769 protein-coding genes, 6 tRNA genes, 3 rRNA genes, 24 pseudogenes and 3 riboswitches (2 of these 805 only partly in view) are annotated in these 922,746 nt (G+C 71.1%); of the genes and pseudogenes, 314 read left to right on the top strand and 488 right to left on the bottom strand.

Going from position 1 to position 922,746, the window contains the following annotated elements; genetic code table 11:
• A protein-coding gene (locus GQF42_RS33440; protein WP_158926185.1) for a catalase crosses the window boundary here: on the top strand, positions 1-540 show its 3' end. It extends 924 nt beyond the left edge of the window; only the last 540 of its 1,464 coding nucleotides appear in the window; the start codon falls outside the window, past its left edge; its stop codon occupies positions 538-540.
• Positions 541-1,008: 468 nt separating this feature from the next.
• The gene (locus GQF42_RS33435) at positions 1,009-1,242 is read left to right on the top strand and encodes a hypothetical protein (RefSeq protein WP_158926183.1); all 234 of its coding nucleotides are present in this window, start codon (positions 1,009-1,011) and stop codon (positions 1,240-1,242) included.
• 250 nt (positions 1,243-1,492) lie between these two features.
• On the opposite strand, the gene gcl is transcribed toward GQF42_RS33435, so the two are convergent.
• Complete coding sequence (gene gcl, locus GQF42_RS33430) at positions 1,493-3,280, bottom strand: glyoxylate carboligase (protein WP_158926181.1); 1,788 nt, start codon at positions 3,278-3,280, stop codon at positions 1,493-1,495.
• A 949-nt stretch (positions 3,281-4,229) separates the two neighbouring features.
• Between gcl and GQF42_RS33425 the strand changes: the two are divergent.
• Positions 4,230-4,652, top strand: a pseudogene (locus tag GQF42_RS33425) (hypothetical protein); the annotation flags it as partial.
• A 38-nt stretch (positions 4,653-4,690) separates the two neighbouring features.
• On the opposite strand, the gene hpnH reads toward GQF42_RS33425, so the two are convergent.
• From hpnH to GQF42_RS33410, 3 genes are all read right to left on the bottom strand, one after another.
• On the bottom strand, positions 4,691-5,695 hold the full coding sequence (gene hpnH / locus GQF42_RS33420) for an adenosyl-hopene transferase HpnH (RefSeq protein WP_158926179.1): 1,005 nt from the start codon (positions 5,693-5,695) through the stop codon (positions 4,691-4,693).
• 139 nt (positions 5,696-5,834) lie between these two features.
• Positions 5,835-7,445: an AMP-binding protein gene (locus GQF42_RS33415; protein ID WP_158926177.1), complete on the bottom strand. Its 1,611-nt coding sequence runs from the start codon at positions 7,443-7,445 to the stop codon at positions 5,835-5,837.
• Entirely contained in the window at positions 7,442-9,112 is a 1,671-nt protein-coding gene (locus GQF42_RS33410; RefSeq protein ID WP_158926175.1) for an AMP-binding protein, read from the bottom strand. The genes GQF42_RS33415 and GQF42_RS33410 overlap by 4 nt, the downstream gene beginning before the upstream one ends.
• A gap of 116 nt (positions 9,113-9,228) precedes the next feature.
• Between GQF42_RS33410 and GQF42_RS33405 the strand changes: the two genes are divergently transcribed.
• The 3 genes from GQF42_RS33405 (at position 9,229) to GQF42_RS33395 (ending at position 14,083) form a co-directional block, all read left to right on the top strand.
• On the top strand, positions 9,229-10,062 hold the full coding sequence (locus GQF42_RS33405) for a helix-turn-helix transcriptional regulator (RefSeq protein ID WP_158926173.1): 834 nt from the start codon (positions 9,229-9,231) through the stop codon (positions 10,060-10,062).
• A 168-nt stretch (positions 10,063-10,230) separates the two neighbouring features.
• Positions 10,231-13,086 carry an ATP-binding protein gene (locus tag GQF42_RS33400; RefSeq protein WP_158926171.1) on the top strand — a complete coding sequence of 952 codons (2,856 nt, stop codon included), beginning with the start codon at positions 10,231-10,233 and terminating at the stop codon, positions 13,084-13,086.
• Between the two features lie 205 nt (positions 13,087-13,291).
• On the top strand, positions 13,292-14,083 hold the full coding sequence (locus GQF42_RS33395) for a S1 family peptidase (protein WP_158926169.1): 792 nt from the start codon (positions 13,292-13,294) through the stop codon (positions 14,081-14,083).
• Positions 14,084-14,231: 148 nt separating this feature from the next.
• On the opposite strand, the gene GQF42_RS33390 is transcribed toward GQF42_RS33395, so the two are convergent.
• The 6 genes from GQF42_RS33390 to GQF42_RS33360 form a co-directional block, all read right to left on the bottom strand.
• Positions 14,232-15,545: an extracellular solute-binding protein gene (locus GQF42_RS33390; protein ID WP_158926167.1), complete on the bottom strand. Its 1,314-nt coding sequence runs from the start codon at positions 15,543-15,545 to the stop codon at positions 14,232-14,234.
• On the bottom strand, positions 15,542-16,714 hold the full coding sequence (locus GQF42_RS33385) for a hypothetical protein (protein WP_233273533.1): 1,173 nt from the start codon (positions 16,712-16,714) through the stop codon (positions 15,542-15,544). The genes GQF42_RS33390 and GQF42_RS33385 overlap by 4 nt, the downstream gene beginning before the upstream one ends.
• On the bottom strand, positions 16,711-18,300 hold the full coding sequence (locus GQF42_RS33380; protein WP_158926165.1) for a VWA domain-containing protein: 1,590 nt from the start codon (positions 18,298-18,300) through the stop codon (positions 16,711-16,713). Before GQF42_RS33380 ends, GQF42_RS33385 begins: the two co-directional genes overlap by 4 nt.
• Before the next feature lie 145 nt (positions 18,301-18,445).
• A complete protein-coding gene (locus GQF42_RS33370) occupies positions 18,446-20,923 on the bottom strand; it encodes a serine/threonine-protein kinase (RefSeq protein WP_233273532.1) in 2,478 nt (825 codons plus the stop codon).
• Complete coding sequence (locus GQF42_RS33365) at positions 20,920-23,010, bottom strand: trypsin-like peptidase domain-containing protein (RefSeq protein WP_233273531.1); 2,091 nt, start codon at positions 23,008-23,010, stop codon at positions 20,920-20,922. Before GQF42_RS33365 ends, GQF42_RS33370 begins: the two co-directional genes overlap by 4 nt.
• A gap of 161 nt (positions 23,011-23,171) precedes the next feature.
• Positions 23,172-23,816, bottom strand: a complete 645-nt coding sequence (locus tag GQF42_RS33360) for a phosphoribosyltransferase (protein ID WP_158926163.1) — start codon at positions 23,814-23,816, stop codon at positions 23,172-23,174.
• Between the two features lie 182 nt (positions 23,817-23,998).
• Here GQF42_RS33360 and GQF42_RS33355 point away from each other — a divergent pair, with 182 nt between their 5' ends.
• Positions 23,999-24,766, top strand: a complete 768-nt coding sequence (locus GQF42_RS33355) for a polysaccharide deacetylase family protein (RefSeq protein WP_233273815.1) — start codon at positions 23,999-24,001, stop codon at positions 24,764-24,766.
• Positions 24,767-24,843: 77 nt separating this feature from the next.
• A complete protein-coding gene (locus tag GQF42_RS33350; protein ID WP_158926158.1) occupies positions 24,844-25,284 on the top strand; it encodes an SRPBCC family protein in 441 nt (146 codons plus the stop codon).
• 110 nt (positions 25,285-25,394) lie between these two features.
• On the opposite strand, the gene GQF42_RS33345 is transcribed toward GQF42_RS33350, so the two are convergent.
• The 6 genes from GQF42_RS33345 to GQF42_RS33320 all read right to left on the bottom strand — a co-directional run bounded on the left by GQF42_RS33345 (position 25,395) and on the right by GQF42_RS33320 (position 32,844).
• Complete coding sequence (locus GQF42_RS33345; RefSeq protein ID WP_158926156.1) at positions 25,395-26,039, bottom strand: LysE family translocator; 645 nt, start codon at positions 26,037-26,039, stop codon at positions 25,395-25,397.
• An 80-nt stretch (positions 26,040-26,119) separates the two neighbouring features.
• Positions 26,120-27,271 (bottom strand): XdhC family protein, encoded by a 1,152-nt coding sequence (locus GQF42_RS33340; RefSeq protein WP_158926154.1) that lies wholly within the window; start codon positions 27,269-27,271, stop codon positions 26,120-26,122.
• A 42-nt stretch (positions 27,272-27,313) separates the two neighbouring features.
• A complete protein-coding gene (locus GQF42_RS33335) occupies positions 27,314-28,771 on the bottom strand; it encodes an NCS2 family permease (RefSeq protein ID WP_158926152.1) in 1,458 nt (485 codons plus the stop codon).
• Between the two features lie 212 nt (positions 28,772-28,983).
• Entirely contained in the window at positions 28,984-31,368 is a 2,385-nt protein-coding gene (locus tag GQF42_RS33330; protein ID WP_158926150.1) for a xanthine dehydrogenase family protein molybdopterin-binding subunit, read from the bottom strand.
• 1 nt (position 31,369) lies between these two features.
• The gene (locus GQF42_RS33325) at positions 31,370-31,951 is read right to left on the bottom strand and encodes a (2Fe-2S)-binding protein (protein WP_158926148.1); all 582 of its coding nucleotides are present in this window, start codon (positions 31,949-31,951) and stop codon (positions 31,370-31,372) included.
• Positions 31,951-32,844 (bottom strand): FAD binding domain-containing protein, encoded by an 894-nt coding sequence (locus GQF42_RS33320; RefSeq protein ID WP_158926146.1) that lies wholly within the window; start codon positions 32,842-32,844, stop codon positions 31,951-31,953. Before GQF42_RS33320 ends, GQF42_RS33325 begins: the two co-directional genes overlap by 1 nt.
• A gap of 343 nt (positions 32,845-33,187) precedes the next feature.
• On the opposite strand from GQF42_RS33320, the gene GQF42_RS33310 reads away from it, so the two are divergent.
• The 3 genes from GQF42_RS33310 (at position 33,188) to GQF42_RS33300 (ending at position 36,367) form a co-directional block, all read left to right on the top strand.
• Entirely contained in the window at positions 33,188-34,861 is a 1,674-nt protein-coding gene (locus GQF42_RS33310) for a PucR family transcriptional regulator (protein ID WP_158926142.1), read from the top strand.
• 165 nt (positions 34,862-35,026) lie between these two features.
• A complete protein-coding gene (locus tag GQF42_RS33305) occupies positions 35,027-35,794 on the top strand; it encodes a hypothetical protein (RefSeq protein ID WP_199273123.1) in 768 nt (255 codons plus the stop codon).
• A 78-nt stretch (positions 35,795-35,872) separates the two neighbouring features.
• Positions 35,873-36,367, top strand: coding sequence for a DUF2231 domain-containing protein (locus GQF42_RS33300; protein ID WP_158930860.1), 495 nt, complete (start codon positions 35,873-35,875; stop codon positions 36,365-36,367).
• Between the two features lie 446 nt (positions 36,368-36,813).
• Here GQF42_RS33300 and GQF42_RS33295 read toward each other — a convergent pair whose 3' ends face one another.
• Positions 36,814-37,626, bottom strand: coding sequence for a GntR family transcriptional regulator (locus tag GQF42_RS33295; protein WP_158926138.1), 813 nt, complete (start codon positions 37,624-37,626; stop codon positions 36,814-36,816).
• A gap of 493 nt (positions 37,627-38,119) precedes the next feature.
• On the opposite strand from GQF42_RS33295, the gene GQF42_RS33290 reads away from it, so the two are divergent.
• Positions 38,120-39,169: a DUF2637 domain-containing protein gene (locus GQF42_RS33290; protein ID WP_158926135.1), complete on the top strand. Its 1,050-nt coding sequence runs from the start codon at positions 38,120-38,122 to the stop codon at positions 39,167-39,169.
• 118 nt (positions 39,170-39,287) lie between these two features.
• Here the strand turns inward: GQF42_RS33290 and GQF42_RS33285 are convergent, their stop codons facing one another.
• The 3 genes from GQF42_RS33285 to GQF42_RS33275 form a co-directional block, all read right to left on the bottom strand.
• The gene (locus GQF42_RS33285; RefSeq protein ID WP_158926132.1) at positions 39,288-39,731 is read right to left on the bottom strand and encodes an ATP-binding protein; all 444 of its coding nucleotides are present in this window, start codon (positions 39,729-39,731) and stop codon (positions 39,288-39,290) included.
• A 333-nt stretch (positions 39,732-40,064) separates the two neighbouring features.
• Positions 40,065-41,807 carry a pyruvate dehydrogenase gene (locus tag GQF42_RS33280; RefSeq protein ID WP_158926129.1) on the bottom strand — a complete coding sequence of 581 codons (1,743 nt, stop codon included), beginning with the start codon at positions 41,805-41,807 and terminating at the stop codon, positions 40,065-40,067.
• Positions 41,808-41,882: 75 nt separating this feature from the next.
• Positions 41,883-43,355, bottom strand: coding sequence for a protein phosphatase 2C domain-containing protein (locus tag GQF42_RS33275; protein ID WP_158926127.1), 1,473 nt, complete (start codon positions 43,353-43,355; stop codon positions 41,883-41,885).
• Between the two features lie 498 nt (positions 43,356-43,853).
• Here GQF42_RS33275 and GQF42_RS33270 point away from each other — a divergent pair, with 498 nt between their 5' ends.
• Together GQF42_RS33270 and GQF42_RS33265 are read left to right on the top strand one after the other, a co-directional pair.
• Positions 43,854-44,834 carry a helix-turn-helix transcriptional regulator gene (locus tag GQF42_RS33270; RefSeq protein ID WP_158926125.1) on the top strand — a complete coding sequence of 327 codons (981 nt, stop codon included), beginning with the start codon at positions 43,854-43,856 and terminating at the stop codon, positions 44,832-44,834.
• A gap of 99 nt (positions 44,835-44,933) precedes the next feature.
• Complete coding sequence (locus GQF42_RS33265) at positions 44,934-45,416, top strand: DUF456 domain-containing protein (protein ID WP_158926122.1); 483 nt, start codon at positions 44,934-44,936, stop codon at positions 45,414-45,416.
• A gap of 24 nt (positions 45,417-45,440) precedes the next feature.
• On the opposite strand, the gene GQF42_RS33260 is transcribed toward GQF42_RS33265, so the two are convergent.
• The 4 genes from GQF42_RS33260 to rsgA form a co-directional block, all read right to left on the bottom strand.
• The gene (locus GQF42_RS33260; protein WP_158926119.1) at positions 45,441-46,631 is read right to left on the bottom strand and encodes an SGNH/GDSL hydrolase family protein; all 1,191 of its coding nucleotides are present in this window, start codon (positions 46,629-46,631) and stop codon (positions 45,441-45,443) included.
• A 190-nt stretch (positions 46,632-46,821) separates the two neighbouring features.
• Positions 46,822-47,340, bottom strand: a complete 519-nt coding sequence (locus tag GQF42_RS33255) for a methylated-DNA--[protein]-cysteine S-methyltransferase (RefSeq protein ID WP_158926117.1) — start codon at positions 47,338-47,340, stop codon at positions 46,822-46,824.
• Positions 47,337-48,737: a DNA-3-methyladenine glycosylase 2 family protein gene (locus GQF42_RS33250; protein WP_199273122.1), complete on the bottom strand. Its 1,401-nt coding sequence runs from the start codon at positions 48,735-48,737 to the stop codon at positions 47,337-47,339. Before GQF42_RS33250 ends, GQF42_RS33255 begins: the two co-directional genes overlap by 4 nt.
• A gap of 163 nt (positions 48,738-48,900) precedes the next feature.
• On the bottom strand, positions 48,901-50,016 hold the full coding sequence (gene rsgA / locus GQF42_RS33245; RefSeq protein ID WP_199272885.1) for a ribosome small subunit-dependent GTPase A: 1,116 nt from the start codon (positions 50,014-50,016) through the stop codon (positions 48,901-48,903).
• A 496-nt stretch (positions 50,017-50,512) separates the two neighbouring features.
• Here rsgA and GQF42_RS33240 point away from each other — a divergent pair, with 496 nt between their 5' ends.
• Positions 50,513-52,651 (top strand): SpoIIE family protein phosphatase, encoded by a 2,139-nt coding sequence (locus GQF42_RS33240; protein ID WP_233273530.1) that lies wholly within the window; start codon positions 50,513-50,515, stop codon positions 52,649-52,651.
• 111 nt (positions 52,652-52,762) lie between these two features.
• Here the strand turns inward: GQF42_RS33240 and GQF42_RS33235 are convergent, their stop codons facing one another.
• Positions 52,763-52,939 (bottom strand): hypothetical protein, encoded by a 177-nt coding sequence (locus tag GQF42_RS33235; protein ID WP_158926110.1) that lies wholly within the window; start codon positions 52,937-52,939, stop codon positions 52,763-52,765.
• On the bottom strand, positions 52,936-53,292 hold the full coding sequence (locus GQF42_RS33230; RefSeq protein WP_158926108.1) for an SWIM zinc finger family protein: 357 nt from the start codon (positions 53,290-53,292) through the stop codon (positions 52,936-52,938). Before GQF42_RS33230 ends, GQF42_RS33235 begins: the two co-directional genes overlap by 4 nt.
• A 644-nt stretch (positions 53,293-53,936) precedes the next feature.
• Here GQF42_RS33230 and GQF42_RS33225 point away from each other — a divergent pair.
• The 7 genes from GQF42_RS33225 (at position 53,937) to GQF42_RS33195 (ending at position 64,062) form a co-directional block, all read left to right on the top strand.
• Complete coding sequence (locus tag GQF42_RS33225; RefSeq protein ID WP_233273529.1) at positions 53,937-54,248, top strand: trypco2 family protein; 312 nt, start codon at positions 53,937-53,939, stop codon at positions 54,246-54,248.
• 4 nt (positions 54,249-54,252) lie between these two features.
• Positions 54,253-57,174, top strand: coding sequence for an NACHT domain-containing protein (locus GQF42_RS33220; RefSeq protein ID WP_158926105.1), 2,922 nt, complete (start codon positions 54,253-54,255; stop codon positions 57,172-57,174).
• A gap of 382 nt (positions 57,175-57,556) precedes the next feature.
• Entirely contained in the window at positions 57,557-59,221 is a 1,665-nt protein-coding gene (locus tag GQF42_RS33215; RefSeq protein ID WP_158926103.1) for an alkaline phosphatase family protein, read from the top strand.
• 515 nt (positions 59,222-59,736) lie between these two features.
• On the top strand, positions 59,737-60,336 hold the full coding sequence (locus GQF42_RS33210) for an ImmA/IrrE family metallo-endopeptidase (protein ID WP_158926101.1): 600 nt from the start codon (positions 59,737-59,739) through the stop codon (positions 60,334-60,336).
• The gene (locus tag GQF42_RS33205) at positions 60,329-61,681 is read left to right on the top strand and encodes a DUF6545 domain-containing protein (protein ID WP_158926099.1); all 1,353 of its coding nucleotides are present in this window, start codon (positions 60,329-60,331) and stop codon (positions 61,679-61,681) included. Before GQF42_RS33210 ends, GQF42_RS33205 begins: the two co-directional genes overlap by 8 nt.
• A gap of 114 nt (positions 61,682-61,795) precedes the next feature.
• Positions 61,796-63,073 carry an FAD-dependent monooxygenase family protein gene (locus GQF42_RS33200; RefSeq protein WP_233273528.1) on the top strand — a complete coding sequence of 426 codons (1,278 nt, stop codon included), beginning with the start codon at positions 61,796-61,798 and terminating at the stop codon, positions 63,071-63,073.
• 41 nt (positions 63,074-63,114) lie between these two features.
• Entirely contained in the window at positions 63,115-64,062 is a 948-nt protein-coding gene (locus GQF42_RS33195; protein ID WP_158926094.1) for a squalene/phytoene synthase family protein, read from the top strand.
• A gap of 63 nt (positions 64,063-64,125) precedes the next feature.
• Here GQF42_RS33195 and GQF42_RS33190 read toward each other — a convergent pair whose 3' ends face one another.
• The gene (locus tag GQF42_RS33190) at positions 64,126-64,845 is read right to left on the bottom strand and encodes a helix-turn-helix domain-containing protein (RefSeq protein WP_158926092.1); all 720 of its coding nucleotides are present in this window, start codon (positions 64,843-64,845) and stop codon (positions 64,126-64,128) included.
• A 991-nt stretch (positions 64,846-65,836) separates the two neighbouring features.
• Here GQF42_RS33190 and GQF42_RS33185 point away from each other — a divergent pair.
• Together GQF42_RS33185 and GQF42_RS33180 are read left to right on the top strand one after the other, a co-directional pair.
• A complete protein-coding gene (locus GQF42_RS33185) occupies positions 65,837-66,040 on the top strand; it encodes a cold-shock protein (RefSeq protein WP_055710303.1) in 204 nt (67 codons plus the stop codon).
• Between the two features lie 87 nt (positions 66,041-66,127).
• Positions 66,128-67,858, top strand: a complete 1,731-nt coding sequence (locus GQF42_RS33180; RefSeq protein ID WP_158926089.1) for a DEAD/DEAH box helicase — start codon at positions 66,128-66,130, stop codon at positions 67,856-67,858.
• 41 nt (positions 67,859-67,899) lie between these two features.
• Here the strand turns inward: GQF42_RS33180 and GQF42_RS33175 are convergent, their stop codons facing one another.
• The 3 genes from GQF42_RS33175 to GQF42_RS33165 all read right to left on the bottom strand — a co-directional run bounded on the left by GQF42_RS33175 (position 67,900) and on the right by GQF42_RS33165 (position 71,756).
• The gene (locus tag GQF42_RS33175) at positions 67,900-69,417 is read right to left on the bottom strand and encodes a cellulose-binding domain-containing protein (RefSeq protein WP_158926087.1); all 1,518 of its coding nucleotides are present in this window, start codon (positions 69,415-69,417) and stop codon (positions 67,900-67,902) included.
• Between the two features lie 262 nt (positions 69,418-69,679).
• Positions 69,680-71,023, bottom strand: coding sequence for a radical SAM protein (locus GQF42_RS33170; RefSeq protein WP_158926085.1), 1,344 nt, complete (start codon positions 71,021-71,023; stop codon positions 69,680-69,682).
• Between the two features lie 58 nt (positions 71,024-71,081).
• Positions 71,082-71,756 carry a pyridoxamine 5'-phosphate oxidase family protein gene (locus tag GQF42_RS33165; protein ID WP_158926083.1) on the bottom strand — a complete coding sequence of 225 codons (675 nt, stop codon included), beginning with the start codon at positions 71,754-71,756 and terminating at the stop codon, positions 71,082-71,084.
• A gap of 160 nt (positions 71,757-71,916) precedes the next feature.
• Here GQF42_RS33165 and GQF42_RS33160 point away from each other — a divergent pair, with 160 nt between their 5' ends.
• The 6 genes from GQF42_RS33160 to GQF42_RS33135 all read left to right on the top strand — a co-directional run bounded on the left by GQF42_RS33160 (position 71,917) and on the right by GQF42_RS33135 (position 80,736).
• Positions 71,917-73,179 carry an FAD-binding protein gene (locus GQF42_RS33160; RefSeq protein ID WP_158926081.1) on the top strand — a complete coding sequence of 421 codons (1,263 nt, stop codon included), beginning with the start codon at positions 71,917-71,919 and terminating at the stop codon, positions 73,177-73,179.
• 122 nt (positions 73,180-73,301) lie between these two features.
• Entirely contained in the window at positions 73,302-74,552 is a 1,251-nt protein-coding gene (locus GQF42_RS33155; RefSeq protein ID WP_158926079.1) for an ROK family transcriptional regulator, read from the top strand.
• Positions 74,553-74,563: 11 nt separating this feature from the next.
• Entirely contained in the window at positions 74,564-76,447 is a 1,884-nt protein-coding gene (locus GQF42_RS33150) for a glycoside hydrolase (RefSeq protein ID WP_158926077.1), read from the top strand.
• A gap of 18 nt (positions 76,448-76,465) precedes the next feature.
• On the top strand, positions 76,466-79,342 hold the full coding sequence (locus GQF42_RS33145; protein ID WP_158926075.1) for a glycoside hydrolase family 2 TIM barrel-domain containing protein: 2,877 nt from the start codon (positions 76,466-76,468) through the stop codon (positions 79,340-79,342).
• Between the two features lie 100 nt (positions 79,343-79,442).
• Entirely contained in the window at positions 79,443-80,027 is a 585-nt protein-coding gene (locus tag GQF42_RS33140) for a TetR/AcrR family transcriptional regulator (protein ID WP_158926072.1), read from the top strand.
• On the top strand, positions 80,020-80,736 hold the full coding sequence (locus GQF42_RS33135) for an alpha/beta fold hydrolase (RefSeq protein WP_158926070.1): 717 nt from the start codon (positions 80,020-80,022) through the stop codon (positions 80,734-80,736). The genes GQF42_RS33140 and GQF42_RS33135 overlap by 8 nt, the downstream gene beginning before the upstream one ends.
• Here GQF42_RS33135 and GQF42_RS33130 read toward each other — a convergent pair.
• Positions 80,670-81,476 carry an isocitrate lyase/PEP mutase family protein gene (locus GQF42_RS33130; protein ID WP_158926068.1) on the bottom strand — a complete coding sequence of 269 codons (807 nt, stop codon included), beginning with the start codon at positions 81,474-81,476 and terminating at the stop codon, positions 80,670-80,672. The two genes, GQF42_RS33135 and GQF42_RS33130, sit on opposite strands and share 67 nt — an antisense overlap.
• Before the next feature lie 140 nt (positions 81,477-81,616).
• Positions 81,617-83,353, bottom strand: coding sequence for a DUF2264 domain-containing protein (locus GQF42_RS33125; protein WP_158926065.1), 1,737 nt, complete (start codon positions 83,351-83,353; stop codon positions 81,617-81,619).
• Between the two features lie 370 nt (positions 83,354-83,723).
• Here GQF42_RS33125 and mmuM point away from each other — a divergent pair, with 370 nt between their 5' ends.
• Positions 83,724-84,653 carry a homocysteine S-methyltransferase gene (gene mmuM, locus GQF42_RS33120; protein WP_158926063.1) on the top strand — a complete coding sequence of 310 codons (930 nt, stop codon included), beginning with the start codon at positions 83,724-83,726 and terminating at the stop codon, positions 84,651-84,653.
• A 30-nt stretch (positions 84,654-84,683) separates the two neighbouring features.
• On the opposite strand, the gene GQF42_RS33115 is transcribed toward mmuM, so the two are convergent.
• Complete coding sequence (locus tag GQF42_RS33115; RefSeq protein WP_158926060.1) at positions 84,684-86,264, bottom strand: carboxylesterase/lipase family protein; 1,581 nt, start codon at positions 86,262-86,264, stop codon at positions 84,684-84,686.
• 252 nt (positions 86,265-86,516) lie between these two features.
• Here GQF42_RS33115 and GQF42_RS33110 point away from each other — a divergent pair, with 252 nt between their 5' ends.
• Together GQF42_RS33110 and GQF42_RS33105 are read left to right on the top strand one after the other, a co-directional pair.
• Positions 86,517-87,533 (top strand): hydroxyacid dehydrogenase, encoded by a 1,017-nt coding sequence (locus GQF42_RS33110; RefSeq protein WP_199272884.1) that lies wholly within the window; start codon positions 86,517-86,519, stop codon positions 87,531-87,533.
• A gap of 392 nt (positions 87,534-87,925) precedes the next feature.
• Positions 87,926-88,129, top strand: a complete 204-nt coding sequence (locus tag GQF42_RS33105; protein ID WP_158926058.1) for a hypothetical protein — start codon at positions 87,926-87,928, stop codon at positions 88,127-88,129.
• Positions 88,130-88,221: 92 nt separating this feature from the next.
• On the opposite strand, the gene GQF42_RS33100 is transcribed toward GQF42_RS33105, so the two are convergent.
• Positions 88,222-88,530: a hypothetical protein gene (locus GQF42_RS33100; protein WP_233273527.1), complete on the bottom strand. Its 309-nt coding sequence runs from the start codon at positions 88,528-88,530 to the stop codon at positions 88,222-88,224.
• Positions 88,527-89,390 carry an isocitrate lyase/PEP mutase family protein gene (locus tag GQF42_RS33095; protein WP_158926055.1) on the bottom strand — a complete coding sequence of 288 codons (864 nt, stop codon included), beginning with the start codon at positions 89,388-89,390 and terminating at the stop codon, positions 88,527-88,529. Before GQF42_RS33095 ends, GQF42_RS33100 begins: the two co-directional genes overlap by 4 nt.
• Before the next feature lie 225 nt (positions 89,391-89,615).
• On the opposite strand from GQF42_RS33095, the gene GQF42_RS33090 reads away from it, so the two are divergent.
• Together GQF42_RS33090 and GQF42_RS33085 are read left to right on the top strand one after the other, a co-directional pair.
• Positions 89,616-90,248 carry a VOC family protein gene (locus GQF42_RS33090; protein WP_158926053.1) on the top strand — a complete coding sequence of 211 codons (633 nt, stop codon included), beginning with the start codon at positions 89,616-89,618 and terminating at the stop codon, positions 90,246-90,248.
• Between the two features lie 92 nt (positions 90,249-90,340).
• Positions 90,341-90,742, top strand: coding sequence for a VOC family protein (locus GQF42_RS33085; RefSeq protein ID WP_158926051.1), 402 nt, complete (start codon positions 90,341-90,343; stop codon positions 90,740-90,742).
• Here GQF42_RS33085 and GQF42_RS33080 read toward each other — a convergent pair.
• A complete protein-coding gene (locus GQF42_RS33080) occupies positions 90,725-91,411 on the bottom strand; it encodes a helix-turn-helix transcriptional regulator (protein WP_158926049.1) in 687 nt (228 codons plus the stop codon). The two genes, GQF42_RS33085 and GQF42_RS33080, sit on opposite strands and share 18 nt — an antisense overlap.
• A gap of 191 nt (positions 91,412-91,602) precedes the next feature.
• Positions 91,603-92,781 carry a YihY/virulence factor BrkB family protein gene (locus tag GQF42_RS33075; RefSeq protein WP_158926046.1) on the bottom strand — a complete coding sequence of 393 codons (1,179 nt, stop codon included), beginning with the start codon at positions 92,779-92,781 and terminating at the stop codon, positions 91,603-91,605.
• Between the two features lie 131 nt (positions 92,782-92,912).
• Between GQF42_RS33075 and GQF42_RS33070 the strand changes: the two genes are divergently transcribed.
• The 15 genes from GQF42_RS33070 to GQF42_RS33000 all read left to right on the top strand — a co-directional run bounded on the left by GQF42_RS33070 (position 92,913) and on the right by GQF42_RS33000 (position 107,898).
• Positions 92,913-94,550 (top strand): acyl-CoA dehydrogenase family protein, encoded by a 1,638-nt coding sequence (locus GQF42_RS33070; RefSeq protein ID WP_158926044.1) that lies wholly within the window; start codon positions 92,913-92,915, stop codon positions 94,548-94,550.
• A gap of 303 nt (positions 94,551-94,853) precedes the next feature.
• Positions 94,854-96,140, top strand: coding sequence for a GAF domain-containing protein (locus GQF42_RS33065; protein WP_199272883.1), 1,287 nt, complete (start codon positions 94,854-94,856; stop codon positions 96,138-96,140).
• A 177-nt stretch (positions 96,141-96,317) separates the two neighbouring features.
• Positions 96,318-97,652, top strand: coding sequence for a hypothetical protein (locus GQF42_RS33060; RefSeq protein WP_158926041.1), 1,335 nt, complete (start codon positions 96,318-96,320; stop codon positions 97,650-97,652).
• Positions 97,653-97,725: 73 nt separating this feature from the next.
• A complete protein-coding gene (locus tag GQF42_RS33055; RefSeq protein ID WP_158926039.1) occupies positions 97,726-98,298 on the top strand; it encodes a GNAT family N-acetyltransferase in 573 nt (190 codons plus the stop codon).
• 138 nt (positions 98,299-98,436) lie between these two features.
• Entirely contained in the window at positions 98,437-98,520 is an 84-nt protein-coding gene (locus tag GQF42_RS47350; RefSeq protein WP_309486338.1) for a putative leader peptide, read from the top strand.
• Positions 98,521-98,645: 125 nt separating this feature from the next.
• Positions 98,646-100,343, top strand: coding sequence for a nitrite/sulfite reductase (locus tag GQF42_RS33050; RefSeq protein WP_158926037.1), 1,698 nt, complete (start codon positions 98,646-98,648; stop codon positions 100,341-100,343).
• Positions 100,340-100,522: a hypothetical protein gene (locus tag GQF42_RS33045; protein ID WP_158926035.1), complete on the top strand. Its 183-nt coding sequence runs from the start codon at positions 100,340-100,342 to the stop codon at positions 100,520-100,522. The genes GQF42_RS33050 and GQF42_RS33045 overlap by 4 nt, the downstream gene beginning before the upstream one ends.
• Positions 100,519-101,238 (top strand): phosphoadenylyl-sulfate reductase, encoded by a 720-nt coding sequence (locus GQF42_RS33040; RefSeq protein WP_158926033.1) that lies wholly within the window; start codon positions 100,519-100,521, stop codon positions 101,236-101,238. Before GQF42_RS33045 ends, GQF42_RS33040 begins: the two co-directional genes overlap by 4 nt.
• Positions 101,239-101,324: 86 nt before the next feature.
• Positions 101,325-101,861 (top strand): adenylyl-sulfate kinase, encoded by a 537-nt coding sequence (gene cysC / locus GQF42_RS33035; RefSeq protein WP_233273526.1) that lies wholly within the window; start codon positions 101,325-101,327, stop codon positions 101,859-101,861.
• Positions 101,858-102,802, top strand: a complete 945-nt coding sequence (gene cysD, locus GQF42_RS33030; RefSeq protein WP_158926029.1) for a sulfate adenylyltransferase subunit CysD — start codon at positions 101,858-101,860, stop codon at positions 102,800-102,802. Before cysC ends, cysD begins: the two co-directional genes overlap by 4 nt.
• A 2-nt stretch (positions 102,803-102,804) precedes the next feature.
• Positions 102,805-104,139 carry a sulfate adenylyltransferase subunit 1 gene (locus GQF42_RS33025; protein ID WP_158926027.1) on the top strand — a complete coding sequence of 445 codons (1,335 nt, stop codon included), beginning with the start codon at positions 102,805-102,807 and terminating at the stop codon, positions 104,137-104,139.
• A 223-nt stretch (positions 104,140-104,362) separates the two neighbouring features.
• The gene (locus GQF42_RS33015) at positions 104,363-105,472 is read left to right on the top strand and encodes an aliphatic sulfonate ABC transporter substrate-binding protein (protein ID WP_158926024.1); all 1,110 of its coding nucleotides are present in this window, start codon (positions 104,363-104,365) and stop codon (positions 105,470-105,472) included.
• A 36-nt stretch (positions 105,473-105,508) separates the two neighbouring features.
• Positions 105,509-106,288 (top strand): ABC transporter ATP-binding protein, encoded by a 780-nt coding sequence (locus GQF42_RS33010; protein ID WP_158926023.1) that lies wholly within the window; start codon positions 105,509-105,511, stop codon positions 106,286-106,288.
• Positions 106,275-107,159, top strand: coding sequence for an ABC transporter permease (locus GQF42_RS33005; protein ID WP_158926022.1), 885 nt, complete (start codon positions 106,275-106,277; stop codon positions 107,157-107,159). Before GQF42_RS33010 ends, GQF42_RS33005 begins: the two co-directional genes overlap by 14 nt.
• A gap of 1 nt (position 107,160) precedes the next feature.
• On the top strand, positions 107,161-107,898 hold the full coding sequence (locus GQF42_RS33000) for a sirohydrochlorin chelatase (protein ID WP_158926021.1): 738 nt from the start codon (positions 107,161-107,163) through the stop codon (positions 107,896-107,898).
• Positions 107,899-107,953: 55 nt separating this feature from the next.
• On the opposite strand, the gene GQF42_RS32995 is transcribed toward GQF42_RS33000, so the two are convergent.
• The 3 genes from GQF42_RS32995 to GQF42_RS32985 form a co-directional block, all read right to left on the bottom strand.
• Entirely contained in the window at positions 107,954-108,250 is a 297-nt protein-coding gene (locus GQF42_RS32995; RefSeq protein WP_158926019.1) for a hypothetical protein, read from the bottom strand.
• A 640-nt stretch (positions 108,251-108,890) separates the two neighbouring features.
• Entirely contained in the window at positions 108,891-109,916 is a 1,026-nt protein-coding gene (locus GQF42_RS32990) for a ketopantoate reductase family protein (RefSeq protein WP_158926017.1), read from the bottom strand.
• 33 nt (positions 109,917-109,949) lie between these two features.
• On the bottom strand, positions 109,950-110,498 hold the full coding sequence (locus tag GQF42_RS32985; protein WP_158926015.1) for a DUF1697 domain-containing protein: 549 nt from the start codon (positions 110,496-110,498) through the stop codon (positions 109,950-109,952).
• 412 nt (positions 110,499-110,910) lie between these two features.
• Here GQF42_RS32985 and GQF42_RS32980 point away from each other — a divergent pair, with 412 nt between their 5' ends.
• Complete coding sequence (locus GQF42_RS32980) at positions 110,911-113,163, top strand: MMPL family transporter (RefSeq protein ID WP_158926013.1); 2,253 nt, start codon at positions 110,911-110,913, stop codon at positions 113,161-113,163.
• Between the two features lie 63 nt (positions 113,164-113,226).
• Here GQF42_RS32980 and mgt read toward each other — a convergent pair.
• Positions 113,227-114,511, bottom strand: a pseudogene (gene mgt / locus GQF42_RS32975) (macrolide-inactivating glycosyltransferase).
• 47 nt (positions 114,512-114,558) lie between these two features.
• Positions 114,559-115,015: pseudogene (locus GQF42_RS32970) on the bottom strand (carbohydrate ABC transporter permease); the annotation flags it as partial.
• A 141-nt stretch (positions 115,016-115,156) separates the two neighbouring features.
• Between GQF42_RS32970 and GQF42_RS32965 the strand changes: the two are divergent.
• Positions 115,157-116,020 carry a phosphotransferase enzyme family protein gene (locus tag GQF42_RS32965; RefSeq protein ID WP_158926009.1) on the top strand — a complete coding sequence of 288 codons (864 nt, stop codon included), beginning with the start codon at positions 115,157-115,159 and terminating at the stop codon, positions 116,018-116,020.
• Positions 116,021-116,048: 28 nt separating this feature from the next.
• Here GQF42_RS32965 and GQF42_RS32960 read toward each other — a convergent pair whose 3' ends face one another.
• Both GQF42_RS32960 and GQF42_RS32955 read right to left on the bottom strand, forming a co-directional pair.
• The gene (locus tag GQF42_RS32960) at positions 116,049-116,774 is read right to left on the bottom strand and encodes a 3'-5' exonuclease (protein WP_158926007.1); all 726 of its coding nucleotides are present in this window, start codon (positions 116,772-116,774) and stop codon (positions 116,049-116,051) included.
• Positions 116,775-116,876: 102 nt separating this feature from the next.
• Positions 116,877-118,115: an SAV2148 family HEPN domain-containing protein gene (locus GQF42_RS32955; protein WP_158926005.1), complete on the bottom strand. Its 1,239-nt coding sequence runs from the start codon at positions 118,113-118,115 to the stop codon at positions 116,877-116,879.
• Between the two features lie 375 nt (positions 118,116-118,490).
• On the opposite strand from GQF42_RS32955, the gene glgX (GQF42_RS32950) reads away from it, so the two are divergent.
• Complete coding sequence (gene glgX / locus GQF42_RS32950; protein WP_158926003.1) at positions 118,491-120,611, top strand: glycogen debranching protein GlgX; 2,121 nt, start codon at positions 118,491-118,493, stop codon at positions 120,609-120,611.
• A gap of 11 nt (positions 120,612-120,622) precedes the next feature.
• Here glgX (GQF42_RS32950) and GQF42_RS32945 read toward each other — a convergent pair whose 3' ends face one another.
• A complete protein-coding gene (locus tag GQF42_RS32945; protein ID WP_158926001.1) occupies positions 120,623-121,924 on the bottom strand; it encodes an MFS transporter in 1,302 nt (433 codons plus the stop codon).
• 81 nt (positions 121,925-122,005) lie between these two features.
• Here GQF42_RS32945 and treY point away from each other — a divergent pair, with 81 nt between their 5' ends.
• Complete coding sequence (gene treY, locus GQF42_RS32940; protein WP_199272882.1) at positions 122,006-124,354, top strand: malto-oligosyltrehalose synthase; 2,349 nt, start codon at positions 122,006-122,008, stop codon at positions 124,352-124,354.
• A 16-nt stretch (positions 124,355-124,370) separates the two neighbouring features.
• Here treY and GQF42_RS32935 read toward each other — a convergent pair.
• Positions 124,371-125,084, bottom strand: a pseudogene (locus tag GQF42_RS32935) (LysR family transcriptional regulator substrate-binding protein); the annotation flags it as partial.
• On the opposite strand from GQF42_RS32935, the pseudogene GQF42_RS32930 reads away from it, so the two are divergent.
• Together GQF42_RS32930 and GQF42_RS32925 are read left to right on the top strand one after the other, a co-directional pair.
• A pseudogene (locus tag GQF42_RS32930) lies at positions 125,076-125,621 on the top strand (dihydrolipoyl dehydrogenase); the annotation flags it as partial. The pseudogenes GQF42_RS32935 and GQF42_RS32930 sit on opposite strands and share 9 nt — an antisense overlap.
• A 137-nt stretch (positions 125,622-125,758) precedes the next feature.
• Entirely contained in the window at positions 125,759-127,009 is a 1,251-nt protein-coding gene (locus GQF42_RS32925; RefSeq protein WP_158925997.1) for a M14 family zinc carboxypeptidase, read from the top strand.
• 79 nt (positions 127,010-127,088) lie between these two features.
• Here GQF42_RS32925 and GQF42_RS32920 read toward each other — a convergent pair whose 3' ends face one another.
• Positions 127,089-127,502: an SSI family serine proteinase inhibitor gene (locus GQF42_RS32920; protein WP_158925995.1), complete on the bottom strand. Its 414-nt coding sequence runs from the start codon at positions 127,500-127,502 to the stop codon at positions 127,089-127,091.
• Between the two features lie 132 nt (positions 127,503-127,634).
• Positions 127,635-128,186 (bottom strand): DUF1707 and FHA domain-containing protein, encoded by a 552-nt coding sequence (locus GQF42_RS32915; protein WP_158925993.1) that lies wholly within the window; start codon positions 128,184-128,186, stop codon positions 127,635-127,637.
• A 181-nt stretch (positions 128,187-128,367) separates the two neighbouring features.
• Between GQF42_RS32915 and treZ the strand changes: the two genes are divergently transcribed.
• Entirely contained in the window at positions 128,368-130,113 is a 1,746-nt protein-coding gene (gene treZ / locus GQF42_RS32910; RefSeq protein ID WP_158925991.1) for a malto-oligosyltrehalose trehalohydrolase, read from the top strand.
• A gap of 246 nt (positions 130,114-130,359) precedes the next feature.
• Here treZ and GQF42_RS32905 read toward each other — a convergent pair whose 3' ends face one another.
• The 3 genes from GQF42_RS32905 to GQF42_RS32895 all read right to left on the bottom strand — a co-directional run bounded on the left by GQF42_RS32905 (position 130,360) and on the right by GQF42_RS32895 (position 133,306).
• Positions 130,360-131,307, bottom strand: a complete 948-nt coding sequence (locus tag GQF42_RS32905; protein WP_158925989.1) for an aminoglycoside phosphotransferase family protein — start codon at positions 131,305-131,307, stop codon at positions 130,360-130,362.
• A gap of 54 nt (positions 131,308-131,361) precedes the next feature.
• Positions 131,362-132,489, bottom strand: a complete 1,128-nt coding sequence (locus tag GQF42_RS32900) for an aminopeptidase P family protein (protein ID WP_158925987.1) — start codon at positions 132,487-132,489, stop codon at positions 131,362-131,364.
• Between the two features lie 241 nt (positions 132,490-132,730).
• Positions 132,731-133,306 carry a PDZ domain-containing protein gene (locus tag GQF42_RS32895; RefSeq protein ID WP_158925985.1) on the bottom strand — a complete coding sequence of 192 codons (576 nt, stop codon included), beginning with the start codon at positions 133,304-133,306 and terminating at the stop codon, positions 132,731-132,733.
• Positions 133,307-133,535: 229 nt separating this feature from the next.
• Between GQF42_RS32895 and GQF42_RS32890 the strand changes: the two are divergent.
• Positions 133,536-133,961, top strand: a pseudogene (locus GQF42_RS32890) (hypothetical protein); the annotation flags it as partial.
• A gap of 41 nt (positions 133,962-134,002) precedes the next feature.
• On the opposite strand, the gene phsA reads toward GQF42_RS32890, so the two are convergent.
• Together phsA and cyc2 are read right to left on the bottom strand one after the other, a co-directional pair.
• Positions 134,003-135,877 (bottom strand): O-aminophenol oxidase PhsA, encoded by a 1,875-nt coding sequence (gene phsA, locus GQF42_RS32885; protein WP_158930849.1) that lies wholly within the window; start codon positions 135,875-135,877, stop codon positions 134,003-134,005.
• A gap of 167 nt (positions 135,878-136,044) precedes the next feature.
• Positions 136,045-138,228 carry a germacradienol/geosmin synthase Cyc2 gene (gene cyc2 / locus GQF42_RS32880; RefSeq protein WP_158925983.1) on the bottom strand — a complete coding sequence of 728 codons (2,184 nt, stop codon included), beginning with the start codon at positions 138,226-138,228 and terminating at the stop codon, positions 136,045-136,047.
• Between the two features lie 455 nt (positions 138,229-138,683).
• On the opposite strand from cyc2, the gene GQF42_RS32875 reads away from it, so the two are divergent.
• A complete protein-coding gene (locus tag GQF42_RS32875) occupies positions 138,684-139,484 on the top strand; it encodes an alpha/beta fold hydrolase (RefSeq protein WP_158925981.1) in 801 nt (266 codons plus the stop codon).
• Entirely contained in the window at positions 139,481-140,743 is a 1,263-nt protein-coding gene (locus GQF42_RS32870) for a cytochrome P450 (RefSeq protein WP_158925979.1), read from the top strand. Before GQF42_RS32875 ends, GQF42_RS32870 begins: the two co-directional genes overlap by 4 nt.
• Here GQF42_RS32870 and GQF42_RS32865 read toward each other — a convergent pair.
• Both GQF42_RS32865 and GQF42_RS32860 read right to left on the bottom strand, forming a co-directional pair.
• Positions 140,720-141,913: a damage-control phosphatase ARMT1 family protein gene (locus GQF42_RS32865; protein ID WP_158925977.1), complete on the bottom strand. Its 1,194-nt coding sequence runs from the start codon at positions 141,911-141,913 to the stop codon at positions 140,720-140,722. The two genes, GQF42_RS32870 and GQF42_RS32865, sit on opposite strands and share 24 nt — an antisense overlap.
• Before the next feature lie 22 nt (positions 141,914-141,935).
• Positions 141,936-142,583: a ScbR family autoregulator-binding transcription factor gene (locus tag GQF42_RS32860; RefSeq protein WP_158925975.1), complete on the bottom strand. Its 648-nt coding sequence runs from the start codon at positions 142,581-142,583 to the stop codon at positions 141,936-141,938.
• A 599-nt stretch (positions 142,584-143,182) separates the two neighbouring features.
• Here GQF42_RS32860 and GQF42_RS32855 point away from each other — a divergent pair.
• A complete protein-coding gene (locus tag GQF42_RS32855) occupies positions 143,183-144,385 on the top strand; it encodes an IS110 family RNA-guided transposase (protein WP_158918162.1) in 1,203 nt (400 codons plus the stop codon).
• Positions 144,386-144,683: 298 nt separating this feature from the next.
• A complete protein-coding gene (locus GQF42_RS32850; RefSeq protein WP_158918164.1) occupies positions 144,684-145,763 on the top strand; it encodes an IS110 family RNA-guided transposase in 1,080 nt (359 codons plus the stop codon).
• A gap of 315 nt (positions 145,764-146,078) precedes the next feature.
• On the opposite strand, the gene GQF42_RS32845 is transcribed toward GQF42_RS32850, so the two are convergent.
• Positions 146,079-146,735, bottom strand: a complete 657-nt coding sequence (locus GQF42_RS32845; protein WP_158925973.1) for a Tat pathway signal sequence domain protein — start codon at positions 146,733-146,735, stop codon at positions 146,079-146,081.
• A gap of 680 nt (positions 146,736-147,415) precedes the next feature.
• On the opposite strand from GQF42_RS32845, the gene GQF42_RS32840 reads away from it, so the two are divergent.
• Both GQF42_RS32840 and GQF42_RS32835 read left to right on the top strand, forming a co-directional pair.
• Positions 147,416-148,117, top strand: coding sequence for a DUF6230 family protein (locus tag GQF42_RS32840; RefSeq protein ID WP_158930847.1), 702 nt, complete (start codon positions 147,416-147,418; stop codon positions 148,115-148,117).
• Positions 148,111-148,575 (top strand): DUF6114 domain-containing protein, encoded by a 465-nt coding sequence (locus GQF42_RS32835; RefSeq protein WP_158925971.1) that lies wholly within the window; start codon positions 148,111-148,113, stop codon positions 148,573-148,575. The genes GQF42_RS32840 and GQF42_RS32835 overlap by 7 nt, the downstream gene beginning before the upstream one ends.
• 110 nt (positions 148,576-148,685) lie before the next feature.
• On the opposite strand, the gene GQF42_RS32830 is transcribed toward GQF42_RS32835, so the two are convergent.
• The gene (locus GQF42_RS32830; RefSeq protein WP_158925969.1) at positions 148,686-149,048 is read right to left on the bottom strand and encodes an ArsR/SmtB family transcription factor; all 363 of its coding nucleotides are present in this window, start codon (positions 149,046-149,048) and stop codon (positions 148,686-148,688) included.
• A gap of 168 nt (positions 149,049-149,216) precedes the next feature.
• On the opposite strand from GQF42_RS32830, the gene GQF42_RS32825 reads away from it, so the two are divergent.
• Entirely contained in the window at positions 149,217-149,672 is a 456-nt protein-coding gene (locus GQF42_RS32825) for a tellurite resistance TerB family protein (RefSeq protein WP_158925967.1), read from the top strand.
• A gap of 224 nt (positions 149,673-149,896) precedes the next feature.
• Here the strand turns inward: GQF42_RS32825 and GQF42_RS32820 are convergent, their stop codons facing one another.
• From GQF42_RS32820 to GQF42_RS32790, 7 genes are all read right to left on the bottom strand, one after another.
• Positions 149,897-150,856, bottom strand: a complete 960-nt coding sequence (locus GQF42_RS32820) for an ABC transporter substrate-binding protein (protein WP_158925965.1) — start codon at positions 150,854-150,856, stop codon at positions 149,897-149,899.
• Positions 150,857-150,963: 107 nt separating this feature from the next.
• Entirely contained in the window at positions 150,964-151,632 is a 669-nt protein-coding gene (locus tag GQF42_RS32815) for an ABC transporter permease (protein WP_158925963.1), read from the bottom strand.
• Positions 151,629-152,282 carry an ABC transporter permease gene (locus tag GQF42_RS32810; protein WP_158925961.1) on the bottom strand — a complete coding sequence of 218 codons (654 nt, stop codon included), beginning with the start codon at positions 152,280-152,282 and terminating at the stop codon, positions 151,629-151,631. The genes GQF42_RS32815 and GQF42_RS32810 overlap by 4 nt, the downstream gene beginning before the upstream one ends.
• The gene (locus tag GQF42_RS32805; RefSeq protein WP_199272881.1) at positions 152,279-153,409 is read right to left on the bottom strand and encodes an ABC transporter ATP-binding protein; all 1,131 of its coding nucleotides are present in this window, start codon (positions 153,407-153,409) and stop codon (positions 152,279-152,281) included. Before GQF42_RS32805 ends, GQF42_RS32810 begins: the two co-directional genes overlap by 4 nt.
• Positions 153,410-153,492: 83 nt before the next feature.
• Entirely contained in the window at positions 153,493-154,251 is a 759-nt protein-coding gene (locus GQF42_RS32800; protein WP_158925959.1) for an FAD:protein FMN transferase, read from the bottom strand.
• 1 nt (position 154,252) lies between these two features.
• Positions 154,253-154,681, bottom strand: a complete 429-nt coding sequence (locus GQF42_RS32795; protein WP_158925957.1) for an FMN-binding protein — start codon at positions 154,679-154,681, stop codon at positions 154,253-154,255.
• A gap of 16 nt (positions 154,682-154,697) precedes the next feature.
• Positions 154,698-156,035, bottom strand: a complete 1,338-nt coding sequence (locus tag GQF42_RS32790; protein ID WP_158925956.1) for a ferredoxin reductase family protein — start codon at positions 156,033-156,035, stop codon at positions 154,698-154,700.
• Positions 156,036-156,209: 174 nt separating this feature from the next.
• Here GQF42_RS32790 and GQF42_RS32785 point away from each other — a divergent pair.
• Positions 156,210-156,877: pseudogene (locus GQF42_RS32785) on the top strand (response regulator transcription factor).
• Positions 156,874-158,243, top strand: a pseudogene (locus tag GQF42_RS32780) (sensor histidine kinase). The pseudogenes GQF42_RS32785 and GQF42_RS32780 overlap by 4 nt, the downstream one beginning before the upstream one ends.
• 72 nt (positions 158,244-158,315) lie before the next feature.
• Here GQF42_RS32780 and GQF42_RS32775 read toward each other — a convergent pair.
• The 6 genes from GQF42_RS32775 to GQF42_RS32750 all read right to left on the bottom strand — a co-directional run bounded on the left by GQF42_RS32775 (position 158,316) and on the right by GQF42_RS32750 (position 164,489).
• A complete protein-coding gene (locus tag GQF42_RS32775; RefSeq protein WP_233273525.1) occupies positions 158,316-159,644 on the bottom strand; it encodes a PP2C family protein-serine/threonine phosphatase in 1,329 nt (442 codons plus the stop codon).
• 99 nt (positions 159,645-159,743) lie between these two features.
• Entirely contained in the window at positions 159,744-160,913 is a 1,170-nt protein-coding gene (locus GQF42_RS32770) for a hypothetical protein (RefSeq protein WP_158925954.1), read from the bottom strand.
• 184 nt (positions 160,914-161,097) lie between these two features.
• Positions 161,098-161,505 (bottom strand): peptide-methionine (R)-S-oxide reductase MsrB, encoded by a 408-nt coding sequence (msrB, locus tag GQF42_RS32765; RefSeq protein WP_158925952.1) that lies wholly within the window; start codon positions 161,503-161,505, stop codon positions 161,098-161,100.
• 14 nt (positions 161,506-161,519) lie between these two features.
• On the bottom strand, positions 161,520-162,911 hold the full coding sequence (gene murC, locus GQF42_RS32760; protein ID WP_158925950.1) for a UDP-N-acetylmuramate--L-alanine ligase: 1,392 nt from the start codon (positions 162,909-162,911) through the stop codon (positions 161,520-161,522).
• 129 nt (positions 162,912-163,040) lie between these two features.
• Positions 163,041-163,514 carry an indole-3-glycerol phosphate synthase gene (locus GQF42_RS32755; RefSeq protein ID WP_199272880.1) on the bottom strand — a complete coding sequence of 158 codons (474 nt, stop codon included), beginning with the start codon at positions 163,512-163,514 and terminating at the stop codon, positions 163,041-163,043.
• 129 nt (positions 163,515-163,643) lie between these two features.
• Positions 163,644-164,489: a pyrimidine reductase family protein gene (locus GQF42_RS32750; RefSeq protein ID WP_158925946.1), complete on the bottom strand. Its 846-nt coding sequence runs from the start codon at positions 164,487-164,489 to the stop codon at positions 163,644-163,646.
• Positions 164,490-164,526: 37 nt separating this feature from the next.
• Here GQF42_RS32750 and zapE point away from each other — a divergent pair, with 37 nt between their 5' ends.
• The 7 genes from zapE to GQF42_RS32715 all read left to right on the top strand — a co-directional run bounded on the left by zapE (position 164,527) and on the right by GQF42_RS32715 (position 170,788).
• Positions 164,527-165,630, top strand: a complete 1,104-nt coding sequence (zapE, locus tag GQF42_RS32745; protein ID WP_158925944.1) for a cell division protein ZapE — start codon at positions 164,527-164,529, stop codon at positions 165,628-165,630.
• Between the two features lie 166 nt (positions 165,631-165,796).
• A complete protein-coding gene (locus GQF42_RS32740) occupies positions 165,797-166,135 on the top strand; it encodes a hypothetical protein (RefSeq protein ID WP_158925942.1) in 339 nt (112 codons plus the stop codon).
• A 114-nt stretch (positions 166,136-166,249) separates the two neighbouring features.
• Entirely contained in the window at positions 166,250-166,828 is a 579-nt protein-coding gene (locus tag GQF42_RS32735) for a carbonic anhydrase (protein WP_158925940.1), read from the top strand.
• Positions 166,829-166,836: 8 nt separating this feature from the next.
• On the top strand, positions 166,837-168,321 hold the full coding sequence (locus tag GQF42_RS32730; protein WP_158925938.1) for a SulP family inorganic anion transporter: 1,485 nt from the start codon (positions 166,837-166,839) through the stop codon (positions 168,319-168,321).
• Between the two features lie 184 nt (positions 168,322-168,505).
• Entirely contained in the window at positions 168,506-169,309 is an 804-nt protein-coding gene (locus tag GQF42_RS32725) for a slipin family protein (RefSeq protein ID WP_158925936.1), read from the top strand.
• 10 nt (positions 169,310-169,319) lie between these two features.
• Complete coding sequence (locus GQF42_RS32720) at positions 169,320-169,871, top strand: YbhB/YbcL family Raf kinase inhibitor-like protein (protein ID WP_158925934.1); 552 nt, start codon at positions 169,320-169,322, stop codon at positions 169,869-169,871.
• A gap of 71 nt (positions 169,872-169,942) precedes the next feature.
• Positions 169,943-170,788, top strand: a complete 846-nt coding sequence (locus tag GQF42_RS32715) for a polysaccharide deacetylase family protein (protein ID WP_158925932.1) — start codon at positions 169,943-169,945, stop codon at positions 170,786-170,788.
• Between the two features lie 13 nt (positions 170,789-170,801).
• On the opposite strand, the gene GQF42_RS32710 is transcribed toward GQF42_RS32715, so the two are convergent.
• Together GQF42_RS32710 and GQF42_RS32705 are read right to left on the bottom strand one after the other, a co-directional pair.
• Positions 170,802-171,473, bottom strand: a complete 672-nt coding sequence (locus GQF42_RS32710) for an ABC transporter (RefSeq protein ID WP_158925930.1) — start codon at positions 171,471-171,473, stop codon at positions 170,802-170,804.
• Entirely contained in the window at positions 171,470-172,354 is an 885-nt protein-coding gene (locus GQF42_RS32705; protein ID WP_158925928.1) for an ABC transporter ATP-binding protein, read from the bottom strand. Before GQF42_RS32705 ends, GQF42_RS32710 begins: the two co-directional genes overlap by 4 nt.
• Before the next feature lie 108 nt (positions 172,355-172,462).
• On the opposite strand from GQF42_RS32705, the gene GQF42_RS32700 reads away from it, so the two are divergent.
• Entirely contained in the window at positions 172,463-173,158 is a 696-nt protein-coding gene (locus tag GQF42_RS32700; protein ID WP_158930839.1) for an aminoacyl-tRNA hydrolase, read from the top strand.
• Positions 173,159-173,880: 722 nt separating this feature from the next.
• On the opposite strand, the gene GQF42_RS32695 is transcribed toward GQF42_RS32700, so the two are convergent.
• Entirely contained in the window at positions 173,881-175,086 is a 1,206-nt protein-coding gene (locus tag GQF42_RS32695; RefSeq protein WP_158925926.1) for an extracellular catalytic domain type 2 short-chain-length polyhydroxyalkanoate depolymerase, read from the bottom strand.
• Positions 175,087-175,272: 186 nt separating this feature from the next.
• Between GQF42_RS32695 and GQF42_RS32690 the strand changes: the two genes are divergently transcribed.
• From GQF42_RS32690 to GQF42_RS32665, 8 genes and pseudogenes are all read left to right on the top strand, one after another.
• Positions 175,273-175,920: a TetR/AcrR family transcriptional regulator gene (locus tag GQF42_RS32690; protein ID WP_199272879.1), complete on the top strand. Its 648-nt coding sequence runs from the start codon at positions 175,273-175,275 to the stop codon at positions 175,918-175,920.
• A gap of 43 nt (positions 175,921-175,963) precedes the next feature.
• Positions 175,964-176,080 (top strand): annotated as a pseudogene (locus GQF42_RS47345) (hypothetical protein); the annotation flags it as partial.
• A gap of 89 nt (positions 176,081-176,169) precedes the next feature.
• Positions 176,170-176,553 (top strand): annotated as a pseudogene (locus GQF42_RS47340) (carboxylesterase family protein); the annotation flags it as partial.
• Between the two features lie 34 nt (positions 176,554-176,587).
• Positions 176,588-177,052 carry a carboxylesterase family protein gene (locus GQF42_RS47335; protein WP_325100367.1) on the top strand — a complete coding sequence of 155 codons (465 nt, stop codon included), beginning with the start codon at positions 176,588-176,590 and terminating at the stop codon, positions 177,050-177,052.
• A gap of 272 nt (positions 177,053-177,324) precedes the next feature.
• Complete coding sequence (locus tag GQF42_RS32680) at positions 177,325-178,647, top strand: DUF692 domain-containing protein (protein ID WP_158925924.1); 1,323 nt, start codon at positions 177,325-177,327, stop codon at positions 178,645-178,647.
• A gap of 369 nt (positions 178,648-179,016) precedes the next feature.
• Entirely contained in the window at positions 179,017-179,781 is a 765-nt protein-coding gene (locus GQF42_RS32675; RefSeq protein ID WP_158925922.1) for a DUF4142 domain-containing protein, read from the top strand.
• Positions 179,782-179,895: 114 nt separating this feature from the next.
• Positions 179,896-180,684 (top strand): TIGR04222 domain-containing membrane protein, encoded by a 789-nt coding sequence (locus GQF42_RS32670; protein ID WP_158925920.1) that lies wholly within the window; start codon positions 179,896-179,898, stop codon positions 180,682-180,684.
• Between the two features lie 149 nt (positions 180,685-180,833).
• Complete coding sequence (locus tag GQF42_RS32665; RefSeq protein WP_158925918.1) at positions 180,834-182,492, top strand: alpha/beta hydrolase; 1,659 nt, start codon at positions 180,834-180,836, stop codon at positions 182,490-182,492.
• Positions 182,493-182,584: 92 nt separating this feature from the next.
• Here the strand turns inward: GQF42_RS32665 and hemQ are convergent, their stop codons facing one another.
• Positions 182,585-183,316 (bottom strand): hydrogen peroxide-dependent heme synthase, encoded by a 732-nt coding sequence (gene hemQ / locus GQF42_RS32660; RefSeq protein WP_158925916.1) that lies wholly within the window; start codon positions 183,314-183,316, stop codon positions 182,585-182,587.
• A 4-nt stretch (positions 183,317-183,320) separates the two neighbouring features.
• Positions 183,321-184,775, bottom strand: a complete 1,455-nt coding sequence (hemG, locus tag GQF42_RS32655) for a protoporphyrinogen oxidase (protein ID WP_158925913.1) — start codon at positions 184,773-184,775, stop codon at positions 183,321-183,323.
• Positions 184,776-184,932: 157 nt separating this feature from the next.
• Between hemG and GQF42_RS32650 the strand changes: the two genes are divergently transcribed.
• Together GQF42_RS32650 and GQF42_RS32645 are read left to right on the top strand one after the other, a co-directional pair.
• Positions 184,933-185,898: a DUF4349 domain-containing protein gene (locus GQF42_RS32650; protein ID WP_158925911.1), complete on the top strand. Its 966-nt coding sequence runs from the start codon at positions 184,933-184,935 to the stop codon at positions 185,896-185,898.
• 27 nt (positions 185,899-185,925) lie between these two features.
• The gene (locus tag GQF42_RS32645) at positions 185,926-187,320 is read left to right on the top strand and encodes an FAD-dependent oxidoreductase (protein ID WP_158925909.1); all 1,395 of its coding nucleotides are present in this window, start codon (positions 185,926-185,928) and stop codon (positions 187,318-187,320) included.
• Here GQF42_RS32645 and GQF42_RS32640 read toward each other — a convergent pair.
• Positions 187,317-187,625, bottom strand: a complete 309-nt coding sequence (locus tag GQF42_RS32640; RefSeq protein WP_158925907.1) for a hypothetical protein — start codon at positions 187,623-187,625, stop codon at positions 187,317-187,319. The genes GQF42_RS32645 and GQF42_RS32640 overlap by 4 nt on opposite strands.
• A gap of 91 nt (positions 187,626-187,716) precedes the next feature.
• Here GQF42_RS32640 and GQF42_RS32635 point away from each other — a divergent pair, with 91 nt between their 5' ends.
• The gene (locus GQF42_RS32635) at positions 187,717-188,541 is read left to right on the top strand and encodes a rhomboid family intramembrane serine protease (RefSeq protein WP_158925905.1); all 825 of its coding nucleotides are present in this window, start codon (positions 187,717-187,719) and stop codon (positions 188,539-188,541) included.
• A 1-nt stretch (position 188,542) separates the two neighbouring features.
• Here GQF42_RS32635 and hemE read toward each other — a convergent pair whose 3' ends face one another.
• Entirely contained in the window at positions 188,543-189,583 is a 1,041-nt protein-coding gene (hemE, locus tag GQF42_RS32630) for a uroporphyrinogen decarboxylase (RefSeq protein WP_375997856.1), read from the bottom strand.
• 131 nt (positions 189,584-189,714) lie between these two features.
• Between hemE and GQF42_RS32625 the strand changes: the two genes are divergently transcribed.
• The 5 genes from GQF42_RS32625 to GQF42_RS32605 all read left to right on the top strand — a co-directional run bounded on the left by GQF42_RS32625 (position 189,715) and on the right by GQF42_RS32605 (position 196,373).
• Positions 189,715-190,392: a DUF3000 domain-containing protein gene (locus GQF42_RS32625; RefSeq protein WP_158925901.1), complete on the top strand. Its 678-nt coding sequence runs from the start codon at positions 189,715-189,717 to the stop codon at positions 190,390-190,392.
• Positions 190,393-190,674: 282 nt separating this feature from the next.
• Positions 190,675-191,331, top strand: a complete 657-nt coding sequence (locus GQF42_RS32620; protein WP_158925899.1) for a response regulator transcription factor — start codon at positions 190,675-190,677, stop codon at positions 191,329-191,331.
• 134 nt (positions 191,332-191,465) lie between these two features.
• Positions 191,466-192,749, top strand: a complete 1,284-nt coding sequence (locus tag GQF42_RS32615) for an HRDC domain-containing protein (protein ID WP_158925897.1) — start codon at positions 191,466-191,468, stop codon at positions 192,747-192,749.
• Between the two features lie 280 nt (positions 192,750-193,029).
• Positions 193,030-194,247 (top strand): thiolase family protein, encoded by a 1,218-nt coding sequence (locus GQF42_RS32610; protein WP_158925895.1) that lies wholly within the window; start codon positions 193,030-193,032, stop codon positions 194,245-194,247.
• A complete protein-coding gene (locus GQF42_RS32605; protein WP_158925893.1) occupies positions 194,244-196,373 on the top strand; it encodes a 3-hydroxyacyl-CoA dehydrogenase NAD-binding domain-containing protein in 2,130 nt (709 codons plus the stop codon). Before GQF42_RS32610 ends, GQF42_RS32605 begins: the two co-directional genes overlap by 4 nt.
• Before the next feature lie 60 nt (positions 196,374-196,433).
• On the opposite strand, the gene GQF42_RS32600 is transcribed toward GQF42_RS32605, so the two are convergent.
• The 7 genes from GQF42_RS32600 to GQF42_RS32570 form a co-directional block, all read right to left on the bottom strand.
• Positions 196,434-196,826, bottom strand: a complete 393-nt coding sequence (locus GQF42_RS32600; protein ID WP_158930835.1) for a hypothetical protein — start codon at positions 196,824-196,826, stop codon at positions 196,434-196,436.
• Between the two features lie 10 nt (positions 196,827-196,836).
• Entirely contained in the window at positions 196,837-197,853 is a 1,017-nt protein-coding gene (locus GQF42_RS32595; RefSeq protein WP_158925891.1) for a hypothetical protein, read from the bottom strand.
• Between the two features lie 46 nt (positions 197,854-197,899).
• Positions 197,900-198,952 (bottom strand): NlpC/P60 family protein, encoded by a 1,053-nt coding sequence (locus GQF42_RS32590; protein ID WP_158925888.1) that lies wholly within the window; start codon positions 198,950-198,952, stop codon positions 197,900-197,902.
• 37 nt (positions 198,953-198,989) lie between these two features.
• Positions 198,990-199,472 carry a poly-gamma-glutamate biosynthesis protein PgsC/CapC gene (locus tag GQF42_RS32585; RefSeq protein WP_158925886.1) on the bottom strand — a complete coding sequence of 161 codons (483 nt, stop codon included), beginning with the start codon at positions 199,470-199,472 and terminating at the stop codon, positions 198,990-198,992.
• Complete coding sequence (gene pgsB, locus GQF42_RS32580; RefSeq protein WP_158925884.1) at positions 199,469-200,998, bottom strand: poly-gamma-glutamate synthase PgsB; 1,530 nt, start codon at positions 200,996-200,998, stop codon at positions 199,469-199,471. The genes GQF42_RS32585 and pgsB overlap by 4 nt, the downstream gene beginning before the upstream one ends.
• A 6-nt stretch (positions 200,999-201,004) precedes the next feature.
• Positions 201,005-203,284 carry a HAMP domain-containing protein gene (locus GQF42_RS32575; RefSeq protein WP_158925882.1) on the bottom strand — a complete coding sequence of 760 codons (2,280 nt, stop codon included), beginning with the start codon at positions 203,282-203,284 and terminating at the stop codon, positions 201,005-201,007.
• Between the two features lie 237 nt (positions 203,285-203,521).
• Positions 203,522-204,742, bottom strand: a complete 1,221-nt coding sequence (locus GQF42_RS32570) for a CapA family protein (protein WP_233273524.1) — start codon at positions 204,740-204,742, stop codon at positions 203,522-203,524.
• 20 nt (positions 204,743-204,762) lie between these two features.
• Between GQF42_RS32570 and GQF42_RS32565 the strand changes: the two genes are divergently transcribed.
• Both GQF42_RS32565 and GQF42_RS32560 read left to right on the top strand, forming a co-directional pair.
• Positions 204,763-205,737, top strand: a complete 975-nt coding sequence (locus GQF42_RS32565) for a hypothetical protein (protein WP_158925880.1) — start codon at positions 204,763-204,765, stop codon at positions 205,735-205,737.
• A gap of 13 nt (positions 205,738-205,750) precedes the next feature.
• Positions 205,751-206,164 (top strand): PIN domain-containing protein, encoded by a 414-nt coding sequence (locus tag GQF42_RS32560; RefSeq protein ID WP_158925878.1) that lies wholly within the window; start codon positions 205,751-205,753, stop codon positions 206,162-206,164.
• 309 nt (positions 206,165-206,473) lie between these two features.
• On the opposite strand, the gene GQF42_RS32555 is transcribed toward GQF42_RS32560, so the two are convergent.
• From GQF42_RS32555 to ngcE, 9 genes are all read right to left on the bottom strand, one after another.
• A complete protein-coding gene (locus GQF42_RS32555; protein ID WP_158925875.1) occupies positions 206,474-207,997 on the bottom strand; it encodes an amino acid permease in 1,524 nt (507 codons plus the stop codon).
• A gap of 162 nt (positions 207,998-208,159) precedes the next feature.
• Complete coding sequence (gene dxs, locus GQF42_RS32550; protein ID WP_158925873.1) at positions 208,160-210,088, bottom strand: 1-deoxy-D-xylulose-5-phosphate synthase; 1,929 nt, start codon at positions 210,086-210,088, stop codon at positions 208,160-208,162.
• A 125-nt stretch (positions 210,089-210,213) separates the two neighbouring features.
• A complete protein-coding gene (locus GQF42_RS32545; protein WP_158925871.1) occupies positions 210,214-211,524 on the bottom strand; it encodes a sugar ABC transporter permease in 1,311 nt (436 codons plus the stop codon).
• On the bottom strand, positions 211,521-212,312 hold the full coding sequence (locus tag GQF42_RS32540) for an ATP-binding cassette domain-containing protein (protein WP_199272878.1): 792 nt from the start codon (positions 212,310-212,312) through the stop codon (positions 211,521-211,523). Before GQF42_RS32540 ends, GQF42_RS32545 begins: the two co-directional genes overlap by 4 nt.
• 212 nt (positions 212,313-212,524) lie before the next feature.
• Complete coding sequence (locus GQF42_RS32535; protein WP_199273118.1) at positions 212,525-213,628, bottom strand: substrate-binding domain-containing protein; 1,104 nt, start codon at positions 213,626-213,628, stop codon at positions 212,525-212,527.
• Between the two features lie 133 nt (positions 213,629-213,761).
• A complete protein-coding gene (locus GQF42_RS32530; RefSeq protein ID WP_158925865.1) occupies positions 213,762-214,961 on the bottom strand; it encodes an ROK family transcriptional regulator in 1,200 nt (399 codons plus the stop codon).
• Positions 214,962-215,165: 204 nt separating this feature from the next.
• The gene (locus GQF42_RS32525) at positions 215,166-216,089 is read right to left on the bottom strand and encodes a carbohydrate ABC transporter permease (protein WP_158925863.1); all 924 of its coding nucleotides are present in this window, start codon (positions 216,087-216,089) and stop codon (positions 215,166-215,168) included.
• Between the two features lie 3 nt (positions 216,090-216,092).
• Positions 216,093-217,019 (bottom strand): carbohydrate ABC transporter permease, encoded by a 927-nt coding sequence (locus GQF42_RS32520; RefSeq protein ID WP_158925861.1) that lies wholly within the window; start codon positions 217,017-217,019, stop codon positions 216,093-216,095.
• 29 nt (positions 217,020-217,048) lie between these two features.
• Complete coding sequence (ngcE, locus tag GQF42_RS32515; protein ID WP_158925860.1) at positions 217,049-218,494, bottom strand: N-acetylglucosamine/diacetylchitobiose ABC transporter substrate-binding protein; 1,446 nt, start codon at positions 218,492-218,494, stop codon at positions 217,049-217,051.
• Positions 218,495-218,846: 352 nt separating this feature from the next.
• Here ngcE and GQF42_RS32510 point away from each other — a divergent pair, with 352 nt between their 5' ends.
• Positions 218,847-222,650, top strand: coding sequence for a GH92 family glycosyl hydrolase (locus GQF42_RS32510; RefSeq protein WP_233273523.1), 3,804 nt, complete (start codon positions 218,847-218,849; stop codon positions 222,648-222,650).
• Positions 222,651-222,712: 62 nt separating this feature from the next.
• Here GQF42_RS32510 and GQF42_RS32505 read toward each other — a convergent pair whose 3' ends face one another.
• Positions 222,713-225,982: a GH92 family glycosyl hydrolase gene (locus tag GQF42_RS32505; RefSeq protein ID WP_158925858.1), complete on the bottom strand. Its 3,270-nt coding sequence runs from the start codon at positions 225,980-225,982 to the stop codon at positions 222,713-222,715.
• 379 nt (positions 225,983-226,361) lie between these two features.
• Here GQF42_RS32505 and GQF42_RS32500 point away from each other — a divergent pair, with 379 nt between their 5' ends.
• Complete coding sequence (locus GQF42_RS32500) at positions 226,362-229,031, top strand: SpoIIE family protein phosphatase (RefSeq protein ID WP_158925856.1); 2,670 nt, start codon at positions 226,362-226,364, stop codon at positions 229,029-229,031.
• Between the two features lie 319 nt (positions 229,032-229,350).
• Here GQF42_RS32500 and acnA read toward each other — a convergent pair whose 3' ends face one another.
• Positions 229,351-232,068, bottom strand: coding sequence for an aconitate hydratase AcnA (gene acnA / locus GQF42_RS32495; RefSeq protein ID WP_158925854.1), 2,718 nt, complete (start codon positions 232,066-232,068; stop codon positions 229,351-229,353).
• A 424-nt stretch (positions 232,069-232,492) separates the two neighbouring features.
• Between acnA and GQF42_RS32490 the strand changes: the two genes are divergently transcribed.
• Positions 232,493-234,022, top strand: a complete 1,530-nt coding sequence (locus GQF42_RS32490) for a helix-turn-helix domain-containing protein (RefSeq protein ID WP_158925852.1) — start codon at positions 232,493-232,495, stop codon at positions 234,020-234,022.
• A 66-nt stretch (positions 234,023-234,088) separates the two neighbouring features.
• Here GQF42_RS32490 and GQF42_RS32485 read toward each other — a convergent pair.
• Both GQF42_RS32485 and GQF42_RS32480 read right to left on the bottom strand, forming a co-directional pair.
• A pseudogene (locus tag GQF42_RS32485) lies at positions 234,089-234,751 on the bottom strand (MFS transporter); the annotation flags it as partial.
• Positions 234,752-234,969: 218 nt separating this feature from the next.
• Positions 234,970-235,155, bottom strand: a complete 186-nt coding sequence (locus GQF42_RS32480) for a hypothetical protein (RefSeq protein WP_158925851.1) — start codon at positions 235,153-235,155, stop codon at positions 234,970-234,972.
• A gap of 117 nt (positions 235,156-235,272) precedes the next feature.
• Here GQF42_RS32480 and GQF42_RS45090 point away from each other — a divergent pair, with 117 nt between their 5' ends.
• On the top strand, positions 235,273-235,449 hold the full coding sequence (locus GQF42_RS45090) for a cold-shock protein (RefSeq protein WP_199272876.1): 177 nt from the start codon (positions 235,273-235,275) through the stop codon (positions 235,447-235,449).
• A gap of 89 nt (positions 235,450-235,538) precedes the next feature.
• Here GQF42_RS45090 and GQF42_RS32475 read toward each other — a convergent pair whose 3' ends face one another.
• From GQF42_RS32475 to GQF42_RS32440, 8 genes are all read right to left on the bottom strand, one after another.
• Positions 235,539-236,747: an MFS transporter gene (locus GQF42_RS32475; protein WP_158925850.1), complete on the bottom strand. Its 1,209-nt coding sequence runs from the start codon at positions 236,745-236,747 to the stop codon at positions 235,539-235,541.
• A complete protein-coding gene (locus tag GQF42_RS32470; RefSeq protein WP_158925849.1) occupies positions 236,747-238,426 on the bottom strand; it encodes a GNAT family N-acetyltransferase in 1,680 nt (559 codons plus the stop codon). The genes GQF42_RS32475 and GQF42_RS32470 overlap by 1 nt, the downstream gene beginning before the upstream one ends.
• Positions 238,423-239,712 (bottom strand): DUF6271 family protein, encoded by a 1,290-nt coding sequence (locus tag GQF42_RS32465; protein ID WP_158925848.1) that lies wholly within the window; start codon positions 239,710-239,712, stop codon positions 238,423-238,425. Before GQF42_RS32465 ends, GQF42_RS32470 begins: the two co-directional genes overlap by 4 nt.
• Complete coding sequence (locus tag GQF42_RS32460; protein ID WP_158925847.1) at positions 239,709-240,743, bottom strand: phytanoyl-CoA dioxygenase family protein; 1,035 nt, start codon at positions 240,741-240,743, stop codon at positions 239,709-239,711. Before GQF42_RS32460 ends, GQF42_RS32465 begins: the two co-directional genes overlap by 4 nt.
• A 112-nt stretch (positions 240,744-240,855) precedes the next feature.
• Positions 240,856-242,367: a glycoside hydrolase family 3 protein gene (locus GQF42_RS32455; protein WP_158925846.1), complete on the bottom strand. Its 1,512-nt coding sequence runs from the start codon at positions 242,365-242,367 to the stop codon at positions 240,856-240,858.
• Positions 242,368-242,375: 8 nt separating this feature from the next.
• A complete protein-coding gene (locus GQF42_RS32450) occupies positions 242,376-243,206 on the bottom strand; it encodes a carbohydrate ABC transporter permease (RefSeq protein ID WP_158925844.1) in 831 nt (276 codons plus the stop codon).
• On the bottom strand, positions 243,203-244,198 hold the full coding sequence (locus tag GQF42_RS32445) for a carbohydrate ABC transporter permease (RefSeq protein ID WP_158925842.1): 996 nt from the start codon (positions 244,196-244,198) through the stop codon (positions 243,203-243,205). The genes GQF42_RS32450 and GQF42_RS32445 overlap by 4 nt, the downstream gene beginning before the upstream one ends.
• A gap of 82 nt (positions 244,199-244,280) precedes the next feature.
• Positions 244,281-245,558, bottom strand: a complete 1,278-nt coding sequence (locus tag GQF42_RS32440) for an extracellular solute-binding protein (protein ID WP_158925841.1) — start codon at positions 245,556-245,558, stop codon at positions 244,281-244,283.
• A gap of 312 nt (positions 245,559-245,870) precedes the next feature.
• On the opposite strand from GQF42_RS32440, the gene GQF42_RS32435 reads away from it, so the two are divergent.
• On the top strand, positions 245,871-246,650 hold the full coding sequence (locus GQF42_RS32435) for a GntR family transcriptional regulator (RefSeq protein WP_158925840.1): 780 nt from the start codon (positions 245,871-245,873) through the stop codon (positions 246,648-246,650).
• A gap of 103 nt (positions 246,651-246,753) precedes the next feature.
• Here the strand turns inward: GQF42_RS32435 and GQF42_RS32430 are convergent, their stop codons facing one another.
• Positions 246,754-247,182, bottom strand: a complete 429-nt coding sequence (locus tag GQF42_RS32430; RefSeq protein WP_158925839.1) for a DUF6299 family protein — start codon at positions 247,180-247,182, stop codon at positions 246,754-246,756.
• A gap of 235 nt (positions 247,183-247,417) precedes the next feature.
• Between GQF42_RS32430 and GQF42_RS32425 the strand changes: the two genes are divergently transcribed.
• Positions 247,418-247,612, top strand: a complete 195-nt coding sequence (locus GQF42_RS32425; RefSeq protein WP_158925838.1) for a DUF5999 family protein — start codon at positions 247,418-247,420, stop codon at positions 247,610-247,612.
• Positions 247,613-247,689: 77 nt separating this feature from the next.
• Here the strand turns inward: GQF42_RS32425 and GQF42_RS32420 are convergent, their stop codons facing one another.
• On the bottom strand, positions 247,690-248,088 hold the full coding sequence (locus GQF42_RS32420) for a RidA family protein (RefSeq protein ID WP_158930828.1): 399 nt from the start codon (positions 248,086-248,088) through the stop codon (positions 247,690-247,692).
• Positions 248,085-249,221 (bottom strand): acyl-CoA dehydrogenase family protein, encoded by a 1,137-nt coding sequence (locus GQF42_RS32415; protein ID WP_158925837.1) that lies wholly within the window; start codon positions 249,219-249,221, stop codon positions 248,085-248,087. The genes GQF42_RS32420 and GQF42_RS32415 overlap by 4 nt, the downstream gene beginning before the upstream one ends.
• A 152-nt stretch (positions 249,222-249,373) precedes the next feature.
• On the opposite strand from GQF42_RS32415, the gene GQF42_RS32410 reads away from it, so the two are divergent.
• On the top strand, positions 249,374-250,966 hold the full coding sequence (locus tag GQF42_RS32410) for an AMP-binding protein (protein ID WP_158925836.1): 1,593 nt from the start codon (positions 249,374-249,376) through the stop codon (positions 250,964-250,966).
• Between the two features lie 15 nt (positions 250,967-250,981).
• Complete coding sequence (locus tag GQF42_RS32405) at positions 250,982-251,812, top strand: PaaX family transcriptional regulator (protein ID WP_158925835.1); 831 nt, start codon at positions 250,982-250,984, stop codon at positions 251,810-251,812.
• A gap of 76 nt (positions 251,813-251,888) precedes the next feature.
• Here the strand turns inward: GQF42_RS32405 and GQF42_RS32400 are convergent, their stop codons facing one another.
• Genes GQF42_RS32400 through GQF42_RS32390 form a run of 3 tightly spaced genes read right to left on the bottom strand, consistent with a single transcriptional unit; the run spans position 251,889 to position 255,551 of the window.
• Positions 251,889-252,398: a hypothetical protein gene (locus GQF42_RS32400; protein ID WP_158925833.1), complete on the bottom strand. Its 510-nt coding sequence runs from the start codon at positions 252,396-252,398 to the stop codon at positions 251,889-251,891.
• Between the two features lie 56 nt (positions 252,399-252,454).
• Positions 252,455-254,722, bottom strand: coding sequence for a bifunctional salicylyl-CoA 5-hydroxylase/oxidoreductase (locus GQF42_RS32395; protein WP_158925831.1), 2,268 nt, complete (start codon positions 254,720-254,722; stop codon positions 252,455-252,457).
• 1 nt (position 254,723) lies between these two features.
• On the bottom strand, positions 254,724-255,551 hold the full coding sequence (locus GQF42_RS32390; protein ID WP_158925829.1) for an enoyl-CoA hydratase family protein: 828 nt from the start codon (positions 255,549-255,551) through the stop codon (positions 254,724-254,726).
• A gap of 296 nt (positions 255,552-255,847) precedes the next feature.
• Between GQF42_RS32390 and GQF42_RS32385 the strand changes: the two genes are divergently transcribed.
• Entirely contained in the window at positions 255,848-256,300 is a 453-nt protein-coding gene (locus GQF42_RS32385; protein WP_158925827.1) for an ATP-binding protein, read from the top strand.
• Between the two features lie 69 nt (positions 256,301-256,369).
• On the opposite strand, the gene GQF42_RS32380 is transcribed toward GQF42_RS32385, so the two are convergent.
• Positions 256,370-257,542, bottom strand: a complete 1,173-nt coding sequence (locus GQF42_RS32380) for an epoxide hydrolase family protein (protein ID WP_158925825.1) — start codon at positions 257,540-257,542, stop codon at positions 256,370-256,372.
• A 103-nt stretch (positions 257,543-257,645) separates the two neighbouring features.
• Here GQF42_RS32380 and GQF42_RS32375 point away from each other — a divergent pair, with 103 nt between their 5' ends.
• Positions 257,646-258,221, top strand: a complete 576-nt coding sequence (locus tag GQF42_RS32375; protein ID WP_158925823.1) for a CGNR zinc finger domain-containing protein — start codon at positions 257,646-257,648, stop codon at positions 258,219-258,221.
• A 141-nt stretch (positions 258,222-258,362) separates the two neighbouring features.
• Here GQF42_RS32375 and GQF42_RS32370 read toward each other — a convergent pair whose 3' ends face one another.
• From GQF42_RS32370 to GQF42_RS32360, 3 genes are all read right to left on the bottom strand, one after another.
• A complete protein-coding gene (locus tag GQF42_RS32370) occupies positions 258,363-259,811 on the bottom strand; it encodes an amino acid permease (protein WP_158925821.1) in 1,449 nt (482 codons plus the stop codon).
• 141 nt (positions 259,812-259,952) lie between these two features.
• Positions 259,953-260,981: an ornithine carbamoyltransferase gene (argF, locus tag GQF42_RS32365; RefSeq protein WP_158925819.1), complete on the bottom strand. Its 1,029-nt coding sequence runs from the start codon at positions 260,979-260,981 to the stop codon at positions 259,953-259,955.
• A gap of 89 nt (positions 260,982-261,070) precedes the next feature.
• The gene (locus GQF42_RS32360) at positions 261,071-262,294 is read right to left on the bottom strand and encodes an arginine deiminase (protein WP_158925817.1); all 1,224 of its coding nucleotides are present in this window, start codon (positions 262,292-262,294) and stop codon (positions 261,071-261,073) included.
• 145 nt (positions 262,295-262,439) lie between these two features.
• On the opposite strand from GQF42_RS32360, the gene GQF42_RS32355 reads away from it, so the two are divergent.
• Positions 262,440-263,651 (top strand): SPFH domain-containing protein, encoded by a 1,212-nt coding sequence (locus tag GQF42_RS32355; RefSeq protein WP_158925815.1) that lies wholly within the window; start codon positions 262,440-262,442, stop codon positions 263,649-263,651.
• Complete coding sequence (locus tag GQF42_RS32350; protein ID WP_158925813.1) at positions 263,648-264,556, top strand: ferredoxin reductase domain-containing protein; 909 nt, start codon at positions 263,648-263,650, stop codon at positions 264,554-264,556. Before GQF42_RS32355 ends, GQF42_RS32350 begins: the two co-directional genes overlap by 4 nt.
• Before the next feature lie 12 nt (positions 264,557-264,568).
• Here the strand turns inward: GQF42_RS32350 and GQF42_RS47750 are convergent.
• The 4 genes and pseudogenes from GQF42_RS47750 to GQF42_RS32325 form a co-directional block, all read right to left on the bottom strand.
• Positions 264,569-265,430 (bottom strand): annotated as a pseudogene (locus GQF42_RS47750) (hypothetical protein).
• Positions 265,431-265,560: 130 nt separating this feature from the next.
• Positions 265,561-266,499 (bottom strand): hypothetical protein, encoded by a 939-nt coding sequence (locus tag GQF42_RS32335; protein WP_158925811.1) that lies wholly within the window; start codon positions 266,497-266,499, stop codon positions 265,561-265,563.
• A 149-nt stretch (positions 266,500-266,648) separates the two neighbouring features.
• The gene (locus tag GQF42_RS46185; protein WP_233273522.1) at positions 266,649-267,587 is read right to left on the bottom strand and encodes a CbrC family protein; all 939 of its coding nucleotides are present in this window, start codon (positions 267,585-267,587) and stop codon (positions 266,649-266,651) included.
• Positions 267,588-267,966: 379 nt separating this feature from the next.
• Positions 267,967-268,890 (bottom strand): LLM class F420-dependent oxidoreductase, encoded by a 924-nt coding sequence (locus tag GQF42_RS32325; protein ID WP_158925809.1) that lies wholly within the window; start codon positions 268,888-268,890, stop codon positions 267,967-267,969.
• Between the two features lie 239 nt (positions 268,891-269,129).
• Between GQF42_RS32325 and GQF42_RS45085 the strand changes: the two genes are divergently transcribed.
• The gene (locus tag GQF42_RS45085) at positions 269,130-269,285 is read left to right on the top strand and encodes a hypothetical protein (RefSeq protein WP_199272875.1); all 156 of its coding nucleotides are present in this window, start codon (positions 269,130-269,132) and stop codon (positions 269,283-269,285) included.
• A gap of 356 nt (positions 269,286-269,641) precedes the next feature.
• Here GQF42_RS45085 and GQF42_RS32320 read toward each other — a convergent pair whose 3' ends face one another.
• The 4 genes from GQF42_RS32320 to GQF42_RS32305 form a co-directional block, all read right to left on the bottom strand.
• A complete protein-coding gene (locus GQF42_RS32320) occupies positions 269,642-270,112 on the bottom strand; it encodes a DUF6099 family protein (RefSeq protein ID WP_199272874.1) in 471 nt (156 codons plus the stop codon).
• Between the two features lie 166 nt (positions 270,113-270,278).
• Complete coding sequence (locus tag GQF42_RS32315) at positions 270,279-270,647, bottom strand: nucleotide pyrophosphohydrolase (RefSeq protein WP_158925807.1); 369 nt, start codon at positions 270,645-270,647, stop codon at positions 270,279-270,281.
• Entirely contained in the window at positions 270,644-271,906 is a 1,263-nt protein-coding gene (locus GQF42_RS32310) for an AAA family ATPase (RefSeq protein ID WP_158925792.1), read from the bottom strand. The genes GQF42_RS32315 and GQF42_RS32310 overlap by 4 nt, the downstream gene beginning before the upstream one ends.
• A 111-nt stretch (positions 271,907-272,017) precedes the next feature.
• Complete coding sequence (locus tag GQF42_RS32305; protein ID WP_158925790.1) at positions 272,018-272,407, bottom strand: cell division protein SepF; 390 nt, start codon at positions 272,405-272,407, stop codon at positions 272,018-272,020.
• A 179-nt stretch (positions 272,408-272,586) separates the two neighbouring features.
• Between GQF42_RS32305 and GQF42_RS32300 the strand changes: the two genes are divergently transcribed.
• Positions 272,587-274,398 carry a hypothetical protein gene (locus GQF42_RS32300; protein WP_233273521.1) on the top strand — a complete coding sequence of 604 codons (1,812 nt, stop codon included), beginning with the start codon at positions 272,587-272,589 and terminating at the stop codon, positions 274,396-274,398.
• Positions 274,399-274,436: 38 nt separating this feature from the next.
• Here the strand turns inward: GQF42_RS32300 and GQF42_RS32295 are convergent, their stop codons facing one another.
• Positions 274,437-274,952, bottom strand: a complete 516-nt coding sequence (locus tag GQF42_RS32295; RefSeq protein ID WP_158925786.1) for a YceI family protein — start codon at positions 274,950-274,952, stop codon at positions 274,437-274,439.
• A gap of 115 nt (positions 274,953-275,067) precedes the next feature.
• Between GQF42_RS32295 and GQF42_RS32290 the strand changes: the two genes are divergently transcribed.
• From GQF42_RS32290 to GQF42_RS32240, 12 genes and pseudogenes are all read left to right on the top strand, one after another.
• Positions 275,068-275,562 carry a MarR family winged helix-turn-helix transcriptional regulator gene (locus GQF42_RS32290; protein WP_158925784.1) on the top strand — a complete coding sequence of 165 codons (495 nt, stop codon included), beginning with the start codon at positions 275,068-275,070 and terminating at the stop codon, positions 275,560-275,562.
• 338 nt (positions 275,563-275,900) lie between these two features.
• Entirely contained in the window at positions 275,901-277,706 is a 1,806-nt protein-coding gene (locus tag GQF42_RS32285; RefSeq protein ID WP_158925782.1) for a methylmalonyl-CoA mutase family protein, read from the top strand.
• Positions 277,706-279,865 carry a methylmalonyl-CoA mutase gene (gene scpA / locus GQF42_RS32280; RefSeq protein ID WP_158925780.1) on the top strand — a complete coding sequence of 720 codons (2,160 nt, stop codon included), beginning with the start codon at positions 277,706-277,708 and terminating at the stop codon, positions 279,863-279,865. Before GQF42_RS32285 ends, scpA begins: the two co-directional genes overlap by 1 nt.
• Before the next feature lie 7 nt (positions 279,866-279,872).
• Complete coding sequence (gene meaB / locus GQF42_RS32275; protein WP_158925778.1) at positions 279,873-280,901, top strand: methylmalonyl Co-A mutase-associated GTPase MeaB; 1,029 nt, start codon at positions 279,873-279,875, stop codon at positions 280,899-280,901.
• Between the two features lie 377 nt (positions 280,902-281,278).
• On the top strand, positions 281,279-282,442 hold the full coding sequence (gene mqnE, locus GQF42_RS32270) for an aminofutalosine synthase MqnE (protein WP_158925776.1): 1,164 nt from the start codon (positions 281,279-281,281) through the stop codon (positions 282,440-282,442).
• Between the two features lie 35 nt (positions 282,443-282,477).
• The gene (locus GQF42_RS32265) at positions 282,478-282,771 is read left to right on the top strand and encodes a ferredoxin (protein WP_158925774.1); all 294 of its coding nucleotides are present in this window, start codon (positions 282,478-282,480) and stop codon (positions 282,769-282,771) included.
• A gap of 70 nt (positions 282,772-282,841) precedes the next feature.
• Positions 282,842-283,615: pseudogene (locus tag GQF42_RS45080) on the top strand (menaquinone biosynthetic enzyme MqnA/MqnD family protein); the annotation flags it as partial.
• A 180-nt stretch (positions 283,616-283,795) separates the two neighbouring features.
• Positions 283,796-285,040, top strand: coding sequence for a cyclic dehypoxanthinyl futalosine synthase (gene mqnC, locus GQF42_RS45075; RefSeq protein WP_199272873.1), 1,245 nt, complete (start codon positions 283,796-283,798; stop codon positions 285,038-285,040).
• The gene (locus tag GQF42_RS32255) at positions 285,037-286,539 is read left to right on the top strand and encodes an MFS transporter (RefSeq protein WP_158925770.1); all 1,503 of its coding nucleotides are present in this window, start codon (positions 285,037-285,039) and stop codon (positions 286,537-286,539) included. The genes mqnC and GQF42_RS32255 overlap by 4 nt, the downstream gene beginning before the upstream one ends.
• Positions 286,540-286,615: 76 nt before the next feature.
• Positions 286,616-287,653, top strand: coding sequence for a methyltransferase (locus GQF42_RS32250; RefSeq protein ID WP_158925768.1), 1,038 nt, complete (start codon positions 286,616-286,618; stop codon positions 287,651-287,653).
• 609 nt (positions 287,654-288,262) lie between these two features.
• Positions 288,263-288,424, top strand: coding sequence for a hypothetical protein (locus tag GQF42_RS32245; RefSeq protein WP_158925766.1), 162 nt, complete (start codon positions 288,263-288,265; stop codon positions 288,422-288,424).
• Between the two features lie 164 nt (positions 288,425-288,588).
• The gene (locus GQF42_RS32240) at positions 288,589-289,314 is read left to right on the top strand and encodes a helix-turn-helix transcriptional regulator (protein WP_233273520.1); all 726 of its coding nucleotides are present in this window, start codon (positions 288,589-288,591) and stop codon (positions 289,312-289,314) included.
• A 48-nt stretch (positions 289,315-289,362) separates the two neighbouring features.
• Here the strand turns inward: GQF42_RS32240 and GQF42_RS32235 are convergent, their stop codons facing one another.
• The 3 genes from GQF42_RS32235 to GQF42_RS32225 are packed head-to-tail and all read right to left on the bottom strand — an operon-like array spanning position 289,363 to position 291,684.
• A complete protein-coding gene (locus GQF42_RS32235; protein ID WP_158925764.1) occupies positions 289,363-290,184 on the bottom strand; it encodes an SDR family NAD(P)-dependent oxidoreductase in 822 nt (273 codons plus the stop codon).
• A 35-nt stretch (positions 290,185-290,219) separates the two neighbouring features.
• A complete protein-coding gene (locus GQF42_RS32230; protein WP_158925762.1) occupies positions 290,220-291,026 on the bottom strand; it encodes a WD40 repeat domain-containing protein in 807 nt (268 codons plus the stop codon).
• A 43-nt stretch (positions 291,027-291,069) separates the two neighbouring features.
• On the bottom strand, positions 291,070-291,684 hold the full coding sequence (locus tag GQF42_RS32225; protein WP_158925760.1) for a TetR/AcrR family transcriptional regulator: 615 nt from the start codon (positions 291,682-291,684) through the stop codon (positions 291,070-291,072).
• A 137-nt stretch (positions 291,685-291,821) separates the two neighbouring features.
• Between GQF42_RS32225 and GQF42_RS32220 the strand changes: the two genes are divergently transcribed.
• The 3 genes from GQF42_RS32220 to GQF42_RS32210 are packed head-to-tail and all read left to right on the top strand — an operon-like array spanning position 291,822 to position 294,585.
• Positions 291,822-292,313, top strand: coding sequence for a cupin domain-containing protein (locus GQF42_RS32220; protein ID WP_158925758.1), 492 nt, complete (start codon positions 291,822-291,824; stop codon positions 292,311-292,313).
• A 17-nt stretch (positions 292,314-292,330) separates the two neighbouring features.
• Complete coding sequence (locus tag GQF42_RS32215; protein WP_158925756.1) at positions 292,331-293,149, top strand: alpha/beta fold hydrolase; 819 nt, start codon at positions 292,331-292,333, stop codon at positions 293,147-293,149.
• 14 nt (positions 293,150-293,163) lie between these two features.
• Positions 293,164-294,585: an MFS transporter gene (locus GQF42_RS32210; RefSeq protein ID WP_158925754.1), complete on the top strand. Its 1,422-nt coding sequence runs from the start codon at positions 293,164-293,166 to the stop codon at positions 294,583-294,585.
• Between the two features lie 81 nt (positions 294,586-294,666).
• Here GQF42_RS32210 and GQF42_RS32205 read toward each other — a convergent pair whose 3' ends face one another.
• Entirely contained in the window at positions 294,667-295,758 is a 1,092-nt protein-coding gene (locus tag GQF42_RS32205) for an alcohol dehydrogenase catalytic domain-containing protein (protein WP_199272872.1), read from the bottom strand.
• A 92-nt stretch (positions 295,759-295,850) separates the two neighbouring features.
• On the opposite strand from GQF42_RS32205, the gene GQF42_RS32200 reads away from it, so the two are divergent.
• The gene (locus GQF42_RS32200; RefSeq protein WP_158925752.1) at positions 295,851-296,744 is read left to right on the top strand and encodes a LysR family transcriptional regulator; all 894 of its coding nucleotides are present in this window, start codon (positions 295,851-295,853) and stop codon (positions 296,742-296,744) included.
• A 472-nt stretch (positions 296,745-297,216) separates the two neighbouring features.
• Here GQF42_RS32200 and GQF42_RS32195 read toward each other — a convergent pair whose 3' ends face one another.
• From GQF42_RS32195 to GQF42_RS32185, 3 genes are all read right to left on the bottom strand, one after another.
• Positions 297,217-298,902 (bottom strand): ribonuclease J, encoded by a 1,686-nt coding sequence (locus tag GQF42_RS32195; protein ID WP_158918872.1) that lies wholly within the window; start codon positions 298,900-298,902, stop codon positions 297,217-297,219.
• A 191-nt stretch (positions 298,903-299,093) separates the two neighbouring features.
• Positions 299,094-299,483, bottom strand: coding sequence for a hypothetical protein (locus GQF42_RS32190; RefSeq protein ID WP_158925739.1), 390 nt, complete (start codon positions 299,481-299,483; stop codon positions 299,094-299,096).
• A 274-nt stretch (positions 299,484-299,757) separates the two neighbouring features.
• Positions 299,758-300,102 (bottom strand): MerR family transcriptional regulator, encoded by a 345-nt coding sequence (locus tag GQF42_RS32185; RefSeq protein ID WP_158925737.1) that lies wholly within the window; start codon positions 300,100-300,102, stop codon positions 299,758-299,760.
• Positions 300,103-300,624: 522 nt separating this feature from the next.
• On the opposite strand from GQF42_RS32185, the pseudogene GQF42_RS47330 reads away from it, so the two are divergent.
• Positions 300,625-300,711, top strand: a pseudogene (locus GQF42_RS47330) (Sua5 family C-terminal domain-containing protein); the annotation flags it as partial.
• Positions 300,712-300,789: 78 nt separating this feature from the next.
• Here the strand turns inward: GQF42_RS47330 and GQF42_RS32180 are convergent.
• Positions 300,790-301,431 (bottom strand): carbonic anhydrase, encoded by a 642-nt coding sequence (locus GQF42_RS32180; protein ID WP_158925735.1) that lies wholly within the window; start codon positions 301,429-301,431, stop codon positions 300,790-300,792.
• Between the two features lie 378 nt (positions 301,432-301,809).
• Between GQF42_RS32180 and GQF42_RS32175 the strand changes: the two genes are divergently transcribed.
• Complete coding sequence (locus GQF42_RS32175; protein WP_158925733.1) at positions 301,810-303,069, top strand: PP2C family protein-serine/threonine phosphatase; 1,260 nt, start codon at positions 301,810-301,812, stop codon at positions 303,067-303,069.
• 95 nt (positions 303,070-303,164) lie between these two features.
• Here GQF42_RS32175 and GQF42_RS32170 read toward each other — a convergent pair whose 3' ends face one another.
• Positions 303,165-303,716 carry a recombinase family protein gene (locus GQF42_RS32170; RefSeq protein WP_158930819.1) on the bottom strand — a complete coding sequence of 184 codons (552 nt, stop codon included), beginning with the start codon at positions 303,714-303,716 and terminating at the stop codon, positions 303,165-303,167.
• Between the two features lie 852 nt (positions 303,717-304,568).
• Positions 304,569-305,129, bottom strand: coding sequence for a hypothetical protein (locus tag GQF42_RS32160; protein ID WP_199272871.1), 561 nt, complete (start codon positions 305,127-305,129; stop codon positions 304,569-304,571).
• Positions 305,130-305,428: 299 nt separating this feature from the next.
• Here GQF42_RS32160 and trhA point away from each other — a divergent pair, with 299 nt between their 5' ends.
• Positions 305,429-306,064, top strand: a complete 636-nt coding sequence (gene trhA, locus GQF42_RS32155) for a PAQR family membrane homeostasis protein TrhA (protein ID WP_407699535.1) — start codon at positions 305,429-305,431, stop codon at positions 306,062-306,064.
• Between the two features lie 96 nt (positions 306,065-306,160).
• On the opposite strand, the gene GQF42_RS32150 is transcribed toward trhA, so the two are convergent.
• Entirely contained in the window at positions 306,161-306,499 is a 339-nt protein-coding gene (locus tag GQF42_RS32150) for a MerR family transcriptional regulator (RefSeq protein WP_158925729.1), read from the bottom strand.
• Between the two features lie 990 nt (positions 306,500-307,489).
• On the opposite strand from GQF42_RS32150, the gene GQF42_RS32145 reads away from it, so the two are divergent.
• Both GQF42_RS32145 and GQF42_RS32140 read left to right on the top strand, forming a co-directional pair.
• Complete coding sequence (locus GQF42_RS32145; protein ID WP_158925727.1) at positions 307,490-307,849, top strand: hypothetical protein; 360 nt, start codon at positions 307,490-307,492, stop codon at positions 307,847-307,849.
• A gap of 201 nt (positions 307,850-308,050) precedes the next feature.
• Positions 308,051-308,306 (top strand): annotated as a pseudogene (locus GQF42_RS32140) (ISKra4 family transposase); the annotation flags it as partial.
• A 9-nt stretch (positions 308,307-308,315) separates the two neighbouring features.
• Here the strand turns inward: GQF42_RS32140 and GQF42_RS32135 are convergent.
• The 7 genes from GQF42_RS32135 to GQF42_RS32105 all read right to left on the bottom strand — a co-directional run bounded on the left by GQF42_RS32135 (position 308,316) and on the right by GQF42_RS32105 (position 314,836).
• Positions 308,316-309,095, bottom strand: coding sequence for an alpha/beta fold hydrolase (locus GQF42_RS32135; RefSeq protein WP_325100365.1), 780 nt, complete (start codon positions 309,093-309,095; stop codon positions 308,316-308,318).
• A gap of 123 nt (positions 309,096-309,218) precedes the next feature.
• Positions 309,219-309,545 carry an SCO5918 family protein gene (locus GQF42_RS32130; protein ID WP_158925723.1) on the bottom strand — a complete coding sequence of 109 codons (327 nt, stop codon included), beginning with the start codon at positions 309,543-309,545 and terminating at the stop codon, positions 309,219-309,221.
• Positions 309,546-309,595: 50 nt separating this feature from the next.
• Positions 309,596-309,997 carry a CBS domain-containing protein gene (locus tag GQF42_RS32125; protein ID WP_158925721.1) on the bottom strand — a complete coding sequence of 134 codons (402 nt, stop codon included), beginning with the start codon at positions 309,995-309,997 and terminating at the stop codon, positions 309,596-309,598.
• A 45-nt stretch (positions 309,998-310,042) separates the two neighbouring features.
• Entirely contained in the window at positions 310,043-311,539 is a 1,497-nt protein-coding gene (locus GQF42_RS32120) for a DEAD/DEAH box helicase (protein ID WP_158925719.1), read from the bottom strand.
• A 347-nt stretch (positions 311,540-311,886) separates the two neighbouring features.
• On the bottom strand, positions 311,887-312,090 hold the full coding sequence (locus GQF42_RS32115; protein ID WP_014145516.1) for a cold-shock protein: 204 nt from the start codon (positions 312,088-312,090) through the stop codon (positions 311,887-311,889).
• A 724-nt stretch (positions 312,091-312,814) separates the two neighbouring features.
• Positions 312,815-313,123, bottom strand: coding sequence for a hypothetical protein (locus tag GQF42_RS32110; protein ID WP_158925717.1), 309 nt, complete (start codon positions 313,121-313,123; stop codon positions 312,815-312,817).
• Positions 313,124-313,696: 573 nt separating this feature from the next.
• Positions 313,697-314,836 (bottom strand): PucR family transcriptional regulator, encoded by a 1,140-nt coding sequence (locus tag GQF42_RS32105; protein WP_158925715.1) that lies wholly within the window; start codon positions 314,834-314,836, stop codon positions 313,697-313,699.
• A gap of 88 nt (positions 314,837-314,924) precedes the next feature.
• Here GQF42_RS32105 and GQF42_RS32100 point away from each other — a divergent pair, with 88 nt between their 5' ends.
• From GQF42_RS32100 to GQF42_RS47020, 3 genes are read left to right on the top strand one after another with little or no spacing between them, the layout of a single operon-like run.
• Complete coding sequence (locus tag GQF42_RS32100) at positions 314,925-315,980, top strand: ferredoxin reductase (RefSeq protein WP_158925713.1); 1,056 nt, start codon at positions 314,925-314,927, stop codon at positions 315,978-315,980.
• Positions 315,981-315,987: 7 nt separating this feature from the next.
• Positions 315,988-317,106, top strand: a complete 1,119-nt coding sequence (locus tag GQF42_RS32095) for a fatty acid desaturase family protein (RefSeq protein WP_158925711.1) — start codon at positions 315,988-315,990, stop codon at positions 317,104-317,106.
• A gap of 58 nt (positions 317,107-317,164) precedes the next feature.
• Positions 317,165-317,422 carry a DUF6207 family protein gene (locus tag GQF42_RS47020; RefSeq protein WP_267906184.1) on the top strand — a complete coding sequence of 86 codons (258 nt, stop codon included), beginning with the start codon at positions 317,165-317,167 and terminating at the stop codon, positions 317,420-317,422.
• Between the two features lie 440 nt (positions 317,423-317,862).
• Here GQF42_RS47020 and GQF42_RS32090 read toward each other — a convergent pair whose 3' ends face one another.
• A complete protein-coding gene (locus GQF42_RS32090; RefSeq protein WP_158925709.1) occupies positions 317,863-319,194 on the bottom strand; it encodes a class I SAM-dependent RNA methyltransferase in 1,332 nt (443 codons plus the stop codon).
• A 139-nt stretch (positions 319,195-319,333) separates the two neighbouring features.
• The gene (locus GQF42_RS32085) at positions 319,334-321,388 is read right to left on the bottom strand and encodes an APC family permease (protein WP_158925707.1); all 2,055 of its coding nucleotides are present in this window, start codon (positions 321,386-321,388) and stop codon (positions 319,334-319,336) included.
• 161 nt (positions 321,389-321,549) lie between these two features.
• On the opposite strand from GQF42_RS32085, the gene GQF42_RS47015 reads away from it, so the two are divergent.
• The 3 genes from GQF42_RS47015 (at position 321,550) to GQF42_RS32075 (ending at position 323,275) form a co-directional block, all read left to right on the top strand.
• Positions 321,550-321,678, top strand: a complete 129-nt coding sequence (locus tag GQF42_RS47015; RefSeq protein ID WP_267906196.1) for a hypothetical protein — start codon at positions 321,550-321,552, stop codon at positions 321,676-321,678.
• A 257-nt stretch (positions 321,679-321,935) separates the two neighbouring features.
• Entirely contained in the window at positions 321,936-322,607 is a 672-nt protein-coding gene (locus tag GQF42_RS32080; protein ID WP_158925705.1) for a potassium channel family protein, read from the top strand.
• Positions 322,607-323,275 carry a potassium channel family protein gene (locus GQF42_RS32075; protein WP_158925703.1) on the top strand — a complete coding sequence of 223 codons (669 nt, stop codon included), beginning with the start codon at positions 322,607-322,609 and terminating at the stop codon, positions 323,273-323,275. Before GQF42_RS32080 ends, GQF42_RS32075 begins: the two co-directional genes overlap by 1 nt.
• A gap of 139 nt (positions 323,276-323,414) precedes the next feature.
• Here the strand turns inward: GQF42_RS32075 and GQF42_RS32070 are convergent, their stop codons facing one another.
• The 7 genes from GQF42_RS32070 to GQF42_RS32040 form a co-directional block, all read right to left on the bottom strand.
• A complete protein-coding gene (locus GQF42_RS32070; protein ID WP_158925701.1) occupies positions 323,415-324,176 on the bottom strand; it encodes a DUF3159 domain-containing protein in 762 nt (253 codons plus the stop codon).
• Positions 324,177-324,179: 3 nt separating this feature from the next.
• Entirely contained in the window at positions 324,180-324,578 is a 399-nt protein-coding gene (locus GQF42_RS32065; RefSeq protein ID WP_158925699.1) for an OB-fold nucleic acid binding domain-containing protein, read from the bottom strand.
• A 43-nt stretch (positions 324,579-324,621) separates the two neighbouring features.
• On the bottom strand, positions 324,622-325,308 hold the full coding sequence (locus GQF42_RS32060) for a response regulator (protein WP_158925697.1): 687 nt from the start codon (positions 325,306-325,308) through the stop codon (positions 324,622-324,624).
• Positions 325,305-327,860, bottom strand: a complete 2,556-nt coding sequence (locus GQF42_RS32055) for a sensor histidine kinase (protein WP_158925695.1) — start codon at positions 327,858-327,860, stop codon at positions 325,305-325,307. Before GQF42_RS32055 ends, GQF42_RS32060 begins: the two co-directional genes overlap by 4 nt.
• 290 nt (positions 327,861-328,150) lie before the next feature.
• Complete coding sequence (locus GQF42_RS32050; protein WP_158925693.1) at positions 328,151-328,915, bottom strand: DUF3710 domain-containing protein; 765 nt, start codon at positions 328,913-328,915, stop codon at positions 328,151-328,153.
• Between the two features lies 1 nt (position 328,916).
• A complete protein-coding gene (dut, locus tag GQF42_RS32045; protein ID WP_158930815.1) occupies positions 328,917-329,444 on the bottom strand; it encodes a dUTP diphosphatase in 528 nt (175 codons plus the stop codon).
• A 20-nt stretch (positions 329,445-329,464) separates the two neighbouring features.
• A complete protein-coding gene (locus GQF42_RS32040) occupies positions 329,465-330,049 on the bottom strand; it encodes a PaaI family thioesterase (protein ID WP_158925691.1) in 585 nt (194 codons plus the stop codon).
• A 112-nt stretch (positions 330,050-330,161) separates the two neighbouring features.
• Here GQF42_RS32040 and GQF42_RS32035 point away from each other — a divergent pair, with 112 nt between their 5' ends.
• On the top strand, positions 330,162-330,626 hold the full coding sequence (locus tag GQF42_RS32035) for a DUF3093 domain-containing protein (RefSeq protein ID WP_158925689.1): 465 nt from the start codon (positions 330,162-330,164) through the stop codon (positions 330,624-330,626).
• Here GQF42_RS32035 and GQF42_RS32030 read toward each other — a convergent pair.
• The 4 genes from GQF42_RS32030 to GQF42_RS32015 all read right to left on the bottom strand — a co-directional run bounded on the left by GQF42_RS32030 (position 330,623) and on the right by GQF42_RS32015 (position 334,143).
• Positions 330,623-331,537 carry a hypothetical protein gene (locus GQF42_RS32030; protein ID WP_199272870.1) on the bottom strand — a complete coding sequence of 305 codons (915 nt, stop codon included), beginning with the start codon at positions 331,535-331,537 and terminating at the stop codon, positions 330,623-330,625. The genes GQF42_RS32035 and GQF42_RS32030 overlap by 4 nt on opposite strands.
• Positions 331,538-331,550: 13 nt before the next feature.
• Positions 331,551-331,847 (bottom strand): DUF4193 domain-containing protein, encoded by a 297-nt coding sequence (locus tag GQF42_RS32025; protein WP_003997302.1) that lies wholly within the window; start codon positions 331,845-331,847, stop codon positions 331,551-331,553.
• A 390-nt stretch (positions 331,848-332,237) separates the two neighbouring features.
• The gene (locus tag GQF42_RS32020; protein ID WP_158925685.1) at positions 332,238-333,485 is read right to left on the bottom strand and encodes a sensor histidine kinase; all 1,248 of its coding nucleotides are present in this window, start codon (positions 333,483-333,485) and stop codon (positions 332,238-332,240) included.
• 4 nt (positions 333,486-333,489) lie between these two features.
• A complete protein-coding gene (locus GQF42_RS32015; RefSeq protein WP_003993508.1) occupies positions 333,490-334,143 on the bottom strand; it encodes a response regulator transcription factor in 654 nt (217 codons plus the stop codon).
• Between the two features lie 416 nt (positions 334,144-334,559).
• On the opposite strand from GQF42_RS32015, the gene GQF42_RS45070 reads away from it, so the two are divergent.
• Entirely contained in the window at positions 334,560-334,733 is a 174-nt protein-coding gene (locus GQF42_RS45070) for a hypothetical protein (RefSeq protein ID WP_167357479.1), read from the top strand.
• A gap of 81 nt (positions 334,734-334,814) precedes the next feature.
• Here the strand turns inward: GQF42_RS45070 and GQF42_RS32010 are convergent, their stop codons facing one another.
• Positions 334,815-335,630: an inositol monophosphatase family protein gene (locus tag GQF42_RS32010; protein ID WP_158925683.1), complete on the bottom strand. Its 816-nt coding sequence runs from the start codon at positions 335,628-335,630 to the stop codon at positions 334,815-334,817.
• A gap of 8 nt (positions 335,631-335,638) precedes the next feature.
• Positions 335,639-336,766, bottom strand: a complete 1,128-nt coding sequence (locus tag GQF42_RS32005) for a ferrochelatase (protein WP_158925681.1) — start codon at positions 336,764-336,766, stop codon at positions 335,639-335,641.
• Between the two features lie 172 nt (positions 336,767-336,938).
• Between GQF42_RS32005 and GQF42_RS32000 the strand changes: the two genes are divergently transcribed.
• Both GQF42_RS32000 and GQF42_RS31995 read left to right on the top strand, forming a co-directional pair.
• Positions 336,939-338,177 carry an MFS transporter gene (locus tag GQF42_RS32000; protein ID WP_158925679.1) on the top strand — a complete coding sequence of 413 codons (1,239 nt, stop codon included), beginning with the start codon at positions 336,939-336,941 and terminating at the stop codon, positions 338,175-338,177.
• On the top strand, positions 338,137-339,456 hold the full coding sequence (locus tag GQF42_RS31995) for a D-arabinono-1,4-lactone oxidase (RefSeq protein WP_158925677.1): 1,320 nt from the start codon (positions 338,137-338,139) through the stop codon (positions 339,454-339,456). The genes GQF42_RS32000 and GQF42_RS31995 overlap by 41 nt, the downstream gene beginning before the upstream one ends.
• On the opposite strand, the gene GQF42_RS31990 is transcribed toward GQF42_RS31995, so the two are convergent.
• Positions 339,380-340,111, bottom strand: coding sequence for a hypothetical protein (locus GQF42_RS31990; protein WP_158925675.1), 732 nt, complete (start codon positions 340,109-340,111; stop codon positions 339,380-339,382). The genes GQF42_RS31995 and GQF42_RS31990 overlap by 77 nt on opposite strands.
• Before the next feature lie 500 nt (positions 340,112-340,611).
• Between GQF42_RS31990 and sepH the strand changes: the two genes are divergently transcribed.
• Complete coding sequence (sepH, locus tag GQF42_RS31985) at positions 340,612-341,652, top strand: septation protein SepH (protein WP_158925673.1); 1,041 nt, start codon at positions 340,612-340,614, stop codon at positions 341,650-341,652.
• 80 nt (positions 341,653-341,732) lie between these two features.
• Here sepH and GQF42_RS31980 read toward each other — a convergent pair whose 3' ends face one another.
• Positions 341,733-342,584: a sulfurtransferase gene (locus GQF42_RS31980; protein WP_158925671.1), complete on the bottom strand. Its 852-nt coding sequence runs from the start codon at positions 342,582-342,584 to the stop codon at positions 341,733-341,735.
• Positions 342,585-342,905: 321 nt separating this feature from the next.
• Between GQF42_RS31980 and GQF42_RS31975 the strand changes: the two genes are divergently transcribed.
• A complete protein-coding gene (locus tag GQF42_RS31975; protein ID WP_158925669.1) occupies positions 342,906-343,697 on the top strand; it encodes a VOC family protein in 792 nt (263 codons plus the stop codon).
• 79 nt (positions 343,698-343,776) lie between these two features.
• Here the strand turns inward: GQF42_RS31975 and GQF42_RS31970 are convergent, their stop codons facing one another.
• The 4 genes from GQF42_RS31970 to GQF42_RS31955 all read right to left on the bottom strand — a co-directional run bounded on the left by GQF42_RS31970 (position 343,777) and on the right by GQF42_RS31955 (position 349,322).
• On the bottom strand, positions 343,777-344,427 hold the full coding sequence (locus GQF42_RS31970) for a thymidine kinase (RefSeq protein ID WP_158925667.1): 651 nt from the start codon (positions 344,425-344,427) through the stop codon (positions 343,777-343,779).
• Between the two features lie 43 nt (positions 344,428-344,470).
• The gene (locus tag GQF42_RS31965) at positions 344,471-345,661 is read right to left on the bottom strand and encodes an alkaline phosphatase family protein (RefSeq protein WP_158925665.1); all 1,191 of its coding nucleotides are present in this window, start codon (positions 345,659-345,661) and stop codon (positions 344,471-344,473) included.
• Positions 345,661-346,257, bottom strand: coding sequence for a DUF5998 family protein (locus GQF42_RS31960; RefSeq protein WP_158925663.1), 597 nt, complete (start codon positions 346,255-346,257; stop codon positions 345,661-345,663). The genes GQF42_RS31965 and GQF42_RS31960 overlap by 1 nt, the downstream gene beginning before the upstream one ends.
• A gap of 227 nt (positions 346,258-346,484) precedes the next feature.
• A complete protein-coding gene (locus tag GQF42_RS31955) occupies positions 346,485-349,322 on the bottom strand; it encodes a bifunctional acetate--CoA ligase family protein/GNAT family N-acetyltransferase (protein ID WP_199272869.1) in 2,838 nt (945 codons plus the stop codon).
• Positions 349,323-349,500: 178 nt separating this feature from the next.
• On the opposite strand from GQF42_RS31955, the gene GQF42_RS31945 reads away from it, so the two are divergent.
• Positions 349,501-349,782: an HPr family phosphocarrier protein gene (locus GQF42_RS31945; protein WP_018535977.1), complete on the top strand. Its 282-nt coding sequence runs from the start codon at positions 349,501-349,503 to the stop codon at positions 349,780-349,782.
• Positions 349,783-349,937: 155 nt separating this feature from the next.
• Here GQF42_RS31945 and GQF42_RS31940 read toward each other — a convergent pair whose 3' ends face one another.
• From GQF42_RS31940 to GQF42_RS31925, 4 genes are all read right to left on the bottom strand, one after another.
• Positions 349,938-350,624 (bottom strand): GntR family transcriptional regulator, encoded by a 687-nt coding sequence (locus GQF42_RS31940; RefSeq protein ID WP_158925661.1) that lies wholly within the window; start codon positions 350,622-350,624, stop codon positions 349,938-349,940.
• 208 nt (positions 350,625-350,832) lie between these two features.
• Complete coding sequence (locus GQF42_RS31935) at positions 350,833-351,576, bottom strand: M23 family metallopeptidase (protein ID WP_158925659.1); 744 nt, start codon at positions 351,574-351,576, stop codon at positions 350,833-350,835.
• Positions 351,577-351,588: 12 nt separating this feature from the next.
• A riboswitch (cyclic di-AMP (ydaO/yuaA leader) is annotated at positions 351,589-351,754 on the bottom strand.
• Positions 351,755-352,071: 317 nt separating this feature from the next.
• Complete coding sequence (locus GQF42_RS31930; RefSeq protein ID WP_158925657.1) at positions 352,072-353,460, bottom strand: M16 family metallopeptidase; 1,389 nt, start codon at positions 353,458-353,460, stop codon at positions 352,072-352,074.
• Complete coding sequence (locus tag GQF42_RS31925) at positions 353,457-354,851, bottom strand: M16 family metallopeptidase (RefSeq protein ID WP_158925655.1); 1,395 nt, start codon at positions 354,849-354,851, stop codon at positions 353,457-353,459. The genes GQF42_RS31930 and GQF42_RS31925 overlap by 4 nt, the downstream gene beginning before the upstream one ends.
• 290 nt (positions 354,852-355,141) lie before the next feature.
• Between GQF42_RS31925 and GQF42_RS31920 the strand changes: the two genes are divergently transcribed.
• Positions 355,142-357,604: a DNA gyrase/topoisomerase IV subunit A gene (locus GQF42_RS31920; protein ID WP_158925653.1), complete on the top strand. Its 2,463-nt coding sequence runs from the start codon at positions 355,142-355,144 to the stop codon at positions 357,602-357,604.
• Here the strand turns inward: GQF42_RS31920 and GQF42_RS31915 are convergent.
• Entirely contained in the window at positions 357,601-358,740 is a 1,140-nt protein-coding gene (locus GQF42_RS31915) for a CobW family GTP-binding protein (RefSeq protein ID WP_158925651.1), read from the bottom strand. The genes GQF42_RS31920 and GQF42_RS31915 overlap by 4 nt on opposite strands.
• A gap of 66 nt (positions 358,741-358,806) precedes the next feature.
• Complete coding sequence (locus GQF42_RS31910) at positions 358,807-359,973, bottom strand: citrate synthase/methylcitrate synthase (RefSeq protein ID WP_158925649.1); 1,167 nt, start codon at positions 359,971-359,973, stop codon at positions 358,807-358,809.
• A gap of 113 nt (positions 359,974-360,086) precedes the next feature.
• On the opposite strand from GQF42_RS31910, the gene GQF42_RS31905 reads away from it, so the two are divergent.
• From GQF42_RS31905 to GQF42_RS31890, 4 genes are all read left to right on the top strand, one after another.
• Positions 360,087-361,343 (top strand): citrate synthase, encoded by a 1,257-nt coding sequence (locus GQF42_RS31905; RefSeq protein WP_199272868.1) that lies wholly within the window; start codon positions 360,087-360,089, stop codon positions 361,341-361,343.
• 54 nt (positions 361,344-361,397) lie between these two features.
• Positions 361,398-362,339 (top strand): sucrase ferredoxin, encoded by a 942-nt coding sequence (locus GQF42_RS31900; protein ID WP_158925645.1) that lies wholly within the window; start codon positions 361,398-361,400, stop codon positions 362,337-362,339.
• 84 nt (positions 362,340-362,423) lie between these two features.
• On the top strand, positions 362,424-364,103 hold the full coding sequence (locus GQF42_RS31895; RefSeq protein ID WP_158925643.1) for an ATP-binding protein: 1,680 nt from the start codon (positions 362,424-362,426) through the stop codon (positions 364,101-364,103).
• Positions 364,100-364,780 carry a DUF7342 family protein gene (locus tag GQF42_RS31890; protein WP_158925641.1) on the top strand — a complete coding sequence of 227 codons (681 nt, stop codon included), beginning with the start codon at positions 364,100-364,102 and terminating at the stop codon, positions 364,778-364,780. The genes GQF42_RS31895 and GQF42_RS31890 overlap by 4 nt, the downstream gene beginning before the upstream one ends.
• 18 nt (positions 364,781-364,798) lie before the next feature.
• Here GQF42_RS31890 and GQF42_RS31885 read toward each other — a convergent pair whose 3' ends face one another.
• The 3 genes from GQF42_RS31885 to GQF42_RS31875 all read right to left on the bottom strand — a co-directional run bounded on the left by GQF42_RS31885 (position 364,799) and on the right by GQF42_RS31875 (position 367,591).
• Positions 364,799-365,854 carry an ABC transporter substrate-binding protein gene (locus GQF42_RS31885; RefSeq protein WP_158925639.1) on the bottom strand — a complete coding sequence of 352 codons (1,056 nt, stop codon included), beginning with the start codon at positions 365,852-365,854 and terminating at the stop codon, positions 364,799-364,801.
• Positions 365,855-365,922: 68 nt separating this feature from the next.
• Positions 365,923-366,786, bottom strand: a complete 864-nt coding sequence (locus GQF42_RS31880) for an ABC transporter permease (protein ID WP_158925637.1) — start codon at positions 366,784-366,786, stop codon at positions 365,923-365,925.
• Positions 366,776-367,591: an ABC transporter ATP-binding protein gene (locus GQF42_RS31875; RefSeq protein ID WP_158925635.1), complete on the bottom strand. Its 816-nt coding sequence runs from the start codon at positions 367,589-367,591 to the stop codon at positions 366,776-366,778. The genes GQF42_RS31880 and GQF42_RS31875 overlap by 11 nt, the downstream gene beginning before the upstream one ends.
• A gap of 158 nt (positions 367,592-367,749) precedes the next feature.
• Here GQF42_RS31875 and GQF42_RS31870 point away from each other — a divergent pair, with 158 nt between their 5' ends.
• Complete coding sequence (locus GQF42_RS31870) at positions 367,750-368,442, top strand: response regulator (protein WP_158925633.1); 693 nt, start codon at positions 367,750-367,752, stop codon at positions 368,440-368,442.
• 226 nt (positions 368,443-368,668) lie between these two features.
• On the opposite strand, the gene GQF42_RS31865 is transcribed toward GQF42_RS31870, so the two are convergent.
• From GQF42_RS31865 to GQF42_RS31840, 6 genes are all read right to left on the bottom strand, one after another.
• Positions 368,669-370,261, bottom strand: coding sequence for a solute symporter family protein (locus GQF42_RS31865; RefSeq protein WP_158925631.1), 1,593 nt, complete (start codon positions 370,259-370,261; stop codon positions 368,669-368,671).
• Complete coding sequence (locus GQF42_RS31860) at positions 370,258-370,806, bottom strand: DUF485 domain-containing protein (RefSeq protein WP_199272867.1); 549 nt, start codon at positions 370,804-370,806, stop codon at positions 370,258-370,260. Before GQF42_RS31860 ends, GQF42_RS31865 begins: the two co-directional genes overlap by 4 nt.
• Before the next feature lie 69 nt (positions 370,807-370,875).
• Positions 370,876-371,565 (bottom strand): response regulator transcription factor, encoded by a 690-nt coding sequence (locus GQF42_RS31855; protein WP_158925629.1) that lies wholly within the window; start codon positions 371,563-371,565, stop codon positions 370,876-370,878.
• Positions 371,562-372,713, bottom strand: a complete 1,152-nt coding sequence (locus GQF42_RS31850) for a histidine kinase (RefSeq protein WP_158925627.1) — start codon at positions 372,711-372,713, stop codon at positions 371,562-371,564. The genes GQF42_RS31855 and GQF42_RS31850 overlap by 4 nt, the downstream gene beginning before the upstream one ends.
• Positions 372,710-373,231: a CcdC protein domain-containing protein gene (locus tag GQF42_RS31845; protein WP_158925625.1), complete on the bottom strand. Its 522-nt coding sequence runs from the start codon at positions 373,229-373,231 to the stop codon at positions 372,710-372,712. The genes GQF42_RS31850 and GQF42_RS31845 overlap by 4 nt, the downstream gene beginning before the upstream one ends.
• Before the next feature lie 989 nt (positions 373,232-374,220).
• On the bottom strand, positions 374,221-376,344 hold the full coding sequence (locus GQF42_RS31840) for a DNA gyrase/topoisomerase IV subunit B (protein WP_158925623.1): 2,124 nt from the start codon (positions 376,342-376,344) through the stop codon (positions 374,221-374,223).
• Positions 376,345-376,781: 437 nt separating this feature from the next.
• Here GQF42_RS31840 and GQF42_RS31835 point away from each other — a divergent pair, with 437 nt between their 5' ends.
• Complete coding sequence (locus tag GQF42_RS31835; protein ID WP_158925621.1) at positions 376,782-377,012, top strand: DUF7455 domain-containing protein; 231 nt, start codon at positions 376,782-376,784, stop codon at positions 377,010-377,012.
• A 101-nt stretch (positions 377,013-377,113) separates the two neighbouring features.
• On the opposite strand, the gene GQF42_RS31830 is transcribed toward GQF42_RS31835, so the two are convergent.
• The 7 genes from GQF42_RS31830 to GQF42_RS31800 form a co-directional block, all read right to left on the bottom strand.
• Positions 377,114-377,974 (bottom strand): S1 family peptidase, encoded by an 861-nt coding sequence (locus GQF42_RS31830; RefSeq protein WP_158925619.1) that lies wholly within the window; start codon positions 377,972-377,974, stop codon positions 377,114-377,116.
• A 123-nt stretch (positions 377,975-378,097) separates the two neighbouring features.
• Positions 378,098-379,639, bottom strand: coding sequence for an RNA polymerase sigma factor (locus tag GQF42_RS31825; protein WP_158925617.1), 1,542 nt, complete (start codon positions 379,637-379,639; stop codon positions 378,098-378,100).
• 447 nt (positions 379,640-380,086) lie between these two features.
• A complete protein-coding gene (locus GQF42_RS31820) occupies positions 380,087-380,974 on the bottom strand; it encodes a FadR/GntR family transcriptional regulator (RefSeq protein WP_158925615.1) in 888 nt (295 codons plus the stop codon).
• A gap of 161 nt (positions 380,975-381,135) precedes the next feature.
• Positions 381,136-383,649: an ATP-binding cassette domain-containing protein gene (locus GQF42_RS31815; RefSeq protein ID WP_158930809.1), complete on the bottom strand. Its 2,514-nt coding sequence runs from the start codon at positions 383,647-383,649 to the stop codon at positions 381,136-381,138.
• A 161-nt stretch (positions 383,650-383,810) separates the two neighbouring features.
• Positions 383,811-384,569, bottom strand: a complete 759-nt coding sequence (locus GQF42_RS31810; RefSeq protein ID WP_158925613.1) for an NUDIX hydrolase — start codon at positions 384,567-384,569, stop codon at positions 383,811-383,813.
• A 129-nt stretch (positions 384,570-384,698) separates the two neighbouring features.
• On the bottom strand, positions 384,699-386,891 hold the full coding sequence (locus GQF42_RS31805; protein ID WP_233273519.1) for a glycogen debranching N-terminal domain-containing protein: 2,193 nt from the start codon (positions 386,889-386,891) through the stop codon (positions 384,699-384,701).
• Between the two features lie 461 nt (positions 386,892-387,352).
• Positions 387,353-388,906 (bottom strand): DUF4192 domain-containing protein, encoded by a 1,554-nt coding sequence (locus GQF42_RS31800; protein WP_158925611.1) that lies wholly within the window; start codon positions 388,904-388,906, stop codon positions 387,353-387,355.
• 142 nt (positions 388,907-389,048) lie between these two features.
• On the opposite strand from GQF42_RS31800, the gene GQF42_RS31795 reads away from it, so the two are divergent.
• Positions 389,049-391,214 carry a RecQ family ATP-dependent DNA helicase gene (locus GQF42_RS31795; protein WP_158925609.1) on the top strand — a complete coding sequence of 722 codons (2,166 nt, stop codon included), beginning with the start codon at positions 389,049-389,051 and terminating at the stop codon, positions 391,212-391,214.
• A gap of 264 nt (positions 391,215-391,478) precedes the next feature.
• Positions 391,479-392,099, top strand: a complete 621-nt coding sequence (locus GQF42_RS31790) for a hypothetical protein (protein WP_158925607.1) — start codon at positions 391,479-391,481, stop codon at positions 392,097-392,099.
• Positions 392,100-392,534: 435 nt separating this feature from the next.
• Here GQF42_RS31790 and GQF42_RS31785 read toward each other — a convergent pair whose 3' ends face one another.
• The 3 genes from GQF42_RS31785 to GQF42_RS31775 all read right to left on the bottom strand — a co-directional run bounded on the left by GQF42_RS31785 (position 392,535) and on the right by GQF42_RS31775 (position 394,643).
• Positions 392,535-393,167 (bottom strand): hypothetical protein, encoded by a 633-nt coding sequence (locus GQF42_RS31785; protein WP_158925605.1) that lies wholly within the window; start codon positions 393,165-393,167, stop codon positions 392,535-392,537.
• 68 nt (positions 393,168-393,235) lie between these two features.
• Positions 393,236-393,937, bottom strand: a complete 702-nt coding sequence (locus GQF42_RS31780; protein ID WP_158925603.1) for a ribonuclease HII — start codon at positions 393,935-393,937, stop codon at positions 393,236-393,238.
• An 82-nt stretch (positions 393,938-394,019) separates the two neighbouring features.
• Positions 394,020-394,643 (bottom strand): TetR/AcrR family transcriptional regulator, encoded by a 624-nt coding sequence (locus GQF42_RS31775; protein WP_158925601.1) that lies wholly within the window; start codon positions 394,641-394,643, stop codon positions 394,020-394,022.
• Between the two features lie 221 nt (positions 394,644-394,864).
• Between GQF42_RS31775 and GQF42_RS31770 the strand changes: the two genes are divergently transcribed.
• Positions 394,865-396,373 (top strand): MFS transporter, encoded by a 1,509-nt coding sequence (locus GQF42_RS31770; protein WP_199273115.1) that lies wholly within the window; start codon positions 394,865-394,867, stop codon positions 396,371-396,373.
• Positions 396,374-396,795: 422 nt separating this feature from the next.
• On the opposite strand, the gene GQF42_RS31765 is transcribed toward GQF42_RS31770, so the two are convergent.
• The 3 genes from GQF42_RS31765 to GQF42_RS31755 form a co-directional block, all read right to left on the bottom strand.
• Positions 396,796-397,701 carry an ADP-ribosylglycohydrolase family protein gene (locus GQF42_RS31765; protein WP_158925597.1) on the bottom strand — a complete coding sequence of 302 codons (906 nt, stop codon included), beginning with the start codon at positions 397,699-397,701 and terminating at the stop codon, positions 396,796-396,798.
• 12 nt (positions 397,702-397,713) lie between these two features.
• Positions 397,714-398,373 carry a histidine phosphatase family protein gene (locus GQF42_RS31760; RefSeq protein ID WP_158925595.1) on the bottom strand — a complete coding sequence of 220 codons (660 nt, stop codon included), beginning with the start codon at positions 398,371-398,373 and terminating at the stop codon, positions 397,714-397,716.
• 178 nt (positions 398,374-398,551) lie between these two features.
• Positions 398,552-399,157, bottom strand: coding sequence for a YdbC family protein (locus GQF42_RS31755; protein ID WP_158925593.1), 606 nt, complete (start codon positions 399,155-399,157; stop codon positions 398,552-398,554).
• A gap of 61 nt (positions 399,158-399,218) precedes the next feature.
• Between GQF42_RS31755 and GQF42_RS31750 the strand changes: the two genes are divergently transcribed.
• Positions 399,219-399,839, top strand: coding sequence for a TerD family protein (locus tag GQF42_RS31750; protein WP_407699503.1), 621 nt, complete (start codon positions 399,219-399,221; stop codon positions 399,837-399,839).
• Between the two features lie 59 nt (positions 399,840-399,898).
• Here the strand turns inward: GQF42_RS31750 and GQF42_RS31745 are convergent, their stop codons facing one another.
• Both GQF42_RS31745 and nrdR read right to left on the bottom strand, forming a co-directional pair.
• The gene (locus GQF42_RS31745; RefSeq protein ID WP_158925589.1) at positions 399,899-402,790 is read right to left on the bottom strand and encodes a vitamin B12-dependent ribonucleotide reductase; all 2,892 of its coding nucleotides are present in this window, start codon (positions 402,788-402,790) and stop codon (positions 399,899-399,901) included.
• A 165-nt stretch (positions 402,791-402,955) separates the two neighbouring features.
• A complete protein-coding gene (nrdR, locus tag GQF42_RS31740) occupies positions 402,956-403,507 on the bottom strand; it encodes a transcriptional regulator NrdR (protein ID WP_158925587.1) in 552 nt (183 codons plus the stop codon).
• A 567-nt stretch (positions 403,508-404,074) separates the two neighbouring features.
• Between nrdR and lexA the strand changes: the two genes are divergently transcribed.
• Complete coding sequence (gene lexA / locus GQF42_RS31735; RefSeq protein ID WP_158925585.1) at positions 404,075-404,854, top strand: transcriptional repressor LexA; 780 nt, start codon at positions 404,075-404,077, stop codon at positions 404,852-404,854.
• 153 nt (positions 404,855-405,007) lie between these two features.
• On the opposite strand, the gene GQF42_RS31730 is transcribed toward lexA, so the two are convergent.
• From GQF42_RS31730 to GQF42_RS31715, 4 genes are all read right to left on the bottom strand, one after another.
• Entirely contained in the window at positions 405,008-407,038 is a 2,031-nt protein-coding gene (locus tag GQF42_RS31730) for an ATP-dependent DNA helicase (protein ID WP_233273518.1), read from the bottom strand.
• A 251-nt stretch (positions 407,039-407,289) separates the two neighbouring features.
• Positions 407,290-408,078: a GNAT family N-acetyltransferase gene (locus GQF42_RS31725; protein WP_158925583.1), complete on the bottom strand. Its 789-nt coding sequence runs from the start codon at positions 408,076-408,078 to the stop codon at positions 407,290-407,292.
• Between the two features lie 67 nt (positions 408,079-408,145).
• Positions 408,146-410,104: an IucA/IucC family protein gene (locus tag GQF42_RS31720; RefSeq protein WP_158925581.1), complete on the bottom strand. Its 1,959-nt coding sequence runs from the start codon at positions 410,102-410,104 to the stop codon at positions 408,146-408,148.
• Positions 410,105-410,269: 165 nt separating this feature from the next.
• Positions 410,270-411,703 carry a diaminobutyrate--2-oxoglutarate transaminase family protein gene (locus GQF42_RS31715; RefSeq protein ID WP_158930805.1) on the bottom strand — a complete coding sequence of 478 codons (1,434 nt, stop codon included), beginning with the start codon at positions 411,701-411,703 and terminating at the stop codon, positions 410,270-410,272.
• Between the two features lie 383 nt (positions 411,704-412,086).
• Here GQF42_RS31715 and GQF42_RS31710 point away from each other — a divergent pair, with 383 nt between their 5' ends.
• Positions 412,087-413,304: a trypsin-like serine peptidase gene (locus GQF42_RS31710; protein WP_158925579.1), complete on the top strand. Its 1,218-nt coding sequence runs from the start codon at positions 412,087-412,089 to the stop codon at positions 413,302-413,304.
• Positions 413,305-413,558: 254 nt separating this feature from the next.
• On the opposite strand, the gene GQF42_RS31705 is transcribed toward GQF42_RS31710, so the two are convergent.
• Complete coding sequence (locus GQF42_RS31705; RefSeq protein WP_071386069.1) at positions 413,559-414,008, bottom strand: MarR family winged helix-turn-helix transcriptional regulator; 450 nt, start codon at positions 414,006-414,008, stop codon at positions 413,559-413,561.
• A 54-nt stretch (positions 414,009-414,062) separates the two neighbouring features.
• Here GQF42_RS31705 and GQF42_RS31700 point away from each other — a divergent pair, with 54 nt between their 5' ends.
• Complete coding sequence (locus tag GQF42_RS31700; RefSeq protein WP_158925577.1) at positions 414,063-414,932, top strand: NmrA/HSCARG family protein; 870 nt, start codon at positions 414,063-414,065, stop codon at positions 414,930-414,932.
• Between the two features lie 27 nt (positions 414,933-414,959).
• On the opposite strand, the pseudogene GQF42_RS31695 reads toward GQF42_RS31700, so the two are convergent.
• Positions 414,960-415,142: pseudogene (locus tag GQF42_RS31695) on the bottom strand (transposase); the annotation flags it as partial.
• A gap of 24 nt (positions 415,143-415,166) precedes the next feature.
• Here GQF42_RS31695 and GQF42_RS31690 point away from each other — a divergent pair.
• Positions 415,167-415,532 (top strand): annotated as a pseudogene (locus tag GQF42_RS31690) (IS30 family transposase); the annotation flags it as partial.
• A 6-nt stretch (positions 415,533-415,538) separates the two neighbouring features.
• Here GQF42_RS31690 and GQF42_RS47985 read toward each other — a convergent pair.
• From GQF42_RS47985 to miaA, 7 genes and pseudogenes are all read right to left on the bottom strand, one after another.
• Positions 415,539-416,023: pseudogene (locus GQF42_RS47985) on the bottom strand (helix-turn-helix domain-containing protein); the annotation flags it as partial.
• A gap of 68 nt (positions 416,024-416,091) precedes the next feature.
• Positions 416,092-417,585, bottom strand: a complete 1,494-nt coding sequence (gene hflX / locus GQF42_RS31680) for a GTPase HflX (protein ID WP_158925575.1) — start codon at positions 417,583-417,585, stop codon at positions 416,092-416,094.
• A 158-nt stretch (positions 417,586-417,743) separates the two neighbouring features.
• Complete coding sequence (locus tag GQF42_RS31675) at positions 417,744-419,354, bottom strand: M1 family metallopeptidase (protein WP_158925573.1); 1,611 nt, start codon at positions 419,352-419,354, stop codon at positions 417,744-417,746.
• Positions 419,355-419,531: 177 nt separating this feature from the next.
• Positions 419,532-421,769 (bottom strand): RelA/SpoT family protein, encoded by a 2,238-nt coding sequence (locus GQF42_RS31670; RefSeq protein ID WP_158925571.1) that lies wholly within the window; start codon positions 421,767-421,769, stop codon positions 419,532-419,534.
• Positions 421,770-422,052: 283 nt separating this feature from the next.
• A complete protein-coding gene (gene dapF / locus GQF42_RS31665; protein WP_158925569.1) occupies positions 422,053-422,922 on the bottom strand; it encodes a diaminopimelate epimerase in 870 nt (289 codons plus the stop codon).
• A gap of 57 nt (positions 422,923-422,979) precedes the next feature.
• A complete protein-coding gene (locus GQF42_RS31660) occupies positions 422,980-423,567 on the bottom strand; it encodes a hypothetical protein (RefSeq protein ID WP_158930803.1) in 588 nt (195 codons plus the stop codon).
• A 107-nt stretch (positions 423,568-423,674) separates the two neighbouring features.
• Positions 423,675-424,613: a tRNA (adenosine(37)-N6)-dimethylallyltransferase MiaA gene (gene miaA, locus GQF42_RS31655; RefSeq protein WP_158925567.1), complete on the bottom strand. Its 939-nt coding sequence runs from the start codon at positions 424,611-424,613 to the stop codon at positions 423,675-423,677.
• Between the two features lie 183 nt (positions 424,614-424,796).
• Between miaA and GQF42_RS31650 the strand changes: the two genes are divergently transcribed.
• Positions 424,797-425,087 (top strand): hypothetical protein, encoded by a 291-nt coding sequence (locus tag GQF42_RS31650; protein WP_199272866.1) that lies wholly within the window; start codon positions 424,797-424,799, stop codon positions 425,085-425,087.
• A 24-nt stretch (positions 425,088-425,111) separates the two neighbouring features.
• Entirely contained in the window at positions 425,112-425,396 is a 285-nt protein-coding gene (locus GQF42_RS31645) for an antitoxin (RefSeq protein WP_158925565.1), read from the top strand.
• A gap of 180 nt (positions 425,397-425,576) precedes the next feature.
• On the opposite strand, the gene GQF42_RS31640 is transcribed toward GQF42_RS31645, so the two are convergent.
• The 14 genes from GQF42_RS31640 to GQF42_RS31575 form a co-directional block, all read right to left on the bottom strand.
• Positions 425,577-426,290, bottom strand: coding sequence for a class III extradiol dioxygenase subunit B-like domain-containing protein (locus GQF42_RS31640; protein WP_158925563.1), 714 nt, complete (start codon positions 426,288-426,290; stop codon positions 425,577-425,579).
• Positions 426,291-426,371: 81 nt separating this feature from the next.
• Positions 426,372-427,898 (bottom strand): tRNA (N6-isopentenyl adenosine(37)-C2)-methylthiotransferase MiaB, encoded by a 1,527-nt coding sequence (gene miaB / locus GQF42_RS31635; protein ID WP_158925561.1) that lies wholly within the window; start codon positions 427,896-427,898, stop codon positions 426,372-426,374.
• A gap of 68 nt (positions 427,899-427,966) precedes the next feature.
• Positions 427,967-429,625: an FAD-dependent oxidoreductase gene (locus GQF42_RS31630; RefSeq protein WP_158925559.1), complete on the bottom strand. Its 1,659-nt coding sequence runs from the start codon at positions 429,623-429,625 to the stop codon at positions 427,967-427,969.
• A 90-nt stretch (positions 429,626-429,715) separates the two neighbouring features.
• Entirely contained in the window at positions 429,716-431,251 is a 1,536-nt protein-coding gene (locus GQF42_RS31625; protein WP_158925557.1) for an FAD-dependent monooxygenase, read from the bottom strand.
• 134 nt (positions 431,252-431,385) lie between these two features.
• Positions 431,386-432,270 (bottom strand): NAD(P)-dependent oxidoreductase, encoded by an 885-nt coding sequence (locus GQF42_RS31620; RefSeq protein ID WP_158925555.1) that lies wholly within the window; start codon positions 432,268-432,270, stop codon positions 431,386-431,388.
• A 141-nt stretch (positions 432,271-432,411) separates the two neighbouring features.
• Positions 432,412-433,620 (bottom strand): Cmx/CmrA family chloramphenicol efflux MFS transporter, encoded by a 1,209-nt coding sequence (locus GQF42_RS31615; protein WP_158925553.1) that lies wholly within the window; start codon positions 433,618-433,620, stop codon positions 432,412-432,414.
• A 120-nt stretch (positions 433,621-433,740) separates the two neighbouring features.
• Entirely contained in the window at positions 433,741-434,319 is a 579-nt protein-coding gene (locus GQF42_RS31610; RefSeq protein ID WP_158925551.1) for a TetR/AcrR family transcriptional regulator, read from the bottom strand.
• A 78-nt stretch (positions 434,320-434,397) separates the two neighbouring features.
• The gene (locus GQF42_RS31605) at positions 434,398-435,621 is read right to left on the bottom strand and encodes an MFS transporter (RefSeq protein ID WP_158925549.1); all 1,224 of its coding nucleotides are present in this window, start codon (positions 435,619-435,621) and stop codon (positions 434,398-434,400) included.
• 34 nt (positions 435,622-435,655) lie between these two features.
• Positions 435,656-436,402, bottom strand: a complete 747-nt coding sequence (locus GQF42_RS31600; protein ID WP_158925547.1) for a maleate cis-trans isomerase family protein — start codon at positions 436,400-436,402, stop codon at positions 435,656-435,658.
• Between the two features lie 80 nt (positions 436,403-436,482).
• Positions 436,483-436,716, bottom strand: a complete 234-nt coding sequence (gene pptA / locus GQF42_RS31595) for a tautomerase PptA (protein ID WP_158925545.1) — start codon at positions 436,714-436,716, stop codon at positions 436,483-436,485.
• 36 nt (positions 436,717-436,752) lie between these two features.
• On the bottom strand, positions 436,753-440,586 hold the full coding sequence (locus GQF42_RS31590; RefSeq protein ID WP_158925542.1) for a non-ribosomal peptide synthetase family protein: 3,834 nt from the start codon (positions 440,584-440,586) through the stop codon (positions 436,753-436,755).
• A 389-nt stretch (positions 440,587-440,975) separates the two neighbouring features.
• The gene (locus GQF42_RS31585; RefSeq protein ID WP_158925540.1) at positions 440,976-441,836 is read right to left on the bottom strand and encodes an IclR family transcriptional regulator domain-containing protein; all 861 of its coding nucleotides are present in this window, start codon (positions 441,834-441,836) and stop codon (positions 440,976-440,978) included.
• A gap of 289 nt (positions 441,837-442,125) precedes the next feature.
• Positions 442,126-442,875, bottom strand: coding sequence for a PP2C family protein-serine/threonine phosphatase (locus GQF42_RS31580; RefSeq protein WP_158925539.1), 750 nt, complete (start codon positions 442,873-442,875; stop codon positions 442,126-442,128).
• Positions 442,876-442,970: 95 nt separating this feature from the next.
• Complete coding sequence (locus GQF42_RS31575; protein ID WP_158925537.1) at positions 442,971-443,231, bottom strand: hypothetical protein; 261 nt, start codon at positions 443,229-443,231, stop codon at positions 442,971-442,973.
• A 482-nt stretch (positions 443,232-443,713) separates the two neighbouring features.
• Here GQF42_RS31575 and GQF42_RS31570 point away from each other — a divergent pair, with 482 nt between their 5' ends.
• The 3 genes from GQF42_RS31570 to GQF42_RS31560 all read left to right on the top strand — a co-directional run bounded on the left by GQF42_RS31570 (position 443,714) and on the right by GQF42_RS31560 (position 446,259).
• Positions 443,714-444,073 (top strand): DUF6204 family protein, encoded by a 360-nt coding sequence (locus GQF42_RS31570; RefSeq protein WP_158925535.1) that lies wholly within the window; start codon positions 443,714-443,716, stop codon positions 444,071-444,073.
• A gap of 37 nt (positions 444,074-444,110) precedes the next feature.
• Positions 444,111-444,554 (top strand): MarR family winged helix-turn-helix transcriptional regulator, encoded by a 444-nt coding sequence (locus GQF42_RS31565; protein ID WP_158925533.1) that lies wholly within the window; start codon positions 444,111-444,113, stop codon positions 444,552-444,554.
• A gap of 283 nt (positions 444,555-444,837) precedes the next feature.
• The gene (locus GQF42_RS31560; RefSeq protein ID WP_158925531.1) at positions 444,838-446,259 is read left to right on the top strand and encodes a hypothetical protein; all 1,422 of its coding nucleotides are present in this window, start codon (positions 444,838-444,840) and stop codon (positions 446,257-446,259) included.
• Here GQF42_RS31560 and GQF42_RS31555 read toward each other — a convergent pair.
• A complete protein-coding gene (locus GQF42_RS31555; RefSeq protein ID WP_158925529.1) occupies positions 446,256-446,705 on the bottom strand; it encodes a pyrophosphohydrolase domain-containing protein in 450 nt (149 codons plus the stop codon). The two genes, GQF42_RS31560 and GQF42_RS31555, sit on opposite strands and share 4 nt — an antisense overlap.
• A gap of 106 nt (positions 446,706-446,811) precedes the next feature.
• Between GQF42_RS31555 and GQF42_RS31550 the strand changes: the two genes are divergently transcribed.
• Positions 446,812-447,810: a TAXI family TRAP transporter solute-binding subunit gene (locus GQF42_RS31550; RefSeq protein ID WP_158925527.1), complete on the top strand. Its 999-nt coding sequence runs from the start codon at positions 446,812-446,814 to the stop codon at positions 447,808-447,810.
• 49 nt (positions 447,811-447,859) lie between these two features.
• Here the strand turns inward: GQF42_RS31550 and GQF42_RS31545 are convergent, their stop codons facing one another.
• Both GQF42_RS31545 and GQF42_RS31540 read right to left on the bottom strand, forming a co-directional pair.
• Positions 447,860-449,263, bottom strand: a complete 1,404-nt coding sequence (locus tag GQF42_RS31545) for a sensor histidine kinase (protein ID WP_158925525.1) — start codon at positions 449,261-449,263, stop codon at positions 447,860-447,862.
• Between the two features lie 9 nt (positions 449,264-449,272).
• Positions 449,273-449,959 (bottom strand): response regulator transcription factor, encoded by a 687-nt coding sequence (locus tag GQF42_RS31540; protein WP_158925523.1) that lies wholly within the window; start codon positions 449,957-449,959, stop codon positions 449,273-449,275.
• Positions 449,960-450,249: 290 nt separating this feature from the next.
• Here GQF42_RS31540 and GQF42_RS31535 point away from each other — a divergent pair, with 290 nt between their 5' ends.
• The 8 genes from GQF42_RS31535 (at position 450,250) to GQF42_RS31505 (ending at position 456,580) form a co-directional block, all read left to right on the top strand.
• Positions 450,250-451,026 (top strand): amino acid ABC transporter ATP-binding protein, encoded by a 777-nt coding sequence (locus GQF42_RS31535; RefSeq protein ID WP_158925521.1) that lies wholly within the window; start codon positions 450,250-450,252, stop codon positions 451,024-451,026.
• A gap of 77 nt (positions 451,027-451,103) precedes the next feature.
• Positions 451,104-451,937 carry a glutamate ABC transporter substrate-binding protein gene (locus GQF42_RS31530; protein WP_067053279.1) on the top strand — a complete coding sequence of 278 codons (834 nt, stop codon included), beginning with the start codon at positions 451,104-451,106 and terminating at the stop codon, positions 451,935-451,937.
• 79 nt (positions 451,938-452,016) lie between these two features.
• Positions 452,017-452,682: an amino acid ABC transporter permease gene (locus tag GQF42_RS31525; RefSeq protein ID WP_158925519.1), complete on the top strand. Its 666-nt coding sequence runs from the start codon at positions 452,017-452,019 to the stop codon at positions 452,680-452,682.
• Positions 452,679-453,572 (top strand): amino acid ABC transporter permease, encoded by an 894-nt coding sequence (locus GQF42_RS31520; RefSeq protein WP_158925517.1) that lies wholly within the window; start codon positions 452,679-452,681, stop codon positions 453,570-453,572. The genes GQF42_RS31525 and GQF42_RS31520 overlap by 4 nt, the downstream gene beginning before the upstream one ends.
• Positions 453,573-453,749: 177 nt before the next feature.
• Positions 453,750-455,354: an FAD-dependent monooxygenase gene (locus tag GQF42_RS31515; protein ID WP_158925515.1), complete on the top strand. Its 1,605-nt coding sequence runs from the start codon at positions 453,750-453,752 to the stop codon at positions 455,352-455,354.
• A gap of 77 nt (positions 455,355-455,431) precedes the next feature.
• Positions 455,432-455,518, top strand: a complete 87-nt coding sequence (locus tag GQF42_RS47740; protein ID WP_313960178.1) for a putative leader peptide — start codon at positions 455,432-455,434, stop codon at positions 455,516-455,518.
• Positions 455,519-455,588: 70 nt separating this feature from the next.
• Positions 455,589-456,125, top strand: a complete 537-nt coding sequence (locus GQF42_RS31510) for a cupin domain-containing protein (protein ID WP_158925513.1) — start codon at positions 455,589-455,591, stop codon at positions 456,123-456,125.
• Between the two features lie 23 nt (positions 456,126-456,148).
• Positions 456,149-456,580, top strand: coding sequence for a rhodanese-like domain-containing protein (locus GQF42_RS31505; RefSeq protein WP_158930799.1), 432 nt, complete (start codon positions 456,149-456,151; stop codon positions 456,578-456,580).
• A 361-nt stretch (positions 456,581-456,941) separates the two neighbouring features.
• On the opposite strand, the gene GQF42_RS31500 is transcribed toward GQF42_RS31505, so the two are convergent.
• From GQF42_RS31500 to recA, 3 genes are all read right to left on the bottom strand, one after another.
• Entirely contained in the window at positions 456,942-459,470 is a 2,529-nt protein-coding gene (locus tag GQF42_RS31500) for an ABC transporter permease (protein WP_158925511.1), read from the bottom strand.
• A 250-nt stretch (positions 459,471-459,720) separates the two neighbouring features.
• Positions 459,721-460,605: a recombination regulator RecX gene (gene recX / locus GQF42_RS31495; protein WP_158925509.1), complete on the bottom strand. Its 885-nt coding sequence runs from the start codon at positions 460,603-460,605 to the stop codon at positions 459,721-459,723.
• Between the two features lie 3 nt (positions 460,606-460,608).
• Positions 460,609-461,736 (bottom strand): recombinase RecA, encoded by a 1,128-nt coding sequence (gene recA, locus GQF42_RS31490; RefSeq protein WP_158925507.1) that lies wholly within the window; start codon positions 461,734-461,736, stop codon positions 460,609-460,611.
• Positions 461,737-462,254: 518 nt separating this feature from the next.
• Here recA and GQF42_RS31485 point away from each other — a divergent pair.
• The 4 genes from GQF42_RS31485 (at position 462,255) to GQF42_RS31470 (ending at position 465,688) form a co-directional block, all read left to right on the top strand.
• Positions 462,255-462,533 carry a polyprenyl synthetase gene (locus GQF42_RS31485; RefSeq protein ID WP_158925506.1) on the top strand — a complete coding sequence of 93 codons (279 nt, stop codon included), beginning with the start codon at positions 462,255-462,257 and terminating at the stop codon, positions 462,531-462,533.
• Positions 462,523-463,578 (top strand): polyprenyl synthetase family protein, encoded by a 1,056-nt coding sequence (locus tag GQF42_RS31480; protein ID WP_158925504.1) that lies wholly within the window; start codon positions 462,523-462,525, stop codon positions 463,576-463,578. Before GQF42_RS31485 ends, GQF42_RS31480 begins: the two co-directional genes overlap by 11 nt.
• A 90-nt stretch (positions 463,579-463,668) precedes the next feature.
• Positions 463,669-464,832, top strand: coding sequence for an oxygenase MpaB family protein (locus GQF42_RS31475; RefSeq protein WP_158925502.1), 1,164 nt, complete (start codon positions 463,669-463,671; stop codon positions 464,830-464,832).
• A 112-nt stretch (positions 464,833-464,944) separates the two neighbouring features.
• Positions 464,945-465,688 (top strand): hypothetical protein, encoded by a 744-nt coding sequence (locus tag GQF42_RS31470; protein ID WP_158925500.1) that lies wholly within the window; start codon positions 464,945-464,947, stop codon positions 465,686-465,688.
• A gap of 106 nt (positions 465,689-465,794) precedes the next feature.
• Here the strand turns inward: GQF42_RS31470 and GQF42_RS31465 are convergent, their stop codons facing one another.
• Together GQF42_RS31465 and GQF42_RS31460 are read right to left on the bottom strand one after the other, a co-directional pair.
• Positions 465,795-467,036: an AI-2E family transporter gene (locus tag GQF42_RS31465; protein WP_199272865.1), complete on the bottom strand. Its 1,242-nt coding sequence runs from the start codon at positions 467,034-467,036 to the stop codon at positions 465,795-465,797.
• 138 nt (positions 467,037-467,174) lie between these two features.
• A complete protein-coding gene (locus tag GQF42_RS31460) occupies positions 467,175-467,369 on the bottom strand; it encodes a DUF3046 domain-containing protein (RefSeq protein ID WP_158925498.1) in 195 nt (64 codons plus the stop codon).
• An 80-nt stretch (positions 467,370-467,449) separates the two neighbouring features.
• Between GQF42_RS31460 and GQF42_RS31455 the strand changes: the two genes are divergently transcribed.
• The 4 genes from GQF42_RS31455 (at position 467,450) to GQF42_RS31440 (ending at position 475,638) form a co-directional block, all read left to right on the top strand.
• Complete coding sequence (locus tag GQF42_RS31455) at positions 467,450-468,394, top strand: hypothetical protein (RefSeq protein ID WP_158925496.1); 945 nt, start codon at positions 467,450-467,452, stop codon at positions 468,392-468,394.
• Positions 468,395-468,850: 456 nt separating this feature from the next.
• Complete coding sequence (locus GQF42_RS31450; protein ID WP_158925494.1) at positions 468,851-473,839, top strand: ATP-dependent helicase; 4,989 nt, start codon at positions 468,851-468,853, stop codon at positions 473,837-473,839.
• A gap of 45 nt (positions 473,840-473,884) precedes the next feature.
• Positions 473,885-474,730: a DNA-formamidopyrimidine glycosylase family protein gene (locus GQF42_RS31445; RefSeq protein WP_158925492.1), complete on the top strand. Its 846-nt coding sequence runs from the start codon at positions 473,885-473,887 to the stop codon at positions 474,728-474,730.
• Between the two features lie 143 nt (positions 474,731-474,873).
• A complete protein-coding gene (locus tag GQF42_RS31440; RefSeq protein WP_158925490.1) occupies positions 474,874-475,638 on the top strand; it encodes an SDR family NAD(P)-dependent oxidoreductase in 765 nt (254 codons plus the stop codon).
• Positions 475,639-476,009: 371 nt separating this feature from the next.
• On the opposite strand, the gene GQF42_RS31430 is transcribed toward GQF42_RS31440, so the two are convergent.
• From GQF42_RS31430 to GQF42_RS31390, 9 genes are all read right to left on the bottom strand, one after another.
• Positions 476,010-476,480: a Dps family protein gene (locus GQF42_RS31430; RefSeq protein WP_158925486.1), complete on the bottom strand. Its 471-nt coding sequence runs from the start codon at positions 476,478-476,480 to the stop codon at positions 476,010-476,012.
• Between the two features lie 194 nt (positions 476,481-476,674).
• The gene (locus GQF42_RS31425; protein ID WP_158925484.1) at positions 476,675-477,049 is read right to left on the bottom strand and encodes a helix-turn-helix domain-containing protein; all 375 of its coding nucleotides are present in this window, start codon (positions 477,047-477,049) and stop codon (positions 476,675-476,677) included.
• Positions 477,050-477,158: 109 nt separating this feature from the next.
• Positions 477,159-477,704 carry a CinA family protein gene (locus tag GQF42_RS31420; protein ID WP_158925482.1) on the bottom strand — a complete coding sequence of 182 codons (546 nt, stop codon included), beginning with the start codon at positions 477,702-477,704 and terminating at the stop codon, positions 477,159-477,161.
• Entirely contained in the window at positions 477,701-478,465 is a 765-nt protein-coding gene (gene pgsA, locus GQF42_RS31415; protein ID WP_158925480.1) for a CDP-diacylglycerol--glycerol-3-phosphate 3-phosphatidyltransferase, read from the bottom strand. Before pgsA ends, GQF42_RS31420 begins: the two co-directional genes overlap by 4 nt.
• Positions 478,462-479,934 (bottom strand): 30S ribosomal protein S12 methylthiotransferase RimO, encoded by a 1,473-nt coding sequence (gene rimO, locus GQF42_RS31410; protein ID WP_158925478.1) that lies wholly within the window; start codon positions 479,932-479,934, stop codon positions 478,462-478,464. The genes pgsA and rimO overlap by 4 nt, the downstream gene beginning before the upstream one ends.
• Before the next feature lie 95 nt (positions 479,935-480,029).
• Entirely contained in the window at positions 480,030-480,869 is an 840-nt protein-coding gene (locus GQF42_RS31405) for a helix-turn-helix domain-containing protein (protein WP_158925476.1), read from the bottom strand.
• A 279-nt stretch (positions 480,870-481,148) separates the two neighbouring features.
• On the bottom strand, positions 481,149-483,923 hold the full coding sequence (locus GQF42_RS31400; protein WP_199272864.1) for a DNA translocase FtsK: 2,775 nt from the start codon (positions 483,921-483,923) through the stop codon (positions 481,149-481,151).
• Between the two features lie 124 nt (positions 483,924-484,047).
• Positions 484,048-484,728 (bottom strand): response regulator, encoded by a 681-nt coding sequence (locus GQF42_RS31395; protein ID WP_053666336.1) that lies wholly within the window; start codon positions 484,726-484,728, stop codon positions 484,048-484,050.
• A gap of 302 nt (positions 484,729-485,030) precedes the next feature.
• Complete coding sequence (locus GQF42_RS31390) at positions 485,031-490,490, bottom strand: HAMP domain-containing protein (protein ID WP_158925472.1); 5,460 nt, start codon at positions 490,488-490,490, stop codon at positions 485,031-485,033.
• A gap of 411 nt (positions 490,491-490,901) precedes the next feature.
• Between GQF42_RS31390 and GQF42_RS31380 the strand changes: the two genes are divergently transcribed.
• The gene (locus GQF42_RS31380; RefSeq protein ID WP_158925470.1) at positions 490,902-493,661 is read left to right on the top strand and encodes a SpoIIE family protein phosphatase; all 2,760 of its coding nucleotides are present in this window, start codon (positions 490,902-490,904) and stop codon (positions 493,659-493,661) included.
• Between the two features lie 64 nt (positions 493,662-493,725).
• On the opposite strand, the gene GQF42_RS31375 is transcribed toward GQF42_RS31380, so the two are convergent.
• The 8 genes from GQF42_RS31375 to thyX form a co-directional block, all read right to left on the bottom strand.
• Positions 493,726-493,798: transfer RNA gene (locus GQF42_RS31375), tRNA-Thr, on the bottom strand.
• Between the two features lie 84 nt (positions 493,799-493,882).
• A complete protein-coding gene (locus tag GQF42_RS31370; RefSeq protein ID WP_158930795.1) occupies positions 493,883-494,545 on the bottom strand; it encodes a DegT/DnrJ/EryC1/StrS family aminotransferase in 663 nt (220 codons plus the stop codon).
• Positions 494,546-494,661: 116 nt separating this feature from the next.
• A 5S ribosomal RNA gene (rrf, locus tag GQF42_RS31365) occupies positions 494,662-494,778 on the bottom strand.
• 93 nt (positions 494,779-494,871) lie between these two features.
• Positions 494,872-497,975: ribosomal RNA gene (locus GQF42_RS31360) — 23S ribosomal RNA — on the bottom strand.
• A gap of 315 nt (positions 497,976-498,290) precedes the next feature.
• Positions 498,291-499,816, bottom strand: a 16S ribosomal RNA gene (locus GQF42_RS31355).
• Together the 16S, 23S and 5S rRNA genes form the textbook arrangement of a ribosomal RNA operon.
• Before the next feature lie 503 nt (positions 499,817-500,319).
• Entirely contained in the window at positions 500,320-502,005 is a 1,686-nt protein-coding gene (locus tag GQF42_RS31350) for a ribonuclease J (protein ID WP_158925468.1), read from the bottom strand.
• A gap of 175 nt (positions 502,006-502,180) precedes the next feature.
• Entirely contained in the window at positions 502,181-503,080 is a 900-nt protein-coding gene (gene dapA / locus GQF42_RS31345) for a 4-hydroxy-tetrahydrodipicolinate synthase (RefSeq protein ID WP_158925466.1), read from the bottom strand.
• Positions 503,081-503,320: 240 nt separating this feature from the next.
• Complete coding sequence (thyX, locus tag GQF42_RS31340; protein WP_158925464.1) at positions 503,321-504,064, bottom strand: FAD-dependent thymidylate synthase; 744 nt, start codon at positions 504,062-504,064, stop codon at positions 503,321-503,323.
• A gap of 158 nt (positions 504,065-504,222) precedes the next feature.
• On the opposite strand from thyX, the gene GQF42_RS31335 reads away from it, so the two are divergent.
• Together GQF42_RS31335 and GQF42_RS31330 are read left to right on the top strand one after the other, a co-directional pair.
• Positions 504,223-504,459 carry a hypothetical protein gene (locus tag GQF42_RS31335; RefSeq protein WP_158925462.1) on the top strand — a complete coding sequence of 79 codons (237 nt, stop codon included), beginning with the start codon at positions 504,223-504,225 and terminating at the stop codon, positions 504,457-504,459.
• 90 nt (positions 504,460-504,549) lie between these two features.
• The gene (locus GQF42_RS31330) at positions 504,550-505,110 is read left to right on the top strand and encodes a hypothetical protein (protein ID WP_158925460.1); all 561 of its coding nucleotides are present in this window, start codon (positions 504,550-504,552) and stop codon (positions 505,108-505,110) included.
• 94 nt (positions 505,111-505,204) lie between these two features.
• On the opposite strand, the gene GQF42_RS31325 is transcribed toward GQF42_RS31330, so the two are convergent.
• The 5 genes from GQF42_RS31325 to rpsO form a co-directional block, all read right to left on the bottom strand.
• Positions 505,205-505,657 (bottom strand): tetratricopeptide repeat protein, encoded by a 453-nt coding sequence (locus GQF42_RS31325; protein ID WP_158925458.1) that lies wholly within the window; start codon positions 505,655-505,657, stop codon positions 505,205-505,207.
• Between the two features lie 14 nt (positions 505,658-505,671).
• Positions 505,672-506,424, bottom strand: a complete 753-nt coding sequence (gene dapB, locus GQF42_RS31320; protein WP_158925456.1) for a 4-hydroxy-tetrahydrodipicolinate reductase — start codon at positions 506,422-506,424, stop codon at positions 505,672-505,674.
• Positions 506,425-506,462: 38 nt separating this feature from the next.
• Positions 506,463-507,842: a M16 family metallopeptidase gene (locus GQF42_RS31315; RefSeq protein ID WP_158925454.1), complete on the bottom strand. Its 1,380-nt coding sequence runs from the start codon at positions 507,840-507,842 to the stop codon at positions 506,463-506,465.
• Positions 507,839-510,058: a polyribonucleotide nucleotidyltransferase gene (locus GQF42_RS31310; protein WP_158925452.1), complete on the bottom strand. Its 2,220-nt coding sequence runs from the start codon at positions 510,056-510,058 to the stop codon at positions 507,839-507,841. The genes GQF42_RS31315 and GQF42_RS31310 overlap by 4 nt, the downstream gene beginning before the upstream one ends.
• A 318-nt stretch (positions 510,059-510,376) precedes the next feature.
• Positions 510,377-510,664, bottom strand: a complete 288-nt coding sequence (gene rpsO, locus GQF42_RS31305) for a 30S ribosomal protein S15 (protein WP_030177470.1) — start codon at positions 510,662-510,664, stop codon at positions 510,377-510,379.
• 269 nt (positions 510,665-510,933) lie between these two features.
• Between rpsO and GQF42_RS31300 the strand changes: the two genes are divergently transcribed.
• A complete protein-coding gene (locus GQF42_RS31300; protein ID WP_158925450.1) occupies positions 510,934-511,227 on the top strand; it encodes a DUF397 domain-containing protein in 294 nt (97 codons plus the stop codon).
• Positions 511,228-511,323: 96 nt separating this feature from the next.
• On the opposite strand, the gene eccD is transcribed toward GQF42_RS31300, so the two are convergent.
• Positions 511,324-512,829, bottom strand: coding sequence for a type VII secretion integral membrane protein EccD (eccD, locus tag GQF42_RS31295; protein ID WP_158930793.1), 1,506 nt, complete (start codon positions 512,827-512,829; stop codon positions 511,324-511,326).
• Between the two features lie 337 nt (positions 512,830-513,166).
• On the opposite strand from eccD, the gene eccCa reads away from it, so the two are divergent.
• From eccCa to GQF42_RS31275, 4 genes are all read left to right on the top strand, one after another.
• On the top strand, positions 513,167-517,132 hold the full coding sequence (eccCa, locus tag GQF42_RS31290; protein WP_158925448.1) for a type VII secretion protein EccCa: 3,966 nt from the start codon (positions 513,167-513,169) through the stop codon (positions 517,130-517,132).
• A gap of 268 nt (positions 517,133-517,400) precedes the next feature.
• Positions 517,401-517,916 (top strand): hypothetical protein, encoded by a 516-nt coding sequence (locus GQF42_RS31285; RefSeq protein ID WP_158925446.1) that lies wholly within the window; start codon positions 517,401-517,403, stop codon positions 517,914-517,916.
• A gap of 28 nt (positions 517,917-517,944) precedes the next feature.
• Positions 517,945-520,224 carry a hypothetical protein gene (locus GQF42_RS31280; RefSeq protein WP_158925444.1) on the top strand — a complete coding sequence of 760 codons (2,280 nt, stop codon included), beginning with the start codon at positions 517,945-517,947 and terminating at the stop codon, positions 520,222-520,224.
• Between the two features lie 16 nt (positions 520,225-520,240).
• Complete coding sequence (locus GQF42_RS31275) at positions 520,241-520,789, top strand: hypothetical protein (protein WP_158925442.1); 549 nt, start codon at positions 520,241-520,243, stop codon at positions 520,787-520,789.
• A 7-nt stretch (positions 520,790-520,796) separates the two neighbouring features.
• Here GQF42_RS31275 and GQF42_RS31270 read toward each other — a convergent pair whose 3' ends face one another.
• The 16 genes from GQF42_RS31270 to eccB all read right to left on the bottom strand — a co-directional run bounded on the left by GQF42_RS31270 (position 520,797) and on the right by eccB (position 538,660).
• Positions 520,797-522,902, bottom strand: coding sequence for a protein kinase domain-containing protein (locus GQF42_RS31270; protein ID WP_158925440.1), 2,106 nt, complete (start codon positions 522,900-522,902; stop codon positions 520,797-520,799).
• Between the two features lie 103 nt (positions 522,903-523,005).
• Positions 523,006-525,207, bottom strand: a complete 2,202-nt coding sequence (locus tag GQF42_RS31265; RefSeq protein ID WP_158925438.1) for a protein kinase domain-containing protein — start codon at positions 525,205-525,207, stop codon at positions 523,006-523,008.
• 14 nt (positions 525,208-525,221) lie between these two features.
• A complete protein-coding gene (locus GQF42_RS31260; RefSeq protein WP_158925436.1) occupies positions 525,222-526,214 on the bottom strand; it encodes a serine/threonine-protein kinase in 993 nt (330 codons plus the stop codon).
• 114 nt (positions 526,215-526,328) lie between these two features.
• Positions 526,329-526,628 carry a WXG100 family type VII secretion target gene (locus GQF42_RS31255; RefSeq protein ID WP_158925434.1) on the bottom strand — a complete coding sequence of 100 codons (300 nt, stop codon included), beginning with the start codon at positions 526,626-526,628 and terminating at the stop codon, positions 526,329-526,331.
• A gap of 77 nt (positions 526,629-526,705) precedes the next feature.
• Positions 526,706-527,056 carry a WXG100 family type VII secretion target gene (locus GQF42_RS31250; RefSeq protein ID WP_158925432.1) on the bottom strand — a complete coding sequence of 117 codons (351 nt, stop codon included), beginning with the start codon at positions 527,054-527,056 and terminating at the stop codon, positions 526,706-526,708.
• Positions 527,057-527,206: 150 nt separating this feature from the next.
• Positions 527,207-528,433, bottom strand: a complete 1,227-nt coding sequence (locus GQF42_RS31245; protein ID WP_325100413.1) for a S8 family serine peptidase — start codon at positions 528,431-528,433, stop codon at positions 527,207-527,209.
• Positions 528,434-528,523: 90 nt separating this feature from the next.
• The gene (locus GQF42_RS31240) at positions 528,524-530,305 is read right to left on the bottom strand and encodes a hypothetical protein (protein WP_158925428.1); all 1,782 of its coding nucleotides are present in this window, start codon (positions 530,303-530,305) and stop codon (positions 528,524-528,526) included.
• 2 nt (positions 530,306-530,307) lie between these two features.
• Positions 530,308-530,751 (bottom strand): hypothetical protein, encoded by a 444-nt coding sequence (locus GQF42_RS31235; protein WP_233273517.1) that lies wholly within the window; start codon positions 530,749-530,751, stop codon positions 530,308-530,310.
• A gap of 533 nt (positions 530,752-531,284) precedes the next feature.
• The gene (locus GQF42_RS31230; protein WP_158925426.1) at positions 531,285-531,875 is read right to left on the bottom strand and encodes a hypothetical protein; all 591 of its coding nucleotides are present in this window, start codon (positions 531,873-531,875) and stop codon (positions 531,285-531,287) included.
• A gap of 17 nt (positions 531,876-531,892) precedes the next feature.
• A complete protein-coding gene (locus tag GQF42_RS31225; protein ID WP_158925424.1) occupies positions 531,893-533,188 on the bottom strand; it encodes a WXG100 family type VII secretion target in 1,296 nt (431 codons plus the stop codon).
• Between the two features lie 20 nt (positions 533,189-533,208).
• Positions 533,209-533,499 carry a DUF6317 family protein gene (locus tag GQF42_RS31220; RefSeq protein ID WP_233273516.1) on the bottom strand — a complete coding sequence of 97 codons (291 nt, stop codon included), beginning with the start codon at positions 533,497-533,499 and terminating at the stop codon, positions 533,209-533,211.
• On the bottom strand, positions 533,496-533,888 hold the full coding sequence (locus tag GQF42_RS31215) for an SAV_915 family protein (RefSeq protein ID WP_158925422.1): 393 nt from the start codon (positions 533,886-533,888) through the stop codon (positions 533,496-533,498). The genes GQF42_RS31220 and GQF42_RS31215 overlap by 4 nt, the downstream gene beginning before the upstream one ends.
• A 592-nt stretch (positions 533,889-534,480) precedes the next feature.
• Positions 534,481-534,675 (bottom strand): DUF397 domain-containing protein, encoded by a 195-nt coding sequence (locus tag GQF42_RS47735; RefSeq protein WP_158925420.1) that lies wholly within the window; start codon positions 534,673-534,675, stop codon positions 534,481-534,483.
• 12 nt (positions 534,676-534,687) lie between these two features.
• Complete coding sequence (locus tag GQF42_RS31205) at positions 534,688-535,305, bottom strand: DUF5753 domain-containing protein (protein ID WP_158925418.1); 618 nt, start codon at positions 535,303-535,305, stop codon at positions 534,688-534,690.
• Positions 535,306-535,761: 456 nt separating this feature from the next.
• A complete protein-coding gene (gene mycP, locus GQF42_RS31200; protein WP_158930787.1) occupies positions 535,762-537,063 on the bottom strand; it encodes a type VII secretion-associated serine protease mycosin in 1,302 nt (433 codons plus the stop codon).
• A 64-nt stretch (positions 537,064-537,127) separates the two neighbouring features.
• On the bottom strand, positions 537,128-538,660 hold the full coding sequence (gene eccB / locus GQF42_RS31195) for a type VII secretion protein EccB (RefSeq protein WP_158925416.1): 1,533 nt from the start codon (positions 538,658-538,660) through the stop codon (positions 537,128-537,130).
• A 205-nt stretch (positions 538,661-538,865) separates the two neighbouring features.
• On the opposite strand from eccB, the gene eccE reads away from it, so the two are divergent.
• From eccE to GQF42_RS31180, 3 genes are all read left to right on the top strand, one after another.
• Entirely contained in the window at positions 538,866-540,230 is a 1,365-nt protein-coding gene (gene eccE / locus GQF42_RS31190) for a type VII secretion protein EccE (RefSeq protein ID WP_158925414.1), read from the top strand.
• Positions 540,230-540,994: a hypothetical protein gene (locus tag GQF42_RS31185; protein WP_158925412.1), complete on the top strand. Its 765-nt coding sequence runs from the start codon at positions 540,230-540,232 to the stop codon at positions 540,992-540,994. The genes eccE and GQF42_RS31185 overlap by 1 nt, the downstream gene beginning before the upstream one ends.
• A gap of 376 nt (positions 540,995-541,370) precedes the next feature.
• Complete coding sequence (locus tag GQF42_RS31180) at positions 541,371-544,895, top strand: SCO5717 family growth-regulating ATPase (RefSeq protein WP_158925410.1); 3,525 nt, start codon at positions 541,371-541,373, stop codon at positions 544,893-544,895.
• A 77-nt stretch (positions 544,896-544,972) separates the two neighbouring features.
• Here the strand turns inward: GQF42_RS31180 and GQF42_RS31175 are convergent, their stop codons facing one another.
• The 9 genes from GQF42_RS31175 to rimP form a co-directional block, all read right to left on the bottom strand.
• Positions 544,973-545,923 carry a bifunctional riboflavin kinase/FAD synthetase gene (locus GQF42_RS31175; protein WP_158925408.1) on the bottom strand — a complete coding sequence of 317 codons (951 nt, stop codon included), beginning with the start codon at positions 545,921-545,923 and terminating at the stop codon, positions 544,973-544,975.
• Positions 545,924-546,064: 141 nt separating this feature from the next.
• On the bottom strand, positions 546,065-549,718 hold the full coding sequence (locus tag GQF42_RS31170; RefSeq protein WP_158925406.1) for a trypsin-like peptidase domain-containing protein: 3,654 nt from the start codon (positions 549,716-549,718) through the stop codon (positions 546,065-546,067).
• Between the two features lie 289 nt (positions 549,719-550,007).
• Positions 550,008-550,913: a tRNA pseudouridine(55) synthase TruB gene (gene truB / locus GQF42_RS31165; RefSeq protein ID WP_158925404.1), complete on the bottom strand. Its 906-nt coding sequence runs from the start codon at positions 550,911-550,913 to the stop codon at positions 550,008-550,010.
• Entirely contained in the window at positions 550,910-551,362 is a 453-nt protein-coding gene (gene rbfA, locus GQF42_RS31160) for a 30S ribosome-binding factor RbfA (RefSeq protein ID WP_158925402.1), read from the bottom strand. The genes truB and rbfA overlap by 4 nt, the downstream gene beginning before the upstream one ends.
• A gap of 53 nt (positions 551,363-551,415) precedes the next feature.
• The gene (locus GQF42_RS31155; RefSeq protein WP_158925400.1) at positions 551,416-551,709 is read right to left on the bottom strand and encodes a DUF503 domain-containing protein; all 294 of its coding nucleotides are present in this window, start codon (positions 551,707-551,709) and stop codon (positions 551,416-551,418) included.
• Positions 551,710-551,898: 189 nt separating this feature from the next.
• A complete protein-coding gene (infB, locus tag GQF42_RS31150; RefSeq protein ID WP_158925398.1) occupies positions 551,899-554,994 on the bottom strand; it encodes a translation initiation factor IF-2 in 3,096 nt (1,031 codons plus the stop codon).
• 146 nt (positions 554,995-555,140) lie between these two features.
• Entirely contained in the window at positions 555,141-555,437 is a 297-nt protein-coding gene (locus tag GQF42_RS31145; RefSeq protein WP_158925396.1) for a YlxR family protein, read from the bottom strand.
• A 147-nt stretch (positions 555,438-555,584) separates the two neighbouring features.
• On the bottom strand, positions 555,585-556,589 hold the full coding sequence (nusA, locus tag GQF42_RS31140; protein ID WP_158925394.1) for a transcription termination factor NusA: 1,005 nt from the start codon (positions 556,587-556,589) through the stop codon (positions 555,585-555,587).
• Between the two features lie 2 nt (positions 556,590-556,591).
• A complete protein-coding gene (gene rimP, locus GQF42_RS31135) occupies positions 556,592-557,101 on the bottom strand; it encodes a ribosome maturation factor RimP (protein ID WP_158925392.1) in 510 nt (169 codons plus the stop codon).
• A 236-nt stretch (positions 557,102-557,337) separates the two neighbouring features.
• Between rimP and GQF42_RS31130 the strand changes: the two genes are divergently transcribed.
• From GQF42_RS31130 to GQF42_RS31120, 3 genes are read left to right on the top strand one after another with little or no spacing between them, the layout of a single operon-like run.
• Positions 557,338-557,889 carry a hypothetical protein gene (locus GQF42_RS31130; RefSeq protein WP_158925390.1) on the top strand — a complete coding sequence of 184 codons (552 nt, stop codon included), beginning with the start codon at positions 557,338-557,340 and terminating at the stop codon, positions 557,887-557,889.
• Positions 557,886-558,392 (top strand): ferritin-like domain-containing protein, encoded by a 507-nt coding sequence (locus tag GQF42_RS31125; protein WP_158925388.1) that lies wholly within the window; start codon positions 557,886-557,888, stop codon positions 558,390-558,392. The genes GQF42_RS31130 and GQF42_RS31125 overlap by 4 nt, the downstream gene beginning before the upstream one ends.
• A 60-nt stretch (positions 558,393-558,452) precedes the next feature.
• The gene (locus GQF42_RS31120; protein WP_158925386.1) at positions 558,453-559,352 is read left to right on the top strand and encodes an aminoglycoside phosphotransferase family protein; all 900 of its coding nucleotides are present in this window, start codon (positions 558,453-558,455) and stop codon (positions 559,350-559,352) included.
• 71 nt (positions 559,353-559,423) lie between these two features.
• On the opposite strand, the gene GQF42_RS31115 is transcribed toward GQF42_RS31120, so the two are convergent.
• Entirely contained in the window at positions 559,424-561,127 is a 1,704-nt protein-coding gene (locus GQF42_RS31115) for a proline--tRNA ligase (protein ID WP_158925384.1), read from the bottom strand.
• A 74-nt stretch (positions 561,128-561,201) separates the two neighbouring features.
• Positions 561,202-561,732, bottom strand: a complete 531-nt coding sequence (locus GQF42_RS31110; protein ID WP_158925382.1) for a GNAT family N-acetyltransferase — start codon at positions 561,730-561,732, stop codon at positions 561,202-561,204.
• A 149-nt stretch (positions 561,733-561,881) separates the two neighbouring features.
• On the opposite strand from GQF42_RS31110, the gene GQF42_RS31105 reads away from it, so the two are divergent.
• On the top strand, positions 561,882-562,925 hold the full coding sequence (locus tag GQF42_RS31105; protein WP_158925380.1) for a questin oxidase family protein: 1,044 nt from the start codon (positions 561,882-561,884) through the stop codon (positions 562,923-562,925).
• Positions 562,926-563,007: 82 nt separating this feature from the next.
• On the opposite strand, the gene GQF42_RS31100 is transcribed toward GQF42_RS31105, so the two are convergent.
• The 6 genes from GQF42_RS31100 to dxr form a co-directional block, all read right to left on the bottom strand.
• Entirely contained in the window at positions 563,008-563,856 is an 849-nt protein-coding gene (locus tag GQF42_RS31100) for a GNAT family N-acetyltransferase (protein ID WP_158925378.1), read from the bottom strand.
• 110 nt (positions 563,857-563,966) lie between these two features.
• Entirely contained in the window at positions 563,967-564,437 is a 471-nt protein-coding gene (locus GQF42_RS31095) for a barstar family protein (RefSeq protein ID WP_233273514.1), read from the bottom strand.
• Entirely contained in the window at positions 564,434-565,090 is a 657-nt protein-coding gene (locus tag GQF42_RS47010) for a DUF6531 domain-containing protein (RefSeq protein WP_267906153.1), read from the bottom strand. Before GQF42_RS47010 ends, GQF42_RS31095 begins: the two co-directional genes overlap by 4 nt.
• Before the next feature lie 237 nt (positions 565,091-565,327).
• Positions 565,328-566,485, bottom strand: coding sequence for a flavodoxin-dependent (E)-4-hydroxy-3-methylbut-2-enyl-diphosphate synthase (ispG, locus tag GQF42_RS31085; protein ID WP_158925374.1), 1,158 nt, complete (start codon positions 566,483-566,485; stop codon positions 565,328-565,330).
• A gap of 168 nt (positions 566,486-566,653) precedes the next feature.
• Positions 566,654-567,958: a M50 family metallopeptidase gene (locus GQF42_RS31080; RefSeq protein ID WP_158925372.1), complete on the bottom strand. Its 1,305-nt coding sequence runs from the start codon at positions 567,956-567,958 to the stop codon at positions 566,654-566,656.
• Positions 567,955-569,226 carry a 1-deoxy-D-xylulose-5-phosphate reductoisomerase gene (gene dxr, locus GQF42_RS31075; RefSeq protein WP_158925370.1) on the bottom strand — a complete coding sequence of 424 codons (1,272 nt, stop codon included), beginning with the start codon at positions 569,224-569,226 and terminating at the stop codon, positions 567,955-567,957. Before dxr ends, GQF42_RS31080 begins: the two co-directional genes overlap by 4 nt.
• A gap of 137 nt (positions 569,227-569,363) precedes the next feature.
• Between dxr and GQF42_RS31070 the strand changes: the two genes are divergently transcribed.
• Both GQF42_RS31070 and GQF42_RS31065 read left to right on the top strand, forming a co-directional pair.
• Positions 569,364-569,822 carry a lamin tail domain-containing protein gene (locus tag GQF42_RS31070; RefSeq protein ID WP_158925368.1) on the top strand — a complete coding sequence of 153 codons (459 nt, stop codon included), beginning with the start codon at positions 569,364-569,366 and terminating at the stop codon, positions 569,820-569,822.
• 117 nt (positions 569,823-569,939) lie between these two features.
• A complete protein-coding gene (locus GQF42_RS31065; RefSeq protein ID WP_233273513.1) occupies positions 569,940-570,404 on the top strand; it encodes a hypothetical protein in 465 nt (154 codons plus the stop codon).
• A gap of 2 nt (positions 570,405-570,406) precedes the next feature.
• Here the strand turns inward: GQF42_RS31065 and GQF42_RS31060 are convergent, their stop codons facing one another.
• The gene (locus GQF42_RS31060; RefSeq protein WP_158925364.1) at positions 570,407-572,347 is read right to left on the bottom strand and encodes an acyl-CoA dehydrogenase family protein; all 1,941 of its coding nucleotides are present in this window, start codon (positions 572,345-572,347) and stop codon (positions 570,407-570,409) included.
• Positions 572,348-572,777: 430 nt separating this feature from the next.
• Between GQF42_RS31060 and GQF42_RS31055 the strand changes: the two genes are divergently transcribed.
• A complete protein-coding gene (locus tag GQF42_RS31055) occupies positions 572,778-573,827 on the top strand; it encodes a LacI family DNA-binding transcriptional regulator (RefSeq protein WP_158925362.1) in 1,050 nt (349 codons plus the stop codon).
• 153 nt (positions 573,828-573,980) lie between these two features.
• Positions 573,981-575,635: pseudogene (locus GQF42_RS31050) on the top strand (glycoside hydrolase family 3 C-terminal domain-containing protein); the annotation flags it as partial.
• A 201-nt stretch (positions 575,636-575,836) separates the two neighbouring features.
• Here the strand turns inward: GQF42_RS31050 and GQF42_RS31045 are convergent.
• From GQF42_RS31045 to GQF42_RS31030, 4 genes are all read right to left on the bottom strand, one after another.
• On the bottom strand, positions 575,837-577,207 hold the full coding sequence (locus tag GQF42_RS31045) for a S53 family peptidase (protein ID WP_158925360.1): 1,371 nt from the start codon (positions 577,205-577,207) through the stop codon (positions 575,837-575,839).
• Positions 577,208-577,426: 219 nt separating this feature from the next.
• Positions 577,427-578,875 carry an aldehyde dehydrogenase family protein gene (locus GQF42_RS31040; protein ID WP_158925358.1) on the bottom strand — a complete coding sequence of 483 codons (1,449 nt, stop codon included), beginning with the start codon at positions 578,873-578,875 and terminating at the stop codon, positions 577,427-577,429.
• Positions 578,876-579,018: 143 nt separating this feature from the next.
• On the bottom strand, positions 579,019-580,677 hold the full coding sequence (locus tag GQF42_RS31035) for a PucR family transcriptional regulator (protein WP_158925356.1): 1,659 nt from the start codon (positions 580,675-580,677) through the stop codon (positions 579,019-579,021).
• A gap of 225 nt (positions 580,678-580,902) precedes the next feature.
• On the bottom strand, positions 580,903-583,326 hold the full coding sequence (locus GQF42_RS31030; RefSeq protein ID WP_158925355.1) for an ATP/GTP-binding protein: 2,424 nt from the start codon (positions 583,324-583,326) through the stop codon (positions 580,903-580,905).
• A gap of 312 nt (positions 583,327-583,638) precedes the next feature.
• Here GQF42_RS31030 and gabT point away from each other — a divergent pair, with 312 nt between their 5' ends.
• Positions 583,639-584,973, top strand: a complete 1,335-nt coding sequence (gabT, locus tag GQF42_RS31025; protein WP_158925353.1) for a 4-aminobutyrate--2-oxoglutarate transaminase — start codon at positions 583,639-583,641, stop codon at positions 584,971-584,973.
• 362 nt (positions 584,974-585,335) lie between these two features.
• Positions 585,336-585,893, top strand: a pseudogene (locus tag GQF42_RS47325) (phosphatase PAP2 family protein); the annotation flags it as partial.
• Between the two features lie 85 nt (positions 585,894-585,978).
• Here GQF42_RS47325 and GQF42_RS31015 read toward each other — a convergent pair.
• From GQF42_RS31015 to GQF42_RS30980, 8 genes are all read right to left on the bottom strand, one after another.
• Positions 585,979-587,793, bottom strand: a complete 1,815-nt coding sequence (locus tag GQF42_RS31015) for a chitinase (protein ID WP_158925351.1) — start codon at positions 587,791-587,793, stop codon at positions 585,979-585,981.
• Positions 587,794-587,921: 128 nt separating this feature from the next.
• Positions 587,922-588,380 (bottom strand): hypothetical protein, encoded by a 459-nt coding sequence (locus GQF42_RS31010; protein ID WP_158925349.1) that lies wholly within the window; start codon positions 588,378-588,380, stop codon positions 587,922-587,924.
• A 146-nt stretch (positions 588,381-588,526) separates the two neighbouring features.
• Complete coding sequence (locus GQF42_RS31005; RefSeq protein ID WP_158925347.1) at positions 588,527-589,957, bottom strand: NAD(P)/FAD-dependent oxidoreductase; 1,431 nt, start codon at positions 589,955-589,957, stop codon at positions 588,527-588,529.
• 36 nt (positions 589,958-589,993) lie between these two features.
• A complete protein-coding gene (locus GQF42_RS31000; protein ID WP_158925345.1) occupies positions 589,994-590,797 on the bottom strand; it encodes an ABC transporter permease in 804 nt (267 codons plus the stop codon).
• The gene (locus tag GQF42_RS30995; protein ID WP_158925343.1) at positions 590,798-591,736 is read right to left on the bottom strand and encodes an ABC transporter permease; all 939 of its coding nucleotides are present in this window, start codon (positions 591,734-591,736) and stop codon (positions 590,798-590,800) included.
• Complete coding sequence (locus GQF42_RS30990) at positions 591,736-592,887, bottom strand: ABC transporter ATP-binding protein (RefSeq protein WP_158925341.1); 1,152 nt, start codon at positions 592,885-592,887, stop codon at positions 591,736-591,738. The genes GQF42_RS30995 and GQF42_RS30990 overlap by 1 nt, the downstream gene beginning before the upstream one ends.
• Positions 592,888-592,895: 8 nt before the next feature.
• On the bottom strand, positions 592,896-594,143 hold the full coding sequence (locus GQF42_RS30985; protein WP_158925339.1) for an ABC transporter substrate-binding protein: 1,248 nt from the start codon (positions 594,141-594,143) through the stop codon (positions 592,896-592,898).
• 53 nt (positions 594,144-594,196) lie between these two features.
• Positions 594,197-595,732 carry a gamma-aminobutyraldehyde dehydrogenase gene (locus GQF42_RS30980; protein WP_158925337.1) on the bottom strand — a complete coding sequence of 512 codons (1,536 nt, stop codon included), beginning with the start codon at positions 595,730-595,732 and terminating at the stop codon, positions 594,197-594,199.
• A 210-nt stretch (positions 595,733-595,942) separates the two neighbouring features.
• Between GQF42_RS30980 and GQF42_RS30975 the strand changes: the two genes are divergently transcribed.
• Positions 595,943-596,494, top strand: a complete 552-nt coding sequence (locus GQF42_RS30975; protein WP_158925335.1) for an NADAR family protein — start codon at positions 595,943-595,945, stop codon at positions 596,492-596,494.
• Here the strand turns inward: GQF42_RS30975 and GQF42_RS30970 are convergent.
• Both GQF42_RS30970 and GQF42_RS47005 read right to left on the bottom strand, forming a co-directional pair.
• Complete coding sequence (locus tag GQF42_RS30970; RefSeq protein ID WP_158925333.1) at positions 596,491-596,676, bottom strand: hypothetical protein; 186 nt, start codon at positions 596,674-596,676, stop codon at positions 596,491-596,493. The genes GQF42_RS30975 and GQF42_RS30970 overlap by 4 nt on opposite strands.
• The gene (locus tag GQF42_RS47005; RefSeq protein WP_267906152.1) at positions 596,673-597,494 is read right to left on the bottom strand and encodes a DUF4190 domain-containing protein; all 822 of its coding nucleotides are present in this window, start codon (positions 597,492-597,494) and stop codon (positions 596,673-596,675) included. The genes GQF42_RS30970 and GQF42_RS47005 overlap by 4 nt, the downstream gene beginning before the upstream one ends.
• Before the next feature lie 31 nt (positions 597,495-597,525).
• Between GQF42_RS47005 and GQF42_RS30960 the strand changes: the two genes are divergently transcribed.
• Positions 597,526-598,719, top strand: coding sequence for an adenosine deaminase (locus tag GQF42_RS30960; protein ID WP_158925331.1), 1,194 nt, complete (start codon positions 597,526-597,528; stop codon positions 598,717-598,719).
• 26 nt (positions 598,720-598,745) lie between these two features.
• Complete coding sequence (locus GQF42_RS30955) at positions 598,746-599,429, top strand: glycerophosphodiester phosphodiesterase (RefSeq protein ID WP_158925329.1); 684 nt, start codon at positions 598,746-598,748, stop codon at positions 599,427-599,429.
• Between the two features lie 391 nt (positions 599,430-599,820).
• Here GQF42_RS30955 and GQF42_RS30950 read toward each other — a convergent pair whose 3' ends face one another.
• The 3 genes from GQF42_RS30950 to GQF42_RS30940 form a co-directional block, all read right to left on the bottom strand.
• On the bottom strand, positions 599,821-600,348 hold the full coding sequence (locus GQF42_RS30950; RefSeq protein WP_158925327.1) for a hypothetical protein: 528 nt from the start codon (positions 600,346-600,348) through the stop codon (positions 599,821-599,823).
• A gap of 196 nt (positions 600,349-600,544) precedes the next feature.
• The gene (locus GQF42_RS30945) at positions 600,545-601,708 is read right to left on the bottom strand and encodes an ABC transporter substrate-binding protein (RefSeq protein ID WP_199273113.1); all 1,164 of its coding nucleotides are present in this window, start codon (positions 601,706-601,708) and stop codon (positions 600,545-600,547) included.
• Between the two features lie 445 nt (positions 601,709-602,153).
• The gene (locus GQF42_RS30940) at positions 602,154-603,593 is read right to left on the bottom strand and encodes a gamma-aminobutyraldehyde dehydrogenase (RefSeq protein ID WP_158925323.1); all 1,440 of its coding nucleotides are present in this window, start codon (positions 603,591-603,593) and stop codon (positions 602,154-602,156) included.
• 181 nt (positions 603,594-603,774) lie between these two features.
• Between GQF42_RS30940 and GQF42_RS30935 the strand changes: the two genes are divergently transcribed.
• The 6 genes from GQF42_RS30935 to GQF42_RS30910 all read left to right on the top strand — a co-directional run bounded on the left by GQF42_RS30935 (position 603,775) and on the right by GQF42_RS30910 (position 609,588).
• Entirely contained in the window at positions 603,775-604,296 is a 522-nt protein-coding gene (locus GQF42_RS30935; RefSeq protein ID WP_158925321.1) for an Lrp/AsnC family transcriptional regulator, read from the top strand.
• Positions 604,281-605,663: an aspartate aminotransferase family protein gene (locus GQF42_RS30930; RefSeq protein ID WP_158925319.1), complete on the top strand. Its 1,383-nt coding sequence runs from the start codon at positions 604,281-604,283 to the stop codon at positions 605,661-605,663. Before GQF42_RS30935 ends, GQF42_RS30930 begins: the two co-directional genes overlap by 16 nt.
• Positions 605,664-605,872: 209 nt before the next feature.
• Complete coding sequence (locus GQF42_RS30925; RefSeq protein WP_158925317.1) at positions 605,873-606,613, top strand: ABC transporter ATP-binding protein; 741 nt, start codon at positions 605,873-605,875, stop codon at positions 606,611-606,613.
• Positions 606,595-608,013, top strand: a complete 1,419-nt coding sequence (locus tag GQF42_RS30920) for a hypothetical protein (RefSeq protein ID WP_158925316.1) — start codon at positions 606,595-606,597, stop codon at positions 608,011-608,013. The genes GQF42_RS30925 and GQF42_RS30920 overlap by 19 nt, the downstream gene beginning before the upstream one ends.
• A gap of 112 nt (positions 608,014-608,125) precedes the next feature.
• Positions 608,126-608,533 carry a VOC family protein gene (locus GQF42_RS30915; RefSeq protein WP_158925314.1) on the top strand — a complete coding sequence of 136 codons (408 nt, stop codon included), beginning with the start codon at positions 608,126-608,128 and terminating at the stop codon, positions 608,531-608,533.
• 359 nt (positions 608,534-608,892) lie between these two features.
• Positions 608,893-609,588: an LAETG motif-containing sortase-dependent surface protein gene (locus GQF42_RS30910; RefSeq protein ID WP_233273512.1), complete on the top strand. Its 696-nt coding sequence runs from the start codon at positions 608,893-608,895 to the stop codon at positions 609,586-609,588.
• 80 nt (positions 609,589-609,668) lie between these two features.
• Here GQF42_RS30910 and GQF42_RS30905 read toward each other — a convergent pair whose 3' ends face one another.
• The 5 genes from GQF42_RS30905 to rlmN all read right to left on the bottom strand — a co-directional run bounded on the left by GQF42_RS30905 (position 609,669) and on the right by rlmN (position 615,582).
• Positions 609,669-610,466, bottom strand: coding sequence for a maleylpyruvate isomerase family mycothiol-dependent enzyme (locus GQF42_RS30905; RefSeq protein ID WP_158925312.1), 798 nt, complete (start codon positions 610,464-610,466; stop codon positions 609,669-609,671).
• Positions 610,467-610,491: 25 nt separating this feature from the next.
• Positions 610,492-611,514 (bottom strand): ABC transporter ATP-binding protein, encoded by a 1,023-nt coding sequence (locus GQF42_RS30900; RefSeq protein WP_158925310.1) that lies wholly within the window; start codon positions 611,512-611,514, stop codon positions 610,492-610,494.
• On the bottom strand, positions 611,515-613,116 hold the full coding sequence (locus GQF42_RS30895; RefSeq protein ID WP_158925308.1) for an ABC transporter permease: 1,602 nt from the start codon (positions 613,114-613,116) through the stop codon (positions 611,515-611,517).
• Positions 613,117-613,154: 38 nt separating this feature from the next.
• Positions 613,155-614,228, bottom strand: a complete 1,074-nt coding sequence (locus tag GQF42_RS30890; RefSeq protein ID WP_158925306.1) for a thiamine ABC transporter substrate-binding protein — start codon at positions 614,226-614,228, stop codon at positions 613,155-613,157.
• Positions 614,229-614,475: 247 nt separating this feature from the next.
• The gene (gene rlmN / locus GQF42_RS30885; protein ID WP_158925304.1) at positions 614,476-615,582 is read right to left on the bottom strand and encodes a 23S rRNA (adenine(2503)-C(2))-methyltransferase RlmN; all 1,107 of its coding nucleotides are present in this window, start codon (positions 615,580-615,582) and stop codon (positions 614,476-614,478) included.
• A gap of 274 nt (positions 615,583-615,856) precedes the next feature.
• Between rlmN and GQF42_RS45065 the strand changes: the two genes are divergently transcribed.
• Both GQF42_RS45065 and GQF42_RS30880 read left to right on the top strand, forming a co-directional pair.
• The gene (locus tag GQF42_RS45065) at positions 615,857-616,030 is read left to right on the top strand and encodes a hypothetical protein (RefSeq protein WP_199272862.1); all 174 of its coding nucleotides are present in this window, start codon (positions 615,857-615,859) and stop codon (positions 616,028-616,030) included.
• Positions 616,031-616,605: 575 nt separating this feature from the next.
• Complete coding sequence (locus GQF42_RS30880; protein ID WP_158925303.1) at positions 616,606-617,271, top strand: YceI family protein; 666 nt, start codon at positions 616,606-616,608, stop codon at positions 617,269-617,271.
• An 89-nt stretch (positions 617,272-617,360) separates the two neighbouring features.
• Here the strand turns inward: GQF42_RS30880 and GQF42_RS30875 are convergent, their stop codons facing one another.
• The 5 genes from GQF42_RS30875 to rpsB all read right to left on the bottom strand — a co-directional run bounded on the left by GQF42_RS30875 (position 617,361) and on the right by rpsB (position 622,129).
• A complete protein-coding gene (locus tag GQF42_RS30875) occupies positions 617,361-618,506 on the bottom strand; it encodes a phosphatidate cytidylyltransferase (RefSeq protein WP_158925301.1) in 1,146 nt (381 codons plus the stop codon).
• Positions 618,506-619,063, bottom strand: coding sequence for a ribosome recycling factor (gene frr / locus GQF42_RS30870; protein ID WP_158925299.1), 558 nt, complete (start codon positions 619,061-619,063; stop codon positions 618,506-618,508). The genes GQF42_RS30875 and frr overlap by 1 nt, the downstream gene beginning before the upstream one ends.
• 173 nt (positions 619,064-619,236) lie before the next feature.
• Positions 619,237-619,995, bottom strand: coding sequence for a UMP kinase (pyrH, locus tag GQF42_RS30865; RefSeq protein ID WP_158925297.1), 759 nt, complete (start codon positions 619,993-619,995; stop codon positions 619,237-619,239).
• 216 nt (positions 619,996-620,211) lie between these two features.
• Positions 620,212-621,048, bottom strand: a complete 837-nt coding sequence (gene tsf / locus GQF42_RS30860) for a translation elongation factor Ts (RefSeq protein WP_158925295.1) — start codon at positions 621,046-621,048, stop codon at positions 620,212-620,214.
• A gap of 175 nt (positions 621,049-621,223) precedes the next feature.
• Positions 621,224-622,129, bottom strand: a complete 906-nt coding sequence (gene rpsB / locus GQF42_RS30855; protein WP_158925293.1) for a 30S ribosomal protein S2 — start codon at positions 622,127-622,129, stop codon at positions 621,224-621,226.
• Between the two features lie 311 nt (positions 622,130-622,440).
• On the opposite strand from rpsB, the gene GQF42_RS30850 reads away from it, so the two are divergent.
• Entirely contained in the window at positions 622,441-622,995 is a 555-nt protein-coding gene (locus GQF42_RS30850) for a M23 family metallopeptidase (RefSeq protein ID WP_158930779.1), read from the top strand.
• A 31-nt stretch (positions 622,996-623,026) separates the two neighbouring features.
• Here GQF42_RS30850 and GQF42_RS30845 read toward each other — a convergent pair whose 3' ends face one another.
• From GQF42_RS30845 to GQF42_RS30765, 17 genes are all read right to left on the bottom strand, one after another.
• Positions 623,027-623,584, bottom strand: coding sequence for a TetR/AcrR family transcriptional regulator (locus tag GQF42_RS30845; protein WP_158930777.1), 558 nt, complete (start codon positions 623,582-623,584; stop codon positions 623,027-623,029).
• 101 nt (positions 623,585-623,685) lie between these two features.
• Positions 623,686-624,528 carry an RNA polymerase sigma factor WhiG gene (gene whiG, locus GQF42_RS30840; RefSeq protein WP_158925291.1) on the bottom strand — a complete coding sequence of 281 codons (843 nt, stop codon included), beginning with the start codon at positions 624,526-624,528 and terminating at the stop codon, positions 623,686-623,688.
• Between the two features lie 349 nt (positions 624,529-624,877).
• A complete protein-coding gene (gene dprA, locus GQF42_RS30835; RefSeq protein WP_158925289.1) occupies positions 624,878-626,038 on the bottom strand; it encodes a DNA-processing protein DprA in 1,161 nt (386 codons plus the stop codon).
• Positions 626,035-627,660: a YifB family Mg chelatase-like AAA ATPase gene (locus GQF42_RS30830; protein ID WP_158925287.1), complete on the bottom strand. Its 1,626-nt coding sequence runs from the start codon at positions 627,658-627,660 to the stop codon at positions 626,035-626,037. Before GQF42_RS30830 ends, dprA begins: the two co-directional genes overlap by 4 nt.
• Positions 627,661-628,023 carry a YraN family protein gene (locus GQF42_RS30825; protein ID WP_158925285.1) on the bottom strand — a complete coding sequence of 121 codons (363 nt, stop codon included), beginning with the start codon at positions 628,021-628,023 and terminating at the stop codon, positions 627,661-627,663. It abuts the gene before it with no gap.
• Positions 628,024-628,152: 129 nt separating this feature from the next.
• Positions 628,153-628,461, bottom strand: a complete 309-nt coding sequence (locus GQF42_RS30820; protein ID WP_003965949.1) for a DUF2469 domain-containing protein — start codon at positions 628,459-628,461, stop codon at positions 628,153-628,155.
• A 56-nt stretch (positions 628,462-628,517) separates the two neighbouring features.
• Complete coding sequence (locus GQF42_RS30815; protein WP_158925283.1) at positions 628,518-629,042, bottom strand: NUDIX hydrolase; 525 nt, start codon at positions 629,040-629,042, stop codon at positions 628,518-628,520.
• Entirely contained in the window at positions 629,032-629,817 is a 786-nt protein-coding gene (lepB, locus tag GQF42_RS30810) for a signal peptidase I (RefSeq protein ID WP_158925281.1), read from the bottom strand. The genes GQF42_RS30815 and lepB (GQF42_RS30810) overlap by 11 nt, the downstream gene beginning before the upstream one ends.
• A gap of 172 nt (positions 629,818-629,989) precedes the next feature.
• Entirely contained in the window at positions 629,990-631,003 is a 1,014-nt protein-coding gene (gene lepB, locus GQF42_RS30805; protein ID WP_158925279.1) for a signal peptidase I, read from the bottom strand.
• A complete protein-coding gene (gene lepB, locus GQF42_RS30800; protein WP_158925277.1) occupies positions 630,891-631,982 on the bottom strand; it encodes a signal peptidase I in 1,092 nt (363 codons plus the stop codon). The genes lepB (GQF42_RS30805) and lepB (GQF42_RS30800) overlap by 113 nt, the downstream gene beginning before the upstream one ends.
• The gene (lepB, locus tag GQF42_RS30795; protein ID WP_158925275.1) at positions 631,975-632,670 is read right to left on the bottom strand and encodes a signal peptidase I; all 696 of its coding nucleotides are present in this window, start codon (positions 632,668-632,670) and stop codon (positions 631,975-631,977) included. The genes lepB (GQF42_RS30800) and lepB (GQF42_RS30795) overlap by 8 nt, the downstream gene beginning before the upstream one ends.
• A gap of 46 nt (positions 632,671-632,716) precedes the next feature.
• On the bottom strand, positions 632,717-633,067 hold the full coding sequence (gene rplS, locus GQF42_RS30790; protein ID WP_061925786.1) for a 50S ribosomal protein L19: 351 nt from the start codon (positions 633,065-633,067) through the stop codon (positions 632,717-632,719).
• A 135-nt stretch (positions 633,068-633,202) separates the two neighbouring features.
• Positions 633,203-634,036: a tRNA (guanosine(37)-N1)-methyltransferase TrmD gene (gene trmD, locus GQF42_RS30785; RefSeq protein WP_158925273.1), complete on the bottom strand. Its 834-nt coding sequence runs from the start codon at positions 634,034-634,036 to the stop codon at positions 633,203-633,205.
• A complete protein-coding gene (rimM, locus tag GQF42_RS30780; RefSeq protein WP_158925271.1) occupies positions 634,033-634,578 on the bottom strand; it encodes a ribosome maturation factor RimM in 546 nt (181 codons plus the stop codon). Before rimM ends, trmD begins: the two co-directional genes overlap by 4 nt.
• Positions 634,579-634,660: 82 nt before the next feature.
• On the bottom strand, positions 634,661-634,900 hold the full coding sequence (locus GQF42_RS30775) for an RNA-binding protein (RefSeq protein WP_003973401.1): 240 nt from the start codon (positions 634,898-634,900) through the stop codon (positions 634,661-634,663).
• A 5-nt stretch (positions 634,901-634,905) separates the two neighbouring features.
• A complete protein-coding gene (gene rpsP / locus GQF42_RS30770) occupies positions 634,906-635,325 on the bottom strand; it encodes a 30S ribosomal protein S16 (protein ID WP_158925269.1) in 420 nt (139 codons plus the stop codon).
• 305 nt (positions 635,326-635,630) lie between these two features.
• Positions 635,631-636,227 carry a hypothetical protein gene (locus GQF42_RS30765; RefSeq protein ID WP_158925268.1) on the bottom strand — a complete coding sequence of 199 codons (597 nt, stop codon included), beginning with the start codon at positions 636,225-636,227 and terminating at the stop codon, positions 635,631-635,633.
• A gap of 523 nt (positions 636,228-636,750) precedes the next feature.
• On the opposite strand from GQF42_RS30765, the gene GQF42_RS30760 reads away from it, so the two are divergent.
• Positions 636,751-637,680 (top strand): SAM-dependent methyltransferase, encoded by a 930-nt coding sequence (locus GQF42_RS30760; RefSeq protein WP_158925265.1) that lies wholly within the window; start codon positions 636,751-636,753, stop codon positions 637,678-637,680.
• Between the two features lie 7 nt (positions 637,681-637,687).
• Here GQF42_RS30760 and ftsH read toward each other — a convergent pair whose 3' ends face one another.
• The 6 genes from ftsH to nsdA form a co-directional block, all read right to left on the bottom strand.
• Complete coding sequence (ftsH, locus tag GQF42_RS30755; RefSeq protein WP_158925263.1) at positions 637,688-639,628, bottom strand: ATP-dependent zinc metalloprotease FtsH; 1,941 nt, start codon at positions 639,626-639,628, stop codon at positions 637,688-637,690.
• 61 nt (positions 639,629-639,689) lie between these two features.
• Positions 639,690-641,240: a signal recognition particle protein gene (ffh, locus tag GQF42_RS30750; RefSeq protein WP_158925261.1), complete on the bottom strand. Its 1,551-nt coding sequence runs from the start codon at positions 641,238-641,240 to the stop codon at positions 639,690-639,692.
• Between the two features lie 97 nt (positions 641,241-641,337).
• Positions 641,338-643,782 (bottom strand): [protein-PII] uridylyltransferase, encoded by a 2,445-nt coding sequence (locus tag GQF42_RS30745; RefSeq protein WP_158925259.1) that lies wholly within the window; start codon positions 643,780-643,782, stop codon positions 641,338-641,340.
• Positions 643,783-643,813: 31 nt separating this feature from the next.
• Complete coding sequence (locus tag GQF42_RS30740; protein ID WP_071370669.1) at positions 643,814-644,152, bottom strand: P-II family nitrogen regulator; 339 nt, start codon at positions 644,150-644,152, stop codon at positions 643,814-643,816.
• On the bottom strand, positions 644,149-645,492 hold the full coding sequence (locus GQF42_RS30735; protein WP_158925257.1) for an ammonium transporter: 1,344 nt from the start codon (positions 645,490-645,492) through the stop codon (positions 644,149-644,151). The genes GQF42_RS30740 and GQF42_RS30735 overlap by 4 nt, the downstream gene beginning before the upstream one ends.
• A 357-nt stretch (positions 645,493-645,849) precedes the next feature.
• On the bottom strand, positions 645,850-647,328 hold the full coding sequence (nsdA, locus tag GQF42_RS30730; protein WP_158925255.1) for a transcriptional repressor NsdA: 1,479 nt from the start codon (positions 647,326-647,328) through the stop codon (positions 645,850-645,852).
• Between the two features lie 469 nt (positions 647,329-647,797).
• Between nsdA and GQF42_RS30725 the strand changes: the two genes are divergently transcribed.
• On the top strand, positions 647,798-648,460 hold the full coding sequence (locus tag GQF42_RS30725) for a bifunctional DNA primase/polymerase (protein ID WP_158925253.1): 663 nt from the start codon (positions 647,798-647,800) through the stop codon (positions 648,458-648,460).
• Between the two features lie 96 nt (positions 648,461-648,556).
• On the opposite strand, the gene ftsY is transcribed toward GQF42_RS30725, so the two are convergent.
• Positions 648,557-649,762 carry a signal recognition particle-docking protein FtsY gene (gene ftsY, locus GQF42_RS30720; RefSeq protein WP_233273510.1) on the bottom strand — a complete coding sequence of 402 codons (1,206 nt, stop codon included), beginning with the start codon at positions 649,760-649,762 and terminating at the stop codon, positions 648,557-648,559.
• A gap of 168 nt (positions 649,763-649,930) precedes the next feature.
• Here ftsY and GQF42_RS46150 point away from each other — a divergent pair, with 168 nt between their 5' ends.
• The 3 genes from GQF42_RS46150 to GQF42_RS30705 are packed head-to-tail and all read left to right on the top strand — an operon-like array spanning position 649,931 to position 652,836.
• The gene (locus GQF42_RS46150) at positions 649,931-651,397 is read left to right on the top strand and encodes a cytosine permease (protein WP_158925249.1); all 1,467 of its coding nucleotides are present in this window, start codon (positions 649,931-649,933) and stop codon (positions 651,395-651,397) included.
• Positions 651,398-651,451: 54 nt separating this feature from the next.
• Positions 651,452-652,480, top strand: coding sequence for an LLM class flavin-dependent oxidoreductase (locus tag GQF42_RS30710; protein ID WP_158925247.1), 1,029 nt, complete (start codon positions 651,452-651,454; stop codon positions 652,478-652,480).
• Positions 652,477-652,836: a hypothetical protein gene (locus GQF42_RS30705; RefSeq protein WP_158925245.1), complete on the top strand. Its 360-nt coding sequence runs from the start codon at positions 652,477-652,479 to the stop codon at positions 652,834-652,836. Before GQF42_RS30710 ends, GQF42_RS30705 begins: the two co-directional genes overlap by 4 nt.
• Before the next feature lie 128 nt (positions 652,837-652,964).
• Here GQF42_RS30705 and GQF42_RS30700 read toward each other — a convergent pair whose 3' ends face one another.
• The 4 genes from GQF42_RS30700 to GQF42_RS30680 all read right to left on the bottom strand — a co-directional run bounded on the left by GQF42_RS30700 (position 652,965) and on the right by GQF42_RS30680 (position 659,393).
• Positions 652,965-654,383 (bottom strand): sugar porter family MFS transporter, encoded by a 1,419-nt coding sequence (locus GQF42_RS30700; RefSeq protein ID WP_158925243.1) that lies wholly within the window; start codon positions 654,381-654,383, stop codon positions 652,965-652,967.
• Positions 654,384-654,626: 243 nt separating this feature from the next.
• Positions 654,627-658,280: a chromosome segregation protein SMC gene (smc, locus tag GQF42_RS30695; RefSeq protein ID WP_158925241.1), complete on the bottom strand. Its 3,654-nt coding sequence runs from the start codon at positions 658,278-658,280 to the stop codon at positions 654,627-654,629.
• A 245-nt stretch (positions 658,281-658,525) separates the two neighbouring features.
• Positions 658,526-658,729 (bottom strand): hypothetical protein, encoded by a 204-nt coding sequence (locus tag GQF42_RS30685; RefSeq protein ID WP_023546484.1) that lies wholly within the window; start codon positions 658,727-658,729, stop codon positions 658,526-658,528.
• Positions 658,730-659,111: 382 nt separating this feature from the next.
• Complete coding sequence (locus tag GQF42_RS30680; RefSeq protein WP_158925239.1) at positions 659,112-659,393, bottom strand: acylphosphatase; 282 nt, start codon at positions 659,391-659,393, stop codon at positions 659,112-659,114.
• 185 nt (positions 659,394-659,578) lie between these two features.
• On the opposite strand from GQF42_RS30680, the gene GQF42_RS30675 reads away from it, so the two are divergent.
• The gene (locus GQF42_RS30675) at positions 659,579-660,811 is read left to right on the top strand and encodes a CAP domain-containing protein (protein ID WP_158925237.1); all 1,233 of its coding nucleotides are present in this window, start codon (positions 659,579-659,581) and stop codon (positions 660,809-660,811) included.
• 10 nt (positions 660,812-660,821) lie between these two features.
• Here the strand turns inward: GQF42_RS30675 and GQF42_RS30670 are convergent, their stop codons facing one another.
• A complete protein-coding gene (locus tag GQF42_RS30670) occupies positions 660,822-661,301 on the bottom strand; it encodes a GNAT family N-acetyltransferase (RefSeq protein WP_158925235.1) in 480 nt (159 codons plus the stop codon).
• Positions 661,302-661,353: 52 nt separating this feature from the next.
• Positions 661,354-661,938 carry a flavodoxin family protein gene (locus GQF42_RS30665; protein ID WP_158925233.1) on the bottom strand — a complete coding sequence of 195 codons (585 nt, stop codon included), beginning with the start codon at positions 661,936-661,938 and terminating at the stop codon, positions 661,354-661,356.
• A 127-nt stretch (positions 661,939-662,065) separates the two neighbouring features.
• Between GQF42_RS30665 and GQF42_RS30660 the strand changes: the two genes are divergently transcribed.
• Positions 662,066-662,461, top strand: coding sequence for a winged helix-turn-helix transcriptional regulator (locus GQF42_RS30660; protein WP_158925231.1), 396 nt, complete (start codon positions 662,066-662,068; stop codon positions 662,459-662,461).
• Here GQF42_RS30660 and mutM read toward each other — a convergent pair.
• The 8 genes and pseudogenes from mutM to recG all read right to left on the bottom strand — a co-directional run bounded on the left by mutM (position 662,434) and on the right by recG (position 669,740).
• Positions 662,434-663,294 (bottom strand): bifunctional DNA-formamidopyrimidine glycosylase/DNA-(apurinic or apyrimidinic site) lyase, encoded by an 861-nt coding sequence (gene mutM / locus GQF42_RS30655; protein WP_158925229.1) that lies wholly within the window; start codon positions 663,292-663,294, stop codon positions 662,434-662,436. The genes GQF42_RS30660 and mutM overlap by 28 nt on opposite strands.
• 96 nt (positions 663,295-663,390) lie before the next feature.
• Positions 663,391-664,194 carry a ribonuclease III gene (rnc, locus tag GQF42_RS30650; protein WP_158930775.1) on the bottom strand — a complete coding sequence of 268 codons (804 nt, stop codon included), beginning with the start codon at positions 664,192-664,194 and terminating at the stop codon, positions 663,391-663,393.
• A gap of 19 nt (positions 664,195-664,213) precedes the next feature.
• Positions 664,214-664,387: a 50S ribosomal protein L32 gene (rpmF, locus tag GQF42_RS30645; protein WP_003951102.1), complete on the bottom strand. Its 174-nt coding sequence runs from the start codon at positions 664,385-664,387 to the stop codon at positions 664,214-664,216.
• Positions 664,388-664,389: 2 nt separating this feature from the next.
• Complete coding sequence (locus GQF42_RS30640) at positions 664,390-665,043, bottom strand: YceD family protein (RefSeq protein WP_158925227.1); 654 nt, start codon at positions 665,041-665,043, stop codon at positions 664,390-664,392.
• A gap of 151 nt (positions 665,044-665,194) precedes the next feature.
• Positions 665,195-666,283 carry an ATP synthase F0 subunit B gene (locus GQF42_RS30635; RefSeq protein WP_158925225.1) on the bottom strand — a complete coding sequence of 363 codons (1,089 nt, stop codon included), beginning with the start codon at positions 666,281-666,283 and terminating at the stop codon, positions 665,195-665,197.
• A gap of 57 nt (positions 666,284-666,340) precedes the next feature.
• Positions 666,341-666,820, bottom strand: a complete 480-nt coding sequence (gene coaD / locus GQF42_RS30630; protein ID WP_199273112.1) for a pantetheine-phosphate adenylyltransferase — start codon at positions 666,818-666,820, stop codon at positions 666,341-666,343.
• 26 nt (positions 666,821-666,846) lie between these two features.
• Positions 666,847-667,437 (bottom strand): annotated as a pseudogene (gene rsmD, locus GQF42_RS30625) (16S rRNA (guanine(966)-N(2))-methyltransferase RsmD); the annotation flags it as partial.
• A 77-nt stretch (positions 667,438-667,514) separates the two neighbouring features.
• Complete coding sequence (recG, locus tag GQF42_RS30620) at positions 667,515-669,740, bottom strand: ATP-dependent DNA helicase RecG (RefSeq protein WP_158925219.1); 2,226 nt, start codon at positions 669,738-669,740, stop codon at positions 667,515-667,517.
• A gap of 224 nt (positions 669,741-669,964) precedes the next feature.
• On the opposite strand from recG, the gene GQF42_RS30615 reads away from it, so the two are divergent.
• Together GQF42_RS30615 and GQF42_RS30610 are read left to right on the top strand one after the other, a co-directional pair.
• Complete coding sequence (locus GQF42_RS30615) at positions 669,965-671,806, top strand: HSP90 family protein (RefSeq protein ID WP_158925217.1); 1,842 nt, start codon at positions 669,965-669,967, stop codon at positions 671,804-671,806.
• Entirely contained in the window at positions 671,806-674,871 is a 3,066-nt protein-coding gene (locus tag GQF42_RS30610) for a tetratricopeptide repeat protein (protein ID WP_158925215.1), read from the top strand. Before GQF42_RS30615 ends, GQF42_RS30610 begins: the two co-directional genes overlap by 1 nt.
• A gap of 42 nt (positions 674,872-674,913) precedes the next feature.
• On the opposite strand, the gene GQF42_RS30605 is transcribed toward GQF42_RS30610, so the two are convergent.
• On the bottom strand, positions 674,914-676,689 hold the full coding sequence (locus GQF42_RS30605) for a DAK2 domain-containing protein (protein WP_158930773.1): 1,776 nt from the start codon (positions 676,687-676,689) through the stop codon (positions 674,914-674,916).
• A gap of 259 nt (positions 676,690-676,948) precedes the next feature.
• Here GQF42_RS30605 and rpmB point away from each other — a divergent pair, with 259 nt between their 5' ends.
• Complete coding sequence (rpmB, locus tag GQF42_RS30600) at positions 676,949-677,134, top strand: 50S ribosomal protein L28 (protein ID WP_003993230.1); 186 nt, start codon at positions 676,949-676,951, stop codon at positions 677,132-677,134.
• A gap of 120 nt (positions 677,135-677,254) precedes the next feature.
• Here the strand turns inward: rpmB and thiD are convergent, their stop codons facing one another.
• On the bottom strand, positions 677,255-678,040 hold the full coding sequence (gene thiD, locus GQF42_RS30595; protein ID WP_158925213.1) for a bifunctional hydroxymethylpyrimidine kinase/phosphomethylpyrimidine kinase: 786 nt from the start codon (positions 678,038-678,040) through the stop codon (positions 677,255-677,257).
• Complete coding sequence (locus GQF42_RS30590) at positions 678,037-679,002, bottom strand: thiamine-phosphate kinase (protein WP_158925211.1); 966 nt, start codon at positions 679,000-679,002, stop codon at positions 678,037-678,039. The genes thiD and GQF42_RS30590 overlap by 4 nt, the downstream gene beginning before the upstream one ends.
• Positions 679,003-679,252: 250 nt before the next feature.
• Between GQF42_RS30590 and GQF42_RS30585 the strand changes: the two genes are divergently transcribed.
• Both GQF42_RS30585 and GQF42_RS30580 read left to right on the top strand, forming a co-directional pair.
• Complete coding sequence (locus GQF42_RS30585) at positions 679,253-679,486, top strand: Lrp/AsnC family transcriptional regulator (RefSeq protein ID WP_003997603.1); 234 nt, start codon at positions 679,253-679,255, stop codon at positions 679,484-679,486.
• Between the two features lie 20 nt (positions 679,487-679,506).
• Complete coding sequence (locus GQF42_RS30580) at positions 679,507-680,028, top strand: DUF3515 domain-containing protein (RefSeq protein ID WP_158925209.1); 522 nt, start codon at positions 679,507-679,509, stop codon at positions 680,026-680,028.
• Positions 680,029-680,040: 12 nt separating this feature from the next.
• Here GQF42_RS30580 and GQF42_RS30575 read toward each other — a convergent pair whose 3' ends face one another.
• From GQF42_RS30575 to GQF42_RS30565, 3 genes are all read right to left on the bottom strand, one after another.
• Positions 680,041-681,198 carry a D-alanine--D-alanine ligase family protein gene (locus tag GQF42_RS30575; protein WP_158925207.1) on the bottom strand — a complete coding sequence of 386 codons (1,158 nt, stop codon included), beginning with the start codon at positions 681,196-681,198 and terminating at the stop codon, positions 680,041-680,043.
• An 81-nt stretch (positions 681,199-681,279) separates the two neighbouring features.
• Positions 681,280-682,290: an NAD(P)H-dependent glycerol-3-phosphate dehydrogenase gene (locus tag GQF42_RS30570; RefSeq protein ID WP_158925205.1), complete on the bottom strand. Its 1,011-nt coding sequence runs from the start codon at positions 682,288-682,290 to the stop codon at positions 681,280-681,282.
• A complete protein-coding gene (locus GQF42_RS30565) occupies positions 682,287-683,057 on the bottom strand; it encodes a lysophospholipid acyltransferase family protein (protein ID WP_158925203.1) in 771 nt (256 codons plus the stop codon). The genes GQF42_RS30570 and GQF42_RS30565 overlap by 4 nt, the downstream gene beginning before the upstream one ends.
• A 153-nt stretch (positions 683,058-683,210) precedes the next feature.
• Here GQF42_RS30565 and cofC point away from each other — a divergent pair, with 153 nt between their 5' ends.
• Together cofC and GQF42_RS30555 are read left to right on the top strand one after the other, a co-directional pair.
• Positions 683,211-683,849, top strand: a complete 639-nt coding sequence (cofC, locus tag GQF42_RS30560; protein WP_158925201.1) for a 2-phospho-L-lactate guanylyltransferase — start codon at positions 683,211-683,213, stop codon at positions 683,847-683,849.
• Positions 683,850-683,966: 117 nt separating this feature from the next.
• A complete protein-coding gene (locus GQF42_RS30555; RefSeq protein WP_158925199.1) occupies positions 683,967-684,170 on the top strand; it encodes a hypothetical protein in 204 nt (67 codons plus the stop codon).
• 99 nt (positions 684,171-684,269) lie between these two features.
• Here GQF42_RS30555 and GQF42_RS30550 read toward each other — a convergent pair whose 3' ends face one another.
• The 4 genes from GQF42_RS30550 to leuC all read right to left on the bottom strand — a co-directional run bounded on the left by GQF42_RS30550 (position 684,270) and on the right by leuC (position 687,553).
• Positions 684,270-684,914, bottom strand: coding sequence for an HU family DNA-binding protein (locus GQF42_RS30550; RefSeq protein WP_158925197.1), 645 nt, complete (start codon positions 684,912-684,914; stop codon positions 684,270-684,272).
• A 136-nt stretch (positions 684,915-685,050) separates the two neighbouring features.
• Positions 685,051-685,281 carry an SCO5555 family protein gene (locus GQF42_RS30545; protein ID WP_158925195.1) on the bottom strand — a complete coding sequence of 77 codons (231 nt, stop codon included), beginning with the start codon at positions 685,279-685,281 and terminating at the stop codon, positions 685,051-685,053.
• 241 nt (positions 685,282-685,522) lie between these two features.
• Positions 685,523-686,116, bottom strand: coding sequence for a 3-isopropylmalate dehydratase small subunit (gene leuD, locus GQF42_RS30540; RefSeq protein ID WP_158925193.1), 594 nt, complete (start codon positions 686,114-686,116; stop codon positions 685,523-685,525).
• A gap of 6 nt (positions 686,117-686,122) precedes the next feature.
• Positions 686,123-687,553, bottom strand: a complete 1,431-nt coding sequence (gene leuC, locus GQF42_RS30535) for a 3-isopropylmalate dehydratase large subunit (protein ID WP_158925191.1) — start codon at positions 687,551-687,553, stop codon at positions 686,123-686,125.
• A 195-nt stretch (positions 687,554-687,748) separates the two neighbouring features.
• On the opposite strand from leuC, the gene ndgR reads away from it, so the two are divergent.
• Positions 687,749-688,465, top strand: a complete 717-nt coding sequence (gene ndgR, locus GQF42_RS30530; protein WP_158925189.1) for an IclR family transcriptional regulator NdgR — start codon at positions 687,749-687,751, stop codon at positions 688,463-688,465.
• 78 nt (positions 688,466-688,543) lie between these two features.
• Here the strand turns inward: ndgR and GQF42_RS30525 are convergent, their stop codons facing one another.
• The gene (locus tag GQF42_RS30525; protein ID WP_158925187.1) at positions 688,544-689,068 is read right to left on the bottom strand and encodes a DUF4188 domain-containing protein; all 525 of its coding nucleotides are present in this window, start codon (positions 689,066-689,068) and stop codon (positions 688,544-688,546) included.
• Between the two features lie 88 nt (positions 689,069-689,156).
• Here GQF42_RS30525 and GQF42_RS30520 point away from each other — a divergent pair, with 88 nt between their 5' ends.
• Entirely contained in the window at positions 689,157-689,801 is a 645-nt protein-coding gene (locus tag GQF42_RS30520; protein ID WP_158925185.1) for a MerR family transcriptional regulator, read from the top strand.
• A gap of 51 nt (positions 689,802-689,852) precedes the next feature.
• Here the strand turns inward: GQF42_RS30520 and GQF42_RS30515 are convergent.
• From GQF42_RS30515 to GQF42_RS30475, 9 genes are all read right to left on the bottom strand, one after another.
• A tRNA-Glu gene (locus GQF42_RS30515) sits at positions 689,853-689,925 on the bottom strand.
• Positions 689,926-689,953: 28 nt separating this feature from the next.
• A tRNA-Gln gene (locus GQF42_RS30510) sits at positions 689,954-690,025 on the bottom strand.
• Positions 690,026-690,045: 20 nt separating this feature from the next.
• Positions 690,046-690,118, bottom strand: a tRNA-Glu gene (locus GQF42_RS30505).
• Between the two features lie 29 nt (positions 690,119-690,147).
• A tRNA-Glu gene (locus GQF42_RS30500) sits at positions 690,148-690,220 on the bottom strand.
• Positions 690,221-690,241: 21 nt separating this feature from the next.
• Positions 690,242-690,313 (bottom strand) — tRNA-Gln (locus tag GQF42_RS30495).
• Positions 690,314-690,403: 90 nt separating this feature from the next.
• Complete coding sequence (locus GQF42_RS30490; protein WP_199272861.1) at positions 690,404-691,135, bottom strand: HAD family hydrolase; 732 nt, start codon at positions 691,133-691,135, stop codon at positions 690,404-690,406.
• An 81-nt stretch (positions 691,136-691,216) separates the two neighbouring features.
• Positions 691,217-692,701, bottom strand: coding sequence for a glutamate--tRNA ligase (gene gltX, locus GQF42_RS30485; RefSeq protein ID WP_158925183.1), 1,485 nt, complete (start codon positions 692,699-692,701; stop codon positions 691,217-691,219).
• Positions 692,694-693,482, bottom strand: coding sequence for a fumarylacetoacetate hydrolase family protein (locus tag GQF42_RS30480; RefSeq protein ID WP_158925181.1), 789 nt, complete (start codon positions 693,480-693,482; stop codon positions 692,694-692,696). The genes gltX and GQF42_RS30480 overlap by 8 nt, the downstream gene beginning before the upstream one ends.
• Positions 693,483-693,625: 143 nt before the next feature.
• Positions 693,626-693,814 (bottom strand): hypothetical protein, encoded by a 189-nt coding sequence (locus GQF42_RS30475; RefSeq protein WP_199272860.1) that lies wholly within the window; start codon positions 693,812-693,814, stop codon positions 693,626-693,628.
• Positions 693,815-694,383: 569 nt separating this feature from the next.
• On the opposite strand from GQF42_RS30475, the gene GQF42_RS30470 reads away from it, so the two are divergent.
• The 8 genes from GQF42_RS30470 (at position 694,384) to GQF42_RS30435 (ending at position 705,096) form a co-directional block, all read left to right on the top strand.
• Positions 694,384-698,337 carry a sensor histidine kinase gene (locus GQF42_RS30470; RefSeq protein WP_158925179.1) on the top strand — a complete coding sequence of 1,318 codons (3,954 nt, stop codon included), beginning with the start codon at positions 694,384-694,386 and terminating at the stop codon, positions 698,335-698,337.
• A 9-nt stretch (positions 698,338-698,346) separates the two neighbouring features.
• On the top strand, positions 698,347-698,760 hold the full coding sequence (locus GQF42_RS30465) for a roadblock/LC7 domain-containing protein (RefSeq protein WP_037654657.1): 414 nt from the start codon (positions 698,347-698,349) through the stop codon (positions 698,758-698,760).
• 112 nt (positions 698,761-698,872) lie between these two features.
• Positions 698,873-699,271 (top strand): DUF742 domain-containing protein, encoded by a 399-nt coding sequence (locus GQF42_RS30460; RefSeq protein ID WP_009190816.1) that lies wholly within the window; start codon positions 698,873-698,875, stop codon positions 699,269-699,271.
• Positions 699,252-699,827, top strand: coding sequence for a GTP-binding protein (locus GQF42_RS30455; protein WP_158925177.1), 576 nt, complete (start codon positions 699,252-699,254; stop codon positions 699,825-699,827). The genes GQF42_RS30460 and GQF42_RS30455 overlap by 20 nt, the downstream gene beginning before the upstream one ends.
• 391 nt (positions 699,828-700,218) lie before the next feature.
• Entirely contained in the window at positions 700,219-703,446 is a 3,228-nt protein-coding gene (locus GQF42_RS30450) for a nitrate- and nitrite sensing domain-containing protein (RefSeq protein WP_199272859.1), read from the top strand.
• A 10-nt stretch (positions 703,447-703,456) separates the two neighbouring features.
• Positions 703,457-703,870 carry a roadblock/LC7 domain-containing protein gene (locus tag GQF42_RS30445; protein ID WP_003993185.1) on the top strand — a complete coding sequence of 138 codons (414 nt, stop codon included), beginning with the start codon at positions 703,457-703,459 and terminating at the stop codon, positions 703,868-703,870.
• Between the two features lie 94 nt (positions 703,871-703,964).
• Complete coding sequence (locus GQF42_RS30440; protein ID WP_158925175.1) at positions 703,965-704,534, top strand: DUF742 domain-containing protein; 570 nt, start codon at positions 703,965-703,967, stop codon at positions 704,532-704,534.
• The gene (locus GQF42_RS30435) at positions 704,515-705,096 is read left to right on the top strand and encodes a GTP-binding protein (RefSeq protein ID WP_026248371.1); all 582 of its coding nucleotides are present in this window, start codon (positions 704,515-704,517) and stop codon (positions 705,094-705,096) included. The genes GQF42_RS30440 and GQF42_RS30435 overlap by 20 nt, the downstream gene beginning before the upstream one ends.
• Positions 705,097-705,268: 172 nt before the next feature.
• Here the strand turns inward: GQF42_RS30435 and GQF42_RS30430 are convergent, their stop codons facing one another.
• The 3 genes from GQF42_RS30430 to GQF42_RS30420 all read right to left on the bottom strand — a co-directional run bounded on the left by GQF42_RS30430 (position 705,269) and on the right by GQF42_RS30420 (position 709,610).
• Positions 705,269-705,463, bottom strand: coding sequence for an acyl-CoA carboxylase subunit epsilon (locus tag GQF42_RS30430; protein WP_158925173.1), 195 nt, complete (start codon positions 705,461-705,463; stop codon positions 705,269-705,271).
• 57 nt (positions 705,464-705,520) lie between these two features.
• Positions 705,521-707,116, bottom strand: a complete 1,596-nt coding sequence (locus GQF42_RS30425; RefSeq protein WP_158925171.1) for an acyl-CoA carboxylase subunit beta — start codon at positions 707,114-707,116, stop codon at positions 705,521-705,523.
• Positions 707,117-707,270: 154 nt separating this feature from the next.
• Complete coding sequence (locus GQF42_RS30420) at positions 707,271-709,610, bottom strand: polysaccharide lyase 8 family protein (RefSeq protein ID WP_158925169.1); 2,340 nt, start codon at positions 709,608-709,610, stop codon at positions 707,271-707,273.
• A 347-nt stretch (positions 709,611-709,957) separates the two neighbouring features.
• On the opposite strand from GQF42_RS30420, the gene GQF42_RS30415 reads away from it, so the two are divergent.
• Positions 709,958-710,554 (top strand): YceI family protein, encoded by a 597-nt coding sequence (locus GQF42_RS30415; RefSeq protein WP_158925167.1) that lies wholly within the window; start codon positions 709,958-709,960, stop codon positions 710,552-710,554.
• A 167-nt stretch (positions 710,555-710,721) separates the two neighbouring features.
• Entirely contained in the window at positions 710,722-710,913 is a 192-nt protein-coding gene (locus tag GQF42_RS30410) for a hypothetical protein (RefSeq protein WP_158925165.1), read from the top strand.
• 26 nt (positions 710,914-710,939) lie between these two features.
• Here GQF42_RS30410 and GQF42_RS30405 read toward each other — a convergent pair whose 3' ends face one another.
• Positions 710,940-712,322 carry a hypothetical protein gene (locus tag GQF42_RS30405; RefSeq protein WP_158925163.1) on the bottom strand — a complete coding sequence of 461 codons (1,383 nt, stop codon included), beginning with the start codon at positions 712,320-712,322 and terminating at the stop codon, positions 710,940-710,942.
• Positions 712,323-712,502: 180 nt separating this feature from the next.
• Between GQF42_RS30405 and GQF42_RS30400 the strand changes: the two genes are divergently transcribed.
• Both GQF42_RS30400 and GQF42_RS30395 read left to right on the top strand, forming a co-directional pair.
• Positions 712,503-714,377, top strand: a complete 1,875-nt coding sequence (locus GQF42_RS30400; protein ID WP_158925161.1) for a ricin-type beta-trefoil lectin domain protein — start codon at positions 712,503-712,505, stop codon at positions 714,375-714,377.
• Between the two features lie 53 nt (positions 714,378-714,430).
• Positions 714,431-715,030, top strand: a complete 600-nt coding sequence (locus GQF42_RS30395) for a GOLPH3/VPS74 family protein (protein WP_158925159.1) — start codon at positions 714,431-714,433, stop codon at positions 715,028-715,030.
• Positions 715,031-715,070: 40 nt separating this feature from the next.
• Here GQF42_RS30395 and GQF42_RS30390 read toward each other — a convergent pair whose 3' ends face one another.
• The 8 genes from GQF42_RS30390 to ureA all read right to left on the bottom strand — a co-directional run bounded on the left by GQF42_RS30390 (position 715,071) and on the right by ureA (position 723,418).
• A complete protein-coding gene (locus GQF42_RS30390; protein ID WP_158925157.1) occupies positions 715,071-715,496 on the bottom strand; it encodes a VOC family protein in 426 nt (141 codons plus the stop codon).
• 13 nt (positions 715,497-715,509) lie between these two features.
• The gene (gene cimA / locus GQF42_RS30385; RefSeq protein WP_158925155.1) at positions 715,510-717,120 is read right to left on the bottom strand and encodes a citramalate synthase; all 1,611 of its coding nucleotides are present in this window, start codon (positions 717,118-717,120) and stop codon (positions 715,510-715,512) included.
• 286 nt (positions 717,121-717,406) lie between these two features.
• Positions 717,407-718,717: an MFS transporter gene (locus GQF42_RS30380; protein WP_158925153.1), complete on the bottom strand. Its 1,311-nt coding sequence runs from the start codon at positions 718,715-718,717 to the stop codon at positions 717,407-717,409.
• Between the two features lie 95 nt (positions 718,718-718,812).
• Entirely contained in the window at positions 718,813-719,424 is a 612-nt protein-coding gene (locus GQF42_RS30375) for a TetR/AcrR family transcriptional regulator (protein WP_158925151.1), read from the bottom strand.
• Complete coding sequence (locus tag GQF42_RS30370; protein ID WP_158925149.1) at positions 719,421-719,909, bottom strand: hypothetical protein; 489 nt, start codon at positions 719,907-719,909, stop codon at positions 719,421-719,423. Before GQF42_RS30370 ends, GQF42_RS30375 begins: the two co-directional genes overlap by 4 nt.
• A 26-nt stretch (positions 719,910-719,935) precedes the next feature.
• Positions 719,936-720,979, bottom strand: a complete 1,044-nt coding sequence (locus GQF42_RS30365; RefSeq protein ID WP_158925147.1) for an agmatine deiminase family protein — start codon at positions 720,977-720,979, stop codon at positions 719,936-719,938.
• Positions 720,980-720,995: 16 nt separating this feature from the next.
• Entirely contained in the window at positions 720,996-722,720 is a 1,725-nt protein-coding gene (locus tag GQF42_RS30360) for an urease subunit alpha (protein ID WP_158925145.1), read from the bottom strand.
• Complete coding sequence (gene ureA / locus GQF42_RS30355; RefSeq protein WP_158925137.1) at positions 722,717-723,418, bottom strand: urease subunit gamma; 702 nt, start codon at positions 723,416-723,418, stop codon at positions 722,717-722,719. The genes GQF42_RS30360 and ureA overlap by 4 nt, the downstream gene beginning before the upstream one ends.
• A gap of 145 nt (positions 723,419-723,563) precedes the next feature.
• On the opposite strand from ureA, the gene GQF42_RS30350 reads away from it, so the two are divergent.
• Positions 723,564-725,000 carry a cytosine permease gene (locus GQF42_RS30350; protein WP_158925135.1) on the top strand — a complete coding sequence of 479 codons (1,437 nt, stop codon included), beginning with the start codon at positions 723,564-723,566 and terminating at the stop codon, positions 724,998-725,000.
• A gap of 92 nt (positions 725,001-725,092) precedes the next feature.
• Here the strand turns inward: GQF42_RS30350 and GQF42_RS30345 are convergent, their stop codons facing one another.
• From GQF42_RS30345 to GQF42_RS30330, 4 genes are all read right to left on the bottom strand, one after another.
• The gene (locus tag GQF42_RS30345) at positions 725,093-726,181 is read right to left on the bottom strand and encodes a branched-chain amino acid aminotransferase (RefSeq protein WP_158925133.1); all 1,089 of its coding nucleotides are present in this window, start codon (positions 726,179-726,181) and stop codon (positions 725,093-725,095) included.
• A 248-nt stretch (positions 726,182-726,429) separates the two neighbouring features.
• Positions 726,430-727,473, bottom strand: a complete 1,044-nt coding sequence (locus GQF42_RS30340; RefSeq protein ID WP_158925131.1) for a 3-isopropylmalate dehydrogenase — start codon at positions 727,471-727,473, stop codon at positions 726,430-726,432.
• Between the two features lie 80 nt (positions 727,474-727,553).
• Positions 727,554-727,685 (bottom strand): hypothetical protein, encoded by a 132-nt coding sequence (locus GQF42_RS47000; RefSeq protein WP_158925129.1) that lies wholly within the window; start codon positions 727,683-727,685, stop codon positions 727,554-727,556.
• A 220-nt stretch (positions 727,686-727,905) separates the two neighbouring features.
• Positions 727,906-728,814, bottom strand: coding sequence for a LysR family transcriptional regulator (locus GQF42_RS30330; protein WP_158925126.1), 909 nt, complete (start codon positions 728,812-728,814; stop codon positions 727,906-727,908).
• A gap of 103 nt (positions 728,815-728,917) precedes the next feature.
• Between GQF42_RS30330 and GQF42_RS30325 the strand changes: the two genes are divergently transcribed.
• On the top strand, positions 728,918-729,913 hold the full coding sequence (locus GQF42_RS30325; RefSeq protein WP_158925124.1) for an MDR family NADP-dependent oxidoreductase: 996 nt from the start codon (positions 728,918-728,920) through the stop codon (positions 729,911-729,913).
• Between the two features lie 11 nt (positions 729,914-729,924).
• Here the strand turns inward: GQF42_RS30325 and GQF42_RS30320 are convergent.
• From GQF42_RS30320 to GQF42_RS30310, 3 genes and pseudogenes are all read right to left on the bottom strand, one after another.
• Positions 729,925-730,457: pseudogene (locus GQF42_RS30320) on the bottom strand (GNAT family N-acetyltransferase); the annotation flags it as partial.
• A gap of 86 nt (positions 730,458-730,543) precedes the next feature.
• Entirely contained in the window at positions 730,544-732,175 is a 1,632-nt protein-coding gene (gene pruA / locus GQF42_RS30315; RefSeq protein ID WP_158925122.1) for an L-glutamate gamma-semialdehyde dehydrogenase, read from the bottom strand.
• A gap of 38 nt (positions 732,176-732,213) precedes the next feature.
• Complete coding sequence (locus tag GQF42_RS30310) at positions 732,214-733,140, bottom strand: proline dehydrogenase family protein (protein WP_158925120.1); 927 nt, start codon at positions 733,138-733,140, stop codon at positions 732,214-732,216.
• Between the two features lie 143 nt (positions 733,141-733,283).
• On the opposite strand from GQF42_RS30310, the gene GQF42_RS30305 reads away from it, so the two are divergent.
• Positions 733,284-734,537 carry a PucR family transcriptional regulator gene (locus tag GQF42_RS30305; protein ID WP_199272857.1) on the top strand — a complete coding sequence of 418 codons (1,254 nt, stop codon included), beginning with the start codon at positions 733,284-733,286 and terminating at the stop codon, positions 734,535-734,537.
• Between the two features lie 4 nt (positions 734,538-734,541).
• Here GQF42_RS30305 and GQF42_RS30300 read toward each other — a convergent pair whose 3' ends face one another.
• The 4 genes and pseudogenes from GQF42_RS30300 to GQF42_RS30290 form a co-directional block, all read right to left on the bottom strand.
• Positions 734,542-734,685, bottom strand: coding sequence for a DUF397 domain-containing protein (locus GQF42_RS30300; protein ID WP_375992713.1), 144 nt, complete (start codon positions 734,683-734,685; stop codon positions 734,542-734,544).
• Positions 734,675-734,749: pseudogene (locus GQF42_RS47730) on the bottom strand (DUF397 domain-containing protein); the annotation flags it as partial. The pseudogene GQF42_RS47730 and the gene GQF42_RS30300, both read right to left, overlap by 11 nt.
• 4 nt (positions 734,750-734,753) lie before the next feature.
• Positions 734,754-734,876 (bottom strand): annotated as a pseudogene (locus GQF42_RS30295) (XRE family transcriptional regulator); the annotation flags it as partial.
• Between the two features lie 163 nt (positions 734,877-735,039).
• A complete protein-coding gene (locus tag GQF42_RS30290; RefSeq protein ID WP_158925116.1) occupies positions 735,040-735,624 on the bottom strand; it encodes a TetR/AcrR family transcriptional regulator in 585 nt (194 codons plus the stop codon).
• A gap of 98 nt (positions 735,625-735,722) precedes the next feature.
• Here GQF42_RS30290 and GQF42_RS30285 point away from each other — a divergent pair, with 98 nt between their 5' ends.
• Positions 735,723-737,252: an MFS transporter gene (locus tag GQF42_RS30285; RefSeq protein ID WP_158925114.1), complete on the top strand. Its 1,530-nt coding sequence runs from the start codon at positions 735,723-735,725 to the stop codon at positions 737,250-737,252.
• Positions 737,253-737,372: 120 nt separating this feature from the next.
• Here the strand turns inward: GQF42_RS30285 and serA are convergent, their stop codons facing one another.
• The 6 genes from serA to GQF42_RS30250 all read right to left on the bottom strand — a co-directional run bounded on the left by serA (position 737,373) and on the right by GQF42_RS30250 (position 747,531).
• A complete protein-coding gene (gene serA, locus GQF42_RS30280) occupies positions 737,373-738,962 on the bottom strand; it encodes a phosphoglycerate dehydrogenase (protein ID WP_158925112.1) in 1,590 nt (529 codons plus the stop codon).
• Positions 738,963-739,252: 290 nt separating this feature from the next.
• On the bottom strand, positions 739,253-740,251 hold the full coding sequence (ilvC, locus tag GQF42_RS30275) for a ketol-acid reductoisomerase (RefSeq protein ID WP_158925110.1): 999 nt from the start codon (positions 740,249-740,251) through the stop codon (positions 739,253-739,255).
• A gap of 120 nt (positions 740,252-740,371) precedes the next feature.
• Positions 740,372-740,896, bottom strand: a complete 525-nt coding sequence (ilvN, locus tag GQF42_RS30270) for an acetolactate synthase small subunit (RefSeq protein ID WP_158925108.1) — start codon at positions 740,894-740,896, stop codon at positions 740,372-740,374.
• Positions 740,897-740,916: 20 nt separating this feature from the next.
• The gene (locus tag GQF42_RS30265; RefSeq protein WP_199272856.1) at positions 740,917-742,764 is read right to left on the bottom strand and encodes an acetolactate synthase large subunit; all 1,848 of its coding nucleotides are present in this window, start codon (positions 742,762-742,764) and stop codon (positions 740,917-740,919) included.
• A 353-nt stretch (positions 742,765-743,117) separates the two neighbouring features.
• Positions 743,118-746,324: a putative bifunctional diguanylate cyclase/phosphodiesterase gene (locus tag GQF42_RS30255; RefSeq protein ID WP_375996235.1), complete on the bottom strand. Its 3,207-nt coding sequence runs from the start codon at positions 746,322-746,324 to the stop codon at positions 743,118-743,120.
• Positions 746,325-746,553: 229 nt separating this feature from the next.
• Positions 746,554-747,531, bottom strand: a complete 978-nt coding sequence (locus GQF42_RS30250; protein ID WP_199272854.1) for a 2-hydroxyacid dehydrogenase — start codon at positions 747,529-747,531, stop codon at positions 746,554-746,556.
• Positions 747,532-747,606: 75 nt separating this feature from the next.
• On the opposite strand from GQF42_RS30250, the gene GQF42_RS30245 reads away from it, so the two are divergent.
• Positions 747,607-748,605: an aldo/keto reductase gene (locus GQF42_RS30245; RefSeq protein ID WP_158925102.1), complete on the top strand. Its 999-nt coding sequence runs from the start codon at positions 747,607-747,609 to the stop codon at positions 748,603-748,605.
• A 136-nt stretch (positions 748,606-748,741) separates the two neighbouring features.
• A complete protein-coding gene (locus GQF42_RS30240; RefSeq protein WP_233273509.1) occupies positions 748,742-749,890 on the top strand; it encodes a PQQ-dependent sugar dehydrogenase in 1,149 nt (382 codons plus the stop codon).
• Positions 749,891-749,899: 9 nt separating this feature from the next.
• On the opposite strand, the gene GQF42_RS30235 is transcribed toward GQF42_RS30240, so the two are convergent.
• The 13 genes from GQF42_RS30235 to GQF42_RS30175 form a co-directional block, all read right to left on the bottom strand.
• Positions 749,900-750,166, bottom strand: coding sequence for a DUF6191 domain-containing protein (locus GQF42_RS30235; protein ID WP_158925099.1), 267 nt, complete (start codon positions 750,164-750,166; stop codon positions 749,900-749,902).
• A 49-nt stretch (positions 750,167-750,215) separates the two neighbouring features.
• Positions 750,216-753,257, bottom strand: coding sequence for a helix-turn-helix transcriptional regulator (locus GQF42_RS30230; RefSeq protein WP_158925097.1), 3,042 nt, complete (start codon positions 753,255-753,257; stop codon positions 750,216-750,218).
• 149 nt (positions 753,258-753,406) lie between these two features.
• Positions 753,407-753,598: a hypothetical protein gene (locus tag GQF42_RS30225; protein WP_158925095.1), complete on the bottom strand. Its 192-nt coding sequence runs from the start codon at positions 753,596-753,598 to the stop codon at positions 753,407-753,409.
• A 197-nt stretch (positions 753,599-753,795) separates the two neighbouring features.
• Entirely contained in the window at positions 753,796-754,407 is a 612-nt protein-coding gene (locus tag GQF42_RS30220; RefSeq protein WP_158925093.1) for a hypothetical protein, read from the bottom strand.
• Positions 754,408-754,456: 49 nt separating this feature from the next.
• Positions 754,457-755,032 carry a GNAT family N-acetyltransferase gene (locus tag GQF42_RS30215; protein WP_158925091.1) on the bottom strand — a complete coding sequence of 192 codons (576 nt, stop codon included), beginning with the start codon at positions 755,030-755,032 and terminating at the stop codon, positions 754,457-754,459.
• A complete protein-coding gene (locus GQF42_RS30210) occupies positions 755,007-757,241 on the bottom strand; it encodes an MMPL family transporter (RefSeq protein ID WP_158925089.1) in 2,235 nt (744 codons plus the stop codon). Before GQF42_RS30210 ends, GQF42_RS30215 begins: the two co-directional genes overlap by 26 nt.
• 203 nt (positions 757,242-757,444) lie before the next feature.
• A complete protein-coding gene (locus GQF42_RS30205; protein WP_158925087.1) occupies positions 757,445-757,795 on the bottom strand; it encodes a hypothetical protein in 351 nt (116 codons plus the stop codon).
• An 85-nt stretch (positions 757,796-757,880) separates the two neighbouring features.
• Complete coding sequence (gene gatB / locus GQF42_RS30200; protein ID WP_158925084.1) at positions 757,881-759,395, bottom strand: Asp-tRNA(Asn)/Glu-tRNA(Gln) amidotransferase subunit GatB; 1,515 nt, start codon at positions 759,393-759,395, stop codon at positions 757,881-757,883.
• A gap of 15 nt (positions 759,396-759,410) precedes the next feature.
• Complete coding sequence (locus GQF42_RS30195) at positions 759,411-759,653, bottom strand: hypothetical protein (RefSeq protein ID WP_158925082.1); 243 nt, start codon at positions 759,651-759,653, stop codon at positions 759,411-759,413.
• Entirely contained in the window at positions 759,650-761,149 is a 1,500-nt protein-coding gene (gene gatA / locus GQF42_RS30190) for an Asp-tRNA(Asn)/Glu-tRNA(Gln) amidotransferase subunit GatA (protein ID WP_158925080.1), read from the bottom strand. Before gatA ends, GQF42_RS30195 begins: the two co-directional genes overlap by 4 nt.
• Before the next feature lie 5 nt (positions 761,150-761,154).
• Positions 761,155-761,451 carry an Asp-tRNA(Asn)/Glu-tRNA(Gln) amidotransferase subunit GatC gene (gene gatC, locus GQF42_RS30185; protein ID WP_006130840.1) on the bottom strand — a complete coding sequence of 99 codons (297 nt, stop codon included), beginning with the start codon at positions 761,449-761,451 and terminating at the stop codon, positions 761,155-761,157.
• A 107-nt stretch (positions 761,452-761,558) separates the two neighbouring features.
• On the bottom strand, positions 761,559-762,053 hold the full coding sequence (locus GQF42_RS30180; RefSeq protein WP_158925078.1) for a cupin domain-containing protein: 495 nt from the start codon (positions 762,051-762,053) through the stop codon (positions 761,559-761,561).
• A 23-nt stretch (positions 762,054-762,076) separates the two neighbouring features.
• Positions 762,077-762,448 carry a DUF4267 domain-containing protein gene (locus GQF42_RS30175; RefSeq protein WP_158925076.1) on the bottom strand — a complete coding sequence of 124 codons (372 nt, stop codon included), beginning with the start codon at positions 762,446-762,448 and terminating at the stop codon, positions 762,077-762,079.
• Positions 762,449-762,558: 110 nt separating this feature from the next.
• Here GQF42_RS30175 and GQF42_RS30170 point away from each other — a divergent pair, with 110 nt between their 5' ends.
• Positions 762,559-763,140, top strand: coding sequence for a TetR/AcrR family transcriptional regulator (locus GQF42_RS30170; RefSeq protein WP_158925074.1), 582 nt, complete (start codon positions 762,559-762,561; stop codon positions 763,138-763,140).
• A 131-nt stretch (positions 763,141-763,271) separates the two neighbouring features.
• Here the strand turns inward: GQF42_RS30170 and GQF42_RS30165 are convergent, their stop codons facing one another.
• The 5 genes from GQF42_RS30165 to GQF42_RS30145 form a co-directional block, all read right to left on the bottom strand.
• A complete protein-coding gene (locus tag GQF42_RS30165; RefSeq protein ID WP_158925072.1) occupies positions 763,272-765,527 on the bottom strand; it encodes a putative bifunctional diguanylate cyclase/phosphodiesterase in 2,256 nt (751 codons plus the stop codon).
• A 259-nt stretch (positions 765,528-765,786) separates the two neighbouring features.
• Positions 765,787-767,985, bottom strand: coding sequence for an NAD-dependent DNA ligase LigA (gene ligA, locus GQF42_RS30160; RefSeq protein WP_158925070.1), 2,199 nt, complete (start codon positions 767,983-767,985; stop codon positions 765,787-765,789).
• 15 nt (positions 767,986-768,000) lie between these two features.
• On the bottom strand, positions 768,001-769,008 hold the full coding sequence (locus GQF42_RS30155) for a methionine synthase (protein ID WP_158925068.1): 1,008 nt from the start codon (positions 769,006-769,008) through the stop codon (positions 768,001-768,003).
• Positions 769,009-769,324: 316 nt separating this feature from the next.
• Positions 769,325-770,023: an SDR family oxidoreductase gene (locus GQF42_RS30150; protein ID WP_158925066.1), complete on the bottom strand. Its 699-nt coding sequence runs from the start codon at positions 770,021-770,023 to the stop codon at positions 769,325-769,327.
• 7 nt (positions 770,024-770,030) lie between these two features.
• Complete coding sequence (locus GQF42_RS30145; protein WP_199272853.1) at positions 770,031-770,570, bottom strand: LOG family protein; 540 nt, start codon at positions 770,568-770,570, stop codon at positions 770,031-770,033.
• A gap of 51 nt (positions 770,571-770,621) precedes the next feature.
• Here GQF42_RS30145 and GQF42_RS30140 point away from each other — a divergent pair, with 51 nt between their 5' ends.
• A complete protein-coding gene (locus GQF42_RS30140) occupies positions 770,622-770,945 on the top strand; it encodes a DUF427 domain-containing protein (protein WP_158925064.1) in 324 nt (107 codons plus the stop codon).
• 63 nt (positions 770,946-771,008) lie between these two features.
• A complete protein-coding gene (locus GQF42_RS30135; protein WP_158925062.1) occupies positions 771,009-771,797 on the top strand; it encodes an alpha/beta fold hydrolase in 789 nt (262 codons plus the stop codon).
• A 90-nt stretch (positions 771,798-771,887) separates the two neighbouring features.
• On the opposite strand, the gene mnmA is transcribed toward GQF42_RS30135, so the two are convergent.
• The 4 genes from mnmA to GQF42_RS45060 all read right to left on the bottom strand — a co-directional run bounded on the left by mnmA (position 771,888) and on the right by GQF42_RS45060 (position 775,057).
• Complete coding sequence (mnmA, locus tag GQF42_RS30130) at positions 771,888-773,012, bottom strand: tRNA 2-thiouridine(34) synthase MnmA (RefSeq protein ID WP_158925060.1); 1,125 nt, start codon at positions 773,010-773,012, stop codon at positions 771,888-771,890.
• 319 nt (positions 773,013-773,331) lie between these two features.
• Positions 773,332-774,501 carry a cysteine desulfurase family protein gene (locus GQF42_RS30125; RefSeq protein ID WP_158925058.1) on the bottom strand — a complete coding sequence of 390 codons (1,170 nt, stop codon included), beginning with the start codon at positions 774,499-774,501 and terminating at the stop codon, positions 773,332-773,334.
• Between the two features lie 76 nt (positions 774,502-774,577).
• Positions 774,578-774,856: a DUF4190 domain-containing protein gene (locus tag GQF42_RS30120; RefSeq protein WP_158925056.1), complete on the bottom strand. Its 279-nt coding sequence runs from the start codon at positions 774,854-774,856 to the stop codon at positions 774,578-774,580.
• A 33-nt stretch (positions 774,857-774,889) separates the two neighbouring features.
• Positions 774,890-775,057: a hypothetical protein gene (locus GQF42_RS45060; protein WP_199272852.1), complete on the bottom strand. Its 168-nt coding sequence runs from the start codon at positions 775,055-775,057 to the stop codon at positions 774,890-774,892.
• Positions 775,058-775,213: 156 nt separating this feature from the next.
• On the opposite strand from GQF42_RS45060, the gene GQF42_RS30115 reads away from it, so the two are divergent.
• A complete protein-coding gene (locus GQF42_RS30115; protein ID WP_158925054.1) occupies positions 775,214-775,840 on the top strand; it encodes a TetR family transcriptional regulator in 627 nt (208 codons plus the stop codon).
• Between the two features lie 473 nt (positions 775,841-776,313).
• Here the strand turns inward: GQF42_RS30115 and GQF42_RS30110 are convergent, their stop codons facing one another.
• The gene (locus GQF42_RS30110; protein WP_158925052.1) at positions 776,314-777,210 is read right to left on the bottom strand and encodes a thioesterase family protein; all 897 of its coding nucleotides are present in this window, start codon (positions 777,208-777,210) and stop codon (positions 776,314-776,316) included.
• A 184-nt stretch (positions 777,211-777,394) separates the two neighbouring features.
• Between GQF42_RS30110 and GQF42_RS30105 the strand changes: the two genes are divergently transcribed.
• On the top strand, positions 777,395-778,645 hold the full coding sequence (locus tag GQF42_RS30105; protein ID WP_158925050.1) for an alpha/beta hydrolase: 1,251 nt from the start codon (positions 777,395-777,397) through the stop codon (positions 778,643-778,645).
• Here GQF42_RS30105 and GQF42_RS30100 read toward each other — a convergent pair.
• Entirely contained in the window at positions 778,554-779,210 is a 657-nt protein-coding gene (locus GQF42_RS30100; protein ID WP_158925048.1) for a trimeric intracellular cation channel family protein, read from the bottom strand. The two genes, GQF42_RS30105 and GQF42_RS30100, sit on opposite strands and share 92 nt — an antisense overlap.
• Positions 779,211-779,753: 543 nt before the next feature.
• Between GQF42_RS30100 and GQF42_RS30095 the strand changes: the two genes are divergently transcribed.
• On the top strand, positions 779,754-780,347 hold the full coding sequence (locus GQF42_RS30095; RefSeq protein WP_158925046.1) for a helix-turn-helix domain-containing protein: 594 nt from the start codon (positions 779,754-779,756) through the stop codon (positions 780,345-780,347).
• 11 nt (positions 780,348-780,358) lie between these two features.
• Positions 780,359-781,159, top strand: coding sequence for a helix-turn-helix domain-containing protein (locus GQF42_RS30090; protein WP_158925044.1), 801 nt, complete (start codon positions 780,359-780,361; stop codon positions 781,157-781,159).
• Here the strand turns inward: GQF42_RS30090 and ddaH are convergent.
• From ddaH to GQF42_RS30020, 14 genes are all read right to left on the bottom strand, one after another.
• Positions 781,128-781,964: a dimethylargininase gene (ddaH, locus tag GQF42_RS30085; RefSeq protein ID WP_199272851.1), complete on the bottom strand. Its 837-nt coding sequence runs from the start codon at positions 781,962-781,964 to the stop codon at positions 781,128-781,130. The genes GQF42_RS30090 and ddaH overlap by 32 nt on opposite strands.
• A gap of 94 nt (positions 781,965-782,058) precedes the next feature.
• Entirely contained in the window at positions 782,059-782,643 is a 585-nt protein-coding gene (locus tag GQF42_RS30080) for a cupin (protein ID WP_158925042.1), read from the bottom strand.
• A 44-nt stretch (positions 782,644-782,687) separates the two neighbouring features.
• Entirely contained in the window at positions 782,688-783,410 is a 723-nt protein-coding gene (locus tag GQF42_RS30075; RefSeq protein WP_158925040.1) for an SDR family oxidoreductase, read from the bottom strand.
• Between the two features lie 117 nt (positions 783,411-783,527).
• Entirely contained in the window at positions 783,528-784,520 is a 993-nt protein-coding gene (locus GQF42_RS30070) for an EamA/RhaT family transporter (protein ID WP_158925038.1), read from the bottom strand.
• Complete coding sequence (locus GQF42_RS30065; RefSeq protein ID WP_158925036.1) at positions 784,507-785,781, bottom strand: ATP-grasp domain-containing protein; 1,275 nt, start codon at positions 785,779-785,781, stop codon at positions 784,507-784,509. Before GQF42_RS30065 ends, GQF42_RS30070 begins: the two co-directional genes overlap by 14 nt.
• Before the next feature lie 48 nt (positions 785,782-785,829).
• Positions 785,830-786,750, bottom strand: coding sequence for a hypothetical protein (locus tag GQF42_RS30060; RefSeq protein ID WP_158925034.1), 921 nt, complete (start codon positions 786,748-786,750; stop codon positions 785,830-785,832).
• 141 nt (positions 786,751-786,891) lie between these two features.
• Complete coding sequence (locus tag GQF42_RS30055) at positions 786,892-787,608, bottom strand: SDR family oxidoreductase (RefSeq protein WP_158925032.1); 717 nt, start codon at positions 787,606-787,608, stop codon at positions 786,892-786,894.
• A gap of 9 nt (positions 787,609-787,617) precedes the next feature.
• Positions 787,618-788,379, bottom strand: a complete 762-nt coding sequence (locus GQF42_RS30050) for an SDR family oxidoreductase (protein ID WP_158925030.1) — start codon at positions 788,377-788,379, stop codon at positions 787,618-787,620.
• Positions 788,380-788,453: 74 nt separating this feature from the next.
• Complete coding sequence (locus GQF42_RS30045) at positions 788,454-789,206, bottom strand: HAD family hydrolase (protein WP_158925028.1); 753 nt, start codon at positions 789,204-789,206, stop codon at positions 788,454-788,456.
• Positions 789,193-790,227: a beta/alpha barrel domain-containing protein gene (locus GQF42_RS30040; protein ID WP_158925026.1), complete on the bottom strand. Its 1,035-nt coding sequence runs from the start codon at positions 790,225-790,227 to the stop codon at positions 789,193-789,195. The genes GQF42_RS30045 and GQF42_RS30040 overlap by 14 nt, the downstream gene beginning before the upstream one ends.
• On the bottom strand, positions 790,224-790,613 hold the full coding sequence (locus GQF42_RS30035; RefSeq protein WP_158925024.1) for an L-rhamnose mutarotase: 390 nt from the start codon (positions 790,611-790,613) through the stop codon (positions 790,224-790,226). The genes GQF42_RS30040 and GQF42_RS30035 overlap by 4 nt, the downstream gene beginning before the upstream one ends.
• Positions 790,610-791,548 (bottom strand): dihydrodipicolinate synthase family protein, encoded by a 939-nt coding sequence (locus GQF42_RS30030; protein ID WP_158925022.1) that lies wholly within the window; start codon positions 791,546-791,548, stop codon positions 790,610-790,612. Before GQF42_RS30030 ends, GQF42_RS30035 begins: the two co-directional genes overlap by 4 nt.
• A 49-nt stretch (positions 791,549-791,597) precedes the next feature.
• Positions 791,598-792,680 (bottom strand): NAD(P)/FAD-dependent oxidoreductase, encoded by a 1,083-nt coding sequence (locus GQF42_RS30025; protein ID WP_158925020.1) that lies wholly within the window; start codon positions 792,678-792,680, stop codon positions 791,598-791,600.
• Entirely contained in the window at positions 792,673-793,962 is a 1,290-nt protein-coding gene (locus GQF42_RS30020) for a lysine N(6)-hydroxylase/L-ornithine N(5)-oxygenase family protein (protein ID WP_233273508.1), read from the bottom strand. Before GQF42_RS30020 ends, GQF42_RS30025 begins: the two co-directional genes overlap by 8 nt.
• A 365-nt stretch (positions 793,963-794,327) precedes the next feature.
• Between GQF42_RS30020 and GQF42_RS30015 the strand changes: the two genes are divergently transcribed.
• From GQF42_RS30015 to asnB, 5 genes are all read left to right on the top strand, one after another.
• The gene (locus GQF42_RS30015) at positions 794,328-794,723 is read left to right on the top strand and encodes a cupin domain-containing protein (RefSeq protein ID WP_158925016.1); all 396 of its coding nucleotides are present in this window, start codon (positions 794,328-794,330) and stop codon (positions 794,721-794,723) included.
• The gene (locus tag GQF42_RS30010) at positions 794,720-796,309 is read left to right on the top strand and encodes a methionine--tRNA ligase (protein ID WP_158925014.1); all 1,590 of its coding nucleotides are present in this window, start codon (positions 794,720-794,722) and stop codon (positions 796,307-796,309) included. Before GQF42_RS30015 ends, GQF42_RS30010 begins: the two co-directional genes overlap by 4 nt.
• Before the next feature lie 4 nt (positions 796,310-796,313).
• Positions 796,314-798,296 (top strand): FAD-dependent oxidoreductase, encoded by a 1,983-nt coding sequence (locus GQF42_RS30005; protein ID WP_158925012.1) that lies wholly within the window; start codon positions 796,314-796,316, stop codon positions 798,294-798,296.
• A 104-nt stretch (positions 798,297-798,400) separates the two neighbouring features.
• Positions 798,401-798,997, top strand: coding sequence for a pyridoxamine 5'-phosphate oxidase family protein (locus tag GQF42_RS30000; RefSeq protein WP_158930759.1), 597 nt, complete (start codon positions 798,401-798,403; stop codon positions 798,995-798,997).
• Between the two features lie 55 nt (positions 798,998-799,052).
• On the top strand, positions 799,053-800,903 hold the full coding sequence (gene asnB / locus GQF42_RS29995; protein WP_158925010.1) for an asparagine synthase (glutamine-hydrolyzing): 1,851 nt from the start codon (positions 799,053-799,055) through the stop codon (positions 800,901-800,903).
• A 65-nt stretch (positions 800,904-800,968) separates the two neighbouring features.
• Here the strand turns inward: asnB and GQF42_RS29990 are convergent, their stop codons facing one another.
• From GQF42_RS29990 to GQF42_RS29955, 8 genes are all read right to left on the bottom strand, one after another.
• A complete protein-coding gene (locus GQF42_RS29990; RefSeq protein WP_158930757.1) occupies positions 800,969-802,369 on the bottom strand; it encodes an ABC transporter ATP-binding protein in 1,401 nt (466 codons plus the stop codon).
• 29 nt (positions 802,370-802,398) lie between these two features.
• Positions 802,399-803,496 carry an ABC transporter ATP-binding protein gene (locus tag GQF42_RS29985; RefSeq protein WP_158925008.1) on the bottom strand — a complete coding sequence of 366 codons (1,098 nt, stop codon included), beginning with the start codon at positions 803,494-803,496 and terminating at the stop codon, positions 802,399-802,401.
• On the bottom strand, positions 803,493-804,491 hold the full coding sequence (locus tag GQF42_RS29980) for an ABC transporter permease (protein WP_158925006.1): 999 nt from the start codon (positions 804,489-804,491) through the stop codon (positions 803,493-803,495). The genes GQF42_RS29985 and GQF42_RS29980 overlap by 4 nt, the downstream gene beginning before the upstream one ends.
• Positions 804,492-804,600: 109 nt before the next feature.
• Positions 804,601-806,388, bottom strand: coding sequence for an ABC transporter substrate-binding protein (locus tag GQF42_RS29975; RefSeq protein ID WP_067055959.1), 1,788 nt, complete (start codon positions 806,386-806,388; stop codon positions 804,601-804,603).
• Between the two features lie 70 nt (positions 806,389-806,458).
• Positions 806,459-807,466 carry an ABC transporter permease gene (locus tag GQF42_RS29970; RefSeq protein WP_158925004.1) on the bottom strand — a complete coding sequence of 336 codons (1,008 nt, stop codon included), beginning with the start codon at positions 807,464-807,466 and terminating at the stop codon, positions 806,459-806,461.
• 272 nt (positions 807,467-807,738) lie between these two features.
• Positions 807,739-808,569: an enhanced serine sensitivity protein SseB C-terminal domain-containing protein gene (locus GQF42_RS29965; protein ID WP_158925002.1), complete on the bottom strand. Its 831-nt coding sequence runs from the start codon at positions 808,567-808,569 to the stop codon at positions 807,739-807,741.
• A gap of 136 nt (positions 808,570-808,705) precedes the next feature.
• Entirely contained in the window at positions 808,706-809,497 is a 792-nt protein-coding gene (locus tag GQF42_RS29960; RefSeq protein ID WP_158925000.1) for an enhanced serine sensitivity protein SseB, read from the bottom strand.
• Positions 809,498-809,539: 42 nt separating this feature from the next.
• On the bottom strand, positions 809,540-810,208 hold the full coding sequence (locus GQF42_RS29955) for an AAA family ATPase (protein WP_158924998.1): 669 nt from the start codon (positions 810,206-810,208) through the stop codon (positions 809,540-809,542).
• Between the two features lie 163 nt (positions 810,209-810,371).
• Positions 810,372-810,469: riboswitch (glycine riboswitch) on the top strand.
• Positions 810,470-810,583, top strand: a riboswitch (glycine riboswitch).
• A 42-nt stretch (positions 810,584-810,625) separates the two neighbouring features.
• Here GQF42_RS29955 and gcvT point away from each other — a divergent pair.
• From gcvT to GQF42_RS29925, 6 genes are all read left to right on the top strand, one after another.
• Positions 810,626-811,744, top strand: a complete 1,119-nt coding sequence (gcvT, locus tag GQF42_RS29950) for a glycine cleavage system aminomethyltransferase GcvT (RefSeq protein WP_158924996.1) — start codon at positions 810,626-810,628, stop codon at positions 811,742-811,744.
• A gap of 135 nt (positions 811,745-811,879) precedes the next feature.
• Entirely contained in the window at positions 811,880-812,266 is a 387-nt protein-coding gene (gene gcvH / locus GQF42_RS29945) for a glycine cleavage system protein GcvH (protein WP_158924994.1), read from the top strand.
• A gap of 4 nt (positions 812,267-812,270) precedes the next feature.
• Positions 812,271-813,536, top strand: coding sequence for a serine hydroxymethyltransferase (gene glyA / locus GQF42_RS29940; RefSeq protein ID WP_158924992.1), 1,266 nt, complete (start codon positions 812,271-812,273; stop codon positions 813,534-813,536).
• Between the two features lie 105 nt (positions 813,537-813,641).
• Positions 813,642-815,024, top strand: coding sequence for an L-serine ammonia-lyase (locus tag GQF42_RS29935; protein WP_158924990.1), 1,383 nt, complete (start codon positions 813,642-813,644; stop codon positions 815,022-815,024).
• A 10-nt stretch (positions 815,025-815,034) separates the two neighbouring features.
• Positions 815,035-815,502, top strand: a complete 468-nt coding sequence (locus tag GQF42_RS46145) for a hypothetical protein (protein ID WP_158924988.1) — start codon at positions 815,035-815,037, stop codon at positions 815,500-815,502.
• Between the two features lie 106 nt (positions 815,503-815,608).
• Complete coding sequence (locus GQF42_RS29925; RefSeq protein WP_233273507.1) at positions 815,609-816,886, top strand: hypothetical protein; 1,278 nt, start codon at positions 815,609-815,611, stop codon at positions 816,884-816,886.
• Positions 816,887-817,138: 252 nt separating this feature from the next.
• On the opposite strand, the gene GQF42_RS29920 is transcribed toward GQF42_RS29925, so the two are convergent.
• Positions 817,139-819,535, bottom strand: a complete 2,397-nt coding sequence (locus GQF42_RS29920; protein ID WP_233273506.1) for a tetratricopeptide repeat protein — start codon at positions 819,533-819,535, stop codon at positions 817,139-817,141.
• A gap of 93 nt (positions 819,536-819,628) precedes the next feature.
• Positions 819,629-819,802 carry a hypothetical protein gene (locus tag GQF42_RS29915; RefSeq protein WP_375990823.1) on the bottom strand — a complete coding sequence of 58 codons (174 nt, stop codon included), beginning with the start codon at positions 819,800-819,802 and terminating at the stop codon, positions 819,629-819,631.
• A gap of 117 nt (positions 819,803-819,919) precedes the next feature.
• Here GQF42_RS29915 and GQF42_RS29910 point away from each other — a divergent pair, with 117 nt between their 5' ends.
• From GQF42_RS29910 to GQF42_RS29895, 4 genes are all read left to right on the top strand, one after another.
• Entirely contained in the window at positions 819,920-820,327 is a 408-nt protein-coding gene (locus tag GQF42_RS29910; protein WP_158924986.1) for a hypothetical protein, read from the top strand.
• The gene (locus GQF42_RS29905; RefSeq protein WP_158924984.1) at positions 820,314-821,441 is read left to right on the top strand and encodes a WD40 repeat domain-containing protein; all 1,128 of its coding nucleotides are present in this window, start codon (positions 820,314-820,316) and stop codon (positions 821,439-821,441) included. The genes GQF42_RS29910 and GQF42_RS29905 overlap by 14 nt, the downstream gene beginning before the upstream one ends.
• An 81-nt stretch (positions 821,442-821,522) precedes the next feature.
• Entirely contained in the window at positions 821,523-822,560 is a 1,038-nt protein-coding gene (locus tag GQF42_RS29900; protein ID WP_199272850.1) for a phosphatidylinositol-specific phospholipase C domain-containing protein, read from the top strand.
• Positions 822,561-822,661: 101 nt separating this feature from the next.
• Positions 822,662-823,216, top strand: a complete 555-nt coding sequence (locus GQF42_RS29895) for a GH25 family lysozyme (RefSeq protein WP_158924982.1) — start codon at positions 822,662-822,664, stop codon at positions 823,214-823,216.
• 60 nt (positions 823,217-823,276) lie between these two features.
• Here GQF42_RS29895 and GQF42_RS29890 read toward each other — a convergent pair whose 3' ends face one another.
• Complete coding sequence (locus GQF42_RS29890) at positions 823,277-823,939, bottom strand: NADPH-dependent F420 reductase (RefSeq protein ID WP_158924980.1); 663 nt, start codon at positions 823,937-823,939, stop codon at positions 823,277-823,279.
• A 275-nt stretch (positions 823,940-824,214) separates the two neighbouring features.
• Here GQF42_RS29890 and GQF42_RS29885 point away from each other — a divergent pair, with 275 nt between their 5' ends.
• Positions 824,215-824,370, top strand: coding sequence for a hypothetical protein (locus GQF42_RS29885; RefSeq protein ID WP_158924978.1), 156 nt, complete (start codon positions 824,215-824,217; stop codon positions 824,368-824,370).
• A 106-nt stretch (positions 824,371-824,476) separates the two neighbouring features.
• Here GQF42_RS29885 and GQF42_RS29880 read toward each other — a convergent pair whose 3' ends face one another.
• Together GQF42_RS29880 and GQF42_RS29875 are read right to left on the bottom strand one after the other, a co-directional pair.
• Complete coding sequence (locus GQF42_RS29880) at positions 824,477-824,689, bottom strand: EF-hand domain-containing protein (protein ID WP_158930749.1); 213 nt, start codon at positions 824,687-824,689, stop codon at positions 824,477-824,479.
• Between the two features lie 59 nt (positions 824,690-824,748).
• Complete coding sequence (locus GQF42_RS29875; RefSeq protein WP_158924976.1) at positions 824,749-825,660, bottom strand: helix-turn-helix domain-containing protein; 912 nt, start codon at positions 825,658-825,660, stop codon at positions 824,749-824,751.
• Positions 825,661-825,711: 51 nt separating this feature from the next.
• Here GQF42_RS29875 and GQF42_RS29870 point away from each other — a divergent pair, with 51 nt between their 5' ends.
• A complete protein-coding gene (locus tag GQF42_RS29870) occupies positions 825,712-826,386 on the top strand; it encodes a GNAT family N-acetyltransferase (protein ID WP_158924974.1) in 675 nt (224 codons plus the stop codon).
• Here GQF42_RS29870 and GQF42_RS29865 read toward each other — a convergent pair.
• The 6 genes from GQF42_RS29865 to GQF42_RS29840 form a co-directional block, all read right to left on the bottom strand.
• Positions 826,353-827,540: a YncE family protein gene (locus GQF42_RS29865; RefSeq protein WP_158924972.1), complete on the bottom strand. Its 1,188-nt coding sequence runs from the start codon at positions 827,538-827,540 to the stop codon at positions 826,353-826,355. The two genes, GQF42_RS29870 and GQF42_RS29865, sit on opposite strands and share 34 nt — an antisense overlap.
• Positions 827,540-828,358: a polysaccharide deacetylase family protein gene (locus GQF42_RS29860; RefSeq protein WP_158924970.1), complete on the bottom strand. Its 819-nt coding sequence runs from the start codon at positions 828,356-828,358 to the stop codon at positions 827,540-827,542. Before GQF42_RS29860 ends, GQF42_RS29865 begins: the two co-directional genes overlap by 1 nt.
• 96 nt (positions 828,359-828,454) lie before the next feature.
• A complete protein-coding gene (locus GQF42_RS29855; protein WP_376001452.1) occupies positions 828,455-829,063 on the bottom strand; it encodes an ATP-binding protein in 609 nt (202 codons plus the stop codon).
• A 193-nt stretch (positions 829,064-829,256) separates the two neighbouring features.
• Positions 829,257-830,024: an enoyl-CoA hydratase/isomerase family protein gene (locus tag GQF42_RS29850; protein WP_158924966.1), complete on the bottom strand. Its 768-nt coding sequence runs from the start codon at positions 830,022-830,024 to the stop codon at positions 829,257-829,259.
• Positions 830,025-830,103: 79 nt separating this feature from the next.
• Entirely contained in the window at positions 830,104-831,348 is a 1,245-nt protein-coding gene (locus tag GQF42_RS29845; protein ID WP_199272849.1) for a L,D-transpeptidase, read from the bottom strand.
• A 157-nt stretch (positions 831,349-831,505) separates the two neighbouring features.
• A complete protein-coding gene (locus GQF42_RS29840) occupies positions 831,506-832,720 on the bottom strand; it encodes a L,D-transpeptidase (RefSeq protein WP_158924964.1) in 1,215 nt (404 codons plus the stop codon).
• A gap of 203 nt (positions 832,721-832,923) precedes the next feature.
• On the opposite strand from GQF42_RS29840, the gene glgX (GQF42_RS29835) reads away from it, so the two are divergent.
• Positions 832,924-835,182: a glycogen debranching protein GlgX gene (gene glgX, locus GQF42_RS29835; protein WP_199272848.1), complete on the top strand. Its 2,259-nt coding sequence runs from the start codon at positions 832,924-832,926 to the stop codon at positions 835,180-835,182.
• A 40-nt stretch (positions 835,183-835,222) separates the two neighbouring features.
• Positions 835,223-835,357, top strand: coding sequence for a hypothetical protein (locus GQF42_RS46995; RefSeq protein ID WP_267906195.1), 135 nt, complete (start codon positions 835,223-835,225; stop codon positions 835,355-835,357).
• A gap of 87 nt (positions 835,358-835,444) precedes the next feature.
• Here GQF42_RS46995 and GQF42_RS29830 read toward each other — a convergent pair whose 3' ends face one another.
• From GQF42_RS29830 to GQF42_RS29820, 3 genes are all read right to left on the bottom strand, one after another.
• Complete coding sequence (locus tag GQF42_RS29830; RefSeq protein ID WP_158924962.1) at positions 835,445-835,969, bottom strand: hypothetical protein; 525 nt, start codon at positions 835,967-835,969, stop codon at positions 835,445-835,447.
• 300 nt (positions 835,970-836,269) lie between these two features.
• Positions 836,270-838,141 carry an ABC transporter ATP-binding protein gene (locus tag GQF42_RS29825; RefSeq protein ID WP_158924960.1) on the bottom strand — a complete coding sequence of 624 codons (1,872 nt, stop codon included), beginning with the start codon at positions 838,139-838,141 and terminating at the stop codon, positions 836,270-836,272.
• Positions 838,138-839,958: an ABC transporter ATP-binding protein gene (locus GQF42_RS29820; protein ID WP_158924958.1), complete on the bottom strand. Its 1,821-nt coding sequence runs from the start codon at positions 839,956-839,958 to the stop codon at positions 838,138-838,140. Before GQF42_RS29820 ends, GQF42_RS29825 begins: the two co-directional genes overlap by 4 nt.
• 184 nt (positions 839,959-840,142) lie before the next feature.
• Between GQF42_RS29820 and GQF42_RS29815 the strand changes: the two genes are divergently transcribed.
• The 6 genes from GQF42_RS29815 to GQF42_RS29790 all read left to right on the top strand — a co-directional run bounded on the left by GQF42_RS29815 (position 840,143) and on the right by GQF42_RS29790 (position 847,335).
• Entirely contained in the window at positions 840,143-841,063 is a 921-nt protein-coding gene (locus GQF42_RS29815) for an ABC transporter ATP-binding protein (RefSeq protein WP_158924956.1), read from the top strand.
• Positions 841,060-841,794 (top strand): ABC transporter permease, encoded by a 735-nt coding sequence (locus GQF42_RS29810; RefSeq protein WP_158924954.1) that lies wholly within the window; start codon positions 841,060-841,062, stop codon positions 841,792-841,794. Before GQF42_RS29815 ends, GQF42_RS29810 begins: the two co-directional genes overlap by 4 nt.
• A 25-nt stretch (positions 841,795-841,819) precedes the next feature.
• A complete protein-coding gene (locus GQF42_RS29805) occupies positions 841,820-843,070 on the top strand; it encodes a sensor histidine kinase (RefSeq protein ID WP_158924952.1) in 1,251 nt (416 codons plus the stop codon).
• Positions 843,060-843,704, top strand: coding sequence for a response regulator (locus GQF42_RS29800; protein WP_158924950.1), 645 nt, complete (start codon positions 843,060-843,062; stop codon positions 843,702-843,704). The genes GQF42_RS29805 and GQF42_RS29800 overlap by 11 nt, the downstream gene beginning before the upstream one ends.
• Positions 843,705-843,835: 131 nt before the next feature.
• Positions 843,836-845,572: an ABC transporter transmembrane domain-containing protein gene (locus GQF42_RS29795; protein WP_158924948.1), complete on the top strand. Its 1,737-nt coding sequence runs from the start codon at positions 843,836-843,838 to the stop codon at positions 845,570-845,572.
• The gene (locus tag GQF42_RS29790; RefSeq protein WP_158924946.1) at positions 845,569-847,335 is read left to right on the top strand and encodes an ABC transporter ATP-binding protein; all 1,767 of its coding nucleotides are present in this window, start codon (positions 845,569-845,571) and stop codon (positions 847,333-847,335) included. Before GQF42_RS29795 ends, GQF42_RS29790 begins: the two co-directional genes overlap by 4 nt.
• Positions 847,336-847,371: 36 nt before the next feature.
• On the opposite strand, the gene GQF42_RS29785 is transcribed toward GQF42_RS29790, so the two are convergent.
• A complete protein-coding gene (locus tag GQF42_RS29785) occupies positions 847,372-847,890 on the bottom strand; it encodes a hypothetical protein (protein WP_158924944.1) in 519 nt (172 codons plus the stop codon).
• Positions 847,891-848,192: 302 nt separating this feature from the next.
• Between GQF42_RS29785 and GQF42_RS29780 the strand changes: the two genes are divergently transcribed.
• From GQF42_RS29780 to GQF42_RS29770, 3 genes are all read left to right on the top strand, one after another.
• A complete protein-coding gene (locus tag GQF42_RS29780) occupies positions 848,193-850,253 on the top strand; it encodes a M4 family metallopeptidase (protein WP_158924942.1) in 2,061 nt (686 codons plus the stop codon).
• Between the two features lie 251 nt (positions 850,254-850,504).
• Complete coding sequence (locus GQF42_RS29775) at positions 850,505-852,154, top strand: M4 family metallopeptidase (RefSeq protein ID WP_158924940.1); 1,650 nt, start codon at positions 850,505-850,507, stop codon at positions 852,152-852,154.
• Positions 852,155-852,225: 71 nt separating this feature from the next.
• A complete protein-coding gene (locus GQF42_RS29770; protein ID WP_158924938.1) occupies positions 852,226-852,747 on the top strand; it encodes a DUF1990 domain-containing protein in 522 nt (173 codons plus the stop codon).
• Positions 852,748-852,942: 195 nt separating this feature from the next.
• Here the strand turns inward: GQF42_RS29770 and GQF42_RS29765 are convergent, their stop codons facing one another.
• The gene (locus GQF42_RS29765; protein ID WP_158924936.1) at positions 852,943-853,353 is read right to left on the bottom strand and encodes an ATP-binding protein; all 411 of its coding nucleotides are present in this window, start codon (positions 853,351-853,353) and stop codon (positions 852,943-852,945) included.
• A gap of 188 nt (positions 853,354-853,541) precedes the next feature.
• Between GQF42_RS29765 and GQF42_RS29760 the strand changes: the two genes are divergently transcribed.
• Together GQF42_RS29760 and GQF42_RS29755 are read left to right on the top strand one after the other, a co-directional pair.
• Positions 853,542-854,393, top strand: a complete 852-nt coding sequence (locus tag GQF42_RS29760) for a helix-turn-helix domain-containing protein (RefSeq protein WP_158924934.1) — start codon at positions 853,542-853,544, stop codon at positions 854,391-854,393.
• Positions 854,394-854,401: 8 nt separating this feature from the next.
• Positions 854,402-854,590 carry a DUF397 domain-containing protein gene (locus tag GQF42_RS29755; RefSeq protein ID WP_158924932.1) on the top strand — a complete coding sequence of 63 codons (189 nt, stop codon included), beginning with the start codon at positions 854,402-854,404 and terminating at the stop codon, positions 854,588-854,590.
• Between the two features lie 8 nt (positions 854,591-854,598).
• Here GQF42_RS29755 and GQF42_RS29750 read toward each other — a convergent pair whose 3' ends face one another.
• Entirely contained in the window at positions 854,599-857,217 is a 2,619-nt protein-coding gene (locus GQF42_RS29750) for a glycosyltransferase family 1 protein (protein ID WP_158924930.1), read from the bottom strand.
• 330 nt (positions 857,218-857,547) lie between these two features.
• On the opposite strand from GQF42_RS29750, the gene GQF42_RS29745 reads away from it, so the two are divergent.
• From GQF42_RS29745 to glgB, 4 genes are all read left to right on the top strand, one after another.
• Positions 857,548-859,653 carry an alpha-1,4-glucan--maltose-1-phosphate maltosyltransferase gene (locus tag GQF42_RS29745; protein WP_158924928.1) on the top strand — a complete coding sequence of 702 codons (2,106 nt, stop codon included), beginning with the start codon at positions 857,548-857,550 and terminating at the stop codon, positions 859,651-859,653.
• Complete coding sequence (gene treS, locus GQF42_RS29740; RefSeq protein ID WP_158924926.1) at positions 859,650-861,368, top strand: maltose alpha-D-glucosyltransferase; 1,719 nt, start codon at positions 859,650-859,652, stop codon at positions 861,366-861,368. The genes GQF42_RS29745 and treS overlap by 4 nt, the downstream gene beginning before the upstream one ends.
• A gap of 104 nt (positions 861,369-861,472) precedes the next feature.
• On the top strand, positions 861,473-862,834 hold the full coding sequence (locus GQF42_RS29735; protein ID WP_158924924.1) for a maltokinase N-terminal cap-like domain-containing protein: 1,362 nt from the start codon (positions 861,473-861,475) through the stop codon (positions 862,832-862,834).
• A gap of 18 nt (positions 862,835-862,852) precedes the next feature.
• Entirely contained in the window at positions 862,853-865,057 is a 2,205-nt protein-coding gene (gene glgB / locus GQF42_RS29730) for a 1,4-alpha-glucan branching enzyme (RefSeq protein ID WP_158924922.1), read from the top strand.
• On the opposite strand, the gene GQF42_RS29725 is transcribed toward glgB, so the two are convergent.
• The 5 genes from GQF42_RS29725 to GQF42_RS29705 form a co-directional block, all read right to left on the bottom strand.
• Positions 865,032-867,308 (bottom strand): HelD family protein, encoded by a 2,277-nt coding sequence (locus tag GQF42_RS29725; protein WP_199273110.1) that lies wholly within the window; start codon positions 867,306-867,308, stop codon positions 865,032-865,034. The genes glgB and GQF42_RS29725 overlap by 26 nt on opposite strands.
• Before the next feature lie 169 nt (positions 867,309-867,477).
• A complete protein-coding gene (trxA, locus tag GQF42_RS29720) occupies positions 867,478-867,810 on the bottom strand; it encodes a thioredoxin (protein ID WP_325100362.1) in 333 nt (110 codons plus the stop codon).
• A complete protein-coding gene (locus tag GQF42_RS29715) occupies positions 867,807-868,235 on the bottom strand; it encodes a MerR family transcriptional regulator (RefSeq protein WP_158924920.1) in 429 nt (142 codons plus the stop codon). Before GQF42_RS29715 ends, trxA begins: the two co-directional genes overlap by 4 nt.
• 96 nt (positions 868,236-868,331) lie before the next feature.
• A complete protein-coding gene (locus GQF42_RS29710) occupies positions 868,332-869,150 on the bottom strand; it encodes a DUF2127 domain-containing protein (protein ID WP_158924918.1) in 819 nt (272 codons plus the stop codon).
• 109 nt (positions 869,151-869,259) lie between these two features.
• Positions 869,260-870,933: an MFS transporter gene (locus GQF42_RS29705; RefSeq protein WP_158924916.1), complete on the bottom strand. Its 1,674-nt coding sequence runs from the start codon at positions 870,931-870,933 to the stop codon at positions 869,260-869,262.
• Between the two features lie 153 nt (positions 870,934-871,086).
• On the opposite strand from GQF42_RS29705, the gene GQF42_RS29700 reads away from it, so the two are divergent.
• Complete coding sequence (locus tag GQF42_RS29700) at positions 871,087-871,710, top strand: TetR/AcrR family transcriptional regulator (RefSeq protein ID WP_158924914.1); 624 nt, start codon at positions 871,087-871,089, stop codon at positions 871,708-871,710.
• 72 nt (positions 871,711-871,782) lie between these two features.
• Here the strand turns inward: GQF42_RS29700 and GQF42_RS29695 are convergent, their stop codons facing one another.
• Positions 871,783-873,192 (bottom strand): cation:dicarboxylate symporter family transporter, encoded by a 1,410-nt coding sequence (locus GQF42_RS29695; protein ID WP_158930739.1) that lies wholly within the window; start codon positions 873,190-873,192, stop codon positions 871,783-871,785.
• 121 nt (positions 873,193-873,313) lie between these two features.
• On the opposite strand from GQF42_RS29695, the gene GQF42_RS29690 reads away from it, so the two are divergent.
• From GQF42_RS29690 to GQF42_RS29665, 6 genes are all read left to right on the top strand, one after another.
• The gene (locus tag GQF42_RS29690; protein ID WP_158924913.1) at positions 873,314-874,963 is read left to right on the top strand and encodes a sensor histidine kinase; all 1,650 of its coding nucleotides are present in this window, start codon (positions 873,314-873,316) and stop codon (positions 874,961-874,963) included.
• Complete coding sequence (locus tag GQF42_RS29685) at positions 874,960-875,658, top strand: response regulator (RefSeq protein WP_158924912.1); 699 nt, start codon at positions 874,960-874,962, stop codon at positions 875,656-875,658. The genes GQF42_RS29690 and GQF42_RS29685 overlap by 4 nt, the downstream gene beginning before the upstream one ends.
• A 127-nt stretch (positions 875,659-875,785) precedes the next feature.
• Positions 875,786-877,159 (top strand): extracellular solute-binding protein, encoded by a 1,374-nt coding sequence (locus tag GQF42_RS29680; protein ID WP_158924911.1) that lies wholly within the window; start codon positions 875,786-875,788, stop codon positions 877,157-877,159.
• Positions 877,156-878,031, top strand: a complete 876-nt coding sequence (locus GQF42_RS29675; protein ID WP_158924910.1) for a carbohydrate ABC transporter permease — start codon at positions 877,156-877,158, stop codon at positions 878,029-878,031. The genes GQF42_RS29680 and GQF42_RS29675 overlap by 4 nt, the downstream gene beginning before the upstream one ends.
• A 7-nt stretch (positions 878,032-878,038) precedes the next feature.
• The gene (locus GQF42_RS29670) at positions 878,039-878,866 is read left to right on the top strand and encodes a carbohydrate ABC transporter permease (protein WP_158924909.1); all 828 of its coding nucleotides are present in this window, start codon (positions 878,039-878,041) and stop codon (positions 878,864-878,866) included.
• Between the two features lie 157 nt (positions 878,867-879,023).
• Positions 879,024-879,713, top strand: coding sequence for an XRE family transcriptional regulator (locus GQF42_RS29665; protein WP_233273505.1), 690 nt, complete (start codon positions 879,024-879,026; stop codon positions 879,711-879,713).
• Here GQF42_RS29665 and GQF42_RS29660 read toward each other — a convergent pair.
• A complete protein-coding gene (locus GQF42_RS29660; RefSeq protein ID WP_158924906.1) occupies positions 879,710-880,735 on the bottom strand; it encodes an ATP-dependent 6-phosphofructokinase in 1,026 nt (341 codons plus the stop codon). The genes GQF42_RS29665 and GQF42_RS29660 overlap by 4 nt on opposite strands.
• A gap of 220 nt (positions 880,736-880,955) precedes the next feature.
• Between GQF42_RS29660 and pta the strand changes: the two genes are divergently transcribed.
• The 3 genes from pta (at position 880,956) to pyk (ending at position 885,786) form a co-directional block, all read left to right on the top strand.
• Positions 880,956-883,031 (top strand): phosphate acetyltransferase, encoded by a 2,076-nt coding sequence (pta, locus tag GQF42_RS29655; protein ID WP_158924904.1) that lies wholly within the window; start codon positions 880,956-880,958, stop codon positions 883,029-883,031.
• A gap of 22 nt (positions 883,032-883,053) precedes the next feature.
• Complete coding sequence (locus GQF42_RS29650; protein WP_158930737.1) at positions 883,054-884,274, top strand: acetate kinase; 1,221 nt, start codon at positions 883,054-883,056, stop codon at positions 884,272-884,274.
• Between the two features lie 84 nt (positions 884,275-884,358).
• Positions 884,359-885,786, top strand: a complete 1,428-nt coding sequence (gene pyk, locus GQF42_RS29645; protein WP_158924902.1) for a pyruvate kinase — start codon at positions 884,359-884,361, stop codon at positions 885,784-885,786.
• Between the two features lie 113 nt (positions 885,787-885,899).
• Here pyk and GQF42_RS29640 read toward each other — a convergent pair whose 3' ends face one another.
• The 4 genes from GQF42_RS29640 to GQF42_RS29625 form a co-directional block, all read right to left on the bottom strand.
• Entirely contained in the window at positions 885,900-887,252 is a 1,353-nt protein-coding gene (locus GQF42_RS29640) for a hypothetical protein (protein ID WP_199272847.1), read from the bottom strand.
• Positions 887,242-887,820: a DUF6114 domain-containing protein gene (locus GQF42_RS29635; protein WP_158924898.1), complete on the bottom strand. Its 579-nt coding sequence runs from the start codon at positions 887,818-887,820 to the stop codon at positions 887,242-887,244. The genes GQF42_RS29640 and GQF42_RS29635 overlap by 11 nt, the downstream gene beginning before the upstream one ends.
• A 116-nt stretch (positions 887,821-887,936) precedes the next feature.
• Positions 887,937-888,572 (bottom strand): DUF6230 family protein, encoded by a 636-nt coding sequence (locus GQF42_RS29630; protein WP_158924896.1) that lies wholly within the window; start codon positions 888,570-888,572, stop codon positions 887,937-887,939.
• A gap of 622 nt (positions 888,573-889,194) precedes the next feature.
• Positions 889,195-890,166: a tetratricopeptide repeat protein gene (locus GQF42_RS29625; protein WP_158924894.1), complete on the bottom strand. Its 972-nt coding sequence runs from the start codon at positions 890,164-890,166 to the stop codon at positions 889,195-889,197.
• Between the two features lie 211 nt (positions 890,167-890,377).
• On the opposite strand from GQF42_RS29625, the gene GQF42_RS29620 reads away from it, so the two are divergent.
• On the top strand, positions 890,378-890,995 hold the full coding sequence (locus GQF42_RS29620) for a TetR/AcrR family transcriptional regulator (protein ID WP_158924892.1): 618 nt from the start codon (positions 890,378-890,380) through the stop codon (positions 890,993-890,995).
• Positions 890,996-891,001: 6 nt separating this feature from the next.
• Here GQF42_RS29620 and GQF42_RS29615 read toward each other — a convergent pair whose 3' ends face one another.
• The 4 genes from GQF42_RS29615 to GQF42_RS29600 form a co-directional block, all read right to left on the bottom strand.
• Positions 891,002-892,702 carry an acyl-CoA mutase large subunit family protein gene (locus tag GQF42_RS29615; RefSeq protein WP_158924890.1) on the bottom strand — a complete coding sequence of 567 codons (1,701 nt, stop codon included), beginning with the start codon at positions 892,700-892,702 and terminating at the stop codon, positions 891,002-891,004.
• An 85-nt stretch (positions 892,703-892,787) separates the two neighbouring features.
• A complete protein-coding gene (locus GQF42_RS29610; RefSeq protein WP_158924888.1) occupies positions 892,788-893,126 on the bottom strand; it encodes a DUF3817 domain-containing protein in 339 nt (112 codons plus the stop codon).
• A 55-nt stretch (positions 893,127-893,181) separates the two neighbouring features.
• A complete protein-coding gene (locus tag GQF42_RS29605; RefSeq protein ID WP_158924886.1) occupies positions 893,182-893,691 on the bottom strand; it encodes a MarR family winged helix-turn-helix transcriptional regulator in 510 nt (169 codons plus the stop codon).
• Between the two features lie 11 nt (positions 893,692-893,702).
• Positions 893,703-894,941 (bottom strand): MFS transporter, encoded by a 1,239-nt coding sequence (locus GQF42_RS29600; RefSeq protein WP_158924884.1) that lies wholly within the window; start codon positions 894,939-894,941, stop codon positions 893,703-893,705.
• 87 nt (positions 894,942-895,028) lie between these two features.
• Here GQF42_RS29600 and GQF42_RS29595 point away from each other — a divergent pair, with 87 nt between their 5' ends.
• On the top strand, positions 895,029-896,009 hold the full coding sequence (locus tag GQF42_RS29595; protein WP_158924882.1) for an ArsR/SmtB family transcription factor: 981 nt from the start codon (positions 895,029-895,031) through the stop codon (positions 896,007-896,009).
• Between the two features lie 10 nt (positions 896,010-896,019).
• Here GQF42_RS29595 and GQF42_RS29590 read toward each other — a convergent pair whose 3' ends face one another.
• From GQF42_RS29590 to GQF42_RS29580, 3 genes are all read right to left on the bottom strand, one after another.
• Positions 896,020-896,772, bottom strand: coding sequence for a hypothetical protein (locus GQF42_RS29590; RefSeq protein ID WP_158924880.1), 753 nt, complete (start codon positions 896,770-896,772; stop codon positions 896,020-896,022).
• Positions 896,773-896,870: 98 nt separating this feature from the next.
• Positions 896,871-897,164 carry an MTH1187 family thiamine-binding protein gene (locus GQF42_RS29585; RefSeq protein ID WP_158924878.1) on the bottom strand — a complete coding sequence of 98 codons (294 nt, stop codon included), beginning with the start codon at positions 897,162-897,164 and terminating at the stop codon, positions 896,871-896,873.
• The gene (locus tag GQF42_RS29580) at positions 897,161-897,505 is read right to left on the bottom strand and encodes a DUF3817 domain-containing protein (RefSeq protein WP_158924876.1); all 345 of its coding nucleotides are present in this window, start codon (positions 897,503-897,505) and stop codon (positions 897,161-897,163) included. The genes GQF42_RS29585 and GQF42_RS29580 overlap by 4 nt, the downstream gene beginning before the upstream one ends.
• A gap of 160 nt (positions 897,506-897,665) precedes the next feature.
• Here GQF42_RS29580 and GQF42_RS29575 point away from each other — a divergent pair, with 160 nt between their 5' ends.
• The 4 genes from GQF42_RS29575 (at position 897,666) to GQF42_RS29560 (ending at position 900,335) form a co-directional block, all read left to right on the top strand.
• Positions 897,666-898,298 carry an AIM24 family protein gene (locus tag GQF42_RS29575; protein WP_158930735.1) on the top strand — a complete coding sequence of 211 codons (633 nt, stop codon included), beginning with the start codon at positions 897,666-897,668 and terminating at the stop codon, positions 898,296-898,298.
• A 2-nt stretch (positions 898,299-898,300) separates the two neighbouring features.
• On the top strand, positions 898,301-898,951 hold the full coding sequence (locus GQF42_RS29570) for an AIM24 family protein (protein WP_158924874.1): 651 nt from the start codon (positions 898,301-898,303) through the stop codon (positions 898,949-898,951).
• Positions 898,948-899,766: an AIM24 family protein gene (locus GQF42_RS29565; RefSeq protein ID WP_233273504.1), complete on the top strand. Its 819-nt coding sequence runs from the start codon at positions 898,948-898,950 to the stop codon at positions 899,764-899,766. The genes GQF42_RS29570 and GQF42_RS29565 overlap by 4 nt, the downstream gene beginning before the upstream one ends.
• A gap of 92 nt (positions 899,767-899,858) precedes the next feature.
• Entirely contained in the window at positions 899,859-900,335 is a 477-nt protein-coding gene (locus GQF42_RS29560) for a MarR family winged helix-turn-helix transcriptional regulator (protein ID WP_158924872.1), read from the top strand.
• A gap of 405 nt (positions 900,336-900,740) precedes the next feature.
• On the opposite strand, the gene meaB (GQF42_RS29555) is transcribed toward GQF42_RS29560, so the two are convergent.
• On the bottom strand, positions 900,741-901,697 hold the full coding sequence (meaB, locus tag GQF42_RS29555; protein ID WP_158924870.1) for a methylmalonyl Co-A mutase-associated GTPase MeaB: 957 nt from the start codon (positions 901,695-901,697) through the stop codon (positions 900,741-900,743).
• A 49-nt stretch (positions 901,698-901,746) separates the two neighbouring features.
• Entirely contained in the window at positions 901,747-902,946 is a 1,200-nt protein-coding gene (locus GQF42_RS29550) for an acetyl-CoA C-acetyltransferase (protein WP_158924868.1), read from the bottom strand.
• 148 nt (positions 902,947-903,094) lie between these two features.
• Between GQF42_RS29550 and mce the strand changes: the two genes are divergently transcribed.
• The 7 genes from mce (at position 903,095) to GQF42_RS29515 (ending at position 912,930) form a co-directional block, all read left to right on the top strand.
• Positions 903,095-903,535 carry a methylmalonyl-CoA epimerase gene (gene mce / locus GQF42_RS29545; protein WP_158924866.1) on the top strand — a complete coding sequence of 147 codons (441 nt, stop codon included), beginning with the start codon at positions 903,095-903,097 and terminating at the stop codon, positions 903,533-903,535.
• A gap of 209 nt (positions 903,536-903,744) precedes the next feature.
• Positions 903,745-907,626 carry a polarized growth protein Scy gene (gene scy / locus GQF42_RS29540; protein ID WP_158924864.1) on the top strand — a complete coding sequence of 1,294 codons (3,882 nt, stop codon included), beginning with the start codon at positions 903,745-903,747 and terminating at the stop codon, positions 907,624-907,626.
• A gap of 183 nt (positions 907,627-907,809) precedes the next feature.
• Positions 907,810-908,745, top strand: a complete 936-nt coding sequence (locus GQF42_RS29535; RefSeq protein ID WP_158924862.1) for a coiled-coil domain-containing protein — start codon at positions 907,810-907,812, stop codon at positions 908,743-908,745.
• Between the two features lie 129 nt (positions 908,746-908,874).
• Positions 908,875-909,828 (top strand): ATP-binding cassette domain-containing protein, encoded by a 954-nt coding sequence (locus tag GQF42_RS29530; RefSeq protein ID WP_158924860.1) that lies wholly within the window; start codon positions 908,875-908,877, stop codon positions 909,826-909,828.
• A 5-nt stretch (positions 909,829-909,833) separates the two neighbouring features.
• On the top strand, positions 909,834-910,607 hold the full coding sequence (locus tag GQF42_RS29525; protein ID WP_158924858.1) for an ABC transporter permease: 774 nt from the start codon (positions 909,834-909,836) through the stop codon (positions 910,605-910,607).
• 131 nt (positions 910,608-910,738) lie between these two features.
• Positions 910,739-912,058: an ABC transporter ATP-binding protein gene (locus GQF42_RS29520; protein ID WP_158924856.1), complete on the top strand. Its 1,320-nt coding sequence runs from the start codon at positions 910,739-910,741 to the stop codon at positions 912,056-912,058.
• Entirely contained in the window at positions 912,055-912,930 is an 876-nt protein-coding gene (locus GQF42_RS29515; protein WP_158924854.1) for an ABC transporter permease, read from the top strand. The genes GQF42_RS29520 and GQF42_RS29515 overlap by 4 nt, the downstream gene beginning before the upstream one ends.
• Positions 912,931-912,940: 10 nt before the next feature.
• Here GQF42_RS29515 and GQF42_RS29510 read toward each other — a convergent pair whose 3' ends face one another.
• Positions 912,941-913,273: an ATP/GTP-binding protein gene (locus GQF42_RS29510; RefSeq protein ID WP_158924852.1), complete on the bottom strand. Its 333-nt coding sequence runs from the start codon at positions 913,271-913,273 to the stop codon at positions 912,941-912,943.
• A gap of 222 nt (positions 913,274-913,495) precedes the next feature.
• Between GQF42_RS29510 and GQF42_RS29505 the strand changes: the two genes are divergently transcribed.
• Complete coding sequence (locus tag GQF42_RS29505; RefSeq protein ID WP_158924850.1) at positions 913,496-914,524, top strand: LLM class flavin-dependent oxidoreductase; 1,029 nt, start codon at positions 913,496-913,498, stop codon at positions 914,522-914,524.
• Positions 914,525-914,641: 117 nt separating this feature from the next.
• On the opposite strand, the gene GQF42_RS29500 is transcribed toward GQF42_RS29505, so the two are convergent.
• Entirely contained in the window at positions 914,642-915,034 is a 393-nt protein-coding gene (locus GQF42_RS29500) for an SCO5389 family protein (protein ID WP_158924848.1), read from the bottom strand.
• 276 nt (positions 915,035-915,310) lie between these two features.
• Here GQF42_RS29500 and nucS point away from each other — a divergent pair, with 276 nt between their 5' ends.
• On the top strand, positions 915,311-915,982 hold the full coding sequence (gene nucS, locus GQF42_RS29495) for an endonuclease NucS (protein WP_199272846.1): 672 nt from the start codon (positions 915,311-915,313) through the stop codon (positions 915,980-915,982).
• Positions 915,983-916,041: 59 nt separating this feature from the next.
• Here nucS and GQF42_RS29490 read toward each other — a convergent pair whose 3' ends face one another.
• From GQF42_RS29490 to GQF42_RS29480, 3 genes are all read right to left on the bottom strand, one after another.
• On the bottom strand, positions 916,042-918,642 hold the full coding sequence (locus GQF42_RS29490) for an ATP-binding protein (protein ID WP_158924846.1): 2,601 nt from the start codon (positions 918,640-918,642) through the stop codon (positions 916,042-916,044).
• A gap of 255 nt (positions 918,643-918,897) precedes the next feature.
• On the bottom strand, positions 918,898-919,221 hold the full coding sequence (locus GQF42_RS29485) for an STAS domain-containing protein (protein ID WP_158924844.1): 324 nt from the start codon (positions 919,219-919,221) through the stop codon (positions 918,898-918,900).
• Between the two features lie 168 nt (positions 919,222-919,389).
• Positions 919,390-920,238, bottom strand: coding sequence for a 3-hydroxyacyl-CoA dehydrogenase family protein (locus tag GQF42_RS29480; RefSeq protein ID WP_158924843.1), 849 nt, complete (start codon positions 920,236-920,238; stop codon positions 919,390-919,392).
• A gap of 488 nt (positions 920,239-920,726) precedes the next feature.
• On the opposite strand from GQF42_RS29480, the gene GQF42_RS29475 reads away from it, so the two are divergent.
• Genes GQF42_RS29475 through GQF42_RS29465 form a run of 3 tightly spaced genes read left to right on the top strand, consistent with a single transcriptional unit; the run spans position 920,727 to position 922,590 of the window.
• Positions 920,727-920,951 carry a hypothetical protein gene (locus GQF42_RS29475; RefSeq protein ID WP_158924841.1) on the top strand — a complete coding sequence of 75 codons (225 nt, stop codon included), beginning with the start codon at positions 920,727-920,729 and terminating at the stop codon, positions 920,949-920,951.
• Positions 920,948-921,868 (top strand): SigE family RNA polymerase sigma factor, encoded by a 921-nt coding sequence (locus GQF42_RS29470; protein ID WP_199272845.1) that lies wholly within the window; start codon positions 920,948-920,950, stop codon positions 921,866-921,868. The genes GQF42_RS29475 and GQF42_RS29470 overlap by 4 nt, the downstream gene beginning before the upstream one ends.
• Before the next feature lie 11 nt (positions 921,869-921,879).
• Positions 921,880-922,590, top strand: a complete 711-nt coding sequence (locus tag GQF42_RS29465; protein WP_158924839.1) for a hypothetical protein — start codon at positions 921,880-921,882, stop codon at positions 922,588-922,590.
• Positions 922,591-922,625: 35 nt separating this feature from the next.
• Here the strand turns inward: GQF42_RS29465 and GQF42_RS29460 are convergent, their stop codons facing one another.
• Positions 922,626-922,746, bottom strand: partial view of a hypothetical protein gene (locus GQF42_RS29460; protein ID WP_158924837.1) — the 3' portion only. It continues 197 nt past the right edge of the window; only the last 121 of its 318 coding nucleotides appear in the window; the start codon falls outside the window, past its right edge; the stop codon is at positions 922,626-922,628.

The raw sequence follows: 922,746 nt of genomic DNA, 5'->3' as shown, positions 1-922,746 counted from the left end.
GAGCAGGCCGCATTCTCCCCGAACAACTTCGTTCCGGGCATCGGCCCCTCCCCCGACAAGATGCTCCAGGGCCGCCTGTTCGCCTACGCGGACGCGCACCGCTACCGCCTGGGCGTCAACCACACCCAGCTCGCCGTGAACGCCCCCAAGGCGGTCCCGGGCGGCGCCCAGAACTACGGCCGCGACGGCTTCATGGCGGCCAACGGCCAGGGCCGCGGCGCCAAGAACTACGAGCCGAACTCCTACGACGGCCCGGCGGAGACCGGCCGTCCGCTGTCGGCCCCGCTGGCCGTCTCCGGCCACACGGGCACCCACGAGGCCCCCCTGCACACCAAGGACGACGCCTTCTTCCAGGCGGGCGAGCTGTACCGCCTGATGTCGCAGGAGGAGAAGTCCCGCCTCGTCGCGAACATCGCCGGCGGCCTGTCGCAGGTCTCCCGCGACGACGTGATCGAGAAGAACCTGGCCCACTTCCACGCCGCCGACCCGGAGTACGGCAAGCGCGTGGAGGAGGCGGTCCGCGCCCTGCGCGAGGACTGACGGCCAGCGACTGAGTGCCGACCCCCGAAGGTCGGCAACGCCCGAGCGGCGTACGGAGTCTGACGGGAGGTCAGGAACTGCGTACGCGGCCCGCGCAGCACGCCGGACGGCCCGGATGAGGGGTGGCCGCCGGGCGGAGGGCGCGGGCAGGGCGAGGACCGCGGCGGTGTGCGAGCCAGTGCGGTGGTGAAGGACCGCGTCCCCTTTCTCGACCTGAGGGAAGGGGGACCCGGTTCCGTCGCAGCCGCCGCGGTCCCACCCGGACCCCGTGCAAGGGGTCCCCACCAGCCCCGTCCGGCGGCGCGAACGACCTGTCGCGCCCAGCCTCGCGCCGTCGGACGGCCATCACACCGCAGCAGCGCCCCCCTGGATCAGCCGGTCCAGGGGGGCGCCGCCTTGCTCTCGCGCCCCTTGCGGCCCCTCAAGCCTCGGCGTGCGCGCCGGGCGCATCCGCAGCACGCTGAGGGCATGGGCAATCCGACGCAGTACCCGCACATCGTGGTCCACTCCCCGGCCCTGGACGGTTCCCGGCGGGTCACCGAGGGCGATGTGACCCTGGGGATCGCCTCCCACCTGGACGATGTCGTGGAGATCCTGCGACTGGCCGACCTGGACCGCATCGAGGTGGAGGAAAGCGACCTGATCGAGTGGCAGGGCGGCGGCCCGGACGACTGGCCGGGTCTGTCGGAGCACGAGGTGTGACACCGGCACCGGGTACGGCCCGGCCGCCGGCGGCTGCCGGGCGCCCTGCGGCGGCCCGCAGGGCCGCGAAGGACCACAGGGCCGCGGAGGACCACAGGGCCACGGAGGACCACAGGGCCGCGGAGGACCGCAGGCCGTTCCCCACGGGAACGAACGTCTGCGCACGCGGGAACGGTCCGCGCACGCGGGAACGCCTGAGGGCGGCCCGTCCCTCCGGACAGGCCGCCCTCGGCTCGTGGTGCTCCGGCCGTCAGACCTTCAGCGGCTTGATCGACGTCGGTGCGTGGCCCGGCTCGGTGGCCAGGTCCTCGAACTCGGAGATGTCGCTGATGTCCATGGTGCGGCTCATCGAGATGTTGGTGATCCGCTCCAGGATCGCCTCGACGACGACCGGCACCCGGTACTCGGCAGCCAGCTTCTTGGCCTGCTCGAAGGCCGCGCCCAGCTGCCCCGGCTCGGTGACCCGGATCGCCTTGCAGCCCAGGCCCTCGGCGACCTTGACGTGGTCCACGCCGTAGACGCCCAGCTCCGGCGCGTTGATGTTCTCGAACTCCAGGTTGACCTGGAAGTTGATGTCCAGGCCGATCTGCGCCTGCCGGATCAGGCCCAGGTAGGCGTTGTTCACCAGGACGTGGACGTAGGGGATCCTGTGCTGGGCGGCGACCGCCAGCTCCTCGATCAGGAACTGGAAGTCGTAGTCGCCGGAGAGCGCGACGACCGGGGACTCCGGGTCGGCCTTGGCGACACCGATCGCGGCCGGGATGGTCCAGCCGAGCGGGCCGGCCTGGCCGCAGTTGATCCAGTGGCGCGGCTTGTAGACGTGCAGCATCTGCGCGCCGGCGATCTGGGAGAGGCCGATGGTGGTGACGTACCGGGTGTCCGGGCCGAAGGCCTTGTTCATCTCCTCGTACACGCGCTGGGGCTTCATCGGCACGTTGTCGAAGTGCGTCCGGCGCAGTAGGGAGGCCTTGCGCTCCTGGGTGGAGGCGACCCAGTCGGCACGGTCGGGGAGCCTGCCCGCGGCCTTCAGCTCCTTCGCCACCTCGATGAACAGCTCCAGGGCGACCTTGGCGTCGGAGACGACGCCGTAGTCCGGCGGGAAGATCTTGCCGATCTGGGTGGGCTCGATGTCGACGTGGACGAACTTGCGCTCGCCGCGGTAGACGTCGAGCTTGTAGCCGGTGTGGCGGTTGGCCCAGCGGTTGCCGATGCCGAGGACGAAGTCCGACTCCAGGAAGTTGGCGTTGCCGTACCGGTGCGAGGTCTGCACGCCCACCATGCCGGCGTTCAGCTCGTGGTCGTCGGCCAGCGCGCCCCAGCCCATCAGGGTCGGGATGACCGGGGTCTGGGTCAGCTCGGCGAACTCCACCAGCAGCTCGGAGGCGTCGGCACCGATGATGCCGCCGCCGGCGACGATGACCGGGCGCTCGGAGGCCAGCAGGAAGGAGATCGCCTTCTCGATCTGGGCGCGGGTCGCGGACGGCTTGTAGACGGACAGCGGCTCGTACGTCTCCGGGTCGAACTCGATCTCGGTGAGCTGCACGTCGATCGGCAGGTCGATCAGGACCGGGCCCGGACGGCCGGAACGCATCAGGTGGAAGGCCTGCTGGAAGACGCCGGGGACCTGGGCGGCCTCCAGGACGGTGACCGCCATCTTGGTGACCGGCTTGGCGATCGAGGCGATGTCGACGGCCTGGAAGTCCTCCTTGTGGATCACGTTGGTGGGCGCCTGGCCCGTGATGCACAGGATCGGGATGGAGTCGCCGATGGCCGAGTACAGGCCGGTGATCATGTCGGTGCCGGCCGGGCCGGAGGTGCCGATGCAGACGCCGATGTTGCCCGGCTTGGTACGGGTGTAGCCCTCGGCCATGTGGGAGGCGCCCTCGACGTGGCGGGCGAGGGTGTGGCTGATGCCGCCGCCCTCCTTGAGTGCCTTGTAGAAGGGGTTGATCGCCGCGCCCGGCACACCGAAGGCGTCGGTGACGCCCTCGAGCTTGAGGATCTCAACTGCCGCTCGGGCAGCGGTCATACGAGCCATCGAGTACTCCTGCTTCGGCTGTCGGATGCGTACTCCCGTCGCGCCCCGCGGTGAGCACAGTCTCCAGAGTGAGGACTTCCGCACCACTTCCGTATTGCGGAAATTAACTTCTACTATCTGGAAGCAATGTAGGGGGGTGGACGGTCGCCGTCAAGAGAGGCCAAGTGCCGGACAAGACGAGTACGGCAGGAGGACGATGGGGGCGTCCCGACGTGACACCGTTGGAGTGGGTGGGTCCATGCCCGAGAGCGTGCCGGTGCGCTGTCCGGCCTGTCGGCGCGAGCACGTCTACACCGCACCGTCGTGTCCGTGCGCGTGCGGCGCCCCCATCGCCCCACGGCTGGATCCGGCCGCCGAACCGGTCGTGGCGGGCCACCGCGCCTGGGACGACGAGTGGCTCACGCTGCTGTGCGCGGCCTGCGGGTGCCCGAGCCAGTGGCCGTACCCGGAACTCGGCTGCCCCTGCGGCACGGTCCTGCGCATCCCGGTGACCGAGCCGCCCTCGACGACCACGACCACCTCCACCCCGACACCCCACCCGAAGGACCTCCACCCCGGAAACCCGCACCCGCCCCAGGCGTCCGGCCCCGGAACACCGCCACCGGCCCAACCACGACACCGCACCCCCGGAACACCGGCACAACCGCAGCACCCCGCCCCCGGAACACCGCCACCCGCCCAGCCGCAGACCCCGGCCCCCCGCACGCCGCACTCGGTCCCATCGGAGGACCTCCGCCCCAGAACCCCGCCACCGCCCCCACCGCAGCCACACCGGCAGCCGCAGCCACACCCGCGGGATTCCCGACCGCAGACCCCCGGCTCCGGAACCCCGTCACCGGCCCACCCGGAAACCCCCGCCCGCCGGACATCCCCGGCAGCCCGGCCGCAGGCCCCGGGACGCCGGCCCCCGCCCTCGGCCCGGCCCGAAGACCTACGGCCACACGCCCCCGGACCCCTGGCGCCGCTCGCCCGCCCCGGGGGCCGGGCGCCCCGGCCCGCCTTCCGGCCCCAGCCCATTCACACCGCCCGGGACGCCGTCACCACCGCCGCGCTCTATCTGCGCTGGCTCGGTTACCAGGACATCCGCCGCGCCGACCAGCGGCAGCCGCGAGGGATCGGGCTGGCCGCGCGGGGGCTGCTGGCGCAGGTGGACCCGACCGTGCGACCGGCCGCGCCGCGGGACGTGGAGTGTCTGTGGCTGACGGCCATGACGGAGTCCGCGGGCTGTGTCTACTTCTCCCTCGCCGGCTACACCGAGGACGCCCGCACCCAGGCCGACACCCTGCGCGTCCCCCTCTTCCTCCTGGACCTCACGGGCATTCCGTACCCGGTCAACACGCCGGCGGGTGACCTCAGCGCCGACGACGCGTGATCACATCTCGCAAGAGACCGGTTCGGCGGCCGTGCGGGCTACTTCACCGTGATCGCGCGCAGGCTCTCGCGCAGCGAGCCCATGGTGGCGAGCACCGCGCTGGGCTCGTAGCCGCAGTGCGCCATGCAGTTGTCGCACCGCGGGTCCTTGCCCCGCCCGTACTTCTCCCAGTCCGTGTTCTGCAGCAGTTCACGGTAGGTGGCGACATGGCCGTCGGCCATCAGATAACAGGGCAGCTGCCAGCCCTTGAGGGAATACGACGGAATGCCCCACGGCGTGCACTCGAACTCGACCTTGCCCTCGAGGAAGTCGAGGAACAGCGTGGAGTGGTTGAACCGCCACTTCTTGCGGCGGCCGTCGGCGAACGCCTTGCGGAACAGCTCACGGGTCTGTTCCACCCCCAGGAAACGGTCCTGGTCCGGGGCCTTCTCATAGGCGTACCCGGGGGAGATCTCCATGCGGTCGACGCCGACCTCGTCGTTGAGGAAAGTGAGGACGTCGATCACCGTCTGGGGCGAATCGGTGTTGAAGAACGTGCTGTTCGTATACACCTGGAAGCCCTGGGACTTGGCGAGCCTGATGGCCTCTACGGCCTTGTCGAACACGCCCTCCTTGCTGACGGCGGCGTCGTGCTGCTCCCGCATGCCGTCGATGTGCACCATCCAGGCGAAGTTCTTGTCCGGCCGGAACTTGTGGATGTGCTTCGGCAGCAGCAGCGCGTTGGTGCACAGCACCACGAATTTCCTGCGCTTGACCAACTGACGGACGATCTCGTGGATCTGGGGGTGCATCAGCGGCTCGCCACCGGACAGCGCCACCATCGGCGCCCCGCACTCCTCGACGGCCCCCACCGCCTGCTGCACCGGCATCCGCTGCTTGAGCACGTCGTGCGGATGCTGGATCTTCCCGCAGCCGGCGCAGGCGAGGTTGCACGCGAAGAGGGTCTCCACCTCCACCAGCAACGGGAACTTCTCCACCCGCCGGATCTTCTGCTTGATCAGATGGGCACCGAGCTTGAGTGACAGGTGCAGCGGCAGGCTCATACCGTTCTCCAGTCCACGCACGAAGCTCTTTCAGGCTTTCAGGTGTGCCCATTGCGCTGTGCACGCACACGTCTGCGCAGGACAGATCTCGGTCATGATCCCGCCGGCCACTCCGCACCCCGCCCGGCCGCCCCTCGCGTCATTCGGCCGCAGTGTCCGAATCCGTGTACTTCTCCCTCAGTTCGATCTTGCGTACCTTTCCGCTCACGGTCATCGGGAAGGCGTCCAGAATCCGCAGCCTGCTCGGGATCTTGTAGTGCGCGAGCCGGCCCTCGCAGAAGGCGCGCAGTTCCCGCAGAGTGAGCGGATCGGCCGCGTCGAGCGGGATCACGCAGGCCAGGACCTCTTCGCCGTACTTCTCGTGCGGCACCCCGACGACCTGGACGTCCTTGATCCTCGGGTGGGCGTAGAGGAACTCCTCGATCTCGCGCGGGTAGATGTTCTCGCCACCCCGGATGATCATGTCCTTGATGCGGCCGACGATCTCGACGTATCCGTCCTCGCGCATCACCGCCAGGTCCCCGGTGTGCATCCAGCGGCCCGCGTCGACTGCCTCGGCCGTCTTCTCGGGCTCGTTCCAGTAGCCGAGCATCACGCTGTAGCCGCGGGTGCACAACTCGCCTGCCGTGCCGCGCGGTTGCGTCACCCCCGTGACCGGATCGACGACCTTGACCTCCAGGTGCGGCAGGACCCTGCCGACGGTGGCGGTGCGGTGCTCCAGGTCGTCGTCGATGCGGGTCTGCAGCGAGACGGGAGAGGTCTCGGTCATGCCGTAGCAGATGGAGACCTCCGCCATGTGCATCTCGGCGACGACCCGCTTCATCACCTCCACCGGGCAGGGCGAGCCCGCCATGATTCCGGTGCGCAGGGTCGAGAGGTCGTAGGAGGCGAAGCCGGGGAGGTTCAGCTCGGCGATGAACATGGTCGGCACGCCGTACAGGGACGTGCACCGCTCCCGCTGCACCGCCTCCAGGGTGGCCGCCGGCTCGAAGGACGGCGCCGGGATCACCATGCAGGCGCCGTGCGAGGTGGCCGCGAGGTTGCCCATCACCATGCCGAAGCAGTGGTAGAAGGGGACGGGGATGCAGATCCGGTCCTGCTCGGAGTAGGAGACCAACTCCCCCACGAAATAGCCGTTGTTGAGGATGTTGTGGTGGGAGAGGGTGGCGCCCTTGGGGAAGCCGGTCGTGCCCGAGGTGTACTGGATGTTGATGGGGTCGTCGCAGGACAGTTCCGGGTACGGGGCGTCACCGGTCCCCCGCGCGAGCAGCGCCTCCCAGCTCGGGTCGCCGACGTACACGACCTCGCGCAGCTCGGGGCACCTTGCCCGCACCTCCTGCACCATCGCCCGGTAGTCGCTGGTCCGGTGGCTGAGGGAGGCGAACAGCAGGGAGATCCCCGCCTGGCGCAGGACGTACTCGACCTCGTGGGTGCGGTAGGCCGGGTTGATGTTCACCATGATCGCGCCGATGCGGGCGGTGGCGTACTGCACCAGGACCCACTCCGGGCAGTTGACCGCCCAGATGCCCACCCGGTCGCCCTTGGCGACCCCGGAAGCGGCCAGTGCCTGCGCCAACTCCTCGACGGCCGTGCCGAACTGGGCGTACGTCCAGCGCCGCCCGGAGGGCACGTCGACCAGTGCCTCGCGGTCCGGCCAGGCCGCCACGGCCCGGTCCAGACTGGCACCGATGGTGTCCCCGAGCAGAGTCGTCGGGCTCGTCCCGTGTGTGTACGACAGCTGTGCACTCACCGGAAGTCCTCCTCGCGGTACTCGCTGTCCGACCCCTCGGCCGTCGCCTCGCGCAGCTCGATGCGGCGGATCTTGCCGGAGACGGTCTTGGGCAGCGCACCGAACTCCAGTCTGCGGATGCGCTTGTAGGGGGCGAGCACCTGGCGGGAGTGCTCGAAGATGACCTTCGCGGTGTCCGGGCCGGGCTCGTAGCCCCCGGCGAGGACGACGTACGCCTTGGGCACCGCGAGCCGCAGCTCGTCCGGTGCGGGTACGACGGCGGCCTCGGCCACCGCCTCGTGCTCCAGCAGCGCGCTCTCCAGCTCGAACGGGCTGATCTTGTAGTCGGAGGCCTTGAAGACGTCGTCCGCGCGGCCGACGTAGGTCAGATGGCCGTCCGCGTCGCGGGAGGCGATGTCCCCGGTGCGGTAGTAGCCGCCCGCCATCGCCTCGGCCGTACGGTCCGGGTCGCCGTGGTAGCCGGTCATCAGGCCGACCGGGCGCTCGGACAGGTCGAGGGCGATCTCGCCCTCGGCGGCGCCGGGCGCGCCGGAGACCGGGTCGAGGAGTTCGACGCGGTACCCGGGGCTCGGACGGCCCATGGAACCGGTCTTGAGGGCCTGTCCGGGGCTGTTGGAGACCTGCACGGCGGTCTCGGTCTGTCCGAAGCCGTCCCGGACGGTGACGCCCCAGGCCCGCCGGACCTGTTCGATCACCTCGGGGTTCAGCGGTTCGCCGGCGGCGACGGCCTCGCGCGGCGGGGTGGCGAGCCGGCCGAGGTCGGCCTGGATGAGCATGCGCCACACGGTCGGCGGGGCGCAGAAGGTGCTCACGCCCGCCCGGTCCATCTCGGCCATCAGCCGGGCCGCGTCGAAGCGCGTGTAGTTGTACAGGAAGACGGTCGCCTCGGCGTTCCACGGCGCGAACAGGTTGGACCAGGCGTGCTTGGCCCAGCCGGGCGAGGAGATGTTCAGGTGCACGTCACCGGGTTTCAGGCCGATCCAGTACATGGTCGCCAGATGCCCGATCGGGTACGAGGTGTGGGTGTGCTCGACCAGTTTGGGGCGGGCGGTGGTGCCGGAGGTGAAGTACAGCATCAGCGGGTCGTCGGCGAGCGTCGGGCCGTCGGGCACGAACGCGGCGGGCGCGCCGTACGCGTCCTCGTAGGCCTCCCAGCCCTCCCCCGGGCCGCCCACCGCGATACGGGTGTAGCCGCCCGGCACCTCGGCGAACTTGGCGGTGTCCGCGGCCCGCGCGATCACATGCCTGATGCGGCCCCGGTCCACCCGGTCGCGCAGGTCGGCCGGGCCGAGCAGCGGGGTGGCCGGGACGACGACCGCGCGCAGCTTCATCGCGGCCAGCGCCGTCTCCCACAGCTCGGCCTGGTTGCCGAGCATGACGAGGATGCGGTCCTCGGCGCCGACGCCCCGCGCGCGCAGGTGGTTCGCGACCCGGTTCGAGCGCTCGGACATCTCCGCGAAGGACAGCTTCGTCTCGCCGCCGTCCTCCTCGACGATGTGCAGCGCGGTCCGGTCGTTGCCGGCGGCGATCGTGTCGAACCAGTCCAGCGCCCAGTTGAAGTGCGCGGGCCGCGGCCAGGCGAAGCCCTCGTAGGCGGTGGCGTAGTCCTCGCGGTGTTGCAGCAGGAAGTCCCGTGCGTTACGGAACTCCTCGATCGCCGTGGTCATCGCATACTCCTTGCTGTTCCGGACCATTGCCGGGCGGCTCTCTGGCATCGTCTAATCCGTGATGCAGGTCTCACTACCCCCGAACGGGGGTGTGGACGGCCGGAAGGGCGGACCAGGTGACGGCAGAGGCGGCGGGGACGGTGGAGATCGGTGGTGCGCTGGCCCGGCTGCGGCGGGCGACGGGACTTCCGGTCGCGTTCGGCGGACTGCTCGAGTCGGGCCGGCCGCGGATCCGCATCAGCGAACTGAGCGGCACGCACACGGCGTCGCTGCGCGCGCTCGCGGTGACCTCAGGCAACGGGCTCGGCGGCAAGGCGGTGGCGCTGGCCCGGCCGTGCGCGGTGACGGACTACTCCAACTCCCGGCAGATCAGCCACGAGTACGACGTCCAGGTGGCCGCCGAGGGCATCCGCTCGGTCGTCGCGGTGCCGGTGGTGGTCCAGCGCCGGGTGCGCGGGGTGCTCTACGGCGCGCTGCGGTCGGCCCAGCCGCTCGGCGACCGCACGCTGGGCGCGGCCATGGCCGTGGCGCGGGACGTGGAGCAGGCGCTGGTGGTGCGGGACGAGGCGCGGGGGCTGCTGGCGGCGGCCCGGCCGGAGCCGGACGGCGGCGGCTCCCGGGCGGCCGCCTGGGAGCAGGTGCGCGAGGCGCACGCGGCGCTGCGCGCGCTGGCGCCCCGGATCACGGATCCGCAGCTGCGGGCGGAACTGCTCGCCGCGTGCGGGCTGTTGACCGCGCCGTGCCCGGCCGAGGGCGCGGCTCTGGCGCCGCGTGAACTGGACGTGCTGTCCTGGGTGGCGGCGGGGGCCACCAACGCGGCGGTGGCCGAACGGCTGGGCCTGCGGCCGGAGACGGTCAAGGGCTATCTGCGCTCGGCGATGCGGAAACTGGGCGCACACACACGAGGGGAGGCGGTGACGGCGGCCCGCAGGGCAGGGCTGCTGCCGTAGTCCCGCACGGGCCGGGCACGACAGCAGTAAACAAACCTGCCAATTCAAGCGGGAAGCCCTTGATTTTCCTCCAGGTTGCCCTCTGTTATTTCCCTCACCACGGCTTCCGTCTGAATTTCAAGGATCGTTGCCTAGAATTTGGCCCGAACACGACACACGAGGGGAGCGGTGACCGTGCGACGGGACTTCCAGGAGCCTGCCAGGTGCCGTCCCGACCTGCTCATCGGCCGCGAGGAGTTGTTCTCCGGCGCTCGTGACCAGCTCGCCTCGGGCGGCAGTGTGCTGCTCCACGGTCCCGCCGGAATAGGGAAATCCACCGTCCTGCGGGCATTGGCCGAGGAATACGGCGCCGGTGCGCGCACCGTGTTGCGCTGCTCGGCCACCGAGTCCGAATCCCACCTCCCCTTCCTGGCCCTCGCCGACCTCCTCGGGCTGGTCCTCGACGACGTCTCCGCCCGGCTGCCCGCCGCCCAGCGCACCGCCCTGGAGTCGGCGCTCACCGGCCGCGGCGAGTCCAGCCTCCAGCGCGACGGCCTCGCGCTGCGCCTCGCCGTGCTCTCCGCGCTGCGCGCACTGGCCGCGCAGGGCGGCGTCCTCGTCGTCGCCGACGATCTGCAGTGGCTGGACCCGGCCAGCGCCGAACTGCTCGGCTTCGCCGCCCGGCGCCTGGAGGGCACCCCGGTGCAACTGCTGTGCGCGGTACGCACCGAGGGCCAGGAGAGCCAGGAGTACGACCGGCACCTGCGCGCCTGCCCGCCGGGCACCCTCGCGATCCGGCTCGGCGCGCTGACCCGCACCCAGGTCGCCCAGCTGCTCGACCACCGCGGTCACGGCGGCCTGCCCCGCTCCACGGTCCGCGAGATCCACCGCACCTCCGCCGGCAACCCGCTGTTCGCCCTGGAACTCGGCCGTGCCCTCGCCGACAGCCCCACCCCGCCCCGGCCGGGTGAGCCGCTGCCGGTGCCGACCTCGTTGCGCGCCCTGGTGCTCAGCCGCCTGGACATGCTCTCCGTCGAGGCCCGCCGTACCCTGCTGGTGGCCAGTGCCGGCGCCCGCCCCACCCCGGCCCTGCTGCACGCGGCCGGCCGGACCAACGCCGAGTCCGAATGCGCCCAGGCGGCCGAACTCGGCCTGCTGGCCACCGAGCCCGACGCCCCCGCCGTACGGTTCGCGCACCCGCTGATCTCCGCCGCGCTGTACGCCGAGGCGCCCGCGCCCGAGCGGCGCGCCGCGCACGCGGCCCTGTCCACGGCCGCCTCCGACCCGATCGAGCGGGCCCGGCACCTGGCGCTGGCCAGCACCGGCACCGACCCGGAGGTGGCCGCCCGGCTCGCCGAGGCCGCCGCCCTCGCCCGGGACCGGGGCGCCCCCTCGGTCGCCGCCCAGCTGGGTCTGCTCGCCGCCCGGCACACCCCCGCCGACGGTGTACCGCGCCAGGAGGAGCGCCGGCTGCAGGCCGCCGAGGACGCGATCACCGCGGGCGAGCTGGACCTGGCCCGGGACATCGCCCGCGAGGTCCTGGCCCGGGCGGCCGTGCCCGCCGACCGGGTACGGGCCTGGATGATCGTCATCGACAGCGCCGGGCACACCATGGCCGAGGTGGACGCCGTCTTCCCGCAGGCCCTCGCCGACGCCGGCGACGACCCCCGGCTGCTGGCCCTGGTGCACTACCAGCTGGCCTGGCGGGCGCTGATCGTGGAGGGCGACTTCACCGAGGCCCGCGAGGCCGCCGCGCACGCCGCCGAGCTGGCCGCGCGCGGCCGGGACAGGCGCACCGAGCTGCTCTCCCTCGCCTTCCAGGCGCAGACCGAGACCCTGATGGGCCATCCGGAGGCGCCCCGCACCATCAAGCGCGCCCTGAAGGAGCCCCAGGACCCCCGGGTGGCCTGGCACCACAACGGGGCGGGCAGCGCCCGGTTCCGCTGGCTGGTCATGGGCGACCAGCTGGCCGAGGCCCGGGCGACGGTCACCGCGCTGCTGCGCGAGGTGCGCCGGCGCGGCTCGGTGGAGAGCGAGGTGCACTTCCTGCGCGGCCTCGCCGAGACCGAACTGCGCGCCGGGCACTGCGGGCGCGCCCTGGAGCTGGCCCGCGACAGCCTGCGCCTGGCCCGCGACTCGGGGATCGGCGAGACCGCCTCGGCGATGCTCACCTCGCTCGCGGAGGCCTCCGGCGGCGATGTCGACCGGGCTCTCGCCCTCGCCCGGGAGGCGGTCCAGCACGCCGAGGAGGACGGCGACCAGATGTATCTCTCCCGGGCCCTGGGCGCGCTCGGGTACGCCCAGTTGGTGGCCGGGGATCCGGCGGGCACGGTGCGCTCGCTGCGCCGGGTGCGCCGGCTGGAGCTGGGGCTCGGCATCACCGACCCGGCGCGCGGCCGCTGGCAGGGGGACCTCGCCGAGGCGTTGGTCCGGATCGGTGAACCGGCGGAGGCGCAGGACGTCATCGACGTGAGCCGCGAGCACGCGCTCCGGCTCGGCCGGGAGAGCGTCCTCGCCGTCCTGGACCGCTCCGAGGCGCTGGTGCGGGCCGCCCACGGCGAGCTGGAGGCGGCCCTCGCCCAACTGACGTCCGCTCAGGACCGACTCGGCAAGCTCGGCTACGGGCTGGAGGAGGCGCGGGCCGCGTTCGCGCTGGCCCGGCTGCGGCCCAAGCGCGCCGTCGGTGCCGCGGAGGGGACCGCCGGGTCCCGGCGGCAGACGGCGGCCTTCGACGAGGCCACCCGGATGTTCCGCCGCTGCCGGGCGCTACCGTGGCTACGCCAGGTGGACGAGGCCCTCACCGCCCCCGAACCGGAACCCGCGCCCGCCGCCACGGACGCCCTGGACGCGCTCGGTGTGCTGGCCGCCATGGAACGTCAGGTCGCCGCACTGGTCATGGAGGGCGCCACCAACCGGGAGATCGCCGCCCGGCTGTTCATCAGCGTCAAGACGGTGGAGGCGACCCTGACCCGGGTCTACCGCAAGCTGGGGATCCGATCGCGGGTGGACATCGTCCGATTGGCGGCAGCTCGCCGCGCGAAGTGACACCGTCACCGGTTAACTGAACCGGACCGAGGGTTTTCCCTCACCCCACCCGCTAGGGGGTTCCCTCATTGGGAGCCGACGGTTCCGGGACCTAGCGTAAAGGGCGTGCCGCTCGCCCGGGCACACGGGGTCGGTCCCGCGACTCCCGTGCACTCCACCCCACCCGTGCGACCCCCCACCGGTACAACCCCCACTGAGGAGACTGATGTTCGGCCTCACACGTGCCAGACAGACCGCCGCGATCCTGGTGGCCACGGCCGCCGCCGCGGCGACCGCGCTCATCGCCTCCCCCACGGCGAACGCGGCTCCGCAGCCCATCGTCGGCGGTACGACCACCACGACCACGGCGTACCCCTTCGTCATGCAGATCACCGACGCCTCCGGCCATCAGTTCTGCGGCGGCACCCTCGTGGCCGCCAACAAGGTCGTCACGGCCGCGCACTGCATGGCAGGCGAGTCGACCAGCAGCATCCGCGTGGTCGGCGGCCGGACCTATCTGAACGGCACCGACGGCACGGTCAGCAAGGTCAGCAAGATCTGGATCAACCCGGACTACACGGATGCCACCAGTGGCCACGACGTGTCCGTGCTGACCCTGTCGACGTCGATGCCGTACACCGCGGCGAAGTACGTCTCCTCGTCGGACACCGGGGTGTACGCGGCCAACACCACGGCCCGGATCCTCGGCTGGGGCACCACCTCGGAGAACGGCAGCTCCTCCAACCAGCTGCGGACCGCGACCGTCCCGCTCGTGGCCGACTCCAGCTGCAAGAGCTCCTACGGTTCGGACTTCGTCCAGTCCGACATGGTTTGCGCCGGATACACCTCCGGTGGCGTGGACACCTGCCAGGGCGACAGCGGCGGTCCCCTGCTCATCGGGGGCGTCCTGGCAGGGATCACTTCCTGGGGCGAGGGGTGCGCGGAGGCGGGTTACCCGGGTGTCTACACCCGGCTGACCACCTTCTCGAACCTGGTGACCGCGCAGGTCAACTCGTAGCCCGGAAGAAGAACACCTGAGTGTCCCTCAGGTCGATACCAGGGGGACGTTGCGAGCCACCACGAGCGGCCCGCAACGTCCCCCTCTCCATCACGGTGCTGAGCTGTCCGGGGGGCCGCTCAGCACCGTACGACGCTGCCGGACCGGATCAGCCCGTGCCCGGCGTGCGGTCGCACACCGACTGCAGCCAGGTCAGGCCGGGAGCCAGGCGCAGGGAGTCCAGGTTCCTGAGCAGGGCGTCCAGGTGGTCCGGGTGGGCGAGGAATTCGATCGTCGCCTCGGCGAAGGCGTCGCGCACCGAGGGCGGCATCGCGTCCGAGGCGTCGAAGCAGTGCACCGCCCGGTCGTCCAGGAGGGTCGCGGCCAGGGTGCGGTGCCAGGCGGCACCGGCGTCGGAGGGTGCGGGCCGGGCACCGGGGCCGACGGAGAAGCCGGACTCCCGGACACTCCAGGCCCGTTGGGCGTCGGCCGAGGCCAGATACCGGATCAGGGTGGTGGCCTCGGGGGTGGCGTGCAGCAGGGCGACCAGGTCGCCGGAGACCTCCCAGGCGTCAGCGGCCTTCGCGCCGGGGATCAGCCGGGCCGAGGGTACGTAGCGGCCGTCGGCGCGCTTCCAGGCGTCCATGGTGCGGATGAACGCCCCCTGGTGCTCGAGCGTGCAGCCGCGCGGGGTGCGGGTGACCGGTTCGGAGGCGTTCTCGTACGGCGTCTTCAGCGCCCGCCGCACCAGATCGGGGTTCCCGCCCGCGCCCATCAGCCGGCCCCAGGTCTTCCAGGCCCCCTTCAGCTGCGTGGACTGCCAGGGCAGTACGCCGCGCGCCCACTGCTGGTAGGCGTCCGGGCCGGACCGCTGCAGCAGGATGTCCTCGATCCAGTCGGTGCCGGGCCAGCCGCTGGTCGCCCCGGAGCCCATGCCGACGCACCACTGGCCGGGATCGCGCGCGGCCTCGGCCAGCTGCCGCTCGCCGGTGCCGGCCGGGTACCAGACGATGCTCTTCAGGTCGGCCTTGAGCGGGAACCAGTACGTGTGCCCGTCCAGCGGAGTGGTCCAGGACGCGCCGAAGCCGGCCCGGGGCACGAGGTCGTCCAGCGGTTTCAGCTGCCCCTGGCGGGCGTAGGCGGCGAGTTCGCCGGGTCCGGTCAGCACGACCACGTCGGGCGGTGTCCCGGCCTCGACGTCGCCGCCGAGCACCTGGCTCTCGGCGGAGCTGCCCTGATAGTCGACGTGGATGTGGTGCGTGCGCTCGAACGGCTTCAGCACCGTGTCACGGAAGTTGCTCTCGTCGGTGCCGGTCCAGTTGGCCAGCAGGGTGACGGTCGGCTCCTGCCCGAGGGCCCGTACGCCGGCCACGAGGGCGGCGGCGAGCAGGATCAGACAGCCCGCCAGCACGGTGACGGTACGGGCGCGGGTGCGGCGCCGGGGGGCGACGGCCGGCCCGGGGCCGGTGGGCGGGGCGCTCACCGGGGCCTGAACCGGTAGTCGTCGATGTGCCGCCGCAGCCCCGTCTCGGCGAGGGCCATGAGCACGATGCCTCCGATCAGGATCCACCCCGCGGCCGACGCGCGGAAGCCGGTGTGTGCCAGGTACGAGGCGGTGTGCCGCCCCGCGTCGGTGATGAGCGGCCCGGTCAGCGGGCGGTCGAGCAGCGTGCGGGTGTGCGCCATGCCCCGGTGCGTCCACACGGTGAACAGCAGCGCGGTGCCGGTCCCGGCCACGAGCAGGGCGCCCGTCGCGAGGAGCCCGCGGTTGTACCGGCGGCGCAGGCGGCGGCGCAGGAAGAGCTGGGTCTCCAGCAGGGCTGCGGCCAGGACGCCGGCGAGCAGCAGGGTCATGGTCCAGCCGAACCACAGCAGCGGCCCGAACGAGGCCTGGCGACGCACCGCGTCCTGCTGCTGCGCCAGCAGGGTGCTCAGCCGGGCCCGGATCCCGGAGCCGGGTTCGGCCAGCACGCTGGTGGCGTAGCTGAGGTAGGCATCGCGCAACACGCTGTCCGAGGGCTGCAGTTGGGCCTGCTGCACCTTGACGGCGTACACCGTGATCAGCCCGGCGACCGTCTGCAGCGCCTGCCGGCCCGCCGGGCCGCCCACACCGTCCCCGGCGGCGGCCGCGAGGCTCTGCGCGGCGACCGAGATCTGCTTCTGGAAGTCACTGGTCGGCGCCGCCTGAGCGGCGTCGTCCTGGGCCTGGCCGAGCGCGTACAGCGCCGTGTCGATGGACAGCACGGCCGGGGCGCTGGAGGTGCGCAGCGGGTCGGCGTCGCCGTGCACCCCTTCGTAGGACAGGAACAGCGACAGCGTCAGCAACGCCGACAGGGCCAGCAACAGCCGGTGCCGGACGGCGAGATCACGCGCGGTGGTACTGCCGCCGAAGGCGGGCGGGCGTGGGCCCAGACGCCGGAGCAGGCGGGCCAGGGGGACGGGACGGTCGTGGGGACGCTGGGGGTGCGGCGGCCGGGCGGGCCCTGGGTGGTCGCCGGGGGCGGCGGTGGACCCTGTGGGGTACGTGGCGCCGTGCGGGTCCGTCCCGGGAGCGGTGACGGGCGCGCCGGGGGCCGGGGTGCTGTGCGCAGGGGTGCCGTGGAGCGGGGCGGGGGAAGCCGGTGTGCCCCGGGGCGGGGTGTCGGGGGTCATGCGGGAGATCCCCCCAGGGGACGGCCGCAGTCGCCTCCGCAGTAGGCGGAGCCTGCCGGGCCGAGCCACTTGCAGTCCGGGCACTCGATGAGCCCGCCGGGTTCGCCGCCGCCCTCCGCCGCGGCACCGGGGCCGGGCGGGGTCGCGGGCGGCGAGCCGGGAGCGGGCGGCTCGGGCGGGGTCGTCATCGCGCTGGAGAGGATCAGGTGCTGCCAGTCGACGTCCTTGAGTCCCGCGCGGACCCGGCCCGTACCCGGACCGAGTCCCCTGCCGCTCCCGCCCTCCCCGTCCCCGGTGTCTCCTGCGTCCCCCGTGCCTCCTCCGTCCTCGATACGCCGCAGCGCGCCCAGCAGGTGAGGATCGCCCAGCTCACCGGCCAGAGCCAGCGCCCGGGTCAGCGCGTGGTCCGCCGCCACCCGGCCGTCGGTGCCGCACAGCCACGCCCGGTAGGCCTCGGCGACGGCGGCGCTCGCCTGCTGGTACAGCTCGTGCCGGCGGACCCCGGGGTGCTGCCGTGAGGCGTCGAGCGGGTTGTCGGTCCAGCGCACCAGGACGGGGCGTGGCGCGGGCAGCCGTACCGGGCGGCCGAAGTCGGGCACGACGACCTCCACCGCGGCGAGTTGGAGGTCCTCGCCGGTCTCGCGGCCGGTCGGGTCGGCGCTCAGGACGGCCTGGAAGTGCCGTACCTCATCACCCCAGGCGCGGGTGACGTACTCGGTGCCGCGCCCGCCGGAGCCGACCGGGACGGCGGGCAGTTCCTGCTCGTTGGGCACCACCTGGGTGACCCGGCGGATCACCGTGCCGGGGGTGGGGGTGAGCCTGATGCGCAGTTCGGGAACGGCCGTGCCGAGCAGCCCCTGCACCAACTCCTCGTAGGCGGCCCTCAGTTCGGACTCGTCACGGACGGCTCCGGCGCGGCCGTGCAGCCGCCGGGTGATGCCGAGCAGCAGTTCGGCGTCCCAGTCGTCACCGATGCCCCAGGCGTCGCAGACGAAGCGGCCCTCGCAGGCGTCCAGGGCGTTCTCCAGGCTCATGGCGGCCCGGTGGTCGTGCTCGTTGCGTCCGTCGGTGAGCAGCGAGACGTGCTTGACGGGGGCGGGCTGCTGCTTCAGCAGCCGCCGGGCGAGGTCGAGCCAGGTGCCGATGGCGGTGCCGCCGTCCGCGTCCAGGATCCGTACGGCCCGTTCGGCGGCGTCCCGTTCGCCGCTGCCGGCGACGGCCATGGGCGCGCGGCCGGGGCCGGGGTGGACCACGGTGGCGTCGAACCGCCCGGAGAGCACGGCGAAGGCGGTGCCGTCGGGCAGCAGCCGGACGGCGGCGACGGTGGCGTCCTTCGCGGCGTGCAGTTTGGCGGCGGGGTGCAGCATGGAGCGGGAGGTGTCGACGATCAGCACCTCGGCGAGCACGGGCCCCGCCCCGTGGCCGGGGGCGGCGGGGAGCCCCGGGCCGCCGTGACTGCGCACGCCGATCTCCAGGATGGCGTGCATCTCCCGGCCGGCCGGGCCCGCGGCCCCGGGCGGTGCGGCGGGCAGTTCCTTCTGCTGGCCGACCGCGAGCGTCACCTCGATCTGTCCGGGCACGGTCATCGTTGTCGTCCCTCAGGTCGTCGCGGGCGTTGCTCGAAAGGTCGGTACGGAGGTCGCCGGCCGGTGTCGCCGGCCGGTGTAGCTGACCCGTGTCGCCGGCCGGTGTCGCTGGCCGGTGTCGCTGGCCGGTAAGCCTCAGAAGGTGTCAGAAGGTGGTCATCGGCCGGACCCCGTGGGCCAGGTCGAGCAGGCGGCCGTGTTCCCCGGCGGTGCGGGCCTGCGCGGCCAGTTGCCGGAAGGAGTGCTCCAGCAGGCCCCGCAGGCTGTCCTCGTCGCCCGGTCCGAGGAGGTCACCGGCCGGGAACCAAGCGCCCGGGCCCGGTCCGGGCCGACCGTGCAGGGCGTTCTCGCGGACCTCGGCGGCCAGCCGGGCCCGGGACTCGCCGTCGGCGGCGCCGCCGTCCAGACGCAGCTCGGGCAGCCGCCGCGCCGCGTCCCCGAGGTCGGCCGACGCGGGCGGGCGCCCGTGCAGGATCCCGGCGCGGACACGGACGGCCGCGATCCGGGCGGCGTCGTGGTGGCGGGAGGTGGCGGGCACGTCGTCGAGCACGCGCACGGCGGCGTTCCGGTCGCCGCCGGCCAGATGACACCGGGCCAGCCCGAACGCGGCGGCGGAGTGCGCGAAGTCCCGCTTCCACACGGCCTCGTAGAACCGCATGGCACGGGCGATGCGCTGCGCGCGGGCACGCCGGGCCGCGCGGTCGGCCCCGGCCGCCGTCCCGGACTCGGGTGTGGGTGTGGGTGTGGGTGCGGGTGCGGGTGCGGGTGCGGGTGCGACGGCGGACGCGGGTACCGGCACGAGGACGGCTCCGGACGTGGGCACGGGGACGGCCGCCCCGCCCGCGCCACTCGCGCCGTCGTCCTCGCCGGTCTGCCCGGCGGCGTGTTCCGCGCAGTAGCCGAGGGCCAGCTTGGGCACGTACTCGCCGGGCAGGGCCCGGTGGACGGCGTCGAAGTGGGCGCCGGCCTCGGGGACTTCACCCTTGCTGAGGTGCAGTACGCCACGGTGCCAGGCGATGCGCCAGTCGTGGGCGGCGGCGCGTTCGCCGAGCTGGGTCTCGGCCTCGGCCAGCCAGTTCTCGGCCTGTTGCTGCGCACCGCGTCTGAGGTAGGCGCGGCACAGCCACAGGGCGGTCTCGGGGGTGCCGAGGCGGGACTCGCGGGGCCACTGCAGGGCGACCTGGTCGGGGGCGTCGGGCGAGAAGGTGTCCAGCAGCAGGGCGGCGCCGTCGTCGGGGTCGGGGACCGGTTCCGGGAGGGCGCCGGCGACCTCGGCGGCGCGCGGCGGGGAGACGTCCAGTGGCCCGGGCCGATCGCCGGTACGTGAGGTCCAGTGGTCCAGGGCCGGGATCGCGCCGAGTCCGGCGTCCAGGCTGGCACTGGCGGCGCGGAACCTGGTGGAGCTCTCCGGCAGCTGTTCGCCGAACTGCAGCGAGCGGAACTCCCTCAGGACTTCCCACAGTTGGCGGGACATTTCGGCCGCCGAGCGGAACCGGGCGGCGGGCTCGGCGTGAGTGGCGCGGTCGACGATCCGGCGGAAGGAGTCCGGGGCGAGACCGCGCGCCGGTTCCGTGGCGCGGGCCAGGGCCTGGAGGGTCATGCCGACGGTGTAGAGGTCGCTGTCGACGTGCCAGCCGCGCCGGTCGATCTCCTCCTTGGGCGGGGCGAAACCCCCCGTGTAGACGTAGGCGGAGGTGCGGTCGCCGATCGCGCGGACCGCGCCGAGGTCGATGACCTTGATTGCCCGGCCGAAGTGGATGACGTTGGCGGGCTTCATGTCGCAGTAGAGCAGGCCGCGTTCGTGCATGTACTGCAGGGCGCCGAGGATCTTGCAGCCGTAGGTGAGGACGTGGTCGAGGCGGGGCCGGCCGTGGAAGATCCGCTCGGCGTCGTCGGCGTCGAAGAGCTGTTGCAGGGAGCGGCCGCCGATGTAGTCCATGACCAGGTAGCCGGCGGGCGGGCGGCCGGGGGCCTGGTGGTCGGCGTAGGTGATGATGCGGACGATGTCGGGATGGTGCAGGTCGGTCAGGGAGCGGCGCTCCTCCACGGCGTTGCGGCGGGCGAGGGCGTCGTGGACGTTGATCTGGCCCTTGAGGACGACCCGGTACCCGTCGGCGCGGGTGTCCTCGGCGAGGTGGATCCAGCCGAGGCCGCCGCGGGCGAGGCAGCCCAGGACGCGGTAGTGGCCGGCGACCACGTCGCCCTTGTCCAGCTGGGGCAGGAAGGAGTACGGCGTGCCGCAGCGGGGGCAGCGGCCGGTGGCGCGGGCGGGCTGGCCGCCGTAGCCGATGCCGACGGTCATGGTGCAGCCGTTCGCTCCGCAGCGGCGGCCTCCGGTGGGCGGGCGGGGGTCGGCCACGAGCACGTCGTCGGGCACGGGGACCTCCGGCAGGACGACCAGCCCGTGCTGGTCGAGTTCCCCGACCCCGGCGACGGCGTGCACGGCGGGCGGACCGGGGCTCTCCACGGCGCCGGCCACGACGGTCGGGGGCTCGGCACGCGGCGGCGGGAAGGGCCGCGCGGGCGACTCGGCACGCGGCTCGATGTGCCGGTGCCCGCAGGTGTCGCAGTAACCGGTACCCATGATGCGACCCGCACAGCCGGGCCGGACACACGAGGTCACGACGTGCTCTCCTCTCCGGGGCGGGGGGTGGGACGTGGCACCACTGCCTGCCAGGGAGCCGGGTGACCGCGGACGGCGGGCCATCGGGCGCGGTCCGGGGCAGGGTTCGGGGGCGGGTACGAGGCCGGGTCTGAGGCCGGCGTCGGGCTCGGGACCGAGGCCGGGGGCGGGTTCATGGCCGGGGCCGGATTCCCCGGCGCCTCCCCCGGGCCCTGGTTGCGCGGGCCGTCCGTTGTCGCATCGGAGGTGGCCGTCGTCCCCGTAGGGTTCCCGGACGCCGGTGCCGAGCAGAAGGTGACGAAGCGCTCGACCGCCGTCTCGGCGCGCTCGATGTCGCACGGGGTGTGCCGCAGCAGGGAGAGGGCGTGTTCGTAGAGCCGGTACGCCTCCATGACCGGGTCGCCGGGCGCGGACGGGCCCGGCGTGGCAGCGGGCGCGCCGGACGAGAAGGGCTCATCGGGTGTGCCGGACGCGCCGGACACGGGCGGCCTGCCGGACACCGCCCCCGCCCCCGGTCCCGGCCCACCGGACTGGCCCGCCGCCCCCGACGCGGCAGCCGCCCGCTGGCGGCACAGGGGCCATTCGGCGCTGACCCGGCCGAGGAGTTCCTCTCGGCGGTGCAGGCGGGCGTCGAGGTGGCTGATGGCCCGCTCCAGACGCTGCCGACGGCGCTCGGCGGCCTCCTCGAAGGTGAACAGCAGGTCGGCGCGGCCGGGTTCGCGCTCGCGTTCCGGGGTGTGGGCGACCCAGGCGCGCAGCATCCGGGTGCGCCGTACGCCGCCGTCGGCCCGGTCGACCAGCTGCCGGGCGCCGGGGCCGGGCAGCACCCGGTCCCGGAGCCGGTCGAGGGCCGGGCCCAACTCGTCCACGATCCGGTCGAGTTCGGCGTGCAGCCGGACCCAGCGGTCGTGCAGCGGCCGGTCCACGAGCGCCTCGGCGGCCTGGTCGGTGCGCTCTCCCCGGCGGCGGAAGACCAGCAGCAGCCGGGCCCCCTGCCGGGCGAGCCGGTCCAGCAGGCCGAGCAGGGCCCCGGGTTCGGCGGCCTGGTCGACGCCGACCAGGACGGCGGCGAGCGGGAGGTGCAGCGCGCCGAGCCGTTCGGGCCGGGGGTCGTCGTGGATGCCCAGGCGGGCGGCGACGCGGTCCATGACGTCGGCGGCGGTGAGCCCCTTGACGTCCAGGGCGAGGTCGTGCGCGCCGGCCGGGGGCACGGTCTCGGGCGGGTCGTGACTGAAGACGCTGGTGTTGCGGTCGGTGCGCAGCTCCCGGTCGGCGAGTGTGACGGCACGGTTCAGGGTCCAGGCGCGGTCGCCGCGGGCGGGGACGACCGTGACGAGGACCGGCCAGCCCGCGCCCCGGAACCAGGAGGCGAGTTGGGTGGCGAACGGCACGTCGAGCACGCCGGCGTCGCCCCGGGCGCCGGTGCGCAGCCTGGGGTCGACGGCCTCCGCGCCGTCGGTCCAGGCGGCGGCCTGCGGCAGATGGCTGAGAATGGTCTCGGTGGGGCTCATGTAGCTGAAGGCGGAGCCCGGTCCCTGGTCGACGCTGAGGACGATCCCGATGACCTGGTCGGTGGCGTGGTCGACCACTCCCCCGCCGCTGAAGCCGGGCGCGGCCAGCTCCCCCGGGGTCAGCGGGCGCAACTGCACCTGGCTGTCCCGGCCGCGGGCGGCGACCAGGGTGGCGCCGTGCCAGCGGCCACCGTCGTCGCCGTCCGGGAAGCCGTACATGCTGACCGGCCCGTGCGGTGCGGCGAGCCGGTAGAGCCGGGTGGTGTGCGCGGCGGGCAGGGGCTGGGCGAGGCGCAGCAGGGCGAGGTCGCCGCTGCGGTCGCCGAAGGTGTCCTCACGCAGCGGCACGTGTTCGTCCTCGCGGACGGTGGCGGGTACGGCGTCGAGGCCGGGGACTCCGACGAGGCGGACGGCGTAGCGGCGGCCGGGCCCTGCGACGTGGGCGGCGGTGAGCACCCGGTCAGGGGCGAGCAGCACCCCCGCGCCGAGGACCCGCCCGTCCGGTGCCTCGATGCGGGCGATCCAGGACGGCGTCCGTAACCGCGATGTGACGGCTCGCTCCCCCGTGCGCGTCATGGCCCCGAGGTTACTCCGAGTACCGGTCCGGTACTACTGGTGTGCACGAGGGCGTTGCAAAGGCGCGGGGGCCGGAGGCGAGCGAGGGGCGGCTGCTGTGCCCGCACACCGGAAGCGGCGGCGGGCCCGCACACCGGAACAGGCGGCGCCCCGGACGGACGTCAGTGCTGCGCGTGCAGCGCTTCGAGCACCTGCGCGTCGGTGAGCTGCTCGAAGTCGTTGTACCACTGGCCGACGGCGGCGAAGCCCGTCGGCCGGTGCGGGCAGACGACCGTGTCGGCCTCGCCGGTGAGCGCATCCAGTGAGTCGGGGGCGCCGACGGGAACGGCGAGAACGAGGTGCGCGGGCCGGCGGCTGCGGACGTGGCGCAGGGCCGCGCAGGCGGTGGCGCCGGTGGCCAGCCCGTCGTCGACCACGATCACCGTGCGGCCGGCCGGGTCGGGGGGTGGCCGGTCGCCGCGGTAGCGCTGCTCCCGGCGGTGCAGTTCGCGCCGTTCGCGTTCGACCACCGGGGCCAGGGACTCCTCGGTCAGGCCGAGCATGCGGAGGGTGTCGGTGTGGAAGAGCGGCGGGTCGTCCGCGGCGAGCGCTCCGACGGCGAACTCCTCGTGGTGCGGGGCGCCGATCTTGCGGACGACGAGCACGTCGAGCGGGGCGCCGAGGGCCCGGGCGACCGGCTCGGCGACGGCGATGCCGCCGCGGGGCAGGGCGAGTACGAGGGGGTCTGCGAGGCCTTCCCGTTCGCACAGGCCGACCAGCAGTCCGGCCAGTTCCCGTCCGGCTTCGGCGCGGTTCTGGAAGCGCATGGCTGGTCCTCCTCGGCGGACCCCCCTCCTTCCATGGTGCTCCCGGTCGCTCCCCTTGATGCTCCCGGCGAGCGTTCCCGGAGGCAAAGTATTCGCACGCTTGATCTATACACTGCGTGTATAGTCCCTGCATGCCTCTTTGGACCGACAAGATCCCGACGACCCCGCGTATGCCCAGGAAGATGCGCGAGAGCGCCCGAAGGTTGCGTCCCGCCGCGCTCGCCTCGGCCGCCGCCTGCCTCGCGCTCACGCTGTCCGGCTGTGCGCAGGTCGACACGACCGCGCCGAGCACCACGCGCACCGCCGCGGCGAAGGGCACGCCGGCGAAGTTCGGGACCGTCGACTGCCGCGAGGCGAAGTGCATCGCCCTCACCTTCGACGCCGGGCCGAGCGAGAACTCGCCGCGGCTGCTCGACGTCCTGAAGGACAAGAAGGTCCCGGCCACCTTCTTCCTGCTCGGCGAGAACCACATCGAGAAGTACCCGCAGCTGGTCAAGCGGATGGCGGCCGAGGGCCACGAGGTGGCGAGCCACACCTGGGACCACAAGATCCTCACCCGGATACCGGATGCCCGGATACGTGAGGAACTGAAGCGCCCCGACGACGCGATCGAGCGGCTCACCGGGCGCAGGCCCACGCTGATGCGCCCGCCGCAGGGCCGTACGGACTCCAACGTGCACAAGATCGCCAAGGAGGAGGGCCTGGCGGAGGTGCTGTGGAGCGTGACCGCCAAGGACTACACGACCAACGACTCGGCGCTCATCAAGAAGCGCGTCCTGGAGCAGTCGTCCCGGGACGGGATCATCCTGCTGCACGACATCTACCCCGGCACGGTGCCCGCCGTGCCCGGCATCATCGACGCCCTGAAGGCCCGCGGCTACGTCTTCGTGACGGTGCCTCAGCTTCTCGCACCGGGCAGGGCGGAACCGGGCAAGGTGTACCGGCCCTGACGGCCCGACCGGGCCGGGTGGCACCGGGTGGAGACCTGACTCCCTTGAGAACGGCGGACATTGCCTACGATCATGCCGTGCCCGTCTTCACCTTCACCCGTACGGCGCCGCTCCCTCACGACGAGGCGTGGCGCCGGCTCACCGAGTGGCCCCGCCACGCCGACGCGGTCCCGCTGACCCGGATCAGGGTGCTCACGCCCCCGCCGACCCGGGTGGGCACACGCTTCGTGGCCCGCTCCGGCATCGGCCCGCTGGCCGTCGACGACACCATGGAGGTGACGGTCTGGCGCCCGCCCTGCGACGACGAACCCGGCCTGTGCCGCCTGGAGAAGCGCGGCCGGGTGGTACTGGGCTGGGCGGAGATCGAGGTGGGGCCGGGACCCGGGGGCCGTAGCCGGGTGGTGTGGCGTGAGGAGGTGCGGGTGCGGTTCGCGCCCCGCGCTCTCGACGGCGTACTGGACCGCACGGCACGCGTGATGTTCGGCCGGGCGGTCAACCGCCTGCTCAGGCAGGCGTGAACGCCCCACACGCCCCCACGGCCCGCGCACCCGCACCCGCGCCTTGCGCGCCTCGCATGCCCCGCACGGCGCACACGCCTTGCGCGGGCCTCGTGGCACGCCGTGGAGCGTCAGTCCCTGCGCCCCGTCACCGCGACCGTGACCCCCAACCCGATCATGGTCAGTCCTCCGATCCCGCCCACGGCGGACAGCCGTCGTGGCGAGCGCGCGAACCAGTCGCGCGCCGCGGAGGCGACCAGCCCCCAGACGCTGTCCGAGGCCAGTGCGATGGCGTTGAAGACGAGGCCGAGCAGCAGCATCTGACCGGGGACGTGCCCCTGCCCCGGATCCACGAACTGCGGCAGCACCGCGGCGAAGAACACCATCGTCTTGGGGTTGGCCACGCCGACGGTGAAGCCCTCCCAGAAGGTGCGCCGCGTGCCGCGCCGGGGGCCGCCGCTCGCCTGCGCGAACGCGTCCCGCATCGCGCCGCGTTGCCGCCAGGCCCGTACGCCGAGGTACACCAGGTAGGCGGCGCCCGTGAGCTTGAGCGCGGTGAAGACGAGCACCGAGCTCTCCACGATCGAGCCGATGCCGAGCGCGACGGCCGTGACGAGCACGTACGCGCCGAACGTGTTGCCGGCGACGGTGGTCAGCGCGGCCCGGCGGCCGTGGGCCAGGGCGCGCCCGACCACGAACAGCACGCTGGGGCCGGGCACCACGATGAGCAGGAGGGACAGCGCCGCGAAGGCGGCCAGACGGTCGGTGGACACCATCCGTTCATGGAAACCACCGGCCACGCCGCCCCGCAAACCGTTTTCCGCGGCAGTCGGCCGTCAGGAATCCCCTGCGGCCTTCAGGCCACCGACCCGATCCGCGTGGCCGGCCGGGACCCCGTGTCGTGGTGGATGGGGGTGTGCGCGCCGGTCAGTGAGACCCCGCTGCCGCCGCGGCGGCCGGCGACGATCTCCGCGCCGATGGACAGGGCCGTCTCCTCCGGCGTACGCGCACCGAGGTCGAGGCCGATGGGCGAGCGCAGGCGGGCCAGTTCCAGTTCGGTGACGCCGACGTCGCGCAGCCGCTGGTTGCGCTCCAGGTGGGTGCGGCGCGAGCCCATCGCGCCGACGTAGGCGACCGGCAGCCGTAGGGCGAGCTGCAGCAGCGGTACGTCGAACTTGGCGTCGTGGGTGAGGACGCACAGCACGGTACGGCCGTCGGCCTCGGTGCGCTCCAGGTACTTGTGCGGCCACTCGACGACGATCTCGTCGGCCTCGGGGAAGCGGACCTTCGTGGCGAACACCGGGCGGGCGTCGCACACGGTGACGTGGTAGCCGAGGAACTTGCCGACCCGGACCAGCGCGGAGGCGAAGTCGATCGCGCCGAAGACGATCATCCGGGGTGCGGGCACGGAGGACTCGACCAGGACCGTGAGCGGGGCGCCGCAGTGCGAGCCCTGCTCGCCGATCTCCAGGGTGCCGGTGCGGCCCGCGTCCAGAAAGGCGCCGGCCTCGGCGGCGACGGTGCGGTCCAGTTCGGGATGCGCGCCGAAGCCACCGTCGTAGGAGCCGTCGGGGCGGACGAGGAGGGCCCGGCCGCGCAGCTCGGCCGGGCCGTCCACGATCCGCGCGACCGCCGCCGCCTCCCCACGGGCGGCGGCGGCCAGCGCGGCCGTGAGCACCGCCCGGGCGGGACCGTCCGTCCGGACCGGTGTGACGAGGATGTCGATGATGCCGCCACAGGTCAGGCCGACGGCGAAGGCGTCCTCGTCGCTGTAGCCGAAGCGCTCGAGAACGGTCTGCCCGTCCTCGAGCGCCTGCCGGCACAGCTCGTACACGGCGCCCTCCACACACCCGCCGGAGACCGAACCGATCGCGGTGCCGTCGGCGTCCACCGCGAGGGCGGCGCCGGGCTGACGCGGGGCGCTGCCGCCGACGGCCACCACGGTGGCGACGGCGAAGTCACGACCCTGCCCGACCCACCGGTTCAGCTCCTCGGCGATGTCCAGCATCTGTCGGTCTCCTAACGGGTTGTGTGGGCAGGGCCCGCGCGGCTAGTGCACGCCGAGCCAGGCCTCGATGGGATGAAGGGCGAAGTAGACCAGGAAGACGACCGTGAGGCCCCACATGAAGGCACCGATCTCACGGGCCTTGCCCTGGGCGGTCTTGATGGCGACGTAGGAGATGACGCCCGCGGCGACACCGGTGGTGATGGTGTACGTGAACGGCATCAGGACGACGGTCAGGAAGACCGGGATGGCGGTGGCGCGGTCGGCCCAGTCCACGTGCCGGGCGTTCATCAGCATCATGGCGCCGATGACGACCAGCGCGGCGGAGGCGACCTCCTGCGGCACGATCGCGGTGACCGGGGTGAAGAACAGGCAGGCCGCGAAGAACAGGCCCGTCACCACGGACGCCAGACCCGTACGGGCACCCTCGCCGACCCCGGTCGCGGACTCGATGAACACGGTCTGGCCGGAGCCGCCCGCCACGCCGCCGATCGCGCCGCCCATACCGTCGATGAACAGCGCCTTGGACAGGCCGGGCATGCGGCCCTTGTCGTCGGCCAGGTTGGCCTCGGTGCCGACGCCGATGATGGTGGCCATCGCGTCGAAGAAGCCGGCCAGTACGAGTGTGAAGACGATCATGGCGATCGTCATCCCGCCGACCTTGCCCCAGCCGCCGAGCTCCACATGCCCGAGGAGTGAGAAGTCGGGCATCGACACGGCGCTGCCGTGCAGTTCGGGAGCGCCGTTGGCCCACTGCTTGGGGTCGATGACGCCGGCGGCGTTGAGGATCGAGGCGACGATCGTGCCGGTGATGATGCCGATGAGGATGGCGCCGGGGAAGTTCCGGGCCTGGAGCATGAAGATCAGCAGCAGCGTGCCGGCGAAGAGCAGCACCGGCCAGCCGGTGAGCTGGCCCGCCGGACCGAGGGCGAGCGGGGTGCTCTTGCCCTGGTGCACGAAGCCGGACTTGTAGAAACCGATGAGGGCGATGAACAGGCCGATGCCCATGGTGATGCCGTGCTTGAGCGCGAGCGGGATCGCGTTCATGATCATCTCGCGTAGGCCGGTGACGACCAGCAGCATGATGACCACGCCGTACATCACGCACATGCCCATGGCCTGCGGCCAGGTCATGTTGGGGGCGACCTGCGAGGACAGCACGCCCGAGACGGACAGGCCGGCGGCGAGCGCGAGCGGCACCTTGCCGACGAAGCCCATCAGCAGCGTGGTGAACGCCGCGGCGAGCGCGGTCGCGGTGATCAGCGCCTTCTGGCCGAGTGTGTCGCCGTGCACGTCCTTGCCGGACAGGATCAGCGGGTTGAGCAGGAGGATGTAGGCCATCGCCATGAAGGTGGTGATGCCGCCGCGCACCTCACGCGCGACCGATGATCCTCTTCTGGATATGTGGAAGTACCGGTCGAGCCAGGACCGTCCGGCCGGGACGCGGCTGCCATCACCGGCGTCGTCGGCTGCGGTCCTGGGCTCCACTGACTGCTGGGTCATGGTGCCATCTCCCAAGGTTCACAGGGGCACCCGTACAACTGCCCTGACAGGTACGGGATTTGGGGAATGGACGACCCGGGGGACGGCCCGAGGCGCACGAATTTCCTGGTACTTCAAGGACCGCGAGCGGAGCGGAACTCAAAGAGGGTTCCTCCGGGCGGCGCGGCGGAGTGTGTGACGTTCCCTGCGCCGCCCGGAGAGCTGTGGTGGTGTTACGCGGTTCCCGTGAGGTGCTCGGGCCGTACCGGAGTGCGGTTGAGCTCCAGCCCGGTCGCGTTCCGGATCGCCGCGAGGACGGCCGGGGTGGACGACAGGGTCGGGGCCTCGCCGATGCCGCGCAGCCCGTACGGGGCGTGGTCGTCGGCGAGTTCGAGCACGTCGACCGGGATGGTCGGCGTGTCGAGGATCGTGGGGATCAGGTAGTCCGTGAAGGACGGGTTCCTGACCTTGGCGGTCTTGGGGTCGACGATGATCTCCTCCATCACCGCCACGCCCAGGCCCTGGGTCGTACCGCCCTGGATCTGGCCGACGACGGAGAGCGGGTTGAGCGCCTTGCCGACGTCCTGGGCACAGGCCAGCTCGATGACCTTGACCAGACCGAGTTCGGTGTCGACCTCGACGACCGCGCGGTGCGCGGCGAAGGAGTACTGGACGTGGCCGTTGCCCTGGCCGGTGTGCAGGTCGAAGGCCTCGGTCGGCCGGTGCCGCCACTCCGCCTCGATCTCCACGCTCTCGCCTTCGAGGACGTCGGCCAGGTCGCCGAGGACCTCGCCGCCGTCGGTGACGACCTTGCCGCCCTCCAGCAGGAGTTCGGCGGTCGCCCAGGCCGGGTGGTAGGAGCCGAACTTGCGCCGGCCGAGTTCCAGGACCTTCTCGCGGACGAGTTCACAGGTGTGCTTCACGGCGCCGCCGGTGACGTACGTCTGCCGGGAGGCCGAGGTCGAACCCGCCGAGCCCACCTGGGTGTCGGCCGGGTGGATGGTCACCTGGGTGACACCGAGTTCGGTACGGGCGATCTGTGCGTGGACGGTGACACCGCCCTGGCCGACCTCCGCCATCGCGGTGTGCACGGTCGCGACCGGCTCGCCGCCGATGACCTCCATGCAGACCTTGGCGGTGGAGTAGTCGTCGAAGCCCTCGGAGAAGCCGACGTTCTTGATGCCGACCGCGTAGCCGACACCGCGTACGACACCTTCGCCGTGCGTGGTGTTGGACAGACCGCCGGGCAGCTGCCGTACGTCGGAGCCCTCGCTGGACTCCCACTGGCGCTCGGGCGGCAGCGGCATCGCCTTGACGCGGCGCAGCAGTTCGGCGACGGGAGCGGGCGAGTCGACGGGCTGGCCCGTCGGCATGATGGTCCCCTGCTCCATGGCGTTGAGCTGCCGGAACTCCACCGGGTCCATGCCGAGCTTCTTCGCCAGCTTGTCCATCTGCGCCTCGTAGGCGAAGCACGCCTGGACCGCGCCGAAGCCGCGCATGGCGCCGCAGGGCGGGTTGTTGGTGTAGAGGGCGATGGCCTCGATGTCGACGTCGTCGATGACGTACGGGCCGACGCTCAGCGAGGAGGCGTTGCCGACGACCGCCGGGGAGGCGGAGGCGTAGGCGCCGCCGTCCAGGACGATCTTGCACTTCATGTGCGTGAGCTTGCCGTCCTTGGTGGCGCCGTGCTCGTAGTAGAGCTTCGCCGGGTGCCGGTGGACGTGTCCGAAGAAGGACTCGAACCGGTTGTAGACGATCTTGACGGGCTTGCCGGTGCGCAGGGCGAGCAGGCAGGCGTGGATCTGCATCGACAGGTCCTCGCGGCCGCCGAACGCGCCGCCGACGCCGGCCAGCGTCATGCGCACCTTCTCCTCGGGCAGGCCGAGGACGGGCGCGATCTGGCGCAGGTCGGAGTGGAGCCACTGGGTGGCGACGTAGAGGTGGACACCGCCGTCCTCCTCCGGCACGGCGAGGCCGGACTCGGGGCCGAGGAAGGCCTGGTCCTGCATGCCGAAGGTGTACTCGCCCTTGACGATCACGTCGGCGCGCCTGGCGGCCTCGTCGGCGTCGCCGCGCACGATCGGCTGACGGTGCACGATGTTCGGGTGCGGGACGTGTCCGCAGTGGTGGTCGTCACGGCCCTCGTGGACGAGGACCGCGTCCGGGGCGGTCGCGGAGGCCTCGTCGGTGATGACGGGCAGTTCCTTGTAGTCGACCTTGATCTTGGCGGCGGCGCGGCGGGCCGTCTCCGGGTGGTCGGCGGCGACGATCGCGACCGGCTCGCCGTGGTGGCGTACCTTGCCGTGCGCGAGGACCGGGGTGTCCTGGATCTCCAGGCCGTAGTTCTTCACGGCGGTGGGCAGGTCGTCGTACGTCAGGACCGCGTACACACCCGCCATGGCGAGGGCCTCGGAGACGTCGATCGACACGATCTCGGCGTGTGCGACGGTGGAGCGCAGGATCTGGCCCCACAGCATGTCCTCGTGCCACATGTCGGACGAGTACGCGAACTCGCCGGTGACCTTGAGGGTGCCGTCCGGGCGGAGCGTGGACTCTCCGATGCCGCCCTTGGTCTGTGAGCCCTGCGTGATCTTCGTAGGAGCGCCGTTGGCCGGCATGTCAGACCCCCTCGGACTGGCGTGCGGCCGCCAGGCGGACCGCGTCCATGATCTTCTCGTAGCCCGTGCAGCGGCACAGGTTGCCCGACAGTGCCTCGCGGATGTCCGCGTCGGACGGGTTCGGGTTGCGCTCCAGGAGTTCGTCGGAAGCGACGAGCAGACCCGGGGTGCAAAAGCCGCACTGGACGGCGCCGGCGTCGATGAACGCCTGCTGGATGGGGCTCAGTTCGGTGCCCTCGCCGGTCTGCGAGTCGGTTCCCCTGGCCTGCCACTGCTGGGCGTCCTGCAGGGTCGTGCCGCAGGCGCCGGTGGCGCAGCCGCCCTCGGCGCGCTGCTTGGCGAAGTCCGCAAGGCCCTCGACGGTCACCACGTCACGGCCCTCGGCCTGGCCGGCCGCGACCAGGCAGGAACACACCGGCACGCCGTCCAGGCGCACCGTGCAGGAGCCGCACTCGCCCTGCTCACAGGCGTTCTTGGAGCCGGGCAGGCCCATACGCTCGCGCAGGACGTACAGCAGGGACTCGCCCTCCCAGACGTCGTCGGCTTCCTGCGGGCGTCCGTTGACGGTGAAGTTGACGCGCATTACGCAGCTCCCTCAGATGCGCGGCGGGCGCCGCGGTACGACTCCCAGGTCCAGGTGAGCGTCCGGCGGGCCATCACACCGACCGCGTGGCGGCGGTAGCTCGCGGTGCCCCGGACGTCGTCGATCGGGTTGCAGGAGGCGGAGCACAGCTCCGCGAACTGCTTGGCGACCGAAGGGGTGATGATCTTTCCGTTGTCCCAGAAGCCACCCTCGTCGAGCGCCGCGTTCAGGAACTCCTCGGCGGCCTTGGCCCGTACGGGCGTGGGCGCGGCCGAGCCGATGCCGGTGCGCACGGTGCGGGTCTCGGGGTGCAGCGCGAGACCGAAGGCGCACACGGCGATGACCATGGCGTTGCGGGTGCCGACCTTCGAGTACTGCTGCGGGCCGTCCGCCTTCTTGATGTGCACGGCGCGGATCAGCTCGTCGGGCTGGAGCGCGTTGCGCTTGACACCCGTGTAGAACTCGTCGATCGGGATCAGCCGGGTGCCGCGGGCCGCGGACTCCACCTCGACCTCGGCGCCGGCGGCGAGGAGGGCGGGGTGGGCGTCACCGGCGGGCGAGGCCGTGCCGAGGTTGCCGCCGACGCCGCCGCGGTTGCGGATCTGCGGGGAGGCGACCGTGTGCGAGGCGAGCGCGAGGCCCGGCAGCTCGGCACGGAGATTCTCCATGATCTTGGTGTACGGGACGGAGGCACCCAGCCGTACGCTCTCCTCGCCGATCTCCCACTCGGTGAGGTCGCCGATGCGGTTGAGGTCCAGCAGGTACTCGGGCCGGCGGTGGTCGAAGTTGATCTCGACCATCACATCGGTGCCACCCGCAATCGGCACTGCGGTGGGGTGCTCGGCCTTCGCGGCGAGCGCCTCCTCCCAGCTGGCGGGGCGAAGGAAGTCCATGACCGGCTCTCTTCTTCGTCTCGTGGGTCGTTCAGATTGAGCCAATCCGTGTGCGGCGGGCCCGGCTCGTTCATGTCCTGTTAACGCGGAGCGGACCCAGTACACCGCTCAGTACTCCGACGGGGTCAGTCACCGAAACCATGAAGGAGTTGGCTGGCCACGGGAGGCATCTTGTAGATTCGTATGAACGGAGGTCATCGGCAACCTCTCCGATTTCCTGGGGAAACGCAGGAATCAGCGCGGAGACCCCGGAGTACGCCCTGTACGACCCCGTGCCGGGCTCTGCCCACATCACCCTCCAAGATCCATCGTAGGTTTCGAGACAAAGAACGGCGGCGACGAGATGCGGCTGCGCGCACTTCTGGACACCGATGCGCTGGGCCTGCGGCTGCTCGGCGGCGAAGACGAGCTGGACCGGTCGGTACGTGGGGTCATGACGACCGACCTGCGCGACCCGAGCCGCTACCTCTCCGGGGGCGAGCTGGTGCTCACCGGCCTCGCCTGGCGCCGGGACTCCGCCGACGCCGAGCCGTTCGTACGAACCCTGGTGCAGGCCGGGGTGGCTGCGCTCGCGGCCGGCGAGGCGGAGCTCGGCGCTGTGCCGGACGACCTGGTACTGGCCTGCGCCCGGCACCGGCTGCCGCTGTTCGCCGTGCACGAGTCGGTGGCCTTCGCCACGATCACCGAGCACGTCGTACGACAGGTCTCCAGCGAGCGCGCCGGGGACCTGGCGGCCGTCGTGGACCGGCACCGGCGGATGATGACCTCGGGCCCGGCGGGCGGCGGCCCCGACGTCGTCCTGGACCTGCTCGGCACCGACCTGGACCTGCGCGCCTGGGTGCTGTCCCCCACCGGCCGGATGATCGCCGGCTCCAAGGCCGCGGGCCCGGACCTGCCCGCGCAGACCTGTGCGAAGCTCGCCGCCGAGCACCTGGCCGCCACCCGCACCGGCCGGCGCGGCCCGCACCGCGTCCAGCTGGCCGGTACGACGTACTCGCTGTTCCCGATCCGCTCCTCCGGCCGCTCCCCGCAGGCCGCCCGCGATGTGCGCGAGACGGTTCTGTCGGACTGGCTGCTGGCGGTCGAGGCGGACGCGGGCGACTGGCCCGAGGAGCGCATGGACCTGCTCCAGGGTGTCACCCAGCTGATCGCCGTCGAGCGCGACCGCCGGGACGCGGCCCGCACGGTGCGGCGCCGACTCGCCCAGGAGGTGCTGGAGCTGGTCCAGACCGGTGCCGCGCCCGCCGAGATCGCGGCCCGCCTCAGGGTGGCCGCCCCGGTACTGCTGCCCGGGCTCGGCGCGGCCCCGCACTGGCAGGTCGTGGTGGCCCGGGTGGAGTGGGACGGCGAGCAGGTCGAGGGCGGCCCGGTCGCCCAGTCGCTGCTGGAGGAAGTGCTGGTCGACCCGCAGGCGACCGGCCCCGAGCCGTCCGACCGGATCGCGGTCGCGCACACCGGCGACGAGGCGATCGCCCTGGTCCCGCTGCCCGCGGTCTCCTCCGAGCACGACGGTTCGGAGACCGGCCTGCTGGCCGACGCCCTGCTGCGGGCGGTGCGCGAGCCGCTGTCGGCGGGCCTGGACGACGACGGCCGGCTCACCCTCGGCGTCAGCGCGGCCGTGCACTCGGCGGAGGGGCTGCGCGGCGCCCTGGAGGAGGCCCGGCACGCCCGCCGGGTGGCCGCGGCCCGCCCCGGCCGGGTCTGCGCTGCGGGCCACCAGGAGCTGGCGTCGCACGTCCTGCTCCTCCCCTTCGTCCCGGACGACGTCCGCCGCGCCTTCACGGCCCGTCTGCTGGACCCGCTCAAGGACTACGACCGCCGCCACCGGGCCGAGCTGATCCCGACCCTGGAGGCGTTCCTGGACTGCGACGGCTCCTGGACCCGCTGCGCCACCCGGCTCCACCTGCATGTCAACACGCTGCGCTACCGGGTGGGCCGCATCGAGCAGTTGACGGGACGGGACCTTTCGCGCCTGGAGGACAAGCTGGACTTCTTCCTCGCGCTGCGGATGAGCTGAGGTCAGCGGGGGCGCGCGTGGTCGAACCGGGTCACGCCCGCGCCCCACCACTTTGTGAAATCTTTCACCCACCCCCTTGGCCCGGCCCGGCGATTGGTGCTGGAATGCCGCCACCACTCATAGCTCGATGGCGTGCTCGGGGAGGGCAACGTGGCGTACTCCGCCATGTCCGGCAACGGAACGACCGCCGGTGACGATCCGCTCCAGACCGCGGTGTGGCGGTTGCGCTCGCGGGCCTGCTGGACCGATGCGGCGGCCCTGTTGCCCCGGGACACCCCGAGAGCGGCCCTGCAGCGGGCCGTGCTGATGATCGAGCGGTGTCTGTACACCGAGCGGGGCTGGGCTGAGGCCGAGGACGCCCTGCGCACGGCGGAGGCGCTCGCGCACAGCGACGAGGAACGCGGCGCCGCGGCCTGCGAGCGCGGCCAGCTGGCCTACGCGGCCACGCTGCACGGCGTACGGGACCGGGCGGACGAGGCACGGGCCGCGCTCGGCCGGGCGGCGGCGCTGGTCCCTCCCGGGACGCCGGGCCGGGCCCTGCTGGACTTCCGCCGGGGCCTGCTCGCCGAGAACCTGACCCACTCCCCGCAGGCGGCCCGCGCGGCCTACCGCCGCGCGCACGCGGGCGCCACGGCCCATGCCGACCCGCTGCTGCTGTCCTTCACCTGGCGCCACCTCGCCGGACTCGCTCTGCGCGACGGAGAGTTGGCCGAGGCCCGGCACGGGTTCGCCGAATCGCTGCGGATCCGCGAGGAGTTGGGCTACCTGGTGGGTACGGCCCCCGCGCTGGCCTCCCTGGCCGAGACGGAGTCCGAGCCGGAGGCGTCCCGCCTACTCGAGGAGGCTCGGCGGCTGTTCCGTCTGCTCGGCGGCGTACCGACCTGGCTGGCACGCCAGTTGACCCCACCGACGCCGGGGGCGGCGACGGCCTGAGCGTGCTCAGAGGCGCCTGAGAGGTTGCTGTGCGAGTGTGACGCGCCGTTGCCCCCCTCACAGGAACGCGTCTTGGTGATGAATCTCGTCAACGGGCTGCCCGCCCATGTCCTGCTCGTCCATGTCGTCGTCGTGCTGATCCCGATGACCGCCCTCGCCCTGACCGCGGGCGCCCTGTGGCCGCGCGTCGCCCGCCGGCTGGGGATACTGCTGCCCGGGGTCGCCTTCGTGGCCCTGCTCAGTGTGCCGCTGACCACCCACGCCGGTGAGTGGCTCGAGCGGCATGTGGACGACGACCCGCTGGTACGGCGCCACACCGAGCTGGGCGACGGGCTGCTTCCCTGGGCCCTGGGCCTGTTCGTGCTGGCGGCGGTGGTGTGGTGGGCCGCACGCCGCTCCCCGGCCGAGGCCGGCCGCTCCGGCGTCCTGCGCTGGTCCGCCGTTCCGGTACGGATCGTGGTGGCCGCGCTGTCACTGGCCGTGGCGGTGGGCGCGGTGGTGGACGTCTACCGCATCGGCGACTCGGGCGCGAAGGCGGCGTGGCACGACAGTTTCAACAAGAACGGTTCCTGACCGCGCCCGAGCGTCCCGGAGCAGCTCCGGGGCGCTCCGATGTGCGGCCATGTCGATGTGCCGATGTACCGATGTGCCGATGTACCGATGTACCGATCTGCAGCTGCGCCGATGCGCTGCTGCGCCGATGCGCTGCTGCGCCGATGCGCTGCTGGGTCGCGCGGGCGCGGCCGACGGCACGACCGAACCGGGCCTCGGGGTTCGGGACCCGGGCCCGGGACCCGGGGGGCCACACCGCCCGGAGCCCGAGGGGACCGCATCCCCCTACGGCGGGCCGGAGCGGGACACCGCATCCCCTACGGCCCGGGGCGGGGCGATCGCACTCCCACGGCGGGCCCGGGAGGCGACCGCGCACCCTGGGGCGAGCCCCCGAGCAGCTACCGCACGCCCCGCGGCGGGCCCCCGGGACCGCTGCGCGCCGCTCCCCGTCACTCCGCGCCGACGGCTCAGCTCGCGCCGGTGAAGTGCTCGCCCACCAGCTCCCGCACCACGTCCAGATTCCGCGCGATCAGCGCCTCCAGCAGGGCCATGTGTTCCGACGCGTCCGCGACCAGGTCGGCGCGGGCGTGCCGGACCGGGCCGCCGACCAGGGGCCACTGGGCGCGGCGGTGCAGGTCCTCGGCGGTGCGCACGAGCTGTTCGTTGCCCGCGAGGGAGAGCAGCGCGCGGTGGAAGGCCCGGTCGGACTCCGCGTACGTGGCCGCGCAGCCGGAGGCGGCCGCGCGGACCGTCTCCTCCGCCAGCGGGCGCAGTGCGGCCCACCGCTCGGCGGGGACCGTACGGGCGAGCCGCAGCATCACGGGCACCTCGATGAGCGCCCGCACCTCCGCCAGCTCGGCCAGCTCCCGCGCGCCCCGCTCGACGACCCGGAAGCCGCGGTTGGGCACGACCTCCACGGCGCCTTCCAGGGCGAGCTGCTGCATGGCCTCGCGCACGGGCGTCGCCGAGACCCCGAAGCGTTCGCCGAGCACCGGCGCCGAGTACACCCCGCCCGGCTGCAGCTCGCCGGCCACCAGCGCCGTACGCAGCGCATCCAGGATCTGCCCGCGCACCGAGGAGCGCTGCACCGCGGCCCGCGGTCCGGGGATCGCCGGTTCGGCATGCGTGTGCTCGCCCCGCGCGCCGGGCAGGGCGGTCTCCCGCTCCCGCGGGCTCTCCGCACCGGTCGCCGCGCGTGCCTGGGCGGGCACCCGGGCGGCGCCCGATGCCCGGCACTGCGGCGCACCCGCCCCGGCAAAGCCCTGCGTGCCCTGCTTCACGGGTCCTCCTGGCGGCTTGTCGGCACTTGGGTCATTAACGACGGGTTGTTACCTGTCCGTCAAGCACCTTAGGCGCACAACCCGACTGTTCAAACTCACCGGTCGGATTCATCGGAGATGAGCAAGGCCAGGCTTGCCTAAGTGTGCGCCGGGTCCACGCCCCCGCACCGGGCCTTCCGGAGGGGCGCGGGGAAAGGAGCACCACCGCCCGTCCACTAAGATCATCACCGCTGGACCACCCGCCCCGGACCGGGCCCGGACAGGAGATTCACAACTTCCTCACGCGTCACGGGAACTTTCCGAGGAACCATCCGTGCGGGTAGTCTTATTCGAACTCAACTCCCGCCCCTCATGCGGCAGTTCGAGCAGAACGCCGTCCTGGGCATCCCCTTGCACCTCCTTGGCGGCCTCTTGCCCCGAAACCCCCTGAGGGCCATCGGGAGTGGGCCACTATGGCGGGCGTTACGCCCTATCCCAATGCAAGGGACCCCTGATGAGACTGACCGACATATCGCTGAACTGGCTGCTTCCGGGCGCCGTACTGCTCCTGGGCATGCTGGCGGCGGTGGCGGTGCTCGCGCGCGGCAAGCGCTCCTCCGGGGAGAGCACGAGCGCGGACGACTCCTGGGAGCGCAGCGAGGAGCGCCGGCGGCGCAAGGAGGCCATCTACGGCACGGCCTCGTATGTGCTCCTGTTCTGCTGTGCGGCGGTCGCCGCCGCCCTGTCCTTCCACGGCCTCGTCGGATTCGGCGAGCAGAACCTGGGGCTGACCGGCGGCTGGCAGTACCTGGTGCCGTTCGGCCTGGACGGCGCGGCGATGTTCTGTTCCGTCCTCGCCGTGCGCGAGGCCAGCCACGGCGACGCGGCCCTAGGCTCCCGGATCCTCGTGTGGATGTTCGCCGCCGCGGCGGCCTGGTTCAACTGGGTGCACGCACCCCGGGGCGCCACCCACGCGGGCGCTCCCCAGTTCTTCTCCGGCATGTCGCTGTCGGCGGCCGTCCTGTTCGACCGCGCCCTGAAGCAGACCCGCCGGGCCGCGCTGCGCGAGCAGGGCCTGGTGCCGCGTCCGCTGCCGCAGATCCGTATCGTGCGCTGGCTGCGGGCTCCCCGTGAGACCTACAAGGCCTGGTCGCTGATGCTCCTGGAGGGCGTGCGCAGCCTGGACGAGGCCGTCGAGGAGGTCCGCGAGGACAAGCGGCAGAAGGAGGAGACGCGCCAGCGCCGGCGCGGTCAGCAGCGCATCGAGCGTGCCCAGCTGAGGGCCATCAGCCGGGGTCACCGCGGTTTCGTCGGGCGCGGTACCGGCCGGCAGGTCGAGGTCGAGGTGCAGGCGGTGGAGCGAGCCCCCGCCCAGGCGACCGCGGAGCCTGCCATATCCGGCGCGGAACAGTTGCCCGTACGCGCCCGTCCCTCCCTGCAGCCGGTCCGCAGCGGCTCTGAGCCGGTGGCCGTGGACCTCACGGCCGAGGACGACACCATGGCCCTGCCGCGCCTGGACTCCCTGGAGCGCAAGCTGAAGGACCTGGAGCAGCAGTTCGGCTAGGACCACTGCCACGTGCGACGGGCCGGGGGCGTGACCGAGCGGGTCACGCCCCCGGCCCGTCGCACGCCGCCCCCGCCGTCACACCGCCGCCCTGCCCCCCGCCGCCGTGCCGCCGTTCTCACGCCGCCTCGGCGCCCAGTTCGAACCACACCGCCTTGCCCACGCCGTGCGGCCGTACGCCCCAGGCGTCCGCGAGGGACTGCACCAGCACCAGGCCCCGCCCATGGGTGTCGTCGTCCGTGTCCGGGCCTCTCAGCTCCGGTCTGCGGCCCACGAAGTCCCGTACCTCCACACGCAGTCCGCCCGGCTGTACGACGGCCGTGAGGACCGCGTCGTCGTCGGTGTGGACGAGCGCGTTGGTGACCAGTTCACTGGTGAGCAGTTCGGCGATCTCCGAGCGGCCCGGTTTGCCCCAGTGCCGCAGCAGTTCGCGCAACTCCCGGCGGGCCTCGGGCACCGCCCTGAGATCCGCCCGCCCCAGCCTGCGCCGGAGCCGGTGCGCATGTTCCGTGGTGGTGCCGGCCTCTTCCCCCGTCGTGTCCGTGGCGCTCCCGACGACCATGGGACCGCCCCCTCGTGCCTGCCTCTTCATGACCCCCGCCCGCACGATGTCTGACCCTGCCCCTCCTGGTCGAACACGTTCACGGGGGATGCTTGCCCAGCAGGATCCAGGGCAGTCCTGGCACCCGCCCGAGCACCGCTGTTCGGCCACGGCCGTGCGGCGGGCCGTCCGCCCACAGGAGCGGGCCGCACCCGCCCGACCGGCTCCCCGGAAGGCGCTGGGCGCCACGGACACCCCGGGACGGCGGGGCAGGTGCGCCCGGCACCGGCCGTCGGCACACCGTCACACGCCGTGAAACTGGCCGAAATCAGCCCCTCCGGTCCGCTGTTTCCGCTACGGGCGAGGCATGTTGCGGAGGTTGGAGCGGGCCATCTGGAGCATCCGGCCGACGCCGCCGTCCAGCACGATCTTGGAGGCGGACAGGGCGAATCCGGTGACCATCTCGGCGCTGATCTTCGGCGGGATGGACAGTGCGTTGGGGTCGGTGACGATGTCCACCAGGGCCGGTCCCTTGTGCTTGAAGGCGTCCTTGAGGGCTCCGGCGAGCTGCTTGGGCTTGTCCACCCGCACGCCGTGGGCGCCGCAGGCCCGGGCGACGGCGGCGAAGTCGGGGTTGGTGTTGGTGGTGCCGTACGAGGGCAGTCCGGCGACCAGCATCTCCAACTCGACCATGCCGAGTGCCGAGTTGTTGAACAGCACCACCTTGACCGGAAGGTCGTACTGGACAAGGGTCAGGAAGTCGCCCATCAGCATCGAGAAACCACCGTCGCCCGACATGGACACCACCTGCCGGCTCCGGTCGGTGAACTGAGCGCCGATCGCCATGGGCAGCGCGTTCGCCATCGATCCGTGCGTGAACGAACCGATGATCCTGCGGCGCCCGTTGGGCGAGATGTAGCGCGCCGCCCACACGTTGCACATGCCCGTGTCGACCGTGAACACGGCGTCGTCGTCCGCGACTTCGTCGAGTACGGCGGCCACGTACTCGGGGTGGATCGGGATGTGCTTGTCGACCTTGCGGGTGTAGGCCTTGACCACGCCCTCCAGCGCGTCGGCGTGCTTCTTCAGCATCTTGTCGAGGAAACGCCGGTCGGTCTTCTCCTTGACCCCGGGGATCAGACAGCGCAGCGTCTCGCGCACGTCGCCCCACACGGCGAGGTCGAGCCGGGAGCGGCGGCCGAGCACCTCGGGCCGTACGTCGACCTGCGCGATCTGCACGTCGTCGGGCAGGAAGGCGTTGTACGGGAAGTCGGTGCCCAGCAGGATCAGCAGATCGCACTCGTGGGTGGCCTCGTAGGCGGCGCCGTAGCCGAGCAGCCCGCTCATGCCGACGTCGTACGGGTTGTCGTACTGGATCCACTCCTTGCCGCGCAGGGCGTGACCGACCGGCGACTTGATCCTCCCCGCGAACTCCATGACCTCGCCGTGCGCGCCGGCCGTGCCGCTGCCGCAGAACAGGGTGACCTTCCCGGCCCGGTCGATCATCTCCACGAGCGCGTCGATCTCGGCGTCACCGGGGCGGACGGTGGGCCGGGAGGTGACGAGGGCACTCTGCGCGGACCTCTCCGGGGCTGGTTCCGCGGCGATGTCACCGGGCAGCGAGACGACACTGACGCCGCTCTGCCCGACCGCGTGCTGGATGGCGGTCTGCAGCAGCCGGGGCATCTGCCGGGGGTTGGAGATCAGCTCGCTGTAGTGGCTGCACTCCTGGAACAGCCGGTCGGGATGGGTCTCCTGGAAGTAGCCGAGCCCGATCTCGCTGGAGGGGATCTGCGAGGCGAGGGCGAGCACCGGGGCCATCGAGCGGTGCGCGTCGTACAGGCCGTTGATCAGGTGGAGGTTGCCCGGGCCGCAGGAACCGGCGCAGGCGGTCAGCTTCCCGGTGATCTGGGCCTCGGCGCCGGCCGCGAACGCGGCGCTCTCCTCGTGCCGTACATGGATCCAGTCGATCGCGGAGTTGCGCCGCACGGCGTCCACGACCGGATTGAGGCTGTCGCCGACCACCCCGTACAGACGACGCACGCCGGCGCGGGCGAGGATGTCGACGACCTGCTCGGCAACATTCTGTTTGGCCATGTTCTCTCGTCTGCCCCTTCGGTGGTCCCGGATACCTCCGTGGTTCTCGGTTCCATCAATCCACAGGGCGGACGGTTACGCCTCCCACACGGCCGCGGCCGTACGGTCGTCGGCGTAACCCTTCACCCGTACCTGGGCGTCGGCGAGGAACGCGGCGAGTCCCGGTGGCGTACGACCGGACCAGCGGCGGGCCAGGTAGGCGCACAGGGCGGGCTCGCCGCGCAACGGATCGGCCAGGCCCGCGCTGCACATCACCAGAGCGTCACCCGGGCAGGCGACCGAGGCGCGGAACCGGAACGGCTCACGCGGCGGCTGCGGGGCCGGCTCGAAGGGGCTCGGCGGGGTCGGTATGCCGAGATCCATGGTGAACCGGTCGCCCTCGGGGCTGTCGGCGAACGTCTTCGCGGGCTGCGGACCGAAGCCGATGACCGGATCGCCGTGGCTGTCCTCGGGCGTGACCTCCGGCTCGATGTCCTGCCAGGTGCCGTCCCGCAGCCGGAACAGCCCGCCGTCGCCGACGCCGAAGAACACGCGTGTACGGCAGTCCGGGTCGGCGGGCAGCAGCAGACAGCGCAGGCTCGCCGTGTACTCCTCCGGGTCGACGCCCTGCTCGGTGGCGCCGGCCCGCAGTCTGCCGAGGCTGCGGTCGGTCAGCCGGTGCAGACCCGACTTCAGCTCGCCGCGCCGGGCGGCCCGGATGTCCTCGACGAGCTGGAGGTGGCTGCGGCCCACGGCCTGCCCGATCCACCGGCACGCCTCGGCCGCCGCCAGGTGCGCACCCGGCGTGGCGCGCGCACCGGTCGCCACCGCGACGAGCACCAGCGCCTGCTCCCCGGCCCCGAACCGGGCGGTGAGCAGCGCGTCCCGGCGCGGCTCGCCCCGGTAGCGCGCCGAGTCCCCGCGCAACGACACGGCCCGCAGGGTGCACGATCCGTACCGCGCCCCGTCCAGCACGGTGTCCGCAACAAGCTCCCCGAGACCGTCCGGCTCGGCCGCGGGCAACGCGGTGGGCTCGGGTTCGTAGGTGGGTGGTCCGGAGCCCACGTAGTCGACGGCGGAGGGGGGTGGGGCCGGGAGCGGAGCCGGGGGCGCGAGCGATTCGGCACCGGGAGCCGAAGGCGGACGGTCCCAGGCAGTCCGCTGCTCGGGCAGGGGGACAGAGGTTCCGGAATCAGCGGGCGGCGCGACGGACGTCGTCAGGGACCCGGTTGAGCGCCGGGACGGCGACGTGGCTGCCGCACCGGTTTCCTCGGGTGCCGTTCTCCCCGGCTCGTCGCCATCCACGCTCGTGGCGCCGTCGGCCCTGCCCGCGTCGCGCCCGCCGCCCCGGCCGCTCGCCCCCGTCCGACCAGGGCCTTCCCGATCCGCCGGGAGGGCGTCACGTGGCGGCGGGGCCGGACGGCCCGTCACCGTGGTCTTCACGGAGGCGAACCGGTCGTCCAGGGAATCGGGTGCGGCCGTGGGCCCCGTGTCGTCCGTGGAGTCGTCGTACAGCTGCCCCCACCAGTCGTCCTCGTGACCGGCGGGCCTTCCCCCCTGCTGGCTCATGCCCCTGATTGTCCACCGCGCGGGCAGGATGAAAACGGGGCATCGGGAAAATCGGGCACGCCCGGTCGCACCGAACAGCATGTCGAGTGAGGCGGTGAACAGCCGTACGAGGAACGGCTGATGGTCGCCGGACGGCCCCACCCCCCACGGGAGGACCGCCCGGCGACGTCCGCAGTGGCCCGGCCCCGAATCCCCTCCGCGTGTCTCGCACGCGTACGGGCCCGGACCACAGTCCGCGCGGCCGGGCCGTGAACGGCGCCGGTCGGATGGCCGGATTGTGGCTTGGTTTCCTGAGACGAAGCTGTGAATCACGATCGCGACCACGCGTCTCCGGTACCGCCACCTTGGCAGAGTCCCCTCCGGTACGGCGATGATGTTCCGCGGCGGGTTTGCGCCGTGGCCGGTTTACGCCAGGCCGGGTTCGCCGCGGCAGCTTGTCGGTGGCTTGTTCTCGGGCCCGGGTTCCGGGTCCGACCGGGTGGGAGGGGCGAAAGGCCGATGCTGGCAGCGATAGGGCTGGACGACACGCACGAGGCGGCGTACCGGGTGCTGGTGTCCGTCGGCGCGGCCGATGTACCCGACCTGGCGCGCCGCCTGACCCTGGCCGAGCCGGACACCGAGCGGGCGCTGCGCCGGCTGGAGCGGCAGGGGCTCGCCGCGCAGTCCCCGGCCCGGCCGGGCCGCTGGGTGGCGGCCCCGCCCGGAGTGGCGCTGGGCGCACTGCTAGCCCAGCAGCGGCACGAGCTGGAGAAGGCGGAGCTGGCGGCGGCGATGCTGGCCGAGGAGTACCGGGCGGCGGCGGCCGAGCCGGCGGTGCACGACCTGGTGGAGGTGGTCACCGGTGCCTCGGCGGTCGCCCAGCGCTTCCTCCAGCTCCAGCTGGGCGCAACGACGGAGGTGTGCGCGCTGGTCACCGACCGCCCGACGGTCGTCTCCGGCATGGAGAACGAGGCCGAGGAGCAGGCGGCCTCGCGGGGGGTCGCCTACCGGGTGGTCGTGGAGCGCGCGGTGCTCGACCTGCCGCACGGGCTGACCGAGCTGGCGGCCGCGCTGGGCCGCGACGAACGGGTGCGGGTGGTGGACCGGGTGCCGACCAAGCTGGTGGTGGCAGACCGCTCGCTTGCCATGGTGCCGCTGACCTCGACGACGGCGGAACCGGCCGCGCTGGTGGTCCATGCAAGCGGGCTGCTGGAGCTGCTGTGCGGCCTGTTCGAGTCGGTGTGGCGGGAGGCGCTGCCGTTGCGCCTCGGCGCGTCGGGGGCGGCCGAGGAGCAGCCGGACGGCCCGGACGGCACCGACCTGGAGGTGCTGTCGTTGCTGCTGGCCGGGCTGACCGACGCCAGCGTGGCCAAACAGCTCGACCTGGGCCTGCGCACCGTGCAGCGCCGGGTGCGGCGGCTGATGGAGCTGGCCGGCGTCACGACACGGCTGCAGCTGGGCTGGCACGCGTACGAGCGGGGCTGGGTGACCCGGTCGTAGGCGGGCCCGGTCGTACGCGGGCCCGGGTGGCCCGGCAGCGGGGTGCGACCGACCGGTCACCGGCCTGCCGCGCGGTGGCTTCTCCGGCACTCTGGGCAGATGGGAGTGTGGGAACTCCTGCTGGTCGGCGTGGTCATCGTGCTCGGCCTGTGCGGAGTGCTGGTGCCCGGGGTGCCGGGGTCGTGGCTGGTGTGGGCCGCGGTTCTGTGGTGGGCCCTGACGGATCCGCAACCGGTGGCCTGGGGTGTCCTGGTGGGCGCCACCGGAGTGCTGCTGCTGTCGCTGGCGGTGCGCTGGGCGCTGCCGCCACGCCGGCTGCGGCAGAGCGGCGCCACGCCCCGGATGGGGGCGTACGCGGGCGCCGGGGCCTTGCTCGGCTTCGTGCTGCTGCCGGTGCTGGGCGCCCTGCCGGGCTTCATGGCCGGGATCTATCTGCACGAGCGGCTGCGCCTGGGCCGTCACGGCGAGGCGCTGGCCGGCCTGCGTACAGTGATGCGCTCGGGCGGTTCCAGTGTGCTGGCGGAGCTGTTCGCCTGCCTGGTGATCGCGGGGGCGTGGGTGGGGGCGGTGCTGTGGGGCTGACCGCCGCCGGAACCTGGGGGCCGGTCAGCCGGTCAGGGCCTTCAGGACGGTGTCGGCCACGGCCGCCATGCCGGCGTCGTCGAAGTGCAGATGGTCGCCGGGGTCGTAGGCACGCAGGATGCGGGAGGGGTCGGCGGGGTCGCGTACGGCGGCGTCGGCGTCGGCGACCGTGTCGAACGCGCCCCCGGTACGGATGAACGCGTTCACCTGTTGCCGCACGGCCTCGCGGGCGTCCGTGTAGGCGGAGAAACCACGGAACGGGGTCAGGGTGACGCCGACGACCCGGACCCCGCGGGCGTGCGCGCGGGCGACGAGCGTGCGATAGGCGTCGGCGTAGGCGCTGACGTCGTCGGCCACGGGGACGCCCTTGATGTCGTTGATGCCCTCCAGGACCACCAGGACCCGTACGCCCGCACGGTCCAGGGCGTCCGGGTCGAGGCGGGCGAGGGCGCTCGGCCCGGTGCCGTCGTGCAGCAGGCGGTTTCCGGAGATCCCGGCGTTGAGCACACCGAGCCGGTCGGTGCGCAGATACGCGGCGAGCCGGTCGGGCCAGCGGTGGTTGGCGTCGGGGGTGGAACCGTTTCCGTCGGTGAGGGAGTCGCCGAACGCGGCGACACTGCCGGCGGCCTCGCCGAGGACGTCGACGCCGGTGACGTAGTACCAGCGGCTGATGACGGTCGTGTAGGCGCTGCCGGCCTCGTCGGTGGCCCGGCCCGCGCCGGCCGGGGCCAGGTAGCTGGTCTGCAGGGCGGTCTCGTGGGAGGTCGCCGGTCCGCTGCCGTCCGGGGTGTACACGGTGACGAGGAGGTCGGCGGCGGCCGGTACGGGCAGCGGCACCGGGTCGGTGACCAGGTCCTGGCCCGGCGGGACGGTGACGGACCCGGCGCCCTGGAAGGTGGCGGTGCGCAGGGTGCCGGGCAGGGCGCCCGGTCCGGCTCCCCCGCGCAGCGCCACGGTGACCGCGCCGAGGTGCAGGGGCGCGGTGCCGAACCGGTTGCTGAGCCGTACGCGCACGGCGGTGCCGCCGATGCTGAGGTGGACGACGTTACGGATGGCGGCACCGGGCCGGGCGGCGGAGGTGCCGGACGGCGCGGTCTCCCAGCTGCCGGTCCACTGCGGCGGCGGTCCCGGCTCGGGGTGGGCGACGGCCGGCGTCGTCAGGCCGGGCAGCGTCGCCAGCAACAGCACCGCGAGGATCCGTCCGACCTTGGCCATGTCCGCGCCCGCCCTTCCCCGTGGCTCGTCGCAGGTGACGGTCCCACACGGCCGGCCCGCACAGCCGCAGCGTCGATGGAGGTCCACCCGCTCGGCCTAACGGGGCCGGGAGCGTGGCCCGCGGCGCACCGCACAGGTGGCCGGCCGCAGTTCATTGCGCTGCGGCATCGGGAGAACGCGGCCTCGGGCGTCAACAGCCCTGCACCGCGCGGCCCTCGAGGTCCGCCAGTGCCCCCTCCAGGGTCAGCAGCCTGACCTTCCGCTCGACTCCTCCCGCGTACCCGGTCATCGAGCCGTTCGCGCCGATCACCCGGTGGCAGGGGCGCACGATCAGCAGGGGGTTGGCGCCGATCGCCCCGCCGACGGCGCGAACGGCCGCGCGGGACGCGCCGATGCGCGCGGCGATCGCACCGTAGGTGACGGTCGCGCCGTACGGCACCTCGTCCAGCGCGGCCCACACCCGCTGCCGGAAGTCGGTGCCATGGGCGGCCAACGGCAGCCGGAACACGGTGAGTTCACCGGCGAAGTAGGCGGCGAGCTGTGCTCCGGCGGCGCGGAACGGCCCGGCGTCGCACCGCCACCCCTCCTCGACGCCGCGCCCGCCCTTCTGCCCGGGCACGGACAGCGAGGTGAGCGCCCCGTCCGCGTCGGCGGTGAGCAGCAGCGCTCCCTCCGGGGAGTCCAGCCGCGTCCAGTACGTGTTCGTCATCGGCTCAACTCTCCTGCCACACGCAGATGTTGGACGGCGTACGAGCGCCAGGGCCGCCAGGCGTCGGGTACCTCGGTGCCGGGCGGGACGACGTCCGGATCGCCGAGGGCGCGGACGCGCACGGTGGCCACGGCGGCCGGGTCCAGGCCGGGCAGGGCGCGCAGGGCCGCCCCTGCGTCGTCCCGGTCGGCGCCCGCGTCCAGCCGCAGGGTGCCGTCGGCGAGGGCGGCGGCGAGCGCGCCCAGCGGGCCGCCGGGTTCTGCTTCGGCGAGCACGGCGGGCTCCGGGAAGAGGTGGGTGAGGCCGGCGCAGGGAGCGTCGAGCGCCTTGCCGTACCGGCGCACCAGCGGCTCGGCTCCCGCCCGGCCCACCAGCGCGCGCACGGCGGCCTCCAGCGGGTCCACGGCGCCGGGCGAGCGCAGCCCGGGCCGGGCGGCGACCAGCGGGGCGAGGCGCGGGTCGGCGCCGAGCCGTTCGTCGACGGCGTACGGGTCGGCGTCGAGGTCGAGCAGCCGCCGCAGCCGCTGCACCGCGGTGGTCAGGTCCCTGGGGTCGGTGAGGTGCAGCCGCGCGTCGAGCCAGCCGCCCGGTCGGGTGCCGGTGCTGGTCCTCGGCCCCCGGGTGCGCTCCTCGACGGCGACGATCCCGGTGCCGTACGGCAGCCGCAGGGTGCGCCGGTAGGTACGGCCGCCCCGCGGGCCGGACAACTCCTCGACACCGGTCACCGCCTCGGCCGCCAGCTGGTCGAAGACTGCGGCGGCCTGGTACGGGCCCCGGTGGGCGAGCCGCAGCGGGATCCCGGTGCCCGGGGCTGCCCGCCGTCCGCCCCGGCCCCGGCCCCGGGGAGCGGCGGCCCGCACCTCGGTCGGTGTCGAGGCGTACACCTCGCGGACGGTGTCGTTGAACTGCCGCACACTGGCGAAGCCGGAGGCGAAGGCGATCTCGGTGATGGGCAGGTCGGTGGTCTGCAGCAGCACCCGCGCGGTGTGCGCCCGCTGGGCCCGGGCGAGCGCCACGGGTCCGGCACCGAGTTCGGCGGTCAGCTGCCGCTGCACCTGCCGGGCGCTGTAGCCGAGCCGGGAGGCGAGCCCGGCGACGCCCTCCCGGTCCACGACACCGTCGGCGATCAGCCGCATGGCCCGCCCGACGACGTCCGCGCGCACGTTCCACTCCGCCGACCCCGGCACGGCGTCCGGGCGGCACCGCCGGCAGGCCCGGAAGCCACAGCCCTGCGCGGCGGCGGCCGTCGCGAAGAACCGCACGTTGTGCCGCTTGGGCGTCACCGCCGGGCAACTGGGCCGGCAGTAGATCCCGGTGGTCTCGACGGCGAAGAAGAACGCGCCGTCGAACCGCCCGTCCCGACTGCGCACCGCCTCGTACCTGGTGTTCTCGTCCATCACGTGTTCCAGTGTGGGCCGCCGCAGGGGGCGGGGCCAGCGGAAATCGGACGTGACGTTCGCGGCTCCCCGCGCCCCTTCGGGAGCGCGGGGAACCGTGCGACCGGCCGCACCGGGCCCGCAGCCGCGTACGGGCTCGTCCCGCCCCGGCGGGCGGGCGTCGCTACTGAAGCCGGCCCCGCTTGATCTCCATCGCGGCCTTCCCGGCGGCGCCCTTGCGCTTCCAGTCCCGTCGAAGCTCCGCACGGACCCGCGCGTCGGTCTTCGCGACGATCCACTGGTTCTCCCGGACGAGCTTGCGGTAGCTCTCCAGCCGTCGCTCGGACAGTTCCCCGCTCGCCACGGCGGAGCGCACCGCGCAGTCCGGCTCGGTGTGGTGGGCGCAGTCGTGGAAGCGGCACTGCTCGGCCAGTTGCTCGATCTCGGAGAACACCTGGCCGACCCCGCCCTCGGCGTCGTACAGCCCGACACCGCGCAGTCCGGGTGTGTCGATCAGGACGCCTCCGCCGGGCAGGGCGAGCAGATTGCGGGTGGTCGTGGTGTGCCGCCCCTTGCCGTCGATGTCCCGCGCGGCCCGTACGTCCATGACGTCGGCGCCGACGAGGGCGTTGGCCAGCGTGGACTTGCCCGCACCGGACTGGCCGAGCAGCACGGACGTACCGGAGCCGACGAGCGCGCGCAGGACGTCGAGGCCGTCGCCGTGCAGGGCGCTGACGCCGAGCACGGGCACCCCGGGCGCGCTCGTCTCGACGTCGTGGACGAGGTGGGCGAGGGTGACCGGGTCCGGGACGAGGTCGGCCTTGGTGAGGACGACGACGGGCTGGGCACCGGACTCCCAGGCGAGGGCGAGGAAGCGTTCGACGCGCCCGAGGTCGAGTTCGACGGCGAGGGACACGGCGACGACGGCATGGTCCACGTTGGCGGCGAGGATCTGTCCGTCGGAACGCTTGGACGAGGTCGAGCGCACGAAGGCGGTACGGCGTGGCAGCAGTGTCCGCACGTACCGCGGGTCGCTGCCTTCGGGGTCGACGGCGACCCAGTCCCCCGTGCACACGACCTTCATCGGGTCACGGGGAACGACGAACTCGGTGTCGGCGCGAACGATGCCGACCGGGGTGACGACGTCGCACTGGCCCCGGTCGACCCGCACGACACGGCCAGGCAGAAAGCCCTGCCCGGCATAGGGAGCGAACTCGGCTTCCCAGCCCTCGTCCCAGCCGTACGGGGCGAGAGGATGCAAGGAAGGCGAGGACGAACCCACGAGAGAAGAGAAAGACAAGGGAGGACCCTTCACAAGGGTGGCCTCGGCGCCGCGCTCACGGGCGCGGGAGAAGAGTGAGGTCAGCCGGAGACCACGGAGGTGGACTGAATGAACTTCCGAATGCGGGCAACGCCCGTCTCAACGACAGCCATCGGTCACACCTCCCGTTCTCCGCACGACTGACCGCGGCAGCCAACGGCCACCGCGAGGAGCAGGCTCCACTCTAGGGGGGCTCGCTCTGCGGCACCACGGAATTTCCCCCGTCGTTCCTCGATGGGACGGCCAGGCCGCCTCCGGTGGACGACGGGCTCGGCACCCCATGCGCCGCCGGCCTCCTGGAGTCGCGCTATCAGCCCCCCCGTCGTGAAGCGCCGCCATGACCGGCCCGGCTGCGGCCCGGAAACAGCGGAGACATGTGTCAGAGTGGAGAGGCGAGACGACGACGTCCGCGGACGGAGGAGACAGGAGAGGGCGTCCTGTCATGTCCATATATTTCGATCCCCACAGTTCGGCCATGGCCCGCTCTGTCCCCATCGACCGGCGGAGCGAGGAGTACGCGGACCTCTTTGGGCAGGCCCCGGTGATCTTCGCTGCGCTCAGAGGCCCGAGACACCTGCTGGAAGTGGCGAACTCGGCATTCTTCGAGGCCATGGGGTGCGACCGCGGGCGCGTCGGCGAGCCGGTCGGAGAGGTGATTCCGGAATTGGTTCCGCAGGGCGTCCTCGACCGGCTCGACGAGGTCTACCGCACCGGTGTCGCATACCGGGCCCGGGACGGGCGGCTGATGCTGGGAGAGCCGGGCCGGCAGCGGGAGGGGTTCTTCGACTTCACCTACGAGCCCCGTTGGGACGGGGCCGGCCGGATCGACGGGGTCGTGGTGATCGCGGTCGAGACCACCGCGTACCACGACGCGCATCTCCTGGCCTCGGAGCAGCGCGTGCTGCTGGAGCAGATCGCACGCGACGCCCCTCTCACCGAGATCCTCGACGGCATGGTCACGGCAATCGAAGAGTTCTCCCCGGACATGACCGTCTCGGTACTGCTCGTCGATCCCGACGGACAGCACCTGCGGCACGGCACCGCCCCACACCTGCCCGACTTCTACAACGAGGCGATCGACGGGACACCCATCGCCGATGGTGCCGGCTCGTGCGGCACGGCCGCCTTCCGGCACGAACCCGTGATCGTCACGGACATCGCCACCGACCCCCTGTGGAAGGACTACCGCGACCTGGCGCTGCGGGCCGGGGTCGCGGCGTGCTGGTCCACGCCGATCCAGGACGCGGACGGCCGGCTGCTGGGCACCTTCGCGATGTACCACAGCACTCCCAAGACTCCTGCGGACAGGGATGTGAAGCTCAGCGTCGCGTTCGCACGCATAGCCGCGCTGGCCATCGAGCGCCACTGTGCGGTGGAGGCGCGGCACGCCGCCCAGGAGCGTGAGAAGGCAGTCCGTGAGGATCTGGCCTTCCTGCTGGACGCGAGCACCGCCATCACGGGCGAGACACACTATTCGGAGAGCCTCCAGTGCATGGCCAGGCTGACTGTTCCGGCCCTGGCGCCGCTGTGTGCCGTCCACGTGGTCGAGCGCGGACGGACCCGCCGCATCGCCGTCGCCGCCTCGACCCGGGAGGGGGAACAGCTCCTCTCCTCCCCCGCGCTGTGCGACGACGTGGACGCCGCCGTCGCCCGCGTGCTGGCCTCCGGCGCCATCGAGACGTCCCCCACGGGCAGCTCCTGCGCGCAGTTCGGCGTCACGGGTTACGTGTGCGTACCGCTGGCCACCCGGGGCCGTACCTTCGGCACGCTGACTCTCCTGGCCACCGCCCTGACTCTGGACGGCCACACGATCGCCCTGGCCCAGGAACTCGCCCGCCGGGCCGCTTCGAGTGCCGACAACGCCCACCAGTTCACCGACCGCGTCCGGCTGGCCCACGACCTGCAGGCAGGCCTGCTGCCTCCCGAGTTGCCCAGGATTCCCGGCGTAACCTTGGCCGCCTCGTACCATCCGGCCGGGGAAGGACTCGACGTCGGCGGCGACTTCTACGACGTCTTCCCGCTGTCCGGCGACCGCTGGGCGTTCATGATCGGCGATGTGTCGGGGCGCGGCGCACTGGCGGCCACCACCACCGGAATGGTCCGCCACACCGCACGCGCCGCCGCCCGCCTCCGGAACGACCCGCCCGCGGTGGTCGCCGCCATCAACGACGCGTTGACAGCAGGCATCGCCGATGAGGACCAGTTCGTTTCACTTGTCTACGGCGAGCTGCGGCACTCCCCGTCTCGCCTCGCGCTCAGCCTGATTCGAGCGGGCCACGTACCGCCCCTCGTGCGCCGGGCCGACGGTACGGTCGAAGAACTCACGCACCCAGGCCTGCTGTTGGGCATCCGTCCCGACCCCGCCTTCTGCCCGTTCGACATCGACCTGCGCCCCGGCGACAGCCTGGTCCTGGTCACCGACGGCATCACCGAGGCCCGCTCCGCCGACGGCGAACTCTTCGGCGAGGACCGCCTGGCCGACGCGCTCGTCGCCGACGGGACCACGACACCCACCGCCCCCACCCTCATCGAGTCCATCACCGCTGCAGTCACCACGTTCGCGGGCGATGCCACCCTCGACGACCGGGCCGCGCTGGTTGTCACCGCCACCTGATGGTCACGATGGCGCAGCAGCCATTGCCGCGCTCACAGCGCGCAGCAGGCAGAAAGTTCAGCCGGAGACCGCAGGTGGAGCGGATGAACTTCCGGATACGGGCAGCGCCCGTCACAGGCCGTGCTGGTCAAGGAGCCGTATCAGGTTCCGCTTGCATTTCTGGCCGGCACGCAGAGCGGCGAGGCACGCGGTGAACTCGCCGTCGGTGCCCAGGCAGTGGTGGCAGTCGCGCATGCTCAGCAGCAGGCTGGTCAGCTGCTCGTAGACGGCATTGCCCTTCTGCTTCATGTCTTCAGCACCCAGCCGGACGCACCCAGCTCCTGGGCACGAGACCTGGCCCGGCCGCGCTGCTTCGGCACCGCCTCCGGCTCGCCGAGCATGATCAGGCCCAGGGCGACCAGGTGCTTGCAGAAGTTACCCTCCATGGCGTACCGGCAGTCGCGCTCCCCTGCGAAGCCGTCGGGCCCGCCCAGGGTCAGCTCGGCCTGGTAGGCGTCCGTCCCGTGGACGGTGGCCGTGATCCAACCGTCGCCGACCTCCACCGCGGTCACCGCGGCCAGGTAATTTCGGCCCCGCTCGAAGGAGCGTGACCCGGCCGGCGTCCGCAGGTCGTCTTCGTCGAAGTCCAGGTCCTGTGCCACATGGGCATTCAACCGGAGGAGCGGAGCGACGGGCTCTGCAGTACCCGTATCGCTGTGTTGGCGGGCGTGCACGCCCACATCTACATGTCAGGCAGCCGCGGTTCACGACAGCGACGAGGTCCAGCCACCGACAGGCCGGACCTCGCACTCACGCATTGAGCCCTACCGACGTCGGACAGGAAGCGGAACACAGTCGCCCTCCGGGCCGCACCTGAAGCTGTTGGCCCAGGAGGTGAGCGGGAGACGCGGGCGATCGTACGGGCCTCCCGCGACATCCGGCACAGCCGTGCGCCGGCCGCCGAGGCCCACTCTTCGTCCCCTTGTCCGGTCGAAGACGGCCCATCTCGAACCCATCGCCACCGCACGGGGGGGAGCCCGTCGCCCTGCTCGCAGCCACATTCGACCGATCCGATCCACTGCATGCCTGAATCATTACATTTGCATCATCGAGTTGATCACTGTGCGTACGAGGATCTCGTTGATCACAGACCGTCGGCGCCTTCGCCCGCCTCGCAGGCCGGGGATTCCGCATCCCGAACCCGGTGGATACACAGAAGTGCCCAACTCATGTCTTCTGCACGGCACTTGCGGTCGACTATGTTCGAGACCGAGTGGTGTGGGCGCCGTCGAGCAGGGGGTTTGGAGTGGCACAGGAACCGTGGGCGGAGCTGGGCGAGACGGTCGGTGCGATCCGCGCCGGACTCCAGAGCGCCATGCGGGAAGGCCAGGGCGAACCCCTGAAATTCAGGGTCGGTCCAGTCGAGTTGGAGTTCACGGTGGCCGTGCGGAAGGAGGCCGGGGCCCAGATCAAGGTCTTCGTCCTCCCCTGGACCGGTGAAGCCAGGGGCACGCTGAGTACGGACCGTACGCACCGGGTCAAGCTCACGCTCCAGCCTGTTGACGCCGACGACGAGGACGCCAAGATCTCCGGCACCGTGGGCGAACTGCCGGAGTAGACCGATGGACCGTGCACGGGTGGTGGAGATCTGGAATTCCGCCCGGAAGGAGGACAACTTCGGGACCGGCTACCTGATCTCCAGTCACCTTCTGCTCACCGCGTACCACATCGTCGGGAGAACGGATGTGGCCGACGGCGCGGTCAAGGTCCGCCGCCTCGATCAGGCGGGCGGCTCCGAATGGATGAACGCCGAGCTGATATGGCCCACGCAACTGGTCGACATCAAGGCTCACCCCGAGCGGGACGCCGCGCTGTTCCGGATCACGGACGCGAGCGGGCGGGCGCCTCGGTTGACTCCCACGCGGCTGGGCCGGATCCTCGGCGAGGACCGCGTCCCGTGCCTGGGCCTCGGCTTTCCGGACGCCGCCGTGGACCGCGACCGTCCGAGACGGCGCGACACGATGGCGGTGCGGGGGCATGTAGATCCGTTGCATGCCATGAAGTCCGGCATGCTCACCGTCCACGTCGACTCCGGGGTCGTCCCCAAGCGCCTGTCCACGGGGTCGAGTTGGTACGGCGCTTCGGGAACGGCCATGTTCTGTGGGCCGTTCCTTGTTGCAGTACTGGCCACCGACAAGAAGATCTCCGACACCGCGAACGTCCTCGACGCCGTCCCCGTCACGGCGCTGGCCGCGCAGCCGGGCTTCGCGGAGGCTCTGGCTGAACACGGGGTCCACTGCATCGTCGAGGACGTTCCCGTGCAGCGGCCGGACGAGCATCCGGACTCCCCGTACTCTTCGATCGCCATGACACAGGCGTCCCGAGCGCAGCGGGTCCGGTTTTCGCTCGGCATCGCCGCCGCGAGCGGCCTGCTGGCGTTGCTGAGCGCCTTCACCTTCCCCTCCGCGCGCCACTCGATCGTGGCCGCCCTGGCCGCACCGGTGGTCGGCGGCATGCTGGGGGCGTGGGGCGGCTCGCAGTTCCGCCGGCCCGGGCGCTCCGGATCGTCACGGGAGGCCAGCCGGCTGGACCTGCTGGAGAGCGTACGGCAGCAGGCGAAGCAGCGGCGTCGGCAACTGCTCGGCGGGGACACGATGGCCATCAACATCACCTACGAGACGCTCCCCGCCCCGGGCCGGGGAGCGGAAACTGCCCCACCGCACGGCGACTTCCTCGGGATCGCCCGGTTCGTGGACGACCTGCGGCCCAAGCGGCTGGTCATCACAGGCGGCCCCGGGTCGGGGAAGACGCTCCTCGCCAACGAGTTCGTCCACCAAGTCCTCGCCCGTGCCTCCTACGCCGGGCCCGTGCCCCTGCCGGTCGGTCTCGCCGGGTGGGACACCGACGTCCCCTTCACCGACTGGCTCGGCGGCGTTCTGGCCGCGGGCTACCTCGGCGGTTCCGAGGCCAAGGCCCGCGATCTCCTCGCGTCGGGCCGGATCATGCCGGTGCTGGACGGCCTGGACGAGATGGACGAACCAGGCTCCGACCGTCGTCATGCCGTCGCCGCACTCGCGCAACTGAACCGTTTCGAGGGGCCATTGGTGATCACCTGCCGGACCGAGGACTATGCGGGGCCCGGCGGCGACAACCGGCTGCTGGACTGCGCGACGATCCTGATCAGCGATGTGTCCCCGGCGGACGGCTGGCACTATCTCGACCAACGGGCCTACAACAAGGAGCGGATCACGTGGCTGGAGGCGGAACTGGCCGACCCGGCAACGGTCCTGGGCGACCTCCTCACCTCCCCCTGGATGCTCACCCTGGCGTCGGTCACTTCCCAGTCCGACGCCGGGGCGGCGGCACTCCGCTCGTACATCGGCATGCCCACGTCCGCAGAGGCGCTGCGAGCGCTGCGCGCCGAACTCCTCGACCAGCTCGTCCCGACGTTGTGCAGACCGGACCCCAGGGGCGTGCCGCAGCGCTACGCCGACCCCACGGCCGTGACTCGTTGGCTGCGACTGATCGCCGCCAATCTGCACGGAGGTACAGCGGCACCGGGCGGCGCAGGGACCGGCCGCAACCTGGCGGTCCACCTTCTGTGGCCGCTCGCGGGCCCGCGCGCCGCCCGCTACACCGCTGCCGGACTGACCCTGGCGTGCTGGCTGCCCGCCCTCGTCCTGCTGACCGTCTGCCTGAGGCAACGCAACGAACTCCCCTTCCCCGGACTACCGTTGCTGTTACTCCTCGCTCCGGCGCCGCTGCTTGCCGCCTGGAACGCGCGAGCGCCGTACATCCAGCCCCGGCGCATCCTCTTCCAGCGCCTGCGCAGCAGGCTCGGCTGGGGCAGGGTCGGTCTCGGCGCACTGCTCGGCTGGGCGCTGGTGCTGCCGCTCACGCCGCTGTTCGGGGCAGGGTACGCGCTCGCGGCCGGCATCGCCTCCGCGTCGGTCTTCGGCTTCGGCCTCGCCCTGTCGGTACGGGCGGACATCGACCGTCGGCACCTGATGGTGGGCGCGCTGCCCACGGCGTTCGTCCTGGCCGCGGCAGCCGGGACCTTCGCCGGCACACTCGGCGACTTCGTCGGGGTGATCGCGGGCTGCGGCGCGGGGACGCTGGCTCTGGGAGTGGGCGTCCCGCTGGGACTGCGGGCCGCCCGGCGCGGCAATGGTGGCGACCCCGACCCCGATCCGCCGGGCGTGCCCACCCCCCTCTCACCTCTGCGCAATGACGTGACGGCCGGGCTGATCGCCGGCCTCATCGTGACCGGCCTGACGCTGTACGCCACGCTGGACGTCGAGTGGCTCCAGGTGGACTGGCCGCTGGCCGTCGCCACCTCACTCGCCTGTGGCCTGGCCGCCGGGCCGGGCTTCGTGGCGGTCGTCACCCGGCAGTACACGGGAGTCGTCCTGGCCACTCGCGGCAGACTGCCGTGGCACCTCGTCGGATTCCTCCGCTGGTGCCTCGGCGTCGGTCTGCTGCGGTCGGCAGGCACGGTGTACCAGATCCGCCACGACGAGTTGCTGACCTGGCTCCGGAGCTGAGCCCCGCCGACGTCTCCCGACCGCCGAGGGGGCTCAGCTCCCCGTACACGGTCGCCGGCGCCCGGACTGCAGCCGAAGCACGTCCGAGAGCCGGACCGCGATCGCGGTCCGGCTCTTCGTTTCGGCAGGGCCGCTGACCGCTCTCCTCAACAACTTCTAACCTCTCCTCAACGTCTTCGGCCGAAGCCTCGCGCAGGCTGGTCGAGGCCAGCGCCTGCTTCGCTTCCGTCGCTCCGTCGTCAAGGACCCACGGTCTTACGTGGAGGGGCGAACACGGCGGGTTTGTCACATGTTCAGATTCCAGATGTTGTCAGGACAGAAGCGACCGTTACTCATACCCCGGTATCGCTGCCCTCGTCATCAGTAGCAACTGGAGTGAGTTGTGACCCGCCGAACCATACGACTGGCCGCCGCCCTCGGTGTCGCCACGACCCTCGCCGGAGGCTCGCTCGCCGCGGCGTCGGAAGTCACCGGTTCCTCCGCCGCGCGGCACAAGCCCGCAGCCGCCAAGCACGTTCTCCTGCTGTCCGTCGACGGTCTGCACCAGTCGGATCTGGCCTGGTACATCGCCCGCCACCCCGGCTCCCCGCTGGCCCGGCTGGTGAACGGCGGCGTGCACTACACCAACGCGCGCACCACCAACCCCTCGGACTCCTTTCCCGGCATGACCGCCCAGGTCACCGGCGGCGGCCCGGGCACCACCGGCATCTACTACGACGACGTGTACAACCACGCCCTGCTCCCGGCCGGCACCACCCACTGCAAGGGCGTCAAGCCCGGCGCCGAGGTGGACATGACCGAGGACATGGACAAGAACAAGGCCTCCCTCGATGCCGGACAGGGCCTGAAGAACCTGCCCGGCGGCATCCTGCAGATGACAGGCCGGCCGCAGAGCCTGCTCGACCCGAGCAAGCTGCCGGTCGACCCCACGACCTGCAAGCCGGTCTACCCGCACTCGTACCTGCAGGTGAACACCGTCTTCAACGTGGCCCGCACGGCCGGTCTGCGCACCGCCTGGTCGGACAAGCACATCGCCTACGACGTCCTCAACGGCCCCTCGGGCACCGGCATCCAGGACCAGTTCTCGCCGGAGATCAACAGCGACGCCAACGGCTACCCGGCCGGGAACGACTGGACCACCGACAACAAGGCGACCGAGCAGTACGACAGCTACAAGGTCAAGGCCGTACTCAACGAGATCGACGGCTACGACCACAGCGGCAGCCACAGGGTCGGCACCCCGGCGATCTTCGGCATGAACTTCCAGTCGGTCTCCACCGCGCAGAAGCTGCCCTCCTCCGAGGGCCTCAAGGGCGGCTACACCTCCAAGGGCGTCCCCGGCCCGCTGCTGCAGAAGAACCTCGACTACGTCGACACCGAGGTCGGCTCGATGGTCAAGGAGATCCAGGCCAAGGGCCTGGCCTCCAGCACGGACATCGTTCTGTCCGCCAAACACGGCCAGTCGCCCACCGACCCCAAGGCCCTGACCCGCGTCGACGACGGTCCGCTGCTCGACGGGCTCAACGCCGCCTGGAAGAAGAAGCACCCGGGCGCCGGCGATCTCGTCGCGCACTCCGTGGACGACGACGGCATGCTGCTGTGGCTGAACGACCGCTCCGCCGAGGCCACCTCGTTCGCCAGGCAGTACCTGCTGTCGCAGAGCGGCACGGGCACCGACATCAACGGCAAGCCCACCAAGTCCTTCACCAACAGCGGGCTCAGCAGGGTCTACGCGGGCAAGGAGGCGGCCGCGTACTTCCACGTCAAGCCCGGTGACGCCCGGGTCCCGGACCTGTTCGGCATCGCCAGGTACGGCGTGGTCTACACGGGCGGCACCAAGAAGATCGCCGAACACGGCGGCGCCCACGCCGACGACCTGAACGTCCCGCTCGTCATCTCCGGTGCAGGCACCCCCGCGGGCGTGACCAGGTCCGCTCAGGTCGAGACCACCCAGATCGCTCCGACGATCCTTTCCCTCCTGGGCCTGAACCCCCACGACCTGCAGGCCGTCCGGAAGGACCACACCCAGGTCCTGCCGGTCCGTTGACCCTCGGCAACCCTTGAGCCCGGCGCGGGTGGGCCGCACGCAGAACAGCGTGCGGCCCACCCGCGCTCATGCGCGCCGTCCGAAACCCCCGCACAGCGGCGGCCCCGGCCGCGCGAGCAGGCGCCGAGCCCGGAGCGGCACACGTGTGAGCACCACTGCACTACGGGCCGCCCTCCCGCGGGGACGACCGGACGAAGGCATGGTCGTCGAGGCGAAGCTCGTCCGCGCATCGGCCTCACGGGCCACCGCGCGCCGCCCACTCCTGGCCCTTCCCAACCTATAGTTGACGACGCGTTGGTCGGAACACGTCGAAGCACCTGCCGGGTCTGGTGCCTTGAACGCGGTTTCCGGGGTGTGGTCGGGGCAGGGTGAGGAGAACGGATGACGGGGTGGATCACACGATCCGCCACAGGAGCGGGCACCAGGGTCCTACGAGCAGGCCCTCTGGTCACGCACCGGGCAGGGCTCCTGCAACCGGGCGCCGCACCCGCTGTCCCAGGCGGAGGGGAACGAGGATGCAGCCGATCGTGAGGACGGGCCGTCGGCGACCTCAGTGGCCGCCACGCTGGATCGGCACGGTCAGGGAAGAGTTCGCCATACGCCGCGAAACCCATGCGGCTGCCCGGCAGATCCGCAAAGACCTGGGCCTCTCGAGCGTCCAGAGCATCGACGGTCTGGTGCAGCTCGTCGCCGAACGACGTGGCAACCCCATCTCTGTACTGTACATCGACATGCCGCCCACCGTCAGCGCGTTTTCTCTCGCCACCCCGGACGGGGACTACATCGCGGTCGACGAGTACGCCAGCGAGCTGACCCAAGTGAACTCCATCGCCCATGAATTGGGGCACTTCCTCTTCGACAGGGCGGAGGATGTCAGGGTGCCCGTCGGAGCGGACAGCGGCAGTCCGCTGTCGAGAGAACTGGCGGTTCAGCTCACACCGGCGCTCAACCCCGACACGGTCACCGCCTTCTTCCAGCGCTCCCACTACGACTCGCCGGTCGAGCGAAAGGTCGAGGCCTTCGCCACGGTGGCTCTGGACCGCAAGATCGCGCTGCTCGAGTCCGACGCGCATGGCTTCGCCTTCAGCTTCACCCACCGGAGGACTGGTGTCTGAGAACGGCGCGACCACCGTCTATCTGGTCATCGCCTCACTCCATCTGACGATCGCCGCCTGGAAGGCCTCGGCCCTCCTGCGTACCCCTTCTTTCGCGCTGGGTCTGCAGGTTGCCACCCACGGACTGGGCGGCATCGTCTATGTGGTCGCCTCCCCCCTGGGATACCGGAGTCTCGGTTCGGCGTCCGGTCAGCCGTGGCTCCCGACACTGCCGATCTACCTGGGCATCCTGCTGTGTTTCGGAACGCAGCACCTGCTGACGATCGTGTGGACCCCGTCCGGGTCGGACCGGCCGTGGCGGGTCCGGCGGCAGATCAAGGCCTGGGCGGTCGCCTACGGCATCTCCTTCGCGGTCATGGTCGTCACGTTCCTGACCACGGATCTCGGCGGATCGGCCGACCCGCTCAAGTTCAACACCGCGCAGGTGAGCCATCCGCAGGTGCAGGTCTTCCTCAGCGTGTTCCTGACCATGCTCAGCTGCGGAACGGTGCACACATGGCGTCGCACGCGACGTGCACGGGCCGACGACAAGGCGATCATGCACTCCGTCCGCTGGTACGGGCGCAGCATGCTCGTGACGTCCGGGTACGTGATGTGTTCGGCGCCCGCAGCCGCGGCCGCCGCCCTCGGGCACCACCAACTCGACGACGTGGGGGTGCTGGGCTCCGCCTTCGGAGTCGTGGGATCCATCATGACGTGCTACGGAGTCTCCGGAGCGGCACTGAGCAAGTGGCTCGGCGAACGCCGGGACATCGCGGTTCTGCAGCCGTTGTGGGATCTCGTCGTCGCGGGGGTCGACCAGGAGCTGTCCCTGGGCTCGGGACACTCCCGGCCGGATCACCGCGACCAGCCGGCATCGGCCGGTCCACAGCAGTCCAGGCCGAATCGCGTCTTCAATGTCCGATGGACCCTTCATCGACGGGTGATCGAGATCCTCGACGGAATCCGGCAGCTGGAACGGCGCGCCTGGATCAGCGACTTGCCGGCGAAGGCGATCACGGACCTGCACGGCGAGGCCATGAAGACCGACGCCCTCCGAAGCCGTCTGGGCCTGGGGAAGAAGGGCCTTGCTCCCCACGAACTCGAAGCCGCCGCCACGGCCGCTGTCCTGCGTGACGCGGTCGAACGCCTCCAGGCGGCAGGCGCCGACGGCACGGCACCGGCCGCCTCCGCCGGTCCCACGCTGTTCGCCCCGGGAAAGAACACGCCCGCCGCCCAGGAGAGAACCCGCCTGGTGCGCGTGGCGCGAGCACTCCGCTCCGCCCTGGTGGACTCGTCTCTCCAGGTGGTCCGCTCCGCCCGGGACGGCGACGGGACGCCCCGGACTCGCGCAGCGGCACTGTAGTGTCCCGTCCGGTCGCTCTTCTCTGTGACATTCGAACGGAGTTGGGCCGTCACGAGCTGGGAGGGGAGCCCTGTGCAGCGGGCAGTTGTACTTGGTGGAAGCTACGCCGGCCTGTTGGCGGCCCGCGTGCTGAGCGACTTCGCCGAAGAGGTCGTCGTCGTGGAACCGGACCTTCTCGACGGTGCGGGCACCGGCTCGGGCGCACCGCACCGGCACCAGTTGCACGCCCTGCTCGCGATGGGGCATGCCCAACTTGAGCGCTGGTTTCCCGGCATCACCGGGGAGTTGACCGCGGGGGGTGCCCTGGTCGGCAGCGGCCGGGCGGTCCGGTTCTACGTCGACGGCAGGCCCCGCCCGCCCCTGGACGACGTCGAAATGCTCGGCGCCACACGCCCGTTCATCGAGCGCACCGTACGACGGCGCACGCGGGACCTGGCCAACGTGCGCTTCCTCGCCGGTCGCGGCCAAGGACTACTGGTGCGAGGCGACCGCGTGTGCGGTGTCCGCTGCGCCCCGGCCGGTCACGAGCACGGGCACGAGACGACGCTCGCCGCCGACCTCGTCGTCGATGCCATGGGCCGGTCCAGTCGCCTGAGCAGCTGGCTCGGCCAGGAGGGGTGGCCCGTGCCGCCCGTGGAGCGGATGCGGATCGACCTCGGCTACGCCACGGCCAGCTTCCACCGGGGCAGCGAACTCCCGGGGACAGTGATCGCGCACTCCACCCCGGGACCCGACAGCGGCTACCGGCCCGAGCGCTGCGAACCCGGGGCACTCGCGGCGGTCGAGAACAACCGGTGGACGGTCGTCCTGGCCGGTTACGCCGGTCGCCGCCCCACCGGGGACCCACAGGAGTTCGTCGCCAGAATGCGACGTTGCGTCCCCCCGCTGCGGGAGGTCGCCGAGCACTGCGCGCTGCAGGGCGATGTCGGCACGTTCCAGTTCCGCGAGAGCCGGCGTCGCCTGTTCCGCGCGACAAGCCGCTTCCCGGGGGGACTGGTCGCGGCGGGCGATTCCATGGCCTCCGTCAACCCGGTCTACGGACAGGGGCTCACCCTCGCGGCCCTGCAGGCCGGCGCGCTCGCCACGTACCTGCGCTCCGGAGCCGCGCCACATGCTCCGGCCTGGGACTACTTCCGTCGCGCGGACGTCTTCACCGACGCCGGGTGGAAACTGTCGACGACCGCCGACCTGGCCCAGCCCCATGTCACCGGCCCCTACCCACGCGCCTATCCCCTGATCCGCTGGGTGGGCGACAAGATCACCCAGGCATCGGTCCGGGATTCCGAGATCAACCGCGCCTACATGGACGTCGTCCACATGCGACGGCCTCCGCGAACCCTCACCCGCGCCCACGTCCTGCTGCGCACGGCCCGCGTCCTCCTGGACCACTGACCGTCCGTGCCCGTACCGGAACCACCAACCCAAGGAGAGCAGTGCCCCGATGGTCCACGGCCCTGACCGAGGCCGGCATCACTGACCCGACACTGCGGCGAGCCTACGACGCCCAGCGCGACCTGGTACGGAAGTTCGCCGTCCACCAGTACCTCGCCGCCCGGCTGCTGCTCCCCGGCAAGCTCCATGCGTCCGTCGTCGCCCTGGTCGCCTTCATGCACGAGACCGACGAGCGAATCGACGCCGGAGAGGTCGGCGCCCGTAAGGAGGCACTGGGTTCCTGGCACCGTGAGGTCGGTGCGGCGCTCGATGCCGTCCCCGGCCCACAGGATCCCGCGTCCGCTCTGCTCCGGGCGCTCGCCGACACCGCACGCCGATGCCCGCACACGGCTGCGCGCGTGCACGAGTTCCTGGACGGGGCACCCGTCGAGGCCGAGTGGACCGGCTTCGACAGCGAGGCCGACTACCAGGCCTACATCGACAGTTACTCGCTGCCCGCCCTGATGCTCACCGCGTCGCTGCTCGACCCGGCGCCGACGGCAGGTGGCGACGGGCTGTTCCGCCAGGGATGCCGAGCGCTGATCGAGGGGTGGCAGCGCATCGATTTCCTGGCCGATCTCGCCGAGGACGCCGAGCAGGGCCGCATCGGCATCGCACGCGAGGAACTGGACCGGTACGGGCTGACCGTCGAGGACCTGCGAAGCAAGTCACCGGCGTGCGTTCCCGCTCTGGGGCGGCTGGTCGGCGCGCAGGCCGATCTCGCCGAGACCGCGCTCACCACGTGCCGGAGACTGCCCGGTCTGGTCGACGCGCCCTACCGGCCGTTCCTGCGAGCCCTGATCTCGCTTCAGGTTCTCCACCTCCAGGCCGTACGGCGCAAGGGAGGTTCCCTCCTGCACGGCGGGGCGCGACCGTCGATCCCGGCCGCCCTGCGCGTCCTGGCGCGGGAGTATCACGCTGCGAGAGGCGTGCGGCGCCCGTCGAGGTGACGGACGGTCCGCCCGGGGCCGTGCGGGCGCCACGAGGCCGCGGACGGCATCGGGAGACTGTCGTCAGTCGTCGTGCTTGGCCAGACCTACCGCGCTCCTGAGGATGCCCATCACGCTCCTGCGGTGTTTGGCCGGCAACAGGCGCATCGTGGCGGCGATTTCGCTGAGTTCGGGGTCCTCGTCGCCACCGGCCGCCGGCTCCTGGGAGGCGCGCTGGGCCGTCTCGACCACCTGGTGGATCGCCGCCTGCAACTGCCGTGACAACTGTTCGCTGCCGACCGACACGCTTCCCCGCAGAGCCACACGCTCCACCCGCCGGCCCTTGAGTTCGGCGATCAGCCGTGCCTGTTCCAGGACGGGCTCAAGGGCCGTCAGGAGTGCCGCCCTCGGTCCGAGCGTGAAGAAGCCCGGGGCGTCGAAGAACTCCGCCAGGTCCTTGCTGACGTCGAATCCCGGGTTGCGCGAGCCGTTCAGCAGGTTGGTGATCGTCGACTTGGCCACACCGACGGCGTCGGCGACCTCCTGGAACGTGTGCTTGCGCCCGTTCTCCTTGAGCCTGGTGTCCAGGAGGAAGCGCAGGCGGTCCTTGAAAGGCAGGTCGACCTCGTCGGGGGCGACGGGGTCCCCTGCGAAGAGTCTGCGGACCGTCGCCTCGGCGATGCCCGTCTCGTGGGTGAGCCGATCGAAGTTGATCACCTCGATGGTGTGGCCCAGTTCCTCGAGCTCCGCCTTGATCGATGCCAGGGCTGCCGCGACCTCCTCCACCCCGGTGGTGTTCTCCATAAACAGGCGGTCTCCTGCTTCGTCGTCGGTAAACCCGCGCGGACGGCGCACTGAAGGTTAGCGCCAGCAGGGCGCACCCCGCACCAGAGGGGCCACATTTGTAGCCCGCCGAGAGCTACGGTAGTCGCCCTGGGCGCCAATTGACATCCGCGAGTGGGTGCAGCATGATCCCTGTTCGTGATGAAGTCCCCGCCTCCACAGGAGACATGAATGAGCGTCACATCATCACGTCCCTCATCTCTCACCGATCACCAGAGCACCGGCGCGAAGCCATCGACCGTCCCGGCCCGTTGGTCATGTGCGGTCACAAGACGGCGTCGAGGCCGCTAGCAGGGCGAGACACCGCCGGACCACGGCACGCCACGGGTACGTCGCCGGCCGCAGACCGTGATGACGAGAGCTTCCCGGTGCCACCTCTGCCCCCGCCGGGGCCGTCGGCGCCACAGCGCGTTCGGGCACACCTGTCCGCACCTCCCGCACCAGAGTCCCGTGAGCCGGCCCCTCAAGCTCCGACGGTCACACCGCCACAGGGGAGCGGTGTGGCCGTCGGTTCGTCCGAGTACGCCGGCCCGACCTCGGCGACACGGCTCGACAGCACGCCAACCGCATCGTTCCTGCCGCACGCGCAACCGTCCCGCCGGTGGACACGCGGGAGTGAGGTGCGGCTCCTCGGCCATCCGCGCACCGCACTGGCGTACGACCACGGGTACGGCACCCTCGGCCGATCTCCGCGGACCCGGCCGGGATCTTCGGCCGCGGGCCGTGGGACCGATGACCGACGGCTGCCGCAGCATGACGGTCCAGGCCGAGGAGTCCCGGCGCTCGACGCGCTGATCACCACGGTCCACCGAGCTGTGCTAGGCTCTCGGTGTTGCAGTTGTGGTACCCATGAACCTATGTGCGCCTGACAGGAATGTTTTTCCCTTCAGGCGCATTATTTGTTTTTCCGGCATCTCCGGGTGGGGCCTCTGCCTACAGATCGGAGAAGGTCATGGCACAGGGAACCGTGAAGTGGTTCAACTCTGAAAAGGGTTTCGGCTTCATCGCGCAGGACGGCGGCGGCCCCGACGTCTTCGCCCACTACTCGAACATCGCGACCCAGGGCTTCCGTGAGCTGCAGGAGGGCCAGCGGGTCTCCTTCGACGTCACGCAGGGCCAGAAGGGCCCGCAGGCGGAGAACATCCTCCCCGCCTGATCGCCGGACGCGTATCCGCTCACCGGGGTCCGCACCGAACTGGTGCGGACCCCGGTTTGTGCTGTTTCCAGGAAGGCAAAAAGCTGCATGTCCCGCAGGTCTCAGAAGCCGAACCGGCGCACCTCGTCACCCTCGCCGTCCGCGTCGTCCCCCCAGGAATTCCGGCTGCCGGAAAGCACGACACCCGCGCTTCCCGCCGTCGAGGACTTCGCCGGTCTGGAGATGCCCGCAGGGCTGCTGAAGACCCTCGCCGCGCAGGGCGTGACCACCCCTTTCCCCATCCAGGCCGCCACGCTGCCCAACTCGCTCGCCGGCCGTGACCTGCTGGGGCGGGGACGCACCGGCTCCGGCAAGACGCTGGCGTTCGGGCTGGCGCTCCTGGCCCGTACGGCAGGCCTGCGCGCCCAGCCCAAGGGCCCCCTGGCCCTCGTGCTGGTACCCACCCGGGAACTCGCCCAGCAGGTGACCGACGCGCTGACCCCCTACGCGACGGCGGTCAACCTCCGGCTGGCCACCGTGGTCGGCGGGCTGTCCATCACCAAGCAGGCCGGTGCGCTCCGGCGCGGTGCCGAGGTGCTCGTGGCGACCCCCGGCAGGCTGAACGACCTGGTGGAACGCGGCGACTGCGTGCTCGACCAGGTACGCATCACCGTGCTGGACGAAGCCGACCAGATGACCGACATGGGCTTCCTGCCGCAGATCACCAAGCTGATCCAGCAGGTACGGCCCGACGGGCAGCGCATGCTCTTCTCGGCCACCCTGGACCGCAACATCGACCGCCTGGTGCAGCGGTTCCTGACCGACCCCGTGGTGCACTCCGTGGACCCGTCCGCAGGAGCGGTGACCACCATGGAGCACCACGTGCTCCACGTGCAGGACGAGACCGACAAGAAGGCCGTCACCACGCGCATCGCGGCCCGGGACGGCCGGGTCATCCTCTTCCTCGACACCAAGAGGTCCGCCGACCGGCTCGCCAAGCGGCTCCTGGCCGTCGGTGTCCGCGCGGCGGCACTGCACGGGGGCCGCTCCCAGCCGCAGCGCACCCGGACCCTGGAGCAGTTCAAGAACGGCCAGGTGACCGCCCTGGTGGCGACGAACGTCGCGGCCCGGGGCATACACGTCGACGACCTCGACCTCGTCGTGAACGTCGATCCCCCCACCGACCACAAGGACTACCTCCACCGAGGCGGCCGTACGGCCCGCGCCGGCGGCTCCGGCAGCGTGGTCACCCTGGTCCTGCCCGACCAGAAACGGGACGTCACCCGGCTGATGTCGGACGCGGGCATCCGCCCCCGAACGGCCCGGGTCACCTCCAGCGACGCGGAACTGGCCACCATCACCGGCGCCCGCGAGCCCTCCGGCGTGGCCGTCACCATCGAGGTGCCCCAGCCGGCGGCACCGACGGCGTCCCGCCCGGCCCGGAAGAACGGCACCGAGCCCGGCAGGCGATCCGGCCGCCGCAGAAACGGCCGCGGGACCGGAGCCGGGACGGACACCGCCTCCCAGCAGGGGGGCCGCCGCGCGGAGCGCCCGGGCACGACCGGGGCAGCAGCGGCTGCCGGCACTCCCGCAACCGGCAGGCGCGAGTCCGCCCGCCGCGCGGGAGCCGACAAGGCCACGGGTGAGACCGCCGGCGCGGGCGAGCGCAACTCCAACCGCCGGGCCACGGCCCGCGCGGCGACCGGCGCCGCCAAGGTCGTCCGTCAATCCGGCCGACGCACGGCGGCCGACGGGACCACGAGGAGCGCCGCCGGCTCCGGCGGCTCCGGCGGTCGCGGCTCCGAGCGCCGAGGCGGCCGCCGCACCTCGGCCACCTGACACCATCTGACGTCCCGCCAGATAGGGGCGTACCTTGCGGGTCAACCGGCCGTGCAGGAGGCCCCGTTGAGCGCGAAGGCGTACGGCGCCCGGTTGCGGCCATGCCAGGTGGCGATGAAACCGAAGGACAGGGTGCCGTGTGCGGCGACGGTCCTGTTGTAGTCGGCGGCGTCGGCGGTGACGCGCGAGCCGTCCTGGTGCACGGTGGCATCCCACATCTGGCCGACCTGCTGGTCGTCGCGGAAGGTCCAGGACACCTGCCAGTCGGTCAGCGGCCGGTCGGTGGTGACGGTGACGGTGGCCTGGAAGCCGTCGGACCACTGGCTGACCAGGTCGTAGGCGGCCCGGCAGCCGGGGGCCGCGGTGGCGGAGCCGGTGCCGCCGGGCTGCTGCGGGGCCGAGGAGGTGCTGCCCTGCGGCTCGGGATCGGGCCTCGTGGCACCGGGGCCCGCCGTCGTACCGGTCGCGGAGGGGGCCGGCGAGGGGGTCACGGAGGGCGTGGCGGCGGTGGGGGCCGAGGGCGAGGCGGGGCGGTCGGAGCTGCGGCCCGCCGCGCGGGAGACGCTGGGGTCGGCGACCGGCTGGCGGTCGTCGCGGCCGGCGGCCTTGTCGTCACCGGAGCCGCCGAACGGCATCATCGACACACCGAGCGCCAGTGCCGACAGGAGCACGGCGGCGGCGAGCAGGCCGCCGCGCAGCATCCGGCTGCCGCCACCGCCCTCCTCGGGGGCGCCGGCAGCCGGATCGGCGCCGCCGGGGCGGCCCGCGCCGAGCCGGACCTCGGCGGCCCGCCTGCGGCGTTCCAGATAGGCGAGGCCGCCCCAGCCGATCACCCCGCCGGCGAGCGCGGCGGGCACGGTGCCCCCGTGCAGGCGCAGACAGGCGGCGGCCTCGGCGCAGCGCACGCAGGTGGCGAGGTGCCGGGAGAGGTCCTCGGGGGCGTCGGCGGCCGGGGAGCGGGTGACCGCGTCCAGCAGCCGGGCGTATGAGCGGCACTGCGCGTCCATCGGGGTGTCCAGGTGGGCGCGGTGGCAGCGGTCCCGGAACAGGGTGCGGACCTGGTCGAGTTCGCCGCCGACGGTGGCCGGGTCCAGGCCGAGCCGACGGGCGACGGTGGGCAGGGGCAGTGCCTCCACCTCGGCCAGCCACAGCAGCGAGGCGTCCGCCTCCTGCATGTCCCGCAGGCCGCGCAGCGCGATCGGGCGCTCCAGCGGCGGACCCGAGAAGCGGCCCGCTCTGCCGGAGTTGAGCCAGAGCCTGAGGTCGGGGTCGAGCCTGTGCCCGGTGCCGTCGGCCTCCCAGCCGGCGGCCGTGTCGCGTACGGCGGTGAGCAGCGCCGGGATGGTCGGCAGCCGTGACGAACGCCGGCCGGCGCCGCGCACATGGGTGCGCTCGGCGGCACGGACCTCGCGCACCCCGAGCGCGAACGCCTCGGTCGCCAGCTGATGGGCCGTCAGGGAACCGGAGGTGCACAGGTCCGCAAAGCTGAGCACCGCGTCCCAGCCTTCCGAGAACAGCGCGGCCTCGGTGGCGTCCTTGGGGGTCGGCAGGTCGGGCATGGGACTCCTGCATCCACAAGCGAGGTCAACTCACTACAGAAAAAGAGGAGTTCGGGGAAACCTCGCGGCAGAGCACCGAGCCTTTCACGACCTCGACACAACTGACAAGCGGCCTGTTCACATCCGGTGACGGATGGTGGCGGGACGGATGCGCGGCGCGACAGGCCCCCAACTCCGTTCCCTGGTACGGACGCGGGTGCCGTTTCGCTCACCACCCCGCCGCCCGGACCGTCCGTCGCGCCGGGCGGGGCGGGGCGCAAGATCACACCTCGGCCGGTGCCTGCTCCGGTTCACCGGCGGGCTCGGCCGCGGGCAGGCTGTCCATGAAGGAGCTGACCGAGAAGACCGCGCGGCCGGGTCCGGGCGGGCCGTAGCCGGGCGGGGAGGAGAGCCCGAAGTCCTCCATCGTCCGACGGTAGGCCTGCAGCAGCCGGATGTGGTACTCCAGCGGCGCGCCCTGCGGGTTGGCCTTGCCGAGCGGGGTGGTGGGCTCGGGGCACCAGGTGGTGAAGCGGGGCGTGATGCCGTGCGACATGAAGAAGCGCAGGCCCTCGGTGGTCGACTCGATGGCCTCGTCGACCGTCGTGAAGCCGAACGGCTCGGCCATCTCCACGCCCGCCACGAAGTTCGGGATCACATTGCGCGCGCCGAAGACCTCGGCGGAGTCCAGGATCCGCTTGTGCCACTCGTCACGGCCGACGTAGCGCTCCTTGCCGGGGCAGTACAGCTCGAACAGCCGGCGGTCCCACACCTCGAAGTTGGGGTGGTAGATCTGCACGCCGTAGTCCTTGAACCGCTGCACGTCCGCCTTCGGCAGCGCCTGTGCGACGACCTTGCCGATCCAGCGGCCCGGGAAGCGCTCCTCGATGGCCTTGGCGTAGTGGCCGTAGAAGTCGGCCTCGTCGCGCCCGGCGACCGTCTTCGTGATCGCGCCGCCGGTGAGCGTGTACGCGGTGGAGGCCTTCTGGGTGTCGTACCGGTCGATGATCTCGAGGGCCTCGAGCACCTCCTCGACGTCCTTCACCCCGGTGTAGGGCCGCCCGGCCGCCTTGTGCTGGCGCCAGTTGTGGTTGATGTCGCAGTACTGGCACTCCTCCTTGGCGCCGAAGTACTGGCAGACCCGGAAGACGGTGAGATAGATCAGGTAGCCCCACTGGATGGTCGGGGCCACCTCCATCACGGACTTCCCGTTGGACAGGGTGTGCCGGTAGTACTCCGGCATGGGCGGCACGCCGACGTCCGCGACGCGCTTGCCGTCGAGGTAGAGGCCGAGCTGCCCCTCCTCGTCGGCGGCGACCCGGTACGGCGAGGTGGGATTCACCCGTACGGAGACGACGGTCCGGCGCAGGTCGTACGGGCCGCCGGTGAGGATGATCTCCTCCGGCGGGCGCCTGAGGGCCGCTTCGCCCAGCTCGGGCAGGGTGCCGTGGTCGAAGGAGAAGATGAAGTACGACTTCGGCTTGACCTCGCCACTCTCGTTGTCACTGAGGGCGGACGGGTCGAAGGCGACGCCGCCGCGGAGCAGGTCCTCCTTGAAGACGGCCTCCCGCGGCACATGCGGGAAGCGCTCCATCAGATCCTCGACCAACGCTGTACGACTGCCCATCCGTCTGTCTCCTCCCGGCTCAGGCATACAGGTCTCACCGTATGCCCCCGCCCGGGACTCAGCCGTGCCGGGTCCCCGCACGACGCGCGATGTGTTCCGGTACGGCGATGCCGGGCGGCAGGGCCGGGTCGGGCTCCGGGGTGCCCCACAGCGTGGTCAGCGGCAGGACCCCGGCCCACAGGCCGAGCGCCGCGTCGGGTCCGTCGCCGTCCTCCGGGGCGCCGGTGCGGATCTTGACGGAGGCCTCCTCGAGGGACAGCGCGAGGAGGGTGGTGGCGGCCAGCTCCTTACGGCTGGGGCGGCGGGCGTACGACCACTGCCCGGGCGTCGCGTGCTCGGTGATCCTGCGCAGGCCCTCGAGCTTCTCGTCGGCGTCGATGACCTTGCGGGCGGTGCCGTGGATCATGGCGCTGCGGTAGTTGACACCGTGCTCGAAGACGGACCGGGCGAGCACCAGTGCGTCCACGTGCGTGGCCGTCACGCACACCGGGGTGTCCCCGGCCAGGCTGCGGCCGGCCACGGAGCCGTGCAGGTAAAGCGTGCGCGCGTCACGCCCGTACACGGTGGGTACGACGACCGGCCGTCCGTCGACCACCACACCGAGGTGACAGACGAACCCGGCGTCCAGGACCGCCTCCAGCTGTGGCCGCTCCAGGCTCCCCTGCTCGCGCAGCCGGCGGTGCCGGGTGCGGTCGGTGACGGGCAGCCGGTCGGGAAGCGGTTCTTGATGCATACGTCCGAAGGTACTGATATCGCATGGATGCGCCAGCAGAATTTCGCATGCACCAGTCCAGGGGGCGAATCGCGACGAAATCCGTAGCAGATCTCTGTTCGACCCTCGGCGGGTGAGAGGGTCGGAGTCGGCGCACACACTCTCCTGGAGGGACGCACCGATGACAGGCTCGGCGAAGACCGCGGGGACGGTCACCAACTGGGCGCGCACCATCACCTACCGCGCGCGGGAGTTCCACCGGCCGGACACGATCGACGCCCTCGCGGCGCTCGTGGCAGGCAGTGCGCGGGTGCGGGCACTGGGCAGCGGGCACTCCTTCAACCGGATCGCCGACCCCGGCACGGACGGGATGCTGCTGTCCACGGCCGGTCTGCCGCCCGTGATCGAGGTCGACACGACGGCGCGCACGGTCCGGGTGTCGGGCGGGGTCCGGTATGCCGAACTGGCCCGCACGGTGCACGCCCGCGGCCTCGCCCTGCCCAACATGGCCTCCCTGCCGCACATCTCGGTGGCCGGTTCGGTGGCGACCGGCACCCACGGCTCGGGCGTCGGCAACGGCTCGCTGGCCTCGTCCGTACGGGAGGTGGAGCTGCTGCTCGCGGACGGCTCGACGGTGACGATCGGCCGGGAGGACCCCCGCTTCGACGGCGCCGTGACCTCACTGGGCGCACTGGGCGTCGTCACCGCACTCACGCTCGCCCTGGAGCCGGCGTACGAGGTCGAGCAGCATGTCTTCGCCGAACTGCCGCTTGAGGGACTGGACTTCGCCGGGGTGGCGGCGGCCGGGTACAGCGTGAGCCTGTTCACCGACTGGCGCGCGCCCGGCTTCCGGCACGTGTGGGTCAAGCGGCGCACCGACCGGCCGGCGGTGGACTTCCCGTGGGCGGCGCCCGCGACCGGGCCGGTGCACCCGGTGCCGGACATGCCCGCGACGTACTGCACCGAGCAGCTGGGCGTGCCGGGGCCGTGGCACGAGCGACTGCCGCATTTCCGGGCGGAGTTCACACCGAGCGCCGGGGAGGAGATCCAGTCGGAGTATCTGCTGCCGCGGTCGACGGCCGTCGACGCGCTGCACGCCGTCGACGGCATCCGGCCGGCGGTCGCCGGTGTACTGCAGATCTGCGAGGTGCGGACGGTCGCCGCCGACAGCCAGTGGCTCAGCATGGCCCACGGACGGGACTCGGTGGCGCTGCACTTCACCTGGGTTCGGGACGAGGCGGCCGTCCTGCCGGTGGTGCGCCGACTGGAGAAGGCGCTGGATCCGTTCGATCCGCGTCCGCACTGGGGGAAGGTCTACGAGATCCCGCCGGCGGTCGTCCGCGGACGGTATGCACGCCTCGGCGACTTCCGCGCTCTGGCCCGCACCCTGGATCCGGCCGGGAAGTTCACCAACGACTTCGTCCGGGATCTCCTGGACGGCTGACGTACCGGACTTCCTCCAGCCCCTTTCCTAACCCCTTGTCGAAAGCCGCTCGCGCCCCATAGCCTGACGACCGCGCCGGTGCCGTGCCGCTCCGGTCCGGACGGGATGGAGGGGACAGCCGCGTGAAGCGCACATCACGTGACATCCGCACCGCGAACCGCTACGAGGTGTTGCGCCAGATCATCGCCGAGTCTCCCACCTCCCGGCAGGAGTTGGCGGTCGCCACCGGGCTGAGCCTGGCCACCGTCGCCACCCTGGTCGGCGAGCTGCTGGACCTCCGCATGATCACCGAGGTCGGGTTCGAGGACTCGGCGGGGGGCCGGCCCCGGGGCCTGGTCGCCGTCAACGCGTCGGGCGGCGCGCTGATCGGCGTCGACATCGCGGAGACGTACGTCCACGTCGAGCTGTTCGACCTCGCGCTGAACGTCCTGGCCCGTGCCGACGAGGACATGCGGCCCGGCGAGAGCCGCCCGGAGCACGTGGTCGGCCAGGTCGCCGCCGTCGTCGGCTCGGTGGTGGCGCAGGCCGGGATCGAGGCGGCCCGGGTGCTCGGAGTCGGGGTGAGCGTACCGGGCCAGGTGGACCGGGACAGCGGCGTCGCCGAGTACGCGCCCAACTTGGACTGGCACGACGTACCGTTCCTCGATCTGCTCGCCGAACACGTCACCCACCCCCTGTACCTGGACAATCCGCTGCGCGCCTGCACGGTGGCGGAGCTGTGGTTCGGCGCCGCGCGGGGCCGCGGGGACACGGTGGTGGTCAATCTGGGCACGGGGGTCGGCGCCGGTCTGGCCCTGGGCGGCGCACTGCACCGGGGCGTGAGCAACAGCGCCGGCGAATGGGGCCACACCACCCTCGTGCTGGACGGGCGGCTGTGCCACTGCGGCAACCACGGCTGTGTCGAGACGTACGTCGGCGCCCCCGGCATCATGCAGAACCTGCGTGAACTGAGCCCGCGCTCACAGCTGTTGCACCCCGAGGACCAGACGGCCACCATCGACGCGCTGGCCGGTGCGGTCGCCGCGGGCGATCCGGTGGCGCTCAAGGTGGTCCAGGACACCGCCCGTTACCTCGGCGCCGGCATCTCCGACCTGATCAACCTGCTCAACCCCGAGGTGGTCGTGCTCAGCAGCTGGGTCGCCGCCCGGCTCGGCGAGCCGCTGCTCGACGAGGTCCGCCGGGCCGTCGCCCGGCACGCGCTGCGCCGCCCGCTGGCCGCCACCGAGATCGTCCTCTCCCCCATCCCCACCGACCCGGTGTCCCTCGGCGCGGCCACGTTCGCGCTGGAGGGGGCGTTGCAGTCCGTCGGCCCCAGGACCGGCACCGCCAAGCGCACCGTCCTCGCAAGGAGCCGTACCGCACCGCCTTCATGACGACGGAAGGGATGCACGTGTCTCACCCCCGCAAGAGATCCCTGCTGCTCACAGCCTCGGCCGCGCTGGCCGTGGGCGCGGCCCTCCTCACCTCCCCGTCGGCGAGCGCCACCGCCGCCCCGGCCACCGCCGCCCCGGCAGCCGCCGAGGTCTCCCCCCATGCCGCGCAGACCATCGACGACATCGGCGCCTCGGGTGCCTGGTGGGTCAACGACCTTCAGCACTTCGCCCCCGAGGTGCAGGCCCGCGTAGCCCGGCTTCTCTTCTCCGAGCAGGGCCTGGACCTGAGTTCGTACCGGTACAACATCGGCGGTGGCGGCACCGGCGTCACCACGCCGGCCCGTGCCGCCGAGGACTTCCTCGGCTCCGGCGGTTCCTACGACTGGAGCCGGGACAAGGGCGGCCGGACCTTCCTGAAGTACGCGGCGCAGTACGGGGTCAAGGACCTGATCGGATTCGTCAACAGCGCGCCCGCCCGGTGGACGACCAACGGCAAGAGCTGCGGCGGCCGGTTGAAGACGGAGAACGAGACCGACTTCGCGAAGTACCTCGCCGACGTCACCGGTCACTTCGCGCGCCAGGGCGTGCGGCTCGGTTACATCAGCCCCTTCAACGAACCGGACAACAGCTTCGCCGACTGCGGCCAGGAGGGCATGCCGGTGCCGGTCGACCAGCGCGACGACATCGTGCGCGCGCTGGGCGCCGAGCAGCGGGCCCGGCACCACAGGACGTCGATCATCGCCGACGAGTCCAGCAGGACCACACAGTTCAGCAGTGAAGTACCGCAGTGGATGGCGCAGCCCGGCACCGCCCAGTACGTCGCCGAGCTGGCCCACCACACGTACGACAACCCCGACGACGGGCAGCTCGGCAACGTCTACGAGACGTCGAGATCGGTCGCCAGGACCTCCTGGGCCACCGAGATCTGCTGCTTCGGCAAGGGCACCACGGGCTGGAACCAGGAGTACGACCCGGGCATCGACAACGCCCTGCTGATGTCGAGAATCATCTACAAGGACTTCGCGACCTCCCACGATTCCGCGTTCCAGTGGTGGGTGGCGCTCGCCAGCGGCTACGGCACCGATCCGACGGCCAGGAACGACGAGGGCTGGAACGACGGCCTGATCTACTACGACCCCGACTACGCGGCGAACGGCAACCAGCAGCTGTACTTCACCAAGCGTTACTACGCGCTGGGCCAGTACAGCAAGTTCGTCCGGCCGGGCGCCCTCGCGCACAACGTGACCGGGGCGCCGGACGGTGTGGAGGTCTCGTCGTACGAGCGCGGCGGCCGGTGGGTGGTCGTGGTGAACAACCACAACACCACCAACACCGCGCTGAACCTGCACTTCAACAGCAGGACGCCGGTGCGGGCGACCCGGGCGGTGCGGACCTCGGCGGACGAGAACTGGGCGAACGTCGCGCAACCGTCGGTCACCGGCACAACCGTCTCCGCCACCCTCGCGCCCCGCTCGATCACGACGTACGTCTTCGACCAGAAGGGCCACGGCAGTTCGGCGCTGACCGGCGCCCTGGCCGACAAGCAGTCCGGCAAGTGCCTGACCGCCGATGCCGCGGGGGCCGCGGTCGTCCCGTGCACGGGTGCGGCGGACCAGTCGTGGTCGTACGCCGCGAACGGCACCCTGAAGAGCGCGAACGGCTATCTGACGGCGGGCGGTTCGGGTCCGGTGGCGTCTGCCGCGGCCACGGGTGACGGCACCCGGCGCTGGCTGCTGAACGGCAACGGGCAGATCGTGAACGAGGCGTCGGGCAAGTGTCTCGACGTCGCCGGGCAGGCGACCGCGGACGGCAGCAAGGTGATCCTGCACAGCTGCAACGGCGGCGCCAACGAGTCCTGGTCCAGGCCGGCCCCCACTCCAGCAGTCCCCCGCTGAGCCAGGAGACGGATGTCCATGAGCACACCGACCGACACCGCCTACGTCGAGCACTTCTCCCCGGGCTCCGGCGCGCTGCCGCCTCGCGCCCGGTACCCGCACTCGGACGCGAAGTCCCTCTCACTGAACGGCACTTGGCGCTTTCGGCTGTCCGGGACGGCCGACGCCGAGGACGACTCCTTCGCCACGCAGGGACGCTACGACGGCGACTGGGCACAGATCCATGTCCCCGGCCACTGGGTCCTGCAGGGACACGGTTCGCCGATCTACACCAACCACCTCTTCCCGTTCCCGATCGACCCTCCGCGTGTACCGACCGAGAACCCGACCGGCGACCATCTGCGCGTCTTCGACCTGCCGGCCGACTGGCCGGACCTCGCCGAGGGCGGCGCGGTGCTGCGGTTCGACGGGGTGGAGTCCTGTGCGCGGGTGTGGCTGAACGGCACGGACCTCGGCGAGTTCAAGGGCTCCCGACTGCCGCACGAGTTCGCGGTCGGCCCTCTGCTCAGGACCACCGGCAACGTACTGGCGGTCCGCGTCCACCAGTGGTCGGCCGGCTCCTATCTGGAGGACCAGGACCAGTGGTGGCTGCCGGGCATCTTCCGCGACGTCACCCTGCTGCACCGCCCGGCGGGCGCCGCCCTCGACTTCTTCGTCCACGCCTCCTACGACCATCTCGCGAGCACCGGCACCCTGCGGGTCGACTCCGACGTGGCGGGCCGGGTGACCGTCGCCGAACTCGGCATCGACCTCGCGACCGGCGAGAGCGTGACCGTGCCGGTCGACCCGTGGTCGGCGGAGACGCCCCGGCTGTACGAGGGCGAGCTGTCCACCGCGGGCGAGCGGGTGCCGCTGCGCATCGGGTTCCGCAGCGTCGAGCTGTCGGACGGCCTGATCAAGGTCAACGGCCGGCGGGTGCTCTTCAGGGGGGTCAACCGGCACGAGTGGCATCCGCAGCAGGGCCGCGCCCTCGACCTGGAGACCATGCGTGCGGACGTGCTGCTGATGAAGCGGCACAACATCAACGCCGTCCGCACCTCCCACTACCCGCCGCACCCGGCCTTCCTCGACCTGTGCGACGAGTACGGCCTGTGGGTGATCGACGAGTGCGACCTGGAGACGCACGGCTTCACCGAGCAGGGCTGGCGGGACAACCCCGTCGACGACGACCGCTGGACCCCGGCCCTGCTGGACCGGGCCTCCCGCATGGTCGAACGGGACAAGAACCACCCCTCGGTCGTGATCTGGTCCCTCGGCAACGAGGCCGGCACCGGCCGGGGCCTGACCGCGATGGCCGAGTGGATCAAGGGCCGGGACTCCTCCCGGCTGCTGCACTACGAGGGCGACCTCGGCTGCCGCGACACGGACATGTACTCGCGGATGTACGCCTCCCACGCCGAGGTCGAGCGGATCGGCCAGGGCCTGGACGGCGGCCCCCGCAAACGGCGTGACCTCCCCTTCGTCCTGTGCGAGTACGCCCACGCCATGGGCAACGGCCCCGGCGGACTCGCCGACTACCAGCGGCTGTTCGAGTCCTACGACCGGCTCCAGGGCGGCTTCGTCTGGGAGTGGATCGACCACGGCATCGCGCATCCGGAGCTGGGCTACGCCTACGGCGGCGACTTCGGCGAGGAGCTGCACGACGGAAACTTCGTCTGCGACGGCCTGCTCTTCCCGGACCGGCGGCCCTCCCCCGGCCTGGTCGAGTACAAGAAGGTGATCGAACCGGTCGGCATCACCGGTGAGGCCGGCGACGGCACGGTCCGCATCACCAACAAGCACGACTTCGCCGACCTTTCGGCGCTGGCGTTCTCGTGGTCGTACGAGGTCGAGGGGGACGCGGTGGAGTCCGGCACCCTGACCGTGCCCGTGCTGGCCCCCGGCGAGTCCGCCGACGTCAAACTGCCCGCACCGCCGGCCACGGCACCCGCCGGCGAGGCCCACTGGACGGTCCGGGCGGCGCTTGCGGCCGACACCGCGTGGGCGGCGAAGGACCACGTGGTCGCCTGGGGCCAGGTCCCGGCGGCACCGCGCCGGGTGCCGCCGCTCGCGCCGACCGCCCGCCCGGTGCCGGGCGACGGGGTGATCACCCTCGGCCCCGGCACCTTCGACGCCCGCACCGGCGCCCTGACGGCCATCGGCGACGTACCGGTCCGCGCTCTGCGGCTGGACGTGTGGCGGGCCACCACCGACAACGACGACGGTGCGTCCTGGCAGGCCGACGAGCGCTTCGGCCTGGTGTGGCGCACCCTCGGCCTGCAGCGGATGCGGCACCGGCTGGACGCGGTGGAGACCGGGGAGAACGCGCTGACGGTCCGCACCCGGGTGGCGCCGGCGGCGCGGGACGTGGGACTGTCGACGGTCTACCGCTGGACGTCGAACGGGGACGGCCTGCGGTTGACCGTGTCCACCGTCCCGGAGGGTGACTGGAGGGTCCCGCTGCCCCGGCTCGGCATCCGCTTCGGGCTGTGCGCGGCGGACGAGGTGCGCTGGTTCGGCGGTGGGCCCGGTGAGGCGTATGCCGACACCAGGACGGCGTCGGCGGTCGGCCGTTGGCACTCGACCGTGGACGAACTGCAGACGCCGTACCTTCGTCCGCAGGAGAACGGCGCCCGCATCGACGTCCGCTGGGCGGAGCTGGGCGGTCTGCACATCGAGGGCGACCCGGCGTTCCTCCTGACCGCCCGCCGCTGGACCACCGAGCAGCTGGACGCCGCCACCCACCGCACCGACCTCACGCCCGGCGACACGGTCTGGGTCAATCTCGACCACAGCCAGCACGGCATCGGCTCCCAGTCCTGCGGCCCGGGCCCGCTGCCCCAGTACCACCTGCGGGCCGAACCGGCGGAGTTCTCCTTCGTGTTCTCCACCGTCCCGGATCCGCGGACCCACTGAGAGATCCGGTGCCGAGCCCCGCCGCGGCCGACGCGGCGGGGCCAGCCCCGAACCTAGATACCCTAGGATCCAACCTAGGTATCCAAGGAGGGGATGTCGGATGGCCCGTGCGGGACTCACCGTCGACCGGTTGATCGCGGCGGCGGCCGACCTCGCGGACGAGGCGGGGTTCGAGAACGTCACCCTGTCCGCGCTGGCCCGCCGCTTCGGTGTGAAGGACGCAAGCCTGTACTCGCACGTCAGGGGCCTGGAGGACCTGCGTACACGGCTCGCCCTGCACGCGGGCGGCGAGCTGATCGACCGGATCGCGATGGCCGTGGCCGGCCGGGCCGGCAAGGACGCGCTGACCGCCTTCGCCGGGGCGTACCGCGCGTACGCCCTGGAGCACCCGGGCCGGTACGCGGCCACCCAGATCCGCATCGACCAGTCACTGATCGCCGACTCCCCCGCCATGCGCCGTACGGCCGACATCACCTACGGAATGCTGCGCGCCTACGGCCTGGACGAACCCGATCTGACCGACGCCGTACGCCTGTTGCGCAGCACCTTCCACGGCTACTGCGCCCTGGAGTCCACGGGCGGCTTCGGTGCGGCCCGTGACGTGCAGGCCTCGTGGGCCAAGGCCGTCGACGCCCTCCACCTCGCCCTCACCCACTGGCCCCGGGAGACGAAGAACGATGACTGAACCGCTTCCTCACGACGTGACCGGCAGCGGTCCCGTGCTGCTGGTCGTGCCGGGCGGCGCCGGACACCCCATGGGGCTGCAGCCGCTGACCGAACGGCTGGCGCGGCACTTCACCGTGGTGACGTACGACCCGCTGGGGCTCGCCCACGGGCGGCTCGGCCTGCCGGTCCCGGACCAGCGTCCGGCGCACTGGAGCGACGGGGCGCACCGGGTGCTGGAGGCCGTGCTGCCGCCGGGCGAGCGGGCGTTCGTCTTCGGGACCAGCTCCGGCGGCATCGCCGTCCTCGACCTGCTCGCCCGGCACCCGGAGCGGCTGGCAGGCGTGGTGGCGCACGAGCCGCCGTGTGTGACGGTGCTGCCGGACGGGGCGGAGCGACGGGCCGAGCTGCTCGGGCAGTTCGACGGGGTCGGCCGGCCGCCGGCCGAGGGCGGGTCGGCGACCCCGATGGGCGTCTTCCTCGCCCATGTCCTGCACCCCTTCACCGCGTACGTCCCCTCCCTCCGCGGCGCGGGGCCGCGCCTCACCCTCGCCGCCGGGGCCGACTCGCGCGGCCAACTCCTGCACCGCACCGCCGTGTTCCTCGCCGACCGGCTCGGGGGCGCCTTCGCGGAGTTCCCGGGCGGGCATCTCGGCACCCTGGATCATCCCGAGGACTTCGCCTGCCTGCTCACCGGGACGTTCCTGTCCGGCACGCACACCTCGGCGTAGGAAGGCGTCGTACCGCCCGGCACCCGCCCGGCCGCGATGTCGGCGACCGCGTCCAGGGCCGCGCCCAGCGCACGCCGGTAGAGCAGGGAGCCGAGGCTGACCCGGGCGACGCCGAGGTCGGCGAGGCGCAGGACCGTGGGGCCGGTGGGCGAGTAGAGGACGTTGAGCGGGGCGTCGGTGTACCGGACGAGGGCGCCGATCCGGTCCGGGTCGGTGAGGCCCGGCACGAACAGCCCGTCGGCGCCCGCCTGTTGGTAGGCGTCCAGGCGGCGCAGGGTGTCCGACTCGTCGCCGTCGCCCAGCCAGTGGGTGTCCGTGCGGGCGTTGACGAACAGACCGGGCACGGCGGCCTTCACCGCGGCGATCTTCGCCGCGTGCCGGGCGGCCGGTCCGAGGCCGTCCTCCAGGTTGATGCCGACGGCTCCGGCGGACCACAACCGGCGTGCCAGCTCGGCGACTTCGTCCGGATCGTCGGCAAAGCCGTCCTCCGCGTCGACGGAGAGCAGATAGGGCTCCGGGCCGAGGGTGAGGGCGAGGCCCAGGGTCTGCTCGCGGGTCACGCCCCGGCCGTCGGGCAGCCCGGCCGCCGCCGCGACGGCGAGGCTGGTCGTGGCGATCGCCGCGAACCCCCGGGCGGCGAGCGCGGCGGCCGAGGCGTGGTCCCAGGCGTTGGGGAGCAGCAACGGCTGTCCGGGGCGGTGCAGTGCGGCGAACGGGGTGGCGGCGTGCTCTGCGGTCATACGCCCACGCTAGGCCCTGGACGGTTCGGCGCACGCCGAACCGTGGACGCCCGCCCTGCCCTCCCGCGGCCAGGCGGCCGTCGGGGACTCCACGCCCACCTGGGCCTCCGCCCCCGTCACCCCGCCTCGCACCGCCCCGCTCACCGAGGCGTCACCGACCACGACGAACCTGCGGATCGCCCGGCCGAAGCCGTGAACCGGAAGACCCTCCTGGCGCCGGACGCCCAGCGGGCGCTCACCTCGTACCCCTGGTCCACCTCGTGATCATCTTCGGCTCGGACGGACACCAGGTCGGCGAGGGGCCGGGGGTCCGGTTCGCCGGTCAGCCGGGCGAGTGCGACGAACAGCGTGACCTCGCCCGGACCCGTCCGGCCGGTCAGGTCCTCCGACAGGCCGCGGACCGGGAGGAGTTCGGCGCGCAGCCCGTCCCGTGCCGGCCAGCCGGTGATCCGGACCGGCGTCCCGGGCTCGGCCCCGGCGACGAGATGGGCCCGGACCTCGGCCGCGCCCTCGGCGAGCACCAGGCTGGTGACGGTGATGCCGTCGCGCACGGTGTGCCGGGAGGCGATCCAGCCTTCACCGGTGCCGAGCGGCTCGATCCGCGTCCGGTCCGGGGCACTGCCGACGATCACGCTGTTGTCGGGAGCCGCCCGGTCGGGCGTGGTCGCGGTCGAGTAGGCGAACCGGGTGTAGTAGGGGTCGTAGCGGACGTCCTCGCTGCCGTGGTTGTGCAGTCGGACCAGGCCGTCCGAACGCGTGCTCTGGATCAGCCAGTTGGGGGTGGCAACGGGTCTGACCTCGTCGGCGCGGTCGGCCGGGCCGGGGTCCTCGGTCGCCGTCCACACCGGGTGGTCGGCGGGCAGGAGCAGGCCGAGGAAGCCCTTGCTGGCCCAGTACGGGGAGGAGGGTCCGGAGTAGCTCTGCACGAGCGACTCGTCGGGGCCGAGCCAGCCCAGCGGGAGCAGGCCGCGCTCGTCGACCGCGCCGCCGTCGAGGAAGTAGCGCAGCGTGCCGGAGGCCAGGCGCCGGGTTTCGCCGGGGGTCAGCGGGGTGTGGCCGGTCAGCGCGCCGAGCCAGAACGGGGCCGTCGTGGCGAAGCGGTAGGTCAGGGAGCGGCCCTGGTGCAGGGGGGCGCCGTCACGGCCGAACAGACGGGCGTAGTCGGCGAGGTGGGCGGACAGGCGCCGGCCGTACCGGGAGAGCAGTTCGCTGTCGTCCGCCAACCACGCGTGGACGACCGTGTACAGATGCATCGCCCAACCGTTGTAGTAGTCGAACTTCCGTCCGCCGCCGTCAGTGTACCAGCCGTCGCCGAGATACCAGCCCTCGACCCGCTCCAGACCGCGGTCGATCGCCCGGCGGGCGGCCTCCGGACGGTGGCCGATCTCCTGGAGGAAGCCGCCGACGGTGACCGGGAACAACTCCCAGTTGCACGGCCAGGGTCGGGCGGTGAGCGCGTCGGCCAGCCATGCGGCGGTGCGCTGCCGCACGGGGTCGTCCAGCCGGTCCCACAGCAGCGGGCGGGTCAGCCGCAGGGCCAGCGCGATGGAGGCGGCCTCGACGAGCGGCTGGCTGCGGTCCTCGATCCGTGGCCAGACGCCGCCGGGCCCGGCCGCGAGGCCTTCGGCGTAGCGGCCGAGTGCGGTCTCGTCGCGCCGGAAGGCGGCCAGCAGCAGCGTACGGGCGTACCCCTCCAGGCCGTCGGAGAGCCGGCCGGCGCGGCTGACGTGGTCACCGGGAAGGTGGTAGAGGGCGCGGTCGGGGGTGGCGCGGGGGGCGACGGCGGCCAGCAGGGCATCGGCGGCGGCCTCCCAGTGTGCGCGGGTGTACCCGGTGTACGGGCTCGACCGGCGGTCGTCGGCGGGCAGTTGGATCACGGCGGTGGCGTTCCTTCCTGGCGGGACCCGGGGCGCCCCGGTTCCGGTCGGGGCACCCCAGGACCTCGTCCCACCCGCACCAGGGCCTCGGGGACCGGATGCAGGGCGACGGGTGCGTCACGGGCGAGGCCGGCGTGGACGGTCACGTCGTGCACGCAGGTGTGGGTGTTGTCGCGTACGTCATCGGTGATCCTGAACGCCGAAAAGGTAAGGGTGGACGGCTGTGGGGTCAATGGGTCCGGCGCGAAGGGGGGAAAGCCCTTTCGGCAGCGGCTTCGGCGGGCCGGTGAGCGTTGCCGGCCGCGTCCGGGGACGCCCGGCCGCCGGACACCCGTGCCGGTGCGGCTCCTGCTTCGACTAGCGTCGTGACATGACCACCAGCCCCACCTCCCCCGACCTCGCCGACGCCCTCGCCGCCGGCACCGTCGTGCTCGACGGCGGCATGTCCAACCAGCTGGAGTCCGCCGGGCACGACCTGAGCGACGAGCTGTGGTCGGCGCGGCTGCTCGCCGAGCGGCCGGAGGCGATCGCCGAGGCGCATCTCGCCTACTTCCTGGCGGGCGCGGACGTCGCGATCACCGCCAGCTACCAGGCCACCTTCGAGGGCTTCGCCCGGCGCGGCACCGGTCACGACGAGGCGGCGCGGCTGCTGGCGCTGAGCGTGGATCTCGCACGTACGGCCGCCCGGCGGGCCGGGGCGGCGGGTGTCGAACGGCCGCTGTGGGTGGCGGCCTCGGCCGGGCCGTACGGGGCGATGCTCGCGGACGGTTCCGAGTACCGGGGACGCTACGGGCTGAGCGTGGACGAGCTGGAGCGATTCCACCGGCCGCGCATCGAGGCACTGGCCGCGGCCGGCCCGGACGTCCTCGCGCTGGAGACGGTGCCGGACGCCGACGAGGGCGCCGCGCTGCTCAGGGCGGTGCAGGGGCTGGGGGTGCCGGCGTGGCTGTCGTACACGGTCGACGGTGTGCACACCCGTGCCGGGCAGCCTCTGGAGCAGGCGTTCGCCCTGGCCGCCGGCGTGGACGAGGTGATCGCGGTGGGTGTGAACTGCTGCGCGCCGAAAGACGCGGGGCCCGCCGTGGAGATCGCGGCGCGGGTCACCGGCAAACCGGTCGTGGTCTATCCCAACAGCGGGGAGGCATGGGACGCCGGGGCGCGGGCCTGGACGGGACGGACGAGGTTCGGCACCGGGCAGGTGAAGACGTGGCGGGACGCGGGTGCGCGGCTGATCGGGGGGTGCTGCCGGGTGGGGCCGGAGGCGATCGCGTCGATCAGGCAGGCGTTGGACGCGGCCTGAACGCGGGCGGGGCGACCCGTTCGCGCCCGGTCAGCGCCGCCGTGCCCCCACCGACCGCCGCAACCGCCGTACGGCCGCCGCCCACTCCGCTCCCGGGGCCCGGATTTCCGCGGCGGGGTCCGGTGGCGGGGCGGTGGAGGTGGTCGACCAGAGGGCGACCTCCGTGTCCCGTGGGCCGTATGCGGTGCGCGGTTCGCCGTCGCCGAAGATCCGTACGGGGTGGGTCGCGTCCCAGGCCTGCCAGCCGGGGTCGCCGGTCGTGGCGAAGCGCACCCAGGCGCCGTGCATCGCCTCGCACAGTGTGTGCGGGGCACCCTCTCCGGCCAGTCTCTTCGATGCGGGGGTGTCCCCGCTGTCGAAGACGAAGCCCAGTTCCAGGGCGTGGCAGGCACCGAGTCCGGGCAGGCGGGACGGCCAGGCGAACTCGTAGAGGTGACAGGCGCCGGGGCGCGCGTCGGCGAGGCGGTGCAGGGGAACGCGCAGCAGGTGGTCGGTGACCATCTGGCCGACGATCTCGGCGGCGCCGGCGTCGGGGTGCAGGGCGCGGTAGCCGCGGGGCACCTCGTGGCCGGTGTGGCAGCGGGCCATCGCGCCGGCGAGGGCGACGGGGCCGAGGCGGTCGACGTGCTCCATCAGCCCGCCGGGGACGAGCCAGAGCCGGTATTCGTCGCGGGTCCAGCCCATGAGGAGGTCGACGCCCCGGGCGCTCTCGCCGTCGATCAGGGTCTTGAGCGGGTCACGGGGTACGAGGTCGCCGTCCACGACGATGCCGAACGCGGGGCCGCCCAGGACCGGGCTGCCGAGCCGGCCGACCTCGGCCTGCGTGCGCAGCAGCAGGTCGCGGTCGACGGCGGCGAAGGCCTCGGCGGTGGCGGGGATCTTCAGCCGCATGGCCATGCGGCGCACCATCCGTCGCACCTTGTCGCGGTCGGACGCCTCCGGCGGTCCGCTCTGCAGGACCGCACGCCGGATCAGTCCCCGGGCTGCGGGTGCGGCGAGCAGGGCACCGACGCTGATGGCGCCGGCCGACTGGCCGCACAGCGTGATCCGGTCCGGGTCGCCGCCGAAGGCGCCGATCGCGTCGTGCACCCACTGCAGGGCGGCGAGTTGGTCGCGCAGGCCGGGGTTGGGCGGAGCGTCGGGGAACAGTCCGTAACCCTCGACGCCGAGGCGGTAGTTGACGGAGACAAAGACGACGCCGTCGCGGGCGAAGCCGTATCCGTCGTAGACGGGTACGGCGGAGGATCCTCTGGTCAGGGCACCGCCGTGGAGCCAGACCAGGACGGGAAGGCGGGCGCCGGGGTCGGGCGCGGGGGTCCATACGTTGAGGTTGAGGCAGTCGTCGCCGGGGATGTCCGGGTCGGACAGGTACTGGGCGAAGGCCTCGGAGTACGGCGGCTTGGGCGCGGTGGGTCCGAAGGCGCCGGCGTCGCGCACCCCGTCCCAGGGCTCGGGCGGCCGGGGCGGGCGGAACCGGCGGGGGCCGAAGGGCGGTGCGGCGTAGGGGATGCCCCGGAAGACCGCGACGCCGTGTTCGTACCGGCCGCGTACGGCCCCGTACGGCGTCCTCGCCTCGGGCCCGGTCTCGGGGTTCGCCTGGTCTGCCGTCATCGCCCACCAGCCCTTCGCCGCCGCGCACGCATGCACCGTGCACCAACAGAGCACCACAGGAGCGTCCGGTATTCCGGTGCACGGGCACGGGGGAGGGCCATTCGGGCCATGACGTCACGGTGAATAACGGGTATGTCACTTTGCGTACACCGGGCGAAGAGGTCGCAGAAGGCGCTTTCCGAAACCGCGTTCCCACCGTTGTCCGCCAGACTCGTCGTCCACCCGGAGAGCCCGTCGTTCGTCAGGAGAGCCATGCCCCCCAGCCCTAGGCCGCCGCGGGCCGTGTTCGCGATGGATCCGGTGCACCTCCCGTTGCTTTTCCCCCCGCCGCTCATGACCCGGCTGGGGCGCACGGCCGACCTCGACGCGGCTTTCGTCGTACGGGACTTCGCCGATCCGGCGGCGGCCGACGCCCTGGCCCGGGCCGAGGTGCTGATCACCGGCTGGGGCTGCCCGCACCTGGACGCCGGTGTCCTGGCCGCGGCTCCGAGACTGCGTGCCGTCCTGCATGCGGCGGGCTCGGTCCGCTCCCTGGTCGGCGAGGCGGTGTGGAAACACGGCGTCACCGTCTCCAGCGCGGCCACCGGCAACGCCGTGCCGGTGGCCGAGTACACGCTCGCGATGATCCTGCTCGCCGGCAAGGACGCCTTCGGCCACCGCGAGCGCTACCGCCGCACCCACGTCCGTCCGACCTCCGCCGAGACCGTGACCACCGGCAACCTCGGCCGCCGCGTCGGAGTGATCGGCGCCTCCCGCGTGGGCCGCCGCCTGACGGAACTGCTGCGGCCGTTCGACCTCACGGTCCTGCTGCACGACCCCTACGTCAGCCCCGCCGAGGCCGCCGCCCTCGGGGCCGAACTGCTGGGGCTGGAGGACCTGTTGCGGCGCAGCGACATCGTCAGCCTGCACGCCCCCGACATCCCCGAGACCCACCGCATGCTCGACCGCGACCGGCTCGCCCTCCTCCGGGACGGCAGCGTGCTGATCAACACCGCGCGCGGTGCGCTGGTCGACCACGAGGCGCTGACCGAGGAGCTGGTCTCGGGCCGCCTGCGCGCGGTCCTCGACGTCACCGAACCCGAGCCGCTGCCCGCAGGCTCCCCGCTGTACCGGCTGTCCAACGTCTTCCTCACCCCGCACATCGCGGGCTCGCTCGGCAATGAGCTGGAGAGACTGGGCACGATCGTCGCGGAGGAACTGGAGCGGCTGGCCGCGGGCCTGCCGCCGCTGCACGAGGTGCGGCACGCGGATCTGGCCCGGATCGCCTGACGACCGTGGCGGGGGCGCCTTGCGCAGGCCCACCGGTCCGCAACGGCGGATTGCGCGGGGTAGCCCGGGCCGCCGCAGGAGTGCCGAGGGCGAGCATCCGGTGCCGGGCATGCACCCATGCCGTCGTACGCACCTCGGCGCGGCCCCTTCCCCCGTCGTCCGCGGACGACGCCCGGCCCCCGTACGCCACCCCGCCGAGCCCTTGGGGCACACCGGTTGCGGCGAGGCGGTCGCCCGGGGCGCACGTACGAGCTGCCGGGCCTGCCCCGGGGCCCGTTGATGCACGGCGGGAGCCCGGCCGTCTCGCCCGTGGAGCGGCCAACCGCGTGACATGGCACGCCCGCTCGGACGCAGGACGGTGACTGCGCCACGCTCAAGATCGTTTCCCGGGCATGATCCTTACCACGCGTACCGCAGCGGCCCTGGCCGTGCTCGCAGTCGCTCTGGTCGCCGCCTACGGCACGGCTCACGCCGCCTGCCGCACCCTCGCCCCCGGACAGCACCGCACCGCCGTCTCCACACCCGGTGACGGCCACGACCCCAAGGAGGACGTCGAACTCGACGAGAACGGCCGCCCCGACCTCGGCGAGGACTGAGCCGCGGGCCACGGCCCGATCCGGGCCGTGAGACGGCGACGGCCGGGTGCCCCGCACGGGGCGCCCGGCCGTCGCCGCCGAACGGTCGTGCTTCAGCGAGCGGCCCCCGGGGGAACGGCCGTCCCCTCGGCCGGCCCGTCGTCCCAGACCTCCCGGTGGTTGGGGCTGCCGCCGACCAGGGCCTCGATCGCGTCCACGGCGCTGCCGTCGTGGTCGCTCCCGGCCGTGCCCTTGCCGGTCTGGACGTTGGCCGTGCGGTCGACCTCGATCCAGGAGTCGGCGTGGGAGTTGTCGATCACGGTGATCAGGCTGTCGGACGCGGCCGCGGGTGCCGTGCCGACGGCGAGCGCCGCGGCGGCGAGGACCGCCGCCCGCCCGATCCGGGATGCGGCACCGTTCACGCGCCCACGCCCTCGGGCGCGAGCCGCTCACGGGCGATGTTGCGCTCCAGCAGGCTGGTGGCGGCCTTCACGCCGACACCGCCGGCCGGGTCCACCTCGGGCAACCGGCCGTCGGCGTCCTTCAGTTCGGCGAGCGCGGAGTCCATCGCCTCGTGCGCGGCGAACAGACACGGGGTGCTGTAGATCGCGACGTCCACACCCAGGTCGGTCAGTTCACCGAGGGAGAGTCGGGGTGACTTGCCGCCGGCGATCTGGTTGAACAGCAGCGGCTTGCCCCCCACGACCTTGCGGATGCGCTTGATCCACTCGACGCTGCGCACCCCGTCGACCAGGACGACGTCGGCGTCGGTGGCGGCCAGCCGCTCCGCGCGGTGCAGGATGTCGTTTTCGTCGGTGGCGTCCGTACGGGCCACCACGACCAGGTTCTCGCGGGCCTCGAGGACCTTGTTGAGCTTCTCCAGGTACTCCTCCAGCGGCAGCACCTGCTTGCCGTCGGCATGGCCGCAGCGGCGGGGCCGCTTCTGGTCCTCCAGGATCACACCGGAGGCACCGATGCGCTCCAGCCCCTCGACGACATGACAGGCGACCTCGGGGTCGACGTACCCGTCGTCGATGTCGACGAGCAGATGGTGGTGCGGGAAGGCGCCCCGCAGCCGCTGGACGAAGGCCACCATGTCGGGCCAGGCGATGAAACCGATGTCGGGCAGTCCGTAGTACGACGCCGCGAATCCGAAGCCCGAGACGAACATGCCGTCGTAGTGCTTGGCCGCGATCGACGCCGAATACATGTCGTACACGCCGATCAGCGGTGTGGTCCCGGGCCCGGCGATGCGCTCGCGCAGCTGATTACCGTGAATCAAGGTCCGGCTCCTCCTGTGGGTGGGTGACACGGAGCGAATGGGCTACCGCGCCTGACGCCCTTTGCCAAAACAAGAGCATCTATAGAAACTCACATGACGATCCATGTACGCGAGCTTTACTCACCCCAATGGTGGAGCCGGTTCACCGCAGAAACGTTCCTGAGCGGCTCGAGTCCGGCTCCACTCGCTTGAAGCGCGGGTCCGGTCACCGTAGCCTCGCCGGGCATGAACGCCGTTCCCCCGCTCCTGGACCATCTCGTCCTCGCCACGCCCGATCTCGCCGCGACCGTCGGCGACTTCACCCGGCGCACCGGGGTGGCCCCCGCGCCCGGCGGTGTCCATCTGGGGCTCGGCACCCGCAACCACCTGGTGGGGCTGGGCGGCCGAAGCTATCTGGAGATCCTCGGGCCCGACCCGGAGCAGCCGGAGCCCGCCGGACCGCGGCCGTTCGGCGTCGACCAGCTGACCGGGCCGCGCATCCTGACCTGGGCGATCAGCCCGCCCGACCTGGACTCGGCGATCATGACGGCCCGCGCGCGGGGCTACGACCCCGGGCCCGTGCGCCCGATGAGCCGCCGCACCCCCGACGGCACCGTACTGCGCTGGCGGCTGACCGACGGCGACTGCGCGCACCCCTCCGGTCTGGTGCCGTTCCTGATCGACTGGGGCGACTCCCGCCACCCGGCCGTCTCCGGCCTGCCCGTCACCCCCCTGCTGGAGGTGACGGCCACGGTGCCCGACCCGAAGGAGGTGCGCGGGCCGCTGGCGGCCCTGGGCACGGAGCTGGCCCTGGCCGAGGGCCCGGTGGCGCTCAAGTGCACCGTGGACACCCCGAACGGCCCGGTTACCCTCGGCTGAGCGGCACAGCGCCGGAGGCCTGGAGGCTCGCGGTTGCCGGGGTGGCCGATTCCTTCAAGACCGGCCCGCCGCCGCCCTCCTACGGTGATCCCATGACTGCACGATTCGCCGTGATCGGCGTGGTGGCCGGGGACCTGACCGCCTCGCTCGCCTTCTACCGCCGCCTCGGGCTGGTCTTCCCGCCCGGGGCCGAGGAACAGCCTCATGTCGAGGCCGAGCTGCCCGGCGGGCTGCTGCTCGCCCTGGACACCGAGGAGACCGTCCGCTCCTTCCACCCCGGCTGGCGACCCCCCGAGGGCGGCGGGCGCGTCGGGCTCGCCTTCCGGTGCGGCTCGCCCGCCGAGGTCGACGCCCTGTACGAGGATCTCGTGGGCGCCGGGTACCACGGTGAGCTGAAGCCGTGGAACGCCTTCTGGGGGCAGCGGTACGCCACCGTCCACGACCCCGACGGCAACGGGGTCGACCTGTTCGCCCCGCTACCCGCCGCCGAGTAGCTCCCCGAGCGGCCGGCCCGCCAACTCCCGCACCTCGCGGGCGAGATGGGGCTGATCGGCATAGCCCGCGCGGATCGCCGTCTCGGCGTACGGCAGCCCGGAGCGTGCCAGCTTCAGCGCGCGCTGCAGGCGCAGGATGCGGGCCAGCGTCTTGGGGCCGTAGCCGAAGGCACTCAGGCAGCGGCGGTGCAACGTACGGACGGCGATGCCGAGTTCGGCCGCCGTCGCGGACACCGGGCGGCCCTCGTCCAGACGCTCCACCAGCCGGCGCAGCAGCGGATCGGGGTCCGCCGCCCGCGCGGCCAGGTCCAGGGCGATGTCCTCCAGCGCCGCCGCCGGATCGGCCGCCGCCTCGATGCGGTCGAGCAGCCGGCGGACCCGGGCGGCGGGCCACAGGTCGGCCGACTCCACGCGCAGGTCGCGCAGTTCGAGCGCCGGTACGCCGAGCAGGGCGGGCGCGGTGCCGGGGAAGAAGCGGATGCCCGCCCAGATGCGGTCCGGGCCCTCGGGGACGTAGGCGCGGGTGTCGGGTCCCGCGACCAGCAGCCGGCCCTCGCTCCACAGCAGGTCCATGCAGCCGTCCGGGAGGACGCCCCGGGCACCGGCCCCGGCCGGGGTCTTGGTCCACACGACGGCACCGGTCAGCCGGGACGCCCGTTCCGTGTACACGGGTGCCAGCGTACGTCGCGCCGGGGTGTGCGTCGCTGCCGTCGGGGGCGCCGAGGCGCGGGAGGCCGTGCCGGGTACGGACGCGCCGGGCACTTGCGGCGGTGGCTGCGGCCGTGAGGGCGAACAGAGCCTGGGCCCGACACGGGCGAGCGGGGCGAGCAGGGCCGGGGTCCTCTGCCGCCGTTCCCCGTTCACCGGGCCGGTGGAGGTGTGCTCCCGTGGTCCTTGGGCGTGTCCCCGTTGCCGTTGTGGGCGTGGTGGTGGTGATGCGGGTTCTTCGCGTGGGTGCGCAGGCGGGCCGTGACGTCCTCCGGGGGCAGGAACCGGGACCAGCGCTCGGGGAACTCGGAGGGCATGTCCGGGTCGTCGGGATCGGCCTCGCGCGCCGCCGCCCAGGCGACGTACTCGGCGACCTGCGCCTCGCGCACCCGCTCGTTCGCCTCGCGGGCCGCGGCCGTGGCGGCGGCCGGCCAGACCCGGTCGATGGCCGCGTTCACGGCCGCACCGACAAGGACGGCGAATGCGGACACACCGATCCACAGCAGCACGGCGACGGACGCGGCCAGGGAGCCGTAGATCGTGGCGCCCTCGATGGTGTGCACGAGGTAGAGCCGGAGCAGGAAGCTGCCGAGGACCCACATGGCGAGTGCGACGAGGGCGCCCGGGACGTCCTCGATCCACGGGGAGCGGACCGGCACGGAGACGTGGTACAGGGTGGTCAGGAAGGCGATGGACAGGACGATGACGACCGGCCAGTACAGGACCTGCACCACCGTCTCCGACCAGGGCACCACCCGGACCACCGCGTCCGGGCCCGCCACCATCAGCGGCAGCGCCACCGAGCCGATCAGCAGTGCCACGATGAACAGCGCGAACGACATCATCCGGGTCTTGACGATGCCCCTGACGCCGTCGAGGCCGTACATGACGGTGATGGTGTCGATGAAGACGTTCACCGCGCGCGATCCCGACCACAGGGCGAAGACGAACCCGATGGAAATGACGTCCGGCCGCGTCTTGAGCACGTCGTGCAGGATCGGCTCGGCGATCTCCTTCACGCCCTTGTCGGACAGGACCGTCCGCGAGGCGTCGAGGATGTTGGTCTCCAGGCTCTGGATGGTGTGGGCGCCGGTCCAGCGGTCGACGTAGGCGAGCAGCCCGATGAGGCAGAGCAGCAGCGGCGGCACGGACAGCAGCGTGAAGAAGGCCGCCTCGGCCGCCAGGCCCAGGATGCGGTACTCCATGCACGAGTTGACGGTGTCCTTGAGCAGCAGCCAGGCGGTCCTGCGCTTGGAGACGTTCCGATAGAGGGCTCTGGCCCGGTGGAGGCGACCGGCGGGCCGCGCGGGGGGTTCACTTGCTGGCTGCACGCCCCAACGGTATCCGCCGCACCGGACCGTCCTCACCTTCCGGGGCGGGTGAGCGGGTCCGGCCTCCCGGACCGCGCCGCTGTGCCACGCTGGAGACCATCATCACCACCGTCCCGGGCAGGTTCGCGATCATGGCAGGCACCCCCACCCACACCGTGACGAACCAGCCGCCCCCGCTGGCCGGCTACGACCTCTTCACCGCCGACCGGGCTCTCGTGGACGCCGTCGAGCGGTACACCGGTCCGGACGTGCTGGAAGAGGTGCGCGCGGAGCTGTCCCTGCTGGGCCGCTCCGCGGGCTCGGCGCAAGTACAGGAGTGGGCGGCGCGGGCGAACGAGAACCCGCCGCGGCTGCGCACCCACGACCGGTACGGCCGCCGGATCGACGAGGTCGACTTCGACCCGGCCTGGCACCGGCTGCTCGGCAAGGGCGTCGGGGCGGGGCTGACGGGCGCCTGGACGCGGCCCGCCGGGCATGTCCGCCGGGCGGCCGGGTTCCTGATCTGGACGCAGGTCGAGGCGGGCAACTGCTGCCCGCTGTCGATGACCCACGCGGCCGTGCCCGCGCTGCGGGCCGACCCGGAGCTGGCGGCCGAGTGGGAGCCGCGGCTGACGTCGATGATCTACGACCGCGAGCTGCGGCCCGCGGCGCTCAAGGCCGGCGCCCTGTTCGGCATGGCCATGACGGAAAAACAGGGCGGCAGTGACGTACGGGCGAACAGGACCGAGGCCCGGCCGCTCGCCGAGGCCGGCACGTACGCACTGACCGGGCACAAGTGGTTCTGCTCGGCGCCGATGTCGGACGGATTCCTGGTGCTGGCCCAGGCCCCTGGCGGCCTGACCTGCTTCCTGGTCCCGCGCGTCCTCGCGGACGGCACCCGTAACGTGTTCCTCCTCCAACGGCTCAAGGACAAGCTGGGCAACCGGTCCAACGCCTCCGCCGAGGTCGAGTTCGACGGGACCTGGGCCCGCCGGGTGGGTGAGGAGGGGTGCGGGGTGCGGACCATCATCGAGATGGTCGCCGCGACCCGGCTGGACTGTGCGATCGGCTCGGCGGGCCTGATGCGGCAGGCGGTGGCGCAGGCCGTACACCACTGCGCGCACCGGGAGGCGTTCGGCGGGAAGCTGATCGACAAGCCGCTGATGCGCAATGTCCTCGCCGACCTCGCGCTGGAGTCCGAGGCCGCGACGGCGCTCGCGCTGCGGCTGGCGGCCGCCTACGACGACGACGGCGAGCGGGAACGCGCCTTCCTGCGGCTCGCGGTGCCGGCCGCCAAGTACTGGATCACCAAGCGCTGCGCGCCCGTTGCGGTGGAGGCCGCAGAGTGCCTCGGCGGCAACGGCTACGTCGAGGAGTCCGGGATGCCCCGGCTGGTGCGGGAGTCGCCGCTGAACTCCGTGTGGGAGGGCGCCGGGAACGTGCAGGCGCTGGACGTGCTCCGGGCGCTGCAGCGCGAGCCGGGCGCGCTGGACGCCTGCCTGACCGAGATCGGCCGGGCGCACGGCGCCGACCACCGCCTCGACCGCGCGGTGAAGGACCTGTTCACCGAACTGGCCGACCTGGACGGCATCGAGGGCCGCGCCCGCCGCCTGGTGGAGCGGCTCGCGCTGGTCCTCCAGGGCTCCCTGCTGGTCCGGCACGCCCCGCCGGAGGTCGCCGACGCGTACTGCGCCTCCCGCCTGGGCGGCGACCACGGCGCGAGCTTCGGCACCCTGCCGACGGGCCTGGATCTGGAAGCGGTGGTGGAACGAGCACGCCCTGTGCTCTGAAACCGGGGCCGATCCGACCGGCCGCAGGGCGCGCCGCCGCGAGACAGCCACCCCGGGGTTGGACGGGGTGGTGCTGCGCCGACACGGCACCACCCCGGGGGGCAAGTCTCGGCCAGGCCCGATAAGTTCACCAGGGTTGCAGGGGGTTGCAACTTGTTTGGGCCCAGGTGTGCGGAGTGTGCGCCTCCGCCCGGTCCGGACCGGCAGTATGTGAGGCACAGCCGGGCCGGAAACCGCCGCGGGTCGGCTTGACAAGAATGTTCGATGTCCTTTCCTGGGAGGACCCCAGTGGTGAACCCGCCGATGAACGTGGCGCGCCTGGCCGCCGTGGACGCGGCGCAGGCGGCGCGGGTGTTGAACCAGGTACGTGAGGCCACGCTCGCCGGTCGACGTGCGCGGATCGCGCCGCGGCCGGTGATCGAGCAGTCCTGGGGGCGCATGCTGCGCAGTGGCGTGGACCCCGACCACGACTTCAGGTCGGGGCTGCTGCCCTCGGACGAGGTACGGCGCCGGCGTGAGGAGTCACCGCTGCGGCACGTTCTGCCGGTGCTGCGCGAGGGTCTGCTTTCGGTCGCGGACGTGGCCCAGCACATCATGGTCGTCGCCGACGCCGACGGTCGCGTGCTGTGGCGTGAGGGTGCCTCACCGGTGCTGCGCAAGGCCGACGGTCTGGGGTTCGAACTCGGCGCGGACTGGCGGGAAGACGTCGTCGGCACCAACGGGGTGGGCACCCCGGCGGTCGTGCGCAGGCCCGTACAGGTCTTCGCCGCCGAGCACTTCGTCCGCTCGCACGCCTCGTGGACCTGCACGGGCGCCCCGATCACCGATCCCAGGGACGGCCGGCTGATCGGTGTCGTGGACGTCAGCGGACCGCTGGAGACGATGCATCCGGCGACCCTGGCCTGGGTGGACTCGGTGGCCAAGCTGGCCGAGGCGCGGCTCAGGGAGGTGCACGTGGACTCGCTGGAGGGGCTGCGGTCGGTGGCGGCGCCGGTGCTGGCCCGGCTGAACGGACGGGCCCTGGTGGTGGACCGGGACGGCTGGTCGGCGGCCGTCTCCGGAATGCCGTACGTACGGCGGGTCGCCCTGCCCAAGTCGCTCTCGCCGGGGCTGAGATGGCTGCCGTCACTGGGGTCGTGCGCGGTGGAGCCGCTGGGCGGGGGCTGGCTGCTGCGGGTGGCCGAGGAACCGCCGGGCAGGGCCGCCCGGGTCGTGCTGGATCTGGCCAGGTCGGGCCGCAGCACGCTGACGGTGACCGGATCGGCGGGTTCCTGGTCGCGTGAACTCAGTCCGCGGCACGCGGAATTGATCTATCTGCTCGCCGAGCACCGCTCGGGCCGCGGTGCGGCGGCGCTCGCCGGTGATCTGTTCGGGGATCCGTCACGCACGGTGACGGTGCGAGCCGAGATGTCGAGGGTCCGGCGGTATCTCGGGGAACTCCTACAGCATCGACCGTATCGTTTCTGCGAGGATGTGGAGGTCACGGTACTGCTCCCCGACGACCCCCGTGACCTGCTGATTTCCTCCACTGCGCCGGCGATCGCGGGTCGCCGGACGGTGCCGCACGGCGACGGGCCCGGCGCCGACTGACCGCGCGTTCCGGGTATTTGCGGGGTCTTCGCCCTGCGCGGGCCGTTACTGTCGTAGCATCCTTTGAGGGCCTCCACAGCCGTGCCACAGGTCAACATCCGGACCACCAGGCACAGTTGGCCCGCCTCGGCCCGCAGGGCCGCCCGGCGGCGACGGAGCCCCGGAAGAGGGGACGAGATGAAGCATCGCGGCCGACACCGGCGGCGCAGACGGGGCGCCGCGCTGCGCGCCGTCCTGGCCGGGACCGCCCTGGCGCTCACCGCGACCGCCACCCTGATCAGCGTCTCGCAGGCGGACGTCACCGACAGTCCCGGTGCGCTCAAGCCCCTCTCCTCGCCGGCGGACACCGGCCGGCTGCGGCTCCAGGAGCAGCTCTTCCCGACCTCCACGCTGAACCGGCTGTCCGCGGCGATGGGCGGCACGGTCGGCGTGGACGACGTACTGGCGAGCGCCGACCGCACCATGCACGAGGGCGACGACTGCTCCTCCGCCGACCACACGTCCCTGCCCGTCGCCCCGGCCGCCACCCGCGCCTACTGCTGGGACCCGGCGGACACCGCCACCACGACCTGGCGGCCGGCGTCGGTGACCGGCTCCGGGGACGCCGACGACGACGGCACCTGGGGCACGCACCGGGTGCTGCTCGCCGGCTGGACCCACAGCACCACCGCCGGCCGCACCGCCGAGCGGGGCCTCGCCCGGGTCGCGTTCGTGAACGCCGACGACCCGGCCCGCCTCGCCTATCGCTGGGTGCTGCTGGTGGTACCGACCGACGGCGGCCGCGACTACCGAGGCCTGGTCTCCGGGGTCTCCGGGATGGCCTGGTACCAGGACAAGCTGCTGGTCACCACCAGGGCCGGCAGCGCCGACGCGCTGTACGTCTACGACCTGCACCGCATCCAGCGCACCACGGTCAGCGGGCCCGCGATCGGCCGCGTGTCCGGCGGCTGGTCGGCGGACGGCTATCAGTACGTGATGCCCGCGGTCGGCTCGTACCGCTTCACCGGCGGCCGCTGCGCATCCTCCGGGCCGCCCTGCCCCGGCGCGCTCGCCCTGGACCGCAGCAGCGTGCCGGACAGCCTGGCCGCAGCGGAGTGGACCGCACCCGGCGGCGACCGCACGGCCCGGCTGTGGCGGTACGCGTTCAGCACGGCCCCCGGACGCGGCGGGCTCCTCGCCACGGACGCCGCGGGACGGGCGAGCGCGGTGGAGGAGTACCGCACCCGGGCCACAGGGATCCGGGGTGTGCTGTCGTACCAGGAGGCCGGCGCGGACCATCCGTCCTGGTATGTGGGACATCTGCCCGGCTCACAGGACGGGCACGGCGGGCTGTGGCGGCAGGACGGCACGGGGGCGAAGGCGGCCCGCTGCGGGTCCGACGCCTCGCACCGCTGCTGGGCCGAGTCGGCGGGCTCTCTGTCGTACTGGCGGCAGACCGGCGAGGTGTGGTCGCTGTCGGACCGGATGCTGTTCGCACTGCCGCTGGCCGAGCTGGACCACGCGCTGGACTGAGCCGCCGTCCGGGCCGGGCCCGGGGGAATCCGGCCGATCGACAGATGCGGGCCGGGATGGTTCCCTGGCCCGCATGAGCAGCGTCCCTGTCACCACCTGGTCCCTGGAGCAGACGTCCCCGGCCGACCTTCTGCCCGCCGCCGCGCCCGAGGGCGACGTGCGGATCGTGCGCGCCGAGGACCCCTCCCCCGAGTTCAGCCGCTTCCTGTACGCCTCGGTCGGCGGCGACATCCGCTGGACCGACCGGCTGAGCTGGACGTACACCCGGTGGCAGGAGTATCTGCAGCGGCCCGGCGTGGAGACCTGGGTGGCCTACGACCGCGGCACCCCGGCCGGCTATGTGGAGCTGGAGGCGCAGGACGAGGGCGTGGTGGAGATCGTCTACTTCGGTCTTCTCCCCGCCTTCCGTGGCCGGCGCATCGGCGGGCACCTGCTGGCGTACGGCGCGGCCCGCGCCTGGGACCTGGCCGAGCGGTGGCCGGAACGGGCCCCGACGAAGCGGGTGTGGCTGCACACGTGCAGCAAGGACGGTGAGTTCGCCATGGCCAATTACCAGAGGCGGGGATTCCAGTTGTTCGAGACCAAGGTGGAGCTGGAGCCGGACGTCGCGGCGCCCGGGCCGTGGCCCGGGGCGCATTCCGCCTGATACCCCGCCCGACCTGCCGGGACAAGCCATCGGCAGCGCATGTGAGCGACGACACCCTTGTTCCACATTCCGGGACAAGGGTGTCCACATGATGGATAAAGCTGGACTGTGTCCAGATCGCCGTGACACGCTTCCGTCATGTCTGGAACTGGAATTGCCTTGGTGAGTCGGCGGCACGTCGACCTCGGCCGCATGTCCAGCGCCATCTGTCCGGCGAGCTGAGCCCACCAGCACCGCCGCACTCCCCACACCTGATCTCTGCCGCGCAATGCTGCGCAACCATGCCCGCATGCGCTTGCATGCGCAGGTCAGAGCCTCTTTCCGCCTGTCCCGAAGGACGTAGAACCATGGCCGCCTCCCCACAGAAGCCCGCCACCTCCGCGCCCCAGCGCAAGGTAAGCCGTCACCGCGGTGAGGGTCAGTGGGCCGCGGGACACTTCACCCCGCTCAACGGCAACGAGCAGTTCAAGAAGGACGACGACGGTCTCAATGTGCGGACACGCATTGAGACGATCTACTCCAAGCGCGGTTTCGGCTCGATCGACCCCAACGACCTGCGCGGGCGCATGCGCTGGTGGGGCCTGTACACCCAGCGCAAGCCCGGCATCGACGGCGGCAAGACGGCCGTCCTGGAGCCGGAGGAGCTGGACGACGAGTACTTCATGCTCCGCGTGCGCATCGACGGCGGCGCGCTCACGACGAGGCAGCTGCGGGTGATCGGCGAGATCTCCCAGGAGTTCGCGCGCGGCACCGCGGACATCACCGACCGGCAGAACGTCCAGTACCACTGGATCCGGATCGAGGACGTGCCCGAGATCTGGGAGCGGCTGGAGTCGGTCGGACTGTCCACCACCGAGGCCTGCGGCGACACGCCCCGCGTGGTCCTCGGTTCCCCGGTCGCCGGGATCGCCGCGGACGAGATCATCGACGGCACCCCCGCCGTCCAGGAGATCCACCGCCGGATCGTGGGCAACAAGGCGTTCTCGAACCTGCCCCGCAAGTTCAAGTCCGCGGTCTCCGGTTCCCCGCTGCTGGACGTCGTACACGAGATCAACGACGTCGCCTTCGTCGGCGTACGCCACCCCGAGCACGGGCCGGGCTTCGACGTGTGGGTGGGCGGCGGCCTGTCCACCAACCCCAAGCTCGGTGTGCGGCTCGGCGCCTGGGTGCCGGTCGACGAGGTCCCGGACGTCTACGAGGGCGTCATCTCGATCTTCCGTGACTACGGCTACCGCCGGCTGCGCACCCGGGCCCGGCTGAAGTTCCTCGTCGCCGACTGGGGCGCGGAGAAGTTCCGGCAGGTGCTGGAGGACGAGTACCTGCAGCGCAAGCTGGTCGACGGGCCCGCTCCCGAACAGCCCGCGCAGCAGTGGCGTGACCACATCGGCGTGCACCGGCAGCAGGACGGCCGGTTCTACGTCGGTTTCGCCCCGCGCGTCGGCCGCGTCGACGGTGCCACGCTCACCAAGATCGCCGATCTCGCTGAGGCGCACGGCTCCGGCCGGGTGCGCACCACCGTCGAGCAGAAGATGATCGTCCTCGATGTCGAGCAGGACCAGGTCGACTCGCTGGTGGAGGGCCTCGAGGCGCTGGACCTCACCGCGCGGCCGTCCTCCTTCCGGCGCGGCACCATGGCCTGCACCGGCATCGAGTTCTGCAAGCTCGCCATCGTCGAGACCAAGCAGCGCGGCTCGACGCTGATCGACGAACTCGAGCGCCGACTGCCGGACTTCGACGAGCCGATCACCATCAACCTCAACGGCTGCCCGAACGCCTGCGCCCGTATCCAGGTCGCGGACATCGGCCTCAAGGGCCAGCTGGTCCTCAACGACCGGGGCGAGCAGGTCGAGGGCTACCAGGTGCACCTCGGCGGCGCGCTCGGCCTGGAGCCGGGCTTCGGCCGCAAGGTGCGCGGCCTGAAGGTCACCGCGGAGGAACTGCCCGACTACGTCGAGCGGGTCCTCAAGCGCTTCCAGGCCGAACGCCAGGACGGCGAGCGGTTCGCCACCTGGGCGGCCCGGGCTTCCGAGGAGGCTCTGTCGTGAGTGAGCGTGCCGCGCCTTTCTACTGCCCCTACTGCGGTGACGAGGACCTGCGTCCGCACGAGGAGGGTCACGGTGCCTGGGAATGCGGGGCGTGCAACCGCGCATTCCAGCTGAAGTTCCTCGGGCTGCTCGCCCGGGGGCTGCAGCGAGCCGACAACGGAGGGGATGACCGGATATGACGACGGCTCAGGAACAGCGTACGACCGAGGAGTTGCAGGCGCTCGCCGAGCAGGCGGGCCGTGAGCTGGAGGAAGCCTCCGCCCTGGAGATCCTGCAGTGGGCGGTGGACACCTTCGGCACGAAGTTCTGTGTCACCTCCTCCATGGAGGACGCCGTGGTCGCCCATCTCGCCTCCCGGGTACGCAGGGGCGGCGGCGAAGTCGATGTCATCTTCCTCGACACCGGCTACCACTTCCCGGAGACCATCGGCACCCGGGACGCCGTCGAGGCCGTGATGGACGTCAACGTCATCACGCTCACGCCCCGGCAGACGGTCGCCGAGCAGGACGCGGAGTACGGCCCCAAGCTGCACGACCGCGACCCCGACCTGTGCTGCAGACTGCGCAAGGTCCAGCCGCTGGAAGAGGGCCTGAAGGGCTATCAGGCCTGGGCGACCGGGCTGCGCCGCGACGAGTCCCCGACCCGGGCGAACACCCCGGTCGTCGGCTGGGACGAGAAGCGGCAGAAGGTCAAGGTCTCCCCGATCGCCCGCTGGACGCAGGACGACGTGGACGCCTATGTCACCGAACACGGCGTCCTCACCAACCCGTTGCTGATGGACGGCTACGCCTCCATCGGCTGCGCCCCGTGCACCCGCAGGGTCCTCGAGGGCGAGGACGCGCGGGCCGGCCGCTGGGCGGGCCGGGCCAAGACCGAGTGCGGGCTGCACGGATGACGACGAGCACAGCCGCTCACACGGCGGCCGCAGCTTCGGCTGCTACGGCTGTGACGGAAGCGAACAATGCGACCCAGGAGAACCACGTGACGACCGGAGCCACCGTCTGGCTCACGGGTCTGCCGAGCGCCGGCAAGACCACCATCGCGTACGAGCTGGCCGGCCGGCTGCGCGACGAGGGCCACCGCGTCGAGGTGCTCGACGGCGACGAGATCCGCGAGTTCATCTCGGCGGGCCTCGGCTTCAGCCGCACGGACCGGCACACCAACGTGCAGCGCATCGGCTTCGTCGCCGAACTGCTCGCCCGCAACGGCGTCAAGGCGCTGGTGCCGGTGATCGCGCCGTACGAGGACAGCCGGACGGCGGTGCGCGAGCGGCACGCGGAGAACGCCACGCCGTACCTGGAGATCCATGTGGCGACGCCGGTGGAGGTGTGCAGCGTCCGCGATGTGAAGGGGCTGTACGCCAAGCAGGCGGCGGGCGAACTGACCGGGCTCACCGGGGTCGACGACCCGTACGAGGAGCCCCGCACCCCGGACCTGCGGATCGAGTCCCAGAACCAGACCGTGCAGGAATCCGCGGCGTCCGTGTACGCCCTGCTGAGCGAGAGGGGACTGGCATGACGACCGTCGCCAGGTCCGCGACCGGCGACGAGGGTACGGACAGCCCGTACGCCCTCTCGCACCTGGACGCGCTGGAGTCCGAGGCCGTGCACATCTTCCGTGAGGTGGCGGGCGAGTTCGAGAACCCGGTGATCCTGTTCTCCGGTGGCAAGGACTCCATCGTCATGCTGCACCTGGCGCTGAAGGCGTTCGCCCCGGCCGCGATCCCCTTCTCGCTGCTTCATGTGGACACAGGACACAACTTCCCCGAGGTGCTGGAGTACCGCGACCGTGTGGTGGACGCACATGGGCTGCGCCTCCATGTGGCCTCCGTCCAGGACTACATCGACCGCGGTGTGCTCAAGGAACGTCCCGACGGCACCCGCAACCCGCTGCAGACGCTGCCCCTGACGGAGAAGATCCAGAGCGAGAAGTTCGACGCGGTCTTCGGCGGCGGCCGACGGGACGAGGAGAAGGCCCGCGCCAAGGAGCGGGTGTTCTCGCTGCGCGACGAGTTCTCGCAGTGGGACCCGCGCCGCCAGCGCCCCGAGCTGTGGAACCTCTACAACGGTCGGCACGCCCCCGGGGAGCACGTCCGTGTCTTCCCGTTGTCCAACTGGACCGAGCTGGACGTGTGGCAGTACATCGACCGTGAGGGCATCGAGCTTCCGCAGATCTACTTCGCGCACGAGCGCGAGGTGTTCGCCCGCAGCGGCATGTGGCTGACCGCCGGCGAGTGGGGCGGCCCCAGGGACGGCGAGAGGGTGGAGAAGCGGCTCGTGCGCTACCGCACCGTCGGCGACATGTCCTGCACCGGCGCCGTCGACTCCGACGCCACCACGCTGGACGCCGTGATCGCCGAGATCGCCGCCTCCCGGCTCACCGAGCGGGGCGCGACCCGCGCCGACGACAAACTGTCCGAGGCCGCGATGGAAGACCGCAAGCGCGAGGGGTACTTCTAGCCATGAGCACGACCACGACCGAGGCACTCTCGGCCACCACGCTGCTGCGGTTCGCCACCGCCGGCTCCGTCGACGACGGCAAGTCCACGCTCGTCGGGCGGCTGCTGCACGACTCCAAGTCGGTCCTCACCGACCAGCTGGAGGCGGTGGAGCGCGTCTCCGCGAGCCGCGGCCAGGACGGCCCGGACCTCGCACTGCTCACCGACGGCCTGCGCGCCGAGCGCGAGCAGGGCATCACCATCGACGTGGCCTACCGCTACTTCGCCACGCCCCGGCGCCGGTTCATCCTGGCCGACACGCCCGGGCATGTGCAGTACACGCGCAACATGGTCACGGGTGCCTCCACGGCCGAGCTGACGGTGGTCCTGGTCGACGCCCGCAACGGCGTGGTCGAGCAGACCCGTCGGCACGCGGCCATCGCCGCGCTGCTGCGCGTGCCGCACGTGGTCCTCGCGGTCAACAAGATGGACCTCGTCGCCTACGAGGAGCGGGTGTTCGCGGCGATCGCCGAGGAGTTCACGGCGTACGCGACCGAGCTGGGCGTGCCGGAGGTCACCGCGATCCCGATCTCGGCGCTCGCCGGTGACAACGTGGTGGAGCCGTCCGCGAACATGGACTGGTACGGCGGCCCGACCGTCCTGGAGCACCTGGAGACCGTCCCGGTCAGCCACGACCTCGCGCACTGCCACGCCCGGCTGCCCGTGCAGTACGTGATCCGGCCGCAGAGCGCCGAGCACCCGGACTACCGGGGCTACGCGGGCCAGATCGCGGCCGGCACCTTCCGGGTCGGCGAACAGGTCACGATCCTGCCGTCCGGCCGGACCACGAAGATCTCCGGCATCGACCTCCTGGGCGCGCCGGTCGACGTGGCGTGGACGACGCAGTCGGTGACCATCCTGCTCGAGGACGACGTCGACGTCTCGCGCGGCGATCTGATCGTGCCGACGAAGGACGCGCCGGCCACCACCCAGGACGTGGAGGCGACCGTCTGCCATGTGGCCGACGCCCCGCTGACCGTCGGGCACCGGGTGCTGCTCAAGCACGGCACCCGCACGGTCAAGGCGATCGTGAAGGACATCCCGTCCCGGCTCACGCTGGCCGACCTGTCCCTGCACCCGCACCCGGGACAGCTCGTCGCCAACGACATCGGCCGGGTGAAGATCCGTACCGCCGAGCCGCTGCCGGTCGACTCCTACGCCGACTCGCGCCGCACGGGCTCCTTCATCCTGATCGACCCCGCCGACGGCACCACGCTCACCGCTGCCATGGTCGGCGAGTCCTTCGCGACGCCCGAGCCGGTCAAGGACGCGGCCGACGACGACGGCTGGGACTTCTGAGCATGAACCCGACCGATGCCTATTCGACGTTCGCGAAGGAGGGCGGCCGCATCGGCAGCGGCGCCCTCGGCAGCGGGCAGGGCGGAGTGGCCCGATGTGTGCGCTGACGTACGCGCACCGCATGCGCGCCCTCACCCCCCACCGCCGTAGACGAAGACCTGCCGATCCCCCGGCCACGACCTGAAAGACCGTGACCGCCGGGCCAACGAGAGGAAGACCTCCCGTGCCTGCCACCCGCTCCAAGCTTCTGCGTCGCGGGACAGCCGCGCTCGCCGCGCTCCCGCTGCTCACCCTCGCCGCCTGCGGTTACGGTTCCGACGCCAAGAACGACGACACCGCCAAGATCGCCACCGGGGCCAAGAAGATCGACGGCCTCGACAGCGTGAAGATCGGCTACTTCGGCAATCTGACCCACGCCACCGCGCTGGTCGGCCGTCAGCAGGGCCTCTTCCAGAAGGAGCTGGGCGCCACCAAGGCCGACTACGCGACCTTCAACGCCGGGCCCTCCGAGATCGAGGCCCTCAACTCCGGCTCCATCGACATCGGCTGGATCGGCCCCTCCCCCGCGATCAACGGCTACACCAAGTCGAACGGCAAGAGCCTGAAGATCATCGGTGGTTCGGCGTCCGGCGGGGTGAAGCTGGTCGTGAACCCGAAGAAGATCACCTCCCTCAAGGACGTCAAGGGCAAGAGGATCGCCACCCCGCAGCTGGGCAACACCCAGGACGTGGCCTTCCTCAACTGGGCGGCCGAGCAGGGCTGGAAGGTCGACCCGGAAAGCGGCAAGGGCGACGTCACGGTCGTCCGCAGCGACAACAAGGTGACGCCGGACGCCTTCAAGTCCGGCTCCGTCGACGGCGCCTGGGTGCCGGAGCCGACCGCGTCCAAGCTGGTCGCCGAGGGCGGCAAGGTGCTGCTCGACGAGTCCTCCCTGTGGCCGGACAAGAAGTTCGTGATCACGAACATCATCGTGCGCCAGGCCTTCCTCAAGGAGCACCCCAAGGCGGTCGAGGCCGTGCTGAAGGCCTCGGTCGAGGCCAACAAGTGGATCAACACCCACTCCGACGCGGCGAAGGCCGCGGCGAACAAGCAGCTGGCGGAGGACTCCGGCAAGCCGCTGCCGGCGAAGGTCCTGGACCCGGCGTGGAAGTCCGTCCAGTTCACCGACGACCCGCTGGCCGCCACCCTCGACACCGAGGCGCAGCACGCGGTCAAGGCCGGTCTGCTGGCGAAGCCCGACCTCAAGGGGATCTACGACCTGACGATCCTCAACAAGGTGCTCAAGGCCGAGGGTGCGAGCCCGGTCGACGCCGCCGGTCTCGGCGCCGGCTGACCCCCTTCCCCGATGACTTCCCAGGAGGTGACGACCATGGCCACGACCTTTGCCAAGGCCGCCGAGTCGGTCGAGTACGCCGCACGCCTCGAGCACGTCTCGAAGTCCTTCGCGGGACCGGGCGGGCAGCAGCTCGTCCTGGACGACATCAGCCTCGATGTCGCGCCCGGTGAGTTCGTCACCCTCCTGGGGGCCTCGGGCTGCGGCAAGTCCACCCTGCTGAACCTGGTGGCGGGCCTCGACCTGCCGAGCGCCGGGTCCATCACCACGGACGGCCGGCCGGCGCTGATGTTCCAGGAGCACGCTCTGTTCCCGTGGCTGACCGCGGGCAAGAACATCGAACTCGCCCTCAAGCTCAGGGGCGTTCCCAAGCCCGAACGCCGCGGCAAGGCCGAGGAGCTGCTCGAACTCGTCCGGCTGGGCGGCGCGTACGGCAAGCGCGTGCACGAACTGTCCGGCGGCATGCGCCAGCGTGTGGCGCTGGCCCGCGCGCTGGCGCAGGAGAGCAACCTGCTGCTGATGGACGAGCCGTTCGCGGCTCTGGACGCCATCACCCGCGACGTGCTGCACGACGAGCTGACCCGTATCTGGTCGGAGACCGGGCTCTCCGTGCTGTTCGTGACGCACAACGTGCGTGAGGCGGTACGGCTCGCGCAGCGTGTCGTCCTGCTGTCCTCCCGTCCGGGCCGGGTGGCCCGGACGTGGGAGGTCGACATTCCGCAGCCGCGCCGCATCGAGGACGCGCCGGTGGCGGAACTGTCCCTCGAGATCACCGAAGTACTGCGTGGGGAGATCCGCCGCCATGGCCAGCACTGAGACGACGAGCGCCCCCGAGACGGGGAGCGTGGAGGCGGGCCTCGACGCGCTGGAGACCGCGCAGCCGGGCCGTACGCCGTTGCGCAGGACCTTCGTCGACAAGATCGTCCCGCCGATCACCGCGATCGTCGTGGTCCTGGTGATCTGGCAGGGCCTGATCACCCTGAAGATCGTCGACGATCCGAGCAAGCTGCCCTCGCCGGTGGACGTCTGGCACGCCTTCCACAACGACTGGCTGCAGGGCAAACTGCTCGGCTACATATGGACCAGTGTCTCGCGCGGTCTGCTCGGCTTCTGCTTCGCCCTGGTCATCGGCACCCCGCTGGGACTGCTGGTGGCGCGGGTGAAGTTCGTGCGCGCGGCCATCGGCCCGATCCTGTCCGGACTGCAGTCGCTGCCCTCGGTGGCGTGGGTGCCGCCCGCCGTGATCTGGCTGGGTCTGAACAACTCGATGATGTACGCGGTGATCCTGCTCGGTGCCGTCCCGTCCATCGCCAACGGCCTGGTGTCCGGCGTGGACCAGGTGCCGCCGCTCTTCCTGCGGGCCGGCCGCACCCTGGGCGCCACCGGACTCAAGGGCACCTGGCACGTGACCCTGCCCGCCGCCCTGCCCGGCTATGTGGCGGGCATGAAGCAGGGCTGGGCGTTCTCCTGGCGCTCCCTGATGGCCGCGGAGATCATCGCCAACTTCCCCGACCTCGGCACGGGCCTCGGCCAGCTGCTCGAGAACGCCCGTACCGCCAGCGACATGGCCATGGTGTTCGAGGCCATCCTGTTGATCCTGTTCGTCGGCATCGCGATCGATCTGCTGATCTTCAGCCCGCTGGAGCGGTGGGTGCTGCGCAGCCGCGGCCTGCTGGTGAAGGGCTGACATGCGCGCTCCGGTCCTTCTCGTCATCGCCCACGGCAGCCGCGATCCGCGGCACGCCGCGACCGTGCACGCCCTGGTGGAGCGGGTGCGGTCGCTGCGGCCGGGACTGCGCGTGGAGACCGGGTTCCTCGATTTCAACGTGCCGTCCGTGCACGGGGTGCTGGAGTCGCTCGCGGCGGAGGGGGTCCGGGACGTCGTCGCGCTGCCGCTGCTGCTGACACGGGCGTTCCACGCCAAGGCCGACATCCCCGCCGTGCTGCGGGACGCCCCGCCGCGGCTGCGGATCCGGCAGGCGGACGTGCTCGGCCCGTCCCCGCTGCTGCTGCGGGCGCTGGAGCGGCGGCTGTACGAGGCGGGGCTGGCCCCCGCCGACAAGTCCTCGACCGGGGTCGTACTGGCCTCGGCGGGGTCCTCCGACCCGGAGGCGATCGCAGTGATCGCAGACATCGCGCGGGAGTGGTGGCACACCGGTTGGTGCGCCGTGCGGCCTGCGTTCGCCTCCGCGTCCCTGCCGCGCACCGAGGACGCCGTGGCCGAGCTGCGCGCGCTCGGCTGCGAGCGGGTCGCCGTCGCGCCGTACGTCCTGGCCCCCGGCTTTCTGCCGGACCGCATCACGCGGGGCGCGGCCGGGGCGGACGTACGGGCGGACGTGCTGGGCCCGGCGCCCGAGGTGGCGCGGGTTCTGCTGGAGCGCTACGACGCGGCCCGCCGCCCCGCCCTGGCGGCGCTGGGCGCCTGAGCACACCGGCCCGCCGCGCGAGGTGCCTCGGACCCGCCGGCGGCGCTCCGGCCGGTCACAGGTCCAGGGCGTGCAGGAGCTGCCGGGTGAAGGTGAGGCTGCCGGTACCGGCGCCCGCCACGATGGCGACCTCCTCCAGCGCGGTGCGGATCTTGCCCCGGTTGGGCGGCAGCCCGTCCTCGGCGGACTCCTCCAGCTGGCGATGGACGGTCTCGCCGTACGCGACGAGCGCCGGGTACTCGACCCCGAGTGCCTCGGTGAGCCGGTCCGCGACGGCCATGAGGGTCTCCAGGTCCGGCGGGCCGTTGCCGATACCCATGCGGCCGAGGTCGCCGAAGTCGTAGGTACTCATGTCCTGTCCTCGCTTCTGGCCCGAAAGGAGCCATGGGGGCTGGGGGTGGGGTGCGGGACCGCTGACGTTACCGACCTCGCGGAGGCGCGTGTGCGGCCGTACGGTGCGGCTGCGGGCCGCTGCGGGGCGACTGGGGGCCCGGGCGGTCACGACGGCGCCGAGTGGGCCGAAAATCGCCACCCATCCGGGTGATCGGCGCCCGTTGACCGGGCCCGGTGGGCACGGGGCGCGCAAGCGCCGGGTGCGGGCCACGGGGCCGGCGCCGGGTCTCGGGAGCGGGGCGGTCGGACGGACACCGGGGCACCGTGCCCGCGCGGCGGTGCGGCAGTCCCGCCCGCGCCCTGTCCGTCGCGCTCATGCGTCCCCCTGTCCGGCCCGTCCGTGCTGTCGACCCTAGGGACAAGCGGAGGATGTTGTCGCGAGGTTCGGCGAGCCGCACCGCCGGGGGGCGGCAGCGTGGTACAGGGCCACCGGGTCCGGCGCTCCCCTGTGCCGTCGGACCCGGTGGCACTTCGTTCTGCGCCGGGTGCCGCCCGTATGTCACTGGGAGAACGAACTCCGCGCACAGCAGGGGCGTTTATCGGCCAACCGGCCCGCGGGCCGGTCGAAACGGAGGGTTGGGGGGCAACCCGGCGGTCCGTCAGCCGGCCCGCCGCGCCGCTTCCTCGGCTTCCTCGGCCCTGCGCACCAGTTCCCCGACCGGCATCGACCCGGCGGCCCGGTGCTCGCTCGCCAACCGGTTCGCGAGGTCCTGGAGGAGTTCGTTCAGCGGGGTCGGTACCCCGTGCAGCCGGCCGAGCAGGGCGATCTCGCCGTTGAGGTAGTCCGCCTCGATGGTGCCGGTGCCGCGGGTGAGGGACTGCCAGGACGAGCCGCCGCCGCGCGGGGCGCCGTCCAGCGGCACCAGGGTGATCTTGTCGCCCCGGGCCGCGCGCTGTTCCTCGGCACTCGTGTATACGATCCCGGCGGCGTCGAGGACGGCCTCGCCCTCGGCGCGCACACGCGCGTAGAGCGCCTGGGCGGCCTCGTTGTCGAGGGGGCCGCTCACCGCTTCGAGGGCGTTGCCGAGGTTGGCGAGCAGCTTGGCGTACTGCCAGCGGGCCACGTCCGGCACGACCGGTGCCTCGAAGCGGGCGCCGGACAGGTCGGCGGCGATCCGGCGGGCGGTGTCGTCGGTGCCGTGCGGCAGCCGGCCCAGGTGCAGGACGCCGGTGAGCGGGCTGCCCGCGGCGGAGACGACGCCGGGCTCCAGGAAGGCCGAGGGCAGCCAGACGCAGACGCCGTACACCTGCCGGAAGCGGCGCAGGGCCAGCCGTCCGCTCTCCACTCCGTTCTGCAGGCAGACGAGCGGCAGTTGCTCCGCCGCACTGCCGCCGCCCGCTACGGGCACCTGCGCCCAGGTCTGCAGCGCGGAGACGGTGTCCTGGGTCTTGACGGCGAGGACGAGGACGTCGTCGGCGCGCAGCTCACCGAGCGGGCCGGGCCCGTCGACGGCGGCCAGCCGGTACGTCAACTCACCCTCCGGGACCCGCAGTCGGAGCCCGTGTTCGTCCAGTGCCGCCAGGTGTGTGCCGCGGGCCACGAGGACGACCTCGTGCCCGGCCTGGGCGAGACGTCCCCCGACGGACCCGCCGACGGCCCCCGCCCCGATGATGATGTAGCGCATGGGGCGAGCCTCGCACACGCGTGCCCGCTCGCGTCACTCCTCCTCGGCCGTCAACTCCACCAGCTTGAGCACGGTGTTCCAGTTCCGGCTCGTGGCGATCAGTCCCCTGGCCGGCTGCCGGCCCAGCCTCTCGGCGAGCTTGGATCGGCCGACGCCGTCCGGTGCGTAGAGGTACAGGCAGCGGTCGCCGAGGCGGAACTCCTCGGGCAGGTGGGCGGCTTGGTCGATGTCCGCGTACCGGTCCGGGGCGACGGCCGCGGAGAAGTACGTGATGTGCAGCTGCCTGGGCTGGAGTTCGGCGGCCGGGAAGGGGCAGGCCTCGGCCACGGCGCGCAGATAGGCGTGGTCGCGCACGAGCACGTCGACCGGGAAGCCGAAGCGCTCCTCGACGGCCCGGCTCACCTCCGCCGCCAGCGAGTCCTCGTCGCCGTGGTCGCTGCTGAACACGGCCTGGCCGCTTTGCAGATAGGTCCGTACGCCGGTGTGGCCGAGGCCGGCGAGCAGGGTGCGCAGGTCGGCCATGGGCACCTTCTTGGCGCCACCGACGTTGATTCCGCGCAACAGCGCCGCGTAGGTCGTCATCCGGCCAGCCTAGAGGGGCCGTCGTGCCCCGTGGGGGCGGGCACGACGGCCGGGCCCGCGTGGGGCGGGTTGCGCGAAACTCTGTCCGATGGGCAGGGGCCGGATCAACCTCTCCACGCAGCTGTGACTTGTTCAACAAGCTTTTGTAATCACAAACCGGCGCGCTGACGGCGGAACGGACATCCCTTGTCCCGGTCGCACCCGCGGCCGGCGAACCGGCACCCCGAGACGCGTCTGGGAGATGTCCCGATAGATGTAAGGGGCCGCCGTCCTTCCCAGTACGGAGGGGCGGGCCGCTCACTTCACCGGGCAGCACGACGAGACGTCTTTGCCCGGCCCATACGGTCGATGCGGAGCAAGCGCACAGGTGGCGGCAGGGGGCTGCCACCGCACACGAGGGGGCAGACCCGTCATGGGGAACACACAGGTGCGGGTGCGGGGGCTGGCCGCCCGCGCGGGCGGCTGGAGCGCCCGGCACCGCTGGGCGGCCGTCGGCATATGGGTGCTGTTCGTCGTCCTGGCGCTGGGAGTCGGTTCGGCGACGGGCCGGGTCGACGTGAACGAGGGCGACCAGCTCAAGGGCGAGACGCACACCGCAGCACGGATCATCGACGACGCAGGCATCAAGCAGCCGGCCGGCGAGACCGTCCTGATCCAGTCGAAGGACGGTGCCGGGACGGCGACCGGGAGCGGCTTCCGGGCGGCCGTCACCGACGTGATGGAGGCCGTCGGAGGCACCGGCAAGGTCACCGGCGTGACCTCGCCGTACACCACGCACACCATCTCCCGGGACGGCCGCAGCGCGCTGGTGCAGTTCGACCTGCGGGGCGACGCCAAGACGGCCGTCGACCGGGTCGAGCCGGTGCTGGACGCCGTCGCCGGGGTGCAGAAACGACACAGCGGTCTGCGGATCGAGGAGATCGGCGCCGCCAGCATGCAGAAGCAGTACAAGGACGCCTTCGGCGACGATTTCCAGCAGGCGGAGTACTCGGCGGTGCCGGTGGCCCTCGGCATCCTGCTGATCGCTTTCGGCGCGCTGGTGGCCGCGCTGCTGCCGGTGGCCCTCGCGATCACCGCGATCATGGCGACGATGGGCCTGATGGGTGTCGTCAGCCATCTGCAGCCTATGAGCGACACCGCCAACTCCGTGATGCTGCTGGTCGGTATGGCCGTAGGCGTCGACTACTGCCTGTTCTATCTGCGCCGCGAACGCGAGGAGCGGCAGGCCGGCCGGGACGCGGGCACCGCCCTGCGGATCGCCGCCGCCACCAGCGGCCGGGCGATCGTCGTCTCCGGGATCACGGTGTGCGTGGCGATGGCGGGCATGCTCTTCACCGGGCTCGCCGAGTTCGAGGCGATGGGCCTGGCCTCGCTGATGGTCGTGGCGGTCGCCATGGTCGGGTCGGTCACCGTACTGCCCGCGCTGCTGTCGCTGCTCGGCGAGCGCGTGGAGAAGGGCCGGATCCCGTTCCTCGCCCGTCCGCGCCGCCGGCACGGCGTGGACGAGGGCAGCCGGTTCTGGTCGGCGGTCCTGCGCGCCGTGCTGGCCAGGCCGCTCGTCTCGGTCGCCGTGGCGGCCGGCACGCTGTTGGCGATCGCCGCGCCCGCGCTCGGCATGAAGACCCAACAGCTCACCCTGGACCAGGAGTTCGGCAGGTCGCTGCCCATCGTGCAGACCTACGACCGGGTCAACGACGCCTTCCCCGGCGGCAGCGAGCCGGCTCAGGTCGTCGTCAGGGCCAGGGACATCAACGCCCCCGACGTACGGCAGGCGCTCGCCGAGTTCAAGCAGCGGGCGATCACCTCGGGCGCCTCGCGCGGCCCGGTCGGCGTCCGGGTCTACGGCACGCAGAACGTGGCCCTGATCTCCGTACCGCTGGTCGGCGGCTCGGACATGGACAAGGCCGTCAAGAGCCTCGGCATCCTGCGCGACGAGGTGCGGCCCGCGACTCTCGGCAGGATCGACGGCCTGCAGGCGCCGGTCACCGGACAGGTCGCCGGCAACCACGACTTCAACGACCAGTTGCTCGGCTCCGTCGCCCCGGTCTTCGCGTTCGTGGTCGTGTTCGCGTTCCTGCTGATGCTGCTGTCGTTCCGCTCCCTGACCGTCGCGCTCACGTCGATCGTGCTCAACCTGCTGTCGGTGGGCGCGGCCTACGGCGTCCTCGTCGCCGTCTTCCAGCACGGCTGGGGTGCCTCGCTGGTCGGTGCGGCGGGCGTCGGCGCGATCGTGACCTGGCTGCCGCTGTTCCTCTTCGTGATCCTGTTCGGGCTGTCGATGGACTACCACGTGTTCGTCGTCTCCCGCATCCGCGAGGCCCGTATGCGCGGCCTGGACACACGGGACGCGATCCGGCACGGCGTGGTCACCACGGCCGGTGTCGTCACCAGCGCCGCGGTCATCATGGTCGCCGTGTTCGCGATCTTCGGCACGCTGTCGATGCAGTCCATGAAGCAGATGGGCGTGGGCCTGGCCGCGGCGGTCCTCATCGACGCCACCGTCATCCGCGGGGTGCTGCTGCCGGCCGTGATGGCGCTGCTCGGCGAGCGCAACTGGTACCTGCCCAAGTGGCTGCACCGGCTGCCCGACCTCACCCACGACGAGCCGCCGCAGCCGCCTGTCGCGCGCCCCGCGCGCGAGGAGGGCGAGCGGCTGCCGGTCTGATCCCGCACCGCCGACGAGGGTCCGCCGACACCGGGGTGTCGACGGACCCTTCGTCAACTCGCCTCATCCTCGGCCGTGCTGGGCCAACTCCGCCTCGATGAGGTCCGCCGCTCGACGGGTGCCGCCCTCCTGGGCCATCCCTGCCTGGATCGTCTTGAGACGGCGGGCCGCCTCCGGGTCGTCCACCAGGGCGAGGGCGGCCTCGCGCAGGCGGTCGGCGGTGGCCTCCTCGGTGTCCAGCCGGCGGGCGACGCCAAGGCCCTCGAGCATGTCGGCGTTGCCGAACTGGTCGACGGCCTGCGGTACGGCGATCATCGGCGTGGCCGTGGCGAGGCCCTCCTGGCTGCCGCCGGCGCCCGCGTGCGTGACGAACAGGTCCGCCTGCTTGAGGATCGCCAGCTGCGGCACCCAGCTGTGCACCTCTACATTGCCGGGTACGTCGCCCAGCTCGGCGGCCGGCACATGGCGGCCGACCTGGAGGACCAGGTGCCAGCCGGGCAGGTCCCCGAAGGCGCGGACGCACTGGCGGTAGAAACCCGGCTGCTTGGTGAAGGCCGAGCCCAGGGACACCAGCACGACCTTGTCGGCATCGGCCGGCCGCTGCCAGTCGCCCTGCTCGGCGCGGTCCCCCTGACAGGCACCGACGAAGGAGTGGACGCTTTCGTCGACCCGGTCGGCCTGCGGCTGGAGTGCCTTGGGGATGAGGACGATCGAGCGGGCCGGGAGACCGGCGAACGCGTCCGGGTGCCGGGTGATCCCGTTCTCCGCCAGCCAGGCCTCGAACCGGGCGTAGTACGCCTGCCCGCGCGCCGTCTTCTTCGGCTCCGCCCACATCGGCTCGGCGACCTCCTTGTCGTACCCCTCCCAGGCGACGAGGTTCGGCGAGAGGGAGATCGCCGGTACGCCCCAGCGGTGGGCGAGCACGCGGGCCGGGTAGGAGGAGATGTCGTGCAGGACGAGGTCGGGTTCGTCGCCGGCGTAGGCCTCGACGAGCTGCGGAAGCGCCTGGATCGCGTCGGCCAGGAACGGCTCGACGTTGTCCAGCAGTGTGCTCCCCCAGGCATCCGGGTCGGCGTCGGGTCCGGGCAGCGTGGAGGTGTACGGCACGGGCCGGGCCCCCGTGGCCGCCACCTTCTCGGCGAACACCGGCGGGATGGCGTACGTCACCCGATGGCCCCGGGCGACGAGTTCACGGATCACCTCCAGGTTGGGGTTCACATGGCCGTGCGCGGCGATGGAGAACATGGCGATATGTGCGGGGCTGGTCATGCATACGAAGCTAAACGAGACGAGACGTCTCGTCCAAGTGTTTTTCCGTCCACGCCTCCTCAGGGACGTCTCTCCTCAGGGAGGCCTCCCCTCAGGGACGTGGCCGCCCTGACGACCACGCTGCACCCCGGGGCGTCTGCCCAGGTCGGTGAGGACCTCGTTGAGGATGCCGGCGTCCGGGTTGCAGACGAGCCGCCACATGATGCCGACGACGACCGCGGGCATCGTCCAGGGCGAGGGCGCGGGCCGGCCGGCGCAGCCGCAGGTCCTCCTTGAGGAGCAGGGCGAGGCCGAGTGCCGGCAGGAACTGGGGCAGGGTCACGCCGATCGCCCGGAGCAGGCCGATGCGGAACGACTCCCGGAAGGGCGTGTCGTGCAGCAGGTCCCGGAAGTTCAGCACGTCGATCCACCGGGTGGCCCGGGTGCGGCCGGACCGGACGCCGGTGAACGCGAGCAGGATGCCGTACCGCAGCGGGCCCACGCCGAACAGCAGGATGGGGATCAGGGCAGGCAGAACGAGGAACCACGTGCCGTGATCGGCGGCACGGCGGCCGCTCGGCCGTTGCGCTTCGGCCACCGGCATGCAAGGAATCAGCCCCTTTGCCGACCTTGGTGGACGTGCTCATGACCTTCAAGGTCCGGTACCTCGCCAAGGGCCCTCGCACACGGCCCGACCTGTGCGAATGCAAGACTGGCAAGGGAGATCCGACCGCACGGAGGCACGATGGACGAGGCACGGGCACGGGACGTACTGGCCGCGGCGGGGGTACTGCCGGGACCGGCCGGGGACGCCGGGCTCCTCGCCCTCGGCGAGAACGCGGTGTTCGCCGCCGGTGGCCTGGTGGTGAAGGTGGGCCGCGACGCCGAGTTGCTGGAGCGGGCTCGGCGCGAGCTGGACATCGCCGGCTGGCTGGCCGAGGCGGGCGTGCCGGCGGTACGGGCTGCCGAGGCGAAGCCGCTGCTGGTCGACGGACATCCGGTGACCGTGTGGCACCGGCTGCCGGAGCCGGTACGGCCCTCCGAGCCGCGCGATCTGGCGGAGCTGCTGCGGATCGTGCACGCACTCCCCGCTCCTCCTTTCGCTCTGCCGCCCCGCGAGCTGCTGGGCGGTGTGGAACGCTGGCTGCGGCTCGCGGGCGACGCCATCGACCCCGACGACGCGGCCTACCTGCGCGCCCGCCGGGACGGATTCGCCGCGGCCGCGGCCGCGCTGACGCCCCATCTGCCACCGGGGCCCATCCACGGCGACGCGCTGCCCCGCAATGTGCACATCGGGGCGGACGGGCCGGTCCTGGTCGACCTGGAGACGTTCTCCAGCGACCTGCGCGAGCACGACCTGGTAGTGATGGCCCTCTCCCGCGACCGGTACGGGCTGCCCGCCGAGTCGTACGACTCCTTCACCGAGGCCTACGGGTGGGACGTACGGGAGTGGGACGGCTGTGCGGTGCTGCGCGGCGCCCGCGAGACGGCCAGCTGCGCCTGGGTGGCCCAGCATGCGCCGAGCAACCCGAAGGCACTGGCCGAGTTCCGGCGGCGGGTGGCGTCACTGCGGGACGAGGACGAGACGGTGCGGTGGTATCCCTTCTGAGCCGCGACGGGCCTGTGGACGCGGGCTGCTAGGCGGGTCGGCTCCCGGCCGGCTCCCTCAGGGGCCATGCCCCGTCCACCACCGCCGCCGCGTCCCCCTTGCGGCGCAGGAACGCCTGGAAGTCCGCCGCCCAGTCCGCGTACCACCGGATCTGGCGGTGGTGCAGTTCCGCCGGGCTCAGGGACGCGATCTTGGGGTGACGCTCGGCTATCGCACCGGCCAGTCGCGCCGCGGCGAGGGCGTCGGAGGCGGCGTCGTGGGCCGTTTCGAGGACTATGCCGTACTCGGCGCAGACCGCTTCCAGGTTCCGCTTGCCGCGGCGGTAGCGGTCGGCCCAGCGGTCGATGGTGTAGGGGTCGACGACCGGGGCGGGCGGGGCGCCGTCCAGCCGGTCGGAGAGGGACGGCAGGCCGTGCCGGCGCAGTTCGGCGGAGAGCAGGGTGAGGTCGAAGGCCGCGTTGTAGGCGACGACCGGGACGCCCGCCTTCCAGTACCCGGTGAGGGCCTCGGCGAGGGCGTCGGCCACCTGGTCGGCGGGCCGGCCCTCGGCCGCCGCGCGTTCGGTGCTGATGCCGTGCACCGCGACCGCGTCCGCCGGGATCTCCACGCCCGGATCGGCCAGCCATTCCCTGCGCCCCACGGGCCCGGCGGCCCTGACCTCGATCACCGCGCCGGTGACGATACGCGCCTCGTGCGGATCCGTGCCGGTCGTCTCGAGGTCGAAGCCGATCAGCAGCTCACGGTGCCAGCCCATGGCAGGCCCCCCTTCTCGGTGGTGCTTTCCCCCAGTGGCCTCCACCCTCGCACGCGGCACTGACAATCCGAGGACGGCGTTCCGCTTGTGCCGGTGGACCGTTCAGGACACAGGGCGCGAATCGACCCAAGTCAGCTCGAATTCCTCGCGGTATGTCGGAAAGAGCCCGGATTCACTCGCGTCGCTCGACTTGACGAGCTTGTTGCCGTTGCGCAGCACCAGCACCGGTGACTCCATCCCCCGCGCACCCCGCAGATAGGACTGCACCACGGCGATGCCGTCGGCGCCGTCGCCGTCCACCAGGTAGGCGGTGAAGCGGGGGGTCTCGTCGTACACCTGGATCTCGAAGGCGCCCGGGTCGCGCAGCCGGGAGCGCACCCGGCGCATGTGCAGGATGTTCATCTCGACCGAGCGGCCGAGCTCGCCCCGCTTCATGCCCAGTTCGCGCTCGCGGCGCTTGACCGCACTGGAGGCCGGGTTGAGGAACAGCAGCCGTACCCGGCAGCCGGACTCGGCGAGGCGGATCAGGCGGCGTCCCGAGAAGTTCTGCACCAGCAGGTTGAGACCGATGCCGATGGCGTCGAGGCGCCGGGCACCGGCGAACAGGTCCTCGGCCGGGAACTGGCGCATGAGCCGCACCCGGTCGGAGTGAACGGCGACCACGTCGGCGTACCGGTCGCCGACCAGGTCCTCGACCGCGTCGACGGGCAGCCGGCGCGCGGAGGGGACGTCACCGCCCGCGCCGAGCATCTCCAGCAGCCGTGCCGAGGCCCGCTCGGCCTGGCTGAGGACCGTCTCGGACAGGGCCCGGTTGCGGGAGACGACGTTACGGGTCACCTCCAGCTCGTCCAGAGCCAGTTCGAGGTCGCGGCGCTCGTCGAAGTACGGCTCGAAGCAAGGCCAGTGCTGGACCATCAGTTCACGCAGCTGAGGCAGGGTCAGGAAGCTGAGCACGTTGTCGTCGGCCGGGTCGAGCAAATAGCCCTTGCGGCGACTGACTTCGCGCACGGCGACCGCGCGCTGCACCCACTCCTGCCCGGCCGGGCCGGCCGCGGCCACCACCCAGTCGTCGCCGTGGACGGGTTCGTAGATGGGGCGCAGGACGGCGGCCACCACCGTGCGCAGCCGCTGCTCCACGAGGTTCAGCCAGATGTAGGCCCGGCCGGCCCGCTGGGCGCGGGTGCGCACCTCGTGCCAGGCGTCGGCGTCCCAGTCCAGCTCCGGCCCGATGGACCCCGCATCCATCGGCCGGGCCAGGGACACCGCGCCGGGCGGGACGTCTGTGGAGTTCCCCTCGTGACCCTCGTCACCAGGGGGCAGCTCCAGCCCTCCCGAGCCCACCCGTGCACCGCCTTCCGCCCCGGGGCCTTTCCCGTCTCAACGATCAAGGAAGGGTACTCCGGGAGCGGTCGGCGGTGCAGCCGGATGGACAGGTCGGTTGTCCAACTGTTTTCCTCAACTCGGCCTGTGTCCGGGGCCGTTCTGCGCGGCCATGTCACGCGGAGTGAGCGGATTCATAACGCCGGAGATTTACGGGGTGCCGCCCGGGCCCCGCCGAGTCTCCGCCGGGCCTCCGTCGGGGCTGGTGAGGGGCTTCCGGGGCGGGTACCGGCAGGCCCTGGAACCGCTGGCGGGCCCGGGAGGTTTCGTCACTTTCGCAAGACTCGAAAGCCGACGCGGCCCCGGGCGGGCGGCACACCTGTCAGAGTCGTCTCCATGCAGGTCTGGCCTGGAGAGGCGTATCCGCTCGGCGCCACCTATGACGGCGCCGGAACCAACTTCGCGGTCTTCACGGAGGCCGCGGACCGAGTAGAGCTGTGTCTGCTGCACGACGACGGCTCGGAGACGGCGGTGGAACTGCGGGAGAGCGACGCGTTCGTGCGGCACGCGTACGTGCCGGGCGTGATGCCGGGACAGCGCTACGGGTTTAGGGTGCACGGTCCGTACGACCCCGCGCGCGGGATGCGCTGCAACTCCGCGAAGCTGCTGCTCGACCCCTATGCGAAGGCGGTCGGCGGTTCGGTCCGGTGGGGCGAGGAGGTGTACGGCTACCACTTCGGCGCCCCGGAACGGCGCAACGACCTGGACTCGGCGCCGCACACCATGACGTCGGTGGTGATCAACCCGTACTTCGACTGGGGCGACGACCGGCCGCCGCGCACCGAGTACCACCACACGATCATCTACGAGGCGCACGTCAAGGGCCTCACGATGCGTCACCCGGGGCTGCCGGAGGAGCTGCGCGGCACGTACGCGGCGCTCGCGCACCCCGTGCTCCTCGAGCACCTGACCGAACTGGGCGTCACGGCCCTGGAGCTGATGCCCGTACACCAGTTCGTCAACGACCACCGGCTGGTGGATCTGGGGCTCAACAACTACTGGGGCTACAACACCATCGGCTTCTTCGCCCCGCACAACGCGTACGCCTCCTGGGGCGACCGCGGCCAGCAGGTACTGGAGTTCAAGTCCGCCGTCCGGGCGCTGCACGAGGCCGGGATCGAGGTCATCCTGGACGTCGTCTACAACCACACGGCCGAGGGCAACCATCTGGGACCGACGCTGTCCTTCAAGGGCATCGACAACCCGTCGTACTACCGGCTCGCGGACGACCCCCGCTACTACATGGACACGACGGGCACCGGGAACTCGCTGCTCATGCGGTCACCGCACGTGCTCCAGCTGATCATGGACTCGTTGCGGTACTGGGTCACCGAGATGCATGTCGACGGCTTCCGCTTCGACCTCGCGGCGACGCTCGCCCGGCAGTTCCACGAGGTGGACCGGCTGTCGTCGTTCTTCGACCTGGTGCAGCAGGACCCGGTGGTCTCGCAGGTGAAGCTGATCGCCGAGCCGTGGGACGTGGGCGAGGGTGGCTACCAGGTGGGCAACTTCCCGCCGCTGTGGACGGAGTGGAACGGCAAGTACCGCGACACGGTGCGGGACCTGTGGCGGGGCGAGCCGCGCACGCTCGCGGAGTTCGCCTCCCGGCTGACCGGCTCCTCCGACCTGTACCAGGACGACGGCCGCCGCCCGCTCGCCTCGATCAACTTCGTCACCTGCCACGACGGCTTCACCCTGCACGACCTCGTCTCGTACGACCAGAAGCACAACCAGGCCAACGGCGAGAACAACCGGGACGGCGAGAGCCACAACCGGTCCTGGAACTGCGGGGCGGAGGGCGAGACCGACGACCCGGACGTGCTCGCCCTGCGCACCCGCCAGATGCGCAACTTCGTCGCCACGCTGATGCTGTCCCAGGGCGTGCCGATGATCAGCCACGGCGACGAGTTCGCCCGCAGCCAGCGCGGCAACAACAACGCCTACTGCCAGGACAACGAGCTGGCGTGGGTGCACTGGCCCGACGCCGGGAGCAAGGCCGACAGCGAGCTGCTGGAGTTCACGCGCGCGATGGTGTGGCTGCGGCGGGACCACCCGGTGCTGCGGCGGCGGCGCTTCTTCCACGGACGGCCGGTGGAGGGCACGCACGACGCGCTGTCCGACATCGCCTGGTTCACCCCGGAGGGCGGTGAGATGACCCAGCGGGACTGGGACTCCGCGCGGGCGTCCGCGCTGACGGTGTTCCTCAACGGCAACGCCATCTCCGAGCCCGGCCCGCGCGGGGAACGCGTCACCGACGACTCGTTCCTGCTGATGTTCAACGCCTCCCCCGGACCGCTGGAGTTCCTGGTGCCGGTCGACCACGGCCGGCAGTGGCAGGTCGTGGTCGACACGGCCCACCCGGAGGGGGTACCGCAGGGCGGCGGGGCGAAGGTCGGGGCGGGCGACCGGATCACCCTGCCGGACCGCAGCCTGACGGTGCTGCAGCGGCCGGCCTAGGCTCCGGCGCCTCAGGACGTCGTACGGGCCGGCTCGTCCTTCACGCGCGCGTGCGGGTCGTGTCCGGCCCGTCCGGAGTGCACCGTCGGACGGGCCGTCAGGGCGATGACGAAGGTGAGCGCGGCCGCCGTGCTCGCCACCGCGAACGCCGCCGTGGGCCCGTAGGCCTCGGTGAGGCGGCCGGTCACGGCGACCGAGAGGGCCTGGCCGCCGACCAGGGCGCTGGTGGCGAGCGCCATCGCCTCGGCGAGCCGGGCGGGCGGCACCGCGCGTTCGGTGAGCGCGAACACCGTGATCAGGTGCGGCGCGTAGGCGACCCCGAGCACGGTGACCACGGCGTACAGACCGGGCAGACTCGTGATGCGCAGCAGCGGCAGCGACAGCACGAGGGCCGCGGCCGTGGCCAGCCGCCAGCGCAGCGGCAGCCCGAGACGGGCGGGTACGGCGGCCATGGCGAGCCCGGCCACGGCGCTCATCACGCCCATGGCGGCGTACACGAGCCCCGCCTGGTTCTCCTGTCCGAGCCGGGTGGTGAGCGCGGTGATGCCGGACTGGCAGGCGCCGAACATGACTCCCTGGAGGGCGAGGGAGGCGCGCAGATGAGGGACACAGCTGGGCATGGGGGCGGGCGCGACCGCGGCACGCGCGCGTGCCGGGTCCCCTTCCTCGCGCGCGGGCGCCACGGCCAGGGCGGTCGGATGGAGGGCGAAGGCGCTGCCGCACACGGCCACCAGCACGGCCGCGCCGCCCATCGCGTACGCCGGATGGGCCAGGACCGAGGCGAGTCCGACCAGGGCCGGACCGAGGACGAAGGACATCTCGTCCAGGGTGCTCTCGAAGGACAGCGCGGCACCGACGGTGCTCTCGGGGGCGCCGGCCCGGCGGGCGAGCGCAACCAGCCGGGCGCGGGCCAGCGGGCCCACGAGGGGCACGGTGCCGCCCGCGGCGGCCCCCAGGAGGGCCAGGACGGCCATGGGCAGGCCCGCGAGGGCACCGGCCACCAGGGCCGCCACCGCGAGCGCGTTCGCGAGCGAGAACGCGAGCACGACCCTGCGCTGCCCGTGCCGGTCCGCGAGCCGGCCCACCAGCGGCCCGCAGACCACCTGGCCGAGCGCGAGCACCCCGCCGGTGAGTCCCGCGGCGGACAGGGAGTCACTCGTCCGGACGACGAGCAGCACGCTGCCGAACTGGACGGTCGCCGTCGGCAGCCGCCCCAGGAACGACACGCCCGGCAGCAACGGCCCGGTCAGGGCGATCACCTGACGGTAGGTGTCCCGTGTGCGGTGCCGGTCCGGCTTCCTCGTCGTTCCCATTGCCCGAACGTAGCCATGCGTGTGGGAGCGCGTGCAGGGACCGATGACACGAAACCGGGCGGGCTGGGTACGTAGGTTTCCATGACGTCTGCGCAACCCGGTCCGGGGGTGCCCACGGCCACCTACCGGCTGCAGCTCCAGCCCGCGTTCCCGTTCGCCGCCGCCGCGGCGGCCGTGCCGTACCTGGCGTCGCTCGGCGTCTCGCATCTGCACCTGTCCCCCGTTCTCGAGGCCGTGCCCGGCTCCGCGCACGGCTACGACGTGGTGGACCACGCGTGCGTGCGTGCCGAACTGGGCGGCGAGGAGGGCCTGCGGGCGCTGGCGCGGACCGCGCGGGAGCACGGGCTGGGCCTGGTGGCGGACATCGTGCCGAACCACATGGCGATGGCGCCCCGGCACAACCACGCCCTGTGGGATGTGCTGCGCGAGGGCCCTTCCTCGCCGTACGCGCGGTGGTTCGACATCGACTGGGAGGCGCAGGGCGGGCGCATGCTGCTGCCCGTGCTCGGCGGCCCGGTGGGCGCGGAACGCGACCGGCTCGTGGTCGACGGTGACGTGCTGCGCTACCACGAGCACGCGTTCCCGCTCCGCGCGGGCACCGAGGGCCTGCCCCTTGCCGAGGTGCTGGACGCCCAGTGGTACCGCCTGGCGTGGTGGCGGCTGGCCCGCACCGAACTGAACTACCGCCGTTTCTTCAGCATCTCGGAGCTGATCGGGGTGCGCGTGGAGGACCCCGAGGTGTTCGACGCCACCCATGCCAAGATCCTCCAGCTGCTGGCGGAGGGCGTGCTGGACGGACTGCGCGTCGACCATCCCGACGGGCTCGCCGACCCCGACGGTTATCTCGCGCGGCTGCACGAGGCGAGCGGCGGGCGCTGGACGGTGGTGGAGAAGATCCTCGCCGACGGCGAGCGCCTGCCGCCGTCCTGGCCCGTCGCCGGAACCACCGGATACGACGCCCTGCGCCAGGTCGACGGCCTGTTCACGGACCGGGTCGGCGCCGGTGAACTCCTCGCGGCCTACCGGCGGTTCGCGGCCCCGCAGACCGACCGGGGCGGGGACTGGGCGGCCACGGTTCGCCGGGCCGCCTACAAGGTGCTCGCGCACGAGCTGGCCGCCGAGACGGACCGGCTCGCCCGGGTGGCCGCCCGGCTGTGCGCGTCCTCGCCGGACCTCGCGCTGCGCGACCGGGCACCCTGGGCCCTGCGCACCGCCCTGGTGGAGCTGCTGGTGCGGATGCGGGTGTACCGGCCGTACGCCTCGGGCGACGCCGCCGCCGTCGTCACCGAGGAGGCCGCCGAGCAGGCCCGGCATGCCTTCCTCGTGCCCGAGGAGGCCGGGGCGGTCGACGTCGTGCGGCGGTTGCTGGTGGAAGCGGACGGGGCGGCGGACGGTGAGCTGCGCACACGGTTCGCGCAGACCGCGTCGGCACTGCGCGCCAAGTCGGTGGAGGACACGGCGTTCTACCGCTACGTGCCGCTGCTGTCGACGACCGAGGTGGGGGGCGATCCGGGCCGGCCAGGGGTGTCCCCGGAGGACTTCCACGCGTACTGCGCGCGCGTGCAGCGTGACTGGCCGCTCACCGGCACGGTCGTCTCCACGCACGACACCAAGCGCAGCGCCGACGTCCGCGCGGCGCTGGCCGTGCTGACCGAATGCCCCGAGCGGTGGGCGCGGTTGCTCGCCGAGGTGACGCTGCCGGAGGAGGGCGTGCCGGACGGGCAGCTGGCCTGGGCGGCCTGGCAGACGGTGTTCGGGCTGGGGCCCGCCGACGAGGAACGGGTGCAGGGGGCGCTGCTGAAGCATGTGCGCGAGGCGGGCCTGTACACCAGCTGGACGGAGCAGGAGCCGCCGTACGAGGAGGCGGTGGCCGCCTTTGTCGCCGTCGGGCCGTGCGGGCCGCCCGGCGGGCGTGTGACGGCGTTCCGCAAGGAGCTGGAGCCGCACGTCCGGGCCAACGTGCTCGGCACCGCACTCGTCCATCTGACGATGCCGGGGGTGCCGGACGTGTATCAGGGCACGGAGGGCGAGTACCGGACCCTGGTGGACCCGGACAACCGGCGGCCGGTGCCGTTCCCGCCCGAGGCACCCGGCGAGAAGGACACGCTGACGGCGGCGGCACTGCGGCTGCGCGCCCGGCGGCCCGCCGCCTTCGGTACGACGGCGACGTACACCCCGCTGCCCGCCGACGGCCCGGCGTCCGCGCACTGCGTGGCCTTCGTCCGCTCCGGCGAGGTGGTCACGGCGGTGACCCGGCTCTCCCTGCGCCTGGCGGAGGCGGGCGGCTGGCGGGAGACCCGGCTGGTGCTGCCGCCCGGCCGGTGGGCGGATGTGCTCACGCCGGGACGGGAGTTCACCGGTTCCGTGCGCGTGGCGGAGGTTTTCGAGCGGCTGCCGGTGGCGTTGCTGGAGCGGACGGGTGCGGGGTGAAAGAGGCCGGAGCTGCTCAGTCGGGGTGTGGTGTGCACAGGGCGGGGACCGGGGTCGGCCAGGTGGTGCGCAGGAGGTCGACGAAGGCCTCGGCGGCGCCGACGGGCGGCACGCGCGCGTAGACGGCCAGGGGCCGCCTCCAGGCCGGGTCGGGGGTGAGGATCACGCAGCCCTCGCCGACGGCCCCGCGCACGACGTCGGCCGACGCGACGCACACGCCGACCCCGGCCGCGGCCATGCGCACCGCCGTCGAGGAGTGCTCGGTCCATACGGCGGTCAGCGGCCTGAACCCGGCTTGCGCGCAGGCCCGGTCGAGGAAGCGCTCGCCGTGCACGACGGGTTCCAGCGCGCAGCGGACCCAGGCGCGGTCGGCGAGTTCCGGCAGCCGCACCGTCGTACGGCCGGCGAGCCGGTCGTCGAACGGAACCACCAGGACGAGTTCCTCCTCGCCGACGGGGACGACGGTGCCGGGCGGGTCGGCAGGGGGCGGGCCGAAGGCGAGGTCGGCGGTGCCGCGCTGCACGGCCTCCTCCAGCGCCTCGGCGGTGGCGTACTCGTGGAGCCGCAGCAGGACCCGGGGGTGGGCCGCACGGCAGCGCGCGAAGACGTCGGGCAGGACGCCGACGGCCAGCGAGTGCAGGGTCGCCACGTGCAGTTCGCCGCCGTCGGCTCCGGCGGTGGCGCGGGCGGCTCGGCGGGCCCGCGCGGCGCTGCGGACGGCGAGTTCGGGTTCGTCGTACCGGCCGACTGGGACCGGCTGGAGACGGCCGTACCGGGCGTCCACGTCGTCGGGGACCTGCTGCCGCCGCCGTCCCGCGGCCTCGCCCACGCCTCCTTCGCAGAAGGCCTGCTGGTCGCCGAGACCCTGGCCGCACTGCCGTCGGCGCCGGTCGACTACGCGGCCGTGCCCCGGGTGACGTCCTCCTCGCCGCAGACCGCCTCGGTGGGGCTGAGCGAGGCGGAGGCACGCGCGCGTGGGCACACGGTCGACGTCAACACGATGCCGCTGACGGCCGTGGCCAAGGGAATGGTGCACGGCCGGGACGGCATGGTGAAGGTCGTCGCCGAGGCCGGCGGCGGACAGGTGCTCGGCGTACATCTGGTCGGTCCACAGGTGTCGGAGATGATCGCCGAGAGCCAGCTGATCGTCGGCTGGGACGCCGAACCCGGGGACGTGGCCCGGCACGTGCACGCGCACCCCACGCTGTCGGAAGCGGTGGGCGAGGTGTTCCTGACCCTCGCGGGACGCGGCCTGCACCAGCAGTGAGCCCACGGCACGCAGGGGCCCGGCCGCACACCGGGACTTGCGTCCGGGCGCCCCCTCGTAGCCTCCCCGCCGCATGCTTGACAGTTCACCCATCCCGTGCGGGACTTGGAGGGCGAAGCCGGGCGGACGAGTCGGGGGTGAGTTTCCTGCCGGAGCTGCGCTATCCCAGCGTTCCCGAACTGATCGCCTCCGCACAGGCGTTGGCCGCTCAGGAACCCGGGCTGTGCTCGCTCAGGCGGGTGGGCGTCTCGCGCGCGGGAAGACCCCTGCACCTGCTGTCGGTGGGGCATGCCCGGCGAGCGGTGCTGGTGGTGGCCGGCGCGCACGCCAACGAGCCGACGGGGGGCTCCACCCTGCGGGTGCTGGCCGAACGCGTCCTGGCCGAGCGGGAGTTGCGGGCGAACACCTCCTGGCACTTCCTGCTGTGCGCCGATCCGGACGGCGCGAGTCTGCATGTGACCCCGGCGCCGCGCAGCCTGTTCGACTACCACCTGGGCTTCTACCGGCCGACGGGCGCGGAACAGCCGGAGTGGTCGCCGTCCGTGCTGCCGCCGGACCGGCTGCCGCCCGAGACACGTGCGCTGACCGGGGTGATCGACGAGCTGCGCCCGTACCTGCAGGTGACGCTGCACGGCACTGACCTGGGCGGCAGCTGGGTGCAGTTGACCAGGGACGTGCCGGGGCTCGCCGAGCCGTTCGCGAAGTCCGCCGCGCAGTTGCACATCCCGGTGGAGACGGGCGCCTCGGACGCCGCCGGCTGGCCGGCCGCCGGCCCCGGGGTGCATGTCATGCCGGGCCCGGAGACCGGCGTCGCCTATCCGAGCATGCCGGACGACGCACGGCACAGCACCTGGTACCACGCGCACCGGTACGGCGGTCTGACGGCCGTCGTGGAGGTGCCGATGTGGGCCAGCGACCTGGTGGACGACCGGGCTCAGCACCCGGCGCCCGCGGCGGCGATGCGGCGGCTGGCCCGTCGGCTGACCGGGGACGCGCGGGAGGTGGAGCGGATACTGGCCGAGGCGCAGCCCCGGCTGGACGGCGTGGACGGACCGCTGCTGCGGGCCTCGCGCTGGGTGCTCGGGCTGATCCCGGGTCTGGCCGAGGACTGGATCCACACCCCGCCGGCCGGTACCACGATGGCGTACGTGGGCAGTGTGGACGCCTTCGGGCGACGCCTGCCGCTGCGCGCGGCGGCGATGCTGCTGCGGGTGCTGCGGCAGACCGACGACCGGGCGGCGCCGCGGCTGGAACAGCTCGTCGCCGACTGGTGCGACGCCTTCGCGGTGCGCTTCAGGGCGCGCTGGGTGCCGTTGGAGCACCAGGTGGAGCATCAGTCCCGGACGGTGCTGGTGGCGGCGCAGCAGGCCCGGGAGCGGGCCCTGTGAGCCGTACCCGCCGACACCGGCCGTGCACGCACCGGCCGCGCTGCGGGCCACCCGGCCCCGCCCCCGCCGGCTGCCCCGCTCAGGCGTCCAGGGCGAAGACCGCTCCGGTGCGCGCGTTCATGACGCATGTGTTGGTGTAGGTCTGCCGGAAGTCGACCGGCCGTCCATTCCAGCGCCCGCGCGCGCGGGCGTTCACCGGGGCGTAGAGGGCCGGGCAGAACACTCTCCTGGCCGGGATACGGCCGATGTCTCCGTCCGCGGTCGTGAGTTCGGCGCACGCCTCGGCCGCCCGTGCGTGGCCCCTGGGCGGGTCGCACAGCAGCGTGGTGCCGCGCACGTCACCGGACGGGGTCTCGCCCCTGGTGACGGTCAGGCGGAGCCAGTTGCCGGAATCCTGGTCGTGGGGCGCCGCGTGGGCCGGGCCCGCGGCGAGGAGCCCGGTGGCCGCCAGCAGGGCTCCGGCCGCCACGGCCGCTCTGGTGAGGTACGTCATGCCCCCAGCATCGGCACCTGGGCCCGCGCTCCGCAGTCCGGCTCGTCCGGCTCACTCGAACGGGACGGCACCTGCGCGCGGGAGAGCATCCGTTCGAACACGACCGGTCGCCTCGTCGCCCCGTGCGCGCTCTCAGCTCAGGGCGAGCCGGAACCCCATGCGGCCGAAGGCGACCAGATCACCCTCGCGGACGACGACCGCACCGGTCACCCGGCGGCCGTTGACAGTGGTGCCGTTGGTGGAGCCGAGGTCCTTGAGGACCCACATGCCGCCCTCGCGGAACAGCTCGGCGTGCACACGGGAGACGGTCTCGTGGTTCAGGCGCAGCCCGTTGGCCGGGTCGCGGCCTATGCGCAGCGGGTGGGTGTGTCCCGGATGCGGCAGCAGCAGCTTGGGCAGCCGCTCGGCCTGCCAGGCCCGGCGCAGCCGTACGGTGAACCCGGAGACGGCCTCGACAGTGCCGAGGACCGCACGGGAGAGGCGGTTCTCGCGGGGCAGGTCGGCGACGAGGGAGGCCAGTTCGTCGGCATGGCGGGCGGCGAGCGCCAGCTCCATACGGCGCACGAAGGTGTCGTGCGACAGCCGGCCCTTGGCGACGCCGTCACGGAGCACCTGAAGCGCCTGGTCGCGCTCCGCGTCGGACAGCCGCGCGGGGTACGTGGAGAACTCGAAAGACGACGTCACGCTGGTGATTGTCGGTCAGCGAACCCCGGGTGTCCAGAAAACGGGGAATCGCCGCTCACGCGTGCGTGGGTTCCGCGACACCCGCCGGGGAAGGCCGAATTCGAGAGCTTATTGATCGTCCGGACGGCACGATGGGGGCCGCGGGACATCGTCACGGTGAGCAGACGAAGGGGAACCGTCCGTGCAGTTCGAGGTGTGGGCACCGCAGGCAGAACGAGTGACGCTCCATTGCGAGGGCGCCACGCGCGCGTTGGCGCGCGATCCCGATCGCACGGGATGGTGGACGGGAGAGGCCGAGGCGGCCGACGGCGCCCGGTACGGGTTCGCGCTGGACGACGGCCCCGTGCTGCCCGACCCGCGCTCGCGCCGCCAGCCGGACGGACCGGACGGACCGAGCGCGGTCGTGGACCACGGGCGGTACACGTGGCGCGCCCGGTGGCGGGGACGGAGGCTGCCGGGTGCGGTGCTCTACGAGCTGCACGTGGGCACGTACACCCCCGAGGGCACCTTGGACGCGGCCGCCGCGCGGCTGGAGCACCTGGTGGAACTGGGCGTCACCCATGTGGAGTTGATGCCGCTGTGCCCGTTCCCGGGACGGCACGGCTGGGGGTACGAGGGCGTGTCGCTGTGGGCGGTGCACGAGCCGTACGGCGGCCCGGAGGCGCTCAAGCGCTTCGTGGACCGGGCACACGAACTCGGTCTCGGTGTCGTGCTGGACGTCGTGCACAACCACTTGGGCCCGTCGGGCAACCATCTGCCAGCGTTCGGGCCGTACTTCACCGACACGCACCACACACCGTGGGGTGCCGCGGTGAACCTGGACGCGCCGGGCTCGGACGAGGTGCGCGCGTTCCTCGTCGGCAGCGCCCTGGCGTGGCTGCGGGACTACCGGATCGACGGGCTGCGCCTGGACGCGGTGCACGCACTGCACGACACGCGCGCGTACCCGTACCTGGAAGAGCTGTCGGCGGCCGTGGACGCACTCGCCGAGGACCTGGGCCGACCGCTGTCGCTGATCGCCGAGTCCGACCTGAACGACCCGCGGTACATCACCCCGCGCGCGGTGCACGGCCTGGGGCTGCACGCGCAGTGGAACGACGACTTCCACCACGCCCTGCACACCGCGCTGACCGGTGAGTCACAGGGCTACTACGCGGACTTCGCGCGCGCCCCGTTGGCCGCGCTCGCCAAGACGCTGACCGGCGGCTACTTCCACGACGGTACGTACTCGAGCTTCCGGGGCCGTCACCACGGCCGCCGGCTGGACCGCGCGCGCGTGGCCGGGCACCGGCTGCTCGGCTACAGCCAGACCCACGACCAGGTCGGCAACCGCGCCCAGGGTGACCGGCTCTGCGCCCTGCTCTCCCCCGGCCTGCTGGCCTGCGCGGCGGCGCTCACACTGACCTCGCCGTTCACGCCGATGCTGTTCATGGGCGAGGAGTGGGCGGCGGGCACGCCGTGGCAGTTCTTCACCGACCACACCGATCCGGAGCTGGCCGAGGCGGTACGGCGGGGCAGGCGCCGGGAGTTCGCGGCGCACGGCTGGGCCGAGGAGGACGTACCGGACCCACAGGACCCGGCGACCCGGGACCGCTCCGTCCTGGACTGGTCCGAACCGGAACGCGAGCCCCACGCGCGCGTGCTGGCCTGGTACCGGCGCCTGATCGCGCTGCGCCACGAACAGCCCGACCTCACCAACCCCGGCCTCGCGGACACGAAGGTGGCGTACGACGAGGAGGCCCGCTGGCTCGCCTTCCGGCGCGGTGACGTACGGGTGGCCCTGAACCTGGGCAAGGCACCGGTGGCGGTCCCGCTCGGCACCGGCCGGGGCGAGGTCCTCGCGGCCTGGGAACCGGTCGAGACCCCGGGCCCGAACGGCCTGCTCCACCTGCCCGGCGAGTCCTGTGTCGTACTGACCCAGGCCTGAGGCCGCGAAGGGGGCGGGGCCAGGATCGGGGACCCGGCGCCGCCCCATCTCACCGCCCCGCCCGCTCCTCCCCGCCCCGGCCTCCCCGCTGCTCGGGCGAGGTCCGGCGCGACGGCGCCGGGAATCCGTCCGGATTCCGGAGCCCCGGGACGGAAAAGGCCCTGACACCGTCCGGTCGGGCGGCCCTGCCCGTGCGCGGCCCCGGGCGGGCGGTGCCTCCGGGGCTCGGTCCGCCAGGTGTCGGGCCTACAGCTCCGAGTCGCCCTCCTTCAGGTCCGTCACCCGCTCGAGCAGGATCGGCTCCCAGGCGCGGCGCAGCTGGGTGCGCAGGAGCGGCAGGGGACTGTCGTCGCGGCCTTCCAGGCGGTCGGTGAGGCGGATGACGGTGTCGCAGCGGGCCAGCCACAGGCCGCGCAGGCAGGGGCGGGCACCGTAGCCGGCGAGGGTGGCCGCGCGGACCGCCGCCCCGGAGCCGACCGCGATGACGAGCCCGGCGATGTCCTCGGCGGGATCGCCCACCACCGCGTCCGTCCAGTCGAGGACGCCGCGCACCCTGCCGTCGGCGCTGACCACCAGATGCTCGCCCTTGAGGTCGTGGTGGACGAGCACGGAGGTGCCGGGCTGGGCGGCGAGCTGGGCCGCCCCGGGCGCGGTGAGCTGCAGCAGGCGCGTGGCGTCGAACTCGTCGTCGGCGGCGAGGCGTTCGGCCGCGTGCACGGCCATGCGGCGCAGCGCCTCCAGGGAGCGCGGGGCGGCGCGCGGCACTCCGAGGGTCTCGGCCTGCCGCACCGGCACCGTGCGCAGCCCGGTGAGCAGCCCGGCCAGGTCGGCCTCGCCGATGGCCGAGACGTCGTGCTGCTCGGCGGTGCCGCCGGGGATCAGGGTGTCGAGCGTGTAGGTGAGACCCGGCGCCCAGTCGCCGTGCGCGACACTGGCCGGGACGGCGACCGGGACGTGCGGCCGTACCAGGTCGCGCAGGCGCAGTTCGCGGCGCTGGCGCACGGACGCCTCGCGCTCGGGGGCGAGCCGCAGCACATGGCGGGTGCCGACCCACCAGGTGGAGTGCTCGCCGCCCTCCGTGACGGGCCGGACGTCGGGTCCCGCGCCGCCTGCGCCACCGGCCGCGCCTTCTTTGAGCAGCGAGCGGACCAGTCGGCGGACGGTGTCCGCGGTGGGTGTCGGTGCCTGGGTCATGAATCGCGCCGTAGCCGTTCGGGGAAGGGGTCGAGAGGGATCTCCCTGGGCCGGTCAGCCCACGATGACCATCTCGCGGGTGGTGTTGTTGAAACGACGGCCGCCGTCCTCGGTCACCGTGACGATGTCCTCGATGCGCACCCCGAAGCGGCCGGGCAGATAGATGCCGGGCTCCACCGAGAAGCACATGCCGGGCACGAGGGGCTGTTCCTCGCCCTCGATCATGTACGGAGGCTCGTGCGTGGTGACGCCGATGCCGTGTCCGGTGCGGTGGATGAAGTACTCGCCGTACCCGGCGTCGGTGATCACCGCGCGGGCGGCACGGTCGACCTCCTGGCAGGCGACGCCCGGCCGTACGGCCGAGAATCCCACCTCCTGGGCCTCGCGCACGATGTCGTGCACCCGGCGCTCCTCCTCGCTCGGCTCGCCCACGTGGACCGTGCGGGTGGTGTCGGAGCCGTAGCCGTCCTTCAGGCCGCCGAAGTCCAGGACGACCATGTCACCGTGCCGGATGACACGGTCGCCGACCTCGTGGTGCGGGTTGGCGCCGTTGGGGCCGGAGCCGACGATGGTGAAGTCGACCTGGGAGTGCCCGAAGCGGCGCAGCAGGCCCGCGAGGTCGTGGCCGACCTCGGACTCTCGACGGCCGGCGAAGGGAACCTTCCGGATCTCCTCGAACGTTGCGTCTGCAGCGGCTCCGGCCGCCGCGAGGAGTTCCAGTTCCGCCGCGTCCTTGACGGCGCGCAGCATGGGGAGGGCGTCGGTGAGAGCGGCGTAGGAGGTGTCGGGCAGGGCCCGCTGAAGGCCCAGCAGATGCATCGCCCAGGTGTTGTCGCTGATCCCGAAGCGGCCACGGCCCTCGAGCAGGGCGGCGGTGACGGCGTAGGGGTCCTTGCCGTCGGTCCAGTCGCGCAGGGTGAGCGCGGACGCGCCGACCGCGTGCTCGGCGTCCGGTGCCTCCAGGGTCGGTACGACGAGCACGGGATCGTGCCCGGGGGTGAGGACCAGCACCGTGAGCCGTTCGGTGACGGCGGTGGGCGTGTAGCCGGTGAGCCAGACCATGTCGGGTCCCGGCGCCACGAGCAGCCCCGCAAGACCGGCGTCGGCCGCGGAGCGCACGGCACGCTCCATACGGGCCCGGTGGTCGGCGGCGGTGAAGGGCTGGGGCGTGCTACCGGTCATCCGGTCCTCCGAGCGCGAGTGAGGGACGGGGCGATGCCTTGTCGTGCACCATCCTGCCTGGCTTCTGGTGCAGCAGCCTGCCCGGCCCGCCAGGGCCGCGCGAGCCGGTCGCCGACGCGTTTAGCGTGGTGCGGTCACGGCGGACGAGGCTCGGCATGGGGTCATCATGACGCGCGGGACGGACGGCGACCAGTGGGTTTGCGGGGGCGCTCGGGTGATGCGGGCTCGCCTGCGGTGCCGATCAGGTCACCACGCCCGGAACGACCGTCAACTGCTGGTATCCCCCACTGCCGTGACGCACGGTGAGGAGCACCGCCCGTCCCGGTCGGGCCCGGGCGACGGCCCGGGCGAGGTCGGCAGCCGTGTCGACGCGGGCCGGGCCGCACTGCAGCAGGATGTCGCCGCGGACCAGTCCGGCCGCGTAGCCGGGTCCGGGCACGTGCACGCCCACGACCAACGCGCCCACCTTCCCGGCGTCCACGGCCTCCACGCCCAGGGTCGCCCCGGCCGCTGCCGGGGCCGGGCTCGGGGTGGCGGCGGGGGTGGCCCTGGCCGAGGGCGCGGACGGCGGGGCCTGCTGCCGTAGTTCGGCGAGCTTGCTCATGCCGATCACCGTGGCACCGACCGTGCCGACACCGACGCCGGAGAGCACCAGCAGGGTGCCGGTGCACACACCGAACAGCAGGGTCCGCAGCCGCCGTCCGCGCCGGCGCGCGGCGTGCGGGCGGCGGGCGGAGCCGGGGCCGGTGGCCGGGCCGGCGCCCTCCCGCGGGTCCTGTCCGGGCATGGGCTTGGGACGCAACGCAGTCTGTTCCATGGTTCGCTCGCCTCCGGGTGATGCTCTACCCGGGACAGCGGGCCGCGACGAGACACGAACGAGTGAGACTGGCCGAAGGCCGACGCAGTGGTCGTCACACCCAGCCCCCGCCTCCCAGCCCCCAGCTCCTCGGACCTTCGTCCCACCGGCCCCTGCCTCTCACCCCGCACGCGACAGCCCGCTCACGCCCCGCCCGTCAGGCTCCGCGTGACGGCCGCAGCCGCTGCCCCTGGAGTTCGCGCGCAACGTGTGCGGGCTGACCGGGGCGGCACACGCCGAGAACGACCCGGACGCCACGGACCCGCTGATCGAGCCGCTGGCCTGCTCGCTGGTGGGCCACGAGGCGGCGGTGACGATCGGGCCGGGCTCGCTGGCGGAGTCCGTGATCGGCGCGCGGCGCACGGTCGAGCGGTACTTCTGCGGGTACGGCCCCACCCGCCACCTCGACACGCTGAGCGCCCACGGGCTGCGGTTCTCCGGGCACGACGAGGACGGCAACCCCCGGCTCGCCGAACTGCCCGGCCATCCCTTCCTCCTGGCGTCCCTGTTCCAGCCGGAGCCGGCCGGCGACGGCTCGTGCCCGCACCCGATGGTCCGGGCGCCGGCGCGAGCCGCGGTCGAGCACGCGAAGTCCGCGCTTGCCCGGCCGGCCTGAGACCCGACGCGCACGAGCCACCCGCCGACTCGGAACCCCGCTCAGCCCATGTGTCCCTCGTGGCCGCCGTGCCCGGCGCCGTGGTCGAACTTCATCGCCTCGGCCGGCATGACGACGAAGGGTCGCATCATGCCCATGTCCTCGTGCTCCAGCAGATGGCAGTGGTACATGAAGCGGCCGTACGCCCCGTCGAAACGGCCCATGACCCGCAGCATCTGACTGCCCGGGACCCGGAACACGTCCTTGTGTCCTCGCTCGTTGGGAGCGAGCGGGATCGTCCGGGCGGAGTCGTGGCGCAGCGGCGTACGGGTCCCGCCGACGGCCGGGTCGAAGCCCGAGACGTCGTAGGCGTCCCGGCCGAGCAGCTGGAAGTCGGCCAGATGGATGTGCATGGGGTGCACGATGGGCGCGAGGTTGAGGAAGCTCCACTGCTCGTAGCCACCCTCGGCGACGGTGAAGCCGAGGGCGTCGTTGAACGTCCGTGAGGTGCGCCGGTATGTCTTCGTACTGCCGTCTGGCCCGGTGACCTGCACGATGCCGTCGGCCGGAAGCTGCAGCCCGCCCGGGTCCGCGACCTCCGTCAGCTCCCAGATCTCCGGGTGGCCGCCGGCGCCCTTGGTGGCCGGCGGGGTGAGCAGAACCAGGCGGTGGCCGTGCGGCAGGTCATGGGTCAGACGGCGGAAGGAGCCGGAGAGCACCGCGGGCAGTTCGAAGGTGTCCTCCCCCGCGCACGACTCGCCGATCCGGAACTCCATCACCGCCGGGTGGCGCACGTCACCGGCCGGGTCGGGCACGCCCGCCGGCTGGTTCGGGCCCTTGTTCACCAGCCGCAGGGTCCGCCCCACGAGCGCGCGGAAGTCGACCAGCAGGTCGAAGCGCTCGGCCGGCGCGGCGGTGAGCGTGGGCAGGTCCGCGTCGAAGTCGACCGGCACCGGGCGGGGCAGGAGCCCGCCGTCGCTGCCGATCTGGTGCACGACGCCCGGCACCGGCTTGCCGTGCTCGTCGATCAGGACCAGCTCGAAGATGCGCGCGTTGGACGCGTTGACGAGCCGGAAGCGGTACCAGGCGGGGTCCACCTCGGCGTACGGCCAGATGCGGCCGTTGACCGTGGTGTACGGGCCGGTGAAGGGAATGGAGACCGGCTCTCCGGTCTCCGGGTTGCTCTGCTGGACGATCACCGTCTTGTGCAGCAGCCGGCCGTTGAGACGGCCGTCCTCGTCCGTGTCGAGGTTGCGGTCGGCGAGCAGCAGCGGGATCTCCCGCTCCCCGGACGGCAGATGAAGGGCGTCCTCCTCGTCGTCACGCAGGAGGTAGGTGCCGTACAGGCCCGCCATCACGTTCCACCGCGTGATGTTCATGGCGTGGTCGTGGTACCACCACTGCACCGCCTGGTGGTCGTTGGGGTACTCCGACAGCTGGGCGTCGCCGTGGCCGACGGCGTTGTCCGCCCAGCCGTCGTTGCCTCCGCCGGTCCGGGCGCCGTGCAGATGGGTCACCGTCCAGGCGGGCAGGGCGGCGACGTCCTTGTCGGGCTCGACGCCCGCGCGGCCCGGCTCGGTGCTGGGCGCCGGGGTGCCGGGCGCACCGGCGGGCACCTCGACGGAGGTGACCGGGTACTCGGCGTCCTTTGGCACGCGGTTGGTCCAGGCGATGCGGATGCGCTGTCCGCGCCGCACCTCGATGGTCGGACCCGGCACATGCCCGTCGTAGCCCCACATCAGGGTCGGCGGCAGCTGCGGGTGAAGACGCACCCAGGTCGGGCGCACGGCGATCTCGGTCTCACGCAGGACGTCGTCCGCGGCGGGACGCAGGACCGGCGGGACGGTCAACGGCATGGCGTACGGCGTCAGTTCACCCGCCACCGGAGCCTGCTGCCGCGTGGTCCCCGCGGCGAGCTTCTCCAACGCCTCGATGATCTCGGTCAAGTTCGAACACCCCCGTGTGTCCTTGACTCGTGCTGTTCCCCTTACCTCTCAAGACACCGCAAGGCACGCAAAAGTTCCCTGAATACCCTGATTCCGTACGGCAACGATTCCGGGTCCGCCGACGGCCGGTCCGGCACGGCCGTCGGCGGGCGCGCCGGTCAGGCCGGCGACAGGGTGCGCACGGCCGCCGGCAGAGTCGGCGCGGCGGGCGTGCGGCCGGGCAGGAAGCCGTGGGCGCGGCGGGCCAGCCAGTCGGCCCTGTAGCGGTCGACGGACCGGTGCCAGTGCAGGATTCCGGCCAGCCAGTTCTGCAGGTCGAGAACGTAGGCGTCCACGGCGGCTCGGGCGTCGGCGGACAGCTCGAAGTCGTCGCACAGCACCGGCAGCTCGTGCGCGATGACGTGCTCGAACTGCTGCATCCGCTGGGTGGTCAGGTCGTGTACGACGCCGAGGGCGGTCGGTCGGTCCACGCCGAAGAAGTTCTGCACGACCAGGATCGCGTTGTGGATCTCGCCCTCGTACTCGATCTCCTTCTGGTACGAGAAGATGTCGTTGAGCAGGCACGCGTAGTCCATCGCCGCGTTCTCCAGGGACCTGACCGGGCCACTGCGGTACACCTCGGGCGGGATCGCGGGGCCCTGCCCCCTGCGGCACAGGTTCAGGGTGAGGTCGGAGCCGAAGGTGTCGCGCCGCATCTCCAGGTAGTCGACCGGGTCGGGGATGCGGTTCTGGAACTGGTTGGACAGCTCCCACATCCAGCTCGCGGTCATCACGTCCACGGAGGCCCTGAGGTTCCGCCGCTGCTCGGCGTCCAGGCCGGCAGCGGTACGCGTCCACAGGTCGCTCAGCCCGCGCTCCATGGCGTTGCCGGGGACGACGGCGGCCGCTCCCTCGAGGGGCATGCACTGCGACAGCCGGGCCGTGCTCAGCCGAGCGGCGCCCAGGTCGCGCCGGTGGCCGTACAGGAGCGGGTAGCAGTCGTCGGCGTACGTGCCCCAGGCGAGCCACTGGGCGCCGAGGTCGAGGGCCTCGGGGCTCGCGTCCGGGTCGAGGCCCGCCGCGCACAGGGCCAGGTCGAAGGCGGCGAGCTTGTCCTCGTCCCAGACGCCCTCCTCGAGGATGCCCATGCGGTGCGACCAGGCGAGGAGACTGCTGCGGGCGCCGTCCAGGTGGGGGCTCAGGCTCAGTTCGTACGGCATGTGGAACTCGGGCAGCACGGACGGGCCCACCTTCTGGTACGGCACGTGCGTATAGGCGCGCAGGCGCTGCTGAGCGGCGCAGGCCAGCAGGGCGCCGACGTCCGCCGCCGAGGTGCCGGGACCGCTCGGCAGCTGCCAGGGCGAACTGCTGCGCGCGCCCTCGTTCATGTAGCGGCTGGAGCGCAGATGCCATTCGTGGCCGCCGGACTGCCAGTCCTGAAGTCCCTTGGTGTAGAGGGCGACCGCGGCGGCCTGGTCCGGAGTGAGTCCCTTCTCCAGAGCTACGGCGGGGACCTCGGTGAGAGCGGTGTGCTCGAACTGGTGCAGGCGTGAGGTGAGGATGTCGTTGACGGTGTCGGCGGCCTCCTGGGTGGTGCAGCCGAAGAACTTCTCCAGGACGAGCACGCCGTTGCTGTTCTCGCCCTCGTCCTCGACCTCGCGCTGGTAGGAGAACAGGTCGTTGCGCAGGTGGACGGCGTCGGAGAACGTCTCCATGAGGACGCGCAGCGGCCGGGTGCCGGCGACGGCGGCGGGCACCTCGGCGGTCGCGTACTCCACGAGCCCGGCCGACCAGGGGGCGCCGCCCACCTTGCGGCGCATCTCGATGTACTCGACGGGGTTGGCGATCCGCCCCTCGTTGATGTTCGACAGCTCCCACATCGACTCGTTGAGCAGATGCTCGGTGGCGACGGCGAACCGGCGGCGCCAGTCCACGGACATCGACGGCACCGTGCGCGCCCAGAGGTCCTTCAGCCCCGCCTCGACCGGGTTCTGTGGCTCTGGCACCTCGGTGGCGAGGTCGAGCGGCATGAACAGCGGCAGGCGGTCCAGGTGGGCCTTGCCGGCCGCGCGGTCCGGGGTGCGCTTGTACATGTCCAGGAAGTGGTCGTCGAAGAAGAAGACCCACACGTACCAGTCGGTGATCAGCGACAGGGCCGGGCCGTCGCAGTCGGGGTGGGTGTAGGAGCACAGGAGCCCGTAGTCGTGCGCCTCCAGGTCGGCCTGTTCCCAGACCCCGGAGCCTTCCAGCATGCCCATCTCGCGGGCCCACGCGGTCGAGTGGGCCCGCGCCTCGTCGAGGTGCGGATTGAGCCGCGCGGGATACGGCATGTAGAAGTGCGGGAGTTCGAACGGCTGCGTCATGGCCCGGCCCTACCCGGGGCCGCCAACGCACATCCGCGGTGGGGCACATGATCACACCATCGCGTGAACGGCCCCCGAAACCATGACCCTCCCAAGCCTCGTGTGAGTGCCCACGGCCGCTCTTGCGGGCGTACACGGCGCAGCTCCCCCCGAGGCCCGGTCCGGCGGGCCGCCGGGGCACGCGCCGGTGCGCCGGGCCCCGGTGTCTCCCCGCTGACCGCCACAACCGCCGTACGACCGTGGGCTGTTCGTCGCCAAGGTGGCCCTGGCCGGTGACCGAGGCGCCGACGCCAGAAACTTGGCAGTGCCCGGCCGGTGGAGGCGACCGCGATGCGCGGACGGCCGCCTCTGCTCGGTACGGGCCCGCCGTACGGCCACGGCACCACCGGCGGCCCCACCCGTATGCCAGCGCCCGCACCCTTGCCGCGTTCCCGTGCGCGGGTCACGGTAGGCGCATGACCTCCTTCGTACTGCCCCATGAGGTGCACGGCGACGGCGCCCACAAGGTGTTCGCCGTGCACGGCTGGTTCGCCGACCGCTCCGCCTACGCGGCCGTCCTGCCGGATCTCGACCGGAGCGCCTTCGCCTACGCGCTGGTGGATCTGCGCGGGTACGGCGAGGCACGGGACGCGGCGGGACCGTACACGACGGCCGCGGCGGCCGGGGACCTGCTGGAGCTGGCCGACCGGCTCGGCTGGGCCCGGTTCTCGGTGGTCGGGCACTCCATGGGCGGTGCGGTGGCCCAGCGGCTGGCGGCACTCGCCCCGCACCGGCTGCGCCGGATCGTCGGTGTCTCCCCGGTGCCGGCCTCGGGGCTGCCGCTGGCCGGCGAGCAGGCCGCGCTGTTCACGGACGCGGCGGACAGACCGGCGAACCGGCGGGTGATCATCGACGTCACCACCGGGGGCCGGCGCCCGGCCGCCTGGCTGGACCGGATGGTCGCGCGCTCGCTGCAGCGCAGCGACGCGAGGGCGTTCAGGGCCTGGCTGGACTCGTGGGCGGGCGAGGACTTCCACGCCGACGTCGAGGGCTGCGCGGTGCCCGCACTCGCGGTGGCGGGCGAACTCGACCCGGCGCTGTCGCCCGCGGTCATGCGGCAGACCTGGATGTCCTGGTTCCCGCGCGGCGAACTCGTCGCGCTGTCGGGCGCCGGGCATTACGCCATGGACGAGACCCCGCTGGAACTGATCCGCACGGTCGAGAGCTTTCTCCGCGCCGATGTCGACGCCGCGCCGGAAGTCGAGGAGTTGGCGTGATCCTCGGTGGTGTGCCGCCGGTTCCGGACGTGTTCGACCCCCGCCGGTACGCCGCCGGGGTGCCGCACGACGACTACCGCGTGCTGCGCGACCATCACCCGGTCGCCTGGCAGGAGGAGCCGGAGGTGCTGGGCTGGCCGGCCGGACCGGGCTTCTGGGCGGTGACCCGGCACGCGGACGTCGTACGGGTGCTGAAGGACGCGGCGACGTACTCCTCGTACGTCGGCGCGACCCAGATCCGCGACCCCGATCCCGCGGATCTGCCGTTCATCCGCTCCATGATGCTCAATCAGGATCCACCGCAGCACGGCCGGCTGCGGCGCCTGGTGAGCCGTGCCTTCACGCCCGGGCGCATCGACCGGTTCGCGGCTCTCGCCCGGGAGCGGGCCCGCACGCTGCTCGCCGCCGCGTCCAGGACGTCGCGGGAGGGGGACGGGACGGTCGATCTGGTGGCCGCGGTCACCGACGAGTACGCCCTGCTGAACCTGACGGATCTGCTGGGCGTGCCCGAGAGCGACCGGGGCCTGCTGCTGCACTGGACGCAGCGGGTCATCGGATACCAGGATCCGGACGAGGCCGGTGCCCCGGCACTGGACGAGGCGGGCAGGCCGGCCGATCCGCGCTCCCCGGCGATGCTCAAGGACATGTTCGACTACGCCCGGCAGCTCGCGGCGCACAAACGGCGCCACCCGGCGGACGACGTGCTGACCACGCTCGCGCACGAGGCCGAACTCGCCCCGGCGGAGCTGGAGATGTTCTTCTTCCTGCTCACAGTCGCGGGAAACGACACGGTACGCAGCGCGGCGCCGGGAGGACTGCTGACCCTGGCAGAACACCCGGATTCCTACGCGGCGTTGCAAACCCGGGAACTCGAAGTCGCCCCTGCCGTCGAGGAGTTGCTGCGCTGGCACCCGCCCGTGCTGTCGTTCCGCCGGACCGCCGCACGGGACACCGAGCTGGCGGGCCGCCGGATCCGGGCCGGCGACAAGGTCGTGGTCTTCCACGCCTCGGCCAACCGGGACGAGCGGGCCTTCTCCGACCCCGGTCGGCTGGACCTGACCCGCTCCCCCAACCCGCATGTGTCCTTCGGGGACGGACCGCACGTCTGCCTGGGCGCCCATTTCGCGCGCCTGCAGCTACGGCTGCTCCACGACGAGGTGCTGCGCGCGCTCCCCGTGCTCCGGCTCGCCGCACCACCCGCACGGCTCGTGTCGAACTTCATCAACGGCATCAAGTCACTTCACCTGAAGGTCACTTGAGACCTGGATCAGCGCGTGCGTGCCGTTCGTGCGCCAGCGTTGTGCCTCCGCGGCGACGAGCGCGGCCTCGGTCGCCGCGGACAGGCCGGTGACGACGTCGGACTTCAGGGTGCGCAGGGCGGCGACCGGGCCGGGGAAGTAGCCGGTCACCTCCGCGAACGGTGTGGTCGGCGGCCACATCCGGTCGCCCACCAGACGGCGGTAGTTGAGGTCGCCCTTGAAGACGGTCAGCGTGGCCGCGGCGAACTCGGCGCGCAGGTCCTGCGGCATGTCTCCGTACGGCAGCGGGGCGCACGAGAAGGGGTGGGCGCGCACGGTGAGGCGGCCGTCCGCCAGGGCCGACCAGAGCACGCGCCCGTACTCGGCGGCGGCGCCGCAGGCGGCGCGCAGCCGGTGCAGCGCGTCGACGACGTCGGCGGTCGTGGCGTCGGAGACGTAGTACGGGTGCGGTTTGACGTGCAGCACCGCCCGCGCGGCCCGGCCCTCGGCGAGGAGGTGGGCGATCAGCAGCAGGTCCGGGACGAGTTCGCGGCCCGCGTTGTCCGCGACCAGGACCAGGGTGCCCCTCCCGGCGGGCGGCAGCAGCGACCACAGGGCCTCGCTGTCGTCGTCGACCAGCGCCGGGGCCGGGTCCCGGGCCTCGGCGCCTTCGGCGGAGAGCCGGAAGCCCAGGTCGGCGCGGTTGCCCCACAGCGAGCCGTGCAACAGGGCGCGCGCCCTCTCCTGCTCCGGCAGGTCGCGCAGCTCGTCCAGCGCGGCCAGTTCCTCGTCGGTCTGCGGGGCGTCCAGTTCGGCGCGCTTGAACGGGCGGAAGGGGTCGATGCCCTGCCAGGCGCCGGGGCCGAACCAGCCGACCGCGTCGAGCAGTCGGCGGTAGAACCAGCTCTCGGACCACAGCCAGGGCACGTCGTACCAGGACCGCCCGGCATACGCGGTCAGGCCCCAGGCCTGCCACAGGTCCCGGTCCGGGGCGTCGGCGGGAAGCGGCTCGACCGTCCCCTCGGTGCAGTTCTTCAGCAGCTCGTCCAGCGCCCGGTGCTGGGCGGGGCCGTACGGGAGGGCGCCCTGGACCTGGCGGATGATCGCGGGGTGCCGTTCGGCCAGCACGCTGTGCGGGAACGAGCCGGGTTCGTCGCCGAGGATCACGGGTGCGAACGGGGTGTCGGGCATGTCCGTCACGGTATCGCGCGGGTCAGGCGGTTCTGATCTCCCGCTCCAGTTGCGTGGCGAGGGTGACGTAGCGGGGGCGGCGGTGCACCGGGACCAGGCCCCGGATCACCAGGTGCCACATCTCGGCGACCCGGCGCGGCAGCCGGGATACCGGTTCGAGCGAGCGGCCGGCGACTCTGGTGCCGACGTAGAAGGAGACGAGGGAGTGCGCCACGGCGCCGACGTCGAGTTCGCTGTGCACATCGGCCTCCCTGACGGCCCCCTGGAACTTCCGGGTGGCGAACTCCAGCCACTCGACGAACGGGTGCCTGAGCGGCTGCCGTACGGCGATGTCGGCGGTGGCGAGGCGCAGTGCGGCGCGCGGTACCGGGTCCTCCACGGCGAGCCGGGCGATCCCGAACGTGGTGCGCATCAGGGTCTCCAGCGAGGAGTGGCCGCGGCTCTCGACCTCGGCGACGAGTTGCCGCGCGGCCTTGTCGTTGAGTTCCAGGATGGCCTGGGCCAGGTCCTCCTTGGCGGCGAAGTGGAAGTACAGCGCCCCCTTGGTGACCTTCGCATGTGCGACGATGTCGCTCAGGCTGGTGGACTCGTAGCCGTGCCGGTCGAACAGGTCGGCGGCTGCCGTGATGATCGTCGCCCGGGTCTGCTCGGCACGTAACTGCCTCGCCATCGTCGGTTCTCTCCTCGCGCCAAACGAACGGGACATGCGGTTTGTTTCTAACACCCTGCACACGATAACTCACCGAACGGCATCGGGAGCCGGGCGTGCGGGCCTGACGGGACGACACGTGTCACCCATGGATCCGGCATCGGACGTCCCTGGATCAGCCCATGATCGGGCGAGATCAGAGCAGCTCCCCCCTTTCTGGCCCGATGGTTGCCGGCGGCCGTGGGGCGACGAGCGACGCCCCCATGATCGCCACGATACGAGGCCGACACCCGACTCCTCAACGGGGGCTCATAGGAGGCGCGAAACAGCCGAACCGGTCGGTGCTCTGCGCCCCCCCGTTATCTTCTTCGCGGTTCCGCAACGGGACCGCTGGCCTCCGGGCCCGGCATGACTGTTCCCCCCTGTCGAAGAGATGACCTGGGGGGTGGTGTCACCGGGCCCGGGAGGCGCCGTTGGAGACGCTGATGAGAGGTCCGACTACCGCCTGGCCTGGTGCAATGCCCGGCCGCTTGCGGGCGGCAGGTCTGCATAACGTGGATGCGCGCATACGACGCCAACGCCCTGGCCAGCACCGCACGAACCCCGTTCGGGAGGATGGGTTGGACGACATCGACGACGTGGGCGTCTTTCTCGGTCTGGACGTCGGCAAGAGCGCCCATCACGGGCACGGGCTGACCCCGGCCGGGAAGAAGGTCTTCGACAAGCAGCTGCCCAACAGCGAGCCGAAATTGCGGGCCGTCTTCGACAAGCTGGCCACGAAGTTCGGCACCGTGCTGGTGATCGTGGACCAGCCCGCCTCGATCGGAGCCCTGCCTCTGACGGTCGCCCGGGACGCCGGCTGCAAGGTTGCCTACCTGCCCGGACTCTCGATGCGGCGGATCGCCGATCTCTACCCGGGCGAGGCGAAGACCGACGCCCGCGACGCGGCCGTGATCGCTGACGCCGCGAGGACGATGCCGCACACCCTGCGCTCGCTGGAACTGACCGACGAGATCACCGCCGAGCTGACCGTGCTGGCGGGCTTCGACCAGGACCTGGCGGCAGAGGCCACCCGCACCTCCAACCGGATACGCGGCCTGCTCACCCAGTTCCACCCCAGCCTGGAACGCGTCCTCGGGCCGCGTCTGGACCACCCGGCCGTGACCTGGCTGCTGGAACGCTACGGATCTCCGGCCGCCCTGCGAAAGGCCGGTCGTCGCAGGCTGGTTGAAGTCATCCGGCCCAAGGCCCCGCGCATGGCTCAGCGACTGATCGACGAGATCTTCGACGCCCTCGACGAGCAGACCGTCGTCGTCCCCGGGACCGGCACGCTCGACCTCGTGATCCCGTCGCTGGCCCGCTCGCTAGCGGCCGTCCACGAACAGCGACGAGCTCTGGAAACACAGATCGGGCAACTGCTGGAGGCTCACCCTCTTTCCGCGGTCCTGACCTCGATTCCGGGGGTCGCGGTCAGGACCGCCGCCACTTTGCTGGTCACCGTCGGCGACGGCACCAGCTTCCCCACCGCCGCCCACCTGGCCTCCTACGCCGGCCTCGCACCGACGACGAAGTCGTCCGGGACCTCGATCCACGGCGAACACGCGCCCAGAGGCGGCAACCGGCAGCTCAAACGCGCGATGTTCCTGTCCGCATTCGCCGCCCTGCACGATCCCGCCTCCCGCACCTACTACGACCGCTGCCGAGCCCGCGGGAAGACCCACACCCAGGCACTTCTCCGCCTGGCACGCCAGCGGATCAACGTGCTGTTCGCGATGCTCCGCGACGGCACCTTCTACGAACCCAGAACCCCACGCCTCGCTTGACGAAATGTGAGTCTTCATCTGGCTGGTCCGGGACCGGCTGGCAGGGTTGACGTCGGTCGCCTCGTCGTAGTCGTGACTCGTGACAAAAGTGGCCCCCACGGGTGCCTTGCCTATGAACTGTCCGACTATGGCGGGCGGTCGGCGCCGACCCGGCCCACCTCGGTGGCCTGATAAGAAGCCTGCCCGGCCCCAAAGGGCCGTGGCCCGTCACAGTTCTGCCTCGAAGTGACCTCTCCCGGGCACGGCGCCGGTCCGCAGCGACCGGGACCACCGCCTCACGGAGAGGAACCCTGATCGCGTGAACACCATTGTCGCCCAGGCGCATTCATTCATCATCGGCGTCGACACCCACGCCAAAACGCACACTTACGCCGTGCTCGCCTCCAGTGGTGAGCACCTGGGCACGGAGGCATTCCCCAACACCCACGCTGGCAGGGCACGAGCCATCAACTGGGCTGGACGTCGCACTGGTGGAGACCTCGGTGCTCTGTGGGTGATCGAGGGGGCGGGCAGTTACGGAGCCCAGATCGCCCGCCAGACGGCACGCGCCGGCTACCAGGTGGTTGAAGCCGCCAGAATGGGCCGCGCCGGCCGCCGCGGCATCGGCAAATCCGACCCGATCGACGCCCGGCGGATAGCCGCTGCCGTGCTTCCGCTCCCCGAAGAACAGCTGCGCACTCCACGAATGGACGAGGGGGTTCGGGCGGCAGCACAGATCCTCCTCACCTCCCGGGACGAGCTCACCAGCGAGCGGACCAGGGCCGTGAACGCCTTGACTGCCCTTGTGCGCATCGCCGACCTCGGCATAGACGCCCGCCGTCCCCTCAGCGCCAGGCAGATCGGCGAAATCGCCCGCTGGCGCCCCCGTGAGGAGGACCTCGCCGCCACGACGGCCCGCACCGAGGCCGTCCGTCTGGCCAAGAGGATCCTCGCCCTTGACACGGAAATCGCGGACAACATGAACCGGATAGGCGAGCTCGTTGACGCCAGCCCTGCGGCCGGCCTCCCCGAGGAAACAGGGATCGGCCCCGTCACCGCTGCCACCGTCCTGGTCGCCTGGTCCCACCCGGGACGGGTCCGTGACGAGGCCGCGTTCGCCGCCCTCGCCGGAGTGAGCCCCATACCCGCCTCCTCGGGCAACACCACTCGCCACCGCCTCAATCGCGGCGGCGACAGGCGTCTCAACCGAGCTCTGAACGTCATCGCGATGGTCCGCATGGTGCATCACCCGCAAACCCGCGCCTACGTTGACCGACGGCGGGCCGAAGGCAAGACAGACCGCGAGATCCGCCGCTGCCTCAAGCGCTACCTCGCCCGACGCCTCTACCGTCATCTCAACAACGCCGCCGCGGCCGAATTGGGGGTTGACGGGACATAGAAGCTTCATAGAGGCACCCCCCCCCGATCACGGGCGCGCCGGCCCGGCCGGACGGGCGGGAGGTCCCCGTCACACCGCACACCGCAGACCCCGTACCCGCGTCCGGCACCCGGGACGCCCCCCGACGGCGAGGACACCCTCACCGATGGCAGGGGTGAACGAGGACAGCGGCATCGAGGGGCCCGAGCCGCCTGTACCGGCTCGGGCCCCTCGATGCCGCTGATGACGGGCGGCGCCGCCACGGTGCTGGTGCTCACCGGGGGCGCCGCCCTCGCGTCGCGTCAGGCGCGACGCTCAACTCCGTTGTGTTTAAGCTCAGTTGACGTAGACCCGGGCGCCGCCGTCCGCCACGGGCGCGTACTTGGCCGTGAAGTAGCCGCTGGCGAAGCACAGCGACGAACCGGAGGACTTGGTGAACTGCTGATTGGTGAAGCTGATGCTGCTGTCGCTGTTGTCGGCCTTCCCGGTCAGGCCGGACGCCTGGTAGACGCAGGTGATGCTGCCCAGCAGGGTCTTGAGCTTGACCGTCGTCTGGATGGTGGAGCCGCCGGCCGGGGCGACGGTGAGGGTGCCACCGGAGGCGACCGACGCCGTGTAGGGCAGGTTGTCGACGGTGATGCTGCTGACTCCGGTGACACCGACGACGTTGCTGGTGCAGGAGCTGGGGTCGAAGGTCTGGCCGGTCACGGACTCGGTGGCCGTGCCCGGAGCAGCCGGATTGGCTGTCACGCTCGCGGTGAACTGGGAGGACGTGCAGGTGACACCGCTGGTGCCGGTCGCGCTGGAGTAGAGCGTGGCGGAGGTGCCGGAGGCGAGCGGCGCGGTGAGGGTGTCGCCGACGGCCGCGGCCGTGCCACCCGCGCTGCCGGTGGTGAGGACGGCGCCGTCGGCGGAGGCGGGGGTGGCCACCGCGAGGGCGAGGGCGACGGAGGTGACGGTACCGGCGAGGGCGAGGACGGATCGCGTACGCATGCGGGTGCCTCTTTCCTGAGTGGGGGTCGGTCGAGGTGAGGTGGGGGGTGGCAAGCCGAGCGGGTGATGCGTCACACGGATGGCGCGGGGCGCCGGTGGCAGCGACGCGAGGGGTGCGTGACGCGGGTGGTGCGCGGTGCCGCCGACGCGGTCCGTCGCGCCTTCTCCCTGCGCGGCGGACCGGCGACGGCGGCGGACCGGACTCCGGCCGGAGGTCTCGGGGGCAGGCCTCCGGCCGGGCCGGACACGGCGGCAGGGCACATGGCCCGGGGGGAAGGGACCGTGCGCCGCGCCGGTGTGAGCGGTTGCCGTGAGCCGACATGAGCGGCTGCCGGGAATGGGCCGCGAAACACGGCCGGTGCCGCTCGGCGGATCCGGCGCCACGGATCCGTGAAGCAGGGCAAGTTGTAGACCTGATGAACCGTCAACGTCAAGATGCCGCAAGGGAGTTGTCGATGGTGACCACGACGCGAACAGAGTCGACACCCTTTTTTCACATCTCCCTTGACCCCTCAAAGTAACCGGCAGTAACTTCCTCGGAGGCTACTGCCGCGTAACGAGAAAGCCCTTGCTCCGCCGGGAGCGCGAGGAGGCGTGCGCGGTGGTCGGTCGCTGTCCGCGCCAGGACACCGCGCCACCTGAAGCCCAACCCGCATTGATCCATGCCCATGGGAGCAGACATGGCCTCGTCCCCGGACGTCCCGTCCGACGGCACCACCCCCGAGAACCCGGGAATCGGTTCACCGTCCGAAACACCACAGCCAGCCGGGAGCGTCGCCGACGGCGGTGGGAGACGAGGGCGGGTCCGCGCACGCCGGGCCGCGGTGATGGCGGTACCCGCCACACTCGTCGCCGCCGGCCTCGCCGTCCTCACCGCGCAGGGCGCCCTCGGGGTGCAGTTCGCGATCTCCGGCATGCCGTTCACGGTCACCGCGACCAACCTCGACGGCACCGGGTTCGAGCAGTTCGGCGGGCTCGACAACATGGCGGACGGCAGCCCGAACGCCGGGAACACGGGCGGGCAGGAGCTGGTCGTCACCTCCGCGATCAAGAACGCCACGCTCACCAAGCTGTGCCAGAGCGTCGACCTCGGCGGCACCAACCTGCTGATCACGGCGGGCGGCGGCGACACACCGGTGACCGCGAGCGACCTCACCACCGACTCGAGCGAGCTGTCGGGCAACGCGGCCTTCAACAACATCGAGATCGGCAACGACGCGAGCACGCTGACCAAGGCACGCGTGAAGGGCCCGATCGGGGTCTTCAGCCAGCAGGCCGACACCGTGCACATCGGAAATCTGCGGCAGACCAACTACGCCACCACGGCAGGCGTGTTCAAGCTGCCCGGCCTCAAGCTCCGCTTCAGCGACTCGGGTTGCTGATCACCGTGCCGGAGCGTCCACGTCGGGGGCCGAGGGCGGCCTTCCGGGGCTGGCGGGCCCGCCGACCGTTCTGGGGCGGGCTGCTGCTCGCCCTGGGCGGTGGCGAGATCCTGCTCACCGAGAAGGCCTCGCTGAAAGTCGTGATGCACATCGGCATGCAGGGCCTGGCCGGCTACACGCTGCCGACGGTGATGGTGATTCTGGGCCTGTTGATCCTCTTCAACCCCGCCCAGCGGCTCTTCTACTCCATCATCGGCATCCTGCTCTCCCTGGGCACCTGGCTCACCTCCAACCTGGGCGGCTTCTTCATCGGCCTCCTCCTCGGCGCCACGGGCAGCTGCCTCGCCTTCGGCTGGCTGCCCGACCAGGAGCCGCGGGTCAGTCGCCGCAAGCGCCGCAAGCAGGCCCGGGCCGCGACACACGCGGTACCGGACGGCGCGGAGGGGACGACGGCCTGAGGGCGCACGGGGGCTTCGCGGACCGGCCGAACCGGCGGGCGCGGCCAACTCCCTCACCATGGAAGTGAGTTGCCGCAAACGACCACGTCACCGTCCGAGGTCGCCCCGGATCACAGCCCGCGCAGCAGGCCGGCCGGGGCGGACGCGGCCCGTTCGGACAGCCGGCCGACGAGGAGCCGTACGACCTCCACGACTTCTGCCTGTCCGGCGGTGTCGACGTAGTACACCTGGCGGCGGCCCTCACGGCGGGAGCGGACGAGTCCGGCGAGCTTGAGCTTGGTGAGGTGCTGGCTGACGGCGGGCAGCGCGCCGCCGACCCGCTCGGCGAGCCCGGTGACATCGCTCTCGCCCTGCATCAGCGCCCACACGAGGTGCAGCCGGGCGGGCGAGGCGAGCAGCCCGAAGGCGGCGGCCGCCGCCGCGAGCACCTCGGCGGAGGGGTCCTGGCAGCCGGTAGCGGACGCTGTCGCCACTGTCGTCTCCCTCAGGTTTCCGCCGCGTCGATCCGTGTTCGGCCCGCGTACGGGGAATCAGTTTAGGTCCGGAGGAACTTCCCCGCCGTCCCACGAGTTTCTACGGTGTTGTAGAAGTTGCCGCCGGTGTGCCGTGGGAGCGCCCGGCCGTTGACATGAGGAGCACGCATGGCCCTGTGGGACCGCATCAAGGAGTCGGCGTCGCAGATGCAGACCCAGTTGGAGGCGAAGAAGAACGACCTCAAGAGCGGGGCGTTCCGGGACGCGAGCATGGCGATGTGCGCGCTCGTGGCCGCCGCCGACGGGACCGTCGACCCGTCGGAGCGGCAGCGGGTGGCCCAGCTCATCGCGACGAACGAGGTGTTGCAGAACTTCCCGGCGGACGACCTCAGGCGCCGTTTCGAGGAGAACCTGAACAAGCTCACGGCCGACTTCGCCTTCGGCAAGGTGAGCGTCCTTCAGGAGATCGGCAAGGCCAAGAAGAAGCCGGCCGAGGCGCGGGCCGTCATCCAGATCGGCATCGTGATCGGTGGCGCGGACGGCGACTTCGACAAGACCGAGCAGGCCGTCGTCCGCGAGGCGTGCTTCGCACTGGACCTGCCGCCGCACGAGTTCGACCTCTGAGCCGTACCGTTCCTGTCGACCGGGTGAGGACGGGGGCATGCTCGACAGCGTCGACCGTGCCCCCGTCCCCTGGTGCACGCCATCCCGCGCACCGGCGCTATCACCGCCACCTCCGGCGCCCTGCACGGCTCCTGAGGCGATGAGCAGCCCGGCGAGGGGGTGAGGGCGCAGGGTACGGACACGGCGGTGCACACCGTGTCACGGCCGGGCCCAAGGGGCGGGCGTCAGGCGAGGCCGGCGGACTTGAGCCAGGCCTTGGCGACGTCCAGCGGGTCCTTGTTCTGGGCCTGCACCTGGGTGTCCAGGTCCAGCAGGGTCGCCGTGTCGAGCTTGGCCGAGACCGCGTCGAGCGCGTCGACGCCCTTCTGCGGCAGGGCCTTCTTCTGGACGAGCGGCTGGACGTTCTCGAAGCCGAACAGGTTCTGCGGGTCCTGCAGAACGACGAACTTCTCCTTGGAGATGGTCGCGTCCGTGGTGAAGATGTCCGCGGCCTGCACCGCGTTCTTCTTCAGCGCCGCCTGGGTGAGCGGGCCGCCGGCGTCCAGCGCCCGGAAGGACTTGAACTGAAGGCCGTAGACGTCCTTGAGGCCCACCAGGCCCTGCTGGCGGGTCTGGAACTCGGGCGAGGCGCCCATGACCAGGTCCCCCGCGATGTCCTTCAGGTCGGCGATGGTGGACTTCGCGGTCAGGTGGTACTTCTGCGCGGTGGCCGCGTTGACCGTGACCGAGTCCTTGGACTGCGCCGCGGCGGGCTTCAGCATCGTCAGCTTCGAGTCCAGCTTGGCCTCGATGGCCGCCGTGGTGGCCTCGACCGTCTTGGGCTTCGCCTTCGGGTCGAGGTAGGCCAGCAGCGCCCCGTTGTACTCGGGCAGCACCTTGATGGAGCCGTTCTTGAGCAGCCCGTACGTGGTCTCGCGGCTGCCGATGTTCGGCTTGTACGTGACCTTGATGCCCTTGGCCTTGAGCGCCTCGCCGTAGATGTCGGCGAGCAGGGTGCTCTCGGGGAAGTTGTTGGAGCCGACGACGACGCTGTCGCCGCTCGCCTTGCTGTCCGTCAGGGGGTTGCCCGACTTGTCGCCGCTGGAGGAACAGCCCGCCAGCAGAGCCGTCGCCGCCACGAGGGCGACCGCCGCCGCGCCTCGGTTCCTCCGGATGGACCTGCTGATGCGGTTGTTGGAAGTCACCCACCGATCCAATCCAGCCGGTTCTCGGTCAGTCAAGGGCAACAGATCACCGATTGGCCTCGATCTGCGGTCAGTCGTGCACGCGGGACCGCCTTGGCACCGCCCCCTCAGTGGCTGCGCCGCACCCCCGGCGACACGGTGATCCGGGACACCGCCCAGAACAACACGAGGGTGACGAGGGCCAGTCCGGCGACCAGGGTGGCGCCGCCGACGACCTTCTCGTAGTTCTTCTGGTAGAGGCCGTCCATGATGTACCGGCCGAGGCCCCCGAGGCCGACGTAGGCGGCGATGGTGGCGGTGGAGACGAGCTGGATGGCCGCCGTGCGCAGGCCGCTCAGGATCAGCGGGAGCGCGACCGGCACCTCCACCTGGAACAGCACCCGCGCCTCGGACATGCCCATGCCCCGCGCGGCGTCCACCGGGGACGGTTCGACGGAGCGGACCGCCTCGTAGGTGGTGACCAGGATCGGCGGTACGGCGAGCACCACCAGCGGGATCATCACGGGCACCAGCCCGAAGCCGAGCCAGATGAACGTCAGCACCAGCAGACCGAACGTGGGCAGCGCCCGCCCGGCAGTGGCGATCAGCGCCAGGGTGTTGCCACCGCGGCCGTAGTGGCCGGTGAGCAGGCCGACCGGCAGACCGATCACGGCCGCGATCAGGAGGGCTTCCACCGAGAAACCGACGTGCTCGGCGAACCGGGTGGGGATGCCGTCGTAGCCGTGCCACTGGGCACTGTCGCTGAAGAAGGCGCGTGCGAAGTCGAGGACGTTCACCGGGCGGCACCCTTCCGCGGCATCCAGGGGGTCAGCAGCAGGCGGACCAGGACCAGTACGGCGTCGGCGAGGACGCCCAGCACGCCGATGGTCGCGACCGCCGTCACGGCGAGGGCGGGCCGGTGGTAGGTCTGGGCGTCCCAGAGCATGTTGCCGAGGGCACCCTGGTTGCCGATGAGCATGCCGACGCTGACCAGGGAGATGCTGGACACGGTGGCCACCCTGAGGCCCGCGATGATCGCGGGTACGGCGATGGGCAACTGGACCTGGAAGTAGCGGCGTACCGGCCCGAAGCCCATGGCCTGGGCCGCGGAGAGGGTCTGCGGCGGCACCGAGCGCACGCCGTCCACGATCGCCGGGACCAGCACCACCAGGCTGTACAGCGCGAGCGGGATCATGATCGTGGTCTCGCTCTGGCCGAAGTAGTCGATGAGCACGACGAAGAAGGCCAGCGAGGGGATGGCGTACAGGACGCTGGTGGCGCCGAGGACGGGCGGGTAGATCCAGCGGAAGCGCACACACAGCTGGGCCACGGGCAGCGAGACGATCAGTCCGGCCAGCACCGGCAGCAGGGCCTCGCGCAGATGCAGGCCGACCAGACCGAGGTAGCTGTGCTGGAGGTCGCTCGGCAGGTCGAAGAAGCCGCTCATCGCCCGGCCTTCACGTCGCTCGGCTCCGCGACCCGGCCGTGGGCCGCCCGGATCGCCTCGCCGATGACCTGCTGGGAGACCACGCCGACGGCACGTCCCTCGGCGTCCACCGCGACGGCCCGGCCGGTCGGCGAGAGCACGGCGCCGTCGAGCGCGGTGCGCAGCGAGTCGGTGCCGGGCACGAACGGGCGCCCGTGGTCGAGGAGTCGGGCCGGGTCGATGGCCCCGGCGGTGAGCCGGTCCGGCTCGCCCCAGCCGAGCGGCCTGCCGTCGGCGTCCGTGACGAGGAGGTAGGGGGCGTCGGCCCGGGCGGCGAGCTGCTCCGCGTCGGCGCCGATGCCCACGATCGGCGCGGTGTCCAACTCCAGTTCCGTGGAAGGGAAGAAGGACAGCCGGCGGATCCCGCGGTCGGCGCCGAGGAAGTCCTCCACGAAGGCGTCGGCGGGCGCGCTCAGCAGCTCGGCGGGCGGCGCGAACTGGGCGAGCCGGCCGCCGGTGCGCAGCACGGCGACCATCGTGCCCAGCTTGATCGCCTCGTCGATGTCATGCGTGACGAAGACGATGGTCTTGCCCAGTTCGTCCTGGATGCGCAGCAGTTCGTCCTGGAGCCCCTTGCGCACCACCGGGTCCACGGCCGAGAAGGGTTCGTCCATCAGCAGCACCGGCGGATCGGCGGCGAGCGCCCGGGCGACTCCGACGCGCTGCTGCTGGCCCCCGGAGAGCTGGTACGGGTACCGCTTGGCCAGCGCGGCGTCGAGGCCGACCCGTTCCATCAGCTCGGCGGCCCGGACCCGGGCCTGCTGCTTGGGCGTGCCGAGCAGGCGGGGCACGGTGGCGATGTTGTCGAGGATGGTGCGGTGCGGGAAGAGTCCGGCGTTCTGGATGACGTAACCCATCGAGCGGCGCAGGGTGTTGACCGGCTGCTGCCGGATGTCCGCACCGTCGAGGAGGATGCTGCCCTCGGTGGGCTCCACCATCCGGTTGATCATCCGCAGGGTCGTCGTCTTGCCGCAGCCGGAGGGCCCGACGAGGACGGTGATCGCACGGTCCGGTATCTCCAGGGAGAGTTGATCGACCGCGACCGTGCCGTCCGGGTACCTCTTCGTGACTGACTCTATCTGTATCAAAACGCCGAATACCCTTCGGGTTTGGCAGTTTTCCGCCCTTTTTCGGCCAAGGTCTTAGGTGCGCAGGCCGTTGCGGGGAGAGTCTAGACCGCGAGTGTTTCGGCGTTCCGGCAGGCGAATGGCTGGGCGATGGCAAACCCCGGCGTACGGACGACGCTCCGCTCGGCGTCGACCGCGAACACCTCGCAGCCGGGGCGGGCGGCGGCCCAGGCCGGGCCTTCGGCGCCGAGCGCGAAGGCGGCCGTGGCGGTCGCGTCGGCCTCGGTCAGCGTCGGAGCCAGCACGGTGAGGCTGAGCAGCCCGGTCGCCGGGCGTCCGGTGCGGCCGTCGAGGATGTGGTCGCCGCGCTCGTACCGCCCGGAGGTCGCCACCGCCGCGTCGGTGACCGCGAGGACGGCACAGACCTGGTCGGCCGCCTCCGGATGCCGTATCCCGACCCGCCACGGTCCGCCGGAGACGACCACGTCACCCCCGGCGTTGAGGCAGAACCGCCGCGCCCCGGCCGCCGAGAGCAGCCCGGCCGCCCGCTGCACCGACCAGCCCTTGACCACCGCACACGGGTCGAAGCCCCGCCCGGGCAGCCGTACGTCGAAGGCGCCGCCGGTCGCGGCCCGGTACCGCTCGCACAGGCCGAGGACCTCCCTCAGGTCCGCGCTCAGCTCGCCGTCCGCCAACTCCCCACGCCCGTAGCGGGACACCTCGCTGCCCGGAATGAACGGGCTGAACCGGGCGTCCGTTTCACGCAGCCATGCGAAGACGGCGTCCGCGGCCTCGGTGAGATCGCCCTCGTCGTCGATGCGCAGCGAGACGGGAAAGCCCATGACATGTTCGACACGCTGCACGTCAGGAGGCCTTGGCGTCGATTGCGGCCTGGAGGGACTCCCGGTATCCCTGACTCGTGATCGTGGCTCCGGACACCGAGTCGATGTGGGCGCTCTGCGCCTGCAGCGTCTCCTTGATCAGCTCCGGCACGGCCCACTTGGTCTGCGGATGGTGCGGGGCCTGCAGCATCCGCACGGAGGCGATCCGGTCGCCCCGGAAGGTCACCTCCACCTGGAAGACGCCCTTCACGGTGTCCACCGCGGTGCCCGGGACGACCTTCGAGGCCGCCGAGGACGGGGACGACGAGTGGGCCGAGGCGGCGGGCGAGGGGGCCGTGGAGGGCTCCACGGCCTGCGTCGTCGTGGTCGATGTCCCGGTCGACGGGTGATACCGCCACACCGGAATCAGACCCGCGGCGGTCAGGAGGAAGACGGGAATGGCTCGCTTCACGGTGGGACGCCCTCTCTCAGCCGGCCAGACTGAAACGCTCGAAATGGACCTGCCGCCCCGGCACATCCAGGTCCCCCAGGCTGCGCAGCACGGCGGTCATCATCCCGGGCGGCCCGCACAGGAAGACGTCCCGGTCGGCGATGTCCGGCACCATCCTGGCCAGTTCGCCGGGGGCGAGCCGGTCGGGCACGACGGGCCCGGTCACCAGGTGCAGCTCGGCGCCCTTGGCAAGGGCGAGGTCGCGCAGCTCGTCATGGAGGACGGCGTCCCGGTCGGCGGCCACCCGGTAGATGACCACGGCATGGCCCGCCAGGTCCTCCAGCAGCGCCCGGATGGGGGTGACGCCGACACCGCCGGCGATCAGCACGGCATCCGGGCGGGTGCGGTGCAGCGTGGTGAAGGCGCCGTACGGGCCCTCGGCGAAGACGCGGGTGCCCGGCGCGAGATGGCGCAGGCCGGCGCTGCCTGCGCCCACCGCCTTGACGGTCAGGCGCAGGGTACGGCCGTCCGGCGCGGCCGACAGCGAGAACGGGTTGGCCTGCCACCAGCGGTCCCTGGTGAGGAACCGCCACAGGAAGAACTGGCCGGCCCGCGCGGGCAGCCGGTCCAGGTCGCGGCCGGTGACGTAGACGGAGACGACGTCGTCCGACTCGGGCACGACCGCCTCGACGCGCAGCTGGTGCCGCAGGTTCCGCCACAACGGGAGCACCAGCCGGCCGAGGAGCACCGCGCCGAGGGCCACGCCCCACACCGTGTACCAGTACGTCTTCGCGGTGGACGAGGAGGTGAACGTCGTTCCGGCCGCGACCTGGTGGGTGAAGGCGAGGACCACGGCGACGTAGGTGTACAGGTGGATGAAGTGCCAGGTCTCGTAGGCGAGCCGGCGCCGGGCCCAGCGGGCCGAGACGGCGCCGATCACGACGATCAGCGACAGCGCGACGACGGCCCGCAGGACGCCCTCGGTGGTCTCGGCGAGGTTCACGAGCTGGTTCACCGGTCCCATCGAGGACGCCTGCGCGTAGCCGAAGGTGATGAACACGGCGTGGGTGAGCAGCGTCCACAGCACGCCGAAGCCGGTCCAGCGGTGCCAGGAGGTCAGCCGGTCCATGCCGATCCGGCGGTCCAGCCAGGGCAGCCGGGCCACCAGCAGCAGTTGGAAGGCCATGAGCAGGGCGCCGTACAGGCCGCACAGGCGGCCCAGCACGATCAGCGCGTTCGAGGCGAAGCCCGCCTGGACGAAGAACCAGGCGACCACCGCCGCGTTCGCGGCCAGCAGCGCGTACAGGCCGGTCCGGGCCACGATCCGGGGGCGGATCGTCGCGGGGACCGCGGGGCGGGTCTGGAGGGTCGTCACGGACGGCAGCTCCTTGATCGGGTCCTGGGTGACGAGCTTCGCCCGCGGATACTGTCGTTTTCCTGTCGGACGACTTTCACTTGAGTATCGATGCGACCGGCGGGGACGGGCACCTTGGAGAGAGCCGGACGGGTGCCGCAGGATGAGCGGGTGGAAAAAGTACGGCTGCTGGTCGTGGACGACGACCCGCCGTCGCCGACCTGGTGGCCACGGTCGCCCGGTACGAGGGCTGGGAGGCGCTCACCGCCTGCTCGGGCGAGGATGCGCTGCGCCGTGCCGCCGAGTTCCAGCCGGACATCGTGGTCCTGGACCTGATGCTGCCCGACGTGGACGGCTTCGGCGTGCTGGACCGGCTGCGCCGCTCGGGGACGATGGTGCCGGTCGTCTTCCTCACCGCCCGCGACGGCGTCGCCGACCGGGTCGCAGGCCTGACCCGGGGCGGGGACGACTATCTGGTCAAGCCGTTCGCCGTCGAGGAGCTGATGGCCCGGCTGCGCACCGTGCTGCGGCGCAGCGCCGGGCCCGGCTTCAAGCGCTCCGTCCTGCGGGTCGCCGCACTCACCCTGGACGAGGACACCCGCGAAGTGCGGCGCGGCGAGCGGCTGCTCGCGCTCACCCCGACCGAGTTCGAGGTGCTGCGCCATCTGATGCGCAAGTCGCCGGCGGTGCTGACCAAGGCGCAGCTCCTCGACCATGTCTGGGAGTACGGCTTCGGGGGCCGCTCGAACGTGGTGGAACTCGTGGTCAGCCGGCTGCGCCGCAAGCTGGACGGGCCGGACGAGGAGCCGCTGCTGCACACCGTGCGCGGTTCCGGGTACGTGGTCCGGCAGGCGGCCAGGTGATCGGCCGGCTGCGCGGGGCGTACGGCAGGCTTCGGCTCGGCACCCGGCTGGCACTCGGCCTGGGCGCGCTGTCCCTCGTGGTGTTCGCGGTGGTCGGCACGCCCCTGACCGCCTACATGCGCGGTTATCTGGAACGGCAGCTCGGCGAGCAGATGCGACTGGTGCAGGCCGTACAGACCAAGGACGCCTCCGCGCACGGCACGGTCGAACGCCAGCCGTACTACGGCTGGTACACGGCCGTCTACGACGTCTCCGGCGGCTCGGCGCGCTTGCGCACCCCCGCCGACGTGCCCGCCGACACCGCCCCGCTGAACGCCCTGGCCGAGACCCGCGCGCGCTCGTCGGCGGAGGTCTTCCGGACCGCGACCATCGCCGGCGAGGGCACCTACCGGCTGCGCGCCTGCGAGGTGGAGCCCGGCGTGGTCCTGGTGAGTGCGGCACCGCTGGCCGGCGTCGAGGCGACCGTGCGGCAGCTGATCACGGTCCAGGTGGTGGCGTTCGCGCTGGCCCTGCTCGCGTTCGTGGTCATCGGCCGCACGATGCTGCGCCGGGGTCTGCAACCGCTCAGCGACATGGCGCGCACCGCCCATGGGATCGCCTCGCACGATCTGACCGATCCGGCGGCCCGGCTGCCGCTGCGGGCCGACCGGAAGGGCGGCGGCCCCGAGGTGGAGGAGCTGCGCACGGCCTCCAACACGATGCTGGAGCACATCGACGACTCCCTCGGGGTGCGCGCGGAGGCCGAACAGCGGCTGCGCCGCTTCGTCGCGGACGCCTCGCACGAACTGCGCACCCCGCTGATGTCGGTGCGCGGCTACGCCGACCTGTTCCAGTACGCAGCCGCAACGAGCCGGCCGAACGCGACCGCCATCTGGCCCGGCTGCGCGCCGAGGCCGCCCGGATGGGCGTCCTCCTGGACGATCTGCTGCTGCTCGCCCGGCTGGACGCGGCCGAGGCCGAGGCGCCGCTGCGGTGCGCCGACACCGACCTGACGGAACTGGTGCGCGAGGCCGCGGACGCCTTCCGCGCGGGCCGTCCCGGACATCCGCTGACCGTCGAGACGGGTACCGCTCCCCTGCGGCTGCGCCTTGACCCCGTGCGGATCCGCCAGGTGCTGGACAACCTGCTCACCAACGCGGCCGTGCACACCCCGCCCGGGACGGAGGTGTCCGTGACGGTGGCGTCCGATGCCGCCGGCACGCGTGTGCAGGTCGCCGACACGGGCCCCGGAATCCCGGAGGCCGACCGGGAGCAGGTCTTCGACCGCTTCTACCGGATCGACAAGGCCCGCAGCCGGGACCGGGGCGGCAGCGGGCTGGGGCTGCAGGACGGCACGACGGTCTTCACGGTACGGCTGCCGGCCTGAAGGGCGCGGGCGACCGCGCGCCCCCGCCCACGGCCCCCGGCCCCCGGCCCCCGGCCAACACCCACCCCGCCCCTACCGCGAGGCCGCGTCGGCCGAAGCCGCCCGGCTGTACGGCCGCGCAGCCAGCGCAGCGACGTCGTCCTCCGCATGCCGGGCGTCCAGCCGCTCGAGGATGGTGTCCAGGACGTCGTCCAGCCCGTCCCCCGCGGGGAAGCGGACGGCGGACAGCCGGGCCAGGGAGTCGTCGATGTCCTCGCCGCGGCGTTCCACCAGCCCGTCGGTGAACAGCACGAGGGTCTGCCCGGGCGACAGCCGGTGGGTCGCCGACTCGTAGCCGCCGAGTCCGGTGCCCAGCGGCGGCCCCACGGGAACGGGCAGCAGCATGGCCTCGCCGTCGGTCGCGATGAGCACCGGCGGCAGATGGCCGGCGCTGGCCAGCGTGATCTGGCCCCGGCCGGGGTCGACGCTGGCCAGCAGACAGGTCGCGGGCCGGCGGTCGGCCTCCCGGGAGGAGATCTCGTCCATCTGCCGCAACACCCGGTGCGGGGGCAGGTCGGCGGAGGCGATGTAGCGCAACGAGGAGCGGTAGGCGTTCATGTCGACGGCGGCCTCGAGGCCGTGTCCCATGACGTCGCCGACGACCAGCAGGGTCCGCCCGAAGTGCAGCCGTACGGTCTCGCACCAGTCGCCGCCGACCAGGACACCGCCGCCTGCCGGAAGGTAGCGGATGGCGATGTCGAGGTTGGGGTGCGGGCGACCGGGCTCGGAGAGCAGGGCGCGTTGCAGGTCACCGGCGGTGCGGTTGACGGTCTCGTAGGCGCGCGCGTGCCGGATGTGGGAGGCGGCGCGCTCGGCGAGCAGGCTGAGCAGCTCGGCCTCCCAGGTGCGCAGCGGCTGGCCGGAGCGCGCCCACACCAGGACACCGTAGGTGTCCTCCCCGCTGGTCAGCGGCAGGCACAGGGCGGCCCGGGTGTGGGGTGCACCCGCGTACTCCAGCCAGTGCTGGACGGGCGCGCCGAGCGCCGGTGCACCCGCCTCACGGGCCACCGCGGTGGCCCAGCGGACGTCGGGCAGCGCATCGGCGTCCCCGGCGATCGCCTCGTAGCCGGAGACGGTCTTGTCGCTGCGACGCAGCACGGTGGCGGCGGTCCCGCCGGCCAGCCCCACGGCGGCCCGGGTCAGCTCACCGCAGGTCGTGGCCTCCTCGAGGGTGTTGCCGATCTCCGCCAGCGCATCGCGCAGCGCGGCGAGCCGCGCACCGGCCGTCGGGGCGTCGGTCTGCGCCGCCCGCGCGGCTGCCCCGGTTTTCGTGGACGTCAGAGCCTCCCCATCACCGCTGTCGGCGCGGCGGCGGCCGTCGGCAGCCAGCTGCCTACGGCGAGACTGGATCCAGCGCGCCACACCCAACACCCTCACAGAATCTCAAACTGGAGCAAATAGGGCACCGATCCCATTCCCCCCATCCGTCTCGCAGGGCCCTCAGGGCCCGCTGGTCCCCTCCTACGGCGGCTGTCCACCCCACGGCGGCTCCGACCAGACGCCGTCGGCGTCGGCCCCCTCGGCATACGGCGGAGGCGGTTTCGGCCGACCGTCCGGTTCGGGGGCGCCCGGGCGCTCCGGGTCCGTGATCGGCAGGACCAGCCGTACCGTCTCGTGGTACTCACGGCGCCACGCCCTGGCCCCGGCCGGCCGCACCAGCGCGCAGAAATCGCCCGCGGCCTCGGTGGCGCGGCCCGACCGGCACGGGAACCCGGAGGCCGGCCCCGCCGGACCGGTGCGGCCCGCGTCGGCCTGCTCGCGGAGGGCCACCGCCTGCGTGCGCTTCCCGGCCGCGGCCCGCGGGAAGGCGAGCACCAGGTGCGGGTCGAGGTCGAGGCAGCGGTCGTCCGTCGCGGCCTCGAGGAGGGCGCGGGCCGGAGGTGGGGCGGTCTCGCAGCCCTGGAGCTGCGCGGGGGCTGTGGCAAGGGACCGGGCCACCCGGCCCTTCCCGGCGTGCCGCAGCGCGAGGGCGGGCCGCGCGGCGCCGTCGGCGGCCTTCCGCTCGGGCGCGGCGAGCGCCGCGCCGTCGAACTCGTCCGGCACCGCGATCATCCGGGCCGTCGCCGGCTCCCGTACCCGCCCGGGCTCGTCGGCGGGCAGGGGGCCGTGGGTGCCGGCCGGCGTGGTGCACTCGAGCAGGTCGCCGCTCGACAGCGCGCCGCGGACGAGGACCGGTCCGGGCGCCGGACCGCTCGGCGGCCTGCGGAGCGCCGCGGCGGCCCGTTCCCCCCGTCCCGCGCCCGCTCCGGGGCAGGAGGGGACGACGTCCGGCCGGATCACGGGGTGCGGAGCGAGGTGTTCAAGGCCGCTCGGGAAGGCGTCCGGATCGGTCGGGGCGGGGCGCCACGGCCGTCGGCCGCGCCCACCCGGCAGCCGTAAGGCCTCTCGCGCGGTGCTGGTCTTGCCGACCGACAAGAATCCGGCCGGCACCGGCACTCCTCCGTGTCCCGAGGCCGCGTCCTCGACCCGGACCGCGAGCCGGACCGCGAGCCGGTCGTCGTGCGGCCGGGGGCCATGGCCGGGTAACCGCGGCGCCCGGGGCATGGCGCCGGGCGCACCGCGCGACATCCGCGCGGCTCGGCGAGGTGCGAGCAGCGCGGCGCCCGCATCGTCGTGGCCGTCCGTCCCCACGCCCGTCGCCCCTCCCGCTCCCGCGCCCGTATCCGGCGTTGCTCATCTTCGACCGACCGAAGCCTTTCGGACATGCCTTTTGCAAGATTCGGCGCGTCTGTTGATCCGCTTCATTCCGTGGCGTCACGGGATCGCCACTGTACGGGCGCCGCCGACGGCGCGGCGCCCGGTCGGTCGTGCGCTCTCAGTCCTCGGCGGGCGCCAGGCGCAGCGAGATGGAGTTGATGCAGTACCGCTGGTCGGTGGGGGTCGCGTAGCCCTCGCCCGCGAAGACGTGCCCGAGGTGGGAACCGCAGCGGGCACAGCGCACCTCGGTGCGGACCATGCCGTGGGACCGGTCCTCGACCAGTTCCACCGCCTTGCTCTCCTTCGGGTCGTAGAAGGACGGCCAGCCGCAGTGCGACTCGAACTTGGTGTCCGAGGTGAACAGTTCGGCGCCGCAGGCCCGGCAGGAATAGACGCCTTCGGTCTTGGTGTCCGTGTACTCACCGGTGAAGGCCGGCTCGGTGGCGGCCTGGCGCAGCACGGCGTATTCGTCCGGCGCCAGCTCCGTGCGCCACTGCTCGTCCGGCTTCTCGACGTCGTACGACATGAGCCTCAGCCCCTTTACTGCTGCGACAGGCGGTCCAGAATCAGCGGGCCCAGGTCGGTCACGTCGCCCGCGCCCATGGTCAGAACCAGCTCACCGGGCTTCGCCATTCCCGCGATGACGCCGGGGATCTCGGCCTTGTCGTGCACGGCGGTGACGTCGGCGCCCGCGGCCCGCGCGGCCTCGACGATCAGCTCGCTGGTGACACCCGGGATCGGGTCCTCGCGGGCCGGGTAGATGTCGAGGACCACCGAGGCGTCGGCGAGGGCCAGCGCCTGGCCCATCTCCTTGCCCAGTTCCTGGGTGCGCGAGAACAGGTGCGGCTGGAACACGACGAGGATGCGGGAGTCACCGGCGGCGGCGCGCATGGCCTCCAGGTCGGCGGTCATCTCGGTCGGGTGGTGGGCGTAGGAGTCGATGACCTGGACGCCGGCCGCCTCGCCCTTGAGCTGCAGGCGCCGCTTGACCCCGGTGTAGGCGGCGAGCGCGGGCGCCAGTTCCGCGGCCGGGATGCCGAGGGCGGCACCGGCGGTGAGCGCGGCGACGGCGTTGAGGGCGTAGTGCCGGCCGGGCACGGAGACGGTGAAGGTCAGCTCCTGCCCGTCGAGCAGGACGGTGACCCGGCTCTTGAGTCCCTGCGGTACGACGGCGCTCACGCGCACGTCGGCGTCCTCGGCCTCGCCGTACGTCACGGTCCGCACCGAGCCCGCGAGCCGCCGGGTCAGCTCCCGCGCCCCCTCGTGGTCGCCGGAGATCACCAGAGTGCCGCCGGGCACGATCTTCCCGGCGAAGGTCTCGAAGGACTCGTAGATCTCGTCCATCGAGGCGTAGTTGGCGTGGTGGTCCAGCTCGACGTTGAGGACGATGGCGACCTCGGGCGCGTACTTGTGGAAGCTGCGGTCCGACTCGTCCGCCTCGGCGACGAAGATGTCGCCCGCGCCGTGCAGCGCGTTGGAGCCGGGCACGTCCAGGTCGCCGCCGATCGCGTACGACGGCTTCAGGCCCAGCTCGCCGAGCGAGACCGCCAGCATCGAGGTGGTCGTGGTCTTGCCGTGGGTACCGGCCACGGCGATCGGGCGCAGCCCCTCCATCAGCGCGGCGAGCGCGTCGGAGCGGTGCACCACCGGGATGCCCAGCTCGGCCGCGCGGGCCAGCTCGGGGTTGTCGCTGCGGATCGCCGAGGACACGACGACACAGCTCGCGTCGTCGGCGAGGTGCTCCGCCGCGTGCCCGATGTGCACGGTGACACCGAGCGCCCGCAGCGCCTCGGCGGTCGCCGACTCCTTGGCGTCGCTGCCGGCCACCGCGGCCCCGCGCTGGGCGAGGATCTTGGCGATCCCCGACATCCCGGCGCCGCCGATGCCGATGAAGTGCGGTCGGTCCATGGCGGTAGGAAGGCCGGGTGCCATGCGTTCTTCTCCCAAGTACGGTGCGGGCTGGAGCAGGCCTAGCCTATGCCGACCCGAAGGGGCGCGGGGAACGGCGCGAGCAACCACGACGCACCCGCACCCGCCGACGCGCACCCGCCCCCACGGCACCTAGGCCTTGCTGTGCGAGAACAGCTTCAGCACCGGCACACCCACCTTGTGCCGGGCCCGGGACGCCCAGTCCCGGTGGAAGAACTCCTCCACGTAGTGCGGATCGGTCAGCACGATCACCTCGTCCGCGGACACCTCGGCGACCAGCTCCTTCAGCGCGTCCAGCGGATGGTCCTCGACCAGGCGGCCCTCCGCCCGGCTGCCGGCGGCCCGCAGCGCCTGCAACGAGACGTCCAGGGCCTGCTGTCCGATCCCGCGCGCCTGCTCGCCCTCCGGCGTCTCCCGTTCGCGCACCGCCTCGTCGAGTTCACCGAGCGCGATGTCGTCGATGGCCCGCAGCAGGCGGTCCGCCTGGTCGCCGCGCGGCTGGAGGAGCACGTGAAAAGTGACCTGCTCGTCCCCGTGCAAGGTGGTGACGAAGTCCACGTCGGCGGACGTCAAGGCCTTCTCGATCATCAGAACGCTTGTGAACACCAAACGCCTCTTCTCCTCCGGGGGCCTCACCAGACCCCTGCGGAAACCATCCTGCCCCGTGATCGCACGGATTGTGCCGGACTAAGTCTGCCCCCCGGGAGCAAAGCGGAGCAGTATATTCCGGTTATTTCAGGACCGACGGTATCGGCCGAACAGGAACCCGGCCTCCTCAAGGAGGGACGCGAGTTCGAACCGGCGCGGCACGGCGACCGGCGGGCCCCCGGCGATGCGCTGCGCACTCCCCGCGGTGAGCATCGGCGAGAGGGTCAGACACAGCTCGTCCAGGACGTCGGCGGCGATCAGCTGACCGAGCAGCCGGGGCCCGCCCTCGGTGAGCAGCCGGGTGTGGCCGAGGCCGGCCAGGGCGTGCACCGCGCGCGCGGGGTCGATGCCCCTGCCCGCCCCGGCGACCACCACCTTGGCGCCGGCCTTCTCGGCTGCGGCGACGCGGTCCGGGGCGGCGTCGGCCCCGGTCAGGATCAGTGTGGGCACCAGGGGCGAGGTGAACAGCGGGAGCGAGAAGTCCAGGTCCAGGCTCGCGGTGACGATCGCGATCGCCGGCGCGGGGGCCTGTCCGGCGGCCGCGCGGGCGCCGGCGAACTCGGCACGCGCGCGTGCCGGGCGGTATCCCTCCTGCCGTACCGTTTCCGCACCCACCACGACGACGTCGGCAAGCGCCCGCAGGGTGCCGAAGACGCGCATGTCGGCGGCGCAGGAGATGGGCTGCGAACGCCCGTCGTGCTGGGCGGCGCCGTCCAGGGTGGAGACCATGTTGGCGCGCAGCCACGGCTTGGGTCCGCCCGGCCCGGGCAGCGGATAGGCGTAGGCGGCGGCCAGCTCGGCGAGGGTCCACTCCCGGTCGACGGGCGGGGCGGGCCGATCCGGCCCGGCGGCACCCCCGGTTCCCCCGACACGCTCACCCCCACCGGAGGCCTGGGCTGCTGTTTCGTCGGTCACAGGGAACAGGCGTCGCATGTCGTGCAGTGTGGCACGGCGCTTAGCATGGGTGACCGTGTCGTCCTCCACCGCCGCCCCCGGATCCAGCCCCCTGACCGACGCGGGCCCCCTCTCCCTGTGCGCCCGCGAGCCGTACGTACCCGCGGACCGGCTGGTCGCCGAGATGGTGCCGCCACCGCGCTTCGACTCGGTCCGCTTCTCGACGTACATACCGGACCCGAACCAGCCCAGCCAGACCGAGGCGGTGACGGTGCTGGAGGGCTTCGCCGCCGGGCTCGGCGGGGCGCACGCCTCCGGCGCCGGCAAGCGCGGCTTCTTCGGCTTCGGCAGGACCAGGGCGCCTCGGACGCCGGCCGGCCCGCGCGGGGTCTACCTGGACGGCGGCTACGGCGTCGGCAAGACCCATCTGCTCGCCTCCCTGTGGCACGCCACCCCCGCCGAGCCCTCGCGCAAGGCGTTCGGCACCTTCGTGGAGCTGACGAACCTGGTCGGCGCCCTCGGCTTCCAGCAGACGGTGCAGACCCTCTCCGGCCACAGCCTGCTGTGCATCGACGAGTTCGAGCTGGACGACCCGGGCGACACGGTCCTGGTGTCGACCCTGCTCGGCAAGCTGGTCGAGGCGGGCGTCGCGCTCGCCGCCACCTCCAACACGCTGCCGGGCAAGCTGGGCGAGGGCCGGTTCGCCGCCGCCGACTTCCTGCGCGAGATACAGGGGCTGTCGGCCCGCTTCCGCACCCTGCGCATCGACGGCGAGGACTACCGGCACCGCGGCCTGCCCGAGGCCCCCAAGCCCTTCACCGACGAAGAGGTGACGAAGGCGGCGTACGCCACCGAGGGCGCCTCGCTGGACGACTTCCCGCATCTGCTGGAACACCTGGCCAAGGTTCACCCGAGCCGGTACGGCGCGCTGACCGACGGGGTCCGGGCCGTGTGCCTGACCGGCGTGGAGCCGGTTCCGGACCAGTCGACGGCGCTGCGGCTCGTGGTGCTCGCGGACCGGCTCTACGACCGCGAGGTCCCGGTGCTGGCCTCGGGTCTGCCGTTCGACCGGCTGTTCAGCGAGGAGATGCTGAAGGGCGGCTACCGCAAGAAGTACTTCCGCGCGATCTCCCGGCTCACCGCGCTGGCCCGTGACGCCAAGGGGCTCGTCACCCCGTAGGCAAGAGTCGGATTCCGGCCACGCGACCGGCACTTTTCACGCTCTCTTGCGCTCGTAACGCGCTGTTAACCCTGCAAAGGACTTTGCAGGGTTAACGTGTTTCTTGACCAGTCATTGACCAATGCTTGGCGCATTCGAGAGGCGTGAACTTCCGGAAGGAGGGCGCATGTTCCGAGGTACGACGGCCCGGACCACGCTCGCCTCCCTTGCCGTCACCCTGCTCACCCTGTTGCTCTTCGCGCCTGCGGAAACCTTCACATCCGCGCACACCCTCGGTGAAGCGACGGCCAAGGCCCAGATCGGAACGACGTCGTCCGAACTGCCGGTGCGCGACGAGACGGACACGGTCCTCGGCTCCACCTCCCGCCGCACGCAGGAGCACCCGCTCATAACCGGCCGGGCCGCCGTTACCGACACGCCGGGCACCCCCGGCGCCGTCGACCGGCGCGCCCCGAGACCCTCCAGAGCCCACACCACGGCGGCGCTCCAGGTCTTCCGCTGCTGACAGCCGGTCAGCACCGGCCCGGTCACCGGGCCTTCCCCTCACCACCACGATCCCCCACCACCGTCGTTCAAGTCCGACGCGCCCGTGCAGGCGCGCCAGGAGGAACCCACACACATGCAGCCCCTCATCGACAACGCCCGTACCTTCGGACAGCGCCCTGAGGAGTTCGCCAAGCTCGCCGAGGGCCAGTGCCCGCAGGTGCTCTTCATCACCTGCTCCGATTCCCGGGTCGTCCCGGCCCTGATCACGGGCGCCCGCCCCGGCGAACTGTTCGAGCTGCGCACCGCAGGCAACATCGTCCCCCCGCACACCTCGCAGCAGCCTACGAGCGAGGCCGCCACCATCGAGTACGCCGTCGAGGTGCTCGGCGTGCGCGACATCGTCGTCTGCGGCCACTCGCACTGCGGCGCGGTCGGCGCGCTGGTGCGCGGCGACGACCTGACCGCCGTACCGGCCGTGCGCGACTGGCTCGCGCACGCCACCCCGCGCCCGGCCGGTGCGGCCGAGGACCCGGAGGTCGCCGAGGGCGTGCAGGCCCATGTGCTGACCCAGCTGCTGCGGCTGCGCTCGTACCCGTGCGTCGCACGGAAGCTGACGGAGGGCCGGCTGGGCCTGCACGCCTGGTACTACGAGGTGCACACCGGCGCCGTACGGGCGCACCGCCCGCAGACCGACACCTTCGAGTCCCTGTGAGCGCGCCCATGACCGGCAGGAACACCCTCATATCCCGTTTCCCGTACATGCGGCAGGACTTCGCCGCCTCCCTCGTCGTCTTCCTGGTCGCGCTGCCGCTGTGCGTCGGCGTGGCCGTCGCCTCCGGTGTCCCGGCCGAACTCGGCCTGGTCACCGGCATCGTGGGCGGCCTCGTCACCGGGCTGATGCGCGGCAGCAGCCTGCAGGTGTCGGGGCCGGCCGCCGGCATGACCGTGCTCGTCTTCGAGGCGGTCAAGGAGTTCGGCCTGCCCGTGCTCGGCGTGATCGTGCTCGCCGCCGGGGCGATCCAGGTGGCCATGGGCCTGCTCAAGCTCGGCCGCTACTTCCGTGCCATCTCGGTCTCCGTCGTGGAGGGCATGCTGGCCGGAATCGGTCTGGTGCTCATCGCCGGGCAGCTGTACCCGGCGCTGGCGGCCAAGGCACCCGACTCCGGCCTGGGCAAGATCGCCGGGCTGCCCGGGGCGCTCCGGGACGCCCTCGGCGACGGCACGGGCCTGTCCTCGCTCGCCGTGGCCGCGGGCACGGTCGCCGTGCTGCTCCTGTGGAAGCACGCCCCGGCGGGGGTGCGCACGGTGCCCGGCCCGCTGGCCGCGGTCGGTCTCGCCACCCTGGCCGCGCTCGCGCTGGACCTGCCGGTGGCCACCGTCCAGGTGCAGGGCCTGCTGGGCTCGATCCAGCCGCCGCCGCTCAGTGCCTTCGGTGAACTCGCGGGTGTCGGGGTGCTCGGCACGGTGGTCGCCTTCACCCTGATCGCCTCCGCCGAGTCGCTGTTCAGCGCGGCGGCCGTGGACCGGCTGCACCCGGGGCCGCGCACCGCGTACGACAAGGAGCTGATCGCCCAGGGCACCGGCAACGCGGTGTGCGGGCTGCTCGGCGCGCTGCCGATGACCGCGGTGATCGTGCGCAGCGCGGCCAACGTCCAGGCGGGTGCCCGCACCAAGGCCTCCCGGGTCCTGCACGGTGTGTGGCTGCTGCTGTTCGCCGCGCTGCTGCCCGGCGTGCTGGCCTGGATCCCCGTCCCCGCGCTCGCGGGCATCCTGATCCACTCCGGCGCCAAGCTGGTGCCCGTCCGGGCGCTGGCGGGGTTGTGGCGCGAGCAGCGCGGTGAAGCGCTGGTCCTGGCCGTGACCGCGGTCTCGATCGTGGCGGTCAGCATGTTCGAGGGCGTGCTGATCGGCCTGGCGCTGGCGGTGGTCAAGACCGCCTGGGAGGCCTCGCACGTCAAGCTGGAGGTGATCGACAAGGGGGCGGGCCCGGTCGACGCCCTTCTCTCGGGCAACGCGACCTTCCTGCGGCTGCCGAAGATCCTCGACAGCCTGGAGTCCCTCCCCCAGGACCGCCCGGTCCGCCTCGACCTGTCCGGCCTCCACCACCTGGACCACGCCTGCCGTACGGCCCTGGAGAACTGGGCCGCACGCCACAGCGCGGCCGGCACGGAACCGGTGAAGGTCACGGCGGCACAGGCCGCCTGACCACCACCGCCCAGGCTGTCCGACGGTCACCAAACGGGCCGCCCGACGGCCGCAGTCCCCGGGCCGGGGTGCCGACGCCCCTCGGCATCCCGGTCCGGTCTGCCGGGACCCCTCGGCAGACCGGCCCAACCGGCTTATGGTTACAGCAGCGGACAAAAGCAGACCTCTCCGTGAGGAGGTCACCATGCTCTCGGAGTTGCTGGGCGCCATCGCGGCGGCAGGTTCCGCCGGTGTGATCTATCTGGCGATGGCGGCACGGGTCGTCAAGCAGTACGAACGCGGCGTGCTCTTCCGGCTCGGCCGGGTCGCCGGAGACGAGCGCTCGCCGGGCCTGACCCTGGTGATCCCGTTCGTGGACCGGCTGCACAAGGTCAACATGCAGATCGTCACGATGCCGATCCCGGCCCAGGAAGGCATCACCCGCGACAACGTCACCGTACGGGTGGACGCGGTCGTCTACTTCCGCGTGATCGACCCGACCAGTGCCCTGGTGAAGGTCGAGGACTACAAGTTCGCGGTGTCGCAGATGGCCCAGACGTCGCTCAGGTCGATCATCGGCAAGAGCGACCTGGACGATCTGCTGTCCAACCGCGAGAAGCTCAACCAGGGCCTGGAGCTGATGATCGACAGCCCGGCCGTCGGCTGGGGCGTCCAGGTCGACCGCGTCGAGATCAAGGACGTCTCGCTGCCGGACACCATGAAGCGGTCCATGGCCCGTCAGGCCGAGGCCGACCGGGAGCGCCGGGCCCGGATCATCAACGCGGACGCCGAACTCCAGGCCTCCAAGAAGCTCGCCGAGGCCGCCCAGCAGATGGCCGACACACCCGCCGCCCTCCAGCTGCGGCTGCTGCAGACGGTGATGGCGGTGTCGGCCGAGAAGAACTCCACGCTGGTCCTGCCGATCCCGGTGGAGCTGCTGCACTTCCTGGAGCGCGGCAACAACGCACCGCCCGCGTCGGACAGTGACGGAGGGCCGCGTTCCGGCTAGCGTGCCGGGCATGCGTAAGAGCGTGGCGGCCCTGGTGGCCGCGCTGGCCTGCGTCGCGGGATGCGGAGGCGGGGGAGGCAGGGGTGACACCAGCTCTTCGCCGACGGCCGCCGCCCGCATCACCGTCACGAGCACCGCGTACGCCGACGGCGGTACGATCCCGCGCCGCTTCACCTGCGACGCCGCGAACGTCTCACCGCCGCTCGCCTTTTCCGGCGTGCCCGCGCACACCGCCTCCCTGGCCCTGCTCCTGCAGGACCGGAGCGCCCCGCACGGTGCGTTCACGCACTGGCTGGTGTGGGGCATCGACCCGCACACCACCCGTCTGCCGGCGGGAGGACACCCACCGGGTGCGACCGAGGGCCGCAACGACTTCCGCACACCGGGCTACGGCGGCCCCTGCCCGCCCCGGGGCGACCGGCCGCACCGCTACGTCCTCACGGTGTACGCCACCGACGGCCGCCTGTCGCTCACCGCGCAGGCGAGCCGGGACGATCTCCTTCGTGCCTTGTCGGGCCACACCCTGGCCACGGGAACGCTGACCGGTCGTTACGGCCGCTAGCCGGGTGACCGTACTGCCGCGCCACGCCATACATCGACATATAAGCCTACATTTCGCCGTACGTTCGTACGGTGATCCCACCAGCACGTCGTATCACCGCCGTCTGTGTCCTGGGGGCGGCGCTCGCCGCCTGCGGCAGTGCGGACGGTGCCCGCCACGACCGGACCGAGGCCACCGTCTCCATCTCCCCGCCCGCCCCGCGTCCGCCCGTGCTCGCGCCGGGTCCCGGCGGTCTGACCCCGGTCTTCGAGCACGGCCCGCGCACCCTGGGCAGGACCGTCGCGCTGACCTTCGACGCCGACATGACCACCGCCGAGGGACCCCGTGCCGCCGCCGGCGAGCACTTCGACAATCCGGATCTCATCGGCACCCTGCGCGCACTGAAGGTCCCGGCGACCGTCTTCATGACCGGCCGGTGGGCGGACGAGTACCCGACCGAGGCCCGCAGCCTCGGCCACGACCCGCAGTTCGAGGTCGCCAACCACTCCTACGGCCACAACGCGTTCACCGACGACTGCGACGGCCTGCCGTCCGTCCCCGCCGCCGAGATGCGCTCGGACGTGGCCCGGGCGTACGCCTCCCTGCGCAAGGCGGGGGTGCCGCGCCCGATGCCGTACTTCCGTTTCCCCGGCGGCTGTTACGACCGGCAGGCGCTGCGCGCGCTCAACGAGGTCGGGGTCACCGCGGTGCAGTGGGACGTGGTGAGCGGCGACACGTCCGCCAAGGACGCCGACGCGGTCACCCGGCAGGTGCTGGACGAGGTGCAGCCCGGCTCGGTGGTCGTCATGCACTGCGTCCTCAGCACCGCCCCGACCACCACGCAGGTCGTCCGCACGGTCGTACCGGAACTGCGCAGGCGCGGCTACCGGTTGGTGAAGGTCTCCGAGCTGATCGGGCAGAGCAACGGGCACCGTTGAGCGCACCGCCCGCTCAGGGTGAGCGACGGGCGCTGAGGCCTGCGGCAGTGGCGAAGGCGGCGGCCGTGAGCAGGGCCGCCCCGGCCGGCGGCAGCAGCGGCACCGCGACCCGGCCGGTCTGCGAACCGGTGACCAGTCCGCTGACCGCTGCCTGCGCCGGGGAGCCGGTGAGCACCACCGCCAGCAGGGCGCCCAGGAGCATCGCGGGCACCGCACGGCCGGTGGAACACAGCACCGGCCGGTTGGTGAGCGCGCCGACGGCCGCGCCGAGCAGCGCGCAGGCGAGCGTGGCGGGCAGCCCGGCCGCGGCGGCCTTCAGCGCGGGAACGTGGATGTGGTGGTCGTCGCTCGCCGGGGCGCTGATCAGTGTCACCACCACGGTCGCCAGCACGCCGAGCGCCACCGCCGCGAGCAGCGCGGTCAGCAGACAGGCGAGGTGGGCCCGCGCGGGGCCGCGCGCGGCGGCGACACAGGCGCGGGCCGCGTCCGGCTCACCGGTGACACAGATCCGCACCAGCCAGGCGGCCACCGGGAGCAGACCGGCGGCCGTGTAGCCGAGCGAGCTGAGAACGGGCTGGCCGCTCTGCACACCGATCCCCAGGAACGCGGCGTACAGGATCACCGGCGGCAGCCAGCGCTGGGAGCGCACCAGCAGGTCGGCCTGGTAGCGCAGGAGTGCGGTCATGGGCGGCTTCCGAGGTCGGCCGACGGTGGGTCGTCGTCGGAGGGTGGGGTGACGCTCACCACGTGCCAGGGCGGGCGGGCCGTGAGCAGGGCGCGCAGCAGGACGTCCGAGTGGGAGGCGGGTACGGCGAGACGGTAGCTGCCGGGGGTGGGCTCCTCGGCGGTGGTGACGGTACGGGTCGCGTCGGGCGGCAGCGCCCCGCCGGCCGGCCCCTGCACGGTGACCTGGGCGAGCGGTCCGGCCGGTGAACTCCCGCCGCCCGTACGGCGCTCGAGCCCGCCGTCGCGCACGGTGTACGTGGCGTCCGGTGCTCCGGCCAGCCGGCGCGGGTCGTGGTCGACGAACACCACGGCACCGCCGGCGGCGGTCCGTTCGGCCACCGCCCGCTCCAGCTCGGCCCGCGCCGCCGCGTCCAGGCCGGTCCAGGCCTCGTCCAGCACCAGCAGCTCCGGTTCGCCGAGCAGGGCCTGGGCGACGGCGACCTTCTGGCTGCTGCCCTTCGACAGCCGCGCCATCGGGGTGTCGGCGTGGGCACCCGCGCCGAACCGTTCCAGCCAGGTGCCCGCAGTGCGCCGCGCGGTCGTGCGGCTCAGGCCGTGCACGGTGCCGAGGTGGGTGAGATAGCCGAGGGCCGTGAAGGGCAGCGCCGAGGGGAAGCGTTCGGGGACGTACGCCGTGCGCGGGCGGCCGGTGACCCGGCCCTCCGTCGGCGTGTCCAGGCGGGCGAGGAGGCGGAGCAGGGTGGACTTCCCGGTGCCGTTCGCTCCTTCCATGCGGGTGAGGGTTGCGGGTGCGATGGTGAGGTCGACGCCTCGTAACACCCAGGGGCCGCGGATGCCGTAGCGGCGGCCTACGCCGATCAGTCGTAGGTCACGTTGCATGGGGCGATTTTGTCCGCTCTTGCCGTCGGAGCTGATCAGGGGTCCGGTCCGCAAGACGTTCTCGGCCGGTTGCGCCCTTTAAGGTTGGCTGACGTGAGCCCTGATGCCATGCCCCCGAGTGACAGCCGGGACGAAGCGCCGCAGTTCGTCCTTCCCCTCGTCGTGCGGATCGAGCGCGCTGCGCCGCCCGCCCGCACCGACGCGCTGGAGACGGCCGCCCGGGCCGTGCTCGTGCTGCTCGCGGACGAGCGGGCGGCCGGTGACGGCGAGTGGGCCGAGGCGGTGCGGAACTGGGAGGACGCGCGGATCCGCAAGGTCGTACGGCGGGCCCGGGGCGCCGAGTGGCGGCGGGCCGAGGCGCTGCCCGGGATCACGGTGACCGGGAAGGCCGCGCAGGTGCGGGTCTTCCCGCCGGTCCCGCTGGACGGCTGGCCCAAGGACCTGGCCAAGCTCCAGGTGTCCGGCACCGAGCTGGACGACCCGGAGCCGCCCGTCGCGGCGGAGTCGGCGCAGCCGGTGCTGTGGCTGAATCCTGCTCTGGAGATGTCGGCCGGAAAGACCATGGCCCAGGCGGGGCACGGCGCCCAGCTGGCCTGGTGGGCACTGCCCGCGGCGGAGCGCACGGCCTGGCGGGACACGGGCTTCGCGCTCTGCGTCCGCACGGCGGACCCCGCCGACTGGGCCCGGCTGACCGGCAGCGGGCTGCCGCTCGTGCGGGATGCCGGCTTCACGGAGATCGCACCGGGCAGCTGCACGGTCGTCGCCGACCATCCGGCGTTGCGCCAAGGCGTGTCTGATGGCTGAGGCAGCACATATCCATCGCTGGGGGCTGTTCACGTAGCCGCTTCCAGGAGGCGTCCGGCACAGGCCTCGACAGGACGGGCGCCCGGGGCGAGGGCCGGCAGGGGAAATGGGTCGTCCTCAGGACGCGCCCCGAAACCGATGCGCCCCAGCAGCGCCGGCAGCGGTCTGCGCAGTCGGCGCCGGTCGGACGCCGAGGGCGGCCGCACGGGGAGCGTCGAGGACGGCGACGCGGGGAGCGCCGAGGACGGCGGCGCGTGGGGCACGGGTGTAGAGCCACCCGCGCGTGACGACCGGCTTCAGGCCGTCCGAGGGATCGGAGCGCGACATCGGAGCGCGACGTCGGTGCGGGACGTCGGAGCGCGACATCAGCGCGCGACATCGGTGCGGGACGTCGGAGCGCGACATCGGTGCGCGACATCGGTGCGCGACATCGGTGCGAGACATCGGTGCGCGACGTCGGATCGGCGTTGTGGAGGAGGTTGTAGAGGAGGAGGCCGGCGGGTGCGCCGCCGCTGGTGGCCCTGCGCCACACCTCCGGGGCCCGCGGAAGGCGGCGCGCGCGAGGGTGGCGGGGGCAGACACGCTCCCGGTCGACGCCGCACGGCCGCGGCCAGGGGCCCACTGTCCTGCGTCACGCCCAGTCCATGCTCCCCGACGCCCAGCACCTCTTCGGGGCCGCCGGCCCCGGCGATCCCGGCGTTCCCGACCGCTCCTGGACCTGGTCACCACCGGGGACCGCGACCGGACCACGACGGCCCTGCGTGCGCCGGCGGCGGCGCTGGTCCCCGCACGTCCGTGAGCGGACCGCCGGACCTCCGCTCCCGTCGGCGCAAAGGCCCCGGCCCCGCAGTGCCCGGGCCGCGGACGGCGGGCACTGCGGGAACGGGCACTGCGGGGACGGCCGGTGCGGGTCGGGCGCCCAGGGCGTGGACCATGTTGACGACGGCGGTCATCTGCGGTGCGCTCTTCACGGCGTAGTCGGAGCCGGTGTATCCGAACCAGTCCCAGCAGCCCTGCGGATTGACGGGCCAGACGCTGGAGACGGCCTGCGGGTAGAGCACGACCAGGTTGTTGGTGTCGGCGTAGGTGTCGATGTTGCTCTTCTCGGCGAAGGCCGTGCCCAGGAGTTGCTGGGCGGACAGACAGCCGTGCAGGGCCACCACCAGTTTGCAGGGCGCGCCGTTCGCGCAGGCCGGCGGGAGATAGAGCTGCCCGGTGGAGTCCATGGACAGGGCGCGGGCAGAGCCGCCGGGCGCGTAGGCGTTCTGGTCGAAGTACGTGAGGGTGCCCCTGGGAGCGCCGGTGTTCGGCGGGTTGACCCCGCCGAGCCAGGCAGTGAGCATCTCCTGCTCCGGGTCGTCGTGACAGTTGTTCAGGAACGGCGGCAGAGTGAGGGCGCAGGGGACGACGCCGTCAGGAGTGGGCCACGAGTGTCCGGCCGGGTCCCGGTCGTGGTAGGTGACGTCCGCGCCGAAGTGCTCGTAGAAGTCGACGCCGGCCCGGGAGACCAATGGGTTGACCACCGGGTCGAGAGTGCCGTGGTACGCGTAGACCGGTTTGCCCCGCAGGTTCGCGACCGGGTCGATGCGGCCCTCGGACGCCCAGTCCTCGGCCTGCCGCTCCAGGTCGCCGACGCCCAGGCCGAGGTCACAGGTGACGAACTCGATCACATGCCCCTGGCCGCAGTCGTAAGGCCCGGCGGCGACGATGCCGGCGCCGTCGAAGGTGCCGGAGTAGGCGACCTGGAGCTGGGTGGCCATGAAGCCGCCGGAGGAGACGCCGGTGACGTAGGTGCCGGTGATGTTCAGGTCCGGCAGCGGCGGGGCGGCGGCCCGGGCGGATGCGGCCGGGCCGCCGGCCGCGAGGGCGAGTGCGGCGCCGAGGGCGGCGAGAGCCTGCGCGGCTCTGCGCGGGGAGCGGAATCTCATGGAGCACACTCCGAGGGATGGGTGGAGGGGGTGGGGAGTGCAACCAGGCTGCTGATTCCAACCAATCGATTGGTTGTTTTCTGACGCGTCGTGAGCCACCATCCGGCTTCTGCGTTACGGTGTCAACCAATCGATTGGTTGGAAAATTCGCCGAGTTGGCACCCCGCCGAGCCTTCAGGAGCAGCCGTGGAACTCCCCGCCTGGGAACCCCGCCGGGTCGTCGCCATGGAGGCGGTACTCCCCGAGGGCGTCACGCCGCCCGGAACCCGAGGCAAGATCCTCGAGGCGGGCCTGGAGCTGTTCGCCGAGTCCGGCTTCGCGGGCACCTCGATCCGGCAGATCGCGGGCAAGGTCGGCATCAACTCCGCGACCCTGTACGCGCACTACCCGTCCAAGGGGCACGTCCTGGCCGAGCTGGTACGCATCGGCCACGAGGAGATGCGGACCCGGCTGGCGCAGGCCGCCGCCGAAACCCGCGACACCGGCGCGGCCCGGCAGCTGGCCGCCCTGGTCCGCGCCCATGTACTGCTCCACACCGACCATCCCCTGCTTGCGGTGGTCACCAACGGCGAACTGCACGCCCTGTCGCCCGAACTGGCCACGCCCTCGCTCCAGTTGCGCGAGGAGTGCCGCGGCATGCTCGCCGACGTCCTGGAACGCGGCATCGGCAACGGCGAGTTCGAGCTCGACGATCCGCTGCTGGCGGTCACCGCGATCGGCGGCCTCGGTGTGCAGGTCGCCCAATGGTTCGGCCCCGCCCTCGGCCGGACCCGCGAACAGATCGCCGACCAGTACGCGCGGTTCGCGCTGCGCATCGTGAACGCCGGCCGCTGAGCCGACCGGTGCCCCGTCCCCGCTCTGTGCGCAAGGAGTGCCCATGCGACCGGTCCTCGCCACCCGGCACGGCCTCGCCCGCGGCGTCACCGGCCCTGCCGGAACCGCCTGTTTCAGGAACGTCCCGTACGCCGCCGCCCCCACCGGCCCGCTGCGCTGCGCACCGCCGCGGTCGCCCGCCGCGTGGGACGGGGTCCGTGACGCCGGTGCCTACGGTCCACCGCCCCGCAGGCACCGTATCCGCCGCCGATGGACCGCCTGCTCCCCGAGCGCATCGTCCCCGGCGAGGACTTCCTCAACCTCAACGTCTGGACCCCCGATCCGGCCGGGCGCCTGCCCGTCCTGGTCTGGCTCCACGGCGGCGCGTTCACCAACGGCTCCGGTTCCCTCTCCGGCTACGACGGCGCCGCGTTCGCCCGCGACGCGGTCGTTCTCGTCACCCTCAACCACCGTCTGGGCGTGGAGGGTTTCCTGCACCTCGGCCCCGGCGACACCGCACCGGTGAACCTCGGACTGCTGGACCAGATCGCCGCGCTCGCATGGGTCCGCGACAACATCGCCGCCTTCGGCGGTGACCCCGATCGCGTCACGGTGTTCGGCCAGTCGGCCGGGGCGATGAGCGTCGGCACCCTGCTGGCCATGCCCGCGGCCAAGGGCCTCTTCCACCGTGCGGCACTGCAGAGCGGCGCGGCCCGCCGCGTTCCCCGAAGCGAGCCCGGGCGAGTTGCTCGTACAGATCGCCACCGACTGGTTCTACCGCCTCCCCGCGCTGCGCCTCGCCGAGGCCCAGGCCCAGGCCCAGGCCCGCCATGGTGCTCGCGCCTACGTCTACGAGTTCGCCTGGCCCTCCCCCGCCTTCGAGGGCACGCTGGGCGCGTGCCACGTGCTCGACGTCCCCTTCGTCTTCGACAACCCGGCCGACCCGGCCTTTACGCCCCTGCTCGGAGACTTCCCGCCCCAGGCGATCGCCGACAGCATGCACGCCGCCTGGGTCTCCTTCGCCACCACCGGCGATCCGGGCCGGCCCGCCTACCGTGAACCGCACCGGACCGTACGCCGGTTCGCGGACGCGCCGGCCACCGACCACGACCCACGCGGCAGTCTGCGGACCCTGTGGGACGGCCTGCGCTGACGACGTGCTCCTTGCGTGCGGCCTGCTGGGGTTGTCGGCGTGGGGCAGGGCCTCCCGGGCCAAGCAGTGGCCCGCGTCCGCCGGGCCTGCCGGGTCTGCCGGGTCTGCCGGGTCTGCCGGGTCTGCCGGGTCTGCCGGGTCTGCCGGACCGTAGCCCGCAGTGGTGGCCGGGACTGGGCTGAACCTCAAATGTTGCTCTGAACGCGACAGGCAGGGGATTCGGCTCCGCCCGCCGGGGCCATACCCCCCTCATTCGACGGAGGGGAGGACTCATGCGGCGACTGGGCACGGGGATCGGCTGGCGGCCGGAGATCGCGGACGCCGTGGAGCGGATGCCGGGGATCGACTGGGTGGAGGTCGTGGCGGAGAACGTCTGCCCGGGGCACCTCCCGGAGTCGCTGCTGCGGTTGCGCGAGTGCGGGGTGACCGTGATCCCGCACGGGGTCTCCCTCGGCCTGGGCGGTGCCGACCGCCCCGACGAGGGCCGCTTGACGGCGCTGGCTGAACGCGCGCAGGCCCTCGGTTCCCCCCTGGTCACCGAGCACATCGCGTTCGTCCGCGCGGGCGGTGCGCTCACCGCCTCCCCGCCGCTTGAGGCCGGGCATCTGCTGCCGGTGCCGCGCACCAGGGACGCCCTGGACGTGCTCTGCGAGAACGTCCGTATCGCGCAGGACGCCCTGCCCGTGCCGCTGGCCCTGGAGAACATCGCCGCGCTGTTCTCCTGGCCGGGCGAGGAGCTGACCGAGGGGCAGTTCCTGTCCGAGCTGGTCGAGCGCACCGGCGTACGGCTGCTGATCGACGTGGCCAATCTGCACACCAACCACGTCAACCGGGGCGAGGACCCCGCCGAGGCACTGGCCGCGCTGCCTCTGGAGGCGATCGCCTACGTCCATGTGGCGGGCGGCTTCGAGCGGGACGGCGTCTGGCACGACAGCCACGCCCATCCCGTGCCGCGCCCGGTCCTCGACATCCTGACCGACCTCGCCGCCCGTACCGCCCCGCCCGGGGTACTGCTGGAACGGGACGACAACTTCCCCGAACCGGCCCAGCTGGAACGGGAGTTGGCCCTGATCCAGGAGGCGGTGGCGACCGGCGGCGCCGCTGTCGGCGGCGGTACGGGGGCCACCGTCGGCACCGGGCCGGCGGACGGGGGTGTCGCCGTGCTCACGCGGCCGGCGGTCGGCGCGCGGGAGCGGGTCGGCGTCGCCCAGGCCGCCGTGCTGTCCTCGCTGGTGGCCGGGACGCCGGTACCCGAGGGGTTCGACCGGGCGCGGATGCGGGTGCAGGCCCGCGCCCTCGCGGCCAAGCGGGCGGATGTGGTGGCGAAGGTGGCACCGGAACTGCCGGTGATCCTCGGCGCCGGCTACCGGGCGCTGTTCCTCGCCTACGCACGGGAGCGGCCGATGAGCGGAGGGTACCGGCGGGACGCGCTGGATTTCGCCGGCCTGCTGCTGCGGTCCGGGCGGCCGGAGCGGGCGGAGGCGCGGCGGGAGCTACGGCAGTGGTGGCTGGACCGGACAGGACCGGCACCGAGGCCGACCGGCGGGCTGGTGGCCCGCACGGCCCGCAGAGTCCTGTCAGGGCGCCTGGACTGATCCGACGGTGAAGTCACCCACCTGCGCCCGCCGGGCGCAGGCACCCTGAAGGGGCGCGCAGCCGTACCGATGCGCCGCCCCGCCGCCCGGCACGGTCGGCACCGCCGGCCACAACATGGCCGCCGGCACCGACGCGCCGGAGCGGGACGGCGCGCCGCCGGGAGTGGCGGCCGAAAGGACCGCCGCCAAGGCCCTCCGGCAGTTCCGGTGCCACCTTCGTCACAGCACACCCCCGGGTCGCCGGTCCGCGGGGGCGGGACGGCGGCCCTGTGCCCCTCGCCACGCGCTCAGGGATGCGCGGCGCCAGTAATATGCCAAACCGCACCCACCCCCAGGCACACTCGCGTGCGGTGCGCTACAGGAGGCGCCATGCGACCCCGCCCCCCGATCAAGGGCCGAGGCATATTCAGCGGCACCGGGCTCGTCATCGCGGCGCTCGCGGTGACCGCGGCGGCACTGCTGTACCCGCTGTGGTCGTACGCCGACCGGCAGGACACGGCCGACGCCGGCGTGCTGAGCGCACAGGCCGTCGCGACTCCGTACGGCCCGCTGTCGGCGCAGGACCAGGACTTCATCACCAGGGTCCGGCTCGCGGGGCTCTGGGAGCTGCCCGCCGGCCAGCTCGCGGAGCGCAAGGGGACCACGGCCGCCGTACGCACCGCGGGCCAGCACCTCGTCGACGGTCACACCTCGCTGGACGCGCATGTCCGCACCGTCGCCACCCAGCTCGGCGTCCCCCTGCCGAACGAGCCGAACGCACAGCAGAAGCAGTGGCTCGCCACCCTGAACACGGCGCAGGGAGAGGACTTCGACCGCACGTTCGCCGCCATCCTGCGGCTCGCGCACGGCCGGGTGTTCACGCTGGTCGCCCAGGTCCGGTCCGACACCCAGAACTCCCTGGTCCGCGACCTCGCCGACGACGCCAACGCGACCGTCCTCGATCACATCAAGGTCCTGGAGGCGACGGGATACGTGGACTTCGCCACACTGGCGAGGGACCTGGCCGCCTCGCCCACCCCCGTGCCGACCCCGCCGGCCGTCGCCCCGAGCGCCGCGGTCCCGGTGACACCGTCGCCCGCCGAGTCGTACTCCCTGCCGCCCGCCGCCGCGAGCCCGGCGCCGAGCACCCCCTGACCTCGTCGACTTGGCGATCTCAACAAGACACGGAACGTCATATACCGGCCACACTCCGTCCGGATGGTGAACAAGGCATGGCGCCCACCCGGACCTCTGGCATAGAAAAACGTCATGTTCTGGGTCCTACTGCTGCTCCTGGCCTGGGCTTTCGCCGGTACGGCGTGCACCCGGCTGTGTCTGTCCGCCGTCCATGCGGCAACGCCGGACACGCATGACACGGACACGACGACAGTGGACCGGGGGCACGATCTGACGCTGTACGAGGCGGCCTTCCTCTCCGGCGGTCCCGCCCGGGTCGCCGACGTGGCCATGATCTCGATGGCCCGCCAGCGCCGCCTGCTGCTCGCGCACACCGGCTGGGCCACGGTGGTGGACCCGCGGGGGCGCGACGAGATGGAGCAGTGCGTCATCGGGGCCATAGGGCCGCAGGGCCAGTCGCGGATCCAGCCCGTACGGGCGCGCGCGGCCGGCGGCGAGGCCGTACGGCGGCTCGCCGACCGGCTGGAGCGCGCCGGGCTCGCCGTCCCCGACGGCGCCGGTACGACAGTGGCGGCGGCCGTCCGCCAGGTGCGCGCCGCGGCACTGGCCGCGGCGGTGCTCGGGGTGACCGCACTGCTGCTGCCCATCCAGACCGACACCCCCCGGTCACTGGTCGGCCTGTGGTTCGCCCTGCCTCTCACACTGTCCCTGAGCTGCCTGGCCATCGCCCGGTTCGAGGTGCACCCGTACTCCCGCTGGGCCTCTCCGGCCGGGCTGCGCCTGCTCGGCGCGCTGCCCCGCAAACCGGCCGGGGACGAGCGGTCGTTCCTCGCCTCTGTCGCCGTCCGGGGCATCCGCGCGATCGGCGAGCCGGAGCTGCGTGCGGCGTTCACCCACCGCGACCAGCCCTGGCGGGAGTGATGGCCACCCGAGGGGCGCATCGGGGGCAATGCCGCCGACACCGGCCGGGTGGTGCTTGCCTTCCCTCACCGCCGAACGAAATATCCCTTTTGTTGTCGTCGGGGCGTGGCAGCCGTGCCATCGCCGCCGCGGCACCGAAGGGAGACGCGATGAGAGCTGCCGCCCTGTACTCGGCCGCCGGGTCCTTGTTCCTGACGACCCTGGCCGCCGTCCCGGCCGGAAGCGCCGACGCCGCGCCCGGGGCGCCCGGGGTGCCCGGCTTTGCCGAGCTGCGCGGCACCGCGGTGGCCGCGGCCCGCGCCCGCGCGGCGGGCATCCGTTTCGGCGCGTGCTCCCCCGCCGACGTGCCCAAGGCGCCGAGGAGCCTGCGGTGCGGCACGGTGACCGTCCCGCTCGACTACGCCCACCCGGACGGCGCCCGGATCAAGCTGACCGTCAGCCGGACCCGGGCAACCCAGAAGGACCCGCAGAACAGCAAGCAGCGCGTGCCCCGGCAGGGTGCCCTCGTCTACAACCCCGGCGGTCCCGGCGGCTCCAGCATGATCTTCCCGCTGATCGGCAACACCCCCAAGTGGAAGCGGATCGCCGCCGCCTACGACCTCGTCGGCTACGCCCCGCGCGGGGTGGGCCGCTCGGCGCCGCTGTCCTGTGCGGACCCCAGGCACCTCTCCACAGGGCCCACCGCGGCACCGGAGCACCCTTCGCAGGCGTACAAGCTCCGGCGCATCGCGCAGGCGAAGGCGTACGCGCGCGGCTGCGCCCAGCGCTCCGGGAGCAAGCTGCGCTTCTACACCTCGCTGAACAACGCCCGGGACCTGGACGTCCTGCGGGCCGCGCTGGGTGAGGACCGGCTGACCTTCGTGGGCGCGTCGTACGGCACCTACTTCGGGGCGCTGTACGCAGCGATGTTCCCCTCGCACCTGCGGCGCATGGTGCTGGACTCGTCGGTGAACCCGGCCCCGGAGAAGATCTGGTACCGGTCCAATCTGGACCAGTCGGCCGCGTTCGAGGAGCGCTGGTCGGATCTGAAGGACTGGATCGCCCACCACGACGACGTCTACCGGCTCGGGAACACGGCCGCGAAGGTGCAGCGCAGCTACGACACCGCGCGCAGGCGGCTGGCCAGGAAGGCGGCCGGCGGGAAGGTCGGCCCCGGCCAGCTGCAGAACGCGCTCCTGACGGCCGGGTACTACGACGGCTTCTGGCCGAGCCGGGCCGCCGCGCTCTCGGCCTATCTCAAGGGCGATCCCAAGCCACTGATCCAGTTGGCCGCACCGGCCACGGACCGGGCCGCGGCAGCGGAGGCGGAGAACAGCGACGCGGTGTACACGGCCGTGGAGTGCAACGACGCGCCCTGGCCGACGGACTGGAAGACGTGGGACCGGGACAACACCCGGATCGCCCGGGCCGCGCCCTTCGAGACCTGGAACAACGCGTGGATGAACCTGCCGTGCGCCTACTGGCCGGCGCCCCGGCAGCAGCCGCTGGACGTGCGGACGGGGCCGGGTGAGGTGCCGCCGGTGCTGATCCTGGCGGCCGAACGGGACGCGGCGGCACCGTACTCGGGTGCACTGGAGATGAACCGGCGGCTGGCCGGCTCGGTGCTGGTGACCGAGCGGGACGCGGGCACGCACGGCATCGGGGGCGGGGCCAACGCGTGCGTCAACGACCACTTCGAGGCGTACCTGGTGCAGGGCCGGGTCCCCGGGCGGCGCGCGTCGTGCGCGCCGCACCGGTTGCCTGCGGCGGTTCGGCCGACGAAGGAGTCTCAGCGGGACTCGGTCAAGGGCCGGGGCGGACGGCACTGAGTGCGCCATTGTCGTGCCGCGCTGTGCCGCCGGGCGGCTGCGGGTCCGTCGTGGTCGCTCGCGCGGTGCCCCGCGCCCCCTGACGGGGCGCTTCAGGCCAGCCCGGCCACCAGGTCCGCGATGTCCTTGCGGCGGCCCGTGTAGAACGGGATCTCCTCGCGGACGTGCTTGCGGGCCTCGGAACCGCGCAGGTGACGCATGAGGTCGACGATGCGGTACAGCTCGTCGGCCTCGAAGGCGAGGACCCACTCGTAGTCGCCGAGGGAGAACGAGGCGACCGTGTTGGCGCGCACGTCGGGGAAGCCGCGGGCCATCTTGCCGTGGTCGGCGAGCATGCGGCGGCGGTCCTCGTCGGGCAGCAGGTACCAGTCGTAGGAGCGCACGAAGGGGTAGACGCTGACGTAGTTGCGGGGCGTCTCGTCGGCGAGGAACGCCGGGATGTGCGAGCGGTTGAACTCGGCCGGGCGGTGCAGCGCCATGTTGGACCACACGGGCGTCAGGGCGCGGCCCAGCTTCGTGCGACGGAAGAGGTTGTACGCCTCCTGGAGCTGGTCGCTGGTCTCGGCGTGCCACCAGATCATGAGGTCGGCATCGGCGCGCAGGCCGGACACGTCGTAGGTGCCGCGGATCGTCACGTCCTTGGCGGCGAGCTGGTCGAACAGCTCCTGGACCTCGTCGGCGTAACCCGCGCGGTCCTCGGGCAGTACGTCCTTCAGCTTGAAGACCGACCACAGGGTGTAACGGATGACCTCGTTGAGGTCCTTGGCCAGCTTGCCCTTGTTCGGGATCCTGCCGGGCTCGGTGGTGGGGGCGTCGTCGCTCATGGTCCTATTCTCCCGCTCCGCCGTGGAGGCTTTGCACCGGGTTGGCCGTCAGCTCCCGGATTCCGCTCAGGTCGCCGTGGAGCTGGTCGACGGCCGCATAGGCGCTCGCGATGCACGCCGGGATGCCGACGCCGTCGTACTGGGCGCCGCACACCGCCAGGCCCGGCAGCCCGGCGACGTGTTCGCGGATGCGGGCCACGCGCGCGTGGTGCCCGACCGGGTACTGCGGCAGGCCGTCGCTCCAGCGGGTGACCCGCGTCTCGAGGGGGCGGGCGTCCAGGCCGGTGGCCTCGCGCAGGTCGTGCCGGGAGACCTCGACCAGGGCGGCGTCGGCGCGCTGGAGGATCTCCGTCTCGCCGTGCCGGCCGACCGAGGTGCGCAGCACGACCACGTCCGGGTCCTCCTCGGCGATCCAGCCCCACTTGTGGGAGGCGAACGTGGACGCCTTGATCGTGCGCCCGTCGACCGGCGGGACCAGGAAGCCGCTGCCCTCGGGAAGCGTCACGTCCGCGCGGCGGTAGGCGAGGGTGACCAGGGCCATCGAGGCGTGCTCGATCGCCCGCAGTTCGGCCGCGGCCGCCGGGGATGCGGCGCCCAGCAACTCGGCGGCGGCCGGGGCCGGTACGGCGACGATCACCGCGTCGGCGCGCAGCACCCGCTCCCCCGCGCTCACCCGCCAGCCGCCGTCGGCCTCCCGCGACAGCCGGCTCACGGGCGTCCCGGTGAGGATCTCGCCACCGCGCGCGCGGACGGAGTCGGCGACGGCGAGCGGCAGCATGCCCACGCCGCCCTCGATGCCCATGAAGACCGGGCCGGTCTGCTGGTTGGCCGCCGCCTTGGCCTGGATCTCGCGAACGCCCTCGGTGAGGGAGGTGTGGCTGCGGGCGGCCTGGAACAGCTGGGGGACGGCCGAGCGCATCGAGATGCGGTACGCGTCACCCGCGTAGACCCCGCCGAGCAGGGGCTCGACCAGGCGGTCGACGACCTCGCGGCCGAGCCGGGCGGCCACGTACTCCCCCACCGCCACGTCGTCGCCGACCTCGGTGCGGGGCAGGTCGGCGTCGCGCTCGATACGGGCGAGGCCCTCCTCGGACAGGACGCCGCCGAGCGCGGCGGCGGTGCCGGGCACGCCCATCACATGACCCTTGGGCATGGGCCGCAGGGCGCCGCGGGTCCAGATCGAGGCGCTCGCGGTGGCCGGCGGCTGCAGCCGTCCGCCGAGGCCGACCTCGCGCGCGAGGGCCACCGCCTCGGGGCGGCGGGCGAGCATCGACTCGGCGCCCAGGTCGACCCGTACGCCCGCGATCTCGCCGGGCAGCAGCTTGCCGCCGACCCGGTCCGCGGCCTCCAGCACGGTCACGCGCGCGCCGCGTCCGAGCAGCCGGTGGGCGGCCGCCAGCCCGGCGATCCCGGCTCCGATGACGACGACATGCCCCGTACGCGTACCCGTTGCGCTCATGCACCCACTCTCTCAGACCCCACTGACACTCCCGTCGGGGCCCGTTGATCGCGATGAGTCCGGACCGTGACCGCATCGGGACCGGCACCGTCAAACGCCCCCGCCGGCAACGCCGTCGTAGGAGCGTCACAGCTCACCGATCCCGGGGGTACCGTCCATGCGCGCATCATGTTCCCCACGCCGCCCCGTCCGGCGGCCGGCCGGCCTGCTGCTCGCCGTCTGCCTGGCCCTCGCGGGCTGCAGCGGCGCCGGCGGCCAGGACGGTGCCTCGACGAAGTCCGCCGCCGGCGGCCCGGCACAGCAGCGCGGCGCGGCCGGCAAGCCGGGCACCACGACCAGGTCCACGGGGCGGACGCCCCGCCTCGTCCCGAGCCCCGTCATCCGCACCGCCTCCCTGACCATCGAGGTCGAGGACGTCGCCGAGGCCTTGGCCAAGGCCCGTACGACCGCCGAGAGCGCGGGCGGCCACGTCGGCGAGGAGAGCACGAGCCGGGACGCCGACGGCGATGAGCGGACCCGGGTCGTCCTGCGCGTGCCCGGCGCGAAGTACGACGAGGTCCTCACCGGCCTGCAGGGCACCGGCACGCTCGTCGAGCGCACCGCGAAGACGGTCGACGTCACCGACCGGGTCGTGGACGTGGACAGCCGGGTCAGGTCCCAGCGGGCCAGTGTGAACCGGATCCGTGCGCTGATGGACCGGGCGGCCGGGCTGAGCGATGTGGTCACCCTGGAAGGCGAGTTGAGCAGCCGCGAGGCCGACCTGGAGTCCCTGCTCGCGCAACAGGCGTCGCTGAAGGACCGTACGAGCCTTGCGACCATCACCCTGTCGCTGTCGCAGAAGCCGGTGCGCAGGACCGCCGGGGACGGCACCCCGGGCATCGTGGACGGCCTGTCGGGCGGCTGGCACGTGTTCGTCGCCCTGGTGCGCTGGATCGTCCTCGCGCTCGGTGCCGCCCTGCCGTTCGCGGCCTTCGCCGCCCTGTTGACGATGGCGTGGCTGCGGTTCGTACGGCCCCGGCTCCGGCGCCGCGCGGAGCCCGCGCCCGCGATGACCGCGCTGGGCCCGCTGCCGTCGGCGCGCCCGGCGCCGGACCCGGACGCGCCCGCGACCGGCCGGGAGTGACATGCCGTGGCCCCGTAGCGTGTTCCCATGACCAAGAACGGTGGGCGCGGCGGGACGGAACGGCTGGTCGTGATCGGCGGTGACGCCGCGGGCATGTCCGCGGCGTCCCAGGCACGGCGGTTGAAGGGTCCCGGGGAGCTGGAGATCGTGGCCTTCGAACGCGGCCACTTCACCTCGTTCTCGGCGTGCGGCATTCCGTACTGGGTGGGCGGCGACGTGTCCGAACGGGACGACCTGATCGCCCGTACCCCCGAGGAGCACCGGGCGCGGGACATCGATGTGCGACTGCGCACGGAGGTCACCGGGATCGACGTGGCCGGGCAGCGGGTACGCGCGCGTGACCTCGATTCCGGCGCCGAGTCCTGGACGTCGTACGACAAGCTCGTGATCGCCACCGGTGCCCGCCCGGTCCGCCCGGACCTGCCCGGCGCGGACGCCCCCGGGGTGCACGGCGTGCAGACCCTGGACGACGGCCAGGGTCTGCTGGACACGCTGGCACGCGCGCGTGGCCGCCGGGCCGTGGTCGTGGGCGCGGGCTACATCGGCGTGGAGATGGCCGAGGCCCTCATCAACCGCGGTTTCGAGGTGACGGTCGTGAACCGCGGCAAGGAGCCGATGTCGACGCTCGATCCGGACATGGGCCGGCTGGTGCACCTGGCCATGGAGGGCCTCGGCATCACCATGGTGAACGACGCCGAGGTCACCAAGGTCCTCACCGCGGCCGACGGCACGGTCCGCGCGGTGGCCACGCCGGACGCCGAGTACCCCGCGGACGTCGTGGTCCTCGGCATCGGCGTCCGCCCTGAGACCACTCTCGCCCGGGCCGCGGGACTCCCGCTGGGCAGCCGCGGCGGCCTGCTCACCGACCTCGCGATGCGGGTGCGTGGCCACGAGAACATCTGGGCGGGCGGCGACTGCGTGGAGGTGCTGAACCTGGTCTCCGGTCAGACGCAGCACGTGCCGCTGGGCACCCACGCGAACAAGCAGGGCCAGGTCATCGGCACCAACGCCGGCGGCGGTTACGCCACCTTCCCGGGCGTGGTCGGTACGGCGGTCAGCAAGGTCTGCGACCTGGAGATCGCCCGCACCGGGCTGCGCGAGAAGGACGCGCGCCGGGTCGGCCTGCAGTACGAGACGGCGGTCATCGAGTCCACCAGCCGGGCCCGCTACTTCCCCGGCACCTCCTCCATGACGGTCAAGATGCTCGCCGAACGCCGCACGGGCCGGCTGCTGGGCGTGCAGATCGTCGGCAGGGAGGGCGCCGCGAAGCGCGTGGACGTCGCGGCGGTGGCGCTGACGGCGCGGATGACGGTGGAGGAGATGACGGCCCTGGACCTGGGCTACGCCCCGCCCTTCTCGCCGGTGTGGGACCCGGTCCTGGTGGCGGCGAGAAAGGCGACGGCGAAGCTGCGGGCTTCCTAGGTCCTGGCCGAGCCGCTGATGGCGGTTCCGCTGATCCGCGGCAGCGAGGCCACGGACGCGCTGGAGGAGACCGCGGCCGGCTGCTCCCCCGCGGGCCGCGCGTGCGTGGCCGCGGGGCGGGCGGAGCGCAGGCGGTGGCCGACCGCCTCGTCGAGCGTCACGGGCCGCCCCGTCTGCGCGGCCAGCCGCCCGGCCTCCTGGCCGAGCCGTGCCACGTCCTCCCAGGGCAGCCGTACCACCAGGGAGATCTCCGCCTCACCGTCGGGCAGAGCATGCATCGCCGGAACCTGCGGAGCGTTCGTCATCGCCTGTCCTCACGTCGGTTGAGAACAGATACGCACGGCCGGCCGCCGCCGTTCACCGATTCGCCCGCCGCATCCCGGGCAGTACTCCTGTGTGGTCATCCCCGTCCATGACGTGAACCCGGTGCGCCGCACCCCCTGGGTGACGTACGCGCTCATCGCCGCCAACGTCCTCGTCTTCGTCTCCACGCCCGGCATAGCCGGTTCCGTGGCCGGCGGCAGCGACCTGGCACAGCTGTGCCATCTCCAGGCCTTCATGGACCACTACGCGGCGGTGCCCAGGGAGCTGATCCATCATCAGACGCCACGGTTGGTGCCGACCGGCGAGACGGGCGTGGGCCTGCACGGCCCGGGCTGTGTCGTGCGACCGCCGTCCTACGACAAGTCCCCGCCGCTGTCGGTCTTCACGGCGATGTTCCTGCACGGCAGCTGGCTGCACCTGCTGGGAAACATGCTCTTCCTGCTGATCTTCGGCAACAACGTCGAGGACCGGATGGGACACGTCCGGTACTTCTTCTTCTACGTCGTCTGCGGTTACGCGGCGGGGTACGGCTTCGCGCTGCTCAACGCCGACTCGGGCGACCCGCTGATCGGTGCCTCCGGAGCTATCGCCGGGGTCCTCGGCGCCTACATCGTGCTGTGGCCGAGGGCGCGGGTGTGGGTGCTCGTGCCGTTCCTGGTCTTCCTGCCGCTCAGGCTGCCGGCCTGGCTGGTGCTGGGCTTCTGGTTCGTGCTCCAGGCGGTGTACTCCTCCGGGCACGGTGTCTCCGGCGCCGGCACGGTGGCCTACGCGGCGCACGTGGTCGGCTTCGTGGCGGGCATGCTGCTCGCCTGGCCGCTCAAGCCCGGCACTCCGCCCCCGCCGGAGCCGCGCGGCCTGCTGTTCGGCAGACGGGCGCGGCCCCGCTACACCTGGTGACTCAGCGCGCGGTGCGTGTGTGGACGTACTCCACGAGCCGGGTCAGCGCGTCCGGGTCGGTGTTCGGCATGACGCCGTGGCCGAGGTTGAAGACGTGCCCCTCCAGGCCGGCGGCGGCGTCGAGCACCTCCTGCGCCTTGGCCTCGACGGTGTCCTTGTCCGTGAACAGGACCGTCGGGTCCAGGTTGCCCTGCAGCGCCTTGCCAGGGCCGACGCGGCGGACGGCCTCGTCCATCGGGACGCGCCAGTCGACGCCGACGACGTCCGCACCGGCCTCGCCCATCAGCTTGAGCAGTTCTCCGGTGCCCACGCCGAAGTGGAGGCGCGGGACGCCGTACCCGGCGACGGCGTCGAAGACCTTCGCCGAGGCGTGCATGACCGAGTTCCGGTAGTCGGCGGGGGCGAGCGCGCCGGCCCAGGAGTCGAAGAGCTGGACCGCGCTCGCACCGGCCTCGATCTGCACCTTGAGGAACGCGGCCGTGATGTCGGCGAGCCGGTCGAGCAGGTCGGCCCACAGCCCGGGGTCGCCGTACATCATCGCCTTGGCGTTCTCGTAGGTCCGCGACGGACCGCCCTCGACCAGGTAGCTCGCCAGGGTGAACGGCGCGCCCGCGAAACCGATCAGCGGGGTGGCGCCCAGTTCACGGGTGAGCAGGCCGATGGCCTCGGTGACGTAGGAGACGTCCTCGGGGGTGAGGTCACGGAGCTGTGCGAGGTCGGCGCGGGTGCGGATCGGGCGCTCGACGACCGGGCCGACACCGGGCTTGATGTCGAGGTCGATGCCGATGGCCTTGAGCGGGACGACGATGTCGCTGTAGTAGATCGCCGCGTCCACGTTGTGCCGGCGTACGGGCTGGAGCGTGATCTCGGTGACCAGCTCGGGCTGCATGCACGACTCCAGCATCGGGATGCCTTCGCGCACCTTGCGGTACTCCGGCAGCGAACGGCCGGCCTGCCGCATGAACCACACGGGGGTGTGCGGCACGGGTTCGCGCCTGCACGCCTTGAGGAAGGCGCTGTCGTACGTCGCTGTCGGCTGCATGCTGTCGTTGGCGGTCACGGGGCAAGTTTCGCACGCCGCCGGATCGGGACTTGCGCGGAGTGGAGGCTGCCTGCGCCGACCTACTGTGTCTTGCTCTGCACAAGGCCGCGCTTCCCCTTACTCTTCCCCGCATGGCTGCGGCTCACGGACGAATGTCGGACAGCGCTGACGGAATGGACGACGTGAAGGACACCGAGGGGGAGGACCGGCATTCCGGTAATGGGAGTCCGCCGGCTTTCCGGGCCGCGGTCGAGGCTCTGCACGCCAGCCGGCTGCGCCCGCAGGTCGAGGTGGAGCCGACGCCCGCGCCGCAGCGGCTCGCACCGTACGCGTACGCGCTGGAGGCCGTGGTGGTCGACGGAGAGCAGGAGCTGGCCGACGGGCGTCTGGTGCTGCTGCACGACCCGGCCGGGCACGACGCCTGGCGCGGGACGTTCCGGTTGGTGACGCTGGTGCGTGCGGAGCTGGAGCAGGAGATGGCGGCCGATCCGCTGCTGCCGGAGGTGTGCTGGTCGTGGCTGACCGGCGCGCTGCAGGCGCGCGGACTGGGCTACGGCGAGCCGAGCGGCACGATCACGCGCGCCAGCTCGCACTACTTCGGCGGGCTGGCCGAGCGGCCGGCCGCCTCGCAGATCGAGATCCGGGCCTCCTGGACGCCCCGCGAGGGCCTCGGCGGGATTCCGGACACGGGGTCGCACCTGGCCTCCTGGTGCGACCTGCTGGCCCAGGTCGCGGGGCTGCCGCCGGCCGGTCCGGGCGACGCTTCGGTGGTCACGCTGCCGCAGCGCAGGGGCCCGCAGTCACGGTGAGATGATCACAAGGTTCCCGGGCGTCCCCCTCTTGGACGCCTCATTGACCATCTCTTTGTCGATACGGCCACTTTCAGACCTCGAATCGCACCCGCTTGAACCGACTCGATCTTCGGATGATCGATCGCGTGTCCGAATTGCACAGATTGTTACTCACTAGATCGTGATCATTCTCTAAAGGCGGACGAGTTTGCTGCCGAAGACGACTGTGACCTTCAAAGCACGGTTCGTCCCGGCTTCCTCCCCACAAGCCGGCCCCGTCCCCCCACCCCAGGAGGCCTGGTGTCCGTTCTCCTCGAGCAGCCCGCAAGCCTGGTCGCCTACCGCCCGAACAAGCCGACCGCCATGGTGGTCGTGGCCGACCCCCGCGTCCGTTCCACCGTCACCCGCCATCTGTGGGCGCTCGGCGTGCGCGATGTCATCGAGGCCTCGTCCATCGCGGAGGCTCGTCCCCGCATCGGCAACCCCCGCGACATCTGCGTCGCCGACGTCCACCTGCCCGACGGCTCCGGCCTGACGCTGCTGTCCGAGACCCGCGCCGCGGGCTGGCCCAACGGGCTGGCGCTCTCCGCCGCCGACGACATCGGCGCGGTCCGCAACGCCCTGGCCGGCGGGGTCAAGGGCTATGTCGTCACCGGTACCCGTACCAACATCGGCCTGCCCACCCGGCCCGGCGCCACTCCCCTCGGCGCCGCCCGGATGCACCGCCGCCCCCCGGGTGCCCCGAGCCACCCGGGCGGCTACCGCGAGCTGTCCGGCCGCGAGGTCGAGGTCCTGCGCCTGGTCGCGGAGGGCCAGTCCAACAAGGCGATCGGCGTCTCCATGGGCCTGTCCGCCCTGACCGTCAAGAGCCACCTCGCCCGCATCGCCCGCAAGCTGGGCACGGGCGACCGGGCCGGCATGGTGGCCGTGGCCCTGCGCACCGGGATCATCCACTGAGCCGTCCGGAGCAGCCCCCGGTTCACCCGCTCGGGGTGCATGTGTCCCCGAGCTGACTGATTTACGACCCTCCGGCGCCCGTCGACGGAACGTTCCGTCGACGGGCGCCGTCCATACACGGATACCCTTGACAGGTGACCGACGCCCAAGACACCGCAGCAGACAGCTCCCTGCGCACCACCGGAGGCACTCCTCCGGACGACGCCGGATCTTCTGTGACCGGGGCGCCGACACCGCTGCTCGAACCCCGCGAGGGCATTCCGCCCGTCGTCGCCGACGAGACCGCCCTCGCCCAGGTGATCTCCGCCTTCGCCGGTGGTTCCGGCCCCGTCGCCGTCGACGCCGAGCGCGCCTCCGGCTACCGCTACGGCCAGCGCGCCTACCTGGTGCAGCTGCGCCGCGAGGGCGCGGGGACCGCGCTGATCGACCCGGTGGCCGTCGGCGGCGGCCTGTCCGGACTCGGCGACGCCCTGTCCGGCACCGAGTGGGTGCTGCACGCCGCCACCCAGGACCTGCCGTGCCTGCGCGAGATAGACATGGTTCCGTCCCGGCTGTTCGACACCGAACTGGCCGGCCGGCTCGCCGGTTTCCCCCGGGTGGGCCTCGGCGCCATGGTCGAGAACGTCCTCGGCTTCGTCCTGGAGAAGGGCCACTCCGCCGTCGACTGGTCGACCCGCCCGCTGCCCGAGCCGTGGCTGCGGTACGCCGCCCTCGACGTGGAGCTTCTCGTCGACCTGCGCGACGCCCTGGAGAAGGAGCTGGACCGGCAGGGCAAGCTGGAGTGGGCCCTGCAGGAGTTCGACGCGATCGCGGCGGCGCCGCCCGCCGAGCCGAGGAAGGATCCCTGGCGGCGCACGTCGGGGATGCACAAGGTACGGCGGCGCCGGCAGCTGGGTGTCGTACGGGAGATGTGGGAGACCCGGGACCGGATCGCGCAGCGCCGGGACGTGTCGCCGGGCAAGGTGCTGAGCGACGCGGCCATCGTGGAGGCCGCGCTCGCCCTGCCGTCGAACGTGCACGCGCTGGCCGCGCTGAACGGGTTCGGGCACCGGATGGGGCGGCGGCAGCTGGAGCAGTGGCAGGCGGCCGTCGACCGCGCCAAGGCCCTTCCCGACGGTGCGCTGCCACAGCCCGGGCAGCCGGTGACCGGACCTCCGCCGCCCCGGGCGTGGGCCGACAAGGACCCGGCCGCCGCGGCCCGGCTCTCCGCTGCCCGCGCGGGGGTGACCGCCCTGGCCGAGCAGCTCAACCTGCCTCAGGAGAACCTGGTGTCGCCGGACACCGTGCGGCGTATTTGCTGGGAGCCGCCGAAGCCCGTCGACGCGGGGTCCGTGGAAGCCGCGCTCGTGGGGTACGGCGCGCGGCCGTGGCAGGTGGAACTGGTGACGCCGGTTCTGGTGAAGGCGCTGTCGGCGTAGGGCCTCGGAAGCCGGTCGGAACGTCGAGATCACGCCAAGATCCTGGGACGGCACACCGGGGAACCGGAACGGCGTGCGGAGGAAGGGGCACGAAGCCGTCGTGGACGGCTGCCCCCTGCACGATGACCTGCCATGGGCCGAACCCCGACGGTGTGACGTTCACCGCTACCCCCGGCAGGACTGTGCAGCTACGTTACTCATAAGTAGCATGGGTCCTGAGCGCGCGCTCAGTGCATGCGTGCCGCAGCAGTGCCATCCCGCACCCTGGAGGAGAGCCATCGTGCCTCGTACCGTCAGGGACGTCGTCTTCGTCGACGGCGTCCGCACCCCGTTCGGCAAGGCGGGCCCGAAGGGCATCTACCACGAGACCCGCGCCGACGACCTCGTCGTGAAGGCGATCCGGGAGCTGCTGCGCCGCAACCCCGGTCTGGACCCGAAGAAGATCGACGAGGTCGCCATCGCCGCGACCACGCAGATCGGTGACCAGGGACTCACCCTCGGCCGTACGGCGGGCATCCTCGCGGGCCTGCCGCAGTCCGTGCCGGGCTACTCGATCGACCGTATGTGCGCCGGTGCGCTGACGGCCGTCACCACCACCGCCGGTTCGATCGCCTTCGGCGCCTACGACGCCGTCATCGCCGGTGGCGTCGAGCACATGGGCCGCCACCCGATGGGCGAGGGCGTGGACCCGAACCCCCGGTTCGTGAGCGAGAAGCTCGTCGACGAGTCGGCCCTGTTCATGGGCATGACCGCCGAGAACCTGCACGACCGGTACCCGACGATCACCAAGCAGCGTGCCGACGAGTACGCGGTGCGTTCGCAGGAGAAGGCCGCCAAGGCGTACGCCAACGGCAAGATCCAGCAGGACCTGGTGCCGATCTCGGTCCGCCGCACCAACGCCGAGGCCGGCGAGACCGGTTGGGGTCTGGTCACCGCCGACGAGCCGATGCGCCCGGGCACCACGCTGGAGAACCTGTCCGGCCTCAAGACGCCGTTCCGCGTGCACGGCCGGGTCACCGCCGGCAACGCGGCCGGCCTGAACGACGGCGCCACCGCCTCGATCATCGCGAGCGAGGACTTCGCCCGCGAGAACGGCCTGCCGGTCAAGATGCGCCTCGTCTCGTACGCCTTCGCCGGCGTCGAGCCGGAGGTCATGGGCTACGGCCCGATCCCGGCCACCGAGAAGGCCCTCGCCAAGGCGGGCCTGTCCATCTCCGACATCGGCCTGTTCGAGATCAACGAGGCCTTCGCCGTGCAGGTGCTGGCCTTCCTCGAGCACTACGGCATCGCGGACGACGACACGCGCGTCAACCAGTACGGCGGCGCCATCGCCTTCGGCCACCCGCTGGCCTCCTCCGGCGTCCGTCTGATGACGCAGCTGGCCCGCCAGTTCGAGGAGCAGCCGCACGTCCGCTACGGCCTGACCACCATGTGCGTCGGCTTCGGCATGGGCGCGACGGTCATCTGGGAGAACCCGCACTTCGAGGGGGACAAGTGAGCACCACCGCCGAGCTTCTCAAGCAGGCATCGGACCAGTTCCCCGACGAGGTCGTGACGTCCGCGCACGTACGCCACTTCGACCTCCCGTTCGGCGCCGGCCGCTTCGCGCTGATCACGCTGGACAACGGCCTGGACCACACCAAGCCGACCACCTTCGGCCCGGCCTCGCTCGCGAACCTGAACACCGCGATCGACCAGGTCGAGAAGGAGGCCGCGGGCGGCGAGATCGTCGGCGCCGGCATCACCGGCAAGCCGTTCATCTTCGCGGTCGGCGCCGACCTCAAGGGCGTGGAGATCCTCAAGGAGCACGAGCACGCGCTGGCCATCGGCAAGGGCGGCCACGAGGTCTTCAAGCGCCTGTCGAAGCTGGCCGTTCCCACCTTCGCGTACTACAACGGCGCGGCGATGGGCGGCGGCGTCGAGGTCGGCCTGCACTGCTCCTACCGGACCGTCTCCAAGGCGATCCCGGCGTTCTCGCTGCCCGAGGTCTTCCTCGGTCTGGTCCCGGGCTGGGGCGGCTGCGCGCTGCTGCCGAACCTGATCGGTGCCGACAAGGCCGTCTCGGTCATCATCGAGAACAGCCTCAACCAGAACAAGCAGCTCAAGGGCCAGCAGGTCTTCGACCTCGGCATCGCGGACGCGATCTTCGAGGGCGCCGACTTCCTGGAGCAGTCGCTGCTGTGGACCGCGCAGGTCCTCAAGGGCGACATCGCCGTCGAGCGTCCGGTGATCGACCGCGGTGAGGCCTGGGACCAGGCCGTCGCCAAGGGCCGGTTCATCGCCGACGGCAAGGTGCACGGCGCGGCCCCGGCCGCCTACCGCGCGCTCGACATCATCGCGGCCGCCAAGAACGGCGACCTGCAGCAGGGCTTCGACGCCGAGGACCAGGCACTCGCCGACCTGATCATGGGCGGTGAACTGCGCTCCGGCATCTACGCGTTCAACCTGGTGCAGAAGCGCGGCAAGCGTCCCGCGGGTGCCCCGGACAAGAACCTGGCCCGCCCGGTCACCAAGGTCGGTGTCGTCGGCGCCGGTCTGATGGCCAGCCAGCTCGCGCTGCTGTTCCTGCGCCGCCTGGAGGTGCCGGTCGTACTGACCGACATCGACCAGGAGCGCGTCGACAAGGGTGTGGGCTACGTCCACGCCGAGATCGACAAGCTGCTCGGCAAGGGCCGGATCAACCAGGACAAGGCCAACCGCCTCAAGGCGCTGGTCACCGGTGTCCTGGACAAGGCCGAGGGCTTCTCCGACGCGGACTTCATCATCGAGGCCGTGTTCGAGGAGATCGGTGTCAAGCAGCAGGTGTTCGCGGAGGTCGAGGCGGTCGCCCCGGCGCACGCGATCCTCGCGACCAACACCTCCTCGCTGTCGGTGACGGAGATGGCGTCGAAGCTGCAGCACCCCGAGCGGGTCGTCGGCTTCCACTTCTTCAACCCGGTCGCCGTCCTGCCGCTGCTGGAGATCGTCCGTGGCGAGAAGACGGACGACGCCTCGCTCGCGACCGCGTTCGCCGTCGCCAAGAAGCTGAAGAAGACCGCGGTTCTGGTCAAGGACGCCCCGGCGTTCGTCGTGAACCGCATCCTGACCCGCTTCATGGGCGAGATCCAGAACGTCATCGACGAGGGCACCCCGGTCGAGGTCGCCGAGAAGGCCGTCGAGCCGCTCGGGCTGCCGATGTCCCCGCTGGTGCTGCTGGAGCTGGTCGGCCCGGCGATCGGTCTGCACGTCTCCGAGACGCTGCACGGCGCGTTCCCGGACCGCTTCACGGTCTCCCCGAACCTCGCCGCCGTCGTCAAGGCCGGCAAGCGCGGCTTCTACGTCTACGACAGCGGCAGGCCGGAGCTGGACCCGGAGGTCGCCGCGCTGCTCAAGCAGGGTGACAGCGTCCTGTCCGAGGAGCAGGTGCGTGAGCGCGTCCTGGACGCCGTCGCCCAGGAGATCGGGCTCATGCTCGACGAGGGCGTCGTCGCCGAGGCCCAGGACATCGACCTGTGCCTGATCACGGGCGCCGGCTGGCCCTTCCACCTGGGCGGCATCACGCCGTACCTGGACCGCGAGGGTGTCTCCGAGCGCGTGAACGGCAAGAAGTTCCTGGCCCCGGGCGTGGCGAGCGTCCCGGCGTAACCCGTTCCGTACGGTCGTACGATGCCCGGTGCACCCAGTGGTGTGCCGGGCATCGGCGTCTCAGCCGGCGGCCGGGCGCACGTCCTCGACATGGACGACGTGCGGGTGCCTGCCGTCCTGGTCGCGCTTGGCGCGGCCATGGATCCCGACGGCCAGGTGCGAGGGGTCCTCGGACTCCTCGAGGGCGACGAAGGTGACGACGTCCGGGTGATGGCCCGTCACCAGCCAGCCCTCGTCGTTCTTCAGTTCGAGCACACGGAAGTCGCCCGACGGACCGCTCACGCTCACGGGGCCGTACTCGCGCAGGATCTCGGTGGCCCGGTCGGCGAGGTCCGACTCCGGCTCCTCCAGCACCACGCAGGTGCCGTGCTCGAACAGCACCCACGGCTTTCCGGATCCGGCGAGGAGACGCCGCCAGGCGTCGATGAGTGTCTCAGTGTCCACGCGGGCCATCATGGCGCACTCAGACCGGCCGCCACGCCTCCAGTGCCAGGCCCGGTTCGTGCTTGCGCCGGGTCAGCAGGAGTTGGCCGGTCGACGGGGACAGTGTCGCCGCCACCACCCGGTCGTCCTCGTCCACGGTCAGGAACACCCGTGCGTCCAGAGCGAGTCGGGGCCCCGACTCGGTCCACCAGGCGCCCGCCGACTCCAGCTCGGTCGGATGGGCGGCGAAGGCCACCCGGCCGCTCGACGAACGCTGGGCGAGGAGGGTGCAGTCGTGGCCGTCGAGGTCGCAGCGGACCGCGGCGACCGGGCCGTACCCCGCCGAGGGCAGCACGGTGACCGGCCGGCCGCCGGGGCGCCAGGCGCACAGGTCACCGGAGGTGTCGGTGGAGTAGAGGGTGGTGCTGCCGGGCGAGGTGGCGAGGGCGTAGAGGGTGCCCGGGCGGACCGGGGCCGGCCGGGACTCCGTGAGAACCGGGCGGGCACCCGGCTGCTCCTGGCACCAGTGCAGGACGGCGCCGGGCGCGGCCGCGTACAGCTCGACTCTGCCGGACTCCCCCGTCACCGCCGCGAGACCGTCCTGGACGTCCTCGCCCCCGAGGTCGCGCCAGGGCTCCCAGCCGCCCTTCTCCTTCTGCGCGAGCAGGCTCACGCCACCGTGGGCCCCGCGGACGAAGACGTGGGCGCGGCCCTGTGCGTCCACGGCGAGCGCGGGCGTGCCGGTGCGTTCGCCCTTCTTGTCCGGATGGCCGATCGGATTCCAGTCCAGGGCGGCCAGGCGCGGACGGAAGTGGGTGGAGTGCACCAGGCCCGACTCGCCCTTGGCCGTGGGCCGCCACGCGACCAGGTGGGCGTAGCCGTCGGCGCCCTGGCCGACGGCGAAGACCGGATGGAGCCTCTGCTCACCGCCCACCGTGCGCGGGGTGGTCCACGGACCGCCTGGCTCACGCTCCGCCCGGCACAGGAGAGCGTCGCCGGAGAGCTGGTAGACACTGAGCCGGCCGTCCCGGCCGCGCAGGAGCCGGTCGCCGTTCACCGGTTCACTCCGCGCCCCGGCTCGGGGGCGGTCCGCGCCCGCCCGCTCACAGCCGCTTCGCGCTGCGGAACAGCTTCGCGTAGAAGCCGTTCCCGTCGAGGCGCGAGACACCCCCCTGGTCGCCGATCGTGGGTCCGTTCTGTTCCTTACGGCTGGAGATGAAGACCTTGTGGCCCTCGGTGTCCGGACCGAGGTAGATCGCGGAGTGGTCCATGTGGTTGCCCGTGCGGTGGTCCATCTTGAAGAACAGCAGGTCGCCGGGCTGGAGCACGTCGATGCCCGCGGGACGTTCGTACCAGGGGCCCGGCCCCTGGAGCTTGACGACGTCGACGCCCTCCTTGCCGCGGGCCATGCCGTCGGCGGTGCGCGGCAGCCCGTCGCCGTGGTCGTTGTCGGACATCAGCGGGAAGCGGGCCCGGTAGCCGTAGACCAGGCGCAGATAGCCGGAGCAGTCCACCGAGCGCAGGCGGTCCGACTGCGGGTACTTGGTGACCCCGTCCCGGAAGGTGTACGGGATGCCCAGGTAGTCGTAGAAGTCGGTCTGCTCGTAGCGGTCCACGCCGTCGGCCTTGAGGGGGCCGTAGTACGCGTGGCCGGCGTACTGGATGCCCTGGTCGTCCTTCTTGGCCGGCGCGCCCTGGATGTACTGGAAGGCGAAGGCGAAGATGTCGTCCTCCTCGCTGCCGTAGTACTGCTTGAACCAGTCCTTGAACCACTGCTGCTTCTCGGAGCCCCTCGTCCAGGTCTCCGGCATCATGCGGACCCAGTCGTCGGTGACGACCTTGGTGCTGGTGGTGGCCGGTTCGGCGAACGTCCGCGTCGGGCCCTTGAGGGTGGCGGTGCGGGCGCCGTCGGTGAAGGTGGCGATGACCGCGCCCTTGCCGTCGCGCAGCACCGAGCGGGCCGGGTTGTTCAGCCGCTCCCAGGTCTGCTTTCCGGTTGACTTGCCGGAGTTGTCCAGGTTCTCGGTGATCGTCTGGGCGGCCGGGACCTTCGCCTGCTCGTCCTTGCGCAGTTCGTAGGTGAAGTAGGCGCTGCCCGCGAGCAGCGCCAGGACCGTCGCCGCGTGGACAAGGGGGCGGCCTGTGCGCTTAGGCATGGTGGGGGCTCCAGAGGTGCGTCGAATGCGGGCGGGGTCAGGCGGACGGCATGGCGCCCAGGAGGATTCCGGCGGTCAGGACCACATAGGTGGCGAGGGTGACCGATCCGACGGACAGCAGGGTCGCGCCCTTGGGCTGGCGGACCAGTTGGTAGCCGATCAGGCCCGGCACGATGAAGCCGAGCGTCTGGTTGGCGTACAGCAGCGGGAACTCCATCTGGAGCACGACGATCACGGTGGCCTGGATGAGCACACCGCTGAGCACGACGGCCGCGAACAGCCGCTTGCCGTAGAGGATCACGAACTTCTGCATGAGCAGCGTGGCGAGGTACGTCAGCACGGTCACGCCGACGACCAGCGCGGCTCGCTGCAGGTCCTCGATGAGCGTGAGCGCGAGCCAGCCCGGAGTGATCATGCCGCCCGGCGACAGATTGGTCGTCAGGTAGCACATGAGCGAGAACATCAGCCCCAGGCCGATGCCGATGGCGGCGATCTCGGGGGTGAGGACGGAGGGGATCAACGCTGTGCTCCTGGGCTGTGCCACTGCTGGCTGTCGTCGGCGGGGGGCTGGGGGTGGGCAGGGCGGCGGGGCTCGAACATGCCGCGGGGCTGGGGCTGGAGCTGCGCCTGCGGCGGCGTCTGCGGCTGGGCCTGCGGATGTGGTTGCTGATGCGGTTGCTGATGCGGTTGTGCCCAGGTGCCGTACGCGTACGTCTCGCCGGCGTACGGCTGCGCGTAGCGGGCCTCGTACGCCTCCGGGTAGCCCTGGTACGGGTCGATGTGCGGGGCGTACATCGGTGGCTGGGCCGGCTCGGCGTACTCGGGCACGTCCGCTGTCGCCGCGGGTGCCGGCTCCTCGGCGCTCTCGTCCGGGGGCAGTTCGGCGAGGTGTTCCAGCAGGATCTCGCCCTGGCCGTGGATGTTGCCGATGGCGACCATCGAGGAGTCCGGGCCGAGCATGTCCAGCATCCTGGCCATGAACTCCTCGGGGTCGCGCTTGTCACCGCCGAGGTCCACGGCGCGCGAGCGGAACTCGGCGGGGATGGCGTCGATCGCGGACTTGGCCGGCTGGCCGATGACGAAGACGTGCTCGGGGTCGAGGTCGGGGATGATCTCGCCCATCTGGCCGTTGCGTTCGACGCGGTCGGGGCGGCAGTTGATGACCACGTTGAGCGGGCGGTGGATGGCGCCGAGGTCGAGCAGCTGGTTGATGTTCATCAGCGTCGACTCGGGGTCGTTGGCCGCGAAGACGTTGGCGAAGCGCAGCTTCCTGTCCCCGGGCGTCAGATACCGCTCGACGGAGAGGACACCGGGGTCCGGCGGGGCGTCGTACATGCCCTTGAGGGCCGTCTCGCGGTCCACTCCGAGGAGTTCGGCGACCGCGAGGGCGATGGCCACGTTCTCCTTGAAGGTGAACCAGCTGAAGCCGCGCAGCTCCTCGTCGCTCACCGTCTCGGGATCGGCGTAGACCAGCTTGCAGTTACGGGCGTCCGCCTCCTCCTGCAGGATGTGGAAGCGGTCCTTCTCGGCGGTGACGCAGATGCCGTCCTCGGGCATCGAGCGGCACAGCGAGCGCGCCACGTCGTCCAGGGTGGGGCCCATCTCGGCGAGGTGGTCCTCGCGGACGTTGCACAGCACGCCGATGGTGGAGCGGATCAGCTTGGACTGGTTGATCTCCTGCAGGGCCGGCATGACGGCCATGCACTCGATGACGAGCGCGTCCGGCTTGTAGGCGGCGGCGCGCCGCACGATGCCGATCTGCTCGACCACGTTGGCGATGCCGAACTTGCGGTAGACCGGTTCCTCGGTGGCGTCCGGGTGGATGAACCGGGCGGCGGTGCCGGTGGTCTTGGCGACGGTGACGAGGTCGCCGCCGCGCAGGGCGCCCGCGCACAGCCGGGTGATGGAGGACTTGCCGCGGATGCCGTTGACCAGGACACGGGTGGGGATGTGGTCCAGGTTGGCGAAGTGCCGGCGCTGCTCCACGACGCCCGCGACGAGCAGGATCGCGCAGCAGACGAGCAGCACGGTGTAGAGGAAGAGCACGGGTGATCAGTTCCTTGTGTACTGCTCGGGCGTGTACGGCTGAGGAGTGTGCCGCGGGGGCGGGGTGTGGCGGGGTTGCCGGGCGCGCTGGTCCTGGAGCTGCTGGCGGATGAGTTCCAGGGAGCGGGTGACGGCTCCGACCTCGTCGTGGTGCTGTGGGAAGAGCACGGTCCTGCGGTCTCCGCCGGCCAGTGCCTCGGCCCGCTCGGCCAGGGTGCGCAGCGGCCGGGCCACCACGATGTGCAGCCAGCCCAGGCAGGCGGCGGCCGCGGCGGCGCCGAGCAGACCGGCGAGGACGGTGCGGTTCTGGGAGTCGTACTCGGGGATGGCCAGGTGGTCGACCGGCTGCCAGCTGACCACGCTCCAGCCGAGCGACTCGGCCGATCCGCTGCCGGAGAACGGCGCGGCGGCGGCGATCCGGACCCCGTGCTCGCGGTAGAGCACGCCGGCCGGCCGCGGCTTCTTCCCGAGCCGCTGGGCGCTGGCCTCGACCAGGTCCTTGAGGTGCTCGTCGGGCAGCGGCCGGAAGGCGAGGAAGCCGGTGTTGCCGGCGATGATCCGGCTCCGGTCGTCCACGAGCCGCACCACTCCGAGCCCCGGCCGGGTCAGCAGGGCGTTGAGGAACTCGACACGGAACTCGCCGACCAGCTGGGCTCCGTCGCGGCCGGGGATCTCGGCGGCGGCGACAACCACCGGCTCCTTGCCGCCATGGCCCAGCAGCCGCAGGGGCTTGTCCGACACACGGTTCTTCTGGATCACCTTGGGGCTCTTGCCCTCACGGGCCTGGATCGCGCCGGAGGAGTCGACCACGTAGAGCGAGCGGTAGCGCCTGTTCTCGTTGTAGGTACGGGCCAGAACGCTCCGCATGGCCTCGGGTGCGGTCTTGTCGCCGATCAGGGAGGCGACCGACTGCAGGTCGGCGTCGCCCTCGTTGAGCGCGCGGCGTACCCGGTCGCTGAGCGTGTCGGTGCGTTCGCGCTGGTCGTTGACGAGCTGCCGGGGGACGACGGCGGTGCTGTCGGCCCGGTTGACCAGCAGCATCAGCGGGGCGGACCAGGCCAGCAGCAGCACCGCGCAGACCGCGAGGAGGGCGCGGGTGCCCACCCGGCGCGCACCGCTCGGGCGCCGGGCCGGACCGGTGGCGTCGGCGGGCTCGCCCAGCAGTTGGCGGCGCAGCCGTTCCAGGGCGCCGCCGATCCGGTGCGCCTCGCCGTAGCCGGGGACGGTGACGGGCCGGGTCAGATCGCCCCGGGTGAGCCGGCGGGACTCCAGGAACAGCCGGATCAGCGGGCGCTGCACGGTGCCGAGCAGCACGGCCACCGCCAGGGCGCCGACGACGAGCAGCGCGCCGCCCGCCAGCAGGCCGAACACCGGCGACTGGGCGCGGGCGGCGGACTCCTCGGTCACCTTGACCATGGCGACCACGGACAGGCCGAGCCCGGAGGCGGTGGTGTTCTCGCCGGGGTCGGGCGCGGCCGGCGTGGCGTATCCGGCGACGGACCGGTCGCTCAGCAGCATCCCGCCGAGCAGGCTGCCGCTGACGCCCTGGTAGCCGCCGCCGGTGCCGGGCTCCTTGCTGCTGCGGGGATCGCGCTGCGCCAGGCGGGCGGTCCGCTGGGCAAAGTCCTTGAGCTGTTTGCGGGAGGCGGTGATGTCCTGACGGTCGATGCTGTTGCTCGCCGACTCGGGCTCGGCGATGCCGTCGCTGCTGAGGATCGCGCCGGAGGAGTCGACCACGGCGATGGAGCGGAACTGGCCGAGGCTGATGCCGGGGAATTTCAGGTTCCTGGAGGCCACCAGCAGCAGCTGCGGCTTGTCCGGCCAGGTGAGCAGGCCGAAGGAGAGCAGCCGTGCCTCGCCGTTCTTCTGCCGGACCATGCGCGGGGCCAGCCCGTCCGCGCCGCTGAGGGAGGCGAGGTCCACGTCGGTCAGCGGCACCGTCTCGCCGCGGGCCGCGACCAGCTTGCCGGTGCGGACCTCGACCACGGCGGTGCCCATCCATTTCTGGTAGGTGCTGCCGAGCTTGTCGAGGACGGCGTCGCCGGAGACCGGCTGCCCGGCGCTGAACAGGGCGGCGGAGCGGGTGACGTCGGTGACGGACTCGTCGATGGAGGCGCGCAGCGCGACGGCGCCGTCCTCCGCGAAGTGCTGCTGGGAGGTAAGGACCGCCTTGGGCACCCCGGTGTCGTCGACGCGGCCCAGCACGAGTGCCGTGACGGCGGCGAGCGTCAGCAGGAGGGCCGAAAGGACCGCGATCGGCGGGCGGATGCCACCGATCAGCGACATATCGGCTCGTCGGCGGGCCCGGTGGTGGCGCGCCGGGGGCGATGACGCCAAAGGACGGTCCTCTCATGCATGCGAAGTCCGGGCGCCGAAGGTAAGAACGCGCCCGGAAACCTCAGACATGTAAGGGAGAGGTTAAGTTGCAGTAAGTCTGACGTGATCTGGGCAACATCGATCAACCGTCGGACCAGTGCGGACAGACGCAGCCCTGCCACAGGGGACAGATGCCGCCCTGGACACCTATTCGGGCAGGGAGGTGAGGGGTTTGAGGCCGTCCGCGGCCGCGCCCCGGTTCAGCAGGGTGCCCTCGGTACGCTCGAAGGCCAGGCGCAGCCGGGCCCGCTGGGCCTGCGTCAGACCGTGGTCGTCGCGCAGCGCCGCCGGCACGTCCAGCAGGCGGTAGTCCCGTACGTCGTCGTCGGTGTAGGCGGCGGTGCCGCCGTCGCGGACGTTCTCCGCGTCCGGCGGGATCGTCAGCAGCGTCGGCTCGTAGCGCGGCTGGACCTCCCACTGCCCCTTGCCGTGCTCGGTGAAGGTGAACCAGGCGATCACGCCCTCCTCGGTCAGCCCCGTCGGCACCTCGTGCCGGGCGATCTGGTTGCCGAGGCCGTACGCCACCCAGGTCCCGTCGACCTTTTCCATCGGCTCCACTACGTGCGCATGATGACCGATGACCAGGTTGATGCCGGTGTTGCGGGCGATCTGCCGGGCGAAGGAGAGCTGCGAGGACGACGGCTCCGGGTGGTGTTCGCGACCCCAGTGCAGGGACAGGATCACCACCTCGGCACCGGCCTTGCGGGCGCGCTGCTCGGCGGCCTTGATCCGGCCCAGGTCCTGCTGGTTGGCGAGCCACGGCTTGTCCTTGGGCAGCGGGTGCGGCTCGTTGAAGCCGTAGGCGAACGAGATCTGCGCAACCTTGACGCCCTTGACGTCCATGACCAGCGGGGTGAGCGCCTCCTGCCGGGTCCGGGCCGAGCCCGTGTGCTTCAGGCCGGCGGCGTCCAGCGTGTCCAGGGTGCGCTTCACGCCCTCGTACCCGTGGTCGAGGGTGTGGTTGGAGGCGGTGGAACAGGTGCCGTAGCCAATGTCCTTGATCGTCTTCGCCTGCTGCGGTGGCACCTGGAAGTCGGGGAAGCCCTCGAAGGGGCCGTTCGCCGGGCCCATCACCGGCTCGAAGTGACAGATCGCCAGGTCGGCCTTGCTGATCACCGGCTCGATGCCGGCCATCATCGGCCCGAAGTCCAGCCCGTTCACCCCCTTGCCGGTGCGCTTCGCGTCCTTGCGCGCCTGGTCGACCAGTTCGGGGTGCATCAGGATGTCACCGGCGGCCGCGACGGTGAAGGAACGCCCGCCGCCCCGGCCTGCGGCGTCGTCCGAGAGGAGACCACAGCCGGAGACGGCGGCGAGGAGGGGGAGCGGGGTCAGCAGGGACAGCAGGGTCCGGCTACGGCGTCTGTTCACCGGGATATCTTGATACAACCATGAGAGCCCCTCGCTCACGAGCCTTCACGATCGCAATCGGCTTGCTGGTCATGGCCGGTATCGCCGTCGGCCTGACCGCCCTGCTGCGTACGCCGGGCGACGCCCGGGACACGGCCGGCCGACCCTCCCCCAAGAGTGCCGCACAGGTCGACCTGGCGCGCGTGGTGGCGGACTACACAAGCCGTTTCGGCCCCGACCACGGCTACCGGCGGCCCGGCCGGGCCGACCGCGAGGACATCGCCGCGGCGATCGGCCTGCTGCTCGACGGCCGCCGCGAGCAAGCCCGACAACGGCTGGCAGAGCGGGATTTCACGGTGCGAACCGTCATCGACACACCCACCGGCCGCCGCTACGCCGAGGTGGCCGACCGCACCGACACCACCGTGACCCCACGCGGCTGGGGCCGGGTCTACCTCGATCTGGACCACCGCCCGAGCTGGTCCGTACAGGTCCCGCACCCCGTCTTCGACCGGGGCACCGAGCAGTTGGGGGTGCGGGTGCTGCGCGGCTCGCCCGGTGGCGTCCTCGTCATCGCGGGAGCACATCGCAAAGCAGGGATCGGCAATTCCGCGGACGTGGCGCACCGCCGGGACACCGTTTTTCACACCATCTGTGCCGAGCTGGCCCGCCGAGGGCTGCCCGGCATCCAGCTGCACGGCTTCGCCGCCGCCTCCGCCCCCGGCTACGACGCGGTCGCCTCCACCGGCGCCGGAACACAGGGACGCCCGGAGGGCAGCACCCTGGCCACCGCCCTCCGGTCCCACGGCTTCCGGGTGTGCCCGGCCTGGGCACGCTCATGCCCCCTGGAGGGCCGTACGAACATGCAGGGCCGGGCCGCCGACGCCGACGACGTGCCGTTCCTGCACATCGAGTTCTCCCCCACGGTCCGCTCCGGCGGCCCGCCCGCCGAGCGCGCGGTCGCCGCGATCGACGACATCACTCGGGGCTGGGTGCGGACACCGGCGAAGAGCTGAGACCGTTGTCGGTATGACGGACACCACCGGCGCGCCCGACGCGGCGGGTGCGCCCCTTCCGCTGCCGCTCCTCATCGTCGACGGCGCGAACGTCGTCGGATCCGTGCCCGACGGCTGGTGGCGCGACCGCCGCGCCGCTGCCGTACGCCTGCGCGACCGGCTGGTGCCGTACGCGCGATCCGGCGTGACCGGCCTGTCCGGGCCGGTGGAACTGGTCCTCGTCCTCGAAGGCGCGGCCCGGGGTCCGGCCTCCGTACCCGGTGTGCGCGTCGACGAGGCACCCGGCAGCGGCGACGACCGCATCGTGGAACTCGCCGCGGCAGCCGGCACCCGCCCCTGCCTGGTCGTGACGGCCGACCGCGAACTGCGCCGCAGGGTGTCCGAGCTGGGCGCCGAGGTCACCGGACCACGCACGGTGCTGGGCTGAGGCACCGCTGAGGCAACCGCACGCCGTCACCGGGACCGGCTCGGTGAGGCCTCGGTACATGGTGCTGCTGTCGGCCCCGGCTGCGGCCGCATCGCCGCCGGCCGCGGGCCCGGCCGGCGCGGTGACCGCACCGGCGGCCATCACCCTCCACGCACCGGCACCCGTGGCCCTCCGACCGCACCCGCCCCTCCCGCCGGCCCGACTTCGGCCCTGGCCGGCCGCGACGACAGTGCCGTGCTCAGCCTGGACCGAGCCTCGGCCCGGGTGCGGCCGCGCGGACCGGCAGGCGGCCTCCTGCCGGTCCCGGGCCTAGGGCGCGTTCCCTGCGGGCGGCTCCGGGGTCTCCCCGGCCCGGGCCTGCTCACGCAGCGCCAGCCGGCTGTGCGTGCGGCCGTAGAAGAAGTAGACGACGAACCCGATCACCATCCAGATGGCGAAGCGCAGCCAGGTCTCGGCGGGCAGGTTGAGCATCAGCCACAGCGAGGCGCACACGGACAGGACGGGGATGACCGGGACCCACGGGGTGCGGAAGGCGCGGGGCAGGTCCGGGCGGGTGCGGCGCAGGATGACCACGCTGATCGCGACGACGACGAACGCGAAGAGCGTGCCGATGTTCACCAGCTCGGCCAGCTCGCTCAGGCTGGTGAAACCGGCGACGATCGCGATGACCACGCCGAGCAGGACGGTCGGCCGGTGCGGGGTCCTGAAGCGCGGGTGGACGTGGGAGAAGAAGCGCGGCAGCAGGCCGTCGCGGCTCATCGCGAAGAAGACGCGGGTCTGGCCGAGCAGCAGGATCATGCAGACCGTCGTCAGGCCGACGGCCGCGCCGAAGCTGATCACGCCCGCGTACCAGGGGTGCCCGATGGCCTTGAAGGCGTCGGCGAGCGGGGCCTCCACGGACAGCTGGGAGTACTTCTGCATGCCGGTGACGACGACGGAGACGGCCACGTAGAGCACGGTGCAGATGAGCAGTGAGCCGAGGATGCCGCGCGGCATGTCCCGCTGCGGGTTGCGGGTCTCCTCGGCGGCCGTGGCCACGATGTCGAAGCCGATGAAGGCGAAGAACACCACCGAGGCGGCCGTGAAGATGCCGAGCACGCCGAAGTTGGCCGGTGCCCAGCCGAACATCAGCTGGATGAGCGGGGCTTTGAGATTGCCGCCGGCCGGTACCGGCTGGGCCGGCGGGATGAACGGTTTGTAGTTGGCGGCGTTGATGAAGAAGGCACCGGCGACGATCACGATGAGCACGACGATCACCTTGATCGCGACGACGAGCGAGGTGATCCGGGCGGACAGTTTCATGCCCAGGACGAGGATGCCGGTGAGCACCAGCACCAGGGCGGCGGCGAGGATGTCGAAGCCGAAGCCGGTCGCGTTGTCCCGGCCGGAGAGGTAGTCCGGCAGATGCCAGCCCGCGTTGTCCAGCAGCGAGCGGATGTAGCCGGACCAGCCGACCGCCACCACCGCCGTGCCGAGGGCGAACTCCAGGACGAGGTCCCAGCCGATGATCCAGGCGGGCAGCTCGCCCAGGGAGGCGTAACTGAACGTGTACGCCGAGCCCGCCACGGGGACCGTGGACGCGAACTCGGCGTAGCACAGAGCGGCGAGCCCGCAGACCACGCCGGCCACCACGAAGGCCAGGGACACCGCCGGGCCGGCGTTGTTCTTGGCGACCTGCCCGGTGAGGACGAAGATGCCGGTGCCGATGATGACCCCGACGCCGAAGACGGTCAGGTCGAGCGCGGAGAGGGACTTCTTGAGCGAGTGCTCCGGCTCCTCGGTGTCCTCGATGGACTGCTCGACGTTCTTCGTCCTGAACAGCGCGCTGCTCACGTGCCTACCTCCCACGCTTGTGGGTTTCCCGACAAGGCCGGGCACGGCCGGCCGACCGGGAGGGCCAGGACGCGTATGCCCCGGTACGGGCAGGTTCACGCACACGGGCCGGTTCCGCCACCGCAGGAAGTGGCGGAACCGGCCCGTGGGGGCGCGTTCCGGTCAGTCGCGGGCGGGCTCCACCGAGTCCACCTCTGCGGCCGTACGGTCGAAGCGGCCGTCCAGCTTGGAGACCAGCCCGGTGACCTGACGGGCGATGTCCGGGGCGGTCAGGCCGATCTCGGTGAGCACCTCGCCGCGGGAGGCGTGGTCGAGGAAGCGGGGCGGAATACCGAAGTCACGCAGCGGCACATCGACACCCGCGTCGCGCAGGGCCTGGGCGACGGCGGAGCCGACACCGCCGACCCGGCTGTTGTCCTCGACGGTGACGACGACCCGGTGCCGCTCGGCCAACGGGGCCATGGCCTCGTCGACGGGCTTGACCCAGCGCGGGTCGACCACGGTGGTGGAGATGCCCTGCTTGTCGAGCAGGGCCGCGATCTCCAGGCACATCGGGGCGAGCGCGCCCACCGAGACCAGCAGCACGTCCGGCTTGTCGGCGCCGGGCTCGCGCAGCACGTCCATGGCGCCGATCCGGCCCACGGCGGGTACGGCAGGCCCGACGGCACCCTTGGAGAAGCGGACCACGGTCGGCGCGTCGTCCACGGCGACGGCCTCCCTGAGCTGGGCGCGCACCTGCTCGGCGTCGCGCGGCGCGGCCAGCCTGAGGCCGGGCACCACCTGGAGGATCGACATGTCCCACATGCCGTTGTGGGAGGCACCGTCCGTTCCGGTGACGCCGGCCCGGTCCAGCACGAAGGTGACCCCGCACTTGTGCAGGGCCACGTCCATGAGGACCTGGTCGAAGGCGCGGTTGAGGAAGGTGGCGTACACGGCGAAGACGGGGTGCAGTCCGGCGTACGCCAGGCCCGCGGCGGAGACGGCGCCGTGCTGCTCGGCGATGCCGACGTCGTAGATCCGGTCCGGGAAGGTGTCGGCGAACTTCTTCAGGCCGACCGGCTGGAGCATGGCCGCCGTGATCGCCACGATGTCGTCGCGCTCCTTGCCCAGCTCGACCATCTCGTCACCGAAGACGGAGGTCCAGTCGGCGCCGGAGGCCTTGATCGGCAGGCCGGTGTCGGGGTGGATGGGTCCGATGCCGTGGAAGCGGTCGGCCTCGTCCTGCAGGGCGGGCTGGTAGCCGCGGCCCTTCTCGGTCAGGCAGTGCACGATCACCGGGCCGCCGAACCGTTTGGCCCGGGCCAGCGCCGACTCCAGCGCCTCGATGTCGTGGCCGTCGATCGGGCCGACGTACTTCAGGCCCAGGTCCTCGAACATGCCCTGCGGGGCGATGAAGTCCTTCAGCCCCTTCTTCGCGCCGTGCAGGGTCTCGTACAGCGGCCTGCCGACGACGGGGGTCCGCTCCAGCAGGTCCTTCCCGCGGGCGAGGAACCGCTCGTAGCCGTCCGTCGTGCGCAGCGTGGCCAGGTGGTTGGCGAGGCCGCCGATGGTGGGCGCGTACGACCGTTCGTTGTCGTTGACGACGATGACCAGCGGGCGGTCCTTGGCGTCGGCGATGTTGTTCAGCGCCTCCCAGGCCATACCGCCGGTGAGCGCACCGTCACCGATGACGGCCACGACATGGCTGTCGCGCCGCTTGAGCTGGTTGGCCTTGGCGATGCCGTCGGCCCAGCCGAGGACCGTGGAGGCGTGGCTGTTCTCGATGACGTCGTGCTCGGACTCGGCCTGCGCGGGGTAGCCCGACAGGCCGCCCTTCATCTTCAGCCTGGAGAAGTCCTGCCGGCCGGTGAGCAGCTTGTGCACGTACGACTGGTGGCCCGTGTCCCACAGGACCTTGTCCCTGGGGGAGTCGAAGACGCGGTGCAGGGCGATGGTGAGCTCGACCACGCCCAGGTTGGGGCCGAGGTGGCCGCCGGTCTTGGAGACCGCGTCGACGAGGAAGGTCCGGATCTCCTGTGCCAGCTGGTCCAGCTCCTCCAGGCTGAGCCGGTCCAGATCGCGCGGTCCCCTGATGCGGGTCAGCAGCGGCACCCGTGCCTCCTTGCAGTAGAGCTGATCGAGCTTTGCCGGGCTCGCCCGAGTCTAATGTTCTGACTTTGCACAACACGACAGCGCCCGGCACCTTTCAGGCACCGGGCAACTGTTCCTACTTCTTGCTATGCACGACCGGCCGTCTTCTGCGTCTTGCGGGTGATGGAGTCGATCACCACGGTGGTGAGCAGAACCGCGGCGGTGATCATGTACTTCACCGGCTCCGCGATGGACTCCAGCTGGAGCCCGTACTGGATCGAGACGATCACCAGCACACCGAGCAGCGCGTTCCAGGTACGACCCCGGCCGCCGAAGAGCGACGTACCACCGATGACGGCCGCCGCGATGGCGTTCATCAGCAGGTCACCGGTGCCGGCGCTCTGGTTCGCCGACGCGATCTTCGATGCCAGGAACAGACCGCCGATCGCCGCGAAACCGCCGGAGATGGCGAAGACGGAGATCCGCACCGCGGTGACGTTGATACCCGCACGGCGCGAAGCCTCCACGCTGCCGCCGAGCGCGAAGATCTTGCGGCCGTACGACGTGCGCCGCAGCACGAAGTCCGTGGCGACCAGGAAGAAGACGAAGATCACCGTGGCCAGCGGCAGACCCTTGTACTGGTTGTACATGTAGGCCGCGGCGAAGGAGATCACGGCCAGCAGCGCCGTGCGCAGGATCGTGTCGCTGAGCGGCCGGGCCGGCACGCCCGCGGCCTCCCGGCGCCGGTTGCTCAGGAAGGAGGTGAGGAAGAACACGCCGACCACGACGACGGCCAGTCCGTAGGCGGCGGCCACGTCCGAGAAGTAGTACGTGGTCAGCTTGCCGACCAGGCCGTTCGGGTCGAGGTTGATCGTGCCGTCGGCGCCGAGCACCTTCAGCATGAAGCCCAGCCAGAACAGCAGTCCGGCCAGGGTGACGGCGAAGGCGGGGGCTCCGAGGACCGCGAAGAAGAAGCCGTGCAGCGCGCCGATGGCGACACCGGCGGCCAACGCGATGAGCACGGCCGTCCACTCGGGCCAGCCCTGGTTGACCGCGAGGACACCGGCGAGGGCGCTGGCCGCGCCGCTGACCGAGCCGACGGACAGGTCGATCTCGCCGAGCAGCAGCACGAAGACGATGCCGACCGAGATCATGCCCGTGCCGACCATCGTGATCGTGATGTCGTTGATGTTCTGCGCGGACAGGAAGTTGGAGTTCAGGACCTGGAAGATGATGCAGATGATCGCGAGGCCCAGGATGACCGGGAGGGAACCCAGCTCACCGGCCTTCATCTTCCGCTTGAACTCGTGCCAGTAGCCGAGCAGGCCCTCTTGCTGCACCAGCAGGCGCGGGTCGACCGCGGTGACCGCTGCGGCCGCGGCCTCGGGGTTCTCCACGGCGGGCGCGTCCGGCGCCGGGGCCTTGTCGGCGCTCGCGGAGGTCTTGTCGATGCTCACTGGGAAACCTCCCCGGTCGTGCGCGCCGCACGGCGGGTCACGGCGTTGTCGGTGGCGCCGGTGATGGCGGAGATGATCTCCTCCTGCGAGGTCGTCTTGACCTCGAAGACGCCGTTGTTGCGGCCGAGGCGCAGAACGGCGACCTTGTCGGCCACCGCCTTCACGTCCGCCATGTTGTGGCTGATGAGAATGACGGCGAGGCCACGCTCACGCAGCCGCTCCACGAGGTCGAGGACCTGGGCGGTCTGCTCGACGCCGAGGGCGGCGGTGGGCTCGTCGAGGATCACCAGCTTGGGCTCGCCGAGCATGGAGCGGGCGATGGCCACGGTCTGGCGCTGACCGCCGGAGAGCGAGGCGATCGGGATGCGGACGCTGGGGATGCGGATCGACAGCGTGGTGAGCAGCTCGCGGGAGCGGCGCTCCATCTCGACCTCGTCCAGGACGCCCCACTTCTTCAGCTCACGGCCGAGGAACAGGTTGCCGACGACGTCGATGTTGTCGCACAGCGCAAGGTCCTGGTAGACCGTCGCGATGCCCAGGGCCTGGGCGTCGTGCGGCCTGCTGATGGTGACGGCGTTGCCGTCCCACTCGATGGCACCCTCGTCGATCGGGTGGACGCCGGCGATCGTCTTGACCAGCGTGGACTTTCCGGCGCCGTTGTCGCCCACCAGGGCGACCACCTCACCGGCGTGGACCTCAAGCTCTACGTCGGTGAGCGCCTGAACGGCACCGAACCGCTTGGAGACCCCGCGCAACGCCAGCACGGGCGTAGCGGACACGTGAACCATCTCCTTCGCCGCCTGACCCGGCGGGAGGTTGTGCAGAAATCTGGGTGGGTGGGTCGGGAGCAACCCTGGGGGGAATTCCGTCCGGCGCCCCGCGCCGAGCTTGCGGGGCTGTGTGATCGCGGGACGCCGGAGGAGCCTTGGCGGCGTTCAGTCGGCTTCCCTAAGGGCATTCAAGGACGAACACCCGTGTGCGGGAAGGGACTTGACGTCGCTTACTTGAGGCCGAGCTTGTCGCAGGCCGCCTTGTAGTCGGCGGTGCAGATGTCGGCGACGGTGTAGTAGCCCTGCTTGATGACCGTGTCCTTGATGTTGTCCTGGGTCAGCGAGACGACCGGGACGAGGACCGAGGGGACGTCCTTCTGGGAGGTGCTGGAGACCTTGTCCTTGGCGATGGAGTCCAGCGGCTTGCCCTGGGCGAGCGCGACGGCCATCTCCGCGGCGACGTTCGCCTCCTGCGGGTACGACTTGAAGACGCTCATGTACTGCGAACCGGCGACGATGCGCTGCACACCGGCCAGCTCGGCGTCCTGGCCGGTGACCGGGACCTTGACGCCGGCGGCGCTGAGGGCGGTGATGATACCGCCGGCCATGCCGTCGTTGGCGGAGTAGACACCCGCGATGTTGTTCTTGCCGACCGCGGAGATCGCCGCCTCCATCTCGGAGTTGGCGTTGTCCGGCGACCACTCCTTGGTGTCGTACTCCTTGGCGATCGTGACCTTGCCGTCGAGGACCTCGTGGGCACCCTTCTTGAACTGGGCGGCGTTCGGGTCGGTGACGGAGCCGTTGACCATGACGATCTTGGAGGACTTGGTGGCCTTGCTGCCCAGCGCCTTCAGCAGGGCCTGGCCCTGCGTCTTGCCGACCTCTTCGTTGTCGAAGGAGGTGTAGGCGCTGATCGGGCCCTCGGCGAGACGGTCGTAGGCGACGACCTTGATGCCCGCGTCCACGGCCTTCTGCACGGAGTTCTGGATGGCCTTGGCGTCCACCGCGTCCACGATCAGGACGTCCACCTTGTTGGTGATCATGGTGTCGACCTGCTGGGCCTGCAGGTTCGCGTCCTGGCGGGCGTTGTTGTAGTCGATGGTCGCCTTGCCGTTCGTCAGCTCCTTGATCTTCTTCTCGATCAGCGGCCGGTCGAACTTCTCGTAACGCGCGGTCTTGTTCTCCGGAAGGAGCAGTCCGACCTTGATGTTGTCGCCCTTCTTGGCGGACGACGAGGAGGAAGAGCCCCCGCCCTTCGACTCCTTGGCGCTGCCACACGCGGCCAGCGAGACAGCCATCGCACCGGCGGCAACGACAAAGGCGGCACGACGCATACGTGCGTTCACTTCAGAAACCTCCCTGACGAGGCCGCGTCGTTGCGGCCGAGGTGGCTGGAAGTCAACTCGGCCGTTGGTTCGACGTCAAGAAGTAAATCCTTAACGAGATGGCAACGGTGCCATCCGTTATCTAAGTGAAGACAGGGGTGGCCGCGGGAACGGACCCGTCCAAAAGGGTTGAATCGCCCATCTCGCTGAGCGCGAGGGCGAGCGCCCCGAGCACCTCCGCACGGCCGCCAAGTGCCCCTGGAAGCACGGACAGTTGGCGTGCCGCGCTGGGGATGGCATAGCGCCCCACGGACTCCCTGATCGGCCCGAGCACCAGCTCACCGGCCTCGGCGAGATCACCGCCGAGGACCACCCGGCTGGGATTGAGCAGATTGCAGAGATTGGCCACGCCGCTGCCGATGTGGCGGCCGACGTCGGCGATCACCCGACGGCAACCCGGGTCACCCTCCCTGGCCAGCCGTACGACACCCTCGAGCGTGAGGTCGGCGCCGTGGCTGGGCTGGAGCAGCGGCAGCACGTACCGCGCGGCCGCGAAGGTCTCCAGGCAGCCGCGGTTGCCGCAGCGGCAGACCGGGCCGGACTCGTCGAGGGTGATGTGCCCGATTTCACCCGCTGTGCCGCCCGGGCCGCGGTAGATCTTCCCGTCGATCACCAGACCGGCGCCGACACCGCTCGCGACCTTGATGTAGGCGAGGTCGCGCACGCCCTTTCCGCTGCCCCAGACCAGCTCACCGAGGGCACCGAGGTTGGCGTCGTTGTCCACGTGCACGGGCACGCCGAGCCGCTCGCGCAGCTCCTCGGCGGGTTTGGTGCCGCCCCAGCCCGGCAGGATCGAGGTCGATCCCAGCGTCCCCGACTCGACGTCGATCGGGCCCGGCACGCCGAGCCCCACGCCCGCCACCTTGGAGCGGTTCACCCCGGTGGCCGCGATCAGGCGGCTGACCAGCTGCTCGGCCCGGTCGAAGCCCTGCGCGGCGGAGGCGTCGACGTCCAGCGGCTCGGACTCCTCGGCCAGCACCTGATGGGCGAGGTTCCCGATCGCGACGCGCATGTGGGTGTGCCCGAAGTCGACGCCGATCACGATGCCGGCGTCCCCGCTCAAGCTGACGCTGCGGGCCCGCCTGCCGCCCGCCGACGTGGGCGTGACCTCGACGGTTCCGCCGTCCTTCAGCTCCCGCACGATGTTGGAGACGGTCGCGGCGGACAGACCGGTCGTCCGCGCGATCTCCGCCTGCGTGAGGGACCCGGCCAGGCGCACGGCCCGTACGACCCGCTCCAGGTTGGCTCGGTGCAGCGACGACTGCGACCCTGGAGTCTCCACGACGACCTCCTGAGCGCGGGGCCGCTTCGGCGAGGCCCCGCGTATGTCCAACTAGTGAACTCTAAGCTGAGCCGTTCGGGGCGACTTACGTCAAGAGGTTGAACCGTATCGGGGTTCTCCACACAGCGGCGCACGCCGCCCCCGGAAGCCGGAAGCGGCGTGCGCACGGACGGTCACGGGGTGTCACCCCGACAGGTCGGAGTACTACTTCAGCGCCCCCGCCGTCAGGCCCTGGACGACCTGGCGCTGGAAGACGATGTACGCCCCGAGCACCGGCAGCATCGCCATCACCAGACCCGCGAAGAGGCCGGACCAGTCGCCCTTGTAGCCCTGGCTGACCGCCAGCTGGACCAGGCCCTGGGTGAGGACCTTCTTGTCGGGGTCGGTGTTGAGGACCGTGGGCAGCATGTACTGGTTCCACTGGCCCAGGAAGTTGAAGATGCCGACGCTGATCAGGCCCGGCTTGGCCATGGGCAGCATGATCTGGAAGAACGTGCGCGTGTGCGAAGCGCCGTCCACGAAGGCCGCCTCCGCCACCGAGGTGGGCAGGGTGCGGAAGAAAGCGGTCAGGAAGAAGACCGTGAACGGAAGCGAATACGCGATGTAGACCAGGATCAGGCCGTGGATCGTGTTCAGCAGCCCCATGTTGTTCACGACGTAGAACAGCGGGACCAGCGCGAGCATGATCGGGAAGCTCATGCCGCCGACGAACAGGTAGTAGATGAAGCGGTTGCCCGGGAAGTCGAAGCGGGCGAGGACATAGGCCGCCATGGAGCCGAGGACCAGGGTGCCGATGAGCGAGCCGCCGACCACCAGGACGGTGTTGAGGAAGTAGTCGCTCATGTTGGCCTGGGTCCAGGCCCGCGACCAGTTGTCGAAGTGCAGGTGGTCCGGGAGCGACCAGGGCGAGGAGAAGATGGAGCTGTCGGACTTGAAGGACGTCATCACCGCCCACAGCAGCGGCGTGACCACCATGATCGCCCAGATGATCAGCACGCCGTGCGAGAAGACGTTGAGGACACCGCCCTCCCTCTTCTTTCCGGCGGGCCCCGGGACCGGTACGTCGATCTTGGAGACGGTCGCGCCGGACTCGGCCGGCAGCGGTGCGGGGGTCTCGGTCGTCTTCATCTGTCAGAACTCCAGCCGCTCGCGACGGCCCAGCCGCATCACGATCGCCGCGAAGGCGAGCGTGACGACGAGCAGGGCGACACCGATCGTGGTGGCGTAGGCGGCCTGACCGTCCCGGAACGCCTTCTGGTACACGTACAGGACCAGCACTGTGGTCGAGTAGTCGGGCCCGCCCGGTCCGGTCGTCATGATCTGTACGACCGCGAACGACTCGGCGCCGAGCGCGAGGATGCCCATGTAGACCCAGCCGGACTGCACGGTGTCCCACAGCAGCGGCAGGGTGATCCGGAAGAAGGTGGCGGCCCGGCCGGCACCGTCGAGCAGCGCCGACTCGTACAGCTCGGTGGGGATGGAGGCCATGCCCGCCGAGAACAGGACCACGAAGAAGCCGACCGTGGACCAGACGAGCACGGCCATCACGCACCACAGCGCCAGGCTCGGATCGCCCAGCCACAGCGGCTGGACGCTGCCGAGGCCGATGCCCCGCAGGATCGAGTTGATCGCGCCGCTGTCCGGGTTGTACGCGAAGGCGAACAGCAGCGCGACGATCGCGATGGACAGCACCTGCGGGAAGAAATAGACGATCTTGTAGAAGGACGAGCCCCGCACACCCGAGATCGCGGGGCCGCCCCTCCTCCGGCGTCCACCCACATTGATCATGAAGGCGAAGAACAGCGCCAGACTGATCGTCACCAGTGGCAGCACCAGGGCGAACAGCAGACTGTGCTCCAGCGACTTCCAGAAGATGTCGTCGTGGATCATCCTCGTGTAGTTGTCGAAGCCGACCATCTTGAATTCGGGGCTCAGGCCGGTCCAGTCCGTGAACGAGTAGTAAATGGACTGGATGAACGGCCATACCACGAAGAGCGCGTACAGTCCCAGGGGCAATGCCAGAAACCCCACAATGAACCGGTACTTGCCGTGCTGCATCGCCACTCCGGTGTGGTCAGGGGTGCTGTCTACTGGTGCTTGTAGTGCTTGATGGTGGTGTCCTTGGCCGCTTCGTCGGCGAATCCCTGGATCTTCTTGACGGCTTCGGCCGGGGTGAGCCGGCCGGCCATCATCTCGCCGAGACCGGCCACGCCGATCTTCTCCTTCTGCAGCTGCACATACCAGTCCTGAAGCCGCGGGTTCACCACGTTGGACCCGGCCAGCTGCAGCGCCGCCACACCCGACTTCAGCCCCGGCGTGAGCGTGATGCCGGTGGTGCCGCCGTTGTAGGCGGTCAGCGACTTCACCTTGGCCGTGAAGTTCTTCGACGACGCCTCGGAGAGCATGATGCGCAGCTGCTCCATGCCGCCCTCGGGGTTGGCCGCCTTGGCCGGCACGATGAAGGGCTCGCCGCCGGAGGCCCAGATGGTGCCGAAGGGCAGCTTGTCGGAAGCGTCGATGCCGGACGGCGCGGACACGGCGAGATTGAAGTCCTTGGGGATGACGTTGGCCGACTCGTTCTCCACCCAGGAGCCGTTCGGGATGAACAGCGCCTCGCCCTTGGCCCAGGCGGTCTGGGACTGGATGTGGTCCAGGCCCGGGGTGCCCTTGAGGACGTAGCCCTTCTTGTACAGCTCGTAGTACGCCTCGAAACAGGCCTTGACGGCCGGGTGCTTCCAGGCGTTCGGCTCCAGGTTGTCGATGGCGTCGAGCACCTCACGGCCACCGACCTTGCCGATCATCGGGTAGAGCGAGAAGGGGAGGTAGTACGGGTACTTGCCCGCGTACGTCCAGCCCGCCATGCCCTTCTTCTTGGCCTTCTCGCAGACCGCGAGCATCTCGTCCCACGTCTTGGGGTATTCGGCGTCGAGCGAGTCCAGGGCCTTTTGCGAGTACCAGACGCCGTACACCGTGTAGGCGTAGTACATGATCCATACCGGGTTGCCGTCGAACTGGCCCATCTCCACGATGCCGGGGCGCAGGGTGTCGCGGACCTTCTTGCCGGGGTCGTCGTACGACGGCGCGTCCAGCAGCGGAGTGAGGTCGGTCAACTGGTTCTTGCCGACGAGCACGCCCATGTCCATCTGCTCGGCACCGGAGTTGTCGATGAGGTCCGGCGGGTTGCCCTGGTTGAAGCGGGGCTGCAGGGTGGACTGGATCTTCTGGGTGGCGGAGAACTTCACCGTGGCCTTGGGGAAGTCCTTCTGATAGATCTTCACCGCGTCCTGGGCGTACTCCTGGCCGAAACCGCCGTCGAAGAGGACGAATTCCATCTTGGCGGTGTCGTTGACGCCGAGCGGGTTCTTGGCGGTCTTCTTCCCCGCCTTGTCCTTCTTCTGGCCGCCTCCGCCACTGCTCGCACAGGCGGACAGCAGGCCCATGCCCGGGGCCGCGACCAGGCCGAGCGCGGCGGACCGCTTGATCAGATCACGACGGCCGACGCCTTCGGCACTGTTGTTCGAGGTGGATCCCATGCTCAAGTCCTCGCCTTCTCCAGGACTCAGGCGGTGAACCGGATCCTCCCCGGCACCGCTGTCGGGTCAAGCTGGGTGGTGCAGGGTTGTGCTGGAAGTGCCGACAGGTATAGTCCACTTTCGGCTGCCTGAGCAAGATCGAAAGCAGGGTTCCCGATGGGTCTTTTCCGAGTTGAGACCTCGAGGAAATGTGAGCGCCCTGCGGGCGGCTCGACAGAAGATTTCGCGACATAAGCCCCTGAATGCCACACCCAACACCCTTGACATCATGCGCCACTTGACGACCTACTGGTTCCTGCGCCCGGGAAGTTGACAACGTTGTCCGGTGCGGGCGCAGGAGGGGAATCCGTAGATGCAGCGGAGAACTCGTCACAGATGGGGTCCGGCGGCCGTCCTCACGGCCGCCTTTGTCATGGCCGTCGGCGGACAGGGCTCCGCGGTCGCCCTGCCCGCCAAGGCTCCGGCCGCCGCCCGGGAGTTCGCATCCTCGTTCGAGACGGGTGACCCGGCGCCGGACTGGACCGACACCGTCGACACCGGCCCCGACGGCACCAAGCGCGCCTCGGGCGTCGACGGGGGCTACACCACCGGTATCCCCGGCAATGTCACCGACCATGTCACCGACGTCCGCGCGAGCGGCGAGAACACGGGTGCCGGCGAGGTGAAGGAGAACCTGGTCGACGGCGAACCCGGCACCAAGTGGCTGACCTTCGAGCCCACCGGCTGGGTGGAGTTCGACCTCGACAAGCCCATCAAGCTGGTGACGTACGCGCTCACCTCGGCCAACGACCTCGCCGAGCGCGACCCGAGGGACTGGACCCTGCTCGGCTCCACCGACGGCAAGGACTGGAAGAGCGTCGACACCCGCTCGGACGAGAGCTTCTCCCAGCGCTTCCAGACGAAGTCGTACGACCTGGCCCAGCCGGCCGAGTACCAGCACTTCCGGCTGGAGGTCACGAAGAACAACGGCGCCTCGGACATCCTCCAGCTGGCCGACGTGCAGTTCTCCACCGGCGGCGGGGGCGGGCCGGTGCCGCAGGACATGCTGACGCTGGTCGACCGGGGCCCGACCGGATCGCCGACGGCCAAGGCACGGGCCGGGTTCACCGGAAAGAGAGCGCTGCGCTACGCCGGCCGCCACACGGCGGGCGGCCGGGCGTACTCGTACAACAAGGTCTTCGACGTGAACGTGAAGGTCGGCGCCGACACCCGGCTGTCGTACCGCATCTTCCCGTCGATGGCGGACGGCGACCGGGACTACGACGCCACGAACGTCTCCGTGGACCTGGCCTTCACCGACGGCACGTATCTGAGCGACCTGGGCGCGCTGGACCAGCACGGCTTCCCGCTGTCGCCGCGCGGACAGGGCGCATCGAAGTCGCTCTACGTCAACCAGTGGAACAACGTCGCCTCGAGGATCGGCTCGGTGGCGGCCGGCCGGACGGTCGACCGGATCCTGGTGGCGTACGACTCCCCCGACGGGCCGGCGAAGTTCCGGGGCTGGATCGACGACGTGGCGATCAAGCCGGTGGCGCCCGAGAAGCCCAAGGCACACCTGTCGGACTACGCGCTGACCACCCGGGGCACCAACTCCAGCGGCAGCTTCTCGCGCGGCAACAACTTCCCCGCGACCGCGCTTCCGCACGGCTTCAACTTCTGGACCCCGGTGACCAACGCGTCCTCGATGAGCTGGCTGTACGAATACGCGCGTGCGAACAACGACGACAACCTGCCCACGATCCAGGCGTTCAGCGCGAGCCATGAGCCGAGTCCGTGGATGGGTGACCGGCAGACCTTCCAGGTGATGCCGTCGGCTGCCGCCGGCATCCCCGACACCGGGCGCGAGGCGCGCGCGCTGCCCTTCAGGCACGAGAACGAGACCGCGCGGCCGTACTACTACGGCGTCCGGTTCGAGAACGGGCTCAAGGCGGAGATGGCCCCGACCGACCATGCCGCGGTGCTGCGCTTCACCTATCCCGGCGCCGCCGCGAGCGTGCTCTTCGACAACGTCACCGAGCAGGCGGGTCTGACCCTCGACCAGGAGCACGGGATCGTCACCGGCTACTCGGACGTGAAGTCGGGTCTGTCCGCGGGCGCGACGCGGCTGTTCGTGTACGGCACGTTCGACAAGCCGGTGACGGGCGGATCGGCGAGCGGCGTCAAGGGCTACCTGCGGTTCGACGCGGGCGCCGACCACACCGTCACCCTGCGCCTGGCGACCTCGCTGATCAGCATCGACCAGGCGAAGGACAACCTGCGCCAGGAGATCCCGGACGGCACCTCCTTCGGCACGGTCGAGGAGCGGGCGCAGCGCGCCTGGGACCAGTTGCTCGGCAAGGTCGAGGTGCAGGGCGCGAGCGAGGACCAGCTGACCACGCTGTACTCCAGCATGTACCGGCTCTACCTGTACCCCAACTCCGGGTTCGAGAAGGTGGCCGGGAAGGACCAGTACGCCTCCCCGTTCTCGCCCATGCAGAGCCAGGACACCCCGACCCACACCGGTGCGAAGATCGTCGACGGCAAGGTGTACGTCAACAACGGCTTCTGGGACACCTACCGGACCACGTGGCCGGCGTACTCGTTCCTGACACCGTCTCAGGCCGGCGAGATGATCGACGGGTTCGTGCAGCAGTACAAGGACGGCGGCTGGACCTCCCGCTGGTCCTCCCCCGGCTACGCCGACCTGATGACCGGCACCTCCTCGGACGTGGCGTTCGCCGACGCGTACGTCAAGGGCGTGAAGTTCGACGCGCAGGCCGCGTACCAGGCGGCCCTGAAGAACGCGACCGTGGTCCCGCCGATGTCGGGCGTGGGCCGCAAGGGCATGACCACCTCGCCGTTCCTCGGCTACACCAGCACCGACACCACCGAGGGCCTGTCCTGGGCGATGGAGGGGTACGTCAACGACTACGGCATCGCACGGATGGGCGAGGAGCTGTACAGGAAGACCGGTGAGAAGCACTACAAGGAGGAGTCCGTGTACTTCCTCAACCGCGCCCGGGACTATGTGAACCTCTTCGATCGCGGGATCGGGTTCTTCCAGGGGCGCGACGCCACCGGCAACTGGCGGCTGGACGCGTCGAAGTACGACCCGCGCGTGTGGGGTTACGACTACACGGAGACCAACGGCTGGGGCGACGCCTTCACCGTCCCGCAGGACAGCCGGGGTCTGGCCAACCTCTACGGCGGCCGGCAGGGCCTCGCGGACAAGCTGGACACGTTCTTCGCCACGCCGGAGACGGCCTCCCCGGACTTCGTCGGCTCCTACGGCGGTGTCATCCACGAGATGACCGAGGCGCGTGATGTCCGCATGGGCATGCTCGGCCAGTCCAACCAGCCCGCGCACCACATCCCGTACATGTACGACGCGGCCGGCCAGCCCTGGAAGACCCAGGCGACGGTCCGCGAGATCCTCTCCCGGCTCTACGTCGGCAGCGAGATCGGGCAGGGCTACCACGGCGACGAGGACAACGGCGAGCAGTCGGGCTGGTACCTCTTCTCCGCGCTCGGCTTCTATCCGCTCGTCATGGGCAGCGGCGACTACTCCATCGGTTCCCCGCTGTTCAAGCAGGTCACCGTGCATCTGGAGAACGGCCGTGACCTGGTGGTCAAGGCGCCGCAGAACAGCGCGAAGAACGTGTACATCCAGGGCGTGACCTTCAACGGCCGCCCCTGGACGTCCACTTCGCTGCCGCACTCGCTGCTGTCCAAGGGCGGGGTGCTGCAGTTCTTCATGGGCGCCAAGCCGTCGGCATGGGGCACCGGCAAGAACGCGGCACCGGTCTCGATCACCCAGGACGACAAGGCGCCCGCACCCCGGGCGGACGTACTCAAGGGTGACGGGCCGCTGTTCGACAACACCTCGGCGACTCAGGCCACGGTCACCTCGGTGGACCTTCCGGTCGACCATGCCGTGGCGCCGGTCCAGTACACGCTGACCTCCCCGGCCGACCACACCTTGGCGCCGACCGGCTGGACCCTCGAGGGCTCCACGGACGGCACCACGTGGAAGACCCTGGACCACCGCTCCGGCGAGACGTTCGCCTGGGACCGCCAGACCCGGGCGTTCACCATCGCCACACCGGGCACGTACACCAGGTACCGGCTGGTGCTGGACCGTGCGTCGACGCTGGCGGAGGTGGAGCTGCTGGCCTGACGGGGGCGCGGCACCCGGCAGGGGGGCCCATTCGGGTCCGCCCCCCCTTCTGCCGTGTCCGTTCAGCCGGTGGCCAGGGCGAACACGTGCAGACCGGCGTCGTGCGGGAGCCGGACGCTCGCGACGGTCTTCCCGTGCGGGGCCGTGAACGGCCTGGTGGCGAAGACGTAGGCCGCCACCGGGTCCTTGCCGGCACCCGCGGCATTGCGGTACGCCGTCTTCGCCACGACCTCGTTGCCGTACTGGACGCGGCCCCCTCCTCCGCCGACGGTCCAGTCGGTGAAGGACAGGTCGGCGGTGACGGTCGTGCCGTCGGTGCAGGTGACGGTCGCCGTGGACCGCCGGTCGCCGTCGACCGCGCTGCCGATGAACCGCAACCGGCGTACAGGAGTGGGAAGTTGGATGGTCTGACCGGCGGCCGAGGCGTTGTCCGGGCGGCCGTCGGGCGAGTCGGGCCAGACGAAGGCCAGGCCGCCGACCGCACCCTGGACGCCCCCGGTGAGACCGGCCGCCGCAAGGGCCTGGCGGGAGTAGCTCCGGCCGCCGCCGTCGTAGTCGGCCTCGTCGCGCTCGCCGGTGTCGTCGGAGATGCCGCTGTGGTCGTAGGCGGCGAGAAGGGTGCCCGGGGCGGCCACGGCCAGCGTGACCGGCTGCCGGGAGGAGGTGCCGCCCGAGACCACCGTGACCTGGACGTCGGCGAAGCCCTGCGGGACGTCTTTCGCTGCGGTCAGGGTGATCTCCCGGGCGCCGCCGGTGACCGCGCCCTCGGCCGGCGTGGCCGTGACGCCGGCCGGGACCCGCACCGTGAAGCGCGCCTCGGGCCCGGTGGCGCCGGTCATCGACAGCGCCCGGATGCCGACCTTCGTCCTGCCCCCGGGCGCGAGCACGGCCGTGGTGGGGCCGACACCGAGCTGGTACGGCTGCTCGCCCTCACGGAAGGACGGCGGCGCGCCGCCGGTCCCCCAGCCGGGGTCCGGGGTGGTGGACAGGGTGTAGTCGAGGCGGCCGCCGTCCCGGACGAAGGAGGCCGGGAGCCAAGGCCGGTCGTGGACAAGGCCGTTGAGCTTCAGGGAGCGGACGTACGGCGCGCCGGCGGCGGCGCCGGCCGCGCGGACGGAGATGTCGTTGCCCTGCGGGCGGTGGATCTCGATCCGCTCGAACAGCGGTGACGCCAGGACCAGTTCGGCCCGGGAAGGTACCTGTGGGTACATGCCGAGAGCCGAGAAGACGTACCAGGACGACATCGCGCCGAGGTCGTCGTTGCCGGGGATGCCGCCCGGCCCGGCCGACCACAGCTGCCGCATTGCGGCCCGCACCGTCCGCTGGGTCCGGTACGGCGCGCCCGCGTAGTCGTACAGGTAGGGCACGTTGATCGACGGCTCGTTGTCCAGCTCCGACTTGGTGCCGCCGGCGCCGGTGAGGGCCCAGCCGCCGTCGGCCGTGTGGAAGAAGTCGTCCAGCCGGGCGAGCGCCCGCTGTCTGCCGCCGAGCGCGGCGAAGAGCCCGGCGGGATCGTGCGGGACCATCCAGGTGTACTGGGCCGCCGTACCCTCCACGAAGCCGCTGCCGGTGTCGGGGGTGAAACCGGTGACCCAGCTGCCGTCGGCCCTGCGGTTGGCGATGTAGCCGCCGCCCCGGTCGGCGGCCACGTCGAAGGTGTTCTGCCACCACTGGGCGCGGCGGGCGAAGGCGGCCTGTACGTCCTTCTCCCCTGCCGCCGCGGCGAGCCGTGAGAGCGAGAAGTCGGCCATGGACATCTCCAGGGTCTCGGCGGCGCCGCCCCAGGCGTTGGAGGCGCTCGGCATGTAGTGCAGCTTCAGGTACTTGTCGAGCGAGGGCCGCTGGCCGGCGGACAGCACCGGCCTGCCCGCCGGGGAGAGGTCCTGCTCGGTCGGCACGGTGGCCGCCCGCACGAGCGAGTCCAGCGCGCCGCGCAGATCGAAGTCGGTGCCGCCGAAGGCGTGGATGCCGGCCAGCGCGGTCGGCGAGGGGTCGCCGTTCATGACGTGCGTGCCGCTCGCGCCGTGCAGCCAGCGGTCCCAGACCCCGCCGTGCTGCCGGGCCAGCTCGTACAGCGACTGGGCGATGTCGGATCCGGTGCGCGGGTCGAGGAGGGTGAGCATCTGCACCTGGTCGCGGTAGACGTCCCAGCCGGAGAAGGTGCCGTACTGGGCGCGGTGGCCGTGACCGACCCGGTGCACCCGGCCGTCGCTGCCGCGGTACCTGCCGTCGGCATCGCTGATCACGTTCGGGTGGAGCAGCGCGTGGTACAGCGCGGTGTAGAAGGTGGTGCGGTCGGCGTCCGTGCCGCCCGCGACGCGCAGGGCCCCCAGCCGTTCGCGCCAGGCCCGGCGGGCGGCGGACGCGGTCGCGTCGAAGGAGCGGTCCGGTGGGTTCTCGGCGGCGAGGTTGGCCTCGGCGGACTGCCGGCTGACGTAGGAGATGCCGACCTTGACACCGACCGGCCCGGCGCCGGGTGCGAACTCGACGTAACCGCCGGCGCCCCTGCCCGCGACGGGCCGTCCGCCGTGCGCGAAGCCGCCGGTGCCGCCGGACGCGGTCAGGGACCCGGAGTTCAGCCTGTCGTCCCGCCAGGTGCCCACGCTCCGGAAGGCGCGGTCGAAGTGGGCGGTGAAGTACAGGGTGTAGTAGGCGCGCCGGCCTTCGGGGTCGAGGTGGCCGCAGAAGCCGCCGGAGGTGACCGAGCCGGAGACGGTGCGGGTCCTCGGGTCGATCCTCACGGTGGAGTCCTGCGATCCCACCTCGGAGTTGGCGGTGCGCACCAGCAGCGAGGCGGGCTTGCCGGCCGGGAAGGTGAAGCGGGCCGAGCCGGTGTGCGCGGTGGCGGTGAGGTCGGCCGTGACTGCGGAGGCCATGGCGACCTTGTAGTGCCCGGGTTCGGCGGTCTCGTCGCCGTGGGCGAAGTCCGAGGCGTAGACGGCGTCCGGGGTGTCGCCGGCCGGCGAGGAGGTGACCCTGCCGGCGTACGGGAAGAAGGGGATGTCGCCGCTGCCGCCTGCGCAGCCGGTGCCGGACATGTGGGTGAGGCTGAAGCCCCGGATGCGGGTGGTGTCGTACTGGTAGCCGCCGGGCGCGGCGGTCCTGGTGGCGTCGCCGAGGGTGTTCTCCGGGCTCCAGGAGAGCATCCCGAGGGGCACGACGGCGCCCGGGAAGACGTCGCCGCCGTTCCTGGTGCCGATCAGCGGATCGACGTATGACGTCGGGTCCTTCACGAGGCCCGCGGGCGCGGGATCGGCCGCGCGGGCGAGGGTGGCGAGGCCGCCGGCCGCAAGGAGCACGGCCAACAGCAGGGACGTGGGTCTCAGGCGCATGACGCGGCCCTTCCTCCATGCGGTCGGGGCGCGCACCACAGGTCGCACAGGCCGCAGGGACGGTAACGTGCGCCACCCGTACCACGGAAGGCCGCGTGCGCCCCGCAAACGCCCTCTTCGATCACCCGGTCGGGCTACCTCAAGTGGGTTGACGGCGTTGCCGGTTGGGCCGGTAGAGCCATGGACGGGTCATAGACAACGTTGTCGCGAGCAGGATTTCCGTCGATCCCACAAGCCGGCACCACCCGGGCGGGTACGCCCACCCCCCTCACCCGCCCGGCTCGCGGACCCGGTGCACCGACCACCGGGTCCGCCCAGAGCTGTCCTGTTTACGGGCCGGGCATAGCCACCCGGCGAACATGAGTGTTACAAATGCGGCATGCCGGACATGACGGACCGACCCAGTCGTCTCTCCTGGCGCTCTGTGATCGGCAAGAGTCCGCGCAGTGTCGCCGGGCAGGTCTTCGTCCTGCAGGTGGCGCTGGTCGTGGTGCTCGTCCTCTGCGGCGTCCTTGCCCTGTTCCTGCAGTCGCAACGGGACACCGGGACGGAGGCGAGGCGGCGGTCCATCGCCGTCGCCCAGACCTTCGCCCACTCCCCCGGCATCGTGGACGCGCTGCGGACGCCGGATCCGTCCAAGATCCTGCAGCCGCTCACCGAGGCGGCGCGCAAGGCTGCGGGCGTCGACTTCATCGTCGTCATGAACACCCACGGCATCCGTTACACGCACCCGATCCCCAGCAAGATCGGGAAACGGTTCGTGGGCCAGATCGGGCCGTCGCTGGCCGGCAAGGTCTACACCGAGAGCGTCCACGGCCCACTGGGCCACGAGGAGCAGGCCACCGTTCCGATCGACGACGCCCACGGCAAGGTGGTCGGTCTCGTCTCCGCCGGGCTGAAGGTCAAGCACATCACCAACGCGGTGGACCGGCAGGTGCCGATCATCCTGGCGGCAGGGGCAGGAGCGCTCGTGCTGTCGACCGGGGGCACGGCACTGGTGGGCAGGCGGTTGCGGCGCCAGACCCACAGCCTGGCCCCGGACGAGATGACCCGCATGTACGAGCATCACGACGCGGTGCTGCACTCCGTGCGGGAAGGAGTGCTCATCGTCGATGCCGACGGGCGGCTGCTGCTGGTCAACGACGAGGCGAGACGGCTGCTGGACCTGCCCGCCGAGGCCGAGGGCCAGCAGGTGTCCCAGCTGCCGGACCTCGACCCGGACGTCTTGGAACTGCTCTCCTCGGGACGCGAGGCCACCGACGAGGTGCTGTTCACCGGGGATCGGCTGCTGGCGGTGAACCAGCGGCCCACGGACGGGCCAGGAGGCCCCGGCGGGACCGTGGTGACCCTGCGTGACTCCACCGAACTCAGCGCGATCTCCGGCCGGGCGGAGATCGCCCGGGAGCGGCTCAAGCTGCTGTACGACGCGGGTCTGGGCATCGGCACCACCCTCGACGTGCACAGCACCGCGGACGAGCTGGCTCGGGTCGCGGTGCCGCGTTTCGCCGACTTCGTCACCGTGGACCTGGCCGACGCCGTCCTGCGCGGCGAGGAACCCGGCACCACCGCGACGGACCTGCGGCGCATCGTCATGCGGGGGATCCGGGACGACCATCCGCTCTACGAGAAGGACCGGCTGATCGATTTCCTGCCGTCCACACCCCAGGCCCGGGGGTACGGCAGCGGCCGCTCGGAGCTGGTGCCCGACCTGTCCGCCTCGCCGGGCTGGCAGGCCCAGGATCCCGAGCGCTGCCGCGAGATCCTCGAGTACGGCATCCAGTCGTTGATCGTCGCCCCGATCCGGGCCCGTGGTGTCGTGCTGGGCATGGCGAACTTCTACCGGGCCAAGCAGGAACCCTTCGACGAGGAGGACGTGTCGCTGGCCGAGGAGCTGGTGGCCCGCGCCGCGGTGAGCATCGACAACGCCCGTCGCTACACCCGTGAGCACGCGGTGGCGGTCACCCTGCAGCGCAGCCTGCTGCCGCGGGCCCTGCCCGAGCAGAGCGCCCTCGACGTCGGGTACCGCTACATCCCCGCGCAGTCCGGGGTGAGCGGGGACTGGTTCGACGTGATCCCCCTGCCGGGGAGCCGGGTGGCACTGGTCGTCGGCGACGTGGTCGGGCACGGTCTGCACGCGGCCGCCACCATGGGACGGCTGCGCACCGCGGTGCACAACTTCTCCACCCTGGACCTGCCGCCCGACGAGCTGCTGGGCCACCTGGACGACCTCGTCGGCCGGATCGACCAGGACGAGGCCGACGCGGAGGCAGTCGGCGAGATCACCGGCGCCACCTGTCTGTACGCGATCTACGACCCGGTGACGCGCCGCTGCACCATGGCGCGGGCCGGGCATCTGGCACCGGCGCTGGTCCGCCCCGACGGAAGCGTCACCTTCGCCGATCTGCCGGCCGGGCCGCCGCTCGGCATCGGGGGGATGCCGTTCCAGACGGCCGAGCTGGACCTGGCCGACGGTACCCAGCTGGTGCTGTACACCGACGGCCTCATCGAGGACCGCACCCGCGACCTGGACGTGGGCATGGAGTTGCTGCGGGAGGCACTGACGGGCCATCCCGACCGGTCTCCGGACGAGAGCTGCCAGGCGGTACTGGACGAGCTGCTGCCCGGCCGGCCCACGGACGACGTCGCGCTGCTCGTCGCGCGTGTCCAGGGGCTGGCGCCCGACCGGGTCGCCGAGTGGGACGTGCCCCGCGATCCGGCCGCCGTGTCGGACATGCGCCTGGCCGTGGCCGGGAAACTGGACGAGTGGGGCCTTGCCGAGCTGGGCTTCGGCACGGAACTCGTGCTGAGCGAGTTGGTCACCAACGCGATCCGCTACGGATCCGATCCGATCCGTCTGCGGCTGATCCGTGACCGCGCGCTGATCTGCGAGGTGGCCGACGGAAGCAACACCTCGCCGCACCTGCGGTACGCCGCGACGACCGACGAGGGCGGCCGGGGCCTGTTCCTGGTGTCGCAGATGACCGAGCGCTGGGGGGTGCGCTACAGCCCGCAGGGCAAGGTGATCTGGGCGGAGCAGCCACTGCCGTAGGGCGCCGCCGGGCGGGTCGGGCGGGGCTGCGCAGCGGCCCGGACAGCCGTGCCGGCGGCTCTGCCCTCGCGGGCTGCGGCTGCGCCGCGGGCAGCTCGATGCGGAACTCGGTCCGGCCCGGCTCGCTGCGGAGGTCGGGCGTGGGGCCCGGGGGTGCCTGGCATGTACCGATTCTGTGCCGGTTGCCCGGGGGAAGCCTGTGCTCCGTCCGGGGAAGGGCGACGGGTACGGCACGGCACCGGCGCGTGGCCCCGGGTACGGCGCAGGGCCGCACCCCCGGAGTCCGGGGATGCGGCCCTGTACCGCCGGTCCCTGCCGCTTACTTGCGGATCAGGTTGCGCAGCACGTACTGCATGATGCCGCCGTTGCGGTAGTAGTCGGCCTCACCGGGGGTGTCGATGCGGACGACCGCGTCGAACTCGACACCGGTGTCGGTGGTGACCTTGACCGTGCGCGGCGTGGTGCCGTTGTTCAGCTCGGTGACGCCGGCGAAGGAGAAGGTCTCCTCACCGGTCAGGCCGAGGGACTGGGCCGAGGCGCCCTCCGGGAACTGCAGCGGCAGGACACCCATGCCGATGAGGTTCGAGCGGTGGATGCGCTCGTAGGACTCGGCGATGACGGCCTTGACGCCGAGGAGCGCGGTGCCCTTGGCGGCCCAGTCGCGGGACGAGCCGGAGCCGTACTCCTTGCCGGCCAGGACGACCAGCGGGGTGCCGGCGGCCTGGTAGTTCTGCGAGGCGTCGTAGATGAAGGCCACCGGACCGTCGGCCTGGGTGAAGTCGCGGGTGTAGCCGCCCTCGGTGCCCGGCGCGATCTGGTTGCGCAGGCGGATGTTGGCGAACGTGCCGCGGATCATGACCTCGTGGTTGCCACGGCGGGAGCCGTAGGAGTTGAAGTCACGACGCTCCACACCGTGCTCGGTGAGGTACTTGCCGGCCGGGGTGTCGGCCTTGATGGCGCCGGCCGGGGAGATGTGGTCGGTGGTGACCGAGTCGCCCAGCTTCGCCAGCACACGGGCGCCGGCGATGTCGGTGACCGGGGCCGGCTCCATGCCCATGCCCTCGAAGTACGGGGGCTTGCGGACGTAGGTGGACTCGGCGTCCCACTCGAAGGTGTTGCCGGTCGGGACCGGGAGCGACTGCCACTGGGCGTCGCCCGCGAAGACGTCCGCGTAGGACTTCTCGAACATGTCCTCGCCGATGGCGTTGGCCACGACGTCGTTGACCTCGGCCTCGGTCGGCCAGATGTCCTTCAGGTAGACCGGGTTGCCGTCCTGGTCGGTGCCCAGGGCGTCACGGGTGACGTCCACCTTCATGGAGCCCGCGATGGCGTACGCGACGACCAGCGGCGGGGACGCCAGGTAGTTCATCTTGACGTCGGGGTTGATCCGGCCCTCGAAGTTGCGGTTGCCGGACAGGACCGAGGTGACGGCGAGGTCGTGGTCGTTGACCGCCTTGGAGACCTCCTCCGGCAGCGGGCCGGAGTTGCCGATGCAGGTGGTGCAGCCGTAACCGACCAGGTTGAAGCCGAGCTTGTCCAGGTACGGGGTGAGGCCGGACTTCTCGAAGTAGTCGGTGACGACCTTCGAACCCGGGGCGAGGGTGGACTTGACCCACGGCTTGCGGGTCAGGCCCTTCTCGACCGCCTTCTTGGCGACCAGGGCGGCGCCGATCATGACGTACGGGTTGGAGGTGTTGGTGCAGGAGGTGATGGCCGCGACCGTCACCGCACCGTGGTCCAGCTCGTAGGTCGTGCCGTCGGGGGCGGTGACCTGGACCGGGTTGGACGGGAAGCCGTTCGGGTGGACGGCCGGGGCGTCGGAGGCCGGGAAGGACTCCTTGCCCGCCTCGTCTGCGTCATCCACGTAGTTGCGGACGTCCAGCTTGAACTGCTCGGCGGCGTTCGCGAGGACGATGCGGTCCTGCGGGCGCTTCGGGCCGGCGATGGACGGGACGACGGTGGACAGGTCCAGCTCGAGCTTCTCGGAGAAGTCCGGCTCGGCCTTCGGGTCCAGCCAGAGGCCCTGCTCCTTGGCGTACGCCTCGACGAGCGCGACCTGCTGCGCCGTGCGGCCGGTCAGGCGCAGGTAGTTCAGGGTCTCGTCGTCGATCGGGAAGATCGCGGCGGTGGAGCCGAACTCCGGCGACATGTTGCCGATGGTGGCGCGGTTGGCGAGGCTCGTGGCCGCCACACCCTCGCCGTAGAACTCGACGAACTTGCCGACCACACCGTGCTTGCGGAGCATCTCGGTGATGGTGAGCACGAGGTCGGTGGCGGTGGTGCCGGGCTGCAGCTCACCGGTGAGCTTGAAGCCGACGACGCGCGGGATGAGCATGGAGACCGGCTGGCCGAGCATGGCGGCCTCGGCCTCGATGCCGCCGACGCCCCAGCCGAGGACGCCGAGGCCGTTGACCATCGTGGTGTGCGAGTCGGTGCCGACCAGGGTGTCCGGGTAGGCCTTGCCGTCGCGGACCATCACGACACGGGCCAGGTGCTCGATGTTCACCTGGTGCACGATGCCGGTGCCCGGGGGGACGACCTTGAACTCGTCGAAGGCGGTCTGGCCCCAGCGCAGGAACTGGTAGCGCTCCTTGTTGCGGCCGTACTCCAGCTCGACGTTCTGCTTGAAGGCGTCGTTGGTGCCGAACTTGTCGGCGATGACGGAGTGGTCGATGACCAGCTCGGCCGGCGCCAGCGGGTTGATCTTGGCGGGGTCGCCGCCCAGCTCCTTCACGGCCTCACGCATGGTCGCGAGGTCCACGACACAGGGCACGCCGGTGAAGTCCTGCATGATCACGCGGGCCGGGGTGAACTGGATCTCCTGGCTGGGCTGGGCCTGCGAGTCCCAGCCGCCGAGGGCACGGATGTGGTCGGCGGTGATGTTCGCGCCGTCCTCCGTGCGGAGCAGGTTCTCCAGCAGGACCTTGAGGCTGTACGGCAGGCGGGCCGAGCCCTCCACCTTGTCCAGCCGGAAGATCTCGTACGACTCGTCGCCCACCTGCAGCGTGCTGCGGGCGTCGAAGCTGTTCGCCGACACGACAGTCTCCTTCATTGATGTGCGCGTACCACCGTCATCGTGCCGCCACGCCGGTCTGGCCGATCCGCTAAGGTAAGGCTTAGTTAGGTAACCCTTAGTGGAGTGGCGGGTGCGGTGCGCCTGGCAGATATCTCGATGTCGAGATAACTCTAGTACATGGCCGCCGGATGGTCATGCCGGGTCGGGCCGCGCCCTGCCGTTTTTCGGTGGCGTGGACCACAGCACGGGAGTGCGGACCGCGGTGCGGTCCGCTCCGTCGCCGGGAGGATGTGCCACCTTCCCCGCTTTCGTAACTATCGGCGACTAACGGACGAATCGCTCAAGTGCTCGACATTCCCTGCAGAACCACTGGTCATTGACGTGTCATCACCCGAACGGACCCCCCTGACGGGCGTCATCTCATATCTGAGATAGCCTCAGCCTCATGGCAGACGACTACCTCGTACGCATCGGCAAGCTCATCCGTGACGCCCGGCAGCACCGTGGCTGGACACAGACGCAGCTCGCGGAGGCGCTCGGCACCAGTCAGAGTGCGGTCAACCGCATCGAGCGGGGGAACCAGAACATCAGCCTTGAGATGATTGCCCGTATCGGTGAGGCCCTGGACAGCGAGATCGTCTCCCTGGGGTACGCGGGCCCGATGCATCTACGAGTCGTCGGCGGCCGCCGGCTGTCCGGTGCCATCGACGTCAAGACGAGCAAGAACGCCTGTGTGGCGCTGCTGTGCGCCTCCCTGCTCAACAAGGGCCGCACGGTGCTGCGGCGGGTGGCCCGCATCGAGGAGGTGTACCGCCTGCTGGAGGTGCTGAACTCCATCGGCGTGCGCACCCGCTGGATCAACGACGGCGTCGACCTGGAGCTGGTGCCGCCGGCCCAGCTGGAAATGGCGGCGATCGACGCGGACGCCGCCGTGCGCACCCGCTCGATCATCATGTTCTTCGGCCCGCTGCTGCACCGCATGGACCACTTCAAGCTGCCGTACGCCGGCGGCTGCGACCTCGGCACCCGGACCATCGAGCCGCACATGATCGCGCTGCGCCGGTTCGGCCTGGACATCGCGGCCACCGAGGGCCAGTACCACGCGCAGGTCGACCGCACGGTCCGCCCCGTCCGGCCGATCGTGCTGACCGAGCGCGGCGACACCGTGACCGAGAACGCCCTGCTGGCCGCCGCCCGGCACGACGGCGTCACGGTCATCCGCAACGCCTCCTCCAACTACATGGTCCAGGACCTGTGCTTCTTCCTGGAGGCACTCGGCGTCAAGGTCGAGGGCATCGGCACCACCACGCTGACCGTGCACGGCGTGCCGAACATCGACGTCGACGTCGACTACTCCCCCTCCGAGGACCCGGTCGAGGCGATGAGCCTGCTGGCCGCCGCGGTGGTGACCGAGTCCGAACTGACCGTACGCCGCGTCCCCATCGAGTTCCTGGAGATCGAGCTGGCGGTCCTGGAGGAGATGGGCCTCGACCACGACCGCAGCCCCGAGTATTGCGCGGACAACGGCCGCACCCGCCTGGTGGACCTGACCGTCCGGCCCTCCAAGCTGGAGGCCCCGATCGACAAGATCCACCCCATGCCGTTCCCGGGCCTGAACATCGACAACGTCCCGTTCTTCGCGGCCATCGCGGCGGTCGCACAGGGCCAGACCCTCATCCACGACTGGGTCTACGACAACCGCGCGATCTACCTCACCGACCTCAACCGCCTTGGCGGCCGGCTCCAGTTGCTGGACCCGCACCGGGTCCTGGTCGAGGGCCCGACCCGCTGGCGCGCCGCCGAGATGATGTGCCCGCCGGCTCTGCGCCCCGCCGTGGTCGTCCTGCTGGCGATGATGGCGGCCGAGGGCACGTCGGTCCTGCGCAACGTGTACGTCATCAACCGGGGTTACGAGGATCTCGCCGAGCGCCTGAACTCGATCGGGGCGCAGATCGAGATCTTCCGGGACATCTAGGAAACCCACGCCCGGTCCGAGGCCCCACCGCTCCCCGCGTCCCACGCAGCGCGGCGGGGCCTCGTCTCAGCCGGCGGCGCGGACGAAGGACGGGCGGCCGGCGAACAGTCCGAACGTCGTTTCCGGCACCAGGAGGACGAGCAGAAGCAGCAGGGGCATCCGCCGGCCACCGGTGAAGCTGTGCATGAGGCCGGTCACCAGCGGTCCCAGTCCGGCCACCAGATAACCGGTCGTCTGCGCCATGCCGGACAGTTGCACGGCGACGTCGGGACTGGGGGAGCGCAGGCTCAGCAGGGTGAAGGCCAGCGGAAAGGCGCTGCCGGTGGCCACGCCGAGGAAGACGATCCAGAGCCACCCGGCTTCGGGGGCGAGGACGACGCCGGTCAGGGCCACCGCCTTGGTCGCCGCGATACCCGTGATGAGAGGCCGCTGTGTGCTCAGCCGTGCCGCGAGAACGGGTATGCCGAGACCGAGGGGAATGCTGATGATCTGGATGACGGAGACCATCATCCCGGCCTCCGCCTGGTCGTAGCCGTCGGCGTGCATGATCTCGGGAAGCCACGCCATGAGGGCGTAGGACATCAGGGAGACCAGTCCGAGGAATCCGGCCACGGCCCAGGCGAGCGGGGATCCCAGCAGCGAACCCCCGTTCAATGCCCGGGAGTTGTGGGATGCCTGGCGCCCTCGTGCCGCGAGCGGCCCCCATGCCAGTGCGGCGACGAGGGCGGGGACGGCCCAGACGGCGAGTCAGCATCGCAGAGATGCCGGTGATCGCCGCGCGCAGGTTCAGGACGAGGAGCATGAGTCCGGCCAGCGCCCAGAGTCTGGCCACGCGGCGAACGAACGATGAGAGTTTCACTTTCCCCCCGGGAAATGCCGAAGGCTTCCCCGCCGTCGGGGGAAGCCTTCGCTTGCATGGGACGTCCGGACGCCCGGACGGGTACCGCCTAGACGACGGCCGCGGTGGGCGCCGTGCGGTTGTGGAACGGGCAGGCGATCTGATTCGTCTGGCCCTTGGTCAGGGCGCTCGCGCCGCTCGCGGTGGCTCCGCCTCCGAGGAGCTGGAGGATCTCGGTGGACAGCGGGTCCGGCTGTCCCTTGAGGGCGTCGGCGGTGCGCTGGTCGGTTGACATCCAGTCAAACACTGGCCGACGCGCCGTTCGCCCCTTCCCCCATCGGACACGGCGGGTGATGCTCTGCTCACCGGGGGACATCTGGAGCTTCACTACGCACCCACGGAGGACAGCACGATGCCGCTCGGAAGGATCGCCGTGTACAACGACGCGGACGGCGTGGGCATCATCACCGACGAGGACGGCGAACGGCGCCCGTTCTCGGGCATGGAGACTCAGACCGTACGCGAGGGCCAGCGGGTCCAGTTCGACGTCGTCGGCGAGAAGGCCACCAATGTGATCGCCCTCAGGTGAGGCGTCCGCGCACCGCCTCCCTGGCCACCGGGCTGCCGCCGCGGGGGGCGTTTCCGCACGGTCGTGGGAGTCCGCCGCCGGTGCGTGCCCTATGCGTTCTCACGGGCCGGCGCCGAAGCCGCGGCGGCGGACGGTGTGCGGGTGCGGTCGGGCCACGGGATGCGGAACGCCGTCAGCGTGACGATCAGGGCTGATGCGGCGACCGTGGCCATGCCCAGGGTCAGGCTCGCCGCGCTCGCGACGAAGCCGATCAGGGCGGGCCCGGCCAGCAGGCCCGTGGTGCCCATCGCGGCGACCAGGGCCAGCGCGTCGGAGCCGTGGCCGGCGGCAGCGACGTAGACGCACGGCGTGACGGCGGCCGCGCCGAGGCCGACGCAGGCGAAGCCAAGCAGGGTCGGCAGCACCCCGCCGGCGAACAGGGCGAGGGCCAGCCCGGCGGCGGCCACCGCGCTGCCGACCCGGACCACCCGCCCGTCGCCCCAGCGGGTGCGCCAGCGGTCCGCGCACAGGCGGGCCAGGAGCATCATCACGGAGACGACGGCGATACCGAGCGGCGCCACGGTCGCCGAGGCCTTGACGACGTCCTTGAGATAGAGCGTCGACCAGTCGTTCATGGCGCCCTCGGTGATCGTGCCGAAGGCCATGGCGCAGCCCAGGAGCAAGGTGGTGCCGGTGGGCAGGGTCCAACGGCGTTGCTGCTTCGGCCCGTCGGAGGCCGCCGACTCCCGGTGGGTCAGCAGACCGGGGCGGGCGGCGGTGAGCAGGAGCAGCAACAGGGCCCCGGCCACGGCGAAGTGCGTCGGGACCGACCCGGTCAGGGTGGTCACGCCGGAGGTCAGCAGGGCGGCGGCCAGCAGTCCGGCGCTGAACGTGGCGTGCAGCTGGGACATGGCGGTGCGGTCGTACGCCTTCTCCAGAGCGGCACCCTGGGCGTTCATGGCGACGTTGAGGCAGCCGACCGCGACGCCGTCGGCGCACACGGTGGGCAGCGCCAGCAGGTAGTTCGGGACGACGGCGAGTGCGGCCAGGACGGCGATCAGGCATGCGGCCGAGACGAGGGACAGCCGACGGGAGCCCAGGCGCCGCATCAGGACGGCGACCAACGGGAAGGAGGCCGCGGCCCCGGCCCCGCAGGCCATCAGCAGCAGACCCACCTCCCCGGCGCCCAGGTCCAGCCGGGTCTTGAGTGCGGGGAGGCGGGAGACCCAGGTGCCGTACTGGAAGCCGAGGAAGCAGAACAGCGCCGCTGTGGACCATTTGGCCCGGCGAAAGCCGGCGGGGCCGGTCGTGGTGGGCATCAGCTCGCCTCCCGCTGCGCGGCAAGCCGCGCCGACATGTACACCGCGCCGCTGCCGTAGCCCGCCGGCACGCTCGCCTCACGGTGCGGGTGGTAGCCGTTGGCCCGCCAGAAGGGCTCCTTGCCGGCGACCGCGATCAGCGACATGGTCGCGAAACCGCGGGCCCGGGCCACGCCGGTCAGATGCCGGACCATGCGGGTGCCGAGCCCTCGGCGCCGCAGGGGCGCGGTGACGACGAGGTCGTGCAGGTGGAGGTTGGAGGAGTGGTGGACCACCTGCTCGGGCCGGGCCAGGTCCGGGAAGCGGAACCTCGGGTAGGGCAGGGCGAGGAGGTATGCCGCGATCCGGTCGTCGAGGTCCAGGACGAAGCAGGTGCCCGCCGAGGCCCGGGAGCGCAGGGCGGCCTCGCCCTCCGCCAGCGAGGTGTCCGCGTACGCCCCGGCCTCCAGGGCCGCGACCTGAGGCCAGTCCGCCTCGGTGATGCCCCGTACGAGGTCAGTCATGTGGGTGGTGTCCTTCCTGGCCGGGTACGCAGACGCACGGCAGCGGGCGGTGCCGTTGAACCCCTGGGTCATGTAGCTGGTGGCGTAGGCGCCGGCGGACAGGATCCAGACCGGGTCGCCGGAGGTGAGGGCCGCAGGGACGCGGACCGGGTGGCGGCCCTCGCCGTAGGCGTCGTCGCTGTCGCAGGTGGGGCCGGCGACGATCGCAGGGACGTGGTCCTGTGCGTCGAGGTGGTTCGGGAAGACCATCCGGTGTGTCAACTGGTCCATCTCGTAGAGCCCGTTGAACTTGCCGCAGCTCAGATACAGCCAGTGGGCGACTGTTCCGTCCGGCTGCCGGCGCCGGGTCAGCCGGGAGACGTGCGCGCGGACCGCGCCGTGGTCGGCCACCAGATGACGGCCCGGTTCCAGGACGAAGGCGAGCGGGGAGGGGCTCAGGCCGCGCAGGTGGTCCATGCCCTCGCGGAGCACGGCGAGGATCTTGTCCAGGGGCGGGTCGAGGGGGTTGCCGTGGCGGTCCTGGTAGCCGAGCGCGGGCAGGCCGCCGCCGAGATTGAGGTGGTCGAGTACGATCCCCCGCCCGGCCAGGGCCGTCAGGGTCTCGGCGAGGGTGTCCAGGGCCTGCTGCCAGGCCTCGCAGGTCATCTGCTGGGAACCGACGTGCACGGACAGACCGGCCGGGGTGAGCCCGGCCGCGCGGGCGGACTCCAGGACCCGTACGGCGTCCTCGGGTGTGCAGCCGAACTTGCGGCTCAGGCCCCACAGGGCGCCCTCCCCGCTGGTGGCGAGGCGGCAGAACACCCGGGCGCGCGGCGCGTGCGCGGCGATGGCGGCGACGTCCTCGAGGCTGTCGGTGGCAAAGGTGCGGACACCCAGGCGGTGGGCTGCCGCGATGTCGTGGTCGGACTTGACGGTGTTGCCGTAGTGGATGCGGTCCGGCTGCGCGCCGGCGTGGAGGGCTTGGGTGATTTCGGCGGGGCTTGCCGCGTCGAAGCCGGAGCCCGCTGCGGCCAGGCTGTGCAGGACCTCGTCCACGGGACAGGCCTTGAGGGCGAAGCGGACCCGGATTCCGGGCAGTTCGCCGAGCAGCGAGTTGTACTGGTGCTCGATGCCGCTCAGGTCGTAGATGATCCGGTCGGTCTCGGCTGCGGCCAGGGATTCACCGAGTGCATTCATGGCCGGGCCGCCTCGACAAGGGCGGGCCAGGCCTGTGCCAGGTCGGCGAAGTCCTCGATGTCCGACTCCGCCTCATCCAGCAACTGGCCGCGCATGACGGCGAGCCGGTCGGCGAAGGCGGCATATCTGCCGCCGAGCTTCCGGTACGCCGTGTCCAGTCGGTCCAGGCGCCAGAGGTTCTCGGCGCGGTCGAGGGTGGTGCTCTCGCGCAGGAACTCCACGATGGGGTCGGCTCGTACCCGGCGCCGGTCGTCCAGCAGCCGCTCACCCGCCTCGGCCATGCGGCCGTACACGTCGTGGAAGTAGAGCATCGACAGCAGGAACTTCACGAACCGGCGCTGGTAGGCCGGGAAGCCGGTGTCGCTGCGGCGTTCGGGGGTGTGGAAGTTCTCGATGTGCCGGTTGTGCAGGATGCCGGGCAGGCCGGCGTCGTGCACCAGGTGCAGCAGGAAGTAGTCGCTGCCGATGGTGTCGGTGGCGGGCGGCAGCGGGACGCGCTCGTAGACCGCCCGGTCGAAGGCGATGTTGCACATGTCGACGCGCATGGCGTCGACCACGGTGAGGGTGGCACGGTCACCGGTGAACGGCGCCCTGCCCGCGCCGGTGAAGGACTCCTCGACCAGGTCCCGCTTGCGCTCCTCGGGCCAGTCACCGGGCGCCCACAGGCTGACGACGTCGTGGTAGACGCCGTCGTCCAGCTGCCGTATCCCGTCGATGTCGACGGAGAGTTCACCGACGAAGGAGGCGCCGGCCAGTGACACCGGGTGGCCCAGCAGCGCCGCGTCGAGGTCGGTGCGCAGGCCCGAGGCGGCGGCCTCGGCGGCAGGCCGGCCGAGGTACGGCAGCTCGTGGTGGACCGGGAACACCGGCTGTCCGTCGTGGAGTTGGTAGGTGCTGTCGGAGTCCCTGCGGTGCAGGGAGTCGCAGCCGAGGGCGGTGGCCAGCAGGAAGGCACGGTTGGTGCAGGCGCCGTAGGAGACGGCGGGCGGGAGCATGAGGCTCAGCAGGCGGTCGGGGTCGGGCAGGCCCGCGGTTTCGATGGTCCGGCGCAGGAAGACGCGTTGGGCGTTCTCGTCGAGGTGGTGGACGGTGACGTACGTGGTCGGGGGCAGGGCGGCGACGGCCCGCCTGTGCTCGGCGCGGGTGCGCTCGTCGCTTGAGTCGAGGATGAGCAGCTGGACGTCGGCGCCGAAGCGCCCGGCCGCGTAGGCGGCTTCCTGGTGGATCGCGGTGATGGTGGCGGCGCAGGCCCGGTTGGTGGGCAGGCAGAGGCAGATGCGGTTCACTGCGCCTCTTCCGCGGCGGCGGTCCAGGAGTCCAGTCCGAGCAGCTTTCTGCCGAGCGGGTCGAGCGTGGCGGGCCCGTAGCGGTCGGCCTCGGGTTCGCGGGCGTCGCCGAGGAGCGTGCCGTTCCAGTCGGGTGTCGCACGCGTGCGCCAGGAGTCGACCCGGGAGTCGCGCAGGGTGGTGTGCTCCTCCAGGGCGGGCATCATCGACAGGTACTGGACGGCCCGGACACCGTTGTCAGAGAGGTTCGGAGCGACGCCGTGCGCCAGCAGCCCGTTGAAGATCAGCAGGTCACCGGCCTGGAGGTCGGGGCGGATCACGGGGAACTCGGCGCGGTCGGTGCCGGGCCGTATCGGGTCGCGGCCGGGCGGCTGGGCCACGCGCCACTCCTCGAGGCGGCGGAAGAGTTCCGGGGCGCACTGGAAGCCGCCGAGTTCGGGCCGGGTGTCGCCCAGGGCGATGATGCCCTGCACGCGCTGCGGGAGGACGGTGAGAGTGGTGTCGACGTCCCAGTGCAGTTCGATGTCGAAGCCCTCGTCGGTGGGCTCGATCAGGGAGCGGGAACGGGTGCGTATGTTGGGCGGGTTGAGGTTGAGCCGGTCCAGGGTGACCCACAGCTCCTCGCAGTCCCACACGTCCACGAAGGCGTCGTAGACGCGCCGGTTCTGGCGGCTGTCCCAGATGAGCTGGTGGTGGTAGGCCTCGACGAAGCCGTAGATGAACAGGTGCTGGTCGAGTTCGGAGCGGAACGTCGGCTGTACGTACCAGGATTCGGGGTCGTCGGGGTCCAGTCCCTGGAACTGCCAGGCAAAGTCCAGGAGTTGCTTGGCCTCGCCGGGGGTGATGGCCTCGCGGACGACGACGTAGCCGTACGTCTGCCAGAACGCGAAGTCCTCCGGGGAGAGCACCCTGAGAGGCCGGGACTTCTCCAGGTCGCGCAGCGGGGTGAGGGCGAGGTAGGTCTCGCCGTCGGCGCTGAAGTAGGGGCGGTCGGAGGCGGCTCGGTGGAGGAAGGGGTGGGGCGTCTGCATGCGATTCCTCTGGAAAACAAGTGCCGAACACGTGCGGTTGAGATCCGGGAAAAGAGCAAGGTCGAGCAGGCCGCCCGCGCCGGAGGCGGGCGGCCGGTGGGGGCCGCTCGGGTCAGCCGGCGACGACGGCCCCGGCCGCCGCGACACCGCAGACCCGGGCGGCGCCGTAGGTGGCGATGTGCAGGGCGCCGCGCGGGGCGGCCTGCGGCAGGCCCATCTCCACGACGACGGTGTCGGGGCGGGCGGCGAGCAGGGTGTCGAGTGCGGTGCGCATCCAGTCGTGCCGGTGCTCGTCGCGGACGACCGCGACGATCCGGCGGCCGTCGGCCGCGACGAGGGCCTCCTTGCCCGCGCCGTCGCCGGTGAAGGTGCCGGTGGTGGTGCCGGGCAGCAGCCGCTCCAGTTCGGTGGCCACACCCCACGGGGTCTGGTCCCCGACGGCGATGTTGCGGGCCGGTTCGAACTGGGCGACGTACACGGGTGCGGTGAGCGGTGCGGCGGCGCCGGTACGGGTGAGGCGCAGTGCGCGGCGGGCCGCGACCAGGCCGATCTCGGGGTCGGCCGGGGTCTCGGCGGCAGCGCCGCGGGCCCCGGCGGTCCATGCGGCGAGCGCGCGCACCCGGGCGGCGGCGTCGGCGAGGCGTTCCTCGGGCAGTTCACCGGAGCGTACGGCGGCTACCAGGGCGTCCCGGAGCCCCAGCACGGTGCCCTCGTCGCACAGCCCGCCGCCGACGCAGATGGCGTCGGCGCCGGCCGCGATGGCGAGGACCACGCCGTGTTCCAGACCGTAGGTGCCGGATATCGCGCGCATCTCCATGCCGTCGGTGACGATCAGGCCCTGGTAGCCGAGTTCGCCGCGCAGCAGCTCGGTGAGGATGCGCGAGGAGAGGGTGCCCGGCCGGTCGGGGTCGAGGGCCGGGACGAGGATGTGCGCGCTCATGATCGCCCGGGTGCCGGCGGCGATGGCCGCGCGGAACGGGGGCAGTTCGCGGGCGAACAGGGTGTCCGCGTCGACGTCGATGCGGGGGACGGCGTGGTGGGAGTCGACGTTGGTGTCGCCGTGGCCGGGGAAGTGCTTGGTGCAGGCGGCGACGCCGGTGGACTGCAGCCCCTCGACCCAGGCGGCAGTGTGCCGGGCGACCAGGTCGGTGCTCGCGCCGAAGGAGCGGACGCCGATGACGGGGTTGTCGGGGTTGGCGTTGACGTCTGCGGACGGCGCCCAGTCGAAGGTGACGCCGCAGGCGGCGAGCCGCCGGCCCAGCTCGCGGGAGACGGCCCGGGTGAGGTCGGGGTCGTCGACGGCGCCGAGGGCGTGGTTGCCGGGGAAGGCGGAGCCGGTGCGCACGTCGAGGCGGGTGACGTCGCCGCTCTCCTCGTCGATGGCGATCAGCAGGTCGTCCCGCTCGGCGCGCAACTGGGCGGTGAGTGCGGTGACTTGTTGCTCGGTGACGACGTTGCGGCCGAACAGGGCGACCGAGGCGAGGCCCTCACCGAGGCGGCGGCGCACCCAGTCGGGCGCGGTGGTGCCGTCGAAGCCCGGCTGCAGTACCGCGAGGGCGTCCCGGGTGAGGGTGTCGCGCGCGGCGGAGCCGCTGTCGGACGCGGTGGTGGCGCGTGTGGTCATCGGCGGGGTCATCCCTTCACGGCGCCGTCGGTCAGACCGCTGACAGCCTTGCGTTGCAGGAAGATGAAGAGGATCAGGATGGGCAGCGCGAACAGGGAGGACGCGGCCATCGTGGCGCCCCAGTCGTCACCGAAGGCGGTCTGGAACTGCGACAGCCACAGCGGCAGGGTCTGCTTCTCGATGTCCTTGTTGAGGATCAGGACGAGCGGGAACTCGTTCCAGGCGGTGATGAACCCGAACAGCGAGGTCGCCATGAGCCCAGGCGCGAGCAGCGGGAAGATGACCTTGCGGAAGGCCTGGCCGCGGGTGCAGCCGTCGACCATCGCCGACTCCTCAAGCTCCTTGGGCACGGCGGCGATGTAGCCGCGCAGCGTCAGGATCGTGAGCGGCAGCACCATCATCGTGTAGAAGACGGTGAGGGGGACGAGGCTGTCCAGCATGTCGTTGTCGCGCACGATCATGTAGATGGCGATGATCATGACCTCCCAGGGGGCCATCTGCGCCAGCATGAACGTGACGATGAGCCCGCGCCGGCCCTTGAACCGCATCCGGGCGAGGGCGAACGCGGCGAACAGGGCGATCAGGAGCGAGAACACCACCGAACAGACCGTCACGGTGATGGAGTTGAGGACCAGCGTCCAGAAGTGGTCGGCGTGGACGGCCTTCTTGAAGTGGCCGAGGGTGACGTTCGTCGGGAACCACACCGGGGTGTCGGCGATGATGTCGTTGGTCGGCTTGAAGGCCGTCGCGAACATCCAGTAGACGGGGAACACGAAGCCGACGAAGAGGACGACGGCGGTCGCGTTGGGCCAGATACGGCCGAAGAGCGAGCGCTTCACAGCTCGTCCTCCTCTTGCTTGAGCACCATGCGCAGGTAGTACGAGGTCATGACGAGCAGCACCAGGATGGTGAGGAACGAGATCGCCGCGCCGACCCCGAAGTGCTGGTTGCCGACGCCCTCGACGTAGGCGTAGACCGGCAGGGTCTCGGTGAGGCGGTCGGGGCCGCCCTCGTTCATGGCGAAGACCTGTGGGAACGCCTTGAAGACCCAGATGACCTCGAGGAAGGTCGTGGAGTACAGGAACGGCCGCAGGAAGGGCAGGGTCACGGAGGTGAAGCTCTGCCAGGCGCCGGCCCCGTCCAGGGCGGCGGCCTCGTACAGCTCCCTGGGGATCGTGGTGGTGGCGGCGTAGAGGTTGATCGCCACGAAGGGGATCGACATCCAGACGATGAGCAGAGTGATCACGGAGAACGTGGAGAACTGGGTGCCCATCCAGTTGTAGTCGGCCATGGAGTGCCAGCCGAGCTTGTCCAGGACCCAGTTGACGACGCCGTAGCGCTGGGCGAACAGCCACTGGTAGACGGTGGTGGCCGCGATGACGGGCATGGCCCAGGCCAGGACGAGGCCCACCAGGAGGGTGAGTCGCATCTTCTTGCCGAGGCGGGCCAGCAGCAGTCCGATCAGGGTGCCGAACACCATGATCAGGACGACGTTGGCGGCGGTGAAGAAGATCGAGCGCTCGACGACCTTCCAGAAGTCCGAACCGGTCAGGACCTCTTTGTAGTTGTCGACGCCGTTCCACTCGGTGAGGTGCTGGATGAGCTGGCGCGGGTTGAGGTTCTGGAACGACAGCATGCCGTTCTTGACCAGGGGCCAGCCGAGCAGGACCAGGGTGGCCAGCAGCGCCGGCAGCAGCAGGAGGTAGGGGGCGGCGGCGCCGCGGGACGCGGACCCGGAGTCACGGCCCGTACCCCGCGGCGGCCCGGGTATCCGGGCCTTGCGGACAGCGGGCTCCCCGGCCGTGTCCGTGCCTTGGGTCTGCACTGACATGAGTTGCCATCTCTTCCATGGCCGAACCGGCCGTACGAACGACTGAGCCGGGGGCGCCTGCGGGCGCCCCCGGCGCGGGTCATCAGTTCTGCTGGGCCAGGCGCTTGTTGATCTCGCCCTCGACGTCCTTGGCGGCCGCCGCGGGGTCCTTGCCGTTCAGCACGGCGGTCATGTACGACTTGATCGGGTTCGGGGTGTTCTCCACCGCGGCCCACTCGGGGATCAGCGGCGTGGTGCCGCCGACGGCGGCGCCGGGCGCGGCGGCCTCGGCGGCGGCGTTGCCCTGGAGGTTGGTCTGCAGCGACGTCTTGTTCGGGACGATGCCGTTGAGCTTGGCCAGTTCGCCCTCGTTCTGGTCGGACAGCGCGACCTTCAGGAACTCCTTGGCCAGGGACTGCTTCTTGCTGTTCTGGGCGACGGCGAGGTTGGAGCCGCCGAGGAAGACGCCCTCGGGCTTGCCGGCCGTCTCGCCCGGGATGGTGAAGTAGCCGATCTGCTTCTCGATGGCCTTGTTGGTCTGGATGGCGGTGGCGGCCTCCCAGCCCATACCGATGAACGCGCCGGTCTTGCCCTTGGCGAAGATCGTGGCCTGCTGCGGGGTCGCCTCGTCCTTGTCCCTGGGGGCCTTGGAGTAGGAGGCGTACTTCTTGTAGGTCTCCATGGCCGCGGAGACCTTGGGGTCGGCGAGGTTGGAGACGTACTTGCTCCCCTGCTTCTTCACCAGGTCGCCGCCCTGGCCAATGATCAGGCCGTCGAGGAAGTACCAGTTCTGGCCCGGCAGGTAGAGGGGCTCGGCGTCGGTCTTCTTGCCGATGGTCTCCAGGTCCTTGAAGAACTCGTCCCGGGTCTTGGGCGTGGACGTGATGCCGGCCTTCGCCCAGATCGCCTTGTTGTAGATGACGACGCGGTTGGCGAAGTACCACGGGGCGGCGTACTGCTTGCCGTCGAAGACGGAGGACTGCGAGACCGACGGCGTCCAGTCGGCGCCGATCGCCTTCTTGACGTCGGTGAGGTCGGCGAGGCCGCCGGTGGCCGCGTAGGCGGGGGTCTGGGTGTTGCCGACCTCCAGGACGTCCGGCGGGTTGTCCTCGGAGAGGGCGGTGGTGATCTTCTGCTGGATCCCGTCCCACTTCTGGATCTCGAACTTCACCTTGGCGCCGGTCTGCTTCTCGAAGGCGGCCTGGACGTCCTTGGTCCACTGCGGCGGCGCGGAGCCGTCCATGGTCCAGACGGTCAGCGTCTGGCCCTTCCAGCTGTCGGGTCCCGCGTCCTTGGAGTCGTCCTTGCTGTTTCCGCCACACGCCGCAACGGAGACCATCATGCCCGCGATCACGATCGCGGAAGCGAGCTTGCGCTTCACGCCACCCTCCTCAGGGATGCCACTTTCCCCCCACGCCCTCGGCGGTGACCTGCGTACGACGCTGTTGCACGTAGGGCTCGGGACCTGGCCACTAATGGTGTAGACCAGTACGGTGGAGCTTGGCCTAGACCTTTCGGGGTGTCAAGGGTGGTCCGGAAAGCCGGTGGAGGCCGTTACGAGAACGTCACCGGAGCGCCTCCGTCCGCATACGCCCCTTTCGCCCGGCGGTGACCGCCGCGCGCCAGTTGGACTAGACCATAGGGCAGTTGGTCGCTATAACGGGAGCCCACCGACACAGCCGGGAAGGCAGGCATGACCACCGACGTCAGCAGCGCCCAGCCGCACAGGGGGGTGCCCGGCCGCACCGCGCGCGTGCCGAAGTACTACCGGATCAAGCAACAGCTGCTGGCCATCACCGAGGCGCTGCAGCCCGGTTCGGCCATGCCCGCGGAACGCCTGCTCGCCGTCCGGTTCGACACCTCGCGGACCACCATCCGGCAGGCGCTCACGGAACTGGTCGGCGAGGGGCGGCTGGACCGGATCCAGGGCAAGGGCACCTTCGTCGCCCAGCCCAAGCTGTACCGCACCCTCCAGCTGACCTCGCACACCGAGGACATGCGCGCCCAAGGTCTCACGCCCGCCTCGCAGATGCTGGACATCGGGGAGATCCCGGCGGACGAGAAGCTCTCGGGGCTGCTGGGTATCGGGCTCGGCGAACGGGTGCTGCGCGTCGAGCGGCTGCGGCTGGCCAGCGGCGCTCCCATGGCGATCGAGACGACCCACCTGTCCGCCCGCCGCTTCCCCGGCCTGCGCCGCACACTGCGGACGCAGGCCTCGCTGTACACGGCGCTCGCCGAGGCGTACGGCGTGCATCTCGCGGAGGCCGACGAGACCATCGAGACCTCGCTGTCCACCCCGCGCGAGGCGCAGTTGCTCGGCACCGACGTGGGGCTGCCGATGCTGCTGCTGTCCCGGCACTCACGGGACGCGCAGGGCACCCCGGTGGAGTGGGTTCGCTCGGTGTACCGGGGTTCCCGCTACAAGTTCGTGGCCGCCCTGCGCCGGCCCGCGCCGCGGCACACGCAGGAGTGAGCGCGGCGGCTCGGCCGCAGCGCAACCGGGCAGGCCGGGGCGAGGGCCGCCGTGGCACCGGGCGGCCCGCCCCCTGTCCGGGCCGCTCGGCGTACGGCCGGGGTCACTGCTTCGCGAGCTTGACGTCCTGGTCCTTCTCCGCGTGGAAGAAGGGCAGCAGCGGGATGATGCCCTCGGGTCGCATCTCCATGAGGGTGGCCTCGACGTGGGCCGTGCCGGCCTTGAAGGTCTCCGACGAGGTCTTGCCGGTGTTCTGCCAGTGGTGCTCGGCTCCGTCGCACTCGGCGGCGCTGCCGCCGATGCCGTGCTTGACCTGGGAGTCGCCCTGGCTGATCGACGAGGTGACGAACACCGGGCCGGTGCCCTTGGTGCAGCGGTAGGTGCCGGAGAGCGTGACGGTGCCGTCCGAGGCGAGCTTGCCGGTGGGGTCGACCGTGATGCTCTCGGAGGGGTCGGCGCCGGCCGGGCCGGCGGCGACGCACAGCAGGGCGGCTGTGCCGATGGCCGCGGCGAGCGCGGGGCGAACAGGCATGGGGTACCTCCCGGATCCATGGGGTTGAGGGCTCCACTGGTACCGGGCGGCCGTGCCGCAGGGCGTGACCGTCACTCCATCGGTGGCGCGTCATGGAACCGTCCGGGAGTTGTCCGGGTGTTGTCACGCTTCACGGCGATCGGTTCCGGCGCGTTCACGCCGGTCGCATGGTCTGAGTGTGACGGGTGGCGGCCGGACCCGCCGGCCCCCGCACGTTCCGATGTGGAGGTGCGCCATGTGCTCCTGCCGGTCCTCGTACCCCGCGTCCGCCCCGGCCTCCCGGCACCCGGTGGCCGCCCACCCGGAACAGGGCTGGACCCTGCTGTGCGACGGCTCGATCGTCTTCGACGACAGTGGCGAACTGTATCCGGACGGCAGCGTGGTCCCGCCCCGCAGGCTCCCGGCGGAGCGACTCGCCGCAGCGGCCTGAACCACCGCGGCACGGCCCGCGCCGGCAGCAGGGCGGGCCGGCCGTGGCGGTCACGGCGACCGCCACGGCCACGGCGGCTACGGCAGTACGGCGAATCCGTCCAGTTCCACCATCGCCTGCTCGTCCCACAGCCGTACGACCTGCACGACGGCCATCGCCGGATAGTCCCGGCCCGCCAGGTCCCGCCAGATACGGCCCAGTCGGCCGGCCTGGGCGCGGTATGCGGCGACGTCCGTGGCGTAGACCGTGACCCGGGCGAGGTCGGCCGGGGTACCGCCGGCCGCGCGCAGTGCGGTGAGGAGACTGCCCAGCGCCTTCTCGAACTGCTCGGGCAGTGTGTCGCCGGTGATCTTGCCGTCGGCGTCGAGGGCGGTCTGGCCCGCGAGGAACACCACGCGGGAGCCGGACGCGACGACGGCGTGCGAGAAACCGGTGGGCGGGGACAGTTCGGGCGGGTTGACGCGCTCGGTCGTCACCGGTCCTCCTGTTCGTGGGCTTGGGCGTACAACTCCTTGGCGATGATGCCTCGTTGGACCTCGCTCGCGCCCTCGTAGACACGGGGTGCGCGCACCTCGCGGTAGAGGTGCTCGAGGAGGTGGCCACGGCGCAGGGCGCGGGCGCCGTGCAGCTGGACGGCGGTGTCGACGACGTACTGCGCGGTCTCGGTGGCCAGCAGCTTGGCCATCGCGGCGCGCCCCGCGACACCGGGCGCGCCCCGGTCGTACGCCGTCGCCGCCGCGTACACCATCAGCCGGGCCGCCTCGGTGCGCAGCGCCATCTCGGCGACCTGGTGGGACACGGCCTGAAGGTCCATCAACCTGCCCTTGAACGCCTCGCGGCGACGGGTGTGCCCGATCGTCGCGTCGAGCGCGGCCTGGGCCATGCCGACCGCGAACGCGCCGACGCTCGGGCGGAAGAGATTGAGGGTGCCCATGGCGACGGCGAAGCCGCGGTCCCGCTCGCCGAGCAGGTCGTCGGCGGTGACGGGCACGGCGTCGAAGCCGAGGGCACCGATGGGGTGCGGGGAGAGCATCTCCAGTGCGGTGCCGGTGAGTCCGGGACGGTCGGCGGGGACGAGGAACGCGGTCACGCCCCGGGCTTTGGCGTCCGGTGTGGTGCGGGCGAAGACGGTGTAGAAGTCGGCCTCGGGGGCGTTGGAGATCCAGCACTTCTCGCCGGTCAGCCGCCAGCCGTCGCTGCCGTCGGGCTCGGCCGCGAGGGACAGCGCGGCCGCGTCCGACCCGGCCCCCGGCTCGCTCAGCGCGAACGCGGCGACCGTGCTGCCGTCGGCGACCCCGGGCAGCCAGCGCTCGCGCTGCGCCGGGCTGCCGTGGGCGTGCACCGGATGGGTGCCGAGGCCCTGCAGGGCAAGGGCGGTCTCGGCCTCCGTGCAGGCCTGGGCGAGCGACTCCCGCATCAGGCAGAGGTCGAGCGCGCCGGAGGTGAACAGCCGCCGAAGCAGCCCGAGCCGGCCGAGTTCGGCGAGCAGCGGCCGGTTGACGTGCCCCGGCTCGCCCTTGCCGGCGAGCGGGCGCAGCCGCTGCGCGGCCAGCTCCCGCAGCTCGGCACACCAGGCGGTCTGCTCCGGTTCGAGTGAGAATGCGGGCACTGCCGGTCCTCCCTCCGGGGCGGGCCACGCCGGCCCGTTCCCCGTCTCCCTCCGACGTTATCGCGCACAGTTGACTGCCGTCACCAACACGATACGCTCGAGGCGCGAGCCCACCACAGAGTCCGTCTGTCACGGCAAGGGGGCGCACCGCCATGCACCGCTCGGCCCACGTCGACACCTTCGCGCGCGACCACCTGCCCCCGCCGGACGAGTGGCCCGAACTGCGCTTCGACCTGCCGGAACTGGACTACCCCGACCGGCTGAACTGCGCCGCGGAACTGCTGGGCCACACCGCGGCCGACCGCCCGGTCTTCCGCACCCCGGCCGGCCCCGGCTGGACGTACGGGGAGTTGCGCGAGCGCGTCGACCGCATCGCGCACGCGCTCACCGGCGACCTGGGCGTGGTCCCCGGCAACCGGGTGCTGCTGCGCGGCCCGACCACGCCCTGGCTCGCCGCCTGCTGGCTGGCCGTACTGAAGGCGGGCGCCATAGCGGTCACCGTGCTGGACCGGCAGCGCCCGCAGGAGCTGGCGACCATGTGCGACATCGCCCTGGTGCGGCACGCACTGTGCGACATCCGGTCGGTGGAGGACCTGGCCAAGGCCGACATACCCGGGCTGCGGATCACGACATACGGCGGTGACGGCCCGGACGACCTGCTCAACCGCCCGGTGCCCGGCACTCCGTACCCGGCTGTGGACACCGCCGCCGACGACGTCGCCCTGATCGCGTTCACCTCCGGCACCACGGGTCGCCCGAAAGGGTGCATGCACTTCCACCGGGACGTGCTGGCGATCGCCGACACCTTCTCCCGGCATGTGCTGCGCCCCCGTGCGGACGACGTGTTCACCGGCAGTCCCCCGCTCGGCTTCACCTTCGGCCTCGGCGGGCTGGTGGTCTTCCCGCTACGGGCCGGCGCCAGCAGCCTCCTGCTGGAACAGGCAGGTCCCCGGCACCTGCTCTCCGCCATCACCGCGCACCGGGTCTCGGTGCTGTTCACCGCGCCGACCGCCTACCGCGCCATGCTGGAGGAGCTGGACGGGCACGACCTCTCGTCGCTGCGGCGCTGTGTGTCGGCCGGCGAGAACCTGCCCGCGGCCACCTGGCGGGCCTGGCACGAGCGCACCGGCGTGCGCCTCATCAACGGCATCGGCGCCACCGAACTGCTGCACATCTTCGTGTCGGCCGCCGACGAACGCATCCGGCCCGGGACCACCGGCGTGCCGGTGCCGGGCTGGCAGGCGCGGGTCCAGGACACGGACGGCCGCCCGGTGGCCGACGGCGAGCCCGGACTGCTGGCCGTGCGCGGCCCCGTCGGCTGCCGCTATCTGGCGGACCCGCGCCAGCGGGTGTACGTGCGGGACGGCTGGAACGTCACCGGTGACACCTACGTCCGCGAACCCGACGGCTATCTGCGCTATGTGGCCCGCGCCGACGACATGATCATCTCCGCCGGGTACAACATCGCCGGACCGGAGGTGGAGGATGCGCTGCTGCGCCATCCGGACGTCATGGAGACGGCGGTCGTGGGCCGCCCCGACGAGGCGCGCGGACAGGTGGCCGTGGCCTACACGGTGCTGCGCGAGGGAGCACCGCACGACCCCGAGGCCCTGCGCACCTTCCTGCTTTCCGAACTGGCACCCTACAAATGCCCGCGCGAGTTCGTCTTCCTGCCCGCCCTTCCCCGCACGGCCACCGGCAAGTTGCAGCGGTTCCGCCTGCGCACCGATGGTGACCAGCAGTGATGCCGAAGACCTAAAATGATCAACGTGTCCGAGCAGCACGCCCCCCGGTCCCTCATCGTCACGCTCTACGGCGCGTACGGCCGCTTCATGCCCGGCCCCGTGCCCGTAGCCGAGCTGATCCGACTGCTGGCCGCGGTCGGCGTGGACGCGCCCTCCGTCCGCTCCTCGGTGTCCCGGCTCAAACGGCGCGGCCTGCTGCTCCCGGCCCGCACGGCCACCGGCGCGGCCGGCTACGAACTCTCCCCCGAGGCACGCCAGTTGCTGGACGACGGCGACCGGCGCATCTACGCCACCGCACCCCCCGAGGACGAGGGCTGGGTGCTGGCGGTCTTCTCCGTGCCCGAGTCGGAGCGGCAGAAACGGCATGTGCTGCGCTCCCGGCTGTCGGGCCTGGGCTTCGGCACCGCGGCCCCCGGGGTGTGGATCGCCCCGGCCCGGCTGTACGACGAGACGGAACACACCCTGCGCCGACTCCACTTGGACCCTTACGTCGACTTCTTCCGCGGTGAGCATCTGGGCTTCGCGGCGACGGCCGAGGCGGTCGCCCGCTGGTGGGACCTGACCGCGATCGCCAAGGAGCACGAGGGGTTCCTGGACAGGCACGCTCCGGTCCTGCGCACCTGGGAGCGCCGCACGGGCACCCCGCCCGAGGAGGCCTACCGCGACTACCTGCTCGCCCTAGACTCCTGGCGCCACCTGCCCTACAGCGACCCCGGCCTGCCCTCCCAGCTGCTGCCCGCGGGCTGGCCGGGCGTGCGCTCGGCGGAGGTCTTCCGCGGGCTGCACGCACGGCTGCGGGACGCGGGGGCGGAGTTCGCCGGGGTGCGAGGGACCGGCCGGGTGTGACGGGCCGGCCGGGCGTGCGGGATCAACCGGGCGTGCAGGATCAGCCGGATACGAGGGGTCAGCCGGATACGAGGGGTCAGACGCAGCACCGGCAGTACAGGTGCGTGCCCGCGCCCCGGGCCCGGCTGGCGAGGCCCGCGAAGCTGCGGATGGTGGCCTCGCAGTCCGGGAAGTCGGTGAAGTCGACCTCCTCTATGTCGTACCACTGGAGCGCGAGCATCGGCACGTGCTCCTCCTCTATGGCGGCGAGCCGGTCCCGCCAGGCGTCGGGCAGCTCGGTCAGGTGCAGCCCCGAGTCCCACGGCGACTCGGCACCGGGCGCCGCGGGCCGCTCGGGGGGCCACTCCCGGGCGTCCGGCCAGAGCAGCTCCGGCCCGGTGCCATGGACGTCGTACGGCCTTCCCTCCGCGAACGCGACGAGTTGCCCGAGGACGACATGGGGGTCGATGCCCTTCATGTCGATCCAGTCCGCGCCCGCCTCGTCGAGGGACTGGCCCTCCGCCAGCCAGTCCCCGCCCGGTCCGATCGCCCAGTCGAGGGCCGTCGGCCGGTCGGCCGCCGCGAAGTAGTCGAACAGCACACCCATGATCGCTCCGTCCCCTTCGCCTCTTGCCTTCGAGTAGAGCAGACGGCACTGACACGTCAGCGATCGAGGGTCAGCCGGGGCTTCGGGGCGTCCGTGCGGCCGGTCTGCGGGGGGCGGCTGCCCGCGCGGTAGGGGGCGGGCCAGCGGACACCCGGGCCGTCGTAACCCTGCTCGGCCGCCGCGTGCAGGGTCCAGTGCGGGTCGTACAGGTGCGGGCGGGCCAGCGCGCACAGGTCGGTGCGTCCGGCGAGGATCAGGGAGTTGACGTCGTCCCAGGAGGAGATCGCGCCGACCGCGATCACCGGCATCCCCGCCTCGTGCCGGATCCGGTCGGCGAACGGCGTCTGGTACGACCGCCCGAACTCCGGCCGCTCCTCGGCCACCACCTGCCCGGTGGAGACGTCGATCGCGTCGGCGCCGTGCGCGGCGAAGGCGCGGGCGATCCCGACGGCGTCCTCGGCACTCGTCCCGCCCTCGGCCCAGTCGGTGGCGGAGATGCGGACGGTCATCGGCCGTTCGGCCGGCCAGACCGCGCGGACGGCGTCGAAGACCTCCAGCGGGAACCGCAGCCGCTTGTGCAGTGAGCCGCCGTAGGCGTCGCTGCGCCGGTTGGTGAGCGGGGAGAGGAAGCCGGAGAGCAGATAGCCGTGGGCGCAGTGCAGTTCGAGCAGATCGAACCCGGCTCGGGCGGCCCGCCAGGCGGCGGCTGTGAACTGCTCGCGAATGTCGGTCAGTTGGGCCCGGGACAGCTGGCGCGGCAGCTGGCTTCCCGGCTTGTACGGCAGCGGGGAGGCGGCGACGAGCGGCCAGTTGCCCTCGGGCAGCGGTTCGTCCATGCCCTCCCACATCAGCCTGGTGGAGCCCTTGCGGCCCGAGTGGCCGAGCTGGACGCCGATCGCGGTGCCGGGGGCCTGGGCGTGCACGAAGTCGGTGACCCGCCGCCATGCCTCGGCCTGCCGGCCGGTGTAGAGACCGGCGCAGCCCGGGGTGATCCGGCCCTCCGCGCTCACGCACACCATCTCGGTCATGACGAGCCCGGCGCCGCCGAGTGCCCGGGCGCCCAGGTGGACGAGGTGGAAGTCGCCGGGGACGCCGTCGGTGGCGCAGTACATGTCCATCGGCGACACCACCACCCGGTTGCGCAGGGTCAGACCGCGCAACCGGAAGGGGGTGAACATCGGGGGCGTGCCGGGCGGGCAGCCGAACTCGCGCTCGACGGCCTCGGTGAAGTGCTCGTCGCGCAGCCGGAGGTTGTCGTGCGTGACCCGGCGGCTGCGGGTGAGCAGGTTGAAGGCGAACTGGCGCGGCGGCTGCCCGAGGTGCAGCCGCAGGTTCTCGAACCACTCCAGGCTGGCCCGGGCGGCCCGCTGGGTGGAGGCGACGACGGGCCTGCGCTCGTCCTCGTACGCCGCCAGCGCCCGCGCCACGTCCGGTTGTTCCTCGAGACAGGCGGCCAGCGCAAGGGCGTCCTCGACGGCGAGCTTGGTGCCGGAGCCGATGGAGAAGTGGGCGGTGTGGGCGGCGTCGCCCAGGAGAACGACGTTGTTGTGGGACCAGTGGTCGTTGACCACCGTGCGGAAGGTCGTCCACGTCGAGTTGTTGGAGTGCAGCGGGCGGCCGCGCAGGGCGTCGGAGAAGATCTTGGCGCAACGCTCGATGGACTCGTTCGGGGTGACGTCGTCGAGTCCGGCCGCCCTCCAGACCTCCTCGCGCATTTCGATGATCACGGTGGAGGAGTCGGCCGCATACGGGTAGCCGTGCAGCTGCATCACGCCGTGCTCGGTCTCGGCGATCTCGAAGCGGAAGGCGTCGAAGGGGAAGTCGGCGCCCAGCCAGATATAGCGGCAGCGGTGCGCCGTCACCTGGGGGTTGAACACATGAGCGTAGGTCTCACGGGTGGTGCTGTGCACACCGTCGGCGGCGATGACCAGGTCGTACTGCGCCGACAGCTCGTCCGGATGCGGGGCCTCGGTGCGAAAGCGGATGTCCACGCCGAGGGAGCGGCAGCGCTCGTGCAGGATCTGCAGGAGGCGGCGTCGGCCCAGCGCGGCGAAGCCGTGTCCGCCCGAGCGGTGGGTCGTACCCCGGTGCACGATGTCGATGTCGTCCCAGCGGACGAAGTCCCGTTGCAGGGCTTCGTAGACCACCGGGTCGGCGTGTTCGATGCCGCCGAGGGTCTCGTCGGAGAGGACCACGCCGAAGCCGAAGGTGTCGTCGGGGGCGTTGCGTTCCCACAGGGTGATCTCACGGGCCGGGTCAAGGCGTTTGAGCAGGGCGGCGGCGTACAGACCACCGGGACCGCCCCCGATGACGGCGACCTTCATGTCACCTCCCCTGCCACTTGGGCGGGCGCTTCTCCGTGAAGGCCGCGTGGAACTCGGCGTAGTCCGCGCCGTTCATCAGCAGCGCCTGGGTCGAGGCGTCCAGTTCGATCGCCGCCGCCAGGGGCATGTCCAGCTCGGCGGTCAGCAGGGCCTTCGTCTGGGCGTGGGCCAGGGCCGGGCCGTCGGCCAGGCGGCGGGCCAGGGCGTGGGCCGCCTCGTCCGCCCTGCCCTCCTCCGTCAGCTCGCTGATCAGTCCGATGCGCTCGGCCTCGGGGGCGCGGACCGGTTCTCCCAGCATGAGCAGGCGGGTGGCGTGGCCGAGGCCGACGACCCGGGGCAGCAGGTAGGCCGCGCCCATGTCGCCGCCGGACAGGCCGACGCGGGTGAAGAGGAAGGCGAAGCGGGCCGAGGGGTCCGCCACCCGGAAGTCGGCCGCGAGGGCGAGCACCGCTCCCGCGCCGGCCGCCACCCCGTGCACGGCGGCGATCACCGGGAAGGGGCATTCGCGGATGGCCCGCACCACCTGGCCGGTCATCCGGTTGAAGTCGAGCAGCTGGGCGGTGTCCATGGCGAGGGTGGCGCCGATGATCTCGTCCACGTCGCCGCCGGAGCAGAAGCCGCGGCCCTCGCCTGCCAGCACCAGGGCGCGCACCGCGCGCTCCCGGGACAGTTCGGCGAGCAGGTCGCGCAGGTCGGCGTAGCCGCCGAAGGTGAGGGCGTTGAGCTTGTCGGGCCGGGCGAGGGTGACCGTGGCGACCCCGTCGGTGAGACGGACCCGCAGATGCTCCCAGTCGGGGGTGCGGGCGGCGGAGCCGGTGAAGGGACTCATGACGTGCGGCCTCCTAGGGCGGCGGTGCCGTACGTTGCTCTGTGTCCCCTGAATTTATCACTCGTTTGTGACTGTCGTCACGAGCACGCGACAAGTACGCGCCGATCGGCCGGCCGGTCACAGCCGTCACCGATCGGCGACAGGGTCGTAACAGCGGGCACGGAGGTGCGAGGCGGGGCGTTCGCCCGGGTAAGCCGCCGGTACCGGGGCCGAAGGTCCCGGGCGAAAGCCCGTCGACCGCGCCTGTGGCCGGGGCCCGTACCATTCCTACAGTCGAAAGCAGGACAGCCTGCTCCATGAACGGACTCGCCTTGCACGAACGCTCCACCGAATCGGCCTCCTGGCGCATCGCGCTGCCGCACACCGCCGCGGCGGTGCCCGTGGCGCGCGCTCTGGTGCGTACGGCGCTCGCCGAGGTGGAGCACGCGGCCGACAGCGACACCGCGGAGCTGCTCACGGCCGAGCTGGTGGCCAACGCGGTGGAGCACACCGCCGGGCGCGGCCCGATAGAGCTGGTGGTGGAGCTGCTGCCGACCGGCTGCCAGGTCGAGGTGCACGATCCGGACCCGGCGCCGCCCGGCCATCTGGCCCGGCCGGTGATCGAGGCGCCCGACCCCTGGCAGGAGGGCGGGCGCGGGCTGCTGCTGATCCGCGCCCTCAGCTCGTCCTGCGGGCACCGCCCCACCCCGTCGGGCAAGGCGGTGTGGTTCACACTGCCTGCGGTTCCCGCTCAGCGCCGGCCGGCGTGACCTCGGGCGGCGCACACGGCGCCGGCCCCATACGAACACCTCGTTCGGAACGCCGGCACCCAGCCGCGTTCACCGATTGGCGGCCAGCACTGCCGCGAGGCCCTCTTTCAGATCTTTGACGAAATACTCGGGAACCTCCAGAGACGGGAAGTGTCCCCCGATTTCGGGCGCCCTCCACCGGACGATCTGCCGGTACCGCTCCTGTGCCCAGGGGCGCGGACACTTCTCGATGTCGCGGGGATACATACTGATCGCCGACGGGACGTCGACCCGAAGTTCGGGGTCCAGCGAGTTGTGGCTTTCGTAGTAGATGCGGGCCGACGATGCGCCGGTCCGCGTCAGCCAATACAGGGTGACGTCGTCAAGAACCCTGTCTCTGGAAATCGTCTCGAACGGGCTGTCCTCGGTGTCCGACCACTCGGCGAACTTGTCCAGGATCCAGGCAAGAAGCCCGACCGGTGAGTCGACGAGCGAGTAGCCGATGGTCTGCGGCCGGGTCGCCTGCTGCTTCGCGTACGCCGCGCGGTGGCGCCAGAAATCGCGGGTCTCCTCGGTCCACTTGCGCTCGACCGCCGTCAGCCCGTCCGTTGTCAACCCGGGCGGCGCCTCCGCGAACGTCGTGTGGATGCCGAGAACATGCGCCGGGAACCTGCCGCCGAGGACCGTGGTGATATTGCCTCCCCAGTCGCCGCCGTGGGCTGCGAACTTGCTGTAGCCGAGCCTTTCCATCAGCTCCACCCATGCGGCCGCGATCCTTTCGGTTCCCCACCCGGTGGTGGCCGGTTTGTCGCTGTACCCAAATCCTGGTAGCGACGGGACCACGACGTGGAACGCCGGCGCTGCGGCGTCTTTCGGATCTGCCAGCTCGTCCACTACATCGATGAACTCGGCAATGCTGCCCGGCCAGCCGTGCGTCAGGAGCAGAGGAGTGGCATCTGCGCGCGCGGATCGGCGGTGCAGGAAGTGGATTCCCAGATCATCAATGGTCGTGCGGAACTGGCCGATACGGTCGAGGCGCTCTTCGAACGAGCGCCAGTCGTACCCGGTGCGCCAGTAGTTCACGACATCGACGAGGTCGGCGAGAGGAACACCCTGTTCCCATCGGCGATGGCCGGGCGCGGCGCGATGGACCGTCTCGGCCTCCGGTAGTCGCGCCACGGCCAGTCGCGCGCGCAGATCGTCGAGGTCGGCGTCAGTTGCGTGGGCTTCAAATGCTTGCACGTCGCTGGTCGGACGGGGCATGAGACCTCCTGACCGTCGTGGAACCGGCTACGGTCCGTTGTGAACCGGCTATGGCGGTTCTAGCAGCCCTCCGAGCCACGACGCAACCAGCTAAGGTGGTTCCATGCCTGCTGCGTTCCCTGACTTCCGCCTCGGCAACGTGCTGGCGACCAGCTTCACGGGGACCCTGTCGGAGCGTCACGGCAACGCCGTGGAGCGCATTCCCACGCCGCACCGACTCGTCGACTGGCTGGCGGTGAACGGCCTCGCCGTGGACTCCTGCACCCCAGCCCAGCTCGACCTCGCCCGGGAACTGAGGGAGTCGATTCACGCCGCCGCGACAGCCGCCGCGATCCAGCACGCTCTCCCCGCGTCCGCTGTCCAGGTCATCAATGACTGCAGCGCTCGGGGTCGGGCCGCGGCGATCCTGACGCCCGAGGGTGAGCGGAAATGGCGGCTCGGCTCGGCTTCCAGCGTGGAAGATGCCCTCAGCGTGATCGCCGCCGACGCGATCAGCATCATCGCAGGCGAACGAGACGGAAAACTGGCCCTGTGTGCATCACCGACCTGCCAGGCCGCCTTCTTCGACACCAGCCGAAGTCGCACCCGTAGATGGTGCGACATGAACACGTGCGGGAATCGCCAGAAGAAAGCGCGCTTCAATGCCAACCAGCGCAAGAAACTCGGATCGGCGCAGTGATCGTCACCCTCGGTACATCCAAGTGGGCCCCACGACTTCCTGCACTGCCCATCCCTGAGACCTCGGTCGCGCCGGCGACCCGCTCCACAACGCCCGCCGCACCCCTGCACACCGCCGCGGGCAGGGGGTGCCGCGAGTGGTTCACACTGCCTGCGGTTCCCGTTCGGCGGCGGCGCCCCGCGTGACCTCGGGAGCCGTCCCGGCCAGCGTGGAGCGACGGCGGCCGTAGGCGACGTAGACCGCGAGGCCCACCACGAGGAACACGGCGAACTGCAGCCAGGTCCGCCAGCCGGTCTCGTACATCAGGTACAGGCAGAAAGCGATGCCGAGCAGCGGGCCCACGGGGTACAGCGGCACCCGGAAGCTGCGGTCGAGGCCCGGCTCGCGACGGCGCAGGGCCATCACCGCGATGTTGACGACGGCCATGATCGCGAGGGTGCCGATGGTGCACAGGTTCATCACGGCGTCCAGCGAGGCGAAGGCTGCCGGGAGCGCGAAGACGGCCGCGACGATCAGGGTGCCCGCGACCGGGGTGGAGGTCTTGGGGTTGACCTTCTCGAAGACGCGCGGGATCAGGCCGTCCCGGGACATCGACATCAGGATGCGGGTCTGGCCGTACATCACGGCGAGGACGACGGAGGCGATGGCGACGACCGCGCCGAAGGCGATCACCGCGCCGCCGACGGTCGAGCCCGTGACCTCGTTGACTACGTAGGAGAGGGCCGCGGGGCGGCCGGCGACCTGCTTGCCGCCGATGGCGCCGGTCGCGGCGAGTGCGACCGCGCAGTACAGCAGGGTGACCAGGCCCATGCAGACCATGATCGCGATCGGGATGTCCCGGCGCGGGTTCTTCGCCTCCTCACCTGCGGTGGTGATCGCGTCGAAGCCGATGTAGGAGAAGAACGCGGCGGTGGTGCCCGCGCCGATGCCACCGAGGCCGGCCGGCGAGAACGGGGTGAGGTTTCCGTGCTTGAAGGCGCTGTAGCCGATGACGCAGAAGGCCAGCAGGATGACGAGCTTGACCGCGGCCATGGCGGCGGTGGCCCGGGCGCTCTCGCGCACGCCGCGCACCAGCAGGACGCAGGCCATGGCGATGACGATCACGGCGGGCAGGTTGATGACCCCGCCGTCGCCGGGGCCGGCGGACAGGGCGGCCGGAAGCTGCAGGCCGGTGAGGCTGTGCAGCAGTTCGTTGACGTACTGGCTCCAGCCGACGGCGACGGCCGAGACGGAGACGCCGTACTCCAGCAGCAGGCACCAGCCGACCAGGAAGGCGGTGGTCTCGCCGAGCCCGGCGTAGGCGAAGGAGTACGAGGAGCCGGAGACCGGGATCGCGCCGCCCAGCTCCGCGAAGGAGAAGGCGGTGAAGACGCAGGTGATCGCGGCGAGGACGAAGGAGACGACGACGGCGGGGCCGGCCTGGGCGACAGAGTCGGACAGGCCGACGAAGATGCCGGTGCCGACGATGGCGCCGACCCCGAAGCAGATGAGCTGGAAGAGGCCCATCGTGCGCTTGAGGCCGTGTCCCTCGCGGTCGGCACCGGATTCGGCGACCAGCAGGTGCGGGGACTTGATGCGGGGAGCGGGCATGCGGGTGGTGCTCGTTTCTGGGCGGTGCAGGCGACCCTGAGGGGGCCGTCGTGGTCGTGCGGGCGACCGGGTGAGGTCGCGGGGGCGGCCCGGAAAGGGGTGTTTCGGGCCGCCTGTCAGGATAAGGCCTGGTAGGGCCGGTCAGGCAACGCTGTGTGACGCACCCGCCAAGGTGGCCACGAGGACCGCCTTGATCGTGTGCATCCGGTTCTCCGCCTCGTCGAAGACGACGGAGTGCTCGGACTCGAAGACCTCGTCGGTGACCTCCAGCTCGGTCAGCCCGTGCCGCTCGTGGATCTCGCGACCGACGGCGGTGCCGAGGTCGTGGAAGGCCGGCAGGCAGTGCAGGAACTTCACGTCCGGGTTGCCGGTGGCGCGCAGCACGTCCATGGTCACGGCGTACGGGCCGAGCAGCGCGATGCGCTCGTCCCAGACCTCCTTGGGCTCGCCCATCGACACCCATACGTCGGTGGCGATGAAGTCGGTGCCGCGCACCCCCTCCCGCACGTCCTCGGTGAGCGCGATCCGGGCGCCGGAGGCGGTGGCGAGCTGCCGGGCCAGCTGGACGATCGTCTCGTCCGGCCACAGCACCCGGGGCGCGACGATCCTCACGTCCATGCCGAGCAGGGCGCCGGTGACCAGGTAGGAGTTGCCCATGTTGTAGCGGGCGTCGCCGAGGTAGGCGAAGGCGACGTGGGCCAGGGGCTTGTCGGTGTGCTCGGTCATGGTGAGCACGTCGGCGAGCATCTGGGTGGGGTGCCACTCGTCGGTGAGGCCGTTGTAGACGGGAACGCCGGCGTAGATGGCCAGCTCCTCGACGACGCCCTGTCCGTGCCCGCGGTACTCGATGGCGTCGAACATCCGGCCGAGGACGCGCGCGGTGTCCTTCACGGACTCCTTGTGCCCGATCTGCGAGCCGGCCGGGTCGAGGTAGGTCGTGTGGGCGCCCTGGTCGGCGGCGGCGACCTCGAACGCGCAGCGGGTGCGCGTCGAGGTCTTCTCGAAGACCAGTGCGATGTTCCGGCCGCGCAGGTACTGCGTCTCCACGCCCGCCTTCTTGGCGGCCTTCAGCTCGGCCGCCAGCTCGACCAGGCCGCGGAACTCCTCGTCGGTGAAGTCCAGCTCCTTGAGGAAGTGGCGGCCGGCGAGGGCGGTCGGGACTGTCGCCATGGGGGCGCTCCGGGGGTACGGGGGGACAGGAACTCTGGAATTCTATACGACATCCTGAATTAATATTCAGCCCCGCACGGTCCGCTTCGTCACACCGGGTCCCGCTCCACCGGGCAGCTCATGCACCGGGGGCCACCCCGGCCCCGCCCCAGCTCGCTGCCCGGGATCTCGATCACCTCGATGCCCTGCTTGCGCAGATGCGTGTTGGTGGTCGCGTTCCGCTCGTAGGCGACGACGACCCCGGGCTCCACGGCGAGCACGTTGCAGCCGTCGTCCCACTGTTCCCGCTCGGCGGCGTGCACGTCCTGGGTGGCGGTCAGCACCCGGATCTCGCCGAGCCCGAGGGCGGCGGCTATGGCGCGGTGCATGTGCTCCGGGGGGTGGTCGGTGACCTTCAGCTCCTTGTCGCCGACGCCCGGCTCGATGGTGTACGAGCGCAGCATGCCAAGGCCCGCGTACTGGGTGAAGGTGTCACCGTCGACCATGGTCATCACGGTGTCGAGGTGCATGAAGGCGCGCCGCTTGGGCATGTCGAGCGCGACGATCGTGCGCGCGGAGCCGGCCGCGAACAACTGGTGGGCCAGCATCTCGACGGCCTGCGGGGTGGTCCGCTCGCTCATGCCGACCAGGACCGCGCCGTTGCCGATCACCAGGACGTCACCGCCCTCGATGGTGGAGGGGTGGTCCGCCTGCCCCTGCGACCAGACGTGGAACGTTTCGTCACGGAACAGCGGGTGGTGCCGGTAGATCGCCTCGAAGTGCACGGTCTCGCGCTGCCGGGCGGGCAGCCGCATGGCGTTGATGGCGACCCCGTCGTAGACCCAGGCGGAGGTGTCGCGGGTGAACAGGTGGTTGGGCAGGGGGCCGAGGAGGAAGTCGTCCAGGTCCATCACATGGAAGCGGACGGACGTCGGCTCCGGGTTCGCCTCGAGGAACTCCCGCTTGGTCATGCCGCCCACGAGCGCCTCGGCCAGTTCCGGCGCGGGCAGGGCCGCGAAGGCCGCGCGCAGATGGTCGGTGGCGAGGGGGCCGTACTCCTTCTCGTGGAAGACCCGGTCCAGGACGAGGGCGCGGGCCTCGGGCAGTTCCAGGGTCTCGGCCAGCAGGTCGCCGAAGAGGTGGACGGCGACGCCGCGATCACGCAGGACGTCGGCGAATCCGTCGTGCTCGGCGCGCGCCCGGCGCACCCACAGCACGTCGTCGAAGAGGAGGGCGTCCTTGTTGCTGGGGGTGAGCCTTTTGAGCTCCAGATCGGGCCGGTGCAGGATCACCCGACGCAGCCGCCCGGTCTCGGAATCGACACGGTATGTCATGCCTCCATCCTGGCCGCAGCCGACCGTCTTCACGCTCTTGTCGGCCGTTTCTGCCACTTCCTGTTCTCGTCCCATTGACGAGAACAGGAATCCCCAGTTATCGTCTCGGTGACGAAAATAAGGGGCGGAAAGCAAGGGGGACCCCATGGTCGACATCACCCGGCGCCTGGGCCTGCGTCACCTGCGGGGGGCGCCGACGGCACACATCCGGCACCACCGCTCGGGCACGCTGGTGCACGACGGGCCCGGGCTCAGCTTCTGGTTCCGGCCGCTGACCGCGGCGCTGTCCGAGGTACCGGTCGACGACCGTGAGCTGGCGATGACCTTCCACGCCCGGACGTCCGACTTCCAGGACGTGTCCGTGCAGGCGACGGTCACCTACCGGGTCGCCGACCCGGCCGTGGCCGCCGCCCGCCTGGACTTCTCCGTCGACCCGGACACCGGCGCCTGGCGCGGCACCCCGCTGGAGCAGCTGGGCACCCTGCTCACCGAGACGGCACAGCAGCACGCGCTCGACGTCCTGGCACGTACGCCCTTGTCGGCGGCCCTGGCCGACGGCGTCGCGGCGGTGCGGCAGCGGATCGCCACCGGGCTCGCCGCCGAGCCACGGCTGCCGGCGACCGGCATCGAGATCGTCGCCGTCCGCGTGATGGCACTGCGGCCGGAGCCGGAGGTGGAGCGGGCCCTGCGCACCCCGGCCCGGGAACAGATCCAGCAGGAGGCCGACCGGGCGACCTACGAGCGGCGGGCCGTGGCGGTCGAGCGGGAGCGGACCATCGCCGAGAACGAACTGGCCAGCCGTATTGAACTCGCCCGTCGCGAGGAGCAGTTGGTGGAGCAGCGGGGCACCAATGCCCGCCGCGAGGCCGAGGAGCAGGCGGCCGCGGACGCGGTGCGTGCCCGGGCCGAGGCGGAGCGCTCGGTCCTGCAGGCCGAGGCGGAGGCCGCACGGTCGGTGAAGCTCGCCGAGGCCGAGGCCGAGCGGTCCATGAGGCTCGCCGACGCCGAGGCGGCGCGCTCGCGCACGCTCGCGGGGGCCGAGGCCGCCACGTCCCGGCAGCTGGCCGAGGCGGAGGCCGAGCGGACAGAGCTGCTGGCCGACGCCGAGGCGGCGCGTGCCGTACGGGCCGCCCGGGCCGAGGCCGAGGGCGCGCGCGAGCTGGGCGAGGCACAGGCCGAGGCCCGGGCCGCCTGGCTGCGGGTGCACGCCGACGCCGGTGTCGACGGGACGGGGACCCTGCAGGCGCTCACCGCGATCCGGCTCGCGGAGAACCTGCCGCGCATCGACAGCGTGACCGTCTCGCCGGACGTGCTGACCGGGCTGCTCGCCAGACTCGCCCCGGGGGCCGGCGGATGAGCCTCGCCCCGCGCGCCGTACTGGTCCACCGCACCACGGAGTACGAGGAGTTGGTGGCCCGGCACGGCACACACGGCCAGGCCGCGTTCTTCCTCGCCTCCCGGGGCCGGGACATCGAAGAGGTCGCCGAACGCCACCGTCGCGCCCGGCGGGCGCTGACCGAGGTGACCGCGGCGGTCGCGCCGACATGGCGTCAGGCACAGGTCGAACGGGGTGACCTGGACCGGTTCCTGTTCGCTCCCGAGGACGTGGTCGTGGTGGTCGGCCAGGACGGACTGGTCGCGAACACGGCCAAGTACCTGACCGGCCAGCCGGTGATCGGCATCGACACCGACCCCGGCCGCAACCCCGGTGTGCTGGTGCGGCACCGCCCGGCGGACGCCGCGAAGTTGCTTGCGGCGATGGGCACTTCGGCCCCGCCCGGATCTTCGGTGGACGAACTCACCATGGTGGAGGCCGTCGCCGACGACACCCAGCGCCTGCTCGCGCTCAACGAGATCTACCTGGGCACACCCGGTCATCAGACCGCCCGATACCGCCTGGGCCTGGAGGGCGACGGGGGTGTCGTCGAGGCCCAGGCGTCCTCCGGGGTGCTGGTGGGAACCGGCACCGGCGCGACCGGCTGGCTCCGCTCCCTATGGCAGGAGCGGAGCAGCCGGATCGCGCTGCCCTCCCCCACCGAGGACCGGCTGGTCTGGTTCGTCCGCGAGGCCTGGCCGTCACCGGCCACCGGTACGACCCTGGTGGCCGGCGAACTCGGAGCCTCGACGGCCCTGACGGTCACCGTCGAGTCCGACCGCCTCATCGCCTTCGGCGACGGCATCGAGACGGACGCGATCCAGCTGACCTGGGGTCAGACGGTCCGCGTCGGGGTGTGCGGGCAGCGGCTGCGGCTGGTCGGCTGACCGGGTGCTCGGCTACAGCCGCGGGTCCACCGGCTCCGACTCCAGCGCCAGCACCCCGAACACGACCTCGTGCACCCGCCACAGCGGCTCGCCGTCCGCGAGCCGTTCAGGGACTCCAGGCCGAGGACGTACTCCCGCAGGGCGAGGGACCGCTTGTGGTTCAGGAAGCGCCGGCGCAGGCGGGTGAGGTTGTCCGGGCGGGTGTACTCGGGGCCGTAGAAGATCCGCAGGGACTCACGGCCCCGGCACTTGATGCCGGGCTGGACCAGCCTGCCGTCCGGGCCCCGGACCAGCGCGCCGACCGGCTTGACCACCATGCCCTCGCCGCCGCGGCCGGTCATCTCCAGCCACCGGTCGACACCCGCACCGAACGAGGCCGGGTCGCCGGTGTCGACGTAGAGCCTTCTGGTCGTCCGGAGCAGTCCGGTGCCAGCGGCTCGAACAGGCGGTGGACGAGGCCGGAGCCGCCGCGCGCGGGCAGCGCGGGCACCTCGACGCGCAACGGCCTCGGCTGTCCCGGGAGTTCCGGGCGGGCGGCGCACACCCCGCGCATGGCGCTGGAGAAAACACCGCTGAGCGCAACCGCGAGCGGCGAGGAGGCCGCGTAGGGGCGGTCGTTGACGTACTGCGCGAGCGCCGCGTCGGGTGCGCCGCCGCGGCCCTTGCCCTTGCCCCGCCGGACCAGCGCCACCGTGTCGATCTCCAGCAGCAGCGCAGCCGTGCAGCGCTGATCGTCCGCCTCGGGGTAGAAGACATGGGCAGTGCCGTAGGACGTGGAGAACTTCTGTGCCTTGCCGGGGTGCTTGTGCAGCAGGAACCCCAGGTCGGTGGCCGGGTGGTCGGCGTCGCCGCGCGTCGAGATCGTCAGGACCACCCGTCCGAGTCTCCCGGGCCCCGACCTCGGTGACCACCGGTTTTCCCACCGGCCGTCCCGGTCAGGCTCCCCCGCCGGAGTCCGTCACGGCACCTGACCGCCGCTCGCCACGGCACCTCTTCGCAGGTCGTCACGGCTCCTTGAGGACGATCGTCCGGGCGTTGCGAATCGCCTGCTTCTCTGCGGCGCGCAGGTCGTCCAGTCTCTGCTTGTTCCCGGCGATGGCGGACTTCTGGGCGCGTACGTCAAGGGAGTGGGCGACCGGGATGTAACCGGTGTCGAGCTTGCATCTCGCGTCGGCGGTGGCCGTCTTCTTCTCCTTGTCCGAGGGTGTCCGGGTCTTGTACCAGGCGAAGTCCACGGCGGCCTTGTCCGGGTCGGCGTAGCGGAAGCCCTTTTTCCGCATGCAGTCCGACCAGGCACGCTCGGCCTTCTTCCAGGCCGGATCCTTACGAGCCTCCTCGTGGGACTGGGACCAGAGTTCCATGGCGAGTGAGTAGTAGCCGCTGAGCTTCACACCGCCGACCTTCGCCACCTCGGGCGGAGCGCCGTAGATCGTCCGGGTCGCCTGCCCCAGGCAGCCGCCCTCGGGGATGCGGTGTCCGTGCGTGCTGCGGCTGTCACCGGAATCGAACTCGCCGGTGAGGGCGACGAACTGGTCCGCGGGCCACTCCTGGCCCTGTGCGGAGTCCTCCGTCCTCCGGTTGTGGTAGCCGTTCTCGGCCGCCAGGTCGGGGTCGTCCACGCCGTACGGGCTGTCGTCGCCGAGCGTGCCGGCGAGGTCGAGCGTGCCCGGCCGGACGGGGTAGGTGGACTCGACGCTCGTGGTGTCGAGCGCCGCGAAACCGGCGAAGCCGAGCCGCACCATGCACTTCTTGGCGAGGATCCACTGGGCCCTGCCGACGGTCTTGCCTTCGGCAGAGGCGGAGTCCGGGAGGTACGCGTGCAGCGGGAACGCCCCCATGGCGTTGAGGCGGTGGGACTCGGCGGTGGTGTCGTGGCCGTCGGCGACCCGGCAGGCCGACACGGCGAAGAGGCCGGCGAGAGCGAGAGGCAGGACTTTGCGCACGGCGCATTCCATCAGGCCCGGACCATGGGCGCCGTGACGGAGCCCACAATTCCGCCACAGGTACCTCACGTTCCTTTCACGGCCGGTCGTCGAGTCCCCGTGCCCGCGTGTTCCCGTGTTCCCGTGTTCCCGTGTTCCCGGCCGGAGTTTCAGGTGAAGTCCGCCCGGGCGAGATGCGTCCCGCAGACACGGCAGCGGAAGAGATACGCGGTCGGCTGCCCGTTCTTGTCGAGCGCCGCGAGGAACCGCTCGACCGGCTCCGCCTCCCAGCCCCACTCGGTGCACCGGCCGCGCAGGTCGTCGAGCGCGTCCGGGTGGGGGCGCAGTTCCCGCGCGCCGGCCGCGCCGAGGAACACCGCACCGTCGCCGCAGTGCTCCGGCCAGCCCCAGTCCTGCCAGGTGACGAAGCCGGGGGTGCGTTCGCAGATCTGCCGCGCCGCCTCGTCCGGCAGTTCGCCGGCCTCGACCTCGTTGAAGAACACACCGTGCCGCTTGGCCGCGGTGCCGGACGCTATGCAGTAGGGGCACAGACGTCCGTCCGGCTCCTCCTCGCCGTAGACCGGGCCGGTGTAGATCCAGCCCTGGTCGTGCCCGCAGCACGCGCACGACTCGTCGGCGGTGGTCACCGCGCCGGTGGCCACCGGATCCGGGTGATAGGGGAACGGCGGCAGCATCGGCCGGCGCCGGGGCTCCGGCCGCGGTCTGACGACCTGTTCGATCGCCTGCCCGGTCAGGGCGGCGGGCGGCACCACGACCGCCCGCACGCGCAGTTCCTCCGGCAGGTGCCGCACGTCCTCCTCGCTGGTCACGATCACCGTCGGATCCGCCAGCAGCACGATCGCCGCACCGGTGCGGCGGGCCAGCTCGGCGATGATGTCGAGCACGCCGGGACCCGGCCGGTCGAACGACACCCCGCGGTGCAGATACACATCGGCGTCGCTGCCGTCGGCCGCCCGCACCCACTCGACCGGCTCGCCTTCGGGCACGTCGTACGGGGCGTACGGCAGCAGCACCTCGCGGACGGCGGCGGCGTCCATCGGCACGGTGTCGCCGTCACGGAACGCGTGGACGTAGATGCCGGTTCCCATGGCCAGTACTCCATCACACACGGGCCCCACCACGGCATCCCCCGGGCACGGCCAGGCAACCGGACGACCGCACGGACCGGCGGACGCGAGCCCGTGAGGGCGGCGACCGCGACGGTACCGAGGGGGTGGCTGGGGCTGGGGCCGAGGATGACGCTGCGGCTGGGGTTGGGGCTGCCGACGGTGCCCTGCGCCATGGGCAGCCCGCACCCGGCTGCCCGGCCCGCCTCGCCTAGCACGACGCCGGACGCCGGACCGGCCGACGGCTCGACGAGACGGCGGCAAGGGAACGGCGGTCCGCGAGGTGGTGTGCGACGGTCTCACCGCACGGAACCTGTGAAGTCCCTCCCCGCCGCGGCAGAGAGGGACCCCTTCACGACGGTTACGACAGCTGCGACTGCACCTGGGCGGAGATCAGCTCCAGGTGGTCCAGGTCGTCGAGGTCCAGGACCTGGAGGTAGATCCGCCGGGAGCCGATCGCGGCGTACCGGCCGATCTTGTCGACCACCTCGGCCGGGGAGCCGGCCAGGCCGTTGGCCTTCAGCTCGTCCACCTGACGGCCGATGGCGGCGGCCCGCCGGGCGACCTCCTGGTCGTCCCGGCCGACGCAGACCACCAGCGCGTTGGAGTACGTCAGGGCGTCCGCGCCCCGGCCGGCCTCCTCGGCGGCGGCCCGCACCCGGCCGAACTGCCGCTCGCTGTCCTCGACCGAGGCGAACGGGATGTTGAACTCGTCGGCGTACCTGGCGGCCAGCCGCGGCGTACGGGTCGCGCCGTGGCCGCCGATGAGCACCGGCACCTTCGGCTGGGCCGGCTTGGGCAGCGCGGGCGACTCGGTGAGGTCGTAGTAGGTGCCGTGGAAGTCGAAGGTCTTGCCGACCTCGGCCGCCCACAGCCCGGTGACGATCGCGAGCTGCTCCTCCAGCCGCGCGAACTTCTCCTTGGGGAAGGGGATGCCGTAGGCCTTGTGCTCCTCCTCGAACCAGCCGGCGCCGAGGCCCAGCTCCACCCGGCCGCCGGACATCTGGTCGACCTGGGCGACCTGGATGGCCAGCACACCGGGCAGCCGGAAGGTGCCGGCCGTCATCAGCGTGCCGAGGCGGATGCGCTTGGTCTCACGGGCGAGGCCGGCCAGCGTGATCCAGGCGTCCGTGGGGCCGGGCAGGCCGTCCGCGCTGCCCATGCGCAGATAGTGGTCGGAGCGGAAGAAGGCGTCGAAGCCGAGGTCCTCGGTGGCCTTCGCCACGGTGAGCAAGGTGTTGTAGGTGGCCCCCTGCTGGGGCTCGGTGAAGATTCGAAGGTCCATACATCCATCCTGCACGCCGCGTCGCGCGTCAACCTCGCCGGTACCGCCAGGTGCGGCCGTCCCCGGTCGGGTGAAAACCGGGCACGGGGCGCGCCGGGCCCCGCCAGGGCCAGTGACCGGCCCAGGTGATGATCGTTGGGACGTCGGAGCCGGAGCGTCCGGCACCCGCGCCGGGCGGAGACTGCCGTCGCGCGTCATGGCGCCGGCCCTGCCGGGCCGAGGGGGCCGGGGAGGCCGTCATGTCCGAAGAGTGTGGCTCCGCCGGTCGGCCGAAGGGGCTGTTGCAGCAGATGGAAGAGCTGATGGCCGCGTTGAACGCGGACCTGTCGGAGCTGGCGGATCTGCACGCCGCGGGACTCGCACCGACTCCGGCGGACGAGGCCGACGCCGGCTGACAGGCGCTACGCCGACCACCGGGGTGCGCGCCAGGGGGCGAGTACCGGGGTGGACTGCTGGAGTGGGGGCGCCGAGACCGACTGCCGGAGCGGAGCCCAAGGCCGAGCGCCGGGGGCGAGCAGGGAAAGCGAGCAGCGAAAGCGCCCCAAAGCGGAGCACCGGGCCGAGCAGCAAGGCCAGCTACCTGCGATAAGCACCAAAGCCGAGCGCCGAAGGCGAGAGCCGGAGCCGAGCGCCGAAGGCGAGGGCCGGAGCCGAGCGTCGAGGTCAAGTGCCCAAGAAGACTGCCAAGGGCGAGCGCCGAGGGCGACTGTCAATGCCGAATGTCGGTGGCGGCTGCCGAGTTCGGTCGCCGTCAGCCGAACTCCCGCTCCGGTAACACCTCCTCACGCGCTGCCAGCTTGCGCAGCATCTCCAGGACGCGGTCGCGCGACTCGTCGGCCGCGTCGATGGCCTCCATGCACTGCCAGTACGTCGTCTCGTCGGCCGCGGAGCTGGCCAGGCCGACCAGGGCGATGCCGACCTCACCGAGCAGCCCCCCGAGGCAGAGGAGGGTCTCGCGGGCGTCGTCCAGCTCGGTGAGCTGAGCGGCGCGCAGATCGCCCGGGTCGAGTTCGGGCGGGTCCAGGACTCCGCAGCCCCGGCCCGCCAGCTCGGTCAGGCCGAGCGCCTCGCCGCGCAGCTCCGGCGGGCCGGAGACCGCGAGCCGGCTGCCGATGGCCTGGGCGAGGGCCTGCGCCTGCCAGACCTCCGCCATGATTTCGCCTGCGTCGGCCCCGTTCGCCAGCGCCCGCCGGCTCGTCAGGATGAGCCGTATCGCATCCATACGTCGCCCCCGTCCCTCCACATGCCTTCTCGCACGTCGGTGTGAACTCCCTTGTTCATTACCCAGAGTGAGGGCGCCTGAGACGAAAAGCCAGAGGTGGGCGGAAATTTGTGGACAACAATTCGGATTCGACAGGCAATTTGACTACGGAGTGTGATATCAGGCGTCAGGAGCCCGGCAGTTGGTCCCGTTCGTCGCCGTCATCCGGCCCCGCGACCGGAAAGCGACGTTCGTTCCGGTCGATCTTGGCGTCCAGAGCGGCCAGGGGGTCGATACCCAGGGCCTCGCAGAACTGCAGGAGATAGGCGAGTACGTCGGCGACCTCGTCCTCGACGCGGGGTGCGGTGCCGGGATCGTCCATCACCCGGGTCGACTCCTCCGGGGTCAGCCACTGGAAGATCTCGACCAGTTCGGAGGCCTCCACCGAGAGGGCGGCGACGAGGTTCTTGGGCGTGTGGTACGGCTGCCAGTTCCGCGCAGCAGCGAACTCGGCGAGCCTGCGCTGGAGTCGGGCGAGGTCGAGTGGTTCCGTCACGCGTCCAGGTGTACCACCGTGACCCCCTCGACCCCGGTGGCCCACGAGGCGTCGCTCACCACGCCCAGGCACCGGATGTGCCCGCGCTCGCCCATCCGGGCCGCCGTCCGCAGCAGCGCCAGGCGCTGGGACGGGTCGAGCGAGCGGTCGAAGCCGTCGGCGAGGACGGTGAGGGCGCGCAGCGCGTCGGGCACCTCGCCCGGGACGTCCACCTCCAGCACACCGGGTCCGGTCAGCAGTACCAACGTCAGTGCCAGGTAGCGCAGTTCGCCGTCGCCGAGCCGGTTCAGCCCGGTGCGGAAGCCGTCGCCGCGGTCGAGCAGCGCGCACACCGTGCCGTCGGACAGCGGTTCGGCGACCAGATCGGCCACCGGCCCGGCGCAGCCCGCGCGCAACGCCTCGACCAGCAGACCGTGCCGACGGCTGCACTCGGCCCGGGTGCGCCACAGCACGTCGGCGAGGTTGTCGCAGCCGGGCAGCAGCCGGCCGGAGCCCGTGGGGACGGGCGTGCGCATGCACTCGGGGCGGGGGTCGCAGGGGAAGACGGAGCGCAGGGCGACCACCATCTGCTCCGCGGCGGCGAGCACACGGCGCTGCCCGTCCGTCTTGCCTGCCACGCGCAGCGGCAGCAGGGCGGTGCCGAGACGGTCGTCGGGCAGCGGGGCGCGGGTCACCGGGGCGGAGCCCGCGGTGTGCCAGGCGGCCTGCACGGTCCGGCGCCCCGGGTCGCGCAGCGCGGTCTGCAGCAGGACGACCCCGCCCGCGGTCAGCCGCTCCCCCACGATCCTGAGACCGGGTTCGGCCTGTACGGCGATGTCGAGCCGGACCGGTCCCTCGGCGCCGTCCGCCGTACAGCCGATCCGAAAGCCCCGCCGTCCTCCGGCGTCGGGGCGCGCCCGCTGCGGCACACCGGCGAGCGGGTCGGAAAAGGCCTCGGCGAGCGGGGCTCCGCCGCCGAGTCGGGCCAGCGCCTCGTACGCCATGAGTGCGGTCGTCTTGCCGGCTCCGCTGGGCCCGGCGAACAGGGTGACCGGCCCGAGCGGGAACCCGGCCCTCCGGTGCCCGGCGAACGCCGACAGCCGCAACTCGGTGATCCGGGCCCGCACATCGAGGAAGCCCCCGGGAGCACTGGATTGCTGGGACGGCACGGGGACGGCGCACGCGTCGCCGGCCTCGCGGGCCTCGTGGGACTGCGCGGGGACGGTCCCGCCGGACGCGGCAGCCGCCGGAGGCCCGGCGGACACGGAAGGCACGGCCATGTCCGGACGGTAGAGCCACAGCGCACCGACGAACCGTTTTGCCCTGCGGACCTTCCCACGATCGGGGGACGCCCGGAAGTGCACCGGCCGCGAGGCCTGCTCGGGGAGCGCTCAGCCCTCCGAGACCCCCGCACCCTCCATCAGTCCGCTGACCTCGGTACCCGGCGGGGTGAGGAGGAACACATTGCGGTCGACGCGGTGCATTCCGCTGCCCAGGCCGAAGACGACGCCCGTGCTGAAGTCGAGGACGCGCTTGGCGACCTCGGTCTCCGCGCCGGACAGGTCGAGCAGGACCGGCGCACCGGCCATCAGCGTCTCGGCGACCTCCCGGGCGTCCGCGAAGACGTTGACGCGCAGGACCACGAACCGGCGCCGGGTCTCCGTCTCGGCGTCCGGCAGCGCGCGGTGGCCCACCGCGGACGGCCAGGCGTCCCGACCCCGCAGCGGCACGACCTGGGCGAGCCCCTCCCACTGTTCATCGGTGACGTCGTAACGGCTCACCGGCTCCCCCCGACCTGACTTGCACTCAATGCCTGCACCGGCCAATTCTTACGCCAAGTCACCCGTTCGGCCCAACAACGACACGGTGTGCGACCGTTCAGGCGACCCCGCCCGCGCGTGACCTGAGTCACATATACGATTACGCCCGCTTCTTACCTCGCTCACACCGGACTCTTCACATGCCGCCACGTCCTGGTCATTTCCCGTCAGTAGCGTCCGGTGCCGTGCACTTGGCAGAAACATCGCAGGTGACACCCGGCCGGCGGACGCAGTCGGCGGTGTCCGCCGTTCCGGGACCACGCGTACAGGCCGCCCCCGAGGCACCCGCGCAGTGGCATCGCGTGTTGACCCTGCTCGCCGACGTCAGCCTGTTCATCGGCACCCGATCGGTCTGGACGCAGGCGGCCACACACCGCCCGGCCCTCGCGGCCGTGATCTCGGTCTGTTACGCCTCGATCCTGGTGACCGGCGTGCTCGCGCTGACGGTACGCCGGGCGCGCTCGCTGGCCCGCCTGGACCTGGTGGTGCTGGTGACCGCGATCGCGCTCGCCCTGTGCACCTGGGCGCTGAACCACGCGGGTGGCGACGAGGCGGTGCTGACCACGCAGGCCGCGCGGGAGATCATGGGCGGCCACCAGGTCTACGACCACCCGTGGCCCTGGCTGTTCCACCTCCCGGGCGTCGCCCTGACGGCGACCACAACCGGCGGCTACGACTTCACTTACGGCTACCCGCCGTTGGCGCCGCTTCTTACCCTGCCCTTCCTGTGGCTCGGTCACAACGGCACCCCGGCGACCCTGGCCGCGACGCTCGTCCTGATCGTGTGCGCGGTGACGCTGTGGCGGCTGCTGCCGACGCCGTGGCGCTCGGCGGCCACGATGACGTGCCTGGGCTTCGGTTTCCTGCCGATGTACGCCCGCCAGGGCTACCCGGCGATCGCCGGCCTGGCCCTGCTGGTGCCGGTGGTGGTGGGCTGGCCGCGGCTGGGGGCCGGAGGGCGGCTCGGCAGGTCCGGGATCGCGCGGGCCGCGTGCCTGGGCGCCGCGTGCGCGGCTCAGCAGTTGCCGTGGTTCCTCACGCCGTTCCTGCTGGCCGGGGTCTACGCCATGCGGCGCGGCGAGCTGAGCGGGCGCGAGGCGGCGCGCGTGGTGCTGCGGATCGCTGGGATCGCGGTCCTCACCTGGCTGCTGATCAACGCGTACTTCATCGTGACCGAGCCCGGCCCCTGGCTCCGGGGCATCGCGCTGCCGCTCACCCAGGGCGCGGTGCTGCACGGCCAGGGCCTGGTGGGCATCTCCCTGTACTTCACCCACGGCAGCGACCGGCTCGACTGGTACGGCCACGCGAGCATGCTGCTCGCCGCGGCTCTGCTGGCGCTGTTCGTCCTGTTCGTCCGGCGGCTCGGCCCGGCCGCGACCGTGCTGCCCTGGTGCGCCTTCTACCTGGCGACCCGCTCGCAGGACGGCTACTACCTGATGATGACGCCGCTGTGGCTCGCGGCGGCGATCACCGTGCCCCTGTCGGAGTTCTCGGGCGCCTGGCAGCCGCGGCCCCGGTGGCTCACGGCCCGGCGCCGCAAGCCGGTGCTGGCCGGAGCCGTGGTGCTCCTCGTACTGCCCGCGCTGGTGAGCGCGACCCTGGCGGCGACGGGCAAGCCGCCGCTCAGGATGGACGTCAAGGCGGCCCGGCACGCCTCGGCGGGCTCGTTGTCCACGCTGACGGTGAAGGTCACCAACACCGGCGCCGACGCGCTCACCCCGCACTACATGCTCACGACGGGTCAGGGCATGAGCAAGTACTGGTCGCTCGCGCACGGCCCGGCCACGATCCCCGCGCACAGCACGGCGACCGTCGTCCTGCGGGCGCCCGGGGGCCAGTACCCCCTGCCCACGAAGAAGAGCACCCACTTCCGGCTGCGTGCCTTCACGGCGACCCCGCAGACGCTCTCCACCTGGGATGTGCAGCGGGCGAAGCTGAGCCTGAAGGGCTGAGCCGAACCCGAAAGGGCGCCGAGCCCACGGGCGGCTTCTCAGGCCGCCGTACGCGTGAAGCGCAGCCTGGCCGTCACCGTGGTCAGGCCGCGCATCATGCCCAGCTGGTTCCAGCCCATGCCGAACTGGGCGCGGTCCACGGTGAACTCGGTCTCCAGGGTGAGCCCGTCCGCGTCCACCGAGGCCAGCCGCGCGGTGAAGGTCTGCGGCCGGCTGACGCCCCGCACCGTCAGCTGCCCGGTGACCCGTACACCGTCCGTGTCGAGGCGGTCGGCCCCGCGAACGGCGAAGGTGATCTCCGGGTGCTGGTCGGCGTCGAAGAAGTCCGCCGAGCGCAGGTGTGTGTCCCGCTTGGCGTGCTTGGTGTCCAGGGAGGCGGCCTCCAGGGTGACGGTGCCGGTGGCCGAGCCGTCGGGCCGCACCTCGCCCCCACCGCTGACCGCGGTGAACGCGCCCTTGACGGTGACCAGGCCCCACATGGTCTTGTGCCGCAGGGACACGGCGGACGCGCTGGGGTCGAGCTGCCAGGTACCTGTTTCCACGGTGACGGTCATGATCGTGCTCCCGATTGGTGATTCAAATTTGGATTACCGATGCCCTCACGCTAGCCGCTCATCCAATTTTGGACAACCAAGTCGTCCAAATTTGCACAATGGGTAGACTTCACATATGTCCGCCGCCGACGCGTCCCCCGCCGACCTGCCCGAATGCCCCATGGCCGAGAGCGGTGACCGGCTGCTCCCGGACGAGCTGCGTGCGTGGATGCTCCTGCTGGCCGCGACCGGGGCGGTGGAACAGCGGCTGCGGTCGGTCGTGAAGGAGACCCTCGACGTCTCCCACGACGAGTTCCTGATCCTGTGCCTGCTGGCCGAACGACCGCGCAGCGGACTGCGCATGACCCAGGTCGCCGACCTCCTGGGCCGCCCCAAGACCCGTCTCACCTACCAGATCGCCTGCCTCCAGCGCGCCGGTCTGGTCAGCCGCCGGTCCGTGTGCGGCGACAAGCGGGGCGTCGAGGTCGTCCTCACCGACAGGGCCCGCGAGCAGTTGCGCGAGACCTCCGTCCTGCTCGCGGGCACCGTCCGCAAGGCCCTCGCCGACTCCATGGGGGCGGAACAGCGCGCGGCCCTGTGCGCACTCGTCCCGGACCTCGACGACTCCTGACGCCTCGCCACGCCTCGCCTCACCGGCCGCGCGAGGCAGCGCCGCGCACCGACGGCGACCCGGATCCGGCGGCGCAGGCCCGGCAGGAGCTGACGGTTTCGCCGTACGGCGCACGCGCTCTGATCGTGGATCAGAGCAGCCTGGCGGGTCCCGCACCCCGACGGTGGAGGCGTCGCGGCGATCCCCCGGCCCCGCGCTTCGCTCTGCCCGTCGCACCCGGAATCCGACACCGCGAACCACCCCGGAAACAACGGGAGAGTCAGGTCACAGCCAGAAGGAGGGCAACGTCACAGCCCTCGCCTTACTGCCACATGAGCGCCCTGCCCTAGCATCCGAGCATGACGGTCCTGCCTGACGACGGGCTCTCACTGGCCGCCGAGTTCCCTGACGCGACGCACGAGCAGTGGCAACGCCTGGTCGAGGGTGTGCTGCGCAAGTCGGGCAAGGAAGTCTCGGGCGCGGCAGCTGAGGACGCCCTGTCCACGACACTGGAGGACGGGCTGCGCACCCGGCCCCTCTACACCGCGCGCGAAGCCGCGCCCGACGCCGGTCTGCCCGGCTTCGCCCCGTATGTGCGCGGTGGCCGCCCCGAGGGCAACGTCGCCGGTGGCTGGGACGTACGGCAGCGGCACACCGCCCTCGCGGAGCACGCCGTCCTGGCCGACCTGGAGAACGGCGGCACCTCCCTGTGGCTGGTGCTGGGCGAGGGCGGCCTACCGGTCGCCGAGCTGCCCCGCGCCCTCGACGGGGTCTACCTCGACCTGGCGCCGGTCGTCCTCGACGCGGGCCGTGACACCGAGGCCGCCGCCGAGGCGCTGCTGCGGCTGTACGCCGGCAAGGGCGTGGCCGCCGAGGCCGTACGCGGCAACCTGGGCGGTGACCCGCTCGGGTACGAGGCCCGTACCGGCACCGCCCTGGACGTCGCGCCGTACGCCGCGCTGGCCGCGCGCTGCGCCGCGACCTACCCGGGCCTGCGCGCCCTCACCGTCGACGCGCTGCCGTACCACGAGGCGGGCGGCTCGGCCGCGCAGGAGCTGGGCGCCTCCCTCGCCACCGGCGTCGCCTACCTGCGCGAGCTGACCGAGGCCGGGCTGACCGTGGAACAGGCGGCCGGGCAGCTGGAGTTCCGTTACGCGGCCACCGCCGACCAGTTCCTGACCATCGCCAAGCTGCGCGCCGCGCGCCGGCTGTGGGCGCGGGTGGCCGAGGTGTCCGGGGCGTCCGGTGCGGGCGCGCAGGTGCAGCACGCGGTGACCTCACCCGTGATGATGAGCCGCCGCGACCCGTGGGTGAACATGCTGCGCACGACCGTCGCCACGCTGGCCGCCGGGGTGGGCGGCGCCGACTCCGTGACCGTGCTGCCGTTCGACCACGCGCTCGGCCTGCCGGACGCGTTCGCCCGGCGTATCGCGCGCAACACCTCCACGATCCTGATCGAGGAGTCCCACCTGGCCCGGGTGATCGACCCGGCGGGCGGCTCCTGGTACGTGGAGCGGCTCACCGACGAACTGGCCCTGGCCGCCTGGGAGTTCTTCCGGTCCATCGAGCGCGACGGCGGCCAGGCGGCCGCTCTGCGCTCCGGCCGGCTGCGCACCGACCTGGCGGCGACCTGGGCCGAGCGGAGCAAGAAGCTCGCCAAGCGGCGCGAACCCATCACCGGCGTCAGCGAGTTCCCGCTGCTGTCGGAGAAGCCGGTGGAGCGCGAGCCCGCGCCCGCGCCGCCGTCCGGCGGGCTGCCGCGGGTACGCCGCGACGAGGCGTACGAGGAACTGCGCGCCCGTTCCGACGCCCACCTCGCGGCGACCGGCGCCCGCCCCCGGGTCTTCCTCGCCACGCTCGGCTCGGCGGCCGAGTACACCGCGCGCGCCACCTTCGCCGCCAACCTCTTCCAGGCGGGCGGCATCGAGCCGGTCACCGAGGGCAGCTTCGAGGACAGCGGCGCCACCGAGGCCGTGCTGTGCTCCAGCGACGCGCAGTACACCGAACAGGCCGAACAGCAGGCCGAGTTGTTGCGCGCAGCCGGTGCCCGGCAGGTGTTCCTGGCAGGCCGGGGGGACTACCGCGGCATCGACGCGTACGTCTTCGCGGGCTGCGACGCCGTAGACGTCCTGTCCACGACCCTCGACCGCATGGGAGTGTCCTGATGGGAATCCCCGACTTCTCCGGCATCGAGCTGGGGACACCCGTCGCCGAAGGCAGCACCGAGCAGTGGCTGGCGGCCGGCGGCGACCGGCCGCTGTGGGAGACCCCCGAGGGCATCGGGGTCAAGCCGCTGTACACCGGCCGCGACCTGGAGGGCCTGGACTTCCTGGGCACCTACCCGGGCATGGCGCCGTATCTGCGCGGCCCGTACCCGACGATGTACGTCAACCAGCCCTGGACCATCCGGCAGTACGCGGGCTTCTCCACCGCCGAGGAGTCCAACGCGTTCTACCGGCGCAACCTGGCGGCCGGCCAGAAGGGCCTGTCGGTCGCCTTCGACCTGCCCACGCACCGCGGGTACGACAGCGACCACCCGCGCGTCACCGGTGACGTCGGCATGGCGGGCGTGGCCATCGACTCGATCTACGACATGCGCCAGCTGTTCGACGGGATCCCGCTCGACCGGATGACCGTGTCGATGACGATGAACGGCGCCGTGCTGCCGGTGCTGGCGCTGTACATCGTGGCGGCGGAGGAACAGGGCGTACCGCCCGAGAAGCTGGCCGGGACCATCCAGAACGACATCCTCAAGGAGTTCATGGTCCGCAACACCTACATCTATCCGCCCAAGCCGTCGATGCGGATCATCTCCGACATCTTCGCGTACACCTCGCAGCGGATGCCGCGCTACAACTCGATCTCCATCTCGGGCTACCACATCCAGGAGGCGGGCGCGACGGCCGACCTGGAGCTGGCGTACACGCTCGCGGACGGCGTCGAGTACATCCGGGCGGGCCGGGAGGCGGGCCTGGACGTGGACGCGTTCGCGCCGCGCCTGTCGTTCTTCTGGGCGATCGGCATGAACTTCTTCATGGAGATCGCCAAGCTGCGCGCGGCCCGGCTGCTCTGGGCCAAGCTGGTCGCGCAGTTCGAGCCCAAGAACACCAAGTCCCTGTCCCTGCGCACCCATTCGCAGACCTCGGGCTGGTCGCTGACCGCGCAGGACGTGTTCAACAACGTCACGCGTACGGCCGTGGAGGCGATGGCCGCGACCCAGGGCCACACCCAGTCGCTGCACACCAACGCGCTCGACGAGGCGCTCGCGCTGCCGACCGACTTCTCGGCGCGCATCGCCCGCAACACCCAGCTGCTCATCCAGCAGGAGTCGGGCACGACGCGGGTCATCGACCCCTGGGGCGGCAGCGCGTACGTGGAGAAGCTGACGTACGACCTCGCGCGCAAGGCCTGGCAGCACATCCAGGAGGTCGAGCAGGCGGGCGGTATGGCGCAGGCCATCGACGCCGGAATCCCCAAGCTGCGCGTGGAGGAGGCGGCCGCCCGCACCCAGGCCCGGATCGACTCCGGGCGCCAGCCGGTGATCGGCGTCAACAAGTACCGGGTGGACAGCGACGAGCAGATCGAGGTCCTCAAGGTCGACAACTCCTCCGTACGCGCCCAGCAGATCGAGAAGCTGCGGCGGCTGCGGGCGGAGCGCGACGAACAGGCCTGCCGGGACGCGCTCGACGCACTCACCCGGGCGGCCGACGGCAAGGAGAACCTGCTGGAGCTGGCGGTGCGCGCGGCCCGCGCCAAGGCGACCGTGGGCGAGATCTCCGACGCCCTGGAGAAGGTGTACGGCCGGCACGCGAGCCAGATCCGTACGATCTCCGGTGTGTACCGCAACGAGGCAGGGGAGTCGCCGTCGGTGGACCGCACGCGTGCCCTGGTGGACAGGTTCGAGGAGGCCGAGGGACGCCGCCCGCGCATCCTGGTCGCCAAGATGGGCCAGGACGGCCACGACCGCGGCCAGAAGGTGATCGCCACCGGCTTCGCCGACCTCGGCTTCGACGTCGACGTCGGCCCGCTGTTCCAGACGCCGCAGGAGGTCGCCCGGCAGGCGGTCGAGGCGGACGTGCACGTGGTCGGGGTGTCCTCACTGGCCGCCGGTCACCTCACGCTCGTCCCGGCGCTGCGCGAGCAGCTCGCCGAGGAGGGCCGCGAGGACATCATGATCGTGGTCGGCGGGGTGATCCCGCCGCAGGATGTGCCGACGCTGATGGACATGGGCGCCGTGGCCGTGTTCGGGCCGGGGACGGTGATCCCGGACGCGGCGTACGACCTGGTGCAGCGGCTGTCGGCCGACCTCGGCCACGAGCTGTAGAGCCGCGATGGCTGCGATCGACCTCGACACCTACGTGAAGGGTGTGCTCGACGGCAGGCGGGCCCTGGTGGCCCGCGCCATCACGCTCGTCGAGTCCACCCGCCCCCAGCACCGGTCGCTGGCGCAGGAGCTGCTCACCGAGCTGCTCCCGCACAGCGGCCGGGCGCGGCGGATCGGTGTGAGCGGGGTGCCGGGTGTCGGCAAGTCGACGTTCATCGACGCGTTCGGCACCCTGCTGACCTCGCTGGGCCACCGGGTCGCGGTCCTGGCCGTGGACCCCTCCTCCACCCGCACCGGCGGCTCCATCCTCGGCGACAAGACGCGGATGGAGCGCCTCGCGGTCGACCCGAACGCCTTCGTCCGGCCCTCCCCCAGCGCGGGCACCCTGGGCGGGGTCGCCAAGGCCACCCGGGAGTCGATGGTGGTGATGGAGGCTGCGGGCTACGACGTGATCCTCGTGGAGACCGTCGGCGTGGGCCAGTCGGAGACGGCGGTCGCGGGCATGGTCGACACCTTCCTCCTGCTGACCCTGGCCCGCACCGGCGACCAGTTGCAGGGCATCAAGAAGGGCGTCCTGGAGCTGGCCGACGTCATCGCCGTCAACAAGGCGGACGGCCCGCACGAACGCGACGCGCGGGCGGCGGCCCGTGAACTCGCCGGTGCTCTGCGCCTGATGCACGGCAAGGACGCCTTCTGGACTCCGCCGGTTCTGCACTGCAGCGCCCGAGAGTCGAGCGGCCTGGACACCGTGTGGGAACGCCTGGAGCAGCACCGGACACTGCTGGACTCCACGGGCCGTCTCACCACCAAGCGCCGCGAGCAGCAGGTCGAGTGGACCTGGTCCATGGTCCGCGACGAACTGCTGGGCCGCCTGCATGCCGCCCCGGCGGTACGAGAGGCCGCACCTGGTCTCGAACAGCAGGTCAGGAACGGCGAGTTGACGGCGACACTGGCCGCCGAACGCATTCTGGCGGCCTTCGAGGGACACACGGCCCCACACGCGGCCCGGCACACGACACCTGACGCGACAACGTGAACGCGACAGCCTGACGCGATCCGCGACCCGGCTTCTCGTACGGCTCCTTGGGCGGACGGCCGAGCCGGGCGTCCGTGGCTTCGCCGGCGCCCGGTGCCGGCGGAGCCACCGCCGTCCGCGCGGGCACCACGAAGTCTCGTCGCCCGTGCCCCGGCCGCTCGGGATTCGGCCGGTTCTCGCCGCGGTCTGCGGCCCTCCCGGCTCCCCCGGCGAAGCGGGCGGAAAGGGCCGTAACCCCGCCGTACGCAAGGCACTTTCTCAGGAAAGTGCTTTCAAGTATGGGTGATCACCTAATTCGCCCCCTGCGAGGATGGGCGCACCACGGCTGGCCGGTTCTTGGCCCTGGCCGGCCATCGAGCGAAGGGGGATCGCTGGGTATGGACACAGGGCTCAAGCGCGAGCTGGAGGAGAAGGTCCGCTGCGGTGAGCGGCTGACCCGTGAGGACGGCATCGCGCTGTACGAGTCGGACGATCTGGCGTGGCTGGGTGGTCTGGCGCACGAGGTGCGGACGCGGAAGAACGGTGACGTCGTCCACTTCAACGTCAACCGGCATCTGAACATGACGAACGTGTGCACGGCCTCGTGTGCGTACTGCTCGTTCCAGCGCAAGCCGGGTGAGAAGGACGCGTACACGATGCGGATCGAGGAGGCCGTCAAGCTCGCCCGGGCGATGGAGTCGGAGAGCCTGACCGAGCTGCACATCGTCAACGGTCTGCATCCGAACCTGCCGTGGCGTTACTACCCGCGTTCGCTGCGGGAGCTGAAGGCCGCGTTGCCGCAGGTGTCGCTCAAGGCGTTCACGGCCACGGAGATCCACCACTTCGAGTCGATCTCGGGGCTGTCGGCGTCGGAGATCCTGGACGAGCTGATCGACGCGGGTCTGGAGTCGCTGACCGGCGGTGGTGCGGAGATCTTCGACTGGGAGGTCCGGCAGCACATCGTGGACCATGCCACGCACTGGGAGGACTGGTCGCGGATCCACCGCCTGGCGCACGAGAAGGGTCTCAGGACCCCGTGCACGATGCTCTACGGGCACATCGAGGAGCCGAGGCACCGGGTGGACCACGTGCTGCGGCTGCGGGAGCTGCAGGACGAGACGAACGGCTTCCAGGTCTTCATCCCGCTGCGTTACCAGCACGACTTCGTGGACATGAAGGACGGCAAGGTCCGTAACCGTCTTCAGGCGCGTACGCAGATGGCGACGGGTGCGGAGGCGCTCAGGACGTTCGCGGTCTCCCGTCTCCTCTTCGACAACGTCCCGCACGTCAAGGTGTTCTGGGTGATGCACGGTGTGCAGACCGCGCAGCTGGCGCTGCAGCACGGTGCGGACGACATGGACGGCTCGGTCGTCGAGTACAAGATCACGCATGACGCGGACAACTACGGCACCCCGAACAAGCTGACCCGCGAGGACCTGCTGGACCTGATCCGGGACGCCGGTTTCCGTCCGGTGGAGCGCAACACGCGCTACGAGATCATCCGCGAGTACGACGGCCCCGACCCGGCCCGCCGCGACTCCCCGCAGCCCATGCGCGTGTGAACCAGCCACCGACCGCCGGGACCGGAAGGACCGCCATGACTGCCCTGACGGACGAGGACGACCTCGAAGTCTGGATCGACCAGGAACTGTGCACCGGAGACGGCATCTGCGTGCAGTACGCGCCGGAGGTCTTCGAGCTGGACGTGGACGGTCTGGCCTATGTCAAGGACGAGGAGGACGAGTTGTGCCTGACACCCGGGAGCGCCGTCCCCGTCCCGCTGCCGCTGCTGCGTGACGTGGTGGACTCCGCCAAGGAGTGCCCCGGCGACTGCATTCACGTACGGCGCCGCTCGGACGGCGTCGAGGTGTACGGACCCGACGCCGACTGACCCGCAGCCGCCCCCTGCTCACCCGCCGCTGCCCCCTGCCCGCCCCTATCGCGCCAAGGAGTCACCCGTCATGGCGGCGTTCCCCGCGACCGTGCATCCGTTGCCGTCCGCGCCCGGGCTTCCCCGGCGCCCGAGGGTCGGCCACATCGGCTTCCTGAACAGCCTTCCCCTGTACTGGGGTCTGGGCAGGACCGGCGGCCTGCTCGACATGGAGCTGGTCTCCGACACCCCGGACCGGCTCGGCAACGCCCTGGTGGCCGGCGAGCTGGACATGGGGTGGATCAGCCTGGCCGAGTACCTGCGGCACGCCGAGGAGCTGGTCCTGCTGCCGGACATCGCGCTCGGCTGCGACGGACCGGTGATGTCCTGTCTCATCCTCAGCGCCGTGCCGCTGGAACAGTTGGACGGCGCGCCCGTGGCGCTGTGTTCCACCAGCAGAACCTCCGTGCTGCTGGCGGAGCTGCTGCTGTCCGAACGGGGCGTCAAGCCGGACTACTTCGTGTGTCCCCCGGATCCGGCGACGATGCTGTCCCGGGCCCGGGCGGGGGTACTCATCGGCGACCCCGCCCTGCAGGCCACACTGTCCGACGCCCGCACCGACGGCGTCGAGGTGCACGACCTCGGGCAGATGTGGCGGGAGTGGACGGGACTGCCGTTCGTCTTCGCCGTGTTCGCCGCCCGACGGGACTTCCTCGCGCGGGAGCCCGGCATGGTCCACATGGTCCACCGAGCACTCCTCGCGGCCCGGGACACGGCGCTGGAGAACACGGAGACGGTGTGCCGGCAGGCCTCGTCCTGGGTGCCGTACGACCCCGGACTGCTCGCCCGCTACTTCACCACCGCGCTGGACTTCCGGCTCGGCCCGCGCCAACTGGCCGGCATCACCGAGTTCGCCCGTCGGGCCGGGGCGAGGCGGCCGGATTCCCCCGTGACGTACGGCTGCGGCTGCTCGACGGCACCGAAGCACAGTGAGCCCCGCCTGAACCCCACCATCATCGCCGAGGCACGAGAAAGGGCGCCGGCCATGTCACGGTCCACCACGGAACTCATCGATCCCACTGCGGTCCTCGACCGTGCCGCCGCCGGTGGGCGGATCACGCCCGAGGAAGCCCTCGTCCTCTACCGGGACGCGCCGTTGCATGCGCTGGGCGCGGCGGCGGACGCGGTGCGCCGTCGTCTGTACGCGGGCAGCGAGCACATCGCGACGTACATCATCGAGCGGAACATCAACTACACGAACGTGTGTGTCACGGCGTGCAAGTTCTGTGCCTTCTACGCGGCGCCCAAGGACACCGCGAAGGGCTGGACCCGCGATCTGGACGACATCCTGCGCCGGTGCGCGGAGACGGTCGAGCTGGGCGGTACCCAGATCATGTTCCAGGGCGGCCACCACCCGGACTACGGCGTGGAGTACTACGAGAAGCACTTCAAGGCCATCAAGGACGCCTTCCCGCAGCTGGTGATCCACTCGCTGGGCGCGTCCGAGGTCGAGCACATGGCCCGGATCAGCGGGGTGTCGGTCGAGGAGGCCATCACCCGGATCCACGAGGCCGGTCTCGATTCCTTCGCGGGCGCCGGCGCGGAGCTGCTCCCCGAGCGGCCCCGCAAGGCGATCGCGCCGCTGAAGGAGTCCGGTGAGCGCTGGCTGGAGATCATGGAGGCCGCGCACCGGCTGGGCGTGGAGTCGACCTCCACGATGCTGATGGGCACCGGCGAGACGAACGCGGAGCGGATCGAGCACCTGCGGATGATCCGGGACGTGCAGGACCGCACGGGCGGTTTCCGGGCGTTCATCCCGTACACGTACCAGCCCGAGAACAACCACCTCAAGGGCCGTACGCAGGCGACGCTGTTCGAGTACCTGCGGATGATCGCGATCGCCCGGCTGTTCCTGGACAACGTCCGGCACATCCAGGGCTCGTGGCTGACCACGGGCAAGGAGGTCGGCCAGCTGTCGCTGCACTACGGCGCGGACGACCTGGGCTCGATCATGCTGGAGGAGAACGTGGTCTCCTCGGCCGGTGCCAGGCACCGTTCCAACCGTCTGGAGATCATCGACCTGATCCGCAAGGCGGGCCGCGTCCCGGCGCAGCGCGCCACGACGTACGAGCACCTCGTCGTGCACGACGACCCGGCGAACGACCCCGTCGACGACCGCGTCGTCTCCCACATCTCCTCCACGGCCATCGAGGGCGGCACCGCCCACCCGGAACTGCGGATCGTCCAGGCACAGCCATCGCCGGCCGCGGCGCCGCACGCCACATCATGAGTTCCACCCCCGCCACCACCAAGCCTCCGGAACCGTCCGAGTTGCGCCGCAAGTGGCCGATTCTCGCCATCTGTTGCACGAGCCTGTTCATCGTGGGTCTCGACACCACGATCGTGAACCTGGCGCTGCCCTCCCTCCAACGGGACCTGCACGCTTCGGCGTCGGGCCTGCAGTGGACCGTGGACGCCTACACCGTGGTGCTCGCCGGTCTGTTGCTGCTGTCCGGATCGGTGGCCGACCGGTTCGGCAGGCGGCGCACCTTCCAGAGCGGTCTGCTGCTGTTCAGCCTGGCCTCGCTGCTGTGCGGGCTGGCGCCGGACACCGGCCTGCTGATCGTCTTCCGGGTGCTCCAGGCCATGGGCGGGGCCATGCTCAACCCGGTCGCGATGTCCATCATCACCAACACCTTTCTCGATCCGCGCCAGCGGGCGCGGGCGATCGGGATCTGGGGCGGTGTGGCGGGGATCAGTCTGGCCCTCGGGCCGGTCGTCGGCGGGACCCTGGTCGAGACGGTGGGGTGGCGGTCGATCTTCTGGATCAACGTTCCGGTCGGACTGGCCGCGCTGCTGCTGACCGTGTTCTTCGTACCGGAGTCGCGTGCGGAGCATCCGCGCAGATTCGATCCGGTCGGGCAGGTCCTGGTCATCGTCGTGCTGGTCGCCCTGACCTTCGGCATCATCGAGGGACCGGCCAGAGGATGGGGCTCGGCGCCGATCGTCGGCTGCTTCGCGGCGAGTGCGGCGGCCTGCGCGGCGCTGGTCGGCTACGAGAGGCGCCGCCATGAACCGGTGCTCGATCTGCGGTTCTTCGCCGACGTCCGGTTCAGCGGCGCGATCGCGTCGGCGGTGTGCGGCTTCGCGGCACTGGCCGGCTTCCTGTTCCTCAACTCCCTCTTCCTGCAGGACGTACGCGGCTACTCGCCGCTGCACGCCGGGCTGCTCACCCTGCCGATGGCCGCCATGACCCTCGTGTGCGGGCCGCTGGCGGGCCGGATCATCGCGGCCCGCGGACCGCGTACGGCACTGATCATCGCCGGCGCGGGCACCGCGGGGTGCGGGCTGCTGCTCCTGGACCTCGCGGCGGACACCTCCGTCTGGTACCTGATGCCGGCGTACGTGCTGTTCGGGGCGGGCTTCGGCATGCTGGACCCCGCCATCACCTATACGGCCGTCTCGGGGATGCCGCGGGCCCAGGCCGGGGTGGCCTCCGCGCTCACCTCCACCTGCCGGCAGATCGGCGCCACCCTCGGCGTCGCCGTCCTGGGCTCGCTCTCGACCGCCCGGGTGCGGGGAACGTTCGCCTCGGGCTTTCCCCGGGCCAGTCACATCAGTTGGGGCGTGATGGCGGGCTGCGGCGCCGCCGTGCTGGTGCTCGCGGTGCTCACCTCGGCGCGCGAGCGGCCGCGGCCGGCCGGCCCGGTCGAGGAGGAGCAGGACGCCGCCGTACGGCAGGCACCGGGCTCCGGGGCCACCGGTCCGGTCCGGCGACCGGCACCCTGACCCGGCCCGACGAGCCGTCCCGCCCCACCCGCCGGCCCCTGCGCCACCACTCACCGCTCTTCTCGGAGGTTCACCGATGACGCACGTGGACGACAACGCGCACCTGGCGCTGCGGCCCTTCATCAAGGCCCACTACCACTTCCAGTTCCTCAGCACCGGGTTCGAACTGGGGATCTTCGCACTGCTGGGCAGAAGTCCCGGACTGACGGCGCAGGAGATAGCGCAGCACACAGGTCTCAACCACCAGCCCACGCGCATCCTGCTGCTCGGCTGCACCGCGACCGGCCTGCTGCGCAAGGAGGGCGACGGCTACCACAACACGCCGCTGAGCGAGCCGCTCAGCGGTGCGCCCGACCAGGCGCCCGCCTCGTACCTGCCCTGGGAGCGGCAGGGCATCTACCGGGCCATCGGCTGGTTCGGCGAGGCGCTCAAGCAGGACACGAACGTGGGGCTGCTGCGGGAGATGCCCGGGACCGCCCCCACCCTGTACGGGCGCCTGGCGGAGAACCCGGACCTGGAGGACCTGTTCCACACCATGATGAGTTCGGTCAGCACACTGGTGGCCGGGGACATCACGCAGAAGCTTGACCTGTCGGCGTACCGCAGCCTGCTCGACGTGGGCGGCGGCGCGGCGATCAACGCCACCAACCTGGCCGGCAGATGGCCGGATCTGTCGGTCACCATCGGCGACCTGCCCAGTGTTGCGGAGAGCGCGCGCAAGAAGGTCGCCGAGACGGGGCTCGAGAGCCGGGTGCACACGGTCGAACTCGACGCCTTCCAGGACGAGTTCCCCGCCGGTCACGACGCGGTGCTGTTCGCCCACTTCCTGGAGATCTGGTCGGCGGACCGGGTCCGCGCGCTGCTCGCCAAGGCCGCCCGGGCGCTGCCCACGGGTGGCGGCGTGTTCGTCGTGACCCCCTTCCAGAACGACGAGGAGACCGGTCCGCTGCGGGCCGCGTACCTGTCGGCCTACTTCCACACCATCGCCTCCGGCGAGGGCATGGTGTACACCTGCAGCGAGTACGAGGGGTGGTTCCGCGAGGTGGGCCTGGAGCCGACGGACCGGCTGATGCTGGGGCCGGACACCGTCGTCGTCTGCGGCCGCAAGCTCTGAGGGGCCACGGCGTTCCATTCGGCTCACGGCCACCAGAGGACAGCACGTTCGAGAGCGGGACCGCCGGTGCGGTCCCGCTCTCGTGTACACGGCCGGACAGCCGAGCGGCACACTGCGTGGTCACCGTCCCCCGGTATTTCCGGGCCGATACCGGCGAGTTGGCCTCTGTTCACACCTTCGTCGGACGGGTGCTGCGCGAGCAGGAGCGCCAGGTGTCCTGGACGGTATGTACGGCCGGGGACGGGGCGCCCGCCGCGGCTGACACGGTGGAGCACGGCCTGACGGCCCGGGCGCACGGATGGCCTCGGCCGATCGGTGGAGCCGAGGATCGTCCCGCGGTCCGACGCCGGGCGACGGGGCCCACGGCGAGAATGACGACCATGCCAATTGCACCCAGGGAACCGGCCACAGGGACTGGAATCCGCGCGGACGAAAGGGAGATCCTCTTCCGGCGGACTGCCATGGCCGCGTTCTTGTGGGCGGTTGTGTTCACAACCGGTCTCGCGGAACGGGGACTGACGAGTCTGACGTACCAGCAGGTCACCGGCGCGCTGTGACGCGGCAAGCGGAATTCGGCCCCGCCGCGCGCCGCTCCGGAATCTGCGAAGCTTGCCGATCACCGCGTACACGGCCGTCGCGGGTCGCGCCGCCGACTCCGTGATGCCGGAGAACCTGGGCGTCGCCGCGGCGATCCACGTGACGGCCTCGGCCACCGGCGCCGGCATGCTCCGTGCTCTGGTACGCGCCCACGTGCTCGACCAGACCGCCTGAACCAGTTAAATCCAGCCAGGTAGTTGATGTCCATGGCCAGAAGGTGTCAGAGATCGGACATGGATCCGGTCGGTCGGCCAGAATAAGACGCATCGCTTGCGATCGGTGGCGGTCTTCACCGGACAAACGGACATCGGGTCCAGCATTCTCACGAGGAGGCACTCTTGGCACCCCTCCTGCGCACCGCCACCGGCTCCCACCACGACACGGCCGAGCCGCCCCCGCGGGTTGGCCTGGCCCATCTCAGCACCACGCTCACGGTGTTGGCCGCCGACGCGTTGTTCACCCGCAGTTTCCACAGCGGCGCGGAGCGGCTGTGGGGCCGTCATCTCTACGATCTGCTGCACCCCAGCGCGGCCCGGGTCCTCGACCGGCAGTTCTCCCGTCTGGCCGACGGCGACCAGGACCACTTCACCGAACGCGTCATCGGACTCGGGTACGCCGGTCTCCCCTTCTTCGCGGACCTCACCGGTACCGCCGCCGAGCACCCCGACGGTGCCCCGGCCCCCGTGACGTACCTCGTCGCGGTGCGCCCGGTCGGGGAGCCGGACCCGTCGCCGCTCTCGCAGCCCCCGGCGCGAGCACTGCTGTCCACGCTGCACGCCCGCATCCTCGAGGGCATAGCGGCCGGCGCGTCCAACATCCAGCTCGCCTCCCGCCTCCATCTGAGCCGCCAGGCCATCGACTACCACGTGGGGCGCCTGCTGCGTCAGCTGCGCGCGCCGAACCGCGCGGCACTCGTCGCCCGCGCGCACGCCTACGGCATGCTGGCCGCCGGCACCTGGCCTCCTCGGGTCCCGCCGGGCTTCCTGGAGGCGGCCCCGGCGCCCGTACCCACGGGCCTCACGAAGCCGGCCGCGCCCGCCCGAGGACGGGCCACCGTGGAGTAGGTCCTGCCCCTGCGGCCGGGGCCGTACCCCGCCGCACCTGCGGGGGCGTCAGCGACCGGTGCCGTCGCGCGGGGTGATGTGGAAGTCGAACGCGACGGTGCCGGGGTCGATGGCCGTGACCCCGCCGTCCACGGGCAGCACCGCGCCGTTGACGAAGGACGCCGCCGGCGAGAGCAACCAGCCGATCGCCTCGGCGACCTCACGCGGCTCGCCCGGCCGGCCCATCGGCACGAGCGCGGTCGCCTGCTGGTAGGCGGACTCGGCGCCACCCTGTCCCAGCTCCGCCTCCTGCGCGAACCGCGCCATGCGCCGGTCGGCCATCTCCGTCCTCACCCAGCTGGGACACACGACGTTGGCCCGCACCCCCTGGCGTCCGTAGTCGACGGCGACCGAGCGGCACAGCTGCAGCAGGGCGGCCTTGGACGTCGCGTAGGGGGCGTTGCCCACGCCGTTGCGCAACGCGGAGACCGACGCGACCCCGACCACCGCTCCACGCGCCCGCACCAGGTGCGGGAGCGCCGCACGCAACAGGAGCATCGGACCGGTGAGGTTGGTACGCATCACGTCGTCCCAGTCCCCCAGCGCCAGGTCGCCGGCCGTACCGCCGCGCCCGATCCCGGCGTTGAGCACCAGCCCGTCGAGTCGCCCGTGGGCGTCGAGAGCGGCTCGGACGAGACCGTCGACGGCAGCGGGGTCGCCGGCGTCGGACGGGTACGCCAGCGCCCCGGTCTCCCGTTCGAGCCGTCGCAACGGCTCGGACCGCCGCCCGGAGACGACCACATGATGACCGCCCTCGCCCAGCAGCCGGGCGGTGGCTTCACCGATGCCCGAGCCTGCACCGGTGACTATGACAACTCGCTTGTCGTTCAAGGCGGTTCGTCCCCCAGTCCGGGATCGCACGGAGATCACCCAACGGATCCGATCCTAGAGCCGCCGCGATCAGCAGGTCGGACGAGCCGGGAGGGCGCGACCGTGCAGGTCCGGAAGACGCCTTTGTCGTCCAGGGTGACGAGGGTGGAGTTGTCGCGGGTGAAGGTCGTCAGCGCGATGGCGTCGGCGGGGCCGGTGAGGGCCGGACCGAGCTGCCGGCGTGTCTGCAGGCCCCAGGGACTCAAGCCGTCGAGGCGCAGGTCCGGGGTGCCGTGCACCAGGAACCTGCCGGAGGGGACCGCCACCGTGCCCAGCAGCGGACTGACGGTCACGGCTTTCCCGTCCGGCCGGAACACCACCGTCGTGGAGATCATGAACAGGGAGGCCTTGAGGGTGAAGTCCATCTTCCGGATCAGCTTCACCGTCCTCAGGTCATAGAGCCTCAGCGAGTTGATGCCGCCTTTCGACCCGATGCTCCTCACCCGGTCATAGGTGGCGTACGTCGTGTCGTCCGGTGAGGAGGCGACCGTGTTCGCGAAGCCGCCCAGGTTGCCGGGCAGGGTGCCGAGCCGGGTTCGCTCGAGCAGGTTCCGGATCTCGACCTTGTCCTCACCGGCCTGAAGCGCCATCAGCCGGCCGTCCGGACTGAGCAGAACGTGGCTCATCGACCCGACGGCCATCGCCGGGGTCGCGGCGGTCCGCCTGCCGCGCGGACGTGCGGCAGGTCCTCGGCAGCGCGCCGCGCCCCACTTCTGCGACCGGGCCGCCCGGATGAGCCGACGGACGGTGCCGACCGTGGCGACGAGGCGGACGTGGAAGCAGGCGGTGACGCCGTTCCCCATGCGCGCGGCTCACCCCTGTGCGCGGCCCACCCCCGCGCGCGGCTCACCCCTTCGCGATCGCGCGCACCGCCGCTTCGGTCAGCGTCGCCGCCGTGCGCACCGCGCTGGCGACGGCGTCATCGGGGCCGAGGCCACACAGATCGGTGAGGGTGAACAGGGCTTCGGCACTGACGACCACGGCCAGGTCCCGTTTGAGCTGGGCGAAGGCTTCGGGGTCCGTCGCCCCCAGCGTTTCCGCCAAGGGGGCGAGCGCGTGGTCGATCAGCCCGAAACGGACACCGGGGCGTGCGGTCGCCGTCTCGGGGCGGGTGACGGTCGCCGCGATCACGGCGCGCACCGCGCCCTGGCGCAGGAGCACGCCGCGCAGCAGGTACTCGCAGGCGAAGGCGACCCGTTCGGCGGGGTCGGCGGAGTCCGCGACCGGTGCGAGCGCCTCGGCGGGCGGCGGCCAGGCGCCCGCCAGAGCCTCGCTGATCAGCGAGGGGAGGTCGGGGAAGTAGCGGTAGGCGGTCGCCTCGGAGACCAGGGCGGCGCGCGCGATCGCGGGCATCGTCACCTCGCCGCCCGAGGCGATCAGCTCGCGAGCGGCTTCGACGAGGGCCGTACGCGTGCGCCTCTTCTGGTTGCTGCGGCCGGTGTCGGTCTGCGTCGTCGCCATCGCTCCATCCCTTTCGCGCCCGTCCATGACATGGCCACTTTATCATCGCCGACTCTCATCATGAGAGTCCACTTGCATAAAGAGGCCTGGCTCTCTACTCTCCTCCGTGAGAGCCGACTCTCACGAAGGGGACTCCAATGAACGAGGCTTCCGTGGTGGGTCCGGACGACGGCGAGACCATCCGCCTGGGACCGGCACAGATCCGCATCCTTGAGGACGGCAGCACCACCGGGCACCGTCTCGGCATCGGCGAGATCACCCTCGCCCCGCATACCCAAGGGCCGCCGCAGCACCGCCACGCCCGGCACGACGAGGGCTTCTACGTCGTCTCCGGCACCGTGCACTTCACCATCGGCGAGACGACCCACGTCGCACCCGCCGGCACGCTCGCGATGATCCCGCCCGGCGCCCCGCACACCTTCGCCAACCCCGGCGACGAGCCCGCGGTGATGCTCAACACCTTCACGCCCGACCTGTACGTGCAGTACTTCCGCGACCTGCGGGACATGATCGCCGACGGCCGGGAGCTGACCCTGCAGGCGACGGTCGAGGTGATGGGCCGGTACGCCACGGTTCCGGCCACCGACTACGCGCACCCGGCTCACGCCACCGACCCCACACACCAGTAACCGATACGGAGACCTCCATGACCAACACCGCCCGCACCCTCACCCTCACCCTCGAATCCGGCGACGTCGACCTGGCCTACAGCGTCGACGAGCGTGGCGAGGGCCGCCCCTTCCTGCTCCTGCACGGCGGCGGCGGTCCGCAGACCGTCGCCGGGTTCGCCGGGTTCCTCGCCGAGCAGCGGCCGGCCCACGTCATCACCCCCGTCCACCCCGGCTTCGGCGGCACCGCCAGGCCCGGCTGGCTGAGCGACGTTCCCACCCTCGCCCAGGTCTACGTACGGCTGCTGGACGAACTCGGCCTGAGCGACGTCACCGTCGTCGGCAACTCCATAGGCGGCTGGATCGCCGCCGAGATGGCACTGCTCGGCAGCGACCGGATCAGCGGTGTCGTCCTCGTCAACGCCGCCGGTATCCACGTGCCCGGCCACCCGGTCGCCGACCCCTTCACGCTGACGCCCGCCGAACTGTCCGCGCTCTCCTTCCACGACGTCGAGACGTTCCGCATCGACCCCAGCACGTTCTCCGACGAGCAGCGCGCGGCGGCGATCGCCAACCGGGCCGCGCTGCAGGTCTATTCGGGCCCGCACGCCATGGCCGACCCCACCCTGCGCGAGCGCCTGGCCAAGGTCACGCACCCGGTCCTCGTCGCATGGGGCGAGAGCGACCAGGTCACCGACACCGTGTACGGACGGGCGTTCGCCGCCGCCATCCCCGGCGCCCGGTTCGAACTCCTCCTCCGCACCGGGCACATGCCCCAGATCGAGACCCCCGGGCAACTGCTCACTGCCATCTGGGACTTCACCGACGCCCACACCGTCAACCGGCCCAACGGCTGAACGGGGGAACCCACATGACCGTGCCCGGGCAAGGACGGCGCGCCCCGGTCCTGGCCGTCTGCTGCCTGAGCGTGCTGCTGGTCGGTCTCGACGTCACCATCCTCAACGTCGCCCTGCCCCCGATGCAGCGGGACCTGAACTCCTCCGTCCCCGGCCTGCAGTGGACGCTCGACGCGTACACCATCGTGCTGGCCTTGCTGCTGACGCTCGCCGGTGCCACCGCCGACCGCGTCGGACGCCGGCGGATCTTCCGCCTCGGCCTCGTGCTGTTCACCGTCGGGTCCGGTCTGTGCAGCCTGGCGCCCACCACGGGGTGGCTGGTGGTCTTCCGTACGGTGCAGGCGGTGGGCGCCAGCATGCTCACTCCGGTCGCCATGGCCATCCTCGCCAACACGTTCACCGCTCCCCGGGACCGGGCACGGGCCATCGGCGTATGGGGCGGGGTCGTCGGGCTCAGCATGGCGGCCGGCCCGGTCCTCGGCGGCGTGCTGGTGGAGTCGGCCGGGTGGCGCTCGGTGTTCTGGCTGAACGTGCCGATCGGGCTGGCCGCGCTGGCACTCACCGCACTGTACGTCCCGGAGTCCCGCGCGGAGCGGGTCGGACGGGCCGACCCGGTCGGCCAGTTGCTGGTGGCCGTCCTGCTCGGCACCCTGACGTACGCGATCATCGAGGCACCTGGCGCAGGCTGGACCTCGCCGCCGATCGTGGCCTGCCTGGTCGCCGCGGCGGGCGCGCTGGCCGCCTTCGTACCGTACGAGAACCGGCGCGCCGAACCGCTGATCGCACCACGGCTCTTTCGCAGCGCACCCTTCAGCGGGGCCACCGCGACAGCGGTGTTCGCCTTCGCCGCACTCGGCGGCTTCCTCTTCGCCAACACCCTCTACCTGCAACGCGTGGTGAAACTGAGCGCCCTGGGCGCCGGGCTCCACCTGCTGCCGATGGCAGTGCTGTCCCTGGTGTGCCCTCCGCTGTCCGGCCGGATCGTGGGCAGCCGCGGTCCGCGGATACCGCTGCTGCTCGCGGGGGCGGGCATCACCGCCAGCGGTGTACTGGCGACAGCCGCCACGCGCTCCGCCCACCCGTCCGACACCCTGCTGTACGTCACTTACGCCCTGTTCGGTCTCGGCTTCGGCTTCGTCAACGCACCCATCACCTACACGGCGGTGTCCGGCATGCCGCGCGCCCAGGCCGGGGTGGCCGCCGCGGTCGCCGCCACCAGCCGGCAGGTCGGCTCCTCGCTCGGCATCGCGGTGATCGGCGCCACGGTCGCCTCCGGTGCCCGCCCGGCCGCCTGGTGGATCATCGCCGGCTGCGGAGGCGCCATCGTCATCCTCGGCACCGTGACCACCGGCCGCCGGGCCGCCGCCACCGCCGAACGCGCCGCCGCCCGCCTCACACCCGACCCACCACGCGCCACGGCGGACGCTCCCGGCTGACCGCGAGCCCCCAGCGCTGCACGAACCCGGCAGGCCGACCGCACACCCCCGGTGCGCAGCGGTCGGCCGGCCCGGCGTCCGTCAACGGCCGGCGGGCGGGGTGAGGACGGTGCGGTCGAACGGCCCGCCGTGCGCGGCGGCGTACGCGACGGCGTCGTTGACGGCGTCGAGAGAAAAGGTACGGACCCGTTCGGGACGGAGATCGAGCGCACGTGACGCGATGAGTCGGATCATGCCGACGTTGGCCGAGCGTGGGCACACCCACTGCCCGCGCACGGTGACCGAGTTGCGCATGATCCACGGGTAGGGAAGAGCGAGATCGGCGCCACCGAGCATGCCGACGCCGCCCATCAGGACGACGCGGCCGTACTCTCGGACGGTCATGGCCGCCGCGCGCACCGCCGAGCTGGGCGCGGCGGGCGGGAGCAGGTCGATCACCATGTCGATCGGGCCCTCGGCCGCGGCGGACACGGCCGCGCGGTCGGCGTCCTCGTCTCCGGTCAGTTCGACCGGAGCCACGCGCGGTCCGAATCGGTCGGCGAGGAGGTCGAGCGCGGCGCGGTTGCGGCCCGGCGTGATCACCCGGCCCGCCCCCGTCGCAAGGGCCACGGCGACCGCGGCGCTGCCGAGGTTGCCGGTGGCTCCGCTGACGACCAGCGTCTCGCCGGCTGCGAGGCGGCCCGCCAGCAGTCCTCCGTAGGGGATGGCGTACATGCCGAGCGAGGACCAGCGCGCCGGATCGTCCTCCGCTTCCCGGGGCAGCGGGTGGACGTTCTCCGTCGGTACCCGCATGAGTTCGGCGAATGACCCGTCGTGCAGGTGCCGGGCGAGCCTGGCGCCGCCCTCGCCGCGGGAGCTCCAGCCCTGCAGCGCGATGTCGGGTGTCAGCGCGTCGTCGCGAGAGCGGACCGTGCAGTCGCACCACACCAGGTCGCCGACGCGCAGCCGGGTGGCGTCCGGGCCGACGCTGACGATCCGTCCGACGCCACCGGTACCGGGGACCACAGGGGGTTCGAGCGGGTATTTGCGCCGGCCGCTGAAGACCTCCTCGGCGTACGGGAAGATGCCGGCCGCCAGGACCTTGACCACCACCTCGCCGCCGCCGGCCACGGGATCGGGGATCTCCTGCACGGTGAGCGGGGCACCGAACTCTGTCAGGACTGCTGCTCGCATCTGCTGGCCTCCTTGATGGTCCGTCTTGAGGCTAGGAGCCCCCAGGGCATGAGCCAAGCGAGCATCTGACATCTGTGGTATGCGTAGTGCGCATGGACTTCTCCAGTACCGCCCTACGGGTCCTGCGGCAGGTCGCCGAGTCGGGGAGCTTCACCGCGGCGGCCTCTCGGCTCGGCTACACCCAGTCGGCGGTCTCTCGCCAAGCGGCAGCCCTCGAACGGAGTGCGGGTGCCGTCCTGTTCGAGCGCCGCTTCGACGGGGTACAGCTCACCCCGGCCGGCCTGACCCTGCTCCGGCACGCCCGCGTGATCCTCGACTCCATCGCGGTGGTCGAGCACGAGCTGGCCGACTCCGCCGCGCGGACGGAACCGGTGCGGCTGGGGATGTTCCCCAGCGCCGGGGCATCGATCCTGCCCGGTGTGCTCACGCGCCTCGCGACGGCCTGCCCGCAGGTGACGGTCACGACGCGTGAGGGCACCACACCCGGCCTGCTCCGGGCCCTGCGGGCGGGGTCGATCGACATCGCCGTACTGACGTCCCGCCCGCCGCACCGGCCGTCGGACGGTGAGTCGCCCCGGCTTCACGTCGAAACGGTCGGGGACACCGAACTGCTCGTAGGAGCGGCGACCACCGGCAGGTTCGCCGGCCGCACCGCGGTGCACGTCGACGAACTCGTCGACGCCCCTTGGATCGACACCCCCTCCTCGGGCGCCGAACCTCTGCTCGGCGTCTGGCCCGGCCTGCCCGGACGGCCACGCGTCGTCCACAGCACGCGCGACTGGCTCACCAAACTGCAGCTGGTCGCCGGCGGTTTCGGCGTGACGACGGTGCCGTCCCGCATGTCGGCGGTGCTGCCACACGGCGTAAGCCTGTTGCGTGTGGACGGAGTACCCACCGAGGTCCGCCGGATCCTCGTGGCGCGGCTTCCCGGCACTCCGGCCCCCGGCGTCACGGCGGCCGTACGAGCGATCACTTCGGTCACCTGACGCATCGCCGGCGCGGCCGACCGGGTACCCCACGGCGTGGGCCGTGGCCCTCACAGGCCTTGTCGCCCGGAGCACCGCGATGCCCGCCCTGGCAGGTGCACGGGGGCTCGCACCGCATGGCGTCGGCGAGTTGTCACCGGTCGTCCGGCCGCGCCGAGGACCGCTGCACGGTCGGGAACCGGCCGCGGGCGACCGCGATCACCAACCTGGCTGTCCGGCTGCCGGTGGAAGGGCGTCCCCGTGACCTTCACACTGCCCCCGACCAGCTTCGCGACGCCTGTGCCCAGTGGACCTGCGATCCGGGCACCGCACCGCAGGCCATTATCTGTCGGGCCAAGGAACGTGCGTGCATCGACCGTGTCCTGCAGCGGACTTCACCGGGATGGGCCCCGGACCGGATCCCAAAAGCGATGGAGGCCGGCGAGGCAACCCGAGTCGGCGGCCTCGTGCCGCCCTGCGCGGGTGCCGTGGCTCAGGCGTCGATGATGACGGGGATGATGAGGGGCTTGCGGCGGTGGGTGCGGAACGCCCAGTTCGCCACGGCGCGGGCGATGAGTTGTTCGAGTTGGCGCGCGTCCCCGACGCCTTCCTCGGCCGCGGTGGCCAGGGTCTTCTCGATGACGGGGACGACCGGCTCGAAGGTGGTGTCGTCGTGGACGAAGCCGCGGGCCAGGAAGTCGGGGGCCTCGGCGAGGGCGCCGGTGTCCGCGTCGACGATCGCCACCACGGTGACCACGCCTTCGGCGGCGAGGGTGAGGCGGTCCTTGAGGGACGCCTCGGTGGCGCCGCCGACTTCCATGCCGTCCACGTAGACGTTGCCGGCGGGGACCTTGCCGGTGATGGACGCACGTCCGTCGACCAGGTCGACGACGACGCCGTCCTCGGCGATGACGACCCGGTCGGGGTCGACACCGGTGCGGATGGCGAGGTCGGCGTTGGCCCGCAGGTGGCGCCATTCGCCGTGCACGGGCATGACGTTGCGGGGTTTGACGATGTTGTAGCAGTAGACGAGTTCGCCGGCGCTGGCGTGCCCGGAGACGTGCACCTTGGCGTTGCCCTTGTGGACCACGTGGGCGCCCCACCGGGTGAGTCCGTTGATCACCCGGTAGATGGCGTTCTCGTTGCCGGGGATGAGGGAGCTGGCGAGCAGGACGGTGTCGTCCTTGCCGATGCGGATCATGTGGTCGCGGTTGGCCATCCGTGACAGCGCGGCCATCGGTTCGCCCTGGGAGCCGGTGCACACCAGCGTGATCTTGTGGTCCGGGAGCTTCTCCAGCTCCTTCGTGCTCACGACCAGACCGGAGGGGACCTTCAGATAGCCCAGGTCACGGGCGATGCCCATGTTGCGGACCATCGACCGGCCGACGAAGGCGACCTTGCGGCCGTGCTGGTGGGCGGCGTCCAGGACCTGCTGGATGCGGTGCACGTGGCTGGCGAAGCTGGAGACGATGACCCGGCGCGGCGCGGTGCGCATCACCTGCTCGATCGCAGGGTTCAGCTCACGCTCGGAGGTGGTGAAGCCGGGTACTTCGGCGTTGGTGGAGTCGGTGAGGAACAGGTCCACGCCCTCCTCGCCGAGGCGGGCGAAGGCACGCAGATCGGTGATGCGGTCGTCGAGAGGGAACTGGTCCATCTTGAAGTCGCCGGTGTGCAGCACCATCCCGGCCCGGGTGCGGATCGCGACCGCGAGGCTGTCGGGGATGGAGTGGTTGACCGCCACGAACTCGCAGTCGAAGGGCCCGAGGCCGCGCCGGTCGCCCTCCCGCACCCGCACCGTGCGCGGCCGGATGCCGTGTTCCTTGAGCTTGGCCTCCAGGAACGCCAGCGTCAGCTTGGAGCCGACGACGGGAATGTCGGACCGCTCGCGCAGCAGGTACGGCACGCCGCCGATGTGGTCCTCGTGGCCGTGGGTGAGGACCACGGCCACGATGTCGTCCAGCCGGTCCCGGATCGAGGTGAAGTCCGGCAGGATCACGTCCACGCCGGGCTGGGTCTCCTCGGGGAACAGCACGCCGCAGTCGACGATGAGCAGCTTGCCCGCGTGCTCGAAGACGGTCATGTTGCGGCCGATCTCACCCAGGCCGCCCAGGGCGATGACCCGCAGCCCTCCTTCGGGAAGGGGCGGGGCGGCTTTCAGCTCGGGGTGCGGATGACTCATGCCCCTGACGGTACCCGGAGAGCCGGACAGGGTGATCCATTACCTCCTCCGAACAGGGGCGGGCACCACAACGGTGTCCGGGGACGATCTGATGACGCCGACGGCCGGACAGGGAGGGGTCAAGGCGGGGTCCAGCCAAGGTGAGCCCAAGCGCCGCCACGAGATGATCTTGGAGTCCTGAAGGCGGCTGGTCAGGATGCGGTAGGCATCGCGCGGGCGAGCGGCGCCAGGTTTCCGTACAGGGCGGCGTGCAGGGCGGCTGCGAGTTCGCGGGCCCGGCTCTCGTCTGCCACGTCGTGCAGTACGAAGCAGACCGGCCCCGCGGAGGAGTCCGAGCGGATCTCGCCGGCGCGGATCATCTGGATGACCGCGGCGCGGATGGCGTCGTACACCGAGTCGGCGACGGCGTACTGCCGGGCGGTGATCATGTCGGCCTTCACCGTCCAGTGCTCGCCCAGAGACTCGATGGCGACGAAGACGGCGTCCTGCTCCTTGGCCTGCCGGTTCGCCGCTTTGAAGGCCGCCATGCCCGTCGCGTCGGGAATGAGGTCGGCGGGGCAGGGAGCCGGCAGCGGCTGCATGAGAACCACGTGCCAGGCACGCGGGACGGCACGGACGTCGACACGCCGGCGTGTGCCTCACCGGGCCTGGCCGGCCGCCGATGGGCAACCGGCGCGCCGGCAGGGCTCCGGCCCGGGACCGGTGGGACCGTCTTGGACAGAGAAGGACCCCAGCGTGGTGATCGCCGGGGTCCTTGCCCTGCGGGAGTCAGGGGCGCTCGTTTCAGGGGCCGATGGTGGGGTCCAGTCGGTGGCGGGCCGGGAGCGTCGTCCGTGTCTTCGTGCCGGCGTCCGGTCAGGCTGAGGTCTTCGACTGCGGCTCGGGGCCTTGTGTGCGCATTTGCTCGTTGATGCGCTGCGCTTCTTCGAGTTGGTCTTCGAGGATGATGATGCGGCAGGCAGCTTCGATGGGGGTGCCCTGGTCGACGAGTTCGCGGGCACGGGCAGCGATGCGCAGTTGGTAGCGGGAGTAGCGGCGGTGGCCGCCTTCGGAGCGCAGAGGTGTGATCAGGCGGTGTTCGCCGAGGGCGCGCAGGAAGGCGGGGGTGGTGCCGAGCATGTCGGCGGCCCGGCCCATGGTGTAGGCGGGGTAGTCGTCGTCATCGAGAGGGGTGACGGCGCGGGAACTGCCAGGGGGCATAGACCTCTTCTTCCGGGGGACGCGTCGGGGGGCCCGGGCGCCGTACTGGCACCCGGGCCCCGAGCTTTCAACACCATCTACCGGCGAACTGCGCCGGCCTCGTATGTCCGCAGGGTCCGCCTGCGAGGGCGGGACTGCGGGGATCGCGGATGCGTGACCGGGGACCACCTTCCAATCCGGGGCCTGCGGTACCCGGGCGGACTGCTTCCTCGCCCGGGCGATCCTGATGGCGTCTCGCTCCTTACCTTCGGTTACTCGGTTGCACTGCTGGATACCGCGGGTACTGCTCACGACCCTCTTGGGCCGTGTCCTGCTTGACCTGCCGGCATGGCAGTTCGTGTCTGCCGTGCCCACTTCGACTTCCTGGGTACGACAAAGACAGTAACCCTGCGACGAGCCAATGTCTACTATCGTAACGACAGGTTTTCTCCATGGTGAGTGTCTGGAGTTCTTCCGCAGATACACTCGGAAGAGTGCTGTCCCGGGTTGCTTCCCGGCTCGGCGACCACATGCTGAGCGTGGCTGATCGCGTCCCTGCCGGTGGAGGAGGGGCTGGGACTGGCGATCGCCAACCGGCTTCGCCGCGCCGCCGGACCCCGGCCCTCATAAGTCACCAGTCGCTTCCCTGGTCGCCGCCTCCGCCGGTGACGGCCGTGGCCGCCTGGGATGCTGTGGGCGCTTCGGCGGTCACGATGCCGTGGTGACGGGTGCGTCGAGGCCACGGGTCGCGACGAGGCGTGCAGTGGCATCGGCCAGGCCGTAGCACAGGCCCACGACGGCGGCGTGTCCGGCGGCGACCTTCTCGGCGAGCAGCCGGGAGCGGTCCAGCAGCAGGTCGACGGTGTGCCGGATGTGCTCGTCCAGGATCTCCTCGCCCTTCACGCGGCCGGCGGCCCGGGCCGACAGCACGCTGGGCGTCACCCGCTCGACGACATCGCGCACGTAGCCGGCCGGGGCCACCCCGTCCTCCAGAGCGGCGCGTGCGGCGCCGACGGCACCGCACGCCTCATGGCCCAGGACCACAAACAGGGGACAGTTCAGTATGTCGACGCCGTACTCGATGCTGCCGATCACTTCCGGTCCCGTGACGTGGCCGGCAGTGCGCACCACGAACAGATCGCCCAGTCCGCGGTCGAAGATGATCTCGGCGGCCAGGCGGGAGTCGGAGCATCCGAACAGCACGGTGAACGGTCGCTGGGACGCGGCGAACTCGGTGCGGCGGGCGGCGTCCTGGTTCGGATGTTCGGGGATTCCCGCGACGAATCGCTGGTTGCCGGCCATCAGCAGTTCGAAGGCTTCACGGGAGGTTGCGGCCTGGGTCTCGTTCATGGCGGAAGCCTGAGGACCGCCCTGCGGCGTCGAGCCGCCAGGTCCGCTCATGCCCGAGCCGAGCGCGTCGCTGCTCCGCACCTCCAGATGCCCCGGCGCCGGGCGATGTCGGCTTCGGTCTGGATCCGCGGCCGGTGGCGGAGCTGGGCAACCCCGTAGGAGCAGGTCCCTGCGTGGAGCGGGGCGAAGATGTCACCGCGGCCGTGAAACCGTCGTTCGTCGTCCGTCCTCACGCATCACCCAACGAAGCCGGCCCAGGTCGGGGTGTACGCAGGCTGAGCGGTGCGCAGCGGCCACCTGACGCCATGAGCGGGCTCGGTGGGCGCGGGAGCTGGGCACTTCGTACATTGGAGGAAGGATCGACTGGCTGGAACGCGTGTGACACCGCAGATCGACTACGTGGCGCTGTTCGCCGCCCTTCCGAGCCCGTGTCTGGCGCTCGGCACGGACCTGGTGATCATTGATGCCAACCCGGCGTTCTGCGAGGTGACCGGACGCAGCCGGGCCGAGCTGCTCGGGCAGTACCTCTTCGACGCCTTCCCGGACAACCCCGCCGATCCGGAGGCCGACGGGGTAGCGACGCTGAAAGCCTCCCTGCACAGGGTTCTGTCCAGCGGCCAGACCGATCACATGGCGTTGCAGAAGTACGACATCCCGGTCGCCGGCAGCCCCGGGGTGTTCAAGGAGCGCTGGTGGTCCGCGATCAACGTGCCCGTCCTGGGCGCGGACGGGCAGGTCGCCTGGATCATCCACCGGTCCGAGGACATGACCGACGTCGTCCGCGTCCGCCGCGCGGCGTACCTGCCGTCGGTCAGCCCTGGCCGGGAAGCCGCCATGGAGGCTGAGCTGTACGCCCGGGCGCGGCAGTTGCAGCAGCTGAACGAGGAACTGCGGCAGGCCCACGCCCGTGAACGACGGATAGCCGTCGCCCTGCAGGAGGCCATGCTGCACATCCCGGACCTGGCCGGGCACCCGAACGTCGCGGTGCGCTACCTGCCTGCAGTGGGAGCGCTGAACGTGTGCGGCGACTGGTATGACACCGTCGACCTGCCCGGGGACCGCTTCGCCGTCACGGTCGGTGACGTCGTCGGCCACGGGCTGATGGCCGCCACCGTCATGGGCATGCTCCGCAGCGCGCTGAGCGCCGCCACCCGCACCGTCCACGGCCCCGCCCAGGCCCTGGAGGTCCTCGGGCTGTACGCCCGCTCGATCGAGGGAGCCCTGGCCGCCACCGCCGTCCAGGTCCTCGTCGACTGCCACAACCACCTGCTCATCTACAGCAGCGCAGGCCACCCCCCGCCCGTCCTGCTGCACCCTGACGGCACCTGCGACCTGCTCGACCAGGCCACCGACCCACCACTGGGCGCCCGCCCCGAACACGTCCCCCGCCCCCAGGCCAACGCGACGTACTGCCCCGGCGACACCCTCATCCTCTACACCGACGGCTTGATCGAACGCCGCGATGAGGACATCGACACCGGCCTGACCCGCCTGCTCTCCACCCTCGCCACCTGCACCGACTTCGGCCCGGAACACCTCGCCGACGCCCTCCTCGCCCGCCTCCACCTCACCGGCGGGGCAGGCGACGACATCGCCATGGTCGTCGTCCGCCTGAACGGAATGACCCGGCCGTCCTGACCGGGGCGCCGCCTTGGGGTCCCGCCGGTAACGCTGCTGGGTTGAACGCCAAGGAGTGATCTCGATCCCTCGCCGGAGGTGGAGATGGCGGCGCTTCAGAACACGATCGAGAACTCGGACGTGCTGCTGAACATGCTGAAGTCGGTGGGCACCCCGTTGGCGCGCAGGCTACGGGCGTAGGTGGCCATGTCGTCGTCGACGACCTTCGGGCGTCCGCCGTGACGGCCGCGCTCGCGGGCGGACGCCTGTCCTTCGAGGGACTTCTCCCGGATGTACTCCCGCTCGGACTCCGCCATGCCGGCGAAGAACGCGAACAGCGCGGCGCCGTGCCCCGAGGGGTCGTACACGCCCTGGAGGGGGCCGGTGAGGAGTTCGAGCTGGCTCTCGTGGTGGCACAGGTCCTCGGTAATGGTCAGCAGTTCGGCAGCGCCGCGTCCCAGACGCTTCATCTCATGGACGGTGAAGATAACGCGCTGGTGGGGGACGGCCTTCTTGATGGTGCGGGCGAAGTCCATCGCCTTGACGAACTCGGGCCGCACCTTGATGCGGGTGCTGATCTTCTCCGAGGAGACCGGATCACGCCCGGCCTCCCCCAGGGCGTCGAGCCGGCTCTGGGAGCTCCTGCTGGGCCGTACTGCAGCGGGCATACCCCACCCTCGTGGGCTTCGTCGCGGCCTCGGGCACCACCGCGTCGATGGTCGGGCCCTTCTCCCAGGCGCGGCCGGGGCCGCGGTCGGCGGGGGTGCGGACTTCGAGTTCGGCGCGGCGCTGGGGGACGGCCTGAAGCGCGGGGTGTGGTACTTGGGGGCGACCTTGCCGCCGCGGGTGCGGCAGGTGGTTCCGGCGGGCACCTCACAGGTCGGACGGTCGAACTGTTCGACGGCGGCGGCCGTCTCGTGCCCCTTGTCGTGGCGACCGGCCTCCGCGCCCTCCTGGTGCGCCTCGCCGCTGGGCCACTCGGTGTACGGCAGTGCCCGCTCGGTGCACAGCAGTGCCGGAGTGCCGTCGGCGCTGTGCGCGAGGTGCGCCCGATCTTGCCCCGGGTGCCCGCCGTCCCGCGACTGGGCGGCGATCACGGCGTCCGTGAAGGCGCGCTGCCACTCGACTCCATGACGGCCAAGGCCGCGGTGACCAGGCAGCCGGGCGTGTGAGTCTCGTCGGCCACGGCGAGACCGGGTACCGGCGGTATCGAGACGGCCCCGCGAGGGCGGCTGTCGAGCCGCTGCCCCGCAGGTACGGGTCGTGGGCGGCGTCACCGGCCCCCTGTGCGCAGGTCAGCACAGTGCCACTGTCGGTGCTCGGGGACCAGGACAGTGCGGCGAGCCCGTGCGCCCACGGGCCCCAGCCCTGCCATTACGAACCCGTCCTCTCGGCAAGGACCAACTGACCGACGCCTCCCACCACCACCGTCCGAGTCGTGCCCGGATTCGTTCGATCACAGGTCGCTGCTCGAACGTCCCGGATTGTTCGGATGCTTGTGTGTGCCGGCTCGGCAGGGGTCAGACACTCGTCCATGCCTCGATGAAGGCGTTACGTCCGGCCGCATCGGGCGACTTGTGGTCCGCATGAAGGACGCGCCAGGCGGTGAGTTCCAGGTCCCGGAGCCAAAGTTCGCCGATGACCTGTGTTTTGAGATCAGGTAGGTGGTCGGACTCGGCGAGCGCCTGGCCGATCACCTCTGCGGCCGCAACGCGCTGGGGAGGCGTCATCTCGTCTACGGCCGAGAGGATCTGTCCGGCCAGACCGGTTCCCTCTCCGGCCAGCGAACGCAGCACCAGGTCCTTGATATTGGTCGGCAGCAGGTAGGCGGTGCCCGAGGATCTCCACAGGTTCGACCAAAAGCGTTCTCCTGCGTCGGTGGGGGCGGGGAGCGCGGCCAGCAGTCCGAGGAGGTGCCCGGTGGCCGCATAGCCATCGGAGTGGGCCGCCGCGAGGACCGCTATGCCGGCGACACGCTCCACGTCGAAACGGCCGGTTTCGAACTGTGAGGGCAGCCCCAACCTTTGTGCCAGCTGATCTGCGAGGGGGGCGGATGCGTGGGAGGGGAACTCGGGAAGCATCGGCGGTCCTTGGGCGTAGGTGGGCGGAGATGCGCGCTCGGGAACCTTGGTCCTTCCCATGGCCAGGCGGCTTACACGGCTTCCGGAGGCCCAGTTGGTGGCGAGTCCGACCTCGACGGACGCTGTCACGGGCAGGCCCTTAGCATGATCGGATGGTTGCCGATGATGCCCAGAAGAAAGGGACAGGACGGGAAGTTGTGTCTGGGGACGCCGTAGCCGGTCTCCCCGGCGGATCACATCATGGCAATGCCGGGGAGGATCTTCACCCGGTTGCAGACCTGGTCGAGTGGGCGGCCGACCTGGTCGAGCCGGTCAAGCCGAAGCTGCGTGGCTGGCTCCATGCCGCGATGGTCCCTGCCTCGGTGAGCGCCGGCATCGTGCTCGTCTGCCTGGCTCGTACCCAGCAGGCGGCCCTGGCCTGCACCGTGTACTCCGTCACCGCCTGGCTGCTGTTCGGGACGAGCGCCGTCTACCACCTGGGTACCTGGGGGCCGATGGGCGAGGCCGGCCTGCGTCGCCTCGATCACGCCAACATCTTCCTGATCACCGCCGGGACCTGCACCCCTCTGGCCGTGCTCCTCCTCCCTCCTGACCGGCGAAACCTGCTGCTGTGGATCGTATGGACGGGCGCGCTGACCGGTATCGCCTTCCGCGTGCTGTGGGTCAACGCTCCCCGCTGGCTGTACACCCCCTGCTACCTGGCCCTGGGGTGGGCACCGGTGCGTTACCTGCCCGACTTCCTGCACACCGGCGGTGCGGCCGTGGTCACCCTGACAGTGACCGGCGGTCTCCTCTACAGCGCGGGCGCGGTGGTCTACGCCGTCCAACGCCCCGACCCCTCGCCCCGCTGGTTCGGCTTCCACGAGGTGTTCCACGCCTTGACCGTGGCGGCCTTCACCGCGCACTACATCGCCATCTCCCTCGCCGTCCACTGACGGGGGAGCCGTTCGGAGGCGAGGATCATCTCTGCGCGCCGCAGCCCGGCCACGCGCGGATGTGACAGCCCGCCGATACCGGCGGGCCCGCTCACCTCAGGCTGCGGCCGATGGACTGGACGATCCGCCGGTGCGGCGGTATTCGGCGTTGATGCGCTGGGCTTCTTCGAGCTGGTCTTCGAGGATGATGATCCGGCATGCGGCCTCGATCGGGGTGCCCTGGTCGACGAGTTCACGCGCGCGGGCCGCGATGCGCAGTTGGTAGCGGGAGTAGCGGCGGTGTCCGCCCTCGGAGCGCAGTGGTGTGATCAGCCGCGCTTCGCCGATGGCGCGGAGAAAGCCGGGAGTGGTACCGAGCAACTCGGCGGCCCGGCCCATCGTGTAGGCGGGGTAGTCGTCGTCGTCGAGACGGCTTAGCGACTCGTCTGCTGTCATCTCACCTCTCTGCGGAACGCGTGGAGGGGCCTTGGTGCCGTTTGGCACCAAGGCCCCGAAGGAACTGCAACACCATCTGCCGACCCTAGTGCTGCGTCGGCCTTCTGTTTCCGCCCAGCCGCCTGATATTCCGACGGGGGTGCGGGGATCGCGGATGCGTGACCGGAGACCACCTACCTATCGATGTCCTGCGGTACCCGGGCTCGCGTCTTCCGCCCGGGCGATCCTGATGGTGCTCGACTCCTCCGTTCTTCCCTCGGAACCAATCACTTGCAAACAGGGACTGCGTACTACTGGTACTGCAACCGCGTCAACTGCGGTCCTGCTCACGGCGGCCCCTCATCACTTCAGGCCACCCGGTCCGGTCGTCAGTCCCGTCGCCGTCGTACAACAACCTGGCTTCGGAACTCCACCACCGCACCGTCATACGTGGAGTGCTGCCCGGCAGTTCGTGTCTGCCGGGCCTTGCTCGATCTCGGCTACGAAAGAAACCATAATCACTGAGACAGCGAATGTCTACTCCAGCGAGCATAGATTTGCTGCGGCTCGGTGATGAGGTATCCCGCTGAGCCGATCTGCGAATACTGGGGGCTGTCCGCAGCGCAGGTCCGACGCACGGATGAGACCCGGAGCCGCCCGCGGAGCTTCCGGTGGCGGCGCCGACCGGCGCGGCGCGTCGACCGCGATTCTCAGCCCCCTCCGGCGAGCACGGTGGCTCGGGTGGGTTGGCGGGCGGGGCGCAGGGTCGGGTAGGCAAGGGCCGGGCATGAACGGTCCGCAGACGAGGGTGACCCTGATGCGTTCGTCGAAGACCTGTGGCAGCCGAACGGCAGCAGACCAATGCCTCGAAGCACGCCCCTGGCTCGCAGCCGCCGCACATGCGCACCCCCGGCGTGTAGTGCGCCACCAGGGGAGCCGTATGCGCCCGTGTCGCCCAATTGCGCCATCGTCCAAGCCGCCCGGGCGGGCCGGTGCATAGAATCCGATCCCATGCCGAAGCCTGACGAGCTGCTCGTTGCGATAGCCGCCCTTGTGGAGTCCGAGCAGAGCAATCAGATGTCCCTGACCGTGGTCACCAGTGGTGCTGTCATCACCGGTCGGCTGGCTCCGGAAGCCATGTGGAGGAAGAGGGTGTCTGAGGTGCTGACGGACTCCGCCGAACTGGGCGAGTTCTCCGCCGTCTTCGACACCCCCGCGAGGAAGGACGGACCGCCCACGCATCTGCATTTCCACGTCGCCCGGATCCTGCAGGGTACGATGGGGATCCCGGAGACAGGCGGGATGTACCGCGTCGCGATCGAGGACGTCAGCGCCTGGACCATGGGCGACTTCAGCTACTCCGACCACTGACTCACCGACCCACGGCACACAGTGAGGCCCCACCGGCACGCTTCCGTTCTAGTGGTCGTCGCAACACCCTGGTTCAAGGGGTGCGATGGACTTCGGGATCCGGAAGGATCGGCGGCCTCAGGGGCTCAGGAGGTTGGACCCTGAGCGGGAGGAATACCTTCGGCTCGTGGATCTTGGAATAGGGAACACGGAAGCCTGCCGGATCAGCTCGGCTATGACGCTGCCTCGACAAGGGGTGGCCGATCGCCACCGGCGCGGTTGAAGGAGCCTGCCGTCATCCGATCGCCGACCGCCTCGGCATCACCGGCGCCCGCTGGGGCCTGCCCGGAGCCGAAGCCGTCCTACGACTGCGTGCCCTCGTCTCCAACGGCGGCCTCGACATCTACTGGCGCTTCCACGCTGCCCGCGAGCACAACGGCCCTACCTCGACCAGCGCGACTACGACCTCACCGCTTGATCGCGGCCTTCACTCGGCACGAGACGCGGACGACTCCGACAGGAAGGAGCTGACGGCCTCGGCGAACTCCGCAGGTGCATCGTGGTGGACGACATGACCGGCCGGAAACTCGACCAGCCGGGTGCGCCCGGCGTGACGGGCGGTCATGTCACGTGCGTGGTCCGCCGCCAGTTCATCACTGCGGATCCCGCGCACCAGCAGGGTCGGGCACGTCACCTGCAGCCAGTCGCTCCAGTGGTCGCCGTTGAGGGCCTTCTGGGACCGGACCGTGTGCTCGAGGTCGAATGAGTAGCCCCAGCCGTGGTCGAACTGGCGGAACGAGCACGCCAGATACGGTGCCGTTGCACCCAGGGCCGACACCAGCTCCTGGCGGGACGGCGCGCTGGGGACCAACCGCTCGGTGAAGGACCAATCGCAGTCCACCACCGCGCCGATGTCCTCGACGATCAGAGCGGTGACACGACCGGGATGTCGCGCAGCGTATTGGTAGGCGTTCACCCCACCCAGCGAATGGCCCAGCACGAACGCCGGTCCCAGGCCCAGGTGACGGTGAAACGCCTCGATGTCCGCGACATAGTCATCCCGTTCGTAGCCCGATGCCCGGTCGGACTCACCGTGCCCGCGCTGATCGAGCGCGATCACCCGCCACCGCGGCGCCAGAGTCTCCGCAAGCGGCGCGAACGCCGACGCCTCGTTGTAGTGCCCGTGGAAAGCCAGCAGCGGAACACCCGGACCACCGAAGTCCACATACGACAGCCGCCGCCCACCCGCCAAGAAGAACGCACGCATGTCCCGCATGCTAAACAGCCGTACCAACACCGAAGTACGGCAGCCCTTGCTCGACCTCACTCAGAACGAGCTACATCCCCTGGAATTCGCCCACGCCGGTGGAGCCTCACTGCTCGGTTCGGCTCACACCTGTCCGTACGTCAGGCGGACAGGGGGAGCGCCGAGCGTTGCGGAAGCCGGCCCGTACGGGCCGGCCAGGGGCGCAGATGCGGCGGTAGGGCGGGTGCGGCAGGTGAAGCCGAGTTGGGTCATGGCCCTGAGGACTTCACCGGTGCTGAAATCACGCCGGTCCTGGCGGGTGACGACCTGGCCGACCTGCTTGGCGGGGTAGTGGCGTCGTCCGATGATGACGAACTCACCGGTGACCAGCTCAGGTGTGACGCCCTTCATCGATTCCACCACGCCGCTCTTGGTCAGGTCGAACGGGAAGCGGGCGATGACACAGCGCATGATGCCTCCAGGGAGAAGAGAAGACGGGCCCGGACAGGGGTGACGGCGGTTCAGCGGGAGAGGGCGAGGACGCCCGGAGCGTTGCCGTGTCCGTCGACCACGGGTGGGGCCCCGAGCCGGCGGCAGTGCATCGCACGTTCGGCTTCGGCCCTCGTGGTCAGAGGTGAGGCGAAGGGCCTGATGACGTCGGCGACGTCACGCAGGCGGATGCGGTCCGTGTATCCGGAACCGTCACGAACAGCCGTGAGCCGGGCCCGGGTGACCAGGCCGGTGCACAGACCGTCCTCGTCGCAGACGACCAGATGACCTGTACGGGCGGCGGCCATCACGGACAGTGCCACCTCCACGGTCATGTCCTCCCAGACCTGCGGTCCGGCCGCGTCCGCGGGATCGGCCGCCGTCTGCACGGCGTTGGTACGTGTTGAGCGGAACTGCGTCCGGTCCAGTGTCAAAGGGTGCCTCCTGCGAAGTTGGGCGGGCTTCCTGACACGAAGGTTCTATGCCGCCGCACCGGCGGTGGACTGCCGTACGGGCGCGCGGCGGGCCGCCGAGACGGGGCGGCGCCGACCGCGTGAGGTGGCGCCGCGCTTCTTGGGCCGTTCGACCACCGGTGCGGTGATGACGACCGGGATGCCGGAGGGAGCCTGGGCGCCGGTGATGCGGTGCAAAGCCTCTTCGCCGACGCGGACCTGGGTGGTCTGCGGGACGATGCCGGCCGCTGCCATGAGGCGGGTCATGCCGCGGCGCTGGTTGGGAGTGACCAGGGTGACGACGCTGCCGGACTCTCCCGCGCGGGCGGTACGGCCGCCGCGGTGGAGGTAGTCCTTGTGGTCGGTCGGCGGGTCGACGTTGACGACGAGGTCGAGGTTGTCGACGTGGATGCCGCGCGCCGCGACGTTGGTCGCTACCAACACGTTGACGTGTCCGGTCTTGAACTGTGCCAGCGTGCGGGTGCGCTGGGGCTGTGACTTCCCGCCGTGCAGGGCGGCGGCCCGTACCCCGCTGTTCAGGAGGTGTTCGGTGAGGCCGTCGACGGCGTGCTTGGTGTCGAGGAACATGATCACGCGGCCGTCGCGTGCGGCGATCTGGGTGGTTGCCGTGTGCTTGTCGGCGCCGTGAATGTGGAGCACGTGGTGCTCCATCGTCGTGACCGCGCCGGCCGAGGGGTCGACGGAGTGCACGACGGGATCGCTGAGGTAGCGGCGCACGAGCAGGTCGACGTTGCGGTCGAGAGTGGCGGAGAACAGCATGCGCTGGCCTTCGGGGCGGACCTGGTCGAGGAGGGCGGTGACCTGCGGCATGAAGCCCATGTCGGCCATCTGGTCGGCCTCGTCGAGGACGGTGATGGAAACCTGGTTCAGTTGGCAGTCGCCACGGTCGATGAGGTCTTTGAGGCGTCCCGGCGTGGCGACGACGACCTCGGCGCCGGCGCGCAGCGCGCTCGCCTGCCTGCCGATCGGCATTCCGCCCACCACCGTGGCCAGCCGCAGCCTCACGGAGCGGGCGTACGGGGCGAGCGCGTCGGTGACCTGCTGCGCCAGCTCACGCGTGGGTACGAGGATCAGCCCCAGCGGCTGCCTGGCCTCGGCGCGCTGCCCGGCCGTACGGGCCAGCAGCGCCAGCCCGAAGGCGAGGGTCTTGCCGGAGCCGGTGCGGCCACGGCCCAGTACGTCCCGGCCGGCGAGGGAATTCGGCAGGGTCGCGGCCTGGATCGGGAAGGGTACGGTCACGCCTTGCGAGCTGAGCGCGCCCAGCAGCGCCCCGGGCATGTCGAGATCGGCGAAGCCCTCCACGGCGGGGAGCGCGGGAGTGATCGTCCTGGGCAACGCGAACTCCCCCTGGACCGCGGCGGGCCGGCGGCCGTAACCACCGGAACGGCCCGGCCCGCCGGAGCGGCTCCTGGCCGACGAACCGAATCGGCTGCCGGCCCTTCCGGATTCGGCACTGCCGTTACGGATGCGGGTGAAGCGGTCGTTCGTGCGTGTGCGGTTCATGCGGAACCTTCCTCGATGCGGCACATATCAAGGAATTCCCGCAGCGATCACAGCACAGAGAATTGCAAGAATGGACCAGTTGAATGGGAAAGCGAATCTGACCGACGAAAAATCCGTGCGGCACAGGAGCTGGAATGAGTGGCGCGAAGCGGGACGCAATGTTCGGGCGTCCACCGCGATGAAGCCATGAAGGGATGCGTGCGCCCCTGAAGGATGCCCCGTATGCGGTAAGCCTACGGGTTTCCTGGTTGTCGTCCGCAGGCGAAACCACTGCGGAAGAATGCGAGTAGCTGGGGCCCGCACCCCGAAGGACGCGGGTCCCAGCTACAACTACGCGACAGTCAGCGTCAGGCGAGAACGATGTTCTCGGCCGTCGGGCCCTTCTGGCCCTGCGCGATGTCGAAGGTCACCTTCTGGCCCTCCAGCAGCTCACGGAAGCCCTGGGCGGCAATGTTCGAGTAGTGGGCGAACACATCAGCGCCGCCACCGTCCTGCTCGATGAAGCCGAAGCCCTTTTCCGCGTTGAACCACTTCACAGTACCAGCAGCCATATCATTTCTCCTTTGGGGCAGTGCATCGGGATCCGCACTGCACGGACCCGTGTCGCCGCGATGATCACCCCGCCCGGAAAAAGACCGGATAACAAAAGTGCTTCCAGTGGCACAGGCGCCGCCCGGAGGGCACTTGAAGTTTTGGGAACCACAACTGCAACTGAGATCGACAGTAGCACGCCGCAGCGGCCTGTGTACGGTAAAGAATCACACCCCACTTAATGCGGTAGAGAATCTGCCTGCCTGTCCCGTTGAAATCTCAGCTCGCGGGCACAGATATTGACCCAGCCGAAGCGTAACGTTTCGGGAAGCATTGGGGGCGCGCCCAGCGTAAGGGCTGCCCCCCAAGGGATGGTGCGGGCGGGCGTGGAGATCAGGGTGGCTCCGGCAAGCGTCACGGCCCGTCTCCGGCGCACGCACGGGAGCGGCCGTATCGAAGACCATCAAGGACCAACCGTCGATCAGCTCGGTGGAAACAGCAGCATCCTGGTGCGGCAACGCCGTGAGCACGATCTTGGGGAAGCGTACGCGGACGGTGGTCGCTGTCGGGGCCGACAGGCTGCTGTCGAGGAGTTGGCGTACGAGGAGCCATACCCGTCGACATCGGCCTGCGACTCGTCCGATCACGGGTCGAAGTTCATCGACCGTCAGCCCGGAGTCGTGCCGTCCGGTCAGCCAGATCGTGTAGCTGTACAGCAGGGCGTTGTCGGAGGTGATCATCTTGCTACTGCGGAAGCCGGCCGCCGAGCCCATCCTTGGCAGCGTCCGACAAGGGCTGGCCGCCGGCCTGGTCGAGCCGTTGGAAGAACTGCCGGACGGTCGGCTTGTAACCGCCTTGGGCCCAGCGCGCGGTGATGTCCGGAATGAAGTGGGCGTCACGCTCGATCGCCGCGTCCGTGACCTCGAACGTCTGGTCCTCCGGGTGGAACGCGATGCGAACGTTGATCTCGTCGAAAGACTTGGTGACGATCTTGCGCCCGGTGAGGACGGCGTACAGGGCGGTGAGTCGCTGCTGCCCGTCAACGACCAACAATTGAGGTGCTCGATCGCGGGTCTTCGCCGCGGACCAGACGAACGGGCGTTGAATGTCTGGTAGTCCGATACGACCTTCTACCACGCGGACAGGTGGCATCGCCGGGCCGATTGGAAAGATGTCGACCTGAGCGATCTTCGGAAAACCCGAGGTCGGATCCCATTTCTCGGCCCATCGCCATGCATGGGGGTGCCCAGGGCGTCAAACGAGCGTCACGGCCGACTGTCCGTCCCTTCAACCCGGTCGCTTCAGCCTTCGCCAACACCCTGCTCGACGCGACCGGCGTCCGCCTCGACCAACTCCCGCTCACGCACGACCGGGTGTGGCCGGGGCTGCGAGACGCGGGCCTGACGGATCGGTAGGTGAGCGACTCGGGGTGGAACGCCCCCCGCCAGCCGGCCTGCTGCACCATGATCGCGTCGCCCACCCGGACCGTCCCGGCTTCAAGGACGTCCAGGTGGACACCGAGGCACGAGAGCCGCCCCAGGTCGAACACGGGGACGCGGTGCTCGCGGGCGACCCCACGCATGGTGCCGGGATCCGCCGGGAGTTCGTGGACGGTCGAAGTACGCGTCAGCTGACCCGAAGACCGACCGCCAGCGTCAGTTCAAGGACCCGGTGTGGCGATGCGAGATCCGGAAACAGCTCCCGCAGCTGCGACATCCGGTACCGGACTGTCTGGGGATGGACGTACAACGCTGCCGCCACCTCGACCCGCCTGCCCTGGTGCAGCAGCCACGCCCGCAACGTCTCCTCCAGCCGCCGTGCGGTCGCGACAGGCAGGGTGTGCAACGGTGCGAGGGCTCGGGCACGCAGGTCTGCCAACGCGTCCACGTCGGCGCTCAGCACCAGCTCGGGCAGGTGGTCCTCGGTGTCGCGAATATCGGAGGAGAGGGAGCGCGCGCGTACGGCTCGTGCGTACGAGGCGGACGCACGAGTCCATGGCCGGGCCGGGCCGACCACTGCGGTGCGGTCGGTCAGCTGCCGCAAGAGATGTGATCGGTCGGCATCGGGGACGAGCAGCACACCGGTGGCGTCCGGCAGATCGTCGAGGACGAGGGTGCCCGGGTCGAGCGCGCGGTAGGCAGGCCGGGCCTGGGCGGCGGGCAGCAGGACCGCGGTCACCGAAACCGGAGGCTGCCATCCGGCCCGTTGAGCAGAGGCCAGCAACACGTCCGGGCTCGCGCCGGCGAGGAGGTCGCGGGCCAGGTGTTCCAGGTGGCGCTCGTGGGCCCTGCCCCGGGCGGCCAGTTCGTCGGCGTGGCCCGCGGCGCTCGCGGCGGAGAGCTCGTCGATGTAGGCGAAGGTCAGCTCGGCGAACTTGGCCACCTCGGCGGCGGGCAGACCTGCGGGTACGGCACCCGCTGCCAGGCATCGCCAGGCCACGCGGGCGCCGACGCGGTAGGCGCTGAGCAGGGCGTCCATCGAACGGCCGTCGCGCACCTCGCCGCGGCCCAGCTCGTAGGCTGCGTCACCGGCGTCGCCGCCCGTGGCGTTCCCGCTCGCGAGGTCCAGGTAGTGCCCCAGGGCGGTGCGGACGGCTCGGCGGATGGTGGCGCCCATGTGGCCCGACAGGGCGTTGGCGTAGGAGGGGACTTCGTCGATGATCGCCTGGACGACCTCGTCGGCGGTGGTCTTCAGCGCGGCCCTCAGTGCGGTGACCGTCGTCTCATCCAGGGCCAGTTCGCTGGCCCTCCGGATTGCATGACTCACGTTTTTGTTCCCTGCGAACAATTCAGCCGACCAGATTTAACGTCCTGCGGTCAGGACTTTACGCCTTGAGGCGCAGCAAGCTGGAGTCATGACGAGTGCAACCCTCCGCAGCAGGGCGTGGAAACTGCTGGAGATGGTCACGACGCCGCTGCTGCCGTCGGACTACCTCGACCTGGTCAGCCCACTGCGTGCGGGCGCTGACCTGCGTGGGCGCATCGAGGCCGTGCACCCCGAGACGGGTGACGCCGCGACTGTCGTGATCAGGCCGGGACGGGGCTGGCGCGGCCACACAGCCGGTCAGTACGTGCGGGTCGGGGTCGACGTCGACGGGGTGCGCCTGTGGCGTGCCTACTCCATCACCTCGCCGACAAACCGCCAGGACGGCCGCGTCACGATCACCGTGAAGGCGATCCCGGACGGCAAGGTCAGCAACCACCTGGTCCGCAGGGTGAAACCGGGCATGCTGATCCAGCTCGACCAGGCGACCGGTGACTTCGTACTGCCGCAGGCCAAGCCCGCCAAGGTGCTCTACCTGACGGCCGGAAGCGGCATCACGCCCGTGATGGGCATGCTGCGCGACATCGAGTTCGACGACGTCGTCATGGTCCACTGCGCACCCCAGCCGCAAGACGTGATCTTCCGCAGCGAGCTGCACGACCTGGTCGCGGCCGAGAAGCTGCGGCTCACCGAGGTGCACACCGCCACGGACGGCATGCTCGACATCGCCCGTCTCGACGAACTCGTGCCCGACTGGGCCGAGCGCGAGACCTGGGCTTGCGGGCCCGCGGGCCTGCTCGACGCCGCCGAAAAGCACTGGAGCGAGCACGGCGTACAAGAGCGCCTGCACACCGAACGCTTCCGCCCCAGCATCGTCGTCGCCGGCGACGGAGGCGAGGTCACCTTCAGCGCCACCGGCAAGACCGTCGACGCGGACGGCGCCACGCCGTTGCTGGACGTCGGCGAGGAGGCCGGCGTGCTCATGCCCTCCGGGTGCCGTATGGGCATCTGCTTCGGCTGCATCACGCCGCTCAAGGCGGGCGCCGTCCGCGACCTGCGCACCGGCGAGATCACCGAGGCCGAGCCGGGCGTCCTCATCCAGACCTGTGTGTCCGCCGCAGCGGGCCCCTGCGACATCGAACGGTAGGAGCACTTTGACCGCCATCGACCCCACCGACCACCTGACCGCGGAGCAGATCGAGGAGCTCGGCCGTGAGCTGGACGCGATCCGCGACGAGGTGATCGCCGACCGCGGGGAGAAAGACGCCGCCTACATCCGTAAGGTCATCTCGGCGCAGCGCAAGCTCGAGCTGGTCAGCAGGGGCGTGCTGCTGTTCTCGATCTTCCCGCCGGCCTGGCTGCTCGGCACCGCCGGTCTGTCCGTGGCGAAGATCATGGACAACATGGAGATCGGCCACAACATCCTGCACGGCCAGTGGGACTGGATGCGGGACCCGAAGATCCACTCCACCACCTGGGAATGGGACCACGTCTCGCCGGCCGAACAGTGGAAGCACTCGCACAACGAGCTGCACCACACGTACACCAACGTGATCGGCAAGGACAACGACCTCGGCTACGGCATCATGCGCGTCGACGAGGACCAGAAGTGGCACCCGTTCCACCTCGGCCAGCCGCTGTGGAACTTCATCAACGCCTGCTTCTTCGAGTACGGCATCGCGGCGTACGACCTGGAGCTCGGCAAGAACCTGAACAAGCGCCGCCGCAAGAACCCGGAGTTCCGCGCGCGGGCCAAGGCCGTGGGCCGCAAGATCCGCAAGCAGGTGCTCAAGGACTACGTGATCCACCCGCTGCTGTCGGGCCCGTCGTTCCTCCCCACGCTCGCCGCCACGTTCACCGCGAACCTGGTCCGCAACATCTGGTCCCACTCGGTGATCATGTGTGGGCACTTCCCCGAGGGCGTGCAGGTCTTCGAGCGCCGGTCGATCAAGGGCGAGACACGCGGCCAGTGGTACCTGCGCCAGATGATGGGCTCGGCGAACATCAGCGGCAACAGGGCCGTGCACTTCATGACGGGCAACCTGTCGCACCAGATCGAGCACCACCTGTTCCCGGACCTGCCGAGCAACCGGTACGCCGAGGTCGCCGTGAAGGTGCGCGCGCTGTTCGAGAAGTACGAGCTGGAGTACGTCACCGGACCACTGCCCAAGCAGGTGTTCTCCGCGTGGCGCAAAGTCTTCCGGCTCTCGCTGCCGAACAAGAAGCCCGAGGTCAGAACGCCGGACCGCGAGCAGGAGCTCGTCGCGGCCTGATTCCCGGTACTGGTTCAGATCTTTCGGCCGTACCGGCGGCACCGCCGGGTTCGGTGAGATCCGTAGCGGACGGTGGGCGACCGCGACATCAGACCGTACGACACAGGATCCGCGGCAGCCCAATGTCCGGCTGCGCTGCCTGACGTGCGCCAGGAACTCAGCACACAGCCCACGGCGAGGTGTTGTAGTGCGCTGCCCTGTCACGGTCGGCGACGGCAGATGTCCCGTCAGACGTTCCCCGGCGGGTTCGCCGTATCACCCGCTACGGCACAGCTGTCACGAGCTGGGCGGATCCTCCCGGAGGAGAGGGCCCTGACCTGCGGTTTCATGCCCGCGCTGGAGTAGCTGCACGCCCATGGACGCTCTCTGCAACCTGGCCCTGGTCAACAAGTAAGAAAGACACGTAAGGCTTGCGGACGGGCGGCACCGATGCCGGTGGCGCCGCCCGAGCCGCACCACGTCCTTGCCCGGCAACCCGTCTTGAAGGCAGGCAGGAGCGCCTCCGCGGACATGGCTGTGTCCCAGGGCCCGCGCCAGGACCTGACGTCTCATCAGCGCGAGCGTCACGTGAGCGTCAGGGCTGCCCTGCGCGGCCCCGGCGACGACCGGGGGCACCACACGCGCCCGTCTTCCCGGCAATGACCGGAACAGCAGGTCAGAGGCGGTCGTACGGCATGCGGCGTGCTCCACCCCTTGCGCCCAGGCAAACGGGTCGACCCGACCCGCCAAGACCGACCTCATCCGCAAAAGAGCAGGTCAGGAGCCCTTCTGGGCGGGCTCGAGAATCGCCACGCACTCCACGTGATGCGTCATCGGAAACAGATCGAACGCCCGAAGCGTCCGCACCCGGTACCCACCGTCCCGGAAGTACGCCAAGTCCCGGGCCAGCGCGGCGGGATCGCAGGCCACGTAGGCGATGCGGCGGGCGCCGAGGGAGGAGAGGTGGGCGACCGTCGTGCGGCCCGCGCCGGCGCGGGGCGGGTCGAGGACGATGAGGTCGACCTCGGTGATGCCCGTGCGCGGCAGGACGGACTCGACCTTGCCCTGTTCGATGCGGACGCGCGGGAAGTCGGTGAGGTTGTGCCGTGCGTCCTCGACCGCCCGCTTGCCCGACTCGATGCCGAGGACCGCGCCCTCCTCGCCGAGGCGGTCGGCGAGGGCGCCGGCGAAGAGGCCGACGCCGCAGTAGAGGTCCAGGGCCATCTCGCCCTTGCGGGGCAGCAGGCCCTGCATGACCGCCGTCACCAGGGTGTCGGCAGCCTTCGGGTGGACCTGCCAGAAGCCGCCGTTGCCGACGCGGTAGGTACGGCCGTCGGCGCGTTCGCGGACGAAGGGACGGCCGTGGACGCGGTGCACGCCGCCCGACTTCTCGTCCACCCGCAACACCGACACCGGCTTGTCCAGTTCCACGAGCGGGAGGCGTCCGCCCGGCCGCGGGGTCAGGATCACCTGGCGGTCCTGGGAGCCCGTCGCCGCGATCGCCTCCACCGACTCCATGCCGGTCCAGTCCCGCTGCTCGATGCCCAGCTCGGACACCCCGGCCGCCGCGATCATGCAGTGGTCGATGTGCTCGACCTCGTGCGAGCGGTGGCGGCGCAGGCCCGCCTCGCCCGTCGAGGCGTCCACGGCGTACTGGACTCGGGTACGCCACTGCGGGACCTGGCCCGCGGGCAGCTTGTCGCCCTCCGCGGGCATCACCGTGCCGTCCCAGCCGGCTTCCTCGGGCGTGAGCCCCGCGAGCCGCTTGAGCTGCTCGGCGATCACCTCGCCCTTGAGTCGGCGCTGGGCGCCCGGCTTGGCGTGCTGCCAGTCGCAGCCGCCGCAGCGGCCGGGTCCGGCGAAGGGGCAGGGGGCCTCGACGCGGTCCTTGGAGGGCTCCAGGATCTCGACCGCGTCGGCGCGCAGGAAGCGGGCGCCCTCCTCACCCTCCGTCACCCGGGCCACGACCCGCTCGCCGGGCAGCGCGTGCCGGACGAACAGCACCTGACCCTCGGCCGTACGCGCGACGCAGTGGCCGCCGTGGGCGACGGGGCCGATCTCGACCTCGTACTCCTCGCCCACCAGAGACTTCGTCGGTTCTGCCTGCATGGTGGGGTGACTCCAGATCGAGAAAGTGAGAAATCGACTAAGGACTGTCGCCAAGGTCCGGTGACGAGGGCCGGCGATGAGGACTGCGGGCCGGTGGGCTCGACAACAGCCCACCAGTCTACGGCCTCACCGGCCCGCCTCAGTCATGGGGCGCCGACGGCTCCTTCGCCCGCTCCGCCGCCGGACCGCGCCGGACCGCGCCCGGTGCGCTCCACTCCTGCCGCCTGCGGGCCCGCACCTTGGCCGCCTCGGAGGACGCCAGCTGGTAGGGGACGGAGGTGACCATCACGCCGGGCGTGAAGAGCAGTCGGCCCTTCAGGCGCAGGGCGCTCTGGTTGTGCAGCAGGTGCTCGTACCAGTGGCCGACCACGTACTCGGGGATGATCACGGAGACCGCGTCGCGCGGGGACTCCTTGCGCAGGCTCTTGACGTACTCGATGACCGGCCGGGTGACCTCGCGGTACGGCGAGTCCAGGACCTTCAGCGGTACGTCGATGCCGCGCCGCTCCCACTCCTCGCGCAGCGCCTTGGTCTCCGCGGCGTCGACGTTGACCGTGAGCGCCTCCAGGCCGTCCGAGCGCATCAGCTTGGCATAGGCCAGGGCCCGCAGGGTGGGGCGGTGGATCTTCGAGATCAGCACGACCGAGTGGACGCGGGACGGGCGGACCAGGTCGTCGTCGTCCGGCTCCTCGGGGGCCGCGATCTCCTCGGCGACGCGGTCGTAGTGCTTCCGGATCGCGGTCATCGTCGCGTAGAAGATGCACATGCCGAGAACGGCCACCCAGGCGCCGTGCGTGAACTTGGTGACCAGGACGACGACCAGCACCAGGCCGGTCAGGAACGCCCCGAACGCGTTGATCGCACGGGAACGCACCATGTGGCGGCGCTTGGCCGGGTCCCGCTCGACCGCGAGGAGCCGGTTCCAGTGCCTGACCATGCCGGTCTGGCTGAGCGTGAAGGACACGAACACGCCGACGATGTACAGCTGGATCAGCCGCGTGGAGTCCGCGCCGTACAGGACGGTCAGCAGCGCCGCGGCGCCCGCGAGCAGCACGATGCCGTTGGAGAAGGCGAGGCGGTCGCCCCGGGTGTGCAGCTGGCGCGGCAGGTAGCGGTCCTGGGCGAGGATCGACCCGAGCAGCGGGAAGCCGTTGTACGCCGTGTTGGCCGCCAGGAACAGGACCAGCGCCGTCGCCGCCGCGAGGACGACGAACAGGAAGCTGCCCTTGCCGAAGACGGCCTCGGCGACCTGGGAGATCACCGGGTTCTGGACGTAGCCGGAGCCGAGCGGGTGGCCGTGGTTGATCAGGTCGGTGGCCGGGTTCTCTGCCATACGGACCTTGGTCGTCATGGCGAGGACGATGATGCCGCAGAACATGGTGACGGCGAGCAGGCCCATCATGGCCAGCGTCGTCGCCGCGTTCTTCGACTTGGGCTTGCGGAAGGCCGGGACGCCGTTGGAGATGGCCTCGACACCGGTCAGCGCGGCGCAGCCGGAGGAGAAGGCCCGCAGGAGCAGGAAGACCAGCGCGAAGCCGGCGAGGCCCTGGTGCTCGGCGTTGATGTGGTAGTCGGCGCTCGGTGCCCGCATGCTGTCGCCGAGGACCAGGCCCCGGACGGCGCCCCAGGCGATCATGACGAAGACACCGCCGACGAAGACGTACGTCGGGATGGCGAAGAGCTTGCCGGACTCCTTGACGCCCCGCAGGTTCATCAGCGTGAGCAGCACTATCACGGCGACCGCGCACAGCACCTTGTGCTCGACCACGAAGGGCACCGCGGAGCCGAGGTTCTCGATGCCGGAGGCGATGGAGACGGCGACGGTCATGACGTAGTCCACGAGCAGGGCGCTGGCGACCGTGAGGCCGGCCCGGGGGCCCAGGTTGGTGGTGGCGACCTCGTAGTCGCCGCCACCGCTCGGGTAGGCGTGGACGTTCTGCCGGTAGGAGGCGACCACGGTGAACATCAGCACCACGACCGCGAGGGCGATCCAGGGGCTGAAGTGGTACGCCGACACACCCGCGATGGACAGGACCAGCAGGACCTCGCCCGGCGCGTAGGCGACGGAGGACAGCGGGTCGGAGGCGAAGACGGGGAGTGCAATGCGCTTGGGCAGGAGCGTTTCGCCCAGCCGGTCACTGCGCAGTGCGCGCCCGATCAGGATCCGTTTGGGCACGTCGGTCAGTTTGGACACGACAGAGGATCGTAAAGGTTCGAACAGTCAGCCGCCCACCCGGCGTCGGGGATCTGCCTCATGAGTGAAATCACGGGCGCATGCGACTACGGATTCCGTGCTTCGCGCGCTCCCCGTGTCTAGATGGCAAACCCCGCCTGTCATCGCACTTCGGAGGTTCCATGCCCGCGACCGCGGAGCTGATCGGGGCGACGGTCGCCCTCGTCGGCGTCGGAATCCTGACCCTGTGCAGCGTGCGCAGCATCACTCGCCGGCGCCCGCGTCCGGCGACCGCCGACGCGGAGCACTGACCCGTGCAAGCGTGCTCCGGACCCGTGGATGCGTGAGCACGCCGCCGCGCCGGCCGTCGCCGCCTGCCCGTGCACGTGTGGGCGCCGTGCGCCGCGGCGAGCCGATCGCTGACCCTGCTCACGCGCGTGATCGCGGACGGTCGTCACCGCGAACCCCGGCACAGGGGTGCCCGCCCCCGGGCGCCCGTGTGTAGCTTTGGGCGTCGGTCTGAGACCCTGATGCTGAGCAGTAACTTTTGGACACCGGAAGGACGGTCGTGCACATCGTCATCATGGGCTGCGGAAGAGTGGGTTCCGCTCTCGCCCAGACCCTGGAGCAACAGGGCCACACAGTCGCCGTGATCGACCAGGACCCCACCGCCTTCCGCCGGCTCGGCCCGGGCTTCGGGGGCCGTCGGGTCACCGGTGTCGGCTTCGACCAGGACACCCTGCGCGAGGCGGGCATCGAGGAGGCCGGCGCCTTCGCCGCCGTCTCCAGCGGTGACAACTCCAACATCATCTCCGCGCGCGTGGCCCGCGAGATGTTCGGCGTGGAGAACGTGGCCGCCCGCATCTACGACCCGCGCCGTGCCGAGGTCTACCAGCGCCTGGGCATCCCCACCGTGGCGACGGTCCGCTGGACCGCCGACCAGATGCTGCGGCGTCTGCTGCCCTCCGGCGCAGAGCCGCTGTGGCGCGACCCCACCGGTGGCGTGCAGCTCGCCGAGGTGCACGCCTCCGCGAAGTGGGTCGGCCACAAGATCAGCAGGCTCCAGGAGGAGACGGGTGTCCGCGTGGCGTTCCTGACCCGCCTGGGAGAGGCCATCCTGCCGACCTCACAGACGGTGCTGCAGGAGGGCGACCTCGTGCACGTGATGATGCGGGCGGACGAGGTGGACAAGGTCGAGGCGGCGTTCGCCCAGGGCCCGGAAGAGGAGAGCGGTCACTGATGAGGGTCGCCATTGCCGGAGCCGGCGCCGTCGGCCGCTCGATCGCGGGCGAACTGCTGGAGAACGGCCACGAGGTCCTGCTCGTCGACAAGGCCCCGACCGCCATCTCGGTGGAGCGGGTGCCGCAGGCGGAGTGGCTGCTGGCCGACGCCTGTGAGATCACGTCCCTGGACGAGGCGGCGCTGCAGCGCTGCAACGTCGTCATCGCCGCGACCGGCGACGACAAGGTCAACCTGGTGGTGTCGCTGCTCGCCAAGACGGAGTACGGCGTCCCGCGTGTCGTCGCCCGCGTCAACAACCCCAAGAACGAGTGGCTGTTCAACGAGGCCTGGGGCGTGGACGTGGCCGTCTCCACCCCTCGACTGATGTCCGCCCTGGTCGAGGAGGCGGTGAGCGTCGGTGACCTGGTCCGGCTGCTCCGCTTCAGCCACGGCGACGCCAACCTCGTCGAGCTGACCCTGCCCGAGGAGTCGGCCCTGGCCGGCACTCAGGTCGGCGACGTCCAGTGGCCGGAGGACACCTCGCTGGTCACGATCATCCGCGGCACCCGCGTGCTCACCCCGTCCAAGGAGGACTCCCTGGAGCCGGGCGACGAACTCCTCTTCGTGGCCGCCCAGGCCCGCGAGGAGCAGCTGGAGGAGCTGCTGTCGGTGCGCCGGGAGAGCTGAACCCACGAGGAAAGGGCGCCCTTGATGCCAAGGGCGCCCTTTTCGTCGTACGACGGCCGTGTGCTTTATCGGACGACGGCCGTGTGCTTCGTCGTACGACGGCCGTGTGCTTCGTCGCGTACGCGACAGCCGTCCTCGTCTATCGGCGGTGGCGTCCGCCCGCCTGCTCGCCGCCCTCGGCGGCCAGCGCGGCCTTCCTCTCCTCGGCCGCCTTCTCCTCCGCCTCCATCTCCGCGAACACGTCGATCGGCGCGGGCGCCTTCACGAGGAAGACCCAGGTGAGCCAGACCGCCAGCAGGAACGGCGGGATCTTGAGGGCGACCAGGACCCAGCCGAGCTTGGTGGTGTCGGACCACCAGTACAGCGGGAAGAGGATCGCGCACTTGGCGAGCAGGATCAGGCCCCAGGCCCAACTGGCCTTCGCGTAGGCCTTCTTGCGGCCGGGGTTGCGGGTGCGCCAGGAGAGGTTCTCCTTGAAGACCGGGCCGAGGATGAGGCCGATCAGGGGCACACCGGCGAGGGTGGTGATGATGTACGCCAGCGCCAGGCCCAGCGTGTAGAGCATGCCGGGGAGGTAGAAGTCCTTGGCGTTGCCGGTGAACATCGCGAAGACGACACCGAAGACCACGCCGAAGACACCGCTGAAGGCGTGCTTGACGGTGTCCTTCATGACGAGCCGGACCACGACCAGGACCAGGGAGACGATCAGCGCGGCGATCGCCGAGACGTGCAGGTTCTTGTTGACCGTGAAGATCGCGATGAAGAGCAGGCCCGGCACGACCGTCTCGACCATGCCGCGAACGCCGCCGAACGCCTCGAACAGCGCGGCCTCGGTCACCGCCCTGGCATCGTCGGCCTGCCGCTGACCGGCGTCTTCGGTCGGCTTGTCGAGGGACGTCACCGGCTACTCCCGTCCGAGGGGTCGCAGTTCGTATTTCGGGTTGAACAGCACGCGGCGGCCCCGGCTCAGCGAGATCCGGCCCGATGCGATCAGCCTGCGCCCCGGTTCTATGCCCACGATGGAACGCCTGCCGAGCCACACCACGTCCAGCGCCGCGGAGCCGTCGAACAGCTCCGCCTCCAGGGCCGGCACTCCGGCGCGCGGACGCAGGGTGACCGTGCGCAAGGTACCAGTTACCGTGACGATCTGCCGGTCCTGGCAGTCGCCGATCCGGGTGCAGCCGGCAGTCTCGGCGTCCTCCCGCAGCTCCTCCGACTCCAGGTCCTCCTGCGACGAGGAAAGCCGGTCGAGCATGCGCCGGAACCGGCCTGCCGGCTTTTCGGAACGAGGAACAGCACTCATACCTGAAGCGTACCGGGGCACCCCCACAGAGCCGTAGCCCCGCTCACTTCTCGAACCGGTACCCCATTCCCGGCTCCGTGATGAAGTGCTTGGGGTGCGAGGGGTCCGTCTCCAGCTTGCGGCGCAGCTGGGCCATGTACACACGCAGGTAGTTGGTCTCGGTGCCGTACGACGGCCCCCACACCTCCTGCAGCAGCTGCTTCTGGCTGACCAGCCGGCCGGTGTTGCGGACCAGGACCTCCAGGAGGTGCCACTCGGTCGGGGTGAGCCGGACGTCCCTGCCCGCGCGGTTGACCTTCTTGGCGGCCAGGTCGACCGTGAAGCCCTCGGTCTCCACGGTCGTCAGGTCCTCCTCGCCGGGCCCGACCGGCTCGGCCCGGCGCACGGAGGCCCGCAGCCGGGCCAGCAGCTCGTCCATGCCGAAGGGCTTGGTGACGTAGTCGTCGGCGCCGGCGTCCAGCGCCTCGACCTTCTCGTCGGAGGAGTGGCGGGCGGACAGCACCAGGATGGGCACACGCGTCCAGCCGCGCAGGCCCTTGATCACCTCGACGCCGTCCATGTCGGGCAGGCCCAGGTCGAGCACGACGACGTCGGGGTGGCGGGAGGCGGCGAGTTCGAGGGCGGTACGACCGTCGGGGGCCGCGTCGACCTCGTACTTGCGTGCCTTGAGGTTGATCACGAGGGCGCGCACGATCTGCGGCTCGTCGTCGACCACGAGCACCCGGGTCATAGGGTCTGCCTTTCTGGTTCTGCGATGTCCTCCCCGGCGGGGAGGGACTCGGGACGCGATCCTGCCGCGCGGAGGCTGAGGACCATGGTGAGTCCGCCGCCCGGCGTGTCCTCGGCGTTGAGGGTGCCGCCCATGGCCTCCGCGAAGCCCCGGGCTACGGCGAGACCGAGCCCCACCCCGGCGCCGCGCGGGGCGTCACCGTACCGCTGGAAGGGCTCGAATATCCGGTCCTTCGCATCGTCCGGCACGCCCGGCCCGCGGTCCACCACCCGGACCTCGACACGGTCGGCTATGGCGCTCGCGGAGACCAGCACGCGCTGTCCGCGGGGGCTGTACTTGACGGCGTTCTCCACCAGGTTGGCCACGGACCGCTCCAGCAGCCCGGGGTCGACCGCGACCATGGGCAGCGTCTCGGGGACCTCCAGTTCGACGCTGTCCTCGGGCACACCGACCAGGGCCATCGGGACCACCTCGTCCACGTCGATCTCGCGGATGATCGGTGTGACCGTGCCGGTCTGCAGACGGGACATGTCGAGCAGGTTGCCCACGAGGTGGTCCAGCCGGTCGGCGCCCTCCTCGATGCCCTCCAGCAGCTCCGCCTGGTCCTCCTCGGACCAGGCGACGTCGTCGGAGCGCAGCGAGGTGACGGCGGCCTTGATGCCGGCCAGCGGGGTGCGCAGGTCGTGGCTGACGGCGGCGAGCAGGGCGGTGCGGATGCGGTTGCCCTCGGCGAGCGCGCGGGCCTGGTCGGCCTCCTCCTGGAGGCGCCGGCGGTCCAGGACGACCGCGGACTGCGCGGCGAAGGCGGCGAGCACCCGGCGGTCCTCGGCGGGCAGGACACGGCCGGTGAGCGCGAGGGCCATGTGGTCGCCGACGGGCATGTCGACATCGGCGTCCTCCGGCCGCTGCAGCGGGCGCCCGAACCCGGCGCGCCCGGCGCAGGTCCACGGCTCGACGTCGCTCGCGCGCTCCAGCAGCGCGGCCGACTCCATCGCGAAGGTCTCCCGGACCCGCTCCAGCAGCTCCTCCAGGCTGGTCTCGCCGCGCAGGACATTCCCGGCGAGGAAGGAGAGGATCTCCGACTCGGCGCGCAGCCGGGCCGCCTGGTGGGTACGCCGGGCCGCGAGGTCCACGACCGAGGCCACGGACACGGCGACACACAGGAAGATCGCGATGGCCACGATGTTCTTGGGGTCGGCGATCGTCCACTTGTGCAGCGGCGGCGTGTAGTAGTAGTTCAGCAGCAGCGAGCCGAAGGCCACCGAGGCCAGGGCCGGCAGCAGGCCGCCGAGCAGGGCCGCCGCGACCGTGACGGCCAGGAACAGCAGCATGTCGTTGGCGAGGCCGACGTCGATGGTGTTCAGCAGCACCGCGAGTGCGGCCGGGCCGCCGAGTCCGGCCAGCCAGCCCGAGATGATCCGGGCCCGCCCGAGCCGGGCGCCCCGGGCCACGGGCAGTCCGCGGCCCTTGGCGACCTCCTCGTGGGTGACGATGTGGACGTCGAGGTCGGGGCCGGAGTCCCGGGCGACGGTGGTGCCGACGCCGGGTCCGAAGACGTACTGCCAGGCCTTGCGGCGCGAGGAGCCGAGCACGATCTGGGTGGCGTTGACGCCCCGCGCGAAGTCCAGCAGGGCGGCCGGTATGTCGTCGCCGACCACGTGGTGGAAGGTGCCGCCCAGGTCCTCCACGAGGGTGCGCTGGACGGCCAGCTCCTTGGGCGAGCCCGAGGTCAGACCGTCGCTGCGGGCGATGTACACGGCGAGCACCTCGCCGCCGGCGCCCTTCTCGGCGAGCCGGGCGGCCCGCCGTATCAGGGTGCGGCCCTCGGGGCCGCCGGTCAGCCCGACCACGATCCGTTCGCGGGAGCCCCAGATCTTGGAGACGCGGTGTTCGCTGCGGTAGGCGGTCAGGTACTCGTCGACCCGGTCGGCCACCCACAGCAGGGCCAGCTCGCGCAGCGCGGTGAGGTTGCCGGGCCGGAAGTAGTTGGACAGCGCCGCGTCGACCTTGTCCGGCTGGTAGATGTTGCCGTGCGCCATACGGCGCCGCAGCGCCTGCGGGGACATGTCGACCAGCTCGATCTGGTCGGCCCGCCGTACGACCTCGTCCGGCACGGTCTCGCGCTGGCGCACGCCCGTGATCGACTCGACCACGTCGCCGAGTGATTCCAGGTGCTGGATGTTGACGGTCGAGACGACGTCGATCCCGGCGGCGAGCAGTTCCTCGACGTCCTGCCAGCGCTTGGCGTTGCGCGAGCCGGGGACATTGGTGTGGGCGAGTTCGTCCACCAGGGCGACGGCGGGCGCCCGGCGCAGCACGGCGTCGACGTCCATCTCGCCGAAGACGGCGTCCCGGTAATCCAGTTCCCTGCGCGGGATCTGCTCCAGGCCGTGCAGCATCACCTCGGTGCGCGGCCGGTCGTGGTGCTCCACGAAGGCCACGACACAGTCGGTGCCACGCTCCACGCGGCGGTGTGCCTCGGAGAGCATGGCGTAGGTCTTGCCCACGCCCGGTGCCGCGCCGAGGTAGATCCTGAGCTTGCCGCGTGCCATGGCTCCATTGTCTTCTGGTGACTACTGCCTACGCAGCGTCGACCTTACGGCCAACGATACGGACAAAGGGGACGAGGCCCGGCTCAACGGGTCTCTTTGACGCAACTCTGATGGACAGCGCCGCGCAACGCGAGGAACCGCGGGACCAGGCACGACGGACCGTCGGCCGGTGAACGACACCCGCCCGCACGGCCCGAACCCCAACGACCCGCGGACCCGCACCCCAACGAAACGGGCCGCACCCCTCAAGGGCACGGCCCGTGCAACTGCTGCTGAACCCGGCGGAGCGCTCAGCGAACCTCTGTGATCTCCGGTCCCCGCTGCAGCTGGTCCACTCCGCCGGAGAAGCGGGACTCCTCCTGCGTGACGCCCTCGGGAACCATCTGGGCGTCGTTGGGCAGCTTGAGGACGATCGGGTCACGGGGCGCCATCGGGCCCTCACCGCGGACCACGACGGTGTCGCGGAAGATCTGCTCCAGGAGCCCGGCGGCCTGCGGCTGCACGGCTCCCTGGCCGGAGATCACACCGCGCAGGAACCAGCGCGGGCCGTCCACGCCGACGAACCGCACGACCTGGAAGCCGCCCGTGCCGTCCGGCAGCTGCACCGGCACCTGGGCCCGCAGCTCCCAGCCGAGCGGGCCCTCGACCTCGTCGACGATGCCACCCTGCTGGGTGATGCCGGCCCCGATCTCCTCACGGACCTCGCCCCAGATGCCCTCGCGCTTGGGCGCGGCGAAGGCCTGCAGCTGGATGGCGCTGTCGCGCAGTACGACGGTCGCGGCGACGATCGCGTCACCGGCGACCTCGACCCGCAGCTCCATGCCGTCCACGCCCGGGATGAACATCCCGCCGAGGTCCACGCGGCCCTCGCCCGCGTCCTGCACCTCGGTGCTGTCCCAGGGCCCGTCGGGCCGCGGCCCGGGCTCCAGCCGGACGCGCTCGCGCTCGGCCTCTTCCTCTACCTCGTCCGCCTCGGTGCCGACGCTGTCGACGACCTGCTCGGTCTCGCCGGCCGCGTCCTCGGCGGCACCCTTCTTGTTGCGACGTCCGAACACGTCACTGTCCTTCCCGGTCGGATACGACCGAAGCGTATCGATTCCCACCCGTCGGACCGCCTGCGGCGGCCTGACCGCTTGTGCCGCTCTCGCCGCCCACCGCGGCATGGCCACCGGTGGACCCGAAGCCCCCTTCGGCCCGCGCCGAGCCGGGAAGCTCCGCCACCTCATGGAAGCGGACCCTCTCGACCTGCTGGACGACCAGTTGGGCAATCCGGTCGAAGCGCTCGAACCGCACGGACTCGCGCGGGTCGAGATTCACCACGATCACCTTGATCTCCCCACGGTACCCGGCATCAACCGTCCCCGGGGCATTCACGAGGGCGACACCGCAGCGGGCGGCGAGACCGGAACGGGGATGCACGAAGGCCGCGTACCCCTCCGGCAGGGCGATCGACACCCCGGTGGGCAGCACGGCCCGCTCACCGGGCGCCAAGAGGCACGCCTCGGTGGTACGCAGATCGGCTCCGGCGTCTCCGGGGTGCTCGTACACCGGAAGGGGTACGTCGGGGTCGACGCGTCGGAGCATGACGTCGAGGGGGTTGGGGCTCACGGGTTCACCTCGAAGGCGCGGGCGCGCCGGATCTGGTCCGGGTCGCTCATGGCGGCCTGGATCTCCTCCTTGCGGCCATGGTCGATGAAGTGGTCGACCTTGACCTCGACGAAGAGGGCGTCCGCGCGGACGGCGACGGGCCCGTCGGGGCCGCCGATGCGTCCGGTGGCCCGGGAGAAGATCTTCCGCCCGGCGACGGCGGTGACCTCGGCCTCCAGGTACAGCGTGGTGCCCACCGGCACGGGCCGCACGAAGTCGGTCTCCAGCCGGCCGGTGACGGCGATGGTCCGCAGCAGCCAGTTCAGCGAGCCGAGGGTCTCGTCCAGGGCCGTGGCCAGTACCCCGCCGTGCGCGAGACCGGGGGCGCCCTGGTGGGCGGACCGGACGGTGAACTCCGCGCTCAGCGAGACGCCCTCGCCGGCACGCGCCTGCAGGTTCAGCCCGTGCGGCTGCCCCGGGCCACATCCGAAACAGTGTTCGTAGTGGGCACCGAGGAGTTCCCCGGGCGCGGGCGCGTCGGGGTGCCGTACCGGTTTCACCGCGTCGGCAGGAGGCTGAAGGCTTGCGGAACTACCACTCACAGGCGCAGACCTTACCCGCCCGTCCGTCACCCACCACCGCCCTGCCCGACAGCGCTTCACGCCGACTCCCCCTGACATCGGCGCGCCAGGGATCCCGTGCCAAGCTTGGCCCATGCAGCTCTCCGCCACCCCGTACGAAGAACGCCTCACCGCCCCCCGCTCGTGGTGGTTCATCAGCTTCCTCGTGGGCGTCTCGTTCGCCCTGATCCTGCTTCCCTTCGGCACGCTGCCGATGCTCGGCGGTCTGGTCGGCGGTACGGCGGCGGCGGCGGTGGTCGCCAGTGCGTACGGCTCGCTGCGGATCCGCGTGGTGGGTGACTCGCTGATCGCGGGCGAGGCGAAGATCCCGGTCTCGGCGCTCGGCGCGTCGGAGGTGCTGGACGCGGAGGAGGCGCGCGCCTGGCGTACGCACAAGGCCGACACGCGCGCGTTCCTGCTGCTGCGCGCCTACATTCCCGGGGCCCTGAAGGTGGAGGTCACCGACCCCGAGGACCCGACGCCGTACCTGTACCTGTCGACCCGCGAGCCGGAGCAGCTGGCGGCGGCGATCGAGGCGGCGCGGAAGGCGAACGCCTAGAACTCTTCGGGAAGGCCGCGGATCTCCAGGGGCTCCGCCGACTCCTCCAGGGGCGGCAGCTCGGGCAGTTCGTCCCAGGGCACCTGGATCTTGCGCAGGTCGCTGCGGATACGGGAGGCGAGCTTTCTGGTGTCCCGGCGGTTCATGACCGCGCCGACCGCCGCGCCCACCATGAACGGCATGAGGTTGGGCAGGTCGCGGACCACGCGCTTCATGATCTGCTGGCGCAGTTGGCGTTTCATGCGGCCGCTGAGGGCCGCGTCGTACGTCGACGGCTTCAGCACGTCGATCCCGCGCTCCCCCGACCAGGAGGACAGATACGCGGTGCTGCGGGTCTTGAGGCCGCCCGGCGGCCGTACGCCGTAGACCTCGTGGAGTTCGGCGACGAGTTTCAGCTCGATCGCGGCGACCCCTGTGATCTCCGCGGCCAGTTCGGTCGGCATGGCCGGCGGCACCGGCAGCATCGCCGCAGCACCGATCCCGGCTCCGACCGTCGAGGTCCCGGCCGCCGCCCCCGCCACGAGCTTGTCGGCGAGTTCTTCGGGCCCCAGGCCCGGGAACTGCCTGCGCAGGGTCGCGAGGTCGCGTACCGGCACACGCGGGGCGATCTCGATGATCCGGTCCGCGAGGTATGCCAGCCCCGCGCGGGCGCGGCTACCGCCCTTACGTGCCCCTTCCCGGGCCATGTCCCGGGCCTTGTCACGCATCACCGCGACCCGTCGCCTCGCGACGGGCGCGGGCTGCCGCGCCGATGCCGGGTGGTCGGCCCGGTCGTCCACGGGTGCGAGCGAGGCTCCCCTGCCGGACGAGCCCCGCCCTCCTTCACGCGCGCCGTGCGGGCCGTCCAACGGCCCTGAGTCCGCTTTCCGCACAGGGAAGCGGCGCTTCCGGGGAGGGGTCGAGCCAGTCATGGCCGACCCGTCCTCAGTCGCAGTCGCGGCAGATCGGCTGACCGTTCTTCTCCCGGGCCAGCTGGCTGCGGTGGTGCACCAGGAAGCAGCTCATGCAGGTGAACTCGTCCTGCTGCTTGGGCAGCACCCGGACGGCCAGCTCCTCGTTCGAGAGGTCGGCGCCGGGCAGCTCGAGGCCTTCGGCGGCCTCGAACTCGTCGACGTCCACCGACGAGGTGGACTTGTCGTTGCGTCGGGCCTTCAGCTCTTCAAGGCTGTCGGAGTCGACGTCGTCATCGGTCTTGCGTGGAGTGTCGTAATCGGTTGCCATATCGCTCTCCCCCTCTGGGTGTCTGCGGTGTCTCCAGCGCACGTAACGCGTGAGAGGCCGGACTTGTGCCCGACCTGAGGCGGAGATTTTGCCTCACATCAAGGTCTGTTACTCAATCGACACCCAACCCGACCCCTCAAGAGTGATCGGCTTGGCTGGCGGTGAGGACCGTACACGGTTCGAATGCGACACCTCAAAGTCGCCTCACCGTGTACTTCCCGTGATCAAGAGCCCCGAAAACCCGGACTTTCCCGGCTTTCCACCTTGTGTCATGATCACGGAGCGTACATGGCCGAAAATCCGCCCATGTGATTGATCACACAGCGAGAACCACATCGGGGGTCGTGAAAATTCCGCGCAAAGCGAACATCCCCCGCGAGTGTCGGTGGATCACAGGGGCAGGGTGACACGCATCACCAGACCACCGCCCTCGCGGGGGCGCGCCACGATGTGACCGCCGTGCGCCCGGGCCACGGACCGGACGATGGACAGGCCGAGGCCGACCCCCTTGTCGCTGCCCGTGCGCTCCGTGCGCAGCCGCCGGAAGGGCTCGAAGAGGTTGTCGATCTCGTACGCCGGAACCACCGGCCCCGTGTTCGAGACCGTGAGCACCGCCTGCCCGTGCTCGACCTCCGTGGCCACCTCGACCCAGCCGTCCTCGGGCACGTTGTAGCGCACCGCGTTCTGCACGAGGTTCAGCGCGATCCGCTCCAGCAGGACGCCGTTGCCCTGGACCACTGCGGGCTTGCGTCTGCCGCGGATCTCCACACCCTTGGCCTGGGCCTCGGCGTGCACCTGGTCCACGGCCTGGGTGGCGACCTCGGCCAGGTCGACCGGCTTGCGCTCGACGATCTGGTTGTCGCTGCGGGCGAGCAGCAGCAGGCCCTCGACCAGTTGTTCGCTTCGCTCGTTGGTGGCGAGCAGGGTCTTGCCGAGCTGCTGCAGTTCCGCCGGCGCGTTCGGATCCGACAGGTGCACTTCGAGGAGCGTGCGGTTGATCGCCAGCGGGGTGCGTAGCTCGTGGGAGGCGTTGCCGACGAAGCGCTGCTGGGCGGTGAAGGCCCGTTGCAGCCGCTCCAGCATGTCGTCGAAGGTGTCGGCCAGCTCCTTCAGCTCGTCGTCCGGGCCGTCCAGCTCGATCCGGCGGGCCAGGTCCGAACCGGCCACCTGGCGGGCGGTGCGGGTGATCCGGCCGAGCGGGGACAGCACGCGGCCGGCCATCGCGTAACCGAAAGCGAAAGCGATCACGGCGAGGCCCAGCAGAGCCAGCAGCGAGCGGCTGAGCAGGTCGTCCAGAGCCGCCTGGCGCTGGTGGTCCACGCACTGGCTGATCGCGTCGTTGAACTCCTGGAGCGACAGGCTGGTCGTGGTGATCGCCGGGCAGTTGTCGCTGGAGACCCTCAGGCTCTGGAAGCTGACGATCTTGAACAGCGGCTGGTTGCCCGTGCTGATCGCCTGCGCGGCCAGCAGGTAGATGATCGACAACAGCAGGATGCCGGCGATCAGGAACATGCCGCCGTAGAGCAGCGTGAGCCGTATCCGGATGGTGGGGCGCAGCCAGGGGAAGGGCGCCTGTGGTCTCCTGGGGTCCCAGGTGGGCTTCGGTGGCGCCTGAGCCGGCGCGGGTGTCGCGGCCACGGGATCAGATCCGGTAGCCGGAGCCGGGGACGGTGACGATGACCGGTGGCTCGCCCAGCTTGCGGCGCAGCGTCATGACCGTGACGCGTACCACGTTGGTGAACGGGTCGGTGTTCTCGTCCCAGGCCTTCTCCAGCAGCTGCTCGGCCGAGACGACCGCGCCCTCGCTGCGCATCAGGACCTCGAGGACCGCGAACTCCTTGGGCGCGAGCTGGACCTCCTTGCCGTCGCGGAATACCTCGCGGCGGTTGGGGTCGAGCTTGATGCCCGCGCGCTCCAGGACGGGCGGCAGGGGCACGCTCGTACGACGGCCGAGGGCGCGCACACGCGCGATCAGCTCGCTGAAGGCGAAGGGCTTGGGCAGGTAGTCGTCGGCGCCGATCTCCAGACCCTCGACGCGGTCGCTGACATCGCCGGACGCGGTGAGCATCAGCACGCGCGTGGGCATGCCCAGCTCGACGATCTTGCGGCAGACGTCGTCGCCGTGCACGAGCGGGAGGTCGCGGTCGAGGACGACCACGTCGTAGTCGTTGACGCCGATGCGCTCCAGGGCGGCCGCACCGTCGTACACGACGTCGACGGCCATGGCCTCCCGGCGCAGTCCGGTGGCCACCGCATCGGCGAGCAGTTGCTCGTCCTCGACGACGAGTACGCGCACGTCGCAAGTCCTTCCTCTGTCCGCCCGCCGTCGCGCACCGTGGGCGCGAACGGGCAGGGGTGTTCGTGGGGTGTGACCTCCATCCTGCCCTTTTCGGCCGTAAGTCGGCTGTAAGGCGGGTTGCGGGCCGCAGGGACCGGCTTCCGGGCCGGGAATACGAGATTTTCTCTTCCGGTTGAGGTTTCCGGCTGAGGGAGCGGGGGGAGGACGGCTTTACACCCCGCGATCACGCTCTGCATGTGCCGCAGCACCATGCGGTACTTTGCCGCCGCTTCCGCAGAGCGGACGTGGATGTCCGGCACCGTCGCCGCCCGGCTGGGCAGCGCTGGGCACCCACGAGGGCCGTGATCGCCCCTTTCCCACCCCGGCACGTCCCCGTGCCACCGACCCACGACCCAAGGACGAGGGGGCGCAGCATGGACGCTTTCACCGCAGGACTTCTGCAGCGCATAAGGACGACCGAGTCCGACCTGTCGCGGGCTCGTGACGAGGGCGACGACTTCCTCGTCGAGGTGGAGCAGGCAGAGCTCGACGACCTGCGACGCCTCGCCGCCGAACACGGTGTGGAGGTCGGCGCGTCACGCGTCTGATCGGCCCGGCAGCGCAAGGAGGGACCCCGGCGAATCCAGCGCCGGGGTCCCTCTGCGTTCTCGGCCCAGGGGCGGCCGTACTCAGTCGTGCCACGCCCCGAACTCCTCCAGCAGGCCCTGGAGCGGCTCGAACACCCCCGGCGAGCCGGCGACGGTGAGGTCCCGCGAGGGCAGTTCTCCGCGCCGCCCACCGACCAGTGCGCCGGCCTCCCGCGCGATCAGGTCACCGGCGGCGAAGTCCCATGCGTTGAGCCCGCGCTCGTAGTACCCGTCCAGTCGGCCGCAGGCCACGTCGCACAGGTCGATCGCGGCCGAGCCGCTGCGCCGGATGTCGCGCAGCAGCGGGATCAGCCGGGCGGCCACCTCCGCCTGGTGGGCGCGGACCTCGGTGACGTAGTTGAAGCCGGTGGAGACCAGCGCCTGGTCCAGCGGGGGCGCGGGGCGGCAGGCCAGCGACCGCTCGCCCGCCCAGGCGCCGGTCGTCCAGGCGCCGCCGCCGCGCACGGCGTGGTACGTCTCGCCGCGCATCGGCGCCGCCACGACCCCGGCGACGGTCTCGCCGTCCTGCTGTGCCGCGATGGACACGGCCCAGGTCGGCAGGCCGTACAGGTAGTTCACGGTGCCGTCGAGCGGGTCGATGACCCAGCGGACGCCGCTCGTGCCCTCGGCCGAGGCGCCCTCCTCCCCGAGGAAGCCGTCGTCGGGGCGCCGGCCCGCGATCAGGTCGGTGATCAGTTTCTCGGCCGCGATGTCCATCTCGGTGACGACGTCGATCGGGCTGGTTTTCGTCTTCGCCACGGCCAGGTCGGCCGGGCGGCCGTCGCGCAGCAGCTCTCCGGCGCGGCGGGCGGCCTCCTGGGCCAGTTCGAGCAGGTCCCGGTGGAGTGCGTCGGTCACGGGGCTCCTTACGCGTAGGGGCTGTCGGCGCCCGCGGCGGCCGGGTGCGGGGCGCGGGCCGGGCAGCAGCCGACGGGGCAGAGGTCGTGGCTCGGGCCGAGGGCCCCCAGGGCGCAGGGGGTGACCTCCTGGCCACGCTCCACGGCGGCGCGCTCCATGATCAGCTCACGGACGGCGGCGGCGAAGCGGGGGTCGGCACCCACGGTGGCCGAGCGGCGCACCGGCAGGCCCAGTTCCTCGGCCTTGGCCTTGGCCTCGGTGTCGAGGTCGTAGAGGACCTCCATGTGGTCGGAGACGAAGCCGATGGGGGCCATGACCACGGCCGGGGCGCCCGCGGCGTGCTCCGCCTCCAGGTGGTCGCAGATGTCCGGCTCGAGCCACGGGATGTGCGGAGCGCCGGAGCGCGACTGGTAGACGAGCCGCCAGGGGTGGTCCACGCCCGTGCGCTCGCGGACGGCGTCGGCGATCAGCTGGGCGACGTCCAGGTGCTGCTCGACGTACGCGCCACCCTCCCCGTGGGTCTCGACCGGCCCGGAGGCGTCGGCGGCGGAGGTCGGGATGGAGTGCGTCGTGAAGGCGATGCGGGCACGTGCGCGGACGTCCTCGGGGAGGTCGGCGAGGGAGCGCAGCACACCGTCGACCATGGGCTCGACGAAGCCGGGGTGGTTGAAGTAGTGCCGCAGCTTGTCGATCTTCGGCAGCTCGAGGCCCTCGGCCTGAAGGGTGGCCAGCGCGTCGGCGAGGTTCTCGCGGTACTGACGGCAGCCCGAGTAGGAGGCGTAGGCGCTGGTGGCGAGGACCAGGATGCGGCGGCGGCCGTCGGCGACCATCTCGCGCAGGGTGTCCGTCAGATACGGCGCCCAGTTGCGGTTGCCCCAGTAGACCGGCAGGTCCAGGCCGTGCTCGGCGAAGTCCTTGCGCAGGGCGTCCAGCAGGGCACGGTTCTGGTCGTTGATCGGGCTGACCCCGCCGAACAGGAAGTAGTGCCGGCCGACTTCCTTCAGGCGTTCCTTGGGGATGCCCCGCCCGCGCGTGACGTTCTCGAGGAACGGGACCACGTCGTCCGGGCCTTCGGGGCCGCCGAAGGAGAGCAGGAGGAGGGCGTCGTACGGGGTGGCATCGAGCGCGTCTGGCATGGCTTGATCCTCCCACCCGGTACTGACGGCCGGGAAACGACAGGGTGACGAGTCGGGCTCCAGTGGGTTTAGGGCGGTTTATCCCATGGTCGATCAAGGTTCCCTTAGGGTTGCCTAACTCGTAAGCTGTATGAGCTGCATTCGCGCCTTACCGAGCCGTCCCGGAGACCACGTGCCCAGCCCCTACAGAGCCCTGTTCGCCGCGCCCGGCACGAAGGCGTTCTCCGCCGCGGGTCTCCTCGGCCGGATGCCACTGTCCATGATGGGCATCGGCGTGGTCACGATGATCTCCCAACTGACCGGGCGGTACGGCCTCGCCGGAGCACTGTCGGCCACCATCGCGCTGTCCGCCGCGGCGATCGGGCCGCAGATATCCCGGCTGGTCGACCAGTACGGGCAGCGCCGGGTGCTGCGCCCGGCCACCCTGGTGGCGCTCGCGGCGGCGGCCGGGCTGCTGCTCGCCGCGCACGGCGGGTGGCCGGACTGGGTGCTGTTCGCGTGCGCCGCCGGCATCGGCTCCGTGCCGAGTCTGGGCGCGATGATCCGGGCCCGCTGGGCGGCCCTGTACCGGGGCACGCCGAAGCTGCACACCGCCTACTCGTTCGAGTCGGTCGTCGACGAGATCTGCTTCATCTTCGGCCCGATCATCTCCATCGGGCTGTCCACCGCCTGGTTCCCGGAGGCCGGACCGCTGCTGGCCGCCTGCTTCCTGGCCGCCGGCGTCTTCTGGCTGACCACCCAGCGTGCCACCGAGCCCGAGCCGCACCCGCGCGAGCACCACGGCGGCGGCAGCGCCCTGCGCTCGGCGGGGCTCCAGGTGCTGGTGGCCACCTTCGTGGCGACCGGCGCCATCTTCGGGGCGGTGGACGTGGTCACCGTGGCCTTCGCCGACGAGCGCGGCCACAAGGGCGCGGCGAGCCTCGTGCTGGCGCTGTACGCGGCCGGTTCCTGTGCGGCCGGGGTGGTCTTCGGGCTGCTGCGGTTCGCCGGGGCGCCGGAACGTCGCTGGCTGCTGGGCGTGGCGGGGATGGCCGTGAGTATGATCCCCCTCCTACTGGTCGGAAACCTGCCGCTTCTGGCCGTGGCGCTGTTCGTTGCGGGGTTGTCCATCGCACCGACGATGATCACGACGATGTCCCTCATCGAAGAGCACGTACCTCGCGCGAAGCTCACCGAGGGCATGACCTGGGTGAGCACCGGCCTCGCGGTCGGCGTCGCGCTCGGCTCCTCCGCGGCCGGCTGGGTGATCGACGCAGCCGGGGCGCGGGCCGGGTACGGGGTTCCGGCCGTGTCCGGGACCGTCGCGGTCGCGGTCGGTTTCCTCGGGTACCGCCGGCTGCGCAGGCCGGCCGCGGGTCGGGGAGGCACCGTTGAGCAGCACAGCGAGCGGGAAGAACGGCACCTGGCGTAACTGGGGCGGGAACGTCTCCGCCCGGCCCGCCCGGCAGGTCGTGCCGGCCTCGGTGGAGGAGCTGGCCGAAGCGGTGCGCCGGGCCCGGGAGGACGGCCTGAAGGTCAAGGCGGTCGGTACCGGGCACTCGTTCACGTCGATCGCGGCCACCGACGGTGTCTTGATCCGCCCTCAACTGTTGACGGGAATCCGCACCATTGACCGGGAGTCCATGACCGTCACGGTGGAGGCGGGCACCCCGCTCAAGAGACTCAATGCCGCTCTCGCGCGCGAGGGCCTGTCGCTCACCAACATGGGCGACATCATGGAGCAGACCGTCTCCGGGGCCACCAGCACGGGCACGCACGGCACGGGCCGGGAGTCCGGCTCGATCGCCGCCCAGATCAAGGGGCTCGAACTCGTCACGGCCGAGGGCTCGGTGCTGACCTGCTCCGAGAAGGAGAACCCGGATGTCTTCGCCGCGGCCCGAATAGGTCTCGGCGCCCTCGGCATCGTCACCGCGATCACCTTCGCCGTGGAGCCGCTGTTCCTGCTCACCGCGCGTGAGGAGCCGATGCCCTTCGAGCGGGTCCTCGCCGAGTTCGACCAACTCTGGGCGGAGAACGAGCACTTCGAGTTCTACTGGTTCCCGCACACTGGCAGCACCAACACCAAGCGCAACAACCGCAGCGCGGGCCCCGAGCGGCCGGTGGGACAGCTGGCCGGCTGGTTCGAGGACGAGTTCCTCTCCAACGGCGTCTTCCAGGTGGCCCAGTGGGTGGGCCGCGCCGTCCCCGCCACCGTTCCGACCATCGCCCAGGTCTCCAGCAAGGCCCTGTCCGCACGGACGTACACCGACATCCCCTACAAGGTCTTCACCTCGCCGCGCCGGGTGCGCTTCGTGGAGATGGAGTACGCCGTGCCGCGCGCGGCCCTGGTGGAGGCACTGCGCGAGCTGAGGGCCATGGTCGACCGCTCGGGCCTGCGGGTCAGCTTCCCGGTCGAGGTGCGCACGGCACCGGCCGACGACATCGCCCTGTCCACCGCCTCCGGCCGGGACAGCGCCTACATCGCCGTCCACATGTTCCGGGGCACGCCGCACCAGGCCTACTTCACCGCCGCCGAGCGGATCCTGACGGCGCACGAGGGCCGGCCGCACTGGGGCAAGGTGCACACGCGGGACGCCGAGTACCTCGCGCGCATGTACCCGCGCTTCGGCGAGTTCACTGCGCTGAGGGACCGCCTTGACCCGGATCGGCTGTTCCAGAACGACTACTTGCGGAGGGTTCTGGGGGCGTAGGCATGGCGGCGGAACCACTGGGGGCGGGGGTCGGAGTGGCCGGGTCGCCGCTCGGCTCCCCGCTCGGGGAGTCGCCGGGCATCGGGGTCGCGCCGTCCGTCGCACCCCCGCCGGTACCGGGCACGTGCCCGCGGGACGGCGTGCCCGAAGGGACCTGACCCTCACGGGACTTCGCGGGAGGACCGGGCCTCTCGGAGGTCGCGGAGGATGAGCCCCGGCCGGTGACGGCGTCGCTGACCGTCGTGCCCCCGCCGCCGCTGAAGCTGCTGCCGGAGACCAGTTCGTACGTCGTGATGCCGGCCATGGTCACGCCGAACACGAGGGCGGCCGCGACGGCCGGCCGCCGCCAGCTCTTCACCCGCGCGCGGTAGACCGTCCCGTCGGTGAACTCACCCGGCGCCGGCTGCGCTTGCTCCCTGGGACGGGCCGTGACCGTCGCCTCCCGCAGCTGCTCCCCGGTCCGCCTGAAGAAATGCTGGAACACCGTGCCGCCGCACGTCGCGACGATACTGACGACGCCCGCGCCGAGGATCGTGCCGTACACCCCGAAGTAGGACGCCAGTTTGGCCGCCACGACCGCCGCCAGGGCGCCGCCCGCCACCTGGGGGACGTTCAGGTCGATCCGCCTGCGACCCGAATCGGGTGTTTCGCGCATACCCGGAACTTTCCTGCCTTTCTCATGCTTGATCACACACTTGACGCCATTGACGACATTGACCGACCGACTGCATGAGATAGGGACGTACAACAGAAACCATTAGTTCCGTTTCTGCAGATTGCGTGAACTTCGCCACGTTCATGATCGGCAAAACCGGTTGCCGAGCGCCAAGTCGCGCCCCTTGCGAGAAGTTGGGCGGCGCGCCCATCCACGCACATGGTCCAAATGGAGTACTGTTGCGAGCCCTGGGCCCGGTCTCCTACCAGGGTGTCCCGGGCCATGCAGGACCGCCGGGAGGGGGCTAGTTGCACAGGGTGACGGATTTGGTCACTTAGCGTTGCGAATAGGTCACCGTGCCATAACGGCGACCCAGGGCCCGTGCCCGACACGCCGGGCAACTCGGCAAGGTTGTGGCAGGCTGCACCCGGGCAGGCCACACTCGACTAGCGGAAGCAGCGACGCACGTGACGTCGGCAGGCACCACCCGGGAGGTCCCCATGCCCGAACTGCGTGTCGTGGCCGTCTCGAATGACGGCACACGGCTGGTGCTGAAGGCTGCCGACGCAACGGAGTACACCCTTCCGATCGACGAACGGCTGCGCGCCGCCGTGCGCGGCGACCGGCCACGCCTCGGCCAGATCGAGATCGAGGTCGAGAGCCATCTGAGGCCCCGTGACATCCAGGCGCGGATACGCGCTGGTGCCACCGCGGAAGAGGTCGCGCAACTCGCCGGCATCCCCGTCGACCGGGTGCGGCGCTTCGAGGGGCCCGTACTGGCCGAGCGTGCCTTCATGGCCGAACGCGCCCGCAAGACCCCGGTCCGCCGCCCCGGCGAGAACTCCGGTCCGCTGCTCGGCGAGGCCGTCCAGGAGCGGCTGCTGCTGCGCGGTGCCGAGAAGGACAGCGTGCAGTGGGACTCGTGGCGCCGCGACGACGGCACCTGGGAGGTGCTCCTCGTCTACCTGGTCGCGGGCGAACCGCACTCGGCCAGCTGGACGTACGACCCGCCCCGGCGGCTCGTGCAGGCCGTGGACGACGAGGCGCGCTCGCTGATCGGCGAGTCCGACGATCTCGCCGTACCGGAGCCGAGCTTCCCGTTCGTGCCGCGCATCGCACGCCTGCCGCGCGAGCGTTCGATGGACCGTGCCCTGGACCGCGGCGAGCGCGAGCGGCCGAGCCCGCCCGCGCAGCCGTCCGAGGCCGCCGAGGAGTCCACGGGTGAACGCGACTCGCTGACCAGCCTCCTGGAGGCCGTGCCGAGTTTCCGGGGCGACCTGGTGGTCCCGGAGCGCCGGGAGGAGATCCCCGAGGAGCCCGTCGAGGAACCGGCGGAGGAGGAGCCGCCGGCGCCCGCGGCCTCGGCCGGTTCGGCCTACGCGGACGTCCTCATGCCCCGCTCCGTCGGCAGCCACCGCGACCGGCTCATCGGCGCCACCGACCGTCAGGCCGAGGCCGACGGCGTCCGCCCCGGCCGCCGTGCAGCCGTACCGAGCTGGGACGAGATCGTGTTCGGCACGCGCCGCAAGAAGCAGGAGTAACCGGCACTACCGTACGGAGAAGTGGGGGCACGCGTGCGTGCCCCCACTTCTCGGTGTCCCGAGGCTCTCCCCGGTGTCCGCTACCGGGGATCGGCCCCGACCGCGACCGGACGGGACGGGTCGGAGGACCACTCCGACCAGGAACCCACGTACAGGGCCGCCGGGACGCCCGCCACCGCCAGGGCGAGTACCTCATGGGCGCCGGAGACGCCCGAACCGCAGTACACGCCGGCCTCGGCGTCCGCCGTGACCCCCAGGGCCTTGAACCGGTCGCGCAGTTCGGCCACGGGCAGGAACCGGCCGTCGGGGCCCACGTTCTCCGTCGTCGGTGCCGACACCGCGCCCGGGATGTGGCCGCCGACCCGGTCGATCGGCTCCACCTCGCCGCGGTACCGCTCCCCCGCGCGCGCGTCCAGCAGCACACCCGTGCGGGCCAGGGCGGCGGCCGCGTCGGCGTCCAGCAGGCCCGTGGCGGCCGGCTCGGGCCGGAAGTCGCCCTCCGCCGGATCCGGTACCTCGGTGACCAGTGCGCCCTCCCATGACGGCAATCCGCCGTCGAGGACACGCACGTCCGGGTGACCCGTCCAGCGCAGCATCCACCACGCGCGCGCGGCGGCCCAGCCCTGGCCGCCGTCGTACACGACGACCGGCCGAGCGGCCGACACGCCCGCACGGCGCATGGCCGCGCCGAACTCCTCGAGATCCGGCAGCGGATGCCGACCACTGTCCCCGGGCTGTCCGGCCAGCTCCCGGTCCAGGTCGACGAAGACCGCACCGGGGATGTGGCCGGCCGCGTACTCGGCCCGCCCGTCGAAGGCCGGCGCGCCCGCCGCCTTCGCCACGCTGAGCTGCCAGCGCACGTCCAGCAGCACCGGCGGGCGGTCGCCGGTCAGCTCGTGTGCAAGATCGGTTGCGGTGATGATGGCGTTCATGGCGTCCATGCATACGCCAGGGGTGGCCGCGGCGTCCAGGTCCGGCTACTCTGCTCGGCCGGACAGGGTCGATCACGAGGCGTATGGGGTCGAGCACGTGCTGTACAGCCGGTGGACACCCGCCGGCCACCGCCAGGAAGCGCCGAAAGACGGCAGTTCGGGCATCCTCCCGGAGGTGTCGCCGAGCGGCGGCGCGGCGGGGCCCGCTGCGGCGTGGAGGATGCGGGCACCGGCACGGGCTTGCCCGCCGCCGGCGTGGACACCCCTTCCGGGGAGCGGAAGCGACACGGCCACCGCGAGGGGCCGGGGAGAGAGTGATCGATGACCGAGGCACGGGAGTCGGCCGGTCCGCACGCGCGGCGCGCGCCCGGCACACCCTGCTGGGTGAGCCTGATGGCGCATGGGCTGGCCGCCACCGAGGAGTTCTACGGCGAGCTGTTCGGCTGGGAGTTCCGGCCGGGACCGCAGCAGCTCGGCCCATATGTGCGGGCGCTGCTCGACGGACGTGAGGTGGCGGGCATGGGCCAGCTGCCGCCCGACCACCGGCTGCCGATCGCCTGGACGCCGTACTTCGCCTCGGACGACGTGGACGGCACGGCCGACACGGTACGGCTGTGCGGTGGCACCGTGGCGGTGGGCCCGCTCGACGCCGCCGAGGCCGGGCGGATGGCCATCGCCGCCGACCCCTCCGGAGCGGTGTTCGGCATCTGGCAGGGTTCCGCGCACTTCGGCACGGCGGTCACCGGGGTGCCCGGGACGCCCGCCTGGAACGAGCTGGTGACGTTCGAGACCGAGAGCGTCGCCAAGTTCTACACCACCGTGTTCGGTTACGAGGAGGAGCCGGTGGTGTCCGCCGGTTTCGACTACGTGACCCTGCACCTCGACGGCCGTCCGGTCGCCGGACTGCACGGTGTGGGCCACGCCCTGCCGCGGGACCGGGGGCCGCACTGGCAGACGTACTTCGAGGTCTCCGACACCGACCTGACCCTGCGGCAGGTCACGGAGCTGGGCGGCCGGGTCGTCAGGCAGGCGCACGACAGCCCGCACGGGCGCGTGGCGACCGTGGCGGACCCGGAGGGCGCGGAGTTCTCGGTGATCCAGGAGCCGCGCTGAGTCCTGGGAGGTCCAGGTGCTCTGAGAGGTCCGCTGCCCCGGGGTGCGCTGCCCCCGGAGTGTTCCGTTGCCCCGGGGTTCAGCCGGACGAGACCGGCAGGACGTCCGGGGACAGGGCCGCCGCGCGGGCCGACGCGGCGGTCATCCGGCGCCGGTGGTGACGGCGGCACAGCACCTCGTAGCCGACCTCGCCCGTGGACTGGTCCACGTCGCCGACGACGACCTGGGCGCCCTCGACCACCATCTCGCCGCCGATCGTGCGGGCGTTGTGCGTCGCACGGGCGCCGCACCAGCACAGTGCCTCCACCTGGAGCACCTCGATGCGGTCGGCCAGCTCGACCAGCCGCTGCGAGCCCGGGAAGAGCTTGGAGCGGAAGTCCGTGGTGATCCCGAAGGCGTACACCTCCAGACCGAGATCGTCCACCACGCGCGCGAGCTGGTCGATCTGCACGGGCGCGAGGAACTGCGCCTCGTCGGCGATCACATAGTCCACCCGGCCGCCCTGGGAGAGGTGGTCGACGAGGTACGCGTACAGATCCTGGTCGTCCGCGACCTCCACCGCGTCGGTGACCAGGCCGAGCCGGGAGGACAGCTTGCCCTCGCCCGCGCGATCGTTCCGGGTGAAGATCATCCCGACCAGGCCCCGCGCCGAGCGGTTGTGCTCAATCTGCAGAGCCAGGGTCGACTTCCCGCAGTCCATCGTTCCGGAGAAGAACACCAGCTCGGGCATGAGGAGTTGAGCACCTTTCGGTGAGTAGTCACAGGGGAGGGCGTCAGGAGCGTACTTCGAGCAGCGGCACGAACTGCTCGGCGGGCGTCATCGAACCGTGGTTGCCGACCAGGGCCGACTCCTTGGGCTCCCGCTCGGTGGCGATGATCAGGACGTCGTCGTACGCGGCCGCGATCACGTCTCCGAGCCGTGGGTGGACCCGCTCGTCGACGTACGGCCCGAACCAGCCCGCCGCGATCGCCTCGTCGCGCGAGGCCACCCAGAACTGCTCGCCGAGCACCTCGCGCCAGCAGGTCAGTACGTCGTTCTCGGCGCCCGGCACCGCGTACACGTGCCGTGCCCGGCCCTCGCCGCCCAGCAGGGCGACCCCGGCCCGCAGCTCCCAGTCCGTGTCGAAGTCGAAGCGGTGCTCGTCGTCGAACGGGACGTCGACCATGCCGTGGTCGGCGGTGACATAGAGCGCGCTGCGCGGGGGCAGCTGCTCGGCGAGGCGCTGGGCGAGCCGGTCGACGTACATCAGCTGACCGCGCCAGGTGTCGGAGGCGACGCCGTAGCGGTGCCCGGAGCCGTCCAGCTCGGAGTAGTACGTGTAGACCAGCGAGCGGTCCCCGGCGGCCAGTTGCTCGGCGGCCAGGTCCATGCGCTCCTCGCCGGTCAGCCGGCCGTGGAAGGTGCCGCCGCTGAGCGCGATCTTCGTGAGCGGGGTGTGCTCGAAGGTCGGCGAGGACACCTGGGCGGAGTGCACCCCGGCCTCGTGGGCCAGCTGGAAGACGGTGGGGTAGGGCTGCCAGGGGCGCGGGTCGGTGTACGGCTGGAAGCGGAGCTGGTTCATCAGCTCGCCGGTGGCCGGGTTGCGCACGGTGTAGCCGGGCAGGCCGTGGGCGCCGGGCGGCAAGCCGGTGCCGACGGAGGCGAGGGACGTCGCGGTGGTCGCGGGGTAGCCGGCGGTGAGCGGACGGCCCGTGCCGCCGCGCGAGCTGCCGAGCAGCGAGGTCAGGAAGGGCGCCTCGTCGGGGTGGGCCCTCAGCTGCTCCCAGCCGAGCCCGTCGACCAGGAAGACGCAGACGCGGTCGGTCGCGGTCAGTTCCGGGATCGTCGGGGTCAGACCGGGGACGCCCATCCCGGCGGCCAGGGTGGGCAGCAGGTCGGCGAGGGAGCCAGTGCCGTACTCGGGCAGCGGCGCGGTGTCGAGGGCGAGTGGTTCCGGGTGGTCCCAGGCGGAGAGCTGGGACATCAGCGCGTGAGGTCCGCGGTCGCCTCCGAGATGGACTGCGCGAAGGCGAGCGCCTGGCGCACCGTCTCCGGGCCGTCCCCGGCCTCGCTGACCCGCAGGCTGAGGTCGTCCGCCGTGGAGCTGCCCGTGTAGCCGTGGTCGGCGTCACAGTTGGGATCGCCGCAGGCGGCGGGCTCCAGGTCGATGCGGTTCACCGCGCCCCAGCCGATGGTCAGCACCACCTCACGGGGCAGCGTGCCCGGCTTGTACTGCTCGGGGTTCGCGACCACCCGGCTGACCACGACCGAGGAGATCCGGTCGAGCTTCACGGACTCGGTGGAGGTGGTGGCGTACGGCGTCGGGGAGGTGCTGTCGGCGGCCTGCTCGTCGGTGTGGCTGACGATGAAGCGGTTGCCCGTGAGGACCAGCACCGTGACGTGCCGACGCACCTCGTTCTGGTCGAAGGTGGTCTCCTGGTGGACCAGGTACGACCGGATGGGCTCGCCGCCCACTGCGGCCTCCACCGCCTCGGCCACGAGGGCCGGGTAGTAGCCGCTGCGCTCGATCGCCGAGCGCAGCCCCTGGGTCGTCGTACTGGTCTTGGCCATGGCGTCCATCCTAATCCGTGGGCAAGGGCGCTCCGGGCCAGTCGCGGCGACCGGGAACGGCCTGCGCACGCGCGCGTGGGCGCCTCTGGACGAACTCCGGCACGATGTCCAACCGCTCGGCGGCGGGCTCGCGGAGGACGGGGTCCCGGAGCACCTCCGGGCCGTGGTGGTACGAGACGGCGTGCCCGACGGGATCCAAGGTCCCCCTCCGTTCGCTTGAGCAGGCCGGCGTCGTGTCAGTAGGCCGGCATCGTGCGCGGGCCGAGGTCGTCGCGGGCGGGCGGGGGCGCGAGCCGCACGGTGGCGCCCAGGACGCTCACGCCGTGCTGCGCGACGACGACCGGTTCCAGGGTGACCGCGACCACCTCCGGGTGATCGTCGACCAGCCGGGAGACCCGCAGCAGCAGCTCCTCCAGCGCGGGGGTGTCCACGGGCGTGGAGCCGCGCCAGCCGAACAGCAGTGGGGCCGTACGGATCGAGCGCACCAGGGAGGTCGCCTCCCGCTCGGTGACCGGGACCAGCCGGTGCGCCATGTCCCCGAGCAGCTGGGAGGCGGCCCCGGCGAGGCCGAAGGACAGCACGGCACCGGCGGCGGGATCGATCACCGCGCGGACGACCGTGTCGACTCCTCTGGGCGCCATGCCCTGCACCACCGGCCGCAGTTCCTGCGGCGCCCCGAACAACCCGGTCAACTCACCGTACGCGCGGCGCAGTTGCTCCTCGTCCGCGAGGTCGAGGCGTACGCCGCCCAGGTCCGCGCGGTGCCGCAGGTGCGGGGCGGTGGCCTTGAGGGCCACCGGGTATCCGAGGGTGCGGGCGGCTTCGGCGGCGGCCTCGGGGGTCGGCGCGGGCAGGGCCCGGCGGACGTGGACGCCGTACTTCCCGAGCAGCTCACAGGTCTCGGCGGCGGAGATCGTGAGTCCCTCCCCGCGCGCGAGCAACTCACCGATCAGCCGCGCGGCCCCCTTCTCGTCGATGTCGTCGTACTCCGGCACCTTCCCGGGATCGGCCGACTCCCGCCGCCACTGGCCGTACTTGACGGCTTCGGCGAGGGCCCGCACGGCGCGTTCGGCGGCGGGGTAGGCGGGGATGAGGTGGGTGCCCTCCGGCGGAGTGGCCGCCACCGGAACGGGCGGTCGTTCCGCGGCGCGGGACGGGTGGGCGCCGCCTGCCGCGCCGGGCGGCTTCTCGGCCGCCGCGGGCGCCGTGCTGGCCGCAGCCGACAGCGCCTCCGCCAGCCCTCCCAGCTCCACGTGGACGACGAGGACCGGCTTGCCCGGAACGGCCGCCGCGGCCGAACGCAGTGCCTCCGCCAGCTCCGCGTCTCCCGGCGACCCCTCCCCGATGGCGGGGATCGCCGTGACGACTACGGCATCACTAGTGTCGTCGGCCAGCGCGGCGCCCAGCGCCCGGTGGAAGTCCTCCGCCGTCGCCCCGGTCGTCAGGTCCAGCGGCGGCGACGGCCGCAGCCCCTCGGCGACGCAGCGGTCGTACGCCAGCACGCCCAGCGACTCGGAGTTGCCGAGGATCGCCACCCGGGGCCCGCTCGGCAGCGGCTGCCGGGCGAGCAGCAGACCCGTGTCGACCAGTTCGGTGATCGTGTCGACCCGGAGCACCCCGGCCTGCCGCAGCAGTGCGGAGACGGTGGCGTGCGGCAGCCGGGTCGCCCGTACCGTGTGCCCCTGCGGCGCGGAACCCACCCCCTCCACCACGACCAGCGGCTTCGCCGCCGCCGTCCGCCGCGCGAGGCGGGTGAACTTGCGCGGGTTGCCGATGGATTCCAGGTACATGAGCGCGACGTCGGTCTCGGGGTCGTCGTACCAGTACTGGAGGACGTCGTTGCCGGAGACGTCGGCGCGGTTGCCCGCGGAGACGAAGGTGGAGACGCCCGTGACCCCGGTGACCCCTGCGCCGCGCCGGTGCAGCCGGGACAGCAGCGCGATGCCGATGGCCCCGGACTGGGCGAACAGTCCGATGCGGCCGGGGCGGGGCATCTCGGGGGCGAGGGAGGCGTTCAGCCGGACGTCCGGCGCGGTGTTGATGACCCCGAAGGCGTTCGGGCCGATGATCCGCATGCCGTACGCGCGCGCGTGCCGTACGAGGGCCCGTTGCCGCTCCCGGCCCTCTGGGCCGCTCTCGGCGTATCCGGCGGAGAGCACGACGAGCCCCTGCACACCGTGCTCTCCGCACTCGGCGACGACCGCGGGCACGTGATCGGCCGGTACGGCGACGACGGCGAGGTCCACCGGGCCGTCGATGTCGCGCACGGACCGGTGGGCCGGCACTCCGTCGACCTCCTTGAGGTCCTCGGGGAAGGCCTGGTTCACGGCGTGCAGCCGGCCGTCGTAGCCGCCGTCCCGGATGTTGCCGAGGACGCTGCGGCCGACGCCGCCGGGGGCGCGGCCGACGCCGATGACCGCCACCGAGCCGGGCGCGAGCAGCCTGCGCACCGAGCGGCCCTCGGCGCGCTGCTCCCGCGCGCGCTGCACGGCGAGCGAGCGGTCGGTGGGCTCGAGGTCGAACTCCAGGCGGACGACCCCGTCCTCGAAGCTGCGCTCCTGGGTGTACCCGGCGTCCGTGAACACCTTGATCATCTTGGTGTTGGCGGGCAGCACCTCGGCGGCGAAGCGGCGGATGCCGCGCTCGCGCGCGACGGCCGCGATGTGCTCCAGCAGGGCGGAGGCGACTCCGCGGCCCTGCTGGGCGTCCTGCACCAGGAAGGCGACCTCGGCCTCGTCGGCCGGTGCGGAGGCGGGCAGGCCGTCGGCGTTGATGCGGTCGTAGCGTACGGTGGCGATGAACTCGCCGCCGATGGTGGCCGCGAGTCCCACCCGGTCCACAAAGTCGTGGTGCGTGAAGCGGTGGACGTCCTTGGCGGACAGTCGTGGGTACGGCGCGAAGAAGCGGTAGTACTTCGACTCGTCCGAGACCTGCTCGTAGAAGCTGACCAGGCGGTCGGCGTCATCAACGGTGATGGGCCGGATGCGCGCGGTGCCACCGTCGCGCAGCACCACGTCCGCCTCCCAGTGGGCGGGGTACTCGTACCGGCCCTGCCGGTCCGCCGAGCTCTGCATGGGCCCCAGAGTACGGCTCGCGTCCGACAATGGCGCGAGGCAGTCTGTGGGGGGACGGAAGCCGGATCGAGGCCGCGGTCCGGCGTCACACGGGAGGGGGCGAAGGTCCGCTCCCGGGCATGCTTCGCGATATGGGAAACTGGTCTAGACAACCCTGAACACCGAAGGGCAGCAACACATGGCTGAGCGCCGCGTCAACGTCGGCTGGGCCGAGGGCCTCCACGCCCGCCCCGCTTCCATCTTCGTCCGAGCCGCCACGGCCGCAGGCGTCCCGGTGACGATCGCCAAGGCCGACGGCAACCCCGTCAACGCGGCCTCCATGCTGGCCGTCCTGGGCCTGGGCGCCCAGGGGGGCGAGGAGATCGTCCTCGCCTCCGAGGCCGAGGGCGCGGACGCCGCCCTGGACCGGCTGGCCAAGCTGGTCGCCGAGGGCCTCGAGGAGCTGCCCGAGACCGTCTGAGCGCCACGCACAGAACGGCGAAGCCGCGTCGCCCTTTTCGGGGCGGCGCGGCTTCGCCGTTTGCGCGGTCTTTTACGAATGCGCGGGCACACCGAAATTCGGGCAGTGGAAATACACCGCCACCGAATTACTCTTCTTTGTATACGGCGTCCGTGTTAATGCCGCAGGCTCGACATGTTTACGGCGTGTTGCGAAGTCCTCACACGCTCGCCGGAACCGGGAAAGCGAAGCCGGTGCGCGGCCGTGGCGCGCTCGCCGTGCAGTGCGGTGAGCGCCCGCGCGCGCTCACCGTCGCCGCGCGCCACCGCGTCCACGATCGCGGCGTGCTCCGCCCACGACTCGGCCGGACTCGGCGTCGCCTCGACCGTGTACATCCAGGCGATCTTGTGGCGCAGCTGAGTCAGCATCGAAGTCAGCGAGGGGCTGCCACAGGCCTGGACGAGCGTCTCGTGGAACCAGCCGCCCAGGGCGCGCAGATCCTCGCTGCCGCCCCGCCTGGCCCGTTCCTGACCCAGTCTGACCAGGCCCCGCAGCACCTTCAGATGCGCCTCCGTGCGCCGCTGTGCGGCCCGGGCGGCCCCGAGCGGCTCCAGCAGCAGCCGCATCTCCAGCAGGTCGGCCGCCTCGTGCTCGGTCGGCTCGGCCACGCACGCGCCCGCGTGCCGGCGCGTGACCACGAAGCCCTCCGCCTCCAGGGTGCGCAGCGCCTCGCGGACGGGGACGCGCGAGACGCCGTAGCGGCGGGCCAGGACTTCTTCGGTCAGGCGGCCGCCGCGCTCGTGGACACCGGCGACGATGTCGTCCCGGATCGCCGTGCATACCGAGTGCGCCGGAATGCGCATGACACCTCCGCATTAATCCCCGTGAGACGTCGACGATGGACGCGTGTTCCGTGACTCTATTGCAATGAGCCGGAATTTCCGACGGCGGGCCGGAATCCATGGATATTTTTTGGCCAGCGACCGACGCGGACATCCGCCGGGCACCGTGAAAAATGTCGAAAGCCCCGGCTCGGTGAGCCGGGGCCTTGGATGCCGTTCGCCGTATGCGTCAGACGTTCACGCCGTGCTTGCGGAGATAGGCGACGGGGTCGACGTCCGAGCCGTAGTCGGGGGTCGTCCGGGCCTCGAAGTGCAGGTGCGGTCCGGTGACATTGCCGGTCGCGCCGGACAGGCCGATCTGCCGGCCAGGGGTGACCTGCTGGCCCACCGTGACACCGATGGACGACAGGTGGCCGTACTGGGTGTACATGCCGTCGGCCATCCGGATCACGATCTGGTTTCCGTACGCACCGCCCCAGCCCGTGGAGACGACGGTGCCGGAGCCGACCGCCAGGACGGCGGTGCCGCTGGCCGCGTGGAAGTCGATACCGGTGTGGGAGCCGGAGGACCACAGCGAGCTGCTGGCCTTGTAGCCCGTGGAGACGTACGAGTTCGAGATCGGCGCGACGAAGCGGTTCAGGCGCTCGCGCTCGGCCTCGCGGGCGGCGCGCTCCTTGGCCTCGCGCACCTCCTTGGCGCGCTTGGCCGCGACCTGCTCGGCCACCTTCTGCTCCGCGGCCTGCTTCTGGGCTGCGGCCTGTTCATCGATGTGCTCGGCGATGTCGTCACCCACGGTGATCACCGGGGTGAGGCCGGTCTGCTCGGCGGAGTTCTCGGCGGCGAACGCCGGGGCGGCCGCGAGGGTGCCGATGACGCCGGTGGTGGTCAGGGCCGCGATGCCGGCCGCCTGAGCGGTGGTGCGCTTGACCCGGCCGGGCTTGCGGTGCTTCCCGGTGGCGCACATGAACGCCATGAGGTGGCTGGTCCTTTCCTTCCCTCTCGCCTACCGGGTTAGCTGACGGGTTCGGAGCAGGAAGGTCTCCTACGGACCCCCTCGCTCGCGCGCGGGCGGTCCGATTCACCCCAGGGACTGCGGTTGGGTCCCCGGCTCCCCTGACTCGCGCCGTACGGGGACTCGGCGATGACTGCCCGGTGCCGCGGGTGCGGCGTATTGCCTGACGGACAGCCCGGACGACGCTAGGCGGGCCCGCCGTCAATCCCCAAACCGATCCGGAATTTTGTAGCGCATCCCACAGAGCAGACGGGCAACCTCCGCCTCAAATCGGGCATCTGGGGAAGGGAGTGGAACAGCAAAGGGCCCTGACGACCCGTAGGCCGTCAGGGCCCCACGCGCGTGCGTGGCGCGTGTGCGCCTCGTTCTCCCGCGCGTGCGTGCCGCTTGCGCGCGTTGTGCCTCTACGCGTTTCGCCCGTACGCGTTCCGCACACGCCTTGTGCGCGTTACCGCATCACTCCGCGGCGACGACGGTGACCTCGCCGATACCGAGCGCCTCCACGGGCGCCTTGATCTGGGCGGCGTCACCGACGAGGACGGTCACCAGGCGGTTCACCGGGAAGGCGTTCACGACGGCCGCCGTGGCCTCCACCGTGCCCGTCGCGGCCAGCTGCTGGTACAGCGTCGCCTGGAAGTCGTCGGGCAGGTGCTGCTCGACCTGGTCGGCCAGCGTGCTCGCGACGGCCGCCGCCGTCTCGTACTTGAGCGGTGCCACCCCGACGAGGTTCTGCACGGCCACGTCCCGCTCGGCGTCGGTCAGGCCCTCGGCCGCGAGGGTGCGCAGCACCTTCCACAGGTCCTGAAGCGCGGGACCGGTGTTCGGCGTGTCCACCGAGCCGCTGATGGCGAGCATCGAGGCACCCGAGCCGTCCGGGGCGGACCGCAGGACCTGCCCGAAGGAACGCACCCCGTAGGTGTAGCCCTTCTCCTCGCGCAGGACGCGGTCCAGGCGGGAGGTGAGGGTGCCGCCGAGGCAGTAGGTGCCGAGCACCTGGGCGGGCCACACGCGGTCGTGCCGGTCGGGGCCGACGCGGCCGATGAGCAGCTGCGTCTGGACGGCACCGGGCCGGTCCACGATGACCACGCGGCCGGTGTCGTCGGCGCTCACCGGCGGCACGGGCCGGGGCTCGCCCGGGGTACCGCTCCAGGCGCCCAGGGTGTCGCCGAGCAGGGCGTCCAGGTCGATGCCCGTGAGGTCGCCGACCACGACCGCGGTGCCCGTGGCGGGGCGGACGTAGCGGTCGTAGAAGGCGCGTACGGCAGCCGCGTCGATCTTCTCGACCGTCTCCTCGGTGCCCTGGCGCGGGCGCGACATGCGCGAGGTCGACGGGAACAGCTCCTTGGAGAGTTCCTTGGCGGCCCGGCGGGAGGGGTTGGCCAGCTCGTGCGGGATCTCGTCCAGGCGGTTGCGGACCAGCCGCTCGACCTCGCTCTCGGCGAACGCGGGCGCGCGCAGGGCATCGGCGAGCAGGCCGAGGCCCTTGGCCAGGCGGGAGGCGGGAACCTCCAGGCTGAGGCGGACGCCGGGGTGGTCGGCATGCGCGTCCAGCGTGGCGCCCGCGCGCTCCAGCTCGGCGGCGAACTCCTCGGCGGAGTGCTTGTCGGTGCCCTCGGAGAAGGCCCGCGCCATGATCGTGGCAACGCCGTCCAGGCCGGCCGGCTCGGCGTCCAGGGGGGCGTCCAGCAGCACCTCTACGGCGACGACCTGCTGGCCGGGACGATGGCAGCGCAGCACGGTCAGGCCGTTGTCGAGCCCGGTGCGCTCCGGGGCCGGGAACGCCCACGGCCTGGCCTCGCCGGGCTGCGGCTGGGGGTGGAAGTCCATGGTGGCGAGCTGGGTCACTTGGCCGTCTCCTCGTTCTCGTTACCGGCCTCTACGGTCGCTTCCTGCTCCGGGTCCTCGGGCACGTCGGCGTCCGGGGCCTCCTGCGGAGACTTGGGTTCGTAGACCAGCACCGCGCGGTTGTCGGGCCGCAGACGGGCCTTGGCGACCTCCTGGACCTCCTTCGCGGTCACCTCCAGGACGCGCTTCACGGCGGTGAGGGCGAGCTGCGGGTCGCCGAACAGGACGGCGAACCGGCACAGTTCGTCGGCACGGCCGGAGACCGTGCCGAGCCGGTCCAGCCACTCGCGCTCCAACTGGGCCTGGGCGCGCTCCATTTCCTCCGGCGTGGGGCCCTCCTCGGCGAACCGGGCCAGCTCCTCGTCGATGGCGGCCTCGATCACCGGCACCTCGACGTCGCCGGAGGTCTTCACGTCCAGCCAGCCCATCGAGGGCGCGCCGGCGAGGCGCAGCAGGCCGAAGCCGGCCGCGACGGCCGTACGGTCACGGCGCACCAGGCGGTTGTACAGGCGGGAGGACTCGCCGCCGCCGAGGACGGTCAGGGCGAGGTCGGCCGCGTCGCACGCGCGCGTGCCGTCCTGCGGCAGCCGGTAGGCGGCCATCAGGGCGCGCGCCGGGACCTCCTCGACGACGACCTCGCGCTTCTGCTCGCCGATGATCTCCGGCAGGGAGCCGTCGCGCGGCGCGGGCTTGCCGTCGTGGGAGGCGATCGACCCGAAGTACTTCTCGATCCAGGCGAGGGTCTGCCGGGGGTCGATGTCGCCGACCACGGAGAGCACCGCGTTGTTCGGCGCGTAGTACGTGCGGAAGAACTGGCGGGCGTCCTCCAGGGTGGCCGCGTCCAGGTCCGCCATCGAGCCGATCGGCGTGTGGTGGTAGGGGTGGCCCTCCGGGTACGACAGCCCGGTCAGCTTCTCGAAGGCGGTGCCGTAGGGGACGTTGTCGTAGCGCTGGCGGCGCTCGTTCTTGACGACGTCGCGCTGGTTCTCCATGGACTCGTCGTCCAGGGCGGCCAGCAACGAGCCCATGCGGTCGGCCTCCAGCCAGAGCGCCAGCTCCAGCTGATGGGCGGGCATGGTCTCGAAGTAGTTGGTGCGCTCGAAGCTGGTGGTGCCGTTGAGCGAGCCGCCGGCGCCCTGCACCAGCTCGAAGTGACCGTTGCCCTTGACCTGTGCCGAACCCTGGAACATCAAGTGCTCGAAAAGGTGAGCCAGGCCGGTACGCCCCTTGACTTCGTGGCGGGAGCCGACGTCGTACCAGAGGCAGACCGCCGCCACCGGGGTCAGGTGGTCCTCGGAGAGCACCACGCGCAGACCGTTGGCCAGCCGGTGCTCAGTCGCTGTCAGGCCCCCGGAGCCTGCCTCGGCTGTGGTCGTGTGACCCATGGGCATGTACGTCCCTTCGCAAGCGGAGGCGGTTGTGCAAACCGCGGTTTTCCTGCCGTTCCTGCCACTGTATGCAAAGCGCGCGGGACCTCGGCGAAGTTCCCGCGAGGCGTACGCCGACAGCGGATCCCGCAATCCGCTGCGGCGTGCCCCACCGCGGCTCGCGGCCCGGGCAGGGGCCGCTTCCTGAGGTGCGCGAGGCCGTGCACACCGGGTCGTGGCACGGGTTGTCGGTGCCGCGGTCCACAATGGTCGGCGTCAGATCAGTCAATCGCTTCAGCAAGGAGCCGGCAGCGATGGCCCGCCGCAGCACGAAGACCCCGCCGCCAGACGACTCGTACGAGGAGAGAATCCTCGACATCGACGTCGTGGACGAGATGCGTGGCTCCTACCTCGAGTACGCGTACTCGGTCATCTATTCGCGCGCCCTGCCGGACGCCCGCGACGGCCTCAAGCCGGTGCACCGCCGGATCGTGTACCAGATGAACGAAATGGGCCTGCGCCCCGACCGCGCCTATGTGAAGTGCGCGCGTGTCGTCGGCGAGGTCATGGGCAAGCTGCATCCGCACGGCGACGCGTCGATCTACGACGCGCTGGTGCGCATGGCCCAGCCGTTCTCCATGCGCATGCCGCTCGTCGACGGCCACGGCAACTTCGGCTCACTGGGCAACGACGACCCGCCGGCCGCCATGCGGTACACCGAGTGCCGGCAGGCCGAGGCGACGAGCCTGATGACCGAGTCGATCGACGAGGACACGGTCGACTTCACGCCCAACTACGACGGCCAGGAGCAGGAGCCGGTGGCCCTGCCGGCCGCCTTCCCGAACCTGCTGGTCAACGGCTCCTCGGGCATCGCGGTCGGCATGGCGACGAACATGCCGCCGCACAACCTCGGCGAGGTGATCGCGGCCGCCCGCCACCTGATCCGGTACCCGAACGCCGACCTGGAAGCGCTGATGAGGCACGTCCCGGGCCCCGACCTGCCCACGGGCGGCCGGATCGTCGGCCTGGACGGCGTCCGGGACGCGTACGCGACTGGCCGCGGCACCTTCAGGATCCGTGCCACGGTGTCGGTGGAGACGGTGACGGCCCGCCGCAAGGGCCTGGTCATCACCGAACTGCCCTTCACGGTCGGCCCCGAGAAGGTCATCGCCAAGATCAAGGACCTGGTCAACGCGAAGAAGATCCAGGGCATCGCCGACGTCAAGGACCTCACCGACCGCGAGCACGGCCTGCGCCTGGTCATCGAGATCAAGAACGGCTTCGTGCCGGAGGCGGTCCTGGAGCAGCTGTACAAGCTGACCCCGATGGAGGAGTCCTTCGGCATCAACAACGTGGCGCTGGTGGACGGCCAGCCGCTCACGCTGGGCCTGAAGGAGCTGCTGGAGGTCTACCTCGACCACCGCTTCGACGTGGTCCGGCGCCGCAGCGAGTTCCGCCGTACCAAGCGCCGCGACCGGCTGCACCTGGTCGAGGGCCTGCTGACCGCGCTGGTCGACATCGACGAGGTCATCCGGCTGATCCGCTCCAGCGACAACTCCGCGCAGGCCAAGGAGCGCCTGATGGAGCGCTTCTCGCTGAGCGAGATCCAGACCCAGTACATCCTCGACACGCCGCTGCGCCGGCTCACCAAGTACGACCGCATCGAGCTGGAGGCGGAGAAGGAGAAGCTCACCGCGGAGATCGCGGAGCTGACCCGGATCCTGGAGTCCGACGCGGAGCTGCGCAAGCTGGTCTCGGCCGAACTGGCCGCAGTGGCGAAGAAGTTCGGCACCGACCGGCGTACGGTCCTGCTGGAGTCCGCGGGCGCCCAGGTGGCGGCCGTGCCGCTGCAGGTGGCCGACGACCCGTGCCGGGTGCTGATGTCCTCGACCGGCCTGCTCGCCCGTACGGCGACCGACGAGCCGTTCCCGGAGGAGGAGGCCGAGGCCAAGCGCGTCAAGCACGACGTGATCGTCTCGGCGGTCCAGGCGACCGCGCGCGGCGAGGTCGGAGCGGTGACCTCGGCGGGCCGGCTGCTGCGGATCAACGTCGTCGACCTGCCCCAGCTGCCGCCGACGGCGACCGCGCCGAACCTCTCCGGGGGCGCCCCGCTCGCGGAGTTCGTCTCCCTGGAGGACGACGAGACGGTGGTCTGCCTGACCACGCTGGACGAGTCGTCACCGGGTCTGGCGCTCGGCACCGAGCAGGGTGTGGTCAAGCGCGTGGTGCCCGACTACCCCTCCAACAAGGAGGAGCTGGAGGTCATCACCCTCAAGGAGGGCGACCGGATCGTCGGCGCGGTGGAGCTGCGCACCGGCGAGGAGGACCTCGTCTTCATCACCGACGACGCACAGCTGCTGCGCTTCCAGGCCTCCATCGTGCGCCCGCAGGGCCGTCCGGCGGGCGGTATGGCGGGCATCAAGCTCACCGACGGCGCAAAGGTGATCTCCTTCACGGCGGTCGATCCGGCCGCCGACGCGGTGGTGTTCACGGTGGCGGGCTCGCGCGGCACGCTGGACGACTCGGTGCAGACGACGGCGAAGTTGACCCCGTTCGACCAGTACCCGCGCAAGGGCCGGGCCACGGGCGGCGTGCGCTGCCAGCGGTTCCTCAAGGGCGAGGACTGCCTGTCGCTGGGCTGGGCAGGGCCCGTTCCCGCGCGCGCGGCCCAGAAGACCGGCACCCCGGCCGAGCTGCCGGAGCTGGACCCGCGCCGCGACGGCTCGGGCACGTCGCTGCCGAAGACGGTGGCGGTGGTCGCGGGGCCGGTGTTCTAGGCCCCGTACGGCGGCTCGTTCGACGTCTCGTACGCCGCCGCGTACGCCGCCGCGTACGTCGCCGCGTACGTCGCCTCGTACGACTCCGGGCCGGGCTCCTCCTCGGAGCCCTGGACGTACCGCAGGACGCCCCACATGCCGTGCTCGTCGGCGTGTGGGGCGTCGTTCTCGCACGCCTGAAGCTCCTTGCCGAGGGCCTCGGTGTCGATGCCGGAGCCGATCAGCACGAGCTGGGTGAGCCGGGCCCCGTCCGCGCCCCAGGGCTCGGGGTAGAAGCGCAGGAACCGGCCGACGGCGTGCACGGCGTACCGGTTGCGGGTGTCGTACGGCCCGAAGTCGACGTACCCCTTGATCCGGTACAGCCCCTCGGGACGGCCGTCGAGGAACCGCATGAGCGCGCGGGGGTCCATGGGCACGCCGGAGGTGAAGGGCAGGCTGTCGTAGCCGCTGTGCAGATGGCCGGCGTGGGCGTCGTCCTCGGTGTGCTCGTGGAGGTCGTCGAAGGACAACTGCCCGATGCGTTCCTCGCCGGGCCTGCAGTCGAAGAGGAACTCCGGGTCGATACGGCCGTAGGTGGCGGGTACGACGGCGGCGCGGTCCGCGAGGGTCCGCACGAGGCCGAGCACCCGCTCACCGTCTTCGGCCCGGTCGAGCTTGTTGACCACCACGAGGTCGGCGAGGGCGAGGTGCCGGTCGAGTTCGGGGTGCCGGGCCCGGGTGTCGTCGAACTCGGCGGCGTCCACGACCTCGACGAGGCCGCCGTAGACGACTCTCGGGTGCTCGCTGGCCAGCACCATCCGCACGAGTTCCTGCGGCTCGGCGAGTCCGCTGGCCTCGATGACGATCACGTCGATACCGGTGCCGGGGTCGGCGAGCCGGTCGAGGTAGAGATCGAGTTCGCTCGCGTCGACGGCGCAGCACAGACAGCCGTTGCCGAGCGAGACGGTCGAGTCGCCGAGGGCGCCGGCCACGGCCATCGCGTCGATCTCGATGGCCCCGAAGTCGTTGACGATCGCCCCGATCCGGCTCCCGCCGCTGCGGTGCAGGAGGTGGTTGAGGAGCGTGGTCTTTCCCGAGCCCAGGAAACCGGCGAGCACGACGACCGGGATCTGCTGCGGGGTGTTGCTGTTGCCCAACGGGCGCCCTCTCTCACGTGGACCGGCTGCCGGACCAGGATAAGAGCCGGGTGCCCCGGAGCGGACTCACGGCTGCGCCGGCACCGCCACCGGCGGCTCCGGGCCGACATAGCGGGCCACCGGGCGGATGATCTTCGAATCCGCCGCCTGTTCCAGGATGTTGGCGCTCCAGCCCACCACCCTGGCCGCGGCGAAGGTGGGCGTGAACATCTCCCGGGGCAGGCCGCACAGTTCCATGACCACGCCGGCGTAGAACTCGACGTTGGTGTGGAGTTCGCGGCCGGGCTTCAGCTCGGCGAGGATCGCCTCGACCCGGCGCTCGACCGCCACCGCGAAGTCGACACGCGGACCGCCGAAACTCTGGGCGACCTCCCGCAGCATCCGCGAACGTGGGTCCTCCGTACGGTAGATGGCGTGCCCGAATCCCATGATCCGGTCGCCGCCGAGCACCCGCTCCCGGATCCAGGCGTCGATCCGGTCGGGGGTGCCGATGGCGTCGAGGGTGTCCAGGGCCCGGCTGGGCGCACCGCCGTGCAGCGGCCCGGACAGTGCGCCCACCGCTCCCGTCAGGCAGGCCGCCACGTCGGCGCCCGTGGAGGCGATCACCCGGGCCGTGAAGGTTGACGCATTGAATCCATGGTCAATGGTTGAGATGAGATATTGCTCGACCGCACGGGCCCGCCGCGGCTCGGGCTCCTCGCCCGTGAGCATGTACAGGTAGTTGGCCGCGTAAGCGAGGTCCTTGCGCGGCTCCACCGGCTCGAGGCCCTGACCGAGCCGGTACAGCGCGGTGAGCAGCGTGGGTACGGCCGCGCAGGCGGCCAGGGTGTCGGCTCGGCGCCGGTCCGCGTCGATGTCGTACACCGGCCGCATGCCCCGTGACGCGCCCAGCAGCGACAACGCCGTACGCAGCCCGGAGAGCGGGCCGGAGGCGCGGCTCGCTGCGGCGATCGCGGGCAGCGCGGCGCGGACCTCCTCGGGCAGCCGGCGCAGCGCGGCGGTCTCGGCCGCGAAGGCGGCGCCGCGCTCGGCGTCCGGGAGCGTGCCGTGGACCAGGAGATGCCAGACGTCCTCGAAGCCGCGGGTTCGCGCGAGTTCGACGGCCGAGTACTGGCGGTAGTGGTAGAAGCCCTCCCGGCCCCGGACGTCACCGATCTCGGTCTCGGTGACGACGACGCCCGCGAGGCCGCGCGGTGCGTCGACGAGCGGGGTGGCGTTCCTGTTGATGGACATGGTTCTCCTCCCTGGACTTGATCCGACTGTCCATGCTTGACTGATTTCTTGTCAATATTGACTGAATCAATGCATGGCAATCAAGATATACAGAGGCGGCTACGGTGACCCCCATGCGCGATCACGAACCCGCTCCCCACCGCCCCGGGCGAAGGCTGACCACCAGGGAGACCGCCGAACTGCTCGGCGTGAAGCCCGAGACGGTCTACGCGTACGTGAGCCGCGGACTGCTCAGCAGCAGACGCGAACCCGGTGGCCGGGCCAGCACCTTCGAGGCGAAGGAGGTCGAGGCCCTCGCGCGGCGCAACCGGCGCGAAGCCGCCGCCGGCCCCGCCGCCGGCACGGACCTCTCGGTCCGGACCCGCATCACGCTGATCGAGCAGGACCGGTACTTCTTCCGTGGCGTGGACGCGGTCGAGCTGGCCACCCGTCACTCCTACGAGGAGGTCGCGGAGTGGCTGTGGACGGCCCGGCTGACCCCGGGGGTCACCTTCTCCGCTCCCGCCCCCACCGTCGGGGTCGCCTGCCGCGCGGTGAAGGCCCTGTCCGAGCACGCCTCCCCCATGGACCGGCTCCGGGTGGCGGCGATCGCCGCGGCGGCGGAGGACCCGCTGCGCTTCGACCTGTCCGACGAGGCAGTGCTGAACACCGCGCGGATCCTCATCCCCACGCTTGTCGCCGCACTGCCGCCGGTCCGGCACGACCACAAGGACGACGGCCCGCTGGCCCACCGCCTGTGGGGCCGGCTGAGCGGCCGCCCCGCCGACGCGGCCTCCCTGCGTGTCCTGGACACCGCGCTCGCCCTGCTCGCCGACCACGACCTGGCCGCCTCCACGCTCGCCGTCCGGGTTGCCGCCTCGGCCCGGGCACACGCCTACGCGGCCGTCTCGGCCGGGCTCGGCGTCCTGGAGGGCCCACTGCACGGCGCTGCGAGCGGCAACGCCCATCGCATGCTGCTGGACGTCCTCGACCAGGGCACGGCCGTCCCGGTGATCGCCGACGAACTGCGCGCAGGCCGCCGTATCCCCGGTCTCGGCCACCGGCTGTACGCCGGCGAGGATCCTCGCGCGCGCGTGCTGTTCGGCCTCCTGGAACAGGTGCCGGGCGCCGAGTCCGCCCTGCTCGCGGCCCGGGACATCGTCGCCACGACCGCCCGGCACACCCCGCTGCACGCCAACGTCGACCTGGCCCTGGCGGTGTTCACGGCGTCCAGCGGCATGCCCGCAACGGCCGGCGAGACGATCTTCGCGGTCGCCCGGACGGCAGGCTGGATCGCCCACGCGCTGGAGGAGTACGGCGAGCGCCCGCTGCGCATGCGCCCCGTGGGGAACTACGTCGGACCACGACCGCCGCAGCCCCTGCCGGAGTAGGACGCGGCAACGGCCGGAAGTCGCCCCGCGCAGAGTCAGGTTAGGCTCACCTCTGTGAGTAGGTGCGCGACCGTCTCCCGGAGCCTTGACGAGCCCGTTTCCGGCACGGCGGCCACGGCGACGACGTGGCTGCTGCTGGAACAGCCCGGTCCGTGGGGTGTCCACGCGCTCACTTCGAGCCACCTGGACCCCACGCTGGGCCGTGCCCTGGAGCGGGCCGCCGAGGGAACGGGCGTACGCGTCGCCCTCATCCGGCGTCCCGGGCGCCATGCCGACCCCGGCACGCCGCCACTCCGGCAGGTGTACGCGGCCCACACCGTTCCCGGAAATGTGTGGCTGCATGCCGCCACCGTCCGCAATCCGAACCGACTCCTCGACCTCGACCTCGCCGCCCTCGGCGCGGGCGACCACCGCTCCTTCGGTGCCGCGCTCGACGGCCGACCGCACACGGGCGGCCCGCTCGCGCTCGTGTGCACCAACGGCAAGCGCGACCGCTGCTGCGCCCTGCTGGGCCGTCCGCTCGCCGGCGAGCTGGACGCCTCGGGGGTGCGCGGGGTCTGGGAGGTCACCCATCTGGGTGGACATCGCTTCTCGCCGACGGTGCTCGTCCTGCCGTACGGCTACGCCTATGGCCGCGCCGAGGCGCACACCGTCGAGAAGGCCCTGCACGGCGCCCAGGAGGGGCGTGTGGTGGTCGAGGGGTGCCGGGGGTGTTCCGCCTGGGAGCGGCCCGGACAGGCGGCCGAGCTGGCCGTCCGGTCGGCAGTGGGCGAGGACCGGGCGGGTGTGCTGAGCGTCGTACGGACCGACGGCGCGGCCCCGCACTGGGAGATCACCGTCGCGCACGCCGACGGACGCCTGTGGCGGGTGACGGTGGCGCAGGCCGCGGGACTGCCGCCACGCCCGGAGAGCTGTGGCGCGGCCGTACTGGGCACGCCCGCGCGGATGGATGTGACGGCCGTGCGCGAACTGAGGCCGACCGCGCTGGCGAGCTGATCCACCGCGTCGTTCAAGAATTGGTCAAGAGATGACCATCACATCCCCTGGGGCACACCCGGACTTCCCACGTACCGTCATGCCATGAGTCCCCCTCTCCCCGCACGCCGTCTGCGCCTCGGCATGCCCCGGCGGGTGTTCTCACAGGTGCTGCTGATGCAGGTGACCATCGCCGCGGGAGTGGCGGTACTGGCGACCGGGCTCTTCCTGGCCCCGCTGAGCAAGCAGCTGGACCACGAGGCGATGCGCCGCGCGCTGGCCATCGCCCAGACCACGGCCCAGGACCCGCAGATCGCCGAGGGCGTCCTGGCCACCTCGCCGACCAGCGACGGCCCCGTGCAGAGGGAGGCCGAGCGGATCCGGCGGGCCACCCACGCCGAGTACATCGTGGTGATGGACACCCGCTGGGTGCGCTGGTCGCATCCGACGGCCTCCGAGATCGGCCGCCGCGTCTCGACGGACCCGACCGACGCCCTGGCCGGCAAGAACGTCATGGAGATCGACAAGGGCACGCTGGGGCGCTCGGCCCGCGGCAAGGTACCGCTGTACGACGCCGGGCACCGCATCGTCGGGGCGGTTTCGGTCGGCATCGCCTACGACAGCGTGCGCGCGCGGCTGATCAGCGCGATCCCGGGGCTGTTCGCGTACGCCGGCGGGGCACTCGCGGTGGGCGCACTGGCCGCCTGGCTGATCTCCCGCCGGGTCCAGAGGCAGACCCGGGACCTGGCCTTCTCCGACATCTCGGCGCTGCTCGCGGAGCGCGAGGCGATGCTGCACGGCATCCGGGAAGGCGTGGTCGCCCTCGACCACGCGGGCCGTGTCCGCCTGCTCAACGACGAGGCACGGCGGCTGCTGGGCATCGGTGACGAAGCGGTCGGCCGAACCCCCGACGAGGCGCTCGGCGAGGGTCGTACGACCGACGTCCTGGCCGGCCGGGTCACCGGCACCGATCTGCTCACCGTGCGCGGACAGCGTGTACTGGTCGCCAACCGCATGCCCACCGGCGACGGCGGCGCCGTCGCCACCCTGCGCGACCGCACCGAACTGGAGCAGTTGGGGCGCGAACTCGACTCCACGCGCGGGCTGATCGACGCCCTGCGTGCCCAGGACCACGAGCACGCCAACCGCATGCACACCCTCCTCGGGCTGCTGGAGCTGGAGATGTACGACGACGCCGTGGAGTTCGTCGGCGAGGTGGTCGGCGACCACCGGGTCACCGCCGAGCAGGTCACCGAGAAGATCCAGGACCCGCTGCTGGCCGCGCTGCTGGTCGGCAAGGCGACGGTGGCGGCCGAGCGCGCAGTCGCCCTGTGGGTCTCGGAACGCACCCGGCTGCCGGACCGGCTGATCGATCCGCGGGGCCTGGTCACGGTCGTGGGGAACCTGGTGGACAACGCCCTCGACGCGGTCGCGGGCACGCTCCACGCGCGCGTGGAAGTCGAATTGCGCAGCGAGGGCCGCACCGTCGTGCTGGGGGTGCGCGACACCGGCCCCGGGATCCCCGTGGACCAGCGGGAGTTGGTCTTCACGGAGGGCTGGTCCACCAAAGAGCCACCCGCCCACGGCAAGCGGGGCATCGGGCTCTCGCTGGTGCGCCGGCTGGCCGAACGGCAGGGCGGCAGCGCGACGGTGGGAGCCGCGGACGGCGGCGGCGCGCAGTTCACCGTGGTGCTGCCCGAGGCACTCACCGAGCCGGAGCTGGAGCCCGCGGTGTTCGACGAGTCCCCCGGGTCGACCGCCGCCCCCAATGAGGAGGCACGATGATCGAGGTCCTGGTCGTGGACGACGACACCCGCGTCGCCCGGGTCAACGCCGCCTATGTCGAGAAGGTCCCGGGGTTCCATGTGGCCGGCGAGGCGCACAGTGCGGCCCAGGCACTGCACCAGGTGGCGACGCTGCCTCGGCTGGACCTGGTCCTCCTGGATCACTACCTGCCGGACGACACCGGTCTCGCGGTCGTCCGGGAGATACGACGGCGCGGCCACCAGACCGACGTGATCATGGTGACGGCGGCACGGGACGTGTCGACCGTGCAGGCGGCGATGCGGCACGGGGCGCTGCAGTACCTGGTGAAGCCCTTCGCCTTCGCCGGTCTGCGGGCCAAGCTGGAGGCGTACGCCGAGCTGCGGCGCACCCTGGACGGCGGCGGCGAGGCCGAACAGGCGGAGGTGGACCGCATCTTCGGGGCCCTGTCCGCGCCGTCGGAGCCCGGCCTGCCCAAGGGGCACTCCCCCACGACGGCCGAGCTGGTCCGCCAGGCGCTGATGAACGCCCAGGGTCCGCTGTCGGCTCAGGAGATCGCCGAGCGGACGGGAGTGAGCCGGCAGACCGCCCAGCGCTATCTCAAGCTCCTGGAGCGCACGGGACGGGCCCATCTGACCCTCAGGTACGGCGACGCGGGCCGCCCGGAACACCGTTACGTGTGGGCGACCCGCATCTGAACGGACAGGTCCTGTGCGCTATTTGGCGGCCTCGACGAACTCGGTGGTGTACGTCCTGCCCAGGTCGACCTCGGCGTTCTTGATGTCGGGGTGGAACGACTTGAGTACCTTCTCCACGGTCTCGGGGCCGCCCTGGGGCATCATGCCGTCGTCGGTGAACATCGGCAGGGTGCTCTTGACGGCCTGCGCGTAGAGCGTCTTGTTGCCCTGGGAGTAGTCGGCGGGCATCTTGGCGGCGATCTCGTCGGCACTGTGCGTGGACATCCACTTGAGTGTCTTGACGAATGCATTGACCAGCTTCTGGACAGTGTCCTTGTGTCCGTTCACCCAGTCCGTCTTCATGTACATACTTGACGACGGGTACGGGCCGCCCAGCGCCTCCCGCGAGCCCTCGGGGGTGCGCATGTCGAGGAGGACCTTGCCCGCCTTCTTGTCCAGGATCGTCGCGACGGTCGGGTCGGTGGTCATGCCGCCGTCGATCGCACCGTTCTGGAGGGCCGCGATGAAGGTCGGCCCGGCGCCGACGGAGACCGGCGTGAACTCGCTGACGTTGACGCCGTTCTTGACCGCCAGGTACTTGGTGAGGAAGTCGGTGGAAGAACCGAGGCTGGTCACGCCCAGCTTGCGGCCCTTGAAGTCCTTGGGCGACGTGAGGCCGCCCGCCGCCTTGTCCGAGACGACCTCGACCTCGCCGGGGGCTCGGGAGAACTGCACGACCGACTCCACCGACTTGCCCTTCACCTGGAGGTCGAGGGTGTGGTCGTAGAAGCCGACCGCCCCCTGCACCTGGCCGGAGACGAGCGCGGTCTCGGCCTGGACCCCGGCGGGCTCACTGAGCAGCTGGACGTTCAGTCCCTCGGCCCGGAAGTAGCCGAGGCGCTGGGTGAGCATCGCAGGCAGATAGATGACCTTGTCCAGGCCACCGACCATGATCTTGACGGACTCGCCCTTGCCGCCCCCGCCGCTGCCGGTGTCGGCTGTGGAGCCGGCCGCGTCGTTGGCGCAGGCGGTGAGCGAGGACAGGGCGAGCAGGCCGGCGGCGGCCAGGGAGGCGTGTCTGGCGGTCTTGCGCATGGCGGTTCACGTCCTTGTGAGAGGGCGGTGCGGGAAAGGCGTGGGGGGCTGGTCCGCGGTGGGGTCGGTCAGTCGTCGGAACCGGCGGGCTTCCAGCGGAAGATGCGGCGCTCGGCGAAGGTCAGCAGTCCCTCCGCGACGAGGGCGACTACGGCGAGGATGACCATCGCGGCATAGACGCCGGCCGCGTTGAAGGTGTTCTGCGACTGCGAGACGAGCAGGCCGATGCCCTTGGTCGCGCCGATGTACTCGCCGACGATGGCGCCGATGAGCGCGAAGCCGAAACTGACGTGGAGGCTGGTGAAGATCCACGAGGTCGCCGACGGGATGACCACCTGGAGAGTCACCCGGCGGTCGCTGGCGCCCAGGATGCGGGCGTTGGCCACCAGGTTGCGGTCCACCTCGCGGGCGCCCTGGAAGGCGTTGAAGAACACCGGGAAGAAGACGAGCACCACGGCAGAGGCGATCTTGGAGGAGGGGCCGAGCCCGAACCAGATCAGGAAGATGGGCGCAAGGACGATCCTGGGGATGGAGTTGAGCACCTTGATGTATGGGCCAAGGACCTCGGCGAGCAATCTGATCCGGCCGAGCGCAATACCGAGCAGGACACCGGCGATCACACCGAGGACCCAGCCGAGCAGTGCCTCGTAGAGCGTGTACCAGATCTGCTCACCCAGGGAGCCGAGCGCGGTGCCGTGCGTCACCCACGTCCAGATCTGGTCCCAGATCTTCGTAGGCATGGAGAAGTTGAACGGGTCGATGACCTTCGCCCGGGACAGTCCCTCCCACAGACCGAGGACGGCCACGAGCACCACCCCGCGCGCGGCGTTGACGAGGAGCCTGCGGCGGCGCGCGGCCCGGGCGCGGGACCGCGCACGATCGGAGACCTTGCCGGTGTCGATCACCGGGGTGCTGAGAACCTCAGGCGACATGGGCCGCACCCCTTTCACGGGTGATGCGGACCTCTTCGCCGAGCGACTCCCAGATCTCGCGGTATATCTCGATGAACCGCGGCTCGAGGCGCACCGATTCGACCTTGCGCGGTCGCGGCAGGTCGATGTCGAAGACCTGCTTCACGGTCGCGGGTCCGGCGGTCATCACGACGACCCTGTCGGCGAGCGCGATGGACTCCTCGAGGTCGTGGGTGACGAAGACGACCGAAGCGCCCGTGCCCTCCCACAGTTCCAGCAACTCGTCGGACATCAGCGCCCTGGTCTGCACGTCGAGCGCGGAGAACGGCTCGTCCATCAGGAGGATCTCGGGGTCGTTGACGAAGGTGGCGGCGAGGGCGACGCGCTTGCGCTGTCCGCCGGAGAGCTGGTGCGGATAACGGTCCTCGAAACCGGCGAGTCCGACCCGGGCCAGCCAGTCCCGCGCCTTCTCCTTGGCCTCCGCCTTGGGCAGGCCACGAAAGCGCGGGCCGGCCATCACGTTGGACAGCACCGTCCGCCAGGGGAACGTGGCGTCCTGCTGGAAGACGAAGCCGACCTTGTCGCCGACGCCGCCGACCGGACTCCCGGCCACCAGCACCTCGCCCTCGGTGGGCTCCTCCAGACCGCTGACCAGTGTCAGCGTGGTGGACTTGCCACAGCCGGTCGGTCCCACGACAGCCACGAACTCGCCGCGCCCGACGGTGAGGTCCAGGCCGCGCACGGCCGTATGCAGTCCCCCTGACGGGGTTCTGAAGGTCTTGCTCGCGCCCCGCAGCTCGATGGCGGGGCTGGTGTGTGCGCTCATGGCCCGGGACGGTAGGTGTCGCCCCGGCCACAGCAGGAGTCTTGTGACCACAAGCCGTTCTTTTGCTCGCAAGAGCCTGTTGTGCTCATTTTGCCCGCGCTACAACTGCGGAGCCGAAACACGGGCTTGACGCCCGTCGGCCTTGAAGGAGAGGCCTGATGATTGACGTCCTGGTCGTGGACGACGACTTCCGCGTCGCAGAGATAAACGCCAAGTACGTGGGAAAGGTTCCCGGTTTCCGGGTGGCCGCCCGCGCACACAGCACCGCCCAGGCCTTGGCCACCGTCGAACGCGGCACCGTCGACCTGGTCCTGCTCGACCACTATCTGCCCGACGGGACCGGCCTCGACCTCGTCCACCGTATGCGGGAACAGGGCCACAGCACGGACGTCATCATGATCACGGCGGCCAGTGAGGTGACGACCGTCCAGCAGGCGATGCGCCTGGGCGCCCTGCACTATTTGGTCAAGCCGTTCACCTTCGCCGCCCTGCGGACCCGCCTCGAGTCCTACGCCGCCCTGCGGCGCACGGTCGACCGCGTCGGCGGCCGGGGACTGACGGGCCAGGAGCAGGTGGACCGTATCTTCGGGGCACTGCGGACGGCTCCCGCGCCCTCGGCGCCCGGCCTGCCGAGCGGTCACTCCGAGCCCACGACGGACCTGATCTGCGGCGTCCTGCACCGCGCCGACCAGCCGCTGTCGGCCCACGAGGTGGCCGTGCGGACCGGCCTGAGCCGCTCCACGGCCCAGCGCTACCTCCGCCATCTGGAACAGGTCGGCCGACTGCGGCTCTCCCTCAAGTACGGCGACACCGGGCGGCCGGAGCACCGGTACGCCTGGGTTGCGCCTTAGGTCCTGTCGGCAAATTCCCACCGTCCGCCCGTAGGGCGGGCCTCGCGGCGTCAGGTGCGTGCTCTCGGCGTGCCGGGCCTTGGCCCGCGTACGGGACGTACTCGGGCCGGGGCCGGGGCCGGTGCGGCGAGTGAGGGTGCCCCCGCCGGGGGAGCGTGCAGGCGTCGCGGGGCAGGTGGGAGTCTGACGACAGACCCAGGCGAGCAGACCTTGGCCCGCGCCCTTGCTACACGGCTCCCGCTCCGGTCAGTGACCGCACCTCGGTCTCGGCGAACTTGGCCTCGTCGGCGACCTCGTCGGAGGTGACCGTGCCCAGCCAGCCGGCCAGGAAGCCGAGCGGGATGGAGACGATGCCCGGGTTCTGCAGCGGAAAGTACTGGAAGTCGGCGCCCGGGAACAGCGAGCCCGGGCTGCCGGAGACCACCGGGGACAGCGCCACGAGGCCGAGCGCCGGAATCAGCCCGCCGTACACGGCCCACACGGCACCGCGGGTGGTGAAGCCGCGCCAGAACAGCGAGTACAGCAACACGGGCAGGTTCGCCGACGCGGCGACCGCGAAGGCCAGGCCGACGAGATAGGCGATGTTCAGGTCGCGGGCCAGCAGGCCGATCGCGATCGCCACGACGCCGATGCCGAGCGCCGCGAAGCGTGCCACCGCGACCTCGCTGCGCGCCTTGCCGTGCGGCCGCCGCAGCGATGCGTACAGGTCGTGCGCCACCGACGCCGACGATGCAAGCGTGAGACCGGCGACCACGGCGAGGATCGTGGCGAAGGCGACGGCGGCGACGATCGCGAAGAGAACCGTTCCACCAGTGGAGCCCGCGCCGCCGCCCAGGTCGAGGGCGAGCAGCGGCACAGCCGTGTTCCCGGCCGCGTTCGAGGCGCGCACCGCGTTCGTCCCGACCACCGCCGCCGCCCCCAGGCCGAGGACGATCGTCATCAGGTAGAAGCCGCCGATCAGTCCGATGGACCACACCGCGGAGCGGCGTGCGGCCCGCGCGGTGGGCACGGTGTAGAAGCGCGACAGGATGTGCGGCAGTCCCGCCGTACCCAGCACCAGGGCGAGGCCCAGGCTGATGAAGTCGAGACGGGCGGTCCAGTTCCCCCCGTACTTGAGGCCCGGCGCCAGGAACGCCCTGCCGTGACCGCTGCGTTCCGCCGCCGCGAGCAACAGCCGGTCGAAATCGCCGTGGAAGCGCAGCAGGACAAGCACGGTCAGCGCGACCGTCCCGCTCAGCAGCAGCACCGCCTTGACGATCTGAATCCAGGTGGTGGCCCGCATCCCGCCCAATGACACATAGATCACCATGAGGGCACCGACCCCGATGACCGTCCAGGCCTGGGCCGCCTCGCTCGTCCGCCCCAGCAGCAGCGCCACCAGACTGCCGGCGCCGACCATTTGCGCCACCAGATACAGAACGGACACCGTGACCGAGGAAGTTCCCACCGCGATCCGCACCGGCCGCTCGCTCATTCGCGCCGCCACCACGTCGGCCAGGGTGAACCGCCCGCAGTTGCGCACCAGTTCGGCCACGAGGAACAGCACCACCAGCCACGCCACCAGGAAGCCCACGACGTACAGCAGCCCGTCGTAGCCATAGAGCGCGATGAGCCCGGTGACCCCGAGGAAGGAGGCCGCCGACATGTAGTCACCAGCGATGGCGAAACCATTTTCCATCGGGGAGAACAGTCTGCCGCCCGCGTAGAACTCCTCCGCCGAACCGCGCCGCCGACGGCTCACCCACGTCGTGATCCCGAGGGTGACGGCCACGAAACCGCTGAACAGGAACAGCGCCAGCGTCTGATGCTCACCGGTCACAAGGCGCCTCCCTGCGCTCCGCGAGCCAGCTCCTGGGTGTCCCAGCGCAGCTCCAGCGCCGCGCGGTCCCGGCGCAGCCGCGCGTGCCTGGCGTAGGCCCACGTGAGCAGGAACGTGCTGAGGAACTGGCCGAGCCCGGCCAGCATGCCCACGTTCACCGCTCCCGCCACGGGCCGGGCCATAAGTCCTGGCGCCGTCGTGGCAGCGATCACATATCCCACGTACCAGGAGAGGAAGACGGCGACTCCAGGGACGACGAACCGCCGGTACCTGCTGCGCACCTCCTGGAAGGCCTCGCTGCGCTGCACCTCGACGTACACGTCGCGTGCACGGGCCCCCGGTCCGCTCCGCTCCTCGCGAGCGGACGGCACCACCGGCACCGGCATGCCGACGCCGTCCCGCTCACCCCAGCCGGAGGCCGGCGCGTCGTACCAGGGATCCTCGTACGTCACATCGTGCGCGGGCGCACCGTGATCTTCCCGGTTCCCGGCCGAACTGTCGGGATCGTCCCCCGCTCCGCGGGCACGACCGTTGCTTGACTGCATGCCCAAGGATGGACAGAACGGGAAGATCCCTGACTCTTCTTCTCCCGGCTCTTCACCCCATCAGGTGACTCACTGCGCGGGCGGTCTCACCAGCCCCTTGCTGTAGGCGTAACGCACCGCCTGCGCCCGGTCCTTGAGACCCGTTTTGGAGAAGAGATTGTTGATGTGTGTCTTCACCGTCGCGGTCGACACATGCAGGCTGCGGGCGATCTCCTGGTTGCTGAGCCCCTCGGCGATCAACCGCAGAACCTCGGTCTCGCGCGCGGTCAGCCCGTCGGGCGGAGTCTCGGCGGCCGGCTCCGGTCTGGGCTCGGGCTGCGACAGCCGCTCCAGCAACCGGCGCTGGACACTCGGCGACAGCCCCGCGTCCCCCGAGAGCACGCTCTCCACCGCACGCACGATCTCGTCGCCGCCCGCGTCCTTGGTCAGATAGCCCCGGGCGCCGGCCCGCAGCGCGGGGAACAGCGACTCGTCGTCCGCGTACGTCGTGAGCACCACGACCTGGGTGCCGGGATACTGCGCCCGGATCCTCCTAGTGGCCTCGACTCCGTCGCAGCGGGGCATCCTGAGATCCATCAGGACAACGTCCGGGGCGAGTTCCGCGACCAGTTGCACCGCTTCCTCTCCGTCTCCCGCCGCACCGACGACCTCCACTCCGGGCAACAGGCCGAGCAGCATCACGATGCCTTCCCGCACCACGGTCTGGTCATCGGCGACCACCACCCGCGCGGGCTTCTTCTCCTCCTCCGCCTCGGTCATACCGGCACCTTCAGCGTCACCACGAACCCCTCCTCGCCCGGCCCCGCCTCCAGCGAGCCGCCCAGCAGCTCGGCCCGCTCGCGCATACCCAGCAGACCGTACCCGCCTCCGGACCCCGTGAGTTCGCCCGGCAGTCCACCCGAGTCCCGTACGTTCAGCGTCACTTCGTGGTCGCTGTAGTCGAGACCCACCTGTACTTTGGCGCCTTGGGCGTGTTTGCGGACGTTGGTGAGTGCCTCCTGCGCAACCCGGCGCACGGCCTGGGAGGCCTCGGCCGACAGGGGCCTGCGTTCACCCGTGACGGTGACCTCGGCACCGTCGGTTCCGCTGAGGAGTTCACTCAGGAAGTCCTCCAGCGGGGTCAGCTCACCCCGCAGCGCGGACAGCGCCTGCCGGGTCTCCGCCAGCCCGTCGCGGGCCATGCCCCGCGCGGCCACCACCCGCTCCAGGATCCGTTCACGCTCGGCGCCGTTCTCGATCAGCAGCCGGGCGGCCTCCAGGTGCACCAGCTGCGCCGAGAGGCTGTGGGCCAGCACGTCGTGGATCTCGCGGGCGATCCGGGCCCGCTCTGCCAGCGCGGCGGACTCGGCCTCGGCGGCTCTGGCCGCACGCTCCTGGGCAAGGAGCCGCTGCGCGCTCCCCCGGGCTTCCGCGTCCAGCCGCAGGACGTATCCGGCGAGGGCCATGCCCGCCACCGTGGCGGCCGTGGTGAGCCACACGTCGCTGTTGAACGCGGAGAATGAGGCCAGTGCCACGGATGTCACGGGTACGGCCGCGGCAAGCGGCAGCCGCTCCAGGGCGCTGATTCCGCATCCGCACCAGATCACCAGGGCCGGTCCTGTGAACCCCGTGGCCTCAGCGGCTACCGCGATGCCCAGGAGCACGCTGATGAGCGTGAGCGAGGACACCAGCCGGTGCTGGTAGGTGGTCCGGAAGAAGGCCCAGGAGACGACAGCGGCGAGGAGCACCCCCACTGCCGCGAGGAGCCCTCCCTCGATGCCCACGCGGTTCTTGCTGAACGCACCCCACAGGAGCATCGCGAGCACGACCAGCCTCACGGCCCAGGCGAGCATGCGTCGAGGCCGGCTGATTCCCTCGCGGGTGAGCGCCTCTCTCGACGGCCAGCGGGTCCAGAGGTTTTCCGTCACACGCGCTCCTTCCGAGCCGACCGCATGCCGTCACCGTACGCCGGGGCAGGACGGTTCGCGGTGCCGAGAGACTGGGCCCGCCAGACGAGGATGCCGCCGCGGACCAGCAGGGTGCCAGCGAAGCCGAGCATGAGGGCAGCGCTGTCCTGGTGCAGGCCGAGCCCGCGTCCAAGAGCGAAGAGCCCGATCCGCAGGGCTATGCCCACGACCCATACGGCGCCGCTCGCCTTGGTGCTCTTGGTCCACACAACACCGTCCTGAGCCGTCCAGATGCGGGTCGTCCAGGCCCAGCCGGCACCCATGGCAAGACCGATGAGCAGCTCCACCACGAGCAGTACGGCGGACTCGGCGCGGTGGTGGGCGTCGAGAATGCCGGGCTCGCGCAGCGCGACAACAGCAAGGATCACGGGCAGCAGCCACCAGCGCCGGTCAGTGTTGATCGCGCGGGCACGGAACTGCCGCGCTATCACTATGGCGGCGACGGCCACGATCACCAGCGCGTTGACGAGCCCGGACATCAGAGCCTCCGTGAGCGAGAAGAGCGAGAAGGTGGTGCCGGAGCAGGCGCTGCCGACACTTCGAAGCTACGGAAATTCCCAGGTCCGGAGATCGGAGCGGAGGTGGATCACGGGTGGAAACCTCGAGCTGCTCGTCTCCACCCACGGGTGTAGACGCCGGGCGCGGGGACGCGGGGGCCTGAGGCCATGGGGGCGCGGGAGGGGCGCCGGACCACAGTGGGACGCTCAGCGAGTCCGGGCCCAGGCCCAGTCGCGGGCCCGGGCCCGAGCCGCAAGCGCGGGCGCGGGCGCGGGGCGAAAAGCCAAACCCTGCTCGGAGCGGCAGAGGTCGCTGGGAGCGGCGACGGACACGCCTGGACGGCGACGACCTGCCTGAACGACGACCTGTCGTAGGCGTAGGACGCCGAGCAGCCGAGCGCTGCGGCTGCGATCGGCTGGGGTGGCGATCGGCTGAGGCCGGTCAGACGGCCGACCACCTCAGGAAACCAACACCCCCAGTCTCCCTGCCTGGGCTGGCGTAACGCCGACCAGCCGGGGCGGGTGCAGCAACGGCCGGTTCAGGGCAGCTGAGGTCCTGGCCTACCCGGACACTCCGACGCCCACCGGTGACCGGCGCAACGGCAGCCACGCAGACGTGCACCGCCCTCGTCACCGTCCGCCCGGATGGGCTGCGGATCGCCCCCGCCGGCCTGGTCAGGCGCCCTACGACCACGGTCGGTCAAGGTCCGTACCCGGCGACCACCATCGGCCTGGGTCCCCGTCCCCTCGCCCCTGTCGGACCCGGTCCGCACCGATGCCGCTGCCGGCCCGAACGCGCATCCCATCGCGACCGTACCGCACTCGCGCCGAACCGAGCCCGGCGCGCTGGGCCGGCCGTCGCCCCGCCGACCGAACCAAGTCTGCCGGGCCCGGCGCACCCCTTCCCGCGGGCAAACCCGGCCAGCCGCGACCGGGGCGAACCGCCGGCCGGCCGAAGCCCGCCGCAGCGGCTACGCGTCGATGCGCGACCGGTCCAGCGTCGCCGCCGAGCTGGAGATGAACTCCTTACGGGGTGCCACGTCGTTGCCCATCAGCAGGTCGAAGACCTGCTCCGCGGCCTCCAGGTCGGAAAGGTTGATCCGGCGCAGGGTGCGGTGACGCGGGTCCATCGTGGTCTCGGCCAGCTGGTCGGCGTCCATCTCACCCAGACCCTTGTAGCGCTGGATGGAGTCCTTGTACCGAATGCCCTTGCTCTGGAACTCCATGAGCTTGTCGCGCAGCTCGCGGTCGGAGTACGTGTAGACGTACTTGTCCTGGCCCTTCCTGGGCTGGACGATCTCTACCCGGTGCAGCGGCGGCACCGCGGCGAAGACCCGGCCGGCCTCGACCATGGGGCGCATGTAGCGCTGGAACAGCGTGAGCAGCAGACAGCGGATGTGGGAGCCGTCGACATCGGCATCGGTCATCATGATGATCTTGCCGTAGCGGGCCTGGTCGATGTCGAAGGTTCGGCCCGAGCCCGCTCCTATGACCTGGATGATCGCGCCGCACTCGGCGTTCTTGAGCATGTCGGTCACCGAGGACCGCTGCACGTTGAGGATCTTGCCGCGGATCGGCAGCAGGGCCTGGAACTCGGAGTTCCGCGCCAGCTTGGCCGTACCCAGCGCGGAGTCGCCCTCGACGATGAACAGCTCGCTGCGGTCGACGTCGTCACTGCGGCAGTCGGCGAGCTTCGCCGGCAGGGACGAGGACTCCAGGGCGGTCTTGCGCCGCTGGGCGTCCTTGTGCTGGCGGGCCGCGACGCGCGTGCGGGCGGCGGCCACGACCTTCTCCATGACGACGCGGGCCTGCGCCGCGGCGTCGCGCTTGGTGGCGGTCAGGAACGCCTTCAGCTCCTTGGCGACCACGTTGTTCACGATGCGGCGCGCCGCCGAAGTACCCAGGACCTCCTTGGTCTGGCCCTCGAACTGCGGCTCGGCCAGGCGCACGGTCACAACGGCGGTGAGCCCCTCCAGGGCGTCGTCCTTGACGATGTTGTCCTCGGCCACCCGCAGCAGCTTCTTGGCTCGCAGCACATCGTTGAACACCGCCGTCACGGACTGCTCGAAGCCGGAGACGTGGGTGCCGCCCTTGGGGGTGGCGATGATGTTGACGAAGGACCGGAGGGTCGTGTCGTACCCCGTGCCCCAGCGCATCGCGATGTCCACGCCCAGTTCACGGGTGACCTCGGTGGGAGTCATCTGCCCGTGCTCGTCCAGGACGGGGACGGTCTCCTTGAAGGTGCCCTTGCCCGAGAAGCGCAGGACGTCGCAGACGGGCTTGTCGCTCGCCAGGTACTCGCAGAACTCACTGATGCCGCCGTCGAAGCGGAAGGACTCCTCACCCTTGCTGCCACCCTCGCCCAGGCCGAGTTCGTCGCGGACGACGATCGTCAGGCCCGGCACCAGGAACGCGGTCTGCCGAGCACGCTGGTGCAGGTTGTCCAGGGAGAGCTTGGCGTCCTTGAGGAAGATCTGCCGGTCGGCCCAGTACCGCACGCGCGTACCGCTGCGGGTCTTGGGGACCTTCTTGGTCTTGCGCAGGCCGCTCTTGGCCTCGAACTTCGCCTCGGCACCATCGGCGGCGAAGGCGCCCGGCACACCCCTCCGGAAGCTGATGGCGTGCGTGTGGCCGCCGCGGTCCACCTCGACGTCGAGACGGGCGGAAAGGGCGTTGACCACGGAGGCACCCACGCCGTGCAGACCACCGGAGGCGGCGTACGAACCGCCGCCGAACTTGCCGCCTGCGTGCAGCTTGGTCATGACGACCTCGACGCCGGACAGGCCGGTCCTGGGCTCGACGTCCACGGGGATGCCCCGGCCGTTGTCGCGCACCTCCACGGAGCCGTCGTCGTGGAGGATCACCTCGATGTGGTCGCAGACACCCGCAAGGGCCTCGTCCACGGAGTTGTCGATGATCTCCCAGAGGCAGTGCATCAGACCACGGCTGTCGGTCGAGCCGATGTACATGCCCGGGCGCTTGCGCACGGCCTCGAGGCCCTCGAGGACGAGCAGGTGCCGCGCGGTGTAGTTGGAACCGTCCCGGTCTGCTCCTGCCAGCAGCGCTGTGGACGGCACGGACGTATCGGCGGTCACGCGGTTCGCTCCTCGCTGAATTTCAGTTGACCCCTGTTGGGTAAGGGGGCGGCTTCGGTCGCCGCTCAGAGGGTACCGAGGCCTGGTAGAGCCGGTGTAACGCCACCCTCGTCACAAACTCAGACTAGTCCAGGTTCGCATGCATGTTCGATCCCTCGATGGAGTGAAGCACACATCACGTTCCATTGGAGGCATGAACCATTTAGGCTCCGGGCACGTCCTCATGAACAACCGGCAACCCGGCCGGGAGGACCTAGACACAACACTGCGCGAAACCGTAAGCACACAAAACACGCACTACGGCACATTCGCCGCCAACCGGCAGCAAACAGCCGCCCCGGAAGATTTTTCGAGGAAAAGCCACGAGCGGGAACGTTTTCGGGCTGGTTGGATGTTGACCCTGGTACGACAGCTCGTCGAGCTAGAGAAGAGGCGACGTGACTACTGTTCTGACCCCCGCGAGCCCCCTGACGGCCGCCGATCGCTGCGACCGCTGCGGCGCCCAGGCATACCTGCGCGTCGTCCTGCTTAGCGGCGGAGAACTGCTCTTCTGCGCCCACCACGGTCGCAAGTTCGAGCCGGAACTCAAGAAGATCGCCGCTGAAATACAGGACGAGACGGAGCGGCTGACGTCCGTTCCCAACACCACTTCCGACGAAGAACGCTGAATCTCGCACACACGACGAGCCAGCCCCGGCACAGGCCGGTGTACGGGCGGCCGCTCCCGGTTCGGGAGCGGCCGCCCGTACGCGTACCCGCTGTCAGGCCCTCAGTGGGTCCCGTGGGAGCGCTTCTGGCCGCCCGGGGCCGCATCCAGCGTGCGCACGATCTCGGAGACGCGCGTGTAGACCCCTGGGTTCCCGGCCCTGCCGCAGCCGCCTCCCCATGACACGAGCCCGATCAGCCGCCCCGCTGCCACCAGCGGGCCACCACTGTCACCCTGGCACGCGTCCGGGCCGCCGGCCGCCTCTCCGGCACAGAGCATGCTGCCCGCCCGGTAGGTGCCGTCGGGACCGCCCGGGTAGGCGCGTGCGCACAGGTCGTCCGGCAGCACGCGCACGTGTGCGGCGTGCAGACGACGCGTATAGGCACCGTCTCCGGTCGTGTCACCCCATCCCGAGACCAGGGCCTGGGTGCCCGGCGTGTAGGCCGGGTCGCCCGCGTCAGCCATGGCGACGACCGCGCTCCGCGGCAGCGGCTCGGCGAGCGTGAGAACGGCGAAGTCGCCGGCGTTGGTCCCGCTGTCGTACCCCGGGTTGATCCGGACGTCCCGTACGGCGACCTCCTCGCCCCGGTCCGCCAGCAGGTCCGTACGGCCCGCGATGACCCTGAAGTCGCGCACCCGGTTGGGTGGAGACCCGAGGACGTCCTCGGCCAGGCAGTGGGCCGCGGTGAGGACGGTGGTCCGCGCGATCGCCACACCGCCGCAGAACTGCCCCGCCCGCGTACCCCCGAACCGGTCACGGCTCGACAGCGCGACCGTCCACGGAGCCTGTGAGACGTCTATCGGAAACCCCCCGACCACCACGCTGTCGGCGGCCACGGGGGCCGTGCTGGCCAGGGGTATGGCGGACGTGGCGGCCGCCAGGACCAGCGGCCGGATCAGCGCCCGGGCAACGGAACGGAGCATGGCGGATCCTCACTCTCGGGTGGTGCCGGAGAACCCAGAGTGATCCACCTTGCGGCTGCGCGCAGCCCGAAGGCCCGGCTCCCGCGCGGGGAACCGGGCCTTTCGGTGTCGTACGGATGCGACCTAGTCGAGGTAGTCGCGCAGCACCTGCGAACGCGACGGGTGGCGCAGCTTCGACATGGTCTTGGACTCGATCTGGCGGATGCGCTCACGCGTCACGCCGTACACCTTGCCGATCTCGTCGAGGGTCTTCGGCTGACCGTCGGTGAGGCCGAACCGCATGGAGACGACGCCGGCCTCGCGCTCGGACAGGGTGTCCAGAACGGAGTGCAGCTGCTCCTGCAGGAGCGTGAAGCTGACGGCGTCGGCGGGGACGACGGCCTCGGAGTCCTCGATGAGGTCACCGAACTCGCTGTCGCCGTCCTCGCCCAGCGGGGTGTGCAGCGAGATGGGCTCGCGGCCGTACTTCTGGACCTCGATGACCTTCTCCGGGGTCATGTCGAGCTCCTTGGCCAGCTCCTCCGGGGTGGGCTCGCGGCCCAGGTCCTGGAGCATCTGGCGCTGCACGCGCGCGAGTTTGTTGATGACCTCGACCATGTGCACCGGGATACGGATGGTGCGGGCCTGGTCGGCCATGGCGCGAGTGATGGCCTGACGGATCCACCAGGTGGCGTACGTGGAGAACTTGTAGCCCTTGGTGTAGTCGAACTTCTCGACGGCGCGGATCAGACCGAGGTTGCCCTCCTGGATGAGGTCCAGGAAGAGCATGCCGCGGCCGGTGTAGCGCTTGGCCAGGGAGACCACCAGACGGAGGTTGGCCTCCAGGAGGTGGTTCTTGGCGCGGCGACCGTCCTCGGCGATGATCTCCAGCTCGCGCTTGAGCTTCGGCGCGAGCTTGTCGGCGTTGGCCAGCTTGTCCTCGGCGAACAGACCCGCCTCGATGCGCTTGGCCAGCTCGACCTCCTGCTCGGCGTTGAGCAGGGGAACCTTGCCGATCTGCTTCAGGTAGTCCTTGACCGGGTCGGCAGTGGCGCCGGCCGCAGCGACCTGCTGCGCGGGCGCGTCGTCCTCGTCCTCGTCGGACAGGACGAAGCCGGCGCTCTCGGCACCCTCGGGCTCGTCGGCGACCTTGGTGTCCTCGAGAACCTCGTCCTCGAGAAGCTCGACGTCGTCCTTCTTGGCCGTGGTCTTCTTGGCGGCCGCCTTCTTCGCGACGGCCTTCTTGGCGACCGCCTTCTTGGCAGTCGTCTTCTTGGCGGCGACCTTCTTGGCGGGTGCGGCTTCCTCTGCGGAATCGGCTGCGACCTGGGCAGCAGGCGCCGCGGGGGCGGCCGTGGTGGCGGTGGCCTTCCTGGTCGTCACCGTCTTCGCCGCAACCGTCTTGGTGGCGGTGCGCTTGGCCGGGCTCTTCGCTGCGACGCTCTTGCGGGTGCGCTTGGGCTCTGCGGCACTGACCATCAGCGTCACACCCTCTTCCTCAAGAATCTGGTTGAGGCTGCGCAGTACGTTCTTCCACTGAGTGGCCGGAATCTGGTCAGCTTCGAAGGCCCGACGCACATCGTCGCCGGCGATCTGCCCCTCAGCCTTTCCCCGCTCAATGAGCGCCATGACAGAGACGGACTCGGCGATCTCCGGCGGGAGCGTACGGGATGTGCTGGCCGACACGAACAACCTCTCGGAACGTTGGAAAACGGCTTCCGGCACCGTCCACTGCGGACAGGAGCCGACCACCGGCCTGGGGATGGGCCGACGGCGCGGGCGGGGGCCGGGAAGATGCACAGCGCCTGTCATGGCGTCCGTATTCCTTCCGCGGCTGTCACCTCTTAGGTCATCGCGCTGTTCCCACGAGCGTTACGCCCAATCTGCGTGGCCCGAGTCACACCCCGTAAGCGGTCAAAAACGGTCAGACACGGACAGAGGAGATCACCCATGCCCTCGCCGACAGACGCCAACGAGGCTACGGTGGCCCGTCGCACCGCCGGACCCCGCCGATCCGCACAGGATCCGGCGGGGTCCGGCGGCGGCCGGTACCCGAGCCCGGCGTCGACACGAGAACCACGAGAACCACGCTGACGCCGCACACCGGCGACCCCACCGCCTTCGTCGCTGAGGTCAGTGCTCGCGCGGGGCGGGTACCACGCGTTCGACCTCGGGGTGGACGGTGAGCAGTTGGCGCATGGCCGCCTCCGCCGCCGCCCCGTCGCCGGTGCCGATGGCGTCGACGATGCGTGCGTGCTGCGCGAGGGACGTCTCGTTCGGCCGGTCGCATCCCGTGACCGGGCCGCCCGACACCTGGAGAGCCGCAGAGACAATCCCGGACAGGTGCTCCAGCATGCGGTTGCCGGCGATCTGGATGAGCAGTGCATGGAACTCGTTGTCGGCGCGCGAATAGGTCAGCGCGTCGCCCTGCGCCATGGCGTGGCTCATGATCTCTACCATGTCGGAGAGGCGCTGCTGCACCTCTTCACGGCCATGTCCGGCGGCCAGGCGGGCGGCGAGCGGCTCGATGGTCCAGCGCAGCTCGCTCAGCTCACGACGCTGGTCGTCACGCTGCGGCCCGAAGGCCCGCCACTCGATGATGTCCGGGTCGAGCAGGTTCCAGTCGCTGACGGGACGCACGCGCGTGCCGACGTTCGGGCGGGCGCTGACCAGGCCCTTGGCCTCGAGGACACGAAGGGACTCACGGACGACGGTGCGGGAGACTTCGAAGCGCTGGCCGATCTCCTCGGGCACCAGCGGGCGGTCCGCGCCCAGGTCGCCCGAGACGATCATCTGCCCCAGCTGCTGGACGAGTTGGCCGTGCAGTCCGCGTCCGCGGCTGCCCGCGGCACGCCTGCCGACACGGCCCAGTTCGGGGTCGGCGCTCTCCCAGGAGGGTGCTCCGACCCGATCGGCCACAGGGGCCTCGGAGTAGGGGTAGCGGTCGAGTTCGCCCGGGCCGGCCAGACCGGAGTCTGAGGAGCGGGCGGCGGTCATCATGGTGTGCGCAAGGGTACTCACGGAACCTTTGTCGGCGCCGTCTCCAACTCCCTTGAGGTCTTTGGTGAAAAGCACACGAAAGGGTGATCGCTCACGCCGTCGCAATTGACGCCTTATCGGAAAGAAATGGGCTTTCTACGGGGAGTTGCGCGCAGGGCAGGATCGGAAGCGGACGCACGCCGTCACCGGAACCGGGTGCGCAGCATGGAGAACAGATACGCGCCCAGGAGCGCCGACAGCGACAACGCCAGTGCGCCGCCGACCGGTTGGGCGACCACCCGGGCCAGCGCGAGCAGATATCGGTCGCCCCCGAACGGCCACTGCAGCAGGAACGCCTCCCGCATCCGCTCCGGAAACCCGGCCATCAAGCGCTGGGCGGGCCCCCGTGTCGCCGCGCGGACGAGCGGGACGACGACCACGGGCACGGCGAGTACGGCAGCCAGGCCGCCCGTGGTGGACCGGAAGACACCGGCTGCCAGGACACCGGCCCAGGCGCAGCCCACGACGAGTCCGAACCAACTCACGCCCAGCGAAAGCCAGTCCGCGGGAACTCGTGTCAGCTCCCGTCCGTAGACGATGTAGAGAGCTTCGGCGTCGCAGCCCACGGCGAGGAAGGCGAGCAGCGCCGCGGTGGCTCCGGAGACGAACAGTTTCGCGGTCAGCAGCCTCAGCCGCCGGGGCACGGTGCTGCGGTCCACCGCCAGGGCGGGGTGGCGGAACTCGTCCCCGAAGGCCAGCGCGCCGAGCAGCCCTGTCGCGAGCGCTGCGGGCGGCAGCGGCAGTTCCCGCGGCCACGCGGCGAACAGCCGCTCCTGCGGAGTGTGGCCGAGCCGGGCCAGCAGCACGGCGGTGAGTGCGGACAGCGCCAGCACGACTCCGCAGGTGACAAAGCCGACGCCGATTCCGGTGGCGCGCCGGATCTCGTAGCGCAGAGGGCGGAGGGGACTGGGGGCGAGGCGGACGGAGATGGGGGGCGGGAGGGGGGAGAGGGCGTCGAGGGTGCGGACGCCGGCGGGCTGGTCGGCGCGAGCGGTCCGCGGACGGCGGATACTGGGATTCCTGGCTCCGGGAAGGCGGGCGCGGAGCGCCGAGATGCCCGCCGCGGAGCTGCTCGCACCGCCGGCCTGCAGCTCCCGGGCTGCCGCGACCGTGCCCTGCGACGGGCGGGAGGCCGTCACGTCGGCGGTCCGGCCTGCACCGGCTCCCGCGAGCAGCTCCGCGGGAACCGCGCCTTCACTTCCGTCGGGCGTGCCCTGGCGGCCCGGGCTCACGACACCGTGTGCCGCTCCGTCGGCTCCGGGGAGCGCACCGCCCGGCCAACCGATCTCCGCCAGGGCGTCCGACCGCAGGCAGGGCACCTCCCCGAACGTGGGCAGTTCACCGTCGGCCGCCCGTGCTCGTCGCTCCCCCGCCGCGAGAGCAGACACGGTCTGCGCATCCTCGCGCGAGTAACGACCGGAGATTGCCGACTCCGGCGTCGGCCCATCCACCGCCGTGCCCTCCCCTACCGGGAAGTTCGCTGACGTGGCGCCCCGTGCTTCTGCCACGACGCCCGACGCCGTGGTCTTCGACGCATTCGACGAAAAACCGAAGGACACGGCGGCCTTCCTCGGGCCAGGCGAGTCGGACGCCGCGATGGCCGGCGCCGACGAGTCGAACGCCGAGGTTCCCGACTCCGCCGCCGGCAGGTCGGGCGCCGAGGTCTCCGGCCCCGGCGTCACCGACGCGCCGGGGGCATCTGGTGCGCACCGCGCGCGGGACTCGTCCACCGCAACCTCGCCCGCCCCCTGCGACGAGCTGTCGGACCCGGCACCGGCAGTCGGCACCATGTCGCCTACCTCGTCGGCGAGTTGATGCACCAGGATGCCGTTACGGAAGGCCGTCTCGCCGATGTCGGCGGTCGTGGAGCCGTACACCGAGAGGAGGTTGCCGCCTTCCCGTACGACCTGCACGGAGCGGCGCGCGGTCCGGGCCTCTTTGGTGAGCAGGGCCGCGAGGCGCGCCGCGTGGGGGCTGCGGACGGCGACGCGCGGGCGCAGCCGGGTGCGGGCGAAGTCCTCGGCATCCTGGTCGGCCCTGAGCCGGCCGCCGTCGAGGGTGACGACACGGTCGGCCGCGCGCGCCGCCTCTTTGGGATCGGCCGTGGTGAAGAGCACGGTGCCACCCTGCTCGGCGTGGGCGCGCAGCATGTCGTGCAGCCACTGCGCCTCACCGGTGGACAGACCCTCGGCGGGGTCGTCCAGGACGAGCGTGTGCGGATCGGGCAACAGGGCGCAGGCCAGACCGAGGCGGCGGTCCATGCCGCGCGAGAGCGCCCCGAGGCGCTCGTCGCGCAGGCCGGCGAGGCCGACCACTTCGAGGACCTCGTCGGCACGTCGTGCCGGGACACCCGAGGCCGCGCACAGCATGCGCAGATGCCCCCGGACGGAGCGGGCCGGGTGTCCCGGTACGTCGCCGAGGAGCAGGCCCACTTCCCGCGTCGGATGGGCGATCCGGTGCAGGGGACGCCCCCGGAAGTAGGTGATGCCATGCCCCTGTTGGAGTTCGAGCATCAGTCTGAGCGCGGTCGTCTTGCCCGCGCCGACGCCTCCTTGGAGCGCAGTGACATGTCCGGCACGCGCTTCGAAGGACACGTCGTCCACGGCGGGCCGGTGCGCCTTGCGGGGATTACTGGTCAGTCCGAAGGCCTCGATCACCTGCAGCAAGATAGCGTGCTATGCCCGTTTTTTCGTGCATTATCAGATCTGTCCCGGATGCGCGCTGCGGCCAGGCTGGATTAATGTCCGCCGTTCGATGGAGCCGGGACTCCAATTGGACAGCCTGTCCCCGGCTGCCTACCGGCCGGTCTCCATGCCGCTCAGACCTCGGGGCGCAGCATCGGCGGATTGAGCAGGGTGGCGCCGCCGGCCCGGAAGAGCTGTGCCGGCCGACCGCCCTGGCGCGTGGTCGTTCCTCCCGTGGGAACGAGGAATCCGGGGGTGCCAGTGACCTTGCGATGGAAGTTGCGGGGATCGAGCGCCACCGCCCACACCGCCTCGTACACCCGCCGCAGCTCGCCGACGGTGAACTCGGGCGGACAGAACGCGGTGGCCAGCGAGGAGTACTCGATCTTGGACCGGGCCCGCTCCACGCCGTCGGCGAGGATCTGGGCGTGGTCGAAAGCGAGCGGCGCCACCGGCTCGCCGTCACGGCCGTAACCTCCCTGCTGGAGCAGCTCCTCGACCGGTGCCCAGCGCGCGTTGCTCGCGTCGCCTCCCGCGCGTGGGGCGGGCAGGTCGGGAGCGAGCGCAAGGTGAGCGACACTGACCACCCGCATACGCGGGTCACGCTTGGGATCGCCATAGGTGGCGAGCTGCTCGAGATGGGCCCCGTTGTCCTGGGCCGGAGCCGCGGGATCATGTGCCCTCAGCCCGGTCTCCTCCACGAGTTCGCGCGCGGCCGCCTGCGAGAGGTCCTCGTCGGCCCGTACGAAGCCGCCGGGCAGCGCCCAGCGCCCCTGGAAGGGGGGCTCGCCCCTGCGTACCGCCAGCGCGCACAGGGCATGGCGGCGCACGGTCAGCACGACCAGGTCCACGGTGACGGCGAAGGGCGGAAAGGCTGACGGGTCGTAGGGCATGCCGCGATCATAGTCGTCTGCCTGACGATAAACACGCCCTTCGTCGGCCGCATCAGTGGTGGCCACGCTTCGTTCCGGTATGGGGCGCAGGGTCGGCTCCGTTTCTTTGGTCTGTCCCGTCGTACAAGGTCACACTCCCAGTTGCAGGCCGTCCGCCGCCTCCTCGACCATGGCCAGACCCAGTCGGCTGATCCGCACGGCGAAGGGGGCACCGGCGACGCGCAACCCGGTGAGGACGAGTTCACCGAGCGGGGCGCTGCGCACGGGACACAAGGTGACCGTTCGGGCGGGGATGTCGGGGCGAATACCCGCGAGGGCGATGAGCACCATGATCGCGGAGGCTGCGGCGGTGGCCGCCGGGCGGCAGGCCGCCGGGTGCGGGACGGGGGCGCTCCCCGCGGAGCGCTGTTCCCCTGCGAACATCTCCGGCAGCCGGTGGCCGAAGTGTTCCGCCGCTTCCAGCAGGCCTCTCAGCAGGCCGCCTGCTTCCTTCTCGTAGCCGACGGCGGCCAGACCGGTGATGGCGAGTGCGGTCTCATGAACCCGGACGGCTCCACTCCGGTGGCCGAACGGGTTATGTCCGGGCTCCTTGACGCTGAGACTTCGCAGTCCCCAGCCCGCGTCCAGGGCGGGGGTGCCGAGCAGCCGGGCGAGGTGTTCGGTCTGCACCTGGTCGAGGAGGCCAGGGGCGAGACGGCCGGAGCCGAGCAGGCCGGTGTCGAGGAGGTGCACGGCGGCGGAGCCCAGATGGGGCACGGGACGGCCGTCCGCGGTCAGGGCCGCGGCCGGGCGGCCACCGCCGTGGTCCTCGAGCCAGAAGTCGGCACGGAACGCTGCCCGCAGGACCTGGGCCCACTTGCGCAACTCGTCGGCGCCGGGCCGGTCGTAGGCGTCGAGGAGATCGGCGCCGAGCAGGGCCGCCCGGTGCGCGTGGGCCTGTGTTTCGCAGCGGACAGGACCTTTGGGTCGGAAGTCGGGGAGATAGGTGCTGTCGCCGACGGCCGTCCGCAACCAGGCGAGGCAGCGCTCCGCGGCGGGCAGCAGTTCCCTCACCTCCTGCTCGGGCAGACCCCAGCGGCGGGCCTCGGCGAGCAGGACGGGAAAGAGCAGCGTGGCCTCCGTTCCCGTGCAGCTCGGTGGGAGGATCGGGCCGGCGTCGCGTCGTGGTCCCGGGATCAGGCTGGCCCGTGGATCGGCGTCCCGGAGCTGAGTGCGGGCGAGGGTGCGCAGTGTGCCTGTGGCGAGCCGGGTGCCCAGGGGCAGGGACATGCGGGCTGCGGCGAGGGCTTCGGCGGGCGCCAGACCACAGCGCCAGGGCGCACCTGCCGCGAGATGGGTGTCGGAAGGATGGGCGGGGTCGCGCAGGAGCAGGGCCTGGAGGGCGGCGACGGCCTCGTGCAACAGCGGGCCGACCCGAGGGTCGTCGCCCGTCGCCCGGGCGGGTGCGAAGGGGCTGGTCGTGGTCTGGCCCGCGGATCGCAACGGGCCCGCGCGATCGAGCCGTACCCGCAGTTCCACGGTTGCCGTCCCGCCCGGCGGCAGTTCCAGTTCCCAGCGCAGCAGTCCGGCGGACGCCAGAGCGTCCGAGGGCGGCGGGTCGGCAGTGACGCAGGACGCCACACCGGCTCTGGCCCAGCGCAGACCCGAGTCGTGGACGGTGGCGGGGAGTTCGGGGCCCGTGGTGCCGGAGGCGATGGTGCCCAGTTCCGCGAGATCGGTGCCGAGCGCGACCTCGACGGGCAGCCTCAATGGTCGTGCCGCGGCGTTGCGGAGGGTGATCCGTTCGGTTCCCTCGGCACGACGCGTTCGCTCGACCACGACATCGGGATCGGGGCCCGCCGCAGGGGAAGCCCGCAGGGTGCCGATGAAACGGGCACTGTCGGCTCCCGTCATCCTGGCCTGCACGGCGAGCGGTTCGCGGCCTGCCACGCGGACCTGGCACCGTGAGAGCAGGCGTCTGCCCCCTCGGTAGAACCCGTCCAGTCCACGGCCCGCCAGTTGTCCCAGCTCGCCGGAGATGGCGAGGCCGGGCAGGGCGACGCAGATCAACGCCGCATGGGTGGGCGGCAGTTCGGGCGCCGGACGGCCGGCTGCCGCTGTGCGGGGTGGCGGGGCCGGGATGGGCCGTCGGATGCGTTGAGGAGCCGGGGGCAAAAGCCCGCCGGGGCCGGCCGGGAAGGGCGAGCGGGGATCGAAGGGCGGCGAGGCGGCGGTGGGCGCCGCTGCCCACGCGGCAGTGCCGTCCGGCTGGAACTGCACGGGCCTGCCCCAGGGCGGCCGCGCGGCGTCGGCTGCGGAGGGCGAAGTCGACTGCTGGTGCATGGCATGGCTTCTTCTGCGCTCGGTGTGCCTCGGACGTGCTGGGCGACCGGTGGGGTGCCCCGGGAGACGACGGTCGTACGGCGGCAGGGCCCGCCCAGGTGTTCCGCCACTCAGGTGAACGCCAAGGGCCTCGTCCGGGTCACGGCCCGGCTCGCAGAGGCCGACCGAACGGTGGTGTGACGGACCGGCGAGGGCGCCGTTCAGTACGCTCGCGGCCTTGCGCCACCACCGGGCGCGTGGGGCTCCCGGGCGTGCTCCGGGGGCACGCCGGCGTGTCCGGTGCGCCAGGCCTGCCAGGCGACCGAGGACCGCACCGGCGCCGCGGCGGCACAGTCGGGATGCCCTCGGCCGGGCCGGGAACCGGTAGGCGCGCAGGCTTCGCGGGCGCCCACCCCACGCCGTTTGCGCCGGTGCGCCGCAGGATCGCGCTGCGCGGGCCTGCTCGGCCAGGGACCAAGCGCTCATCCGTCCCCCTCGGACTCGCGAAGGCCGTTCGCCGACTGCGCGGTGCTCGTCGTGTCCCGGTCCGACGCACGCGGGCGCGTGCCACCGGGCCCGCGCATGCCGGGCCGGGAGGGTTCGGCCGCGGATGACCGGGGGCGGGAGCCGGTCGGCCGCCGTCGGCCGCCCCCCGACCGGGCCTCGCGACGACCTTCGTTGCCGTCCGTGGGCCGCATGCGACGGCGTCGGCGTGCCCCCGTGGCCGAGCCCGGTCCAGCCGCCCGGTCGTCCAACTCCGCAGTCGCTCCGGGTGTCGCGCCGTCGGTGGCCGGGAGCCCGGACCGGGCCGACTCCTTTGCCGGATCCGGCTGTTGCGTGGTCTGCGCCGACGCGGGGTCCGTGCGACCCGCGCGCAGGCAGCGGCGGATCGCTTCGGGGTCGAGCCCCTCGTTGCAGGCCTGGTGCAGCAACCGCGCGAACAGGTAGTCGGGATCCGCACCCAGGGCCATGGCCAGCGCCTCACGGGCCTCCAGTTCGTCGCCCGTCGACCAGGCGACCCAGCCGACCAGGGTCAACGGGGCCGCGGCGTGCTCGCCGTACGGACGGACACAGCGGCGTGCGACGGCGCGCCAGAGACGGAGAGCCGGGCCGGCCTCTTCGCCTTCCATCCAGGCCGCCGCCCGGTCGCGGGTCGTGCGGTCCTGGAGACCGAGAATGAGCGTCGCCGCCTCGTCGTGCGCGAGCAGGTCGTCGTCACGCAGATCCGCCGGATGCGCGCCCGAGACGGGCGCTGCCGCGGCGAGCCGACGCATGACCCGCTCGGCGAGGGCGATGGTCTCTTCGGCCACTTCGGCACGGGACGTCTCATCGAGGATGCGGGGCACCTGGGTCATCCCCGCCGCATCCAGCGCGGCCTCCTGCTCCAGGACCGCGGTGGTCTCCCAGGGCTGCAGCCTGGCACGCAACTCCCTGAGAGTGCCGCGCACCTGGATACCGGCGTAGGTGGCCGCGGCTGCCAGCACGGAGGTACCGGGAAGGCCCATCGGCGAGCCGTCCTCGGGGCAGCAGCCCTCGATCGGACAGCAGTACGACCAGTAGCGGCCGTCCGAGATGCACAGCGCTTCAATGACCGGCACGTCGAGATCTCCGCACTCGGTGCGCAGCAGCTGGGCCAGCCGCTCGAGCCGTCGTTTGACGTCCCGGCCGGACTCTCCCGGGGCCGGATCCTGGCAGACGTAGGCCACCATCTGCTCCGGGCGGGAGCTCCGCCGCTCGCTGCCCCTGACCAGTCCCTGGGCCAGCTGGCGTGCGGCTGCCGCCCAGTCCTCCTCGTGCGCGGGGATGCCGAGGCGGGCCCGGCCGCCGAACCGGCCGCCGCCTTCGCGGTCGTGAAGGGCGACCAGCACCATGCTGTCCTCCGGGCGGTAGCCGAGCAGATAGGGCAGGGCGTCGGCCAGCTCGGCGGGGGTGCGTAGAGTGACCTGCGTGTCGTGCGCGGACTGCCCGGTGAACGGGTCCTGTCCGGAGATGTCGCCGTTTTCGATGGGTCCGGTGGTTTCCCCGTGATTCGTCATGCGGAGACGATCTCGCGGATCTCGCGATCCCGCTTGCGCCTGTGGATAAGTCAAATCAGGGACATGACAAGATCATCGCGGTTGTCCACAGCCTCGGCCCGGGCTCACCCGGTTGTCGGTCCCGTCCTGTTGTATGGAACGCATGGAGCACACGAGCAACGCGGATCTCCGGGCGCAGGCGGACGCCGTCCTCGCCCGGCTCGTCGGAAACGCCACGGGCGGGGGCCGGCTGCGCGAGGACCAGTGGCGGGCGATCGAGGCACTGGTCGCCGACCGGCGCCGAGCCCTGGTCGTACAGCGCACGGGCTGGGGCAAGTCCGCGGTGTACTTCGTGGCGACCTCGCTGCTTAGGGCCAGAGGGAGCGGGCCCACCGTGATCGTCTCGCCGCTGCTCGCGCTCATGCGCAATCAGGTGGAGGCGGCGGCCCGGGCCGGTATTCACGCCCGGACCATCAATTCCGCGAACACCGAGGAGTGGGACGCCGTCCAGGCCGAGATCGCGGCCGGCGAGGTCGATGTCCTGCTCGTCAGCCCGGAGCGGCTGAACAATCCCGACTTCCGCGACCAGGTCCTGCCCAAACTGGCCGCAGCGACCGGCCTGCTGGTCGTGGACGAGGCCCACTGCATCTCCGACTGGGGCCACGACTTCCGCCCCGACTACCGGCGGCTGCGCACCATGCTGGGCGATCTGCCGCCCGGTGTGCCCGTGCTGGCCACCACCGCCACGGCCAACGCACGGGTGACGGCGGATGTCGCCGACCAGCTCGGGACGGGCAGCACGTCGGACGCCCTGGTGCTGCGCGGGCCGCTGGACCGGGAGAGCCTCAGCCTCGGGGTGCTGCGGCTGCCGGATGCCGCGCACCGGATGGCCTGGCTCGCCGACCATCTCGACGACCTGCCGGGCTCCGGGATCGTCTACACGCTCACCGTCGCCGCCGCGGAGGAGGTCACCGCCTTCCTGCGGCAACGCGGCCACGCCGTCGCCTCGTACACGGGCAAGACGGAGAACGCCGAACGACAGCAGGCCGAGGACGACCTGCTCGCCAACCGGGTCAAGGCGCTCGTGGCCACCTCGGCGCTCGGCATGGGCTTCGACAAGCCGGATCTCGGATTCGTTGTCCACCTCGGCTCCCCCTCCTCCCCCATCGCGTACTACCAGCAGGTCGGCCGGGCCGGCCGAGGTGTCGAGCACGCCGAGGTGCTGCTCCTGCCGGGCAGGGAGGACGAGGCGATCTGGGAGTACTTCGCCTCACTCGCATTCCCCTCCGAGGAGCTGGTGCGGCGCACCCTGGACGTCCTCTCCCGGGCCGACGGGCCGCTGTCGCTGCCCGCCCTGGAACCCCTTGTCGAACTGCGCCGCTCCCGGCTGGAGACCATGCTGAAGGTCCTCGACGTGGACGGAGCGGTCCACCGGGTCAAGGGCGGTTGGGTCGCGACCGGGCAGCCGTGGTCGTACGACGCCGGGCGGTACGAGTGGGTGGCCCGGCAGCGCTCGGCCGAGCAGGAGGCCATGCGGGCCTATGCGTCCACGACCGAGTGCCGGATGGAGTTCCTTCAGCGCCAGCTGGACGACGAGGGCGCCAAACCCTGCGGCCGCTGCGACAACTGCGCGGGGCCGCGCTTCACCGCCGACACCTCCACGACGGCGGTGGACGCCGCGCGCAGTGATCTCGACCGGGCCGGGGTCGAGGTGGAGCCCCGCCGCATGTGGCCGACCGGCCTGCCGGCCATCGGCATCGCGCTCAAGGGGCGGATTCCGGCCGGTGAACAGGCCTCGCCGGGGCGTGCGCTGGGTCGACTGTCGGACATCGGCTGGGGCAACCGGCTGCGTCCGCTCCTCGCGCCCCAGGCACCGGACACTCCGGTGCCGGACGACGTGGCGCGGGCCGTGGTGGGTGTCCTGGCGGGCTGGGCGAAGGGCCCCGGTGGCTGGGCCCCCGGTGCCGCCGACGCCAAGCCCCGACCGGTGGGCGTCGTCACCGTCGCCTCACGGACCCGGCCCCGATTGGTCCACTCCCTGGGAGCCCGGATCGCCGAGATCGGTCGGCTGCCCCTGCTCGGCACCGTGGAGTACGTCGACGATGTGCCGCGGGTGCCGCGCAGCAACAGCGCACAGCGACTGAAGGCCCTCGACGGCGCGTTGACAGTGCCGCCTGCCCTGGCATCAGTACTCGCCGAAGCCGACGGTCCGGTTCTGCTGATCGACGACTTCACCGAGACGGGCTGGACCCTCGCGGTCGCGGCACGACTCCTGAGAAAGTCCGGAGCACGCGGGGTGTTGCCGCTGGTCCTGGCCGTCCAGGGCTGACCACGGTCCGGCCGCCGCCCCACGCGGGGCGGCGGCCGGACACGTCAGGCATCACCAGCCGAAGCTTTGGGTAGGGATATAAGCCACACACCTCCAGATAACCGCCGGTGGCCCCAATTGCTCGTTGCCGCATCTCAGTTCGACAGGAAGAATTGAGGTCCGCTCCCCGCACGGCTCGCCCGTGATCCGGTTGGGCTTTGCTGCGGTGCGCGCTCCCGAATCCGACCTCGCCCGCAGTATGGGCGCGTAGCCGAAGGGAGGAACGTGACCTTCGGATTCGCCTCGTCCTCGGCGGCATCGTTGTCGACCTCCGCGTCCGCCGTTTCTGCCAGCCGCCTGCTCGAGCCGGCTGAATGGGCTTCTGCCGGAATCCCTCTGCTGCGCAACCCCCGTGAAGTCGTCAGCGGGCTTCATGCCCGCCACCACCCGAAGCTGTCCACGGCGGTCGTGGCGGTGCTGGATCCTGACGAGCGGCTGTGCGCCAGCGCGTCGTTCAGCCGCGGTCCGGCGCCGGCCGACGGATGGATGTTCCGCAACGCGCTGCTCGCCCAGTTGCGCCGGGTCATTCCACATGACCTGAGACGCCGCACTCCGGTGCGCACGGCCGTGCTGCTCTACTGCCGTGAGGGCGACGCACGCTGGACGGAGGAGGACGGCGCCTGGATGTGGGGACTGCGCGATGCCTGCACGCTGCACGGGCTGCGCTGCGGGGCGTACATCACACTGACCCACGACGGCTGGCATGTGCTCGGCGAGGGGCGCGGCGGACGCCGCCCCAACGCCGACTCCGCTCCGGAGCCGTTCGCCCTGTCGGAGACACCGCCACTCATTCCACGCACCGGCGGTCCGGTCTCGGAGGTCCTGCGACGCGCGGCGGCCCGCTGAAGGTCACGGCGCCGGACGGGACCGTGCGCCGCGGCCGTATGCAGTCCACCGGGCCCCGACCACCCGGTCCGCGCCGGACGGCGGACCAGTCGTGCGCCACCCGCCACCCGGCCTGGGCCTCGGCCGGGCGGACAGAGGTGCAAAGGGAACAGGCTGCCATCCGCGCCGCACCCGACGGCCGTACGAGATCCGCTCCAGGGGTGCGCTCATACGGCCGCTCGCCACGGCTCGCGGGCCGGCACCGCGGACGCCACTGCGGTGACGGTCCCTGGGCCGGCCCGACCTGTCGATCGACGCTCTGCCCGCAACGCGGGCCGGGAGGCCGCCAGCGGGCGGAAGACCGTCCGTCGTCCGGGCACACCAGAAGTCACTCCGTGCGGATTCCGCCGGAGTGACTCCTGTGTCACCCCGGTGGCCCGAGGCGCCGGGCGCGGCTCAGACGCCGGCGCCCAGCACCGTGTTGATCTGCTGCGGATCGCCGCAGACGATCAGCAGGGCACCGGCCCTGGAATGGGCCAGCGGAAGGGCGGAGGCAGCGGCGGAGGCCGGGCCTCCGTTGACGGCCACGACCACCACGGGGCGGGACGCGGCACGGGAGGCGATGGCGGCGTCCGTGTAGAAGACGTCGTCACCAGCGTCGTGCTGCGCCCAGTAGGAGGCTTCGCCGAAGGACAGCTCGTGCTCCGCCCACGGGTGCTGGGCACCGGTGGTGATCACGAGCACGTCGCCCGGGGCTCGGCCCGAGTCAAGGAGCAGATCCACCGCCTCCTCGGCGGCGTCGAGCGCACCCTCGGCCGAAGCCGGGATCAGCTGGATCTGCGGGGTGACCGCCGAAGCGGCGGGAACGGCCGGGCCGGAGGGGCCAGGCTTGGCCGGAGCCACGTCACGGGGCGTGCGCTGCACCGGCGCCGCGGGCCGCAGAGGGCCGGGACGACCGGGGCGGGGCGGAGCCGCGGGGCGGGGGCCGGGTACGGGGCGGGGGGTCGGCGCGGTACGGCCGCTGGCCGGCGTAGCGCGGGGACCCTGGGCACTCTCGTGAATCTGAGGCTCCTCGGGAATGAGAGGCATGAGCTGATATTTATCAAACATTGGTGCGGCGCGGGTGACCGGGTGGCACATCAGTGCGATCGGAACCGTCAGAAATCGAAGCCGAGCTGACCCTCGATTTCCGGAACGCCTCCGTCCGCCCAGCTGCGGACCTTCTTGAGGTGCCGCCACTGAGGCAACGCATCAAGATACGCCCACGACAAGCGGTGGTGCGGGGTGGGCCCCCGCTCCTCCAGTGCGGCCTTGTGCACGGGCGACGGATACCCGGCGTTGTCCGCAAATCCGAAGTCTGCATGGTCGATACCCAGTTCGGCCATCATTTTGTCGCGCTGAACCTTCGCGATCACCGACGCCGCGGCGACGGCCACGCACGACCGATCGCCCTTGATCACCGTGCGGACCCTCCAGGGGGCACCGAGATAGTCGTGCTTCCCGTCGAGGATGAGGGCGTCGGGGCGGACGGGCAGCGTGTCCAGTGCACGGACCGCGGCGAGCCGCAGCGCGGCCGTCATCCCCAGGGTGTCGATCTCCTCGGGGGAAGCATGCCCCAGCGCGTAGGCCGTCACCCACACCCGGAGGACCTCGGCCAGTTCTGTACGACGTTTGATGGTCAACAGTTTGGAGTCGGTCAGACCGTCGGGCGGGCGACGCAGTCCGGTGATCGCGGCACACACGGTGACCGGTCCGGCCCAGGCGCCTCGCCCCACCTCGTCGACACCGGCGATGACCTTCGCTCCGGTCGTGGCGCGCAGGGAGCGCTCGACAGTGTGAGTAGGTGGTTCGTACGGCATGGCGCCCTTAGCCTACGCCGCCGGGATCATCCTGCGACACCCTGGTCGCCCGAGCGCCACGCAGACTCACCGCGGCACGGGATCAGACCCCGTGGGGCCGCAGCAGCGGGAGCATCAGCTGATCGATCATCTCCTCGAGATCACCGTCACTCCATTCGCTCCCGCACACCTTGGAGCGGTACATCATCATGGCCGGGATGGCGTCGAAGACATAGCCGTTGGCCGCGTCCGAGCGAACCTCTCCTCGCTCTATTCCATGAGCGATGACCTCACGGAGCAGCATGACGGTCGGCTCGATGACGCCTCCGACGATCACGTCCTGGAAGCGCTCCGCCTGCACATCGTCGCACTCGTGAATCACCGCACGGAGCGCGATCCCAGGAGGCGAGTACATGATCTCCCGGACCTGCCGGCACAGGGCGAGAAGGTCCTCGCGCACACTGCCGAGGTCCGGCGCCGTTTCGACCCGGGGCAGTCCGGCCACCAGCGCGTCCGCGACGAGGTCCTCCTTGCATGGCCAGCGGCGGTAGACCGCGGCCTTGCCGGTCTGGGCACCGGCCGCGACGCCTTCCATGGTCAGGCCTTTCCAGCCGACCGTGCCGAGCTGCTCCAGAGCGGCGTCCAGGATCGCGCGCTCCAGCACCACTCCGCGCCGACGGGGGAGAGCCGTCCGGGAAGGGGCGGCCGTCCAGCGCGAGGTAACCATCTGTGTCTCTCCAACGTGCAAGGAAAGCGGGGGTTCTGGGGCAGGGCGCCGCGCCGCAGCAGCGGGGGACACGAGGCGACGCACCTGATTAAGTGAACGCTTGCGTTCACTCTTGGGGACTCACTACCGTGGAGGCGACAGTGAACGCGAGCGTTCACTAACGCCTTTATGGGGGACCCATAGTGACGACCTCTCAGCTGCTTCAGGATCCGAAACCGGGCATGGCCCGCCGGGCGGGGCATCCCGGCATCGCACTCACCGTCATCGCGGCCTGCCAACTCATGGTGGTACTCGACGCGACGATTGTGAACATCGCGCTCCCACACATTCAAGATGCGCTCAAGTTCAGCACGACCGACCTGACGTGGGTCGTCAGTGCTTACACACTCACGTTCGGCGGCCTGCTGCTGCTCGGCGCGCGGGCCGGTGACATCCTCGGCCGCCGCAGGGTGTTCATCACGGGCATCCTGCTCTTCACCTTCGCCTCGCTGCTGGGCGGCCTCGCCCAGGAACCCTGGCAACTGCTGGCCGCACGGGCATTGCAGGGGGTGGGCGGCGCGATAGCGTCGCCCACGTCGTTGGCACTGATCACCACGACCTTCCCCGAAGGCCCGGAACGCAACCGGGCCTTCGGCGTGTTCGCCGCCGTCTCGGCGGGCGGCGGCGCGATCGGTCTGCTTGCGGGCGGCATGCTCACCGACTGGCTGGACTGGCGGTGGGTGCTCTTCGTCAACGTGCCCATCGGTGTGCTGATCGCCGCGCTCGCGCCGCTGTACATCAGCGAGTCCGAGCGGCATCCGGGGCGCTTCGACATCACGGGCGCGATGACGTCGACGCTGGGCATGGCCGCGCTGGTGTACGGGTTCATCCGCGCCGCGGAGGACGGCTGGCGGGACAGGCTCACGCTCGGCTCCTTCGGCGCGGCCGTGGTGTTGCTGCTCGCTTTCATCTTCACCGAGACGCGGGCGAAGGAGCCGATCACCCCACTCAGGATGTTCGCGGACCGCAACCGCTGGGGCACGTACGTGATCATGCTGAGCCTGTCCGCGGCGATGTTCGGCATGTTCTTCTACATCGTGCTGTTCGTGCAGGACGTGCTGGGCTACAGCGCCATCAAGGCCGGTGTGGCGTTCCTCCCGGTGACGGTCGCGATCGCGGTCGGTGCGGGCCTTTCGCAGGCCTTGCTGCCGAAGCTCGGCCCGAAGCCGTTCATGACGGCCGGCACGGCGCTCGTGGTGGTCGGGCTGTCCTGGCAGGCGTTCATCCGGCCGGACAGCTCCTATCTCGGCGGGGTGCTCGGGCCGATGCTGGTGTTCGGTCTCGGCATGGGGCTGAACTTCGTGACGGCCACCGTGACGGCGGTGTCGGGCGTCGCCCAGCACGAGGCCGGTGCGGCCTCCGGTCTGCTGAACGCAATGCAGCAGGTGGGCGGTTCGCTGGGGCTGTCCATCCTGACCACCGTCTTCGGCTCGGCCAGCAAGGACGAGGCCAAGAAGCAGCTGCCCAAGTTCCTCGCCGGCGGCTCGCCGGAGCAGAAGGCGCAGTTCGCCAAGACGCATCAGCTGCCCGCGCCCTGGGGACACGACGTGCTCGCCCATGGCATCTCCACCGCCTTCGTACCGGCCGCCGCGATGGCCGCGCTGGCGTTCGTCACCGCCTGGCTGGTGCTCAGGGTCCGCAAGAGCGATCTCGATTCCCTCTCCGGCATGGCGGGCCCGGGCATGGGCTGATCGCCACTGGACCGCGCGGAGCCGCAGCCGGCCGGACCGTCGCCCGGGGACGGGCAGCACACGCGTCGATCCGGCCGGCCCCACCACGGCAACGAGCGCCCGCACGGCGAGCAGAAGACACACCAACACGGGAAGCAGCTTCCGCGGCACCGACACCCTCACACGCTCCCTTCGAACCGCGCTCCGATCCGCGCCCTGCGACACACCGCCGGACCGGTCTTCGAACGGCGCGGCACACGCCGGATACGGGAAGAACGGGCGGTCGTCACGGAGAGTTCCCGACAGACACGGAGAGTCTTCGCGGGCGCTCGTGCAGCATCACGAACAGGCCTTCACCGCCAGGAAACGGGCCCTGACCGACCTGGAAACCACATACGACCGGCCCGGCACCACGCAGTCACCGACCCCGGTATGCGCACCCGTCAGAACGCGGTCGGCACCCAGTCCGGCAGCGCCTCGGCCCGCTCCACCCACTCGGTGGGCGGCGTCCCCGCCTTTCCGGCGGCGAGCACGCCGCCCACGATCGCGCAGGTCGTGTCCACATCGCCGCCCACCTGGGCGGTCGTCCAGAAGGCCGCCTCGTAGTCCCCGAGGCTGCGCGCGGCGGACCAGAGGGCGAAGGGGACGGTGTCATGGGCGGTCGTACGGCGCCCGCATCCCAGGACGGCCGCGACGGTGGCCGGGTCGCCGTAGTCGAGCATGTCCCGGGCACGCCGGAGCCCCTGGCCGACCGCGCTCTTGGGTACCAGGGCGATGACGCCGTCAAGGAGCGCCTCGGGGCTGGGCGGCCCGTCCGGCGAGCCGGCCAGCGCCGCCGCGGCGGCCACGGCCATGGCGCCGACCACGGCCTCACGGTGCTGGTGAGTGGGATAGGCGGAGATCTCCGCCTGGTGGGTCGCCTGCTCCGGGTCGTCCGCGTACCAGGCGCCCAGAGGAGCGATCCGCATCGCCGCTCCGTTGCCCCAGGACCCCCGTCCGTCGAAGAGACCAGCGGCCAGCTCACGCCAGTCCCCGCCCTCCCGGACAAGTCGCAGCAGTCGGTTGACCGCGGGTCCGTAGCCCCGGTCGAAGTCGTGGTGGCCGGCGAATGAGCGGGCCAGTGCGTCCTGGTCGATGCGCAGGTGGGCGGCGAGGACGGCGACCACGGAACAGGCCATCTCGGTGTCGTCGGTCCACTGCCAGGGGCCCTCGGGCAGCTCGCGCCGCTTCAGCAGAGCGTAGTGCGCCGGAACGAAGAACTGGGAGCCCAGGGCGTCTCCCACGGCCAGTCCACGCAGGCTCGCCAGGGCACGCCCAAGGCGACCGGAGGAAGAGGAGTCAGCGGTCATCGCTCTGTCACTCTATCCGTTCACCCAGTACGAGAGCGGCTTGCGCCAGCGCTCGAAGGGCCGGTCGAGCGTGTACTTGCCGTCGTCTCCGAGAACGAGCATCCGCATCTCCGCGTTCCCGGGATTCGACAGTGACTCGAATTCCGCGACGGTCCAGTGGAACCAGCGCATGCAGAACAGCCGCATCGCGAGCCCATGCGTCACCAGGAGCACGTTCGGCGGGTGGTCGGGGGCTTCGAAGCTGCGGTACAGGCTCTCCAGGAAGCCGCCGACCCGGTCGTACACGTCGGCACCGGACTCCCCCTGCGGAAACCGGAAGAAGAAGTGGCCGTAAGCGTCCCGGTAGGCCTTCTGCAGACGGACGTCGTCGCAGTCCTGCCAGTTGCCCCAGTCCTGTTCGCGCAGCCTCGGCTCCTCCCGGATGCGTATGAGGTCGGGGTCGAGGTGGAAGGCGCGGAGCGTCTCGTGCGTACGACGGTACGGGGAGACATACACACTGACGCGTTCCTGGCCGAAGAGTTCCCGCAGTTTCTTGCCGGTCTCCTCGGCCTGTCTCCAGCCGCGGTCCGTCAGCGCGAGCGCGTGGTCGGGTTCACGCTCGTACACGGAGTCGTCGACGTTGCCCGTTGACTCGCCGTGCCGGACAAGGACGATGCGCCGTGGTCGTACCATGCCCAAACCCTAGATCGAGTCAGGGAGAGTCGAGCACTCGTACGGGCTCCATACGGCGTAGGTCACACGAATTCGTCGTCCCGGGCGGCTCCCGGGCTCGTTGCACGGCGTCTTCAGGGCGCCTTCAGCACGCCTTCCGGGCGTGAGTTTGACTTTCAAACCTAAGCACCCTGTGTGCTCACACCGTCCAGGACGGCTCCATGTCCACGATGTCACCGGAGAGCGACGCGATGTCGGCCTCGGTCTGCGCGCGCAGGGCGAGGCGCTCCACGCGCTCGGTGCGGTACTTGCCGTGCTCGGCCGCCGACCGCCACATCGACAGGACCAGGAACTCCTGGGTGGAGGCCTCGGCGAACATGCCACGGATCATGCCGGGCGAACCGGCCATCGCCGGGTTCCAGACCTTCTCCTGCATGAGGGTGAAGTGGTCGACTCGCTCCTCGCGGACCTGGCACAGGGCCACCCGGATCAGATCGGCGTCGGTGAAGCGCGGCTCGAAGCCCGTCTTCACGTCGAAGCGGTACTCGAAGAGCTTGACCTGGGCGTCCTTGAACGTGCCGGACTGGGCGGACGCCAGGCGGTCGTGCGAGCGGGCCATGAAGGAGTCGTAGAAGGCGCGGCTCTCCCAGAAGGTGAAGACGTGCGCCACTCCCGGCCGCTGCCGGCTCCATCCTCCGCCCTGTCCCCGAAATCCCGGCTCACCCAGAAGCCCCGCCCATTTCCGCTGCCCCCGCTCGAAGCCGCGGCGGTCCACCACGGTGCAGCGAATCCACTTGACCAGCACCGCGCCATCGTAAGGCCACCGGACGTGGCGCCGGTCACGCTCCGGCGGAGATCACCCGCGCATGCGCTCCGCACGCGTGGCACGATGGACAAAGAGCCCTGGCTCCAGGGGAGTTGGGGACGGAGCAGTCACAGGGGGAAGGGGAAGCCCGTTGTCCGGCTTCAGCAAGGGAATCAACAAGGTCGAGGTCGCGCTCAAGTGGGACCCGAGCCCGGCGGGTGAGGCGCCCACCGATCTCGACATCATCGCCGCGACGTTCACCTCGGACGACGCCTACGGGGCTCCGGCCTATCTGGTGCACTTCGACAGCCGTTCACCGGACGGCACGATCTTCCTCAACCGGGACAGCACCGACGGCAGGGGCTTCGGCTGGGACGAGGTCATGACGCTGGAGCTGGACCGGCTCGACGGCCGATACGCGCGCGTGGTGGTCGGTGTCGTCATCCAACAGCAGTTCGGCCGCCGGACGTTCGCCAACGTGCTGAATCCGGCCATGCGCATCCGGGTGGACCGCTACACCGTGCTCGCCCAGGACGACTTCGGCTCGGTCCTCGGGGCGACAGCGGCCACGATCGTGGAATTCGTCCGTGACGACTCCGGGGAATGGGCTTTCCGTCCCGGCGTGCACGGCTTTGAGGAGGACCCGGCGACCTTCACCCGGGTCATGGGCAGGGCGCAGTAGCGGCAAGGGGCGCCGACCTCGGCCGGCGCCCCTTGCTTCACTTCACAAACCGTGTGTCATCAGCTGCAGCCGCTGGTCGAGCCGCAGCCCTCGCAGATGTAGCAGGAACCGGCCCGCTGCATCTTCGTACCGCAGGAGAAGCACAGCGGGGCGTCGGCCTGGATGCCCAGCTGCATCTCCACCAGCTCCGCGCTGGTGTGCGCCTGCTGCGGGGCGGGCTTGGCCGCCTCGGCCTGGGGAGTGACGACCGCCTTCAGCTCCTGGGCACGCGGTGCCGACTGGGCCAGGCCCTCGACGTCGACCTCGTCGTCGGCCGGCTCGTAGGAACCCGTCTCCAGGTGACGCTGGCGCTCCTCGGCGGAGTGGATGCCGAGCGCGGAGCGGGTCTCGAAGGGCAGGAAGTCCAGCGCCAGGCGGCGGAAGATGTAGTCGACGATCGACTGCGCCATCCGCACGTCCGGGTCGTCGGTCATGCCGGCCGGCTCGAAGCGCATGTTGGTGAACTTCGAGACGTACGTCTCCAGCGGCACGCCGTACTGGAGGCCGACGGAGACCGCGATGGAGAAGGCGTCCATCATGCCCGCGAGAGTCGAGCCCTGCTTGGACATCTTCAGGAAGACCTCGCCGAGACCGTCGTCCGGGTAGGAGTTGGCGGTCATGTAGCCCTCGGCGCCGCCGACCGTGAAGGACGTGGTGATGCCGGGGCGGCCCTTGGGCAGGCGCTTGCGGACCGGGCGGTACTCGACCACCTTCTCGACCGCGGTGCGGATCGTCTCCTCGGCCTTCTCGGCGATCTCGGTCTTCTCGTCGCCCTTCTTCTTGGCGGAGAGCGGCTGGCCGACCTTGCAGTTGTCGCGGTAGATCGCGAGCGCCTTGACGCCGAGCTTCCAGGCCTCGTAGTAGATCTCCTCGACCTCCTCGACGGTCGCCGTCTCCGGCATGTTGACCGTCTTGGAGATGGCGCCGGAGATCCACGGCTGGATCGCGGCCATCATGCGGACGTGGCCCATCGGGGAGATGGCGCGCTCGCCCATGGCGCAGTCGAACACCTCGTAGTGCTCCGGCTTGAGACCGGGGGCGTCGATCACGTTGCCGTTCTCGGCGATGTGGGCGACGACCGCCTCGATCTGCTCCTCCTGGTAGCCCAGGCGGCGCAGGGCCTGCGGGACGGTGCCGTTGACGATCTGCATCGAGCCGCCGCCGACCAGCTTCTTGAACTTCACAAGAGCGAGGTCGGGCTCGACACCGGTGGTGTCGCAGGACATCGCGAGACCGATGGTGCCGGTCGGGGCGAGGACGGACGCCTGGGAGTTACGGAAACCGTTCTTCTCGCCAAGACGCAGAACGTCCTGCCAGGCCTCCGTGGCGGCGGCCCACACCGGGGTGTCCAGGTCGTCCATGCGCACGGCCGTGCCGTTGGCGTCGGCGTGCTGCTGCATGACGCGCTTGTGGGCGTCGGCGTTGCGGGCGTAGCCGTCGTAGGAGCCGACGACCGCGGCCAGCTCGGCGGAACGGCGGTACGCCGTACCCGTCATCAGGGAGGTGATCGCGCCGGCCAGGGCGCGGCCGCCGTTGGAGTCGTAGGCGTGGCCGGTCGCCATCAGCAGGGCGCCGAGGTTGGCGTAGCCGATGCCCAGCTGGCGGAACGCGCGCGTGTTCTCGCCGATCTTCTGGGTCGGGAAGTCCGCGAAGCAGATCGAGATGTCCATCGCGGTGATGACCAGCTCGACGACCTTCTGGAAGCGCTCGGCCTCGAAGGACTGGTTGCCCTTGCCGTCGTCCTGCAGGAACTTCATCAGGTTCAGCGAGGCCAGGTTGCAGGACGTGTTGTCCAGATGCATGTACTCGCTGCACGGGTTCGACGCGGTGATCCGGCCGGACTCGGGGCAGGTGTGCCAGGTGTTGATGGTGTCGTCGTACTGGATACCCGGGTCGGCACAGGCCCACGCGGCCTCGGCGATCTTACGGAAGAGCGCCTTGGCGTCGACCTCCTCGATGACCTCACCGGTCATCCGCGCGCGCAGACCGAAGTTCCCTCCGCTCTCGACCGCCTTCATGAACTCGTCGTTCACGCGGACCGAGTTGTTGGCGTTCTGGTACTGGACGGAGGTGATGTCGTCGCCGCCCAGGTCCATGTCGAAGCCCGCGTCGCGCAGGACGCGGATCTTCTCCTCCTCCTTGACCTTGGTCTCGATGAAGTCCTCGATGTCGGGGTGGTCGACGTCGAGCACGACCATCTTGGCGGCGCGGCGGGTGGCACCGCCGGACTTGATCGTGCCGGCGGAGGCGTCGGCACCGCGCATGAAGGAGACCGGGCCGGAGGCGTTGCCGCCGGAGGACAGCAGTTCCTTGGAGGAACGGATCCGGGAGAGGTTCAGGCCGGCCCCGGAGCCGCCCTTGAAGATCATGCCCTCCTCCTTGTACCAGTCGAGGATCGACTCCATGGAGTCGTCGACGGACAGGATGAAGCAGGCGGAGACCTGCTGGGGCTGCGCGGTGCCCACGTTGAACCACACGGGGCTGTTGAAGCTGAAGATCTGGTGCAGGAGGGCGTACGCCAGCTCGTGCTCGAAGATCTCGGCGTCGGCGGGCGAGGCGAAGTACTTGTGGTCCTCACCGGCCTTCCGGTACGTCTTCACGATGCGGTCGATCAGCTGCTTGAGGCTGACCTCACGCTGCGGGGTGCCGACGGCACCTCGGAAGTACTTGCTGGTGACGATGTTGACCGCGTTCACCGACCAGAAGTCGGGGAACTCGACGCCACGCTGCTCGAAGTTCACCGAGCCGTCGCGCCAGTTGGTCATGACGACGTCACGGCTCACCCACTCCACCTCGTCGTACGGGTGTACGCCGGGGGTGGTGTGGATGCGCTCGATGTGCAGTCCCTTGTTTCCCGTCTTGCCGCCCTTGGCTCGGGAACCTCGTGCCGGACCGCTCGCCGTCTCTGTCATGCCGCCTCCCTCTACGGGCAAAAACGCCCTGAAGTGCCCCGTTTGTTCCCGTGGCACGGTGTTCTGTCGTGTGTTGCGGGCACCCTCAGCTGCCACCCGCAACAGGTCTTGGTTTGCCGCCTACGGCCGGAATCCGGTTCTCCCCCCGGTTTCCGGCCCGCCCGGTCAGTCGGCGGCGCGGGCGGGCTCGGGGACCCGATTGGTCCCGCCGGGCCCGCGTTCGTCTTCCTGGCTCCCCGCTCCCGCGTCGTCGTCGCCCACGGCGGGGCCTCGCGTCGCCTCCCTCAGCTCCGCGATGGCGGCCTCGAAGTCCTCGAGCGAGTCGAACGCCCGGTAGACGGAGGCGAATCGCAGATAGGCGACGAGGTCGAGTTCCTGCAACGGGCCGAGTATGGCCAGACCCACGTCATGGGTGGTCAGCTCGGCACTTCCGGTGGCCCGCACCGCCTCCTCGACCCGTTGGCCGAGCTGGGCGAGTGCGTCCTCGGTGACAGGCCGCCCCTGGCACGCCTTGCGCACGCCATTGATGACCTTGGTACGGCTGAAAGGCTCCGTGACTCCGGACCGCTTGACCACCATGAGCGAGCACGTCTCCACGGTCGTGAAACGACGGGAGCAGTCGGGGCACTGGCGGCGCCTGCGGATGGACGTGCCGTCGTCGGTCGTACGACTGTCGACCACGCGGCTGTCGGGGTGCCTGCAGAAGGGGCAGTGCATGATCTCCAACCCTCCTCACAGCAGACTCAACAACCTCGCCGAGCCCCATGAGCCCCGCGAAGCAGCCCTAAGCATAGGCGATCGTTGAGCCGTCTCAGACCCGGGGGACCACAACTTGTGGGCTGCTGTAGCCATCCAACCACTAGATGTGGGGGATCAACTCATTCATCGAGGCAGACGCGCGTGTCGCGGCGGATCGGCCGGCGACACCGACACGACCGGTGACCGCCCGGGGACACGCGGTCGAAGAGCAGAGCCGTCACGGCACTTACGGAGATACCGTGGGCGCCGCACGGAGGACGCGTGGGACTCCGGCACAGAAGGCACCCTGCTCCCGGCAGGCCGGGTTCCGGATGGCAGACTGGGGATACGGCCCACGAGGCCGGAACCCCGGCGGCGAAGGGTACAACAATGGTCGCTTTTGTCCGCCGGGTGGCGCGTTAGCCATACACCCACATTCATGATCACGTCAGGTGGACTACACTTTTTCACTCGAACGTGTGTTTGGCGCAACCTTTCGAAAGCAACTACCGTTGTCCAGCAGGGAGACCATCGAGAGGGGCAGCCGTGACCACCACCGCAGACAGTGCCACCATCACCGCCCAGGACCGCTCCCAGGGCCGAGTCGAGCCGGTACACGCGATGAACGAAGCCACGAATCCCGAGGCACACAAGCGCTCCCTGCCGGGCCGACCTCCAGGAATCCGGGCGGACAGCTCCGGACTCACCGACCGGCAGCGCCGGGTGATCGAAGTCATCCGGGATTCCGTACAGCGCCGGGGCTACCCGCCGTCCATGCGAGAGATCGGCCAGGCCGTCGGCCTCTCCAGCACCTCCTCCGTCGCCCACCAGCTGATGGCGCTGGAGCGGAAGGGCTTCCTGCGCCGCGACCCGCACCGCCCGCGCGCGTACGAGGTCCGCGGCTCCGACCAGGCCGTGAGCGTGCAGCCCACGGACACCGCCGGCAAGCCCGCCGCGTCGTACGTCCCGCTGGTCGGCCGTATCGCCGCCGGTGGTCCCATCCTCGCGGAAGAGTCCGTCGAGGACGTGTTCCCCCTCCCCCGCCAGCTCGTCGGTGACGGTGAGCTGTTTGTGCTCAAGGTGGTCGGCGACTCCATGATCGAGGCCGCCATCTGTGACGGCGACTGGGTCACCGTGCGACGCCAGCCGGTCGCCGAGAACGGTGACATCGTGGCTGCCATGCTCGACGGCGAGGCCACCGTCAAGCGCTTCAAGCGCGAGGACGGCCACGTCTGGCTCCTCCCGCACAACGCGGCCTACGAGCCCATCCCCGGTGACGACGCGACCATTCTGGGCAAGGTCGTCGCGGTGCTGCGGCGCGTGTGACGACTGCGGCGGGCAGGCCACTGGGCCGGTTCGCTCCCTGACCGGGCCCCGGGACCCCTGCGCCGGTTCCGGGGCCCCGCTGTGTCCGGGGTGGCTCCCAGCGCGTTCCCATCGCGGGGTAGCCTGACCGGCGCCGGTCAGGCTACCCCGCGATCACACCGCCTCCGCCGTCTCTGCCTCCGCCGTCTCTGCCAGCGCCGTCTCTGTCTGCACCGTCTCCGTCTGTTTCGCCGCCGCGTCGATCGCCGCGAGCGATTTACGCACCTGGTTTCGGTCCGTGGTGTACCAGAAGTCCGGCAGTGACGCCTTGAGATAGCCGCCGTAGCGCGCGGTGGCCAGCCGCTGGTCCAGAACGGCGACCACGCCCCGGTCGCCCGTCGCACGGACCAGTCGGCCGGCACCCTGGGCCATGAGCAGGGCCGCGTGGGTGGCGGCCACCGCCATGAAACCATTGCCGCCCGCGTCCTCGACCGCCTTCTGCCGGGCGCTCATCAGCGGGTCGTCAGGGCGGGGGAACGGAATCTTGTCCATGACGACCAACTGGCAGCTCTGGCCCGGGACGTCGACGCCCTGCCACAGGGACAGCGTGCCGAAGAGACAGGTCTTCGGGTCGGCGGCGAAGTTCTTGATCAGCTCGCCGAGGGTCTCCTCGCCCTGGAGCAGGATCGGGAACTCGGGGATCCGAGAACGCAGTTCCTCCGCAGCGAGCTGAGCTGCCCGCATGGACGAGAACAGCCCGAGGGTGCGGCCGCCCGCCGCCTGGATGAGTTCGGTCAGCTCGTCGAGCATGTCGGAGCGCTCGCCGTCGCGCGCGGGACGCGACAGGTGCTTGGCGACATAGAGGATCCCCTGCTTGCGGTAGTCGAAGGGGGAGCCGACGTCGACGCCCTTCCACTTGGGCAGATCCTCGCCCTCGGTGCCCTCGGGGCCGAGCCCCAGGGAGGCACCGACCCCGTTGAAGTCCCCGCCCAGCTTGAGGGTCGCGGAGGTCAGGACGACGGCGCGGTCCGCGAAGAGCTTCTCCCTGAGCAGGCCCGAGACCGACATGGGGGCGATCCGCAGGGACGCGCCGAAACGGTCGTGCCGTTCGTACCAGACGACGTCCCACTCCGAACCGTTCAGGACACGCTCCGCCACGTCGTGCACCGTCTCCACCGAAGCCAGTGCCTGCTTGCGGACCGCGTTCTCGTCCTGCACCGACTTGTCGCGCGTCGCGCCGATCGCGGAGATGACCGTACGGGCGGCGTCCCGCAGTGCCATGAGGGCGTAGCCGAGATCCTCCGGGACCTCCTCCAGGCGGCCCGGCAGGGCCAGCTCCATCAGCCGCTCGAAGCCCTCGGCGGCGGTCTGGAGCTGGTCGGCGGCCTTCTCGTTGACGAGCTTGGCGGCCCGGCGCACGGCCCGGTTGACCTGGCCCGAGGTCAGCTCGCCGGTGGCGACGCCGGTGACCCGCGAGACGAGTTCATGGGCCTCGTCCACGATCAGTACCTCGTGCTGGGGCAGCACCGGGGCGCCTTCGATGGCGTCGATGGCGAGCAGGGCGTGGTTCGTGACCACGACATCGGCGAGCTTGGCGCGCTCGCGGGCCATCTCCGCGAAGCACTCGGCTCCGTAGGCGCACTTCGTCGCGCCCAGGCACTCCCGCGACGACACCGACACCTGTGCCCAGGCCCGGTCCGAGACACCCGGGGTGAGATCGTCCCGGTCGCCACTCTCGGTCTCGTCCGTCCAGTCGCGCAGCCGGAGCAGATCCTGGCCCAGCTTGCTGGTGGGCGCGGCCGCCTCGAACTGATCGAAGAGGCCGTCTTCCTCGTCCTGCGGCATGCCCTCGTGCAGACGGTGCAGGCACAGATAGTTCGACCGGCCCTTGAGCATCGCGAACTCCGGGCGACGGCGCAGCAGCGGGTGCAGGGCGTCGACCGTACGCGGCAGGTCGCGTTCGACGAGCTGGCGCTGCAGCGCCAGCGTGGCCGTGGCGACCACCACCCGTTCCCCGTGCGCGAGCGCGGGCACGAGATAGCCCAGGGACTTTCCCGTGCCGGTGCCGGCCTGGACCAGCAGATGGGATCCGTCGTCGATCGCCTCGGCGACCGCTTCGGCCATGGTCACCTGGCCGGCGCGCTCCGTGCCGCCGACAGCGGCGACAGCGGCATGGAGGAGTTCGGGGAGAGAGGGCTTCGTCATAGGCCGACCACCCTACGGCCCTGCACTGACAAACGGGCGGTCAAGGCGGGACTGGGGGGCGCGGTCACGCGGGCTCCTCGTGTTTCTCGGCTGTCCCGGACTTCTCGGATGCGTCGGTCTTCTCAGCCTTCTCGGACTTCTCGGTCTTCGTGGATTTCTCGGCCTTCACAACTTTTTCGGATTTCTCGTAACGAACGGGAACCTCGCCCGTCCGTGCGACGTTCAATCCGTGTACGCATCGTCACTCAGCGCTACAACACATCACGCAGGACCCGGTCCCGGATCATGAGGGCGGCCCGCTTGCCGGGCAGGTCGACCTCGGCGGCGAACCGGAAACCTGCGCTCAGGAACGCTGCGACGGAGGGGGTGTTGTGAAGATCAGGTTCCGCTACGACCCGTGCGCACGCCGGGCGCCGGTCGAGGACGAGGTCGGCCACGGCTCGCAGCAGGATGGATCCGAGCCCCCGCCCGCGATCCGCGGCCCCACCGACGAGGAGGTGGATCCCGGTGTCGTGGGGGCGGGCCGGGTAGTGACGGGCCAGCGGGTCCAGATCCGCCCGGTAGATCTCCCAGTAGCTCATCGGCGTGCCCTCCAGCACGCCGAGACACGGCACGCTCCGCCCGTCGCCCTCGAGCTGAGCCCGCAGGTGGTCCTCCGTCCGGCTCTGGGGCCCGGCCAGCTCCCAGAACCGCGCGACGGCGGGGTCGTTCATCCAGCGATGGACGAGCGGCACGTCCTGTTCGAGGTGTACGGGCACCAGGTGGAAGGAGCCGGCAGGAGTGGCGACAGGCCCCCATGTGGAGAGTTGGTCCAGGAGATAGGCCGTCCCTCCGACGAAGCGGGCCAGGAAGTCGGCGGGCAGGTGCAGGTCGAGCGTCTCCTCGCCGTCCTCCTCGTCGCCCTCGACGGTGAAGCCGTTGAACGGCGCGTCCCGGCTGCCCGCGTCGTCCGCTCTGGGGCCGGTGGGGCCAGGGTCGACGGGCGCGCCCGCGTGAACCGGGGCAGGGTTGCTGCCGGCGTTCGCGTCGGTGGGAGGCACGGTGCGCTCCTCTCGGGAGACGGGTGGGTCATGGTCCCCGGATGCTTCATCGGGTGATGCGGTGTGTTCAGGAATGAAGGGGGTTGGTGATGGTGACGTAGACGGACTGGGTGTCGACCGAGCCCACGAGTTCGTCCAGGCCGCGCAGCCGGGTCAGCAGGTTGGCCTTGCAGCGCAGGACGGGTGAGTCGAGCAGGTGACGGGGCAGGGGGGTGCGCAGTGCGGTGGGACCCGAGGCGAGATCCGAGAGGAAGCGGCGGAAGGCGGCGAGGAGCAGGCGTTCGTCGGCGAGGTGCTGGGAGCCGAAGGCGCCGATCAGTCCCAGCACATTGTTGATGGCGAGGTAGTAGGCGAAGCGTTCGTCGGTGACCTCGTCGGAGACGAATGTGTCGCTGTGTTCGCCGATGCCGGGCAGCCGGGCGTCCAGTTCGGCCCGCCGGGACTCGCGGAAGTAGTACCCCTGGTTGTCGCGGTAGCGGCCGCCGGCCGGCCAGCCGTCGCGGTCCAGCAGGAGCAGGGTGTTCTGCTGGTGGGCTTCGAGGGCGATGCCGGCCTCCCCGTCCAGCCAGAGCACGGGCCGGACGACCTGCTCCAGGTACCGGAGGAACCACTCCGTGGCCACGGCTCCGACGGGGCGGCCGGTGCGTGCTGCGAGTCGCGCCACCAGCTGGGCCAGGCGGGAGCGCATCGGCCGGGCGGAGTCGGGCCGAGACGGGGCGCCACCGGGCTCGGCGACGGGCCGGGGCGAGGCGAGTCCGGCGACACAGCCGACGTCGTCGGACGGGGCGAACGGGTTGTGCCGGATCATCACGTCGAGTCCGGGCACGGGTAGTCCGCCGGGGTCGTCGACGGCCAGCCAGGCCGGGTCGCGGACGATGTCGAAGCAGGGGTGGGCCTCCCGCCACCGCCGGGACAGGCCGGTGCGCAGCAGCCGGTGCACCTCGACTCCCCGGTGCAGTTCCTTGCGCAGGTTCTCGCGGCGGGAGTTGGTGATACGCAGGCCCAGCGACAGCTTGAGCATCGCGGGGGCGCCGGACCGGTGGACCGTTCGCAGGGAGGAGGTGGGGTGCCAGGCGGTACCCGAGGGGCCGAGGTCGCGCAGCAGCCCGGTGTCGAGCAGGGCGGCGACGGAGGCACGGAGGCGCAGCTCGCGGGCCTGCCACGGATGCAGGGGCAGCGCGGCGTACCCGTCGGGCAGGGGAAGTTCGCCTCCGGCGAGGCGTCGGGTGAGGTGGTCGGCGGGGACGGGACGGCCACGCTCGGTCCACGCCGAGTCGGTCGCGAGAAGAGAGGGGGAGACAGCCATCCAGTGCAGTGGGAAGGAGCCGTGCACCTCGGGTGAGTACAGGCGGGCTTCGGCCTCGGTCAGGCCCTCCCGGCTCTTGGGGGTCGGATGCAGGGGGTGGCCGAGGAGGAGGGCCTGTTCGGCGCCGAGGAAGAGGTCGGCGGCCTCCACCGGGTGCTCGCGGCGGTCACGGACGAAGGCCGCGGTACGGCGCAGTGAGTCGGCCACCCTGGCAGCGAGTTCGCCGTCGTCGCCCGGGCCGGAAGTCGTGGAGGGAGCCTGGGCGTTGGCCGTGCCGGCCGGGGCGTGGGCCGGCTCGCGGGCCAGCAGGGCTGCCAGGGTGACGGCGTCGACGGGCGGGGCGGACTCGGGTGCGCCGATGAAGCGGGGCGGACCGAAGCGGTGCCAGCCCGCCGGGGACCAGTAGCGGACGGGCACGAGGAGGGAGGTGCCGCTGGCGGGCAGCGGCAGGCGGAGGGTGCCGCTCGTGGGAGCCGCGAGGTCGCTCTCACGCACCCAGCAGCGCAGCAGGTTCTCCGTGGCGGCGCACTGGGCCGCGAGGTGCGGGTCGGGGTCCTCCAGCAGGTCGGCGCCGGGCTCCGTCACTCGGGTGAGATCCGCGGTGCGCCTTTTTTGCTGGGGGACCGACTCGGCGAGCGGAACGGAAGCGGGCGGGGTGCCGGAGTCTCCCTGTTCGTCGGGGGAACCGGAGCTGCCGTCGGGGCTGGGCGTGGCGTTCATGACGGCTCCTCTGGGCTGGCGGTAGGGGTGCGGGGCTGGTTCGGGCGCTCGGTCGCCGTTCCCGGGCGGCTGCCGGTCGCCCCGGCGGCACGAGGGGCTCGCGCCGGCGAGGGCTCGCTTCGGCGGGGAGAGGGAGGCCGGGCGGTGCCGGTGCGGGTGCGGTGCTCAGCCGGCGCGCTGGGCAGGGCCCTGGGGCCGGGTGCGCTGTGGGCCGTGCTCCTCGTGGCGGCGGGCCACCGCGGCGACCGCGTCCGCCAGGCGGTCCAGCACCGCCGCCGCCTGCTCGTCGCTGATCGTCAGCGGGGGCAGCAGCCGGACCACGGCGGCATGCCGGCCGCCGAGTTCGACGATCAACCCGCGCTGGAGACATTCGCGTTGGACGGCCTCGGCAAGTTCGGGTGCCGCCGGACGCGGAGTGCTGGTGGGTTCCTGACCGGTGGGTGCGGAAGGCCGGTCGTCGGACACGGTGTCGCCGTCCGGGTGCACCAGCTCGACCCCGATCATCAGTCCGCGCCCTCGGACCTCTCCGACACACGCGAACTGACCTGTGAATTCGTCGAGTTGGGTCAGCATGCGGGTGCCGAGGCCGGCGGCTCGTTCGGCGAGGCCGTTCTCACGGACGTGGGCGAGGGTGGCGGTGCCCGCGGCCATGGCGAGCTGGTTGCCGCGGAAGGTGCCCGCGTGGGCACCGGGTTGCCAGACGTCGAGGTCGTCGCGGTAGACGATGACGGCCAGCGGAAGGCTGCCGCCGATGGCCTTGGACATGACCATCACATCGGGGGTGATGCCGCTGTGACCGACTGCCCAGAAGGCGCCCGTCCGGCCGACTCCGGTCTGGATCTCGTCGGCGATCAGCGGGATGGAGCGGTCCGCCGTGAGCTGCCGCATGCGGCGCAGCCACTCGTCCGGCGCGGGGATCACCCCGCCCTCGCCCTGGACGGGCTCGAGGATCATGCCGGCCGGCAGGGGTACGCCGGACCTGGGGTCGTCGAGGAGGGACTCGGTCCAGCGGGCGGCGAGTTCGGCGCCGCGCGGGCCGCCGACGCCGAAGGGGCAGCGGTAGTCCTGCGGATAGGGCAGACGGGCGGCCTGGAGATCGCGGGCACCGCCGGAGACGGCCAGGGCGCCGGCGGTCATGCCGTGATACGCGCCGGTGAAGGCGAGGATGCCGGTGCGGCCGGTCGCGGCCCGGACGAGTTTGAGGGCGGCCTCGACGGCGTCGGTGCCGGCAGGACCGCAGAACTGGACGCGGGCCCGGTCCGCGAGGCCGGGCGGGAGGGTGCGGAACAGTTCGGTGATGAAGGCGTCCTTGACGGGGGTCGCCAGGTCCAGGACGGAGAGGGGCGCTCCGGAGTCGAGGACCTTGCGGATGGCCTCCAGGACCACCGGGTGGTTGTGACCCAGGGCGAGGGTGCCGGCGCCGGAGAGGCAGTCCAGGTAACGGCGGCCGTCGGCGCCCTCGATGGTGAGGCCACGCGCCCTCACGGGCACGATGGGCAGGGCCCGGGCGTAGGTGCGCGCCGAGGATTCCCGCGCCGACTGGCGTCTCAGGATCCCCTCGTGCACACCACGCGCCTCCCCGTGCGCACCTGAAGCCATCGACTCCGTAACGGCCACGGCTTGCTGTCCTCCCGCTGCTCAGAGGCGTGTTGATCCAGGGGGACCGGAAGGCAGGCAGCTGGCCCCCCACCGCTACAACCTCGGACCGCCCAGCGGGTTACGGGTTCCGGGAAGATCATTGCCCAGTCCTGACGGGCAGGCGGGGTGAAGGTGCGTCAAATCAGCACATCCATGGATGATTGACCAGGTCAGACGGCTTGTAGCCGAACCGTTGCCGTTCCGTCGGAACTCCCCCACAGCCACCGCATAGTGTGGGACGCCGTTCCAAGAACGTCGTGAGACCGGCATGAACTCCTCATGAGTTGTACGTCGGTGGCGCGGCACAAGCGCCGAGTTCCTTCACCACAGGGGGAGTCACAAGCATGCGATCCATACGGCCGTCGTTCACCGTTCGGCGAGGGAGGGGCACCCGCCGTACCTCCAGCTCGCTCGCGGCGGTCGCCCTCGTCTCGGCGCTGGCGATGACCGCCACCGCCTGCAACGGCGACGGTAACGCCGACAGCAACCCCACCGCCTCCGCGGCCGCGGCCGGCGACGGCAAGATCAAGATCCCGGACGACCTCAAGCAGAGGCTCAAGGAGCACGGGATCGACCTCGACAAGTGGAAGAACGGCGCCTGGAAGAACTGGGACAGGAAGGACTGGCTGCGCGAGGCCAACGACTTCGTCAACCCGATCATCAAGGGTCTGTGGGACCCGGACCGGATGCGTCACGCCAACGACCCGAACAAGGGCGTCAACGACAACGACATCTCCGGTGACCAGGGCGTGACGGACCCGACCCCGCAGCCGGTGAAGGCGCAGGCGGTGGCGGCGCCGTACCACGTCAACGCGGCGCCCTCGGGCAAGGTGTTCTTCGACTCCCCCGAGGGCCACATGGTGTGCTCGGGCACGGTCGTGGAGGACCCGGCGCACCCGGGCAAGTCCAACCTGGTCTGGACGGCGGGGCACTGTGTGCACGCGGGCAAGAGCGGCGGCTGGTACCGCAACATGGCCTTCGTGCCGTCGTACAACAACTCCGCCAAGTCGCTCGACCAGCTGCAGAACGCCGGCAAGTCCGAGGTCGCGCCGTACGGCGTCTGGTGGGCCGACGCGGCGCAGACCTCGCAGCAGTGGATCGACCAGGGCGGTGAGACCGGCGGCAAGGGGGCCTCGTACGACTTCGCGGTGATCCATGTGACGCCGGAGCAGGGCAACGGCGGCAAGTCACTGGAGGAGACGGTCGGCGGGGCACTGCCGGTGAATTTCGGCGCTCCGGCAGTACCTAAGGTCAGCAGCATCACCGCGTCGGGTTACCCGGAGGCGGCTCCCTTCGACGGGCAGCTGCTGTACCAGTGCAAGGACAAGCCGGGCCGGCTGTCGCTCAGCCAGTCGGACCCGACGATGTACCGGATCGGCTGCACGATGACGGCGGGCTCCTCCGGCGGTGGCTGGGTGGAGACGGGCACGGACGGCAAGCCGGCGCTGGTGTCCAACACGTCGATCGGTCCGGTGACCTCGGGCTGGCTGGCCGGGCCGCGGCTGGGTGACGTGGCCAAGGGTGTGTACCAGTCGGTGAGCAGGAAGTTCGCCGGGCAGTGAGGGCGGTCGCAGGCACCCCCTCGCCGTAGAGGATGCTGTGCCCCGGCGGCCGACGGTCGTGTGTGGCTGATCTCGCTCCTGCGGCGGAGCCGCATGCCGGTACCGGCCGCCGCCCCGCGCAAGACGCTGAAGGCCCACTCCCTGGTGGCGCTTTTCAGGGGGCGTCGCAACACGTGGCCGGTTGATCAGGCCGCGAGCAGTTCATGCAGGCGCTCGGCCGGGTTTGCCGGCCGAGCGTTTTGCATGGGCGGCCGTCATGCCTTGCCGCGCAGGCGGGCGATCTGTTGCCGGGACAGTTCGACGGTGCGCTGCATGTGCCGGTACAGCAGGGCGCGCTCGTCCTCGGTGTAGTCGGCGAACATCGCCCGCCATCCCTGGCTCAGCTCGGACCACAGCTCCGTGAGATCCCGCATCGCCTCCGGGACAGGCTCCACCCGGACCCGACGGCGGTCGGTCTTGTCGCGGTGCCGGACCACGTAGCCGGCCTTCTCGAGACGGTCTACCAGCCGGGTCGCCGATCCGCTGGTCAGGCCGGTGAGTTCGGCGATCCGGCCGGTGGTGAACGGGCCGGGCTCGGCGGTCAGCAGGTTGAGGCACTGGACGTCGGTGGGGTGCAGCTTGAGATGGTCCGCGACTGCCTGGTTGAACATGACGTATGAGGCCAGGTAGCGGCGTGACTCCTGCTGGAGATCGTCAATCAGCATGCGCACCTTCCAAATTATCTGCGTAACGCAGTAACTGTGTCGTACGGTAACCGCATGACAAAGGAATTCTATCGGCCCCTGGTGGCCGTCGCCGGAGCGACCGGCGCCCAGGGCGGCGCGGCCGCCCGCTCGCTTCTCACTCAGGGCTTCCAGGTCCGGGCCCTGACCCGCACTCCCGACTCGGCCGCCGCACACGCACTCAAGGGGCTCGGCGCCGAGGTGCACGCGGCCGACTTCGACGACAGCAAGTCGTTGGAGGCCGCCCTGAGGGGCGCCGACGCATTGTTCGCGATGTCCACGCCATTCGGCTCGGACCCGGAGACCGAGGTCCGGCAGGGCATCGACCTGCTTCAGGCCGCCCGTGGTGTCGGGCACATCGTGTTCACCTCGGCAGCGCACGCCGACCGCGGCACGGGCATCCCGCACTTCGAGAGCAAGCACCGCATCGAGCGGCACCTGCGAGAACTGGGTGTGCCGTGGACGATCCTCGGTCCGGCCGCCTTCATGGACAACTACACGGTCGAGTGGTCGCTCGAGGGTCTGCGTAAAGGCCGGTTCGTGCTGCCGATGCCGGCCGACAGGCCGTTGACGTTGATTCCCGCGCGGGACATCGGCACCTTCGCAGCCCATGTTCTTGCGCGGCCGCAGGAGTTCGCAGGTCGGCGCATCGACATCGCTTCCGACAAGCTGACCTGCCTGGAGATCGCGGAAGCACTGACCGGTGTGTCCGGCCGGCCGATCGTCTTCGAGCGGCTGCCGATCGCCCACGTCGAGGGGTTCTCGGCCGACCTCGCCGCGATGTTCCGCTACTTCACCGAGGTCGGCCTCGATGTGGACGTGGACGCACTGCGGCGCGACTTTCCGGAGATCGGCTGGCAGCGCTTCGGCACCTGGGCGGCCGAGCGCACCTGGCCGATCAGCTGATTCCACGCGGCCGGCACCTGGCCGGGCTCAGGCCGCGAGCAGTTTGTGCAGGCGTTCGGCCGGGGTTTCCCAGCCGAGCGTTTCGCGTGGGCGGCCGTTGAGTTCGGCGGGGACGGCGGCCAGGTGCTCACGGGCGTGGACGGACAGGTCGGTGCTCCTGGGAAAGTACTGCCGCAGCAGCCCATTCGTGTTCTTGTTCGAGCCGCGCTGTCAGGGGCTGACCACCTGGACCCACGGTGGGGCCCGGAGCAGATCTGCCAGGCTCTGCGCGCCCTCTTCCCCCGACGGCCGGAGATGCACGTGGTCCACGAGACCGTCCACCAGGCCCTCCATGTCCAGGGCCGGGGCGAACTGCGTCGCGAACTGGCCCAAGCTCTGCGCACGGGCCGCGTGCGGCGCAAGCCCCGCCGTCAGGCTCAGCAGCGGCAGCCCCGCTTCCGCGACCCGATGGTGGTGATCAGCGAACGGCCGGCCGAGGTGGAGGACCGGGCCGTGCCCGGCCACTGGAAGGGCGACCTGATCATCGGCAGGGACGGCGCCTCCGCCATCGGCACCCTCGTCGAGCGTGCCACCCGCTACGTGATGCTCCTGCACCTGCCCAATGTTCTGGATGAAGTCCCGCAGCTCGGGGTTCTGGCCGATCTTCCCCGGCTTCGGTCCGGGTCGGCGTGCGTCGGCGCGGGCCTGAGCTGCGTGCGGGCGGTAATGCCACTGGCCCCGGGTCCCGACGGTCCGGTTGCGGCGTACCTCTCTGCTGATGGTCGAGGGACTGCGGCCCAGTTCAGCAGGTATCGCGCGGATCGTGGCCTTCCCCCGCAGCCGGTCGGCAAGGTAGATCCGGTCGTCCTCCCGCAGGTACCGGGACATCCCAGAAGGCGGCACTGCCGGTCGAACCGGGTGTGCCGCCTTCTGCTTGCGGTCGGCGTTGCGACCGTTGCGCCCATCGTCGGCCGGTCTTGGGATACCGACGATCTGGCACGCCTTGTTGTTGCTCAGGCCCTGCTGCATGAGCTGGAAGTTGCCTCCCGCTCACGCAGCAGCTTCCTGCGGCCCTGGACTACGGTCCGCAGCTCCCGGATCGTGAAGTCCATCGCATCCCCTGAACCGGGGTGTTGCAACGACCACTGGAACGGGAGCGGGCCTTTCGTGCGGTCGTCGGTCAGGCCGCGGAGACCGGTACGTACGGCGCCAGGTCCGCTGCCAGTTCCTCGTGCACCCGGACCTTGAGCAGGGTGCCCTCCGCGGTGTGCTCCTCGGAGATCACCTCGCCCTCGGAGTGGGCGCGGGCGACGAGCTTGCCGTGGGTGTACGGCACGAGCGCCTCGATCTCGACCGCCGGGCGGGGCAGATCGTTGTCGATCAGGGCAAGCAGTTCCTCGATGCCCAGGCCGGTGCGGGCCGAGACAGCGAGGGAGCGCTTCTCGTTGCGCAGCAGCCGCTGGAGGACCAGCGGGTCGGCCGCGTCCGCCTTGTTGATCACGACGATCTCGGGCACGTCGGTGGCGCCGACGTCCCGGATCACCTCGCGCACGGCGGCGAGCTGCTCCTCCGGTACCGGATGCGAGCCGTCCACCACGTGCAGGATCAGGTCGGAGTCACCGACCTCCTCCATGGTGGAGCGGAACGCCTCGACCAGGTGGTGCGGCAGGTGGCGCACGAAGCCGACCGTGTCCGCCAGGGTGTACAGGCGCCCGCTCGGGGTCTCCGCGCGGCGGACGGTCGGGTCCAGGGTCGCGAACAGGGCGTTCTCGACCAGGACACCGGCGCCCGTGAGGCGGTTGAGCAGGGAGGACTTGCCGGCGTTGGTGTAGCCCGCGATGGCGACGGACGGCACCTTGTTGCGCCGGCGCTCCTGGCGCTTGATCTCGCGGCCGGTCTTCATCTCCGCGATCTCCCGGCGCATCTTCGCCATCTTCTCGCGGATCCGGCGCCGGTCCGTCTCGATCTTGGTCTCACCGGGACCACGAGTGGCGAGGCCGCCGCCCTTGCCGCCGCCCATCTGGCGGGACAGCGACTGACCCCAGCCGCGCAGCCGCGGCAGCATGTACTGCATCTGCGCGAGCGCGACCTGCGCCTTGCCCTCTCGGGACTTGGCGTGCTGGGCGAAGATGTCCAGGATCAGGGCCGTACGGTCGATGACCTTGACCTTGACGACGTCCTCCAGCTGGATCAGCTGGCCGGGGCTCAGCTCACCGTCGCAGATGACGGTGTCCGCGCCCGTCTCGAGGACGATGTCGCGCAGTTCCTGGGCCTTGCCGGAGCCGATGTAGGTGGCCGCGTCCGGCTTGTCGCGGCGCTGGATGACGCCGTCGAGCACGAGCGCGCCCGCGGTCTCGGCCAGGGCCGCCAACTCCGCGAGGGAGTTGTCGGCGTCCTGGACGGTACCGGTGGTCCACACGCCGACGAGCACGACCCGCTCCAGACGGAGCTGGCGGTACTCGACCTCGGTGACGTCCTCCAGCTCGGTGGAAAGACCTGCCACACGGCGCAGGGCCGCGCGCTCGGACCGGTCGAACTGGTCGCCGTCCCGCTCGCCGTCGATCTCGTGGCTCCAGGCGACGTCCTCTTCCATCAGGGCATCGGCCCGAAGACCCTCGGGATAGGTGTGCGCGAGGCGCTTGGTGTCCTGGGAAGAGGAAGAAGAGGAGGTCATTGGATCCTTACGTCGATGGGATGGCCGCTACGGCGTCGGTGGTGTGGCCTTGCGGGGCTACACGTCCGGTCAACGTACGAGTACCCCGGGAGATTCCCGTGTCCCGTCTCGCGCCGACTCCAAGATGGTCGCACGAGGCGGCTCGTCTCGTCACCGTGTTATCGCGCGCTGCGCGACCCCACGCCCCCGGCGTTCCCATGCGCCCCGGACCCCGCGGGCCGGGCGTTCGCGCCTGCTCCGCGGCCCTTGGCCCCGGCCCTGTCGTGGGCTGCGTGGCCCTGCGGGCCGGTCGATGAGGCCGGTGCCTGGGACTTCCAGTCCGGGTGACCGGGCATCGGCGGGGTCTTCTCGCCGTACAGCCAGGCCTTGAAGAAGCCGCTCAGGTCACGGCCGGAGATCGTCGAGGCCAGCTGGGCGAAGTCGGCGGTGGTGGCGGTGGAGTCCCGGTGGACGCGGACCCAGACCCGCTCGAGCCGTTCGAAGGCCTGGCGGCCGATCTCCTGGCGCAGGGCGTAGAGCACGAGGGCGGCGCCGTCGTAGATGTTCGGGCGGAAGATGCCGATCTTCTGTCCGGGCGCGGGCGCCTTGGGCAGCGCGGGCGGGCCGCCGGCCTCGCGCCAGCGGTCGGACGAGGCGTAGGCCAGCTTCATCCGGTCCTCCATCGGGCGGTGCGCCTTCTCCTCGGCGTACAGCGCCTCGTACCAGGTGGCGTGCCCCTCGTTCAGCCAGACGTCGGACCAGGTACGCGGGCTGACGCTGTCGCCGAACCACTGGTGGGACAACTCGTGCACCATGACCGACTCGACGTACCACTTGGGGTAGGCGGGCTCGGTGAACAGATTCTTCTCGAACAGGGAGAGGGTCTGTGTCTCCAGCTCGAACCCGGTGGAGGCCTGGGCCATGAGCACGCCGTAGGTCTCGAACGGGAACTTCCCGACCTTGCTCTCCATCCAGGCGATCTGGTCGGGCGTCTTGGCGAGCCAGGGGTCGAGGGCCTTCTGGTCGGCGGCCGGCACGACGTCGCGCACCGCGAGCCCGTCCGGCCCGTCGTGGTGGACCACGGCCGAGCGGCCGATGGACACCTGGGCCAGCTCGGTCGCCATGGGGTGCTGGGTGCGGTAGGTCCAGGTGGTCGTGGAGGCGCCCCGGTCCGCTCCGGCCGGCAGGCCGTTGGCGACGACCGTGTAGGCGTTCGGGGCGGTGACGTGGAAGGTGAACATCGCCTTGTCGGACGGGTGGTCGTTGCACGGGAAGACCAGGTGGGCGGCGTCGGCCTGGTTGGCCATGGCGAGTCCGTCGGACGTGCGCACCCAGCCGCCGTCCTGGTCCTTGGCGGGGACGGGGTCGCTGGTGTGCCGCACGGTGATCCGGGTCCAACTGCCCTCGGACAGGGGGTGGTCCGGGGTGACGACCAGGTCCTCGCCGGCGCTGGTGAAGTCCGCCGGGTGCCCGTCGACCTCGACGGAGCGGACGGTGCCGTGCGCGAAGTCGAGGTTGATGCGCTCCAGGTCCGCCGTGGTCCGGGCGTCGATGGTGGTGACGGCCTCGAGCGGCTTGTCGTTTCTGCCGGGGTAGGTGAAGGACAGGTCGTACGACGCCACGTCGTAGCCGGGGTTGCCCAGGTACGGGTAGAGGCGGTCGCCGACGCCCAGGGGCTCGGCCGGGGCCGCGGCGGCGAGGAGGCAGACGGAGACGGCGGAGGCGAGCAGGGCCGCCTTGTGGTGCCGGGAGATCCGGGGCATGCACCGGGAACGGGGGGTGAGCAGCATGCATCACCGCTACCAGTGCCCCGCCGGGCTACGACGGCGACGCGCGCCCGGCCCACCCGAACGGGTTGGCCTGCCGGGACCTTCTGGCCACGCTCCGGTCGCGATGCCCGTCGCTGCAGCTCGGCCACGGACCGTCGCTGCGCCTCGGCCACGGGCACCCTCGGAGCCGTAGGAGTCTCAGGAGGCGGGGGCCTGGTGCGTGGCGCGGGCCACGTCGTAGACGCCGGGCACGTCCCGCATGGCGCGCATCAGGGTCGGCAGGTGGGCGGCGTCGGGGAGCTGGAGCGTGTATGTGTGCCGTACGCGCTGCTGGCTGGGCGGTTCCACGGTCGCCGAGACGATGTCGACGCCGGTCGAGGAGATCGCCTCGGTGAGGTCGGCGAGCAGATGGGGTCGGCCGAACGATTCAGCGACCAGCGTGACCCGGATGTCGGTGGTGTCCCCCCAGCGCACGCCGATCTCCGCACGGCCCCTGCCCTTCATGTGCGTCACCGTGGCGCACTCGACGCGATGCACGGTCACGACTCCCCCGCGCACGGCGAAGCCGGTGATCTCGTCCGGTGGTACGGGCGTGCAGCAGCCGGCCAGCCGTACGGTGGCCCCGGGCCGGTCCGCGAGGACGTCCGCGCCCCGAGGACGGGCTGTGCTCTGCCGGGCTGTGCTCTCCTGGGTGGTGCCGTCCTCGGGGACGCCGTCCGCGGGGCGCGTCTGGGCGGTGCCGTCGGCCGGTACGGGGCGGGACTCGGTCCCCTCCTCGGTCCCGGTGCCGCCACCGGGGTGTGTGGCCAGCCAGCGCTGGATGGCGATGCGGGCGGCCGGGGTGTGCGCGTGCTCCAGCCATTCCCGGGAGGGCTCGGAGGCCGGGTCCTGGCCCATGAGGAGCTGGACGGTGTCGCCGTCCTTCAGGACGGTGCTGAGGGTCGCCAGGCGGCCGTTGACGCGGGCGCCGATGCAGGCGTGGGCGTCCTCGCCGTACTGGGCGTAGGCGGCGTCCACGCAGGTGGCGCCCTCGGGCAGGCCGAGGGTGCCGCCGTCGGGGCGGAAGACGGTGATCTCCCGGTCCTGGGCGAGATCCTCACGCAGGGTGGACCAGAAGGTGTCGGGGTCGGGGGCGGCCTGCTGCCAGTCGAGGAGGCGGGAGAGCCAGCCGGGGCGGGTGGGGTCGGCGCGCTCGCCGTCGCCCGGGACGTCGGGGGCCGGAGCGTCGGAGGCGGGGGCGTACGGATTGCCGAGGGCGACGACGCCGGCCTCGGCGACCTTGTGCATCTGGTGGGTGCGGATGAGGACTTCGACGACCTGGCCGTCCGGCCGGGCGACGGCGGTGTGCAGCGACTGGTACAGGTTGAACTTGGGTACGGCGATGAAGTCCTTGAACTCCGAGACGACCGGCGTCATACAGGTGTGCAGTTCACCGAGGACGCCGTAACAGTCGGCGTCCTCGTTCACGAGCACGAGCAGGCGGCCGAAGTCGCTGCCGCGCAGCCGGCCGCGTTTGCGGGCCACCCGGTGGACGGAGACGAAGTGCCGGGGGCGGATGAGGACTTCGGCCTGGATGCCGGCCTCGCGCAGCACCCCGCGCATCTCGTCGGCGACCTCGGCGAGCGGGTCGTCGGGGCGGGCGGCGTTCTCTGCGATGAGTTCGCGGGTGTGCTCGTACTCCTCGGGGTGGAGGATGGCGAAGACCAGGTCCTCCAGTTCGGTCTTCAGTGCCTGGACGCCGAGACGCTCGGCGAGCGGGATGAGGACGTCGCGGGTGACCTTGGCGATCCGCGCCTGTTTCTCCGGGCGCATCACGCCGAGCGTGCGCATGTTGTGCAGCCGGTCGGCGAGTTTGATCGACATCACGCGGACGTCGCTGCCGGTGGCCACGAGCATCTTGCGGAAGGTCTCGGGCTCGGCGGCGGCACCGTAGTCGACCTTCTCGAGCTTCGTCACACCGTCGACCAGATAGCGCACCTCCTCGCCGAACTGCTCACGCACCTGGCCCAGTGTCACATCGGTGTCCTCGACGGTGTCGTGGAGCAGGGAGGCGGTCAATGTCGTGGTCTCCGCGCCGAGTTCCGCGAGGATCAGGGTCACGGCGAGCGGGTGGGTGATGTACGGCTCGCCGCTCTTGCGCATCTGGCCGCGGTGCGAGGACTCCGCGAGTACGTAGGCGCGACGCAGCGGGTCGAGGTCCGCGTCGGGGTGGTGGGCGCGGTGTGCCTCCACGACATGGCCGATGGCGTCGGGCAGTTTGCCGCGGACGGCCGGGCCGAGCAGTGCGGCCCGGCCGAGTCTGCGCAGGTCGATCCGGGGCCGGGACTTCCTGCGGTCCGCCCGGGGCACCGCGGGGGCGGTGGCCGCCGCGGCCACTGTGGGCGCTGTGGGCGCTACCGGGCCAGGGGTCGCAGGGTTCGTGGCCTCCGCACTCATGGGCACCTCCGGCTCGTGGACCGGCGGACGGGGCTCCAGGGCGTACGCGGCTCAGGGATGGCGACGTTCCCCCGTCCGTGCCGGTGCTTGATGCTACCGAGCCCACCACGCGCGACCGACCGCCTCTCGCCGAGCGTGAAACGGATCACCCATTCGAGCTACGGAAACAAGGTTTAGGTTTGCGCCACGCGCCCTGGGCTCGGCCGTCGTGCCGAACGCCCCCCGGCCACCGGAAACCGCAGATCCGGGCACCAACCGGCGTTCATCGCATGGTTACGCCGCGTCAACTGACGGCGTTTTCCAGCCATTCACCATCGATCTCGCCCTCGGCGACGATCACAGCGGGTCCGGTCATCTCGATCTCGCCGTCGGGCCGCTCGGTGATGACGAGACGGCCCCCCGGCACGTCCACGGTGTACGTGGCCGGGGTGCCGGTGACGGCCGGGTCGACTCCGTCGCGCCGGGCGGCGGCCACGGCGACGGCACACGTGCCAGTGCCGCACGAGCGGGTCTCGCCGGAGCCGCGCTCGTGCACGCGCATGGCGACGTGGCGGGGGCCGCGGTCGACGACGAACTCGACATTCACACCGTCCGGGTAGGCCGCCGCCGGGCTGACCGGCGGCGGGTCGAACAGTCGGCCCGCGTGCCCGAGGTCTTCGACGAAGGCCACCGCGTGCGGATTGCCCATGTTCACGTTGCGCGCGGGCCAGCTGCGCTCGCCGACGGTCACCGTGACCTCCCCCTCGGGGAGGCGGGCCCGGCCCATGCCGACCGTGACGTCGCCGTCCTTGGCGAGGTGGACCTGACGTACGCCCGCGCGCGTGGCGATCGCGAAGTCACCTTCGGCCACATGTCCGGCGTGCTGGAGATAGCGCGCGAACACACGGACGCCGTTGCCGCACATCTCGGCCACCGAGCCGTCGGCGTTGCGGTAGTCCATGAACCACTCGGCCTCGGCGGCCATCGCCCTCGCCTCCGGGTGCGCGGCCGAGCGCACCACGTGCAGCACCCCGTCACCGCCGACGCCGGCCCGGCGGTCGCACAGGGCGGTGACGGCTGCCGGGGTCAGGTCGAGGGCGTTCTCGGGGTCCGGGACGATCACGAAGTCGTTCTCGGTGCCGTGACCCTTGAGGAAGGCGATCCGCGTGCTCATTCTTCGATCGTACGGGGTGGGTACGACACTCCCCGCGTCGGCCGTGACCCGCGGGCCCTAGCGCAGCCGGGCCACCCGCCACACCGCCAGGACCACCACGACGGCCACCAGCAGGACGTACGCGAGGACGACCCGCCAGTCGACCCTGCGGCCGGAGCCGCGCGGGGGCAGGCCCGGCCAGGTGTGGCCCACCCGGCGGGCGGCCATCATGCCCCAGCCCGCGGCGCAGGAGCAGATCAGCAGGCCGAGCATGGCGATGACGGCACCGCTGTCGCCGAAGTCGAAGGCGAGCGGGAAGGCGAACATCAGGGAGCCGACCGCGGACAGTCCCACGATGGGCGCGAGCTGCCAGATGCGCAGCCGGCGCTGCGGGCGCAGCTCGACCTCGACCTCCGGGCCGCCCCCGTACATCTCCTCGGGTGCCGGGCCGTCGGCGGTCACACCGTCCGGCGACTCGTCGGGACCGTCGTCGGCCAGGCGGCCCTCGGCCAGACCGTTCAGCCGGTCGTCGCTCGGGCGGTCCGTTTCCCGGCGGTCGTCGGCCGGTCCGCCCTCGGTCGGACGGTGCCCGGCCGGAGCCCGCTCACCGCCATGGGCGGTGACGTGCTCGGCACCGTGTGCGGTGTCGCGAGGGCCGGCCTCCATCGCCACGCGCCCTCCCAACTAGGCTCCACTTGGTCGATCGAAGCTCGATGATGGCACGGCGCCGAAGGCCTCGATGACCGGCGGCGCATCCCGATGCCATCACGTGATCAGGCTGTAACCGGTCGTTCGACCAACGCCAGGGCCTGGTGCGGAAGTTCCCCGCGGTCCACCGCGGCCCCACTCAACCAGTGCACCCGGGGATCGCGCCTGAACCACGAATCCTGACGGCGCGCGAAGCGCTTGGTCGCACGGACGGTCTCGGCCCTGGCCTCCGCATCGGTGCACTCCCCGGCGAGCGCCGCGAGCACCTGCTGGTAGCCCAGCGCCCGCGACGCCGTGCGCCCCTCGCGCAGGCCCTGCGCCTCCAGTGCGCGCACCTCGTCCACGAGGCCGGCCTCCCACATCCGGTCGACGCGGTGCGCGATGCGCTCGTCCAGCTCCGGGCGGGCCACGTCGACGCCGATCTGGACGGTGTCGTAGACCGAGTCGTGACCGGGCAGGTTCGCGGTGAAGGGCCGGCCGGTGATCTCGATCACCTCCAGCGCCCGGACGATACGGCGGCCGTTGCTGGGCAGGATCGCGCGGCCGGCCTCGGGGTCGGCGGCGGCCAGCCGGGCGTGCAGCGCGCCCGAGCCGCGCAGGGCCAGCTCCTCCTCCAGGCGGGCGCGGACCTCGGGGTCGGTGCCGGGGAACTCCAGATTGTCGACGGCCCCGCGGACGTAAAGGCCGGAGCCGCCGACCAGGATCGGCCAGCGACCCTCGGCCAGCAGGGCGTCGATCCGGGCGCGGGCGAGCCGCTGGTACTCGGCGACGGAGGCGGTGACCTGCACGTCCCAGATGTCCAGCAGGTGGTGCGGGATCCCGCCGCGTTCCTCGGGCGTCAGCTTGGCGGTGCCGATGTCCATCCCTCGGTACAGCTGCATGGAGTCGGCGTTGACGACCTCGCCGCCGAGTTGGTGGGCCAGGAAGACGCCGAGATCGGACTTTCCGGCCGCGGTGGGGCCGACAACGGCGATGACGCGGGGGGTGGGGAGTGCACTGCTCACCGCACCAGTTTCGCAAACCTCCCGGTGAGGTCTCGAACGAGTTACGTGACGGGCGGGATCCCGCGTCGTTGCCCGTGCGAGGTTGCGCCGTCCGGCCTAACCGTAGGTGGTGACCCGGCTGGCGCAACCATACGCACCGGGTGACGCGGGAATTCCCCCGCACGAGTACCGTATGGAGTGGATATGGGCGTGTTTGCTCGAATCTTCAGCAGGTCGAAGGCGACTGCTGAGGCGTCGGCCGCCGAGGCACAGAACGGCACGGAGCCGGAGGGTGCCGAGGCGGAGGCAACGGAGCCGGCGGCTGAGGAGGCCGCTCCGGCGGAGGCGAAGGGTGCGGCCGGGGACGGGCGCGAGGAGGTGGCGGCCCGGTCGGACGTCGGCGCGGACGACGCGTCCGAGGGTTCCGGCATCCCCAAGCAGCAGTCCGCCGAGGAGGCTGCCGACAGCGCGGCCGGCGAGGGCGCACGCAGGTAACTGTCCCGCGAGGGAAGGTGGACCATGGGTCTGTTGGACAACATGAAGGCCAAGCTCGGCCCGGCCAAGGACAAGGTGTCGGACCTCGCGCGGCAGCACGGGGACAAGGTCCAGCACGGCATCGACAAGGCCGCGAAGGCCGTCGACGAGCGGACCAAGGGCAAGTACAGCGACAAGATTCAGGCGGGCACGGGCAAGGCCAAGGAGGCGATGGACCGCCTCGCGCACAAGGAGGGAACCGGCCCTGAGACGGCCGGCACCGACCCGGCGACGCCCACCGGCCCGCAGGAGCCGCCCTCGGCCTCCTGAACGGCTCAGGGCTCGCTCCCTGAGCCGTTCCGGGCTCTCCGCACGGCCATGGTGGTCGTCGGACGGCCGTGCAGCGCACCCGCGCCACGGCCGTCCGCCGTCTGCGTGCCCTTTCGTGCCGTGCGCCGTGCGCGCGCCTGTCGTGCTGCCGTGCGCCGAGGTCGCGCGGGGCCGGGTCCGCTAGGACCAGGCGGCGACCACGTATCCCACGCCGTAGGGCGCGTCCTCGTACAGCAGCGTGCCGCTGAGGTCCGCGCCCTCGGCGGCGCCGGCCAGGAGCTGCCAGGGGGCACGGCCGGACGCCTTCAGTTCGTGTGCCAGTCCGGGGTCCAGCGCCTTCACGGCCGCCACGTCCGCGGCACCGAGCGCCCGCGCGACCTCTGCGTCGAAGGGCGCCGCCCGCTCGTCCAGGTAGCCCGGCGCCTTGAGCGTGCGGCAGGCACTGGCGTCCCCCATCACCAGCAGCGCGACCCGTCCGGCCCGGGCGCCGATCTGCCGGCCGGCGTCGACGCACCGCGCGGGCTCGAGGGATTCGCCGACGCCGAGTCCCTCGATCGGGGCGTCCGCCCAGCCGGTCCGCTCGAGCAGCCAGGCGCCGACGGCCAGCGACGACGGCAGCTCGCGCCCGGGAACGGCATCCCCGACAGGGCCCAGGTGTACATCGACGCCGGCCCCGAACCCGCGGAAGGATCCCGGGCTGCCCTGCGGAAACGTTCCGCGCCCGCTCCGCCCGGCGGGTCCGACGACCACCAGGAGGTCCGGGCGGGCGGCGGCGAGCACACCGAGGGCGTCGGCGCAGGCCGAGCGCGCGGCGTCCATCTCGGGTGCGGCACCCGCGGCGACCTCGGGGACCAGCAGCGGAGGGCAGGGACAGACTGCGGCGGCGACAAGCATGAGCGGCAGAGTAACGCCGTACGCGGGCCGAGTCGCTCCGAGTCGCTCCGGGTCGCTCCTCGGCCCGTCCATGGCGGGACCTCAGTCGCAGCCGCACCCACTCGCCACGACCGGCAGCGGCTCCGGCACGCCGATCTTCGGCAGGCCCAGCATCACGCCCGCCGGCTTGGCCGCCTCGGCGGCGTTGCGCTTCTCCCAGGCGTCGCCCGCGCGCGTGCGGCGCGTGGCGAGGACGGGGCCCTCGGCCAGGAGGTGGTGCGGGGCGGCGTAGGTGATCTCGACCGTGACCACGTCGCCGGGGCGGACCTGCGCGTCCGGCTTGGTGAAGTGCACCAGTCGGTTGTCGGGCGCGCGGCCGGACAGGCGGTGGGTGGCGCCGTCCTTGCGGCCCTCGCCCTCGGCGACCATCAGCTCCATGGTGCGGCCGACCTGCTTCTTGTTCTCCTCCCAGGAGATCTCCTCCTGCAGGGCGACGAGACGCTCGTAGCGCGCCTGGACGACCTCCTTGGGGATCTGGTCGTCCATGGTCGCGGCCGGAGTGCCGGGCCGCTTGGAGTACTGGAAGGTGAACGCCTGCGCGAAGCGGGCCTCACGGACGACGTGCAGCGTCTGCTCGAAGTCCTCCTCGGTCTCGCCGGGGAAGCCCACGATGATGTCGGTCGTGATCGCCGCGTGCGGGATCGCGGCCCGCACCTTCTCGATGATCCCGAGGTAGCGCTCCTGCCGGTAGGAGCGGCGCATCGCCTTGAGGACCGTGTCCGAGCCGGACTGCAGCGGCATGTGCAGCTGCGGCATCACGTTCGGGGTCTCGGCCATGGCCGCGATCACGTCGTCGGTGAAGTCACGGGGGTGGGGGGAGGTGAAGCGGACGCGCTCCAGGCCCTCGATCGTCCCGCAGGCGCGCAGCAGCTTGCTGAAGGCCTCGCGGTCACCGATGTCGGAGCCGTAGGCGTTGACGTTCTGGCCGAGCAGCGTGATCTCGGAGACGCCCTCGCCGACCAGCGCCTCGATCTCGGCGAGGATGTCGCCGGTGCGGCGGTCCTTCTCCTTGCCGCGCAGGGCCGGGACGATACAGAACGTACAGGTGTTGTTGCAGCCGACGGAGATCGACACCCAGGCCGCGTACGCGCTCTCGCGCCGGGTCGGCAGCGTGGACGGGAACGCCTCGAGGGACTCGGCGATCTCGACCTGCGCCTCCTCCTGCACCCGTGCGCGCTCCAGCAGGACCGGCAGCTTGCCGATGTTGTGCGTGCCGAAGACGACGTCCACCCAGGGCGCCTTCTTCACGATGGTGTCCTGGTCCTTCTGCGCCAGACAGCCGCCGACCGCGATCTGCATGCCCGGCCGCGAGACCTTCTTGGGCGCGAGGCGGCCGAGATTGCCGTACAGGCGGTTGTCTGCGTTCTCCCGCACGGCACATGTGTTGAAGACCACGACGTCCGCGTCGCCGTCGGAGCCCTCGGGGGCACGCACGTACCCGGCCTCTTCGAGCAGGCCGGACAACCGCTCGGAATCGTGGACGTTCATCTGGCACCCGTAAGTGCGAACTTCGTAGGTCTTGGGTCCCTGAACGTCCACTTCGAGGCTCCGGTCACTGCTGCTGGTCATGCTTCAAGGGTAGGCGGTTCCCGGAGAGCCTCCGCCCGCGAGGTGCTCCGGCAGGCCGCCGGCGGGCGTCAGGCCGCCGGGGTGACCGACAGGGAGTGGTGGAAGCAGCCGGTCGGGTCGTAGGCGTGCTTGACGCGGCGCAGGCGAGCCAGGTTGTCCTGGTAGTACAGGGTCTGCCAGGAGACGCCGGAGCGGTTGCGGGCGGGGTCCTTCAGGTCGGTGTCCGGGTAGTTGATGTAGCAGCCCTCGTACTGGTCGCCCGGTACCGGGGCGCCCCCGGCGTCGTGCAGGAACTCCTCGTAGACACCGCGGGCCCAGCCGAGGCCGGCCGCATCGCCCGAGGCGTCGGCCCAGAACGTCTGGAAGAGCATCTTGAACACCGAGCGGCGCTGGGAGTTCGCGGTGGCGTCCTGGGCGACGGCGTTCACCCGGCCGCCGAAGGAGAAGAGGACGACCATCGTGTCCGGGTTGGCGTACTGGGGCGAGGTCAGGTGCCGGTAGAGGACGTCCGTGTGGTGGTCGGTGAAGTTCCGGCGCAGGTAGGCGGACTTGTGCGCGCCGCGCAGGCCGGGATGGGTGATCGTCGGGTTGTTGGTGCCGACGAGCTTGGTGGCGTTCAGCCAGGGCATACGGCGCGGGGCGGCCAGGTGGGGCATCGCGGCCAGGTCACCGGAGCCCTTCGTCAGCGCCGTGGCCGTCAGGCCGGTGCCTGCCGTGAGTGCCGTGAGGTAGTCGTCGAGCAGCCGCTCGGCGTTCGGTGCGCCGGCGTCGACCTGCGTGAACATGTCCAGCGTGCCGTGCGCCTGGTGGCAGACGTTGAAGACGGTGCTGATCGCCGTCCCCGGCGAGTCCGGTGCGCTGTTGTGCTCGTGCCAGGCGCCGAAGTTCTTCAGCAGCCGTGCGAAGCGACGCTCGTCGAGGTCCTGCCACGGGAAGGACAGGGCACTGACCAGGACGGTGGACGGCGGCCGGACCAGCTGGCGGGAGGGTTCGGTGCCGGTGGCGTCCGGGGAGCGGAACCAGTAGCGGGTCACCAGCCCGAACGTGCCGCCGCCCCCTCCGGTGTGGGCCCACCACAGATCGCGGTTCGGGTCGTCGTCCTCGCGGGTCGCGACGACGGTGCGCACGGTGCGGTCCGCGTCCACCACGACGACCTCGACGGCGTACAGGTGGTCGACGACCAGGCCGTGGGCCCGGGACAGCAGCCCGTATCCACCCCCGGCGACGTGGCCGCCCGCGCCGACGCTGTAGCACATGCCGCCGGGGATGGTGACGCCCCAGCCCTTGTACAGGGTCTCGTACAGGTTCAGCAGCCGGATGCCCGGCTGCACCGTGAAGGCCCGGAACCTCTCGTCGTAGCCGACCTCGGTCATCTCCGACAGGTCGAGGACGACCTCGACGTCCGGGTTGCAGACCAGGTCCGCGAAGCAGTGGCCGCCGGAGCGGACCGAGATGCGCTTGCCGGTGGTCACGGCCTCGCGCACCGCGCGTTCCGCGTCCGCGGTCGAGCGGATCATCCGCACGTACTCGGGCGAGGCCACGAACCGCTGGTTGTTGCCCGTGGTCAGGAGCGGGAAGCGCGGGTCGTCGGGACGTATCGTGTCGCCCGCCGGGTACCCGGTCGGAGCGGCAGTGGCGGTGCTCTGTGCGAGCGCCGTGGTGGCCAGGGCACCCCCGGCGACGGCGCCGGTACGGGCGAGCAGGGACCGGCGGTCGATCACGCTCATGGGTCGGACTTCCCCCTTCGTGGACGTGCTGCGGTGGCGGTGAGGTGCAGTGGAGTGGAGTGGGTGTGCATGCGACGGGGCGCGGGCGGCTTACGGCGCCGTCGGCGCGCCCAGGTACGGGAAGGCGGGCACCGGGGTCCGGGCCGGGCCGAACCACCGGGTCAGTGCGGCGGCGAGCGCCTGCGGCACGGCGTCGGACGCTGGCGCGGCCCACGCGGTGTAGCCGTCCGGCCGGCAGACCAACGCGTCCCAGCCGAGCGGCTCCTCGCCGTCGGCCCGCACCACCAGCAGGCGGTCGGACCAGCCCGCGGCGGCCTCGGCCAGGGCCGGGTCGGCGCGCGGGGTGAGCAGCAGGAGCGGGAAACCGTCGGTGAGGAGTTCCGCGGTGGTGCGCGGTCCCACGTCGGTGCGGAAGCGGTGGTTGGGCAGGAAGCGGCCCTCGAACGCCGACTCGGCGTCCCGGGTGTACGCGACGGACTGGCCGCTGATCTCGTCGGCGACCTCACGGCCCACCCGCGGCTGCCGCAGCAGCTCGCGGGTGCGGGAGCGCAGCGGGTCGTACTCCGGTCCGGGCCGCATCAGCGAGGCCTGGGTGCGGGTGTTGGCGATGACCTTGGCGGCGACGGGCAGCCGCTCGCGGGTGTAGGTGTCCAGCAGCGCGGGCGGGGCGTCCGCCCTGGCCACCAGGGCGAGCTTCCAGCCGAGGTTGAAGGCGTCCTGCAGACCGGTGTTGAGGCCCTGGCCGCCGAGCGGGGCGTGGACGTGCGCCGCGTCGCCTGCGAGCAGGATCCGGCCGCTGCGGTAGGTGTCGGCGAGCCGGGTGAAGTCGCTGAACCGGGAGAGATACGTGGGCCGGTCCATCGGGACGGGCCGGCCGAGGATGTGCTCCGTGGTGCGGCGCAGCTCGTCCAGGTGCGCGGGGGCGCGCCGGGACGGCAGCGGCCGGCGGAAGTCGTGGGTGATCACGCGGCTGTGGCCGTGCGGGTTGACGTTGAGCAGCGTCCAGCCGTCCCGGCCGTGGGTCCAGCCGGGTGGGACGCGGTGCGGTTCGAGCAGCCGTACCCGGCCGATCAGGGCGCTGAACGTCGGGGGTGTCGTGGTGCTCTCGATGCCCGCCTCCTCGCGGACGGTGCTGCGCGCGCCGTCGCATCCGACGACGTACGCGGCCTCCACCACGTACCGTCCGTCCGGACCGGCGACCTCGGCCTGTACCGCGTCGCCCCGCGGCCGGAGCCGCTCGAAGCGCAGTCCGCGCCTGACGTCCGCGCCGAGGGCGCGGGCGCGGGTCTCGAAGACCTGCTCCAGTTCCTGCTGGGGGCGGTTGAGGATCGGGACGCCCTCGGCGGTCGGCGCGGAGATCTCCAGGCCCGGCTGGCCGCCGAAGTGGAAACCGACGGTGTGACAGGTCGTCAGACTGCCGTGGAACGCGGTGTGCAGATAGCCGCGGCGCAGCAGGGACTGCACGCTGCGGGCGTGCAGGGTGCCGGCGCGCGGCACGTCGGGCGGCTCGGGGTGCTGCTCGATCACGATCGTGTCGATGCGCTGCTGGGCGAGTTCGGCGGCGAGCAGCATGCCGACGGGACCGCCGCCGGCTATGAGGACGGTGGTCCGCTCGTGGGGATTCATGGACTCGGCTCCTGGACACAGGCCCGGCACAGCGCTTGACGGCACGGCTCAGCGGTGTGCGGCGCGGGAGAGCGGTACGGCGGTCTACGGCACGGCGGGGCCGGGCGCGGCGAGCGCGCCCGGCCCGTGGACCGCTACTTGTCGAAGCTCGCGAAGTAGCCGGCCGCCATGTCCTTGTCGCCGTGGCCGAGTTCGGAGGCGCGGGCGAAGCGGGCGCGGCCCGCCTCCACGGTGTCCATCCGGACGCCTGCGCGCCGGGCGGCGTCGAGTACCAGGCGTGCGTCCTTCTCGGCGTTGTCGACCGAGAAGGCGGTGGTGTAGTCGCCGTTCAGCACGGCGGCGGACTTGCCCTGGAAGTAGCCGTTGTCCATCGGACCGCCGGTGACCACGTCGACGAAGTGCCGGGGGTCCACGCCGAGCCCCTTGGCGAGGGCCAGAGCCTCGCCGACGCCGTGGGTGAGCGCGACCACCCAGGTGTTGAGGACGAGCTTGAGCCGGCTGGCCGCGCCGGTGCCGCCGTCCTCGGCCACCCACAGCGTGCGCTTGCCGATGGTGTCGAAGACCGGCTGCACGGTGTTCCGCACTGCCGGGACGCCGGCCGCCATGACGATCAACTGGCCCTGTTCGGCGGGCTGTCGGGTGCCCTGGACCGGGGCGTCCACGAAGACGAGGCCGTGGCCGCCCGCGAAGGCGGCCAGTTCGTCCACGGCGTCGCCCACGGTGCTCAGCTGCACCCAGACGGTCCCCTCGGCCAGGCCGCGGGCCGCCGCCTTGACGGCGTCGAGGACGGCGGGGCCGTCCTTGAGGACCGTCAGCACGATCGCGGCGCCGGCCACCGCTTCCGCGGGCGTGTCCGCGACCTGGACGCCGTCGGCGGCCAGCGCCTCGGCCTTGGCCCGGGTGCGGTTCCAGGCGCGTACCGGGAAGCCGGCCCGGGCCAGGTTGCGGGCGACCGGGGCACCGATGATGCCGGTGCCGAGGACGGCGACGGTCGGCTGCGACGGTACGGATTCCACCATGACGAATTCTCTCCTCAGTGAACGAAGGGGGTGAAGAAGGGGGTGAAGAAGGGGGTGAAGAAGGAGTGAAAGGGATGAAGGAAACGAAGGGGGTGGGGGGTCGGCGGGAACGGGGCGTGAGAAGGGGCGTGAGGGCGGGGGTCAGGCGACCGTGGACGGCTGGGCCGCGTCCTCCTGCCGCTGCCGCACGCCGCTCTCGGCGAGGTCCGCCCGGCGGCGCAGCAGCCCGGAGGTCACGGCCGCGACCAGTCCGGCCGCCGCGAGCAGGGCGGCGGCGCGGGAGGGCGCGGTGAAGCCGAACCCGGCGTCGATGACGCTGCCGCCGATCCAGGGTCCGATCGTGTTGCCGAGGTTGAACGCCGAGGTGTTGGTCGTGGTGGCCAGCGTCGGCGCGTCCCCGGCCTCACGCATCACCTGGGCCTGGAGGGCCGGGTTGATGGAGAAGGCCGCCACACCGAAGGCGGCGATCGCGACCACCGTGACGGCCTTGTGGTGGGCGGCGAGCGGAATCAGCACGAGGACGACACCCATGGCGGTGATGCCCGTGTACAGGTTGGGCAGCAGATACCGGTCGGCGAAGCGGCCGCCGACGACGCTGCCCAGGAAGCAGCCGGCGCCGAACAGGGCCAGCAGCAGCGGCACCACGTCCTCGGAGAAGCCGGTGACGTCGGTGAACAGCGGTGACAGATAGCTGAAGCAGCAGAAGACGGCGGCCTGGGTGAGCATGGAGGTGCTCAGGGCGACCCAGACACGGGGGTTGCGGAACGCGCGGAACTCGGCGCCGATGCCGACGTACGGCGCGGTGGGACGGCGCGGGACGAGTACCGCGACGCCGAGCAGGCCCACTACCGCGAGCGCGTCGACGGCCCAGAAGCTGACGCGCCAGCCGGCGTGCTGGCTGAGGAAGGTGCCCGCCGGTACGCCGACCACGTTGGCCACGGTCAGCCCGGCGAACATGATGGCCAGGGCCCTGCCGCGGCGTTCGGGACCGGCGAGGTCCACGGCCACCACGGATCCGATGCCGAAGAAGGCGCCCTGGGCCAGGGCGGCGACGACCCGTCCGGACATGAGGACGTCATAGCTCGGCGCCAGGGCGCAGACCGTCTGACCGGCGACGAACAGGGCGAGCAGGCCGAGCAGGGAGGTCTTGCGGTTGACCCGGAGCGTGGCCAGCGTCACGGCGGGTCCGCCGACCACCACACCGAGCGCGTAGCCGGAGATCAGCCAGCCGACAGCGGGGATCGACACCGACAGATCGCCCGCCAGGTCCGGCAGCAGTCCGGAAATCATGAACTCGGTCGTCCCGATGCAGAACACGGTCAAGCCGAGGACATAGACCGCGATGGGCATGGCGTCTCCTCGATCGCTCGAATTGGAACGTACGTTAAAAAATCAGGGCATGCGGAACCGGGCCGGCGGACGGCCGGACCTCTGCTTCCCCCGCGCCGCATCACCGCAACGGCGCCGGACTCACAGCGTCGAAAGTGTGGTGTCGACGATGCCGGTGAGCGCGGCGCGGTCGGCCGTCTTGCCCAGCACCCGCAGGCCGTACAGGGAGTTGAGGACGAACAGGGCCAGGGCCCGGGGATCCTTGTCGGGACCGATCTCGCCGTCCCGCCGCGCCCGGGCGAGAGCCGTGTACAGCGCCCGCTCCACGCGTTCGAAGATGTGGCGCACCTGGGCGGTGACCTCGGGGTCGAGGCCGGCCAGTTCGACGGCGGCGTTGACCGCCAGGCAGCCGCGGGGGCCCGGAGTCCGCAGGGACTCCTCCTCGACCACCGTCATCAGCACCTGACGGATCCGCTCCCGGATGTCACCCGGCCCGTCCAGCACCGCCTCCTGGCGGGTCGTCCACTTGTCCTCGTACCGCCTGAGCGCCTCCTGGAAGAGGCGGTGCTTGCTGGAGAACGCGTTGTACAGGCTCCCCCGGCCCAGCCCCGTGCTGTCCACGAGGTCCTGGGCCGAGGTCGCCGCGTAGCCCTTGCTCCAGAAGGCGTCCATCGCGGCGTCGAGGACGTGATCGGGATCGAATTCCTTCGGCCGTGCCATACAAGGAGCATGGCAGATTATGGAACGATCAGTCAAATACTTGCCGGGTCTAATTGCCCGGGGCCTACTTGCCCGGGCTCACGAGGTCACCCGTCCGCCCGGCGTGAAGCCGTGCCGGCGGGCCGTCTGGACCACCACGAGGGCGATCAGCGCCAGGGCCAGCAGGACCCACGGGAAGGAGGTCGCCCCCGCCGCGCCCAGCAGCACACCGCCCACCAGGCCGCCACCGGCGACCGCCAGGTTGAAGATGGTGACCAGCATCGACTGGGCCACGTCCGCCCCCTCGCCGGCGGCGTCGGCGATCGCCGTCTGCAGGAGCGTGGGCGCGCCGCCGAAGGTCAGGCCCCAGGCGACGATCCCCAGGAAGACGGCGACCTGCGAGGAGTGCCCGATGCCGAGCACCAGGGCCGCCGCCGCGAAGACCGCGAGGCTCACCAGCGTCACCGCACGCAGCCGCCGGTCCACCAGCAGTCCGGTGGCCCAGATACCCACGATCGCCGAGGCGCCGAAGACGAGCAGCGCGAGGTCCACGCGGCCGCCGAGTCCCGCCTTGTCGAGGAACGGCGCGATGTACGTGTAGAGGATGTTGTGCGCGAGGATCCAGAAGAAGACCACTGCCAGTACCGGCCGCACACCCGGCGTGGTGAAGATCGCCCGGATCGGCAGCCGTTGTTCCGCCTGCTGGCCGGGCTGGTCGGGGACCAGCGCACGTACCCAGACCATCAGCGCGAGCGCCACCGCCGACATGATCCAGAAGACCCCGCGCCAGTCGAACAGCGACCCCAGCCAGGTGCCGAGGGGCACACCGAAGGTCAGGGCGATGGGCTGTCCCACGCCGACCACGGCGAGCGCCCGCCCCTGGAGCGCGGCCGGGACCAGGCGCCGGGCGTATCCCGCGAGCAGGCCCCAGATCACGCCGGACGCCATACCGGCCACGAACCGGGCGACCAGCGTCAGCGGATAGCTGTCCGACAGCGCCGTCACGGTGTTGAAGACGAACAGACCGCCCACCGCGTACAGCAGCAGCGGCCTCCTGCGCATGCTGCGCGTGGCGGCGATGACGGGGATCGCGGCCACGGTCGAGCCGATGGCGTAGAGCGTGACGAGCTGGCCCGCGAGGGCCTCCGACACATTGAGGCCGTCACCGATCTGCGGCAGCAGACCCGCGGGCATCGTCTCGGTCATGATGGCGAGGAAGCCGGCCGTGGTGAAGGCCAGCAGGCGCCACACGGGCAGTCGTTCCTCGGCCCGAACCCGGTCCGGGTTCAGGACAGTTGCTTCAGTGCTGCCAGCACTGGTCACGGAGAATCTCCCCCTTGGTCGTCGCGTGCGATGGCTAGTGCCGGGCCAGCAGGGAGCCGAAGCCGTGCACCTGGTCCTCGATGCCGCTGCTGCGCAGGGCGTGCCAGTACAGGACCGCGTTGTTGGAGATGACGGGCTTTCCGGTCCAGGCCTCGGCGGCGGTCGCGAAGCGCACCATGGGCACGTTGGTGCCGACCTGGACGATCGCCTCCACGTCCGGGCCGTCCACCTCCCGTACCGCGTCGCGCAGTTGCTCCTCGGTGACGTGGGAGATCTTCGCGGGGCTGGGCATGCCGAGACCCTGGATGCCGACGACGTCGTATCCGCTGTCCTTGAAGAAGCGGCTCACGGAGTCGTCGCCGAGGGGCAGGTAGGGGGTGATGACCCCGATCCGGCGGGCCCCGTAGGCGGTCAGCGCGGCCTTGATGGCGTCCGGGCTCATGGTGACCGGACGGCCGCCGGCCGCCGACCGCATCGACTCCAGCACCCGGGCGTGGGAGCCCGGGCCGTCCCAGTAGCTCTCCGGCGAGACACCGATGATCACGACGTCGGGGTCACAGCTGACGACGCTCTCGATGGCGGGGTGGGTGGAGTTCCTGATGCTGTGCATCACGTGGTCGAAGCCGGGCTCGTCGGTCATGGAGTCGTCGTTGATCACCATCCGGCCGGTGTGGTTGGTCACGCCCACGGGCCTGAGCGCATCCATCTCGGGCTGTGCGGAGGTGTTGGTCGACGGGACGACGACGCCGACTTTCAGGCGCGGGCCGAGGAGATCGGTCATCTGGTGCTCCTTGTGAGGGTGGCGGGACCCCCGCCCGCGGTGAACGGGCGGGGTCGTGCAGGGGGTTGTGGGACCGGCGGTCACGCCGTCCGGTAGTGCGGTTCCTTGATCAGCAGCTCCGCCTTGCCCTGGACGTCCGGGACGGTCACGCGGGTCTCCCAGGCCTCGGGGGCGACCGGCTCCAGGGCGATCGAGACGGCCCCCTCGTAGGTGCCGAAGTGCTCCACGACGACGGTCGTGACGGCCTCGGCCAGGCGCTGCCTCTGCTCGTCGGTGAGGTCCTTGGGGAAGTGCTTGATGTGGACGTGCGGCACGGGTGCTCCTCGAAGTGGTGGGATGCGCGGGGGCGTTCAGCGGGCGAGGCGGGCCTGGATGGCCGAGACCAGCTCGGCCACGCCGTGCGCCTTCAGCACTCCGTAGTGGTCGCCGTCGAGGCCGACCACGGTGGCGGGGGCGGCGGAGTAGCCGGTGCTGCCCTCGATGAACGAGTAGTCGTCGCCGGTGGCCTTGAAGATCGTCACCGGCGTGTTCAGCCGGCGCTCGGCCAGCTCGCGGAAGCTGTACTCGAACTCGTAGGTCTCCCCCACGATGCGGGTGATCCGCCGGACCAGCTCCTCGTCCAGGGCCGGGAGCAGCCCGCACACGAAGGACACGAACGCGGACTCGTCGCGCACCGTCGCGAGGCACTCGTCCAGCTCGGGGCCGCTGATGGAGCCGGTGAACACCGAGAAGAGGATGGTCACATAGGCCGGGTTGGCGTAACTGGCCTCGCGGCCGAAGCGGTCGGCGTCGGCGGCGCGCACCTGGGGGTTGCCGGGGCAGATCAGCAGCAGGTTCTCCACGCGCTCGCCGAGCTGCTCCAGCTGCCAGGCCGTCTCGAAGGCCACCCGGGCGCCGAAGGAGTAGCCCCACAGCGTGTACGGGCCCTCCGGCTGGCGGCGCCGGATCTCGGCCACGTCGGCGGCGGCCATCTCGCGGACGGTGGAGTAGGGCGTCTCGCCCGGGTTGATGCCGTGGGCCTGCACTCCGTAGAACGGCCGCCCGAGGTCGGTCTCGTGCGCCAGCAGGCGCAGGTTCATCGGATAGCCGCCGAGGCCGGGCCAGCAGAACACCGGGCGGCCCTCACCCTCGGCGACCAGCGGCACCAGCCGGGACACCGGCGCGTCGGAGTCCTTCGCGATCCGCGCCGCGAGGTCGGCCAGCCTGGGCGTCTCGAAGAGGACCTGGAGCGGCAGACCGGTGCCGAACTCGCGGTTGATGCGGTTGACCAGGGCCACCGCCGTCAGCGAGTTGCCGCCGGCGGCGAAGAAGCTGTCCTCCACCGACACGTTCTCGTACTTGAGCGCCTTGCCCCAGGCCTCGGCCAGCCACCGCTCGTGCCGGGTGGCGGGAGCGACGTAAGGGGTGTCGCTCTCGGCGGACAGCACGGCCTCCGAGGCGGCGAGGGCCTTGACGTCGACCTTGCCGTTCGCGGTCAGCGGCAGTTCGTTCAGCACCAGCACCCGGCCCGGGATCATGTAGTCGGGCAGGATCTGGGCCAGCTCGTCCTTGATGATCTCGGCCGGGCCCTTCATGTGCACGCTGTCCTCGTACATGCCCTCGCTGCGCATCTGGTCGTCGCCGACCTTGCCGCCGAGGAAGAAGTACGAGGCCGACGTGGCGATCCCGCGGGAGGCGAGGATGTCGTCCACGCGCCGTGCGGCCGGCAGCGGATGCCCGGTCTTGGAGCTGTAGCCGGAGGACATGAAGCCCAGCGAGAGTCCGTTGCGCTGCAGGTGGTGCAGCTTGGCGCCGAGGCAGACGTACTCCAGCCACGCCTCGCCCGTGCGGCTGACCGCGGTGATGCCGAAGGAGGCGCGCTCGTAGACCTGCTGGTTGATGGCGATCACGTGCTTGGGCAGGACGAGTTCGTCGGATATTCGCTCGAAGTCGCCGTCCCGCCAGCGGTACTGGCCCTGCGGCAGGCCCTCGACACGGCCGGCGTGGGCCTGGACGAAGATCTCGGTGGGGTCCGGGTCGGGGGTGCCGTCGTGGCCGCGGATCTCGAACGTGCCCAGGTAGTAGTCCTCGTCGGCCACCGCCAGCCGGTCCCGGACGGCCGGAGTGTGGGCCAGCGGGCGGATGGCGAGGCCGTACTCCGGCAGCATCTCCTCGAAGACGCCCAGCATATGGCCGGTCTCGAACTCCAGGACTTCCTGGATGTTGTTCTTGTAGACGGGCTCGATGGCCTGCTTGCGGCCGGTGAAGTGCACCAGCAGCGCACCGGTGGCGGCGTCCGCGGCATCCGCGATCCGCACCAGGGTGTGGTCGGCCGGGTGGTAGTAGTACACACCGGCGTCCAGGCCGTCGATACCGCCGGTCTCCAGGTACAGCTGCGTCGCGTAGAGCGCGCCCGGCGAGGCGTAGGCGTACTTCGGCAGCAGCCGTTCCTCGCTGTGGTACTGGCCGAACCAGCGAAGCAGGACGCCGAGTTCACCGTACGTCAGGTCGGCGGGCCGGCGGGACAGGGCGCCGGCCGGACGCGGTGCGAGCAGCGCGCGCAGGTCGTCACGGGTGACCGGGCCGCCCTCGTAGAAGCGGTAGGTCTTGCGGGCGAAGACCTCCCGGCGCTGCCGCTCGGACTCCTGCCGGCCCGGCAGTTCCAGCACCGGTAGGCCGCGCAGCTCGTCGGCGGACCGGATGCCGGGGTTGGACAGCTGCGTGCGCACCTGGAGCCGGCTGGACTTGGACTGGTGGTGCGCGCCGTGGTTGCCCTGGTCCATCAGGGCTGCTTCCTTGGGGTTCAGCTCGACGCAGGCGACCAGGTTCTGGAAGCCGGTGCGCGCGTCGTCGGTGACGACCGCGGCGGCCCGCCGTACCCAGGTGTGTTCCTCGATCGCCAGGGCGATCTCGTCCAGCTCGACCCGGTAGCCGCGCAGCTTGACCTGGTTGTCGGCGCGGCCGGTGAAGTGGATCGTGCCGTCGGGGTTCCAGTACGCGAGGTCCCCGGTCCGGTACAGCCGCTCGGTCGGCACGAACGGCGAGGGCACGAAGCGCTCTCGGGTCTGCTCCGGCCGGTGCAGATATCCGCGCGCGAGCTGGACACCGCCGATGTACAGCTCGCCCGGCTCACCGATGTCCACGGGAGCGAGCTGCTCGTCGAGGATGAAGCACTGCGTGTTGTCGACGGGCACGCCGATCGGTACCGCGCCCGCGCCCTCCTCGAGGGCGTCCGGGTCGACCAGGTACGCGGTGGCGTTGATGGTGCACTCGGTGGGGCCGTAGAGGTTGACCAGGTTCGCCCACGGCAGGGCCGCGCCGAGGGCACGGGCGAGCTGCCGGGAGAGCGCCTCGCCGCCCGAGAACACCTTCCTCAGCGAGGTGCAGGCGGTCAGCCTGTCGGTGTCCAGCAGCGCCTGGAGCAGGGTCGGCACGCACTGGAGCGTGGTCACCTCGTGGGCGAGGACGGTCTCGATCAGGGCCTCGGGGTCACGGTAGACACCGGGCGCGCCCACCACGACCCGGGCGCCCGCGGCCGGAGCCAGGATCTCCCACTGGGCGGCGTCGAAGCTCATGGGCGTCTTCTGCAGCACGGTGACACCGGCGTCCAGATGGCCGCACAGGTGCATCCAGCGCATCTGGGACATGATGCTGCGGTGCTCGATCATCACACCCTTGGGCCGGCCCGTGCTGCCGGAGGTGTAGATGACGTAGGCGAGGGAGTCGGGACGGGGACCCGGGGGGACGGCGCCGCTGTGGCCCCGGGCGTCGTCCAGGGTGACGACGCGGACGTCCCGCGGTGCGAGTCCGGTCAACCGGGCCTTCAGATGGGGCTGGGTCAGGATGATCCGGGTGCGGCTGTCCTCGATCATGTACCGCAGCCGGTCCTCCGGGTACTCCGGGGACAGCGGCAGATAGGCGGCCCCGGCCGCCAGGACGCCCCAGACACCCGTCATCAGGTCAAGGGACGGTTCGACGTACAGGCCGACGCAGTCGTCGGTCGCGACACCGAGATCGTGCAGGAAGGCCGCCAGTTCGCGGGAGGTCTGCCTCAGCTCCCGGTAGGTGAGCCGCTCCTCGTCGTGAACGACCGCGACGGCGTCGGGGCGGGCGTCCGCCTGCTGGTCCAGCAGTCCCGGAAGGCAGGCGATCGGACGGATGTCGTGTATGCGCGGGGCGGACGGTGCGATCGGTGCGGTGGTCATGTCATCCCCCATGAACATGCGTGTGCGTTCCCGGGTCTCGGGGCGCACGAAGGCCACTCGGCGAATCGGAATCTGACGGGTAACGGCTGGATACCGGAATGAGAAGAGAGATGCACAGACGGCTGGATTTCCGGTGGGCCAGCCCGTCTGACTTGATCTAACAATTCGGCGAGCAACCCTGTCAAACCCCTAGAGAGCGCCTCTGACCTGCACTTTCTCGCACCACGGGAAAACTCGTGATCATTCGTGTATGTGACAAAGGCCTCCTTTCTCTCCAGCTGAGAAAGGAGGCCTTCGGGTGGCACTGAAATGGAGATGACAGTGAGCGCCCTATTAGCGTAGGGCAAACGAAGCGGAGTCAGGGGGAAAACATGTCGGGAAGGTTTCCGTCATGCGCTCTTCGCCGTGACGCCTTCCGTTTCGGGGGCGAGAACCAGCCGCTGCACCTCGTGCGCCGCCGTGCACACCGCGGCACTGTACGGCCGGCACTCCGGGAGCGTCAGGGTCCCAGGAGTCAGGAGGGTGACCGCGCCCACGACGAGGTCGCCCCAGAACACCGGCGCGGCGAAGGAGTCCCAGCCCGCCGCGCACTCCTGCAGCCCGACGGCGTAGCCCCGCGCCCGGATGCCCGGCAGCGAGGCGAGCATCCGATCGCCGTCACGATAGGCGCCCGGGCCCATCCCGTCCGGGATCCGCTCGGTGGCCACCTTCCGCTGGACCGCCTCGGGCAGATGCGCGAGGATCGTCCGCCCCGACGCGCCGATCCGCAGCGAGCGGTGGGAGAACATCAGCTCACGTGGCGTCAGCCCGATCTCCGAGAGGTCGGAGCAGCCTACGGCCATCTCGACGCACTGGCGCTGCACACCGCCGAAGTAGCTCAGACCGTACAGGAAGACGAGGGCGCCGTCGGCCGCCTCGCGCAGCCGGTCCAGGCAGGCGCGCAACGCCTCGTCGTCCAGGGCGTGTTCGAGTGCCTCGATGCCGAGCTGGGCCGCCTGCGGGCCCAGCCGGTAGCGTCCGCGGCCCACTTGGAGGAAGGTGCCGTGCTCGACACCCGAGCGAAGTATTCGATGCACGGCGGAGTCATCGATTCCCGAGGCCCGCGCCAGCTCCGCGAGTCCTTGCGCACCGCCGCCGAGCTGCGCGAAGGCCTGCTGCACCCGGAAAACGCGTTCCGCGTGGCTGGTTCCGCCAGTGCGTCGCGTGATGCCGATCCGTCGCGTCGTGGTGTGCTGTGCAGTGATGGACATGCGATGAACTCTCCCCCTGTCCTACGGTCGAACCGGTCGTGGTGCCGGTCGAGTTAACGGACACTTAACAATGAGAGCGCTCTCCATGCGTGATCCCGAAACTAACCGTGCGTAAGCGAACCGGTACTGCCTTCTTACCTGAGAAACGCTCGAGCCGCCGTGAGTGACGTCACAACCGCCCCTGCCGATCGAGTGGTTTCCGCAGGTGGCAGAGGTGTCCGGCGGTCGCCGGGGACGTCGTGGGCTTCGGGGGCAGAGGGGGTGGCTGCTTCTCTCGGGGCCGACGGCCCTAGGTGTCGGCGACGCGTACGACCGCCAGTGTGATGTTGTCGGGGCCGCCCGCCTCGATGGCGGCCTTCCACAACTCGAAGGCCGCCCGGCCGTCGTCGCACTCCCGCATCACCTCCTCGAGCACCTCCGGCGGCACGGGATCGGTCAGGCCGTCGGTGCAGACGAGGTACCGGTCGCCGTCCGACAGGGACTCGGCCGTCACACGGGGGTGGACGGCGCGGTACGAGCGGCTTCCGCCCAGGCACTGGGTGACGATCGACGTGGTGCGCTGCCCGGGTTCGAGCGGGGGGCTGTCGTCGGTGCTCACCAGCCGCAGCCCGTCGCGGGAGGCCGCGTAGACCCGGCTGTCGCCCACGTTGAAGGCCAGCAGCGAGTCGGGGCGTACGACGGTGCCGGCGACCGTCGTACCCATGGTGGCCAGCTCACTGCCCGTGTCGCCGGCACCGGCGTCGTACACCGCGCGGTTGCAGGCGTGCACGGCGTCGCGAACGGCCTCCTCGCTGCTCAGGACGGGGCCGACGGACGCGATCCGGCGCACGACCAGGGCGCTGGCCACCTCGCCCCCCGGATGCCCGCCGAGCCCGTCGGCGACAGCGACGACCAACGGCGTCCCGAGCGGGAAGACCAGGGACTGCGGACTCTGCGTCACCGTGGCACACAGGGTCCACGGCCCGACCACCAGACTGTCCTCGTTGCGCTCGCGAAGCAGTCCGGGATGGCTCAACGCGCTCACCGTCACGTACCGCATGGAACGCCACCGCCTTCCCGCACGGGCCGCAGCGGTCGGCCGGCTCCTGGCTCAAGCGTAGGCGAACCGGCCTGCGCCCGCCGCGTTCGCCCAGGTCAGACAGCCATGACGGCGTCACAGTCGGGACAGACCACGGACGCGTGTTCCGTGGGATACCAGGGCGCTCCGGGATGCTCGGACGGCTTCCAGCGGGCCGTGTCCATGGCGAAGGTGTCCTTGCCGCACAGGGTCCGCGGTCCCGTGGCGTCGAGCCTGCCCGGGGCGGTGGTCGCCGCGTGCACCGCGCGGACGCCGCGGTCCGCTCCGCCGCTGGCTCCAGGCCTGTCGAGTTCGTACACGACGACGATCTCGGTCATGCCCCTACCGTAGGCGATCACCTGGCGGCGGTGCAGGAAGCGCGAAGGGCCGCGAGCGCAGCACGCTCTCCGCGAGGGCGCTGCGCGCGGCGTTCGCGTCCGCGCACTGGTCCGGGGAACTCCGGCCCGGGGTACTACGGGCCCGGGCGTCGCCCGCCGCCCGCCCGGGCACGGGAGGGCGGGCGTACCCCGGCCGGGCACGGGAGAGCGGGCGTACCCCGGCCGGGCACGGGAGAGCGGGCGTACCCCGGCCGGGCACGGGAGAGCGGGCGTGCCCCGCCCGGGCACGGGAGAGCGGGCGTGTCCCGGCCGGATTCCGGTTGTCGTGCGGGAGCCGACGGACACGTGGATGCGAAGAGGCTCGGGGGCTGTTCTCAGGCCTGCCCACCCGGCCGCGCGGACCGCCGCGGCCTCGGCGCAGGACCGGCCGGGCCCGGAAAACCCGGTGGAGTCGACGCGCCCGCTGTGCCTATGGTCGCGGAATGAGTACCCGTACCTTCCGCATCACCGTCCGCGGCGCCTTCGACGGTCTCACCGACACCCAGCGGGCCGCGCTGCTGGCCGACGCCGCCGAACACGACGTGCTGCAGGCCGCGTTCACCCCCGAGGGCAGCCTCACCTACGACATCGCCGCCCGTCCCGCCTTCGTCTTCCGCTTCTGCGACACCGGCGAGGAAGAGGAGGACGTCCTGGAGGCGACCGAGCGGGCCGAGGAGGCCGCGAGGGCCTGGCTGACCGACCGCGGCTACGGCTTCAAGAACCTCCGCGCCAGCGCCGAGGACCTCTCCCAGGCCCCGATGGGCAAGCGACAGCGCCGAGCGGCGCGTTCGCAGGACGCATGAACACGGCACATAAACTTGAGTACTCAAGGATGCAGCAATGAGTGACACCCTCGACGCGGCCCTGCGACTGGTACGCGCACAGACGGCACTCGTACGGCGCTTCGACTCCCGGCTGAGCGGACTGCACGGGGTCAGCCTCGCCGACTTCACCCTGCTGCTGCGGCTGGGGCAGGCACCCGGCGGACGGATGCGCCGGGTCGACCTCGCCGAGGCGCTGGGCCTGACCGCCTCCGGAGTCACGCGCGGGCTGGCCCCCCTGGAGCGCATCGGACTGGTGACCCGCGAAACCGACGCCAGGGATGCGCGCGTGGCCTATGCATCCCTGACCTCGACGGGCCGGCGGCGCCTGGCGGAGATGCTCACCACGGCCGAGGAGACCGCCACCGAGGTCTTCGCCGCCCCGGCCTGGAACGCCGAGGACGTCACCCTGCTGTCGGGCCTGCTGAGCCGACTCGGCGGAACCGGTCTCAACCGCCGCTGAACTCCGCCCGCTTACGGGTGAACCCGGACCGCCGTCCCCGTCCGGGCGGCGGCCGACCCGCACATACCCCGGCACGCGGTTCACTTCGGCCGGGCGTGGCCCGAACTCGCCGTGTCCCAGCTCACGTTCACTTGTGGCCGGATGGTGAGGGAACGATGGGTGCCGCGTGACATGCTCAGGACTCATCCTCGAGTTACCAGTCGGTTCTACTTTCAAGTAGCCATTTCGTCGGTACCTCTCCGCCACCCCCCACTTCACACTGGACCCGACCTTGCGCAGACGCATGAGGCACAGGCGTGCCCTGCTGCCCGCCCTCGCCGTGACCACCCTCTTCCTGGCCTCGGCCTGCTCCTCGCCCGCCGCGCCCGACCCGGACGCGAAGCCGCCGGTGAGCGAGGGACAGGGACAACGGCTCACGGTCACCGAGCCGCCCGCCGGCGGCGCGGACCACTCGCTCACCGTGGCCGCTGCTCCCGCCACCGCCACGACCGCCACGGCGGACTCGTCCGGTACCGGGCGGCGGGCGCACCGGACCACGCTCGCCGTCCACTCCTACGACGGCCGCACCCGACGGGCCGTCCTCTCCGACAGGCCCGCGCACCAGGGAAGTTCGCCTGCTTCCCCGTCCCCCTCCCCCGCCGCGCGCCGGGCCGCCGTCGGCGAGGTGATCGCCAGTGCGCCCGCGCCCGGGGCGCCGCACGGACTGCTCGCCAAGGTCACCAAGGTGCTCGGCGAGACCGACCGCGGCACGGAGGTCCAGACCGAACCGGCCACGCTCAACGCGCTGCTCGGCGCCGACACCGCGAAGGATGCCGTGCCGGTCGACCCCTCGTCGTTCGCGGTCGACAAGCTGCTGCCGGATGTGAAGGTGTCCTGGACGAAGGCCGGTGACATCCATGCCGGGCCCAAGGGCGCGACCGTACCGCTCGGCAGCCTCCGGCTCGACGTGGACGCCGGGATACCGATGGCCAAGGGCGCCCCGGCCTCGGCCACGGCCTCGGTGCACGGCTTCGTCCAGGTCGCCCCGCGGGTGGACTTCGCCTACGGCGGCACCGGCCCCGACGCGGCGCCCGGCTCGGCGTATCTCGGTGTCTCCGGCACCTGGACCTCGGGCTGGGCGGTCCGGGGCCGGGCCGCCGCAACGACGGGCGCCCCGCTGCGCATCCCGTTCGCCAAGCTGCACGCCGACCCCGTCCTCCAGGTCGGCCCCGTCCCGGTTGTCGTCAACCTCGATCTGACCGCCTACGTCCAGGTCAGCGGCGACGGCCGGGTCACCGTAGACGTCGAGCAGAACCTCAGGGGCGCCTTCAGTGCGGGCGGCGCCTTCGGACCGGGCCGGGGCTGGACGCCGGTCAGTTCCTCGGACATGAGCGGCACCCCCGTACGCGCCTCCGTCACCGCCGACGGCAGTGTGCAAACAGCACTTGGTGCCGAGGCCTCGGTCGGTCTGTACGGCACCGTCGGCGTCACCGCCGACCTGGCCCCGTACCTGCGCGGCGAGGCCACCGGCACCATCACCGGCTCCCCCGGCCGGGGCGGGGCGAAGGCCGGGGGCACCTGGGGCGTGTACGGCGGGGTCGACCTGTCCGGGACCCTGCGGCTCCAGCTGTCCGTCTTCGGCACACCGGTCGTCCGACGGGACATCCCGCTGGGCGCGCTGCACCGCGAGTGGCGGCTGGCGGGCGGCACTCTCCGGTCGCTCTAGCCGCGCGGACCGGAAGCGTCCTCGCGCGGGCCCGAAGCATCCTGCCGCGCCGCCGGTATCCAGCCCTGGCGGCGCAGCACGGCCGACACGTCCGGGGCCCGGTAGTGCTCCCCCTTGAGGACCTTGCCGTCGGTCCGGCGGGCGACCTGCCCGTCCGGGCCGAGCTTGCTCATGTTGGCCCGGTGGATCTCGGCGATCACCTGATCGAGGTCGATGCCGTGCACCAGAGCCGTGCCGTAGGCGACGTAGACCACGTCCGCCAGTTCGTGCGCGAGCTGGTCCAGCGGACCGTCGACCGCGACCTCGGCGACCTCCGCGGCCTCCTCGGCGAGCAGTTCCCCGCGGTGCGCGGCCAGTTCGGGACCCACCTCGGTCGGCGTGCTGCGGGCGTCCAGGCCGAAGGCGTGGTGGAACTCTCGGACGAGGTCTGCGGGCGATGTGCTCATGCAGACGACTCTAACGGCCACCACTGACAGCGCCCGTGGCCGTGGCGCGCCGCCTCAGTGACCCCGGCCCTGGTCAGCGCCGCGCCCGGGCTGGCAGGATCGCCGCATGTCGAAGGTGTTCCCCCGGATCGGCGGGCGCCGCGCGCCGGCGGCCGTCGCGGCCGGTGCCGTGGTGCTCGGGCTGCTGCTGTGGTGGCTGCTGCCGCTGGGCGAGAAGCCGCCGAGCGGGACGATCGTCTTCAGCACGGGCACGTCCTCGGGGGTCTACCAGGAGTACGGCGAGCGGCTGCGGACCGAACTGCGCAAGGACATGCCCGGGCTGAAGGTGAAGCTGCTGGGCAGCGCCGGTTCGCAGGAGAACGTCCAGCGGGTGGCGACCGGCAGGGCCGACTTCACCATCGCGGCGGCCGACGCCGTGGAGACGTACGAACTGGGGCACGGCAGTGGTGCCGGACGGCTGCGCGGGGTGGCCCGGCTCTACGACGACTACGTGCATCTCATCGTGCGCAGCGACTCGGGCATCCGAAGCGTCGCGGACCTGCGGCACAAGCGGGTGGCGACCGGGCTGCCCGACTCCGGGGTGCGGCTGATCGCCGACCGGGTGCTCAAGGCCGCCGGCATCGACCCGCACAGGGACATCACGCCGGTCGGCGACGGCATCGACACCGGGCCGGAGCGGCTGCAGCAGGACAAGATCGACGCCTTCTTCTGGTCGGGCGGGCTGCCCACCAAGGGACTGCTCGCGCTGGCGAGGAAGTCCGCCTTCAAGTTCGTGCCGATCGACGGCGACCTCGTCACCAAGCTGCACAACCAGGGCCAGCAGGCCCGCTACTACCGGGCCACCAACATCCCCGAGTCGGCGTACCCGGCCGTACAGCAGGGCAACGAGGTCCCGACGATCGCCGTCTCCAACATCCTGATGACCCGTACGGACATGGACCCACGCCTCACCGAGTGGGTGACCCGCACGGTCATCAAGAGCCGCGACGGCATCGGCGCCCACGTCCACTCCGCCCAACTCGTGGACCTGCGCACCGCGATCTACACCGACCCCCTGCCCCTGCAGGAGGGCGCCCGCCGCTACTACCGCTCGATGAAGCCCTGAAGGAGCGGGAGGGACCCGTCCCGCACGGCGCCCCGCACCACCCGCGCCGTCAGCGCTCCCGGTGCCGCGGCACCGTCACCGTCACCCGCAGCCCGCCCGGCTCGTGGTGGCCGTAGGCGATCGAACCGCCGCCCGCCGCGAGCAGCGCGCGCGTGATGGACAGGCCGAGACCCGAGCCCTTGATGTTCTGGTGGCGGCCGCTGCGCCAGAAGCGGTCGCCCACGCGCGCGAGTTCCTCGTCGGTGAGGCCGGGTCCGGTGTCGGTGACGACGATCGTGGAAGTGTCGCCGTCGGCGGCGACGACGACCTGCACGGTGCCGCCCTCGGGGGTGAACTTCACGGCGTTGTCGATCACCGCGTCCAGAGCGCTGGACAGGGTGATCGGGTCCGCCCAGCCGGTCGTGGGCGGGCAGCCGCCGGTCAGCCGGACGCCCTTGGCGTCGGCGGCCGGTGACCAGGCTGCCAGCCGCTCCTCGGCCAGTGCGCCGATGTCGGTCAGGCACAGGTCCGCCGCGGCGTGCTCCGCCAGCGCCAGGTCGAGCAGGTCGTCCAGGACCTGCGCGAGGCGCTTGCCCTCGGTGCGGACCGAGGCGATCTCCTCGTTGCCCTCGGGGAGTTCGAGGGCGAGCAGTTCGATGCGCAGCAGCAGCGCCGAGAGCGGGTTGCGCAGCTGGTGGGAGGCGTCGGCGACGAAGGCGCGCTGCTGCTCCAGCACATCCTCGACGTTGTCCGCCATCTCGTTGAACGAGCGGGCCAGCCGCCGGAGTTCCGGCGGGCCGCCGGCCGCCGCGACCCGGGACTTCAGGCGTCCGGTGGCGATGTCGTGGGTGGTGGCGTCCAGCACGCGCACCGGTCTGAGCACCCAGCCGGTCAGCCGCAGCGCCGCGCCGACGGCCAGCAGCATGGCCGCGCTCTCGCCGGCCCCGATCAGCAGCCAGCCACGCAGGGTGCGTGAACGCATCTGCCCGGTGGGCGATTCGGTCACCACGACCGCCACGACGTCCCCGTCCCGGATCACCGGCGAGGCGACGACCAGCCGGCTGCGCTGCCAGGGCCACACCTGCCGCGGGTCATGGCTGCGCCGGCTCAGCAGCGCCTCTTCGAAGGCGCCCCGGACCTCCCCCGTCCGCGGTACGAACCAGTCGGCGGGGGCGTTGGCCATCGCCGAGCCGTTGCGGTAGAAGACGCCCGCGTTGATGCCGTAGACGCCGTAGTAGCTGTCGAGTTCGCTGCGCAGGGCCTCCAGACGCTCGTCAACGCTGGTGCGGCGGGAGCCGCTGGGGCCGTCGGTGACGAACTGGGCGAGCGCGGCGAAGCGTGCCGTGTCGTCGATCCGGTCGACGACGACCTTCTGCTGCTGGGCGGCGGCCACGCTGATGGCGAGCGGCAGGCCGAGCGCGAGGAGGACGGCCGCCATCAGCACGATGAGCAGCGGCAGCAGGCGAGCGCGCACCCGGCCCCGCTAGGCGGCCGGAGCGACGAGCCGGTAGCCGACGCCGCGTACGGTCTCGATCAGCGCGGGCATGCGCAGCTTGGCACGCAGGGAGGCGACATGCACCTCCAGGGTGCGGCCGGTGCCCTCCCAACTGGTGCGCCAAACCTCGCTGATGATCTGTTCCCGCCGGAAGACGACGCCGGGGCGCTGCGCGAGCAGGGCGAGCAGATCGAACTCCTTGCGGGTCAGTTGGATCACCGAACCCTGCACCGTGACCTGCCGGGTGGGCAGGTCGATGCGGACCGCACCGAGCCGCAGGGAGCCGTCGCCGCCGGAGCCCGCATCCTCATGGGCGGTGCGCCGGCTGACGGCGTGGATACGGGCGAGCAGTTCCCCGGTGTCGTAGGGCTTCACCACGTAGTCGTCGGCGCCCAGGTTGAGCCCGTGGATGCGGGAGCGGACGTCGGAGCGCGCGGTGACCATGATCACCGGGGTGCTGGTGCGTTTGCGGATCTTGCCGCAGACCTCGTATCCGTCCTGGTCGGGCAGGCCCAGGTCGAGCAGGACCACGCCGAAGCCGTCGCCCTCGGGGACGAGTGCCTGCAGGGCCTCTTCGCCGCTGCGCGCGTGCGTGACCTCAAAGCCGTGCCGGGCGAGAACGGCGGACAGGGCCGCGGCGACGTGGTTGTCGTCCTCGACGAGCAGCAGTCTCATCCCGGCCCCCTCCGGTTCAGCGGTCGTACGGTGTCAGTTCTCATGCGTCTTGTAGCTGCACGCGCGCGTGCACCATGGAAGTGACGCCGATGGACAAGGACGGCGTCAAGAGGGTTCTGGTTGCCCGTCGCTTCCGTTATCCGGCCGATACGCGCACGGGCGCGAAGTGCTACGACACGTGTCCGATTGCTATCGGATCGTGATGCTCAGATCTCCCTCAGATGTGATGACGCAGGTCACAGCCGCTCATTACTGTCCTCCGAAACCGAGGAGGACGGAGCCCGAGAGCGATGACCAATGTATCGGTGACCAAGGAAGACGCGGTCACGTCCGACGAACTGGTCGTCCTGAAGAGCGTCAACAAGCACTTCGGCGCGTTGCACGTGCTCCAGGACATCGACCTGACGATCGCCCGCGGCGAGGTCGTCGTGGTCATCGGGCCCTCCGGGTCCGGAAAGTCGACCCTGTGCCGCACCATCAACCGTCTGGAGACGATCGACGCGGGCGCCATCACGATCGACGGCAGGCCCCTGCCCCACGAGGGCAAGGAGCTGGCCCGGCTGCGGGCCGACGTCGGAATGGTCTTCCAGTCCTTCAACCTCTTCGCGCACAAGACCGTGCTCGAGAACGTGATGCTGGGCCAGCTCAAGGTCCGCAAGGCGGAGAAGAAGCAGGCCGAGGAGAAGGCCCGAGCCCTGCTCGACCGGGTCGGGGTGGGCACCCAGGCCGACAAGTACCCCGCCCAGCTGTCCGGCGGCCAGCAGCAGCGCGTCGCGATCGCGCGGGCGCTGGCGATGGACCCGAAGGTCATGCTCTTCGACGAGCCGACGTCCGCCCTCGACCCCGAGATGATCAACGAGGTCCTCGAGGTCATGCAGCAGCTCGCCCGTGAGGGCATGACGATGATCGTCGTCACCCACGAGATGGGGTTCGCGCGTTCGGCCGCGAACCGGGTGGTCTTCATGGCCGACGGCCGGATCGTCGAAGAGGCCGCGCCCGAGCAGTTCTTCAGCAACCCGCGCAGCGACCGGGCCAAGGACTTCCTGTCCAAGATCCTGCACCACTGACGGCAGCGCCCCCACCGCACCACGGGTCGCCTTTTCCAACGGACCTCGTTCCGCACCATTTCCGAAGGATGTTCAGCATGAAGCTCCGCAAGGTCACCGCCGTCTCGGCCGTCGTCCTGGCCCTCACCGTGTCCGCCACCGCGTGCAGCAGCAAGAAGAACGACAGCGGTTCCTCCGGCGGTGGCAAGACGATCGCCATCGGCATCAAGTACGACCAGCCGGGCCTCGGCCAGAAGACCCCGCAGGGCTACGCGGGCTTCGACGTGGACGTCGCCACCTATGTCGCCAAGAAGCTCGGTTACAGCTCCGACCAGATCGAGTGGAAGGAGTCGAAGAGCGCCGACCGCGAGACCATGCTGCAGCGCGGTGACGTCGACTTCATCGCCGCCACCTACTCGATCACCCCGAAGCGTCAGGCGAAGGTCGACTTCGCCGGCCCGTACCTGCTGGCCCACCAGGACGTGCTGGTGCGCGCGGACGACAGCTCCATCAAGTCGCCCGCCGACCTCAACAACAAGAAGCTGTGCTCGGTGACCGGCTCGACGTCGGCACAGAACGTGCACGACAAGCTGGCCCCCAAGGCGCAGCTCCAGCAGTACCCGACCTACTCCGCGTGCCTGACCGGTCTGCAGAGCAAGGCGATCGATGCTCTGACCACGGACGACTCGATCCTCGCCGGTTACGCCGCCCAGGCCCAGTTCAAGGGCAAGTTCAAGCTCGGCGGCTTCAAGATGACGAACGAGAACTACGGCATCGGCGTCAAGAAGGGCAGCCCCCTCAAGGACAAGATCAACAAGGCTCTTGAGGAGATGGTCGCCGACGGTTCCTGGGAGGCGGCCGTGAAGAAGAACTTCGGCCCGGCCGACTACAAGAACGAGCCCGCCCCGAAGATCGGCGACATCAAGAGCTGAGGCAGGGCCCGGCCGGTGCGCCGCCCGCGACGGCGGCGGCGCACCGGGGGCATCCCTACACGCGGAAGCGCGGGAGATCGTGTTCGACTTTCTTGACAAGTACGACGTGCTGGGCGCCTTCTGGACGACAGTGCAGCTCACGCTGCTGTCGGCCGTGGGCTCCCTGGTCTGGGGCACTCTGCTGGCCGCCATGCGGGTGGGCCCGGTGCCGCTGATGCGCGGTTTCGGCACCGCCTACGTGAACATCGTGCGGAACATCCCGCTCACGGTGATCATCCTCTTCGCCTCGCTCGGCCTGAGCAACACGCTGGGCGTCACCCTGGGCTCGGACAAGGTCGACACGACCAACTTCCGGCTGGCCGTGCTGGGTCTGATCGTCTACACGTCGGCCTTCGTGTGCGAGGCGATCCGCGCCGGCATCAACACGGTGCCGGTCGGCCAGGCCGAGGCGGCCCGGGCCATCGGCCTGAGCTTCACCCAGGTGCTGGGTCTGGTCATCCTTCCGCAGGCCTTCCGCGCGGCCGTCGGCCCGCTGGCCAACGTGCTGATCGCGTTGACGAAGAACACGACGGTGGCGGCCGCGATCGGCGTGGCGGAAGCGGCGCTCCTGATGAAGCAGATGGTGGAGAACGAGGCACAGCTGCTGGCGATCTCCGCGGTCATCGCCTTCGGGTTCTGCTGCCTGACGTTGCCGACCGGTCTGATCCTCGGCTGGGTGGGCAAGAAGGTGGCGGTGAAGCGATGAGTTCGGTCCTGTACGACGCCCAGGGGCCGCGCGCCAAGCGGCGCAACATCCTCTACATGGCGGTCTTCCTGGTCGCCCTCGCGGCCCTCGCATGGTGGGTGTACACCTCCCTCGACGACAAGGGCCAGCTGGAGTGGGCGCTGTGGAAGCCGTTCTTCAGCGGCACCGAGGCCTACTCCACGTACATCTGGCCCGGTCTGCAGAACACGTTGAAGGCCGCCGCGCTGGCCATGGTCATCGCGCTGCCGCTGGGCGCCTTCTTCGGCATCGCCAGGCTCTCGGACCATGCATGGGTGCGGATACCCGCGGCCATCGCGGTCGAGTTCTTCCGCGCGATCCCGGTGCTGGTCCTGATGATCTTCGGAATGGCGCTGTACAGCCAGTACACCAACGTGAGTTCCGATGACCGTCCGCTGTACGCGGTCGTCACCGGTCTGGTGCTGTACAACGCGTCGGTGCTCGCGGAGATCGTCCGCGCGGGCATCCTGGCCCTGCCGAAGGGGCAGTCCGAGGCGGCCATGGCGATCGGCCTGCGCAAGGGGCAGCTGATGCGGCTCATCCTGCTGCCGCAGGCGGTCACCACGATGCTCCCCGCGATCGTCAGCCAGCTCGTCGTGATCGTGAAGGACACCGCGCTCGGCGGCGCGGTCCTCACCTTCCCCGAACTCCTGTCGTCGGCCAACACGATGAGCGGCTACTACGGCGCCAACGTCATCGCGTCCTTCACGGTGGTGGCCGTGATCTTCGTGGTCATCAACTTCTCGCTGACCTCGTTCGCGAGCTGGCTGGAGCGACGGCTGCGGCGGGGCAAGAAGTCGACCGGCGCGGTGCTCGGGGCACAGGACGTGGCGAACGTCGCGGGCACGGCGGCGACCGGCGCCGAGCGCTGACACTCGTTCAAACCCGAATGCATCACCCGGAGGCAGTGGCGTGATCGCCACTGCCTCCGGTCGCTTGACGCAAACTCTGCCAATGGGTTGCATACGTTCTGTGATCGTGCACCCGGCTCCACCTTCTTGTTCACCGTCATCCGCCGAGGCACCGCTGCGGACAGGGGGCGGCACGCCGTGGACCCGGTGATCGTCGTCGGTGCGGGGCCCGTCGGGCTCACGCTCGCCCTGGCCCTGGCCCGCCAGGAGGTGCCGTCCGTCGTCCTGGACGAGGGCCCCGGCAAGGACGAACAGCGCCCGGCGCGCACCGTCGTGCTGCGCGAGGACACGGCCGCCCTGCTGGAGCGGCTGACCGGGGCGGCGCTCGGCGAGTACGGGGTGCGCTGGGCCGGATGGCGGTCCCTGAGGCGCAAGCAGGTGATGAACGAGATCACCTTCGACGAGTCCGGCCCCGCCGCGCCGCTGCACATCGCCCAGCACGTCCTCACCGGCGCCCTGCGCGCCGCCGTCGCCGACGAGCCGCTGGTGAAGTTGGCCGTGGACAGCCGCCTGGACGCGGTCGAGCAGGAGCGTTCCGGCATCACCGCACACACCCGGGGCCCCAGGGGCACCTGGTGGCGCGGCAGCTACCTGATCGGCTGCGACGGCCCCCGCTCCACCGTCCGCAAACTCCAGGACATCCGCTTCCCGGGCCGGACGGCCGTGGAGCGGCACGCGGTCGCCGCACTGCGGGTGGAACTTCCGTGGGAGGGCCGGGCGTTGCTCCATCGGATGCCGCCGTGGCGGCAGTCCGGGCCCTCGGCCGTGGAGGTGACCGCCCGTCCCCTCCCGGACGGCGTATGGCGCCTGGACTGGCTGCTGCCACCGGGCAAGGACCTGGTCACGCCCGAGATCCTGGTGACCCGGATCCGCGAGACCCTCGCGGGCTGGACGGACGGCTCCACACCGGCGTACGACCTGCTCGACACCGGTGTCCACGTGGTGCACCACCGGCTGGCCCGCCGCTGGCGCGCGGGCCGGGTCTTCCTCGCCGGGGACGCGGCCCATCTGCTCGGCGCACTTGGCACCCAAGGACTCGACGAGGGCCTGCGGGACGCCGACAACCTCGCCTGGAAGCTGGCCCCGGCCTGGCACCACGGGCACCACGAAGCGCTGCTGGAGAGCTACCAGACCGAGCGCCGGGCGGCGATCGCCGCCCGGCTGCGCGCCGCCGACCAGGCGCTGCCGGTGCTGCGCGGCGGCGGCGGACTGCGCCAGATGGTGCCGGGCACGGCGCGGGGCCACGACGCGCTCCTCACGGAAGGTCACCTGGGGCGCGGGCCGCTCGGCGCGCCGGGGGGGTACGCCGACTCGCCGCTCGCACCCCCTCCCTCCGAGGGCGAGATCCAGGTCGACACCGCACCGGGCTCGCCGGTCACCGACGTACGGGTCACCGCGGAGGACGGCACCTTCGTCCGGCTGCGCGACCGGCTCGGCCGCGGCGCGCTGCTCGTCGTCCTGATCGCGCCGGGCACCGGCGTGTGGGACCGCAAACACTGGGTGTCCGCCGGGGTGATGCCCCGGCTCGCGGCGGCCGTGACCGCGCTGCCGCACCCGGCCGAGCTGCTGGTCGCCGAGGACTACCCGGGTGCGCCGGCGCACAGCGTGCTGCTCGTACGCCCCGACGGCCACCTGGTCACGGCGCTGAGCGGGGTCCGCCCGGCCGAGCTGTACGCGGCGGCGCAGGCCGCGGTGGGCGGCGCGGCGAAGGAGAAGGCCGAGGCAGCCTCCAGCGCGCGCTGACCCGCGCTCCGGTCACCCTCTGTCCACATGGTGACGGTGAGTTGACCGCGGTGCACGCACATGCTGTACTCCCGACCATGACCGACACCTGCGTTCGCCTGTGGCGGAGGGTCCACATGGACCTCGTCCGCTACGCGGGCTGTGTGTGTCGTCCGTCCTGCTGAATTCGCATCCCCTTCCCTCGCCGGGCGCCCCCGTGCGTCCGCTCCGCGAACATTCCTCAGGACGGTGCACGTGTCTGTCTCCCCTGCTTCCGTGTCCCCTGCCGTCGGCTCCGCGCCACCCACGCAGGCAGACCTCCTCGACTTCGCCCGGCGCACGGCCGCCGACACTGAGCTGGTCGCCTCCCTTCCGCTCGACCCGGAAGGCCGCACCTGGGTGCGGCTGGACGGCCCGGGCGGCAGCGAGGCCTGGCTGATCGGCTGGCCACCGGGCAGCGGCACCGGCTGGCACGACCACGCCGAGTCGGTCGGCGCCTTCGTCACGGCAGCGGGCGCGCTCAAGGAGAACTCGCTCGCCGCCCGGCTCCCGACCGACGGCTGGCAGACCCTGGAACTCACCGAGGGCGTCGACCGTGAACGCCGCCTCGCGGCCGGCAAGGGCCGCTCCTTCGGCCGCCACCACGTCCACGAGGTCCTCAACGAGTCCCGCGCCGAACACGCGATCTCCGTCCACGCCTACTACCCACCCCTACCGCGCATCCGCCGCTACAGCCGTACGGGTCAGGTGCTCCGCCTCGAGCAGGTCGAGCGCCCGGAGGACTGGCAGTGAGCGCCGGCCCGGCGGACAGGCCCGTGCAGGTCACGGGAGCGGTGGTCGGTCACGCGGGCGAACGGCCGGCCGGCATCGACGCGTTGCTGGAGCGGGTGCGCGCGGGCTACCGGCGCATCGAGGCGCAGGAGGCGTACGAGGCGGCGCGTACGGGCGAGGCCCTGCTGGTCGACATCCGGTACGCGGCCCTGCGCGAGCGGGACGGAGTGATCCCCGGCGCCCTGGTCATCGAGCGCAACGAACTGGAGTGGCGCCTCGACCCCCAGGGCAGCCACCGTGTCCCCGAAGCCACCGGCCACGACCTGCACATCGTGGTGCTCTGCAACGAGGGCTACGCCTCCAGCCTCGCCGCCGACTCCCTGCACCAACTCGGCCTGCACCGGGCGACGGACCTGGTGGGCGGCTTCCAGGCATGGCGCACGGCAGGACTGCCGGTGGAGCCTGTGCGGCCCTGAGCGGAGCGGGGGACCGGACGGAGCGGGGCCCGAGCGGAGATGGAGCCCGGACGGAGCGGAGGCCCAGGCGGAGCAGGGCGGCACAGGCGGAGCAGGGCCCGAGCGGAGCAGAAGCCCGGGCGGAGCAGGGCCCGAGCGGAGCAGGGGCCCGGACGGAGCAGGAGCCCGGGCGGAGCAGGGGCCCGGACGGAGCAGGAGCCCGGGCGGAGCAGGGGCCCGGACGGAGCAGGAGCCCGGGCGGAGCGGGGGCTCGGGCGGAGCGGGGCCCGGACGGAGCAGAGCGGCACAGGCGGAGCAGGCGCCGCAAGGCGGAGCAGGCGCCGCCGTTGCCCCCTCGCCCTCCGCGCCTCCCCACCCTCCGCTACTCCCTCGCCGTCGCCACCGTCACCGCCCGTACCCGAAGCGCCGCCCGCCCGGGCACCGCACCGGCCGCCAGCGCGAGGAGTCCGGCGATCCCGACGACGGTGACGTAGAGCAGGGGCGTGACCGAGGGCGCCGCCCGGCCCGTCATCCCGATGCTGAACGCGGTGAGCACGGCGAGGGCGATACCGCTGCCGAGCGAGACGGCAAGGAACAGTACGGACAGCACTTCCGTGCGCAGCATGCGCAGCACCTGACGGCGGGTCGCACCGGCGAGGCGGAGCAGGGCGAACTCCCGGACACGTTCCGCGACCGACATGGCGAGCGTGTTGACGGCGGCGATGGCGGTGAAGGCCAGCACCAGCCCCATGGCCAGGTAGTTGACCTCGGCGTTCGTCTGCTGCCGATCGGCCCGGAGAGCGTCGGCGGCGGCCGGGGAAAGAATGCGGAGCCCCGGGAACTCACGGAGTGTAGTCGCGAGTTGTGTCTGTGTACGGGTCGTGCTGACGAGGACGGAGGAGGCGAGCGGGTTGTCGACGTGCCGGGCGAGGAGGTCGCGGGCGAGGGTGAGATCGCCGAAGCCCAGGCTCCGGGCATAGACGGCGGCGACGGTGAGCGTGGCGGGCGTCCCGTCGCCCAGAGTGAGTTTCAGGATGCTGCCGGGCCTCAAGCGGTGCTGATCCGCGGCCAGTTGACTGACGGCGACCGTGCTCGGGCCAAGCCGGTCGAGGGAGCCGGCGGTGACCTGCGGGTCCCAGGTGCGGGTGAGGCCTGCCGGGGTGACGCCCTGCGCGGGGTACTTGTCGAGGCCGACGCGGACGGTCGTACGGACGACCTCGGTGGCGGTGTCGTGCCGCGCACGCAGCCGCGGTGCGGCTGCACCGGGGACGCCGGGCCCCTGCGCGGTGACGACCCAGTCGGCCCGGACGCCGTCCCGGATCTGAGCGCGGGCCGCGTCGCCAAGGGTGGACTGGACGAACAGCACGGTGCAGGTCATGCCGACGAGCAGGGTGAGAGGGGTGACGACGGAGGCCATACGGTCGGCGTTGCCGCGCAGGTTGGCAATGGCGAGACGGCCGCCGTGCCCGGTGAGCCGGAGCGGACCGGCGAGCAGCAGCGAAGCCGCCCTGACCAGCACAGGACCGAGCAGGGCGACGGAGGCGGACAGAACGACAACGGCGAGGAAGGTCACGGGGGTCGAGGCGGGTTCGGTGCGCAGGGAGGTGAGGACGACGACGAGGACGGCACCGCCGGTCAGGAGCAGCAGTCCGGCGGCGATCCGGCCCCACGCGGGACGGCTGGGCTCGGTCCTGGCCTCGGCCAGGGCCTCGGTCGGGCGGATCCGGGCGATCCTGCGGGAGGCGATCCGGGCCGCGGCCCAGGCACCGAGCAGAGTCGTGGCAAGTGCGGCGAGCGGCGGGAAGACACTGACAGTGTGATCGAGCGTAGCGGGTACGGCGCCCAGGGCGACGAACCTGGAGTACAGCCAGGATCCCAGCGGCAGCCCGAGGAGCGCGCCCGGGGTGCCCGCCACCGCGCCGACGATCAGCGCTTCCCGGCCGAGCAGTATGCGGATCTGTCCCGAGGTGGCGGCGATGGCGCGGAGCAGGGCGAGTTCCCGGTGGCGCTGCCGCACAGTGAGCGCGAACGTGCCGACGACCACGAGCACCGCCACCAGCAGCGAGGTCCCGCCCATGGCGCCGCCCATGCTGACCAGCCGGGTGCGGGCGGTCGCCGCGTCCAGGAACTCGACGGGGCCACGGGCGGATCCGGAGCTGACCTGGGCGGTGGTGCCGTGCAGCGCCCGCGCCACGGCCTGCCGCACCTGCTCGGGGTCCGCTCCATGGGCCGGCAGCACACCGAACGCGGTGACCTGCCCGGGATGCGCGGCCAGACGGCGGGCCTCGGCGGCCGAGAAGAACAGGGACGTCTGGTGGCGTACGGCGGTGGCCGGGGCGGCGATACCGGTGACGCGATAGCTGCGCGGGGCCTGCGTGGACTGCACGGTGAGCCGGTCGCCGGGGCGCAGCCGGGCCCGCGCGGCGAGATAGCCGTCGACGACCAGATCACCGTCGGACCGTGGCGGGCTGCCCGTGGTCAGTCGGTACGGCGTCAGCGCTGCGGAGTCCCAGGCGTGCCCGTAGGCCGGGCGACCGCCGGTACCGGTCGGTGTCAACGGCTGGGCGAGGAAGGTGAGTTCGGGCACGACCCGGGCCACACCGGGAACGTGGGCGAGTCGGGCGCGCAGCCGCTGCGAGAGCCAGGCGCGCTCGGCGACGGGCTTCGCCTTGTGCTTGACCTTGGTCGTGCCCTTCCTGTGCTCGACGGTGGTCCGGTGGACGTACTGGTCACCGGAGATCACGACGGGCGCGGCCGCGTAGCGCTCGGTACGGATGGTGCCGCGCAGGCCGGTGTCGAGAAGGGTGCCACAGGCGGTGATCAGAGCGGCCGCACACATCAGCGCGAGGAAGGCGCCCAGAAGACCCGCCTTCCGGGCGCGGACTGTCCGCAGGGCATATCGCAGCATCATCGGGCAGGCTCTCTTCTGTTGTACGCGTCGGCTGGTCGTATGCGGCCGGCCTCGGCTGTGTGCGTGCCGTGGTCCGGAGCGTGCGTACAGACTCGCCCGCGTGCGACAGGAAGAGCACTGCGGTGGCCCGGCGTCTTCGGTGGGGGTTAACCCCACCGCGGGCGCGGGAAGTTGAGGGAAGCCCGGCGCCCCCGGCCCCGAGGACTCAGAAGTTCTTTCTCCGAGACTCAGCAGTCCCCTTCTCCGAGACTCAGTAGTCCCCTTCTCCGAGGTACTCCGTGTCCTCGCCCTCCTCCTCCAGTGCCCGGCGCACGACGCGCAGGGCCAGGCCCTCGGGGTAGCCCTTGCGGGCGAGCATGCCGGCGAGGCGGCGTAGCCGCTTTTCGCGGTCGAGGCCGCGGGTGGCGCGCAGCTTGCGGGCGACCAGCTCGCGGGCCGTGGCCTCCTCCTGCTCGGAGTCGAGCTGGGAGACGGCCTCGTCGATCAGCGCCGAGTCGACTCCCTTGGTGCGCAGCTCTTGGGCCAGAGCCCGGCGGGCGAGTCCCCGGGCATGGTGCCGGGACTCCACCCAGGCGTCCGCGAACGCGCCGTCGTCGATCAGCCCGACCTCCTCGAACCGCGACAGCACCTCCTCGGCCACGTCCTCGGGGATCTCCCGCTTGCGCAGGGCGTCGGCGAGCTGCCTGCGGGTGCGCGGGGTCCCGGTGAGCAGGCGCAGGCAGATCGCCCGTGCCCGCTCAGCCGGGTCCCCTGAAGACTCCCCCCGCTCGGCCCTCGACGAGGAAGGGGCGTCTTCGTCCTGCCCGGGCGCGTCCCCGAAGCCGTGCCCTCGGCCACGCCCCCGACCGCCCCGCCGTCCGACGCCGCCACCGGAACCACGGCCCCGTGCGCCGCCCCCGTACGGCCCATCGGTCGCGCCGCCCGGGTGGGCACCGGCGTCACGCGCGGTTCCGCGATCGTCGTCACGCCCGTCGTAGCCCCCGCGGGCCTCATGGGCCTCGTAGGCCTCATAGGCCTCGGCCGTGAATCCGTCGCCACCGCCCGGGGCGGAGTCCGGGTAACCCCCGGTGCCCCTCCCCCGTGGGGCACCGGGGGTGGCGTACTCGTACTCGGCCCAGTCGGTTCGTCGTGTCATGGGTCAGCTCTTGGCTGCGGCGGCCTTGGGCTTGGCGGCCTTGGCGGCGGCCGGGGCGGGCGCCGTCTTGGCCTCGTCGTCGGCCGCGGTGGTGACCGCCGCGTCCGCGCCGGGCTCGGCGGCGGGCTCCTCCGGACGGACCCCCACGCCCAGCTTCTCCTTGATCTTCTTCTCGATCTCGTTGGCCAGGTCGGGGTTGTCCTTGAGGAAGTTGCGCGCGTTCTCCTTGCCCTGGCCGAGCTGGTCGCCCTCGTACGTGTACCAGGCGCCGGCCTTGCGGACGAAGCCGTGCTCCACGCCCATGTCGATCAGACCGCCCTCGCGGCTGATGCCGTGGCCGTAGAGGATGTCGAACTCGGCCTGCTTGAACGGCGGCGCGACCTTGTTCTTGACGACCTTGCAGCGGGTGCGGTTGCCGACCGCCTCGGTGCCGTCCTTCAGGGTCTCGATGCGGCGGATGTCGATACGCACCGAGGCGTAGAACTTCAGCGCCCGGCCACCGGTCGTGGTCTCCGGGGAGCCGAACATCACACCGATCTTCTCGCGGAGCTGGTTGATGAAGATCGCGGTGGTCTTGGACTGGTTGAGCGCGCTGGTGATCTTCCGCAGCGCCTGGCTCATCAGCCGGGCCTGGAGACCCACGTGGCTGTCGCCCATCTCGCCCTCGATCTCCGCGCGCGGGACGAGCGCGGCGACGGAGTCGATGACGATGAGGTCGAGGGCGCCGGAGCGGACCAGCATGTCCACGATCTCCAGGGCCTGCTCGCCGTTGTCCGGCTGGGAGAGGATCAGGTTGTCGATGTCGACGCCGAGCTTCTTCGCGTACTCGGGGTCGAGGGCGTGCTCCGCGTCCACGAACGCGACCTGGCCACCGGCCTTCTGGGCGTTGGCCACGGCGTGCAGGGTCAGGGTCGTCTTACCGGAGGACTCCGGTCCGTAGATCTCCACGACACGGCCACGCGGCAGGCCACCGACGCCGAGGGCGACGTCGAGCGCGGTCGACCCGGTCGAAATGACCTCGATGGGCTCCTTCGACCGCTCGCCCATGCGCATGACCGCGCCCTTGCCGAATTGCCGTTCAATCTGCGCGAGCGCGGCGTCGAGCGCCTTCTCGCGGTCGGTTCCTGCCATGGGTTCCACCCGGTTTGCTTGAGTCGATCGCTTCACGTCAAAGACGCTAACGCCTGCCACTGACAATGCGCCCCGACGCCGGCCTGGCCTGTGGATAACCCCGGGACATCTTCGTGCAAAACGGGACGAAATCCACCACCCGAAGCCTTGCTTGAGCTTCCATAAGAATGGATGTTCGATTTGTGTGTCAAGCGCATCGCGCGACGCGGCGGCGCGATCGGCTCCGGCGACCTCGGCGCGGGCGATCCGGCCCGCAATCCCGCCGCCTGCTCATCACAGAGGCCGGCGTCCGCGGCCGCCCGGACCGGGGCCCACCCGGGGTCCATACACCCGGACCCCGATGCTGATGATCTTGTTCGTACCCGGGAACGATCACGTCCGCCCCTGGGATACACCCGGCCCGGCCGAGGGATGCGGCAACGGCCATGAACCGCACGGCCTTGCGAACCGATCACCCGATGGTGCGCCCGGCGACGATTCCGCCTGCCCCGCACGCTCCGGGCCATCATGCTCGGGGCATGACACAGCAAGCGGGGCGCCGTGGCGGCCTGGACGAACAGGCCGTGCTGCTGGTGGCGGGCGTGGCGGATCTGACGGTGAGCACACTGGGCTCGGCCCTGACGACGGTACGGGGGCTGCTGCGCCGCTCGGACGCCGCGGAGCTGGCGTCGGCGGCCGAGCAGGATCTGGTGGCCCGCGGCCGGCTGGCACTGGACCGGTGCACGACCGTGCCGCCCGCCCATCTGGAGATCCTCGCCCGGCACGCGCTCGCCCGCCGGGGTACCGATGGCGGCTGAGCGGTGGGACGCGGCCGCGTTCCGGACCCGCGTCGACCAGGTGCTGCACGAGTACGTGGCCCAGGAGGCCGATCTGCTGGCCGAGATCGATCCGGCCCTGGGCCCTGTGGCCGACCAGTTGGAGACGGCGGTCGCGGACGGCAAACGGCTGCGGGCGGCGTTCTGCTACTGGGGCTGGCGCGCGGCCGGCCAGCCCGACAGCGACGCACTGGTGCGGGCCGCCGCCTCCATGGAGCTGGTGCACGCCGCCGCGGTCGTCCACGACGACCTGATCGACGACAGTCCCCTGCGGCGTGGCCGGCCCACCGCACACCTGGCCCTGCGGGGTGCCGTGACCGGGCATCCGCGTCCCGGCACCGCCGCGCGGTCGCTGGCGATGCTGGCCGGGGACCTGCTGATGTCGCTGGCCGGGCAGTTGTTCGCCACCTGTGGTCTGCCCGCCGCGTACCTGGCCCGCGCCCGCCCGCTGTGGTCGCTGCTGGCCCGGGAGCTGATCGCGGGCGAGTGCCTGGAGATCCTGCACACCGGGGCCGTCCCGGACACCACGGCGTCGCTGAAGGTGATCCGGTACAAGACCGCCAAGTACACCGTCGAGCAGCCCCTGTTGATCGGCGGCACGCTCGCCGGGGCCGGTGAACGGCTGCGGGCGGGCTACTCGGCGTACGGGCTGCCGCTCGGCGAGGCCTTCCAGCTGCGCGACGACCTGCTCGGCCTGTTCGGGGACCCGCAGCGCACCGGAAAGGCCGACTCCGACGACCTACGCGGCCGGCGCCCCACCGCGCTGCTGGCGGAGGCCTGGCGCATCGCCGGCGCGGCCGAGCGGGAGCGGCTGCGAGCCCTGCTGGGGCGGGGCGAGCCGGACCGGGCGAGCCTGGACGCCGTACGGGAGGTGATGCGCCGGCTCGGGGCTCCGGAGCGCGTCGAAAACATGATCTCCGCGCGCGTGGCTGAGGCGCTCGACGCCCTCCACCAACTGGATGTGTCCACGCCCGCCGCCCACGCCCTGGCCGAGCTGGCGCATGCGGCGACGGTCCGCCCGTACTGACCGAGCCGCCTGCCCCGTACAGCACGGTCCGCCCACGACCCGAGCCTTTGATTCCCTCCCCCATGACTCCCCCGACAAGGAGCCCCTGCCATGACCTTCACCGAGGCATCGATGGACGCCCTGCGGGAGGCCGGCGACGAACTCGCCGACGCCACCGTCGCGACCCTCTTCGCGCGCGGGGAGGTCGGCACCTTCAACACCCTGATGCGGTACGTCTCCACCGCCGGCGCTCCACTCCCGGACGGGCTGCCCGACGTGGCCCGCGAATACCTCCGGGCGACGAGCGCCCCGCCGTCCTGGGTGGACTGGGGCGAGATGGAGAGAGCGCGGCTGTTCTTCATCGACAACAGCGTGCACATCTCCACGGCGCTGTCCTTCGCCTCCATGCCCGCCTGTTACGTCGTCCCGCACGTGGCGAAGCTGCTGTCGGCCACGCACTCGCTCAAGTACCCCTCCAAACGGATGGCGGAGACCGGCCAGTTCACCGTCTACCTGATGCGGCCCGACGCCTTCGAGGCGGGCAGCCGTTTCGTCCCCGCCGCCCAGAAGGTCCGGCTGCTGCACGCGTCCATCCGGCACCACCTGAAGCGCGAGGACCGCTGGGACACGGCGGCCCTGGGAGTGCCGATCTGCCAGGAGGACATGATCGGCGGGCAGATGTTCTTCTCGCTGCTGGTCCTCGACAGCCTGCACCGGCTGGGCATCCACATGACCACAAAGGGCGCGGAGGCCTACTACTACGCGTGGCGGGTGGTCGGCGCGATGCTCGGTGTCGACCAGGAGGCCGTGCCGAAGACCCTCGAGGAGGCGCGGAGTTTCCTCGACCTGTACATGCTCCGTCACATGGGCCCCTCCGAGGAGGGTGCGGAGCTGACCCGGCAGCTCATCGACCTCTACGAGGAGGTCGTGCCCGGCACCCTCTTCGACCCGGTCGTCTCGGCCCTCGTCCGCCATCTGGTCGGCGACACCTGCGCCGACTGGCTGCGCGTGCCCCGCACCCGCTGGGACACGCTGGTCAAGGCCGTCCCGCACCTCCTCGGAGTACTGGAGACCATCGAGGACCGCTCCCCGCTCGGCGCCTGGGCCCTGGACCGGCTCGGCCATCTCACGACGGTCCTAGAACTGTCGTCCCTCACCCGCGGGCGCGTGATGCACTACGCGATCCCCGAGCATCTGAAAAAGGACTACGGCGTCACGGACTCGGTGCCCCGCACCAGGCGCTGGACCCCACCCGCCGCCACGGTCTCCCCCTGACCCCTGCTGCCCCCTGCCGACCGGGCGCCGCCCGCGGCTACTCCCGGCGGCGTACGGCGGGTGCCTTCGGCCGGACGACGACCGCGCGGGCAGTTCCCGGGAGCCTTGGCCCATGAGCACTGCGCGCCCTGTCGAACGCCTCTGTCATACGACAGGGATGTTTCTCGTCCTGTCCGGTCTCGTGCACCTGGGGGTGTTCGCGGTGGACGGCGGCCCCTGGTACGGCCCGGTCTCCTGGCGCAAGCCGTTCACGTTCGGGCTCTCCTTCGGGCTGACGCTGATCGCGATCACCTGGGTCACGTCGTACGTGCGCGTCGGGGATCGGCTGCGCTCGGTCCTGCTGTTCGTCTTCGCCGCCGACTGTGTGGTGGAGGTCGGCGGTATCACCCTCCAGGCCTGGCGCCGGGTGCCCTCGCACCTGAACATGCAGACGCCCTTCGACACGGCGGTGTCCATGACGCTCGCGGTGGGCGGCGGCGTGCTGGTGGTCGTGCTCACCGTCTTCGCCGTCGCGTCCTTCCGGCACCGGCCGACGGGCCCCACCGGCATGCCGCTCGCCGTCCGCTCCGGGTTCGCCGTCCTGCTGGTCGGACTGGCCTCGGGTGCGGCGATGATCGCGCGCGGGGTCGTGCTGACCCGGACCGGCCACCAGGAGGCCGCCTACCACTCGACGGCCCCTCTCAAGCCGCTGCACGGCGTGAGCCTGCACGCCGTCCTCGTCCTGCCGCTGCTGGCCTGGCTGCTGTCCCGCTCGTCCTGGAGCGACCGGACACGCCGGCGGATCGTGGCCACGGCGACCGGCTGTTACGCGGTGGCCGTCGCCGGGGCGGGCGTGTGGGCGGCACTGACGTGTTGACGTGGCCAGGGATGTCCGAGCCGCGACGAGGCTCAGGGGAGTTCCGGGCCGCTGACGGGGCCCGGAGATGTCCGGGCCGCAGGGAACCGGCGTACGAGGACGCCCTCTACGACGCCTCCTCGGGCTCGGCCGCCCGCGGCCGGCGTATGCGCGCGAGCGGCCCGGAGACGCCCGGACCCCGGCCGCGGTGCCCGTGCACACGGGGGTCGTCCGTCACGGCGTACCGCTTCACATAGGCGCCCAGGAAGGCCTGGAGGGTGGCCACCGCCGGGATGGCGATCAGCGCGCCGACGGCACCGAGCAGCGCGGTGCCCGCGATGACCGAGCCGAAGGCGACCGCCGGGTGGATGTCGACCGACTTGGCGGTGAGCTTGGGCTGGAGCATGTAGTTCTCGAACTGCTGGTAGATCACGACGAAGACCAGCACCCACACCGCGTACCAGGGGGCGACGGTGAACGCGATCAGCATCGGCAACGCGCCCGCGAGATACGTCCCAATGGTCGGTATGAACTGCGAGACGAGCCCCACCCAGACGCCGAGCACGGGCGCGTAGGGCACGCCCAGGGCCTGGAGCAGGATGTAGTGCGCGATCCCGGAGATGAGCGCCATCAAGCCGCGCGAGTAGAGATAGCCGCCCGTCTTGTCGACGGCGATCTCCCACGCGCGCAGCACCTCGGCCTGACGCGCGGGCGGCAGCACGGAGCACAGTGCGCGGCGCAGCCGGGGACCGTCGGCGGCGAAGTAGAACGAGAACAGGGCCACCGTCAGCAGCTGGAACAGCCCCCCGAGCACCTGCTGGGACACGTCGAGGACACCGGCCGCACTGTTCTGCGCGTATGTGCGCAGCCAGTCGGAGTGGAGCAGGCCCTCCTGGACGTCCACGCGCTTGAGGTCCGCGTGGAAGGAGTCGTTGATCCAGCGGATGAGGGAGTCGAGGTAGCCCGGGAAGCCCTCGACCATCTTGATGATCTGTCCGGCCAGCATGGAGCCGAGCAGGGTGACGAACCCGGCGACGGCGGTCGTGAGTGCCAGGAAGACCAGGAAGGTGGCGAGCCCGCGGCGCATTCCGCGGGCGGCCATGCGGCTCACCGCGGGCTCGATGGCGAGGGCCAGGAAGAACGCGATCAATATGTTGATCAACAGTCCGGTCAGCTGGTGGAAGGCCCAGGTGCCCAGCTGGAACACGGCGATCAGTGCGAGCGCGAGCACCATGGCGCGCGGCAGCCAGCGCGGCATGCGGCCGCCCGGAACGGCGGCGCCGGGGGCCGGGGGCCGCTCGGGCGCTGTCGTACCGGTGGATGCCGTGTGCTGGGTCAGCGGCTCGTTGTCCTCGTCAGTGCGTGCCACGAGCCCCAGTCTCGCCGACGCCACCGACAACCGGCGCCCACCTGCGCTTTCGTGACCGATCAATGCCGTACCGTCACTGCTTTTATGGGCAATTCCGACATATTGAATGGCAGGGCGGCGGACCATACGGGCAACGCGTCAGCGGTGCTCACCCGGCACGTCCATGACCGTGCAGACCACCCGCCACACGTCCTTCGCCGCCCAGCCCGCGTCCAGCGCCTCGTTCACCGTGCGTCCGCCCAGCTCCGCCATGACGTGATCGCGCGCGAAGGTGTCGGCGTACCCCGGACCGAAGTGTTCCGCCATCCGCTGCCAGAAGACCGTCAACCGCATGACTCCAGTATCCCGCCCCTGGGGGTGGGCCCCGGCCGGGAGGGCTTGCCGAGACCGCTTTCCGTCCTACGGTCTGACGCATGGCCGACACCGGAGCTTCCCCACTCCCCTCCACGCCCCAGGCGCGCTCCCCGCTGTTCCGCGCCGAACAGTTCGTCTGGCTCACCGCGCGCGTGCTGGAGCAGCGCCTCTTGGCGTACCACTTCCTGCACGGCACTCCGGACGCGGTGGAGGCGGCGCTGGACGCCTACCGCAACGAGGACGGCGGGTACGGGCACGCCCTGGAGCCCGATCTGCGCGGACCTGTGAGCCAGCCCCTGCACGCCGCGCACGCGCTGCGCGTCCTCGACGCCATCGGGCGCTGCGGCGGGCAGCGGGTGGAGCGGGTGTGCCGCTATCTCACCTCGGTCTCCACCGCGGACGGCGCCCTGCCGGCGATCCATCCCAGCCAGCGCGGCTATCCGGCGGCCCCGTCCGTGCCGGTGCTCGACGATCCACCCAGCGAACTGCTGGTCACCGGGCCGGTGGTCGGGCTGCTGCACCGCAACGAGGTGTGGCATGCCTGGCTGTTCCGGGCCACCGACTTCTGCTGGCAGGCCGTGGAGTCCCTGGAGAAGTCCCATCCCCACGAGGTGCAGGCCGCCGTGGCCTTCCTGGACTCCGTTCCCGACCGTCCGCGCGCGGAGGCCGCCGCCGACCGGCTGGGCCGCATGGTGCGCGAGCAGCGACTCGCGGCACTGGACCCGGACCGGCTCACCGCCTACCCGGTCGCGCCCGGCTACGCTCCGGCCGAGCACCACTTCCCGCACGACTTCGCCAGAAGCCCGGACTCGCTCGCGCGCGCGTGGTTCACGGACGACGAGATGGCCCGTTCCCTGGACCACCTGGCGTCCGAGCAGCAGGACGACGGAGGCTGGCCGATCCGCCGGCGCTCATGGTCCCCGGCGCCCGCCCTGGAAGCCCGCCCCATGGTGACGATCGCGGCCCTGCGCACCCTGAGGTCGTACGGCCGCTTCGTGGGCTGAGCCGGGACCCGCCCGGAGCACTCGGCACCTCACCGGGCCGTAGCGTCGCCGACGGCGCAGGCCACCGGCCCTCCGGCCCTCCGCACTGCCGAGCCCGGCACGTGCGTCGGCCGCGTCCGTCCCGCACCACAGCCTCACCGCCTCGGCTGCCGCGACGGCCACCGGGATCGACGCACACAACATCGACTCGACGCACACAACACGGACACCACGGCGCCGGCTCGGTGGCGCCCGCGGGCTCCAGCAGTCCGACCGCGGACGTACCGGGCCCGTGGCGGCTCCATACCGGGCGTCTCCCCGACCGCCGGTGTCGCCGCCACCCCGCCGACCGGCCCGCCGCCGACCGGCCGCCACCGGTCGGCCCGCCGCCGGTCGGCCCGGCCAGCCCGACCAGCCCGGCAGACGGCATTTGCGCAGGTCAGCGTGATTGTCAGTGGTCGGGTGCAGGATGGACGCATGGTCAGCTCCGCACACCGAGCCCTCGACGGCTTCTCACCCGCGACCCGCGGCTGGTTCACGGGGGCGTTCTCCGCGCCCACCGCGGCCCAGGCGGGGGCGTGGCAGGCCATCGGCGCGGGCTCGGACGTGCTGGTGGTGGCCCCGACCGGATCGGGCAAGACGCTGGCCGCGTTCCTCGCCGCTCTGGACCAGCTGGCCTCGACCCCGCCCCCGGCGGACCCGAAGAAGCGCTGCCGGGTGCTGTACGTGTCACCGCTCAAGGCCCTCGCGGTCGACGTCGAGCGCAATCTGCGCAGCCCGCTGACCGGCATCCGCCAGGAGTCCGTTCGACTGGGCCTGCCCGAGCCCGAGGTCACCGTGGGCATCCGCTCGGGCGACACCCCCGCCGCCGAGCGCCGTGCGCTGTCCACGCGCCCGCCGGACATCCTGATCACCACGCCCGAGTCGCTGTTCCTGATGCTGACCTCGGCCACGCGCGACGCCCTGACCGGCGTGGAGACGGTGATCCTCGATGAGGTGCACGCGGTCGCGGGCACCAAGCGCGGCGCTCATCTCGCGCTCTCCCTGGAGCGGCTGGACGAGTTGCTTCCGCGGCCGGCCCGCAGGATCGGCCTGTCGGCGACGGTCCGTCCGGTGGACGAGGTCGCCCGGTATCTCTCGCCGCGCCGCAAGGTGGAGATCGTCCAGCCCAAGTCCGGCAAGGAGTTCGACCTGTCCGTGGTCGTCCCGGTGCAGGACATGGGCGAGCTGGGCGGCTCTCCGGCGGCGGACGCGGCCGAGGGCGGGGAGCGGCCGTCGATCTGGCCGCATGTGGAGGAGCGGATCGCCGATCTGGTCCAGGCCCACCGCTCGACGATCGTCTTCGCCAACTCGCGGCGCCTCGCGGAGCGCCTGTGCAACCGGCTGAACGAGATCGCGTACGAGCGTGCGACCGGCGAGACCCTGGAGGAGCACCACGCCCCCGCCCAGCTGATGGGCGGCTCCGGCGCAGCCCAGGGCGCGCCCCCGGTGATCGCCCGCGCGCACCACGGCTCGGTCTCCAAGGAGCAGCGCGCCCTGGTCGAGGAGGATCTGAAGGCCGGACGCCTGCCCGCGGTGGTCGCCACCTCCAGCCTGGAACTCGGCATCGACATGGGCGCCGTGGATCTCGTCGTCCAGGTCGAGTCCCCGCCCTCGGTCGCATCAGGCCTCCAGCGCGTCGGCCGCGCGGGCCACCAGGTGGGCGCCGTCTCCACCGGTGTCGTCTTCCCCAAGTACCGCGGCGACCTCGTCCAGGCGGCCGTGGTCACCGAGCGGATGCGCTCGGGCTCGATCGAGTCCCTGCGGGTGCCGGCGAACCCGCTGGACGTGCTGGCCCAGCAGCTGGTCGCGATGACGGCGCTGGACACCTGGCAGTTCGACGACCTGCTCGCCACGGTCCGCCGCTCGGCGCCCTTCGCCTCCCTGCCCGAATCGGCGTTCACGGCGACCTTGGACATGCTCGCGGGCCGCTATCCGTCGGACGCGTTCGCGGAGCTGCGCCCACGCGTGGTGTGGGACCGCGTGACCGGCGAGATCACCGGCCGCCCGGGCGCGCAGCGCCTCGCCGTCACCTCCGGCGGCACGATCCCGGACCGGGGCCTGTTCGGGGTCTTCCTCGCCGGTTCCGACCCCAAGAAGGGCGGCGGCCGGGTCGGCGAGCTGGACGAGGAGATGGTGTACGAGTCCCGGGTGGGCGACGTCTTCACCCTGGGCACCAGTTCCTGGCGCATCGAGGACATCACCCGCGACCGCGTCCTGGTCTCGCCCGCGCCCGGTGTGCCCGGCCGCCTCCCTTTCTGGAAGGGCGACCAACTGGGCCGTCCGCTCGAACTGGGCCGAGCGGTGGGCGCGTTCCTGCGCGAGGTCGGCTCGCTGCCCAAGGACAACGCCCGGCTGCGCCTGCTGGCGGCGGGCCTGGACGCGTGGGCGGCGGACAACGTGCTGTCGTACCTGGACGAGCAGCGTGAGGCATGCGGCCATGTTCCGGACGACCGCACGATCGTCGTGGAGCGCTTCCGCGACGAGCTGGGCGACTGGCGGGTGGTCGTCCACTCCCCCTTCGGCGCCCAGGTGCACGCCCCCTGGGCGCTGGCGCTCGGCGCCCGGCTGTCCGAGCGGTACGGCATGGACGCGCAGGTCATGCATGCCGACGACGGCATCGTGCTGCGCCTGCCCGACGCCGACCTGATGGGCCTGGACCTGCTCGACCAGGAACCCATGAAGGCGGGCACCTCTTTCAGCACGGCGGTCGACGGCGAGCAGGCGCCCGTGGGCGCGGCGGACGTCGCCTTCGACAAGGGCGAGGTCGACCAGGTCGTCACCGACCAGGTCGGCGGCTCGGCCCTGTTCGCTTCGCGGTTCCGTGAGTGCGCCGCCCGCGCGCTGCTGCTGCCGCGCCGCAACCCCGGAAAGCGCACCCCGCTGTGGCAGCAGCGCCAGCGCGCGGCCCAACTGCTCCAGGTGGCGAGCGAGTTCGGCTCGTTCCCGATCGTGCTGGAGGCGGTGCGCGAATGCCTGCAGGACGTCTTCGACGTCCCCGGGCTCGTCGAGCTGATGGGCGACATCGAGGCCCGCAAGGTGCGCCTGGTCGAGGTCACCACCCCGGAGCCCTCCCCGTTCGCCCGCTCCCTGCTGTTCGGGTACGTCGCCCAGTTCCTGTACGAGGGCGACTCCCCGCTCGCCGAACGCCGCGCCGCCGCGCTGTCCCTGGACTCCCGGCTGCTGGCCGAGCTGCTGGGCCAGGCGGAGCTGCGCGAGCTGCTCGACGCCGAGGTGCTGACCGAGCTGGAGCGCGAGCTGCAGTGGCTCACCGAGGACCGCCGGGTCAAGGACGTGGAGGGCGTGGCCGACGTGCTGCGGCTGCTCGGCCCGCTGACCGATGCCGAGCTGGTCGCGCGGGGTGCGGATCCGCACTGGGTGCGGGAGCTGGCCGGGGCACGCAGGGCCATCAAGGTCCGCATCGCCGGCGCCGACCACTGGGCGGCGATCGAGGATGCGGGCCGCCTGCGTGACGCGCTCGGCACGGCGCTGCCGGTTGGCGTGCCCGAGGCCTTCACCGAGCCGGTCAAGGACCCGCTCGGCGATCTGCTCGCCCGCTACGCCCGTACGCACGGCCCGTTCACGTCGGCGACGGCGGCGGCCCGTTTCGGCCTGGGCGTCGCGGTCACCGAAGGCGCTCTGCACCGGCTCGCGGCGGGCGGCCGAGTCGTCCAGGGCGAGTTCCATCCGGCGGGCATCGGCCAGGAGTGGTGCGACGCGGGCGTACTGCGCCGCTTGCGCCGTCGCTCCCTGGCGGTGCTGCGGCACGAGCTGGAGCCCGTCCCACCCGCGGCTCTCGCCCAGTTCCTGCCGCAGTGGCAGCACATCGGCAAGGGCCACGGACTGCGCGGCATCGACGGACTGGTGCGCGCCGTAGAGCAGTTGCAGGGTGCCTCCGTGCCTGCCTCGGCGCTGGAGAAGCTGGTCCTTCCCTCCCGTGTGGCGAACTACACGCCCGCGATGCTGGACGAACTGACCGCCGCCGGTGAGGTGGTGTGGGCCGGCGCGGGCGCCCTGCCCGGCAAGGACGGCTGGGTCTCCCTCTACCTGGCGGACGCGGCCCCGCTGCTCCTCCCGCCACCGCACCCGCTGGAGCTGACCGCGCTGCACCAGTCCGTGCTGGACGCGCTCTCCGGTGGCTACGGCCTGTTCTTCCGCCAGATCGCCGACCAGGTACGGGCCACCACCCACCCCGACGTCACCGACCCGCACCTGGCCGACGCACTCTGGGACCTGGCCTGGTCGGGCCGGCTCACCAACGACACCCTCGCCCCGATGCGTTCGCTCCTCGGGTCCGGCCGCACGGCAGGTTCCACGGCCCACCGCGCCAAGCGGGCCGTCCCGCGCGGGCGTTACGGCTCCCTGACGGCCGCCGCCCGCCCCGCGTCCCGCTCGGGCCCGCCGACCGTCGCCGGCCGCTGGTCGCTGCTGCCCACGGTCGAGCCGGACGCCACGGTGCGCGCCCACGCACTGGCCCGCACCCTTCTGGACCGGCACGGCGTGGTCACGCGCGGGGCCGTGGCGGCGGAAGGCGTCGAGGGCGGCTTCTCGGCGGTGTACCGGGTGCTGTCCGCCTTCGAGGAGAGCGGTCAGGCGCGGCGCGGTTACGTGGTCGAGGGCCTGGGCGCGGCCCAGTTCGCCATGGACGGCGCCGTGGACCGCCTCCGTGCGGTGTCCAACGCCCGCGACCGGAGCGAGGGCCTGCCCTCCGCGGCCCACCAGAACGACCCCCTCCACAACGGCTTTCCAGCTTTCCCGAACGGCTTCGGCGGCGACAACGGGCCGCACGGCCACGCCCTCCCCGGTGCCTCCGAGGTCTCGGACGGCGGGTTCGCCCACCCCGGCCTCGACGACGACTTCACCTGGCCCCCGGCGGACCTGCCGCCCGCCCCCGGTGACCACGTCTCCCCCCGCGACCTCGCCGACCCCTTCGCCTCCCCCGGCTTCGGCGGCCCCCGAGGAGGAGACGCCACCACTTCCGGCTCCCGGGCGCGCCAGGGCCGCGGCAGCGGTCGTACCGGCGCGGCGGCTCCCGACCCGCGTGCCGTCGTCCTCGCCGCGGCCGACCCCGCCAACGCCTACGGCGCGGCCCTGTCCTGGCCGGAGTCGCCCACCGGGGCCGGGCACAAACCGGGCCGCAAGGCGGGCTCGCTGGTCGTCCTCGTGGAGGGTGAACTGACGCTGTACATGGAGCGCGGCGGCAAGACTCTGCTGGCCTGGCCCACCACACCGGGCGCCCCCGCTCCGGAGGACCCCCGCCTCCGTACGGCCGCCGAGGCCCTGGCCGCGGCGGCTCGCGCGGGCTCCCTCGGCACGGTCACGGTCGAGCGGATCAACGGCACCCAGGCCCTGACCTCCCCGGTGGGCACGCTGCTGGAAGGAGCGGGTTTCGTGGCGACACCGCGCGGCCTGCGCCTGAGACCCTGACGCCGGCTGTGCTCCCGCCCCACCCCGCCGTGGCACCCTGGACGCATGCCCGAAGGTGACACGGTCTGGCAGGCCGCGCGGCGGCTGCACGAGGCCCTCGCGGGCAAGGCGCTGACCGTCAGCGACTTCCGGGTGCCGAAGTACGCGACGGTCGACCTCACCGGTCGTACGGTGCTCGGTACGATCCCGCGTGGCAAGCATCTGCTGACCCGGTTCGAGGGCGGCCTGACCCTCCACACCCATCTGCGGATGGAAGGGGCGTGGAAGGTGTACGGCGCGGACGAGCGCTGGCGGGGCGGACCGGCGCACCAGATCCGGGCGGTCCTGGGCACCGTCGACCGCACGGCTGTGGGCTACCGCCTCCAGGTCCTGGAGCTGCTGCGCACGCTCGATGAGGAGCGGGTCGTGGGCCACCTCGGCCCCGACCTGCTCGGTCCGGACTGGGACCCCGAGCGTGCGCTGGCCAATCTCCTCGCCGATCCCGCCCGCCCGCTCGGCGAGGCCCTGCTCGACCAGCGCAATCTGGCCGGTATCGGCAACATCTACAAGAGCGAGCTGTGCTTCCTGCTCGGCGTGACCCCGTGGCTGCCCGTCGGTGCCCTGCCCGCGGACCGTGCCGAGAAGCTGCCGGCGCTCGCCAAGAAGCTGCTGGAGGCGAACCGCGACCGGCCGGTCCGCCAGACCACGGGCCTGCACCGGCACGACCTGTTCGTCTATGGCCGCGCGCCACGCCCCTGCCTGCGCTGCCACACCTCCGTCCGCATGGCCGACCAGGGCGACGGCTCCCAGGACCGTCCCACCTACTGGTGCCCCGCCTGCCAAAGGGGCCCCGTGCCGGCCTCCGGCGCGCCTCACCGCCGGCGAGACCACCGTCCCCGCCGTCCCGCCTGACGCCACACCCGCACTCCGCCGGCACCCGCCCAGGCGCCCGAGCCGACCGATGCGATCCCGCACCACGGGGCCCTGTCCATCCCCGGGACCAATCGCCACCCTACTAATTGACGACCCGTCAGAAACGCTCGTACGGTCACTGCATGCCCCTCATGGCGTACGACCTCACCGGACGCACCGCATTCGTCACCGGAGCCGCCGGCGGTATCGGCCGGGCCTCCGCCGTCCTGCTCGCGCAGGCGGGCGCGACGGTGCACTGTGCCGACCGGGACGCGGACGGTCTGCACGGCACGGCCGCCCTGATCAAGGACCACGGGGGTACGGCCGTCGCGCACGTCCTGGACGTCACCGACCGGGCGCGGCTTGCCGAGGCCGTCCGCTCCTGCGCGCGCCTGGACGTGATGGCGGCGATCGCCGGGATCATGCACAGCAGCCCCGTGCTGGAGACCCGCGACGAGGATCTCGACCGGGTGCTGAGCGTCAACTTCAAGGGAGTGCTGTACGCCTGCCAGGAGGCGGCGCGCCTGATGCTCGCCCAGGACACCCGGGGCAGCATCGTCACCATGGCGTCCGGCGCGGTCGACACGGGCGGACCCGGGCTGCTGTGCTACGGCGCGGCGAAGGCCGCAGTGGTCCAGCTGACCAAGACCCTGGCCACCGAGGTCGGCCGGCACGGCATACGGGTCAACGCGATCGCACCGGGCTGGATCCGTACCCCCATGACCGAGCGCCACGACCGCGAGGCTCAGGCGCACACCGAGGGCGTGATGGCGCGGATGGCACCTCTCGGCCGGGTCGGCGAGCCGGACGATGTCGCCCACGCGGTGCTGTATCTGGCGTCGGACGCGTCGGTGTTCACGACGGGTCAGATACTTCGCCCGAACGGGGGCGTGGCGATGCCCTGGTGACCTCGCCGGCCCGCCAGGCCGCGCCCCAGCGTCCCCTCGGCAGCGCCCCGGCCGCCCGCCCCTTGGGCACACAGTGCACCGGCAGCACGCTCAGTCCCCATCCACCGGCCACGACGGCCCCTTCCAGCACACCGGAGCCCTGACCCAGAGCGAGGCGCAGCACGGCCCACCACCACACGGCTGTGAGCCCCAGCCCGAGCGCCCAGCGCACTATTCGCGCCACCATGGCCGCCACCACCTCCTGCGGGACGCTAGACCCCCGCCTGCCCGACGCGGAAGGCGCGCTGAGGGCTCACCGGTGCAGCGCCCCGCACGACACGCCCGGCACACGGCGACCACGCAGCACACGGCACCGACCCCGGCCGAACCGCTTACGCGTTCTCCGCCTGGAACATCCAGTGATGCTTCTCCAGATCCGCGGTGATCCCGATGAAGATGTCCTGGGACACCGGATCCGGCTCTCCCGTCGCGTCCACCCACTCACGCATCCGGGTGATCACCGCGCCGAGCGCGTCCACCATCACCCTGACCGCGTCCCCGTCCTTGATCCAACCCGCCGGTGTGGCGCCGATGCCGCTGCTCGAGGCCACCGTGCCGGCGCGCCCGTCGGGCGGGACGCCCAGCGCGGAAGCGCGCTCGGCCACCGTGTCGGAGTGGGTGCGCGCGGAGGCGACGACCTCGTCGAGCTGGAGGTGGATGGAGCGGAATCGGGGACCGACGATGTTCCAGTGGATCTGCTTGGCAACCAGCGACAGGTCCACCAGGTCGACCAGGGCGCCCTGCAGCGCCTCGGACACGATCTTGAGATCCGCGTCGGCCAACGGGCTCTTCACGACGTACATCCGTTTTCCTCCGGTACTTCGACGCCGTCACGTCCCTCCACCATGACCGCGCCACACAGACCCGGCAAACGGACGCATACCCGGCAGGGTTCCCGACGGGAACGGCAGAAGCCCCGGGACGGCGCCCCAGGTCTTCCTGGAGCGGCCGACCGGGGCTTCACTCGTATCGGATCATCAGGCCGCGCGCGCGAACCTCACGCGGCGACCACGTCCACAGCCTCCGCGGGTGCCTTGATGGTCACCCGTTCCGGTGGCACACCGGTCACCGACACCGAACCCAGCATCGGCCGGACCGGCGTGGGCACAGGCCCGGAAGCCGCAGCGGACTGGGCCAGCTCGGCGAGCGCCAGCTCGTCGCTCACTTCTCGCATGAGTTCCGACATCCGTACGTCCAGCGCGTCGCAGATGGCGGCGAGCAGCTCGGAGGAAGCCTCCTTCTGCCCCCGCTCCACCTCGGAGAGATAGCCGAGTGAGACTCGGGCGGACGAGGAGACTTCGCGCAGAGTACGGCCCTGGCGTTGGCGCTGCCGACGCAGCACGTCACCCAGCAGGCGACGGAGCAGAATCATCGGTGGCTCCCTCCTCGGACCGCGTAGCCGCATCCTTCTCGCCCCACCGTACCGCCTCGCGCCGCGGCCGTGCGGGGAGCGATGTCGTGTTCACTCAGGGCTGCAAACATCAAAACCCCCCGTTCTGTTCCGTATCCTGTGCCCGCTCATTCCCGGTCTGTTCGCCCGCAAGCTGCTCCAGGAGACTTGCGAGTACGCTCCGTACACTCTCCATACGGATTTCCGCACGGCTGCCGTTCAACCGCAGAGCCTTCACTTTTCCGCCACCGGCGGAAGCAGAGCGGTCGGTGAACGGCCCGTCGACGGCCACGAACACCGTCCCGACAGGCTTGCCGTCCTGCGGGTCGGGACCGGCGACCCCGGTGGTCGCTATGCCCCAGTCGGCACCCAGAGCCTTGCGTACTCCGGCCGCCATCTGGGCCGCGACCTGCGGATCCACCGCTCCCTGTCGCGCCAGCAGCGCTGCGTCGACGCCCAGCAGCTCGTGCTTGAGTTCCGTGGCGTAGGCGGTCACCGAGCCTCGGAACACCTTGGACGCTCCGGGGACTTCCGTGATCTCCGCCGCCACCAGACCACCGGTGAGCGACTCGGCGACGGCGAGCGTCTCGCCCCTCACACTCAGTAGTCGCACCAGTTCGGTGGCCGTGGAACTCACGCTTCCTCATCCTCCAACGCCGCCGCGCGCTCGGCGATTCCCCGGCGGCGCAGCACAATGGCCTGTCTTACGTAGTCGAGGCCGGTGACGACGGTGAGGACGACCGCCACAGCCATCACCCAGAACCGCAGAGTGGCCAGCCACCCCGTCAGTGCCAGGACATACATCCCGACGGCCACGCCCTGGGTGAGCGTCTTGAGCTTTCCGCCCCGGCTCGCGGGGATCACACCGTAGCGAATGACCAGAAAGCGCAGCAGCGTGATACCGATTTCCCGGCCGAGGATCACCGCCGTGACCCACCACGGCAGATCGCCCAGCGCCGACAGACAGATGAGCGCCGCCCCCATGATCGCCTTGTCGGCGATGGGGTCGGCGATCTTCCCGAAGTCGGTGACCAGGTTGTAGGTACGCGCCAGGTGCCCGTCGAACAGGTCGGTGATCATGGCGATGGCGAAGGCCGCCCAGGCCAGCGAGCGCCAGGCCGGGTCGTAGCCGCCGTTCGTCAGCATCAGCGCCACGAAGCCGGGCACCAGGACCAGCCGCAGCATCGTCAGCAGATTGGCGACGTTCCAGACGCTGGCCTGGTTGACGGCCGCGGCAGTGATCTTCCCGCCGCGCGGGGGCTTGCCACCACTGCCGTTGCCCGCGTCTGGAGCGGAACCGGAGACCTCGGACCGGGCGCCGTCGGAAGCGGCGGCGGAACCACGCGCGCCGTGCGCGCCGGAGGAGCCGCCCGCTGCGGACGCCGGGACTCCGGTCATCTGCCCGCCTCCTCGCTACACGCGGGCGAGCCGCCCAGCGGCTCGGCCACCAGGTCGACACCCTCCGTACCGACCACCTTCGCCTCGACCATACGTCCGACGCTCAGGCCTTCGCCGCTCGTGAGCAGCACCTGGCCGTCGGTCTCCGGAGCCTGGTGCGCGGCGCGGCCGTACACGCCCTCTTCCTCGTCGACGGACTCGACCAGGACGTGCACGGTCTGCCCGACGCGCTCCTCGGCACGCTGCGAGACGAGTTCCTCGGCCAGCCGGGACACCCGTGCCAAGCGCTCGGCCACGACGTCCTCGTCCAGCTTGTTCTCGTACGACGCCGCCTCCGTGCCCTCCTCGTCGGAGTAGCCGAAGACACCGATGGCGTCCAGGCGCGCGCCGGTCAGGAAGCGCTCCAGCTCGGCCAGGTCGGCCTCGCTCTCACCGGGGAAGCCGACGATGAAGTTGGAGCGCACACCGGCCTCGGGCGCCTTGGAGCGGATCGTGTCGAGCAGCTCCAGGAAGCGGTCGGTGTCGCCGAAGCGGCGCATGGCGCGCAGCACGTCGGGCGCGGAGTGCTGGAAGGACAGGTCGAAGTACGGGACGACCTTCGGGGTGGCGGTCAGCACGTCGATCAGGCCGGGACGCATCTCGGCGGGCTGGAGGTAGCTCACCCGCACCCGCTCGATGCCGTCGACCTCGGCCAGCTCCGGCAGCAGGGACTCCAGCAGGCGGATGTCGCCCAGGTCCTTGCCGTAGGAGGTGTTGTTCTCGGAGACCAGCATGATCTCCTTCACGCCCTGTTCGGCCAGCCAGCGCGTCTCGTTCAGCACATCGCTCGGACGGCGTGAGATGAAAGAGCCGCGGAAGGAGGGGATGGCGCAGAAGGAGCAGCGGCGGTCGCAGCCGGAGGCGAGCTTGACCGAGGCGACCGGGGCTCCGTCCAGGCGTCGGCGCAGCGGCGCGCGCGGGCCGGAGGCGGGCGCGACACCCTCCGGGAGGTCGGCCGGGCCATGGCCTGGCAGTGCGACGGCGGCGGCCGATTCCTGCCGCTCGGCCGGGCTGATCGGCAGCAGCTTGCGGCGGTCGCGCGGGGTGTGGGAGGCGTGGATGCCGCCGGACAGGATGGTCTGCAGGCGGTCGGAGATGTCCGCGTAGTCGTCGAAGCCGAGTACGCCGTCGGCCTCGGGCAGCGCCTCGGCCAGCTCCTTGCCGTACCGCTCGGCCATGCAGCCCACCGCCACCACGGCCTGGGTTCTTCCGTGGTCCTTGAGATCGTTGGCCTCGAGGAGGGCGTCGACCGAGTCCTTCTTGGCGGCCTCGACGAAGCCACAGGTGTTGACCACGGCGACATCGGCGTCGGCGGCGTCCTCGACGAGCTGCCAGCCGTCCGCCTCCAAACGGCCTGCGAGCTCTTCGGAGTCCACCTCGTTACGAGCGCAGCCGAGAGTGACGAGTGCGACGGTACGGCGTTCAGGCATGGGCTCAAGACTACTTTGTCTCACTGACAGCCCACGTCGACGGGGTTGGCCGATCTTGGCCGACCCCGTCACACATGCGCTCCCCGAGGGGCCGGTCAGCCCGCCACCGGGTCGCCCTTCGTGTAGGTGAGGCGCTCCACCTGACCCTGCTGGAAGTTGTCGTCGATCTTCTTGCCGTTGACGTACAGCTCGATCGCGCCGGCGTCACCGAGGATCAGGTTGATCTTGGAGCTGTCCTGGAAGGTCTTGGACTCGCCCTTCTTCAGCAGCCCGTCGTACAGCATCCGGCCGTTGTGGTCCTTGGCCGAGATCCAGCTGCGCCCGTTCGGGGCACTGACCTGGACGGTCACCTTGTCCTGGGGAGCCGCGGCGATGGCGCTGTCGGAGGGCGCGGTGCTGGGCGAGGCGGGCTTGGCCTTCGTCGGCGAGGGCGAGGCGGACTTGGTGGTCGAGGTCGCGCCCTCGGCGACCTGCGCCTTGGAGTCGTTTCCGCCGTGGCCGCTCTTGAGCGCGGTGAATCCGACGAAACCGATCACGACGACGATCGCGGCGACCATGGCCGCGGTCCAGTTCGGCCCGCGCCGCTCGGGGCGGATCCGCTCCGCCTCGAAGAGCGGCGCCGCCGGGGTGGGCGCGGGACGACCGCCGTGCTCGGCGTCGTACTGGGCGATCAGGGGCGCGGGGTCGACGTGGACGGCCCTGGCCAGCGTACGGATGTGCCCGCGCGCGTACACGTCACCGCCGCAGGGGTCGAAATCGTCCGCCTCGATGGCGTGCACGATGGCGATACGGACACGAGTGGCACTGCTGACGTCGTCCACGGTGAGCCCGGCCGCGATCCGCGCCTGCTGCAGCGCGCGGCCCACGGAGACACGGGCTTCCTGGGACTCGTCTGAGAACGGACGCTCGTCTTCAGGGGAGTTGCCGATGGACACGGGGGCGCCTTTCGAGCGTATAGCCACCTGTGCTGGAAGCTCAGTCTAGGGGGGGTACGAAAGGGTGGGGCAACCGGGCGGCGGGACTTTGTACACCATAGGAATGGCCGGACATTCCTATAGTTCGACAGGCAGGTACCCCATGGTGGGACGCCCAACTGTCCTTTCGCTCAACTGGACGTACGACGGAGGGAAACGGTTGCTCGCCGATCTCTAACGGGTGGATCACGGCGACGATGCCACCCGGCGTACCCGGCGTCCGCCGGACGGCTCTTCGCCCTACCCGTCAGACTCCCCGCGGATCAACGCGAGCACGCCGTCCAGCTCGTCAGGTTTCACAAGAACGTCACGTGCCTTGGAGCCCTCGCTCGGTCCCACGATGTTGCGGGACTCCATCAGGTCCATGAGCCGCCCGGCCTTGGCGAAGCCGACGCGCAGCTTGCGCTGGAGCATGGAGGTCGACCCGAACTGGGTGGAGACGACCAGTTCGGCCGCCTGGCACAGCAGGTCGAGGTCGTCGCCGATGTCCTCGTCGATCTCCTTCTTCTGCTTGGTGCCCACCGTGACGTCGTCCCGGAAGACCGGCGCCATCTGGTCCTTGCAGTGCTGTACGACGGCAGCGACCTCGGCCTCGGTGACGAACGCGCCCTGCATACGGGTGGGCTTGTTCGCCCCCATCGGCAGGAACAGGCCGTCTCCCTTGCCGATCAGCTTCTCGGCGCCGGGCTGGTCCAGGATGACCCGGGAGTCGGCGAGCGAGGAGGTGGCGAAGGCGAGGCGGGAGGGCACGTTGGCCTTGATCAGACCGGTGACCACGTCGACCGAGGGCCGCTGGGTGGCGAGCACCAGGTGGATACCGGCCGCGCGCGCGAGCTGTGTGATGCGCACGATCGAGTCCTCGACGTCGCGCGGGGCGACCATCATCAGGTCGGCCAGCTCGTCGACGATCACCAACAGATACGGGTACGGCTGCAGCTCGCGCTCGCTGCCCTCCGGGGGCTTGACCTTGCCGTCGCGGACGGCCTGGTTGAAGTCGTCGATGTGCCGGTAGCCGTAGGCCGCGAGGTCGTCGTAGCGCAGGTCCATCTCGCGCACGACCCACTGCAGCGCCTCGGCGGCCCGCTTGGGGTTGGTGATGATCGGGGTGATCAGGTGCGGGATGCCCTCGTACGCGGTCAGCTCGACGCGCTTGGGGTCGACCAGGATCAGCCGGACGTCCTCCGGGGTCGCCCGCATCATCACCGAGGTGATCAGGCAGTTGATACAGGACGACTTGCCGGAGCCGGTGGCGCCGGCGACCAGCATGTGCGGCATCTTCGCCAGCGAGTGCATCACGTACCCGCCCTCGACGTCCTTGCCGAAGGCGACCAGCATCGGGTCGTCGTCCTCGGCGGACTCCGCGAGCCGCAGTACGTCGCCGAGGTTGACCATCTCCCGGTCGGTGTTGGGGATCTCGATGCCCACCGCCGACTTGCCGGGGATGGGGCTGATGATCCGCACGTCCGGGCTGGCGACCGCGTACGCGATGTTCTTGGTCAGCGCGGTGATCCGCTCGACCTTCACGGCGGGGCCGAGTTCGACCTCGTAGCGGGTGACCGTCGGGCCGCGGGTGAAGCCGGTGACGGACGCGTCGACCTTGAACTCGGTGAAGACCTGGGTGAGCGAGGCGACGACCGCGTCGTTGGCCTCGCTGCGCGCCTTGCCGGGACCGCCGCGGGTGAGCAGGTCCAACGACGGCAGCGAGTAGGTGATGTCCCCGGAGAGCTGGAGCTGCTCCGCGCGCGGGGGCAGGTCCCGGGGCTCCTCGGGGGCCTTCTTGGTGAGGTCGGGGACGATCCCCGTCGTGAGCTTCTCCTGCTTGGGGCGCGCGGCCGGCACCGGCGAGGGCACGGGAGCCGGCTCGGGCTCGGGCTCGGCGCCGAGAGGAGGCTCGGGGGTGGGCGTCGGCACCGGGGTGGTCTCTTCACGCCCGCCGATGCCGACTCCCTGGGTGAGGTCGGCGACCAGCGGGGACGGCGGCATGCCGTGCAGCACCGCGCCGTCCAGCGCTGCGGCGGCCGCCGCAGCGACGTCCACGGCGTCCATCTGGCGCTGCGGGTCCGGCTGGGGCACCGCGGAGCGCCTGGGACGGCCGCGGCGCTGCGAGAGGGCCTCTTCCTCGGCGCTGCCGGGGTCGTACGCCCGGGGGTCGCTCGAACGCCTGCGAGGGCGCGCGGGCAGCGCCTCGCGCCACTGCTCGTCGTAGCGCTCGTCGTCCTCGGTGCTCTCCGCGGCCTCGTGGTCGTGCAGGACGCCCAGGCGCATGCCGAGCGCCCGCAGCCGCTGCGGGATGGCATTGACCGGCGTCGCGGTCACCACGAGCAGACCGAAGATCGTCAGCAGCACCAGCAGGGGTACGGCGAGCACGTCGGTCATGGTGTACGTCAGCGGGGTCGCCGCCGCCCAGCCGATGAGGCCGCCGGCATCCCTTATCGCCTGCATGCCGTCGCTGCGCGCGGGCGAGCCGCAGGCGATGTGGACCTGCCCGAGCACGCCGATGACGAGCGCGGACAGACCGATCACGATCCGCCCGTTGGCCTCCGGCTGCTCCGGGTGCCGGACGAACCGTACGGCGATCACCGCGAGCAGGATCGGGACCAGCAGGTCGAGCCGGCCGAAGGCGCCGGTGACGAGGATCTGCACGAGGTCGCCGACCGGGCCCTTGAGGTCGGCCCAGGTACCGGCGGCGACGATCAGCGCGATGCCGAACAGGAGCAGGGCGATGCCGTCCTTGCGGTGGGCCGGGTCGAGGTTCCTCGCGCCCTGCCCTATGCCGCGGAAGACGGCACCGACGGCGTGCGCGAGGCCGAGCCAGAGGGCGCGCACCAGCCGGTACACGCCCCCGGTGGGGCTGGGTGCCGGCTTGGGCGGCGCGGCCTTCTTCGCCGGTGCCTTCTTGGCGGGTGCCTTCTTGGCGGGCGCCTTCTTCGCTGCGGCCTTCCTCGCCGGAGCCTTCGCGGGAGCCGCCGCCTTCTTCGCGGGCTGCTTCTTGGCTGCGGAGGGACGTGAGGCCATGTGTGTGAGGTTACCGGGGGAGACGACAGCGGACACGTGTGCCCACAGCTTCACCCGTTCGTGTCGCCCTTGCGGGGACCCGGAACTGACGCCCACTCATGGGCAACCGTCACACGGCCGTAGGTCAGTTCTGCGCCGGCACCGACGAACCACCGGCCCCGGCGCCCGGCTCCAGGGCGTCCAGCGCGCGGCGCAACCCGGTGAGTTTGCGCTCCAGATGGGCCGCCGTGGCCACCGCGGCCGCGTCCGCCGAATCGTCGTCCAGCTGCTTGGACAGCGCCTCGGCCTGCTCCTCGACCGCCGCGAGCCGCGCGGACAGCTCGGCGAGCAGCCCGGCCGACTCCTTGCCGCCGACCGCGCCCTTGCCGCCGCCCTCCAACTGCAGCCGCAGCAGAGCCGCCTGCTCGCGCAGCTGGCAGTTCTTCATGTACAGCTCGACGAAGACCGAGACCTTCGCACGCAGCACCCACGGGTCGAACGGCTTGGAGATGTAGTCCACCGCGCCCGCCGCGTAGCCGCGGAAGGTGTGATGCGGGCCGTGGTTGATCGCCGTGAGGAAAATGATCGGGATGTCCCGGGTCCGCTCGCGCCGCTTGATGTGCGCGGCGGTCTCGAAACCGTCCATGCCCGGCATCTGGACATCCAGCAGAATGACCGCGAAATCGTCCGTGAGCAGTGCCTTGAGCGCTTCCTCCCCGGACGATGCCCGCACCAGCGTCTGATCGAGCGCCGAGAGGATCGCCTCCAGCGCCAGCAGATTCTCCGGCCGGTCATCGACCAGGAGGATCTTGGCCTTCTGCACCATGGCCCGCCCTCCTCGCCCCGGCGGTACACCGGGCGCCGCCCCAGGGGACGACTCCCTTTCGCCGCCCGTCCTTGTGCCGGTCATCGTAGCCGCACCCCGCCCGTCGCCACACCCTGTCACCGCGATGTCACTGTGCACGTAGCGGAAACGCCGCAGGAGACCTGATGGTTCCCGGAATACCGCATTCCCATACGTGCGCAGCGCCCCTTGAATCGTACGTTCGCAGCCATCTCACATGGGCAACTCCCGACGCCCGCCGGAGGTTCCCCGGGTGTTCACATCATCCCGGCGTGCCGCGGCCGTCACTCCCCGCCCATCCACTGCTGCATCACGGCCAGCAGATGATCCGGGTCGACCGGCTTGGTCACATAGTCCGAGGCGCCCGACTCGATCGCCTTCTCCCGGTCGCCCTTCATCGCCTTCGCCGTCAGCGCGATGATCGGCAGCCCGGCGAACTGCGGCATCCTGCGGATCGCCGTGGTCGTCGCGTAGCCGTCCATCTCCGGCATCATGATGTCCATCAGCACGACCGCCACGTCGTCGTGCTGCTCCAGCACCTCGATGCCCTCACGGCCGTTCTCGGCGTACAGCACCGACAGCCCGTGCTGCTCCAGCACGCTGGTCAGCGCGAAGACGTTGCGGATGTCGTCGTCGACGATCAGCACCTTCTCCCCGCCGAACCGCACCCCGCGCGCGAGGTGCGCCGAACTGTCCTGCTCGGGGGCCGCCGTCCACTGCTCGGACCGCGGCTCGCCCTGCGGCAGGCTGCGGCGCCGGCGCCGGAAGAGCGCCGCGGGGCCGTTCTGCGTCTCCCGGTACGACTTCACCTCGGCCGGGGTCTCGACCTCCACGGCGGACAGCTCCATGGACTGCCGCGCCTCGGAGGCGAGCAGTTCACCGGCCTCCAGCTGGGGCACGGGCTGCTGGTAGCCCTGCGGCGGCAGTTCGCTCGCGTGCACCGGCAGGTAGAGCGTGAACGTCGAACCGCGGCCCGGCTCGCTCTGCGCGTGGATCTCGCCACCGAGCAGCTGTGCGATCTCCCGGGAGATCGACAGGCCGAGGCCGGTACCGCCGTACTTGCGACTGGTCGTGCCGTCCGCCTGCTTGAACGCCTCGAAGATCACCCGCATCTTGCTGGCCGCGATGCCGATGCCCGTGTCCGTCACCGAGAACGCGATCAGCGGCGCGTCCGGATCGGTCAGCGAACCGGTCTCCAGCAACTGCTCCCGGATGCCCACCGGGACGTCCCCACCGGCCGGCCTGATAACCAGCTCCACCGAGCCGGAGTCGGTGAACTTCACCGCGTTCGACAGCAGGTTGCGCAGCACCTGCAGCAGCCGCTGTTCGTCGGTGTGCAGGGTGGCGGGCAGCTCCGGAGAGACCCGTACGGACAGGTCCAGGCCCTTCTCCGCGGTCAGCGGCCGGAAGGTGGCCTCCACGTAGTCCACGAGCTGGACGAGCGCGATACGCGTCGGGGAGACGTCCATCTTGCCTGCCTCGACCTTCGACAGGTCGAGGATGTCGTTGATCAGCTGCAGCAGGTCGGAGCCGGCGCCGTGGATGGTCTCGGCGAACTCCACCTGCTTCGGCGAGAGATTACCCTCGGCGTTGTCGGCGAGCAGCTTCGCCAGGATCAGCAGCGAGTTGAGCGGGGTGCGCAGCTCGTGCGACATGTTGGCGAGGAACTCGCTCTTGTAGCGCATCGACACCGCGAGTTGCTCGGCCCGCTCCTCGAGCACCTGCCGGGCCTCCTCGATCTCGGTGTTCTTCACCTCGATGTCACGGTTCTGCCGGGCCAGCAGCTCGGCCTTCTCCTCCAGTTCGGCGTTGGAGGCCTGCAGCGCCCTCTGCCGGTTCTCCAACTCGGCGGACCGCTCGCGCAGTTGCTCGGTCAGCTCCTGCGACTGCTTGAGCAGCAGCTCGGTCTTGGTGTTGACCGAGATGGTGTTGACGCTGGTCGCGATCATCTCGGCGATCTGGTTGAGGAAGTCCTTCTGGATCTGCGTGAACGGCGTGAAGGAGGCCAGCTCGATCACCCCGAGCACCTTGCCCTCGAAGAGCACCGGCAGCACGATCACCTGGGCGGGCGGGGCCTCGCCGAGCCCGGAGGAGATCCTCAGATAGCCACTGGGCGCGTTCTCGACCAGGATCGTGCGCTTCTCCTGGGCAGCCGTGCCCACCAGCGCCTCACCGGGCCGGAAAGACGTCGGCATGGAACCCATCGAGTAGCCGTACGAGCCCAGCATCCGCAGCTCGTAGTTGTCCTCGCCGTTGCCCAGGCCCTTGCCCTCGACCATCGGCATGGCCAGGAAGAACGCGCCGTGCTGGGCGGACACCACCGGCGTCAGCTCGCTCATGATCAGCGAGGCGACGTCCTCCAGGTCGCGACGGCCCTGCATCAGCGCGGAGATACGGGCCAGGTTGCCCTTGAGCCAGTCCTGCTCCTTGTTGGCGATCGTGGTGTCACGCAGGTTGGCGATCATCTTGTTGATGTAGTCCTGCAGTTCCTGGATCTCGCCGGACGCGTCCACGTCGATCTTCAGGTTCAGGTCGCCACGGGTCACCGCGGTCGCCACGCGCGCGATGGCACGCACCTGCCGGGTCAGGTTCCCGGCCATCTCGTTCACCGACTCGGTCAGGTCCCGCCAGGTGCCGTCGACGTCACGCACGCGTGCCTGGCCGCCCAGCTGTCCCTCGGTACCCACCTCGCGCGCGACGCGCGTGACCTCTTCGGCAAAGCTTGAGAGCTGATCAACCATCGTGTTGATCGTCGTCTTCAGCTCAAGGATCTCACCGCGCGCGTCAATGTCGATCTTCTTCGTCAGGTCACCCTTGGCGATGGCCGTGGTGACCATGGCGATGTTGCGCACCTGACCGGTCAGGTTGGAGGCCATGCCGTTCACGGACTCGGTGAGGTCCTTCCACGTACCGGCCACACCCGGCACGTGCGCCTGACCGCCGAGGATGCCGTCCGTGCCCACCTCGCGGGCCACCTTGGTGACCTGGTCCGCGAACGAACTCAGCGTCTTCACCATCGTGTTGATGGTGTCCGCGAGCTGGGCCACCTCACCGCTCGCCTCGATGGTGACCTGACGCGTCAGGTCGCCGTTGGCGACGGCCGAGGCGACCTGGGAGATGTTCCGCACCTGCATGGTCAGGTTGTTGGCCATGAGGTTCACGTTGTTGCTGAGGTCCTTCCAGATGCCCGTGACACCCGGCACGTTCGCCTGGCCGCCCAGAATGCCCTGGGTGCCCACCTCGCGCGCCACCCGGGTCACCTGCTCGGCGAAGCTGGACAGTTGATCAACCATGGTGTTGACCGTCGTGACCAGCTCAAGGATCTCGCCCTTGGCGTCAACAGTGATCTTCTTGGACAGGTCGCCCTTGGCGACCGCGGTCGTGACCTCGGCGATGTTGCGCACCTGGATCGTCAGGTTGTTCGCCATGAAGTTCACGGACTGCGTGAGGTCCTTCCAGGTGCCGGAGACACCCTGCACCTCGGCCTGGCCGCCGAGGATGCCCTCCGTACCCACCTCACGGGCCACCCGAGTGACCTCCTGGGCGAACGACGACAGCTGGTCGACCATCGTGTTCAGGGTGTTCTTCAGCTCCAGGATCTCCCCGCGGGCGTCCACGGTGATCTTCTGGGAGAGGTCACCGCGCGCCACCGCGGTGGCGACCTGGGCGATGTTGCGCACCTGGGCGGTGAGGTTGCCGGCCATGCCGTTCACCGAGTCGGTCAGGTCCCGCCACACACCGGCCACACCCGGCACCTGCGCCTGACCGCCGAGGCGGCCCTCGGTGCCCACGTCCCGGGCCACCCGGGTCACCTGGTCGGCAAAGGCCGACAGCTGATCAACCATCGTGTTGATCGTGTTCTTCAGCTCAAGGATCTCGCCGCGCGCGTCAACGTCGATCTTCTGGGACAGGTCACCACGCGCCACGGCCGTCGTCACCTGGGCGATCTGCCGCACCTGCGAGGTCAGGTTGCCGGCCATGAAGTTGACGGAATCCGTCAGCTCCTTCCACGTGCCCGACACGCCGTCCACCCGGGCCTGCCCGCCGAGGCGGCCCTCCGTGCCCACGTCCCTGGCCATCCGCGTGACCTGGTCGGCGAAGCTCGACAGCTGATCAACCATGGTGTTCACGGTGTTCTTCAGCTTGAGCATCTCGCCTGAGACGTCGACGGTGACCTTCTGCGAGAGGTCGCCGTTTGCCACCGCCGTCGTCACCTGGGCGATGTTGCGCACCTGACCGGTCAGGTTGCGAAATGCGGTGTTGACGGAGTCGGTGAGGTCCTTCCAGGCGCCGGCCGCGCCCGGCACCTGCGCCTGACCGCCCAGCTCGCCCTCGACACCGATCTCCCGCGCCACCCGGGTCACCTCGGCACCGAACGCCGACAGCTGGTCCACCATCCCGTTGACGGTGTTCTTCAGCTCCAGCATCTCGCCGGCCACGTCCACGGTGACCTTCTGCGACAGATCACCGCTGGCCACGGCGGTCGTCACGGCGGCGATGTCACGCACCTGCGTCGTCAGGTTCCGGAAGACCGTGTTGACCGAATCCGTCAGGTCCTTCCACGTACCGGCCGCGCCCGGCACGTTCGCCTGCCCGCCGAGCCGTCCCTCCGCACCGACCTCGTTCGCCACCCGCGTGACCTCGTCCGCGAAGATCCGCAGCGTCTCGGTCATCTGGTTGATCGTCTCGGCCAGCTGCGCGACCTCGCCACGCGCCGGAACCGTCACCTTCTGCGACAGATCACCATTGGCCACAGCCGTCGTGACCTGCGAGATCCCTCGTACCTGCGCGGTCAGGTTGCCCGCCATCGTGTTGACGGAGTCGGTCAGCTCCTTCCACACGCCGGCCACCCCGGGCACCTGCGCCTGGCCGCCCAGGATGCCCTCGGTGCCCACCTCACGGGCGACACGGGTCACCTCGACGGAGAAGGACGACAGCTGCTCCACCATCGTGTTGACGGTGTTCTTCAGCTCGAGCATCTCGCCCGCGACGTGGACGGTGACCTTGCGGGACAGATCACCGCGCGCGACCGCCGTCGTCACCAGCGCGATGTCACGCACCTGTGCGGTCAGCCGGTTCGCCATGGTGTTGACGGACTCGGTCAGGTCCTTCCAGGAACCCGACATACCGCGCACCCGGGCCTGCCCGCCGAGCTTGCCCTCCGTGCCGACCTCACTGGCCACACGCGTGACCTCGTCGGTGAACGTCGACAGCTGGTCCACCAGGTTGTTGACCGTACGGCCGACCTTCAGGAACTCGCCCCGCAGCGGATGCCCGGTCCCGTCGTCCGGCGCCTGTGTCCGCAGCTCCATCCGCGGCGACAGATCGCCCTCGGCCACCGCCGTCAGCACCCGGCTGACCTCCGACACCGGCCAGACGAGATCGTCGACCAGCGCGTTGGAAGCGTCGATGGCGGTCGCCCAGGAGCCCTCGCAGGCACCCGTCTCCAGCCGTTCCGTGAGTTTTCCCTCACGTCCCACCATGCGCCGTACCCGGGACAGCTCACCGGTCAGATGCATGTTCCGGTCGGCGACCTCGTTGAAGACGGCCGCGATCTCCGACATCACGCCGTCCCCGGACACCGTGAGCCGCTTGCGGAAGTTCCCGTCACGCATCGAGACGAGAGCTGCCAGCAGCCGGTTCAGGGCAGCCGTGTCCACCGTGGTGGTGCCGCCGTTCCTGCCCAGGGACGGTCCGCCTTTCGCGCGCGTCTTCGTGCCACGCGTCGCCGCGCCAGACTCCACTGTGTCCCTCCCGGAGGGGTAGACCGCTACTGCCGTGCTCTGCCACTTCGGCTCAGCGTGCCGGTCATCGGCATACCTGATGCTTCCGCGTACCCGTTACTGCTGCGTATTTGTGCCAGACGAGATCCGGCCACACCAGAGGCTGCTGCCCGCCGTGCACGGAACACACCCAACCTGACCCGACCTTCATCAGAATCTTGCCCAGTGTTTCACCCAGGCCGTACCAGGCCATAACAGTTCGGCAGCTTCGCACATCGCCCGCACACCGTGAGGGGTAAACACCGTCGACCGGCATCAACTCGGACGGCGAAGGTAAGTAACCTTGCATGCGGCTGTCCAGCCGCACCGGTCCGACCGGTCTGGGCGGTGGCACGAGAACGAGCGGGCATCGGAGGGGCGGCCGCAGACAACATGACCACCGGAGTCATCCCCGGGGGACAGCCCCCGGAGCCACAGCCGACCGGCAAGCCGATGCCGCACCAGCGGAGCGAGCCGGCCGGTCACGCAGCCCTGCACGTCGACAACCGGCCGAGGAGTTCTGTGATCACCGCGCGCGCGGCCGCCACCTTCGAGCCCGTCGGGCGGTCGGTCGCGACCGCCCGGTCCTTCGTCCGCGACACCCTCCAGGGCTGGGGCTTCGCCGACATCGTCGACGACGCCGTCGTCCTCACCAGCGAACTGGTGACCAACGCAGTGGTGCACGCGGGCACACATGCGGACGTGCTGTGCCTGCGCGCCGACGACGGCGTACGCATCGAGGTCTCCGACCGCTACCCCGAGCGCGAGGTCCCCCTCCAGGGTGCCGCCGCCACCATGGGCAGCCCCGACCGCGAAGGGGGTCGTGGCCTCCAGCTGTGCGCGGCCCTGGCCGCCCGCTGGGGTGTGGACTACACCCCCACCCACAAGAACGTCTGGTTTCAGCTCAACCTCCCCCAGCGCCCGGTAGGTACCCGCACGGCCGGCCCGTCGCTGCCCACCGAGCTGCTCCCGCTGGCCGACGGCCGGGTCCGGGTCGCCGTCCTCCAGGTCGACCGCAAGGGATCCATCACCGCCTGGAACGAGGACGCCGAGGAACTCTTCGGCTACGCCCCGCCCGAGGTCATCGGCAGAACGCTCACCGAACTCGCGGCCTGGCCGCACACCCCCGGCACCAGCACCGGCGTCGCCGAGGCCCTCCAGCTCTCCCGCTGGGAGGGCAGCTACGGCATCCGCGGCGCCGACGGCCGCGTGGCCCCGGTCTACGCCTCTCACCTCAGGGTCCGCGACACCGGCGGCGAACCGTCCACGGTCTGTCTCCTGGTACGGGACCACGAGCGCGCCGTACTCCAGACGCCGCCGCGCGTCCCGGCCGGCGACCAGAGCCAGTCCTCCGACGGCCAGAGCGCCGACCCGTTCGAGGTGTTCATCGGCTCCCCCGCCCCGGACGACCTCGACGGCCTACTGCAGCGCACGGTGGAACGCGCCCGCGACATGCTCGACGGCGACTCCGCCTTCCTGCTGCTCGCCACCGACGACGAGACCGAGCTGGAGGTACGCGCCTCCACCGGGCTGCCCTCCGCCCGCCAGCGCTTCGCGCGCGTGCCCGTCGAAGCGGGCCCCGGCCGCTACGGCTCCGCGCGCATGCCCGCCGTCCACGACGACCTGACGGCCGTGCCCGGCGCCGTACCACTCCTGTCCGGTACCGGCATGCGCTCGGTCGTCACGGTCCCGCTGAAGGTCGAGGGCCGCCTCACCGGCTCGCTCGGCGTCGCGGCCGAGGGAGCCGGCCGGTACTCCAACGAGGAGGCGCTGCGTCTGCAGTTCGCCGCCGACCGCATCGCGCTCGCCGTCGAATCGGCCCGCCTCGGTGAACTGGAACGCCTGCGCCGCGGCTCCCTCAGCTTCCTCGTCGAAGCCTCCGACCTGCTGGCCGGCACGCTGGACCGCGACCAGACCCTGGCCCTGATGGCTCAGATGACGGTCCCGACCCTGGCCACCTGGTGCGCCGTCTACACGATCGCCGACCAGGCTTCGGATCCCTACCTGTCGTACGTCCTGCACGAGGACGAGGAACTCATCGACGGCATCAAGTCGTTGCTGTCGAAGATCGCCCCGCCCGACCCGGTGCCGACCCCCGGCGCCCGCGTGTGGACCGTCCCCGGCGAGGTGGCCCACCAGGCGGCGCTGCGCACCTCCATGCGCACCCTCGGCCTGTCCGGCGGCCCCACGCACCGGATCTCCCAGGGCATCGGCCCGACGCTCGCCACTGCCTCCGCGGTCGGCGGCGAGATCGTCGTCCTGCCGCTGGTCGCCCGCAACCGCGTCATCGGCATGCTCGTCCTCGGCAAGCCCACCGACGAGCACTTCCGCCAGGAGATCCTGGAACTGGCCGAGGACCTGTCCCGCCGGGCCGCACTCGCCCTGGACAACGCCCGCCTGTACTCCGAGCGCACGGCCATCAGCCAGGCCCTGCAGCGCAGTCTCCTGCCGCCCGGCACCCCGCACATCGACGGCGTCGAGGTGGAGGTCATCTACCGCGCGGCCGGCGAGGGCAACGAGGTCGGCGGTGACTTCTACGACCTCTTCCCGATCGGCAACGGCGCCTACGGCTTCGCCATCGGCGACGTCTGCGGTACGGGCCCCAACGCGGCGGCGGTCACCGGCCTCGCCCGGCACGCGCTGCGCCTGCTGGCCCGCGAGGGCCTCTCCGGCCCGGCGGTCCTGGAGCGTCTCAACTCGGCCATCCTGGACGAGGGCGACCGCAGCCGCTTCCTGACCCTCCTGTACGGCGAGATGCGCCCCCAGGAGGACGGCAGCGCCGAGCTGAAGGTGGTCTGCGCCGGCCACCCGCTCCCGCTGCGCCTGCGCCAGGACGGCACGGTGACGGCGGCGGCCGAACCCCAGCCGCTGCTGGGTGTCATCGAGGACCTGGAGCTGTACGAGGAGACGGTCACTCTCGACCCGGGCGATGTGCTGCTCTGTGTCACGGACGGCGTCACCGAACGCCGTGAGGGCACGCGCATGCTGGGCGACGACGGCCTTGCCGACGTTCTCACGACGTGCACGGGTCTGACGGCGGGCGCGGTCGCGGCACGCATCATGCGCGCGGTGGAACGCTTCGCATCCGACGCCCCGTCGGACGACATGGCGATTCTGGCCATGCGGGTCCCGGGAATCCACCAGGACGCCTGAAACCGGCGGAGAAAAAGGAGAAATGAGAAAGGCCCCACCCGAGAGGGTGAGGCCTTTCTGTCGGAGCCCCCAAACGGAATCGAACCGTTGACCTTCTCCTTACCATGGAGACGCTCTGCCGACTGAGCTATGGGGGCCTGTCGTTCTTGAGGTTTCCCTCGCGGCGACGAAGAAACTGTACCCCGAACTGGGCCGGGTTCCCAAATTCGTTCGGGCGCCGGTCAGAAGGCTGGCTGGAGCAGTCCCCCGAGCGCGTTGCAGGCGGAGACGATGCGCTGCATCTCCCGCTTGGTGAGCGTGGCGTCGACGGGCAGTGCGAGTGTCTCGTCAGCGGCCAGCTCGGTCTCGGGCAGCGACACGCACCGGCGGAACTCCGGCAACCGGTGCACCGGCGTCTTCACCGGCACCCGGCACTCGACTCCCCTGGCCCGCAGGGCTCGTGCGAAGGCGTCCCGGTCCGGGCGGCCGTTCCCCGGCACGCGCACCACGTACTGCTGGTACGTGTGCCCGTCCCCGCCGTCCGGCGTGCGTACGCCCTTGAGCTTGGCGTCGAGGTACGCGGCCCGCTCCCTGCGCTGCGCTATCTCGTCGTGCGGCGCCTCGGACTCGCCCTGCTCCAGCACCAGCAGCCCCTCCCGCTGGCCCAGCGCGTGCAACCGCCCGATGTCCGCCCGCCGTCCGAAGCGGTGCACGGCAATGACCGCGGCAGTACGGGCAGTTACGGCTGCCTCGACAGCGCCGGGGGCGAGGCAGTAGGTCACCGGGTCTATGTCGGCGAACACCGGGAGCGCACCGGCCAGGGTCACGGCCTCGGCGACTTCGCTGTTCCCGAAGGCCGGCACGACGACCTCGTCACCGACTCCGACGCCGGCGGCCCTGAGCATTGCAGCAGTACCCATGTGTGGGATGCTCGGCGCGCAACGTGAACGACACGTTAAGGAGAACGTAAAAAGGTCGGACCCCGAACCGAAGTTCAGGATCCGACCTTTTCAGAAGAATTGTTCGGCGGCGTCCTACTCTCCCACAGGGTCCCCCCTGCAGTACCATCGGCGCTGTGAGGCTTAGCTTCCGGGTTCGGAATGTAACCGGGCGTTTCCCTCACGCTATGACCACCGAAACACTATGAAACTGTCGAACCATGCCACACCACGCTCTGTGAAACGTGGGGCTGTTCGTGGTTTCAGAACCAACACAGTGGACGCGAGCAACTGAGGACAAGCCCTCGGCCTATTAGTACCGGTCACCTCCACCAGTTACCTGGCTTCCAGATCCGGCCTATCAACCCAGTCGTCTACTGGGAGCCTTACCCCATCAAGTGGGTGGGAGTCCTCATCTCGAAGCAGGCTTCCCGCTTAGATGCTTTCAGCGGTTATCCCTCCCGAACGTAGCCAACCAGCCATGCCCTTGGCAGAACAACTGGCACACCAGAGGTTCGTCCGTCCCGGTCCTCTCGTACTAGGGACAGCCCTTCTCAAGACTCCTACGCGCACAGCGGATAGGGACCGAACTGTCTCACGACGTTCTAAACCCAGCTCGCGTACCGCTTTAATGGGCGAACAGCCCAACCCTTGGGACCGACTCCAGCCCCAGGATGCGACGAGCCGACATCGAGGTGCCAAACCATCCCGTCGATATGGACTCTTGGGGAAGATCAGCCTGTTATCCCCGGGGTACCTTTTATCCGTTGAGCGACGGCGCTTCCACAAGCCACCGCCGGATCACTAGTCCCGACTTTCGTCCCTGCTCGACCCGTCGGTCTCACAGTCAAGCTCCCTTGTGCACTTACACTCAACACCTGATTGCCAACCAGGCTGAGGGAACCTTTGGGCGCCTCCGTTACTCTTTAGGAGGCAACCGCCCCAGTTAAACTACCCATCAGACACTGTCCCTGATCCGGATCACGGACCCAGGTTAGACATCCAGCACGACCAGACTGGTATTTCAACGACGACTCCACAAACACTGGCGTGCCTGCTTCAAAGTCTCCCAGCTATCCTACACAAGCCGAACCGAACACCAATATCAAACTGTAGTAAAGGTCCCGGGGTCTTTCCGTCCTGCTGCGCGAAACGAGCATCTTTACTCGTAGTGCAATTTCACCGGGCCTATGGTTGAGACAGTCGAGAAGTCGTTACGCCATTCGTGCAGGTCGGAACTTACCCGACAAGGAATTTCGCTACCTTAGGATGGTTATAGTTACCACCGCCGTTTACTGGCGCTTAAGTTCTCAGCTTCGCCTGGACGAATCCAAGCTAACCGGTCCCCTTAACGTTCCAGCACCGGGCAGGCGTCAGTCCGTATACATCGCCTTACGGCTTCGCACGGACCTGTGTTTTTAGTAAACAGTCGCTTCTCGCTGGTCTCTGCGGCCACCCCCAGCTCGAACAGCAAGTGTTCTCACCAGGCGTGGCCCCCCTTCTCCCGAAGTTACGGGGGCATTTTGCCGAGTTCCTTAACCATAGTTCACCCGAACGCCTCGGTATTCTCTACCTGACCACCTGAGTCGGTTTAGGGTACGGGCCGCCATGAAACTCGCTAGAGGCTTTTCTCGACAGCATAGGATCATCCACTTCACCACAATCGGCTCGGCATCAGGTCTCAGCCGTATGCAAGGCGGATTTGCCTACCTTGCGGCCTACACCCTTACCCCGGGACAACCACCGCCCGGGATGGACTACCTTCCTGCGTCACCCCATCACTCACCTACTAACCGCTTGGTCCGGCGGCTCCACCACTCCCCTCAACTCCGAAGAGATCAGGGCGGCTTCACGGCCTTAGCATCACGATGCTCGATGTTTGACGCTTCACAGCGGGTACCGGAATATCAACCGGTTATCCATCGACTACGCCTGTCGGCCTCGCCTTAGGTCCCGACTTACCCTGGGCAGATCAGCTTGACCCAGGAACCCTTAGTCAATCGGCGCACACGTTTCTCACGTGTGAATCGCTACTCATGCCTGCATTCTCACTCGTCAACCGTCCACGACTACCTTCCAGTGCCGCTTCACCCGGCAGACGACGCTCCCCTACCCATCAACACACCCGTTGGGGCTATATATGTCAATGACACGACTTCGGCGGTACGCTTGAGCCCCGCTACATTGTCGGCGCGGAATCACTAGACCAGTGAGCTATTACGCACTCTTTCAAGGGTGGCTGCTTCTAAGCCAACCTCCTGGTTGTCTGTGCGACTCCACATCCTTTCCCACTTAGCGTACGCTTAGGGGCCTTAGTCGATGCTCTGGGCTGTTTCCCTCTCGACCATGGAGCTTATCCCCCACAGTCTCACTGCCGCGCTCTCACTTACCGGCATTCGGAGTTTGGCTAAGGTCAGTAACCCGGTAGGGCCCATCGCCTATCCAGTGCTCTACCTCCGGCAAGAAACACACGACGCTGCACCTAAATGCATTTCGGGGAGAACCAGCTATCACGGAGTTTGATTGGCCTTTCACCCCTAACCACAGGTCATCCCCCAGGTTTTCAACCCTGGTGGGTTCGGTCCTCCACGAAGTCTTACCTCCGCTTCAACCTGCCCATGGCTAGATCACTCCGCTTCGGGTCTTGAGCGTGCTACTGAAACGCCCTATTCGGACTCGCTTTCGCTACGGCTTCCCCACACGGGTTAACCTCGCAACACACCGCAAACTCGCAGGCTCATTCTTCAAAAGGCACGCAGTCACACCAAAGTGCTCCCACGGCTTGTAGGCACACGGTTTCAGGTACTATTTCACTCCCCTCCCGGGGTACTTTTCACCATTCCCTCACGGTACTATCCGCTATCGGTCACCAGGGAATATTTAGGCTTAGCGGGTGGTCCCGCCAGATTCACACGGGATTTCTCGGGCCCCGTGCTACTTGGGTGTCTCTCAAACGAGCCGCTGATGTTTCGACTACGGGGGTCTTACCCTCTACGCCGGACCTTTCGCATGTCCTTCGCCTACATCAACGGTTTCTGACTCGTCCTGTCGCCGGCAGACAACAGAAGAGAGATCCCACAACCCCGTATACGCAACCCCTGCCGGGTCTCACACGCATACGGTTTGGCCTCATCCGGTTTCGCTCGCCACTACTCCCGGAATCACGGTTGTTTTCTCTTCCTGAGGGTACTGAGATGTTTCACTTCCCCTCGTTCCCTCCACACTGCCTATGTGTTCAGCAGCGGGTGACAGCCCATGACGACTGCCGGGTTTCCCCATTCGGAAACCCCCGGATCAAAGCCTGGTTGACGACTCCCCGGGGACTATCGTGGCCTCCCACGTCCTTCATCGGTTCCTGGTGCCAAGGCATCCACCGTGCGCCCTTAAAAACTTGGCCACAGATGCTCGCGTCCACTGTGCAGTTCTCAAACAACGACCAGCCACCCATCACCCCACCAGACAAACCGGTGAGTTCACTGGGGCCGGCGACCGAGAGACAGACCATACGGCCGTGCCCTCAGACACCCAACAGCGTGCCCGGCCCACTCCCGTCCGGAGATCATGCGTTCCACGCTCTGACGAGCAGTACTAGCAGCCCCCGACCCGAGGTCTGGACCGAATAGTCAACGTTCCACCCATGAGCAACCAGCATCGGACATTCGCCGATGTACTGGCCTCTGACCAACCGGAGTTGGTAAGAAGTGCTCCTTAGAAAGGAGGTGATCCAGCCGCACCTTCCGGTACGGCTACCTTGTTACGACTTCGTCCCAATCGCCAGTCCCACCTTCGACAGCTCCCTCCCACAAGGGGTTGGGCCACCGGCTTCGGGTGTTACCGACTTTCGTGACGTGACGGGCGGTGTGTACAAGGCCCGGGAACGTATTCACCGCAGCAATGCTGATCTGCGATTACTAGCGACTCCGACTTCATGGGGTCGAGTTGCAGACCCCAATCCGAACTGAGACCGGCTTTTTGAGATTCGCTCCACCTCACGGTATCGCAGCTCATTGTACCGGCCATTGTAGCACGTGTGCAGCCCAAGACATAAGGGGCATGATGACTTGACGTCGTCCCCACCTTCCTCCGAGTTGACCCCGGCGGTCTCCTGTGAGTCCCCATCACCCCGAAGGGCATGCTGGCAACACAGAACAAGGGTTGCGCTCGTTGCGGGACTTAACCCAACATCTCACGACACGAGCTGACGACAGCCATGCACCACCTGTACACCGACCACAAGGGGGGCACTATCTCTAATGCTTTCCGGTGTATGTCAAGCCTTGGTAAGGTTCTTCGCGTTGCGTCGAATTAAGCCACATGCTCCGCCGCTTGTGCGGGCCCCCGTCAATTCCTTTGAGTTTTAGCCTTGCGGCCGTACTCCCCAGGCGGGGAACTTAATGCGTTAGCTGCGGCACCGACGACGTGGAATGTCGCCAACACCTAGTTCCCACCGTTTACGGCGTGGACTACCAGGGTATCTAATCCTGTTCGCTCCCCACGCTTTCGCTCCTCAGCGTCAGTAATGGCCCAGAGATCCGCCTTCGCCACCGGTGTTCCTCCTGATATCTGCGCATTTCACCGCTACACCAGGAATTCCGATCTCCCCTACCACACTCTAGCTAGCCCGTATCGACTGCAGACTCGGGGTTAAGCCCCGAGCTTTCACAATCGACGTGACAAGCCGCCTACGAGCTCTTTACGCCCAATAATTCCGGACAACGCTTGCGCCCTACGTATTACCGCGGCTGCTGGCACGTAGTTAGCCGGCGCTTCTTCTGCAGGTACCGTCACTCTCGCTTCTTCCCTGCTGAAAGAGGTTTACAACCCGAAGGCCGTCATCCCTCACGCGGCGTCGCTGCATCAGGCTTTCGCCCATTGTGCAATATTCCCCACTGCTGCCTCCCGTAGGAGTCTGGGCCGTGTCTCAGTCCCAGTGTGGCCGGTCGCCCTCTCAGGCCGGCTACCCGTCGTCGCCTTGGTGAGCCATTACCTCACCAACAAGCTGATAGGCCGCGGGCTCATCCTTCACCGCCGGAGCTTTCCAACCTCCAAGATGCCTTGGAGGCTCGTATCCGGTATTAGACCCCGTTTCCAGGGCTTGTCCCAGAGTGAAGGGCAGATTGCCCACGTGTTACTCACCCGTTCGCCACTAATCCACCCCGAAGGGCTTCATCGTTCGACTTGCATGTGTTAAGCACGCCGCCAGCGTTCGTCCTGAGCCAGGATCAAACTCTCCGTGAATGTTTACTCGGCCGGAAAATTAATTCAGCCGGTGCAACACCACGAGAGCGGAACCACCGGAGGAATAATCCGATGGTTCACAGCGTCCTCGCTGTGTTTTTTCAAAGGAACCTCGACCATCGGAATGTTCCGACGGACGGGGTATCAACATATCTGGCGTTGACTTTTGGCACGCTGTTGAGTTCTCAAGGAACGGTCGCTTCCTTTGTACTCACCCTCTCGGGCTTTCCTCCGGGCTTCCCTTCGGTGTTTCCGACTCTATCAGATCTTTTCTCGATCCGATTTCCTCGGTGCTTTCCAGGTTCCCGCGTTATTTCGCGGTTCCTTTCCGGCGGTTCCGACTTTATCAGAAGTTCTGAGTCGGTTTTCCCACCCGCTCCGGTCACGTGTGTCCAGCACGTGAAGTGCTGGGGTTCCCGGTTGGGCGGAGCCGTAAACGTACTGGAGCGGGGCGCCTCGATGCAAATCGAGGCGCCCCGCTTGGGTCAAGCTCCGACGAGGCGTCAGACCTCCACGACCACAGGGAGGATCATTGGCCTGCGGCGATAGGTGTCCGAGACCCACTTGCCCAGGGTGCGCCGAATGAGTTGCTGGAGCTGGTGAGGCTCCACGACACCGTCCTGGGCGGACTTCTCCAGCACCTCGGTGATCTTCGGGAGGACGTCGGTGAAGGCCGAGTCCTCGATGCCCGAGCCGCGGGCCTGGACGTGCGGACCGCCCGTGATCTTGCCGGTGGAGGCGTCCACGACCACGAAGACCGAGATGATGCCCTCGTCGCCGAGGATCTTGCGGTCCTTGAGGGCCGGCTCGCCGACATCGCCGACCGAGAGACCGTCGACGTAGACGTAACCCGCCTGGACCTTGCCGGAGATCTTGGCCTTGCCCTCGACCAGGTCGACCACCACGCCGTCCTCGGCGATGACGATGCGGTCGTGCGGGACACCCGTCAGAGCACCCAGCTCCGCGTTCGCCCGCAGGTGACGCCATTCCCCGTGCACCGGCATCAGGTTCTTCGGGCGGCAGATGTTGTAGAAGTACAGCAGCTCGCCGGCCGAGGCGTGGCCGGAGACGTGCACCTTGGCGTTGCCCTTGTGGACGACGTTGGCGCCCCAGCGGGTCAGGCCGTTGATCACCCGGTAGACCGCGTTCTCGTTGCCGGGGATGAGGGAGGACGCCAGGATCACCGTGTCGCCCTCGACGATCCGGATCTGGTGGTCGCGGTTGGCCATCCTCGACAGGGCCGCCATCGGCTCGCCCTGGGAGCCCGTACAGACCAGAACCACCTTGTCGTCGGGAAGGTCGTCCAGCGTCTTGACGTCGACCACCAGGCCCGGCGGGACCTTCAGGTAGCCGAGGTCGCGGGCGATGCCCATGTTGCGAACCATGGAGCGGCCGACGAAGGCGACCCGGCGGCCGTACTCGTGGGCAGCGTCCAGAATCTGCTGGATGCGGTGGACATGGCTGGCGAAGCTCGCCACGATGATCCGCTTGCGGGCGCCGGCGAAGACCTGCCGCAGGACGTTGGAGATGTCGCGCTCGTGCGGGGTGAAGCCCGGGACCTCGGCGTTCGTGGAGTCGGTGAGCAGGAGGTCGATGCCCTCCTCGCTCAGCCGCGCGAAGGCGTGCAGGTCGGTGAGGCGGTTGTCCAGCGGGAGCTGGTCCATCTTGAAGTCGCCGGTGTGCACCACCATCCCGGCGGGGGTGCGGATGGCGACCGCCAGGGCGTCCGGGATGGAGTGGTTGACGGCGATGAACTCGCAGTCGAAGGGGCCGATGCGCTCGCGGTTCCCTTCCGCCACCTCAAGGGTGTACGGACGGATCCGGTGCTCCTGGAGCTTGGCCTCGATCAGGGCGAGGGTCAGCTTGGAGCCGATCAGCGGGATGTCCGGCTTCTCGCGGAGCAGGAACGGGACACCACCGATGTGGTCCTCGTGACCGTGGGTGAGGACGATGCCCTCGATGTCGTCGAGACGGTCCCGGATGGACGAGAAGTCCGGCAGGATCAGGTCGATTCCGGGCTGCTCCTCCTCGGGGAAAAGCACTCCGCAGTCGACGATCAGCAAGCGGCCGTCGTACTCGAAGACCGTCATGTTCCGGCCGATCTCGCCGAGACCGCCGAGCGGGGTGACCCGCAGGCCGCCCTCGGTGAGCGGCGGAGGCGGGCCGAGTTCAGGATGCGGATGGCTCAAAAGACTCTCCTCACCACGCACGCCACGTACCCGGTGAGGCACGTGGCGCGCATGACGTTCGTGCATAAGCAGTTGTCGTTGTGGATGTGCGGGCACCGGTGGCCCGCTATGCGGTTGTCTCTTCAGTTGTGAAGTCTGTGGAGCCCCGGGGAGCTGGGTGGTGCCAAGTCTGTTGTCAGAGCTGTACCCCGCCGGCAGCAAGATCGATCTTGAGCTGGGCGATCTCCTCGGGCGAGCACTCGACCATGGGCGGGCGCAGCGGTCCGGCGGGCAGGCCCTGGAGGGCGAGCGCGGCCTTGGTGGTCATGACGCCCTGGGTGCGGAACATGCCGGTGTAGACCGGGAGCAGCTTCTGATGGATCTCCGTGGCCTTGACGACGTCGCCCGAGGTGTACGCGTCGACGAGGGCGCGCAGGTCGGGGGTGACGAGGTGGCCGACGACGGAGACGAATCCGACCGCGCCCACGGAGAGCAGCGGGAGGTTCAGCATGTCGTCGCCGGAGTACCAGGCGAGACCGGACTGGGCGATGGCCCAGCCGGCGCGGCCGAGGTCGCCCTTGGCGTCCTTGTTGGCGACGATCCGGGGGTGCTCGGCGAGCCGGACGAGCGTCTCGGTGTTGATCGGGACGCCGCTGCGGCCGGGGATGTCGTAGAGCATGACCGGCAGGCCGGTGGCGTCCGCGACGGCCGTGAAGTGGCGGTACAGGCCTTCCTGCGGGGGCTTGTTGTAGTACGGCGTGACCACCAGGAGGCCGTGGGCGCCGACGCGCTCCGCCTCGCGGGCCAGCTCGAGGCTGTGGTGGGTGTCGTTGGTGCCGACTCCGGCCACGACGTGGGCGCGGTCGCCGACCGCCTCCAGTACGGCTCGTACCAGGTCCACTTTCTCCGCGTCGGTGGTGGTGGGGGACTCGCCGGTGGTGCCGTTGACGATCAGGCCGTCGTTGCCTGCGTCCACCAGATGCGCGGCGAGTCGCTGCGCGCCGTCGAGGTCGAGTGCGCCGTCCGCCGTGAAGGGCGTGACCATGGCGGTAAGGACCCGCCCGAAGGGGGTCTGCGGAGTCGAGGTCGGAGCCATGGGTAACACGCTACTCGGTGCTCCGTGCGTGGTCTGCCCTCGGGGGGCGGGGAAAGTCAGGACAAATAAGGAGCCCGGCACTGCCTGCTCGGGGGTTCAAGCAGTGCCGGGTCCGTTTGATCAGGCTAGATGAACTTCTCTAAATGCCGCAATACGGACACTTCGCCAGGCTGATCCGTACATCCGTTCCGGGTTGGGGGAACAGGGCTTCGCACACCTTGCTTCGGGGCCACCCGCTTGTCAGGGGGCCACCCGTCCATTGGCGTTGAAGGCGTCGTACGTCAGCGGCATGAGCTTGGCCCACTCCGCCTCCATCTTCTCGCCGACCATCTCGATCTCCCGCTGCGGGAAGGACGGCACCTTGGCCAGCTCGTGCTGGGTGCGCAGGCCGAGGAAGTGCATCAGGGAGCGCGCGTTGCAGGTGGCGTACATCGAGGAGAAGAGGCCGACGGGCAGGACCGAGCGGGCGACCTCGCGGGCGACGCCCTCGGCCAGGAGCTTCTGGTAGGCCGCGTAGGCCTGCTCGTAGGACTCGGTGAGGGTGTCGCTCACCGTCTCGTACTGGGCCGGGGTGCCCTCGACGAAGACGTACTTGCCGGGGCGGCCCTGCTGGACGAGCTTGCGGTCGGTGCCGGGGACGTAGAAGACGGGCTGCAGCTCCCGGTAACGGCCGGACTCCTCGTTGTACGACCAGCCGACGCGGTGCCGCATGAACTCGCGGAACACGAAGATCGGGGCGCTGATGAAGAAGGTCATCGAGTTGTGCTCGAACGGGCTGCCGTGCCGGTCGCGCATCAGGTAGTTGATCAGGCCCTTGGAGCGCTCGGGGTCCTTCTTCAGCTCGTCCAGGGACTGCTCGCCGAGCGTGGAGACGCGGGCGGCGAAGAGGACGTCGGCATCCGACGCGCTGGACTTCACCAGCTCGACGGTGATGTCACTGCGCAGAGTGAGCGACTCGGGGGTGGTCACGGGGGTCCTTCCCATCACTTCTTCAGGTTCGCGCCCACTGTACGGGGCACCTGTGACAGTCCCGCACAGTGACCTTGTCGAGGATTTTTTCGGACATGGGCACCTTTTGTGTCACTAGAGCGTCTGTATCGGTGAGACCCGAAAATTCGTTCTCATGAGGAGAGGTACCTGCCATGTTCCGTCGGCGCGAGCCCGTGCCCTTCGCCTTCCTGGCCGAGGCGGACAGGTTCCGCAGCAATGTCGCGCCCCCGCCGCGCCAGCGGTCGTCGATCGGGCAGATAGCCGGGCGCTGGCTGCTGGGGCTCACGATCGTCGCCGGGCTCGCCGGCTCGCTGGTCCTCGGCACGCCGGCGCTGTCCACTCCGTCCGGTAAGCCGGTGGAGCAGCCGCAGGCCTCCCAGGGGCGCTGACCCTTCCGGCCCTCCCCGGGTGGTGAGCGCCAAGACAGGCGGATAGCCTCACCGGGCACAGCCCACGCAAGGATTGAGTGAGGACCAGCCGTGCCCCTGCCCTTCCTGACGGCCGACCGCACCTTCGAGGCAGCGTTCGACACCGCGCTGCCGTACGACGACCGTGAGCGCTGGCGGCGGCCCTACCGTCCCGGGCCCTGGCGGGTGGGCGTGGCCGCGCTGATGCTCCTGCTCGCCTCCTTCGTGCTGTTCGCCGCGGTCGCCACCGCGCTGACCGGCTCGGTGCCCTCGGCAGCAGTGGTCCTCGGCGCGGCGCTCGTGATCATCGCGGCGGCGCTGCGGATGCTGCGCATGGGCGTGTGGGTGAGCGGGCGCGGGCTGCGTCGCACCGGCTTCTTCGCGACGCGTACGACGCCGTGGGCGCGGGTGGTCTCGGTGCGGACGCTGCAGCAGCCGGTGCGCTGGCTGGGGCTGCCCCGGACGGTGCAGGGCCAGGCGCTGGCCCTCGTGCGCGAGGACCGGCGGGCCGAGGACACACCGCCGCTGCTGACCTCGCACACGCTGGACTTCCTGCGCCGCCCGGCCGCCTTCGACCGGGCCGCGGACGCCGTGGAGGCGTGGGCCGCGGAGTACGGCAGCGGGCGCGACTGACCGCCGTCGGCACGCCGAAGGGGCCGGTCCCGCTGGGCTGCGGGACCGGCCCCTTCGCTGTGCCTGGCGTTCGTGCGGTTCGGTGCCGTTCGGCTCAGCTCCGGACCGGTCTGCCCTCGTGCAGGGCGATGGCCCGCTGCATCGCCTTGCGGGCACGCGGGGTGTCGCGGGCGTCGTGGTAGGCGACGGCGAGCCGGAACCAGCAGCGCCAGTCGTCGGGGGAAGCCTCGGTCTCGGCCTTGCGCTTGGCGAAGACCTCGTCGGCGGAGTCGCGGTCGATGCGGCCGCTCGGGGTGCGCCGCAGTTCGTCCACGGGCAGTGCGCCCTCGGCGTCGAGCTGTGCGGCGAGCTGGTTGGCCCTGCGGACGAACTGGGTGTTCTTCCACAGGAACCACAGGCCGATGACCGGCAGGATCAGCACCGCCACTCCGAAGGTGACGGTGAGGAGCGTGCCGGACTGGATGAGCATGATGCCGCGGCTGCCGACCAGGACGAAATAGAAGACCAGGACGGCGGCCGTGACGAGGTAAGTGATCTTCGCGCGCATCGCAGGGACTTGTCTCAGCTCAGGTCGAGGAAGTGTTCCAGGCCGAAGGTCAGGCCCGGAGTGGTCACCACGCGGCGGGCGCCGAGCAGGATGCCCGGCATGAAGCTGCTGTGGTGCAGGGAGTCGTGACGGATGGTGAGGGTCTCGCCCTCGCCGCCGAGGAGCACCTCCTGGTGGGCCAGCAGGCCGCGCAGGCGGACGGCGTGCACCGGGATCCCGTCGACGCTGGCGCCCCGCGCGCCGTCCAGGGCCGTCTCGGTGGCGTCCGGCGCCGGGGCCGTACCGGCGGCGCGGCGGGCCTCGGCGATGAGCTGGGCGGTACGGGTGGCCGTACCGCTCGGGGCGTCGACCTTCTTCGGGTGGTGCAGCTCGACGACCTCGACCGACTCGAAGTACGGCGCGGCGATCTGCGCGAACTTCATGGTCAGGACGGCGCCGATGGAGAAGTTCGGCGCGATGAGCACACCGGTCCGCGGGGAGGCGGCGAGCCAGCCCGTCAGCTGCGCGAGGCGCTCCTCGGTCCAGCCCGTCGTACCGACGACCGCGTGGATGCCGTGGCGCACGCAGTAGTCGAGGTTCTCCATGACGGAGTCGGGGGTGGTCAGCTCCACGGCGACCTGGGCGCCGGTCTCCGCCAGGGTCTCCAGCTTGTCGCCCCGGCCGAGGGCGGCGACCAGCTCCATGTCCTCGGCGGCCTCGACCGCCTTGACCGCCTCGGAGCCGATCCGGCCCTTGGCACCGAGGACCGCCACGCGCAGCTTGCTCATCTCTTGTCTTGCTTCCTTGTCGAAGTGACCGGGAGTGTTCAGGCGACGGCGTCGTGCAGCCGTGCGGCCTGCTTGTCCTTGAGCGGGCCGATGACCGACAGCGACGGGCGCTGTCCCAGGATGTCGCGGGCGACCGAGCGGACCTCGTCCGGGGTGACCGCCGCTATCCGGTCCAGCATGTCGTCGACGGACATCTGCTCGCCCCAGCACAGCTCGCTCTTGCCGATACGGTTCATCAGCGCACCGGTGTCCTCGAGGCCGAGGACGGTGGAACCGCGGAGCTGGCCGACGGCGCGGGCGATCTCGTCGTCGGTGAGGCCGTTGGCGGCGACGTGGTCGAGTTCGTCGCGGCAGATCCTCAGCACGTCGTGCACCTGGCTCGGCCGGCAGCCGGCGTAGACACCGAAGAGGCCGCAGTCGGCGAAGCCCGAGGTGTACGAGTACACGCTGTAGGCGAGGCCGCGCTTCTCCCTGACCTCCTGGAACAGGCGGGAGGACATGCCGCCGCCGAGGGCGGTGTTGAGCACGCCCATGGCCCAGCGGCGGTCGTCGGTGCGGGCGAGGCCCGGCATGCCGAGGACGACATGCGCCTGCTCGGTCTTGCGGCCGAGCAGCTCGACCTTGCCGGAGGTGCGGATCCTGCGGCTGCCGTCGCGCGGCGCGATCGGCTGTGCGTCGGCGTTCTTGAAGGCGCCCGCCTTCTCGAAGGCCGCGCGGACCTGTCGTACGACCTTGTTGTGGTCGATGTTGCCGGCGCAGGCGACCACGAGGTGGGTCGGGTCGTAGTGCTTCTTGTAGAAGCGGCGGATGCGGTCGGCGGACAGGGCGTTGACCGTGTCGACCGTGCCGAGGACCGGGCGGCCGAGGGCGTTGTCACCGAACATGGTGTGCGCGAACAGGTCGTGCACGCAGTCGCCCGGATCGTCCTCGGTCATCGCGATCTCTTCGAGGATCGCGCCGCGCTCGACGTCGACGTCCTCCTCGAGGATGAGCGAGCCGGTCAGCATGTCGCAGACGACGTCGATGGCGAGCGGCAGGTCGGTGTCGAGCACGCGCGCGTAGTAGCACGTGTACTCCTTCGCCGTGAACGCGTTCATCTCGCCGCCGACGGCGTCGAGGGCGGCGGAGATGTCGAGCGCGCTGCGCTGCCCGGTGCCCTTGAAGAGCAGGTGCTCCAGGTAGTGCGTGGCGCCGTTCAGGGCCGGGGTCTCGTCGCGGGAGCCGACGTGCGCCCAGATACCGAAGGTCGCGGAGCGGACCGAGGGCAGGGTCTCGGTGACGATGCGCAGGCCGCCCGGGAGGGTGGTCTTGCGGACCGTGCCGATGCCGTTCTGGCCCTTGATGAGGGTTTGGGTACGGGCGACGGCCCGCGCCTCCGAAGAGGGGCGGGCCGTCACCTTGGAGCTACGGGACGTCACTGCTCGGCGTCGTCCTTCTCCGACTCGTTGCCTTCCTCGCCCTCGATCACCGGAACGAGGGAGAGCTTGCCGCGGGAGTCGATCTCGGCGATCTCGACCTGGACCTTCTGGCCCACACCGAGGACGTCCTCGACGTTCTCCACGCGCTTGCCGCCGGCCAGCTTGCGGATCTGCGAGATGTGCAGCAGACCGTCCTTGCCGGGCAGCAGGGAGACGAACGCACCGAAGGTGGTCGTCTTGACGACCGTGCCCAGGTAGCGCTCGCCGACCTCGGGCATCGTCGGGTTGGCGATGCCGTTGATCGTGGCGCGGGCGGCCTCCGCCGAGGGACCGTCGGCGGCACCGATGTAGATCGTGCCGTCGTCCTCGATGGTGATCTCGGCGCCCGTGTCCTCCTGGATCTGGTTGATCATCTTGCCCTTGGGGCCGATGACCTCGCCGATCTTGTCGACCGGGATCTTGACGGTGATGATCCGCGGCGCGTGCGGGCTCATCTCGTCGGGCCGGTCGATGGCCTCCATCATCACGTCGAGGATGTGCAGGCGGGCGTCGCGGGCCTGCTTGAGGGCCGCGGCCAGGACGGAGGCCGGGATGCCGTCCAGCTTGGTGTCGAGCTGGAGGGCGGTCACGAAGTCCTTCGTGCCGGCGACCTTGAAGTCCATGTCACCGAAGGCGTCCTCGGCACCGAGGATGTCGGTGAGGGTGACGTAGTGCGTCTCGCCGTCGATCTCCTGGGAGATCAGACCCATGGCGATACCGGCGACCGGGGCCTTGAGCGGCACACCGGCGTTCAGCAGCGACATGGTGGAGGCGCAGACCGAGCCCATGGACGTCGAACCGTTGGAGCCGAGGGCCTCGGACACCTGACGGATCGCGTACGGGAACTCCTCGCGCGCCGGCAGCACCGGCACGAGCGCGCGCTCGGCGAGGGCGCCGTGACCGATCTCGCGGCGCTTGGGGGAGCCGACGCGGCCGGTCTCACCGGTGGAGTACGGCGGGAAGTTGTAGTTGTGCATGTAGCGCTTGCGGGTCACCGGCGAAAGGGTGTCCAGCTGCTGCTCCATGCGGAGCATGTTGAGGGTGGTGACGCCCAGGATCTGGGTCTCGCCACGCTCGAACAGCGCGGAGCCGTGCACCCGCGGGATGGCCTCGACCTCGGCGGCGAGGGTACGGATGTCCGTCACCCCACGGCCGTCGATGCGCTTCTTCTCCTTGATCACGCGCTCGCGGACCAGCTGCTTGGTGAGCGAGCGGTACGCGGCGGAGATCTCCTTCTCGCGCCCCTCGAACTCCGGCAGGAGCTTCTCGGCGGCCAGACCCTTGACGCGGTCCAGCTCGGCCTCGCGCTCCTGCTTGCCGGCGATGGTGAGCGCCTGGGCCAGCTCGGGGCGGACGGCGGCCGTCAGCGCCTCGAACACGTCGTCCTGGTAGTCCAGGAAGATCGGGAACTCGCCGGTCGGCTTCGCGGCCTTGGCGGCGAGGTCGGCCTGGGCGCGGCACAGCACCTTGATGAAGGGCTTCGCGGCGTCCAGACCCGCGGCGACGACCTCCTCGGTCGGCGCCTCGGCGCCGCCCTCGACGAGCTTGATGGTGCCCTCGGTGGCCTCGGCCTCGACCATCATGATCGCGACGTCGCCGTCCTCCAGGACACGGCCGGCGACGACCATGTCGAAGACGGCGTCCTCCAGCTCGGTGTGGGTCGGGAAGGCGACCCACTGACCGCGGATCAGCGCGACGCGGACGCCGCCGATCGGGCCGGAGAAGGGCAGGCCGGCCAGCTGCGTGGACGCGGACGCGGCGTTGATCGCCACGACGTCGTACAGGTGGTCGGGGTTGAGCGCCATGATCGTGGCGACGACCTGGATCTCGTTGCGCAGGCCCTTCTTGAAGGACGGGCGCAGCGGGCGGTCGATGAGGCGGCAGGTGAGGATGGCGTCCTCGGAGGGACGGCCCTCACGGCGGAAGAAGCTGCCGGGGATCTTGCCGGCGGCGTACATCCGCTCCTCGACGTCCACCGTCAGCGGGAAGAAGTCGAGCTGGTCCTTGGGGTTCTTGGAGGCGGTGGTGGCCGACAGCACCATGGTGTCGTCGTCCAGGTACGCCACGGCAGAGCCGGCGGCCTGCTTGGCCAGGCGGCCCGTCTCGAAGCGGATGGTGCGGGTGCCGAAGGCGCCGTTGTCGATGACGGCCTCGGCGTAGTGGGTCTCGTTCTCCACTAGCGTTTTCTCCGTTACGTATCGTCTTTCGTCCCTTGGCTGCCCGTGTGGCAGGGGGACGGTGGCGGAGAAGCGCGCCGTCTGGTGCGGGCCGGTCTTCGATCGAAGCACCCGGGGCTCACTTCCCCCGGGGGCCACTACCGAGGACCGGCGGCGGCGAGGTGCGCTTCTCCTCGTTCTTTCGTCGTGCGTTCCGTGTCGTGCGTAGAGCGTTGTGCTACCACACTACAAAGCGTGTGTGACACTCCGCACGTTTCCCCGCGTACGGCAAAGGGAGCGGTCCCCGAGTCCTTCGGGAACCGCTCCCTTCACGGCGTCTTACTTCGCGCCCGCCGCACCACGGCGGATGCCGAGGCGGTCGACCAGCGCACGGAAGCGCTGGATGTCCTTCTTCGCCAGGTACTGGAGAAGGCGACGGCGCTGACCGACGAGGATCAGCAGGCCACGACGGGAGTGGTGGTCGTGCTTGTGGGTCTTGAGGTGCTCGGTCAGGTCGGAGATCCGACGGGAGAGCAGAGCGACCTGGACCTCGGGGGAGCCGGTGTCACCCTCCTTGGTACCGAACTCGCCGATGATCTGCTTCTTCGTAGCGGCGTCGAGCGACACGCGTACTCCTCATAGTCTGTTGAATGCCACCGAGTGCCCCCGGTCTACGTCTCGGGGAAGCTTCCGTTACTCGGGAGGCGGGGATCCGCTGGGCGCGGCCACCAGAGCGCAACGGCTCCGAAGGCGCGTACACAAACGGCCGTCAGCCAGGGTACCAGGAGGTGGCGGGCACCTTTCCCCCGGTCCGCGAACCGCCGAGGCGGGACGCCGGGGGCCACTAGGGTGAGCGCCGGGAGACAGACCGTACGCCGGGAAGGGGTCGCTGCACGATGGCGGAGACGGAAGCGGAGATCAAGGCGCGCAAGGAGCGGGAGCGGGACGAGCTGTACGCGCTCGACATCTCGGGCATCGAGTGGCACTGCGCTCCGGGCACCGAGGAGCACGAGGAGCGGGTCGAGATCGCCTACCTGCCCGAGGGGGCGGTGGCGATGCGTTCCTCCCTCGATCCCGGCACCGTGCTGCGCTACACCGAGGCGGAGTGGCGGGCGTTCGTGCTGGGGGCGCGGGACGGGGAGTTCGACCTGGAGCCGGCTGAGGGGGACGGGGGGCTGGGGGCTCGGTGAGCCGGCCGTGAGCGGAACGCGGGAAAGGGCGGCACGCACGCGTGCCGCCCTTTTTCGTGTGCCTGCACCCGGCCGGACCTTCCGTGGTGCCGGTCTCTAGCTGGTCATCGCGCGCGCCCGGGCGTACACGTCGAACACGGCCAGGGCCAGCGGGATCAGCGTGAGCAGGACGAAGCTCTCGGCGATCTCCAGGAAGCGTCCCCAGAAGGGGGTGAGACCGCGCCTCGGGGTGATCAGACCGATCGCGGTGACCAGGGCGGTTGCCGCACCGACCGCCGCGGCGAGCCAGATGCTGCGGATGTCCAGGGAGGTGGTGTCGCCCTGGAGGGCGTCGATCAGATATCCCTTGGGCGGGTTCAGGGCGAGCCCGAGCCCGAGGAAGACGATCGCTGCCAGGCCCGCGGCGAGGGCGGCGCCGACCTGCGCCGTGTAGCGGAACAGGTGCGCCCGCATCAGCATCGCCATGCCGGTCGCGAGGGCGAGGAGCTGGGCCCAGATGTTGCTGGAGAAGCCGAGAACGATCGACGCGCCCACGGCGACGAGGGCACAGCCCCCGACGAGACCGACGAGCAGTTCGTGACCGCGCCGGGCCTGGGCGGCGACGCGCTCGATGTCCACCGGCTCCTGCGGCGCGGGCTCACCGCTGTCGTAGCCGCCACGGGACGGGTTCGGTGGTTCGAATCCGATGGGCAGCCGTGCGAAGCGCATCGACAGGCCGGGCAGGAAGGCCAGCGCCACGACGGACAACGGAGCGCAGACGGCGGCCGTCTCGATGGGCTTCAGGTCGGTGAGAGTCGCGATGAAGGTGGTGACCAGGCCGATGGTCGAAGCGAAGAGAAACGCCACGAAGGGTCCGTCACCGCCCGGCGACACCAGGGTGAGCGCGAGAGCCGCGACGAGGACCGCCGTGCAGGCGAGCAGGAATTGGAGCCGCCCGACGCCCTCGCCCGAGGAGAGCGGCAGCAGCCCCGAACCGGCTACGGCGACGTTCGGCAGGGCGCCGAGTCCCAGCGCGACCGCGGAACCCCGGTCGTCGTACACACGCGCGCGTACGCAGGCAATGGTGACCAGCAGGATGCCGGTGACACCCGCGACGATGCCCTGGAGGCTGTGCATGTCGTGGCGGACCTGGGAGCTCCACGCCACGAACGCGAGCAGCGCGGGCAGGATGCCGCCCGCGACTAGGCCGGCGGCCCGGGTGAGGTCGCCGCTCCACAGGGTGCGGTCGCGGGTGACCGCGGAGGCCACCGCCTCCGAGACGTCATCGAGGACGGCCGGCGGCAGCGACTCGGAGAACGGGCGCAGGGTGAGCAGCTCGCCGTCGAGGATGCGCTGGGCCGTGAAGGACCGGGCGCCGTCGAGGACGGTGCCGTCGCGCCGTACAAGGTGGTAGCCGACTGGCGCGCCCTCTGCGGGACTCTGCTGGGACAGGCGCAGGATCTCCGGATACAGATCGGCGACCGGGACGTCGTCGGGCAGCGCCACGTCGATACGGCTGTCGGGCGCCACGATGGTGACCCGGCAGAAACCGAATCCCATGCCTGCCCCGGAAGGGGCTCCGCCCGAGCCACCGGTCGCGCCGGCAGGCGCGGAGGCCGTCATGCTCACCTGCTGTTCCCCCTCGTCGGTGGTGGGGCGGCCTGCGGTGCCGCCGCGCACACTTCCGTCCGTAAAGATCCTGTGTAGGTTGCGCGCCGCCACACGCTCCACCGGCCGACCGAGCGGTCGCAGCCGGGGTTCACGGGGAGGCGCTACTTTCGAACCGCCGCGGAATGCCCGGGTTTTCCCGGAACGATTCGCAACTGCTCACGCGTCTCACCGGCACCCTACCGCCCACCGTTGTCCGTGGTTGTCAGTAGGATCGCGCTTCGCGATCGACGTTCGCCTGACACGGGGCGGCGGACGAAACATCTCGGTCCGGCAAGGGAATTGGTGCGTAGTGAGCCACATCGTCGTCAAGCGCCCACCGCGGGCACTGCCGAAGGAAGTGCCCACGGACGAGGTCGTACTGCAAGCACCGCCGGAACTGCCGCGTGGCCAGCAGGAAGGCGCTTGGATGCAGCTCCTGCCCATGCTGGGCATGGGCGGATCCGTGGTGTTCTTCTTCAACCCGCAGGCCCAGCCCTTCATGAAGATCATGGGCATGGTGATGGTGGCGTCGACGATCGCCATGGGCATCTCGATGCTCGTCCGCTACCGCCGTGGCAACCAGGGCCAGATGGCCGACATGCGCCGTGACTACCTCCGCTACCTGTCGCAGACCCGGCGCGGCGCCGTGGACGCCGCAAAGGCCCAGCGTGACGCCCAGTTCTATCTGAACCCTTCGCCGGAGCAACTATGGGCCCTGGTCGCCGAGGGAAGCCGGGTGTGGGAGCGGCGTTCCGGCGACGAGGACTTCGGGCAGGTGCGCGTGGGCCTCGGCCCGCAGGCCCTGGCCACTCCCCTGGTCCCGCCGCAGACCGCCCCGGTCGACGAGCTGGAGCCGCTGACCGCGGGCGCCATGCAGCGCTTCCTCGCCACGCACGGCACCATCGACGCCCTGCCGATGGCGGTCTCGCTGCGGGCCTTTTACCACGTGACGATCAGCGGCGAGCCGGGCACCGTGCGCGGCACCGCCCGGGCCGTCGCCGGTTCCCTCGCTTCCCTGCACTCCCCCGAAGACCTGGTCATCGCCATCGTCACCGGACGCGGGTCGGTACCCGAGTGGGAGTGGGCGAAGTGGCTCCCGCACGTGCAGGCCCCGGGTCTCGCCGACGGCGCCGGCAGCGTCCGTCTGATCACCACGGACCCGGTGGAGCTGGAGGACCGGCTCGCCTCCCGGCTCGAGGGCCGCCCGCGCTTCCACCCCGCGGGGGCACCGGTTCCCGAGCAGCCGCATCTGGTGGTCGTGCTCGACGGCATCTCCCTGCCGCCCACGTCACTGCTGGCCAACCCCGAGGGCCTGCAGGGCGTGACCGTGCTGGAGGTCGTGCCCGGCGACCTGACCATGGGCCGCGGCGACCTGTCCGTCGTCGTACGGCCGAAGGAACTGCGCCTGGAGTCGGCACACGGCATGGTGTACGAGGGAACGCCCGACGTCCTGTCGTACGAGGCCGCGGAAGCGCTCGCGCGTCAGCTCGCGCCGCTGCGTATGGCGTCGGGCGGGGACGACGACGAACCGCTGCTCGCCAATCTGGAGTTCACGGATCTGCTCAACCTGGGCGACGCAGCCTCGGTCGACCCCAAGCGGACATGGCGGCCGCGCTCGCAGTCGGAACGACTGCGCGTGCCGATCGGTCTCGGCGAGGACGGCCGACCGGTGATGCTCGACCTCAAGGAGGCGGCCCAGGAGGGCATGGGCCCGCACGGCCTGTGCGTCGGCGCGACCGGTTCCGGCAAGTCGGAGCTGCTGCGCACGCTGGTGCTCGGCCTCGCTGTGACCCACTCCTCGGAGACCCTGAACTTCGTCCTCGCCGACTTCAAGGGCGGCGCCACCTTCGCGGGCATGGCCCAACTGCCGCACGTGGCCGCTGTGATCACCAACCTCGCGGACGACCTGACTCTGGTCGACCGCATGGGCGACTCGATCCGCGGTGAACTCAACCGCCGCCAGGAGATGCTGCGCGACGCGGGCAACTACGCCAACATCCACGACTACGAGAAGGCGCGTGCGGCGGGCGCCCCGCTCCAGCCGATCCCGTCCCTCGTCCTGGTGATCGACGAGTTCAGCGAACTGCTGACCGCGAAACCGGACTTCATCGAGATGTTCGTGCAGATCGGCCGTATCGGCCGTTCGCTGGGCGTGCACCTGCTGCTGGCCTCGCAGCGTCTGGAGGAGGGCCGCCTGCGCGGCCTGGAGACGTATCTGTCGTACCGCATCGGTCTGCGTACGTTCTCCGCGGCCGAATCCCGGGCCGCCCTCGGTGTCCCGGACGCCTACGAACTCCCCAACGTCCCCGGGTCCGGCTTCCTGAAGTTCGGCACGGACGAGATGGTCCGCTTCAAGGCGGCGTACGTCTCCGGGGTGTACCGCTCCGGTTCACAGGCGGCCGCCGCGCTCGGCGGCCGCCTGCCCGTCGACCGTCGGCCGGTCCTGTTCACGGCGGCCGAGGTGCCGGTGCAGTACGTGCCGGTCCCGCAGCAACGCCAGGCGGTGGCCGAGGAACGGCAGGACGACGCGCTCGCCGACACCGTGCTCGATGTGGTCGTGCGGCGCCTGGAGGCCCAGGGCCCGGCCGCTCACCAGGTGTGGCTGCCCCCGCTGGACAGCCCGCCGTCGCTCGACGCGTTGCTGCCGGGGCTCGCGCCGGTACCCGGCCGAGGCATGACACAGCCCGGCTACGAGGGAGCGGGCCGGCTCGTCATCCCGGCCGGCCTCATCGACAAGCCGTACGAGCAGCGCCGCGACCCACTGTGGATCGACTTCGGCGGCGCGGCCGGCCACATGCAGATCATCGGCGGCCCGCAGTCCGGCAAGTCGACGCTGCTGCGTTCGATCATCGCCTCGTTCGCGCTCACGCACACTCCGTCGGAAGTGCAGTTCTACGGCCTGGACTTCGGTGGCGGCGGTATGTCCGCGGTGGCCGGCCTGCCGCACGTCGGTGGGGTCGCCTCACGTCTGGACCCCGAGAAGGTCAGGCGCACGGCGGCCGAGGTGTACGGCGTGATGACCCGCCGCGAGGAGTACTTCCGCGCCACGGGTATCTCCTCCATCGCCGAGTTCCGCTCGCGTCGCGCGCGCGGCGACATCTCGGTGACCGACCAGCCCTGGGGTGACGTCTTCCTGGTCATCGACGGCTGGGGCAACTTCAAGACGGACTACGAGGCCCTGGAGCCGATGGTCCTGGACATCGCCGCGCGCGGTCTGGGCTACGGCATCCACCTCGTCCTGACCGCGTCGCGCTCGATGGAGGTCCGGGCGAACCTCAAGGACCACCTGATGAACCGCCTCGAACTGCGGCTGGGTGATCCCATGGACTCGGAGGTCGACCGCAAGGTCGCGGCCAACGTGCCCACCGGGGTGCCGGGCCGCGGTCAGACCCCGCAGAAGCAGCACTTCATGGCGGCGGTTCCGCGTATCGACGGCCTGTCCTCCGACACCGATCTCGCCGAGGCGACGACCGCCCTCGCGGCCGAGGTCACCCGCCACTGGCAGGAGCCCGGCGCGCCCCAGGTGCGCCTGCTGCCCCGCGAGTTCGCCGCGGCCCAGCTTCCGCCGGGCGACCGGTTCCCGAACCGCGGCGTCTCCTTCGCCCTGGACGAGGACAACCTCGAGCCGGTGTTCGTGGACTTCGAGCAGGACCCGTTCTTCCTGGTCTTCGGCGAGAGCGAGTCCGGCAAGTCGAACCTGCTGAAGTTGCTGATCAAGCGTCTCACCGAGCGGTACGACGGTCACGCCTGCAAGCTCTTCGTCGTCGACAACCGCCGCTCGCTGCTCGGGGTGACCCCGGACTCGCACCTGGCCGAGTACATCCCCATGTCGAACCAGATGCAGCACCACATGGACGCGCTGGCCGACCTGATGCAGCGCCGCACGCCCACGGCCGACGTGACCCCGGAGCAGTTGCGCAACCGCAGTTGGTGGCGGGGCCCGACGGTGTACGTCGTCATCGACGACTACGACCTGGTGTCCACTTCGAGCGGCAACCCGCTGGCGGGCCTGACGGACATGCTCCCGTTCGCCCGCGACGTCGGCGTCCGCTTCATCATCGCCCGGTCCACGGCCGGCGCCGGCCGCGCCGGTTACGAGTCCTTCATGCAGCGCATCAAGGAACTCGGCGCCCAAGGCGTGGTCCTCGCGGGCGACCCGGCCGAGGGCGACCTGCTGGGCGGCGTCCGCCCGCGGCCGATGCCGGCGGGACGGGGCACCTTCGTGTCACGGAAGAGGGGGAAGCCGATGGTGCAGATCGGACTCGTAGAGTCCTGACTCCCCAAAGCCGTTCCCCGTTCCCGTAACGGCTCCTCCCCCACCAGGATGCCGCGGACCATGCCGGTCCGCGGCATCCTGCCGTTGTGTGCAGGGGGGAGGTGGAGGCCTTGTGCGCAATCGGGATTGCTGCTGTGCTCATGCACCCGTGCTGCTATTTTTACCTGCGCTAGAGGATCATTAGGAACACCAGACATTCCGCTTGGAAGTGCTAGACCATCCACATGGAAGGCGATGACCGAGCGGACATTGCACGGGGGTGATCACCATGGCGTGGGACGAATGGGAGCAGCTCAAGGCGGACGCGCAGTCACGTCCGCAGGGCGGGACGCATATGCAGCTCAACCACCTGCCGGACGGTCCCGGAGGAGGCTCACCCACGCTGCCCAGCCGCACCGGTGACCTCAAGGTCAGCCAGCACGACCTGGCGAAGATCGGCAGTGCGGCCCACACCCTCTACAACCACCTGTGGGACAAAGCCCGACTGTCCAACACCAATGTGGACTCGGCCGCCGACGACCTGACAACGCAGGGCTTCGCTCTCGGCCCGGGGCTCCAGCACGTGTCAAACCAATGGGACACGCAACTCAACTCACTCATGGACGCGTGCGCTCAGATCTCCAACCACATGCAGGCCACCAAGAAGATCCACGCGGGTGACGACGCGTACATCCAGCGGCAGATGAGCAGCATCGACACCCTCGACGCCGGCTTCGACGAGCGTGTCGGAAAACCGGGAGACCACAACCCGGTCTACGCCTCACCGGGCTCGAAGAAGAACTGATCACCACGCACAACGGGGACGCCCACTCATGGATCTCGACGCTCTGCGCTTCGCCAATTTCAAGCTGCTCGACGACGCCGTCGAGGACTGGGGACATATCGTCCGGAACCTGAAAGACCTGGTGGAGGACGCCGAAAAGGGCCTGCACCAAGCCGCGAACAAGGCCAACTGGGCAGGCATGAACAGTCAGGTGACCAAGGAGTTCATCGGCAAGACGGCCGGGGAGTTCCAGGACGCCCACACCCAGGCCGAGACGATCCACAACATCCTGAGCGACACCGCCGGAGAGCTGAAGGGCTACCAGAAGCAGCTCAACGGGGCGATCGAACGTGGGTTGAAGAAGAACCTGACGGTGATGGACACGGGCAAGGGCACCTTCACCGTGACCATGAACGTCCACCCCGATCGTGCCGCGTCCGGCTACACGCCGCCGGAACACGACGAGCACGACGTCACCTCCCTGCGCGAGGAGGTCGAGAAGATCCTCAGCAAGGCCACCGAGAGCGACAACTCGGCGAAGACGGTCCTCACCGCCCTCGTCGACCAGACCGACTACGGCTTCACCGACGCGAGCTACAAGGACCGCGACGCGGCGTACGACGCCGTCAAGGCGGCGGACAAGCTGGCCTCCCTCGCCAAGAAGGACCCGGAGGATCTGACACCTGAGGAGTTCGACCAGCTCAGCGCCGGGCTGAAGGAGCACGCAGGCGACCCGCTGTTCGCGGAGCGTTTCGCGACCGATCTCGGTCCCGACAAGACTCTCGAGTTCTGGGCCGGCATCAATGATCCGCACAAGGCAGCCGAGTTGGGGCATGAGCGGGTCGACAAGTACGGCGAACTCCAGCGCAGCCTGAGCCTGACACTCGCGACCGCTTCGCAGAGCGACTCGGTCGGCATGGCCGAGTGGAAGGGCCGGATGATCGCCCTCGGCGACCAGCCGATCGGCGGGCAGATGGGCCCTATGGGCTTCCAGGTCATGAGCAACCTCATGCGGGCGGGCGACTACGACGACCAGTTCCTCAAGAGTTACGGCACCGCTCTGATGTCCACCGAGCGCAAGCTCAGCGGCAACGGCGAGCACGCCAACCTCGCCTGGCAGCACATGGGCGTGGACCCGTGGCTCAACCGCATGGGCGACGACAGCGGCGACGACCCGTTGACCGGATACCTGAAGGCGCTGTCCAGCAGCCCGGACGCGGCCACGGACTTCTTCAACGAGGAGTACCTGCCCAAGGACGGAGACCACAAGGAGGCCGTCTCCAACTTCAAGTACCTCTTCGAGGACCGGGAGTGGCCAAAGGAGACCGACCTCAAAGGCGACGACATCCACCCAGGGCAGAACAACCTGGCCATGGCCCTCGAGGCAGCCGCGACCGGGCACCCCGCGGGAGAGCTGCCGACGACGGACACCCCGGCACACAACGATCAGCAGGCCAAGCTCATGGCGAGCGTCGTCGCGTCCATCAGCGACGACCCCGACCGCCTGACCAAGAACGGCTACATGTCCGACAGCATCGGCCAGATGGCGTCGGAGTACCTTCCGGACATCAACCGGGCGACGACCGATGTGAAGCCGGACGAGAACTCCAAGGACTGGCAGCAGATCGAGAGGCTCTTCCCCATCAGCGGTTCCTCGGCGCACATGAATCACGCCGACGTGTCCCGCTTCCTGATCGCCGTCGGGCAGAACCCTGAGGGCTACTCCGCCGTGGAGGTCGGCCAGAAGAACTACATGGCGAACCTCATGGATTACCACATGAATCCGGACCTGCCCGCGGACCAGCGCTACGGGCAGGACATGGAGAACACCGTCAAGGAAATCTCCCGGCGCTCCGCGGAAGTCGGAGGCTGCCTGTCCATCGGCCGTCAGGAGGCCGTACTGGGTCCTGCAAAGGAAGCGGACGAGGACTACAACCACGCTGTCTCGCAGTGGCAGAACGTGGCAAACGGCGTCATCGGCACCGGCATCGGAGTGGGGACCAGCTTCATCGCGTCCCCTGCCGGGGGAGCCGTGGTCGGCGGTATCGCCGGCACCGTCAGCGGCGTCGTTCTTGGTGAGCTGTTCAACGGCGTCGAGGGCAGCAACCTGGAGGACAAGGGCCTCACCTCCGCGCAGCTCTGGGAGGACAGCCGTGACCGCAACATCGCTTTGGCGCAGAAGGCCGCCACCGAGGCGGCCAGGGCGCACCGCTCACCCTATGCCGACCAGGTGGGCGAATGGGCGCGTTACGGCACCCAGGACGGCTTCAACGACGCTTCCACGGACGGGCGACGCATGGCCGACGACCTCCAGACGGAAATCTCCTAGCGAGGAATCGAAACCAATGTCGCACATCCGCCTCGGCTCCCCCTTGGTCCACATCTCCGGCTTTATTGCCGTCAGTCTGGCCCTGGCAAGTTGTTCTTCGGGAACTTCGGAGGACAAGCGGGATTACTCCGTTCCGTCTTCGCTGTGCGGAACGGCCATGTCCACGTCAGCCCTCAAGCCGCTCCTGCCCGCGGGGAAGAAGATCTCGTCCCGGCAGAGCGGCTCTACCGGCTACGTCCGGTGCCAGGTCTCGGTGGACGGTCAGGTCGTCCTCTCAAGCATCATCGAACGCTGGAAACCGAAGACCACACTCACCGATGTCGCCTTCGGCACCTACGGCCTAACCTCTGACAACGTCAAGAAAAAGAAGGAGAACTACATCGTTGCCGACACCACGGCAGTTGGGCACGTGACATGCAGGGCCAAGCGGAAGGACGGCGCGGAAGTGTTTACGGTGATCAGAAAGGAGCACGGCTCAGTCGACGTGGCGGCGATGGAAGAAGCCATCACCAAGTTCACCGATGCAGTGTCCACATCAAAACAGTGCACCGAATCCAACGCCTGAGCCGCGCTCAGAACGTCGAAAGGGCGACGACCGAGCTGTCGTGCATGACGAAGACTCGGTTTCCGGCGGCGGCCAGGCGGGCGTAGTCGGGAGCGGGGACCATGTAGCTCCGTGACTTCTTTCCGTCCGAGGCCCGCACGGCATTGATCAACAGTTGGGGCCCATACCCGTTGCTGGCGCTGCCGAACGTCCAGACGCCCTGACCCTGCCGGGCCAGAGGGCTCCCGTCATTCGCGTTCTGGAACGCCTCCCATCGCACCTTGCCGCTGTCCTTGGCCAGGCACCTGGTGCTGTCACCCGCGTTCGTGTAGACCGCGTCCGCGTAAACCTCGGCTGGGCCCCACTTGTACCCATCGGTCCCATAGTCGTCGAGCTTGGTGTTCCAGATCCTCGTTCCGTCGCTGAGCCGACGAGCGTCCATGGACTTGCCGTTGATGTACACCGTGTCGTCGTAGACGGCCGGGCTGACCGTAAGGTCCTCGTCCTGGTCGAGGCGGGTCCATGCCGTGCTGCCATCGCTGGTGTGAACGACGAGTACGGTGCCGTCCGCTGCCGATATGACCAACCTGCCCTGGGCGGCAACGGCAGGGGCGAGCAGATTCCCGCGGAACTTCGTGGGGACGACAGCCGTCCAGCGGATCCTGGCGTCGGAGCGATTCACGCTGCGCAGCCTGTGGTCCTTCGTCACGAGGTACACCGCCTCGTCGTCGGCCGCGAGCAGCGCGGCCGTCTCCGCTGCCGGGCAGGTCCACTTGGGTTCGCCCGTGGCAGGTACGAAGGCCCGGAGAACGCCCCTGTCGTCGGTGCCGACGACCAGCCGGCCGGAGAGCGACAGATAGCCGCTCTTCGTTCTGAGGTGAGGCGCGCTCCAGCGGCGCTTACCGCTGGTGACGTCGAATCCCGCGATTCCGCCGGTCGCGACTCCAAAGACAATGACGTCCCCGATCGGCAGCAGCGTCCGGGAGTAGGCATCCGCCTGCCCGTGCACCTCCCAGAGGACCGTCGGCTGAACGTCATCGCCAAAGGGGTCCTTGACGCCCTTGTCCAGCTTCTGCACGGGAACGGGCACCGCCGGAGGAATGTCGAAGGGACCGCTCTTCGTGGATCCGCCCCGCCGTCCGAACCACCATGCCGCCGTGCCACCCCCGCCCGCCAGGACCACAGCTCCGGCGGCGAGCCCTGTGAGCAGACGCCTGCGAGTGACGGACGGAGCCGCCTCGACGGTCACCGGCGCGGTCAGCCGCCGAGCCGCGGCCTCTCGCTCTCTGATGGCGTCGGCGACCGGTCCGCGCCGCCACACCCGGTCGGCCCCCTTGGACGCCGCCATTGCCTGGACGATCTGGGGCGGGGTGGGCCGTGCGGCGGCGTCCTTGGCGAGACACGGCGCGATCAGAGCCCGTATCCCCTGGTCGATGCCGTCGAGTCGGGGCTCCTCGTGCACCACCGCGTACTGCACGGCCGCGACATGGGAGCCCTCGTACGCCCGTCTGCCGGTGGCTGCGTAGACCAGCACCGCGCCGAGCGAGAACACGTCCGCCGCCGGGGCCACACGCTGTCCGAGAACCTGCTCGGGGGCGCCGTACCCCGGAGTGACGGGCACCTGCCCGGTCGTGGTCAGGGTCAGCCCGTGCTCGGGCCGGGCGATGCCGAAGTCGATGATGCGCGGCCCGGCCGAGGTGAGCACGATGTTGGGCGGCTTCAGGTCTCGGTGGATGAATCCGGCAGCGTGGATGTCGGCCAGCGTCCGCGCCAGCGCGGCGGCAAGGGCACGCAGAGCCGGCTCGTCGAGCGGTCCGTAGGTGTCGACTGCCTGGTCCAGGGTGAGCCCCGCGAGGAACTCGGTGGCGATCCACGGCCGTCCGCCCTCGGTCCAGGCTCCGAGCACGTTCGCGATGCCGTTGCTCTGCACTGCCTGGGCGGCCTGCGCCTCGCGCACGAAACGCTGGGCGAGGTTGGTGTCGTGGGCAAGCTCGGGCCTGAGCACCTTGACGGCGGCCAGGCTGCCGGCGCTGTCCTGACCGACGTAGACCTTGCCCATGCCGCCTTCGCCGAGAACACCGAGAACGCGATAGGGGCCGAGGCGGATTGGGTCGCCGGTACCGAGGGGTTTCATGGGGGTCCTTCTGCCCGGGGGGAGGTGGGTGGGAGCGGCCGGGCGGACAACCGGCGCCGTGTGCCGTTCCACAGGGCCGGTGTTCCGCCGCTTCGAGGTCACTTCACTGGAGGGGATAAGCGGTCATGCCCGCGCCGTCCACGGCGAGGACCAGCTTCGCGTCCGAGTCCCCGTAGAACTGCTTTCCGCTGGTCTGGTACGTCAGCGAGGTCGTGTGGTCCGACAGGCTGACCGCACGCAGCAGGCTCCCGTTCTTGTAGTACGCGTAGCGGGTACCGAGGATGGGCGGCCCGCTGGTGGACGCCTCGCCCACCTCCCCACCTCGCTCGGTCCAGAGCATCCTCCCGCTGCGTGCGTCGACCGCCGTCAGACCGGCGCCGTCACCCACGGCGTACAGGATGCCTTCCCTGAGCACCGGCGGTCCGTACGCGTGCTCCGTCGAGGTCTGCCACGTCGCTGCCCCGTCACTCAGCCGCAGCGCCCAGAGTCGGCTGCCGCCGAGATACAGGTGATCGTTGTCCGCGGCGATCCCGCACCTCAGGATGTCCGGGTCGTCGATGTCGTACGACCGCTTCCACAGGACGGCTCCCGTCGAGGCGGCCCACACGACGATGTGGACGGTCCCGTCCTCCAACTGCTGGAGTGTCACCAGACGGCTGCCCACGGTCTTCGCTGCGAGGAAGTGCAGCCTCGAACTCAACTCGAATCGTACGGGCAGTGGTTGCGACCACAGGAGTTTGCCGGTCTCGATGTCGGCAGCACTCAGAGTATCGGTCTCTCCTGCGGAGAAGGTGCCGCCCCCGTCGTACTTCCCCTTGCCCACGACGACGTACGCGACGCGGTCCGTGATGCAGAGGAGTTGGTGTGTGGGAAGCTCGTCATTGGTGCCCGCGAACCGGATCAGGGTCTTGATCGTTTTTCCGTTCTTGGGATCGAGGGTCTGGAGCCTGACGGCGGACCCGATCCCGTCACTGGTCTCCTCCCCGATCCAGAGCCGGTAGAGCCTGCCACCCGTCACGAGCGTCTGCCAACTACTTTCTCCCGAGAGGCCGTTCCCGTCCCATGCGTGGACTCCGTTCGTCGCACGGACGGCTTCGGCCCCGCCGCCCGCGGCCACGATGATCATTCCGCCGAGCCCCTGAGGGACGACCGAGCCCAGCTGATCCGTGACCACGGCGCTGAACGTATAAGTCCACAGCGGCTCGATGTTCCGCGTCTTGTCTGCGTCGCCCTTCGCGGTCGTACCCCCACCGCCCCGCGCATCGGCGCGCCCCTGCCACCACCACGCGCCTGCGCCCGCCGCCGCACCGACGGCGAGTGCGCCGCCGACGGCGAGGAACCTGCGGCGTGACGGGCGCCGGGCGGCCGGGCCGGTGACCGCCGCGGCCTCCGGCCCGGCCGCGGGCGCCGGCAGCCGCTGTGGCACGAGCCGCCAGACATCGGCCGCCCTGCGCCCGATCTCCGCGAGCAGTTCGTGCGGCAGATGATCGGCGAACTCACCCGTGCCGTCGTGAAGTTGAGCGGCGAGCCGTGCCATGGTCGGCCGTTGCCCCGGATCCTTGGCCAGGCACTGGGCCAGTACCGGAGCGAGGGCAACAGGTACACCAGTGAGGTCCGCGTCCGCATACCGCACCCGGTACAGAAGGTCCGCCGCCTGCCCGCTGCCGAACGGTCCGCGCCCGGTGGCCGTGTACACCAGCACGCCGGCCAGCGCGAACACGTCGCCGGCGGCGCCGTGCTCCTGCCCGGTGGCCTGCTCCGGGGACATGAAGGCCGGCGTACCGACGGCGGCACCGGCCCGGGTCAGCCGCTCGTCGCCGATGGCCCGCGCGATGCCGAAGTCGATGACCTTGGGCCCGTAGGCCGTGAGGAGGATGTTGGACGGCTTGAGGTCACGGTGCACGACGTCCGACCGGTGCAGCTGGCCAAGCGCCGAGCACAGGGCCGCGCCCAGGGCGCGTACGGACTGTTCGGGCAGCGTTCCTCCGGCCTCGACGGCCTCGTCGAGCGGGGGCCCGAGTACGTACTCCGTGGCCAGCCAGGGCGTCTCCGCCAGCGGATCCGCGTCCATCACCCGCGCCCCGAACCGGTCGCCGATGACGCGGGCGGCGTCCACCTCGAGCCGGAACCGGGTGCGGGCCGCCGGATCGGTGGCGATGGCGGCATGCATGGTTTTCAGGGCAACGGTACGTCCACCGGTGGACCGTGCGACGTAGACGGTGCCCATGCCTCCGCTGCCGAGCCGGGCGATGAGCCGGAACGGGCCGAGTGCGACGGGGTCGTCGTGGGTGAGAGGAGTCGGCATGGGGATTCTTGTGGTCAGTGAGTGCGATGGGATTCCGGGGCCCCGGACGGCACTCGGCCGGGCGTCCAGGACGCATGGACAGGTGCCTGCGCCTGCACCGGGAACTGCACCTCCGCGGCCAGCACGGACGCCGACTGATGGACGATGGCGGCGACGAGCCGGGCCGACAGCCAGCCGGGGCCGAGCAGTGCGTCCGCACGTGTGGGCGCGGCGAAGCCGGCGGGGGCGTCCGGCTGCTGGCCTGACGTCAACTCATCGACGATCTCGACGAGTTGGGGCCGACGGGCCGGATCGCGGGACAGGCATCGGGTGATCAGCGAGCGCAGACCGGTCGGTAGCTCTTCCCGTTCCGGCATGCTGTAACCCGTGGCGGCGTAGGCCAGCGTCGCACCGAGTGCGTATACGTCGCCCATCGGGCGCGGCTGCCCGCCCGCGGCCTGCTCGGGCGGCAGGCTGCCGGGATCCAGCCCGGGCGCCTCCTGCCGCGCGACACCGTCCGGCGCTGCGGCCCGAACGGCCCCGAAGCAGGTGAGCCGGGGACCGTCCGCGGCGATCAGCACGGCGGACGGGCAGAGCCCGGCATGGGTCAGGCTCTGCCCGTGCATGACGGCGAGGTTCTCGGCCAGCGCGACGGCGAGCGCCCTGACCGTCGGCTCGGGCAGCGGGCTTCCGTGGACGGCGAGGGCGACGGGCAGTGGAAGCGCGGGCAGGTACGGACGCGCATGCCAGGGCTGTTCGCCGGAGGCGGCGAGTTCGACGGCGGGCAGGACCCAGCTCCCGAGAAGATAGCGAGAGGCCTCGGCCTCGGCCATGAAGCGCTGGGGGTCGACGCCTGCCAAGGGCCTGCTGAGCAACACCGTTCGGTCGCCGTCGGCGCTGCGGGCGATGAAGCGATGCTCGGAGACCGGGGTGTGCACCGGGACACCGGCATCGAGCCGGGTCACCACCGTGTACGGGCCGATCTGCTGCGTGCCCCGGGTACCCGGTCCGGCACCTGACACGCGCATGCTCCCTCTTCGTCCCTCCGGCGTGCTTCCGGCTCAGCTCCACGGCTCGGCACAACAGCAGGGTGGGCGCCTCCCGCGCGCGCCCACCCTGGAGTTGGTTCTGCGAGCCTTCTCCTACTGGAAGTAGCTGGCCGCCTTCTTGTCGCCTTCCATGTACGTACCGCCGGACTGGCCGACGACGTGGCCGATACCCCGCAGGGCCTGGTGGATGTCGTTGGCTTCCTTGTCCCAGCGCTGCAGCTTCTCGTGGAAGGTTCCCTGGGCCTGGCCCTCCCAGTACTGCTGGCTCTTCACGACCATGCGGCGGAGTTCCGCCAGGTCCGACTCGAGCTGGCTCGCCTGGTTACCGATGTTGGTTGCGGCGTGGTCGAGCCCGTCATAAGTGACGGACAGCCCATCAGCGTTGTTGGCCATGCCTGTTACCTCGTCTCGCTGGTGTGTACGTGATGAGTGCGCCGGCTTCCCGGCGGATGTTCGCTGTCTCGCTCGACTCAGTAGGAGCTGAGGGAGGACGTCGGAACGGTCGGAGCGCCGTCCTGGAGGTCGATCTTGTTGACCGCCGCGCGGACTTCGTCTTCCTTGCTGTCCTTGATGTGGCGCGTCGTGGTCATCGCCTCGATGACGTCACCGAGGATGTTGCCGATGTTCCGCAGCGACTGGTTGATCTCGTACTGCTTCTTGTCGAACGCGGCACGGCCGATGCCGTGCCACTGACCCTCGAGGCCGTCGATGACGCCCTGAAGGGCGTGCACGCGCTTCTGGATGTTCTCGTACTTCTCGACCATCTGCTTCTCGAGAGTTACTACTGCGGCATCTTCGAGCTTCTGCTTTCCGCCGGCCATGATCGGCCCTGCCTTTCGTGTGTCCGTTGTTGATCTGTTGGTTTCGGCTCACCGCTGTTGGCTGTCGCTCCCAGCGGGGAACACGCAGTGCCTGCCGTGGACGAACTGCACCGGGCCGCTACGGGCTACGGCTGTCGACGGCCGAGGACGTCACCTGGCGCGTCGTGCCCGCGCGAGAGCCCATGCGCCACCGCCGATCACGACGACCACACCGACGGCGCCCAGCGCGATCCAAGTGGTGTTGCTGCTACCGCCATTTGACGACCCGGCGCTCGATCCTGCCGCCGAGGTCCCGCCGGTGGAACCCTTTTGCTGGGCTTGTGACGGGGCTGATGCAGAAGGAGAGGAAGAGACTTTGGGAGCCACGGGGGCCACGCTCGCCCACTCCTGACCGTCCTGTTTCTGGAGCGGATCGACATTGGCGGGACCGGGGTCGTAATTCTTGTCCGCCAGGACCACGCGGGGACGGATGACTCCGTAGCCGAGGTACTTGCTCGGCTTGTCCTTCGGCCAGGTGCGTCCAGCGGTGTCGAGGAGGGCTCGTTCGACCTGATAGACAGTCCAGTCGGGGTGTGCGGACCAGATCAGAGCGGCAGCGGCTGAGGTGAGTGCGGTGGCCGGGCTCGTACCCTCACGGTTGTCGCAATAGCGGACGGTGCCGCCCTCGCAATAGCCTGGATATCCCTCGCCGGGAGCTGCCAGGTCGGCATGGCCTCCACTCGAGGAAAAGCTCGACACTGTCAGGGACTTGCCGACGGAGGCGACGCCGAGGACGTAGGGGTAGGAGGCGGGGTAATCGGCGTGGCCGTTCTTCCCGTCATTACCCACTGCTGCGATCAGTAGCTTGCCCTTCGAGAGCGCATATTTGACGGCAGCCTCGTCCTCGTCGAGGCTCATCCCGCCGAACGAAATATTGATGATCTTCACGTCAGTGTCGGCGGCAGCCCTCAGCGCCTGCGCCGGCTCCGGAGTCCTGGCTTCTTCCTTCGCCCCTTTGATGCCCTCGAGCTTGACGCGGTAAGGGACGATCTTCGCGCCCGGTGCCAGCCCCTTCAGTCCACCGCCTGCCCCGGTACCTGCGATCAACTCGGCCATGCTCGTGCCGTGGCCCGCATAGTCATCCGTCGGATGGTAGGCCACCGCCTTGGGGACCTCATCGGTCAGTACCTGCCCCTTGAGCGACGGCACATTGGCGTTCACACCAGAGTCGATGACCGCGATCTTGACACCCTTCCCCGTGCTCACCTTCCACATCTGTTCGGCTTGCATGGGGCCCAGGTACCACTGCTTCGACTGCTCGTCGGACGCAGCGGCACCGGGCGCCAAGCCCACGGTCACAACGGTCAGGGCGCCGACAACTGCACCCACCGCGCGCACTCGTCTTCCGCGGTGCACCCTGCGGAGCTCAGCCTGCTCGGCTCGTCGGCTGATCCCTGACTTCATGGCGTTGAATATCCTCGCTCGCGTTCAGTTGATAACCGGCGGCACGTCGCGCCGGGGGCTGTTCGACAGGTGTGTCTGTTCGTCTTCGACCAGATAGTCGGGCCGCGATGTCCTGTCCGTCTTCCGCTCCTCGCCGGGCCGTCCTTTGTGGCCTGCGCCGCGTGTGAGACCGGCACCACCACGGGTCATGCCGTTGCGCTCCGCTCCCGCCTCGGACGTGCGTTCACTCGGCCGTCCGGTGACGGCCTCGGACGCTCCCGCGCGGGCGCCAGAGCCAGGCCGCACCGTGGACTCGGACTCGGGCGTGCCGAAGACACCGCGCTGGCCCAGGCGGCCAGTCGTGGGGCGGGAGTTGGCCTCTTCCTCGCCGCCGATGACCGTGCCACGCGGAATCCTCGACCCGTTCTTCGACGAAGGATTCGTTGTGGAGGGACGTCCCCCGACAACTCCGTTGTTGCGGCCGGCGCCGGTGGTCGGCCCGTTCGTCGCGCGTGATGCCGCCGTGCCTGCGGGGCGCGGCGTACCGCCCGTGACTCCTCGACCCATGGGAGAGGACGCCCTCGGTCCGGAACCGGCACCCTTGACACCGGACTGACCAGTTGATGTGGCGCGGCCCATCTGGTCCGTGGGCCCTCGCCCTGTCGAGCGCTCGGAGCCCGGATTGGTCAGCTCGGACGTACCCGCTCGCCCTTGAGCGGTCGGAGGGTTACGGAACCCGCCGGCGCCGCTCAAGCCCCGACCCGAGGTGGCGTTGGGCATGGGCAGCCTGAAGCCACCACCATCGAACACACTGGGTTGACTGCCAGTCGTGGGGGGAGTGCCCGTGACCGGCGGAGTGTGGCTGGGCCCGGGTGTCGTGGTAGTGGGCGGCGGAAGCGTGCCGGTGGTGTCGATGTGTGTACCGACCGGCGCCTCAGGGTGCCTGACTGGGGTCGTGGCATGGTGTACAGCGACCGGCGTGCCGCTTGTGTCAGGCACAACTGCGTGACGCGTCGGCTCCACCGTCGTGTGATGCCCCCCGACTGCGCTCGAGCCCGTGCCTTGGTAACCGTGCGAAGCAGAACCAGACGGAGAGGGATCGTCGTATTTCATCGGCCTGGGCACCCCGACGCTCGGGAGGTTACCGAAGTCAGGCGCGCTTTTGTGCAAGTCCTGCAGCGACTGGGTCGACACCGCGTAGTACGACGCCAACCGGTTCATCTGGTTGACCGCCTCCTGGCGGTGCTTCTCCACCTTTACGGCAGTGGCATAGCCCTCTTTGTCCGACACCTTCTCGGCCGCCGTGAATTTTTCGGGACGCGTTGAAACCGGTCTCGTATCACGCGGCATTCGCATTGCGTTGCGAACAGACGCCAGCCCCTCTGCCGCAGCAGCGATCGAGTCACCGGCTCCGCCCGCGAAGTCGGCGAGCCCATGTGCGTGTGTGACGAGATTGCCGCCCCACGTGCGGAAGTCGTCACCTGCCTTGCCGACCCAGGGGACCGTGTCGAACTTACCCTTGAGCGTTTCAGCCGCCGCTTTGATGGCATCGCGCGCGTCCCAGAGGGCCCGACCGGACGACTCCAGGTCCTCCGGGTTCGTCTGCTCAACCAGGTCGATCATTGCGTTGAGGTCATAGTTGTCGAATTCCGTACGCTTGACCATGGCCTGCCCATACGGGGTGGCCTTGGCCATAGAGCGAAGGATTTCGACAGGATTGAAGAAGAGACCGCCACTGCTGGGCTGATCCCCAAGGCCCCGGGCGACGTCGGTGAAGCCGTTCTCCGCGGAGACCCGATCCATGTCCGCCTTGTGCTTGTCGGTCATCGTCAGATCCCTCCCTTCTCGCCACCGCCGGTGTTCGTGTCGCCCTGCTTCCCGCCGCCGACGTTCTTGTCGCCCTGCGAATCGAGTTGCTTGATCTCCCACTCGATCTCGTAGAACCTGCGCCGCTGGTCTTCCTCGAGGTCGTTGAAGGTGCCGTTCGCACCCTTGACAGCGATACCGATCGCCTCGATCTGCAGATGCAGGGTCTTGGACAGGTTCGTGAGAGCCTGGTGGACCTCGTTGAACGTCCCGTACAGGGCATCGGCCTCATGGAACCCGGCAGACCCGCTGCGGAGCGACGTGTGCCGGATCGTCTGCTCTCCGACTCGCGTCGGATTGCCGGCCGACTTCTCAAGATCCAGCAGAACGCTGTCCACCGTGTTGACGAACTTTGTCAGAGCGTCAGCGCTGACCTTGAGGTTCGCCGCCGACTCGCCCCCGCTCATGTTCCTCCCCGTTTCCCCGTACATCATCGACCCGCGACCGGAGCGAGGCGGGCCGTCCACCCGCCGTACGAACGCATCGCAAGCCGCGTTTCAACGCACCTGACCACTGTAGTCAACCTGCTCAACGGGTCCAACCGGCATATGTATTGGCTCGGTTACGACACTGGGCCGGAGGCAGCGGTTTGCCGGATTTACGCGTGCACGACCGGAGGATGAGTGGGCCACCAGCCATGCGCACCTCAGGCGGGAGCCGATCCTGACGCGATCAGCCAGACAGGGTGACTTCACTTGAACCTTTGCAGAACTTCCACACGCGGCAGATCTGGGCGCTACGTCAGCGGCCGACCAGCGGCCGAACCTCGACTCAGGCTTCAATGCCCACGTCCAAGTACTACAGCCGGAGATCTTGAGGATCGGTGATGGGTGAGGTCGGCCGGTGGTGGGCCCAGAGCTGGAGGCGGTCCGGGGGAACGGGTCTCCGCGGTGCGCTGGGCGGCGACGCCGACGGGTCGGGCAACCGGCCGGGCCCGCGCTCAGCGGCGTCCGTGGCGGCGCTCGGCCCGGTTGCGGGGCGGGAGCGGTCGGGCGGCCTCGGCCCGGTCCTCCTGCTCACGCACCCGGCGCTCGTAGTCCTGGCGAGCGCCGATCTCGGCGGCGGTGCGGCGCGCGAGCGCCGGGGCGGCCCAGGTGCCGATCGCCCAGGCGACGATTGCGGGCAGGACGGGCGCGAGGAGCAGCAGCGTCCAGCGGCCACCGACGGCCGAGGCGGCGTTCCTGCGCTGCCGGGAACGGTGCTCCCGCCATGCCTGTTCGGGGGTGGGGATCTCCACCGGTGCGCGCCGGGTGCGCACGAAACCCGCGACGAGGCTGAGCAGGCAGGCGACCGCCGTCACCGCGTACACCGCGGTACGTGCGGAGCGGGGCACCCCCACCGCTTCCCAGAACCCCGCGTAGAAGGCGGTCACGACGAGCCCGGCGAACAGCAGCAGGGCGAGCTGGAAGCAGCCATGTGCGATCCGGCGCAGCCAGTACCCGGCGCCCCGGTCGAACCAGGTGGTGCCCAGGCGCGGAATCGCCTCCGGCTCCACCTGCTCCGTGGGGACGCCGTCTGCCGTACTTTTCATGTCGTCCCCACCCAACATCAGAAGATCTTGTGCCACAGCGCCTTGGACTTGTCGCCGATCCAGTGGCCGGTGCCGGTCACCATACCCTTGCCCGTGTCCCACGCCTGGGCCCCGGAGTGGCCGATGCCGTACAGCGTGCCCACGACCGGGCCGTGGTCGTCCCAGTCCTCGTGCCAGTGCTCGTGGAACAGCTTGTCGGCGAAGGTTCCCACGCCGACGACGACCGCGCCGCCGACCGCGGCCGTGGCGACCACCCCGTCCACCGGGATCGAGGCCGCGAGACCGACACCGGCACCGAGGGCCACCAGGCCGCCGCCCACGTCGACGAGCGCCGAGTGGCCCCAGGACCAGCCCTCGTCGTGGTCCTGCTTGGCCTCCAGACCGCCGGCGGCCACCGTGGCCGCGACGTCGATGACCGGGATCTCCTTGAGGAACCGGGGAGCGCCCTCGGCGAGTTCACTGCCACGCAGGACGTCCGCCATCTTGTAGTTGAGGTACCGGTCGTACGGCATATGGGAGCTGCCGTTCTCCAGCCCGGCCAGCCGCCCTTCCAGGCTGTCGAGTTGATCGGCGGCGCCCTGCCACTCCCCGCGCAGCTTGAACGCCTTGGGGAGGTTGGCGTCCGCCGTCCGGAACTTGGCCTCCTCGTCCTTCAGCGCGGACAACGCCTTGTCGTGCTCCTCCTGGGCGTGCTTGATGTCGTCGGCCATGTCCAGGCCGAGTGCCCGGTCGCCCTCCGCCCCGGCAGTCCACAGGCCGCGCAGGTAGTCGGCGACCACGATCTTGTCGCCCTTCTGCATCGGCTCGCTGGGGTCGATCTCGGCGTAGAGCTGGCCGATACGCTTGGCGGCGAGGAGCCGGGCACGCTGGGCCTGGTGCATCAGTTCCGTGTAGAGGGTGGTGTAGTCGTTGTTGTCCTTTATCGCCTGCTCCTCCTTCGCGGAGGGCGGGTTGTTCGTCGCGAGGGGGATGGGTTCCCCCTTCGGCCCCATGGACACGCCCTTCTTCTGGGCGACATGGGCGGCGTTCTGCAGTGCCGTGTTGGCCGAGGACAGGTTGGTGGACAACTCGGTGAGTTCCTTACCCACCGCGTACACCAGTTCGGCGAAGCCGCCGGCGGTCATCGCGTCCTTGGTCCAGGCGGCCTCGAACTTCGAGGCGGCCTCGCCCTTCCAGCCCGCGTCCTTGACGAGCTTGTCGACTCCCTTGCTGAGCGGTTTGACGATGTCGTCCAGGTGCTCCTTGGCACCGGTGAGGGCGGTGCCCATGGCGGCCAGACCGTCGATGTCGCCGCCCACCCAGGAATCCGTCACAGCTTGTGTCCCCCGTCTCGCTATCCCATCAGGTCTTCGAAAAGCCCGTGCACGTCGATGTCGCGGTGCGTCAAGTGCTTGACCGCGGCGTCAAGGAGATCCCCGTGCTCCTCGATCCGGCCGGCGAGTCTGGCATGCAGACCGGAGATCGCGTCCATCATCGACCCGATCGTGTGGTCAAGACCGTCATCGCCCGACTTTGCGACGGCGGGGCTCACGGAGATATGGAGTTTCGCGTAGGACTTGGCCTCCGTGTGAAACGTGGACGCCATTTCCGTCACGTCCGACGTCACGATTTTCAGGTCGGTCACTGGACTGCCTCCGTGTAGGTTCTGACGTCCTCGGCGCTCCAGACCCGTACGCCGGGCGGGAGTTGCGGGTCGACGCGAACCGGGCCGAGCCCGTTGTCGTGCATCACCCGGGCGAACCATCCGACGGGCACCGCCACCCACGGTTGCGCGTCGCCGAGCGCGGCGACCAGCTTCGCAGGGCTGGTGAACGCCACCGCCACCGGGTTTCCGTCGGCCCCCTGGAGGAGTTCGAAACCTATCGCGGGGCGGCGCCCTGGATCCGCGGCGTACCGAGGGTGTGCGGGGACGAGTACCTCCGTGTCCGGTTCGATCGGTGCTTTCGGACGCTCGGCGGGCGGCGTCAGATTCCGGTCGTAGCCATCGAACGGAGAGGAATATGAAGTAGACATGCGCACCTGGGATCGACACCGGCCGTCGGTGTGATTACGGAATTCCGACGGCACCTTGTCACTTTACGTGCAGTCGAGCACCAGGGGAACGCGAGACAGCGCGACAACCCATCAAGGTTTACTAAAAAGCGAGTTGACGGCGTCCTTTTGCCCAGACAAGTCCATCCGTGCCATTTTTCCCACTGATAGGCAATCCGCCGGAAAGAGCGTGTATCGCATTTTTTGCCCTGCCGAAGCAGGCCGGCCGGAGATCTTGTGGCAGAGCCTTCGTGGTGCCGTTGACCGGGCGTGATGCTGGGTGTGACGGCTGAGCGGACAGCCGGGTGGGATGCCGAACTGTCCTCACTGACTGGTTCGTTGGGAACTTGTTCAACCGGCCGGAGCCGCGGGCGGTGTTTGCGCAGTTCAATGGGTGGCTGCTGGCAGAGCTGCCGAAGAAGAACCGGCTGGACGCTGTCGGAGCGTGCCGGGCATGTGACTGCGGACCGGTTGCAGTGGTTGCTCAACGGATCGGTGTGGGACGCCAACCGGTCGCGTGACGCTGTCCGCGATTACGTCATCACGCATCTGGGCCGCGAAGACGCTTCACTCGTCATCGGGCAGCAAGCAAGCCTCCGGCAGCGGCCTCGGCGAACCGTGACCAAGCGTTGCGCCACACGGATGTGTGCACCAAGTCCGGATGCCTGGAATCACGCATGGCAATGAGTTGTCCTTTTTCAGCTGTCTCAATGCAGTTGTTGCCGGATGCCTCCGAGAAGGACGACTTGATCCACTTGAGCTGGGACAATGTGTGCCTCCCCTACAGGTCTTTGATGATTTCGAGGACGAGGTCTCGCGACCGCTTCGGGTTCAACGCTACTTGTCCGACTGCGTCCAGGCGTCGACGGAAGCCGGCCAGTTGGGCCGGTGAATCGAAGAAGACGGCCCCGATCGGTGTGCCCACCTGAGTGGTGTCAAGATGCGGGCTACTGACCGCTGCGCACAGGACCGAGTCGCCGGCCATCGGAAACCCGCCGGCACTGAACGGAATGACGATCAGGCTCACGTTTTCACGCTCGCTCTCCTCAAGGAGGCGATTGAGCTGTTCCTTCGCCACCCCTCGTCCGCCCACACACATGCGCAGCCCAGCTTCGTGAATGAGGCCACGGTATGTCACTGGCGGAGTCTTGGTGATCACGGTGTGACGCGCCAGGCGCTGAGCGATGCGAAGTTCGACCTCAAGGCGCGGCAGCGCAGGGATGAACATGTCGAAGAGGGCACGAGCGTGGTCTTCGGACTGCAACATCCCGCGGACGTGGGCTGTCTGCAGGGTCCTGAGGGACGTCGCATGGTGTTCGAGCTCGGCGACGTCGAGGAAGTCGGCCGGTACTTTGCCGCGGTATTCGTCCCACCAACCCGAGTCGCGGCCACCCGTCATCGTTGCCAGGGCATCGATCAGCGTCGGACTTCACCTGGTCGCCGCCCTGTCATGGCGTTGGGGCTGGCACCGGACGGGCTTCGACGAGAAGCACGTGTGGTGCACCTTCGCTCCCGGGCCTGCGATCGGCGTCGGGAGCGGCAGGTGACGGTGCCCAGGGCTGTGCCGTTGAGTTGTTCGACGGACGTACGGCCCCCGGCCTTCTCGGTGGTCTTAGGTGGGAAGACCCATGACCTCGTCCAGTCGCCGAAGCCCTGGGCGGCCGTGCAGGCGCCGATACCGGACATGGTCACGAGGACGACGCGTGCGACGGCGAAGGCGGAGTCGGGGACCTCCGGGGCCGACGGGTTGGTGCTCTCGCGCAGGCACGCACCCGGTCCGCCTTGACGCCGGCCATCGCCGGGAGCGCGGCGGCCCCGATCAGGAGCAGGACGTTCAGTTTGTCCAGGGTGTTCATCAGCCGGTCTTCAGCGGCCCCCCGCGGCGGCGTCGCGCGTCGCGGACCGCGACGGCCGTGCCGCTCAGGGCCGCCACCACGACGAGGCTTCCGACCACCACGTAGGTGGACATACGGGTGTCCCGTTCCTGGGCCGTCTCGCCGATGTGCAGGGGCGTGACGGATGGCGCCTCGCCCCTGACCACGCCGTCCTCGGGTGAGGGGGATGCCACGGGGTGTTCCGGGTCGACGTCCGTCAGCGCCTTCACGGGGTCCACGACGCCCCAGCCCACCAGCCGGTCGTGCCCCGGGATGGAGCGTTCCGCGGTCTGTTCGATCTGGGCGACGACCTGCTGGGCCGACCAGTTCGGGTACTTGGACTTGAGCAGGGCCGCCACGCCCGCCACGTACGGCGCCGAGAAGCTCGTGCCGTTGTCCGAGCAGTGACCGCCACCGGGAACGGTGGAGATCATGTCGACACCGGGAGCGGCGACCCCCACGAAATCTCCCGACTGTGAAAAGGGAGCCCGTTCGTTGTTGCGGTCGGATGCCGCCACCGCCAGGACACCTTGGTACGACGCCGGGTAGGTCACCTTGACGTTGCCGCCCAGGCCGTCGTTGCCGGCGGAGGCCACGACGACGACCTTGTGGTCCAGGGCGTTTTTCACGGCGTCCAGCAGCGTCTGGCCGCCCGCGACCGCGTTGGCCGTGTCCTGGGAGATGTTGATGACGTCCGCGCCCTTTCTGACCGCGTCCGTGATCGCCTGGGCCAGCGTGTCCGTCGTGCCGTCGCCGTCCGCGTCGTTCTGCTTGATCGGGATGATCATCGCGTCCGGGGCCAGGCCCACGAAGCCCGTGCCCGACGCCTTGCGGGCGGCGATGATGCCCGCCACACGGGTCCCATGGCCCACCGTGTCCGTGGTTCCCGAATTGTTGCCGCGGTCGATCTTCTCGCCCTTGGAGTTCTTGTCGTGCAGCAGGTTTTCGCCCTCGGCCACATCCACGGCCTTGCTGAGCTGCGGGTTCTTGACGTCGACCCCGGTGTCGATGACAGCCACCTTGACGTTCTTGCCCGTCGAAACCGCCCACAGCTCGTCCAGGTTGACGCGTTGCAGCGCCCACGGTCGGCCGGAGTAGTTCTTCGACGGGAACGTGCACTGGCCGTCGTCTGCCCGGGCCGGGGTGGCGGGGAGCGCGATCACGGTGGTCGTCGCGGTGAGGGCCACCGCGGCGGCCGTCACCGCAGTACGAACCGCCGCCGTACGGGCCACCACCGTACGAGCCAGTACCGCGCGGGGCACCGTCGATCCGGCCGTCGCCATGGGCTTGCCGGTCCCCGACATCCTTGCCTTCAGCATGAGTCCGCTCTCCTCCGCCGCCCCGCCGTCACGAACCCTGCGGCTGCCGTGCCGCCGCCTCGGACAGGCGCGGGCCCGTCGGCAGGAACGTCGACCACGCCATGGGGATGGGGGCGGGGGTCACCTTCTCGTAGCCGAGCCGGATCTGGGCGATCCTGGCCTCGCTCAGCTCATCCTTGCGCTGCTGGGCGGAGGTGCCGATGCCCTTGTCGTCGGTGGCGCTGTCGCTGTTGGACTGAAGGGCGTAGCGCAGGCCCGTGTCGGTGACCAGGAAGACCCCGCCGACCGAGGTCTCCGTGCCCTGGAACTGGCGGTAGAGCTGGCCGGAGCCGGGCGTGGCGTACGCGCTGGAGGAGCCGGTGGGCAACTGGGCGGGGAAGTCCGTGCCGACCCAGGTCGACAGGGTGGTGCTGCCGTCGGTGCCGACGGAGTTCAGGACGTTGCAGATCGTGTTGCGACCGCTGGTGGTGTGCGAGCCGTCGTTGACCATGCGCGGCTTGTACGTCGGCCAGTTCTGCTGCTCCGAGAACGTCGCGCTGTCGGCGACGGCGGCGGGGGCGACCTGCTGTGCCTCGCCGGCCTGGCCGGTGCCGCCGAGGGCGCCGCTGTTGAGGAGCAGTGTGGCCGTGAACTCGGAGATGCCGGCCACCTTGCCCTGGAGCACGACGTAATAGCGCATCGTCTGGCCGTCGTACGCCTTCACGACCTCGCCGACCTTGTCGTACTCGCCCAGCAGGCTGGAGGCGTTCGCCTTCTGGCCGGGCTTGCCCTGGATGGGCGGGATCGCGATCGGGGAGCCCTTGTGCAGGGTGTCGAGCCAGTCCTGCGAGACGCGCTGCGGGGCGCGGCCCTGGGTGTCGAGGGCCCGCAGCAGCTCCCGGTTGTCCGCGCCGCCCGACTTCTCGATCTCGTACGCCGTGCCCTGGGCGTCCACGACGTACTGGGTCTTGCCGTCCGGGCCGACGACGTACATCAGGTCGCCGCCGGTGAGCTTGGCGGACCCTTCCGTCTTGGACCATTCCTTCTTCGCGAGGACGAACGCCGCCTTCTGGATGGCCCGGCCGCCGTCGCCGGGGCGCTCGCAGACCGCCCAGCGCTTGGCGGCCGACGCCTCGTCCGCCGAGGGCAGGCGGTCGGGGGCGTAGGGGATGCCGATGGTCGCGCCGTGCGGGGGCTTGCCGCTGTCGAGGATCTCCTCGTCGACGGTGATGACGCTGCCACTGTCCGGGGCCAGCAGGAGCTTGGCCGACGCCATGTTGAGGACCGGGTGCAGCTGGGCCTGCTTGCCCGTCTTCAGCACGACGTACCGGGTGGTCGACTTGCTGGCGACGATGACGTGCGCTCCCGGTGTGTCCCAGCCCTTGGGTGCGGTCGGGCTGAACATGCCGATGCCCCCGAACACCGCGAGGACGACGGCGCCGACGACGAGGCCGGGCACCAGTGCGCCCAGCGGCTTGGGCGCACCCTCCTCGGAGCCGGTGGGAGAAGGCTGGAGAAAAGACGCGAGCATACGGCGCTTCGCGAAGGTGTAGGCGTTGAGTTCGTCCCGCCGTGATGCCATCTGTGTCCGCTCTCTCCCCGTTGCGGAGCCGTGGGGAACCTGTGAAGATCCGTCCCCCGCCTCGGTTACCTCTGGTGCCTCAACTGTCAGACCCGCCCCCTACTATGCCTGTTGCGCGGACGTGCTGGTGGCACGGGTAGGGTGCACACGGCTTGCAGGGACCGGAGGGCAAGGGCTTCCGGGAGAGTTCGGGGGTTTTTGACTGATGGCTTCCGCAACGCGGACGCGATCGCGATCGCAATCGAGGTCCCGATCGGGCGGCACCCGCCGGGCGGGCGGCGCGTCTTCCTCCCAGCCGCCGGCCCAGCAGGCACGCACGCCGTACCAGGGCACCTTCGCGCCTCATCCGGAGTCCCGCTCGGGGCGCGGCGGTTCGTTCGCGCTCCAGCGGCTGGTGCTCCTGGAGATCGCGTGCGCGCTCGTGGTGTGCGGCTGGCTCGTGGGCACCATGGCACTGATCGCCACCGCCCCGTTCGCCCTGCTGTTCGTGGTGCTCGCCGTCGTACGACGCCGGGGGCGCTCGCTGCCGGAATGGCTCAGCACCCTGCTGGCTCTGCGCGCCCGCAAGCGGCGCGCGGCGAGCACACCGCTGCCGCCGGGCACCGACTCCGGCCTCGCGCCCGCCGTGGAGTGCGACCCGAGCCTGCGCACGTACAGCTACAGCCGCGGCGACGACCGCGACCAGCGGCCCATCGGCATGGTGGGCGACGGCGGCTTCCTGACCGCCGTCCTCCAGGTGGAGTCCGACGCGGACGCGCTGCGCGCCGAACGCAGCCGCAGGCCGCTGCCGGTCGCCCTGGTCCGGGACGTCCTCGAAGTGGACGGCATCCAGCTGGAGTCGGCGCAGATCGTCGTGCACACCCAGCCCGCTCCCGCGCTGCACCTGCCCCAGCAGTCGGTCGTGGTCAGCAACTACGCGCCCTTGCAGGCCGAGACCGGCGCCCCCGCGGTGCGCATCACCTGGATCGCGCTCAAGCTCGATCCCGAGCTGTGCCCGGAGGCGGTGGCCGCGCGCGGCGGCGGGCTGCTGGGCGCGCAGAAGTGCCTGACCCGCTCCGCCGAGCATCTGGCCAGTCGCCTGACGGGCGCCGGCTTCCGGGCCAGCGTGCTCACCGAGGAGGAGCTGACGGCGGCCATCGCCACCTCCGCGTGTGCGAACCCGATGGTGACGGCGCAGGCCGCCCAGGCCGGGCGGGGCGAGGCGCCGCAGCGCCGCACCGAGGAGTCCAGCCGCAGTTGGCGCTGCGACAACCGTCGGCACACGACGTACTGGGTGCGCCGCTGGCCCCAACTGGGGGGCTCCGGCAGCTCGCTGGCGCACCTCGTGGCGAAGCTGACCGAGGTGCCCGCGCTCGCGACGACCTTCAGCCTGACGCTCGCCAAGGGAGCGCAGCAGGACGTGTCCATCACCGGACATCTGCGGATCACCGGCCGCAGCAACCAGGAACTGACCGACGCGCGGCGCGATCTCGAGCAGGCGGCGCGACGGGAGCGGGCCGGGCTCGCGCGCCTGGACCGCGAACAACTCCCCGGCGTCCTCGCCACCCTGCCGCTCGGAGGTGCGCGCTGATGACCATGACGACATCGCCCACACCGGCGGGCCGGACGTCCTCGGCTCCGGGTCTCGGCGAGCGGCTGCGCACGGGTTTCGGCCTCCTCGGCCCCCGCCACTCGCGGCACACCCTGCCCGTGGAGCAGGCCGACGCACTGTCCCTGCCGATGGGCGACGACGGCGTGGTGGTGGGCGTCAACGCCGAGGGCCAGCCCGCCGTGCTCGGGGTGAACCGCCCGACGCCGTACGACATCGTGCTCATAGGCGGCCTGTGGACCGCGCAGGTCATGGCGCTGCGCGCGGCGGCGACGGGTGCGCGGGTGGCCGTGGAGACCGGCCGAGCGCAGGCCTGGATGCACATGGTGCACGCCATGGGCGGCGGGCAGAACGGCCTGGCGGTGTACGACGTCGGCCGGGTGCCCCCTCAGGGTGCATCGGCCGGGACGCCGGTGCTGGTCGTGCGCGACTGCGGCATGCGGCCGCCGCGCGGGCGCGTGGTGTCGGCGCCGTGGCAGTCCGTCCTCACGCTGCTTCCGTATCTGAGCCCGGTGGCGCCCCGCTTGATGCGCCAGGCGCGGCTGGTGGGCGTCCAGCGGGTGTCGCCGGACGAGGCGGCCGAGATCGGGCGGGTGATGGGGCTCCCGCGTCCGGACCTCGACACGCTGCCCACGCTGCCTGACGGCGTGACGCTCTGGTGCACGGAGCGGGACCGGCAGTACGTCGTGACGCGGGCGACCGATGCCGAGACCGGACTGCTGGGCGTGGCTCGCCGGATGGACTGACGCGCGCCCAACTTCGCCCGATTTCAAGGCAACTGGAGTGAAGTAAGGGAACCGCGTGAAATGTCACCTCTATTCACCCGCCATGGGCGACCGGTCGAGATGTGCTTGCGTCACGTTTTGGTGTACGTCCGCCTACGCCGGGGCTGCCTCGGGCCCGATGTGACGCGTCGTACGGGCACGAAGGAGCGGCCGGGCCTGCCAGCCCCCTCGCTTTGGTGATTAGGCTGGGTCCGGGCACGTCGCGAAATCCCGCGCGCGAGTTGCGCGCCCCGCGGCAAAGGGGCCAGCGGCCCAAGGGGGAAGCCCGGCGAATCGTACGACAGGAACGGTCGCCCCCGGCACGGCATGAGGGTGTTCGACCACACCAGGAGGAACTGTGAACAGCGATCGGGACGGGATCCGCGGGGGCTGGGACACACCCGACGACGACCAGACCGACGCGGAGTCCGCCATCGAGATGACGGGCGAGTTCACCATCGACTACGCGCCGCCCGCCTGGTACACGCAGAACGCGTCCGGCTCCGCCGGTACGGCAGGCGGTCCGGGCGATGCGAGCGGCGCGAGCGGATTCGGTGGGCCGGCCGGCTCGGGCGAGACGGGCGCTCCGGCCGCTTCCGCTGTTCCGCCGTTCCCGTCGAACGCACCGGCTCCCGGGCCGACTCCGGCGCCGCCCACCACCCAGCCCGCAGGCACTCCGCCGCAGGGCACCCCGTACCCGCCTGCGCAGGGCGCTCCGTACGCACCTCTGCAGGGCACCCCCGGTATGCCGTACACGCCGCCGCAGGGCGCCCCGGGCACCCCGTATGCGCCGCCGCAGGGCACCCCGCCCCAGGGCGCTCCGTACGCACCCCCGCAGGGCACCCCGTACGCTCCGCCGCCTCCCCCTCCGCCCGGGCCGGTGCAGGGCGCTCCCTTCCCGCCGCCCGTGCAGCCCGCGCCTCCGGTCGGGAGCCCTGTGCCGATGCCCCAGCTGCCGCAGGGCTTCGAGCCGCAGGAGCCGCCCGCCGCCCCGCAGCCACAGTCCGCGGCGGCCCCGGCCCCGGACCAGCCCGAGGCACCGGCACCGGCTGCTGCCGTGCCCGAGCCGGAGACGAGCAACGGGGATCTGGAGAGCGGGGCCACCATGCGGTTCTCCGCCGTGATCCTCAAGCGTGAGATGGCCGAGATCGCCGAGCGCGCGGCAGCCGTCAGGAAGGAAGCCGAATCCGTCGGCGAGGCCTCCGCGGAGAGCACGGGCACCGGTGAGGCCGGGGGTGCGTCGCAGGCCGTGGCCGTGCCGGAGGACTCCGCCGAGGGCGCCGAAGGCGAGGCGACCGGTGAGGAGGCCGGGAAGTCCGGGGAGCCCGGCGAAGGTTCCGCGGCCCAGGGGGACACCGTGGGCGAGAACGCCGCCTCCCACACCTCCGACGCCTTCAATGTCTCCGACGCCTCCACCGGCGCAGACGACGTGGAGGACGAGGGCGAGGCCGTGGACGAGGGCGCCCCTGCCGCCGAGACCGGCACCACGACCGGGCCGGACACGGAGACGGAGTCGGAGATCGAGGCGGCCGGGCAGACGGCCATCGCACCGCCGGTTGCCGCCGAGGCCCCCGACCCCGGTGCCCCGCAGTCCACGAACGCCCCCGTGTCGGAAGCTGCCGCACAACACGGCGCGAGCCCGCAGGACAGCACGCCCCAGCCGGGTGTGCCGGACGACGGTGCCCAGCCGGACAACGGTGCCCAGCCCAACGCCACCGCGCAGACCGGCGCCCCTCAGGACGCCGTACCGCCCGCTCCCCAGAACCCTCAGGACGCCATACCGCCCGCTCCCCCGAGCCCCCAGGACGCCGTACCGCCCGCTCCCCCGGTTCCCCAGGACACTCCGGTCGGCTGGGCGCCGCCGCCCGCGCCGCAGAGCGGAGTGCCGCCGCTGCCGCCTTCCTACCAGCCCGCTGCCCCCGCTCCGGCGGCGCAGTGGCCTGGACAGCCCGGCCAGCCCGTGCAGCCTGGGCAGCCGCACCCCGGCCCCCTGCCCGGTCAGCAGCCGCCGTTCCAGCCGCACGCCCCCCAGCCCGCGCCCGCCGCCTGGAACCAACCGGGCGAGCAGGGCCGGCAGGGACAACCGGGCCAACCAGGCGTACCCGCCGCGCCGCAGCCGTTCGCGGTGCCGGCGCCGCCCGCGCCGCCGGTTCCCGGAGTCCAGCCCCCGCCGCAGCCGACGGGCCCCGTCGCGCCCGGCGGTTACGGCTTCCCGCCACCCGGACCGCAGCCGGGCATCAACCCCCAGGCGCAGGTGGGTGGTTACGGCTTCCCGCCGCCGCACCCCAACGGCCCGGCCTCGCCCGGCGGTTACGGCTTCCCCCAGCCCGGGACCCCGGACTCGCCCGCCGAGTCCGGCAGTCACGGCTTCCCGCAGCCCGCGGCGAACCCGTCGCCCGCGGCCGGCGCCGGTCCGACCCCGCCCGGTGGGTACGGCTTCCCGCAGCCGCAGGGCACGCCGGCCGCACAGGTCCCGCAGGCGCCGGTCGATCCGCGGTCCGGTGCCGCGTGGCCGCAGCCCATCCAGCACGACCAGCGGCAGCCCACCAACCCCGGTGCCGCGCCGCTCGGTTACACGGCCGCGGTGGAGCTTTCCGCCGACCGGCTGCTCAACAACAAGAAGCAGAAGGCGAAGAGCGGGCGGCCCACCGCGGCGGCAGGCCGCTTCAAGATCGGCGGTAAGAAGGAGGAAGCCGAGCGGCAGCGCAAACTGGAGCTGATCCGCACGCCGGTGCTCTCCTGCTACCGGATCGCGGTCATCAGCCTCAAGGGCGGGGTGGGCAAGACGACCACGACCACCGCGCTCGGCTCCACCCTGGCCACCGAGCGGCAGGACAAGATCCTCGCCATCGACGCCAACCCGGACGCCGGTACGCTCGGCCGCCGGGTCCGTCGCGAGACGGGGGCCACCATCCGTGACCTCGTCCAGGCGATCCCGTACCTCAACTCGTACATGGACATCCGCCGGTTCACCTCCCAGGCGCCCTCCGGTCTGGAGATCATTGCCAACGACGTCGACCCGGCCGTCTCGACCACGTTCAACGACGAGGACTACCGCCGCGCGATCGACGTGCTCGGCCGGCAGTACCCGGTGATCCTGACCGACTCGGGCACCGGCCTGCTCTACAGCGCCATGCGCGGCGTGCTCGACCTCGCCGACCAGTTGATCATCGTCTCGACGCCGTCCGTGGACGGTGCGAGCAGTGCCAGTACGACGCTGGACTGGCTGTCCGCGCACGGGTACGCCGACCTGGTCTCCCGGTCCCTCACGGTGATCTCCGGCGTCCGCGAGACCGGCAAGATGATCAAGGTCGAGGACATCGTGGCGCACTTCGAGACCCGCACTCGCGGGGTCGTGGTCGTGCCGTTCGACGAGCATCTGGCCGCCGGTGCCGAGGTCGACCTCGACATGATGCGGCCGCGCACGCGCGAGGCGTACTTCAACCTCGCCGCGCTGATCGCCGAGGACTTCGTACGTCACCAGCAGTCGCACGGGCTGTGGACCAGCGACGGCAACCCGCCGCCGGTGGCCGCCCCGCCGATGCCCGGTCAGCCCATGCCCGGTCAGCCCATGCCCGGTCAGCCGATGCCGGGTCAGCCCATGCCCGGTCAGCCGATGCCCGGTCAGCCGTACCCCCAGCAGGCGCCGGGCCAGCCGATGCCGGGCCAGCCGTATCCCCAGCAGGTGCCGGGCCAGCCCTACGCGTCCCACCCGTACCCCGCCCCGCCGGCCCAACCGCTCCCGCAGCCTCCGGGCCAGGAGCTGTACACCGGCCCGCCGCAGCCGCAGTCGCCTGCGCAGCAGGACCAGCCGCAGCAGCACGGTCAGGCGTACGGCTACCCCCAGCCCCCGCAGGGGCAGCAGCCGCCGCAGCAGCAGTGACCGAAAAGGGCGGCCGGTGCTCAGCGCACCGGCCGCCCTTTCGTGTCGTCAGCCGCACAGCAGGCGGCGGCAGTGGGCTACTCCTGCTCCGCCGCCACGATCTCCCGGCACCGCTTCACATCCGCGGCCATCTGCTCGAGCAGGGCCTCCAGGGAGTCGAACTTGGCCTGGCCGCGGACGTAGGCGAGGAAGTCGACGGCGACGTGCAGGCCGTACAGGTCGAGGCCCACGCGGTCGATCGCGTATGCCTCCACCGTGCGCTCGGTGCCGTCGAACTGCGGGTTCGTGCCGACCGAGATCGCGGCCGGCATGGCTTCGCCCTCGACGTGCAGGTAGCCGGCGTACACGCCGTCGGCGGGGATGGCGGTGTGCGGGAGGGTCTCGACGTTGGCGGTCGGGAAGCCCAGCTCACGGCCGCGCTGGGCGCCGCGCACGACCACGCCCTCCACGCGGTGCGGACGGCCCAGGATCTCGCGGGCGCCCTCGAGGTCGCCCTCGGCGACCAGGCACCGGGTCAGCGTCGAGGAGAACGGCTTGCCGCCGCCCGCCTCACCCGTGACGTACAGGTCCACGACCTCGACCTCGAAGTCGTAGGTCTTGCCCTGCTCGGTGAGGAACGCGACGTCGCCGGCCGCCTTGTGGCCGAAGCGGAAGTTCGGTCCCTCGACGACCGCCTTGGCGTGCAGCTTGTCCACCAGGACCTTCACCACGAAGTCGGCGGGCGAGAGCTTCGAGAACTCGGTGGTGAACGGGAGGACGAGCACCGCGTCCACGCCCAGCTCCGCCATCAGCTCGGCACGCCGGTGGTGCGCAGCGAGCAGCGGCGGGTGGCTGCCGGGGCGCACGACCTCGCTGGGGTGCGGGTCGAAGGTCACCACGACGGCCGGGACGCCCAGCTCGCGGGCGCGGTCCACGGCATGTCTGATGATCAGCTGGTGGCCGCGGTGGACGCCGTCGTAGGAACCGATGGTGACGACGCTGCGCCCCCAGTCCTGGGGGATGTCCTCCAAGCCACGCCAGCGCTGCACTGTGACCGCTCCTCGAACCCGTGTCCGTGTCTACCTTGACCTCTTGTGCAGGTCTAAGGGTGCCATGCCGGGTGCCTCTGTCCGGCATCGGTATCGGGGCTGTGACCGGGCGCACGTTCAGCGCCATGTCTTCGGTGCCGCTCAGGCGGGCACGCGGACGCCCGCCAGGTTCTCCAGCGTGCGGCGGGTGCTGGGGCCCACGACGGCGGCCCAGTCGTCCGGGGTGTCGGCGAGCCAGCGGGCCATCAGCACGGCGAAGCCGGGGACGTGCCGGCCCAGCTCGACCAGGCAGCGGTCGAAGCGGGTGGCCCCCTCGGGCGTGCGGACCAGGAGCAGACCGGTGCGGCGCACGAGCCCGCGGGCCTCCTCCTCCCGGCGGTCGCCGTGCTCGGCCGCGGCATGCAGGACGGCGGCCAGGACGGACGGGGCCTGTTCGCCGGTGAACAGGACCTCCAGCAGCTCGCGGCGCAGTGGGCGGGAGGCGGGGCTGCCCGCGGCGGAAAGGACGGCGGCGAGGGCCGCGCGCAGTGGTTCGGGGCTGTCGTGGAGCAGTCCGATGACCAGGGGCAGCAGGACGGGGCGGGCCGTCGGGCCCTGCTCGAGCCGGTGGTCGACGTGGGCGGCGAGCTGTCCCGCGGTCTCCGGGTGCTGTCGTACGGCCTCCCGGGCCAGGGCAGCGACGTCATGGGCGAGGGCCGGGGTGGTGGCGTCGGCGAGGACGCGCAGGGTGAGCGCCGCGTCCGCGCCGTGCAGCCGGGGGCGCAAGGCCGCCAGGACCGCTTCGGGATGGGTGGCGAGGGCAGGGGCCAGGGCGCGGGGCGTCAGGTGCGGGTCGCCTTCGGCGAAGGCTCGTAGCGCCGCGGGCAGGTGCGGGCCCCGGGTGTGCGGATCGTGGATCAGCAGGGCCAGGGCGCCGCCGTGCAGGGTGTCGTCTGCGGGGCGGGCGAGCAGGGCGAGGGCGGCACGGCGCAGCAGCTCGCGGTCGGCCTGTGCGCGCGCCTGCGGGGCCGCGTGCAGCCCGAAGGTCACGGCTGCCGCCCGGCGGGCGGGGCGCTCGTCGTGCGCCCAGCGTTCGACGGCCCGGCAGAGCGCCGACGGCTCGTCCTCGGCGAGCGTGGTGAGCAGTTCGTGGGCGCGCCGGTGGGCGCTCGCCACGAGGATGTCGGTGAGACCGTCCAGCGCGCCGTGCCGGTGGGTGTGCAGCAGCGCCTGCGCGGCAGTGGCGACGGTGGCGTGCGGGGTCGCGGGCAGCGGCCGTTCGTCGTCGAACCAGTGCGTCAGCTGCGGCTGTACGGCGGCGGGCGCGGCGGCGAGCAGCCGGGCGACGGCGTCGAGATAGCGCTCGCCGGGCTCCGGTGGCGCCTGGTCGGCCAGGACGAGCCCGCGCAGCAGGGCGAGCCGCTCGGCGTCGGGCAGGGGCAGCTCGGTCCAGAAGGCGGGCCCGAAGTCGGCCGGCACCTCTCGCCGCGCCCGGCGCAGGGCCACGATCCGGTCGGCGAGCAGCCGCAGCACCTCGGTGTACGGCGTGGCGTCCGGAACCTGGAGCAGGGTGCGGGCGAGCAGCCGGGCGGCCCACCAGGAGCCGGGGTCCCGCTCCAGGGTGTCGGTCAAGTCCCTGAGCCTGGCGGTGAGTTGACGGGATCCGCGCTGCCGGGCGAGGAACAGCAGGGCCTGTACGACGGGCCCGACCCGGTGGTGCGGCACCGGGTCGGGAGCGGGCTCCCGCGGGGCGTGGGGGCGGTGGACCAGGGCGTGCAGGGCCTCGTCCAGGTCGAGGTGCATGCCCTGGATCCAGTCGGCCAGCTCCTCGTGCGCGAAGCGGTAGCCGTCGCCGGCCGGGACGAGGAGGCCCTCGGCGAGTACGGCGGACGCCCAGCCGGTGCCGCCGCCGAGCCGGGCCGGGGCGAGCCCCCAGGGGAACACCGTCTCGAAGGACTCCCGGTCCAGCTCGCCCTGTCCGGGCCCGAGACTGCGCCGCGCGGCCTCGTGCACCTGTCCGGCCACCCGGGCGGCGAGCCGGCGTACGGCCGTGCCGCGCAGACCGCTCTGGACGGCGAGGCGGACCGCGACGCGCAGACACATCAGGTCGAGGTACGCGGCGAACACCTCGTGCCGGTCGACGGGCCGGGCCGCCGGGGCGTCCGGCGTGGCGGCCCGGACCTCGGACAGCAGCCGGAGGGTGAGCGGATGCCGGGCGTCCCGCTCGACGAGGGCACCGTCCGGGATGCCGAACCGGGCCCGGGCCCGCCGCGCCTCGTCCGGGCTCAGGGCACCGAGCCGGACACAGGGCGGCAGGTGAGGAGTGAAGGCACCGGGGGCGGTGGGGGTGGTGAGGGCGAGGGGGGCCGTGGGGGCGGCCGGAGCCGCCTGCGCGGTCGAACGGGCCGGGGTCGCGTGCAGCAGGTCCGCGGGGAACTCCGCCCCGGCCCGCTCCCAGTACTCCTCCCGGCAGGCCACCACCAGCCGTGCCCCGGTTGCGCGCAGCCAGTCGGCCGTGCCCCTGGTCCACTCGCTCGTCCGGTGGGCGAGCAGGGGCGGCATCTCCTCGGGGCCGTCGAGCAGGAGCAGCAGCGGGCGGCCGGCCCGGGCGGCCTGGCGGGCCAGCCACTCGGGGGTGACGTCGCCGAGGTCGTCGGGGTGGGCGCTGCGGGCGGCGGCCACGATCCGGGCGGCCCGGTCCAGGGTGCGGCGGGCGGCGTCGGCCACGGAGCCGTCGGCCTCCTCCAGGTCGGCACCGCGCAGCCACAGCGTGGGCGCGGGCCGCTCGGCGCGGGCGCGGCGCGCGGCGAGGGCGGTGAGCTGGGTCGTACGGCCGCTGCCCGGGGCGCCGACGAGCGCGAGCACGGCCCGGTCGCCGTGCTCGAAGGCGGCCAACTCCCGTGCGGGATGGGCGCGTTCGACCGGCTCCGTGGCTGCGCAACGCCTGCCGTGCGAGCCGTCCTGGCCGACCGAGGTGGCGGTGAGTTCCAGGATGCCGGCCAGGTTGAGGTCGGCGCCGTAGGCGGGCACGGTGGCCGCGTTGCGGGCGAGCAGTTCGGCGAGGGGGCCGTCGGCGGGCCGCAGCGGGACCGCGAAGCCCGCATCGCGCCGCGCGGAGTGCAGGGCGGTGCCGAGGACGCCGAGGACGGCCCCGGTCCCGGCGTCCAGCACCGGTCCGCCCGCGGCCCCGCCGCCGAGCCGCAGCGCGTCCCGGCCGGCGGTGCCGATGGCCAGCTCCAGCGCGTCCTCGAGGAGGTGGAAGCGGTCGGTGGCGGTGTATGTCGCCTCGATGGCGGCGAGCACCCGCGCCTCGCGCCAGCAGCCCGCCGGGATCCGTACATAGGTCCCGGCGTCGACGCGCTCCCGCACGGTCAGCGGCAGCGGGGCCAGGCCCAGCCCCTCGGTGCGGACCAGGGCCAGGTCACGGGCGGGCAGCGGGACGACGGCGCCGGCGTCGACCACACAGACGCGCTCGCCCGCCCGGTCGTCCGCCGCGTGCAGCACGAGCCGGGGCAGACCGTCGACGGTCTCATGGCTGGTGAGCAGGGTGCCGAGGTGATCGGCGAGGAAGCCGATGCCGCGGGGGCGGCCGGCCAGGTCGCGGATCTCGACGAGGGCGGGGAGCGGGGGCCGGTGAGGGGTGTCGTACGGCTGGGCGGGGGCTGCCGCGCGCGTGGTGCCGACGGTGCGCGGGGCACCGTCGGCGCGGCACGCACCCTGCCCGGAGGCTGCGTCCGTACGATCCCCCTGGCCCCGGTGGACGGCGTCCGCCGTCTGCCGGCGACCGCTTCCGGTGCGCGGGCCCCGTCCCGCCATGGCCGTACCTCCCCGCCCTTACCCCCGTTTGCCCTGTCTTCGACGGTAGGCGCGCGGTGATCGGCGGGACAGATCGCGTGGCAAACGCGCCCCCGTCCGCTCCCCCGGTTCACTCCGAGCGCCTGCCCGGACGGGTGAATAGTCGGGTGCCGCTGGATAACCCTAGGGATGGGGGAACCGAGGGGGGACCGTGGAGCGGCGGCAGGGGCCCACCCCGTGGCCGGCCGTCGCTCCACGGACGAGCGTTCGCTTGTGCGCGCGGCGACAAGCGCTCGCCCGTGTGCTCGGCTCAGCCGAAGACGGCCAGGCTCTTGGCCTTGCCCCGCTGCTCCTCGACCAGCGCGAGGAAGCGGCCCTCGGCGTCGAAGACGGCGACGGGACCGGCGCCCGCGTACTCGCCGGGCATCTCCAGCCGGACGCCGTTGAGCAGCAGCCGGGCCCGCCTGGCGTCCACCTGCCAGCGGCGGAACGCGGCATCCGCGGCCTCGGCGATCGGCAGCACGGTCAGCTCCTGCTGCAGCTGGTCCAGCGTCTTCGCCGCGTCCAGCTTGTACGGCCCGACGCGCGTCCGGCGCAGCGCGGTGAGGTGGCCGCCGACGCCGAGGTCGGCGCCCAGGTCACGGGCGAGCGCGCGGATGTAGGTACCGGAGGAGCAGACGACGGAGACGACCAGGTCGAGCACCGGGGTGCCGTCCTCGGCGACCGCGTCCCGGACGTCGTACACCGCGAAGGAGGAGACCCGTACCGGGCGGGCGGGGATGTCGAAGTCCTCGCCCTTGCGGGCCCGCTTGTACGACCGTACGCCGTCGATCTTGATGGCGCTGACCTTGGACGGCACCTGCATGATGTCGCCGGTCAGCTTGGCGATGCCGGCGTCGATGGCGTCCCGGGTCACCTTGCCGGCGTCGGTCGAGGAGGTGATCTCGCCCTCGGCGTCGTCGGTGACCGTGTTCTGGCCCAGGCGGATGGTGCCCAGGTACTCCTTCTCGGTCAGTGCGAGGTGTCCGAGGAGTTTGGTGGCGCGCTCGACCCCGAGGACCAGGACACCGGTCGCCATCGGGTCGAGGGTGCCGGCGTGGCCGACGCGTCGGGTCCGGGCGATCCCGCGCATCTTGGCGACCACGTCGTGCGAGGTGAAGCCCGACGGCTTGTCGACGATGACAAGGCCGTCGGGCGGAGTGGGCTTGCTGGTCATTCGGCGCTGTCGTCCGTCTCCTCGTCGGATCCCGGCTTCTTGTACGGGTCCGCCTCGCCGGCGTACGCGGCACCCGCGGACGCCTCGCGCACCGCGGCGTCGGACTGCCGGGCCCGGTCGAGGAGGTCCTCGATGGTCCGGGCGGTGTCCGGCAGGGCGTCCGCGACGAAGGTCAGGGTCGGCGTGAACTTCACGCCGGCCGCACGGCCGACCTCGGAGCGCAGGATGCCCTTGGCGCTCTCCAGGCCCGCGGCAGCGGCGTTCCGCTCCTCTTCGTCCCCGTAGACCGTGTAGAAGACGGTCGCCTCCCGCAGGTCACCCGTGACCCGGGTGTCCGTGATGGTGACGTGCGAGCCGAGCCGCGGGTCCTTGATCCCGCGCTGCAGCTTCTGGGCCACCACCTCTCGGATGAGGTCCGCCAGCCTTTTCGCCCGCGCGTTGTCGGCCACTGGTCCGTCTCCCGTTCTTTTTCTTCTTCTCGTGTTGCTGTGGTCTGGTCGCGTCAGTCGTCTTCGCCGTGGAAACGGCGTCGGACCGACAGCAGTTCCACCTCGGGGCGGCCGGCGACCAGCCGTTCGCACCGGTCGAGTACGTCACTCAGGTGCCCCGCGTCCGAAGAGACCATGGCGAGGCCGATGACCGCTCGCCGGTGGAGGTCCATGTGGTCCACCTCGGCCGCGCTCACCGCGTACTTCCGCTGGAGCTCGGCGACGATCGGGCGGACGACGGAGCGCTTTTCCTTCAGCGAGTGGACGTCGCCGAGGAGGAGGTCGAAGGACAGAGTCCCCACATACATGTTGTGTGCCGGGTTGACCCGCCGGTACGGGATCGATGGCCTGGAGCCACGGTACCGCTTGGGTGCCAGTGGCTCGACCGGGTTTTCCGGGCGCCGTCGACTGCAGCGCTTCCCGGGGGCGAGACCCCCGGGAACGGCGCGCTGGCCGGCAGAACCCGAGTTCCGCCGGCCAGCACGAACCGTGGGCCGTTACACCCGCGGCTTCTCCCGCATCTCGTACGTCGCGATGACGTCGTCGACCTTGATGTCGTTGAAGTTGCCGAGGTTGATACCACCCTCGTAGCCTTCGCGGATCTCGGTGACGTCGTCCTTGAAGCGACGCAGGCCCTCGATGTTGAGGTTCTCCGCGATGACCTTGCCATCGCGGACCAGGCGCGCCTTGGTGTTGCGCTTGACCTCGCCCGAGCGGATGAGGACACCGGCGATGTTGCCCAGCTTGGACGACTTGAAGACCTCGCGGATCTCCGCCGTACCCAGCTCGACCTCTTCGTACTCCGGCTTGAGCATGCCCTTGAGGGCCGCCTCGATCTCCTCGATCGCCTGGTAGATGACCGAGTAGTACCGGACGTCCACGCCCTCGCGCTCGGCCATCTGCGCCGCGCGGCCGGCCGCGCGGACGTTGAAGCCGATCACGATGGCGTCCGAGCCCATCGCCAGGTCGATGTCCGACTCCGTGACCGCACCGACGCCGCGGTGCAGGACGCGGATGTCGACCTCTTCGCCGACGTCCAGCTGGAGCAGGGAGGACTCCAGGGCCTCGACGGAACCAGAAGCGTCACCCTTGATGATCAGGTTCAGCTGCTGGACCTCGCCGGCCTTGAGCACCTTGTCCAGGTCCTCGAGCGAGACGCGGCGCGTGCGCTTGGCGAAGGCCGCGTTGCGCTCGCGGGCGGCGCGCTTCTCGGCGATCTGGCGGGCCGTACGGTCCTCGTCGACCACCAGGAAGTTGTCGCCCGCACCCGGGACGTTGGTCAGGCCCAGGACCTGGACCGGCGTCGACGGGCCGGCCTCGGCGACGTTGTTGCCGTTGTCGTCGAGCATGGCGCGCACACGACCGTAGGCGTCGCCCACGACCATCGTGTCGCCGACCCGCAGCGTGCCTCGCTGGACGAGGACCGTCGCCACGGCACCACGGCCGCGGTCGAGGCGGGACTCGATCGAGATGCCCTGCGCGTCCTGGGCCGGGTTGGCCCGCAGGTCGAGCGAGGCGTCGGCCGTGAGGACCACGGCCTCCAGCAGCGAGTCGATGTGCAGACCCTGCTTGGCGGAGATGTCGACGAACATCGTGTCGCCGCCGTACTCCTCGGCCACCAGGCCGTACTCGGTCAGCTGACCGCGCACCTTGGTCGGGTCGGCACCCTCGACGTCGATCTTGTTGACCGCGACGACGATCGGGACGTCGGCCGCCTTGGCGTGGTTGAGCGCCTCGACCGTCTGCGGCATGACGCCGTCGTTGGCCGCGACGACCAGGATCGCGATGTCGGTCGACTTCGCACCACGGGCACGCATGGCGGTGAACGCCTCGTGACCCGGGGTGTCGATGAAGGTGATCTTGCGCTCTTCGTCGTTGACCTCGGTCGCGACCTGGTAGGCACCGATGTGCTGGGTGATGCCACCGGCCTCGCCCGCGATGACGTTCGTCTTGCGGATGGCGTCGAGCAGGCGGGTCTTACCGTGGTCGACGTGACCCATGACGGTGACGACCGGCGGACGGACCACCAGGTCCTCCTCGTCGCCCTCGTCCTCGCCGAACTCGATGTCGAAGGACTCGAGCAGTTCGCGGTCCTCCTCCTCGGGGCTGACGATCTGAACCGTGTAGTTCATCTCGTCGGCGAGGAGCTGCAGGGTCTCGTCGGAGACGGACTGCGTCGCGGTGACCATCTCGCCGAGGTTCATCATGACCGCGACGAGCGACGCCGGATTGGCGTTGATCTTCTCCGCGAAGTCGGTGAGCGACGCGCCGCGGGAGAGACGGATGGCCTCGCCGTTGCCGCGCGGCAGCATCACGCCGCCGACGCTCGGGGCCTGCATGGCCTCGTACTCCTGGCGCCTCTGCCGCTTCGACTTGCGACCGCGACGCGCGGGACCACCGGGACGGCCGAAGGCGCCCTGCGTGCCACCGCGGCCACCGGGACCACCGGGACGGCCACCGAAGCCGGGACGGCCACCGCCGCCACCGCCGGGGCCACCGCCACCGGGACGGCCGGCGAAACCGCCGCCACCGCCACCGCCACCGGGACCACCGGGACGACCGGCGAAGCCGCCACCGCCGCCACCGGGACGGGCGAAGCCGCCGCCACCCGGACGACCGCCACCGCCACCGGGACGACCGCCGCCACCGGGACCGCGGCCACCGGGACCACCGCCGCCAGGACGCGGACCGGCAGCCGGACGCTGCGGCATCATGCCGGGGTTCGGACGCGGGCCGGCCGGGCCGGGACGCGGACCACCCTGCGGGCGGGGCATGCCGGACGGGGTCGGACGCGGACCGCCGGGACCCTGGGGACGCGGACCGCCGCCCTGGCCACCGGGAGCCTGCGGACGGGGACCGGCGCCGGGGGCACCGGCACCGCCGTGACCGCCGGGGCCACCGGGACGCGGACCGCCCTGCGGGCGCGGGGCCTGCGGGCGGGCCATGCCGGTGGAGCCACCGGAGGTGAAGGGGTTGTTACCCGGACGCGGACCGGCCGGACGGGCACCCGGACGCGAGCCCTGGCCACCGGGACGCGGGGCACCCTGGCCCGGACGGGCCTGGCCCTGACCGGGACCACCCGGACGGGCGCCGCCGGGCTTGGGACCAGCCGGGCGGGCGCCGGGACGCGGACCCTGCGCGGCCGGGGCCTGCGGGGTCTGAGCGGCCGGGGCAGCCGGCGGAGCGGTGAACTCCGGGGCGGCCGGAGCCGGACGCGGCGCGGGCTTGGGACCCGGCACCGGACGCGGGCCGGAGGCCGGCGCGGGTGTCACGGGGGCCGACGGGGCAGCGGGCTGCTGGGCAGCGGGCGCCGTCGGAGGCTTGGGGGCCGCCGGCTTCGGGGCAGCCGGACGTGCCGCCTGCGCCGGGGAGGGCCCGGCGGGCCTGGGGGAAGCCTTGCGCGGGGCGGGCTTACCGGCGGACTTGCCGTTGCCACCGCCCTGGAAGGCGTCGGTCAGCTTGCGTACAACCGGCGCTTCGATGGTCGAAGACGCCGAACGGACGAATTCACCGAGTTCCTGGAGCTTGGCCATGACGACCTTGCTCTCGACACCGAACTCCTTGGCGAGTTCGTAGACCCGGACCTTAGCCACTTCGCTCCTTTGAGGTCCGGGTGAAGCCGGACCGTCGCTACTTCATGGGCGTACTCATCGCGTGCTCATCGAGTGCTCATCGCAATCTCGACCTACTTCCAACTCGCGGGGTACCTGGCCACGCGGACGGTCCGCGCGCCACTTCCTTACGGTGTTGCCTGTTCAGCAACTGTTGTCTGCTCGACGTATCGGCGCAACGCCTTTGTGTCGAGCGCTCCCGGGGCGCGCAGCGCCCGTGAGAACGCCCGGCGGCGTACCGCCTGGTCGAGACAGACCAGAACGGGGTGTACGTAGGCACCCCGGCCGGGCAGCGTACCGCGGGGATCGGGGGCGCATGCGTCCTCGATCCTCACGATCCGCAGGAGATCGTTCTTGGCCGCACGCTCCCGGCACCCCACACAGGTACGTTCTGGGCATACTCGGGCGTCCGTCCGGCCAGACACGGTTAAGTCTACCTCCCCGTATCGGCCTCACCCCTTCGGGGCAAAGATCGAACGGCTGTTGTCGTGAAACGAAGCCATCTGCGGCTTGGATCTATTCCCCGAGTCACGCCCGGGGCGAGCGACCGGTTACTTGTTGCGTTCGCCCGGTTACTCGCCACGTTCCGGCTGCTCGGCGGGCTGCTCGGTGTCCGGGCGGATGTCGATGCGCCAGCCGGTGAGCCGGGCGGCGAGGCGGGCGTTCTGCCCCTCCTTGCCGATCGCGAGCGACAGCTGGTAGTCCGGCACGGTCACCCGGGCGGAGCGGGAGGCGAGGTCGACGACCTCCACCTTGCTCACCCGAGCGGGTGACAGGGCGTTGGCCACCATCTCCGCCGGGTCGTCCGACCAGTCGACGATGTCGATCTTCTCACCGTTCAGCTCACCCATCACGTTGCGCACCCGGCCGCCCATCGGGCCGATGCAGGCGCCCTTGGCGTTCAGACCCGAACGGGTGGACCGTACGGCGATCTTGGTGCGGTGGCCGGCCTCGCGGGCGATCGCGGCGATCTCCACGGAACCGTCGGCGATCTCCGGCACCTCCAGGGCGAACAGCTTCTTCACCAGGTTGGGGTGCGTACGCGAGAGGGTGACCGACGGACCGCGCACGCCCTTGGCCACCCGGACGACGTAGGAGCGCAGACGCATGCCGTGCGGGTAGGTCTCGCCGGGCACCTGCTCCTGCACCGGCAGGATGGCCTCGAGCCTGCCGATGTCCACGAGCACGTTCTTCGGGTCGCGGCCCTGCTGGACCACACCGGTGACGATGTCGCCCTCGCGGCCCGCGTACTCGCCGAGGGTCGCGTCGTCCTCGGCGTCGCGCAGCCGCTGCAGGATCACCTGCTTGGCGGTGGTGGCGGCGATCCGGCCGAAGCCGGACGGGGTGTCGTCGAACTCGCGGGGCTCCTGGCCCTCCTCGAGGTCCTCGGGGTCCTCCTTCGCCCACACGGTCACATGCCCGGTCTCCCGGTTGAGCTCCACGCGCGCGTGTCGGCGGCTTCCCTCGGTGCGGTGGTAGGCGATGAGGAGGGCCGACTCGATCGCCTCGACCAGCAGGTCGAAGGAGATCTCCTTCTCCCGAACCAAGCCCCGCAGGGCGCTCATGTCGATGTCCACGGCTACGCCTCCTCCTCTTCCTTCATGTCCTTCTTGTCCTTGCGGTTGAACTCGACCTGCACGCGCGCCCTGTCGATCTCCGGGAAGCCCAGCCGACGGGTGGTGGCCTTGCGGCCCTTGACCCCGGGGACCTCGACGTCGAGACCGTCCTCGTCGACCGTCAGGATCCGGGCGGTCAGCTCGCCGTCCTCGGTCAGCTGGAACTTCACGAGCCGGTCCGTGGCGCGCACGAAGTGCCGGTGCTCGGTCAGGAGGCGCTCCGCGCCGGGGGTGCCGACCTCCAGGTCGTACGCCACGTCGCCCATCACGTTGGTCTCGTCGAGCTTCGCCGAGAGCGCACGGCTCACATCGGCGATGGCATCCAGATCCGCACCACTGTCGGAGTCGACGACCACACGCAGCACCCGCTTGCGTCCTACGGAGTCCACGTGGATCTCTTCGAGATCCAGCCCCTGAGAGGTGACGAGCGGTTCCAGCAGCTCTCGCAGCCTCTCGCTCTGGGTGGTGCTCATCCGGGTGACTCCTCGGCCGCGTGTGCTGTTGTGGGATGGGTCGCGTGTCTGGTCAAAGGGTATCCGGTCGCGGGGTGTGTTGCCGTCCACCTGTGGACAAGTGGGGACGAGCCCGGTGCCCAAGAGGCCGATCGGTGCCGGTGAGTGGCGTGGGACGGGTGCGCGGGTACCGTGATCACGGGCGTGCCGCCCGCCGCCGTGCTTCTTGTCGTACGAGTTCCCCGAGGACGTCTGCAGTGCCGTACCCCCCGCCGCGCACCCCCTCGGGGCCGCGCAGAAGATCCGTGCTCGCCTCGGCCGCCGGTGCCGCCCTGCTCGCGGGCTGCACCTCCGGTCCCCACTCCCGTGACAGCGGCACCTCGTCGGTGACCGCGCGGGCACGCGCGCGTGCGGCCCGGGACAGTCAGGAGCTGCTGGCGCGCTACGACGCGGTCCTCGCCGCACATCCGCCGCTCGAGAACCGGTTGCGCCCGCTGCGCGCCCAGGTGGCGGCACACGTGGAGGCCCTCACGGACGGCACGACGCCCACACCCGCGAAGTCCTCGGTGTCCTCGGCTACCCCGGCCACCCCGTCGGCCGGTGCGGCAGCCTCCCCGTCCGCCGGTGCGGCCGTCCCGGTCACCGAGAAGGACGCCCTCGCCGCGCTGGCCGCAGCCGAACGCACCCTCGCCGACCGGCGCGCCAAGGCCCTGCTGGACGTACCGGGCGAACTGGCCCGGCTGCTGGCGTCCGTCGCGGCGGCCGGCGCCGCGCACGCGTACCTGCTGACGGCCGAGGGGGCCAAGTGAGCGACAAGGACCCCGGGAAGGCCGAGTTGACCGCGCTTCAGTCGGCGCTGGCGGCGGAGCACGCGACGGTGTACGGCTACGGCGTCGTCGGCGGCCGGATCGCCGAGGCGCGCCGCGACGAGGCACGGGCGGCCTGGAACGCCCACCGGGCCGACCGGGACGCGCTCGCCCGTGAGGTGCGCGACCTGGGCGGCGAGCCGGTGGCCGCCAACGCCGCGTATGCGCTGCCGTTCCCGGTGTCCGACTCGGCGGCGGCGCTGCGCCTCGCCGCACAGCTGGAAGAGCGCCTGGCCGGGGTGTACGCGGATCTGGTCCGGGCGGCGACGGGCGCGCGGCGCGGCTCGGCGGCCGGGGCGCTCAGGCAGGCCGCGGTGCGCGCGGTGCGCTGGAGCGGGGAGAGCGTAGCCTTCCCTGGGCTCGCCGAGCGGGCCGCCGAGGGGACCGGCGCGGCCGGTACGCCGCTGCGCGGGACACCGTCGGCCTCCGCCTCGGCAACGCCGTGACCCGGTATCCCCAGGCACGCGCCCCACGACACGACCCGGACTGGAAGGAAACGCTCGCGCATGGCTTTCGAACCGCCGCCGCGCCTGGTACGGGCGCTCGGTGAGACGGCACCGGACGGCGACGCCTGGCTGGCGCAGCTGCCCCGGGCCGCCGAACAGGCTGTGGCCGAGCGGGAGTTGACCGTGGAGCGGGTGCAGGTGCCGGGCGGGCGCAGCAGCCTGGTGGTCCTGGTGCGGCGGGCCGACGGCACCCCGGCCGTGCTCAAGCTGGCCCCGCCCAGGGCCCGTCCGGCCGGCGAGCGGGCGGCGCTGGCGCACTGGGGTGGCCTGGGCGCCGTACAACTGCTGGAGACCGGTGGCGAGGAGGGTGTGCTGCTGCTCGAACGGCTGCACCCGGATGTGTCGGTGCGGTCGCTGCCGGAGGCGAAGGCGCTGCTGGAGGCGGCGGGAACGCTGCGCCGGCTGTGGGCCGAGCCGCCCGCCGAGCATGTCTTCGAGACGGTCGTGGAGCGCACCGGGCGGCAGGCGGCGGCGATGCGGGCGGGAGCGGACGCCGATCCACAGGTGGCACCGCTGGTCGACGCGGCGCTCGCGGCCCGCGAGGCACTTGTGGCCGCACCGCCCGAACACCGGTTGCTGCACGGCACGTTCCGGCAGAGCAAGGTGCTGGCCGGGGAGCGGATGCCGTGGCTGGCCGTGGGTCCGGATCCGGTGGTCGGCGAGTGCGCCTTCGATCTGGCGCGGCTGGTGCGGGACCGGGTGGAGGACCTGATCGCGTCGCCGTCCGGTGCGGCGATCGTTCGGCGGCGGATCAAGCGGCTCGCCGAGTCCCTGGAGGTCGACCAGGAGCGGCTGCGCGGCTGGACGCTGTTCCGGGCGGTGGAGTCCGGGGTGCGGGCGCTTCGCGTGGGGCGGCCCAAGGACGGGGAGCTGCTGCTGGAGTTCGCCGGCTGGCTGTGAGCGCGAAGGGAAGCCCCCCGAGACCTCTGCGGGATCTCGGGGGCTTCTCCTGTGCCGAGGGGCTTGCCCCGTTACGCCGTCAGACGGGCGATCGCGTCCTCGACGGACAGCTCCTCGCGCTCGCCGCTCTTGCGGTCCTTCAGTTCCAGGACGCCCTCGCCGGAGCGGCGGCCGGCGACCAGGATCTGGGGGACGCCGATCAGCTCGGCGTCGGTGAACTTCACGCCCGGGGAGACACCGGCCCGGTCGTCGACCAGGACGCGGACACCCGCGGCGGCCAGCTTCTCGGCGACGTCGAGGGCCAGCTCGGTCTGCAGGGCCTTGCCGGCGGCGACCACGTGCACGTCGGCCGGGGCGACCTCCTTGGACCACACCAGGCCCTTGTCGTCGGCGGACTGCTCGGCGAGCGCGGCGACGGCACGCGAGACGCCGATGCCGTAGGAGCCCATGGTGACGCGGACGGGCTTGCCGTTCTGGCCGAGGACGTCGAGCTTGAGGGCGTCGGCGTACTTGCGGCCCAGCTGGAAGATGTGGCCGATCTCGATGGCGCGGTCCAGCTTCAGGCCGGTGCCGCACTTGGGGCAGGGGTCGCCCTCCTGCACCACGACGACGTCCACGTACGCGTCGACCTCGAAGTCACGGCCGGCGACGACGTTCTTCGCGTGCATGCCGTCCTTGTTGGCGCCGGTGATCCAGGAGGTGCCGGGGGCCACGCGCGGGTCGGCGATGTAGGTGACCTTCTCGCCCAGGCCCTGCGGACCGACGTAGCCGCGGACCAGGTCGGGGCGGCCGGCGAAGTCGGCCTCGGTGACCATCTCGACGGCGGCCGGCGCGAAGTGTGCCTCGACCTTGTCCAGGTCGACCTCGCGGTCGCCGGGCACGCCGACGGCGACGATCTCGCCGTCCACCTTGACCAGCAGGTTCTTCAGCGTGGCGGAGGCCGGGACGCCGAGGGAGGCGGCCAGGGTCTCGATGGTGGGGGTGTCCGGGGTCGGGATCTCCTCGAGCGCGGGCACGGCCGAGCCGTCGACCGGCTTCAGCTCGTACGTGATCGCCTCCGTGTTGGCGGCGAAGTCACAGTTCGGGCAGTCCGCGAAGGTGTCCTCGCCGGCCTCGGCCGGGGCGAGGAACTCCTCGGACTTGGAGCCGCCCATGGCGCCGGCGGTGGCCGCGCAGATGCGGTAGTCCAGGCCGAGGCGGTCGAAGACGCGCTGGTAGGCCTGGCGGTGCAGGGCGTAGGACTGGGCGAGGCCCTCGTCCTCGGTGTCGAAGGAGTACGAGTCCTTCATCAGGAACTCACGGCCGCGCAGGATGCCGGCGCGGGGGCGGGCCTCGTCCCGGAACTTGGTCTGGATCTGGTAGAGGATCACCGGCAGGTCCTTGTAGGACGTGCACTGGTCCTTGACCAGGAGGGTGAAGATCTCCTCGTGGGTGGGGCCGAGGAGGTAGTCGCCGCCCTTGCGGTCCTTGAGCCGGAACAGCTCCTGGCCGTACTCGTCCCAGCGGCCGGTCGCCTCGTACGGCTCCCTGGGCAGCAGGGCGGGGAGGGAGACCTCCTGGGCGCCGATCGCGTCCATCTCCTCACGGACGATCCGCTCCACGTTGGCGAGGACCTTCTTGCCCAGCGGCAGCCAGGACCAGATGCCGGCGGCGGTACGGCGGACGTAACCGGCACGGACGAGGAGCTTGTGGCTGAGGACCTCGGCGTCCGCCGGGTCGTCGCGCAGCGTCTTCGCCATCAACTGGGACATGCGCTGGACCGGTGCGTTGGCCATGGTTCTCGTACTCCTGCCGGGTAAGGGTGATGGCATAGGAGGTTAGCCGGGCCGCCTGTGCGGGCGGAAATCGGTCAGCGCCCGCGCAGCGGCAGGGGGGCACCCATCACGGCGTACGGCCGGGGCGCGCTCGGGAAGTGCACCTGGCGGGCCAGGTCGACGTACCCGAGGGAGAAATACAGACCGCGGGCCGGGCTGTCGGTGTCGATCGCGGAGAGGATCGAGCGGGGCTCGGCCGCACTGTCGGTGATCGTGGTGATCAGCCGCCGGCCGATGCCGCGGTTCTGGTGGCCGGGGTGGACGTGCAGTTCGGTGATGACGAAGGAGTCGTCCAGCCAGGAGTCGTTGCCGTTCGCGCGGAGGTAGGGCTCCACGACCGTGGACCACCAGTGGATGCGGGAGTTGGGCATGCCGTAGACGAAGCCGACGAGGTGCCCGCCGACGGTCGCGCCGAGGGCCCTCGCACCCCGGTACTGCATGTGCCGCTGGACGATCTGACGGCGTACGGCGACTTCGTCCGGGCCGAGCCCGAAGGCGACCGCCTGGACGGCCAGGGCCTCGTCGACGTGGGCGGAGAGGTCCAGGGGGCCGATCACGAGGTCCATGCGGGGAGCGTACAGGGGGGCCGCCCACGGCCGGGCGGGGCGAAGGGGCGGACCGTACCCGTCCGACCGCGGTCCTAGGCCCCGGGTACGCACCCGGCTCGACCCCACGGCCGATGAACCCGCCCCGACGCTCGCCTAACGTCGTGGTCATGGACGCTGAGAGCACGCTCGACGAGGCCTACGAACGACTGCACCGGACCGGGCCCGAGTTCGAGGGATGGCTGAGCAATCACGGTCCGATGGCCGTGGAGGCGCTGGTCCGCCGTGGGCACGCAGGCCATGTCCACCGCTGGCTGGACCGCTACATGGAACGGCTGGACGAGCTGCCGCGCGGTCTGTCGCCCCTCGCCGCCGAGGACTGGCGCGCGGCGCTCGGCGAACCGCGGCGGCTCGGTGACTGGCTCGCCTTCTTCGCGCGGGAGGTCGAGCAGCGCCCGTGGCGGACCGTGCTGGAGACGTGGTGGCCGCGGCTGCTGCCGGGGATCGCGGCGGGCGCCACCCACGGGGTGATCAGGACCGGCCACGCCGTGCACGCCCTGCTGGAACACGAGGACGCGGCCCGGCGGGCCGAGCTGGGCCAGGCCCTCGGCTACTGGGCGGCACGCTGGCAGCCGGTCCCGCTCACCGCCCCGGCCGGCACGGCCGGGCCCGCCGCCGCGCTGGCCGAAGTGCCGCGGGTCCCGGACCAGAGCGCGGGCATCAACCACCGGCTGGACCAGCTCTCCGGCCTGGCCGGCTGGCCCCTCGCACTGGCCGCCCTGCGCCCGGCCGCCGACGCCGGGCAGGCCCGCGACCTGCTGGCGGAGGTCATCACGGCGGCAGCGCTGAACTACCTGCCGAACGCGCACGGTTCACCGGTGATGCTGGTGCACTCGGCGACCGCGCCCATGGCCGTCCTGCGCACTCTGCCGGCGTTGCCCCGCACCCTGTGGGTCGGCAGTCTGCACGCGGCATGGGCGGCGAGTGCGGCCGTGACGGCGGCGTACGCTCCTGCCGAGCCCGCCCCGCCCGGCGATCTGCCCGCCGCGCCCGGATCGGCGGACGAGGTGTTCGAGCTGGCCTCCCGGCACGGGGACGAGCACGTCATCAAGCTCGCGGACACCTGCCTGGAGGTGTACGCGCACACGGGCCGCCCCGAGGCGCTCGCGGCGGTGGTCCGCTCGGCCGCTCTGATCGAGCAGCTGCCGGTCTGACCGAGCAGCCGGCGATCCGGGCACAGCGGCCGGTGCGGCCGGTGCGGCTGTCAACCAGAACAGCACGTCTGGAACAGCTCGCCTAGAACAGCACGCTCATGAAAGCGCCGGTCTCCTGGAAGCCCACGCGCCGGTACGTCCTTCTCGCCGCGGTGTTGAAGTCGTTCACGTACAGGCTGACGACCGGGGCCACGTCCGCGAGGGCGTAGCGCAGGACGGCCGCCATCCCCGGTGCGGCGAAGCCTCTGCCCCTGTATTCGGGGGCCACCCAGACGCCCTGGATCTGGCAGGCCTGGTGGGTCGCGGCGCCGATCTCGGCCTTGAAGACGACCCTGCCGTACTCGTCGATGCGGGCGAAGGAGCGGCCGGCGCCGACGAGTTCGGCGACGCGGGCCTGGTAGAGCAGCCCGCCGTCCCCGGCGAGCGGCGAGACGCCGACCTCCTCGGTGAACATCGCCACGCACGCCGGCATGATCCTTTCCATCTCGTCCTTGCGGACGCGGCGGACGTAGGGGTCCGGGGCGATGTCGACGGGCATCCGGTCGGTGACCATCAGGGGCTGGTGGGCTCGGATCTCGCGGGCGGGGCCCCAGTGGGGCTCCAGCAGGCGCCACAGGGCGGCGGTGGCGTCGGCGGGCCCGACGAGGGAGGAGCAGCGGCGGCCGGCCCTGCGGGCCCGGTCGGCGAAGGCCCGTACGGCGCGCGGGGTGGCGCAGATGGGCACCAGGTTCGCCCCCGCGTAGCACAGGGACGTGAGCATGCCGTCCTCGTACCAGCCCCACATCTCGCCGCCGAGCCGCCACGGGTCGAGGCCGGCGATCCGGACGCGCGAGGTCACGAAGGCGTTCGCGACCGGCTCGCGGTCGAGGACGGCGAGCGCGGCGTCAAGGTCGCTCGGTTCGAGCACCCGTGAAGTGGTCTGGGTCAACACGTGCGGGGCCTCGGGGCTGGGGTTCTGCTGATCCTCCGCACTGTACCCCGAGCGGTCGTGAAGCGCTTAGTGGTGCGGAACAGGGGGTCCGGGGAGAGATCTGCGGTGGTCTATGAGCGCAGAACTTCGCTGCGCATCGCCTCCTCGACGTCGGGCGGGCACAGCAGCACGACGTCAAAGGTGGTCTTCTGCTGCCCCGGCAATTCTGGTTTCCCGGCCCAGAACTTCACTGTGTCATTCATCGCACGCCAGAGGATGTCGCGTTCTTCAGGCGCTTCCGACAGCACGGCATCGGCTTTTTCGATGACGAGAAGGAAGTGTGCGGCATGGATCCACTGAAGATCACTCAGGCAGTCCCGCAATGCGTTCCAGTTCCAGCCGAAATGGTCGGGGAGCCGCAGCGCCTCGTAGAACTCCGTGAACACCCCGTCCGTATCGCGCATCTCCTCGCCCTGCATCCGGGCCGAATGGATCAGGCCGGCGGGAGGGAGGGCACGGCTGACAGAGAGCGTGGCGTCGGCCGATGTGACACGAACCTCGGCTTCTCCCTCCGCACGTGGCCACCAGAGGGTCTCGTTCACCGGCCGGTCTCCATGACGATGTATCTCTGATGGTGGGTCGGAGTGCAGTAGGCGGATCCGTCGGAACCGGTAGCAATTCTCTCGCCACCCCGGCTCGGGTTGTCGATCGACCGCGCCGTTCCCCATTCCGTATATTTGATCGGATTCCCATGGCTATCGAGTTCGGGAGGCCTTTGGCCGTCGCCCTTTCCGCTGTTTTCGAACGGGGCCGCGCCCGCGAGGTGCAGAGCCGTGACCCGCTCTCCGCCCGTGGTGATCTTCAGGTGGTGGCCGACGGAGGAAGTGATTCCGACCGGTATGCCGTGAGGATGGTGGATGGGCAACGCCGGGGCATCGGCCCGCGGATGGAGGTAGGTGGGGAGAAGGCCGTCCTCGGTGGCGGAGACGACACCCTCGGTGTCCACTGCCAGATGCTGGTCCAACGTGGAGGACCAGGCCGGACCGAACCAACGGCCCAGGCGGTGGCCCGACTCCACACGGCGCGTGAAGACCAGAGGGAGCGCGGCGGGCAGGGTGAGGGTGGGGCGGTCGTGACTCCGAGCGGCTTCACGCCACCGCCACCACCCATGACCTCCCGTCCACCCAGTCGCTTGCGCGGGAGGGCCTACTCCGTCACGAAGCCGATGAGGGGCGTAGGCCTCCGCTCGACGCAATACACCTGCCCTGCTCGAACGACGCGAAGGTCGCCGCCGAGCTGGTCGCGAACGCCGTACGGCACGGGCGCGTACCGGGGCGGGACTTCCAGGTCCTGCTCACCGATGCCGCTGCTGGTCTAGGCGCTCGCCGACAAGGGGGGCCATGCCTCGGCAGCCGGGGACATCCGTATGGGCAGAGGTGTGACTGAGTCCCGCCACCGAGCCGTGACGGGACTCACCGACGCGAGGAGGGGGTCAGCCTGCGACCGACACCGACGGCTCGCCCGACTCCGCACCCTCGTCCTGCATCTTCTCGGCCAGCTTCATGGCCTCCTCGATGAGGGTTTCGACAATCTTGGACTCCGGGACGGTCTTGATGACCTCGCCCTTGACGAAGATCTGGCCCTTGCCGTTGCCGGAGGCGACACCGAGGTCGGCCTCACGGGCCTCGCCCGGGCCGTTGACCACGCAGCCCATGACGGCCACGCGGAGCGGGACCTCCATGCCGGTGAGGCCCGCGGTGACCTCTTCGGCGAGCTTGTAGACGTCGACCTGGGCACGGCCGCAGGACGGGCAGGAGACGATCTCCAGGCCGCGCTGGCGCAGGTTCAGCGACTCCAGGATCTGGATGCCGACCTTGACCTCCTCGGCGGGGGGAGCCGAGAGGGACACCCGGATCGTGTCGCCGATGCCCTGGGACAGGAGGGCGCCGAAGGCCACCGCCGACTTGATCGTGCCCTGGAACGCCGGGCCCGCCTCGGTGACGCCGAGGTGGAGGGGGTAGTCGCACTGGGCGGCGAGCTGCTTGTAGGCCTCGATCATGACGACCGGGTCGTTGTGCTTCACCGAGATCTTGATGTCCCGGAAGTCGTGCTCCTCGAAGAGGGAGGCCTCCCAGAGGGCCGACTCGACCAGGGCCTCGGGCGTCGCCTTGCCGTACTTCTGGAGCAGGCGGCGGTCCAGGGAGCCGGCGTTGACGCCGATCCGGATCGGGGTGCCGTGGTCCTTGGCCGCCTGGGCGATCTCCCTGACCTTGTCGTCGAACTGCTTGATGTTGCCGGGGTTGACGCGGACCGCGGCGCAGCCGGCCTCGATGGCGGCGAAGACGTACTTGGGCTGGAAGTGGATGTCCGCGATCACCGGGATCTGGGACTTCCTGGCGATCGTGGCGAGGGCGTCGGCGTCGTCCTGGGTGGGGCAGGCCACACGGACGATCTGGCAGCCGGACGCGGTCAGCTCGGCGATCTGCTGGAGGGTCGCGCCGATGTCCGACGTACGGGTCGTGGTCATCGACTGGACCGAGACGGGTGCGTCTCCACCGACCGCCACACTTCCGACCTGGATCTGCCGGCTCTTGCGGCGCTCGGCGAGCTTGGTCGGAACGGACGGCATGCCGAGAGAAATCGCAGTCATCTGCTGTGCAACCCCAAGTCGTGGATCAAGGTCCGGTCCCGTAACGGCGGGCTCCAGGCTTCGAGATTACGGCACCGGGCCCGGCCGGAGCACATCCCGTCCGGTAAACCCACCTGATGGATGGCGGCCCGGAAGATCACCTTCCGGGCCGCTCCCAACGCCGTGCGGCTAGGAGATTTTCACCGGGTTAACGACATCCGCCACGAGGACCAGGACCGTGAAGCAGACGAAGATTCCCGCCACCACGTAAGCCACCGGCATCAGCTTCGCCACGTCGAACGGACCGGGGTCCGGGCGGCGCAGCACGCGGGCCACGTTCCGGCGCAGTGCCTCCCACAGGGCACCCGCGATGTGCCCGCCGTCGAGCGGGAGCAGCGGGAGCATGTTGAACAGGAACAGCGAGAGGTTGAAGCCGGCGAGCAGCATCACGAACATCGCCACCTGCTGTGAGGCGGGGATGTCGAGGGTGGCGATGTCGCCGGTGATGCGGGCCGCGCCGACGATGCCCACCGGGGAGTCCGGTTGGCGCGGGCCGTCGCCGAAGGCGGCGTTCCACAGCGCCGGGATCTTGCCGGGCAGCGCGGCGAGGGAGTCGACGGCGTCGCCGACCCGGTCGGTCATCCAGGTCACGGAGTCGCCGAAGCCCAGGTGGACGACGCCCGTGGCGGAGCTGAAGCCGAGGAAGCCGGCCTTGACGTACTTGCCCTGGACGTACTGGCCGCTGGAGTCCTTCTTGGCGACCAGGTTCGTGGCGATCGTGGCGTGGAGCGTCAGCTGCTTGCCGTCGCGCTGGACGACGATCGGTACCGTCTTGCCGGCACTGTCGCGGATCAGGTCCGACAGCGTGTTCCAGTCCTTGGTGCGCTTGCCGTCGAAGGAGACGATCTTGTCGCGCTTCTGGATGCCGGCGGCCTGGGCCGGGGACGCGGGGTCGGACTTCTTGCAGCTGTCGCGGTTCTCGCTCTGGGCGATGACGCAGGGCGAGACGGAGGCGACGCTGGTGGTCTGCTGCTGGATGCCGAAGCCCATGAGCACGGTGAAGAACAGGGCGACGGCGAGCACCAGGTTCATGAAGGGGCCCGCGAACATGACGATGACGCGCTTCCACGGCCTGCGCGTGTAGAACATGCGCGTCTCGTCGCCCGGCTGCAGTTCCTCGAAGGCGGCCGAGCGGGCGTCCTCGATCATGCCGCGCCACGGCGAGGTGGAGCGGGCGGAGACCCGGCCCTCCTCGTCGGGCGGGAACATGCCGATCATGCGAATGTACCCGCCGAGCGGAATCGCCTTGAAGCCGTACTCGGTGTCGCCCTTCTTCCGCGACCAGACGGTCGGGCCGAAGCCGACCATGTACTGCGGCACGCGGATGCCGAAGAGCTTGGCCGTGGACAGGTGTCCCAGCTCGTGCCACGCGATCGAGACGAGCAGGCCCACCGCGAAGACCACTATGCCGAGGATGAACATCAAGGTCGTCATGCACGCGCCTCCGCGCTCGCCGTCGTGGCTGTGAGTTCACGGGCCCGGGCACGGGCCCAGGTCTCCGCTTCGAGGACGTCCGACACCGTAAGTGAAGTTCCCATGACCGGGGTGCCGTGCTCCTCGACGACCCGGGTGACGGTCTCCATGATCCCGTTGAAGGGCAGCGCGCCGTTCAGGAAGGCCTCGACGCACTCCTCGTTGGCCGCATTGAACACCGCCGGGGCGGTGCCCGCGAGCTGCCCCACGTGCCGGGCGAGGTCCACTGACGGGAAGGCCTCATTGTCCAGCGGGAAGAACTCCCAGGTGGAGGCCTTGCTCCAGTCGAACGCGGGCGCCGCGTCCGGGACCCGTTCGGGCCAGCCCAGACCGATGGCGATGGGCCCGCGCATGTCGGGGGGCGTCGCCTGGGCGATCGTGGATCCGTCGGTGAACTCGACCATCGAGTGAACATACGACTGGGGATGCACGACCACCTCAATGCGGTCGAAGGGAATGTCGTAGAGGAGGTGCGCCTCGATGACCTCCAGGCCCTTGTTGACGAAGGTCGCGGAGTTGATCGTGATCACCGGGCCCATGGCCCAGGTGGGGTGGGCGAGCGCGTCCTCGACGGTCACGTCGTCCAGCTCGGCCTTGGTACGGCCGCGGAAGGGGCCGCCGGAGGCGGTGACGACGAGCTTGCGGACGTCGGTCCGGTTGCCCGAGGCGAGGGCCTGGAAGAGCGCGGCGTGCTCGGAGTCGACCGGGATGATCTGGCCGGGCTTGGCGAGCCCCTTGACCAGCGGGCCGCCGACGATCAGCGATTCCTTGTTGGCGAGCGCGAGGGTCCGGCCCGCCGCGAGGGCGGCGAGGGTGGGCGCGAGGCCGATGGAGCCGGTGATGCCGTTGAGGACGGTGTGGCACTCGGAGGCGGCGACCTGGGTGGCCGCGTCCGGTCCGGCCAGGATCTCGGGCAGCGGCTCCCCGGCGCCGTACGCTGCGGCGAGCGCCTCGCGCAGGGCGGGTACGGCGTCCTCGCGGGCGACCGCCACGGTCCGTACCCGCAGCCGGTGGGCCTGCTCGGCGAGGAGGGCCACCCGGCCGCCGTTCGCGGAGAGTGCGGTGACCCGGAAGCGGTCGGGGTTGCGCAGCACGAGGTCGATGGCCTGGGTGCCGATGGATCCGGTGGAACCGAGGATCACCACGTCCTTGGGACCGTCGCCCGCGAGGGCGTCGTAGACGAGGTGCGGGTCGGCAAGGGGTGCCGGACGGGCGAGGCTGTCGGTCATCTCTCCATTGTTGCCGCATCGGGCAGTGCTCCGGACAGCGCATCCCCCGGGCGGGTGCGTTAACAGGTTTCGTCGCCGGATGGAGCGATTTTCCCGTTGTGAAGTACCGGTGAAGATCACGTGATAATACATCAGGGATGTGGAACATACGGCTTCGCGCCGCCCTGCCCGCCCTCGCCGGCGCGGCCCTGCTCACCGGCACCCTGCTCACCGCCCCCGCCCAGGCGGCCGGAGGCGTATCCATTTACCACGTCTGGTACGACAGCCCCGGCAAGGACGACCGCTCCGACAAGAGCCTCAACGCCGAGTGGGTGCAGATCCGCAACACCGGCGGCTCGACCGTCTCGCTCAAGGGGTGGGTGCTGAAGGACGCCTCCAACCACCGTTACGTCTTCAAGAACGTCAGCATCGGCGCCGGGAAGTACATGAAGATCCACACGGGCCGGGGCTCGGACACCGCGACGGACAAGTACCAGGGCCGCCGCGCGTACGTCTGGAACAACGACCGGGACACGGCCACGCTCACGCGGGCGAACGGGGCCAAGGTCTCGTCGTGTTCCTGGACGAAGCCGGGCGCGGGTCACAAGTACTGCTGACGTAAGTGCTGCTGACGTAGCGCGAAATCGTGCACGTCCGGTCGCGGATCATGGCATCCTTCCCGTTGACGCCCGTCAAGTAGGGCGAAACGGGGAGGAGTCACCACCATGAACCGCATGCGTACGACCACGGCCGTCCTGGCCACGACCGGCCTTCTGGCCGCCGCACAGCTGGGTCTCGCGGGCGGCGCGTTCGCCGCTGCGCAGACGCCGAAAGCCACCGGCTGCCCGATCGACATCGTCTACCCGAGCCGCTTCTACATCGGCTCGAACCACTGGGTGACCAACGGCGGCCTGTACTTCGGTATCAAGAGCAGGACCGCGACCAGCTTCAAGAAGGTCACGTTCACCGTCACGGACAGCAAGAACCTCCGCTTCGGCAAGGCCAAGCCGACCGGCGGCCGGATCACCCACAACTCCTCGACGTCGGTGTCCGTCTACGCGGGGACCCTCAAGGGCAAGGCGAGCCTTGGCATGAGGATCCCCACGCATCTGCTCAACACCCGTGCCTACGCGGTGAAGTTCACCCTCCACGGATCGGGCTGGAACTGCGCCGTCAACCAGGGCACCTGGGGCAACTGACCTCAGGAGCCGAAGGGGCGCCGCTCGCTCTCCCGTCCGGACGGTCCCGGGGTCGCGTCCGCGATCCAGGGGCCGTCCCCGGAGGGGTCGACGATGCCTTCCTCCAGCCAGGTGAAGGAGCCGGCGAGGACGGCCTTGACGACCTTGCGGTCGAGGTCGTCGGTGTTGGTCCACAGCCGGTCGAAGAGTTCCTCGACGCGGATGCGGGCCTGGCGGCAGAAGGCGTCGGCGAGCTGGTAGGCCTCACGGCCGTGCTCGCCCCGGCCGCGCAGCAGTTCGGCCCGTACGCAGGCCGCGCTCATCGCGAACAGTTCGGCGCCGATGTCCACGATCCGCCCGAGGAAGCCCTGCTTGGTCTCCATCCGGCCCTGCCAGCGGGACATGGCGTAGAAGGTGGAGCGGGCCAGTTTGCGGGCGGTGCGCTCGACGTAGCGCAGATGCCCGGACAGATCGACTCCGTTGTTGAACTTGCCGTAGGCAGTGGGCAGTTGACCGGGCCCGGCGACAAGCCTGGGCAGCCACTTGGCGTAGAAGACGCCCGCGCTCGCGCCCGCCTTCGCCTTGTCGGACAGGGACTTGTCGGGGTCGATGAGGTCACCGGCGACCGAGAGGTGGGCGTCGACGGCCTCGCGGGCGATCAGCAGGTGCATGATCTCCGTCGAGCCCTCGAAGATACGGTTGATGCGCAGGTCGCGCAGGATCTGCTCGGCCGGGACGCCGCGCTCGCCGCGCGCCGTGAGCGACTCGGCCGTCTCATAGCCGCGACCGCCGCGGATCTGGACCAGTTCGTCGGCCATCTTCCAGGCCATCTCGGAGCCGTAGAGCTTGGCGAGGGCGGCCTCGATGCGGATGTCGTTGCGGTCCTCGTCGGCCATCTGGGAGGAGAGGTCGAGTACGGCTTCGAGGGCGAATGTCGTGGCCGCGATGAAGGAGATCTTCGAGCCCACCGCCTCGTGCAGCGCGACCGGCTTGCCCCACTGCTCGCGCTCCGCCGACCACTCGCGGGCGATCTTCAGGCACCACTTGCCGGCGCCCGCGCACATCGCGGGCAGCGAGAGCCGGCCGGTGTTGAGGGTGGTGAGCGCGATCTTCAGGCCCGCGCCCTCGGGCCCGATGCGGTTGGCGGCGGGCACCCGGACCTGGTGGAAGCGGGTGACGCCGTTCTCGATGCCGCGCAGGCCCATGAAGGCGTTGCGGTTCTCGACGGTGATGCCCTCCGAGGCCGCCTCGACCACGAACGCGGTGATGCCGCCCTTGTGCCCCTCGGATGCGGGCACCCGCGCCATGACCACGAGCAGGTCGGCGACCACCCCGTTGGTCGTCCACAGCTTCACTCCGTCGAGGACGTAGGTGTCCTCCCCGTCGGGTACGGCCGTGGTGGCGAGGCGGGCCGGGTCGGAGCCGACGTCCGGCTCGGTGAGCAGGAACGCGGAGATGTCGGTGCGGGCGCAGCGGGGCAGGAAGGCGTCCTTCTGCTCCTGGGTGCCGAACATCTTGAGCGGCTGCGGTACGCCGATCGACTGGTGGGCGGACAGGAGCGCGCCGACGGCGGGGCTCGCGGAGCCGACCAGGGCGAGGGCCTTGTTGTAGTAGAGCTGGGTGAGGCCGAGGCCGCCGTACTTGGGGTCGATCTTCATGCCGAGGGCGCCGAGTTCCTTCAGGCCCGCCACGACCTCGTCGGGGATGCGGGCCTCGCGCTCGATGCGGGCGGAGTCGATCGTGGACTCGCAGAAGGCGCGCAGTTCGGCGAGGAACTCCTCGCCGCGCCGGACCGCCTCGTCGTCGGGGAGCGGGTGGGGATGGATGAGGTCGAGCCGGAAGCGCCCGAGGAACAGCTCCTTGGCGAAGCTGGGCTTGCGCCAGTTCTGTTCCCGGGCGGCCTCCGCCACCTGACGGGCCTCGCGCTCGGTGACAGTGGTACGGGGGGTGGTGGGGGCGGACATGAGGCTCACCTCGCCGCGAAGAGGGATGATTGCTGACCGTTCGCTACCGACCAGTGCTACTGGATCGTTGGTACCCGAAACGGGCCGACCCCACCACCCCTCGCGCGTCCGTTCAGCGGATACCCGGCCGATACCGACGAAGCAGGACGTCGTGTCGGAGGGCTCCTGCGACCTCTTGTCCCTCTTCACCTTCTTCGCCCTCTCCGCCTTCTTCCTTCGCCAGGAGCGGTCTGCGGTGTGGCGTCGGGGGTTCTTCCGGGGGGACGGTTCGTGTACCGCACCTCCGTGGCCGCCGTACGGCAAAAGCTGTCGAAGCGCTTCGACATCCTCTGGACACCTCACCTCGGCTGCAGCTAGTGTCCATCCAACTCTCAGCCCGGTCTGTCGGCTGAGCGTCCTGTCGAAGCGCTTCACAAGCTTGGAGAGCCGGATGGTCACCCTCGCCGAGGTCGCCCAGCACGCCGGAGTGTCGGCGAGCACGGTGAGCTATGTCCTCAGCGGCAAGCGGTCCATCTCCGCGACCACCCGGCAGCGGGTCGAGCAGAGCATCCGGGAACTGGGCTACCACCCGAACGCCGGCGCCCGGGCCCTGGCCAGCAACAGGTCGAACATCATCGCGCTGATGATCCCGCTGCGCACCGACATGTACGTGCCGGTGATGATGGAGATCGCCATCGCGGTGGCCACCACGGCCCGTACGCACGGCTACGACGTCCTGCTGCTCACCGGCGAGGAGGGGCCGGACGCGGTGCGCCGGGTCACCGGCAGCGGTCTCGCCGACGCGATGATCCTGATGGACGTCGAGCTGGAGGACGAGCGGCTGCCGCTGCTGCGGCGTGGGGGCGCCCCGACGCGAACAGAGCCGAGAGCGGGCGACGACCAGCCCTCGGTGCTGATCGGGCTGCCCGCCGACACTCGCGGCCTGACCTGTGTGGACCTGGACTGGAGTGCGACCGGCGCGCTGTGCGTGGAGCATCTGGCGGGGCTCGGCCACCGTGAGATCGCTGTCATCGGCGAGGCCCCGGCCGTCTACGAACGGCACACCGGTTTCGCCGAGCGCACCCTCGAGGGGCTGCGCTCACGGGCCCGCGAGTCGGGCGTCCGCGTGCTGCACCGGCCCTGCGAGGGCGGGTACGACGCGATGGCGCTCACCCTGGCCCGGATCTTCGACGAGCGCCCGGGGACCACCGGGTTCGTGGTGCAGAACGAGTCGGCGGTGGAGCCGCTGCTCGCGCTGCTGCGCCAGCAGGGCCGGGCGGTGCCCGAGGACGTGTCCGTGGTGGCCATCGGCCCGGACCAGGTCGCCGTTCAGGCCTCGGTGCGGCTGACCTCCGCCGCCATCCCGGCACAGGAGATGGGCCGGCGGGCCGTGGAGCACCTGGTGGCCAAGCTGGACGGGCGGGGCGGCGAGGAGGTCGTGCTGCTCGCGCCCGAGCTGACCGTACGGGCGAGTTCGGGCCCGGCGCCGACCGCGTCCTGACACCCGCCGCGCACGCCCTGTCCGGGGCAGACCTCTGCCTGCTTCCCCTGTCTGCACTCCTTACGTCGGGAGCCGCCGTGAACCAGCCCGCCGGTATTCAGCCTGTCCTCCAGCAGCCCAGGGTCAGTCTCGCCCAGTCCTCCCCCAGGTCTCGGCAGTCTCCTCCACCGCTCCACCCCCCTGGAGGGCCTGTACGAGCGGTTCGGCGCCGAGCGCGTGGAGTTCGCCGAGGGAGTGGACCGCGTCCGGCTGCGCACCGCCACGGGTGCGTTCCTGCACGTGCCGCCCGCCCACGCGCCGGACGAGGTGCACGGCGCCGAGGGCGCGCTGGACCCGGCCCTGCTCACCGGCCGTACCGACCTGCCGCCGCTCACCACGGATCCGACCGGCACCGAGTTCGCGCTGGTGGACTGGGGCGAGGGCGTGCTGACCCTGCGCGCACCGGACGGCCGGTACCTCTCGGTCGCCGAGGACGGCCGGGTGCGCGCGTCCGCCGACCGGCCCGGCGGCTGGGTGGTCCAGGAGACCTTCCGTCTCGAACCGCACCACAGCGGTCACCTCCTGACACATCTGGGCACGGGGCGCCATGTCCGTGTTGCCGCCGACGGCGTGCAGGTTGCCGGGACCGGGGACGTCTTAGAGGTGATCACGGTCGAGCGGGGCGAGCAGGCTGTGGCCCGGGTCGCGCGGGGCGCGGACGTCGTCCTGGTGGTCGCGGGCAACGACCCGCACATCAACGGCCGCGAGACCGAGGACCGTACGACCCTCGAACTGCCGCGGCACCAGCGGCGGCTGCTGCACGCGGCCCGGGCCGCGAACCCGCGCACGGTGCTGGTGCTGACCTCGGCCCATCCGTACGCGGTGGACGTGAAACAGCTGCCCGCGGTGCTGTGGACCGCGCACGGCGGCCAGCCGGCGGGCACGGCCCTGCCCGGACCCTGGCGGGCGACGTCTCCCCCGCGGGCCGGCTCCCGCAGACCTGGTACGCCCGCGACGCCGACCTGCCCGGCCTGCTCGACTACGACGTGATCGGCAGCCGCCAGACGTACCTCTACTTCGAGGGCACCCCGCTGTTCCCCTTCGGGCACGGCCTGTCGTACGCGTCCTTCCGTTACGGCGCTCTCGTGGTCGGCGTCGCGCACGGCGCGCTCCGGGTCGCGTGCGCGGTGACGAACACCGGGGACCGGGCGGCGGACGAGGTGGTCCAGCTCTACGTGCGGGCCCTCGACCCGTCGGTGGCGCGCCCGCGCCGGGAACTGCTGGCGCTGCGCCGGCTCACCCTCTCGCCCGGCGCGACGGCGGAGGTGGAATTCTGGGACGTGGCCCTGGGCGGGCCGAGGCTGGAGAGGGGTCCGTACGAGCTGCTGGTCGGCGCCTCCAGCGAGGACGTCCGGCTGCGCAGGACCGTCCGGCTCGACGGCAGCGCCGCGGCGCCGCGCCCGGTGGTCCGGCGCGGCCTCGAGGGCGCGGACTTCGACGAGCAGTCCGGCATCGCGATCGTGGACCGGGCACGGGCCGCGGGCGACGCGGTGACCCCGGCGCACGGCGGAACCGGCGAACTGGTCTTCCGTTCCTGTGACTTCGGCCCGGGCGTGACCGGGCTGTCGGCCCGGGTGTCGGGCGAGGGAGTCCTGGAGATAGCGCTGGACGGCGGCCGGGTGCTCGCGTCCCTGTGCCTGCGCACCCCCACGGCCGGCCCCTACGCCTACACCGCCCTGAGAGCCGCCTTCGCCGCCGAGGGCGTGCACGACGTCCGCATCAGGCTGCGCGGCCCCTTGCGGCTCGCGCACGTCGGCTTCTCCGGTTGAGGGTCCGGGGAGGACGGCGACCTGAAGGGGTCCGGCACCGGAAGGCAGCGGTGCCGGACCTCTTCACCGGGGCGGGCCGCCACACCAGCGTGTATGAAAATGGTTCCCATCTGTCATGCCTGTCGTGCACCCGGCCGGGCAGGCGAACGGCCCCGGGTCCGGGACCCGGGGCCGTAGCGGCTGTCGCTCAGGGAGCGGGGGTCAGCCGTGGCTCGCCTTCGCCAGGGCCGGCACGAAGGTCAGGGCGTTCAGCGTGCCCACACCCGTGGCCATGTCGTAGCCCTTGACGGCCTTGTAGCCCTGCACACCCTGGTAGGAGTTGTCGGTGCCGTCGTTGACGTCGACGACGCCGGAGCCCCTGCGGCCCTCGAGGGCGTAGAGCGCCTGGTGGATGTCGCCCACCCGGTGGCCGCCCGCCTGGTCGGCGAGGGCGATGATGCCCGCGAAGAGGGGGCTCGCCTCGCTGGTGCCGCCGCTGACGTCCCAGCCGGTGGCGGTCGGGTCGTAGCTGGAGTAGACCCAGGCACCGCCGTTGACCGCGGCGGCCATCGAGATGTCCGGGGTGCCCCGGCGGGTGCCGACGACGTTCTTCACGCCGTTCTGGAAGGCCGGCCGGGTGAAGACGTGGGACTGGCCGCCGCCGCCCGCGCCGTTGTCGTTGTAGACGCTGTCCGGCTTGACGCGCTCACCCTTGTCGTTCAGGTGGAGCTGGGTGCCGCCGATGGAGGTGACCAACGGGTCCGAGGAGGGCCAGGAGTTGACGCGGTACTTGTAGTAGCCCTTGCCGTCCGCGGTGCTGTCGGTGGCGCCGCCGTCGCCGGAGGAGGCGAGGACGGTCACGTGCTTGCGAGCGGCGTCCTGGAAGGCGTAGCGCAGCTTCTTGATGCTGGAGAAGTCACCCTTGTCGAAGCCCGGGAAGGTGTTCTCGGTGGCACCGAAGCTCTGGCTGATGACGTCGCCGACACCGTGGTCGATCATGTACTTCTCGGCGTCCATCATCTCCGGCAGACCGGTGGTGCCCTCGGTCTCGGCGACGGCCGTCTCCACCAGCACGATCTTGGCGTCCGGCGCGACGGCGTGGGCCATCTCGACGTCGAGGGTGCTCTCGCCGGCCCAGCCGGTCATGTCCGAGTTCTTGGGGTCGAACGGGGGCACCTTGCCCCACTTGACCACGTTGACCTTGGTGCTCTTCAGCCCGAACTGCTTGCTGTAGACGTCGAGATCGTGCTGGATCGTCGGCGAGCCGAACGAGTCCACGATGACGATCGTGCGCCCCTTGCCCGTGACGCCCTTCTTGTACAGCGCGTTGAGGTTGTACGCGGTTCTGTACTGGAGCGGGTTGTAGCAGTTGATGTGCCACTTGGCCTGGCACTGGGCGATGGGGAGGGGGCTGGCCACGCCATGGACGAGGCCGTGCCCCGCAACGGCCGGAGCCGCGAAGGTGTGCGGTACGGCGGCGGGCGCGGCGGTCGTGGCGCCGGCCGAGGAGGTGGTCGCCAGCGCTGCGGCGACGAGTGCGGCGGAGGCGACGGCCGAGGCCGCGACGCCGCGCCCGGTACGGGCTATGTGCATACGTTCCCCTGAGTGATCCTGACACGTCCGTTGTCGGACGAAGTGGTCAGGCGCATCCCATCGGGAGAGTCATGGACAGATCAAGACACTGCGCAGCACTCTTGAACTGCCGATGCCGAATCCTTTACTTGAGAACAGAAATGACCGTCGGCACACGGAAACGGCCGCAGCCCCCGCACAGTGGGCTGCGGCCGTTCCGGCTGACCTGTCCGTGGCAGGTCAGAGCGCGAGACCGGTGAGAACCAGCACGCGCTCGTATGTGTAGTCGTCCATCGCGAACCTGACGCCCTCGCGGCCCACACCGGACTGCTTGGCGCCGCCGTACGGCATCTGGTCGGCGCGGTAGGACGGGACGTCGCCGATCACCACGCCGCCGACCTCGAGGGCACGGTGGGCGCGGAAGGCGACCTGCAGGTCGTGCGTGAACACGCCTGCCTGGAGGCCGTACTTGGAGTCGTTGACCGCGGCGTACGCCTCGGCCTCGCCGTCCACCTTCTGCACGCTGAGGACCGGCCCGAAGACCTCCTCGCGGGCGAGGGTGGTACCGGCCGGCAGGTCGGTGAGCACGGTCGGCGCGTAGGCGGCGCCGTCGCGCTTGCCGCCGGTGAGCAGCTGGGCACCGGCCTCGACCGCCTCCGTCACCCAGGACTCGACGCGCTTGGCCGCGTCCTCGCTGACCAGCGGGCCGACGTCGGTCTTGTCGTCGTTGGGGTCACCGGTGTTCTGGGCCTCGACGGCGGCGACGATGCGCGGCAGCAGCCGGTCGTAGACCGACGCGTCGGCGATCACGCGCTGCACGGAGATGCAGGACTGGCCGCCCTGGTAGTTGGAGAAGGTCGCGATGCGGGTCGCGGCCCAGTCCAGGTCGGCGTCGGAGGCGTAGTCGCCGAGGACGACGGCCGCGCCGTTGCCGCCCAGCTCCAGCGTGCAGTGCTTGCGCGGCACCGAGTCCATGATCGCGTAGCCGACCTTCTCGGAACCGGTGAAGGAGATGACCGGCAGACGCTCGTCCTGGACGAGGGCGGACATCTTGTCGTTGGCGACCGGCAGGATGCTCCAGGACCCGGCCGGCAGGCCCTCGGTCTCGGCGAGGAGGTCGCCGATGATCAGGCCGGAGAGCGGGGTGGCGGGCGCCGGCTTGAGGATGATCGGCGCGCCGGCCGCGATCGCCGGGGCGATCTTGTGGGCGCACAGGTTCAGCGGGAAGTTGAACGGCGCGATACCGAGCACGACACCCTTGGGGAAGCGGCGGGTGAGCGCCAGCCGGCCCTGGCCGCCCGCGTCGGTGTCCAGACGCTGGGCCTCGCCGCCGTTGAACCGGCGGGCCTCCTCGGCGGCGAACCGGAACACGGAGACGGCACGGCCGACCTCGCCGCGGGCCCACTTGACGGGCTTGCCGTTCTCGGCGGAGATCAGCTGGGCGATCTCCTCGGTGCGCTCGGCCAGTCGCCTGCTGACGTGGTCGAGCGCGGCGGCGCGCACGTGCGCCGGGGTGGCGGCGAACTCGTCCCGCACGGCGTACGCCGCGGCCACGGCCTCCTCGACCTGGGCGTCGGTCGGCACGCTGACCTTGCCGACGAGCCGGCCGTCCCACGGGGAGGTGACGTCGAAGGTGTCCTCACCGGTGGCCTGGCGACCGGCGAGCCAGAAGGCGTGGGTGGCCCCCACAGTGTTTTCCTGGGGCATGTGCGAGTCCCGGCCCTTCCGCGTTGGGGGTGTACGTGGTCTTCGTGGTCCACGGTAGGACGCGGGCGGCCAGGGGTCGTTTGTCCGAGCCGTAGCAGTGGGCGCAACGGACGCTACTGTTTGGACTACTCGGTGGAGGTCGCCTTCAGCGCGAGCCACAGCTCCATCCGTACGTCGGGATCGTCCAGCGACCGCCCCAGGATCTCCTCGACCCGCCGCATCCGGTACCGCAGCGTGTGCCGATGCACCCCGAGATCCGCCGCGGCCGCGTCCCACTGCCCGTGCCGGGACAGCCACGCCCGCAGCGAGGCGACCAGGTCCCCTCGCCCCGTCGCGTCATGCTCGTGCAACGCCCGCAGCAACCCGTCGGCGAACGCCTTCACCGCGTCGTCGGCCAGCAACGGCAGCACCGACCCGGCGGCCAGCTGCTCGTGCTCCACCAGCACCCGTCCTCGCCGTCGCGCCACGGACAACGCCTGCTCGGCCTGCTTGTAGGCCGCCGCGGCGGCGATCGGGCCGGCCGGCGCGGACAGCCCGACGACCAGCTCCTCCTCGTCGCCCCCGGCCGTCTGCTCGGGCGCCGCTCGAGCCGCCTCCAGCGCGGCCGCGTACTGCGTACAGGCGGCCACGGCCGCGCCCGAGTCGGCGGCCAGCACCACCAGCCGCTCCCCGTCGGGCACGACCAGTACGGCCTCACCGGAGCGCATGGCGGCGGCCTCGACGCTCTCCGCGAGCCCGTCCAGCGGATCAACGCCGGCCTCGGTGGCGGGGGCGGCGCCCGCGGACACCGACCTGGCGATGTGGCCGTGGGCATCCGCGTGCGCCCGGGCGGCGGAGCCGGACGCCGACTCGGCGACGATCATCCGGAACGGCGCGTCGAGCAGCCCGCCGTACAGGTCCCCGGCGACGGCCCGGGCGTGGTCGGGCTCGCCTGCCAGCAGCATGCGCAGCACGGCCGCACCGATGCGCTGCTCGGCCGCGTGCAGGGAGCGGGAGCGTTCGGTGGTGAGGGTGAGCAGGGCGATGGCGGAGTGCACGGCGTAGCGCTCGGCGGTGCCCAGGGCGGCGGCCGTGCCCACGGCGAGCGCGGCACGCGGGCGCCGCCCGGTGCCGAGGGAGTGCATCTCGACCCGGTCCTCGTGATCGGGCCCGCCGACGACGGAGGAGGCGGGGGCGGGCCGCTCCCGCAGCCGTTCCACCTCGGCGGTCAGGCGCGCCGCCCGGCGGCCCGCCCACTCCGGCGCGGCGGCGACGACGGCACCCGAGGCGTCGTACAGCGCGGCCCACCCGTCGACCTGCGCGGCGAGCGCGCCGAGCAGCCCCTCCGGGCCGGCGTTGAGGGCCTGCTTGGTCAGCTCGCGCTGCGCGGCGAAACCTGCCGTGACGGCCCGGTACTGGTCGGCGGCGATGGCGGCCGAGACGGCCTTGCTGATGGCGAGGAAGGGGGTGCGGCGGGGCACCTCGAGCAGCGGCAGCCCCTCCTGCCGCGCGGCCTCGACGAGCGCCTCGGGAATGTCCTCGTAATTCACCCCGACGGCGAACCCGAGCCCCACGACACCGGCCCCCACCAGCCGCTTCACATAGCGCCGCATGGCCTGCGGGTCCTCCGCGTCCAGCTTGAGCGCGGTGATCAGCAGCAGCTCGCCGCCCTCCATGTACGGCACGGGGTCGGCCAGCTCGCTGACGTGCGCCCAGCGGACGGGCACGTCGAGACGGTCCTCGCCCGCGCGCACGGTCAGCTTGAGCGCGGAGTGCTGGACGAGCGAGGCGAGGGTAGGGGGCATGGGACCTTCAGGGTGAGGGGGATCCGCTGATCACAACGACACGACGGGGACGACGACCAGGACGACGACCACCAGGACGACGACGAACCCGCCGATCAGACCGAACACGCCGATCAGACCGATCGCGCCGAACCCGCTGATCGCACGGCCCCGGCGATCTCTTGGCCGCCACGTATGAACGGCCTACCCCGATTCTGCCTCACCGTACGATCCCCCGCGTCCCCCTCACCCCCTCAGATCCACCAACAGCGGCGGCGCGTGCTCCCCCCGCACACTCGTCAACGACAACACGGCATGCCCCGCCGGCACCCCATGAGCCAACTCGGAGGCAGACCAGCGCTCCCGCTCGACTTGGCGGACGGTGACGGCCTCCGTCGTCACCGCTTTGCCGGTCACCAGCTTGCGCAGGGCATGGATCGCGCGCGTCATGGGCTGGTTGGCGAAGACGGTGTGGCGAGCCACGTCCCGGGTCTCCACCCATTCGGTGCCCCACGCCTCCGCGAACCTGCCGCCGTCCCACGTGGCCACCCCGGAGAACGCCATCCGGCAGCCGACGGCCGCGTACAGCGGACCGTGCAGCGCCTCGGGGACGTCACCGACCGTGCGCAGGGCGAGCACGACGCCCGCGTTACGGGAGCGCAGCCGCGGGATGCGACGGATGGACTCGGTCGTCACCGCGCCGGTGGCGTCGTCCAGCACGAGGCCGACGAAGTGGGACCGTTCGCCGACCGACGCCACGGCGCCGAACTGGGCCAGTACCAGCCGGGTGACGATCCGTGATGCCTCTTCGTGTCCCCGCTCGGGCAGGTCGATGCGCACCCTCAGCGGATGGTGGGCGACGGCGCGCAGTGAGAAGGGGCGTGCGCCCGCGCCGTCCGTTCCGAAGAACTCGGCGAATACCGGCCGGTCCAGCACGGCGAGCCGGTCCGCCAGGGCCGGGCCGGGATCGCCCGCGCTGCCCGACTGCCGGACGCGCGCCTCGAGTTCGCGGCGCATCCCGCCGTGCTCGTCCCCCTCCAGCGCGCCGCGCAGCGACGCCAGGGCCGACGGCTCCCCTTCCAGCAGTTCGCGCAGCGCAGGCAGTGTCGGGAAGCGTCCGTACGCCGCCCGGTAGGGCCCGAGGAGCTGGGCGAGCGCGGTGACCGCCCGTTGGCCGCCGACCGTGTCCAGGTCACCGGCCAGCCCTTCCGCCAGGAAGGCGGCCGCCTCGTCCGGGTCCTCGGACTCCGCGTACGGGTCGAGGTCGTGAACGGACGCGGGGTCGCCGAGGCGTACGACGACGTCGTAGGCCGAGTCGGGTCCGAGCGGGGTGCCGGCCGCGCAGACGGCGACGACGGCGCACTGCCCGGCGAGCGCCTGCAGGCCGAGGGATTCGACGACCGGTCGGATCAGGTGACGCGTCTTGCCCGAACCGGAGGGTCCGACGGCCAGCAGCGAGGTGCCGAGAGTGCCCGGCGCGAGGGCGGCCCCCGCGCCGCCGAATCCGGTCGGGGTGCGGTCGCCCGCAACCCACTGCCCGATGCGCACCTGCCCGGCGAGCAGATCGTGCCGGGCGGCACGGCCGGGCAGGTCCCGGTGGCCGGACGGGTGGGTCCCGGCGGCGGCGCCCTCACGCAGGACCAGCTCGGAGAAGGACGAGACCCGGGCCCGGGCGCGGGCCACGGTCCACATGTGGCCGACCCTCGCACAGTCCACGTCGTTCATCCGGCCGGCCTGCACCTCAGCGGCGAGCAGATCGGCGGCCTGGTGCTGACCGGCCTCCCGCAGCTCGGGCCACTGGGACGGCCGCCGGTCCACGGCCGGCTCTGCGGCCTGCTGCGCCTTCGCCCGCCCACGCGCGGCGAGCGCCTCGTTCGCGACGGACCACCAGCCGCCGATGCGGGCGAACGGCCACAGCACCAGCAGGGTGATGAGCGCGTACAGCCCGTCCGTGAGCGGCTCCGACGCGAACACGCCGTAGTCACCGGTGATCAGGACGATGAGCGAGAACACCGGATCCTGGACGGGCAGGGCGTTCCAGCCGAGTCCGAACGCGCTCGGGAAGACGAAGGCGATCGCCACCAGTGCCCCCAGTGCGGCGATGAGGGCGCGAGCCGGTTGTTCACGGCGGGTGACGACGTGCCGGATGATGTCGGCCCAGCTGCCCAGGCGCGCCATGCCGTAGACGAGGATCGCGAAGACCACGCCGTCGGCGACCGTGATGGCCTCGGCTCCCTTGTAGCTCTTGGGCGTCGTGGTGCCGCCCCACCACCAGCCGTCCGGAGTGAGCAGCTTGAGGACGGTCCACTGGTAGGGAAGACTGCCGTGCCGCCACAGTGACCACAGAAGCAGTCCCGCCACGAGCGGCACGACGAAGCCGACGATGGTGACGGGGGCGAGGCGCTGGCCCTGGCGTGCGACTTTGGGCACCTGGTAGCCGTAGCGCCAGATACCGGGCGCGACGGCCGGGCGCGGCTGGTCGAGCCAGTCGGCGACGGGTGAACGGGCCTGTGAGGTGTGGGGGGCGTACGAGGGAGGCGCGGCCGGGGGCGGCAGGTCCGGCGCGCGGGTCGGCATCGGCGGCACCCCCACCCCCTCCACCGGTGGAGCAGGGCGGGGTACGGGATTCGTGTGCGTGCCGCGTGGGTCGCGCGTGCCGTCGCTGTCCATCGCCCTGCCCCCTGACCTGCCGTTCCGTCCACCGTCAGCGAGCCAATCTAACGCCCCGGCAAGGGGAGTTCACCGCTTACACGGCCGAGAGGGCCCGCCGACTGGGCGTACCGCGGTCACTCGACTATGTCCACGGCGGACAACCGGCGTCGCCGACAACGCCCACATGGAGCATGCCCACCCCCTGTCCCCGGCCCTAGCCTGCGAAGAAAGATAGGTAAGCGGCCGAAAACACACCGCCCGGAATCACCCGGGACGCCAGATCAGACCGCAGATCAGACCGCCCGGTACGCAAGAGCATCAGGAGCCCTCATGACCGCACTTCCGCAGGAGCGCCGCGTCGTCACCGCCATCCCCGGACCGAAGTCGCAGGAGCTGCAGGCCCGCCGTACCGCCGCGGTCGCGCAGGGCGTGGGCTCCACGCTGCCGGTCTTCGTCACCCGCGCCGGCGGCGGCGTCATCGAGGACGTCGACGGCAACAGCCTCATCGACTTCGGGTCCGGTATCGCGGTGACCTCCGTCGGCGCCTCCGCCGAGGCCGTCGTACGCCGTGCCTCCGCCCAGCTCGCCGACTTCACCCACACCTGTTTCATGGTCACCCCCTACGAGGGCTACGTCGCCGTCGCCGAGGCGCTGGCCGAGCTGACCCCCGGTGACCACGCCAAGAAGTCCGCGCTGTTCAACTCCGGCGCCGAGGCCGTCGAGAACGCCGTCAAGATCGCGCGTGCCTACACCAAGCGGCAGGCCGTGGTGGTCTTCGACCACGGGTACCACGGGCGGACCAACCTCACCATGGCGCTCACCGCCAAGAACATGCCGTACAAGCACGGCTTCGGGCCGTTCGCGCCCGAGGTGTACCGCGTCCCGGTGGCCTACGGCTACCGCTGGCCCACCGGCCCGGAGAACGCCGGTCCCGAGGCCGCCAAGCAGGCCATCGACCAGATGAGCAAGCAGGTCGGTGCGGACAACATCGCCGCGATCATCATCGAGCCCGTGCTCGGCGAGGGCGGCTTCATCGAGCCGGCCAAGGGCTTCCTCCCGGCGATCCGCCAGTACGCCGCCGACAACGGCATCGTGTTCGTGGCCGACGAGATCCAGAGCGGCTTCTGCCGGACCGGCCAGTGGTTCGCCTGTGAGGACGAGGGGATCGTCCCCGACCTGATCACCACCGCCAAGGGCATCGCCGGTGGTCTGCCGCTCGCCGCCGTCACCGGGCGCGCCGAGATCATGGACTCCGCGCACGCCGGTGGCCTGGGTGGTACGTACGGCGGCAACCCCGTCGCCTGCGCGGGTGCACTCGGCGCCATCGAGACCATGAAGGAGCTGGACCTCAACGGCAAGGCCAAGCGCATCGAGGAGATCATGAAGGGTCGCCTCACCGCCATGGCCGAGAAGTTCGACGTCATCGGTGAGGTGCGTGGCCGCGGCGCCATGATCGCCATCGAGCTGGTCAAGGACCGCACCACCAAGGAGCCGAACCCGGAGGCCACCGCCGCGCTCGCCAAGGCCTGCCACGCCGAGGGCCTGCTGGTCCTGACCTGCGGCACCTACGGCAACGTGCTGCGCTTCTTGCCCCCGCTGGTCATTGGCGAGGACCTGCTGAACGAGGGCCTCGACATCATCGAGCAGGCGTTCACGCGCATCTGAGCGGCCCGCACGCACCGCTGACGTGGCGTACGGCAGGCCGTGTGAAGAACGTGTGCGAGGTGGATGGCGGGACGCGATTCCGCCTGCCCAACCGCCTCGGCCTGCCGTAGGTTCTACGCAGATGAGAGATACACCCCGCCCACAGGGGACTGTGGGCGGTCTCAGGCCGGGGCCTCCCCAGCTTCGACCTGGTCGTGCCCTCGCGCACACAACCGGCGCCTGACGGCTCCGGGATCTCCTCACCGATCGGACGGTCGCCGCCCCAAACCCCCCGGGGCGCGCGACGTTCCGATCCGGACGGCCGCCTCGGAACCACCCCCCCTGTTCCGGGGCGGCCGACCTCCTTCCCCGCGCATCCGCGTATGTCTGCCAAGCTGGGCGCCGTGTCGACCGTAGTCCGCCGTGCCCCGCTCCTGGTCCTCCCGGCCGTCCTCTTCGCCCTGTGCACCTGGCAGGTCCTGGCCCACGGCCCGCTGCTGCGCCTGGACGCCCACCTCAGCCGGACGCTCGTCCATCCGGACCGGTTCTCCGAGATCCTGTCCGACCTGGGCAACATCGAGGTCGCCGTCCCGGTCCTCGTCCTCGTCCTTGGCTACGTCCTGTGGCGCGGCCGGGCCGCCGGCGCGCCCCGCTGGTGGTTGCCGCCCGCCGCCGCGGCCGTCCTGATGGCGCTCGTCCCGGCGGTCATCGTTCCGCTCAAGGACTGGACCGCACGGCCGGGGACCCCCGTGGTGCCCCCGGCCGTCGGCTACTTTCCCTCCGGGCACACGGCGACCGCGGCCATCGCCTACGGCTCCGCGACCCTGCTCCTGATCCCCTGGCTCCGCTCCGCCCTCACCCGGCGCCTCCTGGTGACCGGCTGCGCGCTGCTGGTCCTCGGGGTGTCGTACGGCCTGGTCCGCCACGGCTATCACTGGCCGCTGGACGTGGCGGCCAGCTGGTGTCTGTGCACCGTGCTGCTGACCGCCCTGTCCCTCGTGCCCGGTGCCGTCCGGGACGACGGCCTCACCCGAAGTACGCGTCGAAGTTCTTCTGGAACTCCCAGTTCGAGTAGCGGTCCCAGTTCACCGACCACGTCATCAGACCCCGCAGGTCCGGCCAGGTCCCGTGGGTCTGGTAGGAGCCGCAGTTCGTCTTCTTCGTCAGGCAGTCCAGAGTCTTCGTGACCTCGGACGGCGCGACGTAGCCGTTGCCCGCGTTGGTCGACGCCGGCATGCCGATCGCCACCTGGTCCGGGCGCAGCGGCGGGAAGACGTTGTTCGGGTCGCCCGCGACCGGGAAGCCGGTGAGCAGCATGTCGGTCATGGCGATGTGGAAGTCGGCGCCGCCCATGGAGTGGTACTGGTTGTCCAGGCCCATGATCGGCCCCGAGTTGTAGTCCTGGACGTGCAGCAGGGTGAGGTCGTCGCGCAGGGCGTGGATGACCGGGAGGTAGGCCCCGCAGCGCGGGTCCTGGCCGCCCCACTTCCCGGTGCCGTAGTACTGGTAGCCGTTCTGCACGAAGAAGGTCTCCGGCGCCATCGTCAGCACGAACCTGGAACCGTACTTGGCCTTCAGGGTCTTGAGTGCCGAGATGAGGTTGACGATCACCGGTGTGGTCGGGTTCCTGAAGTCCGTGTCGTTGGTGTCCAGGGACAGCGAGTGGCCCTCGAAGTCGATGTCCAGGCCGTCGAGGCCCCAGGTGTCGATGATGTTCGAGACCGAGGAGACGAAGGTGTCGCGGGCCGCGGTGGTGGTCAGCTGGACCTGGCCGTTCTGACCGCCGATCGAGATCAGCACCTTCTTGCCGGCCGCCTGCTTGGCCTTGATGGCCGCCTTGAAGTCGGCGTCGGACTCGGCGTTCGGGCAGTCGGTGACCGGGCAGCGGTTGAAGTGGATGTCGCCGGAGGTGGGCGAGGTCGGCTCGCCGAAGGCCAGGTCGATGACGTCCCAGCTGTCGGGGACGTCGGCGAGGCGGGTGTAGCCGGACCCGTTGGCGAAGCTCGAGTGGAGATAGCCGATCAGGGCGTGGGTCGGCAGACCGGTGGAGCCGCCGCCGCTGCCCGAGCCGGTCGTCGCCGTCACGACCGCCGATTTCGCGGACTCCCCCGCGGCATTGCTCGCGGTGACCTGGAAGCTGTACGCCGTCGCCGCCGAAAGACCCGTCACGGTGGCCGAAGTGCCGCTCACGGTCTGGGACTTCACACCGTCGCGGTAGACCGTGTAGCTCGTCGCACCGGTCACCGCCGACCAGGACAGGGCCACGGAGGACGAGGTGACGGACCCGGCGGTCAGGCCCGCGGGCGCGGCGGGCGGCTGTCCGGTGCCGGTGCCGCTGCCACCGGGGCCGACGAGGGAGATGTCGTCGGCGTTGTAGGCGCCGGTGCCGTACCAGCCGTGGGTGTAGACGGTCACGTGGGTGGTGGCGGCGCCGGTGGTGAAGGTGGTGCTCAGCTTCTGCCAGTCGGGGGCGGACTGGGTCCAGGTCGAGACGTCAGTGGTGCCGGTGCCGTTCGCGCCGAGGTAGACGTAGGAGCCGCGGACGTAACCGGACAGCGTGTACGTCGAGTTGGGCTGGACGCTCACCGTCTGCGTGCACTGGGCGTCGTCGTTGCCCGCCGGGGTCGCCTGGAGTGCCGAACTCCCGCTGTGCACGGGCGAGCCGACGGTCGTACCGGCCGTACAGCTCCAGCCGTCGAGGCCGGATTCGAACCCGCCGTTCGTCATGACGTCCGCGTCGGCCGCACGGGCGGCCGACGAGAGCGCGGTGAGGCCGGGCACGGCCAGCAGTGCGGCCGTGAGCAGCGCGACGAGGGATCTGGGAGGTCTGGCGCGGTCCACAAGGGCCTCCGGTGCCGGGGGAGTTGGAGGGTGGGGCGTGGAGCATGGAGCGCACTCAACTTGGTCCAGACCAATCCTCTTGTCAAGGTGTCCGGGCACGCCCGCGGCAGGACGTCCGCCCGCAGGACCTACCCGCCCTTGCCTCCACCCCCGACCGGCCCCGCCGCCGCCTCGTGCATCGCCAGCTCCAGCAGCGCGGCGTCCGTCAGCGTGCCCGAGCCGTCCGGCGGCACCAGCCAGCGCACTCCCCGGGTCGTCCGGCCCGGGTGCGGCACGACGATCCAGGTGCCGGACCCGGCGGCGCGGATGCCGGTGCCGACCCAGCGGGCCGCAGTGCCCGGGGAAACGAAGAACCCGACCCGGTTGTCACCGAAGTCGGCGAGCACCGGGCCGGGCCGGTCGAGGATCCGGGTGAGTACGTCCAGGGTCGGATAGCCGAGGTCACCGGGCAGGATCAGCACGTCCCAGGCCCTGCCGGCGGGCAGCAGCGCGACCCCGAGGGGACTGCGCTCCCATGCCCAGCGGCAGGCCTCGGGATCCGGTGCCACGGATGCCAGCCATTCGACGGCCGTCTTCGCCCCAGTCATCAGAAGGCCTCCCTCTACTCCTGTCGACGCGGTCGCGTCAGCAGGAGAGAGGGAGGCCTTCCGCGGGCATTACGCGGGTTCCGCACGCCTCGTCGAGTGAGCTGTATCACACAGCGGCCCGGCGGCGACGGCCAAGACGGGACACCTCAGCTGTCGAAGCCCAGCCCCAGCCGGTCCATCGTGCGCAGCCACAGATTGCGGCGGCCGCCCTGCGCGTCCGCGCGGGCCAGGGACCACTTGGTGAGGGCGATCCCGGTCCAGGCGAACGGCTCCGGCGGGAACGGCAGCGGCTTCTTGCGGACCATCTCCAGCTCCGTCCGCTCGGTGCGCTCCCCGTCCAGCAGGTCCAGCATCACGTCCGCGCCGAAGCGGGTGGCGCCGACGCCGAGCCCGGTGTAACCGGCCGCGTAGGCGACCCTGCCCTGGTGCGCGGTGCCGAAGAACGCCGAGAAGCGCGAGCAGGTGTCGATCGCGCCGCCCCAGGCGTGGGTGAAGCGGACGCCCTCCAGTTGCGGGAAGCAGCTGAAGAAGTGCCCCGCGAGCTTGGCGTACGTCTCCGGGCGGTCGTCGTACTCGGCGCGCACCCGGCCGCCGTAGTGGTGGACCGCGTCGTAGCCGCCCCACAGGATGCGGTTGTCGGCGGACAGCCGGAAGTAGTGGAACTGGTTGGCGCTGTCCCCCAGCCCCTGTCGGTTCTTCCAGCCGATCGAGGCCAGTTGGCCGGCGTCGAGCGGCTCGGTCATCAGCGCGTAGTCGTAGACCGGCACGGTGTAGGAACGCACGCGGCGCAGCAGGCTCGGGAAGATGTTCGTGCCGAGCGCCACGTGGCGGGCGCGGACCTGGCCGTACGGGGTGCGTACGGCCATACCGGCGCCGTAGCTCCGCAGGGTCAGCGCGGGCGTGTGCTCGTACACCCGTACGCCGAGCTTCTGGCAGGCCTTCTTCAGGCCCCAGGCCAGCTTCGCGGGGTGCAGCATGGCCACGCCCCGCCGGTCCCACAGGCCCGCCTGGAAGGTGGGCGAGTGCACCTCCTCGCGCACGGCGTCGGCGTCCAGGAACTCGACGCCGTCCGCGAGGCCCTTCTCCGCCAGTTCCCGGTGCCAGTCCTTCAGCTCCCAGGCCTGGTAGGTCTCGGTGGCGACGTCGATCTCGCCGGTGCGCTCGAAGTCGCAGTCGATGCCGTGCCGGGCGAGCGCGGCCTCGATCTCGTCGAGGTTGCGCCGGCCCAGCTCCTCCAGTTTCCCGATCTCGTCGGGCCAGCGGGTCAGGCCGTTGGGCAGGCCATGGGTGAGGGAGGCGGCACAGAAGCCGCCGTTGCGACCGGAGGCGGCCCAGCCCACCTCGCGGCCTTCCAGGAGCACCACATCACGCTGCGGATCGCGCTCCTTGGCGTTCAGCGCGGTCCACAGCCCGCTGTAGCCACCGCCGACGACCAGCAGATCGCAGGTGTCGGTGCCGGTGAGGGCCGGCGCGGCGTGCGGCTTTCCAGGGTCTTCCAGCCAGTACGGGACCGGCTGGGCTTCGGAGAGAGAGGCGATCCAGTTGTCTTTGCCACGGCTCATGGCGCTTGGGGCCATGATTTCAACTCCCTACGAGGGCTTTCCTGAAAAGGCCTATGCCTTTTGCTTGTTGTTACGGCGATTACTGATGAGCATCGAGGCCAGCGTGATGACGACCGCGACGAGGAACATGGCCGTGCCGATCACATTGATCTGGACCGGGGTTCCGCGCTGCGCCGAACCCCAGACGAACATGGGGAAGGTGACCGTCGAGCCGGCGTTGAAATTGGTGATGATGAAATCGTCGAAGGACAGCGCGAAGGACAGCAGCGCGCCCGCGGCGATTCCGGGTGCCGCGATGGGCAGGGTGACCCGCACGAAGGTCTGCACCGGGCCGGCGTACAGGTCCCGGGCGGCCTCCTCCAGACGCGGATCCATCGACATCACACGGGCCTTGACCGCGGTGACGACGAAGCTCAGACAGAACATGATGTGCGCGATCAGGATCGTCATGAAGCCGAGCTGGGCGCCCATGTTGAGGAACAGGGTGAGCAGCGAGGCGGCCATGACGACCTCGGGCATCGCCATCGGCAGGAAGATCAGCGAGTTGACGGCGCCGCGGGCACGGAAGCGGTAGCGGACCAGCGCGAAGGCGATCATCGTGCCGAGGATCGTGGCACCGATCGTCGCCCAGACGGCGATCTGGAGGCTGATGGAGAGCGAGCCGCACATGTCGGCGACGCCGCACGGCTGCTTCCAGGCGTCCAGGGAGAACCGCTGCCACTCGTAGTTGAAGCGTCCCTTGGGTTTGTTGAAGGAGAACACCGTCACGATGACGTTGGGCAGTAGCAGATAGGCGAGCGTCAGGAGCCCGAATATGACGACGAGTTGACGCTTGAGCCAGTTGGCGAAGGGCATTTAGACCAGATCCTCCGTCCCGGCCCGGCGGATGTAGATCGTGACCATGGCCAGGATGGCAGCCATGAGGATGAAGGACAGGGCCGCGGCCGTCGGATAGTCCAGAATGCGCAGGAACTGCGTCTGGATGACATTGCCGATCATGCGGGTGTCGGTGGAGCCGAGCAGTTCGGAGTTGACGTAGTCACCGGCCGCCGGGATGAAGGTCAGCAGCGTGCCGGAGACCACGCCCGGCATCGACAGCGGGAAGGTCACCTTGCGGAAGGTGGTCCAGGGCCTCGCGTACAGGTCGCCGGCCGCCTCGTGCAGCCGTCCGTCGATCCGCTCCAGCGAGGTGTACAGCGGCAGGATCATGAACGGCAGGAAGTTGTACGTCAGTCCGCACACCACCGCGAGCGGTGTGGCGAGGACGCGGTCGCCGGCCGTCCAGCCGAGCCAGTTGGTGAGGTCCAGGACGTGCAGCGAGTTCAGGGTGTGCACGACCGGGCCGTTGTCGGCGAGGATCGTCTTCCAGGCCAGCGTGCGGATCAGGAAGCTGGTGAAGAACGGCGCGATCACCAGGATCATGATCAGGTTCCGCCAGCGGCCGGCCCGGAAGGCGATGAGATAGGCCAGCGGATAGCCGAGCAGCAGGCACCCGATGGTCGCGGCTGCCGCGTAGAAGACCGAGCGCAGGAACTGCGGCCAGTACTCGCTCAGCGCGCCCCAGTAGGTCGCGAAGTGCCAGGTGACCTTGTAGCCCTCCTCCAGGGAGCCCTGCTGCACGGAGGTGGAGGCCTGGTAGATCATCGGCAGCGCGAAGAAGACGACCAGCCAGAGGATGCCGGGGAGCAGCAGCCAGTACGGCGTGAACCGGCCGCGCCTGCGCGGCGGCTTGGCCCCCGGTTCGGCTGCGGAGGACAGAGGCGGAGGCGCCTCGGTTTCGGTGAGTGTCGACATCAGGCGGCCGCCTCTTCCTCGGTGCCCGCGTCGATGTCCTGGGCGGCATCCAGGCCGAAGGTGTGCGCCGGGCTCCAGTGCAGGACGACGTCGGCACCGGGCACGAGGCGGCGGTCGCGCTCCACGTTCTGGACGTAGACCGCGAGTTCGTCGCAGACCGGGCTGTCGATCACGTACTGCGTGGAGACACCGATGAAGCTCGCGTCGGCGATCTTGCCGGTGAGGCGGTTGCGGCCCTCGGGTATCTCGCCCGCGTCGTCGGCGTGGGTGAGGGAGATCTTCTCGGGGCGGACGCCGACCAGCACCTTGCCGCCGGTCTTCGTGTGCGCCGAACATCGCGCCTTGGGCAGCACCAGCTTGCCGCCTCCGGCCTTGAGGACGATGTCGTCCCCGTTCTCCGTGTCGACCTCGGCCTCGATGAGGTTGGAGGTGCCGAGGAAGTTCGCGACGAAGGTGGTGTTCGGGTTCTCGTAGAGGTCGGTCGGTGCACCGAGCTGTTCGACGCGGCCCGCGTTCATCACGGCGACCGTGTCGGCCATGGTCATGGCCTCCTCCTGGTCGTGCGTGACGTGCACGAAGGTGATGCCGACCTCGGTCTGGATGCGCTTGAGCTCGAGCTGCATCTGGCGGCGCAGCTTGAGGTCGAGGGCGCCGAGCGGCTCGTCGAGCAGGAGCACCTTGGGGTGGTTGATCAGCGCGCGGGCGACGGCGACGCGCTGCTGCTGGCCGCCGGAGAGCTGGTGCGGCTTCTTGCGCGCCTGCTCGCCGAGCTGCACGAGGTCCAGCATGTCCTCGACCTGCTTCTTCACGCTCTTGATGCCGCGCCGGCGCAGACCGAAGGCGACGTTCTCGAAGATGTCGAGGTGCGGGAAGAGGGCGTAGGACTGGAAGACGGTGTTCACCGGCCGCTTGTACGGCGGCAGGTGGGTCACTTCCTGGTCGCCGAGGTGGACGGCGCCCGTCGTGGGCTCCTCCAGGCCGGCGATCATGCGCAGGGTGGTGGTCTTGCCGCAGCCGGAGGCGCCGAGCAGGGCGAAGAAGGAGCCCTGCGGCACGGTCAGGTCGAGCGGCTGTACCGCGGTGAAGCCGTTGTCGTAGGTCTTGCTGATACCGGAGAGGCGGACGTCGCCGCTGTTGTCTGGTGTCGTCATCGTCGTCGTCACGCCCCTGTGAGCTTCGAGAACTTCTGCTGGTAGGCCGTCTCTTCCTGCTGCGTCAGAGCACGGAAGGCATGGCCCTTGGCCTGCATGGCCTTGTCGGGAATGATCAGCGGATTCTTCGCCGCCGAAGCGTCGATCTTCGCAAGATAGGGCGCCACTCCGGCGACGGGGCTCACGTAGTTGATGTAGGCGGCCAGCTCGGCGGCGGGCTCGGGCTCGTAGAAGTAGTCGATGAGCCGCTCGGCGTTCGCCTTGTGGCGCGCCCGGTTGGGGATGAGCAGGTTGTCCGTCGACGTCATGTAGCCGCTGTCGGGGATGACGTAGCCGACGTCCGGGCTGTCCGCCTGGAGCTGGACGATGTCGCCGCCCCAGGCGAGACAGGCGGCGAAGTCGCCCTTGGTGAGGTCGGACGTGTAGTCGTTGCCCGTGAAGCGGCGGATCTGTCCCTTGTCGACGGCCTTCTGGAGGCGGGCGATCACCGCGTCGTAGTCGTCGTCGGTGAACTTCGCCGGGTCCTTGCCCATGTCGAGCATGGTCATGCCGATGGTGTCGCGCATCTCGGTCAGGAAGCCGACCCGGCCCTTGAGCCCGGGGTTGTCGAGCAGGTCGGAGACCGACTTCACCTCGATGCCGCCGAGCGCCTTCTTGTTGTAGGCGATGACGGTCGAGATGCCCTGCCAGGGGTACGAGTAGGCGCGGCCCGGGTCCCAGTCGGGGGCCCGGAACTGGTCCGACAGGTTGGCGAAGGCGTGTGGCAGGTTGGACGCGTCCAGTTTCTGGACGTAGCCCAGCCGGATCATGCGGGCGGCCAGCCAGTCGGTGAGCACGATGAGATCGCGGCCGGTGTCGTGGCCGGCGGCCAGCTCGGGCTGGATCTTGCCGAAGAACTCGTCGTTGTCGTTGATGTCCTCGGTGTACGTGACCTGGATGCCGGTCCGCTTGGCGAACGTGTCGAGCGTGGGATGGCGTTTGCCGCTCTGGTCCACGTCGATGTACTCGGGCCAGTTGGAGAAGTTCACGATCTTCTCCGTGGCCGAGTGGTCGTCGGCGGAGACGCCGCCCTGGTTCTTGGCCGCCGCGGGGATCCCGCAGGCGCTCAGCGCCCCGAGTCCGCCGACCGCGAGCGCGCCGCCCGCCGAGGCACGCAGCAGCGACCGGCGGGTCATGGCCGTGCGGACGCCGCGCGGACTGCGCCACGTGGCAGCCGCTTCGGCCGGGTTCAGGCGGTGGGGCTCGTAGTGCTCCATGCGCGTGGGTGACCTTTCGGGAGGGGTCGGCCTTGTCGGTGGCCGGGCGGTTGCTAGCGGTCCCCGAAAACGGTGCGGTGCCAGTCCTTCGCGGCCACCGCGGTGTTGTCGAACATTACGTGCTTGACCTGCGTGTATTCCTCGAAGGAGTACGCCGACATGTCCTTGCCGAAGCCGGAGGCCTTGTATCCGCCGTGCGGCATCTCACTGATGATCGGGATGTGGTCGTTGATCCACACACAGCCCGCCTTGATCTCGCGGGTGGCGCGGTTCGCACGGTAGACATTGCTGCTCCAGGCGGAGGCGGCGAGGCCGTACGGGGTGTCGTTGGCCAGCCGGATCCCGTCGTCGTCGCTGTCGAACGGCAGGACGACCAGGACCGGCCCGAAGATCTCGGACTGGACGATCTCGCTGTCCTGGGCCGCGTCGGCGATCAGCGTCGGCCGGTAGTAGGCGCCGCTCTCCAGCTCGCCCTTGGGGGTCTCGCCGCCGGTCACCACGCGCGCGTAGCCACGCGCCCGGTCCACGAAGGCTGCGACCCGGTCCCGCTGGACGTGGGAGATGAGCGGCCCGAGGTCGGTGCCGGGAGCGAAGGGGTCCCCCAGCCGCACGGTCTCCATCAGGGCGGCGGTCCGCTCCACGAACGCCTCGTACAGCGGGCGCTGCACGTACGCGCGCGTGGCGGCCGTGCAGTCCTGGCCGGTGTTGATGAGCGATCCGGCGACGGCGCCGTGGACGGCGGCCTCCAGGTCGGCGTCGTCGAACACGACGAAGGGGGCCTTGCCGCCCAGCTCCAGATGCAGGCGCTTGACGGTGGCGGTGGCGATCTCGGCGACGCGCTTGCCGACGGCCGTGGACCCGGTGAAGGACGTCATGGCGACGTCGGGGTGGCCGACGAGACGCTCCCCGGCCTCCCTGCCGGTACCCGTGACGATATTGACGACCCCGTCCGGAATTCCGGCATCGGTGGCGGCCTGGGCGAACAGCAGCGAGGTGAGCGGGGTCAGCTCGGCGGGCTTGAGCACGATGGTGTTGCCCGCGGCGATCGCCGGGAGGATCTTCCAGGCGGCCATCTGCAGGGGGTAGTTCCAGGGGGCGATGGATCCGACGACGCCGATGGGTTCCCTGCGGACGTAGGAGGTGTGGTCGCCGGAGTACTCACCCGCGGACTGTCCCTGCAGGTGCCGGGCGGCGCCCGCGAAGAACGCGGTGTTGTCGATGGTCCCCGGCACGTCGAACTCACGGGTGAGCTTCAGCGGCTTTCCGCACTGCAGGGACTCCGCGCGGGCGAAGTCCTCGGCACGCTCGGCGAGCACGGCGGCAAAGCGGTGCAGGGCGTCGGAGCGCTCGCCCACCGTGGCCGAGGACCAGCCGGGGAACGCCGCGCGCGCCGCGGCCACCGCCGCGTCGACGTCGTCGGCGCCGGCCAGCTCGTAGGTGTAGACCTCTTCACCGGTGGCGGGGTCGACCACGGCATGGGTGCGGCCCGAGGTCCCCTTGGTCAGCCGGCCCGCGATGAACTGTGCGCCATCGGCGAATCGGTCCTGTGCGGGGAATCGTTCCGGGGTGGCAATGCCCGGGTTGTGCATGTCGCTCTCCTCCGCCGTGCGCCCCGTCCCGGGGGGGTGGGTGGCGTAGCTCCAGCTCGATTTGAGTGCCGATCCTGACAGAGCAAGTGGACTCCAACAAGTGATTCCGTTGTTGCCTTTTGGTTACGCGACGAAATCTGTCGACCAGGTGTCGAGTCGGGGTGGAAAAGGACGGACGGAGTGTCAGTGGTGCGTGCCAGACTCGCGTGCATGGGGAAGATCGACGGGGTGGAAGCCCTGATCAGCGAGGTCCGGGCGGGGACGCACATCAGGTACCTCCACTTCTGGGGGCACCGCCCGAGGAAGGACGGCAGCATCGGTCCGGGCTGCCTGAGCCAGTGGTGGCCGTCACCGTTCGTGGTCGACGGTGTCGAGTACGCGACGGCCGAGCACTGGATGATGGCGGGCAAGGCCAGGCTCTTCGAGGACGCGGAGGCCGAGCGCGGGGTGCTGGCCGCAGGGCATCCCGCTCAGGCGAAGAAGGCCGGGCGGCTGGTCCGGGGGTTCGACGAGGAGATATGGCAGCGCGAGCGGTTCCGGATCGTGGTCGAGGGCAGCGTGCACAAGTTCGCGGCCGACGAGGCGCTGCGCGGGTTCCTGTTGGGCACCGGTGAGCGTGTGCTGGTGGAGGCGAGCCCGGTGGACCGCGTGTGGGGGATCGGGCTCGCGGCGACGGACGAGGCGGCGCTGGATCCGCAGCGCTGGAAGGGGCTGAACTTGTTGGGGTTCGCGCTCATGGAGGCGCGGGACCGGCTGGCCTAGATCGGGAACGGCGGGCCCGGATCGGAGCCGGCCTGCCTGGACCGGAACCGGTCCGCATGGATGCGGCCCGGCGCCGCTGTCGGGCGGGGCGCGCTCGGGTCGGTGGCGTTCAGACCGATCGCGCTGAGGCCGGTCACGCTCAGGTCGAACGCGCTCGGGCCGGTCGCCCTGGGGTTGCTCACCTATGGACAGCGATGAAGAAGGCGAACAGGCCCAGCACCAGCACGATCCCCACCGCTCCGCAGATCAGCCCCGCCAGGGCCGTCCCGGCGTTCGTGGCCTCGCCCCGCTTCGCCTTGCCGCGGCCGACCGCGCCGAAGATCACCGCGAGGACGCCCAGCACGAGGGCCACCGGCCACAGCAGGAAGCCGACCGTCGACAGGATGCCGCACACCAGGGCGGCGGTGCCCATGCCGTTGCTCGGGAGCGGCTGTATACCGGGCCAGCCGTAGCCGTACCCCGCCGGGTACCCGGCGGGGTACGGCTGCTGGAGCCCGCCGCCGGGGTAGCCGTGGGCCGGCGCCATGCCCGGGTAGCCGTACGGCACCTGACCGGGGCCGTCGGGGCCGATCGGCGGCGGGGGCACGGGCTCCGGACCGGGGTGCTGTCCGACGGGCGGTGCGTAGGGGTTCGGTGGGGCGAACGCGTTCACGGCGGCGGTCGGCGGGGCGTACGGGTGCGGGGGCGGGGTGCTGGACGGAGGAGCGAAGGCGTCCGTCGAAGGGGGGAAGGGGGCCGCCGGGGGTGCGAACGGGGCGGCCGGGGACGCGGTGCCGGTGGTGGGCGGGGCCCAGGGTGAGGGGACGGCGTCGGTGGACAGGTTGGCCCACGTCTGCCGGTGGTGGACCGGGCCGGGGCCGGTGCCCGGGCTCGCAGCCGGGTCCTGCGGGGACGCCGGCTGGGCGTCCGCGGTCTTGCCCAGGGACACCCGGGGCGAGGCGGGCCGGTCACCTGCAGGGCGCTGCTCCGGTGGCAGGGACGACGGCACCTCGTCGGACATGGTGAAGGACCCCTCTGCTGGACGTGCCGTCATGCTACGGGCAGCCCGGACCGGGCGGCCCGGGGCCTACGATGATCCGGCGCAACCGATCAGCCGATCACTCCGCCCGCACCACGGACCCGGTTCCGCGGGCGCCCGTCCCGGGGAGGACCCCTTGACCGACCACAGCACCGCACCCGCCTCCGGGGTGGCCGACCGCGATCTGCGGACCTTCATCGCCGGCCTCCCCAAGGCCGAACTGCACGTCCACCACGTCGGCTCGGCCTCCCCGCGTATCGTCTCGGAACTGGCCGCCCGCCACCGCGACTCCAAGGTCCCCGCCGACCCCGAGGCGCTGGCCGAGTACTTCACCTTCACCGACTTCGCGCACTTCATCGAGGTGTATCTGTCGGTGGTCGACCTGATCCGCACCCCCGAGGACGTCCGGCTGCTGACCTACGAGGTGGCCCGTGACCTGGCCCGGCAGCAGGTGCGGTACGCCGAGCTGACCCTCACCCCGTACTCCTCGACCCGGCGCGGGATCGACGCGCGGGCCTTCATGGCGGCCATCGAGGACGCCCGCAAGGCGGCCGAGGCCGAGTTCGGGACCGTGCTGCGCTGGTGCTTCGACATTCCGGGCGAGGCCGGTCTCGACTCCGCCGAGGAGACGGCGCGGCTTGCCACCGACGACCGGTTCCGGCCGGAGGGCCTGGTGTCGTTCGGGCTCGGCGGGCCCGAGATCGGCGTACCCCGGCCCCAGTTCAAGCCCTACTTCGACCGGGCCATCGCCGCCGGTCTGCACTCCGTGCCGCACGCCGGGGAGACGACCGGACCCGAGACCGTGTGGGACTCGCTGATCGAGCTGCGCGCCGAGCGGGTCGGGCACGGCACCAGCTCCGCGCTGGATCCCAAGCTGCTCGCCCACCTCGCCGAGCACCGGATCGCGCTGGAGGTCTGCCCGACCTCCAACATCGCCACCCGCGCGGTGCGCACCCTGGACGAGCACCCGGTCAGGGAGTTCGTCGAGGCCGGAGTGCTGGTCACGATCAACTCCGACGACCCGCCGATGTTCGGCACCGACCTCAACAACGAGTACGCGGTGGCCGCCCGGCTGCTGGACCTGGACGAGCGCGGCATCGCCGACCTCGCCAAGAACGCCGTCGAGGCGTCCTTCCACGACCCGGCGGGCAAGGCGCGGATCGCGGCGGAGATCGACACGTACACCACCACCTGGCTCGCCCGCTGACCCTGCGGCCCCGCCACAATGGGGCCATGCAGACCGTGACCGCCGTGGCCCATCGCGGCGACCCCTACCGCTTCCGTGAGAACACCGTCGACTCACTGCGTTCCGCGCTCGACCAGGGCGCGGACGCGGTCGAGATCGACGTACGGCTCACCCGTGACGGTGTCCCCGTGCTGTTGCACGACGAGACGCTGAAACGGCTGTGGGAACTGGACCGGCCGCTGGCCGCGCTGTCCGCCGAGGAACTGCGCGGGCTCACGGCGGGCGGGGTGCCGACGCTCGCGGAGGCGCTGGCCGCGACCGGGGACAGCCGGGTGATGGTGGACCTGTGCGGGCGGGTCGAGCGGCGGATGGTGGACCGGGTCATGGACGTGATCCGGAACAGCGGGGCCCAGGACCGCGTCCACTACTGTGCGGGCGCCGAGGCCATGCTCGCCGTACGTGCCGCCGACCCGGCCGCCGAGATCGCCCTGACCTGGACGACGCTGGCCCCACCCCGGCCCGCACTGCTCGAGGCGGTCCGGCCGCGCTGGCTCAACTACCGTTTCTCCCTGGTAGGCAGGGAGTTGGCGGCCCGCGTCCACCACGACGGCTACCTGCTCTCCGTCTGGACTCCGGACACCCGCCGCGCCATGCGCCGCCTGCTGGACCTGGGCGTCGACTCGATCACGACGAACCGGGTCGACGCCCTGCACGCACTGCGCTCCCGCTAGGTCCTCCGGCGCCGGACAGGTCACACGGTCCGGTCCGGACGCCGGGGCGCTGCGGGCCGCGCCCACCGGTCTGCGGGCGCCGACGCGCCGACGGCGCGGATCCGGGTCGACGCCAGCGGCGGAGGCCGGCGGGGCGGCCGTGCACGACCTGGCGAGCGGCCGGGCGGCGGCCCTGACACGGGTCCAGCGACGGCGCCGGGCTGCAGCGGTTTCACCTACGAGGGCGCGGTCTGGCGGGCCAAGTCCGGTGCACGGCAGGGGTGTTCCACCGGGATCGCTGCGACGCTCGGCCTCGGCCTTACTCTCATCCACCGGGTCGGCTCCACGGACGCCAAGGGCGAGGGGATGAACCCGATGAACCCGGTCGCCGAGAGCATCGCCACAGCCGCCCTCAAGCAGCCGGAGCGGGCACTGGCCGCGAGGCGCCGCCGAGCGCCTCCAGCCGCTTGATCTTCTTCCGTACGACGTACAGCGGGATGACACCGAAGACCCCGAAGGACATGTCGATCAGGCTCCACCAGAAGGGGATGCCGCGGATCGGTCCGCAGACCAGGGCGAGCGGGATGATCCCGGCGCAGGCGATCATCCCGAACTCCACGACCCAGATGTTGCGGACGGGATCGCGGTACGGCCCGTAGAAGGCGACCGCGATGACGAGGTGGGCGAAGGCCAGCCAGTCGGTGCCGTAGAGGAGGAACGGGTAGTCGGCGTCGGCGGTGTCGAGCCCGTGCCGTACCCGCTCGATCCAGTGCATCAGCCCCGGCAGTTGCTCGGGCACGGACAGCGCACGCAACGCGCTCTCGGTCCAGCGCAGTTCGTGCACCAGTGGAAAGGCGGTGGCCCCGCTGAGCACGAGGCACACGACGAAGAGGACCAACCAGACGCGAATGCCCTTGAGGAGGGCGGCTCTGTCGCTCATGAGATGAGCGTACGCCTAGAGTTGAACGCGTTCAAAAAGTTCCCGCAATGCGCGCTCCACCAGACCCCGGAGTCCACCGCGCCCGCCACCGGCGCACCATCGTGTTGACGAACGTGCCGTTCATCCCGATCGTCATCTCGCCACAGGTAAGCGCCTGTTCGGACGGGAACCGCGCAGAGAACAGCTGACTCCGCGCTCACAACCCCACGATCTTGTTCCACCGCTTCGCGAACTCCACCCGCTCGGTGGAGGTGATGTCGCGGGCGATGGCGAGACGGCTGCGCATCGTGGTGTCCGGGAAGATCAGGGGGTTGTCGGCGAGGGCCGCGGTGTCCTTGTCCTTCGAGGCCGCCAGGACCTCCTTGGCCGCCGGGACCGGGCAGACGTAGTTGACCCAGGTGGCGAGCTTCGCGGCGACCTCGGGGGCGTAGTAGTAGTCGATCAGGCGCTCGGCGTTGGCCTTGTGGCGGGCCCGGTTGGGGATCATCAGGGAGTCCGACCACAGCTCGGCGCCCTCCTCGGGGACGACGAAGCGGATGTCGGGGTTGTCCGCCTGGAGCTGGATGACGTCGCCGGAGTAGGCCTGGCAGGCGAGGACGTCACCGCTGACCAGGTCCTTGGTGTAGTCGTTGCCGGTGAAGCGGCGGATCTGGCCCCGGTGGACCTGTCGCTCCACCTCGTCGCAGACGTTGTGGAAGTCGGTGGCCTTCCACTTGGTGATGTCCACGCCGTTGCCCTGCATGAGCAGTGCGAAGGCCTCGTCCAGGCCGGACAGGAGGGTCACCCGGCCCTTGAGGTCGCCCGCCCACAGGTCCTTGACGTGCTGGATGTCCCGGCCCAGCTTCTTGCGGTTGTAGGCGATGCCGGTGATGCCCGACTGCCAGGGCACGGTGGAGAGCCGGCCCTTGTCGAAGGCCGGGGAGCGGAGCAGCGGGTCCAGGTACTTCGCGACGTTCGGCTGGTGGGCGCGGTCCATCTTCTGTACCCACCCGAGGCGCACGAACCGCGCGCACATCCAGTCGCTGACGACGATCAGATCGCGGCCGGTCGTCTGATGGTTCATCAGCGCGGGGCTGATCTTGCCGAAGAACTCGTCGTTGTCGTTGATCTCCTCGACATAGTCGACCTTGATCCCGGTGCGCTTCTCGAACGCCTCCAGCGTGGGCCGCCGGTTCGGGTTCTTGTCGTCGGTGTCGATGTACAGCGGCCAGTTCGCCCAGGTCAGCTTCCTGTCGGCCGTGGACTCGTCGGCGGCGGCCCGGTCGCCGGGCGCGACATAGGCGGCGGGCACCCCGCAGCCGGCCAGGGCACCGAGCGCGGCGGTGCCGCCGAGGGCGCGCAGAAGGGAGCGGCGGGACATGGCGGACGTACGAGAAGTCTGGGGCACCCCGGAAGGATGCCCGTCCGGCCGTCGAACGGACAATCGACGCTGCGTCGAGCATGCCCGCGCCTGTCCGACACCTTGTCGATCGGTGGCGGTCATGCCCCCGTCATGCCTCGGACAGCCCCGCTTCCCACGCGCCCGGGCGCCTGTGCCGGGCCGCGCACCGCACTGCAACGTTCCGCACCGCACGGCACCGCACCGCACGGCACCGCACCGCACGGCACCGCACTGCACTGCACTGCATGCGGCCGGAGACCGTACGGATACGGAGGAGAAGGTGCACGGGTTCACGCGCGAGCGGGTCGACTCCCTCGACCCGTCCGACCGGCGGCGCACGGTACGACGACGGCCGCGACATGACGAAGAGCGGCTCCGGTCAGGGAGGTGACCTGTCCGGAGCCGCTCTCGGTGTCGGTGGTGCTTACGCGTCCAGCGACGTCATCACGTGCTTGATCCGCGTGTAGTCCTCGAAGCCGTACGCCGACAGGTCCTTGCCGTAGCCGGACTTCTTGAAGCCGCCGTGCGGCATCTCGGCGACCAGCGGGATGTGGGTGTTGATCCACACGCAGCCGAAGTCCATCTTCTTGGACATGCGCATCGCGCGCGCGTGGTCCTTGGTCCACACCGAGGAGGCCAGGGCGTAGTCCACGCCGTTGGCGAACTCCACCGCCTGGTCCTCGTCCGTGAAGGTCTGGACCGTGATGACCGGCCCGAAGACCTCCTTCTGGATGATCTCGTCGTCCTGCTTGACGCCGGAGACGACGGTCGGCGCGAAGAAGTAGCCCTTGTCGCCGACACGCTTGCCGCCGGCCTCCACGCGCGCGTGGGCGGGCAGCCGCTCGATGAAGCCCTCGACCTGCTTGAGCTGGTTGGGGTTGTTCAGCGGGCCGAAGAGGACGTCCTCGTCGTCCGGCTGACCGGTCTTGGTCTCCTCGGCGGCCTTGGCGAGCGCGGCGACGAACTCGTCGTGGATGGACTCGTGGACGAGGACGCGGCAGGCGGCCGTACAGTCCTGGCCGGCGTTGAAGAAGCCCGCCACGGAGATGTCCTCGACGGCCTTGGCGATGTCGGTGTCCTCGAAGACGACGACCGGGGCCTTGCCGCCCAGCTCCAGGTGGACCCGCTTGAGGTCCTTGGACGCGGACTCGGCCACGGACATGCCGGCGCGCACGGAGCCGGTGATCGACGCCATCGCGGGGGTGTCGTGCTCGACCATCATGCGGCCGGTGTCGCGGTCGCCGCAGACGACGTTGAAGACGCCCTTGGGCAGGATCGAGCCCATGATGTCCGCGATGAGGACGGTCGACGCCGGAGTGGTGTCCGACGGCTTCAGCACGACCGTGTTGCCCGCGGCGATCGCCGGGGCGAACTTCCACACGGCCATCATCATCGGGTAGTTCCAGGGCGCGACCTGGGCGCAGACGCCGACCGGTTCACGGCGGATGATCGAGGTCATCCCCTCCATGTACTCACCGGCCGAGCGGCCCTCGAGCAGCCGCGCCGCGCCCGCGAAGAAGCGGATCTGGTCGACCATCGGCGGGATCTCCTCGGAGCGGGTGAGCCCGATCGGCTTGCCCGTGTTCTCCACCTCGGCCGCGATCAGCTCCTCGGCGCGCTCCTCGAAGGCGTCCGCGATCTTCAGCAGCGCCTTCTGCCGTTCGGCCGGGGTCGTGTCACGCCAGGCCGGGAAGGCGCGGGCGGCGGCCTCCATGGCGGCGTCCACGTCCGCCTGCCCGGACAGCGGCGCGGTCGCGTACGCCTCGCCGGTCGCGGGGTTGACCACCTCGGTGGTCCGTCCGTCGGCGGCGTCCCGGAACTCACCGTCGATGTAGTTGCGCAGACGACGCAGCTCGGTGCTCACTGCCGGCCTCCTGATTCAGGTACTCGCTGTTACTCGCTGTCCGATTACTGAGACACCCACCCTAGTCGTCAGGCCCACGTTTTCAACACCCCCACCGCCACTAGTTCTGCGAAATCCGCAAGACTCGGAGTCCCAAACAACGAATTTCATCGCTGGAGGGTTGCGAAACTGTCGAGACGTCGTGCACAGTGAGGTCGTGGCCAGTCGAAGCGCAGACCAGAGGGACTCCACCCGCGAGTCCAGGAACGGCAACAGCCCCCAGCTGGACGCCGTCTCCCTCGCCATCATTCAGCAGCTCCAGGAGGACGGCCGCCGGCCGTACGCCGCGATCGGCAAGGCCGTCGGCCTGTCGGAGGCGGCCGTGCGCCAGCGCGTCCAGAAGCTGCTGGACCAGGGCGTGATGCAGATCGTCGCCGTCACGGACCCGCTCACCGTGGGCTTCCGCAGGCAGGCAATGGTCGGCATCAACGTCGAGGGCGATGTCGAGTCGATCGCGGACGTGCTGACTGGCATGTCGGAAGTCGAGTACGTGGTGATGACCGCGGGCTCGTTCGACATCCTCGCCGAGATCGTCTGCGAGGACGACGACCACCTGCTGGACGTCATCAACAAACGCATCCGGGCCCTGCCCGGAGTGCGCTCCACCGAAAGCTTCGTCTATCTGAAGCTGAAGAAGCAGACCTACATGTGGGGAACCCGATAACCGTGACCCAGAAGGACCTCAGCCGCACCGCGTACGACCACCTGTGGATGCACTTCACCCGCATGTCCTCGTACGAGAAGTCCCCCGTCCCGACCATCGTCCGGGGTGAGGGCACCTACATCTACGACGACAAGGGCAAGCGCTACCTCGACGGTCTCGCGGGCCTCTTCGTGGTCCAGGCCGGTCACGGCCGCACGGAACTCGCCGAGACCGCCTTCAAGCAGGCCCAGGAGCTGGCCTTCTTCCCGGTGTGGTCCTACGCCCACCCCAAGGCCGTCGAGCTGGCCGAGCGGCTCGCCGACTACGCCCCGGGCGACCTGAACAAGGTCTTCTTCACCACCGGTGGCGGCGAGGCCGTCGAGACCGCCTGGAAGCTCGCCAAGCAGTACTTCAAGCTGCAGGGCAAGCCGACCAAGTACAAGGTCATCTCGCGTGCCGTCGCCTACCACGGCACCCCGCAGGGCGCCCTGTCCATCACCGGCCTGCCGGGCCTGAAGGCCCCCTTCGAGCCGCTGGTGCCGGGCGCGCACAAGGTGCCGAACACCAACATCTACCGCGCCCCGCTCTTCGGCGACGACCCGGAGGCCTTCGGCCGCTGGGCCGCCGACCAGATCGAGCAAGAGATCCTCTTCGAGGGCCCGGACACCGTCGCCGCGGTCTTCCTCGAGCCCGTGCAGAACGCCGGCGGCTGCTTCCCGCCCCCGCCCGGCTACTTCCAGCGGGTGCGCGAGATCTGCGACAAGTACGACGTGCTGCTCGTGTCGGACGAGGTCATCTGCGCCTTCGGTCGCCTGGGCACGATGTTCGCCTGCGACAAGTTCGGCTACGTCCCGGACATGATCACCTGCGCCAAGGGCATGACCTCGGGCTACTCCCCGATCGGCGCCTGCATCGTCTCCGACCGCATCGCCGAGCCGTTCTACAAGGGCGACAACACCTTCCTGCACGGCTACACCTTCGGCGGCCACCCGGTCTCCGCGGCGGTGGGTCTGGCCAACCTCGACCTGTTCGAGCGCGAGAACATCAACCAGCACGTGCTGGACAACGAGGGCGCCTTCCTGCAGACCCTGCAGAAGCTGCACGACCTGCCGATCGTCGGCGACGTCCGCGGCAACGGCTTCTTCTACGGCATCGAGCTGGTGAAGGACAAGAACACCAAGGAGTCCTTCAACGAGGAGGAGACCGAGCGCGTCCTGTACGGCTTCCTCTCCAAGGCGCTGTTCGACAACGGCCTGTACTGCCGTGCCGACGACCGCGGCGACCCGGTCATCCAGCTCGCCCCGCCGCTGATCTCCAACCAGGAGACCTTCGACGAGATCGAGCAGATCCTGCGCGCGACGCTGACGGAGGCGTGGACCAAGCTCTGAGCCTCCCCAGACAGGTCTGATCATCCGACTGGATGATGCTCCCGGCCCCGGCGCGGTCCGTTCGAGTGAGAACGGCGGCCCGGGGCCGTGTGCTGTCCGGCCTCCCGGTACCGGCTGCCTAGCGTTCCAGTGACCGATCGCCCCAGCTGTCGTTCGCCCGTACGGGGGAACGGTTGCGGGAAAACGGATCAGAACCGAGGTGTACGCCCATGGAGGCCCCGCCGGACAACGACGTGCTCTGGGCACGCTCGCTGCACTTCAGTCACCCCGACGGCTCCCCCGGGCTCACCGGGGTCTCGCTCGAGGTGCGGCAGGGCGAGATCTTCGCCGTCACCGGCCCCCGCGGCAGCGGCAAGACGACCCTGCTGCGCTGTCTGTCCGCACTGGTACCCGTGCGCAGCGGCGAGGTCTGGTTCAACAGCGCGCCCGTGCACACCCTGGGCCCGATGGCCCGGGAGCGGCTGCGCCGGGACCGGTTCGGCTGGATCGACCCGGCCCCGGTCCTGGTCCCCGAACTGAACGTCTGGGAGAACGCGGCGCTCCCCCTGATGCTGCGCGGCACCGGCCGGCGCAGGGCGAAGGTCGCCGCGCTGGAGTGGCTGGAACGCCTCGACGTCGGCGACAAGGCCCGCACGCGCCCGCGCGACCTCCAGCAGGCCGAGCGCCAGCGCGTCTGCATCGCCCGGTCGCTGGCCTCGGGTCCCACGATCCTCTTCGCCGACGAGCCGACGGCCCCGCTGCACCGCGCCGACCGCACCCAAGTGCTGCGCATGCTGACCTCGGCCGCCCGCTCGCACGGCATCACCGTCGTCCTCGCCACGGCCGACCCCGACACCGCGGCCCTCGCCGACCGCACCGCGGCCCTGCTGGACGGCCGGCGCGTGCGCACCGTGCACCTGCCGGACGCACCCGAGACGGAAGGCCGGGCCGCGTGGTCGCTCTCCGTCTGACCCGCGCCACCCGGCCCACAGTCCAGCTGCGCCGCCTGCTGGTGGCCGCGGCTGCCGGTGGCACCGGCTTCCTGCTGCTGGCCTGCCTCGGCTACGCCCTCGACCACCCGCAGCAGGCGGACGCCGCCGCGCTGCGGCTGGCCTGGTGCGCGGTACCGCTCGCCGCCGCGGTGCACCTCGCGCTCGCGGTCGCCCGTACCGACCCCGGTACCCGGCCACGCCCCGGGCTGTCGGCCGTGGGCCTCGGCCCGGCCCGTCTCATGGCCCTCTCCGCGCTGACCACGGCCCTGTCCTGCGCCCTGGGTTCGGTGCTGGCCCTGCTGGTCTTCCTCCACCTGCGCGGCGATCTGACGGGCATGCCCTTCGACGGCGCGGCCTCGGACTTCCTGGCGGCCGACCAGCCCCTCCCGATCCCGGCGACCCTGACCCTGCTGGGCCTGGTCCCGGCCACCGCAACGACGACGGTGGCCCTCGCGCTGCGCCCGAGAGACCCGCGCCGCGCCGCCCCTGGTCCCCGCGGATTCGGCCGCTTCGGGGCGTACGGGCGCTCGGCGGCACGGGAGACGTTCGGGGCGTACGGGAGGTTCGGCGCGCGGCGGGGCAACGTGCCGGCCGCCGGCCGGCCGGCGGCGGACGGCGCCCAGCCCACGGACGGCGCTGCCGCCGGGGCGGCTCCGGACCCCGAGCGGAGCGGCCACGGCACGAGCGGCCACGGCACGGCGCCGGGGACCGACACCGAGACCAAGACCCAAACCGAGGCCGTGGCCGAGGCCGAGGCCGAGACAGGGTCACCGGCCCCGGAAACCGCCTGGACCGACGGCAGCCGGCGGCCCTCCAAGGACACCCCCGTCGGCCTCCCCTGGGGCATCACCCTCGTCACCGCCGGTCTCGCGGTCCACGCCTACGCCGAGCGGCAGGCCGGCGCCGTGCTGCTCGGCTGGTTCCTCATCGCCACCGGTCTCGTCCTCGCCTCCCCCGGCCTCACCCACCTGTGCGGCCGTCTCCTGCAGTCCACCCGTCCCGGCGCCCTCCGCCTCCTCGCCGGCCGGGTCCTGATGGCCGAAGCCACCCGCCTCGGCCGCCCGCTGGGTGTCGTCTGCGCGGTCGTGACCGCCGGCTACGCCATGACCACGCTGTACGCAGGCTCGGCACCGGCGTTCGGCCCCCTGACCACCCTCGGCGCGCTGCTCGTCACCGGCTGCACGGTCGCCACGCTGCTCACCGCGGCCGTCGAGACCCGCCAGTGCCGGGCCGACACCACCGCCACGCTGCTGCGGCTCGGCGCCCCGGCCGCGATGCTGCGGGCGGCCGCGGCCCTGCGTGCGGCGGCCCTGCTGGTCCTGTTCGGCCCGCTCACGCTCGCCGTCGCCGCCCTGGCGGCCCTCCCCGTGGACCGCTGAAGAGAATCTGTCGAAAAAAGATCTCCGGTCGCCGATGAGTTCGAATCGGGCCCCCGGTCTACCCACCGAACGCACCGGACACCGGCACGAACCCCTGACGGGAGAGCCCCTCATGTACCAGCAGATGATCTTCGTGAACCTGCCCGTGAACGACCTCGATGCCTCGAAGAAGTTCTTCACCGAGCTGGGCTACACCATCAACCCCCAGTTCAGCAACGAGCAGGCGGCCTCCGTGGTGATCAGCGACACCATCGTCGCGATGCTGCTCACCAAGCCGTTCTACGCGACCTTCACCAAGAAGGAGATCGCCGACGCCACGAAGACCAGCGAGGTGCTGGTCTGTCTGAGCGCGCAGAGCCGCGCCGAGGTCGACGAGCTGGTCGGCAAGGCGGTCGCTGCGGGCGGCACGGAGACCGGCCCGACCCAGGACCACGGATTCATGTACGGCCGTGTCTTCGACGACCTCGACGGCCACACCTGGGAAGTCATGTGGATGGACCCGGCCGCGGTGCAGGGCTGACCGTTTCCGGCCGAACAGCCGCGCCTGGCACGGGCGGGTGGATCCGGCACCCGCCTCCGCCAGGCGCACCGCGGCGCCCGCGTCCACTACAGGCCCACGCCGCCCACGAGGGCGGCCCGCCGGCCAATGGCGTCCCGTATGGCCCCGGTTGACCGGATCGAGCAGGTGCGGGACACGATCAAACGTCTCAGCAGTTAATAAGAAGGCAAAGGCAACAACCGCTGACGGCATATGCATTGACACTGCTTACGGAGCGCTTATAGACCTGTGAGCCTCCTGGGGAGGCTGGGGCCTCACCTCATCTGTCGCCCCAACTCCTCTTCAACCCCCCGCAGTTGTGCACTCTGTAAAGGACAAACGTGTCCATAACTCGCCGCAGCGCACGCCGTTCCGTGCGCATCCTGGGTGTTGCCTCCGCCTCCGCCGCCGTAGTGCTGGGCCTGTCCAGCTCCGCGCTCGCGTGCAACATCCGTGACTTCAAGGCCGAAGCCAAGTGCGACGGCGACAAGGGCATCATCGTCGTCACCGACACCGACGCCTCCGGCACCCCGGCCACCATCACCGTGTTCCTCAAGAACAACGGCGGGGTCGAGACGCAGATCGGCAAGCAGGAGGTCAAGGGCTCCGCCGAGGGCGCTCCGGTCACCTTCTCCGAGGACTGGAAGCCGAACGCGACGTACCGCGTCCACGTCAAGGCAGCCAACATCGTCGACGAGGACATCGAGAACGGCCTGACGGCGCCGTCCGCCGCCTGCAAGACCGCCGGCTCCACCCCGACCCCGCCGGCCTCCTCGACGCCGAAGCCGTCACCGTCGAAGTCCGCCCCGGCCCAGTCGCCGACCCCGACGCCGTCGGACTCCGCCTCCAACTCCGCCCCGGCGAGCGCCGCCCCGAGCAACGCGCCGTCCCCGGCGGCCGGCAGCTCGAACCTCGCCGAGACCGGTGCGAACTCCAACACCGGCCTGATCGCCGGCCTCGCGGGCGCGCTGGTCGTCGTCGGCGGTGGCGCCGTCTTCTTCGGCATGCGCCGTCGCGGGGCGCGCGGCGACAGCTGACCCCTCGCTCCTCCGCTCGCTTCCGCGGCCCGTTCCCCTGTCCCCAGGGGACGGGCCGCGGTCGTGTGCCCGAAGATCGATCAGCCGAACGTCGAGCGTTCCAGCCAGAACTCCAGCAGCTCGCGCTCACCGAGGACCTCCAGCCCGGGGGTGTCCAACGGCAGCCGGCGGTAGAAGGCGAGGAGTACGGAGGTGAGCGGGCCGCGCAGGGCGACCGTGGCCTTCTCGTGTCCGCGCCGCCAGTCGATCACCTCCCCGTCCAGGTCGATGAGCCACTCGGCGTCCAGCGCCGGCCCGGTGTCGGTGGCGTGCAGATGGATGCTGGCGCCCGGCCGGCGCAGCTCCCGCACCGGGTCCTTGGGCAGGGTCCGCTGCGCCCACTGAACGATCTGGAGCCACTCGTCCACCGCGTCCGCGGCGACGTCCGGCGCGACCTCGTACGGCAGCCCGGCCGCCAGCGTGGCGTCGGCGCGGTGCACGGTGATCTCGTGGGCCATCCGGCGCGCCCAGAACCCCGCGTTCGACACTCCGGCCCAGGCCCACACGTGGGCGTCCGGCCCGGCCTCGCGCAGCGCGCCGACGACCAGGTCCCCGGTCTGCGCGAGCCACTTCTCCAAGGCGGCCGCGTCGCCCCGCTCCTCCGGTCCACCCGCCAGCGGGATCCGCTCGGCCGGGATGTTCTCCTGCGCCCTGCTGCGCACCAGGGCGTCGACCCAGCGCAGGGCACCCCCCATATGCCGTACGAGGTCTTCCAGCGACCAGTCCGGGCAGGTCGGCACCGTCGCGGACAGGTCGGCGCCGGAGGTCACCACGGACCTCAACTGCTCGACCTGGTGGGCGATTTCATCACAGTAACGGTCATGCGCAAGCAAAGTCATGGCCCTCACCCTAAGCCGCCGTTGATCAGCCGAGCACGACGATTTCGGCCGCGTCGAACTCCACGCCGACCTCGTCCCCGACCTCGGGCGCGTCCCGCAGTGCACAGGCGGCCTCCAGGCGCGGCTGCCCCTCCCCCGGCTGGAGGTGGACGGCCACATGGGTGCCCTTGAAGGTGCGGGCGGCCACCGTGCAGGTCAGGCCCGTGTCGGCCGCCACGAGCCGTACACCGGCAGGCCGGACCAGCACGGTGCGCGCGCCCTGCGCGGAGCCGTCGGGCACCGGCAGTTTGCCCCAGGGGCCGTCGGCGGCCGTGCCGGTGACGGTCGCCTCGACCAGGTTGTCGAAGCCGAGGAAGCGGGCCACGAACGCGTCGGCGGGCCGCTGCCAGACGTCGAGCGGGGTGCCGGACTGGGCGATCCGTCCGTCCCGCATCACCACCACCCGGTCGGCCAGCGCGAACGCCTCGCCCTGGTCGTGGGTCACGGCGAGCACGGTGGTGCCCAACCGGCCGAAAAGTTCCCGCAGTTCGACCACCAGGCGTTCCCTGAGCGAGCGGTCGAGCTGGCCGAGCGGCTCGTCCAGCATGAGCAGCCGGGGTCTCGGCGCCAGCGCCCGGGCGAGTGCCACGCGCTGCTGCTCGCCGCCGGACAGGGAGGCCACGGCCCGCCGTGCCGCCCCGGGCAGTCCGACCAGCTCCAGCAACTGCCCGACCTCGGCGTCCCGTTCCCCCTTGGCGATGCCGTGCATGCGCAGCCCGAAGGCCACGTTCGCGCCGACATCGCGCTGCGGGAAGAGCTGGTGGTCCTGGAACATCAGGCCGACGCCCCGCTTGTGCGCGGGCCTGCCCGACTGGTCGTGGCCGTCGAGCAGCACCCGTCCGCCGGACAGGGGCTGCAGCCCGGCGACCGCCCGCAGCAGGGTCGACTTCCCGCTGCCGCTGGGCCCGAGCACGCACACCACCTCGTGCTCGGCGACGCCCAGATCGACGGTGTCGAGGACCGCCCGCCCGCCGAGGCGCACGGTCGCGGCATCGAGGCTGAGCAGCATCTAGAACTCCCCCGTCCGGTCGGTGCGCAGCCGCTCCAGGAGGAGCAGGGCGGCGGCGCACACCACCATCAGAATGGTCGAAAGGGCCATCGCCTGGCCGTAGTTGAGGTCTCCGGGGCGGCTGAGCAGCCGGGCCACGGCGACCGGGAGCGTGGGGTTGTCGGGCCGGGCGATGAACACGGTCGCCCCGAACTCGCCGAGCGAGACGGCGAACGCGAACCCGGCCGCCACCAGCAGTGCCCGCCGCACCAGCGGCAGGTCCACCTCGCGCCACACCCGCCAGGGCGAGGCTCCGAGCACGGCCGCGGCCTCCCGCAGCCGGCCGTCCACCGCACGCAGCACGGGCAGCATGGTCCGTACGACGAAGGGGGCACCGACCAGCGCCTGTGCGAGCGGGACCAGAATCCAGGACTGCCTGAGGTCCAGCGGCGGCTTGTCGAGCGCGATCAGGAAGCCGAAGCCGACGGTCACGGCGGACACGCCGAGCGGCAGCATCAGCAGCGCGTCGAAGCCGCGGACCAGCCGTCCGGCGTCCCGGCGGGCGAGCGCGGCGGCGGCGAGCCCTCCGATCACGACGGCGATGGCGGTGGCGGCGGCGGCGTACTGGAGGGAGGTCCACACCGCGTGGATCGGCGCCACCAGGAACGTACCGCCGTCGGAGTCCGCAAGCGCCCGGTAGTAGCCCAAGCCAGGTGCGTCCAGCGAGCGTTGGACGAGAACGGCGAGCGGCAGTACGAGGAGCAGCGCGATGGTGACGAGCACCCCGGCGAGCAGCGCCCACTGCCCGGAGCCGCGCGGGCGGCGGGTGGTGACCTTGGGGTCGACGAGTCGCAGGGTGCTCTCCCGGCGCCGTACGGTCCACGCGTGCACGGCGAGGATCGCGCCGACGGCGGCGAACTGCAGAAGGGTGAGGACGGCGGCCGTGGAGAGGTCGAAGATCTCGGAGGTCTGCCGGTAGATCTCGACCTCGAGGGTGGAGAAGGTGGGCCCGCCGAGGATCTGGACGACGCCGAAGGAGGTGAAGGTGAACAGGAACACCATCAGCGCGGCGGCGGCCACGGCGGGCACGAGCGCCGGCAGGGTGACCTTGCGCCAGGCGCCGAGCGGCGAGGCGCCCAGCATCCGGGCGGCCTCCTCCTGCCGGGGGTCGAGCTGCGCCCACAGTCCGCCGACGGTCCGTACGACGACGGCGTAGTTGAAGAAGACGTGCGCCAGCAGGATCGCCCACACCGTGGTGTCCAGCCGTACGCCCCACAGGTCGTCCAGCAGGCCGCCCCGACCGACCAGGGCGAGGAAGGCCGTGCCCGCGACGACCGTGGGCAGCACGAAGGGGACGGTGACGACGGCCCGCAGCACCTGTTTGCCGGGGAAGTCCAGGCGCGCGAAGACGTAGGCGGCGGGCAGGGCGAGGAGCAGGGTGAGCGCGGTGGAGGCGAGCGCCTGCCAGGTGGTGAACCACAGCACGTGCCGGATGTCCGGCTGCGTGACCACGTCCGCGACCCGCCCGAACTGCCAGGCGCCGTCCACCTTGAGGCCGCGCGCCACGATCGCGGCCACGGGCCATGCGAAGAACAGCGCGAAGAACGCGACGGGCAGGGCCATCAGCCCGAGCCGCGCCGCGTTTCCCCGCCGCGATCCCGCTACTTCAGGACGAGTGACGTCCACGACCTGACCCACTGGTCCCGGTTGGCGGCGATCTTCTCGGGGGCCATGGTCTCGGGGTGCCGGGCGGCCGGCCCGTACTCGGTGAACTCGGCGGGCACCTTGGCTCCCTCCAGCACCGGGTAGACGTACATGTTCAGCGGCATGTCCTCCTGGAACTCCTTGGAGACCAGGAAGTCGATGAACGCCTTGGCGCCCTTGGGGTTCTTGGCGTTGCTGAGCAGCCCGGCGAACTCGATCTGCCGGAAGCAGGTGCCGCTCGCCACACCGGTGGGGGCGGTGCCGGGCCGCTTCTTGGCGTAGATCACCTCGGCGGGCGGCGAGGAGGCGTACGACACCACGAGCGGCCGGTCGCCGCCGGCCTTCCTGCCCTCGGAGGAGCCGGAGAACTCCTGGTAGTAGGCCTGCTCCCAGCCGTCGACGACCTTGACACCGTTGGCCTTGAGCTTCTTCCAGTAGTCCGGCCAGCCCTGGTCGCCGAACTGCGCGGCGCTGCCCAGCAGGAAGCCGAGGCCGGGCGAGGAGGTGGCGGCGTTCTCGGTGACGAGGAGGTTCTTGTACTGCGGCTCGGCCAGGTCGGCGAAGGACTGCGGCGGGGCCAGCTTGTGCTTGCTGAAGTACGCCTTGTCGTAGTTGACGCAGATGTCGCCGTAGTCGACCGGAGTGACGCGGTGCTTGTCCTTGTCGAGCTGGTAGGCGGAGCCGACCTGGTCGAGCGCCTTGGCCCGGTACGGCTGGAAGAGGCCGTTGTCGAGGGCGCGGGAGAGCAGGGTGTTGTCGACGCCGAAGAAGACGTCGCCCTGCGGGTTGTCCTTGGTGAGGATCGCCTTGTTGACGGCCTGCCCGGCGTCGCCGTCCTTGAGGACGTGGACCTTGTACCCGGTCTTCTTCTCGAAGTCCTGGAGCACGTTCTTGGACACGGCCCACGAGTCGTGGCTGACGAGGGTGACGGTCTTGGAGTCGGCGGCCGACGTACCGCTGCCGGATCCGCATGCGGACAGGCCGACCAGGCCGAGGCCGACCGCGACGGCCACGAGGGTCTTGTTGTGCACTGGATGTCCTCCTGGGGTTGGCCAGGAAGAACGCGGCCCCGCCCGGGCCTTCGGCGGGAAGGACCCGGGCAGGGCGCAACAGCTCGAGTGATGACCGAACTTCCTACCCAGAATGACCTGGGCGAGGTTCAGAGGGTCTGCGGCCCGGTTGCCGCACTCTCAGCGCTGTGGCGCTCCCCTGTCGGAATATGAAGATGTCGATACGAAACAAGATGTCGATATGAAGATGTGAGTGACGTGGGCCAGATTACCGCTCGGTGGCCGCGAGCTGACCACAGGCTCCGTCGATCTCCTGGCCCCGGGTGTCCCGGACGGTGACGGGCACGCCGTGGGCGGCGATGGCCTCCACGAACGCCTTCTCGTCCTCGGGCCGGGAGGCGGTCCACTTGGAGCCCGGCGTCGGGTTGAGCGGGATCAGGTTGACGTGCACGGGCTTGCCCCGCAGCAGTCGGCCGAGCCGGTCACCGCGCCAGGCCTGGTCGTTGATGTCACGGATCAGCGCGTACTCGATCGACAGCCGGCGCCCGCTCTTCTCCACGTACTCGAACCCGGCGTCCAGCACCTCGCGCACCTTCCACCGCGTGTTCACGGGCACGAGGGTGTCACGCAGCTCGTCGTCGGGGGCGTGCAGGGAGATCGCGAGCCGGCACTTGAAGCCCTCGTCGGCGAACCGGTGGATGGCCGGCACGAGCCCGACGGTGGACACGGTGATCCCGCGCTGCGAGAGCCCGAGTCCGTCGGGCGCGGGGTCGGTGAGGGCGCGAATGGCCCCCACGACCCGCTTGTAGTTGGCGAGCGGCTCGCCCATGCCCATGAAGACGATGTTGGACAGCCGGGACGGGCCGCCCGGCACCTCGCCGTCCCGCAGCGCCCGCATCCCGTCCACGATCTGGTGGACGATCTCGGCGGTGGACAGATTCCGGTCCAGCCCCGCCTGCCCGGTGGCGCAGAACGGGCAGTTCATGCCACAGCCCGCCTGCGAGCTGATGCACATGGTGACCCGGTCCGGATACCGCATCAGCACGGACTCGACGAGCGTCCCGTCGAACAGCCGCCACAGCGTCTTGCGCGTGGTCCCCTGATCGGTCGACAGATGCCGGACGACCGTCATCAGCTCCGGGAACAGCGCCTCGCGCAGCCTCTCGCGCGATCCGGCGGGGATGTCTGTCCACTGCTCCGGGTCGTGCGCGTACCGCGCGAAGTAGTGCTGCGAGAGCTGCTTGGCACGGAACGGCTTCTCACCGATCTCGGCCACCGCGTCCTTGCGCTCGGCGGGCGTGAGGTCGGCAAGGTGCCGCGGCGGCTTCTTGGCTCCGCGCGGGGCGACGAAAGTGAGTTCTCCGGGCTTAGGCATAGCTCTCCCAGTGTCGCAGATCCACTTGGGTGACCTGGGGCTGGTGGTCGCTATGACTGTCGTTAGCAGTCGTTACCGGTCGCCGCTGAGCGGCGTCGGACGGCCCAGGGACGGCCCAGCCGATGAGGCCGCGGCCCTGGCCGGGCCGCCACTGTCTCGGGACCCCTCCAGACCCGCGGGACCTTGGCCGTCCATGATCGGCGCATTCCGCAGGGTGGGTTTTCTCCCTGCCTCAAGGGGCACACGGCCGGTGAGACTGTGCGGAGGTACCGAGATGAGTGCCGGAGAACGGGCCAAGGCCAAGGCAGAACAGGTCGTCGGAAAAACGGTACGGAAGGCGGCCCACGCGATGCACCAAGAAACCCTCGCGGCGAAAGGCGCCGCTCTTGAGGCACGGGGCAAGATGCGGGGCACGAAAGAGCAGGCCAAGGGCTCCTTCAAGCACTGACAAGGTCTTGTCACCGGTGCACCGTGGTCGTGTGGCAGTGGCCATCCGTCCGCAGTACGGCGCGGCGCATTGCTCACGATGGAACGGCCCCAGGAACCAGGCCCGACACAAGGCGGCGCGCCTGCGCCAGGAGGCCTTGGAGCAGGGCACGCAACTGATCGCCGAGCTTCGCGCTGAGGGCCTGCGGGAACGCGAGGCGATGCTCGTGGAGGCTCAGGCACGGCTCGGCCGATCGCGTCATGGCGGAGACGGAGCTGCGGGGAGACGTCGTGTCCTTGGCCACGGAGCTGGCCAGTCGGATGGTCGGCGAAGCTCTCGAAGGTGTCGCCAAAGCGAGATCGTGGACCGCTTCTTCTCAGACCTCGATGCCCGTGACGACCGGTGACACCTGCTGGGGACGGTCGTGGCGCGGCCGGGGGAGCCGGTGGTTGCGCCTGCTAACCGGAGGGGCACCCGTATCCACGGAGTGTGACAGCTCGGGTGCAGTCGGCGAGGTGTGAAGTTCTGCTGACGAACGGTCGGGTTTCCTGGTCGGCCCTTGTCCCGCCCTTTGCCGTGCCGTAACAAATGGCGCCATGAACCTTTTCGGCCGCAATTCCTTTCACCGGCGCGCGCAGCCTTCCGCCGCGCCCGTGGCGACCGCCGCACCGGGGGCCGGTGCCACTGCCACCGCCGTACTGCCCGACCCCGCGCTGGCATCCCTCACCGGCGAGTGGCTGATCGATCCCGCGCACAGCAGGATCGGGTTCTCGGTACGGCACGCGATGGTGACGACGGTGCGCGGCGCCTTCCCGCAGTACGAGAGCCGGCTGTACTTCGACGGCCGCGAACCGTCCCGCTCCCGGGCCGACCTCGTGCTGTACACATCGAGCGTCGACACCGGTGTCGAGCAACGTGACGCGCATCTGGTCGGCCGCCAGTTCCTGGACGCCGCGACGTATCCGCGGATGACCTTCACGAGCACCGCCGTGCGGCTCGTCGACAAGGACGTCTACCGCATGACCGGCGACCTCACCATCAAGGAGACGACCCGCCCGATCGACCTGGACCTCGCCTACATCGGCCATGTCACCGACGCGTTCGGCGACGAGCGGGTCGGCTTCGACGGCACCACCACGATCAACCGCTCCGACTGGGGCCTGAGCTACGACGCCAAGCTGGCCCAGGGCGGGGCCATGGTGAGCGAAACGGTCCGCCTCCAGTTCGACATCGCGGCGATCCGCAACACGGCGGGGGTCTGAGCCGGGCGCACACGACTGTGCCCCCGCCCTGAACACGGGGCGGGGGCACAGTCGTACGACTCCTCGGCTCACGGCCGTACGGCCTCGGTTCACGCGGAGCCGACGAAGATCACCAGCAGCAGCCAGACCACGGGCGCCGTCGGCAGCAGCGAGTCCAGGCGGTCCATGATGCCGCCGTGGCCCGGGAGCAAGGTGCCCATGTCCTTGATGCCCAGGTCGCGCTTGATCATGGACTCGCCGAGGTCGCCCAGGGTGGCACTGGCCGCGACCGCGAGGCCGAGCAGCAGTCCCTGCCACCACCTGCCGTCGTCGATCAGGAACTGCATGCACAGCGCACCCGCGACCATCGCGAACAGCACCGCACCCAGCAGGCCCTCGCGGGTCTTGCCGGGGCTGATGCGCGGGGCCAGCTTGTGCTTGCCGAAGCGCCAGCCGACCGCGTAGGCGCCGGTGTCGCTGACGACCGTCAGGAGCAGGAAGGTCAGGACGCGCCAGGGGCCGTCGGCGGCGGTCAGCATCATCGCGACGAACGTGGCCAGGAACGGCACGTAGAACGCCGCGAAGACGCCTGCCGTGACGTCCTTGAGATAGCCCTCCGGCGGTTCCGTCATACGCCAGACCAGGGCCGCGAGGGCTGTCAGAGCCATGGCGACCCAGGCCCCCTCGGCGCCGCGCACATACCCGGCGACCACCATCGCCGCCCCGCCCACCGCGAGCGGCACGAGAGGTGCCTTGATGCCCTTGCGCTCCTGCAGCCTGCTGGTCAGCTCCCACAGGCCCACGACCACGGCGACCGCGATCACGCCGACGAAGACGGCCTTGCGGATGAACAGGGACGCGACGATCACCACACCGAGTCCGACACCGACCCCTATGGCCGCGCTCAGATCACGGCCCGCGCTCTTCTTCTGCGGCGCTGGCGCCGGCTGGGGGGCGTCGGGCATGGGCTCCGGATTCTGGTTCTCGGCCGGGAGAGACCGGGCCGGTGAGGGCTCTGGGCGGACCTCGTTGTGGAACAAGGGGCCGCTCGGCGAAGCGGCCCCCCGGTCGTTGTCCTGGCCCCCGCCGTAGACGGGTTCGTCGGGCACGATGGGCATGGGGCGGGTCTGCTGCGCCTCAGGCGCATGGTACGCGGGACCCGTCGGGGCGGCTCCCTGGGCAGGCCCACCCCCGGTGAGCCCCCAGTAGCCGGCCTGACCCGCCGCCGGCGGCGCCCCCCAGGAAGAGTCGCTCATCAGACTTCGAGCAGCTCCGCTTCCTTGTGCTTCAGAAGCTCGTCCACCTGCGCGACGTACTTCGCCGTGGTGTCGTCCAGCTCCTTCTCCGCGCGGCGGACCTCGTCCTCGCCGGTCTCGCCGTCCTTGACGAGCTTGTCGAGCGCGTCCTTGGCCTTGCGGCGCACGGAGCGGATGGACACCTTGGAGTCCTCGGCCTTGCCCTTGGCGACCTTGATGTACTCGCGGCGCCGCTCCTCGGTCAGCTCGGGGAACGTCACCCGGATGATGTTGCCGTCGTTGCTGGGGTTGACGCCCAGGTCGGAGTCACGGATCGCCTGCTCGATGTTGCGCAGCGCGCTCTTGTCGAACGGCGTCACGACCGCCATGCGCGGCTCCGGCACGGAGAACGAGGCCAGCTGGTTGATCGGCGTCAGGGCGCCGTAGTAGTCGGCCACGATCTTGTTGAACATCGCCGGGTGCGCACGGCCGGTGCGGATCGCGGCGAAGTCCTCCTTGGCGACCACGACGGCCTTCTCCATCTTCTCCTCGGCCTCGAGGAGGATCTCTTCGATCACCACTTGCTCCTGTGTCTTGAGTAAGGCCCGGCTGCGGTTCCTCGGCGGGGCGGCGGCCGGCTGCGTCGCGTCTTCTTCCTGCACGGTTCCCGACGTGCAGGACATTGTCCATCCCCCGGCCTGGGTCCGGCCCCCTTACGGGGCCGTGCACCACCGGCCGGGTCGATGCCGGGTCAGTCCCGGCTGCCCTGGTCGCCGACCAGCGTGCCGATCTTCTCACCCTTGACGGCCCGAGCGATATTGCCCTCCGCGAGCAGCTCGAACACGAGGATCGGAAGCTTGTTGTCGCGGCACAGCGTGACGGCGGTGGCGTCGGCGACCTTGAGGTCGCGGGTGATGACCTCGCCGTAGCCGAGGGCGTCGAACTTGACCGCGTCCGGGTTGGTCTTCGGGTCGGAGTCGTAGACCCCGTCCACGCCGTTCTTGCCCATGAGCAGCGCCTCGGCGTCGATCTCCAGGGCGCGCTGGGCGGCGGTGGTGTCGGTGGAGAAGTACGGCATGCCCATACCGGCACCGAAGATGACCACACGGCCCTTCTCCAGGTGGCGCACGGCGCGCAGCGGGATGTACGGCTCGGCGACCTGGCCCATGGTGATGGCGGTCTGCACCCGGCTGTCGATGCCCTCCTTCTCCAGGAAGTCCTGGAGGGCGAGGCAGTTCATCACGGTGCCGAGCATGCCCATGTAGTCCGAGCGTGCCCGGTCCATGCCGCGCTGCTGGAGTTCGGCGCCCCGGAAGAAGTTGCCGCCGCCGATGACAACCGCGACCTGCGCGCCGTCCCGGACGACGGCGGCGATCTCGCGAGCGATCTTGTGCACCACGTCCGGGTCCACGCCCAGGCCGCCGCCGCCGGAGAAGGCCTCTCCGGACAGCTTCAGCAGAAACCGGCCGCGTACTTTGCCGTCGTCGCTCTTCTGGGCCTTGGTGGTCATGGGAGATCCCGCCTCTTTCACGTGTTGCACATACGAAGAAGGCCATTGCCGGTGGGGTCGCTTTTCGCTCCCATGCGCGGCAATGGCCTCCTCGTCAGATCTGCTGCCGTCCGCCTCACGCCGGGGTGTGGCGGTGTACACGGACGACTGCTTACGACCCTATCGGGAATTCTCCCCGGTTTTCTCTGTGGGCCGTGAGTCGATCGCGGTACGGACTCAGATGCCGACCTTGATGCGCGTGAAGCGCTTCAGGGTGACACCCGCCTCGTCCAGGACCTTCTGGACCGACTTCTTGTTGTCCAGCGCGTAGGGCTGGCCGAGCAGCGTGGCGTCCTTGAAGAAGCCGTTGAGGCGACCCTCGACGATCTTCGGCAGGGCGGCCTCGGGCTTGCCCTCGGCGCGGGTGGTCTCCTCGGCGACGCGGCGCTCGGACTCGACGACCTCGGCCGGCACGTCCTCCTTGGAGAGGTACTTGGGCGCGAAGGCGGCGATGTGCTGGGCGATGCCCTTGGCGACGTCGGCGTTCGGCTTGTCCAGCTCGACCAGGACACCGATCTGCGGGGGCAGGTCGGGCATGGTGCGGTGCATGTAGGCGAGCACGAAGCCGTCGGAGAACTGCGCGAAGCGGTCCAGGACGATCTTCTCGCCGAGGTTGGCGTTGGCCTCGTCCACGTACGCCTGGACGGTCTTGCCGGCCTCGATCTCGGAGGCCAGCAGGGCCTCGATGTCGGCCGGGCTCGTCTTGGCGACGTGCTCGGCGATGGCCTTGGCCACGGCCTGGAACTTCTCGCCCTTGGCGACGAAGTCCGTCTCGCACTTGAGCTCGACCAGGACGCCGGAGGAGTTGTCGTCGGCGATGATGGAGACCACGGCGCCGTTCTCGGCGGAGCGGCCCTCACGCTTGGCGACGCCCTTCTGGCCCTTGATGCGCAGCGCCTCGACGGCCTTGTCGACGTTGCCCTCGGCCTCGTCCAGCGCCTTCTTGCAGTCCATCATGCCGGCGCCGGTGAGCTCACGGAGCTTCTTGACGTCGGCGGCGGTGTAGTTCGCCATGAGTCTGTGAGTCTTTCTCGAAGTCTGGAAGATCTTCAGATCCGCACGGTTTGCGCTCCACATATAGGCGCGGACCGCATACGGCGTACTGACCTACGGGTGAACAGCGGGGGCGGACTTGTCCGCGCCGGAGGCGCTGCTGGATCCAGTACCGCCCCCGCCGTCAACGCCTGAGTCAGGCCTGCTCGCCCTCGGCGGGCTTCTCCTCGGCCGGAGCGGCCTCGGCAGCCGGCGCCTCGGCGACCGGAGCCTCAGCAGCCGGAGCCTCGTCAGCCGGAGCCTCGGCTGCCGGAGCCTCGTCAGCCTTCTTCTCACCCTCGAGCAGGTCGCGCTCCCACTCGGCGAGCGGCTCGCCCGCGGCCTTCTCACCCTTGTCACCGGTGGCGACGCGAGAGCGGGAGATGAGGCCCTCGGCGACGGCGTCGGCGATCACACGGGTGAGCAGGGTGACGGAGCGGATCGCGTCGTCGTTGCCCGGGATCTTGTAGTCGACCTCGTCGGGGTCGCAGTTGGTGTCGAGGATGGCGACGACCGGGATGTTGAGCTTCCGGGCCTCGCCGACCGCGATGTGCTCCTTCTTGGTGTCCACGATCCAGACGGCGCTCGGCACCTTCTGCATCTCGCGGATACCACCGAGGGTCTTCTCCAGCTTGGCCTTCTCGCGCGAGAGCACGAGAAGCTCCTTCTTGGTCAGACCGGACGCGGCGACGTCCTCGAAGTCGATCTGCTCGAGCTCCTTGAGGCGCTGCAGACGCTTGTAGACGGTCGAGAAGTTGGTGAGCATGCCGCCCAGCCAGCGCTGGTTGACGTAGGGCATGCCGACGCGGGTGGCCTGCTCGGCGATGGCCTCCTGCGCCTGCTTCTTCGTGCCGACGAACATGACCGTGCCGCCGTGGGCGACGGTCTCCTTGACGAACTCGTAGGCGCGGTCGATGTACGACAGCGACTGGAGCAGGTCGATGATGTAGATGCCGTTGCGCTCGGTGAAGATGAAGCGCTTCATCTTCGGGTTCCAGCGACGGGTCTGGTGACCGAAGTGGACGCCGCTCTCCAGCAGCTCCCGCATCGTGACGACGGCCATGGCCGTATCTCCTTGAGTTTCTCGGTTGTGCCGCGGATGCCGGACGGCTTCCGCGCCTGACGCCCGCGTGCGCCGTGCCGCAAAGGACCGAGGAGCGCTGACACCGGCCGGTGAACGGCCCGATGTCGGGGCGTGCGAAGTCGACCCGGTGACCCGGATCGCCAGAAGAAGTGTACGGGACCGCCGAGGCACCGGGTGACGCCGCTGTCCACAACCGGCGAGTGGTCCACAGACTCCGGCCATGATCTTCGGCAGTGCGGGACGGTTGCCGCATGCGACGAGCGATGCGTTGTGTCTCGGTATGTCCGGTGATGGTGCTGCTGCCCCTGACGATGGCTCTGTTACTCCTGTTGACGGCATGGGCCTGGGCGGACCCGCCTCCCCCGGCCCCGCCCCCGCCTCCTCGGGCCCCGGTGCCGGCCCTCGCGCGCACCTGGCCGGTGGGTGTCCGCCCGCTGGTGGTACGCGGCTGGGAGCCACCGGCGACGGCGTACGGCCCCGGGCACCGGGGCGTGGACCTGGCCGCACCGGTCGGCTCCGCGGTACGGGCGGTCGCCCCGGGCCGGGTGTCCTTCGCCGGGCGGGTGGCGGGACGGGGTGCGGTCTCGGTGGAGCTGACAGGCACGGACCTGCGGACCACGTACGAGCCGGTGACCCCCTCGGTGACGAAGGGCGAGGCGGTGCGGGCGGGGGACGTGGTGGGCGCGGTCGAGGCGACGGGCTCTCACTGCCCGGCGACGTGCATCCACTGGGGGCTGCTGCGGGGCGACACCTACCTGAACCCCTTGGACCTGCTGCCGCCGTGGCTGCTGGAGAGGGGGCCGTCGAGACTGCTGCCGGTGCTGGGAGTACCGCTTCCGGAGTAGCCGCCGCGGCTGCGGGACAGCCGTACCGGGCTCAGCCCCGCACGCCCCGCAGCACCATGGCCACCGCGGCATCGGTCACCACAGCGGGGTCTTCCGCCGCCCCCAGCTCGATCCTGCGCACCGCTGCATCCACGACCCCCTGCAACAGCATCGCCGCCAGCCGGGGCTGCTCGTGCCCCATCTGCCCGAGCGCCTCGGCGATCATCGCGACCAGCCCGCCGTGCGCCGCCCGGATCTTCTCCCGCGCGCCTGCGTCCAGCTCGCTCGCGGAGATGGCGACCACTGCCCGGTGCCGCCGGTCCCCGACCAGCGCCAGCTGCCGGCGCACATACGCCTCGACCTTGCCCTCGGCCGACGCCTCCCGCTCCATCGCGGCGGCCACCTCCGCCGCCCACAGCGGAAAGTCGACCTCGCACAGCTCCTCGACCACGGCGGCCCGCGACCGGAAGTACTCGTACACGGACGACCGCGCGAGCCCCGTCCGCTCGGCGAGGGCCGGGAAGGTCAGCGCCTCCGTCCCGCCCTCGGACAGCAACGACCGAGCCGCGTCCAGCAGGGCGGCTCGCTGCATCGACCGGTGCTCGGCCACGGAGGCCGCTCGAATCCTTGGCACGTCGACCACTTTACGGACGCGCCGACACGAACGGGAGAGCCACTCGACCGCGCGAGGTCACCCGCACGACACCCGCCTCACCGTCCGAAGCTCGCCAGTTTGGCCCGCAGCTGGAGCACCGACTTGGTGTGGATCTGGCTGACCCGGCTCTCGGTGACCCCGAGTACGTTGCCGATCTCGGCGAGGGTGAGCCCCTCGTAGTAGTACAGCGTGACCACGGTCTTCTCCCGCTCGGGCAGCGTGTTGATGGCCCGGGCCAGGAAGCGCCGCAGCTCGCGGTCCTCGGCCACCTCCACCGGATTGTCCGCGGCGGTGTCCTCCAGCGTGTCCATGAGGCTGAGCCGGTCCCCGCCCTCGCCGCCGACGTGCAGCAACTCCTCCAGGGCGACCACATTGGCCAGGGACAGCTGGCTGAACACGGCATGCAGTTCGTCGACCTCCATGCCCAGTTCGGCGGCAACCTCTCCCTCGCTCGGGGTGCGCCGCAGCCGTGCCTCCAGCGTGGCGTAGGCCCGCTCGACGTTCCGTGCCTTCTGCCGCACCGACCGCGGGATCCAGTCCAGCGCCCGCAGTTCGTCGATCATGGCGCCCCGGATCCGGGTGATCGCGTACGTCTCGAACTTGATCTCCCGGTCGATGTCGAACTTCTCGATCGCGTCGATCAGCCCGAAGACACCGGAGGAGACGAAGTCGGCCTGCTCGACATTGGGCGGCAGCCCGACGCTCACCCGGCCCGCGACGTATTTCACGAGCGGCGAGTAGTGCAGGATCAGCTGCTCCCGCAGCCGGTCGTCCCCCGTCGCCTTGTACGACCGCCACAGCTCGTCGAGCGTCGAGGGAGCGGGCGGCCGCATGCTGCCACCGTCGCGGGCGGCTGGGGGGATCGCCGCCCGGTCGGACCCGGAGGTGTGCTGGGGCATTCGTCGCCTTGTGCCGTTCTGCCGTGAAGTGCCGTGAAGTGCTGTGAAACGCCGTGAAACGAGGAGAGGCGGGAAGAGGTGGAATGGGAGGGTTTGGTGGGCGAATGGGCTGCCTGGGTGAGCTGTCGGTCTGGTGTCCAGTTGACGCGATCTGTGCGGGCGCTGTCGTGAGCGTAGCGTGACTGGGCTGTCGCGGTGTGCGAACAGCGAGGCTCCACCCGCGCGCGGGCCCCTCCGGCCGGCCCCGCGAACACGCTCCGCGGCTCACTCCGGGTGACCGGCCGGTGGCGCCAACTCCGGGAAACGTCAAGGGCGTCGGGGATTCCCCCGGACGGCCGAACACCCTGGGTCAGGAGGGGTCGCGACCGGCGCGGACCGACATCACCGCCTGGCGTGTCAACTTCCAGCCGTCGCCGTGTCGTTCGACGTAACCAAGTGCTCGGAGTTCGTACAGTCTCGCGATCGCCTCGTCCCGCGTGGTGCCCGCGCCGAGCGCGATCTCGTCGGCGGGGGCCGCTCGAGCGCCCGGCAGGGCGGCGAGCACGGCCCGGACGGCAGGGTCCAGCAGATCGCGCGGGAGCACGGGCCCGCGCCGCTGCGGTGCCAGCTCACCCATGTCGCCGACGAGTTCGATCACCTCCGCGGCATCGGTGACCAGGGTGGCCTCGCCGCGCAGCAGCTCGTGCACCCCGGCGGAGAGGGCGCTGGTGACGGGGCCCGGCACGCCCATCGCGAAACGGCCGAGGCGCTGTGCGGTCCGTGCGGTGGACAGGGAGCCGCTGCGGCCGGCGGCCTCCACGACGACCGTGCCACGGGTCAGCGCGGCGATGACCCGGTTGCGCAGGATGAACCGGCTGGGTGTCGGATGGTCACCCGGCGGCAGTTCGCCCACCACCAGTCCCTGCTCCGCGATCCTGGCAATCAGCGCGGTGTGCCCCCGGGGGTAGGACCGGTCGATGCCGCAGGCCAGCACCGCGACGGTGGCTCCGTGAGCGGCAAGAGCGCCACGGTGCGCGGCGCCGTCGATCCCGTACGCCCCGCCCGAGACCACCACCCAGCCCCGCTCCGCGAGCCCGCCGGCGAGGGTGGCCGCCACGTGGGTTCCGTACTCGGTGCAGGCTCGCGCGCCCACGACGGCGACGGACCGCAGCGCCCACATCCGCAGGCTCGGCCGCCCGCGCACCCACAGCCCGAGCGGCCGGGCATCCCCGAGGTCATCGAGCTGCCGGGGCCACTCCGCGTCACGGGGCCCCACGAACCGCGCACCCACCGCCTGGGCCGCCTCGAGATCGCGCTCGGGCTCGGCCCGCGCGGCCCGCGCGACCAGCCCCGCCCACCGCACCCGGCTCACCCCCGGCAACGCCTCCCCCTCATCCCGCAACCGCCGCACCACCTCCCCCACCCCGAACTCCCGCACCCATCGACCGCCGACGTCGTCCCCCGGCTCGACGACCCGGGCGAGGAAGACCCGCCCGAGCAGGTCGTCGCCCGGATCCCCGTCCGCGGTCATACCGGCGCCCCGATCGCCATCGGCACCCCGCGCGGGACTCCGGTACGCAGTTGCAGGGCCAGGGCGACGTCGGTCGCGTCCGGCCGGCCGTGCCCGACGAGGTCGGCGACCGTCCAGGCGACCCGCAGCACCCGGTCGATCCCGCGGACGGTGAGCACACCCCGCTCGAGGTTGCGCTCGGCCTCGTGCATCGCGCCGGGCGCCGCCTGGTAGCGGCTGCGCAGCTCCCGGCCGGGCACTTCGGCGTTGGTGCGCCACGGGGTCCCGGCAAGGCGGGCCGCCGCCCGCTCCCGGGCCTGCCGAACCCGCCCGGCCACGGTCGCCGTGGACTCGCCCCGGGCACCGGGCTCGGTGAGCTGGGCCCGGGTGACGGGATCGACCTCGACGCGCAGGTCCACCCGGTCCAACAGCGGGCCGGAGAGCCGGGACTGGTAGCGGCGGACGAGCGACGGCGGGCACTCGCACAGGGAGTCGCGCTGCGAGAAGCGCCCGCAGGGGCAGGGGTTGGCCGCCAGCACCATCAGGAAGCGAGCCGGGAACCGGACGACGCCCGCGCTGCGTGCGATCACGACGTACCCCGACTCCAGGGGCTGTCGCAGGGCGTCGAGGGTCTGGCTGTGGAACTCGGGCGCCTCGTCCAGGAAGAGCACGCCGCGATGGGCGAGGGACACCGCTCCGGGCCGGGCGATGCCGGGGCCGCCGCCGACGAGTGACTGCATCGTGGCCGAGTGGTGCGGGGCGCAGTAGGGGGCGACGTCGACGAGCGGCTTGCCCGGCGGCAGCAGTCCGGCCACCGAGTGCACGGCCGTGACCTCCAGTGACTCCTCTCTGGCGAGCCGGGGAAGAACGGCGGGCAGCCGTTCGGCGAGCATGGTCTTGCCCGCGCCGGGCGGCCCCTCGAGGAACAGATGGTGTCCGCCGGCCGCGGCCACCTCCAGGGCCGTACGGGCCGAGGTCTGGCCGACGACGTCCGCCAGGTCGTGATCGTGGTCGTGCTGTGCGGCGCCGACGCTGTGGATGCCGGTGGCCGCGCCGGCGCCGGGCATGCGCAGACCGGCCAGGAGCGGGTCCGGGCGGCCCTGGCCGTCCGGTTCCTCGTCGGGAACGGGCTCCTCGGTGAGGACCGCGACGAGCTGGCGCAGGCTGCGGACGCCGAGTACGGACACCCCGGGGACCAACGAGGCCTCCGCGGCGGCGCATTCGGGTACGACCACCTGCTCGTAGCCCGCGTCGGCCGCTGCCAGCACCGCGGGCAGGATGCCGCGCACCGGTCGCACCCGGCCGTCCAGGCCCAGCTCCCCGATCATGACGATGTCGGCGAGGACGCGCGGGTCGATGCGTTCGGCGGCGCCGAGCACCGCGCAGGCGACGGCCAGGTCGAAGCCGGAGCCGGCTTTGGGCACGGATGCCGGGCTGAGGCCGACGGTGAGCTTCTTCTGCGGCCACTCGCCGCCCGAGTTCACCACCGCCGCCCGGACCCGGTCCCTGCTCTCCGTCAGGCTCTTGTCCGGGAGGCCCACCAGGGTGAAGGCCGCGACGCCGGGTTCCAGGTCGGCCTGGACCTCGACGACCACTCCCTCGACGCCGACCAGGGAGACCGAGCAGGTGCGGGCGAATCCCATTCAGGCCACCCCCCGCGCGTGCTCGACGGACGGGGCGCCACGGCGGGGCAGCAGGACGCCGATCAGGTCGATGCGGACGCCGCCCGGTGGGGCGCCTCCGTGGGCCTGGATCCAGTGCGCGGCCAGCTCGCGCAGCCGCGCCGCCTTGTCGGGGGTCACGGCGGCCATCGGGTGTTCGTAGCCGCCGCCCCTGCGGGTCTTGACCTCGCAGACGACGACCGCGTCGCCGTCCCGCGCCACGATGTCGATCTCGCCGGACCGTCCGCAGCGCCAGTTCCGCTCCAGGATCGTCATCCCGGCCGCGGCGAGCCGCCGGGCGGCCAGGTCCTCGCCGTACTTGCCGAGTGCTGCTCGTGCGTTCATGTCGGCACCACCTCCGGCGCCAACGGTCACGCATCCAGCATCATGTTGTTGATCTTGGTGAGCTACTCGGCGGTTGTGGAAAACCTCATCACTCTTTCGAGTGAACCTGGCGCCGTCGGCCGTCAGCTGTCATCCGCCAGGAAGCTCCAGGTCGCTCTTGTTCAGCTCCTCGATGTTCACGTCCTTGAATGTCAGTACGCGAACCTGTTTGACGAAGCGAGCCGGCCGGTACATGTCCCAGACCCAGGCATCGGCCATGGACACTTCGAAGAACACCTCGCCCTGGACCGAGTGCACCTGCATCTCGTAGTCATTGGTGAGGTAGAAGCGCCGCTCGGTCTCGATCACGTATTTGAACAGACCGACGACGTCTCGGTACTCCCGGTAGAGCTTCAGCTCCATCTCGGTCTCGTACTTCTCGAGGTCCTCGGCGCTCATGGCATGTTCCCCTTCAGCCGTGCGATCCCACCATTGTGCGCCAGTCCCGGGAGCCCTCAGACGATTTCCGTGTCGAGGGTCTCGGGCCCGGCCGGGGGACCTTCGTCGAGCAGCCGCTGGAGCAGCTCGGCGAGTCTGGTCGGATACACCGTCTCATGTGCCCGGGTCAGTTCCTGGCACGTCCACCAGCGCGCTCCTGCGACACTGCGCCGCTCCAGCTCCGTCAGCGCGACCGGCGCGGTGGCCGTCTGCGTCGTACGGGCCAGGTAGTACCACTCGTCCTGGTCCCAGCGGCGGCCCGCGAAGGGAAAGGAGCACGTGCGCCGCCACAGCACCGGGCCGAGTTCGACGTCGGTGATGCCGGTCTCCTCGGCCAGCTCCCTGAGCGCGGCCTCCGCGCGGGTCTCGCCGCCCTCCAGCCCGCCGCCGGGGGTGAACCACCAGTCGTCGGACGGATCCTCCGGCTCATGGCCGTGCAGCAGGAGGATGCGGTCGTCCGGGTCGAGGAGGACCACCCGGGCCACCTTGCGCAGCCCGCCCTCGTACGCCTCCTCGCCGGTCCGCGTGGTCTCAGCGGGCACCGGCCGCCTCCGGAGCGACGGTACGCGCGCGGGAGCGGCCCGTGCGCTTGGCGATCGGGCCGTAGGCGCCGCCGCCCAGGACCAGGACGGCGCCGGCGCCGATGAGCAGCTCGATGCTGCCCAGCGGGCCGGGCTGGGACAGGGCGCCGAGGGCCTCGAATCCGGTGGGGCGCTTGAGCATGCCCTTCCAGGGCCAGACGACCGCGTCCACGCGCGCGGAGACGGCGTCGCGGGAGACCGTGCCCTTGGCCGCGTCGGTGAGGTGGGCGGTGGAGTCCAAGGAGCCCTGGCGCTCGTCGCCGAGGAGGAAGAGCCGGCCCTGGGGCACGGTCACGGTCGGGAAGTTCGTGATCTCGGCCAGGCTGCCCTTGGGCAGATACGGCTCGTCGATCTGCTTGCCGTTGACGGTCAGCTTGCCGTTCGTGCAGCAGGAGACGGTGTCGCCGCCGACCGCGACGACCCGCTTGACCACCTTGGAGTTGGTGACCCACGTCTTGTCCTCGAAGACGACGACGTCACCGCGGCGTATGTCGTCGCCGTGGACGCGCTGCGCCAGGACCCGGTCGCCGGCGTCGATCGTGGGGGTCATGGAGCTGGTAGGCACGGTGTACGGCCGGTAGCTCACCGCCGCCCAGGCGAATCCGCCGAGGAACAGCACCAGACCGAGTGCGACGGCCGCCCCGGACAACCGCTGTCCGAGCCGGCTGCCGCCGGCCTGTGCCGTGCCTGTCCCGCCGCTGCGCGGGGCCGTACGCGTCGTGCTCTCGCCGCTCATGGACCCGCACCCTACCCGGCGGTACCGCGCGGGGGCAGCCCCTGTCGCAGGCCCGCAGACAAAGGCCCACCGCCGCCGGACTCAGAGGTTCCGTATGCCTCGTCCAGGTCGGCACCGTACGAGGCCCGGCGGCTCGCCGAGCCGTCGTCGGGCAGCGCCGGGCCCTCGCCGGTCACCTGCTGCCCGCGGGCGACTTCCGCTCGATCTTGGACTCGAGCCGGTCCGAGCGCCTGCGCCGCCACACCACCACCGGCAGCACCGCCGCGATGGCCACGCCCTGCGGAGCCACCGTCAGGGCGGCGGACGCCGTGGACTGCTGGGAGATGCCGGGCTGGTCGAAGGTGTCCGGGACCGGCAGGGTGCCCCAGCGGTTGATCGGCCAGGCCTTGACGATCGCGCGGCCCACGACGTCGTCGACCGGAACCATGCCGTGGTTCTTGTCGGTCTGGTTGTAGCGCGAGTCGCGGGAGTTCTGACGGTGGTCACCCATCACCCAGATGTAGCCCTGAGGGACCGTCACCTTGAACTGGCCGCCCTGGTCGTCCACGCTGCACGGGGTGTTGCCGGGGTAGACGTACGGCTCGTTCAGGGCGTGGCCGTTGACCAGCAGCGGGCCCGAGTTCTTGCACTCGACCGTGTCGCCGCCGACCCCGATCACACGCTTGATCAGGTCCTTCTCCTCCGCCGACGGCATCAGGCCGATCCAGCTGAGGACCTTCTGCACCGGGTTCGGGTTCGGCGTCGGCTCGCCCGCCAGCCAGTTGTCGGGGTCGTGGAAGACGACCACCTCGCCGCGCTCCGGCTTGGAGCCGAACCACGGCGTGAGCTTGTCGACCAGAACGCGGTCACCCTGCTGGAGGGTGTTCTGCATCGAGTCGGACGGAATCGAGAATGCCTGCACCAGGAACGTCTTGATCAGCAGCGCCAGGACCAGCGCGATACCGATGAGGATCGGCAGCTCCTTCCAGAAGGAGCGTGGTTTCCTCGGCGGGTGGGCGCTCTCGCCCTCACCCGCGCCGTCGGCCGAAGGCCGCTGCTCGTCGTCCGGCGTGCCGTCGTCGCCTGCCACTGGGTCATTCCCTGAGGTCAGGGCGCCGTCCGGGCTGGGGGCGTTCGCTTCCACGGGGTGCCCGCGGTGCTCTTCGCCGTCGTGTCCCGACCGTGCGCCAACCGCCACATCCCCCACGCCAACTCCTTACTCTGTGCCGCCGCCCGCCCGTGATACGGCGCAGGCCCACCACTCCCATAACGAGCGGGAGTTCCGCAGGGGTCGGGAGCCGAGTGATTCCGTTCGGATTCTCGGAGGCAACCCTATGCGACAGCCGCGTAGCGGCGGTCGTCCCCGACACGGAGCCGGAGACGCTTGCAAAGGTTTTAGGTTCCTGAAGGCGAGTCCAGTGGCCGATCGGCCAGCCGATCACCATGGCCCGGCCGACGACAGAATTCTCGGAGACCGTACCGCCATACGGTGTGTTCTGGTGGGCGCGGGAGTCCGCGGAGTTGTCCCGGTGGTCGCCCATCACCCACAGCCGGCCCTTGGGGACGGTGATGTCGAAGGGAGTGGAGGACGGCGCGTTCCCCGGGTAGAGGTAGCCGCCCTCGGTGAGAGGGACCCCGTTGACGGTGACCCGGCCCTGCGCGTCACAGCACTTGACGTGGTCGCCGCCGACCCCGATGACCCGCTTGATCAGGTCCTTCTCGTTGTCGGAGGGCAGCAGACCGATGAAGGTGAGACCTTCCTTGGCCTGCTTGATGACGACGGGATCGTTCTTCTTCGTGGTCTGCTCGTCCGCCAGCCAGCCTCCCGGGTCGTGGAAGACGACGACGTCCCCGCGGTGCGGCTTGGCGCCGAACCACGGGGTGAACTTGTCGACGAGGACGCGGTCGCCGATCCGGATCGTCTGCTCCATGGAGCCGGACGGGATCACGAAGGCCTGGAGGAGGAAGGTCTTCAGGACCAGCGCGATGAGGACGGCGACACCCACCAGAAGGGGGATCTCCCGCACGGCCGAACGCCTGCGCTTGCGCTTGACCTTGCGCTGGAGTTTGCGCCGCTCCGCTCGCGTGCGGCCGCCGCCGGGCGCGGAGGTACGTCGCGCGCCGGTGGGCAACAGATTGTCGGCGGGGTCACCGGACACCCCGCGCGGTTTGCCGCGGTTACCCATGCGCACCGTCCGGGGCGGGCACGCGCGCGTAGGCGTCAGGACGCGTCAGGTGCGTCCAGTGGGCGTACGGCCAGACGATCCAGTCGGCGCGGCCGATCACGTCGCCGACCGGGATCATGCCGCCGCCGGGCGAGCCGAGGTGGTCGCGGGAGTCGCTGGAGTCGCTGCGGTGGTCACCGAGGACGAAGAGGGTGCCGGGCGGCACGACGACGTCGAAGGGCACGCTGGATGCGGTGTCACCGGGATAGAGGAACGACGACTCGTCCACCACGCGGCCGTTCACCTCGATCCTCCCCTTCTTGTCGCAGCAGACCACATGGTCGCCCCCCACCCCGGCCACCCGCTTGACGTAGTCGGCGTTTCCGAAATACCCGGTGCCGTCGAACACGATCACATCGCCGCGGCGTGGCTGGGCACCGAAACGGTACGCCAACTTATTTACGAGAACGCGGTCCCCGATCCTCAAGCCCTGTTCCATGGATCCGCTCGGAATCTGGAACGGTTGCACCACGAAAGCGTTGAGGAGCAGCAAAAACACCAGGCAGACGAAGAGGGTGAGGGTGATCCGTCCGCCCGGCAGCCACTCGGTGATCCGCGACACCAACGCGAAACGCGACCGTCCCTCCGGCCCCCGGGAATCCGGGTGGGAGGTACGGTCGCGTTCCGTCGGCTGTGCTTCGGTGTCCATCGGGGCGAGATGCTATCCCGCCCCGCTATGGGCGCCTCGAGAGCGCTCAGCTCTCGCGCTTCTCCTTGATCTTCGCGGCCTTGCCGCGCAGCTCACGGAGGTAGTACAGCTTGGCGCGGCGGACGTCACCACGGGTGACCAGCTCGATCTTCTCGACGATCGGGGTGTGCACCGGGAAGGTGCGCTCGACGCCGACGGAGAACGAGACCTTGCGGACCGTGAAGGTCTCGCGGACACCGGAGCCCTGGCGGCGGATCACAACGCCCTTGAACTGCTGCACACGGGAGCGGTTGCCCTCGATGACGCGGACGTGGACGTTGACGGTGTCACCCGGACGGAAGGCCGGGATGTCGCTGCGCAGCGACGCGGAGTCGACGGTGTCGAGCAGGTGAGACATTTCGTCTGCTTTCTTCGCTGATGCCACAGGTCATCAACGGAAACTAGGTGTACAAGAGGTCTGCCGTGCGGGTCGGGACGGGCGTCGTGTCCCCCTGTGGCAGGGGCGCACACCGGACGGACGCACAACAGCGGTCTATTCTTCCATGCCCCCGGCCCGCCGCCAAAATCGGCCGAACGGCTCACCCTCGGGGTCCGGTTCCCAGCCCAGGATGGAGAGCATCTCGCGGTCCTTCTTGTCGAAGGCCTTGGGGTCGCAGCGCTCGATCAGGTCGGGCCGGTTGACGGTCGTACGCTTCAGGGCCTCGTCGCGGCGCCAGCGGGCGATCTTGCCGTGGTGGCCGCTGAGCAGCACGTCGGGGATGTCCCGACCGCGCCAGACGGGCGGCTTGGTGTACACGGGGCCTTCCAGGAGGCCGGCCATGGCGCCGGGCGCGAAGGAGTCGTCGCGGTGGGACTCGGCGTTGCCGAGGACGCCGGGCAGCAGCCGGGCCACGGCCTCCGTGACGACGAGTACGGCCGCCTCGCCGCCGGCGAGGACGTAGTCGCCGATGGAGACCTCGTAGACGGGCACACGGGTCGCGTACTCGTCCATCACGCGCCGGTCGATGCCCTCGTAGCGGGCCGGCGTGAAGATCAGCCAGGGGCGCTCGGAGAGTTCGACGGCCAGCTCCTGGGTGAAGGGGCGGCCGCTGGGCGTCGGCACGATGATCGCGGGGGCCGTGGCGCCGGTCTCGTAGCCGTCGGCGAGGACCGTGTCCAGGGCGTCGCCCCAGGGGTCGGTCTTCATGACCATGCCGGGGCCGCCGCCGTACGGGGTGTCGTCGACCGTGTTGTGCCGGTCGTACGTCCACTCGCGCAGGTCGTGCACCTGGACGTTCAGCTGCCCACGCGCGCGTGCCTTGCCGACGAGGGAGACGTTCAGGGGCTCGAGGTACTCGGGGAAGATCGTGACGACGTCGAGCCTCATTCGCTGTCTTCCCTCGAAGAGGCGATCTCGGCGCGGTCGTCGATCAGGCCGGGCGGGGGCGCGATGACGGCCCTCTGCTCCTCCAGGTCGATCTCGGTGACGATCTCCTCCACGAAGGGGATCAGCACCTCGCTGCCGTCGGGTCGCTCCACGATGAACAGGTCCTGGGAGGGCAGGTGCGAGATCTCGGTGATCCGGCCGACCTCCTGCCCGTCCTCGGTGACCACGTCCAGGTCGATGAGCTGGTGGTCGTAGTACTCGTCCTCGCCCTCGGGCAGTTCCTCGGGGTCGATCTCGGCGATGAGGAGAGTGTTGCGGAGGGCTTCGGCGGCATTGCGGTCGGCGACGCCCTCGAAGCGCAGGAGGAGGCGGCCACTGTGGACGCGCCCCGTCTCGATGGTCAGCGGTCCCGTGGAGGCGGGATCCGTGGCGAGTACGGCGCCGGGCGCGAGCCTGAGTTCCGGCTCGTCGGTACGCACCTCGACGGTGACCTCGCCCTTGATGCCATGGGCACGGCCGATCCGTGCGACTACCAGCTGCACCTGTCCAAATCTCCTGTCATACGACTGCGGGCCGGGGACGGCCCAGTGGCCCTCCCCGGCCCGAGCCGGTTGCGTTGAAGCGTCAGCGGACGTGGTCCACGTCGACGAGGTCGACGCGGACACCGCGACCGCCGATGGCGCCCACGACGGTGCGCAGGGCGCGCGCGGTACGGCCGTTGCGGCCGATCACCTTGCCGAGGTCGTCGGGGTGCACCCGGACCTCCAGCACGCGCCCGCGGCGCAGGTTGCGCGAGGCGACCTGCACATCGTCAGGGTTGTCGACGATGCCCTTCACGAGGTGCTCAAGCGCCTCCTCGAGCATGCTGCTCAGGCCTCGGTCGACTCGGACTCAGCCGCAGCCTCGTCCTTCTTCTCAGCCTTCTTCTTCTGGGTGATCGCCTCACCCTTGCCCTCGTCGTCACCGGCGAGCGCCTCGAACGAGGGACGCGCGGCCTTCGGCTCGGCGACGAGCAGCGGCGCCGGGGCGGGCTCGCCCTTGAACTTCTGCCAGTCGCCGGTCTTCTTCAGGATGGCGAGCACGGGCTCGGTCGGCTGCGCGCCGACACCCAGCCAGTACGCCACGCGGTCGGCGTCCACCTCGATGACCGACGGGTTGTAGGTCGGGTGGTACTTGCCGATCTCCTCGATCGCACGGCCGTCACGGCGGGTGCGGGAGTCGGCGACGACGATGCGGTAGTGAGGCGAACGGATCTTGCCCAGACGCTTCAGCTTGATCTTGACTGCCACGGGAGTGGGTTCTCCTGGATTTGACGTGGTTGGGCACGGCGGGACTGCCGCGTGGGGTTGCGGTACCCGAGTGCCCGACGGACGCGTCAGCCGGAGGAGAGAGGGGTCCTGTGCGGCTGTCGAGTACAGCTAGCCATTGTGCCACACCCTGCGGGTCGCTTTTGGCCGAGGGGGCGTGAGCTGCATCCGGGCATGCCGGAGAGGCACCCGGCGTGGAGGTGAGGTCACGTCGGGTGCGCTGCCCCGTGCTGTCGACGACCGGCCCGCTTCCGGCACCCACGAGATGCCGGCTCTCGCGGCCCGCGTCACGCTGCTCCCGCGACCTCCGGGATTCTGAACGGCTTGCCGCAGCCGCCGCACACGATGGGGGCCTGGGCCAGGACCGAGGGGACCACGCGGACGTTGCGGCCGCAGTCGCAGACCGCCTTGACGCGGACTCCTCCGCCGGAGGAGCCGTGCCGGGCGGCCGGGCCGCGGAAGGAACGGGTGGTGTCGGACGACGTGGCCGCCGTGTGGGCCTTCAGCGCGCGCTGGAGCCGCTCGATGGTCGGGCGGTAGCGCCGCTTCGCCTCGGGGTTGAGCGTGACCAGGGAGAAGCCGCTGCTCGGGTGCGGCTCCTCGGGGTGGTCCAGGCCCAGCTCCTCGGCGATCGTCAGGAAGCGGCGGTTGTGATATCGGCCGGCGCGGGAGGTGTCGCGGATCCCACGGGCGGCGGCGATGCCGTGGACTGCCTCATGGAGCAGTCGCTCGAAGGAGAGTTCGTGACCGCACGCGGACGACGACTCTCCGATCAGTGATTCTGGCGCGGCGAGATCCGGCAGTTCGGGGTGGTACCGCTGAATGTCGGCCCACGCCTGTGCCAGCTCCGCGGCGAGAACAGGTGGTGTCTGTGTCGTGCTCACGTAATGACAACGAGCGGGGGTGCCGCTGTGTTCCTATTCCGGGGCATCCCAAATAATTTGCACTTACCCGTCAGTTGCCACTGATGCGTCCTGACGAGGGCGGGTGCGCTGATCTGCGGAGAAGCTTCACAGCTCGTACCAAGCCGGTGCGTAGTCCGCCGTACGACCCTACGCGTAGTGTCCCGCACGGCCGGGGCCGACGAATACGCAAGAGATGTTTCGGCCGCACTCGGTGCCGAGTCCCCTCGTGCGCCGCGTCCGTGACGGTCGTGACCCTACCGCGCGCCGCCCGGCCCCCTGGCAACCGGCCCGTCTTCGGGAACGGACACCCTGCGGCCATCCAGATTGCCGGGATGTGAAATCTCGCCACAGACGCGCCCGCACCCCAAGCGGGGCTCTACGACCCCTGGACGCCACCGCGAGCCGGGAGTTACCTGACATACGTGGGAAGTGCGCGCGCACGGCACGGGGGCCGCGCAATCGGGCACAGCGGCGAACTGTCGGCGGATTGGGGCGCTTACCTATGACACCTACGCTCGTGCGGCCGCACGCGTCTCACGCGGATTCCGCACCCCGCGAGGACCTGTGCGCACGCGCGCGTGACTGGTCCGAGATCCAGGAGCGGATGCTGGTGCCGCTCTACGAAGCCGTCTACGAGCGTCTCGAAGTGGGCCCCGCCACCCGGCTGCTGGGCCTGCGCTGCGGCTCGGGACTCGCCCTGCTGAGGGCCGCCGCCAGAGGTGCCACGGTCACCGGCTGCGACGCCGCCTCCCCCGAGCGCCTCGCCCTGGCCCGCAACCGCCTGCTGCCGCACGCGGCACGCGAAGCCGGGGCATCCGCCGAGAGCGGCGGTGTGCCCGCTGCGCGCGGCGGCGGGCGCGGCGAAAACAGCGGTACGCGTGCGCGTGCCGGTGCGGAACTCGTCGCCGGGCCGCCCGCCGATGTGGTCGGCGCGCCGGCGGGCGGGTACGACCTGGTGACCGTCTTCGAGCCGGTCGGGTGTCTCGCGGGTGACTCCGAGGGGCTCGGGGAGCTGCTGGCCCAGGCTCTGCCGGTGGCCGGGCGGCGGGCCGCCGTGGTGCTGGCCGGCTGGGGGCCGCCGGAGCGCTGCGCCACCTCCTCGGTGCTGCGGGTGGCGACGAAACTGGCCGATCCGCTGCGCAGCGCGCGCAGTTGGCGGCCCGCCCGGCGGGACGACCTGGAGGAGGTCGCGCAGCGGGCCGGGCTCAGGCCGGACGGCTCGGGGCGGGTCGCCTGCCCGTTCGGGTACGCCGGCCTCGACAGCGCCGTACGCGGCCTGCTGTCGACGGGGCTGTTCGACGCGGCGATCGCGGCGACGGACGCCAAGCAGGTCGACAAGGAGCTGACCGAGGCCCTGCACCCGTACCGGCGCCCGGACGGGACGGTGTGGATGCCGAACGTGTTCCGGTACCTCGTCGCCCGCGTGCCCTGACCGTCCGCTACGAGTCGAGGTCCTTGGTCAGGCGGGTGATTCCGGCGATCCGGTACGCGTCCGCCTCCTCCAGCGTCTCGTTCTGCAGCAGCGCCTGCGCAAGGGCGTCCAACTGGCCGCGGTGCTCGCGGAGTTTGCGGCACGCCTCCTCGTAGCACTCGTCCACGATCCGGCGCATCTCGGCGTCGATGACGTCCAGGGTCTGCGGTGCGGCGGCCAGCCCGTAGGCCTGCTGGGCGTCGTTCGGGAGCGCCGAGAGGCGGCCGACCTCCTCGCTCATGCCCCAGCGGGACACCATCCCGCGCGCGATGTTGGTGACCTGCTCCAGGTCGCTCTCGGAACCGGTGGTGATCACGTCGTAGACGACGTGCTCGGCCGCCATGCCGCCGAGCGCGCCGATGATCCGGCCGCGCAGGTACTCCTCGGTGTACGCGTACTTGTCCGCGTCCGGCGTCGACAGCGTGACGCCGAGGGCCCGGCCGCGCGGCACGATGGTGATCTTGCGGACGGGGTCGGCGCCCGGCTGGAGCATGCCGAGCAGGGCGTGCCCGCTCTCGTGGTAGGCGGTGCGCCTGCGCTCCTCCTCCGGCATCACCAGCGGGCGTTCCGCGCCGAGCTGGACCTTCTCCAGCGCGTCGGAGAGGTCGGACTGGGTCACCGCCTGCTGCTGGCGCTTGACCGCGAGCAGGGCGGCCTCGTTGGCGAGGTTGGCCAGGTCGGCGCCTGTCATGCCCGGGGTCGTACGGGCCACCTGGGCGAGGTCGACGTTCTGGGCGAGCGGGATGTCCCGGGTGTGGATCTCCAGGATCGCCTCACGGCCGCCGCGGTCCGGGGGCGAGACCTGGACGATCCGGTCGAAACGGCCGGGGCGGGTCAGGGCCGGGTCGAGGATGTCGGCGCGGTTGGTGGCCGCGATGACGATGACGCCCTCCGAGCCGGAGAAACCGTCCATCTCGGTGAGGATCTGGTTCAGGGTCTGCTCGCGCTCGTCGTGCCCGCCCATGGACGCGCCGCCGCCGCGGGCCCGGCCGATGGTGTCGATCTCGTCGATGAAGATGATCGACGGGGCGACCTTGCGGGCCTCCGCGAACAACTCCCGCACGCGCGAGGCGCCCACACCCACGATCATCTCGATGAACTCGGACGCGGACGCGGAGAAGAACGGCACGCCCGCCTCGCCGGCGACCGCACGCGCGAGCAGCGTCTTTCCGGTGCCGGGCGGCCCCGCGAGCAGCACGCCGCGGGGCATCTTGGCGCCCATGCGGCGATAGGCGTCGGGGTTCTCGAGGAAGTCGACGACGTCGTTCAGCTCGCCCTCGACCTCATCGATACCGGCCACATCGGCGAAGGTCGTGCGCTTCTCCCCCGGTACCAGCTCGACCGGCTTGGGCGGCGCCTTGCGGCCCAGCATCCCGCCCGCGCCGCCGAGGCCCGCGCTCATCCGCCGCGCGACGAAGATCCACACGGCGATGAGGATCAGCATGGGCGCCAGCGAGATCAGCAGATTGGCGAGAAAGCTGCGGTGCTGGACGACGGGTTCGGCCGTGACGGTCACGTTGTGTTTGGTCAGATTCGACCAGAGACTGTCGTTCGCCCAGGACGGCCGCTCGGTGTTGAACTTGGTGTACTTCCCGCCGCCCTCGGGGTTCGTCTGCTCCTTCTTGAGCTGCCCCTGGATCGAGTCGCCCTTGGCGTAGATCTTGGCGACATTGCCGCCGTTGACCTGCTTGCTGAACTCGGTGTACGCGATCGTCGGCTCGGTCTCCTGGTCGAAGTACGACAGCACCAGGTTCGCGATCAGGTACACGATCAGCGCGGTGAAGATCAGCCGCCACCAGCCGCCACGCATCCTCGGCCCGCCCGACGGCGGCTTCGGCGGCTCCTCCGGAGCACCCTCGGTACGCCAGGGCTGGTCGGGCGACTTACGTGGCGGCGCGGGGTTGGTCATATCCGGACCGTACGACAATGACCAACCCCTGGCATGCCCAGCGGTGAACCCGGGGACGAACTCAGCCCATGAACTTCTTGAACTCGTCCGGCAGCTCGAACTCCTGGCCACCCTGCTGCGGCACCCCGAAGGCACCTCCGCCCTGGGCCGCCGCCTCGCGGCGCTGGGCCTCCTCCAGCTCCTGCTGCTTGCGCTTCATCGGGTTGCCGGAGCGCTGCTTGCCCTTGGCCTTCTTGACCTGCTTCTTCTGCCGGCCGGGGCCACCGCCCATGCCCGGGAGCCCCGGCATGCCCGGCATGCCGCCGCCCTGCGCCATCCGGGACATCATCTTGCGGGCGTCGAAGAACCTCTCGACCAGGTTCTTCACCGCGCTGACCTCGACACCGGAACCCTTGGCGATACGGGCGCGGCGGGAGCCGTTGATGATCGTCGGGTCCTGGCGTTCGCCCGGCGTCATCGACTTGATGATCGCGGCGGTGCGGTCGACGTCACGCTCGTCGATGTTCTGGATCTGGTCCTTGATCTGGCCCATGCCCGGGAGCATGCCGAGCAGCTTGGAGATGGAGCCCATCTTCCGGACCTGCTCCATCTGGGCCAGGAAGTCGTCCAGGGTGAAGTCCTGGCCCTTCTTGGACGCCAGCTTCGAGGCCATCTTGGCGGCCTCTTCCTGGCTGAAGGTCTTCTCGGCCTGCTCGATCAGGGTGAGCAGGTCACCCATGTCGAGGATGCGGGAGGCCATGCGGTCCGGGTGGAACGCGTCGAAGTCGTCCAGCTTCTCGCCGTTCGACGCGAACATGATCGGCTTGCCGGTGATCTGCCGGATCGACAGGGCGGCACCACCGCGGGCGTCACCGTCGAGCTTGGACAGGACCACGCCGTCGAAGCCGACGCCGTCGCGGAAGGCCTCGGCGGTGTTGACCGCGTCCTGACCGATCATCGCGTCGACGACGAACAGGATCTCGTCCGGGGAGACGGCGTCGCGGATGTCCGCGGCCTGCTGCATCATCTCCTGGTCGATGCCGAGGCGGCCGGCGGTGTCCACGATCACGATGTCGTGGACCTTGGACTTCGCGAACTCGATGGAGTCCTTGGCGACCTTCACCGGGTCGCCGACGCCGTTGCCCGGCTCGGGCGCGAAGACCGCCACGCCCGCGCGCTCGGCGACGACGCTCAGCTGGTTCACGGCGTTGGGGCGCTGGAGGTCGGCGGCGACCAGCAGCGGGGAGTGGCCCTGCTCCTTCAGCCAGCGGCCGAGCTTGCCCGCGAGGGTGGTCTTACCGGCACCCTGCAGACCGGCCAGCATGATCACGGTGGGCGGCTGCTTGGCGAAGCGCAGACGCCGGGTCTCGCCGCCGAGGATGGTCACCAGCTCGTCGTTGACGATCTTCAGGACCTGCTGGGCCGGGTTCAGCGCCTTGGAGACCTCGACTCCGAGCGCCCGCTCCTTGATGTTCTTGATGAACGTGCGGACGACAGGGAGGGCGACATCCGCTTCGAGGAGCGCGATACGGATCTCGCGCGCGGTGGCGTCGATGTCCGCCTCGGAGAGCCGTCCCTTGCCGCGCAGGTTCTTGAAAGTCGCTGACAGGCGATCGGAGAGAGTGTCGAACACGGCGCTCGCGGTCCTCGGGGTCGGTGACGGTCTTGGTGGGAATCGCCCTCCAGGGTATCCCGGCGCCGAAGTCACCGGGGCAGGATCGTCCCCCGGTTCATCCGCGCAACGTCTCCTCCAGGGTCCGGGCCAGCGACGAGGCGTCCCGCGCGGGCAGCTGGGCCCCCGTGCCGGTCGTGACGTAGAACGCATCCACCGCGTTCGAGCCCAGTGTGCTCACGTGCATGCTGCGCACCCGTACCCCCGCCTTCTCCAGGGCCATGCCGATCCGGTGCAGCAGGCCCGGGGCGTCCTGGGCGCGGACCTCGATCACCGTGGCGTGGTGGGAGGCGGCCGGGGCCACCGCGACGCGGGGCGGCGGGGCCGTCCGGCCGCGGCGCCTCGGATAGGCCGCGTCCCGTTCGGCGAGGCGGCCGGCGATGTCCAGGGAGCCGTCGAGGGCGCGCACGAGATCGGCGCGCAGCCGGGTGGCCTGGGGCAGGGAGCCGTACTCGGCGGCGACCCGCCAGGCGAGCAGCAGGACCGAGCCCTCCTCGACGTCGTCCGGCAGGCGCAGGGCGCGCAGCTCGGCCGTGCGGACGGTCAGGCGGTGCACGGCGAGGACACCGGCGACCGCGGGGAGCACGGCGGGCTGGTCGGGTACGGCGATGAGCAGCTCGACACCGAGGGGTTCCTGGGCGTGCTCCTCCTCGGTGACCGGTTCGGTCTGCGCGCGCAGGGCGAGGACCGGGCTTCCGGTGCGGAACGCCTCGATGGCGAGGCGCTCCTGCTCGGCCGTGGGCGCGGCCGGCTCGGGTTCGTCGGGGGTGTCCCCGGCGAGCACCGCGGACACCCGCCGGACCAGGTCGGCGACGAGGGAACCGCGCCAGGAGGACCAGGCGGCCGGTCCGGTGGCGAGGGCGTCGGCCTCCGTCAGCGCGTGCAGCAGCTCCAGGGTGCCCTGGGTGCCGACGGCCTCGGCGACCGAGCGGACGGTGGCCGGATCGTCCAGGTCGCGGCGGGTGGCCGTCTCGATCAGCAGGAGGTGGTGACGGACGAGGACGGACAGCACCGTCACGTCCGCGCGGTCGAAGCCGATCCTCGCCGCCACGTCCTTGGCGATGATCTCGCCGGCCACCGAGTGGTCGCCGGGCCAGCCCTTGCCGATGTCGTGCAGCAGCGCGGCGACCAGGAGCAGGTCGGGGCGGCTGACCCCGCGGGTCAGCGCGGAGGCGCGCACGGCCGTCTCGATCAGATGCCGGTCGACCGTCCAGACATGGACGGCATTGCGCTGCGGACGGCAGCGGACCCGCTCCCAGTCCGGCAGCAGGCGGCTGATGAGGCCCTCGGCCTCCAGCGCCTCCCAGACCTCGACGGTCGGGCGGCCGGAGCCGAGCAGGGTGACCAGTTGTTCACGGGCCTCGGCGGGCCAGGGCGTGGGCAGGGGGCGTGTGGTGGCGGCCAGGCGCCGTACGGCGTGCAGAGAGAGCGGGAGGCCGGCCTGTGCGGCGGCGGCCGCGGCCCGCAGCGGCAGCACGGGGTCGCGTTCGGGGCGCGCGGCCCGGGCGAGGACCACCTCCCCGTCCTGCTCCACCACGCCCTCGGCGAGCGGGGAGCGCTCGGCAACGGGCTTGCCGCCCCCCAGCATGGCGCGCAGACGCGGCCGGACAGCGCGCGAACGCAGCACGCGCCCCACCTCGCGCCAGGTGACGTCACTGGCGTACGAGATCACGCGTGCCGCCTCGTAGACCGTCCGCAGCAGCGTGTCGGCGTCCAGCAGGCCCAGCTCGGCCGCCACCTGGTCCTGCTCCTGGAGCGCGAGCCGGTCGGTGGCACGGCCCGTCGTCAGGTGCAGGGCGTCGCGTACGTCGAGCAGGCGCCGGCGGGCGTCCGCGAGGCCCTCGCGCGGGGCGTCGGCGAGCCAGGAGGCGGCGACGGCGCGCAGCGCGGTGGCGTCGCGCAACCCGCCGCGCGCCTCCTTGAGGTCGGGTTCCAGGAGGTACTGCAACTCGCCCTGGCGTTCGGCGCGTTCGACGCACAGGGCCTGGAGTTCGGGGAGGCGTTTGGGGGCCTGGTTGCGCCAGTCGGCGAGGACGGCCGTACGCAGCCCCGCGGTGAGGCCGAGGTCGCCGGCGAGATGGCGGGCGTCCAGGAGGCCGAGCTGGGCCTTCAGATCGTCCCCGGCGGTCCTGCGGGTTTCGGCCAGGGTGCGCACGGAGTGGTCGAGGGCGAGGCCGAGGTCCCACACCGGGTACCAGATGCGGTCGGCGAGGGCGGCGACCGCGCCGGGGTCGGAGCCGTCGTGCAGCAGCAGGAGGTCGAGGTCGCTGCGCGGGGACAGCTCGCCGCGGCCGTAGCCGCCGACGGCGACCAGGGACATGCCCTTGACGTCCCCGGCGGCCGCGGCGAACAGCCCGCCGAGCCAGTTGTCGGTCAGTTCCGCGAGGGCGGCACGGCGCGGCGGCCCGGACCGCGCCCCCTCGGTGAGGAGGCGCAGCCGGGCCGCCGCGTAGCCGCTGGGTCCCGAGTCCTCTGCTTCCGTACGCACGTCCGTTCCCGTCACCCAGTGGCTCCCGTCTTGCCGTGCCGTCGTCTCAGAGCGCGTCGGGGCCGCGCTCGCCGGTGCGGACCCGTACGGCCGTGTCGACCGGCAGGGCCCAGACCTTGCCGTCACCGATCTTGCCGGTGCGGGCCGCCTTGACGATGACCTCGATCAGCTGCTCGGCGTCGTCGTCCTCGGCCAGTACCTCGATGCGGATCTTCGGGACCAGGTCGACGGTGTACTCGGCACCGCGGTAGACCTCGGTGTGGCCCCGCTGCCGACCGTAACCGCTGGCCTCCGTGACCGTCAGGCCGTGGACGCCGAATGCCTGAAGGGCCTCTTTGATCTCGTCCAGCCGGTGGGGCTTGACGACGGCGGTGATGAGCTTCATGCGTCCACCTTCCTGGTCTGCGCGGCGGCCAGGGCCGGGGCGTGGGCGGCGGAGCCGAGGACACCGCCGCCGGTGCCGCTGAAGTCGTAGGCGCTCTCGGCGTGTTCGGCCTGGTCGATGCCGGAGATCTCCTCGTCCTCGGTGACCCGCATGCCGATGGTCTTGTCGAGGAGGAAGGCGAGGACCGCGGAGACGATCAGCGAGTAGGCGAGGACCGCGCCGACACCGGCGCACTGCTTCCACAGCTGGGTCCAGGTGTGGTCGCCGTAGAAGACACCGGTCGCGGTGGACTGGCCCTTGCCGGTGGCGAAGAAGCCGATCAGCAGGGAGCCGATGATGCCGCCGACCATGTGGACGCCGACGACGTCGAGGGAGTCGTCGTAGCCGAACCTGAACTTCAGACCGACGGCGGCGGCGCAGGCGACACCGGCGATGGCGCCCACGGCGATCGCGCCGAGCGGGGAGACCGCGCCGCCGGACGGGGTGATCGCCACCAGACCGGCGACCGCGCCGGAGGCGGCGCCGAGCGTGGTGAACGCGCCGTGCCGGATCTTCTCGTAGGCGAGCCAGGCCAGCATCGCGGCGGCCGTCGCGACCTGCGTGTTGACGAACATCAGCGCGCCGACGCCGTCGTCGTTGCCGAGCCAGGAGCCCGCGTTGAAGCCGAACCACCCGAACCACAGGAGCCCTGCGCCGAGCATGACCAGCGGGAGGCTGTGCGGGCGCATCGGGTCCTTCTTGAAGCCGACGCGCTTGCCGATGACGAGGATGACACCGAGGGCCGCCGCACCCGCGTTGATGTGGACCGCCGTACCGCCCGCGAAGTCGATCACGCCGAGCTTGAAGGCCCAGCCGTCGGCGCCCCACACCCAGTGGGCGACCGGGACGTAGACGATCGTGGCCCACAGGGTGATGAACAGGCACCAGGCCGAGAACTTCACGCGGTCGGCGAGCGCGCCGCTTATCAGGGCCGGGGTGATGATGGCGAACATCATCTGGAACACCATGAAGACGAAGACCGGGATGGTGTAGCCGGGCCACAGCGCCGTCAGGCCGACGTGGCCCATCCCGAACCAGTCGGAGTTCCAGCCGATGAGGCCGTTGTGCTCGCCGAAGGCGAGGGAGAAGCCGTAGAGCACCCAGAGGATGGTGATGATGCCCATGCTGATGAAGCTCATCATCAGCATGTTGAGGGTGCTCTTGACCCGGACCATGCCTCCGTAGAAGAAGGCGAGACCCGGCGTCATGATCAGCACCAGGGCGGAGCAGATGAGCATGAAGCCTGTGTTCGCGGCAGACAGCTTGGGTGCCTCCGCGGCAAGCGTGATGGCTGGGGCCATCGGCGTCTCCTCGTCGGTTTCTGCGGCCCCGTGCGGGCGGTGCCTGAGCGGTCCGGTCGGTTGCGGTCCGATCGGTTGAGGGGTGGGCCGGTTATGCGCCAGAGACTGGCGCAGCGCGGTTTCGGTGAGGGCCCCTCGTTGTTTCGCCGGGGTGACGAAGGCACCGTACGTGTTACGCATGCATGAACAGCCGGATCTCCGGCCTGCCGGTCGCCGCGTGGCGCAACCTGCCGAGGAGGAGTTCCCGGCGCAGACAGGCCGGCCGCGGCGGGCCTCTCCGATGACCTGGCGCGGGGGAGCCGAGTCGGGCAGTTCGGGAGGACCGGCCGCGGCCGGGGCTCGGGATGCCGGGGATGGTCAGACGGCCTCGGCGGTCTCCGGGAGGTCCACGGCGAGCTGGTCGGTCAGGTCGGTGACGGTGGCGAGGTCGCCGTAGTCCCGCACGGCCGTGTCCACCGTCTTTCGGATACGTGTGTTCACCCGCTCGGAGCGGACCTTCTTGGCGATCTCCATGGCCTGGGAGGCGTAGGCCGTGCCCAGCTCGGGCTCGCGCTGGAGCAGGTGCACGGTGGCCTTGCCGATCAGGTTGAGCGCATACGACCGCTGGTGCTCCGGATCCTTGGCGAACAGCTCCACCGCCCGCTGCATGAGCGGCTCGGCGAGAGAGGCGTAGGTGGGACTGCGACCGGCGACATAGGCGAGGTCACGGAAGGAGTGGGAGTTCTCGCCGTACAGCTCGGCCTCGGAGAAGAAGCGGATCCAGTCGGGGTCCGGCTCGTCCCACTCGTCGGCCTCCGCGAAGGTGCTCTCGGCCATGCGGACCGCGCGTTTGGTCTTGCCGGGCTGGCCCATGTTGGCGTACGCGCGGGCCTCCATCGCATACAGCATGGCCTGGGTGCGCGGGCTGGCGCAGTCGCGGCTGCCGTACTGGGCGAGGTGGAGCAGCTCCAGGGCGTCGTCGGGCCGGCCGAGGTGGATCATCTGGCGGCTCATGCTGGACAGGATGTACGAACCGAGCGGCTTGTCACCGGCCTCCTTGGCCGCGTGCAGGGCCAGGACGAAGTACTTCTGCGCGGTGGGCTGCAGGCCGACGTCGTACGACATCCAGCCCGCCAGCTCGGCCAGCTCGGCGGCGACCTTGAACAGGATGCGGGTGGTGGCCTCGGGCTGGGGCTCCTGGAGCAGGTCGGTGACCTCGTGCAGCTGGCCGACGACCGCCTTGCGGCGCAGGCCGCCGCCGCACTGGGCGTCCCACTGGCGGAACATCCGGGTGGTGGACTCCAGCAGGTCCAGCTCGGGCTTGGACAGGCGGCCGGGGCGGCGCTGGTCGAGGAGGGGCTCGGGCTCGGGCGGGACCGGGGAGGCCGGGCTCGGCACGAGCCAGCGCTGCATGGGCTCGATGAGGGACGGGCCGGCGGACAGCGCGAGGGAGGTGCCGAGGAAGCCGCGCCGGGCGAGCATCAGGTCGCTGCGCGAGAACTCGCTGAGCAGGGCGACCGTCTGCGGGCCGGTCCAGGGCAGGTCGACGCCGGTCGCGGAGGGTGACTGGCGGGCGGCGCGCAGGCCGAGGTCCTCGATGGAGACCACACAGCCGAAGCGCTCGGAGAACAGCTCGGAGAGGATGCGCGGGATCGGCTCGCGGGGATTCTCCCCGTCCAGCCAGCGCCGTACGCGCGAGGTGTCGGTGGAGATGTGGTTGGCACCCAACTGGCGTGCCCGGCGGTTCACTTGGCGGGCCAGCTCGCCCTTGGACCAGCCGCTGCGCACGAACCACGAACCGAGCAGCTCGTTGGGGCGCTTGTCAGCGTTCGTCCCGCTACCGCCGTTGCCGCTCACTGGAACGCCCCCATCCCTGAGACCACTTGTCGCCGCGTGCGCCAAGCCCTATCAGAATGCCGGTAAATACGGCCTCTCGTCCGCCGGTTGCCACCCTTCGAACGAGTTGGCGACTCGCCTCCGGCATACCCACGGATACATATGCCTCCAGGACTCGCACACTCACAGTAATCCTACGATCACCGGCCCAGCCATGGCGATCCATGAAACGCCACCATTCGCCACCCCTTCGAATGAACTCACGGTGGCCTGCGCACGATTCACTTGACATAGGACGGCCGGAAGTGGGCGGAGTGACGCAGCCAGGGGCGCGCAGACCCCGACGTGCAACCCGAAGCGCTTCATGGCGCCTCCTTGACCTCGCGCTTGACCCCGGGCCGGCGCGGGAAGGCGGAGCCATGGCGCTACGGTCCGCTTTCGTCTCGTTCCGTGTCGTAACCACCGGCGCGCCGGACCCGTTGGAGGGGGCATGGGCTTCACGATCGGCGGCATTCGCGAGATCCGTTCCGGCACGCGTCGGCGTGGCCGCTCGTCGGAGTGCACCGCCGTCGCCGAGTTCACCGGGCTGTGGGGCTGGGACGTGGTGCCGGGCGCGCGGGCCGCGGCGGGCGCCTGCTCGTGCGGACGCGCCGACTGCCCGGCGCCGGGGGCCCATCCGCTGGAGTTCGCGCCCCAGGTGTCAGCCGGGGCCACACTGGACGAGGCGAGCAAGGCCTGGTCCGAGTTCCCGGGGGCCGCGGTGATGCTCCCGGTGGGCCAGGCGTTCGACGTGATCGACGTCTCCGAGGCGGCCGGCCGGCGCGCCCTGGCCCGCCTGGAGCGCATGGGCCTGCCCCTCGGCCCGGTCGCCGCGCCCCCGGACGGCCGCGCCCACTTCTTCGTCGCGCCCGGCGCCGCCGCCGAACTGCCCCGGCTGCTCTACCGCATGGGCTGGGACGACCCCACCGCGCTGGACCTGCAGGGCCTCGGTCCCGGTACGTACATCACGGCGCCGCCCTCCGACCGGGGCGGCCTCGGCCCGGTGCGCTGGCTGCGCCCGCCGGCGCTGGACTCCGCGACGGCACCTCCGGCGGCCCGGCTGCTGCTGGGCACGCTGGCGTACGTGGCCCACCGGTCGCGGGCGCGGGCGTAGCCCCGCGAGCAGGCCCGCACAAGGCGAAGCGCCCGCCCCCAACTGCACCTTGGGGCCGGGCGCTTCTCGCGCTCGGACAGTAAATGTGCGACCTTGTCAGTCACCGATCAGCGCGTCCACGAACGCCTCCGGCTCGAACGGTGCCAGGTCGTCGGCGCCCTCGCCGAGGCCGACGAGCTTGACCGGGACGCCCAGCTCGCGCTGGACCGCGACGACGATGCCGCCCTTGGCCGTGCCGTCGAGCTTGGTCAGCACGATGCCGGTGATGTCCACGACCTCGGCGAAGACCCGGGCCTGCACCAGGCCGTTCTGGCCGGTGGTGGCGTCCAGGACCAGCAGCACCTCGTCCAGCGGCGCGTGCTTCTCCACGACCCGCTTGACCTTGCCCAGCTCGTCCATGAGGCCGGTCTTGGTGTGCAGGCGGCCGGCGGTGTCGATCAGGACGACGTCGACCCCCATCTCCTTGCCTTCCTTGACCGCGTCGAAGGCCACGGAGGCGGGGTCACCGGCCTCGGGGCCGCGCACGGTGTAGGCGCCGACGCGCTCGCCCCAGGTCTGCAGCTGGTCGGCGGCGGCGGCACGGAAGGTGTCGGCGGCGCCGAGCACGACGGTACGGCCGTCGGCGACGAGCACGCGCGCGAGCTTGCCGGTGGTGGTGGTCTTGCCGGTGCCGTTGACGCCGACGACCATCACGATGCCGGGCCTGCGGTCCTCGGGCTCGGTCTTCACCGTGCGGTCGACGTCGGTGCCGACCAGCTTGAGCAGCTCCTCGCGCAGCAGGACGCGCAGTTCCTCGGGGGTGCGGGTGCCGAGCACCTTGACGCGCTCGCGCAGGCCCTCGACCAGCTCCTGGGTGGGCTGCACGCCGACGTCGGCGGTGAGCAGGGTGTCCTCGACCTCCTCCCAGGTCTCCTCGTCCAGGTGCTCGCGCGACAGCAGCGTGAGCAGGCCCTTGCCGAGGGCGTTCTGGGAGCGGGACAGGCGGGAGCGCAGGCGGACCAGGCGTCCGGCGGTGGGCTCCGGGATCTCGATCTCGGGCGCCTCGACGGTGGCAGGAGGTTCCTCCACGGCGACCGGTGCCTGGCCGACCGGGAGATCCACCTCCTCGATCGTCCGGCGCGGTTCGTCGCGCGGCGTCTCGGCTTCGTCGCCGACATGCGGCTCGGCCGGGGGCGCGGTGATGTCGGGCGTCCTCGGGGGCGGCGCAGGCAGCGACTTCCGGCGCCGGCTGCCCACGACCAGCCCGCCGAGCGCGCCGAGCACGATCACGGCGATGACTACAGCAAGGATGACGGTTTCCATAACCCGTCCAGTATCAGTCATGGGGTATGGCGGGAGGCTGTTTGTGGCTTCCTCCGAGAGACAAACGCCACGTAAAGCAAGGAGTCGGAGCAAAGTACGATGGTGACGACTCAGTCGACGCGCGTAGAGTCCGATCGTCCCTGTCCCCCCACGTCTGGCCCCTTTTTCATGAGCAAAACCGTCGAGACCGAAGGCGCTCTCGAGACCCGTGGCATCGAGCAGGTCCCGGATCACGAGCGCACCGCGAAGACCCGGGAGCTGTTCCCCACGTGGGTCGGCGCCAACATCAGCGTGCTGCTGCTGACGATGGGCGCGAGCCTCGTGGTGGCGTACCACCTGGACATCTGGCAGGCGCTGGTGGTGGCAGTGGCCGCGCCGGTCGTGTCGTACGGCCTGGTCGGGCTGATCGGCATCGCGGGCAAGCGGGGCGGCGCGCCCGGCATGGCGCTGTCGCGCGCGGTGTTCGGCCAGCGCGGCAACCTGCTGCCGGGTTCGCTGATCTGGGTCGCGCGCTGGGGCTGGGAGACGATCAACGCGGTCACGGGCGCCTACGCGATGCTCACCATCGTGGACATCCTGTTCGGCCTCAAGGCGAACAGCGTGCTGGACATGGTGATGCTGCTGATCTTCGTCGTCGCGACCTTCGCGATCTCGGGCCTCGGCATCAACGCCGTGCAGAAGTGCAACAAGTACGCGACGTACCTCTTCGGCGTCTTCTCCGTGCTCGTCCTGGTCTACCTGGCCGTGAACACGAACTGGTCGAAGGTGGTGCACCACAGCGCGGGCTCCACGGCCGCCGTGATCACCGGCATCGGCATGATCGCGGCCGGTGGCGTCAGCTGGATCCCGACCGCGCCGGACTTCACCCGCTATCTGCCGCGCACGGCCTCGTCCAGGGCGATCGTGGGCACGGCGGTCGGCGGCGCCGGTGTCGTCGTCCTCCCCATGGTCCTGATGGGTGCGGTGATGGCGGTCTCCACGCCGGACCTGGCCTCGGCGACCGACCCGGTCTCCTTCCTCGGCGAGATCCTGCCGACCTGGATCGCGGTGCCGTACCTGTGCATCGCGCTGATCGGCATGCTGCTGATCAACTCGATGTCGATGTACTCGGCGGGCTTCACCGCACAGACCCTCGGCTTCAAGGTGCCGCGGCACTGGGCGGTCTCGGTGAACGCCGTGATCTCGCTGGTCTTCGGCGGGGTGCTGATGCTGGTGGCGACGAGCTTCATGGGCTCCTTCATCGCCTTCCTGTCGCTGCTCGCGGTCGCCTTCTCCGCCTGGGTCGGCGTGTTCGGCGCGGACATGCTGCGCCGTACGGAGTACGACGGCCGGGCCATGGCCGACACCACGCGCACCAGCGCCTACTGGTACAAGGGCGGCTTCTCCCCCGCGGCCGTCGCCGCCTGGGCGATCGGTCTGGTCTCGGGCCTGATGTTCACGACCTCGGACTGGTTCACCGGCCCGCTCGCGAAGAACAACGTGATCGGCGAGTACGGCCTCGGCTGGGTCGCCACGATCGTGATCTCGGGCCTGCTGTACATGGTGCTGCCGAAGCCGGCGGTCGTCGCGCCGCAGCAGGAGGACGCGCCCGCCGCGGCCGGCGAGGCCAAGGAGTCCGCGCCTCTGGCTGTCTGACGCCTCGTCAGCTACCGTCCCCCTCCACCGAGTCGTACCGGAGGGGGACTTCCCATGCCCGTCACGGTCGTCCGTTTCAACCTCGTCGCTCCCGGCGCCGCCCCCGCCGCCCTCTCCGCCCGCTACCGGGCGGCTCTGGAGATGGCCGCGTACGCCGACGAGCACGGCATCAGCACCGTGCAGACCGAGGAGCACCACGGCGCCGAGAACAACTGGCTGCCGTCGCCGTTCGCCTTCGCGGGCGCCGTGTTCGGGGCGACCCGCCGGATCGCGGTGACCGTGTCGGCGGTGATCGGCCCGCTGCACGATCCGCTGCGGCTGGCCGAGGAGATCGCCGTACTGGACCTGCTCAGTGGCGGGCGGCTGGTGACGGTGGCCGGGATCGGCTACCGGCCCGAGGAGTACGCCCTGTTCGACGTGGACTGGAAGCGCCGAGGCCGGCTCCAGGACGAGTTGCTGGAGACCCTGCTGAAGGCGTGGTCCGGTGACGCGTTCGAGTACCGGGGCCGTACCGTACGGCTCACCCCGCGCCCGTTCACCGATCCGCACCCGCTGCTGCTGGTCGGCGGCTCCTCGAAGGCCGCCGCCCGCCGGGCCGCCCGGCTCGGCCTGCCGTTCTTCCCGAGCGCGCACCTGCCGGAGCTGGAGGCGTACTACAAGGAGAAGCTCACGGAGTACGGCACCGAGGGCTGGGTCATGATGCCCGCCGCCGAGACCCCGCTGCTCCACATCGCCGAGGACCCGGACCGGGCGTGGGCGCACTACGGCGAGCACTTCCTGCACGAGGCACGGACCTACGCGTCCTGGCAGTCGGGGCAGGTCCGCTCGGCGGTGAAGTCGGCGGCCAGGACGGTGGCGGAACTGCGCGCGGAGGGCGTGTACCGCATCCTCACGCCGGAGCAGTGCGTGGCGCAGGGGCTGGACAGCCTCGTGCTGCATCCACTCGCGGGCGGGATGCCGGTGGAGGAGGGGTGGCGCAGCCTCAGGCTGCTGGCGCAGCGGGTGCTTCCGGCGCTGGAGGGCTCGGCCGCGGGCATATCCGGTGGTCCGGCCGGGGCCGAGGGTGGTCCACTGCGGACATGAGCCTGTTGGTGGAGGTGTTCGTCCGCGAGCCGGACGGCCGGATGCGCATCCTGGACGTGCCGGACGACGTGTACCAGTCCGGTGGTTTCGAGTCGTGGCGTACGACGGTGTGGGGGTCGCCGACGGTGCGCTCGCTGGGCGCTCGCTTCCTGCCCCTGCTGGCCGAGGACGACCTCTGTGTCGAGCCCGCGCAGGTGTCCGGCCTCCACGACGAGGTCGCTCTGCTGGGCGCGCGCCTGGACGACATCGCCCGGGGCACCGGAAGCCCCCGGCACCAGATCGGGCTCAGGTTGCGGATCATCGAGGAGAGCTGCCGCACGGCGCTGGAGGTCAAGGGCGGCGTCCTGATCTGGTGAGCGGACGTCAGGACACCGCCGCCCCCGGTCCGGGCAGTGGCCGGAGCGGGGGCGGCGGGTGATACGAGGAGAGGGGCAGCGGGGTCTTGGGCCCTTCTCCTCGGTCTCGGGGGGGTGTCCCGTGCGGGTCAGCCCATTTCCTCCAGCGCCTTGCCCTTCGTCTCCTTGACGAACTTCAGGACGAACGGGATGGAGAGCGCCGCGAAGACGGTGTAGATGATGTACGTGCCGGACAGGTTCCAGTCGGCCAGCGACGGGAAGCTCGCGGTGATGGCCCAGTTGGCGATCCACTGCGCGGAGGCGGCCACGCCCAGGGCGGCGGCGCGGATCCTGTTCGGGAACATCTCGCCGAGGAAGACCCAGACCACCACGCCCCACGACAGGGCGAAGAAGAGGACGAAGATGTGCGCGGCGATCAGGGCGGTCCAGCCCTGGGTGCTCGGGAGCTTGCCGTCGACCAGGTGGTAGCTGAACGCCCAGGCCTCCAGCGCGAGGCCGACGACCATGCCGACCGAGCCGATGAGGGCGAGCGGCTTGCGGCCGATGCGGTCCACGAAGATCATCGCGATCACGGTGCCGATGATGTTGATGATCGACGTCGTGAAGGAGTAGAAGAACGACTGCGTCGGGTCGACACCGACCGACTGCCACAGCGTCGAGGAGTAGTAGAACGCGACGTTGATGCCGACGAACTGCTGGAAGACCGACAGGCCGATACCGACCCAGACGATCGGCTTGAAGAAGAAGGAGCCGCCGAGCAGGTCCTTGAAGGTGGACTTGTGCTCGCTCTTCATCGCGTGCTCGATCTCGGCGACGCGGCCGTCCAGGTCCACGCCCGTGCCCTCGACCTCGGCGAGGATCTCCTTGGCGCGCTCACGCTTGCCGATGGAGAGCAGGAAGCGCGGGGACTCGGGGATCGCGAAGGAGAGCAGCCCGTACAGGACGGCCGGGACGACCATCACGCCGAGCATGACCTGCCAGGCCTCCAGGCCCATCAGGTGGCCGCGCTGCTTGCCGCCGGCGGCGTTCAGCAGGCCCCAGTTGACCAGCTGGGAGATGGCGATGCCGACGACGATCGCGGCCTGCTGGAAGGAGCCGAGCCGGCCACGGTAGGCGGGCGGGGCGACCTCGGCGATGTACGCCGGGCCGATGACGGAGGCCATACCGATGGCGAAGCCACCGATGATGCGCCAGAGGGCGAGGTCCCACAGCGCGAACGGCAGCGCGGATCCGACGGCACTGATCGTGAAGAGGACCGCGGCGATCTGCATACAACGGATACGGCCGATCCGGTCGGCTATGCGGCCGGCCGTGGCGGCGCCGATGGCACAGCCGATGAGGGCGATTGCGATGACCTGGGCAAGACCAGCGGAGCCGATGTCGTAGCGGTCCCGGATGGCCTCGACCGCGCCGTTGATCACAGAGCTGTCGTAGCCGAAGAGGAAGCCGCCCATGGCGGCAGCCGCCGCGATGAAGATGACGTGCCCGAGATGCTCGGGATGAGCCGATCTGGCTCCTGACTGAGGTGCCTGCGCTGTGCTGGTCACGTAAATCTCCTCGGGCCGCGGCAACGCTGCCGGGTGGGGGGGCGAGCCCTTCCAGGTGCTTCCAGTGGCGCATACGTTCACACCGCTTACACCTGAAGGTAAAAGCAACGTTGCAGAGACTATGCCTTCAAGTTTCGAAGTCAATAGTTCAACAGCTGTGACTTTTTAGATATGCCCCTGCACCTCGTGTTCACTTCTTGAACACGAGGTGGGTTGATCACCTAGTGGATCTTGAAATGCGGGCTACCGCAGCCGCTGGGAGATCACCTTCGACACGCCGTCGCCCTGCATGGAGACGCCGTACAGCGCGTCGGCAACCTCCATGGTGCGCTTCTGGTGCGTGATCACGATCAGCTGCGAGGCCTCCTGCAGCTCCTGCATGATCCGGATGAGCCGCTGCAGGTTGGTGTCGTCGAGCGCGGCCTCGACCTCGTCCATGACGTAGAACGGGCTCGGCCGGGCCTTGAAGATCGACACCAGCAGCGCGACGGCCGTCAGCGAGCGCTCGCCACCGGAGAGCAGGGAGAGCCGCTTGACCTTCTTGCCCGGCGGGCGGGCCTCGACGTCCACGCCGGTGGTCAGCATGTTGTCGGGATCGGTCAGGATCAGTCGCCCGTCGCCGCCCGGGAAGAGCCGGCTGAAGACGCCCTCGAACTCGCGGGCCGTGTCCCGGTAGGCCTCGGTGAAGACCTGCTCGACGCGCTCGTCGACCTCCTTCACCACCTGGAGCAGATCGGCGCGGGTCTTCTTCAGGTCCTCCAGCTGCTCGCTGAGGAACTTGTGCCGCTCCTCCAGCGCCGCGAACTCCTCCAGCGCCAGCGGGTTGACCTTGCCCAGCTGCTGGTAGGCCCGCTCGGCGGCCTTGAGGCGCCGTTCCTGCTCGGCCCGGTGGAAGGGCCTGGGCTGGTTGCGCGGGTGCTCCGGGTCCTCGGGCAGCACCTCGTCGTCGGCGGGTGGCGAGGGCGGCACGGGCTGGTGCGGGCCGTACTCGGCCACCAGCCCCTCCGGCTCGACACCCAGCTCCTCCAGCGCCTTGGCCTCCAGCTGCTCGATCCGCAGCCGCTTCTCGGCGCCGAGCACCTCGCCGCGGTGCACCGAGTCCGTCAACTTGTCGAGTTCCGACTTGAGTTCGCGGCCGGCGGTGCGCGCGGCGGTCAGCTCCTGCTCGCGCCGCGCCTTCGCGGCCTCGGCGGCGGAGCGTTCCCGCTCGGCACGGGCGAGGGACACCTCGATGTGCGCGAGCAGCTGCCGGGTGCCCGAGGCCACGGCCTCGGCCACGGACGCCTCGTGCCGCAGCCGGGCCCGGCGCTGCTCGGCACGCGCGCGTGCCTCGCGTTCGGCGCGGGCCGCCCGGTCGAGCGAGTCGGCCCGCCCGGCGAGCCCCTTGACCCGCTCCTCGTGGGTGCGGACCTGCAGCCGGGCCTCCATCTCGGTCTGCCGGGCGTTGGCCCCGTCGGCGGCCAGCCGGTCGCGCACGGAGGTGTCCGGCTCCTCCTCGACCGGCATCTCCTCGGCCACGGCCATCCGCTCCGCCAGTTCCTCGGCCTCCTGTACGGCCCTGTCCAGCGCCTCCTGCGCCCGGGCGGCGGCAGCGGCGGACCGCTCGGCCTCCCCGGCCGCACCGCGTGCCTGTCCGGCGAGCCGCCCGAGCTGCTGGGCCACGGCCGACTTCTCCCGGTCGGCGGCCCGGCGCCGCTCCCCCAGCTCTTCCACGAGACCGGCGGCCTGCGTACGTCGCTCGGCCGCCGTGCGCTGGGCCTCGGTGAGTTCCGCGCAGCGCAGCGCCAGCTCCTCCAGCTCGGCGCCGGCCTCGTCGACGGAGGCCTGCACCTCCAGCAGGCTCGGCGCCCCGGCCGAGCCGCCGTGCGCGAAGTGGGCGCCCAGGAGATCGCCTTCGGTGGTGACGGCGGTGAGTTCCGGATGCGCGTAGACCAGGTCCTCGGCGTCCTCCAGGGAGCCGACGACCACGATTCCCCGCAGAAGGCGGTGGACGGCGGGCATCAGCTCGGCGGGGCCGCGGACCAGGTCGGCCGCGAAGCGCCCACCGGGGGGTGCCGTGCGCTCCGCGGGGAGGGCGGTGACGGGCGGCACGGCGTCTGCAGGTACGGCGTCTGCGGGTACGGCGTCTGCGGGTACGGTGTGGCCGGTCGCGCCGTTCCCCGTGCCCCTTCGCGGTGCCTGCCCTGCCAGCAGAAGCGCCGCCCTTCCCCCGTCCTGTTTGCGCAGCAGGCGGATTGCCTCGGCCGCCGCCGCGGGGGTCGAGACGGCGACGGCGTCCGCTGCCGCGCCGAACGCCGCCGCCAGCGGGACTTCATGGCCCGGGGCGACCGTGAGGAGTTCCGCCGCCGGGCCGAGGACTCCCGCCAGGCGCTCCCGGGCGCCCAGCAGTATCCCGGTGCCGTCCTTTCGCCTGAGGCCCAGGGCGAGGGCCTCCTGGCGGGCCTGGGTCGCGGCGCGGCTGCGTTCGGCCGCGGTGAGCGCCTCACGGGCCGCGCTCAGGGCGGAATCCGTCTCGGCGAGCCGACGCCTGGCCGCGTCGTGCTGCTCGGCCAGGTCCGCGTCGTCGGCGTCGAGTCCGTCGACCTCCGCCTTGAGGGCCTCGTACTCCTCCTGCGCCTGAACGGCCCGTTCCTGTGCCTCGTCGCGCGCGGTGGCCAGGCGGTCGATCTCGGCCTGGGCCGAGGCGGCACGGGAGCGGGCCGCGTTGACCTGGCCGGTCAGCCGGGCCAGCCCCTCACGGCGGTCGGCGATGGCGCGGGCCACGTCCTTCAGCCGGCGTTCCTCGACGGCCAGCTCCCGCTCCAGCTCGGCCCGGTGGGCGACCGTGTCGTCCAGGGCGTGCTGGGCCGCGTCGAGGGCGGCCTCCAGCTCGGCCTCCTGTTCACGGATGCGGGCGGCCTCGCGCTCCAGGTCCTCGGGGTCGCGCCCGCGCCGCTCCTCGGGGGGCGCGGAGGTGGCGCTCTTGATGCGGGCGTCGGCCAGCGAAATCGTGCCCCGGACGCGTTCGGCCAGCTGGGACAGCTCGTACCAGGTCTGCTGGGCACGCTGGAGGCGGGGCGTGAGCTGCCGTACCTCGTCCTCCAGCAGGCCCTCGCGGTGCAGGGCCTTCTTCAGCTGCTGCTCGGCCGCCTCCTTGCGCTCCTTCAGGGCGGCTTCGTCGGCGATCTCGGTCCTGAGGGCCTGACGCAGGCGTACGAGGTCGTCGGCGAGCAGGCGCAGGCGGGCGTCCCGCAGATCCGCCTGGATGACGGCGGCCCTGCGCGCCACCGCCGCCTGGCGGCCGAGCGGCTTGAGCTGGCGACGCAGTTCGTCGGTGAGGTCCTGCACGCGCGCGAGGTTGGCCTGCATCGCGTCCAGCTTGCGCAGGGCCTTTTCCTTGCGCTTGCGGTGTTTCAGTACACCCGCGGCCTCTTCGATGAAGGCGCGGCGGCCCATGGGATCGGCGTGCAGGACGGAGTCGAGCTGCCCCTGGCCGACGATGACGTGCATCTCGCGGCCGATGCCGGAGTCGGAGAGGAGTTCCTGGATGTCCAGGAGACGACAGGTGTCGCCGTTGATCTGGTACTCGCTGCCGCCGTTGCGGAACATGATCCGCGTGATGGTGACCTCGGCGTACTCGATGGGCAGCGCCCCGTCGGAGTTGTCAATGGTCAGCGACACCTCGGCGCGGCCCAGCGGCGGGCGGCCGGTGGTGCCGGCGAAGATGACGTCCTCCATCTTGCCGCCGCGCAGCGACTTGGCGCCCTGTTCGCCCATGACCCAGCTGAGCGCGTCCACGACATTGGACTTGCCCGAACCGTTCGGGCCGACGACACACGTGATGCCCGGTTCGAACCGGAGTGTGGTCGCCGAGGCGAACGACTTGAACCCACGGAGGGTCAGGGCCTTGAGGTGCACGCCGCTGGACTCTACCGGGCGCCGCTATCTCACTCCATGAACCCTCGCAACCGCGCGGTTTCGCCAGTGAACATGCAGGGCACACCGTACGTTGAAGAGGGTGAAAGGATGCGCGGGGGAAAGAACGAAGGGACGCCGAAGCGTCCCTTGCAACTCTGACGACTGGGTTTCAGCCGTCCGATCAACTGAGCGGTTGATTACGGCAGCCCGATCGCTGCGACTGCTGTCGTGGAGCAATGCAATGATCAGGTGAGCGCAGGCTCCGCCTGGTGTGCGTCGATGCTCTCCATGATCCTGTCCTGAGAGGCGGCAGCCGTCAGCGCGTCGTTTTCCGCCTGGATCCTGACCAGCTCGGACTCCAGGTCCTGGACACGCTGCTGCAGCCGTCGCATCTCGGCGAGGAGTCGAGGGTCGGAGCCGCCGACGTAACCGAGAAGCGCCTTTGCCATGATGGATGGTCCTCCACACTGAGTGACCGACCGATGCGGTGTGGGTCGTGAGGGATTCGCACCCGCGGTGCTTGGCACATCCGGGTGTTGCTCTGCTGTTGCTTCATGCCAAACAGCTAAGGTGCGCGGGGCTTTCAGCGTCTCACCAAAAAGTTTGACGGTCAACACGATCACGCCCCGTATTGGCGGGCGAACCGGGGGCACGCGGCCGGGAAATCGGCGGCGTTGCGACTCTTCCGGTGCCTCGGGGCGTGACGATCAGATGTATCAGCGGAGCCTGCCACGCCGGACAGTTCTTGGCAACCACCAGGCCATTTCTGCCGTACGCCCACACCCCCGGCGGCCCGCCGCGCGCCGGTCGTACGGCTGCGTCCGGTCCGGCTCAGCGGATGGCGAAGCCGTCGTAGCCGCCGCGTGGTGTGTCCCAGATCTCGGTCACGCCCTCCACGCGCCCGGGCGTGTCGCTGCCCTGGAGCCATCCGAGCAGCCCTTCGCAGCCCTCGCGCGGCCCCTCCGCGACCACCTGGACGCGGCCGTCGGCCAAATTGAGAGCAAAACCACTCAGGCCCCCGATCTCCAGCGCCTTGGCACGTGTGAACCACCGAAAACCCACACCTTGCACACGTCCGCGCACCCAGGCGACCAGTCGTACATCCTCGCTCATGGGTGCAACCTAACCGGCCGATGTCGCTCCGGACACGCCGCGCCCCAGTGGCATGGGGTACCGTCCCGACCCAATGAATCTCATATGAAACTCACTCGATCGAGTGAGTCGGGTTGGCCGGGGGGAGTCACTCGCCACACGCATGCTCCGGGTCAGACCGCGAGCGTGAGGAAGAGGGCAAGGACATGGGACGGCACCGACGCTCCGCCAAGGGCCGCGCCGGCGAGGCCACACCCACGAACGGATCCTCCGTCGGGAGCAACGGCCCGCACACCTCGTACCCGCAGGACTCATACGCACGGGACCCGTATGCACGGGAGCCGTATGCGCGGGACCCGTATCTGCCGGAGCTGTACAGGGGTGACCCGTACGCCCAGGACGCGTATGCGCGGGACTCGTACGCCGAGGACTCGTACGCGCGGGACCCCTACGCGCTCGAGCTGTACAGGGGTGACCGGGTGCCCCGGGGCATCGCCCCGTATCTGAACCCGCAGGCCTACGCCGACGCGAACGCCAAGGCCCATGCCTATCTGTTCGCGGCCGACGACGGCACGGGCTCCGCCGGCGGGTTCGCGCCGGGCGGTGACTCGCCGAGGCGCCGACGCCAGCGCCGCAAGAAGGTTGTGCGCCCGGTGCGCGCGGGCCTGCTCGGGGTGACCGCCGCGGTCGCGCTCGGCACGACCGCGGTGGCCACGGGTGTGGTGCCGGGCCTGGAGCACTACAGGCTCGGCGGCGGCACGGACACCACCGGTAGCGAGCAGGTGCAGGTGGCGGACTCGCCGAGCAACACGGCGACCGAGCAGGGCGGTACGACGGGCAGCGCCGACAGCCCCGAGGGCACCTCCGCAGCCGGCCCGGCCTCCGGCGACCCGCAGTCCTCGAGTCCCTCCGCGTCCGCCTCCGTGTCGGCCTCCCCGACGCCCACCGCGTCGCAGACGTCCCCGCAGCCGACGCCGACGGTCACCGCGTCGAAGCCGCGGAGCACCCCGTCGCGTACGGCGGCCAAGGCACCGGCCGCCGCGCCGATGACAGTGTCGGCGCAGGCCGCCGCCGAGGCGGAGGTGCTCAAGCTCGTCAACGAGGAGCGGGCGAAGGTCGGATGCAGCGCGCTGTCGGCGAACTCCTCGCTGACCAAGCTGGCCGAGGCCTTCAGCAACGACATGGCCGCGCGGGGCTTCTTCGACCACACCGACCCCGACGGCAGGTCGCCGTGGGACCGGGCGGACGCGGCCGGCATCACCAACCTCGGCGGCGAGAACATAGCCCGCGGCCAGGCGGACGCGGCGGCCGTGATGCAGGCCTGGATGAACAGCCCCGGCCACAAGGCCAACATCCTGAACTGCGACTTCAAGACCCTCGGCGTCGGCGTCCACCTCGGCCAGGGCGGTCCTTGGTGGACGCAGGACTTCGGCTACTGACGCTCGGCGCTCACAGGCCGCGCCGGTAGGTCAGTCCTGGGCGGCCGCTGAGCCGTGTACTGCCGACGACGACGAAGCCGGTACGGGCGAGCACGGCCTGCGAGGCCGCGTTGTCGAGGGTGGTGGCGGCCCTGAGGACGCTCAGCCCGTACTGCTCGGCGGCGCGTGTGCACAGCTCCTGTACGGCCCAGGTGGCCAGCCCCCGGCCGGCGGCACGCTCGGCGATGCGGTAGCCGAGGTCGGCACCGCCGTCCGCCACCTCGGTGAGGTTGACCCGCCCGAGCAGCTCGCCGTCGGCGCCCGTCACCACGTGGAAGAAGCCGACGCCCGCCGCCTGCTCGGCGAGCAGGGCGTGCAGCCGCTCCTCGAAGCGGGTGAAGTACTCCTCGCCCCGGTCCGGGATCGACGCGGCGAAGTACGCCCGGTTCTCCCGTTCGAAGGCGAGGAGTGCGGGGGCGTGGTCCGTGCGGAGCAGGTGCAGCTCGGGCATACCGGGACCGTACACAGTCCGGCATGCCCGAGTCCCCCGCTTTTCACCGGCTTCAGGCCGCGGCCCGGCCACGGACGAGGACCAGCGCCGTCTCCGTCACCCGGCGGCCCAGGTGCTCGGCAGTGGCGATGTCCGCCTTGTGGACACCCTCGGGGCCCTGGTCGTTGTTGCTCTGCGCGGCGGCGCCGGAGAAGAAGCCGAGGCGGTTGAGGTCGTTCTCGGAGGCGGTGCTGGCGTTCCAGCCGGGGAGCAGGCCCAGGTTGACCCAGGTCATGCCGTGCTGGGCGGCGAGCGTCTGGAAGAACTGCAGCGTGTGCAGCTTGTCGCCGCTCTTGGAGGCCGAGTTGGTGAAACCGGCGGCCAGCTTGTCCTGCCAGGCGCGGGTGTACCAGCGGCCCGCGGTGCCCTCGGCGAAGACGTGGAAGGCACCGGAGGCAGTGCCCATGTAGGTGGGCGAGCCGAAGACGATCGCGTCGGAGCGGTCCAGCGTCTCCCACTGCTCGTCGGTGATCTCGTCGACCTTGATCAGGTGCACCTCGGCGCCCGCGTCGGCGGCACCGGCACGGACGGCCTCGGCCAGGACGGCGGTGTGGCCGAAGCCGGAGTGGTAGGCGATGGAAACGACAGGGGTGGACACAACAGACTCCTCGATCGGACAGCCCGGAAGGCGAGTGGGCAGCTCAAAAGCACTGACCACAGGTAAGCACTAACTTTTGGTTAGTGCAACCTCGCGGTTAGCGCTGCGTCGGCGTACCCTTGCGGTCATGACCGCCACCACCCAGGACCTCGACAACCTCGCCTACGACGTCTTCGCCAAGGCCTGCCCGTCGCGCGGAACGCTGGAGCACGTCACGGGCCGCTGGGGCGGGCTGACGCTCGGCGCGCTGTACGAGGGGTCGCTGCGCTTCAACGAGCTGCGCCGCCGGGTCGACGGGGTGAGCGAGAAGATGCTGTCCCAGACGCTGCACGCGCTGGAGCGCGACGGCCTCGTGCACCGCGAGGCACAGCCGACGAACCCGCCGCGCGTGGACTACGACCTGACCCCCCTGGGCCGCCAGGTCGCCGAGCGCCTGCTGTCGCTCATCCACTGCGTGGAGGGAGCGATGGACGACGTGCTGGCGGCACGCGCGCGTTACGACGAGACGCGCGGCGCCCTCTGACACTTGGGGCAGAAGTAGCTGGACCGGTTCATCCAGGGACGGCGGCGCATCGGCGTACCGCACCGCCTGCAGGGCTCGCCCTCGCGGCCGTACGCGTCCAGGGACCGGTCGAAGTAGCCCGACTCGCCGTTGACGTTGACGTACAGGCTGTCGAAGCTGGTGCCGCCGACGGCGAGGGCGGCGTTCATCACGTCCCGGACGTGGCCGAGGAGTTCGGCCGTGACCGGGCGGGTGAAGTTCGCCGTCGGGCGCTCGTAGTGGATGCGGGCGCGCCACAGCGCCTCGTCCGCGTAGATGTTGCCGACCCCGCTGATCAGCGACTGGTCCAGCAGGGCCCGCTTGATGGTGCTGCGCTTGCGGCGCAGCGCCTGGTGGAAGGCCTCGTCGTCGAACAGCGGGTCGAGGGGGTCGCGGGCGATGTGCGCGATGACGTCGGGCAGGCCGTCGGGGGTGTTGTCGTGCAACGACAGCCCGCCGAAGGTGCGCTGGTCGACGAAGCGCAGTTCGGTGCCGAGGGAGTCGGCGAACCGCACGCGGATGCGCAGGTGCTTCTCGTCCGGCGCCTCGTGCGGCTGCACCAGCAGCTGGCCGCTCATGCCGAGGTGGGCGAGGACGGACTGGTTCGTCTCCTCCAGCGGCAGCCACAGGTACTTGCCGCGGCGGCTGGGGGTGCCGATGTGATGTCCCTTGAGGCGGTGCGCGAAGTCTTCGGCGCCCGCGATGTGCCGGCGTACGGCGCGCGGGTGCAGCACCTCGACCTCGGCGACGGTGCGATGGGCGACCCAGCGTGCCAGGCCGCGCCGGACGACCTCGACCTCGGGCAACTCGGGCATCGAAACCCCCGTACGGAGTGGTCGTACACAGCGGTGGACGAGCCGAGCGCCCGCCCCGTCGTCGGTGGCGGGGCGGGCGCTCGGTACTGCTGTGGGTCAGGCGGGCGCGGACGACGCCTCGCCGTCGGCGGCGGCGGCCTCGTCTGCTTCCTTGGCGGCCTTCGCCGCCTTGGCGCGCTCGTCCGCCGCAGCCCGGATGGACCGCCAGGCGGACTCGGCGGCCTGCTGCTCCGCCTCCTTCTTGCTGCGGCCGGTGCCGGTGCCGTACGAGACGCCTCCGACGCGGGCGGCAGCAGTGAAGGTCTTCTCGTGGTCGGGGCCGGTCTCCGTGACCAGGTACTCGGGCACGCCGAGCCCCTCGATCGCGGTCAGCTCCTGGAGACTGGTCTTCCAGTCCAGGCCGGCACCGAGGTTGGAGGACTTCTCGATCAGCGGGTCGAAGAGCCGGTGCACCAGCTCGGACGCCGCGTCGAGGCCCTGGTCGAGATAGACCGCACCGATCACCGCTTCCAGGGTGTCGGCGAGGATGGACGCCTTGTCCCGGCCTCCTGTGCCCTCTTCACCACGGCCGAGCCGGATGAAGGAGCCCAGGTCAAGGCCACGGCCGACCTCCGCCAGCGCACGCGAGTTGACCACCGCGGCCCGCAGCTTGGCCAGCTGGCCTTCGGGCAGGTCGGGGTGGGTGCGGTACAGCGTGTCCGTGACGACGAGGCCGAGCACGGAGTCCCCGAGGAACTCCAGCCGCTCGTTCGTCGGCAGACCGCCGTTCTCGTACGCGTAGGAACGGTGGGTCAGCGCGCGCACCAGAAGGGCGGACTCGAGCTGATAGCCGAGCCGCCCTTCCAGAAGCGTGTGGGACGAGGCCTGGTTGTCCGCAGAGTTCTTCTTCGGCGTGGACACAGTGCCTCTCACCAGCCGCTCAGACCTCGAGGACCTGGCGCTTGTTGTAAGTGCCGCAAGACGGGCACGCGATGTGCTGCTGCTTGGGCTCGTGGCAGCGCTCGCACGCAACCAGGGTGGGGACCGCAGCCTTCCACTGCGACCGGCGGTGGCGCGTGTTGCTGCGCGACATCTTCCGCTTCGGAACAGCCACGGCTACTTCTCCTGCTTCTCGTCGGCGCGTGCTGACTGAGGCGCGCCGCCGCTCATCTCGTCCTTCTCGCCGTCTTCGAGTGAACCGGCGAGTCCCTGCAAAGCCGCCCAACGGATGTCGACGGCGTCGTGGTGGTGGTCCTGGTCGTCCGCGAGCCGCGCTCCGCACTCGGAGCACAGACCCGGGCAGCTTTCCTGGCACACCGGCTGCATCGGCAGTGCGAGCACCACCGCATCGCGCAGCAGAGGTTCGAGGTCGAAAAGTCCGTCCTCGAGGAAGAACCTGTCCTCGTCGTCCTCGGCGTCGTCGCCCGGTTCCGCGATCACGCGGCCCCGGTCGTCGGCGTCAGGGTACGAGAACAGTTCCTGGAAGTCCGCTTCGAGCTCCAGCTCGACCGGCTCCAGACACCTTACGCACTCCCCCTCGGCCTGTGCACGGGCGGTGCCTGTGACGAGCACCCCTTCCATGACCGACTCGAGCCGGAGCTCCAGCTCCACCGGCGCGCCCTCCGGCACTCCGATGACCCCCTGGATGCCGAGATCCACGGGAGCGTCGATCGTGCGGGTCAGGCGCTGCAGCGCGCCAGGACGCCGCCCCAGCTCGTGTGTGTCGAACACGAGAGGATTGCGGTGGTCGAGGCGGGCGTTGGGAGCCATTCCTGCTTTCGATCTTTGAACTCGGAGGGACGCCGCCCGTCGGTGTTCCGGGCAGCGGTGACCGCGGGTATACGCGCGACCGAAGAGCCAGGATACTGGACCTTTCGCTCTCGGCCCAATCCGGTGGTCGCAGGGCGGTGTCCCCCGCCCGCTACAGACCCCGGCCCTGTTCGTACGCCCTCAGCTGCTCCGCGCTGATCATGCCGGTGTCGAAGAGGCTGGTCTCGTCGAGGGCGTAATCCTGGTGCACCTGGTGCTGGTGGGACTGCTGGTGCGCCTGCTGCGGGTCGTAGCCGCCCTGCTGGGGGTCGTAGGAGCCCTGGTAGGCGGCGTAGGGGTCGGCCTGCTGGTAGCCGTAGGCGTCCTGCTGGCCGCCGTAGCCCTGCTGCTGCGGGAAGCCCGCGTACGGGTCCGGCTGCTGCTGGTAGCCGTAGGCGGGCTGCGGCTCGTACGACGGCTGCGGCTGCTGCGGCTGTTGCGGCTGCGCCGACCGGTCCGGGCGTTCGGCCGGGGCGTCCTGCTCGGCGAGAGCCGCGAGGTCGGCGAGGTAGTCGGCGTCGCTGGAGTGCTGGAAGGTCGTGGTGTCGTCGGCGAGGGCGCCGAGGTCGTCCGTGGCGATCCGGCCGTGCAGCTTCTGCCGGCCGCGCCCGACCGCCTCCAGGGTCTTGGCGAGGACCGCTTCGAAGGCACCCAGCTTGGCGTCGACGTACTGGTCGGCCGTGTGGCGCAGGGTCTCCGGATCGTGGCTGCGCTCGGGGGCGTCCTCGTCCTCGTAGCCGTTCTCGTCCAGGCCGGGGCCGGTGCCGAGCAGCTTCTCGCGGCCGCGGCCGACCGAGCCGAGGGTCTTGGTGAGGACGACCTCGAAGTTGGCGAGCTTGGAGTCGACGTAGTCGTCGGCCTCGGCGCGGACCTCCTCGGCCTCCTGGCGGGCCTCGGCGAGGATCCGGTCGGCCTCGCTCTGGGAGCGGCGGGCGATCTCGGTGTCGGAGATCAGCGAGCCGCGCTCGACGTGCGCGGTCTCGATGATCCGCTCGGCCTCCTGCCGGGCCTGCTCGACCATCTGCTCACGGCCGCCGATCAGCTCCTGCGCCTGCGCGAGGGAACCGGGCAGGGCCTGGCGCACCTCTTCCAGCATCGCGAGCAGCTCGGCGCGGTTGATCACGCACGACGCCGACATGGGCATGGCCCGGGCGCCGGCGACCGCGGACACGATCTCGTCGAGCTTCTTCTGCACGTCCACCTGTGCTCGCCACTCTCTACAGCCGGGTTGGAGACGGACGGGACGACTGTAGTCCCATCAGTCCTTGCGCAGGCGCTTGTTCAGGGCCTCGAGCACCGGGGCGGGCACCAGGTGGGAGACGTCGCCGCCCCAGGCGGCGACCTCCTTCACCAGCGAGGAGGAGAGGAAGCTGTAGGTGGGGTTGGTGGGCACGAAGAGCGTCTCGACGCCGGTGAGGCCGATGTTCATCTGGGCCATCTGCAGCTCGTAGTCGAAGTCGCTGACCGCACGCAGGCCCTTGACGATGGCGGGGATGTCGCGCTGCTTGCAGAAGTCGACGAGGAGGCCGTGGAAGGCCTCGACCCGGACGTTGGCGTAGTCGGCGGTGACCTCGCGGATCAGCTCGATCCGCTCCTCGATCTCGAACATGCCCTTCTTGGACTTGTTGATCATCACCGCGACATAGACCTCGTCGTACAGACGGGAGGCGCGGGCAATGATGTCGAGATGTCCGTTGGTGATCGGGTCGAACGACCCGGGACAGACGGCGCGGCGCACTTGTGATCCCTCGCTCTCCGGTCCGGTCATCGTGCGTCTTCGCACGTAGAGGCGGCGCGACCGTACCAAAACGTTCCCTCGCCGTAGCGACGGGACCTCAGTGGTACGAAGCCGTCGGGCCAGCGGAATTCACCGCCTCTGGTGCTGCGCTCCACGGTGACGAGGGCTTCTTCGGCGAGCCAGCCCTCCGAGCGGAGTGTGAGCAGAATCTCGCGAAGATCGTCGTCCGTGACGGCGTACGGGGGGTCGAGGAAGACGAGGTCGTACGGCTCGCCGGGTGGTGCGGTTCTGATGACTTGTTCCGCTTTGCCTGCCCGCACTTCGGCGCCGGGGAGGCCGAGGTTCTTCACGTTCTCGCGGACGGTCCTCGCCGCACGCGGGTCGGCTTCGACCAGGAGAGTGTGGCCCGCGCCCCGGGAGAGGGCCTCCAGGCCCACGGCGCCCGAGCCGGCGTAGAGGTCGAGGACCCGCTCGCCGTCCAGGGGCCCGCCCCACAGCGACTGCCAGGTGGAGAAGAGACCTTCGCGTGCACGGTCGGAGGTGGGGCGGGTGCCGGTGCCCGGCGGCACCGCGAGGCGACGTCCGCCGGCTGCGCCGGCGATCACGCGGGTCATCTTCGGTCCTTGGTCGTGGGGTGCGTTCCGTCCTAGTGTGGCTGGTCGCGCAGTTCCCCGCGCCCCTGGGTGGGGTCACGTCATCCCTTTTCCAGGTACTGCTCCCTCTCCTCGTCCAGGAGGGCGTCCAAAGCCGTGCGCAGCCCCGGGAGCTGCTCCAGCTCCGGATCCGCCGTCACCACCGCCGTCGCCTCCTCCCTCGCCTCCGCGATGACCTCCTCGTCCTCGATGACCGCCAGGACGCGCAGGCTGGTGCGGGCACCGGACTGGGCCTGGCCGAGGACGTCGCCCTCGCGGCGTTGCTCGAGGTCGATGCGGGAGAGTTCGAAGCCGTCGAGGGTGGAGGCGACCGCGTTCAGGCGCTGACGGGCCGCGGCGGCCTCGGGCATCTCGGTGACCAGGAGGCACAGGCCGGGGGCCGAGCCGCGGCCGACACGGCCGCGGAGCTGGTGGAGCTGGGAGACGCCGAAGCGGTCCGCGTCCATGATCACCATGGCCGTGGCGTTGGGGACGTTGACGCCCACCTCGATCACGGTGGTGGCGACCAGGACGTCCGTCTCGCCGGCCGCGAAGCGGCGCATCACCGTGTCCTTGTCGTCGGGGTGCATACGGCCGTGCAGCACCTCGACCCGGAGGCCTCGCAGGGGGCCCTTGTCCAGCTGGTCGGCCACCTCCAGGACCGCGAGGGGCGGGCGCTTCTCGGCCTCGTCCTCGGGGGACTTCTTCTTGCCGGCCTTTTTCGCGTCGGCGTCGTCGAGGTCGTCCCCGATGCGGGGGCAGACGACGTACGCCTGGTGGCCGTTAGCCACCTCCTCACGGATCCGGTCCCAGGCACGGGCGAGGAAGTGGGGCTTGTCGGCGGCCGGGACGACATGGCTCGCGATGGGTGAGCGGCCGGCCGGGAGCTGGTCGAGGACCGAGGTCTCCAGGTCGCCGAAGACCGTCATCGCGACCGTGCGCGGGATGGGGGTGGCCGTCATGACGAGGAGGTGCGGGGGTTGTTTGCTCTTGCCGCGCAGGGCGTCGCGCTGTTCGACGCCGAAGCGGTGCTGTTCGTCGACGACGACCAGGCCGAGGTCGTGGAACTGGACCTTGTCCTCGATGAGCGCATGGGTGCCGATGACGATTCCGGCCTCGCCGGTGACCAGGTCCAGCAGGGCCTGGCGGCGGGCGGCGGCGCCCATGGAGCCGGTGAGCGCGACGACCTTGGTGGCCTGCTCGGCCCCGCCCAGCATGCCTCCCTCGGCCAGCTCGCCCATCATCTCGGTGATCGAGCGGTGGTGCTGCTGGGCCAGGACCTCGGTGGGGGCGAGCATGACCGCCTGGCCGCCCGCGTCGACCACGGCGAGCATGGCGCGCAGGGCCACCATCGTCTTCCCACTGCCGACCTCGCCTTGCAGCAGCCGGTGCATCGGGTGTTCCGTGGCGAGGTCGGCGAAGATCTCCTGGGAGACCTTCTGCTGGCCCTCGGTGAGGGTGAAGGGCAGGCGGTCGTCGAAGGCGGCGAGGAGGCCGTCGGCCTTAGGCCTGCGCGGGACGGCCGGGAGTTGGGCGTCCGCGTGCCGGCGGCGGGCCAGGGCCACCTGGAGGACGAAGGCCTCGTCCCACTTCAGGCGGGCGCGGGCGTCGGCGATGTCGGCCTTGGTGTGCGGGCGGTGGATCTTGAGCAGGGCCTCGGGGAGCGGGACCAGGCCGCGGCCCTCGCGCAGGGCGGGCGGCAGCGGGTCGAGGGCTTCCTGGGCGGTGGGCAGCACCGTCTGGACCGCCTTGCCGATCTTCCAGGACTCCAGCTTGGCGGTGGCCGGGTAGATGGGGATCAGGGCGCCGGCCCAGGCCTCGACGCTCTCCTCGCCGTCACCTCGCAGCAGCTCGTAGGCCGGGTGGGCGAGTTGGAGGCGGCGGTTGAAGACGGAGACCTTGCCGGCGAACATCGCGCGCGTGCCCGGCAGCAGCTCCTTGTGGGGCTTGTGGACGCCGTTGCCGAAGAAGACCAGCTGGAGCCGGCCGCTGCCGTCGGTGATCGTGACCTCGAGGCGCTGACCCTTGCCGCGCGGGGCCTTGGCGGAGGCGAAGCTGTGCAGGCGGGCGTCGGCGACCTGGGCGACCACCGTGACGTGCTCGTCCATGGGGAGGTCGGCGAGGTGGGTGAGCTGGCCGCGCTCCTCGTATCTGCGCGGGTAGTGGTGCAGGAGGTCGCCGACGGTGTGCAGGCCGAGGTGCTCGGCCATCACCTTCGCGGTGGCGGGGCCGAGCACTGACTTCAAGGATTGCTTCAGTGGTTCTTCCAGTGCGGGCACGAGATCCATTGCACACCACAGCACTGACAATGCCGTAGCGCCGCCCGGCACGGACGGCGTACGCGCTGCCCTGCGGATTCGTCCCGCGGTGTCGTCAAGATCCGGGAAACCCCTGGTCAGGTGGGCTGATCCGGCCCTAGGATGGCGCGCTCCGGCCATCCTTTGCGGTCACCGCCCCATCCGGGACCGCCCGACCCCGCGCCGCACGCGCTCCCCCCTCCGGCGCAGTGACGATGGACTCCCAGACCTCCCAGGCATCCCAGTCACCCCATCCACCCCACACTTTCCAGGTCGACCTGCGTGGCCTGGTGGACCTGCTCTCCCATCACCTCTACTCCAGTCCCAAGGTGTATCTGCGCGAGCTGCTGCAGAACGCCGTCGACGCCGTCACCGCCCGGCGGGCCGCGGAGCCGGACGCTCCGGCGCTGGTCCGGCTGTACGCGTCGGACGGCGGGCTGCGCGTCGAGGACAGCGGCATCGGGCTCACCGAGTCGGACGTGCACGAACTGCTGGCCACCATCGGGCGCAGCTCCAAGCGGGCCGAAGGCCTGCGCGAGGCCCGGGCCGGCTTCCTCGGCCAGTTCGGCATCGGCCTGCTCGCCTGCTTCGTCGTGGCCGACCGGATCCGCGTGGTCAGCCGCAGTGCCCGTACGCCCGCGGCACCGCCGGTCGAGTGGACGGCGCGCGAGGACGGGTCGTACACCGTGCGCACGCTGGACGGCTCGGCGCGGCCCGAACCGGGCACCACCGTGTACCTGACCGCGCGCCCGGGCACCGCCGAGTGGCTCGCGCCCGAGCGGGTCCTGGCCCTGGCCCGGGACTTCGGCTCGCTGCTTCCCTACGACGTCCGGGTGGGCGCGGAGCCGGTCACCGATCTGCCCGCGCCCTGGGACCGGCCGTATCCGAGCCCCGCGAGCAGAAGGGTGGCGCTGGCCCGGCACTGCCAGGAGCTGTTCGGGTTCGCGCCGCTGGACTCGATCGACCTGGACGTGCCGCTCGCCGGGATCCGCGGGGTGGCGTACGTGCTGCCCTCCGCCGTGAGCCCGGCGCAGCGGGCGGGGCACCGGGTGCATCTCAAGGGCATGCTGCTGACCGAGCGGGCCGAACAACTGCTCCCCGACTGGGCGTTCTTCGTCCGCTGCGTGCTGGACACCGACAGCCTGCGGCCGACGGCCTCGCGCGAGTCGCTGTACGAGGACGAGACACTCGCCGCCGTACGGGACGCCCTGGGGACGAGGATCCGGTCCTGGCTGACCGGGCTCGCCGCCGGTGACCCGGAGCGGCTGCGGGCCTTCCTCGCCGTGCACCATCTGGGCGTGAAGTCCCTCGCCCGGCACGACGGCGAGATGCTGCGCACGATGCTGCCCTGGCTGCCGTTCGAGACGACCGACGGACAGCTGTCCCTGGAGGAGTTCGCGCAGCGCCACGCGGTGGTGCACTTCACGCGGACCGTCGAGGAGTACCGGCAGGTCGCGCCGATCGCGTCCGCGCAGGGCATCGGCGTGGTCAACGGCGGCTACACCTACGACAGCGAGCTGGTCGAGGCGCTGCCGTCGGTGCGGCCGGGGACACCGGTCGCCGAGCTGGACGCGGACACCGTGACCGCGCACCTGGACGCGGTGGACCCGGCCGAGGAACTGGCGCTGTCGGGCTTCCTGGCGGCCGCGCGGGCGAAGCTGGACCCGCTGGGCTGTGACGTCGTCCTGCGGGCCTTCCACCCGCTGTCGGTCCCCGCCCTGCACCTGGACGACCGGGCGGCCCGGCACGAGCAGGCGCGCGCGGCGGCCGAGGAGCGGGCGGACGACCTGTGGGCGGGCATCCTGGGCTCGCTGCGCGGCAGCGCCCCGCGCGCGCGTCTGGTGCTCAACCACCTCAACCCGCTGGTCCGCAGGATCGGTTCGCTGGCGGACCCGGAGCTGATCGGCACGGCCACCGAGTCGCTGTACGGGCAGGCTCTGCTGATGGCGCAGCGCCCGATCGGGCCGGCCGACTCGGCGCTGCTCAACCGGGCGTTCATCGGCCTGCTGGAGTGGGCCACACACGGCGAGTCCACGCAGGGGGAGAACGGTCGCTGATGGGTGACATCACGGACTTCGACGCACTGCGCCGGGCGATGGCGGAGAACTCCGAGCAGCCGGAGGGGCCCGCCCGCAACGCGCGCGCGGAGCAACTGCTCGCCGACGCCGAACGGCTGGACGTCCCGCCCGCCGTGATCGAGGCGCTCGGGCACCAGCTCAAGGTCTACAACTACAGCTCCGAGAAGGACAAGATGTTCGTCCCGTTCGCGCGGCTGCTGCGCATGTGGGACGAACGGCCCGAAAACTTCGACGCGTACGAGGCGCACTCGCTGCACTGGGTCTTCAAGTGGATGTCGGCGGGCATGCTGGACCAGCCGCACGTCCCGCTCGCCTCGATCGAGAAGTGGCTCGCCGAGATGGCGCACCGCTACCGGCTCGCCGGGCACTCCGAACGTGCCGTGCGCAGCGCGGAGTTCAGCGTGGCCGCGCACATCGGCGACCACGCGCGCGCGGAGCGGGCGTACGCCGCCTGGCTGGCCGCCGACCGGGACGAGATGGCCGACTGCCACGCGTGCGAGCTGCACGGGCAGGGCGACTGGCAGGTCACGCTCGGCCGGGACGCGCAGGCGCTCGAGCTGTGGCAGCCGGTACTGGAGGGCGAGTTCGCCTGCGCGCACGAACCGCACACCGTGCTGGCGTCCTCGCTGGCCCCGCTGCTGCGCCTGGAGCGGGTGGACGAGGCCCGCGCGAACCATCTGCGCGGCTTCCGGCTGGTGCGGACCATGGAGAGCATGCGTAGCGCGTACGCCGACCATGTGGAGTTCTGCGCGCTGACCGGCAACGAGGCCCGCGGTCTGGAGCTGCTCGCCGAGCGGCCGGCGTACTTCACGGACACCGGGCATCCGTGCAGCCGGCTCGACTTCATGGCCGTGGTGACCCTGCTGATGGACCGGCTGACCGAGCTGGGCCTCGACGGCCGGCAGGTGCCGGGGCCGGCCGGGCGGAGCTGGACGGCGGGCGAACTCGCCGTCCACGCGCGCGCGCAGACACTCGAGCTGGCCGAGCGGTTCGACCGGCGCAACGGCACCTCGTACGTCGGCGAGCGGGCACGCGCGCGCATGGCCCAGCGACCGCTGGTCGGCCGCCTGCCGCTGGGCGTGCGCACGGTGCGCACGGCACCGGCACCGGCGGCCCCGCCACCCGCGCCCGCGGCCTGCGCCGCCACGGACCTCGCCGCTCTGCTCGCCGAGGCACGACGGCTGTCGCAGACGCTGCAGCCGCATGCACTGCAGGCGTGGGCGGCGGTGGCACAGGCCGCGCAGGGCGCGGAGCTGGAGCCGCGCGACCGCGCGGAGATCACCGACCACGAGGCGATGGCCCGCGGCCCCGAGGGCATCGAGCTGTTCGAACGGGCCGCGGTGCTGTACGCGCAGGCGGGCGACCCCGGCGAGGCACTGGCGGCACGCGCGCGCGGGGCGTACGTCCGCGCGCTGACGGGCGAGGTGGACACCGCTCTGACCACGGTCACGGGCCTGTACGACGAGATCCTCGCCCTGTATGCCGACGAGGGCACCGGAGTGCGGCAGACGGCCTCGGTGGTGATGAGCCGGGCCCGCGTCCTGATGCGCCGGGTGCACGACGGGGCGGTGCTCGACCGTCCCGCGCCCGACGGGACCGTACCGGAAGGTGCGGGGCCGGATCGGGCGGCGGCCGGGCGAGGAGAGGCCGGGCCGGTCCCGGACGGGGCAGTGCCCGGGCCGTGGGAGCCCGGCGAGCCGGCGTGGCACGGTTCGGGCCCGGCCGCGGCGGACTCCGCGGCTCGGTCGGCGGCGGCCGAGCGGGCCGTGCGTGAGGTGCTCGCCCTCGTCGACGGACGGTGTGCGGACGATGTGCGGCTGGCGGCCCGGGCCGCGGAGGCGCGGGCGATGCTCGCGGAGCTGGCGGGGCTGCGCGGGGACGCCGGGCAGGCCGCGGAGCTGTTCCGACGGGCAGCCTGCGACTACGTGGACGCGGGACTCGCGTGGTTCGCCGTGGAGTACGAGGTGCAGGTCGCGGCCCTGGCCCAGCAGGCCGGTGACCTGGCCGGGGCCGAGCGGGCCCTGCGCCGTGCCGTGGAGCACGGCGGGCCGTACGTGGAGCCGGTCGGGCGGGCCCAGCTGCATCTGCAGCTGGCCGAGGTGATCGGCGGCCGGGGTGAGTCCGTCGAGGCCGCCGAGCACGCGCTGCAGGCCGCGCACTGGGCCGACGAGGCGGGCGAGAGCGGCACGCTGGGCGCTTGGGCGCGCCAGCAGCTGGGCGGCTTCCTGCTGCGCCAGGGCCGCTGCGCGGAGGCCGCGGAGGTGCTGGAGTCGGCCCTTGCCGATCTGTCCGCCCGGACGCACGGCGACGGGGCCGTCGTCCAGGCGCTGTGGTGGCTCGGCGACTGCCTGAGCGAGCTGGACGATCACCGGGCGGCGGCCGAGCGCAGGCTGCAGGCCGCCGAGATCGCCCGGCACTGGCCCGAGCAGCAGGACCACGCCACGCTCGCCCACCTCGCCGCCGAGTCCCTGGGCCACGCCGGTCTGCCGGCCGAGGCGGAGCAGGCCTACGCGCGCGCGGGCGAGTTGTGGCGGTCGCTGGGCAACCCGCACTTCCTCGTCCGCTCCTTGCGCGCACGCGCGTGGCTGGCGCTGCGCGGGGAGTCCGGCACGGAGGGCGCACGCGAGCTGATGGTGCAGGCGGTGCACACCTGCGAGAGCGCCCTTCAGGCCGCGGCGGACCCGGTGGCCCGGGAGCAGCTCACGGCCGAACTGGGCGCCACCCACCGTCAGTTCGGCGATCTGCTGGCCCGCTCGGCGACCGAGGAGGCCGAGGACGGTGTGATCCAGGCCGCGTTCGAGGCGGCGTTGGTCCGGATGGAGCGGGCGGTCGCGCTGTTCGGCTCGCTGGGCGCGGACGGGCTGCACAGCCGTACCGGTGCCGAACTCGCCGCGGGCTGGCTGGAGGCCGACCTGGGCCGGCCCGCCGAGGCGGCCGCACGCGCGCGTGCCGTGCTCGCGGCCTACGAGGACGCGGGCGACGAGGACGAGACCGTACGGCAGCGGCGGGCGGAGGCCGCCCAGATGCTCGAGCCGGACCAGTGAGGCCCGCGCTCGCCCGCTCCCCCGGCGCTCACCGCCTGCCGTTCATTCGACGCCGATGAGCAGCAGCGCGCCCTGCCGGCCGCCCCGGTACACCACCGTGTCCACGGCGAGGTAGGACTCCCGTACCTGGGCCTCCAGGTGCTCGGCGACGGTCCCGGGGGCCTCGTCGCCGACGACGAGGGTGACCAGTTCGCCGCCGGCCTGGAGCATGCGGTCCAGGACGGTGACGGCGGTGGCGGTGACATCGGGGCCGATCACCGCCACGTCGCCGTCGATCAGCCCGAGGACGTCCCCGGCCTGGCAGATGCCGGCCGTCGTCCAGGACTCGTGCTCGGCGACGACGACCTCGGCGTACCGGGTGGCACCCGCCGCCGAGGTCATCTGGACCACGTCCTCGTCGAACCGGCGCTCGGGCTCGTGCACGGCGAGCGCCGCGATGCCCTGGACCGCCGAGCGGGTCGGGATCAGGGCCACGCGGATGCCCTCGGTACGGGCCTGCTCGGCCGCCGCGGCGGCCGTGTGGCGCAGGTCGGCGTCGTTCGGCAGCAGGACGACCTCGCGCGCGTGGGCGCGCCGCAGGGCCTGCACCAGCTCCCCGCTGGCGGGCGGCTCTCCGGGGCGCGCGAGGACGGCGGTGGCACCGGCCTCGGCGTACAGCCCGGCGAGGCCCTCCCCGGGCACGACGGCGACGACGGCCCGCTGGACGCGCTCGCGCGGTGGCCGCCCGCGCCCGGTGTGCACGTCCCCGAGCCCGAAGTGCGTGATCCGGATCCGGTACGGCCGCCCGGCCTCGACGCCCGCCTCCACGGCGGCACCTGCGTCGTCGACGTGCACATGGACGTTCCACAGCCCGTCGCCGCCGCCGACGACCAGGGAGTCACCAAGGGCGTCGAGCCGTCCCCTGAGCCGGTGCACGGCCGTGTCGTCGGCCTCCAGGAGGTAGATCACCTCGTAGGCGGGCCCGTCGGTGCCGGCCGCGTCAACGCACGGACCGGTGCCGGAAGCAGCCCCCACGCGCGCGTGCGCCTGAAGTCCGGAAACGGCCTTCGGACGTCGGGAAACGGTCTCCGCACGCGCGTGCCCTTCAAGAACGGTCTCTGCACGCGTGTGCCCCTCGAGCACACCGCCCGAGGCCCTCGGGTTCTCCCGGACCGCCTCCCGTACGGCTTCGCCGGTGAACGCCTCCACCAGGGCCCCCAGCACCGCCACGAGGCCGCGTCCGCCGGCGTCGACCACCCCGGCCCTGCCCAGCACCTCCAGCTGGTCCGGAGTCGCCGCCAGGGCCGCACAGGCGCCGTCGTAGGCCGCCCGCGCGACCGCCCCGCAGTCGCCCTCGGCCCCCTCGGCGGCGTCGGCCGCGGCCGAGGCGACCGTCAGCACCGTGCCCTCGACGGGGTGGGCCACGGCCTCGCGGGCGGAGTCGGCGGCCTGCCGCAGGGCCAGCCGCAGCCCGGACCCGTCGACGCGAGAGGCCCCGCCCTCCTGTGAGAGCACCTGAGCCATGCCGCGCAGCAGCTGCGCGAGGATGGTGCCGGAATTGCCCCGGGCCCCGATGAGCGCCCCGTGGGCCATCGCGTGCACGGCGTCCGCGAGGGACGGCTCGGCGGAGCCGGTCCCGTACCCGGCGAACACGGCCTCCACGGCCGTCGCCGCCGATTCCAGGGTCAGGTAGAGATTCGTGCCGGTGTCCCCGTCGGCCACCGGATAGACGTTGATCGCGTCGATCTCCTCGCGGGCCCGCCCCAGTGCGCCGAGCGCCAGACCGCACCAGGTGCGCACCGCGAGAGCATCGAAGAATGTCTGCGGCACCTGCGCCACCTGCGCCTCCCTGAGCCGGCCGTACGTGGGACGCAGCGTAGACCCCGAACGGGTGGCCACCGGAAGAGGGCCGGGAGCGGGGCCCTGAGCTGCCATGGTAGTTTCGTTGCACGGACGCAGTCGTTGTATGCTGCTCCGGTTGCCCGATCCACATCGGGCCATTCCCCTGGCACCGCCACTCAAGATCTCAGGTCTTAGGATCTCGATCCCGGCATGCCGGGATCAACCGTAAGTGCATCTGAAGTCTTTGGAGTGACCCGTGGCTGCCAACTGCGACGTCTGCGGCAAGGGGCCGGGCTTCGGCAACAACATCTCGCACTCGCACCGCCGTACGTCTCGCCGCTGGAACCCGAACATCCAGCGTGTGCGTACCGTGGTCGGCGGGACGCCGAAGCGCGTGAACGCCTGCACCTCGTGCATCAAGGCCGGCAAGGTCTCGCGCTGACGCCAACAGCTGAGCGCGCGGCCACTGCTGGTTCGCTGCACTGAGCCGGTCCACCTCAGGGTGGACCGGCTTTTTGCCGTACCCGCGCATCGGGCCCGCACAGCCGTGCAGTCCCGCGCATCAGGCCCGGAAGCGCCAGCCGTGGTCCACCGGGCCGATCCCCGCACCCAGCGCGAACCCGGCCGCGATCGCCCCGGTGACGTACTCCTTGGCCTCGGTGACGGCCTCCGGCACGCTCAGCCCCTTCGCCAGCCCCGACGCGACCGCGGAGGCCAGGGTGCAGCCCGTGCCGTGCGTGTGCCGGTTGTCGTGGCGGGGCGCCCGCAGCCAGTGCTCCGCGGAGCCGTCCGTCAGCAGGTCCACGGCGTCGCCCGCCAGGTGGCCGCCCTTGATCAGCACCCAGCGCGGCCCGTGGGCCAGCACGGCCTGCGCGCTCCGTCGTAGATCGCCCTCCGACTCGACGCGCACCCCTGTGAGTTGGGCCACCTCGTCGAGGTTCGGGGTGGCGACCGTGGCCACCGGGAGCAGCTTCGTACGGACCGAATCCAGCGCCGTGGCGGCCAGCAGCGGGTCGCCGTGCTTGGAGACACCGACCGGGTCCACCACGACCGGGACGTCGGTACCGGAGATCAACTCGGCGACCGCCTCGACCAGTTCCGTGGAGGCCAGCATGCCGGTCTTCACGGCCTGGACCCCGATGTCGTCCACGACACTGCGGTACTGGGCCCGTACCGCCTCCACGGGCAGTTCCCAGGCGCCCTGGACGCCCAGGGAGTTCTGCGCGGTCACGGCCGTGATCACGCTCATTCCGTGCACGCCGAGCGCCAGCATCGTCTTGAGATCGGCCTGGATGCCCGCGCCTCCGCCGGAGTCCGAGCCCGCCACCGTCAATACGCGAGGGATCATGACTCGATGTCCCCGAAGTGGTCCCAGCCGCCCTTGCTGGTCCAGGGCGCCCCGTCGACGGTCACCTGGGGCAGCGCGGAGGGGTTGAGGACCTCCCCGATGACCTTCCAGCGGGCCGGCAGCTTGGTGTCCGGGTGGAAGGTCGCCACGATCGCATGGTCCTCTCCCCCGGTCAGCACCCACTGCATCGGGTCCACGCCGACGGCCTGGCCGATGTCGTTCATCTGGGTCGGGATGTCGATCGAACCGGAGCGGATGTCGATACGGACCTTGCTGGCCTCGGCGATGTGCCCGAGGTCGGCGATCAGCCCGTCGCTCACGTCGCACATCGCGGTCGCACCGAGCGCGGCGGCGGCCGGGCCCGCGTGGTACGGCGGCTCGGGACGGCGGTGGGCCTCGACGAAGGCGCGCGGCGAGCGGAAGCCCCGGGACAGGACCGCGTAGCCGGCCGCGGACCAGCCCAGCCAGCCTGTGACGGCCACCAGGTCGCCGGGCTGGGCACCCGCGCGCGTGACGGGCTCCTGGTTGCGCAGATCGCCGAGCGCGGTGATCGACACCATGATCGTGTCGCCGCGCACGACGTCCCCGCCGACCACGGAGGCACCCGCCACCTGGCACTCGTCGCGCAGCCCGTCCATCATCTCGCTCGGCCACGTCACCGGGAGTTCGGCCGGGACGACCAGGCCGAGCAGCAGCGCGGTCGGTACGGCGCCCATCGCGGCGATGTCGGCGAGATTCTGTGCGGCGGCCTTGCGGCCGACGTCGTAGGCCGTGGACCAGTCGCGGCGGAAGTGCCGGCCCTCCAGCAGGATGTCGGTGCTCGCCACCACACGCCGGTCGGGTGCGGCGACCACCGCGGCGTCGTCGCCGGGGCCGATCCGGACCGCCGGGGTGGTGGTGAGACGGGAGGTGAGCTCCCTGATGAGCCCGAACTCCCCTAGCTCACCAACAGTGCCCTTCATTTCCCTTGGCTCCCCTTCTCTGCTGTGCCGCGCCCACTCGCGCGACATCAGTGTCCCCGATACGGTCGAGATGACCGTCGTTGCGGTCGGGATGACCGTCCGTCGTGGTCGAGAACGACCGTCAACCTCCGTCGTGCCTGCACCCTGGCGCGCAAGCCCGGTTCCCGCAGGTCTCCCCCAGGGGAGCGGCGACGCGATACCGTGGCGTTCCTTTTCCCCACATGATCCTCGTGGCCGCCTTGGAGGTTCCGTGGTACAGGCGTACATCCTGATCCAGACGGAGGTCGGCAAGGCGTCGACCGTCGCCGAGACCATCAGCAAGATCCCTGGAGTGATCCAGGCCGAGGACGTGACAGGTCCGTACGACGTCATCGTGCGCGCCCAGGCCGACACGGTCGACGACCTCGGTCGCATGGTGGTCGCGAAGGTCCAGCAAGTGGACGGCATCACGCGCACCCTGACCTGTCCGGTCGTGCATCTGTAGCCCCCGTCTACGCTTGGCCGGTGAACATCTTCCGCCACCGGCCCTTCGCCGTGCTCGCGCCCGCGCTGTTGATCGCGGTCGCGGGCTGTTCCTCGGCAGACGACAGCGCCGCGGTGGCGGTTCCCAGCCCCGACGCGAAGACGGCGCCGGTGTGCCGGGATCTGCGTCCGGTGCTGCCGCAGAAGCTCGACGGACGGAGCCGCAACGACCCCGAACCCCGGTCCGCCTACACGGCGGGCTGGGGAAGCCCGGCGATCATACTGCGCTGCGGTGTCGTACGGCCGCCGAAGATGATCGATCCCAAGGTGGCCGAGGGCGGTGACCCCGACGCCATCGCGGGCGGGGTCGACGGCGTCGACTGGCTGATGGAGAAGCAGAGCGACGGCACCTGGCGGTTCACCACGGCGGGCCGCGCGGCCTATGTGCAGATCAGTCTGCCCAAGGGGATGTCCGCGCAGGACGAGGGCACGGGAATCCTCACGGATCTCGCGCCGGCCGTGAAGAAGGCGATCCCCACGGGGATCGCCTCCATGCGCGGGTGACCGGCCGGCCGCTCAGCGAAGGCCGGTCGAGCGGCGCAGCGCCGCCTGCACCAGGCGGTCGATCAGCTCGGGGTAGCCGATGCCGCTGGCCTGCCACATCTGCGGGTACATCGAGATCGGTGTGAAGCCGGGCAGGGTGTTGACCTCGTTGATCACGAACTCGCCGTCCTCGGTGAGGAAGAAGTCCGCGCGGACCAGCCCCTCGCAGGAAACGGCCTCGAAGGCCTGTACCGCCAGCTCCTGCACCTGCGCCGTCTCCTGCGCCGTCAGCGGCGCGGGGACGATACCGGGCGTGGAGTCGATGTACTTGGCCTCGAAGTCGTAGTACGCGTGCGCGTCCGGCGGCGGGATCTCGGCCGGTACGGAGGCGCGCGGGCCGTCCTCGAACTCCAGCACGCCGCACTCGATCTCGCGGCCCCGCACGCCGGCCTCGACCAGGATCTTGGGGTCGTGGGCCTGCGCGGTGGCGATCGCCTCGTCCAGGCCGGACAGGTCGTCGACCTTGGTGATGCCGATCGACGAACCCGCGCGTGCGGGCTTCACGAACAGCGGCCAGCCGTGCTCGCCGGCGAAGTCGACGATCTTCTTACGGGCGGCGGACTCGTCCTGCGCCCACTCGCGCGGCCGGATCACCATGTACGGGCCGACCTTGAGCCCGTAGGACGTGAAGATCCGCTTCATGTACTCCTTGTCCTGGCCGACGGCCGAGGCGAGCACACCGGCGCCCACGTACGGCACCCCGGACAGCTCCAGCAGGCCCTGGAGGGTGCCGTCCTCGCCGTACGGGCCGTGCAGCACCGGGAAGACCACGTCGACCTCGCCGAGCGCCTTGGGCACGGAGCCGGGCTCGCTGTAGACGACCTCGCGGTTCGCGGGGTCGACGGGGAGCACCACGCCGCCTTCGGCCGACTCCGCCATGTCCTCGACGGCGGGCACGCGCCGGTCGGTGATGGCCATCCGCTCCGGCTCGTCGGCCGTCAGCACCCAACGGCCCTCGCGCGTGATACCGATCGGCAGCACGTCGTACTTCGTCCGGTCGATGGCGTTCAGGACGGCGCCCGCGGTGACCGTGGAGATCCCGTGTTCGGAGCTGCGCCCACCGAACACGACGGCCACGCGCGGCTTCCGCGACGGCTGCTCAGGGCTCTGGGGAAGGTTCTCGGTGCTCATATCGCGTTGAGAGTACCCGTTGGTAGAGCCCGGAGACAGCGTCGGCTCCGGCCCGGAACGAACAAAGGCGAGCGCCTTCGCTCAGCGTCGTTCAGGCTTCGCGCTGCGCGACATCAGTTCCTTGACGGCGGCCACGGGCGACTTGCCCTCGTGCACGATGGCGACGACCGTCTCGGTGATCGGCATGTCGACACCGTGCCGGCGGGCCAGATCCAGCACCGACTCGCAGGACTTGACGCCCTCGGCCGTCTGCCTGGTGACCGCGATGGTCTCCTGCAGGGTCATGCCCCTGCCGAGGTTGGTGCCGAAGGTGTGGTTGCGCGACAGCGGCGAGGAGCAGGTGGCCACCAGGTCGCCGAGGCCCGCGAGCCCGGAGAAGGTCAGCGGGTCGGCGCCGAGCGCGACGCCGAGCCGCGCGGTCTCGGCGAGGCCGCGGGTGATCAGCGAGCCCTTGGCGTTGTCGCCGAGCCCCATGCCGTCGGCGATGCCGACGGCGAGCCCGATGACGTTCTTCACGGCACCGCCCAGCTCGCAGCCCACCACGTCGGTCTCCGTGTACGGCCGGAAGTACGGCGTGTGGCAGGCGGCCTGCAGGCGCCGGGCGACGGCCTCGTCGGTGCAGGCGACGACGGCGGCGGCGGGCATGCGGGCGGCGATCTCACGGGCCAGGTTGGGCCCGGTGACGACCGCGATGCGATCGGCGCCGACCTTGGCGACGTCCTCGATGACCTCGCTCATCCGCATGGTGGAGCCGAGTTCGACGCCCTTCATCAGGGAGACGAGGACGGTGTCCGGGGCGAGCAGCGGGGTCCACTCGGCGAGGTTCTCGCGCAGGGTCTGGGAGGGGACGGACAGGACCGTGAAGTCGGCGCCGGCCGCGGCCTCGGCGGGGTCGGTGGTCGCCCGGACGTTCTCGGGAAGTTCGACACCCGGCAGGTAGTCGGGGTTGGTGCGGGTGGTGTTGATCGCCTCCGCGACCTCGGCACGCCGGGCCCACAGGGTGACCTCGCACCCGGCGTCGGCGAGCACGATGGCAAAGGCCGTGCCCCACGAACCGGCGCTGAAGACCGCCGCCTTGACCGCCTTGCTCACTTGCCCTGCCCTTCCGGTTCCTTGCCCTGCGTCTGTGCCTGGGTGCGGCGGCGCTGCTCGATGCGCTCGCGGCGCGGGTCGTAGGGCGTCTCGGGCGCCTTCTCGCCGCGGATCTCCTCGAGCTGGCGGGTGATGGCCGCCATGATGACCTCGGTGGCCTCCTTGAGCAGGTCCGGGGTCATCTCCTTGTCGTAGAAGCGCGTGAGGTCCACGGGCGGGCCCGCGAGCACGTGATGGGTCTTGCGCGGGAAGAGGTTCGGCTTCCTGGCGTACGCCGGGAGCAGTTCGTTGACGCCCCACTGGGCGACCGGGACGACCGGGCACTTGGTCTGCAGGGCCACGCGCGCGGCGCCCGTCTTGCCGGTCATGGGCCAGCCGTTCGGGTCGCGGGTCAGGGTGCCCTCGGGGTAGAAGGCGACGCACTCGCCGCGCTCCACGGCGTCGATCGCGGCCCGGAAGGCGCTGAGCGCGTCGGTGGACTCGCGGTAGACGGGGATCTGCCCGGTACCGCGCATGGCGGCGCCGACAAATCCCTTCTTGAAAAGCCCGCTCTTCGCCAGGAATCGCGGAACCCTACCGGTGTTGTACTGATAGTGCGCGTACGCGAAGGGGTCCGCGTGGGAATTGTGGTTCACCACGGTGATAAATCCGCCCTCGGCCGGAATGTGCTCCATTCCGCGCCAGTCCCGCTTGATCAGAACCACCAGCGGCGGTTTGCAGATCACCGCGGCGAAGCGGTACCAGAAGCCGATTCTGCGGCGGGGCACAAGGACACCTTCCTCTAGGGACGCCACCCCGGCGGGGGCCGCACAAGTCTCGCCCCGGGCCGCCGGTCTGTCGAGAACACGGTACGCCCCACCTCCCGTGTCCCCGGATGCGCCGGGTGACAATGAGCGCGACAAGAGAGGGACGGTACGCCGGTGCAGTGGACCTTGGTCATCCCGCTGAAGCCTCTGGCGCGGGCCAAGAGCAGGCTGTCGGACACGGCCGCGGACGGGGTGCGTCCCGGGCTGGCCCTGGCGTTCGCCCAGGACACGGTGGCCGCGGCGCTGGCCTGCACGACAGTGGCGGGTGTGGCGGTCGTCACCGATGACGAGTTGGCCGGGCGCGAGCTGGCGGCACTCGGCGCGCGGATCGTCCCGGACACTCCGGCAGGCGGCCTGAACGCCGCTCTGGCGCACGGCGCGGCTGCCGTGCGTGCTCTGCACCCCGGCGCGGCCGTAGCGGCCCTGAACGCCGATCTGCCGGCACTGCGGCCCGCGCAGCTGGGCCGTGTGCTGGCCGCTGCCGCGGAATTCCCGCGCGCTTTTCTCGCGGACGCTGTCGCGATCGGTACGACACTGCTGGCAGCGGGCCCGGAAGAGGAATTGCGGCCGGCCTTCGGCATCGATTCCCGTATCCGCCACAGGGCCTCGGGCGCGACGGAACTGACGCTGGCGGATGTGGATTCGGTACGACAGGACGTCGACACCGGGGACGATCTGCGCGCGGCACTGACCCTGGGGGTGGGACCGTATACGGCCGCGGCTTCGGCCGGTTTGCTGATCCCGGGTTCCTGAAGCGCCCTCGACGGACGCGGGGAACTGCGCCCGCAGCCGCGGCCGACCCGCACCGGGCGACGTGGCACAGGCCCCACGGCGAGGCCCCTCACCGCGGTCGGCATTAGGCTGGCCGTCATGCAGGCCACGGCATACAGCTACGACCCGGAAACCCGCAGCGGCCAGGTGCTGCTCGACGACGGCACCCCCGTGCCGTACGACACCGCGGCGTTCGACGCCGGAGGCCTGCTGCTGTTGCGTCCCGGGCAGCGGGTGCGGATCGAGACCGAGGGCGAGGGCGACGCCCGGCGGATCACACTCGTCACCCTGCAGACCCTGTGAGCGGGCAGACCCGGTAACTGCCCCGAGAGCCCCCCGCACACGCCGCGGGCCGGGCTCCCCAGGGGAGTCCGGCCCGGCGCGTCAGTGCCCGGCGGCGGCCTACGACGCCTTGCGGGCGGTGGCCTTCTTCGCCGTGGTCTTGCGGGCCGTCGACTTCTTGGCCGGCGCCTTCTTCGCGGTGACCTTCTTGGCCGGGGCCTTCTTCGCGGTCGCCTTCTTGGCGGCGACCTTCTTCGCCGCGGTGGTCTTCGCCGCCGCGGTCTTCTTGACGATGGCCTTCTTCGCCGCGGCCTTCTTCGCGGCGGCCGTCGTCTTCTTCGCCGGAGCCGCCTTCTTGGCCGTGACCTTCTTCGCGGCCGCCTTGGTGGTCTTCTTCGCCGCGGCCTTCTTGACTGTCGCGGCAGCGCCGCCGGTCAGGCTGCCCTTGGGCGCCTTCTTGACCGCGACCTCGCCGCCCCGGGGCAGCTTCTTGGAGCCGCTCACCAGGTCCTTGAAGCCCTGACCCGCACGGAAGCGCGGCACGGAGGTCTTCTTGACCCGAACCCGCTCGCCCGTCTGAGGGTTACGGGCGTAACGGGCGGGGCGGTCCACCTTCTCGAAGGACCCGAAGCCGGTGACCGAGACCCGCTCGCCCGCGACGACCGCGCGGACGATGGCGTCCAGGACATGATCGACAGCATCGGCAGCCTGCTGGCGGCCACCCATCTTGTCGGCAATCGCTTCTACGAGCTGCGCCTTGTTCACGTCTTCCCCTTCGGAGACATCGCCAGAACGAAAGTGTTCAAGCTTTTTCGCACGTTAGGCAGATATATACCGCAAATCAAACACGAAACGGGCTTATCACCCTTGTGCCGCAACGGACTCGACGGTCCCGGGCTGTTCAGCGGTCCTCTTCGGGGATCCGCCCCTCGTCGAGGTCCGCATTGAACCGCTCGAGTCGCCTTGCCGCCGCGGCGAGATCGTGCTTGGCCGCGGCCGTAATGACCAGCAGCTTCCGGGTCAGCGCCATCCGTACGCCCTCCGGGACTTGCAGTGCGCGCACCCTTGCATGCGCTTCCTTGAGCTGGTTCGCGACCGCCGCATAGAGCTGGAGTTGGCCGTCGTGTTCCATGCACAGATTGTGCCATCTGGGGCGAGTTGTCGCCTGCGCAGGGTGTAACTGCCGCCTCAAATGGCCTTCCAGGCACTTGCGGAGGACGCGATCACTGCACTCACCTACCCCGTCAACGCCTCGCCTAACGTGGGAAGTTGAGCGCCGTCCAGGAGGTGCGCAGGTCCGTCCGGGGCCAGACATGGCTGTACCCCCAATCGTGGCGATCGGGGGTACAGGCGGGGTGTTGCCGTGGCCGAAATCAGACCTGGAGCGTCCGCGGCTTGTAGGACGGCCGCTTGGCCTCGTAGGCGGCGATGTCGGTGTCGTTCTGGAGCGTGATGGAGATGTCGTCCAGGCCGTTCAGCAGCCGCCAGCGGGAGTTCTCGTCCAGCTCGAAGGAGGCGGTGACGCCCTCGGCGCGCACCTCGCGGTTCTGCAGGTCGACGGTGATCTCGGCCTGCGGGTCCGACTCGGTCAGCTCCCACAGCGCGTCCACGATCTTCTGCTCCAGGACCACCGTGAGCAGGCCGTTCTTCAGCGAGTTGCCCCGGAAGATGTCGGCGAATCGGGAGGAGATCACGGTCTTGAAGCCGTAGTTCTGCAGCGCCCAGACGGCGTGCTCACGGGAGGAGCCGGTGCCGAAGTCGGGCCCGGCGACCAGAACGGTCGCGCCCTGCCGCTCGGGGCGGTTGAGGACGAACTCGGGGTCCTTGCGCCAGGCCTCGAACAGCCCGTCCTCGAAACCGTCCCGGGTCACCTTCTTGAGCCAGTGAGCAGGGATGATCTGGTCCGTGTCGACGTTGCTGCGGCGCAGCGGGACGGCCCGGCCGGTGTGCGTGGTGAATGCTTCCATGGCTGATCAGACTCCAGCGGGCGCGGCGGCGGTTACGTCGGTCAGGTCGGCGGGCGAGGCGAGGTGGCCCAGAACGGCCGTGGCGGCCGCGACCTGCGGCGACACCAGGTGCGTACGGCCACCCTTGCCCTGCCGGCCCTCGAAGTTGCGGTTGGAGGTGGACGCGGAGCGCTCACCGGGGGCCAGCTGGTCGGGGTTCATGCCGAGGCACATCGAGCAGCCCGCGTGCCGCCATTCGGCGCCGGCCTCCTTGAAGACCACGTCCAGGCCCTCGGAGACGGCCTGCAGACCGACCCGCGCGGAGCCGGGCACGACCAGCATCCGTACGCCGTCGGCGACTTTGCGCTCCTGCAGGACCGCCGCGGCGGCGCGCAGGTCCTCGATGCGGCCGTTGGTGCAGGAGCCTACGAAGACGGTGTCCACCTTGATGGAGCGCAGCGGCTGGCCGGCCTCCAACCCCATGTATTCCAGGGCCTTTTCGGCGGCGAAGCGCTCCGATGCGTCTTCGTACGAAGCCGGGTCGGGGACGGACGCCGAAAGCGGCGCGCCCTGGCCGGGGTTGGTGCCCCAGGTGACGAACGGCGACAGCGCGGCGGCGTCGATGACGACCTCGGCGTCGAAGACCGCGTCCTCGTCGGTACGCAGGGTCTTCCAGTACGCGACGGCGGCGTCCCAGTCCTCGCCCTCGGGGGCGTGGGCGCGGCCCTTGATGTACGCGAAGGTGGTCTCGTCCGGGGCGATCATGCCCGCGCGGGCGCCGGCCTCGATCGACATGTTGCAGATGGTCATCCGGGCCTCCATCGAGAGCTTCTCGATGGCGGCGCCGCGGTACTCCAGGACGTAGCCCTGGCCGCCGCCGGTGCCGATCTTCGCGATGATCGCCAGGATCAGGTCCTTGGCCGTGACACCCTCGGGCAGCTCGCCCTCGACGGTGATGGCCATGGTCTTCGGGCGGGCCATGGGCAGCGTCTGGGTGGCCAGCACGTGCTCGACCTGCGAGGTGCCGATGCCGAACGCCAGCGCGCCGAAGGCACCGTGCGTCGAGGTGTGCGAGTCGCCGCAGACGACCGTCGTACCGGGCTGCGTCAGACCCAGCTGCGGGCCGACGACGTGCACGACGCCCTGTTCGACGTCGCCCAGCGGGTGCAGCCGTACCCCGAACTCCGCGCAGTTCTTGCGCAGCGTCTCCAGCTGGGCGCGGGAGACGGGGTCCGCGATGGGCTTGTCGATGTCGAGGGTCGGGGTGTTGTGATCCTCGGTCGCGATGGTGAGGTCGAGACGCCGCACCTGGCGACCGCTCTTGCGCAGCCCGTCGAAGGCCTGCGGGCTGGTCACCTCGTGCAGCAGGTGCAGATCGATGTAGAGGAGGTCGGGCTCGCCCTCGGCGCGCCGGACGACGTGGTCGTCCCAGACCTTCTCCGCGAGTGTCCTACCCATCGCTTTCCCTCCGGCCGGCAAAGCTCCGCCGGCACAACTAGAGATCTTGAGGAGGAGACGCCCGCGCCCCAGGTGTGTGTTCGGACGTCCACCACCGGGCCCGTTGGTCTGCGGGCCGCCTGTGTGGTTCCAGAGTGGCGCGTTCCACGGAAAATTGAACTTGCGTTTCACAGAGTGAGACGTGAGTATCGTTGCATGGACAACAGTAGCGGCGTCGGCGTTCTGGACAAGGCGGCCCTCGTCCTGAGCGCTCTGGAGTCCGGTCCGGCCACCCTCGCGGGTCTGGTCGGCGCCACCGGACTGGCACGACCCACGGCCCACCGCCTGGCCGTGGCCCTGGAACACCACCGCATGGTGGCACGCGACATGCAGGGCCGATTCATTCTCGGCCCGCGTCTTGCGGAGCTGGCGGCTGCGGCCGGCGAGGACCGCCTGCTCGCCACTGCCGGCCCGGTGCTCACCCACCTCCGCGACGTCACCGGCGAGAGCGCACAGCTCTACCGACGCCAGGGTGACATGCGTATCTGTGTGGCCGCGGCGGAACGCCTGTCCGGACTGCGGGACACGGTCCCGGTCGGTTCCACACTCACGATGAAGGCCGGCTCCTCGGCGCAGATCCTCATGGCCTGGGAGGAGCCGGAGCGCCTGCACCGCGGCCTGCAGGGCGCCCGCTTCACGGCGACGGCACTGTCGGGCGTACGGCGGCGCGGCTGGGCCCAGTCCATCGGCGAGCGCGAGCCGGGCGTCGCCTCCGTCTCCGCGCCCGTCCGCGGCCCCTCCAGCCGCGTGGTGGCCGCGGTGTCCGTCTCCGGTCCGATCGAGCGCCTGACCCGCCACCCGGGCCGTATGCACGCCCAGGCGGTCATCGACGCCGCCGGCCGCCTCTCCGAGGCCCTGCGGCGCTCGGGCTGAGCCCCGCTTCCCGGAATACGAGAGAGGGCCTGCCTCAACGCCGCGGCAGGCCCTCTCTCGTCCCCCGACCCCCCTCGGTCAGCCGGTCTTCTCGGCCTTCGGCGCCCGCCCGGAGCGGTACGCGAACCGGTCCGTCGCCCGGCGGCCCCGCTCGGCGATCGGCACCTGCCCGTGCGCGGCGGCCAGCCCGAACGCCGGCATGTCGCCGTAGATCGACTCGTAGGAACCCTCCGGCACGATGTAGGTCTCGTGCCAGATGCCCACGTGTCCGCGCACCTTCCCGGCCCGCTCCTTGCGGTTGACCAGCGCCCAGGCACGGTGGTGCAGGGCGTCGGGTGCGGTCGCGTAGGCGTACAGCTTCTCCTTGGACTCCCAGTACTGGACGACGTAGTACGTCCGCGGCGAGGCCGTCAGCAGCACGCGCCCCAGCAGCCCCCGGCTCCTGTCGCGGGCAAGCTCCCCCAGCATGCGGAACATCGACAGCATCACCGGGAGCCACTGGTGCACCGCCCAGAAGTGATTGACGCGCATGCCGATCAGGAGGACCACCACATCACCCTCCGCCGCCGCAGTGGTGCGGCCGGACACCGGTTGGGCGAACATCGCGACCCCCTCGTCCTCGATCGGATAGCGGTGCTATCCATCTGGGCAATGATTGGATAGTGGCACTTCCCAAGGAGAGGCGCAAGAGATGCGGCTGGCGGAGTTGAGCAGACGCAGCGGGGTGTCCACCGCGACGATCAAGTACTACCTGCGCGAAGGGCTGTTGCCGTCCGGCCGCCAGATCAACACGACGACGGCGGAGTACGGCGACGAGCACCTGCGCCGGCTGCGGCTGGTGCGCGCGATGATCCAGGTCGGCGGACTCCCGGTGGCCACGGTCCGGGAGGTGCTGGGACATGTCGACGACGAGTCGCTGGGCCGGACGATCCGCATGGGCGCGGCCCTGTGGGCGCTGCCGCAGGTGCCGGAGCCGGACGCGCAGGACGAGTACGTGCAGGCCGCACATCGCGAGGTGGACCAGCTGCTGGAGGAGCTGGGCTGGACGAACGCACAGGCACTGGTGACCATTTCGCCCGCGTACCGCTCGCTCGTCGTCGCGGTGGCCGCGTTCAGGCGGCTCGGCTACGACTGGACCTCTGAACGGATGGTCGCCTATGCCGAGTTGATGCACCGGGCGGCGGCGCTCGACCTGGACTTCGTGGAGACGCACTCCTCGGAGGCCGAGAAGGCGGAGGTCGCGGTGATCGGGGCGGTCCTCGCCGAGCCGATGCTCCAGGCGCTGCGCCGGCTGGCGCAGGAGGAGGAGTCGGCGCGGAGGTACGGGTTCGAATGAACCCGGAGATGCAGCGAAGGCCCTTCGCTGAAGCGAAGGGCCTTCGTCTTGTACCCCCGACCGGATTCGAACCGGCGCTACCGCCTTGAGAGGGCGGCGTGCTAGGCCGCTACACAACGGGGGCCTGGACACTGCGTTTCCGCAGGTCCGAGCTGGTCTACCTGGACTCGAACCAAGACTAACTGAACCAGAATCAGTCGTGCTGCCAATTACACCATAGACCAATGATGGTTTAGACCAGTCGTACCCCCGACCGGATTCGAACCGGCGCTACCGCCTTGAGAGGGCGGCGTGCTAGGCCGCTACACAACGGGGGCCCTAGCGATCCCGACAAGTTCAGGATCAGTACCCCCGACCGGATTCGAACCGGCGCTACTGCCTTGAGAGGGCAGCGTGCTAGGCCGCTACACAACGGGGGCTTTGCAGATAAGCTCTGCGAGCTGGCCTACCTGGACTCGAACCAAGACTAACTGAACCAGAATCAGTCGTGCTGCCAATTACACCATAGGCCACTGGAACTCAAGCCCCTGCGGGGTTCTCGTTCTAGCGTGCTCCTTGAGGTTCCGGCCTTCCGGCCCGCTCCCCTCGGCGCAGGAAGAACATTACCCGAAGGTGGACGGGGCTCCAAAACGGGTATCCGCGTGGACGAGCGCGGGGAGTTCGGTGAGGGTCGTGATCCGGTGTGCCACGACCGGCTCGCCCGTGTCCCGGTGGGCCGTCCCGCGGTCGATCCATACGGACAGCAGCCCGGCCTCGGCGGCACCCCGCCCGTCGATCTCCGGGTGGTCGCCGACGTACGCCACCTCGTGCGCGGGCAGGGCGAGGGCCTCGCAGACCGCCAGGAAGGCCCCGGGGGCCGGCTTGGAGACCCCCAGCTCGGCGGCGCACAGGACGGTCTCGAAGCGGTCGCGGATGCCGAGCGTGCGCAGCTTGTGCTCCTGGACCGCGATGCTGGAGTTGGACAGCACCGCGTGCCGGTGGCTGGCGGCGAGGGCGTCCAGCGCGGGCACGGCGTCCGGGAACAGCCGCCAGGCGGCCTGGTAGTGGCTCAGGTAGCGCTCGAACCAGGCGTCGGCGTCGGCGTCGCCGAGCGGCTCGCCCAGGAAGTACCGGACGCGTTCGCGCCGCTGCCCCTCGAAGGTGTTCTCGCCCGCCGCATACCGCGCCCACTGCCGGTCGGTGCACTCCCGCCACCACTGGAGCGCCTCGTCGGGCCCGCCGTACCAGGCGAGCAGCCCCTCGGACGCGAGATGGGCGCGCATGCCCTCCCGGTCCGCTGCGGTGTAGTCGAACAGGGTGTCGTCCACGTCCCAGACCACGGCTCTGATCGTCATGATTCGAACCTATCCCGTGAGGAACACGACAGGGGCGGCATCCGGACACTTCCGGATGCCGCCCCTGCGGTTGCCGGGCGGTTACGCGGCGAGCCTGGCGAGGGCCGCGTCGATGCGGGCCAGCGTCCTCTCCCTGCCCAGGACCTCGAGGGACTCGAAGAGCGGCAGGCCGACCGTGCGGCCGGTGACGGCCACACGGACCGGGGCCTGGGCCTTGCCCAGCTTGAGGCCGTGCGCCTCGCCGGCGGCGAGAACGGCCTCCTTCAGCGACTCGGCGGAGGTCCAGTCCGCCGACTCGAGCTTCTCGCGGGCGGTGCGCAGCAGGGCGTCGGAGCCCTCCTTCATCGCCTTGGCCCACGAGGCCTCGTCCTCGGCCGGCTGGGCCAGGAACAGGAAGTCGACGTTGTCGGTGATCTCCGACAGCACCTTCAGACGGGTCTGGGCGTGCGGGGCGATCGCCTCCCACTTCGCCTCGTCGAAGTCCTCCGGCGCCCAGGGGGCGAACGGGGCCCTCAGCCACGGGCGGCAGCGCTCGGTGAACTCCTTCACATCCAGCATGCGGATGTGGTCGGCGTTGATCGCCTCGCACTTCTTCAGGTCGAAGCGCGCCGGGTTGGGGTTCACGTCGGAGATGTCGAAGGCCGCGACCATCTCCTCGATCGTGAAGATGTCCTGGTCCGCGGAGAGCGACCAGCCCAGCAGGGACAGGTAGTTGAGCAGGCCCTCGGGCAGGAAGCCCTGCTCGCGGTAGAGGTTCAGCGACGCCTGCGGGTCACGCTTGGACAGCTTCTTGTTGCCCTCGCCCATCACGTAGGGCAGGTGGCCGAAGGCGGGGGTCTGCTTGGCGATGCCCAGCTCGGTCAGCGCCTTGTACAGGGCGATCTGGCGCGGGGTGGAGGAGAGCAGGTCCTCGCCGCGCAGGACGTGGGTGATCTCCATCAGGGCGTCGTCGACCGGGTTGACCAGCGTGTAGAGCGGGGCGCCGTTCGCGCGGACGATGCCGTAGTCCGGCACGTTCTCGGGCGTGAAGGTCAGCTCGCCGCGCACCAGGTCGGTGAAGGTGATCGTCTCGTCGGGCATCCGGAAGCGGACGATGGGGGTACGGCCCTGGGCCTTGTACTCCTCCACCTGCGCGGCGCTCAGGTCGCGGCAGTGGCCGTCGTAGCCGGAGGGCTTGCCGGCGGCGCGGGCGGCCTCGCGGCGGGAGTCCAGCTCCTCCTGGGAGCAGTAGCAGTGGTAGGCGTGACCGGCGTCCAGAAGCTTGGCCGCGACATCCTGGTAGATGTCCATGCGCTGCGACTGGCGGTACGGCGCGTGCGGGCCGCCGACCCCGGGGCCCTCGTCCCAGTCGAAGCCCAGCCAGCGCATCGCGTCGAGCAGCTGGTTGTACGACTCCTCGGAGTCGCGGGCCGCGTCGGTGTCCTCGATGCGGAAGACCAGCGTGCCCTGGTGGTGCCGGGCGAACGCCCAGTTGAACAGGGCGGTGCGGACCAGGCCCACGTGGGGGTTACCGGTGGGCGAGGGACAGAAACGGACGCGTACGGGAGAGCCGGATGCGCTAGCCACGCTTGACAACCTTGTTGGTGAGAGTGCCGATGCCTTCGATGGTGACGGCGACCTCGTCGCCGACGTTCAGGGGGCCGACCCCCGCGGGGGTGCCGGTGAGGATGACGTCGCCGGGGAGCAGGGTCATGGCCTCGGAGATGTTGACGACCAGGTCCTCGATGGGGTGGATCATCTCGCTCGTGCGGCCCAGCTGGCGCTGCTCGCCGTTGACGGTGAGCTGGATGGTCAGATCGTTGGCGCGCCTGAGGTCCAGGTCCGTCTCCACCCAGGGGCCGAGCGGGCAGGAGGTGTCGAAGCCCTTGGCCCGGGCCCACTGCTTCTCGCGCTTTTGCACGTCGCGCGCGGTGACGTCGTTGGCGCAGGTGTAGCCGAAGATCACGTCTTTGACGCGCTCGCGCGGGACCTCACGGCACATCCGGCCGATGACGACGGCCAGCTCGGCCTCGTAGTGCACTTCCTGCGAGAACGACGGGTACTGGATCGCGTCGCCGGAGGCGATCATCGAGGTGCTCGGCTTGAAGAAGGCGAACGGCGCCTCGGGGACCTCGTTGCCCAGCTCCTTCGCGTGGTCCGCGTAGTTGCGCCCGAAGGCCACGATCTTGTTGCCGATGACCGGGGGCAGGAGCCTGACCTTGCTCAGCGGGACCTTGACACCGCTCAGCTCGAAGTCCACGCCGTAGGGAATGCCCTTGATGATGTCCAGGACAAGTTCGTCCTGCTTGTCGCCCTCGACCGCGCCGAAGGCGACGTTCCCGTCGATGGAGAACCTGGCGATGCGCACGGGATCCTTGCGCCCCTCACACTTGAGAACCGGCGTACTGACGCCCCAGGTTAACCGGTGGATGGGCCGGATTCCTCCCGGAAATGCGGTCCGCCGAATTCCCCGGTGCCCGGAATTCAGCGGAATAGGTGAGCGTCGGTCGGCTACTCTGCGGCGACCGCCGGAGCCGGGACGTCCACCAGGACGGTGCGCCTGGGGTTGGCCGTCTGCATCGGAAGGTCGAGGGAGTGCTCCGGCAGCTCCGGCGTCTGCAGTTCACCGGCGTCCTTCAGGTGCGCCAGGGTCGTGCGCCGCGGGTTGGCGATCTTGTGGAACATCATCGTCGTCTTCACCGTTGTCGTCCTGTGCCCTCTGGTCGAGTGGGTTTGCAGAGTCGTCCCTCTTGTAAAGCGTCAGGCTAAACATCCGATTCCCCGCCGATGACGCCAACTGCGCCTGTGGTGCGTGTGAGTTTGCTCACGACGTCGCGGACAAAGAGGTCATATCCCTCCGGCAAACCGCCCTAACGAAACGGACATTGACCACCTGAAGCCATCATTCCGCTCCTGATCATGGCGACTGGGACACCTGGCGTCGACCGGTAACTCGCAGGGATACGCCCGTTATGCACGGGATAAGCCTCCACGGCTGGTGACACGGCCCTCACAGCCCGTCACCTAGGTCACGGCTCGGTCCACGGCCCTTGTTGGAGATCCGGCACTGTGCTGGAATTCCACGGACCGCCGCAGGATCGAGCCGGCGCACAGGGGGCGCGACGCAGCGCCGAGCGGCGGCGAGATAGGGGGAACCAGCGCCGGTCACTCAAGACCATCGGGGGGCGTTTTCAGGGCGCTCTCCACACGCCGACACCGTGTCCCGCCGTTCGCGCGGAGGGGCGCCTGGTCCAGAGGTTGCGACGCTAGTGCAGGGACGTTTCAAGAGGGATGGCAGCGCTTCGGCGGAGCCGGAGCCGCACGACGGGACTGGCCCCATGAAGGGCAGTTCCTCGCCCCAGCACGCCCAGAACCCGGGTTCGGCCTCGTCCGGCGACGGCGGTGAACGCGGCGGGCGCCCCGGCCTGTCCGGACCGGCCTCCTCGCCGACGGCGTCGGCCGCCGGTGGGACCAACACCCCCACACCCGCCGTGAAGCCCGTCAAGGGACCCAGCGGCCCCGGCTCACGCATGGCCCTGCGCAACTGGCGCATCTCCACGCGTCTGGTCTCGCTGCTCGCCCTCCCCGTGGTCGCGGCGACCTCGCTGGGCGCGCTGCGCATCGACCAGAACATCACGGACATCCAGCAGCTCGACAACATGAAGCTGCTGACGGACATGACCAAGCAGGCCACCGAGCTGGCCGCCGCGCTCCAGGAGGAGCGCGACCAGTCCGCCGGTCCGCTGGCCCACGGCCTGAAGGCGACCGACTACACGGTCAAGGGCTACCAGGAGAAGACCGACCGGGCCCGCGAGAACTTCCTCGACGCCTCCGAGCAGATCGACGCGGCGAGCAAGGACGGCAACCTCCAGGGCGTGCGCGACGCGCTCGTCGGCCTCGCCAACCAGCTGGACGACCTGGCCAAGATCCGCCGGTCCGCCTACCAGGCGCAGGGCAACTCGACGCAGACCATCGAGTCGTACCACCGCCTGATCACCCAGCTGATCAGCCTCTCCCAGGACATGGCCGAGGCGTCCAGCAACCCGGAGATGATCTCCCGCACCCGCGCCCTGGCGGCCTTCTCCACCGCCAAGGAGTACGCCTCGGTCCAGCGCGCGACGATCGCCGCCGCGCTGCCCGCGACCACCTCGTCCAAGGGCGACCTCTCCGACAACGACCGCCTCTACGGCGAGTCGGCGTACGAGAGCGAGAACTCCGAGCTGGCGATCTTCCGCAAGATCTACGCCAGCCAGAACGCCGAGGAACTCCTCAAGCCGATCGACGAGGGCAACCCGACGATCGAGGCCGCCGACACCTACGCCAAGCGCGCTTTCGAGTCCTCCACCGGTATGCAGCAGCTGCCGGCGCGGTCCTACCGCGACTGGGTGGACGACAGCTCGACCAAGATCGAGCAGATGAAGAAGATCGAGCACACGCTGCTCGAGGAGATGGAGCAGAAGGCCCGCGAGCTGAAGAGCGCCACCCAGCAGGACGCGATCATCTCCGGTGCGCTGATCCTGCTCGTGCTCGGCGTGTCGCTGGTCGGCGCGTTCGTCGTGGCCCGCTCCATGATCCGCTCGCTGCGCCGGCTCCAGGAGACCGCCACCAAGGTCGCCCAGGACCGTCTGCCCGAGCTGGTCAAGCAGCTGTCCGAGTCCGACCCGCAGGACGTCGACACGTCCGTGGAGTCGGTCGGTGTGCACTCCCGGGACGAGATCGGCCAGGTGGCCGCGGCCTTCGACGACGTGCACCGCGAGGCGGTCCGCCTCGCCGCCGAGCAGGCCCTGCTGCGGGGCAACGTCAACGCGATGTTCACCAACCTCTCGCGCCGCTCCCAGGGCCTCATCCAGCGCCAGCTGTCGCTCATCTCCGAACTGGAGTCCCGCGAGGCCGACCCGGACCAGCTGTCCTCGCTGTTCAAGCTGGACCACCTCGCCACGCGTATGCGCCGTAACGGCGAAAACCTGCTCGTCCTCGCCGGTGAGGAGCCCGGCCGGCGCTGGACCCGTCCGGTCCCGCTGGTCGACGTGCTCCGTGCCGCCGCGTCCGAGGTGGAGCAGTACGAGCGCATCGAGCTGGCCTCGGTGCCCACCACCGAGGTCGCCGGCCGCGTGGTCAACGACCTCGTGCACCTGCTCGCCGAGCTGCTCGAGAACGCCACCTCCTTCTCCTCGCCGCAGACCAAGGTCAAGGTCACCGGTCACGCGCTGCCCGACGGCCGTGTGCTGATCGAGATCCACGACACCGGTATCGGCCTGTCCCCCGAGGACCTCGCGGCGATCAACGAGCGGCTCGCCTCGCCGCCCACCGTGGACGTCTCCGTCTCCCGGCGCATGGGCCTCTTCGTGGTCGGCCGGCTGTCCCAGCGGCACGGCATCCGCATCCAGCTGCGCCCGTCCGACTCCGGTGGTACGACCGCGCTGGTCATGCTGCCCGTGGATGTGGCCCAGGGCGGCAAGAAGCCCGGTCCGGGCAAGCCCGGCGGTCCCGGCGCGAGTGGTGGCCCCGCCGCCGCGCAGGCCGCCGCGGGTGCGGCCGCGGCCCGGCGGCAGGCCGGCAACGCGGGCGGCGGCGCCCCGGCCGGCGGCGGTCTGCTCGGCGCCGGTCCCGCCCCGCGCGGTCAGGTCGGTGCCGGCCAGGGTCCCCGGGCGGCACTGCCCGGCGCCGGCCAGGGCGGCCGTCCCGGTGCGCCGGGCGGTGCGCGTGGCCCCCAGGGCGGTCCCGCTGGTCTCGGCGGTCCGCAGCAGGGCCGGCCGGTGCCCGCGGGTTCCGGTGCGGGCGGCTTCGGCGGTCAGACGCCGGGCGCCCCGCAGGGCCTGCAGGCCGCGAACCCGGCCGGGCCGCAGCAGGACGCCTTCGGCGGCCGTGGCCCGCAGCGCCCCGGTGCCCCCTCCGAGCAGAGCCGTCAGCCCCAGCTTCCGCCGCGCGGCGGTCCGCGGGCCGAGCTGCCCGGCGGCGACCCGCAGCCGCGCACCCCTGGCTGGAGCGACTCCGGGGCACCGCTGTCGCGGGCCTCGCTGGACACCCCGCGCGGCCACGACGAGCAGGACCCGGCGCACACCGCGCGCATGCCGCGCGTCGACGACCGGCAGGGTCCGGGCTCGACCGCGGAGATGCCGGCGATACCCCGGTTCGACGACCACGGTCCGTCCGCCACGGGCGAGTTCCCGCGTGCGGAGCTGAACGGCATGGGCGGCTCCCCGGGCACGGGCCAGTTCCCCCGGCCCGACAGCCCGCAGCAGACCGGCCAGTTCCAGCGACCCGAGGCTCCGCAGCAGACGGGCCAGTTCCAGCGACCCGACAGCTCCCAGCAGACCGGCCAGTTCCAGCGACCCGACAGCTCCCAGCAGACCGGCCAGTTCCAGCGGCCCGAGGCTCCGCAGCTGCCGGGCCGGTTCGACGCTCCCGACGGCCGCGACGGTCAGCAGGGTGCCGGGCAGCAGTTCGTCCGCTCCGACGTCTTCGGCACCCCGGGACCCGAGCGGCAGGACGACAGCGCGCAGAACACCGGACGGTTCGCCGCTCCGCAGGCGTACGACGGCGGCTTCGACGGGGGCTCCACCGGGCAGCACGCCCTGCCCGGGCGGCCGAACCCGGGGCACACCGGCCAGTTCGAGCGTCCGCAGCCGGCCTCCCGGGACGACTTCGGCGCCCCGCGCCCGCCGGCTCCGCAGGCCCAGCCTCAGGCTCAGCCGCAGCGTCCGGTGCACCGTGAGCCGGAGGCCCTGCCGCCGGCCAGCGGCCCGGTCGACGGCCGTACCCCGCTGTACGACACGCTGGAGACCAACTGGTTCCACGGCGGTCCGCAGGAGAGTGCACCCGCGCCGCAGCAGCCGCAGGCACCCGCCCCGGCCCCGCAGCGCGGTGTCGGCGGCAACGCGGACGGCAGCAGCGCCAACAACAACGGCAGCGGCAACGGTCCGGCCACCGGCTCGTGGCGTACCTCGCCGAACGACGAACTCGTCCGCCAGGCCGAGCGCGTGCGGCAGCCCGCCGCCGGTGGTGTCACCACCTCCGGCCTGCCGCGCCGGGTGCCCCGGGCGAACCTCGTCCCGGGTACCGCCCAGCAGCAACAGCACCAAGCCGGTCCGCAGGTCTCGCGTGCGCCTGACGACGTACGCGGGCGGCTGACCAATCTCCGTCGGGGTATCGCTCAGGGCCGTCAGGCCGGCAGCGGCCAGACCGGCAGCTACCCGAGCCCCACTCACCAGCAGGAGCGTTAGTTGAGTCCGATGAGCCAGGCGGCACAGAACCTGAACTGGTTGATCACCAACTTCGTGGACAACACCCCGGGGGTGTCGCACACGGTGGTGGTCTCCGCCGACGGCCTTCTGCTGGCGATGTCCGAAGGTTTCCCGCGGGACCGCGCCGACCAGCTGGCGGCCGTCGCGTCCGGACTGACCTCCCTCACGGCCGGGGCGTCCCGGATCTTCGAGGGCGGCACCGTGGCGCAGACGGTCGTCGAGATGGAGCGCGGGTTTCTCTTCCTGATGTCCATTTCGGACGGGTCGTCCCTCGCGGTCCTGGCCCACCCCGAATGCGACATCGGTCTCGTCGGCTACGAGATGGCACTGCTCGTCGACCGCGCAGGGGCGGTCCTCACCCCGGACCTGCGCGCCGAACTCCAAGGCAGTCTGCTTCACTGACCGCCCCCGGCACCACCCACCTCACCAAACCACCGTCCGGCCGCCACAATCCCCCCACCGGCCCCCGACAGACGGCTTGACCGACCGACCTGCTGTCCCGCCCGGAGGATTCATGACCCCGCCCACCGCCCATCACGATCCGTACGCGGAACCGTACGGGGACGAGGGCGACCAGCCGCTGGTCCGTCCGTACGCGATGACCGGCGGCCGGACGCGGCCGCGCTACCAGCTCGCCATCGAGGCGCTGATCAGCACCACGGCCGACCCGGCAGCGCTCATGGGGCTGCTCCCGGAGCACCAGCGCATCTGCCACCTGTGCCGTGAGGTCAAGTCGGTCGCGGAGGTCTCCGCGTTGCTGGCCATGCCGCTCGGTGTGGCCCGGATCCTGGTCGCCGACCTCGCCGAGGCCGGCCTGGTCGCCATTCACCAGCCAGGTGGCGACGAGAACAACGGCGGCGCTCCGGATGTGACGCTGCTCGAAAGGGTGCTCAGTGGACTTCGCAAGCTCTGACGCGGGCCGGGCCACCACCTCCGCGAAGATCGTGGTGGCGGGCGGCTTCGGCGTGGGCAAGACCACGTTCGTCGGCGCCGTCTCGGAGATCAACCCGCTGCGCACCGAGGCCGTCATGACGTCCGCCAGCGCCGGCATCGACGACCTCACCCACACCGGAGACAAGACCACCACCACGGTGGCCATGGACTTCGGCCGCATCACCCTGGACCAGGACCTGATCCTGTACCTCTTCGGTACGCCCGGTCAGGACCGCTTCTGGTTCATGTGGGACGACCTGGTACGCGGTGCCATCGGCGCGATCGTCCTGGTGGACACCCGGCGCCTGGCCGACTGCTTCCCGGCCGTCGACTACTTCGAGAACAGCGGCCTGCCCTTCGTCATCGCCCTCAACGGCTTCGACGGCCAGCAGCCCTACAACCCGGACGAGGTGCGCGAGGCGCTCCAGATCGGGCCGGACGCCCCGATCATCACGACGGACGCCCGCCACCGCGCCGATGCCAAGAGTGCGCTGATCACGCTGGTCGAACACGCCCTGATGGCGCGCTTGCGGTAGTTCGCACATACGTACCGAAGTACGACGTGCCGTACGGCAGTTGCCGTAAACGGACCGGAGTCGACTGTGGCCTTTGACACGGTCGGCTCCGGTGTTCATAACAGTTCGGCAGAGGAATCCCCGGGTATCACCACGCGACGCGTTCGAGCAGTACCGCTGCGCTCACAAACGCCCCGCCTTTTGGCGGGGCTCGCTCTTTATGACCGTTTTATCTAGGGCTTACATCAGCCCTCTTCAGAGGTTTCCGCTGTTTGGAAGTGCACTGGTCCACGTGCTGGAATGCCTGAACTGCCCAATGGTCAAAGACGTACTCAGTGGTCGATGACGAACCGGGCTCTGAGAGACTCTGCGGCACGACGTAGGTGCCGACCGCCGAGAGGTTGTTGGTCGAGTGAGGCGAAGCAAGAGCGGTCCCGAGCCGTCGGCGCGGGGCAACTTCACCCCGCCGCCGCGCGCTGCGGCGCCCACCCCCGTTACCGGTGCGGAGCCGGCGGCCCCTCAGGCGCCGAGCGGCGGCCGTTTCTCCCCGCGCAACTGGCGCGTACCGACCAGACTGAACGCGATCCTGCTCATACCCGTGGCGGTCGGTCTCGTCATGGGCGGCTTCCAGGTGAAGAACTCGATCGACACCTGGCAGCAGGCCCGTGACGCCGAGAGCACCGCCCGCCTGGTGCGCGCCTCGCTGTCGTACGCCGATGCCCTGTACAACGAGCGCGACACCACCACGGCTCCGTTGCTCAAGGGCAAGCTCGCCACCGCCCAGGACAAGGCGACCATCACCGCGGCCCGCGCCGCGACCGACAAGGCCGCCGACACCTTCGACCAGGCCGCCCAGAGCATGCCGCACAAGTCGGGCCTGGAGCGCCGGCTGAAGCTGTTCCGTGAGGCCGAGCCCTATCTGCAGACGCTGCGCACCGGTGCGTACTCCACCAAGTTCCCGGGCGTGCAGACCGAGGAGGGCTACGTCAAGGTCGCCCACCCGCTGATGGAGTTCGCCAACGAGCTGGGCCTGGGCACCGGCAACATCACCTCCTACGGCCGTACCGTCTACGCCATCTCGCTCACCAAGGCGGCCCTGTCGCTGGAGCGCTCGATCGGCATGCACATCCTGGTCAAGCCGGGTCCGGACGCTCCCAACCTGGCCAGCCAGCGCGTCGCCCTCTCCTCCTACGCCTACCTGGAGGGCATCGCCGTCGAGGAGTACATCGGCGGTGGCACCCAGGCGGACGCTGACAAGCTGGACACCGAGAAGAGGGACATCCAGGCCCAGGCCGCGGCGATGGCCCAGCAGGCCAAGGGCAAGGACCCGAGTTACATCCCGCCGCCGTCCGACCCGCAGAAGATGGTCACGGCGCTCGCCACGCTCGACTCCACCGACCCCGCCGCGCGTGGGTTGCTCGCCCAGAAGGGCGTCACCGCCGAGAACTGGTGGGCGGTCAACACGCTCAAGTTCAACGCCTACCGCCAGATCGAGTCGGACATGGCCGACAAGGCGGTGAACGAGGCGTCGACCATCGCCGACGACGCCAAGACCTCCGCGATCACCACCGGTGCCGTCGTCGTGGTCGCGCTGCTGCTGGCCTTCATCCTGGCCGGTGCCGTGGCCCGCCAGATGAGCCGCTCGATGCGCCAGCTGCGCAACGCCGCCTTCGGCATCGCCGAGCAGCGGCTGCCGATGCTGGTCGACCAGCTCTCGCGCACCGACCCCGGCCGGGTGGACACCCGGGTGACCCCGATCCCGATCACCACCAAGGACGAGATCGGCGAGGTCGCCCGCGCCTTCGACCAGGTCCACCGCGAGGCGGTCCGGCTCGCCTCCGAGCAGGCCCTGCTGCGGGGCAACATCAACGCGATCTTCACCAACCTGTCGCGCCGCAACCAGTCGCTGATCGAGGGCCAGCTGACCCTGATCACCGACCTGGAGAACAACGAGGCCGACCCGGACCAGCTGGAGAACCTCTTCCGGCTGGACCACCTGGCCACCCGTATGCGCCGCAACGGCGAGAACCTCCTGGTCCTCGCGGGCGAGGAGCCCGGCCGCCGCTGGGACCAGCCGGTCCCGCTGGTCGACGTGCTGCGCGCCGCCTCCTCCGAGGTGGAGCAGTACGAGCGCATCGAGCTGTCCGGCGTCCCGGAGGCCGAGATCCACGGCCGCGCGGTCACCGACCTCGTGCACCTGCTCGCCGAGCTGCTGGAGAACGCGACGACGTTCTCCTCCCCGCAGACCAAGGTTCGCGTCACGGCCACCCGTCTCCCCGACGGTCGGATCATGATCGAGATCCACGACAAGGGCATCGGCCTGACCGCCGAGGACTTCGCGGACATCAACCACAAGCTGGCCAACCCGCCGACGGTGGACGCCGCGATCTCCCAGCGCATGGGCCTGTTCGTGGTCGGCCGGCTGTCCGACCGGCACGGCATCCGGGTCCAGCTGCGCCCCTCGGGCGAGCAGGCCGGTACGACCTCCCTGGTCATGCTGCCGGACGCGATCACGCACGGCGGTGGCGGCGAGGCGCCGCTGGACCGCGAGGAGTTCACCGTCTCGCAGATCATCCCGGAGCAGCAGTTCCAGGGTGAGAGCTTCGGTCAGGTGCAGCCGATGCGCACCGCCGCCGAACTCGGCTTCGACGACAGCCAGTACACGGAGGTCCCCGACGACATCCGCGATCTGGACCCGGTCGGCCGGTCCCTCATGCGTGAGGAGCGCCGCGCCGCCCTGGAGGCCCAGACGCACGGGCAGCCGCAGGCCGAGCCGCAGGCGGAGCCCGAGGCACCCGCCGCCTACGCCGACCCGCTGTTCGACGGCCCGCACGCCTTCCAGGAGCAGCCGCAGCAGCCGTACCAGGAGCGGTCGTACGAGGAGCAGCAGGTCTCGTACGAGGAACCGCAGCAGGCTCCGTACGAGGAGCGGCAGCACGGCTCGTACGAGGAGCAGTACTTCGCGCCGAACGGCTCGCAGCCGCAGGGCGACCGCTTCTCCGCCAACGGCGGTTACCCCGATCCGGCGTACCCGGAGCCGGCCCAGGCGCACTCCTACCAGGACGACTGGCCCCAGCAGGACGGCTACCAGAACGGCTATCCGGCCCAGTACGCTCCGGAAACGCAATCCCCGCAGGCCGCTGACGCGAGTGAGCGGAACCGCGTAGGCTTCGACCGTCCGGGACCGGCCTCTCCCGCCGGCCACGGGCTGACCGACGCCGGGCTGCCCCGCCGCGGTTCCACCGCGAGCGGCCCCAACGGCTCGAGTGCTGCGAACGGCACGGCGCGCGTGCAGCAGGAAGCGCCGGCTCCCGCACCGGGCAACGCTCCGGCGGCGGGTGGCAACGGCGACTGGCGCTCGGCGAACGACGAGCGGTGGCAGCAGGCCGCGCAGCTCCGCAAGCCCAAGGCCGGCGGGGTCACCGCCTCCGGCCTGCCGCGGCGGGTACCCAAGGCCAACCTGGTCGAGGGCGCCGCCGAGAGCACCCCTCAGGGAGGCCCCCAGGTCTCCCGCGCCCCGGAGGACGTCCGGGGCAGGCTGAGCAACCTGCGACGGGGCGTCCAGCGTGGGCGCAGCGCAGGCAGTGAAACGAACGGCCAGGGCTTCGGTCCTGACAGCACCTACAACCAGGAGCGTTAGTGTGAGCCCGATGAGCCAGGCGGCACAGAACCTGAACTGGTTGATCACCAACTTCGTGGACAACACCCCGGGGGTGTCCCACACGGTGGTGGTCTCCGCCGACGGACTCCTTCTGGCGATGTCCGAAGGCTTCCCCCGCGATCGCGCCGACCAACTCGCGGCCGTCGCCTCCGGTCTGACGTCTCTGACGGCAGGCGCCTCCCGGATCTTCGAGGGAGGCGCTGTGAACCAGACGGTTGTGGAGATGGAGCGGGGATTCCTCTTCATCATGTCCGTATCCGACGGTTCCTCGCTCGCGGTTCTGGCCCACCCGGAAGCGGACATCGGCCTCATCGGGTACGAGATGGCCCTTCTGGTGGACCGCGCGGGCACGGTCCTGACCCCGGATCTCCGTGCGGAGCTTCAGGGGAGCCTTCTCAACTAATAAGCGGACGGTGTGTATTCGCGTCCCGGGGCCGTAAGGTTTCGGGACGCGGCTCCACAGCGATGGGTGCCCGGCACAGTCGGAGGAGGAGAAAGTGGCAACACCCCCAGGCGGTTCGCATTCGGGAAACTGGTCGTACGGCCCTGCCCAGGGCCAGGGCGACGGTTCGGCGAACCGGTACAACTTCCCCTCCGCCCCGAGCCACCGGCAGCCGTACGCACCGCAGGGCCCCGGTCCCTCGCCGTACGACCAGCCGCCGGCGCCGCGCATCCAGCCGGTGCAACCGCAGCGTCGCCCCGAGCCCGCGCCCGCGTCCGCATCGAACAACCCCTTGGTGCGTCCGTACGCCATGACCGGCGGCCGGACCCGCCCGCGCTACCAGCTCGCCATCGAGGCACTGGTGCACACCACCGCCGCTCCGCACCAGATGCAGGGCCAGCTGCCCGAACATCAGCGGATCTGCAACCTGTGCCGGGAGATCAAGTCGGTCGCCGAGATCTCGGCGCTGCTGACGATCCCCCTCGGCGTGGCCAGGATTCTCGTCGCCGACTTGGCGGAGGCGGGCCTGGTCGCCATCCATCAGCCCGGCGGCGACGAGAACGCCGGTGGCCAGCCAGACGTGACACTGCTCGAAAGGGTGCTCAGTGGACTTCGCAAGCTCTAGCGGCGGTCCTTCCCGCTCCACCACCTCCGCCAAGATCGTGGTGGCGGGCGGCTTCGGCGTGGGCAAGACCACGTTCGTGGGTGCCGTCTCGGAGATCAACCCGCTGCGCACCGAGGCCGTCATGACGTCCGCCAGCGCGGGCATCGACGACCTCACCCACACCGGAGACAAGACCACCACCACGGTGGCCATGGACTTCGGCCGCATCACCCTGGACCAGGACCTGATCCTGTACCTCTTCGGTACGCCCGGTCAGGACCGCTTCTGGTTCATGTGGGACGACCTGGTACGCGGTGCCATCGGCGCGATCGTCCTGGTGGACACCCGGCGCCTGGCCGACTGCTTCCCGGCCGTCGACTACTTCGAGAACAGCGGCCTGCCCTTCGTCATCGCCCTCAACGGCTTCGACGGCAACCAGCCGTACAACCCGGACGAGGTGCGCGAGGCGCTCCAGATCGGCCCCGACACCCCGATCATCACGACGGACGCCCGCCACCGCGCGGACGCCAAGTCGGCGCTGATCACGCTGGTGGAGCACGCGCTGATGGCGCGCCTGCGCTAGGGCTCCGCGCCGTACCACCGGATTCGGCCCCCGCCTCTCTTCCCGGGAGGAACGGGGGCCGTCGGCATGTGTGGACGCGCCGACGCAGAGGCGGTGGCTCCGACCGACGCGAACGGCCCCACCCTCCCGAGGGGAGAGCGGGGCCGTTCGCGTACGGAAGGGCTGGAAAGGCTCAGTGCCAGCTGTGCGGTGCCCGGAAGCCGCCCTCGCGCTCCAGGCGGCGCCAGCCGGCCCTGGCGCGGCGTCGGTGGGTCGGGCCGTCGGTCGCCGTCCGGGCGGCCGCGCGGGCCATGAGGACGGCCGTGATGGCGGCGACCTCCTCGGGCTCGGCGTGGCCCTTCTCGACGCGGATGTCAGGAGTGCTCATGGGTGTCAGTCTCCGTGGAAGAGAGGTCCGCGGGGTTGCCGCGGCGGGTCCGCTCGGTTACTGCGGGGGGTTGCCGTGCTTGCGGGACGGCAGGTCGGCGTGCTTGGACTGGAGCATGGCCAGGGACTTGGCCAGGACCTCGCGGGTCTCGGCGGGGTCGATGACGTCGTCCACCAGGCCGCGCTCGGCCGCGTAGTACGGGTGCATCAGCTCGGCCTTGTACTCCTTGACCATCTTCTGCCGCATGGCCTCGGGGTCCTCGGCCCCGGCGATCTGCCGGCGGAAGATGACGTTGGCCGCGCCCTCGGCGCCCATCACCGCGATCTCGTTGGTCGGCCACGCGTAGGTCAGGTCGGCACCGATCGACTGACTGTCCATCACGATGTAGGCACCTCCGTACGCCTTGCGCAGGATCAGCGAAATCCTCGGCACGGTGGCGTTGCAGTAGGCGTAGAGCAGCTTCGCGCCGTGGCGGATGATTCCGCCGTGCTCCTGGTCGACTCCGGGGAGGAAGCCGGGGACGTCCAGGAAGGTGACGATCGGGACATTGAAAGCGTCACACATCTGGACAAAGCGCGCAGCTTTTTCGCTGGCCTCGATGTCCAGGACACCGGCGAGGACCTGCGGCTGGTTGGCGATGATGCCGACCACCTGGCCGTCCACGCGGGCCAGCGCGCAGATGATGTTCCGCGCCCAGCGCTCGTGGACCTCCAGGTACTCGCCGTCGTCGACGATCTCCTCGATGACCTTGGCCATGTCGTACGGCCGGTTGCCGTCCGCCGGGACCAGGTCGAGCAGGACGTCGCTGCGGCGGTCGACCGGGTCGGAGGGCTCGACGCGCGGCGGGTTCTCGCGGTTGTTCTGCGGGAGGAGCGACAGGAGGTAACGGACCTCGGCGAGGCAGGTCTCCTCGTCGTCGTACGCGAAGTGGCACACACCGGAGGTCTCGGCGTGCACATCGGCACCGCCCAGGCCGTTCTGGGTGATCTCCTCGCCCGTCACCGCCTTGACCACGTCCGGACCCGTGATGAACATCTGCGAGGTCTCACGGACCATGAACACGAAGTCCGTCAGGGCGGGGCTGTAGGCCGCACCACCCGCACACGGACCCAGCATCACCGAGATCTGCGGGATGACACCGCTCGCCCTGGTGTTGCGCTGGAAGATACCGCCGTACCCCGCGAGCGCCGAGACACCCTCCTGGATACGGGCACCCGCGCCGTCGTTCAGCGACACCAGCGGCGCACCGGCCGCGATGGCCATGTCCATGATCTTGTGGATCTTCGTCGCATGGGCCTCGCCCAGCGCACCGCCGAAGATCCGGAAGTCATGGGCGTAGACGAAGACCGTACGGCCCTCCACCGTGCCCCAGCCCGTGATCACACCATCGGTGTACGGCTTCTTCGCCTCCAGCCCGAACCCGCTCGCCCGGTGCCGGCGCAGCTGCTCGACCTCCTGGAAGGACCCCGGGTCCAGGAGCAGCTCGATCCGCTCCCGCGCCGTCAGCTTGCCCTTGGCGTGCTGCGCCGCCGTCGCCTTCTCACTGGGGCCGGCCACGGCCCTGGCACGGATCTCGTGCAGCTCGGCGACCCGTCCGCGCGCGTCCGCCGGTTCGCCGGTCGGCTCACCCGTCGTCTCTTCCAAAACGGTCATGTAGCGACCTTACGAAGGACACCCCGGAAAGCGAGCCGTCGACTCCGTACAGTCTCCGGCCCGTTTTCCTGGTACCAGTGAACAGAACCAGGGCCGCGTGCAGCCGTTCCGACTGTTCAGAGGGCCTCGCAGTTGTGGAGAGGCAACAAAGCAGTCACCTGAGAGCCACCTCACATTCGCGGCCGGAACATGCCATCCCCGGAGTGACACGCAGCCTCAGACGGCGGTCCGCCGCGAGAATCCCGACACCTTCTCCCGCGCGGAGCACGGCACGCACCGGGCGGTCCCAGACGATCTCCAGCGGTTCACCGGTGCGCGGCGGCTCGCTGACGCACAGGACGGCGGTCCGGCCCCGGCGGACGATCAGCACGCTCGCCCCCGCCGAGACGCTCAGGTCCCCCACCGTACCGGCCCGCCAGAAGTTCGCGCCGGTCAGCCCCAGCCGGGGCACGGCGACGGCCTGCCGGGCGCCGTCGTTGGCGAGGACCGACAGCCAGTGGCGGTCGGCGGCCCGCGCCTGGGTCTCGGCGCGGGAGGCGCCGGGGAGCAGGACGTAGCGGTAGCAGGCCTCGGCCGGGTCGGTGCCGTGGTCGAGCCACAGGGTCTGCCAGCGCCGGGTGCGCCGCTCCCGGGTGCCGCCCTCGTTGATGTCCGACCAGGCGCCGGTGCGGTCCTCGCGCAGGGCGTGCAGTGCGCCTCCGCAGGGCAGGATCCAGCCGCCGTGCCCCTCCAGGTGCGCCCAGTGCCGGCCGCGTACGAAGGCCTGGGTGCCGTTCTCCCCCAGGTTGCGGTTGTCCACGACCGTCTCGACCGGGACGCCGTCGGCGCAGCTGATCCCGGCACCTAGACAGACCACGGCGTCGTCGAGGAAGAACCAGGACTTGCGGGCCTCCAGGGTGGAGCCGAGGCCTTTGAGATGCTGCCCGACGGCCGCGTACGTGCCGTCCGTCGCGCCGCCCACCCAGCGCACGTCCGGCTTGGGCGCGCCCCATTCCCCGCCGGCACGGTCGGCGAGGCGCTTGGTGGAGACGGTGGTGCCCGGCAGTCGGTACCAGTCGACGGTCGGCCAGAACCAGTCTGTGTACTGATCGGACCGGTCGGACCGGTCTCCGCGGCCCTGCGGCCACCAGTACAGCATCCCGGAACCGGTGTGCCAGCCGCGCGGGTTCTCGCCGTTTCCGCACTCGTAGTGGGCGATGCGGTCGCTGGCCATGGACAGGGCGGCGGTGAAGCGGGAGCCGCGGTGGACGGCGCGGTCCATGGCCGGGAAGAGCCGGTGCCCGAGCGGTTCCGGGGCGGGCGGGACGGACGATGCGGCGACCGCGTGCAGCCGCGCGAGGTCGGCGACATCGAACTGCTGCGCCGTCAGGACCGGTGCCGTGGTGTCCCGTTGGATCCACCCCTTCACCAGCCCGTACCACCTCTCCCGCTGCTCCTGCGCCGCCCCGCCCGCGAGCAGCGCGACGGCGGCGATCAGCGCCCGCCCGTGGAAGTGGTCGCTGCGCATGAGGTGGAGGTCGTCGTCCTGCAGGCAACCCCGGCTGATGGCACGGCCGTTGACGCAGTCCATGACCAGCCCGTCGTGGATCAGGGGCGCACAGGCGTGCTCGACACCGTCCAGGATGTTCTGCCGGGCCGGGTCGGTGACCTCCCAGGGCGAGCCGGCGAGCAGGGCGAACAGCCGTCCGAGGCCGTCGAGCAGGACCTGGCCGTACGTTCCCGAGTAGGCGACCCACATGTGCTGCACGAAGGAACCGTCGGCGTAGAGGCCGTCCCCCCGGGCGACGTACGGGAAGACGGGCGAGAGGGCGTCCCGGGCCAGGGAGATCCGGCCGGCGTCGCGGCCCAGGATCCCGCGCAGGGCGACGGAGCGGCACAGGTCGACGCGGTTGGCGCCGGTGGAGGTGCCGGAGTAGTCGGTGAGCATCGCGTCCGGGACGAAGTGGCCCACGGCCGCGCAGGCGGCGGCGATCCGGTCGGCGCCGAGCCGCTCGTACAGGGCGGCGGTGATGTCCATGAGCAGCCGGGGGCTGCCGATCTGCCACTCCCACCAGTTGCCGTAGCGGCTGGTGGAAGGGTTGTAGACGCGGACGCGGAGATGGTCGAGCCCGCGCAGGACGGCGTCGAGCAGCGCGGGGTCGCCGGTGGCGCCGGTGCCCGGCTGGGCCCAGGCCTGGGCCATGGTCCACAGCCGACCGTAGCTGAAGGTGATGCCGGCCGGCGGGTCGAAGGGGTGCCCGGGCCAGAGGGAGTCGGGGGCGGGCGCCATGGTGCCGCTGAACTCGCGCGCCTGGACGCCGAGTTGGCCGAGTCGCAGGGCGTACGGTGCCGCGCCCGGGTCGTAGCCCGTGCCGAGCGCGATGTCGAGCCAGCGGCGGCGCAGGGTGTCGTAGGGATCGGGACCGCCGGCCGCCCGGGCACCGGAGGCCAGGGCCGGGACGAGGGCGGCGGCCAGCAGCAGCGTGCGCCGGGGCGGGCGCGGGAGTCCGGACACCGCTCTCTCCCCTCCGTCCGGTCTCAGCAGCCACCGCAGTTGCAGCGGAGGGCGTCCCAGTGGCTGCCCTCGTCGGCGTAGATGTGCCGGAACCGGACTGCCACTGCGGGGAGCCGTCGCCGCGCGGACCGATGCAGGTGAAGTTGTTCTTGATGTACGACGGCTGTGCAGGCGGTACAGGGAGATGGTGCCCGAGTGCGGCACGCGTCCACCAGGGGCAGAACGGCACCACTGTGCGTAACGGTGAAAACACTCTGCGGATGATGTTGAAACCTGAACCGAATGGGTCTACCTTCGAAGTCGACGAGTTCGTTTAACGTTCAACCGATACTTCTCTGGAGCACGACATGGGCATCTTCAGCCGCAAGGACAGCACCCCCACGACCACCGTCACGGGCCCGGACCTGACCTCGCTGACCGGTGACTACACGATCGACCCGGCGCACACGACGCTCGGCTTCGTCGCCCGGCACGCCATGGTCACCAACGTCAAGGGCACCTTCGGGGACTTCACCGGCACCCTGCACCTGGACGGCGCGAACCCGGCCGGGTCCACCGCCTCCCTCGACGTCAGCATGGCGAGCATCGAGACCGGCAACACCGACCGTGACGGGCACCTGAAGTCGTCCGACTTCTTCAAGATCGACGAGTTCCCGACCATGACCTTCCGCTCCACCAAGGCGGAGGCCCTGGGCGGCGACGACTACCGCATCACCGGCGACCTCTCCCTCCTCGGCGTGACCAAGTCGATCACCATCGAGCTGGAGTTCAACGGTGCCGCGACGGACCCGTTCGGCAACGAGCGCGTCGGCTTCGAGGGCAAGACCGAGATCCTGCGCTCGGAGTGGGGCCTGACCTGGAACGCCGCGCTGGAGACCGGCGGCGTGCTGGTCTCCGACAAGATCAAGCTGAACTTCGACATCTCGGCGATCAAGAACGCCTGAGCCTGCGGCCGTCGGTCGGCCGTACAGCGGTGGCGCCCGCTCCCCCGGCAGGGGAGACGGGCGCCGCCGCTTTTACCCTCCACCGCCGGCCCGGGCCGCGCCCCGACCGGCCGGCTCCCGGCATCCGCCCCCCGGCGCCCACCGGAAGCAGCCACCAGGCCGACGCGATGCTGTCGCTCACCGAGGCGGGGCAGCGGACGCCGGAGCGGGACATGACCGCGCGGGACGCCCGGCTCGCCGGGGCGCCGGGCGCGCTCGGCGAGACGGAACGCGGGCTGCCGGCGCGGGCCGCCACGGTGCTGGAACGGCCGGGATCCCCGGAGAGCGAGCGCGAGAGCGCGAGTGACAGCGCGGGGTGACGGGCCCTCAGGAGCCCCCTTCCCCTTCAGAAACCTCCGCCGAAGTCACCGCCGCCGTCTCCCCCGCCCCCGCCGAAGTCACCGCCGTCCCCGAATCCGCCCCCGAAGTCCCCGGCGTCGAAGTCCGTGCCGGTGACGTCGCCGCCCTCGTGACCGCCGTCGTAGTCGCTGTCGTGGCCGGGGCCGAAGTCGCCGTATCCGGCGCCGTAGTCGGCCGCGTACGACGGCGTGGCCATCACGCTGCCGAGGAGCGTGCCGACGAGCAGACCGGGCAGGATGCCGCCGCCGAAGTAGCCACCGGCCCAGGGGCCGTAGGCCGGGCCCGCGTCCCAGTAGGGGCGGCGGCCGTACTCCGTGTCGACCTCGCGGATCACCGGGTCGCGGCCGTCGGCCAGCCGGGTGGCGTCGGCCGCGCACACCGGCACCCGGCGCGGGGCGCCGCCGGGCGGGGTCCAGTCGGCGTCGGAGACCGAGGGGCCGTGGCGCGGGTCGAAGAAGCAGGGCGGCCGGCGTTCGGGCAGCGGGCGGCCCTCGCGGCGGGCGGCGAGCTGGACGAGTGAGAAGCGGCCGTCCTCCAGGGCCTCGGTGACCGTGCGGACGTGCTCCGGGCGGCGCGCGGCGGCCATGCGCCGCTTGGCGGTCTCGTAGGCGTCCAGGGCGCGCTCGTAGTCGGCGCGCATCGCGTCGTCGGCGCCCTGCTCGGCCGGATGGAAGTCGAGGCGGTCCAGTTCCTCACCGAAGGCCGTGATGTCCTCGTCCACGACCACCCGCAACCGGCCCAGGGCCGCCCGCTGCTCCTCCTCGCGCCGCCGCCGGCCGCGCCGGACCAGTGTGTACGCGCCCACGCCGGCGGCCACCAGCACAGCGCCCGTGACGACCACCGCCGTACCGGACACCCGGCCGCCGGAACCGGACGAGGCGCTCCAGCTCCTGGGGGCGTGGCCGCCGATGGTGGCCAGGGCGCGGTCGGTGAAGTCGGTGAGCTGGGTGGCGGCGGGCTCGCCCCGGACGCTCGACACCAGGTTCTGCCGGGCCGTCGCCGAGATGACGGAGGAGTCGCCGCGGGCGTCGAAGCGGTCGCCCAGGCGGATTCCGTACAGACCGGTGACGCCGGTCGCCGCGCGCAGGTCCGCGAACAGTCCGCTGGTCGGATAGCCGGCCGGGAGCACCGCGATGAACAGCGGTTTGTTCGCGGCCCTGATCCGTTTCGCAAGGGCGTCGGCGTCCGCCTTGGGCAGCTGGGAGGCCGCCGCCGGGTCGACGTAGACCGGGCCCTCGTGCAGCGCGCGGGCGATCGTGGAGATGCTCGTGTCCGCGCTCGCCGCCGGGGCGAGTGCGGTCGCCAGGACCAGGGCGAGAGCGGCCAGCAGGAGGGCGGGGAGGCTGCGGGCCCACGGGACGGCCTTCATGGTTCGAAGTTACCTGAAGCACAAGGAATCGGGGCATAGCGGCAGGGCGGTGAGCGGAACCGTTCTTGGTATAGACCTCACCCGCCACCCGTGGTTCACTCATGACTTAGCTCACGTCGTGAGTTAACTCCGAACTCACGGCTCCCAGTCCCGTCGACCCGAGAGGAAGGGCGACGCACCATGTGGAGAACCCGGAGAACCCCCCGCGCGGTCCGGCTGCTGCTGGCCGGACTGCTCTCCGCCGCCGGCGTCACCGCCGCCGTACCCCCCGCGCACGCGGCCGGTGAACAGGTCACGGCCTGGCTCACCACCACCGACGACACCGCCGGCCGGCATGTCGTGCGCGGGCTGCAGGCGCAGACGCCGTTCGCGTTCCAGTCCGGAACGGGTGGCGGCGGCACCAACATCACCGTGGACGAGAACACCCGCTACCAGACCTTCACCGGTGGCGGCGCGTCCTTCACCGACACCGCGGCCTGGCTGATGAACAGCAGCGGAGCCCTGTCCCAGACGACCCGGGACGCGACGATGCGCAAGCTGTTCTCGCCGACGGACGGCATCGGGCTGTCGTTCCTGCGCAACCCGATGGGCGCCTCGGACCTCGCGCGCTACGGCTACACGTACGACGACGTGCCGGCCGGGCAGACGGACCCGAACCTGAACAGCTTCTCCATCGCGCACGACCTCGCCGACGTCGCACCGCTCACCAGGCAGGCGCTCCAGCTCAACCCCTCACTGACCGTCATGGCCTCGCCATGGACGGCCCCGGCCTGGATGAAGGACAGCGGCTCCCTCAACGGCGGCTGGCTCAAGGCCGAGGACTACGGCGCGTACGCCTCCTACTTCGTGAAGTACCTCCAGGCGTACGAGGACCAGGGGATCAACGTCTCCTACGTGACCCCGCAGAACGAGCCGACCTGCTGCTCCGGCTATCCGTCGATGAGCTGGAACGCCTCCGGCCTGCAGTACTTCCTCAAGAACAACCTGCTGCCGCAGCTGCAGTCGGCGGGCCTCGCGACCAGGGTCCTCGCGCACGACTGGAACTGGGACGTCTACGACTCCTACGCGTCCGCGCTCGTCGACGACGCGACGATCCGCAACCACCCCAACTTCGGCGGGATCGCCTGGCACGGCTACGGCGGCGACGTCTCCGAGCAGACCACCGTGCACAACCAGTACCCGAACCTGGACGCCTTCGGCACCGAGCACTCAGGCGGCACCTGGGTCGCCGACCAGCAGCGCGAGGACATGTCGAACATCATCGACTACACGCGCAACTGGGCGAAGTCGGTGACCAAGTGGTCGCTGGCCGTGGACCAGAACATGGGCCCGCACAACGGCGGCTGCGGCACCTGCACCGGGCTGGTCACCGTGCACAACGGGGACGGGCAGAGCGGGACGGTGGACTACACGGTCGAGTACTACGACATGGGCCAGCTGACCAAGTTCGTACGGCCGGGCGCCCAGCGGATCGCCTCGACGGCGTCCACCACGGTGCCGAACGTGGCCTGGCGCAACCCGGACGGCAGCAAGGCGCTGATCGCGTACAACGACTCCGCCTCGGCACAGAACGTCACCATCAACTGGGGTGCCGAGCATGCCACTTACTCGCTGCCCGGCCAGACCTCGGCGACCTTCACCTGGTCCGGCACCCAGTCCGACGGCGGCAGCCGGTCCGGCTCCTTCGTCGGCCTGGCGGGCAAGTGCCTTGACGTGGCGGGCGGTTCGAGCGCCAACGGGACGGCCGTGCAGCTGTACGACTGCAACGGCTCCGGCGCCCAGCAGTGGACCGTGATGGCCGACGGATCGGTCCAGGCGCTCGGCAAGTGCCTCGACGTGACGTCGGCGTCGACGGCGGACGGGGCGAAGGTGCAGCTCTACGACTGCAACGGCACCGGCGCCCAGCAGTGGTCGTACGACGCCGCCACGGACGACGTGGTGAACACGGCCGCGAACAAGTGCCTCGACGTCACGGACAACTCCTCCGCGAACGGGGCGCGGGCCCAGATCTGGTCGTGCACCGGGGCCGCGAACCAGAAGTGGCACTTGCAGTAAAACCCCGTGCGCCGTGCTGCGCGTCGGCCCTCCCCGGGGACATGGTGGGGGGTATGACCACACCGCAGGATCTGTTCCTCGTCAGCCTGGACGTGCCCGGTGAGCACCCCGTCGAGCAGGGCGACCTGTCACTCGCGCTCGCCGGCGCCGAGCTGGTCGACCTGCTCGGCGCGCGGGCACTCACCCTGGCCGGCGAGCGCATCGTGCCCGGTCCCGAGCTGACCACGGGCGACCGGATGCTGGACGAGGCCGGGGCGGCGCTCGTGCGGCAGGAGCCGTACGAGACGGTCGAGGACTGGCTGTGGCGCCGGGGCCGGGGGCTGGCCGCCGCCTACCGCGACGCACTGGAGTCGGCGGGGCAGCTCACCGGGAAGCGCCGCCACTGGCTGGCCCGGCGCCCGGCCGGCGGCGCCCCGGCCGACACCCTGGCCCGGCAGCAGGCGGCCGACCGCTGGTGGTCCCGCGAACCGGTCCTCGCCGGCCTCGCCGGCACCCTCGGCATCGAGGACGACCACCCGGCCGAGGCCCCCACCGACGAGGCCGTGCTCACGGTCCTGGCGGCGGTGGGCGACGCGGTGAACGAGCTGGAGGGCGTCCGCACGCGTCGCCGTATCGAGAACGCGGCGTTCGACAACATCTGGCGAGCGCCCTGAAACGTCCGGCGAGCGCCCTGAGCGCCGTCGTGCGCCGTGACTACCTGACCAACTCCCCGATGCCCAGCAGATTCCCCTCGCTGTCCCGGAACCAGGCGCCCCGCTCCCCCCGCGCGCCCTTGCTCGGGTAGTTGCCCTCGATCTCGGCGATGCCGTCCCGGGTGCGGAACCCGGGTGCGTCGACGTCCTCGAAGGCCACGCCCCGACGCTTCAGCTCGGCCACGGCCACCTCGATGTCGTCCACCTCGAAGGCCGTCTGGGTAAAGGTGCCGGGCGAGGTCCCCGTCGAGCGGAACACGACGAAGTCCACGCCCCGGCATCGGTACAGCAGCCCGCCGGGGCGTTCGTCCACGGGTTCCAGGCCGAGTGCCCCGGCGTGGAAGCGCCGGGCCCGGTCGAGGTCCCCTGCGGGCAGCCGGGTGGCGACACGGGCCCCGGCGAGGGGCCCGCTCTCGTGTGAGGTCATGCCTCCACTGTGCCTACTGCGCCGGCTCGACACCCGCACGCAGCAGGCCGTACGTGTACGCGTCCTCCAGGGCCTGCCAGGAGGCGGCGATGACGTTCTCCGCCACGCCGACCGTGGACCACTCGCCGGTGCCGTCCGAGGTGGAGATCAGCACCCGGGTCGTGGACTGGGTGCCGTGCTTGCCCTCGAGGATGCGGACCTTGTAGTCGACCAGCTCCAGTGCGGCGAGCTGCGGGTAGATCTTCTCCAGGGCCACGCGCAGGGCGCGGTCGAGGGCGTTGACCGGGCCGTTGCCCTCGGCGGTGGCGACGATCCGCTCGCTCTTGGCCCACAGCTTCACCGTGGCCTCGTTCGCGTGGGTGCCGTCGGGCCGGTCCTCGACGATGGCCCGCCAGGACTCGACGTCGAAGTACTTGAGCGGGCGGCCCTCGACCTCGCCGCGCAGCAGGAGTTCGAAGGAGGCGTCGGCGGCCTCGTAGGTGTAGCCCTTGAGCTCGCGCTCCTTCACCCGCTCGACCACCCGGCCGACCAGCTCGCGGTCGCCGCCGAGGTCGATGCCCAGCTCCTTGCCCTTGAGCTCGATCGAGGCACGGCCCGCCATGTCGGAGACCAGCATCCGCATGGTGTTGCCGACCAGTTCGGGGGCGATGTGCTGGTACAGGTCCGGGTCGACCTTGATCGCGGAGGCGTGCAGGCCGGCCTTGTGGGCGAAGGCCGACACTCCCACGTACGGCTGGTGGGTGGAGGGCGTCAGGTTGACGACCTCGGCGATGGCGTGCGAGATCCGCGTCGTCTCGCGGAGCTTCCCGTCGGGCAGCACCTTCTTGCCGTACTTCAGCTCCAGGGCGGCGACGACCGGGAAGAGGTTGGCGTTGCCGACCCGCTCGCCGTAGCCGTTGGCCGTGCACTGCACGTGGGTGGCGCCCGCGTCGACGGCGGCGAGGGTGTTGGCGACCGCGCAGCCGGTGTCGTCCTGAGCGTGGATGCCGAGCCGGGCGCCGGTGTCGGCGAGCACGGTGGCGACGACCGCGTGGACCTGGGCGGGCAGCATGCCGCCGTTGGTGTCGCAGAGGATGACGACGTCGGCGCCGGCCTCGGCGGCGGTGCGGACGACGGCCTTGGCGTACTCGGGGTTGGCGCGGTAGCCGTCGAAGAAGTGCTCGCAGTCCACGAACACCCGGCGGCCCTGCGCGCGCAGGTGGGAGACGGTGTCGCGGACCATCTCCAGGTTCTCGTCCAGGGTGGTGCGCAGCGCCAGTTCCACATGCCGGTCGTGCGACTTGGCGACCAGGGTGATCACCGGGGCGCCGGAGTCCAGGAGCGCCTTGACCTGAGGGTCCTCGGCGGCCCTGGCGCCGGCGCGGCGGGTGGCGCCGAAGGCGACGAGCTGGGCGTGACGGAAGTCGACCTCCGCCCGCGCCCGGGCGAAGAACTCGGTGTCCCGGGGGTTCGCGCCGGGCCAGCCGCCCTCGATGAAGCCGACGCCGAAGTCGTCCAGGTGCCGGGCGATGGCGAGCTTGTCCGCGACGGTGAGGTTGATGCCCTCGCGCTGCGCGCCGTCGCGCAGCGTGGTGTCGAAGACGTGGAACGAGTCGTCTGGCTCGCTGGTTGCCGTCTCGGTCATGGTCTCAAGGCTCCTGATTGTGGATCTTCGGTCTTACCGGAATGACCGGCTCCACCGTCCCCCCAATGGTCCCTCGCACTGTCGCTCCCGGCTGAAGGTGGGCCGGAAAACGAAAAAACCCCTCGCGGGTGCGAGAGGTCTGCGCGCGGGTCGAGGACGACGATGGCCACCCGTACCTGGTCGTACGTGTGGTCACTGCGGACCGGCGCGCCTGCTGCCAATAATCATGGCGAACGAGAGCACGGAGGCAGTTTGGCACACCCCAGCCCCCGACTCACGGACCGTCTCAGGATGCGGTCGGCACGCTGGACTCCCCGGCCTCCTGAACGGCCTTCACCCGGGCCAGGTCCAGGTCCTTCGTCTCGCGCATGGCGACGTACACCACCAGCGACACGGCGGCACATCCGGCGACGTACCAGAAGAAGCCGGACTCGAGGCCGGCGTTCTTGAACCACAGCGCGACGTACTCCGCCGTACCGCCGAACAGGGCGTTGGCGAGGGCGTACGGCAGGGCCACGCCCAGGGCGCGGATGCCGGTCGGGAACAGCTCGGCCTTCACACAGGCGTTGATAGAGGTGTAGCCGGTGACGACGACGAGCGCGAGCAGGGCGAGGCCGAGGGCGGACCAGTAGCCGTTCGCGTGCCCCAGCAGGGTCATGATCGGCACGGTGAGGACGGTGGAGCCGACCGCGAAGGTGATCAGCAGCGGACGCCGGCCGATCCGGTCCGACAGACGGCCCGCGAGCGGCTGGAGGGCGGCGAAGACGATCAGCGCGGTGAAGGAGACGAGCGTCGCCGTCTGCTTGGACAGCCCGGCCGAGTTGGACAGGTACTTGGTCAGATAGGTGGTGTACGTGTAGTACGCCACGGTGCCGCCCATGGTGAGCGCGACGACCAGGAACGCCTCCCGCCTGTGCTGCCACAGGGCGCGCAGGGTGCCGCGTTCCCCGGCGCGCGAGGTGTCCTCCTCGTACACCTCGGTCTCCAGCATGCTGCGGCGCAGGTAGAAAATGATCGCCGCGCCGAGCGCGCCCACGACGAACGGTATGCGCCAGCCGTAGCTGTGCAGCGCGGAGTCGGACAGGGTGCGCTGGAGGATGATCTGCAGACCGAGGCCGAGGATCTGGCCCGCGGTCATGGAGACGTACTGGAAGCTGGAGGCGAAGCCCCGGTTCTTCGGGTCCGAGGCTTCTGTCAGATAGGTGGCGCTGGCCGCGTACTCGCCGCCGACCGACAGGCCCTGCAGCAGGCGGGCGACGAGCAGCACCAGGGCGCCGCCGTAGCCGGCGACCGCATAGGTCGGGGCGACGGCGATGAGGACGGCCGACGCCGACATCAGCGTCACGGTCAGCGTCAGCGCCGCCTTGCGCCCCTTGCGGTCACCGACCCTGCCGAGCAGCCAGCCGCCGACGGGCCGCATGAAGAAGCCCACCGCGAAGATGCCGGCGGTGTTCATGAGCTGGGCGGTGGGATTGCCGCTCGGGAAGAACGCGCCGGCGAAATACGTGGCGAAGCTCGCGTACACGAACCAGTCGAACCACTCGACCATGTTGCCCGCAGAGCCGACCCAGATCTTCTTCCAGTGTTCTCGTCCCATGCGGCGTTACCTGCCCGGTGGCGGAGGAAAGGATTCCTTTACCCGCGCCTCGAAGGGCGCGGGCCACCGTGCGAGCGGGCACGACGATGCCGGGGTCAGGGCGCCACAAGCGTCTGTGCGATGAACTCCCGTACATGTGTGAGCACTTGCTCGCGATCGGTGCCACGCAGCCCGATCGCCACATGGATGGAGAATCCGTCGAGCAGCGCACGCAGCCTTGCCGCGAAGCGGTCCGCGTCCACCGGGCGGAACTCTCCCCGGGAAACCCCCTCGGCAACCAGCGCGACCAGGTCGCGGTGCCACGCGCCCTCGATCGCGGCCTGCCGGATGCGGGCGTCCTCGTCGGCGTTCTGCGAGCGGTTCCAGACCTCCAGCCACAGCGTCCAGTGCGGATCACGGTGGCCGTCGGGGACGTACAGGTCGACGTACGCGGCCAGCCGCTCACGAGCGGTCCCGGGGCGGGTGAGCAGGCGGCCCCGCTCGGCGCCCAGCCGCCCCTCGCTCCATTCCAGGGCCTGCAGCAGCAGTTCGTCCTTGGAGCGGAAGTAGTAGAGGAGATGGCCGCTGCTCATGCCGACCTCGCGGCCGAGCGCCGCCATGGTGAGCTTCTCCAGACCGCGCTCGGCGATCATGTCCATGGCGGCGGCAAGGACCTCCTCGCGCGGCGGGGCGGGCGTGCGGCGGCGGGGGGAAGGGGTCGCGCTCATGCCGGGACCGTCCGTACGACGTCGGGGACGAACCGGGTCGCGTACTCGCTGGTGCAGTCCGCGGCCGCGATCACCACCTCCGCACCACAGGGGCACAGCCGGTTGACGCCGTGCTCCCCGTCCGGGCCACAGCAGCCGACGCTCCGCATCACGTCCGGGTGGAGGCCGAGTCCGACGACGTCGAGCGGGTGCAGGACGCGGGTGCCGCGCGGGCCTGCGGAGACGCGGAACCCGCGCTCGTCGGACATCCACCTCCCGCCGGGCACCACTGCGTCGTACTCCTCGCCGTCCGGGGCGGGGACGAAGGGCGCCCCGTGCGGGAGCGGGTCCACGGCATACGTGCCGCGGGACAGCAGCGCCGGGGGCCGCAGCGGTCCGTCGGGGCCGGACAGCCCGTCCCGGCCGGGGCCCTCGGGCATCTCGTCGAGACGGCGGACCGGTTCGGTCGGCCGACGGCCGCACGCGGCGCAGAGCAGTACATCCACGCGTATGTTCTACCTGAACGCGGACGTCACCGGACCTTCGGCTGCTGCTGGGTGATGCAGTGGATGCCGCCGCCGCCCGCAAAGATCGTGCGCGCGTCCACCAGGGTCACCGTCCGCTCGGGGAAGAGCCGGCGGAAGATCCCGGCGGCGATCTCGTCGCGCGGGTCGTCGAAGCCGCACAGCACGACGCCGCCGTTGCAGAGGTAGTGGTTGATGTAGGAGTAGTCGGCCCAGTGGCCGTCGGCCTCCAGGACGGTCGGCGCGGGGACCTCGACGACCTCCAGCTTGCGTCCGCGCGCGTCGGTCGCCGACTTCAGCAGGCCGATGACCTCCTTGGTGACCTCGAAGTCGGGGTGCGCGGGGTCCGGCTGGTGGTGGGCGACGACGACGCCGGGGCGGGCGAACGCGGCGACGATGTCGACGTGGCCGAGGGTGCCGAAGCCGTAGGGCGGGTAGTCGCCGGTGAGGCCGCGCGGCAGCCAGATCGCCTTGCTGGTGCCGAGGTGGGCGTGGATCTCGGCCTCGACCTCCTCCTTCGACCAGTGCGGGTTGCGCTCGGGGCCGAGCTGCACGGTCTCGGTGAGCAGCACGGTGCCCTCGCCGTCGACGTGGATCGCGCCGCCCTCGTTGACCAGCTGCGAGGCGTACGTCTTCGCGCCCGCGAGGTCGCTGACATACGCGGCGATCTTGGAGTCGTGCTCCCAGCGGGCCCAGTCCTGGGCGCCCCAGCCGTTGAACGTCCAGTCCACGGCGGCCAGTTCACCTTCGCCGTTGGTGAGGAAGGTGGGGCCGATGTCCCGCATCCAGGCGTCGTCCAGGTCCCGCTCGACGGTGGTGACGGCGGGACCGAGGAGCGCCTGCGCCTCGGCCGACCGGCCGGGGCCGCACACCACCGTCACCGGTTCGAAGCGCGTGACGGCACGGGCGACCGACGCCCAGGCGGCTCGGGAGGCGGCGAGGTCCTCGGGGTCGTCGAAGGTGGGGTTGGGGCCCGGCCACGCCATCCAGGTGCGCTCGTGCGGGGTCCATTCGGCGGGCATGTGGAAGCCGTCGGCGGCGGGGGTGGTCATAGGGGTTCCCGGGTTCTCAGAGGAAGTAGAGGCGGTTGAGGGAGACGGAGTCGGCGGGTGCGGAGCGCAGGGGGTCGCCGTCGAGGGTGACCAGGCCGGTGGCCTGGTCGACGTCGACTGCTCCGGTGCGGGCGTTCAGCCGCAGGTCGGCGGGGCCGATGCCGCGGGTGCCGCGCACGGCGACGCGGCGGCGGCGGGTGGGCATCCGGTCGTTTCCCTGCTCGAGGGCGGCCCGGGCGACGAAGGCGACGGAGATGTCCGCGGCGGTTGTGCCGTAGGAGCCGAACTGCGGGCCCAGGACGAGGGGTTCGCAGGTGTCGGTGGCCGCGTTGGGGTCACCGACGACGCCGTATGCCGGGAAGCCGGACTTGAGGACGAGCTGGGGTTTGGCGCCGAAGTACTCCGGACGCCACAGCACGATGTCGGCGAGTTTGCCGGCCTCGATCGAGCCGATCTCGTGGGACAGGCCGTGTGCGATGGCCGGGTTGATGGTGAGCTTGGCCATGTAGCGCAGGACGCGGGCGTTGTCGTCGCTCTCGCCGTCGCCTGCCAGGGGGCCCAGCTCGGCCTTCATCTTGCCGGCCATGGCGAAGGTGCGGCGCACGGTCTCGCCGGCGCGGCCCATGCCCTGGGCGTCGGAGGAGGTGATGCCGATCGCGCCCAGGTCGTGCAGGACGTCCTCGGCGCCCATGGTGCCGGCCCGGATCCGGTCGCGGGCCATGGCGGCGTCGCCGGGCAGGTCGGGCTTGAGGTCGTGGACGGAGACGATCATGCCGTAGTGCTCGGCGACCGCGTCCCGGCCGAAGGGCAGGGTGGGGTTGGTGGAGGAGCCGATGACGTTGGGGACACCGGCCATCTTGAGCACGTTGGGCACGTGCCCGCCGCCGCAGCCCTCGATGTGGAAGGCGTGGATCGTGCGGCCCTCGAGGACCCTGAGGGTGTCCTCGACCGACAGGCACTCGTTCAGCCCGTCGCTGTGCAGGGCGACCTGGACGTCGTGTTCCTCGGCGACCCGCAGGGCGGTGTCCAGGGCGCGGGTGTGGGCGCCCATGTCCTCGTGGACCTTGAAACCCGAGGCGCCGCCCTCGGCGAGGGCCTCGATCAGGGGAGCGTCGTCGGAGGACGAACCCCGGCCCAGGAAACCGATGTTGACGGGCCAGGCGTCGAAGGCGTTGAAGGCGTGGCGCAGCGCCCAGGGCGAGTTGACGCCCACGCCCCACACGGGGCCGAACTCCTGGCCGATGACCGTGGTCACACCGGAGGCCAGGGATGCCTCCATGATGCGCGGGGAGAGCAGGTGGACGTGGGTGTCGACCGCGCCCGCGGTGGCGATCAGGCCCTCGCCGGACACGATCGAGGTACCGGTGCCGACGACGACGTCGACCCCGTCCAGGGTGTCCGGGTTCCCGGCCCGCCCCACGGCGCAGATACGCCCCTCACGGATACCGATGGACACCTTGCGGATGCCCTGCACCGCATCGATCACGACCACGTTGCTGATGACCACGTCACAGGTCTCGCGCACGGCGGCGGCCTTGAGGTGCAGACCGTCACGGGCGGTCTTGCCGAACCCGGCCAGGAACTCGTCGCCGTAGCGCTGGGAGTCGCACTCCACACGGATGGTGAGTCCGGAGTCGCCCAGGCGGATGCGGTCACCGGCCCGGGGGCCGTGGGTGGCGGCGTAGGCGTGCGGGTCGACGTGGATCGCCCGGCTCACCTCGCGTCCCTTCGAGCGGCTCATCGCTCCTCGCCTCCTTCCGGCACGGTTCCCAGATAGCCGCAGGCAGCGGCCCTGCGCAGGGCCTCCTCCTTCGCGCCGGGCGCGTCCAGCGGCCCGTCGACCAGCCCCGCGAAACCGATCGCGATCCGCTCACCGCCGATCGGCACCAGCCCGACCTCCTCGCTCTCACCCGGCCCGAACCGCACCGAGGACCCGGCGGGTACGGCCAGACGCATGCCGTAGGCGGCCGCGCGGTCGAAGTCCAGGCGCGGGTTCGCCTCGAAGAAGTGGAAGTGGGAGGTCACCGAGACCGGCACGGCCGCGGTGTTGGTGACTCCGAGCCGCACCACCGCCGCGGGCTCGGCGTGCCCGGGGCCGGGCAGCAGCGCGCCCGGACCCCCCTCGCCCAGCCCGCCCCCGCCGATCGGGGCGGAGACCACCGCCAGACGCGAGCCGTCGTCGAAGACGGCCTCGACCATCACCTCGGTGACCACGTCCGCGACACCCGGCAGGACGTCCTCGGGACCGAGCACCGAACGGGCCGCCTCGATCGCCTCGGCCAACCGCCTGCCGTCCCGGGCCGCCTCACACACGGCGTCCGCAATCAGCGCCGTCGCCTCGGGCACATTCAGCCTCAGACCACGCGCCCGGCGGGCCCGGGCCAGCTCGGCGGCGCCGAAGAGCAGCAGCCGGTCACGTTCCGTAGGGGTCAGTCTCACGTCCCGACGCCTCCTTGCCTTCCACGATTTAGAGCATCACTCTAAACGCAAGATTCATGAAACGGAAACATTGACATCCGGAATCCGGTCACCCAGATTGAACGTCGCTCTAACTCTCACGGTGGCCGTCGAAGGAGACCCAGCCATGCCGATAGAACAGCGCGGAGTCGACACGATCCCGGACGAGGAGCGGACCAGCGGGCCGCGCGACCTCGTCTCGATCCTGCTCGGCTCCAACCTCTGCCTCGGAGTGATCATCTTCGGCTGGCTGCCGCCGTCCTTCGGGCTCGGCTGGTGGGCGTCGGTGAGCGCGATCGTGGCGGGCACGGTGATCGGCACGCTGTTCACGGCGCCGCTCGCGCTGGTCTCGCTGCGCACCGCGACCAACCTGTCCACCTCCTCCGGCGCCCAGTTCGGCGTCCGGGGCCGGCTGGTCGGCTCGGTCGTCGGCCTGCTGCTCGCCCTCGGCTACACGGCACTGACCGTGTGGATCGGCGGGGACGTGATGATCGGCGTGCTCGGCCGGATGTTCGGACTGCCCTCGGACGGGATGTCGTACGCCGTCGTCTACGCGGTGCTGGCGGCGGCGACCGTCGCGGGCGCGGTCTACGGCTACCGGGTGCTGCTCGCCATGTCCCGCGTCCTCGCGATCGGCATGACGGCCCTGCTGATCCTCGGGATCTTCGCGTACGCCCCGCACTTCACCACCGCGGCGCTGCCCGGCGCGGGCGGCTATCTGCTGGGCTCCTTCTGGCCGACCTGGTTCCTGGCGGCCGTGGCGGCGGGCCTGTCCGGCCCCATCGCCTTCATCACGCTCCTCGGCGACTACACCCGCTACATCTCCCCCCTGCGCCACCACAGCCGCCGGGTGCTGCACTCCACCTGGCTCGGCCTGGTCCTCGGCCTGCTGGTGCCGCAGCTGTTCGGCACCTTCACCGCGTACGCCGCCCACGCGGCCACCGACTACGCGGGCCCGCTGGTCAGCGCCTCCCCCACCTGGTACCTGGTGCCGCTGCTGCTGTCCGCGTCCGCGGGCTCGGTCGGCAACGCCGGTCTGATGCTGTACTCCATGGGCCTGGACCTGGACGCAATCCTGCCCAGGGCCTCCCGCGCCCGCGCCACCCACACGGTCGCCATCGTCGCCACTGCCTGTGTCTTCGTCGGCCACTACGCCTGGAACGCACAGTCCGCGATGACGTCCTTCGTGCTGCTGCTCACCGCGATCGGCACCCCGTGGGCCGTCATCACCCTCATCGGCTTCGCCCGCTGCCGGGGGGTGTACGACGCCGACGCCCTGCAGGTCTTCAACCGCCGCTCACGGGGCGGGATCTACTGGTACCGGGCGGGCTGGAACATGCGGGCGACCGTCTCCTGGGCGCTGGGCGCCGGGGTCGGTCTGCTGGCGGTGTCCCTGCCGACGTACCAGGGTCCGCTGCTGCACCTGACCGGCGGCGTGGACTGCAGCTTCCTGCTGTCGGGCGCGGTCGGCGGCCTGGCGTACCTGCTGCTGACGTTCCGCACGGAACAGACGGGGGCCGCCACGGAACTCGACCACGAGTCCGAGGCGGCCCTGAGCGCGTAGCGCGAAGGGGCGCGGGGAACTGTGCGACCAGCCGCGACGGGCCTTGGGACGACCCAAGGCCCGTCGCGGCGGTTCCCGCTGAGCTGTCGGCGTCAGCCGATGCGGTGCATCCAGCCGTGCTTGTCCTCGGTGGTACCGCGCTGCAGGTCGAGCAGGGCCTGGCGCAGCCGGAGGGTGACCTCGCCGGGCTCCCCGCCGGACTGCTTCCACTCGGCGCTGTCGCGCTTGACCGTGCCGACCGGGGTGATCACGGCCGCGGTGCCGCAGGCGAAGACCTCGGTGAGGCTGCCGTTCTCGGAGTCACGCTGCCACTGGTCCACGGAGACGCGGCCCTCCACGGACTCGTAGCCGAGGTCGCGGGCGACGGCCAGCAGGGAGTCACGGGTGACACCCTCCAGGATGGAGCCGGTCAGGGCCGGGGTGACGATCTTGTTGCCGTACACGAAGTACAGGTTCATGCCGCCCAGTTCCTCGACCCAGGTGTGCTCGACGGCGTCGAGGTAGCAGACCTGGTCGCAGCCCTTGGCGGCGGCCTCGGCCTGGGCCAGCAGGGAGGCGGCGTAGTTGCCGCCGGTCTTGGCGTCGCCCATGCCGCCGGGGACGGCGCGGACACGGTCCTCGGAGACCCAGATCGACACCGGCTTCACGCCGCCCGGGAAGTACGCGCCGGCCGGGGAGGCGATGACGATGAACAGGTACTCGTTGGCCGGCTTGACGCCCAGGCCGACCTCGGTGGCGATCATGAACGGGCGCAGGTAGAGGGATTCCTCGCCGCCGTGCGCGGGCACCCAGTCCCGGTCCTGCTGGACCAGGAGGTCGCAGGCCTCGACGAACGTCTCGACCGGCAGCTCGGGCATGGCGAGGCGCTTGGCGGAACGCTGGAAGCGCCTGGCGTTCTGGTCGGGGCGGAACAGGGCGACCGAGCCGTCGGGCTGGCGGTAGGCCTTCAGGCCCTCGAAGATCTCCTGGGCGTAGTGCAGGACGTTGGTCGCGGGATCGAGAGGGATGGGCGCATACGGAACGAGCTGGCCGTCGTGCCAGCCGCGGCCTTCCGTCCACTTGATCGTCACCATGTGGTCGGTGAAGTGGCGGCCGAACCCGGGGTTGGCCAGGATGGCCTCGCGCTCGGCGGCGGCGAGGGGACTGGCGGAGGGCTTGAGCTCGATCGTAGGCGTCGTCATGAGTGGTTGTCCTTCACCGGTTGTAGTGACCGGGCCGCGCTCACGCCCGTACCGGCTTCTCAGTCGGTGCTAGGACGTCCGAGCTTTCCCTCATACCGCGGCTCCGCGTTCGATTATCGCGCGGGGACTGCGGCGGACGGAATCGGGGTGAAGGCGGCCCGAGGGTTGATGGTGGCACCCGGCGGGGACATGCGAAAGCCGCCGGGTGGTCGTCCGACCCGGCGGCTTCCCTTGGTGGAGCGGCCGGGTCAGCCGGCTACTCGCCCGGCGAGCGCGTCGCCGATCTGTGCGGTGCTTCGCGCGCCCAGCGTGGCGCGCTCGGTCAGGTCCGCCGTGACGGCCGCGTCGATACGGTCGGCCTCGGCGTCGTAACCGAGGTGACGCAGCAGCAGGGCGACGGACAGGACGGTGGCGGTGGGGTCGGCCTTGCCCTGTCCGGCGATGTCCGGGGCCGAGCCGTGGACCGGCTCGAACATGGACGGGAAGTCGCGGCCGGGGTTGATGTTGCCGGAGGCGGCCACGCCGATGCCGCCGGAGACGGCCGCGGCGAGGTCGGTGATGATGTCGCCGAAGAGGTTGTCGGTGACGATCACGTCGAACCGGGCCGGGTCGGTCACCAGGTAGATCGTGGCCGCGTCGACGTGGATGTAGTCGGTGGTGACCTCGGGGAACTCCGTGGCCACCTGGTTGAAGATGTTCGTCCACAGGTGGCCGGCGAAGGTCAGCACGTTGTTCTTGTGGACCAGCGTGAGCTTCTTGCGCGGGCGGGCCTGGGCCCGGGCGAAGGCGTCGCGGACCACGCGCTCGACACCGTAGGCGGTGTTGACGGAGACCTCGGTGGCGACCTCGTGCTCGGTGCCCTTGCGGATGGTGCCGCCGTTGCCGGTGTACGGGCCCTCGGTGCCCTCGCGGACGACGACGAAGTCGATCTCCGGCTGGCCGGCGAGCGGGGTCGCCACGCCGGGGAGCAGCTTGCTCGGCCGGAGGTTGACGTGGTGGTCGAAGGCGAAGCGGAGCTTGAGCAGGAAGCCGCGCTCCAGCACACCGGACGGCACCGACGGGTCTCCGATGGCGCCGAGCAGGATCGCGTCGTGCTGCTTGAGGGCGTCGAGGTCGGCGTCGGTGAGGGTCTCACCGGTGGCGTGGTAGCGCCGGGCGCCGAAGTCGTACTCCTTCGTCTCCAGCTTCACGTCCTGCGGAAGCACCGCGGAGAGGACCTTCAGCCCCTCGGACACGACCTCCTGGCCGATGCCGTCACCGGGGATCACTGCGAGATTGATGCTGCGAGACATGCGGGCACCCTACTCCTCGTCCCAGGTGATGACATGGCGTGTCCGCCATGCGGACACGCCGGTGCATCCTGCCGGGGCTCTCAGTGTCCGGTCTCGCCGCCGTTGTCGCGGCGGTCGAGGGCGCGCTGGAGGGCGGCGGCGGCGTTCTTGCGGTCGGCCTCGCTCGTGCGGGACACGTGGCGGACACGGCGGCGGACGGTCGTCTCGGCCATGGGGATCGACTCCTTCGGCAAACGCGAAGCACACAGAGGGATTTCGAGACGCCTCAGGGGCGGGGAGCCAGGGGCCGCAGGGGTTGCCTGCACAGGCCCGGCTCACGACCGCCATTCGCTGGATCGAGCGATGCGTTCGGCTCCTACAAAACTAAGGGAGCGCCCCGCTTCTGTCTGCACAAGTACTCGGACTTCCTACTATCTGAGACGCCGACTCGTGTCACACCGCTCTGAGCTGGGCCTTCGCGCGTTCGGGGGTGGGCGGTTCGAGCGAACGCAGGGTGCGGATCAGGGCCCGTACGGTGGCGGTGGCGGCCAGTTCCTGGGTGCTGACGTAGCCGACGCAGCGGTACGGCCGTTCCGGTCCGAGATCGGTGATCTCCACGGTGTCCGGCGCCCCGGTGAGGGAGAGCGCGGGCATGATCGCCATACCGAGACCGCTGCCCACCATGGACAGCACCGCGCCGTCGTCCTCGGCGCTCACGGTGGCGGCGGGGATCCAGTCCTGGGCGGCCCACCAGGCACGGGTGTAGGAGCCGCAGTTCTCCGCCCAGTCGACGAGCGGGAGGGCGCGCGGGTCCGGACGGCCCGCCGGATGCACCAGGAAGTACGGCTCCCGCAGCAGTTCCCCGCCGACCAGTCCGGCCGGCGGCGGCCCGCTCAGGGTGGCGATGCCGAGGTCGGCCCGCCCGGCGGCGACCTCGCCCGCGGTGCCGGCGCCGAGTTCCCGCACGACGGTGACGGTCACGTCGATGCCGGGGTGCCGCGCGGCGAGCCGCTCCAGGGCGGGTGGCAGCAGATGCAGGGCCGCGCTGCGGAAGGCGGCGATCCGCAGCGGACCGGAGATCTCGCCGGTGTCCGCGGCGCGGACGTCGGCGGCCAGCGCCTGGAGCATGCGCAGCACCCGCCGGGCGTGGGCCGCCGCCCGCTCCCCCGCGGGGGTCGGCCGGGCACCGAACCGGCCGCGCTCGAAGAGGACGGCACCCAGCTTGCGCTCGATGCCGCGCACGGCGTGCGAGACGGCGGACTGGGTGGTCCCGAGCCGGTCGGCCGCGGCGGAGAAAGCCCCCGCGTCGGCCACGGCGACCAGGGTCCTCAGCTCCTGCGGGGCAAGGTCGGCTGCGGTCACTCGGGGCTCCCACCTGTGTGTATGAGGCCGCTTCATGGATCGGCGCGTTCCATGAGCCCAACCCCCTGCCCGCACCCGGCATTCCTGCCTAGCGTCCCCTGTCATGACCGAGACCGCGCTCACCGTGCAGCAGACCGCCCGCCCCGCCGGCTTCCCCACCGCGGACCACTTCCGCTTCGCCGAGTCCCCGGTGCCCGAACCGGCACCCGGCACGGCCCTGGTGCAGAACCTGCTGTGGTCCGTGGACCCGTACCACCGCGAGATGATGGACGCGGACTTCGCGTTGAACGCCCCGCTGGAGGGCCGCACGCTGGGCAGGGTCACCGCCTCACGGACACCGGAGCTGCCCGAGGGCGAGATCGTCTTCCACCGGCAGGGCTGGCGCACGCACGCCGTGCTCCGCCCCGAGGAGGTACGCCGCCTGCCCCACCATCCGGGCGTGCCCCTGTCGGCGTATCTGGGCGTGCTGGGCGGCACCGGCCTGACGGCGTACGTCGCCCTGACCCGGATCGCCCGGCTGCGCGCGGGCGAGGACGTGTTCGTCTCCGGCGCGGCGGGCGGGGTCGGCACGGCGGCGGGCCGCTTCGCCCGGCTGCTCGGCGCGGGCCGGGTGATCGGCAGCGCGGGCACCCCGCAGAAGGTGACGTACCTGACGGAGCAGGTCGGTTACGACGCGGCGTTCGACTACCGCACCGGCCCGGTGGCCGGTCTGCTGTCCGCCGCCGCCCCCACCGGCATCGACGTCTTCGTGGACAACGTCGGCGGCGGCCACCTCGGCGCGGCGGTCGGCGCGCTGCGCGGGCGGGGCCGGGTGGTGCGGGTGGGCACGATCAGCCAGTACAACACCCCGGACGCCCCACCCGTCCTGTTCGACCACGCGGACGTCGTGGAGAAGAGCCTGCGCATCGAGGGCTTCCTGGTCAAGGACCACCTGGACGCGCAGGAGGAGCTGTACGACTTCGCCGTGCCGCATCTGCGCAGCGGAGCGCTGACGTCGGACGAGACGGTGATCGACGGCTTCGAGCGGATCGTGGAGGCGTTCCTGCTGATGCTGCGCGGGGGCAACACGGGCAAGATGCTGGTTCGCGCGCCGAGTTGACCGTGTCGGGCGACGTTCCCGTCCCGCCAGTCCAGGACGAACTCACCGGCGGGATCGAGCGGCCCGGCGAGCGTGGGCCACACGTACATGTCCCCTTCCTCCTCCGGTAGCCGTACGACCCCCTGCGGCGACAGGCCGTGCACCCGACCGCGCCACTGCTGCCGGCCCCGGGCGGTGTACAGCGGGGCTCCCTGCGGGCTCGCCGAGAGCGCACCGAGGTCGTAGGCCCGCTCGATCACCCGCGCCGGCTCGCCCAGCACCCGCCCGCCGTGGTCCTGGCGCCGCGCGTCGGGGCGTACGGCGACGGCCTCGACGTATCCGGTGCGCAGCCGGCGTCCCCGGTGCCGGATGCGCCGCTGCACGACCGAGCGTGGGCGGCGAGCCCGGCGTCGTCGTGGACGAGCACGTGCAGGCCGCCGAGCCCGTGGTCCCAGTCCTCGGCGGAGAACCGGCCGTCGAAAGCCGCGTCCAACACCGCTCGGGCGGCGCGGAGTTCGCCGGGGTCCAGGTCGGCGGTGCGGGCGCGGCGCAGTCGGATGGTCATGGGCCCGGTGTGGCCGACGGGGAATGGGAACGGGCCGGGAAGCCCGCCTGTACGGCAGCTTCCCGGCCCGTGTTCGCGGGGGCTGGTCAGCCCATGTGCGGGTACGCGTAGTCGGTCGGCGGGACCAGCGTCTCCTTGATGGCGCGGGTCAGGGTCCAGCGCAGGAGGTTCTGCGGGGCACCGGCCTTGTCGTTGGTGCCGGAGGCGCGGCCACCGCCGAAGGGCTGCTGGCCGACGACGGCACCGGTCGACTTGTCGTTGATGTAGAAGTTGCCGGCCGCGTAGCGGAGCTTGTCCATCGTGTACGCGGCGGCGGCGCGGTCGCCCGCGATGACCGAGCCGGTCAGGGCGTAGTCGGAGACCGACTCCATCTGCTCGAGCATCGCCTCGTACTGGTCGTCCTCGTAGACGTGGATGCCGAGGACCGGGCCGAAGTACTCGGTGCGGAAGACCTCGTTCTCCGGGTCGGTGGAGACGATGACCGTCGGGCGGACGAAGTAGCCGACCGAGTCGTCGTAGCTGCCGCCCGCGACGATCTCGCAGGTCGGGTCGGACTTCGCGCGGTCGATCGCGGCCTTGTTCTTGGCGAAGGCGCGGTCGTCGATCACGGCGCCGATGAAGTTCGACAGGTCGGTGACGTCACCCATGGTGAGGTAGTCGACCTCGGCCGCGAACTCCTCCTTGAAGCCGGAGTTCCAGATGGAGGCCGGGATGTAGGCGCGGGAGGTGGCGGAGCACTTCTGGCCCTGGTACTCGAAGGCACCACGGGTCAGGGCGGTCTTGAGCACGGCGCGGTCGGCGCTCGGGTGGGCGACCAGGAAGTCCTTGCCGCCGGTCTCGCCGACCAGACGCGGGTAGGTGCGGTACTTCTCGATGTTGGTGCCGACCGTCTTCCACAGGTACTGGAAGGTCTTGGTCGAACCCGTGAAGTGGATGCCCGCCAGGTCGCGGTGCTCGAGAGCGACCTTGGAGACCTCGATGCCGTCACCGGTGACGAGGTTGATGACGCCCTTGGGGAGACCGGCCTCCTCCAGCAGCTGCATCAGCAGCACGGCGGCGTGGGTCTGGGTCGGGGACGGCTTCCAGACCACCACGTTGCCCATCAGGGCGGGGGCGGTGGGCAGGTTGCCCGCGATGGCGCTGAAGTTGAACGGCGTGATCGCGTAGACGAAGCCCTCGAGCGGGCGGTGGTCCATGCGGTTCCACACGCCCGGGGAGTTCGCCGGGGGCTGCTCGGCCAGGATCTGGCGGGCGTAGTGGACGTTGAAGCGCCAGAAGTCGACCAGCTCGCAGGGGGTGTCGATCTCGGCCTGCTGGGCGGTCTTGGACTGGCCCAGCATGGTGGAGGCGGCGATCGTCTCGCGCCAGGGGCCGGACAGCAGCTCGGCGGCGCGCAGGATGATCGCGGCGCGGTCGTCGAAGGACATCGCGCGCCAGGCCGGCGCGGCGGCCAGGGCCGCGTCGATGGCGTCCTGGGCGTCCGCCTGGGTGGCGCCTCGCAGGGTGCCGATGACGGCCTTGTGGTTGTGCGGCTGCACCACCTGGAACGGCTCGCCGCCACCCATCCGCTTCTCGCCGCCGATGGTCATCGGCAGGTCGATCGGGTTCTCGGCCAGCTCCTTGAGCTTGGCCTCGAGCCGGACGCGCTCGGGCGAGCCGGGGGCGTAGCCGTGCACCGGCTCGTTGACGGGGGCGGGGACCTGGGTCACAGCGTCCATGAGATCCTTGACTCCTTGATCGTGAGCGGGTGTTCGGTTCAGCCCTTGCTGACCATCGAGCGCAGGAAGAAGCGCAGGTTGGCCGGCTTCTCCGCGAGGCGGCGCATGAAGTAGCCGTACCAGTCGGTGCCGTAGGCGGTGTAGACGCGCATCCGGTGACCCTCGGCGGCCAGCCGGAGGTGCTCGTCGCCGCGGATGCCGTACAGCATCTGGAACTCGTACTCGTTCAACTTGCGGCCGGCCTGGTGGGCCAGCTCCTGGGCGATGGCTATGAGGCGCGGATCGTGGGACCCGATCATCGGGTACCCCTCGCCCTCCATCAGGATGCGCAGGACGCGCACGTACGCCTTGTCGATCTCGTGCTTCTGCTGGTACGCGACCTCGGCGGGCTCCTTGTAGGCGCCCTTGACGAGGCGGACGCGGCTGCCGGCGGCGGCGAGGCGGCGGGCGTCGGCCTCGGTGCGGAAGAGGTAGGCCTGGATGACGCAGCCGGTCTGCGGGAAGTCCCTCCGCAGCTCCTCGTGGATCGCGAACATCGAGTCGAGGGTGGTGTGGTCCTCGGCGTCCAGCGTCACGGTCGTACCGATCGCGGCGGCGGCCTCGACGACCGGGCGGACGTTGGCGAGGGCCAGCTCGTGGCCGCCTTCCAGCGCCTGGCCGAACATGGAGAGCTTGACCGACATCTCGACCTTCTCGCCGAGCCCCAGGTCCTTGAGGTGGTCGATGAGCGCCAGGTAGGCGTCCCGGGCGGCGGTGGCCTGCCCGGGGGTGGTGATGTCCTCGCCGACGACGTCCATCGTCAGCTCCAGGCCCTTGGCCGTCAGGTCCTTGATGATCGGGACGATGTCGTCCACGGTCTCGCCGGGGATGAAGCGGTCGACGACCTGCTTGGTCACCGGGGCCGCCGAGATCAGGCGTCGCATCCGGTCGCTGCGCGACGCGGCGAGAATCACGGGACCCAGCACGGGGCACCTCCACAGACAAGCATCAAATGGGCCGTGACCCGACGATTCGGGTACGGCACGGAGAACCACCGTGAAACCTAAGGATCCCTCCGATCGTGAGCCATCGACAGCTGTCACGCATCCGTGCACTGGATCTCAGACAGATGTATGAAGACGGCCGGAAAATGAGGGAGAATGCCCGAGTGGCGGCGGATTTCAAAGCTTTCAAGGGCGACTACCAGGAACTGGTGGACGAGATCTCGGAGCTGCTGGGCGTCCCGGCGACCCTGGAGAACCGCGACTTCGAGCTGATCGTCTTCGGCGCGTACGACAGCGACGACGAGCTGGACGCGTCCGCGCTGGACCCGGTGCGCACCCGCTCGATCCTGACCCGGCGTTCCACGGCGACGGTCCGGTCCTGGTTCGAGGGCTTCGGCATCACCCGAGCGACGGGCCCGGTGCGGATCCCGCCGAGCACGGAGGCCGGGGTGTACCGCGGCCGGATCTGTCTGCCCGTGCGCCATCGGGGTGTCGTCCTCGGCTACGTCTGGCTGCTGGACGGCGATCCGGGGCCGACGGACGCACAGCTGGCCGCCGCGATGGAGGTGGCCGGCCGGATCGGCGCGCTGCTCGCGGACGAGGCGGAGGCCGGGGCCGGGCTGAGCCGGGAACTGCGGGCGGTGCTCAGCGCGGAGCGCGGCTGGCAGCGGGACATGGCGGTGGCCGAGCTGCGCACCGCCCTCGGTCCGCGCGCCGACGGCCCGCACACGCTGGTCTGTGTCGCCCCCTGGCCCTCGGCCGACCCGGACGACGCCCCCGCCGCCCGTACGATCCCGCACGCCCTGGCGCTGTGCACGCTCCCCTGGGGCACATCGGGCCAGAGCCTTGCGCTGCTGGTCCGGCTGCGGACCACGGAGGTGGGCACCCCCGCGCTGGCGGCGGCCACACGACTGCTGAAGGAGACCGAAGGGGCGCGCGGGGCGCGGGCGGCCGCGGCGGGCGGTACCGGATGCGCCGCCGGAGTCGGTGAGCCCCGCACCGGCCTCGCCGAGCTGGGCACGGTCTGGGAGGAGGCGTCCGCCGCCGCGCGTGCCGCGCTGGCCGAGCCGCGGCTCGGACCGGTCGCACAGTGGGCGCACATCGGCCCGTACCGGCTGCTGACGGCGCTGCCGCCGCAGGCCGCGCACGATCCGGTGGTCGGCCCACTCCTGTCCCCCGCCCACCGGGAGCTGGCCCGCACCGCCGAGGTCTACCTGGACTGCGCGGGCCAGGCCGGCCGCGCGGCCGCTGCGCTGGGCATCCACCGGCAGACGCTGTACTACCGCCTGTCCCGGGTGGAGCAGCTGACGGGCCTCGACCTGGACGACGGGGAGGACCGGCTGCTGCTGCACATGGCGCTCAAGGGGGCGCGGCTGTGAGCGGTCACCGCCCGGCGAGGTGGGCGACGAACTCCGTCCAGGCGCGGGAAGGGAGGAGAAGGGCGGGCCCGGCGGGGTTCTTGGAGTTGCGGACGCCGACGTGGGGGTGGAGGGGGGGCCACTTCGACGCAGTTCTGGCCGGGGTCACTGTAGGAGGACTTGAACCAGGCAGGGTCGGGAGCGAGTTCGGTTGCGATGTGGCGCGGGGTCATGGACCTACAGCTCTAGTCGTAGTCGATGCAGGAAGTCGGGCGTGTCCTCGGGAGGCAGGGCTGATGCTGCCATGGCGTCGAACCGGCGGTGGAAGCGGTCCACTTCACGGGGCTTGTCCGAGGTGGACCGGACCCGGTGCGGGCGTTTCCCGAACCGGGCCGCGAGCACGCCGGAGGCGAACGCGGCCGGGGACTCCTGGTCGTCGCCCACCTCACGGAGGAGCTGGACTGGTTCCTGAGGACGGAGGTCGGCAAGACGGTACGGGCGCGGCTGGGCGCACCCGACCCCGTCAGGCAGGTGCCGGCCCTGCCCCCTCGATGATCTGCCGGAGGCCCTCGGTGAGCGCGTCCCCGTCCGGGGCCGTCTTCGCGTCGAACGTCCACTGCGCGATGAGCCCGGTCATCAGCGTCATGTAGAAGCGGCCGAGGGTGTCGGCCGTCTCGTCGGAGACCTCCTCCTCCGGCACGCCCTGGAGGACGGCCACGAGGCCGCGCCCGCCCTCGCGCTGCGCGTGGGACAGGTGCTCGCGCACCTCGGGCATGTCGATGGTCATGACCTCCATGCTCAGGCGCCACATCGAGTCCGGCTCCCGCATGGTGGCGACGATGTTCGACCACACCCACCGGAACCGCTCCAGCGAGCCGGGCGCGCCCTCGATCGCTCCGCCCTCGCCCCCGTCGAAGGCACCGGACATGTTCTCCACCATCGCGATGTAGGCCTGCGCGAGGAGTGCGTCCTTCGAGCCGTAGTGGTAGCCGATCGAGGCCAGGTTGGTCCCCGAGGCCTTGACGATGTCGCGCGCCGTCGTGCGCGCGAACCCCTTTTCCAGCAGGCAGCGCTTGGCGCCTTCGAGCAGATCCTCACGGTGTCCCATGCCGGTCAGCCTACCCCGCGATCCATACACGTGTCCTAGACGCATGACTTACACAATCGTTCTAGACAAGCGTTTAAGACGTGCGTACATTTCTCGGCATGACGAACCCGACGAGCACCGCCCCCACCGTCCGCGCCGAAGGCACCCGCGCCGGACGCCGCGAGTGGACCGCCCTCGGCGTGCTGATGCTGCCGCTGCTGCTGGTCTCGATGGACGTCTCCGTCCTGTACTTCGCGACTCCCGCGATCAGCACCGATCTGCACCCGAGCGGCACCCAGCAGCTGTGGATCTTCGACGTCTACGGCTTCGTCCTGGCCGGCCTGCTGATGACGATGGGCTCGCTCGGCGACCGCATCGGCCGCCGCAAGCTCCTCCTCACGGGCGCCGCCGCCTTCGGCGGAGCCTCGCTCCTCGCGGCCTACGCGAACAGCGCCGAGACCCTGATCGCGGCCCGCGCGCTCCTCGGCATCGGCGGAGCGACCCTGATGCCGTCCACCATGGCGCTGCTGCGCACGATGTTCACCGATCCCGCCCAGCGGGCCAAGGCGATCGGCCTGTGGTCCGGCGTGATGACCGGCGGTATCGCACTCGGCTCCGTGATGAGCGGCATCCTCGTCGAGCACTTCTGGTGGGGCTCGGTCTTCCTGGTCAACCTGCCCGCGATGGCGCTGCTGCTGCTCCTCGGCCCGGTCCTGCTGCCGGAGTCGCGCAACCCCGGGCCCGGCCGCTTCGACTGGGTGAGCGTCCCGCTGTCGATGGCCGCCGTACTCCCCGTGATCTACGGCCTCAAGGAGATCCCCTCCGAGGGCTGGCACCCGCTGTACGTCGTCTCGATCACCGTCGGCCTGCTCTTCGCGGCCCTGTTCGTCCGCCGCCAGCGCACCGCGCCCTCCCCGCTGATCCCGCCGGCCCTGCTGCGGGGCCACGGCTTCGCCCCGGCGCTGGCCCTGAACCTCGTCGCCGCTTTCGCGATGTTGGGCTCGGCCATCTTCACCACGCAGTACCTGCAGTCGGTTCTCGGCAAGAGCCCGCTGTCGGCGGCCCTGTGGAGCCTGCTGCCCTCGGTGTTCATCGGCTTCGCCGGTCCGGTCACCGCGCAGCTCGTGCAGCGGGGGGTCAACCGGGGATACGTCGTCGCCGGCGGCTTCGCGGCCATGGCGGCCGGGTTCTCGATGCTCGCCCTGCTCGGCACCGACTCGCTGTGGCCGGCGCTGGCCGGGGCCGGCGTCCTCGCCTGCGGGATGGTCGCGATCGCGTCCCAGCTGGTGGACCTCGCGATGAGCAGCGCTCCGGTGGAGCGGGCGGGCACGGCCTCTTCCCTGCTGGAGACCAGTACCGAGTTCGGCGGCGCCCTCGGCATGGCCGTCCTCGGCTCCATCGGTACGGCGATCTACCGCCACGAGATGCCGGCCACCGCCCCGGCCGAGGCCCGCGAGACCCTCGGCGGCGCTCTCGCCACGGCCGCCCGGCTGCCCGGCGGGGCCGGCCGGTCCCTCGTCGCCACCGCCCGGGAGGCGTTCACCACCGGAATGAACGGCGCGGCGATCGCCGGGGCGGTCATCCTCGTGGTGGCCGCGGTGGGCGCGGCGCTGAGCCTGCGCAGGATCGGGGCCGGGGACACGGAGTAGGGCCCAGAAGAAGAACGCCGGGCGGGCTGACGAGAGTCAGCCCGCCCGGCGTTGCCCCCTCTGGGGGTCGAGCACAGGCTCAGCCCTTGGGCCCACCGAGTCCGGTGGGCGGGAGGGCCGTCAGACCAGGTTCACCGAGCGGGCGGAGGTCGCACCGATCTCGGCGGCGACCTCGGCCAGCACGGCGGCGGTCACGGTGTCGTCGACGGTCAGCACGGCCAGCGCCTCGCCGCCCACACCCGCGCGGGCCACCTGCATGCCGGCGATGTTGATGCCCGCCTCACCGAGGATGCGGCCGACGGTGCCGACGACTCCGGGACGGTCCTCGTAGCGCAGGACGACCATGTGGTCGGCGAGCGCGAGGTCGACGTCGTAGTCACCGACCGCGACGATCTTCTGGAGGTGCTTGGGACCGGCCAGCGTGCCGGAGACCGACACCTCCTCGCCGCTCGCCAGGGTGCCGCGCACGGTGACGACGTTGCGGTGCTCGTTCGACTCGGAGCTGGTGGTCAGCCGGACCTCGACACCGCGCTCCTGCGCGAACAGCGGGGCGTTGACGTAGGAGACCGTCTCGGCGACCACGTCCTCGAAGACGCCCTTGAGCGCGGACAGTTCCAGCACCTTCACGTCGTGCTGGGTGATCTCGCCGTACACCTCGACGTCGAGACGGTGGGCGACCTCGCCGGCGAGCGCGGTGAAGATACGGCCGAGGCGCTCGGCGAGCGGCAGACCGGGCTTGACGTCCTCGGCGATGACACCGCCCTGGACGTTGACCGCATCCGGGACCAGCTCACCGGCGAGCGCCAGGCGGACGGACCTGGCGACGGCGATACCGGCCTTCTCCTGGGCCTCGTCGGTGGAGGCACCCAGGTGCGGGGTGCACACGACCTGGTCCAGCTCGAAGAGCGGGGAGTCGGTGCAGGGTTCCTGCGCGTAGACGTCGAGGCCCGCGCCGGCGACCCGGCCCTCCTTGAGCGCCGCGTACAGCGCCTCCTCGTCCACGATCCCGCCGCGCGCGGCGTTGACGATGCGCACGTTCGGCTTGACCTTGTGCAGCGCGTCCTCGCCGATCAGGCCCAGGGTCTCGGGCGTCTTGGGCAGGTGGACGGTGATGAAGTCGGAGACCTCGAGCAGCTCGTCCAGGGAGAGGACCTTGACGCCCATCTGCGCGGCCCGGGCAGGCTGCACGTAGGGGTCGTAGGCGACGACCTTCATGCCGAAGGCGGACATGCGCTGCGCGACCAGGGCGCCGATGCGGCCGAGACCGACGACACCGAGGGTCTTCTCGGCCAGCTCGACGCCGGTGTACTTGCTGCGCTTCCACTCGCCGTTCTTGAGCGCGGCGTTGGCCTGCGGAATGTTGCGGGCGGTGGCGAGGAGCAGACCGCAGGCCAGCTCGGCGGCGGTCACGATGTTGGAGGTCGGGGCGTTGACGACCATCACGCCGGCCTTGGTGGCGGCGGAGACGTCGACGTTGTCCAGGCCGACGCCGGCGCGCGCGACGACCTTCAGCTTCTTCGCCGCGGCGATGGCCTCCGCGTCGACCTTGGTGGCGGAACGGACCAGGATCGCGTCGACGTCGGCGATGGCCGGGAGCAGTTCGGCGCGGTCGGCTCCGTTGGTGTGCCGGATCTCGAAGTCCGGGCCGAGTGCGTCCACGGTCGCGGGCGACAGCTCTTCAGCGATGAGTACGACAGGTTTCGAGCTCACGTGAGGTCCTCACAAGTCCAATGCGGACGGCCGTCCCGACGGCCGCTGGCGGTGGAGGGAGCGGCGCCGGGGAATTTCCGCGTGGGGCGTGCCGGAAATTTCTCGGGGTCGCTTTGCCGCGGAAGACGCACGACGCTGTGGGCCTGACGCGTGTTGTGCAGCAGTGTAGTGGCGCCGCCGAGACCGTCTTACGCCTCTGCGGAAGGATCACCCGTCCGGCGCTGGACGGGGTGGACAACAGATGGACGACGGGGGCCGGAGCATCATGCCCCGGCCCCCTGACGTGAGGCTTACGCCTCCTCGTTCACCCAGCTCATCAGCTTGCGCAGCTGCTTGCCGGTGGTCTCCAGCAGGTGCTCGGAGTCCTGCTTCTTGTACTCGTCGTACTTCTTCAGACCGCCGTGGTACTCGTCCATCCAGTTCTGGGCGAAGGTGCCGTCCTGGATCTCGGCGAGGACCTTCTTCATCTCGGCCTTGGTGGCGTCGGTGATGATGCGCGGGCCGGTGACGTAGTCGCCCCACTCGGCGGTCTCGGAGATGGACCAGCGCATCTTCTCCAGGCCGCCCTCGTACATGAGGTCCACGATCAGCTTCAGCTCGTGCAGGCACTCGAAGTAGGCGATCTCCGGCTGGTAGCCGGCCTCGGTCAGGGTCTCGAAGCCCGCCTTGACCAGCGCGGCCGTACCACCGCACAGGACGGCCTGCTCGCCGAAGAGGTCGGTCTCGGTCTCCTCGGTGAAGGTCGTCTTGATGACGCCGGCGCGGGTGCCGCCGATGCCCTTGGCGTAGGACAGGGCGAGCGCGAAGGCGTTACCGGAGGCGTCCTGCTCGACGGCGGCGATGCACGGAACGCCGCGGCCCTCCTCGTACTGGCGGCGGACCAGGTGGCCCGGGCCCTTCGGGGCGACCATGCAGACGTCGACGCCGGCCGGGGGCTTGATGAAGCCGAAGCGGATGTTGAAGCCGTGGCCGAAGAACAGCGCGTCGCCGTCCTTGAGGTTGTCCTTGATGGACTCCTCGTAGACCTGGGCCTGGATCGGGTCCGGGACCAGGATCATGATGACGTCGGCCTCGGCGGCGGCCTCGGCCGGCGTCACCACGCGCAGGCCCTGCTCCTCGGCCTTCGCCTTGGACTTGGAGCCCTCGTGCAGACCGACACGGACGTCGACGCCGGAGTCACGCAGCGACAGCGCATGGGCGTGGCCCTGGCTGCCGTAGCCGATGACCGCGACCTTGCGGCCCTGGATGATGGACAGGTCGGCGTCAGCGTCGTAGAACAGCTCGGCCACTTTGGGTTCTCTCCTTGGTGTGCAGGTTGTGCGTCCCACCGTATGCCGGTGAGGGGAAGGGAAGTCTGCGGGTCTCGGGATACGGGCGGGCGGCGCGGCGCCGACCGCCCGTTTCCAGCCTTACGCGGATCGGTCCAGAGCGCGCAGCGAGCGGTCCGTGATCGAACGGGCGCCGCGGCCGATCGCGATCGTGCCGGACTGGACCAGCTCCTTGATGCCGAACGGCTCCAGCATCTTGAGCATGGCGGACAGCTTCTCGCCGGATCCGGTGGCCTCGATGGTCACGGCCTCCGGGGAGACGTCCACGGTCTTGGCGCGGAACAGCTGGACGATCTCGACGATCTGGGAGCGGGTCTCGTTGTCGGCGCGCACCTTCACCAGAACGAGTTCGCGCTGAACGGCCGAACCGGGTTCCAGCTCGACGATCTTCAGCACCTCGACGAGCTTGTTGAGCTGCTTGGTGACCTGCTCCAGCGGCAGTTCCTCGACACCCACCACGATGGTGATGCGGGAGATGTCGGGGTGCTCGGTGACGCCGACCGCGAGCGAGTCGATGTTGAAGCCGCGGCGGGAGAACAGGGCGGCGATCCGGGCCAGGATGCCCGGCTTGTTCTCCACCAGGACGGAGAGCGTGTGCTTGGACATTTCTCGTTCGTCTCTCTCGCTCAGTCGTCTTCGTTGTCGCCGAAGTCGGGGCGGACGTCCCGGGCGGCCATGATCTCGTCGTTGGAGGTGCCGGCGGCGACCATCGGCCAGACCATCGCGTCCTCGTGGACGATGAAGTCGACGACGACCGGGCGGTCGTTGATGGAGTTCGCCTCCGCGATGACCTTGTCCAGGTCCTCCGGGCGCTCGCAGCGCAGACCCACGCAGCCCATCGCCTCGGACAGCTTCACGAAGTCCGGCACGCGCGTGCCCTTCGCGTCCGGGTTGATGTCCTCCGGACCGCTGTGCAGCACGGTGTTGGAGTAGCGCTGGTTGTAGAAGAGGGTCTGCCACTGGCGGACCATGCCGAGGGCGCCGTTGTTGATGATGGCGACCTTGATCGGGATGTTGTTCAGCGCGCAGGTGGTCAGTTCCTGATTGGTCATCTGGAAGCAGCCGTCGCCGTCGACCGCCCAGACGGTCCGGTCCGGCTGCCCGGCCTTGGCCCCCATGGCGGCCGGGACCGCGTAGCCCATGGTTCCGGCGCCGCCGGAGTTCAGCCAGGTGGCGGGCTTCTCGTACTGGATGAAGTGCGCGGACCACATCTGGTGCTGGCCGACGCCCGCCGCGAAGATCGTGCCCTCGGGCGCGAGTTGGCCGATCCGCTCGATGACGGCCTGCGGGGACAGGGAGCCGTCCTCGGGCTGGTCGTAGCCGAGCGGGTAGGTCTCGCGCCAGCGGCTCAGGTCGCTCCACCATGCGGTGTAGTCGCCCCTGTGGCCCTCGCTGTGCTCCTTCTGCACGGCCTGGACCAGGTCGGCGATGACCTCGCGGGCGTCACCGACGATCGGCACGTCGGCGGCGCGGTTCTTGCCGATCTCGGCGGGGTCGATGTCGGCGTGGACGATCTTGGCGTACGGGGCGAAGCTGTCCAGCTTGCCGGTGACGCGGTCGTCGAAGCGGGCACCGAGGGCGACGATCAGGTCGGCCTTCTGCAGCGCGGTGACGGCGGTGACCGCACCGTGCATGCCCGGCATTCCCACGTGCAGCGGGTGGCTGTCGGGGAACGCGCCGAGCGCCATCAGGGTGGTGGTGACGGGCGCGCCGGTGAGTTCGGCGAGGACCTTCAGCTCGGCGGTGGCCTGCGCCTTGATGACGCCGCCGCCGACGTAGAGGACGGGCCGCTTGGCGGCGGTGATCAGCTTGGCGGCCTCGCGGATCTGCTTGGCGTGCGGCTTGGTCACCGGGCGGTAGCCGGGCAGGTCCATGGTGGGCGGCCAGGAGAAGGTGGTCCTCGCCTGGAGGGCGTCCTTGGCGATGTCGACCAGGACCGGGCCCGGACGGCCGGTGGAGGCGATGTGGAAGGCCTGCGCGATGACCTGCGGGATGTCCTCGGCCTTGGTGACGAGGAAGTTGTGCTTGGTGATCGGCATGGTGATGCCGACGATGTCCGCCTCCTGGAAGGCGTCCGTGCCGATCGACTTCGAGGCGACCTGGCCGGTGATCGCGACCAGCGGGACGGAGTCCATGTGGGCGTCCGCGATCGGCGTGACCAGGTTGGTGGCGCCGGGTCCGGAGGTGGCCATGCAGACGCCGACCCTGCCGGTGGCCTGCGCGTAGCCGGTGGCTGCGTGGCCGGCGCCCTGCTCGTGACGGACCAGGACGTGGCGCACCCGGGTCGAGTCCATCAGCGGGTCGTACGCCGGCAGGATCGCGCCGCCGGGAATGCCGAATACCGTGTCCGCGCCGACCTCCTCGAGGGAGCGGATGAGGGACTGCGCACCCGTGACGTGCTCGACGGGGGCGGACTGCTGTCCTCCGGATCGGGGCCGCGGCTGCGGATGGGCCCCGGTGGCCTGCTCGGTCATCGGCATTCTCTTCTCGATGCTGAGGGTTTTTGCGAGGTTTGTGCGGAGTTCAAGCGCTGCACGATCGGTGCTCGTGCAACAAAAAACCCCTCGTGCCGAAAGGCAAGCGAGGGGAGCGCGCCGGTGAGGTCGCTGGGGATTCCGGATCGTCCTCCGGTGGGTCCCAGCTCAACCGACGCGCTGTCCAAGTACGAGAATTCGGGTGCGCATGGAACTGACCCTCCCCCCGGCGCACACCACGTGTCAAGTGGGTGGGACGCGAGTCTCAGAATGTGGGCGAAGGGCACGGTCGCCTCCCAAGACAGCGGGGAACACCCCCTGTCTACACCCCCGTGCCCCTCTCCACTACTCGCTCACCTGCGCGGCCCACCGGTCGGGGCCGGGGCCACGACCGCGCTCAGCCCTTCGGGCCTCAGTACGGCCGCGCTCTCGACGCCGACCCGCCCCTGCGGCTCGCGCACACCGCCCGCGAACACCGGCGCCGCCGCTGCGTGCGGCACCGGATAGTGGCCGGATCCGAGCGCCCGGCGCAGCCGGTACTCGTCCACCGCTCCCGCGAACGCCATGCCCTGCCCATGGGTGCAGCCCATCGTGCGCAGCGCGAGGACCTGCTCCGGCAGGTCCACGCCGTCGGCCACGGACTGCAGCCCGAGATCGCCGGCGATCCGCAGCAGACCGCTCGTGATCTTGTGCAGCCGCGCGGACTCCACGACACCCTCGACCAGGCTGCGGTCGAGCTTGAGGACGTCGACCGGGAGCCTTCTGAGCGCCGTGATGGCCGCGTGGCCGTTGCCGAAGCAGTCCAGCGCGATCCGCACCCCGAGCCGGCTGAGCGCGGCCAGGCGCCGCTCCAGCTCGTCCAGGGAGATGCGCGGATCGGTGTCGGACAGCTCGATGACCAGCGCGCCGGGCGGCAGCCCGTGCCGGGTCAGCAGCGCCTCCACGGAGCCGAGCGGCACCGAGCGGTCCAGCAGCCGCCGGGCGCTCATCCGGACGGCCACCGGCATGACGAGCCCGGTCGCGGCCCGTTCGGCCGCCTGCTCCACGGCCTCCTGGAGGATCCAGCGGTCCAGCTCGGCGGTCTTGTCGCCGTCCTCGGTCACCCGCAGGAACTCGGCCGGGGTGAACAGCACCCCTTGCGAGGAGCGCCAGCGCGCCTGTGCGGAGACCGCCGTGATCCGGCCGCTGCCCAGGCACACCACCGGCTGGTGCAGCAGCGCGAACTCGCCGTCGTGCAGTGCGGCCCGCAGCCGCGTGGCCAGTTCCGCCTTGCGTACGACGTCCTGCTGCATCTGCGGTTTGTACAGCTCCACGCGGCCCTTTCCGGCCGCTTTCGCGCGGTACATCGCGAGGTCGGCGTTGCGTAGCAACTCGCCCGCACCCAGGCCCGGTTCGGCGAAGGCGACGCCGATGGAGGCGTTGACCCGGACATCGTTGCCGTCGATGGCGTAGGGCTGGGAGAGGGTCATCCTGAGGCGGTCGGCGAGCTCCAGGATGTTGCGCTCCCGGGCGGCACGGTCGCGGGTGCCGTCCCCGACGATCAGGGCCGCGAACTCGTCGCCGCCCAGCCGGGAGGCGGTGTCCCCGTGCCGGACCGCGTCCTGGAGTCTGCGGGCGGCCTGGACCAGCAGCTCGTCCCCGGCCTGGTGCCCGATCGTGTCGTTGACGGCCTTGAAGCCGTCCAGGTCGATGAAGAGCACCGCCGTGTTGCGCAGGGCGGCACCCCGGTCGGTCGCACGGCGGCCGGACAGGGCCTGCTGGACGCGCCGGGTGAACAGCGCGCGGTTGGGCAGGTCCGTCAGCGGGTCGTGCTCGGCGTTGTGCTGCAACTGCGCCTGCAGGCGGACGCGTTCGGTCACGTCCCGGCTGTTGAAGATCAGCCCGCCGTGGTGCCGGTTGACGGTCGACTCGACGTTGAGCCAGCCGCCGTCGCCGGAGCGGAAGCGGCACTCGATACGGGTGGTGGGCTCCTCCAGCGGGCTGGCGACGAGGAAGCGCCGTACCTCGTGCACCACACAGCCCAGGTCCTCAGGATGGATGAGAGCGGCCAGCTCGGTGCCCACCAGTTCCTCGGCGGGCCGGCCGTAGACCCCGGCGGCGGCCGGGGAGACGTACCGGAGCATGCCGTTGGGCGCGGCGATCATGATGACGTCGCTGGAGCCCTGGACCAGGGAGCGGAAGTGGTTCTCCTTCTGCGCCAGTTCCTGGGTGAGGGTGATGTTGTCCAGCAGCATGATGCCCTGCCGGATCACAAGCGCGAGCACGACCGCGCCCGCCGTGATCAGCACGACGTGGTCGGGCCTGCGGCCGTTGAGGACGTTGTACAGAATGCCCAGGGTGCACACGGCGGCGGCGAGGTACGGAGTGAGCGCGGCGAGGGATCCGGTGAGCGGCCGGCCGGCCGGATAGCGGCCGTGCTCACCGCTCTGGGCGGGCGCCGGGTGCCGGCCCGTGCCGCGCTGTCCGGGCACGTGCTCGTGGACCACGCGCGTGTGCCCGTCCGGAGCGTGCGCCTCCTGCGCACCCTTGCACCGGGGTGCGGCCCAGGGGGCGTAGGCGAGCAGCAGCGAACCGGCGAACCAGCCGGCGTCCAGCAGCTGACCGGAGCGGTAACTGCTGTGCAGCAGCGGGGAGGTGAACAGCGCGTCGCACATCACGGTCAGCGCGAGCGCGCCGATCGCGGTGTTCACCGCCGTACGACTGCCCGGGGCCCGGCGGAAGTGCAGCGCGAGCACCATGCTGACGAGCGCGATGTCGAGCAGCGGGTACGCCAGCGACAGCGCGGTGTGCTCCACGCTCGGCCCGTCGAAGCGGGCCGCCTGGGCGAGCGCGAGGCTCCACGACAGCGTCAGCAGCGAGCCACCGATCAGCCAGGCGTCCAGCCCCAGACAGATCCAGCCGGCCCTGGTCACCGGCCGTTTGGCCAGCACCAGCAGGCCCACGATGGCGGGCGGTGCGAAGCACAGGAAGAACAGGTCGGCGTAGCTGGGCGTGGGCACGGGCCGGGCGAGCACGACCTCGTACCACCCCCAGACCGCGTTGCCGAGGGACGCCATCATCGACGACAGGGCGAACAACAGCCAGGCCGACCGGAAGCGGACGCGCGGGCTGCGGGCGTACAGGAAGCAGGAGACGGCGGCGGTGCCCGCAGCCGCGGCCAGCCCGAAGTCCCCCATGATCAACGCCACTTCGTTCGCACCCCAGTCGAACGCGGCCCCGACGGCGTAGGCTGCACAGACCAGGGCGAGGACGAGTTGCTCCGTCCCGCGCGAGCGCTCGCCGACGGCCGGCCGGCAGGGCGGCGGCGCCTGCTGCGGATGCGGTGCGCGCACCGCTTCTTCCGGCACGGTCGTCACAGAGAGCGGCGCAGTCACCGGGGCCTCCCGGTCCGCGCCGCTCCCCGGCCCCGACGGTCCCGGTGCGCTGGGTGCGCATGCCTCCTGCGGCCGCTGTGCCTGCGCTGGTGATGGCTGTGATGGCCGGTGTGGTGGCCGCGTCTGCGCGTGGCCGTGCGCCAGGGTCGCCGTCGGCGGCTCCGCCGCGTCGGATCGTTCGTCCATAGGCCGTGCATCGCCCGTCGCCCCCCTCACAAATCTGAAATGTCCATCCCCGGCGCCGTAACGGTCAGCGGCGCAGCCCCTGTCGGGACGATACACCAGGATCGTCACTCAGGGACATAGCTTCTCTACGCTCCGTGACGACCAGCGGGGATGCGGGTACGGGCCGCGTCCGAGGGGTTGCGGAGGGTGCCGAAAGGGCCCCGCTCGAGTCGGAACGAGGCGGAAAGGATCAGTGCCCGCCCGCTCCTGCCGTCTCGGCGCCCGTCGTCAGGATCACGTTCCGCAGCGGCTCCCGGTTCACGAACCGGTGCAGCTGGTCGGCGAGCAGCCGCTCGGCGCGGGGCCGGAAGGCCGAGGAGGGACCGCCCACATGGGGGCTGATCAGCACACCGGGCGCCTGCCACAGGGGATGGTCCGACGGCAGCGGCTCGGGGTCGGTGACGTCCAGGGCGGCGGAGATCCGGCCGCTGTTCAGCTCGGCGAGCAGCGCCTCGGTGTCCACCACGGGACCGCGCGCGACGTTCACGAGCAGCGCCCCGTCCTTCATCCGCGCGAGGAACCCGGCGTCGACGAGATGGTGTGTGGCCTGAGTGAGGGGAGTGGAGACGATGACGACATCCGCGTCCGGAAGCAGTGAGAGCACATCGGCGAACGGATGCACAGGACCGCGCGCCGTGGTGCGCCCCTCGCGCGCGATGCGCGCCACCCGCGCAACTTCGAAGGGCGTGAGCCGGTCCTCGATGGCGGCGCCGATCGAGCCGTAGCCGACGATGAGGACGTTCTTGTCGGCGAGCGCGGGGTGGAACCCGCTCTCCCAGCGCCGCTCCTGCTGGGCGCGTACGAAGCCGGGGATGCCGCGCAGGGAGGCGAGGGTCAGGGTGAGGGCGAGTTCGGCGGTGCTCGCCTCGTGCACACCGCGCGCGTTGCACAGCGCGACGCCCGGCACGATGGCGTCGAGCCGCCCGGTGATGTCGTCGACGCCCGCCGTGAGCGTCTGGATCAGCCGCACGTGGGTCAGGTGCTCCAGCGGGCGCACCCGGACCGGCAGCGGCTTCATGTACGGCACCACGTAGACGGCACAGTCCGCGGGATCGCCGGGAAACTCCTGTTCACCGTCCTCACCGCCGTCCCAGAACAGGTACCGGGGCCCCTCGGGAAGCCCCTCGATCTCCTTCGGCGGGATGGGAAGCCACACGTCCGTAGTCATGGCATGGAGGCTATGTCAGGGGCGTGCGGGCACAGAGGTTAGGTTGGGGAGCAGGAGAGGGAGGTTCACGACCAGGTGGAGCGCAGGACGATCGGCGCGGGAGCACTCGCGGTGGGGGCCGTCGGACTCGGATGCATGCCGATGAGCTGGGCGTACAGCGCCTCGCGGCGGCGCGGCGAGGAGTCGCTGAGAACCGTGCACCGGGCGCTGGACCTGGGCTCGGGTCTCCTGGACACGGCGGACATGTACGGCCCGTTCACCAACGAGCTGCTGCTCGGCCGGGTACTCAGGGAGCGCCGCGGGGACGCCTTCGTGTCCACGAAGGCGGGGCTGCTGGTGGGCGAGCAGCACATCGTGGCCAACGGCCGCCCCGGCTATGTGAAGCGCGCCTGCGACGCCTCGCTCAGGCGCCTGCAGACCGACGTCATCGACCTCTACCAGTTGCACCGCGCGGACCCCGAGGTCCCGATCGAGGAGACGTGGGGCGCGATGGCGGAACTGGTACGGGCCGGCAAGGTACGGGCACTGGGGCTGTGCGCGGTCGGCGCGCGCGGCGGCCGGCGCTCGGGCACCGGGCTGTACGACGCCACCCTGCGCCAGTTGCGGCGCGTGCAGCAGGTCTTCCCGGTGGCGGCGGTGCAGGCGGAGCTGTCGGTGTGGTCGCCGGAGGCGGTGCAGGGGCTGCTGCCGTGGTGCGAGGCGCGGGGCGTGGGGTTCCTTGCGGCGATGCCGCTGGGCAATGGCTTCCTGACCGGCACGCTGACGCCCGGCGAGGGCTTCGAACCGGACGACCTGCGCGCCCGCCACCCCCGTTTCACGGCCGAGATGATGGCCGCCAACCAGCCGATCGTCGCGGGCCTGCGCCGCATCGCGCACCGCCACGGCGGGGACGTCACCCCGGCCCAGGTGGCCCTCGCCTGGGTCCTCACCCAGGGCCGCCATGTGATCGCCGTACCGGGCACGAAGCGGGAACACTGGGCATCCCAGAACGCGGCGGCAGCCGCCCTGCGCCTGACCGAGCAGGACCTGACGGAGATATCCCGTCTGCCGGCGGCCCAGGGCTCGTGGGACTGACCGGCAGTACGGCCGGGAGGACGAGCGTGCACCGGTTCGCCGGGGCAGGGTGGGCGTGATGTGGGTAGGAGAGGGTGAGGGTGAGGATGCCGAGACCACTGCCGGCCGAAGGGGACCGATCGTGCAACATCGCGCCGTGACAGCCGTGTTGGCCGCCGCCCTGCTGCTGACGGCCGGCTGCTCCTCGGGCGGGAACGGCTCCCCTGGCGGGCGCCTGCCGCTCGACGGCGGGCTCACCCGGTCGAGCGGCGCCGCCCCCTCCGGACGGTCCGCCGACCCGGCGCCGCCGGCCAGGGGCTCGGCGAAGGTGCTGCGCACGGTGGCCGAGGGACTCAAGACGCCCTGGGGACTGGCCCCGCTGCCGGGCGGCGGCCTGCTGGTCTCCTCCCGCGACGACGGGACGATCACCCGGATCGACGAAAACACCGGCAGGAAGACCGAGTTGGGTACGGTCTCCGGGGTCTCCCCGGCCGGGGAGGGCGGCCTGCTGGGCATCGCCCTCTCCCCCGGCTACGCCTCGGACCACATGATCTACGCCTACTTCACCTCCGCCTCGGACAACCGCATCGTCCGCATGCTGTACGACGAGCGAAAGCCTGCCGGTGAGCAACTGGGCGCTCCGGACACGGTGTTCAAGGGCATTCCCAAGGGCGCCGTCCACAACGGCGGCCGTATCGCGTTCGGCCCGGACGGGATGCTGTACGCGGGCACCGGCGAGAGCGGCGAGCGCGGCCTGGCCCAGGACAGGAAGTCCCTGGGCGGCAAGATCCTGCGCCTGACCCCCGAGGGCGATCCGGCGCCGGGGAATCCCTTCCCCGGTTCACCGGTGTACTCGTACGGCCACCGGAACGTGCAGGGCCTGGCCTGGGACGGCCGACAGCGGCTGTTCGCCTCGGAGTTCGGGCAGGACACCTGGGACGAGCTGAACGCGATCAAGCCCGGCGGCGACTACGGCTGGCCTGCCGCCGAGGGCAGATCCTCCGACGCCGCCTTGCAGAACCCGCTCGCCCAGTGGCACACCGGCGACGCCTCCCCCAGCGGCATCGCCTACGTCGACGGCGTGATCTGGATGGCGGGCCTGAAGGGCCGGCGCCTGTGGCGTATCCCGCTGCAGGGCACGCAGGCCGCCGCGGCCCCGCAGGCCTTCCTCACCGGCGAGTACGGCCGCCTGCGCACGGTCGTCGCGGCAGGCGGCGACAGGGTCTGGCTGGTGACGAGCAACACGGACGGCCGGGGCCGGCCGGCGAAGGGAGACGACCGGGTGCTGGAGGTCCGGGTGCGGTGACGACAGGGCCTAGTCGCCCTCCGCGGCCGCCTCCTGCGCAGTCCTCCCCTCCATGGCTCCCCCGGCTTCCGCTTCCGCAGCCTTCCCTTCCGCCGCTTCCTCTTCCGGGGGCGGCGCCGTGCGCGGGCGTACGACCACCTTTCCCGAAGCCAGATCTATCGGCCCCCGGCCGGGGTCGGTGTCCCCGACGTCCTCCCGGGTCAGCTCCAGACGGTTCTGCTCTTCATGGGTGTGCTTGCGGCTGGGCGCGAACAGTTCCTCGAAGGCGTTGAACACCGCTTCTCCCCCGCTTCCTGCCTCTGGCCCGTTTCCTCCAGCGTACGAGTCACCCCGCCGTGGGGGCAGTGGCCGTCTCGGCCGGGAACAGGCCCAGCCGGTGCGCCACGGCCGCCGCCTCCCCTCTGCCCGAGACGCCGAGCTTGCTCAGGATGTTGGAGACGTGGACGCTCGCCGTCTTGGGGGAGATGAACAGCTCCTCGGCTATCTGGCGGTTGGTGCGGCCGGCCGAGACGAGGCGCAGGACGTCCCGCTCCCGGCTGGTCAGGCCCAGGGACGCGGCCGGGTCGGCGGCGGCGAGGGCCTGGCGTGGCGCGTGGGTCAGGCTGAGGCGGGCGCGCTGGGCGAGCCGGGTCACCTCGTCGGCGAGGGGACGGGCGCCGAGGTGGGCGGCGACCGCCCCGGACAGCCGGAGCAGGTCCACCGCGCGGTCGCGTTCGTCCTCGCCACCGGCGGCGAGGAGTGCCGCGGCGAGGCGGTGGCGGACCCGGGCGAGGTCGTAGGGGCGGTCCAGGCACTCGAAGGCGGTGACCACCGGTGACCAGGCGTCGGTGGTGTCCGTGCCCTGTGCGCGCAGCAGCTCGGCGCGGGTCCACTGGTCGTAGGCCTGCCACAGCGGGACGCCGGTGGTGAGTTTCCGTACGGCCTCGATGAGGCGGCCGAGGATCTCCTCGCGGCCGGGCCGGGCGGCGGGCAGGGTGCGGGTGTCGGCCTCGGCGGTGGCGGCCGCCAGCAGCAGCGGCCAGCCGTAGCGGTGGGTGCCGGGCGGGAACCCGGTGTCCAGGGCCCGGAGCAGCTCGGCGCGGGCGTCGGCGATGCGGCCCTCGGCGGCGGCGAGGCCGAGGGTGATGCGGGCCAGCGGCAGGGAGTGCTGGGGCATGGGATCGTGGGTGCCGTAGTGGGCGCGGGCGGCGGCGAGGTGCCGGCCGGCCTCGGCCAGATCGCCGCGGGCCAGGGCGAGATAGGCCAGGCGCAGGGCGCCCTGGCCGCGGGCCTTGACGCTGTGGGCGCCCCTGGCCCCGTGCATGGCGGACTCGGCTGCCTCCGGCCACTGGCCGAGCGCGTAGAGCGCCTCGGAGAGGTTGCCCCGTATCCAGCCCTCGGAGTCCAGCAGCCCGTGCGCCCGGGCGAAGGCGATGCCCTCGTGCAGCAGGGGGACGGCCTCCCGGTCGCGGCCGACGCTCTGCAGCTCGGAGGGCAGGTTCACATAGGCGCGGCCCGCGACCTGGCGCACGCCCTCGGCGAGGGTGTCCCGCAGCACCTGCCGCATCTCCGCGAGGCCGGCCTCGGTGTCGCCGGCGTCGACCTTGAGACCGCCGAGGGTGAGGCGCGCATGCAGTTCGATGTCGCGGACGCCCACCATGCGCGCGTACTCCACGGCTCGCTCGGCGGCGGCGAAGGCCTCGGGGCCCGGCCGGTGGAGCATGGACCAGCCGGCCACGTTGGCCAGCACGTCCGCGTGCACCTCCGAGGGCGGCAGGCCGCGCACCAGGTCCTGGGCGGTGGCCAGTTCCTGCCAGCCGTCGCCGCGGGCCAGGGCCTGGACCAGGCGGGAGCGCTGGATCCAGAACCAGGCGGCGCGCAGCGGGTCGGGGTCGTCCTCCAGCAGGCGCAGCGCGCGCTTGGTGATCTTCAGTGCCCGTTCCCGTTCACCGCCGAACCGGCCCGCGACGGCAGCCTCGGCCATCAGGTCGAGATAGCGCAGCGGGGTGGTGGCCGGATCGCAGCCGCACGGAGGGTAGTCCTCGGTGTAGTCCACCGGGCGCAGGACCGAGCGCACCTCCTCGGGGACGCCGTCCCACAGCTCCATCGCCCGCTCCAGAAGCTCCAGTTGCTCGGTGTAGGCGTGCCGGCGGCGGGCCACGACGGAGGCGTCCAGGACGGCGGGCAGGGCCTTGGCGGCGTCGTGCGCGTGGTACCAGTAGCTGGCCAGGCGCATCACGCGCGCGTCGGCCGGGACGAGCGCGGGCTCGGCCTCCAGGGCCTCGGCGTAGCGGCGGTTGAGCCGGGAGCGCTCGCCGGGCAGCAGGTCGTCGGCGACGGCCTCGCGGACCAGGGAGTGCCGGAAGCGGTAGCCGTCGCCGGCCGGGGTGACGGTGAGGATGTTGGCGCCGACGGCGGCCCGCAGCGCCTCGATGAGGTCGTCCTCGGCGAGCTGGGCGACGGCGGCGATCAGCCGGTACTCCACGGTGGAGCCGCCCTCGGCGACGATCCGGGCGACCCGCTGGGCGGTCTCGGGCAGCCGCTCCACCCGCACCAGGAGCAGATCGCGCAGGGAGTCGGTGAGACCGGTGCAGCGCCCCTCACAGCCCGCGACGGCGAGTTCCTCGACGAAGAAGGCGTTGCCGTCGGAGCGTTCGAAGATCACGTCCACCCGGGCGGGGTCGGGTTCGGCGGCGAGGATGCCGGCGATCTGGCGGCCGACCTCCTCGTGGGTGAAGCGGGCGAGTTCGATACGGCGGACCGTGCGCAGCCGGTCGAGTTCGGCGAGCAGGGGGCGCAGCGGGTGGCGACGGTGGATGTCGTCCGATCGGTAGCTGGCGAGGACGAGGAGCCGGCCGGCGCGCAGGGTGCGCAAGAGGTAGGCGAGGAGGTGGCGGGTGGAGGCGTCGGCCCAGTGCAGGTCCTCCAGGACGAACACGACCGGCTGCTCGGCGGCGACGCGCTCCAGCAGCCGGGCGGTCAGCTCGAACAGGCGGGCCATGCCCTGCTCGTCATGGCGGCCGGTGCCGGCCTCGCCCAGGTCGGGCAGGAGGCGGGCCAGCTCCTCCTCCTGTCCGTGCGCGGCGGCGGCGAACTGTTCGGACAGGGCGTCGCGCAGGGCGCGCAGTGCGGTGGAGAAGGGGGCGAACGGCAGCCCGTCCGCACCGATCTCGACGCAGCCGCCGACGGCCACCACCGCATGCCGGCCGGCGGCCGCGGCGAACTCCTCGACGAGGCGGGTCTTGCCGACGCCGGCCTCACCGCCGAGCAGCAGCGCCTGCGGCTCGCCGGCTGCGGCGCGGGCGAGCGCTTCGTTCAGCGTGTCCAACTCGTCGGTGCGGCCGACGAACACGGGACTGACGGACCTGGTCTCCACGGGCCCGAGCATCGCACGAGGCCCGGGGAGTGGGGCAGCGGTTTTCCACAGACCCGGTGCGATCTTCGTACCGACGGCCTGGAGGGTCGTGGCACGGGACGGACGGCGGCCGACCCCCGTACGGCCCCCCTCCGTCCCGCCCGGGCCCGCCGGGGCGGTGGTCACGCGGCGCGCGGGAGCCGGTGCCGGTGGGGCCGGTCGGTATGGGACTCGGCACCCATGCCGTCGTGGCCGGCCGGTTGCGGGTCGCGGGCGGTGCGGCGGGCCCGGGTGACGGAGCGGGCCAGCCGCTCCTGCTCGGCCTCGCGGATCAGCTGGGCGGCACGGGCCTTGTGGTACTCGATCTCGAGCATGGCGTTTCCTTCGGAGAGAGCCGGTGTCGTGCTTCGCGTTCTGCGATGCCTCCACCGTCGTCCCCGAGGGGGATGTGCCGCATCGGGAGAGTTCCGTATCTTCGTGCCGCCCGCGGGCGGCACGCGCGCGTAAGGGGCCTCAGGGCATCCATAAGGGGGGGCATGGACGACCTAAGGCCCCGGGGACCTGCGGTTCCTCAGCCCGTCGAGGGCAGGCCGAGCAGCGCGTCGGAGTACTTCAGCCCGGCCAGGACCAGGCCGATGACACCGAGCGAGACACCCGCCCAGGCGACCGACTTGATCCACGGCGCCTGCGGACGGCCCGGAACGCCGAACGCGGGGCGGGCGAGCACGACCACACCGGTGAGCAGCGCGGCCAGCGCGAACAGGCCGGCCCACAGGGCGGTGCTGTGCCAGGCGTCGCCGTAGACCGCCTTGATCTGCTTGGCGACGGTCGCGGTGGAGGAGGTGCGCAGCTGGCCGATGAGCTGCTGGCGGGCGCCCGCGACGGTGCCGATCCAGCCGCCGCTCAGCGAGACCAGGCCCAGTGCGGCGGAGACGACGGCACCGGCGCCCTGACCGACCCCGGAGGGCACCTTCTGCGCCGCGGGTTCCTGCTCCGCGCCGTCGTCCTCCTCCTGAGCCTCGTCCTGCGTGGCCTCGTCGTCCTCCAGGGTCTGTTCCTCGACGGCGTCCTCGTGCCCCGCGTCCTCCTGCGGAGCCTGCGTGGCCGCCACGGCCTTCTCGTCGGTCTGTGCCTCGGTGCCGGGAGCGCCCGTCCCGGCGCCTTCGTCTGTCTTCGTAGCCATGCCCGGCACCGTACGGACGCTGTCTGAGAGGTCTCTTAATGATCGAATGTCAGGGAGCGGCGTGCGCGGTACGCGCGCGTGCCTCACGCCACTCGGGGCCGAGGACCGACCAGATCTCGGTGCTGGTGCGCTCGCCCCGGTGCGGGTAGTTCTCGCGGAGCACGCCCTCGCGGGTCATGCCGAGGCGCCGGGCCACGTTGATGCTGGGCTCGTTCGCCGAGGAGACGTGCCACTCCACGCGGTGCATGCCGCGCTCCTCGAAGGCCCAGTCCAGCAGCGTCCGCATGCCCCGCGTGACCAGTCCGCGCCCGGCCGCCGCCGGCTCCAGCCAGCAGCCGGCCTCGCACACGCCGCTCGGGGTGTCCCACACGCGGAACAGCAGCCCGCCGACGAGCGTCCCGTCCAGCCAGATGCCGTGCAGACTGCCTCCGTCGGCGGCCCGCTTCTCGGCGTACGACGTCAGCCACCCACGTGCGCCGTCCAGGTCGGACACCACGTCCGGCAGCCCGACGTGCCGGCCGATGAACTCCCGTCCCCGGTCGATGTTGGCGAGGACCTCCTCGGCGTGCCAGACCTCGAGGGGTCGCAGTTCGGCGCCGTCATCGCCCAGGGGTATCGCGTACATCGTGCTCCTGTTCATCTCCGAGCTGTGCCATCGAGACGTTCCCGAGCCTCTCATGTGCGCTCCGGCACTCGGGCGGCTCGATGCTGATGCGCGGCAGTCGGCGCTCCAGCCAGGCGGGCAGCCACCAGTTGGCGGCGCCCAGCAGGTGCATCAGCGCGGGTACGAGCAGTGTGCGCAGCACGAACGCGTCGAGGGCGACGGCGGCGGCCAGCGCGATGCCGAACATGGCGATGACCCGGTCGCCGCTGAGCACGAAGGCGAGGAAGACCGAGATCATGATCACCGCGGCGGAGTTGATGACCCGGCTGGTCTCGGCGAGGCCCACCCGGACGGCCCGGCGGTTGTCCCCGGTCTCCAGCCATTCCTCGTACATCCGGCTGACCAGGAACACCTGGTAGTCCATGGAGAGGCCGAAGAGGACCGAGACCATGATCACAGGCAGGAAGGGCTCGATGGGCCCGGCCCGGCCGAGGCCCAGCAGTTCACTGCCCCAGCCCCACTGGAAGACGGCGACGACGATGCCGAACGCCGCAGCCACGGCGGCGATGTTCATCACGGCGGCCTTCGCCGGGATGCCGAGCGAGCGGAACGCGACCAGCAGCAGGAAGCAGCCGAGCCCGACGACCACGCCGACGAACAGCGGGAGTTTGCCGACGATCACGTCCGCGAAGTCGTCGTAACCCGCAGTCACCCCGCCGACCTGGATGTCGAGGGAGGTGCCGGTCTCGGCGCGAGGCAGCACGTGCTCGCGCAGCCGGTCCACGAGGTCGCTGGTGTGCTGCGACTGGGGCGCGGAGGCGGGGACGACCGTGAGATAGGCGGTGTCGCCGCCGGTGTTGTAGGTGACCGGGGTGGCGGAGGCGACGTCCCGGGTGGCGCGCAGGGTGGTGTCGAGGTTGTCCAGGGCGAGCCTGTCGGCGGCGCCGTCCACCCGGGTCACCAGGGTCAGCGGCCCGTTCACACCGGGGCCGAACCCCTCGGCGAGCAGGTCGTAGGCCTTGCGGGTGGTGGAGGTGCGCGGGTCGTTGCCCTGGTCGGAGGTGCCGAGGTGCAGCGAGAAGGTGGGCAGGGCGAGGACGGCGATGACGGCGAGGGCGAGCGCGCCGAGCAGTTTGGGGTGGCGTTCGACCAGCGCGGACCAGCGGGCGGCGAACCCCGTGGGCAGCTCCGGGCTCGGCCCGTGCGCGGCCAGCCGGCACCGCTCGCGGCGGCTGAGGGCGCGCGGTCCGATGTACGACAGCAGGGCGGGCAGCAGCGTGACCGAGGCCGCGACGGTGAGCACCACCGTCAACGAGGCGGCCACGGCGACCCCGTTGAGGAAGCCCAGCCGCAGTATCAGCATCCCCAGCAGGGCGATGCACACCGTCGCACCCGCGAAGACGACGGCCCGTCCCGTGGTGGCCACGGCGTTCACGGCGGCCTCGGTGACGCTCAGCCCGCGTTTGAGACCGCGCCGGTGTCTGGTGACGATGAACAGCGCGTAGTCGATACCGACGCCGAGCCCGATCAGCATGCCGAGCATGGGCGCGAAGTCGGCGACGGTCATGGCGTGTCCGAGCAGCCCTATGCCGCCGTACGCGGTGCCGACGCCGACCACCGCGGTGGCGATGGGCAGCAGGGAGGCGGCGAGCGAACCGAAGGCGAGGAACAGCACGGCGGCCGCGACGAGCACGCCGACCAGCTCGGCGGTGTGCTCGCGCGGGGACGCGGTGAGCCCGATCGCGTCGCCGCCCAGCTCCACCTGGAGCCCGTCGCGTTCTGCCGCCTTGGCGGTGCGTACCACGGCCTGCGCCTCGGACTTGCCGATCTCCCCGGAGGGCCGGGCGAACGTGACGGTGGCGTAGGCCGTACGGCCATCGGCGCTGATCCGGTGCGCGCCCTCGCGGCCGTACGGGCCCGACACCGAGGCCACGTCGGGCAGGGCGGCGATCCGGTCGAGGGTGCGGGTCATGGTCTGCTCGACGCCGGTGGCGCGCACGGTGTCGCCGCCGGTGTGCCAGACGACGGTGTCACTGTCCCCGCCCAGGCCTGGGAAGCCCTGCTTGAGCAGCTGCTCCGCCCGGCCGGACTCGGTGCCCGGGACCTCGTAGTTGTTGGAGTACGACGTACCGGCGAGCGCGGCGACGGCGCTCACCCCGCCGAAGGCGAGCAGCCACAGCAGCACGGCCATCAGCCGATGCCGGACACACCAACGAGCGAGGTCTGCCACGGACGCGCTCCCAGGATGACGATTTGTGGATCTTTGGCCGGGAACGATCGTCCATAAACTGAACAGCCCGCAAAGAACGGATGAGCAATCGCAAGACACTCTTGCAGGCGAACGTGATCGTTTGCCCTGTTCGTGGGCTTCTTCACACGAGTGGGAGGGACGTCACAGACAGTTCCGCGAACTCTGTCGCCCGCGCGGTCACTTCAGTCGGACTGGTCCCCGAGCGCCATGACCATCGCCCCGACGATCATCAGCCACAGGGCCCTGCGGGTACGGCCCCGGGCGCCCAGCAGCGCGGCGAGCGCGCACACGGCGGCTCCCAGGGCGTAGGCGGCGCAGACGCGGGCGGGGGCGGACGCGGTGAGCTTGAACAGGGAGGCGGCGAGCCCGGCGAGGGTCAGCAGGACGCCGGTACCGGTAGCGAGCCAGCGGGCCCGGCGGGCCTCTGTGACCTGGCCGGTCAGGCCCTGCGCGGCACCGACGGTGGGTTCGGCGTCCTTGGCGGATCCGGTGTCTATGGCGGGCTCGGTGCCGGAGTCGGTACGTCCACTCATGGCGGGCGAGCGTAGTGCCTTTGGCCGGGAGGCGTGCGTACGGCCCCGGAGGAGATGCCTCCGGGGCCGCACGGAGCCCGCGGGCTCAGCCCTCGCTGACGCCCAGCTTCTGCAGGATCAGCTCCTTGACGCGGGCCGCGTCGGCCTGCCCCCGGGTGGCCTTCATGACGGCGCCGACCAGGGCGCCGGCCGCGGCCACCTTGCCACCGCGGATCTTGTCCGCGATGCCCGGGTTACCGGCGATGGCCTCCTCGACGGCGGTGGTGAGCGCGCCCTCGTCGGAGACGACCTTCAGACCACGCTTGTCGACGACCTCGTCCGGGGTGCCCTCGCCCGCGAGGACGCCCTCGATGACCTGGCGGGCCAGCTTGTCGTTCAGGTCACCCTTCGCGACCAGCTCGGTGACCCGGGCGACCTGCTGCGGCGTGATCGCCAGCTCGTCCAGGGACGTACCGGACTCGTTGGCGCTGCGCGCCAGTTCGCCCATCCACCACTTGCGGGCGGAGGCCGCGTCGGCACCGGCGTCGATCGTGGCGACGATCGGGTCCAGCGCACCGGCGTTGAGGATCGCCTGCATGTCGGTGGCCGAGATGCCCCACTCGGCGAGCAGCCGGGTACGGCGGGCCAGCGGCATCTCCGGCAGCGCGGCGCGGATCTCCTCGACCCACTCGCGGGACGGGGCGACCGGCACGAGGTCGGGCTCCGGGAAGTACCGGTAGTCCTCGGCCTCCTCCTTCACGCGGCCCGAGGTCGTGGACCCCGTGTCCTCGTGGAAGTGCCGGGTCTCCTGGATGATCGTGCCGCCGGAGGAGAGCACGGCCCCGTGCCGCATGATCTCGAAGCGGGCCGCACGCTCCACGGACCGCAGCGAGTTGACGTTCTTCGTCTCGCTGCGCGTGCCGAACTTCTCGCTGCCCTTGGGCATCAGCGACAGGTTCACGTCGCAGCGCATCTGGCCCATCTCCATGCGGGCCTCGGACACACCGAGGGCACGGATGACCTCGCGCAGCTCACGGACGTACGCCTTCGCCACCTCGGGGGCGCGCTCGCCGGCGCCCACGATCGGCTTGGTGACGATCTCGATGAGCGGGATGCCGGCGCGGTTGTAGTCCAGCAGGGAGTGGGACGCGCCGTGGATACGGCCGGTGGCGCCGCCGACGTGCGTCGACTTGCCGGTGTCCTCCTCCATGTGGGCACGCTCGATCTCCACGCGGAAGGTCTCGCCGTCCTCCAACTGCACGTCGAGGTAGCCGTTGAAGGCGATCGGCTCGTCGTACTGGGAGGTCTGGAAGTTCTTCGGCATGTCCGGATAGAAGTAGTTCTTCCGGGCGAAGCGGCACCACTCGGCGATCTCGCAGTTCAGCGCGAGGCCGATCTTGATCGCGGACTCGACCCCGATCGCGTTGACGACCGGGAGCGCGCCGGGCAGGCCGAGGCAGGTCGGGCAGGTCTGCGAGTTGGGCTCGGCACCCAGCTCGGTCGAACAGCCGCAGAACATCTTGGTCTTGGTGCCGAGTTCGACATGGACCTCAAGGCCCATGACGGGGTCGTACGACGCCAGCGCGTCCTCGTACGACACCAGGTCGGTCGTGGTGGTCACGGTGAAACTTCCCTCTCAGCCCAGCAGGACGTCGTCGTCGCCCAGCCGCTTCAGCTCGCGGTAGAGGATGGCGAGGCCGGTGACGATCGCGACGGCGGACACGGTGGCGTCGATCAGGCGCAGCGTGTCGTGCTCGGCGCGGGCCTTCTTGATCTGCTTGGCGACACCGATCGCGCCGAACGCGGTCGTGCCCATGGACAGGTACGTGCCGGACTTCGACTTCTTGAAGCCCTTGGCCTTCGACAGTGCGTTGCTCACAGCGACGGAGCCTCCTCCAGCAGCGGGTGTCCCCACTTTTCCACGAAGGCGGCCTCGACGGCGGCGCCCACCTTGTACAGGCGGTCGTCCTGCATCGCCGGGGCGATGATCTGCAGGCCCACCGGGAGGTTGTCCTCCGGGGCGAGGCCGCAGGGCAGGGACATGGCCGCGTTGCCCGCCAGGTTGGTCGGGATGGTGCACAGGTCCGCGAGGTACATCGCCATCGGGTCGTCGGCGCGCTCGCCGATCGCGAAGGCGGTGGTCGGGGTCGTCGGCGAGACGATCACGTCGACCTGCTGGAAGGCCTTCTCGAAGTCCCGCGTGATGAGCGTGCGGACCTTCTGCGCGGAACCGTAGTAGGCGTCGTAGTAGCCGCTCGACAGGGCGTACGTGCCGAGCATGACGCGGCGCTTGACCTCCGGGCCGAAGCCCGCCTCACGGGTGAGGGAGGTGACCTCCTCGGCCGAGTGGCCGCCGTCGTCGCCGGTGCGCAGGCCGTAGCGCAGGCCGTCGAAGCGGGCGAGGTTGGAGGAGCACTCGGAGGGGGCGATCAGGTAGTACGCCGACAGGGCGAGGTCGAAGGACGGGCAGTCCAGTTCGACGATCTCGGCGCCCAGCTCCTTGAGCAGCTCGACGGACTCGTCGAAGCGCTGGATGACACCGGCCTGGTAGCCCTCGCCGCGGAACTGCTTGACGACGCCGACGCGCATGCCGGCGACGGAGCCGTTGCGGGCGGCCTCGACGACGGCCGGGACCGGGGCGTCGACGGAGGTGGAGTCGAGCGGGTCGTGCCCGGCGATCACCTCGTGCAGCAGGGCCGCGTCCAGGACCGTACGGGCGCAGGGACCGCCCTGGTCGAGCGAGGACGAGAAGGCGACCATGCCGAAGCGGGAGACCGCGCCGTACGTCGGCTTCACGCCGACCGTGCCGGTGACGGCGGCCGGCTGGCGGATGGAACCGCCGGTGTCGGTGCCGATGGCGAGGGGCGCCTGGAAGGCGGCCAGCGCGGCCGAGGAGCCACCGCCGGAGCCGCCGGGGATCTTGGTGAGGTCCCAGGGGTTGCCGGTCGGGCCGTAGGCGCTGTTCTCGGTGGAGGACCCCATGGCGAACTCGTCCATGTTGGTCTTGCCGAGGATGACGACGTCGGCGGCCTTGAGGCGCTTGGTGAGCGTCGCGTCGTACGGCGGGATCCAGCCCTCGAGGATCTTCGAGCCGACGGTCGTCGGCACGCCCTCGGTGGTGAAGATGTCCTTGAGCGCGAGCGGGACGCCGGCCAGCGGGCCGAGCTTCTCGCCGCGGGCCCGCTTCTCGTCCACGGCACGGGCCTGGGCGAGGGCGCCCTCACGGTCGACGTGCAGGAAGGCGTGCACCTTCTCGTCGACGGCGTCGATCCGGGCGAGGTGGGCCTCGGTGACCTCGACCGCCGTCAGCTCGCCGGAGGCGATCTTCTCGGCGATCTGCGCGGCCGTGAGCTTGATGATGTTGCTGTCCGTCATGGTGGTCACTCCTCCCCCAGGATCTGCGGCACCTTGAAACGCTGCTGCTCCTGGGCCGGGGCGCCGGAGAGCGCCTGCTCGGGGGTGAGCGAGGGACGGACCTCGTCCGCGCGCATGACGTTCGTCAGCGGGAGCGGGTGCGAGGTCGGCGGTACGTCTTGGTCGGCGACCTCGCTGACGCGGGCGACCGCGCCGATGATGTCGTCGAGCTGTCCCGCGAAGTGGTCGAGTTCTTCGGGCTTCAGCTCCAGACGCGCCAGCCGGGCGAGGTGGGCGACCTCCTCGCGCGTGATGCCAGGCATGCAGCGATCCTCTGGGGTGAGTGTGTTTGGTTTGGGCTCAATCCTATGGGGCGGGGCCCCGTGCCCGTGAAACGGTTTCCCGGGCCCCTGTTCCCGGCCCCCCGTCCTCACCGGCGCCGCCCGGCCCAGGCGTCACTCTTCAGGAAGTGGTTGTCGTACAGCTCCTGGACCTCCAGCAGGCTCTCCCGGGTGACCTCGCCGAGCCGGATGCGCTGGAGGTGGCGGAAGTACTCGAAGCGCTCGACGCCCGGGGTGATGACGATCAGGATGTCGGCCGGGCTGCCGGGCGCGGCGGCGAAGGCGTGCGGCCGGTCCGGCGGGACGACGATGAGGTCGCCGGGCGCGGCGCAGACCACGTCGTCACCGGAGAGGAACTCGGCGGCCCCGTCGAGCAGGAAGAACATCTCGGCGGAGTTGTGGTGCACATGCGGGACGGCACCGTCGGCGCCCTCGGCGAGGGTGACCCGGACCGTGGAGAGCGCGCCGCCGCTGGCACTGCTGTCGGCGAGCAGCTTGACGGTAGTGGGCGCCCGGCCGACGACCTCGGCCTCGGCGTCCCGGACGACCACGGTGTCGTCGAACCTGGGCACGAACAGCGACATGACACATTCCCCTTGTCCGCCAGTCAGACCGCGAAGAGCAGTCCGGCACTGATCAGCACAACGACCGCGGTGGCGAAGTGGATCCCGAACGCGACGGCTTTCGTGCCGCCGTTGCGCAGCACTGTCAGCGTGTCGCCGAGCGGCACGAGCGCCACGGCGACCATGAACCACGCCTCGGCACGCACACCGGCGAAGGCCAGCAGAACCAGGCCCAGCACCCCGAAGGTGCCGTCCCTGAGCCCCTTGATCGACAAATAGGCGCGGGCGTCACCGCGCGGGTCGGCCGGGACTCCGTAGCCGGCCGCGGCCGGGCCGGGCCGGAACAGGAACCGGTAGCCGAGGAACACGCAGAACAGGTCGAGCAGGACGGCGAGCGTGTACGCGGTGACAGTCATGCCGGACTCCTTGGGCTCTTCTTCGACGACCTCGATTGCTAGCAGCGCTAGCGGTGAGAGCGAAGCTACCAGAGCGTCGACAGAATGACTAGCGTTGCTAGAATCCAGACATGACGACCCAGACGCGCCGGGAGCGCGAACGAGCGGAACGCGAGCGGCTGATCGTGACGGCCGCCCGGGAACTGGCGGAGAGCGAGGGCTGGGACGCGGTGACCACACGCCGGCTGGCCGCCGAGATCGAGTACAGCCAGCCCGTCCTCTACAGCCACTTCAGGGGCAAGGCCGCGATCATGGCGGCGGTCGCGGTGCAGGGGTGTGCCGACCTGGCGACGGAGCTGCGACAGGCGCGGGCCTGCGTGCGGGGCACCCGGGAGGCGCTGACGGCGGTGGCGCAGACGTACACGTCCTTCGCCCGCCGCCGGCCCGCCCTCTACGACGCGATGTTCACGCACTTGGTGGACCTTCCCTTCGCGACCCCCGAGGCTCCGCCGGCGCTCAAGGACGCGTTCGAGCAGTTCCTCGTGGCGGTGGAGCCGATCGCGGCAGAGGGCGACGACCCGGGCCTGCTCGCGGAGACCTTCTGGGCGAGCCTGCACGGTCTGGCGACCCTGATGCGGAGCGGGCGGCTGCCGCAGGACGGGCATGAACGGCGCCTGGCTCTGCTGATCGGCCACTTCGCGGGGGCGGCCTGAGGAGCGCCCCCGCAAGGGGAGCGGGGAACTGCGCGACACGCCACGGCGAACGCGCACCCCGCGAATGGCGACCTGTCGGCACGGCAAAGGCCCACCACCGCCCGACCGCGTCGCACGGGCGGGCGGGAGAACTACTCGGCGGTCGGCAGCGCGGCCCGCGGCCGCTGCCATCCACGGGTGCCCCGGGCCCGCAGCCACGCCGTCGCCTCGTCCGGAGGCATCGCCGCGGCGACCAGCCACCCCTGAACGGCGTCACACCCCATGTCTCGCAGCCGCTCCCACGTCTCGTCGTCCTCCACGCCCTCGGCGACGACGAGCAGCCCCAGCGAGTGCGCCAGGTCGACGGTGCAGCGCACGATCTCCGCGTCCTCGGCATCGACGGCCAGCCGGGCCACGAAGGAACGGTCGATCTTCAGCTCGCTCACCGGCAGCCGCCGCAGGTGCACCAGCGAGGAGTAGCCGGTGCCGAAGTCGTCCAGGGACATCTTCACACCGTGCCCGGTGAGCCCTGCGAGGGTGTCCGCGGCCCGCTGCGGGTCCTCCAGCAGCACATGCTCGGTTATCTCCAGCTGCAGGGCGCCCGCGGGGACCCCGTGCCGGGCCAGCCGCGCGGCCACGGACCCGGCGAAGCCGGGCGTGTGCACATCACGCGGGGAGACATTGACGGCGACCGGGACCCTGAGCCCCTGCGCGCGCCACTTGGCGACCTGTCCGAGCGCGGTCTCCAGGACGTACTCGGTCAGATGGGGCATCAGCCCGGAGGACTCGGCGATCGCGATGAACTCGTCCGGCGGCACCTTGCCGCGCTCGGGATGCACCCAGCGCACCAGCGCCTCCAGGCCCGCGACCTGGCCGTCGAAGCGGACCTTGGGCTGGTAGTGCAGCTGCACCTCGTGCGCGTCCAGCGCCCGGCGCAGGTCGCCCAGCAGGCCGAGCCGGTCGGGGGTGTTGGAGTCCCGCTTGGACTCGTACACCTCCACGCCCGTACGGTCCCTTTTCGCCTGGTACATCGCCACATCGGCCCGGCGCAGCAGTCCTTCGGCGTCCAGGGCGTGGTCGGGGAAGACGGCGACGCCGGCGCTGGCCTCCAGGACGAGCGTGAGGCCTTCGAGGTCGAGCGGGGAGCTGAGGGCGGCGACGAGGCCGCGGGCGACACGCGTGGCCGACGTGGTGGAGTCGGCGACGGGGAGTAACACGGCGAACTCGTCGCCGCCCAGCCGCGCGGCCTCCGCTCCGCGCGGCAGGGCGAGCCGCAGCCGGTCGGCTATCTGGAGCAGCAGCCGGTCACCGGCGAGATGACCGAGGGTGTCGTTCACCGACCGGAAACGGTCGAGGTCGATCAGCATGAGGGCGGAGCGGGCGCCGATGCGTTCGGCGTCGTCGAGGGCGGTCCAGATCCGCTCCAGCAGCCACTGCCGGTTGGGCAGCCCGGTCAGCGGGTCGCGCAACTGCTCCTCGGCGCGCGCACGGGCCATCCACAGCGTGGAGTCGAGGGCGATGAGCGGGATGGCGAACAGCGGCAGCAGGATCGGCTGGGCGTCGGCGACGACACACAGCAGGGGTGCGATGCCGAGCAACGCGACGGCGACCAGGCCCTGTCTGATCAGGGCGGCACGGTCGACGGCGGGCAGCTTGCCGTCGCGCGGGGTGTGCAGGTACCACAACAGGCCGCGGCTGACCGCGAGGTAGGCGGCGGCGACCATGACGACCTCGGGGGCGGTGGCGAAGCTCCAGCTCCCGGGCCGCCAGGGCGTCTCGACGCTCGGGACGCGACCGCACGCGCCGAGCAGCAGGGCGCCGGTGGCGATGCCGAGGATGTCCACCGCGCCGTGCAGGACGCCCTGCCGCCAGCGGTGACGCCGGGCGATACCGACCAGGACGACGACGGTGAGGCTGACCATGCCGGCCGGCACCCAGCCGTACAGCAGCAGGACGGCCAGGGTCAGGGCGGCGCCGGAGCCGGTACCGCCCCACCAGCGGGCGCGGCCCAGCATGACGAGGTGGCCGACGATGACGCCGGTGAGCAGGGCCAGGGACCAGCCGACGGCGCCGCCCGGGAAGAGGGCGTGGTGGCCGGTGAAGGCGCGGTAGAAGCCGACGCCCAGGACGAATCCGGCCGCGGCCACGACGGCCGCGGGCAGCGCGGGCCAGGACAGATGCCGGTCGGCGTCCGAATCGGTGCCGGCGCCGGTCAGGCCGCGGGCGGGCTCGATGGCGGCCAGGGGTATCGGCGGATGGGCCTCGGCGACGGTGCCCGGTCCGGCCGGGCGGGCCCGGCCTGATGCGCGCCCTGCGCCCCGTCCCGTCCACCGGGTCCCCCGCCAGGCACCCGCGCGACGGCGCAGGCGCAGCCGTGAGTCCGGGGCGACGCTCTTGGTCGGTTCCATTCCCGTCCCTCTCACACCCGGCGGTGCCCACGCCACGCGGCCCGATGTCCCGTACTCACCAGCGGCTCCGCGTTGAAGAAACGTTCCCCGCACCTTGAGAGCGCACGGAGATGCCCCGACCGCAGCTGGGCACGGCAGGCGCACACCTCAACAGTAGGCCGCGGAAGGCTTCCACGGGCACCGGTCGTCAACGGTTGCCCGAATGCGCCCGGGCCACCCGTATGCATCTGATATGCGCCGATCGGGTGGCCTTCAACCGCTACTCCTCGGTCGGAAGCGCGACTTCGGCCGCGGCGTCCGGGCCCTGCTCCAAGAGGACTCCGAAACCGTCCTCGTTCAGGACCGGAACCTTCAATTGCATGGCCTTGTCGTACTTTGATCCGGGATTGTCACCCACAACGACGAACGACGTCTTCTTCGACACCGATCCGGTCACCTTCGCTCCCCGGCTCTGCAGCGCGTCCTTGGCGCCGTCCCGGGTGAACTTCTCCAACGTGCCGGTGACCACGACGGTGAGCCCCTCCAGCGGGCGCGGACCCTCGTCGTCGCCGGTCGACACGTCCTCGAGCGGGACCCCGGCGGCCTTCCACTTACGGACGATCTCGCGGTGCCACTCCTCGGCGAACCATTCCTTGAGCGCGGTGGCGATGATCGGGCCGACGCCGTCGGTGGTCGCCAGCTCCTCCTCGGTGGCCTGTTCGATGCGGTCGATGGAGCGGAACTCGCGGGCGAGGGCCTGTGCGGCCACCGGTCCGACGTGCCGGATGGACAGTCCGTTGAGGAATCTCGCCAGCGGGCGCTGCTTGGCCGCCTCGATGTTCTCCAGCAGGGCGAGGGTGTTCTTCTTCGGCTCGCCCTTCTGGTTCGCGAAGACCGTGGCGACCTTCTCCTCGCCCGTCCTGGGGTCCCTCTTGGGCAGACCACTGTCCGGGTCGAGGACGTAGGCCTTGATGGGCAGCAGCTTCTCCACCGTCAGGTCGAACAGGTCACCCTCGTCCACCAGCGGCGGGTCGGTCGGCTCCAGCGGACGGGTGAGCGCGGCGGCGGCCACCGCGCCGAAGCCCTCGATGTCCAGGCACTCGCGGCCCGCGAGGTAGGACACGCGCTCGCGCAACTGGGCCGGGCAGGTACGGGCGTTGGGGCAGCGCAGGTCGATGTCGCCCTCTTTCATGGGCCGCAGCGGCGTGCCGCACTCGGGGCACTGCGCCGGCATCACGAACTCCCGCTCGCTGCCGTCCCGCAGGTCGACCACCGGCCCGAGGATCTCCGGGATGACGTCACCGGCCTTGCGGATGACGACCGTGTCCCCGATGAGCACGCCCTTGGCCTTGACGACCTCCTGGTTGTGCAGGGTGGCGAACTCGACCTCGCTGCCCGCGACCGTGACCGGCTCGACCTGCGCGTACGGTGTGACGCGGCCGGTGCGGCCGACGCCCACCTTGATGTCGACGAGCTTGGTGTTGACCTCCTCCGGCGCGTACTTGTACGCGATCGCCCAGCGCGGTGCCCGCGCGGTGGAGCCGAGGCGGCCCTGGAGGCGGATCTCGTCCAGCTTGATGACCGCACCGTCGATCTCGTGCTCCACGGAGTGGCGCATCTCGCCGTCGTAGTGGGCGATGAACTGCCGTACGCCGTCGAGGTCGTCGACCACCCGGTTGTGCGTGGAGGTGGGCAGGCCCCAGGTCTTGAGCAGGTCGTACGCCTGGGAGAGCCGGGTCATGCCGGTGAAGCCCTCCAGGGCGCCGATGCCGTGGACCACCATGTGCAGCGGGCGGGTGGCGGTGACCCGCGGGTCCTTCTGGCGCAGTGAACCGGCGGCGGCGTTGCGCGGGTTGGCGAACGGCTTGTCTCCGGCCGCGACCAGGCGTTCGTTCAGCTCGAGGAACTTCTCCATCGGGAAGTAGACCTCGCCGCGGATCTCCACCAGGTCGGGGACCTCGTCGCCGTGCAGACGGTCCGGGATCTCGGCGATCGTACGGACGTTGGGCGTGATGTCCTCGCCGGTGCGGCCGTCGCCGCGGGTCGCCGCGCGGGTGAGCCGGCCGTGCTCGTAGGTGAGGTTGACCGCGAGGCCGTCGACCTTCAGCTCGCACAGGAAGTGGTACTCCTGGTCGCCCAGTTCGCGTGCGATGCGGTCGGCCCAGGCGGCCAGTTCCTCGTCGTTGAAGGTGTTGTCGAGCGAGAGCATGCGCTGGCGGTGCTCGACCGCCGTGAAGTCCGTGGCGTACGACCCCGCGACCTTCTGGGTCGGCGAGTCCGGGGTGCGCAGCTCCGGGTACTGCTCCTCCAGGGCCTCCAGAGTCTTGAGGAGCTTGTCGAACTCGGCGTCGCTGATGACGGGAGCGTCCTTCACGTAGTACCGGAAGCGGTGCTCCTCGATCTGCTCAGCGAGCTGCGCGTGCTTCTCCCGTGCCTCGGCGGGCACTGCCGTCTCCGCCTGCTGCTTGTCGCCGGCCACCGTGTTGTCCTCCCGTTACTCTGGGTTGTCCGCGAGGGATCTCGCCGCCCGGACGCAGTGGGCGAGCGCCTGGCGTGCGTAGGCGGGGGAAGCGCCCGCCAGACCGCACGCCGGGGTGAGGGTGACCGCCTCCGTGAGCAACCCCGGATGCAGCCCCAGCCTGCGCCACAGCGTCCTGACACCCATGACGCTACCGGCAGGGTCTGACAATGGGCCGTCCGTGCCCGGCACGACACCGGCGAACAGGCGCGTGCCGCCCTCGACGGCCTCGCCGATCGCGTCGTCGTCACGCTCGGTGAGAAGCGAGAAGTCGAAGGAGACGGCCGCTGCGCCGGCCCGGCGCAGCAGGGCGAACGGCACGTCGGGGGCGCAGGAGTGGACGGCCACGGGTCCACCGCCGTGTACGGCGATGACGTCCCGCAGCGTGGACTCCACGACCTGCCGGTCCACGGCGCGGTGGGTGCGGTACCCGCTGGCCGTACGGACGTGGCCGCGCAGGACGGCGCTGAGCGAGGGCTCGTCGAGCTGGAGGACGAGGCGGGCGCCGGGAATGCGGCGCCGTACCTCGGCGAGGTGGAGCCGGAGGCCCTCGGCGAGGGAGGCGGCGAGGTCGCGGCAGGCGCCGGGGTCGGAGAGGGCCGCCTCGCCGTTCTTCAGCTCCAGGGCGGCGGCGAGCGTCCAGGGCCCGACGGCCTGCACCTTGAGATCGCCCTCGTATCCCTGGGTGAACTCCTCCAGGGCGTCCAGGTCCTCGACCAGCCAGGAGCGGGCGCGCTTGGTGTCGCGGCCCGGCCGGTCGCCGATCCGCCAGCCGCTGGGCTCCACGCGCGCGTACAGCTCGACGAGCAGGCCGGCGCTGCGGCCGATCATGTCTGCGCCGGGGCCGCGGGCGGGCAGCTCGGCGAGGTGCGGGAAGTCCTCGAAGCTGCCGGTCACTGTCTTGGCCGCTTCCCTGGCGTCCCCGCCGGGCATGGATCCGACGCCGGTGGCCGCCGGGAACCTGAACTGGTTGCTCTCACTCACTCCGGCAGGGTATGCCGTGGGCGCCCGGGTGGCTCCGCCCCCGGTCCCCGGCCCATGCCCACCCGTCCCCCGAAACCGTCGGGCGAACCCGGACCTCGGCACTCCGCTGCCCGAACGGCCGGTCGTGGACGGGGTCTTCGACCCGGCGGCCCTGACGGAACTGCGCGCGCACCGCCGCCGGGGGGTTCACCGGTACGGGCGGCCTCCACGGCGGCGGCATTTCCCGGGAGCGCGCCCAGGATCAGCGCCGCCTCGCTGCGTGACCGGGCTCGCGTCGGCCGGGCCCGGATCGTGGCGCCGTCCGTGCCGTCGGCGCTCAGCGCCCCGGCCGCACCGTCAGGTCGTTGACCTCGGCGTCCGCAGGCAGGTCCAGAGCCATGAGGATCGTGGTCGCGACCGACTCGGGGTCGATCCACTGTCCGGCGTCGTAGTCCTTGCCCTCCTGCTGGTGGACCTTGGCCTGCATGGGGCTTGCGGTGCGCCCGGGGTAGACCGAGGTGACCCGGACACCGCCCGCGTGCTCCTCCTGGCGCAGCGAGTCCGCCAGGGCCTTCAGGCCGTGCTTCGAGGCGGCGTACGCGGACCAGTTGGCGTGCGCGCTGAGACCCGCACCGGAGTTGACGAAGATCACATGTCCGCGGGCCGCGCGCAGCTGGGGCAGGAAGTGCCGGGTCAGCTCGGCGGGGGCGATCAGGTTGACGTTGAGCTGGTGGTGCCAGGACTTGGGGGTCAGCTCGCCGACCCCGCCGAGGTCGACGACTCCGGCGATGTGGAGCAGGCAGTCCACGCGGTCCGGGAGGGTCTGGTGCGAGAACGCCCAGGAGAGCCGGTCCGGGTCCGCCAGGTCGCCCACGAGGGTGCGGGCGCCGGGGAACTCGGCCGCCAGCTCCTTCGCGCGGCCCGCGTCCCGCGCATGCAGGACGAGTTCGTCCCCGCGCGCGTGCAGACGACGGGCGACGGCGGCGCCGATGCCGGAACCGGCGCCGGTGATCACATGAGTAGCCATGCCCGCCATGCTCGCATCAGCGGTGGCCCAGTGACTCCTCCAGGTAGGCCAGCGCGCCGACCGGCTCCTGGGCGAAGAACACCAGCTCGGACAGCGGGCGCGGCAGGAAACCCTCGACCTCCATGCGGCGGAACTGCTGCTCGAGGCCGTCGTAGAAGCCCGCGGTGTTCAGCAGGACGACCGGCTTGTCGGTGCGGCCGTGCTTCTTCAGCTCCAGGATCTCGGTCGCCTCGTCCAGCGTGCCGGTGCCGCCCACCATGATCACCACGGCGTCGGCCTTGTCCAGCAGCAGCTTCTTGCGCTCGGCGAGGTCCGCGGCGATCACCATCTCGTCGGCGCCGGGCCGGGCCTTGCTCGCGAGGAACTCCACGGACACGCCCAGCAGCCTGCCGCCCGCCTCGTGCACCCCGTCGGCGACGACCTTCATCAGCCCGACGTTGGAGCCGCCCCAGACCAGTGTGTGACCGGCCTTGCCGATCAGTTCCGCGAACTCGCGCGCGGGGCGTGTGTACCGCTCGTCGAGGTCGGCGGCGGACAGGAAGACGCAGATGTTCATGGCGCCCACCGTACGCGGGAAGAACCGGGCGCCTTCCGGTGCTCTCCTCATATGGCCGAAGGACACACGATCACCATCGACAAGAGTGAGCAGCACGTGCGCGTGATGCACGGCGACCAGGTGCTCGCGGAGACCGACCGTCCCCTGCTGCTGCGCGAGACGGGCTGCCCGGTGCGGTACTACATCCCCGCCGAGGACGTCCGTCTCGACCTGCTGACCCCCTCCGGGACCCACAGCGTCTGCCCGTTCAAGGGCACGGCGTCGTACTGGTCGCTGCCGGACGCACCGGACCTGGTCTGGGGGTATCCGGACCCGAAGCCGGGCGTCGCGGAGATCAAGGACCACTTCTGCTTCTACGAGGTGGAAGTGTCGTGATCTCGCGCGGCACCGACGTGTCGTGAGCGATGAGTCCATGCCGGTACGGCAGTCTGCACCGGCATGGACAAGAAGACGACTTCCCGCGACGGCACCGCGCTGGCGTACGCGATGACCGGCCGGGGGCCCACGGTGATCCTGGTGTGCGGCGCGATGTCCACCGGGGGCACCATGGCGCCCCTGGCCGAACGGCTCGCGGAGCGCTGCACGGCCGTCGTCTACGACCGCCGGGGCCGCGGCGCGAGCGGTGACACGGCGCCCTACGCGGTCGCGCGCGAGGTCGAGGACCTGGCGACGCTGCTCGACGCCGTGGGCGGCGACGCGGCGGTGTTCGGGGTGTCCTCGGGCGGTGCGCTCGTGCTCGAGGCGGTGGCGAGCGGGCTGCCGGTGCGCCGGGCGGCCGTGTACGAGGTCCCGTACGCCGACGCCCTCGAGGGCGGGGCCGAACGGGAGGCCGTGTACAAGGAACGGCTGACCGAGGCTCTCTCCGCGGGCCGGCGCGGGGACGCGGTGGAGCTGTTCCTGCGACTGACCGGACTCGGCGAGGAGGTCATCCGCGGCGCCCGCCAGTCACCGATGTGGGCCGGCATGGAGGCGGTCGCGCCCAGCCTGGCCCACGACGACACGGTCATGGGCGACGGGCTGCTCCCCCGGGACCGGCTCACGACGATCTCCGTGCCGGTGCTGTCGGTCGCGGGCGGGGCGAGCCCCCGGTGGATGCGCGACGCGGCCCGCGCGGTCGCCGACTTCGTGCCCGAGGGCACCTACCGGGTCCTGGAGGGGCAGACCCACATGGTGGAGCCGGAGGTGCTGGGGCCGGTGCTGGCGGACTACTTCACGGCCCGGCCGTAATCCTCCGACCGGCGTGGTCCCGCCCGGCCATACTCCTGCCCGGGCGCAGCCCTTGCGGGCCGTGTCCTGCGCGGGCGTGGTCCCGGAGAGCTACAGCGCGGCCGTCGTCGCGCGCGTGGTCGTCGCGATCGTCGCCGAGCCCACCACACGGGTGCCGTCGTACAGGACGATCGCCTGGCCGGGGGCGACGCCTCGGACCGGCTCGGTGAAGGTCACCCGCAGCTCGCCGTCGGCCGGCTCCGCGGTGACCTCGGTCTCGCCGCCGTGGGCGCGCAGCTGGGCGGTGTAGGTGCCGGGGCCGGAGGGGGCGGTACCGCACCAGCGGGGCTTGATCGCGGTCAGGGCGGTGACGTCCAGCGCGGTGGCCGGGCCGACGGTGACCGTGTTGTCGACCGGGGAGATGTCGAGGACGTAGCGCGGCTTGCCGTCGGGGGCGGGCGTGCCGATCCTGAGCCCCTTGCGCTGGCCGATGGTGAAGCCGTACGCACCCTCGTGCGTGCCCAGCCTGGTGCCGGACTCGTCGACGATGTCGCCCTCGGCCTTGCCGAGCCGCCCGGCGAGGAAGCCCTGGGTGTCGCCGTCGGCGATGAAGCAGATGTCGTGCGAGTCGGGCTTCTTGGCGACCGCCAGGCCCCGGCGCTCGGCCTCCGCGCGGATCTCCTCCTTGGTGGTGACCGTGTCGCCGAGCGGGAACATCGCGTGGGCGAGCTGCTTGTCGTCCAGGACACCCAGGACGTACGACTGGTCCTTCGCCATGTCGGAGGCGCGGTGCAGCTCGCGGGAGCCGTCCGCGCGCACGATCACCTTGGCGTAGTGGCCGGTGCAGACCGCGTCGAAGCCGAGGGCCAGTGCCTTGTCGAGCAGCGCGGCGAACTTGATCTTCTCGTTGCAGCGCAGGCACGGATTGGGGGTACGGCCGGCCTCGTACTCGGCGATGAAGTCCTCGACCACGTCCTCGCGGAAACGGTCGGCGAGGTCCCAGACGTAGAAGGGGATGCCGATGACGTCGGCCGCGCGGCGGGCGTCGCGCGAGTCCTCGATGGTGCAACAGCCCCGCGCACCGGTGCGGAAGGACTGCGGGTTCGCGGAGAGCGCGAGGTGGACGCCGGTGACGTCGTGGCCGGCCTCCGCGGCGCGCGCGGCGGCTACGGCGGAGTCGACTCCGCCGGACATGGCGGCGAGGATGCGGAGGGGGCGCTGCGGGGTCTCAGTCATAGCGTTTCCAGGGTACGGGGCCGCGTCAGGACACGGGCGCAAAAAAAATCATGATTTGACCGGTTCCGTGTCGGAAAGAACGTCCTATTCTGGTATCAGACCTACGAGACGAGTGAGGGAGTCCAAGCGGAGTAGCCGACTTCAGCGAGAGAGAAAGGATCTCCCTTCACCGAGAGGTACGAGATCTCCGCTGGTGCCGACGTCGACGCTCGGGCTGAGAGGCCAGAAGGTCGCAAGGACTGGACCGGAAGGCGACCCCCAGCTACCTGATCCGGACAATACCGGCGAAGGGAACCCGCCTCGTAGGTCGCTTCGTGTCTCAGCTCAGGCCCGCGGCGCGCGCGCGTTCCACCGCCGGGCCGATCGCCTTCGCGACCGCCTGCACGTCCGCCTCGGTGGAGGTGTGGCCGAGGGAGAAGCGCAGGGTGCCCCGGGCCAGCTCCGGATCGGTGCCGGTGGCGAGCAGCACATGGCTGGGCTGGGCGACGCCCGCGGTGCAGGCGGAGCCGGTGGAGCACTCGATGCCCTGGGCGTCCAGCAGGAGCAGCAGGGAGTCGCCCTCGCAGCCGGGGAAGGTGAAGTGCGCGTTGGCCGGCAGGCGCCCCTCGGGTGCCGGGTCGCCACCGAGGAGGGCGTCGGGTACGGCACGGCGCACGGCGGCGGTCAACTGGTCGCGCAGCGCGCCGATATCGCGGGCGAACTCCTCGCGCCGCTCGGTGGCGAGCCGGCCGGCGACGGCGAAGGACGCGATGACGGGGACGTCGAGGGTGCCGGAGCGCACGTGGCGCTCCTGGCCGCCGCCGTGCAGCACGGGGACGGGGGTGTACTCGCGGCCGAGCAGCAGCGCACCGACGCCGTACGGGCCGCCGATCTTATGGCCGGAAACGGTCATCGCGGCGAGGCCGGAGTCGGCGAAGCCGACCGGGACCTGCCCGAAGGCCTGGACCGCGTCGGCGTGCATCGGGATGCCGAACTCTGCGGCCACGTCGGCGAGTTCGCGGACCGGCAGGATGGTGCCGATCTCGTTGTTGGCCCACATCACCGTGACCAGGGCGACGTCGTCGGGGTTGCGGGCGACGGCCTCGCGCAGGGCGTCGGGGTGGACCCGGCCGTAGGAGTCGACGGGGAGGTACTCGACCTTGGCGCCCTCGTGTTCACCGAGCCAGTGGACGGCGTCGAGGACGGCGTGGTGCTCGACGGGGCTGGCCAGTACCCGGGTGCGGGCCGGGTCGGCGGCGCGGCGGGACCAGTACAGGCCCTTGACGGCGAGGTTGTCGGCCTCGGTGCCGCCCGAGGTGAAGACGACCTCGCTGGGGCGGGCGCCCAGCGCTTCCGCGAGGGTTTCGCGGGACTCCTCGACCGTACGGCGGGCGCGGCGGCCGGATGCGTGGAGGGAGGAGGCGTTGCCCGTCATGCTCAGCTGGGCGGTCAGTGCCTCTGCCGCCTCCGGGAGCATCGGGGTGGTCGCGGCGTGGTCGAGGTAAGCCATGGTGTGCCCGATTCTACGGGCCCCCTGTACGTGGCCATGGCCCCGGATGCGCCTTCTGCACGCAGCGGGCCGCCGGTCACAGGCTCCAGGAAATCGTGTGGCTCAGCTGCATCGACAGCACCAGGACCGCCAGGTCCGCGACGCCGAGGGTGAGGCCCAGCCAGGCACGGCCGCGGCGGGTGGTGCCGCGCCAGAGGGAGACCGCGGCCAGGACGATGGCGATCGGGCCGAGGAAGATGTTGAGGACGAGCAGGCCCAGCAGACCGAGGATGAACGACGCCACGGCCATGCCGTCGGCGTCGCGCGGACCCTGACGGGTGTCGGTGCCGCTGGTGACCGGTGCGGTGAGGTGCATGGTGCTCAGCTCCAGGGAAGTAGTGGCGGACGGTCAGTTGGCCTGGGTGCGGCGTCGGCGGCCGAGGCGCTCGCGGATCGCGAAGACGGCGAGCCAGACGGCGATGACGGCGGCGATGAGTGCGGTGACGGTCAGCGGCGCGTGGGCGACGGTGCCCAGCACGACTCCGAGCAGCATGAGCGCGGCGACGAGGAACAACATGGGATCAGATCCCCCCTCCGGGATACCTCGTGTCGGCCCGGGTGTGGGCCGTTGTGAAGTTTGGGTGAACAGTTGTAGTAACACTTGTTCACTGACTTTGAGTCTAGCGCGTCCCACGGCTTTTCAATTCCAGAGAACAGTTGTTAACTGGATGACATGAGTCACACCCTCGGCATCCGGCAGGCGCAGAAGCAGAAGACCCGTCAGGCGTTCCTCGACGCCGCGCTCGCACTGCTGGAGGAGCAGAGCCTGAGCAGCCTGGGTCTGCGCGAGGTCACCCGGGCCGTGGGCGTCGCCCCGACCGCCTTCTACCGGCACTTCCGCTCCACCGCCGACCTCGGCGTGGCGCTGGTCGACGAGGCCCTGGGCAGCCTGCACCCGATGGTGCGCACGACGGTGTCCACGGCGGGCGGCAGCGAGGAACGCATCACGCGCGCCATCGAGTTGATCTCCCATCACGTGGACACCCATCCCGCCCACGTCCGCTTCGTCGCGCGCGAGCGGCACGGCGGGGTGCAGCCGGTACGGGAGGCCATCCGCGACCAGCTCGCGCGGTTCGCCGAGGAGGTGAAGGCGGAGCTGGCCAAGGACCCGGAGGCCGAGGGCTGGGACGACGACGACCTGCTGATGCTCGCGCACCTCTACGTCGACCAGATGCTCATCACCGCCTCCCTGTTCCTGGAGGCGCAGGAGGCTCCGGCCGAGGAGCGGGAGCGCGTCACCCAGCTCGCCAGGCGGCAGCTGCGGCTCATCACCGTCGGCCGCAGCCACTGGCTCGACTGAACCGCGTACGGACGACGGCACGGGCGGCACGCACCGGGCGTGCCGCCCCTGCCGTCCGCCTCGCTGCTCCGTCGGCTCCTCTCGGGGACCGGCGCGTGCAGGTGTCCCGCGGTCCGGCCGGTCCGGGCGGTGCCGGACCAGGCCCTCTGCCGCGGTGTCGTGCGGGCGGGTGTGTGCGGATGCCCGGTGGCCGGCTGGGCCGGGAGGCCGGGGCGGACCCGGCGGCGGGCGGCGCGGCGGCTGCGGCGGACCGGGTGGTGGCGGGGCGGGCGGAACCGCTGCGGCCGGGCCAAGGGCCGGGCCCCGCAGAACCGACCGTGCGGCAGACGGTCGTACGCAGACCGATCAGCCCGGCCCGGCTCCCGCCGACCCACCCGGCAGCCGCACAGCCCCACGCCGCCCGAGCCGCCGGGTGTCCACGGCCGCTTCCCGCGCAGGAGCGGGCAGGCCGTGGCGGCCGGGGCCGGGGCCTGTCAGGGCAGTCTCACCCGGGCGAGTTGGCGGGACTGGGCGACCAGGCGGTCTTCGGTGTCCCAGATCTCGGCGTCCTCCTCGAGGAAGCCGCCGGCCAGGTTGCGGGTGGTGATGGAGACCCGCAGCGGGCCGGGGGCCGGGCGGTGGCGGACGTGGACGGTGAGTTCCACCGTGGGGACCCAGCCCTTGAGGCCGATCTCGAAGGCGGTGGGCGGCAGGGCGTCCACCGCCAGCAGGAGCGAGAGGGGGTCCGCGTCACGGCCGTCCGCGAGGCCGAACCAGGCGCGCATCTCGCCCTTGCCGGAGGGCGCGCCGAGCGCCCAGCCCACGGTCGACGGGTCCAGCCTGAGCATCAGCCGGCCGGCGATCGCCGAGACGCCGTCGACCGGGGAGGGGTCGTCCTGCGGGCCGAAGCACCGGTCCAGCGGCGGGATCGGCGGCGGGGTCGCCGTCGTGCGGACGTCGTCGGGGAGGTCTGCCAGGTCGCCGTAGGACGCGAGGACGCGGATGCGTTCCACCTCGTTGCCCTCGTCGTCGTACTGGTGGAGCGAGGCCTGGCCGGTGGAGAGGGTGCGGCCGGTGCGGACCTGCTCGGTGCGGATCACCGCGGGGCCCGGCCGGGACGCGGTCAGGTAGTGCGCGGAGATGGTGAAGGGGTCCGGGTGCGGCAGCGTGTCCGCGAGGGCCCGGCCGAGCACGGCCAGCAGGTACCCGCCGTTGACGGCGCCGAGGATGGTCCAGCCGGCCGAGAGGTCGAGGTCGTAGACGCCGGGCTCGCGCCGCGTGACCGCGGTGTCGCGGTCGAACTCGCTGTCGCCGATCACGGCCCGCGACGGAGGTCCCCCCGCTCGAGCGAAGCCGAGAGCGGAGGAGGGTGCGGAAGCTGCTTCTGGCATGAGTGAACGGTACAACAGGAAACTACTAAGCGGTAGCTTTTTGCTTGCGACCCTTCCGGTTACCCTCTCAGGACGCCCACCGGGTAGGCTGCGGATCGGCCTCCCGGGTGAGGTTCCGGCAATTTCTAGGTAAGTGTCCCGACACGTCCACAACCTAGAACCCTCGATTCCCCTCTATGGGGACATGAGCCTCACCGGGACTCCGTTCCTCTACACGACCATCGTGCTGGCCGTGGTCGCATTGATACTGCCGCTCGCCCTGTGGTCGCGGGTGCGCGGGCCCAAGGCCCTGCGCACCGTGGCCCGGGTGCTGATGCTGTTCTTCGCCCAGGGCACCGCCATCACTCTGGTCTTCGTGTTGGTCAACAACTCCAACAACCTCTACGACAACTGGGCCGACCTGCTCGGCACGGGCAACCACGTGCAGCAGGCCGCGAACCTCGGCGCCGACGGCACCGGCGGTATCGCCTACAAGCGGCTGCCCAAGGTGCCGCAGAAGTTCACCCAGGCCGACGGTCCCGGCATGCACGCGGCAGGCGGAGTCAAGGTCACCCAGCTCAAGGGCCGGGTGTCGGGCGTGAACGCGGAGGTCTACGTCTGGCTGCCCCCGCAGTACAACGAGCCGGCGTACAAGAACAAGAAGTTCCCGGTCGTCGAGCTACTGTCGGGCTACCCGGGCTCGGCGAAGGCCTGGTTCGGCTCCCTGAAGGTGCACGAGCAGCTCGAGCCGCTCATGAGGAGCGGCCAGGTCGCCCCGTTCATCCTGGTGTCCCCGCGCACGAACCTGATCGCCAAGATCGACACGGGGTGCGCCAACATCCCCGGCACCGTGAACGCGGACACCTGGCTGAGCATCGACGTGCCGAAGATGATCACGGACAACTTCCGCGCGGAGTCGGCGCCCGACGGCTGGGCCGCGGCCGGCTACTCGGCCGGCGCCCACTGCGCGGCCAAGCTCGCCGTCGCGCACCCCGACCGCTACCGGGCCGCCATCAGCCTCTCCGGCTACAACGACCCGATCGGCGAGCGCAACTCGCTGGCCGCGGGGAGCATCGAGCTGCGCCGGGCCAACAACCCCTACTACATACTGAAGAACTCCCACACCCCGCCCAAGGTCGCGCTGTACGTCTCCGGTGAGAACGGCGACGGCTACCAGGCCGGTGTGGCACTGGAACAGATCGCGAAGCCGCCGACGACCGTGCGGGTGGTGTTCCTGCCGCGCAGCGCGGGCGGGCACTCGATGGCGCTGTGGAGGCCGCAGGTGCCGACGGTGTTCGAGTGGCTGACCCTGCAGATGACGGGACACGGCAGCACCGCCCGGCACACCCACACGCCCACCCCGCTCACTCCTCTGTCACCGTCGACCGGCGGTTCCACGCGCGCGGAGCTCGCCAGTGGAAGCGCATCGCGAGCAGGCGGAGCGCGAAAGCCGTGACCACCGCGAGCCCGCTCGTGAACGGAGTCAGGGCGTGGTAACGGATGCACAGCACCACCATCGTGGCGCCGACGATCGCTGGGACCGCATACAGATCGCGGTCCCAGCGCAGCAGTGACGGCACCTCGTTGGCGAGCACGTCCCGCAGCACGCCGCCGCCCACGGCGGTCGCGAGGCCCAGCGTCGCCGACGCGGTCAGGCCGAGGCCGTGGCTGTACGCCTTTGTCGTACCGCTGACACAGAACAGACCGAGGCCGGCCGCGTCGAAGACGAGCACCGCCGACTGGATCCGCTCCACGTGCGGATGCAGGAAGAAGACGACGAGCGCGGCGGCCAGCGGGGTGACGAAGTACCCGAGGTCGGTGAAGGCGGCCGGGGGTACGGCCCCGATGACCAGGTCGCGGAACAGCCCCCCACCCAGCGCGGTCACCTCGGCGAGGACGGCGATGCCGAACACGTCGAAGTTCTTCCGGACGGCCAGCAGCGCGCCGGAGATCGCGAACACGAAGATGCCGATGACGTCGAGCGTGTGCTGGACGGACGGGGCGAAGAGAGGCTGAAGCACCCCACATTCTTACTCGGCGGCGGTGGCCCGCCCTGCCTGGCAAGGCGGGCCACCGCCGCCGAGTGCTGCCGGCCCCCGCCCTCCGGGTCGGGGGCCGCCCCTGGTGCACGAATTCGCCGACTGGTCACTCGGCCGTTCATTCGGGGGCGCTACGCATACATTCGGCGCGGAATTCGGACGGATCGCCCACCATACGAGTTGCGCCACCGAGCGATCAGAACAAGACACTCGATAACCGATTGACAGCAAAGGGTGATGGACATCACGCTTTAAATCGGACCAAATGGCGCGCTTCGCACTTAGGAAACCCTTGCCAGGGCCATCTCGATTGAGTAACTTTCAACCAGGGAGAACCTGGAGGCGGCCATCAATCGGAACCAGCCCGTAACAAAAATTACACATTCACCTCCCGATCCCGTAGAACACGCGTTACTGCAGGCGCGTAATCTGATCGATTCGGCCGTTATTGAATTCCGTTCGCTGCCCGCGTCGCGCTTCGTCGAACTGTCCGCCGACCGGCGGCAGGAAGCCCGCGGCGACACCATGACGGAGCTGACCGCCCAGGCCCGGCGCACCGTGCTGATCTCGCTGTCCGGCCAGAGCGAGCAGCTCGCGGCCGTGCGCTCCGTGCTGGGTGACCTCAGAGCCCGGGGCACGGCCGGCCCCGGCGGGGTCACCGTGCGCGTCCTCGGGCCCGCCGCCGCACTGCGCGAGCTGCCGGCCTGGGCGGACGACGTGACGGAACTGCGGGTGACCGGCCGTCCGCTCGCCGAGTCCCTGGTGACGGACGGCACCGAGGCGCTGACCCATGCACCGGGTGACGCCGCGGGTGACCTGCTGGTCCGGGACCGGGCCGCGGTCCGCGTGCTGACCTCGCTGTTCATGGCCGCCTGGGAGGCCTCGCTGCCCTGGTCGGAGTGGTTGCGGCTGGACGCCTATCTCACCAGCGACACCGCGCGCGGGGTTCTGGACCGGTTGAGAGCAGGCGTCACGGACGCGATCGCGGCCCACGAACTGGGCCTTTCCTTGCGCACGTACCGTCGGCACGTCGCCAGAATCCTGGAGTGTCTGGGAGTCAGTTCCCGCTTTTCCGGTGGTACCCGAGCAGCCGAATTGAAGCTGTTTGACATGCCTTGAAAGGAATCGACGTGTTGCCGACCACGGAAGTTCTGGAGCAGGATCTGCTCAAGGTCCGGGGCCTGGTGGAATCAATGGCCGCACAACGGCGCAACCAGACGGCGAACGACTCCCTCGTCACCCAGCTCTCACTGAACCCCGAATCCCTGGAAGAAGCGGCACAAAACCTTATGTCGCAGGCTTCGGAAACCCTCTGTCTCATCATCGGCGAGCGCTCGGAGACGGCCACCGCGGTCATCTCCGCCTTTCGCCGTATCGCCCCCGTACTGGCCCCACAGGTCACGGTACGGGCGCTCGTCCCACCCGTCACCCGGACCCGGGAAGCGCTCGCCGCGCTGTTTCCGGAAAGGGCACAAGTGCGTCTCGCCATGCTCTCGGGTCTGACCGCGGTCGTCTCCGACGCGAAAACGACCCTGGTGTCGAACACCCCGGGCGATCCCTCACTGATACACAACTCGTCCGTCGCGACCAACCTGCGCGCGCTCTTCGACACCGTCTGGCCCACCGCGCAGGTGCTGGACCAGCACCTGCGCCTCAGAGAGCAGAGCCATGCCGAGGAACTGCGCCGCGTCCTCGGCTGCTTGCAGGAAGGGCTCATCGACGACGTCGCGGCCAGGAAGGTGTCCATGTCCGTGCGCACCTACCGCCGCCACGTCGCCGACCTCATGGCCCTGCTGGGCACCAGCTCCCGGTTCCAGGCCGGTGCCAGGGCCGTCGAGACGGGCCTGCTGCCACGGCGGTCGACGCGCGTAGCGGCCAGGCCCGTCCCGGCGGACATCGTCAGCCGCGTATCTCCAGAGTGCAGCACTTGACGCTGCCGCCGCCCTTGAGCAGCTCGGACAGGTCGAGGCCGAGCGGCTCGAAGCCCCGCTCCCGCAGCCGGCCGCTCAGGTTCTGGGCGGCCTCGGGAAGCACCACGTGCCGGCCGTCGCTGACGGCGTTGAGTCCGAAGACCCCGGCGTCCTCGGGCCCGACCAGCAGGGCGTCCGGGAACAGCCGGCGCAGCACCTCCCGGCTGCCCGGCGTGAACGCCTCGGGGTTGTACATGATCTCGTCGCCGTCCAGCACGGCCAGCGCGGTGTCGAGGTGGTAGTAGCGCGGATCGGTCAGTTCCAGGCCGATGACCGGGCGGCCGAAGAACTCCTGTGCCTCCCGGTGGCCCTCGGCGGTGCTGCGAAAGCCCCGGCCGGCCAGGATCCAGCTGCCGGTGACGAGGAAGTCGCCCTCCCCCTCGTTGATGTGCTCGGGGTCGTGGGTCTCGCCGAAGCCGTGGGACCGGAACCACTCCAGATAGGCCGGACCCTCGGCGGCGCGCTCCGCGTTGCGGAACCGGGCGCCCAGCACCTTGCCGTCCACCACGGTGGCGCCGTTGGCCGCGTACACCATGTCGGGCAGGCCGGGCAGCGGGTCGATGAGGTCGACGGTGTGACCGAGTTCGCGGTACAGGGCGTACAGCGCCTCCCACTGGGCGACGGCCAGCTCGGCGTCGACCGGCTTGGTGGGATCCATCCAGGGGTTGATGGAGTACGTCACCTCGAAGTGGACGGGTCGGCACATGAGGTAGCGGCGGGGACGGAAGGTGCGCTCAGGGGTGGCGGGCGCGGTCGTGGACGTCATGTCGCTCCTGTTTCGGGGTGTGCGGAACTGACCGGGGGTGCGCGGCACGGTGGTGCCGGGCACCCCCGGGAGCGGGGGGAAGAGGGCCTGCGGGTCAGCGGGCCGCGGTCAGCAGCTCTTCCATGTGCGGGAAGCGGGACGCGATCGGATCGCCGGTGAAGGCCTCGTCCCAGTCGGTCTCGGCGACGTAGATGTGCAGGGCGGCGAAGTCGGGCGTTGCGCCCATGTCGAACCAGTGCCGCACGCCCTTAGGGGTGCACACCAGGTCGCCCGGCTCGGCGATCAGCACATGCACGGTGTCGTCGCCGGCCAGCCGCAGATAGAAGCCGCAGCGGCCCTGGGCGAAGAACCAGACCTCGTCCGAGCGGTGGGTGTGCTCGTTGAAGTAGCGGTCCCGGGACGCGCGGGCCTCGGTGGCCCACTGGGGGTCGGAGTCGTCCGGTGCCATCCGGACCACCTCGACGTGACCCAGGCCGGTCTCGGCCGAGAAGCGGTCGGCCTCGGCCCGGTACGAGGCGAGCACGTCCTCGTCGCCGAAGCCGGCCGGCAGGTCCTTGAGGGGCCACCGCTCGAACCGGGCGCCGTGCGCGCCGAGTTCGGCCGCGATGCGGTCGGGGTCCTGGGTGGTCAGCAGCGGCTTCGCCTCGCCCGTGGCCGGCAGAACCTGGAGCAGTGTCATGACAGTTGCCTTTCGGGGGTGCGGACGTACGGCGCGGGGCCCGGTCAGTGGCTGGGCTCGAAGTGCAGCTGGCTGAGGAAGCAGTCCCGCGGCTGGCCCACCGCGAAGGTGACGCACTCCGCGACGGACTGGGCGGTCAGGGTGTCCTTGGCGGTGCGCGAGGCGCCCTCCCACTCGGGCGACAGCGGGTCGACGTTGTCGAAGTCCGGCGGGAACAGGGAGATCACGCGGATGCCCTCCGCGCGCAGCCGCTTGGACAGGATGCCGGTGAACGCGGCCTGGCCGCCCTTGGCCGCGTAGAACGCCTCGTGGCCCGCGCAGCCGGTGTAGTTCGGCGTCGCCGCAGCCGAGACCAGGGTGACGATGTCGGGCCGCTGGGAGGCGCGCAGCAGCGGCAGGAAGTGCTTGACCATCAGGACGGTGCCGCCGGCGGACGCGGTGGTGGCAAGGATGTCGATGTCGTCCGCGGTGGTGAGGTCCTCGCTCTCCAGCCAGTTGGCGCCGTTGTTGAGGAGCACGTCGACGGCACCGGCCCGTTCCCGCACGCCCTCGGCGAAGGCGCGTACGGACTCGGGGTCGGTGATGTCGCAGGCGAACGCGTGCACCCGGTCGTGGCCGAGGTCGCGGATCTCCTGCTCGGTGCGGCGCGCGCCGTCCAGGCTGCGCGCGGAGAGGAACACCTCGGCGCCCTGCCGGGCGAGGACGATGGCCAGGGTGCGCCCGAAGTCCCGGGCGGCTCCGGTGATGACGACGCGGAGGTTCTCCATTGCAGGGGGTGCCTTTCGGATCGCGAGCGGACGTCCGCTCGTGCGGAGGGTGGGCTTCGCGGGGCGGCGGCCCCGGATCGGCCGCGGGTGGCCTTCGCGGGGCGGTCGGCGCCCGGGTCAGCTGCGGTGTGGTGAGGTGTCGGTGGCGGGCGCCGGCGCCCGGGGTGGTTCGCGGTCCGCTCCGGCGGCCTGCCGGACCCCGGAGAGGCTGCCCCAGAGGATGAAGCCGGTCAGCAGCAGCACCCCGATCAGGGTGTGCACGGACTGGTCGATGCGCGGGTCGAAGAACTGGATGGCGAACGTCAGGATCAGATTGCTGCCGAACAGCAGGGACACCGTCATCGGCTCGGTACGGGTGATGCCCACCTGGAGCAGCAGCAGGGTGCCGGCCACGCCCAGGCCGAGCACCAGGAACAGCGTGACGTTGACGGCGGAGTAGGGGGCGGCGCTGCCCCGGACGAGGAAGAGCACGAGGGTGGAGACGAGGAGCAGCGGGAAGCGGCAGGCCATCATCTGGCCCGGTTTCATGCCCGCCTCGCCCAGGCGCTTGGTGTAGAAGGTGTTGCCGGCCACCGCCGCCGCGGTGACCACGCTGGCCACCACGCCGAGCACGAATCCGCCGGCGGAGACGGACCCGGTGCCCGAGGAGCCGGTCAGGGTCATCGCGGCGAGGTAGCCCATGGAGGCCAGCACGCCCAGCGAGGAGAGGACCTCGGTACGCGAGGGACGGGCCTGCGGGCGCAGCCGGCCGCCGATCAGGATGGTCAGGACCGGCACCATGCCGACGATCAGCGAGTTGGTCACCGCCGGCTCGAACACGCGCAGCGCGTAGAGCACCGCCACCCAGCTCAGGGTCGTCGTCACGTTGTAGGCGAGGACGTCCGGCAGACAGCGGCGTACGGCCGCGAGCAGCGCCCGGTGGTCCCGGCACAGCGCCAGGTAGAGCACCTGGATGACGAAGAAGGCGTTGAACGCGTAGAACTCGGGGCTGATGTCCTGCACCAGCCGGCCCTCGACCACCGACTTGACCGAGTTGGCCACGCAGTAGCTGAGGACCAGCAGCGGTCCGACGAGCGTTCCGGCCCGCCGGGCCGGGTCAGGCGATGTCATAGAACCCTTCCCCGTCCAGGTAGCGCACCGTCGCGTAGTCGCGCAGGACCACGTCCTGCACGGGGTGCGCGAGGTCGACCAGCATCGGCACGCTGAAGTCGTCGACGCTGCGCCGGATCGCCTCGCCCGCGTTCACGGAGATCTTCGCCTCGTGGAAGCTCTCCAGCGCCTTGACCTGCTCCAGCCGTGGGTAGCTGAGCAGGGTGCCGGAGCGGGGTGCGATCAGCGACATCGAGGAGACGTACTCACGGATGGCGTACGGCTCTCCGGCCCGGGCCCGGAAGCGCTCCGGTTCGGTGTAGGCGTCGGCCGTCCAGTCCAGCTGGCTCTCCCCCACCGCCTTGCGCACCAGGCGGGGCAGGTCGCCACCGCACAGCCGGGCGCCGGTCTCGATCAGACACGGGCCGTCGGGGGTCAGTTTCAGCTCGGTGTGGGCGGGGCCGTGCCGGATGCCGAGGGCGTCCAGGACGGAGAACGCGTACCGGGTCAGCTTCTCCTGCAGCGGGCCGTGCCGGTCCAGCAGCCAGGCGCCGTCGAGCAGGTCGCGTACGCCGTTGGCGTTGATGTGGCTGGTCCTCCAGATGTCGCAGACCTGGTGCACACCGTCGAGGCTGACCGTGTTGACGTAGTACTCGCCGCCGAACAGGTACTCCTGGGCGAGCACTTCGTCGTTGCGGATGGCCAGCGCGCTGTCGGTGCCGAGCACGGAACGGAAGGCGGCACGTATCTCGTCCGGGCCGTCGCAGAAGAACACCCCGTCGTTGCCCGCGCTCTTGACCGGTTTGAGCACCACCCGGGCGGGCCGGCCGTCGCCCGCGCGGGCCCGTATCTCACCCTCGTACCAGGCGAGCAGTTCGTCCTCGTCGGCGGTGAGGAGCTGCCGGGCCGCCCGCAGCCCGGCCGCGCGCACGGTCTCCCCCATGCGGTGTTTGTCCCGGCGGGCGGAGCTGAGCTGTGTGCCGTTGGTCAGCAGGCCGAGGGCCTCGCTCAGGGTGTCGGCCAGTTCCACGCCGCTCTCGATGCCGGCGATGAGCGCGACCGGCTCGTGCTCGGCGACACGGGCCGCGGTCTCCCCGGGATCGCCGCCGTGGACGACCTCCGCCTCGAAGTCGCCCGGTACGAAGGAGGGCGCGTACACCGCGGGCACGACGGGCGTGCTGCGGATGTGGACGCAGGAGAAGCCGCGTTCCCGGAACAGGGGGGCGAGCCGGCGCCCGGAGGAGTAGGCGTCGACGATGGCGACCCTGCGGCGTGCTGACATCTGGGTTACTCCCGTCGATTACGTGTGGGGTGGAGGGACCGGAGGCCGTCAGGGGGTGACGGAGAAGACGCCCGCGCGATTGCGTCGCTGGCAGAACTCGACGTCGGCGAGCAGCACTTCCTCGTCCCGGTGCCTCAACAGGATGGCGCCCGCGCCGCCTTCGCCGGTGGTTACGGTGATGGTCTCGCCCGGAGTTGGCAGGAATATGTCACCCGCGTAGGAGGGCAACGCCCGTATCTCGTCGAGTCCTTCGAAACGGACCAGCCGGCCGCCCACGCGGGCGACGAAGGCGTAGTCGGCGACGAATCCGGGTGCCTGCGGGCGGTCGGCGAGGGTCTGCGGGCCGCCCGCAAGTGCGGCCGCCTGGTCGGGCAGGCCGAGCAGGGAGCACAGGTGCGGCAGCGGGTGGCCGGCCGCCCGGGCGGCGAACTTGACCACCTTCACGGTCCCGTCCGCGTCCGTGACCGCCTCGAACGTGACGGGGCCTTCCGTCAGGCCGGCGCTGTTGATCACGGGCGCGAGCCGACGGGCCAGCTCGCGCTCGCGCGCCGAGCCGGGTGCCAGGTTCACCACACTGGTCAGCAGCGAGCGGGGGCCCTCCTCCAGCGAGAAGCAGCGCCATACGTCGGTGAGGCGCAGCGTGCCGTCGAGGACGACCCCGTTGACGAAGCACGGGGTCCCCGGCACATGGTCGTGTGCGACGATCCGTCCGCCCCGCTCCCACAGCCTGCGTATCTCGGGCTCCGGAAGCGCGGCACCGGGCCGGACCAGCACGGCGGAGCCGGTGTCGTCGGAGATCTCCGGCCGCAGGACGACCGTCCGGTCCCGGCGGGCCGCGAGGTGCGCTGCGAGTTCCGCCGGGCCGGACAGTACGTGCAGGTCGAAGGCGAGGTCCGGGTCGGCGGCCGCGATGGCTTCGTGCTGGCGGATCTTGCTGGACCAGGGGCCCGCCACAGCGGCTTTCGGCACGGTCGTCTCCTTCGGTTCGGTGTGCGGATCGCTTCACGGGGTGGCGCATCGGGCCGTTCGGCGGCTACGGACCGGTTTCACCGGCCGCGCCCACCCGGCGGTGGCCGTATGTCGGCACGGCACCGCGCCCCTTGGGGGCGCTCACGCCCAAGGCGACGGAACAGTCAGGGAAGCCCCGTTCGGCTCCTTGGGTACGTCGTTGAGCAGGTAGTCGGCAGCCACCCTCGCCCACTCCTGCGGGCCCGGGTACTCGGTGTGTTCGTCCGGCAGACAGGTGGCGAGCATGTCGGTGTCCACGCCGCCGCCCGGGTCCACGGCGACGGCGGTGACGCCCGGCAGCAGTTCCTCGGCCTCCTGGGCGATGGCCTTGGTGAAGCCCTCGACGGCGAACTTGCTCGCGGTGTAGGCGGCCAGCCTGCCGCGCGGGTTGCGGCCCCAGCCCGAGGAGACGGCGACGAAGGTGCCGCCGGCCGCGATGCGGGGCAGGAAGGCGCGGGCCAGGGTGTAGACGCCGACGACGTTGACGTCGACGGTGGTGCGGAAGTCCGCCGGGCTGGTCTCCCACACCGGGGTCTGCGGGCTGATGTACCCGGCGTTGGCGACGACCAGCGCGGGCGCGCCGAGTTGCCGTACGGTCTGCTCGGCCCAGGTCTGGACGGCGTCGGCGTCGGTGACGTCGGCCACGGTGATCAGGTGGCCCGCGCCGAGGTCGGCGCGGAGCAGGTCCAGGGCCGCGCGGTCGCGACCGCAGCCGGCGACGGGGTGGCCCAGTTCGGCGAAGCGGCGGGCCAGGGCGGCGCCCAGGCCCCGGCTCACGCCGGAGACGACGACGGGCGTGCTGGTGTTGAGGGAACCCATGGTGTTCTTTCAGACGGTCTGTTCGAAGTGGAACGCCTTGATGAAGCAGTCCCGTGGCTGGTCGATCGCGAACATGACGCACTCCACGAGGGAGTGGGCGGTGAGCTTGTCGCCGGCCCCGCGGGGCGTCGTGTCCCAGTCGGGGCCGAGCGGGTCCGGGTTGCTGAAGTCGGGCGGGTACAGCGAGATGACCCGCACGCCGTGCGGGCGCAGCTGGGGCGAGAGCAGATCGGCGAGGCCGGCCTGTCCGTGCTTGGCCGCGTAGAACGCGGCGTGGGCCTGGGTGCGGTGGTTCCCGGTGAGCCCGGCCGACGAGATCAGGTTGACCACGTCGGGCCGTTCGGACTTCAGGAGCAGCGGCAGCAGGTGCTTGGTGACGAGGACGGTGCCGGTCACGGTCGAGGCGACCGTGGCGGCGATGTCCTCGTCCTCGGCGGAGGCGAGGTCCTCGCCGGGCAGCCAGCGGGCACCGTTGTTGACCAGCACGTCGACGTGGTCGGTCAGCGTGGCGATCTCGTCGGTGCAGGAGCGCACCGACGCCGGGTCCGCCAGGTCGCAGCGCAAGGCGTGGACCTGGCCGTGCCCGAGGCCGCGGATCTCGTCGGCGACCCGCTCGGCCGCCGTCAGGTCCCGTGCGCAGAGCAGGACTTCGTCTCCCCGGCGGGCGAAGAAGAGGGCGAGCGTTCTGCCGAAGTCCCGGGCGGCTCCGGTGATGACCACGCGCCGGGCGCCGTGCTCCCGGCCGGTCCGGTTGCCGTTCTCAAGTGTCACTGTGGGGTTTCCGTGTTCGCAGTCGGGTCAGGACGTACGGGGCGGGCTCTGCCGCCCCCGCAGGGGGCCGGAGGTCAGCGCCCCGCACGACCCTCGTACGCCACTGTGCCGGTCAGCAAGCCGCTGGGGTCCAATCCGGCCGCCACCAGCGCATTTTGCCCGTCCGCGCCGTCGAGCACCTGGGCCGGCGGGAAGAATCCGTGCCCGGTGACGAGCACGAAGCCCATGCCGACTGCCTGGGCGGCGAGCAGGTCCTGGCGCGAGTCGCCGAGCAGGACCGCCTCGCCGGGCGCTGCGCCCTCGGCGCTGAGCGCCGCGGCCAGGCGCCGCGCCTTGGGTTCCTCGCCGCCGAGCACGGCCCGGAACTCGCCCACCAGCCCGTGCCCGTCCAGGACCCGTTCCGCCTCGGCGGTCAGGGTGCCGGTGGCCACGTACAGCGGCAGTCCGCGCGCGGACAGGGCGCGCACCAGCCGGTCGGCGTCGGGGCACAGCGGTGCCTTGGGGTAGCGCTCGGCGAGCAGTTCGGCGTAGCCACCCGCACAGCGCTCGTAGAACGTCTCGAATCTCTCCCCCGTGGCCTGTTCTCCGCCCAGATGGTCCTGGTGGAAGGCGAGGAAGTGCTCGCGGCGGGAGCGGCCGAAGGTCCGGCGGAACTCGTGGACGTAGGGGTCCACGAGTTCCGGACCGAACTCCGCCAGCGCCTCGCGCATGCACTCCACCTTCAGCTCGTTGGAGTCCACGAGCACACCGTCGAGGTCGAACACGACGAGGCGGTGAGTGGCCAGCGCCTGCTCGAGGCGCGTGCCGGCGTGGTCAGACAGCGGCATGGCGGAGTGCGTCCTCCAGCGACGCCGGGGCGAACGACGTCTTGCGGTTGCGGGCGAGGAAGTCCAGGGCGCGCAGTTTGACCTCCACGTCCCGCTCCAGGCTCTCCTCCAGGCGCTGGACGTAGGTCGGGTGGATCCGGCGCATGCCCGCGATGGCGTACAGGGCGCTGGCGCCCCAGCGGTACTTCGTCATCAGCGGTTCGAAGCGACGGGCCACCAGGTCCAGCATCGGCTGCAGCGCCTGCTGGTCGGTGCCGAGCGCGGCCAGGAGCTGTTCGGTCCTGGTGTTGCCCGCGCCCCGGCCCATGCCGAGGACGGTGGCGTCCAGCCAGGTGGCGCCCGCCTGGGCCGCGGCGAGGGTGTTGTGCAGCGCGAAGCCCTGGTTGTCATGGCCGTGCAGACCCACGGGGGCGGTCTGGCCGACCTTGAACTGGTCGACCAGTTCGGCGATCCGGGGCGCGTGCAGGGAGCCCAGGGAGTCGGCGACGTAGACCGACTCCAGCGGGCCCATGCCGGCCACCAGGCGGACCAGTTCGGCGACTTCGGCGGGGGTCGCGAGGTCGACCTGCATGAGGTTCAGGCAGACCCCGAAGCCGGCCCCGCGCAGCGATTCGACGGCGTCGGTGACGCCGGCCGTCCTGCTGTGGTGGACGGCCACCCGCACCAGGTCGACGGGCAGCGGGCCGTCGGCCAGCAGCCGGCGCAGCCGCGGGCCGGCCTCGGCCGCCGGGACCTCGGCCAGTGCGGTGGCGTCCAGCATGACGGCGAAGCGCAGGCCGTGGCCGTCGGGCAGGGCGTCGCGCAGGGCGGGGGTGCCCCCCGAGGGGTAGCGGCCGTAGGCGCCCCGGTCGCTCGGGGTGAACTGGGTGTAGCCCAGCTCGACCACGTCCACGCCGGTGGCCGCGCAGGCCTTGAGGTACTCCTCTACGAGGGCGTCCTCGAACTCCCAGTTGGTGTAGTAACCGCCGTCCCGCAGTGTGCAGTCCAGGACGGTGACGTCCGTGCGGGCCACGGCGCTCACTTGTCCTCCAGGTCCGGCAGCGTGTTGGTGAAGTCGACGTGGTGGATGCGGCGCATCGGCGCCCAGTTGAGGCGGCCGTCGTTGCCCGGGTGGCGGACCAGGAGGCTGCCGCCGCCGTCGTGCATCATGTCGTCCCACTCCTGGACCCGGGGGTGCAGGTCGTTGGCGCGCAGGAAGTCGCGCACCGGCTCGAAGTGGTCCTCGGCCTCGACGTACATGAAGAGCGTGAGCGGGTCGATGTGGAAGATCTGCAGCTTGCGGACGCCGATCGTCTCCAGGGCGCCGCCCGGTCCGACGATCTCGGGCCACACCTCCTTGTGCAGCGCGATGTACTTCTCCGCAGCGGCCTCGTCCCGAAGGCGGATGGTGAAGGCGTGGTTCTTCATGGGGCGAGCTCCTCGGCAAGGGTGAGCAGGTGCTGGTACGTGCGGTTGACCTCGGTCCAGGACTCGTCGTCGAGGACGTGGCGGCTCGGACCACGGACATGGGTGGTCTTGATCAGGCCGCGTTCTTTCAGGAAGCGCTTGGCGATCGACAGGTAGTAGTCGGTGCTGTTCATCATGTGGCACATGAGGTACGACAGCGGGTGGGCGAGCCGTTCGGCCTTCTCCCGCTCGCCGGCCTCCAGGAGCCGCCACAGGGTCACCACGATCTCGGCGATCTCGGTGGCGGGGATCGTGCCGGCCAGGCCCCGGCTGTGACAGTCGAGGAGCATCATGCCGCCGTCGCCCTCGAAGATGCGGGCCCGGCCGCCGGTGGCGTCGCGCAGCTCGCTGACCTTGGGCGGGGACGGCTGGGCCTCGGGCTTGAACAGCACCCGGTCGGGGCCGTACTTCTCCAGCATCCGGGCCTGGGCGCCGATGGTCAGCGGCTGCTTGGCCAGGCTCTTGGCGTGGTGGATGATCACGGGGATCCGGACCGACTCCACGACCCGCGTGAAGTACTCGACCATCCCGCGCTCGTCCAGCGGGATCGTGGCCGGGTGCATGACGAGCAGGGCGTCCACGCCGACGGACTCGGCGTGCCGGGAGTACTCGACGGCCGCCTCGGGCGTCTCGGCGCCCGTGCTCATCACGGACACCCCGCGCCCGGCGGCGCCCTTCGCGCACAGCTCGGCGACGCGCAGCCGCTCGGTGTGCGTGAGGCGCAGCACCTCGGAGACCTGGCCGACCACGAACCCGTCGCAGCCGACGTCGAACATGTGCTCCGTCTGGGCGAGGAAGTCGTCCTCGTCGAGGGCGCCGTCCTCGGTGAACGGCATGATGACGACCGGCAGAACCCCCTTGATCTCCCTGGTTCCGTCGGGCCGTTGCTGACTCATCGGTTCTCTCCGTTCCTGTCGCGCCGCCCCTGCGGCGTCGTCCGGGTGGTCATGCCAGACCGGTCAGGCGGGCGATCTCGACGGCGGCCCAGGGCGCCATCTTGAATCCGCCCCCGTTGAACCCGGTGGCCAGCAGCAGCGCGGGCTCGTCCGGGTGCGCCGTGACACGGGCCCGGCCGTCCGGGGCCCAGCACTCCGCGGCACGCAGCCCGCCGAGGTGACGGCTGCCGGGGAACCATCCCCAGCGTCGGGCGGCGGCCGTGGCGGCCAGCTGGGACTGGGCCGCGTCCACCGGCTCCCGGCCGGGCGGCGAGGGCAGCCGGGCCCCCGTCGGATGTCCTACGTACACCCCGCCGGAGTCCGGGTCGGGCCTGCCGTTGACGTCGAACTCGTCGTCGGTGTAGGCGGGTTGGCCGGCCACGGGCGCGTCGGGCCGGTACAGCTCGACCTGGACGGCCTGCGCCCACAGGTCGTGCTGCAGTCCCCAACTGGTCAGCAGGTGCGGGGTGGTGGCGCCGGTGGCCAGGACCACCCGGTCGGCCCGGACCGCTCCGGAGGTGGTGCGCACCCCGGCGATCCGGCCGTCGGCAGCGCGCAGCGGGCTGTGCACGGCGACGCCTTCGAGGACCGTGCCGCCCCGGCGCTGCCCGGCGCGCAGGAAACCGCGGGTCACCTCGGCCGGGTCCAGCCAGCCGGACTCCGGCTCCCACACCGCTCCACCGCCGGGCGCGCCTGCCAGCAGGTGACCGAAGCGCTTGGCCACCTCCTCGGCCTCCAGCCAGCTCACGGGCAGCTCGCCGCCGAGCCGGACGGCCTCCGCGCGGGAAGGGTCCACGCGCTCGGGGGCCGGCAGGTACAGGAACCCGCTGGTGTGGAAGGCGGCCGGTTCACCGGTGTGCCCGGTGAAGTCCCGGAAGTAGCGCCAGCCGGCCGCCGCCCGGTCGGACAGGGCCGGGTCGTCGTGGTAGCAGCGCACGATGCCGCCGCTCCAGGCCGTCGTACCGAGCCCGGCGCGGTCCCGCTCGACCAGGGTGACGCGGGCGCCGCGGGCGGCCAGTTCGTGGAAGACGGCCGTACCGATCACACCCGCGCCGACCACGACCACGTCGGCCCGGTGGACGGGGTCAGTCATGCGCCGCGCCTTCCAGGGCGAGCGAGGCGTCGTCGCGGTACTTCGCCGCGTCCCGGTGCTCCAGCACCGAGCGGAGGATCTCGCCGGAGCGGACCGCGACCATCGACAGCAGCGAGGAGGTGATGCCGTGCGTGTGCTCGGTGCCGCCCTGGACGTAGATCCCGGCGTCCCCGAGGCCCTCGACGCTCAGCCGGTAGTCGCGGCCGACCCGCAGCCGTCCGTCGGTGTCCCGGGAGACGTACGGGGCCAGGGGGCCGAGCAGCGGCACCGGGTCCTGTTCGTCGTAGCCGGTGGCGAAGACGGCCGCGTCGGCGGTGACCGTCTCCTCGGCGCCGGTGGCCTGTGAGCGGATCCGCAGGGTGACGCCGGTGCCCTCGTCGCGCACGTCGGTGACCTCGCTGACGCCGCGGATGTGCAGCCGGGCGTGGCCGCGCACCTTCTCCTGGTACGCGCGCCGGTACAGCTCCTCGATCAGATCGAGGTCCACCACCGCGTAGTTCGTGTTGCGGTGGTACGCCATCAGCCGGTCCTTGGCGGCCTGGTCGGCGTCGTAGTAGACGTCGACGGCCTCGGGGTCGAAGACCCGGTTGGCGTACGGGCTGTCGTCGGCCGGGCTGTAGCCGTAGCGGGCGAAGACCGCCTCGACCTCGGCCTGCGGATAGGTGCGGTGCAGGTACTCGGCCGCCTCCGCGGCGCTCTGCCCGGCGCCGACCACCACGAACCGGCGGGCCTGCGCGCTGCGCCCGGCGAGCCGGTTCAGCAGCTCGCTGCTGTGCCAGACGTTGGCGCCGGCCTTCACCCCGTCGGGCATCCGGGGCTGCAGCCCGCAGGCGACGACCACGTTGCGCGCCCGGTGCACGGTGCTGCCGCCGGGGCCCTGGACGACCACTTCCAGCAGGTCGCCGACCGCACGGACCTCGGTCGCCTCGCTGGAGTAGGAGACCAGGTGGTCGACCCCGGCCGCGGCCCACTCGAGGTAGTCGTGGAACTCCTCACGCGTGGGGTAGAGGATCTTGTGGTTGATGAAGTCCACCAGCCTGCCGCGTGCGTGCAGATAGGGGACGAACCCGAAACGGCTGGTCGGGTTGCGCAGGGTGGCCAGATCCTTCAGGAACGACACCTGCATCGTGGCGCCGTCGATGAGCATCCCCCGGTGCCAGCCGAAGGCCGGCTGGCGCTCCAGGAAGAGTGCGGTGACCGCCTGGTCGCGTGGCGCGCTGTCGTCGTGTTCCTCAAGGGCGATGGCCAGGGCCAGGTTGGCCGGCCCGAAACCGATTCCCACGACATCGTAAACCGGCGAGAAATTGTCGCGCGGATTCCCCATCAAGACATTTCCCTTCCCGTCGGGCCGTTGTTTCGATATGCCATTGCCCGAGGCGAGTTCGAAGCTATCCCGGATTTCGGCCGAGCAGCCGCCGGGCAGCGGAGCGTGGCAGCGGGCTGCCACTCGACACGCGTCACACCCTGCCAACTTGCCCGACATCACAGGTTATTTCGGTCTATGCCGCTGGCACCTTCCTGCAGGGTCGGCCGGATCGCTCTGGCTCGGCACCCGGGCGGCCACGCACAGTTGAGAGGGGCAGGAAATGGCATGTGAATTACCCTGGCCCACCGGCCGAGCGACCCTTTTCGGGATATGGATAGCGCATGATCACCAAGTTTCGGATACATGAAGGCGCCGCCGAGAGCGAGTTCGGCATGGCGTGCCAGCGGATCATTCCCTGGCAGACCCGGGAGGGCCAGGAGGGGCAGCAGAGCCAGGAGGAACCGCCGATCGGCGGTATGGCCTGCTTCCTGCCGGCCGGCGCCTCCTCGGACCCCGACTGCCACGACCAGGACGAGGTCATGGTGATCCTCTCCGGCTCCGGCAGCCTCGACCTCGCCGGTGAGAAGGCCGAGTTCACCGTCGGCGACGTGCTCGTCCTGGCCCGCAACAAGGAGCACGTCGTGCACAACCCGACCGCGCAGACCCTGACCTGGCTCTCGGTCTACTGGCCGCTGCACGAGCCCCGGCAAAACGAGGGCACGGAGGTGAGCGCGTGAACGCTCCGGTCTGGATCACCGCCACCCCGCCCACGCCCAACGGCGACCTGCACGTCGGCCATGTCGCCGGGCCCTACGTCGCCGGTGACGTGCTGCGCCGCTTCCTCCTGGCCGACGGCGTCGACGTCCGCTACACCACCGGCCTCGACGACCACCAGAGCTACGTCCCGGTGCGCGGCCTCAAGGACGGCGGGCGCACCGGCGACGAGGTCGCCGACGGCTACGGCGAGTCCATCGTCCGGGTCTGGCGGCAGGCCGAGGTCGGCTTCGACCGGGTGGTTCACCCGCGCAAGGAGGACGGCTACCGCGCCCACGTCCAGGACTTCCTCGAGCGGCTGTACGACGCCGGGCACGTCGTCGCCCGCACCCGCCCGCTGCCGTACTGCACCCCGTGCGAGCGCTGGCTGTACGAGGCGTACCTGACGGGCAAGTGCCCGCACTGCGGCTCCTCCTCCAACGGCAACGCCTGCGAGCCGTGCGGCCGGCCCAACGACTGCGCCGACCTCGCCGACCCGCACTGCACGGTGTGCGGCACCCCGGCCGAGGTCCGTGACGCCGCCCGGCTGTACTTCCCGCTGGCACCGTTCGCCGACCGGCTGAAGGCGTTCTGGGCCGAGGTCGACATGCCGCCGCATCTGCGGGTCCTGTGCGACCGGATGCTGGCCGACGGGCTGCCGGAGATCGCCGTGAGCCACCCCGGCGACTGGGGTGTGCCGGTGACCGTGCCCGGGTTCGAGGACCAGCGGGCCTATGTGTGGTTCGAGATGGCCCCGGGCTATCTGTGGGAGCTGCCCGAGGCGCAGCGCACGCAGGAGAACTGGCCGGCGCCCGTGCAGTTCTTCGGCTTCGACAACGGCTACTTCCACGCGGTACTGTTCCCCGCCCTGTACGCCGCCCTGCACCCCCGGGCCGCACTGGCCCGGGCCTTCGTGGTCAACGAGTTCTACCAGCTGGAGGGGCTGAAGTTCTCCACCAGCCGGCGGCACGCCATCTGGGCCCACGAGGCGCTCGCCGAGGCGGGCTCCGACGTCCTGCGCCACCATGTGCTCGCCGACCGGCCGAACGGCCGCCAGACCAGCTTCACCCGGGCCGACCTCGAGCGCACCCGGGCCCTGCTGACCACCCGGTGGAACGGTTGGCTGGAGCGGCTGTTCGCGGCCGTCGCCCGCGACAGCGACGGCCGGGTCCCCGAGGAGCGGCCCACGGGCCCCGCCTGGCAGCGGCTGCACGCCCGCCTGGAGCGCATCGTGGCCGAGCTGCGCGAGGCGTACGGCGTCGAGGGCTTCGACACGCGCCACGCCGTCGCCCTGCTGGACGAGGTCGTCGCGAGCGCCGACGACTTCGGTTTCGTCCACGCGCACGAACGCGACCGCTCGCTCCGCGCCCACCGGGCCGCCCTGACCGCCCAGCTCACCGTCGCCGGCGCCCTGTCGGCGTGGGCCGCTCCCGTCATGCCGGCCGGCGCGGCCCGGCTCGCCGCGCTGCTGGGCGAGGAAGCGGACCGCGCGGTGAACGCCGCCGCGCTGACCCCGCCCCCGGCGGGCCGGCCGCTGACCGTGCCCGACCGCCCGGTCTTCGGTGACTGAGGTCATGGCGCGACAGGACCCCCGGGCGGTGCGTGTCGCCGTCGTCGGCCCCTTCAGCGGGCCACGGGCGGCCTGGGGCGAACTGCTGACCCGGGCCGCCGCCGGCCACACCGATCCGGGTTTCGCCTGGGAGTTCCACGACGACCGGGGCGACGCCGAGGAGGCCGAGCGGGTCGCCCGCGCCCTGACGGCGGACCCCGGGGCCGGCGTGCGCGCCGTCGTCGGCCACTTCAACAGCCTGGGCGCGGCACGGGCGTTGCCCTGGTACCGGCAGGCCGGACTCCCGTTGCTCCTGCCCCTGGCCACCGACCCGGACCTGCTCGCCCGGGGCGGCGGCGGGGCGCTGCGCTGGTGCCCGCACGACGCGGGCCAGCCGGGGGCGATACGGCGGGCCGCGCAGGACCTGGGCATCGCCGTGCCGGCCGTGGTGGACGACGGCAGCGCCTACGGCCGCCGTCTGGCGGAGCGGTTCGGTGCCGGCTCCGGAAAGGCGCCGCCGGCACCCGACGACCCCCTCGTCGTCTGCGGCACCCACCACGGCGCCGCGGCCACCGCGCACCGCCTGCGCGCCGAGGGCCGGCAGGGCCCGCTGTTCTTCACCGACGACTGCGCCGTGCCCGAATTCGCGGACCTGCTCGGCGAACTGGCCGATGCCGCCCGGGTCGTACGACTGCGCGGCGGTCCGCAGCGGCAGGTCGACGCGGCCTTCGCGGCACTCGTAGGAGCCCTGCGCACGGACCCGGCCGCCACCGGTGACCGGCTCCTGACCGCCGTACGCGCCGCCGCGGATCTCTCCTTCGACGCCGACGGCGATCCCGTCGACGCGGACGACGCCGCCGGCTGGGAGGTCGTACCGGTCACCCGGCTCACGGCCCCGGCCGCTGCGGCGGTCACCGGATACGACGTGGTGGTCGTCGGCGCCGGCGTGGTGGGCGCCGCCACCGCGGCCGAACTGGCCGCGACGGGCCTGTCCGTGGCGGTCGCCGACCCCGGCCCGCGGGCCGCGTCGGCCACCCGGTTCTCCGGGGGCCTGGTCCGGGCGTACGAGCCGGAGCCCGTCGTACGCGCCCTGGCCGTGCGCAGCCACCAGCTGCTGTGGGGCACCGCGGCCCCGCCGCGGTCGGCCGGCCTGCGCCGCACCGGCTCGGTGGTGCTGCTCGGCCCGGACGACGTCGCCGAGGCCGAACGCGGGGTCGGCGAGCTGACCGCGGCCGGGATCAAGGCGGATCTGCTCACCCCCGGCGAACTGACCGGGCGGTGGCCCGACTTGACGGCGAGCGGCGTCGCGGCGGCCGTCTGGGAACCGGGCGGCGGCTACGCCGACCCGGCCGGTACCGCCGCCCTGTATCTCGCCCGGGCCGTGCGGCACGGGGCCGTACTGCTGCCGCCGGGGTCCGTGCCGGCCCTGGAGCCGCACCGGCGCGGGGTGCGGGTGAGCACCCCGGCGGGCTCGGTGACCGCACGGTGTGCGGTGGTGGCCGCGGGCAGCGGCACCGCCGCCCTGCTCGGCGACCGGCTGCCGCCCCGCCCGGGCGGCCCGGCCCCGCGCACCAAACGCATCCGGTACGCCTTCTTCCGCGGCCCCGGCCGGCCGCTGCCCGCGGTCAGCGATCTGACCTCGGGCATCTGGGGCCGCCCGCAGCTCGACGGGCCGTACGCCGGCGGCCATCTGACCGGCAGGCCGGTCGACGAGTGGGACGTACCGGCCGAGGGCGGTGACACCCTCACCGACGAGCAGGTCGCCCACATTCGTGCCGGGGTCGGGCACCGCTGGCCGTGGATCGCCCAAGTCGCCTTCCAGGGCGGCCGGTTCGGCACCGACCTGTACCATCCGGACGGGCCGTTCGTGGGTCTTCTTCCCGGCGAGCCCCCGGTCGTGGTGGCCGCGTGCTGGTCCGGAGCCGGTTTCAAGACGGCGCCGGGCGCCGCCGAAGAGGCGGCCGGCGCCGTGCGGTGCCTGCTGCAGTGGCAGGGCGCCACGCCGTGACCGCTCCGCCCCCGGCACACACCGAAGGTGACACCTTGAGCACTGCCCCCCGCCAGCCCCTCGCAGACCGGCTCCCGGTCACGGACCGCACGCGGCTGCGCCGCATGAAGGAGAAGGGCCGTACCGACCGCGCGGACCTGGACGCCGTCCTCGCCTCCGGGTTCGTCTGCCACCTCGGCGTCGTCGTCGACGGCACCCCCGTGGTCGTACCCACGGTGTACGGCGCCACCGCGGACACCCTGTACGTCCACGGCTCCGTCGCCGCGCGCAGCCTGACCTCGGCGCCCGAGCAGGCCGTCTGCGTGACCGTCACGCATGTGGACGGGATCGTGCTGGCCCGCTCGCTGTTCGAGCACAGCATCAACTACCGCAGCGCCATGATCTACGGCGTCCCGCGCCGGGTCACCGACCCGGAGGAGACCCTGGCCGGACTGCGCCTGATCGCCGAGCAGGCCCAGCCCGGCCAGTGGGACTACGCCCGCCGCCCCAGCCGCAAGGAACTGGCCGCGACGACGCTGCTGGCCCTGAGCCTTCAGGAGGCGTCGGTCAAGGTCCGCACCGGACCGCCGGACGACGGCGACAGCCCCGACGCCGCACTCGGCCTGTGGGCGGGCGTCGTCCCCGTGAGCCTGGTGCGGGGCACCCCGGTGCCCGACCCAGCGCTCGCACCGGACATCCCGCTGCCGCGCCACCTCGGCTGAGACCCCGCCCGGGGTCCGAGACGTAGTACGACGACACACAGAAAGGCGAAACGCCATGTGCGGTCTGACCGGTTGGGTCTCCTACGGACGAGACCTGACGAGGGAGCGGGAGCAGGAAGCGGTCGCCGCCATGACCGCGACCATGGCCTGCCGCGGCCCCGACGACTCCGGCGTGTGGACCCGGCCGCACGTGGCGCTCGGCCACCGCCGGCTCGCCGTCATCGACATCGAGGGCGGCCGCCAGCCGATGTCCTACGACACCGGCGGCGGCGAGGTCGCCCTCGCCTACACCGGCGAGATCTACAACTTCGTCGAGCTGCGCGACGAACTGCGCCGCCGCGGCCACACCTTCCGCACCCGCAGCGACACCGAGGTCGTGCTGCACGCCTACCTGGAGTGGGGCGAGGCGTTCGCCGAGCGGCTGAACGGCATGTACGCCTTCGTCGTCTGGGACGGCCGCACCGAGCGGCTGCTGCTCGTCCGCGACCGCCTGGGCGTCAAGCCGCTGTACTACTACCCGACCGAGGACGGGGTGCTCTTCGGCTCCGAGCCCAAGGCCGTTCTCGCCAACCCCGAGGCGGAGAAGGCCGTCGACCTCGACGGGCTGCGGGAGGCGTTCTCCTGGATCCGCACCCCCGGACACGCCGTGTGGCGCGGCATGCGGGAGGTCCGGCCCGGCACCCTGGTCACGGTCGACCGCGGCGGCGAACGCACCCACACCTACTGGAAGCTGGAGGCCACCGAGCACACCGACGACACGGCCGCCTCCGTCGCCCGGGTGCGCGAGCTGCTCACCGACATCGTGCGCCGCCAGCTGGTCACCGACGTGCCGCGCTGCACCCTGCTCTCCGGCGGCCTGGACTCCAGCGCCATCACCGCCTTCGCCCAGCGGGAACTGGGCGACCGTGAGCAGATCCGCAGCTTCTCCGTCGACTTCGCCCGGCACGAGGAGAACTTCGCCGCCGACCCGTTCCGCGCCGACGCCGACGCCCCGTTCGCCATCGAGACCGCCGCGCACTGCGGCACCGCGCACGAGAACCTGGTGTTCGAGGCCCAGAGCATGGCCGATCCTGCGGTACGGCGCGCGGTGGTGGCCGCGAAGGACCTGCCGGCCGGGTTCGGCGATGCCGACAACTCCCTCTATCTGCTCTTCAAGGCCATCCGGGAACGCTCCACCGTCGCCCTGTCCGGGGAGTCCGCCGACGAGGTGTTCGGCGGCTACAAGTGGCTGCACCAGCCCGAGGCCCAGCAGGCCGACACCTTCCCCTGGGTCGACCACACGCATGTGACCAGCCCGCACACCGGCACCGGGATCTACGACAAGGGCCTGCTGGCCGACCTCGATCTGCCCGGCTACATCCGCGGGCGGTACGCGGAGGCGGTCGCACAGGCCCCCAGGCTGGCCGGCGAGGACGCGTTCGAGGCACGGATGCGGCTCGTGTGCTACCTGCACCTGACGCGGTACCTGCGCATCCTGCTCGACCGCAAGGACCGGCTCAGCATGGCCGTCGGCCTGGAGGTCCGGGTGCCGTTCTGCGACCACCGGCTGGTCGAGTACGTCTTCAACACGCCGTGGTCGATGAAGACGTACGACGGCCGTGAGAAGAGTCTGCTGCGGGCGGCCTCCGCCGATCTGCTGCCGCGGTCGGTCGTGGAGCGCCGCAAGGCGCCCTACCCGTCCACCCGCGACCCGTTCTACACGGCCGCGCTCCAGCAGCACGCCAAGGAGCTGCTCGCCGACCGCGGGCACGCCGTGCACGCGCTCACCGACCAGGAATGGCTGCAGCAGACGGTGTCCCTGGCCGCCGCCGACGTCGACGGCGCGGCCCGCACCGGTCTGGAGCGCTGGCTCGACCTGGCGACCTGGCTGGAGATCCACAACCCCCGGCTGGTGCTCACGCACTGACACACCGATGCCCCGCCCTCCGTACGACACGGAGGGCGGGGCATCGGCCTTGCTGGGGTCGGTCGTCAGTCCTCGGACGCCGCGGGCTTCTCGGCGACCGCGGGCTTCTCGGCGACCGCGGGCTTCTCGGCGACCGCCGGCTTCTCCGCCGTGGCCGGCTCCTCGGGAGCCTCGGCCTCTTCGTCCGCCTGTTCGGAGGACTCCGACGCCTCCGGCTCCTCGGAAGCCGCGGACTCGTCGGAGGCCGCAGCCTCCTCGGAAGCACCCGCCTCCTCGGTGCCTGCGTCCGCGGAAGCCGTGGCCTCCTCGGTGCCCACCTCGCCCTCGGCCACCGCCGTGGCCAGGGCCTCCGAGGTCTGGGCCGACTCGGCGAGCACCTCGTCGGCGACCAGCTCGGCGGCCTCCTTCGCGGCCGACAGCAGGACGGTGTCCTGGGGTGCCTGGTCCTCGAAGTTCTCCGGGTGGTGACAGGCGACCTGCTGGCCGGGCCGCAGCTCCACGAGCGCGGGCTCGGTCGTCCTGCAGATCTCCGTGGCCTTCCAGCACCGGGTGTGGAACCGGCAGCCGCTCGGCGGCGAGATCGGCGAGGGCACGTCGCCCTTGAGCAGGATGCGCTCGCTCTTGGCGTTCTTCCGCTTGGGGTCCGGGATCGGCACCGCGGACATGAGCGCCTTGGTGTACGGGTGCATCGGCGTCTTGTACAGCAGGTCCCGGTCGGCGAGTTCGACGATCTTGCCGAGGTACATGACCGCGATCCGGTCCGAGACGTGCCGGACCACCGAGAGGTCGTGCGCGATGATCACGTACGTCAGGCCCAGTTCCTCCTGGAGATCGTCCATGAGGTTGACGACCTGGGCCTGGATCGACACGTCCAGCGCGGAGACCGGCTCGTCGGCGACGACCAGCTTGGGCTTCAGGGCGAGCGCGCGGGCGATGCCGATGCGCTGGCGCTGACCGCCGGAGAACTCGTGCGGATAGCGGTTGTAGTGCTCGGGGTTGAGGCCGACCACCGACAGCAGCCGCTGCACCTCCTTCTTGATCCCGCCCTCCGGCTCGACACCCTGGAGCCGGAAGGGGGCTCCGATGATGGTGCCGATGGTGTGGCGCGGGTTCAGCGAGGAGTACGGGTCCTGGAAGATCATCTGCACATCGCGGCGCATCGGGCGCATGCCCGTGACGCCGAGGTGCGTGATGTCCTTGCCCTCGAACTCGACCTTTCCGCCGGTCGGTTCGAGCAGCCGGGTGATCAGCCGGCCCATGGTGGACTTGCCGCAGCCCGACTCGCCCACCACGCCGAGCGTCTCGCCCGAGCGGACCTCGAAGTCGAGGCCGTCGACGGCGTGCACGGCCCCGACCTGCCGCTGGAGCAGACCCTTCTTGATCGGGAAGTGCTTCTGCAGGCCGGTGACCTTCAGCAGCACCTCGCCGTCGGCGACGCGGCCGTTCTCTTCGCTCTGCCGGGGAATCGACCCTGCCTTCTCGGCTGTTTCGTCACTCACAGTTTCGGCGCAATCTCTTCGGTCCAGATCCGCTCCCGCTGCTCCTTGGTCAGGTGGCAGGCGGCCCAGTGCCGACTGCCGATCTCGGCCAGTTCGGGGCGGACCGTGCGGGTGACGTTGTCCTTGGGCAGGTCGGCGTACGGGCAGCGCGGGTTGAAGGCGCAGCCGGACGGGACGTTGATCAGGGACGGCGGGGAACCCTTGACCGGGATCAGCCGCTCCTGCTGCTCGCGGTCCAGGCGCGGCATCGAGCCGAGCAGACCCCAGGTGTAGGGGTGGCGGGGCTCGTAGAACACCTTGTCGGCGGGACCGCGCTCGACGCAGCGGCCGCCGTACATCACCAGGATGTCGTCGGCGAGTTCGGCGACGACGCCCAGGTCGTGGGTGATGACGATGACCGCGGAGCCGAACTCCTTCTGCAGGTCGCGGATCAGGTCCAGGATCTGCGCCTGGACGGTGACGTCGAGCGCGGTGGTCGGCTCGTCCGCGATCAGCAGTTCGGGGTTGTTCACCAGCGACATGGCGATCATGGCGCGCTGGCGCATACCGCCGGAGAACTCGTGCGGGTAGTTGTCCACCCGCTTGTCGGGCTGCGGGATGCCCACCCGGTCGAGCATCTCGACCGCGCGCTTCTTCGCGGTCTTCTTGTCGACGTCGTGGTGGATCCGGTACGCCTCCACGATCTGCTGGCCGATCGTGTAGTACGGGTGCAGCGCGGACAGCGGATCCTGGAAGATCATCGCCATCTGGCGGCCGCGCAGCCGGCGCACGTCGTCGGGGTTGGCGGACAGCAGCTCGGTGCCGTCCAGCCAGATCTCGCCGGAGATCTGAGCCTTGCGCTTGCCGTACTGGCCGGCGGTGTGCAGGCCCATGATGCCGAGCGAGGTCACCGACTTGCCGGAGCCCGACTCGCCCACGATGCCGAGGGTCTTGCCCTTCTCCAGCTGGAAGCTGAGCCCGTCGACGGACTTCACCAGGCCGTCGTCGGTCGGGAAGTGCACCTTCAGGTCGCGCACTTCGAGGAAGGAGGACGGCGTGGGCGAGGAACCGGTGGGTTCACCGACGGCCGCCCCGCTCTTGCTGAGGTCGGTCATGAGAGCCTCACCCGGGGGTCGATCACGGCGTAGAGGACGTCCACCAGCAGGTTCGCGACGAGCACGGCCAGCGACGTGATCAGGACGACGCCGAGGATGACCGGCAGGTCCTGGTTGCGGATCGCGTTCAGCACCGCCTGGCCGAGGCCGGGGAGGCTGAACGTGGTCTCGGTGAGGATCGCGCCGCCGATCAGGGCGCCGAGGTCCATGCCGAGCATCGTCAGGATCGGGGTCATCGTCGAGCGCATGGCGTGCTTGCCGATGACGACCGGCTCCTTCAGGCCCTTGGCACGCGCGGTGCGGATGTAGTCCTCGCCGAGGACCTCCAGCATGGTGGCCCGGGTGATCCGGGCGTACATCGCGGCGTACAGGAAGGCGAGGGTGATCCAGGGCAGGATCATGCCGCCGAGCCAGCCGCTGAAGCTGTCGCTGATCGAGACGTACTCGCCGTTGAACAACTTCAGTCCGAAGACGAAGATCGCCGAGGCGAGCAGACCGGTGAAGTAGATGGGCAGGGAGACACCGGCGAGGGCGATGACCATGGCGCCGCGGTCCCACAGGGTGCCCCGCTTGAGCGCGGAGAGGACACCCGCCGCGACACCGAAGACGAGCCACAGCACGGCGGCACCGAGCGCGAGTTCCAGGGTCACCGGAAAGCGGCTGGTCAGGACGGGCCAGACGGCCTGCTCGCTGCGGAACGAGTAGCCGAAGCACGGCGCCGAGCAGTGGGTGACATCGCCGCCGGCCGCGTAGGTACGGCCCACGAAGATGCCCTTGAAGAAGTGCCAGACCTGCGCGTAGATCGGGTCGCTCAGACCCAGCTTCGTACGCACCGCCTCGACGGAGGCCGGGTCGGCCTGCTTGCCCACGAAGCTCAGGGCCGGGTCGACGCCTGCCCACTTCGGGACGAGGAAGAAGATGCAGAAGACCACCACGACGGTGACCACCAGCATCACTGCGGCAGCGAACAGCCGCCTGATGAGGTAAGCGAGCACAGCGTACGGCCCGCCGCGGACCGTGGGCCGCCGGATTGTGTCCAGCGGCCCACGGTCACACCGCGCCGGCCTTCACCTGCCTTTCGTGCTGTTCAGCGGGTGTGCCGGGTTACTTCGCCGACTTCAGACCGAGGTTGACGAAGTCGTACATACCGTTGTACGCGTCGGTCGTGTAGACGTTCGCCAGGTTCGAACCGCGCCAGTTCAGGAACTTCTCGAAGGTGAAGGGCAGGTAGTACGCGCCGTCCATCACCTTGTGGTTGATCTGCGTGGCGAGGTCGGCCTTCTTCGCGTCGTCCAGCGTGGTGCTGTACGTGTCGAACAGGCCGTCGATCGTCTTGTCCTTGATGAGCGCGTAGTTGTTGTTACCGCTCTGCTGGATGAAGTGGCTGTCCCACAGCGGGGCGCCGTAGCCCTGGACGGTCGGGTAGTCCGGGCCCCAGCCCATGATGATGATGCCGTAGCCCTTCTTCTGGACGTTCGAGGGGCTGCCGATGATGCCGGTGGTCTGCGAGCCGTCGTACTGGTCGATCTGGGCGTTGATGCCGACCTTCTTCAGCGACGCCTGGAGCGACTCGGCGGTGGCCACCTCGGCGGGCTTGTTGTTGCGGACCGCGATGGTGGTGCTGAAGCCGTTCGGCTGGCCGCAGGCCTTCAGCTCGGCCTTGGCCTGGTCGACGTTGCCGTTCTTGTTGGCACCGGCGATCTGGTACGGGTCGTACTTCTGGCCCTCGGCGCCGGCGACGGCGGGCGGGAGCATGTTGGTGCCGATGTCACCACCGGCGATCGGGCCGCCGCGGGCGGTCTGGATCGACACGTGGTCGGCGCCGAGGATCACGGCCTTGCGGCAGTGGATGTTGTCGAATGGCTTGACACTCTGCGGGAAGACCGCGTAACGGACGTAGCCGGAGATCGGGTTGTCCAGGTTGCCCTTGTCCTGCTTCAGCGCCGTCTGGCGGCCCTGCGGGGACAGACCGGTCTGGGTCATGTCCAGCTGGTAGTCGCCGTTGATCAGACGCTGGTCGAGGTCGTTGGCGTTGGTGAAGAACTTGATGCTGATCTTGTCCGGGTACGCCTTGCGGACCGGGTCCGAAGAAGCGTTCCACTTGTCGTTGCGGACCAGGACCAGCGACTTGCCCGGGTCGTACGACTGGAACTTGTACGGGCCCGAGGAGAACGGGTGCAGGGCGTACTTGGACTTGGTGTCCATGTCCTGGCGGACCGGGGACGCCGCGGGCAGCGCCAGGATGTCCTGGAAGTCGGCGTTGGGCTTGGGCAGGTGGAAGACGATCGTCTTCGCGTTCGGCGTCTCGACCGCCGACAGGCCCAGGTGGTCCTTGCTGCTGTCCTTGTAGGGGCCCTGGTACTTGCCGTCCGGGTCCAGGGTGTCCTTCAGGTACGTCGGGCCGCCGGAGAGCACGTCCTGCGCCCAGTCGCGCTCGATGCCGTACTTGATGTCCTGGGAGGTGATCGGCTTGCCGTCCTCCCAGGTGATCCCGTCACGCAGGGTGAACGTGTAGGTCTTTCCGTCGGCCGAGACCTTGCCCGTGTCGGTGGCCAGGTCGGGGACGACCTTGCCGCCGTCCTTGCCCGGCTTGGTGTCGAAGGTGACCAGCTGGCGGGCGTAGTAGCGGGAGAAGTTCCACATGAAGCCGTAGTAGCCACGCGTGGTGTCCCACGAGTCGGCGTCCTGAGCGGACGCGAACTTCAGCTCGCCGCCCTTCTTGGCCAGCGAGGCCTGGGCAACCTTGTTGTTGGCCGCGTCGAAGCCGGCAGCGCCGTCCTTCGAACCGCTGCCATTGCCACCGCCGCACGCCGCCGTGGTCAGCAGCCCGGCGACCACTGCGGCAGCGGCAAGGGCCTGCTTGCGCCGCCCTGAGGTGCGTTGGGTAGTCACGATCTCGGATCCTCCGGAATTGATGAGAGACCCCGTGGCTGTGCTCACGGGACGCTTGGGGTGCGGCAGTTCAGCGGGAGCCCTTGGGGTCGAGCGCGTCGCGCACGCCGTCGCCGAAGAGGTTGAACGCCAGTACGGTGATGAAGATCGCCACGCCCGGGATCACCATGTACATGGGGTCCGAGTCGTAGTAGTCGATCGCGTTCGAGAGCATCTGGCCCCAGGAGGGGGTCGGCGGCTTGACGCCCACGCCCAGGAAGCTGAGTGCCGCCTCGGTGAGGATGTTGGTGGGGATCATCATCGTCGTGTACACGATGATCGGCGCCACCAGGTTGGGCAGCAGCTCCTTGAAGAGGATGTAGAAGCGCCCGGCGCCCAGCGAGCGGGCGGCCTCGACGTACTCGCGTTCGCGCAGCGAGAGCGTCTGGCCGCGCACCACGCGGCCGATGTAGGGCCAGCCGAAGAAGCCGATGACCAGGATCATCACGAACAGCCGCACGCCGGTGCCGGACAGCCCCAGCATGTTGTTCGGCATGACGGAGACCAGGGCGATGATGAACAGCAGCTGCGGGAAGGCGAGCAGACCGTCCATGACCCGGCTGATGACCGAGTCGACCCAGCCACCGAAGAAACCGGCCAGGACGCCGAGAATCGTGCCCAGCACGACGGCGACGAGGGCGGACAGGAAGCCGACCAGCAGGGAGACCTGAGACCCGTAGATGATGCGCGCGAAGATGTCGCGGCCGTTGACCGGTTCGACACCGAGCAGGTGGTCGCCGCTGATGCCGCCCAACGACGCCTTGGGGGTGCTGAACAGCGGGTCGATGAGGTTCTCGTGGTAGACGTCCGGGTCCTGACCGACCAGGTTGGTGATGACGGGCGCGAGCAGCGCGATCACGATCAGGACAAGCACGACGACCCCACCCGTCAGGGCGAGTCTGTCCCGCTTCAGGCGCTCCCAGGCGATCCGTCCCAGGGAACGGCCCTGAACGGCCTTCGCGTCGGCGGCGGCGACCGCCGCTTCCTCGGCCGCGCCCGGGACCGCTTCCGCGGCCGGCTCGTGCAATGGTGCCGTCATTAGGCTGGGACCCCTCTCAACCGGCGGTAACCGGCCCGCACTCGCCGCTGGTAGCGGCATCATTCAGTCCGTCGTACACAGGGGCGAGCCCCTTGAAGGGGGAGTCTTCAACGCGCCGGTGATGAGCCGCCAGCCTTGGCGGAGAATGGATGCGCAACCGTGATGCAAGCTGGCGTTTCCTGTTATCCGGACAGGAAGTTGCGCCGACCGGACGTCCACCGGTGGGTGGGCGGGTCGTGGAGTGCGGAAAAAGCCCGGGTCAGCGGCGTGGGTCAGTAGCCGCCGGACACCGGCGGATAGCCGTAGCCGGCGGCCGGGGCCTGCGGCTGGGGCGGCAACTGGAGTGGGGGCTGGGCGTGGGGTGCGGCCACGACCGCGTGGGCCTCGCGGTCGTAGAACGGGCGGGCGTTGGCCCGCATCCACATCACGACCGGGTCGTAGTCGTCGGTCATCGCGACCGTCGACACCGGCAGGCCCTCGGGGACCGCGCCGACGGACTGCAGCATCATCGCGCGCACCGAGTCGACCGCGGCCGGGGAGGTGTCGTAGACGTCCAGGCCGAGCGCGAGGTAGGGCGCCCCGAGCGCGGGCTGCACCCAGGCGCGGCGCAGGGAGCGCAGGGCCGGGGTGTGGTGGGCGTTCTGCGCGAGCAGGGCGTAGAACTGCGGGATCTCGATACCGGGCGCGGTGAGCCGCAGGGGGCCGGCGGGCTGGCGGTCCAGGCCCGTGGCGATGCGCCGCAGGTCCAGCCAGGGGATGCCGACGCCGCCGCCCGGGGCGTGCGGGTTGAGCCAGAGGCCGTAGTGGTCGGGATAGAGGGTGCGGGCCACGTCGAGGCCGTCGACGACCTCGTACGAGCGGTTCCAGCCGCTGGCCGACAGCTCCTGGGCGGAGGTGACGCAGGGGGCGTACTGGAAGCCGTCGACCTCCATGTTCCCGTACTGGGCGTCCGGGGAGCCGGCCTGGCCGTGCCACAGCAGCATCCAGATCTGGCCGGAGGACGGGGTGGCGAGAGAGCGCAGCAGGGCCTCGTAGGCGTCGTAGCGTCCGGGCGTGACCTGGCGCAGCGTGTGCTCCACGCTGCCGCTGTGGCTCGCGCTCACCTGTCGTGCCCTTCTCTATTCCGTGCCCCGTGTTGGGAGACAGCTTATGCGCCCACCGGGCTGTCACCCCGGGTCCGTGCACGCGTGCGGGAGCATCGTGGCCGGTCGCGCAGTGCCTTGCGCCCCTTGAGGTGTTTCAGTGACCGGATTGATAGAAGGGACGCACGTTCGCCCTCAGCCATTCCGCCACCGGGTCGTCCGTCACGTCCAGCAGGACCAGGCTGACCGGCCAGGCGACCGGGACCTTGCCGAGGGCTCTGCCCAGCGCCTCCATGGGAAGGGCGCGCAGGTCGCCCTCCCACTGGGCGAGTTCCACGCCCACGAACAGCACCGGGTCGGCCGTCTCGACGGCGGCCAGGCAGCGGCGGGCGGTGCGGACCACGCCGGTCTCGGCGAACTCGGCGGACGCGGCGGAGAGGAAGTCGACCGGGTCGTCCTGCCAGTCGGGCTCGAAGAGGCGGACCCGGCCCCCGGTGCTGGGACCGTCGAGGGGGGTACGGCCCGCACGGCACAGCTCGGCCACCGCGGCCGGCGGGAGCGGGACACCGACCAGCGCGTCCGGGTTCACCACGATGCCGACCTGTGCGGGCAGGCCGCGGGCGAACTCCACGGCCGGGGCGATGGTGTAGGACATGTGGGAGCCGGTCGCCTGGTGCAGCTGCTCCGCGGAGCTGAACACCGGGACGTAGGCCTGGCCGTCGATCTCCAGGGTGGGCAGGTCGAGCGGGCCGCTGCCGGGGCCGCCGCCGTTGGGCAGCGGGATCCACAGGAAGCTGCGGCCCAGGACCTCGATGATCCGGCCGGCCGCGGCGGGTATGCCGAGGGAGGCCGAGAGCACCTCCTCCAGCTCGTTGCCGGGCCAACCGCCGTGCGGGTGGGGATGCGTCTGTGTCGGGAAGTCCGCGGGAGTGTCCGCCGGGAAGTCCATCTGCCTACCGCCTGCTGGGAACAACTGCTGTGACCATGAAGGCTAGCGGGTTGCCGTGACACTCCCGCCCCTGGTGAACCCGATCCGGTGCAGGGCGTCCGCCGCGGCCCGGTCGAGCACCACCGCCGAGCCGCAGCCTGCGGGCGGCTCGCCCTGCTCGACGGCGGCGAGCAGCCGGGCGGTCGTACGGCGGTGGCGGGTGAAGGCGTGGCGCGAGACGCCCCGGCCGCGTGCGCGCTGGCCCTCGCGGGCCGTCTCGGGTGGCACGTCGAGCAGGAGCAGGTGCAGCGTGCCGCCGCGGCGCCGGGCCGCGCGGACGAGCCAGCCGCGCACCCAGCTCCGGGTGCCGCAGTCGTGCACGACGACGCCCTCACCGGTGCGCAGGGCGCGGCGCAGGGCGGCGTAGTGGACGAGGCGGACCAGGGGGCGGTAGAGCGTGTAGGGGACGAAGCGGGGGATGCGGGCGTCGAAGCGGTCGCGGGTGTCCTGCGAGTCGATGCGGCGGCCCTGGACCGCCCGGTGCATCAGGGTGGACTTGCCGCTGCCCGGCAGGCCGGTGATCACGACGACGTCCCGGGGGCCGAGGATCAGGGCGCGCGGGCTGCGGCCCTCCCGGTCGCGCAGGTCGCGCACGACGGGGGCCGGGGCGCGGCGCTGCTTCGGCACCGTGATGCCGCTGGTGACGGTGGCGTACACCGGGGTCCTGTTCACCGTGATCGTCCTCCCCTGTCCATTCGGTAATGGCCATGCCCGAAAAACGTAAAGAGAAGGTAATGGGTGGAGGTCGGCGATACGGTCCGCGCCTTGCCACAGGCCGGTTACAAAAGCCCGCTCGGCGTGCAATGATGTGGCCGCCAACTGCATACCGGCCGCTTGAATCCGCGCGGGAGAGTCCCCAGCAGCCTTCGCTGGGGCGCCGAAGGAGCAAGTCCCTCCCTTGAATCTCTCAGGCCCCGTTACCGCGCGGGCGAGGCACATCTGAAAAGCGGGCCGCTCGTGACAGTGGCTCCACCCAAGGTGCAAACCGTGGTCGTCCCCGTGGCGGTCGCGGCGAACCTCTCAGGTTCCGATGACAGATGGGGAGGAACGTTCCTCGCCCGTCCGCCTTTCCTGGGAGCCGACCGACCGATGAGCAGCACTGAACTCCGTCACACCGCGCTGGATGCCGTGCATCGCGCGCTCGGTGCGACGATGACCGACTTCGCCGGCTGGGACATGCCCCTGCGCTACGGCTCCGAGCGCGACGAGCATGTCGCGGTGCGGACCAAAGCGGGTCTGTTCGACCTCTCCCACATGGGCGAGATCACGGTGACCGGCGCCGGGGCCGCCGCCCTGCTGAACCACGCCCTGGTCGGCAACATCGCCTCCGTCGGCGTCGGCCGCGCCCGCTACACCATGATCTGCCAGGCCGACGGCGGCATCCTGGACGACCTGATCGTCTACCGGCTCGCCGAGACCGAGTACATGGTCGTCGCCAACGCCTCCAACGCCCAGGTGGTGCTGGACGCCCTCACCGAGCGCGCGGCCGGCTTCGACGCCGAGGTCCGCGACGACCGGGACGCCTACGCGCTGATCGCCGTCCAGGGCCCTGAGTCCCCCGGCATCCTCAAGTCCCTCACCGACGCCGACCTGGACGGGCTGAAGTACTACGCCGGCCTGCCCGGCACCGTCGCCGGCGTCCCCGCGCTCATCGCCCGCACCGGCTACACCGGCGAGGACGGCTTCGAGGTGTTCGTGAAGCCCGGGCACGCGGTCGAGCTGTGGCAGGCGCTGACCAAGGCCGGCGAGGGCGTCGGTCTGATCCCGTGCGGCCTGTCCTGCCGGGACACCCTGCGCCTGGAGGCGGGCATGCCGCTGTACGGGCACGAGCTGACCACCTCGCTCACCCCCTTCGACGCCGGGCTCGGCCGGGTGGTGAAGTTCGAGAAGGAAGGCGACTTCGTCGGGCGCGAGGCGCTCCGGCAGGCCGCCGAGCGCGCCGCCTCCGAGCCCCCGCGGGTGCTCGTCGGGCTGGTCGCCGAGGGCCGCCGGGTGCCGCGCGCCGGGTACGCCGTCGTCGCCGGCGGCCGGGTGGTCGGCGAGGTCACCTCCGGCGCTCCCTCCCCCACCCTGGGCAAGCCGATCGCGATGGCCTACGTCGACGCGGCGCACGCGGCGCCCGGCACCGAGGGCGTCGGCGTGGACATCCGAGGCAGCCACGAGCCGTACGAGGTCGTGGCGCTTCCGTTCTACAAGCGCCAGAAGTAGAGACTGGGCGCGATCACGTCCTGTGCGCGGCCGGTCCCGCGACGGCACGTGAGCCTGCGCACATTCGCCTGGTCACCAGCAGTTTTCGCAGTCCCCCTTCAACAGCACTCCCGCTCGTACAGGAGAATTCAGGCCATGAGCAACCCCCAGCACCACCGCTACAGCAAGGAGCACGAGTGGCTGTCGGGCGCCGAGGACGGCGTCTCGACGGTCGGCATCACGGAGCACGCGGCCAACGCGCTCGGCGATGTCGTCTTCGTCCAGCTCCCCGAGGTCGGCTCCACCGTGACCGCGGGCGAGTCCTGCGGTGAGCTGGAGTCGACCAAGTCGGTCTCCGAGCTGTACTCGCCGGTCACCGGCGAGATCACCGCGATCAACGAGGACGTGGTCGACGACCCGTCGCTGGTGAACTCCGAGCCCTTCGAGGGCGGCTGGCTGTTCAAGATCCGCGTCACGCAGGAGCCGGCCGGCCTGCTCTCCGCCGCCGAGTACACGGCTTTTGCCACCGGCGAGGAGGCGTAACCGCATGACCGTCCTGAACACGTCCCTGCACGAGCTGGACCCGGAGATCGCCGCCGCGGTCGACGCCGAGCTGAGCCGCCAGCAGTCCACGCTGGAGATGATCGCCTCCGAGAACTTCGCGCCGCTCGCGGTGATGGAGGCGCAGGGTTCGGTCCTCACCAACAAGTACGCCGAGGGCTACCCGGGCCGCCGCTACTACGGCGGCTGCGAGCACGTCGACGTCGCCGAGCAGATCGCCATCGACCGGGTCAAGGAGCTGTTCGGCGCCGAGTACGCCAACGTCCAGCCCCACTCCGGCGCCTCCGCCAACCAGGCGGCCCTGTTCGCGCTGGCCCAGCCCGGGGACACCATCCTCGGCCTGGACCTCGCCCACGGCGGCCACCTGACCCACGGCATGCGGCTGAACTTCTCCGGCAAGCAGTTCAACGTGGTCGCCTACCACGTGGACCCGGAGACCGGCCTGGTCGACATGGCCGAGCTGGAGAAGCTCGCCAAGGAGCACCGCCCCAAGGTGATCATCGCGGGCTGGTCGGCGTACCCCCGTGAGCTGGACTTCGCCGAGTTCCGCCGGATCGCCGACGAGACCGGGGCGTACCTGTGGGTCGACATGGCGCACTTCGCCGGTCTGGTCGCGGCCGGACTGCACGCGAACCCGGTGCCCTACGCCGACGTCGTGACCTCCACCACTCACAAGACGCTGGGCGGCCCGCGCGGCGGCATCATCCTCGCCAAGCAGGACTTCGCGAAGAAGCTGAACTCCTCCGTCTTCCCGGGCTTCCAGGGCGGCCCCCTGGAGCACGTGATCGCGGCCAAGGCCGTCTCCTTCAAGGTCGCGGCCTCGGAGGACTTCAAGGAGCGCCAGCGCCGTACGGTCGAGGGCGCCCGCATCCTGGCGCAGCGCCTGACGGCCGCCGACGCCCGCGAGGCCGGGGTGAACGTGCTCTCCGGCGGTACGGACGTGCACCTGATCCTGGTCGACCTGCGCGCGTCCGAGCTGGACGGCCAGCAGGCCGAGGACCGGCTCCACGAGGTCGGCATCACGGTCAACCGCAACGCCGTCCCGAACGACCCGCGGCCCCCGATGGTCACCTCGGGCCTCAGGATCGGCACGCCCGCCCTCGCCACCCGCGGCTTCACGGCCGAGGACTTCACCGAGGTCGCGGACGTGATCGCCGAGGCGCTCAAGCCGTCGTACGACGCCCAGGCCCTCCAGGCCCGGGTGAAGGCCCTGGCCGAGAAGCACCCGCTGTACCCGGGTCTGAACAAGTAGGACACCTTTCGCGGGGCACCGCGCACACTGGGAGTACCGGCGTGCGCGGTGCCCGCACCCCCGTACCGCCCTTTTTCGCACCACCCCCGTCTTGAGGAGTCGTCCGTGGCCATCTCGGTCTTCGACCTGTTCTCGATCGGCATCGGACCGTCCAGCTCCCACACGGTCGGCCCGATGCGCGCGGCGCGCATGTTCGCCCGCCGGCTGCGCAACGAGGAGCTGCTCGGCCCCGTCGCGGCCCTGCGCTGCGAGCTGTACGGCTCGCTCGGCGCGACCGGACACGGCCACGGCACCCCCAAGGCGGTGCTGCTCGGCCTGGAGGGCGCCTCGCCGCGCACGGTGGACGTCGAGACCGCCGACGAGCGGGTGGAGGCGATCAAGGCGTCCGGCCGTCTGAAGGTGCTGGGCGAGCACGAGATCCCGTTCTCCTTCGACGACGACCTGATCCTGCACCGCCGCAAGGCCCTGCCCTACCATGCCAACGGCATGACCATATGGGCGTACGACGCGTCGGGCGAGGAACTCCTGTCCAAGACGTACTACTCGGTCGGCGGCGGCTTCGTCGTGGACGAGGACGCCGTCGGCGCGGACCGCATCGTGCTGGACGACACGGTCCTGAAGTACCCCTTCCGCACGGGCGACGAGCTGCTGCGCCTGACGAAGGAGACCGGTCTGTCGATCTCCTCTCTCATGCTGGAGAACGAGCGGGCCTGGCGCACCGAGGAGGAGATCCGCGCGGGCCTGCTGGAGATCTGGCGGGTGATGCGCGAGTGCGTCCAGCGGGGCATGTCCCGCGAGGGCATCCTGCCCGGCGGCCTCAAGGTCCGCCGCCGCGCCGCCGTCACGGCTCGCCAACTGCGCGCCGAGGGCGACCCGTTGGCGCACGCCATGGAGTGGATCACGCTCTACGCGATGGCGGTGAACGAGGAGAACGCGGCCGGGGGCCGGGTCGTCACCGCCCCCACGAACGGCGCGGCGGGCATCATCCCGGCGGTCCTGCACTACTACATCAACTTCGGGGCCGGCGCAGCCTCCGAAGGAGAGAAGGAAGACGGCGTGGTCCGCTTCCTGCTGGCGGCCGGCGCGATCGGCATGCTCTTCAAGGAGAACGCCTCCATCTCCGGCGCCGAGGTCGGCTGCCAGGGCGAGGTGGGCTCCGCCTGCTCCATGGCCGCGGGCGCACTGGCGGAGGTCCTCGGCGGCAGCCCGGAACAGGTGGAGAACGCGGCCGAGATCGGCATGGAGCACAACCTGGGCCTGACCTGCGACCCGGTCGGCGGCCTGGTCCAGATCCCGTGCATCGAGCGCAACGGCATGGCCGCGGTGAAGGCGGTCACGGCGGCGAAGATGGCGATGCGCGGCGACGGCTCCCACAAGGTGTCCCTGGACAAGGTCATCAAGACCATGAAGGACACCGGCGCGGACATGTCCGTCAAGTACAAGGAGACGGCCCGGGGCGGGCTCGCGGTGAACATCATCGAGTGCTGAGGTGAACCGCGTGGCGGGTGGGGCAGCGGCGGGTGAGGTGACGGGCGAGGCGGCACGGGTGCGGGTGCCCGTGGGCGAGGGCGCGGAGCGCTGGGTCACGCGGGTGGGCTGTCGTCGGGTCCTGTTCATCGTGCACAACGTGACGTCGGCGACGCGGCTGCTGGACGTTCTCCCGCTGTTCTCCGGCGACCTGCGCGTGCAGATGTTCGCCACCTGCACGGGCTCGTCCCCGTTCCTGGCCGGAGTGCCCGAGCTGCTGGCCCGGGCGGGGCTGCCGGTGCTGCCCTGGGAGCAGGCCAGGGACACACCGTTCGACCTGGCCGTCTCGGCCAGTTACGGTGGCGAACTGAGCGCACTGCAAGGCAAGTTGGCCGTCCTGTCACACGGTGTTGGCTATAATAAGAGGCTCGCAACACCGGACAACACCGGACAACACCGGACAACACCGGACAACACCGGTCTTCGGTCTGTCTCCTGACTGGCTTCTCCACGACGGGCGCCCCCTGGCAGACGCCACCGTCCTCTCCCACCCCGAGCAGCTGGACCGGCTGCGCTCGGCCTGTCCGCAGGCGGCTCCCACGGCCGTGCTCGCGGGTGACCCCTGCTACGACCGCATACTCGCCGCCCTCCCCCAACGCGCCCTGCTACGCCGCGCGTTGGGCGTGGGCCCCGGCCAGCGGCTGATCGTCGTCAGCTCCACCTGGGCCCCCCGCTCCCTCTTCGGCGGGGACTGGGAGCCGGCGGCGGACGATCTGCTGCCCTGGCTGCTGTCCCGCCTCTCGGCGGAGCTGCCGGCCGACGAGTACCGGACCGTCGCGGTGCTGCATCCCAACATCTGGTACGGCCACGGGCCCGGACAGGTGCGTGCCTGGCTGGGCAACGCACGGCGGGCCGGCCTCGACGCGATCCCGCCGCTCGACGGGTGGCGCCAAGCCCTGATCGCCGCCGACTGCGTCCTGGGCGACCATTCGAGCGTCACCTACTATGCGGCGTCGATCGGCGTCCCCGTCCTGCTCGGCGCGTTCCCTCAGCAGGACCTCGACCCGCTCTCGCCGGTCGCCGCCCTCGGCCGCAGCGCTCCCCGTCTCGTCCGCCGGGGCAGCCTGCGTGCCCAGATCGACCGGGTCATGGCGGCGCACGATCCCGGCCGGTACAAGGAGCTTGCGGAGCAGACCAGTTCGGCGCCGGGCGAGTCGGCCGCTCTGCTGCGCCGCCTGTTCTACGGCCTCATGGGCCTGCCCGAACCCGCGGCACACCCCGCGCTGCTCGACCCGCTGCCGCTGCCGCCCTACCTGCCCGCCCGCCGTACCGCCCCGGTCCGTGTGCTCAGCGGCGTCATCGGCACCGCTCCGCCAGAGGTCTCCGTCGTGCGCCACGCCGTCGTGAGTGACGGGCCCGACCCGGCGGACGACGCGGCACCGTGGGTCGACTCCGCCCACACCGTGGTCGACGAGGAGACACCGCAGACCGGCCGGCTGCGGATCGCCGATGTCGTCGTACGGTACGCGGCCGGGGACGACCCGCGTCTCGGGCCGCCGGCCGCCTGGACGGCGGAGGCGCTCGACCGCTACCCGTACTGCGGGCTGACCGCCTATGTCGACGGACCGGACCGCTGTGTCGTCCGCACCCGCGAGGGGGACCTCGTACGGCTGTCCGCCGCCGCGGGCCCCGACGGGCGGGCCGACCTGTGCGATCCCGCCGCTTACGCCTCCGCCCTCCACGCCTGGCTGACGAGCGGCCGTGACCTGGCCGACGCCGTGCCCGGGATCACCGTGCGCACGGGTGACACCGTGCACCACGTCACCGTGGACCCACTCGCCCCGCTCGCCCCTGTCACCCCGCTCACCTCGGGCGCACCGTGACCCGGGATCCCAGGCACCCGCCGACACCCCAGCTCGCCGACATCCCGTGACAGGACCTCACCCTCACCCCCCGTCGAGCCACTCACCCCGAGCCCTCCGCAGGGCCGGGGCCTCAGACATCCGCCGACAAGCCACTCGCCCGGCACGGCGCCCACCCGACGCCCCGCTCGCCCGACATCACACTCACCTAAGACCCCGTGACGTGGCCTCCCCGGCCGGCCACTCACCCTCGGCGCGCCCCGCAACCGGGCCTCAGCGCTCCAGTTCGGCCAGGCGCGTCCGTACGCGGGTCAGGCCGATCCGGTCCTCGTTCGCCTCGTAGCGGGCGGCGGCGGTGCGCAGGTCCTGCGCCTCCTCGGCCGGGCGGCCCGACAGGCGATGGCAGCGGGCCCGCGCCTCGACGGCGTCGGCCAGTTGGAGCCCCGCGCCCGCCTCGGTCATGGCCATGACGGCCTCGTCCAGGCACACGCGCGCCTGCTCCGCGTCTCCGGCGTCCAGATGGGCGTCGCCCAAGCTCATGTAGACGCGGCCGGCGTTGTAGGTGTCCCCGCCGCCCGGCAGCCGACGGAACTGTGCGAGGGCGTCGTTCAACCGCGCTACGGCGGCCGGGAATTGCCGCTGCTTGGTCTGGGCGCGGCCGATGTGGTGCGCCAACAGGGCCGTGGCGCGCGGCACGTCCGCCCAGCCGTCCTCACCCGGACCGATACGGCGCAGCACCTCCTGCGCCTCCTCGAAACACCGCTGGGCCGCCGCGAACTCCCACTGTTTGAGGCGGAGCAGCCCCAGCGCCTCGACGGCGGTCGCCTCGCCCCGGTGGTGACCGCAGCCCCGGTCGGCGGCCCTGGCCTGCGCGAGGGCGTCCGCGGCCGCACTCGCCCGGCCGGCTCCCATGTACCCGAAGGCGAGTTGCGTCCACATGCGGCCGACGGCACGCGGGTCGCCGAACTCCTGCGCGCCGCGCCGGGCCGCCTCGACGCCGAGGAGGTGGGTGTCGATCCACTGGGCATGGAAGCCGAGCAGCAGATGCAGGCTCCACATGGCCTCGCACAGCTGCCACACGAGGTCGTCGAAACCGTGGTGGGCGGCGGCCCGGACGACGGCCGCGAGGTTCTCACGCTCGGCGCGCAGTTCGGCGAGCGCGTGCTTGCCGTCGGCGCGGTCGCGGTGTTCCGGCAGGGCGAGTCCCCGATAGGCGGGGCCGAGCCGCCAACGCAGCGGCATGACCCGGAAGTCGGCACCGGCCGCGAGGCGCAGGTGCGCGACCGCCACCCGGCGGACGGCGGCGGCCATCCGGCCGTGCCCGTCCTCGGTCTCCGCGAGTGCGTGGGCGTGCGCCCGGGTCAGGTCGTGAAACCGGTAGCGCTCCTCCTCGGCCTCCTCCAGCAGATGCGCCCGGGCCAGTTCCTCCAGCAGCCCCCGCGCCGCGTCCTCGGAGACTCCCGCGGCGTGCGCGGCGCACAGGACGGTCACGGTCGGCCAGGGCCACACCGCGACGGCGCGGTAGAACGCGGCGCGGTCGGGGGCCAGTTCGGCGTAGGCGGCGTCCTGGACCAGTCGGACGGGATCGGCCGCCCCTTGCCCGTCCGCTGCGCGCACGGCGGTGCCTCCCTGGTCGTGACCCCTGTTCCGGGCGGAGAGCTGCTGCGCGACACGCTCCCAGGTCAGCTGGTGCCGTACGGCGAGGCCGGCGCCCGTGGTGCACAGCGCGAGCGGAATCCCTCCCGTGCCGTCCACCACGGCCCGAACGACCGCGTCGGGAGCGGTCGGACGGTCGCGGCCGGCGACCCGCCTGATCAGGGTCACCGCGTCCTCGGCCGACAGCGGCCCGAGCGGATACGGCCGGGCACCGTGCTCGCCCACGAGGCGCCCGGGGCGGTGCCGGCTCGTCACCAGGACGAGGCACTGCGGCGAGGCCGGGAGCAGCGGGACGACCTGGGCGTCGTCATGGGCGTTGTCCAGAACGACGACGATGCGCCGGTCGGCGGTGCAGTCGCGGTAGAGGTCCCGCTGCCGTGCCTCGTCGCCCGGCACCATGGCGGGCGGCACCCCGAGCCGTTCCAGGAAGCGTGCGAGCACGTCGGACGGCTGGAGTGCCGTGGCGGCCGAGGCGCCTTTCAGGTCCGCGAACAGCACCCCGTCCGGAAACCGCTCCCGCAGCTCGGTCGCGCAGTGCACGGCGGCGGCGGTCTTGCCGATGCCGCCCGGGCCGGTGAGGACGGCGACGGCGGGTGCGCCGGGCGGGCGGCCCTCCTCGTCCAGCAGGGCGGTGAGCCAGGCGAGCACGTCCGCGCGGTCGGTGAACACCGCCGTCGTCGGCGGCAGCATCCGCGGACGGGATGCGCCGTGCGCGACGGCGGGTACAGTGCGCGGCGACAGCCACGAGGCCTCGCGGACCCACTCGGTCACCTCGCGGGCGAACTCCGGTGAGCTGCGGGCGAGTTCGAGCAGGTGCCGGGCCGCCGCCGTCCGCTCGGGCCCGGTGACGGGAAGGGTGGGCCGAGTGGAACCGCTGTCGGCCGAACCGGAGTTGTCGCCGCCGCGTCCTCTGCTCAGCAGGTCGTAGAGCCGCTCGGAGAGCCGTCTGCCCGCTTCACCGCCCGCTCCGGACAGGGCGCCCGAAGCGACCGTGCCGACAGCCGAGAGCGCCATGCCCATCAACGGTTCCACCCGGACTCCCCCAACTCGGTTCCCGCCATCGTATCGACGCGTCGAGGAACAGGGCCGGGACGACCGGCGGTGGGTTCAGGTACCGGCCGGCAGCAGACCCTCCCCCGTCGACGGGCGCAGGCCGTCCGGGCGGCCGGTGAAGTACCGCTCGGCGAGGGCGGCACCCGAGACGTGCCGGACGTCCCTGGACCCTGCCGCGCGGGCCGGCTGCGGCATCTCCGGCCCGGGGGCGTCGTCGATGCTTGACATCCTCGCCACCCACACCGCCGAGGCCGGCTTGCCGGCAATCCGGCAGTGCGCGAGCCACGAAAATCAGATCAGTCACAGAAAGTCGCCAAAACGGCACATACCGCTACCATCGGTTTGGTGAACGACCTGCATGCCGCGCTCTGGGGCCTGCTGGGCAGCAGCGTGGCCGAAGCGCTCAACCTCTCCGCGCTCATGCGCCCGAGCGGTCCACGCAGCCGCTGGCGCTGGCCGTGGCGCAACCGCGCCGACCGCCCGGTGATGCTGGCCGCCATCAGCCTGCGGCTGTTCGCAGGCCTCGGCCTCACCGCGGCGCTGGGAAACTCCGGTCAACTACCCAACGCGACCGCGGCGTTCGCCGTCGGCGTGACCACCCCGCTCGTCGTGGCCAGGTTCTTCCAGTCCATCCCGGTCAGCGGCCCTGGCGTGCCGCAGCCCCCGGAGCCCCCACTGCCGGCCGCACGGCAGACGGGCGAGGACACCGAAGAGGCGCTGTCCCGGCCGAGGGGATCCAATGCTGCGAGCTGATACCTTCTTCGGCCGCCTGATCCTGGCCCTCGCGGCCACCCCGCCGGATACGACCGCGCCGGGACCGGACCGGCCCGGCGCTCGATGGGTGACGGCACTGGCGGCACGACCGCTGTCGCCCGAGTTCCCCTCGGTCCGGCCGGCACGTCCGCGTCCGCCCCTGCGCCGGACGTCGCCGCGGGCGAGATGGCTGCCCGTCCTGCTGACCGGCGTACTGGTGGTGCTGGCCTGCCTGACGGCGGCGGCCGTGCAGAGCGTACTGCCGGCGCCCTGGCAGAACGAGGTTCCGGAACAGGGGGTCGCGTTGCGGCCGGAGCAGTGGCGGGCGGGCGCCGGTCCGCTGCGGCGGGCCGGCACTGCGGCGTTCGCACCGGACGGTCGGACGCTCGTGACAGTCGCCGGTTCCACTACGGAACTGTGGGACACGACAACACCCGATCGGCCGGAACGCGTCGCTTCCGAGCGGGGCGCGGCGGGAGTGACGGCTCTCTCCGTCAGCCCGGACGGGCAGGCACTCGTGACCGCCGGGACGCAGGGAGTGCGCGCACTGGCGCTGGCATCAGGACGACCGCTGTGGTCCGTCAACGGCATTGCCGGGCAGGTCAAGGCTCTGCTGGTCACCGAGCGCGGTGTACTGCTGGCCGCCTCCCGCGCGAACGGCACCACGGAGTTGACGGAGGTACCCCTCGGACACGAGGGACCACTGGCCCCCATCGCCCTGAGCCGTCTGTCCGGCTCGGCGCGGTCGGCGCAGTTCACCCCGGACGGGCGGCTGCTCGCGCTCGCCGAAACCTCCGGAGCCGTACGTCTGTGGAACCTCGCGGACCCGCGGCATCCACAGGCGGCAGCACCCCCCTTCGCGTCGGGGAGCAAGGACACCGGCGCCCTCGCCTTCAGCCGGGACGGCCGCATGCTGGCCACGGTGAACGACGGCAGGACGGTATGTCTGTGGGACGTGTCCGACCCTGCGCACCCCCACCGCCTCGGACACCCCTTGACCGATGGCGAGCGGATCACCGGCATCGCCTTCAGCCCCGACGCCCGGCTCGTGGCCACCGTGAACGCCAACGGGACAGCGAGCCTGTGGAAACGCAGGCCCTTGACCGGAGACTGATGTTCCCCCAGGGGCTACCGCGCAGTAACCGCTTGCCCCTACGCTGCGGCCAACTCGACCGCAGCGTAAGGGAGTTCGGACATGCGGGTGATGAGACGGCTGGCGGCACTCGTGGGAGCGGCGGCTGTGCTGGTGGTGGTGCCGGGCAACGCGCACGCGGCGGCGGAGAAGGTGTCCGAGACGACCGCCATCGGCACGCACAACGCGTACGACAAGTCCAAGTACACGTACTTCGCCCAGGCGCTGGACTCCGGTGCCTCACTGCTCGAGATCGACGTCTACGCGGACAGCCTGAGCAGGCGGTGGCGGGTGAGCCACAGCAACCCGTTCGGCAACGACAACAACTGCGAGGCCGCCAAGACGCCGGGCGAGCTGTACAGCAAGAACCGCGACCAGGACTTCGGCAGCTGCCTGGACAACATCGCGGCCTGGAACCAGCTCCACCCCGACCACCCGCCGATCGTCTTCAAGATGGAGATGAAGGTCGGCTTCAACAACAACGTGGGGCTCGGGCCCGACGAGTTCGACACCCTCATCGACCAGAAGCTCGGCAGCAGCGTCTACAAGCCGTCCGACCTGCTGGGTTCGTCGTACTCCACGCTGGACGCGGCAGCGAAGGCGAACGCCTGGCCGAGCCGTGACTCACTCAAGGGCAAGTTCCTCTTCGAGGTGATCCCGGGCACCGTGGAGATGAACAACCCGTTCGACCACTACTGGACGGACCAGGAGTACGGGGACCATCTGCGCGACCTCTACGCGGCCGGGAACATCGCGCAGGCCGAGGCCTTCCCCACGGTGCTGGGCGCGGCGGGCGGTGACCCGCGGGCGAGCAAGTGGACCTCCGACACCTCGATCCGGCCCTGGTTCGTCTTCTTCGACGGTGATGCGGCGACGTACGTCAACAACGGCTACGGCACGTCGTTCTACTCCACGAACCACTACATGCTGATCATGACGGACGCCTACAACGTCGCCCCGGCGATCTCCTCCACCGCCCCGTCGGATGCCGAAGTCGCCGCCAGGCTGGCACTGCTGGCCGGGGACCACGCGAGCATCATCACCTCGGACTGGTCCTCGAAGTCGGCTTCGGTACTCAGTTCGGTGGTCACCCGGAGCTGACGTTCCCCCGGCGCGGGACGGATCGGGCGTGCCATCGTGGGGCATCACTCAACCAGCAACTCCCGCTCCTTACCCCCACCGGCACTTCGAGGAGTCCCCACATGCTCCGCGGCATCGATGTCAGCGCGTTCCAGTCGTCCTCGTACGACACGAGCGGCCTCTCCTTCGCCTTCGTCAAGGCGACGGAGGGCCATTCGTACACCAACCCCCACGCAGCCGCCCAGGCGAAGACCGCCCGGGACGCCGGACTGGTCGTGGGCTTCTACCACTTCCTGTGGCCCGGCAACCTCACCGCCCAGGCCGAGTACTTCGTCGACCAGGCCCCGTCCAGGGCGGGCGACGTCCTCGCCGTCGACTGGGAGACCACGGGCGACGGCACCCACGCGAGCAACGCGGAGAAGGACACCTTCATCAAGAAGGTGAAGGCCCTGCGCCCCACGCACCGGGTCATCCTCTACACCAACCGCGACTTCTGGCTCACCGTCGACAGCACGTCCTACGCGGGCGACGGTCTGTGGATCGCGGACTACGTCACGGCCGGCCACCCGCGCATCAAGGCGCACTGGCGCTTCCACCAGTACACCAGCGATCCGTACGACAAGGACGTGGCGAACTTCTCCAGCCTGGCCGCACTCAAGAGCTGGGCCGACGGCTGAGGAACGGCGCGCCACGGTCCGCGGTCCGTGGTGCGCCGTCGGTGCGGCCGGGCCCGTCGGTCAGCCACGGAAGTCCGCCGGGCGCTCCTGGGACGCCTCCGCCAGGGCCTTCTCGACCGCTTCGGTGCCGGCCTGCAGGCCGTAGACCGGGGTGCCCGGCTGCTGGCGCCAGGAGTCGTCGATGCCGCCCGCGTCGACGGTGTCGAAGCCGAGTTCGTCGATCAGGGCGCGGACCTTGGCCTTGGCGGCCGCGTCGTCGCCGGCGACCGGGAGCGCCATGCGGTCGGGCGCGCCGGCCTCGCGGGGGCGGTCCAGGATGTCCTGGGCGTAGGTGCCGTTGAAGGCCTTGACGACCGGGTGACCGAGGTGCTGCTCGGTCCAGCGGCTCTCGGTCAGCCCGTCGTCCTCGATCGCCGCGATGCGGCCGTCGCGCTGCTGCGGGTAGTAGTTGCCGGTGTCGATCACCGCCGCGTCCTTCGCCGCGCCGTCGAGCACGCCCGCGGGGAGGTTCGGGACCGCCTTCAGCGGGACCGTGACGACCACGATCTCGGCGCCCCTGGCCGCCTCCTCGACCCGTACCGCGCTCGCGCCGGTCTGCGCGGCCAGCTCCCCGAGCGTCTCGGGACCGCGGGAGTTGGCCACGGAGACGTCGTGGCCGAGGGCGGTGAGGCGCCGGGTGAGGTTGCCGCCGATGTTGCCCGCGCCGATGATGCCGATCTTCATGACACGCCTTCCGGGGTAGTTCGATGCATGTGCATACTTCGGATACCCCCGACAACTCCTCGGGTGTCGGTGCTATTCCGGGATTGCGGCAATGGCGTGAATCCGCTCAGAGGCGTACGACGATCTTGCCCATGTGGCGGTCGGACTCCAGGAGCGCGAGGTCGGTTCACGGGCACGCTCGCCTCGGGCGACGGCCTCGAAGGCACCGGTGGCACCCCGCTCGTGGCCTGTGCGCAGGCACTCGCGGGCGCCGGGCACCCGGTGAGGTACGGGGCGTGGTGGAGCAGCCGGACGTGGACGGCGAGGTGGTCGCCTACGCCGAGTGCCGGGTCGGCGACCGGGTCCTGTGGGGCGCGGGCCGGGGCGCCCGCGGTCCCGAGGCCTCGGTGCAGGCGGTGCTGTCCGCGGTGAACCGGGCGGTGGCCCGGTGAGCGAGGTGCTGCGCGCGCAGAGAGGGGACCGCAGAACGAAGGGGGTGCCCCGCCGCCGGAGGATTCCGTCCGGCCGGGGCACCCCCTCGGGCGCGTCACCTGCGCGTCACTTGTTCAGGTAGGCCCAGAACTCGTCGAACGACAGGACCTTGTCGCCGTTCAGGTCGCGCTGCTTGATGAGGGACTCCGCCACCGTCTCGGTGACGTTCCAGTCGCCCCCCTCGGCCAGGGCCTGCTTGAACTCGGCGGCGGTGATGAATCCGTCACCGTTCGCGTCGATCCGCTCGAACTGCTTGCGTGCTTCCTCGATGTCCGCCACCGATCCGCCCCTTTTGCTCGTGTTTCTCATGCCGTGCTGGCGTACTGACGCTGGTCAGATTAACGGCCCGGCCAGGCCCTCAGCGCCGCGACCACCCAGCCGACCTCCTCCTGGAACCTCGGCGGCTCCGACTCGCCCTTGATCACGGCCGCCAACTCCCGGTAGCGGGCCACCTCGTTGCCGAGGTCGATACGGCGGAGCACGGCCGCACGGTCGGTGCCCTCGCCGAGCAGTTCGGTCAGGACCGCGTCCGCCTCGGGCGACTCGGGTGCCACGCCCCGCTCCCGTGCCCCACCGGCCAGCTCGACCAGCCGCTTGAAGAACGTCGCGGAGGCGCCGGCCGGGGTGTCCGGGGTGCGATCGGCGGCGTTGTACTCGATCATCCGGCGCATCGCGGCCCGGAAATCGGGGTTCTGCAGCAGTTCCGCCAGCTCCACCCAGGCGTCGACCTGCTGCGGTGTCGGGTCGTCGGGCAACTGCACGCCGATGCTGCGGGTCCGCTCGCGGATCCACGGGTCGGCCGTGTCCAGCCCGTGGAAGATCTCCTCCACGAAGTCGTCCACGATCTGCTGCCGCTGCGCCGCGGACAGCCGGGCGAGCTTGTTCATCAGGGTCATCTCCTTGGCCGTCGAGCCTCTCCTGGCGACCGTCGACAGCACGGCCCGGGTCACCTTCAGCGCCCTGATCTGCGCGTCCAGCGCCACCACATGCGTGGCCGCCACCTCGGCCACCGAACGCTCCCCGGCCAGCACCCGGCGCACGTCCGCGAGGCCGAGCCCCAGCTCGCGCAGCGTGCGGATCAGCTCCAGGCGGGCCACACAGGCGGTGTCGTAGAGCCGGTAGCCGCCCGAGGAACGGGCCATGGGGGTGAGCACGCCCTCGTCGGACCAGTAGCGGATGGTGCGCACGGTCAGCCCGGTGACCCGGGCCAGCTCGCCGATGGTGAGGAGTCCGGTGCCGTCGTCGGTCATGTCTGGGAGTCTGGGCCTTCCAGTGGGTGGAGACTCAAGGAGCGGGCGCCTGTGACCTTGCGGGACATTCTGGATGCGGCGGCGCGGGGCGTCTTCCCGCCGGCGGACGGCCGTACGGTGGTGGTGCCGCAGCCGTCGGCCCGGGACGCGGGGGCGCTGTCCTTCACGGCCCACGCGGTCGTCTTCACCGACGAGGATCCGGCCTGGGTACGGGCGACACTGCGCGCCCTGGACGGCGACCCCCTGTCGGCGGCGACGAGCCCGCGCTTCCTCTGCGCCCTCATGGACCGCACCGGCCGTTCCTGTGACGTCGTCGACGCGCTGCTGGTGGCCGACCCGCTGCAAGGCCGGCCGCCGCTCGCGCTGCGGGAGATCGAGGACCCCGGCCATCCCCGCGTCGCCTACGCCCGGGCCCGGCGCGACGAGGTGCGCGTCTGGCAGGCGCGGGGCGGGGTGCTGGTCCTCGGGCGCGGGGTCGCCGGGCGGCTGGAGGTGTCGGTGGAGGTGGACGAGGGGGTACGGCAGCAGGGCCTGGGGCGGCGGCTGGTGACGGCCGCGCGGCAGCTCGCCACGGAGCCGCTGTGGGCGCAGGTCTCACCCGGGAACGCCCGCAGCATGCGGGCGTTCCAGGCGGCCGGCTACCGCGCGGTGGGCGCGGAGGCGCTGTTGCTGCAGCGGGCGCTCGCCCCGCGTCAGCGGAAGACGCCGGTGTGGCCGAGCGAGTAGCGGCCCGGCTGCGGGTAGACGGCGAGTCCGTGCGGGCCGCTGCCGACCTGGATACGGGCGAGCTGCTTGCCGGTCTTCGTGTCGATGGCGTACACCTCGGAGTTGTAGCGGCCGGACAGCCACAGCACCTTGCCGTCGGCCGACACACCGCCCATGTCGGGGCTGCCGCCACCGGGCAGCCGCCACTTCTTGGTGAGCTTGTCCAGGGTGAAGTCGAAGACGGAGATGGTGCCCTCGCCCCGGTTGGAGATGTACATCTCGCGGGAGTCGCGGCTGATGTAGAGGCCGTGGCAGCCCTTGCCGGTGTAGAGGAAACGCGGCCTGGTGAAGTTGTCGCCGTCGAGGATCCACAGACCGTCGGCGACCATGTCGGCGATGTAGAACAGCTTGCCGTCCGGGGAGATCTTGACGTCCTGCGGCATCGCTCCGCGGTACGGCAGCTTCCGGTGGTCGACGACCTCCATCTTCGCGGTGTCGACCTTGAGCAGCTCACCGCTGAACTCGCAGGAGACGATGAAGTAGCGGCCGTCCGGGGAGAAGTCGGCGTGGTTGACGCCGTAGCAGTGGACCGGCACGGCCTTGACGACCTTCATGGTGTGCGCGTCACGGAAGACCAGCTGGCGGTCCATGGAGGCCATGACGACGGCGTACTTGCCGTCGGGCGTGAAGTACAGGTTGTACGGGTCGTGCACGGCCACCGCCTTGCCGGCCTTGCCGGTCTTGGGGTCGATGGGCGTGAGGCTGTTGCCGAGATCGTTGTTGACCCACAGGGTCTTGAGGTCCCAGGACGGTACGACGTGCTGGGGCTGGCGGCCGACCGGGATCGTGTCGATGACCTTGTAGGTCTCGGGGTCGATGACGGTGACGGTGTTGGAGTTGGTGTTGGGGACGTACACCCGGGAGGGGAAGTCCTTGACCACCGGGGAGAGTTGGCCCGGTCGGTCGGCGCTGTAGAGGTCCTCCGGGTTCTCCACCGGCGGCATCCCGGGCAGCACGTTCACCCGGTTCTGCCGCACCTGCGGCTGGACCGGGGGCTTGCTGCCGAGGTCCTGGTTCTCGCCTTTCGAGGATCCGGAACTGCACGCGGACAGCAGCGTCAGGGCGGTGAGGGCGGCGCCGGCGGCCAGCAGCCGGGCGGCTTTCGTGGTTCGCATCAGCTCAGCAGCTCCGTGGTGGTGACCGCGCGCAGGGCACGGCGGTCGAGTTCGTGGAGGACGTCGGGCAGGGCGGCGACGGTGCCCGGGTACCCGAAGTGCATGCTCACCACCGACCCGTTCCTGACTTCGGCGAGAACCTTGCGGGTGACGGCGGCGGCGCCAGGGCTCGTGTAGTCGAGCGAGTCGACGTCGTACGACAGCACGTGCGGGTAGCCGGCCTCGCGGGCGAGCCGGGCGACCAGCGGCGAGGCGACCGGGGACCGGGAGGGGCGGAACCAGGTCCCGATGGATCCGGTGAGCTTCTTCAGGCGGTCCGCGCAGTCGGTGATCTCCTTGCGGGCGGCGGCCTCGGGCATGGCGTTGACGGAGATGTGCCGCTGGGTGTGGTTGCCCAGGTCGTGGCCGCCGTCGAGGATCCGGCGGGCGACGTCGGGGTGTTCGTCCAGCCAGGTACCGACGGCCAGCACGGTGAGGTGGGCGCCGTGTCGTTCGGCGGTGCTCAGCAGGGAGTGGGCGATACCGGGATCGCCCTGGCCGTGGAAGGTAAGGGCGACCTGGGGGCGGGTGCGCGGGCCGTGGGTGATCTGGGCGGGCAGGCCGGGATAGGCGCGGGGGGCGGGGGCCGCCTGGGCACCGGCCGACGGGTGGCCGGCGGCGCGCGCGGTGGACGGGGACGGGGAAGCAGACGTGGAGCCCGCGGTGGCGGGTGGTCCGTCCTGGCCCGCACCGCAACCGGCGGCGAGCGCGCCGCCGGCGACGAGTCCGGCGCCCGCACGCAGCACCCCGCGTCGGTTGGTGTTGGTCACCCGGTCCATTTAAGGCGCGTTTGGTAAGAAAACCGCCGATTACCCCGAACGAGCGATGATTTCGGGTCGCCGTGAGAATGCCGCAAGGACAGCGCCATGTCCCCGCTACCGGTCGGCCACCCGCATCTCGAACCATGTCGTCTTGCCCCGCGGCAGCAGGTCCACGCCCCAGCGGTCGGAGAGCTTGTCCACGAGGAAGAGTCCGCGGCCGCTGATGTCCATCTCCTGAACCGGCATCAGACAGGGCAGCCCGCGCGAGGGATCGCGGACCTCGACCCGGATCCGGCCGGGGCGGCAGCGCATCCTGAGGCCGAAGACCCGGGCGCCGGTGTGCCGTACGGCGTTGCCGACGAGTTCCGACACGAGTAAGACCGTGTCCTCGGCCAGTCTGGGGGTAAGCCGCCAGGTGCGCAGCACGACGACCTGGGTGAGCCGGCGGGCGGTGGCCGCGGATTCCGGGCGGGACGGCAGTGGCACCTCGATCTCCGCCGGGTTTCCGAACAGTTCGAGCGCCTTCAGCGCCTGCTCGTCCTCGACCCCGGGCGACCAGCGTGCCGCGGCCGCACGACTGTGTCCCCGTGGCTGTTCGATGCCCTCCAGCCCCGCCATGCCCCCATGATGGCCGTCCGGAGGCGTCTTGGGGGCCGTTCCGGAGGAATACGCCCCCCGCACGCCCCCGCGCCCCACTCCGCGCCCGGCATATGCCGAGGGCACGCCGACGTCCGATGCAACCCGGTTGACCTGCGCGGACGGCTCGCTTCCGGGCAATCGACAGGCTTCCTCGACAGAGCAGGTTTAAGGCTGCATTAAGGCTCCCATAAACCGCTCCATCGAGGGACCCGGATGAGACGACGTGTCAATTGCAAGACGACGCACGCAAGTTGCGGGGAGGATCACACCGTGGCGCTCAGCGGAACTTGGCCTTGCCCGGCCCCTCCTCCACGAAGCTGCGCATGCCGATCTCGCGGTCCTCGGTGGCGAACAGGCCTGCGAACCAACTGCGTTCCACGGTGAGCCCGGTGTCGATGTCGGCCTCCAGGCCGGCGTCGATCGACTCCTTCGCGGCACGCAGGGCGATCGCCGGGCCCTGGGCGAGCTTCGCGGCCCACGCGCGCGCCTGCTCGTACACCTCGGCGGCCGGGACGACCCGGTCCACCAGGCCGATCTCCAGGGCCTCGGCGGCCTTGACCTGACGGCCCGTGAAGATGAGGTCCTTGGCCTTGGAGGGGCCGATCAGCCGGGGCAGCCGCTGGGTACCGCCGGCGCCCGGGATCAGGCCCAGCAGGATCTCGGGCTGGCCGAGCTTGGCGTTGTCGGCGGCGATGCGGAAGTCGGCGCACAGGGCCAGTTCGCAGCCGCCACCGAGGGCGTAGCCGGTGACGGCCGCGACGACGGGCTTGGGGATGCGGGCCACGGCCGTGAAGGCGTCCTGCAGGGCGCGGGAGCGCAGGACCATCGCGGTGTGGTCCATGTTCTGCATCTCCTTGATGTCCGCGCCCGCCGCGAACACCCGCTCGCCGCCGTAGATCACCACGGCGCGCACGTCGTCGCGGCGCGTGACCTCCTCGGCGAGTTCCTTCAGCCGGTCCTGGGTGGCGACGTCCAGCGCGTTCATCGGCGGCCGGTCGAGACGGAGGGTACCGACGCCTTCGGCGACTTCGAGATTGACGGTCATGGAGGCAGGTTAACGGGGACTAACGCGGGCGGGCCCGGTGCCGTCCGTCACAGCACCGGGCCCGCACCTCGGCGGAAGGTCACTTCTTCCAGTCGGCCCACGACATGTTCCACCCGTTGAGCCCGTTGGACGGGTCCACCGTGCGCTCGTGCGCGTGCTGGACGACGACCACGTCTCCGATGAGCGAGTGGTTGAAGAACCAGGCCGCGGGGACGGAGCCGTCGTAGCCGCCGCGCACGTCGCGCAGGCCCACGCAGCCGTGGCTGGCGTTGTAGTTGCCGAAGGCGTCGCCGCCCCAGTAGTTGCCGTGGATGAAGGTGCCGGACGTGGTCAGGCGCATGGCGTGCGGGACGTCCTTGATGTCGTACTCGCCGCCGTAGCCGACCGTCTCGCCGTTCATCCGGGTCACCGAGAGCTTCTCGCTGATGACCATCTGGCCGTTCCAGGTGTCGTAGCCGGGCTTGCCGGTGGTGACGGGGAGGGTCTTGACGACCTTGCCGTCCTGGGTGATCTTCATCGTGTGCTGCTTGGCGTCCACGACGGAGACCTGGTTGCGGCCGATGGTGAACTTCACGGTCTTGTGCTGCTTGCCGTAGACGCCGGAGCGGCCCTCGACGCCGTCGAGGTCGAGGTCGACGGTGACCTTCGTGCCTTCCTTCCAGTACTTCTCGGGGCGGAAGTCGAGGCGGTCGTTGCCGAACCAGTGGCCCTCGACGTCCACCGCGGGCTGCGTCGTGATCCTGATGGCCTTCTCGACGGCCTGCGGCTGGGTGATGCCCCGGTTGAAGTTGATGGAGAACGGCATGCCCACGCCGACGGTGGATCCGTCCTCAGGGGTGAAGTAGCCGAGGAAGGTGTTCTTGGGGGTGAGCGTGGTGAAGGTGGAGTCCTCGGCGCTCTCGCGGCCCTCGGAGTCCTTCGCGACCGCGTGCACCGTGTACTTGGTGGCGGCGGCCAGATGGGTCGACGGCGTCCAGGACGCGCCCCCGCCGGTGATGCTGCCGTCGATCTTCGTGCCCTTGCCGTCCTTGACGGTCACCTCGGTCAGCTTGCCCCGGGCGGCGTCGACCTTGAGCGCGCCGCTCGTGTCGACGCCGGTGGCGCCGGACCTGGGCGAGATGGTGACGGCTGCCGTCGACTGCTGCTTGCCCTGCTGGGTAACGGCTCCCTTGCCGTCGTCCGCCCCCTTGCCGCCGCCCCCGCCGCAGGCCGCGAGCGACAGCACCAGGGCCCCGGATATCAGCGCGAGACCCGTACCGCCCCGCCGTCCCCCACGGCCTCGCCGCCCCGTCGCCGACGCCCCCGATATTGGCCGCACGTTCAAGTCGTCTCCCCTCGTCGGGCCTGGCCTGGCCCGCTCCCCACCACACTGGTGCGCGCATATTAGCCGCCTGGTTTTGAGCAGGGTGTCAGGCGAATGTCACCGTTGCGTCGCAACTTCCGCCCGCCACCGCGGCCCCGGCCCAAGGCCCCTCACCTGGTTACTTCACCGCGCTGCCCGCCTTCCACTCCTTCCAGGTCATGTTCCAGCCGCCCAGGCCGTTGTCCGCGGCGACCGTCCTGTCGTTGCTGCCCACGACCTCGACCACGTCACCGACGAGACTGCGGTCGAAGAACCAGCCCGCGGGCGTGTCCGAACTGCCGCCCTTGACGTCCATGAGACCCACGCACCCGTGACTGACGTTGACGTGCCCGGGGGCGTCCGGCGACCAGTAGTTGCCGTGCACGTAGGTCCCGGAGTTGGTGAGCTTCATGGCGTGCGGGACGTCGGGAATGTCGTACTCGCCGCCGAAGCCGACCGTGTGGCTGTTCATACGGGTGATGTCCTGCATGTCCATCACCACCATCCTGCCGTTGTACGTCGGGTGCTGCGGGGCGCCCGCGGTGATCGGCACGGTGGCGAGCAACTGGCCGTCGCGCCGCACCGACATGGTGTGCCTCCTGGCGTCCACGACGGAGACCTGGCTGCGGCCCACGGTGAAGGCGAAGGTCTTGTCCTGCAACCCGTAGACACCGGGCGCCCCTTGGACGTCCCGCAGGTTCAGGTCGACGGTGACCTCGGTGCCGGGTTTCCAGTACTGCTCCGGGCGGAAGTCCAGACGGCTCCTGCCGAACCAGTGCGGGCGGATCTCGACGGGCGGCTGCGCGCTGACACGGACGGCGCGTTCGACGGCGGCACGGTCGGCGACCTCCCCGCTGAAGGAGAGGGAGACGATCACGCCGGTGCCGACGGTGGCGCGGTTCTCGGGCGTGACGTAGGCGATGAACCGCCGGTCGGGGACGAGGGTGGTGAAGGTGGTGTGCCGGGCCGTGCGGCGGCCGTCGGCGTCGTCCGCCACCACGTCGACGGTGTACTTCGCGGCGAGCGCGAGCCGGTCGTCGTCGGGCTGCCAGGTCTGCCCGTCGGTGCTGATGCGGCCGGGGACCGCGGAGTCCTGTGCGTCCTGCGACTTGACGACGAGCACCTTCTCCAGCCGCCCGTCCGGCACCTCGATGCGCAGCCGCTGGTCCGGGCGGACGTCCTTGCCGCCGTCGTCGGGGCTGATGTGGATGACGTCCCCGGGTGCGGGGGGATCACCGAACGTCCCGCCCGGGCCGAACGGGTCCTTGGTACAGCCCGCCAGCAGTGCCGCCCCTGTCAGTACCGCGGCCAGCGCGGCCCCCGCGCGCCGTGCGCGTCCTTGTACGTGCCTCACGCAGGACTCAACGACCGGGCCCGCTCGGGGGAAACGTGAGTGCGACGCACGCGCTGGGCAGAAAAGAGGGAAGGACGACACGTTGGGGAGCCGCCGCGCCCGCACCGGAGCCGTAAGGGGCGCAGCCGTACCGGAGAGCCGAGCGTGGCTGCTCTCCGGTACGGCGCACTGCGCCGCCCCCGGGCTGAAAGAGGGACCGACAGGTGACGAGCGCAGCAAAGCGGCGGGCACCGGCCGGGGACCCGGCCGTCGGGAGCGGCCGGCAACCGGCCGTGGTGAACGGCACCCGGCACGCCGTGCCGCCGGTCCCGATGGTCTGGCCGGGCGCGCCGACGCCGCTGGGGGCCCGGTTCCGGGTCGGCCCGGACGGGGTCGCGGGCACCAACTTCGCGCTGTGGGCGGCCGGGGCGGAGGCGGTCAGGGTGTGCCTGTTCGACGAGCACGGCCGGGAGACCCGGATCCGGCTGGCCGAACTGACGCACGAGATCTGGCACTGCTTCGTGCCCGGGGTGATGCCGGGCCAGCGATACGGCTACCGGGTGGACGGCCCATGGGACCCGTGGACCGGCGCGCGCTGGAACCCGGCCAAGCTGCTGCTGGACCCGTACGCGCGCGCGGTGGACGGCGCCGCGGGCAACGACTACAGCAGCCTGCCGCCGGAGGTGTACGGGCACGTGCGGGACTGGCCCGAGCAGCATGTCGCCGACACCGTGCGCGACGACCGGGACTCGGCGCCGTACGTGCCCAAGGGCGTCGTCGTCGACGATGACGACGACTGGGAGGACGACCGGCGGCCCAAGACCCCGTGGGCCGACTCCGTCATCTACGAACTGCATGTGCGCGGCTTCACCAAGCTGCACCCCGCGGTTCCGCACGAGCTGCGCGGCACCTACGCCGGCCTCGCGCACCCCGCCGTCCTCGAGCACCTGGTGAAACTGGGCGTGACCGCCGTGGAACTCCTCCCGGTCCACCAGTTCGCCCACGAGGACCACCTGCTGCGCAGGGGCCTGCGGAACTACTGGGGCTACAACTCCATCGGCTACTTCGCCCCGCACGCCGGCTACGCGGCCTCCGGTACGACGGGCCAGCAGGTCGGTGAGTTCAAACGGATGGTGCGCGCGCTGCACGCGGCCGGCATCGAGGTGATCCTCGACGTGGTCTACAACCACACGGCGGAAGCGGGCGAGTTGGGGCCGACCCTTTCGCTGAAGGGCATCGACAACCGCGGCTACTACCGCCTCCAGGACGACGCCCGCCGCTACGCCGACTACACCGGGTGCGGCAACACCCTGCACGTCGTCCAGCCCCAGGTGCTGCGCCTGATCACCGACTCGCTGCGCTACTGGGTGACCGAGATGGGCGTGGACGGCTTCCGCTTCGACCTCGCGGCGGCGCTGGCCCGCTCGATGCACGACGTCGACATGCTCTCCCCCTTCCTGGCGGTCATCGCCCAGGACCCGGTCCTCAGGCGCGTCAAGCTGATCGCCGAGCCCTGGGACATCGGCTCGGGCGGCTACCAGGTGGGCGCGTTCCCGCCGCTGTGGACCGAGTGGAACGACCGCTACCGGGGCGCCGTCCGCGACTTCTGGCGGCACGCCCTGCCCGACGTGCGGGAGATGGGCTACCGCCTGTCCGGCTCCAGCGACCTGTACGCCTGGGGCGGCCGGCGCCCGTACGCCTCGGTCAACTTCGTCACCGCGCACGACGGGTTCACCCTGCGCGACCTGGTGTCGTACGAGCGCAAGCACAACGAGGCCAACGGCGAGGACAACCGCGACGGCAGCGACGACAACCGCTCCTGGAACTGCGGGGCGGAGGGCGAGACGCGGGACGAACGGGTGCGCGCCCTGCGCCGGCGCCAGTTGCGCAATCTGCTGACGACACTGCTGCTGTCCACCGGCGTGCCCATGCTGGTGGCGGGCGACGAACTCGGGCGCACCCAGCGCGGCAACAACAACGCCTACTGCCAGGACAACGAGGTCGGCTGGGTGGACTGGTCGCTGCTGGCGGAGCCGGGCTGGCGGGCGCTGTGCGACCTGACCTCCCGCCTGATCGCCCTGCGCCACCGGCATCCGGTGCTGCACCGCCGGGCCTTCTTCTCCGGCCGGGCGCACTCGGACGGGCTGCGCGATCTGGCCTGGTTCACCGCACGGGGTGCGGAGATGACCGAGGGCGACTGGTACGCGCCCGCGGCCACGCTCGGCATGTACCTCTCGGGGCAGGACATCCCGGGCCGGGACGAGCGGGGCGCGCCGGTCCTGGACGACAGCTTCCTCGCGGTGCTGCACGCGGGCGAGTCACCGACGGGGTTCGTGCTGCCGGGCCCGCCGTGGGCCGAGCGGTACGAGGTGGTCGTGGACACCTCCCGGGAGGACCAGGCCGAGCCGCCGGGCACGGTGCATCCGGCGGGGACGGAGATCACGGTGCCGCAACGGTGCGTGCTGCTGCTGCGGGTGCGGTGAAGGTGAGCCGGGGGCGTCCGAGCCCGTGTGAGGCCTGCGCGTGACACGGATCACGCCCGCCCGGTGCAGCACCTCCGGAAGCCCAGGGCCCGTGCAGTGCACGCTGCTCGGTATCGCGGCCGTCGCCTCCGGGTCGTACGCGGGGTACGTGCTGTTCGAGCTGGGGGTGCCGTGATCCTGAGGGCCCGTTCCGGGCGACGGCCGCACAGGAGGGGCCGGTTCCGCGCGGAGGAGGAACCGGCCCCTGCGTGTGGGGTGCGGCTCAGCTCAGGCCGAGGCTGGACAGGGCGGTCGTCCAGTCGGTCATCATGGCGTTCTGCGCGTCGGTGAGGCCGACCTGACCGGCGCAGACGGCCTTCTTCAGCTTGTTCTCGACGGTGTCCTTGTCCATCGAGGTCTCATTGCCGTAGTGCGGCTCGGGCCAGAGGTTCTGCTCGCTCCTCGGGGCGCCGCCGAGTTCGAGCGGGACGAAGTGGTCCTCCTCGTAGTCCGAGAGGCTGGTGTCGGAGTAGCCGTACTCGACGATCTGCTTCTTCTTCAGCGCGGTGGTGTAGGAGCTGGGCGGCCGCACGGTCGCGGTCCAGCCGGAGACGCAGATGGTCGAGCCGATGGTGCTCTGGGTGACGTCGGGGTTGAGGGCGCCGGGCGTACAGACCGGATCGGGCAGGGGGAGGTAGGCCTGGCTGCAACTGGCGGCGTGCGCGGAGCCGGTGGTGACGGTGAGGCCCGCGGCGGCGAGGGCGAGGCTCGCGAGGGCGGTCGTCAGGGGCCGCGATATTCGGGACATGTGGGGGTCTCCCGGTGGGGGTGCCCGGCAGAAGTCCGGGCGGTCGTGAGCATGACAGCACCGGGATCATCTATGCGGGTAGACCTCTTTGCCCGACCGAGGGCCCCTTTGGTTGAACGTTTGTCCACACGGAAGCAGTGAGTGGAGAAGCCTTGACGCGGACTTGACGGCGCGGCCGAAGAGAGGCCCCTCAGGCGCGGCCGAGGCCGCGTGACGTATCGTCAACCACCCACCATAGCCTGCGTGAACGCCCACTGAACAGAGTGGCCCCGCCGCCCTCGGGCCACCCGTCCGCCACCCTCAGGCCAGGCTGTCCCGCCACGCCTTGTGCAGGCCTGCGAACCGGCCCGTGCCGGCGATCAGTTCGGCCGGGCGGCCGTCCTCGACGATGCGGCCGTGTTCCATCACCAGGACGCGGTCCGCTATCTCGACCGTGGACAGTCGGTGGGCGATCACCACCGCCGTACGGCCGCGCAGCACCGTCGCCATCGCCCGCTGGACGGCCCGCTCGCCCGGGATGTCCAGGGAGCTGGTCGCCTCGTCCAGGATCAGTACCGCCGGGTCGGCGAGCAACACCCGGGCGAAGGAGACCAGTTGGCGCTGCCCGGCCGAGATGCGCCCGCCGCGCTTGCGCACGTCGGTGTCGTAGCCGTCGGGCAGGGCGCGGATGAACTCGTGGGCGCCGATCGCCTCGGCCGCCCGTTCGATCTCCTCGCGGGGGGCGTCGGGCCGGCCGAGGGCGATGTTGTCCGCGACCGTCCCGGAGAACAGGAACGCCTCCTGGGTCACCATGACCACCCCACGCCGCAGTTCGGGCCCGGACAGCTCGCGCAGATCGACCCCGTCCAGCAGGACCCGGCCGTCGGAGGGGTCGTAGAAGCGGGCGAGGAGCTTGGCGAGCGTGGACTTGCCCGCGCCCGTGGCGCCGACCACGGCGACCGTCTGCCCGGCGGGCAGGGTCAGATCGAAGCGGGGCAGCACCTCACCGCCGGTGCGGTAGCCGAACGCGACCGCGTCGAAGACGACCTCGCGGCCCGGCAACCCGCCCTTGAGCGGCGGGAGTTCACGGGGCGCTGTCGGCTCCGGGACGGACGGGGTCCGGGCCAGCAGCCCGGCTATCTTCTCCAGGGAGGCGACGGCCGACTGGTAGGAGTTCAGGAACATCCCCAGCCGGTCGATCGGGTCGTACAGCCGCCGCAGGTAGAGCACGGCGGCCGCGAGGACGCCCAGTTCGAGCGAGCCGCTCGCCACCCGGTAGGCACCCCACAGCACGATCCCCGCGACCGCCGTGTTGGCCACCAGCCGGGAGCCGACCACATAGCGGGCCATCTCCAGCAGGGCGTCGCCGTTGGTGCCTGCGTGGCGCCGGTTCAGGACGGCGAACTCGGCGTCGTTCACCGCCTCCCGGCGAAACGCTCGCACCGGGCGGATGCCGTTCATCGTCTCCACGAACTTCACGATCAGCGCGGCGATCGCCGTGGACCGGGCACGGTAGACCCGGCCCGCGCGCCGCTGGTAGCTGCGCACCAGCAGGTACAGCGGCACGAAGGAGGCCACCGCGACCGCGCCCAGGCCGAGGTCGAGCCACAGCAGCAGCGCGCAGATGTAGACGAAGGACAGGACGACGGTCACCAGTTCCTGGAGCCCGTCGTTCAGCAGCTCACGCAACGACTCGACGTCCGTCGTGGCACGCGAGATCAGCCGGCCCGAGGTGTAGCGCTCGTGGAAGTCGACGCTCAGCGCCTGCGCATGCCCGAAGATCCGGCCGCGCAGGTCCAGCAGTGCGTCCTGGCTGACCCGGGCCGAGGTCTCGATGAACGCACTCTGCAGTGCACCGGAGAGCAGCGCGCACAGCAGGTAGCCGACGGCCACCGCGATCAGCGGGCCGTGGCGGTGCTCGCGGAAGGCGGGTACGGCGGTGTCGATGGTGTACGCCACCAGCAGCGGGCCCGCCTGCACCGCCGCCTGCTGGAGCAGCAGCAGGACCGTCGTCCACACGGCCCGGCCCTTCATGGGCGCGAGCAGCGAGCGCAACAGGGCGGCCATGGCGCCGGGTTCGGTGGGCAGCAGGTCCCGGTCGAAGACGTCGCCGTCCTCGCCGTGGCCCTCGCCCCGGGGGCCGGGACGTGCGCCGTCCTCGGCCGCGGGGCTGGAGGCGGTCGTGGTGGTCAACGGGAGTCCTCCGTGTCGCCAGGGTCTGCGGCCATCAGATGCGCGTACTCGGCGTTGGTGCGCAGCAGTTCGTGGTGCGTGCCGACGGCGGCGATCCGGCCGCCCGAGAGCAGGGCGACCCGGTCGGCGAGCAGCACCGTGGAGGGGCGGTGGGCCACGATCAGCGCGGTGGTGTCGGCGAGAACCTCGCGCAGCGCGGCCTCCACGGCCGCCTCCGTGTGCACGTCCAGGGCGGACAGCGGATCGTCCAGCACCAGGAACCGCGGTCTGCCGACCACCGCGCGGGCCAGTGCGAGCCGCTGGCGCTGGCCGCCGGACAGACTCAGGCCCTGCTCGCCGACGCGGGTGTCGAAACCGTGCGGGAGGGCGTGTACGAAGCCGGCCTGCGCCACGCCCAGCGCACGGTCCAACTCTGCCTGGCCGGCGCCCGGTCGGGCGCCCATCAGGACGTTCTCGCCGACGCTCGCCGAGAAGAGGGTGGGCTCCTCGAAGGCCACGGCGACCTTGGTGCGCAGCTCCTGCCTGGCCATCTCGGCGATGTCCACGCCGTCGAGGGTGATACGGCCCGAGGTGACCTCGTGCAGCCGCGGTACGAGCGCGGTGAGTGTGGTCTTGCCGCTGCCGGTGGCTCCGACGAGGGCCATGGACTCGCCGGGACGTATGTGGAGGTCTATGCGGGTCAGCAGGGGCGGGGAGCCGGGAGGCGCGTCGGGGTAGCGGAACTGGACGTTCTCGAAGCGGAGTCCGGAACCCCGACCGGGGGCCGCCCCGGAACCCGGACCGGGGGCCGCCCCGGCGGCACGACCGCCCGCGGCCGTGCCGGCCTCCGGCACCTCGTCCATCACCTCGAAGAACCGCTCGGTCGCCGTGGCCGCCTCCTGGCTCATCGCCAGCAGGAAACCGATGGAGTCCACGGGCCACCGCAGGGCGAGGGCCGTGCTCAGGAAGGCCACCAGCGTTCCCGCCGACAGCCCGCCGTCGGCCACCCGCACGGCGCCCAGCACCAGCGCCGCCCCGATCGCCATCTCGGGCAGGGTCACGATGACGCCCCAGATGACGGCCAGCAGCCGCGCCTTGCGCAGCTCGGTGCCGCGCAGGGTCCCCGACAACTCGCGAAACGCCCGCGCCTGGCTGCGGTGGCGGCCGAAGCCCTTGATGACGCGGATGCCGAGCACGCTCTCCTCGACCACCGTCGTCAGGTCGCCGACCTGGTCCTGTGCCCGCCGCGACACCGCTGCGTAGCGCCGCTCGAAGACCGCACAGGTCCACATCACGGGGATCGCGGGCCCGAGGATGACCAGCCCCAGCACCCAGTCCTGGGCCAGCATGATCACCACGCCGACCAGGATGGTCACGCCGTTGACCAGCAAGAACACCAGCGGAAAGGAGAGGAACTGGCGCAGCAGCATCAGGTCCGTGGTGCCCCGGGACAGCAGCTGGCCCGAAGCCCAGCGGTCGTGGAAGGCCACCGGCAGCCGCTGCAGATGCCGGTACAGCGCCGCCCGCATGTCCGCCTCCACCTGCGACAGCGGGCGGGCCACCAGCCACCGGCGCAGGCCGAACAGCAGCGCCTCGGCGATGCCCAGCAGGAGCAGGTAGAGGGCGCCGAGCCACACCCCGGCCGGGTCGCGGTCCGCGACCGGTCCGTCGACCATCCACTTGAGCACGAGCGGGATCACCAGGCCGGTGCAGGAGGCGACGATCGCGACGAAGGCGGCGGTGAACAGCCGTGCTCGCATGGGCCGTACGTACGGCCACAGCCGCAGCAGCGTGCGGACGGCGGAACGTTCCTCTGTGGTGGCACGTGTCGTGGGCATCACCGCGAGCGTACGGACCGGCACCGGCGACGCCCACCGAGTTTCGGCCGGACCGGGCTCCGTCGCCGGTCCTACGACCCGGGCAGGCCCGAGGGGTCGTAGGGCGGCATCAACCGATCGGCTGATGCGGCTTCGAGCGGGCCGGCCGATGTGCCGGAGGGGGCCGGAGCGGGATTCTCGACGCATGCCATCCGTCATCGAAGTCACCGATCTGCGCAAGTCGTACGCCGGCCGGGCCGTCGTCGACGGCGTCTCCTTCACCGTCGAGGAGGGCGAGATCTTCGGGATCCTCGGCCCGAACGGCGCCGGGAAGACCACCACCGTGGAGTGCGTCGAGGGGCTGCGGGTGCCCGACGCGGGCCGCATCCGGGTCGCCGGCCTCGACCCCGTCGCCGACCACGACGAGGTCGCGCGGATCCTCGGCGCCCAGCTGCAGCAGAGCGAACTGCAGCCCAAGCTCACCGTGCGGGAGGCGCTGGAGCTGTACACCGCCTTCTACCCGAACCCGGCCGACTGGCGGCCCCTCGCCGAACGCCTGGGCCTCACGTCCAGGCTCGGCACCCGGTTCGGCAAGCTGTCCGGGGGCCAGCAGCAGCGCCTGTTCATCGCGCTGGCGCTCATCGGCAGCCCTCGCGTGGTGGTGCTCGACGAGCTGACCACCGGCCTCGACCCGCGCGCCCGCCGTGACACCTGGCAGCTCATCGAGGACGTGCGCGCGAGCGGCGTCACCGTGCTGCTCGTCACCCACTTCATGGAGGAGGCGCAACGGCTCTGCGACCGCATCGCGGTGATCGACAAGGGGCGGGTCGCGGCGCTGGACACCCCGGCCGGTCTCATCCGGCGCTCCGCCGGCGCCACCGTCGTGTCCTTCACCCCGTCCGCACCACTGGACGAGCGGGAGCTGTCCGGGCTGCCCGCGCTCGCCTCCGTCGAGCGCAAGGACGACCGGATCACCCTCACCGGCACCGACGAGACGGTCGACGCCGTCATCTCGCTGCTCGCCCGCCACCACATCACCGCCCACCAGCTGCGCGTCACCGACGCCACCCTGGACGACGCGTTCCTCGACCTGACCGAAGGCCACACCAAGGAGGCCGCGGCATGAACACCGCCGTGCTGCGCACCGAGTTCCGTCTCTTCCGCCGCGAACCCGGCGCCGTGTTCTGGATCTTCCTGTTCCCGACGCTGCTGCTGGTGATCCTCGGCTCGATCCCCTCGTTCCGTGAGGTCGACAAGTCGATGGGCGGGATCCGGCCGATCGACGCCTATGTGCCGGTGGCCGTACTGATCGCCCTGATCATGTCGGGGTTGCAGGCGCTGCCACAGGTCCTCACCGGCTACCGGGAGCGGGGCATCCTGCGCCGGATGTCCGCCACCCCGGTACGGCCCTCCGCCCTGCTGACGGCACAGATGCTCGTGCAGGGCGTGGGTGCCCTGGCCTCGGCGCTGCTCGCGATCGTGGTCGGCCGCGTCGCCTTCGACGTGACGCTGCCGCAGCAGCCGGCCGGCTATCTGCTCGCCCTGCTGCTCACGGCGGCGGCCGCGCTCGCCCTCGGCAACGTCGTGTCGGCGCTGTCGCGGACCACGAAGATCGCGAGCGCGATCGGAACGGCGGTGTTCTTCCCGATGATGTTCTGCGCGGGTGTCTGGCTGCCCATCCAGTCCATGCCGCACGCACTGGCCCGGGTGATCCAGCTGACCCCGTTCGGCGCGGCGGCCCGCGCCCTGAACGAGGCGGCCGCGGGGCACTGGCCGGGATGGGCGCACCTGGGCGTGCTCGCGCTGTGGACGGTGCTGCTCACGGCCGGTGCCGCGCGCTGGTTCCGCTGGGAGTGAGCGAGCCGTGCCGGAGACTGGGGGCATGTCGAACACCCCGCTCCACCAGTACCGGGCCTCTTTCGACACGTGGGGGCCCTGGGCACTGCTGGGCGCCGGTGTCGTCACGGGGACGCTCTCTGCCCGCCTGATCGGGATGGACCGGCCCGGGATCGTCGCCACCGCCGTACTCGTGCCCGCGGCCGTCGTACTGCAGCTGTACTGGGGAAGGGTGAAGCGGAAGCGGCCGGGCCCGAGCCGGACCGGTGCCTGCCTCTACCTGCTGCGCTGGGCCATCGCCTTCGTGCTGACCTGGGCCAACCCGTTCTTCGCCTTCTACGCCGTGACCGGCTACTACACCGCCGGCCGCGAGCTGTCCCGCCGGCTGGTGGTGCCCGGTCTCTTCCTGACCGCCGTCACCATGGCCGGCAGCGAGATCGGCGGCTGGCCGCCGCACGGACTGGTCCTGTGGCTCGGCTTCTTCCTCGTCCTGGCCATCAACATGGGCATGGTCAGCGTGTTCACCCGGTTCGCCGAGCAGGAGCAGACACGGCTCAGCGTCCAGGCCGACACCATCGCCGAACTGGAGCGCACCAACAAGGCGTTGCAGCTGGCCCTGGACGAGAACGCGGCCCTGCACGCCCAGCTCCTCGCGCAGGCCCGGGAGGCGGGCGTCGCCGACGAGCGCCGCCGGCTCGCCGCCGAGATCCACGACACCATCGCCCAGGGCCTGACCGGGATCATCGCCCAGCTCCAGGTGGTGGCGAACGCCCCCGACCTGGACACCGCCCGCACCCACCTGGAGCGCGCCTCCACACTCGCCCGGCACAGCCTCGGCGAGGCCCGCCGCTCGGTGCACAACCTCGTGCCGGTCGCCCTCGCCGCCGACGGGCTGCCGCAGGCGCTGACGCAGACGGTCGCCGAGTGGGGCGAGCGCACCGGAGTGCGCGCCGAGTTCACCGTCACCGGCACCGCCGAGCAGCTGCACGACGAGATCTCGGCGACCTTGCTGCGCATCGGCCAGGAGGCCCTGTCCAACGCGGCCCGGCACGCCCGCGCCACCCGGGTCGGTGTCACCCTGTCCTTCATGGGCGACGAGGTCACCCTCGACATCCGCGACGACGGCACCGGCTTCGACCCGGCCGCCGTACCGCCCCGCACCCGCGCCGGCGGCTTCGGCCTCGACGGCATGCGGGCCCGTGCCGAACGCGTCGCGGGCTCGCTCACGCTGGAGTCGGAACCGGGGCACGGCACGGCGGTGTCTGCTCGCGTACCGTTGGTGCGCGATGACCGCTGAACCCACCGTCTCCCTGCTGATCGTCGACGACCACCCGGTCGTCCGCGACGGCCTGCGCGGCATGTTCGACTCCGCCCCCGGCTTCACCGTGCTCGGCGAGGCCTCGAACGGCGTGGAGGCGGTCGACCGGGCGGCCGCCCTGGACCCGGACGTGATCCTGATGGACCTGCGGATGCCCGGCGGCGCCGGCGTCGAGGCGATCCGCGAGCTGACCCGGCGCGGCGCCCGTGCCAAGGTCCTGGTCCTCACCACGTACGACACCGACTCCGACACCCTGCCCGCGATCGAGGCGGGCGCGACCGGCTACCTCCTCAAGGACGCCCCGCGCGACGAGCTGTTCACCGCCGTCCGCGCCGCCGCCGAGGGCCGTACGGTCCTCTCCCCGGCCGTCGCCTCCCGCCTGGTGCACGCGGTCCGCACCCCCCGCCGGCCCGGCGCCGAAGCCCTGTCCGCGCGCGAGCGCGAGGTGCTGCTTCTGGTCGCCAGGGGCACCTCGAACCGCGAGATCGCCCGCGAACTGTTCATCAGCGAGGCGACGGTCAAGACCCACCTCACCCACCTGTACGCCAAGCTCGGCGTCAACGACCGGGCGGCGGCGGTGGCGGCGGGGTACGACCGGGGGATCCTGGGCTGAGGCCCGCCCGGCGCCCGCCCGCCCGGCACTGGCCCGCCCCTTGCCCGCCCGTCCGTTATTCGATGGAGCGTGTCTCCCGGGCACCGATAGGTTCGACGTTTCCCAGCGGGGGCGAGCCGAGCGGGGGATGCATGATCGACGCCTACGAGGATCCGGGTGTGCCCGATACGCGGGGCGGGTGGTGGTACCTGTGGTGGCTGGTGTGGCGGCAGCCCTGGCGGTCGGTGGGCGGGGCCGCGCTGGCCAGTGTGTGGATGGTGCTGCTGGCCGCTCAGCCGTACATGATGGCGCGGGCCGTGGACGACGGGCTGGTACCGGGGCGGCTGGGGGTGCTGGCCGCGTGGACCGGGGTGATGTTCGTGGTGGGGGCGGTCAACGCCTGGCTGAGCATCATGCGGCATCGCACCATGACCCGGGTGCGGATGGACGCCAACTTCCGCACGGTGAAGGCGGTCGTGGGACATGTGGTGCGGCTCGGGGCCGCGCTGCGGCGCCGGTCGGGGGCCGGGGAGGTCGTGACCATCGGGGTCGGCGACGTGCAGACGCTCGCGCAGGCGCTGACCGTGGTCGGGCCGGGTGTCGGCTCGATCGTGGTGTACGCGGTGGTGGCCGGGCTGCTGCTCGCCGTCTCGGCGCCGCTGGCCGCCGTCGTGCTGCTCGGGCTGCCGCTGCTGGCGCTGGTCACCGGACCGCTCACACTGCGGCTGCAGGGCGCGGAGAGCGAGTACCGGGAGCGGCAGGGGGTGCTGACCGCGCGCATCGGGGACCTGGCCGGAGGGCTGCGCGTCCTCAACGGGCTGGGCGGCAAGTCGCTGTTCGCCGATGCCTTCCGCACGGACTCGCAGGCGCTGCGGACGCAGGGGTACCGGGTCGGCGCGGTGACCAGCTGGGTGCAGGCGCTCGGTGTCGGGGCTCCCACCCTGTTCCTGGCCGTCGTCACCTGGCTGGCCGCCCGGCTCACGGCCCAAGGGGCCATCAGCATCGGTCAGTTGGTGTCGGTGTACGGCTATGTCGCGGTGCTGATCGGGCCGGTGGCCTTCATGGTGGAGATGGCCTACGGGCTGAACCGTGGCGTGGTGGCCGCGCGCCGGGTCGTACGGCTGCTGCGGCTGGAGCCGGATCCGGACGAGGGCACGCTGCCCGCGCCACCGGGACCGGCCGAGCTGTACGACCCGGCGTCCGGGGTGCGCGTCGCGCCGGGCCGGCTGACCGCGCTGGCCACCGCCCGGCCCGCCGAGGCCGTCGCGGTGGTCGACCGGCTCGGCCGCTTCGGGCCGACCGACGCGACCTGGGGCGGGGTCCGGCTCGACGCGATCCCGCTGGTGGACGTACGCGCCCGCGTGCTGGTCGCGGACAACGAGGCCGATCTGTTCGCGGGTCCGCTCAGGGAGGTGGTGGCCGCCGAGGGCGCGGTCGCGCAGGAGGCACTGCGGCGGGCGCTGTACGCCGCGGCGGCCGAGGACGTCGTCCGCGGGCTGCCGGACGGGGCGGACTCGGCCGTCGCCGGGCAGGGGCGCAGCCTGTCCGGCGGTCAGCGGCAACGGGTGCGGCTGGTACGGGCGTTGCTCGCCGACCCGGAGGTGCTGCTCGCCGTGGAGCCGACCTCGGCACTGGACGCGCACACGGAGGCGACGGTCGCCGAGCGGCTGCGGGTGGCGCGTGAGGGCCGTACGACGGTGGTGACCTCCACCTCACCGCTGGTGCTGGACCGCGCGGACACGGTCGTGTTCCTGGTGGGCGGCAAGGTGGCGGCACACGGCCCGCACCGGCGGCTGCTGGCCGAGGAGCCGGGATACCGGGCCCTGGTCGCCCGGGACGTGGAGGAGCCGCGGGACGCGCGGGAGGACGCCGAGGGGGTCGTACGGTGACGGCGGGTGAAGGGTTGCTGCCGGTCGCGGACCGGGGGCAGGTGCGGCGGGCCGCGGTGCGGCTGGTGCGGGCGGACGGGCGGGCGTTCGGTGCCGCGCTGCTGCTGAACGCGCTGGCGGCGGGGGCCGGACTGGCCGGGCCCTGGCTGGTCGGGCGCATCGTCGACGAGGTGCGGGCCGGGCACGGGGTCGGCGCGGTGGACCGGCTGGCGCTGTGGATCCTGGTGTGCTCGCTGGCGCAGCTGCTGCTGGCCCGCTGGGCGCGCTACGTGGGCTACCGGTTCGGGGAGCGGACGCTGGCCCGGGTGCGCGAGGAGTACGTCGAGCGGGTGCTGGCGCTGCCCGCGTCCGTGGTGGAGCGGGCAGGCACCGGCGACCTGACCGCACGGGGCACGGCGGACGTGGCGACCGTCGGTACGACACTGCGGGACGTCGGCCCGGAGCTGCTGGTCAACTCCGTGCAGCTGGTGTTCGTGCTGGTCGCGGTGTTCGCGCTGGACCCGCTGCTCGGGGCGTTCGGGGTACTCGGTCTCGCCCCGATCTGGCTGGCGCTGCGCTGGTACCTGCGGCGGGCCCGGGACGGCTATCTCGCCGAGGGCGCGGCCACGTCGCAGATCGCGGAGATCGTCGCCTCGACGGCGGCCGGAGCCCGGACCGTGGAGGCGTTCCGGCTGCGGCAGCGGCGGACCACGGCGAGCCGGGACGCGCTGGAGGCCTCTCGCCGTACCCGCTTCTACACGCTGTTCCTGCGGACGGTGTTCTTCCCGGCGGTCGAGGTGACGTACACCGTGCCGGTGGCGGGCGTGCTGCTGCTCGGCGGGTGGCTGCACGAGCGGGGTGCGGTCGGCGTGGGCGCGGTGGTGGCCGCGGCGCTGTATCTGCGGCAGTTGACCGAGCCGCTGGACCAGATCCTGATGCGGGTGGAACAACTGCAGTCCAGCGGAGCCTCGTTCGCCCGAGTGGAGGGCTTGGCACAGGCGCCTCGCGCAGACGGCGGGGCGGCCGGCTCCCCGCTCCCGGCGGACGACCGGATCGACGTGCGCGATGTGCACTACGCCTACGAGCGCGGCGGCGAGGTGCTGCGCGGGGTGGATCTGACGGTACGGCCCGGGGAGCGGCTTGCGGTGGTGGGACCCTCCGGCGCCGGCAAGACGACGCTCAGCCGGCTGCTCGCGGGCATCGACCGGCCCGGGGCGGGCACGGTGACGGTGGGCGGGGTGCCGGTCGCCGAGCTGGCGCCGGAGCTGCTGCGCCGTCAGGTGGTGCTGGTCACGCAGGAGCACCACGTCTTCCTCGGCACGGTCCGCGACAACCTCCTGATCGCCGAGCCGCAGGCCACCGACGACGACGTGTGGACGGCGCTCGCGGCCGTGGGCGCCGACGACTGGGTCCGCGAGCTGCCGGACGGCCTGGACACCCGGCTGGGCCCGGACGGTACGGCCACCGACGGCTCCCGGGCCCAGCAACTGGCTCTGGCCCGCGTGGTGTTGGCCGACCCGCACACTCTCGTCCTCGACGAGGCGACGGCCCTGCTGGACCCCGCCACGGCCCGCCACACCGAACGCGCCCTCGCCGCCGTCCTCGAGGGCCGTACGGTGATCGCCATCGCCCACCGGCTGCACACCGCCCACGACGCCGACCGGGTGGCGGTCATGGAGGACGGCCGCCTGACGGAACTGGGCACGCACGAGGAGCTGGTGACGGCGAACGGGGCGTACGCGGCGCTGTGGCGGACGTGGCACGGGGACGCCGCGGAGCACTGAGCCGGTCCGGCACCGCCCGGGCGCCCGGCGCACCCCTCAGCGGCGCCGCAGCCGCACGGCGGGCGCCGGGGCCCACAGCCGGCGACGCCCTCGGGACCGGCCCACGGCATCGGCGCTGTGCACACCCGCCACCACGGCCATCACCGGCCACAGCACAACGGTCACCGGGAACTCCACAGGACCCGCGCCCGTGGCCACCGCGACGACCAGGATCTCGACGGGGTGGAGCAACGCGACCAGCAGCGCCCCTTCAACCGCCAGTCCGCGGGTCCCGGTGGACGCGCGGGCCGCGAGGGACAGCCCGCCCGCGAGGACCGGTCCGGTCAGCACACCGACGAGCGCACTGCCGCCGACGGGGAACGCGAAGAACCACAGCGTGCTCCGGACATCTGCGCCGTCGGCTCCCTCGACCAGCATGACCGCGCCGACCGGCAGCGGGAGGACGGCCCAGGGCAGCGCGGGGTTCGCCCGCCACCACCAGACCGATCCACAGCCCGCGCCGCAACACCCCTTGTCCGCGCGCGCCTTCCGCCCCTGCCCCGCCCGCGGGCTCACCCTGCCCGGAGCCCGACGCCCCCTGGGAGCAACGCCTCGCCGCCCTCAGCCAACGGTCCGCATACCGAACATGAACATCCGGTCAACGACCGTTTTCCGGCCAAGTTTGTGACGCGGTCCTGACAGGCACGCCGGTCCCCTGCCACTCTTCCCAAGCCGACTCACAGCAACCCCACAACTGCTCGCGCACGCGAGTCGGCTCGCACGTGGTTCCGCGCACTTCCTGTTCTGCCCGGACGCCCCAACCCACCGTCCGGCTCCCCCTGGCCGCGCGAGAAGCGGCCACGCAGAAGGAGTCAGTGTTGAGACGCAATACCTCTCGCGGACGCACCTCCCACACCCCGCAGCCCCACACCGCGCACCGCCGTACCGCAGCCGTCGCCCTCGCCGGTGTCGCCGCGCTGATCGCCGTCGCCGCCCAGTCGGGCGTGGCCGGCGCCGCACCCGCGAAGCCGCAGCCCGGCAGGATGAATCCGGCCCATGCGGCGGTCGGGCTCACGCCCTCGCAGCGCGCCGAGCTGATCCGCCACGCCGACACCGCGACGGCCGCCACGGCCCGCTCACTCGGCCTCGGCGCCCAGGAGAAGCTGGTCGTCAAGGACGTCGTCAAGGACGCCGACGGCACCGTGCACACCCGCTACGAGCGCACCTACGCCGGCCTGCCGGTGCTCGGCGGCGACCTCGTCGTGGACACCGCCAGGTCGGGCAGGACGACGGGCGTCATCAAGGCGACCCGCGCCACCGTGAAGGTGGCCGGGCTCACCCCGGCCGTGTCGAAGGCGGCGGCCGAGAAGCAGGCCGTGCAGCAGGCGAAGGCGCGCGGCGGCAACCGGTCGGCGGCCGACTCCGTGCGCAAGGTCATCTGGGCGGCGAGCGGCAGGCCCGTCCTCGCCTACGAGACGGTCGTGGGCGGCTTCCAGGACGACGGCACCCCGAACCAGCTGCACGTCATCACCGACGCCACCACCGGCAAGAAGCTCTACGAGTACCAGGGCATCGAGACCGGTATCGGCAACACCCAGTACAGCGGGCAGGTGAACCTGACCACGACCCAGTCGGGTTCGACGTACACGCTGACCGACGGGGCGCGCGGCGGCCACAAGACGTACAACCTCAACCACGGCTCCTCGGGCACCGGCACCCTCTTCTCGCAGAACAACGACACCTGGGGCAACGGCACCACGTCGAACGCCGCCACCGCGGGCGCGGACGCCCACTACGGCGCACAGGAGACCTGGGACTTCTACAAGAACACCTTCGGCCGCAGCGGCATCAGGAACGACGGTGTCGGCGCCTACTCGCGCGTCCACTACGGCAACGCGTACGTGAACGCGTTCTGGGACGACAGCTGCTTCTGCATGACCTACGGCGACGGCTCGGGCAACAACGACCCGCTGACCGCCCTCGACGTGGCCGGGCACGAGATGAGCCACGGCGTCACCTCCAACACCGCGGGCCTCGACTACAGCGACGAGTCCGGCGGCCTGAACGAGGCCACCAGCGACATCATGGGCACCGGCGTGGAGTTCTACGCCAACAACAGCTCCGACCCCGGTGACTACCTCATCGGCGAGAAGATCAACATCAACGGCGACGGCACCCCGCTGCGCTACATGGACAAACCCAGCAAGGACGGCTCCTCCGCCGACTCGTGGTACTCGGGCGTCGGCGGCCTCGACGTGCACTACTCCTCGGGCATCGCCAACCACTTCTTCTACCTGCTGAGCGAGGGCAGCGGCGCCAAGGTCATCAACGGCGTCAGCTACAACTCGCCGACCTCGGACGGTCTTCCGGTCACCGGCATCGGCCGGGACAAGGCGCTGCAGATCTGGTACAAGGCGCTGACCACCAAGTTCACGTCCACCACGAACTACGCCGACGCCCGCACCGGCACCCTCGCGGCGGCCGGCGAGCTGTACGGCACCTCCAGCGCCGAGTACGCGGCGGTGCAGGACGCCTGGGCGGCCGTCAACGTCGGTTCGCGCTCCGGCGGCGGTGGCGGTGGCGGCACCGGCTCGACGTACGACAACAACACGCAGATGGCGATCCCGGACAACGGGCCCGCGATCACCTCGGCCATCACCGTCTCGGACCGGAGCGGGAACGCGCCGGGCAACCTCCAGGTGAGCGTCGACATCACGCACACCTGGCGCGGCGACCTGGTGATCGACCTCATCGGCCCGTCCGGCAAGGCCTACCGGCTGAAGAACTTCAGCTCCTCCGACTCGGCGCACAACGTGAAGGCGACCTACACGGTCAATGCGGCCACCGAAACCGCCAACGGAACCTGGAAGTTGAAGGTGCAGGATCAGGCCAGTCAGGACACGGGCACGCTCAACGACTGGAAGCTGACCTTCCCGTAAGCCGCATGGCACAGGCCTGGCAACACGGCGCCGTCCGGGGGTTCGACGCCCCCGGGCGGCCCCGGTTCACATGCCTGAAATGTTTCCCCGGTGGTCGAGTTCCGGCCAACATCACTTCAAGGTCCTGACATGTACGCGCCCTTGATGTCACTCTCTCTCCACCCGCCGCAGCAGCACAGCAACTTCACAACCCCACACAGCCGGGTCGGTAACCCCACACTGCCCGGACTCCCCACCTGAAGGAGCTTCGAGTGAGCCCCCGCTACGCGCGTCACAAGCGCACCACTCTGGCCGTCGCCACCGCTGTCGCCGCCGGAGCCCTGCTCTCCACCGGCGTGACCACCACCGCCTCCGCCCAGCCCACGGCCAAGACGCTGCCCGCCGCGCCCGCCGCGCTGTCCGCCTCCGCCCGCGCCTCCCTGGTCCAGCAGGCGCAGGACAACGCCGCCGCCACCGCGCAGCAGATAGGCCTCGGCACCAAGGAGAAGCTGGTCGTCAAGGACGTCGTCAAGGACGCCGACGGCACCGTGCACACCCGCTACGAGCGCACCTACGCCGGCCTGCCGGTGCTCGGCGGCGACCTCGTCGTGCACACCGCCAAGTCGGGCAGGACCGAAGGCGTCACCAGGGCGACCACGGCGGCCATCAAGGTGGCCTCGCTCACGCCCAGGATCACCCCCGCCAAGGCCGCGCAGCAGGCGGTGTCCGCCGCCAAGACCCTCGGCTCCGCCAAGAGCACGGCGGACGGCGCGCGCAAGGTGATCTGGGCGGCGAACGGCAAGCCCGTCCTCGCCTACGAGACGGTCGTCGGCGGCCTCCAGGACGACGGCACCCCGAACCAGCTGCACGTCATCAGCGACGCCGCGACGGGCAAGAAGCTCTTCGAGTACCAGGGCATCGAGAACGCGACCGGCACCGGCAAGACGCTGTACTCGGGCACCGTCAGCCTGACCACGACCCAGTCGGGCTCGTCGTACAACCTGACCGACGCCTCCCGCGGCGGCCACAAGACCTACAACCTGGCCCGCAAGACGTCCGGCAAGGGCACCCTGGTCAGCAACTCGACCAATACCTTCGGTACCGGCACCGCCTCCACCTCCTCGTCCGACCAGACCGCGGCCGCCGACGCCGCCTACGGCGCGCAGGAGACCTGGGACTACTACAAGAACGTCTTCGGCCGCAGCGGCATCAAGAACGACGGCGTCGGCGCCTACTCCCGCGTCCACTACGGCAGCAGCTACGTCAACGCCTTCTGGGACGACAGCTGCTTCTGCATGACGTACGGCGACGGCTCGGGCAACGCCGACCCGCTGACCTCGCTGGACGTGGCCGGCCACGAGATGACCCACGGCGTCACCGCCAACACCGCGGGCCTCGACTACAGCGGCGAGTCCGGCGGCCTGAACGAGGCGACCTCCGACATTCTCGGCGGCGTCGGCGTGGAGTTCTACGCCAACAACGCCAAGGACCCCGGTGACTACCTCATCGGCGAGAAGATCAACATCAACGGCGACGGCACCCCGCTGCGCTACATGGACCAGCCCAGCAAGGACGGCTCCTCGGCCGACAGCTGGTCCTCCTCGGTCGGCGGCCTGGACGTCCACTACTCCTCCGGCGTCGCGAACCACTTCTTCTACCTCCTGTCGGAGGGCAGCGGCGCGAAGACGGTCAACGGCGTGAGCTACAACTCGCCCACGTCCAACGGATCCAAGGTCACCGGCATCGGCCGGGACAAGGCGCTGCAGATCTGGTACAAGGCGCTGACCACGTACTTCACCTCGACGACGGACTACAAGGCCGCCCGCGCGGGCACCCTGAACGCGGCCAAGGACCTGTACGGCTCCGGCAGCACCGAGTACAACACGGTGGCCGCGGCCTGGTCGGCGGTCAACGTCAGCTGAACCGGACGTAGGTGACAACGAGGCGGCACCCGGTGGGAGGAACCCCCGGGTGCCGCCTACGCTTGTGACCCATGTCCTCGGCGCCCTTCACCTACGAGCCGGTCGGCGCGACCCGTGACGACCTGACGTACTGCCCGCCCGGCTTCCACCCCCTGCACGTACGCACCCGCCTCGGCGAAGGCCAGAAACTCTTCGAACGGGCCGCCGAGGCGGTCCTCACCTGGGAGATGCACCGCGCCCTCGGCGTGGGCATCGACACCACGGCCGACCGCGCGGCCCCCGGCGTCGACGTCACCGTCACCCTGGCCGCCCTCATCAAGGCCCCCTGCCGCATCATCTGGACGGCCGAGGAGCCCCGCCGGGCCGGCTGGGCCTACGGCACCCTGGAGGGCCACCCCGAGTGCGGCGAGGAGGCCTTCCTGGTCGACCGCACCGGCGACGGCACGGTCTGGCTGACGATCGCCGCGTTCAGCAGGGCGGCCAAGTGGTACACCCGAGCGGGCGGCCCGGCGGCCCGGGGGCTGCAGCACGCGTACGCGCGGCGGTGCGGGGCGGTGCTGCGCAGACTGTGCGCCGAGTTCGACGAGGCCTGAGCTTCCTCGCTCGGCGAGCGGGTGGCGCCAGAAGTACTGGATCGCGGTCATCAGGTCCCTCCACATCTGCTTCGCCCGGGGATCGGTCAACGCCTTCGTCAGCAGCGTCGGATCCTTCTGGAAGATCCGGTGCAACGCCTCATGCGACGAGCCGACCGTCAGTTCTCCATTCGTACGACGTTCGTGATCAACGAGCTACGCCGTCACAAGTTCGCACCACACGTACTTCCCCCGGTCCCCGAACCTGGCCGACGGCTGCCACCCCCACTCCTGCGCGCACGCCCTCACCAACCCCAGCCCCCGCCCCTCCTCCAGCTCCACCACCTGCTCCAGCACACACGGCGGATCCGGCGGCGCCGGATCGGTGTCCCACGCCCCGATCCACACCACCCCCTCCCGCGTACGACGCACCCTCAGCGCCGCCGGGCCCTTCGTGTGCCGCACCGCGTTCGACACCAGCTCCGCCGCCAGCAGCTCCGCCGTGTCCACCAGGCCGATCAGACCGTGCAGGGTCAGGATCAGACGCAGGGTCCGGCGGCACACCGTCACCGCCCTGAGATCGTTGGGGACGTAGAGCGTGTAGTCCCAGGGTTCGTCTTCGGGCATGCGTCATCAACTCCGGTGAGGTGAGGGGTTTTCGCGCAGGGTGGCATTGCCGCGCATGCGGTGCACTTCCACTGCGTGAGCGGTACGTCACCGACAGTAGGGCATAAATTTCATTCACTGCAAGCGAGTCGCGTAACCTGACACCGAACGAGTCGCCTCACCAGGGCCGTTGAGGAAAGAGGGACGCTGTGCCAGCACGACGGCACCCCACCGCACGACAGGTACGCCTGGGCGCTGAGCTACGCAGGCTGCGAGAGGCTGCCGGGCTCAAAGCGACCGAGGCAGCGAGCCTGCTGGGTACGAACTCCGTCCAGATGAGCCAGATCGAGTCCGGGATCGCAGGCGTAAGTGAGCAGCGAGTGCGTCGACTCGCCGCCAACTATGCGTGCTCGGACACAGAGTTGATCGATGCGCTCGTCGGCATGGCGACCGACCGTACGCGCGGGTGGTGGGAGGCATACCGGGGCGTCCTTCCTGCCGCCTACCAGGACCTCGCCGAGCTGGACCATCACGCGACGTTCCGCAACGACGTGGCAGTCATTCACGTACCGGGGCTCTTCCAGACGGAGGACTACGCCCGAGCCCTCTTCGCCCACATGAACCCCGAGTTCCCGGACAGCGAAGTGGACCTCCGCGTGGAGCACCGGATGGGGCGGCGCGTCGTCATCGACGGGCCCGACCCCATCCCGTACGAGACCTTGATCCACGAGGCCGCACTCCGCATCCGCGTGGCCGGCCGGGCCGCGTCCCGGGCCCAGTTGAGCCGCATCCTTGAGGTGTGCGAGGCCGACCACGTCACCGTGCGGGTCGTTCCCTTTGCTCTGGACGACTTCGCGGGAGCCGGGAGCACCATGGTGCATCTGGGTGGAGTGGTCCCCCGGCTGGACACCGTCGTACGCGACGCTCCGCATGGTACGGCCTTCGTCGACTCAGAAGCCCAACTGGAGCACTTTCGAACGCTCTTCCGTAAGGTGAAGGAAAAGGCGCTGTCCCCCGAGCAGTCGCGGGACCTCATCCACCGGTTGGCCAAGGAGCTGTGAGGACCAGCATGAGCATCCCCACCTCGTGGAAGAAGTCGTCCTTCTCCGGTGGAGGCGAGGGGAACGACTGTGTCGAAGTCGCCGACCTCGACACCCACATAGCCGTCCGAGACTCAAAGGTTCCGCAGAGAGCCACCCTCACCTTCCCCGCCGGATCCTTCACCCTCTTCGTCAACGCCCTGAAGAAGACGCCGTAGAGCGATCCCTACCGCAACAGAACACCCGCTCCCTTCACCCCCTCCCCCGACGGCACAGCCAGCAGTCCCAGTTCCGCGCTCGATGCCAGCAAGCGGTGGGCGGGCAGGACGCGGACCGTGTAGCCGTAGGGGCCCGTGCGGTCGAGGGAGAGGGGGCCCTCGTAGAGGAGGCGGCCCTCCAGGTCGGGGGTGCCCGTCGGCTTCAGCGGGACGACCGTCGCGTCCGTGATGTGGTCCTCCGCGTCCACCCGGCCGGAGACCGCCTGGACCTCCACGTCGTCCGGGGTGAGGATGCCCAGTGCCACCTGGACGCGCAGGCCCACGGTCGCGCCCAGCTCCGCCGTGGCCGTCGTCGCCGTCGTCTCGACGTGGTCGACGCTCACCCCGGGCCAGGCCGCCCGTACCCGTGCCTTCCACCCCGCCAGTTCCCGCGCGCTGTCCGGGACCAGCGCACGGTGGGACTGGGCGGCCGGGGCGTAGAGGCGCTCGACGTACTCCCGGACCATGCGCCCGGCCAGCACCTTCGGGCCGAGCAGGGTGAGGGTCTGGCGGACCATCTGGATCCAGCGGTCGGGCAGGCCGGCGCGTCCGCGCTCGTAGAAGCGGGGGGTCACCCGCTGCTCCAGCAGGTCGTACAGGGCCGCCGCCTCGATGTCGTCGCGCCGGTCGGCGTCGGTGCCCGCCCCGTCCGCCGTCGGGATCGCCCAGCCGAAGTCCGGCTGGAACCACTCGTCCCACCAGCCGTCCAGGACGGAGAGATTGAGACAGCCGTTCAGCGCCGCCTTCATCCCGCTCGTACCGCAGGCCTCCAGCGGGCGCAGCGGGTTGTTCAGCCAGATGTCACAGCCGGGGTAGAGCTTCTGCGCCATCGCCATGCCGTAGTCGGGCAGGAACACGATGCGGTGGCGCACGCGCGGGTCGTCGGCGAAGCGGACCAGCTCCTGGACGAGGCGCTTGCCGCTGTCGTCGGCGGGATGGGCCTTGCCGGCGACCACGAGCTGCACCGGGCGGTCCGGGTGGAGCAGCAGTTCCATCAGGCGGTCACGGTCGCGCAGCATCAGCGTCAGGCGCTTGTACGACGGGACCCGGCGGGCGAAGCCGATCGTCAGCACGTCCGGATCGAGCACGTGCTCGACCCACCCCAACTCGGCGTCCCCGGCGCCGCGTTGACGCCACGACGCACGCAGCCGCTCCCGCACCTCCAGCACCAGCTGTTCACGCAGGGTGCGGCGCAGCTCCCAGATCTCCTGGTCCGGGATGTGCGCGACCGGGTCCCAGCGCTCGGGGCCGCCGACGGTCAGCGCGTCCTCGGCCCGCTGGGCGCCGACCTCCCGGGCCCCGAGCCGCAGCACCTCGGGGGCCACCCAGGTCGGCGCGTGCACCCCGTTGGTCACGGAGGTGATCGGCACCTCCTCGGCGTCGAATCCCGGCCACAGCCCGGCGAACATCTCCCGGCTGACCTGCCCGTGCAGCAGCGACACCCCGTTGGCCCGCTGGGCCAGCCGGAGCCCCATCACGGCCATGTTGAACAGGTTCGGCTCGCCGCCCGGGTACGTCTCCATGCCCAGCGCCAGGATCCGGTGCACCTCGATGCCCGGGAGTTCGGCGTCGGACCCGAAGTGCCGGGCGACCAGTTCCCGGTCGAAGCGGTCGATGCCGGCCGGAACGGGAGTATGGGTGGTGAAGACCGTGCCGCCGCGTACGGCCTCCAGCGCCGCGTCGAAATCGAGCCCCTGCTCGCACAGTTCGGCGATCCGCTCCAGGCCGAGGAAGCCCGCGTGCCCCTCGTTGGTGTGGAACACCTCCGGCTCCGGGTGATCGGTGAGCCGGCAGTACGTCCGCACCGCCCGCACACCCCCTATCCCGAGCAGCATCTCCTGCAGCAGCCGGTGTTCACCGCCGCCGCCGTAGAGCCGGTCGGTCACCCCGCGTTCGCCGAGGTCGTTCTCCTCCACGTCCGAGTCGAGCAGCAGCAGCGGCACCCGGCCGACCTGGGCCAGCCAGATCCTGGCCCGCAGCGCCCGGCCGCCGGGCAGCGCGAGCGAGAGCCGCGCCGGGGTGCCGTCGGGCTCCTTGAGCTGGGTGAGGGGCAGCTCGTTGGGGTCGAGCACCGGGTAGTGCTCCTGCTGCCAGCCGTCGCGGGACAGGGTCTGGCGGAAGTAGCCGTGCCGGTAGAGGAGGCCGACTCCGATCAGGGGTACACCCAGGTCGCTGGCCGCCTTGAGATGGTCGCCGGCGAGGATGCCGAGACCGCCGGAGTACTGGGGCAGGGCGGCCGTGATGCCGAACTCCGGGGAGAAGTAGGCGACCGCGGCGGGCAGCCCGTCCGCCTGGGACTGGTACCAGCGCTCTCCGGTCAGGTAGTCGTCGAGGTCGTCGGCCGCGGCGGTCAGCCGGCGCAGGAACCGCCGGTCGCCCGCCAGCTCGGCCAGCCGCACCGGCCGCACCCGGCCCAGCAGCCGCACCGGATCGCCCTGGGCGGCGGCCCAGGCCTCGGGGTCGACGGACCGGAACAGGTCGCGTGTTTCCGCATGCCAGGACCAGCGCAGATTGCGCGCCAGGTCGCTCAGCGGCCGGAGGGGTTCGGGGAGAACGGGACGGACGGTGAACCGACGGATCGCCTTCACACTTCCACCTCGGACGCGTCGCGGGGAGAGACGTACGGCGCCGTACGTCTCGTCGTCACTGTCGACGGTAGTGGTTACCGGGGGGTCGGTGGGGACGTGCCGGGCGGGGTGTCGGGGCGTGCGGAAGCGGTCGTGGGGTAGCCGGGAGAAGGAGGCCGGTCCGACGGGTGGACATACGCGCGAGTAGTTAACAAAGTGCCGGATTGCCCACCCGAACACGGTGGGAAGGCTCCTCCGGTACACACCCCACAGGCGCACCACAGCACGCCGCAGGACCCACCTCCCCACATCCCTCCGCCCACACCCACGTTGACGCGGACAGGAGCGGTCATGCCCGCCACGCAGCACTCGTCAGGACCCCCGACCAACAGCAGGACCCCGGCGGCCGGAAAGAAGGCGACGGCCAAAAAGCCGGTAAAACCCGCCGCCGGGAAGCAGTCGCCACCACAACCGGCCCCCGCCCTCGGCCGGATCCCCGTCCTCGACGTCCGCCCCGTGGTCCAGCACGGGCGCCGGCCGGCCAAGGCGGTGACCGGTGAGTCGTTCGAGGTGTCGGCCACCGTCTTCCGGGAGGGCCACGACGCCGTCGCGGCGAACGTGGTGCTGCACGACCCGGCGGGCCGGCCAGGGCCCTGGACACCGATGCGGGAACTCGCCCCGGGCACCGACCGCTGGGGCGCCACGGTCACCGCCGGCGAGCCCGGCCGCTGGACGTACACCGTGGAAGCCTGGTCCGATCCGCTGGCCACCTGGTGGCACCAGGCGCGGATCAAGATCCCGGCCGGCCTCGACACCGAGCTGGTCCTGGAGGAGGGCGCCCGGCTGTACGAGCGCGCGGCGGCCGGGGTCCCCAGGGCGCACCGGCCGCTCGTGCGGGACGCGGTGGCGCTCCTGCGCGACGAGAACCGCCCGGCCGCCTGGCGCCTTGCGGCGGCACTGGCGCCGGAGGTGCGCAGGGTGCTGGAGCGTCATCCGCTGCGGGAGTTGGTGACCGCGTCCGAGGCGATGCCGTTGCTGGTGGAGCGGGAGCGGGCGCTGTACGGCTCCTGGTACGAGTTCTTCCCGCGTTCGGAGGGCACCGCCGGGCAGCCGCACGGCACGCTGCGTACGGCCGAGCGGCGGCTGAAGCCGATCGCGGACATGGGCTTCGACGTGGTCTACCTCCCGCCCGTCCACCCCATCGGGACGACCTTCCGCAAGGGCCCGAACAACACCCTCACCGCCACCCCGGACGACGTGGGCGTGCCGTGGGCGATCGGCTCGCCCGAGGGCGGGCACGACGCGGTCCATCCCGCGCTCGGCACCCTCGAGGACTTCGGTCATTTCGTGGCCCGCGCAGGGGAGTTGGGTCTGGAGGTCGCCCTGGACCTCGCCCTGCAGTGCTCTCCGGACCATCCCTGGGTGGAGAAGTACCCGCAGTGGTTCCACCACCGGCCCGACGGCACGATCGCCCACGCGGAGAACCCGCCGAAGAAGTACCAGGACATCTACCCGCTCGCGTTCGACGCGGACATGGACGGGCTCGTCGCGGAGACGGTCAGGATCCTGCGGCACTGGATGGGGTACGGGGTGCGGATCTTCCGGGTCGACAACCCGCACACCAAGCCGGTCGTGTTCTGGGAGCGGGTCATCGCCGAGATCAACGACCGGGACCCGGACGTGATCTTCCTGGCGGAGGCGTTCACCCGCCCGGCGATGCTGCACACCCTGGCCCAGATCGGCTTCCAGCAGTCGTACACCTACTTCACCTGGCGTAACACCAAGCAGGAACTGACCGAGTACATGGGCGAGTTGACGGGTGAGGCGGCGGCGTACATGCGGCCGAACCTGTTCGCCAACACCCCCGACATCCTGCACGCCTACCTCCAGCACGGCGGACGTCCCGCCTTCGAGGTGCGTGCCGTGCTCGCCGCCACCCTCTCCCCCACCTGGGGCATCTACAGCGGCTACGAACTGTGCGAGAACACCCCGCTGCGCGAGGGCGGCGAGGAATACCTCGACTCCGAGAAGTACCAGCTCAGGGCCCGGGACTGGGCGGCCGCCGAACGCGCGGGCCGCAGCATCACGCCCCTGATCACCCGCCTCAACACCATCCGCCGCCGCCACCCCGCACTCCAGCGCCTGCGCAACCTGCACTTCCACCACGCCGACAACGACGCCGTGCTCGCCTACAGCAAGAGCACGGGACCGGACACGGTCATCGTGGTCGTCAATCTCGACCCGCATCACACCCAGGAGGCCACGGTCTCGTTGGACATGCCGCAACTCGGCCTGGACTGGCACGAGTCCGCGCCGGTGCGCGACGAGCTCACCGGTGAGACCTACTACTGGGGCAGGACCAACTATGTGCGCCTCGAGCCGGGCCACAGGCCCGCGCACGTCTTCAACGTCCTGCGACCGTCCACCCCGCAGATCGGAGGGTCACCCACCACATGATCGTCAATGAGCCCGTTCCGGACACGTTTGAGGACACTCCCGTCAAGGACCGGGACCCGGAGTGGTTCAAACGCGCGGTCTTCTACGAGGTCCTGGTCCGCTCCTTCCAGGACAGCAACGGCGACGGCGTCGGCGACCTCAAGGGCCTGACCGCCAAGCTGGACTATCTGCAGTGGCTCGGCGTGGACTGCCTGTGGCTGCCGCCGTTCTTCAAGTCCCCCCTCAGGGACGGCGGTTACGACGTGTCCGACTACACCTCCGTACTCCCCGAGTTCGGTGACCTCGCCGACTTCGTGGAGTTCGTCGACGCCGCCCACCAGCGCGGCATGCGCGTGATCATCGACTTCGTCATGAACCACACCAGCGACCAGCACCCATGGTTCCAGGAGTCCAGGCGCGACCCGGACGGTCCGTACGGGGACTACTACGTCTGGGCCGACGACGACAAGCAGTTCCAGGACGCCCGGATCATCTTCGTCGACACCGAGGCATCCAACTGGACGTACGACCCCGTACGCAAGCAGTACTACTGGCACCGCTTCTTCTCGCACCAGCCGGACCTCAACTACGAGAACCCGGCGGTGCAGGAGGAGATGATCTCCGCGCTCAAGTTCTGGCTGGATCTCGGCATCGACGGGTTCCGGCTGGACGCCGTGCCGTACCTGTACCAGCGGGAGGGCACCAACTGCGAGAACCTGCCCGCGACCCACGAGTTCCTCAAGCGGGTGCGCAAGGAGATCGACGCCCAGTACCCGGACACCGTGCTGCTGGCGGAGGCCAACCAGTGGCCGGAGGACGTGGTCGACTACTTCGGTGACTACGCCGCCGGCGGCGACGAGTGCCACATGGCCTTCCACTTCCCCGTCATGCCCCGCATCTTCATGGCCGTGCGCCGCGAGTCCCGCTACCCCGTCTCGGAGATCCTCGCCAAGACCCCGGCGATCCCCTCCAACTGCCAGTGGGGCATCTTCCTGCGCAACCACGACGAGCTGACCCTGGAGATGGTCACCGACGAGGAACGCGACTACATGTGGGCCGAGTACGCGAAGGACCCACGCATGCGCGCCAACATCGGCATCCGCCGGCGCCTCGCCCCGCTCCTGGACAACGACCGCAACCAGATCGAGCTGTTCACCGCCCTGCTGCTCTCCCTGCCCGGCTCGCCGATCCTCTACTACGGCGACGAGATCGGCATGGGCGACAACATCTGGCTCGGCGACCGCGACGCCGTGCGCACCCCCATGCAGTGGACCCCCGACCGCAACGCCGGCTTCTCGTCCAGCGATCCCGGACGGCTCTTCCTGCCGACGATCATGGATCCCGTCTACGGTTACCAGGTCACCAACGTGGAAGCCGCGATGTCCTCGCCGTCGTCGCTGCTGCACTGGACCCGCCGCATGATCGAGATCCGCAAGCAGAACCCTGCTTTCGGCCTCGGCTCGTTCACCGAGTTGCAGTCCTCCAACCCGGCGGTGCTGGCCTTCCTGCGCGAGGCCCCCATGTCGGAGGACGGAGGTGACGACCTCGTGCTGTGCGTCCACAACTTCTCCCGCTTCGCCCAGCCCACCGAGCTGGACCTGAGCCGGTTCGGCGGGCGGCACCCGGTCGAGCTGTTCGGCGGGGTCCGCTTCCCGGCGATCGGCGCGCTGCCGTACCTGCTCACCCTCGCGGGCCACGGCTTCTACTGGTTCCGCTTGCGCCGGGACGCCGTCTAGACCGCAACGTTCCAGCCAGGTGGGGCGGTGGCGCGTTTCCGCCGTCCCACCCGGGGCACGCAAAAGAAACACCCCCGACGACCCGGGGAAAGGACGTGACGCCCATGGCGGAAACGGTCACCCCCTTCGGCACCGCCCCCTCGCTCCTGGACTCCCTCGACCCCTTGCTGCGCGCGTGGCTGCCCAGGCAGCGCTGGTTCGCGGGCAAGGGGCGCCCGGTCACCGGCTTCACGCCCGTGGCCGTCACCGAACTGCTCCCGCCCGACGGCCGGCTGGGCCTGTACCACCTGCTGCTGCGCGTGCACCAGCCGATCACGCCGGGCCCCGGCGACTGCTACCAGCTCCTCATAGGCGTGCGCGAGGCGCTGCCGCCCCGGCTGGCGCCCGCGCTGATCGGACACCTGGACCAGGGGCCGCTCGCCGGACGCACGGTGTACGAGGCCCTGTACGACCCCCGGCCCGCCGAAGTGCTCCTGGAGGCCCTGCGCACCCAGGCCCGCATCGGCGGGCTGCGTTTCGAGCGGGACGCGCGCCAGGAGATCCGCACGGGTCTCGTGGCCCGGCCGCTGACCGCCGAGCAGTCCAACTCGTCGGTGGTCTACGGAGATACGTTCATCCTGAAGTTGTTGCGCCGGGTGGTGCCCGGCGTCAACCCCGACCTGGAGATACCGCTCGCCCTGGCCCGCGAGGGCTCCCCTCGGGTGCCCGCTCCGACGGCCTGGGCGCGTGCCGAGATCGACCGGGAGCCGTATGTCCTCGCCGTGCTCCAGCCCTTCGTCCGCGGCGCCGCCGACGGCTGGGAGCTGGCACTGCGTGAGCTGGCCAAGGGCGAGGACTTCGCCGCCGAGGCGCGGGAGCTGGGCCGGGCCACCGCCGAGGTGCACACCGCGCTCGCCCGCGCCCTGCCGACGGTCACGCTCGGGCACGCCCAGCTCGAGGCGCTGGCCGGCGGCATGACCGAGCGGCTGGCGGCGGCCGTCCAGGCGGTGCCGGCGCTGCGGCCGTACGCCGGCGGTCTGCGGCAGGCCTACCGGGATCTGGACCGGCTCGCCGTCGGGGGCCGTACCTGGACGGCCCAGCGGATCCACGGCGATCTGCACCTCGGGCAGTGCCTGCGCTCGGCGTCCGGGCAGTGGTCGCTGATCGACTTCGAGGGCGAGCCGGTCCGGCCGCTCGCCGAACGGCGGTTGCCGCAGTCGCCGGTGCGGGACATCGCGGGGATGCTGCGCTCGTTCGACTACGCGGCCCACTCGGTCGCGCCGCCGGCCCCGCAGTGGGCGAGCGGCTGCCGGGCCGCCTACTGCTCCGGGTACGCGCAGGTGGCCGGTCGCGACCCGCGCGCCGATCCGGTGCTGCTACGGGCCTACGAGACCGACAAGGCCGTCTACGAGGTCGTGTACGAGGCCCGGCACCGCCCCGACTGGCTCCCCGTACCGCTCTCGGCCATCCGCCGTCTCGCCGCGTGAAGACCAGGAGGCTCGTCCGTGACGAACAAGCCGATCCCATCCGCCGCCCCGGGCGCCGCCGACCGCGAGCGGCTCCTGCACGGCACCCATCACGACCCGCACGCGGTCCTGGGCGCCCATCCCGTGCCCGGAGGCGTCGCCTTCCGGGCGCTGAGGCCGTACGCGCGCTCCGTCACGGTCGTCGTCGGTGAGCTGCGGGCCGAGCTGCACGACGACGGGGACGGCTTCTTCACCGGCCTGCTCCCGCTCACCGAGGTTCCCGTGCACCGGCTGCTCGTGGCCTACGAGGAGGCGGTCCTGGACACCGAGGACCCCTACCGCTTCCTGCCCACGCTGGGCGAGCTGGATCTGCATCTGATCGGCGAGGGCCGGCACGAGCAGCTGTGGCAGGCGCTCGGCGCGCATGTCACCGTCCACCAGGGCGTGCCCGGCACCCGGTTCGCGGTGTGGGCGCCCAACGCGCGCGGTGTACGTCTCGCGGGCGGCTTCAACCACTGGGACGGCACCGGGTCCGCGATGCGCTCGCTGGGCTCGTCCGGGGTGTGGGAGCTGTTCGTTCCGGGTGTCGGTGAGGGCGAGCCGTACAAGTTCGAGATCACCCGCCCGGACGGCTCGCGCACCCTGCGCGCCGATCCGCTGGCCCGCCGTACGGAGGTCCCGCCCGCCACGGCGTCCCTCGTGACCGCCTCGCACCACGAGTGGGGCGACGCCCAGTGGCTGGCGCACCGCGGCGACACCCCGGTGCACGAGGCACCCCTGTCCGTCTACGAGGTCCATCTCCCCTCCTGGCGACCGGGCCTGACGTATCGTCAGCTGGCGGACCAGCTCACCGCCTATGTGAAGGAGACGGGCTTCACGCATGTGGAGCTGATGCCGGTCGCCGAGCACCCGTTCGGCGGCTCCTGGGGCTACCAGGTGACCGGTTTCTACGCCCCCACGGCCCGGCTCGGCACCCCGGACGACTTCAAGTACCTGGTGGACCGGCTGCATCAGGCCGGCATCGGGGTGCTGATGGACTGGGTCCCGGCCCACTTCCCGCGCGACGACTGGGCGCTGGCCGCGTTCGACGGGCGTCCGCTGTACGAGCACCACGACCCGCTGCGGGCCGCCCACCCGGACTGGGGGACGCTGGAGTTCGACTTCGGCCGCCGCGAGGTGCGCAACTTCCTGGTGGCGAACGCCGTGTACTGGTGCGAGGAGTTCCACATCGACGGGCTGCGCGTGGACGCCGTGGCCTCGATGCTCTATCTGGACTACTCGCGCGAGCCGGGCCGGTGGACGCCGAACGAGCACGGCGGCCGGGAGAACCTGGACGCGGTGGCCTTCCTGCAGGAGATGAACGCCACCGTCTACCGGCGCTGCCCGGGGGTCGTCACCATCGCCGAGGAGTCCACCGCCTGGGACGGCGTCACCCGCCCCACCCACCACAGGGGCCCGAGCGGCTTCGGCGGGCTCGGCTTCGGGCTCAAGTGGAACATGGGCTGGATGCACGACTCACTGGAGTACGTGCAGAAGGAACCGGTGCACCGCAAGTACCACCACCACGAGATGACCTTCTCGATGGTGTACGCCTACAGCGAGAACTACGTCCTGCCGATCTCGCACGACGAGGTCGTGCACGGCAAACGGTCCCTGGTGTCGAAGATGCCCGGCGACTGGTGGCAGCAGCGCGCCGACCACCGCGCCTACCTCGGCTTCATGTGGGCCCATCCGGGCAAACAGCTGTTGTTCATGGGGCAGGAGTTCGCACAGGGCGCCGAGTGGTCCGAGGCGCACGGACCCGACTGGTGGCTGCTCGACCCGGCGTACGGCGCCGAGGCCGACCACCGGGGCGTACGGGACCTGGTCCGGGACCTGAACGCGCTCTACCGCGCGACCCCGGCGCTGTGGCAGCGGGACACCGACCCGGCGGGCTTCCAGTGGATCACCGGGGACGCGGCCGACGACAACGTCTTCGCGTTCCTGCGCCTGGACGCGGACGGCGACCCGCTGCTCGCCGTCTGCCACTTCTCCCCGATGGTCCGCCACGACTACCGCCTCGGTGTCCCCGAGGACGTACCGGCCTGGCTGGAGGTGCTCAACACCGACGCCGTGCGCTACGGCGGCAGCGGCGTCACCCACCCGGACGCGCTCAAGCCGGAGCCGCAGGGGGCACACGGCCGCCCTGCGAGCATCAGGCTGACGCTGCCGCCGCTGGCTACGGTGTGGCTGCGGCCGGCCTGAGCGCCTCGGGCAGGTCACCGGTGTACAGCACCCCGAGCCGCTGTGTGGCCCGGGTCAGGGCCACGTACAGGTCGCTGGTGCCGTACCGGGCCGGCTCCACCACCAGCACCGAGTCGAACTCCAGGCCCTTGGACTGCCGGGGGTCGAGCAGGACGACCGTCCGGGTCAGGTCGGGTTCGGCGCCGGCCGTGACGCCGTCCAGGCGGGCGGCCAGGGCCCGGTGCAGCTCGCGCGGGGCGATCACCGCCAGCCGGCCTTCGGCGGGGGTGAGTTCGGCGACCGCCTTGACCACGGCCTCGGGCAGCTCGCCCTCGGCCTGGCGCACCCATGGCCGTACACCCGTCGAGCGGACCGAACTGGGCGGCTCGAACCGCGGGTTCTCGGCACGGACGACGGCCGCGGCCAGCTCCATGATCTCGGCCGGGGTGCGGTAGTTGACGCCGAGCCGGGTGTGCTCCCAGCGGTCCTCGACGTACGGCGCGAGGATGTCCGCCCAGGAGCCGACACCGGCCGCCTCCGCCGTCTGGGCCGGGTCGCCGACCAGGGTCATCGAGCGGGTCGGGCTGCGCCGCATCAGCAGCCGCCAGGCCATCGGCGACAGCTCCTGCGCCTCGTCCACGATGATGTGCCCGAACGCCCAGGTGCGGTCGGCCGCGGCCCGCTCGGCGGCGCTGCGGTGGTCCGCCTCCTCGTGCCGCTCGGCGAACCGTTCGGCGTCGATGATGTCGTGGGCCGAGAGGACTTCGGACCCGTCCGGGTCACTGTCCTCCTTGTCCTCGAACTCGTACGTCCGGGAGGCGTACGACACGTCCAGCACGCCCTGCGCATAGGCGACCTGGTTCTCGCGCTCGCGCTCGGCCCGGGCCCGTGCCGAGCGGTCGTCCTCGCCGAGGAGTTCGGCCGCCTCGTCCAGCAGGGGGACGTCGGCCACCGTCCAGGCGCGGGTCACCGGGCGGCGGATGGCGGCCGCGTCCTGGTCGCTCACATACCCCTGCGGCTCCGCCAGGAAGTCGGCGACCAGCCGCTGCGGGGTGATCCGGGGCCACAACTGGTCGATGGCGGACCAGACTTCGGGGTTCTCGGCGAGTTCGTCGCGGATCTGGGTGATGTCGGAGGCGTCGAGCAGGCTGCTGCCGTCGTAGGGGTCGGTGCCCACGCGCTCGGCGTACAGCTCGGTGAGGGTGTTGAGGACGTGGCCCTCGAAGTACTCACGGGCCGCGTTGTGCGGCAGCTTGGCGGCGCGGGTGCGCTCGCGGGCGACGCCGACCAGACCGTCGTCGAGCATCAGCACCTCGCGGTCGTGCTCGATCGCGATCACCGGGTCGGGCAGGGCCTGCCGGTCGCGGACGACGGCGGCGAGCGCGTCGGCCATGTCGGCGCGGCCCTTCACGGCCGCCGCCTCGGGGGTGTCGGCCGCGGTCGCCTTCACCCCGGGGAACAGCTCGCCGACCGTGGCGAGCAGGACGCCGGTCTCGCCGAGCGAGGGCAGCACCTCGCCGATGTAGCCGAGGAAGGCCGGGTTGGGGCCGACGATCAGCACGGCCCGGCGGGCCAGCAGCTCGCGGTACTCGTAGAGGAGATAGGCGGCGCGGTGCAGCGCGACCGCCGTCTTCCCGGTACCCGGGCCGCCCTCGACCACCAGCACCCCGCGGTGCGGCGCCCGGATGATCTCGTCCTGCTCGGCCTGGATGGTCTGCACGATGTCGCTCATCCGGCCGGTGCGCGCCGAGTTCAGCGCGGCCAGCAGCACCGCGTCCCCGTTGTGGTCCTCGTAACCGGTGCGGGTCGCGTCGCCGAGGTCGAGGATCTCGTCGTGCAGCGAGGTCACGGTCCGGCCCTCGGTGCTGATGTGCCGGCGGCGGCGCAGGCCCATCGGGGTGTACCCGGTGGCCAGGTAGAAGGGACGCGCGACGTCGGCCCGCCAGTCGATGAGGACCGGGGTGTGCTCGGCGTCGTCCTCGCGCAGACCGATCCGGCCGATGTGGTGGGTGGTGGCCGATGGGGGTCCCCCCGCTCGAGCGGAGCCGGTGGTGGGGGAGAAGTCGATCCGGCCGAAGCAGAGCGAGCCGTCGACGGCGTTCAGCGCGGCGAGCAGCCCCGAACGCTCGGCGACCAGGATGTCCCGCTCCAGCCGGGCCTGCATGGGCTTGTCGCCCTGGGCGAGCGCGTCCGACACCGAGGACTCGGTCTCACCGCGCAGCGCGTCCACGCGCGCGTACAGTCCGTCGATGAATTCCTGCTCGCGGCGCAATTCATCGTCTGGAAATTCGCTGTTTGACAATTCCGCTCCCGCCCGGATATACTCTGCTCAGTGAACTTCTCCGCAACTCGAATCGAATTCAAGTTGCGAACCACTGAATATACGCACAGAAATCCCCCGAGCGCAATTGCTCGGGGGATTTTTGCTGGGCGGTTCCGCTTTACAGCACGTCGGCCAGCTCCTGCAGCAGCCGCCGCTTGGGCCTGGCCCCCACCATCGAGCGCACCGGTTCGCCGTCCCGGAAGACCATCAGGGTCGGCGTCGCCAGCACCCCGTAGGCGATGGTCGTCTGCGGATTGCGGTCCACGTCGAGCTGAACGATCTTCAGCCGGTCGCCCTCCTCGAGGGCGATGCCCTTCAGCACCGGCGCCAGCTGCCGGCACGGCCCGCACCAGTCGGCCGTGAACTGCACCAGCACCGGCAGCTCCGAGTCCTTCACCTCCGCCGCGAAGTCGGCGTCCGTCACCTCTGCCAGTCCGCTCACCACGCTCATCGCGCAAGCCCTCCCAGTTCGCACACGGGCTCCGGACCCCCCGGAACCAGCGCCTCGGCGGCCAGCGCCGCACGCGCCTGCTCGGCCCGCGCCAGCTGCCCCGCGACCGTCTCCCGCACCGCCGACAGCTGCCCGACGAGCGCGTCCAGCTCGTCCAGCTTGCGCCGGTAGACCGCGAGCGAGGCCGGGCAGGAGTCGCCCTCCGGATGCCCGGCACGCAGGCACTCCACGAAGGGCCGCGTCTCCTCCAGGCCGAACCCGAAGTCCTGCAGCGTCCGGATCTGCTCCAGCAGCCGCAGGTCGGCCTCGTCGTACGTGCGGTGTCCGTTGCCGTCACGCCGGGCCGGCAGCAGCCCGCGGGTCTCGTAGTAGCGCAGGGTGCGGGTCGTGGTCCCGGCCCGTGCGGCCAGCTCGCCGATTCGCATGCCTACGACCGTAGGTGTTGACGTCGGCGTCAAGGCAAGCGAGGCGGGCCGGGAGCACGGTTCCGATGTCCGCGTGCGTCGTCCGGGTCTCTCACGTCACCACGACTGGATCTCGCCCATCTCGCCACCCCCCTTCAGGACGCCGCCGGCCTGGACCGTGACCCCCGCCGACTCCTCGACCTCCATCAGGGAAGCGCTCTGCCGCTCCTCCTCGAAGGCCCTGCGGCCACCGCGCAGACCGAACAGGCGCTTGGCCACGGCGATGTAGAGGACCGCCAGGATGTTGAGGGCGAGAGTGGCGATCTTCAGATAGCTGACCTTTTCGGTGAGTTCGTAGATCTCCAGCGGGAGAAACGCGGCCGTCGCCACCACCGTCAGGTATTCCGCCCAGCGCTTGGCGTACCAGAGTCCGACCGCCTCGACCAGCTCGATCAGGGCGTAGGCGAGCAGCAGAGCGGCGACCAGGAGCAGGGTGGAATGCTTGTACCCGAAGACCTTCTGTATGGAGCCGACGACGGGTGAGTGGTCGAGGTCGTAGTGGAAGTGGCGGAACACCGGACGGAAGACGTCCAGGTATTCGTTGAACAGCCGTCGCACCGCGTCCTGGCTGTTGCTGAACTTCCACACCGCCACGGCGACGAGGACGATGAACACCCCGCGCACCAGCCGCTCGATCGCCAGGAAGCGCAGGATGAACAGGTCACGCAGGACCTTGCCGCGCGGCACCAGCGGGGCCTCGACGGCCGGCCCCGCGCCGTGCGGTTCACCGAGCACGAAGTCACCGCAGCGCAGACAGCGCCACACCTCCCCGACCGCGGTCTCGGCATGCAGCCGCAGGCGCAGCCGGGGATCGTCGGGCGCATAGGTCACATGCCCCTTGCGCGCGCAGGTCCGCCGGTTCCAGTCGATCTTCATTCCCCCGTGCCTCCATACACGTACTGACTTACAGGTACGGACGCCACGCACGAACGTGCCGTTCCGAGTGATCCGGAGCGGCACGTTAGTGGACGGGGCAGAAAAATGCTCAGCCGGCCGCGCTGTCCGCCAGTTCCTTCTCCTGCGTCTTCACCTCCGGTGCGGGGGCTTCACGGCGGGGCAGCAGGACGGCCACCAGGACGGTGCCGATGCCGAGGATCGCCGCGCCGACCAGGCTGGTGTGCGCGACGGCGTCGGAGAAGGAGGAGCCGACCGCGTGGGCCATCTGGCGGGCACCGGCGGCGAGTTCGGCGGCCTGCTGCTTGAGCTGCGCCGCCTGCTGCGGGTCCGACGCCTTTGCCGCCTGCGCGGCCAGCGCGTGCGCCTTGTCGCTGATGCCCTGGGCGACCGCGTAGCCGGCGCCCACCGAGTCCTGTGCCGTGTCCAGGGCGCTCGCCGGGAGCTTGCTGCCGGCGGTGGCGTCGCGCAGGTGGTTGCTGTACGACGTCGCGAGCAGCGAGCCGAGGATGGCGATGCCGAGCGAGCCGCCCAGTTCCAGCGAGGTGTCGTTGACGGCGCCGCCGACGCCCAGTTCGGATTCGGGGAAGGCGCCCATGATGGCGTCGGTGCAGGGCGAGAGGGCGAGGCCGATGGCGAGGCCCAGGATGATCAGGGGGGCGAGGAAGTCGGTGTACGTCGAGCCCGCGTCGACCCGGGTGAGCAGGGCGAGGGCGGTCGTGCCGCCGACCATGCCCGCGCCGACGGTCCACTTCATCCCGACCCGCGGGGTGAGCCATCCGGTCAGGGCCGAGCCGACGAAGACCGCGCCGGCCAGCGGCAGCATCCGTACGCCGGTCTGCAGGGCGTCGTAGCCGAGGACGAACTGCAGGTGCTGGGTGAGGTAGTAGAAGGCGCCGAAGACGGCCAGGAAGAACAGGGCGACGGCCAGGTTGGAACCGGCGAAGCGGCGGTTGGTGAAGCGGCGCACGTCCAGGATCGGGCGGGGGTGGCGCAGTTCCCAGGCGATGAAGGCGACGAGGCCGACACCGGCGACGACCGCGGCCGTGATCGCCTTCGCGTGCCAGCCGAAGTGCGGGCCCTCGATGATCATGTAGACGAGCGAGCCGGTCCAGATGACCGACAGCAGCCCGCCGACGTAGTCGATGCGGTCGTGGTGGCCCGCCCTGGACGGCGGGATGAGCACGAGGGCGCCGACGATCGCGACGGCCGCGACGGGCACGTTGATCAGGAAGGTGGAGGACCAGCCGTGGTCGCGCAGCAGGGCGCCGGCGACCACGGGTCCGGCGGCGATGGCGAGGCCGGCCGTCGCCGTCCACAGGACGATCGCCTTGGCCCGCTCCTCGCGCGGGAAGGTCGCGGCGAGCAGGGAGAGCGTGGCGGGCATGATCAGTGCCGCGCCGAGACCCATCACGGCGCGGGCGGCGATGACGGTCGAGGAGCTGTCGGCGAGGTAGCCGAAGACGGCGCCGCCCCCGAAGACGAGGAGACCTAGGACGAGCGCCCCGCGCCGGCTGTACTTGTCGCCGATCGCGCCCAGCAGCAACATCAGCGCGGCGTAGGGCACGGTGTAGCCGTCGATCACCCACTGCAGGTCGGCACTGGAGAGGCCGAGGTCCTTGGTCATGTCGGGCGCGGCGACCGTGAGGGCGGTGTTCGCCATCACGATGATCAGCAGGCTCAGGCAGAGCACCAGCAGCGCCCACCAGCGCCGGGCGTAGGGGCGCTCCATCTTCTCGACCGGTTCGGTCATGACGAGTCGCATGGCAGGGGTCGCCTTCCTCAAATGCGCGACGGGAACTCCGGGGGTTGCACACTCAGGACTTGCACAGCACCGTGCAATTGCACAACCATGTGCAATGTACGCCGATTGCACAACCCTGTGCAAGTCGATCGGGGGAGGCGGAGGGAAGGCAGAATGACCGCCATGACCACGGGTAACACCAGCCGCGCCGACGCCAACCGGCGCCGCATCCTCGACGTCGCCCTCGCGGAACTGCTGCGCGATCCCGACGCCTCCATGGACCAGATCGCACGCGCCGCGGGAGTCGTACGACGGACGGTGTACGGCCACTTCCCCAGCCGCGAGACGCTGATCAGCACACTGGTCGACGAGGCGGTGGGGGCCCTGGCGCAGGCGGACGCGACGGTGCGCGAGGGGGTGAGCGACCCGGCCGAGGCGGTGGCACGCTCGGTGCTCGCGATCTGGGAGACCGCCGACCGTTACCGGCTGCTGATCGCACTGGCCCAGCGCACGGTCACCGTGCAGGGCATCCGCGAACGCCTCGCACCCCTGCGCGAGAACAAGATCCGCATCCTCCGACGAGGCCTGGACGAGGGCGTGTTCAGCTCACCGCTGCCGGCGCCGGCGCTCGCGTACGTGCACGAGCAGATGATGTTCGCGGTGATGGAGGCGGTGAACGACGGCCTCCTGAGCGCGCAGGAGGCGGGCCGCTCCGCCGCGGCCACGGTCCTGACCGCGGCGGGCATGCCCGCCGCCGCGGCCACCGCGCTGGTGGCCGAGGTGAGTACGCGGCCGTAGCGGCGTCGCGCACGAAGCCGGATGCCCGGCCCCGGTTCAGGCAGGGCCGGACATCCGGAGACTGCGGGCGGATCAGGCCTTGGCCAGCTCCCTGTCCCCGGGCTCGGGAACCTCGGCAACCGTGCCGTGCCCCTCATCCATCAGGGTGGACTCGTCGAACGGCAGCTCCCCGGCGAGCACCCGCTGCACCCGGTCCTTGTCGATCTCCTTGGTCCACGTGCCCACCAGCACCGTCGCCACCGCGTTGCCCGCGAAGTTGGTCAGCGCGCGGGCCTCACTCATGAAGCGGTCGATGCCGACGATCAGGCCGACACCGTCCACCAGCGCGGGCTTGTGCGACTGCAGGCCGCCGGCCAGGGTGGCCAGACCGGCGCCGCTGACGCCCGCCGCGCCCTTGGACGCCAGCAGCAGGAACAGCAGCAGCGGGATCTGCTCGCCGATCGACATCGGGGTGCCGAGGGCGTCCGCGATGTACAGCGACGCCATGGTCATGTAGATCATGGTGCCGTCGAGGTTGAAGGAGTACCCGGTCGGCACCGTGATGCCGACGACCGGCTTGCTGACCCCCAGGTGCTCCATCTTCGCGATGAGCCGCGGCAGCGCGGACTCCGAGGAGGAGGTGGACAGGATCAGCAGGAACTCGCGCGCCAGGTACCTGCACAGCGAGAAGACGTTCACCCCGGCGACGATACGCAGGACTGCGCCGAGCACCACGAAGACGAACAGGACACAGGTGATGTAGAAGCCGAGCATCAGCACGGCGAGGCTCTTGAGCGCGTTGACGCCCGCCGAGCCGGTCACGGCCGCGATCGCGCCGAACGCGCCGATCGGCGCGGCCCACATGACCATCGCCAGGATGCGGAAGACGAGCCGCTGCAGGTGCTCGATGCCGCGCAGCACCGGCTGCCCGACCGGGCCCATGGCCTGCAGCGCGAACCCGGCGAGCAGGGCCACCAGCAGCGTCTGCAGGACCTCGCCCTGGGTGAAGGCGGAGACGAACGTGGCCGGGATGACCGACAGCACGAAGTCGACGGGGCCCAGCGCCTTGCTGTCCACCTGGGCGTGTCCGGTCTGCTTGAGCGCGTCGGTCAGATGCAGCCCGTCGCCCGGGTGCAGCACATTGCCGACGACGAGGCCGATGGCGAGCGCGACCAGCGACATCACGAGGAAGTAGCCGAGGGCGATACCGCCGACGGCACCGACCTTGGCGGCCTTGCGCACCGACCCGATGCCGAGCACGATCGTGCAGAAGATGATCGGCGAGATCATCATCTTGATCAGGTTCACGAAGCCGGTGCCGAGCGGCTTCAGCTCGACCGCGACATCGGGCCAGATGAGCCCCACGGCGATGCCGAGCGCGACCGCCGCGATGACGGCGATGTACAGGTAGTGGGTCCGGTCCCGCTTCACGCGGGGTACGGCTGGTGCCGTATCAGGGGTGCTGGCGGCCACGGCTGCCCTCCTTGACGTCTTCGTCGGCATCACCGGCGTGCGGCTCACGTCCGGGGGTTGTGGGGGTTGCCGTGACTATCTCCTGGCCTGTGAGGGCGGTCACCCTTCCGTTCATTTAGTTCACACTTAACCGACGAGGCACACTGCTGACATGCGCGTCCCCTCCCTCCCCCGACCACGCAGCCTGGCGGGCCAGCTGTTCGCCGTGCAGGCCGTGCTGATCGCGCTGGTCGTGGCCGGGTACGCGCTGTTCACCTACGTCAGCGACCGGCAGCAGGCCGAGGACGCGGCGGTCCGCCAGGTCACGGCCGTGGCCCGGTCGATCGCGGACGCCCCCTCGGTGCGCGCGGCGATCCACACCTCCGATCCCTCGGCCGTGCTGCAGCCGTACGCGCTGCAGGTCACCCGGGACGCGGACGTCGACTTCGTGACGATCATGAACACGGACGGCATCCGCTGGACCCACCCGGACCCGAAACAGATAGGCAGACGTTTCCTCGGTCGTATCGGCCCCGCCGTGCACGGTCACACCTTCACCGAGACCTACACCGGCACGCTCGGGCCCTCCGTGCGCGCGGTGACTCCGGTCGAGGACAACGGCCGCGTCGTCGGCCTGGTCAGTGCCGGCATCAAGGTGGAGGAGATCAGTGCCCGGGTCCGGGGCCAGGTCACGGCCCTGCTCGGTGTCGCGGGCGGCACACTCTTGCTGGGCGCGGTCGGCACGTACGTCATCAACGCCCGGCTGCGCCGCCACACCCACGGCATGAACGCCGCCGAGCTGAGCCGGATGCACGACTACCACCAGGCGGCGCTGCACGCGGTCCGCGAGGGCCTGCTGATGCTGGACGGGCAGTACCGGGTGGCGCTGATCAACGACGGCGGGCGGGAGCTGCTGGGGGTGGGCGCTGAGGAGGACGTGGTCGGCCGCTCGGTGGCGGACCTGGGCCTGCCGGGCCCACTGACCGGGGCGCTGCTGTCCTCCGAGCCGAGGGTGGACGAAGTGCACCTGACGGCGACGCGGGTGCTGGTGGTGAACACCTCCCCGGTGTCGGGCGGAGAGCGCCGCGGCAGCGTGGCCACCCTGCGCGACGTCACCGAACTCCTGGCCCTGACGGGCGAGTTGGACTCCGAGCGCGGTTTCACCCAGGCACTGCGCTCGCAGGCGCACGAGGCGGCCAACCGCCTGCACACCGTGGTGTCGCTGATCGAACTGGGCCGCGCCGAGGAGGCGGTGGCGTTCGCCACGGCGGAGCTGGAGCTGGCCCAGGCCCTGACCGACCAGGTGGTGGCGGCCGTCCGCGAACCGGTGCTCGCGGCCCTGCTGCTCGGCAAGACGGCCCAGGCGAACGAGCGGGGCGTGGAGCTGGTGGTGTCCGCGGACAGCCGCCTGGACGACGGCCTGCTGCCCGAGGAGCTGTCCTCGCGGGACCTCGTCACCATCCTGGGCAACCTGATCGACAACGCGGTGGACGCGGCGCAGGGCAGCGCCGGGGCGCGGGTGACGGTGACGGCGTACGCCGCTGACGACGAGGTGGTCCTGCGGGTGCACGACACCGGCCCCGGTGTCGACCCCGCCCATGCCGACCTGGTATTCCAGCGGGGGTTCACCACCAAGCCGGCCGGCCCCGGCGGGCGGGGGCTCGGGCTGGCCCTGGTCCGGCAGGCGGTGGCCCGCCACGAGGGCACGTTGACGGTGACGGAATCCGGCAGGAACGGCGCGGACGGCGAGGGCGGAGCGGTGTTCGAGGTGCGGTTGCCGACGCGCGCGGCTTCCCCGGTGCCGGGAGGCGACGCGGTATGACGGATGCACCGGCGATCAGGGTGCTGGTGGTCGAGGACGACCCGGTGGCCGCCGACGCGCATGTGATGTACGTCGGCCGGGTGCCGGGGTTCGTCGCGGTCGGCAAGGCCCACACGGGTGCGGAGGCACGGCGCGTGCTGGACCGGGTGCCGGTGGACCTCCTTCTGCTGGACCTGCACCTCCCGGACGTGCACGGCCTCCAGTTCGCCCGCTCCCTGCGCGCGGCCGGCCATCACGCGGACGTGATAGCCGTGACGTCGGCCCGGGACCTGGCGGTGGTCCGCGAGGGCGTCTCCCTCGGCGTCGTCCAGTACGTCCTCAAGCCCTTCACCTTCGCCACCCTCCGCGACCGCCTGGTCCGCTACGCCGAGTTCCACGCGGCGGCCGGCGAGGCGAGCGGCCAGGACGAGGTCGACCGCGCCCTGGCGACCCTGCGCGCACCGACGCCGGCGGCCCTGCCCAAGGGGTTGAGCGCGCCGACGCTGGAGCGGGTGACGACAGCTCTGCGGGAGGCGGAGGAGGGGCTCACGGCGGCGGGGGTCGCCGAGGCGGTGGGCATCTCGCGGATCACCGCCCGGCGGTATCTGGAACACCTGGTGGAGGCGGGCAGGGCCGCACGCAAGCCGGTGTACGGGCAGGTGGGACGGCCGGAGCTGGTGTACCGGTGGGTGCAGGCGGCGGCGCCGGGACGCTGAGGCCACGGCGGTGGCCGGGCAACGGCCGAACCCAATCCCGCGCACACGCATTGACCTGACTAGACCACTCCTCTTACCTTCACACGGCAGTCATCTCCGCGCCACCCCCACGTGTGCTCAGGAGGTCATGCCCGTGCGCCCCACCGCCGCCCTCTCCGCCCTCCTCACCGCCGCTCTCGCCGCCACCGCGCTCAGCGCGTGCGGCAGCGGATCCGGAAGCAGCCCGAACACGCTCAAGGTGTCCTACAAGCAGTCGACCGACAACTCCATCAAGGTGATGGACACCTATCTCGCCGGGATCAAGAAGGAGTTCGAGAAGAAGTACCCGGGGAAGAAGGTCGAGTTCGTGCCGATCAAGGCACCCGACTCCGAGTACTACACCAAGGTCCAGCAGATGATGCGCTCGCCGAGGACCGCACCGGACCTGGTCTACGAGGACACCTTCCTCATCAACTCCGACATCACCAGCGGGTATTTGAAGCCCCTCGACTCCTACCTCTCCCAGTGGCCGGACTGGAAGCAGTTCATCGACACCGCCAAGGCGTCGGCGCGCGGTGAGGACGGGAAGACCTACGGCGTGCCGGACGGGACCGACACCCGTGGGCTGTGGTTCGACAAGCGGGTGTTCCGAAAGGCCGGACTGCCGGTGAACTGGCAGCCCAGGACCTGGGACGACATCCTCGCCGCCGCCCGCACCATCAAGCAGAAGGTCCCCGGCGTCGTCCCGCTCAACGTCTACACCGGCAAACCGGCCGGTGAGCGGGCCACCATGCAGGGCATGGAGATGCTGCTCTACGGCACCGGCGACGGAAAGTCCGATCCCCTGTACGACGGCGGCAGCAAGAAGTGGATCGCGGGGAGCCAGGGGTTCACGGACTCGTTGAAGTTCGTCGAGAGCGTCTACAAGGAGAAGCTCGGGCCCGACGTCTCCGATGCCCTCGATCCCAACTACACCACCACCGTCGTGGGCGAGTTGCTCCCCCAGGGCAAGCTCGGCATTGATCTCGACGGCTCGTGGCTGCCGCAGAACTGGCTGCCGGGCAGCGGCCGTGACTGGCCCGACTGGTCCAAACAGCTCGGCCTCGCGTACATGCCGACCGAGCACGGGCAGGCGCCCGGCAAGGTGAGCATGTCCGGCGGGTGGACATGGGCCGTCCCGGCCAAGGCCGCCCACTCCGACCTCGCCTTCGACTTCATCAAGACGATGCAGACGGAGGCCAACGCCAAGAAGTGGTACATCGCCAACTCCGGTATCGCGCTGCGCAAGGACGTCGCCGCCGACCCGTCGTACGCCACCGCCCAGCCCGGCATCAGGTTCTTCACCGATCTCGTGTCCAGCACCCACTACCGGCCCGCCTATCCGGCCTATCCCAAGGTGTCGACCGCCATCCAGGAGGCGATGGAGAGCGTGACCACCGGTGATGCCTCCGCACAGCAGGCGGCCGGTACGTACGACTCGACGCTCAAGGACGTCACCGGCGGCCAAGTGGTCCAGAAGTGAGGCGCTCCCCCGGCCAGGCCCGCCGGTTCGCCCGGGCGTTCCCCCTCACCCCCGCCGTCGTCCTCATCCTGCTCTTCCTGGCCGGGCCCATCGCCTACTGCGTCTACATCGCCTTCACCGACCTGCAGTTGACGGGACAGGCGCACTCCTCGTTCGTCGGGTTCGACAACTTCCGGCGGGCCTTTCGGGACAGCGAGTTCCTGAACGCCGTATGGCTGACCCTGGTGTTCACCGTGCTGTCCGCGCTCGTCGGACAGAACACCCTGGGGCTCGCGCTGGCCGCGCTGATGAAGCGGGCGTCGAAACCGGTACGGACCCTCACCGGCGGGGTCGTCGTGACCGCCTGGGTGCTGCCCGAGGTGGTCGCCGGGTTTCTGCTGTACGCCTTCTTCCGGCGGGAGGGGACGCTCGACGCCATCCTGGCCTGGCTTCATCTGCCCCGGCAGAACTGGCTGTTCACCCTCCCCATCCTCGCCGTGTCCTTCGCCAACGTCTGGCGCGGTACGGCGTTCTCCGTGCTGGTCTACTCCGCCGCGCTCGACGAGATACCCGCCGAGATCACGGAGGCCGCCGAGGTCGACGGGGCCGGCGGATGGCGGCGGATGTGGCACATCACCCTGCCGATGATCCGCCGGTCCATCGCCACCAACCTCATGCTCAACACGCTCCAGACGCTCTCCGTGTTCGGGCTGATCTGGGTGATGACCCGGGGCGGCCCGGGGAACAAGAGCCAGACCCTGCCGCTGTTCATGTACGAACAGGCCTTCCAGAACAGCATGATCGGGTACGGCACCGCGGTCGCCCTGCTCCTGCTGCTCGTCGGATCCCTGTTCTCCGTCGTCTATCTGCGCCTGCTGCGGACGGAGGTGTGACACCGCGATGCCCCGCAACCGCACCTCGCGCCGGCTCGCCGCCGACACGGCCCTGCTGGTCGTGGCCGTCGCCTTCGCGCTGCCCCTGGCCTGGGTGGTGCTGTCCGCCGTGGACCCGCACGCGAACCTGCGCGTCCGCATCCCCGACGGGCTCACCTGGGACAACTTCCATGCCGTCCTGACCCCGGACATCACCTACACCCCGCTGCTCAACAGCCTGGTCCTGTGCGGCGGCGGCACCGCGCTCACCGTCGTCTGCGCCGCCCTCGCCGCGTATCCGCTCTCCCGGTTCCACTCCCGGCTCAACCGGCCGTTCCTGCTGGCGATCCTGTTCGCGACCAGCCTGCCGATCACCGCGATCATGGTGCCGGTGTACGCGCTGTTCGTCCGGGTGAACCTGATCGACACCCTCCAGGGCACGATCCTCTTCTTCGCCGCCTCCCAACTCCCCTTCGCCATCTGGCTGATGAAGAACTTCATGGACGGCGTGCCCAAGGAGCTGGAGGAGGCGGCCTGGACCGACGGGGCCTCTTCGCTGCAGTCGCTGGTGCGGATCGTGCTGCCGCTGATGGGGCCGGGGCTCGCCGTCGTCACCGTGTTCTCGTTCGTGATGATGTGGGGGAACTTCTTCGTCCCCTTCATGCTGCTGCTCACCCCGGACCAGATGCCGGCCTCGGTCAGCATCAACGACTTCTTCGGCAACCGGGGCATGGTGGCGTACGGGCAGCTCGCCGCGTTCTCCGTGATCTACTCGACGCCCGTGATCCTGCTCTACGTCCTGGTGGCCCGCAGACTCGGCGGAGGTTTCGCGCTGGGCGGAGCGGTTAAGGGATGAGCGGGACTCAGGGGATGAACCGGGCCGTCAAGAGAGCTGCGGGAGAGGTGTTCCGTCCGTTACATACCGAACGGCCGGAACTGTACGTTCCGACAATCCGTGATCCTGTCCGAACAGACCGTAGCCATCGCGCCACCGCACCCTTAGCTTGTGCGAGGTGCGCCAACCCTCAGCTCCTCCGTTCAACGCCCAGGCCGCCCGCAGGCTGCGCGCTGCGCTCGGCATGGGCCCCGAGCATGTCGCCTACGGCATGCGGGTGTCGTACGGACTGCCGTACGTCACCCCCGACCTCGTGATCGCCTGGGAGCGGGGTGCGGCGGTGCCGTCCAGCCCCGAACTCACGGCTCTCGCCGGAGTGTTGTGGTGCTCCCCCGGCGAACTGATCGGAAGGCCCCGCACCCTGCGCGAGCACCGCATCGCCCGCGCCGTCGCCGCCGAGGACGTCGCCCACGCCGTCGGCATGGACCTGCCCGGGTATCTCAAGACGGAGGAGAGCGGACGGTGGCGGGGCAACGAGCGCCAGTCGCTCGCACTGGCCGAGGTGCTCGGCCTGGCCCTGCCGGACTTCGTGGCCGTCACGGGGCGCGAGGACAAGCTCGCCGACCTGCTGCACAGCGCGGTGACCACCCGCTGGCAGGCCTATGTGCGGCCGGTGCAGAAGCTGGCCCCGGTGGACAGGGACGTCCTGGAGAAGGTCCTGCAGTCGCTGTACCAGGACTATCAGGGGCACATGGCCGCGACCCTCAGCTGGGGTGGCGGCACCCGCAGCGCCAGCGAGGCCGGCCAGGAGTTCCTCGACCGGATCGTGGACAACTTCTGGACGGCCGTGACGGACCGGACCGGCTAGAAGACCGACTCCGCCTCGTCCATCCGGTCCTTGGGGACCGTCTTCAGCTCGGTGACCGCCTCCGCGAGCGGCACCATCACGATGTCGGTGCCGCGCAGTGCGGTCATCCTGCCGAACTCGCCGCGGTGCGCGGCCTCGACGGCGTGCCAGCCGAAGCGGGTGGCGAGGACGCGGTCGTAGGCGGTGGGTACGCCGCCGCGCTGGACGTGGCCGAGGATGACCGGCTTGGCCTCCGTGCCCAGGCGCCGCTCCAGCTCGTAGGCCAGCGCGGTGCCGATGCCCTGGAAGCGCTCGTGGCCGTACTGGTCGATCTCGCCCTTGCCGTAGTCCATGCTGCCCTCGGCGGGGTGGGCGCCCTCGGCGACACAGACGACGGCGAACTTCTTGCCGCGGGCGAAGCGCTCCTCGACCATCTTGACCAGGTCGGCGGGGTCGAAGGGGCGCTCGGGCAGGCAGATGCCGTGGGCGCCGGCGGCCATGCCGGACTCCAGGGCGATCCAGCCGGCGTGCCGGCCCATGACCTCGACGACCATCACCCGCTGGTGGGACTCGGCGGTCGTCTTGAGCCGGTCCATCGCCTCGGTCGCGACGCCCACCGCCGTGTCGAAGCCGAAGGTGCGGTCCGTGGAGGAGATGTCGTTGTCGATGGTCTTGGGGACGCCCACGACGGGCAGGCCGGCGTCGGAGAGCATGCGGGCCGCGGTCAGCGTGCCCTCGCCGCCGATCGGGATCAGCGCGTCGATGCCGAACTCCTCGACCATGTCGGTCGCCTTGTCGCAGGCCTCGCGCAGCCGGTCGCGCTCCAGCCGGGAGGAGCCGAGGATCGTGCCACCGCGGGCCAGGATGCCGCTGACGGCGTCCAGGTCGAGGCCGCGGTAGTGGCGGTCGAGCAGACCGCGGTAGCCGTCCTCGAAGCCGATGACCTCGTCGCCGTACTGCGCCACGGCCCGGTGCACGACCGACCGGATCACGGCGTTCAGGCCGGGGCAGTCGCCGCCTGCGGTGAGAACTCCGATGCGCATCGTGCTGTGTCTCCTGCTCGCTGTCGGTGCCGGTGAGCCAGTCCCGATTGTTCCACGTCCGTCGGGACACTGAGCCACTTGACGGGCGCCTTATCCGGCAGCAGGGGTATTGTCAAGAGGGTTCTGCTCACCTTGGTGGGCGATTTTTATGCCACCGATGCCACCTTCGAGGCAGTGCACCGGCATATCGGACACACGACATGAGGAACGGAGTGGACGCGTGACGCGCAGCGTGTACGTGACCGGGATCGACCGCGGTGACGGCCGCCAGGTCGTGGAGCTGGGAGTCATGGAGCTGCTGACCCGGCAGGTCGACCGGGTGGGGGTCTTCCGTCCACTCGTCCACGACCGACCCGATCGAATGTTCGAGCTGCTGCGCTCGCGCTACCGCCTCTCGCAGGACCCGGCGACCGTCTACGGCATGGACTACCACGAGGCCTCCTCGCTCCAGGCCGAGCAGGGCACCGACGAGCTGGTCTCCACGCTGGTCGACCGCTTCCACCTGGTGGCCCGGGACTACGACGTCGTCCTCGTCCTCGGCACCGACTTCGCCGACACCCAGCTGCCGGACGAGCTGTCCCTGAACGCCCGCCTCGCCAACGAGTTCGGCGCGTCCGTCATCCCGGTGGTCGGCGGCCGCAGGCAGACCACCGAGTCCGTGCTCGCCGAGACCCGCAACGCCTACCGCGCCTACGAAGGCCTCGGCTGCGACGTGCTCGCCATGGTCACCAACCGGGTGGCCCGCGAGGACCGCGACGAGATCGCCGAGCGGCTCGCGGACCGGCTTCCGGTGCCCTGCTACGTCGTACCGGACGAGCCCGCGCTGTCCGCGCCGACCGTCGCCCAGATCGCCCACGCCCTGGACGCGAGGGTGCTGCTCGGCGACGACTCCGGGCTCGCCCGGGACGCGCTCGACTTCGTCTTCGGCGGCGCCATGCTGCCCAACCTGCTCGGCGCCCTGACACCGGGCTGCCTGGTCGTCACGCCGGGCGACCGGGCGGACCTGGTCATCGGCTCGCTGGCCGCGCACAGCGCCGGCACTCCGCCTATAGCCGGCGTGCTGCTCACCCTGAACGAGGTGCCGCGCGAGGAGATCCTCACCCTCGCCGCCCGCCTCGCCCCGGGCACCCCGGTCCTCTCCGTGACCGGCAACAGCTTCCCCACCGCCGAGCACCTGTTCTCGATGGAGGGGAAGATGAACGCGGCCACCCCGCGCAAGGCGGAGACCGCGCTCGGCCTGTTCGAGCGGTACGCCGACACCGCCGGGCTGGCCCGCCGGGTCTCCGCGCCGAGCAGCGACCGGGTCACCCCGATGATGTTCGAGCACAAGCTGCTCGAGCAGGCCCGCTCCGACCGGCGGCGGGTCGTGCTGCCGGAAGGGACCGAGGAGCGGGTGCTGCACGCGGCCGAGGTGCTGCTGCGCCGGGGCGTGTGCGACCTGACCCTGCTCGGGCCCGAGGACCAGATCCGCAAGAAGGCCGCCGACCTCGGCATCGACCTCGGCGACACCCGGTTGATCGACCCGGCCACCTCCGAACTGCGCGACGCCTTCGCCGAGAAGTACGCGGCCCTGCGCGCCCACAAGGGCGTCACGGTCGAGCTGGCCTACGACGTCGTCCGCGACGTCAACTACTTCGGCACCCTGATGGTCCAGGAGGGCCTGGCCGACGGCATGGTCTCCGGCTCGGTCCACTCCACGGCGGCCACCATCCGCCCCGCCTTCGAGATCATCAGGACCAAGCCCGACTCGTCCATCGTCTCGTCGGTGTTCTTCATGTGCCTGGCCGACAAGGTGCTGGTCTACGGCGACTGCGCGGTCAACCCGGATCCGGACGCGCAGGCGCTCGCGGACATCGCCATCCAGTCGGCGTCCACGGCCGCGCAGTTCGGCGTGGAGCCCAGGATCGCGATGCTGTCCTACTCGACCGGTACCTCCGGCTCCGGCGCCGACGTCGACAAGGTGCGCGAGGCGACCGAACTGGCCCGCTCGCGCCGGCCGGACCTGAAGATCGAGGGACCGATCCAGTACGACGCGGCCGTGGAACCGTCGGTCGCCGCCACCAAGCTGCCGGAGTCCGACGTCGCCGGACAGGCCACGGTGCTGATCTTCCCTGACCTCAACACAGGTAACAACACGTACAAGGCCGTGCAGCGTTCGGCCGGCGCGATCGCCGTCGGGCCGGTCCTGCAGGGTCTGCGCAAGCCGGTCAACGACCTGTCCCGGGGCGCGCTCGTCCAGGACATCGTGAACACCGTCGCCATCACGGCGATCCAGGCCCAGACGCCCGCCAACTGAGTACAGAGAGTTCTTGAACACCGTGACAGAGACTCGCGCGGCGCACCGCGTCCTCGTCCTCAACTCCGGCTCCTCGTCGGTGAAGTACCAACTGCTCGACATGCGCGACGCACAGCGGCTGGCCGCCGGCCTGGTGGAGCGCATCGGCGAGCAGACCTCCCGGCTCAGGCACACCTGCCTCACCACCGGCGAGACCCGTGAGCACACCGGTCCCATCGCCGACCACGACGCCGCGCTGAAGACGGTCGCCGCGGAGCTGGGCCGGGACGGCCTGGGCCTGGACTCGCCGGAGCTGGCCGCCATCGGGCACCGGGTGGTGCACGGCGGGCTGTTCTTCACCGAGCCGACCGTCATCGACGACGAGGTGATCGCCGAGATCGAGCGGCTGATCCCGGTCGCCCCGCTGCACAACCCGGCCAACCTCACGGGAATCCGCACCGCCCGGGCGCTGCGCCCCGACCTGCCGCAGGTCGCCGTCTTCGACACCGCGTTCCACACGACGATGCCGGAGTCCGCGGCGCGCTACGCGATCGACCCGAAGATCGCCGACCGGCACCGCATCCGCCGCTACGGCTTCCACGGCACCTCGCACGCGTTCGTCTCGCGCGAGACCGCCCGGCTGCTGGGCAAGGACCCGTCCGAGGTCAACGTGATCGTGCTGCACCTGGGCAACGGCGCCTCGGCCTCGGCGGTCGAGAAGGGCCGGTGCGTGGACACCTCCATGGGCATGACGCCGCTGGAGGGGCTCGTGATGGGCACGCGCTCCGGTGATCTGGATCCGGCCGTCATCTTCCATTTGGCACGTGTTGGCGGAATGTCCATGGACGAGATCGACACTCTTCTCAACAAGAGGAGCGGTCTGTTCGGGCTGTGCGGGGACAACGACATGCGCGAGATCCGCCGCCGCATCGACGAAGGTGACGAAGAGGCCGCACTCGCCTTCGACATTTACATTCACCGGCTCAAGAAGTACATCGGCGCCTATTGCGCCGTTCTGGGCACGGTGGACGCGGTCGCCTTCACCGCCGGGGTCGGCGAGAACGCCGCGCCGGTCCGCGAGGCCGCGATCAGGGGCCTTGCGGGCCTGGGCCTGGCGGTCGACCCGGAGCTGAACGCGGTGCGAGCGGACGAGGCCAGGATGATCTCGCCGGAGGATGCGCGTGTCGCGGTCGCGGTGGTGCCGACGGATGAAGAACTGGAGATCGCGACCCAGACCTACGCACTGGTCGGAAAGAACTACTGAATAGCACCTGAGCGGTGTGGCACTCATTTGTATCTTCCGCCAGACGGAATATTCCGTAGCGAAACAAACCGATAGGATCGCCCCATGCGCCGTTCGAAAATCGTCTGTACTCTCGGCCCCGCGGTCGACTCCCACGAGATGCTCGTCGCCATGATCGAGGCGGGCATGAATGTGGCCCGGTTCAACTTCAGCCACGGCACCCACGCCGAGCACCAGGCGCGGTACGACCGCGTCCGGGCCGCGTCCAAGGAGACCGGCCGGGCCATCGGTGTCCTCGCCGACCTGCAGGGCCCGAAGATCCGCCTGGAGACCTTTGCAGAGGGTCCGGTCGAGCTGGAGCGCGGTGACGAGTTCGTCATCACGACCGAGGACGTCCCGGGCGACAGGAACATCTGCGGTACGACGTACAAGGGGCTGCCGGGCGACGTCTCGCGCGGCGACCAGATCCTGATCAACGACGGCAACGTCGAGCTGAAGGTCCTGGACGTGGAGGGCCCCCGGGTCAAGACGATCGTCATCGAGGGCGGTGTCGTCTCCGACCACAAGGGCATCAACCTGCCCGGCGCGGCCGTCAACGTGCCCGCGCTGAGCGAGAAGGATGTCGAGGACCTGCGCTTCGCCCTCCGCATGGGCTGCGACATGGTCGCGCTGTCCTTCGTCCGGGACGCCAAGGACGTGCAGGACGTCCACCGTGTCATGGACGAGGAGGGCCGTCGGGTCCCGGTCATCGCCAAGGTGGAGAAGCCGCAGGCGGTGGAGAACATGGCGGACGTCGTCGCGGCGTTCGACGCCGTGATGGTGGCCCGTGGCGACCTGGCCGTCGAGTACCCGCTCGAGAAGGTCCCGATGGTGCAGAAGCGCCTGGTGGAGATGTGCCGGCGCAACGCCAAGCCGGTGATCGTGGCGACCCAGATGATGGAGTCGATGATCACCAACTCCCGCCCGACCCGCGCCGAGGCCTCCGACGTGGCCAACGCGATCCTGGACGGCGCGGACGCGGTCATGCTGAGCGCCGAGTCGTCGGTGGGCGCCTACCCGGTCGAGACGGTCAAGACGATGTCGAAGATCGTCAAGGCGGCCGAGGAGGAGCTGCTCTCCAAGGGCCTGCGGCCGCTCGTGCCGGGCAAGAAGCCGCGTACGCAGGGCGGTTCGGTCGCACGTGCCGCGTGCGAGATCGCGGACTTCCTCGGCGGCAGGGGCCTGATCGCCTTCACCCAGTCCGGTGACACCGCGCGCCGGCTGTCCCGCTACCGCGCGACGCAGCCGATCATCGCCTTCACCACGGACGAGGGCACCCGCAACCAGCTCACCCTCAGCTGGGGCGTGGAGTCGCACATCGTGCCGTTCGTCAACACCACCGACGAGATGGTCGACCTGGTGGACCAGGAGGTCGCCAGGCTGGGCCGCTTCGACGCGGGCGACACGGTGATCATCACCGCCGGCTCGCCCCCCGGCGTCTCCGGCACCACCAACATGCTCCGCGTCCACCACCTGGGCACGCAGGGCAACTGAGCAACCGGCCGTACGGGGCCCGCGCGGGCCCCGTACGGCACCGAGGGCGCCCCCTGGGATCCAGGGGGCGCCCTCGGCTTTTGCGCGGCTCCCGAACGGGCTTGTGCGACCGGTCAGTTGTCGGTCGTGTAGACGTGCATCCCGGGCACGTGCAGGTTGCCGCCGAACTGCCCGGCCTGGACGACCTTCACGTTGGTGAAGTAGATCAGCGGAAGGTTCAGCGGGGGCGGGCTGTCGGGCGTGAACGTCATCGGGATCAGACCGAAGAGGTTGCCCGAGATGCTCTGGGTGTACATCGTGGTGGAGCCGCCCCGGATGGTGGACGTCGACCCCTTGGCCGCCTGCACGTGGTAGGTCTTGCCGGACAGCGAGTCCTTGACCGTCTGGTGCAGGTCACCGATGTCCGTGCCGTCGGAGATGACGTACTTGAGCACCTTCTTGGTGGTGCCGGACGCCGTCTTCACCTCGACGATGCCCTGGTAGTCGGCACCCTTGAGCAGCAGCGAGCTGGCGTTGAGGTACCAGGGGTCGTCGGCCACCGCCACCTTGTTGTCCACGCCGCTCTGGTCGGTCGTGGCCGCCGGGCAGTTCCCCGCCGCGGTGCTGGAACCGGCCGACGGGCTGGGCGTCGCGGACGCGGTCGCGTCCTTGGCCGCCTTGGCCGCGCCGTCGACCGTCTTGGACACCGTGCCGGTGGTGTTCTGCACCGTGTCCTTGACTGCCTGACCGGCCTTGGAGACCGTGCCCTTGACGGCGTCGGCGACCGTCGACCCGGCGGAACCGGTGGCCGAGGACGACGCGGAGTCCGGCTTGGCCGACGCGCTCGCCGACGGAGTCGCGGACGGCGTGGGGCTCGCGGAGGAGCTGCCGGAATCCTTGGTGACGCCGAGGATGCCGCCGAGCGTGTCGCCGATGGAGCCCAGCAGGCCGCCGCCCTTGGACGCGGACGGGCTCGGCGTGGCCGTGGCACCGCCCGAACCCGAGGAGCCGGAGCCCGAACCCGAGCCGGAGGAGCCGGAGGTCGCGGACGGGCTGGGCGTGGCCTTGTCGCCGGACCCTGGATCCGGTGAAGAGGTCTTGCCCGAGTCCTTCGCGCCCTTGCCGTCGGCGCTCGCCGACGGCGACGGCGTGGCCTTGTCGGACGCGCTCGCCGAGGCGGACGGCGACGGCGAGGCCGTACTGTCCTTGCCGTCCAGCTGCTTGACGCAGTCCTTGTACTCGTCGGCCGTCAGGCTCTTGGACGTGGTCGACGGGGACGGACTGCCGCTGCTGTCGGCGAGCGCCAGGGTGGACGTGAAGCCCATGCCCATCAGGACCGCGGTCGGCATCGCCACGGAGGCGATCGCCTTGCCGGCAGGCATGTGGAACCTGGTGAACAGTGGCTTTCTGGGAGCCGCGTGGCGGGGCCCGGTTCTCGCGCGAGACCCGTCCACATCGGTCTCGTGGGTCACCTCGTCAGCCGGCACTGTGCCTCCCGTTCGCCCCGTTGGCCGGGCTCGTTCCTGACAGGTCGTTCTCCCCGAACCCCGGATAGGCCTGCGAGGGGCCCTGGTCCACGCTCTGCTCCGGCAGTGGCGCGGCCTGCGGGGCACCGCCCTCGCCCGGCGCCGCCTCGGCCGGCGGGGGCGACTGGGGCGGCGTGCCCGGCGCCCAGGCCACGGCCATCGCTCCGCCGATCAGCGAGAGCAGGAAGCCGACGATGAAGCCGCCGATGTTGGACAGCGGAATGGACACCAGCGCCAGCAGAATCGCCGCGATACCCGCGAAGACCCGGATGTGCCGCTGGAACCAGAGGGTGATGCCGAGGACGATGAGCAGCACACCGATGATCAAGGAGCTGGAGCCGCCGGGTGTCCCCATCGTCATCGAGAGGTGGCCCAGCTGCAGGTGTGCGTACGGAAAGTACAGGATCAGAAAGCCGCCCAGCATGACGAGCAGTCCGGCCCAGAACGGACGCGAGCCCCGCCAGGCGCGGAACTGCAGCCTCCGGTGGGTGAACTGGCCGGGTGCGGCGGCAGGAGTCTCGGCGCTCATGGAAAACAGCTCCCTGGTGCGGCGTTGCTGTGGTGGTGATGTGTGCCGCGCGTGAAGTGCGGCCGGAGAGTGGACGGGCGGGGGTGCCATCGGCTCCCCCGCCCGCTACCGAGTGCTTAGTAGCACTCCTTGACACCCGTCGACAGCGACATGTGAAGGCCGCTGAGCTTGAAAGTGCCGGCGGTGGTCGCCCACGCCGTCTGCTTCACGTTGTCCAGCGTGGCCGTGTCGGCCTGCTGGGCGAAGCCGTACGGGTTCGTCTGCTCACCGCTCTTGATGCCCGGACCCTTGCCGGCGTCCTTGGCTGCCACACCGATGTCGATGTTGTTGAAGGTCGCGTCGGCGTTCAGGTCGGCAACATCGATGTAGATGTTGTCGGCCTCGACCTTGTCGTGACCCGCGCCGCCGGCCCGCAGGATGAGGCTGACGTTGCCGAAGATCGGCACGTCCGGCGTCACCACGGACTGGCACAGGTTGGTGATCTCGGCGTGCTTGAACGCCGAGACGGCCACCGGGTGACCCGTCTTCTGGCCGTCCAGCGTGTAGCCGCTGTCAATGGCGCCGTACTGCTCGAAGCCGGTGCCCACGAGCTGGTCGGCGGACACCTTGAACGACTGGCCGGACACGCTGAACGAGGCCGCGAGAGCGCCCTGCGCGAGCGCGACACCTATGCACGCCGTGGCGGCCACGCTGGGCACCATGACCACAGCGAACCGCTTCCATCTGGTCCCGCCACGCACCTGGGACTCCATATTTCCTCCTTCTCGGACGTACATCTCCTGGCCCGGGCTCGCCCCCAACGGCGGCTCAGCCGGGCAGGGATGGGAGAAGTGCTACGTCCTCGGAAGGGGAGCGCCTGCGCTCGTCAGGCGCGAACCGCACCTCGATCACCGGCGATCACCCCCGAGCGACAACCACTGGTCGCGCCTGACACGCATCACGCACAACCTTGCTGGACAGGCTTCGCCGACCGGCGAAGACCCCCCTGCCCTAGAGCCGGCGCCACTGCCGCCGGCTCTGCTCGGTGGGGACCCAGAATCTCCTGTGACCCGACCGGGTGCCGGGGTACGGGAATGGACCGAGCGTCGCCGATCGTGGTGCATTCTCGGCCGGGACACAAGGGGCTTCGTTACTGGGTAGTAACGGCGGGATAACCGAAGGACGACCCATCGGTCTCGGAGTGCGACGCTCGGTCGCATCCCGGGGCAGAGCAAAGCCGTTGATCCCTGGACGAATCCAGACAGACCAACGGCCTTGATTTACTCGGAGTAACAGCAACCGCGATTACCAAGATTTGGTAAAGCGCGGTCGCCCTGACGCCTCGTCGGCAAATCTTTCACCTCGGCATCACAAGCCGTGGCGTTTAGCGACTGGTCAGAACAGCGCCCGCGCCAGCGCCCTGCGCGCCCCGACCACGCGCGGATCCTCGGGACCCACGACCTCGAACAGCTCCAGCAGCCGCAGCCGCACCTTGTCCCGCTCGTCACCCGCCGTGTGGCGCACCGCGTCGATCAACCGCCCGAAGGCGTCCTCGACATGGCCGCCCACCAGATCCAGGTCGGCGGCGGCGATCTGCGCCTCGGCGTCGGCCGGCCTGTCGGCCGCGTCCTGGCGCACCTTCTGCGGGTCGAAGCCCTGCACCCGCTGGAGCAGCTCGGCCTGTGCCAGGCCGAGTTGGGCCTCCGGGTGGGCCGGGTCGTCGGCCAGCACGTTCTTGTAGGCCTGGATGGCTCCGGCCAGGTCACCGGCGTCCAGGGCCTCGGCGGCAGCGTTCAGCGTCGCGTCGTACGGTCCGGCCTGCGGCGCGGCCTGGGCGACGGCGCCCGGCTCCGCGTCCGGGTCGACGGTCAGGCCGGTCAGCCCGAACCGCTGCTCGGCGACCTCGATCAGCTGGTCGAGGGTCTGCCGGATCTGCTGCTCCCCGGCCGCGCCCTGGAACAGCGGCAGTGCCTGGCCCGCGACTACGGCGAACACCGCCGGGATGCCCTGCACCCCGAACTGCTGCATCAGCATCTGGTTGGCGTCGACGTCGATCTTGGCGAGCAGGAAGCGCCCGTTGTACTCGAGGGCCAGCCGCTCCAGGACCGGGCCCAGCTGCTTGCAGGGCTGACACCATTCGGCCCAGAAGTCGATGACGACCGGGACCTCGGCGGAGCGCTGGAGGACATCCCTCTCAAAGCCCGCCTCATCGACGTCGATGACGAGATCGGCCGGGGCGACGGCCCCCGTGCCACCCTGCCGGGCGGCCTCGGCGCGCGTCTGCTCGGCCTTGGCCTTGGCCTCCTGGGCCGCCTTCACCGCGGCGAGGTCGACGACGCCGCTCATGGACATGTTCCGTGGCTGCATGCGTCTATCCTCCCCCGTTCCCGCGCCTGAATGAAAAAGTCGTGCGCCGGGGCGCCGGGTCCCCACCCCACGCCTCTTCGGCCGCGCCCGTGTACGTCCTTCACGAGCTTTCGCTACGACTCGTAGCGTAATGCCATGGGGACCCCGCGCGACACCACCCCCCGGTGATCTGCCTCACGACGCCACAGGATCCGCCGGTTATGGTCAAGGGATGCACAGCCACACCCCCGCCAGCCGTACCGGGCGCCCGCGCAGCGCCGCCGCGGACACCGCGATCCTGGCCGCGACCAGGGAGGCGCTCGTGGAGCTGGGCTGGTCCAAGCTCACCCTGGGAGACGTGGCGATGCGGGCAGGGGTTGCGAAGACGACCCTCTATCGCCGCTGGGCCGGCAAGAACGAACTCGTGGTCGACGCCGTCGCGGAACTCTTCGACGAGCTGGAACTCCCCGACCGCGGCAGTCTGGCCGCCGACATCGAGGGCGTGGTGCTGCAGTTCGCGGCGATCCTCGCCCGCCCGGAGGCCAAGAGCGGCCTGATGGCCGTGGTCGCCGAGGCCACCCGCGACGACGCCCTGCGCGAGCGCATCCGCCGCTCCATCGTGGAGCGCCAGATGGGGCTGGTCCTGCAGGGCCGGGCCCGGGCACAGAAACGGGGCGAACTCCCGCCGGAACCCGATCCGCAGGAGGCCGCCCGCACGGTGGACCTCATCTTCGACGTCGTGGCGGGCGCGGTGGTGCACCGCACCCTGGTGAGCGGCAAGGCGGCGGACGAGGAGTGGGTGCGCAGCTTCACGCGCGTCCTGATCGGTGGGCTGGCCTCGCCCGCCTGAGCCCGCTCAGAAGCCGGCCGGCTCCGTGTACACCCCCCACTCGTCCCGCAGTACGCCACAGATCTCGCCCAGCGTCGCCTCGGCGCGCACGGCGTCCAGCATCGGCCCGATCATGTTCGAACCGTCCCGCGCGGCGGCCAGCATGGCGTCCAGCGCGGAGCGCACCGTGGCCTCGTCCCGGGCGGACCTGCGCGTGCCGAGCACCCGCACCTGCTCGCGCTCCACCTCGTGGCTGACGCGCAGGATCTCCAGGTCCCCGGTGACCGAGCCGGTGTGGACGTTGACGCCCACGACCCTCTTGTCGCCCTTCTCCAGGGACTGCTGGTAGCGGAAGGCCGACTCGGCGATCTCGCCGGTGAACCAGCCGTCCTCGATCCCGCGCAGGATGCCGGAGGTGACCGGCCCGATCGGGTGCCGCCCGTCCGGGTGGGCCCGAAGGCCCCGCTCCTTTATCTGCTCGAAGATCTTCTCCGCGTCGGCCTCGATCCGGTCCGTCAGCTGCTCGACGTACCACGAACCGCCCAGCGGATCGGCCACGCTCGCGACCCCGGTCTCCTCCATCAGCACCTGCTGGGTCCGCAGCGCGATCTCCGCGGCCTGCTCGCTCGGCAGCGCGAGGGTCTCGTCCAGGGCGTTGGTGTGCAGCGAGTTGGTCCCGCCGAGCACCGCGGCCAGCGCCTCCACGGCCGTACGCACCACGTTGTTGTACGGCTGCTGCGCGGTCAGCGAGACACCGGCGGTCTGTGTGTGGAAGCGCAGCCACTGCGCCTTGTCGCTCTTCGCGCCGTACACGTCCCGCATCCAGCGGGCCCAGATGCGGCGCGCGGCACGGAACTTGGCGATCTCCTCGAAGAAGTCCACGTGCGCGTCGAAGAAGAAGGAGAGGCCGGGCGCGAAGACGTCGACGTCCAGGCCGCGGCTGAGCCCCAGCTCGACGTAGCCGAAGCCGTCCGCCAGCGTGTACGCCAGCTCCTGCGCGGCCGTCGCCCCGGCCTCACGGATGTGGTAGCCGGAGACGGACAACGGCTTGTAGGCGGGGATGCCGGCCGCGCAGTACTCCATCAGGTCGCCGATGAGGCGCAGATGCGGCTCGGGCTGGAAGAGCCACTCCTTCTGCGCGATGTACTCCTTGAAGATGTCCGTCTGGAGCGTGCCGTTGAGGACCGCCGGGTCCACGCCCTGGCGCTCGGCGGCGACCAGGTACATGCAGAAGACGGGCACGGCGGGCCCGCTGATGGTCATGGAGGTGGTGACGTCGCCGAGCGGGATGTCCTTGAACAGGACCTCCATGTCGGCGGCGGAGTCGATGGCGACGCCGCAGTGCCCGACCTCGCCGAGCGAGCGGGGATCGTCGGAGTCGCGCCCCATGAGCGTCGGCATGTCGAAGGCGACGGACAGACCCCCGCCGCCGGCGGCCAGGATCATCTTGTAGCGCTGGTTGGTCTGCTCGGCGTTGCCGAACCCGGCGAACTGCCGGATCGTCCAGGTGCGCCCGCGGTAGCCGGTCGGATGGAGCCCGCGCGTGAAGGGGTACTCCCCGGGCCACCCGATCCGCTCGAATCCCTCGTACGTGTCGCCCGGTCGGGGCCCGTACACCGGCTCCACGGCGTCGCCGGAGAGCGTGGTGAAGTCGGCGTCCCGCTTGCGGGCCGCGTCGTAACGGGCCTGCCAGCGTCGGCGGCCCTCCTCGATGGCGTGAGCGTCCATGCCATCGAATTTACTAGGACGTCCTAGTAAATGTCGATGGGCGACCGCCGCACGGCGCCCGTACGGCGGTGGAGGCGGGGGCGGGCTACGCCTTGGCGACGGCCGGGGCCCGGTCGGTGACCTTGGACTCCAGCTCACGGGTGAGCTTGCGCTCTACGAAGAAGGCCGCCGTGGGAATCGTGCCCGCGAGCAGCACCCACAGCTGCCGGCCGACCGGCATCTTCGCCTTGGAGCCCAGGTCGAAGGCGACGACGAGGTAGACGACGTACAGCCAGCCGTGGGCGATGGCCACGACGCGCGTGACGTCGGCGGCACCGCTGATGTCCAGCCCGTACTTCGCGATCATGCTCAGGCACAGCAGCACCAGCAGGACACCGGTCGTGTAGGCCATGACGCGGTAGCGGGTCAGCACGCTCTTCTTCATGGAGTCGAGCGTAACCACCCGTTCCGGGAGATCTTGGCCGGGGTCGGCCCTGGCCTCAGTCGTCGTCGAAGTCGTGTGCCGCGATCCGCAGCGGCCGGAACATCGCGAAGATCTCCTTGCACTCCTCCGTGTCGTACGCGCCGAGCCCGAAGTCCATGGCCATCAGGTCGCGGGTGGCCGCGTCGACCACCTCGCGCCCCTTGTCGGTGATCACGGCGAGCGTGCCGCGGCCGTCGTTGGGGTTGGGCCGCTTGGCCACCAGTCCGGACTTCACCAGCCGGTCCACGGTGTTCGTCACCGACGTGGGATGCACCATCAGCCGCTCACCGATCTTGGACATCGGCAGCTCGCCGGCCTTGGAGAAGGTCAGCAGTACCAGGGCCTCATAGCGCGCGAACGTCAGTCCGTACGGTTTGACCACCGCGTCCACCTCGGCGAGCAGGATCTGCTGGGCCCGCATGATCGAGGTGATCGCGGCCATGGACGGCACGTTTCCCCAGCGCTGCTTCCAGAGTTCGTCGGCTCGGGCGATGGGGTCGAAGGGAAGGCTGAGAGGCTTCGGCACGTCATCAGACCCTACCGGCCGGTCATATTCCGGGCAGCCCCGTCTCGTCCCTCGGTCGCCCGGACCGCCAGGGCCAGCCCGCAGCAGCACAGCACGCCGAGCACACCGGCCCCCGTCACCGCGGCCCGTACCCCGGCCGCCTGCGCCGCCACCCCGGCCAGCGCCATGCCCACGCCCTGGACGGTCATCAGCCCGGCGCTGAGCACGGTCATGGCCCGCCCGCGCAGTTCCTGCGGCACGGCCCGCACGAACCACTGGTCCAGGCCGAGGGTGTACGCCGACCCGGCCCCTGACACCAGCAGGAGCAGCAGGGACACGACGAGCCCGGGGCGCAGGGCGAAGCCGAGGTACGGCAGCAGGGTCAGGCACAGGAGCGGGAGCGCGACGCGTTCGCGGGCCGCGGGCCGCAGCCGCGCCCCGGCGAACAGTTCTCCGGCCACGGTGCCGACGGGCAGGGCGCACATCAGCAGGCCGAGCCCGGCCGAGCCGCTGCCGAGCGCGTCGGCGTAGGGCGCGGCCAGTGCCTCGGGGACGACGGAGAAGGCCGCCGGCAGCCAGAAGACGAGCAGCAGGACGAGGATCCGGCGGTCCCCGGCCAGCCGGCGCAGTCCGGGCGGGGCCTGCGCACGGTCGCGGGTGCGGGCGGGGCGGTCCCGGGTGCCGCAGCGCAGCAGGGCGGCGGAGGCGAGGAAGGTGGCGACGGTGATGACCAGGGCGTGGCGGGGCGGGACGACGGCGAGGAGCAGCCCGCCGAGTCCGTAGCCGACGAGCAGGGCGCTCTGGGCGACGATCCGCAGCAGGGAGCGGCCGAGCACGAACAGGTCGCCGTCACCGAGCACGTCGGCGAGGGTGGCCATGCGGGTGCCGGAGAACACCGGGGAGACGACGGCGAGAGCGCAGCGCAGCGCGAGCAACAGGCCGATGCCCGCGCCCGGGACGGTCATCACGGCCACGCACCCCGCGCACACCAGGTCGCAGCCGACGAGCACGCGCCGGGCCGGGAGGCGGTCGGCGACGGGCGCGAGCAGGGCGCCGCCAACGGCGTACGGCAGGAAGCCGAGGGCGAAGGTGAGCGCGCTGAGCAGGGGTGAGCGGGTGAGGTCGTAGACGAGGACGGACAGCGCGATCTCGCTGACGATCACGCCGAGCATGGACAGCACATGGGCGGCGAAGACGGCCCGGAACTCGGGCACGGCGAAGACACGGCCGTAACCGGCGGGTGCCGGGGCCGTCTGCGGTGGAGCGGACATGCGGCGAGCGTGCCCGGAAGCGGGCGGGGAGCCGTAGAGTTTCGGCTCCAGCCGAATCTTGCCGTGTCCTTCCGAGGGGGGTGCCTGTTGCCGTCACGTCTGTACTTCGGTGACGAGGACTTCCTGCGCTGCCGGTTCGCGATCTCGCCGATGTGGGAGACCCAGGAGGCGGTGCGGACGCTCAAGCGGCCGGACCGGCACGGCTATCACGCGCCCTGGCTGCGCCGGATCCGCGAGGCTGCGGCCGGGCTGGACCTGGCTCCCCTGTGGCTGCTGATGCCCCGCCGGGGCCACACCCCGGACTGGCTGGGGCCGCCGCCGATCGGACCGGCCGCCACGTTCGAGGAGGAGATCGCGGCCGTACGGGCCTCGGACCCGCAGGCGGCCCGCGAGGACACCGCCCTGTCCCTGGCCTGTACGCCGGGTGCGCTGCGGTCGCCGCGTGGCCGGGCCTGGCTGGCGGATCCGGCGCGGATGGTCGAGGAGCTGGCAGACGCCATGGAGGCGGCCTGGCGCGCGCTGATCGAGCCGGACTGGCTCCGGCTGCGGGCCCTGCTGGAGGCCGACGTGGCCCACCACTCACGCCGGCTGGCCGAGGTGGGCCTCGGCACGCTGCTGCCGGAACTGGACCCGAGGCTGTCCTGGGACGGCCGCACGCTCACGCTGGCCCAGCGGATGGAGTACGCCCGCGACCTCGCCGGCCAGGGCCTGGTCCTGATGCCGAGCGTGTTCTCCTGGCCCGACGTGATCACCGGCTTCGAACCGCCGTGGCAGCCCACGCTGGTCTATCCGGCGCGGGGGCTGGGCGGCCTGTGGACCGACCCGGGCGAAGGGGCGGCGCAGGCGCTGGTACGCCTTCTGGGCCGCAACCGGGCGGCCGTCCTGACGGCTCTGGCCGAGCCCGCGACGACCACGGCCCTGGCCCACCGGCTGCGGCTCGCCCCGTCCTCGGTGTCGTCCCACCTGACGGCCCTGCGGGACGCGGGTCTGCTGACGGCGCGCAGGTACGGCCATCAGGTGCTGTACGAGAGGACTCCGCTCGGGGTCGCGCTGGCTTGCGGTGGCTGAGCCCGGGCCGTCACCCGTACTGCTCGAGCATGCGCAGCACCCGGGGCGCCCGGACCTCGCCGGTGGACTCCCGCAGGCACCTGCGCGCCGCCGGCGTGCAGGTGAGCGGAGCCTTGAACAGCGCAAGGGAGATCGCGACGACCAGCAGCAACGGGCACAGATACGCCATGGTGTCCGCGAACGGCCCGAACAGCCGCAGCAGCGACTCCAGCCCCAGCCCGGTGAGACACACGGTGAGGACCATCGCGCGGACCACCAGCTCCGCGAGCCAGTTGGCCAGGGCCCGCTCAGGGGTGATGCCACGCTCCAGCCAGAGCCGGAGCCGGTCGAGGGACCAGGCGGTGGCCCAGCCGGTCAGCGGGCGGAACAGCACCCGGTCGGCGACCGCGCCGAAGGTGCCCCAGCGCGGGCGGTAGTCGAAGCCGGTGAGCAGGCGGACGCCGTGCGCGTCGGGCACGTAACGCCAGTAGCCGCTCGCCTCGGCGATCAGGGAGAGCGGGTGCGGGGAGGAGAAGCGCACGGCGGAGGTACGGGTGCCGTCGGGGCGGTCGGTGTCGTCCGCCGCGTACCCGGTGCCGGAGACGGTGAGAAACGGCAGCACGTGCGCGGTGCAGGAGAACCGCCGCGGTTCGCCCTCCGCGCCGGGCAGCTCCTCGATCGCGGTGAAGCGCAGGTCCCAGCGCCGGTGGGCGTCGGGGTCCTGGGTGCGCGCCCACAGCGTGTCGAGGTCGGCGCGTATGTGTGTCTCTATGCCGAGACTCATGGTGTTCCCCCAGGCCAGAACGTGCTCCGAATGATCGATCAGAGCATCGGGAGGGGAACGTACAACGCTGTGGGCCGGCGCTCCAAACGAGGGTGCGGCTACCCGGCGAGGTGCCGTTCGACGGTCTCGACCTTGGCGGTGAGCCCGTCGGTCACGCCGGGGCGGATGTCGGCCTTGAGGACGAGCGACACGCGCGGGGCGCGCTCCTCCACGGCGGCGACGGCGCGCTTGACGACGTCCATGACCTCGTCCCACTCGCCCTCGATCGAGGTGAACATCGCGTCGGTGCGGTGGGGCAGCCCCGACTCACGCACCACGCGCACGGCGTCGGCGACGTACTCCCCCACGTCCTCGCCCACGCCCAGGGGCGTCACGGAGAAGGCGACGATCATGCGCCCACGACCCCTTCCTTGCGGGCACGGGCGGCGATGACCTCGTCCTCGGCGGCGCGCTTGAGCTTGCGCTCGGCGAAGAAGCCGCCGGTGGGCAGCACGGACAGGACGAAGTAGAACGCGGCGGTCCTGAGCGGCCAACTGGTGCGGTTCCAGGCGTCCGCCCAGAAGATCACGTACAGGATGAAGAGGACGCCGTGGACCGCGCCCATGACGGGTACCGCGTTGAAGTCCGTGGTCCGCTTGAGCACCGAGCAGACGAGGAGGATCAGGAAGGACACGGCCTCCGGGGCCGAGACCAGGCGGAGGCGGCGGAGGGCGGTGGCGGTCTTGATGTCCACAGGTCACCTTCGGTGGGAGAGTCGTCGACAGTTTGTGAACGCAAGCACAAACGTTCAGCCATTGTGGCAAACGGCTGCCGTAGGGGTCCGCTCAGGGTCGGTTTCCACCCAGGGGCCCTGTTCCGCCCACCCGGGCCGCCGCTACTTTCGCTGCGTGGCGATGTTCCGACTTCAAGGCAGCAAGGTGCTCGCCGTCGACATGACCGGGGATGCCGTGAAGGCGAAGAACGGCTCGATGGTCGCGTACGACGGGCGGATGGCCTTCAAGAAGCTGACCGGCGGCGGCGAGGGGCTGCGGGGGATGGTCACCCGCAGACTCACGGGCGAGCAGATGACGGTGATGGAGGTGAAGGGGCACGGGACGTGCTGGTTCGCGGACCGCGCCTCGGAGATCAACCTGGTGAGCCTGCAGGGCGACAAGCTCTACGTGGAGTCGAGCAATCTGCTCGTGACGGACGCCGGGCTGCGCACCGGGACGACCTTCACGGGGCTGCGGGGCGCCTCGCAGGGCAACGGACTGTTCACGACGACGGTCGAGGGGCACGGGCAGGCGGCCCTGCTGTCCGACGGCCCGGCGGTGGTGCTCCGGGTCAGCCCGCAGTACCCGCTGATCGTCGACCCGGGGGCGTACATCGCCCATCAGGGCAGCGTCCGCCAGTCCTTCCAGTCCGGTGTGACGTTCCGCACGTTCCTCGGGGAGGGCGGCGGTGAGGCCTTCCAGATCCGGTTCGAGGGCGACGGGCTGGTCTACGTGCAGCCGAGCGAGCGGAACACGATCGCGGGGGATCTGTAGAGATGTCGTTCCAGGAGATCAACTCCAAGATGGTGGAGGCGACGGTGCTGCCCGGGCAGCGGCTGTACAGCCAGCGCGGCGCGATGCTCGCCTACCGCGGGGACGTGTCCTTCACGCCGAGCATCCAGGGCGGTCAGGGCGGGCTGATGTCCATGATCGGGCGCAGGGTGGCGGGCGAGGCGACCCCGCTGATGACCGTCGAGGGCAGCGGCACGGTGTTCTTCGGGCACGGCGGCCACCACGTGCACGTCATCCACCTCACCGGCGACACCCTGTACGTCGAGGCCGACCGGCTGCTCGCCTTCGAGGGCACGCTCCGCCAGGGCACGATGTTCATGGGCTCGCAGGGCGGGGTGATGGGCATGGTCCGGGGCCAGGTCACCGGCCAGGGCCTGTTCACCACCACCCTCCAGGGTCAGGGCTCGGTCGCCGTGATGGCGCACGGCGGCGTCTTCGAGATCCCGATCACCCCGCAGCACCCGGTCCATGTCGACCCACAGGCCTACGTCGCCCACCACGGAGAGGTCCGCAACAAGCTGTCCGCCGCGCTGGGCTGGCGCGAGATGGTGGGCCGGGGCTCCGGCGAGGCCTTCCAGCTGGAGCTGAGCGGCAGCGGCACGGTGTTCGTCCAGGCCTCGGAGGAGAAGCTGTGAGCACCTACGGAACTCCGGGCGCCGGACCGGGCGGGCCGGTCGTCCACGACCCGATGACGCTGCCCGCCGACGACAACGTGAACAAGTACACGTTCTGCGTCGAGCTCAAGAGCGGGGAGTGGTTCCTGCAGAAGGGGAAGATGATCGCCTACTACGGGGCGATCGAGTTCAACGGCATCGGGCATGGTCGACTCGACCGGCTTGTCCGTACCTCGTTCCATTCGCCACTGCACGCGAGCGACTGGGTCGTGGCACACGGCTCGGGCAAGATGCTGCTCGCCGACCGGGCCTTCGACGTCAATTCCTATGACCTGGACGACGGGAACTTGACCATTCGCGCGGGCAACTTGCTCGCTTTTCAGCCAAGTCTCGCGCTGAAGCAATCGATCGTGCCGGGTTTTCTGACCCTTATCGGAACCGGAAAGTTTGTCGCCGCGTCTAACGGTCCGGTGGTGTTCCTGGAACCTCCGATCCGGGTCGACCCGCAGGCGCTCGTCGGGTGGGCCGACTGCCCGTCACCGTGCCATCACTACGACCACGGGTACCTGACGGGTGTACTGGGCGGTCTACGTGCGATGACAGGCCTGGGCGGGGCGTCCGGCGAGGAGCACCAGTTCGAGTTCGTGGGCGCCGGGACGGTCCTGCTGCAGTCGTCGGAGACCCTCATGGAGGAGGCGGCGACGGGGGTCGTTCCGTCCGAACCGGGCGTGCCCGGCGGTGGCGTTACGGGGTCGGGTGGACACGGTCCGCAATCGTCCGGCGCACCGCGCCTTCCCGGACAGCTGGGAGACCTCCAGCGTCGCTTCGGGCTGTGAGCGGTAGTCTGCGGAGTGTGACGTCGAACGCGTGCGCACAGTCACACCACCCGAAGTAGTTCGCCATTCAACTTCTTAGGTAGACTTCATTCATGGAGACCGAGACGGCCACGCGCTGGCTGACCGATGCGGAGCAGTGCGCTTGGCGCACCCACCTGGAGGTCAACAGGCTGTTGACGTACCAGCTGGAGAAGGATCTGCAGCCGTTCGGCCTGACGATGAACGACTACGAGATTCTCGTGAACCTGTCCGAGTCGGACGACGTACGGATGCGGATGAGCGACCTCGCCTCCGCGACACTGCAGTCCAAGAGCCGGCTCTCGCACCAGATCACACGGATGGAGAACGCGAATCTGGTGCGCCGTGAGAACTGCGAGTCCGACCGGCGGGGACTGTACGCGGTGCTGACCGAGCACGGCCTGGAGACGATGAAGAAGGTGGCGCCACATCATGTCGCCTCCGTGCGACGGCACTTCATCGATCTGCTGTCGTCGGAGGCACTGACGGAGCTGGACAAGGCCCTGAAGCCGATCGCCGACCACCTCAGAGGGCAGCGGGGGCGCCCCTGAGCTTCGGCCTGACAGCGGGGGGTGCCGCACCTTCCCGGAGCGGCGGGGAACTGCCCGATCCGCCACCCGCCGTCCGCAGCCTCGCGGCAGCGGACGGGGCGGCGGCGACGACCGGTGCCGCTCCCCCGGCCGGTACGCAGCACACACCAGCGGCAGGCGGCCGATCAGCGGGCACGTCACCGGCGCCCCTGCCGAACTCCCCGCACTCACCGTCGCATTCACCCAGGGTGCCCGCCTGCGTGCGAGTGCCCTGGGCTGCCGACTGGTCGGCCGGCGGATGCGCCGTCGCGCAGTGGACCGTCGGCCCCGGCTGCAGCCCTGCCCCACGGCATATCCGCACAACCGCTCCCGGCCGGCGCCCGGCCTCCGCGCTGCGAGGCGAAGGCCGTCGGAGCTGCCCCCGAATCAGCCCTGCGTCAGCCCCGCCACCAGCTCGTCCGCAGCACGGTACGGATCCAGCTCGCCCGCGACGATGCGCTCCGCGAGCGCGCTGAGCCGACGGTCGCCGTGCAGGTCGCCGATGCGCTCACGCAGGGCCGTCACCGCGATGGTCTCCACCTCGCGGGCCGCACGGGCCCGGCGGCGCTCGGCGAGCACGCCGCGCTCCTCCATCCAGGCGCGGTGCTTCTCCAGGGCCTCCATGACCTCGTCGACCCCCTCGGCGCGGGCCGCGACCGTCTTCACGATCGGCGGGCGCCAGTCACCGGGGCCGCGCGACTCGCCGAGGCCCAGCATGTGGTTCAGCTCGCGGGCCGTGGCGTCCGCCCCGTCCCGGTCCGCCTTGTTGACGACGTAGACGTCGCCGATCTCCAGGATGCCCGCCTTGGCCGCCTGGATGCCGTCGCCCATGCCGGGGGCAAGCAGGACGACGGAGGTGTCCGCCTGGGAGGCGATCTCCACCTCCGACTGGCCCACGCCCACCGTCTCCACCAGGATCACGTCGCAGCCGGCCGCGTCCAGCACGCGGATGGCCTGCGGGGCTGCCCAGGCCAGGCCGCCCAGGTGGCCGCGCGTGGCCATCGAGCGGATGTAGACACCGGGGTCGGAGGCGTGGTCCGACATGCGCACCCGGTCGCCGAGCAGGGCGCCGCCGGAGAACGGCGACGAGGGGTCGACGGCCAGGACGCCGACCCGCTTGCCCTGCTTGCGGTACGCCGTGACGAGCGCGGAGGTCGAGGTGGACTTGCCGACGCCGGGCGAGCCGGTCAGGCCCACCACATAGGCGTTGCCGGTCAGCGGGGCCAGCGCCGCCATGACCTCCCTGAGCTGCGGGGACGCCCCCTCCACCAGGGAGATCAGCCGGGCCACGGCGCGCGGCCGGCCTTCCCTGGCCTGGGCCACCAGAGAGGAGACGTCCTGCATCAAACAGCTCCGTTCACTCGGGTCACTCGGGTCACTAGGAAAGTACTGCTCAGGCCTTCGGTACCCGCACCATCAGCGCGTCACCCTGGCCGCCGCCACCACACAACGCGGCCGCTCCTACCCCGCCGCCGCGCCGCTTGAGCTCGAGCGCCAGGTGCAGCACGAGACGGGCGCCGGACATACCGATCGGGTGGCCCAGCGCGATGGCGCCGCCGTTGACGTTCACCTTTTCCGTGGACACGCCGAGGTCCTTCATTGACTGCACGGCGACGGCGGCGAAGGCCTCGTTGATCTCGATGAGGTCGAGGTCGGAGACGCCCAGGCCCTCCTTCTTCAGGGCGTGCTGGATGGCGTTGGACGGCTGGGACTGCAGCGAGTTGTCCGGGCCGGCCACATTGCCGTGCGCGCCGATCTCGGCGAGCCACTCAAGACCCAGCTCCTCGGCCTTGGCCTTGCTCATCACGACCACGGCCGCCGCACCGTCCGAGATCTGCGAGGAGCTGCCGGCCGTGATGGTGCCGTCCTTGGTGAACGCCGGGCGCAGCTTGCCCAGGGACTCCACGGTGGTGTCGGCGCGGATGCCCTCGTCCTTGCTGAAGACGACCGGCTCGCCCTTGCGCTGCGGGATCTCGACCGGGGTGATCTCGGCCTCGAAGACGCCGTTCTTCTGCGCGGCGGCGGCCCGCTGGTGGGACAGCGCGGCGATCTCGTCCTGCTCGGGGCGGCCGAGGCCGAGGCGGGTGTTGTGCCGCTCGGTGGACTCGCCCATCGGGACGTTGTCCCACGGGTCGGTCAGGCCGTCGTGGGCCATCGCGTCGAGCATCTCGATCGCGCCGTACTTGAAGCCCTCGCGGGACTTGGGCAGCAGGTGCGGGGCGTTGGTCATGGACTCCTGGCCGCCGGCCACGACGATGTCGAACTCGCCGGCGCGGATCAGCTGGTCGGCGAGCGCGATGGCGTCGAGGCCGGACAGGCACACCTTGTTGATGGTGAGCGCCGGGACGTTCATCGGGATGCCTGCCTTGACCGCGGCCTGGCGCGCCGGGATCTGTCCCGCCCCGGCCTGCAGCACCTGGCCCATGATCACGTACTGCACCTGGTCGCCACCGATCCCCGCACGGTCGAGGGCGGCCTTGATCGCGAGGCCGCCGAGGTCGGCCGCGGAGAAGGACTTGAGGGAGCCCAGGAGTCGTCCCATGGGCGTGCGCGCGCCCGCGACGATCACAGAGCTGGTCGTTCCAGAAGGCATGAGCTGCGATCCCCTTACCGGCCTGCGCGGCCGAGGAGTGAACGAGGGTTTACTTCGAATGTACTGATGGCACTCCGTGCCGTCATCGTCCCGTCGGTGTGATCGCGCGCACGTTGCGTAACCATCCGCGGAGCGCTGCACTGAACCCATGCTGACGCGAATCGACCACATCGGGATCGCCTGCCACGACCTCGACGCGACCGTCGAGTTCTACCGGGCCACCTACGGCTTCGAGGTGTTCCACACCGAGGTCAACGAGGAGCAGGGCGTACGCGAGGCCATGCTCAAGATCAACGAGACGTCGGACGGCGGTGCCTCCTACCTGCAGCTGCTCGAGCCGACCCGCGAGGACTCCGCGGTCGGCAAGTGGCTCGCGAAGAACGGGGAGGGTGTCCACCACATCGCCTTCGGCACGGCGGACGTGGACGGCGACGCCGCGGCCGTCCGGGACAAGGGCGTCCGCGTGCTCTACGAACAGCCGCGGATCGGCTCCATGGGGTCGCGGATCACCTTCCTGCACCCCAAGGATTGCCACGGCGTCCTGACAGAACTGGTCACTTCGGCCCCGGTTGAGTCCCCTGAGCACTGACTGCCGTACATAAGGGCCGGTAGGGTTGGGGGCGGTCGTCCCCGCACACGGGGGACGACCGCATGCCGGGGTCCGGGTTTCGGGGGACGAGCGTCGGGGCAGCAGCCCGTGCTCCGCCGTTGATCTGACACCATTTCCCCGGGGGCCCCGTTCGGCGGATGGACGGAGCTCGTTGCAGAAGCTGACCAGGGGACGGATGGGACCGCGCAGTGCGGGGCTACGAGAGCCAGGAGCGAGAGCCGGCGGCTGACGTCGACCACCTCTCTCGGTTCGAGGCCGAGATGAAACGGCTGAGGACCGAGCGGGAAAAGGCGATCCAGCACGCCGAGGACCTCGGCTACCAGGTCGAGGTGCTGCGCGCCAAGCTGCACGAGGCGCGCCGCACCCTCATGACCCGGCCCGCCTACGACGGCGGTGACATCGGCTATCAGGCCGAGCAGCTGCTCCGTAATGCCCAGATCCAGGCCGACCAGCTGCGCCAGGATGCCGAGCGGATGGCCGCGGAGGCCCGGGCGCAGACCCAGCGCATCCTCCAGGAGCACGCCGAGCAGACGGCCCGGCTGCAGGCCGAGCTGCACCAGGAGGCGGTGACCCGGCGCCAGCAGCTGGACCAGGAGCTGGCCGAGCGCCGCTCCACGGTCGAGTCGCACGTCAACGAGAACGTGGCCTGGGCCGAGCAGCTGCGCGCCCGCACCGAGCAGCAGGCCCGCCGCCTGCTGGACGAGTCCCGCGCCGAGGCCGACCAGGCGATGGCCACCGCCCGCGCGGAGGCCGAGCGGCTGACCCGGGAGGCCCGCGAGCGGCTGCAGAGCGACGCCGAGGCCGCCCGCGCGGAGGCCGAGCAGCTCCTGCGCCGCGCCCGCGCGGACGCCGAGCGGCTGCTGAACGCCGCCTCCACCCAGGCCCAGGAGGCCACCGACCACGCCGAGCAGCTGCGCTCCGACGCGGCCGGCGAGTCGGACGCGGCCCGCCGGCAGTCCGCCGAACTGAGCCGGGCCGCCGAGGAGCGGATGGCAGCGGCCGAGGAGGCGCTGCGCAAGGCGCAGTCCAAGGCCGAGAAGCTGGTCACCGAGGCCGAACAGGCCGCCTCGAAGGCCCTGTCGAGCGCCGAGGCCGCGAACGAGACGCGCACGCGTACGGCGAAGGAGCAGGTCGCCCGGCTGGTCGAGGAGGCCACCAAGGAGGCCGAGGCCACCAGGTCCGAGGCCGAGCAGCTGGTCGCGGACGCCCGCGCCGAGGCCGAGAAGATCGTCACCGAGGCCGGTGAGAAGGCCCGTACGATCACCGCCGAGGAGACGGCGAGCCAGCTGGCCAAGGCGGCCAAGACCGCCGAGGACGTGCTCAACAAGGCGTCCGAGGACGCCCAGAAGACCACCAGGGCCGCCACCGAGGAGGCCGAGCGGATCCGCACCGAGGCCGAGGCCGAGGCGGACCGGCTGCGCGCCGAGGCGCACGACATCGCCGAGCAGCTCAAGGGCGCGGCGAAGGACGACACCAAGGAGTACCGCGCCAAGACGGTCGAGCTGCAGGAGGAGGCCCGCCGGCTGCGCGGCGAGGCCGAGCAGCTGCGCGCCGACGCGGTCGCCGAGGGCGAGTCGATCCGGGCGGAGGCCCGCCGGGAGGCGGTCACGCAGATCGAGGAGGGCGCGAAGTCCGCCGAGGAGCTGCTGGCCAAGGCCAAGGTGGACGCCGACGAGCTGCGCAAGAGCGCGACCGCGGACAGCGAGAAGGTCCGCACCGAGGCCATCGAGCGGGCCACCGGCCTGCGCCGGCAGGCCGACGAGACCCTGGAGCGCAGCCGCACGGAGGCCGAGCGGCTGCGTGCCGAGGCCGAGGAGCAGGCCGAGGCGGTCCGCAGCGGCGCCGAGACCGCCGCGCGCGAGCTGCGCGAGGAGACCGAGCGCGCCGTCGAGGCCCGCCGCGCCGAGGCCGCCGAGGAACTGACCCGGCTGCAGACCGAGACGCGGGAGCGGCTGGACTCCGCCGAGCAGGCGCTCGGCGAGGCCCGCGAGGAGGCCGCCCGGATCCGCCGGGAGGCCGCCGAGGAGGCCGAGCGGCTGCGCTCGGAGGCCGCCGAACGGATCCGTACGCTCCAGCAGCAGGCCGAGGCCGAGGCCGAGCGGCTGCGCGACGAGGCCGCGGCCGACGCGTCCGCCTCCCGTGCCGAGGGCGAGTCCGTCGCCGTACGGCTGCGCTCGGAGGCCGCCGCCGAGGCGGAGCGGCTGAAGACCGAGGCGCAGGAGACCGCCGACCGGGTGCGCGCGGAGGCGCAGGCCGCCGCCGAGCGGCTCGGCACCGAGGCGTCCGAGACGCTGGCCGCCGCGCAGGAGGAGGCCGCCCGGCGCCGCCGCGAGGCCGAGGAGACCCTCGGTTCCGCGCGGGCCGAGGCCGACCAGGAGCGCGAGCGGGCCCGCGAGCAGAGCGAGGAGCTGCTGGCCTCCGCCCGCAAGCGGGTCGAGGACGCGCAGGCCGAGGCGACCCGGCTGGTCGAGGAGGCCGACCGGCGCGCCACCGAGATGGTCTCGGCCGCCGAGCAGCACGCCCAGCAGGTGCGGGACTCCGTCACGGGGCTGCACGAGCAGGCGCAGGAGGAGATCACCGGGCTGCGTTCGGCCGCCGAGCACGCGGCCGACCGTACGAGGCGGGAGGCCGAGGAGGAGGCGGACCGGGTCCGTGCCGACGCCTACGCCGAGCGGGAGCGGGCGAGCGAGGACGCCTCGCGGATCCGGCGTGCGGCGAACGAGGAGGCGGAGGCCGCCAAGGCGCTGGCCGAGCGTACGGTCGCGGAGGCGATCGGGGAGGCCGAGCGGCTGCGCGCGGACACCTCCGAGTACGCCCAGCGGGTGCGCACGGAGGCCTCGGACGCGCTGGCCGAGGCCGACCAGGCGGCGGCCCGTACCCGGGCGGACGCCCGCGAGGACGCCAACCGCATCCGCTCGGACGCGGCGACCCAGGCCGACACCCTCATCACCGAGGCCCGCAGCGAGGCCGAGCGGCTGCAGACCGAGACCGTCGCCGAGGCCGACCGGGTGCGCACCGAGGCGCTGGCCGAGGCCGAGCGGGTGCGCGCGGAGGCCCTGGCGGCCGCCGAGCAGCTCCTCGGGGAGGCCACCGGTGACGCCGAGCGGCTGCGCGCCGAGGCGGCGGAGACGGTCGGCTCGGCCCAACAGCACGCCGAGCGGCTGCGGGCCGACGCCGAGCGGCTCAAGGCGGACACGGAGGCCGAGACCGAACGGCTCGTCAACTCCGCGCGCGAGGAGGCCGAGCGGACCCTGGACGAAGCCCGCAAGGAGGCCAACAAGCGGCGTTCGGAGGCGGCCGAGCAGGTCGACACGCTCATCACCGAGACCACGGCCGAGGCCGACAAGCTGCTCACCGAGGCACAGGCGCAGGCCCTCAAGACCACCGCGGACGCGGAGTCGCAGGCCGACACGATGGTGGGCGCGGCCCGCAGCGAGGCCGAGCGGATCGTCGCCGAGTCGACGATCGAGGGCAACTCGCTGGTGGAGAAGGCCCGTACGGACGCGGACGAGCTGCTGGTGGGCGCCCGCCGGGACGCGACCGCGATAAGGGAGCGCGCTGAGGAGCTGCGCGACCGCATCACGACCGAGATCGAGGAACTGCACGAGCGGGCCCGGCGCGAGGCCGCCGAGACGATGAAGTCCACCGGCGACCGCTGCGACGCGCTCATCAAGGCCGCCGAGGAGCAGCTGGCCAAGGCGGAGGCGAAGGCGAAGGATCTGGTGTCGGAGGCCGATTCCGAGGCGGGCCGGGTGCGTATCGCCGCCGTCAAGAAGGCGGAGGGGCTGCTCAAGGAGGCCGAGCAGAAGAAGGCCAGCCTGGTCAAGGAGGCCGAGGAGCTGAAGGCCGAGGCGATCCGGGAGGCCCGGCGCACGGTCGAGGAGGGCAAGCGCGAACTGGAGATCCTGGTGCGTCGGCGCGAGGACATCAACGCCGAGATCTCCCGCGTCCAGGACGTGCTGGAGGCGCTGGAGTCCTTCGAGACCCCGGCGGGCGGCAAGGACGGCACGGTCAAGGCCGGCGCGACGGTCGGCTCCCCCCGTACGGGTGGCAAGGCGTCAGACGGCTAGCGTGTCCGGCACGTTCCGGTGTCTTCTGGGGCCTTTGCCCGGGTCTTTGGCAAGCCTTCCGGCCGTCGGCCACTCAAAAGGGGTCTCATTCTCCAGATCAAACACGTATCCGCTCGATGACACACCGCTTCGGCCCCTAGGATTCCACCTATCACCTCACCGGTCTCATTCGACAGGAACCCCATGAGCGACACTTCCCCCTACGGCTTCGAGCTTGTGCGGCGTGGGTACGACCGCGCTCAGGTGGACGAACGTATCTCCAAGCTCGTCTCCGACCGTGACAGCGCTCTCACCCGGATCACCGCCCTGGAGAAGCGCATCGAGGAACTCCACCTCGAAACGCAGAACGCCCAGGCCCAGGTCACCGACGCCGAGCCGTCGTACGCGGGTCTCGGCGCACGGGTCGAGAAAATCCTGCGGCTGGCCGAGGAAGAGGCCAAGGAGCTGCGTGAGGAGGCCCGGCGGGCGGCCGAACAGCACCGTGACCTCGCCGAGTCGGCGGCCCAGCAGGTCCGCAACGACGCCGAGTCCTACGCCGCGGAGCGCAAGGCCAAGGCCGAGGACGAGGGCGTCCGGATCGTCGAGAAGGCGAAGGGCGACGCGTCCCAGCTGCGCTCCGAGGCGCAGAAGGACGCGCAGTCCAAGCGCGAGGAGGCAGACGCCCTCTTCGAGGAGACCCGCGCCAAGGCCGCGCAGGCCGCCGCCGACTTCGAGACGAACCTCGCCAAGCGCCGCGAGCAGTCCGAGCGCGATCTGGCCTCGCGTCAGCAGAAGGCCGAGAAGCGCCTGGCGGAGATCGAGCACCGCGCCGAGCAGCTGCGCCTGGAGGCGGAGAAGCTGCGCACGGACGCCGAGCGCCGCGCCCGTCAGACGGTGGAGACGGCCCAGCGCCAGGCCGAGGACATCGTGGCCGACGCCAACGCCAAGGCGGACCGGATCCGTTCGGAATCCGAGCGCGAGCTGGCGGCGCTCACCAACCGCCGCGACAGCATCAACGCCCAGCTGACGAACGTCCGCGAGATGCTCGCCACGCTGACCGGTGCCGCGGTGGCTGCCGCCGGTACGCCGGGTGAGGACGAGCCCATTTCCCGTGGGGTGCCGGCGCAGCAGACGCGGTGACCGATGGGCCGTGGGGAGCTGCCGGTCCGTTGTGGTTGATCGCGTGGTTCCCGCGCCCCGTCAGGAGCACGGTGCGAGGCCCTCTGCCTTCAAGTGGCAGGGGGCTTCGGCTCGTCTTAGCGTGGCCGCATGATCGAGCTGGTGAGGCTGACCAAGCGGTACGGGGAGAAGGTGGCGGTCGACCATCTCACCTGCACCGTCCGGCCCGGCATCGTCACCGGGTTCCTCGGACCCAACGGGGCCGGGAAGTCCACCACCATGCGGATGATCCTCGGGCTCGACCACCCCACCGCCGGTGACGTCCGGATCGACGGCAGGCACTACGACCAGCTCAAGGACCCGCTGACGTACGTCGGGGCACTGCTGGACGCCAAGGCCGTGCACGGCGGGCGCAGCGCCTACAACCATCTGCTGTGCCTCGCACAGAGCAACGGGATCTCCGCGCGCCGGGTGTCGGAGGTACTGGAGACCGTCGGGCTCACCGCCGTGGCGAGGAAGAAGGCCAAGGGGTTCTCGTACGGCATGGGGCAGCGGCTCGGGATCGCCGCCGCGCTGCTCGGCGACCCTCGGATCCTGATGTTCGACGAGCCGGTCAACGGGCTCGACCCGGAAGGCATCCACTGGATCCGCACCCTGATGAAGTCGCTGGCCGCGCAGGGGCGGACCGTGTTCGTCTCGAGCCATCTGATGAGCGAGATGGCGCTGACCGCCGATCATCTGGTGGTCATCGGGCAGGGCCGGCTGCTCGCGGACACCTCCATGGCCGACTTCATCCGGCAGAACGCGCGGTCGTACGTGCGGATCCGCTCACCGCAGCGCGAGCGGCTGCTGGACGTGCTGCACGAGGCGGGGATCACCGTCGTCGAGGCGGGCGGGAGCGTGCTGGAGGTGGACGGGGGCGAGAGCGAGCGGATCGGCGAGCTGGCGGCGGGGCACGGGATCGTGCTGCACGAGCTGAGCACCCAGCAGGCCTCACTGGAGGAGGCGTTCATGCAGCTGACGGAGGACGCGGTGGAGTACCACGCGCAGGCCGGGCCGGAACCCGCCCCGCAGGAGTGGGGCGCCGCCTGGAGAGGGGTGTGACACCCGTGGCAGCCGGTCAGGTCATCCGCTCCGAGTGGACCAAGATCCGGTCGGTGGCGTCCACGGTGTGGACGCTGTCGGCGGCGGTGGTCGTCACCATCGCGGTCGGGATCCTCATCTCCGCGCTGTCCCGGAGCCAGTTCGACTCGATGCCGATCACGGACCGGCTGTCGTTCGATCCGACCTTCGTCTCCTTCGCGGGCATGACACTCGGCCAGCTCGCCATGATCGTCTTCGGTGTGCTGGTGGTGTCGAACGAGTACAGCACCGGCATGATCCGGGTCTCGCTGGCGGCCGTGCCGCGCCGGGCCACCTTCCTGTTCAGCAAGGTCGCGGTGGCCACCGCGCTCGCGCTGGTCGTCGCCATGGCGACCAGTTTCGCCACGTTCTTCCTCGGGCAGGCGGCGCTCGGGCCCTACCGGGCGCGGATCGGCGACCCGGGGGTGCTGCGCGCGGTGGTCGGCGGCGGGCTGTACATGACGCTGATCGCGGTGTTCTCCATGGGGGTCGCCACGATGCTGCGCTCGCCGATGCTGTCGCTCGGCATCCTGATGCCGTTCTTCTTCCTGATCTCCACCATCCTGGGCAACGTCGACGCGACGAAGAAGATCGGCCGGTTTCTGCCGGACCAGGCCGGCAGCCGGATCATGCAGGTGGTGCCGAGACTCGGCGACGACCGGCCGAACGGGCCGTGGGGCGGGCTCGGGATCATGGTGCTGTGGGTGATCGCCGCGCTCGTGGGCGGTTACGTCCTCCTCAAGCGCCGGGACGCCCAGTAGGCCTCGGGCACACGCACCGCAGTACTTTGGCTTTACTTTCTTTTGGGCGGAACCGTCAGCGCCTCGATATCCTCCTAACCCTTACGGGGGCGTGTGCCCCGCTGTCCTGAACCTTTCGATGGGTGCGGAGCATGATCGAGGCTGTCGGCCTGACCAAGCGCTACGGCGACAAGACCGCCGTGTACAACCTTTCCTTCCAGGTCCGGCCCGGAGCCGTGACCGGCTTCCTCGGGCCGAACGGCTCGGGCAAGTCGACGACGATGCGGATGATCCTCGGGCTGGACAACCCCACGGCCGGCTCGGTGACCATCGGCGGCCACCCCTACCGCAGGCTGCCCAACGCGCCCCGCCAGGTCGGCGCGCTGCTGGACGCCAAGGCCGTGCACGGCGGCCGGAGCGCCCGCAACCACCTGCTGAGCCTCGCCCAGCTGTCGGGCATCCCGGCCCGGCGCGTGGACGAGGTGCTCGGCGTCGTGGGCCTGCAGAACGTGGCCAAAAAGCGCTCCAAGGGCTTCTCGCTCGGCATGGGCCAGCGCCTCGGCATCGCCGCCGCGCTCCTCGGCGATCCGCAGGTGCTGCTGTTCGACGAGCCGGTCAACGGCCTCGACCCCGAGGGCATCCTCTGGGTCCGCAATCTGATGAAGGCACTCGCGGCCGAGGGCCGTACCGTCTTCGTCTCCTCGCACCTGATGAGCGAGATGGCGCTGACCGCCGACCACCTGATCGTCATCGGGCGCGGCCAGCTGCTCGCCGACATGAGCGTGACGGACTTCATCTCGGCCAACTCCGCCGACTTCGCGCGCGTGCGCACCCCGGACACCGAGCCGCAGCTGCGCGAGAAGCTGACCTCCGCGCTCACCGAGGCCGGCGGCCACGTCCTGCCGGAGCAGGACGGCGCGCTGCGCGTGACCGGCCTGCCGCTGCCCCGGATCAGCGACCTCGCGCACGGGGCGGACGTGCGGCTGTGGGAGCTGTCGCCGCACCAGGCCTCGCTGGAGGAGGCGTACATGCGGATGACGCAGGGCGCCGTGGACTACCGCTCGACCATCGACCAGAAGGCGGGCCTGCAGCAGCCCCTGCCGCCCGGTGCGCAGCCGCCGATGCCGGTGCCCGGACAGGGCCAGCCGGGCTGGTACGCCCCGCCGCCGCCCCAGCAGGGCGCCCAGCCCGTCCCCGGCGGGCCGGCGGCCCCGTCCGGCCCGGCGGCCCCCGCAGGCCCGTACGGCGCCGCCCAGCCGGGTCCGTACGGCGCTCCGGGCACTCCGGGCGCCCCGGCTGCCAACCCGTACGCCCCCCAGCAGGTCCAGACGCCGGGCACCGCCCCGCAGGCCGCCCCTGCCCCGCAGGGCCAGGCCCCGGGCGCGGCCCCGGCCGCACCGCCCGTCCCGCAGCAGGCGCCCGCCGCCGCTCCCGCCCCCGCCGACCTGACCAAGCCCGAGGACGCCCGATGAGCACCCCCCAGCCCCCGATGCCGCAGGCCCACTCCGCGCCCGGCTGGCAGCCGGTGCCCGGCGGGCCGTACCCCGGTTACACCTCGCCGATCCCGGTCGTGCGCACCCACCTCGGGCATGCGCTGACCTCCGAGTGGACGAAGATCAAGTCGGTGCGGTCCACGATGTGGACGCTCGGTGTGTTCGTGGTCCTCGTCGTCGGCATCGGCCTGCTGGCCGGCGCCACGGTCAGCCACTCCTCCTCGCAGATGGACGACCAGAACCCGCTGCAGCTCGGCTTCTTCGGGCTGCTGCTCGGCACCATCTGCATCATCACGCTCGGCGTGCTCACCACCGCCTCCGAGTACGGCACCGGCATGATCCGTACGACGATGACGGCGTGCCCGAGCCGCGGCCGGGTGCTGGCCGCGAAGGCGATCGTGTTCTTCGCCCTCGCCTTCGTGATCACGCTGGCCGCCGCGTCCTTCGTGGCCATGGTCCAGAACTCCATGGTGCACGGCAACGGCGCGCGCACCCCCACCGGCAGCGAGTGGTTCAAGGCCACCGTCGGCGTGAGCCTCTACCTGGCCCTGCTCGGCCTGCTGTCGCTGCTCATCGGCTCGATCCTGCGGCACTCGGCGGGCGCCATCACCATCATGATCGGCGTGGTGCTGGCCCCGCTGGTGATCGCGCTGTTCATGTTCTCCGCGTCGCTGCACAAGGTGCGCGAGTGGCTGCTGGAGTACTCGATCCCGAACCAGATGAGCGTGTTCTACGCCAACTCCCTGAGCAACTCCGGCCCGTCGGGCTGGGAGCCGCTGTGGATCATGCTCGGCGTGACCGCGGCGGCCGGCGCGGGCGCCTACGCGCTCCTGCGCGGCCGGGACGTGTGACGCGGGGTTCTCAGAACTTCGGCGCGTTACGGGGCCGCTGCACCCGCGTGGTGCGGCGGTCCTTCGCGTTCCAGCACGCCTTGTGCCAGTGCCGGCGGTCGTCCACGCCCGCGTACTCGGGCCAGGCCACGACGTGCGGGACACCGGAGGCGATCAGCTGGTCGCAGCCCGGGCAGCGGTAGGTCTTGCCCTGCGCGCTCGCCCCGGCGACATGACGCACGCTCCACTCCTCGCCCTGCCAGCTCTCGGTCGACTGCCACCCGCCGTACCGGCCGGCGGGGTCGTCCTCGGCGCTGCGACCCGACGAGCCGGCTGCCTTCGGTCGGTTGCGACGCGGGGACACGGGACACCTCTCGGGGCTGTACAGGAAGCAGGGGCTGCATCCAGCGTACGCGCCGCCGAGTGGGGTACGCGTAGGGCACCAACCCACACAAGTCCCCCTCCGGGACCTGCGATTCTGCAGACAATCCGCAAATCTCTCCGCCAGGCCGTGTCCTGGGCACGTGTCAGACGGTTATGCCGGGCGGGGGAGCTCCGGGTCGGAGCCAAGGAAGCAGGAAATGCGATGTACGTAGGAAGCTTTGTGCTGGGCGCCCAGTTCCCGGGTCAGGGCCCGGGAGAGGCCCTGCACCGGGCGGTCCGCTCGGCGGAGGTCGCCGAGGAGGCGGGGCTGGACGCGGTCTGGCTGGCCGAGCACCACTTCGTGCCGTACGGCACGTGCCCGTCCGCCATCACGCTGGCCGCGTATCTGCTCGGCCGCACCCACCGCATCCGGGTCGGTACGGCGGTCAGCGTACTGCCCACCGCGCACCCGGTGGCCCTCGGCGAGCAGGCCGCGCTGCTGCATCTGACGAGCGGCGGCCGGTTCACGCTGGGCGTGGGCCGCGGCGGCCCCTGGGTGGATCTGGAGGTGTTCGGCACGGGCCTCGGGGCGTACGAACACGGATTCCCGGAATCACTCGATCTGCTGCTGCGCTGGCTGCGCGAGCCGCGCGTGGCGGCCGACGGCGAGCGGTTCCGCTTCCGCGAGGTCCCGGTCGTGCCCCGTCCGTCGGAGGCCCTGACGGAGGCGCCCGGCCCCGAGGTCGTCATCGCCTGCACCTCCCCGGCGAGCGTGCGGATGGCCGCCGAGCGCGGGCTGCCGATGCTGCTCGGCATGCACGTCGGGGACGAGGAGAAGGCCGAGATGGTCGCGCTGTGGCGGCGCTGCGCCCGGGCGGCGGGCTGGCCCGAGGAGCAGATCACCGACGCGGCCCATGTCTCGGCCGGGGTGTGCCAGCTCGCGGACCGGCGCACGGACGCGGCGGAGACCCTGCTGAAGGCGATGCCGGGCTGGCTGAAGCAGGGCCTGGAGGCCCATGTGACGGTGGACGGGCGGGCGCGCACTATGCGCGATCCGCACGCCTACACCGAACTGCTCTGCGGGCTGCACCCGGTGGGCACCCCGAGGCTCGCCGCCGACCGGCTCGCCGCCACCTCGGAGCGCACCGGCATCTCCCGCTTCGCTCTCCTGGTGGAGGGCTCGGGGGATCTCGCCGCGACCGAGGAGAACCTCCGGCGGCTGGGCGCCGAGGTGCTGCCCCAGCTGCGCTGACCCGACCGGCCCGCGCGCAAGCCACCTGGGGGGCTTGCCGCCCCAGTACTGAATGCACCTCCCGCAGATGGAGCGGCAAGCCGGCGGCACACAATGTCTGCCGATCGGGACTGCCCGTCAGCAGTCCCGAAGCTCCGGCGACTGGTTCAGCAACTGACTGCGCACCGACGTGAAGCGGGTCAACGTCTCGTCCACTGCGGGGTCGAGCGGGAACACCGCCACACGGTGGCAGTTCTGGAAGGCCAGCCGCACACCGAAGTGCCGCTGCAGGGCGCCGCGGATGGCGTCACTCGCGAGCGCACGCAGCAGCTGACCGCGTGCCTGCTCGTCCGGCGGGGGCGTCTGGTTGTCGGCGAAGGAGCCGCCGTCGACCTTCAGCTGAGCCACCAGGGAGCTGATCATCTCCCATGCGTAGGGCAGGGAGGTCCGGACGCAGTCGACGAATTCTGCTTCGTCGACCTCGCCTCGCTCGGCCTTTTCGAGTAGGGCCGGTGAGACGTCGAGCGACATGGGTTCTCCTCTCGCACCCCCGTGGAACAGGGGTTGCCGGACAGGTCAGGGAGTTCGCGATGTCGAACACGCACCGTGCATACGTCGCAACCTCCCGTTCCCTACGGTAGGCAACGGTCGGTGACCACACCAGCAGAATGCGTATATGGAACGGTCTCCTCTGGCACACAATCGGCCAGGGATGAACAAGAGTTTCCAGGGACAATTGGGGCGATACACAGGGAGCGGGTTGGGCGAATCGCGCACACCGGCGCGCGTCGAGTAGCGTTGCCGACCATGCGTCTCGTCATTGCCCGATGCTCGGTCGACTACGCCGGCCGGCTCACCGCCCACCTGCCCTCGGCGCCCCGCCTGATCCTGGTCAAGGCGGACGGCAGCGTCTCCATCCACGCGGACGACCGGGCCTACAAGCCCCTCAACTGGATGTCGCCGCCCTGCACGCTGAAGGAAGGCGGCGGCGAGGAGGAGGGCGTCTGGACGGTCGTCAACAAGGCGGGCGAGAAACTGATCATCACCATGGAGGAGATCCTCCACGATTCCTCGCACGAACTCGGCGTGGATCCGGGTCTGATCAAGGACGGCGTGGAAGCGCACCTCCAGGAACTGCTCGCCGACCGCATCGAGACGCTCGGCGAGGGCTACACGCTGATCCGCCGCGAGTACATGACGGCGATCGGCCCGGTGGACATCCTGTGCCGGGACGCCGACGGCGCAACGGTCGCGGTGGAGATCAAGCGCCGGGGCGAGATCGACGGCGTGGAGCAACTCACGCGCTACCTGGACCTGTTGAACCGCGACCCCCACCTGGCCCCGGTCCGCGGCGTCTTCGCCGCCCAGGAGATCAAGCCCCAGGCCCGCGTCCTCGCCACCGACCGCGGCATCAACTGCCAGGTCCTGGACTACGACGCCATGCGCGGCATCGAGGACGACAAGCTCCGCCTGTTCTGACCGCCCTCCGCCCTCCGCCGTCCCCCTCCCCTGCCGGGAAGAGGGACGGCGGACGCGTGTCAGGCCACCGTTGCGGAGGGCTGCGGTGCGCTCTGGGACGCCGACGCGCTGCTCGCCGTGGTGCCGGTCGTGCCGGTGGGGCCGCTCGTCGTGCTGCCGCTCGTCCCGCTGCTCGTACCGCCGGTGGTGCCGCTCGTGCCGCCGTTCGTGGCCCCGCCCGAGGAACCGCCCGTGGAGCCTGTGCCGGTGGTCCCGCCCGAGCCACCGCCCGTCGGGCTGCCGCTGGAGCCGCTGGTCGTACCGCCGGTGGAGCCGCTGCTCGTGCCGCCCGTCGGGCTGCCGCTGGACCCGCTCGAGGAGCCTCCCGCGCCGCTGCCGGACGTACCGCCCGTCGGCGAGGTGGCGGAACCCGACGGCTTGGGCGACTTGGACGGCGGGGACGACGTCCGGCCGGGGCCGGACGGGCTGATGCTCTCCGACGGCCGGGCCGGGTCCGTCGACGACGGCGCCGGGCCGCCCGTGGCGCCGTGGGTGCCACCCGGGCCCCGGTTCGTCGGCCGGCCGCTCGCCGCACCCGTCGTGCCGCCGCTGCCCTGGTTCGGGTCCGCGCCCAGGGTGCCGTCGTCCGTGCCCTGGCTGATCGACGGGTTGACGTCGACCTTGCCGGCGGGGTTCTTGTCGGCGTTCTCGTGGGACGTCATGCCGAGCGTGACGACCGTACCGAGCACCGCGGCGAGCAGCGCCCCGGAGCCGGCCGCCACCAGGTTGCGGCGGGCCAGCCGCCGCAGGCCCCCACCACCGCCGTCGGTCCCGGTCGGGGCCGGGGTCACCGGGAACTGACGCGTGACCAGGGGGTCGCCGAGAGGGACGTACGGCGGCGGCGCCGACTCCTCGTGCCGTGCATCCGGCCGCTCCTCCCCCGCCGTAGCCGCCGTCCCGGGCAGCTCGCCGGAGCGGTCGGCGACCAGCGCGAGGGCCCGGCGCCCGGCGACGGTGCCCCGCTTGTCGGCGAGCGCACCGCGCAGCCCGATGGACGCCTCCAGTTCCGCACGCGCCCGGTCGAGCTGTCCGGCGCAGAGTGCGAGGACTCCCAACTCATGGTGAAAATAGGCCTGTTCACGTACCTCGCCGGCCAGCCGGGAGGCTTCCGTACCGGCCCGCAGCGCGCGTTCCCAGGCGCCCCAGTGCAGTCCGGCGGCGAAGGCGGGCGCGGCCGTCCGGGCGAGCCGTACCGCACAGCTCTCCTCGCCCTCGGCCGCCGGCGCGGTGTGCGGGAGGACGGCGCCGAGCGCTGCCAGGAGCGCGTCGGCCTCCGCGCCCACCCGCTCCGGGGTGACCGAGGGATGGCCGGACCACCAGGTGTAGTGCCCGGCTGCGGTGAGCGCACGGTCCCCGGCGTCGTCGGCGTACCCGGCGGCCTCCAGCTGGGCCGGCACCCCGGCCGCGAGGCGGTAGCGGGAGCCGACCGGGGAGACCAGTCCGCAGGCGATCAGCTCGCCGAGGGCGGCGTCGGCGTGGGTGTCCCCGACCAGCGCCGGCAGATGTGCCTGGTGCGGCACCTCGCCGCCGAGCGCGACCGCGAAGCGCAGGGTGGCTCGGGCGGAGGCGCTGAGCCGGGAGGCGAGCAGCGGGGCGGGCGCGGCGGCCTCGCCGAGCGAGGGCAGCGGGACGGCCTCCGCCTCCGGCGCGTCCGGGGCCGCCTCGTGGCGTACGTCCTCGAAGACGCCGTACTCGTCCACCGCTCCGGCGCCGGCCCGCAGTTCGTCGCGCTGCCGGAGCAGGGCGCCGGCCTGGACGAACCTGAGCGGCAGCCCCTCGGACTCGAACCAGAGATCGCCGGCCCAGTTGGCCTCCTCCTCGGTGAGGACGCGGCCGACGGTCCGCTCCAGGATCTCCACGCCGCCGGCGCGGTCGAGGCCGGCGAGGAAGACCTCCTCGACCTGGGACTCGGCGGAGGGCGCGGGCACCTCGGGGGTGGCGCCGATCAGGAACGCGCACTCCCGGGCGATGTCGAGCAGTTCGTCCAGGGCGGTGCCGCCGAACTCGATGTCGTCCAGGACGACGACGGCTCCGATCTCGGCGACGAGGGCGTGCAGATCGTCGCGTTCCGGGCGGTGGCCCGGGGCGTCGTAGACGGCGTGGCAGAGGTCGTGGAGCAGTTCGCCGGCGGTGCGGTGGAAGCCGGAGAGCCGGATCACGCCGTCGGGGGCGAGGTCCAGGCAGTCCTCGGCGACCAGGTCGAGCAGGGCGGTACGGCCGCAGCCGCCGGGGCCGGTGAGCCGGACGGAGCGTCCGCGGGCCAACAGCCGGACCAGGCGTTCGCGTTCGTCCTGCCGCTCCAGCAGGGACGGCGCGGGCTGGGCGGGGCCGGCCGGCACGGGCGGCCGGGCGGCCCGCTCGACCTCGGCGCGCTCGGCGGCGGTTCGCTTGCGGGGCCTGCCGGGGCGCTGGGCCGGCGGACAGGGCTCTATCTCGCTGCCGTCGACGGGGTTGACGGTCAGCAGCAGATCGCCGGAGACGACCTGCGCCGTACGGGCGAGCGCGGGCGTGCTCTGGCCGAAGTCGGAGGTGAGGGATTCCCGGGGCGGGCGGCGGCTGTGCGCCTGACCGTACTCCTCGGGTCCCGGGTCGATCGGGTCCGTGGGTTCCCTGGATTCCATGGGATTCAAGCCCCCCCAAAAGCGTCGTGTGCCCGGATTCCGGCCCCTCCCGGCCTTGTCGCACACCGCGCTGTCGCTTCTGGTCCGGGCCCGCTCGGTCGAGGGTTGCGAGGCGGCGGGCGACCGAACCCTAAACCTTCGCTCAGTATCTCCGACAGGGCGGGGTGCCGTACGGCCCGTGACGTCACAGTCTCATGAGGATTGCCCCCGACGTGCGGTTCGGCGACTGTGCCCCGGCCCGTCCCGTCCCGCGGGTCACACCCGGGGCAGTGACTCCACCCCGATGCCGCCCTCGATGGCGAGGATGCGGTGCAGCCGGGTGGCGACCAGCAGGCGCTGCATCTGGGGCGGGACACCGCGCAGCACCAGACGGCGACCGCAGCGGCCGGCCCGCCGATGGACACCCATGATCACCCCGAGGCCGGTGGCGTCCCAGGAGTCCAGTTCGGACAGGTCGAGCACCAGGTCGCCGACTCCGTGATCGACGGCCAGGTGCAGGGCCGTACGGGCGTCCGCCGCGCTGCGGACGTCGAGGCGGCCCCCGACGACCAGCTCGGCGTGGTCGCCCCTGATGTGCATATGCGCTCCCCGTTGAGTGCGGTTGGCGTACTCCGTGTCGGTGCTGTGCCCGGTCTGACTGTGCGAGTGGTGGTGCGGTTGCTGCTTGTAAGCGAACCGATACCGAATTCACCCCGGGGAGTGATGTTCCCGGGGTGGATGTCCGGCTTGGGTGCCTGGGGCGGGATTTCAGTACGTGTAGAAGCCCTGCCCGCTCTTGCGGCCGATGTCACCGGCGTCCACCATCCGGCGCATCAGCTCCGGCGGGGCGAACTTCTCGTCCTGGGACTCGGTGTAGATGTTGCTGGTGGCGTGCAGCAGGATGTCGACGCCGGTGAGGTCGGCGGTGGCGAGCGGCCCCATGGCGTGGCCGAAGCCCAGCTTGCAGGCAAGGTCGATGTCCTCGGCGGTGGCGACCCCGGACTCGTAGAGCTTGGTGGCCTCCACGACGAGCGCGGAGATGAGCCGGGTGGTCACGAAGCCGGCGACGTCGCGGTTGACGACGATGCAGGTCTTGCCGACGGACTCGGCGAACTCCCGTGCGGTGGCGAGGGTTTCGTCGCTCGTCTTGTAGCCGCGCACCAGCTCGACCAGCTGCATCATCGGCACCGGCGAGAAGAAGTGGACGCCGACGACGCGCTCGGGGTGCTCGGTGGCCGCCGCGATCTTGGTGATCGGGATGGCGGAGGTGTTGGAGGCGAGCACCGCCCCGGGGCGCACGATCTTGTCGAGCGCACGGAAGATCTCGTGCTTGACCTCGAGCTTCTCGAAGACGGCCTCGACGACGACGTCGGCGTCGGCGGCGGCGTCCAGGTCGGTGGTCGCGGTGATGCGGGCCAGGGCGGCGTCGGCGTCGTGCGCCTCCAGCTTGCCCTTGCCGACGAACTTGTCGTACGAGGCCTTGATGCCGTCGGTGCCACGCTTGAGCGCCTCGTCGGTGACGTCACGCAGGACGACGTCCCAGCCCGCCTGCGCCGCGACCTGAGCGATGCCGGACCCCATGAGACCGGCTCCGATGACGGCAAGCTTCCGTGCCACTGACGACTCCCTCGAACGCGCTCCAAGTCTGCTTCTCCGGCGGACCATAGCGCTCCGGAGCCGCTGTGTGACCGGTAAGTAACGCGCGTCACGTCTCACTTGACGGACATCACACCGGCAGCGGTACGAGCCCCTCGATCGTGCGGCCCCCTCCAGGGATGTTGCTTCAGCACAGGGGGCCGCACGGTTTCCCAGTGCGGTGTCGAGTGGCGCCTGGGGCTTTCCAGGATGGCGGCGTACGACACGGTGCGTGAGCGGAAGTCGCCTTTCCCCCTCAATAGGTTGAATCGCTGTCATTCTCCCGTCGCGCCAGGGGTGGCGCCGGGTAGCGCGGGCCGGCCCTTGGGGTCATTGTTCCGTAACTCCATGATCACGTGGCGTGGTGGACAGGGGCGGGGCCATGCTGGCTCTCCCTTCCGATGGCGCTTCAGCACCGCCTGACGGAGGGGCAGTTGGAGTGAGACCCGCTCACAGAAACGAAGTGCGTGATGTCGAGTGAGAAGGTGTGGACCGTCGCCGTCCTGGTGACGGTCCTCACGTGGAGCACGGTGATGACCGTGCTGGGACAGGTCGCCGCCATGGCCACCCTGCTCCCGTCCCTGGGCCTGCTCGTGCAGCAGATGGTCCAGGCCCTGACCGGCCCCGGCAGTCCCCGGGCAGCCGCCGACCCCACAGCCACGACCACCGCCGCCGGGGAGGAGCCACCCCGATGACCGAGCCCCCTGGCACAGGCCGCCCCGCTTCCCCGGAGCCCGCCGGCACGGGCCGCCCGGTTCTCCCGGAGCCCGCCGGCCGGCGCGGCCGCAAGCCGGCCCCCATCTCCGCGGCTGCGGGTCCGGCGCACCGGGCCTGGCTGGAACCGGTCCGCCGCCACGTCTTCACGAGCGGTATGACCCTGGACGACCTCGTCCACCGCTCCGGCTACTCCAAGACCCGGATCAGCGAACTCCTGCGCGGCAACGGGTACTACCCCACCTGGGAGATCACCTTCAGCATGATCCGTGCGCTCGGTCTGCCGGTGCGGCCGATGCGCCGGCTGTGGACCGCCGCGGCGCGCGAGGCCCGCAAGGAACGGTGGTGGATCGAGCAGTGCATCGAGCAGGTGGCCTGCGAGGCGGAGCCCCCGCCCCTGGCCCACCAGGCCTTCATCGAGACGATGCGCGCGCCCTACACCGCCTACGCCCGCGCCTTCCTGCTGGCCGAGGACCGCGTCCGCTGGGCGGTGGGCGAGACCTTCGACCTGCTGTGGCTGTCCTGGAGCACGGTCGCGAGCAGCGAGAACGTCCGCCGCAACGCCTGGCTGCTGCTGCGCACCCGGGTCCTGGCACGCGCCGCCCACCGCGACGGCCGCCCCGACCTGCGCGCCGCCGTCTTCTCCACCGAGGAGGTCGGCGACAGCGTCCCGGGCCACCTCGTGGTGATGACCGACCTGGTGGACCTCTTCGACGCCATAGCCCGCCTGCCCCAGGACCAGATGGACGTGGTCGTGCTGGGTCACCTGTGCGGACAGGATCTGGCGGAAACGATCCCCTACGTCACCGGCCTGAGCCCGGCCATCACCCACGCCGTCGACCACCACGCCCGCGCGGCCCTCGAAGACCTGCTGCGCCGTACCGGCTCCCGGGAGTGAGCCCCACCGCCATGACAGACACGACAGACATAGACGCCCTCCTCGCACGCGCCCGGCTGCGCCGCCGCCCCGAGGTCCCCGCCGACACCGTCCCCTACGAGGACAGCGCCTACCCCGGGTACGCGGAGGACGTGGCCGACGTCGCCGGCGCCCGCCCCGCCGACCCGGCCGCGATCCACGACCTGCGCACCCTGTGCGACTCCCTGCTCGGCGCGCTGGCCCCCGGCACGCTCCACTTCCTCACCGACCAGCTGCCCGAACCCGAGTGCGCCTGGCTGCTCGGCTGCGCGCTGCTCGTCGCCGGCATCGACGAGGGAGCCCGCTTCTGGTGGCAGTACGCCGGCGGCGCCGGGCACGCTCCGTCCGCGTACTGCCTCTCCCTGCACCACCGCGCGCGCGGCGAGACCCATGCGGCGGCCTTCTGGTACGACCAGACCGGCCTGGAGACGGTGACCGCCGAGCACGACACCATCCCGGTGATCGGCCTCCGCCCGCCCGTCGACTGCACCTTCGACGCGTCCGTGCCCACGGTCCTCAGGGTCCTCAGCCGACTGACCTCGCCGGGCGCCCGCAGACGTCCCCGCCGCGCGGAGGTGATCACGTCCTACGTCGCCCACGCCGTGACCCGCGGCTACGCCCGCCATCCCGGGGTCGAGATCCCCGTACCGGGACCGTGCTTCGCGGATCGGGTCAGCTCTCTCCTGACGGAAACGGCACGGTGATCACGACGGCGTCGATACGCTGCGTGCTCAGTCCGTTACATGTCCGCTTCGGGGGTTTGCCATTTCGACTGAGGCGCCCGAGGACTTCGTGCCGGCCGCGGGCTGCTGGGCGCAGACGGTCCAGAGTCGTTCGTGTGCTCCAGCGACTGGCGCCGG

Origin of the sequence: Streptomyces broussonetiae, from assembly GCF_009796285.1 — a bacterium.
GTDB classification, from domain to species: Bacteria; Actinomycetota; Actinomycetes; order Streptomycetales; family Streptomycetaceae; genus Streptomyces; species Streptomyces broussonetiae.
This window is presented reverse-complemented; position numbering and strand designations above follow the sequence as displayed.

Coding starts and splice junctions, on each gene's coding strand:
- leuD (WP_158925193.1), bottom strand. CDS start 686,116: ATGGAAGCATTCACCACGCACACCGGCCGGGCCGTCCCGCTGCGCCGC.
- GQF42_RS30465 (WP_037654657.1), top strand. CDS start 698,347: ATGAGCCAGGCGGCACAGAACCTGAACTGGTTGATCACCAACTTCGTG.
- GQF42_RS31645 (WP_158925565.1), top strand. CDS start 425,112: ATGGGTCTGTTGGACAACATGAAGGCCAAGCTCGGCCCGGCCAAGGAC.
- GQF42_RS33180 (WP_158926089.1), top strand. CDS start 66,128: ATGTCCCGCAGGTCTCAGAAGCCGAACCGGCGCACCTCGTCACCCTCG.
- GQF42_RS33380 (WP_158926165.1), bottom strand. CDS start 18,300: ATGACCGTGCCCGGACAGATCGAGGTGACGCTCGCGGTCGGCCAGCAG.
- GQF42_RS32135 (WP_325100365.1), bottom strand. CDS start 309,095: ATGCGTGCGTTCTTCTTGGCGGGTGGGCGGCGGCTGTCGTATGTGGAC.
- nrdR (WP_158925587.1), bottom strand. CDS start 403,507: ATGCACTGCCCCTTCTGCAGGCACCCCGACAGCCGCGTGGTCGACAGT.
- GQF42_RS30425 (WP_158925171.1), bottom strand. CDS start 707,116: ATGACCGTTTTGGAAGAGACGACGGGTGAGCCGACCGGCGAACCGGCG.
- GQF42_RS31265 (WP_158925438.1), bottom strand. CDS start 525,207: ATGCCGACTCCTCTCACCCACGACGACCCCGTCGCACTCGGCCCGTTC.
- GQF42_RS32120 (WP_158925719.1), bottom strand. CDS start 311,539: ATGAACCGCACACGCACGAACGACCGCTTCACCCGCATCCGTAACGGC.
- GQF42_RS32400 (WP_158925833.1), bottom strand. CDS start 252,398: ATGGGTGTGCTGTTCGACTACTTCGCGGCGGCCGACCGGCCGACGGCC.
- GQF42_RS32005 (WP_158925681.1), bottom strand. CDS start 336,766: ATGCCAGACGCGCTCGATGCCACCCCGTACGACGCCCTCCTCCTGCTC.
- GQF42_RS31965 (WP_158925665.1), bottom strand. CDS start 345,661: ATGTCCCAGCTCTCCGCCTGGGACCACCCGGAACCACTCGCCCTCGAC.
- GQF42_RS32285 (WP_158925782.1), top strand. CDS start 275,901: ATGACGGTCCTGCCTGACGACGGGCTCTCACTGGCCGCCGAGTTCCCT.
- GQF42_RS30070 (WP_158925038.1), bottom strand. CDS start 784,520: ATGACATCGCCTGACCCGGCCCGGCGGGCCGGAACGCTCGTCGGACCG.
- GQF42_RS30360 (WP_158925145.1), bottom strand. CDS start 722,720: ATGAGCCGCTCGAAGGGACGCGAGGTGAGCCGGGCGATCCACGTCGAC.
- GQF42_RS32425 (WP_158925838.1), top strand. CDS start 247,418: ATGTGCTCCTGCCGGTCCTCGTACCCCGCGTCCGCCCCGGCCTCCCGG.
- GQF42_RS32475 (WP_158925850.1), bottom strand. CDS start 236,747: ATGCCCACCACGACCGGCCCCGCCGGCTTTCGCCGGGCCAAATGGTCC.
- GQF42_RS29505 (WP_158924850.1), top strand. CDS start 913,496: ATGTACGTAGGAAGCTTTGTGCTGGGCGCCCAGTTCCCGGGTCAGGGC.
- GQF42_RS31395 (WP_053666336.1), bottom strand. CDS start 484,728: ATGGTGCAGAAGGCCAAGATCCTCCTGGTCGATGACCGGCCGGAGAAT.
- mycP (WP_158930787.1), bottom strand. CDS start 537,063: ATGGCGACGGCCGGATCGACGGTGCCCCGCGCGGTACTGGCTCGTACG.
- GQF42_RS30015 (WP_158925016.1), top strand. CDS start 794,328: ATGATCACCAAGTTTCGGATACATGAAGGCGCCGCCGAGAGCGAGTTC.
- GQF42_RS30430 (WP_158925173.1), bottom strand. CDS start 705,463: ATGAGCACTCCTGACATCCGCGTCGAGAAGGGCCACGCCGAGCCCGAG.
- GQF42_RS32185 (WP_158925737.1), bottom strand. CDS start 300,102: ATGCCCCCTGGCAGTTCCCGCGCCGTCACCCCTCTCGATGACGACGAC.
- GQF42_RS30950 (WP_158925327.1), bottom strand. CDS start 600,348: ATGAGCGACAGAGCCGCCCTCCTCAAGGGCATTCGCGTCTGGTTGGTC.
- GQF42_RS33190 (WP_158926092.1), bottom strand. CDS start 64,845: ATGGAGAACACCACCGGGGTGGAGGAGGTCGCGGCAGCCCTGGCATCG.
- GQF42_RS30960 (WP_158925331.1), top strand. CDS start 597,526: ATGCTACGGGCAGCCCGGACCGGGCGGCCCGGGGCCTACGATGATCCG.
- GQF42_RS32150 (WP_158925729.1), bottom strand. CDS start 306,499: ATGACAGCAGACGAGTCGCTAAGCCGTCTCGACGACGACGACTACCCC.
- GQF42_RS45085 (WP_199272875.1), top strand. CDS start 269,130: ATGTCCGAAGAGTGTGGCTCCGCCGGTCGGCCGAAGGGGCTGTTGCAG.
- GQF42_RS30995 (WP_158925343.1), bottom strand. CDS start 591,736: ATGTCGACACTCACCGAAACCGAGGCGCCTCCGCCTCTGTCCTCCGCA.
- GQF42_RS32905 (WP_158925989.1), bottom strand. CDS start 131,307: ATGACCCAGGCACCGACACCCACCGCGGACACCGTCCGCCGACTGGTC.
- GQF42_RS31675 (WP_158925573.1), bottom strand. CDS start 419,354: ATGCTGCTCACCCCCCGTTCCCGGTGCATGCCCCGGATCTCCCGGCAC.
- GQF42_RS31880 (WP_158925637.1), bottom strand. CDS start 366,786: ATGTCGCCTGAGGTTCTCAGCACCCCGGTGATCGACACCGGCAAGGTC.
- GQF42_RS31975 (WP_158925669.1), top strand. CDS start 342,906: ATGACCGAGGCACGGGAGTCGGCCGGTCCGCACGCGCGGCGCGCGCCC.
- GQF42_RS33255 (WP_158926117.1), bottom strand. CDS start 47,340: ATGACGAACACGTACTGGACGCGGCTGGACTCCCCGGAGGGAGCGCTG.
- ilvN (WP_158925108.1), bottom strand. CDS start 740,896: ATGTCCAAGCACACGCTCTCCGTCCTGGTGGAGAACAAGCCGGGCATC.
- GQF42_RS32265 (WP_158925774.1), top strand. CDS start 282,478: ATGACTGCCCTGACGGACGAGGACGACCTCGAAGTCTGGATCGACCAG.
- GQF42_RS29710 (WP_158924918.1), bottom strand. CDS start 869,150: ATGAAGATCGACTGGAACCGGCGGACCTGCGCGCGCAAGGGGCATGTG.
- GQF42_RS31800 (WP_158925611.1), bottom strand. CDS start 388,906: ATGACGAATCACGGGGAAACCACCGGACCCATCGAAAACGGCGACATC.
- GQF42_RS30165 (WP_158925072.1), bottom strand. CDS start 765,527: ATGGAACCGACCAAGAGCGTCGCCCCGGACTCACGGCTGCGCCTGCGC.
- msrB (WP_158925952.1), bottom strand. CDS start 161,505: ATGTCGTACGACGTCGAGAAGCCGGACGAGCAGTGGCGCACGGAGCTG.
- GQF42_RS29770 (WP_158924938.1), top strand. CDS start 852,226: ATGTCCTCGGCGCCCTTCACCTACGAGCCGGTCGGCGCGACCCGTGAC.
- GQF42_RS31530 (WP_067053279.1), top strand. CDS start 451,104: ATGAAGCTCCGCAAGGTCACCGCCGTCTCGGCCGTCGTCCTGGCCCTC.
- GQF42_RS33000 (WP_158926021.1), top strand. CDS start 107,161: ATGCGCGCTCCGGTCCTTCTCGTCATCGCCCACGGCAGCCGCGATCCG.
- GQF42_RS29705 (WP_158924916.1), bottom strand. CDS start 870,933: ATGCGACTCGTCATGACCGAACCGGTCGAGAAGATGGAGCGCCCCTAC.
- GQF42_RS30035 (WP_158925024.1), bottom strand. CDS start 790,613: ATGAAGAACCACGCCTTCACCATCCGCCTTCGGGACGAGGCCGCTGCG.
- GQF42_RS31255 (WP_158925434.1), bottom strand. CDS start 526,628: ATGGCCAACAACGCTGATGGGCTGTCCGTCACTTATGACGGGCTCGAC.
- GQF42_RS30150 (WP_158925066.1), bottom strand. CDS start 770,023: ATGGCGGGCATGGCTACTCATGTGATCACCGGCGCCGGTTCCGGCATC.
- GQF42_RS31600 (WP_158925547.1), bottom strand. CDS start 436,402: ATGACCGATCTCCTCGGCCCGCGCCTGAAAGTCGGCGTCGTCGTCCCG.
- trmD (WP_158925273.1), bottom strand. CDS start 634,036: ATGAGGCTCGACGTCGTCACGATCTTCCCCGAGTACCTCGAGCCCCTG.
- GQF42_RS32960 (WP_158926007.1), bottom strand. CDS start 116,774: ATGGGCTGGCACCGTGAGCTGCTGATCGGCTTCGACCTCGAGACGACC.
- GQF42_RS29765 (WP_158924936.1), bottom strand. CDS start 853,353: ATGCCCGAAGACGAACCCTGGGACTACACGCTCTACGTCCCCAACGAT.
- GQF42_RS32355 (WP_158925815.1), top strand. CDS start 262,440: ATGGTCGACATCACCCGGCGCCTGGGCCTGCGTCACCTGCGGGGGGCG.
- GQF42_RS45090 (WP_199272876.1), top strand. CDS start 235,273: ATGCCGCTCGGAAGGATCGCCGTGTACAACGACGCGGACGGCGTGGGC.
- GQF42_RS32360 (WP_158925817.1), bottom strand. CDS start 262,294: ATGACATACCGTGTCGATTCCGAGACCGGGCGGCTGCGTCGGGTGATC.
- GQF42_RS30825 (WP_158925285.1), bottom strand. CDS start 628,023: ATGAACGCACGAGCAGCACTCGGCAAGTACGGCGAGGACCTGGCCGCC.
- GQF42_RS45065 (WP_199272862.1), top strand. CDS start 615,857: ATGAGTGCCGGAGAACGGGCCAAGGCCAAGGCAGAACAGGTCGTCGGA.
- GQF42_RS33160 (WP_158926081.1), top strand. CDS start 71,917: ATGACAGGCTCGGCGAAGACCGCGGGGACGGTCACCAACTGGGCGCGC.
- GQF42_RS32395 (WP_158925831.1), bottom strand. CDS start 254,722: ATGAAGGTCGCCGTCATCGGGGGCGGTCCCGGTGGTCTGTACGCCGCC.
- GQF42_RS29820 (WP_158924958.1), bottom strand. CDS start 839,958: ATGCCCACGACACGTGCCACCACAGAGGAACGTTCCGCCGTCCGCACG.
- GQF42_RS32320 (WP_199272874.1), bottom strand. CDS start 270,112: ATGGATGCGATACGGCTCATCCTGACGAGCCGGCGGGCGCTGGCGAAC.
- GQF42_RS32290 (WP_158925784.1), top strand. CDS start 275,068: ATGTCCGCCGCCGACGCGTCCCCCGCCGACCTGCCCGAATGCCCCATG.
- GQF42_RS33105 (WP_158926058.1), top strand. CDS start 87,926: ATGATCCTTACCACGCGTACCGCAGCGGCCCTGGCCGTGCTCGCAGTC.
- GQF42_RS33115 (WP_158926060.1), bottom strand. CDS start 86,264: ATGACGGCAGACCAGGCGAACCCCGAGACCGGGCCCGAGGCGAGGACG.
- GQF42_RS31785 (WP_158925605.1), bottom strand. CDS start 393,167: ATGCCTCTCATTCCCGAGGAGCCTCAGATTCACGAGAGTGCCCAGGGT.
- GQF42_RS30775 (WP_003973401.1), bottom strand. CDS start 634,900: ATGCTCGAGGAGGCGCTTGAGCACCTCGTGAAGGGCATCGTCGACAAC.
- GQF42_RS47015 (WP_267906196.1), top strand. CDS start 321,550: ATGCCCGCGACCGCGGAGCTGATCGGGGCGACGGTCGCCCTCGTCGGC.
- GQF42_RS30590 (WP_158925211.1), bottom strand. CDS start 679,002: ATGAAGGGCACTGTTGGTGAGCTAGGGGAGTTCGGGCTCATCAGGGAG.
- GQF42_RS31720 (WP_158925581.1), bottom strand. CDS start 410,104: ATGAACGCCACGCCCAGCCCCGACGGCAGCTCCGGTTCCCCCGACGAA.
- rlmN (WP_158925304.1), bottom strand. CDS start 615,582: ATGCCTAAGCCCGGAGAACTCACTTTCGTCGCCCCGCGCGGAGCCAAG.
- GQF42_RS31925 (WP_158925655.1), bottom strand. CDS start 354,851: ATGCCCATGGGTCACACGACCACAGCCGAGGCAGGCTCCGGGGGCCTG.
- GQF42_RS29920 (WP_233273506.1), bottom strand. CDS start 819,535: ATGGCGCTCTCGGCTGTCGGCACGGTCGCTTCGGGCGCCCTGTCCGGA.
- GQF42_RS31480 (WP_158925504.1), top strand. CDS start 462,523: ATGGCGGCTGAGCGGTGGGACGCGGCCGCGTTCCGGACCCGCGTCGAC.
- GQF42_RS29985 (WP_158925008.1), bottom strand. CDS start 803,496: ATGACCGACCTCAGCAAGAGCGGGGCGGCCGTCGGTGAACCCACCGGT.
- GQF42_RS32730 (WP_158925938.1), top strand. CDS start 166,837: ATGACCGGCAGGAACACCCTCATATCCCGTTTCCCGTACATGCGGCAG.
- GQF42_RS30325 (WP_158925124.1), top strand. CDS start 728,918: ATGACCGAGACCGCGCTCACCGTGCAGCAGACCGCCCGCCCCGCCGGC.
- GQF42_RS33330 (WP_158926150.1), bottom strand. CDS start 31,368: ATGCCGGCCAACGGCGCTCCTACGAAGATCACGCAGGGCTCACAGACC.
- GQF42_RS32645 (WP_158925909.1), top strand. CDS start 185,926: ATGACCAAGAACGGTGGGCGCGGCGGGACGGAACGGCTGGTCGTGATC.
- GQF42_RS31000 (WP_158925345.1), bottom strand. CDS start 590,797: ATGCCCTTCGCCAACTGGCTCAAGCGTCAACTCGTCGTCATATTCGGG.
- GQF42_RS30135 (WP_158925062.1), top strand. CDS start 771,009: ATGGACAAGAAGACGACTTCCCGCGACGGCACCGCGCTGGCGTACGCG.
- GQF42_RS32720 (WP_158925934.1), top strand. CDS start 169,320: ATGCGTAAGAGCGTGGCGGCCCTGGTGGCCGCGCTGGCCTGCGTCGCG.
- GQF42_RS30030 (WP_158925022.1), bottom strand. CDS start 791,548: ATGAGTCAGCAACGGCCCGACGGAACCAGGGAGATCAAGGGGGTTCTG.
- GQF42_RS30575 (WP_158925207.1), bottom strand. CDS start 681,198: ATGAGCACCGAGAACCTTCCCCAGAGCCCTGAGCAGCCGTCGCGGAAG.
- GQF42_RS32430 (WP_158925839.1), bottom strand. CDS start 247,182: ATGCCTGTTCGCCCCGCGCTCGCCGCGGCCATCGGCACAGCCGCCCTG.
- GQF42_RS30000 (WP_158930759.1), top strand. CDS start 798,401: ATGAAGGAGAAGGGCCGTACCGACCGCGCGGACCTGGACGCCGTCCTC.
- GQF42_RS32520 (WP_158925861.1), bottom strand. CDS start 217,019: ATGCAGCACGGCAAGTACCGGTTCATTGTGGGGTTTCTGGCATTGCCC.
- GQF42_RS31055 (WP_158925362.1), top strand. CDS start 572,778: ATGGTCACCCTCGCCGAGGTCGCCCAGCACGCCGGAGTGTCGGCGAGC.
- GQF42_RS30670 (WP_158925235.1), bottom strand. CDS start 661,301: ATGCCCGAGCTGCACCTGCTCCGCACGGACCACGCCCCCGCACTCCTC.
- GQF42_RS32900 (WP_158925987.1), bottom strand. CDS start 132,489: ATGACCGGTAGCACGCCCCAGCCCTTCACCGCCGCCGACCACCGGGCC.
- GQF42_RS33040 (WP_158926033.1), top strand. CDS start 100,519: ATGACGACGGCTCAGGAACAGCGTACGACCGAGGAGTTGCAGGCGCTC.
- GQF42_RS33210 (WP_158926101.1), top strand. CDS start 59,737: ATGCAGCCGATCGTGAGGACGGGCCGTCGGCGACCTCAGTGGCCGCCA.
- GQF42_RS32875 (WP_158925981.1), top strand. CDS start 138,684: ATGACCTCCTTCGTACTGCCCCATGAGGTGCACGGCGACGGCGCCCAC.
- GQF42_RS31115 (WP_158925384.1), bottom strand. CDS start 561,127: ATGGCCAACGCACCGGTCCAGCGCATGTCCCAGTTGATGGCGAAGACG.
- GQF42_RS30285 (WP_158925114.1), top strand. CDS start 735,723: ATGACGAACCCGACGAGCACCGCCCCCACCGTCCGCGCCGAAGGCACC.
- GQF42_RS31450 (WP_158925494.1), top strand. CDS start 468,851: ATGGTCAGCTCCGCACACCGAGCCCTCGACGGCTTCTCACCCGCGACC.
- GQF42_RS31270 (WP_158925440.1), bottom strand. CDS start 522,902: ATGAAACCCCTCGGTACCGGCGACCCAATCCGCCTCGGCCCCTATCGC.
- GQF42_RS32160 (WP_199272871.1), bottom strand. CDS start 305,129: ATGCTTCCCGAGTTCCCCTCCCACGCATCCGCCCCCCTCGCAGATCAG.
- GQF42_RS33435 (WP_158926183.1), top strand. CDS start 1,009: ATGGGCAATCCGACGCAGTACCCGCACATCGTGGTCCACTCCCCGGCC.
- whiG (WP_158925291.1), bottom strand. CDS start 624,528: ATGCCCCAGCACACCTCCGGGTCCGACCGGGCGGCGATCCCCCCAGCC.
- GQF42_RS32735 (WP_158925940.1), top strand. CDS start 166,250: ATGCAGCCCCTCATCGACAACGCCCGTACCTTCGGACAGCGCCCTGAG.
- GQF42_RS31205 (WP_158925418.1), bottom strand. CDS start 535,305: ATGACGGGTGGCCGCGACTCGGGTTGGTGGGACGAATACCGCGGCAAA.
- GQF42_RS32980 (WP_158926013.1), top strand. CDS start 110,911: ATGGGGAACACACAGGTGCGGGTGCGGGGGCTGGCCGCCCGCGCGGGC.
- GQF42_RS30555 (WP_158925199.1), top strand. CDS start 683,967: ATGCAGGCCACGGCATACAGCTACGACCCGGAAACCCGCAGCGGCCAG.
- GQF42_RS31770 (WP_199273115.1), top strand. CDS start 394,865: ATGGCCCGCCGGGCGGGGCATCCCGGCATCGCACTCACCGTCATCGCG.
- GQF42_RS32640 (WP_158925907.1), bottom strand. CDS start 187,625: ATGACGAACGCTCCGCAGGTTCCGGCGATGCATGCTCTGCCCGACGGT.
- GQF42_RS33110 (WP_199272884.1), top strand. CDS start 86,517: ATGCCCCCCAGCCCTAGGCCGCCGCGGGCCGTGTTCGCGATGGATCCG.
- mqnC (WP_199272873.1), top strand. CDS start 283,796: ATGTCACGGTCCACCACGGAACTCATCGATCCCACTGCGGTCCTCGAC.
- GQF42_RS31535 (WP_158925521.1), top strand. CDS start 450,250: ATGACCAATGTATCGGTGACCAAGGAAGACGCGGTCACGTCCGACGAA.
- cimA (WP_158925155.1), bottom strand. CDS start 717,120: ATGACCGAGACGGCAACCAGCGAGCCAGACGACTCGTTCCACGTCTTC.
- ndgR (WP_158925189.1), top strand. CDS start 687,749: ATGGACAACAGTAGCGGCGTCGGCGTTCTGGACAAGGCGGCCCTCGTC.
- GQF42_RS31590 (WP_158925542.1), bottom strand. CDS start 440,586: ATGACCACCGCACCGATCGCACCGTCCGCCCCGCGCATACACGACATC.
- GQF42_RS33240 (WP_233273530.1), top strand. CDS start 50,513: ATGGCCCGCTCTGTCCCCATCGACCGGCGGAGCGAGGAGTACGCGGAC.
- GQF42_RS30850 (WP_158930779.1), top strand. CDS start 622,441: ATGGTGCTGCTGCCCCTGACGATGGCTCTGTTACTCCTGTTGACGGCA.
- GQF42_RS30680 (WP_158925239.1), bottom strand. CDS start 659,393: ATGAGCGAGGATGTACGACTGGTCGCCTGGGTGCGCGGACGTGTGCAA.
- GQF42_RS33005 (WP_158926022.1), top strand. CDS start 106,275: ATGGCCAGCACTGAGACGACGAGCGCCCCCGAGACGGGGAGCGTGGAG.
- sepH (WP_158925673.1), top strand. CDS start 340,612: ATGCCCGAACTGCGTGTCGTGGCCGTCTCGAATGACGGCACACGGCTG.
- GQF42_RS31030 (WP_158925355.1), bottom strand. CDS start 583,326: ATGGACAGCGACGGCACGCGCGACCCACGCGGCACGCACACGAATCCC.
- GQF42_RS32405 (WP_158925835.1), top strand. CDS start 250,982: ATGATCAACGTGTCCGAGCAGCACGCCCCCCGGTCCCTCATCGTCACG.
- GQF42_RS29485 (WP_158924844.1), bottom strand. CDS start 919,221: ATGCACATCAGGGGCGACCACGCCGAGCTGGTCGTCGGGGGCCGCCTC.
- GQF42_RS30145 (WP_199272853.1), bottom strand. CDS start 770,570: ATGAACATCTGCGTCTTCCTGTCCGCCGCCGACCTCGACGAGCGGTAC.
- GQF42_RS33310 (WP_158926142.1), top strand. CDS start 33,188: ATGCGGCTGCGCGCACTTCTGGACACCGATGCGCTGGGCCTGCGGCTG.
- GQF42_RS33355 (WP_233273815.1), top strand. CDS start 23,999: ATGCGCGAGAGCGCCCGAAGGTTGCGTCCCGCCGCGCTCGCCTCGGCC.
- GQF42_RS30230 (WP_158925097.1), bottom strand. CDS start 753,257: ATGCTCGGGCCCGTGGAGACCAGGTCCGTCAGTCCCGTGTTCGTCGGC.
- GQF42_RS32205 (WP_199272872.1), bottom strand. CDS start 295,758: ATGCGAGCAGCAGTCCTGACAGAGTTCGGTGCCCCGCTCACCGTGCAG.
- asnB (WP_158925010.1), top strand. CDS start 799,053: ATGTGCGGTCTGACCGGTTGGGTCTCCTACGGACGAGACCTGACGAGG.
- GQF42_RS31875 (WP_158925635.1), bottom strand. CDS start 367,591: ATGAGCGCACACACCAGCCCCGCCATCGAGCTGCGGGGCGCGAGCAAG.
- GQF42_RS32025 (WP_003997302.1), bottom strand. CDS start 331,847: ATGGCAACCGATTACGACACTCCACGCAAGACCGATGACGACGTCGAC.
- GQF42_RS31400 (WP_199272864.1), bottom strand. CDS start 483,923: ATGGCCTCACGTCCCTCCGCAGCCAAGAAGCAGCCCGCGAAGAAGGCG.
- pyrH (WP_158925297.1), bottom strand. CDS start 619,995: ATGACCACCAAGGCCCAGAAGAGCGACGACGGCAAAGTACGCGGCCGG.
- GQF42_RS33170 (WP_158926085.1), bottom strand. CDS start 71,023: ATGGGCAGTCGTACAGCGTTGGTCGAGGATCTGATGGAGCGCTTCCCG.
- GQF42_RS29970 (WP_158925004.1), bottom strand. CDS start 807,466: ATGACGGCACCATTGCACGAGCCGGCCGCGGAAGCGGTCCCGGGCGCG.
- GQF42_RS31715 (WP_158930805.1), bottom strand. CDS start 411,703: ATGGCTTCAGGTGCGCACGGGGAGGCGCGTGGTGTGCACGAGGGGATC.
- GQF42_RS32535 (WP_199273118.1), bottom strand. CDS start 213,628: ATGCGTCGTGCCGCCTTTGTCGTTGCCGCCGGTGCGATGGCTGTCTCG.
- GQF42_RS32380 (WP_158925825.1), bottom strand. CDS start 257,542: ATGCCCCGTCCGACCAGCGACGTGCAAGCATTTGAAGCCCACGCAACT.
- GQF42_RS29860 (WP_158924970.1), bottom strand. CDS start 828,358: ATGGACCGGGTGACCAACACCAACCGACGCGGGGTGCTGCGTGCGGGC.
- mqnE (WP_158925776.1), top strand. CDS start 281,279: ATGGACACAGGGCTCAAGCGCGAGCTGGAGGAGAAGGTCCGCTGCGGT.
- meaB (WP_158925778.1), top strand. CDS start 279,873: ATGGCTGCGATCGACCTCGACACCTACGTGAAGGGTGTGCTCGACGGC.
- GQF42_RS29630 (WP_158924896.1), bottom strand. CDS start 888,572: ATGGAGTCCCAGGTGCGTGGCGGGACCAGATGGAAGCGGTTCGCTGTG.
- GQF42_RS33025 (WP_158926027.1), top strand. CDS start 102,805: ATGAGCACGACCACGACCGAGGCACTCTCGGCCACCACGCTGCTGCGG.
- GQF42_RS32600 (WP_158930835.1), bottom strand. CDS start 196,826: ATGGCCCGCGTGGACACTGAGACACTCATCGACGCCTGGCGGCGTCTC.
- GQF42_RS30985 (WP_158925339.1), bottom strand. CDS start 594,143: ATGGAGCACTACGAGCCCCACCGCCTGAACCCGGCCGAAGCGGCTGCC.
- GQF42_RS30705 (WP_158925245.1), top strand. CDS start 652,477: ATGAGCCTGTTGGTGGAGGTGTTCGTCCGCGAGCCGGACGGCCGGATG.
- GQF42_RS31065 (WP_233273513.1), top strand. CDS start 569,940: ATGCGTACGACCACGGCCGTCCTGGCCACGACCGGCCTTCTGGCCGCC.
- GQF42_RS33320 (WP_158926146.1), bottom strand. CDS start 32,844: ATGGACTTCCTTCGCCCCGCCAGCTGGGAGGAGGCGCTCGCCGCGAAG.
- GQF42_RS30915 (WP_158925314.1), top strand. CDS start 608,126: ATGTACCAGCAGATGATCTTCGTGAACCTGCCCGTGAACGACCTCGAT.
- GQF42_RS32505 (WP_158925858.1), bottom strand. CDS start 225,982: ATGCGCCTGAGACCCACGTCCCTGCTGTTGGCCGTGCTCCTTGCGGCC.
- GQF42_RS33250 (WP_199273122.1), bottom strand. CDS start 48,737: ATGGACGAGAACACCAGGTACGAGGCGGTGCGCAGTCGGGACGGGCGG.
- GQF42_RS32680 (WP_158925924.1), top strand. CDS start 177,325: ATGCGGCGACTGGGCACGGGGATCGGCTGGCGGCCGGAGATCGCGGAC.
- GQF42_RS30400 (WP_158925161.1), top strand. CDS start 712,503: ATGTGGAGAACCCGGAGAACCCCCCGCGCGGTCCGGCTGCTGCTGGCC.
- GQF42_RS33395 (WP_158926169.1), top strand. CDS start 13,292: ATGTTCGGCCTCACACGTGCCAGACAGACCGCCGCGATCCTGGTGGCC.
- GQF42_RS33070 (WP_158926044.1), top strand. CDS start 92,913: ATGGCAGGCACCCCCACCCACACCGTGACGAACCAGCCGCCCCCGCTG.
- GQF42_RS31615 (WP_158925553.1), bottom strand. CDS start 433,620: ATGCCCATCGCGGTCTATGTCCTCGGCTTGACCGTGTTCTGCATCGGG.
- GQF42_RS32650 (WP_158925911.1), top strand. CDS start 184,933: ATGCGCGCATCATGTTCCCCACGCCGCCCCGTCCGGCGGCCGGCCGGC.
- GQF42_RS31550 (WP_158925527.1), top strand. CDS start 446,812: ATGTCGAAGGTGTTCCCCCGGATCGGCGGGCGCCGCGCGCCGGCGGCC.
- GQF42_RS29690 (WP_158924913.1), top strand. CDS start 873,314: ATGCGCGTCCCCTCCCTCCCCCGACCACGCAGCCTGGCGGGCCAGCTG.
- GQF42_RS32985 (WP_158926015.1), bottom strand. CDS start 110,498: ATGACGACCTACGCGGCGCTGTTGCGCGGAATCAACGTCGGTGGCGCC.
- GQF42_RS31970 (WP_158925667.1), bottom strand. CDS start 344,427: ATGCCCGAGCTGGTGTTCTTCTCCGGAACGATGGACTGCGGGAAGTCG.
- GQF42_RS30080 (WP_158925042.1), bottom strand. CDS start 782,643: ATGACACTGCTCCAGGTTCTGCCGGCCACGGGCGAGGCGAAGCCGCTG.
- GQF42_RS31380 (WP_158925470.1), top strand. CDS start 490,902: ATGACCACCGGAGTCATCCCCGGGGGACAGCCCCCGGAGCCACAGCCG.
- rplS (WP_061925786.1), bottom strand. CDS start 633,067: ATGTCTCACCTGCTCGACACCGTCGACTCCGCGTCGCTGCGCAGCGAC.
- GQF42_RS32525 (WP_158925863.1), bottom strand. CDS start 216,089: ATGAAGACGACCGAGACCCCCGCACCGCTGCCGGCCGAGTCCGGCGCG.
- GQF42_RS32325 (WP_158925809.1), bottom strand. CDS start 268,890: ATGGACCTTCGAATCTTCACCGAGCCCCAGCAGGGGGCCACCTACAAC.
- GQF42_RS31035 (WP_158925356.1), bottom strand. CDS start 580,677: ATGCCCCCTACCCTCGCCTCGCTCGTCCAGCACTCCGCGCTCAAGCTG.
- GQF42_RS33090 (WP_158926053.1), top strand. CDS start 89,616: ATGAACGCCGTTCCCCCGCTCCTGGACCATCTCGTCCTCGCCACGCCC.
- GQF42_RS32510 (WP_233273523.1), top strand. CDS start 218,847: ATGCAGCGGAGAACTCGTCACAGATGGGGTCCGGCGGCCGTCCTCACG.
- dut (WP_158930815.1), bottom strand. CDS start 329,444: ATGCTCCGACGCGTCGACCCCGACGTACCCCTTCCGGTGTACGAGCAC.
- GQF42_RS31870 (WP_158925633.1), top strand. CDS start 367,750: ATGATTGACGTCCTGGTCGTGGACGACGACTTCCGCGTCGCAGAGATA.
- GQF42_RS31990 (WP_158925675.1), bottom strand. CDS start 340,111: ATGCGCGAAACACCCGATTCGGGTCGCAGGCGGATCGACCTGAACGTC.
- GQF42_RS30905 (WP_158925312.1), bottom strand. CDS start 610,466: ATGACTTTGCTTGCGCATGACCGTTACTGTGATGAAATCGCCCACCAG.
- mnmA (WP_158925060.1), bottom strand. CDS start 773,012: ATGACTGAGACCCCGCAGCGCCCCCTCCGCATCCTCGCCGCCATGTCC.
- GQF42_RS32590 (WP_158925888.1), bottom strand. CDS start 198,952: ATGCCTAAGCGCACAGGCCGCCCCCTTGTCCACGCGGCGACGGTCCTG.
- treY (WP_199272882.1), top strand. CDS start 122,006: ATGACGTCTGCGCAACCCGGTCCGGGGGTGCCCACGGCCACCTACCGG.
- treS (WP_158924926.1), top strand. CDS start 859,650: ATGATCGTCAATGAGCCCGTTCCGGACACGTTTGAGGACACTCCCGTC.
- GQF42_RS29890 (WP_158924980.1), bottom strand. CDS start 823,939: ATGAAGATCGGCATCATCGGCGCGGGCAACATCGGCGGCAACCTCACC.
- GQF42_RS33140 (WP_158926072.1), top strand. CDS start 79,443: ATGGCCCGTGCGGGACTCACCGTCGACCGGTTGATCGCGGCGGCGGCC.
- GQF42_RS29515 (WP_158924854.1), top strand. CDS start 912,055: ATGAGCACCCCCCAGCCCCCGATGCCGCAGGCCCACTCCGCGCCCGGC.
- GQF42_RS31705 (WP_071386069.1), bottom strand. CDS start 414,008: ATGCTGATTGACGATCTCCAGCAGGAGTCACGCCGCTACCTGGCCTCA.
- leuC (WP_158925191.1), bottom strand. CDS start 687,553: ATGGGTAGGACACTCGCGGAGAAGGTCTGGGACGACCACGTCGTCCGG.
- GQF42_RS32115 (WP_014145516.1), bottom strand. CDS start 312,090: ATGGCTGCTGGTACTGTGAAGTGGTTCAACGCGGAAAAGGGCTTCGGC.
- GQF42_RS30120 (WP_158925056.1), bottom strand. CDS start 774,856: ATGCACCTCACCGCACCGGTCACCAGCGGCACCGACACCCGTCAGGGT.
- glyA (WP_158924992.1), top strand. CDS start 812,271: ATGACCGTCCTGAACACGTCCCTGCACGAGCTGGACCCGGAGATCGCC.
- GQF42_RS31230 (WP_158925426.1), bottom strand. CDS start 531,875: ATGAAAAGTACGGCAGACGGCGTCCCCACGGAGCAGGTGGAGCCGGAG.
- GQF42_RS29550 (WP_158924868.1), bottom strand. CDS start 902,946: ATGCCTTCTGGAACGACCAGCTCTGTGATCGTCGCGGGCGCGCGCACG.
- GQF42_RS32075 (WP_158925703.1), top strand. CDS start 322,607: ATGAGGGTCGCCATTGCCGGAGCCGGCGCCGTCGGCCGCTCGATCGCG.
- GQF42_RS32625 (WP_158925901.1), top strand. CDS start 189,715: ATGGCTGCGGCTCACGGACGAATGTCGGACAGCGCTGACGGAATGGAC.
- GQF42_RS32575 (WP_158925882.1), bottom strand. CDS start 203,284: ATGTCGCTGATCGGTGGCATCCGCCCGCCGATCGCGGTCCTTTCGGCC.
- GQF42_RS29560 (WP_158924872.1), top strand. CDS start 899,859: ATGGAGACCGAGACGGCCACGCGCTGGCTGACCGATGCGGAGCAGTGC.
- GQF42_RS31485 (WP_158925506.1), top strand. CDS start 462,255: ATGACACAGCAAGCGGGGCGCCGTGGCGGCCTGGACGAACAGGCCGTG.
- GQF42_RS31555 (WP_158925529.1), bottom strand. CDS start 446,705: ATGAGCACATCGCCCGCAGACCTCGTCCGAGAGTTCCACCACGCCTTC.
- mmuM (WP_158926063.1), top strand. CDS start 83,724: ATGACCACCAGCCCCACCTCCCCCGACCTCGCCGACGCCCTCGCCGCC.
- GQF42_RS33270 (WP_158926125.1), top strand. CDS start 43,854: ATGCTGGCAGCGATAGGGCTGGACGACACGCACGAGGCGGCGTACCGG.
- GQF42_RS32675 (WP_158925922.1), top strand. CDS start 179,017: ATGCGACCCCGCCCCCCGATCAAGGGCCGAGGCATATTCAGCGGCACC.
- GQF42_RS32090 (WP_158925709.1), bottom strand. CDS start 319,194: ATGCAGGCAGAACCGACGAAGTCTCTGGTGGGCGAGGAGTACGAGGTC.
- GQF42_RS32225 (WP_158925760.1), bottom strand. CDS start 291,684: ATGGCGACGACGCAGACCGACACCGGCCGCAGCAACCAGAAGAGGCGC.
- GQF42_RS32965 (WP_158926009.1), top strand. CDS start 115,157: ATGGACGAGGCACGGGCACGGGACGTACTGGCCGCGGCGGGGGTACTG.
- GQF42_RS32145 (WP_158925727.1), top strand. CDS start 307,490: ATGCCGAAGCCTGACGAGCTGCTCGTTGCGATAGCCGCCCTTGTGGAG.
- GQF42_RS47350 (WP_309486338.1), top strand. CDS start 98,437: ATGTCTGGAACTGGAATTGCCTTGGTGAGTCGGCGGCACGTCGACCTC.
- GQF42_RS31730 (WP_233273518.1), bottom strand. CDS start 407,038: ATGACGAAGCCCTCTCTCCCCGAACTCCTCCATGCCGCTGTCGCCGCT.
- GQF42_RS29810 (WP_158924954.1), top strand. CDS start 841,060: ATGAACACCGCCGTGCTGCGCACCGAGTTCCGTCTCTTCCGCCGCGAA.
- GQF42_RS30055 (WP_158925032.1), bottom strand. CDS start 787,608: ATGGGTTCCCTCAACACCAGCACGCCCGTCGTCGTCTCCGGCGTGAGC.
- GQF42_RS30095 (WP_158925046.1), top strand. CDS start 779,754: ATGACGGAGCTGACCGCCCAGGCCCGGCGCACCGTGCTGATCTCGCTG.
- GQF42_RS33335 (WP_158926152.1), bottom strand. CDS start 28,771: ATGACCCAGCAGTCAGTGGAGCCCAGGACCGCAGCCGACGACGCCGGT.
- GQF42_RS30075 (WP_158925040.1), bottom strand. CDS start 783,410: ATGGAGAACCTCCGCGTCGTCATCACCGGAGCCGCCCGGGACTTCGGG.
- GQF42_RS33265 (WP_158926122.1), top strand. CDS start 44,934: ATGGGAGTGTGGGAACTCCTGCTGGTCGGCGTGGTCATCGTGCTCGGC.
- GQF42_RS31780 (WP_158925603.1), bottom strand. CDS start 393,937: ATGCCGTACGAACCACCTACTCACACTGTCGAGCGCTCCCTGCGCGCC.
- dprA (WP_158925289.1), bottom strand. CDS start 626,038: ATGACCGCGGACGGGGATCCGGGCGACGACCTGCTCGGGCGGGTCTTC.
- cyc2 (WP_158925983.1), bottom strand. CDS start 138,228: ATGACGCAGCCGTTCGAACTCCCGCACTTCTACATGCCGTATCCCGCG.
- GQF42_RS30545 (WP_158925195.1), bottom strand. CDS start 685,281: ATGGAACACGACGGCCAACTCCAGCTCTATGCGGCGGTCGCGAACCAG.
- GQF42_RS29915 (WP_375990823.1), bottom strand. CDS start 819,802: ATGTCAAGCATCGACGACGCCCCCGGGCCGGAGATGCCGCAGCCGGCC.
- GQF42_RS29900 (WP_199272850.1), top strand. CDS start 821,523: ATGCGGGTGATGAGACGGCTGGCGGCACTCGTGGGAGCGGCGGCTGTG.
- GQF42_RS30725 (WP_158925253.1), top strand. CDS start 647,798: ATGGGCTTCACGATCGGCGGCATTCGCGAGATCCGTTCCGGCACGCGT.
- GQF42_RS33145 (WP_158926075.1), top strand. CDS start 76,466: ATGAGCACACCGACCGACACCGCCTACGTCGAGCACTTCTCCCCGGGC.
- GQF42_RS31235 (WP_233273517.1), bottom strand. CDS start 530,751: ATGAGCGGGGGCGAGTCGGCGGCGAACCTCAAGGTCAGCGCTGACGCT.
- GQF42_RS29585 (WP_158924878.1), bottom strand. CDS start 897,164: ATGATCGTCGCCTTCTCCGTGACGCCCCTGGGCGTGGGCGAGGACGTG.
- GQF42_RS29755 (WP_158924932.1), top strand. CDS start 854,402: ATGAGCATCCCCACCTCGTGGAAGAAGTCGTCCTTCTCCGGTGGAGGC.
- rimO (WP_158925478.1), bottom strand. CDS start 479,934: ATGCCTGAACGCCGTACCGTCGCACTCGTCACTCTCGGCTGCGCTCGT.
- GQF42_RS33085 (WP_158926051.1), top strand. CDS start 90,341: ATGACTGCACGATTCGCCGTGATCGGCGTGGTGGCCGGGGACCTGACC.
- scpA (WP_158925780.1), top strand. CDS start 277,706: ATGGGAATCCCCGACTTCTCCGGCATCGAGCTGGGGACACCCGTCGCC.
- GQF42_RS31580 (WP_158925539.1), bottom strand. CDS start 442,875: ATGCGGTACGTGACGGTGAGCGCGTTGAGCCATCCCGGACTGCTTCGC.
- GQF42_RS33275 (WP_158926127.1), bottom strand. CDS start 43,355: ATGAGCCAGCAGGGGGGAAGGCCCGCCGGTCACGAGGACGACTGGTGG.
- GQF42_RS30660 (WP_158925231.1), top strand. CDS start 662,066: ATGACCGCCACCACCCAGGACCTCGACAACCTCGCCTACGACGTCTTC.
- GQF42_RS30045 (WP_158925028.1), bottom strand. CDS start 789,206: ATGCCGCTGTCTGACCACGCCGGCACGCGCCTCGAGCAGGCGCTGGCC.
- GQF42_RS30405 (WP_158925163.1), bottom strand. CDS start 712,322: ATGAAGGCCGTCCCGTGGGCCCGCAGCCTCCCCGCCCTCCTGCTGGCC.
- GQF42_RS31750 (WP_407699503.1), top strand. CDS start 399,219: ATGCGCTCCGCACGCGTGGCACGATGGACAAAGAGCCCTGGCTCCAGG.
- GQF42_RS30675 (WP_158925237.1), top strand. CDS start 659,579: ATGGGACGGCACCGACGCTCCGCCAAGGGCCGCGCCGGCGAGGCCACA.
- eccD (WP_158930793.1), bottom strand. CDS start 512,829: ATGACGGCCTCCGCGCCTGCCGGCGCGACCGGTGGCTCGGGCGGAGCC.
- GQF42_RS31280 (WP_158925444.1), top strand. CDS start 517,945: ATGGATCTCGACGCTCTGCGCTTCGCCAATTTCAAGCTGCTCGACGAC.
- GQF42_RS33150 (WP_158926077.1), top strand. CDS start 74,564: ATGCACGTGTCTCACCCCCGCAAGAGATCCCTGCTGCTCACAGCCTCG.
- GQF42_RS29685 (WP_158924912.1), top strand. CDS start 874,960: ATGACGGATGCACCGGCGATCAGGGTGCTGGTGGTCGAGGACGACCCG.
- GQF42_RS31630 (WP_158925559.1), bottom strand. CDS start 429,625: ATGAGCGTGATCGACCGCCGGTCCCTGCTCGCCCGTACCGGCGCCGTC.
- GQF42_RS31060 (WP_158925364.1), bottom strand. CDS start 572,347: ATGTCCGCCCCCACCACCCCCCGTACCACTGTCACCGAGCGCGAGGCC.
- GQF42_RS31430 (WP_158925486.1), bottom strand. CDS start 476,480: ATGTACGTCGTGAAGAGCCCGTTGGCCGACGCGGATCTCAAGATCGTG.
- GQF42_RS30180 (WP_158925078.1), bottom strand. CDS start 762,053: ATGTCGCTGTTCGTGCCCAGGTTCGACGACACCGTGGTCGTCCGGGAC.
- GQF42_RS33280 (WP_158926129.1), bottom strand. CDS start 41,807: ATGGCCAAACAGAATGTTGCCGAGCAGGTCGTCGACATCCTCGCCCGC.
- GQF42_RS33285 (WP_158926132.1), bottom strand. CDS start 39,731: ATGGTCGTCGGGAGCGCCACGGACACGACGGGGGAAGAGGCCGGCACC.
- ngcE (WP_158925860.1), bottom strand. CDS start 218,494: ATGGGATCCACCTCGAACAACAGTGCCGAAGGCGTCGGCCGTCGTGAT.
- GQF42_RS30380 (WP_158925153.1), bottom strand. CDS start 718,717: ATGGGACGAGAACACTGGAAGAAGATCTGGGTCGGCTCTGCGGGCAAC.
- GQF42_RS32100 (WP_158925713.1), top strand. CDS start 314,925: ATGACGAGTGCAACCCTCCGCAGCAGGGCGTGGAAACTGCTGGAGATG.
- GQF42_RS32670 (WP_158925920.1), top strand. CDS start 179,896: ATGTTCTGGGTCCTACTGCTGCTCCTGGCCTGGGCTTTCGCCGGTACG.
- GQF42_RS31260 (WP_158925436.1), bottom strand. CDS start 526,214: ATGCGCGTGTCAGGTGCCGGACCGGGTACCCGGGGCACGCAGCAGATC.
- GQF42_RS32470 (WP_158925849.1), bottom strand. CDS start 238,426: ATGAATGCACTCGGTGAATCCCTGGCCGCAGCCGAGACCGACCGGATC.
- GQF42_RS31325 (WP_158925458.1), bottom strand. CDS start 505,657: ATGCGCGCGAAGATCACTTACCTCGTCACGGCCGCCGTCCTGGTCTTC.
- GQF42_RS30220 (WP_158925093.1), bottom strand. CDS start 754,407: ATGGCTACGAAGACAGACGAAGGCGCCGGGACGGGCGCTCCCGGCACC.
- lepB (WP_158925277.1), bottom strand. CDS start 631,982: ATGGGTAACCGCGGCAAACCGCGCGGGGTGTCCGGTGACCCCGCCGAC.
- GQF42_RS29660 (WP_158924906.1), bottom strand. CDS start 880,735: ATGCGCATCGGAGTTCTCACCGCAGGCGGCGACTGCCCCGGCCTGAAC.
- recG (WP_158925219.1), bottom strand. CDS start 669,740: ATGGATCTCGTGCCCGCACTGGAAGAACCACTGAAGCAATCCTTGAAG.
- GQF42_RS31885 (WP_158925639.1), bottom strand. CDS start 365,854: ATGCGCAAGACCGCCAGACACGCCTCCCTGGCCGCCGCCGGCCTGCTC.
- GQF42_RS30340 (WP_158925131.1), bottom strand. CDS start 727,473: ATGTCTCGCAGCATCAATCTCGCAGTGATCCCCGGTGACGGCATCGGC.
- GQF42_RS32200 (WP_158925752.1), top strand. CDS start 295,851: ATGGACTTCTCCAGTACCGCCCTACGGGTCCTGCGGCAGGTCGCCGAG.
- GQF42_RS30735 (WP_158925257.1), bottom strand. CDS start 645,492: ATGGCCCCAGCCATCACGCTTGCCGCGGAGGCACCCAAGCTGTCTGCC.
- GQF42_RS29610 (WP_158924888.1), bottom strand. CDS start 893,126: ATGAAGAAGAGCGTGCTGACCCGCTACCGCGTCATGGCCTACACGACC.
- GQF42_RS33325 (WP_158926148.1), bottom strand. CDS start 31,951: ATGCGCGTCAACTTCACCGTCAACGGACGCCCGCAGGAAGCCGACGAC.
- thyX (WP_158925464.1), bottom strand. CDS start 504,064: ATGGGAAGGACCCCCGTGACCACCCCCGAGTCGCTCACTCTGCGCAGT.
- GQF42_RS31670 (WP_158925571.1), bottom strand. CDS start 421,769: ATGAGTGCGGAGGCCACGAACCCTGCGACCCCTGGCCCGGTAGCGCCC.
- GQF42_RS32300 (WP_233273521.1), top strand. CDS start 272,587: ATGCCGCCACGTCCTGGTCATTTCCCGTCAGTAGCGTCCGGTGCCGTG.
- GQF42_RS29865 (WP_158924972.1), bottom strand. CDS start 827,540: ATGCGAACCACGAAAGCCGCCCGGCTGCTGGCCGCCGGCGCCGCCCTC.
- GQF42_RS29715 (WP_158924920.1), bottom strand. CDS start 868,235: ATGCGAATCGGCGAGCTGGCCGCACGGGCCGGGACCACGACCCGCACC.
- GQF42_RS29575 (WP_158930735.1), top strand. CDS start 897,666: ATGTTCCGACTTCAAGGCAGCAAGGTGCTCGCCGTCGACATGACCGGG.
- GQF42_RS32560 (WP_158925878.1), top strand. CDS start 205,751: ATGACGGACACCACCGGCGCGCCCGACGCGGCGGGTGCGCCCCTTCCG.
- GQF42_RS33365 (WP_233273531.1), bottom strand. CDS start 23,010: ATGACGCGCACGGGGGAGCGAGCCGTCACATCGCGGTTACGGACGCCG.
- GQF42_RS46185 (WP_233273522.1), bottom strand. CDS start 267,587: ATGGGAACCGGCATCTACGTCCACGCGTTCCGTGACGGCGACACCGTG.
- GQF42_RS31070 (WP_158925368.1), top strand. CDS start 569,364: ATGTGGAACATACGGCTTCGCGCCGCCCTGCCCGCCCTCGCCGGCGCG.
- cysD (WP_158926029.1), top strand. CDS start 101,858: ATGACGACCGTCGCCAGGTCCGCGACCGGCGACGAGGGTACGGACAGC.
- GQF42_RS33260 (WP_158926119.1), bottom strand. CDS start 46,631: ATGGCCAAGGTCGGACGGATCCTCGCGGTGCTGTTGCTGGCGACGCTG.
- GQF42_RS33165 (WP_158926083.1), bottom strand. CDS start 71,756: ATGCATCAAGAACCGCTTCCCGACCGGCTGCCCGTCACCGACCGCACC.
- GQF42_RS32060 (WP_158925697.1), bottom strand. CDS start 325,308: ATGACCCGGGTGCTCGTGGTCGACGACGAGCCGCAGATCGTGCGCGCC.
- GQF42_RS30685 (WP_023546484.1), bottom strand. CDS start 658,729: ATGGCAAAGGCGCTTCTCGGTTACGTCGGCGGCTCCGACCCTCGACTC.
- GQF42_RS33235 (WP_158926110.1), bottom strand. CDS start 52,939: ATGAAGCAGAAGGGCAATGCCGTCTACGAGCAGCTGACCAGCCTGCTG.
- GQF42_RS29805 (WP_158924952.1), top strand. CDS start 841,820: ATGTCGAACACCCCGCTCCACCAGTACCGGGCCTCTTTCGACACGTGG.
- GQF42_RS31120 (WP_158925386.1), top strand. CDS start 558,453: ATGGCTTTCGAACCGCCGCCGCGCCTGGTACGGGCGCTCGGTGAGACG.
- truB (WP_158925404.1), bottom strand. CDS start 550,913: ATGACCAGCAAGCCCACTCCGCCCGACGGCCTTGTCATCGTCGACAAG.
- GQF42_RS30350 (WP_158925135.1), top strand. CDS start 723,564: ATGCCGATAGAACAGCGCGGAGTCGACACGATCCCGGACGAGGAGCGG.
- GQF42_RS47000 (WP_158925129.1), bottom strand. CDS start 727,685: ATGGCCGAGACGACCGTCCGCCGCCGTGTCCGCCACGTGTCCCGCACG.
- GQF42_RS29700 (WP_158924914.1), top strand. CDS start 871,087: ATGACCGCCATGACCACGGGTAACACCAGCCGCGCCGACGCCAACCGG.
- glgX (WP_158926003.1), top strand. CDS start 118,491: ATGCAGGTCTGGCCTGGAGAGGCGTATCCGCTCGGCGCCACCTATGAC.
- GQF42_RS31830 (WP_158925619.1), bottom strand. CDS start 377,974: ATGCTCCGTTCCGTTGCCCGGGCGCTGATCCGGCCGCTGGTCCTGGCG.
- GQF42_RS32920 (WP_158925995.1), bottom strand. CDS start 127,502: ATGACGTACCTCACCAGAGCGGCCGTGGCGGCCGGAGCCCTGCTGGCG.
- GQF42_RS32370 (WP_158925821.1), bottom strand. CDS start 259,811: ATGCCCGCTCCCCGCATCAAGTCCCCGCACCTGCTGGTCGCCGAATCC.
- GQF42_RS32810 (WP_158925961.1), bottom strand. CDS start 152,282: ATGAGCGGCTTCTTCGACCTGCCGAGCGACCTCCAGCACAGCTACCTC.
- GQF42_RS31500 (WP_158925511.1), bottom strand. CDS start 459,470: ATGATGCTGCGATATGCCCTGCGGACAGTCCGCGCCCGGAAGGCGGGT.
- eccB (WP_158925416.1), bottom strand. CDS start 538,660: ATGGCATCACGGCGGGACGAACTCAACGCCTACACCTTCGCGAAGCGC.
- GQF42_RS31805 (WP_233273519.1), bottom strand. CDS start 386,891: ATGCACCAGCAGTCGACTTCGCCCTCCGCAGCCGACGCCGCGCGGCCG.
- GQF42_RS31610 (WP_158925551.1), bottom strand. CDS start 434,319: ATGGCACGGCCGAAGGAATTCGATCCCGATCACGTCCTCGACGCCGCG.
- GQF42_RS32865 (WP_158925977.1), bottom strand. CDS start 141,913: ATGCCCGACACCCCGTTCGCACCCGTGATCCTCGGCGACGAACCCGGC.
- GQF42_RS30900 (WP_158925310.1), bottom strand. CDS start 611,514: ATGCTGCTCAGCCTCGATGCCGCGACCGTGCGCCTCGGCGGGCGGGCG.
- lepB (WP_158925275.1), bottom strand. CDS start 632,670: ATGGACACCGAAGCACAGCCGACGGAACGCGACCGTACCTCCCACCCG.
- GQF42_RS30105 (WP_158925050.1), top strand. CDS start 777,395: ATGAGCCTCACCGGGACTCCGTTCCTCTACACGACCATCGTGCTGGCC.
- GQF42_RS31475 (WP_158925502.1), top strand. CDS start 463,669: ATGACCTTCACCGAGGCATCGATGGACGCCCTGCGGGAGGCCGGCGAC.
- GQF42_RS31215 (WP_158925422.1), bottom strand. CDS start 533,888: ATGTCTACTTCATATTCCTCTCCGTTCGATGGCTACGACCGGAATCTG.
- eccE (WP_158925414.1), top strand. CDS start 538,866: ATGGCTTCCGCAACGCGGACGCGATCGCGATCGCAATCGAGGTCCCGA.
- GQF42_RS30980 (WP_158925337.1), bottom strand. CDS start 595,732: ATGCACAACCCGGGCATTGCCACCCCGGAACGATTCCCCGCACAGGAC.
- GQF42_RS29830 (WP_158924962.1), bottom strand. CDS start 835,969: ATGTCCCGAATATCGCGGCCCCTGACGACCGCCCTCGCGAGCCTCGCC.
- GQF42_RS30215 (WP_158925091.1), bottom strand. CDS start 755,032: ATGTACGCGATACCCCTGGGCGATGACGGCGCCGAACTGCGACCCCTC.
- dapA (WP_158925466.1), bottom strand. CDS start 503,080: ATGGCTCCGACCTCGACTCCGCAGACCCCCTTCGGGCGGGTCCTTACC.
- lepB (WP_158925281.1), bottom strand. CDS start 629,817: ATGAGCGGCGAGAGCACGACGCGTACGGCCCCGCGCAGCGGCGGGACA.
- GQF42_RS33175 (WP_158926087.1), bottom strand. CDS start 69,417: ATGCCCGACCTGCCGACCCCCAAGGACGCCACCGAGGCCGCGCTGTTC.
- GQF42_RS33060 (WP_158926041.1), top strand. CDS start 96,318: ATGAAGCATCGCGGCCGACACCGGCGGCGCAGACGGGGCGCCGCGCTG.
- GQF42_RS29795 (WP_158924948.1), top strand. CDS start 843,836: ATGATCGACGCCTACGAGGATCCGGGTGTGCCCGATACGCGGGGCGGG.
- GQF42_RS31470 (WP_158925500.1), top strand. CDS start 464,945: ATGAGCACTGCGCGCCCTGTCGAACGCCTCTGTCATACGACAGGGATG.
- GQF42_RS33055 (WP_158926039.1), top strand. CDS start 97,726: ATGAGCAGCGTCCCTGTCACCACCTGGTCCCTGGAGCAGACGTCCCCG.
- GQF42_RS32945 (WP_158926001.1), bottom strand. CDS start 121,924: ATGGGAACGACGAGGAAGCCGGACCGGCACCGCACACGGGACACCTAC.
- GQF42_RS30975 (WP_158925335.1), top strand. CDS start 595,943: ATGGGGAAGATCGACGGGGTGGAAGCCCTGATCAGCGAGGTCCGGGCG.
- argF (WP_158925819.1), bottom strand. CDS start 260,981: ATGGCGACAGTCCCGACCGCCCTCGCCGGCCGCCACTTCCTCAAGGAG.
- GQF42_RS29530 (WP_158924860.1), top strand. CDS start 908,875: ATGATCGAGCTGGTGAGGCTGACCAAGCGGTACGGGGAGAAGGTGGCG.
- GQF42_RS32565 (WP_158925880.1), top strand. CDS start 204,763: ATGAGAGCCCCTCGCTCACGAGCCTTCACGATCGCAATCGGCTTGCTG.
- GQF42_RS45060 (WP_199272852.1), bottom strand. CDS start 775,057: ATGTTGTTCCTCGTCGCCGCGCTCATGCTGCTCGGAGTCGTGCTGGGC.
- GQF42_RS30290 (WP_158925116.1), bottom strand. CDS start 735,624: ATGGGACACCGTGAGGATCTGCTCGAAGGCGCCAAGCGCTGCCTGCTG.
- GQF42_RS31240 (WP_158925428.1), bottom strand. CDS start 530,305: ATGACCGACAAGCACAAGGCGGACATGGATCGGGTCTCCGCGGAGAAC.
- GQF42_RS32435 (WP_158925840.1), top strand. CDS start 245,871: ATGACCACCGACGTCAGCAGCGCCCAGCCGCACAGGGGGGTGCCCGGC.
- GQF42_RS29470 (WP_199272845.1), top strand. CDS start 920,948: ATGACCGAGCCCCCTGGCACAGGCCGCCCCGCTTCCCCGGAGCCCGCC.
- GQF42_RS32460 (WP_158925847.1), bottom strand. CDS start 240,743: ATGCAGACGCCCCACCCCTTCCTCCACCGAGCCGCCTCCGACCGCCCC.
- dapF (WP_158925569.1), bottom strand. CDS start 422,922: ATGAGCACGCGGATCGCCTTCCTCAAGGGTCACGGCACCGAGAACGAC.
- GQF42_RS31155 (WP_158925400.1), bottom strand. CDS start 551,709: ATGTATGTGGGGACTCTGTCCTTCGACCTCCTCCTCGGCGACGTCCAC.
- GQF42_RS31540 (WP_158925523.1), bottom strand. CDS start 449,959: ATGAGACTGCTGCTCGTCGAGGACGACAACCACGTCGCCGCGGCCCTG.
- gcvH (WP_158924994.1), top strand. CDS start 811,880: ATGAGCAACCCCCAGCACCACCGCTACAGCAAGGAGCACGAGTGGCTG.
- GQF42_RS32310 (WP_158925792.1), bottom strand. CDS start 271,906: ATGGCCGTGCCTTCCGTGTCCGCCGGGCCTCCGGCGGCTGCCGCGTCC.
- pruA (WP_158925122.1), bottom strand. CDS start 732,175: ATGGACGCTGTGACCCAGGTCCCCGCCCCCGTCAACGAGCCGGTGCAC.
- GQF42_RS30520 (WP_158925185.1), top strand. CDS start 689,157: ATGCGGCTGGCGGAGTTGAGCAGACGCAGCGGGGTGTCCACCGCGACG.
- GQF42_RS31980 (WP_158925671.1), bottom strand. CDS start 342,584: ATGAACGCCATCATCACCGCAACCGATCTTGCACACGAGCTGACCGGC.
- GQF42_RS33290 (WP_158926135.1), top strand. CDS start 38,120: ATGAGACTGACCGACATATCGCTGAACTGGCTGCTTCCGGGCGCCGTA.
- GQF42_RS29500 (WP_158924848.1), bottom strand. CDS start 915,034: ATGTCGCTCGACGTCTCACCGGCCCTACTCGAAAAGGCCGAGCGAGGC.
- GQF42_RS33385 (WP_233273533.1), bottom strand. CDS start 16,714: ATGACCCCCGACACCCCGCCCCGGGGCACACCGGCTTCCCCCGCCCCG.
- GQF42_RS31920 (WP_158925653.1), top strand. CDS start 355,142: ATGGCCCGCCGCAGCACGAAGACCCCGCCGCCAGACGACTCGTACGAG.
- GQF42_RS32350 (WP_158925813.1), top strand. CDS start 263,648: ATGAGCCTCGCCCCGCGCGCCGTACTGGTCCACCGCACCACGGAGTAC.
- GQF42_RS30375 (WP_158925151.1), bottom strand. CDS start 719,424: ATGAGCGCGACCCCTTCCCCCCGCCGCCGCACGCCCGCCCCGCCGCGC.
- pyk (WP_158924902.1), top strand. CDS start 884,359: ATGCGCCGTTCGAAAATCGTCTGTACTCTCGGCCCCGCGGTCGACTCC.
- hemQ (WP_158925916.1), bottom strand. CDS start 183,316: ATGAGCGACGACGCCCCCACCACCGAGCCCGGCAGGATCCCGAACAAG.
- GQF42_RS32445 (WP_158925842.1), bottom strand. CDS start 244,198: ATGTCAGTGCAGACCCAAGGCACGGACACGGCCGGGGAGCCCGCTGTC.
- GQF42_RS32065 (WP_158925699.1), bottom strand. CDS start 324,578: ATGAGTGCTGTTCCTCGTTCCGAAAAGCCGGCAGGCCGGTTCCGGCGC.
- GQF42_RS31935 (WP_158925659.1), bottom strand. CDS start 351,576: ATGGCGTTCATGTGCGCCACCGGGAAGCACCGCAAGCCCGGCCGGGTC.
- recX (WP_158925509.1), bottom strand. CDS start 460,605: ATGACACGACGAACCGACTGGGCCGAGTACGAGTACGCCACCCCCGGT.
- GQF42_RS29465 (WP_158924839.1), top strand. CDS start 921,880: ATGACAGACACGACAGACATAGACGCCCTCCTCGCACGCGCCCGGCTG.
- GQF42_RS31890 (WP_158925641.1), top strand. CDS start 364,100: ATGATCGAGGTCCTGGTCGTGGACGACGACACCCGCGTCGCCCGGGTC.
- GQF42_RS31560 (WP_158925531.1), top strand. CDS start 444,838: ATGAGGCACAGGCGTGCCCTGCTGCCCGCCCTCGCCGTGACCACCCTC.
- GQF42_RS32995 (WP_158926019.1), bottom strand. CDS start 108,250: ATGAGTACCTACGACTTCGGCGACCTCGGCCGCATGGGTATCGGCAAC.
- GQF42_RS29960 (WP_158925000.1), bottom strand. CDS start 809,497: ATGGACTTCCCGGCGGACACTCCCGCGGACTTCCCGACACAGACGCAT.
- GQF42_RS32840 (WP_158930847.1), top strand. CDS start 147,416: ATGGCCTCGTCCCCGGACGTCCCGTCCGACGGCACCACCCCCGAGAAC.
- GQF42_RS32455 (WP_158925846.1), bottom strand. CDS start 242,367: ATGACCACACGCGCCACCACCGCGTCCGACAGCGGCTCCGCCGCGCGC.
- GQF42_RS30710 (WP_158925247.1), top strand. CDS start 651,452: ATGCCCGTCACGGTCGTCCGTTTCAACCTCGTCGCTCCCGGCGCCGCC.
- GQF42_RS31455 (WP_158925496.1), top strand. CDS start 467,450: ATGGCCGACACCGGAGCTTCCCCACTCCCCTCCACGCCCCAGGCGCGC.
- GQF42_RS32825 (WP_158925967.1), top strand. CDS start 149,217: ATGGCCCTGTGGGACCGCATCAAGGAGTCGGCGTCGCAGATGCAGACC.
- GQF42_RS30955 (WP_158925329.1), top strand. CDS start 598,746: ATGCAGACCGTGACCGCCGTGGCCCATCGCGGCGACCCCTACCGCTTC.
- GQF42_RS32375 (WP_158925823.1), top strand. CDS start 257,646: ATGCCTGCTGCGTTCCCTGACTTCCGCCTCGGCAACGTGCTGGCGACC.
- GQF42_RS31745 (WP_158925589.1), bottom strand. CDS start 402,790: ATGACAGAGACGGCGAGCGGTCCGGCACGAGGTTCCCGAGCCAAGGGC.
- hemE (WP_375997856.1), bottom strand. CDS start 189,583: ATGCAGCCGACAGCGACGTACGACAGCGCCTTCCTCAAGGCGTGCAGG.
- meaB (WP_158924870.1), bottom strand. CDS start 901,697: ATGCAGGACGTCTCCTCTCTGGTGGCCCAGGCCAGGGAAGGCCGGCCG.
- hemG (WP_158925913.1), bottom strand. CDS start 184,775: ATGAGCGCAACGGGTACGCGTACGGGGCATGTCGTCGTCATCGGAGCC.
- GQF42_RS29735 (WP_158924924.1), top strand. CDS start 861,473: ATGGCGGAAACGGTCACCCCCTTCGGCACCGCCCCCTCGCTCCTGGAC.
- GQF42_RS32490 (WP_158925852.1), top strand. CDS start 232,493: ATGGCAGACGACTACCTCGTACGCATCGGCAAGCTCATCCGTGACGCC.
- GQF42_RS30365 (WP_158925147.1), bottom strand. CDS start 720,979: ATGACCACCCCCGCCGCCGACGGCTTCCACATGCCCGCCGAATGGACC.
- GQF42_RS30460 (WP_009190816.1), top strand. CDS start 698,873: ATGACCCCGCCCACCGCCCATCACGATCCGTACGCGGAACCGTACGGG.
- GQF42_RS30305 (WP_199272857.1), top strand. CDS start 733,284: ATGTATGAAGACGGCCGGAAAATGAGGGAGAATGCCCGAGTGGCGGCG.
- hpnH (WP_158926179.1), bottom strand. CDS start 5,695: ATGAGCCTGCCGCTGCACCTGTCACTCAAGCTCGGTGCCCATCTGATC.
- GQF42_RS29905 (WP_158924984.1), top strand. CDS start 820,314: ATGCTGCGAGCTGATACCTTCTTCGGCCGCCTGATCCTGGCCCTCGCG.
- rimP (WP_158925392.1), bottom strand. CDS start 557,101: ATGAGCACCACCCAGAGCGAGAGGCTGCGAGAGCTGCTGGAACCGCTC.
- GQF42_RS30395 (WP_158925159.1), top strand. CDS start 714,431: ATGACCACACCGCAGGATCTGTTCCTCGTCAGCCTGGACGTGCCCGGT.
- GQF42_RS31275 (WP_158925442.1), top strand. CDS start 520,241: ATGTCGCACATCCGCCTCGGCTCCCCCTTGGTCCACATCTCCGGCTTT.
- trxA (WP_325100362.1), bottom strand. CDS start 867,810: ATGAGCGTGGTGAGCGGACTGGCAGAGGTGACGGACGCCGACTTCGCG.
- GQF42_RS30830 (WP_158925287.1), bottom strand. CDS start 627,660: ATGGGATTCGCCCGCACCTGCTCGGTCTCCCTGGTCGGCGTCGAGGGA.
- GQF42_RS29800 (WP_158924950.1), top strand. CDS start 843,060: ATGACCGCTGAACCCACCGTCTCCCTGCTGATCGTCGACGACCACCCG.
- thiD (WP_158925213.1), bottom strand. CDS start 678,040: ATGATCCCTCGCGTATTGACGGTGGCGGGCTCGGACTCCGGCGGAGGC.
- GQF42_RS31660 (WP_158930803.1), bottom strand. CDS start 423,567: ATGGAGGCCGGCCCTCGCGACACCGCACACGGTGCCGAGCACGTCACC.
- GQF42_RS30025 (WP_158925020.1), bottom strand. CDS start 792,680: ATGACTGACCCCGTCCACCGGGCCGACGTGGTCGTGGTCGGCGCGGGT.
- GQF42_RS30615 (WP_158925217.1), top strand. CDS start 669,965: ATGGACTCCCAGACCTCCCAGGCATCCCAGTCACCCCATCCACCCCAC.
- GQF42_RS45070 (WP_167357479.1), top strand. CDS start 334,560: ATGGACGCTTTCACCGCAGGACTTCTGCAGCGCATAAGGACGACCGAG.
- GQF42_RS29815 (WP_158924956.1), top strand. CDS start 840,143: ATGCCATCCGTCATCGAAGTCACCGATCTGCGCAAGTCGTACGCCGGC.
- GQF42_RS30525 (WP_158925187.1), bottom strand. CDS start 689,068: ATGTTCGCCCAACCGGTGTCCGGCCGCACCACTGCGGCGGCGGAGGGT.
- GQF42_RS30640 (WP_158925227.1), bottom strand. CDS start 665,043: ATGGCTCCCAACGCCCGCCTCGACCACCGCAATCCTCTCGTGTTCGAC.
- GQF42_RS30140 (WP_158925064.1), top strand. CDS start 770,622: ATGGCCGAAGGACACACGATCACCATCGACAAGAGTGAGCAGCACGTG.
- GQF42_RS30875 (WP_158925301.1), bottom strand. CDS start 618,506: ATGAGCGACTCTTCCTGGGGGGCGCCGCCGGCGGCGGGTCAGGCCGGC.
- GQF42_RS30990 (WP_158925341.1), bottom strand. CDS start 592,887: ATGACGACACCAGACAACAGCGGCGACGTCCGCCTCTCCGGTATCAGC.
- GQF42_RS29670 (WP_158924909.1), top strand. CDS start 878,039: ATGCCCCGCAACCGCACCTCGCGCCGGCTCGCCGCCGACACGGCCCTG.
- GQF42_RS31575 (WP_158925537.1), bottom strand. CDS start 443,231: ATGACCGAGATCGTCGTCGTGTACGAACTCGACAGGCCTGGAGCCAGC.
- GQF42_RS29875 (WP_158924976.1), bottom strand. CDS start 825,660: ATGACCGACGACGGCACCGGACTCCTCACCATCGGCGAGCTGGCCCGG.
- GQF42_RS32860 (WP_158925975.1), bottom strand. CDS start 142,583: ATGGCGAGGCAGTTACGTGCCGAGCAGACCCGGGCGACGATCATCACG.
- GQF42_RS30175 (WP_158925076.1), bottom strand. CDS start 762,448: ATGACTGTCACCGCGTACACGCTCGCCGTCCTGCTCGACCTGTTCTGC.
- GQF42_RS32665 (WP_158925918.1), top strand. CDS start 180,834: ATGAGAGCTGCCGCCCTGTACTCGGCCGCCGGGTCCTTGTTCCTGACG.
- rpsB (WP_158925293.1), bottom strand. CDS start 622,129: ATGGCCGTCGTCACGATGCGGGAGCTGCTGGAGAGCGGCGTCCACTTC.
- GQF42_RS31910 (WP_158925649.1), bottom strand. CDS start 359,973: ATGTCCATCAACAGGAACGCCACCCCGCTCGTCGACGCACCGCGCGGC.
- GQF42_RS29625 (WP_158924894.1), bottom strand. CDS start 890,166: ATGCAGCCACGGAACATGTCCATGAGCGGCGTCGTCGACCTCGCCGCG.
- GQF42_RS31795 (WP_158925609.1), top strand. CDS start 389,049: ATGGAGCACACGAGCAACGCGGATCTCCGGGCGCAGGCGGACGCCGTC.
- GQF42_RS30250 (WP_199272854.1), bottom strand. CDS start 747,531: ATGACTACGGACGTGTGGCTTCCCATCCCGCCGAAGGAGATCGAGGGG.
- gcvT (WP_158924996.1), top strand. CDS start 810,626: ATGAGCAGCACTGAACTCCGTCACACCGCGCTGGATGCCGTGCATCGC.
- GQF42_RS31520 (WP_158925517.1), top strand. CDS start 452,679: ATGAGTTCGGTCCTGTACGACGCCCAGGGGCCGCGCGCCAAGCGGCGC.
- GQF42_RS33340 (WP_158926154.1), bottom strand. CDS start 27,271: ATGCTGGACATCGCCGAGGAGCTGAACCGGTGGGTCGGGCAGGGTCGT.
- GQF42_RS31895 (WP_158925643.1), top strand. CDS start 362,424: ATGAGTCCCCCTCTCCCCGCACGCCGTCTGCGCCTCGGCATGCCCCGG.
- GQF42_RS30345 (WP_158925133.1), bottom strand. CDS start 726,181: ATGACGACGCCTACGATCGAGCTCAAGCCCTCCGCCAGTCCCCTCGCC.
- nucS (WP_199272846.1), top strand. CDS start 915,311: ATGCGTCTCGTCATTGCCCGATGCTCGGTCGACTACGCCGGCCGGCTC.
- GQF42_RS30740 (WP_071370669.1), bottom strand. CDS start 644,152: ATGAAGCTCATCACCGCCGTCGTCAAGCCCCACCGGCTGGACGAGATC.
- GQF42_RS31640 (WP_158925563.1), bottom strand. CDS start 426,290: ATGCTTGTCGCCGCCGCAGTCTGTCCCTGCCCTCCGCTGCTGGTCCCC.
- GQF42_RS29695 (WP_158930739.1), bottom strand. CDS start 873,192: ATGCCGACGAAGACGTCAAGGAGGGCAGCCGTGGCCGCCAGCACCCCT.
- GQF42_RS30265 (WP_199272856.1), bottom strand. CDS start 742,764: ATGACCGAGCAGGCCACCGGGGCCCATCCGCAGCCGCGGCCCCGATCC.
- GQF42_RS31080 (WP_158925372.1), bottom strand. CDS start 567,958: ATGACGACCTTGATGTTCATCCTCGGCATAGTGGTCTTCGCGGTGGGC.
- hflX (WP_158925575.1), bottom strand. CDS start 417,585: ATGACCTCCTCTTCTTCCTCTTCCCAGGACACCAAGCGCCTCGCGCAC.
- GQF42_RS32845 (WP_158925973.1), bottom strand. CDS start 146,735: ATGCGTACGCGATCCGTCCTCGCCCTCGCCGGTACCGTCACCTCCGTC.
- GQF42_RS31005 (WP_158925347.1), bottom strand. CDS start 589,957: ATGGCCCCAAGCGCCATGAGCCGTGGCAAAGACAACTGGATCGCCTCT.
- GQF42_RS29535 (WP_158924862.1), top strand. CDS start 907,810: ATGAGCGACACTTCCCCCTACGGCTTCGAGCTTGTGCGGCGTGGGTAC.
- GQF42_RS30760 (WP_158925265.1), top strand. CDS start 636,751: ATGACACCTACGCTCGTGCGGCCGCACGCGTCTCACGCGGATTCCGCA.
- GQF42_RS31810 (WP_158925613.1), bottom strand. CDS start 384,569: ATGCCCTACGACCCGTCAGCCTTTCCGCCCTTCGCCGTCACCGTGGAC.
- GQF42_RS33345 (WP_158926156.1), bottom strand. CDS start 26,039: ATGGTGTCCACCGACCGTCTGGCCGCCTTCGCGGCGCTGTCCCTCCTG.
- GQF42_RS31335 (WP_158925462.1), top strand. CDS start 504,223: ATGTTCCGTCGGCGCGAGCCCGTGCCCTTCGCCTTCCTGGCCGAGGCG.
- ispG (WP_158925374.1), bottom strand. CDS start 566,485: ATGACTGCGATTTCTCTCGGCATGCCGTCCGTTCCGACCAAGCTCGCC.
- ftsH (WP_158925263.1), bottom strand. CDS start 639,628: ATGACCAACCCCGCGCCGCCACGTAAGTCGCCCGACCAGCCCTGGCGT.
- GQF42_RS31775 (WP_158925601.1), bottom strand. CDS start 394,643: ATGGTTACCTCGCGCTGGACGGCCGCCCCTTCCCGGACGGCTCTCCCC.
- GQF42_RS30880 (WP_158925303.1), top strand. CDS start 616,606: ATGAACCTTTTCGGCCGCAATTCCTTTCACCGGCGCGCGCAGCCTTCC.
- GQF42_RS33220 (WP_158926105.1), top strand. CDS start 54,253: ATGGACCGTGCACGGGTGGTGGAGATCTGGAATTCCGCCCGGAAGGAG.
- GQF42_RS30005 (WP_158925012.1), top strand. CDS start 796,314: ATGGCGCGACAGGACCCCCGGGCGGTGCGTGTCGCCGTCGTCGGCCCC.
- GQF42_RS31955 (WP_199272869.1), bottom strand. CDS start 349,322: ATGCAGAGCTCGGCGGACCGGCAGGGCCGGTACGAGTACCCCGCCCAC.
- GQF42_RS29745 (WP_158924928.1), top strand. CDS start 857,548: ATGCCCGCCACGCAGCACTCGTCAGGACCCCCGACCAACAGCAGGACC.
- GQF42_RS30490 (WP_199272861.1), bottom strand. CDS start 691,135: ATGACGATCAGAGCCGTGGTCTGGGACGTGGACGACACCCTGTTCGAC.
- GQF42_RS29520 (WP_158924856.1), top strand. CDS start 910,739: ATGATCGAGGCTGTCGGCCTGACCAAGCGCTACGGCGACAAGACCGCC.
- GQF42_RS30255 (WP_375996235.1), bottom strand. CDS start 746,324: ATGGACGAACGATCCGACGCGGCGGAGCCGCCGACGGCGACCCTGGCG.
- GQF42_RS33010 (WP_158926023.1), top strand. CDS start 105,509: ATGGCCACGACCTTTGCCAAGGCCGCCGAGTCGGTCGAGTACGCCGCA.
- GQF42_RS32180 (WP_158925735.1), bottom strand. CDS start 301,431: ATGAACGAGACCCAGGCCGCAACCTCCCGTGAAGCCTTCGAACTGCTG.
- GQF42_RS30065 (WP_158925036.1), bottom strand. CDS start 785,781: ATGTCAGCACGCCGCAGGGTCGCCATCGTCGACGCCTACTCCTCCGGG.
- miaB (WP_158925561.1), bottom strand. CDS start 427,898: ATGACCAGCAGCAGTGACCGGAGCCTCGAAGTGGACGTTCAGGGACCC.
- GQF42_RS31285 (WP_158925446.1), top strand. CDS start 517,401: ATGGCGTGGGACGAATGGGAGCAGCTCAAGGCGGACGCGCAGTCACGT.
- GQF42_RS30820 (WP_003965949.1), bottom strand. CDS start 628,461: ATGAGCGCCGAGGACCTCGAGAAGTACGAGACCGAGATGGAGCTGAAG.
- GQF42_RS32250 (WP_158925768.1), top strand. CDS start 286,616: ATGACGCACGTGGACGACAACGCGCACCTGGCGCTGCGGCCCTTCATC.
- GQF42_RS31185 (WP_158925412.1), top strand. CDS start 540,230: ATGACCATGACGACATCGCCCACACCGGCGGGCCGGACGTCCTCGGCT.
- GQF42_RS29620 (WP_158924892.1), top strand. CDS start 890,378: ATGCACAGCCACACCCCCGCCAGCCGTACCGGGCGCCCGCGCAGCGCC.
- GQF42_RS31960 (WP_158925663.1), bottom strand. CDS start 346,257: ATGGACGCCATGGCCAAGACCAGTACGACGACCCAGGGGCTGCGCTCG.
- GQF42_RS31620 (WP_158925555.1), bottom strand. CDS start 432,270: ATGGTGGAATCCGTACCGTCGCAGCCGACCGTCGCCGTCCTCGGCACC.
- GQF42_RS32055 (WP_158925695.1), bottom strand. CDS start 327,860: ATGGCACGCGGCAAGCTCAGGATCTACCTCGGCGCGGCACCGGGCGTG.
- GQF42_RS30205 (WP_158925087.1), bottom strand. CDS start 757,795: ATGAGTGGACGTACCGACTCCGGCACCGAGCCCGCCATAGACACCGGA.
- GQF42_RS29590 (WP_158924880.1), bottom strand. CDS start 896,772: ATGAGTCTCGGCATAGAGACACACATACGCGCCGACCTCGACACGCTG.
- GQF42_RS32215 (WP_158925756.1), top strand. CDS start 292,331: ATGACCAACACCGCCCGCACCCTCACCCTCACCCTCGAATCCGGCGAC.
- GQF42_RS33185 (WP_055710303.1), top strand. CDS start 65,837: ATGGCACAGGGAACCGTGAAGTGGTTCAACTCTGAAAAGGGTTTCGGC.
- GQF42_RS33130 (WP_158926068.1), bottom strand. CDS start 81,476: ATGACCGCAGAGCACGCCGCCACCCCGTTCGCCGCACTGCACCGCCCC.
- GQF42_RS32480 (WP_158925851.1), bottom strand. CDS start 235,155: ATGTCAACCGACCAGCGCACCGCCGACGCCCTCAAGGGACAGCCGGAC.
- murC (WP_158925950.1), bottom strand. CDS start 162,911: ATGGCACCCGGCCTTCCTACCGCCATGGACCGACCGCACTTCATCGGC.
- GQF42_RS32710 (WP_158925930.1), bottom strand. CDS start 171,473: ATGACCGCACTCCTGCGCTACCAGGCCGACCTGCTGGTGCGCTCCCAG.
- GQF42_RS32190 (WP_158925739.1), bottom strand. CDS start 299,483: ATGCAGCCGCTGCCGGCTCCCTGCCCCGCCGACCTCATTCCCGACGCG.
- tsf (WP_158925295.1), bottom strand. CDS start 621,048: ATGGCGAACTACACCGCCGCCGACGTCAAGAAGCTCCGTGAGCTCACC.
- GQF42_RS31425 (WP_158925484.1), bottom strand. CDS start 477,049: ATGATTCTGCTCCGTCGCCTGCTGGGTGACGTGCTGCGTCGGCAGCGC.
- GQF42_RS30115 (WP_158925054.1), top strand. CDS start 775,214: ATGAGTCACACCCTCGGCATCCGGCAGGCGCAGAAGCAGAAGACCCGT.
- GQF42_RS32255 (WP_158925770.1), top strand. CDS start 285,037: ATGAGTTCCACCCCCGCCACCACCAAGCCTCCGGAACCGTCCGAGTTG.
- GQF42_RS33360 (WP_158926163.1), bottom strand. CDS start 23,816: ATGCGCTTCCAGAACCGCGCCGAAGCCGGACGGGAACTGGCCGGACTG.
- GQF42_RS31760 (WP_158925595.1), bottom strand. CDS start 398,373: ATGGTACGACCACGGCGCATCGTCCTTGTCCGGCACGGCGAGTCAACG.
- GQF42_RS32220 (WP_158925758.1), top strand. CDS start 291,822: ATGAACGAGGCTTCCGTGGTGGGTCCGGACGACGGCGAGACCATCCGC.
- GQF42_RS32230 (WP_158925762.1), bottom strand. CDS start 291,026: ATGGGGAACGGCGTCACCGCCTGCTTCCACGTCCGCCTCGTCGCCACG.
- gabT (WP_158925353.1), top strand. CDS start 583,639: ATGACCGCACTTCCGCAGGAGCGCCGCGTCGTCACCGCCATCCCCGGA.
- GQF42_RS31565 (WP_158925533.1), top strand. CDS start 444,111: ATGAGTGACACCCTCGACGCGGCCCTGCGACTGGTACGCGCACAGACG.
- GQF42_RS33410 (WP_158926175.1), bottom strand. CDS start 9,112: ATGACCACGGCGATCGAGGAGTTCCGTAACGCACGGGACTTCCTGCTG.
- GQF42_RS32410 (WP_158925836.1), top strand. CDS start 249,374: ATGCACCGCTCGGCCCACGTCGACACCTTCGCGCGCGACCACCTGCCC.
- GQF42_RS29600 (WP_158924884.1), bottom strand. CDS start 894,941: ATGTCCGCTCCACCGCAGACGGCCCCGGCACCCGCCGGTTACGGCCGT.
- GQF42_RS31105 (WP_158925380.1), top strand. CDS start 561,882: ATGGACGCTGAGAGCACGCTCGACGAGGCCTACGAACGACTGCACCGG.
- GQF42_RS31570 (WP_158925535.1), top strand. CDS start 443,714: ATGAGTACCCGTACCTTCCGCATCACCGTCCGCGGCGCCTTCGACGGT.
- GQF42_RS32295 (WP_158925786.1), bottom strand. CDS start 274,952: ATGACCGTCACCGTGGAAACAGGTACCTGGCAGCTCGACCCCAGCGCG.
- GQF42_RS32170 (WP_158930819.1), bottom strand. CDS start 303,716: ATGCCCGCTGCAGTACGGCCCAGCAGGAGCTCCCAGAGCCGGCTCGAC.
- GQF42_RS32740 (WP_158925942.1), top strand. CDS start 165,797: ATGTTCCGAGGTACGACGGCCCGGACCACGCTCGCCTCCCTTGCCGTC.
- dxr (WP_158925370.1), bottom strand. CDS start 569,226: ATGACCGACAGCCTCGCCCGTCCGGCACCCCTTGCCGACCCGCACCTC.
- GQF42_RS33300 (WP_158930860.1), top strand. CDS start 35,873: ATGAATCTCGTCAACGGGCTGCCCGCCCATGTCCTGCTCGTCCATGTC.
- GQF42_RS30170 (WP_158925074.1), top strand. CDS start 762,559: ATGACGACCCAGACGCGCCGGGAGCGCGAACGAGCGGAACGCGAGCGG.
- GQF42_RS31625 (WP_158925557.1), bottom strand. CDS start 431,251: ATGAATCCCCACGAGCGGACCACCGTCCTCATAGCCGGCGGCGGTCCC.
- GQF42_RS31700 (WP_158925577.1), top strand. CDS start 414,063: ATGACAAAGGAATTCTATCGGCCCCTGGTGGCCGTCGCCGGAGCGACC.
- GQF42_RS29850 (WP_158924966.1), bottom strand. CDS start 830,024: ATGACCGTCAATCTCGAAGTCGCCGAAGGCGTCGGTACCCTCCGTCTC.
- GQF42_RS29895 (WP_158924982.1), top strand. CDS start 822,662: ATGCTCCGCGGCATCGATGTCAGCGCGTTCCAGTCGTCCTCGTACGAC.
- GQF42_RS30410 (WP_158925165.1), top strand. CDS start 710,722: ATGCTGTCGCTCACCGAGGCGGGGCAGCGGACGCCGGAGCGGGACATG.
- GQF42_RS31585 (WP_158925540.1), bottom strand. CDS start 441,836: ATGTCCATCACTGCACAGCACACCACGACGCGACGGATCGGCATCACG.
- GQF42_RS32750 (WP_158925946.1), bottom strand. CDS start 164,489: ATGCGACGCCTGTTCCCTGTGACCGACGAAACAGCAGCCCAGGCCTCC.
- gatA (WP_158925080.1), bottom strand. CDS start 761,149: ATGACGGACAGCAACATCATCAAGCTCACGGCCGCGCAGATCGCCGAG.
- recA (WP_158925507.1), bottom strand. CDS start 461,736: ATGGCAGGAACCGACCGCGAGAAGGCGCTCGACGCCGCGCTCGCGCAG.
- GQF42_RS31250 (WP_158925432.1), bottom strand. CDS start 527,056: ATGGCCGGCGGAAAGCAGAAGCTCGAAGATGCCGCAGTAGTAACTCTC.
- GQF42_RS32195 (WP_158918872.1), bottom strand. CDS start 298,902: ATGAGTCATCCGCACCCCGAGCTGAAAGCCGCCCCGCCCCTTCCCGAA.
- GQF42_RS31045 (WP_158925360.1), bottom strand. CDS start 577,207: ATGCACATAGCCCGTACCGGGCGCGGCGTCGCGGCCTCGGCCGTCGCC.
- GQF42_RS32130 (WP_158925723.1), bottom strand. CDS start 309,545: ATGCGCTGTGTCATCGCCCGCTTCCCGTTCGACCTGACCAAGAGCGGC.
- GQF42_RS31765 (WP_158925597.1), bottom strand. CDS start 397,701: ATGACCGCTGACTCCTCTTCCTCCGGTCGCCTTGGGCGTGCCCTGGCG.
- GQF42_RS31170 (WP_158925406.1), bottom strand. CDS start 549,718: ATGGCGGGACGGGGCCCGCGCACCGGAAGCGGTCGCCGGCAGACGGCG.
- GQF42_RS31845 (WP_158925625.1), bottom strand. CDS start 373,231: ATGTCCGGGCTCGTCAACGCGCTGGTGATCGTGGCCGTCGCCGCCATA.
- GQF42_RS32895 (WP_158925985.1), bottom strand. CDS start 133,306: ATGGAACAGACTGCGTTGCGTCCCAAGCCCATGCCCGGACAGGACCCG.
- GQF42_RS32540 (WP_199272878.1), bottom strand. CDS start 212,312: ATGGTTCACGTGTCCGCTACGCCCGTGCTGGCGTTGCGCGGGGTCTCC.
- GQF42_RS32390 (WP_158925829.1), bottom strand. CDS start 255,551: ATGAGTCCCTTCACCGGCTCCGCCGCCCGCACCCCCGACTGGGAGCAT.
- GQF42_RS31710 (WP_158925579.1), top strand. CDS start 412,087: ATGCGATCCATACGGCCGTCGTTCACCGTTCGGCGAGGGAGGGGCACC.
- GQF42_RS31855 (WP_158925629.1), bottom strand. CDS start 371,565: ATGACCGAGGCGGAGGAGGAGAAGAAGCCCGCGCGGGTGGTGGTCGCC.
- GQF42_RS30110 (WP_158925052.1), bottom strand. CDS start 777,210: ATGCCAGAAGCAGCTTCCGCACCCTCCTCCGCTCTCGGCTTCGCTCGA.
- GQF42_RS32725 (WP_158925936.1), top strand. CDS start 168,506: ATGCTCTCGGAGTTGCTGGGCGCCATCGCGGCGGCAGGTTCCGCCGGT.
- GQF42_RS31860 (WP_199272867.1), bottom strand. CDS start 370,806: ATGCAGTCAAGCAACGGTCGTGCCCGCGGAGCGGGGGACGATCCCGAC.
- GQF42_RS32695 (WP_158925926.1), bottom strand. CDS start 175,086: ATGAGATTCCGCTCCCCGCGCAGAGCCGCGCAGGCTCTCGCCGCCCTC.
- GQF42_RS31445 (WP_158925492.1), top strand. CDS start 473,885: ATGCCCGAAGGTGACACGGTCTGGCAGGCCGCGCGGCGGCTGCACGAG.
- gcl (WP_158926181.1), bottom strand. CDS start 3,280: ATGGCTCGTATGACCGCTGCCCGAGCGGCAGTTGAGATCCTCAAGCTC.
- GQF42_RS32500 (WP_158925856.1), top strand. CDS start 226,362: ATGCCGGACATGACGGACCGACCCAGTCGTCTCTCCTGGCGCTCTGTG.
- GQF42_RS31370 (WP_158930795.1), bottom strand. CDS start 494,545: ATGCTCAGGGCCGCCGGCGTCGGAGTCGGTGACGAGGTCGTCGTGCCG.
- GQF42_RS31945 (WP_018535977.1), top strand. CDS start 349,501: ATGGCTGAGCGCCGCGTCAACGTCGGCTGGGCCGAGGGCCTCCACGCC.
- GQF42_RS29680 (WP_158924911.1), top strand. CDS start 875,786: ATGCCCGTGCGCCCCACCGCCGCCCTCTCCGCCCTCCTCACCGCCGCT.
- GQF42_RS31300 (WP_158925450.1), top strand. CDS start 510,934: ATGGCGGAGACGGAAGCGGAGATCAAGGCGCGCAAGGAGCGGGAGCGG.
- GQF42_RS31440 (WP_158925490.1), top strand. CDS start 474,874: ATGCCCCTCATGGCGTACGACCTCACCGGACGCACCGCATTCGTCACC.
- GQF42_RS31940 (WP_158925661.1), bottom strand. CDS start 350,624: ATGCGCATTCCGGCGCACTCGGTATGCACGGCGATCCGGGACGACATC.
- GQF42_RS30445 (WP_003993185.1), top strand. CDS start 703,457: ATGAGCCAGGCGGCACAGAACCTGAACTGGTTGATCACCAACTTCGTG.
- GQF42_RS47740 (WP_313960178.1), top strand. CDS start 455,432: ATGACCGACACCTGCGTTCGCCTGTGGCGGAGGGTCCACATGGACCTC.
- mutM (WP_158925229.1), bottom strand. CDS start 663,294: ATGCCCGAGTTGCCCGAGGTCGAGGTCGTCCGGCGCGGCCTGGCACGC.
- GQF42_RS29635 (WP_158924898.1), bottom strand. CDS start 887,820: ATGAGCGCCGAGACTCCTGCCGCCGCACCCGGCCAGTTCACCCACCGG.
- GQF42_RS30415 (WP_158925167.1), top strand. CDS start 709,958: ATGGGCATCTTCAGCCGCAAGGACAGCACCCCCACGACCACCGTCACG.
- GQF42_RS32385 (WP_158925827.1), top strand. CDS start 255,848: ATGAACGGACTCGCCTTGCACGAACGCTCCACCGAATCGGCCTCCTGG.
- GQF42_RS31460 (WP_158925498.1), bottom strand. CDS start 467,369: ATGCGGTTGACGGTCTTCTGGCAGCGGATGGCGGAACACTTCGGTCCG.
- GQF42_RS30225 (WP_158925095.1), bottom strand. CDS start 753,598: ATGCTCGAGATCGAGTACCACAAGGCCCGTGCCGCCCAGCTGATCCGC.
- GQF42_RS46150 (WP_158925249.1), top strand. CDS start 649,931: ATGAGCAAAACCGTCGAGACCGAAGGCGCTCTCGAGACCCGTGGCATC.
- ftsY (WP_233273510.1), bottom strand. CDS start 649,762: ATGGAAACCGTCATCCTTGCTGTAGTCATCGCCGTGATCGTGCTCGGC.
- GQF42_RS32700 (WP_158930839.1), top strand. CDS start 172,463: ATGCCCCCGAGTGACAGCCGGGACGAAGCGCCGCAGTTCGTCCTTCCC.
- gatC (WP_006130840.1), bottom strand. CDS start 761,451: ATGCCTGGCATCACGCGCGAGGAGGTCGCCCACCTCGCCCGGCTGGCG.
- dapB (WP_158925456.1), bottom strand. CDS start 506,424: ATGAGCAAGCTGCGCGTGGCGGTCCTCGGTGCCAAGGGCCGGATCGGC.
- GQF42_RS31905 (WP_199272868.1), top strand. CDS start 360,087: ATGCGCGATCACGAACCCGCTCCCCACCGCCCCGGGCGAAGGCTGACC.
- GQF42_RS33135 (WP_158926070.1), top strand. CDS start 80,020: ATGACTGAACCGCTTCCTCACGACGTGACCGGCAGCGGTCCCGTGCTG.
- GQF42_RS30390 (WP_158925157.1), bottom strand. CDS start 715,496: ATGACCTCACACGAGAGCGGGCCCCTCGCCGGGGCCCGTGTCGCCACC.
- GQF42_RS32210 (WP_158925754.1), top strand. CDS start 293,164: ATGACCGTGCCCGGGCAAGGACGGCGCGCCCCGGTCCTGGCCGTCTGC.
- GQF42_RS30610 (WP_158925215.1), top strand. CDS start 671,806: ATGGGTGACATCACGGACTTCGACGCACTGCGCCGGGCGATGGCGGAG.
- GQF42_RS32705 (WP_158925928.1), bottom strand. CDS start 172,354: ATGCAACGTGACCTACGACTGATCGGCGTAGGCCGCCGCTACGGCATC.
- GQF42_RS47005 (WP_267906152.1), bottom strand. CDS start 597,494: ATGTCCGACGAGGTGCCGTCGTCCCTGCCACCGGAGCAGCGCCCTGCA.
- GQF42_RS31110 (WP_158925382.1), bottom strand. CDS start 561,732: ATGGACCTCGTGATCGGCCCCCTGGACCTCTCCGCCCACGTCGACGAG.
- GQF42_RS33050 (WP_158926037.1), top strand. CDS start 98,646: ATGGCCGCCTCCCCACAGAAGCCCGCCACCTCCGCGCCCCAGCGCAAG.
- GQF42_RS33065 (WP_199272883.1), top strand. CDS start 94,854: ATGAACGTGGCGCGCCTGGCCGCCGTGGACGCGGCGCAGGCGGCGCGG.
- GQF42_RS32990 (WP_158926017.1), bottom strand. CDS start 109,916: ATGCGCTACATCATCATCGGGGCGGGGGCCGTCGGCGGGTCCGTCGGG.
- GQF42_RS31010 (WP_158925349.1), bottom strand. CDS start 588,380: ATGACTGGGGCGAAGACGGCCGTCGAATGGCTGGCATCCGTGGCACCG.
- GQF42_RS29615 (WP_158924890.1), bottom strand. CDS start 892,702: ATGGACGCTCACGCCATCGAGGAGGGCCGCCGACGCTGGCAGGCCCGT.
- GQF42_RS32035 (WP_158925689.1), top strand. CDS start 330,162: ATGCAGCTCTCCGCCACCCCGTACGAAGAACGCCTCACCGCCCCCCGC.
- GQF42_RS30945 (WP_199273113.1), bottom strand. CDS start 601,708: ATGTCCCGCCGCTCCCTTCTGCGCGCCCTCGGCGGCACCGCCGCGCTC.
- GQF42_RS29475 (WP_158924841.1), top strand. CDS start 920,727: ATGTCGAGTGAGAAGGTGTGGACCGTCGCCGTCCTGGTGACGGTCCTC.
- GQF42_RS31650 (WP_199272866.1), top strand. CDS start 424,797: ATGGGCGTGTTTGCTCGAATCTTCAGCAGGTCGAAGGCGACTGCTGAG.
- GQF42_RS30125 (WP_158925058.1), bottom strand. CDS start 774,501: ATGGCTTACCTCGACCACGCCGCGACCACCCCGATGCTCCCGGAGGCG.
- GQF42_RS29570 (WP_158924874.1), top strand. CDS start 898,301: ATGTCGTTCCAGGAGATCAACTCCAAGATGGTGGAGGCGACGGTGCTG.
- mce (WP_158924866.1), top strand. CDS start 903,095: ATGCTGACGCGAATCGACCACATCGGGATCGCCTGCCACGACCTCGAC.
- GQF42_RS29490 (WP_158924846.1), bottom strand. CDS start 918,642: ATGGAATCCAGGGAACCCACGGACCCGATCGACCCGGGACCCGAGGAG.
- pgsA (WP_158925480.1), bottom strand. CDS start 478,465: ATGACCGGAGTCCCGGCGTCCGCAGCGGGCGGCTCCTCCGGCGCGCAC.
- GQF42_RS32030 (WP_199272870.1), bottom strand. CDS start 331,537: ATGACTGGCTCGACCCCTCCCCGGAAGCGCCGCTTCCCTGTGCGGAAA.
- GQF42_RS33305 (WP_199273123.1), top strand. CDS start 35,027: ATGTCCGGCAACGGAACGACCGCCGGTGACGATCCGCTCCAGACCGCG.
- ddaH (WP_199272851.1), bottom strand. CDS start 781,964: ATGACGTCCACGACCGCGCCCGCCACCCCTGAGCGCACCTTCCGTCCC.
- GQF42_RS30895 (WP_158925308.1), bottom strand. CDS start 613,116: ATGGCCCTGCCCGTCGCGTTCTTCGCGCTGTTCTTCGCATGGCCCGTG.
- GQF42_RS30925 (WP_158925317.1), top strand. CDS start 605,873: ATGGAGGCCCCGCCGGACAACGACGTGCTCTGGGCACGCTCGCTGCAC.